Origin of the sequence: Paenibacillus sp. FSL H8-0034, from assembly GCF_038000305.1 — a bacterium.
Classification (GTDB): domain Bacteria; phylum Bacillota; class Bacilli; order Paenibacillales; family NBRC-103111; genus Paenibacillus_S.
The window spans coordinates 671,199-1,593,944 of record NZ_JBBOBS010000001.1; the positions used below are offsets into that span (position 1 = coordinate 671,199).

Below are 922,746 nucleotides of genomic sequence, written 5' to 3' on the forward strand. Positions count from 1 at the left end.
TACAACTACCAAACGTGTGAAGAATTCTGCGTCGTAATTCAACAGGTTAGGAGTATAATGCTATGAATTTAGTCTACGCCGACCTCGACGGGAACTTATTTGACCATCCCGATTATATTGCGCTTGGTCGCAATGGGGATATGGTCACTGATATTATGGAAGATGAGTTAATTCCATTGCCTGAAGGGGCAACCATGGTTAGCTTGCCTTTTACTAAGCCGATCGGGATTAATCTGAAATCCGGAGACATGCAAGTTGTTCCCGGTAACGTACAGGCGGTTGGGGCGCTGTTACCACAAGGTTTTACACGATTGCTAATCCCAAGCTATGTGAAGTCGGATGCCAGCAAGCTGCTTCCTTTATTCGGTTATACAGCGGTTGTTTGGAAAGATGGAGGGTTTTATGTAGCCGCGCATGCGACTGATGATCCCGAGCCATGGAATCCGCGTAACTGTGATCCGGCAGAGCTGGAAGTTCAGGTACAGCAATTTCTTCAGCAATACGGTGACAATCGGGTATTCCAGCATCTGTCCAAATGTGCGTTGGAATACGAATGCCTAACCGCATCGAATACATTTTTAAACCGTCTGGAAGGGTCGATACCGGTGTCCTTTTCCTGTAATGCCGGTTGCTTTGGCTGTATATCGGAGCAGCCTGATGATAGCGGCTTCCTTGCACCGCAGACGCGAATGAACTTCAAGCCGACTGTCGATGAAGTCGTACAGGTTATGCTCCAGCATCTAAAGACGCCGGATAACATCGTGAGCTTCGGCCAAGGCTGTGAGGGAGAACCATCTACCCAGGCGCCTACCATTATCGAGGCGATCAAGCGAGTTCGGCAGCAGACGGACGCCGGTTACATTAACATCAATACCAACGCTGGATTAACGGATCATATTCGGGGTATCGTGGATGCAGGCTTGAATCTGATGAGAGTCAGCACGATCAGTGCGCTGGATGATCACTACAATGCTTATTATAAGCCGCGCGGCTACACGCTCAAAAATGTGGAAAAGTCGCTGCGCTATGCTGCTGATAAGGGTGTAATCACTTCAATTAACTATTTGATTTTCCCGGGAGTTACGGATCGTGAGGAAGAAATTGAAGCGATGATCGAGTTTGTGCGTCGTACCGATTTAAAGCTGATCCAGCTGCGCAATTTAAATATTGACCCGGAAAGCTATTTACAGCTGATCCCCAAGGCACAGGGTGAGCTATTTGGTATGAAGCAAATGCTGGAGATTTTTGAACAAGAGCTTCCCGATGTTATTTTGGGCTCCTATACACATTTGCCTGAATCATTAAAACAAAGAAGACACTTGCAACAATCTCGGTAGTCATGCTATAATCTGCTCATGTGTTCAATTAGAACTCTGATTCACATGGTGTTTCAGGGCAAAAGAGGTGAAAGAAATGAAAGAAGCTATCCATCCGACTTACCACAACACAACAATTTCTTGTGCTTGCGGCAATGTTATCGAAACAGGTTCGGTTAAAGCTAATCTTCGTACTGAAATTTGCTCTTCCTGCCATCCTTTCTACACTGGTAAACAAAAGTTTATCGATGCTGGCGGACGTGTTGATAAATTTAAAAAGAAATACGGCGTATAATTCAGCCTATTTCCACTATTTTATTGCATAAACCCACCTTCTGTGGCAAACCTAAGAGCGAAAGCTTTTAGACCATGCTGCAGGAGGTGTTTTTATGTTCAAATCTTATTTATTCAAATGGGTGTTGACAGGTGCATTGCTCATGATGCCCGTCGCGCTTGCGTCTTGTCAGAAAGCAGGGCCCAAGGTGCAATCGTACGCTCAGGATGGATTGCTTGGGATCAGTGACGTAAATCCGAACATGCCGATGAGTCCAACTTACCATACGTATGGGGAAGACACGAATCTGATGCAGGCAACGATCGACCAGGTACCTCATGTAATTGATTCCAATATTCGAATTAATGGACCTGTTGCTACTGTTAATATTCATGTTCCAGCAGAACTGACTGCTGAGGAAACGGCTGCAGTGGCACGGGATGCGCAAGACAAATTGACCAAAGCGATGCCAAGATACACGATGAAGGTTACGGTTTCCCGAAAATAAGGACGGGTTGCTATTTCGTAATAAATCGACTATACTTATGTTTGCCGTGCTAGATGGGGAGGCAGCGGTGCCCTGTAACCCGCAATCCGCTACAGCGGGGTTGATCGCCTACATGCGGTATTGCGATGTGAGGTTTGGGTTTTAGAATCGGTGTTGAGAGCTGGGTCCTTCGCAATGGATGCCTGTGAATCCGGTCAGGTTCGGAAGGAAGCAGCCGTAAGTGGGATGTTTCATGTGCCGAAGGGTTGCCTGGCTTGAGTCGAGACTAAAAATTCCACTTGGATCGTAATATCAAAGTAGGTGCACGGTTATATTCAATTTATGTAACCAATAAGGTGTAACGAACATACGAGCATTATGAACAACCATTGTAATAGGTTGACTCATAGTGTTTTTTTGTGTTTTTAGAAGGAAAATGAAATATTTAGGAGAATTGTATACTAAAGTTAACTTGTTTTGGTAGTAAGGGGTGGAGCGATGCAGCATGAACTCAATTTATTACAGCAGTTTGCAGGCACTTTTTTAAAGGATATCAATATGGGGGTCTTTGTAATAAACACCGATTTTGAATTGGTGGATATTAGTGACATGGCATGCCGTGTATTAGGGTTGAAAAAAGAAGAGGTTATGAACCAATCGATGGATAGTATTTTTGTCGAGCTCCCTGCGGAGCACCGTTTAGTGCATCGGAATATATTAGAAGGTATGGTCGTACGTAATCATGCGCTGTCGTGGACTAACAATCAAGACCGATATGAGTTACTGCTTGATTCCAATGTGCTTCGTGATGAGCAGAACAAAATTGTCGGGGCTTATATCATTTTTAAAGATGTCACTAATCTGCGCTCATTGGAAGAGCAGGTACGTAGAAGTGACCGGTTGGCGATGATTGGGCAGATTGCAGCGGGCACGGCTCATGAGATTCGTAATCCATTAACGTCCATTAAGGGATTTCTTCAGATGCTGCGAAAAACGCTGCAAATTCACGGGATGGATCGTGAGAGCGGGTTTGCCGATATTATGCTCGGTGAAATCAATCGTATTAACGAATTGGTCAGTGAATTTCTGCTATTAAGCAAACCGAAGAACGTAACGTATCAGTCGCTTGATATTTCTCAGGTTATTAAAGAAATGCTGCCGATCATTAATAATGAAGCTGTACTACATAGGGTCATTGTCAGGTATGATGCTGCAGAAAAGCTGCCGCAGGTTATAGCGGATGGTGAGCTGTTAAAACAGGTTTTTTTGAACATATGCAAAAATGGCATCGAGGCTATGGTGGATGGCGGGCAGTTGGTGTTGACGGAAAGAGTGGATGTGGAGGAGCGAATTGTAAGCATCGATATCCATGATTCAGGGCCCGGCATTCCGATGTTTGTTATTGATAAAATTTTTGATCCCTTTTTTACAACCAAGGATGAAGGTACTGGCCTGGGGCTGTCTGTGTGTCAACGAATTATCCATGATGTAGGCGGGCATATCCGTGTTTCCTCCAAAGGCTTCGGTACTACGTTTACGGTAGGAATCCCGTACCCGTAAGTACTTCATTCGCGCGGGTAAGTGTAGTATACTATAGAGGATGAACCACTATTGGAGCTGACGCTATGGCACATATCGCTTTATACCGAACGTGGAGACCGCAGGCTTTCCGAGATATTGTAGGTCAGAAGCATATCGTACAAACACTTCAAAATTCGCTGCGTGAAGGGCGGGTTACACACGCTTATTTGTTTAATGGTCCACGCGGAACAGGGAAAACGAGTGCAGCCAAAATATTGGCCAAAGCCGTTAACTGCCTGAGTGGTCCTGCTGAAGAGCCCTGCAATCAATGTGCCAATTGTATCCGTATTACGGAAGGTGCCGTGATGGATGTAGTGGAAATCGATGCCGCCTCTAATCGGGGGGTAGAAGAGATCCGTGATATTCGTGACAAAGTGAAATATGCACCTACCGAAGTTCGCCAAAAGGTGTATATTATCGATGAAGTACACATGCTGACAACAGAGGCATTTAATGCGCTCCTCAAAACATTAGAAGAACCGCCTCCTCATGTGATGTTCATTCTTGCTACTACTGAGCCTCATAAGCTGCCAGCAACGATTATTTCCCGCTGCCAACGGTTTGACTTCCGGCGTGTTTCACTGGATGAACAGGTTGAACGTCTTCATCTGGTCTGTCAGGAAGAACAAATAGAGGCTGAGGAGAACGCACTCCGCTTCATTGCTCGTTTGTCCGATGGCGGGATGCGGGATGCACTAAGCTTGCTGGATCAAATTATGGCATTTTCGGGTAAACACGTTACGTATGATGATGTAGTATCGATTACCGGGGGAATGGCCTCAGATCAATTTCAAATATTGGTTGAGGCCATCAAGCGCCGAGATGTACCGGCCGTATTGCAATTAATCGAGTCATTTATGCAAGAGGGCAAAAGCGCAGATAAATGTATGGAAAATCTGCTCTACTACTTCCGTGATTTGCTGATGGTTAAGCTGGTGCCTGACTCCCAGGCTGTCACGGATCGTATTCATGATGTCAAAGCGTTTGTATCCGTGGCAGCGGCGTTTACGTCACAGGAGCTCATTTCGATGATCGACTCGCTTAATTATTATCAGACAGAGATGAAGTACTCCGTTCAGCCGCAGACACTGCTTGAGGTTGCCTTGATGAAGCTTTGCAGTGTATCAGCAGTGGATTCAGGTGTAGCTGCAGCTTTGGAGTCGACTGGTGCAGTGCAGGCGACTGGAGAGTCGGCACCCAGAGATCGTGCGTCCGATGGGCTGGTAACCCAGCTAACCAGTCGGATTCAACGCCTTGAAGAGCAGTTGGCCCAGCTGTTGAAGCAGGGGGTTGGAGCGTCCGCAGCCAGTTCGAACGGCGGCAGTAGCCCTTCGGGAACTGGCATGCGTACTTCCTCCAATCCCGCGGCCATGAAGAAAAGCGTTGAGAAGCTGGATGGCTACTTGCTTGGCAGGGAAGAACCCGAATGCAAGAACGTGCTTCAAAAGTGGGGTCAAGTATTGTCCCGCGTTAAAGAGCAAAAAATAACGATTCATGCCTGGCTCGTAGACGGAGAGCCGGTCTCGCTGCATAATGATAATGTACTGGTTGCTTTTAAAAGCGCCATGCATCGGGAGACGACCGAAAAGCCAGCTAATAAACCGATGATTGAACAGGTAATGGCTGAAGTAATGGGTAGACCGCTGAAGCTGGTTACCATTATGCTTAAGGATTGGAACGCTGCTTCAGATGAATCGAAGAATGTAGTCAGAAGTAAAGAAGAGCTCAAGCTTATTCCTGAAGGAGAGCCTGCTGCTCCTGTCAATGAACAATGGATCGACGAGGCCATCAAACTGTTTGGTGCCGATCTCGTAGAGATCAAGTCGGACTGATGAACAATTAATTAAGGTACTTCATTTGAGGTACACAATGACACTTACATGACCGAGGAGCTGAATCGAATGAATAATATGAATCAAATGATGAAGCAAGTAAAAAAAATGCAAGAGCAAATGCTGAAGACTCAAGAGGAGTTGGCTCTTAAATCAGTAGAAGGAACAGCAGGCGGTGGCGTTGTCACGGTTGTCGTGAACGGCCAAAAGAAAGTAACCTCCATCTTGATTAAACCCGAGGCTGTTGATCCAGATGATGTTGAAATGCTGCAGGATCTTGTGTTGACAGCCATTAACGATGCCATGACCAAAGCTGAAGAACTGGCTAACAAAGAAATGGGACGTTTAACCGGCGGCGTGAACATTCCAGGTCTGTTCTAGTCTTCGAGTCCAATCACACTATAAGAGCGCGATCTCACAGGCGTTTCTCCATGAAGCGTCCTGTTTTTATGATCAGGCTCTATAAGGAGCTATCCCTTTGTTTTATCCCGAACCGCTAGCGAAACTTATCGATGCCTTTTCCCGATTGCCGGGTATTGGACCCAAAACAGCGGCACGACATGCTTTTCATGTGCTGCGCATGAAGGAAGAGGATTGCATCGAATTTGCCAAAGCTTTAGTCAATGTCAAAAGAAACCTGCACTACTGCTCGGTATGCTGTAACATTACGGATATGGATCCTTGCCGCATTTGTCAGGACAAAGGCAGGGACCGATCTATCATTTGTGTCGTTCAGGAGCCTAAGGATTTGGTTGCTATGGAGAGGACGAGAGAGTTTAATGGTTATTACCACGTTCTTCATGGTGCTATTTCTCCAATGGAAGGTATCGGTCCGGATGAGCTCCGCATAGCTGATTTGTTGAAACGTTTGGGTGACGAACAGGTACAGGAGCTTATTCTTGCTACTAACCCCAATATTGAAGGAGAAGCAACCGCGATGTATTTGTCTAGATTGGTGCGTTCCTTTGGGCTCAAAGTTACCCGAATTGCTCACGGGCTTCCGGTAGGCGGAGATTTGGAATACGCAGATGAGGTAACGCTAACCAAATCGCTTGAAGGCCGTCGTGAAATATAAGCCCGCATTAGAATTGAGTATGAATACAAGATTCCACCAACAAAAGCCTTACAGGTCATTCCTGCAAGGCTTTTTTATGTTGTGACCATAGTTCTATTAATGCTATCGATTCCATACTTATAGAGTATAGGACAAACAGGTTCAGTAGCGGCTGAGGGGGCTATTGGACAGGTTCGTCGTCTTGTATGCTTAAGGAGGGAACGCATGGGGATGTGGGATCGTATTACGCGTGAACAACGGAAGGATATGCAGCTTCTTAACCGTGAAAAGATGCAATTGCTGCAGGAAATTGAGAGGGCGCGCTTGGATTGGGTTACGGCTCAACATCGTCTTGATATTGTCATAGAACATGATCAGATTGACTATGCGATCTATGCCCTGGAAGCTTCCCAGAAGCGCTTGGACATGCTGTTTAAACAAGCCAAGAGGATGCAGCTAACTGCGTGGGATGTCCGTAACAGTAAAAATGAGATTGTAACATTTAAATGAAGGCATCGTGTTTTGCTAATGATATAGCTTGCTAAGGCACCGTTAACATTTTATACAGTTAGCTGGCAGTGCAAAGCGTTGGGAGGGTGACATAAAGTACATGACGAAGCTATATTTACTGTGGGGGATACTTAGTATTTCGGTAATATTACTGATGATTATCTTGTTTCGCTATAGACAAGCTTTCCAATGGCTTGGATATCTTTGTTTCAATGTTGCATTAGCTGCTTTTTTATTGTATATTGTAAATCTGCTTGAAGGCTATACACAGTTGGAAATACCTATAAACCCAGTAACTGTGGGAACAATAAGTGTTTTGGGTATACCTGGACTTCTCATGCTGGTTGCTTTGAAGCTGTGGATTGTTTGAGACTGTGGTTGGAAATCGTAAGTATTTTTATTTTCAAAAAAAGACTTGCATTAATCTTTGGAGTTGTGTTATATTAAAGAAGTCGCCGCTAAAAGAAAAACGATTAAAGCGGTAACGTGCTAAAGTAATAAATGCAGGCAATAAATGAATGATTTTGCGGCAATTGTCCTTTGAAAACTGAATCAACGAGTGAGAAAATAGCAGTACAAGAGAATGCAAATTCTCGTCAGCAAGGAATGAGTACAAATCAAAGTTCTACCTTAATGGAGAGTTTGATCCTGGCTCAGGACGAACGCTGGCGGCGTGCCTAATACATGCAAGTCGAGCGGATTGTTCCTTCGGGAACAGTTAGCGGCGGACGGGTGAGTAACACGTAGGCAACCTGCCTACAGGATCGGGATAACTACCGGAAACGGTAGCTAAGACCGGATAGGTGATTGAGACGCATGTCTGAATCAAGAAACACGGAGCAATCTGTGACCTGTAGATGGGCCTGCGGCGCATTAGCTAGTTGGTGAGGTAACGGCTCACCAAGGCGACGATGCGTAGCCGACCTGAGAGGGTGAACGGCCACACTGGGACTGAGACACGGCCCAGACTCCTACGGGAGGCAGCAGTAGGGAATCTTCCGCAATGGACGCAAGTCTGACGGAGCAACGCCGCGTGAGTGATGAAGGTTTTCGGATCGTAAAGCTCTGTTGCCAGGGAAGAAAGGCCAGGAGAGTAACTGCTCCTGGATTGACGGTACCTGAGAAGAAAGCCCCGGCTAACTACGTGCCAGCAGCCGCGGTAATACGTAGGGGGCAAGCGTTGTCCGGAATTATTGGGCGTAAAGCGCGCGCAGGCGGTCATTTAAGTTTGGTGTTTAATTCCGGGGCTCAACCCCGGGTCGCATCGAAAACTGGGTGACTGGAGTGCGGGAGAGGAAAGTGGAATTCCACGTGTAGCGGTGAAATGCGTAGAGATGTGGAGGAACACCAGTGGCGAAGGCGACTTTCTGGACCGTAACTGACGCTGAGGCGCGAAAGCGTGGGGAGCAAACAGGATTAGATACCCTGGTAGTCCACGCCGTAAACGATGAGTGCTAGGTGTCGGGGGTTTCAATACCCGCGGTGCCGAAGTTAACACAGTAAGCACTCCGCCTGGGGAGTACGCTCGCAAGAGTGAAACTCAAAGGAATTGACGGGGACCCGCACAAGCAGTGGAGTATGTGGTTTAATTCGAAGCAACGCGAAGAACCTTACCAGGTCTTGACATCCCGATGTAACACCTAGAGATAGGTGCCCTCTTCGGAGCATTGGAGACAGGTGGTGCATGGTTGTCGTCAGCTCGTGTCGTGAGATGTTGGGTTAAGTCCCGCAACGAGCGCAACCCTTGGATTTAGTTGCCAGCATTGAGTTGGGCACTCTAGATCGACTGCCGGTGACAAACCGGAGGAAGGCGGGGATGACGTCAAATCATCATGCCCCTTATGACCTGGGCTACACACGTACTACAATGGCCGGTACAACGGGAAGCGAAACCGCGAGGTGGAGCGAATCTTTAGAAGCCGGTCTCAGTTCGGATTGCAGGCTGCAACTCGCCTGCATGAAGTCGGAATTGCTAGTAATCGCGGATCAGCATGCCGCGGTGAATACGTTCCCGGGTCTTGTACACACCGCCCGTCACACCACGAGAGTTTACAACACCCGAAGTCGGTGGGGTAACCCGCAAGGGAGCCAGCCGCCGAAGGTGGGGTAGATGATTGGGGTGAAGTCGTAACAAGGTAGCCGTATCGGAAGGTGCGGCTGGATCACCTCCTTTCTATGGAGATATTGCTTCTGCAAACGAAGCGTATCAGTAATACAAGTTGCCAATGGCAACAACAACGCTCACTCGTTGATCAGTTTTGAGAGGATAAACTTTCTCTCTGTAAAGCTTGTTCCTTGAAAACTAGATACCGAAACGAAACAAATGTTTAGAGCAGCGTTACTTAACTTCGGTTGAGTAACATCCAAATAGATCGATTCTTCGGAATCGAACTTATTAGCGGAATTGGTTAAGCTAATAAGAGCACACGGAGGATGCCTAGGCACTAGGAGCCGAAGAAGGACGTGGCGAACGACGAAATGCCTCGGGGAGCCGTAAGCAGGCTTTGATCCGGGGATGTCCGAATGGGGGAACCCGCATGAGGTAATGCTCATGTACCATGTAGTGAATACATAGCTACATAGGAGGCATACGAGGGGAACTGAAACATCTAAGTACCCTCAGGAGAAGAAAACAAAAGTGATTCCGTCAGTAGCGGCGAGCGAACGCGGAACAGCCCAAACCTAAGAGCTTGCTCTTAGGGGTTGTGGGACGTCAACATCGGGTTAGCAGAATAGGTGAAGCAGTCTGGAAAGGCTCATCACAGAGGGTAACAATCCCGTAACCGAAAATCTGCGACACCTGTAGACGGATCCCGAGTACCGCGAGACACGTGAAACCTCGTGGGAATCCGGCAGGACCATCTGCCAAGGCTAAATACTCCCTAGTGACCGATAGTGAAGCAGTACCGTGAGGGAAAGGTGAAAAGAACCGCGGGAGCGGAGTGAAATAGAACCTGAAACCGTGTGCTTACAAAAAGTCAGAGCCCGTTTATGGGTGATGGCGTGCCTTTTGTAGAATGAACCGGCGAGTTACGTTCCCGTGCAAGGTTAAGGTGAAGAGCCGGAGCCGCAGCGAAAGCGAGTCTGAATAGGGCGCTTGAGTACGTGGACGTAGACCCGAAACCGTGTGATCTACCCCTGCCCAGGGTGAAGGTGCGGTAACACGCACTGGAGGCCCGAACCCACGCATGTTGAAAAATGCGGGGATGAGGTGGGGGTAGCGGAGAAATTCCAATCGAACTCGGAGATAGCTGGTTCTCCCCGAAATAGCTTTAGGGCTAGCCTCGGAGTTGAGAGTCGTGGAGGTAGAGCACTGATTGGGTGCGGGGCCCGCCAAGGGTTACCAAGTCCAGTCAAACTCCGAATGCCACAGACTTTTATCCGGGAGTCAGACCGTGAGTGCTAAGATCCATGGTCAAGAGGGAAACAGCCCAGACCATCAGCTAAGGTCCCCAAGTGCAGGTTAAGTGGGAAAGGATGTGGAGTTGCCCAGACAACCAGGATGTTGGCTTAGAAGCAGCCACCATTGAAAGAGTGCGTAATAGCTCACTGGTCGAGTGACTCTGCGCCGAAAATGTAACGGGGCTAAACCTGCCACCGAAGCTATGGCTCGAACAAGTAATTGTTCTTGGGTAGGGGAGCGTTGTGTAGAGGTTGAAGGTGTACCGTAAGGAGCGCTGGACACTACACAAGTGAGAATGCCGGTATAAGTAACGAAAAGACAAGTGAGAATCTTGTCCGCCGAAAGCCTAAGGGTTCCTGAGGAAGGCTCGTCCTCTCAGGGTAAGTCGGGACCTAACGCGAGGCCGAAAGGCGTAGTGGATGGACAACTGGTTGAAATTCCAGTACCACCGTGAACCGTTATGAGCAATGGGGTGACGCAGAAGGATAGTGACGCGGACTGATGGATGTCCGTCCAAGCAGCGAGGCTGGTGTGTAGGCAAATCCGCACATCGATAAGGCTGAGCTGTGATGGGGAGCGAAAATTGCAGTAGCGAAGGTCATGAGTTCAAGCTGCCAAGAAAAGCCTCTAGCCAGGGAGAAGGTGCCCGTACCGCAAACCGACACAGGTGGGCGAGCAGAGTATGCTAAGGCGCGCGGAAGAACTCTCGTTAAGGAACTCGGCAAAATGACCCCGTAACTTCGGGAGAAGGGGTGCCTCGGTAGGGTGAATAGCCCGAGGGGGCCGCAGTGAAAAGGCCCAAGCGACTGTTTAGCAAAAACACAGGTCTGTGCGAAGCCGTAAGGCGAAGTATACGGGCTGACGCCTGCCCGGTGCTGGAAGGTTAAGGGGAGTGGTTAACCGCAAGGTGAAGCTATGAACCGAAGCCCCAGTAAACGGCGGCCGTAACTATAACGGTCCTAAGGTAGCGAAATTCCTTGTCAGGTAAATTCTGACCCGCACGAATGGCGTAACGACTTGGGCGCTGTCTCAACGAGAGATCCGGTGAAATTTTACTACCTGTGAAGATGCAGGTTACCCGCGACAAGACGGAAAGACCCCATGGAGCTTTACTGCAGCTTGATATTGAACTTGGGTACGATCTGTACAGGATAGGTGGGAGCCAAAGAAGCATGAGCGCCAGCTTGTGTGGAGGCGACGTTGGGATACCACCCTGATCGTATCCGAGTTCTAACCTCGCACCGTAATCCGGTGCAGGGACCGTGTCAGGTGGGCAGTTTGACTGGGGCGGTCGCCTCCTAAAATGTAACGGAGGCGCCCTAAGGTTCCCTCAGAATGGTTGGAAATCATTCGCAGAGTGTAAAGGCACAAGGGAGCTTGACTGCGAGACAAACAGGTCGAGCAGGGACGAAAGTCGGGCTTAGTGATCCGGTGGTACCGAATGGAAGGGCCATCGCTCAACGGATAAAAGCTACCCTGGGGATAACAGGCTTATCTCCCCCAAGAGTCCACATCGACGGGGAGGTTTGGCACCTCGATGTCGGCTCATCGCATCCTGGGGCTGAAGTAGGTCCCAAGGGTTGGGCTGTTCGCCCATTAAAGCGGTACGCGAGCTGGGTTCAGAACGTCGTGAGACAGTTCGGTCCCTATCTGTCGTGGGCGCAGGAAATTTGAGAGGAGCTGTCCTTAGTACGAGAGGACCGGGATGGACGTACCGCTGGTGTACCAGTTGTTCCGCCAGGAGCACGGCTGGATAGCTACGTACGGAAGGGATAAGCGCTGAAAGCATCTAAGCGCGAAGCCCCCCTCAAGATGAGATTTCCCAATTAGTAAGACCCCTTATAGACGATGAGGTAGATAGGTTCGGGGTGGAAGTGCCGCAAGGTATGGAGCTGACGAATACTAATCGGTCGAGGGCTTATCCAAGAAAGAGTCTTGCAAGCGAAAGCGAGTGAGACGCGCTGCTCAAGCGTAAAGTGTAAGTTTCGGATCTAGTTTTCAGGGAGCAAACTCTGAGCTGCCTGTCCTTTGTAAGGATGGATATTTTCTCGCAGTAATTTCGAAGAAGTAACGCTTCGAAAAATCCCGTTTGGTGATGATGGCGAAGGGGAACCACGCGTTCCCATCTCGAACACGACCGTTAAGCCCTTCAGCGCCAATGGTACTTGAACCGCAGGGTTCTGGGAGAGTAGGACGTTGCCAAGCACAGTAAAATAGCCTTTTTGGATACTTATCCGAAAAGGCTATTTTTTGTTTGGCATAAAGACCTTGCCGTCTGTATACATGCAGAGCAGTCCTTATATAGGGGCAAGGTCGTAAAGATATGTATGTAACGTTGTTTGATGAATCTAAACGTAACCTAAGTGCAAACCAATATTCAAATTGCAATTTTTTATTGCGAGTAACATGAAGTATCTTTGTCATTGAGTTTTATAAATCCTCTGGTGGAATGCTTTCTCAGACGAAACAATATGAACAATCGCGGCAAAAAAATCCATAGATGAACGAAAAACAGACTTATCATATCTAATGGTGCCCATGGATAAAAACATCCAATAATCATGATTGTAACCCAAAATACTTGCATTTGAAGTCCTCTGAATCTCTTTAAACCTATATGATTGGTTGGCGCTAAACCCAGCCACGGCAAACGAAATCGGAATTGCCAATGCGTAAGTGGTCGTTTTTCCTTTAAAGTGATATGCAAGTAGATGAGTAGGGCGTGGAGTAGTGGAAGGAATGCTATTCCCAATAACATTGCATAGGGACGCAGATGGATTAACTCCCAGGCGAGCATGCTTACAAGGATGCCCCAATAGATGAGATTGAGAATAGTGCTGTAATGAATTCTTTTGAGAAGTCGATAGTGGTATACGGTGGATTCTTTAGAAAGCTCTTGTTTATTCACGATAGCTTCACGCGTCCATTTCATAGAATTCGATTTCGTCTTTGAGTAGGGCATAGCTACAATAGTAGTGAAGATATGTATGGATATTGCATTTATATATATCGGCTGCAACGATTCAAATGTTAAGCTTTGGAACCTTGTATAAGCTATATTCATAATCATATAGTATCCCGAGTTTAAGTTAAGAGAATACGGACATACTGATAGAAAAGAAGAATAGAGGTGAGTCTAATGGGAAAGGTTATCAAGGAACTAGAGGAAGCCCAAGGCTGCATCATCTGTGGACAGACAAAGGAACACGGTATCATGATTATATCCGAATTTATTTGCGAAGATTGCGAACATGAGATGGTACAAACGGACGTCATGGATGCCAAATACCCTTTTTTTATCCGCCAAATGAAGCGAATTTTTTACAAAAAAAATGCATAAGCTCTTGTCCATGTATACAAAGCTCTCTTTCGACGTTAAAACGTTGGAGAGAGTCTTTTTGTTTGTTACAATAGAACTATACTTTCACATGCCGACTGGAGAAGCAACTTATGACAATAGATAAGCACAGAGCCCCGTTATTCGAAAAACTAACGGGTCATGCCGAACAATCCTATGTAAGCTTACACGTACCAGGGCATAAATCAGGGCAGGGCTTGGATCAGGCTGCGCGTCCTTACTATGAATCTATAATGCGTCTGGATTTAACGGAAATATCAGGTCTGGATGATTTGCATCATCCCGAGGAAGCAATTTTGGAAGCACAGCGATTGGCAGCAGATTGTTTTGATGCGGAGGAAAGCTTTTTCCTCGTAAACGGAAGTACAGTGGGCAATCTGGCTATGATATTAAGTGTATGTCGCAGGGGGGACCTGCTACTAATCCAAAGGGATGCCCATAAGTCGGTCATTCACGGCCTCATGCTCGCTGGTGCACGCGCAGTGTTTGTAAGCCCTGAAGTAGACCCGATTACAGGAATGACGCGTGGGCTGCGTCTGGAAGCGATACAGGAGGCTCTTGAGAAGTATCCTGAAGCAAAAGGACTGCTGGTGACACGTCCCAGCTATTACGGTATGGCGCTGCCGCTGCAAGCTATCGCTCAACTGCTTCATGAGCATGGAAGACTGCTGCTTGTCGATGAAGCACATGGGGCGCATTTCGGCTTTCATCCCGCTCTGCCTCCATCTGCACTCGCCTGCGGGGCTGACGCGGTAGTCCAGTCAACGCACAAGCTGTTAACAGCCATGACCATGGGCTCGATGCTTCATGTACAAGGCGAGCTCATAGATCGAAATGAATTAAAACGTTATTTGACTATGCTGCAAAGCTCCAGTCCGTCCTATCCGTTAATGGCTAGCCTGGACCTCAGCCGTCGACAGATGCATACTGAAGGCAGAGTATTGTTAGACAAAGCACTTACCGTTGTTGATAAATTTAACAAGGGTTTGGAATTACTTAGTGACTTTACGATACTTGAGCCTATTACGGATAATGAGATCATTTGCAAGGACCCCTTTAAGGTGACGATCAAAGATTCAAACCATCGGCTAAGCGGTTTTGATCTGAAGGATAAATTGGAGGCACAGGGCTGCTTTGTTGAACTGGCTGACCCACAAGCTGTACTACTCGTATTTAGTCTGGCATCGACAGAGCAGGATGTGCTCAAAGTGCTGAAGGCGCTGAAGGCGATAAGCCTGGCACATAACGAAAAAACAGTGGGAGACAACAGCATAGAAACATTACGCAGCTTTTCCTCTACCGTGATGCCTGGTTTATCCAAGCCTGTTTCTTTTGACGAATCCAATGTTCGCCAGAAAGGTGCGATTCAGGTGGCACTAGAGGATGTGGAAGGGATGCATTCAGCCGAAATGGTAGTCCCTTATCCTCCTGGTATCCCGGTACTATGCCCAGGAGAGCTGATTTCTGCTGAAGTATTGCGTTATTTAATGCAGCTGGTCGCTATGGGGGCAAGAATTCATGGGTTAATTGAGGGTGAGCAGCCCATGCTCTCGGTGTTAAGTAGTGCCAAATCTTAAGTGGAGCGATATTTTATTAAAATTGTGAGGTAATCATAAGGCAAACGATATATAATAGAAGAAACAGCTTTAATTGACTGTTCAGAAGTCGCTTTTCAGCACTGTGAAGTACAAGTTTTCGTAGAAAACTCGCTTCGGAGGTGGTGAAAAGGAGAATCGCAATAAGCTGTGATTACAAAGTATTGGAGTAAACACGATGTATAAAGGATTTTTCATTACAACGGAGGGTTGCGAGGGCGCAGGGAAAACTTCGATCATCCATTTGCTCACTAACCATCTATCTGCTTTAGGTTATGAAGTCATGACGTCTCGTGAGCCGGGAGGCATTCAAATTGCCGAACAAATCAGAGAGGTTCTTCTAGATACACAGAATACAAGGATGGACGGACGCACCGAGGCCTTATTATACGCGGCAGCCAGAAGGCAGCATTTGGTTGAAAAAATTGTACCGGCACTGCAGGCAGGTAAAGTTGTCATCTGTGATCGGTTTATTGACAGCAGCTTAGCTTATCAGGGTCATGCCAGAGGTTTGGGTATTGATGAGGTACTAGGTATTAATCGATTTGCGATTGATCAGATGCTTCCTGATCTCACGATTTATCTGGACGTATATCCAGAAGTTGGACTTAAGCGGATTCATGCCAATGAGGAAAGGGAAATCAACAGACTCGATTTGGAGGAGCTGGCTTTCCATCAAAAAGTGCGTGAGGGTTACTTGATCCTGACGGAACGTTTTCCTGAAAGAATCGTGACGATAGATGCTAATGTTGAGATCGAGGCTGTTTTTAAGCAAGTGAAAGCGGCAATTACCGATTTTCTCCAAAAATAGTTCGTTTATCGCTCGTTTTCGATCGTTTTTAGCGTACAGCAGCACTTGTCATTGCAGGAATTGTGCACATGGATGTCAAATTATTATAGAGTGGGAGAACATATTTCACGAGGAGGTTGATGCTAATGAAACTAGTTATTGCCGTTGTCCAGGATAAAGACAGCAATCGTCTTTCTAATGCGTTAATCAAGGAAGGGTTTCGTGCAACCAAATTGGCCAGTACGGGTGGATTTTTGCGCGCAGGGAATACAACCTTTATGATCGGTATTGAAGACGAGCGCATTAGCGATGTGATGCAGGTGATTAAAGCCAATTGCAAGGTTCGTGAGCAGATGGTTACTCCCGTGTCCCCTATGGGCGGAACGACCGATTCCTATATACCTTTCCCTGTAGAAGTACAGGTGGGTGGAGCTGCGGTGTTCGTGCTTCCGGTTGAACGATTCGAGCACTATTAAATGAAGGAAGAGTGGACGCGGAGTGAAAATTAATCCGGGCTGGCGACCTTTCGGTAAAGAAATTCAACGGATGGAAAATACAGCTTCCCAGCAGCTGCAGCAGAAGTCTTTCTCAGATATGATGCAGCAGCAAAATGAAGGAGCGAATCAGGAACAGCTTCAACGTATTTTGCAGGAAATACACATGCAGGGTGATCGTCTAAGCAAATCCATGACGGTACGTGAGCTGCGCCAGTATAAATTGCTCGTTATGAGGTTTTTGGAGGAAACGGTGCGTCGGGGTGTCCAACTGCGTGATACACGGGGTTGGGACCGACGGGGCCGCTCCAAACGCTATAAACTGCTGGAAGAGGTTGATCAAGAGCTGTTGACGCTTGCTGATGATATGCTGGAGAGCGAGCAGGGACGGATCGATATCTTACACAAAATTGGCGAGATCCGGGGGATGCTGATTAACCTTGTCTTCTAAATGACAAGAAATGGACCCACATTTAAATATTATAGAGTAGGAAAGGATTTTACAGACCGAGATGTCTATTGAGTCCATAGCTGGGCAGGAACGCGTCAAGCGCATATTGCAAAATAGTTTGCGGACGGATAAAGTGTCCCATGCCTATATTTTTACAGGTCAGCATGGAACAGGGCGGAGGCAGATGGCACTTGCTTTTGCTCAGGCCCTGTATTGCAAGGTACTTCCCGATGATGCCTGTGGAGAATGTCTGGACTGCCGCAAGGTGGAGCATGGTAATCATCCAGACCTCCATTGGGTCAAACCTGACGGAGCATCGATCAAGATCGAGCAGATTCGTGAGCTGCAAAAGCAGTTTGCGTATCGTGCAGGGGTTTCCGGCTTAAAGATGTATGTACTGGAGAATGCTGATACGATGACCGTGCAGGCGGCGAACAGCTTGCTGAAATTTTTGGAGGAACCGACGTCTCGGGTAGTCGCGATCTTGATTACGGATAACGGGCAAGCGTTGCTTCCTACCATTCGTTCAAGAGCGCAGTGGGTGCCGTTTGCTCCACTTAGCCGGGTGTTGATGATAGAAACGCTGCAAGCGGAGGGACATCCGTCCTTTTTGATTCAACCGGCCGTTCGTTTGGCGGCAGGCACTGAAGCGGCACGAGAGCTGATTCAAGGAAATGGGTTTGCAGAAATTAGAAACCTAGTGATACAATTAGCGAGGGAGAGCTTGACTCGACTACCGACATCGATGCTGACCGCACAACAGAAGCTGGCCAAATCGGAGTTAACCGATCAGCTTCCATTATTTATGGATATGCTCATTTTGTGGCTGAAGGATATGGTTCGATTAAGTCTGGGTGATCACAATGAGCTGGTTTTTACAGATCAAACCGAATGGATGGGCGGACAAGCCTTGAGTTACGATATGAAGCACTGGGTCCGCTGCATGGAGCAGGCGATCGAGCTGCAAAAAAGGCTTCGTTTCCATGCAAACCCGCAGCTGGTGCTTGAAAAAATGCTAATGCACTTGAAGGGGGTGTAACATGTACTCGGTTGTAGGTGTACGCTTTAAAAAAGCTGGGAAAATTTATTACTTTGATCCCATCGATCTTCCGGTCGATAAAGATAGTGCTGTGATTGTTGAAACGGCTCGTGGCATTGAATATGGAAAAGTCGTCATTGGTAAGCGCACGGTTAAAGAATCGGATGTGGTTTTACCGCTAAAAAAAGTCATACGGATAGCGGATTATACGGATGCGCAGCTGGTGGAAGATAATAAATCGGCAGCCAAAAATGCATTCGCGCTCTGTCAGGAAAAAATCAAGGATCATCAGTTGAAAATGAAACTGGTTGATGTTGAATATACATTTGATCGTAACAAGATCATCTTTTACTTTACAGCTGAAGGAAGAGTCGATTTCCGGGAGCTGGTAAAGGATTTGGCTGGTGTGTTCCGTACACGAATTGAACTCAGACAGATTGGTGTTCGTGATGAGGCCAAAATGCTGGGGGGAATTGGTCCATGCGGACGAATCCTATGCTGTTCTTCCTTTTTGGGTGATTTTGAGCCGGTCTCGATTAAAATGGCGAAAGATCAAAACTTATCATTGAATCCAACGAAAATATCCGGGCTTTGCGGCCGGTTAATGTGCTGCTTGAAATATGAGCACGATAATTATGAGAGTGCCAAGGAAGATGTGCCGCGTGTGGGTAGTAATGTGATTACATCATTGGGCAGTGGACGCGTAGTTTCGCTGAACATGAACGAACGTACGGCAAAAATTCAAGTTTATGATTTGGGAAAAGTAATGGAGCTTTCTTTTGACGATGCGGTTGAGCAGCATTAATGGTAGTTCAAGTTCAAGCTTCCTTGAGGTGAACGCGTGGATAAAAGAAACGTATTTGTGCAAATAGAGCAGATAGAAGAACAAATGGGAACGATATACGGCGAGCTTGGTCAGATGAAGCGGCAAATAGTCGAGCTTCTTGAAGAAAATAAACGTCTAAGTATAGAAAATCAGCAGCTGCGCAAGCTGATGAAGATGGACACCTTACCGTCTGAGGTCATTGTGCCACAAGCGCCTATTACACCGGCACAGGCCAAAGAGCTTACAGGGGAAGGCTATGACAACCTGTCTCGACTGTACCAAGAAGGATTCCATATATGTAATGTGTATTATGGGCATTTGCGGACAGAAGGAGATTGCTTGTTCTGCTTATCTTTTCTTAATAAATAATCAGCATCGAAACGCGCATGCGATGAAGTGATAAACTGCAAATAAAACCGCCGTAGGGGAGCAAGCTTCTCTACGGTTTTTTTAGAAAGAGGAACGATATGGGAAAAGTATCTTTGCATGCCAGTGAGCGGGTTGATGATCTGCTTACAAATGATTTGAAAATTATCCAGAGTGATGAGGTGTTCAGCTTTTCTCTGGATGCTGTATTACTGGGTCGCTTTTGCTATACGCCACCAAAGGGACGAATGATCGATTTATGTACAGGTAATGGTGTGATCCCCTTACTGCTAAGTACACGAACCAAAGCCTCGATCGTAGCCATCGAAATACAGGAAAGACTCGCAGATATGGCCAAGCGTAATGTGGAACTGAATGAACTGGAGCAGCAAATCCGTATTATTCATGGTGATTTGAAGGATGCCTGCTCGGAACTGGGCCATGGGGCATTTGATGTTGTTACCGTCAATCCGCCATACTTGCCGATTCAGGACGGAGAGCAAAACAGGAATGAGCATTTTGCTGCTGCCCGGCATGAGGTGTTGTGTACGTTGGAGGATGTTGTCAGGGTCAGCAGTAAATTAGTGCGTGCCGGAGGGCGGGTCGCGATGGTTCATCGGCCTAGCCGGCTGGTAGAGATTTTTGGTATGATGCGCGCCTATAAGCTGGAGCCAAAGCGAATTCGTTTCGTTCATCCACGTGCAGGAGAAGAAGCCAACATGGTGTTGATTGAAGCGCATAAGGACGGCAAACCGGAGCTAAGAACGCTGCCGCCGCTGCTGGTATATAAAAATAAGACGGAATACTGCGAAGAACTCATGGAGCTTTATTATGGCAAACGTGATGAACTAATCCAACAACCTGAGAACTGAAGAGGAAATCATAATGAATATTCAAAAAAGCTATGGACAAGAGAATGGATTAGGCAAGCTGTACCTGGTAGGGACCCCGATCGGTAATTTGGAGGATATGACCTTCCGAGCCATTCGTATATTGGGAGAGGTACAGTGGGTTGCTGCTGAGGATACACGACAAACGAGAAAGCTGATGACGCATTTCAACATCCCTACAAGGCTCGTCAGCTATCATGAGCATAATAAGCACGCCAGTGGGCCAGAATTGATTCGCTTGCTGGAAACGGGGGATTCTATCGCTCTGGTCAGTGATGCCGGATTGCCGGCGATCTGTGATCCAGGATCGGAATTGGTGAAGCAAGCGATTGAAGCGGGTATTGATGTAATTCCGATACCAGGTGCCAATGCGGCTTTATCGGCTTTGATTGTTTCTGGATTGTCGACAGAGCGATTCACGTTCCTGGGCTTCCTGCCCCGTGACAAAAAATCCTTGCTTCAAGAACTTGAGCTACTGCAGCCTAAAAAGGAAACCCTTATCTTGTATGAATCCCCGCACCGGATTGTTAAGACGCTTGAGGCTATGCTAACGGTCTGGAATCCTGAACGTCAGGTCTGCTTGATGCGTGAAGTGACCAAGAAGTATGAAGAGGCTGCAAGAGGGACGATACGTGAATGCTGCGATTGGCTGAACGCAAACGAGCCCAAAGGTGAGTATTGCATCATTGTTGAAGGCAGCACGGCCCCGGAGACGGCATTGACTGTCGAATGGTGGGAATCCTACACCATCAAGGCGCATGTAGAGCATTATGAGTCGCAAGGCTCGGACCGCAAGGAAGCGATGAAACGTGCTGCCTCCGACCGTCAGATGCCCAAGCGAGAATTGTATAACTTCCTACATAAAGAAGAATGAATCGAATGGCTTAAAACTACTCATAGTCGGCCTTCTACGGAATGGTCTTCTTTCACAAAAAAAATCCCTGAGTCATAGTTATCTATGATTCAGGGACAAGAGGAGATATGAAAAAGGTTAGAATTACCTAAGTAAGAATTGCTATCCTTATTATAAACTATTTTTCTTATTTTGTCACAGGTATTGGCATATCGGACAAACATTCGTGACAAATAATTTTACCTTTATAATAAGAAACATTTTCAGCGTTACCGCAAAAGATACAAGCAGGTTCATATTTTTTGAGCATGATGCGCTCGCCATCTACATAAATTTCCAAAGCGTCTTTTTCGCCGATACCCAAAGTTCTGCGAAGCTCGATAGGAATAACAACCCGACCCAATTCATCGACCTTTCTAACAATACCAGTTGATTTTAACATGTTATAAGTCCCCTCTCAGAAAAAAATAATCGTCATTATTCGACATAATTCTTATTTTCTATGATACCAACCATTCCCATAATAGTCAACCACAACTTGTCGTTTTTTGACAATCATGATGTCGAATTTGTTCAAATTTAATTAAAAATACATTCAAAATAGCTAAAATTTTCTTGAATTGATTTATTAAAGGCTTTATGAGGGGGATTTAGCTAGTTGAATGTATGATAAAATTGGAAATACGAATATGATATTATTCGACAAATATACAGGTTTTTGTTTGTTTATGTCGAAAAATCGAAGAAAGTGCAGGTGAAGGATCATGACTCGTTCTCTTCAAGAAGAAAAAGTTTTTAAGGACCCTGTTCACAAATATATTTATGTTCAGGATCAGACGATTTGGGATTTGATTAATACCAAGGAATTTCAAAGGCTGCGCCGGATCAGGCAGCTTGGCACCTGCTTTGTAACTTTTCATGGGGCAGAGCACAGCCGATTCTCACATTCGCTTGGCGTATATGAGGTGACTCGAAAAATCATCTCGCAATTTGAACGCAACCAGTATGAGGATTGGCCTCGGGAAGAAAGACTGCTCTCCTTATGCGCTGCTTTGCTTCACGATGTCGGGCATGGTCCCTTTTCCCATTCCATCGAAAAGACATTTGGCACCCACCATGAGGATTGGTCCTGCAGGATCGTGCTTGGCGATACCGAGATCAATCGTGTCCTTAAACAGGTGTCACCCACCTTTCCTGAGCAAGTTGCTGGTGTTATTTGCAAAACCTACCACAAGGAAATTGTCGTCAGCCTCGTTTCCAGCCAGCTCGATGCTGATCGTATGGATTATTTGCTTCGTGATGCTTATTTTACAGGGGTCAATTATGGCACCTTCGATCTGGAACGTATATTGAGAATTATTCGCCCCTTTCAAGGCCATATTGTTGTGAAGGAGAGCGGGATGCATGCCGTCGAAGATTATTTGATGTCGCGCTATCAAATGTATTGGCAGGTCTACTTTCACCCGGTTACGCGAAGTGCTGAAATTATTTTGCAAAAGGTGTTCGGACGCGCCAAGCATCTATATGAGGAAAATTATGAGTTCGCTTTTATGCTTCCGCCTCTATTAAGCTTATTCCGCAAAACGTTAACGGTGCAGGAATACCATATGCTGGATGAAGCGTTTATGCAGACCGTGCTGGCACAATGGTCAACCGAAAAGGATCCGATTTTGTCGGATTTATGCTCACGGTTTTTAAACCGCCGCCTGTTTAAGTATGTGAGGCTGGAGCAGCTGGATATTAAACAATTGGAAAAATTACGAGTTGTGATGCAGGACGCAGGCATAGATCCGACATTTTATATGGAAATTGATTTTCCCTCGGATCTTTCGTATGATGTGTACCGTCCGGGTGAGCACGATGAAAACTTGCCGATATTGCTGCTTGATCAGCATGATCAATTAACTGAAATTTCCCAGAAGTCAGAAATTATCCGTTCAATCAGCGGCATTCATAAAGGGCAATACCATTTATATTTCCCTGAGGAGCTGCTGCAGGTTGATCGCAGTACCATCCCGACCGAGCTCAGAAACCTGCTGGATGCGGAAGACTAACTATAGAAGGAGCCATAACCATTATGCTAACCGACACTCATGTACATTTAAATGCGCCCCAGTTCGATGAAGATCGACAAGAGGTCATACAGCGCGCGTTAGAGAACGGAATCAGTCGAATGATCAATGTCGGATTTAACAGAGAAACGATTCCAAGCTCGATCGCTTTGGCTGAGCAATATGATTGTATTTATTCGACTGTGGGCTGGCATCCGCAAGATGCCAAAGATATGACGCCTGAAGATCTGGAATGGATCGAGCAGCTGTGCAGCCATCCCAAGGTTGTCGCTATTGGAGAAATCGGACTCGACTATTATTGGGATACTTCTCCCAAAGATGTCCAGGACAAGGTGTTCCGTCAACAAATTCGGCTCGCCCGCAAGCTGGGTATGCCCATAGCCATTCATAACCGTGATGCTCACCATGATATTATTCAGGTACTGCGTGAGGAGAAGGCAGCCGAGGTCGGCGGCGTGATGCATTGCTTCTCTGGCAGCTGGGAAACGGCGAAGCAATGTCTGGATATGAATTTTTATATTTCCTTTGGAGGACCTGTGACCTTTAAGAATGCCAAGCAGCCAAAAGAAGTGCTGGACAAGGTACCTCTGGATCGATTGTTGATCGAAACGGATGCCCCTTATCTGACGCCTCACCCCTACCGCGGCAAGCGGAATGAGACTGCTTATGTGAAATTAGTCGCAGAAACTGCTGCTCAAATTAAAGGCCTTACACTTGAACAAATTGCTCAAATTACTACCCAAAATGCCATTACATTATTCGATCTAAAATGAATCATTTGTGGGTGGTGAGAAGCTTTGTTTTTATCGGTCTAGGGGATATCGCAAGTAAATATACACATGCATAATGAAAATGAGAGATAAATAGGGTTTTTATCGGTAAAAACCTGAATTATGGCCTAATTCAATTGAAATTCACCGTTTTTTGCCCTGTTTGTATACTTTACAAGTTCACACCGGAGAGCGTAAACTCAATATTAACTTAATACGATTACCAATTTTCCATTTTCGCTGAGTTTCCTAATGGGAAACGGGGGAACCAAAAAGTGATCTGCACATTGCATTCAATGGGGCAAAAGTCACGATTTCTGGGGTGAATCTTTCGGATAGAATCACGTGTTTACGCGTATGCGATTCAATCCAAAGTAGGGCGACTCTCAAGTCCGAATCCGTCAGCTAACCTCGTAAGCGTTAAGAGAGAGGTAACGATTGTCGTGTACTTTATTTCACCACGCCGGTGAAATAATATAAGAGTCACGGGAAGAGTCCTCTTCTCCGCTGACTTTTTTTGTGTTCTCCCGTCATTATAGCAGGGGTTCCGGAACAGGCCGACATCTTACACTGGGGAGGTGTTGAACGCACTCAGAAAGAACGATATGGAACGTAGATTGCAGCCCTTTAGTTTCTAGACAAATGCGCCTCGATTTTGAATGGAAAAGCCGAAGCCGTTTATCCTCGTTTAACGAAAGATTGCAAAACCTAAACCATAGTCGCGTCAGATGAATCATGTGATACACTCGACGGCGGGGCTTTAAGGAGGACCGAATAAGTGGGAGCTATTGAGTATGAGCAACCCCATGTAAGACGATCATCCAGCATGTCCTTCGCATTGCGATGGAAGCATGAAAACTTGCGTTTGATTTCGATCGTTTCACTGATTTCAATCGCTATCGCTTTCATGTTTTTAATGATGTTATACGGCACGGCTACCAAGCGGGTATCTGTGGTTGTCAATGGACAAGAATCAGTTGTGTATACGAAGCAATGGATTCTGCAACGTTTACTGGATGAACAGGGGATTTCTATTGGAGAGCATGATCGTCTCTCCGCATCGCTGGATGCAAAGGTAAATACGGGCGACCGCATTGCCATTGACCATGCGAAACCGTTACAGCTTACAGCTGACGGAGAAGTAAAAACCTTCTACACAGTGGCCAAAACTGTAGGAAGCGCTTTGCAGGAATTTCAAGTCTCGATCGGAGAGCTTGATAAGGTGAGTCCTGCGCTTGACACCGAATTATCTGAAACCGGTGTAGTTCAAATTGTTCGCGTTAAGAAAGAAAAAGAAGAGTTCTCGGAAAAGATAGCCTTTGATGTTGAGAAGCAAAGTGATGCGCAGCTCCCTAAGGGCAAGGAACAGATTGTACAAGAGGGTCAAGAGGGCGTAATTGTAAAAACAAAAGAGAAGTTGTTTGAGGATGGAAAGCTGGTATCAGAAGCAGTAGTGGATGAAAAGGTTCAATCCGAGCGTGTTAACAAAATTGTGGCAATAGGTACAAAAAATCCGGTTACGGTTTTATCTGCTTCTTCACCGAGCATTCAGGAATTATCCAAGAGTGGCTTGAAATTTAACGTAAAACAGGTTATAAATAATGTGACCCTGACTGCTTATTCAGCTGGTGTATCATCGACTGGCAAGAGCAGCGAGCACCCGCAATATGGGCTCACTGCGACAGGTACGAGAGTAATGGAAGGTCGAACGATTGCGGTGGATCCCACAGTGATTCCACTTGGCTGGTGGATATATATAGACGGGCTTGGATTCCGCAGAGCAGAGGATATTGGTAGTGCAGTCAAGGGGAACAAAATCGATGTTTATTTTGATAGCAACGATTATGCGAACCGTTTTGGCATGAAGCGAGGAAATACTATCTATGTAATCGGACCAAACAAGCCAACGTCAGACTAACAGTCGGCAATTGGGGCAGACTCATCATATATAGCATTACAGGAAGAGAAGAGGAATCCCTCTTCTTTTTTCTGCTTTGAAAGGTAAGGTGCAGGTGTGATTAAAGAAATGATTGTGGTAGAGGGGAAAGACGATACAACGGCAATCAAACGCGCTGTTGATGCCGAAACGATCGAGACCGGAGGTTCTGCGATTAACAAGGATATTATCCGGCGGATCAAGCTGGCGCAGCAGCGACGGGGAGTCATTGTGTTTACCGATCCTGACCACGCGGGGGAACGAATTCGCAAAATCATTACAGCCCAGGTTCCGGGATGCAAGCACGCCTTTATAACGCGAGAGGATGCGACCAGCAAAGGGGACATAGGAGTCGAGAATGCGTCGGTCGATACAATACGGAAAGCGCTAGAGAACGTGCGCACCGATTATGAAGCGGCGGAGTCGGATATTACACTGGAGGACCTGATAGCAGCGGGACTCATCGTTCATCCCCAAGCAGCGGCGAGACGCATGGAGATGGGCAAGCGGCTTGGCATAGGCTACTGCAATGGCAAACAGTTTTACAACCGCTGTCGAATGTTTCGAATCACACGTGAAGAATTTGCAGCTGCCTGGCAGCAACTTGAACAAGAAGAGGGCTGAAGGATGGATACGAACCAACGGACAGAGCAAATGGATATTGCCTCACCCAAAAGAACAAATGATTTGCTGAAAAAACATAGCCTTGTATTAAAAAAGAGCTTGGGCCAGAATTTTTTGGTGGACCCTAACATTCTACATAAGATCGTAAGCTCGGCAGATCTGGATGTAAACAAAGGCGTGCTGGAGATCGGTCCTGGTGTCGGAGCTTTGACTCAACAGCTTGCCAAAAAAGCGGGTAAGGTTGTCGCTATCGAGATTGATCAAAGGCTGCTTCCGTTGCTTACAGAAACCTTGGCGGGGTACGCTCATGCGAGCGTTATTCATGGCGATATATTGAAGGTCGATCTGCAGGCTTTATTTCAAGAACAGTTTAAGGATTTTGCTCAAGTAAGTGTTGTGGCCAATCTTCCTTATTACATCACAACGCCGATTATTATGAAGCTGCTGGAGGAGAAGCTGCCTCTCGAGTATATCGTTGTCATGATTCAAAAGGAGGTAGCCAGTCGGATGTCAGCCAAACCGGGTGGCAAGGAATATGGAAGCCTGAGTATAGCTGTTCAATACTACTGCGAGCCTGAGGTCGTCACGATTGTTCCCAAAACCGTGTTTATCCCCCAGCCGAACGTAGATTCAGCTGTTATCAGACTGAAAGTGCGTCAGCAGCCGGCTGTCGAGGTCGAGGATGAGGCTTTCTTTTTTGAGGTGGTCCAGGCCTCATTCGTTCAACGCAGGAAAACCATCTATAACAATCTGGCAGTCCGCTATTTCACCAAAGAAACCAAGGGGCAGCTGGAGGCTATTTTGTTGGAGGCTGGCATTGACCCTGTGAGACGCGGTGAAACGCTTTCTATGGAGGAGTATGCCCGTTTAAGCAGTTGTTTGTCCAAGGCACTGGGCAGAGCTTAAATCGCCTGTATGGTGACCCTGCTCGGTATTCACCAATGGCTGTGAAGCGCCATAAGATACACGAGGAGGCGATTGCCCATGAAACAGGGAGATCTGGTTACTCGTAGATCTTATGATAATGATATTGTGTTTAAAATTCAGGACGTTATACAGCGGCAGGCTCTCCTAAGAGGAGTGGATTATCGTTTGCTTGCTGATGCGCCTCTGAGTGACCTGCTAAGTGCCCCACAGCTGGATTCATATCCGCCCGCAAGCAGAGTGCATCCTCCTTGGATGGACATGATTCGCAGTAATGAGGTTCAGCAAATGTTATTGCCTTCGATGGATTCACATGGGGCGAAGGCAGCGCCTAACGAGAGCATAGCTATGAGATATTTTGAATTACCGGGCAAAGTGCTGCATTTGGACGGAGATCCCGCTTACTTACGAAAATGCATGAACCTGTATGGTGAGCTCAGGGTGCCAGCAGAAGGCTTTTACGTGTCTGAGGTCAAGATGGCTGAGGCCTTGTATCGCTTGCTGCCGCAAACGAAGCCGGATATTCTCGTCATTACAGGTCATGATGGCATTCTCAAAAATCGCAGAAGCGATATGAACCAGCTGGGCAGCTACAAAAACTCTTATCATTTTGTTCAGGCAGTCAAGGTGGCCAGACAATATGAGAAAAACAAGGATGAGTTGACCATTATTGCCGGAGCCTGTCAGTCCCACTTTGAGGCGCTGCTGCAGGCAGGTGCCAATTATGCCAGCTCACCGGCCCGTGTGCTCATTCATGCGCTAGATCCGCTCTGTGTCGCAGCTAAGGTAGCCTTTACTCCGATTCGTGATACCGTCAATGTGGCAGGTGTTATAGGCTTGACCCATAGCGGCTTTGAAGGAATGGGCGGTATTGAATCGCGCGGCAGCTTTCGCAGAGGAGTTCCTCAATTTCAATAGGACGGCTGACCAGAACGCCTTAGGGCGTTTTTTCTTTGGGCAATTATTTGGAGTGACGATACAGAATAAAGGTCTTCAACTGCAATTTTGACATTTCTGTGAACGTCATTAAACTTTTGCACACCTAAAATTGACTCAATTAAGCAAAAATGCCGTTGACAATAGCTTTGGACCACTGCTATAATATTTAACCTCATTTGACATAACCCCACTAATGCGGTATACTTTAGTAAGAAAGAGGTGGAGTGGTCAAATGGCTAAAAATGCGCTGTTGGATATCAAACGCAGTTTGGAACCTCATGTCGGACAAAAAATCATGTTAAGAGCAAATGGTGGTCGCCGTAAAACGATTGAACGTTCCGGTGTGTTAGAAGAAACCTACCCATCTGTTTTTATTGTGAAGCTTGATCAGGAACAAAATGCCTTTAAACGTGTTTCTTACAGTTATGCAGACATCCTCACTGAATCTGTTGAGGTTACGGTGTGTCAGGCTGATGGAGAACTACGGATTGCTATACATCAATAATTACATAAACAGCATACCCTTGGCGGGTGTGCTGTTTTTTGTTATAATATCAGAATTTATATGTTTTCAGCAGAGCTGAATATTCTGATATTGCAAGAAAAGCAACCTAGTGGACACGAATGTATCTTCACCGAATAGGCTTCGATCAGAAGCTTTTCTTACAGTGGATCGTATGAGAGCGGGGCAATGCGGGGATACTACAACCATCTTACCGAAAGGAAGGGTGGTTCGTATGTCACGCAGAGGCCGAAGCCGGGGAGTTATGTCTGAAGGGTTTAAGTACGAGCTTGCAAAGGACTTGGGTTTTTATGAAACCGTACAGCGAGAAGGCTGGGGCGGTATACGTACTAAGGACGCCGGAAATATGGTGAAAAGGGCGATTCAGATTGCCGAGCAGGCTTTAAAGCAGCAATCACAGCCTCCATTCAGGTGACCTCACAGCGATTCTATTCAGGCTGAAGCATGCATTAAGCGGCTTTAGCTTTTTTTTGTTCGTTTTTTGGTATAGTATAAACATATAGAAGCATAGAGCCGCAAAGAAGGTGTCGTAATGAAGGTTTTTGAGAAGGCTCCGGCCAAAATTAATTTATTACTGGATGTTTTGCGCAAGCGCGAGGATGGATATCATGAGGTTGAAATGATTATGACGATGGTCGATCTGTCCGACAGAATAGAGATGCAGGAATTGCCTCGTGACACGATTATCATTTCCAGTCAAGCCGGCTATATACCGCTGGACGAGAAGAATTTGGCGTTTCAAGCGGCTCGGTTGATTAAGGACCGTTATGATGTGAAGCAAGGTGTTTACATACATTTGGATAAAAAGATACCGGTAGCTGCGGGCTTGGCAGGCGGCAGCAGCGATGCCGCAGCCACTCTGCGTGGATTGAACAGATTATGGAAATTAAACATTCCTGCTGAGGAAATGCAGGTTCTGGGAGCTGAGCTGGGCTCGGATGTGCCCTTTTGTGTAACGGGAGGGACAGCGATCGCTCGCGGCCGTGGAGAGAAGCTGGAGCCTATTGAGGCGCCTCCGCAATGCTGGGTTGTGCTGGCCAAGCCTCCGATCAATGTATCGACCTCCGAGATCTACGGAAAGCTGCGTGCCAATCAGATTGTCAACCATCCTTCCGCGTCTGATGTTCTGGAGGCAATTCGACTGAAGCGGTTTGATTTATTATGTGAGCGGTTGGGCAACGTGCTGGAAGAGGTTACACTGGATCTTTATCCCGAGGTTAGGCAGTTGAAGGAGTGTATGGTTAGATTGGGTGCCGATGGCGTATTGATGTCAGGCAGCGGTCCGACCGTATTCGGACTGGTCTCTAGGGAAGCGAAGGTGGCAAGAATATACAATGGGCTGCGGGGTTTTTGCAAGGATGTATATGCGGTTCGTCTTTTGACCTGATTAGGGGGAGAGCTATCTGCAGAAATGATGAAATGTTAGTTCTATGTTAGAATAATTTTCATGGACATCTTGAATAAATACGTATAAAAATGGTATATTCTCATTATAATATTCGGATTTTAATGAATTTTACCATGAGGGGGTGCACTATGAAAAAAATGAAAAGAAGTGCAAGGTTGGTCGAAATGACGCAATACTTGCTTTTTCGCCCCCATACACTGATTCCTTTAACTACATTTGCCGATAGGTATAATTCAGCAAAGTCTTCAATCAGTGAGGATTTGGCGATCATTAAGGAAGTGTTTGAGGAGGAGCGACTTGGCGATCTGCAAACGCTGGCTGGAGCAGCCGGAGGAGTGAAATTTATTCCTAAGGTTTCGAAAGCGTACTCTTTGCAATTTATCCAAGGGATATGCCGACAATTGGAGCAGCCGGAACGGATCCTGCCTGGCGGGTATATGTATATGTCCGATATTATGGGGCAGCCGCTTATTTTGAATGAGGTTGGCAAAATGTTTGCGACAGCATTTGCTGCGAAAGATATCGATGTGGTGATGACCGTTGAGACCAAGGGAATACCGCTTGCTTATGCAACGGCGACATTTTTGAATTTACCTGTCGTTATCGTACGACGTGATAATAAGGTGACTGAAGGCTCGGCAGTGAGTATTAACTATGTTTCTGGCTCCAATAAACGGATTCAGACGATGTCCTTGTCGCGTCGGGCGATGAAGGAAGAGTCGCGCGTGTTGATTATAGATGATTTTATGCGTGTGGGCGGTACGGTTCATGGCATGATGGATTTATTGCAGGAGTTTAAAGCGACAGTTAAAGGCGTAGGGGTGTTCGTTGAATCCGGTGAGGTGGAAGAGCATCTGGTAGAGGACTATATTTCACTGGCCAAGCTGTCAGGTGTAGATCCGCGGACGAAGCATATAACGGTAGAACCCGGTAATTATTTTTCTGATGGAGAGTGACTTATGACGATAACTTTGAATACAATCGCAACCGACAAAGCGCCAGCGGCCATTGGGCCTTATTCACAAGCCGTTCAATTTGGCAATCTATTGTTTACATCCGGACAAATTCCGCTTGGACTTGATGGACAAGTGGTTGAGGGTGGAATCGAAGAGCAGACCCATCAAGTATTTCGCAATCTGGAGGCCGTATTGGCTGAAGGCGGAGCGAGTTTCGATACGGTGATCAAGGCAACCGTTTTCTTGAAGGATATGAATCAGTTTGCAAAGGTAAACGAAATCTACGCAACCTACTTTGGAGCACATAAGCCATCCCGCTCTACGGTGGAAGTAGCTCGTTTACCAAGGGATGTTTTTGTCGAAATAGAACTGATAGCGGCGAGAATTGTCGAATAATTTTTAATTAAATAAATATTAAAAAAAATAGTTAAAATGTTACAAAAAAAAGAAGGATTTAGCACCAAAATGTGGAATTTAAACACCAAGTCTTCTCAAGATGTGAAAAGGTGGTGAACACTAGTGCAAATTACAGACGTAAGACTCCGTCGGGTTAACTCCGAGGGAAGAATGAAAGCCATCGCTTCCATTACCATAGATAACGAATTTGTCGTTCATGACATACGAGTTATTGACGGGAATAACGGGATGTTCGTGGCGATGCCCAGCAAGCGAACACCGGATGGAGAGTTTAGAGATATCGCTCATCCGATTTCTTCAACTACACGCGAAAAAATCCAAGCTGCTGTTCTGGCAGAATACGATTTGGCCGCGTCTGAAACAGAAGAAGAAGCCGTTATCGTTGAAGGAGCATAATACGTATTCCGGGGAGCCTTTCGAGGCTCTCTTTTCTTTTGGTACATATTCATATAAAATTGAAGGCAAAACATGTTCAGGGGAAATGGAGTTGACGGATTTGAGTATTATGGGGATTGTACTTGCAGCTGGGCAAGGTAAGCGGATGAAATCTAAATTATATAAGGTACTTCACAAGGTATGCGGCAAGCCCATGGTGGGTCATGTGGTTAGTGCCCTGGAGCAGATAGATGCAAAACGGAAGGTCGTTGTAGTCGGACATGGAGCCGATTCTGTAAAATCATACTTGGGTGAACGTGTTGAGTATGCGATGCAGGAGCAGCAGTTGGGTACCGGGCACGCTGTTCTTCAGGCTAAGGCATTACTGGGTGAAGAAGACGGGCTCACCGTCGTTCTGTATGGAGATACGCCGCTAATTACGAATGCGTCCTTACTGGATATGATCAAGCTGCATCAGGAAACAGGTGCGGCGGCAACCGTAATGACCGCGATCATGGAAGACCCTACAGGTCTGGGAAGAATTATTCGCGATTCCAGCGGCAGACTCTCAAGCATTGTCGAGCAGAAGGACTGTAATGATCAGGAGCGGGCTATTAAAGAAATTAATTCAGGGATGTATTGCTTTACGAACCGCAAGCTTTTTGATGCGCTGAATAAAGTAACGAATCAAAACGCACAAGGGGAATATTATTTAACGGATGTTATTGGTATTTTGGTCGGCGATAATGAAATTGTTCAGGCTTACTGTACCCATGACGCTATGGAAACACTGGGTGTGAATGATAAGGTGCAGTTGTCGGAAGCCGAGCGCATCATGCGTGCGCGAATTAACAACAAACATATGCTGGCCGGAGTTACCTTGCTCGATCCGTTAACCACCTATATCGAGACAGATGTACAAATCGGTGCCGATACGATTGTGGCGCCTGGCAGCGTTATTCGAGGCAGTACGGTGATCGGAGAGGATTGCTACATTGGCCCACAGGCAGATATTACGGATAGTACGATAGCGGACAGTGTTCAGATCAAGTATGCAGTGCTGTCGGAGGCTGAGGTGGGGAATGCAACGGCAATTGGACCTTATGCCTATTTGCGTCCGGGTGCGAAGCTGGGATCGAATGTGAAGATCGGCGATTTTGTCGAGATCAAGAATGCAACCTTGGCTGACGACGTTAAGGTTTCCCATCTGAGCTATATTGGGGATGCCGTCGTGGGGAAAAATGTGAATTTTGGCTGCGGCGCGATCACGGTTAACTATGATGGATTCAATAAACAATTGACTGAGGTTGGCGAGGATGCCTTTATCGGCAGCAACGTGAACTTGATCGCCCCACTGAAGATCGGCAAGGGTGCCTATGTCGTAGCTGGCTCAACCATTACACACGACGTGGAGCCCAACGATGTTGCTATTGCGCGTGAACGTCAGGTCAACAAAGCAGGTTATGCAGCCAAGCTGAGGAGCAAATTCAGCGAGAAGAAGCAGCAGACCAAATCCTGAGTTAACGAGGATGCGGAATCGTTAGCATGTGTGTTGTTGGGATGGAATCGACAACGGGTGTTTGATTTTCTTTGATTTGGGGTAATGTAATAGCATATCCGCAAAATCATCGAAATTTGAAGGGGGCACAACCCGTGGTATTAGCATTGAAAGCAGAAGCACGGAGAGGTACAACCAAGTCTGAGCGCAAAGGATTGCGTTCAAATGGAAAAATTCCCGGTGTTATATACGGCTCTAACATTCCAAGTAAGCCTATAGCGATAGAAGAAAAGCAATTATTGGCGTTGCTTCGTACTCACCCTAATGCGATTGTTGAAATGGACGTGCCTGAATTAGGCAAGCAGTCTGTAATGATCAACGAAGTTCAACGCGATCCGATTTCTAGATTTGTGACTCATGTTGACTTTCATCAAATCAATATGAATGAGCCTGTTATGGCAACCGTTCGTCTGGATTTCCATGGCGACTCGATTGGTGTGAGAGAAGGCGGTATTCTGCAAATCCAGCATCATGAAATTACGATTCGTTGTTTACCCGATGACCTTCCGGAATCGATAGTAGTGGATATCAGTGAGTTGGAAGTGGGCAAAAACATTTTGGTTTCCGAGCTGAAGCTATCGAATAAGCTGGAGATCAAAACCGACGAACATGATGTGCTCGTATCGATTCTGGCTCCTCAGAAGGCAGAGGAAGAAGTGGAAGCAGACACCACTGAGGCGTCTGGCGCTGCTGCAGAGGCTGCGGATTCCAAAGCTGAGGATGATAAGTAATCGATTGTAACCATTGTTATATTCAAAGGCGTATCGATCGTTATTCGATGCGCTTTTTTTGCGCTCTTTTCCAGAAAGGTTAAGATGTTTTTATAAAAGGACAAGCTGGCACGCTGCAAAATGGTGTTCATTTTGTGGTATGATATATATAAGTTATTTGGAAAGCTTGGCAGTCTGGAAGGGGCGCATAACAAGAGTGAAGTGGATTGTAGGTTTGGGTAATCCGGGCACTCCCTATCAATCGACCCGTCATAATATAGGTTTTATGGCCGTGGATCGTTTTGCGGAAAAGCACGGAATCAAAGTAACACAAAGCAAATGCAAGGCACTGCTTGGTGAAGGCAATGTGAACGGTACAAAGGTATATTTGATCAAGCCGATGACGTATATGAATTTGTCTGGCGAATCGATACGAGCATTTATGGATTTTTTCAAAGCTCCGATTGAGGATTTTATCGTCATTTATGATGATTTGGATACTCCATTTGGGCAAATCAGGCTGCGTTATCAAGGAAGTGCCGGTGGGCACAACGGAATTAAATCGACGATTCAGCATTTGGGAACCCAATCCTTTAACCGGATTCGGATGGGAATTAATCGCCCTTTACCGGGCTATAATATTGCAGATTATGTACTGTCTTCTTTTTCCAAGGAGGAGGTCAAATCGATGCCTCAGCTGTTGGATACGACCTGTGAGGCTATGGAGTACGCTTTAGGAAACCCTTTTGAAAAAACGATGGCCAAGTTTAACGTATAGTCAGTGTGATGAAGGCTAGCATTTTCCTTTTTGGGTCATAATGAATGAAAAGGAGGTGTTCGCTTTGACCGTTACTTATATTTGCCGTCACTGCCAAACATTCATTGGTGAACTGCCCCAGCAGCAGGTGAATGAACAGTTGCTGGGTTTCCATTTCTTGACCCCTGAGGAGCGTCAGAGTATAATATCGTATAGCCCGAATGGAGATGTCAAGGTCAAAGTAATTTGTGATTATTGTAAAGAGGCTTTGGACAGCAATCCGGAGTTATCTTTGATAGTCAGTCCATTGCAGTAATTGACCTGGATTAAAGATCCACACGACAAACAAATGTAGTTGATACCGGCCTAGGCTTGAAAGTCTAGGCTTTTTTCAAATATCAAAACGATGTCTCGTGCCATGCTCAGGGCAATGATGAAGGAATTAAAGATTTCACATATGGCTTATCAAGGGGCCTCACCCGCAACTGGTGAAGCTCCTTATCCCCGTTTGCGGAGGATTTTGAAATAGGTATATGGGTTTAAATGGGTGAGAGGGGTGTACCGTTTTGCAGGCATTAATACAAGCATTCTCCGCGGATCCTGATTTACAAAGTATCGTTTCGGGCGTTCGCTCGGGGATGAAGGAGCAATTATTATCCGGCTTGTCCGGATCCTCACGGCAGGTTATGCTGGCAGCCGTGTACGAGGAGCTTCAGCGGCCCTTGTTTATTGTCACGCACAATATGTTTTCCGCGCAAAAAATATTTGAAGACTTGATAGAGTGCTTGCCCAGTGACAAGGTGCTGCTATTTCCAGCACAAGAGCTGTTGGCTGCTGAGACAGCCGTAGCGAGTCCAGAGATGCTTGCACAGCGGATTGATGCGTTGACGAGGCTTGCGGCAGATTTCCACGGCATCGTGGTTGTGCCTTATGCTGGGATGCGACGGGTGCTGCCATACAAGGAAGACGTTGCAGCAGCCCGGATCACGATTCGAGTCGGTCAGCAAATCCCCATGGACGAACTGATTGTCCGTATGATCGGTCTTGGCTATGAGCGTGTGGAAAGAGTTGAAGCCAAGGGAGAAATGAGTGTCCGCGGGGGCATTATTGATTTTTATCCGTTATCTTCGCCTCAGCCGTATCGTATTGAAATGTTTGATGTTGAAATTGATTCGATTCGCAGCTTTGATATAGCGGACCAACGTTCGATTGATAAATTGAATGAGCTGGTCATAACGCCATGCCGTGAGATTGTTGCCGATGGAAAACGTTTACAAGACTCAGCTCAGCATGCGTCAGACCTTTTGCAGGCACAGCTGGATAAAATGTCCGACCGCAATGCCAAGGATCGACTGCTCGAGGGCGTTGGTCATGAAATCGAAATGATGCGGGAAGGCAGCTTTTTCCCCGGCTTGTTCAAATATGTTTCTTTATTGTATCCAGAGCGCAAAACCTTATTGGATTACATGCCGCAAGATTCGATTCTGCTCATAGACGAGCCAGCTCGTTTACTGGAAACAGCCAAACAGCTTGAGCGCGATGAGGCGGAATGGATGACGATGTCACTGCAGGATGGAAAAAGCATCCCAGCCCTTATTATTTCCAAGCCGTATGAAACGTTACTGCAGCGCAAGCCGTATCCGACCTTATATATGTCCTTGTTCCTGCGTCAGGTGCCGCAAACACAGCCGCAAAATATCGTTAATTTCATGTGCAGGGTGATGCAAAATTTTCACGGCCAAATGAATGTGCTCAAAAACGAGATGGAGCGCTGGAAAAAGTCTAACGCCAAAGTGCTCATACTGGCCAATGGCGAGGAACGTGTAGAGCGGGTGCGTCGTGTATTGGCGGACTACCACATCGATGAGCCGATGATTCTTAATGGCAATCTACAGACCGGGTTCGAGCTGCCTAATATTCATTTGGTTGTCATTACCGAAGGTGAAATGTTCACCCAGAAGCAGCGCAAAGTACGTAAGGTTGATAAGAAGATCGAAAATGCCGAGCGAATTAAGAGCTACCAGGAGCTGAAGCTGGGAGATTACGTTGTCCATGTCAATCATGGCATCGGTAAATTTGTAGGTATCGGGACCCTGGAAGTTGGCGGTATTCACAAGGACTATCTGCATATTTTGTATGCGGGCGGCGACAAGCTGTCAGTGCCTATCGACCAAATTGATTTGATTCAGAAATACGTTGGCTCTGAGGAGAAGGAACCGAAGGTTTATAAACTGGGCGGTGCGGATTGGAATCGTGTGAAAAGCAAGGCACGTTCCTCTGTAGAGGATATCGCTGATGATCTGATCAAGCTGTATGCGGAGCGCCAGGCGACGACAGGCTACGGATTTAATCCCGACAGCACCTACCAACAGGAATTTGAGGGTATGTTTCCTTATGAAGAAACGTCCGACCAACTGCGGGCAATTAGCGAAATCAAGGAAGATATGGAGAAGCCGCGGCCTATGGATCGACTGCTTTGCGGCGATGTTGGGTACGGGAAGACGGAGGTCGCCATTCGAGCAGCCTTTAAATCAGCAATCGACGGCAAGCAAGTGGCCGTACTGGTACCCACAACTATTTTGGCACAGCAGCATTATGAGACCTTCCGTGAGCGTTTCTCGGGCTATCCCTTCAATATTCAGGTATTGAGCCGTTTCCGTTCCAAGAAGGATCAAGCGGAGACGATGAAGGGAGTTAAAGCTGGAACCGTTGATATTGTTATCGGAACGCACCGCTTGCTATCGGCTGACGTGAAGTTTAAGGACCTTGGGCTGCTGGTTGTCGATGAAGAACAGCGGTTTGGCGTTTCCCACAAGGAAAAGCTCAAGCGTCTAAAAACGAATGTGGATGTGCTGACATTAACAGCAACGCCGATTCCACGTACGCTGCACATGTCGATGTTGGGTGTCCGTGATTTATCCGTTATCGAGACCCCGCCAGAGAATAGGTTTCCTGTGCAGACCTATGTGGTAGAGCACAATACAGGACTTGTTCGTGAAGCAATTGAGCGAGAGCTTGCACGTGAAGGACAGGTATACTATTTGTTCAACCGTGTCCAGGGTATCAATCAAATGGCTGAGCAAATTTCGATGCTCGTTCCAGATGCACGAGTGACGGTAGCACATGGTCAAATGTCCGAGCATGAGCTGGAAAAAACAATCCTCGACTTTTTGGATGGAGAGTTCGATGTTCTGGTGTCTACCAGTATTATCGAAACGGGTGTGGACATCCCCAATGTCAATACCTTGATTGTACATGACGCAGACCGGATGGGCTTGTCTCAGCTGTATCAGCTTAGAGGACGCGTAGGACGCTCGAATCGAATTGCGTATGCTTACTTTACGTATCAACGGGACAAAGTATTAACAGAGATCGCTGAAAAGCGGCTGCAGGCCATAAAAGAGTTTACAGAACTTGGATCAGGGTTTAAAATTGCGATGAGGGATTTGTCCATCCGCGGCGCAGGTAATTTGCTCGGCTCGGAGCAGCATGGTTTTATTGCCTCGGTTGGTTTCGATTTGTATTCACAAATGCTGGGTGAGGAAATCGCCAAGCGTAAGCATGAAATTACTGGTGAAGCGCCTGTGGTCCAAAAGCCGTGGTCAACCGTATTGGATATACAATTAGATGCGTACATTCCTGGGGATTATATTTATGATAGTGTACAAAAAATTGAAATTTACAAAAAGGTAGCGGCTCTCAAAACGTTAGATGAAGTTGCCGAGCTGCACGACGAGCTTGTAGACCGTTTTGGCGACCTGCCGCAGGCGGTGCACCATCTGCTTGCTGTTGCCAGATTGAAGGTATATGGTGCCATGTATGCCATCGAAACGATTTCACAAAAGGCTGCCGATTATGAGATCAAGATTCATGCGGATCAAACCCCTAATCTGGATGGTCAGGCTTTAGCCGCATTGGCAAGCGAATTTGATCAACGATTCAAGCTGATAGCGGGTCCGCAAATTCATATCCAGCTTAAGGGTAAAGGTTTACAGCCAGAAGAATCCATCGATCTGCTCGAAAGGTTTCTGGTACAATATAAGCGAGCTTTGAAATCGAAGGGAGAATTACAGAATGTTATCAATTAAATGGAATCGTGCAAAAAAGGGTCTAATTACTTTAGCGACAGTCATGACAGTAGCGGCAGTAGTCGCAGGCTGTGGAGGGGATAAAGCAGGAACAGGAGCAGCGCCAGCTCCAACAGGAACACCAGCAACACCAGCAAAAGGTGATGCTAGTGAGGTGCTGGTTACTTATAAAGATGGTGGCAAGGTAACTCGTGGCGAGTTCGATACGTTTGTCAATATTAACACCTTTTTCTATAAGGAATATGCGCAATACAAAGAAGATCCGGCATTTCAGCAGGATATGATGAAGCAGCTGGTTACGTTCAGTGTATTGTCTGCGCGTGCCGATGATAAGGCCAAGGCTGAGGCGGATACAAAAACCAAGCAGCAGGTTGAGCAAATTAACACTTACCTCGGTATGCAAGAAGGTGGGATGGAGAAGCAACTGAAGGACGCTAATCTGAACGCCAAGGATATTGAACAGTTTATTGGACGCAGCATGCTCGCCATTTCGGCCCTTGAATCCAAGGTGTCCGAACAGCAGGTAAAAGACGCGTACGACAAAAAGCTGGCTGCCGACAAAAACATTTATGATATTGCTACAGTATCCCATATTTTGGTGGGAACTTCGGATGCGGCAACAGGCAAGGAGACCAGAACCAAGGAAGAGGCTATGAAGCGCGCAAAAGAAGTGCAGGACAAGCTGAAAGCTGGCGGTGATTTTGCTGCACTGGCATTGGAATATTCTGACGACCCGGGTTCAAAGGATAAAGGCGGTAAATACGAAAATGTCGAGCTTTCGATGTGGGTGCCTGAATTTAAGAAGGCTGCAGCCGAGCTGCCAATCAATCAAATCAGCGATCCCGTTGAAACGAGCTATGGCTATCATATTATGAAAGTTGAATCACGTAAGACCAAAACCTATGACGAAGTGAAAGAAAGTCTGCGTTCAGAAGCAGCAGAAACCCAAGTGTATGATTTTGTGGAAAAAGAATTGCCGACTTTAATTGAAACCAATACGCTGCCAACGCCTACACCACCACCTGCAGCAGCTCCTGCTCCTGCTGCACCAGCGGCTCCACCTGCTGAAGCACCAAAAACAGAGGCGCCAGCAGCAAAGTAATATATTACCAGGGTACCCCTAAGGGTACCCTGTTTTTATTTCACAATTATGGACATAATGTAAACAACGGCGCCCCAAAGTTACATAGCTGAAAAAAACGGTCGTCTGAATAATAGCCTCACATGCATAAACTGCTGGGAATGAATGAATACTATGGTTACTTAGTCGAATCCCCATTTGATGTTAGGTATAGAACAGATTCACATCCAGCAGTATTTAACTCCTCAAGGGAAGCGAGGCATCTAGAATCATGAAAGCAACTGGAATTGTTCGTCGTATTGACGATTTAGGCAGAGTGGTTATCCCCAAAGAAATTCGTCGCACGTTACGGATCCGTGAAGGGGACCCGCTGGAAATTTTCGTTGATCGTGATGGGGAAGTAATTTTGAAAAAGTATTCTCCTATCGGTGAATTGGGTGATTTTGCAAAGGAATATGCAGAATCCTTGTACGAGAGCACCAATCATACGACCATGATTACGGATCGGGATAACATCATAGCGGTTTCCGGCGGATCCAAAAAGGAATATTTGGAAAAGCAGGTCGGTCCTCTTGTGGAAGCGTGTATGGAAAATCGCAAGACCACTCTCGAAGGTGAAGCAGGACAATACGAACTGATCAAGGATCTCCATGAAGCCTACTCTTCATATGTAGTAGCGCCTATTATCGCAGGCGGCGATCCGATCGGTGCGGTCATCTTGCTGAATAAAGACGAACAGGTCAAAATGGGGCAAATGGAAACCAAGATGGCAGAAACGGCTGCTGGGTTTTTAGCTAAGCAAATGGAACAATAGGTTGTAATATAGCTTGGAATAACAGGTCCCCTTAATAACGTAGCTTGTCGAGACGTTGGCTAGGGGGCTATTTTTGATGAATATTAATGTGTTATCGATACAGGGGACTTCGGAAGTTTTGGACCAACGAACCGTTAAAGAGATGGACGGAGGCTTGTGCTATAATAAGGGGGATTGACGAGACGAAGGGGAAACGGAATGAACAGTAAGCAAAAGCTTCAAGGTACCGAAAAGCTGATGGGATCGATGCTTTTAAAGGGAGCGGTCGTTCTTGGGCTCGCTACAATCGTGTCGAAGCTGATTGGAACCATGCAAAAAATCCCGCTGCAGAACATGGCTGGTGATGCGGTATTCGGTATTTATAATGCGGTATACCCTCTATACATTTTGATATTGTTTTTGGCGACAGCCGGTTTTCCGCTTGTTGTGTCCAAGTTTGTATCAGAGCAGGTGGCGATGCAGCAATATGAAGAAGCGCGCCGCGTGCTGAGGGTAGCCTCTTACGTATTGATTGCTTCCGGTTTCGTCTGTTTCCTGCTGCTTTTCTTCGGTGCGGATTGGCTGGCGGAGCTGATGGATGCAAAGCAGACAAGTATGGCGATTCGCAGTGTATCATTTGCATTGCTGCTGGTGCCAGTCATGTCAGCGCTTCGTGGTTATTATCAAGGTTACCAGAATATGATTCCTACAGCAGTCTCTCAAGTTATCGAGCAAACGGTTCGGGTAGCAACCATGTTTGGTTTACTGCTATTATTTATGCATTGGGGCTACGGAGCTGATTGGATTGCTGCGGGTGCTACCTTCGGATCGGTTACAGGTGCTGCTGCTGGTCTTATTGTTATGCTGGTCTACCATCAAAAGGATAAGCGAAATCAGGGTCAGCAGGAAAAGGGCAATGCAGGACGCTCTATGACGCGTGAAGCAGAACTAACGCATCAATGGGACGAACCTCACAGATTGCAGAGGCGGCAAAGCAGGGAAAGCGATTGGGTTCTGGTTCGAAGGCTGCTGCTGTATGCACTGCCAATTTGTCTGGGAACGATTTCATTGCCTATTCTAACTTTGGTCGATTCCTTTACATTGCCGCGATTACTAAAGCTCTATGGGTTGGATGAGACAGGAGCCCTTTATCAATTTGGCTTGTACAATCATGGAATGCCGCTTGTACAATTGGTTGCCATGATAGCATCCTCGATGTCAGCAGCTCTTGTTCCCTCGATTGCGGCTGCAAAGCTTCTTTCTGACCCGGAGATTCTGAGAAACCGTACAAGCGTAGCGCTGCGGTTGACTTGGGTAATCGGACTGGCGGCTGCGGTAGGTTTATCGCTCTTGGCTGAGCCGCTGAATGTGATGTTTTACAAAAGCACGGATGGTTCTTTTGCGATGAGCTTGCTTAGCTTTACAGCACTGTTCAGCACGCTTAACATTATCGCAGGCAGTGTGCTGCAGGGCTTCGGCGCCGTCGTAGCTCCGGCGCTCTACCTGCTCGCGGCCGCGGCTGCCAAGATCGCGGCGAACGCCGCCCTCGTGCCCCATTGGGGCATCGATGGCGCCGCGCTCGCGGCTGTTGGCGCTTACGCGCTCGCAGGCTTGCTGGCGCTCGCGCACGCGCTGCGCGCGACCGGCGTCACGCCGGCGGTCGGCCGCGCCGTGATCAAGCCGCTGCTCTGCGTCGGCTTGATGGCGGCAAGCCTGCTCGCCGTGACGCACGGCTTGCCCGCGCTGCTGGGCGTGCTTCCTGTGGCTCTGCCCCCAAGGGGCTTAGCCACAACGGTCGCACTCGCAGGCGTAGCGGTTGGCGCGCTCGTATACATACTCGCGCTGGTTCGCCTCGGCGTTGTCAGCGCCGCCGAGCTGGAGCAAATTCCCAAGCTGCGAGGCAAGCCGCTCGCGCTTTTGCGCAAAGTCGGATTGCTGCGCTAAGCGATAAATCCGCTCCGGTTCATCCTGAATCCTAGATATTTTCATAATTTCAGTTAACGGCGACACCCCTTATTTATCCATTGGAGGCGAATAGTATCATGAAACCCCATATTATCATTATAGGTCTTGGGTCCGGCGATGAAGATCAGCTGACACTAGGAATATGGAAAAAAATTCAAGCTGCTGACAAGCTGTATCTGCGTACGGATCAGCATCCGATGGTCCAGATGCTGACACGCAACGGAATTACTTATGAATCCTTCGATGCGATTTACGAAAGCCATGACCAGTTCGAGCAGGTGTACGAAGCGATAACCGCTGAGCTGCTGGCTAAGGCCAAGGCAGCTGCTTCTGCCGATACCCCAGCAGGTGAAATTGTGTACGCTGTACCTGGACATCCGATGGTGGCTGAAAAAACCGTCCAGCTATTAAGGGAGCGATGTCCGGAAGCGGGCATTCAGCTGACATTGCTGGGTGGGGAGAGCTTTCTCGATCAAGCCTTCCTGCGGCTTGGCTTTGATCCAATAGAAGGCTTTCAGCTGCTGAATGGATCCGATCTGTCGTTGTACAGCCTGAATCCGCTGCTGCACACCGTCATTACGCAGGTATACGATACGCTCAGTGCCTCTGATGTCAAGCTATCGCTGATGGAATTGTACCCGGATGAGCATGAGATTGTTGTTGGACATGCTTTGGGTGTGGCGGGCGAGGAACGTATTCACCGCATCCCGCTGTATGAGCTGGACCATCTGCAGGATTTTGGCAACCTCTCCTTGGTGTGGGTTCCAAGAAGCGAACAGGAAAGGCTGCGCAACCGCACCTTTGCCCGCCTGCATGAAATTGTCGATATTTTGCGGAGTCCCGAGGGCTGCCCATGGGATCGGGAGCAGACGCATCAATCGCTGCGTAAAAACCTGATCGAGGAAGCCTACGAGGTGCTGGAAACCTTCGATGAAGAGGATACAGACCATATGGCCGAGGAGCTGGGCGATTTGCTGCTGCAGGTCATGCTGCATGCGCAAATCGAAGCCGAAGCGGGCAGCTTCAACGTTTGGGACGTTATCGCAGGTCTCAATGAAAAGCTGCTTCGCCGACATCCTCATGTATTTGGAGCTGCTCAGGCGGGTAATGCCGATGAGGCGCTTGTCAATTGGAACCAGATCAAACAGGAGGAAAAGCGCAAGAAGGGGATCGATCCCGATCAGCTTCCACTGCTTTCCGGAGTGCCTCGTGAGCTGCCTGGCCTGATGAGAGCCTACAAGCTGCAGAAGAAGGCAGCAGCTGTCGGGTTTGATTGGAGCCGGTTGGAGGAAGTTATCGAAGTCGTGGAGTCCGAGCTGCTGGAACTTAAGGAAGCGATTGCGTCTTTATCCAAAACCGAACAGCAGGAAGAGCTGGGCGATCTGCTGTTTTCTGTCGTCAATCTGGCCCGATTCCTGAAAATTGACCCTGAGGAAGCCATGAGTGAAGCCAATCGCAAATTTTTTAACCGTTTTGGTTATATTGAGCAGCAGGTACGATTAAAGGGTCGGAATTTGGAGCAAACTGGTTTACAAGAGATGGAAGCCTTATGGCAGGAAGCAAAAAAAATATAAAGATAACAGGCTTTTAGCAGGATTTTCCTGAGGCATCAAGAATACATACCAATAAGCTTTATTTTGAGGAGGAATATATAACGATGAATAAAACAGATTTGATTACGAATATTGCTGAAAAAAGCGGACTGAACAAAAAAGATGTGGAAACCGTCCTGAATAACTTTTTAGGTGAAGTTACGGATGCGCTTTCCACTGGCGACAAAGTCCAATTGATCGGATTTGGTACTTTTGAAACGCGTAAGCGTTCGGGACGTACTGGCCGCAACCCGCAAACGGGCAAAGAAATCTCAATCCCAGAATCGACTGTACCGGCTTTTAAAGCAGGTAACAAGCTTAAAGAAGCGGTAAAATAATGCGTCTTGATAAGTTCCTTAAGGTATCGCGGTTGATCAAACGACGGACAGTGGCCAAGGATGTATCCGACCAAGGACGTGTTTGGATCAATGACAGAGATGCCAAGCCGAGCAGTGCGGTGAAGGTCGGGGACGAGCTGAAAATCCAATTCGGACAGAAAAGTATCACGGTTCGCGTGGAACAGCTTTCCGAATCTACCCGCAAGGAAGATGCAGCCCACATGTATACACTGCTCAAAGAGGAAATGCACAAATCCGAATTATGGCAAGGCCAGAGAGACTGATCTTTCAGTCTCTTTTGTGTTCTAAATGTGGACATCCCCCCATATGTGTAGAGTATACAAGCTTTGCAGACAATCAAAGCTGATGGGAGGGATCGGTTCATGGCCATTGAGCAGGGAAAAGTGAAACGACAAGAAATCAAAATGCTCAACCGCAAGCTGCTTGAGGTGTCCGGTGTTTTAAACGTGGAAAGCTTCGATAGTGAGGAATTTATGCTGGAGACGGACTATGGCTTTCTTAGAATCAGGGGACAGAACCTGCATATCAAGAACCTCAGTCTGGAGCAGGGATTCGTCGTCATAGAGGGCTTGATTAATGAGCTGCTGTATGTGGATGCAAATGCACAGGGGAAGCCTAAGGGATTATGGGGCAAGATGTTTAAATGACGCTGGAGATGCAATTTGCCACGATGGGTACCATGCTGCTGGGAGGTCTGTCGCTCGGGGGATTGTTTGACTTGTATCGGGTGCTAGCCCATCATTTAAGGGCTCCTCGTTATGCCTACTATGTATTGGACCTCGTATTCTGGATTATCGGGACCTTGCTTATTTTTAAATTGCTGTATGACATCAACTGGGGTCAAGTTAGACTATTTATATTTATCGGTCTGCTGGTAGGGGTTATCGTCTATTTCTGGTTGTTCAGCGGAATACTCATTACATGTTTGCAATTTCTTATCCGTATGGTGAAAATTGTGATTCACTGGCTGGTACAATTGGTTAATATACTGTTGATAAGACCTGTTGTGCTGCTTTTTAGAGTGTTCATCATATTTTTTGGATTTTTATCGGCAATAGCTATTTTCCTGTATCAAGTTATGTTACAATTGCTATATACTGTGTGGAAAATAGTTAAATTTTTAACATTCCCACTAATCAGATATGTTCGTGCTCAAATAGGTAACAATACAACCGTTCAAACGATGGTAAAGTTCATTCGTCGGTTTTTTCATCGGACGTAGGAGGATTCTCAAACGATGCGAGCTGTCTCCATAACAAGCAACAATACGAAACCAAATAATAAAGGCTCTTTCCGCAGACGCCGCTTGGTCCTGATTGTTCTTGCTTGCTTTATGAGCTGGGCTGGCGTAACCTTGTGGAATCAAGTAAGTAAGCTTGGTGCCAAGGATGAGAGAATGAGCGCTTTGCAGCAGGAGCTGGATGAAAATCGGAAAATCAATGAAGCGACGAAGCGTGAAATTGTCCGATTGAATGATCCGGAATACGTTGAACAAAAAATTCGAAAAGAGCTGCATTATGTGAAGCAAGGGGAAACATTATTTTATGTGCCCAAAGAGCTAAAGAAATAGGTCTATGCAAGAAAGCTTTGGTTGACCGTATTGCAGCGTGTACGTTATAATCTCCATTGTTGAAGTCTTTTGTTAACTATTTAAGGGAGGAACATTTTACTTTATGGCAATTGAAGTGGGCAGCAAGCTGGAAGGCAAGGTAACAGGCATTACTCATTTTGGGGCGTTTGTTGAGCTCCCAGAGGGTGGTACAGGTCTGGTGCACATTTCGGAGATCGCAGACAACTATGTAAAAGACGTCAACGATCATTTGAAATTGAGCGATGTGGTAACGGTTAAAGTTATCAATGTCGACAAAGACGGCAAAATCGGTTTATCCATCAAGCAAGCAGTTGACAAACCCCCTGAAGCGCCAAGACCTCAACGCTACGAACGACCAGCTGGTAGTTCCAGTGGCGGCGGTATGGGTGGCAGCGGCGGAAGTGGTGGAGGCGATCGTGGCGGTCGCAGCAGCGGAGGCGGCGGTGGATTTGGAGGCCGTGGAGGCGATCGTGGAGGCCGTGGAGGTAAACCTCCAGTAGGCAAATTAACGTTCGAGGACAAGGTTTCGCGTTTTTTAAAGGATAGCGAGGAACGCATCTCTTCCCTGAAGAAGAACACGGAAGGGAAACGTGGAGGTCGCGGCGCTAGACGCGATTAAATATAGTAAGGTGATGAAGCTGTATGAGCGAATTGCTTATGCGGCTTTTTTGTTGCTTGCTGTCTGATGCACCTTGTTTACAGGGCTAAACCAAGCTTGACAATGAGGCCAAGCCTGTTATATAGTCATACATGTTGTGGCGGTGTAGCTCAGCTGGCTAGAGCGTACGGTTCATACCCGTGAGGTCGGGGGTTCGATTCCCTTCGCCGCTATTGCAAGAGAACAAAAGCATCTTGCCGAGACGTGCTGTCCGGTGAGGTGTTTTTTTGCTGTTAAAGGGAGGCTGTCATACAGATGGCTTCTTTTTTGTCGGAAAAAATTATTAGTCTACCAACTGATTGTGACAAACTTTACAATAGACTCTCGATATACTAGAAAACACTAATCAAATATGGGTGGTGTTGGCCAAGTATGTTGAAAAGTTTAGGATGGACTCAAACAGGAATGGAACGAAACCGCTGGTTTCAAAAGACAAAACACAATGTGGTCGGCAAGTTTGCGGATAATCGATGGGTGCAATCAATAGCAGCACGAAAAGGCTCAATCCTCATACTAGGTATGGCCTTCCTGTTGGGACGGGCAATGATTCTTGATCAGCTGGCTCCGTTTGCCGTTGCATTTTTTGCCGTGATCTATTTTTTGCGCAAGGAATTGTTAGTTGGAACCGGACTTTTCTTGATTGGAGGAAGCTTGTTTTCGCAGGCACCGGAGCATACCGGATATATGGTAGTAGCGATGCTGGTGGTACTGCTTATACAAAAAGGTATAGAGCGCTTTCAACGCTCTGACATTTCATATGCACCATTGATTGTTTTTGCAGCTACCTTTTTCGTTCAGCTTTTTGCCGTATTGGCTGCTGGCAGGCTTTCCTGGTACACCTTGACGATAACGGGTGTCGAATCGGTATTGAGCTTGATCTTGACGCATATCTTTTTGCAGGCAGTTCCCGTCTTTACGCTTACGCGCAAGCATTACAGCTTGAAGCATGAGGAAATTATATGTTTGATTATATTGCTTGCTTCCGTTATGACGGGTACAGTAGGCTGGTTGATCGGACCGGTTACCCTGGAGCATGTTCTGTCCCGTTATTTGATTCTACTGTTTGCATTGGTCGGAGGTGCGCCGCTGGGGGCTTCGGTCGGAGTTATTACAGGGCTGATTTTGAGCCTGGCGAATTCGTCGGCCATTTACCAGATGAGCCTGCTCGCTTTTGCAGGGATGCTGGCTGGACTGCTGAAGGAGGGACAGCGGATGGCGGTGTCTCTGGGCATGCTGCTCGGCTCTTCGATTCTATCCATCTATATCGGGAATCAGTCCGAAATACTGAATTCAACTTGGGAGTCGCTGGCTGCTGTGCTGCTGTTTCTGTTGACGCCTCGCGGGGTACTTCTGCTGCTTGCCAAATATGTGCCGGGAACGCAGGAAAATATGAAGTCACAACATGATTATGCCAAAAGAGTACGAGATATTACTGCTGACCGTGTGGAAAAATTCTCGGAGGTATTTCGTCAGCTGTCCCGGAGCTTTAGACAAATTACAGCGGAAACAGAACCTATGAAAAGGGAGGAAGAGATCGGTCATTTTATGAATTCCGTTGCAAACCGCAGCTGCGCCTCTTGCTGGAAGCGGGATCAGTGCTGGGACGAGAAGTTTTATCAGACCTATAAGTTTATGACGGAAATGATGACAGAGGTGGAGCTCGGTCATGGGCTCAAGCGCAAGGACATGCAGCCACAGTGGAAAAAGCTGTGTGTAAAGCCGGATCAGGTTGCGGAGGTCATGCAGCAGCAGTACAAGCTGTATCAGAACGATCAGCATTGGAAAAAGCAGATTGTGGACAGCCGGCATTTGGTAGCCGAGCAGCTATTTGGCGTCTCCCAGGTCATGGAGGACCTAGCCAATGAGATCAAGCGCGAGGGACAGGAGTTGTTTGTACAGGAGGAGCAGATTCGCAGTGCTTTGGAGGAGCTTGGACTCTCCATTCATAGTATCGATATTATTAGTCTGGATGAGGGCAATGTCGAAATCGAGATTATTCACCAATACACCAAAGGCTTTGATGAATGTCGAAAAATCATCGGCCCCTTGCTATCGGAAATATTGGAAGAACATATTACGGTTAAAAATGAGCAGATGCTGGAGCGTAAGGAGGGCTACAGCACGGTAGTCTTTGGATCGGCGAAGGAATATGAAATTGAAACGGGCGTCGCTGCCGCTGCCAAGGGCGGAGATGTATTGTCTGGCGACAGCTTTAGCACGATTGAGCTGGGTAATGGCAAATTCGCAGTCGCTTTAAGTGACGGAATGGGCAATGGGGAACGGGCAAGAGCCGAGAGCAGCACCGCACTTACGATTTTACAGCAGCTCCTACAGTCCGGTATGGATGAACGATTGGCTATTAAATCTGTTAATTCTGTCCTGATGCTTCGATCCTCGGACGAGATGTATGCAACCGTTGATGTGGCGTTGATTGATCTTTATGATGCCCATACGACCTTCCTGAAGATTGGATCCGTACCCAGCTTTGTCAAGCGAGGCAGCGAGGTCATACCGATCACGGCCAATAACTTGCCTGTAGGGATTGTACATGAGATCGATGTGGATCTGATCAGTCTGCCGTTATATCCAGGGGATATTCTTGTGATGATGACTGATGGGATCTACGACGCACCCGGACATGCAGTGAATAAAGAATTGTGGATGAAGCGAGTGCTGTCGGAAATTGATACCGAATCACCACAGGAATTTGCCGATATTTTACTGGAGCGGATTGTTCGTTATCACTACGGGGAGATTTACGATGATATGACGGTTGTAGTAGCTCGTGTGGAGAAGTACAAGCCGGAGTGGGCAACCTTTAGTTGGCCCGGGCTGCAGCGCATTGAGCGTCCAAAGGTGGTGAGCTAGGGCTATCGTTTCCCTCCATATTTGCATAATTGTTGACTCGAATAGGATTCCTTCCTTTAACTTTCATTATGAAATAAAGAATACAGCTGCGTAGAAGAGAATCGTAGGGTATATGCCGACGATTCTTTTTTTGTGAATGTGGGCGGGCCTATTTCAACATATTGTCGATGAGTTTAAGAAACTTGCAAACTGGAAAAACTAAACCTATTAATTGCAATAATAGGAGGTTAACCTGTGAAACAGATTCTTTTAATAACCGACGGCTGCTCGAATGTAGGTATTAGTCCTGTTATAGCGGCTGCGCAGGCCAAGGCTGAAGGTATAGTGGTAAATGTCATCGGATTGCTCAATGAACATGAGATTGATGAGATGGGGGCGGATGAAATTCAGGAGATCGCTCGGGCCGGAGGGGGGACCAGTCGAATTGTAACACCAGCCAAGCTGTCGCAAACGGTTCAAATGATGACCCGAAAAACGGTTGCACACACCATCCAGCAAATCGTAGGCAAGGAGCTGCAGCATATTTTGGGTGATGCCAAGCTGGAAAGCCTTCCTTTGGATCAACGCGCACAGGTTGTACAGGTAATGGATGATTTAGGCGAAACGGCATCTATAAAGGTTGCGTTGCTCATTGATACAAGTGCCAGCATGAAGCAGAAGCTGTCGGCGGTCAAAGAAGCTATTTACGATTTGCAGCTTAGCCTGCAAGCACGTACAGGCAGCAGCGAAACGGCTGTATTCCACTTTCCAGGGGCAGGTGCTCATCAGGAAGAGGCACAAATGGATCTGGATTGGACACGTAACCTTGCAAATTTAAACCGTTTGTTTTATAAATTAAACATGAGAGGTACGACTCCGACGGGTCCCGCTCTTTTGAAAGTTACCGAGTTTATCATAGGCACTCCTGCTGCCGATATATATGAAAATGGGAATTCTCGCCAGAAGGACACATTCGTGACTGGAAACGCGTCAATAGGCAAGGATGGGATATTGAGTGACTACATCGTTTGATCAAATTATACAATCCGATACCGTCCTGACGGGCAAATGGAATAAGGCCGTTTATCAGGTTGAACGTTTGCTGGGTGAGGGGGCCAATGGCAAGGTATATCTAGTTAAGCGCGGTAAGCGTCAATATGCACTCAAGCTAGGGTTGGATGCGGCAGATCTTCAATCCGAGGTGAACGCTTTGAAGGTGCTGTCGAAATCAAATACATCCTTTCAAAATTATTTGCTGGATGTTGATGATTTTCATCACCAGGGTGCAGACTATCCGTTCTATGTGATGCGTTATATCAAGGGACAAACGATTTCCGATTTTATTAGGCACAACGGTCGTGATTGGATGGGTCTGATTGGTTTGAATATATTGCGCAAGCTGGTCGAGCTGCATGAACGGGGTTATGTGTTCGGTGATATTAAAGTGCAAAACATGCTCGTATGCGGCTATGGAGATGTCGAATTAATTGATTTTGGCGGGGTCACGGCAAAAGGACGATCGGTGAAGCAATTTACCGAAGTGTACGACCGTGGCTATTGGGGGGCAGGAACAAGGTCCGCAGACGAAGGCTATGATATGTTCGCTTTTGCCGTTCTCCTCATAAGCAGCACGGAGACAGAGCAGAGAATGCATGGGATTGATAAGCTGCTGCCGCAAAACCGCAATGTCCAAATGCTGATTGATTTACTGAAGACCAATCCGATATTGGAGCCTTGTAGGCCTGTGCTGCAAAAAGCACTGCTAGGGCATTACACAAGTTCCAGCCAGGTATTGGCGGCATGGCGGCGGTTGAAATTTCATAAGCGCTTACCTGCTACCTCTGCTAATCGGGAGTCATGGCTGAAATTAGGATTTACGGTCTCCCTGGTGTTCTTCGGATTAGTCGTATACTTTTACTGGACATAGCTGGCAGCAAGCCGGAAGGAGGGGGATATGGATCTAGCAGTCGATTTAGCAGCAAGAGTGGAGTTTTTAATCAAGTCGGAGCGGTTATTGGTGGAAGGGGAATGCATAGTTGTAGCGGTATCGGGGGGACCGGATTCCGTAGCACTGCTGCATCTCCTTTTTACAATGTCGGAACGGTGGAATTGGCGGCTGGTCCTCGCGCACGTAAATCACGGGTTTCGCATTGAGGAGTCGGAGCAGGAGGCTCAGTATGTGGCAAGTCTGGCGGATAAGCTTGGGCTGCCTTGTGAAGTAGCGAACTTCGATCTCCCGCAATATATCCGGGAAACAGGGAAGAATCCACAGGTTGCGGCACGTGAGCTGCGCTATCGGTTTTTATTTGAAGTCGCACACCGTTATGATGCAGCGCGTATTGTACTTGGTCATCACGCAGACGATCAGGCGGAAACGATGCTGATGAGGATGCTGCGGGGAACAGGGCCGGCCGGACTTACAGGCATCCCAATTCGTCGCTTAGAAAAAGATGTGGAACTTGTACGCCCCTTGCTTCGTATATATAAATCAGAGCTATTGGACTATTGTCATCATAAGCAGCTTGCTTTCTATGTAGACAGTAGTAATATGGATACTAAATATTTCCGTAATGAAGTTCGCCTTGGCTTGCTTCCGCAGCTTCGTAATTACAACGATCAACTGCCGCAAGCATTGAACCGACTGTCTGTGATGATGACAGCTGAGCATGATTTCATGCATTTGCAGACCATGTCAGCTTTTGCGGAGGGGGTTAACCAGGAAAGTGATTTCTGTGAATGGTCAAGAAAATGGTTTGAAGGGCTTCATCTTGCTTTACAAAGACGTTTGATTAAACTAATATTAAATTGTCTTCTTGGTGACGCAGATTCCATAGATTTCCTAAAGCTTGAGCAAATGCGGGACGCTATTCTCGGGGACCTATCTAACCTGAGCCTACATATAGGAGGCAGCTTGGTTTTAACAAGGGAATACGATCGGATTTATGTGCATAATGATGGGGTACCACCTGCATCCTACAGCTATACGTGGGAGCGGGACATCGATAGCCTGACGATTGGAGAAACAGGAGTCAAGCTGGCATGCAGCTGGATGGAGCGTACTACGGTGGATGAGCATTGGGTTGTACCTGTTCATGATCGTAATACTGCCTGGTTTGATGCAGAGCAGCTGCAGTTTCCCTTGCAGGTTAGAAATCGCAAGGATGGAGACCGAATGAGTCTGCTTGGACTGAACGGGTCCAAAAAGGTAAAGGATATCTTCATCGATTCCAAACTGCCGCCCAGCTTAAGATTGCAGGTGCCGGTTGTCGTGGACGCTCAGGAGCGCATCGTGTGGCTTCCGGGGGTTCGTAGATCGTCGCATGCCTTGATTACAGGGCATACACGATTGATGATTTGTATAAGTGCGTGTTCAAAAAGTCTATAAGTGCTATCATTTAATTTTATTTCAGTAGGAGGTTCTCTGTTGCAAAACGACATTCTCGAAGTACTTTACAGCGAACAAGACATTCAAGAGAAAGTTAAGGAGATGGGGGAGCTATTAAGCCGTGATTTTGAAGGGCGCAATCCGCTGGTCATCTGTGTATTAAAGGGCGCGTTTATTTTCATGTCGGATTTGGTGAAGCGAATGACAGTTCCTTTGGAAATTGATTTTATGGCGGTGTCCAGCTATGGACAGTCAACGAAGTCGTCAGGGGTTGTCAAGATTGTTAAGGATTTGGATGTTCCCGTAGAGGGAAGGCATATCCTCATTGTGGAAGACATCATTGACAGTGGACTTACACTCAGCTATCTCATAGATGTTCTCGAACGTCGCAATGCGTTATCGATTACTGTCGCAGCCTTATTTGACAAACCAGCGCGTAGAACGACCGATTTGGAAGCAGACTATAAAGGATTCAGCATACCGGATGCATTCGTAGTCGGGTACGGATTGGACTATGCGGAAAAGTATCGCAATCTGCCGTATGTCGGGATTTTAAAGCCGGAAGTTTACTCACATTAGCATTTCTTGTTATGCCCAGACTTGCTGTGGTACAATAAACAAAGTTGCCGTTTGAGAGGAGGTAAGGGATGAACCGAATTATACGCAATACAGGGTTTTATTTGCTCATTTTTTTGGTCACCGTCGGTATCGTTCACTTTATTAGCACACAGAATGAACAGAAAGACGTAATTAGTTACGATAAGCTCCGACAGGCCTTAGTAGAGAAAAATGTGGATTCGGTCAATGTCAAATTTGACGGATATACATACTTGGTTCGTGGGAAATATAAAAATGCGCCCTTGCCGGATAAGAAGAATTTCGAGACTCGTGCGCCCTTTGACCAAGAAGTAATCCAGATGTTTGAAAAGGCTGAGGTTCCGAACATCACGATTGAGAAAATGGAAGGTGACAATGTTTGGATTAGCTTCCTTACCTCCATTATTCCGTTCGTCATTATTTTCATCCTGTTCTTCTTTTTACTGAATAACGCGCAGGGTGGCGGCGGCAAAGTCATGAATTTTGGAAAAAGCCGCGCCAGACTATATAACGAAGAGAAGAAGCGCGTTACCTTTGAGGATGTCGCGGGGGCAGATGAAGAGAAGCAAGAGCTGGTCGAGGTTGTTGAGTTTTTGAAGGATCCTCGTAAGTTCGCTGCTGTAGGTGCAAGAATTCCTAAGGGTGTATTGCTTAATGGACCTCCGGGAACAGGGAAAACCTTGCTTGCACGGGCTGTAGCTGGTGAAGCTGGCGTTCCGTTCTTCAGCATAAGCGGCTCGGATTTTGTTGAAATGTTCGTAGGTGTTGGGGCATCGCGTGTACGCGATTTGTTCGAGAATGCCAAGAAGAACGCACCATGTATTATTTTTATTGATGAGATTGATGCTGTAGGTCGTCAGCGTGGCGCAGGTTTAGGTGGCGGACATGACGAGCGTGAGCAGACATTGAACCAATTGCTTGTAGAAATGGATGGTTTCGGAGCTAACGAAGGCATAATTATTGTCGCCGCTACGAACAGACCTGATATTCTCGATCCGGCATTGCTGCGTCCAGGACGCTTTGACCGTCAAATTACGGTTGACCGTCCAGATGTCAAAGGCCGCGAAGAAGTACTAAAAGTTCATGCTCGCAATAAGCCATTAAATAAAGATGTTAAGCTGGAATCGATTGCGCGTTATACGACCGGATTTACAGGCGCTGATCTGGAGAACCTGTTGAATGAAGCTGCGTTAATCGCCGCCAGACGTAACCGTAAAGATATTTCCATGGGTGAGCTGGACGAAGCTTTTGATCGTGTGGTTGTAGGTACCCAGAAGAAGAATCGTGTTATTAGCGAACGCGAGAAACGTATGGTCGCTTTTCATGAAGCCGGACATACGATTGTCGGATATCATATTGAAAACGCCGATATGGTCCATAAGGTAACAATCATCCCAAGAGGTCGCGCAGGCGGCTATGTGATGATGCTTCCTAAAGAAGGCGAAGACAAGATGATGAATACCAAAACCGAGCTGCTTGACAAGGTAACGGGATTGTTGGCCGGTCGTGTGGCGGAAGAGTTATTCATCGGACAAATCGGTACCGGTGCCTACAGCGATTTCCAACGTGCGACTGGCATCGTTCGTAAGATGATTATGGAGTATGGCATGAGCGATAAGCTTGGACCGATGCAGTTTGGCAATGTGCAGGGGCAAGTATTCCTGGGTCGTGATTTTGGCCATGAGCAAAACTACAGTGATGCCATAGCTTATGAAATCGATCAGGAAATGCAAACCATTATCCGCAGCTGCTACGCGAAAGCGAAGGAAACATTGGAGAAATATGCAGATCAAGTACGACTCATTGCCGAGACATTATTGGTAAAAGAGATCCTGGAAAAGGATGAAATTATTCAACTCATCGATAACGGCAGTCTTGATGATGCTTCCGATGTGAGAATTAATATCCAAGGCCAGGAAACAACATCAGAAGCCAATAAGCTTGATTTTGACAAACATCCAATTGAAGAAGATCCGAATAAAGAATCTTAATTTACTGCGTTATACAAGCCGGCGGCATATTCATTGCTGTCGGCTTTGTTATAATATCAGAATTTATAAATTTTCAGCAGAGCTGAATATTCTGATATTGCAAGAAAAGCTACATATAAAACACGGATGTATCTTCCTCGAATAGGCTTCGATCAGAAGCTTTTCTTATTGCTAAGGAGTCAAAAAAACAAGAACTGGACTTAAGCTGAGGGTATACGGAACCTGCTGACGAATATGCGAATAATTAGTTCATTTTGCATCTATTTAAGCATTGACACAGCCTGTGATGTTGTGTAAATTAGGTGTAAATCTTTAAACTTTATGTGAACATTTTCACATACTAATATCGTTAAACCAACTGCAGCTCAAGAGAAAGGGAGGGTTTCTTATGGAAGCACTGGCATTGGAACGGAAAGAAGATCAAAAGCGCGAGTTAAAAGAACGAATCCTTCAGTTAAAGAAGGAACGTAACGCGATCATATTGGCTCATTATTATCAAAGAGATGAGATTCAGGAAGTTGCTGATTTTCGTGGTGATTCCTTCCTTTTGGCGCAGAAAGCAGCAACTACCGATGCTGACGTCATTGTATTTTGTGGTGTACATTTCATGGGGGAAAGTGCAAAGATACTGGCCCCAACCAAAACCGTGCTGATTCCTGATGAACGGGCTGGCTGTCCGATGGCAGACATGGTTAATGTAGACGGTCTCCGTGCACTTAAGAAACAGCATCCAAATGCGAAAGTTGTTGCTTATATCAATACCTCGGCTGATGTAAAATCAGAAACCGATATTTGCTGTACGTCGGCAAACGCTATTAAAGTGATCGAGTCGGTAGATTCCGATGAAATTATTTGGGTTCCAGACAAAAATCTGGGTGACTATGTTTCCAAATTTACGGACAAAAAAATGATTATTTGGGAAGGTTACTGCAACACCCATGACATGCTGACCGTCAAAGATGTAGAAGAGATGAGAGCGCAGTACCCCAATGCCAAATTTGTCGTTCATCCTGAATGTCGGCCTGAGGTAGTTAAGCTTGGGGATTTTGTGGGAAGTACTACAGCCATTATCAAATATTGTAAAGAATCAGAGCATCAAGAATTTATAGTAGGTACTGAGGATGGAACCGGGTTTCAATTGAGAGTGGACAGCCCAGACAAAAAGTTTCATTTTGCTACCAAATACCTGGTTTGCCCTAATATGAAAGTGAACAACTTGAAAAAAGTGGTACGCTGTCTGGAAACAATGCAGCCGCAAATTTATGTACCGCCGCATATTGCCGATCAAGCCAGAGCATCCTTGGAGCGCATGCTGCTAGTGAAGTAGCATGCGCTACTCTCTTTGTAGAAGAAAGTGAGCGTACTCATGATACCACGTTATTTAGTAGACTTTGATATCAGCAAGCTGCCTCAAGTTCATACCGATGTTATGGTGATCGGCGCTGGAATCGCCGGTCTTTTTACCGCTATCAAAGCAAGTGAAAAATATAGTGTGCTAATGGTAACGAAAAAATCGCTGCTCGATAGCAACACACGTTATGCTCAAGGTGGAATCGCCGCGGTTATAGCTGATGATGATTCGCCGGATTATCATTTACACGATACTCTGGTAGCTGGTGCAGGGCTGTGCTCCCATGAGGCAGTTGATGTATTGGTGCATGAAGGGCCGGCAGGCGTCAGGGATTTGATCAAGATGGGTACGCAGTTCGATCTGGAGGATGGAGCATTTGCACTGACCCGAGAAGGAGCTCATAGTCACCGCCGTATTTTACATGCTCACGGGGATGCAACAGGAGCTGAAATCGTAAGATCCTTATCAGAGAAAACGAAGCTGGATCCAAATATTGAGGTTTGGGATGATCATTTTGTTATAGATTTGATAACCGAAAACGGGGAATGTCTTGGTGCGTTGGTGCAAAAGCCGAGTGGTCAAAGGGTTTTTGTCAAAGCCAACGCTACGATTCTATGTACGGGCGGAGCGGGACAATTATTTCGGTACACTACCAATCCAGATATTGCTACAGGTGATGGGATTGCAATTGCTTACCGTGCAGGAGCACTTATTCAGGATGTTGAATTCATACAATTTCATCCGACAGCACTTTGTTATCCAGGAGCACCACGTTTTCTGATTTCCGAGGCTGTTCGTGGTGAAGGCGCTATCTTACGCAATATTACAGGTGAACGATTTATGGAGAAATACCATCCACAGCTGGAGCTGGCGCCGCGTGATGTCGTGGCAAGGGCTATCGTGAATGAGATGGAGCTGACGAAATCTACATTTGTTTATATCGATTTTACGCATGAATCCGAAGAAACGGTGAAGCATCGTTTCCCAACCATATATGAGTTTTGTCTGAACTATGGTTTGGATTTGTCTTCGGACTGGGTCCCTGTTGCACCTGCTGCGCATTATATGATGGGCGGTGTGAAAACCGATCTTTACGGTGAAACGAAGGTGGCCCGCTTGTTTGCTTGTGGTGAAGTGTCGTCAACCGGGGTTCACGGGGCTAATCGTTTAGCCAGTAATTCACTATCTGAGGCGATTGTGTTTGGTCGGAGAATTTTGGAGCGTATTGACCAATTGTCTCCTTTGACTGCGAATCCATCTGTTCAGCAAGTAACGTCTCGTAATGAACACGCCAAACAGCCAATAGTTGAAAAGAGGCTAAAGCTGCAAAAAATTATGCTGCGTTATGCCGGACTAAAGCGTGAAGCCAAAGGGCTGGAGAAAGGTTATGAAGAGCTGCGCCGCCAGCTATCCATCTTTGAATCTTGTTTGAACAAGCGCGAGGATTACGAGTTTGCCAATATGCTCACATGTGCGCTCTTAACAACTGAGGCTGCTTTGATTAGGAAAGAAAGCCGCGGGGGACACTACAGGGATGATTTTCCGGAGAAGGACGATCTGAACTGGAGGAAGCATACGATATTCAGTCGGGAAGACGGGATTACGGAGGAGAAGATTGATGATGTTTGAGCTGCAGATGGATATTGTAAAGAAAAACCTTCAGCTGTGGCTGGAGGAAGATATTGGCATGGGTGATGTCACGACCATGACAACCATTCCCAAGGATCATCAATCAAAAGCTATTATTCATGTCAAGGAGTCTGGAATTATCGCTGGATTGCCGATCGCAGCAGCTGTGTTTGCGCTTGTTGATCCCGAGCTTCGTTTTGTAGCGAAGGTTGAAGAAGGACAAGCTGTGGACAAGGGCTGTGTGTTGGCTGAGGTGACAGGCAATACCCGACATATTTTACTGGGTGAGAGGCTCGCTCTTAATCTGATGCAGCGTTTGTCAGGGATAGCTACCCGTACCAGGCAGTTTGTCGATGCTCTGCAAGGCTTGCCGGTCAGACTCGTGGATACACGTAAAACAACTCCAGGTCATCGGCTGTTAGAAAAATATGCAGTGCGGGTCGGAGGCGGACATAATCACCGTTTTGGTCTGTATGATGCGGTTATGATCAAGGATAACCACATTAAAGGATCAGGGGGCATAACAGAAGCAATCCGTGCTGCGCGTGCTCAGATTCCTCATACAATGAAAATCGAGGTAGAAGTTGAGAGCAAAGAGCAACTGGAAGAGGCATTACTGGCGCAGCCTGATATTATTATGCTGGACAATATGACAACAGATCAAATGCAAGAGGCTGTTACACGCATGAAATCAGCAGCACCGCATATTCTGATAGAAGCATCAGGATCCGTCAATTTGGATACAGTCGGTGCCATAGCACAAACTGGTGTGGATGTAATTTCGGTAGGTCGATTGACGTATTCGGTGCAGTCGCTCGATATCAGTCTGGATCTGAATGCACAAAAAGGGGTGCAAGCATGATTTTGGTGATTGACGTCGGTAATACGAATATCGTATTAGGTCTTTATGACGGAAAAAACTTGCTTCATGACTGGCGACTTAGTACCAATCGTGCTTCAACGGCTGATGAGTATGGAATGACGATGTATAATTTGTTCCAGCATGCCGGGATTAAGTTGGATCAGGTAGAGGGCGTCATTATTTCTTCGGTTGTACCGCCTTTAATGTTTGTATTGGAGCAATTGTGTTTAAAATATGTTAAGAAAGCACCTCTGATTGTGGGTCCTGGTGTAAAAACCGGCTTAAATATTCGTTACGAAAACCCTCGCGAGGTAGGTGCAGACCGGATTGTCAATGCTGTTGCGGCTATTGAGATGTATGGTTCTCCCGTTATTGTTGTTGATTTCGGAACAGCAACGACCTTTGACTACATAGATGAGGCTGGACAATATATTGGTGGAGCGGTTGCGCCGGGTATCGGGATCTCTACGGAAGCCTTATATCAGAGAGCAGCCAAGCTGCCGAGAATAGAGTTGGTTAAGCCCAAAAGCGTTGTGGGACGCAATACGGTAGCCTCCATGCAAGCAGGCATCATATTCGGTTTTGCCGGGCAGGTTGACGGAATCGTTGATCGAATTCGCGAGGAATTTGGGACGAACCCCAAAGTTGTTGCAACCGGCGGGTTGGCTGAATTGATTTCCAAGGAGTCGCGTACGATTGAAACGACCAACCAATTATTGACCCTGCAAGGATTGCGAATTATTTATGAACGCAACCAATAAGAAGATCGATTATATACAATTACGTCAACAAAGAAAGGGTAAGCGATGCAGGATCAATTGATTAGAGCTACAGCGATGGACGGAAAGGTCAGGGCGTTTGCTGTTCGTACCACTGGGATTGTGGATGAATTAGGCAAGCGGCATGGCATGTCGCCCACAGCCATGGCCGCTTTAGGACGGACGGTGTCAGCAGGCCTGATTATGGGAGCGATGCTTAAAGGTGATGAGCAGCTGACCATTATTGTGAAAGGCGGAGGGCCAATTGGTCAAGTTGTGGTAGATGCAAATGCCAATGGTGATGTTCGAGGTTATGTGGACAATCCTCAAGTGGATTTGCCGCTGAATCAGGTGGGCAAATTGGATGTTTCCGGTGCTGTCGGTACGGAAGGTTTTTTGAATATCATTAAGGATTTGGGACTGAAGGAGCCTTACCGGGGAAGTATTCCATTAATATCAGGAGAGTTGGCCGAAGATTTTACTTACTATTTTGCCAAATCTGAACAAACGCCATCCGCAGTAGCTCTTGGTGTGCTGGTAAATGTGGACTACTCGGTTATAGCTGCTGGTGGTTTTGTTATTCAACTGCTGCCAGGCTTAAGTGATGATGATATTTCCTTGATCGAGCTACAGCTTTCTCACATTGAACCCATCACAACCTTATTAAGCCAAGGAATGGATCTTGAGGATATTTTGCATCGAATTCTTCCAGAGGTGCAGGTGCTTGGAGTAATGGATGTCAGGTTCCGCTGCAAATGCTCCAGAGAGAGGGTCGAGCAGACCTTGATTTCATTGGGACGCGAAGAGCTTGAATTGATGCTTCAGGAGGATGGGCAAGCGGAAGTTTCATGTCATTATTGTAATGAAGCCTATCTGTTTAATCGGGAAAATCTTGAAGGTCTTATCCAGGAGCTATAACCAGAAGTTTGAGCAAACGTTAGTTATAGAGGTTGTTGTTCAAAAAGTCCTCTTTTGATCACGAAGCTGTACACGCTGCTTACTCGTGATCGAATCCTGCAACCTGGCTCGAAAACTTTTACTGCTCGGAGCAGAAAAGTCGACTTTTTGAACACGTACTTTATAGCAGAAATAGCTCAATCTACGGAGAGTGACCATACGAGGGGACTAGGAATGCGAAACATGAAGATATTGTGGGGAGTCAATGCACTGTTGCTGCTTGTCGTTGTCATCCTTTCCTCCGTAATATTTGCCGAATTGTTTAAGAAGCCTCCAACTACAATGAAGCCTGACCCGTCGGATTCCCGTGGGCGAGTGATCGCCAAATTGGGCGACAAAACGATTACAAGTGAGGATTTGAATCAGCAGTTATTGCAAAAACACGGCCGGGAATTGTTAGATCAAATGGTGGATCATGAAGTCGTTCGTATGGAAGGAAATGCGGAGGGCGTGACCGTCACCGAAGACGAGATAACAAAAGAATTAATACGTATGCAGCAAGGGTATGATAGTGAAACACAGTTTTATGAATCTATGCAAGAGCAGCTAGGTTTTACACCAGAATCACTAAGAACCGATTTGTTTAACAAATTGTTGCTGGAGAAGTTAGCGACCAAATCGATCACCATCACAGATGAGCAGGTTGATTCTTATATCCAGGCACACCCTGATGAATTTATTTCTCCCATTCAGCTAAGGCTTCAACAGATTGTTGTCGGCAGCAAGGAGCAAACGGATAAGGTAGCGGCAGATCTGAACAAAGGGATGGATTTTGCACAAGTGGCCAAGAACCGTTCGCTTGATGATTCAACACGCGACAAAGGTGGCGATCTGGGCTGGCTGGATGAGAACGATCCGTTTATGGCCCCATCCATTATGAGCGCTGCCAAGAAGCTTAAAGTAGGTGAAGTCAGCAAACCGGTTCTTTTCAACGATAACTTTTATATCATCAAGCTGAAGGAACGGAAGGAAGATTCCAAAGCCAAAAAGGATGAACTCAAAGAAATAGTAAGAAAAGAGATGGCACTACGAGAAGCACCACCTTTAAAAGATGTAATGCTCAAGCTTCGCGAGAGATGGAAGGTTAGCATTACATTTTAATCCAATTGGATATTGACAACCTCAGCACAGGTTGATAAGATAAGAACAGAATACCAACCAAAAAACTCGGATATTATTCATAACGATTCTAGGAGGAACTCGGCATGGCGAAATTAGTTCAAAGTATTACGGATTTAATTGGTGGCACCCCTTTGGTTAAATTAAATCGTGTTGTACCTGAAGGTAGTGCAGAGATCTATGTGAAGCTGGAATATCAAAATCCGGGAGCTAGTGTTAAGGACCGTATCGCGATCAGTATGATTGAGGTTGCTGAGAAAGAAGGCAAAATCAAACCGGGTGATACGATTATCGAGCCTACAAGCGGCAATACCGGAATTGGATTAGCTATGGTTGCTGCGGCAAAGGGATATAAGGCCATTCTCGTTATGCCAGAAACAATGAGCTTGGAGCGTCGCAATCTGCTTCGCGCTTATGGGGCACAGCTGGTGCTGACACCTGGGGCTGAGGGAATGAAGGGTGCAATTAAACGTGCGGAAGATCTTCAAGCCGAGAACCCGTCTTATTTTATTCCGCAACAATTTAATAATCCTGCCAATGTTAAGGTTCACACGGAAACAACAGGTCCTGAAATCGTTGAAGCTATTAATTCCCATGATGGCAAACTTGATGCTTTCATCTCAGGGATCGGTACAGGCGGAACAATTACGGGTGCAGGTGGCGTCTTAAAAGAAAACTTCCCTAATATCAAAATTTATGCGGTTGAGCCAAGTGCGTCTCCAATTTTGTCCGGAGGTAAACCGGGTCCACATAAAATTCAAGGAATCGGTGCCGGTTTTGTACCGCAAATTTTAAATACGAACATTTATGACGAAGTCATTCAGGTTGATAACGAGGAAGCTTTTGAAACCTCCCGTCGTGTTGCCAAAGAGGAAGGTATTCTTGGTGGTATTTCTTCCGGAGCAGCTATTTTTGCAGCATTGAAAGTTGCCAAAGAACTCGGTCCCGGTAAGCGCGTAGTTGCCATTCTTCCGAGTAACGGTGAGAGATACTTAAGCACACCTTTGTATCAGTTCGAAGAGTAGCAGCATCGATAGAGCCCTTCAGTTCCTTGAGGGGCTTTTTTTCGTTGGGAATATACAGTATACTAAATCCTAACTTATATGACTGTGTAGATAAAAGGGGGGAAGCAGGTGTTTGTAACAACCTATAAGCAATGGAACGAATGGGCTGGGCATTACACGATGCTTCCTTATGTACAATCGTTTCCTTTGGAGAATGACCGTATACTTTCATGGGAGTATGCTTGGAAGGAAGCAAATCCGGGTTCTTTTGTATTGGAGAGCGGAAAAGGCGGACGCTACACGTTTCTTGGTCTTCAGCCGATTTCGGAAATTCGGGGGAAACATGATCAAGCGATCATTAAAGATACAGATGGGTCTGCCGTTGAACTGCATGGGTCTCCACTGGAGCTGGTTCATCAATGGATGAAGCCATTCCACTCCCCTGTCGTCGACGCGGCACCGAAGTTTCTGGGAGGCTGCGTTGGTTTTTGGGGATATGATGTGGTCCGTTCACTTGAGAAGCTTCCTGAGACGTCTGTGGACGATTTGGACATTCCTGACTATGCTTTTGTCCGTTTTGATCAAGTATGGATCATCGACCACGAGAAGCGGGAGCTGTATTGCTCATCTTCTCATAAGTGGAACCCAACAGCGTACGGACTTGATGAGCTGGAACAGCTTTACAGCAAGGCGGCAGCAGATGTGTATCGGATGAAAGAAAGATGGGACCGGATAGCTGCAATTAATAAAGAGGACGATACACTGCGCAAAAGAGACATGATGCTGAAGCAAATGGACAACGATCAGCTTCGTATTGATGTCGAGTCTATTGAAGGCATTAAGGCAGATTTCCCACGGGAAGCTTATATCCATGCCGTCAATGCAATCAAGGATTACATCAGTGCTGGGGATGTGTTTCAAGTTAATTTGTCCGTCCGTCAACATAAGCAGCTCACTCAAAGTCCTGAGGAGATCTATGAATGGCTGCGTATTATCAATCCGTCACCTTATATGGCTATGATGCGATTTGACGATTTTCAGCTCGTGTCTGGCTCGCCGGAGCTTCTGGTGCAGTTGGATAGTGGTGTGGTCAGAGCACGTCCGATTGCAGGCACAAGACCGCGCGGCAAAAACGCCGAGGAGGATCGTAAGCTGGCAGACGAGCTGATTCATCATGAAAAAGAGCGGGCTGAGCATATTATGCTGGTTGATCTGGAACGCAATGATCTGGGTCGCATTTCAACCTATGGAACGGTGAAGGTCAAGGATTTTATGGTCATTGAATATTACTCTCATGTGATGCACATTGTATCTCAGGTTGAAGGGCAACTAGCGGAAGGCAATGGGGCCTATGAGGTTATTGCTGCCAAATTTCCCGGGGGAACGATTACGGGCGCTCCCAAAATTCGCACCATGCAAATTATTGAAGAATTGGAGCCTGTCCGCCGCGGACCTTACACGGGTTCGATCGGATGGATTGACTATAATGGAAATATGGAATTCAACATTGTGATCCGTACCCTGGTTGTTGTGGATGGTATAGGCTATGTGCAAGCTGGTGCAGGCATTGTCATTGATTCGATCCCAGAGAAAGAATATATGGAATCAATCAACAAAGCGAAGGCGTTGTGGAAAGCAATACAATACAGTGAAGTAAACGTTCAAAATCCGGTGTGAAGGTGAGGGATTACGATGATTCTAGTAATTGATAACTACGATTCGTTTACGTATAATTTGGTGCAATATTTGGGTGAGCTTGGCGAGCAGGTCGAGGTGCGCCGTAATGATGAGATTGATCTGGATGGTATCGAGGCATTGAAGCCGGATCATATTTTGATTTCTCCAGGCCCTTGTACGCCGAACGAAGCAGGTATTAGTCTGGCCTTAATTGAGCGTTTTAAAGGTAAAATTCCAATTTTGGGCGTGTGTCTGGGGCACCAGTCGATTGGACAAGTATTCGGAGGCGATGTTATTCGTGCTGAGCGGTTGATGCATGGCAAAACCTCTCCGATTATTCATGACGGTAAAACCTTGTTTAAAGGCCTGCCTTCGCCCTTTACGGCTACCCGTTACCATTCCCTGATCGTAAAAAGAGAAACGCTGCCGGATTGCCTGGAAATTAGTGCGGAAACAGCCGAAGGTGAAATTATGGGATTACGGCATAAGGAGTATCCAATCGAGGGTGTGCAGTTTCATCCTGAATCCATTATCACAGATCACGGATTGCAAATATTGAAAAACTTTTTGCAGGAAACAGGAGTTAAGCAAGCGTGAAGATCTATATCAACGGTCGTGTGACGAACGAACAAGAGGCCATGGTATCAGTCTACGACCATGGTTTTTTATACGGCATCGGATTGTTTGAAACATTCCGCACTTATGAGGGTCAGCCCTTTTTGCTGGAAAAGCATCGGACACGCCTGCAGGCTGGCTGTGAACAATTGGGGATTGCTTATCAAACCGAAGCAGGGCGATGGGAGCAAATTGTTCATAGTCTGCTGGAAGCTAATGGGTTGAAGGATGCTTATATAAGATTTACGGTAACAGCCGGACAGGAAGCATTGGGTTTACCCACGGGCTCTTACGCAGAGCCTTCTGTCATTGTGTACATCAAGCCGCTTCCTCCATATAATGAACAGCAGGACCATTACGGGAAATCACTGCAGCAGCTGCAGCTGCCCAGAAACACGCCGGAAGGTCCTGTACGCCTCAAGTCCTTGCATTATATGAACAACATCTTGGCCAAGCGTGAGCTTCAGCAGTATCCTTGGGCTGACGGATCTGAGGGTCTTCTTGCGGATGGACAAGGGCATATAGCGGAAGGGATAGTTAGCAACGTATTTTTCGTGAAGCACGAACGTTTGTACACGCCATCCTTGGCAACCGGCATATTACCGGGAATTACGCGTGCTTTTGTAATCAGTCTGGCTGAAGCGGCTGGGGTATCCGTTGAGGAAGGCTTGTATGATTGGAACACTATGCGTGAAGCGGATGAAGTATTCATTACGAATTCTATTCAGGAGATTGTACCGATTACAAAGCTGTTTGATCCTACAGGACAGCAAACAATGGTGAGTAACGGAAAGATTGGCGATATGACTGGGCGTCTGCTGCAGCTATATAGGCAGCGCACAATAGCGGTAATATAAAGGATGAATAAGATGGAACACTCACATAAACGAGATATTGAGGTCGATTGCCGCGGGATCATACTGGATTTGCGCAATCGAACGGCGATTATGGGGATTTTAAATGTAACCCCGGATTCGTTCAGCGATGGAGGCTTGTACGTTGGCGTGCAAGCAGCGGTAGATCAGGCAAAGCGGATGGTTGCTGCAGGTGCTGATATGATTGATATTGGTGGAGAATCAACCCGTCCGGGTTCAGCTATAGTACCCCTTGAGCAAGAGCTGCAGCGAGTTATCCCTGTTGTAGAGGCTCTGATAGAGGCTGGAATCACGGTTCCTTTATCCGTAGACACCTACAAAGCAGAGGTTGCTCGACAGGCCCTCGCAGCGGGTGCGCAGGTATTGAATGATATTTGGGGCTTGAAAAGAGAACCGGAAATGGCTCAATTAGCGGCACAATATGGATGCCCTATAGTTATTATGCATAATCGGAATGAAGCTCTGTATGATGATTACATTCCTGAGGTTATAGACGATTTGCTGCAAAGTATTCGCTTGGCGCATGCTGCGGGAATTCGGGACTCACAGATCATACTCGATCCGGGCATTGGCTTTGCCAAATCGTACGAGCAGAACTTACAGCTGATGAATGAACTGCATCGAATTGTCGCTATTGGTTATCCTGTTTTATTAGGGACTTCAAGAAAAAGCATGATTACGCGAACGCTGGGCCTTCCTGCCAATGAAGTACAAGAAGGAACCGCGGCCACAACCTGCATGGGGATTCAACAGGGCTGCTCGATCATTAGAGTCCATGATGTATTGGCAATGAAACGAGTCGCATTGATGATGGATACGATGCTAAATCATAAGGGAGGAACAAGCATTGGATAAAATCATCATGACGGGTTTGCAATTTTTTGGCTATCACGGTGTGTTTCCTGAAGAGAATAAGCTCGGTCAACGCTATCAGGTGGATGTCGAGCTGATGCTGCCGCTGGATAAGGCCGGTCGAAGTGACCGTGTTGAGGATACTGTGAATTACGCTGAAGCTTATGAGGTCATTCGCAATATCGTGGAAGGACAAGTATTTAAGCTCATTGAAGCGCTGGCAGAGGAAATTGCGGCTGTACTGCTGCAAACGTATGCGAGTATCTTTGAAGTGACTGTACGCGTACTGAAGCCGCATCCGCCAGTGAAAATGTTTTTTGATGGTGTCAAGGTTGAAATTCACAGAAAGCGGGTATAACTTTATGGGCTCTCAGCTGCCATGTTGTGCATACCTTGCACTTGGCTCTAATATGGGTGATCGGGAACGGTATCTGCAGGATGCCATTCAATGCCTCAATAATCACGAACATATTTACGTCTCCGGACGTTCACACATATATGAAACCGAGCCTGTTGGTTATGTGGATCAGGATGCTTTTTTGAATATGGTAATTGAGGTAGAAACTCGGCTATCGGCACAGGAGCTATTTGCTGTTATGCTAAGTATAGAAAATAAGCTTGGTCGTATAAGAGAGATTCGTTTCGGACCACGAACGATCGATTTGGATTTATTGCTGTATGAGGATCTTCGACAGGAAGATCCGCAGCTCATATTGCCGCACCCGAGAATGACAGAGCGGGCGTTTGTATTGGTACCCCTGGTCGAGGTTATGCAGCAGAGACACTCCAGGCTAGCTGGTGAGTGGGCTGGGCAGTTGGATCAGGTGGATGGGAAGGAGGGTGTCAGAGTATGGAAGCCTATGCCATAGCACAGCGCATTCGCGCGTTTCGTAAGCTGAAGGGCTTTACACAGACGGAACTGGCTGATCAATTGGATGTATCGATTGCTGTTCTGGGAGCTATTGAACGAGGAACACGAAGCCCAGACGCACAGATTATTAGTAAAATATCCGAAGTACTCGGGATTGACCCGGAAGAGCTTTTTCCAACTGCAAAATAATCAAGAATTGAAAGGAGGTACTCTAATGTTAAAAATAGGAAATGTCGTCGCACCCAACCAAGTCGTATTAGCACCGATGGCAGGGGTCTGCAATCCGGCTTTTCGGCTGATCGCCAAGGAATTCGGCTGCGGGTTGGTATGTGCCGAAATGGTAAGTGACAAAGCCATTATTCATGGTAATCATCGTACGATGGATATGCTGTTTGTAGATGATCGGGAAAAGCCGCTCAGTCTGCAAATTTTTGGTGGAGATACAGAAACGCTGGTGGAAGCGGCAAAGCACGTGGATCGTCATACGAATGCCGATATTATTGACATCAACATGGGCTGTCCCGTTCCCAAGATAACAAAATGTGAGGCTGGAGCCCGTTGGCTGCTTGATCCATCCCGAATTGAAGAGATGATCACAACCGTCGTGAAGGCCGTAAGCAAGCCGGTTACCGTGAAGATGCGGATCGGTTGGGATGATGAGCATATATATGCGGTGCAAAATGCTAAGGCTGTCGAAAATGGTGGTGGTTCTGCTGTATCTGTCCATGGCCGGACACGTGTACAAATGTATACGGGACACGCCAATTGGGATATCATTCGAGAAGTTAAGCAGTCCGTGTCGATTCCTGTCATTGGGAATGGCGATGTGACAACACCTGAGGATGCCAAGCGAATGCTGGATGAGACTGGTGTCGATGGTGTTATGATCGGGCGTGCTGCGCTCGGTAATCCGTGGATGCTATACCGGACCATTCAATACTTGACCAAGGGAGAGCTGCCTCCAGAGCCAACCGGTCAGGAAAAAATTCGCATTGCAATTTTGCATATGGATCGATTGGTAGCACTCAAAGGTGAGCATGTTGCCGTTAAGGAAATGCGTAAGCATCTGGCCTGGTATCTGAAAGGTTTACCGGGTGGAGCACGGGTGAAGGACATCGTTATGGAGACGACCAAGCGAGATATCATGGCTGGCGTGCTGGAGGAATTTGTTGCTTCATTGGACAATACCGATTCCCAGGATGGAATGCCGATTATGCGACAATTGGTCTAAAAGTTGTAGGTTTGGCTTAGATTGACATTTGTATAGGCTTGCAATATAATCAGTCAATAGTCATCCTCATGAGATATTAGTCATTAAGAATAAGATGGTCAACATATGATTAACAGTGAATTCATACTCCATGAATACGCTCATAATACGGGAATTTTTCACATGAAAGGGGATCGTTACCGTGGCCGAGAAAGAAGTCATCCTCACGCAGGAAGGTTTAAAAAAGCTAGAAGACGAACTGGAGCACTTGAAATCGGTCAAACGCCGTGAAGTGGCGGAACGGATCAAAGTGGCAATTGGATACGGTGATATCAGTGAGAACTCTGAGTATGAGGATGCCAAGAATGAACAGGCTTTTATTGAAGGCAGAGTCATTACTTTAGAAAAAATGCTGCGTAACGCACGTATTATTAATAATGCTGATGTGAACACAGATACGGTCAGTGTTGGAGCCATTGTAACACTGAAGGATTTGGAATTTGGCGAAACCGTTGAGTATAATATTGTGGGTACAGCAGAGGCTGATCCATTCAATAATAAAATTTCCAATGAAAGTCCTGTAGGTAAGGCTATTCTCGGCAAACCGAAAGGAACTAAAGTGGATATTAATGTTCCCGCAGGCACGATTCAGTACGAAATCATTGATATTAAGAAGTAAGATGTGGAAAGCAAGTTGAAATCGATACGGTTTTATACAAGTAAAAAGCTTCCTCTGGAAGCTTTTTTAATGTAAGAAGAATGATGGATAAGGGGCTGGGAGCACGATGTCAGAAGAACAAGAGTTTAATGAATTACTGCAAATACGGCGTAACAAGCTGGATGAACTGCGGGGCCTGGGCGTTGACCCATTTGGTCAAAAGTATGAGGTTACCCATCACGCAGGCGAATTACTGCAAGCTTATGATCAATTAACCCATGAAGAATTGGATGCACAATCCATAGAAGTTAGTCTAGCAGGACGTATTATGCAAAAACGCGGCATGGGTAAAGCAGGTTTTGCCCATATTCAGGATATTTCCGGTAAAATTCAATTGTATGTACGTCAGGATGCACTGGACGCTGTACAGTACCAGGCCTTTAATTTACTCGATATCGGAGATATCATCGGCGTTCAAGGGGCTGTATTTAAAACCAAAACAGGTGAGCTCTCCGTCAAAGTGAACAATGTCGTCGTGCTTTCCAAATCGTTATTGCCACTTCCGGACAAGTTCCATGGCTTAAAGGATGTGGAGCTTCGTTACCGTCAGCGTTATGTGGATTTGATTATGAATCAGGAAGTTCAGGCTACCTTTATTCAGCGTTCGAAAATAATTCAGTCCATGCGCAGATATTTGGATTCCCACGGATATTTGGAGGTGGAAACGCCGACCCTGCACTCGATAGCAGGTGGTGCGGCTGCGCGCCCTTTTAATACGCATCATAATGCGTTGGACATGCAGCTCCATTTGCGTATCGCTATCGAGCTTCATCTGAAGCGTTTGATTGTTGGCGGTATGGAAAAGGTGTACGAGATTGGACGTGTATACCGTAATGAAGGAACATCGACTCGCCATAATCCAGAGTTTACGATGATTGAGCTTTATGAAGCGTATGCGGATTATTTGGATATCATGAAGCTGACTGAGACTTTGATTGCACATATTGCTCAGGAAGTGCTGGGTTCAACCAAGATCCAGTATCAAGGACAGGAAATTGACCTGACTCCGGAATGGAGACGCGTTTCGATGGTTGATGCGATTAAAGAGGTTGTTGGCGTTGACTTTAGCAAGCATATGACCGATGAGGAAGCACACCAATTGGCTAAGGAACATAAGGTTCATGCTGAACCGACAATGACCTTTGGTCATATTGTGAATCAATTCTTTGAAGCATTTGTAGAAGAAACTTTGATTCAGCCTACTTTTGTGTATGGCCATCCTGTGGCGATTTCTCCTTTAGCCAAAAAGAATGCTCTGGACCCGCGGTTTACTGATCGTTTTGAGCTGTTTATTGTGGCCCGTGAGCATGCGAATGCATTCACTGAATTAAATGATCCTATAGATCAACGTGAGCGTTTTGAATCGCAATTGATTGAGCGTGAGCAAGGCAATGATGAGGCACATGAGATGGATGAGGACTTCCTACGTGCACTGGAGTATGGAATGCCACCTACAGGCGGACTCGGCATCGGAATTGATCGACTTGTTATGCTGCTCACAGATTCCCCATCGATTAGGGATGTCTTATTATTTCCTTCGATGCGCGAACGCCAAGGCGAATAAGTTCCTTTGATATAAAATGAGTAAGACGCATCTCCTTTTGGGAGGTGCGTTTTACATTTTTTTTGGTTAGTTGGGCATACTGAGATAGCTGAAAAACAAGCTGAAAAATAGTTGTTGCAATTTTCTTGTCGATTTGTTATATTACTTTTTGTCGCTTCGAGGGCAAGCTTTTCTGGTCATGGTGAGAAACATATAATGATAAAAAAAGTACTTGCAATGAAGCTGGCCAATGTGCTATATTAATCAGGTCGCTTTTGACGGAATGTCGAAAATGATCGAAAAGAATTGTCCTTTGAAAACTGAATCAACGAGTGAGTAAATAGCAGTATAAGAGAATGCAAATTCTCGTCAGCAGTGAATGAGTGCAAATCAAAGTTCTACCTTAATGGAGAGTTTGATCCTGGCTCAGGACGAACGCTGGCGGCGTGCCTAATACATGCAAGTCGAGCGGATTGTTCCTTCGGGAACAGTTAGCGGCGGACGGGTGAGTAACACGTAGGCAACCTGCCTACAGGATCGGGATAACTACCGGAAACGGTAGCTAAGACCGGATAGGTGATTGAGACGCATGTCTGAATCAAGAAACACGGAGCAATCTGTGACCTGTAGATGGGCCTGCGGCGCATTAGCTAGTTGGTGAGGTAACGGCTCACCAAGGCGACGATGCGTAGCCGACCTGAGAGGGTGAACGGCCACACTGGGACTGAGACACGGCCCAGACTCCTACGGGAGGCAGCAGTAGGGAATCTTCCGCAATGGACGCAAGTCTGACGGAGCAACGCCGCGTGAGTGATGAAGGTTTTCGGATCGTAAAGCTCTGTTGCCAGGGAAGAAAGGCTAGGAGAGTAACTGCTCCTGGATTGACGGTACCTGAGAAGAAAGCCCCGGCTAACTACGTGCCAGCAGCCGCGGTAATACGTAGGGGGCAAGCGTTGTCCGGAATTATTGGGCGTAAAGCGCGCGCAGGCGGTCATTTAAGTTTGGTGTTTAATTCCGGGGCTCAACCCCGGGTCGCATCGAAAACTGGGTGACTGGAGTGCGGGAGAGGAAAGTGGAATTCCACGTGTAGCGGTGAAATGCGTAGAGATGTGGAGGAACACCAGTGGCGAAGGCGACTTTCTGGACCGTAACTGACGCTGAGGCGCGAAAGCGTGGGGAGCAAACAGGATTAGATACCCTGGTAGTCCACGCCGTAAACGATGAGTGCTAGGTGTCGGGGGTTTCAATACCCGCGGTGCCGAAGTTAACACAGTAAGCACTCCGCCTGGGGAGTACGCTCGCAAGAGTGAAACTCAAAGGAATTGACGGGGACCCGCACAAGCAGTGGAGTATGTGGTTTAATTCGAAGCAACGCGAAGAACCTTACCAGGTCTTGACATCCCGATGTAACACCTAGAGATAGGTGCCCTCTTCGGAGCATTGGAGACAGGTGGTGCATGGTTGTCGTCAGCTCGTGTCGTGAGATGTTGGGTTAAGTCCCGCAACGAGCGCAACCCTTGGATTTAGTTGCCAGCATTGAGTTGGGCACTCTAGATCGACTGCCGGTGACAAACCGGAGGAAGGCGGGGATGACGTCAAATCATCATGCCCCTTATGACCTGGGCTACACACGTACTACAATGGCCGGTACAACGGGAAGCGAAACCGCGAGGTGGAGCGAATCTTTAGAAGCCGGTCTCAGTTCGGATTGCAGGCTGCAACTCGCCTGCATGAAGTCGGAATTGCTAGTAATCGCGGATCAGCATGCCGCGGTGAATACGTTCCCGGGTCTTGTACACACCGCCCGTCACACCACGAGAGTTTACAACACCCGAAGTCGGTGGGGTAACCCGCAAGGGAGCCAGCCGCCGAAGGTGGGGTAGATGATTGGGGTGAAGTCGTAACAAGGTAGCCGTATCGGAAGGTGCGGCTGGATCACCTCCTTTCTATGGAGATATTGCTTCTGCACAGAAGCGTATCAGCAGTATAAGTTGCCAATGGCAACAACAACGCTCACTCGTTGATCAGTTTTGAGAGGATAACTCTCAAGTCATACCGCAAGCTTCGTTTGGTGATGATGGCGAAGGGGAACCACGCGTTCCCATCTCGAACACGACCGTTAAGCCCTTCAGCGCCAATGGTACTTGAACCGCAGGGTTCTGGGAGAGTAGGACGTTGCCAAGCGAGCCTCTTTAGAGGTTATGAACACCTATATACGCAAGAAAAGAACGACTGAGGGCCCTTAGCTCAGCTGGTTAGAGCGCACCCCTGATAAGGGTGAGGTCGGTGGTTCGAGTCCACTAGGGCCCACCAAATGAATATTTTTGAATCCCTTATGGGGCCATAGCTCAGCTGGGAGAGCGCCTGCCTTGCAAGCAGGAGGTCAGCGGTTCGATCCCGCTTGGCTCCACCAATTTTATATTTACCGAATAGCTTGTTCCTTGAAAACTAGATACCGAAACGAAACAAATGTTTAGAGCAGCGTTACTTAACTTCGGTTGAGTAACATCCACATAGATCGATTCTTCGGAATCGAACTTATTAGCGGAATTGGTTAAGCTAATAAGAGCACACGGAGGATGCCTAGGCACTAGGAGCCGAAGAAGGACGTGGCGAACGACGAAATGCCTCGGGGAGCCGTAAGCAGGCTTTGATCCGGGGATGTCCGAATGGGGGAACCCGCATGAGGTAATGCTCATGTACCATGTAGTGAATACATAGCTACATAGGAGGCATACGAGGGGAACTGAAACATCTAAGTACCCTCAGGAGAAGAAAACAAAAGTGATTCCGTCAGTAGCGGCGAGCGAACGCGGAACAGCCCAAACCTAAGAGCTTGCTCTTAGGGGTTGTGGGACGTCAACATCGGGTTAGCAGAATAGGTGAAGCAGTCTGGAAAGGCTCATCACAGAGGGTAACAATCCCGTAACCGAAAATCTGCGACACCTGTAGACGGATCCCGAGTACCGCGAGACACGTGAAACCTCGTGGGAATCCGGCAGGACCATCTGCCAAGGCTAAATACTCCCTAGTGACCGATAGTGAAGCAGTACCGTGAGGGAAAGGTGAAAAGAACCGCGGGAGCGGAGTGAAATAGAACCTGAAACCGTGTGCTTACAAAAAGTCAGAGCCCGTTTATGGGTGATGGCGTGCCTTTTGTAGAATGAACCGGCGAGTTACGTTCCCGTGCAAGGTTAAGGTGAAGAGCCGGAGCCGCAGCGAAAGCGAGTCTGAATAGGGCGCATCGATATTTCCTTTGGAAAATCGTAGTACGTGGACGTAGACCCGAAACCGTGTGATCTACCCCTGCCCAGGGTGAAGGTGCGGTAACACGCACTGGAGGCCCGAACCCACGCATGTTGAAAAATGCGGGGATGAGGTGGGGGTAGCGGAGAAATTCCAATCGAACTCGGAGATAGCTGGTTCTCCCCGAAATAGCTTTAGGGCTAGCCTCGGAGTTGAGAGTCGTGGAGGTAGAGCACTGATTGGGTGCGGGGCCCGCCAAGGGTTACCAAGTCCAGTCAAACTCCGAATGCCACAGACTTCTATCCGGGAGTCAGACCGTGAGTGCTAAGATCCATGGTCAAGAGGGAAACAGCCCAGACCATCAGCTAAGGTCCCCAAGTGCAGGTTAAGTGGGAAAGGATGTGGAGTTGCCCAGACAACCAGGATGTTGGCTTAGAAGCAGCCACCATTGAAAGAGTGCGTAATAGCTCACTGGTCGAGTGACTCTGCGCCGAAAATGTAACGGGGCTAAACCTGCCACCGAAGCTATGGCTCGAACAAGTAATTGTTCTTGGGTAGGGGAGCGTTGTGTAGAGGTTGAAGGTGTACCGTAAGGAGCGCTGGACACTACACAAGTGAGAATGCCGGTATAAGTAACGAAAAGACAAGTGAGAATCTTGTCCGCCGAAAGCCTAAGGGTTCCTGAGGAAGGCTCGTCCTCTCAGGGTAAGTCGGGACCTAACGCGAGGCCGAAAGGCGTAGTGGATGGACAACTGGTTGAAATTCCAGTACCACCGTGAACCGTTATGAGCAATGGGGTGACGCAGAAGGATAGTGACGCGGACTGATGGATGTCCGTCCAAGCAGCGAGGCTGGTGTGTAGGCAAATCCGCACACTATTAAGGCTGAGCTGTGATGGGGAGCGAAAATTACAGTAGCGAAGGTCATGAGTTCAAGCTGCCAAGAAAAGCCTCTAGCCAGGGAGAAGGTGCCCGTACCGCAAACCGACACAGGTGGGCGAGCAGAGTATGCTAAGGCGCGCGGAAGAACTCTCGTTAAGGAACTCGGCAAAATGACCCCGTAACTTCGGGAGAAGGGGTGCCTCGGTAGGGTGAATAGCCCGAGGGGGCCGCAGTGAAAAGGCCCAAGCGACTGTTTAGCAAAAACACAGGTCTGTGCGAAGCCGTAAGGCGAAGTATACGGGCTGACGCCTGCCCGGTGCTGGAAGGTTAAGGGGAGTGGTTAACCGCAAGGTGAAGCTATGAACCGAAGCCCCAGTAAACGGCGGCCGTAACTATAACGGTCCTAAGGTAGCGAAATTCCTTGTCAGGTAAATTCTGACCCGCACGAATGGCGTAACGACTTGGGCGCTGTCTCAACGAGAGATCCGGTGAAATTTTACTACCTGTGAAGATGCAGGTTACCCGCGACAAGACGGAAAGACCCCATGGAGCTTTACTGCAGCTTGATATTGAACTTGGGTACGATCTGTACAGGATAGGTGGGAGCCACTGAAGCATGAGCGCCAGCTTGTGTGGAGGCGACGTTGGGATACCACCCTGATCGTATCCGAGTTCTAACCTCGCACCGTAATCCGGTGCAGGGACCGTGTCAGGTGGGCAGTTTGACTGGGGCGGTCGCCTCCTAAAATGTAACGGAGGCGCCCTAAGGTTCCCTCAGAATGGTTGGAAATCATTCGCAGAGTGTAAAGGCACAAGGGAGCTTGACTGCGAGACAAACAGGTCGAGCAGGGACGAAAGTCGGGCTTAGTGATCCGGTGGTACCGAATGGAAGGGCCATCGCTCAACGGATAAAAGCTACCCTGGGGATAACAGGCTTATCTCCCCCAAGAGTCCACATCGACGGGGAGGTTTGGCACCTCGATGTCGGCTCATCGCATCCTGGGGCTGAAGTAGGTCCCAAGGGTTGGGCTGTTCGCCCATTAAAGCGGTACGCGAGCTGGGTTCAGAACGTCGTGAGACAGTTCGGTCCCTATCTGTCGTGGGCGCAGGAAATTTGAGAGGAGCTGTCCTTAGTACGAGAGGACCGGGATGGACGTACCGCTGGTGTACCAGTTGTTCCGCCAGGAGCACGGCTGGATAGCTACGTACGGAAGGGATAAGCGCTGAAAGCATCTAAGCGCGAAGCCCCCCTCAAGATGAGATTTCCCAAATTAGTAAGACCCCTTATAGACGATGAGGTAGATAGGTTCGGGGTGGAAGTGCCGCAAGGTATGGAGCTGACGAATACTAATCGGTCGAGGGCTTATCCAAAGAAAGAGTCTTGCAAGCGAAAGCGAGTGAGGCGCGCTGCTCAAGCGTAATGTGAAGTTTCGGATCTAGTTTTCAGGGTGCAAACCTTGATGTAAAATCCCGTTTGGTGATGATGGCGAAGGGGAACCACGCGTTCCCATCTCGAACACGACCGTTAAGCCCTTCAGCGCCAATGGTACTTGAACCGCAGGGTTCTGGGAGAGTAGGACGTTGCCAAGCACAGTAAAATAGCCTTTTTGGATACTTATCCGAAAAGGCTATTTTTTGTTTTTGATTTAAAGAATTAAAACAGTCCGAAAAGCGGAAAATAAAATGATGCAGCTCCCAGTTGCAAATTATCAGAAAACTGCTATAATAAAGTTAAAGTCAAAGAAAGTCAAAGTCAATTTACTTCTCGTAAGGAGGTCGAATTGATGCGTAATGTCTCGGAAGTCATCGAGCAATACCTGAAAAGTATTTTGCAGCTAAGCGATGAAGGCGTAGTAGATATACAACGTAACGATTTGGCAGATCAATTTGAATGTGTTCCTTCTCAAATTAATTATGTCATCAGTACCCGGTTTACATTGGAAAAGGGTTATATTGTAGAGAGCAAACGCGGCGGCGGCGGCTATATCCGTATTCAAAAAATAGAGCTGAACGCTCACGGGTCTGTTCTCGATCTTATTTTCAAAACGATTTGCTCACAGATCGATCAAGGGACCTCTGAGGGCTTGCTGTATCAGTTGGAGGAGAGCGGATATATTACGACAAGAGAAGCAGCGATGATGAGAGCAGCGATCTCTAGAGACGTTCTCCAGTTGAAGCTGCCTCTCCGTGATGAGATCCGAGCCAAGATTCTAAAAGCCATGCTGATTTCCTTGTTGAGTAAATAAGGAGGGATTCCAATGATTTGTCAGGAGTGCGGCAAGAAACAGGCAACACTTCATTTTACCAAAATTCTTAATGGTGAGAAAACCGAATTTCACATTTGTGAATCATGCGCAAGAGACAAGGGAGAGTTAATCCCCGGTACACCGAATGGGTTCTCGATTCATAATTTACTCTCAGGGCTGCTGGATTTCGATCCTGCCAGTCAAGGGTTAACACCTAAAGCTCAGCCAAGCCGTTGTGAGAATTGCGGGTTAACCTACAGCCAGTTCAGCAAAGTAGGCAGATTTGGCTGCAGCTCTTGTTATAAATACTTCGATGAGAAGTTAGATCCTTTATTTAAACGAGTTCACGGCAGTACGGTTCATACCGGAAAGGTTCCTAAACGTTCAGGTGGGTTAATAAAGCATAAGCGGGAAATCGAATGCTTAAAGAAAGAGCTTTTGAATCGAATTGAAAATGAAGAGTTCGAACAAGCAGCTGAACTTCGGGATGAGATTCGCAATTTGGAGAAAAAAGTACTAGAAGGATAAGTTTAGTTCCTTTGAGCAGGCAGGAGGCAAGCTTATGGTAACAAATCGTTTTACGGAACAAGCCTTAAGCGATTGGATGAAGGGTGAAAGCCCTGACTCAGATATTGTAATCAGCAGCAGAGTACGTATTGCCAGAAACCTGCAGTCGCATCCATTTCCCATGCTTTCGACAAGTGATCAGTCCAAGGAAGTGCTGGATATGTTAACGGGCCTTCTGCAGAATGAGGAATTGCGAACCATTAGTGATTTCTCGATACTGAACTTGGACGAATTGGATGAGCTTGAGAAGCGAGTACTGGTTGAAAAACATTTGATCAGTCCCGCTTTAGCCAATGAATCGCGTAACGGGGCTGTTATTCTAAGTGACAACGAATCGATCAGCATCATGTTGAATGAGGAGGATCATTTACGAATACAATGCTTGTGTTCAGGATTCCAGATTCAGGAAGCATGGGATTTGGCAAATCAGCTGGATGATGTTTTTGAAGAACAGCTGAACTATGCTTTTGATGAAAAACGCGGTTATTTGACCAGTTGTCCGACAAACGTTGGTACTGGAATCAGGGCATCGGTAATGATTCATTTACCTGCTTTGGTGATCACCCAGCAAATTAACCGAATTTTGTCAGCCATTACACAGGTAGGTTTGGCTGTACGTGGTCTGTATGGTGAAGGCAGCGAGGCTTTGGGCAATCTGTTCCAGATTTCCAATCAGATTACTTTAGGTCAATCAGAGAAGGAAATTATCGATAATTTATGTGGGGTAGTCACCCAGCTTATCGAGCATGAACGTGGAGCCAGAGAGAAGCTTCAGCTCGAGATGAAGGCGAAGCTGGTGGACCGCGTAAGTCGATCCTTTGGCATTATGTCTTATGCCGCGATCATGGATTCCAAGGAAGCTGCTCAGCGACTTTCGGATGTTCGGCTTGGTATTGATTTGGGTATTATCAAAAATGTCCCCATGCAAGTCATGAACGAGCTTATGGTCATGACACAGCCAGGCTTTTTGCAGCAGCATGCAGGAGAAAAGTTAAGTTCTGAAGAAAGAGATATACGAAGGGCACAGCTCATTCGGGAAAGGCTCACACCCGAGTAGCGCAGCAATGGGGCGTTATGCTAAGGTGTAAGTAATTTCTTATTTTATAACAGAAAGGTGTGTTATATATGATGTTTGGAAGATTTACGGAACGTGCGCAGAAAGTACTGTCTTTAGCTCAAGAGGAAGCTGTTCGTTTGGGCCATAATAATATCGGTACGGAGCATATCTTGCTTGGACTCATCCGTGAAGGCGATGGCATAGCAGCCAAAGCACTGATAGCTTTGGGACTCGGCTTGGAGAAAATTCAAGACGAAGTGGAAGCTTTGATAGGCCGGGGTCAAGAGCAGCCGACCAACATTGCATACACACCGCGTGCCAAGAAAGTTATAGAGCTGTCCATGGACGAAGCACGCAAGCTTGGCCATACTTATGTTGGAACAGAGCATATCCTGCTTGGTCTTATTCGTGAAGGTGAAGGTGTAGCCGCGCGAGTATTGAATAATTTGGGTGTGAGCTTGAATAAAGCGCGTCAGCAAGTGCTGCAATTACTGGGCAGCAGTGAGACTGTAACAACAAGCCATGCTAATACAGTAAATGTAAATACGCCTACGTTGGATGGTTTGGCTCGCGATCTGACTGCTTATGCGAAAGAAGGCCATCTGGATCCGGTTATCGGAAGAAGCAAAGAAATCGAACGTGTTATTCAGGTGTTGAGTCGCAGAACCAAAAACAACCCTGTTCTTATAGGTGAGCCTGGAGTCGGGAAAACAGCGATTGCTGAAGGCTTGGCTCAAAAAATTATTAACAACGAAATTCCGGAAACTCTTCGTGATAAACGTGTTATGACACTCGATATGGGATCTGTAGTAGCAGGTACTAAATACCGTGGTGAATTTGAGGATCGCCTTAAAAAAATCATGGATGAAATTCGTCAAGCGGGCAATATCGTACTGTTCATTGATGAGCTTCATACCTTGATTGGAGCTGGTGGGGCTGAAGGTGCTATCGATGCATCCAACATTTTAAAACCGGCTCTGGCTCGTGGAGAGCTTCAATGCATCGGTGCAACAACGCTGGATGAGTACCGTAAGTACATTGAGAAAGATGCTGCTCTGGAAAGACGGTTCCAGCCGATCACGGTTGACCAGCCTTCACCAGAAGAAGCGATCCAAATTTTGTATGGCTTACGTGACCGCTACGAGGCTCATCACCGTGTGAAAATTACGGATGAAGCGATTGTGCAAGCTGTTCAATTATCGGATCGATACATTCCTGATCGTTTCCTGCCCGATAAAGCCATCGATTTGATGGATGAAGCAGGCTCGAGAGTGAGACTTCGCTCGTACACGGTACCACCAGATTTGAAAAAGCTGGAGAGCAAGCTTGAGGATGTGCGCAAAGAGAAAGATGCTGCCGTACAAAGCCAAGAGTTTGAAAAGGCCGCTTCCCTTCGTGATACTGAGCAAAAAATGCGTGAGGAACTGGATTCCACGAAGAACGAATGGAAAGAAAAGCAAGGAAGTACGGATTCCGAGGTCACTCCTGAGGACATCGCGCAGGTTGTAGCAAGCTGGACGGGGATTCCGGTCCTCAAGCTGGCTGAAGAAGAAACCGAACGACTGCTCAAAATGGAATCCATTTTACATGACCGTGTCATCGGTCAAGAAGAAGCTGTTAAAGCGGTCAGCCGCGCGATACGTCGTGCAAGAGCAGGTCTTAAGGATCCGAAACGTCCGATTGGATCATTCATCTTCCTGGGACCTACAGGTGTAGGTAAAACCGAGCTGGCACGTGCGTTAGCCGAATCGTTGTTTGGTGATGAGAATGCGGTCATTCGGATCGATATGTCCGAATATATGGAAAAGCATTCAACCTCACGTCTGGTAGGGGCACCTCCAGGATATGTAGGCTATGAAGAAGGCGGTCAGCTTACCGAGAAAGTACGCCGTAAGCCTTATTCCGTAGTACTGCTGGATGAGATTGAAAAAGCGCATCCTGAAGTATTCAACATTTTACTTCAAGTGCTGGAGGATGGACGTTTAACGGATTCCAAGGGCCGTACAGTCGACTTCCGTAACACGCTGATTATTATGACCTCAAACGTTGGGGCCGATGTAATCAAGAAAAATTCTTCACTTGGGTTCACCGCTAACCAGGATGCAGGTAAAGATTATAGCAACATGAAGGATAAGGTAATGGGTGAGTTGAAGAAGAGCTTCCGTCCTGAATTCCTGAACAGAATCGATGAAACCATCGTATTCCATTCGTTGGATGAGCAGCATATCGGTCAAATTGTCACATTGATGGCAGCTGACCTGAGCAAGCGTCTTAAGGAACAGGATGTTGATTTCATCCTCACTGACAAAGCCAAAGCTTTTCTGGCCAAAGAAGGCTACGATCCGACATATGGTGCAAGACCGCTTCGTAGAGCGATCCAAAAACATATTGAAGATCGTCTTTCTGAGGAGATACTCCGCGGCACGATAGTGAAGGGTAATTCGTTGGTTATCGACGAAAAAGATGGAGCGTTGACAGTAGCTCAGTCTTAATAAGACAGATACTTTTTGAACAATGAGTTTTTAAAAAAGCTAGAGCATCTTTCCTTCTATACACAGGGGGAAGGGTGCTTTTTTCTTTATCGGTGTAGGGTTTTCATTACTTGTGCAAAATGGTAAACTTTGATGGATACGATTATAATAAAGCTAACAATTGAAATCAGCAGGGAGATTACAGATGGCTAAGCAAAAAACAAAATTCTGCTGTCAGGAATGCGGATACGATTCGCCCAAATGGTTAGGAAAGTGTCCGGGTTGTCAAGCTTGGAATACGTTTGTAGAAGAAATAGAAACCATATCCAAAACACAGATGACACATTCTTCTTTACTCCATACGAAAGAAAAGGCAGTATCGATCATAAATATAAAAAGTGGAGAGGAACAGCGCATCCTAACGGGTAATAAAGAGTTGAACCGTGTACTGGGAGGAGGCTTGGTGCCCGGTTCCTTGCTTCTGGTTGGTGGCGACCCTGGTATTGGTAAATCAACGCTGCTGCTGCAAACCTCGCATGATCTGACGCAGGTGGGAAAAAAAGTTCTCTATGTTTCCGGAGAAGAATCGATACGCCAAACCAAGCTTCGGGCTGATCGGTTGAATGCGTCCTCGGAGATGCTGTATGTACTTTGTGAAACGAACCTGGAGCTGATAGAGGAGTCTATTGCAGAGGTTCAACCGGACTTTCTGGTGATCGATTCGATCCAAACGGTATACCATCCGGCTGTAACCTCGGCTCCTGGAAGTGTATCCCAAGTTAGAGAATGCACAGGCCATTTTATGCGAATTGCCAAAATCAAAGGTATTGCCACGGTGCTTGTGGGTCATGTTACTAAGGAAGGGGCAATTGCCGGCCCGCGGATGCTCGAACATATGGTCGATTGTGTTCTCTACTTTGAGGGAGAACGGCACCACTCCTATCGGCTTCTCCGTGCGGTGAAAAATCGGTTTGGATCAACGAACGAAATCGGTATTTTTGAGATGCGGGAAACCGGCTTGGTTGAGGTAAGCAATCCGTCGGAGTTATTTTTATCGGAAAGGCCGCTTGGGGTTGCCGGCTCTACGGTTGTCGCCAGCATGGAGGGAACGAGACCCGTTCTTGTAGAACTCCAGGCTCTCGTATCGTCAACAAATTTTCCTTCACCGCGGCGGATGGCTACAGGCATCGATCATAATCGTCTCGCTTTAATTATCGCAGTATTGGAAAAGCGGATGGGCATGTTTTTGCAAAATCAGGATGCCTATGTCAATGTTGCCGGTGGCATTAAGCTGGATGAACCTGCTGTTGATTTAGCCATAGCGGTTAGTATCGCCTCCAGTCTCAGAGACCAGCCAACTCAGCCTTTTGATGTCGTATTTGGCGAAGTCGGGTTAACGGGTGAGGTACGCGGAGTTTCCCGTGTCGATCAGCGAGTCAGGGAAGCTGAGAAACTTGGTTTTCGCAGAGTAATAGTCCCTGAGAAAAGCCTGAAGGGCTGGACACCGCCCACGGGTATAGAAATCATAGGCGTAAACACAGTATCAGAAGCATTAAAAGCAGCACTAGGATAGATGTAAAAACAGGGCCGGCAGGGAGGAACAACATGAGCAAGGAAGAAGTAAAGAGAGATGTAATGAACCAGCTATTGCAATTAGTTGCGCCAGGCACTGCTTTTAGAGCTGGGCTCGACAACGTGCTTAGTGCCAAGACCGGAGCCTTGATTGTTGTCGGCTACAGTCCGGAAGTGATGGAGCTGGTTGACGGCGGTTTTTCGATTAATTGTGATTTTTCTCCCAACTATTTATATGAACTGGCCAAGATGGACGGAGCGATTATTCTTAGTGAAGATGTGAAAATGATTTTGTATGCCAATACCCAGCTGATACCGGACTCCACCATTTCCTCCTCTGAGACGGGAATACGGCATCGTACGGCTGAACGTGTAGCGAAGCAAACCTCCAAGCTTGTGGTATCTATCTCACAGAGACGTAATGTTATCACCCTGTATCAAGGAAACCTGCGCTATTCGTTAAAAGACATAGGCGTTATTCTTACCAAAGCTAATCAAGCGATTCAGACGCTGGAAAAATATAAATCAGTGCTAGACCAGGCTCTGACCAACCTGGGCGCCTCTGAATTTGAAGAACTGGTTGCACTGCATGATGTGACCAATGTTATTCAACGGGTTGAGATGGTGCTGCGCATCAAGGCTGAAATCAAGCGATACATTGTGGAGCTTGGAACCGAAGGAAGACTCATCAGCATGCAGCTTGAAGAGCTGGTAGGTACAATAGAATACGATGCTTATTTGCTGCTCAAGGATTATGTGAAGGATTTGAATGAGGACAAAATCAAGGATTTGACCAACAGCCTCAAACGGTTGGCATCCGAAGAGATGCTTGACCATTATCATGTGGCTCGACTGCTCGGCTATCCAACTGCCAGCAACAGCGCTGAAGAAACCGTTTCCCCAAGGGGCTATCGTGTGCTGCACAAGATTCCACGGATGCCCTCTACGATCATTCAAAATGTTGTGGAACGGTTTGGACGCCTCCCTCATTTGATGATGGCTACGATCGGCGAATTAGACGAGGTGGAAGGAATTGGAGAGGTTCGGGCAAGGACAATCAAAGAAGGTTTGAAAAGAATCAAGGACCAAGTATTCATTGACAGACACATTTAGCTTGCAAACAATCAGTGGGTGCCTTAATATAGTAAGAAGTATTAGGGTAAAGTAAAACCAGAGGTGGACAAAACATGCTGACAAAATCTCTTCCCAATATTTTCACAATAGGAAATCTATTTTTGGGAATTATCGCGATCATTCTCGTTTTCAATAAGCAACCGGACTTAGCTGCTATTATGGTAATCATTGCCATGCTTCTGGATGGTTTGGATGGACGAGTTGCTCGAGCGTTGAACGTACAAAGTGAATTTGGTAAAGAATTGGATTCCTTATCCGATGTCATTTCGTTTGGTGTAGCACCGGCTTTTATTATGTATGTTGTGGCTTTTACAGAGTTAAATGCCGCGACAGCCTGGATTGCAACTGCAGCGTTTCCAATTTGTGGTGCACTTCGTCTGGCACGGTTTAACGTGATTGCGGGTACTCCGGGCTATTTTATCGGCTTGCCGATTCCGGCTGCTGGTGGTGTCCTGTGTACATTGGCGCTCTTTCACAATGAATTAAATACGTTTGTACTCGTTCTGAGTACATTGTTGTTATCTTATTTGATGGTAAGTACAGTCAAATACCCTAATTTCAAAAAAATGGGCATTCCCAAGAAAGCGATCTGGATTACACCGGTTGTTGTGATCATCGCCGTTGTTGTTGCCATTCAATTTCCAGGCACGTTATCTAAAATGATTTTTGTACCGCTGCTGCTGTATGCGCTGTACGGCTTAAAAAAAAACGCTGAACGACTGTTTACAAAGCGTAAAAGATCACGTAAATCCGGTGATGATGTGAAGCCGGAAACTCCATCTCTTTAAAATAAGTCGAAAATGAAAAGCATTTATTTTCCGTATTCGGAATTTAAATGCTTTTTTTGTTTTTTTTACATAACTGAGGATTAGGCAGCAAGCTTTTGGTTCATAATGTTAACGAACCTGAACGTATGAAAAGGAGCATGGAGGTGACCCTATTGATGAAAAAATGGTTTCAATGTGTTTTTGCCGTTATTGGAGGTCTATTGAGTTTTGAGTGGAGTGCTATCGTTGGTAAACCTCTTTTTGGTATGCTGGATACCGCTTTTGGTATCAAGGAAGTAGCAGGACAAGGCTATTGGATGATGGTTATTGGGGTTTTGATATTTTATGGGATAGGCGCTTGGGTAGCTGATTATGGATGGAAGCTTTTGCAGCGCGCAGAGAAGTGGATTGGACATATCCCTATTGCTGATTTGATATCGGGTATACTTGGGCTCGGAGTAGGTTTGCTGCTGACAGTCAACCTGCTGACACCTTTTGAGCAAGCTGGCTTATTATCTCCATTCTTGCATACGGTATTGACCGCGATGCTGGGTTTTGTAGGATTTCGTCTGGGTTACGCCAAACGTGAGGAATTCATCAGTTTGCTGACCAAAAGCCGTTCCTCCAGAGAACGTGCAGCAGCAGGCGAAGTGAAGGGCTTTGAGGAACATAAAATTTTGGATACCAGTGTCATTATCGACGGCCGCATTGCCGACATTTGCAAAACCGGATTTATTGAGGGGACGCTCGTTATTCCTGAGTTTGTGTTGGAGGAGCTGCAGCATATTGCGGATTCATCTGATTTGCTTAAAAGGAACCGTGGTCGCCGTGGGCTGGATATTTTGAACAAAATCCAAAAGGAACTAGATGTGAAGGTGCTGATCTATGAAGGAGATTTTGAAGAGATTTCCGAAGTGGACAGTAAACTGGTCAAGCTCGCCAAGGTACTGCAGGGCAAAGTAATCACCAATGATTTTAATTTGAATAAAGTGTGCGAGCTGCAAGGGGTATCGGTGCTCAATATCAATGATTTGGCAAATGCAGTTAAACCGGTCGTGCTTCCGGGAGAGGAAATTTTGGTCCAGGTCATTAAGGACGGCAAGGAGCACGGACAAGGTGTTGCTTACCTGGATGACGGTACGATGATTGTTGTGGAAGGTGGACGGGAGTTCATCGGGACGACGCTTGAAGTGATGGTAACCAGTGTGCTGCAGACCTCTGCCGGCCGAATGATTTTTGCCAAACCGAAATTATTGGAAAAAGCACTCTGAAACGTTTATGATAGAGGAGTGCAGTACCTTTGAAACCATGTTGGGAACAGAATGACACCAGCAGTGTAAGGGTGAGAAGGCGCTAGGATGCAGACGGCAGGTGAATAAAATAAATGAATCAACTGGCGGTTGTTGTGGTGGCTGCGGGCAAAGGATCGCGAATGCAAACCGTAGAAAGCAAACAGTTTCTGATTTTAGATGGAAAGCCGATTCTTGTACATACATTGAGTCTTTTTCAAAAGATGGAACAGGTTAACTCCATCGTACTCGTAACGGGTGCCGATGATGTAGAGCGCTGTAGGGGCTATATGAAGCAGTATGGGCTGTCCAAGGTGCAATCGGTTGTCGCAGGTGGCCAAGAACGGCAGGACTCCGTTTACAAAGGTTTACAGATGTTGGCAAAGGATACGGAATGGGTATTGGTGCATGATGGTGTCCGGCCTTTTACAGCCAAGGAGCATATTATCGCTTGCTGGCATAAAGCAATGGAAACGGGAGCGGCTGTTCTGGCAGTGCCCGTTAAGGATACGATTAAAGTAGTTGACACGACGGGAAAGATTCAATCCACACCTGATCGTCGAAGCTTGTGGGCTATTCAAACCCCACAGGCTTTTCGCTTTTCATTGCTGCTGGAAGCTTATGAGCAGGCAAAAAAGATAGGATTTATCGGTACGGATGATGCCATGCTTGTTGAACAATTGGGCATAAGCGTTCAAGTTGTAGAAGCGGACTATTACAATATTAAAATCACAACGCCGGAGGACCTGCCTTGGGCCAATTGGATTATCCATAATGTTAGGGGAGAGAAGCAATCATGATTCGAGTAGGACAGGGCTTTGACGTACACCAGCTGGTGGAAGGGCGTAAATGCATTATCGGTGGAATTGAAATTCCTTATGAAAAAGGACTGCTGGGTCACTCCGATGCGGATGTATTGCTGCATACGATCAGCGATGCGATACTTGGAGCACTTGGCATGGGAGATATCGGCAAGCATTTTCCGGATACGGATGAGGCATTCAAGGATGCCGATAGCTACCAGCTATTGGTGCAGGTATGGCAGTTGGCCAAAGAGGCGGGCTACAAGCTGGGAAATATCGATTCAACGATTATTGCCCAGAAGCCTAAGATGGCTCCCTATATTCCGGCAATGGTGGACCGTATTGCTCAAGCACTGGAAGCGGAGCCTTCACAGGTCAATGTCAAAGCGACCACTACCGAACAGTTGGGTTTTACAGGACGCGGTGAAGGAATTGCTTCACAATCGGTTGTTTGTCTAATAAGAAATGTGCTATCATAACAACTATTATTATTAGGTTAACGGTTTTTAATACAGGAGAGGAGCCATTATGATGTCAGATCATTTGCGTGTAAGATATGCGCCAAGCCCAACCGGTCAATTACATATAGGTGGAGCGCGAACAGCATTATTCAATTATTTGATGGCTCGTAAAGATGGCGGACAATTTATTATTCGCTTCGAGGATACCGATCAAAGCCGCCATATTGAGTCCGGAGTCAGCAATCAACTGGATGGATTAAAGTGGCTTGGTTTGGATTGGGATGAGAGTCTCGACATTGGTGGCGAGTACGGACCTTACCGTCAAATGGAGCGTCTGGATTTGTACAAGCCTTTCGTGGAGCAGCTTCTTGCAGGCGGACATGCCTATCCCTGTTATTGTTCCGAGGAGGAGCTGGAGCAGGAGCGTGCCGAGCAGGAAGCAAGAGGGGAAATGCCCCGTTATTCAGGAAAGGGCCGTTATTTAACTGCGGAACAAATTGCTGCTTATGAGGCTGAAGGACGTAAGCCGTCGATACGGTTCCGTGTGCCCGAGGGTCGTCTGATCGCTTTTAAGGATCGGATTCGTGAGCATGTGGAATTTGAATCCGATGGGATTGGCGACTTCATCATTGTACGCGCGGACGGAATCCCGACCTACAATTTTGCTGTTATTCTGGATGATCATTTGATGAAAATTAACCTTGTTATTCGCGGCGAGGAGCATTTGTCGAATACGCCAAGACAGATTCTGATGTATGAAGCACTGGGATTGCCGATACCGGAATTTGCTCATTTGTCGATCATATTAAATCCAGACCGCAAGAAAATGAGCAAGCGCGACGAGTCGATCGTCCAGTTTATTGGCCAATACCGCGATTTGGGTTATTTGCCTGAAGCGGTGCTGAACTTTATTACTTTACTCGGATGGTCTCCAGTAGGCGAAGAAGAGATTTTCACCAAAGAAGAAATTATTGCCCAATTCGATCTAAGCCGTGTGTCCAAAAGCCCTGCGGTATTTGATATGGACAAGCTGAACTGGATGAACAACCATTATATGAAAAAAACGGAGCTGTCTCGTGTTGTGGAGCTTTCGCTGCCGCATTTGCAAACTGCCGGACTGGTTCCGCAGATATTGAGCTCCGAGCAGGAAGATTGGATTAACAAGCTTGTAGGCTTGAATCAAGACCGGATGCAGTACGCTGGAGAGATTGTTCAGCTGAGCCAAATCTTTTTCCAGGAAGATGTATCCTATGAGGAAGAAGAAGCAAAGGCCATCTTGGCTGAAGAGTATGCGCCGATTGTCATTCGCGGGTTCCTGGACGAAGTGGAGCGTGCTGAAGTCTTTGAAGCAGAGCTTATTCCAGCTATGCTGAAAGCTGTCCAGAAGGCCACAGGCTATAAAGGCAAGCCGCTTTTTATGTCGATTCGTGTTGCCTTAACAGGTCAAACGCATGGTCCTGACCTCAATATGACCGTGTTTTTGCTGGGAAAAGAAAAGGTTGTTGCACGTTTGAACAAATTATTGTAAACCGAATGCTTTTTCGTTATACTAATCCTAATATAACAATCGTGGCGTAGATCAGGAGAGTACAATCGAGTTAGGGTTTTACAGAGAGGACAACCGCGGCCATACAGCCCGAGCTGAAAGCTGTCCATATCCTGTCGCTTGGAAATGCACCTGGGAGCCGTATTGACGAGCTGCTTCAGATGGCTGCCTATAACGGGCACAGCTGAAGTCAAGGTAGTCTTACCGTACCTGTTCACGTTACGAACAGTTGAGATGGATAGGATGTTGCTGTCCAAGCAGAGTGGAACCGCGACTTTTTCGCCTCTGCAGCCTTCATGGCTGTGGGGGCTTTTCTATGTGTACAGCTTGTTGGTCAGCCTACGACAAGAAGGAAAGCAGGTGGAGTGGCTTGTTAAAGTTCATGCAAGAAGATATCTCGACGATATTCGAAAATGACCCGGCGGCTCGCAGCTGGTTTGAAGTGGTCTTTACTTATTCAGGACTGCATGCGCTATGGGCGCATCGTGTGGCACACCACCTGTATAAAAACCATTGGTATACGATTGCCAGAGTGATATCTCAATGGAGCCGTTTCATGACCGGAATTGAGATTCATCCGGGAGCTGTTATTGGCCGTCGTTTTTTCATCGATCACGGTATGGGGGTAATTATCGGAGAGACATGCGAAATTGGCGATGATGTCGTGCTCTATCAAGGAGTAACCCTTGGAGGCACCGGTAAGGAAAAAGGAAAACGCCACCCGACGATCGGCAGCAACGTGGTGATTGCCTCTGGAGCCAAGGTGTTAGGCTCTTTTCTTGTAGGCGATAATTCACGCATAGGCTCCAATGCGGTTGTACTCAGTGAGGTGCCGCCCAATAGTACAGTTGTAGGTATACCTGGACGAATCGTGAAGCGGGATGGGGTTCGTGTGGGACGGTTGGATCATAATAATTTGCCCGATCCGGTTATCGATATGTTTCGACAGCTGCAGCAGCAGATTGATGATTTGAAATTGGAAGTAGAGACGATCAAACAGACAAGTGGAGGTAGCCAGGATCATGGTGCTTAAAATTTATAATACACTAACAAGAGCAAAGGATGAATTTCAGCCTCTCGAGTCTGGAAAAGTAAAAATGTACGTATGTGGTCCGACCGTATATGATTACATCCATATAGGGAATGCACGTCCGATGGTGTTCTTTGATGTCGTTCGGAGATATTTGGAATCCATCAACTATGAAGTCAATTATGTTGTCAATTTTACCGATGTGGACGATAAGCTGATTAAAAAAGCGGCGCAAATGGAATTATCCGTCCCTGAAGTGGCCGATATGTTTATTCAAAAGTTTTATGAGGATACGGAAGGCTTAGGCATCCGCAGAGCCACATTAAACCCACGTGTAACCGAGAATATTGACGAAATTATCGCATTCATTGAGGGTCTTTTTGAAAAAGACTTCGCTTATGAGCGCGGTGGTGATGTATATTTCCGTACAACGCAGTTCACAGAATACGGCAAGCTGTCGCATCAAAATCTGGATGAATTGCAATTCGGCATCCGTGTAGAGGTTGACGACCGCAAGGAAAATCCCCAGGATTTTGTACTTTGGAAGGCTGCCAAGCCAGACGAAATCTCATGGGACAGTCCATGGGGCCAGGGACGACCTGGCTGGCATATCGAATGCTCCGCGATGGTTCGCAAATATTTAGGTGATACGATCGACATCCACGGGGGAGGGCAGGATCTGCAGTTCCCTCATCATGAATGTGAAATTGCGCAATCTGAATGCTTGACCGGCCACCCTATGGCTAACTACTGGATGCATAATGGGTATATTAATATTGATAATGAAAAAATGTCGAAATCACTCGGAAATGGTGTCAATGTCCATCAGCTGTTACAAACGATCAGCCCGCAAACCTTGCGTTACTTCATGCTATCGGTGCATTATCGCAACCCGCTGAACTTCAGTGAAGAGACCATTGAGCAAGCCAACAATGGATTGGCGCGAATCGAGAATTGCCTGGCCAATATTAAGCATCGTCTGTCTACAGCTGGTGAAGGAGAGGTTGCCGAAGAAATCGCACACGCGGTAGCTGAAGTGCAGCGGCAATTTGAATTGAAAATGAATGATGACTTCAATACACCGGATGCGATTACGGCTGTATTTGAATTGGTTAGCGCAGCAAACCTGTATGTCCAGCAGGCAGAGGTGACACGCAGCTCGCTGCAGTTGTTACTGGAACGGTTTGAAACGATGGATAAGGTATTGGGGATATTAGCCCAACCAGCGGAGCAGCTGCTGGATCAGGAAATCGAACAATTGATTATTGATCGCACGGAAGCACGCAAGTCCAAGAACTGGGCGCGTGCGGATGAAATCCGTGATCTGTTAACGGAAAAGGGGATCACACTGGAGGATACGGCACAAGGTATTCGTTGGCGGAGGAAATAATGAGCCAAGAACCTTTTTTTATGGAGACCGATTTATTTTGCTTCCCTCCCGCCAAAGAACCAAAGCTGCTGGGTCCAATCGTACTCGCCTATATAGGGGATGCGATCTATGAGGTATTTATTCGACAATACGTCATTTCAATGGCCAATCAACGACCGAATCATTTGCATCGTTTGTCAACACAATATGTTTCGGCGAGGGCGCAGGCCAAAAATCTGCAGCGTCTCATGCCGTTACTAACCGAAGAGGAAGCGGATATCGTCAAGCGTGGACGTAATGCCAAGTCAGGGACATCAGCGAAAAATGCAGATATATTGGAATATCGCCACAGTACGGCATTCGAATGCTTGCTTGGCTACTTATATTACACGAAGCAGTTGGAAAGGCTTCAATACATCATGATGCAAACAATTGAACCTAATCAGCAGGACGCAAAATGACGATGGCAATTAGTTAAAGCCAGCTTTTGCATAAAGGAGAGCATGAACATGGAGGAAGAAGAATATATTGCCGGCAAGCATTCGGTGCTTGAGGCTTTGCGTTCAGGACGAACGATTAATAAAATATGGGTCGCTGAGGGCGCCCAAAAGCAATTGACTCAGCCGATCGTAACCGAGGCTAAACAAAAGGGGATCATTGTCCAATTTGTGGACAAGCGCAAGCTTGACCAGATGGTCGATGAGGTGCCGCATCAAGGTGTTGTCGCTCAGGTTGCCGCGTATGCTTATGTGGAAATTGAAGATATTCTGGAATATGCGAAAAGTCGCAATGAGGAGCCATTTATCCTTATTTTGGACGAGATTGAGGACCCGCATAATCTGGGTTCGATTCTTCGATCTGCTGACTGTACGGGGGTGCATGGGGTTATCATTCCCAAGCGCAGAGCGGTAGGTTTGACGGCTGCTGTATCCAAAACCTCGGCGGGAGCTGTGGAGTACGTTCGAGTGGCGCGGGTGACGAATTTGGCGCAAACGATCGAGCAATTAAAAGAACGTGGCGTATGGGTAGCGGGTACGGATGTTGCTGCCAATCAACCCATTTATCAGACCAATCTGACCATTCCGCTCGCTATCGTCATAGGGAATGAGAATAAAGGCGTAGGCAGATTAATCAAAGAAAAATGTGATTTCCTGCTCAAGCTTCCTATGTTCGGACACGTCAATTCGTTGAATGCCTCCGTAGCTGCATCCGTCTTTATGTACGAGGTAGTCCGTCAGCGGCTTGCTGTGAAATAGATGGTAGCTCCGGCATTCAAGGAGTTTCTCATTGTGGACGGATACAACATTATTGGAGATTGGCCCGAGCTGCAGAAGCTTAAGGATATTAGCCTGGAGGATGCGCGTGACCGATTAATCGAGCTGCTGGCTGAATATCAATCCTTTTCCGGTATCAAAGTACTGCTGGTGTTCGATGCCTACTATGTGCCCGGCCTGGGCGGCAAGTATGAACACAGCAAGCTGCGAATTTATTATACGAAGGAAAAGGAGACGGCGGATGAACTGATTGAACGCCTGGTTACCGAGCATGTGGGGCGGCGCAAGCAGATCTATGTGGCCACCTCCGATATGACCGAGCAGAATGTGATTTTTGGAAAAGGTGCATTTCGTATTCCGGCCAGTGAGCTTCTGGTGAAGGTCAAGCATGCCAAGCGGGAAATTGATAACAAAATCGAGCAGGACACGTCGCGAAGGCGTAATACATTTGACAGCAAGCTAAGCAGCGAGATGAAAGATCTCTTTGAAAAATGGCGCAGAGGCCGATGACGATAGAATGAATAAAGCCCATGCTATCGTGAATTCGGTTGACGATAATAGATTACATAATGTATACTTATCCTATCTTTTAGGATCAAGTAGATTATGAGTCTTGCCTAGGCCGGAGGGATTATTTTGAGTGTCGACCTCAAAGAATTGAGAATGTGCGAATACGACCTCAAGGCAGATGAAGACATTGTCGAAGCGGTCCGCGAAGGGGATAGCGACGCATTGGAGTACTTGATTAACAAGTATAAAAACTTCGTTCGCGCCAAAGCACGCTCCTATTTTCTAATAGGTGCTGACAGGGAAGATATCGTGCAAGAAGGTATGATAGGTTTATATAAATCGATACGTGACTTTCGTGGAGACAAGCTGGCCTCCTTCAAAGCCTTTGCTGAACTTTGCATCACCCGTCAAATCATTACGGCGATCAAAACCGCAACCCGCCAGAAGCATATTCCTCTCAACTCCTATGTTTCGCTCGATAAACCGATTTATGATGAAGACTCCGATCGAACCCTGCTTGATGTCATCTGCGGATCACGTGTGACCGATCCTGAGGAATTGATTATTAACCAAGAAGAATTCAGCGGGTTGGAAGATAAAATGGGTGAAATTTTAAGCGATCTGGAACGCAGAGTGCTGATGCTATATTTAGACGGCCGTTCCTATCAGGAAATTGCAGTAGATCTGGATCGTCATGTGAAGTCGATTGATAATGCTTTGCAGCGTGTCAAGCGAAAGCTGGAACGGTATTTGGAAGTTAGAGATGCAAGGTAAAGCGCCTGTTGATGATGCGGTGCTTTATTTTTTTTGCTAGTTTAGTTTCCCAATACTTCGTATATACTGGTAAATAGGTTTTCCTTGACATGAAAATAGCGCTATGCTAAAGTAATCAGGTAGCCTTAAAACTGGTAGGCTTTTTTTGCTCTTTTTAAGGATTCAAATATGAGGCTGGGACCGTAGGAGGTGTACATCATGCGGGTAATTATTACGTTAGCGTGCACGAACTGCAAGCAAAGGAACTATACGTCCAACAAAAATAAGCGCAACAACCCGGACCGCATGGAGTTGAAGAAGTTTTGTAAGTTTTGCAATGAACATACTGCTCATCGCGAAACTAGGTAGTTTCTTGGAGGTGTAGTTTTGTCATTTCTGGTTCGAATGAAGCGGAGCTTCGGTAACACATTTTCTTTTTTTGCGGACAGTTGGGCCGAATTAAAAAAAGTAAAATGGCCAAATCGTAAAGAGTTGATCAGCTATACGCTGGTTGTGCTGTTTACGGTTGCTTTTGTCACTGTTTATTTCTATGTGCTGGATTTGGGTATTTCTGAGCTGCTACGCCTTATTTTTAAATAAGCGGGAGTTATAGGTGGCGATTATGGAAATGGAAAAAAGATGGTACGTCGTACATACCTATTCCGGGTATGAAAACAAGGTCAAAGCAAACTTGGAAAAACGCGTTGAGTCTATGGATATGACTGACAAAATTTTTCGTGTTTTGGTTCCGATGGAAGAAGAAATTGTAAACAAGGACGGCAAGAAGAAAACGGTTATGCGTAAAGTATATCCGGGTTACGTGCTGGTTGAAATGGTTCAGACGGATGATTCGTGGTATGTCGTGCGTAATACGCCGGGTGTCACGGGCTTTGTCGGATCGACGGGATCAGGCTCGAAACCAACTGCTTTGCTTCCTGAAGAAGTGGAGGCCATTCTTAAGCATATGGGCATGGAAGAGCCTAAGCCTAAGATTGACTTCGAATTGAAGGAAACCGTACGTGTCAAAGAAGGTCCTTTTGCTAATTTTGTTGGATCCATTGAAGAAATTCTGGTCGACAAGAGCAAGCTGAAGGTACATGTCAACATGTTCGGAAGAGAAACGCCTTTGGAGCTTGACTACCATCAGGTAGAAAAGATCTAAAGGGTAATATCGTATACTAGCGCAAGGAGGTGTAACACAATGGCAAAAAAGGTTATTAAAATTGTTAAATTGCAAGTTAGTGCCGCTAAAGCGAATCCGGCTCCACCAATCGGTCCGGCTCTGGGTCAAGCAGGTGTTAACATCATGGCTTTTTGTAAGGAGTTTAACGCTCGTACTGCCGATCAAGCGGGTTTGATTATTCCTGTTGAAATCACAGTTTTCGAGGATCGTTCCTTTACATTCATCTGCAAAACGCCACCGGCTGCTGTATTGCTGCGCGTTGCTGCTGGAATTTCTAAAGGCTCCGGTGAACCGAACAAGAAGAAAGTTGCAACTGTAACAAGTGCGACAATCCGTGAAATCGCTGAACAAAAAATGCCTGACCTTAACGCTGCATCTGTTGAAGCTGCAATGCGTATGGTTGAAGGTACTGCACGCAGCATGGGCGTAGTTATCAAAGACTAGTTCCGTGCACAGTGGGAGGACATTCCGCTAATACCACTTAGGAGGATAACCAAATGGCTAAAGTAAGTAAAAAGTATGCAGAAGCAGTTAAACTGTTTGATGCAGAAGCTTTGTATGAAGCTAAAGAAGCAATTGAGCTTGTTAAAAAAGCGGCAACTGCTAAGTTTGATGAAACTGTTGAAGTAGCAGTTCGTCTGGGTGTAGACCCAAGAAAGCAAGACCAAGCTGTTCGTGGCGTTGTTGTATTGCCACACGGTACTGGTAAAACTAAACGTGTTCTTGTATTTGCCAAAGGTGATAAAGTAAGAGAAGCGGAAGCGGCTGGTGCTGATTTCGTAGGCGATCAAGACATGATTAACAAAATCCAACAAGGTTGGTTTGATTTTGATGTTTGCGTAGCAACTCCCGACATGATGAGTGAAGTGGGTAAGTTGGGTCGTATCTTGGGTGGTAAAGGTTTGATGCCTAACCCTAAAGCTGGTACCGTTACATTTGATGTAGCGAAAGCAGTTCAGGAGATCAAAGCAGGTAAAATCGAATACCGTTTGGATAAAGCCGGACAAATCCATGCTCCAATTGGCAAAGTTTCCTTTGATGACGAGAAGTTGGCTGAAAACTTCCGCGCATTGATCGATGCTTTGGTTAGAGCGAAGCCTGCTGCTGCTAAGGGTATCTACCTTAGAAACATCGCAGTTTCCTCAACAATGGGTCCTGCTGCTCGCGTTAACACACAAACATATAGATAAGTTGGATTGACTTTTTAGTAAGGTCATGATAACCTATTCTAGCTGATAATCGAATATGACTTACCGTAGACAGCAGGTGCTCATTTAGAGCTTAATGTCCTGCCGAGGTGTTATGATATAGAATCGGGTTTCTTTGTTCGACCAAAGATAACGTGAATCATCATGCCTTCGCAGCGTCTGCGGAGGCATCTTTACTTTTACGGATGCCTTCGTTTACGTGCTGAGTTCAGTTTTAAGATTATGCTTACGAAGATAACTTTCTTACGAAAGTTAAGATCATGCTTACGAAGAAAGCATCTTTACAGATGCTCTTAGGAGGTGCAAAAATGGCAAACACGAAAACAATTGAATTAAAAGCCGAGAAAGTGAATGTAGTAGCTGATAAATTAAAAGGCAGTTCTTGCACAATCGTAACGGATTACCGTGGATTGAACGTATCTCAAGTTACCGAACTTCGCAAACAATTGCGTGAGGCTGGTATTGAATTTCAAGTACTGAAAAACTCTTTGGCTAGACGCGCAACTGCAAGTGCTGACCTATCTGCACTGGATGAATTTTTGACCGGTCCTACGGCAATTGCATTCAGCAAAGATGACATCGTTTCTCCTGCCAAAATCTTAACGGATTTTGCTAAAAAGAACGACAAGCTTAGCGTTAAAGCAGGCGTTGTTGAAGGTAAAGTTGTTGGCTTTGATCAAATCAAAGCATTGGCGGATCTGCCTTCCAGAGAAGGTATGCTCTCCATGTTGCTTAGCGTTTTACAAGCTCCTGTTCGCAACTTCGCTCTTGCAGTTAAAGCTGTTGCAGAAAAGCAAGAAGCTTAATTTAAGAATAATAAATATTTCATAAAACAATTAACGGAGGTATACACAAATGAGTAAGGAAACAATCTTGGAAGAAATTAAAGCAATGACAATTTTGGAATTGAACGATCTTGTAAAAGCGATCGAGGAAGAATTCGGCGTTACTGCAGCAGCTCCAGTTGCTGTGGGCGGCGGCGCAGCAGTAGCTGAAGTTGCTGAGCAAACAGAATTTGACGTAATTTTGACAGGCGCTGGCGCTTCCAAAATCAACGTTATCAAAATCGTTCGTGAAATCACTGGTCTTGGCTTGAAAGAAGCTAAAGACGTGGTTGACGGCGCTCCAAAACCAATCAAAGAAAAAGTGGGCAAAGAAGAAGCAGAAGCTGTTAAAGCGAAACTTGAAGGCGCTGGCGCAACTGTAGAAGTTAAGTAATTTTTTGTCTTAAAACCCCTTGAAGTTTTTCTTCAAGGGGTTTTCCATTTCTATATAACTGATTTCGAAGAGGTGAAATTAGTGTCTGAGCATTACTATTCGCAAAAGCCGACAGCGGCACATGATCTCCACCAAATCCAGGAGACCTTACGCGGCCGTACCTATACATTTGTGACGGATGCAGGCGTTTTTTCCAAAAAAGGCGTGGATTATGGCTCTAAAGTACTGATCGAAAGTTTGCAAATTTCTGAAGGCAGCGAGATTCTTGATGTAGGCTGTGGTTATGGTCCGATGGGGATCGCGGCAGCAGGGCTGGCCATTCATGGAACAGTTACCATGGTTGATATTAATGAAAGAGCCGTGGAGCTTGCGCGAATGAATGCCGAACGCAACCGAGTGACGAATGTCGAAATTATGCAGAGTGATAAGCTGGATGCTGTCATGAATCGCACCTTTGATGTTGTCATTACGAATCCGCCTATTCGGGCAGGCAAGGAAACCGTCCATCAGATTTTTGAGCAAGCGCATCAAGTGCTGAGAGATGGAGGCAGTCTGTGGATTGTGATTCAAAAAAAGCAGGGGGCTCCATCTGCCTTTGCAAAGCTGGAAAGTTTATTTGCACACGTGCAGGAGATGGGCAAGGACAAAGGGTATCGAATCATCAAAGCGCAAAAGTAAATGCATATTTTTCACAAATATTATTGACTTGACATTTCCTTTATGTTATCATAATAAAATGTCAGCATTAAAGATGGGGTTTTTGTCTTTAGTTAGCTAAAATGTCAAGCGTTATTTTATCTTCGGTGAATAAAATTGACACTTTATACGTATAATGTGTAAATTTTAGGTGCACCATAGCAAAAGGTAAGGGAACTATCGGTTAAATGAATTTTATGCATGGAAAGCTTCTGTAAGAAGTGACACTTCGGGCAGTATTTACTCGAGAAGGCTTCAGGAGAGGCTTTTATTTTGTTCTATTGAGTAGACATGAGGGGTGAATCAAACTTGGCGGGTCATCTTATTCAATTAGGTCGACGTAAACGCAGGTCATACGCTCGGATTCATGAGGTTTTGGAGGTTCCTAACCTTATTGAGATCCAACAAAAATCGTACGATTGGTTTTTGGAAGAGGGATTGCGTGAAATGTTTCAGGATATTTCCCCAATTCAAGACTTTACGGGAAATTTGATACTGGAATTTATCGATTACAACTTAGGAGAGCCTAAGTATTCGGTCGATGAATCCAAGGAACGGGACGTCACTTACGCAGCTCCACTTCGTGTGAAGGTGCGCTTGATCAATAAAGAAACTGGAGAAGTTAAAGAGCAGGAAGTGTTTATGGGAGACTTCCCTCTGATGACGGAAACTGGAACCTTTATTATCAATGGCGCTGAAAGGGTTATCGTCAGTCAGCTAGTTCGTTCTCCGAGCGTCTACTTCAGTACGAAGATAGATAAGAACGGTAAAAAAACGTATACAGCAACTGTAATTCCTAACCGCGGTGCGTGGTTGGAGTTGGAAACTGACGCAAAAGATATCATTTATGTAAGAATCGATCGTACCCGTAAAATTCCAGTTACTGTATTACTGCGTGCATTGGGCTTTGGTACCGACGCGGAGATTCTGGAGCTGTTGGGCGACGATGAATATCTTCGTAACACGCTTGACAAGGATAATACGGATTCAACGGATAAAGCGCTAATAGAAATCTATGAACGCTTGCGTCCAGGTGAACCACCTACATTGGATAATGCAAGAAGCTTGCTGGTTGCTCGTTTCTTTGATCCAAAGCGCTATGATTTGGCGAATGTAGGACGTTATAAAATCAACAAAAAGCTGCATATCAAAAACCGTTTGTTTAATCAACGATTGGCAGAAACCTTGGTTGATCCGGAAACGGGTGAAATCATCGCAGAAGCAGGTCAACTGCTGGATCGCAGACTGCTGGATGAGGTTCTGCCTTTCTTGGAAAAAAGCGTAGGCTTCAAAGAATACACAGCCTCTAATGGTATTGCTGAAATGGAACGCATTCCACTTCAGTGTATTAATGTGTATTCACCGATTGAAGACGGCAAGATCGTTAAAGTGATTGCCAACGGTAAAATTGATAAATCAGTTAAAAATATTATGCCTGCAGATATCATTGCGTCGATTAATTATTTTATTGATCTTCTTCATGGTATTGGCAGTACGGATGATATCGATCACCTGGGTAATCGTAGATTGCGTTCGGTTGGCGAGCTGCTGCAAAACCAGTTCCGTATCGGTTTGTCCCGTATGGAGCGTGTTGTACGCGAGCGGATGTCCATTCAGGATGCCAATGTGATCACACCACAGGCGTTAATCAATATTCGTCCCGTTATCGCTTCAATTAAAGAGTTTTTTGGTAGCTCCCAGCTGTCGCAATTTATGGACCAAACGAATCCATTGGCTGAGCTGACTCACAAACGTCGTTTGTCTGCTTTGGGACCCGGCGGTTTGACTCGGGAACGCGCGGGCTTTGAAGTTCGTGACGTGCATCACTCTCACTATGGTCGTATGTGCCCGATTGAGACACCGGAAGGTCCGAATATCGGTTTGATCAACTCTTTGTCTTCTTTTGCGAGAATTAATGAGTATGGCTTTATCGAGGCTCCATACCGTTGGGTAGATCCGAAAACCGGCATCGTTACTGAGCAGATTGCTTACCTGACAGCTGATGAAGAAGATAACTACGTTGTTGCCCAAGCAAACTCGGAGCTGAGTGAAGAAGGTCATTTGAAGAGCGATATGGTTATCGTGCGTTACAAAGATGATAACTTGATTCTTCCCAAAGACCGTGTCGATTATATGGATGTATCCCCTAAACAGGTTGTATCCGTGGCTACGGCATTAATTCCGTTTTTGGAAAACGATGACTCCAACCGTGCATTAATGGGATCCAACATGCAACGTCAAGCTGTACCTTTGCTTATTCCGAAGTCACCGTTGGTGGGTACGGGTATGGAGCATAAGTCGGCTAAAGACTCCGGTGTATGTATTGTGTCCAAAATAGATGGTGTTGTTGAACGTGTGTCTGCTAACGAAATATGGGTGCGCCGCCAAGCTATGGTAGACGGCAAGCTGGTTAACGGTGACCTGGTAAAACATAAATTGCATAAATTTATGCGTTCCAACCAAGGAACTTGCATCAATCAACGTCCGATTTGCCATAAAGGCGAGCAAGTTCGGGTCGGAGATATTCTTGCAGATGGTCCTTCTACGGAAATGGGCGAGCTGGCGTTAGGTCGTAACGTGGTCGTTGCCTTTATGACTTGGGAAGGTTACAACTATGAGGATGCGATCCTGCTTAGCGAAAAGCTGGTAAAAGAGGATGTTTACACCTCTATCCATATCGAGGAATATGAATCAGAAGCCCGTGATACGAAGCTGGGACCTGAAGAAATTACTCGTGACATTCCTAACGTAGGTGAAGATGCTCTGAAGAACTTGGACGAGCGCGGAATTATTCGTGTCGGAGCCGAAATTGGTGCTGGTGATATTCTGGTAGGTAAAGTTACGCCGAAGGGTGTTACCGAGCTTACTGCTGAAGAACGCTTGCTGCACGCAATTTTTGGTGAGAAAGCACGTGAGGTTCGCGATACGTCGCTTCGAGTGCCGCATGGTACGGATGGTATTGTTGTTGACGTTAAAGTGTTTACCCGTGAAAACGGTGATGAGCTGCCTCCAGGCGTGAATCAACTGGTCCGTGTCTATATTGCGCAAAAACGGAAAATTTCCGAAGGCGATAAAATGGCTGGACGTCATGGTAACAAGGGTGTAATCGCACGTATTTTACCGGAAGAAGATATGCCGTTTATGCCGGATGGTACACCTGTGCAAGTTGTATTGAACCCTCTGGGTGTTCCTTCGCGGATGAATATCGGTCAGGTGCTGGAGGTCCATTTAGGAATGGCCGCCAAGTATCTCGGAATACACACAGCAACGCCGGTATTTGACGGTGCCCGTGAGTATGATGTGTTCGATACGATGGTTGAAGCAGGTATGCAGCGTAATGGTAAAACCATTCTATATGATGGCCGTACTGGTGACCCGTTTGAGCGAGAAGTTACGGTTGGCGTTATGTACATGATCAAGCTTGCGCACATGGTTGACGATAAAATCCATGCCCGTTCTACAGGTCCTTACTCACTCGTTACCCAACAACCACTGGGCGGTAAAGCTCAATTCGGTGGACAGCGTTTCGGTGAGATGGAAGTTTGGGCGTTGGAGGCCTATGGAGCGGCTTACACGTTGCAGGAAATTTTGACAGTTAAATCCGATGATGTAGTCGGACGTGTGAAAACGTACGAATCGATCGTTAAAGGCGAGAACGTTCCAGAGCCGGGCGTTCCTGAATCCTTCAAAGTATTGATTAAAGAGCTGCAGAGCTTGGGCATGGATGTTAAAATCTTGTCTGGCGATGAAAAAGAGATCGAAATGAGGGAAACAGACGATGATGATGAGGTTAGCAGCGATAAGCTGAATCTCAATCTGGAAGGTTCAGAACTGGGTGTAGAATAACCCAGTTCCATCGTATGTTCACAGGTCTATCTTGCACTTAAGGTTTCCCATAAAACATAAGGAGGGTGGCTCCTTGATGGATGTTAACAACTTCGAATTTATGAAAATTGGATTAGCTTCTCCAGAAAAGATCCGTTCGTGGTCCCGCGGAGAAGTGAAGAAGCCAGAAACAATCAATTACAGAACCTTGAAGCCTGAAAAGGAAGGTCTGTTTTGCGAGAAGATTTTTGGGCCTACTAAAGACTGGGAATGTCATTGCGGTAAGTACAAACGTGTACGCTATAAAGGTGTTGTTTGCGATCGCTGCGGAGTGGAAGTAACCCGTCAAAAGGTTCGCCGTGAGCGTATGGGTCACATTGAACTCGCAGCTCCGGTTTCACACATTTGGTATTTCAAAGGAATCCCAAGCCGTATGGGCTTGGCGCTTGATATGTCTCCTCGTTCACTCGAGGAAATTATCTACTTTGCATCCTATGTGGTTACAGATCCCGGAGATACACCGCTTGAGAAAAAGCAGCTCTTGTCCGAGAAGGAATACCGCAGCTACCGTGAAAAATACGGTTATGCATTTCAGGCAGGTATGGGAGCCGAAGCTGTAAAGAAATTGCTGCAGGACATTGAAATCGAACGTGAAGTGGAAATGCTGAAGGAAGAGCTGAAAACAGCTCAAGGTCAGCGCCGTAATCGTGCGATCAAACGTCTTGAGGTTATGGAAGCATTCCGTAATTCAAAAAACTTGCCAGGCTGGATGGTTCTTGATGTCCTCCCTGTTATACCACCAGAGCTTCGTCCTATGGTTCAATTGGATGGAGGAAGATTCGCCACCTCAGATTTGAACGATTTGTATCGCCGCGTTATTAACCGGAACAACCGCTTGAAAAGGCTGTTGGATCTGGGCGCACCGGATATTATCGTTCAAAATGAAAAACGGATGCTGCAGGAAGCCGTCGATGCACTAATCGATAATGGCCGCCGCGGCCGTCCAGTAACGGGTCCGGGCAACCGTCCGTTAAAATCCTTAAGTCATATGCTCAAAGGGAAACAAGGACGTTTTCGTCAAAATCTGCTCGGTAAACGTGTCGATTATTCCGGTCGTTCGGTTATCGTCGTAGGTCCAAGCTTGAAAATGTACCAGTGCGGACTTCCGAAGGAAATGGCACTTGAATTGTTTAAACCTTTTGTGATGAAGGAACTGGTCAATAAGGGGCTTGCTCACAATATCAAAAGTGCAAAACGTAAAGTCGAGCGCGTAAGTCCTGAAGTTTGGGACGTATTGGAAGAGGTCATTAAGGAGCATCCGGTTCTCTTGAACCGTGCACCTACGCTGCATAGATTAGGTATTCAAGCGTTTGAACCGATTCTGGTTGAAGGCCGTGCCATTAAGCTGCATCCATTGGTATGTACCGCTTATAATGCCGACTTTGACGGAGATCAAATGGCGGTTCACGTTCCATTGTCTGCAGAAGCACAAGCAGAAGCTCGCTTGTTGATGCTGGCAGCCGGTAATATCTTGAATCCAAAAGACGGTAAGCCGGTAGTTACGCCTTCACAGGATATGATCTTGGGAAGCTTCTATCTGACAACCGATAATAAGGAAGCACATGGCGCCTTAACCATTGTTCGTACTGTACATGAAGCTGTATCCTTATACCAACGTGGAGCAGCTGCACTGCATGCGCGTATCGCTATTCCAGCCAAAGCATTGAACAAAACAAGCTTTACACCGGAACAGCAAGAAGCGATGCTGATTACAACGATCGGTAAGGTAATCTTTAATGAAATTTATCCTCCAGATTTGCCTTATATCAATGAACCTACCAAATCGAATTTATTGAATGGTGCATCCGATCAATATTTCGTGTTTGAAAAGGGCGCTGACATACGTAAAATCATGCAGGAGCTTCCGGAGGGCAAAGCAGTAGGTAAAGAGTATCTGGGCTTGATTATTGCTGAGTGCTTCCGGAAATACCATACAACCAAAACTTCGGTTATATTGGACAAAATCAAGGAGCTTGGTTTTACTTATTCAACGAAATCCGGTATTACAATCGCAGTTGCGGATGTAACGGTACCGCTTGAAAAAGATGCCATCCTTAAAGAGTCCGATGATAAAGTCAATATGGTAACGAACCAATATCGTCGTGGTTTGATAACAGATGAAGAACGTTATGATCGTGTTATTACGATTTGGAGTAAAGCGAAGGATGAAATCACGGATATCCTGATGAAATCCCTAGACAAATACAACTCCATCAACATGATGGTGGAATCCAAGGCACGGGGTAACAAATCACAAATTACACAGCTGGGCGGTATGCGTGGTCTGATGGCCAACCCGTCTGGTAAAATCATTGAGTTACCAATTAAATCGAACTTCCGTGAAGGCTTAACGGTTTTGGAATACTTTATTTCAACGCATGGTGCGCGTAAAGGTTTGGCCGATACAGCACTTCGTACAGCTGACTCCGGGTACCTGACACGCCGTCTGGTAGACGTAGCACAGGATGTTATCGTTCGCGATGAGGATTGTGGTACGGATAAAGGCTTTACCGTTAACAAGATTCAGGATGGTAAAGAGGTCATCGAGGATCTGTATGACCGGATTGAAGGCCGCTATGCATTCGAAGTGATTCGTGATCCGCAAACCGGTGAAGTGATTGTTGGACGCAATGAATTGATAGAAGCGAACATCGCGGATACAATCATCGCAGCCGGCATTGAAAAACTGCAGATTCGATCCGTTCTGAGCTGCCGTTCCCATCATGGCGTTTGCAAAAAATGCTACGGTCGTAACCTGGCAACTGGACAATTTGTAGAGATTGGTGAAGCTGTAGGTATTATCGCTGCACAATCTATCGGCGAACCAGGAACGCAGTTGACCATGCGTACGTTCCATACCGGTGGTGTTGCTGGAGATGATATTACACAAGGTTTGCCGCGTATTCAGGAGTTGTTTGAAGCCAGAAATCCGAAAGGTCAAGCGATCATTTCGGAGATTGATGGGGTAGTTAAGGAGATTCGTGAAGCCAAGGATCGTCGTGAAATCGAAGTTCTCGGTGAAGCTGAATCCAAAACTTATGCAGTTCCTTATGGTTCACGTATTCGCGTATCGCTTAACCAACAGGTTGAGGCGGGCGATGAGTTGACGGAAGGATCGATCGATCCTAAGGAAATGCTCCGCATCAAGGGTATCCGTGGTGTACAAAACTACATTCTTCAAGAGGTTCAACGTGTTTATCGGAACCAGGGTGTAGAAATCAACGATAAGCATATCGAGGTTATGGTTCGCCAGATGCTTCGTAAAATACGTATCGTTGATTCTGGTGACACGACGCTGCTTCCAGGTTCCTTTGTGGATATCCATGAATACGAAGAAGCCAATAAGGTCGCTTTGTACTCCGGACAAGAGCCAGCGGTTGCCAAACCGGTTCTGCTCGGTATTACCAAAGCTTCGCTTGAGACGGATTCCTTCCTGTCCGCAGCTTCCTTCCAGGAAACTACACGTGTATTGACTGATGCTGCCATCAAGGGCAAGGTTGATAAACTGCTCGGATTGAAGGAAAATGTTATTATTGGTAAGCTGATTCCTGCGGGAACAGGTATGCATAGATACCGTGACATCCGGATCACGAATCCGAATGAAGTGGAAGCTGATAACAAATCTTTAGAATTAGAAGTCGTTTCGGCTGACTAATTGCTTATAGAAGGATGAGATACTTGCCCTTGCTGAGAGATTGTGTAAATTCTTTGTAAGGGCAGGTAATTGTCTTGACAACGGCACTTTCAAAGTGCTATTATATCGAAGTGTGCCATTTTGTGAAGTGTTTCCTGTCCTTTGGAGGATATTTTATATGTCTTATGAAAAAGTAAAACAGGCTGCTAACATTAGTATTGGCATGAAACAAACTGCAAGAGCAGTCGAGATGAACAAATCATCCGAAGTTTTTGTAGCCAAAGATGCAGATCCGCGAATAACGATAAAGATGGTAGCCCTTTGCAAGAAAGAGGGTATTCCAGTGACCTACGTTGATTCCATGAAGTTATTGGGTAAAGCGTGCGGTATTGATGTTGGAGCTGCTGTGGCAGCAATAGTGAATGAATAAAGCAAATCCGTTTTTGTTCAATAACAGAAATGTTGGCGGCAAAAGCTTTTCGTTTGTTCATTTATGATTCGCCTGGATCTGTGGGCTTGAAAGAGAACTAATAAGATTGGAAGGAGGTGGCGATATGCCAACAATTAACCAACTCGTTCGTAAAGGACGTAAAGCAAAAGTGGAGAAATCCAAATCACCAGCTCTTCAAAGAGGATTTAATGCCTTGAAAAGAGAAGCAACCGACATTAGCGCTCCTCAAAAGCGTGGTGTATGTACGCGTGTAGGTACAATGACGCCGAAGAAACCAAACTCTGCACTTCGTAAATACGCTCGTGTGCGTTTGACAAATCGTGTTGAAGTTACTGCCTATATTCCGGGTATTGGACACAACTTGCAAGAGCACAGCGTGGTATTGATTCGTGGAGGTAGAATTAAGGATCTTCCAGGGGTACGTTATCACATCGTTCGCGGCGCATTGGATACATCCGGTGTGAACAACCGTAAACAAGCTCGTTCCAAATATGGTACGAAGCGTCCTAAAGCAGCTAAGAAGTAAATAAAGCAAATAAAAACGGATGATTTTTTCAGAAAGGGGGATAACTATGCCTCGTAAAGGTCCAGTTACTCGCAGAGACGTATTACCAGATCCAATCTATAGCAGCAAACTTGTTACTCGTCTTATCAATCGCATTATGCTCGATGGCAAAAGAGGTGTTGCTCAAACCATCTTGTACAATGCATTCAAAATGATTCAAGATCGTACAGGTAAAGAGCCGATGGAAGTTTTCGAACAAGCCATCAAAAATATTATGCCTGTTCTTGAGGTTAAAGCTCGTCGTGTAGGCGGAGCAAACTATCAAGTGCCAATCGAAGTTAGACCTGATCGTCGTACGACTTTGGGACTTCGTTGGTTGGTGAATTATTCTCGCCTTCGTGGTGAGAAAACGATGGAAGAAAGATTGGCACAAGAAATTATTGATGCCAGCAACAACACAGGTTCTTCCGTTAAGAAACGCGAAGATACACACAAAATGGCTGAAGCTAACAAAGCTTTCGCTCATTATCGCTGGTAGAATCTAAATTCCTTATAATTTGAAAGGAGACATCCTGATGGCTAGAGAGTTCTCCTTGAAAGATACACGTAATATTGGGATTATGGCGCATATTGATGCAGGTAAAACGACCACGACCGAGCGTATCTTATTCTTTACAGGTCGTACTCACAAAATCGGAGAAGTGCATGATGGCGCTGCGACGATGGACTGGATGGAACAAGAGCAGGAGCGCGGAATTACAATTACTTCCGCTGCTACTACTGCTGCTTGGAAGGGTCACCGCATCAATATCATCGATACCCCGGGACACGTTGACTTCACTGTTGAAGTGGAACGCTCCCTGCGTGTATTGGACGGGGCAGTTGGAGTATTCAGCGCCAAAGAAGGCGTTGAGCCTCAGTCGGAGACGGTATGGCGTCAAGCTGACCGTTATAATGTTCCTCGGATTGCTTATGTTAACAAAATGGATATTATTGGTGCTGACTTCCTTGGTGCGATCCAGCAAATGCGTGAGAAATTGGGAGCTAATGCAGTTGCTATTCAATTGCCAATTGGTTCTGAAAGTGATTTTGACGGCATCATTGACTTGGTTGAACAAAAAGCACATATATTCAAAGATGACAAAGGTGAAAACATCGAGATAGTTGATATCCCAGATGAATTCAAAGAACAAGTTGAAGTATTAAGACTTGAACTGATTGAAAAAGTTGCAGAGCTAGACGAAGAGCTGACAATGAAATATCTCGAAGGTGAAGAGATCACTGTCGAGGAAATCAAAAAAGCACTTCGTATTGGTGTATGCCAAGTAAAAATCTTCCCTGTTATTTGTGGTTCTTCATATAGAAACAAAGGTGTTCAATTGATGTTGGATGCGGTAGTAGATTACCTTCCATCCCCTCTTGATGTACCTGATATTAAAGGTGTGCTTGATGACGGTACTGAAGTCATTCGTAAGTCTTCGGATGATCAGCCTTTCTCAGCACTTGCCTTTAAAATTATGACGGATCCTTATGTAGGAAAGCTTACTTTCTTCCGTGTATACTCTGGTGTGTTAAATTCAGGTTCTTATGTTCTTAACGCTACTAAAGGTAAACGCGAAAGAGTTGGACGGATTCTTCAGATGCATGCAAACACGCGTCAAGAGATCAGCATTGTATATGCAGGTGATATTGCGGCTGCTGTAGGCTTGAAGGATACTACAACGGGTGACACACTCTGTGAAGAGAAAAGCCCAGTAATCCTTGAAAAAATGAATTTCCCTGAACCGGTTATTCAACTCGCTGTTGAGCCGAAAACGAAGGCTGACCAAGACAGAATGGGTATTGCTTTATCCAAGCTGTCCGAAGAAGATCCGACTTTCCGTGCACACACAGATGAGGAAACTGGACAAACGATTATTGCAGGTATGGGTGAGCTTCACCTTGAAGTTCTAGTGGATCGTATGCTGCGTGAATTCAAGGTAGAAACAAACGTGGGTAAACCACAAGTTGCTTACCGTGAAACATTCCGTCAAGAAGCTAGAGTTGAAGGTAAGTTTGTTCGTCAGTCCGGTGGCCGCGGTCAATATGGACATTGTTGGGTTATCTTCACACCTCAAGAAGCTGGTGAAGGATTCTTGTTCGAAAGCAAGGTTGTGGGTGGTTCGATTCCAAGAGAATACATCGCTCCAATTCAAGCCGGTATCGAAGAATCAATGAAGAACGGTGTTATGGCAGGATTCCCGCTGGTTGATATTAAAGCAACTGTTGTTGACGGATCTTACCATGATGTTGACTCCAACGAAATGGCGTTCAAAATTGCAGGTTCAATGGCATTAAAGGCAGCGGCAGAAAAATGTCGTCCAGTTTTGCTTGAGCCAATCATGAAAGTTGAAGTTACCGTTCCAGAAGAATATATGGGCGATGTTATGGGTGATTTGAACTCCCGTCGTGGTCGTATCGAAGGTATGGATTCCCGCTTTGGTGCACAAATTATCCGTGCTAAGGTGCCTCTCTCCGAGATGTTCGGTTACTCCACAACTTTGCGTTCACGTACTCAAGGACGTGGCGTATATTCGATGGAATTGTCCCATTATGAAGAAGTGCCTAAGTCCATTGCAGAAGAAATTGTTGCTAAACATAAGGGCGCTTAATACAAATATAAGTTAATCGAGGAGGCAATCCAAGCCATGGCAAAAGCGAAATTCGAACGTAATAAACCGCATGTTAACATTGGAACTATCGGTCACGTTGACCACGGTAAAACAACTTTAACTGCAGCTATCACAACTGTATTGTCCAAAAGATACGGTGGCGCAGCAGTAGCGTTTGACCAAATTGACAAAGCTCCAGAAGAGCGCGAGCGCGGTATCACAATCTCCACAGCTCACGTTGAGTATGAAACACCTAACCGTCACTATGCACACGTTGACTGCCCAGGACATGCTGACTATGTTAAGAACATGATTACAGGCGCAGCACAAATGGATGGAGCTATTCTGGTTGTATCTGCAGCTGATGGCCCTATGCCACAAACTCGTGAGCACATTCTTTTGTCCCGCCAAGTAGGCGTACCTTACATCGTTGTTTTCTTGAACAAATGCGATATGGTAGAAGACGAAGAGTTGCTTGAACTGGTTGAAATGGAAGTTCGCGATTTGCTGAACGAATATGAGTTCCCAGGCGATGATACTCCAATCATCCGTGGTGCTGCTCGTGAAGCATTGCAAAACCCAGATGGTCCTTGGGCTGATAAAATTATCGAATTGTTTGAACAAGTTGATACTTATATCCCAACTCCTGAGCGTCAAACTGACAAGCCTTTCTTGATGCCTGTTGAGGATGTATTCTCAATCACAGGTCGTGGTACCGTTGCTACAGGTCGTGTAGAGCGCGGAACTATCAAAATTCAAGAAGAAGTTGAAATTCTTGGTCTTCAAGAAGAAACTCGCAAATGTATCGTTACAGGCGTTGAAATGTTCCGTAAATTGTTGGATTCCGCACAAGCGGGCGACAACATTGGCGCATTGCTTCGTGGTGTAGACCGTAAAGACATTGAGCGTGGTCAAGTTTTGGCGAAACCAGGTTCCGTTAAAGCACATACTGCATTTTCCGCTCAAATCTACGTTCTTACTAAAGAAGAAGGTGGCCGTCATAAGCCTTTCTTCACAGGCTACCGTCCACAGTTCTACTTCCGTACAACTGACGTAACTGGTATCATTACATTGCCAGAAGGTACTGAAATGGTAATGCCTGGTGATAACATCACCGTTACTGTTGAACTGATCGCTCCAATCGCTATTGAAGAAGGTACTCGCTTCGCGATTCGCGAAGGCGGCCGTACAGTAGGCGCTGGCGCAGTAGCAACAATCAGCAAATAAGATCATCACAGATCTGAGAGCCTTCCATCGCAATTACTGGATGGAGGGCTTTTATTTTTGTTAATTTTTCACTGTGAATAATGGATTTATAAATTTATAAAAAAAGAATGGAAATGTTCTTGCTTTTTGTTTTGATATTTTATATAATAGTGAACGTTGGTCTGAGACGTTGCGATGATGTGAGAGGTTGCTGACACACCCGGCCCCTTTGCCATGGGGAAGGCGTCAGGAGATTTTCACTGAGTATGTCCGATACTAAATTGGGCGATAGAAGGAGGGAATACTATGGCAAAGCAAAAAATTCGTATTCGTTTGAAGGCATATGATCACAGAATTCTGGATCAATCTGCTGAAAAAATTGTGGAAACGGCAAAGCGTTCAGGTGCAAGCGTATCTGGTCCGATCCCATTACCTACGGAGAAAACAATCATTACTGTTCTTCGTGCGGTACACAAATACAAAGACTCGCGTGAGCAATTTGAACAACGCACACATAAGCGTTTGATCGATATTGTTAATCCGACACCACAAACAGTAGATGCGTTAATGCGTTTGGATCTACCGTCCGGTGTGGATATCGAAATTAAATTGTAATCCACATGTGTATAAATAATTGAAAGCATAAGAAGAAAAGAGGTGTCAACGATGACTAAAGGTATCTTAGGAAAAAAGCTTGGAATGACCCAAGTGTTTACTCCTGAAGGCTTGGTAATTCCGGTAACGGTAATTCTTGCAGGTCCTTGTACGGTTTTGCAAAAAAAGGATGCTGAGAATGACGGATACGAAGCTATTCAAATCGGTTTTGATGACAAGAAAGAAAGTAGAGCTATCAAACCTGAGTTGGGCCATGCGAAAAAAGCTGGTGCAACACCTAAGCGCTACATTAAAGAAATTCGTGGTATTCAGATCTCTGAATACGAAGTTGGCCAAGAAATCAAAGCTGACTTGTTCACAGAAGGCGAATTCGTTGATGTAACCGGTACTTCTAAAGGTAAAGGTTTCCAAGGTTCTATCAAAAGACATAATCAATCTGTTGGTCCAATGGCTCACGGCTCGCGTTACCATCGTGGTCCAGGTTCCATGGGTTCCATCCAATCCAACCGTGTTCCAAAAGGCAAAAAGCTTCCAGGACATATGGGTGCGGAAACAGTTACGATTCAACGTCTTGAAGTTATCAAAGTCGATGCGGAACGTAATGTGATCCTAGTAAGAGGTTCCATTCCGGGTCCTAAAAATAGCTACGTGAGTGTTAAATCAACAGTTAAGTAAAGCAAGGAAGGAGGATTAACAGATGCCAAAAGTAGCATTGTATAATGTAAGTGGTGCACAAGTGGGTGAAGTGGAATTGTCTGATTCCGTGTTCGGTATTGAACCCCATTCCCACATTTTGAATGAAGCAGTATTAATGCAGCGTGCTTCGTTACGACAAGGTACACACAAAGTTAAGGGACGCTCCGAAGTTCGCGGTGGCGGTCGTAAACCTTGGAAACAAAAAGGTACAGGTCGTGCACGTCAAGGTAGTATTCGTTCCCCTCAATGGAAGGGCGGCGGTATCGTTTTTGGACCGACTCCACGCAGCTACGCGTACAAGCTTCCTAAGAAAGTTCGTCGTATTGCCATCAAGTCTGCATTGTCTTCCAAGGTACTTGGCAACGAAATTATCGTACTGGATCAATTGCTATTGAATCAGCCAAAAACCAAGGAATTTGCAGCGATTCTTAACAATTTGAAAGTGGATCGCAAAGCTTTAGTAGTAACAGCTGGTTATGAAGAAAACGTGGCATTATCCGCTCGTAATATCCCAGGCGTGAAATTTGTAGTTGCTGACGGAATTAGCGTGCTTGATGTTATGGTTTACGACAAGCTGATCATTACTAAGGATGCGGTACAGAAGGTAGAGGAGGTTTTTGCATAATGAAAGATCCTCGCGATATTATTAAACGCCCTGTAATCACTGAGCGTACAAGTGATATGATGGCTGAGAAGAAATATGTATTTGAAGTTGAGCTCCGTGCAAACAAAACGGAAATCAAATTGGCTATTGAGTCAATTTTCAAAGTAAAAGTAACGAAAGTTAACACTTTGAGAATGCCGGCTAAGCCAAAACGCTACGGTCGTCATGCCGGTTATACATCGGAATGGAAAAAAGCGATTGTTTCGTTAAGCGCTGATAGCAAAGAGCTTGAATTTTTTGAGAGTGTGTAATTAACCTTTTCAAGTAAGGAGGAATCCAAGTGCCAATTAAAAAATATAAACCAACGTCACCTGCCAGACGTCATATGTCGGTTTCTACATTTGAAGAAATCACAACGTCAACACCGGAGAAATCGTTATTGGCTCCGTTGTTCAAGCACGCGGGACGTAACAACCAAGGTAAAATTACGGTTCGTCACCAAGGTGGAGGACACAAACGTAAATACCGGATTATCGACTTCAAACGGAATAAAGATGGAATACCAGGTCGCGTTGCTACGATTGAATACGATCCGAACCGTTCCGCTAACATTGCTTTGATTCATTATGCTGATGGTGAAAAACGTTATATCATCGCTCCTAAGAACTTGAAAGTCGATGATAAAATCGAATCCGGACCTAAAGCGGATATCAAGATCGGTAATGCTTTGCCGCTTGAAAATATTCCTGTAGGTACAGTTATCCACAACATCGAGTTGAAACCTGGCAAAGGCGCTCAATTGGTTCGCGCTGCTGGTACTGAAGCTCAATTGCTAGGTAAAGAAGAAACTTATGTGACAATTCGTCTTACTTCCGGCGAAGTTAGAAAAGTTTTGAAAGTTTGCCGCGCAACTATCGGTTCTGTTGGTAATGAAGATTACGAATTGATCAAAGTAGGTAAAGCTGGACGCTCGCGTTGGTTGGGTCAAAGACCTGAAGTCCGCGGTGTTGTAATGAACCCTAACGATCACCCACACGGTGGTGGTGAAGGCCGTGCTCCTATCGGTCGTAAATCTCCAATGTCTCCTTGGGGCAAACCGACTCTTGGTTACAAAACTCGTAAAAAAGGCAAAGCATCTGATAAATATATTGTTCGTCGTCGCACTAAATAATCGGATTCTAGCAAGGGTTGAAGAAAGGAGGAACGAAATATGGGTCGCAGTTTGAAAAAAGGTCCTTTCGTTGACGGCTATCTTATGAAGAAAGTTGAAGCGCAAGGCGACACTCAGAAGAAACAAGTTATTAAAACTTGGTCGCGTCGTTCGACTATTTTCCCGCAATTCATCGGCTTTACTTTTGCGGTATACGATGGTAAAAAGCATGTGCCGGTTTACGTTACAGAGGATATGGTTGGTCACAAACTTGGTGAGTTTGCTCCAACTCGTACTTACAAAGGTCATGATGATGACAAGAAGACGAGCAAGCGCTAATTAGAGCTTTGCTTGAGTAATAAGCAGTAAATGAGAGGAGGTACAACACATGTCAGAAGCAAAAAGTATTGCAAGATTCGTTCGTATTGCTCCCCGTAAAGCGCAGCTGGTTGTTGATTTGATCCGCGGCAAGCAAGTAGGAGAAGCAATTGCGATTCTGCGTCATACACCAAGATCCGCTTCACCGATCGTTGAGAAGGTTTTGAACTCTGCCATTGCTAATGCTGAGCATAACTACTCCATGGATCCGAACAACTTGGTCGTATCACAAACATTTGTTAACCAAGGACCAACAATGAAACGGTTCCGTCCACGTGCAATGGGACGTGCTAGCCGCATTAATAAACGTACCAGCCACATTACAATAGTGGTATCCGAAAAATAAGGGAGGGATAACGTGTGGGTCAAAAAGTAAACCCAGTAGGACTTAGAGTTGGGATTATTCGCGATTGGGAATCCAAATGGTTCGCAGGTAAAGATTTCGGCGATCTTCTTATTGAAGATGTTAAAATCCGCGAATACTTAAAAACGAAGCTGAAAGATTCAGCTGTTTCACATATTGAAATCGAACGTGCTGCTAACCGTGTGAATGTTACCATTCAAACAGCTAAGCCTGGTATGGTTATCGGTAAAGGCGGAGCAGAAATCGAAGTTATTCGTAACTACATTGCTAATCTGTCGAACGGCAAAAAGATTCATATCAATATCTCTGAAATCAAAAATCCTGAATTGGATGCAATTTTGGTTGCTGAAAGCATTGCACAACAATTGGAACGTCGTGTTTCATTCCGTCGTGCTATGAAGCAATCGATCCAAAGATCGATGAGAGCCGGAGCAAAAGGAATCAAAACAGCAGTAAGTGGTCGTTTGGGCGGAGCAGAAATCGCTAGAAATGAAGGCTACAGTGAAGGTACAGTGCCTCTTCATACATTACGTGCGGATATTGACTATGGTACAGCGGAAGCTCATACTACTTATGGTCGTATCGGAGTAAAAGTATGGATCTATCGCGGCGAAGTTCTTCCACCGGCTAAGAAAAAGGCTGTTACGGAAGGAGGCAACTAAGAATGTTAGTTCCTAAACGTGTCAAACACCGTAAAGAATTTCGCGGTAAAATGCGTGGTCGTGCTAAAGGCGGAACAGAAGTAAGTTTCGGTGAATTCGGATTGCAAGCTTTGGAGCCTGCATGGGTTACCAACCGTCAAATCGAGGCTGCTCGTATTGCGATGACTCGTTACATCAAACGGGGCGGTAAAGTATGGATCAAAATTTTCCCTTCGAAGCCGGCAACACAAAAACCGCTTGAAGTACGGATGGGTAGCGGTAAAGGTAGCGTAGAGAAATGGGTTTGTGTTGTAAAACCAGGTAAGATTATGTTTGAACTTGCCGGTGTTAGTGAGGAAATTGCTCGTGAAGCATTACGTCTGGCTTCTCACAAGCTTCCGATCAAAACCAAGTTTGTTAAAAGAGAAGATGTAGGTGGTGAAGCAAATGAAGGCTAGTGAATTTCGCAACCTAACCACTGCTGAAATTGAACAAAAAATTGCCGGCTTTAAAGAAAGACTCTTTAGCCTCCGTTTTCAACTAGCTACCGGTCAACTGGAAAACCCAGTACAGATCCGGGAAGTCCGCAAAGAGATTGCTCGTGCAAAGACTGTTTTGCGTGAAAGAGAACTGGGGATCATTAGTTAATGAGTGAGAGAGGAGGATCTTCCATGAGTGAACGTAACGATCGTAAAACTCAAGTCGGTAAAGTCGTGAGTGACAAAATGGAAAAAACCATCGTTGTTGCGGTTGAAACATACAAAAAACACGATCTTTATCACAAAAGAATTAAATATACGAAGAAATTCAAAGCGCATGACGAGAACAATGAGGCCAAAATCGGTGATGTTGTGAAAATTTCCGAAACACGTCCTTTGTCCAAAGACAAGCGTTGGAGATTGGTTGAAATTGTAGAAAAAGCTGTTTTGGTATAAAAAGATACGTAGCATCAATTCCGGAAGGAGGGTTTAAACAATGATTCAACCTCTATCTCGTTTAAAAGTGGCTGACAACTCAGGAGCAAAGCAATTGATGTGCATTCGTGTTCTTGGTGGTACTGGACGTCGTGTAGGTCATATCGGTGATTTGATTATCTGCTCGGTCAAAGAAGCAACACCAGGTGGCGTTGTCAAAAAGGGTGATGTTGTCAAAGCGGTAATCGTTCGTACAAAGAGCGGTGCTCGCCGTAAAGATGGTTCTTACATTACTTTTGATGAAAATGCAGCTGTAATCGTTAAGGATGATAAGAGTCCTCGTGGAACTCGTATCTTTGGACCAGTTGCTCGTGAACTTCGTGATCGCGACTTCATGAAAATTGTTTCTCTTGCTCCAGAAGTTATCTAATTTAAATGCTGCTTAGCAGCTGCACGATAGAAGAAAAGATTTTTAATAAGATAGTTTTCTTACGAAAACGAAGAATATGCTTACGAAGTTAGCATTCTGCGAATGCTCTCAGGAGGTGGAAACTCAATGCCAAAGCAACCCAAGAAATTGGAGTCTCATAATAACAAACTTAATGTTAAAAAAGACGATAAAGTGTTCGTAATTACTGGCAAAGATAAAGGTAAAAAAGGCCGTGTAATTGCAGCATACCCTCGTGAAAATCGCGTGTTGGTTGAAGGTGTAAATATGATCAAGAAGCATAGCAAACCTTCGCAATCTAACCCACAGGGTGGTATTATCTCGCAAGAAGCACCTATTCACGTATCGAACGTGATGCTGATTGATCCGAAGAGCGGCCAGCCTACCCGTGTAGGTTACAAAGTTCTGGACAACGGTACAAAAGTACGTGTAGCTCGTAAATCCGGTGAAGTTATCGATTAATCGTAAAAGTTAGGAAAGGAGGTACATGAAAGATGGCAGCAAGGTTAAAAGATCGTTTTTTGAATGAAGTAACTCCTGCTTTGATGCAGAAATTCAGTTATACAACGGTTATGCAGGTGCCTAAGATTGAGAAAGTCGTCATTAACATGGGTGTGGGTGAAGCAGTTTCGAACTCCAAAGTGTTGGATGTAGCTGTTCAGGATCTTCAGTTAATCGCTGGTCAAAAGCCGGTTGTTACTAAAGCAAAGAAATCAATCGCAGGCTTCAAATTGCGTGAAAATATGCCGATCGGTGTAAAAGTAACGCTTCGCGGCGAGCGCATGTATCATTTCTTGGACAAATTGTTCAACGTTGCGCTTCCTCGTGTTCGTGACTTCCGCGGTGTTTCTTCTAAAGCATTTGATGGACGCGGTAACTATACATTGGGTTTGAAAGAACAATTAATTTTCCCTGAAATCGAATACGATAAAGTTGATAAAGTACGCGGTATGGATATCGTTATCGTAACTACAGCCCAATCGGACGAAGAGTCCCGTGAGTTATTAACCCAATTAGGAATGCCGTTTACCAAATAAGGTACGGTACAACCGGAGGTGTAAAAGTAAGTGGCAAAAACTTCAATGATCGTGAAGCAACAGCGCACTCCAAAATTCAAGGTGCAGGCTTATACACGCTGCGAACGCTGTGGCCGTCCGCATTCGGTTCTTCGGAAGTTTAAAATTTGCAGAATTTGTTTCCGCGAATTAGCACACGCAGGTCAAATCCCTGGCGTTAAAAAAGCAAGCTGGTAATTACCCAAGTTTCGGGAAGGAGGTTCACATAAATGGTGATGTCAGATCCAATTGCAGATATGCTTACACGTATTCGTAATGCAAACGTTGTGCGTCATGAAACGGTTGAAATCCCTGCTTCGACGGTCAAAAGAGAAATTGCTGAGATCCTCAAAAAAGAAGGTTTTATCCGCGACGCTGAATATATCGAAGATAACAAGCAAGGAATTATCCGCGTATTCTTGAAATACGGACCTAACAATGAACGTGTTATTTCTGGTCTTAAAAGAATCAGCAAACCCGGCTTGCGTGTTTACACAAAAAGTCAAGAGGTTCCTCGCGTACTAGGCGGTTTGGGAATTGCGATTATTTCCACTTCTCAAGGCGTTATGACCGATAAAGAAGCTCGTCAAACTAAAGCTGGCGGAGAAGTTATCTGCTACGTTTGGTAATAAAGAATTTAAATGAACGGAGGTGCATACCATGTCACGTATTGGTCGCAAGCCCATTACAATCCCGAGTGAAGTAAACATCACTCTTGATAACACTCTTATCACAGTAAAAGGCCCTAAGGGTACTTTGTCTCGTGAGTTACACAGAGATATGAAGCTGGTCGTTGCAGAAAATGAAATTTCTGTTGAGCGTCCTTCTGATAATAAATTACATCGTTCTCTTCACGGTACTACAAGAAGCGTTGTTGCTAACATGGTAAACGGCGTAACTACTGGTTTTGCAAAAAACCTTGAGCTGGTTGGAGTTGGATACCGCGCTAACAAAACAGGTGATAAGCTGGTTTTGAACGTTGGTTACTCGCATCCAGTTGAAATCGAACCGGAGAACGGTATTGAGTTTGATGTTCCATCAAACACGAAGATCACGGTTAAGGGCATTGACAAAGAATTGGTCGGCGCAGTTGCTGCAAAGATTCGTTCTGTTCGTGAGCCTGAGCCTTATAAAGGTAAAGGTATTAAGTACGAAGGCGAACGTATTCTTCGTAAAGAAGGTAAAGCTGGTAAGAAGAAATAAGCTTGCATAAATGCAGGATCATCCTTCATTTAAGTTGAAAGGAGTAAACCTCGAATGATTAACAAAAGCGACAAGAACAAAGCTCGTTTGAAAAGACATTTACGTGTCCGTAAGAAAATTCAAGGAACGACTGAACGTCCGCGCTTGAATATTTTCCGTTCATCCAAGCATATGTACGCACAATTGATCGATGATGTTAAAGGTGTAACTATTGCATCTGCTTCCACTCAAGATAAAGAGTTGAAAGAAAACATCGGCAATGGTGGTAATGCTGAAGCAGCTCGCAAGGTCGGAGCTTTAATTGCAGAGCGCGCTAAGCAAAACGGAGTAGAAAAAATCGTATTTGACCGCGGTGGATATTTGTACCACGGACGTGTGCAGGCATTAGCCGATGCAGCTCGTGAAGCAGGTCTTGAATTTTAATCGAACATATAAGGAGGTAAAATCACTTGCGTATTGATCCCAATACTTTAGAGTTAACAGAAAAAGTTGTTAACATTAATCGTGTATCTAAGGTAGTTAAAGGCGGACGTCGCTTCAGCTTTAGTGCATTAGTTGTTGTTGGCGACGGTAACGGATGGGTAGGCGCAGGAATCGGTAAAGCTGGCGAAGTACCAGATGCAATTCGCAAAGGTATTGAAGATGCTAAGAAAAACCTGATTCATGTACCTATCGTTGGAACCACTATCCCTCACTTGGTTATTGGTAAATTTGGAGCTGGTAATGTTCTTTTGAAACCTGCTTCCAAGGGTACTGGAGTGATCGCGGGCGGTCCAGTTCGTGCAGTGTTGGAACTTGCTGGTGTTGGCGACATCTTGACCAAATCTTTAGGATCTTCTAACTCAATCAACATGGTAAATGCTACTCTTGAAGGCTTACAGCGTCTGAAGCGTGCTGAAGAAGTTGCAAAGCTGCGTGGCAAAACTGTTGAAGAGATTTTAGGGTAGGAGGGATATCATGGCTAAACAATTGCAAATTACCCTCAAACGCAGCTTGATCGGCCGTCCAGAAACACAACGTCGTACTGTAGTTTCACTTGGACTGGGCAAACTGAATTCAACTGTTGTACAACAAGACAATGCAGCGATTCGCGGCATGGTTAATCAAGTAAGTCATTTAGTTGAAGTTACTGAACTGGAAGCATAAATTTGCTTTACAAAACGTATTAAGAGGAGGTGCAAACGATGAAATTGCATGAGCTTACTCCGGCTATCGGGGCACGTAAAGCCCGCAAGCGTGTGGGTCGTGGTATCGGTAGTGGTATGGGAAAAACGTCAACTCGTGGACATAAAGGACAAAATTCGCGCTCTGGCGGTGGTGTTCGTCCAGGTTTTGAAGGGGGACAAAATCCTCTATATCGTCGCTTGCCTAAACGTGGATTTACTAACAGATTCCGTAAGGAATTCGCTATTGTAAATCTGACTGAGCTTAACAAATTTGCTGCTGGTACTGAAGTGACTCCAGAAATTCTTCAAGAGTCCGGTATTATCAAAAATGCAAGAGATGGAATCAAAATCTTGGGCAATGGCGATCTTACTGTTCAGTTGAGTGTAAAAGCTAACAAGTTCTCTCAATCTGCGGTAGAGAAAATTCAGGCTGCCGGCGGTAAAACCGAGGTGATTTAATGTTACGTACCATATCCAATATTTTGAAAGTAGACGATCTGAGGAGAAGAATATTCTTCACCTTAATCGTTTTGATCGTCTACAGAATTGGTGCTTTTATTCCGGTACCTAACATCAACACAGATATTATCAAACTTCAGGATCAAGCCAACACAGGTGGTGTGTTCGGTTTGATGAATACTTTTTCCGGTGGCGCATTGTTCCAATTCTCGATCTTCGCGATGGGAATTATGCCTTATATTACAGCCTCGATCATTGTTCAGCTTTTATCGATGGATGTAATACCACGTTTTGCTCAATGGGCAAAAGAAGGGGAAGTGGGCAGAAAGAAGTTAGCGCAGATTACCCGTTACGGTACAATTGGATTAGGGATTATCCAGGCATTTGGTTTGGCTATCGGATTTAACCGAATCTACACAGGGTTAGTTGTGGATCCTACGTTCACAACGTATGCTTTGATCGCAATCGTTCTGACAGCGGGAACTGCATTTCTGATGTGGTTAGGGGAACAAATCACTGAAAATGGAATTGGAAATGGTATTTCCATTATCATCTTCGCGGGGATTGTAGCTGCAATTCCGACAGGAATTTCACAGATATACAAAACTCAATTAGCCGATGCTGGAGATGCACTGTTCTTGAATATTATCAAAGTCGTGCTCATCGTAGTTGTTATTATTGCGTTGATCGCTGGGGTTATCTTCATACAACAAGGCATTCGTAAAATTCCGGTGCAATACGCCAAACGGGTTGTAGGTCGCAAGACTTATGGTGGGCAATCGACACACATCCCATTAAAGGTAAATGCAGCGGGTGTAATTCCAGTCATCTTTGCTTTATCATTACTTGTTTTTCCTCCAACACTAGCTAATTTTTGGAGAGGTAATGTAGTGGCAGATTGGATCATTACGAATTTAAACTATACAGCACCACTCGGTATGGTTCTGTATGTACTTTTGATCATTGGGTTCACCTTCTTCTACACGTTTGTTCAGATTAATCCTGAACAGATGGCTGACCAAATGAAGAAAAACGGAGGTTACATACCAGGAATTCGTCCTGGGAAAACAACTTCTGTATACTTGACCAGAGTAATGACTCGCATTACTTTGTCTGGTGCTCTTTTCTTGGCTGCGATCTCCATTATTCCAATGGTACTGGGCCATCTTGCAGGCTTGCCGGAATCGGTTCGTATTGGAGGAACTTCCTTGCTAATTGTTATTGGTGTAGGCTTGGAAACGATGAAGCAGGTTGAAAGTCAACTGATCAAACGTCATTACAAAGGGTTTATCAATAAATAGTAAATAGGTTCTGATAGTGAACTTTCACTATCGGCACCTATTGTTCTGGTTGCATCATTTGCTGTGATAGGGAGGAATCATTATGAACGTAATATTTATGGGTCCTCCTGGTGCAGGCAAAGGTACACAGGCGGAATCAATCGTCAATGAGTTTCAAATCCCGCATATTTCAACCGGCGACGCTTTTCGTTTAGCCATGAAGCAAGGTACGGCCCTTGGGTTGGAAGCAAAAAAATATGTGGATCAGGGTTTGCTTGTATCGGATGAAATTACGATTGGTATCGTAAAAGAACGACTTCAGCTTCCTGATTGTAAGTCAGGGTTTTTGCTTGACGGATTTCCAAGAACGATCGAGCAAGCGGAAGCTCTCGATAAGATCATGGATTCTTTAGGTTCAAGCATTGATCATGTTATAAACCTTCATGTTGATCGCAGCCTGCTTTTGGCGAGATTAACAGGTCGCAGAATTTGTAGATCTTGTGGTGCTACGTATCATGTCTTGTTTAACCCTCCTCATACTGAGAATGTATGTGATAAATGCTCAGGCGAATTGTACCAAAGATCAGATGATACCGAAGAAAAAGTAGGAACTCGGCTTGACGAGTATCTGAATAAAACAGCACCGCTTTTATCGTATTATCGTAACAAAGGAAATTTGCGTGAGGTTAACGGTGAGCAAGAAATAGGTACGGTTGCTGCACAAATCAGCTTACTATTGCGAGGTCAAGCGAAATGATCATTTGTAAATCTCCAGCTGAGTTGGACTTAATGAGAGAAGCAGGTCGAATTGTAGCCGAAACGCATCGCTTATTACAAAAGGCCGTTCAGCCCGATATTACAACCAAGGAGCTCGATCAAATCGCAGAAGGATATATTCGCAGTCAAGGAGCAATCCCATCTTTTAAAGGATACAACGGTTTTCCTGGAAGTATCTGTGCTTCAGTCAATGATGAATTGGTACATGGTATACCCGGACCGCGTAAGTTGTTGAATGGCGACATCATCAGTATTGATATCGGAGCTCAGTATAAAGGATATCATGGTGACTCAGCTTGGACTTATGGTGTTGGAACCATATCGGATACAGCCAAGAAGCTTTTGGAGGTAACTGAGCAATGCTTATACAAAGGACTAGAGGAAGCTAAACCGGATGCTCGGTTGTATACAATTTCTCATGCTATTCAAAAGTACGTCGAGAACGAAGGTTTTTCAATTGTTCGAGAATATGTTGGGCATGGAATTGGCTCCAAATTACATGAAGAGCCGCAGATTCCAAATTACGGTTTACCAGAACGAGGACCTCGACTGAAGCCGGGAATGGTATTAGCAATCGAACCCATGGTCAATGTCGGTGAACGTTATGTTAAGACACTGAAAGACAATTGGACGGTTGTTACAGTGGATGGCACACTGTGCGCGCATTTTGAGCATACCATTGCAATTACGCCGGATGGTTACGAAATATTTACGAAAGCCTAAAGCGTAGGTGAGCCTTGTGAATTCGGTAAACAAACCACAGCTTGGACAATTAGTTAGGATTATTCGCGGCAACGATTCCGGGAAGTACGCTGTCATCATAAATGTCGAAGACCAACGATTCGTGTGGATTGTAGACGGCGACAAACGGAGATTCGACCAGCCTAAGAAGAAAAATATACTTCATCTCGAATTGTTACCAACGGTGAGCAGCGAAGTTGTGGAAAGCATGAGCGATAGCGGACGTGTAACCAATAGTAAATTGCGCTTTGTAATCAATAAGGTTGTGAACCAAATTCAATCAGAAGCACAAGAGAAAGGAGAATGACTGTGGCCAAAGAAGATGTTATTGAAGTTGAAGGTACAGTGATTGAACCTCTTCCGAATGCAATGTTTAAAGTGGAGCTGGAAAACGGTCATAAGATACTTGCTCACGTATCCGGTAAAATCAGAATGCACTTTATCCGGATCTTGCCTGGAGATAAAGTAACGGTGGAACTTTCACCTTATGATTTGACTAGAGGCCGTATAACCTATCGTTTTAAATAAATGTATGAACATATATACCTATGCCTACCAAGATAGCTCACTAAAGCTTTCTCGGCTCATGCTTACGAAGACAGTTTTCTCTTGAAAACTCAGCTTATGCTTACGAAGTCAGTTTGCTAAAGCAAACTCTTAGGAGGTAATAAAAATGAAAGTTAGACCGTCGGTTAAGCCGATTTGTGAGAAATGCAAAGTCATTCGTCGCAAAGGCAATGTAATGGTTATTTGCGAAAATCCGAAGCACAAACAAAAACAAGGTTAAGGAGGTGCTTGTATAAATGGCACGTATTGCTGGTGTAGACTTACCTCGTGAAAAGCGCGTGGAAATTGCCCTGACATACATTTTTGGTATCGGTAAAACAACATCCCAAAAGATTTTGGCCGAAACCGGTGTAAGTTCGGCAACTCGCGTTCGCGATTTGACCGAAGATGAAGTAAGCAAGCTTCGTGATGCTATTGACAAAACTGTCAAAGTAGAAGGCGACCTTCGTCGTGAAATTGCTCTGAACATTAAACGTCTAATCGAAATTGGTTGCTATCGTGGTGTTCGTCACCGTCGCGGCTTACCTGTTCGTGGTCAACGTACTAAAACAAATGCCCGTACGCGTAAAGGTCCTCGTCGTACTGTAGCTAATAAGAAAAAATAGTAAAGGGGGTTAACACTGAAAATGGCTAAACCTAAAAAAGTTGTTCGTACGAAACGTCGTGATCGGAAAAACATTGACACCGGAGTAGCACATATCCGTTCAACGTTTAACAATACCATCGTAACTATTACCGATCCTCACGGTAATGCAATCTCTTGGGCGAGTGCTGGTAACATGGGCTTCAAAGGCTCACGTAAAAGCACTCCGTTCGCAGCACAAATGGCTGCTGAAACAGCAGCTAAAGCGGCAATGGAGCATGGGATGAAAGTCGTTGAAGTTATGGTTAAAGGTCCAGGAGCTGGTCGTGAAGCAGCAATTCGTTCGCTTCAAGCAGCTGGTCTGGAAGTTAACCTGATTAAAGACGTAACTCCTGTACCTCACAACGGTTGCCGTCCTCCAAAACGTCGTCGTGTCTAATTGAGATTACGAAGAGTGGTATATTTATCCAAAAGTTGACAATACTATGTGGATAAGAATACTGCACGTTTTATGCGTCTTAAGTTATCCAGAGGGAAACGACGTTTTGAAGGAGGGTTATCATTGATCGAAATCGAAAAGCCGAAAATAGAAACCGTAGCATTAAGCGAAGAGGGCACTTACGGTAAGTTTGTTGTAGAGCCTTTGGAAAGAGGCTATGGAACAACTTTGGGAAACTCGCTGCGCAGAATTTTGCTGTCCTCCTTACCGGGGGCGGCGGTTACCTCGGTTCAAATCGACGGAGTGCTGCACGAGTTTTCAACCGTTCCTGGTGTTAAGGAAGATGTCACTGAGATTATCCTTAACTTAAAGGGACTTTCGCTTAAAATTCATTCCGACGAGGATAAAGTGTTGGAGATTGACGCTGAAGGCGAAGGAGCGGTCGTAGCTGGCGATATTCGTGGTGATAGCGATGTTGAAATCCTTAATCCGGATTTGCACATTGCTACACTTTCATCCGATTCCCGTCTTCATATGCGAATTCACGCAAATCGTGGACGTGGATATGTACAAGCGGATAAGAACAAAAAAGAAGAGCAGCTTATCGGTTTAGTACCGATTGATTCGATTTACACGCCAATCACTCGTGTCAATTACAACATCGAAAATACTCGCGTAGGCCAGGTTACCAATTATGATAAACTGACTCTTGAAGTGTGGACCGATGGAAGTATTCGACCTGAAGAAGCTGTAAGCTTGGGCGCCAAGATTTTGACTGAGCATTTGATGTTATTCGTCGGCTTGACTGATGAAGCTAAAGATGCTGAGATCATGGTTGAAAAAGAAGAGGACAAAAAAGAGAAAGTGCTTGAGATGACGATCGAAGAGCTTGATCTTTCAGTTCGTTCTTACAACTGTTTGAAGCGCGCGGGTATTAATACCGTACAAGAATTGATTACGAAAACCGAAGAAGATATGATGAAGGTTCGTAATCTTGGACGCAAGTCCCTTGAAGAAGTTCAAGAGAAGCTCGAAGAGCTGGGTCTTGGTCTTCGAATGGAAGACTAGACGTCAACGATTATTAAGCATAAGGAGGTTACACATACAATGGCACAACATCAAAAGTTAAGTCGTGATTCCAGTTCACGTAAAGCATTATTTCGTGACCTGGTAACGGATCTGTTCATTTATGAGCGTATTCAAACGACAGAAGCTAAAGCAAAAGAATTGCGTTCTATTGCAGAAAAATTAATCACTTTGGCAAAACGCGGAGATCTTCATGCACGTCGTCAGGTGGCTTCCTTTGTTCGCCGCGAAGCAGCGAATGAAAACCAGGACGCTATCCAAAAGCTGTTTGCTGATCTGGCTCCTCGCTACGCGGAACGTCAAGGCGGTTATACACGTATCTTAAAGCTTGGACCACGTCGCGGCGATGCTGCACCAATGGTTTACTTAGAGCTAGTAGATCGTGCATAAAGGGATTGGAAAGGGTGGACAGGATCTTATGATTCTGCTGAAGCCCTTTTTTTTGTAGCCTCAGCTTATGGATATGAGACGGAGGTTAGCCTTGAGAAATATATGCATGACCGTAAGCTATGACGGAACGGCTTATCACGGCTTTCAGACACAGCCAAGCAACAACACGATTCAGGACATTCTGGAGCGTGCGATACGTTCTCTGACGGGTGAGACGATCAAAATAACCTCTTCTGGACGTACCGATGCAGGTGTTCATGCCAGATGCCAGGTTATCAACTTTATCACCTCATCCCCGATTCCTCTCGTTCGTTGGTGCTTGGCTTTAAATACGCTTCTGCCTGCTGACATTATCGTTAGTAACGCAAGGCAGGTCGATGATAATTTCCATTCGAGACGCAGTGCAGACCGCAAAACCTACCGATATACCATCCGTTGCGGCAAACACCCTGATTTATTTCGTCGTAACCAGGAATACTTCCATCCTACACCATTGAATACAGAAGCCATGCAATCAAGTTTGCCCTGTTTGGTGGGAGAACATGATTTTACGTCTTTCTGCTCAATTCGTTCTACCAAGAAGTCCAATGTGCGGACGATCTATGCCGTCTCATTGGAATGTGAACCGATGGATCCCATTTTGCAATCATATGGTATTCATATTCATGTGACCGGAAATGGTTTTTTATACAATATGGTTCGAATTATTGTCGGTACGCTGATCCAGATCGGAGAAGGCAAACGATCAGCTGACGCAATGAGCGAGATTCTGGCTTTACGAGACCGTGCTTTGGCCGGACCAACCGCCATGCCTCATGGGCTGGTACTCTGGGAAGTTTTATACGGTAACGATGAGATTAGTTCTTGATTTAATCTTCCGTACGTAGTATAATACAAATTGGCGTTTCTTGATCGGCTAACCCACGGCCCCGGATCAAGCAGGAGCCGTATAAACCATATTAATTAAATGATACAGATAAATTGGATGATGAGATGACAGGTTGTCTCGGTATCAAAAGCGAAACTGTGTCATCAATCAATTACCGATATGCAAAATGTTTAGGAGGAACAACGAAATGCGCACGACATACATGGCTAAGCCTAATGAAGTAGAACGCAAATGGTTCATTGTTGACGCTACAGATAAAACTCTGGGTCGTCTTGCAAGCGAAGTAGCAGCATTAATTCGCGGCAAACACAAACCACAATTCACACCTCATGTGGATACAGGAGATTTTGTTATCGTCATCAATGCAGAAAAGATTCATTTAACAGGTAAGAAATTGCAAAACAAAATGTACTACCGTCACTCCATGTACACAGGCGGTTTGAAAGTAACATCCGCTCAAGACATGATTGCTAACAAACCAGAACGTGTCCTTGAATTGGCAATTTTCGGAATGCTTCCGAAAAACCGTTTAGGTGATGCAATGAAAACGAAACTTAAAGTATATGCAGGATCCGAACACCCGCACCAAGCACAACAACCAGAAGTCTGGGAACTTCGCGGTTAGTTAAAAGGAGGCTATCTTGTGGCACAGGTTCAATACTATGGAACAGGTCGTAGGAAGCATTCGGTAGCTCGCGTACGTCTAGTACCAGGCGAAGGCCGAATTGTGATCAACAAACGTGAATTGGATGAATATTTTGGTTTAGAAACTTTAAAGCTTATCGTTAAGCAACCATTGAATCTTACAGAGACTTTGGGTCAATACGATGTATTGGTTATTGCTAACGGTGGAGGTATCTCTGGACAAGCAGGAGCGATCCGTCATGGTATTTCTCGTGCATTGCTGAAGGTAGATCCTGAATTGCGCGGATCGTTGAAAAAAGCGGGTTTTCTGACTCGTGATCCACGTATGAAAGAGCGTAAAAAATATGGATTGAAAGCCGCTCGTCGTGCTCCTCAGTTCTCCAAGCGTTAAGATATATACAATTATCGAACAAAAAAGTCTTTCTGCCGTTTTGGTGGAAAGGCTTTTTTTGTTATGCATTTGCATATCGATATAGTAGTCGTTTTGCTCCTAATGGCAAAAGAAAAATTTAATTTGACAAAAAGTCTGGCGGCATTATAATGAAATTATACAAAGAAAGCATATTAATATACTCGGAATTAATTATTTAGGAGGAATTGTAATGAATTTATTTGAAAAAGAGCGGTGGATTCAGGAAGCAGCGGAGCATTATGAGAATCAGTCAGCAGAAACATTGATCGAACTGGCAGTAGAGAAATTTCCCAATATTACATTAGCCTGTAGTTTCGGCGCAGAGGATGTAGTATTAGTTGATATGCTGCAAAAGCTGAGTCCGAAAACAGATATATTTTATTTAGATACAAATGTTCATTTTCAGGAAACGTACGATACACGTGACAAATTGCAGCAGCACTACGGTTTGGAATTTGTCCAAGTACTTCCGAAGTTAACTTTAGACGAGCAAGCTGCACAATTTGGTGATGAGCTTTGGAAAAGCAGTCCGAATCAATGCTGCAATATAAGAAAAGTCGATCCATTAACCGATATTTTGAAAAATTATGATGCATGGATTACCGGTATTCGCCGGGATCAGGCACCAACACGTGCCAATTCCAAAAAAGTTGAATATGATACCAAGTTTGGTTTAGTAAAATTCAACCCATTGGCTAGCTGGACAAGTGAAGACGTATGGAATTATATCCGTAAAAACAATGTTTTGTATAATCCATTGCATGACAACAACTATCCAAGCATTGGCTGCACGCATTGCACACGTCAAGTTGCAGCTGGTGAAGATCCTCGGGCCGGGCGTTGGGCTGGCAATGAAAAAACGGAGTGCGGTCTTCACAAATAATTATAAAGGAGAATTGCAACCTATGACCGAAACGATTCAACCTCATGGAGGCACGTTGATCAACCGAATCGTGGAAGGTGCAGAGAGAGAGCACCTGCTGGAGCTTGCGAAAACTTTGTACACACTTAAAATAAGTGCATGGGCTATCTCAGATCTGGATTTGATTGGGGTAGGAGCATTTTCACCACTCACCGGCTTTTTAGGAGAAGAGGACTATCAATCTGTTGTTGAACGAATGCGTTTGGCTAATGGTACGGTATGGAGTATTCCAGTAACGCTTCCTGTTGAAGCTCATGTAGGGGAAGGCTTATCAATCGGACAGCAAATTGCACTTGTTGGTGAATTGGATGACGTCATATATGGCATTCTGGACGTTCAAAGTGTCTACAGTGCTAACCATAAGCATGAAGCCATAAAAGTGTTTAAAACCGACGATTCTGCCCATCCTGGCGCCCGAAAATTGTTTTCCCGCCCTGCTACCCATGTAGGTGGATCGGTGCAGGTATTAAACAGACCTAAAGCAGAGAAGTTTAAGGAATTTTATTTCGATCCCGCAGAAACCCGCCGCTTATTTGTTGAGAAGGGCTGGAAGACGGTTGTTGGTTTTCAAACCCGTAACCCTGTGCATCGAGCTCATGAATATATACAAAAAACAGCGATGGAAATCGTCGATGGTCTATTTCTGAATCCGTTGGTAGGCGAAACCAAGTCTGATGATATTTCGGCTGATGTTCGCATGAAAAGCTATCTGGTACTGCTGGAAAACTACTATCCGAAAGATCGCGTATCCTTAGGGGTGTTCCCAGCAGCCATGCGTTATGCTGGACCTCGGGAAGCGATTTTTCACGCAATGGTTCGCAAAAATTACGGCTGCACGCATTTCATCGTAGGTCGTGATCATGCAGGTGTGGGCGACTATTACGGCACGTATGAGGCTCAAGAAATATTCAGTAATTTCACCAAGGATGAGCTGGGCATTACACCGTTGTTTTTTGAGCATAGCTTCTTTTGCAAAAAATGCGGCAATATGGCTTCAAGCAAAACATGTCCTCATGACGCTTCAGAGCACTTGCATTTGTCTGGTACCAAGGTTCGCGCCCTACTGCGTGATGGACAATGTCCACCAGTTGAATTTACTCGACCAGAAGTAGCTCAAGTGCTGATTGAAGGCATGAAGGATCCTGACAACGAAGTATAAATTCATACGGATTTACGCTTACAGTCATAAGGTATATTTGTCCACCTCAACCCATATAGATGTACAGAATCTATAGGGACTTGAGGTGGATTTTTGATGTGGAAAAGAAGGAAGCGAATCGTCATATGGCTCACTCTGCAAAGCGGCTTAAAGATCGGGCTCTCAGCTCTGCTTGTTGCCCTCATGCTAATTATGTTTAGTTATGAATTGCCTGCAACCAAAACATGGACATACTGGACGATGCCTTTGTCTGGTAAGGTCATTGCGCTTGATCCAGGACATGGCGGCCCTGATGGGGGCGCGGAAAGCAAGGACGGAACTGTAGAAAAGGACATTAACCTGAATATTTCTTTGCACCTCCGAGATTATTTGCAGGAAGCAGGCGCACTTGTTGTCATGACCCGAGAGGACGATAAGGATTTGGCGGACTCCTCTACCAAGGGCTACAGTAAAAGAAAGACCGAAGACTTGATGAATCGTGCACAATTTATTAATCAGCAAAAATCGGACTTGTTCCTAAGTGTCCACGTAAACAGCATACCCTCCACAAAATGGTCAGGGGCACAGACGTTCTACTATCCCAATCATAAAGACAGCATTGTATTGGCCACTTTCATCCAGGAGGAACTGAAAACCAATCTGAATAATACAGAACGTATCGCAAAGCCAGTAGGTAATGTGTTCTTGTTAAAAACTTTGCAAATGCCCAGTGCCTTGATTGAGGTAGGTTTTTTATCAAATCCTCCGGAGGCTGACAAGCTGAAAAGTCGTAATTATCAAAAGAAACTCGCGGCTGCTATCTATCAAGGTGTACTCAGATATTACTCAGGTGAAAAAGTGGGTTTATAAACAAACTATGTTATAATAACACTCGAGTATGAATACAGATTGCTGGGGTGAATCTATGGTTACGAAGGAACAATTATTAGATGCAGTCCGCTCCATTCATGATCAGGAGTTTTTGCTGGATTTGGGAGAGCTGCATTTTATTCGGGATATGGTTATTAAAGAAGGGCGTGTCGCAGCAACGGTGCTGTTGTCCAACGAAAGTGAAGACTACCGAACAACTTTGGAAAATCAAATTACAGCCGCTTTTCAAAAAGTGGGTGCTCAGGAGGTGCACTTGCGCTTCCGAGGATTATCTGAATTTGATCGGAATGAAGCTTCGCGCAAAATCCAGGAGGCTGCTACGGCACAAAAGCAAGCAGATACACCGAAGGAACCTGCTGATCATCCAGTAAACGCACCTGCTCGTAATATATTAGATGCTGCAGAGGGTGTGCAATTCATTGCTATTGCAAGTGGCAAGGGAGGAGTAGGTAAATCCACCGTTACCGTTAACCTGGCAGTAGCGCTTGCAAGATTGGGCAAAAAAGTGGGCCTTATTGATGCCGATATTTATGGCTTCAGTGTTCCGGATATGATGGGGATCGACCATAAGCCTGAGCTTATTGACAATAAAATTGTACCGATTGAGCGATTTGGAGTTAAAGTAATCTCTATGGGCTTCTTCGTAGAGGATAATACACCAGTCATTTGGCGTGGTCCGATGCTTGGTAAAATGCTGCGCAACTTTTTTCAGGAAGTGACCTGGGGAGATGTGGAATATGTATTGTTGGATTTACCGCCCGGCACAGGTGATGTTGCCTTGGATGTACATCAGATGATCCCGCAAAGCAAAGAAATTATTGTCACAACCCCACATGCTACTGCAGCTTTTGTTGCTGCAAGGGCTGGTGCTATGGCTATACATACCGAGCATGAAATTATTGGAATCGTAGAAAATATGTCTTATTACAAGGATTCAAGTGGGGAGAAGGCTTATGTATTTGGTAGAGGGGGCGGCGGCAAGCTGGCAGAAGAACTGCATACAGAGCTGCTTGCTCAAATTCCTTTGGGTGCACCTGATAATCACCCTGCTGAGTCTGATTATTCGCCATCGGTTTACAAAGCTGAATCCGAAACGGGTAACCTGTATAAGGAACTTGCACAAAAAGTCATTAATAAATAATACAGAAATAAACAGACCGTCCGAGATCGAAATCGGGCGGTCATTTTTTTGTAAGTTGTTGTGGACACTACTTTCTTTGGCATTTTCGAATTATTTTTTCTGATTACCGCCGCCGCCGCTTTCCTGAGAGCCGCCGCTACTCTGGCTGCTTTCTCCTCCTGAATTTGACTGCTGCTTGGGTTGTGATTCTTCCTCAAGCACCTTTTTCATCACATTCATTAAATCAAGACGAAACAACGGACTTTGCATGGATTCTTGAATGACGGTTTTGGTCTGCTGTCTGTAAGGAGTACTTTTCAACGTATCCAGAAGCATTTTTTCAAAATCCGGATTTTTCATGGTGCTGACCAGTGCTTGCTGATATTCAGGGTCTTTCATCAAATCCTTTTGCAGCTGCTTCATTTCCTTTTGAATCGCCTTGGCAAATTCACCAGCAAATTTAGGATCAGTAATAACCGTTTGTAAAAATTTATTATTGCTCGTATCGGTAAGTACGTCCTTAACCGCAAGTTGAATGTGCTGGGCATCACCGGCTGACAATAACTTTAACTGACCTCCGTCTTGTGCAGCTGCCTTTTGCGATGCTGTGAGTATAGCCTTTTGTCCATCCTCGGTTTTTAATATGTCGAGCACCATCGTTTTGGTATCCTTGTAACCGCCGTTTTGCGATTGTGAAGAGCTGCTATCCGAGCCGCAAGAAGATAATACCATCCCAATAAGAATGAGAAGAACAACCTGACGCAACCATTGAGATTTCATGACTTCGTGGCTCCTTTCATGATTTGTTGTGTGTAGTATTCGCCAAAATGCCTTATTTGAAATCCCCTCCCCATTAGCTTTTTATTGAGAAGGTTGGTACAATTAGCATCAGAAAAGACGCATGTGCTGGGGGTAAAAGTTGTGACATTACGTAAATGGTTTTATTTATTCTGGACGACACTTGTGATTGGAGCTGTAGCAGCTTTAATTATCGGTTTTATTCTACAGTCCACCGATCAGAAGATAAGTGTGCTTAATGGTAACGAAATTGGTTTTAACATGGTGACGATGCTGCTTGGTGGTGCCATGATCAGCGTTCTCAGTCAAATGGGTTTTTTCTCTTACTTGATTGTTCGTTTTATAGTGATGGGCATGATAAGAGCTAAATGGATTACAGATACACTGCAGTTGATCTGTGTCCTTATTGCCTTGGTCGATTTGGTGTTTCTAAGACATGAAGATGCGCAAGAGAGCTGGCTTACCTACATGCTGCTGCCGCTTATTTTACTTGTTGTCGCGTTCTCCACGTCTTGGTGGAAGGTGAAGCTGACGAACAGGAATGGATTTATCCCTACGTTATTTTTTATGACAGCCGTTACGGCCATCGAAGCAGTACCAGCGCTCAGGCTTAATAGTGCAGCTTCAACTCTCTTTATGATGATCCCTTTGCTTGCTTGCAATGCATGGCAAATATTGATTTTATCGAAAGTGCTAAAAACAAACAAAGAGCCGCTGTGACGGCTCTTCTTAATTTCTATTAGTCGACCCTGAATTATTGCAGCTGTTTCATGGCTTGGTCTTCCACGGGTGGTTTGTTGCGAACTTCTGTTTGCTTCATCAGCTCACTGACCGTAACGAACTCATAGCCTTTGGCGCGAAGCTGATCGATAATGACGGGCAGCGCTTCGTGAGTTTGCTTGACAGAGTCGCTGGCATGCATAAGTACGATGTCTCCGGGGTGAGCCTTGGATACAACACGATTAATAATATTATCGACGCCTTTATTCATCCAATCCATAGAATCTGTATCCCATTGGATGACCGTGTAATTAAGCTCGTTAGCGATGCGCAGCACTCTTTTGTCAAAATCACCGTTAGGTAAGCGGATCAGATTCGGATTTTTACCCGTAACCTGGTTTAAGATTTGGTTGGCTGTTTGTATTTGTGTCCGAATCTCATCGTCGTTGAGGCTGCTGTAGTTGACATGCTTATGCCCGTGACTCCCAACCTCCCATCCACCTTTGACAATTCGCTGCACCATCTCCGGATGATCTTTACTCCAGGGTGAAGAGAGGAAAAAAGTAGCGTTCTTTACTCCTTTGTCCTCCAAAATTTTGAGGATTGGTTCGGTTCGTTTGTCCCCCCAGCTGATGTCAAACGTAAGTGCTATCCACTTTTTCTCGGTTTGTACACTGTAAATAGCTGCGGGTTCACTTTGCGAAAAGACTGTCACTTGATCTCGCTCTGAATAAATAATACCAATTGCAAAAATGATCGCTACAGCAATAATAAAAACTTGCTTAATTTTTTTCCCGTTCACCACATAAAAATAATTCATGAACCTAACCTCCCGGCAGCCCTGCTTACCAAGAAGGGCTTGTATATTTTGCATTTAATACAGTGTATGCTGGGACAAGGAAGATATGATAAGAGCTTGGCTACTACTTGTGAAACCATAGAACAATCGTAGGGAGATGAGAAAGCATGAATAATATAAGAATACAGCTTAAGCTAATGAAGCATTATTTTATCGCGGCGACGCTTGTCTTTGTTGTTGGGATGATACTTGGAGCGGGATTTTCGGAATCATTCCAGACTTTTATTGAATCACAGTTAAAAGCCTTGGAGCAGCTGACACAATCGATGGCTGACAAACCGAATCCGCAATGGTCAATGTTCTGGCTGATTTTTTGGAATAATGTATTGAAGACGATGCTTGTCATCGTATTAGGCGCTTTTTTTGGGATATTACCTTTGTTTTTTTTGCTAACGAACGGATTGCTGCTCGGTTATATCGGAGCTTTGTCTGCCCATAAGGAATCGCTGCTCTTTGTTTTAAAAGGAATCGTCCCTCACGGGATTCTTGAAATTCCGGCGATCATCATTGCAGCTGCGTTTGGTATGCGTTTGGGTGTTCTAATGATGAAGTCTTTAGCTGCCCTGATTAGCCCGAATAGACCGAATGCTTATAAGGAAGAGCTGCTCGGCTTTGCTAAGGCGATAGGCCCTGTCGTGCTCGTGCTTGTTGTTACATTGACTGTAGCTGCGCTGATCGAAAGTACATTTACCTACTGGCTTGTAAAAAGTTAACGCGTATACCGCATAAAAAAACTAAATATGTGCATAACAGTAAAGCAGACGAGCTGCTTAACTGGCTTAGGCATGCAGGTTTAAAGCGCGAAGTGAATTTGGATGGACCAGTGCTTTAACATTGCATGCTTTTTGGCGTCTTCAGATGGTCAGGATAACTTCAGATGAAAGGGGCATTAAGGCTAATGCTCGGTTTTTTGTTTAATGCAAGGGAATGCAGTGAGCTCGACTACGTGTTAAAAAAAGAATTGGATGAAATGCTGTTCGACTTAAATGATAAAAAATTGGATAATGAAATCAAGAAAGCGATTGAATCCCGTTACAAAGTAATTTTTCGAATGTATGCAAGACTGGCTTCGCCCAGAGAAATCTCCAAATATGCGAGGAATAAAATGCAACGTTAAAATAATTGAAATGAATTGCTTGACTTATACAGCAGGGGTATGATACATTACATCTCGCCGCTAAAAACGGTACAAGCATAAAACCAACAAGATCAAGCCTGTTATCGTTAATTTCAAAAAAAAGCTTGCATCGAAGTAGGTCAGTGTGGTATATTAAAAAAGTCGCCGCTAAAATTAAATGATTAATAACATTTAATGAAAATGTTGGTGCAAAATGAAGTTTTAACAGATTGTCCTTTGAAAACTGAATCAACGAGTGAGAAAATAGCAGTACAAGAGAATGCAAATTCTCGTCAGCAAGGAATGAGTACAAATCAAAGTTCTACCTTAATGGAGAGTTTGATCCTGGCTCAGGACGAACGCTGGCGGCGTGCCTAATACATGCAAGTCGAGCGGATTGTTCCTTCGGGAACAGTTAGCGGCGGACGGGTGAGTAACACGTAGGCAACCTGCCTACAGGATCGGGATAACTACCGGAAACGGTAGCTAAGACCGGATAGGTGATTGAGACGCATGTCTGAATCAAGAAACACGGAGCAATCTGTGACCTGTAGATGGGCCTGCGGCGCATTAGCTAGTTGGTGAGGTAACGGCTCACCAAGGCGACGATGCGTAGCCGACCTGAGAGGGTGAACGGCCACACTGGGACTGAGACACGGCCCAGACTCCTACGGGAGGCAGCAGTAGGGAATCTTCCGCAATGGACGCAAGTCTGACGGAGCAACGCCGCGTGAGTGATGAAGGTTTTCGGATCGTAAAGCTCTGTTGCCAGGGAAGAAAGGCCAGGAGAGTAACTGCTCCTGGATTGACGGTACCTGAGAAGAAAGCCCCGGCTAACTACGTGCCAGCAGCCGCGGTAATACGTAGGGGGCAAGCGTTGTCCGGAATTATTGGGCGTAAAGCGCGCGCAGGCGGTCATTTAAGTTTGGTGTTTAATTCCGGGGCTCAACCCCGGGTCGCATCGAAAACTGGGTGACTGGAGTGCGGGAGAGGAAAGTGGAATTCCACGTGTAGCGGTGAAATGCGTAGAGATGTGGAGGAACACCAGTGGCGAAGGCGACTTTCTGGACCGTAACTGACGCTGAGGCGCGAAAGCGTGGGGAGCAAACAGGATTAGATACCCTGGTAGTCCACGCCGTAAACGATGAGTGCTAGGTGTCGGGGGTTTCAATACCCGCGGTGCCGAAGTTAACACAGTAAGCACTCCGCCTGGGGAGTACGCTCGCAAGAGTGAAACTCAAAGGAATTGACGGGGACCCGCACAAGCAGTGGAGTATGTGGTTTAATTCGAAGCAACGCGAAGAACCTTACCAGGTCTTGACATCCCGATGTAACACCTAGAGATAGGTGCCCTCTTCGGAGCATTGGAGACAGGTGGTGCATGGTTGTCGTCAGCTCGTGTCGTGAGATGTTGGGTTAAGTCCCGCAACGAGCGCAACCCTTGGATTTAGTTGCCAGCATTGAGTTGGGCACTCTAGATCGACTGCCGGTGACAAACCGGAGGAAGGCGGGGATGACGTCAAATCATCATGCCCCTTATGACCTGGGCTACACACGTACTACAATGGCCGGTACAACGGGAAGCGAAACCGCGAGGTGGAGCGAATCTTTAGAAGCCGGTCTCAGTTCGGATTGCAGGCTGCAACTCGCCTGCATGAAGTCGGAATTGCTAGTAATCGCGGATCAGCATGCCGCGGTGAATACGTTCCCGGGTCTTGTACACACCGCCCGTCACACCACGAGAGTTTACAACACCCGAAGTCGGTGGGGTAACCCGCAAGGGAGCCAGCCGCCGAAGGTGGGGTAGATGATTGGGGTGAAGTCGTAACAAGGTAGCCGTATCGGAAGGTGCGGCTGGATCACCTCCTTTCTATGGAGATATTGCTTCTGCAAACGAAGCGTATCAGTAATACAAGTTGCCAATGGCAACAACAACGCTCACTCGTTGATCAGTTTTGAGAGGATAAACTTTCTCTCTGTAAAGCTTGTTCCTTGAAAACTAGATACCGAAACGAAACAAATGTTTAGAGCAGCGTTACTTAACTTCGGTTGAGTAACATCCAAATAGATCGATTCTTCGGAATCGAACTTATTAGCGGAATTGGTTAAGCTAATAAGAGCACACGGAGGATGCCTAGGCACTAGGAGCCGAAGAAGGACGTGGCGAACGACGAAATGCCTCGGGGAGCCGTAAGCAGGCTTTGATCCGGGGATGTCCGAATGGGGGAACCCGCATGAGGTAATGCTCATGTACCATGTAGTGAATACATAGCTACATAGGAGGCATACGAGGGGAACTGAAACATCTAAGTACCCTCAGGAGAAGAAAACAAAAGTGATTCCGTCAGTAGCGGCGAGCGAACGCGGAACAGCCCAAACCTAAGAGCTTGCTCTTAGGGGTTGTGGGACGTCAACATCGGGTTAGCAGAATAGGTGAAGCAGTCTGGAAAGGCTCATCACAGAGGGTAACAATCCCGTAACCGAAAATCTGCGACACCTGTAGACGGATCCCGAGTACCGCGAGACACGTGAAACCTCGTGGGAATCCGGCAGGACCATCTGCCAAGGCTAAATACTCCCTAGTGACCGATAGTGAAGCAGTACCGTGAGGGAAAGGTGAAAAGAACCGCGGGAGCGGAGTGAAATAGAACCTGAAACCGTGTGCTTACAAAAAGTCAGAGCCCGTTTATGGGTGATGGCGTGCCTTTTGTAGAATGAACCGGCGAGTTACGTTCCCGTGCAAGGTTAAGGTGAAGAGCCGGAGCCGCAGCGAAAGCGAGTCTGAATAGGGCGCTTGAGTACGTGGACGTAGACCCGAAACCGTGTGATCTACCCCTGCCCAGGGTGAAGGTGCGGTAACACGCACTGGAGGCCCGAACCCACGCATGTTGAAAAATGCGGGGATGAGGTGGGGGTAGCGGAGAAATTCCAATCGAACTCGGAGATAGCTGGTTCTCCCCGAAATAGCTTTAGGGCTAGCCTCGGAGTTGAGAGTCGTGGAGGTAGAGCACTGATTGGGTGCGGGGCCCGCCAAGGGTTACCAAGTCCAGTCAAACTCCGAATGCCACAGACTTTTATCCGGGAGTCAGACCGTGAGTGCTAAGATCCATGGTCAAGAGGGAAACAGCCCAGACCATCAGCTAAGGTCCCCAAGTGCAGGTTAAGTGGGAAAGGATGTGGAGTTGCCCAGACAACCAGGATGTTGGCTTAGAAGCAGCCACCATTGAAAGAGTGCGTAATAGCTCACTGGTCGAGTGACTCTGCGCCGAAAATGTAACGGGGCTAAACCTGCCACCGAAGCTATGGCTCGAACAAGTAATTGTTCTTGGGTAGGGGAGCGTTGTGTAGAGGTTGAAGGTGTACCGTAAGGAGCGCTGGACACTACACAAGTGAGAATGCCGGTATAAGTAACGAAAAGACAAGTGAGAATCTTGTCCGCCGAAAGCCTAAGGGTTCCTGAGGAAGGCTCGTCCTCTCAGGGTAAGTCGGGACCTAACGCGAGGCCGAAAGGCGTAGTGGATGGACAACTGGTTGAAATTCCAGTACCACCGTGAACCGTTATGAGCAATGGGGTGACGCAGAAGGATAGTGACGCGGACTGATGGATGTCCGTCCAAGCAGCGAGGCTGGTGTGTAGGCAAATCCGCACATCGATAAGGCTGAGCTGTGATGGGGAGCGAAAATTGCAGTAGCGAAGGTCATGAGTTCAAGCTGCCAAGAAAAGCCTCTAGCCAGGGAGAAGGTGCCCGTACCGCAAACCGACACAGGTGGGCGAGCAGAGTATGCTAAGGCGCGCGGAAGAACTCTCGTTAAGGAACTCGGCAAAATGACCCCGTAACTTCGGGAGAAGGGGTGCCTCGGTAGGGTGAATAGCCCGAGGGGGCCGCAGTGAAAAGGCCCAAGCGACTGTTTAGCAAAAACACAGGTCTGTGCGAAGCCGTAAGGCGAAGTATACGGGCTGACGCCTGCCCGGTGCTGGAAGGTTAAGGGGAGTGGTTAACCGCAAGGTGAAGCTATGAACCGAAGCCCCAGTAAACGGCGGCCGTAACTATAACGGTCCTAAGGTAGCGAAATTCCTTGTCAGGTAAATTCTGACCCGCACGAATGGCGTAACGACTTGGGCGCTGTCTCAACGAGAGATCCGGTGAAATTTTACTACCTGTGAAGATGCAGGTTACCCGCGACAAGACGGAAAGACCCCATGGAGCTTTACTGCAGCTTGATATTGAACTTGGGTACGATCTGTACAGGATAGGTGGGAGCCAAAGAAGCATGAGCGCCAGCTTGTGTGGAGGCGACGTTGGGATACCACCCTGATCGTATCCGAGTTCTAACCTCGCACCGTAATCCGGTGCAGGGACCGTGTCAGGTGGGCAGTTTGACTGGGGCGGTCGCCTCCTAAAATGTAACGGAGGCGCCCTAAGGTTCCCTCAGAATGGTTGGAAATCATTCGCAGAGTGTAAAGGCACAAGGGAGCTTGACTGCGAGACAAACAGGTCGAGCAGGGACGAAAGTCGGGCTTAGTGATCCGGTGGTACCGAATGGAAGGGCCATCGCTCAACGGATAAAAGCTACCCTGGGGATAACAGGCTTATCTCCCCCAAGAGTCCACATCGACGGGGAGGTTTGGCACCTCGATGTCGGCTCATCGCATCCTGGGGCTGAAGTAGGTCCCAAGGGTTGGGCTGTTCGCCCATTAAAGCGGTACGCGAGCTGGGTTCAGAACGTCGTGAGACAGTTCGGTCCCTATCTGTCGTGGGCGCAGGAAATTTGAGAGGAGCTGTCCTTAGTACGAGAGGACCGGGATGGACGTACCGCTGGTGTACCAGTTGTTCCGCCAGGAGCACGGCTGGATAGCTACGTACGGAAGGGATAAGCGCTGAAAGCATCTAAGCGCGAAGCCCCCCTCAAGATGAGATTTCCCAATTAGTAAGACCCCTTATAGACGATGAGGTAGATAGGTTCGGGGTGGAAGTGCCGCAAGGTATGGAGCTGACGAATACTAATCGGTCGAGGGCTTATCCAAATAAAGAGTCTTGCAAGCGAAAGCGAGTGAGACGCGCTGCTCAAGCGTAAAGTGTAAGTTTCGGATCTAGTTTTCAGGGTGCAAACCTTGAATAGTTTGGTGATGATGGCGGAGGGGAACCACGCGTTCCCATCTCGAACACGACCGTTAAGCCCTCCAGCGCCAATGGTACTTGAACCGCAGGGTTCTGGGAGAGTAGGACGTCGCCAAGCTTAATATTCCCTGATAGCTCAGTTGGTAGAGCACTCGACTGTTAATCGAGTTGTCACAGGTTCGAGTCCTGTTCGGGGAGCCACTTGCTTCCATAGCTCAGTCGGTAGAGTGCATCCATGGTAAGGATGAGGTCACCGGTTCGATTCCGGTTGGAAGCTCCAGTGTAAGGCCCGTTGGTCAAGTGGTTAAGACACCTCCCTTTCACGGAGGTAACAGGGGTTCGAGTCCCCTACGGGTCACCATATTTTAATTTCATAATATTGGACGCGTAATTCAGCCTTGAGGTTCGGTATTCTATCAGAGAGCCCATTGGTTCAATCACACGGTTCACTAAGCCGCTGTAGCTCAACTGGTAGAGCAACTGACTTGTAATCAGTAGGTTGGGGGTTCAAGTCCTCTCGGCGGCACCAGTTTTAACTTCGATTATTGGGGATTAGCCAAGCGGTAAGGCAACGGACTTTGACTCCGTCATCCCTAGGTTCGAATCCTAGATCCCCAGCCATAGTATGAGACATTAGCTCAGTTGGTAGAGCACCTGACTTTTAATCAGGGTGTCGTAGGTTCGAATCCTACATGTCTCACCATTAACACAATGCGCGCGTATGGCGGAATTGGCAGACGCACTAGACTTAGGATCTAGCGGGCGACCGTGGGGGTTCAAGTCCCTCTACGCGCAGTATTTTGCGGAAGTGGCTCAGCGGTAGAGCATCGCCTTGCCAAGGCGAGGGTCGCGGGTTCGATTCCCGTCTTCCGCTCCATTAATAACTTGATAGGCGCCCTTAGCTCAGCTGGATAGAGCGTTTGACTACGAATCAAAAGGCCGGGAGTTCGAATCTCTCAGGGCGCGCCATTTAGTTTATTAGCTCACAATTTGATATTCAAGCTTATGAAGTTAGCTGAGTTAAGCAGCCTCATATACCATCGGGACGTAGCTCAGCTTGGTAGAGCACCTGGTTTGGGACCAGGGGGTCGCATGTTCAAATCGTGTCGTCCCGACCATTATTTTTTAAATGCTTTTGAGATTTACGTAAGCGGGTGTAGTTCAATGGTAGAACTTCAGCCTTCCAAGCTGATAGCAGGGGTTCGATTCCCCTTACCCGCTCCATATTCAATCACAACAAGACCCAACGGGTCTTTTTTTATTTTCTCTATAAATAAACTATATATCAGCGTACTGTTGTGTTAAAATACTCATTATGGTCTAAGACATTACAAAGAAAATTGCTATGTGAAGCAAGCCTCAGGAGGGGAACCATGTCGGATTCAAACAGTTCGATCAACAAAAATACTGCGAATAACCTACTGCGTAGAGATGTTCGATTTCTCGGACATATTTTAGGTGAAGTGCTGGTTCATCAAGGCGGCAATGAGTTACTGGTCATTGTAGAGAATATTAGAGAAATGAGTAAAAATCTGCGTGCTCAATACTCCACGGAGATGTATGACGAATTTAAAGAAACGATCACGTCACTGGCACCGGAAAAGAGACATCAGGTGATCCGGGCTTTTGCGATTTATTTTCAACTGATTAATATTGCTGAGCAGAATCACCGTATTCGCAGAAAACGTGACTATGAACGTTCGGCTGGCGAAAATGTACAGCCTGGTTCTATTGAAGATGTAGTACGCGATCTCAAAAACCAACAGATTAACGCAGTCGAAGTACAGGAAATGCTGCAAGGTATTTCGTTGGAACTGGTTATGACGGCACATCCTACAGAAGCAACACGACGTGCCGTATTGGATATTCATCAACGCATCGCCAATCAAGTGATGGAATTGGACAACCCTAATTTGACCTTCCGGGAACGGGAGCAGCTTCGTGATAAGCTCATGGGTGAGGTTATTACTCTATGGCAGACGGACGAGCTGAGAGATCGTAAGCCAACGGTTATCGATGAGGTGCACAATGGATTGTACTACTTCGATGAAACGTTGTTTGACGTGCTTCCAGAGGTGTATCAGGAGCTGGAACGTTGTCTGCAAATTTATTACCCTGAACAATCCTGGCATGCGCCTATCTATATGAAATTCGGTTCATGGATTGGTGGAGATCGTGATGGCAATCCGTCGGTAACTTCCAAAGTTACATGGGAAACACTTACGCTTCACCGCAAGCTGGCCCTTCAAAAATACGATGAGCTGTTGAATGAATTCACCACGCATTTAAGCTTTAGCAAAAATATTGTAGAGGTTACTCAGGAATTGCTCGATTCGATTCAGGTGGATCGTGAGCATCTGGATCTGCGCAATCATGAAGTATGGCGCAATGAAAAAGAACCTTATCGCATCAAAATTGTCTACATGCTCCAAAAAATCCGTAATGCTGCCGATTCATCCATTAATAGTTTGCAAAAATACAATTCACCTGTTGAATTTCTTGCGGATTTAAAAATTATTGATCGCAGCTTGCGTAATCATTTTGCCGATTTCATTGCCGATGATTATGTCGTTAAATTGATTCGTCAGGTTGAATTGTTTGGCTTCCACTTGGCTTCATTGGATATTAGGCAGCACAGTAAAGAGCACGAAGCAGCTATGACAGAAATCTTAGCAAAAATGAGCATTTGTCCGGATTATTCGGCACTCGCTGAGGAAGATAAGATCAAGCTGCTGAGTGGTTTATTAACGGAACCAAGACCGATTACTACACCATACATGGACTATTCAGAATCAACTCAGGAATGTTTGAATGTATACCGCGTTGTGAAGCAAGCACAGCAGGAGTTTGGTTTGAACTGTGTGTCCAGCTATTTGATCAGTATGGCAGAGGCTGCCAGTGATTTGCTGGAGGTACTTGTGTTCGGTAAAGAAGCTGGCTTATACCGTCAGGAAGCCGATGGTTCTGTGACATGCACGCTGCAGTCCGTACCCCTGTTTGAAACGATTGATGATTTGCATGCTGCGCCTGATATTATGAGGACGTTGTACCAAATCCCGGCATATCGGAACAGCTTGGTTAGCACGAATCACTTGCAGGAAATCATGCTGGGCTATTCCGACAGCAATAAAGACGGCGGTGTGATTACAGCAAACTGGGAGCTGAGAGTGGCACTGCGCTCGATTACAGAGGCCGCGTCTGAAAATGGCGTGAAGCTGAAGTTTTTCCATGGCCGCGGCGGAGCGCTCGGACGTGGAGGAATGCCATTGAACCGCAGCATTTTGGCACAACCAGCCGATACGATTGGTGGAGGCATTAAGATAACGGAGCAAGGAGAGGTATTATCCTCCCGTTATTCGATGAAGGGCATAGCTTATCGCAGCTTGGAGCAAGCAACCTCAGCATTGCTCATAGCGGCGCTGAATGCTCGGAATCCACAGATTGAAGAGTCTGAGGAGCAGTGGGAAACGATTATGCGCGATATTTCGGAAAAGGCGCAAACGAAGTATCAGGACTTGATTTTCCGTGACCCGGATTTCCTGACCTTCTTTAAAGAGTCTACACCACTTCCGGAGCTTGGAGAGCTTAATATTGGCTCTCGTCCATCGAAGCGTAAAAATAGTGATCGATTCGAAGATCTTCGCGCCATTCCTTGGGTATTTGCCTGGACACAAAGCCGTTACCTGCTTCCAGCTTGGTATGCAGCCGGTACGGGTCTCTACAGCTTCTACCAAGGTAAAGAAGAAAACCTGACGATTATGAAAGATATGTACGAAAATTGGTCGTTCTTCCGTTCCTTGATTGATAATCTGCAAATGGCAATGGCCAAAGCAGATTTGTTGATCGCGAAGGAGTACGGCAGTATGATCAAGGATGCTGCTATCGCAGAGCGTATTTTTAATGAAATCAAGGAAGAATACGAAAAGACGTCTGATTTGATTTTGAAGATTAGCGGCCAGCAAGAAATTTTGGATAATGTGCCGGTCATTCAAGAATCAATCCGACTTCGTAACCCTTACGTAGATCCGTTAAGCTATTTACAGGTTCAGCTCGTAACAGAGCTAAGGGCGGAAAGAGAACGTGATGAGGATGATACGCTGCTCATACGCGAAGTATTGTTAACGATTAATGGTATCGCTGCAGGACTAAGGAATACTGGCTGATCAACGTTTAGTCGGGATAACGATAGGATAAGCAGCAGGCAAGACATAACAAACATCATTTATCGTCTGCTCATTGTAGAGTCAGGTAGCCTGAGATTGAGCTGCCTGGCTTTTTTTTAAGTCGTGTTGGATGCTTTTCAGGTAAACGTAAGGAGGATTGAGGCTTGAATTCAAGATGGTTTGCGATTGTGCTGGTCATCGTAGGAGCTTCAAGCTACGGACTTTTGTCTCCGCTAATTAAAATGGCATACCAAGACGGTTGGAACGAGTTTCAGATTACAGCGAGTCAAATGACGGCAGGTGCGGCTTTATTATGGCTGCTCGTGCTGCTTCAGCGACAAGCATGGGGAAATCCATTCAAGGGTCCATGGATCAAGCTGTCGTTAGTCGGTATGTTTGGTTTAACCGCTTCAACACTTCTCTATAACACAGCTCTGTCGGAAATGGATGCGACGGTTGCCATCGTCCTATTGTTTCAGTTTACCTGGATAACGATCGTGATGGATTCGATAGCCAATCGCAAATGGCCGGAACGTAATCAGTGGTTAGCCGTAATTATGATTATGTTAGGGACGTTATGTGCTGTGGAGGCTTTCGAGGCAGATTGGAGCCGATTCACTTATTTGGGCATTATTTGCGGGATTGGGGCCGCAATGACTTACGGCTTCTTTCTATTCATGGCTGGCAGGATGGAGACACATCTGCACCCTTTTATGAAATCGGCTGTTATGATTACCGGTTCACTACCTTTATTGTATCTGATTTATCCGCCGGTAGTTTTTTTTCAAGCTGGAGGAGGGGCACTGCTATTATGGGGAGTAGGACTCGGCGGATTGGGTCAAGCGCTGCCTACGATCGCATTTATGGTAGGAATACCACGGATCGGTAGTACCTTGGCAGCGATGCTTGGAGCTATGGAATTACCTGTCGGTATTGTGGCTTCATTGTTCTTTTTGAATGAAGCTGTACATGGTGTACAATGGTTTGGTATGCTCTTAATATTGACAGGAATTGTAGTAGCCGAGAAACGCAAAGTGTCCTGAAGATTCCGGAATCAAGCGCATGAACGATGTAGGTTGTGGATCGGAAGTTTGGAGGAATGTCGGTTGGAGCAGATGGATGTGAGGCTCGCCAAATTAGCTCGTAAGGGAGACAGAGCTGCTTTTGCCGAGCTGGTGGAGCTATATAAGGATAAAATTTTCCATCTTGCCTACAGAATGCTGCATAGCAGACATGAGGCAGAGGAAATTGTGCAGGAAACATTCCTTAGGGTGTTTACCAACCTCGACAGGTATGATGAGTTTCAGAAGTTTTCGACATGGATTTATAGGATCGGAACGAATCTTTGTATCGATCGTCTCCGCAAACGTAAAGCCACTTACTCCCTGGATGCGGAAATGAAGGATGGTGAAGGTACCGATTGGTATTCAACGCTGCCCAGTCTTGAGGATACACCTGATGAGCAGGTTGTCTTATCCGAAACGCAAACGGAAATTCGTAAATCAATAGATTCTTTGCCGGAGAAATACAAATCGGTTGTGATTTTGCGGTATTTGCAGGATTTGTCTCTTCAGGAGATCAGTGATGTATTGTCCATGCCAGTGACTACAATCAAAACACGTCTACACCGGGGGCGGGAATTTTTGAGGAAAAAGTTGGAGCGGGTTTTGTAAACTTATTTTTGAAACATCTTGCGCGCATTTACGTATGTATTACACAGTAACTATGTAAACGGAAAGGAGTGGCTCGCTATGGATTGCAAGGAAGCCCTCCCTTTGATACATGAATATATGGACGGCAGTCTTAAGGGTTCGGAAGCTTTACAGCTTAAGGAGCACCTGCTGACCTGTCCAACCTGTAAGATGCGGCTCCAGCAGTTGGAGCGAGTCGAGGCTCTTATTCAGTCTTGGCCCCGCGTAGAGGCCTCTGCCGGACTAACGGAAAGGATCATGGCGGCTTTACCTCCGATGAAGCAAAGAAGCGTCTGGAGGCAGTGGATACGGAATCATCCAGGTATCTCTGTGGCTGCTGTATTCGTACTTGTGATGACGGGCAGCTTCATGTCCATGTGGAATGAGAACTCGGAGCTTATCGTAAAAGGTACGGATCTTCAATCCGTCGTCATCCAGGGCAACACCGTATATGTACCTGTCGGGAAAAAGGTTGCAGGCAATATTATGGTCGAAAACGGCAAGCTGCAGGTAGATGGAGATATTGAAGGGGATATTGTTGTTGTTCAAGGATCAGTCATTCTCGCTTCAACGGCTCATATATCGGGTCAAATTACACAAATAGATGAAGCTTTTGGCTGGTTATGGTTTAAAATGAACGGTTTGGCATCCAAGATATCACAGGTCAAATAGGACATATGGATCATTTCAAAAATCCTTCCTTAAAGATATCTTGAAAGGGAGGATTTTTCCTCATATTATGGTATGATTTAAGGATCATCAAAAAACATTCAAGAAACAATCAAGCCGCGTGTCGTTTGGGGGCAGATACGATGGACTATATAACAGCCATCAACATAAAAGATATTATAGATATACTCATTGTAAGCTACGTCATATATAAGCTGATTTTACTTGTACGTGGAACAAGGGCGATTCAACTATTAAAAGGGATCTTCGTCGTTGTTGTGACTTGGGCACTAAGTACCTGGTTCAAGCTGAGCACGCTTCAATGGATGATGAATCAGATGTTTACCTTCGGGGTACTGGCGGTCATTATCATATTTCAGCCGGAGCTGCGTCGTGCATTGGAGCAGTTGGGTCGGGGTGCGCTGTTCAGTCGGACACCTACAGAGACAGACAACGAGCTGAATAAGCGGGTCGGTGAGGTCATCAAGGCTGTAGATTATTTGGCTCGCCGTAAAATCGGGGCTATTATCGTGTTTGAACGGGAAACCGGTTTGAATGACTATATTGAGTCTGGAATTGCTATAGAGTCACATATCAGCTCGGAGCTGCTAATTAATATTTTCATACCGAATACTCCTTTGCATGATGGGGCGGTGCTCGTGCGCAATAATCGTTTGATGGCTGCGGGATGTTACCTGCCGCTGTCGGAGAATCCGTTTATAAGCAAAGAGCTCGGTACCCGACATCGGGCGGCGATTGGGATGAGTGAGGTATCGGACGCTGTATGTGTGATTGTATCGGAGGAAACCGGTCAAATTTCGTTGGCGCTTAATGGTCATATTATTCGTGATATTAAGGAAGAAGCCTTGCTTTCCAAGCTTTTTGAAGAGCTGAAAAACAAGAACAAGACCAAGGAAAAAAACTCCATTTGGAAATGGAGGTTATGGTAATATGGATCGGTGGCTGCGTAATACAAATGTAGTTAAAATTTTGGCGCTTGTTATCGGCATTTTATTATGGGCTGTGGTACATATGGAAGATAACACCTTGCCAGGAACGAGTAATAATGGGGTAAGGGAAGAACAAATTTCCAATGTAACGGTAACGCCTAAATACGATAGTAATCAATTTTATGTGCAAACGATGGACCCTGCCGAAGTTATTGTGACATTAAGCGGCAAGGAAGCGGCTTTAAAAAAGGCAATGCTCAGCAAATATTCGGTAGAGGTCGATTTGACGAATTTGGGTAAGGGTGAGCGGATTGTTCCTTTGACCCCCGTTGGTTTTCCAAGCGGTGTTACGGTGAGAGTCAGCCCTCCTAACGCGAAAGTCGTCATCGATGAGAAGTCGAATAAGCAGATGCCAGTAACGATTAATGTAACAGGTATGCCTGCTGTGGGCTTAAAGGCGGGGCAGCCTATTGTTAAACCGAATAAAGTGACGGTAACGCTCCCCAGTGGAAGCATAGATGCTGTAGAATCGGTCAGAGCCGAGGTGAATGTGGAGAAAGCACAATCGGCTGTGTCGAATAAAGCCAAGTTGGTCGCTTACGACAAGACAGGCAAAACAATGGAGTTAGCTACCATCAATCCGGCTGTTGTCGAAGTGGAGGTTCCGATTACAAGTCCATTTACGACGGTGCCCTTACAGCTGAAGCTGTCGGGTGAACCTCCCAAGGGATTCAGTGTTGCTTCTCTGGTGCAAAACGTAGATAAAGTAACGGTATTCGGGACACAGGATGTATTGAACCGCTTGGAGTTTTATGAGGGTCCTAATATTAATCTCGCTGACTTAAAGGAAGAAAAGGAATACACGTTGAATCTGGATATTCCGCTGCGGAATAAGGCGACTCAGCTGGACCCTGCCAAGGTAGAGGTGAAAATCAATATCGTAGCCTCCGCTACAAAAAACCTTGAGCAGGTACCTCTGTCCATCGTCGGTCAAAATGATGGGTTCGATACGAAGGTCATGCTTCCCGAAACGGGGAAAATTAATTTTATTGCTGAAGGCGCACCGGCGATACTGGATAAGGTGAAGGTGCAGGATGTTCAGGCCATTCTGGATGTGAGCAATATGCCACCTGGCCGCTATGAAATCCCTGTAAGCTGGAATCTGCCTACGTTTATTAAAAAGAGTACGCCGCAGGATTTTAAAGCTACAGTCGAGATCAGTGCCAAAAAATAACGAATGTTACGAAACGATAATTGAAGGAGACAGCAAATAAATGGGGAAATATTTCGGAACCGATGGTGTACGGGGGATTGCAAATCAGGAATTAACGGCTGAACTAGCCTATAAAATAGGCCGCTGCGGGGGTTATGTGCTGGCAGGGCAGGTTGACAAGCCCACAGTTATTATCGGGCGTGATACACGTATATCCGGCTCGATGCTGGAGGCTGCGTTGGTAGCGGGACTATTATCGATCGGCGCTAATGTCATACGTATTGGCATTGTATCGACACCGGGAATTGCCTATTTGACACGTAAGCTAAAAGCGGATGCAGGTGTGATGATTTCGGCATCACACAATCCGGTTGAGGATAATGGCATCAAGTTTTTTGGTGGGGATGGCTTTAAGCTGTCCGATGAAACCGAGCTTGAAATCGAACGGTTAATGGATGCGGAACAAGATGAATTGCCGCGGCCAACGGGTGCTAATCTCGGCACGGCTGTGGACGACGAACAGGCTAAATATGCGTATCTGGATTATGTGCAGGCGAGTGTTAAGTCCTCTTTTCAAGGCTATAAAATCGTGCTGGATTGTGCGCATGGAGCTGCCTATGAGCTTGCACCCAAAGTATTCGAGGCTTTGGGCGCTGAGGTCATTACTGTAGGCGCTGAGCCGAACGGATGCAATATAAATGATCATTGTGGGTCTACCCATCCAGAAGCCTTGCAAAAAGCAGTGCTGGAGCATGGCGCATTCATTGGCTTTGCTTTTGACGGGGATGCAGACCGCTTAATCGCGATTGATGAAACCGGTGAGGAAGTGGATGGGGATTATATTCTCAGCATTTGCGGGCATGCCTTGAATCAATCCGGGCAATTACAGCAAAGTACGATTGTGACGACGGTGATGAGCAATATCGGATTTTTTAAAGGCATTGAAGCGGTAGGTATGAAGGCTGCCAAAACGGCGGTAGGTGACCGTTATGTGATGGAGGAAATGCGTAAGAATGGCTATAACCTGGGTGGCGAACAATCTGGGCATGTGATTTTCCTTGACTATAACACCACCGGCGATGGTATTTTGACCGCATTGCAGTTGATGGATACTTTGGTGTTGTCCGGCAAAAAGCTAACGGAAATGAAGCAAATTATGCGTAAATATCCCCAAAAGCTCGTTAATGTCAGAGTAAAGGATAAGAGTAAGTGGCAGGGGAACCCCGTTATTGAGCAGGCGATCCTGAAAGTCGAGCAAGAGCTTGGCGATAATGGTCGTGTACTGGTGAGACCTTCGGGAACGGAATCGCTGATTCGTGTAATGGCTGAAGGACCGGATAAGATTCAGGTTGAGGCTTATGTAGACGATTTGGCAGCGATTATTGAAAAAGAGCTTTCCTAAAGTTTACTTGATCCCACAAGGTTTATAGGCTTGTGGATAAATACTTATGGAGAATGGGGTCGAAAGCCCTCTAATGCTTGCCATTAGAGGGCTTTTGTCGCTGAGATTGTCGGAATTTAAAAGAAAAATAGTGTTGCACTCTACGCATAAAATGAATAAGATGTTAATAAGCTTTTTATTCAGGAAGGAACAGGAGGATCGGGGTTACGTATCAATAGCGCCAGAACTTGTGAGGGTGTCATGGGAAGATAGCCAGGCAAATCAAGCGTTAAGAGACAGTCTGTTCAAAGAACAGATGTCGGGCTTGGAATGGATGGTGTCCCGCAGGCAGCCGCTTGCAAGTTGACGAGGTGAAGGTGTTCGGAATATTCGGCGGGGACCTTCCGGTAGCGGCTCTACCGTTAAGTTGGAATGCAAAGCACATGGGTGACTGTGTGTACAAGACTCCAGCATGACCGATGAACGTCATAACATCTACGGAATAATCCGTTTTTTTAAATATGCAGGAGGTTCTATCCCTATGTGTGGTATTGTTGGATACGTTGGTAAACGTAATTCTCAAAATATATTGATTGAAGGCTTGAAGAAATTAGAATATCGCGGTTACGATTCCGCAGGTGTGGCCGTATATACGCAGGATGGATTGCAAATCACTAAATCCAAGGGCAGATTGGCCAATTTGGAAGCTGTGCTTGATGGGGCACCATTAACCGGTTCAATTGGGATCGGTCATACGCGATGGGCAACACACGGTAAACCTTCCGATGTGAACTCCCATCCGCATACCGACAATTCGCGCAAATTTTCTGTGGTCCACAATGGGATCATCGAAAATTATATGACTTTAAAAGAAGAATTAATGGCCCAAGGCCATGTGTTCGTGTCTGAGACTGACACGGAAGTGATCTCCCATCTTATATCCAGTCTTTATGAAGGTGATATCGTCAAGGCAGTGCAAAAGGCGATTACCCGGATGACCGGTGCTTTTGCATTAGGTGTGTTGACGGAGTATGAGCCTGAGAAGCTGGTTGCAGTCCGTTTCTTCAGTCCTTTAATTATTGGTGTTGGTGAAGGTGAGAATTTCATTGGATCCGATATTCCGGCAATTCTTGATCACACGCGCAACGTATATATTTTGAACGATGGTGAAATGGCAGTTTTGACCTCAGAGGGTGTCGAATTAATGACGCTTGAGGGGAATTTTATTTCCCGGGAATTATTTCATGTCGATTGGGATATTATTACAGCTGAAAAAGCCGGATTTGATCATTTTATGCTAAAAGAAATTTATGAGCAGCCGAAGGCTTATCGCGATACAATGGGCAGCCGAATCGACCCAACGGGCAAGAAGGTTGTCATGAACGAATTAAAGATGACTAACGAGTACATCAAGTCCATTCAACAGGTTCATATCGTTGCTTGCGGTACGGCGTATCACGCAGGGATGGTCGGTAAAAGCATTATTGAAAAGCTGGCTCGTATTCCAGTGGAAACCGATGTAGCCTCGGAATATCGTTACCGCTCGCCGATTATCACACCTAACACACTCGTAGTGGTCGTCAGCCAGTCTGGAGAGACAGCAGATACTTTGGCCGCATTACGTGAAGCCAAACGCTGCGGTGCGCGTGTAGTAGCCGTTACGAATGTTGTGGGCAGCTCCGTAGCACGCGAGGCGGATGATGTGATCGTAACGTGGGCAGGGCCGGAAATTGCGGTAGCCTCTACAAAAGCATATACCTCGCAGCTTATCGCTTTTTATTTGTTCGGATTGTACCTGGCGCAAACGCTCGGAACACAGGATGAAGCTTATATCGCTGATGTTGTTGCAGAGCTAAAGCAGCTTCCAGAAAAGGTTGAGCAGATTTTGGAGCATGCTGAAGTGATCAAGGAATGCGCAGAGCAAATAGCTACACACAATAACCTGTTCTTCATTGGCCGCGGCATCGATTATGCGGTTGTTTTGGAAGGTTCGCTTAAGCTGAAGGAAATTTCATATATTCATTCCGAAGCTTACCCATCAGGTGAATTGAAGCATGGTACACTGGCTCTGATCGAAGAGGGTATTCCTGTTATCGCCTTGGCGACACAGCCGGATCTATTTGAGAAAACAGTGAGCAACATCAAGGAAGTTAAAGCACGCGGAGCGTATGTGTTCGGTATTCATACCGCAGGTGAGACAGAGCTTGGTAAAGCTGTGGATCAAATGTTGGAGATCCCGCAGACGATCCCGCTGCTTAGCCCGGCATTGTCTGTCATTCCATTGCAGTTGTTGGCTTACTACGCTTCGCTTGCACGTGGTAATGACGTCGATAAGCCAAGGAATTTGGCGAAGAGCGTTACGGTTGAATAAAGGAGGGGGGAAACCCCTTCTTTTTTTGTTCTGTGAAAATAAAGTTGTAGACTGATAAATAAAGTATTAGACTCAAGTGGTGACGCTCAAATAAGATATCTATTAATGTTAATTATAATGAAAGGACGATTGCTGAACGATGAACCGTTACACCAAGGAGACCGCCGGACAGTTGTTAAAGCAATTGAATCTGCCCGATGCTGTCATGCAAATTTTTGATAAAGGAGGAGAAGGTGTTCACCCTTTATTAACTGATTATCGCGATCCTTATTATATTTTTAGTTCATGGGAAACCATTCCTTACCTGGATATCGTACCGATCTGGGAAAAAGGTATCGTTTTAACTGCTTACGATAGGATACGCGAGGGATTCGTCCGATTCAGTCTTGAGGCTCCTGAGGAAGAATGGTTCCTCTATTCCCATTTTAACGGAATCGCCGCGGAAACGCTGATCGATATGCTGGAAGACGAGGATATAACTGAAGAAAAGCTGGACGAAATCGCCAAGCTTTTTGCTTTTCCCTATATGTGTTCTTTGCAGGAATCCTACCATGCCTCGAATCATCAAACGTATCAGGAACACAAACGCTGGACCAAGGAATTCATACTGGCCATTGGGGCATTGACGGTTAGAGGTAGCTGAAATGATTTGCTTAGGTTGCAGGGCAAACTTAGATTAACTAATAAGTTTTAGACTGAAAAGATAAAATGCAATAGCGGCCTCCCAAGACGTGAACATATAGTCCTAGACTAGCCGCTGTTCCTCATTCGAGATAAACTGATGCCTGTTTCAATCCCAAGTACTGATCGTGAGCGGTTAACAAAAGCCAAGGGCTTTGTCGGCTTTGCGACAGACTTCGTCACTTACGAAAAACAGAACAACGATATCGTTTCGGTATTGATCGGAAATGTGATCATTATGGAATCGTTTCAAACTGCAAGGAAATTACCAGTTTCCATTCAACGAAAATATCGAATCGTTTCGATATTGGGAGAACAGATTCAATTGGGTTCAGTTTGGACCGTCGGCGAGAATGCGGACTCTAAGAAAGGCTCCATAGGCTGCTGGAAGAGACGACATGTGCTGCAGGAAACATTAGATACAATTGAACGATATAAAACCAATCTTCAAGACGTTCAAAACCGAATCAAAATTGAGCAAAATAATGAGAAGCTTTGATACCCAAAAAGAAGAAAGATTGTCCATGATTTGGCCACCTATATTTAAATGAGTGGCTTCCAGAATGTTCAATTACAGATAAACTGAAAAAATTAAGAAGTTACAATCTTTTACATTTAGACCACTATCCTAATAATTCACCTGATTCTATAGACCTACTTATCTGAAGATGGTAGAATTATGTAAAAATATACGGATGGTGAAATAATTTGAATTGTAATAAATGCGACAATGAAATACAGGAAGACAGTGTTTTTTGTAATAAATGTGGGGAGAAAGTTAATTCAACGTCTAACGATGAAGTAGCAGGTGCTAGTGAGATACAAAACATACCCCATATAGTTTCGAAATCCAAGTTTAAAACAAAATTAATTGTATCGATTAGTATAATATTGGTTATTGCTTTATCTGCTGGTGGATGGTTCTACTATGATTATTCCAAAAAACAGGAAGCAGCAATGAAAATTCAACGTGAAAAAGAATATGAACAAGATTTAAAGAAAGTTGTATCGGATATGCTCAATACTTCGACTTTAGCAGAAAATATGATTAACACATATTCTAAAATTTGGAGTGCATCTATAAAAATAACATTAGATGATAGCCGTATGGCAAGTGAATTAGGTATAAACATTAGTGATGTACGTAAATACTTTAAAAATGACGATGGTGGGTATATCGCTTTTCAAGGACATTTTGATACTGCATTAAAAAAGATGCATAACTATTATGAACAAATAGGGAAAAATGGGGAATTGGGTTCATCAAGGGAAGAAATTTCAAATTCTATAAGAAAATTAAACACTCCTCCTGAAAAATATAAAGATGCTTATAATATAGCTTTTGAATTATATAGTAAATATGAAAATTATATCTCATTTGCTCTTTCTCCTAGCGGTTCACTGACAACTTATAATCAGAAAGCAAATGAGTTATCGTCAAATGTTGTAACCAAAGTTAAAGAATTTGAAGTTAAATTACCATTGAAATAAATTGCATTTACTATCAGTTAGCACCCTAAATGAAAGCTCTGCAAAACAACGAATACAGATTCTGTAAAACAATCCAATGCCGTGAGGCATTGGATTTGTTGTATACTGGAAGAAAAGTAAAGAGAGTTGAACGGTTGTCCGTAAAGCTTATTATCAAGTTCAAGATCAGTTCTATTCATCCTACATTAATTGTAGGAAGACAAGAACATGATTCCATTAGCCGCCAGCGCAGACAGTAATAAAAAACCAGCTGAAGCTTTGCTTTTGCGCCTTCCTTCTGTATCGTTCCTCTATTTTCGAACTGTTCTCCTCCTTTTCCTTCCAGATTCCCCACCTCGTTTGAATCGTTCTCTTTAGCGCAGTCGGCTTCTCGTGCCACAATGAACACGAAAAAACATGCAGACAATCCACCGGATTGTCGCCAAAGGAGAGTGTTTTTGTTGTGAAGCCGATTGCCCGCTCAATGCACCAAACCATGCTGCTTTTGCTTGTGTTATGTCTTAGCGCACTGGGTCTGCCGCCTGTAATGGCGTTCGCGGATCCACCGATCGTCGCCGCGCCGACGAATGTGACGCTAGTCGCCAAATCGGATACGGCCGTCAGCTTGTCGTGGACAGCTTCGACGAGCAGCGACATTATGTCGTATGAAATTGTAAGCGGAACCACGGTCGTTGCTGCGGTGTACAGGCTCAGCGCAACCAGCTCGCTGCCAACCGTGTACGCGTTCTCCGGGCTGTCACCGGCGACGACGTATTCGTTCGCCGTCGCCGCCCGCAGCGCCGCGGGCAGCGCCTCCGCACCAAGCGCTGCGCTGACGGTAATGACGGAGAGCGGCGGCGCCTCCGTCAATATCGCGCTCGGCGGCGTCGCGACCGCCGACTATCAGGACTTCGACCGTCCGGCGTGGAAGGCGGTCGACGGAACGACTGCGGTCGTCAGCGGCGTCCGCAATTTGTGGCAATCGGCCAATGTGACCGGAGCGCATTGGCTGCAGGTCGATATCGGCAAGCCGCGGTACGCGAAGCGGTTTGTCGTACGGCACATGGGCGCGACAGGCGGTCCCGTCTCGGACAGTACGAGGGATTTTAAAATTCAGGGTAGCAATTCGACAATGGCTTGGGACGATTTGCTGACCGTCACCGGCAACACGTATAACGTTACCGATCATACGGTGACGCCGACGGCGGCTTATCGCTTTTACCGAATTTATATTACTAATCCGGGCAATACGGACGACCGTGCGCGCATATCGGAACTGGAGGTTTATTCCGATCCGTCGCTCGCCGATCCGCCGTATACGCCGATCGACGAGGTGAATTTGTCGCAGGATTTGGTTTCGTTGGGCATTTACAGCGCCAATATGACGCCGAATCAGCCGACCATAGACGCGAGGCCCTACATTGAAGCGGCGCTCCAATACGCCAAGGGCGTTGGGATTCATAAGCTGACGGTTGACCAGGGAGATTATTATTTTCTGTCCCAGGTGGCCTCCGACCGTCATTTGGAAATTGTCGGCGCGAAGGATTTGACGATCGATTTTGCCGATTCCAACCTGTATTTCGCGAACGGGCATTTGATCGCCATTTTACTGACGAACTGCGAACGGATGACACTTACGCGGCTTAAGGTGGATTACCTTCAGCTTCCGTCCACGCAGCTTGTCGTGAGCAGCGTGAACGCGTCCGCACGCACGATCCAGTACACGACGATGAGCGGCTTTCAGTCGCCTGTGGCGTTTAATGCGTCAAGCACACCGTATGGCGATCCTGGCGCGCTGCGCGTCTTCGTATTCCGCGGCGGCGAGCGCGTTCAGGAGGTTGGCCGGCTGCAGGCGTCCCGCAATGCGACGATCGACACGATAAACATTATCAACGACGACAAGCCGTGGACGCAGGAATCGAACCTGGCTGCGATCCAGCCGGGCGATACGCTCGTCTACACCGACCGCAGCGGCGGGCATACGATCAAGATGAATGGCGGACAGGGCAACACCATCAGCTATGCGGAGGTGTACGCCTCGCCGGTGTTCGCCTTCCTGTTCCACAAGCAGTTCAACACCACCGTCGATCACGTATCGGTGAAGCCGCGTCCCGGAAGCGGGCGGCTGATGAGCTCGAACGCGGATGGCATTCATTTTGGCAATGTCCGCCAAAACAACGTCGTCCAAAACAGCTTCGTGCAAGGCACCGGCGACGACGGCATCGCCTTCAACTCGACCTGGCTTGCGACGGTGACAGGCCAAACCGCGTCCCGGACGCTGACCGTGCAGCGCTTTATTAACGAAAAGTTCCCGGTCGGCACCGAGGTCGAGTTTATGGACGGAGCGACCGGCGAACTTAAAGGAACGGCCGTTGTGACGGAAATGTCTCCGCCGTACGGCAGCCAGACGTTTCTTGCGAACGAAAATGTCACCGTCACCTTCGACCGCGACATGCCGACGCTTTCGGCGGGCTCGGGTATGTATGTGACGAATCCGAACGAACGCGGCTATGGCTCAAGGGTGCTGAACAACCATATCGAGCAGACGAATTTGGCGCGCGGCATCCTGTTTGCGGGCATTATGAACGGCGAGATCCGCGGCAACACGATCAAGAAAACGAACATGTCGGGCATCAACGTAAACCAGGAATATTTGTTGTCCACATTCAAGGCCGCGCCGGCCAACGGCATCACGATTGAAGACAATACGATCGAGCAGGCGTTTCTGTGGGGCGCACCCGCCTCGGAAATCGTCAATTCGGGCGCTGCGCTGCTCGTCAACTCCTATACACCGTCCGGCTGGTCGCCGGGCATGCCGCACCAGAATATCGCGATTCGCGGCAATACGATCACCGATTCCGGCCGCTCCGGCATTCGCATGGAAAATACCGATGGCGGCGAAGTGTCGGGCAATACGGTGCTCCGGCATACTCTGCTGCCCGAGCAGGTGTACGGCGTGCGCGGCACGGCGGATGAGATCGCGACGCAGTGGGAGGAAATTCGCTCCGGCATCGTGATCAAGACGAGCGATGCCGAAGCGTTCGGCAACACCGTGACGCCCGCCTATCCGCTGACGACGCTGCTCGCCTCTCCAGCGGCGCCAGATGGCCCGGGCGGCTCGTACAAGTCGCCCGTGACGCTGCAGCTTACGCCCGGCAGCCAGCGACCGACGGTGACTTCCACCGTCTACAGTTTCGACGGTGGCACCAAGTGGTCCGCCTACAGCGGGCCGATCGTGCTAGCGTTGGACGGCGACTACAGCTTCAGCTACCGCTCGACAAATATCGCGGGCGTGACGGAAACGGCGCACACCACCGCGTTCCGTCTGGAGTTGGACCCGCCCGTGGGGCCGTAGCGTGTAACTCGCCCTGGCTTCGTGGCATTGCGTTCCGACCACAAATCCGATGATGCGGACGCATTCGTCTTACGGCGCAAATCGAGCCTACAGCCCATTCTGACTTTCCCCTTTTGTACGTGCAGGGCCGCACCGATAGAGACCGTCGGCGCGGCCCTGCCTCGTTTTTTTACAGACGCCGCGACCGGTTCTGGTATAATAGCGCTATATCCCGATTACCCGTAAAGGTGGACAACTATGCCGAAGCCCGTTGTTGGAAAGCTGCAAATGCGCATCGTTCTGCTCTTATGCTGCGCCGTGCTGCTGCCGATCTGCCTGCTCTCCGCCATCAACTACCGGATGACGCTGAGCGCCGCGCAAAACCAGACGGAAAAATATAGCCGTCAGCTGCTGGAGCAGGCAGTGCGTGAGCATTCGATCGTACATGAGCAGATGAAGAATGTCATGTACGACATTCTCGGTAGCATGGACAAATATTTTTCCGTGCTCGGGGACTATTACACAAATGCGCAAACGCTTTACTTTATAAAAGAAATGGAACAGCGCGTCGCGATTCACAGCAAATATATCGCCTCGATCGAGCTGCTCGACCTGGAGCGGCGAGTCGCCTATTCGACGACAGATAACCGGCTGATGCCCTTCGACCGGTTCGCCGATCAGGAGCTGCTGAGCGGCATCGCGCGCAAGGACGATTATACCGGCATCCGGTATTTGCCGCGTCCCGGGCTCATCACCTATTACATGTACGTCGGCGTGTCCGAGCCGCAATCGGGCGTGATCGCGATCAATGTGAAGGACGACGACATGCGGCAGTGGGCCTCGGTGCTGCTCGCGGAAACGGGCGGCTCCTTCTATGTCTCCGACACGAAGGGGCATCTGCTGCTGGGTGGCGGCGAGGAGGAGACGTCTGCCGCGCTGCGCGAACTGGCAGTGGGCAACACGGAGCCGCGCGAAGGAAACAGACGTTATCTGCTGCTGCGCGAGCAGGCGACCACAAGCAAATTCGAATACGCGCTCATCATTCCGTACGCCTCGTTCGCGCAGGCGGCTGAGCGTCAGAGCCTTGCGTTCGCGGTCATCGGTCTGGTAGCGGCGCTGCTGAGCCTCGCGATCGTCATCCTTGCCTCGCGGTATTTGTACCATCCGATCGTGCGCATCATGAGTGCCATTGGCAGCCGCGCGCCTGCGGCGTCGGAACCGAAGGCGGCGCTGCTCGACGAATCCGGCTACATTGTCGGCGCCTTCAGCCGCCTGACGGACGAAAGCGAGCGGCTGAGCGACGCGGTGCGGAATCACCGCGAGACGATACGGCACAACCTGCTGATGCGCCTGCTGCAAGGGCGGCCTCCGGAGCTTGCCGCCGCCTCTCCGCTGCTGGAGCTGCCATGGCCGCATCCGGTATTTACGGTCCTGTCCTTGCATGTGCATTGGGGCGAGCTACGCGAGGATTACAGCGAGCTGGACATGGAGCTGACTAATTATGCGATCCGCAACGTAGCCGCGGAGACGCTGCATCCGCTTGGCGTGGCGGAGACGCTGGCGCGGGACGCGGATACGATCGTCGTCATCTGCAACACGGCGCAGCAGGAGACGGCCGGGCGCTGGCTGGCCGCCGCCGCCGAGGTGCGCCACAACGTGAAGCGGTACATTCGGCTTTCCGTAGATATCGGCATAGGCAGCGCGGGCGAAGGGCTGGCGCACGCCGCCGTTTCGTACCAGGAAAGCCTGCAATGTCTGAGCTACAACCGGCTGTTCGATCCTACGAAGTTGACGCATTACAGCGAAATTGCGGAGACGACGGCGCGGCCGCGGAGCCGCTCGTTCGTCTGGTCCAATTATGAAGCGGATTATGTGAAGCATATCCGCCACAGCCGCGTGGACGGTGCGCGGGCGCTATGCGAGCGGCTGCGCGAGGACGCCAAGGACGCACAGGCGAGCGTGGCGGAGACGCAGATTATGACGCTTCAGTTGTCCGCCAGCCTCCTTCTTCTGTTGGAGGAATACGGCTTCGACAAGGAGGAGGGCGGGCTACGCGACGAGGTGACGGCGCTGCTAGCGACTAACCGCTTCGCCGAGACGACGGAGCTGCTAGCAAGCTTAAGCGAGCGGCTGATCGCCTCCGTGGAGCGGAAGCGGGCCGGCGTCAACCAGGAGATCATGGAGAAGGCGGCCGCCTGGATCGAGCAGGACATGACGCTGACCGCGGAGCGCATCGCCGCCCAATTGTCGCTTAGCCCGCCATCGCTGAACAAGCTGTTCCGCGAGCGAAAGGGCATCACCGCCGGAGAATATATTCTTCGCACCAAGGTAGAGCGGGCGAAGCGGCTGTTGCTCGAAACCGACGACAAAATCGAGGACATCGCGGCCAAGACCGGCTATGCCAGCACACGCGGGTTCTACAAGGTGTTTAAGGAACTAACCGGAACGACGCCGACGGAATTTCGGAAAATGCATGGGTAACGCGCGGCAGAAGGGACAGAAATCCCCGATGCAGCGCGTTTTTTTCATCATTTGCTTTGGCCTGGCGGCCGTGTTTCGGAAGGTGCTGCATTTTTCGGATCGTTCTGTTTACGCGCTTCTTTTCCCCGTGACATAATCGGAGCGAAGCCGGGGCTGCCGAGGGAAAGGAGGAGGACAACATCATTGCAACCGTAAACAAGCACAAGGCGCTGCTGCTTATGTTTTTGCCCGGCCTGCTTTATTTTATCTTATTCAAATATGTGCCGATGGCGGGGATCGTCGTCGCGTTCCAGGATTACAACTTTGTTCAGGGCATTCTGGGCAGCGACTGGGTCGGCTTCCGTCATTTCGAGCGGCTGCTGGCGGACCCGATGTTTGCCCGCGTGCTGCGCAATACGGTGCTGATCAGCATGTATCGGCTTGCGTTAGAATTCCCTGCGCCGATCGTGTTCGCGCTGCTGCTGAACGAGCTGCGGAAAAGTGTGTTCAAGCGCTGGGTGCAGACGATAAGCTATTTGCCTCATTTTATTTCGTGGGTTGTCATCGCCGGGCTGCTGAACGTCTTTTTTTCGCCGAGCTACGGTATCGTCAACTGGGTGCTGCAGCTTGCCGGAGTCAAGCCGATCTTTTTTATGGCATCGCAGGAATGGTTCGTGCCGATCCTGATCATGAGCAACATCTGGAAGGAGCTCGGCTGGGAGGCTGTCGTCTATTTGGCGGCGCTGTCTGGCATCGATGCGAGTCTGTACGAGGCGGCGGAGATGGACGGCGCAAGCAAATGGCGGCAGACGGTCGCGATTACGCTGCCGTCGATCGCGCCGGTGATCGCGGTCATGCTCATTTTGCGTGTCGGGCACATTTTGGATGCGGGCTTCGATCAGGTGTTCAACCTGTACAGTCCTACCGTATATGAGGTCGGCGACATTCTCGACACGTTCGTGTACCGGCTGACGATGGTCGATATGGACTACAGCTTCGGGGCCGCCGTAGGGCTGTTCAAGTCGGGCGTCGGCCTGCTCATGATCGTGATCGTCAACGGCGTGATACGCAGACTGACCCGGGGCGAACAGGGAGTCTGGTAGAAAGGAGGAGCCTCTAAATGATGCAAAATCGAACCTTCGGCGTGCGAATGTTTCAAGCGGTCAACGGACTGTTTCTGATCGCGCTCATGGCGCTGACTCTGTATCCATTCGTGCACCTACTGTCGGTGTCGCTGAGCGAAGGCGCGGAGGCGTCGCGCATCGGCCTGCACTTGTGGCCAAAATCACTCGACTGGGTGGCGTACCGCGAGGTATTGAACTCGGAGCTGACGTGGATCGGCTACCGCAATACGGTGCTACGAACCGTCATCGGCACGGCCCTGACGGCCGCGCTGACAGCGATGACCGCCTATCCGCTCGCTAAGGCGTATTTTCCGCTGCGCCGCACCTGGATCGTGTTGATCGTGTTTACGATGATTTTCAGCGGCGGGCTCGTGCCGAACTATTTGCTCATCAAGGAGCTGGGGCTGCTGAACTCGCTGTGGGCGCTTATTTTGCCAGGGCTTATCAGTCCATTCAGCCTGCTGATCGTGCGCAATTTTTTTCAGTCGATTCCCGTCAGTCTGGAGGAGTCGGCGCGCATCGACGGCGCTTCCGAGCTGACCGTGATGCGGCGGATTGTACTGCCGCTGTCGATGCCGGTCATGGCGACGATTGCACTATGGACGGCGGTGGGACACTGGAACGCTTTTTTCGATGCGATCTTGTACATGACGGACAAAAACAAGCTTGTGCTTCAGGTTATCCTGCGCAAAATCATCCTGGAGCACCAGATGATCGGGCAATACGACGGTGCAGGCCTGAACATACGGACAGCGCAGGAAGCCGTCGAGGCGGCGACAATCATCGTTTCGACGTTGCCGATATTGATCGTTTATCCATTTTTGCAAAAGCATTTTGTCAAGGGTGTGATGCTCGGCTCGATCAAGGGCTAACGCACGTCATTCCACGGATTGAAAACAATCGAAAAAGGGGTGTGTCACGATGAAAAGATACGGATACCGCATAGCATCGGCGTTACTGGTCTGCTCGCTTGCGGCAGGCTGCAGCGCCTCGGGCGGCACAGAGAAGGGAGATAGTGGCAAGGAAGGGGGCAAGGACGGCGCAGCGCCGATGACGATTTCCTGGCTCGGGCGCAATCAGCTCCCCGGCACGGTGATGGATAAGGATACGGAGGCGCAGAAGCTGCTGGAAAGCAAATTCGGGGTGAAGCTCGATCCGATCTTTATCGACCCAACGAGCTGGCAGCAGCAAATTACGGCCCGCTTCGCTTCGGGAGACATTCCCGACGTCATCTGGGTCAACAATGTTGCCGAGCTGGTCACCTATGCGAATCAGGGTGTGCTGGCCGAGGTGCCGCTTGACTTGCTTAAGCAATACGCGCCGAACTATTACAAGGATGCGCTGGACATCGATCAGCGTGTGCTGAACCTGTCCCAATACAAGGGCAAAAACTACGCAATGGTCAAAATCGACCCGATCGCCACCGTCAAACGTATGTCCGGCGTGCGCCAGAGCTGGTACGACAAGGTCGGCATCGCGAAGGAGCCGGAGACGATTCAGGAGTTCGAGGACATGTTCAAAAAATTCCGCGACAACGATCCCGACGGCAACGGCAAAAAGGATACGTACGCGTTCAGCATCGCCTGGAAGGACGGCAGCGGCAACTTCGGCGGCGCGGCCAACGATATCGTCAGCCAGTTTTTTTACACCTACGGCACGATGCCGAGTATGCGCTTCGTCAAGGACGGCAAAATCGTCGACGGCTCGGCGCAGCCGGAGCTGAAGGATGGGCTGAAGCTGCTACGGCGCTGGTACGACATGGGCATTGTCGATCCCGAGTTTGTCGTGGACGACAGCAAAATTTGGCATAACAAATTTATCGACGGCCGCGTCGGCTTCTACGGACGCACCGTCTGGTGGGTTAATCCGAACGGCCTAGCGACGAACGCGCTGCGCGAGAAAGCGCCAAACGACGGTATCAAGCTGCTGAAGCCGCCTGTCGGACCGAACGGCTCCAGGGGCATCGTGCAGGACAACCCGGCGGGCTCGGGTCTTGTCGCCTTCGGCAAGCAATTGGAGAAGGACCCGGACAAGCTGAAAAAAATCATTCAAATACTCGACAGCGCGGGCAGCGACGCGTCGCTAACCTACTCGATTGGCCGTGTCGGTGTCGAGAACAAGCACTGGAAATTCGACGATAAGGGTGCGCTTCAGCCGATTGCGCCGTACGACAAGGCGGAAAATCTCGCGAAGGAAGGTAAAACGGAGTTTTTTGCGCCGTGGCTGAACAAGGCATACCAGTTTGGCGTACTGCCCAAAGGGGTGGACGGCATGCTGAAGACGTATGGCATTGGGCCGTTCGATCCGATTTACAAATACCCGCTGCCGAGCGCCAAGCAGTACCAGAACAACGTCAACGCCGTCGTGGATGAATGGCTCGCCAACTTTATCGTCGGCAAGAAGGATATCGATAAGGACTGGGACGCTTACCTGGACGCGTGGAAGAAGGCTGGGGGCGACATGCTGGAGAAGGAAGCGAATGACATTTATCAATCGATGTTCAAAAAATAGGAGGGACATTCCATGTCTAACACCACTCAACAAATCTCGTCACGTTCACTTTACGTAGGCAGCGATCCGTATTATTTGGTCTGCGAGCCATTCCTGCGCAAAGCCCCGAACGGGGAGCTGTTTATCTTTTTCCAATCAGGTGGCCATACAGAGCCGGCCAACAACAATACGCTGTTCATCACCCATTCGCGGGACAAAGGTGAGACGTGGACCGAGCCGCGTGAAATTATCACGACTGAAGGCAAAGGCACCTGGAGCTCGGAGGTGTTCGTGGACGACGACAAAATCACCGCCTTCGTATACGAGGTGGAGCAGGACAACCATTTTGCCACGCTGCGGGCGTTCCGTTCGTACAGCTACGACAGTGGAGTCACCTGGACGCCGCGGGAGAAATTCGAGGGCTTCCATGAATGCCACAACATGCGTCAGCGCATCATTCGCTCCGACGGCGCTTGGGTCATCCCGTTCTGCTATACGGAGCCGGTCAACCTTCCTGAGGAGAAGCCGCAGCCGGCGTACGAATCGAGCATCGCGCCTTGGCGGGCGTTCTACCAGAATCATCTGTACCGCAGCGGCGTGCTGATCAGCACTGACGGCGGCCTGACGTTCTCGCGCCATGTCGCGCCGGGCCCGCGCAGCGAGCAATTTTTGTGGGAGCCGAACGTGATCGAGCTGTCGACCGGCGAGCTGGTCATGCTGATGCGCAACGAATACAATGGCTGGCTGTGGCGGTCCGTGTCGCGCGACGGCGGCGTCACGTGGAGCGAGGCCGAGCAGACCGATATTCCCGACGCGGCGGTGAAGATGCGGTTGCTGAAGCTGGCGGATGGCCGGATCGCGCTGTTCTGCCATCCGAACCCGAATATCGCAACCGATCCAGACTGGCTGAAGAACAGCTCTCGTACATATCGTTACCCGTTCGAGCTGTGGGTATCGTCCGACGATATGAACACCTGGTCGGTCAAAATCGACCTGCAGCACGTTCTGCCGCCGCGCCGCGAAATCGACCTGTACCACTATCCCGACGGCTACGTGGACGAGGAAGACCAGGCGATCTATATCGCCGTCGATTTGAACCGCAACGAGCTGATCGCGATTACGATTCCATTCGGGGCGTTGGAGAGGTGGGGTTAAGGCCGGCGCATTAGAGGAGCTTCCTGTAGGGAGGCGAATCAGAGACATTTGATCTTCCGATCTGTTAAAATCAGATTCCCTGATTTAAGAATTCCAAGGTTGGAGTCAAATTTTATACGAAGTCGCTTCCCTATTCAGCGTTACACAAAAAGCAACGATTTAAATCGTTGCTTTTTGTGTTGAAACAACTTATAGATTTTCGGGCCAATAATCTCATCATTATTATTTTGATGCAATTCACCTTTAAAATCCTCACAGGTAAACATGATTTGTACCATTAGAGACTTGGTCTCCATTCATAAAAACTTTCTCAATGTTTGAATAGACGCCAAACAATTCCCTACTCCCTAGTTGTAATCCTGTTTCCTCGAAAACTTCTCTACGTGCAGCATCTTCTATTTTCTCTCCTAATTTCATTGTCTATACGGCGATGTAACAGTAATTGATGTGTTTCATTGAAAACAAAAACACCTGCGACTACCATAATTACTTTCGTATTCCCAACCAAATTACGTAATTCTTTAATGTAATCTGCCAAATCCTGAACCCTTTCTTTACTTATTATTTGGTTTTTGAAATGCATTATATTGCTCTAATTCCTGCCATTCGCACTGCATATGAGAGTATCTCGACGGAATGGATGATTAAGGTAAGTATTGAAATTAAAACGATTCGTTCAATCAATTGAGTTAGCCCCCATCCTCTGCTTCACTTTTCTGCCGCTTAGCTTAATCCCGTAGGGAGTTTTCGTATACCTCCTTTTCACTTCAAGGGAGACTCGTCGGGAATGAGATAATGTTCTTGTCACCCGACATTCCTATAATATTTTTTATTGTTACTTTTAATGGTTCATTATTAATATGAGCATTTTGCATAATTCCGTTTTTGACTTTCAGACAGCAGGAACCAATAGGGATGAAGCATAATGGCGGCTCCGTTCTAAAAATGGGCAGACCTGCAGAGCCTTTGAGCCCATCCGTTAGTCTGACTCCAACGTCTAAGGGAAAGGAGATCCAAACGTTTTCAACTAAAACAGTGTATTTATTACAATTAATGGAGTGGATTAAACAGCACGAATGTACTCACGTTGCAATGGAAAGCACAGGGGTATTTTGGAAGCTTCTTCGTCATGGATACTCAAAGCCAGTTTCATTCCAAATCGAAATCAACGGGAACCTCGTGAACTTGTTCGGTACCGCCGCAGTATCATTGAAGAAAGAGCTCGACAACACAACCGAATTCAAAAAGTGTTAGAAGGAGCAAATATTAAACTCAGTTCTGTTGTCTCTGATATTATGGGCGTTTCCTCTCGTGATATGCTCAGTGCCATTGCTGATGGTGAAGACGATCCTCAGAAACTAGCGAGCTCACATAACAAAAGTACTGGAAAACGGAAGTCAGCCAAAGCCAAAAACGGTAACAAATATCTGAAATCTGCCTTAGTAGAAGCCGCCCATTCTGTTGCAGCGTCAAAAAACCACCTAGGTGCCATGTATAGATGTACAGCTGCACGAAAAGGCAAAAAACGAGCTGCGTCTTCTTTAGTGCTGCCTTTTTCCATACGATGGTGGGATTCCGAGACGGAGCTTATTAACCGTTATATGGGGGCTATTTTCAGTGGCAATCTTGAAAAATTACGGGAGATGAAGGCAAGTATATAATGTACAAAAGGAGTGTAAGTATATGGAAGTTAAAATTCTGGAGTTCAAGCTTCCCCATGTTGACTCAGGGCCATATGGAATCACGTTTGGGTCGGACGGGACATATTGGTTTACGGAGCAGAGAGGGAATCGAATTGGACGTATGACGGCCGACGGAAAACGCCTGTCCGGTTGGCTTGGCATGTGGTTCAGACGGGGCGATTTGGTTCGTCGAAATCCAAGGCAATAAAGTAGGAAGAATCACGACTGATGGTCACATAACAGAGTATGAGATTCCATCCAAAGAAGCCCGACCTCACGCGATCACCCCAGGAAAGAAAGGGGAATTGTGGTTCACTGAGTGGGGGACAAACCAAGTCGGCCACATTACAACGAACGGGATTATTACAGAGTACCCGATTCCAACTCCAAACGCGGAGCCTCACGGTATCGTGTGCGGTTTGGACGGCACAGTATGGTTTGCAGAAGAGTGCGACCAGATTGGGAGACTAATTCCCCCCAGTGTCTGACTCAACGACTATTCAATCGGGTACGGATAGCTGAATAAAGCAGCGGCGAGTCTAAGACTTTATTTTCAGGTCTTAGGTCGCCGCTTTATTCGATTATATCCGGTATCCAAGTGCCTTGGCGAGACGTGCCAATCCGCCAAGTAGTACTTTCTGAATGATAGGAGGAAGTCCTGTAGCATAACCATCGCCATATTTCCAAAGCATACCCAGCCACAAGAGGTTATGCGGAGTACCGCTTTTGCTCAGCTTTCCTTCGCACTCCAGCTTGTGGTGTAGTAAAAACATTTCCCAATGAAACCCTGGCGGACGAACTTCATGCACACCTATAAGCGGCTCCTCACCGACATTGTAAAACTGATGCACTTGTTTGGGGTAAATCGTCAGGCGCTGTCCAGGTCCTAATACCTTCTCGACTCCGTCCACAATGCCCTTAAGCGAACCTTGTTTTACCTCGAATGATTCTGTAAGCACCGGATGCCAATGGGGAGCATTCATCGCTCCTTGCCGAGGCACCATATGCTCCATTCGTAAAAACGGTCCCGATTCATCATATCCCTGCTCCAAAAAAGTGATTGTTTTTCCATCGAGGTACCGTAAGAAGTTTATGTCCTTCCTTTCAACGGCGCTTCTATTTGTTTTGTTATGACGATCATTCATTGTATCACCTTCCTTTAGCCCTTTTCGGAGATCCTTCATTTGAACGTGTCATAGCTTTTTCAACGATGTTAACCAGCACCACAACCACAAGGGTCGAAATGGTTGCAAAAACCAAATCCCAACCGGCGTGTACCCAAAGTACAGGAATCCAGGCAATAGACAAATAACGATGAATAAACTTCATCCGCTTATTTCTAACTTTCCTTATTAAATATCCGTATCCGGCTATGGTTAGTATGAATATAAAACTGGCAATACCAGAGTAGATATGCTGGTCTTGAATCTCTACGAACATAAAGTAAATACCATGCGCACAAACGAGGATTAAAGCTGTCCAGCCCGAATAGTTGTGAAGTGTAAGAAACAATTTTCCAATTCGGCGGACAATTTTGGAAGGAGACCTCAATTTTCGCTTTACCCATAACAAGGAAATACACACTGCTCCTAGATAAACCGCTACCGTACCCATGTCATTAAACAAGATACCTATTCTTACACGAAGATCGACTTCGCCTTTTGCTAGTTGCTCCGTTGCCAGCCGTTTTAGATCACTATCACCGTTCCCATACCAGGAAATGTAGTAACAAAAATATCCCAAGAACAGCACTGCGATCGCTACTGCAATAATGGATGGAATCCAAACTCGTAAACTCTTGCTCATTTTATTCCTCATTTCTTGATAAATATAGTTCGCTATTCAGAGGCAATAGGGCGGATTCCAGGAATCTGGGGGAGTTCACCATCACTTGTGTAATGGGACCAAATGAGTTGCAAGAAAATAGTTTGTTATACAAACAATATAGTTTGTGCCACGTACAATGTCAATAGCTAAACACCACCTTATAATCACAATATACCGGGCCACACTAAACTACCGTCCATCAAATGTTAAACAGTTATTAAACAGCATTTAAAATAAAAATCACGACTTCAAAAGAAGTCGTGACCTAAATTAATCCATTATTTTAGATTATGGCTTAAATCGGTATCCGGCCCCCCATACTGTTTCAATATGTTTGGGGTTGGCCGGGTCTTTTTCCACCTTGTCCCGAAGGCGATTAATGTGAACGGATACCGTTCGGCTATCTCCCGCAGCATCCAACCCCCATATACGAACGTATAAATCCTCCCGGCTGTAAACCCGTTCGGGATTGGACATCAGAAAATACAGCAGCTCATATTCTTTGTTTTTAAAATCAATCTCCTGTTTCCCCAAATACACACGATGGGACAAGGTATTCATGGTGATATCGCCAAATCTTATCTCTTGCACAACTTGGCCGCCTGCTTTTGCAGTACTGCGTTCATGCTGCGCAAGATTGGCTTTTACCCGCGCTACAAGTTCAGTCGGGGAAAACGGTTTTGTGATGTAATCATCCGCTCCCAAGCCAAGACCCATTATTTTATCGGCTTCTTCTATCTTTGCAGTCACCATTAAAATAGGAATATCAATTTTGTCACGGATTTGCTGGCACAGTTCCAAACCATCCATTCCCGGCAGCATCAGAAATGATCTGTAAGTATTCATCCTGCATCAGTGGTGTTGAAGCTACACCTTTTATAAGCCCCTCCGCATAGGCTTTAATTGAGGTAAGCGGAGTGCGTAAATCATGAGAGATCCCCGCAATCAATTCGCGCCGGTTTTCATCATCTTTACGTCTTGCTTCCATCAGCTTCTGAAGCTGTCGTGCCATCTCATTAAAGTCATCGCATATTCCAGCAAATTCGTCTTTTTGGTTATATTCAATCCGATAGTTAAGGTTACCGTCTCGTATCTCATGAACACCATCTACAAGGATGGTTAGCGGGCCAACTATGCTCTTAACAATACTCTTATTCAAGATGCGATTAGCGAGCAGTACAATCAGCGCGATGAGAATAACATCATAGGGAAAAGGATCATTTTCTCCCATCACGGTGTTTTCTTCCCCATATTCCTGGTTTGTGTTCATCAAATAGAGCCGATAATCGCCAATATCTACACTATAAAGTGCCGTACGTCCCATCGTATAATGATGTTCTTGCGGTTGTTTATTGGCGACCTCAAACAAAGCGTTTTCAGAAAAATTACCCCACGTATAGACTTGTTCTGTACCTTCATAGATTGCAATGGAGAGCGCGTTTCCTTTGTAGGATGCTGCCTTCATTTCTACATCACGTACCATTCTCTCCACAGTAGCATCTGCAATCCATGAAACTGAGGATTTTTGAATCCATGTAATTGTCTGATAAAACAGGTTTGCATCCTTTCGGGAAGGTTCGTATATGCCCCACCTGTCCATCAACATATTCGCCGAGATTGCTGCCAGCAATACAAACACCATAATAGCATTGGAAAGCAACAGACGGCGTTTTATTGTCAATCTTCACACCCCACATTTTCCAACTCATTTGGAATGATAGTATATCACAGGAATGATGTGTCACTAAACCATCCAGAAACCATAAGGTTACGGGGTGAAGTCTGTCATGCATGCAGCTACTTTCCAAAATTGCGGGATAGACTATCGCCTATGCCGCCCAACCCATCGGACAAGTTATCCCAAAAACGGTGCCAGTTGTCTGTCGCGCTGTCCCATGTGGAACCCTGAGCATGAGCCAATTAAATTACTTGTTCTGCCGTGGTCTCCCGGTTTACTGAGTGGAATATATCACGAAATACCAACAAAGGCCCTCAATCGCTCCTGCTGGAACGATCAAGGGCTTATTGAGCCTGACCTCACGTTATTTCGATTAAAGGAATCGTCGTATTCGGTTCGTATCTACTTAAATTGTTGTATTTTGAAATTAGAGATTGCGTGGCTTCTTCGAAAAAATCATTGAGATCCGCCGAGATGATGAGAAGGGTGACCATTGCTCAATTCGTTGGAACGAACACGATCCGATCGCCTAAGCTGGCAAGCGTATTCCACGTTTCCTCGACTTTGGTAAGTGGCACGGCGACTGCACTCAGCTTCAGTTTACCGGCTGACAAGGCTTCAATCAGCGACGGTAGCTCGGCGAGATAGCCAGCCGTCGAGACAGCACCTTGACCACTCCCGAGCAGATGGAAGTTAGCCGAGCGGAGCGCGGCGGACGGCACAGCGGCTGTCTGCCCCGCAACCGAGCCGATCTGGACCCAGGAAAGCTTGCGACTACGGTCCGATCTTTGCATCAATAATGGAACCATTGCATGCTCAGCGGGTTGTCCCCACAAATAGTCGATTACGATATCGACTTCAGAGGCCGCCTCGCCCAGTCTTTTCGCAACTTCCTTCGATTCGCCGACGAGAGATACGACTTCGTCGGCACCGAGCGCCAAAAGCGAATTGAGACGTTCCTGATCCCGACCGGCACCGATCACTTGACTCGCTCCAAACAGCTTGGCGATTTGGACGGCCATTTGTCCGGAATTTCCGGTCGCGCCAAGAACGAGAATTTTCTGCCCTGGTTGAAAATCGACTCTGCGGCGAAGCGCCACCCAGGATGACATTGCTGGATTCATTGCTGCAGCGATTTGAATCGCATCAGCACCTTCAGGTAGGGAAATACTACGGCGAAGATCGACAACTGCTTTTTCAGCGAAAGTCCCAAAAGAAGTGTCGGGAGCGACAAAATAGACCAACTGACCATCTTGTAGACGCCCAACGCCGTCGATACCTGGAATCAAGGGGAGTTCCCCATCACTTGTGTAATGAGAGCCATCCGCCTGTGACCGTACCCGAGGATGTAAACCTGCAGCAACAACGTCGAGAAGAACCTCAGTGTTTCCCGTAGGATGTGGTATTTCGAACATTTCATACTTAGGAGCGGAATCGAAAGAACGCACAACTGCTGCATACATGATAAAAACCTCCTTAAAAAATCAAAAATAGTACGTGATACAAACAATATAGTTTGTTACACGTACTATGTCAATGGTTTTTGTGGTAAAATCTAAATTGTAACGGTCAAAGGATTAGTCACATAATATCAGTTTGTCTGGAGTGGGAATGAGAATGGTGAGTGACAATAACTCTAATCATCAAGAGAAACTTTCATTTATGGATAGTTTGATACAGTTATCATTCCATGTTCATGGAATTCTTAACCGAGTGGGAGGCGATTATGATGTCTCCATCATACAGATTCGATTGTTCGGAATTTTACGGGATCGAGAACTAAGCATGTTACAACTGGCACAGTATCTCGACCTCGACAAATCCAGTATTACCGGTCTCATTGATCGAGCGGAGAGGCGGGGGCTAGTAGAGCGTATTAGCTCCATTGATGACCGGCGTGTAATTAATGTAAGAGTGACACCTGAAGGTCAAAAAATTATTCATTTGGTTAGTAGTGAGATCGAACGTCAAATCAAAACAATAACTGAAATTCTGGATGGGAACGAACGCTCACAGTTTACTGCTATTGCGTCTAAAATATTGATACCGTATGGCAAACAGTAGCTGGACACGGAATACAGATGCCAAGCGATAAAAGTGTATCTACCCAAAGTGATGAAATCCTGCGAATGAAGAAGTATTCGTTAGATAAGCGATACCAACGACTTCAAAACAATACTTTGTTGTAATAAATCATTTTTTTGTTCGGTGAAAATAAAGCCCACGTTAGCCGCTGTTTCATTTAGGGGGTTAGTCAACATAAAAAACCTTCCGAAAGGAAGGTTTTTTATGTTTCCAATATTTGTGATTAAACCTGCTTGTCCAACTTATTTTATCCTAATCTTCTTAGGAGGCTTCACTATATTTTTTGAAATTGTCCATAATTGCCTGAAAGCCTGCTTTTTGCATTTCGATGGAGTTGGTCGTTTCTGCTTCAAAAGTTTCAATTACCTTCGTGTCGTTGTCTTGGCTAATAAAAGTGATCGCAACTTTTCTTCCATCACCAATCGTGTAAGAAATAAACTCGTTTATTCTCACTTCATCATAAACACCACCGAAATCAAATCCAAAGCTACCGTCCTTAGCTTCCATTCTTGTAGAAAAATTCCCGCCAACCCTTAAATCATTTTCGGCATTTGGTGCATGCCAGTCATCAGAAGCAAAACACCATTTTGTTATATGCTGCGGCTCCGTCCAATGTTTCCACACTTGTCCAACCGGTTTATGAACTGTCGTTTCTACCGTTATTGTTGTATTACCTGTTTCCATTATAATTCCCGCCTCACTTTATTAATTTTAGATTCTTTGATTGATTATACCATTAAAATCTAAAGAGATTTCTTATGGATTGCTGGTTACAATTACCCCCTAATCATTTAATCCCTTTCCAAGCAGAATTTGCTGTATATATTTTTCAATCCTTGACTCTCGAGTTTGGGCTTGTTTGGGTTTAGAAAAATAAAGAAGGTATGCTCTTTGCCTTCCCGGTGTCAATGCATTAAAAGCAATTTTCAAGGCAGGGATTTCATCCCATTTATTTTGAAATTCTTCAGGAATTATGAATTCTGTATTCTTTTTAAAATTCACTTCCAAACCGGCTTTTTCAACTTCAATGGCTTCATAAATATAGGTTTTCAAGATGGTTTCCATTTCAGTTATTTCTTGAACATTGGTGAATCGAATCTGGCGGGCCGCCTGTACATTCTCTGTTTGTTGGATTAGGATGCCATGAGCATCTTTTAACAAGGCACCTTTGTGAAACAGAAGTGCACAGTATTCTTTAAATCCATGGATTAAAACTATGTTTTTATTCTGAAACGTGTAACAAGGATGCATCCACTTAAATTCTTCGGTCAGCTCACAGTCAAGAACGATATTTCTTAACTTCCCATATTCTTCCTTCCACTTTGTGGCCTTACTTAAATATGTATCAACCTTAGGATTCAAGCTAGTATTCATCATCAAGGAACACCCCTTTTCATCATTATAATATAGTATTTTCCAAATAGCTCTTTAATAACTGCACAACAAAGCCGTAGGAGATCAGCATGGAAAAGGCGGAGACGCTGGTGCCATGGATCATCGAGACCAAATAATTAGTCATCTAAACAAAGAAGGAAGCGGTCAGAGATTATCATGCTCTGATCGCTTCCTTGTAGTTTAAGGTTATGAGCTGGAGATCACCTCATTGAAGCTTCCCAACGCTTATTCAGTACTCCGATTAACCTTGATTTTGTTTCTGTGTGCTAGTGGCTGCCGTTTTATCGCCCACAGTTACGGCAACGTCCTTCTTGACGCCGTTGCTGATAACTGTGATCGTCGCTTGATCTCCGGCTTTTAGTGCCTGTATTTTTGTAGTTAATTCGGTGGGACTTGTAATTTTTGCGCCATTGACTGCGACGATGACATCATAAGGGCGAATGCCAGCTTCAAAAGCCGGGGATTTGCGCTGTACATCAGCTACCAAAGCACCGTCTGTAGTATCGACTTTGAGATCAGTCAACATATCCGATGTCAGCTCCTGAACGCTCACACCGATGAACGGAGCCGGTTCTTTGGGGATGGTGACATTATCCTTAAGCTGCTGTAAAACCGAGCTAATCGTACTGGACGGAATGGCAAATCCTATTCCTTGAGCTTGCGAATTCACTGCGGTATTGATACCAATGACTTCACCGTCCATGTTTAACAGGGGACCGCCGGAGTTGCCGGGATTAATAGCGGCGTCGGTTTGAAGCAAATGCTTGTAATCACGGGTACCGTTCGTATCCGGGATGCTGATCGGACGCTCTTTGGCACTTAACAATCCAGCTGTTACTGTATAGTCAAAATCGTACGGATTACCGATGGCTACAACCCAATCACCAACACGCGCATTGTCCGAATTACCAATCGGCAGCGTTGAGAAAGGAGTGCTTCCTTCAATTTTCAAAACCGCCAGATCAAGATCGTAGCTGTTGCCGAGAAGTTTGGCTTTGTATGGTTGATCTTGTCCTTCAATGGTTACATTAATTTCATCGGCACCATCAATGACATGTTCATTCGTTATAATGTAGCCGGACGATTCAAAGATAAAACCGGTGCCCAACCCCGAAGGTTGAAGCTGTCCGTTTGGATCTTGTTCCTGACTGCCGCCGTTGTCTCCAAAAAACTGACGGAAAAATGGATCGCTATAGAGCGGGTTATTTTGCTTATTGGAGCTTTGAGCTTTCGTTTTGGTTTCAATCTTAACAACAGCCGCGCTTGCCTGTTGCGCAATATCAGCAATATTGGTGGGTCTCACAATATCCAGTGAAGCTTTTTGTGCAGTACCGCTATTTATTGTAGTAGGTGCTGCTGCAGAAATGCTGGAAGCAGGGGTACCTCCAGTAAACATATTCATTCGGTCAGAGGCAAACATCATGCCGCCGACGACGATCACGCCAGCCATAAAGGCGGCAAAGACGCTTTTTCCACTACTGCGGGAATTCTTGCTTCCCTGCGAACCCGATTCAGGAGGACGCTTATCTTTGGGATGTGAATCACCGAATAATCGAGGCTGGGTGACCTTGAAATTACCGGAATCCTCTTGGTATAAAAATGAATTTTGTTCGTTGCGGTGTTCATGATCCTTGGACGGCTGTATGATAGTATCGGTATCTTTGTGGTTGTTTTCCATTGTTAAAACCTCCATTTTATAAAGTTGAAATATGGGATTGGATAATAGTGAGTAAGGCGTCCTTCTGTTATCTATATTGGACCTCAAGTATTAACGCCAACTTAAATTACTTATAAAATGACATTAGATTTAACTGGAAAAATCATCCTATTGGGCATCATACAGTTAAAAGCAATGCAAAAGAGCCTTCATCCCACTTATGGATGCAAGGCTCTTGAAGATATACAGATATGAGATGCTTTTTGGGATCTGTGGGTCAAGTAACCCCAGAATAAGCCTGCAATGAAAAAAGGGAGCAGCGTGAGATCAGCGATTATTAATCTCTTTGCACGCCTTCGGGACCTAATCCTGTAGGGACAAAACGATCTTTATAGCTGTACACCATATGCGCCTGCAGGGTGTTGCCTTGAAGCAAATGCTCACGTACCATCGCTCTGCCACTTTCCGGTGTCATGTCCTTGTACCATACGCCTTCAGGATATACGGTAACCACACAGGCATCCTGGCAGCGTCCATTACAGCGTGTTCGTGTGGTATGGATAAACCGATCAGCACCTTGTGCTGTTATTTCCGCACGGATGGCCAAGGTGACTTCTTCCCCCTGATGCTTCATACAGCTCCCGCCGTTGCAAATTAGCACATGATGCTGCGTTTCGGATAAATTCCAGGTTGCCATGCTTGCACCGCTTTCTAGTAAATTCTACTGATTAAATTGAGGAAAGGTAGGCGTATCGGCTAGCAGCTTGCGTGTATACGCATGCTTGGGTTCGTTAATTAATCGTATTGCCGTAGTATCCTCGACAATCGTGCCTTTCTCAATGACGAGTACACGTTCACATAGCTCGGATACGACGGCTATATCATGGGAAATAAATAAGTAGCTGACCTGCTGCGAAAGATGCAGCTGTTGGAGCAATACGAGCATTTGCGCTTGAATCGACACGTCCAAGGCCGATAATGGCTCATCCAATATAAGCAGCTTCGGCTTTAATGCTAGCGCACGGGCTATGCATACCCGCTGGCATTGTCCGGTGCTCAGCTCGTCTGGATAGCGGTTCAAATACCGTTCGTCTAAACCAACCTCCAGCAAAAGCTCCACAATGCGCGCCTCGACAGCAGAGCCATAATTTCGTAACGGCTCAGCGATGCTGCGTCTTACTGTCCAACGCGGGTTCAAGCTGGTTCGTGGATCTTGAAACACAATCTGAATGTCTTGTCTCCAAGAGCTTCGAGCGCTCCATGATAACAACGATTGATCATTCCATAGTATATCGCCACCACTTGGTTTATCAAGACCCATTATGCATTTGGCGATAGTGCTTTTCCCTGATCCGGACATGCCGATCAAACCGACGATCTCTCCCTGTGCTATCGCAAAATCAATAGCATGCAGCACCTGCTTGCCACGGTAGGCCTTTTGCAAATTTTTTACTTGGAGCATGAAGGATCTCCTTTCGCCATAACCGGGCTGTGCTGCGGGATAAACAGACGAGGAATAGAGGCCAGCAGCAGCTTGGTGTAGGTTTCTTGGGGCTGCGTAAAAATCGATTTCACATCATTCATTTCAATCAGTCGGCCTTGATGCATCACGCCAATACGATCTGCGACCTGGGCAACGAGCCTAAGATCATGAGATACAAAGATCATCGCAGCGCCACTGCTTTGCTGCAGTTTTTTGAGCAGTGCCATAATCTTGGCCTGTGTACTTACATCGAGCGCTGTTGTAGGTTCATCGGCAATGATGATTTGTGGATCGTTGATCATAGCCATGGCTATGACGACCCGCTGCCGCATACCCCCACTAAGCTGATGTGGATACATTGCATAAACCTCAGGCGCAAGCTCGGTTTTGGACAGCATATCGATAACTTTATTTTTCATCTCGACTCGTCCTAATGGAGGGTTGTGTTGATGATAAATCAGACATTCCAGCAGTTGGTCACCGATCGTCAATGTTGGATTGAGGGTATCCATCGGGTCTTGAGTAATATAGGTGAGCCGCTTGCCGCGGATCATCCGCCAATCGTCCCATTGCCAGTCAGATGTACTTTCGCCCAGAATGGCGAGGCTGCCGTCCGATTGTTGGAGTGGGTGTCTCAGAAGTCCCATGATGGTCAGCGCCAGTGTGCTTTTGCCAGAACCGCTTTCTCCGACCAAGCCTAAACATTCTCCTGGATATAGCTCCAGGCTGATCGACTGTAAAATCGGCTGCGACTTTTGACGTTTACGAGTGCTGAGCACTTCCACACTGATGTTGCTGACGATAAGCAGCGGTTCTTTACCCGCAGTTGCTTGCTGATATCCAATGGCTGCGGCTGCAGCCGTTTCCATGTTCGCTGCCCTTTGGCTGCTTGAGATTTCGGTGAGCTTCCTGCTCATTCGGCTTCTTTTCTTGAATAGCAGCGGAACATGAAGTGTTCTCGGCTCCAATGCATCCTTAACCGTGTCACCCAAATAATTAGTCGCCAGCACCATAACGAAAATCATCGTGCCAGGAGCTAGAAATAACCAAGGCGCTTCCTCCAGGTAAGCTCTGCCTTCATTTAACATAGCACCCCATTCCGGCTGTGGCGGACGAATCCCGAGGCCAAGAAATGATAAGGAAGCGATACTTAGAATGACATATCCTATATCCAGCGTTATGAGCACCAGAATTGGTCCGATAATGGCTCCCAGTATATGAGTGAGCATGATTTTCCAAGCCGGTGTCCCTGAACAGCGTGCCGCCTGAATATAACCATCCTGCTTCACCATCAGCACATAGCTGCGGAAAATCCGTGCATAAGAAGGCCAGGATACGGCGGCTACCGCGACCATCAAGCCCGTTAATCCCGGACCCATCAGCGCTGCAATAGCTATCGCCAGTACCAAGGTTGGAAACGAAAGCAGTACATCCATGAAGCGGGTCAGTATTTGATCAACCCAGCCCCCCAAATAGCCTGCTGTTACACCGATTACTAAACTAAGTGAGATGATCAGGCCTACAGCCATGAAGGAAGCCGTTAAGGAAGCGGAGCCTCCATAGATCAACCGTGTGAACACATCTCTGCCGAAATTATCGGTACCCAAAAGATGTTCACCGGAGGGCGGCATAAACACTTGTGCATAATCGACCTTGACCGGATCATGGCTTGTAAATAAGGGTGCGCCCAATGAGAGAATGATCACCATAACGATGAATAGCAGCAAAATCAAGGCAATCGGGTCCTTTACTATTGTTGACCGCAGCTGTCTGAGCATTCGCTTATCCATGGGTTCCCTCCTCTATCCGCACACGGGGATCGATCCAGCGGTATATGATATCTATCAGCACATTGATCATGACATAGGTTACAGCCATAAGTAAGGCGAATGCCTGAATAACGGGATAATCCCTTCCGTTGATGGCATCGACCACATAACGTCCGATACCTGGCCATGAAAAAACAGTTTCAATAATAACAGCTCCTCCGAGCAGACCACCGATGATCATGCCGAAAGACGTAATAACGGGAATCAGCGCATTGCGCAGGGCATGCTTGTATACGATGACAGATCGAGGCAGTCCTTTGGCCTCTGCCAGCACCATATAGCGTTTGGAAAACACCTCCAATAAAGAGGTGCGCAGCAATCGGGAGGTCGTTGCGGCCAGCCCTGTTCCGAGCGTTAAAGCAGGGAGGACCAAATGCTGCCAAGAGCCTCTTCCGAGTGTGGGAAACCAACCGAGCAGATAGGAAAGGCAATAAACCAATACCAATCCGAGAAAAAAATTCGGAACGGATACGCCCATTAACGCGATAAAACGGGTGATATGGTCGGTAGGACGCCGATGAAATACGGCACCGGCTATCCCAGAAGGTAAAGCTATGACGAGCATGACTACCAATGCTGCGCCTGCTAGCTCCAAGGTTGCCGGAATCCGTACCCAAAGCTCTTCTGTAATGGGTGTACGGCTGCGAAAGGAGGTTCCCAGATTACCGGAAACGACCTCCTTCAGCCATGTCAAATATTGAATCGCAAAAGGCTGATCAAGTCCCAACTGCTTGCGCAGGATAGCGGCATCGACATCCAGATCGGTCACGGTTGCCCCGGGATCAAACATCGTTAGCAAAATCATCTGCGCAGGGTCACCTGGAATAAAGCGTAATAACGAAAATATGAGCAGTGTGACACCGAGAAGTACAGGAATGGTGACTGCTATACGAATGAGCAGATATTTGAAGATACTCATTTGCTGATGTACATTTCCGGTACAATCTTCGTTCTCAGGTTCTCATCTATGCCTTTCACCTTGTTGTTGTAGGCCGAGCCCCAGCTTGCCGAGTTATACATATATACGATTGCCGTTTCATCCAGTACGATCTTCTGAACTTGCTTCGCCAGCTCATTTTGCTTGTTGGCATCAAATTCAGCTGACAGCTGATCAATCAGCTTGTCCACCTCAGGATTGCTGTATCCACCATAATTGCTAACGATGCCACTCCGGTAGTACGATTTCAATTGGCCTCCGATATCTCCGGTTACACTGCCGCAGGAGCAGTAGGTAGCCATCTCGAAATTGCCATCAAGCATTAACTGATTCGAAGCCGTAGTTTCAACAGGTGCAATTTCAATATTAACGCCGACAGCCTTTAACTGGCTTTGTAAAGCTACAGCAGTTGGCTGAAAGAACGAGTAAGTCAGCAGCTTGAACTGCAGCTTTTGACCATCCTTGGTACGAACGCCGTCTGCTCCGGCTTTCCAGCCTGCTTCTTCAAGCAGCTGCGCTGCCTTGGCACGGTCGGATTCCGGCCCTTTGTCCAGTGCATACGGAAGTCCCTTCGGGAAGTGGCCTGTCACGGGCTCGGCAAACCCACGGCTCACCCCGTCAATGAGCTCTTTGCGATCCAAGGCCAGGCTTATAGCCAAGCGAACCTTGGGGTCTTGAAAAGCAGGAACCTTTTTAATGTTCAGCCATAGATTGCGCGTTGAGCCCGGAGGGTACAGCACATTGAATTTTTTATCCTTTTCATAGGCAATGCGTTGTTCAACCTCCACATTCATATCCGCGTCAGTATCTCCGCTTTTCATAGCGAGCAGGCGACCTTGACCATCGGAACCCAGCCTTGCCTCTATACGCTGAAGCTTGGGTTTTGTGCCCCAATAGGTGGGAACGGCTTCGGCAATCAGCAACTCGCCCGGAATGAATTGCGTGGGCTTCATGAATCCGGTTAAATCGGCTTCTTTATTAAATTTATCGCCAAGGCGATCCGCTTCAGCCGCATTGTGAATTGCAAATCCGGTAAGCTTGAATATAAAAGCCGGGTCGGGCTTAGGTGTTTTGAACTGAATGTGCAGCGCATCCTTGACGATGAATTCCACGCCGCCGATCTGTGAGGAAGCCCGCTTGTTCAGCTTCTGATGGCGTTCAAGCGCTGCTTTGACTGCTGCCGCATCCATCACGGCTCCGCTCCAAAACTTCACATTAGGCTGCAGCTCCATTTCCCAAAGGGTAGGCTCTACGTTTTTCCATGACTTGGCCAGCCATGGACGTAAGGTTGCATCATCATTGAGCATGACCAATGGCTCGGCAATCCCGTCTGACGTAATTCGCTGTGCATCCACATTAGTTGGATCCAACGAGCGGGGCATATTCAAGGTAACATATTTCAGCACCTGTTGATCGGCCATCGCGGAGCTTGTACCTGCTGCGGCACTGTTTGCACCTGTACCTGAGCTCGCTGAGTTTGTAGCCGTACTGCAAGCGGATAATGCGATGAGTAAAGTCAAAATGAATGTGAGCCAACTACTTTTCTTTAAATAAACCAACATCTTGTTTGTCTCCTCCTGTGTTCCTTCTCATAATTGTATTTCCTGTGTCACCTTGTTAAAGCCGGAACATCGTATACAACGCAAAAAAGACATCGTTACCCTATAACAAGAAAAAGGTAAAGATGCCCATAGTTTTATTGTATGAAACTTTTGGCCGTCCTTAACACCTCCCTATCCTTCGTAGGTAAAAGCAGTGTTGTCAGAACTGGCAGGTCTCCTGGCTTCGGGATCATGATCATCAACGGCCTTCCCAATCTTAACATGGCTAAGATCAGTGGCATAATCGTTGAGGACTTCTCCGTTACAGTGGCGGGACCGCGTCGGCATTGCACCGAACTTCCCTTTTAAGCTTCAGCTTGCTGAAGCACCTGTTCCCACAAATATTCAATTATCAACCTTGATCATAAACAATATTAATATCTTATGCAATACCAATATAAAGTAAGTGAAATAAAAATTGCAGCTGTCATCGTCCAACGGTATGGGAATTATCAGTTTAATCCCAATCTTTCCTTTGACATGATTCATGTAAAAAATTACTATTTGATTATACTTAAACACTATCTGTATAGGGTTATCAATCGTGAATTGAAAAGAGGTGGTCATTTTGGCAGCATCTTGTATTGGTGAACTCCGTGAAATCCATCGATTTCCAGTAAAGTCATTCGCGGGTGAACGTTTAGAGAGTGGCATAATTGAGAGATACGGATTGTATGGCGACCGCTGTTATGCTTTTATAGATGAAACCAAGGAAGGATGGGATAGCTTTATTACCGCAAGAAGCATCCCTGAAATGCTCGGTTATAAAGCGGAGCTCATGGGTGAAGGATCGGAAAATGAGTTTCCTAATATTCATGTAACCTCGCCGTTTGGGCGGAATTTTACATGGAATGAAGCTTTGCTGGATGAAATACAAAGGTTTTCCAAGAAAAAGATAACGATGCAAAGCTATGATCCCCAGAAGTCCGACCTCTTGGCTGTTGATGCGAGCAGTATTCTGATTGTCACAACAACCTCATTACGTAAGCTTGAAGAGATCTGGGGCAAAAGATTGGATTTGCGTCGGTTTAGAGCAAACTTCATTGTGGCCTTAGATGACGAATCAATCGATGAAAGCGACTGGATTGGAAAGCGGTTAGTCGTGGGCGATACACATTTACAAGTAGATAAGTATTGTCGCCGTTGTTCCATGATTACGATTGATCCTGATACGCAGAAGCATGATACTTCTCTATTGAGGAAAGTAAATGAGGAGATGAATTTGAACTTTGGCGTGTATGCTTCTGTAGCACAGGTGGGCCAGATTCATGTAGGTGACAAGGTATATCTAGAGCATTGAAAATAGCAAGGAGTCACTCGTATGATAATAAGAAAGTTTCAAGATTCCGATATCAATCAGATCGTTTCATTATTTTACGAAACCGTACATACCATAAATGCACAGGATTATTCAGCAGATCAGCTGCAGGCTTGGGCACCAAAGGACGAAAAATTCGCTAAAATCTCGGCTTGGAAAGTTTCGTTGAGTCGTAACATTACATACATAGCGGAAATGAATGGTGAAATCGTCGGGTTTGCCGATATGACCTCAGAGGGTCACTTGGATAGATTTTATGTACATAAAGATTATCAGGGGCAGGGGATAGCCTTTGCCTTGGTGAATAGACTCGAAGCAGAAGCAAAAGAATTAGGGCTAGCTGAAATGGATACGGAGGCAAGTATCACGGCAAAACCCTTTTTTGAACGGCAAGGATATCAATCCATTCAATTGCAGGTTGTTGAACGCAAGGGTGTTAAGTTGGTTAATTTTAAAATGACTAAACAATTATCGAACTAAACGAATAAGTTGATTGCGTATCATTTAAGCATCTATAATGTAAGGATGATATACAGTCTTTCGTTAAGGGGAGATGGATACAATGAGTACAATTAGCTTTAATGTCAACATCGCACCATTGGCGGCTTTGAATTTAGTTAAAGACAACCAGAACGCTGATCTCGTACATGAAGAGTATCACAATGTGGGTCAGGATAAGCTTATCGGCACCCAGATTTATGAGAAATATTATTTTAGATCTAAAAATCGTGCGGCGCTTATTGTTATTATCGATAATTTAAAGGGTACTACCAACGTAAGGGCTATTGCTACAGGAAGCTCCGAAGGATTGATTTTCAATTTCGATTGGGGTGCTGCAGTCGATTTTGCTTCTTCAGTAGAAAATATTTTAGATCCTTATATTATCGAATAAGGCCAACTATGATTGCTCGATATCGTTTATTTTAAATACGGCTGCCGTTTATAAAGGAGTACATCAATGGAAATTCGCATGTTAGGTTCTAATGAATCACTGCCTATGGAGCTGCTCTTATTAGCAGACCCCTCCGAACAAATTGTTAGAGACTATCTGGAAAGAGGGCAATGTTACGTGGCAGAGCTGAGTGAAGCTGTTATCGCTGTTTATGTATTACTGCCAACAAGACCTAATACCGTTGAACTGGTGAATATAGCCGTCCATGAGGACCATCAAAGCAGAGGAATAGGCAAACAATTAGTTCACCACGCTATTCATAACGCTAAATTACAGGGATATAAAACAATCGAGGTAGGCACAGGCAACTCTGGGATCGGGCAGCTGGCACTTTACCAAAAATGTGGGTTTAGAATGATTGGCATAGATAGGGATTTTTTTGTCAGACACTATGCGGAAGAAATTGTTGAAAACGGTATCCGCTGTAGAGACATGGTGAGATTATCACAGGAATTATAAGAAAAAGCTGCCGCGAGGCAGCTTATTTATTTTAAGGGATCGAGAAAGTGATTAGTAACCGAATTGCGGCATCATCTGCTCCAATTCCAGCTGTAATTGATTAGAAATCGGCCCCATCGGTAAACGCAGGGTGTCAGATGAGATGACTCCTTGTCGGGTAAGTATCCACTTGATAGGTGAGGGATTCGATTCCTGAAAAAGACCTCGAATTAAGGGAACCAGCAGATCGAATGCCTGTTTGGCTTGAATAAAGTTACCGTTGCTAGCGAGTTCAAAGACATGGATTAAAGCTTCTGGAATAACATTTGCTGATGCCAGCATGCCACCACTCGCCCCCTGACTTAACATGGCGTGAAAATAATGGTCTTCCCCACAAAGAATTGGCTTCGTATCATAACGTGTCAGCTCCGAGATGAGCTCAATGCCGCCTGAGCTATCTTTTAAACCGATTACCTGGTCCAAATCCATTATTTTTCTTATCGTATCTGTGGTTAACCGAACTCCAGTACGGGAAGGAATCTCATAGGCTATAATCGGTACTCCAACCTGTGCGACCCTCCGGAAATGTTCAAGAATACCCTCTTGCGAAGGACGACTATAGTAGGGCGTCACAACGAGAACAGCATCTGCGCCTAATAATCCTGCCATTTCTGTTCGTTTCACTGTAGAAACGGTACTATTCGTTCCTGTACCGATGACAATGGGGATTCGTTTCTGCTGCATACATGCCTGTGTCGTCTGTACGAGCTCGCTCACCTCTTCCCACATAACCGTCGGTGCTTCGCCGGTGGTACCGTTAATAACCAACCCTTGAATATCGTGTGTCAGCAGCTTCCCGATGTAATTCTGATACGAATCCAGATCTAACTGTTCATTCCCAGTGAAGGGAGCTACAACGGGCACATAAATGCCTTTTACATCCGTTTCTTTCAACATAACGATTCCTCCCATTCTTCTTTCGTGATTTAACTTTACCATGGAATATTACATCATAGTTATCTATAATAAGTGATAGATAGTATCAATAATATTGATGTATGGGGGATATGATGGAGCTAATCTATTTGCAAACCTTTAGGGAAGTAGCGGTACGTCAAAGCTTTACCCGGGCAGCGGAAGAGCTTGGGTATGCACAATCCAGTGTGACCATGCAGATTCAGAGATTGGAAAAGGCTTATGAGGTCAAGCTATTTGAACGGTATGGCAGAGGGCTTCGTCTGACTTCGGCTGGAGAGGAGCTGCTGAAGGTCGCTATTCAAATGCTTGATCTATACCAAGAGTCTAAGGAAAAGCTGGCCAAGCAAGGAGGGGGGACTCTTTCGATCGGAACGATTGATTCATTGGCTTCATATTTTCTCCCACCTTGGATTCAGCACATTCGACAGCAATACCCTGATCTAGCCATCCGACTTCAGCCTGATCGTGAAGCACACATTGTTAGCAAAGTAAGAGAAGGTGAAATTGATATCGGGCTTATCCTGGAAAATAAACCGTCAGATCCAACGCTCGGGTGGACCAAGATTAAAGAAGAACCTCTGGTGCTGATCGCCAATCCGAATCATCCGCTAGCTGCACTTAGTAACATACAGTTGGAGCAGCTAAATGGTGTTGAGTGGATTATGGCAGAGGATAGCTGCAATTACCGGATTATGCTGGAAAAGGTACTGCGGACACATGGAATTTCGTATCGAATAGGATTGGAATTAGGCAACCCCGAAGCTATTAAAAGATGTGTTAGGGTCGGTTCAGGTATTTCCTTATTGCCGAGAATGGCAGCTGAAGAAGAAATACAGAGAGGGGAATTAGCAGTCCTTCCATTCGCACATCCCGACATACGATTGGACCTGCACATGGTTATTCACCCGAAAAAATGGATGTCACACGCACTGTCGGATTTTATCGAAATGCTCAAGTTGAGTTCATAAACGGGAAGATTGTAGTGTCTAACCATGAAAGAATCGGTCCATCCTTATTTAGTTTAGGGATGGATTATTATTTACTTGTGGTCAAATGTATAATACAATCTTTGCGGAGTATAAACGGATAGCATTTAACTATTTTCGATTGTGTTAGGAGTTGTTGACGATTAAGCATTTAGCTGGCCTTATTGTAGTAGTCATCATTTTAGTTGTGGCTTGGAATCATTTTTCTAAATCTGAAGTTCAAGAAGAGCCGATCAAGCCTGTGCAAGTCCAGAAAAAAACGCACACGAAGGAAGAAAAAAATGCAGCCATGCTAGCGATTATTAACGGGGAAACCGATAAAGTGCGAGCTGCACTGGAGGATGGGATGTCTCCTGACTCAATTGCACGTGTGCCTGGCGTTAAGATTGAACTGTCCTTTCTGGAGATCGCTGTCCGCAAAAACCGTCCGGATATTGTAAGGCTTTTGCTTGATAAAGGCGCTAGTGTTGACGTCCGGGTAAAAATTGACCCGAAGGATCCCGACAACACCTCGAACTTTCCTGTGATATATGAAGTTATTTACGGAGGAAACGTTGAAGTGGCCAGTATTATCCTTGAGCATCTAAGCCCATCGGATCAAAGCTATAAGGGTATCTTCGCTGGATTGTCCTGGGCGGTTGCCAAGAATGCAAACACGAAGCTGGTTCAATTGTTGATTGACAAAGGGGCCGATGTGAATTATTCATGGAACGCACAAACGCCTCTTATTCATGCGATAGATGAAAACAACATGGAAACCCTGCAGGTGCTTGTCAATGCCGGCGCGGATCTTGATAGGCTGGCCCCGTATGGGGATTATTGGGTTAATGAGAAAAAAAGATATATCCCCAAACAATTTACCGCCCTGGATGCGGCTAAGATCTGGGAGCGTCGTAATATGTACGACTATTTGAAAAGTGTGGGTGGAAAGGGTGTGCTGTATCCGTAAAACAAGGTGAGGTTGCCCTTGGCCAGATACACCCAACTAGAAATGTCACGTGGACCCGACAACCACAATGTGCGTCACAACATACGCTCAGTATCAACGGGCATTTCCTATCGTAACCATGTTCAAAACACAATGCGGCCGCGATTACTGCGGCTTTTTCCAGTTCATGAGCAGGCAAACCGGAAGTCGAGATTCAGAACAGTCACAACAAACAGCGACAAGGCAATTAATAGCTGGAGTCTGTATATAGGAGAGGAAACCATCATGATACTTGAAACGCCCAGACTATACTTAAGACATTATATAAATGAGGATATTCATGCGCTGTACCCCATGTTTTCAGACCCGGAAACAATGCGGTTTTATCCATCTCATTTTAGTTATCAGCAAACACAACAATGGATTCAAAGAAATATAGAGCGATACGATAGGGACGGATATGGACTTTGGGCCGTCTGTTTGAAGGATACCGACGAATGTATTGGTGATTGCGGTCTTATTAAACAGCATGTTAACGGCACAACAGAAGTTGAGGTTGGGTACCACATTAGTAAAGAGCATTGGTCAAAAGGTTATGCAACGGAAGCGGCATTAGCTTGCAAGGAGTATGGGTTGTATCAAGTCGGTTTGTTCAGGTTGATCAGTATTATAGACCCGGGCAATATCGCATCTATTCGTGTGGCAGAGAAGATCGGTTTCCATAAAGAAAAAGAGGCTGTTATATTCAATAAGAATCATTATATCTATGCATTCGTCCAAGCGACTGAAAGTATAACCCCAAACATTGAATGCAGCCCCATCTGATTTTTGAACATATAGAGCGGAATCGATTCTATTTATATACACAAATAATCATAATTGGATTAAAAATCCAATGTCTAAGTGAATTTGCGGTGTGCATCATAAGATAAGGCGGGTTAATTTATTGCTTCCTTTGAAGCCAAGTTATTACAGTTCTCAAGCGTGATGCTCGTAAAAGCGACCTCGCGGCCATTTACCAGCAGGGCAATCCGGTGCTCCCCCGGATAATGACGACGGGTTGTAAGGTCCGACCAACGGTGAGTTCGAGTGCCGTTCAGCGAGGTGCCGCCAGGCACTGTTTTATCGGACAGCAGGAACGATTTGCGTGAGCTGCGGCCACTAGCTTTTACAAAATCGATTCCGTATTCAATACGGACATGAGCGGGTTCGCCTTCCCGGATCCGCAGCTCATACCGCAGCTCGCAGGCTCCACCAATTGACAGCACAGACGGTTCTGCTGTGAATGCCTCGTGGCTTGTAAGTGCCTCGCACTCGGTTGCTTCCGCATATCCAAAAAGTGTCATCACCTCGGGATCTGCTTTACGAATCAAGGTTCTGCAGCCGTGTCGCACAATCCAGTCCGTATTCGGATCGACGCCCCTCCAGCGTCGGGCGGTATCGAGTACAACGGAGGGATGATCCTTGGCGATGTCGTTCAGGTTATTGGCAACGCTTTTGCGCACATAAAGCGAAGGGTCTGCCTTTAGCAGCTCCAACACCCGCAGCACGGGAGCCGGGTCGCGTTTGAATATCGGGAGTGCTTGTCCCCACGGCAGACGTGGCCGACAGCCTTCGCTAGCAAGCCGCCTTACATGCTCATTCGGAGACTCGGACCAGACCTCCATCTGGGCCATCATTTTCTGGGGCTCACGGAGCAGGAACGGTCTTACAGCAAACTCCGCTGATGATTTTGGTGTAAAGCGTTCCAGTGCTTTCATGGAAAGCGCCCAGTGCTCCTCCGCCTGACCATACACCTCCACGAAATCGGGAAAGAACAAATACGGAAAACCGACACAGGTCTCGTCGATTGCAAACAGAATCTCCAGCGCCTCTTCGTAACGTTCCGGCAGATATGCCCCAAGCGTCTGGGTAATCCGCCGCATACGGGCCTTCAACTCCAGCCCATCCCATCTATCGTCAATCGCCACACCAATGAAACCTTCTGTATGGAAGGCCTCGTATACGGCACGTATTTTCTCACCAAAGCTGCGCAAAAACTGTTCATTGTACATGGCTTTTAAAGGCTCTCCCATTATGTATCTCCTCCTTCTGTTAACCATTATAACGGATCGCTCCCGGCGTTTCACTGTGCTTCTGGTGAAATCATCATATCTCATTGCAAATGAGTGGAATGGATAACGTACGAAAAAAAACCTTTGGAGCAGTACCCCAAAGGTGGATAGAAATTGAAATGCTTCACGACTTTTAAACTTAAAGTCCCATAAAACTAAAATAAACGACGCACAATGGCCTCGTAGGTAAATTTTAACTAGAGTTGATTTTTTTCAAAGTTCAACTAGAAATAGAACTGTAATCGCTGTCTATAATATTAGAATAACACACGGAAAAGAAACAGTCTAGTCTTTTTTTCCATTTTACTTTATATTTTACATGTTGCTTCGATTAGATCGTAAGTTTGCAAGCAGATCTCAGAATGAAAAGAGCTGGAGGTGCTCATGTTTTCCTTAACGTTAGCCCGCAAAGGTTATCTGAATCAACTGCAGTACCGGAAAGCGCACTTGCTTCGCATGCTCGCCAGTGTCGCGATCGGATACGTATACATGTCGATCTGGGCTGGTATCAGTCATGACCAATCACTTGGCGAATACGGGCTGCAGGGTATGCTCAGCTATATTGCATTCAATCAAGCCTGTATCTGGATTTTATTCCCGACAGCAGGTTTGGGAATTGACGGTATGGTTCGAACGGGACAAATTGCTCACGAGCTGATGAAGCCAATGCCGTTCTTCTGGTATTTACTCAGCCGGGAGTGGGGACAGCTGATCTATCAGTTTCTCTACAGTACCGTCCCGATCTATCTCATCTATGTTGTTTTTCTGCAGATTCAAATTCCTCAGCATCCGCTAACCTGGCTGTGGACCCTCATAGCCCTCATGTTATCCGCTTATATCGCCCTATGTATTTCCTACTTGGTTGGAATCACAGCCTTATGGACCACCGAGTCACGTTGGCTATGGCATGTGCATCATGCACTGAATATGCTGCTCTCCGGTTTTTTCATTCCTGTAGCCTGGCTGCCCGGATGGCTTAAGGCCCTCAGCCTGCTCTCCCCTTACCCTTGTCTGCAATATTATCCGGCGCGAATTTATCTTGAATTGGATCCGGTTACGGTTCTCGGCAATTCCCTGATCTGGTGCTGCTTGCTAACAACTGCAGCGATACTTATGACTCGTATGATGCGTCGCAAGGTGGAGGTGCAGGGCGGATGAGCTGGATACAATTATATGCCCGGATGGCGGGAGCAAGCCTTCGCGGACAAATGCAGTATAAATTCAATTTTATTTTTTCCTCGATGATGGCGTTATTCATGTTCTCTCTGGAATTTCTTACTGTGGCCACCGTCATTTATCGGTTCAATGGTATTCAAGGCTGGGGCGTGTACGAGATTGGGTATCTGTTTACCATCATGATGTTCACCAGAGCCTTTTACCGGATATTGGCCTCGGAAGTTAACGGCTTTGAAAAATATCTGGTGCAGGGCCTGCTTGATGGACTATTGATTCGTCCGGCGCCCGTGCTGCTGGTGCTGATGACGCGGAATTTTCGCCCGATGCTCGGTGAGTTGATTCTTGGCACGATTCTGGTTAGTATTTGTCTCCATCATCTGATGGCGAGCGGTCAGGTGACCTGGTGGGCGATCCCGTTAACCGGCGTGGTTGTGGCGAGCGGGACGATGATTACGTTTTCGATCGGCTTGGCGACAGCGGCGGTAGGCTTCTGGACGCATCGGATCGATGATTTACAGCGGATCACAGACAATGCAGGCACGATTGCCGGGCAGTATCCCTTAACTATTTATCCGCAATGGATGCGCGTCGTTTTATTGACGATTGTACCGATGGGCTTTACTGCTTATGTACCATCGCTGTACGTAATTCGTGGCGAGCAGGGACCTTGGGTAGTGGTGGTTACCTTATTGGTAGCGATTGTGCTGCTGCTTGCGGCGCTGCGGTTGTGGCGGTACGGCATTTCACATTATCAAAGCACGGGTACCTGACAGACGGATTCAGCGGATTTTTAAAAAGGAGGAGACCTATGATTATTGCCAAAAGCTTGCACAAAACGTTCCGAATCCCTGTCGTCAAGCAAGGTCGGTTGCAGGGGCTAAGAACTTTACTTACGCGGGATTACCGCTTGGTTGAGGCGGTGAAGGATATCAGCTTCGAGATTCCCAAGGGCGAATTTGTCGGTTATATCGGGCCAAACGGGGCAGGGAAATCGACCACGATCAAAATGCTCTGTGGCATTCTGCATCCCACCTCAGGTGAAGTAACGATTAACGGATGCAGTCCGCAAAAGAACCGGATGGAGCTGGTCAGGCAGCTCGGGGTGGTGTTTGGTCAGCGTACTCAGCTGTGGTGGGATCTTCCGGTCAAGGATTCGTTCGAGATCCTCGCATCGCTGTATAAGATCGGTAAACCAGCGTACAAACGCCAGTTGGGTAAGCTGAGTGAGGTCTTGAATCTGCACGATTTTCTCGACACACCGGTACGGAAGCTGTCACTCGGCCAGCGAATGCGGGCTGATCTGGCGGCGTCTCTGCTCCACGACCCCGATTTATTGTTTTTGGATGAACCGACGATCGGATTGGATGTGCTCGCCAAAAAGCAAATTCGTGAGCACCTGCGGCTGTTAAATCGGGAATTGAACAAAACGATTTTGCTAACGACACACGATATGGACGATATTGAGCAGCTGTGCAGCCGAGTCATCGTTATTAATCATGGTCAGGCGATCTACGATGGAACGCTGGAGCAGCTGAGGGGTAGAATCGGGCTACCAACACGGATGAAAATAACGTTTCGTGAAGCGATTGAACAGCCATTAGCCCACACATCTTCTTTTGAGATTCAGAGGATTGATTCGCGTATGATGTCTGTTGCCTGCAATCGGCAGGAAACAACAGCGATGGAGGTGCTTCAGGCGATGAGTGCTTGGGGTGTTATCGAGGACGTGCATATGGAGGAGCCGGACTTTGAAAAGGTTATCCACCGTGTGTACGGATAGAAGAGACAATTAACGTGTCAAATAGTTAGTAACCTAAATCTAAACTGAAGAGGTGGAACTCAATATGTTTCCCGATATTACACAGCACCCCGAATGGCTGCGGGGACAGACACTAGCCTGGTGCAATCGACTTGCTGAGCAGACGGGTAAATACGAGTACCCGTGGACAACGATCATTGAAGGGGAGATTGCGGAGGATATATTCAGTGAGGAACTGGCGAAGCTGGTGCGCGGTAAGGTTCTCGAGGTAGGCTGCGGTCATGGAGCTTTTGCGAATCGATGGGCGAGTCAGGCTGATGAGATCGTTGGTTATGATATGACAGAGGGCTTTTTACGTACAGCAGAACAGAACCGTGAACCGAACGTCTCATTTGTTTTGGGGAATACTCATGATGGCTTGCCCTTCAAGGATAAGGAATTTGATCTTGCTTATACGAAGAAAGGTCCAACCAGCTGGTATCCCGTAGCAAATCGAATTCTCAAGCCGCGAGGTGATGTGCTGTCTTTGCATCCTGGCGATGGAAATGGTGAAGGTATCGAGCTGGCTAGCTATTTCCCTGGACTGTTTGCGCCACCGCAGCAAGGAACACCGATTCTGGATAAAATCAACCTCATGCTCTCACAAAGCAAGCTCGATGTGCTCTCCATTCGTAGATTACGCGATACGACGTACCTGCCAACAGTGGAGGATGTGCTCCAAATCATCGGATTCGGGCAAACCGAGGACTTCAATCAATTCGTGCGAGTAAACTGCCTGGAGGAAATTGGACGACAGTTTGATCTGAACAGAGGTCAACAAGGGTTGAAGACGATCAGCTTTTATTATCTGGTTCAGGCGAAGGGAACCAACTGATCTATAGGAATCTTACAGCGTGGATGAAGCCAGTTGACTACATTGAAGTGGTGCAGCGTGTCAGAGGGATGCGAAATATGGAGGAGGGCTCATATGTCAGATGAAAACGTTCTGCTGAAAGCAAGCCTATATGATGGTAATATCACCACTTTATTGATGGAAGCAGGTCAAATATGTAAAGTATTCAATCAGCAGGACTCGGGATGCATTTCCTATGGTATCGAGGCTATGGGTCAACGTTGGTTCGTCAAATACGCGAAACGAGCTGAAGCTATTGCTTTTATGCAAAATGCGGAACGGATTCATCGCGCTGTTGCGCATCCGCGGCTCCCCAAACTGCTCAACTCGATCCATACCTCTGAAGGTTTTGCTCTTGTGTATGAATGGGTAGACGGTGAGGTGCTCGGAACACCGGAATTCCCGGGCAAAGAGGGCAGAAGCTCGCCGCAATCGCCACACTACCGATTCAGGCAGCTGCCTGTGCACAAGATCATTGCTGCTTTATCGGCTGTATATGAAGTACACGCCTATCTGGAGAGTGAGGGTTTCGTTGCGGTGGATTTTTATGACGGCAGTATGATTTACGATTTCGATCGGGATGAGCTGCACTTGTGCGATTTGGATTGCTACACACAAGGTGCTTTTACACTGGAGATGGATCGTTTATATGGCTCAAGCCGGTTTATGGCACCGGAGGAATTCGTGAAAGGAAGCCGGATTGACCAGCTTACTAACGTGTTCACAATGGGAGCTGCCGCATTCGTCTTATTGGCTGACGAGGGCAGTCGGGACCCGAAGGATTGGCTGGCGTCTGAAACACTGTATCGGATTGCTTGCAAGGCTGCCTCTGCGGATCGAAAAGATCGGTACGATAGTGTGGCTGCTTTTTACCATGAATGGCTGGAGGCAGCTGCTAAGAACTAATAAGGTATTCATCCTACTCGAAGATGTAGTTCTTCTCCCTTGAAAGGTGTATGATGGGCTTGAAGCAAGTCCATTCTATACCTTAGAAGGAGATGATATGGGATGTTTGATCAATTTGTAAAAGAGCACAATTTGAGTGAGCTATTGGTATCAGCGCAGCAGTTCCACCCGTACCCAAAAGCTGCAGAGCGTGAGTTCTGGGAGAAGCTCCCGCAGGAGGCACGTGCGACCTGGATAGGCTGGGCGGAGGAGCGATTGGATTATACATGGCCGGCACTTCCAGCCGTTCGTTATATGGATTATGTGCGTAACGGCAACCGTACGTATTATGAAGAGGCTTATTTTGAAAGAAGAAGAGTATTAGGCGATCTGCTGTTTGGAGAATGTGTCGAGGGTCAGGGCCGATTCTTTGAGCAAATCATGAATGGATTGTGGTGCTTATGTGAGGAATCGTATTGGGTGATTCCCGCTCATATGACGCTGTCCTCCCAGAGTGATGGTTATTCGCTGCCTGATGTCACGGAGCAGGTGATCGATTTATTTGCCGCGGATACGGGTGGTTTGCTTGCTTGGGCGACATACTTGTTTAAAGACAAGCTGCAGGCGGAAAGCCCGATGATTCTCAAGCGTATTCGTTATGAGATGAACAGGCGTATTTTTGAGCCTTATTTGGAACGCGAGGATTTCTGGTGGATGGGCTATACGCCGAAACGCGTCAACAACTGGAATCCATGGATTCATTCCAATTGTTTGGCAGCTTTTCTGATATTGGAGGAGGATGTGTCAGTCAGGAGCCGTGCTGTAGCGAAAGGCATGCAAAGTCTCGATAGCTTTATGGGGATCTATCATCCTGACGGTGGCTGTGATGAAGGGCCGGGTTATTGGGGGCGGGCAGGCGCATCCTTGTTCGATTGTTTGGAGCTTCTATATGAAGGGTCAGCAGGACGCATCGATTTTTACAAGGAGCCGCTTGTGCAGGAAATGGGCAAATATATTTATCGGGTGCATATTGCTGGTAACGATTTTGTTAACTTTGCCGATGGCGATGCGCGTCTGAGCCTGTCTGCTGATGTGGTATATCGTTATGGAAAAAGAATGGATGATTCACAAATGAGTGCGCTGGGTGCGTATACGTTTCAGGCTAATGGCATTACGCGTGATCGAATTTTTTCATGTACGAGAATACTAGGGGAGTTCACGAACTATACCGAGCTTACAGGGCAGCGGGCAGTGGCACCCTTTGAACGGGATGTATGGCTGAAGGATACCCATATTTTTGTCGCAAGGGAGCACAAGGGGAGCTCGGCTGGGCTGTATCTCGCAGCCAAAGGTGGTCACAACGATGAGAACCATAACCATAATGATGTCGGACATTATATTGCCTACTTCAATGGACATCCATTTTTCATTGATGCAGGCACGGAAAGCTACACAGCGAAAACCTTCAGCGAGCGGAGATACGAGATCTGGACGATGCAATCAGGCTACCACAGCTTACCGACAGTAAATGGCGTGGAGCAGCAGGACGGTGAGGCCTACAGGGCGACCGACGTCGAATACATGAACACAGATTCAGCAGCCAGTTTATCCTTGAATCTTACATCTGCATATCCCGAGTCGGCGGGGATCGAATACTGGAAACGAAGCATCACTTTGCATCGGACACAAGGAGAGCAGGCTTATGCTGAGATCAAGGATAGTTTTGAATTAAAAGCGGCTTCGGCTGATTTGGTGTTTAACTGCTTGCTGCTTCCAATGCCACAGTTAGTAGAGGATGGATGCATTGAGCTAACGAATGAGCATGGCGAGCGGATTTGGATTCAATATGAAGCCAATCGGCTGCAAGCTGCGGTGGAGACGATCACGGTTAGTGATGCCAGAATGCAGTCGATATGGGGAGATACGTTATATCGGTTACAGCTTCGTTTATTGGAGCCTGTGCAGGCCGGTGAAGTTGTGATGACAATTTCCGAGGCAAACAAGGGTACAACGTCTGCTGTGTGAATAAGAAGAGCTTCCATGTTAGCCGGAGAACCCTTCGTTAACAATTTGTCTACTATGAATGGCAACTGCAGATGCGGCTGCGGGCGAGATTAAGTGCTGGATGGTTAGCATATACTGTGTAAGTTCTTCTAAGCTGTAGTGCGCGGATTTTCTTATTTCCAATCGCTTGATAGTGGAAGCTTTGTATAACCGGTTGTTTGGTTCCATTGCCTTGTCGTAATGATGCGTAAAGGAGAGATGCTGCATGGAGAGTACAGGTGTGACGGATCATGGTGCAAAACCTCATCAGGATGCATGGAAGCAAGCTTTGGAACGCTTATATGAGCAGTTTTGCGACTATGGCAGAAGGGCAAGCCGGGGCTTTGATAGTGAGGATATTCATCAAGCACGGGTCAACAGCCGGAAGCTGCTGACACTGCTGCGTATCCTTGACAAGCCTGATCATTCCGGACTGTATGCATTAATTAAGCAAGCGCAAAAACGCCTCGGTCAGGTGAGGGATGCAGATGTGCTGATCGAGTCTTTTCAAGCAAGACGGAAAAGTGCTAAGCGAAGCGGCAGACGCAAAGAGGCCGATTTGTTAAAGGCAGTCATCCAGATTCAGAGAAAACAGCGGAGACGCAGCCGAGCAAAGCTGGCCGATAAGCTGCCGGAACTGATTAATCCTGCGCTGGATGAGAAATGGAAAGCGTTTCTGAAGGATTTGAAGGAACTGCAATCGCAAAGTGATGATATCAACGTAAATCAGGTGATGCGTGAGCTTGAAGTTTCCTATGAACAGCATAAGCAAGCCTACCGTCAGCTTAGTAGGCACAACGGTGCTGAAACGAAGGAAGCGTTCGACGCTTTGCACGATTTGAGAATCGCAGCCAAGGAGCTGAGATATACGGCATCTGCTGCATCCTTTGCGTTGGATCAGAAGTTTCATTCGCATGAACAGCTATATAAAGATATTCAAGAACAGCTGGGTCAAATCAATGATCGGCGAATATGGCTGGAAACGGTCCAAGCGATCGGGCAAGACAAGATGGACGTTGGCAAGAAAACATGGAAGGCGTTCAAAGACGGCCTTATGAGAGAAATCCGCCAGGCGCTGCGTGCCAATCAGCTTGTAGGAAAGTAGGAGTAGGAGTAGGAAGGGACGAATCCAATCCGCTTTGACACCAGATAAAGGTGCAGGCAGCTGATTTTAACACGCACTTCTATGTACGGTCCTCCTTTTGGTTTATAATGGTTAGGACAAGCTGATGGTTATAAACAAAGGAGGATGACAGCAATCATGGGTAATAAGTTGGCATTACATAAACATGGCTTCCAGGCCAGTCGTCTCGTTATGGGCTGTATGGGTTTAGGTGGAGGATGGACGCGGGAAGCTATCACGGCTGATGATATGAAAAAGGCGCATACGGCTGTAGATGCAGCGCTTTCCGTGTCCATCAATATGTTCGACCATGCCAATATTTATGCCTACGGCAAGGCGGAGTCTGCATTCGGACAAGTACTGAAGGAGCGTCCGGAGCTGCGGGAGCAAATGATCATCCAATCCAAATGCGGCATTCGGATGGAGGAGGGTCGAGGGCTTCCAGCGAGGTATGATTTTTCCGAGGAGCATATTATCTCCAGTGTAGACGGCACTTTGGAACGGCTTGGTTTGGAGTCTATCGATATTTTATTGCTTCATCGGCCGGATCCGTTAATGGAGCCCGAAGAGGTAGCAAGCGCTTTTGACAAGATAAAGAGGCAAGGGAAGGTCAAAAGCTTTGGCGTTTCCAATATGAGTCCCACGCAAATTCGTTGGCTCCAATCTTGTTTGGACGAGCCATTGATCGTCAATCAGCTCGAATTGAATCTTGCCAAGCTGGATTGGATTGATGCAGGGATATCGGTCAATCAAAAAGCAGGAACACAGCTGTCATTCCCTGAAGGGCTGCTTGAATTTTGCCAGATGGAGCATATTCAGGTTCAATCGTGGGGGCCGCTGGCCAAAGGGCTGTTCAGTGGCAAGGATTTGACGGACAAACCAGAAACAGTACGCAAAACTGCTGAACTCGTTAGGCAATTAGCGGAGCAGAAGGGTACATCACTGGAAGCTATAGTACTTGCTTGGCTTATGCGCCATCCATCAGGGATTCAGCCTGTGTTAGGCACAACGAGCCCGGATCGGATACGCGCTTGCGCGGAAGCAACCGGAATCGTGATCTCGCGCGAAGAATGGTACGATCTGTACGTGACGTCCAGAGGTGTCAAAGTTCCATAAGTATTGCGTAACATCTTGAGTCGATCAAGATGTTTTTTTTATGGGGATTAGTAGATAATTAAGTCGAGGTAAGTGTTCTATAAATAAAGTAAGTGTGGTACTCTGTTATTAAAGCGCTCTCATTTATTGAGGGCTATCAGGATTTAAAATAAAATAATAAGAAGCTGGATGAACCCATGACCAACACTAACAAGCTGGCTTTATTTACGATAACATGGCCGTTATTTATTGAATCCTCTCTGCAAATGGCTATGCGGGCTGCAGACACCTTTATGGTAAGTAACGTATCGGATGGCGCGGTAGCTGCAGTAGGCGTGTCCAATCAACTCATTATTTTTACGTTTTTATTGCTGCAGGTGATCTCTGCGGGATCAGCTATCGTCATATCGCAATATTTGGGCGCCAACAAATTGGAAGCAGTCCGCAGATTTGCCGCCGGTGCAATTTTGCTGAATTTAATATCGGGTGTAGTCATTAGCATCGTGATGGTCATCTTCAGCAGGCCGCTGCTTGGACTGTTCGGGCTGCAGCAGGACTTGCTCGGAACAGCACAAACCTTTCTGTCTATTGTCGGAGGGGCTTTATTCATTCAGGCGCTCAATCTGACGATTTCGGCGATTGTTCAGGTCCATGGATTCACCCGATATACGATGATGGTCGCCATTGGCATGAATCTGATTAATTTAACCGGCAATTATTTGTTCATTTTTGGTCCGTGGGGATTTCCGAAGCTGGGTGTTCCGGGTGTGGCCATCTCGGCGGTCATCAGCCAATGCCTCGGGCTTGGCGTCTATATTCTGATATTACGTAAAGTTGTTAAGCTGGATCTGGGCTTGAAGGAGCTCGTGAGATGCAAGCTGGAGGATATGAAAAAGATTTTGTCGATTGGCATCCCCACGGCGGGCAATCAGCTGTCGTATGCAGCTAGTCAAATCGTCACTACGTATTTTATTACGTCGCTTGGTGCCGAAATGCTGTCGACTCGCATCTATACGCAAAATATTATGTATTTCATCATGGTGCTCTCCATTTCACTAGGCCGTGGCACGCAAATTATTATTGGCCGTCTCATCGGCGGCGGGGAAAAGGAAGAAGCCTATCGACAGCTATTCCGCAGCCTGGCCTTAAGTCTGATGCTGTCGATGGGGGCTGTCATTGTAATCGCCATATTTAGAAAGCCGCTGCTTGGCTTATTTACGAGCGATCCTCATATTATTACTTTGGGTGCCGCGCTGCTGCTATTGGGATTTGTGCTGGAGCCTGGTAGATGCTTGAATATTGTGATTGGCGAAGCGCTGCGCGCGTCGGGTGATGCGAGATTTTTGGTCATAACCGGTATTGCGGTTGTATGGGGAATGTGTATCCCTTTGACCTATCTTCTGGGTATTCATCTCGCTTATGGACTGATGGGAATTTGGATCGTGTTTATCCTTGACGAATGGGTGCGGGGAATTATTATTTTGCACCGCTGGCGCAGCCGGGCTTGGGAGAAAAAGGTGCTGGTTCAGGCGGACGCGAAGGAAGCTCAAGCTACTGTGTAATTTACATGATCGAACCCGTTCGTCGATGATACATCTGTGTCTGAGCGGCAGCACAAAAACCGGATTCACGCAGCTGAACCTCTGCTGGTGATCCGGTTTTTAAGTGTAATCCCTATCCCTAAATATATTCGGTCATTCCATTTTCCTTCAGCAGCTCGACGATTTCTTTGACAGACTGCGCTTTGTCCTTGGGACAGATTAATAGGGCATCACCGGTGTCAGCAATAATAAATCCATCTACGCCTATAGTCGCGATCAGTCTGCCGTTTCCATAGATGATCGAATTACGCGTATCAATGCCCAGGTGATTCGCTTTGATTATGTTGCCTGATTCATCGGGTGGAAAGATCGAACCCAGTGTATCCCAGCTGCCGATATCATTCCAGCCGAATTGACCTGACAGCACCACGACATCATCGGATCGCTCCAGAATGCCATAATCAATCGAAATATTTTGAAGTGTCGGATAAACCTGATTAATGATGTCTTCTTCCTGCTCCGTACCGAGAAATTCGCTGATTGGCAGCATCGTCTTATACAACCGAGGCAGGTAACGCTTGAAATTATCAATAATAACGGATGTTTTCCAAATGAATATACCGCTATTCCATAAATAATTACCCGAGGACAGATAGCCTTGGGCTTTCTGGAAATTCGGTTTTTCAACAAATTCGGCTACTTCATATACAGCTACAGGTTTGGAGGATATCGGATTCTTGTTAAAAGCGATATAACCATAGCCGGTAGAAGGAAATGTCGGTCTAATGCCGATAGTTACGATTTTGTCTGATTCCATCGCGACCGTGCAGGCTTCGTCGAGCGTAAGCCGGAATTGGTCCTCATCGGTTATATAATGATCGGATGGCAATACGACCATTAATGAATCGCCGTGATTTTTTTCAATGGATAACGCCGCAAACAAAATGCTGGCAGCTGTGTTTCGCGCCACGGGCTCAATCAAAATATTACTTTTAGACACGCTGCTATGCATGATGCTTTCCATCAATACAGCTTGGGAACGATTCGTCACGATGACTGTATTTTCCTGAGGGATAATCCCTTTGAATCGTTCGATGGTATCGTTTAACATAATATCGTTTCCGCTAATATTAAGCAGCTGCTTCGGAATCTCCTGCCTGGACAGCGGCCAAAACCGGGTTCCGCCACCACCTGCAAGGATAGTTGCAAATTTATTCATGATGCATCACCAAACGTGCAATGGAGAAGGAAATGATACTTTCGGAGCCTTGATTAAGATTCAACCCTGTTGAATGGATACCGTCGTAACAGGCACCGGTTTGGGGATCGATCAGAGACGTTTTAATTGAATTATGACCAACATACCATTCATAACATAAAGCTGCTTGCTTCAGATAAGCAGGGTCTTGCAGCACAACTGCAGCTTCCTTGCAAGCTAGCAGCATCTCACACGCTTCAATCGGCTGTTCGTCGTAGGGAGCGGCCTGTCCGTCGCGCAGCAGCCAGCCGTGACTGCCGATTGGCTTATAATAACCTTCTTTGGAGAAGGTTCTCGAAGCTAGAAAATCAAGGCTTTCCTTGGCTGTTTCCTTCAAACACACATTACCGGAAATACGGAATGCTCTTAAAAGTGCCCAGGGCAGCATCGAGTTTCCGTAGGTAAGACTGTCTTCAAACCAATTCCAACCGTCTCCCTTATTGCGCGTATATTGATTGTACAGCCTGACAGCCATATTTTCGATCAAATCAAGAATAAAGGCTTTAGGTAAAAATGCTTTATCTTCCGCGGTATTTGCCGTATGGAGATAGGGGAAGGAGTAGGTTAAAGCATCAGGGGTTTCGATCAAATAGCTGAGACCGATCATGGCATAGGCCCCGGCACGCGGTGAACCAAGTGCATGAATATGCGGTAATGCCTGATTGATTAAATAACGGCATGTGTTTAATAAATTATCGGGTAGGGAGGAAGAATGAGAAAGTGCAAATCCAAGTGCCCATAACGTACGTCCCTGACAATCCTCAGAGCCGCTATCCTCTATAAATGAACGATTATAATCCATAAAATTTCTAAAGTTTCCCTCTGCATTTTGTGCGTGATGAATGAAGGAAATATAAGTGTGGATGAGGTCCAGTGTGGCTGAATCTTTGCTGCTGCTGTAAGATAAAACGGCTGCGATTAATGCCCGTGCGTTATCATCGGTTGTATAGCCCTTCGCACGATCGGGGACTCCAAACTTCGTATGCTGAAAAATTCCCGTATCATCCGTGATCCTGCGCATGTAATCGATATTAAACTTTATGATCGTTTGTACCTCCATTAAATTACACTCCTGTTCGTTAACTGCGAAATCGTTATTTTTTCTTGAAAAAGCGCAGCGTAGGTTTTGGCGACTTCGCTCCACAGCATGGTTTTGCCTAGTTCAAGTGTGCGATCTTCCATTTCTTTTACTTCAGCAGGATTGTTCAGCAGCTGGAGGATACAAGCTTCCAGAGAGGCCGAATCACGGAAGTTTGCCAGTAAACCTCTGCCCTCTGCGAGCATTTCCTCAGCGTATCGGTAAGGTGTTGAAATAATCACTCTTCCATAGCCGACTCCGTATGCCAAAGTACCGCTAACGGCCTGATCCTTGCCCAAATAAGGGGTCATGTAAATATCGGATATCACAAGCGATTGTATAATTTCCTTCTGAGTCAATAGTTTGTCGATGAAGATAACATTATGATTTAAATCATATTCCTTCACAAGATCGAGCAGCTTATGTCTGTAAACCTCGCCGGTTTCTTGTTTGACAACCGGATGTGTTTTCCCGGAAACGATGTAGAGACATTCCGGATGCTGCTTAACGACACCGCGCATGGCCTCTATGCTATATTCAATTCCTTTGCCAGGGCTTAAAAAGCCAAAGGTGGACAAAATCTTGCGGTCTGCATAACCATATTGTTCTTTGAGCTCTGCTCTTGTATCTGTTGTGACATCAGGCACGCCATGATGAATGAAGGTGACCTTGGTGGCATCAATCCCATAAATAGAGATCAAATCCTTAACGGTAGATTGCGCCATTGTTACAACTTTAACGCTCAGCTTCCCAATACGATTCATAATGTGCCGCTGTTTGGAGGAAGGCTTCGTTAACACGGTATGAAAAATGACGATAAAAGGAATACTTAGTCTCTCGACAAATGGAATCAAATATTCCCCGCTTTCTCCGCCATAAATGCCAAATTCATGCTGAATAACGAGAAGATCCACGTCTGATGAGTTCAGAAAATCAGCCGTATCGATATATGCCGACAGGTTATGCTGGTCAATTTCCCTCATCACCTGTTCCTGATACGAGTAGGTTTCGTTGTTGTTGATGGCAATGATCCGAGGCTTATTGAAGCCTTGTATATGTTCAAATTGATCCAGTAAATCTTGTGTAAAGGTAGCAATGCCGCATTCTCTCGGCAGACTGGTACCAAGAAAAACGATATTCCGATTACTACTTGTGTTTCTCATATCAATAGCCTCCATATGCGTTCACGATTTTTGGGTAAAAAAAAAGAAAATAAAGAGATCTTTATTTCTAATTAGGGAAAGTGGTATTAAATTTTCTGAAAATTCCAAATTATTTCCTGTTTACCTACTATACCATGACCATTTTTTCTTGTCAATTTTATTGACTCTCCATCCTTCTCCATATATATTAATGTTGGAGGTGTAAGTATGTCAGTTATACGTAGTAATTTAAAAGCGGTCATGGAAAATCACGATCCCAAATTATCGATACGTAAGCTTGCCAAAGATATAGATTACCACTTTGATTCGGTACGTCGTATGTATAAGGATGAGATGGTTCAGTATCCGAGGGATTTGCTGCTCAAGCTTTGTTTGTATTTTAAAGTTCAGCCTGGGCAGCTCATAAGAATCGAAGAGAATGTGGAAAGCGATTGGCTGAAAGATGAATCGATAGAACATCAGGAGGACGGCAATGACAAGGAAACCTGCACAAGTGGAAACCTGTAAACAGCTTCTGGATACATTTTATGCGAATCCTCGCATAACGAAGGTAGAGAAGCTCACGTTCTCTGGGGTTGGAAACCGAGATGTATATAATATAACGGCTCCGTTTCAATATGACGGGGAGGAAGTACTCTTGGGAAGAGTTGAGGAACGGGACAGTGAGTTCTCTCAAGTCTTTTTTTTTACATGCGACAATCAGGTATGGAGTCCTCGCATGCATACACATACTTATAATTTGCAGGACCCCTGTACAACGATTATCAAGGGTGAATTGATTGTTGGCGGGGTTGAGGTCATCACTGCAGCAGATAATCCGGGTAAAATCGTGTCGTGGGTCACTCAATTTTATCGCGGCTTTCATATAGATTCGTTATGCCACTTTTCATCTGGCCCTGGTACGATGAAGGATATTCGTCTAATTGAGCTTATGGATGGCCGGATAGGCATATTCACAAGACCGCAAGGAGCGAAAGGCGGAAGAGGTCAAATCGGATTTACGATTATCGATTCGCTGGATGAGCTTGATGAACAAACGTTTACTGATGCAGAGATGCTGGGAAATCAATTTGTCCCCGAGGAATGGGGAGGGGCAAACGAAGCGCATTTATTGAGCAATGGGCATGTGGGCGTTCTGGGGCATATCGCCTGCTTTGATCTATCAGGCAACAAGCACTATTATTCTATGGTATTTTCGATAGACCCCGAAACTTGTGAGAAAACGCCTTTAAAAATTATTGCGGCAAGAAGTGATTTTCCAAGAGGTCCGGGCAAGCGGCCGGATCTGGAGGATGTTATTTTTAGCGGTGGACTTATACGGTCAGGCCATGGTCGGGCCGTGCTCTCCGTTGGTGTGAGTGATGCTGAAGCCTATCAGATTGAAATTCCCGATCCTTTTGTCGAATATGAATCTTAAAATCGATGAATTTGACTAGATTCTATGGTCATGTTATAATTGATTTGACAAGAATTTATGGTCAAAAGAGAGCGGGAACCAACAAATGAGTAAATTTATTCAATTAAACAAGCGCACTGGTGAAACAAAGTCCCACATTAATCAAGCAAGAAAACAGGGACGCATCCCCGCTGTGTTGTATGGGATTGGTAAAGATACTTTGTCATTAGAAGTAAATGAAAAAGAAATGCTGAACATTTTGAAAAAAAATCCGCGTGCTATTTTGCAGGGGAAAACCTCTGATGACAAAGTACTGCCGATCGTTGTTCAGAACATCCAAAGGGAAACCTTGTCAGGCAAGCTGCTGCACATTGATTTTCATCATGTGAACATGACGGAAAGCATGGATAGTAAAGTTACGATCCATTTTCTGGGTGAAGCAATCGGCTTGAAATCCGGTGGCGTCCTGCAGGTAGAAAAGTATGAAGTAGAAGTTCGCTGTATGCCTGGTGATTTGCCAACCTCCATGGAAGTGGATATTAGCGGCCTTGATGCTGGCGACCAGCTTCTCGTTTCCGACCTGATTTTCCAGGATGGAATTGAAGTGTTGACGGATCCGGGTACTGTCATGATTCAGATCAAAACGGTGCACGAGGAAGTTGAAGAAACCGCATAGTAGATCTGGGCCAAACATAAATAGTGAGTATAGGGTACATCCCCTTCTAACAGGAAGTGTGAAATTCATGATTTCATGAATATGGACACGGCTGTTTGGAAGGGGATTTTTGGTGTTGAATATACGCTGAAATCGTCTTTGCGAATAGGTTCATTATGGCTTATGATCGCGAGATCTCAGTAAGTTTGAGGTGTAAACCCGCATTTGCTCCATTAGCTTTCTCTGCTTCAGGGAGATGCCGGATTCTCTGCTTTGTATATTGGCTTTAGCTGTGTTGGGGACGATACGGTAAATGGGCCGCTTTCCCCGAAAATTACGATAAGTCCACGTAGATACCCAGTCCACCCCGCTGATAGTGGTACGTGATCCATCCTTGCGTACGGTCAATTGAAGTATCAAACCATTATTGGTATAAGGGTTATCGTTTAAGCGAATGGATACAAAATTACCAAGCGAGTATATGGCCAGTTGGTTGGAACTCGTCCTGAGGATCGGCTGCAGCACGTGAGGGTGAGAGCCAAGGATAACGTCTGCTCCATGCTGCAAAAGCTTGCGAACGAGCGCTCGCTGCTCCAAGGTCGGTGCTGCCTGGTACTCCTGTCCTACATGGAGACAAACAATATTCAAATCGGTTTTTGGCTTAATTTCGCGTAAATCCCTTATCATTTGAGCTTCGTTGATCAGATTGACTGACCCTCTCATGGCGGTAGGAAGGGGGATACGGTTGGTCGTTTTGGTATAGGCGAGAATCCCGACCTTGATTCCTTTAACGTCCATGATCAGTGGCTGCCGGGTCTGCTCGGGAGCGGCATAAGTACCGGTATGGGCTAGTTGATTGGCATCAAGCACCTGCAGGGTACGCCGCAGTCCTTCGATCCCATTATCCAGACAATGGTTGTTGGCCGTTACCAGCACATCAAAACCGTTTCGCTTTAACGCCGCGGCAAGTTGCTCGGGTCCATTGAACATGGGAAACCCTGTTCGCGGATTCTTTTTTTTAATAAAAGGCATATCCCCTTTTAAGGGAACCTCTAAATTGCCGATAGTCAGGTCAGCGTTCCGTAAAATAGGCGCAACACCTTCAAAAATGCAATCAAAATCATACCGGTTGGCATCACGCTGCTTGACTGACATCGAAATAGCCCCATTGATTAAAATATCACCAACTGCAGCGATCGTTATTTCTTGCATCGGATCACCTCTTGCTATCAGGATATTCGTAACCATACTAGAGAGTGCAGGCAAGTGTTCGAGAGGCTTCCGTTTATGTGTTGGAGGAAGTATAATGATAAGATGCAGAGATTTGGAAAGGATGATACCATGTTAACCATTACTGGTTATAGTGTGGAATTGATCAAGGACCCGTTCGGGATTTTGACGGGTAAGCGATATGAGTTGCTGCTGGATATTGAGGTGGCGGAGGATGACGAACTATTCTCGGAGAATGGATTGTATGTACGGGTCATCTATGTGGTGGAGGAAAGTCGCTCCGGCATGGTGAAATATGCCATTCATGAGAAAACCAATGATAATTACGTGGATTTTGAGCTTGAAGATGATGAACTGGCAGTCATTGAAGCTTTTTGTAAAGAGCATTTGATGGACGCTGAAGAGTAGTAGAGATATGGACTGCACATAACGAAAGTCATTAACGACATTAAACTTCCAGCAACGCCAGCATAATTACATCGAAAAATACTTTGGTCACATCGTGCATCAAATATTGCTTCAACAAACCTTCCTGTTTAAAGCCAAACTTCTCCAGGAGTTTTAATGAGTTTTTGTTTTGGGGGACAACCTCCGCTTGCATGCGATGAACGCCAATATGGTTAAAGCCATAATGGATCACGGCCCCCAAGGCCTCAGACATAAACCCTTTATGCCAATGGGCATCTGTGAGCTCGAAGCCTACGGAAACAGGAGATAGCGGATGATAATCGAACGTGCCGCGAACGGGCATGCACATAATGGTTCCGATTAATTTATCGTCCTTATGCTGGGTTATCCCCCAAGGCAGAAGCCTTCTTTCTTCAAACTGCTGATTCCAGGCGATGATCAGCTCACGGGCTTGCTCCATGGAGGAAGGTCCATGCCAATCGAGATACTTGATAATGGGGGAGCCTTCAGCATAGAAGCTATAAAGCTCATCGGCATCATCCTGCGTCATTTGTCTTAATAACAAACGCTCTGTGGACAAATTGGGAAAATCTGAATTATTATACATATATATGAATCCACACTTTCGTTAGAAGGTTAACATATACAAATTATAGCCTATCTTTATGAAATTAGTATGAAAACAATTTCAGGTGGAGGGTGACCCATAGTTGAAGGCTCTATTGGTTGATGACGAACGACTTGCGCTCATACAGCTGGAAAAAATGTTAAAAGAGCTCACCGACATCCAAATTGTTGGTACAAGTATGAATCCGCTGCAAGCTATAGAGATGGCTAGGAATTTAATGCCGGACGTTATTTTCATGGATATCCAGATGCCGGAATTATCAGGGCTGCAGGCAGCTGAGCTGCTGCAGGAGATTTGTCCATCAGCTGAGATCGTTTTTGTCACTGCATTCGATGAGTATGCGATCCAGGCGTTTGAGCTTCAAGCTCTTGATTATGTGCTCAAACCGCTGCAGCGAAAACGTTTAATCAAAACACTCCAGCGGTTAAAGCAACCGAATGTTAACCCTCCTAAAACCTCACTCCTTGAAGAGCCTGTATCGATTCGCTGCTTCCCATCGCTTCAAATCGAATATAAAGAAAATCAAGCTGAGGAACTCATCAAATGGAGAACCACTAAGGGTCAGGAGCTATTCGCCTACTTGCTTCATCATCGAGGACAATTAGTACGTAAGAGTGAGCTGCTTGATTTACTATGGCCAGACATTGATCCCAAAAAAGCAATCACCTTGCTATATACGACCATTTATCAAATTCGTCAGAACCTCAAGCGCAATGCGATTGATATCCCCATTCAAAGCTTGAGTGCGGAGGAAGGCTATATGCTGGATGCTGGACGGGTACGGGTGGAGTCCGATGAATGGGAGCACAACCTGCGTACACTGGAGCCTGTAACCGTGGATAATTTAGCCGCGCATCAACAGGTGCTGGACATGTACAGAGGTGAATATTTGGGCAAACATGATTATTTATGGGCAGAGGGAGATCGTCAGCGAATGGCAATGCGCTGGCTGCACCATGCCCAACAGGTCGCAGAGTGCTATTCGCAAAACGGAATGTGGAACGAGGCTGCGGGGGTGTATCATCGAATCCAACAGGAGCAGCCTTTGTCGGAGGATAGTTTCTTTGCATTAATGAAATTGTATGATCTTATGGGCCAGCGCGCGTCTGTAGAAGAGCAGTATCAGCTGCTGTTGAAGATGCTGGAACAGGAGCTGAACCTCGAGCCTAAGGGGGAAATTACCCATTGGTTTGAGTGCTGGAAGCAGCAGGTCAGTGACACGAGGACACATGCATCGATATTCAGCCAACGATAGTTAATGGATAGAACAGAGCAGACAGCCGGAAACATCCCGGCAGTCTGCTCTTTGCAATGGGTAATTCAACTTATTTGCTCTTCAATACTCAAAGACTCGATTGAGTAAACCCATGCAGGTATGCTACTATTTGATCATTCTTTTTATGTAACGGAAGGGAGCGGTATGAGTGGAGACTCATCTGGAAGCATTGCTTCGACAAGTTGACCAGCGTCAGGTGGAACTCATCGAATTGGTCGAGCGTTTGATCCGGTTTCAAACACCGGCACCACCAGCTCGCAATACAGAGGAAGCCCAGCAGTTTGTCGCTGCATTTTTGCAGGATAAGGGCTTTGTTATTGATAAATGGGACGTATACCCAGGAGATCCGAATGTCGTTGGTGTGTTAAAAGGCAGCGAATCGGATACGTACAAAAGCTTGATTATTAACGGTCATATGGATGTGGCTGAGGTGAGCCCGGACGAGGCGTGGGAAACGACACCCTTCACCCCGATTGTCAGGGACGGTGCGATCATTGGCCGAGGTGCCGCGGATATGAAGGCGGGGCTTGCCGGGGCGCTGTTTGCCACTCAGTTGCTGCATGAAGCTGGTATCCGGCTGCCCGGTGACCTTACATTCCAATCCGTGATTGGTGAGGAAGTGGGCGAAGCGGGAACGCTGGAATGCTGCAAACGTGGGTACAGCGCGGATTTTGCCATCGTTGTCGATACAAGTGATTTGCATATTCAAGGGCAGGGCGGCGTCATTACGGGCTGGATCACGGTGAAGAGCAAGCAAACCTTTCACGATGCGACGAGAAGGAGCATGATCCATGCCGGAGGCAAGCTGTTCGGCGCAAGCGCTATTGAGAAAATGGTGAAGTTGGTTCAAGGACTGCAGGATTTGGAGCGTCACTGGTCCGTAATCAAAAGCTATCCGGATTGTCCACCAGGAGCAAGTACGATCAATCCTGCCGTTATTGAGGGAGGTCGACACGCCGCGTTTATTGCCGATGAATGTCGATTATGGATCACCGTACATTTTTATCCGAATGAGACCCATGAGCAAGTAGCCCAAGAAATCGAGGAGCATATCAGACTGGTGGCCGCCGGAGATGTATGGCTTCGAGACAATCCCCCTGAGTTTACATGGGGCGGATCGTCGATGATTGAAGACCGCGGCGAAATCTTCCCTTCACTGGAGGTGGACCCGCAGCATGCCGCTGTTCGTGCGTTAATGGGGGCTCACGAGCGTATTTTGAACAGCCGGCCTGTTGTTGATGTATCACCGACTGTCACTGATGGGGGCTGGTTTGGGGATGCTGGCATTCCCGCAGCTATTTATGGACCAGGCGATTTGGGCAATGCCCATGCCGTCAACGAGCAGGTATCGATCCAGCAGGTAGTAGATTTCACCAAAGTGATGCTTCAATTTATATACGAATGGGGACATACAAAGAAATAACCCTTTAAAGAAAAGAGGAAGCTATCGATGACATTTTCAACCTACTTATATGAAAAGCTCCAGCATGTCTGGCGCCAAAATCATACTCATCCTTTTGTACAGGAGCTTGGGCGGGGAACGCTCCCCATCGAGAAGTTTCGCTTCTATATGGTTCAGGACTATTTGTATTTAATTGATTATGCGAAGCTGTTTGCTATGGGTGCTGTAAAAGCGAATGATATCGGGACGATGGGCAAGTTTGCTGCGCTGCTGAACTCCACGATGAATGAGGAGATGTCCTTGCATCGCGACTACGCGGCTCGTTTTGGGATTTCGCTAGACGAGCTGGAGCAGGCTGATCCCTCTCCTATCACGCTGGCTTACACACACTATATGCTGCACGCTGCGAACAATGGGTCCTTGGCTGATCTGGTTGCGGCGCTGCTTCCGTGTATGTGGAGCTATTGGGAGATCGGGGTGGAGCTGAATCAAATACCGGGAGCGTCCGAGCATGAATGGTATGGAGAGTGGGTGCGGATGTACAGCTCAGAGGAATTTGGCAATTTGGCTCGCTGGTGTCTGGATCTGTTCGATCAATTGACAGAGGGTAAGCCGCAGGCGGAGCTGGATCGGCTGGAAACGATTTTCTTGAATACGACCCGCTATGAAACGCTGTTCTGGGATATGGCTTATCATCAGGAAACATGGCCAATTCGTTAAAATGAAGTAATGGACTGCAATTTGCTGACTGCCATATACAAAAACAAGCCAGAAGAGGATGAACATACATGCTCTCTGGCTTGTTTGACGTTCTTATTTTACACGAGAAGATTTAATAAAGAGTGATACGACAAGACCCACGATGGCAAGAATGAGACCGAAAATGAAGGAATCTTGAACGCCTGCGGTTAATGCGGCGCTAATTGCTGCTGGGTCAGCTGGATTTGTCACATGTTTCATATAACTGCTTTGGGAAGCAGACATAATGGTAATGGCAACGGCCGTACCGATAGCGCCCGACACCTGCTGCAGTGTATTCATTGTAGCTGTCCCATCGGGATACAGCTCTTTAGGTAATTGATTCAGCCCATTGGTCTGAGCAGGCATCATCACCATGGACACACCGATAAAAAGAAAGGAATGCAGCAAGACCACCGTTAGTATAGAAGTTTCTGTGTTGACGGTTGAAAGTATCCATAACATGACAATCATGATAGCAAAACCAGGAACAACCAGTCCCCGAGGTCCATATTTGTCAAAAATACGACCTGTTAATGGCGACATCAAACCATTCAATACGCCTCCTGGCAACAGCACAAGCCCTGCTGAGAATGCCGCTAATGCCAGCCCCGTTTGCAAGTATAAGGGCAGCAAAATCATAGAAGATAAGATGATCATAAAAGTAATAAATACAGCTAATAAACCTAAAGTAAACATCGGATATTTAAAAACACGCAAATCTATCATCGGCTTGCTCATTTTAAGCTGTCTCAACGAAAACAGGAGTAGTGCGGTGAGACCTACAACGATAGTAGAAATCACGATACTACTGCCCCAGCCACTTTCACCTGCACTGCTAAAGCCGTACACAATACCGCCAAAACCTATGGTTGATAAAATAATCGAAAGAACATCGATTTTGGGCTTGGTGATGGTCGAGACATTTTGCATGTAGGTGATGCCAGATAATAACGCGATGACAAGAAACGGTAACGACACCCAGAAGATCCAATGCCAATTCAAATTCTCGATAATTAAACCGGACACCGATGGTCCAATAGCGGGTGCAAACATGATCACTAATCCCATCAGCCCCATGGTCGCTCCTCTTTTGTGAATCGGAAAAATCAATAAGATCGTATTGAACATCAGAGGTAACAATAAACCGGTGCCGATGGCTTGAATAACACGGGCTAGCATGAGCATGGCAAAGCCTGGTGCCACTGCCGCGACGAGCGTTCCGATAATGGAGAAGATTAGTGACGCTGTAAATAATTGACGAGTACTGAACCATTGAAGCAAGAGGCCAGAAACGGGAACCAGAATCCCCAAGGTTAGCAGATATCCTGTTGTCAGCCATTGTACCGTGGAAGAGCTAACCTGAAATACGTTGATTAAATCACCAAGTGCCATATTTAAAGCTGTCTCACTAAATAATCCAATGAACCCTGCAATTAAAAAGGAAATTAAAATAGGGGTTGTTCTAATGACTTGCTGCTGCTGTGATGCAAGTGTTGACATGCGATATTCCTCCAATAAAAGCTTTGATTGACCTGTGTTGATAGTATTTTCTGAAGCTGTATGCGGTATGAAATTATTTTATAGATAATAATAACGGGATCTGTTCAGCAATGGCCCGGAGCGGGGCACCGTTGGTGGCAGTTAATGAATAAACAATACCGCCTTCTATTAACGCGTTGATGACAATACTTAAATCCTTAGACTGCTTATCGCTGTAGCCTGCTCCTAATAACTTTTTAATGTACATAGATTGCCACTCCTCAAAAGCAGAATGACAGGCAATTCGTATAGGCTCACTTGTTGAATGCTTTTCACCTGCTATCGTTCCGATGGACAAACCGGGAAATGCATTTGTTTTATCAAAAATCCCCTCGGATAATTGGTAAATATGAGTCTGAATCGCTTGTACAGGATCTTCAATGCTTGTAAATACCTCTTGAATTTCGCCTAAAACGATCTCTTTTGTATAATGAATCGCCGCGATAGCTAATTCTTCTTTGCCTTTAGGAAAATAATGATACAGCGATCCCTTAGGGATACCACTTTCCTCAATAATGTCATTAAGCCCTACACCATAGTAGCCATGTATTCGAAAAAGCCGAGAAGCGACTTCAATCAGAATGTCTCTGGAATTTTTTTTGTCTGCCACAGCTGAATCACCTTCCTAAAATTATAACAACCGGTCTATTAGTAGAATAGTGGCATATCCCGAATTTGTCAATGATCCTTCATAAAACAAAGCGACCACTCCCGGTACAATACCGTAAAGTGGTCGCCGCTGAACATGCTTATCGTGCAGTCTAATTTGGAGGTCATTCCCTTTTCTTGCCTGAGGCGGTCAATACTCCTTCAAACATATCGATAATTTCCAAAAACCGCTCCGCTTCCCTGAAAACGTGATCCGCCAATAAGGGGTGGATAATACTTTTAATTTTACATGCATAGATTAGATCTCTCGCCGTTTGTTTAAAATCGCGTAATGATTTCACAGAGACTCGATTCTGATCCAAAAATTGGGTTAAAAGAGGCTGCGTTTGCGATTGTGGACGCATAGAGCTCAAATCCTGGGCCTGGAACAGCAATTGATCAAAATCCTGGCTGAACTCGCGGGCCTGATCTACCAGCTTACGTTCGGAAGGGTCAAGAAGGTGTCCTATGAATTTGGCGTGATCTGCCATGATTTTCAGAAAAAATACATTTTCGTCAAGAATCGCATCCTGCAGCGGCTCCAGCTTGCCTTGATTCAGTTCTTCCAGACGATTTCGAAAATAATTCGCTTCCCGACTAACATGATCGACCAATAGGGGGAAGTTGTTTTGCCCGGGAAGCTGACAGGTCAAGATCAGACCTAATATTTTTCTTTTGAACACCCATATATGCGAAACGGCTGTATGTACTTCCGTGTTGAATTGTCGTATAGAGGAAGGATCCGTATCCAGACCAAAAGAATGCGATTTGTGTTCAATGCCTTCAAACAATTTGTAAAAGTAATTCGCTTCATTAATGAGTTGAGTATCCTCGCAGCGAAAGCCCAGCCTCAAGAAAAATGAATGTTCTTTCATGATGCGGGACCAAAAGCGAATTTCATCAATAGAACGTACGACAAAAGCATCCGGCACACGAATAACCTCCCAAGGTATATTTGTAATACCTTATGCGAGGTGTTCATGATTATACATTATTTGGACGGTATGCAGTGTCGTATATAGGAATTAATCTTGCATCTGCCCTTTATTTGGGTATTTTAAAACTGACGGTAGTACCTTGATCAACTGCGCTTTGAATCTGAAGTCCTGCACCATAAAGCTGCTTCAAGCGCTGATCCGTGTTGAACAGACCAATACCGCTCTTTTTGTCGCGGCGGCCGTCAAGTAATCCCTGCAGCTTCTGCTCATCCATACCGACGCCATTATCTATGATCGATATTTCAATATGGTCTGCGGCAGGACGAATCCGAATTTGTACTGTTCCTCCACTAGCGCGTTGGAGAATGCCGTGATTTAACGCATTTTCTACTAACGTCTGGATGGATAACGGAGGCAGCTTGGCATGAAGGTGTGGTTGAATTTCCCAGACAACCTGCAGCCGCTCATCGAACCTTTCTTTTTCTATGTATAAATAGGAACGGACAAGTTCAATCTCGTTATCCAGAGTAACCTCCCGTTCCAGGTTTTGCAGGCTGAAGCTGGAACGCATGTAGGTCCCGAATACCTCTAGGAGAAGCCTCATTCTTTCCATGTCCAGATCACCAAGAGCAGAAATCGAATTTAGCGTGTTGAACAAAAAATGCGGTTTAATCTGGGCGTGCAGCCACGCTGCTTCCACCCGAAGCTGTTCACCAATCGATTTTTTTAAATCCGTCAGGGCACGCACACGGGATTTTAATTCCAGTGCATCCATCGGTTTGATTACATAATCATTGGCCCCTGCATGGAAACCGGTAAAAATATCCTCTGAACGGCTGCGTGCGGTCAATAGCAGAATCGGCAGCTCTGATAAGGAGAAGCGCTCACGAATGAGACGCGACAATTCATAGCCAGACATATGCGGCATCATAATGTCGGTGATGACCAGATCCCAATGCTCACTTACAACACGTGCTATCGCTTCCTTGCCGCTAGTCACCGTGACGATATCGTAATTTTCGATTTCCAGCATACTTTGAAGAATTTTGAGATTAAGTGGATCATCGTCCACAGCCAGGATGCGTTGCTTGCTGCCGCTGCTCACAGCTATTGGTTCAGAAAAATGCTCTGACACTTTGCTCGCTACAGCTGCAGCTGTTTCTGAAATAATTTCTGAAGCCTCATAGACGGAGGTGGAGGCAGGGTGCTCTCTTAGAATTGCTTCCTGATGTTCTACCGGGTCGAACAGCGGCAGGGTAAAGGTGAATATGGAGCCTCGAGATGATGTCGTGCTGACGTGGATATTACCACCGTGTAATTCTACCAGCTGCTTGCAAATATTGAGTCCAAGTCCGAGACCGCCGCCTACAGCTGTGATGCTGGAATCACCTTGCTCATATCGCTGAAAGATCCGCAGCCGTACCTCTTCCTCCATACCCGTTCCTGTATCGGCAATATGAATGCTGGCCCTTCCAGCCTCGACATGAGCGGTAATGGTGACATAGCCTTCGTTTGTATATTTGATAGCATTGTGAACCAGATTAAATAAAATTTGGATAAGCCGATTCTCGTCGGCATAGACACTCGGGAACGGTTCCGGGATATTCAGAATGAGCTGAATCGGCTTACCCTCGGTCATAAATTGCAGCATGTCGACAACACCCGACGCCACGGAATGCAGGTCAATACGGGTTCGCTGCAGATGAATCTTGTTCTCCTCAAGCCGATTCAAATCCAGCAGATCGTTCAGCAGGAAGGTCATACGACGACCTACATGGATCAGCAGCTCCATATTTCGCGTATTCGTGTCATTCATAGCTTTTCCATCGCTGTCCAGGACCGTTTGGGCGATATTAATGATGCCATGAAGCGGGTTGCGTAATTCATGAGACGTATTCGCCAGAAAATCATCCTTCAGCTTGTCGACTTTTTTGAGCTTGTCCGCAAGCTTCACAATTTCAATAGAATTCCGGAAAGACCGTTTGAACCAGTAAATCGCAAACCCGAGGAAGTTAAAAATCAGATCGAAGGGATAGTAGGTCATCTCGATCGAACCGGCATTTCGGGTAATTCCCCATACGATATTGGCAGTGATGCTTACGGCCCCCAGCAGTAAAAAGATGGCATCATTGTCCCCCTTGATTACTGCACGAAGCAGAATTCCTGGAACAATCAGATTAGAGAGTAATAAAATAACGGCGAGCAAAAACAACGTCTTAGTGATGGCTTCGGTATTAGCGCAAACAATAAATAAGCTGTAAAGACTGCAAAAATAGGGAAACCAGACAAAAACCTTCATTTTCGTATAATCAGGAAACAAATACTTTATAAATTGCACAAAAAATGCGGTAAGACCAATATAAGCTATAAAAAAAATTTTTAAAGACCAATCCTGTTGAATGGGCATCCAGATCAGCAGTAATCGGTCGTCATCGACAACAACACTAAGGATCGTAAACAGGTTTAATAGAGCAAAGTAGATCAATGCCTTTTGACGAGAGCCTATGAAATACAATAAGATGGCATATACCGCGTGCAGTAATAGAAAGACACACAGCAGAAGCTGCATGCTCATTGTAAATAGGGTTTCATGGTTGAGGGCAGGCTGGAATCCAAATCGAATAGGCTGAACGATGCCTCCGGGACCAAAGCGGCTGGCATTGGATACTTGAATAACAACCTCGATCTCAGGCGTATCCGGTGTGAAAAATACGGAGTAAGGGATGTCAACAGCCATATACGCATCAGGGTTTTCTGCAGGATGACCAGCGTTTCCGAGCAGTCGACCGTTCACGAACAGCTGAGAAGCTGTTTGGATTTTGGGGATTCGAATGCCATAGGATTGATCCCTTGTGGGATTAGTCAAAATTCGCAGCCGATAAGTCCCGTAGTTAAATACAGTATCCCGATCAAACTGAGGATTGTTATCCCAACTGGATGGCACTTGAATAAAGCCTCTTTCCTTAGAGGAAGGCTGCGCTTGAAATGAATTTGGATGTAAAAGCAGATTCGGGTAAAATTCCCACTGACCGTTTAATGAAATAGTGTGCTCGGATGGCAGGTCCCAATCCCGTAAGTCCAGCACCCCTGCTGTCACTTGAGGATGTTCGGGGGTCATATGGTAAACAAACCAAGTTAAGCGTAACCCGGTTAATACAATCAGGAAGATCCCTATAAGGATGAGGATTTTTGTTTTTGACATAGTAATAAATATTTCGACACAGATCTTATAAATCCCTTCTGGCCATGAGCCAACCGAAAGCCCCTGGTTTTCCGAATTTCTGCATTATTTGAGTTCGGGATGGATTATAATTGGAAGTGACACCGACTGTTTGTATGCTAATTGTACCCATTAGAAAAAATAGGTTGACTCACCGTAGGTTGAATGATAAGATTGTAAAAATTTATCTGAAAATATGTGATCAAAACTTTAAGAGGAGTGAGAAAAAGTGGCCAAGTACTACACGGAGCCTTCGCGTACGTTTACCGAGTATCTACTCATACCGAACTTGTCGACCAAGGATTGTACACCTGCAAATGTAAGCTTACAAACACCTCTCGTCAAATTCAAAAAGGGGGAGAAACCGGCAATCTCGCTGAATATCCCGTTTTCATCAGCAGTCATGCAGGCAGTATCGGATCATCATATGGCGGTTGCGTTGGCCCGGAGCGGCGGTATTTCGTTCATTTTTGGATCTCAGCCGATTGAAGAAGAAGCGGAAATGGTGCGTAAAGTCAAAGGCTATAAGGCTGGCTTTGTCGTCAGCCGTTCGAACCTGACTCCCGAGCATACACTTGCCGATGTGCTCGATTTAAAAGAAAAAACAGGCCACTCAACTCTGGCTGTAACCGACGACGGAACTGCGAAGGGCAAGCTCTTGGGTATTGTGAAGGGCAGCGACTACCGGATTAGCCGTGACTCTCTGGACAAGCCGATCAGCCAATTCATGACGCCGTATTCTTCATTAATTTATGGCAAGCTGGGTATTACACTGTCGGAAGCGAATGATCTGATCTGGGAGCATAAAATTAACTGTTTGCCGATTGTTGGCGATGACCAGCGTCTGGAATATTTGGTTTTCCGCAAAGACTATGAGGCGCATAAAGACCATCCGAATGAGCTTTTGGATGCCAATAAAAGCTATATTGTAGGTGCGGGCATTAACACTAGGGATTACAAGGAAAGAGTTCCGGCGCTTGTCGATGCTGGAGCTGACGTTTTGGTCATTGATTCCTCCGATGGATACAGTGAATGGCAGCGGGATACGATTCAATATGTGAAAGCCAACTTTGATGTGAAAATCGGAGCCGGCAATGTTGTCGATCGTGAAGGCTTTCTTTATCTGGTCGAGTCGGGCGCCGACTTCGTGAAGATCGGAATTGGTGGCGGATCGATTTGTATTACACGGGAACAAAAAGGAATCGGGCGCGGTCAGGCATCATCATTGATTGAGGTTACTGAAGCGCGGAACCAGTATTATGAAGAAACCGGTATTTATATCCCGATATGTTCTGATGGCGGAATTGTCCACGATTACCATATCACTTTGGCTTTGGCGATGGGCGCGGATTTTGTGATGATGGGCCGATATTTTGCGAGATTCGATGAAAGTCCAACCCGCAAGCTAAAAGTGAACAACAATTTCGTTAAGGAATTCTGGGGCGAAGGCTCCAATCGGGCACGCAACTGGGAACGTTATGATTCTGGCGGCAAGAGCGGCCTGATGTTTGAAGAAGGTGTAGATTCGTACGTACCGTATGCGGGCAGTCTACAGGAAAACCTGGAGAAAACAACCAGCAAAATCAAATCGACCATGTGTAATTGCGGCTCCAAGTCGATTGCCGAGCTGCAGCGGGAAGCCAGAATTACGGTTGTATCGGCGACCAGCCTTGTTGAGGGCGGAGCACATGATGTGATACTGAAGGAAAGCGGCTTATCCGGAGAATAAATAATTTCATACCAGGACGTGTCTTCTGCTTGTGCAGGGGAGCACGTCCTTTTATTTTATTAATATAGGTAAGAATAACAAACAATGCGTTATATGCCGCGTAAACGTGTTCCTTTGAATGCATAAAAAGCCGGGGATGGATAAATAGCATCAATGTGTAAAGCTGCAAATAATGCGGGCATGAGCTGTCTGGCTGTCTGGAGATCAACCCAACGTACCTCAGTGATGTCATCGTCTGGATCCTGAATAAGCATGTCCCCATCTGTACGAATTCAATTGATTTGATACATATATTACCACGAAAAATTAATAAATAGCAAACATATGTTCTTGTTTATGTACTGGTCTGTTTAATCTTCTTTGACAACCAGCCCCATCAGATTGGCAAATACGGCCGCTTGCTCACGGGAAATGATACAGCCTGGTAAATCCTCCAAGCCTACGCCTAATGAGCTGAACTGACAATTGCTAAGATCAATGCCGTCGAGCTTGGTGCCGGAATATTGTGCCAGATCGATAAGGCAACTTTGAAACATCGTCTTAAGTAAGGTGGAATTGTAAAAATCCGCACTGCGTAAGGAGCAGTCCTCGAACAGCACCTGCTTGAAATTGGCAAAACGAAACGTTGCATAATCACCGAGACATTGATGGAAGCGCACATTTCGAAGGGTAGCGCCAGTCAGATCCAAGCCGATGAGCTTACAGTTCCTAAACTCCGTTCTATGGATGGTCGCATCCTGGAAATTGACATTGGATAGATCGCAGCGTTCAAAAACAACATCAGTAAGCTCAAGTTCGGTCAGTGACGTCTCGGTGAAAGTGACGTTATTCAAAATCATTTTATCAAAGGACATTTTGCGTGCGCTGCAATTGTCGATAAAACTATCTTGAACCCTTCCCAGCTCGATATGATCATAGGATTGCATATTAACAAGCTCAAGCTCCGGCAGATGGGCCGGTAGCTTGGGTGCTTCGAGTGGTGCAGGTGGTTTTTTCTTGTTCACAGGTTTATTCATAGGATCTCCTTAGGTATCATATTATCGCAGCTCGGATTGTCTCTTTTTGCGGTAGTGGGATGGGGTATGACCGATATGCTGTTTAAAAACACGAACAAAATAACTGATATTGTCGAAGCCTGTATCGAGAGCGATAGCGGCTATTTGATGGTCGCTCTGTTCCAGCTGCACGGCTGCTTGCCGGGTTCGGAAACGATTGACGTAATCAATAGCGCTTGTACGCATCATTTCACGGAAAAATCGGCAGAAGTGTCCTTCACTCATATTGGCCAGAATAGCAAGCTCCTTAAGTCGGATCGGCTCTTGGTAATGCTCGTGAATGTAATGGAGACGGTTTTTAAGAGCTCTGTTTTCTCGCGGTTCGTATAGGTCCCTGTATCGGGTGAACGCTCGGCAGCATGGGAGAACAGCTCGGCAACAATAAGATACAGCCGCGCCTTGGTCGTCAGCTCGCGTAAAGGTTCGACCTCCACATTGGAACGGATCATGTCCTGCAGCAGAACCAACACGTGCTTTTCCCAATCCAGCTCGCCTTTTAACTGAATCGGTGGCGTATAAGGACGATTGAGCAGGGGAGCGATGAACTTCTCCTGAATGGAATCATAGGTGGAGCTGGCTACAAAATCGCTGTGGAACACAAAAGCGTCAAAGCTGCAAGGACTCCCATCAATCGGAAATCCGGCATGAATCTCGCCACTCGGAATGAACACAGCTTGCCCCGAGCTCACCTCCATCATCTCGGTCCCCACCTGAAAGAGCGCTCGGCCGGAGGTCACGATGAGAAACTCTAATTCCTCATGCCAATGGCAATCCAGAATCGGCTCTCCAGCCGCGTATTGCAGCTTATAGACACTGACGGGATATATGGGGTGTCCGTGAATACGATTTTCTTTCAACGTATCGCGGTTCATCTCGGCGACCTCCATTGAATATCAGGATACTGCTAGTATTCGTCATAATAGTAGAAGAATTCCTTCAATCATATCAATATTATAGAAGTATAGGAAGCTCGAAAAATTAGAATTCAATGTCTGGAGGGGACAATAATGAAATTCACGGATGGTTACTGGCAAATCAGAGAAGGTGTAGAAGCGCATTATGCGGTAGAGGTGCGCGATATCCGTACAGATGCAGATTCTATTACGGTATATGCGGCAGATAAAAAGGTTCAGCGCAAGGGGGACACCCTGAATAGTCCGTTATTAACGTTTCGTTACAGCTCACCTATTCCTGATGTCATTCGTGTACAGATTGTGCACCATAAAGGCAAGGTTGTGAAGGGGCCAGCGTTTGAGCTCAATACCGGGGAAACGCATGTTCAGCTTGTGAATAACGAGCAGGGAGCCAGTCTGACCAGCGGTAGGCTCAAGGTGGATATTTCCAGAACGGATACTTGGAAAATCGATTACCATTATGCCGGGAAACGCCTAACGGGAAATGGAAACCGCACTTCCGCTTATATGCGGACTCCGGGGAACCGCGCTTATGTGCGTGAGCAGCTTGATCTGGGTATCGGTGAATATATTTATGGCTTGGGCGAAAGGTTCACTCCATTTGTGAAAAATGGCCAGACGGTCGATATTTGGAACGAGGATGGCGGCACGAGCAGCGAGCAGGCTTATAAAAATATTCCTTTTTATTTGTCCAACCGCGGCTACGGCGTATTCGTCAACCATCCGGAAAAGGTATCGTTCGAGGTTGCATCGGAAAATGTATCGAAGGTGCAGTTCAGTGTGGAGGGTGAATCGCTTGACTATTTTATTATCGGTGGCGATACGCTCAAGGATGTGTTGAACAACTATACGACCTTGACGGGTAAACCTGCATTACCGCCAGCCTGGACGTTTGGGCTCTGGCTGACGACTTCTTTCACGACCAGCTATGACGAGGAGACGGTCAATCATTTTATCGACGGGATGATCGAGCGTGAGGTGCCCTTGCATGTGTTCCATTTTGACTGCTTCTGGATGAAGGAATACCAATGGTGCGATTTTGAGTGGGATAAGGACGTATTTCCTGATCCAGAGGGCATGCTGAAGCGGCTGAAGAGCAAGGATCTGAAAATCTGTGCATGGATTAATCCGTATATCGCGCAAAAATCGGCCCTGTTCGATGAAGGGATGGAGCAAGGCTATCTGGTGAAGAACAAGGAAGGCGATGTCTGGCAGTGGGATAAGTGGCAGGCGGGCATGGGGCTTGTCGACTTCACCAATCCGGCTGCGGTCAAATGGTATCAGGGTAAGCTGAAAAGGCTTGTTGATATGGGCGTGGACAGCTTCAAAACCGATTTCGGTGAGCGGATTCCGACGGGTGTCGTTTATTATGACGGCTCTGATCCAATGAAAATGCACAACTATTATACGCAGCTTTATAATAAAGCGACTTTCGAGCTGCTGGAGCAAACACTGGGTAAGCATGAAGCTGCGGTATTTGCCCGTTCGGCTACAGCTGGCGGTCAGCAGTTCCCGGTTCACTGGGGCGGCGATTGTTCTGCCAATTATGCTTCGATGGCGGAGACACTGCGCGGTGGACTGTCGCTTGGGCTGTGCGGTTTCGGTTTTTGGAGTCATGATATTAGCGGCTTTGAAAAAACGGCTCCACCTGATGTGTACAAACGCTGGGCCGCCTTTGGGCTGCTGTCTTCACACAGTCGTCTGCACGGTAATGAATCGTATCGGGTACCCTGGCTGTTCGGGGATGAAGCGGTGGATGTGCTGCGTCATTTTACCCAGCTCAAATGCAGCTTAATGCCGTATTTGTACAGTGTTTCAGTGGAAGCAATGGTTCGAGGCTTGCCCGTGATGCGTGCAATGGTGCTTGAATTTCCCGGGGACCGGGCAGCGCATCCGCTTGATCTGCAATATATGTTAGGTGAATCGTTGCTGGTCGCGCCGATCTTCAATGAAACGGGAGATGCTTCCTATTATATACCGCAAGGAATCTGGACGAATTATTGGACTGGAGAGAGAAAAGAGGGCGGCAGCTGGATAACCGAGCGTCATGATTATTTTAGCTTACCATTATGGGTCAGACCAAATAGTATGATTGCCGTCGGCAGTAATCATTTGCGTCCGGATTATGATTATGCTGATCATGTTGTTGTACATGCTTTCGAGCTGCAGGATCAGAGCGCGGCAGAAGCGGCCATCTACAGCACACAGGGTGAACTGGAGCTGACCGTTAAGGCTGAACGAACAGGATCAACGATTCATGTTCAGGCTATCGGTTTTCAGCATGCTTCCAAACCTTGGAGTCTCATGCTGAGAGGGATGACAGAGGTTGACAATGTGTTCGGTGCGGATTGGCAAGCAACGGAGCAAGGCATTCTTGTGACACCGGGAGCAGGTATCTCATCAGCAATTACCATAGAGCTATAGGCATAAACAAGCAGCTAGTCGAATAGGTATTGCGTATGGAAAGCAGCAGCGCCGTTAACCAGGAATAAATTCCTGACTAACGGCGCTGTTTGCTACGGTAATGCTTATGATATACGTTACGGTTTTGCTTATGTTTTAGGTTCGGTTCTTACCCATTGAACGCATAATCAAGCTAACGATAAACACGAGCACGATCGCACCGATAAGCGCGGGTAGTAGAGCAAAACCGCCCATTACAGGTCCCCAGCTTCCGAGCAGCAAACCACCCAGCCATGCACCAACAAAACCTGCAATAATATTTCCAATGATACCACCTGGAATATCTCTACCCATGATGAGACCCGCTAACCAACCGATAATACCACCAACAATTAATGACCATAAGAAACTCATTGTGTATTCCTCCTTTAATGTATGTTGCTTGACTTACTTGTTTACTTGCTTGCTTTTTATTAACCTTTCCAGATTGGTCTGAAACTATAAGTGGCAAGGCAAATTTTGTCGAGTAAAGCTCAAAATCGGTTTGATCTCAAGGAATTGTGGGTAGTTTACACGAAGATTTCAACAAATATGATATGATCATGAGTGTAGTTATTTGCCACTACAGTTGGTGAGGAAGGCAGATATATCAAACAAAGGGAGCGGAATGCGATGATATTGGAGGTTGCTATTTTACAAGTAAAACCAGGCTTAAGCAATGAATTTGAAAGCAGTTTTAGAAAAGCATCCCGGATCATCTCCCAGATGAACGGCTACATCAGCCATGAATTGCAAAAATGTGTAGAAGTGGACAATAAATATATTTTGCAGGTTAAATGGGAGCTGCTGAAGGATCATACGGTTGGTTTTCGAACCTCACCGGAGTACGAGGAATGGAAAGCTTTATTGCATCATTTTTACGATCCATTTCCAGTTGTTGAGCATTATATTCATATTCCGCTGGGTTTAAATGAAGAACCGAATTGACAATAGGGAACTGAGAAATACATGAATGGAATGGAGCGAAGCTGGTTGTCGAAGTATGATGAGCTGTTTATTGAACTGATATCGGATAATGCTGAAATGATGAACGATCTGTTGGTCGTCCGTTCCCTTGAGCTGCCTCATGGGTACATTGCTGCGGGATATGTCCGTAATTATGTTTGGGATTATTTGCATGGGTACCAGACGCGAACGCCATTGAATGACATCGATCTGATTTACTATAATAAAGACGAACTGGACGAAGAGGTTGAGAAAAAGCTGGAGCAGCAGCTAAGACAGGCAACCGGAAACCCGCTCTGGTCCGTCAAAAATCAGGCCCGCATGCACATTCAGAACGGCGATGCGCCCTATCTATCTATAGAGGATGCGATCAGCTATTGGCCTGAGACGGCAACGGCTGTTGCGATTACTTTGGAGACAGATAACCGAATAACCTATGTGTGTCCGCATGGTTTGGATGATATGTTTGAATGCAGGGTGAGGCAAAGCCCGTTGTTCAAGGATGAAGCCTATTATCAAAAGAGGGTGCGCGGCAAGCAGTGGGAAGCCATATGGCCGAAGCTTACGTTTATCGGACTATGACGGAGAATTACATAGAGGAGGGCACGATGATCGTACCGAATGACGTTTTTTTCCAATTAAATGAGCTGGTTGTTCGTGTCTCCGATGTGGATCACATCCGTCGATCCGAGCCATGGAGCCTGCAGTCTGAGATCCTTTCTTCTTATCAGGTTGTTTTTATACATAGAGGATCTGCAATTTTTGATATAGATGGAATTTCCACTCGTGTGGGACCGGGACATTTGTTGTTTTTGGCAAAAGGAAAAAAGGTTCAAGCCGCATCCGATTCCGCAGATCTATTGGTGATTTACAGGATCAGATTCAGTTATCAATCACCGATCCGTTCAACAGAAAAGGGGAATTTGTATCGGGAGGATGGTAAGGCGTTTCCCCTGGAAGGTGAATTTTATATACAGAGCCAACCACAGCTGCTCCTTCTGTGCGAGCAGCTTCACCATAGTATGAGCGAATTGGAGCATGGCCGCAGACACTATCGCCAAACTTGTCTCATACAGGAACTGCTGTACCTGGCAGCTTCAGAAATCGAAACAGGAGAGGAGCAGCAGCTGACGGCCATAGAGCGGACAGTGGAGTACCTGAATCACAATTACATGCTGCCCATTCAGCTCGATGCCTTATCGCGTCTTGCAGGCTTTAGCTCCAGCTACTACTCCCGCTTATTCAAGAAGCTCAAGGGAATCAGTCCAACCGCGTATATGACTATGCTGCGGATGAAGCGGGCGAAGGAACTGCTGATTGTTTCCCAAAGCTCCCTATCCGAAATTTCCAAGCATTTGGGATACAAGGATGAATCGTATTTTAGCCGTGTATTCAAGAAGGAAACCGGCTATTCACCTGCCTATTATATCAAGCTGCACAGCCAAAAAATTGTGGTCATGAAGTGTACCTTTAATGGTGATTTGGTCGCATTGGGTGTCACTCCATACGCATCGGTTCGGGTAGGCAGCAGTGGTGGAACTACTTTTGATGGGCTGCTGAATCATGTACCCCGAATATCTGCGGAAGGCAAGGCGTGCCAGAATGCTTTGATTCAGCTGCAGCCCGATATCATCGTATGTGACTCCCAGTGGGCCAAGTATAACAAAGATGCAATTCAGATTGCACCAACAGCGGTTATACCCTATTGGGATATTCCTTGGCGAGAGAGATTGAATCAAATTGCGGAGCTGGTAGGTAAGCGGAGGGAAGCGAAGGAATGGCTTCAGAATTACGACAGTCAGGCAGCACTGGCGAGTCGAAAGCTCAAAAGCGTCATAGGGGAATCGACGGTCATCATTCTCAGAATCGTCTGCGGCAAGCTGAGAATATATGGGGTTGAGCGAAATATTGGCAGTGTGCTGTATCAGGATCTGAAGTTAAATGCGCCTGCCGAGGTGAAGCAGATCAAATGGAGACGAACCATATCGTTAGAGCTGCTGAGTGAATTAAACGCTGACTATATACTGCTGATGGTATCCTCGCATAAAGCTGATCAGAAACTGCTGCGCAAGCTGCGTGCCAGTCAGGTGTGGAATAATTTGTCTGCTGTACGTCGGAAGCAATGCCTGGAGATAGATCTTTATCCATGGATCGATTACTCGGCGATGAGTCATAAGCTGATGATTGATGCCGCAATCGGTTTATTTGTGAAGCCGTGATGTCAGAATTGTCCAAGCTATTGAGCAAAAATGTTCATAGATTATTCGCAGCGCTCCAGATATAATTTTATAGCGAGCCCATGCACAGTCTCATTGATAATGATATTCATTATCTGCATGGAGCCTTGTTAATCATGATGATATCGATATGGGGGAATACTACATTGTTTACTTTAAGAAAGTCGATGCTGGTTGTGAGTATGGTTGGATTAGTGAGTGCATTCGTTCTGTCAGGTTGTGGATCCACTCCGGCTGCGGGTACAAATAAAGAGAAAACAGGTGCAGCGGCATCTGCAGGCAGTACAGCCAATACGAACACAGCACCAAGTCCGGCAGCGAGTCCGTCTGCAGCAGAAAAAACGATTAAGCATGTATGGGGAGAAACGAAATTCAAAGAGGTTCCTCAAAAAATAGTCGTTCTCGATTTCGCCTATGTGGATATGGTAACAGCGCTTGATGTGAAGCCTGTAGCTTCTGTCGGTATTGGCGATTCCGGTTTCCCTGAATATTTGAACGGCAAGTTCAGTCCGCAAAATGTGGCGAATGCCGGTCAGGCCAAGCAGCCTAATCTTGAAATCATTAAGTCCGTGAAGCCCGATCTTATTATTGCGAGCCCGAACCGTCATGAAATGATCAAAAAACAACTGGGCGAGATTGCTCCGACCGTCGCGTTGGATGATGGCAGCTATCAGGCGATTCTGGCCAACTTTACTTCACTGGCTGATGTACTCGGCAAGAAAGAGCAAGCGGACAAAGTTGTGAAAAGCATTGAAGGCAAGATCAAATCCGGTAAGGAAAAATTGACAAACAAGCCAAGTGTGCTCGTTGTTGGTGCCTTCGAGGATGACTCGACCGTATGGCTCAAAACCTCCTTCATTGGCTCATTGCTGAGTGAAGTAGGCACTAATTATTTGTTCGAAGGCAAAAAGGATTTGTCTGCTGCTGAAAGTAAAACAGACATTGCCAAAATCAATCTGGAGCGTTTGAACGAATACAATCCCGACTACCTGTTTCTATACGGAGAACCGAAAAAATGGGACAACAATCCACTCTATAAAAACTTAAAAGCGGTTAAAGAGAAAAAGGCACTTGAGGTTAGCCGTGATCTTTGGTCCAAAGGACGCGGGCCACTCGCTGCCGAGCTGATTCTGGATCAAGCTATACAAACCATGGCAGGCGGAAAATAAGATCAGGGGGTAGTTCACTGTGAATCGGCTGCAATCGAGCAGGAAGGGGCGGACTATGTCTGTCCCTTTTCTGTGTATCGGATTAATGACCCTGATGCTGGTTGTTGGTATTATTGCCCTCACATCAGGTGTCAAAGGATTGGGTTGGCATAATCTTTCGGAATTGATGAGTCTGGAGCCATCCAATCTGCTCGTGTATAAGGTCTGGTATGTAAGACTGCCACGTGCCGTGCTGGCTGTTATTGTGGGGGGCGGGCTGGCCGTAGCCGGATGCCTGCTGCAGGGGATCACACGGAATCCCTTGTCAGATCCTGAAATTATGGGGATTAATCAGGGGGCTGTGTTTTTTGTCGTGGCATCCCTGGCCTGGTTTGGATTGAAGGATGTAACGGCTACCATTCTGATAGCCGCCTTCCTAGGTGCGGCGGTTGGGGGCAGCATTGTCTATGGCTTGTCTCAGGTTTCCGGCTACACGGCCATAAGGCTGCTGCTGGCTGGGGTATCGGTTTCGCTATTCATGGGTGCGTTAACGACAGGACTTATTATTTTACACGATGACCGTTTGTCGGAAATTTTGTATTGGATGGCAGGCAAGCTGTCCGGAACGAACTGGACAGATGTACAGTTAAGCTTGATCAGCATCGTTCCAGCTATGCTTGCCAGTATGTTTCTGGCCAATCAATTCAACATATTCGTGCTTGGGGAGGATGCGGCGCGGGGGCTTGGACAGCACATTGTCTGGGTGCGCCGCGCAGCCTTTATTCTGGTTATTGTGCTTGTAGGGGGATCAGTTGCCTTGTGTGGGCCAATTGGATTCGTCGGATTGATGATCCCTCATATCGTTAGAGCGTGGATTGGAACGGATTATCGGATATTGATTCCGATCTCGGCGCTAACGGGTGCCTGCCTCCTGCTGGTGGCTGACACAGCCGGACAGTGGATTCTGTACCCTACTGATACACCTGTAGGTATTATAACGGCGCTGCTCGGAACCCCGTTTTTTCTGTATTTGATGCGCCGCAAAAGGGAGGAGGGTTAAATGCTGAAGCTGAATCCTCTACGTAGATTTCAAATTACCATGACCGCAGGCTGCGTGCTGCTGCTGGTCTTTGCCGTATTATCATTACGTCTTGGCGCCGTAGAAATTCCCTTCGAGCAGTTAATGGAGGAGCTGATCGCGCATTCCGGAGTAGTTTACGATTATCGGATGCCACGTTTGCTCATTGCGATGCTGATCGGCGTCAATATGTCATTATCCGGGTCGATCCTGCAAGGAGTGGCACGGAATCCGTTAGCCGCACCCGATTTGATGGGAATTACAGCAGGTGGAGGTCTCGTTACCGTGCTGATGATTCTGGCTGTGCCGAATTATTCGGCTGCTTCACTGCCACTGTTCGCTTTTATCGGGGCTGTGTGCGCCAGTATGCTGGTATACGGTTTGGCTTACAAAAATGGAATTAGGCCGGAACGTCTCATCCTCTGTGGGGTAGCGGTTAGCGGCGGTTTGCATGCATTGATTACACTGCTTGTTGTGAAATTTGCTCCGTCGGCGGCTCAGGCGCTGATTTGGCTAAAAGGAAGCCTGTATGCCCGCTCCTGGGAGCATGTCGATATGATATGGCCGTGGACAGTGATTGGCCTCCTGTTGGCATTGATGAGCAGCCGATATTTGAATACGTTGCTGTTAAGTGAAGAGACCGTTCGTGGACTGGGTATGCGTATCGAAACGGCACGGCTGTTCCTGATTGCCGTTGCTGTAGCCTTAGCGGCAAGTGTAGTTGCAGTCGCTGGTGCCATAGGTTTTATCGGGTTGATTATCCCGCATCTGGCCCGTCTGCTGGTCGGCTCGAATTTCCGATATGTCCTGCCGGTTTCCGCTTTGCTTGGTGCTGTATTGGTGAGCGCCGCCGATACGGTCGGGCGCATTATTATGCCTCCGGTAGAAATCCCAGTCGGGATTATGATATCTTTGATTGGAGCCCCGTATTTCCTTTATTTGCTGCTGCGCAGAAAGAAAAGGGTTTAGCGATAGGCGCTGCCTGCAGGGGCTACATTGACGGTCGGATGAGAGGAGCGAACCCATGACGCAACGAACATTGGTGATCAGCGATATTCATGGCTGCTACGAGCCATTTAACCAGCTTTTGGATCTGATGAGCTACGAGCCCAAGGTGGACCAATTAATATTGCTTGGGGATTATGTTGATCGAGGTCCGCACAGCAAAGAGGTTGTCGAGCAGATTAGGAAGATGGTTCAGGATGATGGCGTGATTGCGCTGCGTGGTAACCATGATCAGCGGTTCATCGATATCGTCCGGACTGAGGATCATCTGGTCAGCTCCAAATTTGTTGACCATGGCGGTAAACAAACGATGATGAGCTATCTGAATATCGATACAATCGATTATGCGATGATTCATGAAGAGCTGGAGACGTTCAAGCAGCTGGTTCGCACTGAGCATGCGGCACATGTGGCTTTTCTGGAGAGCTTGCCCTATTATTACGAGGCACCTGCTCATATTTTCGTTCATGCGGGACTGGACCCGAAATATGTGGATTGGCAGAATCAGCCGACCCGGGAATTTATGTATATCAAGGAACCTTTTTTCAAAAACAAAACGGTAGTCAATAAAGTTGTGGTATTCGGACATACGAAAACGAAAGATATTCAAGGAACGCCGGACATTTGGTTTGGTGGCGACAAGATTGGCGTAGACGGTGGCTGTGCGTTCGGCATGCAGCTGAATGGTCTGGAAATCACCGATACAGACACGTATCGTACATTCAAGGTTCAAGCATAGATGATTAGCGATGTTCTTGGCCTGGTTCTGTAGCTTGCATGAATTCGTTGTCTATGAGTCCCCTTGTTCCTTGCCGCGGTGTCGCCGGGAGGCAACGCCTTTGAACTTGAAGTCAGAAGGGGGGCGACCATACTGCTCCTTAAACTGTCGACTGAACAAATAAATATTACCGTAGCCAAGCGCCTCCGCAACCTGGGAAACATTCATAGAGGTCTCCTGCAAGAGATGGAGCGCCCGTTCCAGCCTTGCCTCAGTCATATAATGCTTCAAGGACATCCCCATATTTCGCTTGAACAGCTTGTTCAAATATTCAGGGGACATGCTGACTTGGTCAGCCAGCTCCTGATGACTGATCCGGTAACCCGGAACATCCTTGATAAGGGCAACAACACGCGAAAGCAGTTGTCCGTGCTTATCCTCCCTTAGTCGGGTTTCCGGAACATTCGCCTGGCTGCGGAGCAGTTGAAACCACAGCTGCTTCATAATCAGATCAAACTCCAATTCTTTCCACACGAATTTTCGTTCTTCCAGCTCCATAATCCGATTCAACATCGTTTCAAAAGCATACGTTTCCGTGATAACTGTATGCCGCTCAGGTATGTATGCACGGCTTGCCTCTTCTTCATGGGGAGGGGCATATTGAAAATGAATAAAAATGACCTGCAGCCGATCCTCGGACAGCTGTGTCGCCTGGGGAGTGTCACCAGGGCGAACGAGAAAGCAGCTGCCCTTACGGATCGGATAAGACTGTCCTTGAATACGCATTTCACCTCTGCCTGAAAGTGCATACCACAAATCATAGTCATGCAAAGGCGGCGGATTCCAGTTCCAGCCTTCCTCACAGCGTGCTTTTCCACTATTACCAGATAGGGTGAAAATAATTTGTTCTTGAAGCTTGTTGATATCCATGGAATCTCCGCCATCCCGTCCAAGATTCATTGTAGATCATTCACCAACTATTATAGCAAAATGTAAGGCGAAATGACTGTTTATGACGCTAAGCCTGCAAGTTATTGACGACATCAAGGCAGATGTATAACGCGAGCCCAGTGCTTCAGCATAAAGAAGCCTCCCAAACCACGTCTACCCGTGATTTAGGAGGCTTTGTGCTGTGCAGTTATATTCAACAAATCATGCATCGATATTTAAAGCATCAGACTCATACCAATGTACACTCAGCACTCGGCTTTGGTCATCTCATTTGTAAACCAGCGTTTGTATTCCTTCGGGGACATCTTGACAGCCGTTTCAGGTGCATAATGAAATTGCAGGGAGCGTCTGCGTTTCTCCGAGAAATTCGGTGGTGTACCATGAAGCGTCATCCCGTGGAAGATAAGAACACCGCCTGGTGCAAGCGGAACGATGACATCCTGCTCAACCCGTACACTGGTGTCGCACACCTGCCAATCGCGAACGGCATAATGGGGAACCGGACCCTCCATATGTGAGCGCGGGATCACGTGCATACAGCCGTTATCGGCTCCTGCAGGGTCAAGTGCAATCCATACGCCAATGACCGGTTTCTCATAAGTCAGATTGCCGTAAGCCATATCCTGATGCCAAGGCTTCTCGGCGCCGCCATGCGGAGGCTTCAATATTCCCTGCTGCTGCACAAGCTTGGGGGTGTCGGAGAACAGGCTGCTCAGCAATTGCATCATACCCTCATGGTAGGCAAGATGATGCAGACGCGGATCATGCTCGACAAAACGTTCGATTTTGCGAATCGCCAGCTCCTTCTCAAAGTCATTTTTCAGTTGATCGCGCGGCTTGACGAACTGCAGCTGGGGTCCCTTCACACGCTCCAGAATAATGTCCATAATCGCTTCGAGCGATGTGTTGACTTCTTCCTGATTGAAAACGTTATCAACAACCATATAACCCTGCTTCCAAAAATCGGCAATGTCAGCCTCGGTTACATTTGCCAACGAATCGATATGATTGGTTGCAGGATTGTCATAGCGATACATTGTGGCATTGATACGTTCAGCAAGTGCGACTTCTTCTTCTGTTCCATAATTATAAAGCGCTGGTACGGTTTCCATGTCGCTCACCTCTTATTTGTATTTGATAGTTGTATCTTAGCACCTGCGCATGTCCGCTTTGAATGCATTGAAACTGATAATCTTTATACTGAAACGGACAAATGAAATAAACTCAACAATTTGCAAGGTGATTTGTAGCGATTTGCAAGATTTTTTTAATGCATTCAAGAAACTGCGGGGCTATAGTAAGGTCTGGAACCGAGCACATCACAGGCCGATGGCTCCCCAAACGGCTGTTTCAATTTCATAAACGTAGGAGCGTGATACCCATTTCATCACCAATACACACGAGCGCTCAGCTGGGAGAGCGACCCCGACAGACATGGCTTAGCCTGCTCGGCCAGACACTAAGACGCGACTTATTTTTGTATCTGCTGATACTGCCAGGTATCCTCTACTTCCTGATTTTCAAGTACATTCCGATGTGGGGAGTATTGATTGCCTTTCAGGATTACTCGCCTTATCTCGGATTTCTGCATAGCGACTGGGTTGGGTTAGAGCATTTTGAGCGGCTGTTTGCTAATCAGGACTTTTACCGGATTTTCCGTAACACGATGGTCATTAGCCTCCTGAATCTGGTGTTTTTCTTTCCGCTGCCGATTGTACTGTCGCTGCTGATGAACGAAATACGCCGGGAATGGTTTAAGAAAACGATTCAATCCATCGTATATTTGCCGCATTTTCTATCTTGGGTCATCATTGTTGGAATCAGCTTTCTGATGCTGTCCAAGACGGAAGGGGTCATCAATCATCTGCTCGAATATATCGGTCTGAACCGGATTGATTTTTTGACAGAGCCGGACTACTTTTGGGCTTTGCTGACACTGCAATCGATCTGGAAGGAGGTTGGCTGGGGGACGGTTATATTTCTCGCGGCGATTGCCGGGGTAGATACGCAGCTGTATGAAGCCGCCCGGATGGATGGTGCAGGCCGGCTGCGCCAAATGTGGCATGTCACGCTGCCTGCGATTCGCAATGTGATCATTATTTTGCTTATACTGCGGATCGGCCATATTATGGATGTTGGTTTTGAGCAAATTTACCTGATGATGAATGGGGCTGTATCCGAGGTGGCCGAGGTGTTCGATACGTATGTGTATCGGGTGGGCGTGCTGCAGGGGGAATTCAGCTACAGCACCGCTGTCGGACTGTTTAAATCCATTATTGGACTTGTGCTGGTCATCGGTGCTAACAAATTAGCGAAAAAATTCGGAGAGGAGGGCGTCTATTGATAAACACTACGATAAAGCCAAGCTACGCTGAGCGCGCGTTTCAAACGGGGATTATCGTCGTGCTGTCCCTGGTCGGATTGATTTGTCTCTTTCCCTTCTACTACATTGTCGTTGTATCGTTTGCAACACCGGCGGAGTTCAGGCTGGGCGGGCTGCTGCTGTTTCCGAAGGCGTGGACGCTGATCTCGTATGAGTATATTTTATCGACCAAGGCTTTTGTCAAATCGGCAGGGATCAGCGGCTTTCTGGCGATTGTCGGTACGGTAGCGAGTCTGATTGCCACCTCCACACTATCTTACGGCTTGTCCCGTAGAAGGCTGAAGGTGCGCAAGCTGCTGATGTTGATGATATTGCTGACGACATTGTTCAATCCCGGCATCATTCCCGGCTATCTGGTGGTGAAGGAGTTGGGTATGATCAACAGCATCTCTTCACTAATTATTCCGGTGCTGACCAATGGCTGGTATGTGCTGTTGATGAAAGGATTTTTTGATTCGATTCCGCCAAGTCTGGACGAAGCGGCACGCATTGACGGCTGTAACGATATTAGCGTCTGGTTCCGAATTATTTTACCGCTGTCTCTACCTTCGCTGGCTGCCTTTGGACTGTTTTACGCAGTGGGCTATTGGAACACGTTTTTTACCGCTGTGCTGTACATCAACAACCACGAGCGGTGGCCGCTGCAAATTTTATTGCAAAATATGCTAATCGATTCCTCTACCGCCATGGGAGTGAATGCGCTCGTCGAGACGGGTATGCAGAATATTCCGTCGGAAACGAAAAAAATGGCGGCTGTCGTCATCTCCACGTTACCTATTCTTGTGGTGTACCCATTCCTGCAAAAGCATTTTGCCAAAGGAGCCATGGTCGGCTCTGTGAAGGAATGAAACATAAATGTATGTAAGGCTAATGAATTGCATGAAAAAAAGGGAGGCATTACCATGATCAACAAGCAAGCTGCTCGCTGGAAGAAAGGCACTCTCACTGCCTTCATGCTGAGCGCCGTCATGACCGTATCTGCGTGTGGAGGCAATGAAGCTGCGAAGGAAGCCCCTGGCGCATCGGGCTCAAGCGATAGCAAGCCGCTGGAAATCAGCATCCTATCCATTTTTTATCAAAAGGAACCACCAGCTGTCGACAATGCCATCTTAAAGGAGGCTGAGAAGCGGACGAATACCAAGCTGAATATTACCTGGGTTACTCCGAATAACTTTGGTGAAAAGGTCAATGTCACGCTGGCCTCTGGCGATCTGCCGGATTTGATGCTTGTGACTGATACGGGCAATGCCGCATTCCGGAGCATGGCCAAGCAGGGAGCCTTCTGGGATCTGACGACGATAATCAAGCAGTATCCGAACCTGTCGAGATTCCCGGATATTACTTACAAAAACCTGATGATTGAAGGGAAATTGTACGGTATTCCACGGGTACGTCCAACTGAAGGCAACGCACATCCATTGGTTCGCGCCGATTGGCTGAAAAAACTGAACCTGACGATGCCGCAAACGACAGATGAGCTGTACAGTGTGATGAAAGCTTTTAAAGAAAATGCGCCTGACGGTCAGAAGGATACGATCGGATTGTCCGGTTATGTAAACCAGAATGATATGGGTCAATTTGGTTTTATCGAGAGCGTGTTCACGGGCGCCAGCGGCAAATACAAGGTGAAGGGTGACAAACTTATCGATGTAACGCTTGAGCCGGAGATGCGCAAGTCATTGGAATGGTTCCAGAACGCCTTTAAAGACGGCCTGATTCCGCAGGATTTTGCTCTGCTCAAGCATAATCAGGCCAAGGATTTGGTGATTGCCGGCAAAGCGGGGATATTTCCGGATAAACCGAATCAGGAGCCGCTGTTCATTAAAGAGATCAGTACGATGAACCCGAACGCCAAGCCGGATATGGAATGGGCTCCATACATGACAGGTCCACAAGGGAAATATGCCTCTAAGGGTACTGGAGTTTTCGGGATGTTCGTCATTCCCAAAAAAGTGCCTGAGGCCAAGGTCAAGAAGCTGCTGGAATTCATGAACTATGGTACGTCAGACGAAGGTCATGAACTGGCCAGCTATGGATTGAAGGATATTAATTTCAAGCTCCAGGATGGGAATTATGTGGTGACGGAAGCGACCTTGAACGACCCGAGCTATCAATTCCTGCAAAATATTTTTATGAAATACGATAAATATGCGAGTGTTGCTACAGCCGGTCTGACCCCCGAGCAAATCACACGGGACAAGAAGCTAATAGATATCTCCGAGCCGGTGAGCATTCCGAGTCCGACCTCAAGTCTAATATCGGAAACGAATAACAAGCTGGGCAGTGATTTCAATAAGAAAATTCAGGATATGAAAACGAAGGTCATGATGAACAAAGCGACGCTTGACGACTGGGATGCTTTCGTAAATGAGCTGAAAGCTGACAAAAACTACATGAAAATATTGGATGAATATAATGAAGCATACCGTGCGAATAGCGGGGCCAAGTAATTCTGGTTCATTCGAATTTGATTGCAAGCGCGGATTGGAAGCCTAAGTGAAATTGAATTCTGTTGAGGTACCCTCCGCGGAAAGCTGCCATGGGGGTGCCTTTCTTTGTCGGGGAGATCCGAGTTACGCTATAATGTATGTACTTGAAGGGGGTGGCGGCTTGCAGCGGTGGTGGACTACAATTACAGGCTGGCGATGGAAGGAAGAAAAAGGCGATTATTTTCGCAAAAGCCTGATCCTTGTGCTGCTGATTACAAGCGTACCCTCCATATTTATAGCTATCTCCAATTACGTGATCGGAATTGGTCAAATAGAAAAGGAGCTGTTTCGCACCCATCAAATCAAATTTGAGCAGTTCTCGGATACGATGAACAAGCAGTTCGATCAAATTGCGCTCGTGATGAGCCGATGGTCAACGAATTCCTTGTATGGTGATCATTTGGATGATCTCGTGTTTATCGATAATATTGACCGGATGCAGGAGATCATGCAGTCACTGCTCGTGGTTGGCGGCTCAAACGTGCTGATTGATGAGGCTCAGTTGTTTTTGACACGTCAAAGGGCTGTGCTGGCATCAGATGGTATCCGCTATTTGAATACGGAGCAGTTGAAGCCTTATATGTCCGTATTGAACCATAGGGAAGGGCTGTTTTTCGCCTATGGGCTGCCGATAACTTCCGTGTCGCAAAAAGGAACCGCTCCTGTATCCGTCATTTTTAAGCTTCCATGGCACTCCGAGCTGCCGTTTGGCGCCTTTGTGTTGAATTTGAACAAAACGGAAATGGAGCAGATGATTCGCCATATTCATACGGATGAGAAGGGAACAGCGGCATTCCTGATGCGTAAAACCGGCGAATGGGTCGTTCCTCCGCGGCCAGAGGAGGCAGCGCTTTCCTTGCAGCTGAAAGAGGTTGTGCTGAACCGTCAAGGCAGCATGGAAGCTTTTCCGTATAAATGGAACGGGGAAAGCTACATGGTTTCGTATGGAGAAGTGACCAAGGCGGAATGGCTCTATGTGACGGCGACACCGATGGCGGAGCTGACCAAGCCTGTCTTTGACACCTCCAGGCTCATTCTGGCAAGCAGTGCTATTGGTGTTCTGGCAGCGCTAATCCTGGCATGGTTCGCTTCGAGGCGGCTCTACCGACCGATTGGAAGGCTCGTGCAATTGTTCCAAACCGACCGCTTGCTTCAGGAAGACAGCGTGAAGCATGAGATCGAGTTTATCGAGCAGCAGTGGAAATCCTTAACCCGGGAGAGCCAGACACTGCAGGAGCGGTTAAAGCTGTCGATTCCTTCCTTACGCGAAGGGTTTCTGCTGCAGCTGGTACAGGGACATCTATATGCACTTGATGAAGTCTCGCTAAGTGAGCGAATGAGCAAGCTTGGCTGGGAGGTCAAGGACAAGTTTTTTTCGATGCTTCTGATCCAGTTGTCCGGCTTAAATGAACAGCTCACACGCTTTAAGGAGGACGATCAGCAGCTGATCAGCTTCGCTGCGGCGAATATCGCCGAGGAGCAGGCTTCTGTACGAATTCCAGATGCACATGTCATTAATTTTCAGGATTTGTCCATTGGATTGTTATGTATGCTGCCTCAGGAGAGGAGCCGGGAGGAAAGTCGGCGCGAGCTGTATGGTCTTGCCCAAGAATTGATACCAACACTCGGCAAAATGCTGGGCTTGCAGGTAACGGTGATGATCTGCCGATTAACCGATCAGGCGGGAGATATTCCAGAGCTGCTGGAGCAAGCGAGACAGGCTGCCAGGTATCGCGATTTGCAGGTCAGCGAGCAAATTATCGACATGGAGGATTTTGCTCCCAGTCCGCAGCCGGTGGCTCATTATCCTTTTACGCAAGAGAAGGAGCTTATTCATGTGCTGCGGCTCGGTTTGGCTGAAGAAGCCTATACGAAATTCAACGAGTTTATGCGTGAGGTTCAACTGCATGCGGACAGGGAGATTATGGTTCAGCAGGCATTGTTTCAATTGGTCGGCAGTATGCGCCATATGCTGATTGAGTTAGGGTTTACCCGTCATGCGCTGTTTACCGAAGGTCATCTGGTTGAGGAGCTGATCGCGATCCATGAGCCTGCGGTGATGGAACGGTGGTTCAGGCAGCGTATGATGATGCCTTATCTGGATGAATATCGGCACACGCAAAATTTGCAGTCGCGGCATCTGATCGAACGTGCGATGGAGCTGCTGCAGGCTCACTATATGGAGGATCTGTCGTTGGAGGAATGCGCCGAGCGTTTGTCAACCAGCCCTTATACGTTAAGTCGTTCCTTCAAACAGGTTGCAGGTCTTAATTACGTCGATTATATAATGAACGTGCGGATTGACAAGGCCAAGGAGCTTTTAATGAGTACACAGTTAAAAATTAGCGAGATCGCCGAGCAGGTTGGTTATCAGCATTCATATTTTAATAAAATCTTCAAGGGAGCGGTCGGTTCGACGCCAACCCAGTATCGGGAGCAATTTCGCAATCGGAAGTAAGGAATACATTATTCCATAACAAGGGAGCTTGAATGATGATCCGTTTATTTGAAACGAATCAGCTTCGTCAATTGGAGGAGCTTGAAGGCATATGGGATTTTGCCGTTGTTGAAGAGGAGAGTCCAGACAGAAATGATGCTGCGGATAGCCCCAGTAATATGGTGGCAGGCAGGGATACCATCACAAAAACGGAGCTTGATTATTGTTATCGACTTCCGGTTCCAGGCTGCTGGGAGCAGCATCCCAAGCTGTTAACCTATCGCGGCAAAGGTATGTATCGAAGGAGAATCGTCATCGCCAAGGAAACCCCTGCATTGCGTTTTGTATTCAAGGGAATAAGCCATACCGCGCGTGTGTTTTTTGACGGCGAGCTGATTGCCGAGCATTATAACGCTTATACGGCGTTCTCTGCAGCAGTACGGCATGTAATGCCAGGTGAGCACACGCTAACGATAGAGGTGGACAACAGCTTTCATGAAGGCTCAGCGCTCCATATCCCCAATGACTATTACACATATGGCGGGCTGATTCGGCCTGTGGTGATGGAAACGATTAACGAGCTGTACATCGAACGGATCGGTTTTACTCCACAGCATCAGCATGGAGAGTGGAGCGCACGAATTGAGGTGGCCGTCCGCAACGTATCGGATGTGGAGCAAAGCTTCCAGCTTCGAGGCGAGCTGGCAGGGCAGCCATTGCAATGGAATACGGCGAGCATTCAGCCAGGAGCAGAGCTGGTTGTTGCGGAAAGCTTCCAGGTGCCGGATGCCAAAGCCTGGTCGGCTCGTCAACCGCAGCTGTATGCATTAAGCTGCCAGCTGTTCGTTGATAATGGGGAGTCGGATGGGAGCTTAACGGCTGTTGACGATCTGATAGAGCGAGTGGGCTTTCGAACGGTCACTACGCTTGAAGGACGTATTCAAGTCAATGGCGAGAATATTGTACTGAAAGGCTTCAATCGGCATGAAGATCATCCAATTGTCGGAGCGGCTTTTCCGTTGGCATTGATGGTGAAGGATCTGGACCTGATGGCGGATATGGGCGCGAATTGTGTTCGTACAAGTCATTATCCGAATGATGAGCGATTTTTGGATTTGTGTGACGAAAGGGGCTTCTATGTCTGGGAGGAAAATCATGCACGCGGCTTGAGCTTGGAGCGGATGCAAAATCCACATTTCATTGAGCAGTGTGCAAAGGTGAACAAGGAAATGGTCGAAGGGCACCAGAACCACCCTGCTATCATCATTTGGGCCATTTTGAATGAGTGCGCCAGCGATACGGAGGAGGGCAGAGCCCATTATAAGCGACAGCTGGAGCAGATTCGCAAGATGGATGGAAGCCGTCCGCTGACCTTTGCTTCGCACCATCGGGAGAAGGAGCTGTGCTTCGATCTGGCCGATATCGTTTCCTTTAATTTATATCCAGGCTGGTACGGAGCTGAAGATCCCGGTGAGCTGTGTGACAGAGCGAGAGGCTGGGCAGATGCAGCAGGAGGACTTGGCAAGCCGATGATTATGAGCGAGTTTGGTGGCGATGGCTTTTATGGTTATCGATCTCCTTCCCGTGTGAAGGGGACTGAGGAACGGCAAGCCGACATTATTGACAGCAATTTGCAGGCTTACGGCGCACGCGATTATATATCGGGTATGTTGATTTGGCAGTTCTGCGACTGCCGCGTGAGCGAAGAGGACTCATGGGCGATCTGGCGTGCACAGACGAAGAACAGCAAGGGCATTGTGGACGAATACCGCCGGCCGAAGCTGGCTTACGAAATTGTCCAGAAGCATTTTAAGAAGACGAGCACGACAAGAGATTAACGTTCCCAATCATTAACCATCTAAATTATAAACGTCCGACAACCTTTTGATCATTTCCTGAGAGGAATGCAAAAGGTTATTTGGTGTGAAAAGAGTGCAAAACGTACGGGAAATGTATATTTCCGAGCGGTTTGATTGATGCTAAGCACAGCCTATTGGCCCTATCGGAACCCTGAGATCACTCGAAAAGGCGGAATTTCACTTGAATCATACGAAGAAACTCGAACTCGCGGCTGTCGCATCGATTCCGATTATTATGACATTGGCCAATTCCATGCTGATCCCGTTGCTGCCGATCATGGAGAAAAAGCTGGGTATTTCCTCCGTTCAATCGAGTTTAATTATTACCGTTTATGCGGCAATTGCGATTATATGCATTCCGATAGCCGGTTATTTGTCTGATCGCTTCGGACGAAAAAAAATTATTATACCGAGTCTGATTCTCGCAGCGATTGGAGGGGGCATATCGGGATCGGGTGCCTGGTTAATGGATGGTATGGCTGCCTATTGGGTCATATTGGCGGGAAGATTTGTACAGGGGATTGGAGCCGCCGGGGCCTTTCCTATCGTGATACCGCTCGTCGGTGACATGTTCCAAAGCGAGGAGGAGGTAACTAGCGGATTGGGCATCGTAGAGACCTCAAATACATTCGGGAAGGTGCTCAGCCCTATTCTGGGTTCTGCTCTGGCGCTGCTTGTGTGGTTTTTGCCTTTTCTAATTATTCCCTTTTTCTGTCTGATCTCGATACTGGCCGTTGCTTTTTTGATCAAGGTACCTGGCAGTAAACAGGGGGAGAAGGTGACGTTAAAGGCCTTTATCTCTTCAATCAAACAAATTTTGCAGCAAAAGGGACGTTGGCTATATGCCATATTTGGCATTGGCGGTATCGGCATGTATATTTTGTTCGGATTTTTATTTTACCTGTCTACGATACTGGAAGAGCAATACCACATTGAAGGGATACGAAAGGGGCTGCTGCTGGCAGTTCCGTTGACAGCCGTCTGCCTATTTTCCTATGTGACGGGCAAGCTGGTAGGGGAGAACAAGCAGCGGATGAAATGGTTTACCTTCATAGGGCTCATTATTGTGACTGCAGCTATGCTGGTATGTGGATGGATTCCTACCAAGGGATTGCTGCTGCTGCTATCCCTGCTATTCGCCGCGGGGCTTGGTATTGGGGCGGCATTGCCTTGTCTGGATGCGTTGATTACGGAAGGCATCGATAAAAAGCAGCGCGGCACGATTACTTCACTTTACAGCAGTATGCGATTTATAGGTGTTGCGGCTGGCCCACCTGTCACTTCACTGCTTTTGGGTAAAGAGCCGTTGTTATTTTATACGTTCGCCGCTATCGCAGGGGTGGGCGGTTTATGTGCATTACTTGCGATCAAGCCCAAATCGTCATCGTCGTTAAAGAGTAACTGATGATAACTCAGTTACTCTTATTTTGGATTCCGGTTGATGTATCTGTGCTCATTTTGAGCAAAAATTGCTTTGGCGTACAGCCATTAAATCGCTTGAACATTTCATAGAAGTGAGCCATGTTCTCGATTCCGATGGATTCAGCAATTTCCGTAATCGTCATGGAGCTGGTGAGAAGCAGCTGTTCAGCACGGGAAATCCGCTTTCGGTTAATATATTCGGTAAATGTGAGACTCATTGTTTTTTTGAAAAACTTGGAAAAATAGGAGTAGCTCATATTCGCCAGCTTGCTCACTTCCTCCATATCGATCTTTTCGCATAAATGCTGGTCCACATGCTCAAGTATGGGTCGCAATAAGAGGGTGCCGTCCGCGATATTACCTTTCAGCAAATTTCTGTGGTCTCCCCGCAGCATTGTCAGCAAGATGTGGCGGATATAAATGCTGGTTGCAATCTCATAGCCTTTATCTCGTCCCATCATTTCTTCATGAATGCGGAGAATGTAGCCAGCTATTTCTTCTCTAAGATGCTGGTCTTCCCGAAACATGTCGTTTAGCGTTTCAAGAGGCTGGTGGACTTCAGAGAAATGCGGATAATACATCATCATCGTAGGATCAAAATAAGGCTGCAAATCCACATGAAGCACGATATATACGAGATCTTCATCACTGAGCTTGTTGCCCCAGTGCAGCTGGGAGGAGCCAATGACCATAAGATCGCCGGGATTCAGGATATATCGATTAGTAAGCGTATGCATACCATGAATACCTGAACGTACATAAATAAATTCGACTTCTGGATGATGGTGCCAGGTTAAGTTAATAGGAGGGCTTAAGGCAACGCTGCCGCTCGAAGTAAACTCCCAGACTTTGATATGTAGAAGAGGATTCTGGTAATGAATCGGTTCTTTATAAATGTTCATTGCTTCTCTCCTGTATGGCTACCAGCCGACAAATTAGGATAGTAATTCAGCAAAAGCGGTCATACAAGTCACCTTCATCTAGTTGTATCTTGAATGTAGAACTATTATACAACAATCAGAGAAGAGGGATACATATGAAAGTCGCTGTAGTTGGCTGTGGAGGCATGGGAAACATACATGCTGAATGCTATGCGAACATTTCCGGAGTCACGGTTACAGGTGTTTGCGACTTGTTGGAAGAACGAGCACAGCAATTGGCTGCCAAGGTGGGTGCCAAAGCTTATGTGTCACTTGCCGATATGTTGGCACACAGCGATTGTGAAATCGTGAGTATTACGCTTCCGAGCTATTTGCATAAATCGGCTGTCATTGAGGCGGCTAAAGCTGGTAAGCATGTGATTTGTGAAAAACCGATTGCGCTCCATCTGGAGGACGCTGCAGAAATGATTGAGGTCTGCAAACGTCATAACGTCAGGCTGTTCGTCGGACATGTTGTCCGCTTTTTTCCGGAGTATGTTCAGATGAAGCAGCAGATTGACGATGGCTCGATTGGTCGGCTTGGCGTTGCACATGCGAAGCGGATAGGCGTACATCCCGGTGACATTCGTCCTTGGTATCGGGAGGATGACAAAAGCGGTGGTGTGGTGTTGGATTTGATGGTGCACGATATTGATTACATGCGCTGGACTGTAGGTGAAGTCCGTTCGGTATTCGCGCAGCACAAGCATAATGATCAAGTGGACTATGCAACAGCAACGCTTGTATTCGAAAGCGAGGCTGTCGCTAATCTGGAAGCGTATTGGGGATATCCGGGAGCGTTTACGACAGCAGTGGAGTTTGCCGGAAGCGGCGGTGTTATCCGCAGTGACAGATCGTCCTCCAAATCGCTGCAAGTACGGAAACCGGCTGCTTCGTTAAGCAAGGGACCTTTTGTGGAGGTGCCGGAAAGCCCGGGATATGAAACTCCGTATGAGAAGGAGCTGCGTCATTTTATCGATTGTGTTCGCGACAACCGGGAGCCAGTTGTAACTCCAGAGGATGCCTATAAAGCGCTGGAAATCGCTCTTGCTGTCGTTCAGTCTGCTCATACCGGAAAGGTTGTCACAATAGGTCAAGACAAACGGGAGGTATCGCCGACATGAAACGTTTAAAAGTAGGTATGATCAGCTTTGCTCACGGACATGCCCATTCATATCTGAAATCTCTTCTGGAGCTTCCTGAGGTCGAGATCGTCGGCATTGCGGATGAAAATAGCAGCAGAGTGGAGTCTGTGGTAAGTAAGCATGGACTGCGATATTTTGCCGATTATCGGGAATTACTGAAGACGGATGCGGATGCCGTGGTCATCTGCTCGGAAAATGTGAACCACGCTGCGCAGGTTATCGCTGCCGCTGAAGCAGGCAAACACGTGTTGTGTGAAAAACCGCTTGGCTTATCCGTTGCGGAAATGGAGCGTATGATCGATGCTTGTGAAACGAACGGGGTTCAGCTGATGACGGCGTTCCCATGCCGCTATCTGGCAGCCGTAGCGAAGGCGAAGAGGGCGGTTGAGCAAGGTGACATCGGCGAGATCCTGGCGATTAAAGGGACGAACCGCGGAACCGCACCCGGGGGCTGGTTCACAGAGCCCGGTTTATCGGGCGGGGGTGCGCTGCTGGATCACACCGTCCACGTGATGGATCTTATGAACTGGTTCACCGGGTCCAAAGTGACAGAGGTTTACGCATATTGCAATACTCTGTTTCATGAAGGGCTGGAGGTTGACGATGTGGGGATGATTCATGTCAAGTTTGCGAATGGTACGATCGGTGTGCTGGACACAAGCTGGTCAAGACCTAAATCGTTTCCAACATGGGGTGATGTGACGATGGAAATCATCGGATCGAAAGGTCATCTATCTATCGATGCTTTTGCCCAGAGCAACATGCTCTACAGCGACTCCTTGGGGAAAGGCGTAAGTATGTTCTATGGTGATCCGATGGACTTTTACATGGTGAGAGCATTCGTTCATGCGCTGCTTGCTGGCGAGTCGGTACCGATTACGGGATTGGACGGCCTGCGTTCGACTGAAGTTGCCCTTGCGGGTTATCGATCTGTGAAGCAGGGAGAGTCCGTGGCGATATCATAGCAGCGGAAGCAGATCCGGCTTTTCTCGATCACCAAATCCACCCACAACGCAAAAAGCTTTGCCACTAAAGTACGATGGCGAAGCTTTTTTTGCACTTATCAAGGAAGGGTGGTTTGCCGCTTATTTGGAAGCCTTCTCGACAGTATGGCGTAAAAGAATTTCATTATCGAGAACAAGATTATTCGTCCAGACGAAGGAGCCTTTTTTGAATTCATTGCTGAAGTTTGTATATTCCCGCTTATTATCGACTCCTACCGTTGCAGCTGAATAGGTGACAGCCTGCGGCCATGAAGAGTCATTGAAATCGGCAGCATACCAATTGTCAGGAATAGCAAAGTGGGCAGCATAACAATTTGCCGCACATGATGGAGCTTTAGAAGCATTGGGAGTGGATCGGATGATCCTGCCATTCTTCTCCTCGATTACCAGATCCGTTTTGTTCATAAGTGGGGCGATATAGTAGCTTTGTGCCTTCCAGCGGTTATCGGTCACGGTACCATCGCTGAAGGTTGCAACAATACCGGCATCTCCGGGATGATATTTGTTGCCTTTGTTATCCTCGGTACCGAGGCCAAGATTTTCTTCCCAATCGACTACCTTAAACGCATAGGTCATCGGATATGCAGCTTTGAAACGGACGACATGAGAGTTGAATGGTGTGAAAGGAACAGCATCCTTGACCGCAGGCTTGCCATTGACATATAGCTCGAAATAGTTATCTGCAAAAATGTAGCCAGTGATGATTGTACCGTCTGGATCGATTTCAATGACAGGAACTTTGTTTAAGTCAACGGCTGCGAGATTTGGATGCAAAACATTTGTACATGGATTAAGCAAGTCAGAAGCATCAGGAAGCTTATTGTTCACAGTAGTGGGGACTGTCCAGATTTTGCCGTCCTCTGACTTGATCTCTCCAACGGCACTGACACGCCCTCCCTTGCAAGCAAGCAACCCGGGGTTAATGGTGGTGGCCGCACCCTTCGTGAAGCTTGCCTGCTCGGATGCAGTTGGCACTGATAGTGGCGGAGCCGTTGTCGTCGTTGTGGGCAATATCGTTCCGTTCGTGTTGGTGCAGGCACTGATGAGCAGCATGGCTGAAAGATAAAGTACATGAGCAAAATGCATAAGATCATCTCCACAGATTTAATTTATATTTAGTGTACGATGGCAGTGTGTCAGGAGCATGTCAAAATAGTTTGGATTTTATGAATCTACCTTAGCTCTTTTCCATTCTGGTTTAGGTCAGGTCAATCGTGGTAATCATGAACAAAGAGAACCTAAACCGCAGAACGAAGGAGTGAAGTGAAATGAATGCTGATCACCCGTCCGCCGGGGGCAAAATCCCGGAATCCCCACAATCGTATTGGACCCTATCCGCTCCTCCGAGCTCGTTCCCGCCGCTTAACGAGAATATCGATGTCGATTATGCAATTGTTGGCGCCGGGATCACGGGTATTACACTTGCCTATCTATTAGCCGAAAAAGGGCATCGGGTCGCTCTATTCGAAGCTAATCAGATTATCCACGGAACCACGGGCAATACTACAGCCAAAATAACTGTGCAGCATGACCTTATCTACGATGAATTAATTAAAAATTTTGGCGTGGAACAGGCGCTGCTTTATTATAAAGCTAACAACGAGGCGATGAAGTTTATTCAGCGTACGGCAGCCGATCTGCACATCGATTGTGAGTGGTCGGAGGAGGACGCTTATTTATATGCCCAGACCGCCGAATCAGCCGATAAACTGGAGTTGGAGTATAAAGCCTACGAGAAGCTGGGGATACCCGGGGAGTTGGTCCAAAATATTCCATTACCTATCGAGGTACGCGCGGCACTCAGGCTGTCTGGGCAGGCGCAATTTCATCCTGTGAAATTTATGAATGGATTGCTAGCCCGGTTTGTTAAAGCTGGGGGACGGGTATACGAGCATACAAGGATCGATGGAAAAGTGGAACAAGGAGATCGTCAGAAAATCTGGACGATGGATGGTAAGCAGATTACTTGCCGTCACGTGATTGCAAGCTCTCACTTTCCGTTCTATGACGGACTTGGTCTGTATTTTACCCGACTCCATGCGGAACGCTCCTACATTATTGCCGTGAAGCCGATCACAGCCTATCCAGGCGGGATGTATCTGAGTGTGGACGAGCCTAAGCGCTCGTTGAGATCAGTAAAGATTAATGGTGAGCAGATGGTACTGATCGGTGGGGAGACGCATAAAACGGGACAAGGGGAGCCGACTTATGAGTATTATCAGAATCTTGAACGGTTCGGGGAGCAAACCTTCGGTATTCAAGACATACCGTACCGCTGGTCTGCGCAGGATTTGCTGACGTTGGACAAGGTTCCTTATATTGGTCCCATAACGGCAAGTCATCCCAATGTTTGGGTGGCTACCGGATATAAAAAATGGGGCATGACCACAGGGATAGCAGCTGCGCTGCTGCTGAAAGATCAGCTCATGGGACAAGAGAATCCTTATGCTGAGCTGTTTACCCCTTCACGGTTTAAACCAGACCCTGGTATTAAAAATTTGATCGTGGAAAATTTTGATGTGGCCAAGCAACTGATCGGTGGCAAGCTGGAAGCTGTTTCGAGGAAGGCTGATTCGTTAGGCTTGGATGAAGGCTCGGTGATCCAAATAAACGGAAAACGTGCGGGGGCGTATCGAGATACGGAAGGGAAGCTGCATCTTATCGATACGACCTGTACCCATATGGGCTGCGAGGTCAAATGGAACAATGGGGAAAGGTCCTGGGATTGCCCATGTCACGGCTCACGCTTTAATTATAAGGGTGAGGTGCTTGAAGGCCCGGCCTTACAACCACTGCCGACAATCGATTATAATGGATAAGTAGTAAAAGGGAGAGCCCGCGCTGAGTAGGCTCTCCCTTTGATTTGTCATGATACTATATGGCTCTGATCCGATAGTTTCTGTAGATATATCATGGCTTCTTTGATTGTCTTATTTGCGTGACTGCACGGGAACGGCGTTGAAATATTCCTCTAACGTTAGGTTTTTTTGCGCCAGCTCCTTGGACAGCTGTGTCCCTACATAACGCAAATGCCAAGGTTCATATTGATAGCCCGTAATGGATTCCTTGCCATCAGGATAACGAATGATGAATCCATACTCAGTAGCATGACTGTCCAGCCATTTCGCTTCTTTGGTGACGGCAAAGCAATTTTGTGCGGCACATTTGCCGTTGCTGCCTGACACATCAATCGCAAGTCCGGTTTCATGCTCGCTGTGGCCAGGTAAGGCGCTGTAGGTTTTGGCTTTTTCTTCACCGTCTTGTTTTACATAGTTGTTATATAATGCTTTTTGTGTAGCGTAGGATCTGTAAGCAGAAACTCCGGCCAAGCTGATCCCGTCTTTTTTGGCGCCTGCAAACAAGGTTTCCAAAGCTGCAGCGGCTTCCTTGCGCATTTTGCGTTTATCGATTTTTTCAGTGAATGTAAAAGGAACATTCGGATAGACCAAATCCTTCGGCTCATAGCTTTCAGGAAGGGCCTGCTGTTTATTGACGAGCACTGTGATGCTTTCCGGGCTGGTTACGACCTGAATGGCGCCTGGGTTGGACGGGGTAGAGTCCGCAGCTTTTCCCACGCTGCCTGGGGCAGCACCTGAATTGCCGGATTGAGAACCGGTTTGGCTCACATTAGGAGCAGCGGTCTGATTGTTTGCTGGAGTGCCAGATTGCGTATTGGTTTGGTTGGCGTTACTAGCGGTGGCAGGTTTCTTATCGGTTGCAGCTGCTGATGTACCACTATTCGTTGATGAAGCAACAGGTGGGGATTGAACAGCCGGAGTTTTAGGTTCTCCGCCGCATCCGCTGAATACAGATAGAGCTATTGTCAGGCATGCAACAGTGAGCATCGGTTTGTTTGTCATGGTTATCTCCTTGCTGATTAAAATGAATAAGGATTTGTTCTTAATGATTTAAACTCCAAATCGACCGAAAAGGTTTCAATCTATTGTAGCTTAACTGATGGTAATAGTCTAAATATGTAACTAATCTGACACAGACAACAAATTTTACTGGAACAAAATGTAATCAGACTTCGTCTATAGGATATAAATATTAGCTTCTGCAGCAAAATTCGTGTTGAAATCCGAATAATGCTAACGAAGTCAGCTCTCTGCTAAAGCTCATAGGAGGAAAAGAAAAGTGAAAAGAGGACTTGTTGGTTTGTATACGCTTTTATTTGTGTTTGCGACGTTTATCGCGGTGCCACAGCCTTCTCAGGCGTGCTCCTGTGCCAAAAAGCCATCCGTTCAGGAGGAACTGCAGAGGAAGACGGCGATATTTTCTGGCAAGGTTGTGAAGCTCACTGAACCGCAAAAGGGTTTCTTTAGCTCCTCGGCTGATCCTGTGACCGTGACATTCGCGGTGTCTACCGTCTGGAAGGGAGAGGTGCAAGCCGAGTTGAACGTGAACACGCCCATAAGCGGTTCCAGCTGTGGCTACAGCTTTGAAATGAACCGGGAGTATCTGGTGTACGCCAGCAGCGATGGCAGTGGTAAACATACCACAATGCTGTGTGATGGCACGAAGCCGTTAAGCGGTTCTGCGGACGATCTGGCCGTGCTTGGTGCAGGAGACAAGCCGCCAGCACTGACGCATTCTATTGCACCTGTGGGTGGCATTCCGCTCTTTATCTATGTGTCTGTGGTAGTTTCTTTTGTCGTTGCCCTATTGCTTTGCTTTTGGGGAATTCAGATTGGATATGGGATATACCTCTCTAGAAAATATATGCATGAGCTGCCGGATATCGGTAAGTTGATGGGACAGAAGAAGGAACTGCCGTCTGAAGTGGAATTTGTGGTGAAGCGCAGCAGAGAGAAGATGGGAAAACGTATTGGGGTAGGCTTGATTAGTATCGCAGCAGCTGCCATAATTGCAGCAATTGTGTATGCACTGATGATGAGTATGTATACGAGTTGATGAGGTGCTATTACAAAAAGAACGGGATCGCTTTAGTGGTCTCGTTTTTTTGTATTTACCCATGGTCAGTGCAATCAAGCAAGACTATTATTTCAAGGGGATGAGCATTATCCGCATCATTCTCCGTCATTGGAATCAATTGTCTGCAACGCCATCATACGTTGGTCCTAATCCCTTCGTCCTGGCTGAAAGCTAAAAACGATATTTAGCTAAATTTGTATAAATTTTAATATTTTCAAGCAGGCTTCACGTCACAGGATGTCGAATAAATGTATGAAATGTAGAAATATAGGGATCAAGCACGATTAAGAAAGTTCAAATCATTTACAGCGGGGTGCTCATCGGGTATGGAAAAGGCAACAGTTATTGGATTAGTATTGGCGGTTATCGCCGTCGGTGTCGGCATGACGCTAAAGGGTGCAAGTGTCATGTCGTTATTGAATCCGGCAGCACTTCTTATTATTTTCGTAGGTACAGCGGCGACCTTGTTCGTTGGCTTTCAAATGAGTGAGCTTAAGAAGTTTCCCAAATTGATGAAAATTTTGTTCAAGCAGCAGCAATTAATCGAAAAAAAAGAATTGGTTCGCCGCTTTATGGATTGGGTTTCCATTACACGTCGTGAAGGTTTGCTTGCATTGGAAACTCAGGTAGATCAAATTGAAGATTCGTTTCTGCGCAATGGCATGCGGATGATTATTGATGGTAACGATAGTGAATTTGTCAGGGATGTTCTATTGGAGGAAATCTCATCAACAGAGGAACGTCACCGTAACGGTGCCCTGATCTTTACACAAGCAGGAACCTATGCGCCGACACTTGGGGTGCTTGGTGCGGTCGTTGGACTCATCGCAGCCTTGAGTAATCTGAACGATGTTGAGAACCTGGGTCACTTGATTTCCGCGGCTTTTGTCGCTACACTGCTTGGTATTTTTTCCGGTTACGTGCTCTATCACCCGATGGCCAACAAGCTGAAGCAAATTTCCAAGAAGGAAATCGAAATCAAGCTTATTATGGTAGAGGGTCTGCTGTCCATTCAATCCGGTATTTCCACGATAGCTATGAAGCAAAAGCTGTCCGTCTATATTCCGCCCAGTGAACGTCATTTACTTGATGAGGGAAGTGGCGCTGAATGAAAAAAAAGCGACATGAGCATCATGAGGAGCACATCGATGAAACCTGGCTTATCCCCTATGCCGATTTGCTGACTCTTTTGCTGGCTTTGTTTATCATATTGTTCGCTTCGAGTCAGATTGATTCCAAAAAGTTCGAGCAAATCATGAAGGGTCTCAATTCGGGCTTTAATGGCGGAACAGGTATGTTCGAGCAATCGAATATTGTACCTTTGACTGTTTCACCTAACATTGAGAAGAAAAAAGAAGATGAAAAGAAAAAAAATGAGCAGGAAAGTCAGCAAGAGCAGCAAATGAAAGCTCTGCATGATAAGGAAATGCAGGATCTTAAGGAGCTTCAACAGAAGCTGGACGGATATATCAAGGATAATGGTCTCCTTTCCCAGCTGGAAACCAAGCTAAATGAGGATATGTTAAAAATTACGATTCGCGACAATGCCTTATTTCAATCCGGCTCGGCGGAAATTAAGCAGGAATCGCAGGTACTGGCACAAAGCATTACGAGTATGCTGAGCGGCTATAATCAATATAATGTGGAAGTGGCGGGCTTCACGGATAACGTTCCGATCAATACGAGAGAGTTCCAGAGCAACTGGGATTTGAGCGCCAAGCGATCATTAAATTTTATGAAGCTGCTCATGCAAAATGGCAAAATTGATCCGGCCCATTACCGTTCTATCGGCTATGGTGAATATCAACCGATTGATACGAACGATACTGCCGAGGGGCGCGCGAAAAACCGCCGAGTAGAAGTGAACATTATTCGCCAGATTAATTCTGCTGGCGCCAAATCGTTTATACCCTAAGTTATTTTCAGGCTGATCAGTGTAACTGTAAACTGAAGTATAAGAACAACCTTATATGTCTAAAGCCCTCCGACTGGCCGGAGGGTTCTTTGTATACCACCCACATGTAGGGTGAGCTCACTTGGATATTATTGAATGTTGGCAGCATTTATGTGATACTATAGCTTCAATGTAAAGGGGCTATGGGTGTACTGAAATCAGTCCCGATGGAGGCATATGCAGTATGGATCTGTATCCGTTTCATTATGATCGCACCCAGCCCTTCGTGAAGCAGGCATGCGAATGGATTGTGGATGTGTTATACGATATATTACCGGAATCCGGCTTCGAGGTTCGTGATGAGCAGATTTTTATGGCGTTCCAGCTGGAACGGGCCTTTACCGGAAAAGAAACGATATTCGCGGAGGCCGGGGTCGGAACGGGCAAGACACTGGTGTACTTGCTGTATGCGATTTGTTACGCGCGGTATACCCGCAAGCCCGCCATCATCGCTTGTGCGGATGAATCCTTGATTGAGCAGTTGGTCAAGCCGGAGGGAGATATCGCCAAGCTCACCCGATACTTGAATCTTGCGATAGACGCCAGATTAGCCAAATCTCCTGATCAATATGTGTGCTTGACGAAGCTGGACGAAGCCAGATTAGGCCATGAGGATGCGGGGCTGTACAGGAACCTGTACGAGCATTTGCCGGAGTTCGTCCGTTATCGTGAAACGCTGCAGTCGTTTCATGCTTATGGAGACCGCAAGCATTATCCGGATATGAACGATGAACAATGGGAAAAAATCAGCTGGGATGCTTTTCAGGATTGTTTTGTCTGTGAGCAGCGGCATCGGTGTGGACAAACGCTTTCCCGCGATCACTTTCGGCGTTCTGCGGATCTGATCATTTGCTCGCACGATTATTATATGGAGCATGTATGGACCTATGAAGGGAGAAAGCGCGGAGGACAGCTGCCACTGCTGCCGGAACACTGCACCGTCGTATTCGACGAAGGCCACCTGTTGGAGTCCGCGGCGCAGAAAGCCTTGACCTACAAAATCAAGCATATTGTGTTTGAAGAATTAATTGTTCGGCTGCTGAAGGGCCAGATTCGCCATTCGCTGGCGGTATTGATCGACGAAGCGATCGACCGCAGTGAGGCGATGTTCGATCTGCTGGAGCGGCAGAACAGGGCGATACCGGGCTCGGATCGCAGACAGATTCTATTGAGTGAGCAGCTGCTGAACGAGATCAGCCTGTTCCGAGAGTCGCTTGCGATCATTGAAGAGGAGCTGGTGCTGGAGAGTGAGCTGTACTCATTGAATCCATACCATTCACGAATTGTCGAAGAGCATTTGGAAATGATGCAAAAGGCGCTAAGCCTGTTCCTGCAATCAGAAAGCTTTGTGTGCTGGGTAACGGAGAGTATCACGGGCTTGACCTTGGTCATCATGCCAAGGGCCGTAAAGGAAGTGCTGAAGAGACGGGTGTTCAGCGCCAATATGCCGATTGTATTTACTTCATCGACACTATCCGTTAACGGCTCCTTCGATTATGTGACGAAAAGTCTCGGAATTGAACATTACCTGTCGTTCAGTGTGGATTCTTCATTTGATTATGCACATCAGATGGAGGTTATCGCGCCGCGGTGGTCATACCGAGGCACCTTTTCTGAAAAAATGAAAACGGCGATCCGCCTATTGGTGCGAACCGAGGGTAGGGCTCTGATTTTGTTCCCGACTAAAGATACACTGCAGCGGTTCAAACGAGACATCGTCCATTATCCGGAAGTCGCGGGGATGCGGTTCCGTTTTGAAGGAGACCGTGAAATCAGCGATTTGATCGCGGCTTTTCAGCGTGAGGAGACAAGCATTCTAGGTGCGGTTACTTTATGGGAGGGACTCGATGTGCCCGGGCCATCTCTATCCAACGTCATCATTTGGGAGCTGCCTTTTCCACCGCAGGATCCGGTCTTTATGGCCAAACGCCAATCTGCGATTATGCCTTACGAGGAGGTTGACCTGCCTTACATGCTGCTGCGGCTTAAGCAGGGTATGGGGCGACTGATCCGTACTCGTGAGGATCATGGCCTTATAGCGATTCTCAGTGAGGAGCTGTATGGGGAGCCAGCCTTGAAAGCGCATGTTGAGGGGCTGCTGCCGTCAGGGGTTCATTTACGGGATTCGTTGTAAACAAGCGGAGGGTATTCTTAAGTTATAAAAATATAAAAAGCGGCTTATCGGATGAAACCGATAGGCCGCTTTTTTGGTCTTATTTTACTTTGAAGATATTAAGGAGTAGCCAAAAGAGTAATGTGTACGGTATCGCTTGTTGCTTTTCCAAGTGATGTAGCATTGAGAGATAGTTGATCTCCAGGTTTAAACGTATCTGTTGACCAATAAATCGTATAGTTACCATCCGCTGACGCAGTAGCAACAAAAGTGTGTGCTCTCGAATCGTTTGTCAGAGTAATAATGGCACCGGGTTCTGCACGTCCACTTAAAGGATTTGTATTTATTGCGCCATCAAGAATTGTGGGTACGGCTGTTTGGCCGACAGTTGCTTGTACAATGATTTTGACAGATGCGCTTTGCTTCTTGTCGTATGTTTGAGCCCTTAATAGCAGCAGTTCACCCTCTGTCAGCGTTACGTATGGGGTAAGCTGGCTTGATGAAAAAGAACCATCTGAATTTGTAGTAAAGGAGCCCACGTAATCGCCATTTTGTTTATTTAAGGTAATGTAGGTATATGTCGATCCAGAATCTGCTATTCCATTAAGCATGAATCCGTTTGTATACACAGTTCCTGCTAACGTGGGCATTTCGGTTGTCGGTGATGCTTGCACGATAGCAAGAACCGGATCACTGGTCGCTTTTCCAAGAGTAGTGGCCGTAATTGTCAGTTGATCTCCCCAATTTAATACACCTGTTTGTATCATACCTAAGCTGAAGGAGCCGTCATACATGGACGCTTTTGTAAAGGTGCTGTATCCATTCAAACCCATCTTTATGCTGATCATCGCTCCAGGCTCTGCCTGTCCACGTATAGCTGCTTCTGAAACAACTGTCAAGGTAGGTACTGTCGTTTGACCAGTAACCGCCTGTACGATGATTTTTACAGGATCACTTTCCTTCTTCCCGAAAGCTTGAGCTATCAATTGCAACTCTTCGCCGACTGCAAGCCTCGTAAACCATTGCTCATACAGCTGTGAGGTTGAAAAAGTTCCATCTTCATATACACCGAATGAGGTTACATAATTGCCGTTTGGTCTTACTAAGTTAAGTACCGTCAATTTTTGCGCTGATCCGGGCTCTGCTGTTCCCTTAATATCAAATGCATTGGGATACACAATTCCGATAACCGTTGGTGATGCGGTTTTTGGTGATGCACCTACTGTTACATAGATCGGATCACTTATAGTTTCTCCGATGTATGTTGCAGTTATTGTCAGTTGGTCACCTAAGAAAAATGTATTTCCTCCTGCCTCTGCACTAAAGAAGCCATCAGTAGGGGATGCATTAACTTTGCTGTAATGTCCGTTTACCTCATTTTTTATCGTAACCAGGGAGCCAAATTGTGCCCATCCACTGATAATGGTGTCGTTTACGATATCCGTCATAATGGGAGCCGTTTTGCCGATAGTATCATTTACGATAATAGTTACAGGATCACTCATTTTCTTACCAAAGGCTCGGGCTGTAAGTTGCAATTCCTCACCTACTGATAGTGCTGGATAATTATTATAAATATTTGATTTGATTGTGAATAGTCCATCGATCCCAGCCATGCTTTCAGTTATATAGGTACCGTCCTTTTTAGATAAAGTAACAATAGTCATGATATATTGCGATTCCGGTTCTGATCTGCCGCTGACTATGAATCCATTGGTATATACTTTGTTTACCGTCACTACAGGAGTTTCAGTTTGGGGTGCGGCTTGCACGGTTACATAGGTCGGATCACTTACCTTTTTACCTAGTACTTCAGCAGTTAGCATAAGTTGTTCCCCTATACTAAATCGCCCGGAGTATGAATTAAATCTAAAAGAGCCATTGTGTGCTTCAGCTCTTACGGTACTATCGTATCCATTGCTATCCTTTAAGGTGACGAAAGCCCCAAGCTCAGTAAACCCATTGATTTCATATGATAAATCATTAATTGTACCTGTGACCGTAGGTACAGTTGTTTGACCGATGAGACCCTTCACAACAATTGTGAGAGGATCACTCATCTTTTTCCCATTGGCTTTGGCTGTAAGGATTAATTCTTCACCCGCCGAAAGCGTAACTCGATTGTAACTATTTGATTGGAGAGTAAATGTGCCGTCTGACCATACATCGCTTTGGGTTATATAGGTGCCGTCTTTCTTAGACAAGGTAACGGAGGTCCTGTTACTCTCTCCTAGTTCTGCCTTTCCGCTGAGCATGTATCCGTTAGTATACACACTTCCAATTACCGTTGGATTCTCGGTTTTTGGGGCGTCCTGTACCGTAATGTAAATTGGATCACTTGTGGTTTTGCCCAACGTAATGGCGGTCAGTATCAGTTGATCTCCTACACTGTATTTCCAATAAGGATACAAGCTATATGATCCGTCATATGTATCAGTCGTGACGGTCGAACTGTATCCTTTTGAACTATCCTTTAAGGTGATGGTTGTCCCTTGCTCTGAAAATCCATTGATTACAGTTGTTAAATCATAGACAGTACCCGTAACTGAAGGCATTTTCGTCTGACCACTAAGTGCTTTTACAACGATTTTTAAAGGATCACTTATCTTCTTGCCATTGGCTTGTGCCGTCAGCGACAGTTCTTCACCAACCGAAAATATTTCATTATCGTAACTGCTCGACATGAAAGTGAAATTGCCATCCGATACATAATTTCCAGTTAAATATGAACCGTCTTGTCTAGTTAAAGTAATATAAGTTGAATTCGATTGCTCCATTTCTACTTTGCCGCTAAGTTTGAATCCATTCGTATAAGTATTTCCTGTTACCTTAGGCGTTGCAGTTTTCGGGGCTGCTATTACGGTAATATAGTTTGGATTACTTGTCTTATTGCCTACAGTTTCGGCGGTTAGTACGAGTTGATCTCCCAGATTTAATTTCGGATAAGGATAAAGACTGTAATAGCCATCAATTGACGAAGCAATTGCAGTTGAGATGTATCCATTAGTAATATTCTTAAAGGTAATGAACGCACCAGGGGCTGTATATCCATTGATTAAATTTGTTATATCGTAGACGATGCCCGTAACCGTAGGCATTGTTGTTTGGCCGCTGAGAGCATTTACAACAATTATAACAGGATCACTTACCATTTTCCCATTAGCTTGAGCCGTCAGCAGTAGTTCTTCACCTGTCGAAAACGTTAAACTTAAATCGTAATTGTTTGATATGAGAGTAAACGTTCCATTAACTTCCACAAAACTTCCAGATAAGTAGGTACCGTCGTGTCTTGACAACATAATATAAGTTCTTTGTAATGTTCCCAGCTCTGCTTTTCCACTGAGTTTGAATCCATTCGTATAAGCATTTCCAGTTACCGTAGGTGTCGCGGTTTTCTGCATGGAATCTGTTACTGCAGGGATTGCACTTACTTCGTTAGACGCGGTGATGACTCCATTCACTGTAGCTTTAACAATAAAATAGTACTTCGTTCCGTTATTCAATCGGTTTACTGTATACGTAGTACCCGTTACCGTTGTAGGCGCCTGGGTATATGATCCACTTGTCTTGGAGCTGTAAACCTGATAGGTTACGTTCGATCCTAGTGTGTTCCAAGACAACGACACCTGGGCATCACCTGCGATTGGCTTTAATCCGAAAGCATCTGTAGGTCCAGAAGGTACATCCACAATAACAGGCACTGTCACTGTTTTCCCACCGTAGCTAATCGTGATGTTGGCTGTCCCGTTAGCTATAGCAGTAACAATACCTTCCTTACTTACTGAGGCTACAGTCGGCGTGCTGCTAGTATAAGAAGCTTCTTTCGTTACTGGATGAATCGTGGCATCCGAGTATTTTGCAACGATGCTCAAAGGCTGGGTTGCACCCAAAGTCTTTAAAGACACATAGCTTGGTTCGACGGATAATGAGTCCAGAATGGGTACTGTAGGCTCAACTGGAACGGAAGTTCTTTGGGCTAATACTGTAATCGGATATTCAACATCCCGTACTTGACCATTTTTGGATATTAAAGCTGTTAAGATAACTTGTACATCTGCTTGTCCTAGTGCAGGGCGAGTCACCAGACCCGTGCTGCTTACAACCGATGGTTGGGAGGATTTCCAAGTTATGCTGACCCCTCGTAAAGCATCAACTGTCGAAAGCACGATATTTTGTGTAACAGCCTGGAGCGTATCAGTTCCTGCAAAACCGATTTTCAAATCCTGATAAGCCGCTTCCAAAGCGAATGTGGTCATCAAGCGTTTGTATTCAACCAGCTTTGTCGAATAATCGGTAATATCCGCTTCAGCTGCTCCAAGCAGGATCGCATTATTCGCAATCGTCTCTGCTGCAGTAATTGCGGCATCCACTTCCGCAGAATACGAATTAAATGATCCAATGGCCGCGATAGCAGCAATGGCTTTAGCCTTCAAAGTATTGATTAATGTTGGAGATGCCTCTACTTTAACTCCGGGGCTAACGGTAATGGGAATAGTCCCGATTACAGCGGCATCACCTTCTAATTTAATATTTGCATTTAATTGAAGCGCAGAAATTTTGGTGCTCGTACTTGAAAGGTTCAATGTTGTGCCTTGTGCTTCCTTAGACACGGTAACCGAGCGAAATTCACCTTCACCATTTAGAGTAACCGAAGTGTTCGGTGCCGTGATGCTCAAGCTTCCTAAGGAGGTACCTGTGGCTGCACTGATCGTTGCGTTAGTGCCTATGTTCAAGTTTGCGATGGAAGAAGTGCCTCCGTCTTTTGGGGCGGCAATCTTGATCTTCGCACCTTCACCCTGTACAGTTACATCACCTTTGATGGTGCCTCTTAATTCAATCTCTTGTCCTTGGGCACCTGATCCGATTGTGATCATTCCCAGGCTTCCAGCACTGGATTCCATGATTACCTTCGACTGGATATTAGTATTTGTTACTTCGGAACCGCTGAGGGACTCGATCCGAACAGGCTCTGATTGATTATTGGCAGCCACTCTTAACGTGGTAATGATCGTATTTTTCAATTTAATGGAGTTAGAGCTGCCTGAAGCCACTACAATATTAGCAGCCTCCACATTCTGCAGCAAAATCTCACCACCAGCACCAGGATTTAATGTCAGCGTACCTGTAACAATCGTTTTAGCCGCACCGTCAGCAGGACCAACTGTTCCAGAAGATGTAATAGAGAGAGAATCGTATGTACCGCCGCTATTTACTTTATCAAGATCGGATTTTGAAGGAGGAATTACAGGAGAGTTTTGTGCGCTTCTACCACCTCCACCACCACCGCCGCCAAAATCACCAGCAGCAAATCCTGTAAAGGTTAAGCCGGTATCTTTACCTCTATAGCTCAGCTTATATACCGTTCCAGTTGATTGCACGCTAGTTGTCAATACTACGACAGTTTTGCTGTCGGTTTTCAACGCTGCGTTCGTAATATTCAACCCATTATCAAAAGTAAAATCCGTCTCATTAACGGTAATAACGTCCTTGTGGAAGGTAACTTCGACGCTGCTGTTGTTCACAACCGACACCGAGCTAACATCAGACAAGCCCGTATTGGCAAAAGCTTTCCCTTTGCTTATGTATGCTGCTTTGTTCGTATTGAACTCATAAGCTAACCGAGCCAAAGCTTGTCTTTCTGCATGATCCTTAGGGCTAAATTTCAAAGTGCCATCGTGGCTCTCAATTCCATTGACGAAACCGATTTTGAAAGCTAATGATACATGTGACTGAGCCCAGCTTGAAACTTGTTTCAAGTCAGACAAATTAGCATCAACAGCTATCTTTCCGGCTGCTTCTTCAAGACCCATAGCGCGAATAAAAAATACAATGAGTTCTTCTCTTGTCACTTTTGCGTTGGGCGAGAATGTGGTTGCCGATGTTCCTTGCGTTATTCCGGATTCAACCAATGCACCTACAAAACCTTGGTACCAATCATTTTTACCGACGTCTGTAAAAGCAGATGCCCGATCCGTATTTTCTTTTAGACCGAGAGATAAGACGATGATTTTGGCCAATTCTGCACGACTCATCGCTTTAGCAGGTTGAAAGGACCCATCCTCATAGCCGCTGATCACACCGTTATCTACCAAATTCCGTATTTCTTTTTGTGCGTAAGAACCAGAAATATCCGTTAATTCTACTGGAGCGGCTGCGCCGAATGCCCAAGTGGGTACCAGCATGCCAAACAACAGCATAAAAACCAGGAATCCACTGATTTTACTGTAACGATTTCTTAAAAACACATTTGTTCCTCCTTATAATGACTGCTTAATAATTGTTACTTTGGACCTGTGTTCTACGAAATTTATAGGCTCACGAGACTATGAAGATGTAAAATGCAGGAAAGTGCTATGGGCATTATACCATCATATTTTGCGAAAATCTTACAAATTAATGAAAAATAATACGAAATTTATATGTATAGGTCTATAATCATGGAATATACAAAAATTAGTCATATTATGAATCCAATAACAGCTTCGCAAAAGGTGTGAGATCAACTGAGGTGTTACATAAATGAATACGTGATGGGTTGAAAACCAGAGACTCTCGTATTCGAGTTTAACCCCGGCAACCTAGGTTATAATTTGGTGTCCAGTGGGTAACTATATAAAAGAATGTGAGCATTTATAAGATAATGGAGGTATCAATAATGGCAAAGGACTTTTTGACAGCGGTTAGAGAACGACGCAGTATGTATGCAATTAGCAAAAAATCTCCAATTTCGGATGAGCGTATTTTGGAAATTGTCGAAGATGCGGTTAAGCACGTGCCTTCAGCTTTTAATTCGCAGAGTACAAGAGTCGTGGTGCTATTAGCAGCCCAGCATGATAAGCTGTGGGATATCACGACTGATATTTTGAAAGCAATCGTTCCGGCGGACCAGTTTGAATCGACCAAGCAGCGCATGGACGGATTTCGCAATGGATATGGGACCATCCTGTTCTTTGAAGATCAGCACGTGGTTACAGGCATGCAGGAGGCATTTGTGACTTATCAGGATCGTTTTCCTGTCTGGGCACAGCATACGAATGCGATGCATCAGTTTGTGATCTGGACAGCGCTTGAGAGTGAAGGGCTTGGTGCCAGTCTGCAGCATTACAATCCGCTGATTGATGAGAAGGTCAAGACGGAATGGAAATTGCCGGAGAACTGGCAGCTTGTAGCCCAAATGCCCTTCGGGACACCGACCGCACCTGCGGGAGATAAAGAATTCAAACCGCTCAAGGATCGATTGCACGTATTCAAATAAAGCAAAGCGTACCGGGCTGTTGGGGCCTGGTACGCTTTTTTTAAAAGGATGCTATAAAAGAAAAGGATGGCAAAATAGCAAAATTTACGGCGTATAAAAATTTTCAGTATAATATATGCTCATTTTCCCGCCAAATGCGACTCCTACACCAAGACGCTCAATATCGCTTAGCAGAGCCTTGCGATGGCCTTCCGAGTTCATCCAACCATGATGGGCGAATATGGCGCTCGTCTGACCTGCGGCTATATTTTCTGATGCAGCGCGTAATTTCAGACCATCATCTTTCATACGATCAAAGGGACTTTTACCTTCCGGGGTTTCATGTGCAAAATAATTTCTGGCGGCCATATCCATGCTGTGCTTGCGGGCTGTTCCGGCGATGGTATCGTTCCACACCAGTATAGGCTTTCCAAGCTTGGTGCGGTGTGCATTCGCCAGATCGAACGCTTCCCGTTCATAGGCTGTGATTAAAGCAGGGCTTTCTTTTGGATAAAACGATTCCAAAGCGAGCTCATTGGGCTTGGCCACTGCCTGCACTCCAGTTACGACATTATTCAGGAACAGGTCATAAAAGAAGGTAACGTAGACACCGTCAATCTCATAGGTGCCACTTTCGCCGTTCCCATAATTGAATATAAATCGGGTATTGCCTTTTCTTATCGACTCCAGGGGATTGCCGTATTGATTAATCACCTCGGATTTGGCTGACCCGTCCTGGATGCCCTTATTATTGGACCAGTTGGTGGACAGGGAATACAGGGCAACCACCTTATTATCACTGATCCCAATCTGCGCATAACTCGAGTAATCCTGATTGTACACATACCAGGTAAATCCATATTCACTGGCATCCTTACGGGCTGGTTGACCCAGCTTGCTAAGGGTTGCTTCCAATGTGTCCCCAATATGCACATCCTTCAAGGTAACGACTGCGGAAGCAGAGACTGAACTCGTGGGTGCGGTTGGGCTGACAGGTACATCCGGTGTTACTGGAGAAGGTACGGTTGGAGCAGAACCGGCAGCATCCTTACTTGCTGAAAGCTGGAACTGCATTTGCTTCAGATTACGTATGAACTGTACAGCCTCGGCACGAGAAAGCTTATCGGCAGCCCGGTAGCCTTCGATTGTCGCGGCTGTTTTGCCTTTGGACAAGCCTTGATTGAGTAAAAACGATATAGCATCGGTTAAGCTCACGGTACCTTTTTGTGTAGCGGCAATGATTAGGGCTACATGGCCCCGGTTAAATTGGTCACGATTGCTGGCAGACAGTACTGGCCACTTCTGAGCCGCTGCTATGTCGTAGTAAGGTGTATACCAAGGCAATCCAGCAGCGGTGTTCGGCAATTTGATCTCAGGATAAGCCCGAAGCAGCATTGCAAGAAATTCGGGTTCAGAGACCGGGTTATCCGGGTGAAAGGTACCATCGGCATAGCCATCCACAACTTTATTAAGCACAGCCCAGTCGATAGCATCTGCGCCCCAGTGTTGTGCGGTATCGCTGAAGGGAGCGGTATTGGCTGCATGAGTAATCGGGGTTGAGGCCAAGGGTACGAACAGCACGGTGACAAACATCATCAAGGGAAACCAACATCTTGCCCATTTTTTCAAGGTATGAACCCTCCTTAGAGTTTTACACAGCAAAACTGGCATCGAAAGCATAGGCTAGGTTTTGCGCAGCAAAACTGGCGTCGTATGGATCACGTGTTTTACACCTATATATTTTCGTGATGGTTTTACTATATATGTCCTGTAAGCGGATGTCCACGCAATCTATTCAGCATAAAGAGGAAGAGCAGCTTCAACATCAGGCAAGCATTTTTCGAATATGACATAGAGTGTTACTGTAAAATTTACATTATAAACGTGACGTAAATGCTGATACAATTTGCCTCACGATTGTAATCGAATTGAAACATACGCTTCATCTTCGTTTAATGTTCTTAGCCTATACTAATAGATGACCCCCTTTTAAAATATATAAACTTGAACCCCGGTTGCCGCGGTGGCAGCTGGGGTATTTTTTTGCGTAAAATTCGACGGTTGATGTTAGAAGCATTGAATGAATGATTCGATTCAAGCTCAATTGGCTAATAAAATAAGGTAATGACTAATTCCAGGAGGGACTACTATGCCATGGAAAAAGAATGATTACCCCGTTTCAATGAAAAATTTGGAGCCTCGCGTCCGCAATAAGGCAGTCGAAATCGCAAATGCTTTGTTGGAGGATGGGTACGAGGAAGGCAGAGCAATCGCTATTGCTACGGCCAAGGCGGAAGAGTGGGATGATAATCATCCCTTACACAGACAAAAACATGAGGAGAAGGAAGCATCCTCAACTCAAAGCAGCCGACAATCAGCTTCCCATAACGAGCACAACAGACACAATCTGCATGTGGTTCCCGACGGAGACGGATGGGCTGTTAAGGAAGAAGGCTTGCATGATGTACGCTTGAATGCCGAAACGAAGGCAGAAGCCGTCGAGAAAGCTAAGCAATGGGCATCAGATATGAACACCAGCGCAATTATTCACCGTAAGGACGGTACTGTTGAGACTTCACATAATTACACATAACCATAAAACATCAATAAGCCACATAAAAGCGTAGCCACATGTACAAGCTAGCTTACAGCAACACATGATTGGGACATTATCACTTTAATATGAAAAGGAGAGATACCCATGCCAACCAAATCACCCACACAAACGATGCCTCCACAGCATCAGAATCGCCAGCCCGGACTGGAGAGTGAGATGAATCCGAAGCCGAATTCCGTTGACCGCCAATACAAGGGCAGCGGTAAGCTGCTCGGCAAGGTAGCGATTATTACCGGAGGAGATAGCGGTATAGGTAAGGCAGCCGCAGTATGTTATGCAGCTGAAGGAGCGGACGTGGTGATCGTCTATCTGAATGAGCATGACGATGCCAAGGAAACGATGAGACTGATTGAAAAGGAAGGACGTCGCTGTTTGCTAATTGCCGGAGATGTTGGCGATGAGGCCTTTTGCCAGGAGGTTGTACGCAAAAGTATTGCTACTTTTGGCAAGCTTGATATTCTGGTTAACAATGCAGCTGAGCAGCATCCGCAGGAATCAATTGAAAATATAACCCAGGAACAGCTGGAAAAAACGTTCCGTACTAATATTTTCTCGTACTTTTATTTTACGAAGGCGGCTTTACCGCATTTGAAGTCAGGTGCGTCCATTATTAATACGGCTTCGATCACGGCTTATAAGGGTAATCCACAGCTGATAGACTACTCGTCCACAAAGGGAGCTATCGTCGCTTTCACTCGGTCGTTGTCGATGAGCTTGGCGGATAAGGGCATTCGGGTTAACGGTGTAGCACCGGGACCGATCTGGACACCACTGATTCCTTCAACCTTTGATGCCAAAAAAGTCAGTGAGTTTGGTGGAGATACGCCCATGAAAAGACCGGGTCAGCCAGAGGAGCTCGGCCCCTCTTACGTCTTTTTGGCATCGGATGATTCCTCTTACATGTCAGGACAATTTCTGCATATCAATGGTGGCGAAATTATTAATGGCTAACAGGATTAGCCTGATTAAATATTAGGTTATCTATCTAATACGCGTAGCTTTAGTTTCATGACACTTCATGACTGGATTCCACGATAAGGAATCCAGTTTTTGTACTTTTTTAAAAAGTCCGGTGAATAATGAGCGAAGCGGCCAAATAATCCTGTAGAAGCGTTAGCGTTCGCCTTTGTTTCCGTGTTTTTACCACTAAATATCTTATAAAATCAAAAAAATATGGAAACGACAGCGATCGAAAGGATATTTGGCCGCGCAGCGGGACTTATTCACCGGACTTCGTCAGACTTCACCAAACTCCCATTGGTCTTTTAAATAGAATCAAAGAAGCTTATACTGAAAAGGGCAGATTCTGCATAGCAGCTATCTGTACAAACAACAATACGTTGGGGAGGCATCATTCATGATTTTCAGTGATTTGGCAACTTGGGAACGTGAGAAGGCACTTTATCCGAAAGCGCTTAACCGTGGATTGGAGTACATCCGTTCCACCGATTTTAGCACGATGGCACCGGGCAAGCATGATATTGAAGGTGATTTGATGTTTGTGATGGTTCAGGAGCCGACAACTCAAAGCTGGGAGAAGCAGCGTCCGGAATCACACCAAACCTACATCGATATTCAATACCTGATCGAAGGCGAAGAGCTGATCAAGGTGGCGCGCCTAACATCGGATGCGGTCATTTCCGAAGAAGATTTTGCATCACGAGACATTGCATTTTATGAAACAACAAGTGTGGAAAGCTCGATCCTGCTGCTTCCGGGTAACTTTACCGTTTTTTATCCGAGCGATATTCATCGTCCAGTATGTAGTGTTAAAGAAGATCAGAAGATTAAAAAAGTTGTTATCAAGATACATAAATCGTTACTGGAGCTATAACCCGAAGTCTCCTGCTGAACGAAGCCTCATTGTGACCCAATGAGGCTTTTTGTCGTATGAAATAAGACGATTCGGGTATTCTAACAGAACAGAAAACATAGACAAAAGCACAGTAGGAAAGGATGGGCACCAGCATGCCATTTGTCGATGTGAATGGAACGACTCTCTATTATGAGAGCGTAGGTCAAGGAATACCGATTGTGTGCATACATCCGATTCTTTTAACCGGAGAAATCTTCAGCTATCAGCGTACTTCTCTATCCGACCGTTATCAAATAATTACCTTCGATATTCGTGGCCACGGTAAAAGCCGTTATTCGGAAGAGCCACTTACCTATACAATGATCGCTGAGGATATAAAGCAGCTTTTGGATTCCCTTGGAATTGGCCAAGCCTATTTGTGCGGGTACTCGGTAGGGGGGCAAATCGTTTTGCAAGCACTTCTGAGCGATCCGGACCGTTATCTGGGGGCAATCCTGATAGGCTCAACATCTGAATTAACGGACCCTATTCAGAGAGGCTTGGTATGGATTGCACACTTGTTATGCGGACTACATGGAAAACGTCTGCTATCCGCTCTCGATGCTGGAGGCAATGCGACTAATTTTCATATTTTTAAATCGATGTACGACAGCTGTAATTCAGGAAATGTAGTGAACATCGCCCAATATCATGAGCAGGTGCTGAGTTTCAATTGTACGGATCGGCTGCATGAGATTCAAGCACCAATCCTGCTGCTCTTTGGTCAGAGAGATACCCGGTTCCACCAGTATGCACGGGTAATGCAGACGAGGCTGCCGCACAGTACTCTGCATTTTATTCGCGGTGCTCCGCATCAAATCCCAACGAAGCATGCTGCTGATGTGGATGGACTTTTACGTCTGTGGATTGAAAATCAACAGAACCAGTTAGCGCGTGAGCGACATAAGCATAAGGATCAGGATCAGGAGCTTGAAGAGCAGCAGAGCTTGCAAGCGCAAAATACGCTTTTTGAACAGCAAGATCCTCTAGAACAGCCAGGTCAGCAGGAACATCAATAAAAATGAATCCCTTCGGATAAATAGTGCCATTAATGGTATGATGGATGCATACTTTACTCTCATTGAGGTTCATCCAATTATTATTTATCAGGAGGGATTATTTATCTATGCAAACAATTCGTTGGGGAATTATCGGCTGCGGAGACGTAACTGAAGTCAAAAGTGGTCCAGGCTTTCAAAAGGCGGCTCATTCCGAGCTGGTTGCTGTCATGAGAAGAGACGCCGCTTTAGCGGAGGATTATGCCCGCAGACACAACGTGCCGAAGTGGTACATTGATGCCGAGCAGCTCATCGAGGATCCGCAGGTTGATGCAGTCTATATCGCTACACCGCCAGCCTTTCATAAAGAATATGCGATCAAAGCTATGAAAGCGGGAAAGCCGGTTTATGTGGAAAAGCCGATGGCGATGAATGTAGCGGAATGCGAGGAAATGCTGGAGGCAAGCCGCCAAGCGGATGTGCCCTTATTTGTAGCCTATTACAGGAGACAATTACCGAGATTTCTGAAAGTGAAGGAGCTTCTTGAGAGCGGAATCATTGGTGAGGTTCGTTTGGTAACCACGATACATTTGGGGCAGTTTAAAAAAAGCTCCTGGAGAGTCCAGCCGGAAATATCCGGAGGTGGGCTGTTTGTGGATGTAGCCAGCCATACGCTCGATCTGCTTGATTATTTGTTAGGGCCTATTGCGAGTATACAAGGCTTCGCAGGCAATCAAGGCCATCATTACGAGGCAGAGGATATTGTAACGGGGGCGTATCAATTTGAGTCCGGCGTATATGGTACCGGAAATTGGTGTTTTACCTCTTATGAGGATATGGACAAGAACGAAATTGTGGGCACCAAAGGGAAAATTACATTTTCTACCTTTCAGAACAATCCGATCGTTGTAGCTACCTCAGAAGGTGAGGAGCCGTACATGATCGAGCATCCGCATCATATTCAGCAGCCCTTGATTCAAACGGTTGTCGATGCTTTACGGGGCCAAGGGGCTTGCTCGAGCACTGGCATTAGCGCGATTAGAACAAGTAAAGTTATGGAGGATATCCTTAAAGCTTACTATTTAAAGGACCATTAAAGATTCAGTAAATATGTGCTGCTGTGAAGCCAGGCTTTCTGTCGGAACTTGAGTATACATAGTGAAGATAAACAAAAGGGACTTCGGTATGTACCGAGGCCCCTTTTGTACGTGTATGGTGATTACTTCGATGCAAATTTTTTGAAAATATAAATTACTTTACAGTTTTATTGTAAGTACCGAGCTTACCGCTAATTTCCTTGGCCGCACCGTCAAGTGCCTCCTTTGGTTGTTTTTTGCCATTAAGAACCTCTTCAATCGCACCTTCTGTAAGCTGGCGAGCTTCCGGGAATACGCCCATGACAGCGCCTTGTGTTGCCGTGTTGGCTTTGGTAGCGTGAAGCTGGTCAACGGCTGTTTTCAGCTGTGGATATTTCACCAGATTGTCTTTTACGACTTGTTCATCATAAGCTTTTTTGGTAATAGGGAAGTAGCCAGTGTTCACGTGCCAGTAAGCTTGCTGCTTAGGCTCAGCCAGGAATTTGATAAACTGCCAAGCGCCGTTTTGCTCGGCTTCACTGCGATTGTTCAAAATATAGACGCTGGCGCCTCCGACAATCACGCCGCCTTCCTTGGCGTCGGATGGTTTGGGCAGATAACCTGTTCCCACTGCGAATTTGCCTTGTGCTCCGTCTACAATACCGCGCAGAGAGCCAGTGGAGTCCAGTGTCATTGCAACTTGTCCGGCAATAAAGGCTTTTTTGGTATCATCGGTTTTACGACCCAGGTTCAGGGACGATTTATCATCCACCATTTGCTTCCACCAGGCAAGTGTTTTCACGCCTGCGTCACTGTTCAACATCGATTCGGTTGCCAGACCTGTGCGGCCATTGCTGTTATTCAGAAACTCAGCACCTTGATTGGCAAAAAATTGCTCCATAAACCAACCATAGATAGCGAAGGAATTGCCGTATTTGCCGTCTTTGGTTAATGCTTTGGACGCTGCTGCTACTTCTTCGTACGTAGCTGGCGGTTTCTCGGGATCAAGACCTGCTGCTTTGAACATATCCTTGTTGTAGTAGAGGATCGGGTTGGATGTGTTAAAAGGCATGGAGTTTAGCTTGCCGTCAATCCGATAATAATTGAGAATGTTTTCTTCAAGCTGGGACAAGTCATATTTGTCGGCATCAATAAATTTTTGCATAGGGGTAATCGCCTTGGAATCAATCATAAAACGGCTGCCGATTTCGAATACCTGAATCAGAGCAGGACCGCTTTTGGAATCCATTGACGTTTTCATTTTGTTCAGACTTTCATCGTAAGTACCTTGGAATACCGCTTCTACGACAACATCTTTTTGCGATGCATTGAAGTCAGCAACAAGTTTATCTATCGCTTTGCCAAGCTCGCCGCTCATGGAATGCCACCATACGACCTTAACCGGTTCCTTGCTTGCAGCAGGCTTAGGGGCCATTTCTTTATTGTCTGTTCCCTTTGCTTCTGACGGTTGCGTTGGGGTACCGCCGCATGCTGCCATGAAGAGCATCACGATGGCCATACAAAGCGTCACTAAACCTTTTCTACTCCAGCTTATCATTGTCGTCTTCGCTCCCTTAAAAAATGTTTTATTTATATAGAGCGTCTTGGGGACGCGCTATTTCCACCAAACGCAAGGCTAACCCTTCACAGCCCCGGCTGTAATACCGCGAACCAGCTGCTTGATCCCGAGCACGAGCAGCAGCAGCGATGGCAGCATAACGAGCGTAACGCCAGCTAATACGAGATTCCACGAAGTCATTTCTTCGAACTGCAGCATACTGATTCCAATCTGAACGGTACGCATCTGCTCGCCGTTTGTGATCAGCAGCGGCCACAGGTACATGTTCCAATGTGTCAGGAACGAGTAAACACCAAGTGTCGCTAGTGCCGGACGAGCTAATGGCAGGACCATCTGGAAAAAGCTTCGTATATGACCGCAGCCATCGATCTTTGCTGCTTCGAACAGCTCGGCGGGAAGCTGCAAGAAAAATTGGCGCAGTAAAAACGTACCGAACGCCGTAGCCAGAAAAGGAACAATCAGCCCTTCGTAGCTGTCCAGCCAGCCCCAGCTTTTGACGGTCAAATAATTGGGAATCATCGTGACCTCCCATGGAATCATCATTGTGGAGAGGAACAGCGCGAACAGGATGCCTTTGCCTGTAAATCTTAAAAAAGAGAAGGCATAGGCGGCCATGCTGGCGGTCAGCAGCTGTCCGATCATAATGGCGGTGGAGATCAGCAGGCTGTTCATAATAAATTTGAAGATTGGCACCAGGTGCGTAACCGTAATGAAATTATCCCAATACAATCCACCAGGCAGCAGCTTGGGCGGGTAAGACGATGATTCGGCAGGAGTCATCAGAGCTGCCGAGAACGTAAACAGCAAAGGATACAGCACCAGTGCTGCAGCGATACCTAATAAGAGGTATACGATAGTATTCTGAAAGCGGCTGGTCATTGATAATGCACCTTCTTTTCAAAAAAGGTAAACTGCAGCACGGTCAAAATAAGAATGATGGCGAACAGAACCAGTGCCTGTGCACTGCCGATACCGAAGCGAAAATTAACAAACGCGTCCTGATAAATGTTATAAACGACGACATCGGTCGTGTACATCGGACCACCCTTGGTCAAAATATGCATTTGTCCAAACGATTGGAAGGCTCCAATTACCGATACGATAGCTACGAAAAATAGCGTTGGCGATACGAGCGGCAGCGTTAGCTGTATGAAGGTACGGATCGGTCCCGAGCCGTCGATTTTGGCGCTGTCATATATTTCCTCAGGCACACCCTGTAGTCCGCTCAGCAGTACGATGTAATTAAATCCAAGCGTCATCCAGATCGTCATCATCGAGACAGAGATCAGCGCCCATGCAGGATCGGTAAGCCAACCAACAGGTGAAATACCCGCAAGGCTCAAAAAATAATTAAGTGTACCGACGCTTGGATGGAACAGCATCATCCAAATCACAGAGCCGGTTCCGACAGAGATGGCGATAGGTAAAGAGAAAATGAACTGGAATACGCGCATACCGCGCAGTCTGGATTGTGTCAGTGCTGCCAGCAGCAGCGCCAACAGGATACAGGTAGGGACGGTCAGCAGGGTAAAGGACAACGTTACCTTCAAGCTTTGGTAAAAGCGCTCGGACAGGAACAGCTCCTGGAAGTTCTCCATGCCTACAAATGCGGCAATACGTCCGCGCGGATCGGTCAGATGCATGCTCAGATAGATGGATTGCAGCAGCGGATAAAATAGAAATACGCCAAACAGCAGCAGAGAGGGGGCCATAAATAAATAGGCAAGCAGATTTTCCAGCAGACGCTGCTTGTGAAGGCTTTGGGTACGGCCTACGGCAGCTGGCTTTGGTCTGTTAGTGGAAATGCTCCCGAGTTGTTTTTCCATAAGGCTCATGCTTCATTCACTCCTGACGGTAACGGCTGGGTTAAGCGGTTATCTTTTGATGTGGAAGCTGAGTTCTTCCTTGGCATCTTTGTCAGTATAAAGTTCATTTGTTAACCAGGGGTCAACTACATATAAAGGTTTTATGTAGATAAGGGTCAATCTCTACCAACAACCGATTCTGAATATTGCCAAAGGGTCTATAGTGGAAGCTGCAAGCTGCATATGTCGTTAAGCAGGATAAGGCGACATGTAATAATTACCATATAATGACGACCTCACGTCTCTAGCAAAAATGTGCGATAGCCAGTAGGTGCCACAAATAACGCAATACAAAAACCTCTTCTGCAGCAGCAGAAAAGGTCGTCTATCAACAATGTGGCTCCCAGTAAGGCAGATCATGAATTGGATACCACATCCACAACGATACTGTTAAGCAAGCGGTCGTTGACGTATGCCATAAGCCGCCACCGTCCAGGTTCAGGCAACGACATGGATGAAACCGCCGTACGATCAGCTCCATTCAGACCTCCGCCTGACTGACTGGTCGAGAACACTTGTATGAGTTCAGTTGAACCAATTTTTTTCGTGCTCGATGAAGTCGTGTTTTGACGGTCGCTTCCGGTATTTCAAGCAGTAAGGAAATTTCTTTGTTTGTTAGCTGATAATGAGCATTCAAAAGCAGTATTTCTCTGAATTTGCGGGAAATCCGCATAAGAGTAGCCCAAATATGACGGGTCTCCAAGCGATCAAACAGCTCTGCTTCTGCGGAACGTGAGGAGCCTTTTCGAATAACATAATCAACCAAAGTCACTTTACGAATGAACGCACTTTTCAAATAATTAAGTGACTTGTTGCGGGTAATCGTCAATAGCCAGCTTTTCACACTACATTCACCTCGAAAGCTGTATAGCTTGTCGTATACGGATAAAAACACATCCTGAGTGAGATCATCCGCTGCGTCAGCGTGACGGGTTAGAAAAAACGCGAAGTTCCAAACGTCGTTTCCATATTGGGTCATCAGGTCCCGAAGTATAACGTCTTTATCACTCCCGCCAGTCAGATGCTGTAAATAATGTGGTTCCACGAAATCACCTCTACTATTAGACAGACTGCTAAGCGAATAGTTCCCGAAATATAAAAAACGACCTCTTTTGATAAAAGAGACCGTTCATGGGTGCGTGTAATGGACTTACTTTACTGTCTATGGGATGAATGTCATTCACTTTCTTTTAGGAGGGACTTGGTAAAATACAAGTTTAAATCGTCATCCACACAAACTTCGGTACCGGGGGTGACTGGCTGCTGTCTGTACATCAAACCCCTGCCATCTGGCATATATCCTCTTCTAGCGTATAAGCGCTGTGCACTCCCATAGCTTTGATAAAGTCCAACACCAATGCCGACAATTCCGTATTTGTTCAAGGCTATGTTCTCGACGGCTTCGATGAGCGCATGACCGATTCCGAGCTTTCGCAATGGCGGGATTACATTAAAATCGTTGATTTCCGGTATGCCATTTTCTCTAAAATAAGGATATTTGGAGGCTGAGAGCAGATGCAGGCTTCCTGCAAACTGACCGTCGTAAGAGGCCAATAACGTTAACCGTTGATTGGTTACATTTTCTTCCCAGCACTTCTCGATGTAATCCAAAGGCTTGTTAATCTGGTGTTCAGTAAAAATGCGAAACACGGGTTCTATGTCTGCCTTCGTCATGGGTCCAACCTCAATCGAATTCGTCATCGTCACACCTCATTTCCCTTGATCGTCATTTTCTTCGATAGGACGTATATAATTGGAATGTTTTCCCAAATGGCTTGCCCGTTTCTCCTCATATATCGTCCGTGTATGACTCCAATAAAGGTGGAGCCCGATGGAAGGTAGCTTGTTCGAAGCCGTATGCAATTTTTATCAAAGTCGGTTCACTCCATGCTTTACCAGAGAAGACGACACCAAATGGTCCTTTTGTAGAGTCGCCATCGGCATCGATGCTGCCATTCACTGAATAGCCGGCCGGAACCGTAATTAAGGGGTAGCCCAAGCGTGCAGCAATATACATGCCGTCCACGTCCCCAGGCAGCAGAAGTGCATCCAAGGAATGCGTATCTATGGCATAATCAATGCCCTGCTGCAGCGGGAGCTCCGAGTAGGCTTGCTTCTTAATCAGATAGGTTTGCTCGGTGAGAGTGTTTTCTTCAGATCGGATCAACGTGTCCTGTCCAAATTGCAGAGCTATTTCGGCATGCTTTTCATTATAGGCAATCAATTCCTTCAAAGAGTGGATTGGCACGGAGTCTGCTAACTGGGATAAATAATCGTTCAAGCCCTTCTTGAATTCATACGTAATGACATCATTGTTCCAGTTGTTCTGTTCAACGTGAAGCGTAACCTTATCGACGATAGTGACGCCTTCGTGGATCAAAGTCGTAATGACCGCTTCCATAATAGCAAGTCTTTCCTCGTCCAAATGTCTGTAATAATATCGGGGTATTCCTATTCTTGCGCTACGCAAAAAGCTTGCATCCAAAAAGGGCGTATAGTCTGAAAAAGAACGGTTTTCACTGGGTAGAGTAGCCGAATCCTTCTCATCAATCCCTGTACATGCACCCAGTATCATCGCTGCATCCGTAACCGTTCTGGCTATAGGTCCAGGCGTGTCCTGACTGCTGGAAATCGGTATAATTCCGGCGCGGCTGATCAATCCGACAGTTGGCTTGATCCCCACCAGAGAGGTTTGGCATGCCGGTCCGACAATGGAGCCCGCCGTTTCCGTTCCGATCGCTGCTGCGCACAGATTTGCCGCTACAGCAGCCGCAGATCCTGAGCTGGAGCCGCTAATGAAGAGCTCGCCCGCACCATACGGATTTAGAACAAATCCGCCCCGTGAGCTGTATCCCGCCGGCATCCGGCTGGACATAAAGTTGGACCACTCCGTCATATTGGCTTTCCCGAGCAGAACGGCACCTGCCGAGCGGAGCTTGGAGGCTATACAGGCATCCGCCGCTGCGAATGATCCAGCTAACGCGACCGATCCGGCACTCGTATGCAGGTTATCCTGTGTATCGATATTATCCTTCAAAAGTATGGGAATGCCGTGCAGGCTTCCCCGACCTCCATTATCTCTGCGTTCCTGATCTAAAGAACGCGCGATCTGTAATGCATCCGGGTTGATCTCCAGGATCGAATTGATGCTGGGATCATACTTATGTATTCGGTCCAAATAGGCTTGAACAAGCTCCTCCGAGGTGATGGAGCCGGATTCCATAGCTGCTTGCAGCTGTGTTAGGTCTGCTTCTATGATCCATTCATGCAGATGTGTGCTCACTGGGACAGTCCTCCTGAACATGACGTAGTGGTGCATGATTTACATGGGAGTGAGTCTGGACAAATAATCTTCCTCCATACTTTGGGTATAGAGCTCGATGACATTATTTTCAGTGTCCTTAAAATAAACTCTTTTATGAATGCCTCTTGTGATGATCTTGTTGTCGATATGATGGCTCTCAAGCAAATGAATCGCGGCTTCAATTTGATCTATTCCTATATATAACGCCAGATGCACGTGAACACCGCCTTCATCAAATAACCCATTCCATAAAGAAACGGGGGAGGCCTTTTCCACAAGCTGCTGATTATTAAAATTGCGCGGCAGCCATAATCCTAATCTCGTCGGTCCGCCCACATACAGCCATGTAGCCCAAATTTCACTGGCTTCTTCTGTAAATTGATTGTCCTGATACCCCCATTGCTGCACAACAGGAAATCCTAACTGACCTGACCAAAAATCGACGGCACGTTTCATATCGCTAACTTCCAACACGACCTCTGACACGCCTTGGGCTTTAATTTTCATATTGGCCTCCTTGATATAAGGAATAGGTTTGAAACCACTATCATTAAGGATATCGTTCCGCTGTGGCACGATCAAGGTTATGAATGAATAAAACAAATATATCCGGTCAAATATCCACTCAAGGAAACACTATGTTTTGGTTCTTTCTGAGGCTGTGCTGATTTCGCTGGGGGATACGACCGTCCGTGTACATCTATATGACATGCTGCTAAAGCGGTTATCCGATAAAAAATAAATGTTGAGTTCGCACAAAAAATATGGAAGGCTTATAAAATGAGAAGCAAGCTGCCGCACGTAGGTAGCGCGACAGCTTGCTTTTTACTTCTATGCTCTTCGATCGATTAACCGACTAACCGGCAAAAAAGTGCGCTGGCATACCGGATACGCCAGGCCTCACGCGAAATATGCCGCCTGCATGCGGCTGCTTTGCCAAAGCTTCGTCCGATTGACGAACACGGGCAGTCGTGATGTATAACTCATCCAGATTCGGTCCGCCAAATGTGCAGGATGAAACCTGGGCTACGGGGATCGGGATGGCAATCAGCATTTCACCCGTATGCGGGTTCCAGCGTGACACCTGCCAACCATCCCACTGTGCGATCCACAGCATGCCTTCTACATCAATTGTCATGCCATCGGGGAATCCGCCGCCCTCAGGGATCGTGATAATGGTCCGCTGACCGCTTATAGCACCTGTATCGATATCATAATCGTAGGCTACCACTCGCTTTGTCGGCGAATCAATATAATACATCGTGCGCCCGTCGGGACTCCAGGCGAGTCCGTTGGAAACCGTCACCCCATCAACCATCTTGCGAACGGTATGATCGGCTTCAAGACAATATAACGAACCGACAGGCTTCTCTTCGAGATGACTTGTCGTACCCGCCCAGAACCGACCTGCCGGATCACATTTTCCATCGTTAAAACGATTATCCTGGAGCTGCTTCTCGGGGGCATTGACCAATGTCAGCTGCTCTGTTTCCAGGTCCAACAGGAAGAGCCCATGCTGCAAGGCCAGCACGACACCGCCAGACTGTCTCGGTACGACAGCACCTACCATTTGGTCCAGCTGAATAGTACGGTTTTCCAAGGTTTGCGGATTCAGAATATGTACCCTTTGTCCTTTAATGTCTACCCAGTAAAGGAGCCCGCTGCGGTGATCCCAGCAAGGGCCTTCTCCCAAAGTTGCCTGCGCATCAACAATCAATTCTACTTGTAACGGGTCCAAATTTCTTTCCTCCAGCCTGCAGGGCAGTTATTTTTGTGTTAATTGAGACGAGCTTATGGCCATGATGACTGGCTAAGAGCCGTAAGCAGCATCGAATTCAATAATATTGTGATCGGGATCCAAAATATAAATTTGCGAGAAGCCGGCGAGACTGTCAGGTCGGGCTTCATAAGGAATAGCTGCCGCTTCCAGTGATAGTATCGTATTCCGATAGCTTTTGACCCAAATGGCAAAATGGCCGTCAATCGAATTAATTTCACTCGTGCGCAGCGTTTCTCCATCGGGAAATTCCAGTAAGTGCAGCTGCTGGGAGTCGCCTATCGCATACCAGGCCCCCTCTGAATCGAATGGAGGTCTTACTAACTCCTGAAATCCAAGCGTACTGCCGTAAAATTGCTTGGCCTGCTTCAAATCCCTGACAGCAAGACTAATATGGTGCAGCCTTTCAAATTCAATCATCGTAGCTCCTCCGTGGTATCCATAGTAAATTCCAACTCGGTCAAGCAACCTATGTCATAGTGATTAAGCGACTTGGAGTTTTATTCTCAAGGAAATCAAGCGTCGGTGCTGCTTCTCATCCAACATTTCGATGCTTGTAGTCTATTATCCTCTATAACCGTTTGATTTATAAAGCTTATCATATCAACAAGGGCTGCCGCTCAATCGTTGGATTGAAGCGGTAGCCCTCGTGCTTTTTTACCAAGGATCAAGTCCCAGCAGCTTTCTTCCGAGCGGAGTGAGGCCCGGATCTTCAGGTGTTTGCGTAAGCTCCCAGCCGCGTGGGTCAACAGGCAGTGGATTGAATTTATTGGACTGCTGGTGCATCGAGGTTTTGTTCTTCAAGCTTTCGAGCGCCAGTCTGTGTCTTTCTTCAAATTGTGAAGGGTCGGCCGGATACATCGTAATATATTGCGCCAACCGTGGCCGGTCTGATAAATTCTCTCCATTACCATGGGCAACGAGAACATCCCACAGCAGCAAATCGCCAGCTTCGCCTGGAATGACCTCGACTTCATGTCCCGAATAATCTGGGTTGATCGGGTTGCGATCCTCCGGCTGCGTTTTCAACCATTGCTCAAAATCCTTATAAATACTCGGCACGCAGCGGAAGCCGCCTTGATGAATATTCGTATCCTCAAGGAACAGAACGCCTTGCAGCGGCCGCGGTTGGGGAAGAGGGAAGGTTAGGTTGGTCGTATCGGAATCCCAATGAATAAAGCTCGCGTTCAATTCCGGTTTATCGTCCCGCTTAGGCGGTTTCATGTTGACGCGGTCAACGGTTACCCACAGCTTTTCTTCACCCAGCAGCTCAGCGAACGCTTCATATAACCGCGGATATTGACGGTTGTCCCATAAGGCCTGATGCTGGAAAAGCGGAATCATGCCTCTTTGTTGATCATTCCACAGCTGATCCATCCCTTCGGGAGGCGTATACCATTCATCCTGATTATCCGGTGATTTACCCATGAATTCCCAGATCGTATCTACAGCCTTCTGGCAGTTTTCCTTGGGGACCGCATTTTTAATAACCACATACCCATTTTCTTGAAAAAACTTTTTCATTTCCGCTGTCATAACTGCCATTTCTCTCATCCTTCCAGTGTGTAGGGTGTACTAGCCTTTTACGGCACCGCTAGTAGTGCCTTGTGCAATATATTTCTGTACGAAAAATCCGACAATAATCATAGGAACCATCGTGACGGTGGCTGCAGCGCTGCTTTTGCCCCAATCCACGGAAATTGCGCCTACAAAGGTCGAGATGCCTACAGGTAAGGTGTAGGTGTCCATATCCGTCAGCTGCATGGAGAACAGCAGCTCGTTCCACGAATATTGCATGGCCAGAATAGAAGCTGCTGCAATGCCCGGCAGTATAATCGGGACGACAACCTTCCAAAAAACCTGCATTTTCGTACAGCCATCAATGGTTGCTGCGTCGTTGAGCTCCTTCGGTACATCCCGCATGAAGCCCATCAGCAGCCAGATAATAAAAGGTAAATTGAGTGCAGCATGGGCAACAATGGGACCGACCAGAGTGCCGAGGAAGCCGGTAAGCCTGATTAAAGTGAACAAGGGAAGCAGCATGGAGATCGCCGGAACCAGCTTGCCCAGCAGAAAGCCGTTGGCTATCGTGTTGGACCATTTTGAGCGAAAGCTGGTCAAGCCATAAGCGGCAAACGTGCCGAAGCCGACAGCGATGAGTGAAGAGATCACGGCGACATACGTACTGTTAATAAAGTATAAGGAGAAGTCCCCTTTTGAAAATGCGTTAAAATAGTTCGTTAAAGTTGGCGTAAACCACAAGGTAGGCGTGGTAGTGAAAATGTCCATTTCTTTTTTGAACGAATTGGTGACGACTAATGCAATGGGGACGATGGTCCACAGCGTGAAAAAGAGCAGTACAATGATTTTAAAACCCACACCTGTCCAGCGTGTTAGCATAGGGTCTCCTCCTAGGCGCGTTCCTTATGGAACGCTGACTTCGTAAGCATGAACTTGTTGTATGAAGCAGAAGTGGCTTGGCAGGCACGAGCCTTAATCTTCTTTTCCCGCAGCCGAGTTTTTCATTAAAGAGCCGAAGAGCAGGATAAGTCCAACCAAGGTTAAGACCGATACCGCCATCGCGTAGCCCATTTCATTATTTTCATACGCTTGTTTGAACGCGTAGATGCTGAGTGAGGAGGTGGAATTGGCAGGTCCACCGCCGGTCAGGGCGAAGATGATGTCGAATACCCGGAAGGCATCGGTACCGCGTATGAGCAGGACGACCACGATCACCTTGCTTAACAAGGGAAGCGTGATATTAACCATGGTCCGAAAAGGTCCTGCTCCGTCAATTTTGGCAGCCTCATACAAGTCATTGGGAATTGAGGTAAGCCCTGCGGATACGACCAGCATAATAAAAGGAGTCGCGTGCCAGGCATCGGCTATCACAATGCTGAATAATGCCCAGCCCGTCGTCTGCAAGCCGCCGAAATGCGAATCAAGTCCGAATAAGCCCAGCACGTAGTACACAATGCCATAGGTGGGATCATACATATAGCGCCATATCAAACCGACGATAACATGTGAGATCAATAGCGGCATGGTGAACAAGGCGCGGAAGAAATTCGCGATCTTCATAGGAAGGCCTAACAGGAAGATTGAAATGCCGATGCCCAGTGCCAGCTCAAGGGTAAGCGCCATGGCAGTAAATAGCAGTGTGTTCCATAAAGATTGTAGTGCGACTTCATCCTTGAAAAATCGAATATAATTATCTAGAAAAACGAAGGTTCCTGCTGCCTCTTGCCCCAGTTTATAATCATATAAGCTCATAACCAGCGCATAAAAGAGAGGAACAATCATTGCTATGAAAACCACGGCTGCTGCCGGAAGAATAAGAAATCCGGCAAGATAGCTGGCCTTCCCCGAACTAAGGCTGCTCCGGGAAAGCTTCTTCATATCAATAGCTCCGTTGTGGGATGTATTCATACTGGGCTCTCCCCCTTGTATAGTAAGTTATTCATGCTAGTTAGAAGGAAGCAGCTAAATCAGCTTGAATTTTTTCTAATATTTGCTTCGGATCTGCACCAGTAACAATAATGGACGACATTCCATTGCCAAGTGCCTCTATCAGCTTGGGTGCATTGGGCTGCAGCGGTGCAGTGACGCCATCCTTCAGTGCGGCACCGACTGCTGGAAGCCACGGCGCTTTGGAGACAAGCTCACTATCGTTAAATAACGATTGCCTCAGGCTAATATGGCTGCTGTTTTTCAAGCTTAATTTCTTCTCGGTCGTTTTACTGGTTAACCAGGCTGCCAGCTGAAAGGCTTCCTTCGGATGCTTGCTGTCCTTGGGCAGGCACCAGCTCCACACATTGATCAAACCGGCTTCATGCTTGTTATAAGGCAGAGGGGCATAGCCCAGCTTACCCGCGACCTTGGACTTTTCCTTGTCTTCAAGCTGCGAGAGCAGACCCGATTGCGTAATACCGATTGGGATTTGCCCGAACTGAAGCCCTTTGGTAACCTCATCCCACCACCATGTTGTGCTACCCTTGGCAGACGTTGCGGCAAGCTTTTTCCAGAATTCCATCGTTTCGATGTTTGCAGGTGTGGCCAGTGCCAGCTTGCCCGATTTGTCAAAATAATTGGAGTCGTTGGAATGATTCAGAATCGTATAGATGCTGACGCTTGCGCTGCCTTGCTTGCCCGGGATGCCAATTCCTGTGCCCTTGTCAAAGAAATGCTTCGAAACTTTTAGAATATCATCCCAGGTTTTGGGTGGTTGTAGCCCTTCAGCCTGCAGCATTTCCTTGTTATATACGAGTAAAGGCGTTTGTTCAAAGTTAGGCAGCCCATACAATTTGTTGTCGACTGTAAACGTCTTGATGACACTGGGATTATAATCCGCAAAGTCAAAATTACTGCCTGTTAGTGTCGTATCCTTAATCAAATCATCCAGTGGGGCCAAAAAGCCCGATTTCACGTAATCGCCCAACCAGGCTTCCTGTGCCCAGATCAGGTCGTATTGACCGGTTTGGCCGGACATATTCAAGGATTGCTTTTGTTTCAGCTGTCCAAAATCGATCGCGTCCATCTTGACTTTGATGCCCGTTTCCTTCTCAAATTCCTTTAGCAGCTCGGCTTGATCGTCGGCGTGTGGTCCTGCCCAGCGGGATATTGTCAATTGGACGTCACTTTTTGCAGCGGGCTTGGGAGCATCTTTTGAAGCGCCTTCATTTCCGGTAGTTTTGGCAGTCCCGGTCGTACCTGCAGCACCAGAGCAAGCAGAAAGCAATAGCGTGAACGATAAACCCATTAAGGAAAGCTTGATTCTTGACACAGAACATTCCTCCATCGTATATTTCAGGATTTTTGTAATCGATTACATAAATAATTGTTGGGTGGGTGTCCATGGACACGTTATCACCCGTGATTTTAACGTCTATTCAACAAGCTGTCTCTAATCTGTCTTTTGTAAACCTCGGGTGTAATGCCAGCGTGCAGCTTGAACAATCTGCTGAAATGGGCCAGGTGCTTGAAGCCGGTTTCCACGCAAATCTCGGTCACGCTTCGTCTCGGATTCGTCATAAACAAATTACGAGCCTGATTAATCCGTCGGCGGTATATATAATCAAAGATCGTAAAGCCTGTAATTTCCTTAAACAGCTTGGACAAATAGGACTTGCTGAAATGCAGGTGATCCTCCATTTGCTCCAAATGAATTTCGGCTGCGTAGTTATCTTCAATAAAGGAAATGATCTGCTGGACAATACGTTCCTTTTCCGAGGCGCTTTCCGTTTTATGCTGCAAAGGATTCAGACATTGCTCATAAATGATATAAAGCAAATCGACGAAAGCCAGCTGCATCCGATATACACCCGTTCGATTTTGTCGCAGCTGCTGTTCGTTCATATTGGCCAGCAGACGCTCCACTTCTTCCTTTACCTTCCCATTAAGGCTGATTCTCCGATTCCTGAGCTCCTGAAAGGGCTGAAGCAAATTAACGGCATAAGGCAGCTCCAGAAAAGGCCGCAGAAAGGTTGGGTCAAAATGCACGATAGTCCGAATATAAGGGACCGTAGGGTCGGCATTTGCGCCATGCAGCGTCATTCCGTACATGAGAATCAAATCGCCCGGAGAAAGCATGTAAATCTTGTCACCAATCAAATAATTGCAGCGTCCCTGATGAAAATAATACACTTCATAAAAAGAATGGGAGTGAAACATAGGAACAATCGGATTTTCAACCCAGTAGTCGAAATCGATCATTCCTTTTTGATCGAAAGCGATTGGAAGCATCCATTATTCCTCCTGAGCCCTTGTAAGATTAATAAATAGCTAGCAAATACCACACCTCTGTTTACTTGATTTTTAATCAAATAATTCGCATGTCCAAGCCCATGCTAGCAGGGTCAGCCTTTCCGGATGAAAGCCTTCCCATGAGGTGGAAGTGCCTTTCCCTCTTGGTATGTGGAAAGTAACTTCTTTGTTATTATAGCATTAGTCCAGAGGAATTGTTTCACTGTCGTTCGACAGATCGAACCGCTCATTTAACTGTGGTTCTTCTATCTCAGGGGGAGGCAGAATGTTTAAATCCTGCAATTTGAGGTTAATCAGATCATGTGAGCATGATTCAACCACACGGAGGCAGCTTAACCTATGGAGACAACCAAATCGGACTATATTCTCATCCTACATACAGGCAATGACATTCTAATAGAAGAAGATATTCATGAATCCTTTGATATCGACAGCTACATGCAGCAGAATCAGGTGAAATTTATGGACTACGAGTTTATTACCAAGCAGGAGTTCAATGATCGATTGGATCAAATGCTGGGCGAATACTAAATGATCAGATATGATGCATACAACCGCCAAACCCACGACGATTCATGTGGAGGTTTGGCGGTTTTTATGTCTAATGGATGATTCAGATTTCTTTGGCGATGTATGATATAAGACAGGGAAAACATGGGTAAAGTGAGAGGAGAAGACCATACTGCATATATTCAAGGCGCTGGCTTGGATTGATGTGGAATTGGACTGGAAAAGGAGCTGCTGACTATGAATCATATAGACCTTACCGCTAAACGGAAACAAAAAAAGCTGCTGTTCGGTGTTGGTCTTAGCTGGCTGTTCGATGCGATGGATGTAGGTATTATCTCGTTTATCGCCGCTGCACTGGCGGTAGAATGGAGCCTGGGTGCTGAACAGATCGGATTGTTGGCGGCGATCAATTCGATCGGGATGGCAGTGGGTGCAGCCGTCGCAGGATCGATGGCGGACAAGTACGGCCGCAGGTCGGTGCTGCTGTGGACGCTGCTTATCTTTTCCGTGTCCAGTGGGCTATCGGCGCTGGCAGCCGGCTTTGTGATGCTGTGCGTGCTTCGCTTCACGGCAGGCTTCGGACTGGGCGGCGAGCTGCCGGTTGCTTCGACGCTGGTGTCCGAGTCCGTGCCTCCGAAGGAAAGAGGGCGCGCAGTTGTCCTGCTGGAGAGCTTCTGGGCATGCGGCTGGATTATTGCGGCATTGATTGCCTACTTCATCATCCCCCACTATGGCTGGAGGATGGCATTTGCAATAGGGGCTGTACCGGCGCTGTATGCCTTATATTTGAGGCGGGCGATACAGGATCCGCCTCGCTTTACCGAACAGCGCAGCCTTAAGCTGTCGTTCCGCGAACGGGTGGCGGCGGCCTGGTCGCCAAAGTACCGCAGATCGACGATAACCTTGTGGATCTTATGGTTCACTGTCGTATTTTCTTACTACGGCATGTTCCTGTGGCTGCCCACGGTGGTCATGCTTAAAGGCTTTGGACTAGTGAAAAGCTTTCAGTACGTGCTGATTATGACGCTGGCCCAGCTGCCCGGTTATTTTACCGCCGCCTATTTGATTGAAAGATTCGGCCGTAAGTTTGTGTTGGTTACCTATCTGCTGTTGACGGCGGTGAGTGCGATATGTTTTGGAAATGCCGATACGGTCGGTGTGCTGATTGCATCTGGCATCTGCCTTTCTTTCTTTAATCTTGGTGCCTGGGGAGCGATGTATGCTTACACGCCAGAGCTGTACCCGACCGCGGTTCGTTCCACTGGAGTAGGTCTTGCCGCTTCCTTCGGGAGAATTGGCGGTGTCGTCGGGCCCTATCTTGTAGGTATGCTCGTTGCCCGGAAAATACCGATCACTTCGATCTTCACCGTGTTTTGTATAGCGATCGTGATTGGTGCGGCTGCTGTGCTGTTTTTGGGCAAGGAAACGAAAGGGACGGACCCGGATCGTGAGACCACGGATAATGAGATGAGTGTTCAATAAGAGATAGTGAGAAGCATACGAGAAGCCCATGATCCTATTTTCGGGAATCCTGGGTCTTTTTTTGCGTATAGCTTGTGGGAAAATAAGAAACCGTTAAGAAATTCCCATACAAATTGTTAAGATTTTACTGTTACTCTTATCTTATCTCCAATCTGAATAGAGTCGCACGGAAAGCATGCTTTCCCGTGACCGTAGGGAGTTGGTACCCATACCTATCATTATCAGAAAAGGAGGCTTCGTCTATGAGAAGCTTCATCATGAGTATGCTGCTCATCAGTTTATTTGGGCTAATAGGCTGCTCCGAGCAGCGGCAATTTAAAGGAGAAAGCAGCAACTGGTCCGTTGTCTGCTCGGTGACGGCCAAAGACAAATCGTATGAGATACGATATATCGGACAGGAAAGTCAACCTGATACTATCGTTCAGTATGTTTTTAAGGAAAGCCGTAATTTCCAAAATAGCGGTGAAAGCAAGGGCAGCTTCAAGAACAAGATCATTAGCGGTACATCTACGATGAATTCACCGTATTTTGACGAAGATCATTTTACGCTGCATGTCCAATGGAATGATAAAGAGGAAACGATTCGTGTCGTCAAGCAATAAGCTTGTACACGTTGCGGTTACTTGGTATTGAGCGACTGCCGAAAGCTATAACACAACCTGAGACATTGGAAAATGGCTCGGGTTGTTTAGGCATGAAGCTGCCATTACATTAATTATTTCTTTGACATGGAAGGAATAGAGGGCGGCTCCCGTGAAATATAATAGACCTGGCCAAACAGGCTTGAATGTGTTCCGATTAGGAAAAGGATTGGCCAATCGTAGAAAGGGTGGGTACAAAATGAAAACGATTGTATGTGAACAGCCGGACCAGTTCGTGCTTAAGGAAATGGAAGCGCCTACATCCAGACCCGGTCACGCATTGATCAAAATACGCAGGATCGGTATTTGCGGGACGGATCTACATGCTTACAAAGGCCGACAGCCGTTTTTTTCTTATCCCCGGGTACTCGGGCACGAGCTGTCTGGAGAGATCCTGGAGATTGGCAGCAATGAGGGAGGGCTGCAGGTCGGTGATCCCGTCGTCATCATACCGTACCAGCACTGTGGCTCCTGCATTGCCTGCCGCAGCGGCAAAACGAACTGCTGCACCAAGCTCGATCTGATCGGTGTGCACAGTGACGGCGGTATGTGCGAGGTGATCGCACACCCGACCTCACTGCTGATCAAGGCCGAGGGCATCAGCCTGGAGCAGGCGGCTATCGTGGAATGTCTCGCAATTGGCGCTCATGCCGTGCGAAGGTCCGAGCTCCAGCCTCAAGTAAACGTGCTGGTCATCGGCTCTGGGCCGATTGGTCTGGGTGTGATGAAGTTTGCCAAGCTCGCAGGTGCAAGGGTCATTGCGATGGACATTAACAATGAACGTCTGGCTTATTGCTCACGCTGGGCGCCGGTGGATGAAACGGTTAACGCGCTGAATAATCCTTTGGACCGGCTGCTGGAGCTGACGCAGGGAGAGCTGCCGACGGTTGTCTTTGATGCTACCGGCAATGCCAAATCCATGATGGATGCTTTTCAATATACTGCTCACGGCGGCAAGCTGGTGTTTGTGGGTCTGGTCAAGCAGGAGCTGACCTTCAATGATCCCGAATTTCATAAACGGGAGATGACCCTGCTTAGCAGCCGCAACGCAACGAGGGTCGATTTTGAAAAGGTGATGCAAGCGATGGCGGCTGGTCTTATCGATACGGATTCATATATTACACACCGCTGCCCGTTTGATGCGATGATCGGTGAGTTCGAATCGTGGCTGAAGCCGGAAACAGGTGTAATCAAGGCGATGGTGGAGCTGTAAAGGTGAGATTCAGCAGCTGCATGCAGTTCCGTTAACAGACTGCCGGGAATTCCGGCGGTTTTCTTGTGTTAGCTTACAGGGCGCAGGTACTGCTTGGCAGTGTGGGTTTCACAACGTTCGTTTTCCCAAACGGCCAGCCCTTATGGTATAATCAAAATCGCTTCAACACTGTGCTTTTCTCTGGTACCTCATCTCTAAAGGTACTGGATCGCAGGTGGGAAGCCGGATATTGTACAGATAACGGTATTGCCCGAAGGGAGAGCGGAAGTCATCATTCGTTATTGGTTGACAGGCCTGCTTATATGTGTGATAGGCCTTACGATAGTTCAGCAATTCGACAAGCGCAATGCGCATTATACCGATCAGGTTGCTGTCCTCATGTATCATCATCTTCATGAAGAGGATACGAGCTCAAGCACGATCAAGCCCGAGCTGTTCAGGCAGCAGCTTGCATATTTGCAGAGCAAGGGACATCACTTCATTACCTTGGATCAATTCAAAAAGTTTCTCGGCGGTGCGGAGGTTCCAGATAATGCGGTACTGGTAACTTTTGACGATGGCTATGAGAGCTTTTATACAATGGGTGTTCCCATATTGAAGGAGCTGCAGATTCCGGCAGTCAATTTTATTATTACCGAAACGCTGGATCACCCGCAGGAGGATACTCCGCCAAAAATGTCGCGGGAGCAGATCACCGCCATGACCATCGGCTCCGATTTGATTGATGCCGAGTGCCATACGCATGCTTTTCATGGTAAACGCGAGGATGGAAAAGCTTATTTGGTTCAAGAGGCCGGTGAAACGGATCAACAATACATAGATAGAATGTTGGCGGATACCCGAACCTGCAAAGCAAATGTGGAGCAGGCTGATCCCCATCAGGTGGATACGATGGCGTACCCTTTTGGCATTTCTGATAAAAATACAGCCATAGCTGTCCAAGCAGCCGGTATCCGCTATGGCTTTACGATCCAGCCCTTGATGGCGACCCGAGGCGTAGATCCGTACCGGATACCGCGCATTAATGCGGGTGCTCCGCAGGTGTCTCCAGAGGGACTGGAAGCGATAATTGCTCAAAAGATTGTTGCCGTGCGGAAAACGTCTCGTTGAGGATGGGCCAAATTATGATTAGGCTTCCAGGTGTGTGATATGCACTTGGGGGCCTTTTCGTTTTAAATGCTGCCAGACAGTAACCGTAGAGAAAATAGAAGTAAGATGTCAACCTTTGGCTTAGGTCTGTGAGTGTGCGTATGTATAAATTATGATGATTCCATAGGTACGGTTATAATAGAAATATAATTCTTTGATCCCGAGGGAGCTGATATTATTGTCCAATGTATATGTGATTTCTGATCATCATTTTGGTCATGCGAATATTATAGACTTTGAATCAAGACCTTTTCGTGACGCCGATGAAATGACCGAAACGATGATTGAGAAGTGGAATGCGGTCGTAACCAAGGACGACAAGGTGATCCATCTGGGCGACTTTTCATTTTTGAACAAGGACAAGACAGCAAGTATCGTGTCAAGGCTTAGCGGTTACAAAACCTTGATCCTCGGAAATCATGATCGTGGTCGATCGAGAAGCTGGTGGTTGGATGCCGGTTTTGATGAGGTAAGTGAAAACCCAATTGTATACAATGGATTTTACTTCCTGTCTCATGAGCCGATGTATATGAACAAGCATATGCCTTATGTGAACGTTCATGGCCACATTCATGGACAGAAATATGAAGGAAAGCAGTATATTAATGTTTCAGTCGAGCTGTGGGACTACACGCCAATTTCGTTCGAACAAATCAAGGCGATGGTTGTTCCCAGTGAGGAGCAGTGAAGAGAAAAAGATGTTCAGGTTACAACAGCTTGAATCTCTCCAGATGCTGCCACAATTGCTCTTGTTGTAATATTGCGATTTGCCTCGGACCGATCAGATCATAGTGGGGATAGGGCTGGCGATGATGTATATAGTCCGGGTTCAATCCATTAGCTGTACACCAAGCCGCCAGCTTGCCCAGATCGGAGCAGCCTACTTTGGTGACAGTGTTCACATTTGGAAAGCGCGGATCGAACCAATAATGGGTGAGAAAAGCGATATCACCTTTTGCGACCGTAGCTTTCCATTGCTGAAGCTCAGCTCGTTTGATACCGAATGCCATGATGTAGGCTCCTTTACCTGGGAGTTCGGATAACCTTGCTCAGCTTGTTAGTTATAGGGCTGTAGTTATGAAGGTTCAAGTAGATCCTTATTATTTATCATAGCAGATTTCAGGTAGTCCCCCAAATCATATCGCGCTTGGAGATCCATCCGCATTCATTTTTCTTTGCCCCGTTTTTAATTAATCATGCATAATTTACTCCACTATAAACCAGAATAATATGGGTGCTATACCAAACCTATCCATTCTGAGGAGGAGATTCACATCCATAACATCGTCCAGCAAGCACGTCAATGCCAGCAAATCATTCAACAGCTGATTCAGCAAACGCAGCATTCGAATCAGACCTATCAAATTATGCTTCAGCAGGAGCAGCAAAACGCTCAACAGCTGGAGCAAATCGCCCAGCGTGAGCGTCAAGCGGTGCAGGTTATCCAAAATGCGCTGCAAACTCATCAGGTTGCGCTTCAGCGTATGCAGGAATGCGCTCAATTGTGTTCGCAGCTGGAGATGGCCGTGCAGGAGGCCACGAATGTTGCCTTTCAATCGCAGACCGGCAACCATCTGCAATCCTTTAACCGCAGCTTATATCAATAACCTGCAGGCAGCGCTATAAATAGTTGCAGATGACCACCGCTCTGTGAGCAGGTTCCGTTCACTACTTCCAATACCTCACGAAAAAGACTATGAGCTCCTGAACAAGGAACTTATAGTCTTTTTCCGTTTCATAGACTTGTTGAGCAGGCCCAGACTTCATGTCCAATCCAAGCTTCTACTCCAGCTCCAAAATCATGCCGGTTCGGGCCATAGTCACACTCGCGGGAAGGCCATACTGCTCAAGAACGTCAACACCATGCGACATATGGGTAAATATCGTATGCTCAGGCTTCGTTTCTTGCAGCAGCTCAAGGGCTTCGGTCATATCGTAGACAGAGCGCGTCTCGATCGCAGATTCTTCCTTATAGAAATTAGTACCGATAATTAATAGCTGTAAGCCAAATAGGGGAGCTTTTTCCTCTTCATTCAGATTAATTGCATCTGAACAGTAGGCAAAGTGGTACGGCTGATCCGTGTGCTTGTCAAAGCGATAAGCATAAGAGAAGCCATTCTTGCCATGGCATACCTTCCAAGGACGAACAACCCACTCACCCCATACCAGGCTGCCGCTGCAATCGTGGTAGTCAAGCTGGTTTTCCAGCCAGGGAAACATCGTGCGAAGCTGGGCCAGCACATCGGCTGGCGCATACACATGACCCTTCATATGGCTGTAACGACAAGCATCCGCCCATTCGGGAAGTCCGGCTATATGGTCAAAATGCGCATGAGTAATGAGCACATGCTCAAGACTCCTGAGTCCGTAATGCTCCATTTGGGTGCGCCACTCGGGACCGCAATCAATCAATAGCGTGCCAACGGACGTATGCAGCAGAGCGGATGAACGGAATCGCCGATTAGCGCCGCTCGTTCTGGCCTCGGTGCATACCCCGCAGGAGCAATATACTCTGGGAACACCCATTGAATCGCCTGTCCCCCATAAGGTCAAGGTATCTTTCACTGTTTCCACATTCTTTCCAGCTGATGATTTAAGTAAAATAAATATAAACTACTTGGTGGGATTTGTACACTCGGAGAAACCGTTCGGGGAATGTAAAAAAACCGGCCGCAGGGACCGGTCATACGCATTTTTTATAACATAAGCGTACGATGTCAAATTAATATTTCAGACATTTGGGTAACTCAAACACACCTAACCACCATTCAGTCATAGGATCAAGTAAAAAGTCTTGCTTTATAAATATAGCCGCCTGTATAATCGTTCCAACAAACGTGGATTCATCATATTGATCCAAGGAGAACCGATATGAACTGGATAAAAAAAAGCTTGTTTGCGAAATTATTAACGGGAATGCTGGTTGCGTCAGTTATTCCCTTCTTTCTATCCAATGTGATCGCTTATCAGACGAATAGCAATTCCGTGAAACGGCAAATCATTGAGTTGAACAAGCACTCGATGAAGATCCGCATGGACGGGCTCAAAAGGTATTTTGTTGAACTATCAGATTTGGCCGTATCCTTTTATAAAGACGAGGATTTAATGAAATATTTGCAAAGCTCGGAAATCACACCGTACGAAGCCTTATATTTTTCGCAACAGATGCAAAAAATTTACGCAAGCCATCTTGAATTGAAGGCCGTTGATTTCATGAGCGCTTTATCCGGTCAGCGTTATATGATTAATAGTAACGGGCAAAGCATCCAATCCTCAGACCCCAAGCTGATCAAAGCACAGGCTAATGAATGGGACATTACCAAAGAATTTCAGGTTTCTCATATGGGTAAAGATCGAGTTTTGTCGATGAATAAGCTGCTAATCGATTATCCCGACTCAAGGGTATTAGGCTTGACTTCTCTCTATATTGGTCCCAAAGAAATCGCAGGAATCGTCAGCGGAATCTCCAATCCTGAAGAAGAGAGCTCGGAGTTTTTCCTCATTCATCAAAAGCCTCAATTGGCATTCACTTCCGATTCCGATCTGAATCAGGCTGGAGACGATAAAATTACCGCTATGGTGGCAAGCATTCGTGATCAGAATGGGTTCATCAGCGGAGAATGGAACGGAGCCCAAGGTGTTTTTATATATGCAACAGATCAATTCAGGAAATTACCCCTTACCATAGTAAGGTTTGTACCCGATTCAACCATTAATAAGGCAGCTAATCAGACGTTGAGCCAATCGTTGATCGTTCAATCCATTGGTATTGTATTTATCATTGTATTGGTGACATTGATGTCCTACTATATGATCCTGCGGATTAAGAGAATGATAAGAAACATGGCCAAGGTCCAGACCGGGAATTTCAAGGTGGATAAGAAGACGGGGGTAGCGGATGAGTTGGGAGTTTTGGAAGAGCGCTTTCAAAATATGGTTCGGCAGCTGGATATATTGATTAACGAAGAATACCGGAACCGATTGGAGCTATCAACTGCCCGGCTAAAAATGCTGCAGTCGCAAATTAATCCGCATTTTCTTTACAACACCCTCCAATCTATTGGAACCTTGGCACTCAGTCATGGCGTCAGGGAAATCCACGATAAAATTGCTGAGCTGGGAGATATTTTTCGTTACAGTATGGACCTTAAGACGGAGGTGGTAACTTTGCAGACCGAGCTTAGGCATATTGAAAATTATTTGTCGCTTCAAGGGGGGAGATTTGCGAGCAAGCTGTCCTATACAATTTCATGCCCGCCACAGCTGATGAACATTCAGGTACCGAAAATGATTCTTCAGCCATTGGTTGAGAACAGTATCGTGCACGGCATGGAAAAAGGTCGAGGAAACGGAACCGTGCACATTTGCATTGAGTCCGGTGCCGCTATTGAAATCCGAATCATAGATAACGGCAAAGGTCTTGAACCTAAGATGATCGAGCAGCTGGAGCAGAGCTATGCGGATTATCAGTTTAATTCCGATACAAGGATAGGGCTTCTTAACGTTTTGCATCGGCTGCAGCTTTATTACGGACCGGAATTTCATTGGAGGATTCGAAGTGTACCTTACGAAGCTACCGTCGTGTCCTTTACGATTCCTTATCAAACTGCAGAGGGGAGGACTGAATCATGAAAGTAGTGATAGCCGATGATGAAGAGCATGTCCGTAAAGGAATTGATCTTGCTGTGGATTGGGTACAATTCGGCATAACCGAACGATTCATGGCCGATAACGGTATTCAGGCGATGGAGCTGGTCAGGAAGCATCATCCTGTCATTTTATTTTGCGATATGAGTATGCCGCAGATGGATGGGATTCAATTACTGCAGTCGCTCCGGGATGAAGGGTGGGATACCCAGGTTATCGTCGTTAGCGGCTATGCCGACTATAGCTTTACAAGAGCAGCGCTGTTAGCAAACGGGGTCGATTATATCCTGAAGCCGTTCAAGACCAAGGATTTGGAAGAAGCTGTTTATCGCGCCGTAACGGCCAGTCAAGCCATCCATAACAAATCGATAGAGGAGCTTGAAAAGCGTCACCGCCTTCGCCTTGCCGATTCACTTCTCGATGAGCAGAAGTTGGTCGAATTTCTGAAAGGGAACGTTGTGCTGCAGGACGAAACCCTTCGTAATTTGTTTCATAAAATCGGGCTCCCCGCTCACAATCTGAGTATTTCTTTTATGCTGCCGCGAAATAAAACGAGGCTGATCGATGGAAGATTTGTAGGGGATATCGGATTATTTCAATTCGCTGTCAATAATATTGCGCAAGAAATTCTAAAATCTCATGTGGTGCATTACTTATGCAGGCTGGATGAATACCAATGGGTCCTGATCATGTCATCTACACATTCAGATAATATGAAGAGCGAATATAACTGGTATCTCAAGAATTTAGAGCAGGCATGGCGGGAGACGTTAGGCTTGGAAGTGCTGCAAGGAACCTTTATATCGGTAGCGGATCCTACACAGTTGCTTCCTGCAGTCGCCGAGGCACGAGCCTCCTTATTGAAAAGCGAGCTATTGAAGGGCTCGGCCAATCCTACCCACGAATTGCCCCGATGGGCGGATCGGGAAATCTTGCTGATGAACGCTATCCAGAGAGGTCATCATGCCGGTTTGACGGATATTATAGGAGCTTTTGTTCAAGCGCTGCATGCCTGTGGTTCCTTGCGTCTGGAACAACTTCAAGTGTACACGATGGAAGCCAACCTGCTGGTGAAACGTATCGCAGGCTCTAGTCAAACGAACAAAGATCGAATAGATGGTTTACTTTCTTTATGGATTAGTGACTTGGATGAATGGCAGGCTCAGCTTGAGCAGCGCTGCTGGGAAATCGCCGAGTATGGAAACGATCAATCGTTATCTTTTGGAATTGAAGGGGTTTATCAGTACATCCATAAGCATTATCAGGAGCAGATTTCGTTGTCTACGCTGGCAGAGGCCTTTCATTTCAGTCCACAGCATTTGACCAGAAAATTTAAAGAACAATACCATACCACCATCATGTCCTGCTTAACCAGCCTTCGTATGGAAAAGGCGATATCGCTGTTGATCCATTCAGATACTCCGATTGCGGAAGTAGCTAATTCACTCGGCTATGAGGATGAGAATTATTTCAGCAAAGTTTTTAAGAAACAGACCGGATTATCTCCAATCCAATTCCGTAAACACAATAGAGACAGGTAAACCTGAAAAAGTTCAAATATTCCTTTTTTACAAGCCGATCCTCCTTGTTGGGTACGGTCATTCTTATCTTATAATAGGACTGTAGCAGCGATAAAATAGGGGGTTAGGAAATGGGGAAAAAGTGGTCTTGCTCCATGCTGTCGGTCTTAATGGCCGTTACGGTAGCTCTGGTCGGTTGTGCTAATCAGGTACCGGGCAATGGGGGAACGAAGGAAAATTCGGCAGCAGGAGAATCAGGCAATAAAGCGAAGCCGACGAAAAATGTTACGCTGAAAGCAATCGGATTAACGCCGCAGCATGCCGAAAATGTTAAAGCGATCGTTAGTGATTATGAAGCTGAGCATCCGGGAGTGAAGGTGGATTTTCAAATTCCTCCGGATAAAGCAAGCACTTTGTTAAAGACGCGCTTTGCTGCTGGTGACGCGCCGGATATCTTTTACTTGGGCGCTTCCGAAATTCCCGCTTGGGCAGATAAACTCGCAGATTTGTCGAAAGAGCCGTGGATGGCGCACGCACTGAAGCCGAGCCTTGCCCCAATGACGATTAACGGTAAGCAATTGGGTTTTCCGATGCAGGTTGAAGGGCATGGCTTTGTATACAACAAGGATTTATTTGCAAAGGCGGGAATCACTAAAGTCCCGACAACCTTGACGGAGCTGAAGCAGACAGCTGATAAACTGAAAGCAGCCAACATTCAATCCTTCGGGGAAGCATGGAGCAACTGGGGTTTTCTCATGCACCTGCTCGGCATTCCCTTTGCTTACGAGAAAGATCAAGCCGGATTGATCGATCAGATCAACAAGGGCACGAAGCAAATCAAAAATGTGACGAATATCGATAATTTTTTTACGGTTTTGGATCTGACTGATGATTACGGCTTGGGTAAGCAATCGGTAGGCTATGACTTTAATCAGCAGCAAAAGGATTTCGCCGACGGGAAAATGGCTATGATCAAGCAGGGAACCTGGTACACGGGGCCTCTTCTGAAACTAAATCCGAAGCTGAACATGGGGATGTTCGCCGTACCGCTTAATGACAACGCTGAAGAAACCAAGATGCAAGTTGCCACAACGGCATATTTCGTTCTCCACAAAGACTCAGCGAATCTGGAAGAAAGCAAGGAGTTTCTGACCTGGCTTCATAAAAACGGACAAAAATATATTGTAGAAAAAATGAATTTGGCTCCTGTGTTTGATGATGTAAATGGAAAAAACTTAGGACCTTTACACGAAGACATGAACAGCTACGTGAAAGCGGGTAAAACCTATGATAATTATGGCACCGGACTGTGGCCAGCCGGCTTCAATACGGATATTGCCAAGCCTTTGCAAGCCTATATCGCAGGCGTAGCGAATAAGGAAGAGACTTTGAAGCAGCTGCAGGATCTCTGGATTCAGCATATGAAAAAATAGCTTTTCAAAGTGGGGCTTGGTACTTGTCATAACCAGGCCCTTCTCATTGGCACACGTCGCTATCATAAGGCTTGGAAGGAGTTCATCATGGGTAAGAATGTCATTCAGCGAAGGCTGGTATATGTCGCATTTGTCGGTCCGATGCTTGTGTTGTTTTTCATGTTTATCTTCATCCCGTTTATCCGCTCAATTCTGTACTCTTTTCAGGATTGGGATGGAATCAGGAGTGAAATCCATTGGGTAGGATGGAAAAACTATATAGGCTTGTTTAAAGACTCGAACTTTGCCAGAACCATCACCTTCACCTTGAAATATGTGGCTGCTACGGTTATTGCGTATAATGTACTCGGGTTATTGTTGGCAGTCGCCTTAAATACCGGATTGAAAATGAGAAATTTTCTGCGAACCGCATTCTTTTTACCGACGGTCATGGGGCTCGTTGTGGTGGGCTTCCTATGGAATTTTATTATTAAACATATGTTCCCGCAGCTGGGTCAATTCATGGGGATCGACTTACTGAAGGATAACTGGCTCTCCTTGCCGAGTCATTCTTTCTGGGCCATCATCATTGTTACGGTATGGCATGGTCTGGGCTATTATATGATTATTTATTTGGCAGGGCTTCAAGGTGTGTCCAGCGACCTGAAGGAAGCCGCGGAAATAGATGGAGCCGGCAAGCTTACGCTTTTTTGGAGCATCATTCTTCCATTGATCCGGCCCTCGATTACGATCTGTGTGTTTCTTTCTATTGTTCACGGATTCAAATCGTTCGATCTCAACTATTCACTTACGATGGGCGGACCTTACGGAACGACAGAGTCCATCTCCTATCAGATTTATCAAGATGCCTTTAGCAGCGATTTGTTCTCCTACGCTTCTGCTAAAGCGGTCATATTTTTTCTAATACTGGCTTTGTTCTCGGTTACCCAGGTAGCGCTCATGAAAAGAAAAGAGGTGGAGGCGTGAGGAAAACGCGATATGGAGTCGGGTTATTGATGCTTGAATTGCTGCTGATCCTGTCTGCGGTTCTCATGCTGTATCCTTTCTATTTAACATTTCTCAACAGTTTTAAAACGTATCTCGAAGTTTCGCAATCTTTAATTGCACTTCCCGGCTCGTGGACTCTGGACAACTTCTCCAAGGTATGGGTTTCGATGAACTATCCCCGTGCCTTGCTTAATTCCATCGTTGTCACCGTTTGTTCGGTAGGGGGCGTATTGCTGGTAAGCTCTGCCGCAGCTTATCGACTCGTCAGAAGCCCGGGCAAAGTCAGCCAGCTTATATTTTTCCTCGTATTATCCTCGATGGTCATTCCGTTTCAAATTGTTATGATACCCGCACTAAAGGTAGCCAAGGATTTATACTTAATCAATTCGGTTTATGGTCTGGTTATCATGTATTGGGGCTTTTTGGTTCCTATGGCTTTGTTCCTGTACCATGGTTTTGTCAAAACGATTCCCATTGAATTGGAGGAGGCCGCGTTTATAGATGGCTGTGGTCCATTTAAAATGTTCTATAAGGTCGTTATGCCTTTATTGATGCCTATTACGACAACAATCGCCATCATCAATGTACTTGGGGTGTTTAATGACTTCATGCTGCCCTTGGTCATGATCAGTTCCGATAAGTTCCGGACGCTTCCTTTAGCTGTCAGTATATTTTTCGGTGATTATGGCAACGAGTGGAATTCCATTATGGCTGCGCTCACCATTTCGATGTTTCCGATAATCGTATTTTTCTTGTTCATGCAGCGATTTATCATTCAAGGTTTGGTTGCCGGGGCAGTTAAAGGTTAGCCTTATGTGAGATATATATCAGCGTTGTGTGGTATGATAAAGCTATACTGATGATGCGGGTGACAACTTGACGATTTTACTTATGGTCCTCATGGTAGCGGCTATTGCGCTGTTCATAACCAAAGCTCGAAACCCTTCTGCATACTGGATGGGTTTTGTTCTGTTTGGGTGGTTCCTGAGTATAGCCGGTCTTATTTTGTTTATAGCCAAATACGGCGGCTTCTATTATAAGGTAAACATTGTCTTGTTTTTCAATGATGACATTCGCAATCTGCTGCTGAACTCGCCAATCAAAATTGAAGGCATCAGCCGCATGATTACGGTAGGAAGATCGATGTTTATTTTCAGTCTCATCGGGTTATCCCTGTCGCTGTTATCTTCTAGGACGATTTGGAAGCAGTGGCATATCTACGCGCTGAGCTTGCTTTTGGCGCTTGCCAACATTATTTTTTATGATCCGGTTATATACAAAGAGGCACTTACGGTCATGGAACGCCATTATACGTATATGGTTGGTTGGCTGACACGGGGTTGGATCGTCATCTCTGCTCTTATGGCGGTTTCCATCATGATCTGGAGCTACCGGAAAATAACAATACCCTGGGTGAAGCAGCAGAGCAGATTCATTATATTGGGCGTATGCTCGTTGGTTCTCTTTTATTTTTTCCTCGGTTTTATGGGACCTCTGCAAGTATTTGATGTACGGACGTTCTACGTCCTGTATTCGGATTTCTCGAATTTCAATCCACCGCTGACTCTCATCCAGTGGTACTTGAGCATCGTGTTTACGGGGGTGCTGTCACTCATTAGTATTGTGTCGATATGGAAATATGCGGAGATCGAAAACAAGATGGGTAAAAACGACCTGCACCTGCAAAGAAAGCTGAAAACGGCTAATATGGGTGCCCAGGTATTCACACATGCGATTAAAAATCAGCTGATTATGATACAATTGCTCATCACACAGGCAACAGATCAGCTCAACAAGCAAGAAACACCTGGCTCTGCCGAGGCGATGATCCCTTTGGAAAAAGCGGCACATATCGCTGATCACACGCTCGGACGGCTGGACCAGTTATATAAATCTTCGAAAAGCAATCATCTTCAATTAAAACCATATGCTGTCCACAAGCTTATCGATCACACGCTCGACCGCACGACGGTGCCGGAGTCTATCGCGATTGAGGTTGAAGTGCCAAGCGAAGAAACTTTTATATTAATCGATGTGTATCACATGTCCGAAGCGATCCACAATTTGCTGGTAAATGCCATCGAAGCGATTGGAGACGATCCTGAAGGTCGAATCCGTCTGATCAGCTATGTGGAGGAAAACTGGGTCATAATTAAAGTAACCGACAACGGCCCCGGCATTGCAAAAGAGCTGCAGGAAGGCGTGTTTGACCCCTTTTATACGAGCAAGAACACGACTAGAAACTGGGGGGTGGGGTTATCATATGTTAAACATGTCGTGCTGGGCCACTACGGCCATATTCATCTGGACAGCAAGGGAAATACCGGATGCACCTTCCAGGTCATCATTCCGCTATACTTATTAAAACCGTCAGCAAAGGAGGGATGAGGGCTCTATGACACTACCAATTCGTATTCTTGTAGCCGAGGACCTGGACGTATTGAGAGAACATTTTTGCTTACTGATCGAGCAGACAGAGGGTATGATCCTCGTTGGACAAGCTTCCAGTGGCAAAGAGGTGCTAAGTCTCGTTCCGGAGCTTAGACCGGATATTATTTTGATGGATATTGAGATGGATATGAAGCATGACGGTATTATTACCGCCCAAAAGGTACTCGCTCAATTTCCTGAGACGAAGATTATTTTCCTGACCGTCCATGAGGATGACGAAACCGTATTTAGCGCCTTTGAAACGGGGGCCGTTGATTATGTATTGAAAACAAGCTCGGTTGGCGAAATCATCAATAGCGTCCGAACGGCCTATCAGGGCAAGGTCCAAATCCGGCCTGAGGTCGCCTATAAGATCAAAAATGAATTTACCCGCATTCGGCGCAACGAAGAAACCTTTCGCAAGTCCATTCAGATTTTGTACCAATTAACTCCCTCCGAGCTAGCCATTCTTGATCTGCTGTTAAAGGATATGAAAATCACGGAGATTGCCAAGGAACGGCAGGTGGAGCTGTCTACCATCAAATCACAAATTAATCTCATTTTGAAAAAATTCAATAAAAAGCGAACAAAAGAAGTAACCGCCATGCTGCGTGATTCGGACATTATACCCTACATACATAAAATAAGAGAGGGGCTATAGAGCCCTTCTCTTATTTGTAATCATCACAATGTATAAGTTTCTGTAGAGCTAAGCGTGGTATCGCTTGAACCTGCTTACGGGTTAACCGCTTTGATAGCTGGATCCGTCGTCATGAATTTTTCCGATGGCACGATGCTGTCCATTTTGCCGTTAGCAACAAACAGCTTTTGCAAATTGTCGAACCATTGCTTGGCTGTGCCGTCCTTGAATACGGTCGCAAGCTTCTTGCTATCGATCCAATCAATACTTTCCAACTCTTGCTTTAGGCTATCCTCAGGCACCTGTGTATAGGCAGCTGTTAGTTTAACGGCTTCGTCACTATGGCTAATTTTGTACTCGGTTGTTTTCGCCATAGCTTTCATGAATTTGTCAACCAATTCCGGTTTTTCCTTTAAGAATTTCGGATTCACTACCCAACTGGACGGGAACGAGTATTCAGGGAAGAAGCTGCTGTTATCCCCGAGCTTAACCATGTTTTCTTTGCCAATTTGTTTCTCGATCTCTGATGTGTACGGGGACCAGATGGCGACTGCATCGACCTTGCCTGCAACGTAAGCGGTAACAGCACCGGCAACATCCATGTTGACGATATTCACATCGCTCAGCTTAAGCCCGGCTTTTTCTATGCCCAGATTCAATACCATTTCACCCGAGGTTCCTTTGGGTACCCCAACGGTTTTACCTTTTAAATCTTTAAATTCTTTAATACCGGATTTTTTCGTGGCGAACACCATATCACTCTTGCCGAGACTGACGATCCCTATAATGTTGCCTTGACCTTGAGCTGATAGGAAGGTCGCTCCAGGCCCAATATAAGCAATATCGATTTCACCCGCTGCCATGGCTTGAAATTCCGGAGGGCCGCTTAGGAACTTCACTGCGTTCATCTTAATGCCTGCTTCTTTGAAGAAGCCTTTTTCCTCGCCAATCGCAATCGGTGCTGCTCCGCCCATGTTAGGCATATAAGCGAAATTAATGGTTTGTACTTTTTCCTCGGTTTTGGCTGTGGGGGTTGGCGTTTGTGGTGCATTGGCATTCGTGGACCCGCTGCCTGAACCACAGGCACTGATAAGAAGTGTAAGACTAAGTGCAAGTGCTGCCAGTGGAAGCTTAATTACGGATTGTGATTTGTAAACCATGTTAAAAACCCTCCCTTTATTATGATTAGTATAACGGTAATATATACCGATTACTTCGACACCTCGAGATATTCACGGTACACTTTGGACCATATCTCATTTTTGATACTGATATATCGTTCATCCAGCTTGGTTGACTGATCTCGAGGGTAAGGGATGTCTACATCTATAATTTCTTTGATACGGCCGGGACGTGCACTCATAATAATGACACGCTGGGCCAGGATGACGGCTTCCTCAACATCATGAGTAATAAAGAAGCACGTTTTCTTTTGCTTTTGCCAGGTCTTGAGCAGCTCCTCCTGCAGCTGGGCTCGCGTCTGGGCGTCTAACGCTCCGAACGGTTCATCCATAAGAAGTACTTCCGGCTCCACCGCATACGCTCTTGCAATCGCGACCCGCTGCTTCATCCCGCCTGACAATTCCTTCGGATACGCATGGGCAAAGTCCTTGAGTCCCACCAGCTCCAAATAAGACTCGGCCTTTTCCTTGCGTTCCTTCTGGTTTAATCCGCGCAGCTTCAGTCCAAATTCAACATTTTTTAATACGGTTTTCCACGGGAATAAGGCGTACTGCTGAAACACAACACCGCGTTCCCTGCCGGGGCCGTTCACCTCCTTGCCATCGACTCGCACAGAACCTGAGGTTGCGGCTTCAAGTCCGCCAATAATATTGAGCAGGGTTGTTTTCCCACAGCCGCTTGGGCCGACTACACATACAAATTCATTATTTTTGATCGTTAAATCCGTGTTTTGCAGGGCAATGGTATCGCCGCCACGTCCCTTGTATATTTTCGAAAGGCCGCTGATCTCAATTTTGTTCGCTTCTGTCGCTTGATTATTGATGCTGTTCGCTTCTAGCTTTGACGAAGTTCCTGCCATCCTGTCAGCCTCCTCTCCAGAAACAATACGAATTTATCCATAGCCAAGCCTATAATCCCAATGACAATGATACCGAGTATGACGACATCCATGCGGAAGTATAAGCTTGCTTCCATGATCATGTTGCCAAGTCCTTTATTGGCGCCCGTTAGTTCAGCAGCAACAAGTGTTGTCCACGCAGCAGCCAGACCAAGTCGCACCCCTACCAGAATATAAGGGAAGGAGGCAGGTACAATGACCTCGAAGAAAATGTCCCGATCTCTGGCGCCAAGCACCCGGGCCGCACGGATTAAGGTTGGATCGACGTTGCGTATTCCTTGAAAGATCGTGATCACCATGACCAGAAAGGTAGCAACAAAAATAACGCTGATCTTCGCCGATTCGCCCACACCCTGTGAAACAATAACAAGAGGGATCAAAGCGATAGGAGGGATCGTCCGAAAAAATTGAATCCATGGGTCCACGATGGAACGGATCAGTGAGTACCATGCCATCAAAAAGGCAACAGGTATAGCTACGATCAGCCCGAGTGAGAAGCCGCCAAGTACCCGGAGCAGGCTCGCCCATACGTTGGTCCACATCCGGCCGCTCCCAATCTCCGTGGAGAACGATTTCAGCACCCTGATCGGACTCGCTATAATAGCTCCTATAGCCGGAATCGATGATAGCAGGTACCAGAGCAGTATACCTACGATCAAGGAGATGATCGTCAGCATCCAGTTGGGGATTTTTTTCATAGTTTTAACCTCTTTCGTAGGGCTCAATTTATTTAATGGGGGCGGCTGCAGGTAGGTCTACCCATCATAGGCAGGCTGCAGCGCCTCACTGGAGTAGATGCTTCGCAATTCCGATGCCGCTTCATTCCAGCCGCTCTTTTCTAATTTACGAACCCAATCCTCAACCTTCAAATATTTCCATGGTCCGGTTTCGATGACTTTTTGCATCGGGTCTACCTTATAGCCTGGCTTGCGTGCTTGCTCGTGCTGCCATTGGGACAAGCGATGGTCCATTTCTTTCACGATGTCCGGGAATTCCATTGCAACATTGCTGGTTTGATTAGGATCGTTAACCATATCGTACAAAGTCACATCGTCAAAATGCAGCATCAATCCCGGATGATACGTGCGGATGAAATACCATTTCTCGTCCCGCACAGCGCGTTGGCATACATACAAAGCATGATCCATCACCAGATAATCGCGTCCTTGCCAATGCTCGCTTGTTAGTGCTGGAAGAAAGGAGCGACCGTCCCACCCTGATGGCACTTCGAGTCCTACCAAATCTGTAAGGGTAGCGATTACATCGACGTTATAGACGAAGCCGTCAACGGCTTGCCCCGGCTGGGTTACACCCGGAATTGTAACAATCAGCGGAATATGATGGACAGCTTCCGTCGCACTTGCGTGCTCGATGTAAATGCCTTGCTCCCCAAGGGATTCGGCATGATCGGCACTAATAATGAAGCACACTTCATCTTCGATGCCAAGCTCGCGCAGCGTGTCCAACAGCTCACCTACATATTTATCCATGTAGCTGATACCGCCATCGTAGCCGTCAATGACATGCTTAAGATCGGCGCGATTGGCGATTTGTCCTGGCATCGTTGCCGGATACTTGTCACCCCAGTGAAGGAAAGGAGCGGAACGCGGAAAGCTGTCCTTTTGTTGGGAAGCAATGGTTGCTTCATCAGGGAAAGCCTTCAGAGGCGCGTCCTTCCACTGCTCCATATATTCGATGGGGTACGTGTAGAATGTATGTGGGTCCCAATATTGAATGTGTAAAAAGAAGTTATCTTCTTTACCATGCTGCTTCAGCCAAGGAATTACGGAAGCGTTTACTTCATCGGCATTTTCGTTGCCTTCTTTTAAAGAATGCGTATGAACTTCGTTCCAGCCGGCAAAATACCACCAAGCGTGATGGCGATCTCCGAAGGTAGAGAATGTAACCGTTTTATATCCAGCTTTGCGGATATGTCTCGTAAAGAAAGGAATGTCTTCACTGTGCCCGTCGCCTTCTGGGTAATGAAACTCTCCGCCCGGTCCCCAATGCGTCAGCGCTCCGTGGTGAATACCGAATCGGCCTGACATGAAGCTGGCTCTTGATGGTACACATGGAGAAGACGCGGTGTAGCAATTGTTGAATCTCATACCAGCTGCGGCAATTTTATCAATGTTGGGTGTGGTATTGCGGTTGTAGCCATAACAGCCCATATGATCGGGACGAAGAGAGTCGATGTCCAAATAAATAATTCTCATGTGTTGACCTCCTGTGCTAAGTGATATTTTTATTATATTTTTAATTTTCTGTAAACATAAGGTTGAACATTCTTCAACCCTTATTGGCCATATCCACGACGATATCCCCATAAAAAAAGCAAAAAAACTGCCATTGTGGGCAGCTCCTTTGCTTATCAATCAATGGAGATCATATGTGAAATTTGAGATATAGCGTTTCATTCATAGCATCCATGATTTATGATTCGTTCTGGATCGGATCGGAGACCAAGCCTTCTTCATTAAGCTCTGCCTCGGTTTTCATATTTTTCATATCCTTGCCCAGTCGCTTGATTTCTTCCATATTGGGAGCCATGGATCCGTTCATAACTTCACTGATCGGGGTATCGGACCCTTTTTGCTCATCGAACTCTTCGTGTGCCTTTACGCTCGTTTTCAAATCCTCGTTATTATAGGTATTGTTCGACATATCAGGTCGCCTCCAATGTTAGTATGCACTTGTGTACTATTATTAACCTGATCGTAATAAAACCAAACATAATTTACATTATATGGATAAAAAGTGAGGAAATTTACAAAAAGGCTATCCTGAGCCCAAATGCTGCTGCAGAATAACCCTTTTTATACCATTTAATTGTTAATCAGACCTGCTTTTTGAAGAAGTCTTCTCATCATGGCTGCTGTTTGTGCACGGGTCACATTATCCTGAGGCATTATTTTTTGCTGATCTCCCTGAATAATTCCGTTCGATACAACTGCAGCCATTGCCTGCTTGGCCCAATCCGCTATCATCTGATTATCATTGAAATTTTGTAGCAGTTTGGTCGTATCTCCTGATTGAAATGCATTTAATTTGGCGAGTTTAGAGGCCTGATTAAGGATCACAGCTGCTTCAGCTCGGGTTATGGTCTGATTAGGACGGAAGGAGCCATCCTCGTAACCACTTATTAACTGATAGGATAATGCTGTCGCAACCGTATCCGTATACCAATCATCCTTGCGGACGTCTGATGGCAGAGCCGCGACTAATCCATGTTTAATTCCAAGCGAACGAACCATAATTGTTATAAATTCCGCCCGTGTAATCGCTTCGTCAGGTGCAAATGAATCCTTGCTGACTCCCTGGATAATAAGCCGGGAAGCCATATCGTTGACGTCCTGTTTGCTCCAGTGTGTCGACACGTCAGAGAAAATTCTGGGACTCCATACGACCGTGTACGTACTATTGGTCAAACTGTTGATAATGGCATTGTCATGGTTGCCCTGCTTGATTACTTTTGTTGGCACGTGAGTGAACGAACCATCTGGATTTAATACGACACCTGTCGTAATTTGTGAAGCATCGACACCATCGGGCAGTGTAATCGTACGCTCCGCATAGCTGTTAAACCGTTCAACCTCAACTTTTTTATCTCCCAAGGTAGCTGTAACTTCAAAGGTGACTGGCGCGACCTCTAATTTCACACCTGTTTCGTTTGCTGCTTTTTGAAGCATATCCACTGTTTCCTTGGAGGGTGTCGAGATAATCACATTGATGATAATATCCTGCAGTTGTACGTTGCTTCCCAGCTTAGCGGAGATGTCATCAATCTTCATTTGCAGGGCCGGAAGTGTATAGGAGGCACGATCGGTTTTGATTTCCAGTACGGCCTCTTTCATTTCCATTAGCTTGACCAGTTGTCCGGTCAATTGGCCAACTACCACATCGCTGTTCCCACTAACAGGAATCGTAATGATTTTACTACTGTCATTCTCGAGCTTGGTGGTTACTTTATCCTGCTCCAAAATAATCTTTGTGGTCGTGATGTCGCCATTTTTTTCCGTTTGAGCTGTTGCCAGCTTGTCCTGTTTTACACCGTCTATAATTATCTCGACAACGCTGCTGCTGCTCGGTGCTTGTGTAGTTGTCGGTGCTGCAGTTGTGCCCGTTGATGAGCTTGTTGTTGATGTATTGGAGGCTGCGCGGCGTACATTCAACGTATACGTTTGGGTGTTAACTCCGTCCTGTGCTTTCACAGATATGCTGATCGTATTGGTTCCTATATTGAGCCTGATCGCATCAGACTCGGAGCCGCTATTAACCGACACTCCATTAACACTAAGTTGGGAGGATGCATCGTAAACGCTGGCAGTTACGGTCATCGTTTGAATGGCTGTACCCACAAACAGATCATAACTTGTCGTTGACGGTGAAAATTGTGGGTTAACAGCACCAATGCTTGTCGTGAGGCTGCTTAGCTGAGCATTAGTTGAAGGTGCGCGATTAATGATAAGTGTATAAAGGTTCGTATAGGAGCCGTCAGCTGCCTTCACCTCTATCGGAATCGTGTTATCCCCGGTAGCAAGCGTAATCGGGCTTGACGCTGTACCGCTTGCAGTCGTTATTCCGCGAATTGTCAGGGTGGCAGAAGAATCATAGACCACTGCGGTCACCGTGGTTTGCAGCGTGTCATTAGCTACATTCTGATGATAGGAACGAATACCGGTATTGAAAGCAGGCGTCAGATCACCAGTTGAGGTTGATAATGTTATAAGGTCTGCCAGGCCGGATTTCCCTATAGTTACAAGTACGGAAACGTTATGGCCCGAAGCATCAGTTGCATTAAGCTTTTCTGGGTCGGTCGTATCCACAGACAGCAGCTTGCTGCCCGATACGATATTACTCTTGATCATAAAGCGGACCGTGAACAATTCAGTGGTCGTAGTGACTGGATGGCTGCCACCCGACACATCAAACCAGGCCGCCCTTAACGAGCCGGACGCTGCGTGTATGAGAGATTGGAAACAGCCATTATTGTCATTCACACATTCGGTCTCGGATGGATTGCCGTATTTCGGTGTGATGCTGACAGCCTCCAATACATTTTTATCATAGTTTATCTGCAGGCCGTATGCTGCAACCTCGGAGCTCGGAGCTATCGATACAACAACATCTGCTTGTTGACCGACAACTCCTGTTACCGGTGAGATGAAGACTTGTGCGCCAGCCGGAGCTGCCGAAGCTTGAAAAGGATGGATGAGCATGATGGTTATTAAGAATAACAGTACGCCTAACCCTGTCCATGGTGTACTGGAACATTTATTTCGAACTGGCATGAGTTGACCTCTCTTTCCTTTCAAGGATGACTATTGTTTATGGAGTATGGCTACCAAGGTATTGATAAGTTCCTTTTGGATATCTGATCCAGTGATTAAGTGCGAAGCTGCTCATACCGCCTATAGTTCCCTGTTTGCGAACCAGCGTTCCTCCATCGGCTAGAATCGGTATTGCATCAGTAGCATCGGGAGTTCCAAGTACATCAATGATTTGACCATTCTTTTTAAGAATAAGCGCAGTCATTTCAAATTGAGTTGGATTGAACATGGGAAAATCATCATTAAAAGCATTGATAGGAGTATCATCCATAGCATTATAAAAGCTAGAAGCTAGGATGATATAGGGATCTGCTGGAACCACTGGAAAGATGGAACGAGTTGATTTCTGAATTGTGTTGGTTGCCTTCATATATTTCTGCACTTCAATTTCATAGCCTTCAGCTTTATGGCTGGGATTACCATCCCCCTTATAGTAAAGCTCAATAGCAATTTGACCGTCTCCACCGTCTACATATTCGGAAAAGAAAAGGTTCAACGTTGGTACTACCGTGTCTATAGTCATAACATTCGAAGTGACAGCTGCGCCTTGGGTCATCGCACTTGCCTTCGCTGTGATACTGAAATTTGTAATGCTTGGTGTGTAGCTGACCCAATCATGTTCCAGCAGTAGGTAAGCTTTTCCGTCGCTCACGAAGGCTAATGCAATACTTAATCCGGCTGGAGCATTGTTTAGAGTAAAGTCTGCAGCTTCGGCATCATCCTTGAAAGAGTCGCCTGTCACACTCAGCGTAATGAGTGCTGCATCCAAATTATCCTGATTTAGCGAAGCTGGGTCTGTCTCGGCTGTCATTGTGGCAGCAACCGTTGCCGATGTTGTAAATGTCCATCCGCTATTGCTCGTTATACCTGCATAAGGATTACTAGAAGCATCGAAAAACGCACCTGCATCGATTTTTACATAATAGCTTGTGCTGGCGAGCAAAGCTGGTGCTTTAATCGTCACTTGCTTGCCGCTGATCGTGACATTATTTAGATCATTAGCAAAATAGCTGGCAACCTCGTTATTATCCGAAGAGGTATAAATCCTAACTTTCTTGTCACTCACTGCAGTCACATTCTCACTGAAGGTCATACTGATGGAGCTCATTGACGAATTTATCCCCACAGCACCATTAGATGGAATCGAACTTATCAGTGTCGGCGGGTTGTCTACCGTTGTAAACTTCCACGTGCTGCTGCCGCTTATACCCGCAAACGAATTACCTGAAGCGTCCTTGAACGCACCTTCATCAATTTCAACGTAATAGGCAGTATTTTCCTCTAATCCGGTAATGGTTATATCCGCTTTGTTACCTGCAACAGCTACGCCTGTTTCATTTGCCTTGCGAGTAGTCACGACTGAATTGTCGGAAAACTTACGTATCGTGATATTTTTGTTCAATGCGAAGATATCTTTATTGAAAGTAATGCTGATCAAAGAGATTGTCGCATCAACGTTGGATAAGCCATTATCAGGCGTTAGACTCGCAAAAGTGGGAGCTGTTGTACCGGCAATCTTGGCACTTGCGGCGCTGATAACTTGTTTACCAACTATACCGCTCTCGACCGGGGTGACACCGAAGAACAGGTACTTGTCGACATCCTGCTGCTTGACTGTATAAGTGCTTGAATTTGCTCCTGAAATTTCTGATTTATCACTACCGTCAGCATTATCGCCACTGTACCATTGTAATAGACTTTGGGCCTCCGGTTTTTCCTCCACATCGAAGTATCTGTAGGCGCCTGTTACGACTTTGTCAATCTCTGCAAGACCAGTTATATTCACTCCAAGAGCCAGCGGCAGATCATTAATATCCTGGAATATAGCGGTATAGCTGGTGACTCCGGAGTTTGCATCCTTTCCTCCGACATAAGAGGTGGTAAGAGCGACAGCGTCGGCATTGGTTATCTTACCGTCCCCGTTAATATCCATCATCAGTTTTTCATCTTCACTTACAGTTTCCTTACCGGCAAGGTATCGAGAGATGAATAATGCATCTGCAGTCGTCACCAGTCCGTCACCTGTAAAGTCGCCCAGCTTGGTTATCTTCACACCAAAGGTATCCGTTATCATATTATTGTCGCCATCGGTTCCGCTCAGTGTAAATACGGGGGACCCGGGCTTGGATATTGTAATCGTCGCTATGTTTCCTGTGACTGAGCCTGAAGCCATGCTGCTATCACTGGAAACCAGCGTTAGGCCACTATAGTCTTTAAACCGTTTCGAAATATTAAAAGTAAACTGGGTATCAGTATCAGCCGAGATATTGCGTGTGGCCCAGCTCATGCTATCGGTCACAATAGCCTTGACTTTAACCGTCTCTGCGTGAACCGGATTTGGAATGGAAACGAATGGAAAAACCAAACTAATTGCACTCGCAAATACCCCTATTTTTGCAGTCAAAGACCATTTCTTGCTTGTCGGGTTAGACGGCATCTAGTAGCTCTCCTTGTTGTCTTATAGTAGACTTCAGAAAAAATTTAGTTGAAATTTGTTGAGAAATAGCATAAAGGACAATTTCGAAATTGGTGAAATTGATGGTCGACGAAAATTGAAATTCTGAAAGGTTGAGATTGATTAAGGATGTTCCTTTCCTGGATGTCATATGAGGCTGGTAGATGTGAGAAGAATGGAAATAACTGAGGTTTGGAAAAGTCGTATATTGTTGAAATATGTTGTAATTATATCAAAAAAATTATTTTTTGTGATCTAAATATATTTGAAATATATTTTATATTTATTTTATAAAGCACTCTATCTGTTCAATTTAAATGAATGGATTGATCTTCCCGCAGGGTAACAATATTGAGGTACCTAAATGCAGCTACAGTGGAACTAATAGTTGTCTCACCAGATTTTTGCAAGTTACGAAATCTGGCATGACATGCTCACTTCAGGTATGATAGAAAGACTAAATAGTCGACAAGTACACAAGATGAGGTGAAACGGATGCAATTTCCGGCAATGTGGCTGCAGGGGGCTTCCCTGGGTGAAAAAATTTCCAGTGAGCTTCGTTTGCGGATTATTAATGGAACGATGGCGCCTGATACGGTGATAACGGAAAATGTGCTGGCCGCGGAATTTGGAACCAGCCGTTCACCGATTCGCGATGCCCTCAAAATTTTATCCAATGAGGGCTTGATTCGGATGGAGCGCATGGGTGCCGTGGTCATTGGTCTTAAATCCAAGGATATGGAAGAATTGAATGATGTCCGTTTTCTGTTCGAGGGGTTCGCGGTTCAGAAGCTTTCCAGCGCTTATGATGAGCAGAAGATCAAGCAGCTGCAGCAGATTGTGGACAAAATGGAGCTGGCAGCAAGCCACGATGATCCTGTGCAATTTGCCTATTATGATTTGCTGTTTCACGAAACGATTATTTTAAGCGCTCATCACAGCCGGATTTTATATTTGTGGAATAACATTCGTTATGTCATCCTCACGGTTCTATTGGTGGCAACGGAGCGGCGATTCTCGAAGCATAAGGAGGAAATCCAGCCGCTGATTCACCGGCATAAGCTGATCGTGGAGGCGCTTGTTTCACGCGATGCTTCCAATATGAGCAAGATCATTCAGGAGCATTTTATGGATACGAAGAAATCAGTGGATGAGAGCTTATTTTAAGGCTTACGTTATGATAAATGGTATTTACAAGCCTTAAATAATTCTTTATACTTAAGTTGTCGACAAGTATACAAGATACATTGGAAGTCATTCAAAAGGAATGTGAAGTCAAGGTTTGGGAAGGCAGCAGCCCAATCCTCTGCTCGAAGAAAGCTTCCCAAATGAATATAGAGGAGTAGAGCCTAATGATGATGAAAGCAGGATTATATATTTCTGAAAAGAAGGTGCTGGCCGGTCAAATTGCAGTGCCCGATCTACAACCTGGAGAGGCGCTGATTAAGGTAGCCTTTGCAGGGATTTGCGGAACTGATATGATGATTTATGCGGGCAAGCATCCAAGAGCCAAAGCCCCGCTTGCGATGGGACATGAGTTTTCTGGAAGGATCGAAAGGCTGCAGGGTGAGTCTGATTGGGCTGTAGGGGATCGTGTGGTTATAGAGCCAACTCTAAGCTGCGGCAAGTGTGAGGCATGCCTCGCCGGTGCGTCTCATGTGTGTAAAACCTTGAAGCTGATCGGTATCGACAAGCACGGCGGCTTCGCGGAATATGTAGCGGTTCCGTTCGACAGGCTTCACCGGATTCCTGAAGGTTTATCGGATGCACATGCAGCGCTTGCAGAGCCTGTAGCTATAGCTGTCCATACGGTTCGCCGTTCCAATCTGAAGGTCGGGGATCATGTGGTGGTGTTGGGCGCGGGGCCTATCGGTTTGCTCACCGGCATGATCGCCAAACAGGCAGGAGCAGGCCAGGTGCTGATCTCCGATATCAGCTCGTATCGTCTGGCCAAGGCGGAGCAGCTTGGACTTACCGCCTTGAACGCTAAGGAAGTCAACGTGACTGAAGAGATATTGAAACGAACAGACGGGAATGGCGCCGAAGTCGTGTTTGAGGTAGCAGGTAACCAAATCACAGCCAAGCAAATGATTGAAACGGTCAAAACTCAAGGGCAAATTGTTGTGGTCAGTGTATTCAAGCAAGCGCCCACGATTGATTTGGCAGCGATGCATTATAGAGAAATCTCATTAACGACGACGCGCTGCTGCAGCAAGAGTGATTTTGCCAAGGCGATCAACCTGTTGCATAGTGGAGCCATTGATGTAGCCCCGCTCATTTCCCATGAGCTACCGCTTGAACAGATTGAAGAGGGTTTTCATTTGATGGAAAATCCTGATGTTTCGATTAAAGTGCTGTTCCATCCCTAGAGTGATAAGGAGAGAAGAAATGGGAACCCATTTATTTAGTTTGGAAGGCAAGGTAGCCGCGATAACGGGAGCAACGAGGGGAATCGGAAAGTCGATGGCTCTGGCCTTGGCAGAGGCGGGTGCAGATATTGCTTTGCTTCAGCGAAGCCCCGAGCAGACAGAGCTGCAGGAGCAGATCGTGAAGCTTGGCAGGAAGTGTCTGATTATACCCTGCGATTTGGACAAGCCACTTCAGGTAAAGTCCGCAGTGCCCGAGGCGGTATCGCAATTCGGTCAGCTGGATATTCTGGTCAACAACGCAGGTATTCAACGCCGTTCACCTGCCGTCGATTTCCTGGAATCGGATTGGGATGACGTGCTGCAAATTAATTTGAAGGTCGTGTGGACTCTATGCCAGGAAGCAGGTCGTCATATGGTGCCGCGGGGTAAAGGAAAGATTATTAATACCGCCTCCCTGCTGTCTTATCAGGGTGGAATTACAGTTCCGGCGTATGCGGCTGCCAAGGGCGGGGTAGCCCAGTTAACGAAAGCGCTGGCGAATGAGTGGGCCAAGCATCACGTAAATGTGAATGCCATTGTTCCCGGTTACATAGCAACAGATATGAATGAGGCATTGATCAACGATCCGGTCCGCAGTACACAAATCCTGAATCGGATTCCGGCAGAGCGGTGGGGCAATCCCGATGATTTTAAAGGGGCTGTTGTCTATCTGGCTTCAGAGGCATCCAATTACGTGCATGGTCACATGTTGGCTGTGGATGGAGGCTGGCTCGGTCGTTAAGCCTTCTTATCCATCTATAACAAATATTTCAAGGTCAACCAGACGGCTATGGTTGGCCTTTTTAACGTGAGCAATTACCAGGATAAAACTGGATATTAGTTAGAGGATTTCAAGCGGATTTGGAGCTGGATACGTCGTTAGTGCCGATTAATGAGTTTATCCTATTAATCACGGAGAAGACGATGATCAGCGACATTTCCATGTCATCATACAGCTGTATATGATCAAACCGATACGGAATAGACGGATATGTATGAACCACAAAAGGCTTCGCTACCCCAAATGGGACGGCGAAGCCTTTTGTGTAAGTATGCACACGTTTGAAGAACTGCTTTGCTCTCAATTAATCAATCAATTAGCTTAGCCTTCCTCAACATTCGCTGAACGATGGCAGCCGTTTCCGCTCTTGTAATATCACTCCCAGGCATCAATCCAGCATCGGTGCCGCCCACGATTCCATTCTTCACTGCCAAAGCAACAGCAGGTTTAGCCCATGCGCTTATAGCTTCGCTCCCCGAAAACATGGATAATGTCTCTGAGATATCTGTCGTGCTCATAGCTGTTTCCAGTCCCGTCAGCTTCATCGCCCGCATGACAAGGGTCATCGCTTCCTCGCGTGTGATGGTGTTCGCAGGACGGAACGTTCCATTCTCATATCCATTGATGATACTGTATTCCTGTGCCTTTGACACAGCCCCTGCATACCAGTCGCCGGATTGCACATCTGTAAATGCAGCAGTGCCTCCTGTGTCGGATAACCCCAATGCTCTCACAATAATCGCTGCGAACTCTGCTCGTGTCACTGCTTTATTCGGATCATATTGCGTTTCATTGGCCCCGTTCACGATGACCCGCGAAGCCAAATCATTCACCTCATTTTTTGACCAATACTTATCCACATCCGCAAACGTCTTTTGATTTTTAATAAGAGCGTAAACATTATTCGTTAAACTATGGATTATTGCGAAGTAACTCCCGTCTTTTGACCTCAAGTACGTAGGTACATGGTGTAACGTCCCATCCTCATTCATCGCAACAGCCGTTGTGACCTCATTCAGCTCTGTCCCGTCGGGCAGCGGGATTTCCTGTTTGATATACGAGAAGAACTTGCTTACTATCTCTGTATTTCCTTTATATGTGGCAGTTATTTGGAAATCAACCGGCTGCCCCACAAAGGTATACTGACGATTACCGGCTCCATTTGCATTCCATTTGTCCCAGTTGAACTGGTTCTTCCCGATACGTACCTGCACGATAATATCCTTCAATGCTGCTGTTCCAAACTGTGCAGCTAAACGGTCGATTCCTATTTCTGATGCAGGCAGACTGTAATTTCCATTAGGCGTGCGAACTTCCCATATGATATGCTTTCTTTCCATCGCTTTAACTATATCTCCGGGCAGAAGCACGGAAATGCTGTCCACCTTGGAGGGAATTAGCATACTGACAACCGATATAATTTCTGTTTTCTCTAGAAACTCCTGCATTTGGGCAGCATCTATCGTTATCGTCAAATTCTGCTCCCCAGTCATACTGGTACTCACGATCTGACTATAAGACTTGTCATCGATCATCAGCTGAATTTCGTTTTGCTCCTGTGGTTGCACTTGCACCAATTGCTCGTCTCCGATTTGATTTGACCCAGAGCTCGATGAACCTGACTTGGAAAATAGTCTATCCACCGTCACTACATAAGTGTTCGTCATGCCGTTCTGTGCTGTGACCACAATACTGATCGTGTTTCTGCCCATATTCAAGGTTACCTGGTCGTCCATAATCTCTATACCATTCACTGTGATTTTTGCTGTCGCGTTTTTCTCATATACGGCTGCCGTCACAGTTAATGCAGCCATGCTGCTCGGTACAATAGTGGTGTATGAAAAGACTCCTGGCTCAAACGTTGGGCTTAGTGTAGCGCCGATTAAGTTCAAGCCTTTCAAGCTCGTATCCCCACTAAGCGGCATGGCGATGACTTCATTGGAGTACAGACTGTTTCCTCCCGTGCTGTTTGCCATGACCGTGAAGTAATAGCTTGTACCATTTGTCAGACCTGATGCCACATAACTGTATGTTGCACCACTTACGGTTCCTATAGGAGATGTGCCGTAGGAGCGGGAAGTTGTTCCTCCGTACACATTATAGGAAACAGATCCCTGCACACTTTGCCAGTTTAACGTTGCCATTCCATCACTGGCCACCACTGCGAGTCCAACAGGAGCTTCCGGGGCTCTCATAATTGTGACGGAATAGGCTTTAGTCGTACCATCCTGTGCCGTCACATCCACAATGATCGTATTGTTTCCCTCGCTCAGATTAACTGCTTCAGTCGCTTGACCGCTTGTAACCGCCACGTTGTTCACTTTTATGACGGAATGGCTTTCGTACACCCATGCCGTCACGGTGACTGACCTGATGCCGTTAATAACATTCGCCGTATAGCTCGTTGTATTGGCTGCAAAGTTCGGATTTAGAAGCGTGTCTGAAACTATCAAGTTGCTCAAGTCTGCGCTACTACTTGTCGTCCATTTTGCATGAAGCGTCGTATTACCCGTGATTATTGATGCAAAAGTGAAAGGTTTCGTCAAACCTGCGTCCGTGTACCAGCCTTCAAAAGTATAGCCCGACTTCGTCGGATCAGCAGGTGCCGCGGCCATGCTATTGTAACTCACCGCCTGACCGCTAATGGCCGTGCCGCCGTTGCTGATGAACGTCACCGCGTAACTGTTCGTAGCCCACTTCGCATACAGCGTTGTATCCGCTGTGATCGCCGTGTTGAATAGGAAAGGCGTCGTCAGCTCTTCGTCCGCATACCAGCCTGCGAATGTGTAACCTGGTTTCGTCGGGTCTGCTGGGACTGTGGCCGTGCTGTTGTAGCTCACCGCCAGACTGCTCACCGCCGAACCTTCGTTGCTGTCGAACGTCACATCATAACTGTCCGTTGTCCACTTCGCATACAGCGCTGTATTCCCTGTAATCGCCGTCGTGAATGTGAAAGCTGTCGTCAAACCTACGTCGGTATACCAGCCTTCAAACGTGTAACCTATCCTCGTCGGATCAGCAGGTGCAGTAGTCGTGCTGTTGTAGCTCACTGCCAGACTGCCCACTGACGTACCGCCGTTGCTGATGAACGTTACTGCATAACTGTCTGTTGCCCATTTCGCATACAACGTTGTATTCTCTGTAATCACCGTGGTAAAAGTGAATACTGTTGTCAAGCTTGCGTCTGTATACCAACCTCCGAACGTGTAGCCTGACTTTTCTGGATCAGCAGGTGCCGTGACCGTACTGTTATAGCTAATCGCCAGACTGCTCACTGCCGTACCACCGTTGCTGTCGAATGACACCGCATAGCTATCCGTTGTCCACTTCGCATACAGCGTCGTGTCCTCAGTAATCACCGTGATGAATGAAAAAGGTGTCGTCAACCCTGCGTCCGTGTACCAGCCTTCAAACGTGTAACCTGTCATTATCGGGTCGGTAGGTGCTGTGGCTGTGCTGCTGTAGCTCACCGCCAAGCTACCCACGGACGAGCCGCCGTTGCTGTTGAACGTCACTGCGTAACTGTTCGTAGCCCACCCCGCATACAGCGTCTTATCCTCTGTGATAGCCGTGGTGAATACGAAAGGTGTCGTCAAGAGTTCGTCCGCATACCAGCCTCCGAATGTGTAACCTGTTTTCACGGGATCGGCAGGTGCCGTGACCGTGCCGTTGTAGTTTACCTCTAGACTATTCACTGTCGATCCTTCGTTGCTGTCGAACGTCATGGTGTAACTGTCCGTCGTCCAGTTCGCATACAGTGCCATATTCCCTGTAATCGCGGTCGTAAATGTGAAAACTGTCGTTAAGCCTGTGTCCGTATACCAGCCTTCAAAGGTATGGCCCGCCTTCGTCGGATTGGCAGGTACCGCGGCCGTGCTGTTATAGCTCACCGTCAGACTATCCACTGCACTACCGTCGTTGCTGTCGAACGTCACAGTGTAGCTATCCGTTGTCCAGTTCGCATACAGTATCATATCCTCTGTAATCTCCGTGGTGAATACGAAAGGTGTCGTCAAGCCTGCGTCCGTGTACCAGCCTTCAAAGGTATGGCCCGCCTTCGCCGGACTAGGAGGTGCAGTAGTCGTGGTGTTGTAACTCACCGCCTGGCTGCTCACGGATGTACCGCCGTTGCTGTCGAATGTCACGATGTAACTATCCATCGTCCATTTGGCATACAGCGTCATATCCCCTGTAATCGCCGTAGTGAATACGAAAGGTGTCGTTAACCCTGCGTCCACATACCAGCCTCCGAACGTGTAACCAGTCTGCGTCGGATCAGCAGGTGCCGTAGCCATGCTGTTATAGCTCACCGCCTGGCTGCTCAAGGTCGTACCGCCGTTGCTCTCGAACGTCACCGTGTAATTGTCCGTCGTCCAGTTCGCATACAGAGCCATATCCTCTGTAACCGCTGTGGTAAATGCGAAAGCTGTCGTCAACCCTACATCCGTGTACCAGCCTTCAAAGGTATGGCCCGCCTTTGTCGGATTGGCAGGTGCAGTAGCTATGCTGCCGTAGCTCACCGCCAGGCTGTTCACGGAAGTGCCGCCGTTACTGTTGAACGTCACTGCGTAGCTGTTCGTCGCCCACCCCGCATACAGCGTTGTATCCTCTGTGATAACCGTGGTGAATAGGAAGGGCGTAGTCAAGAGTTCGTCTGCATGCCAGCCCCCGAACGTGTAGCCTGTCTTCACTGGATCAGCAGGTGCCGTGGCCGTGCTATTGTAGCTCACCGGCAAATTGCTCACGGTCGTACCACCGTTGCTGTTAAACATTACCGTAATACTATTTGCTGTCCACTTGGCATATAGCGTCCTATTTCCAGTAATCGCCGTTGTGAATACGAAAGGCGTTGTCAAGCCTGCATCCGTGTACCAGCCTCCGAACGTATAGCCCGTTTTTGTTGGATTGGCAGGCGCTGTTGCTGTGCTGTTTTGATTTATGATCTGGCTGCTCACGGCCGTACCGCCATTGCTGCTGAACGTTACTGTGTAGTTCAATACCCATTTGGCGTACAACGTCGTATTTCCTGTGATCATCGTGGTGAATACGAAAGGCGTCGTCAACCCTGTGTCCGTGTACCAGCCTCCAAACGTATAGCCGGTTCTCGTCGGAGCCGTAGGCGTCGAGGCGGTGTTGTTGTAGCCTATCGTCTGGCTGCTCACGGCCGAACCGCCGTTGCTGCTGAACGTTACCGTGTAATTGTTCAACGTCCACTTGGCATACAGTGTCGTATTCCCTGTAATCGCTGTGGTGAATGCAAAGGCTGTCGTCAAGCCCGCATCCTTGTACCAGCCTCCGAACGTATAGCCCGTTTTTGTTGGAGCCGTAGGCGTCGAGGCGGTATTGTTGTAGCTTATCGTCTGGCTGCTCACGGTCGTACCGCCATTGCTGTTGAACGTTACCGTGTAATTATTCGGTGTCCACTTGGCATACAGCGTCGTATTCCCTGTAATCGCTGTGGTGAATGCAAAAGCTGTCGTCAACCCCGTATCCTTGTACCAGCCTCCAAACGAATAACCCGTCCTCGTCGGAGCCGTAGGCGTCGTGGCCATACTGTTGTAGCCCACCGTTTGGCTGCTCACGGCCGTACCGCTGTTGCTGTTGAACGTTACCGTGTAATTGGTTACCGTCCATTTCGCATACAGCGTCGTATTTCCCGTGATTGCCGTCGTGAATGTAAAGGCTGTCGTTAAGCCCGAGTCCTTGTACCACCCCCCGAACGTATAGCCTGTCCTCGTCGGAGGCGTAGGCGTTGCTGCCGTGTTGTTGTAGCCCACCGTCTGGCTGCTCACGGCCGTACCGCTGTTGCTGTTGAACGTTACCGTGTAATTGTTCAATGTCCACTTGGCATATAGCGTTATATTCCCAGTGATCGCTGTGGTGAATGAGTAGGCTGTCGTCAAGCCCGATTCCTTGTACCACCCCCCGAACGTATAACCCGTCTTCGTTGGAGCTGTAGGTGTTGCTGCCGTGTTGCTGTAGCCTACCGTCTGGCTGACCACCGCCGTACCGCCGTTGCTGTTGAACGTTACCGTGTAATTGTTCAACGTCCACTTGGCATACAGCGTCGTATTCCCTGTAATCGCTGTGGTGAATGCAAAGGCTGTCGTCAAGCCCGATTCCTTGTACCACCCCCCGAACGTATAGCCTGTCCTCGTCGGAGCCGTAGGCGTCGTGGCCTTGCTGTTGTAGCTCACCGTCTGGCTGACCACCGCCGAACCGCCATTGCTGCTGAACGTTACCGTGTAATTGTTCAACGTCCACTTGGCATACAGCGTCGTATTTCCTGTGATCGCCGTGTTGAATGCGTAGGCTGTCGTCAAGCCCGCATCCTTGTACCAGCCTCCGAATGTGTAGCCCGTCCTCGTAGGATCAGCAGGTTTATTCGGAATGCCGTCGGAGCCTACCGACTGGCTGCTCACGGCCGTACCGCCATTGCTGTTGAACGCTACCGTGTAATTTATGAGTGTCCACTTGGCATACAGCGTCGTATTCACAGTAATTGCTGTGCCAAATGAGAAGGCTTTCGTCAAGCCTTCGTCCGTGTACCAGCCTCCGAATGTATAGCCCGTCCTCGTCGGATTCACGGGTGCAGTTGCTTTCTCGTTAAAAACCACATTCTGGCTGCTAACCGCCGAACCGCCATTGCTGTTGAAGTCAACTGAGAATTTACCCTTTTGAACATTGGCAATACTGATATTGTCCAGCTTAAATCTGGATGGGTCCGAATTATCCGAAAATATCCATAATATTGTAATACGTCGCACATCATTTTTCTGAAAAGGTTTATTTGAATTGAATAACGAGGAAAGTTTAACTGTACTTGTCCCAATATTTGACCAGCTACCCCCAGAACCATAATTATTCATAAAGGTCATATTGCCCTTTGAATCGTAAAAAGTGATGTGAAATAAATTAAAACTGAGACCCTTGCTGACCGTAGTGCTAAAGCCTAAATCCTGAAATGTAAAGCTTCCAAGCGTGGAAGTCCCTTCAGCAGTGAGTTCCATATACCCGGGATTATTTCCATCCACTTGTGTTTGCGGCCATAGACTTGTTCCGCTTTTCACAAGATCTTTGCTCACAAGAAACTTGTCGCCTGTCTTCTTGTAGGTACCGTCATATGCCGCCAAGGTACCACCGAAATCATAAGTACCGTCTGTTACCCCCGTAGCTACCGCTTCCGCTGTGCCAGAAGCAACAGGAAAATACACCAAAACTGCCAATAGAAGCAGACAAATGAATCTCATCGTTGACCGTATTTTGAACTTCACAGAAGCGTTCCTTCTATCTCCCATTCTTCCCCACCCTCGATCCATTGTTGAATCTCTTCATTATGACAAAAGCTGCTTTTCCCATCCATGAGCTTATACAAAGAAGTGCCGTCAAACGAGTATAGCGATTTTTTTCATAGCGTTCTTTCCTCCCAAGCTGTTCGGTTTCGATGATAGACATTGTAACAGAACTCAATGAAAGGATTCTGAAAGAACAGTACCGGTGTCTCGCTAAGGAGTAGTCTATAACAAAGAAAAAAGCCCGATCCAACGTCCCGGTTAACAGGACGGATTTGGATCGGGCTTTTTTTGGAGATAAGACGTTCAGGAGCTTCTCTTACTTTACTCGTTTTATCGGATGAGGCAGGTCCATATGGCCCATTAGCGATTCAACCGGTTTGCCGTCCACTAAAATATCGATGGAATCGACTTCGGGGAATTGAAATAAGGTTTTTTGGATAGCCTGCAGCAGCATAGCCTCTCCCGGAGCACCGAGACGTCCTTCTCCGGATATCGTGATGTCCAGCGTCAGCTTTTTATCTTTTAATACGGCAGATTTAAAGCCAAGTGCATCAGCCAAAGGGACCAGCTTGCTGTCCGCAGGAGCTTTTTTCAACGTCCATAGCGCGGTTGTGTACTTTTCCTTGTCCTCCGGATAGTTGATGGTTACTTCTTTCTCCACCAGCTTGGTCGCCTGCTCATCACCATAATAGGCTTTGATCTGGGCTTGGATGGGCTTACTCTCGACCGGCGTAGGTGTAGGAGTAACCTCCGGCTTGGAAGTGGGAGGTACTACACTGCTGCTTACCGGATTCTGTCCGCTTGAGCCTTGAGAGGTCATCCCACTGCTCGCAGGCTTTTGTCCGCAGCCGGATAAGGCCATGGCAATTGCTCCTGTCAGAACGAATCCGATGATTGTATGTTTGTTCATCAAGACCACCACCTTTTTCTACACATGCGATTCTGACTTACTTGATGTTAAGCTGTTCCTTGATACCTGCAACAATCGACCCAGCAACCTTGTTCTGGAAATCCTCGTTAAACATCAATGCGGTATCCTTTGGATTGGACAAATAACCAACCTCCAGCAGTACAGCCGGCATATTAGTTACTTTAACCACACGGAAGGGCTCTTGACGCACACCGCGATCAGCAAGTCCCGTTGCCGCTGCTAAATGCTTGTGCATAATTTTGGCGAATTCGGTGCTATCCGATTTGTAATAATACGTTTCAGTTCCTGTAGATGTCGCCAAATAGCTATTCCCGTGAATGGAAACAAAAACATGGGCATTCAAGTCATTCGCAAACTTGGCACGATCATCCAATGGAATAAAGGTATCATCGTTACGCGTCATATAAGGTTGAATATTGGCTTCCTGCTGGAGCAGCTTGTACACCTTCAGCCCCATAGAAAGGTTAAAGGTTTTTTCGTTGCTGCCATTGGAGGCCTTCGCGCCGGGATCCTGATCTCCATGACCAGGGTCAATGACAACTCGATATTTGGCTGGTTTCTGGATGCTGCCGACTAAAGAGGCCGTACCCATTCCGGAAATCCAGTTCAAATCCATCGAGTCCTTCATATCCAATACGATCCGAACAGTGGAGGGACTGGTCGCATACAGGGAGTAGCGCACATTGCTCACATACACATTGGCGGACACAGTTGTACCGCTTTTGTTAGCCTCATCCTTATAGAGGGTCGGATCGAGTGTTGCATTAGGAATATCCAGAACAATCCGTTCAGGATTTTTCAAAGTAAACAGCGTGGGCTTTAATTCCCCCGTGTCCGCCTTGATTAGCAACTGGGAGGCCGTCATATCGATCTTCTTGATTGTAGACAAGGAAGAATTGCCATTGGCAACCGAAACGGGCTTATCCGTAGCAGTCTTGTCCGTTACATCAACAGGTTGGCCCGGTGTATCAGGCGTTGGCGTAGTCTGAGCGACTTTTTCATTCAGGTAGACAGCTCTCTTGACGTCGTTCCAGCTCACGTCGATGCCCATATTTTCGGCAATAAATCGAACGGGCAGCAGCGTGTTTCCCTCAATTAGCAAAGGGGCTGAATCCAGCTTGTATTTATCCCCGTTTACGGTAGCCGTGAGCTGATTGATGACCATTTCGATTTTTTGCGTATTTTTGGTTATCGTTACTTTCTGAGCTTCCTGATTCCAGGTTACCTTGGAGCCAAGCTCCTCAGCAATAATCCGGACAGGCACCATGGTGACATCTTTAATAATGCGGGGGGCCACCTCGGGCTTCAGTTCTTTTCCATTAAAAAATAAAGGGACGCCAGCGGCGGAATTTACAGGAGCAGCAGCAGATGCCATAGCAGGAAGCATAAATGCGATGAGCAGCAATAAAAGGGTATACATCCACTTCAATTTCATCATTCACCTCTAAAAAAACTTTCATAGTTGGTTGTGACGCTATACCATCATCAGATACGGACAATTCGACAGTTACGGGCATTTCCTTCATTAAGGGTTCAAGTGTGTGTTGAAACGTTGATTTGCCGGCATGACCTCCTATTCGACAGCAAGCGTTATATCATTAGACTCCATTTATCGAGAAACGTTGCATTTTTTTTGAAAGAAATTCCGATATGAAGTCGAAAAGAGAGGCTGTAAGGAGATAAAGCCGCTTGGCTGCGCCGATTTCAACGAATTGAATTTATAAAAATTTTGCTTGAAATTCAATGGAAGTCATGAAGCAATTCGTATCATTTTACTTGTGTTTCTTTTCGTTCTATACTAGCGATGTTGAGGATGGGAGTGTTTTGCCGTAATCAGTTTATGAGGAGGAAGCACATTGAGCATTCAACTGAAGACAGAGGTTTGTCAGTTGTTTAATATCCGTTACCCGATCTTTCTGGCAGGTATGGCAGGAGGTCCATCAACGGTTAAATTGGTGGCCGCCGTGTCAAACGCAGGTGGACTGGGGACGCTCGGAGCGGCTTACATGGAGCCGAAGGCGATTCGCGAAGCGATACGTGAAATTCGTCAGCTAACAGATGCACCTTTTGCCGTTAACCTGTTTGCGATACAAGTGCCGGATAACAATACCCGAATAGGGGAAGTGCAAGGTGAGCTCAACCGGCTGCGCAATGTGCTTGGAGTTACTCATGCAACACAAGAACCCGTAAGCACACCCGATCATTTTCAGGAGCAGCTTGCCGTTGTGTTGGAGGAAAAGGTTCCGGTCATCAGCACAGCGTTCGGTGTACTTTCAGAACCGTTCGTTCAGCAAGCGAAGTCTGCTGGTATACGAATTGTCACGATGGTCACGACAGTGCGTGAAGCTATACTGGCTGAGCAGGCTGGCTGTGATTGTATTGTCGCTCAAGGAAGCGAAGCAGGCGGACATCGGGGAACGTTCGATGTGAAGGAGCATCCCGTAGGTGCCAATATTGGTACGTTTTCTTTAATACCGCAAATAGTTGATCACGTTAAAATTCCGGTTATTGCTGCTGGAGGTATTATGGATGGACGGGGGCTTGTCGCCGCGCTTGCGCTTGGAGCCCAGGGTGTACAAATGGGCACGCGTTTTCTAACGGCTGTAGAATCCGGAGCGCATGATACCTATAAGCAAGCTCTATTGGCAAGCACGGAAGAAAGCACCGTGATCACCAAGGCCTTCTCCGGTCGTCCGGCAAGGGGAATCCGCAATTTGTTTATTAGACAATGGGATGCGAGCGGGATCGAGCCGCTTCCTTTTCCAACGCAAAATACGGTGACCCGGGATATCAGGAATGCCGCTGCCAAGCACAACAATGCTGACTATATGTCCTTGTGGGCAGGACAAGGGACAAGGCTGCTGACTTCCGGGCAACGGGCTGAGGACATTGTCGCCGAAACGGTCCAACAAGCCATGTCCATCCTGTCTTAAGTGTGGTTCTGTAATCAAAATGAAATCTAATTTTCATCTTGGATTAAGGATTCACACTTATACTACATGTATCCCCCCTTATTGATATATATAATGAAGACCCACATCCCGTTGATGTGGGTCTCTTTTTTGGGATGGTATCTCTTCTTTACTTTAAAGCTATACAGTGCTCCTCGATGATCCTGGCAATTTCTTTGAAGGAATGTCTATGGTTAACCATATCTATGGTAAAATCTTCGGCTGCTTTATGATCCATAGAAAAACGGAAGCCATTGTAATGCAGGAAAATAACAAAAGCCGTAAAGGCTGTCCTTTTGTGAGCGTTTTGGAATGGGTGATTGTGACCCAGAGACTCGAACAATGCTGCGGCTTTCTCATACAAAGTCTGATAAGCATCATCGCCAAAAGCTGATGATTGCGGTCTTAAAACGGCTGATTCCAGTAGACTGCTGTCTTTTACCCCAATATCCTCACCGATACTGTATTTTTGTATGACGGCAATATTAATAGCTATGGCTTCTGGAACGGAGAGATAACGGATTTCACTCATTATCTGTCTTTTAATCCTTTTAGCGTCTCGTCATACTTCTCCATGACGTGGGAGAGGGTATCCAGAAAGTCGGTACTGATTCCAGTCGGAAGATCGACTTTGTTAACTTTTTTGATGACGATTTCTCCATCACTTTGATGAACATCAATGCGTACTGTATCTCCTGCTTCAAGTCCGAGCTGTTTTAAAGCATCCGTCATGGTAATACCGAGGCTGTTACCGAACTTTGTAACCTTCCTCTCAATTTCATTCAGTTTACTCATGTATAATCACTCCTTGTTATACTATTTGACTGTTATAATGATTATATAATAAGGTGTTCTAATTGTGTATAGGTTAAACAGGTGCTCAACATCATTATGAATAAAGGCGGTGGATTGTTAATGGGACAATTCAGGGGAGTTATTCTGGAAGGATATTCCCATGCGGGGAAAACCTCCACATTAAAAGCGCTCAAGCTGCTTCAAGCACAGGAAGAACAGGCTGAACGGAGTGTGGTAATTCTCGGTGAGCATTATTCCCAGATATTAAACCGAGTCCATGGTGAACTGGTTGCTCTACATAGAGAAGAGCATTTGGAGCTTTTACATAAACGTGTTGCCATGCTTCAGGAATTGAATCAGTGGGCAGAAGCATTAGGGCAGGCATCACGGCAAAGCAGAGGTATCTTTTACGTGCTGGAGCGTTTCCATCTGAATCATCGAGCCGCTTTTGCTGACCAAGACTCAACTCAGGTGACAGAATTGGAGCGCACCTTGGTGGACTTAGGGGCGATAACGATTCTGCTAACCATATCGTCAGAAGCCGTAGAAGAGAGGATTCAAAGCCGAAGACCTGCCCAATGGCTGGGTAAGTCGAAGGCGTATATGGCAGCCCAGTGCGACGAGCTGCTTAAAGTTCAAGATAGGCTTCGAGAGCAATCCAAGAAGTCGTTGATTCCTACAATAGAAATAAATACGGATAGTAAAGACTGGTCGTTATTCGCCAAGCAAATATTGAAACATATCGATTGATGGGGTACGTCTGGATCCAATTTTAGAGATAAAAATGCAAACAAATAGACACTGGTCCTTTATGGATAGTGTCTATTCCGAAGTTGATGAAATGTTCATGGTTAGGTTATAGTGCAATCGAGGCATTTACCGTGCCAGGGTGGATTTATTTGTCATATACTTTAATAATTTGAAAAAAACCAAACAGGGAGGAGGATTATGATGGACGATCAGACAGGTCAACCGGGTCAAACGGGTCTGACTGGACAAACCGGTCAAACGGGTCAAACCGGCCAAACGGGTCAGACAGGTCTAACAGGCAAGACGGGCAAGAGAGGCAAGAGAGGTAAGACTGGTAAGACTGGTCCAAGGGGGGAGACAGGTGCGACTGGAGCAACGGGTCCAACTGGCCCTCTCCCGATCGTAACCATCATACCTGTTGCCAATCGTTATTATTATATAGTAACCGCAGATTTAGTACTTACGGACTCTGCAATGCTTCCAGCTAATTTGTTCACGGACGATGCAGGGAATTTAATCAACGCTTTTTCAGGCTTGGGTACCAATAGCTATAATAATCTTTTCATCAATGGGATGCTGCAAGAAGGCAATGCATACAGCGTAACTCCCCATACATTGACTCTATTGGCAGATGGCAGCACGATATACGAAGGGACACCGATTACACTGGAGACCCTGCAGTTTATTGCTCAGGTCTCGTAAGATAGGGTTAGCGATGAATGTAACAAAAGCAGCTCGTATTCCATTGAGGAACGGGCTGCTTTTATTTGTGTTCATTATGGATCCTTCATTCATCACCAGGATTCTAAATTTCGTTCGACTGCTCCCGTATCTCCTTACGATATTGCCCCGGAGGGACGCCGACGGTTTTCTTAAATGTACGCGAAAAATTTTGCGCATTGCTGTACTGCAGCCGCGAAGCCATCTCGTCCACGCTCATATCGCTGTGAAGCAGCCAATTCTGTGCTTTGACTATGCGACTGTGCAGCAGGTAATCCGAGAATGTTGTATCGTGAACCTCCTTCAACGCTTGCTTGCCGATTGAGGTGGGCACATTCAGTGCCTTGCAGCAGCCTTCCAGTCGCAGATCGGCTTCATTATGCTCGTGAATGTAGATGGAGAGCTGGCTCGCCACCTTATGCATATGCTCCATATGCTCCTGCTGCAGATCGGCGCAGAGCAGGTCGATCACGTTCGTCTTGAGCCAGCCGATCCATTCCTCAAGCGTAGAGAGCTGCATCAGCTCAGCCATTAACGGCTCGGCAGGGGGCTTGCGCAGTGAGCTGCCTATCGTTCTGTAAATGGAGAACACCATTTCTGTCAGCTGACTTTGCAGCCATTGGTAGTTAAGGGTTCGCAGGCCTTGGAGCGTACTCAACTGATCCGTATAACGATAAGCCAGCGTCGGATCGAGTGAACGAATGGCATAGATGACGTCATTTTCCAGCTCGCGGAAGGAGACAGGCAGTGCGGTGGTTTGACTCTCGTTATCCTTTTGTTGAAACTCATCAATGGGAATGACCTCGTTCGTGCCGGTTACAAGCTTATGCTTGAGCGCATCTTCTGCTTCCTGCGACGACAAGCTCAAATAAGCGTAATCCTTGCGCACCAGACTGATTCCGATAGAAACCGTGAACGGAAAGTATTGCTCGATAAAATCGCGGATCGTACTTGCGGCTTCCTGCATAGAAGCTTTCACCGTTCTCTGTCCGAGACCATCGTCAGGCAAGGAAATCAGAGCCAGAAATCTGCCCTCGCCACTGCTGCTGACGACCCCTTTGCCCTTCCCGTCAATAACTTCTTGGATCACCATGGACAACCCATAGCCAAAATAATACAGATCCACCTCTGAATAGAGGCCGGTCATACTTTTATACTGATCGATCTCAACGCACAAGCAGCCGTAGCCACCCGCCAGCAGTGGAATTTGATACCTTTCACATTTGTCCAGATCCTCTTGGGAACGAAGTCCTTTATGCAGCATGTTACGAACAAAGGCTTCACGAATTTCGGGTGTCAGCACCTTAACCTGTTCCTTGAGCTCATCCCGTGTCTCTTTAATATGCTGCATTTTATCGTAAATCGATCGGAATTCATCATCCCGAGGTGCACGCTTGCTTGCTCCTGCTTCTTTGTCCGATTGAACTGTGGCATCATCCAGCAAGGTCACAATATCACTCCAGCCCCGCCACAGCCGATTAGTGGAAAGAATCGTTACAAGGGCCGCCATGGCTAGTAAAATACCCGCCAAAATAAACACGACATTGCGAATCCGGTTGATCTTGGTGAACAGCTCATCATTGGGGATCGCAAAGCCAAAGACCCAACCTTTATAAGAGGGAGGCAGGTGAGCGACGAACAGCTCTCTGGAGCTGGCTTGCCCTTGTGTAATCTCCGGTACCACATTCAACATTAGACTTGTACTGTCAAGCGTACCGCGATTTTGCAGCATTTGCCCCGATTCATCGAGTATAAAATAATTGCCTTTCACTTCGTCCGTTGACCCCAATATGTGATCGAAAAACTGCTGATTCAGATGAAGGATCATATAAAGCGGCTTCGATGCTTGAAAAATCGGCAGCTTACGGATATAGACAGCAGTAGGTGCCTTCTTGACGATTGTATTGAAAAAGGCGGTGTCCTTGTTCATCGCTTCAAACTTGCCGATTACGGCTTCGTAATCATTTTGAAAGTCGCTGACCTGATGATTGGTGCTGTACAGCCGTTTGTTGCTGAGACGGTAAAGCGCAATATTATCGACGTCGTCAATCGACGTTTGGATGCGGAGCATCGTTTCGAGAAGGGTCAATATTTCAAGATTGTTTTCTTCCTTCCCAGGTGTGATGAGCGATTGAAGAGCAGGAAGCTTTTCAAATTGAAGGACGGATTGATCGATCTGTCGGAAATAGCTTTCGACCCGATCTTGTGTGCGCTGCAAAGATACGTGGTAGGCACTCTGCACCTCTTGTGTTAACGTGTTAGTGGCAACAACGTACACAGTGTAACCCATTGCCGTGATGCAGAGGGAGGCCAACAGCAGCATGATGATCAGCGTTTGTACCTTCTTGGAGCGTTGCAGCTGCATAGGGTTCTCCCCTTTCTATTAAAAATATAACCGTAAAATTATAGCATGGAAAGTGTCATTTCGCGTAAAAAGCGGATTTAGGCATAAAGATACCCGCCAACAATTGGCAAGAAAACACCGATATCAATAGCTTTTAATGGTCATTTGCTCAAATTCGATTGATTTGATCGTAATGATCATTGCTTGAGCAATACACACAGCTGTACATTGTTAACGAAGCAGCACCAGATCCACAGCCAATCGAATAGTTAACGAAAAGGGGAATAACAACGATGACTAAAGGGATTAACACGAATAATCGTTTTTTGAAACGTACGGTAAGCACCATGCTTGTGACTGCATTAGTAGGGGTAACGGCAGCCTGCGGCAGCAATCCACCCGTTCCAGCTGCTAATGGTAATACGTCGACACCGGCTAAAGCGCCAAGCGGTCCTGTGAAGCTGAAGCTTGCGTATGACGTCGGTAATGCAATTCCAAGCACTTCTGCCGACAGCAATGAAGCGATGAAGTATTTGCAGGACAAATTGGGCATCCAATTCGAATTTAATGTCAATGCTTACGAGATTTACAAGGAAAAAATCCGTGTACAAATCGCCTCCGGTGATATTCCCGATGCGTTCGCTTGGCGGACGATGGATGATTTTATTGTTGGTATGATCAAAGCCGGTGAAATCGTACCGCTAGATGATTACATTGATAAGTACCCGAACCTGAAAAAGCAAAAGGATCTGGATATCACAAGGTATCAAAATAAGATCTGGGCCGTGACCAACGTCCGCAACCCTGTAGCCTCAGGCGACGCGCCGTTGATTCGCCAGGACTGGCTCGATAATCTGGGCTTGCAGACTCCCAAAACTCTGGATGATCTCTACAATGTTGCTAAAGCCTTTACCTTAAATGACCCTGATAAAAATGGTAAAAAAGATACCTATGGCATACAGCTTGGCTATGCGAACAATGCTTTTGTCGGAATAGGCGGCTTGCAGAAGCCCTTTGGCATTCAGGATAAATGGGTAAAGCAGCCGGATGGTAAATACGTGCCGAACTTTGCGACACCGGCTTTTAAGGAGTATTTAACATGGATGAACAAAGCGTTCAAGGACGGTCTGATTGACCCCGACTTCGCGGTAACCGATGGCCGAACAGCTGAATCGAAGGTAGTCGGCAAAGGACAGGCGGGTATTTTCTTCCATTATATGTCCCGTGTTAATGATTTTGAGGATAATTTCAAAAAAGCGAACCCTACTGCAAAGCTGCTGCCGTTTGAACCTGTCAAAGGTACTACAGGTTTGCAAGGAGCTACAGGACGTGTAAATTATGGCGGTATGTTTGTATCCAAAAAGGCAGGTCAAGACCCGGCCAAAATGCAAAAGCTGATGGAATGGTTTGACTTTGGAGCCAGCCCTGAGGGACAGAACTTTAGTTTATATGGGGTGGAAGGCATCCACTCTGTGAAGAAAGACGGCAAAACTGAAGTGAAAAGCGACTTGATCTCCCGCGATATGCCGGGTACATTCATTGCTACGCTGCCGCTGCAGCCGACAGAGGAAGTATTCGTCAGCAAGAAAAACTCCGAGGAAGCACAAAAAATTGTCGCCGATGGCAATAAAATGCTGGAGAAATTTTTGAAAATTCCAAAACCGCTCGATTTTGCATTCTCACCAACAGGCGCGAAGTACAATGCGGAAGCAGAGGCTTTTATCAACACAAGCATTGTCAAAGTCATTATGGGCAACATCAACGTGTCGGAATGGGATGGTATCGTGAAGCAGTGGTATGACCGTTTCGAGGGTGCGAAGTGGATTGAGGAAATTGCTGCGACCGACGGAAAATAGCTCAGACCGTAGAATCTGGCTGCTGTAATCGTAATGTCACAGTCATAGTCACAGTAATAATAATGAGAAATGGAATGCATAGCAAGATGACAAGCGGGTACGTTCTGGATCATCGGGACGTACCCGAGCTTTCTACAGGGAGTGATTATGATGTCAATGAGAACGGAATCGGTTCCAACCAGCAGGCGACCCCAAGCAGCAGTCCGTTCCGGCAGCAAGCTAAAAAAGAAATTATGGTCGGATCGCTATATGTATTTGCTGGCACTGCCTGGTATGGCCTTTATTTTACTATTTGATTACGTCCCGATGTACGGGATTGTATTGGCTTTTCAGGACTACAACCCTTTCGGAGGTATCCTGCATAGTGATTGGGTAGGGTTTGCACATTTTGCGAGATTGTTTAAGCATCCGGATTTTTGGCTGGTGCTTCGCAATACACTCGTGATCAGCCTGCTCAATCTGGTGCTGTTTTTCCCTACGCCGATCGTGCTTGCTTTACTGCTGAATGAGGTGCGTTCCCATTGGTTTCAACGGACGGTGCAAACGATTGTGTATTTACCGCATTTTGTATCCTGGGTCGTAATTTGCTCGCTGACGATAACACTGATGAACTCGGAGGGACTCGTTACCCAACTGGTTCATTTCCTCGGATTTCCGAAGGTACAGCTGCTGCTGGACACCAAGCTGTTCTGGGGAATGATTACGCTGCAAAGCATCTGGAAGGAAGCGGGCTGGGGTACGATCATATTTCTCGCCGCACTGGCCGGAATTAATCCTGAGCTGTACGAAGCAGCGCGTGTAGATGGTGCAAACCGCTGGCAGCAGATGAGATCGATCACCATTCCGGCACTGATGAGTACGGTAGTTGTGCTGCTGCTGCTGCGGATTGGACATATTATGAGCCTGTCATTCGACCAGCTGTACATTATGGGTAACCCGATGGTCAACAGTGTGGCCGAAGTATTCGATACGTACGTGTTCAAGGCGGGTGTGCTTCAGGGTAACTTCAGCTTTGCTGCCGCTGTCGGACTGTTCAAATCGGTTGTGGGTCTGGTGCTCATACTCGGATCGAATTATTTGGCTAAAAAAACGAGCGACAATTATTTGTTTTAAGGAGATTGCACATGAAATCACAAACAAAAATAGGGTTTGAGCTAGTGAACTATGCGCTGCTCGGCTTGATGGCTCTGATGATGGTGTTTCCGTTCTGGAACGTGCTGGTAATGTCATTCTCCACACCGTATCTGGTTTACGAGGGACAGCTGTTATTTTGGCCCAAGCAGTGGACGACAGTAGCCTATAACGCCGTATTTCAAAATCGTCAATTCATTCAAACCTTTCAAAATACGGTCTTCATTACCATAGTCGGCACGGCAGTAAGCATGCTGCTCACCACGACGCTTGCGTATCCACTCTCCAAAAGAACGATCAAGGGTACGGGCGTCATGCTGTTTATTGCTTTTTTTACGATGCTGTTCAATGGGGGAATCATTCCGTCCTATTTGCTGGTCAAGGAGCTTGGGATGTTGAACTCCTTGTGGTCGTTGATCATTCCAAGTGCGCTGAGCGTGTTCAATTTGATGATTATGGTCAGCTTTTTCCGATCTTTGCCAACGGAGCTGGAGGAATCGGCCAAAATCGACGGTTGTAATGATATCGGCGTATTGCTGCGTATTGTCATTCCAATCTCGCTGCCAGTTATCGCTACGTTGACGCTGTTTTATGCGGTATCCAAGTGGAATATGTTTTTTCAAGCGGTTATGTACAACAGTGATATTAGCAAAATGACGATGCAGGTGTTGTTACGGCAAATATTGATGCAAATGACGAGCGATGCCGTTGATGCGGCAATGGCCGGGGAGGTTCCGAAAATCGGCGTTACCGTAAAAATGGCGATGATTATTATTGCAACGGTTCCGATTTTGCTGATTTACCCTTTCTTACAAAAATATTTTGCCAAAGGTGCGATGATCGGCTCGGTAAAGGGTTAATGGATGAACATTTGATGATGGACCGCGAATATAAGAGCTTGCCCTAAATGATGAGAGGAGAGGAAAACAAGGATGGATACCCAGAAGCTGTTGGACAAAGCGCAGCAGGTTTATGCGTACATGGTAACGGCCCCGGAGAACGATTGGCAGCGCAATATGGGCAATTGGGACTGGAAGCCAGGCGTCGGTCTCATTGCTGCCGTTGCCTACGGTGAAGCGACAGGCTCGGATGAGGTAGATGTTGGATGAGGGACAATCGACATAAGGCGGTACAACAGCGTGTTATTAATTCGACGGCACCGTTCGCAGCACTAACCGAGCTGCTGCGCAAGCAGCCGAAAGCGGCAGCAGAGTGGATGCCGCTCATACGTGAGCACGGCGAATGGCTGATGAACGAAGCGCCGCGCACCAAGGAAGGCGGCTTTGAGCACACGGTAACCGAGGGTGTCGATTTCCCGGAGCAGCTATGGGCGGATACGCTCGTTGTTGGCGCTTTATTTTTGGCGCGTCTGGCGTCGCTCACCGAAGATGAAGCGATGGCACGCGAAGCCGTCAAGCAGGTAGTCATTCATCTGCAGATGCTTCAGGACGAAGCGACAGGCGTATTGTTCCATGGCTTCGATGGCTATAATCGCAATCACATGTCAGCTGCAACGTGCTAATGCATGGGTGACGTTCGGTGTGCCGGAAATTGTCGCCGAGATCCAGCATCTGACCCCGATTCCGGTGGGAATCGGGGAACGCTACACCGCCTTGGTACAAGGTTTACTTAAGCTTCAGACCGCTAATGGCATGTGGCATACCGTCATGGATCGACCAGACTTTTATCTGGAAACCTCAGCCACAGCCGGCATCGCCTATGGCTTCGAGGTAGCCCTGCGTACAGGTCTCATCACCGATGATATCCTGCGTTCGCAGCTTCAAGAGTCGGTACGCAAAGCAGCCGAAGCTGTCATGATTCACGTAGACGTATACGGCGCCGTTCATGGTGTTTCCGGCGGTACCCCCGTTATGCCAACGATCGAGGCCTATAACGAGGTGAAAATAACCCCAACCCCATACGGCCAAGCTTTAGCGCTTCTACTCATCAGCGCTTTACTGAAGCGCAATAAGCTCTAGCTCATGATTATATGTTTATTCAAGTTTTATGTTTAAAGTTGTCCATACAACAAGGTAAAGTCATGATGTTCCGCAGGAACGAATCCAACGCACCCCATTCACTGTATACCAATCCCTGCCCCACCGTACAGCGCAGCACAATACCAAGCGTGTCCCGCAGGGACGACAAGCGTCCCGAGAACACTAAGACCCTGCCACCCACCATGCAGCACGAGACCAAGCGTGTCCCGTAGGGACGGAAAGCGCCCCGAGAACACAAAAAGCCTTGCACACGTGCCAAGGGAGTCCAGAGGGCAGCGCCCTTTGGGGCCCTCCCTATAGGGAGGGTTTGGGAGGGTCAAAAATATAGGAGGAAACCAAAACCAATGAAAACAAAAATTATGGCAACCGCGCTGGCCATGCTAGTGTCCGTATCCACTATGACAAGTCCAATAATGGCAGAATCATCAGCAATAACACCGGACGCAAATTTGTTTTTAGATCGAGTAGACCGGGTGTATCCCGACGTCGCCACCGCGGAAAAACAGCTGCAGTTTTTCAAAACGAATCTGTTAAACAACCAGCAGCCTGACGGCAGAATCGATAATTTTCCGCAAAAGGTGACAATCAGCGCCGGTAATCTGGTTACTGGCAACATAACAACCAATATGGGCTTTGAGCAGGGCACATCCAGTACGCCTGATGGTTGGAGCTATACAGGCACATCAAATTTAACCTGGATACATGATCTGGAAACTTCCTATGAAGGCACCCGTATGGTTAAATTGGAAGCGCTATCGGAAAGCAATGGTTCACTTAAACAGACGATCTCCAATCCGCTGGATGTGCTTGTGGATTATGTGACGCCTGCAGCCGCAGTCGTTAAGCAGGACAGTCTGCTGCTGCTGAGCACTTACGTCAAGACCGAGCAGTTAAGTGGTTCGGGTAAAGGCGTCTATGTAAAAGTATCCTTCAAGGATGCTGGCGGAGCCGATCTCGGTAATTCGACTATGGTTGCCGTAAATCAAGGAACGCAGGACTGGAAGGAGCTGCGCGGTCTTGTTACGGTTCCTTCGAATCAGCCTACCCAAATCGTGATTGAAGCCGGAATGGATGGGGCAATAGGTACCGCTTATTTGGACGGGATCCGTCTCATGCGGATCGACAGCTCGATTTCGACGGCTGCAGGGTCTGCAGGAGTGCAGGTTGGCAATAAAGGAGCGGCAGCGATTCCAAATGCGAATTTTGACGCGACACCTGCATGGACGGCAAACAAGCAATTGAATGCAAGTGAACCCGAAGCGGCGATCAATCAGACGTTAGCTAATGGCGTGTCTGGAAAAGGTGGACAGATTGTTTCCACCTCAGCAGATACGGTGGCTTCGCTCAGCATGAATGCAACGGCTTCCTCTAATGGTACACGGCAGTTTGGTGGCGATTACCGAATTTTTTCGGTCAAGTACAAGACATTGCCAGGCTTTACGGCAGCGGATGGCAAGGGAGTCGCTGCCAAAATCAGCTACAAGGATAAATCCGGCAAAGTCATCGGCAATCGAACTTTTTACGGTGGTTCTACTGACGGCAAATGGGGTGAAATCAGCGGTGTTTTTGATACGGAATACCCTGTATATACGATGAGCTTTGAGCTGCTGCTGGACCATGCGGTCGGTACGGTTATTTTTGATAATGCTTCGTTTATCGGGATCGATCAACAGAGCAGCAGCACGGAGGCTGGGTTTGGTGCGGCTGGACTGTTCGCCTACATATGGGAAATAACAGGGAAAACTGATGCTCTGCTGGCGAAGCAGGCGAGGAAAACGCTCGACTTTTATATGCATAACCGTGTGCAAACCATCGATAATCCTGCTAATGCCGACAAGCTGCTACCTGGTGCGGCGAACAGCGGTGCCGCTTATGTGCCTTACTATGTAAGCGGCAGCACAACGGGTGCGGATTACCCGACAACGGCGTTTGGTCTGCACAATCTGGCAAGCGCGCTGAAGTATGGACAGGAACTGTTCACATCAGCTCAGCTTGCAGAAGGAAAGACACAGGCTTACTCTATGTGGAAGTGGCTGACGAGGGTCGTCCAATTCAGTACGCAAAAATCTCAAAATCAGGCTTTGGTTGCTTTGCTGGGCGGAATTGAGGTTGCTGTGCTCTATGACGATGCCGCTTTAAAAGCTGAAATTTATGACTACTATACCAAAGGTATTCCCGGGACGAATCTGCCTGATAAGGCATTTCGCGATGAAGCCAGGGAGGTAGTGGATGGAAAATCTATTTTTTACGAGGTCAAAGGCTTCGACGTCAGCTACGCGGGGGTTTCTCTAAGTGATCTTGCCGAGATTATAGGGGAGCTGCCTGATCAGGATGCATCTTTTAAGGATCTGAAAGCGGTCATTCATGCCGATGGTATGGAGATGGCCGAATATTTTAACTCAAGGCTTGCGGCGGATGGCTGGATTTTTGCAGGCTCACGTCATAATGAAGGCGGCGGCTCCAGCTTTAATATGGGAAATTTTTCGGGCCTCTCTTATTGGGCACAAGCTTTGAATTCCGATTTGGGGCGATTTCTGATCAAAGGGCCAAGTGCGGTAACTCCTTCTTATGGGGAAACAGCAAATCTGGGGCATATTGCGGTTCACGGACCTGTAGCTCTGCATCGTACGATCCAGCAGTATCCGTGGGTGCCGAGCGAGCAGCAGAAGCTGGAGGACTACACCTTTCGTAAAGGAAAGGTTTCCGCATATTACAAAAATGAAAACAGGCAGCCACTTCATATTTCCGTATCCGGTACTGATTTTATCGAGAATTTGGTTGATTCCGGTACCACGACGTCTAAAGGTCCAAAGATTGATCGGATCATGGGCATGTATTTCAAGGATGGGAATGACAAGTGGCAATATGACGATGTCAAATCCACTACAGCGAACATGTCGACACCCGGTTACTTTGTACGCAAGGATACAGGGGTGACTACAGCCAAATCGAACGTCACCAAGCAGTACTATATTACGAATGGCAAATCACTTTACAATGTGCTGGCCGTTCAATTCAGCTCGGATCAGAGCTATAAATCATTGAATCAATTGATCGGTCTTCCCTATATGTCGGTGCCTGATTATCCGTATGTTCCAGCCAGTGTAGATCTGCGAATGGTACGGATCAATGGAATTTATGGCAGTGACGGTACACCTCTGCTCGATTTAACCAAGGATACCGGAGAAGCGACAGCTCCTGAGATGCGAATGGGTACGGCCAAAGTCAGCGGTTGGCCCGAACTTAAGGCGGTCAATGCGCCAGCGGGAGGTACGGCAAAACCAACATGGTTATCGACTGCCGACATCAATCAGTTGAACGCAGGCTTTACCACAACGAATGGCAAGGTTATGGATGATCTGTACACGAAGGCGTTATGGGACCCGACAAATGTCCGGGTATCCGACAATAATGGCGTTACTGTTCAGTTTGCCAATTCGGATAAGATCATGGTCAAGCTGACGGACTCGGCAGCGCCTGTTAACTATAAAGCAGGCGAGTGGGTTTATTTTGTGGCCAAATATGCGCCGGATAATGATACGGACAGCTTCACCGTGACACCAGTTCAGACATATTCAACGCGCAGCGATGTACTCCAGTCCATCACAATTGAGGACAGTGGTATGAAATTCGTACTTAACGGCAGCAGTGATTTGTTCGTCGATAAGCAGGCTGGAAGCGTAAGGTTGAATGGAGTAAAGGCGACTGCCTCCGATCTGGCAGCCTTATGGCAGGAGCGGGGACGGACGATTGCTGGAGACAAGGCGAGTTTTCCTTACCAGCATGATCTGGATGGCAACGGCATTATCGATCTTACGGATCTGTCCCTGCTGGGACTTTATATCAATAACTAGAAAGGAAAGGGAGGGGATTTTCTATGGGTAACAAAATAATAAATTGTTTCAGGGCAGCTGCTGCCATACTGGCAGTCGGACTACTGCTGCTTGGCGTGTCCGGGTTCGTCACAATTGTGGCAGCAGCGGCTTCTGTTACTGTCGATGAGAGCTTTGATAATTATCCGACGGGCGCTTTATCCGGCTCAAACTGGACCATTTCAGCGGCATCGGGCTCGATAATGGTCGTGGAAGACCCGAGTAATCCAAGCGACAAAAGCGTCAAAATAACGAAAACGAATACCTCCGGTACGGTAAATTCGGATCGTAAAAACCTTGCACAATCCGGTCAATTTGTTGTTGATTATCGGGTGAAAAGCGATGAGATCGCTGGAAGCAAGTCAGCTCCCTACGTGTTTGGCAGCACGAGCGGGACTAACCTGGTGAGTGTATTGTTCGATGCAGGTTTTATCAAGGCATATAATAGTACAACGAACACGAAGCTTCAATCGTTTACGCCTGGCACCTGGTACCGGATTCAACTTATTTTGGATACCAGCACCAACAAATACGATATGTATATTGATGGAAAATTGAAGGCAGACCAATTTGCTTTTCGTAATAATGCTGGAGAATCTACGCTCTTGCGGTTTGCTTTGGGCACCGACCAGACCGGAACGATATATTTTGATGATTTAAAAGTAGCGCAGCTGCCCGCTTCGATATCGATGGGCGATGATTACCAGCTGGCTATAGGGCACACCCATGCATCATCCGTCACGGCTATCTATCCCGATGCGACCAAAGGCAATGTGACGAAGGCTTCCTGGTATGACTCTTCCAATCCATCGGTGGCTCAAGTGGACGCGGCAGGAGTCGTTACGGCACGATCCATCGGTACAACCACCATTACTGCGCATTATGCAGGCAGGGCAACGGCTACAACCGTACAGGTTACCGACGGTATTGTTTTGAATAGCCTGCAATTGGATTCAACTGCTTATAGTCTAGCACAAGGCTCGGAGCATGCTACAGTGGTAACAGCTGTATATTCCAACGGTACCCGTAATGTAACTGTGAATACCGCTTATACATCCGGTAACCCGTCGATTGCTTCAGTTAGCCAGAGTGGACTGGTGACTGGAAAAAGTGCAGGATCAACAGTCATTTCGGCCACATATGGCGGGAAAATCGCTTCGGTAGCGGTCACTGTCACACCGATTCTTACTGAGCTTCAATTGGATTCAGCTGCTTACGATCTGCAGGCAGGATCGGTGCATCAGACCGTAGTAACAGCTGTATATTCGAATCAAACCACTGATGACGCTACGATGCTTGCCACCTATACGAGCTCGGATGCTTCCGTAGCCTCGGTCGATCGTATAGGCAATGTAGCAGGTATTCGTGCGGGACATACCGTTATTACCGCAACCTATGGCGGTCAAACTAAAGCAGCCCATGTATCGGTCAGCTCTATTAGACTGGATTCGGATGTTTATGAGCTGCAACCGGATGCAACACACTTGACGTCTGTACTGCAGTTATCGGCAGATGGAGTGGAGAGCCCGGTTACGAGTTTTTCCAGCTTTAGCTCATCCAATTCTGCTGTGGCCCAGGTAGATATCACTGGCCAAGTCACCGGAAGGTCTGAGGGCACTGCAGTTATTACCGCTGTGTACGGAGAGAGCCGGGTTATAGCTAACGTGACTGTGCGTTCAACCGGAGCCTCGTCGCAAATCACCGTACCAAGTGTTGGAAAGGACACGATTCAGGTTCATTTATGGGCACAAGGAATCGACAATGTGTATGCAGCACAATCGGAAATCGATTTTGACCCTGCTATACTGCAGCTGCAAAAAGCGGTATCGGGACTTTTCAGCGGTACACCTGAGATGCTGGACAGCCACAATACGATCTATTCGAACAACGGTATACTCACAGGGTTTCAAAGTTTGGCCTTACAAGGTGGACACCTCTCGTATGGTGCTACTCAAGCTGGAGCTGGCACTAGTGGTACCAAGCCCTATGTTACGCTGTTTTTTAAAGTATTGAACCCAATTCAAAACACCAGCTTACAGGTGAACAACACCAACGTGACTTCTGTGTCAGGGAATACAATTACAAAAGCTGTGTTGCCTGTTATAAGTGTTACATTTGATGAGGCTCCGATAGATCCGCCAGACACGTCGGCTCCTAGTGACCCGATTGTTAGCGTAACAGGGAGGACGCCGAGCAGTATAGCTTTGGGTTGGACAGCAGCGACGGATAACGTCGGCGTTACAGGATATGACGTTTACAATGGAAACGACAAGCTGGTTTCTCTGACAGCAAATGCTAATCTCGGCTACACTGTAACCGGGTTGCATCCGAATACAACGTATATCCTCGTCGTAAAAGCCAGAGATGCCGCTGGCAATATGTCGAACGGTGCCAGTATTTCGGCTAAAACAAGCGGTGGTAACCAGTCCGCGAGCAATAGTGGTGGTGGTGGTGGTGCCGCAGCCGGAGTCGATGCCGGTATGAACAAGGAGGCCGACAAGAGCGGTGACAAGCAAATTGTTCAGGCCAGTGATCTTGGGGCAATCAGGGACGGCAAGCTGACGATCCGCATGAACGGTGGCGCCAGCGAGCTGTTAATACCAGCTGATGCCTTGTCACTCGGCGGAAGCTGGCTGGAAATCCAAAAAGGAGCAGCGACTATCCGTTTTCCTTCAATTGTGATCCAGTCGCTAACCGGATTGCTCAGTAAGGAAACGTTACAGGGCGCACAGATTTCCTTCAAGCTGAGTGTGGCAGGAGAGAAAGACACGGAAGCCCTGCTTGCTCCAGCTCTGGGCAGTAAGGAAGCTGTCATTAAAGCAGCAGCACCAGTGCTCCAGCTCGATTTATCCATTATTGCCAAGGATGGAACGGTTAAGAAGTTAGCTTTGTTCGATAAGCCTGTCGAGGTTTCGTTACCCTATGATGGCGATTCTGATCTTAATGAACAGCTGCTCGGTGTGTACCATCTTAACGAACAAATGGAGCAATGGGAATATATAGGCGGACAAATCGATACTGCTGCCAAGCAGATCAAGGTACAGCTGGCTCATTTCAGCAAGTACACAGTTCTTGAATACAACAAGTCTTACTCTGATGTTCCGTCCAGCCATTGGGCAGCGAATGCCATACAGGTGCTTTCTGCCAAACATATCGTTAATGGCATTAATGATATAAACTTTGCGCCGCAAGCCTTCACAACCAGAGCTGAATTTACGACTCTGTTGGTTCGTACGCTTGGATTGAAGGCTTCAGGCTATGCGCCATTCCAGGATGTGTCTCCGGCAGATTGGTATGCGGAGGTAGTGACAGCAGCATACGAATCGAAGCTGATTGGAGGACGTACGGAGAAAAGCTTTGCACCTCTGGATCAGATCAGCCGGGAAGAAATGGCCGTAATGCTGGTAAGAGCTTACGAAGGCTCGGGTGCTGCAAGTCCATCGACAGTTGACGTTTCCTTATCGGATCTTAACAGCGTATCGGACTGGGCTCTTGGCTCCGTGCAGGCTGCGGCCTCCATCGGATTAATGAATGGAAGAGGAAATAACGAGTTCCAGCCCAATCAGCTGGCGAATCGCGCAGAAACCGCACAAGCTGTATATAACCTGCAGCATCTGCTATCACGTTAATAACCAACCACACAGAAGCTACGAAACATCCCTTGCCAGCCATGGTGAGGGATGTTTGCATTTACAGCGAATTAGGCACATCATAATACTCAATCGCCCTGTTTATATTGCGGTAATGAACCTGAAATCGTAGTATACTAATAAAAGGTTTAATAGCCGAAGTAAACGATGAATGGGATGAGCACAACGATTATGAGTGAACTAGCAATGGAAACCCGGGAACAATCGAGCAAACCGATAATGACAAAGGCACTTATTCTTTTAATGGCTGTGGCCTGCGGATTGTCTGTAGCGAATCTGTATTATAATCAACCGCTGCTTGCTGACATAGGCCGTACCTTTCATGCAACGGCGAGGGAAGTCGGAAGCGTTTCCATGTTAACGCAGATCGGTTACGCAGTGGGCATGTTTATATTCGTGCCGCTCGGAGATATGAAGGAGCGCCGCGGACTGATTGTGATGATCCTGCTCGCCGAGATGATTGCGCTTATCGGAGTGGCGACTTCTCAAACGATCCTCTGGATTAATATCGCCAGCCTGGCCGTCGGTTTCACAGCCGTCACTACACAAATTATCATTCCGCTTGCTGCACATTTGGCTCCTCCTGCAGAGCGTGGCAAGGTGATCGGTACGGTTATGAGTGGACTGTTGATCGGTATTTTATTGGCAAGAACGGTATCCGGTGTAATCGGCGGCTTTATGGGCTGGCGTTCCATGTACGGGATTGCCGCGGCTCTTATGTTAATTCTGGCGATTGTGCTATGGAAGGTGCTGCCCAAAGCCGAGCCGCAGGTTGCTATCACCTATAAGCAGCTAATGAAGTCGATTGCAGAGCTGATCCGGACACAGCCTGTCCTTCGTGAAGCCTCATTACTAGGGGCTTTATTGTTTGGCGGCTTTAGTGTGTTCTGGACGGCACTTGCTTTTTATGTAGAGGGGAGCCCTTATCATTACGGCAGTGAGATCGCGGGCCTGTTTGGCTTGGTGGGCGTATTGGGAGCTGCTGCTGCTCCAGCCGCAGGCCGTTTAACCGACCGGTTCAGTGCGACGGGGATGGTAGGTATCTTTATTGGTTTGGCCTTATTATCCTACCTTTCCTTCTGGACAGTGGGCTCTCATCTATGGGGTTTGATTGTGGGTGTGATTTTGCTCGATCTGGGTGTGCAAGGCTCTCAAATTTCCAATCAAGCGAGAATTTATGCTTTGGTTCCAGAGGCCAGAAGCCGGATTAATACAGTATTTATGGTTAGTACCTTTATTGGTGGGTCCATAGGCTCGGCGCTTGGCAGCTATGCCTGGAGTATCGGAGAATGGAATGGGGTTTGTACCGCAGGAGGCTGCATGGTTGGAGTCGGTGCTGTTGTATGGGCTGTTCAGCGTATGAAGAAAAATTCCGTTAGACCTGCTTGATCCCCCGAAAAATAAAAGCTATGATGAGCTGTATGTGTAAAATATGCACAAAATTTGGGAGGCCTAATCGATGAGAGAAGCTTTTATGTTTGACGCGGTGGACAAATACCGTAACCGCCTGCTGCAGCTGGTGGATAAATGTCCAGCAGAGCAGCGTAATGTGGTACCGACGGGATTTAACAATTCGATCTTATGGCAAATCGGTCATATTCTAACGATAACAGAAGGCCTTGTCTTTGGATTTTCCGGGGAAGCTGTCCAGATTCCTGCGGAGTACCGTACCTTCTTTGGCAGTGGCACGAAGCCTGCCGATTGGACGGAGGAGCCGCCGACATGGGAAGCGATCCTTGAGCAATTGAAGCAGCAGCCAGTTCGGATACGCGAAGTTTTTGCAGGAAAATTGCAAGCTTCGGTTAAAGAAAACTTTGCCAAGGCTGACCATGTGGAAGAGATTCTCCTGACCAATCTGCTTCATGAGAACAACCATGCGGGAATGATCCAAGCGATGCTCAAGGTGCTGGTGAAAGGGTAGGGGGACTACTAACATTCAAAATCGCGAATTTGGCCTTGTCTAATATATTTGACAAGGCTATTGATCTCCTGTCGAACCCGTTTGGTGCCCGTTTCATGCAGCCACCAATTGTCAGCCCGGGTCACTTTATCATCTACGCTGCATATGGTGTATTCGATCCAGTCCGGCATATAGGTTTGCAGTGTAAGCAGGCAGCGTCTCATATGATAATTGGTCGTGACGACAAGCAGTCTTTTGATCTTATGGAGTCCGATCGCCCGATCAAGCACGAATAATGCGGCCAGTACATTTTCCTTCGTATGCTTGGAGCGGGTTTCAATAATAATATCCTTTTCTAATACACCGGCCTGAATGGCGCTGCTTTTCATCGTCTTGGCCTCAGGGGTGTCGAATACACCACCTGTGAACAGGATTTTATTGGCGCGTCCCTGCTTGTACAGCTCGACGGCTTTGGGAACCCGGTAGGTGACGGCATTGCGGCTTCCGAATACAAAGATACAATCCCCCTGTTTCCCGTCATCGTCCATATTAGCGTAGAGCAGCTTATGTATGTGTTCCTTGGTCAGTTGATCCGTATGGATTTGCGAGACAAGCATGTCAGTCCCTCCTTTTATGAATATAATAAGCTTCTTTGATATGTCTGGGCTCCATTTTTTTATTACCCAGATTGCTTCTGTTTATCCACTCATCCGTATTTTTGTTGAAAAAAATGTAAAAACCGCTGGGACGTCACTGAATCATGTGTCGTAACAGCGGTTTTTGGAAGTTTGGTGAACCAAAAGCGGAAGAGACGAAATTGTGCTGAAGCACAGAGCCGAGCACACCGATTAACAGGGTTAATGATTAGCGTCGTACAGCACTTCGGTACATGAGTATCAGCAGATACGGAGTTCCCAAGAGTGCTACAATGATTCCAGAAGGAATTTCCTTGGGAGCCAAAACCAATTTGCCAATCATATCGGCTCCGACGAGCAATAAGGCGCCTATCATCGCGGACAGTATAACAGAGTGACGATGATGTTGACCTGTAAACAAACGTACGGCATGAGGGGCTAGCAATCCGATAAAGCCGACAGTTCCTACACTGGCTACTGCAGAAGCGGCAAGCGCCACACCGATGGCGGCTGTGATCAGTCGCGTACGCTGCAGCTTAAGGCCCAGACCCAACGATACCTGATCTCCAAATGCGAGTAGATCGACCCTGCGACCCAGCAGCCAGGCAAGCGGCAGCAGGATAACATTGGCAATTGTGAGGCCGATGAGGTCCTCCCAGCCTTTGGCATATGTGCTTCCTGCCAACCAGGCAATGGCTCCAGCGGCAGTAACCCCCGATTTAATGACAAGGAATTGAATAACGGCCGAGCCTATCGCGGAGATAGCGATACCGACAAGCACGACAACAACCGGATTCAATCCTTTTTTCCAGGCAAGCACATATACCGCTGCTGCTGCGACAAAAGCTCCCGCCAGCGCAGCGGCAGGCAGCCACGCTGCCGAAGCCTGCGGCCAGACGACCAGCAGCAGCAGAGCACCGCAGCCTGCACCGGCGGTAACGCCGACAATCGATGAATCGGCCAACGGATTGCGTAATGCGCCTTGCATCATCACGCCGGCGACAGCGAGCGCTGCTCCGGCCATGGCAGCAACAAGGATACGCGGCAGCCGCAGGTTAAAAACAATATTACGGGCAAGCTCCGTACCGCCGCCGCTCCAGATCGACCACACCTCCATGAATGACAGCCTCATCGAGCCGGCCATCACACTGACTGTGATCAGCAGCACGAGTGCCACACTGACGGTCAGGACAAGCACACTATACGGAATCTTTCTATTCAGATTGCCGACGCTCATGGACGAAGAGCCTTCTGCCGACCGCTGCTCGCGGATACCCCGAATGGCGAGCCAGATGAGCCATGGTCCGCCAATCATTGCGGTCACTGCACCTGCCGGAAGCTCACCGAGCGTGCTGTGGAACATACGGGCTACTGTGTCAGCGCCCACCAATATGACAGCACCCCATAGAGCGCTTGCAGGCAGCAGCATACGATGGCGGCGCAGCCCGATCAATCGTACAAGATGCGGGGCGATTAGTCCGATAAAGCCAATCGGTCCGACTACGCTGACCGTCACACCTGCCAGCAGAACAGCAAGACCTAATGCAGCAAACCGGGTAAAGGTGACGCTTTGACCGAGTGAAGCCGATGTTTCTTCATTCAGCTCCAGCAGGTCGAGTGGACGGGCAAACCATATAGCACCAACTATACCGAGTGTGACCCATGGCCAAGCATAACGGACACCGACCCAGTCATTCTGGACAAGTGAGCCGGACCCCCAGACGAACAGGCCGGAGGTTTGGTTCTCATAGATGAGCTGCAGCGCGCTGGTGAACGAGGACAGCACGAGGGAAACAATCAGCCCGGCGAGTGCCATCCGTACCGGTGTGCTTCTGCGGCCTCCACCCATCAGATACGCCATAGCAGCTGCACCGCAAGCGCCAATGAGCGCGAGCAGCAGCGGCATGCTGGCCTTTAAGCCCGGGAAATAAACGGCAGCCAACACGATAATGAAGTAGGCGCCTGCATTAAGTCCGAGTGTTGATGCCGAAGCGAGTGGATTGCGTGTTACAGTTTGCAGCAAAGCTCCCGCCACGGCAAGTGCGGCACCTGCAAGCATTCCGATACAGGCCCGGGGCATGCGAAGGCCGAGTACCAGGTGGTGGGAAGGGATATCCTGCGGATGCAGCAGCGCATCGATGACTGTTTGCATCGTGACGCTGGCTTCACCTTGGGTCAGACTGGCAAAGAGGAGAACGATCAGCGCAAGAAAGCCGCCTCCGAATACAAGGACCGGCTTCCAGCCTACCATGCTTGTCGATGTCAGAGGTGCGGCGATTTTACGGGTTGTCATTTCGCAATGGCCTTGGTCGCAAGCTGGACGAATACTTGAGCAGATAGCGGACCGCCAAATACCCACGTAGTTCCAGGCAGCATGTAAGAACGGTTTTCTTTTACAAAATTGAGTCCCTTCCACACGGCGTTGTCCTTCAGCTGCTTCTCGAATACATTATCATCCGGCTGAACAATGTATAAAAAGTTGGCGTTCTGTACAGAAGGCAGCAGTTCAACCGAGCCAGTTGTAAAACCGAAGCTTTCAAATTTACTTGATTTAAAAGCATTTTTCAAGCCGGCCCGCTGCAAAATTTGTACAGCCATCGAATTGTCAGTGAACAACCGCAGCTGTGCCGCATTTTGGTTGCTGTAGGCTTGGGTTAATACGAACTCGGCGCCTTCCTTATTCGCTGCTTTCAGCTTTTCTTTGGAGTCGGCATACGTTTTTTGCAAATCGCTTAATACTTTGTCAGCTTCACTTGTTTTACCGGTGAGGTCGGCGATTGTTTTGAAGGTCGTTTCCATCTCTGTATATTGATCACCTGCACCTTCAGCCGGATACGAGTCAAATACGATCGTGGGTGCGATTTTTTGCAGCTGCTCGTAATTTTGCTTGGCACGGTTGGCAGAGGTAATGATAAGGTCAGGCTTAAGACCGGCAATAGCCTCCAGATTCGATTCCTGTCGTGTTCCGACATCTACGGTTTCGGCAGCCAGCTGTGGCTGAATACTGAAATTCCTTTTATATCCGGCAATGTCGGCTACGCCTGTTGGCTGAACACCAAGTGCCAGCAGGTCCTCCGCATACACCCATTCCAGGGTTACGATACGCTTGGGTGTACCCTTAATTTCTGCGGTACCCATCGCATGCTTGATCGTCTTGGTGGCAGCTGAGGCGGCAGGGGGTTGAGCGGTTGGAGCGGAAGCAGGTTCTCCAGGGTTTGGGGTAGAACCGCATGCTGAGATCAGAAATAAGAGGGTTAAGCTTAATATCGCTGTAACAGACTTGAACATATTTTGCACAATGACAACTCCTTATAGAGATTTAGGGACGTTGTTCAACAACGATCCACCACTATCATGATAATGATTATCAAGATCATTTTCACGATAATGATTATCAAGCGAATTGTCAAGAAAAAAAGCTATTATTTTAACCTTTTTACTAGTGTAACTAACTTGGATGGCCTGGAGACCCTATCAGGTTATAGTTTCAGCAAAAACGTCTAGCCCCGAGTAATAAGAGGCTAGACGTTTTTAGGTTGTTCACATGCAGGAGTCAGTCATCCAAAGCATCACTACGCTGGAACAGCATCAGCGGCATTTTGAATACAAACGCGACGACGATGACAATTCCAATGATCATGCCAATAACGACAATCACACTGCTCAAGGATAAACCGCCGATTCCCGTAATGACGTTGGCAATATTGCAGCCAGGTGCGATCCGTGAGGAAATACCCATCAACAGACCGCCACCAATGGCAAAAGGAAGCCGTGACGCTCTCGGGATACGGAATTTGAAGCTGCCGCTTAGAAGAGATGCGACAAATGAGCCGATCACCAGAAAAATAATAAGTGTTTCTTCTGGACCGAGTCCAACCCGCGGAAAATCGGCAAACATCGCATTCAGGTACGTATTGTTAAATACAAAATCATTTCCCAACAGCTGCGCGAGGGCAACTGCTCCGATTCTCGTTTCAGGCCCGGTAATACTGACATTGGACATCAATGCGAACTGAATGGTAGCTACCGCTCCGATCAGGAAAGCGACCAACCGAATATCCCAATGGGACTGCTTCAGAGGGCTTCCTTCCCAATCCGTCAAGGACGACTTGATGCCGCCAACAAAACCTTTCAGCCCGAAGCGATAAATCGCTATAGCCAGCATAACCGCAACGATAACTACAGGAAGTAAATAATAAGGCAAAGGCCATGAGAACAGCGTATATCCGCCTTCCAGTACAGTAAGAGGTTTAAGCGCATCGCGCGCCCAAGGATCATAAATAAGTGCAAACAGCAGATTACCGGCAATGGCAAACAACAGCACGATCCAAAATTGGATATAGCCCATGCCGCAGCGGTAAAGCGTTCCGGAGCCGCAGCCGCCGGCAATCGTCATACCGATACCGAACAAAATGCCGCCGAGCAGGTTAGCGCCGCCAAGCGGTACCGTCCAGATATCGGACACGCTTTTGATATCCAGGGTCAGCACGAGTCCCCAGCCAAGTAAAGCAGTTGCCATCAGTACAAGCACACCATTCAGGATTCGGGTATCTTTGACGCTGATCCAGTCACGAATCGAGGCCACAAAGCAGAAGTCCGCCTTTTGCAGCAGAAACCCGTACAGAAATCCAAAGATAGCAGCCATTAAAAAGACATCCCAAGTATAAGCCATGATGTAAACCGTCCTAACCTTTAATAAATTAAGAAGCAAATCCGCATCAGGATTTGCTCATCGTGCAGCTTAAGCTTTTTTGATAAAAATGTGATAGTTTCCGCCTTTTTTGGCGACACCGAGGAATTCTCCGTATTTATTCATTTTCACCGCTGCTGGAATGGTTTTGGTTGCAATCGAATGATCGGTAATTTCAACGACAATTTCACCAGACTTGGCTTTTTTCAAGCCAGCCAGCGCCAGATTTAAGGTATGAGGGCATACTTCGCCGATAGCATCGACAATATGATCCGGTTTGATTTCAAGTAGTTGCTGTTCGTTCAAGCTCATTATCCACGCTTCCTTTCCAATTGCTCAGGTTTGAAGTTCTCGATGATGTCCTCGGCAGGTCCAAACGCAATATCGTGTCCCTGCTGCTGCCAATTCAGCATGCCGCCCAAGTGGTTATGCACGCGTTCAAAGCCGTTATTACCAAAAAACTTGGCGACCTCATAGCTGCGGCGGCCGCTCCGGCAGACGAAGATATACTCTTTGCTCGGGTCCAAACGATCCATCAGGTCGGCAATCTCACCCATCGGAATTAATGGAAGCCCCTCAATATGACCTGCTTCGTATTCCTCAGGCTCACGAACATCGATGATGATGACAGAGCTGTTTGTATCGGATACAATATCCTGCAGCTCCTGTGAGCTAATGTGGGATACACCTTCAATAATTTGTGCCATGGAGTTGACTCCTTTCTATTTTACAACAGTTGTATCAGCGGCATTGCCCCATTCTGCAAACGCACCTTCATAAGGACGAATATCCGTGTAACCCAGCAGACGAAGCGTAAAGTAAGTGTGTGCTCCACGGATATTGGTTTGGCAATAAGGAATAACGGTTTTGCTCTTATCCTTGTCGACACCGGTTTGCTCGAATGCTTTAGTCAAATCCAGATAGCTTTTAAACACAGGTACGCCGTCCTTGGCGTTAGCATCGATAGCATCGCTCCACTCCCGGTTGACAGCTTTATCGATGTGACCGCCTTTTTGGTTGCCGCGCAGGTCATCGCCGGAGAATTCCTTGGCAGAGCGTACATCAAGCAGCGTGCATTGTTGAATATCCAATGCTTTTAGTTGCTCCTTTGTAGTAATTAGCTTATCATTAGGTGCGGCTGCAAAATTACCCTTGGCAGGTGCAGCAGGGGTGTCGGTTGATACTTCCTTGGAGGCTGCAGCCCAAGCAGCATAACCACCATTTAGTATTTTAACATGATCCTTGTGTCCATAATACTCCAATGCGTAAAAAACACGAGCAGCATTCAAGGAATTGCCTTCATCATAGATAAGTACAGTGGTATCGCTGTTGACACCGAGATTTTGAAATAACTCAGTAAATTTATCTTTGGCTACAATGGTGTTGTTCGCGGCATCTTTCAATAGACCTGAATTCAGCGATAATGCACCGGGAATATGTCCTTGCTCATAGCCTTTGGCACGAGCATCTAGTATTTTTACTTTAGCATCCTTCAGATGCTCCTCAGTCCATTTCACATCAGCCAACAGCTGTGCGTTTGGATATGGGTCTGTTGCCTTGATGGAAGCTGAGGCTGCAGCAGCTTCAGGCTTCGCGGCCGCGGTAGTTGCTGGTGTGCTGGCTGCTGGTTTGGCGGCATCCTTACTTCCGCATGCTGCGGATACAATGGCTAAAGCTAATAATGTAATCATAACGACCGGTTTTTTCATTTTTAATTTCCCCCCATGATGAAATGAATTGTTGATTTTAAAGCTTTTCTTCCTGTATAATAGCACTAATTCCGATATAAATACAATGATTTATTTATGTATAAATTGTCCAAGTTGTGAGGAGAGCCTGCAATGATACACTCAAAAAAGATGATGATTATCGCTATTGCCATGTCGGTCTTATTAGGCGGCTGCGCGATGGAGACGAAGGAGGAGGCCGCACAGCGCCTGCAAACCAAACCCGGAGCTGGTGGTGAATCGGTAAATACCGAGCAATCCTCTGCCGGCAAATTAACGAGCGTCCAATTTTATGTGCCCAGTGAAAAAACGAACAGCCTATCGGTGATCGATGTCGTATCGAGTAAGGTGGTCGGCAAGATTCCTCTCTCTGAGGCTCCGTCTACCGTTATTTTTTCCTCGACCATGCGGGAAGCCTATGCCGCGAATATGAACAGCAGCATAGTTTCCTTCATTAATACACAAACACTGAAAGTGACCAAGGAAGTTCCGGTCGGACCGATGCCGCACGGCATGGTGCTGTCGCCTGACAATAAAATGCTGTACGTGGCAGCTGTTGCCGATCAATTTATTTATTTGGTCGATACGAAGGAAGGCAAGGAGGCCGGAACGATTGATTTGGGGGCAGGTGCCAAAACCAATTACCTCGTGCTCTTCGGTGACAAGCTGTATGTGAGCGATCATGAAAACCATAAAGTATATGTCGTCAATGTCAAAACCAAGCAGCTGCAGCAGACGATTCCTACCGGTAAAGTGCCACGTGCGATCAAGGTCAGCGATGACGGGAAAAAGCTGTACGTTCCGAGCGCGGGCGATAACACGTTGGAGATTTACGATACTGCTGACGGCAAGCAGTTGAGTAAAATTAGCTTGGCGCCGGGTGCGACAGATGTTGTTGTTACGGAAGATGGTTTAACCGCTGTTGTAACCAGTATGGAAGGCAATGCGGTCAGCTTTGTTGATTTGCCAAGCGGCAAGGTGATCAAATCGTTAACGGGCTTATCCGGTGCCAGACATATCTCCTTTAATCGTCAGCAAAGCAAAGCTTATGTGACGCTGAGCGGCTCCGATGAGGTTGTCGTGATCGATACCGTCAAGCAGGAGGTCGTGGAGCATATTAAAGTCGGGGCGCAGCCGCACGGTATTCAGCTCAAAGCGCTGCCGGGTATCGGGGGAAGCTGCTAGTTATGAAGCGTAACTGGATCATTATGGGTGTTATCCTGATTATGGCCGGATTTGCTGTGTTTCAGGCAGTTCAAACCCAGCAGAATAAGGCTGCTGTGCCGGAGGGAGTCGGTCCTCAGCCCGGGCTGGCTGCTCCAGCGCTGGAGCTTCCTGCTTTTGACGGACAGACCTATAAGGTGGGGGGCAAGCGGGATAAGCCCTTGCTGTTGAATTTCTGGGCCTCCTGGTGCACGCCCTGCCGTGATGAGGCTCCCGATTTAACACGCTTGTATAACGAATATAAGGATCGTTTTGATGTGTACGCGGTGAATGTCACCGTGCAGGATGAGATTGCCAATGCCCGGGATATGGTCAAGGAATTTGATTTTAAATTTCCGGTGCTGCTGGATTATCAGGGAAGAAGCATGGACGCCTACCAATATAAGGCGATTCCGACGAACTATCTGATTGACAAGGACGGAACCGTGTTGGAAGTGCTCCATGTTATTGAGCCGAAGTATTTGGAAAAAAGAATTATTGAGCTCAGTAAATAAATAATTGTAAAAGTACTCGCCCTGTAGTGCAGCTAACGATCCAGTTGGCTTGATTACGGGGCTTGCTGCATTAACGGCCACTGGGGACTGGATTCTAATCCATTCCCAAAAAAATAGCCCGGCATAAACTATGCTGGGTGGCTGCTGTCATCTCAAGGTCAAGGTTAAGAGGCAGCATTTTGTACCGGTGGTTAATTAATTTTGATAAGCTGGCTTTGAAGTACGGTATTTCCTTGCTGACTGGTATAAGGAGGAAGACTTCTTCCAAAACAGTTGGCAATAATTTTTTTGTGTTTGTGAGATATAATCCGGATTTCGTAGAGATCGACGGTTTCATCCAGATCAGCATACATCACAGCCAAATTATTGCCTGCCAGGCGGTAAGGAAATATTACTGGAACGTTATCGCCGATAAGCACTGGAAGTAGTACAGGATCGGAATAGGAGGACCAATCCAGTACTTGGACAGTAATACGGTGTGAATCGTCCTTGTCCACATTTGCAATATTGATGACGGCAGTAATAGTTCCAGGCTCTCTGGTCAGCACACCGGTTGATAGAGTCACTTTGTCAGACATATGAATGCACTCCTTTCATAAGTAGATTTAAGTGCACTATACTCTATGATTTAATTTGATAGATGGGTACTGACAGGTTTACTAACTTTCAATAAATGAGGCTGACATGAAGGAGGATACCGTTCAGGCGTCTACAGCTTTTTAATAGTTTTCTCCAGTGTCTGCTTGCTTTCTTCATCCCATACCGAATGGATTTCAAAGGTTCCCTCTTCGAAGAACAAAGGAAATCGCTCCTTGAACCACGGCTGCATGGGAAGATTCAAAGCCTCGCTGATCGGAACCCAGAGGAGCTCGCCTTCGGGCGGGTTGTGCAGCAGGGTACCCTCATAAGCCGTAGCCACATAGTTGAATACCATGTAACGGTAATTGGTTTTGGGCTCGACGTGCTCAGCCATTCCTTTATAGACCAGCTTCGTAACGGTTAACCCGGTTTCCTCAAGCACCTCGCGAATAGCTCCATCAGCAGGGCTTTCAGGAAAATCAATTTTGCCTCCAGGACCGATATAACCTGGAAATCCTTTTTCGCTTGGGCGATTTACCAGTAATACACGGTCTCCGTCCTGAACGAGGCACATCGTGTACATTCCATAAGTATAAGGCAGCGGTTCTATGTTGCTCATCAGATTGTTTCATCTCCATTGAATAGAAGCTCAAGGTGTAAGTAGCACCGGCCTCTCGATAATAAGTAATCTTGTTTCATTATTCAGTTGCTATCAGGCGAAAATCAAAAGGCGCATCCCGATCGCAAATCAGCCTGCCATCGTTAACCGTAAGCTTTGCGACCTGAATCGAGGTCCGGCGATCCTGATAGGTACGTTCAGGCTGACCGGGCTTGCGTTCGGGATGAGTAAAATAAAAGATAAAGGCATGCTCGCCCTGGACCACAACATCGGCATGAAGGCCAATTGCCTGATCATCCTCACGCTGTCCAGGCTGGTCAAGGATAAGCCCCTGGTTCACCCAGTCTATACCATTCTCTGATTGGTACACGCCTTGTCCGCGCCATTCATCGACTAGCAACCAATAGCTGCCGCCAAGGATAAATACGTTAGGTCCTTCATGACCGCGACCTGTAATCACGGGTCCGACTACCGTCCAATTGTACAAATCATCACTATCTGCAGCATAGGTGTGCGAATGATGGTCCTCATCCTTATACCACATCCGAAAGTTGCCGGCTGGAAGCTTGTGCACACAGGCATCGATCACACGCTCCGAGCTTAATTGTAAGCGGGATTGGTAAGTCCACTTCAGTAAATCAGGGCTTGTATAATGAATAATATGGCGCGAGTGGCCTGCCCATTGCTGCGGGATTCCTTGAATATAGCTCACATACATATGATATTGATCTTCATGCCAGATGATTTCCGGAGCCCAGAATGTATTACGACCCCATTCCAGCTCAAGTCCGGCAAGTGTACCCCGATACAGCCAGTTTTGTCCGCCATCGGCAGAGGAAGCCACCCCCAGATCGGTCCCATGCACCCACTGGACTCCAAGGCCACCAGCTGTAGCTCGGCGGTTCGTATAAATCATCCACCATTCGGCAGCTTGACGGTTCCAAATCACGACCGGATCAGCCGCGCCATCATAGATCGGATCTCTGAATAAAGGTGCCTTGGGAGCAAATTCATTTATTGTCATAGCCGATTTCGCCTCCGTTTTATGGAAATGCACTGTTCTTTCAGTTACTCTGATGTTCTTGCGATGAATCGTGGTATCTCTAGAAGCGGTTTATTCACGATTTCAAAGGCGAACGCTCACGCTTCTCCAGGATCATTTGGCCGCTGCGCTCGTTTATCACCGGACTTCTAGGAATATTTGATATACTAAACCTTTGATAGCATGAAAAGATAGTTACCTTATTACCAAGGTGGTATTTATATGCAGGATTGGAATCAGCTTCACCATTATATAGATGCAATCCAGCGGCTGCCTGCCGATAAGCCTTTAACGAAGCAGGATCTGCTTATTCCCGATTTTCTTCTTCACAGGGAAGGTGGGCTGGAGATGTATTATGCTCCTCATAACGAGTATATCAATCAAGCTGCGAAGCTGGTCATACTTGGCATTACTCCGGGCTGGACACAAATGGAGCTGGCATTCAGACAAGCCAAACAGGATGTGGATGCAGGGCTGTTGCTCGAACAAATCGCCTACAGGTCTAAACAAGCTGCGAGATTCGCCGGTACGATGAGGAAAAACCTGTGCAGCATGCTCGATCAGATTGAACTTAACACGGCTCTCGGGCTTTCATCCTGTACGCGATTATTTGAAGATCAGGATGAGTGGCTCCATACGTCGTCGGTTATTAAATATCCTGTTTTTTCACACGGACTTAATTATACAGGGCACAATCCGCAGCTGGTAAAATCACAATTCTTATCGGCATATGTATGCAGCACCTTGAACAATGAACTGAAACAGCTCGCAAATCCGCTCCTTATACCGTTGGGGAAAATGGTGGAGGATGCTTTGAATCTCCTCGTCTCACAAGGAGTCATCGAGCGTCAGAGCTGCTTGTCCGGATTTCCTCACCCATCTGGAGCAAACGGACACCGGCTTCAACAATTGAAGACAAACTTGCCTTTATTGAAAAAGCAGGTTATCCAGTTCTTTAATTAGCTGCATCTCGTAGTTTGAGAGTAATCAGCTCAATGGCTTTCTCAGTGGTGAGTACAAGCACTTCTTCCGCACCACGCTCCTTCCATTCGATCAAGCCTTCGCCCGCCTTTTTACCAACAACGATGCGTATGGGAATGCCGATCAGGTCGGCATCCTTGAGCTTGACGCCGGGTCTTTCCTCGCGGTCATCCAGCAGTACATCGGCACCTAGCTGGCCAAGCTGCGCATACAGGCTCTCGGCCACCTGCATCTGGGTCGTATCCTGCACCGAAACGGGCACGATATGGACATGAAAGGGAGCGATGGAGAACGGCCATACGATACCAAACGCATCATGAGACTGCTCCACCGCAGCTGACAGCAGCCGTGAGATACCGATTCCGTAGCAGCCCATCAGCATGGGCTGTTCCTTACCTTCAGCATCAACAAAGCTTGCTTTCAGCGGCTCGCTGTATTTGGTGCCGAGCTTAAAAATATGGCCAATCTCAATGCCGCGAGTCAGCTTTAAGGAGCTTTCGCAATGTATACAGAGGTCACCTTCCTCTACGTTGCGCAGATCCGCTGTATGCTCCAGAGAGAAATCCCGCCCTGGCCGTACATGACGCAGATGGAAGTCTGAGAGATTGGCTCCGGTAATCGCAGAGTTCATGCGGGCAGCTTCCTGGTCCACGTATAGGGCAATGGACAGCTGCATGGGTCCAATATATCCAGAGGGCGCCCCGGTGGCGCGGGCAATCGTATCGGCGTCAGCAAGCTCAAGGCTATCGGCATTCAGGTAGTTTTTGAGCTTCGTTTCATTAACCTCATGATCGCCGCGGACACACACGGCTACTGGTTGACCATCGGCTATATAAATCAAGGTTTTGATCAGTTGATCAGCCGACACGTTCAGAAAATGTACAAGCTGGTCAATTGTCTTCATATGGGGAGTTGCGATCTTTTCGATATCCAAACGATCCAAACGATTTAACGGATCTAAACCATTGAAGCCTTCAGCAGGCATTCGTGATACGGCTCGCTCCAGATTAGCGGCATACCCACAGCTCTCACAGGTTACGATCGTATCCTCGCCAATATCTGTTAATGCCATAAATTCGTGGGTGCCGCCCTCGCCGCCGATGGCTCCGGCATCCGCTTCAACTGCACGGAATTTCAGACCACACCGATCAAATATGCGGTGGTAGGCGCTGTACATAGCTTGATAAGCTTGATCGACACCTTCCCAGCTTGTATCAAACGAGTAGGCATCCTTCATCACAAATTCCCTTCCGCGCAGCAATCCGAACCGTGGACGCCGTTCATCCCGGAATTTACTCTGAATTTGATACACGATCACGGGAAGTTTACGATAGGAATTAATTTCATCACGAATCAGCGAGGTGACAACTTCCTCGTGAGTCGGACCCAGGGTGAACTCTCGTGAATTGCGGTCTTGAAAACGGATCAACTCGGGTCCATACACCGAGTGTCGTCCTGATTCGTGCCATAGCTCTGCAGGCTGCATAGCAGGCATTAAGATTTCCTGGGCTTGGGTATGATCCATTTCTTCCCTGACAATAGCTTCGAGCTTGCGCAGAACCCTTCGGCCTAAAGGCAGGTAGGTATAGATGCCGGCAGCCAGTTGGCGGATAAAGCCTGCCCGCAGCAGCAATTGGTGACTGGCGGCCTCTGCATCGGATGGGGTTTCCCGTAATGTAGGAATGAATGCGTGTCGTTGTCTCATGATCAAGCTCCTCCTCCAAATCAAATAACCGCATTCGTTAGGGACGAATGCGGTTTCGTGGTACCACCCTATAGTTAACCACCGTTTGACAACGGCAGTCCTTAAACGGAATAACGGGTTTCCCCGGCAACAGATTTCCCCATCGCGGCTGCAAGGTGGGAGGGTTGAACGATGATTGGGGCGCCTTGCAGCCGAGTGCACCCTCTCTGAGCAATCATACCGTTAACCGTATGTCCTTGGTTAAAGCCTGTAGCTTAATGAATATACTATCAATTTACCGTACACGAACGCATTTAGCAATAGTGGCTATGGATATATACAATGACTTCAACGCTCTGTGGAGTAGGTGGGGTCACTTCAGCAGCAGCTATCTACAACGATGGCAATCCAATCCATAAGATCAGCAAAAAAAGCTTCGACAGTAAAGACAATGTCATTATCTCGCACTCTGCATTGAAGGAAGGCTGGGATAATCCGAATGTATTCCAGATTTGTATACTGAAGCATAGCGACTCTACGTTGAAAAACGGCAGGAGGTTGGTCGCGGCCTAAGGTTATGTGTCAACTAGAATGGTGATCGAATTGACTCTAGCATCCCCGAAGTATAAATAAGCCAGCCGGTTTCAGGCTGGCTTTATTACATTATATGATCTTTCTAATACCTTCAGCTTTTGGTTCATCTACTTTGGATGTTTCAATACGAAGAAATTTCAATCGGGTGTCATACTCCATTCAAGTCTGTACATAGCTTTCTTCAGCATCGGTTCGTTCACTGTCAACGCCTCCCAATTGGTCTGCTCTACGCCTCTTAAAAACAAAAGCCAGTTTACCAAGCCACCGCCCATCGGAACCTCGTATTCCTCCAGCTTGGGCAATTCCATCACATGGACTTCAATATCATCAATTAATGGGATTAGTGTATGATCTTCACGCAGATGAAAAACATTAGGGTAGCGGTCATTTGGTAGGAACGAATAGTTCAGAATGGTGATTGTCACACATTTACCCAGTTCGCTATAATTGCCGCCTTCTTTAATTTGATGGAAGTACATCCCGCTCCAGTAAAAAAGCGTACGCTTCTCCACGTTGTATGGGTTGAACAACTGCATCTCAATATTGATCAGCTTGCCTTCGGCTGTCTTGGCTTTAATGTTGAGAATGGATTGCTTATCCTTTGGGTCGTTTTGTCGGTATAGGGATTCATCAACGTAATCTCCGTCAGCGGCGGCTCACCAGCCTCCATAAAGGTGCTGTTGAGAAACGCGAGCAACACATCCTTGTTGCTGTCGCTTCCAAATATTTTTTTGAAAATAAAATCGTTCCGTGCATCGAGTAACTCCAACTTCATCATCACTCCATTGTTGTATGTTATTATATCATACTGCTGTTGTAGGAGCATTACAGTGGTCACAATTTTGGCCACAGACTCTTGCCCTCAGGCGTGATGTCTGCCGCCCCGACAACATCAGACGAACTGAACTTCTTGATTTGAACGTCGGCAGGTGAGGGCTCGCCAAAAGCAGATGCGATGCTGCCAAACGATAGACAGTCCGCCAGCACAAGGTACATAGCTGATTTCGAGATTATTTTTTTGCAAAGTCTAAACATCATAATTCCTCTTCTTTTTCTATTATTGATATAAGTCGAACGGATTTAAATCCGATTCGCCACAGCAGGTGATATACAACATTTCTCGGCTGAAAAGACCGTTTACGTTCATTAGATCGATAATGCTGCAGAATGTGTACCGTTCCTTCAGTAATCTCCAACAATTGTTGTATAAAGTACAATGAATTTAAAAAATATTTGTCCAATACAAAATGTGGGTGAACTAAAAAATCCCCCTACCTGTGTAGGAGGATAGCAGTATGGATGGTATAAGGGAACTCTCTTGTCCCATCTGTTTTGGCGAATGCCGAGTGGCTGTACAATGAGTAGGAGGATAGCAGCAATCAATTGCAGAACGCAGTCTGATTTATAACTCCAGCAAGCTTTGAATAAGCAGAACGGGCAGGGCAGCAATGGCAATAAAGCTATAGAAAAAACCAATCAGAAAATGTTTAACGTGACTCATGGCGATCCCTCCATTTGTTGGTATGTGCTACATTATACGCCGCCTGCCGAAGAGAAAGCTTAAGCTAAGCTTAGAATCTTATTAAATTTTCAGAATATTTTGCTAATAGTCTGTCCGATTACAGTTCAGCGCAAAATTGATTCATCAATGGGTGACAATACTTGATGTTACAGTGTTTTTTGAAAGCCAGTTCAAGAACTGTCACTTACATGCAGTCGAAGATCACACTACAATTAAGCTGCAAACGACCCATATGAGCCGAATTGGCTTGGCAATCGGGATCGTCACGAAAAGATATTGAGCAGATATAGGGAGGTTTATGAACATGAAGGTTTTATCTCGTAAAGCAGTCAGCTCGTCCCTGCTAATGACACTTTCTTTAGGTGTGATCGCAGGGTGCGGCGGCGACAATCCACAGCCACAAGCAGCAGGAAGCACGCCCCAGGCTCCTACGGATCTTAAGGTTCAATTCATGGTTCCATCGTACGCCGATGTTCCGAACATGAATGATGAGTACTGGTCCAAATTTCAAAAGGAAAGCAAATCTCAGCTGGAGGTGGAATGGATTCCTTCCGGTGACTATGATACCAAGTTCGATCTGGTGCTTGCTTCCGGCAACATTCCGGAGGTTCTTGTAGCGGGTAACATTACACGTCCGACCTTGCAAAACGCAGTTAAGCAAGGTGCATTCTGGGATTTGGCACCATTTCTTGGGGACTTCAGCAAGTATCCAAATTTGAAGAATAACAGCTACAAGGAAGTATGGAACTATATGAAGTCCGAAGGCGGCATTTATGGTGTGCCGAGAAATCGCCCGCAAATCGATATCAGCTTAAAAATGCGGAAGGACTGGCTTGATAAATTCAAATTGCCAGTGCCAACTACGTTGGATGAGTACACAGCCGCATTAAAAACGATAGTCAACGGCGATCCTGACGGCAACGGGAAAAAGGACACAATTGGTCTCATCGGGCAAGGGTTTTTGCTTGCTGACGGTGATGGCAGCTTCCTGTCTGCCTTTGGCGGTCTGGACCCGGTGTACGACAAGGAAGGCGGTCTGATTAATAAAAATTTAACTTCAAATTATACGGATATGGTCGCCTACTTCCGTCAATTGTATACAGATGGCATTTTGGCTAAGGATTTCTCGGCTATCAAGCAAACGCAGGCAGAAGAAATGTACACGACCGGACGCGCGGCTTCATATGCCCGGAACGTTTGGCGGGACTTCACTTTTGAGCAGGGGATCAAGAAAGTACAGCCGGAAGGGGAAGTCATTTCATTGCCACCGATGAAAGGTCCTGGAGGGGTCAGTGTTCAGTTATCCGTACCTTTCTCGGGTGCCTTCTATATTTCCAAAAAAGTGCCTGAAGAAAAAGTGAAGCAAATTCTCGATTTCTTCGAGAGAACAACAACGATGGAGCAAACGGACTATAACTACTACGGTATTGAGGGCGTACATTATACGATGGTCGAGGGCCAGCAGCAGCTGACCGATCTTGGTAAGAAGCAGGTAACGGCTAACGGGACAGGCGCAATCTTCCCGCTTGCTTACAACAACAAGATGAAAGTTATTAATCCGGCGGCCCCGAAAGTGTACAACGACGCCAAATCGGCATCTGTAGAATCGTACAGCAAGGTCGGCAAAATTGATTTCTTCTCGATTATCAATTCCAATACGTGGATATCGATCTGGCCGAAATACAATAGCGAATGGCAATCGATGGTTGTGAAAGCTATCGTCGGACAAATTTCCATGGACGAGTACAAAGCCTATGTTGACAAGCTGAACAGCAGTGCGGAGTTCAAGAAGGCGTATCAGGAATTTGCCAAGGAATACAAGGAAAAGATCGGCAGCTAGAACAGCATCTATGGGAATCTTCTGCTGGCACTTGATGTATTGTGCTTCACTCCCTATCATTAAAGCCAGCACACAGCTCATACTTAAGATGTTGAGCTCTAGAAATGGGAGGACTTATGGCGAACTGGAGCAAGTTATTTTTGAAATACCTGGGAATCGAGCGACTGACTAACCCCAATAAATATTTATACAAGCTGATCTGGCTCGGCTGCATATCCGTATGTGTTCCGGTTATTTTGGCAAGCACGGTCTATTACCAGCTTTCGATGAATCGGATGGAGACCTTTATTCAGACCGAAAGTGATTCGTCCTTGACCATTCTGAAGGACCGTGCTGAAAGGGTGTTACAAGAAATCGAGCAGGATTCGCTCCAGCTAGCCAAGGATCCCATGTTACAGGAAGCCTACACAGGTTCATCTAGTGATAGTACCATCTGGAATATCGAAATCTTGAAAAAAATTGCGTTGGTTAAAAACTCGAACAGCTTTATTAATGAAATCTTTTTATATAACAGCCCGGGCAGCGTAATTCTATCTAACGAATATGGCCCCATTCCGAAGGAAGAGTATAAATATAAGGAAGATATCGACCGATTGCTGGCAAGCAAGTATTTGACTCAATGGTCCCCGCTCAGCAAAAGGGAAGGATACATTACCTTTGCCAGATTACTTCCATTAATTGGGAATGGCGGACCCGAGGGCTTACTCGGCTTTGAGATCGAGACGTCGGCGCTCAGCAAGTTTTTAGAGACCGATACGGTCATTGTGACCAGTGCCCAAGAGCTGATCATCGTCAAATTGCACGATCCCTTTGGCTTGGACAGGAAATCCGATGCTGAGCTGTTGCAGCAGACCGGCAGCTTAAAGGGTATACAAATGATTCAAGCCTCTGACAAAAACTCCGGTCGGTTTGTGGCCGAAGGTATTGACGGTAAGCCGGCGCAGTACAGTTATGTGAAAAACGTGTTTGCCAGAACCTATGTTTCCGTCATACCGGAGCAAGCGATTACGGATCAATTGGACTGGATTCGCAGGATTATGGTGCTCATTCTTGTGCTTTTTGTGGGCGTTGGGGTCCTGCTGACCTACTTCACCTCCAAACGGGCTTATAACCCTATAGAGCAATTGATTAATCAAAGTCGTTCGCTCCGTGTAGACGGAATTCAGGATAAGGAAAATGAGCTGGATATCATTAAGGAATCTCTGGATTATTTGAGCAAGGAAACGAAAAAGCTTGGTGCCTATATGGACAAAATGGAGCCTTCTTTACGGGAAAAGTTTCTTTTTCAACTATTGAGCGGCGATTATACGAGAAATGAAACGCTGATTCAGGATTGTGAAACGTATGGGATTGAAGTAACCTCGACGAATGTCGTGCTGATTGTTGAAGCCGAAAACATATACAAAGAGAAGCGGTTTTTACCTGAGGAAAAAGGGATCGTGGCCTTTTCGTTGGCGAATGTGATGCAGGAGATACTGCGCAGTCATACGCTGCAAGGCTATGTGATCCCTTATCAGGGGAGAGGGGCGGCGATTCTGCAATTCAAGCCCGATATGGTGCAGCAAGCGATGCTGGATCTCACAAGGGAATATGCCGCTGCCATCTCAGCAGCCTTCCACAACTATTTATCGTTTGAGGTGACCGTTGGTATTGGACGATTGTATGCGCATGTGGCTGACGTTCCGGTGTCCTACAAGGAAGCAGAAACCGCACTGCAATATCGGATATTCCGGGACTCGGAAACGATTTTATTTATTGAAGATGTGGAGCCTGTGAAGAAGCAGGCCTTGATCAAATACCCTCGTGAGCAGGAGGCAGCTGTTGTGGCTGCACTCGAACAGGAGGATATTCCATTCGCTACTCAAAATTTCAAACGATTTACGGAGATTCTGCAAAGCTCCCAATCCTATGTATTTATTTATCAGAGCTACCATGTACTGCTCTCTTCATTGATCGTCTCTTTGGAAAAGCAGGGAGCCAATGCCGTAGACGTCATGGAGCACAATTTGTTTGGACAGTTGGGCGACAAACAGACCTCACAGGAAATTTGTGAATGGTTTGAGGATACACTGTTCCCACTGTACCTTTGGTTGACGCGGAACGATCGGGAGTCAGCAGGTGAGTCGATCATTCAAACAATTTGCACCTATATCAGTGAAAATTGCGGAAATGATTTGTCACTGGTACAGTGTGCGGAAATTGTCGGTGTGAGTCCTTCCTACCTGAGTCGACTGTTCAAAAAAAGCATGGGCAAAAACTTTCTGGAATATGTCGTGGAAAGCAAAATCGATGAAGCCAAACGGCTTCTAAGGGATACGGATCAGGGACTCGGCGAGATTGCCACAGCGATTGGATATTCGGAACGAAACTTTATCCGGATTTTTCAGCGGCATGTGCAGATCACGCCAGGCGGCTACAGATCAAACCACCGTTAGATTCGAATCAAGATGGAGGCCAAGTGATGAAGATTAAAAGTATAGAAACCTTTACGACCCGAAATTTATCCTTTGTTCGTGTCACATCCGAGGACGGCTTGCAGGGATATGGACAAATTGCTCCTTACCATGCCAATATATCAGCGCTCGTGCTGCATCAGCAAATTGCCCCTCATGCGCTCGGAGCCGACTGTGATGCAATCGAGGTTTTGACTGCGACCTGCATCAGGGAAGAGCACAAATTTCCTGGCTCTTATATATGCAGGGCGGTCGGCGGGCTGGATACGGCATTATGGGATTTGAAGGGGAAACGATTAGGGAAAAGCGTATGTGAGCTGGTGGGCGGAAAACCGCGTCAGGTAGAGGTTTACGGTTCCAGCATGAAGCGCGACATTTCCCCGGAAGACGAGGCTGAGCGGATCAAGCGTCTTCAGGATACGTATGGGTACGGTGCTTTTAAAATCCGTATCGCCAGCAATTTCGGTAATGACGTGGATGTCTATCCGGGTCGTTCGGAGCAGGTGGTGAAGGCGGTCAGGAAAGCCATTGGCGATAACACGCCACTGTATGTTGATGCCAACAGCGGCTTAACGCCGCGCAAAGCGATTGAAACCGGACGTATGCTTGCGCAATATGGCGTCTGTCATTTTGAAGAGCCTTGTCCGTACACGGAGCTGGAATGGACCAAGCAGGTGGCAGACGCTCTCGATATCCCTGTCACTGGCGGTGAGCAGGATACCGATCTGGCGCAGTTCAGGCGCATGATCAACATGCGTGCGGTTGATATCGTCCAGCCGGATATATGCTATGTGGGCGGCTTCAGCCGTGCGCTGGAGGTAGCCAAAATGGCCGCGGCCGTGGGGATGACCTGCACACCACATGCTGCCAACCTGTCGATGCTTACGATATTTACCCTTCATATGGTCGCGGCTATTCCGAATGCGGGGACACACATGGAATATACGATCGAGCAGGACGTTTGGACGAACAACCTTTTTATGGAGCCCTTGGAAGTACGTGATGGCAAAGTGCAGGTTCCCGAAGGAGCAGGCTGGGGTGTGACGATTCGACCGGATTGGCTCGCTAGTGCGGACTATCAGATCAGTGAATAAGGCGATATGCGCATCATCTATAACACGAAAATATCTTCTTCAAAGGCATCATTCAGAGGCTTTTAAAATAATGAGGTGACTTTATGCAAACGGCTGTTATCAAGAAGCAAACCAAACAACAATCACGGCGTAGTTTGTGGTCAACAATGGTACAGCAAAAATGGATGTATGTACTGGCAATGCCGGGAATCCTGTACTTTATTTTGTTTAAATTCGCGCCCCTGTGGGGCTTGTTGATCGCCTTTAAGGAATACAACCCGTATAAGGGGCTATGGGGCAGCTCATGGATCGGCTTGACCAATTTTACAGAAATGTTTGCCAGTCAAACCTTTTATATCATGCTGCGAAATACGTTTGCGATTAATATTTTTGGCATTATATTTATGTTCCCCGTACCTATTTTGCTGGCATTGATGCTTAATGAGGTCCGACATGAGGTATTTAAGCGCATTAATCAATCGATCGTATATTTGCCGCATTTTCTGTCCTGGGTCGTTGTAGCGAGTATGACCTTTTTCATGCTCTCCACAGATGTAGGGATTGTCAACAAAATGATATCCGGTATGGGTTTTGAGACGGTATCCTTTTTATCGACCCCGAACTACTATTGGGGACTGATTACCCTGCAAAGCATGTGGAAGGAGGTCGGCTGGGGAACGATCATCTTCTTGGCTGCGATGGCTGGCGTTGATCCTCAGCAGTACGAGGCCGCAGTTATAGATGGGGCGTCACGCTTCAAGCAAATCTGGCATGTCACCCTGCCGGCGATTCGTCCGACCATTATTATTTTATTGATTTTGCGGCTCGGCCATATGGCGGATGTCGGTTTTGAACAGCTGCTGCTCATGAACAACCCGCTAGTTACTTCGGTTTCCCAGGTGTTTGATACGTATGCTTACACGATCGGAATTCTCGGAGGAAAAATCAGTGTAGGTGTGACCGTAGGCATGTTCAAGGGCGTTGTGGGCTTGGTTCTCGTTATGCTGTCCAACTATGTTGTCAAGAAAATGGGACAAGAGGGCATCTACTAGAGGTTGTTTAACACGCACAATAAAGGAGGTACACCCCGTGAGTTTCGTAGCGACTAAAAAATTGACGCTTTTTGACTATATAAATTACTCACTGCTGGGCGTGATTTCGTTGGCCTGCATCTTTCCGTTTATTTATGTGTTCAGCGTATCCTTCACAGACCCTGAGGTCTATGTGCCGCTGCAATTTTATTTATTACCGGAAAAGTGGTCATTGTCGGCGTACAAGTATATTTTGTCGACCAACAGCTTTATCAACGCTTTAAAAAGCACGGTATTCGTAACGGGCATCGGAACGGTGCTGAGTGTCATCATTTCGTTCACGTTTGCTTATGTGCTGACCAAGAAAGTTGTTCCTGGACGGCGGTTTATGCTCAGCGCGGTTATTTTTACACTGGTATTCAATGCCGGCATTTTGCCTAATTACCTGCTGATCAAGGAGCTTGGGCTGTTGAACTCCTATTGGTCGCTGATCCTGTCCGGTTTAACCAATGCATGGAGCCTGATCGTGATCAAAAGCTTCCTCGAATCGCTGCCTCCGGAGCTTGAGGATGCAGCCCATATTGACGGATGCTCCGATATCGGTGTGTTTTGGCGGATTGTGATTCCTTTGTCCATGCCGGCTATCGCGGCCTTTACGTTGTTTTTCGCGGTGTCGTACTGGAATACGTATTTTAATGCGTTGATCTATTTGACCGATGCCAAGAAATGGACACTTCAGGTGCTGGTCAAATCACTTGTTATCGATTCGGATTCGAATGGGGTAGGCGCAGCTGGCGGGGGTGGAGACGATCGTGTCATTCCTCAGGAGACGATACGAATGGCCTCCATTGTCCTCGCAATTGTGCCGATTCTCATCGTATATCCGTTTTTGCAGAAGCATTTTGCCAAGGGTGTCATGCTCGGATCGGTTAAAGGATAGCCAGGTAACACTTGACTTGTTCCACAAGGTTTAGCTATGATAAACATGGTTTACCTTGAGGACAGGAGAATGAACATATGGATCTTGGGAACAAAATTATGAAAATCCGAAAAGAGCAGAACCGCAATTTGACCGAGATTGCCAACATATGTGGCTTTTCCAAAAGTCTCTTGTCAAAGATTGAAAACGGGAAAACGGTTCCTCCTATTGCCACTTTAATCAAAATAGCCGATGCTTTGGGAACCAAGGTTTCTTTTTTACTTGATGATCAAGTGCAGTCCGGTACGATTTATACAACATTGGAAACGAGCGAATCGAAGCTTGTCAAGACAGAGAAGGGCTACTCCTTCTTTGCCTTTGCTGTTGAACGTGGTGAAAAGCTGATGCAGCCTTTTCTTTTTGTTTCACGTAAGGACGAGCACGACAGTAAAAATGTGTACAGCCATAATGGCGAGGAGTTTATTTTTATTCTGGAAGGCGAAATGCGCTACAAGGTTGGCAATGTCGAGTATACGTTAAAGCCTGGCGACAGTCTGTACTTCGATTCGGTTGAAAAGCATATGCTGTGCCCCATCACAGATGAAGTGAAGTATATAGGCGTATTCACACAGTCCAAAGCGAACAGTGGACTACCTGACGCTCCATCGTAGAGAAGCTTGTCCAACTTATTTAATCCAAAGCTTGAGGAACAGCCTCAGGCTTTTTTGTCATGCTATCGATGATTTCCATCTCAAGGATTATGGACAAGCTAACGGGTAATTAATTGTCAATTTTTTGAAAGAAAGCGATTGCATTATTCATAATGATGGTGTAAAATAAATCTTGTTCAACATAGTTGAATTAAATACAACTTTGTTGAAAATGAATTTGTCGTGCATCTCGTTGTCGAATCAGTGTGCTGGGTCAACCAATAATTTCAAGAGGTGGAGTGGGACGATGAAAAAGTACAGAGTAGGTATTGTGGGTGCTGGCGGCGTCACGGAATTGCATTTTGTAGGGTATAAGGAACATCCTGAGCGAATTGAGATCGTAGCCTTGTGCGATCCGAATCCCGAAGCCTTGCATGCCAAAGCGGATAAATATGGAGTGCCTCAACGTTTTACCGATCTGCACGATTTTATTCAAAATAGCGGTATCGATGTGGCAGTCGTGTGTACACCTACCTCCATCCGGAAGCAAATTGTACTGCCGTTGATTGAGGCTGGTCTTCCTGTATTTGTTGAAAAGCCGTTCTCCGATACGTTGGAGGAAGCGACCGAGATTACCGAGCAAGCGAGACAGAAGGGCGTACCGATATCGATCAACCAGAACTTCAGACGCCATTATCCATTTGAGCTCGTCAAGAACAAGGTGGCGGACGGTGTAATTGGCCAAATTACGTCGATTGTGTTCACGAATATTTTCTTTAGACAGGACGTAGGCTGGCGCCAGGAATGCGAACGCAACGCGATGTCTGTGATGGGGATTCATTGGTTTGACGGGTTTCGGCAAATATTGGGCTGCGATGCCGTATCAGTCGTTTGTCAGAATCGTTCCTCCTCCGCCATTCAATGTGCAGGTGAGACCGATGCAACCGTTCAGGTCGTTTTTGAGAACAATGTTGTGGCTACTTATGTACAAAGCTTCTCCTCCACCTTTAACAGAACTGAGATGATCGTAATTGGCGAGACGGGAACAATTGTAACCGGCTATAATCGTGCCGATCTTTACCGTAAAGGCGAGAAGACGCCTGCAGAGACCTGGGAAAATAATCTATCGAGAGAAATCGCTACATACGAAGGACTGAATCACCTGCTGACCTCACTGGAAACGGGCGTTGAAGCGCCTAACAGCTCGAAGGACAATCTCAAAACGATTTCTATTTTGGACGCAGCCTATGTATCGGCCGATGAGCAGCGCATCGTTCAATTAAAGCACGGGATTCTGGTGTAAGCGTGCAGCCTGTCCGATATTTTGACCATAATGATGGAAGTGGAAGGTAGTGAATATGGAAACACAATCATCTGCGATGCAATCGTCCATCACCAGAGAGAAGAAAAAAGTGCGGCGGCCACTTGTGTCCGATATCCGGCGTGATAAATATTTGTATATGTTGATTTTACCCGGCGTTATCTTTTTCATCATATTTAAGTACTTTCCGATGTGGGGAATCGTGATTGCCTTTCAGGAGTATTCCCCATACGCAGGCGTTTGGAATAGTGATTGGGTTGGGCTGGAGCACTTTATTCGTTTTTTTTCTAATCCCGATTTTATACTGCTGTTCCGTAATACGATGGTCATCAGTTTTTTAAACCTGGTGTTTTTCTTCCCACTGCCTATTGTCTTATCATTATTGCTGAACGAAGTAAATAACAAATTTTTCAAAAGCGTCATTCAGTCGATTGTTTACCTTCCACATTTTCTGTCATGGGTCATTATCGTCGGGATCTCGTTTTTACTTTTGTCCCAGTCCTCGGGTATTGTCAATATGATGATGAGCTCAATTGGACTGCCCAAGTATGATTTTTTGACGAATACCGATACCTTCTGGGGAATGCTCGTGCTGCAAAACATCTGGAAAGAAACCGGTTGGGGTACGATTATCATTTTGGCGGCGATTACAGCCGTTGACCCGCAATTATACGAAGCCGCCAAAATAGACGGGGCCAATCGATGGCTGCAGGCTTGGCATGTAACGCTGCCTGGAATCCGGAGTGTTGTTCTGGTCCTGCTCATATTGAGGCTCGGACATATTATGGATGTCGGGTTCGAGCAAGTATTTCTGATGAGTAATGGTGCTGTCGCCCAATATGCGGATGTTTTTGAAACGTATGTGTACCGGAATGGTATCCAAAGTGGACAATTCAGCTACAGTACAGCGGTAGGCTTGTTCAAATCCTTGGTAGGTCTTGTTCTCGTGATCGTGGCCAACAGGCTGGCCAAGAAAATTGGCGAGGATGGCGTCTATTAAGTACAAGCGACAAAGGTGGTCAGGACAATGAAGGGAAGCTTCGGAGGACGTATATTTAACATTGTGAATGCGGTAGCATTAGTCGTAATCGGAATCATTACGGTTTTCCCCTTATATTATGTGTTCATTATTTCCTTTACCGACCCTTATGAATATCTTCAGAAAAGCGGCTTCGTCTTGTTCCCGCAGAACTGGTCGCTCGGTTCTTACCGATATTTATTAGATACGGATACGTTTAAAAATGCCACGTTAGTCAGTACCTTCCTGGCCACGGTTGGCACCGGATTAAGTCTGATCTTCACCTCAGCCATGGCGTTTGGTATATCCCGCAAGCGGCTCAGAGGCAGACGCATCCTGATGCTGATGATATTACTCACGATCTTGTTCAATCCCGGTATTATTCCCAATTATATCGTCGTTCGTGACTTGGGGATGATCAACAGCGTATGGTCGCTTATTATTCCTGTGCTTATCAGCGGATGGAATGCCATTCTGATGAAAAGCTTTTTTGACAGCATCCCGGTTGAGCTTGAGGATGCGGCTATGATCGATGGCTGCAACGATATCGGCACGTTCTTTCGTATTGTGCTTCCGTTGTCGGCCCCGGCCCTGGCTGCCTTCGGCTTGTTCTATGCGGTCGGCTACTGGAACACCTTCTTTAACGCTATTCTGTTTATTAATGATTATACGAAGGTGCCCTTGCAGGTGGTGCTCAGAACGATGCTGATTGATTCGGAAACCTCTACAGGCGGGGCATCGGCAGCCGAGATGGTGTCAGAGAATCAGCTTCCGAAGCAAACGATCAAGATGGCGGCAGTTGTCATAGCGACAGTCCCAATTTTGGCTGTATATCCGTTTCTGCAAAAGCATTTTGCCAAAGGAGTTATGCTTGGTTCAGTTAAAGGTTGATCGCAGTTTCATTTTAATGGGGGGTTCGGCTATGAAAAAACGCTCAAGGAAACATGCATTGATCGCGATGTTGTCGGTTGTTGCCGTCTTAACTACAGCTTGCTCCGGCAGCAATCCAACAGCGACAGCACCAAAGGGAGAGGAAGGCAAGCAGGAAGCACCGGTCACTCTGAATATTTTCAGTAACTTTTCCATTGCCCAGCCGCCATCGCCGGATAATCCGGTCACCAAGGAATTTGAAAAAAGAACGAATACCAAGCTGAATATTACCTGGGTTTCGGATACGGTTTTTAATGATAAATTAAATGTACTTCTGGCCTCGGGCGACCTTCCGGATGCGATTAAACTGCCGGATACGACCGTTCCCCAGTTTCTAACGATGGTGAAGCAGGGCGCTTTCTGGGATCTTACCCCCTATTTAAAGGATTACAAAAACTTGATGGATTCACCCAAAAGCATGTGGGAAAATTCGAAGATTAACGGTAAAAACTACGTCGTTCCGATTGTTCGTCCCCTTGAAGGTGGAACTACCTTTTTTATTCGCAAGGATTGGCTCGATAAGCTGGGGTTGAAGATGCCAACAACGCTCGATGAATTGTATCAGGTCATGAAGGTTTTTAAGGAAAAGGAACCCGATGGGAAAAAAGGTACCTACGGTTATACGATGCGTACCAACGATCAAATCGAATTCATTTATACTGGCGCTGCAAGCAAATGGAAGGTTAAGGATGGCGGGCTTATCGATATTACGCTCGAACCTGCAATGCGTGAATCTTTGTTGTATAAGAAAAAGCTGTTCGATGAGCAGTTGATTCCACCGGATTATTCGGTGATGAAGAACGATGACTGGGTTGATATGGCGTCAAGCGGTAAAGTAGGAGTTACGACTGAAACCATTGAAGCGATGTGGCGCTGGACCTATGATCAGTGGAAGCGCGATCCTAAGGTAAATTGGGAGCCGATCGTGTCCTTATCGGGCCCAGGGACAGGACCGTTCCAGCAGCAAAACAGCGGATTTATTGGCGTCACAGCGATTCCGAAGAGCGTTCCGGAAGCGAAGATGCGTAAAATTCTGGCCCTGCTCGATTACGGCGCTTCGGAGGAAGGCAGCACCCTGTCGCAATATGGTATTGAAGGTGTCCATTACAAGAAAGAAGACGGTTTTTTTATAACCAACGAGCAAGCGGTTAAAGACAACCTGGGTACCGGGTCGTTTGGCAAGCTCTTTATGAAGCATGATCCGTATATGTATGCTTTTGCCCCGGGCATGCCGAAGGAAATTTTTGAAAAGAACAAAAAAATCATTGATGCCAAAGCCAAAATCAGCACACCTATACCTGTGATCGGGCTGGTATCCGAAACCAACAATAAATTAGGTGCCGATTACACCAAGAAAATCAACGATATGAAAACCCAGGTTACGATGGGCAAGGTCGGTATTGACGCATGGGATAAATTGGTTGCCGATCTGAAGGCAGATGCCAATTACCAAAAAATTATTCAGGAAATGAATACCGCATATAAAGAGCGATTAGCAGCTAAGTAAACATATAAAGGAGACTGAGAGTGTATGGCTACCATCACTGACTTGAAAAAGCAGGAAGCAGCACGTATTTTAAACGAAAACTGGGGCAAAATTCAATGGCTGTGCGGGCAGGATATTGATCCAGCCAGCGAAATGACATTCGGAATGGTCTATATTAACGCAGGCCAGGCAAATCCAAGGCATGTACACCCGAATTGCGAGGAAGTCATCTTTATTTTATCCGGTGAATGCGATCATACTTTAGGTGACGAATCCTACCATTTGGAGCCGGGTATGATGCTGCGGATTCCGCGCAATGTGCCGCATAATGCAACAACAACGAGCTGGGAGCCTTGCCGGATGATCATTGCTTACTCAGCCCCGGACCGTCAGACGATCGGCGAATAAAGGATAGGCAGCATAGCCTGGGGAATGAACGACTTCTCCCGGTTATATCTGCTTGGAGGGGTGTTCTCGACAGGATTAAATACGTTCACGAATATATAGTGACAAGGGAGCAATCGAGATGAGCAATAAGCTGGCTTTTTCAAGACTGACGGCAACCGTTGAGGAGCAGGAACAGCTTTTTCAACAATTTGGTGCTGTTGGCTATGATGGACTTCAACTAAAAGCAGTGCAATATTTGCCTTATCTGCATGAACCGAACCGATTTAAAGAAGCCTTCGGACATTTGCCGGGTATCGGCTCGGCTCTGATTGCAGGCGGTAATCTGGATGCGAGCAGTATCGAGAAGCTGCAAAGCACGATTCAATTTGCTTCAGCAATTGGCACGGAGCTGATTGTTTATTGTCATGGTATTCCAAGAGCTGATGTGACGGCTGCTGACATTCGCCAGTATGCAGACGTGTTATCGGATCTGGGACTAGAAGCGCAGCAGCAAGGGGTTAAGCTGTCGCTGCATCATCATCATAATAATCCGGTCATGTACCGCGATGATTTTGACATCTTCTTTAACCAAATCAAGGAAGGCTCGGTAGGGCTTACGATTGATACGGCCCATTTGGTTAAGTCCGGTATTGACGATGTGGCGGAGGTTATTCGCAGCTTTGGTCGCGTGATTGATAACTTCCATATGAAGGATTATGAGCAGGGTGAGTGGAGGGTGCTGGGTCAAGGGGCTATTGGTTTTGGCCCGATCTTTGCCAGTATTCGGGATATAGGTTATACCGGATGGATCTCGGCTGACGAGGAAAGCGGTGGTGATTTGCTTCAAGGCATGAAGGATTGTTATGCATATTTGCACAACGGATTGTTATAATCGCTCAATTTACTGGCAATACATGAAGCTTTCCTGCAGGTTATGAGCTAAAGGAGCGGATACATGCGATGAAAAAGGTGGTTGTGCTCGGGGCTTTGGATACGAAAGGTTTAGAGTTTCAGTTTGTCAGGGATCAGCTGAAGGCATGTGGTGCAGCAGCGTTTGTCATCGATACCGGTGTATTGGGAGATCCACTGTTCCCCCCGGATATAACGGCAGATGAAGTGGCAAGGGCAGGGGGCTCCAGCATCGAGCAATTAAGGCAGCTGAATGATCGGGGTACAGCCATTGCAGTGATGACCCGTGGTGCTGCCGAGATCATGATCGGATTGGAGAGGCAGGGGATGGTTGGCGGTGTGTTCGGCATGGGGGGCACAGCGGGTACGACAGTCGCCGCTTCTGCGCTGCAGGCACTGCCGATAGGTATTCCAAAGCTGCTCGTATCAACGGTAGCATCGGGAAATACACGACCATACGTTGGTGTTAAGGACATTACGATGATGTATTCGGTTGTCGATATTGCCGGTTTGAACCGTCTGTCCAGACGTATATTGAGTAATGCCGCCCATGCCTTGGCGGGTATGGTACTGAACATGGAGGAAGAAGTCGAGGATGATAAAGTAACATTGGGCATAACGATGTTCGGTGTCACGACGCCTTGCGCTACCCGTGTTCGTGAAATTCTGGAGGAGCAGGGTTACGATCTGCTTGTCTTTCATGCGACAGGTACAGGCGGCTTGGCTATGGAGGAATTAATCAAGGCAGGTTATATCAAGGGCGTTGCCGATATTACAACAACCGAGCTTGCTGATGAATTGGTAGGGGGCATATTCAGCGCCGGACCGAACCGTCTGGAGGCAGCGGGTGCGGCAGGCATTCCACAGGTAGTCTCGGTGGGAGCACTTGATATGGTTAACTTTGGTGCTCCGGATACGGTTCCGACACAGTTCAAAGAACGCACCTTTTATCAGCATAACCCGACAACCACGCTGATGCGTACAACGGTTGATGAGAATAGGGAATTAGGTCGCAGACTGGCTCTCAAGCTGAGTGCTGCCACTGGCCCGACTATTGTTGTGTTTCCGAAGAAGGGGGTTTCATTGCTTGATATGGATGACAAGCCTTTTGCAGGAACAGAAGAGCGTCAAGCCTTGTACGAGGGTATAAAGCAGCATTTGCGGTCGGATATTCGATTGATCGAATTGGAGACGCATATCAACGATACAGTGGTAGCGGAGTCGATCGCTGGCTATTTACTGGAGCTCCTAACACAGAAGAAGGAAGGGTAGAGCAGAGATGGCAATTTCCAGAGTAGACATATTAAGCCGACTGCGGGGGCAATTGGAGCAGGGGCATTTTATTGTAGGAGCAGGAGCGGGAACCGGGCTATCGGCGAAATGCGCTGAAGAGGGCGGCGTCGATATGATTATTATATACAATTCAGGTCGCTATCGGATGGCTGGGCGAGGCTCCCTTGCGGGCTTGATGCCTTATGGTGATGCGAATCAGATCGTTGTGGACATGGCGAGTGAGGTGCTTCCTATTGTTAAGGATACTCCGGTGCTGGCGGGTGTATGCGGTACCGATCCGTTTCGTTTGATGGACGTATATCTCCAACAGCTGAAGGATATGGGCTTCTCCGGCGTGCAGAATTTTCCAACAGTCGGCTTGATTGATGGCGTCTTTAGACAAAATCTCGAGGAAACCGGCATGGGCTATCATTTGGAAGTGGAGATGATCCGCAAAGCACATAAGCTCGACCTGTTTACGACTCCCTATGTGTTCAATGAAGAGGATGCCATTCAAATGGCTAAGGCTGGGGCGGATGTGCTTGTTGCTCACGTAGGCCTGACGACCAAAGGAAGTATCGGGGCCAAAACGGCTTTGACGTTAGATGAATCGGCTAACCTGGTGCAGCGTATTTATGATGCCGGGAAAAGTGTAAATCCCGATATTATCGTCATCTGCCACGGCGGACCGATTTCCGAGCCGGAGGATGTTGATTATGTGCTGGGTCATACCCAAGGGATTGCCGGCTTCTTCGGCGCTTCCAGTGTAGAACGGCTGCCTACGGAGATTGCGATTACCGAGCAGGTGAGGAATTTTAAAAGCCTCACGAATAAATGAACAGGCTTCTCGTCTTTCAATTGATGAGCAGTCAGCCTACCGTGGGTCCGAATGAGGCTGCGGTACAGGCTGGCTGTTCTTTTTTGGCATGCTAAGTGCCATTAGGTAAAACCTCAAATTGTTAACAAATTGTTATGGAATTTAACCCGCGTACAACAAGTGTCTAAAACTCCTCTAACTCCGATTTGCTATAGTAACATTATCAAGTAGGAACATATGGAGATGGGGCGTTACAGCATGGCAAGAGTAATGGTAGTAGACGATGCGGCTTTTATGAGAATGATGCTGAGAACAATGCTGGTTGAGGGTGGTCATGAAGTTGTGGGAGAAGCGGCCAATGGTCTGGAAGCCGTGCAAGCTTATATGAAAATAAAACCGGATATTATAACGATGGACATTACGATGCCCGAGATGGACGGGGTCGAGGCGGTGAGGGAAATACGCAAGCTTGATGCAGCAGCCAAAATCATTATGTGCTCCGCGATGGGACAAAAAGCTATGGTTGTAGAAGCGATTACCGCGGGCGCGAAGGATTTTGTCGTCAAGCCTTTCCAGAAGGATCGGGTCATCGAGTCGGTCAATAAAGTACTGGGTGGTCCTGTAAGCTGAGGATCGTTACGATTATCCACTGTTTGAAGAGCCGCCTCCTATTGTATTTAGACAATAGGAGGTTTTTCGTCGTTTCAACATAAACATTAAAAAAGCGTTTGGATTATTAATAAATAGAAGATCGTTTCCTGAAAGTTACCTAATAATTACCTGTTATACTAAGGATATAAATCAATAAGAAAAATTGGAGGCGTATAATGGCAAAGGTCATGGTCGTTGATGACGCTGCTTTTATGAGGATGATGCTAAAGATGCTGCTGGTTGAGGCTGGACATGAAGTAATTGCTGAAGCTACGAACGGTAGGGAAGCCGTTCATACATATATGAAATACAAGCCTGATCTGGTCACGATGGATGTGACGATGCCCGAATTGGATGGAATCGGGGCTGTACGACAAATTCGTAAGCTCGATCCATTAGCCAAAATTATTATGTGCTCCGCCATGGGGCAAAATGCCTTGATCGTGGACGCAATCAGTTCAGGGGCCAAGGATTATATCGTGAAGCCTTTTGAAAAGAAAGAAATTATTGATGCTGTTAATAAAGTTCTGGATGAATCATCGTTATCCTTTGAAGACCTTCGTCGCCGTTTCCGGTGATGGAGGTTTTTTAATGTTACGAACATTTATGAACAATTCTTATGAAAAAAAGTATATGTACGATGCGCAGGAAGTGTATGGTCCCGCTATACGGATCGGTGTACGCTGTTAATAATCCAAAGCTGACAGCCTGAAATGAGCCCTTGGAGGTTATAATTGACGAAGTGGGATAAATCTTTTACGATGCAGAGAGTGTAAGCGCTTAAAAAGGAGTGACTTCAGTTGTATACGATGATGATTGTAGAGGATGAAACGATTATTCGCGAAGGGCTGAAGAGTTGTCTGGATTGGCACTCGCTCGATATTGAAATTATCGGGGAAGCGGCTGATGGGGCGGCTGCTCTCCAGCTGGCTAAAGCGATGCTTCCGGATATTGTGTTAACCGATGTGGTAATGTACGGGATGGACGGTATTGAATTTGTAAGCAGACTACGCGAGGAACTTAGCGACAAGCAGGTGCAGGTGATTTTGATCAGCGGGCATGAAAATTGGTCCTATATCAAATCAGCACTGCAGCTGCAGGTGACGGACTACCTGTTAAAGCCATTTGATACGGCAGAGCTGGAGCAGGTGATTCATAAAGCAAGGAAGGCTTGCGATGCCGAACGGGAGCGCAGACTGTGGGAGCAGGGGCTTCCCCCTCACCTGCAGGCAGAACAGGACTATTTTCTGGAACGTAAGGCCGCATTGGAGACGGCGATCATCGTGGAGCTCGAGCAGAATGAGCGGATGAACCGGATCTATTCGGTCCGATTATACTTTGATTGGTTTCGTAAGTTCGAGCGGAATGCCGTACCTTATTTGCAGGCATTTTGCGGAATCCTGTTGATGCAGATCAAGCAGCGTTTCACAATATTGGCCGAGTCAGGCTCCACTGATTTTGTGGCTGAAGGGATAGAAGCGATGAAAGGCTGTATTACCGATGAAGAGCTGGAGGAATTTATGGTCAATTTACTTGACCATTTGGCTGAATTGATTCACAGCAAGCCGGACCAGCGTAGAACCATACGCAGTATTATGGAGCTGATTCAATCGTTTTATATGGAGGAGCTAACGATTTCGTATATTGCAGCCAAGGTTCACTTGTCCCCCAATTATTTGGCTACACTGTTCAAGAAGGAAGTGGGAACGACGCTCAATGATTATGTCACTGCCGTCCGTATTTCTCATGCCAAGCGTCTGCTCTCGGAGGGCAATCTGCTCATTCAGGAAATTGCCGAGAAGGTCGGCTATAAGGATGTCAAATATTTCACGAAGCTGTTCAAAAAAGAGGTCGGACACAGTCCGAGAGCGTACCGCGAGCAATGATCAGGCCTACACTTCTGCGCCGCTTGCTGCTGCTTGACGCCCGCATTAAACTAAGGCATAAGCTGTTGATCGCCTTCATTCTGATCGTGCTGATTCCAACGCTTAGCATTGGTTTTTTTTCGTACCAAAAATCATCCTCCATCATACAGGAGCAGACGAGCCATGCCTATCTGGAGGCGCTTCGCCAAACAACGATCAATATCTCATACCGGCTTAGGGAAGTCGAAAATATTTCAGAGCTTATTTATACAAATGAAAAGCTGCAAAAAATTGTCCGTAGGGCAGCTGCGCAGGAGCTATCGATTTCTGAAGTGTATGAGGATTATAAAAGCCTGACAGAAATCATAACGAATCTGGAAAAAAATCGCAATATATTTCGAATCCGCCTGTTCGTTCCAGGTAATCCCTTATATGCAACAGAAAATCGTAATATTTTTCCCATTAATGCTGTAGATGCAGAAAAGCTGAATAAGGAGCTGCTCAGCCAGCCAGGATTTATGAAATGGAGCTTTGTCGATCAACAGGCGTACTTATCGAACGGCATCAAATCAGTGCTGTCACTCAATCGGCTGATGAAGGATTTTGAACAGGTGAATAATGTTCTGGGTGCTGTTGCGATTGATGTTGACGAGAATACGTTGAACGAGGTGCTGCGCGATATGAGCTTGTCACTTCCTTACCAAGCGCTGCTGGTCAATAAAGATACGGTAATTACGACCTATACGAACAACAAGTCGGATCAGTTGTCGATCAGCTGGGACATATTGAGGAACAAGCTGCAGAGCCACCCGCTTCCATACAAGGGTTATGAGAAACTTGAAATCGATGGCAAATCGTATCTGTACCTGGTCCACCCTGTCGATCAGCTGGATTGGAGGCTGGTGGTCCTCATACCTACGATAAATATTACGGATCAAAGTACACTGCTCGGTTTTTTTATTTCGATTCTGACTTTAATTCTGGTAGTAGCTGCCATTTTATTATCGATCGTGCTGTCGGGCAGAATTACGCGTCCCATCCACATTTTGGCTGAGAAAATGAAGGGCATTGAGCAGGGGAACTTCGGGGAAATGGTGGAGGTCACCGGCCATGATGAAATATCGCTGCTGCAAAGGCGATTTAATCGGATGTCGACCGAAATTAACAGCCTTATTGAGGAGGTTTACAAAATCACGATCAGCAAGCAGCAGGAGGAAATGAAGGTGCTGGAAAGCCGCATTAACAGCCATTTTCTATACAATACCTTAGATACGGTCAAGTGGATGGCCTTTCGCAATAAGGAGCCGGATATCGTGCAGATCGTGACAAGCCTGTCCAAGTTTTTCCGAATCAGTCTGAATAAAGGGAATGATGTGCTGACAGTGGATAAGGAGCTGGAGCATGTGGCTGCCTACATGGATATCCAGAACGTACGGTTTAACGGCCAGTTGGGGTATCATCCTGTTATTGATGCCGAGATATTGGGCTTGGAAATCATCAAGCTGATTCTGCAGCCTATAGTTGAGAATGGCATCATACATGGTGTGAACAGAAAAGCCGACAAGAAGGGTAATATCGTCATTCGTGGAGTTATTGTCGGGGATTTCATCGAATTTATGGTGATTGACGATGGGGTAGGCATGGATGCGGCTGCAAAGGATCGTCTATTTACTTCCTCCACTACCGGATATGGTTTACGTAATGTCCATCAGCGATTGGTGCTTACCTATGGTCCGGATTGCGGGGTTAGGGTCTGGAGCAAACCCGGTATGGGCACGGCTGTCAAGCTGATTCTGCGCAAGGAAAGAAGGACACTTCCCTTGGAAAGAGCGTAAGATAAGACACCTATTCGTAGGTTTGCCCCGTTACGGGGGCTTTTCTTTTTGTGTATGATAATTGATGTAAGCGATACCAATGATTGTACAGCTACAAGATAGAGAGGAGGGTTACCGTATATGGAAGGTGTGAACGCCAACATGCAGCAGGAAGAGACACGGAAGGGAGCAGGGGTCCGACCCAGAACGTGGTGGAAGGATTTGCGGCAGGATTACGATCTGTATTTGCTGCTGCTGCCAGGCTTGATCGTATTGCTGCTTTTCAAATATACACCGATGTTCGGTGTTGTGATTGCGTTCAAGGATTACAATTTGTTCGATGGCATATGGGGCAGCCCCTGGGCGGGATTCACGTATTTTGAAGAGCTTTTTGCTAACCCCAAATTTTATACCGTGCTGGTCAATACGTTACTGATCAATCTATACAAGCTGGTGTTTCAGTTCCCGCTGCCGATCATCCTTGCGCTGATGATTAATGAAGTACGTCATTTGCCCTTCAAACGGGTTACCCAGACGATTACGTATTTACCGCATTTCTTGTCATGGGTTATTATCAGCGCGATATTCATCAACCTGCTTTCACCGGAGACCGGAATATTAAGAGAAATCTTCGCCTTGTTCGGCATGCAGCATGTATTAATTATCGCAGACGAGCGGTTTTTCCGCAGCTTGCTGGTGGTATCGGCAGCCTGGAAGGAGACGGGTTGGTCCTCGATCATTTATTTGTCAGCGATCGTATCGATAGACCCGCAGCAGTACGAAGCAGCCAAGATGGATGGGGCAGGCAAGCTGCGGCAAATCTGGCATGTAACCTTGCCTGGTATTCGTAGCGTTATCGTATTCATCATTATGCTGCGGATCGGCCACGCTTTATCGAATGATCTGGAGCAAGTGCTGATGTTCTACAGTCCGCTTGTCTACAATGTTGGTGATGTTATCGGAACCTTTGTGTACCGTGTCGGGCTTGGAGAGATGAAGTACAGCTTCACAACGGCCATTGGGTTGTTCCAGTCGTTGATCGCCATGATCCTCATTATAACCGCCAACGCAGTAAGCAAAAAATTTGGCGAGCGCAGCTTGTGGTAAGAAAAGGAGGCGGTTAACCGTGCGCTTGAAAACCAGAAACGAAGTCATGTTCGAACTGTTGAATTATATCCTGCTAACCTGCATCATCCTGACTTGCCTGATCCCGGTGCTGAATATTGTAGCCAAGTCGTTCAGTGGCGAAGCCCATGTACTTGCGGGAGACGTGTTTATTTGGCCGATTGAGTTCCAGCTTGATGCTTATCGTGTAGTACTCGGCAGCCAGAAATTTGTAAGCTCCTTTTCGAACTCGGTATTTATTACCGTGGCTGGCTCTTTGATTAATGTCACACTGACCGTGTTTACAGGCTACGCGTTGTCGCGCAGCAGGTTAAGAGGGCAGAAGGTGATCATGATGCTGTATGTGTTCACCATGCTGTTTGGAGCGGGACTCATTCCCACTTATTTGGTCATCAAAAGCCTGGGGCTGCTGGACACCTTATGGGCATTAATTATTCCGACCCTCGTAAGCCCATTTAATATGATTATCGTCCGTTTGTTCTTTTTCAATATACCTGACAGCCTGGAGGAATCGGGGAAAATGGATGGAGCGGGCAACCTGCGAATTTTGTTCTCCATTATGCTGCCGCTCGCAATGCCTGTGGTCGCAACGATAGGACTATTCTGCGCGGTAGAATATTGGAACAGCTATTTCGATGCTTTGATGTACATTAATAATAGTAAGCTGCTGCCGCTCCAGGTGTTTTTACGCGAGATGCTATTGAGCGCTTCGGATGCAAGCAACAATATCGATATGCTGTCACAGGTTCATGTATCCCAGGAATCGATTCGCGGAGCTACGGTGGTAACGGCAACACTGCCGATTGTGCTTGTTTATCCTTTTTTGCAAAGATATTTTGTTAAAGGCATCGCGCTTGGAGCCGTAAAAGGCTAATACAAGCAATCATAAAGCGACTTGAAAAATGAAATGGGGAGGCATAAACATGAAGATGATGAACCACAAGAGAGTTGGCGGTGTTGTATCCACCGTGATGCTCTGTACGGCCTTGGCGGCCTGCAGCGGAGGAAATACAGCACCGAGTGCAGGTGGGACAGCAGCAGCCGGTGGAGGCAAGGATAAGCCGGTAATCAAGGTGCTCGGTCCCAACAATATGGAGGAATTTCCGACGGGGAGCGATGTGAACAACAATGAGATGATCAGCGAGATCCGCGAAAAAACCGGTTTTAACGTTCAATGGGAGCTCCAGCCCAAGGATGCTGAGGCAGCCAAGCAGAAGCTTAACGTCATGATGGCTTCAGGAGACACCCCTGACATTATTATTCTTAACGATAAGGCGACATTCGGCAGCTTTTTGCAGCAGGGACTGTTAACACCGCTCGATCCACTGCTTGATGAAGTCGGTAAAGATGTCAAAGCTACATTGACACCCGATCAATGGAAATCAGCTTCCTACAAAGGCAAGATTTACGCGGTTCGTACTGTTAATTTCGGTGTGGGCACTAAAGGATTGCTTGCCCGGAAAGATTGGCTTGATACATTAGGCATCAAAGAACCGAAGACACTAGATGATTTCTACAACATGCTGAAGACAATTAAGGAGAAAAAGCCGGATGCAGTTCCTTATGCAGGTGCGTTGGCGCAGGGTGGAGGGGATTTGTCCAGTCTCGAGGTTATAGCTGGTGCTTTCGGTCAGGCTGTCGATTACACGGCGAAGGATGGCAAGGTCGTGTACAATTCGGTAGAGCCAGAAGCCAAGGAGTTTCTCGCTTACACTAACAAGCTGTACAACGAAGGATTGCTGGATAAAGAAGCATTGGTTAACAAAAATGATAATGTGAAGGAAAAGCTGGTCAGCGGCAAGGCGGCTATGTCAACCATTGGTTGGGCAGATGCCAAGGTTATTGGCGATGCGATCAAAACGAAGGACCCAAGCTCCAACTTAATGTATATCGATCCGCCTACGGGCAATAACGGAATGTCCGGTGTAGCCAAAGGCCAGACGACTGTCAAATATTTCATCATTCCTAAGTTCAGTAAAAATGCTAAAGCCGCTGTAGAATTCCTGAATAAAATGACCAACAAGGATCTGATTGATTATATTTCCTTCGGTGTGGAAGGCAAGCATTATACGAAAAAGGATGGCAAATTTATCGCCACACCAGAAGCTGAAAAAATTCGCTTTCGTGTCTATTACAATATGTTCGATACGATAGAGCTTGGCTTGCAGCGGATGGAGCAAAAAGGCTTTGCACCTTATTTTGAACCGGTTGTCAAATATTCAAAGCATGAAAATGTGATCGATCTGGTTCCACCAATTGAAATCGTCGACAAAAAATCGAAGGAGCTTGCCGATCTCAAAAAGGAGTATTTCCTGAAAATCATTTCGGGTGCACTGCCGCTTAGCGCTTATGACGAGTATGTGGCGAACTGGAAAAAAGCCGGTGGTGAAGAAGTGCTGAAGGCCTTGAGCGACGCCTACTTACAAAAATAACACAGGGCACGTGAATAATATAAAATCATGCATCAGCAAATAAGCTGAAACAGCGGAGGTAGAACCATGAAAAAGCGACTAAATTTTCTTTCCCATGAACAGTTGGAAAGCTATAATGCAGCAGGTTATCTCGTACTTAAACATGTATTTACCGAAAAAGAGGCACAAGTACTTCAAGCGGAATGCGATCATCTGCTTGAGTTAGAGCAGTATACCACGCACGGGAACATTCGTGTAGCACACCGTAATTACCCGGACGGCAAGGTCATGATAGAAAAGATGGACCCCGTGCACGATCTTTCACCTGTCTTTGCCTCCTTGGTAAGGGATGAGCGCATTCTGGACCCGATTCGTGATATTTATCTGGATGAGCCGCTGCTGTTCAAGGATAAATTGATTTTTAAACTACCCGGGGCAAATGGATATACGATGCATCAGGATGCTGCCTATTGGCAGGGCTTTCAACCCGATGGCTTGATTTCGGTTATGGTAGCGATCGACGGAGCGAGCACAATAAATGGAGGTTTGGAGCTTTTCCCTGGCTACCATGACCGATTTCGTTCAACACCGGGCGAGCTGCGGAATATGAATCAGGAGGAGATCGATGAGATTGATCCGTCGACCGGTCAGATTGTCGAAACCGAGCCTGGTGACATCATTATATTCCACTCCTATACCCCGCATCAGAGCGGCGCTAATAACTCTGAAATTAGCCGCAAGCAGCTTTACTTGACCTACTCACCGGCGAAGAATGGTCAGCTTTACAAGGCCCATTATCAGCACTATCAGCGCTATGTTTTAAAAGGTAAAGATCCAAGTGTGTATCACTTCTTATGATAACTTACTCGGCATCGAATCTTGCATTCAGGCTTGCAACCTTCTCGGTGCTGAAAAGCCGACTTTAACACGCACTATTAATAAAAAAAGCTTGGCCAAGTATGCCCCGTCGCATACAGCCAAGCTTTTTTTATATATAACGCCACATGTATATTCGAGCCTTCGGAACCTGATTCTCTACAAATTAAGCATTAACGTATTTGCTTTGAAATTCTTCTTCGGTTTTAGTCAGGTAAAGGATACCCTCGATCAAACCGATGATGCCTGGAATACCAGTCCAGCAGAACAAGAGGTAGACAACACCTAATCCGATTTTGCCTAAGTAAAATTTGTGGGCACCAAGGCTTCCCAACAGAATCGCGAGAATTCCAGCAGTTGATTTCGATTTCATGTTAATTTCGCTCCCTTATCATCGTTCATTTTCTTGCCCTTGCAAGTTATTTTCATCTTATCGTACTAGTTCTTAAAGCACATCTAACTAAAGTTATAGAAGCATAAATTTATCGGAAATAATCGAATATTTTTTGAAATCTGCTTATTTTTACACGGTATTAGTACTTTGGTTACATCCCTTTTGCATGTTTAGACATTATACTAGCCTTTGTGCAGCATATTGTGCGAATTAAGGCGTATTATACAAAAGGGGATGGATAGGATGCTGAAGAAATCATTATTACAATTCATGGTGCTTACTTTGTTAGTTGCTATGGCAACGGCTTGCGGAACGAATGTATCCAGCAACGATGTTAATGAATGTGTGAAAAGCGGTGTCTCCAAATCGGATTGCGAAAAAGCAATGAAAGAGATCCAGGACCTGCAAAAAGCAAAATAAATATTGGGACAGCAAAAAACCGTAGCTCTACTTAGGCAGAGAGCTACGGTTTTTTGCTGTCCCAATTGAATAATGCCATAAATTCCATGATAGAAACAATTACATTGACTATAACTTTAGTTACAGGGTACATCAAAAGGTGATAAAATAAAGGATAGACAAGTTGGAAATAAATTGGACTTGAAGAGAGTTCAAGTTATGTGAGGACTACAAGGGAGGCTCCATGACGAATATTAAGAACACGATATTGCGCAATAGGTTGGAAGGAATGGAATGGGATGTCCAGCCTTTTATATATACAGCTGTAGCTTTGATCGAGATGGTTGAGCCGATGCATAAAAAGGGATTGGTCATCCGCGATTTGAGTCCAGATGGAATCATGCTGCAAGATTCCAATAAGGCAGCACTTGTAGAAGAGCGCAAGTTGAAGTATGCGTACCTGTCACCTGAGCAAACCGGCAGGATGAATCGGACGCCAGATGCTCGCAGTGATTTGTACGCGCTGGGTGTTATTTATTATGAAATGCTTGCAGGCTGCCTACCTCTGCAAGCAGATCGAGCGGAGGATTGGCTGCATGCACATCTGGCGATGGTACCCAAGCCGCTTGGTGACTTGCGTCCAGACGTTAAGGGGCCGCTCGCAGACATCGTGATGAAGCTGCTGTCCAAAGCTCCGGATGAGCGATATCAGAGTGCATCGGGACTGCTGGCAGACTTGAAGAAATGTATTTCATTATTGGAAGAGACAGGAGGAATTCCTCCATTTAAAATCGGCTTAACGGATGATGCAGCCCGTTTTCAGCTGCCCAGGACCCTCTTCGGACGTGAGGCTGAGGAAGCGGAGCTATGGAATGCTTACGAGCAGACTCAAGGCGGCAGTCCGGCATTTGTCTGGGTTACGGGCCGCTCAGGCAGTGGCAAGACCACATTGATTCGACAATTGCAGCTTCCTGTTATGCGTTGGGGAGGGCGATTTGTTGAGGGCAAATGCGATTTAATGAATCGGGATATACCTTATGAGCCGATACTTCAGGCACTTCGAAGTCTGGTGCGGCAAATCTGGCAGGAATCTCCCGAACAAATTACTGCATGGAAAACCCGGCTGGCCACAGATCTGGGCTTGTCTGCCAGCATTATTGCCGAATTGATACCTGAGGCCACGCCTCTTCTGGGAGAGCTCTCTCCTGTAGAGACATTACAGCCCGCTGAAGCCGTTATCCGTTTCCGCTGGTTATTTTCTGCTTTCCTCCAAATATTCGCCGATACCGAACATCCTCTCGTGATGTTCCTTGATGATCTGCAGTGGGCCGATCCGGCTACACTGGACATACTGCGAGAGTGGATGCAGGATTCCACCCTTCAGGGCTTTATGCTCATTGGTACGCATCGGGTGGAATCCGATTCAATCGGTAATGAGGATGGAGAAGAACCTGCTGCTGTATGGCTGAAGCAGTTTTTGTTACCGTCTACGGAAGATACCAAACGGTTGAAGTTTATCACGATGGGGCCACTGCCCTTCACACAAGTCAATCTATGGGTAGCCTCTGTGCTGGGTGGTGAACTGGAACGTTCGCGTCGACTGGCTAAACTTTTGTATCAAAAAACAGGGGGAAACCCCTTATATCTGCATCGTCTGTTGGACAGCCTGTATCGTGAGAAAAAGCTGGTTTTTGATGCCGATCAGGCCTTCTGGACATGGAATGAGGAGGCCATTAAGGAACTGCCTGATGATCTGGATGTGCTTCAGCTTATTGGCGCTCGTATCCGTACCTTACCACCAGATACGATTGATTTGCTTGGCATAGCAGGGGCGATGGGACAGAGGTTTCGTTTATCATCAGCCGCTTTGGTTAGTGGCAAGACGCTTCAGGAGCTGCATCAGATTATACAGCCGTTATTGGATGAAGGCTTGTTGTTTATGGAATCGAACACGCTGCTGGATCAGGCTGAAGACCGATTGTACAGTTTCATGCACGACCGGATTCAACAAGCGGCATATGCCGTAGTTCCGGAAGAGGGCAGGGCTGGTCTGCATAGGAACATCGGCTATATGCTGCAGCTTCAGACTGAGCCTGGTTATGAGGAGCAAGCACTTTTTGATATTATTCATCACTTGAATTTAGGAATCAGTGAGGTTAAGGATCAGGCAGAACGAAGAAAGCTTGCTGAATATAATCTACAGGCAGGTTTGAAGTCAAAGGCGACGACGGCTTATGTGGTGGCACAGCATTTTTTGGAAACCGGTCTGATGCTGCTCGGTGAGGATGAATCAGGAACAGATCCATTGTTTTACAGGCTGTTGCTGGAGCTATCGGAATGCGAATACGTGGGTGGGCGTTCTGACCGTGCGGAGGAACTGCTCCAGCGTTTGATGAATCGTACCGTGGACCCGCTGCAGCGCTCCGGTATTTATTTGATCCGGGTGGCCATGTACGCCTATCTGAAAAAGGAAGATAAAGCTGTAGCCGTAGGACTGCAAGGATTGGAGGAGCTGGGCTGGAGCATATCCGCGAAGCCGTCCAAAGCCGTTATTGGACGGGAAATGATCAGAACGTTCTGGGCATTGAAGCGTAAAGGAACAGAACTGCTGGAGCTGCCTATCAATACCGATCCTATACATCGGGCTTTGTCTGATCTGGTCATGGCCATCGCGGCCTCCGCTTTTATTTCCAATCCTGAGGTTGCTGCTTTGTTGTATGCGAAATTCGTTCGATATGGGTTGCAGCATGGGAATAACGAAGCTTTTACGTTTATGCTCGTTGCTTTTGCAATGATCCAGGGCATAGCGCTTAATCGTTACAGCTTTGCTTATCAACTGTTGGATGTCGCTTTTCAGTTATCGGCTCAATTTGAGAACACGAGCTTTAAATGCCGACTGCATTTTGCAACAGGTCTCATTGAGCAATACCGCGACCCCATTAAAGCAGCAGAGCATTTTCAAAAATCAGCTCGTTATGGTCTGGAATCAGGGGACCTAACCTTTGCCGGATTTTCAGTATCTCTGCGTATTCTCAATCATACCGGGGACCTGCGCGATCTGTCAGCATGCGTTTCAGTCTACGAAGCAAGCTCTTGGCCGTTGCTGGATGAGGTCACACGGAACCTGCTGCGAATTACACGCAGTTATATAGATGAGATGGAAGGTAAGCCTGGTGTCCATATGGAGCTGGATGAGCTGATGAATGGAGATTTTACCAATGTGACACAGAAAAATCAGGCCTTTTATGCTTGTACCTCAAAAATCCAGATTGCCTATTTAAATGGAGCTTTTCGCGAAGCGCTGAGCTGGGTAGAGCTTACGAAATTCAACCCCCATCAACTAACTTTGTTTCAGGTTCGTAAGCAGTATTTTTACCAATTTCTATCGTTAGCTTCGCTATATGAAGAGGCGACAGTGGATGAGCAGCGCAGTATCCGTACGGAAATGGGCAAGCAGCTTCGCTCGATGAAAAAATGGACTAAGGGTGATATTCAGCACTCTGCAGCTTACCTGCTGATTCTGGCGGAAGCCTTTCGAATCAAGGGCAGCAATAGGCTGGCTGTGACGAGTGGCTACGAGCAAGCTCTGACAGCTGCGCGCGAGGAAAGAAACGTGATGGTAGAAGCCTTGGTTTGCGAACGGATGTCCAGTTGGTACCGGGTGTCCGGGATATTGACTGCTGCCGATGCCTTTCTTGTCGAGGCTTACTCTGCTTATGTACGTTGGGGTGCGACTGCCAAGGCTAAGCAGCTTCGTGAGCAATATTCAAGATTGTCTGCCTATGCCAATGTATCGGCGACTTTAGAGAAGCCTGGTTCTTCTGAGCTGCTGGGATCGTGGATCGCTCGTGGTGAATACATGTCGGATATACACACTGTCGACGATTTGGATGAGGATGAACGGGAATACTTACTGTTCAGAGACATCGACAATTCCGTGATGAAGCAGGCAGCTGGCTGGCCGGGTGGCATTGGAGAGGGCAGTCTTATGAAACGTTTTCTGGAGTCGGCGATCCGTTATGCAGGTGCGGGTAAAGGATATGTGCTGAGTATGAGCAGTGCGGAGGAGGCACTGTTTACCATAGAGGCAGCTGTGGGAAACCAACCAGTCGATGAATTCGAGCAGGCTGACTTTGCTGCTTCGATTGTCCGTTATGTAGTGCGTACGGCAGAGCGAGTCATACTGGCTAATGCTTCATTAAGTCCATACATGACAGATCCCTACATTCGTGGCAATCGGCCGCAATCCATACTGTGCATGACACTTCCGCATCCGGGAAAACGGCACCCTTACATCCTTTATCTGGAAAACAATCTGGTATCAGGTATATTCAGAGAGGATAGGTTGGATGTACTTGACATGCTGTTCTCACGAATGGTATATCTGGAATCGCTGGGTATGCCTCGCATGGAGGCAGCTGCCGTGGAGGATGTGGAGGATAACTATCATGAGACGAATCCTGCTGCCATGCAGCCCTTGGTCGATTCGTTGACAAACCGTGAAGCCGAGATTTTACGTGTATTGTCTTCCGGCTTATCGAACAAGGAAATTGCAGTTCATTTTGGCTTAACAGAAGGAACAGTTAAAAACCACGTGTTTAACATCTACAGCAAGCTGGGCATCAAACGAAGAGCTCAGGCGATCGCAAAGGCGAGAGAGCTGCGTATTCTGGACTAGATGGTGCAAGTAACAGCGGTTCTCGGTAAGTTAGGCGGAGTGGCCAAATGGATCAGCCTGTGCAGGTGCTAAATTGGCAAGCTTCTATAGGAATACAGTGTGAGCAGCGTAATCCGGAGCCTACAGGTATCCGGTTGTTTGCGTTGTCTGCTAAAAAGCTATGCCCCTCTGGCAATGCTGCTTGCACAGGAAGGGTTTCGGACATGGATAGTGAAAATCCCTCTGAATCTCGCTGTGCTTGGAGCGAATAAGGCGGACGGGATTATGGATGCGGCACCAGATCAAACCTTTGTCATAGGAGGCCATTCGCTTGGCGGTGTAATGGCAGATATGGATCACAGAAAATCGATGGGATTAATGGGATAAAGGTTTGTCGACAACGAATCCGCAAATGAATAAAAAAACGATTGCGCCGCTCTTGAATAGGAAGGGGCAATCGTTTTGACATTCAGGAAAGCTCTAATTTGTGCTTGAAGGCAGGCTCCGTATCTTCATCAGCTTGACGATGCGCTATCGGTTCACCGTTTTTATAATAAACATAGGGACTCAACAAAATAAAAAAGATATGAACCTGCTCATAGCCGGACTCCCGCAGGATCTGATTAAACTTGGCTGCTACGGCGTCATGTACCTCTTGCTTTCTGGGGAATAGCAGAATTTCCAGACTGAGCGGCACCTGCGAGATAGCTTCAGTTAGCAAGGTTTCGATCTTGACCATACTCTTGTCAATTTGAACAAGCTGGGCAAATTCCTCTATTAGACGAGGTGCGACGGAGTGTAAATATTCTTTGGAAAATCCTTTGAAGCGCAAATAAGGCATGCTGTCGGTCTCCCTTATTTTTACGAAAATGCAGGTAAGGTCTACCTGTGACTTTGATTAGTCCAAATCGTACTATGGTTTCAGTCGGTTGTCAATGTGGTCACTACTCATCTTGTGGAGGATTTATGAACATCAAGAGGCGAGGAATGTCTTGTACCTCTGGTAGCAATTTGTGCTATGATTATATGAACAAAAGGTTCTTAAGACCTAATTAATTTATGGAAAAAGTAATATTGGAGGGTGCGCATCTGTATGTTTACATTGAGGCCCAAAAAAATAGTTTGTTACGGAGAGTTATTGACGGGATATAGGCTGGAGGAACAGGAGCAATCAGATGGGGCGGCCTTCTGCAGCCAGACTGCAAGTGGAGGAACACCTGCTTATGTGGCGGCGGCAATAGCAAAGCTTGGCGGCGATTCCCGTTATATAGGAAAGATCGGGAGCGACGAGTCCGGTACGTATTTGCGCAGCGAGCTGGAGGCTGCCGGGGTTGAGGCTGCGCTCGTCGGTACAGATACGGCGAGTCTGGCATGGACGGAGTGGAGCGAGGACCCTGACGATAATAAGTCTGGAACCAAGCTCGATGCTGACGGAGAGACAAGGGTGAACGGTAACAAACTGAAGAGGGCGGAGTTCGATGAGACCTGGCTGGATGACGTTGCCGTGTATCATTATGGTTCTGCGCCTCTGAGTGAAGGGCGCTCACAGACCTCAGCCTTGGCAGCAGCACGTCGAATCAAGGCGGCAGGCGGTCTGACCTGCTGCTGTCCCAATTCGAGTGCTATTTTATGGCCGGATGAAGAAACGATGCGGCAGGACCTGCGGAACCATATCGGGACGGCCGATATCGTGAAGATCAATGAGAAGGACGCAGCCGCCCTTACGGGTCTGGAACCTGCGGAAGCCGTCCAGCAGCTGCTGGATATGGGGGCAAAGGTAATTGTCGTGACGCTTGGCGAATACGGCTGCTGTGTGGTTACACGCCAGGCCATGACTTCGGTTCCCGGTATTCGTGTCAAATCGGTAGATCCCTCAGGCGCTGGTGACAGCTTTGTCGGTGCGATGCTGCTCAAGCTTGCGGAGTGTGGAGCGACTGCAGAGCAAATCGAAACCATATTTAATGACGAGGAGCAGGTACGCTCTATTTTTTCTTTTGCCAATAAAGCAGGTGCTATGACAACTACGCGTCGTGGTGTGTTTGCTGCTCTGCCAACGATGGCGGAGCTTGAAGGTATGGAGGATTCGTGAACAATTCCACTAATGGTTTCCAGGGATTCGACAGGAGCTCTTAGGAACTTCCATTTTATCGCATGAAATCGACAAAAAAATCCCGATATAAGTAGAAATCAATTGTAAAAGTGATGTAAGAATGTTACTATTTAGTCATATAATTATCGATTTCATGGTACTTACGAATTAGTCTTGGCCATTTGTTACAGGCATTTAGTTCTAATGGAATAAATCTATATTTTTACATTTTTTGCAATAATCACTCACATACGATAAAGGCAAACTTGCTGAAAGGCAAGGACGCAAAGCAATGGACCTAAAGATATTTCTATGGTCGCCATGCCACCGAAAATGGGAGAATACGGATGAGCTTAGTGAGATGAGACATCTTTCCCGTTACTTGGGGAAGGTGTCTTTTTTTGTGAATCCGGATAATGGAAAGGAAGACGAGAATGACGATTCCTATCAAAGAAACTGAGATCATGAAACTGTCCCAACCGTCGTCAGCGATTCCCAAAGTGGATACATCCTCCTCCAAGCCGATAAGGGCTTCTGAAGGCGGTAATGATGAGCATAATTGGATTTGGGTCCACAACGATCACATTCATGTTCAAGTGGATACGGCGAAGGGTGCACTTCCTGTTATCGAAGCCAGCTATCCGATAAGCCTGATCATTGACGGTGAGTTGGTAGAAGGTCCTTATGCCGTTAAGGGCAAAGAACGAATGGAATGGAAGGCTGAACATGAACCCTTGTTCCAGATTCTTGTATCCGAGGATCAGATGAAAGTATTCCTGATTGTACGCCATACACAGCTTGTTCAACCCAGATTGAAAAACACAGAGCCGGCCACTAAAGTGACGCTTGAGCTGGATCGGGAAGCAGGAAAGCTGATCCGCAAATTGGAGCTGGCTGAGGTGACTCAGGAGCTTTCCCAGTTATCGATTTCATACAATCTGGATATCGGGAGTATATATCAGGAGCTGCAGGAGCCGACCTTTAAGCCTGTTCTCGTTGCACAAGGCAGCTATCCCGTTCCGGGTGAGGATGCGCGTATGGAGCTGTTTTTCACTGAAGCGGTAGAAAGGGGCTTCATGGAGGTCGGCGGTGGAATGGATTATCGGAACTCGCTGAAGATTCCTTCAGTTCGCAAAGGTCAGGTTATTGCCAAAAAAATCAAGGCTGTCGAAGGTATTACAGGCTACAATGTGCACCGTCAATTGGTGATTCCCCCCAAGCCGCAGGATGTAAACGTTATAGCCAGGGAACATGTGGAACAACAAGGTGATACTTTTATCGCGATGAGGGAGGGTAGGCCGCGGGTAACGGGTACCCATACCTTGTACTTGGATATTTCAACCGCTTACATTGTTTCGGGTGACGTGAACCTAAGCACGGGGAATATTGTTTTCTCAGGTGACGTAATGGTGTATGGCGATGTTACGGAAAATATGACGATTGAAGCGCTCGGTACAATTTATGTGGTTGGCTGTGTGTACGGAGCCGTATTGACCGCTACGGGAAGTATTATTGTAAAAGGCAATGTTGTGAAAAGCAAGCTGTGTGCAGGCTACTGCGGTGAAAAGGTCGTTCGTATTCAGGAGGACTCGCAGGCATTGTCTGTGCAGCTGGTGCAGCTGATGGAAGCCGCCAAGCTGCTAACCGATCAGGTCAGGCAGAAAGGTCAAAATGCTGCTTTTGGACAAGTTGTCAAATTGCTGGTAGATAATAAATTCAAGGAAATTCCGAAGCTGATCCATAAGCTGCTTGTCCTTGTCCATAGCGTACCGGCGCAGGATCATGAAGCCTGGCAGTATTTGATGGATAAGCTGGAAATGTTCAGCGATGTATCCAAGGTGTATTCGCAGGGGTCCGAAGCGTTATGGCTGAGTCTGCTCAATGATCTGAAGCAAACCGTCGAAAAAATCGACAACATGAAGGAAACCAACATAAAAATTGATATCGGTCAATGTCATCTTTCTACACTGCTGTCGCAAGGAGATATTATGATCCGCAAGGAGGGTGTGCTGCAAAGCGATCTCCGATCAACAGACAACATTATTTTTTATCACAATGATGCGGTGTGCAGGGGATCCCGACTGGAGGCGAACGGCATGATATCGGCTTCTATTATTGGGGGTGTCACGGGCTCCTTGTCGCAATTGAAAGCGAAAGACAAGATCATGCTTCGCAAAATGTATTCGGGGCGCGTATGTGTCGATAGCTTCTGTGTGGATGTAGTGGATGTGATCGAGAATCAGACCATAGACAAGGTCTGGATCATGCGGCAGCTTCGAACTTCTTAACTGTAAGAAAATCAGTGAATGCTGTGCGAAAGTTAATCTGACCCATGACGGTTAAAGAGGGGGAAAAGTCATATCTAAGAAGAAATTGAATGCTTTCGATGTGTTTAAGGGTCGGCGAATTAACAAAAATATTTATACATCCCAAAGCGCCCTGCTGCTTCCCGCATCGACACTGCTGAATGAGAAGTCAAGCCGCTTGCTGTCGCAACACTGTATTCACCTCAGTCCGGAGGATCTGGAACCGGCATTCGACGAGATGGAGCAGATTATGGATCAATCGGTCATGGAAGTCAAACAGATTTTCTCGGAAATTGAGCACAGTGGGAACATTCCATTCGAGAAAATCAAGCAAACCATACTGCCTACGCTTTGTGACCTGTCCAAGGATTTTGGAATTATCGGATTTATGCTCACGATACAGCGGGTAGATGATTATACGTACCGACATAGTGCGGGCGTCGCAATGATGGCTGCGATGATTGGACGCTGGATGAAGCTGCCCGAGGATGAAATCCCGCGCCTGGCAATGGCTGGGATGCTGCATGATGTGGGCAAGCTGTTTATTTCACCGGCAATTTTGCAGAAGCCCGGTCGCTTGCTCAGTGAGGAATATGAACAAATGAAGCTTCATCCGGAGCTTGGCTACGCGTGCTTGATGCGTCAGCCGGAAGTGGATGAACGAGCTGCTCTCGTCGCTTTGCAGCACCATGAACGGGAAGATGGCAGTGGCTATCCGCTCGGAATCAAGGGCTCAGAGATGGATCCGTGGAGCAAAATTGTAGCTGTTGCAGATGTCTTCCATGCGATGACCTCGAAAAGGGCCTACAGGGAAGAGCTGCCTTTGTATGAGGTATTAAGAAACATGTGGGTACATGCCTATGGGGCCATGGATCCCCTTGTCGTGCACAGCTTTATGGAAAAGCTGATGATTTATTTAATAGGCTGTGAGGTTGTACTATCGGATGGACAGCTCGGTAAAATCGTGATGTTAAATGATAAAAATCCAGTGAATCCGTTAGTTGAAGTTGAGGGAGGTTTTATTGATCTCAGCCAGGAGCCATCCTTATATATTGAGAAGCTGTTTAAGGTGGAAACAGAGAGTGAGGTGTAAGAGAAAGGATACGGTCAGGAACCCATACTAATGGTTGCTGATCTATGCATTGAAGAAAAGGCTGTCCCCCGGCATGATTTGCAGGGAGGACAGCCATTTGTGTGTATGGGCCTACTTGATGACTAAGCTGCTATCTGAACCCTCCACATCAGTGGTTACGATTCGCTGATTAAGCTACCGCAACGACTCTGTGATTACCCGTAGACGCGTATTTCAATTACTTCTGCGTGGAGGCTCCCGTTCGTTGCTTCGATGACCAGGCGCAGCTGATCGGTATGGACTGCTGTAGGGAGCCGATGGATTTGCTTGCGCTTGTGATTGGCAGTTTCCTCATGGACCTTGACCCATTGCCCATCCACATAGGCTTCCAGATGGTAGTCCCGAACCAGCTCAGGTATAACCGGAAACGGGGTATAGTGATGATGAAGATTGATCAGATCCTCATTCACATCGTCATTGAAGGTGAGATGAATTTCACTAATTTGCACAATCTCCTGCCACTGCAGCTCAAGGGAAGCGGGCTCAGATACAGCCGGGTCGCGAGCCTCCGACAGCCACATGTGCGGCTCACCATAGGTTCGGACAAAGCCATCCGTGACATGCTCGACCTCAAAGGCGGTCGTTTCCGGGTACATGCGGAAGCAGAAGGGCTTGCGCACCAGCTTCTTCATGCTCCACAATACGACCGGTTGTTCCGGATCCTGATTGCTAAAATCAGCAGATACGGCCGTAGACGTGTTTTTAACGAATGAGAGCACACCGGTTTGCGGCTGATGGGATACATACAGCGTTACATGCTCATTGGCTTTGACAATAATAAAGCCATGCTGTGCCGTCGACGGCTTCCATGCTAGCGGAATGCTGACCCATTGGCGTTCGCCGGGTGCGAGGGCAGCCAGGTCGCTTACTTCCAGTCGATGCGGGATATAATTTTCCGCGCGTCCGGTGCTCCATACCTCCACCTCAAGCGTAGTTGCCGCCGCGGCGTCGAGCAGCAGCTCAATCCGCTGCAGCTCTGGCACCACCGGCACCAGCAGGGCGACGTCCCCGCCCTGCAGAGCCATCGGCTCCGCGGCGTCTTCGACCGCCAGCCGTCGCAGTGTGCTCGACGCCGTGAGCTTCGCACGCCGTGCGAGATCCTCGTCATCGCTGCTGCGCAGGCCGATGACCGAGGCATCCTGACGCAGCAGCGTTTGCTGCAGCTGCGTCAGGTGCTGCTCGTACACGGCGCGTGGCGTCACGCCGTGCTGCACAGCCAGGGCCGCGCCGGTACCCGCGGCCTCGCCAATGACCGCGCATGTCGCCATCACGCGCGTCGTGCCAAAAGCAACGTGCGAGGCGCTGATATTGCGCCCGGCGAACATCAGGTTCGATACATTAACCGAGTATAACGAGCGGAAAGGGATGTGATAGATGCCGTCAGGATGCAGGTGCTTCGAGCCGCTCTCCGTCGCGTACATGCCACCGGGAGGATGCAAATCAATGGACCATCCGCCGAAGGCGACTCGGTCCTCGAACTCCCGCTGCGCGAGAATATCGTTCTGGTTCAGCACGTAATCGCCGATAAAACGGCGGTATTCACGTTTGCCGGGAATCGAGCCGACCCATTCCAGTGTCATCGTCTCGGCCTCGAATTTACCGGAGTTTTTGATATAATCCCAAATACCGTATACGACCGACCACAGCTCATCGCGAATACGCTCGTTCTCATGCACCGTATCCAGCTCGCCACCCCATTCGATCCACCAATAGCTGCAGCCGTTGTCACCGCTGCGGATTACCCTTTTAAGCGGAATCGTTGTGGCCGCAATATCCTTGGCAAAGCTGGGCGGTACATATCGAACCGGATGTCCGACATCCTTGGTATAAAATAATAGCGTGCTGCCCAGCGTGATGTTGTCAGCGACCTCGGGCGCCCAATCCTCATTGTATTCATCCTTGGCTTCACGACCGATCCGGTGCTGTGCTCCGGCAAGGAACCCTACCAGCCCATCGCCAGTGCAGTCCAAAAACAGCTCGCTTTCAAAACGAATCCGCCGCTCGGAGCCCATCATCCAGCCTGTGACTGAAGCGATCCGTCGATCGTCCTCATCTCCATACGCCTCGACCTCATGCACATCCGTATTCAAAAACAACTGGATATTAGGCTCGGCCAGCACGGATTCCAGCACAACCATATCCCATAAATACGGATTGCCGTCGGGATTGCGGTATTGGTTCTCAACGAACATTTCACCCATAATGCCCGTCTCGCGCGCATAGCGGTTAACGCCATGCGAGGTGGCTCCACATACCCAGACACGGACCTCGCTGCTGGAATTACCGCCAAGCATAGGGCGGTTCTGGATCAGAGCTACCTTTTGCCCCAAGCGGGCTGCCGCGATCGCCGCATTCACACCGGACAGGCCGCCGCCAACGACGGTAATATCGGTTTGCACAGTTTCATTTTTCATTAGGATCACCTCAGTAGTATAATGGTTAATATCTGTAATTTCATTATAAAATCGGCTGGTTGTGATGAACATGCACGGATGATACATCAGGCATATCCTTTATTTCATGATTCGGGAATCAAGCCGCTGCTGCCTGGCCGGACGGGAACAAGTGATTCCAGAGGAGGAACCGTATGCACGCACCGCTATGGGAATGGAAGCCTTATTTTATTAGCTATGCCTATTGGCACAAGAAGGACAAATTCCAGTTCATGCAGGACAGCTATGCGGAATGGGTGATGTTTGCTGTCGAGAATGGCTCCTTTCGCTACCGAATCGGAGAGGCGGCTGGAACTGCGATATTTGGCGATGCTATCCTGTGCCCGCCAGGTGTTGTGTTTGAGCGTGAGGTGCTGGAGCCGGTTTCGTTCCATTTTATTAGGCTTGGCTGGCCGACGGATGTCTTGCCATCGATGCTGCCCAATGCAGCACCCTTTAGGAGTGAGGGGACATCGGACTTCACCCCGCCCGTTCAGCTTATCTATATGGACCATAATCGGCTGTCTTCCACTTATTACTACATCCACCAATTGACACGTTTGCCGGATGAGCAGCGGCTGCTGCTGTGGGACCATTATTTGAACGATCTGTGGCAGCAGCATGTAGTCGAGAGCGGTTTTTTCCAACAGACGAGCAAGCAGCAGGACAAGGACCCCAAAATCGTGGAAGCAACCCGATGGCTGCAGCAGCATGCTTTTGAGCCGGTCAGTCTGAAAGAGCTGAGTGCCAGTCAGGAGTTAAGCCCTGTGCAATTTACGAGGAAGTTTCACGCGGCTCATGGGACAACACCAATCGATTATTTGACGACCCTCCGCATGCAGAAAGCACAGACGCTGCTGCTTGAAACCGAAATGACTCTGGAGCAGATCGCCGAACGCTGCGGGTATGAGAGCGGTTTTTATTTAAGCCGCGTGTTTACGAGGAGGATGAAGGCAAGTCCCTCCCAATATCGTAAAATGCATCGGGTGTAGTCGTAATGTTGAAGCGGTATGTCACCTTTTCGCAGTAGGAAGCCTACCCGGAACATGATAGAATTTGGCTAATCATACAAGCTTGGTTACAAGTAACAAGTACAGGAGGCGACAAGGGTGGCACAGACAATAAAGATTGGTATTATCGGCAGTGGCAACATTGCAGGCGCGCATTTGAAGGCTTATCGGCTTATGGATGATGTGGAAATTGTCGGGGTAGCCGATATTATTCCAGGCAAAGCGGATGAGTTTATCGCGAGGCACGAGCTTGAAGGTGTAAAGGCGTTTGACGACCATAACAAGCTGCTGGAACTGGAGCTGGATGGAGTCAGTATTTGTACGCCCAACGTCTCACACCACTCGATCAGTGTGGACTCTTTGCGTGCAGGTAAGCACGTCCTTGTGGAAAAACCGATGGCGGTCACGATGGAGCAGGCCGTAGAAATGGTGCAAACGTCCAAACAGACCGATAAAATGTTATCCATCGCCTTCCAGCCCCGCTACGATCCGAACATGCAGATGATCCGTGATATCGTCCGGTCCGGACAGCTTGGCAACGTATATTATGTACAGACAGGCGGCGGACGGCGCAGAGGCATGCCGAAGGGCACCTTTATTTCCAAGCAGCTGGCTGGCGCCGGGGCACTGGCCGACATTGGCTGTTATTCGCTCGATATGGTGCTTAATGCTCTTGGGTATCCGAAGCCGCTGACCGTTTCAGCGATGACGAGCAATCATTTTGGCACGAATCCTCACTATCATCCGCAGGCCAGCGCGTTTGAGGTCGAAGACTTCGGGATGGCGATGATCCGCTTTGAAGGAGACCTTGTCGTTAATTTCAAAATCGGCTGGGCTATGCATATGGATACGCTTGGACCTACTCTGTTTCTTGGCACTGACGCTGGCTTGAAGGTCACACCTTCCGGTAACGGGGCCTGGGATGGCGGCATTACTTCGGTATCGCTGTTTCATGATATTTTGGGTCACAACACGGAGAGCGCTTTTCCTGTCAAGCAGCATCAGATCAACATTTTTTATGAGAAAATCCGCGATTTTGTCACTGCGATCCAGGAGGGGCGACCTGCTCCTATTCCTGGTTCAGAAATTATTCGTAATCAGGCAATTATTGACGGTATATTGCGCTCAAGCGAGTTGAAGCGGGAAGTCGATATTTTTATTCCTGAACTGTAAACTGCTTATTAAATGGGTTAGGTTATACTCAATGGGCCTTTCGCGTTATGCGAAAGGTTTTTTGCTGCTGCTGCTTGATGAAATATTGTATAATAAACATACAATTCTGCGGGCGCATGACCCGCATCGTGGAAAGCGAAGTGAGTAATATGAACAGGAACACACCTGATGATCAGGCCGTTCAACAGCCTCAGGAAGGATCTGTGACCGCTGGGATTGGTGTGAGTGATACAGAAGCAGCTGGCTGTACAATCCATGGAGCACGTCAAAGCCACCATTCTGATCAGGTCAAGAGCAGCCTGACAACGAGGCTGAACCGGATTGAGGGCCAGATTCGTGGTGTTAAGGGAATGATTGAGCGGGACACTTATTGTGATGATGTGCTCAACCAGATCGCAGCGATTCAATCAGCACTTAATGGCGTCGGCAAAATTTTGCTGGAGGGCCATATGAAAAGCTGTCTGGTCGAGCGGCTGGAGCAGGGAGATACAGATGTCATTGATGAGCTGCTGAAAACTATGGGCAAACTGATGAAATAAGTAAAATACGTGACAAAGCTGAATAGACAGCTTCATAATAAAAGCAGTCCAAGTGACTTGCTTTGTATTGTGGGGCTGTTGTTTTTTTGTTAAGATTTGAGAAGTATAAATTAAAGGAGAGATAATGACATGCAGGCAGCGGTATTGCAAGGCAAGCATCATATTGAAGTAGTGGCATGGGAGCCAGCCGAGCTTATGCCCGGAGAGGTCAGAATTCGTGTTCAGGGCTGTGGAATTTGCGGCACGGACCAGCATATTTATCATGGAAATCCGGGTTCAGCAGCCGTGACACCTCCTATCGTGCTGGGACATGAGCTTGCTGGTGAAGTCACGGAATGCGGAGAAGATGTCACCCAGCTTAAAGTAGGGGATCGGGTATCGGTTGACCCAAATATTTACTGTGGCAGCTGCCGATATTGCCGCAATGGTCAGCTGAACCTATGTGATCGCCTTCAGGCTGTCGGTGTTACGCGAGACGGTGGGATGGGTGAATATTGTGTAGCGCCTGCAGCCAATTGTTACCTGCTTCCTGATTCAATGAGCTTTGTGGAAGGAGCTATGGTTGAGCCGCTCGGTTGTGTGCTTCACGGCTTTAAGAAGCTCGACATTCGTCCGATTCATACTGTGCTTTTGATCGGTGGCGGATTTATCGGCCAATTGTTCCTGCAGCTGGTCAAGAAGCAGGGAGCAGCCCGAATTATCGTCAGTGACCCTGCAGCCGAGAAGCATGCGGCACTGCTCGCATTAGGAGCGGACGAGGTCGTAAGCCCGACTGCGGACGTTGTGGAGCAGTTGAAGAGCCAGGCCGATGTCGTTATTGAATGCGTAGGGCGTCCGGAATCGATGGAGCTGGCTTTTGAAGCTGCGGGAAAAGGCGGTCAGGTGCTGCTGTTTGGCGTTGCCTCACCAGCTACGCAAATCAAGGTGTCGCCATTTGCGATTTTTGCCAAGGAGCTTCGTGTATTAGGTTCATTTATTAATCCGCACACACACGAGGAAGCCATTGCCCTGATTCAACAGGGAATCGTGAGCATAGAGCCGTTAATCAGCCACAAATTCAAGCTTGCAGATATTCCACAGGTGATGGGCGATTATCCTAAAATGAATGTGAACAAAGGCGTTATTGTATATTAAGAATCAATTCAATTGCTATTGATGAAGGAGACCTACGATTATGATTTTGGGAGCAATAGAAGCAGGAGGCACTAAATTTGTTTGCGGGATTGGCAACGAGCATGGTGAAATCATGGATCGGATCAGCTTTCCGACAACCACACCGGAAGAGACCTTGGGTCAAGTGATTCGTTATTATGCAGACAAGCAGGTTGAAGCGATAGGAATCGGTTCGTTTGGTCCGATTGATCTGAATAAAGAGAGTGCTACCTATGGAAGCGTTACAACCACGCCCAAGCCATATTGGAGTCAGTACCCGATCCTGGACGAGCTTCGCAAGCATATTCATGTGCCGATAGGATTTGACACTGATGTGAATGCCGCAGCTCTTGGGGAAGCGGAGTGGGGAGCAGCCAAAGGATTGGACAGCTGCGTATATGTGACCATTGGTACAGGAGTCGGCGCGGGAGCCGTGGTTGAAGGCAAGCTGCTGCACGGCCTGCTTCATCCGGAGATGGGGCACATTCTGGTAAAACGTCATCCTGAGGATACGTTTGCCGGATCTTGTCCCTACCATAGTGATTGTCTGGAGGGTATGGCTGCAGGACCTGCCATCGAGAAACGTTGGGGCCGCAAAGGGATTGATCTGGTGGAAAACCAGCAAGTATGGGAATTCGAAGCTTATTATTTAGCGCAGGCTGTGACGAACTTCATCTATATTCTTTCTCCCAAGAAAATCATCCTTGGCGGGGGTGTCATGAAGCAAAAGCAATTATTTCCGTTAATCCACCGTCATGTTATTAGCATATTGAACGGCTATGTCCAGAAGGAAGAGCTGACACCTGAGAAAATCGGCCAATATATTGTACCACCCGCCTTGGGGGACAATGCCGGTTTGAGTGGTTCCTTAGTGCTGGCAAGGCAGGAACTGGAGCGGAGCCGAGTCACAGTCTAGTATTGTGGCTTTCATTCAGCTGTTGCTAAGCCGCTGCAGCGTTTGCTCGACCTTGCGCAGATGGGAGGCCATACGTTTTTTGGCGAGTGTGGCAGAGCCCTGTTCTATCGCTTCTACCAGTTGAAAATGCTCGTCTGACAGTCTGGACGCTTCACTCTGCTCGGCGAACAGCCAGAGACGGCGGCTTTCACGCATGATGGGTCCCATGGAAGAAAACAATGATTCCAGCGTTCCCGCAAGCAGCGGATTTCCTGAGGCTTGGGCAATCGCAACGTGGAAGCGGATGTCAGCCTGATCAAGCTGGCTTTCCTCCTGGAGCGTCATCATCTCCTGGATGATTTGTTTGAGCAAGGTGAGCTGCTCAGCCGAGCGGCGCCCGGCTGCCAGGCTTGCGCTTTCCGTTTCAAGTATATAACGCAGCTCAAGCCAGGCTTTGAGCTGTTTGATATCCTGAATTTCAGGAGCCTGCCAAATTCCCATGGCAGGCTCTTTATCTTTGAGCACGAAGGTACCTCCACCGTGGCGTACGTCCACCCAGCCTTGGGCTTTCAGCGAAGCCAATGCCTCGCGGATTGTGGAGCGCCCGACCTGAAAGAGCTCTGCCAGCTTTTCAACGGAAGGAAGCCGGGAGCCTACGAGCCATTCCCCCTTCATAATTTGTTCGCGTAGAGCTTCTGAGACTACGGCAGAAGCTTTTGGAATCAACATAATATCGATCCTTTCATTAATAGGCTAATTCGATATTGACATAGGCAAAAGCAACCTCTTATAATTAAAGTCATCAGATGACCTGAGGAATTATTATTTGCTATTTATGATTGTAAATCAGAACGATTCAATATGCAACGGGGAGGCTTTATATCGATGATATCACCATCCGTACATGAAGAACTGAAGGCTGCTGTAGGCCCAGGCTGGTACAAATATGATAATGAAACGCTCGTTTCCTACAGCTACGATGCAACTCCGCTTTACCAGGCAATGCCTGATGGGGTCGTATTTCCGGCTTCGACCGCAGAGGTGTCGGCTGTGATGAAGATATGCGCCGCTAATCGGATTCCTGTGATTGGACGCGGTGCAGGCAGCAATCTGTGTGCAGGCACTGTTCCGATGCAGGGTGGCCTCGTAATGGTAATGACACGGATGAACAAGCTGATCGAGATCGATCAGAACAATTTGACCGCTACCTTTCAAACCGGCTTGAATACGAAAAAATTCCATTTGGCGGTTGAAGAAACGGGCTTATTTTATCCTCCAGACCCGAGCAGCATGATTATTTGTACAATGGGCGGCAATATTGCACTGGGAGCAGGGGGCTTGCGCGGACTGAAATATGGAACGACCAAGGATTATGTAATCGGTCTGGAGGCTGTGCTGGCCAATGGCGAGATTTTACGTACAGGTGGTAAGCTGGTCAAGGATGTGGCGGGTTACGACCTGACGAGGCTGCTTGTTGGCTCTGGTGGTACGCTGGCCATCTTGACCGAGGCTACCGTGAAGCTTGTTCCGCGGCCGGACTTCCGACGCTCCATGATTGCGATCTTCAGTGATCTTCAATCGGCAGCCCGAACCGTATCACAAATTGTAGCCAGCCGAATTACGCCCTGTACGCTGGAATTTATGGATAAAGCGACAATTCGCGTCGTTGAGGACTTTTCCAAAATCGGCTTGCCGGTGGATGCAGAAGCGATTCTGGCCATTGAGCAGGATGGGGACGAAGCCATGGTCGAGCGCGATTTGTTGAAAATCGCCGACATTTGCAAGCAGCAGGGAGCGATCCAGGTTAAGGTTGCAGCAACTCCTGAGGAGGGTGCCAAGGTTATGGAGGCCCGCAGGACGGCGCTTGCCGCTTTGTCGCGCTTGCGTCCGACGACGATTCTCGAGGATGCCACCGTACCTCGTTCAAGGCTTGCCGATATGGTGCTGGAAATACAGCGCATTGCCAGCAAGCATGATGTACAAATTTGTACCTTTGGGCACGCAGGCGATGGCAATTTGCATCCGACGGCGATGACGGACGCGCGAGACGAGGAGGAGCTTCACAGGGTCGAGCTGGCCTTTGAGGAAATCTTTGAAGCGGCTATTGGCATGGGTGGGACGATTACCGGCGAGCATGGTGTTGGTATGGTCAAGGCACCCTTTTTGGAATGGAAGGTAGGTGCTTCCGGTGTTGATATCATGAAGCGTCTGAAGGCGGCATTTGATCCGGACAACATTCTCAATCCCGGCAAGCTATTCGCCGAAACGCGCAAGCGGATTGTATATAAGAACGAAGCAGACGATACAACGCCACATGAGCCCGACGCAGCGGCCAAGCAGACTGTCGATCCAATCCATAACGAGCATAATGGTCAAACGAACCATGGGGAGGGGTAAAAGGTGGAAACTACACAACAAGCGCTCAAAGATAAATTGATTGCCACCTTGGATTATGATCAGCTGACGAATTGTATGCGCTGCGGCTTCTGTCAGACTGCCTGTCCGACCTTTAATGAAACCGGACTTGAAGCGGCCTCGCCAAGGGGAAGAATCGCATTGATGAAGGCGGTCGCCGATGGGTTCATGGAGCCTGGTCAGCAGTTCAAGGAGCAGATGGATCTATGTCTTGGCTGTCGTGCTTGTGAGCCGGCCTGTCCATCCGATGTGAAATATGGTCAATTGATCGAGCAGGCCAGAGAATCGATAGCTACGGAAACCGAGTTTCCTTGGCATGTCAAGACGGTTCGCACCTTATTCATGGAACGATTGTTTCCGAATCATGGCCGCATGCGGATGGTGGGCGGATTGCTTAAGCTGTACCAGCGTTCCGGCATGCAGACCCTAACGCAAAAAAGCGGCGTGATGAAGCTGTTCCCCCGGCATATGCGGGAGATGGAGCAGATCCTGCCGCCGGCTTCCTCCGATGGCGTTATTGCAGCGTGGGAGAAGCTGGGACTTCCGGCAGCCTGGGAAACTGCAGCCAATGGACAGCGGATTCTGGTCATTCCGCAGGTTGGTGACAAGCGAGCTCGCGTAGGCATGTTCCGCGGGTGTATCATGGACGTATTGTTTACTTCTACGAATATTAACACCGTCAAGCTGCTTTGCGAAGCAGGCTTTGAGGTTGCGATTCCTGAGGCCCAAACCTGCTGCGGTGCTTTGCACGCCCATGCCGGAGAAGCGGAGAGCGCCCGTCGTTTGGCCCGCACCAATATTGATGTATTTGCTCATGCCCAGGTAGATTATATCGCGAGCAATGCGGGTGGCTGTGGCGCCAGCTTGAAGGAGTATGATCATCTGCTGCATGCGGAGGCGTCACTTGTTCCCGCAGCCAAAAATTTTGTTGACCGATTGAAGGATGTGTCAGAGCTGTTGATCGATTATGGCCGACCACTGGTATTGAAGCCGACTACACCTGATGCTCCCGTGAAGCTGGTTACGTATCAGGATTCCTGCCACCTGCGAAATGTGATGCGGGTCAATCGGCAGCCGCGTGATTTGTTGAAGTCGATTCCCGGTGTACAGCTTAACGAGCTTCAGGGTGCGGATACGTGCTGTGGCTCAGCGGGCATTTACAATCTCACACAGCCGCAAATGTCGACACAGGTACTTGATCATAAGATGGAGCTGGTCGATCAGACTCAGGCTCAAACGATTGTTACCGCCAATCCGGGCTGCTTACTGCAAATGCAGTGGGGAATTTTGCGTTCCGAACAAGGCCAGCATAGAAAAGCCGTGCATGTGATCGACTTTTTGGCTGAATCTGTCGATTATGAGGCAAATAAAAGCAATATTTAACCATTTATTTCATTTCTACCCCTATAAAATCAGCTTGATCACCGAAAGGGTCTATTATAAGTTCATGTTCAATAAGACTTCTACAGTTTTTTGTTTCTTATGTCGAATAGAAGGGTAATGATTAATGATTATTCGATAATAAGCAAGCTGTTTAGGGTTGATTAAGCTGACATAGGATGTGAGATGTGATGATTCTATCCAACTGCAGCAGCTGCGGGAAGCTGCAGCTCCAACAAGCAGAAGCGTTATGTCTGGATTGCTTCAAGCAATTTATCGAGGATACCCATACGGTAAAAAACTTTCTGAATCAAAATCCCTATGCCAATATGATGGACGTGGTTCATCAAACTGGTCTTTCCTTAAAAAAGGTCAAGGAACTGGTCAACAGGTAAGCTCTGCTCATGCAGGCGCCTGTAGACCGGTTTTTTTGTACAAAAAAGAGGACCAGGCAGGTCGAAAGCTCCGACTGCCTCATCCCCTTGTGTGGACATCCCTGCTACAGCTTATGAGCCGCCTTACGTTTTGATGCATAGCATTTGCGGCACACAGGCAAGTAGCTTTCATTACCGCCAATTTGAATCTGTTCTCCTTCGAATAGGGCAACCCCATCCTTGCAGCGCATATTCATAATCGCTTTTTTATCGCAAAACCAGCAGACGGTTTTGATTTCCTCAATTTTATCTGCCATGGCCAGCAGATGATAACTGCCTTCGAACAACACGCCCATAAAGTCGGCACGCAGGCCGTAGGCAATAACAGGGATGTCCAGCGTATCCACAATATCTGCCAATTGCTGAACCTGAGCCTTTGTTAAAAACTGTGCCTCATCCAATAAAATACAGTTTGGCTTTTCTGTGGAGGCAAGCTCCACCATATCGATGCGATCATCAATGATAATCGCCTTTTTTTGCATCCCGATTCTTGACGTTACCGTACCGATCCCGTGTCGATCATCGACGGATGGAGTGAACAGCAGCACCTTTTTGCCCTGCTCTTCATAGTTATGGACGGTTCTTAATACTTCTATAGATTTGCCGCTGTTCATGGTGCCGTATCGAAAATAAAGTTTGGCCACTGAGATAGACAGTCCTCTCCGCTGAAATATGTCCATAATCATAGCACAGGATGCCCTATAAATGTATAGGTCCATGCCTTCATGGAAGCTTTCGTTAATCATTTGGAATTTAATAGGCATTTGTAGAAGGTAAAAAGAAGTGATTGCATGCACAATTTATGTATCAGGATTTATTGCTCGCTTGATCACGATTTTAAGCATTTTAGCCTGCTTTTAGGGGGTCTCATGTTAGCTTTTTGCGGTTTAAGCGCAGTAAAAACCGAATATTAAGTGAAATCGTTGCGAAAAAAGATAGCTTTTTATCGAAAAAATGATATTTTTTAAATTGATATGTTAGGTCTCAGGTGTTAATATAAAACATATTATCATTTATAACGTTCGTAGAATCGGCATGATTTTGCAAGCATGGAAGTTAATCTTACAGGAAGAAAGGTTGTACAACATGAGCAGAAAAGGATTACCAGTCAAACAAGGTCTTTATGACCCACAGTTTGAGCATGATGCGTGCGGCATCGGTTTTGTAGCTAATATTAAAGGGAAGCCATCCCACGAAATTGTGGGTCAGGCGTTGAATGTACTTTGCAATCTGGATCACCGCGGTGGCCAAGGCAGTGAAAGCAATACGGGGGATGGAGCCGGTATTTTACTGCAAATTCCACATAGCTTTTTTAAAGCGGAGCTTGCCCTTGAACATATTGAATTACCGGAGCCGGGCCAATATGGTGTCGGTATGGTCTTTCTACCACAGGATGCAGCTCAGCGTGCAGCCTGTGAGCAGGTGCTTGAGGCGCAAATCAAGGAAACCGGCCAGCGTCTGATCGGTTGGAGAACAGTTCCTACGGACAACTCGTCACTGGGTGCTTCCGCCGTATCGGCAGAGCCGTTCGTTCGTCAGGTTTTTATTGGATCGACAGTTGAGGCATCGCAGGAACTGGCATTTGAGCGTAAGCTTTTTGTCATTCGCAAGCTGACTGAAAATGCGGTTCGTGCGCTTGATCAGGAGCAGGCCTTTTATTTTGCCAGCTTGTCCAACCGTACCATTGTATACAAAGGTATGCTTACACCTGAACAAGTGGACAATTATTACCTTGAGTTGAAAAATCCGAAGTTTGAGACGGCGCTTGCGCTTGTCCATTCCCGGTTCAGTACGAACACCTTCCCGAGTTGGGAACGCGCCCATCCTTACCGCTATGTGATCCACAACGGCGAAATCAATACACTTCGCGGTAACGTGAACTGGATGCATGCGCGTCAGGCGATGTGCGATACCGATCTGTTCGGTGATGATTTCAAAAAAATTCTGCCGATTATCGATGCAGATGGCTCCGACTCGCAAATGTTTGATAACACGTTGGAGTTTTTGATGCTCTCCGGGCGTTCCTTGCCACATGCAGCGATGATGATGATCCCTGAGCCATGGTCCAAGCATGCGACGATGAGCGACGAGAAGAAAGCTTTTTACGAATACCATAGCTGCCTTATGGAGCCATGGGATGGGCCTGCAGCGATTTCCTTTACGGATGGCCGGATGATCGGTGCTGTTCTGGACCGTAACGGATTGCGTCCAGGCCGCTATTATATAACCAAAGACGATTTGATCGTACTTGCTTCCGAGGTAGGGGTACTGAACATTGCTCCCGAACGGATTGCCAGCAAAGAACGTCTGCAGCCGGGCAAGATGCTGTTGATCGATACAGTCGCCGGACGCATTATACCGGATGAAGAGGTTAAAGCCGGGATTGTTGCGGAGCAGCCTTACCGTGCTTGGCTGGATGAGCACCTCATTTCACTGGAGGAGCTGCCACAAGCCGAAGTTGTTCCTCAGACAGACCACGCTACCGTGCTGCAGCGTCAGCAGGCGTTTGGTTATACCTTTGAGAACATTCGTAAAGTGATTGAGCCTATGGCCAAGACAGGCGTTGATCCACTTGGATCGATGGGCTATGATGCGCCGCTTGCCGTTCTTTCCGACAGACCGCAGCTGCTGTACAGCTACTTCAAACAGCTGTTCGCCCAGGTAACCAACCCGCCGATCGATTCCAACTTTGAGGAGATCATTACGGCGCAAGGTACAACGGTAGGTCCAGAACGCAATCTGATTCAGCCGGAACCGGAAAGCTGTCGTCAAATCCGTTTGGCTACACCGATTTTGACCAATGCGGAGCTTGCCCAATTGCGTGAGATCAAGCGTGATGGTTTTAAAACCGTAACGCTGCCTATTTTATTCAATCCAGCTTCAGGAACACAAGCGCTTGAAGAAGCAATGGAGGCTTTGTATACAGCTGCCGACGAGGCTATTGCTGATGGAGCTAACCTGATCATTTTATCCGACCGTGGAGTCGATGCGAATAACGCTGCCATTCCTGCTTTGCTGGCTGTATCGGGTCTGCATCATCACCTGATCCGCGTAGGCACGCGTACCAAAGTGGGCTTGCTGCTGGAATCCGGCGAACCGCGTGAAGTGCATCATTTTGCTCTGCTGCTTGGCTACGGTGTGAGCGCAATTAATCCTTATCTGGCGCTGGAAACTCTGATTGATTTGTCCAGCCAGAACAAATTGAAAGATCTCACTATCGAAAAAGCACTGTACAACTACGTGAAGGCTTCAACAAAGGGTGTCGTTAAGGTATTAGCCAAAATGGGGATTTCCACCATTCAAAGCTACCGCGGGGCGCAAATTTTTGAAGCTGTCGGCTTGGATCAATCCGTAGTTGATAAATATTTTACATGGACGTATACACCAGTAAGCGGTATTCAGATTGATACGATTGCCCAGGAAGCGATTTTACGCCATGAACGGGCTTACTCCGAGCAGGAGGGTCGTGACCGTGGACTGGATACAGGCGGAGAGCTGCAATGGCGTAAAAATGCCGAGGAGCATCTGTACAATCCGGAAACGATTCATGCGCTGCAAGCGGCGGTAAGAACGAACAATTATGAGATGTACAAAAAATTCGCAGGCTTGGTACAAGGTCAAGATGAGAAGTTTATGTCGCTTCGTGCTTTGTTCTCGTTCAAATCGCAGCGTGAACCGATTTCTATTGATGAAGTTGAATCGGTAGAATCACTGTTCAAACGTTTTAAAACCGGTGCGATGTCCTATGGCTCGATTTCCAAAGAGACACATGAGGATATGGCGATTGCGATGAACCGCATCGGCGGCAGATCGAACACGGGTGAAGGCGGAGAGCATTATGATCGCTTCACACCGGACGAGAATGGCGATTCACGCCGCAGTTCGATCAAGCAGGTTGCATCGGGCCGTTTTGGCGTAACGAGCAACTACCTGGTGAATGCGGATGAAATTCAGATCAAAATGGCGCAGGGCGCCAAGCCGGGTGAAGGCGGCCAGCTACCGGGTACGAAGGTTTATCCATGGGTAGCCGAGGTTCGTGGTGTTACACCAGGCGTAGGACTGATCTCGCCGCCACCGCATCATGATATTTATTCGATCGAGGATTTGGCCGAGCTTATTCATGACTTGAAAAATGCCAATCCACGTGCAAGAATCAGCGTCAAGCTCGTATCCGAGGTAGGTGTCGGCACGATTGCTGCCGGTGTGGCCAAAGGTAAAGCAGATGTTGTATTGATCAGTGGTTATGACGGAGGAACGGGTGCTTCACCGCAAACAAGTATTCGTCACGCAGGACTTCCATGGGAGCTGGGTCTGGCCGAAACGCATCAAACGTTAATGCTGAACAATCTGAGAAGTCGGATTGTGGTTGAGACTGACGGTAAGCTGATGACAGGCCGTGATGTTGTGGTTGCTGCTCTACTCGGTGCCGAAGAGTTTGGATTTGCAACGACACCTTTGATTGCACTTGGCTGTATCATGATGAGAGTGTGCCATCTGGATACGTGTCCGGTCGGTGTCGCAACCCAGAACCCGCGGCTTCGTGCCAAATACACGGGGGACCCTGAGCATGTGGTGAATTTCATGAACTTTGTTGCCCAGGATGCTCGTGAGCTGATGGCTGAGCTTGGATTCCGTACCATTGAAGAAATGGTGGGTCACACGGAATTTCTGGAAACGAAGCAAGCCATCGACCATTGGAAAGCCAAGGGCGTTGACTTGACACCACTGCTGCACAAGCCAGAGGTTGGCGAAGATGTGGGCAGCTTCTGCTCCATGGCTCAGGATCATGGACTTGAGAATTCTTTGGATATGAAAGAGCTGTTAAGCATTTGTGAGCCTGCTCTGGAAGAGAAAAAGAACGTGCATGCGATCCTTCCGATTCATAACGTAAACCGCGTTGTTGGTACCATTTTGGGTAGTGAGGTTACACGTCGTTATGGACGTGAGGGATTGCCGAACGATACGATCCGCATTCATTTTAATGGCTCTGCTGGTCAAAGCTTTGGTGCTTTTGTACCAAAGGGCATTACGCTCTCGCTGGAAGGCGATGCTAACGACTACGTCGGCAAAGGCTTATCCGGTGGTAAAGTTATCGTATTCCCATCCGAGCAATCGAGCTTTGCAGCGGAAGAGAACATTATTATCGGGAATGTTGCTTTCTACGGAGCAACCGATGGTGATGCTTATATTCGCGGTATGGCAGGGGAGCGCTTCTGCGTACGGAACTCCGGCGTTCGTGCAGTCGTTGAAGGTGTAGGAGACCATGGCTGCGAATACATGACGGGTGGACGTGTAGTCGTATTGGGTCCAACCGGACGTAACTTCGCAGCGGGAATGTCGGGTGGTACTGCTTATGTACTTGATGAGCAGGGCACCTTCAAGGACCAATGTAACCAGGAGATGGTTTACCTGGAGCAGGTTGAAGAGACCTTCGAGGCCGAAGAGCTGCGCAACATGATTCAGCGTCATGCTACCTTTACTGGAAGCTCGGTGGCAGAACGTGTCTTGAAAAACTGGGAAGAGTACGTATGGAAATTCGTCAAGGTCATTCCGAAGGACTACAAACGGATGTTTGAAGCGATTGAACGCGTAAAACGGTCCGGCTTAAGTCAACAGGAAGCGATGCTAGTGGCGTTTGAAGAAAATATGAAGGACGTATCCCGTGTCGGCGGTAACTAATCCTTAACATCAGTAGGTTTGATAGGGTTCATGTCGTAATTTGCTAGGTTTGCTCGGAGTCGGCTCCATCATCTGTACCTTTACCGCACCTGTGCGGATAAGGAGACAGATGGTGGACAGCTCTTGGCCTCTCTATTGAAATGACATGAACCTTTAATCATATTAATATTTAAAGCGCTTTCACAATCCAATATGGAGGTATGGGAATGGGTAAACCAACCGGATTTATTGAATATGAGCGCCAAACACCAAGCGAGATTTCACCATTGCTGCGCATTAGTCATTGGAACGAATTTAGCGTTCCGTTGTCAGAAGACAAGCTGCAACAACAAGGTGCACGCTGTATGGACTGCGGAATCCCATTTTGTCACACAGGCACCTTGATTAGTGGTATGGCAGCAGGCTGCCCGGTCAACAACCTGATTCCCGAATGGAATGATCTCGTCTATCAAGGTGAATGGCGTGGAGCGTTGGAGCGTTTGCATAAAACGAACAATTTCCCCGAATTTACCGGTCGTGTTTGCCCGGCTCCCTGTGAAGGCTCCTGTACCGTGGGCTTGAGCGGATCACCCGTCACCATCAAGAACATTGAAAAGTCGATTATCGATAAAGGTTATGCAGAGGGCTGGGTTGTTCCCGAGCCTCCGACTATTCGAACAGGCAAGAAGGTGGCAGTAATAGGCTCAGGTCCTTCCGGACTGGCATGTGCAGCACAACTTAATAAAGCTGGTCATACCGTAACCGTCTACGAAAGAGCGGATCGGGTCGGTGGTCTGCTGATGTACGGCATTCCGAATATGAAGCTGGACAAAAAGTATGTGCAGCGCAGGGCTGACCTGCTTCAGGCAGAAGGTGTTACCTTTATAACCAACACCGAGATTGGCAAGGATATTCCGGCAGCGCAGCTCAAGGAAGAGTTTGATGCAATAGTATTGTGCGGCGGTGCGACCAAAGGCCGTGATCTGAACATTGAAGGCCGTGATCTGAAGGGTGTTCATCTTGCAATGGAATTTCTATCCAAGAATACGAAAAGCCTGCTCGACTCCAGGCATCACGATGGACAATTTATTTCTGCAGAAGGCAAGGATGTTATTGTGATCGGGGGTGGCGATACAGGTACAGATTGTGTGGGCACCTCAATCCGCCATAAATGCCGCAGCGTTACCCAATTCGAGATCATGCCACGATCACCGGAAAAGCGTCCGGCTAACAATCCTTGGCCAGAATGGCCGAAGGTGCTAAAAGTCGATTATGGTCAGGAAGAAGCTGCACAGCTTCAGGGACAGGACCCGCGTCAATATTTAATCAATACGAAGAAATTTGTTGGTGATGAGAACGGCCATGTGAAGGAGCTGCATACCGTGCTGATCGAATGGCAGCTGGATACGCAGGGTCGGTTTGTACCGGTAGAAGTGCCAGGCAGTGAAAAGGTATATCCGGCGCAACTGGTTATGCTTGCGATGGGCTTTATGGGTCCAGAGTCCACAGTGCTTGATCAACTGGGAGTTGAGAAAGACGCACGCTCCAATGCCAAGGCCGATTACGGCAAGTACGCCACCAATGTAGAAGGTGTATTTGCGGCTGGAGATATGCGGCGCGGCCAAAGTCTGGTCGTATGGGCGATTAATGAAGGACGCGAGGCTGCCCGCGAATGCGACCGGTTCCTGATGGGATCATCGAATTTGCCGTAATGACCATATTTGATCGAACAGGAACGTTTATCGGTAACGATGAACGTTCTTTTTTTGAAGAGATAAGCGTATAAGTTTTCAGCAGAGCTGAATGATTCTTATCTCGCAAGAAAAGCTACCGCTTAGACACGAATTTATCTTCGTCGAATAGGCTTCGATCAGAAGCTTTTCTTATGTCAGCGTAATAGACTAGTTAAGGACCTGGGTGGGTTTAGTTCCAAGGTCACTAGTCCGGAATTAAATAAATGTGCTAAGGTGTATCCAATAAAACACGCAGGAGGTAGATTTATGTTAACGGAAGATGAGAAAACAATCGCGTTGCTATCACACGTGTTGTGTCTGGCTGGAGGTTTTCTTGCCCCACTGATCATTTGGCTGCTTAAAAAGGATCAATCAGCCTACATAGCCGAGCATGCGCAGGAATCACTTAATTTTCAAATATCGGTCTTGATTTATTCTACTGTAGCCGGATTCTTGTGCATTATTTTTATCGGCTTTGTGCTGCTGCCTTTGATCGGTATTGCCGCTCTGGTTCTTATCATTGTGGCCACGATGAAAGCCTATAAAGGGGAAATGTACCGTTACCCTTTTACGATTCGTCTGATTAAGTAATACAGGCGAGCTGATTATTATCCATTCGAGGAAATGGTCAATAAGACACAACCTTAGAGCGTCTATGGTTCGTGTCTTATTTGATTTGTATTTTTGCCAAGCACCGCTTATTGTCCATCCCGCTGTGGCTTGAACCAAATATTCTTGAACTGCACCCAATCGAGGGAGTCGAGCGTGATCCCTTTTACAGAAGAATGAAAGGCTGTTTTAAGTCTTTTAAAATATAGCAGCTGCAGCACATGCTCATCATGCAGGCGCCGCTCGATGCTGTGCAGTAAGCCTGCCCGTCCGTCACGCTGCGGCTCGCGTAGCGTGGCTTGTATGAATTGCTCGACGGCAGCCTTGCAGCCCGGCTCCAAATGATGCTGCATGCTCTTGTACAAGTCGATCAGACGCAGCTCGGCATCATTGTCGAGCATAAGGGAGAACAGTAATAGATCAGCCTGCAGGCGCCGTTCTCCCTTGAACTCCTCAACAGGAAGCAGTACGACTTCAATGTTCAAGCCTGCCTCACGCAGCAGGATTTGCACAAGCAAGGCATCCCGCTCGTAATGAGGGATTGTGCACAATACAATACGTTCCCCAACATATCCCGACATTTTGATTTTCCCCCGTACCTGCTCAAGCTCCGTCTCGGCAAGGTCTACAGGTGTATGGCGGATGAAACTGTCAGCCGCATAGATCGCATCGCCGTCAATCAGCTTCAGCAGCTTGGCTTGATCGAAGGCCTCGTACACCGCCTCCCGAATCGCGGGGTCCTTCAGAGGGCCCTGCTTCAATAAATTGAAGGTAACGAATTTTGCGGTTGTACCCTGCTGCTGTACCTGCATATAATCGCTTTCCTTCGTATCCGGCATCTGATAATTATGAATAATTTGAAAGCTCTCCAATGTGCGGAGCTGATCCTTCTGCTGCTCCTGCATATCCGGCACATGCCACAGCTCAACCCGATCCAAATGCGCTCTACCCTGAAAATAATCGGGGAAGGCATCGAGAATCGACATCGAAGCATCATGAAAGGTGAGCTTAAATGGTCCTGTACCAATCGGAGCAAGCGCAAATGCAGATTCTCCTTCCCGATAGGCATCGGATGGAATAATGGCAGCCCGGTTCGTACTCATAAACTGTGGAAACAGCTCGTTAGGCTCAGTTAAATGAATCGTTATCGTCAAGGGATCTATAATCTCGATCCGTTCCATTTGTTGAAATACCCAGCGGTATAACGAACGTGCGGAAGAATGCTTTAACCGCTCCAGCGTGAATTGAATATCCTCGGCAGCCAGCTCCTTGCCGTGATGAAAACGAACACCTTTGCGCACATAAAAAGTCCATGCCGTCCTTGCTTTGTTGGCTTCCCAGGCATGAGCCAAATGCGGCTCCACCGTTTGCGTCAGTCGATTGTAGCTTACCAGGCTGTCGAACAGCTGGTTGACCAAATGGGACTCAGCGGAAAAGTTCGTAAAAGCAGGGTCCAGCGTCTGGATCGGTTGAGTCAACGGAAACCGCAGCGTATCAAATCTTTTGCTGTCTCGCAGCTCACTGCTGTAACCGAAGTAGCCGTTTAGCCAGCTATGAAAGTTCGCCTTTAGCGAATCGGGTATCGAGGAAATGTTCATTTGCTCCAAAGCGCCACGAAGATCCTTGCGCTCGACCAGCTCTTTGGCCAAGAGCAGCACGACCTCCTCCACAGGCGTCAGAAACTGCAACAAGGAGCGGTTGCCCCGGCCTTTTCTTGGCGTCCATTGCAGCCAGCCCTGCTTGTCCATCTTTTGCATAATCATCGTTACATTCCGATGCGTACAATCCAGGATGGCGGCTATTTCATCTAACATGATCTCCTGCTCCTGATGCTCTTGCGCATAGGGCAGCTTTTCCCGCAAACGTACGTAATGGCTGGCCAGCTTCATGCTATCACCTCAATCTGTGAATACGGAGTGTTATCCGCCTTATAAGGGCAATTCTGGGTAGGACTTAAGCATAACCGAACCTGAGCTGGAAAAACAGGAAATTTACATTTGGAAAGTTGCCCTTTTTATTCCTGTTTTTATGTCTACAATAGAATTAGGCTCACGGACTGGGCTATTAATGGAGGGATAACAATGATAAAAAGCATGCGAACCACAGAAGGCTTTACTTTGCACATGCAGTGGATTGAGCAATTTGTGAAGGAGGCGGAGCAAGCTTTGGAATTGGAAAATGTGAGGACGACCGCGCAGACTGTACTATTTTATGCAGGCATGCACGTACAAATAGAAAAACAACAAGCCGCCGCTTCACAAGTTCACCAGCAGAACGGTAGTCATCAAGCGGGATCACCACAGACGGAAACGGCCAACGATTGGCTGCTCGCTCCAGAGGAAGAGGTTGTGAGGGCAGCTCTTGAGATTACTGCGGAGGCATTTCATCCACTGCTCAAGCTGTCTCTTCAAACAGTACTTGAGGATGAAGAGAGTCTGCTCACCATTGAAGAACGCACCTATATCCATTCCTATGCAAGTAGGTATATTAGTCAAATTAAAGAGAAGGTTAGCCAGTTCGGAACCTATTGGCTGCATTAAAATAGATAGTCGGAGGTATAAAATTCATGCAGTTACTCGACGAACAACAAAACAAGCAGCAAACGATGCTGCTCATAGGTGCTCTGATATGTGGTTGTATTCATCATCTCTTGTTCTATGATCAAGCATGGGGTGTTTCCTATCCATTATTTATCGCCGTTTTTTATATGTATTTCTATTGGGCGTTGAAAGAGAGGATTGCGCTGCGTCTGGATGCTTCCTTTATGCTGCTCATCCCGATAGCCTTACTATCCTTAACGTACGCGGTTTTTTCAAATACACTGTTCATGGTGCTCAATGCATTTGCGATTCCTTGCCTGATCTTTGTGCATACCGTATGGACGCTGCGGCGGCCTGCAATTCGCTGGTACGAAGCAAGTATGGTGCTTGCTGTTCTGGAGCAGCTGTTCGGACATACGATGCGCTATGTTCCGCAGCCTGCTCTCATAGTGATCAAAAGCATCAAGGAAAAAATTCAAACGGGTCGTTCTCAGCGCATGTGGAAAATACTGATCGGGATTGTCATTTCACTGCCAATTGTGCTGCTTGTCGGATCGCTGCTTGCTTCCGCGGACACGATGTTCGATCGTCTGCTTTCTCAGCTTCCGGAGCTTGTGGGAAAGATGCAACCAGGTGAAACCATATTCAGGTTGATCTGGATCGCTTTCGTAACTAGTGGATTATTCGCTTATGTGTGGGGTATGCTGTACCCATTGAAGAGGAGGCATAGACCGGAGGACGTACCTGCTGTTCCCATGAAAAAGGTCAGTATGGACGCTACGGTGACGATAACGATCCTGCTGATTTTGAACACGATGTACGTGTTGTTTGCTGTTGTGCAGTTTTCTTATTTTTTTGGAGGGGGCATGACGGCACTTCCAGCAGAAATGACTTATGCTGACTATGCCCACCGCGGCTTTGCTGAGCTGATTGTAGTCACGGTTATTAATTTTACACTGCTGATGATCACGCTGCACGGAACTGACCGTTCTGTACGTTCGATGGATTTGTTCCTTCGATTGCTTTTGGCTGTATTGATAGGCTGCACGGGCGTTATGCTATGTTCGGCGTTTTTGCGGATGTTGATGTATGAGGAAGCGTATGGTTTTTCGGAGACGCGTTTGTTGGTCGATGTATTTATCATCTTCCTGTCAGTATTGTTCACGATTGCTTTGGTGAAGCTGTGGAAGGATCGCCTCCAGCTGATGAAGCCCTATGTGAGTCTGGCGTTGGCTGCGTATTTGATCGTTAACTATATGCAGGTGGATGCGATTGTAGCTTCCAACAATATCAAACGCTTTGAAGCCGTCGGCAGTATCGATACGGAATATCTGGGTTCTCTAAGCTTTGAGGCCGTGCCTTATCTCATAGATTTAAGACAGCAGCACCCAGAGCTGGATGGTACGGATAAAGCGATCCAGATCATGAAAAGACGCCTTCCGCTTCCTGGGGAGACGTCATGGGTATCATTCAATTTATCGATGTGGAAGGCTGGCAAAGCGCTGCAGGCCATCCCATTGGAACCGTTGGAATCACCAAAGCTCTATTCGAGATAGTCCACTTAAGCTTACATACCGGATGAAGTCGAAGATATATAGCTGCGGATCGCTTCCGGAATTTCATATAGTGAGGCTAATGTTAAGAAAGCCCCCTGCGGCTCCGTGTCAATATCGACATGATTATAGATCCATTCCTGTAGAGCAGGCATAAATATCGTGTTTAGGCCTGCTTTCAGAGCGGGGGTAACATCGGTGCGAAGCGAGTTGCCAATCATCCAGGTCGATTTACGGTCAAACTGCTGCTCAGTAATCAGCTGCTCCAGATATTCGTCAGTTTTGTGGCGGGTGACATGAATATTGCTGCCAAAAAAACGCTCCAAATCGGCTTCCGTTACTTTGCGCATCTGAATCATTCTGTCTCCGCCTGTATAGAGATGAAGCTCGTGTCCTTCAGTTTCCAGTTGGGTTAACGTCTCTTTCATCCCTGGATAAGGCTCAATACTATGTCCGTATACGGTTCTTCCAATTTCCGTCAATCGGGCAATTTCATCGGAATTTTTCGGTCGACCGGTTAAGTCAGAGAAATAGTCATAGGTTTCAACGAATGACTCGGGAAAATGGTTAGGATCAAAGCCAAGCCGCATCACACGATCCAGATCAGCCTCAGCCTGCTTTTTTTTGATTTCCTCGACAGGGACATGGTAGGTATGAAAAAACATCTCCATTAAATCCGCGAATTGCTCAACCACCAGATCAAAATATTTGTTGCAGTGAATTAATGTATCGTCCAGATCAAATAAAATCGTTTGCTTTATCATAGGTTGTCTCCGTCATTTTTTAAGCAGATTATATCATGGCATCAGGGAAAATCCTATCCTCAGTATGCCCTCCATGGAGTGTGTATCGCCCTAGATCATGCTTATTTCTGAGATCTCTGGAGGCCTTGTCATCTTTTGCTGAGCGAATGAATCTCCATGTAAGAGGTGTAGATGAGCAGGATGGAGCAAAGCCCATACATACTTCCACAGATAAAGCCGACACTTGACCAGCTGTTGCTTTTCCAAAGGCCGATTATTAATGCACCCAGGCTGATGGCCAGCAAAATATAGGTCCATCGTTCCCAGCCTTGCTGGGGTGATCGCTGCAGCGGAGAAGCAGGTTTGGGAGGTGCAGCAGGCTTTTGTGTACCATTATCCTTCGTGGTGTCGTTCTGATCGTTTTTTTGATCCTGATGAATCGGATGGCGCAGGGACAGCAGCCCCAGCAATATAAATAGAAGAGGCTGGTAGCTGAGCGTAATGACGGACGAGCTGTAATTAACAAAACTGAATACCTCAGTGGTGCTTTTAAATGCAAGCACGGTCGTCAGCAGGAGAAGCAGGGCGACAGGTGTATTCAATTTGCTGTAATCTCGCTGATTCACCAGGCTCGCCATTCCTATTTGAAAGGCCAGGTAGACGAGGAGCACACCACAAGCGGTAACCGGAAAACAGATAACCAGAACAAGCAAGTCCAGCCGGTCCAGAAAGTCAGTAATATGAATCTGCTGGATCAAGGAATAGTTGGGGTAGACCATATTTGCTGGAATTGTCGGACCCAGTACCAGCACCTCGAGCACGATGAAATTGAAGAGCATGCAGGCTGCCATCAGAACGCCGTGTCGTATGGCAGAGCCAACCTGACGTGCCCCCCATAACGTATGTAAGAAGGCACCCATGACAAAAATATCGCCGAACCAGCCCAGACTAAGTACATTGATTGAGAAGATGGAGCTCCATGGTCTGGTCAGTACGGGCTGCATTAACCGGATGTCCATTTCGTTGGACAAGGCAAGCGGTGTCAGCAGGATAATCAATATAAATGCAGGAAATAACAGGTCATTGACTCGTGCCAATACCTCCACACTCGTTTTGCCATATACGATAAGCAGCACGACCAAGAGCAGGAGGATCATTTCCCCAGGGGTATTGGGCAGCAATGTAATCCCGATAAATTTACCGAATGTCGATAAATCGCGTGTGAGAATCAGCCATAGATGAAACAGAAGTATCAGATTCACGATAGTTCCGATCACAGAGCCGAAGACGATTTTATTAATTTCAAAAAGATGCTTATTGGGAAAACGTTTCACCAGCACAGTGAACAGGGCTGCAACTCCGATCACATACAGCACGGGAAGCATATAAGCCGACCACGCATCCGAGTAGCCAATGCGAAATAATACCTGTTGGATACTGATGAGACCACCGCCAGAAAGTAGAGCGGCGGTCAGCCAGGCGAATTGTCGGTAATTAATTATTTGTTTAGAGTCCATCTGCTCATCTGCCTTTGCAAGGTTCTATTTAAGTGCACTATTCAAAGATTGAAGGAGAGAGAACACCCAAGGTGAGACATGGTTGACAAAAAAACGGGTAGGCATCGGGATGCTAATATGAAACACGATGCACAAAAACAAGCTGAACGAGCATGCATATACGATCCGGCAAAGCCACCTGAGCGGCAATGGCTGCTTGCGCATTTTCTTCAGGTTCAACAGTAGATTCAACACAAGAACGAAAAAAATGATAGTCAGGAAAATGAGATTCATTGGCTGATCCGCTCCCTCGTAACATTATCAAAGATGAGCCCCGTATCTGTCAGCTGGCTTTGTACCTGTATATTAAATTTGGCGTCCTTCAAACTCTCTGGCCAGTTTTTCTCAAACTGAGATTTCCATTCGCCAGGATATGCTCTCCATAGAAAGTTTCCAAACTCACAGGAGTCGACATTATTTTTAAGAGATTGATTAATGACTTCCTGAATGGCACTCTTTACCTTTTTGGATATACTATCCTCGACCAATAAGATGTTTTTAGTTTGACTCAAATCGTAGTGGGACGTGTCCTCCATTAACGTAGCTTTTATATTCAATGCTATATCATATTCCAGCTTTTGATTTACCAGCTTGGTGTTAATATTTGTTAGTGCTTCGTAGATCCGTGCAGCCATAATTTGACCGTCTCCCATTTGAAGCGTGATGGAGTGGCTGATCATTTTTTGCCCATTGATGATACTGAGACCCATTGCTGCATCATTCTCCAACGTACCCACCATCTTATCGTGGCGAAATTGTGCATAGCCTTTAAGTTCCACTTCCTTGGAGGATTCAACCCCCTGTTCTGAATCCTTCACGGCCATATACACGGCAACCGGATCAGCACCAGGTAAGCTAAGTGAAATCCCAAAATCCTTGAAGTTGATGTCCATAACTGATTTGGACTTGATTAATTCACGTATGGCTTCAGATGGAAAGTGCTCGAATTTGGGCGTGGAATTCATCATGTCGTAAGCTTTTCCCTTGGTGACCACGAGAAAGGTGGTCATCCGGCTTTCAGGGCTGCGCGGTACGGTGTCGAAAAGCTCACGAATCCCTTGTCGTGCCAGATCCTCTCCGACCAGAATGGTTCTGCGATGAGCCAAAAACATACGTCTCGACATTCGTTTTTGCAGCTTCATATGGCATTCACGGTACGTTGCTCCGACTTCGGAATCTATATAGTAGCTCTTACCGCTACTTGAACCCCCGCCGCCACCCCCGCCAGTGGCCCCACCCATTTGTCCTGGCAGCGGCAGCATAACCGTATAACGAATTTTTCCATCCTTCTCCAAATCGATAGCGGAGGTCAGAATAAAGGCCATATCATTAACTTCTGTACGGTCCCAGCAGCCCGATAGCAGCGTTGAAGCCAGCAGTAGCAGGAGTAAGCTGATGCTGCGTGCGTTCATAGGGTGTCATCCTCCTTCTCATGGTGGATCGTTTCCCCCTTCTGCCCGCCCTGCTCTTTGATTTCAGCTGGCAGCTCGTCTCCCAAGCGGATTGAATCCTGAACGGGCATAAAGTAGGACCGATGCTTGTTGAGCCACAGAGGAGGGCGCACCGCGGTATCCATCAAATCGCCGACGGATAGAGGACCCAGTGGAGACAAATAGGGAATACCAAATGAACGCAAATTAGCCATATGTCCGATAATGATTAATACCGTAATCAGGATGCCATACATGCCAAAGATCGAAGCGGCGATGATGATTGGAAAGCGCAGCATCCGAATTGCGATCGCTCCATTGAAGCGGGGAATTGTGAAAGAAGCGATTCCCGTTAGCGATACAACAATGACCATCGGTGCCGAAACAATCCCCGCCTGCACAGCCGCTTGCCCCACGACCAACGCTCCCAGAATACTGACGGCAGAGCCGATCGTTTTGGGAAGTCGGATACCTGCTTCCCGCAGACCTTCGAACGTGATCTCCATAATTAATGCTTCTACAACAGCAGGAAAAGGAATCGCTTCTCGGGCTGCAGCTATGGATAACAGCAAGGAAGTGGGAATCAAATCCTGGTGAAAAGTTGTGATGGCTACATACAACCCTGGCGTCAACAAAGAAAGGACCATGAACATGTAACGTAATATTCGGATCAAGGACGAGATCTGAAAACGTTCGTAATAATCTTCATTGGATTGCAGGATGTCGGTAAAGACGAACGGTACTATCAATACAAAAGGAGTTCCATCGACGATGATTCCAACCTTACCTTGTAATAAAGCCGCAGCGACCGTATCAGGGCGCTCCGTATATTGAAGCTGTGGAAAAGGCGAATAAGCTGAATCCTGAATAAATTCTTCGATATAGCCGGATTCTAGCACTGCATCAATATCAATCTTCTCCAGCCTGCGCAGCACTTCTTTCACAATCTCCGGATCGGCAATATCGTCCATATAAGTGATAACAATACTGGTGTTGCTTTCTCGCCCGATTGTCATCGGCTTCATTTTCAAATGCGGAGTTTTCAGCTTGCGGCGAATCATCGACGTGTTGGTACGAATATTTTCCACAAAGCCTTCACGGGGACCGCGAATGACGGATTCCGTTTCCGGTTCATTAATAGAGCGCTTCTCCATACCTCGAATGCCCATGAGCAGTGCCTGATTGTTACCCTCAACAATCAGTCCTGCATCACCGCTAAGTATAGAGATGAGCATATCTGAATAATTGTCTGTTTTCTGCGTTTGACTAATGGGCAGTGTTGCTTCGACAATGGCATCGATCAGCTGTTCATGTCCCTCAAGGATCATGAGCGATTTCATCGCCTCGTTGGCGAATTGGGTATTGACCATGCCGTCCACGAACACAATGATCGCTGAGATGCCGCCTTCAATGGTGAACTCACGGATGACAAAATCCGAGCAGTCCGCAAATAAATGCTTTAAATAGTCTTTATTTTCCTCCAGCGTTACGAAGATCGGTACCGATTTTAATTCGTCAATAAATTGATAATCAAAATGGTGCAACGTATCTGTCTGTTGTTTGCCGGATTTGTTTTCTTTTCGTTTACGAAGCATGTTGACGACCTCCTTGAGTTTCCTGTGCTGCCAGCGAGTGGCGGAGCGTCTCACGTGTAGGTTGCCTTAAATTGAAAATTTTATGACTGTATCACAGAAACTCCGAACAATTTCTCGGCAGCGCTTTGTCTCTTGTATAGCTCCTACGCGATAGGTCAAAGCTAGAGGACGAATGACAAAGGGTTGATTACATGTGAGAAAGGGGTTGCGTTTCATTGTTATGGCTGGTTATTGTGCTGCTGATATTTATTTTTCAAATACTGACCATATTGCTGATTGATTACCGCAAACCCGCCAAGACCCTCGCATGGCTATTTATTTTATTTGTTTTTCCCATTATTGGATTTGTTATGTATTATTATCTGGCTACGGAATATTCACGCAGGCAAAAGGTGCGACGGCATGAATTTAACTATGAATCCTTGCAGCAGCCTGCAGGTTACAAACATACTTCTGCTGTATTGCCGTTAAATAGTAAGGATCACGAGTATCTTCCAGATTCGAATCGAGATGTGCTGTCTACGAAAACTCGTTTGGATGAGCTCATAGACCAAATATCAGCTGGGCCGCGTTCTTCCAATAATGAAATCAGGGTACTGACTGACGCGGACGAAGCGTACCCAGCCATGCTGGAGGCAATGGAGGCTGCGAAACATCACATCCATTTTGAAATCTACACCTTTCGGGGCGACGCTATAGGTTTGACTTTTCTGGAGATGCTGATTCGAAAAGCGAAGCAAGGTGTTCAGGTGCGCTGCATATTCGATGGAGTGGGCAGCTATCAGCTGGAACAGCGCTTTCTTGATCAACTCCGGCAGAGCGGGGTGGAGGTTTATTTGTTTTTGCGGCCCCTCATTGCTTTCTTCGATAAAAGGATGAACTATCGTAATCATCGCAGAATACTGGTTATTGATGGATATAAGGGTTATGTGGGAGGACTCAACATCGGAGCAGAATATATGGGTGGTGACCCGAAGCTTGGTTTTTGGAGAGATACGCATTTGGAGCTTGTTGGCACCGTTGTACATACACTGCAATCTATTTTTTTGAAGGAATGGATGTTTGTTAGCGGTAAGCATGTGACCGGTGGTGGTTTATATCCGGATCTCCGGACTTACGGAAACAAGTCTGCCCAGATTATTAGCAGCGGCCCGGATACGAAGCAGCATAAGATTTTACAGCTGTATTTTGGAGCCATTACTAATGCGAAGCAGAAGATTATTCTGATTACTCCATATTTTATACCGGACCCGAGTCTACGTATGGCTTTGAAAACAGCCGCTATCAGCGGTTTGGATGTAAAGGTTGTATATCCGCTTAAATCGGATTCCCCTGCTGTTAATTATGCTTCAAGCTCCTACTTTGAGGAGTTGATGGAGGCCGGAGTCCACATTTATGAATATCAAAAAGGATTTATGCATGCCAAAATTTTGATCATTGACGATAATTTCGCTACGGTTGGCAGCGCCAATGTAGATCTTCGCAGCTTGTACAGCAATTTTGAATTAAATGCCGTGTTGTTTGATAAAAAAACGATCAAGCGACTTGAAGCCGATTGCGCCATAGACCTACGAAACAGTACGGAGTTAAAGCTGGAGGTATTTCGATCTCGTTCCCGCTGGCATCGCACCAAAGAAATTGCAGCCCGCCTACTCTCACCGCTTTTTTAAAAAACGTATGCCAGCTATCCGCGGCGATATGAATGATAGCTGGAGTGGATTGGACATGCTAAAAGAGCGTGTCCAACAGTACTATTAAACTCCAGGGAGGTAATCCAATGAGCAAGTCCAACACCAATACGAACGAATCGGCAGAAAAGGAACCGATCAATGAAATTACAAAGGCACGAACTGGGGAAGACGCAGCAGCAATGAGCTCAGCCTCACCAGGTACAGGTGTGGATGTTCAAGGCCGTGAGGATTATTTCATGGACATCGACCGAATGGTCAATGAGGGCTTAGGCGGCGGCAATGTCACAATGAGTAACGGTCACATCGGAGAATCGACAACCGATACGATGACGTATCCAGAATCTGTCCTTAATCATAAAGAAGAGAAAAGTTAAAAAACCTCATCAGATAATCGGGCGCATCCGCGCCAGCGCCCGTCCCGTCCGGGACGAAATCGTACAGAGCTGATTACAGTCTGTCTCATTCCAGCATTCAAGTAACCCTGTTCAACGTATTTCTTATTCACTCCAAAAGGGTCCAGATGGTTTAGCTCTCCGTGTCCCTCCCTTTTTAGGGAGAGGACTACCTCTTTGTTGCCACCTTTGATGGAGAGGGATATAATAGGGGGAAACCAATTCGGAGGCGGCTAAACGTTGAGTTCTTTGGACGAATTTGCACTTATACGGCGTTTGACAGAAGGAAAACAGTCAGCTGCTTTTCAGCAGGCTAGCGGGGTCGACATAGGAATCGGAGATGACGCTGCAGTTGCGTATTTGGCACCTGGATGCCAGCTTGTGATGACCTGTGATACGATGACGGAATCGGTCCATTTTCAACCGCATACGATGCGTGACAGCGATGTGGGCTATAAAGCGATGGCTGCCGCGATCAGTGATATAGCCGCAATGGGGGCGATACCGCGTTATGCGCTGATTGCGCTCAGCATTCCACAGGAAACGCCACAGCATAAACTGGAAGCCGTTTATCAAGGGCTGTATGAATGCGCCAATCGCTGGAGTGTTGTCATCGTTGGTGGAGACACAACCTCCTGTATCGGTGGTCTGACTGTGACCGTTACCGTGATTGGTGAAATTCCCGATGGTCAGGCACTGCTGCGTTCAACAGCCAAAACAGGTGATGTTGTATTCGCCACGGGCGAGCTTGGCTGCTCTGCTGCGGGTCTGGAATATTTGCTGCAGCAAGCACTTCCAAGTGAGCAGTGGCCTCAAGTTGGCAAGGATTCGGCAGAAGCCCGATTAATAGCGGCCCATTGCCGTCCTGAGCCACAGATTGAAATGGGGCAGCTTTTGCAGCAATCCAAGGTTTGCGGGGCTTTGAACGATGTAAGCGATGGACTTGCCAGTGAGGCTTGGGAAATTGCCCAGGCATCCGGTGTGGGGATCGACTTGATCGAGGATCGCATTCCAATTGCCGATGAACTTATGGCGTATGCCGAGAAAGCCGAAAAAGATCCGCTCCATTATATTCTCTACGGCGGTGAAGACTACAAGCTTATCGGTACAATGCAGGCTGAGCATGCGATTGAAATGCAAATCAAATTCAGGGAAGCCGGGCATACGCTATACATTATCGGTTATGTGAATGCGGAAGATAGCGGTGTGCGTCTTGTTCAAAGCAGCGGATATGTCGTTCCGATTGATAAAAAAGGCTACAATCATTTTCGAAAGGATTGAGCTTGTATGCCGACAAAACACACTTATTCATACCAGGCAACCGATCTCGAGCATACAGCGAGTCTGGCATCCGCTCTTGCATCCTGCTTTCAACCCGGCACCGTAGTTACACTTGACGGTGATCTGGGTGCGGGTAAAACCGCATTCGCTCAAGCGGTCGCCAAAGCTCTCGGCGTGCGTGGTATTGTGAACAGTCCTACCTTTACTATTATTAAAGAATATGAAGGGGAGAAGCTCCCTTTTTATCATATGGATGTATACCGTCTTTCTTTGGAGGAGGCGGATGAGCTCGGATTGGACGATTATTTGTATGGGTCAGGTGTTACTTTAATAGAATGGTCTTCTTTAATAGAAGAGCTGTTGCCTGCAGATCGTTTGTCCGTTACCATCGAGAATTGTGGTGAACAGACCCGCTTATTCAGGCTGAACCCGCACGGGGATTCCTATGAACAATGGTGTGAACAGCTTAAGGAGAACGGAGTTTTAATATGAATAACGATCAAACAGTCTTACAGGGCACGCTGCTGGCCATAGATACTTCCACGAGCTCCATGTCAGTTGCATTAACGCGCGGCGGTGAGCTGCTGGGTGAGTTGAATTCTAATGCAGAACGCAATCATTCGATACATTTACTTCCACATATTCAGCAGGTGCTTGCATCTGCTGGGCTTCATTCACGGGATGTGGATGCATTCGCAGTCGGTGTCGGTCCCGGTTCTTACACGGGTGTACGTATAGGCGTCACCGTCGCCAAAACGTTGGCTTGGACGCATCAGAAGGTATTGCTTGCCGTATCAAGTTTGGAAGCTCTTGCTTTAGGCGGCGTCCATACGATGCTGGAGTCCCCATCCCATACAGCTAAGGGTCGTACCTTGGGAGCGTCGGTATTTTCCCATATAGAAGAACTTCAGGAAAAAGTCTGGGTGGTTCCGATGTTCGAGGCTCGGAGAGGTCAGGCTTTTACTGCTCTTTATCAAGCAGCGAACCAGCAATGGAGCTGTTTGGCGACCGATGGCATTCGTCTCATGTCCAGTTGGTCGGAAGAGCTACTCGAACGTGCCATGGATAAGAGTACGGTGGCTGAGCGGCCGGATCGTATTATTTTTACAGGTGAGACCGGACTGCATGAAGCGACAATTGAGCAATTTTGTAAAAGCTGGACAGGCACAGCAGAAATCGTACATCATGAAATGAGAGCCCGTTATACGGCTGATTTGGCGCTTGAACAATGGAAACATGGAAATACTCGGGAGCCGCATGGCTTAATTCCCAATTATACGCAGCTGACAGAGGCAGAGGTCAAATGGAAAGCTCAAGCAGAGGAGGCGAAATGACTAGTGAATCATAACGAACCCATGGATGCCCCTCGAGCCTTGGAATTTCGCGCTATGTGTCTTGAGGATATTCCGACCATTTGTGAGATTGAGCAGGAAGCATTCACGACACCATGGACCTCGGCAGCCTTTTATAATGAATTAACAAACAATCAATTTGCCCGTTATATGGTCATGGATTCGGAAGAAGGCGTGCTTGGCTACGGCGGAATGTGGATCATCGTCGACGAAGCGCACATTACCAACATTGCCGTCGGCAAGAAGCATAGAGGGAAAAAGCTTGGTGAAAGACTGCTGAGAGAGATGCAAAAAACAGCTGTTTTTCTTGGGGCTGCGCGAATGACACTTGAAGTAAGGCCCTCTAACCGCATAGCCCAGGCATTGTATGAAAAGCTCGGATTTTATGGGGTTGGTGTACGACGAGGGTACTATACAGACAATCAGGAAGATGCAATCATCATGTGGGCGGATTTGCCTGACTCCAAGCGCACGCTAAATAACTTACAGGGGAATTAAAATGAATAGCAACGATATGCAAGTAAATCAGTCAGCATCCGATCTCAATAAGCCCTTATATATTTTGGCCATAGAAACGAGCTGCGATGAAACCTCGGTAGCCATTGTCGAGAACGGTACGATTATTAAGGCTAATATCGTTTCCAGTCAAATTGAAACCCATGAACGCTTTGGTGGAGTCGTGCCTGAGCTGGCTTCACGCAAGCATGTGGAAAGCATCACCTGGATCATTGAAGAAGCTTTGGAAAAGTCGGGTGTTGCACCAAGCGAGCTTTCTGCCATCGCTGTTACACAAGGACCCGGGCTTATTGGAGCTTTACTGGTTGGCGTCGTGGCTGCCAAAGCATTGGCGTACGCCTTAGAGCTGCCTTTGATTGCCGTTCATCATATTGCAGGTCATATATATGCCAATCAGCTTGTGCATGAGCTGCAGTATCCATTGGTGTCGCTCGTTGTATCGGGTGGGCATACGGAGCTGGTTTATATTGAATCTGAGGGTAACTTCAAAATTATTGGTCAAACCCGGGATGATGCTGCAGGTGAAGCCTATGATAAAGTGGCGCGTGCTTTAAAGCTTCCATACCCTGGAGGTCCATATATAGACCGTCTGGCTCAGGAAGCGGGCGAGGCATTGCCTCTTCCTCGTGCGTGGCTGGAGTCGGATTCTTATGATTTTAGTTTCAGCGGACTCAAATCTGCTGTTTTATCTGCATTGAATCAGGCCAATATGAAGGGGCAGCCGCTTGATCCCGGATCTGTAGCCAAAGGCTTTCAAGCATCTGTTGTTGAGGTTCTGGTAGAAAAAGCACTGCGAGCCGTTAAGGCTTACGGAGCGAAGCAGCTGCTGCTGGCCGGAGGAGTAGCTGCGAATCAAGGGCTGCGACAGCAATTGGCTGTACGTTGTGCGGAAGCAAATGTGCCGTTGCTTACACCGCCCCTTGGATTATGCACAGATAATGCTGCGATGATCGGCGCGGCTGCCTATTTGAAGTTTCAGCGGGGACAGTTTACATCTTTGGATTTTAAGGCTGAGCCTCTTTTGAGTTTGGAAGAGTGGTCCGTATAATCCGCTTTCTGGAGCCGTTCTGCAAATGTGCAGGGCGGCTTTTTAATAGGATAAACCGTGCCTTCTAATTTCTTTATTAATAAATTGAAAATAGTACTTGCATTCTGTATCTGGATTTGTTATATTACTTCTTGTCGCTTCTGAGGCAGTCGAGTTTGAAGGCATTGAAGAAGACAAAAATATTCATAAAATTACAAAGTGTTTAAAAATAATGCTTGCAATTGAATGGATGAATGTGCTATATTAATCAGGTCGCTTTTGACGGAATGTCGAAAATGATCGAAAAGAATTGTCCTTTGAAAACTGAATCAACGAGTGAGAAAATAGCAGTACAAGAGAATGCAAATTCTCGTCAGCAAGGAATGAGTACAAATCAAAGTTCTACCTTAATGGAGAGTTTGATCCTGGCTCAGGACGAACGCTGGCGGCGTGCCTAATACATGCAAGTCGAGCGGATTGTTCCTTCGGGAACAGTTAGCGGCGGACGGGTGAGTAACACGTAGGCAACCTGCCTACAGGATCGGGATAACTACCGGAAACGGTAGCTAAGACCGGATAGGTGATTGAGACGCATGTCTGAATCAAGAAACACGGAGCAATCTGTGACCTGTAGATGGGCCTGCGGCGCATTAGCTAGTTGGTGAGGTAACGGCTCACCAAGGCGACGATGCGTAGCCGACCTGAGAGGGTGAACGGCCACACTGGGACTGAGACACGGCCCAGACTCCTACGGGAGGCAGCAGTAGGGAATCTTCCGCAATGGACGCAAGTCTGACGGAGCAACGCCGCGTGAGTGATGAAGGTTTTCGGATCGTAAAGCTCTGTTGCCAGGGAAGAAAGGCCAGGAGAGTAACTGCTCCTGGATTGACGGTACCTGAGAAGAAAGCCCCGGCTAACTACGTGCCAGCAGCCGCGGTAATACGTAGGGGGCAAGCGTTGTCCGGAATTATTGGGCGTAAAGCGCGCGCAGGCGGTCATTTAAGTTTGGTGTTTAATTCCGGGGCTCAACCCCGGGTCGCATCGAAAACTGGGTGACTGGAGTGCGGGAGAGGAAAGTGGAATTCCACGTGTAGCGGTGAAATGCGTAGAGATGTGGAGGAACACCAGTGGCGAAGGCGACTTTCTGGACCGTAACTGACGCTGAGGCGCGAAAGCGTGGGGAGCAAACAGGATTAGATACCCTGGTAGTCCACGCCGTAAACGATGAGTGCTAGGTGTCGGGGGTTTCAATACCCGCGGTGCCGAAGTTAACACAGTAAGCACTCCGCCTGGGGAGTACGCTCGCAAGAGTGAAACTCAAAGGAATTGACGGGGACCCGCACAAGCAGTGGAGTATGTGGTTTAATTCGAAGCAACGCGAAGAACCTTACCAGGTCTTGACATCCCGATGTAACACCTAGAGATAGGTGCCCTCTTCGGAGCATTGGAGACAGGTGGTGCATGGTTGTCGTCAGCTCGTGTCGTGAGATGTTGGGTTAAGTCCCGCAACGAGCGCAACCCTTGGATTTAGTTGCCAGCATTGAGTTGGGCACTCTAGATCGACTGCCGGTGACAAACCGGAGGAAGGCGGGGATGACGTCAAATCATCATGCCCCTTATGACCTGGGCTACACACGTACTACAATGGCCGGTACAACGGGAAGCGAAACCGCGAGGTGGAGCGAATCTTTAGAAGCCGGTCTCAGTTCGGATTGCAGGCTGCAACTCGCCTGCATGAAGTCGGAATTGCTAGTAATCGCGGATCAGCATGCCGCGGTGAATACGTTCCCGGGTCTTGTACACACCGCCCGTCACACCACGAGAGTTTACAACACCCGAAGTCGGTGGGGTAACCCGCAAGGGAGCCAGCCGCCGAAGGTGGGGTAGATGATTGGGGTGAAGTCGTAACAAGGTAGCCGTATCGGAAGGTGCGGCTGGATCACCTCCTTTCTATGGAGATATTGCTTCTGCAAACGAAGCGTATCAGTAATACAAGTTGCCAATGGCAACAACAACGCTCACTCGTTGATCAGTTTTGAGAGGATAAACTTTCTCTCTGTAAAGCTTGTTCCTTGAAAACTAGATACCGAAACGAAACAAATGTTTAGAGCAGCGTTACTTAACTTCGGTTGAGTAACATCCAAATAGATCGATTCTTCGGAATCGAACTTATTAGCGGAATTGGTTAAGCTAATAAGAGCACACGGAGGATGCCTAGGCACTAGGAGCCGAAGAAGGACGTGGCGAACGACGAAATGCCTCGGGGAGCCGTAAGCAGGCTTTGATCCGGGGATGTCCGAATGGGGGAACCCGCATGAGGTAATGCTCATGTACCATGTAGTGAATACATAGCTACATAGGAGGCATACGAGGGGAACTGAAACATCTAAGTACCCTCAGGAGAAGAAAACAAAAGTGATTCCGTCAGTAGCGGCGAGCGAACGCGGAACAGCCCAAACCTAAGAGCTTGCTCTTAGGGGTTGTGGGACGTCAACATCGGGTTAGCAGAATAGGTGAAGCAGTCTGGAAAGGCTCATCACAGAGGGTAACAATCCCGTAACCGAAAATCTGCGACACCTGTAGACGGATCCCGAGTACCGCGAGACACGTGAAACCTCGTGGGAATCCGGCAGGACCATCTGCCAAGGCTAAATACTCCCTAGTGACCGATAGTGAAGCAGTACCGTGAGGGAAAGGTGAAAAGAACCGCGGGAGCGGAGTGAAATAGAACCTGAAACCGTGTGCTTACAAAAAGTCAGAGCCCGTTTATGGGTGATGGCGTGCCTTTTGTAGAATGAACCGGCGAGTTACGTTCCCGTGCAAGGTTAAGGTGAAGAGCCGGAGCCGCAGCGAAAGCGAGTCTGAATAGGGCGCTTGAGTACGTGGACGTAGACCCGAAACCGTGTGATCTACCCCTGCCCAGGGTGAAGGTGCGGTAACACGCACTGGAGGCCCGAACCCACGCATGTTGAAAAATGCGGGGATGAGGTGGGGGTAGCGGAGAAATTCCAATCGAACTCGGAGATAGCTGGTTCTCCCCGAAATAGCTTTAGGGCTAGCCTCGGAGTTGAGAGTCGTGGAGGTAGAGCACTGATTGGGTGCGGGGCCCGCCAAGGGTTACCAAGTCCAGTCAAACTCCGAATGCCACAGACTTTTATCCGGGAGTCAGACCGTGAGTGCTAAGATCCATGGTCAAGAGGGAAACAGCCCAGACCATCAGCTAAGGTCCCCAAGTGCAGGTTAAGTGGGAAAGGATGTGGAGTTGCCCAGACAACCAGGATGTTGGCTTAGAAGCAGCCACCATTGAAAGAGTGCGTAATAGCTCACTGGTCGAGTGACTCTGCGCCGAAAATGTAACGGGGCTAAACCTGCCACCGAAGCTATGGCTCGAACAAGTAATTGTTCTTGGGTAGGGGAGCGTTGTGTAGAGGTTGAAGGTGTACCGTAAGGAGCGCTGGACACTACACAAGTGAGAATGCCGGTATAAGTAACGAAAAGACAAGTGAGAATCTTGTCCGCCGAAAGCCTAAGGGTTCCTGAGGAAGGCTCGTCCTCTCAGGGTAAGTCGGGACCTAACGCGAGGCCGAAAGGCGTAGTGGATGGACAACTGGTTGAAATTCCAGTACCACCGTGAACCGTTATGAGCAATGGGGTGACGCAGAAGGATAGTGACGCGGACTGATGGATGTCCGTCCAAGCAGCGAGGCTGGTGTGTAGGCAAATCCGCACATCGATAAGGCTGAGCTGTGATGGGGAGCGAAAATTGCAGTAGCGAAGGTCATGAGTTCAAGCTGCCAAGAAAAGCCTCTAGCCAGGGAGAAGGTGCCCGTACCGCAAACCGACACAGGTGGGCGAGCAGAGTATGCTAAGGCGCGCGGAAGAACTCTCGTTAAGGAACTCGGCAAAATGACCCCGTAACTTCGGGAGAAGGGGTGCCTCGGTAGGGTGAATAGCCCGAGGGGGCCGCAGTGAAAAGGCCCAAGCGACTGTTTAGCAAAAACACAGGTCTGTGCGAAGCCGTAAGGCGAAGTATACGGGCTGACGCCTGCCCGGTGCTGGAAGGTTAAGGGGAGTGGTTAACCGCAAGGTGAAGCTATGAACCGAAGCCCCAGTAAACGGCGGCCGTAACTATAACGGTCCTAAGGTAGCGAAATTCCTTGTCAGGTAAATTCTGACCCGCACGAATGGCGTAACGACTTGGGCGCTGTCTCAACGAGAGATCCGGTGAAATTTTACTACCTGTGAAGATGCAGGTTACCCGCGACAAGACGGAAAGACCCCATGGAGCTTTACTGCAGCTTGATATTGAACTTGGGTACGATCTGTACAGGATAGGTGGGAGCCAAAGAAGCATGAGCGCCAGCTTGTGTGGAGGCGACGTTGGGATACCACCCTGATCGTATCCGAGTTCTAACCTCGCACCGTAATCCGGTGCAGGGACCGTGTCAGGTGGGCAGTTTGACTGGGGCGGTCGCCTCCTAAAATGTAACGGAGGCGCCCTAAGGTTCCCTCAGAATGGTTGGAAATCATTCGCAGAGTGTAAAGGCACAAGGGAGCTTGACTGCGAGACAAACAGGTCGAGCAGGGACGAAAGTCGGGCTTAGTGATCCGGTGGTACCGAATGGAAGGGCCATCGCTCAACGGATAAAAGCTACCCTGGGGATAACAGGCTTATCTCCCCCAAGAGTCCACATCGACGGGGAGGTTTGGCACCTCGATGTCGGCTCATCGCATCCTGGGGCTGAAGTAGGTCCCAAGGGTTGGGCTGTTCGCCCATTAAAGCGGTACGCGAGCTGGGTTCAGAACGTCGTGAGACAGTTCGGTCCCTATCTGTCGTGGGCGCAGGAAATTTGAGAGGAGCTGTCCTTAGTACGAGAGGACCGGGATGGACGTACCGCTGGTGTACCAGTTGTTCCGCCAGGAGCACGGCTGGATAGCTACGTACGGAAGGGATAAGCGCTGAAAGCATCTAAGCGCGAAGCCCCCCTCAAGATGAGATTTCCCAATTTAGTAAGACCCCTTATAGACGATGAGGTAGATAGGTTCGGGGTGGAAGTGCCGCAAGGTATGGAGCTGACGAATACTAATCGGTCGAGGGCTTATCCAAATAAAGAGTCTTATAAGCGAAAGCGAGTAAGACGTGCTGCTCAAGCGTAAAGTGAAGTTTCGGATCTAGTTTTCAGGGTGCAAACTCTGAGCTGCCTGTCCTTTGTAAGGATGGATATTTTCTCGCAGCGATTTCGAAGGCGTAAATCTTCGAAAAAAGCTTAGGCTTACGAAGTCAGCTTTCTAACGAAAGCTCTTAGTTTGGTGATGATGGCGAAGGGGAACCACGCGTTCCCATCTCGAACACGACCGTTAAGCCCTTCAGCGCCAATGGTACTTGAACCGCAGGGTTCTGGGAGAGTAGGACGTTGCCAAGCACGATGAAGCAGTTGATCTCAGTGATCAGCTGTTTTTTTGTATTTGGGTTCGTATTTGCATCGATTTATGATAGAGCACAGCAAAATAGTCTCGGTCCGTTATTACCACGGATCGAGACTATTTTGTGTATAGTATTTTCAGTTTTACTGAATGGAACGTCCACCGATCCAGACCCGTTCTAACTCAAGCTCTGAATTAACGAGCAGCACATCAGCCTGCAAGCCAGGCTGTAAGCTGCCGGTAGTCTGATCTATGCCAAGTTGTCTAGCCTGATTACCGCTGGCCATAAGACTCGCATGCTCGATGCTGACACCAACCTGTTGAACAACAAAACGGAATGCATCGATCATCGTTAAGGTACTGCCAGCGAGGCTGTTGCCTTCTTTCAATCGAGCCACACCGTCACGAACAATAACAGCAAGTCCACCGAGTTCATATTCTCCGTTGCCCAGACCGGCGGCTGACATCGCATCAGTGATTAATAGTACGCCCTCTGGTCCTTTGGCTTGCACAAGTAAACGAATAGCTGTCGGATGGACATGATGTCCATCTGCAATGATTTCCCCCAAAATAGCCGGATTCGACATAATAGCGCCAACAGCGCCCGGTTCCCGATGGTGCAGCCCACGCATAGCGTTGTAGGTATGGACGGCTTGACTTAATCCGTGCTCAATAGCCGTGTTGACTTGCTCATAGTTAGCATCGGTATGACCGAGTGCAGCGATAATGCCGTGCTTAACCAACGCTTCAATATAGTCAAGAGCACCTGCTGCTTCAGGAGCTAAAGTCTGCATACGGATGAGCCCAGGAAAACGCTGAGTCCAATCCGAGAGCCAGTCCGGTTGGGGAGGAACGATAAAGGCAGGATTTTGTGCTCCACACCAGTTGGCATTAATAAAGGGACCTTCCAAGTGAACGCCAAGCAGTTGAGCATAAGGCATAGCCTGATTACGGTATGAACCTATCCGCTGCAATACATGGTCAAGCTCCTCTTTGGCAGCAGTCACAGTCGTAGCCAGCATGGTTGTGGTACCATTCATGCCGTGGAAGTGTGTAATCGCATCGAGGCCTTCAGCATCGGCATCCATGAAGTCATGGCCATAGCCGCCGTGCACATGCATATCTATGAAGCCGGGCAGCACCCAGCTCCCTTTGGCATCTATTTTTTCTGTATCTGCTCCAAGCTTACTTGAGTAGATATCATATTCCTGTTCAGTTCCGATTGCATGAATAAGGCCGTTAACGAGATGAATCCAACCTTTTTGCAAAGTGATTTGAGGAGTTAGGATCGCAGCATTATAAATAAAAACATCGGGTTGGGGTTGGGTCATTACAATAACCTCCCTGCTTCGGAATCCAGAAGTACGACGAGATGTGGATGTGTTTGCAGCAGGGATGCCGGACAATCGGTAGTGATGGGACCTTTCAGAGCGCGTTGAACGATCTCGGCTTTGTCGCCGCCTTTGACGATGAGCAGGATCATTTTGGCTTTCAAAATCGTACCTACGCCCATAGTTAATGCATGTGTCGGTACCTCGTCGATGGAATCAAAATAACGGGCATTCGCCTTGCGCGTTTCCTCGCGAAGCTCCACAATATGTGTGCCCCCGGTCAAGGCATGGTCAGGCTCATTGAAGCCGATATGTCCATTGTGTCCCAGACCCAGCAGCTGCAGATCAATTTGGCCCGATTGCTCAAGCAGTTGATCATAGCTTTGGCATTCTGCTGCAAGATCGGCTGCATTGCCGTCAGGAATGTGGGTTTGGCTGCGCTGCAGCTGAATCAAATCGAACAAATGAGTATTCATATAGTTGTGGTAGCTCTCCTGGTGATTCTCAGGAAGCCCGACATATTCATCGAGATTAAAGGTTGTCGTATCCTTAAAACTGACTATTCCTTGTTGATAGCTTTTAACGATTTCCTGATAAATGCCTATTGGCGTACCACCGGTAGCAAGCCCCAATACTGCTCGGGGATTAGTTTGTACCATGCCGATGATAATGCCTGCACCGGATTCATGCAGTTTTTGATGAGAATCGAAGGTTAATATATGCATAGTAGTGGTGCTCCTTTGTTAACGGTATTTGCGGACCATTTGGTATGAAGTTTCAAGCCGTGGGACAAGCTGGTCAAATTGTTGACTCAACAAGCCTACAAATATAATATCAATGACGTGCAGTTGGGCAATTCGGGACGCCATATCACCTCGGCGCATACCTTCCTCAAGTGTGGAAGTGAACAGGCAAATATCTGCAAGTGAGGTAAGCGTATGGGTGCCGAATTTGGTAAGTGAAATCGTGGTAGCTCCGTGCTCGGAGGCGCATTTTAACGCGGCGATAGTTTCTGTGGTTTCCCCGGAATAGGAGATGCCAATGGCGACATCACCTTTGGTCAGGTTGGATGCAGATGTCACCTGCATATGTGGATCGGAGAAGGCGACACTGCGTTTGCCAATCCGTATCAGCTTTTGGTAAAAATCTTGTGCTACCAGCCCTGATGTAGCTACACCATAGAGATCAATTTGCCTGGCAGCGGCAATTGCATCGATCGCTCTCTGAAGCTGCTTCATATCAAGCAGGCGAGTTGTATCCGTGATGGACCGCACATGATTTGCCTCCATCGCGGCGACGATATTGCTGAGCGAGTTGTCGGCGATGATGTCCTGATACGATTGGGCTGCTGGTGGTTGGGCGAGCTCGGCAGCCAGCTTGATTTTAAATTCGGTGAAACCGGCAAAGTGAAAAATCTTGCAAAAACGCGATATAGTTGCTGTGCTGCTGCCCGATTCCTGGGCCAACTGCGTAATGCCGATTTGAGTCATACTGGCTGAATGGTCAATAATATATGCGGCGAGTTCTTTTTCTTTGCGGCTCATGGAGCCCATTTGTTCTTGAATAGCGCTTAAAATTCCCGGCATAGTGACCCTTTCTTTTTGAAAATAATTTACTTAATATTTATATATTAAAGAAAATAATTTACATATTTACTATACCGAATTAAAAACATATTTTCAAGTGAAAGTTGACAGGGACGCTGTCTGACTAGGTATCGTATGCATATTGATGGTATGCTATATTAGTGTTCTCAGTTCCATAGAAAATCGTGCATAACGAGCTTATTATAGCAGGGAATCAAGTGTTAGAAAGGAGTGAATGTTCGTGGCCACCATTTTGATCGTCGATGATGATATTCATATTCGTCAGTTAATTAAGGTATATTTACGGCAGGAAGGCTTTGATGTTGTAGAGGCAGGTCATGGCAAGGAAGCTTTGCAGGAAATGGAGAAGACCCGAATTGATCTTGTTATTCTGGATATTATGATGCCGGAGATGGATGGATGGGATCTGTGTGTCGAGCTGCGTGCAGCCTATCCGAATCTGCCGCTGCTTATGATAACGGCCAAGGGCGAGACTGGTCACAAGGTAAAAGGGTTTCAGCTTGGTACCGACGATTATTTGGTAAAACCGTTCGACCCGGAGGAACTGGTAGTACGAGTTAAGTCCTTGATGAAAAGGTACCGGATCGTAGCTTCACAAAAGGTGCAGTTCGGAGATATCGAATTAAATCGGCAAAGCTATGAAATCATTATTAATGGGGTAAGAACCACACTGCCGCTAAAGGAATTCGAGCTGCTGTTCAAGCTGTTTAGTCATCCTAATCAAATTTTTACGCGTAATCAGCTCATCGAACAAATCTGGGGGATGGATTACGAAGGGGATGACCGGACTGTCGATGTCCACATCAAGCGAATCAGGGAGCGTTTTCCAGAGGCTGTTGACAATTTCAGTATCGTGACGATTCGCGGGCTGGGCTACAAGCTTGAGGTAAGATCATGATCAAAACGTTGTATGTTCGTGTGGTGCTTACTTTTTTGGCGGCGGTTCTGTTTGGGTTGGTATCGGCGTTTTTTTTGTCATCTTTAATTTATACGAACCTGGTTAGGGAAGAGATCCAGGATACGATGATGAGAAATGGCAAGGACGTAGTACATACGTTAACCTTGCTGCAAAAAGATAAAACCGATGAATATTTGACTAGTGTCAGTCGAATAATTGATTTTTATATTACTTTATATGACGATGACAAACATAAAAGCGTGTATGGGGAAACCGAGCCCAAAGAAAAGGTGGATATTGCTGAGCAGGTGGTCGATCTGGTACGAGGCGGAGAGATGTACCGAAGCGAGACCGGTTTTCCCGATCAGATCTTAGTGGGCATTCCATTCCAGATGGATTCGATGCGTTATGCGATATTTTTTCAATATTCAAGGCACAACAAGGAAGGTGCGCTGCAGAAGGTAGTTGGTACGTCGTTACTCATTACGCTGATGATGGGAAGCTTGTTCATTTTCGTGGCTGCACGTTATGTGGTTAAACCGTTGAGGGTGATGACTGAGGCGACCAAACGGATATCCAAGGGTGATTTTAATATGGATTGGAAGCTGAGAAAGCGTAAGGATGAGCTGGGGATGCTTGCACAAAGCTTTAGTGAAATGGCTCTGGAGCTCAAACAGCTGGAACAGATGCGGCAGGATTTTGTATCCAATGTGTCGCACGAGATTCAGACGCCGTTAACGTCGATTTCCGGATTTTCAAAGGCACTTCGCAGCAATAAAATGTCGGAAGAGGAGCGGCTGTACTATCTGGAGATCATTCAATCGGAGAGTGAGCGCTTGTCGCGTATGAGTGAAAACTTGTTAAAGCTGGCTTCGTTGGAATCCATGCATCATCCTTATCAGCCGCATACCTACGACTTGGATGAACAGATCCGTCATGTGATTGTTGCCTGCGAGCCACAATGGTCTGCGAAAGGGATCGAATTTGAGTTGAATATGCCCAGTATCAAAATATGTGCCGATGAGGATTTACTCAATCAGGTGTGGACGAATTTAATTACGAATAGCATTAAATTTTCGCATCAAGGCGGATCGATCCATATCCAGGTAAAGCAAACCACGAATGAGATCACAGTCAATATTTCTGATCAAGGGATCGGGGTTTCCGAGGAAGATCAGGTGCGGATTTTTCAACGCTTCTACAAAGCCGACAAGTCGCGGACAGGCGAGCATAGCGGCAGTGGTCTCGGCTTAGCTATTGTCAATAAAATTGTGCTGCTGCATGGAGGGAAAATCAGCATCCAGAGTGCGCCAGGTAAGGGCTCATCATTTTCAGTTACTTTGCCAAGTATGCCAGTAGCAAGCATTGGGCACTGAATATAGAAGTAAATGTAATTAATTAAAATATTTAGGATATGAATCCTTCGCAATATCAAAGATTAATGCCATGGAGCCGACTCTCCATGGTTTTTTTGTTGTTGGTTCATAAAGAAAGCGCTACCGTTCATATTGAGTTCATATTGGTTATGTATGCTTGGCTGCAGATAACAACGAAATTAGTCGTTTTGCTAGTTAGCCAAAGCTGATGCTAATTGATGTCAGTCATACATTTTGTTAAGAAAAAACACTGTTAATGCGAATGAAATCAGTTTAATTACAGAAAAAGCTCAGCTTACATTCATGCTGATGCAAGACTCACAGGAGGGAAACCCATGAACAAGCTTACAAGCTTCTCTATGAAAAATGTGGCGGCAATTTTAATTATAGTCGCTATTCTGTTAGGTGGAGGGCTGTATTCGGCTTATACGATTAAGGTAGAAAATATGCCGAACATTTCTTTTCCGGTAGTGTTGGTTTCTACGACCTATCCAGCATCCCCGACAGACGTGATGAAGGAAGTCACGAAGCCGATTGAGGATAAGATTTCCAATGTTGAAGGCTTGGACACATTAACATCCACCTCCAGCGATAATATTTCAACGGTTATCGTTCAATTCGAGCAAGGTGTAGATATTGATAAGAAAAAGCAGGAGATTGAGAGTCTTGTTCAGGAAGTGAGGCTGCCTGCAACGGCAGAAAGACCAAAGGCTTCCACCTTCGGCTTTGCTTCCATTCCGGCCTACTACCTGGCCATATATGCGGATAACGGGATGAGCCAGACCGAGCTGGATAAAGTTTATGAGGATCAAATCAAGCCGGGCTTGGAGTCCATACCGGGCATGGATCATATCGATTCGATTGGTGCCCGAGAAACGTCACTTGATATTGAGCTGGACGCCGATGCGCTTACCAGCTTCGGATTGACCCCCGTTCAGGTGAGCACGACTCTGAAAAACACATTGGCTAATGGCGCCATCGGAACCGTGGATTTTAACGGTAATACGAAGGTAGCTCGTGTAACAGGTAACATTGACAGTCTGTATAACCTGGAAAATATGGAGATCGCCGCAGGCAATGGCAGTACATTGATGCTGAAGCAGGTGGCAAAGGTTCAGGCTGTGACCGATTCGGAATTTATTGCACGCTTGGATAATAAGCCTGCACTTGGGATTCATTTATTTAAAACAAGCAATGCGAACGCAGTTGATTTTTCGGATGCGACCGACCTGTTGATCAAAAAATGGGAAACGACCATTCCTGATATTACTTTTAAACCCGTATATAACAGTGCCGATCAAGTTAAGGAATCGATTAGCGGCATGTTAAAGGAAGGTATAACAGGAGCTTTGTTAGCCTCCTTGATGATTTTGATCTTTTTGCGAAATGTAAGAATGACATTAATTGTTCTCGTATCGATTCCTTTATCGATTATGATTACACTGCTCGTTATTTCGCAATTCGGGATCACCTTGAACACGATGACGCTCGGGGGCATATTTATTGCGGTGGGCCGGGTCGTCGATGATAGCATTGTCGTTATCGAGAATATATATGCATCACTGCAGAAGGCGCAGGAACGTAACGAATCGGTCATCAAGCTCGCAACGAAGCAGGTAGCGATGGCGATTACTTCATCAACGCTTGCCACAGTTGGCGTGTTTGCTCCGATCGGGATGGTAAGTGGTATCGTGGGTGAGCTATTCCGCCCTTTTGCCATCACAGTTGCAACTGCAATGCTGGCTTCTTTGCTGGTAGCCTTGACGGTAATCCCAATGATGGCCAAACTGCTCGTACTTAATAGTGATAAGATTGTCCATCACGACGAAAACAAAAAAGGCAGATTCATGTTACTGTATGAAAAGATTTTGAAAGCATGCTTGTCCCATCGCTTTAAAACATTAATTATTTCAGGATTGTTGTTTGTCGTATCGATAGCTGCGATTGTTCCCAATTTGGCTGTCAGCTTCATACCAAGCAGCGGTTCCGAACGCCAGATGTATTTTCAGGTCAAGCTGCCTAATGAAACCTCTATCGATGGAACCGATCAAATTTCCAAAGAATTGGAAGGGATGATGCAGGATGCCAAGGATAGCAAGGGTCAACCGCTGTTTACCTTTGTTGAAGCACTTGTGGGCTACGGCGGCGGTAAGGATCAGGTAGCCAATATGGCGGAGATCTATACCGAGGTTAATGCTCAGGCCGATCCTGATGAAGTGAAAAAGGAATTCAAGGAACGTATTCTGTATGAGCTGCCAAAAGGATCAGAAGTAACACCCAAGTCATTGGCTGGTGGTGGCGGCGGTGTCTCATCAACTGACTTCTCGTACTCATTAAAAGGTGACAATCAACTTTTATTACAGGAAGCAGCCGTCACAATCAAGCAAAAACTGGAAGAGTACCCGGAGCTGAGCGAGGTTGAAGATTCACTTAGTGATTCCAAAACCCAGGTGCAAATTACAGTAGACCAAAGTAAAGCAAGAACCTTTGGACTCAGCACCTCACAGGTTCGTGATACCGCAAGAAGCTGGATTATGAAGGACCAGCTCGGAGATATTCAGTTCGACAATGTAACTTATACCACAACCGTACAGCTATCCAAAGCGGATAAAAATTCAATCGAGAAGCTGGGAAAAATCCCGCTCAAAACAGCGCAAAACTCGACGATTTATTTGAATGAGGTTGCGAAGCTGACGGAGGTTGAAGCTCCGTTGTCCCTGCAAAGAGAAAGTAAGGAACAGGTACTGAAGATTACAGCCAAGATCGATTCGGTCAATAAATCGGCGGTCAGTACGAAGATATCTAGTGAGCTTGGCAAAGTGGCGCTGCCGGATGGCATATCTCGTGAAGTTAAGGGAGTAAGCGCCGATATCAATAAAAGCTTCTCACAATTGTTTGTGGCTATGGCAGTGGCTATCGCTGTCGTATATCTCGTAATGGTATTAGCCTTTGGCAATGCGGGCGCTCCATTCGCGATTCTGTTTTCCCTACCGCTGGCAGCAATTGGCGGATTGCTGGGATTGTTAATTACCCGGCAGTCGCTCGATGTAACCTCAATGATCGGTTTTATGATGTTGATCGGTATTGTCGTTACCAATGCCATTGTGCTTATCGACCGCGCCCAGCAGCTGCGTGAGGAGGGATACACGGTACGCCATGCGCTTGTAGAGGCAGGGATGGTTCGTTTCAGACCAATTATTATGACAGCAGGAGCTACGATTATGGCGATGATGCCTTTGGCGCTTGGCTTGACAAAAGGCACATTGATTTCAAAAGGCTTGGCCGTTGTTGTAATTGGGGGTCTGACGACATCCACAATCCTAACACTTGTCGTGGTGCCAGTCGTTTATGAGCTAATTGAATCGAGCAAAAAGCGTATGGGTCAATGGAGACATCGCAAGCCTAAGTCAAAAGCAAATACAACTATCGAGATGTAAGGGAGAGAAGGGATATGAATAATCAGATGTCAAAGAAAAGCTTCGGCAGCGGCTCAAGGACCGTCGGTATTCTTCTAGTAGTCACTGCATTGGCGGCGGGGTGCTCAAGCCCTGCACAGCCGCAGGCAGCCGCAGCCGTTCAGTCGCAGAACAGGCCAGTCAAGGTAGCTGCCATTGTCAAGCAAAGTATGGGTGATCCCAAGGAGCAAATTGCGGATGTTAGCGCCGCAGTGCAAATTGATGTGATACCCAAAGCGGACGGACAGGTTCTGGAGGTATTGAAGAAGAAGGGTGAGCTTGTCAATCAGGGTGACGTTATAGTCCGGTTGGATGCTAGAGATGCCCGACTGCAAATGCAAAAGGGTGAGCAATCGCTGAAAGGCGCGGAGGAATCACTTCGCAAATCGATTGAAGACCAGAACAACAGCCGGGTTGATCTGCAAAGCTCGCTGGTCAAGGCTAATGAGCAATTAAGTAATGTGGAAAAGGACTATAACAAAGCGCGCAATGACTTTGAGGCCGGTACGGTGACCAAACGTCAGGTAGATCAGGCGGAAACGCTCGTGACTAACGCGCGGTTGGATGTGCAATCTGTTCAGAACAAGCTGGATGCTCTGGATAAAACCAACCCGATTGCTTCTCAGGAATCACAGGTAGCGACAGCGCGGCTAAGTGTAGAGGACGCGGCCAATGCTGTCGGCAATTATGAGATCAAGGCGCCAATTACGGGTGTTTTAACTGATCTGACTGCTGAGGTGGGCATGAATATGTCCCGCACGGCCAAGATTGGTCAGGTACAACAGCTTGATCCACTCAAAATTAAAGCCGATTTGACAGAGTCAGCCGCCAAGCTGGTTAATAACAAGCAGGAGCTCACCTTCTATAGTGCGGATAATCCCGCCGACAAAAAAACAGCCAAGGTGACGTTTCTTGCCAATCAAATGAACAGTACGACAAAAGCTTTTCCGATTGAACTGGATTTGGCAAATCCGGATGGTTCGATCAAGCCTGGCAGCCGTGTTCAGCTGCAATTGACCAGTCCTGAGGAGGAGCAGGGGCTTGCGGTTCCAAGCTTGAGCATCGTCAGAGAGGGCAATGCGGCCTTTGTTTTCATATTGAATGGTGATCAGGTAGAGAAACGCGCGGTCAAGCTCGGACGCGTCAAGGATGCATTTCAGGAGGTGTTGGAAGGTGTGAAAGCAGGAGAATCTGTAGTCGTTTCCGGTCAGCATCAATTGAAAAATGGGCAAAAGGTTGAAGTTGCCAAGTAACCAAACCGTTTGTAGTTCGCAAAAGCAATTATAGAATAATTAGAAAAGATAGAGATAGATAAATAAATATACAGATAAATATACAGAGGAAGATATGAAAAGGTAGAAAAACGGAATACGGATTAGCCAGCCCATATTCATACAGAAGCCCATATGTCGGCACACAGATTTAATCAGATTGAACAGAGCAGTAAGGATAGAAGTCAGCAGTGTCGATTTCTGTCCTTGAACTTAAGAGGAGGCTATACGAACATGAGAAAGAACTTAACTGCAGCACCGAAATGGAAAACTACGCTCGGCAGCACTTTGCTGTCCATGTCTTTAGTTATATCAGCTGTTCCTTCAATGGCACTGGCAGACGCTGTACCTGTACAGGAGGCAGGAGCACCGGTCCAGACACAAGTACTTACGCCAACTGCAGTCTCGTATCCGTTAACGGAATCGATTCAAGCGAGCATTAAAAGCTTATCCATCAGCAAGTCAACTGAGGGTACACGCATTGGTGCGGTGGTCCGCCTGCATAATAATACGACCCAGATGAAGCGGGTTCCCGATTATGAAATCCGTGTCCAAGCTTCGGATGGCAGTGAATATAAGGTTACACCAAGCGCATCCAACCCGAAGTCGATGCTGGCGATGGAAAATGTAGAGCTGACCGGTATGGTCACGGTAGACCGTCAGGATGATATTACGATAACAGGGATGTCTTTTGTAGAAGTCGATGAATATGTGTATCCCAAACAGGAAACGGTTCGCTTGAGCTTGCCCATAACATCCGTGTGGAATGCCACCAAGCCTGATATTACTGATCCTGCTTTTATTAAAGCGTGGGGAGATACGTTTATGGTTCCTGAATCTCCATCTCCAATTAAATTCACAACGACCAGTTTAACCGAGCAGACAGATGAAAAGGGTGTGCATACTCAGGTCGTAACCCTACTGGCTGAAAATCCGGGTACAGCTAGTGAAACGGTGCCTGGCTTCCGTTTGGATGGCAAAGCCGGAGATCAAATTTATGCCGGTACACGAGCCGATGCAAATCCAATTGTACTGGCCGCAGGTGACCGCAAATATATTCAATATTTGATCCCGACAGATAAAGGCATCAAGCTGCAAAGCTTGCTGCTGATGACAACAGAAACTTTTGCTGCTTCCGCCGGAACTGCCGGAGCAGGAGCAGCAGGGGGTTCAGCGGGTACCGCTGCGGCAACACCGTCCAGCACGCCTGGGTTTGATGTCGGACGCTTGAAAATCGAAGTGGCGGCAGATGCTGTTGCTTTACCTAACACGCTGCCTGCATACGCAATAGGCACTCCGATTGCCTTCGATCCATTGAACCGTTTATTGGATTCCAGCACGCAGGTCTCTTTAATGGAGCTGCATATGCATGAGAATACAGGGTCAGGCTTTAAAAGCGTAGTCGCCAAATTCAGATTGCAAAATAAAAGCGACCAAACCGTTACACTTCCCGCTTTTCAAACAGAGCTGGTAGGAAGCGACGGCTCCAGCTATGCAGGTTCTCGCCAAACGGCAACAGCAGCTAATTTGATGCCGAACCTGAGCTATGTAGTCAGCTACTCGTTTATGGTTCCAGCCTCGGAGAAGGGTGAACAGCTTGGTCTCAAGCTGCTGGACAATCTGACTTCTGCGCCTTACAGTACGACGATTGCCGGATTCCAAACTGCTGTACAGATCGATGATGTGGATAGCTCAGTAATGGCGTTCTATCCGTTTAATGTCACACTAAACGATTGGACAATGTCTGCATATACCAATGCCGGATTACCTGTAACCTATTCCTATAAGATGAAGATGAATTTAACTGTGGACCGAGTTGAGGATGTCGTCGTTGATGACAACTTCCCGAAATTCACGATTGAGCTTGTTGATGGGTTGGGTCGGACACTCGGTTCGCAATCGGTACCGTTCACAGGAACCGACATGCTGATCAGCGGTGAACAGACGGTTCAGATCAATAACATCAAGACAGAGCAGCAGGAATATCCGCTGACTATTAAATTATATGAAACTATTGAGACGCCTAATGGTGTGGCCAAACGGCTTGTGAAGACATTACAGCAGTAAGGTACAGTACCCAGATAAATGGAATTATATGTAAAATTAGCGCATCCCTCCTTGCATACCGCGAAGAGGGATGTATTTGTGTATATTCAGGAGTATACAAGCCAAATTCACATAGGAAATGTATGAAATTTAACAATGGAAATAAAGATTTCTTTCTAAAAATAAGATAAACTAGATAGTAGATATCATTAACAATAATTATCATTAATAGTTTATATAGAAAGAAGGAATGACAGGGTTATGCGTACATACTTGGGGTTCAAATTCAAACGGAGGCTAGCGGAAACATTGATTTTGAAGGAAGTAATGGCCATTATTGGCTGTCTGGTTGTTGTACTGGCAGGGGTGATGCTGTTACATGTGGACAAGGTACAGGCTGTGGCAGGCACTTCTGTCAGTTCGCCTACGGTTTCTACCTATCCGGAAACGAGACTTGCCGGAAATCATAATGAATGGAATTTTCAATTTACTGCTACAAGCTCATTGAAAAACGGTGACAAGATAACGATTGATTATCCCTCTGATTTTAATATTAACAGCGACGAGAGTTTTGATTATGTCAATAACCAGTATATCCTTTATTATGGTTATAGTGTTCCTATCGTTAAAGTTAATACGTTGGCAGCAAGTTCTATAATTGTTACCGGACAACAGTTGCAAATCCAGATTGTAAATTCTGTACCTGCCGGATCCATGGTAGACGTGAACGTTATTCAAGAGATAGTCTCGAATCCGAGGACTGGGGGTACAAAAAGTATTCTTGTACGGACTTCGACGGACATAGATCCGGTAAATATCCCCGTGACAATAGAAAGCAGTACATTGATGGTCGAACTGAGCAACAAGAACGAAGGCGCACAGAAGGTAAACTATAAGCTTACCTTCAAAACTCGAGAAACGATAGATTACGAACGTCCTCTTTATCCGGTTCTTCCTTACGATTTGGTTGAAAATATATACGCAATGGACCCATCCAAGGTATATCTGAACGGTGCCATGGTTGATAGTATTATTAATAGTGAAGTTTTTAGTGTTAACCCTAGTTTCGGTACCAATATTTCACCAGGCGAGACAGTAACACTGGAATTTACTGCAGAAGCAGGTCTGAGCAATCCGGTATTTGAAGAAGGGGATATCCCTACGAAACAAATAGGAATTCGCTTCGGCAATCTGACTGAATGGGCAGAAGTAACTTATACGAAGGATTACATACCTCCAACAGGGACTGTTACTGTTGAGGGTATACCAGCATCGAATACAATATTCAGCCGCTCTATCTTGCTAAATTTGAATGCTACTGATGAGGGATCTGGTGTCATTGCCGGATATGAAGTATCGGATACGGATTATTTTTATGGCTTCGACGATAGACTGGAATACAAACCCCAGCTATCTTACCTTCTTCCACCTGGTGCAGGCCCCAAAACGATTTATGTTAGGTTCTATGATGCTGCCAAAAATCCAAGCGTGACCTATCAAATCACGGTTATTTATGATGATAAGCTTAATCTGGGCAGCTTGACGGTTAAAGATGAGAATATTGCCAATGTGGCTTTAAGTCCCTCTTTTTCGGATGCACTTGATGTGTATGATGCAGTGGTAGGTTCTTCAGTAAATAGGGTAAAAATCAATTTATCCAAATCAGCAGCTGCGAATATAATATTGGATGATTCTAGGGCAGTCTACACAGCGGTGAACTCTACCAATGGAGAAATCACTTTTTCAAATTTGGGATTCGGCAGCAACGATTTAAAAATTCGAGTTTCAGCGGCTGAAGGCAATAAAGATTATCATCTTATTATTTTCAAGGAAGGACCTGAGCTACAACATTCCAAAAATACGACGGTAATAAATAATGGCAGCATCGTAGTATTTGGTGGGAAGCAATGGGTGCTAACGGATAAAACTAAACGGCAGTTAACACTTCTGCAGCCTTATACGGAGTGTGCTTGGTATGATTCCAGTAACTGTAATTGGGACGGTTATGGTAATAGTTGGGATACGGAAGGTTGGTATGATGGATATACATTCGATCCTATGGCTGAAGATAGTGTTGCTTATTATTTAAATAATGAATTTTTAAATACTCTGGGTCAGGAAAATATTGGCAAAATATCCATGTATCCTTTCGATAACACGATCTATTCAAAAGGGACAGTGCCAACAAGGTGGAGTGAGGAATACAGGGTCAAGGCATTGGTTGGGCTACTATCGATTCCGCAATATCAATCATTGGTTGGTACTGGCGTATTGAATCGCTTTCTGGGTTCGGAATGGTTTTTGATGAATCCTGCTCATGCAGGTAGTGATTATTATATATTTAGCGTTGACTCTGAAGGCAGCTTGGTTGCTAACTGGAACAGTAAAGAAGTTCATCCAGTCGTATACTTAAAGCCAGGTATGGTCATTAGTGGCGGTAGCGGTAATGAGGTTAGTCCTTATACATTGACTAGTTTTTCAAACAATGCAGCTTTAAGCTCGTTGAGTATTCAAGTAACAAATGATGTAACTACACACATTCCAGATACGTACAAAAATGTTTCAATGAGTGTAGCGAATGCAGTGTATTCGATTACGGTAACGGGTGCGGTTTATGAATCAGGAGCTAAGTTATCGATCAAAACGAGTACTGGCAGCGATGTCTATATAGGCCAGCCGATCAATTTGAACGAAGGAGCCAATGTGTTTACGATTGTTGTTACCGCACCTGATGGAGCAACTACCCTTACATACATGTTAACTATCACAAGGTCCTCTAGTGGGACTGGGGGACAACAGGAAGCATCTGTTAACAACGAACACCCAATAGTCACGCTGACAGGCGGCACTACAATTGATTTTACAGGATCGACTTTTGGTCCTAATGCCAAAGTGTCGGTAACGGAGGTAACCCCGATGAATACAGGCGGTACCGGCTTAGTATCCGCTGGAAAGACTTTGGAGTTTACGCTGACAGGGATTACAATTGATCCTTTAAAGCCTGTGAAGGTATCGATTCCCACGAATGCCAATGCGAATCGCAGTAAAGTAGGCGTCTTTTACTATAATCCATCGACTCTAAGTTGGGAGTATCAAAAAACAGAGATCGATAACACGGGAGTTGCGTCTGCAAAGGTAACACATTTTTCAACTTACGGTGTGTTTGAAGCGAATAAAGTAGCGACCCCTACACTGGACTCTTTGTACACGAATGACACAACGAAGCAGGTTACTTTGTCCACATCTACGGAGGGAGCAGCAATCTACTTTACACTGGATGGCTCGGAACCGACTACAGCAAGCAGCTTGTATAATTCAAATAACAAGCCTAAATTGCTATCGACCCAGACTCTGAAAACCATAGCTGTCAAAAACGGAATGGTTACAAGTGATACGGTCAGCTTTGTGGGGAAAGCACGCAAAACGATTACCAACATACTAACCAGCATTTTAAATAAAGCTGATCAGAACGGTGATAGCCAATTTGATCACTCAGATGTAAGAGCCCTGCTTAATCAGGTAGAAGCAGTTCGCGGTCACTAAAAAATTCATGGAACCATAGCTTGGGAATAATCCTGGGCTATGGTTTTTTTGTGCCATCATGACTTTTTTCAATCGTCACCTCAATAAGGTACAATGAACTTATACGAATCAAATTCATAACTGGGAGGGACCGCATTGTACCAACGGGATTATTTGATGCGAATGATCGAACAATTTTCGATGACACTGGGTCAGGTGCTGTTCAAGCGGCGAAACCAGCAATTTGCGGAAGCGATGGAGCTGTTGACACAGGCAATGAAGCAACTGCTGGGGCTGAATTCCAAGCTAGTGCTTGCTTTATCCGTGAAGGACCTGATGGCTTTGCTAACGACTCAGGGTCAATTCGATGCCGGTAAAGGTCTGCTGCTCAGTGATATGTTAAAGGCAGAGGGTGATTTACTGGTTGATGCCGCGGAAGAAGACGAAGGCATAGCATGTTATATGAAGTCTGTGGAGCTGCTGCTGGAAATGAGATGGATGCAAGAAGCTACCGAATTAGAGCAGGAGATGGAGGAGCGAATCCAAGACCTGCTTACTATCATCAAGCCTGGATTAATGCCGCTGCGGGTCCTTAAGCCATTGGTCCATTATTATGACAGTGCAGGGCGGCTGGCCAAGGCGGAGGACACGTTATTTTTCATACTGGATGCAGATGTGGACCAGACGCATTGGATCGATTCAGGCCTATACATGGTGGAGCGTTGGCAAAAAATGTCGACGGATGAGCTTGCACAAGGCGAGTTGAACGCAGAGGAAGTCCAAGAGACCTATACCCAACTAGTTAAAATGAAGCAAAAAGCGAGCAAGATCGAGAGAATGTAGCAAACTGCTTTGGAAATGCGAACTTTTCATATGATTAATTCGTATAATGTTCGTCTTCTCAGGTTGACAGCCGCTCTCTATCCCTGTAAACTAAACACGTAAAAGCTTTCTTTTTTTGATCTAAACTTGTCGAAATAACGAAAATGAAAGGTCGGCGCTTCGGTGTTAGGCCTTAGCTTGCGCTTGGGATTATTTTACCGTCCTGTGGGTCAATGATAGTGATCTTGGTCTGCCGGACTTTTCATATTATACACATTCAAGCTTGCACGTATTTCAAAAGTAACCATTTATGGAGGTCGAAATGTCTGTTCTTGTTGGAGTCATTATGGGAAGTCAGTCGGATTGGGAAACCATGAAGCACGCCTGTGACATGCTGGAGGAGCTGGGAGTTTCTTATGAGAAAAAGGTTGTTTCCGCCCATCGTACGCCAGATTTAATGTTTGACTATGCAGCATCTGCAGTAGAGCGAGGTTTGAAGGTCATTATAGCAGGAGCGGGAGGCGCCGCTCATTTACCCGGTATGGTTGCCGCAAAGACGGAGCTGCCGGTTATTGGTGTTCCCGTTAAAACGTCTACGCTGAATGGGTTGGACTCCCTGCTGTCTATTGTTCAGATGCCAGGTGGTGTTCCTGTAGCCACCGTAGCGATTGGTCATGCGGGAGCCACGAATGCGGGCTTGCTGGCTGCGCAAATATTGGGTGCGTTTGATCCTGAGCTGCAGCAAAAGGTACGTGAGCGTCGTGAACGCACTCGTGAGAAGATCACAGAAAGCAGCGTGCTGGAATGAGTGAATATGATCGAAGAGACACCAAAAAGATAATACGTCCTGGCAGCACCATTGGTGTGTTAGGCGGCGGACAGCTTGGGCGCATGATGGCATTGGCTGGACGCGCCATGGGCTATCGGTTTATTACACTGGACCCGACAGTAGACTCTCCTTGCGGTCAGGTGGCTGACAGACAGATTGTGGCCGCTTACCATGATATTGAGGCAGCAAGGATGTTATCCGAGCAGTCGGATGTGATCACCTATGAATTCGAAAATGTCGATGCCGAGGTGACTGAGCTTCTTATGGAGGAATCCTACGTGCCTCAGGGCAGCAGACTTCTCTATATTACGCAGCACCGCTTGCGTGAAAAGCAGGCGATTGAAGCAGCTGGCGTCAAGGTAGCGCCTTATGCGCAAATTGCGAGCAGCGCACAGCTTCGTGAGGAGCTGCAGCGGTTGGGCACCCCTTGTGTGCTGAAGACAGCGACAGGCGGCTATGATGGCAAAGGACAGTGGGTAATACGTTCGATAGATGAAGCTGATGAAGCTTATGAAGAAATCAGTCGGGCTGGAACTGAACTGGTTCTCGAACAATTTATCGACTTTGACAAAGAAATATCCGTGATTGCGGCGCGAAGCCCAAGAGGAGAAGTTAAGGCATTTCCCGCAGCGGAAAATATACATGTGAACAATATTTTGCATCTGTCGATCGTACCGGCCCGTGTAGATGAGGCTGTGCAGCAGGAAGCCGAGCAGTTAGCGATTCAAATTGCGGAATCGTTAAATGTGGTTGGACTGATTGCAGTCGAAATGTTTGTCACACACGAAGGCGAGCTTTATGTGAATGAATTAGCGCCGCGGCCTCATAATTCCGGTCATTATACAATGGAAGCTTGCAAAACCTCGCAGTTCGAACAGCACATGAGAGCGATCTGCAATCTGCCGTTGGGCTCAACGGAGCTGCTTACACCGGTTGTCATGGGTAACATTCTGGGTCAGCATGTCGAGTCCGCGATGGACTGGATCATGCAGCCTGAATCGGAGCAGGTTGGCAGTGGTATTACAGCAAAGCTACATATGTATGGCAAACAGGAGGCCAAGGACAATCGGAAGATGGGTCATTTGAACGTGCTTGCACCTTCAGTTGATGAAGCCTTGCAATGGATTGAAGCCTCAGGCATATGGAATACGAAAGAATAGCTAGCACGAAGAACGGGGGATTAATCAATGATTGAACGTTACAGCAGGCCGGAAATGGCACGGATTTGGACAGAGGAAAATAAATTTAATGCTTGGCTGGAGGTCGAGCTGCTATCTTGCGAGGCCTGGGCTGAGCTTGGGGTCATCCCGAAGGAAGATGTAGTGGAGCTGCGCAAAAATGCTGCTTTTGACATCGACCGTATTTATGAGATTGAGCTGGAAACACGCCATGATGTGATCGCCTTCACGCGCGCGGTATCCGAAAAGGTAGGCCCTGAGCGCAAATGGGTACACTATGGCTTGACCTCGACAGATGTTGTGGACACGGCACTCGGTTACTTGCTGAGACAGGCTAATGAGATTTTGGAAAAAGACTTGCTTAATTTTATTGAAATATTGCGGAATAAAGCCATTCAATATAAAGATACACCGATGATGGGACGGACACATGGCGTACATGCCGAGCCGACAACCTTCGGTTTGAAAATGGCCCTGTGGCTGGAAGAAATGAAGCGGAATCTGGAGCGTTTTCGCTTGGCGGCGGACGGTGTACAGTACGGTAAAATTTCCGGCGCAGTAGGTACGTATGCGAATATCGATCCTTTTGTTGAAACCTTTGTATGTGAGAAGCTGGGTACAAAAGCGGCTCCAATCTCGACGCAAACCTTGCAGCGTGACCGTCATGCTGAATATATGGCGACACTGGCGCTGATTGCAACGTCCATGGATAAATTCGCGACTGAAATTCGTGCATTGCAGAAGAGTGAGGTTCGCGAGGTTGAGGAAGCTTTTGCCAAAGGTCAAAAGGGTTCATCCGCTATGCCGCATAAGCGTAATCCAATCGGCTGTGAAAGCATTTCGGGCTTATCCCGTGTCATTCGTGGTCATATGATCTCAGCTTATGAGAATGTAACCTTATGGCATGAACGCGATATCTCGCATTCGTCTGTAGAACGGATTATTTTGCCGGATGCAACGATTTTGCTGAACTATATGCTGAACCGTTTTGGAACGATTGTAAAGAACCTGACTGTGTTCCCGGAAAATATGAAGCGCAATATGCAAAGCACTTACGGCGTACCGTTCTCCGGTCGTGTTATGACCAAGCTGATCGACAAAGGCTACAGCCGTGAGCAGGCTTATGATACCGTGCAACCGCGTGCCATGCAGGCGTGGGAAGAGCAGCGATCGTTCCGCGATATTATTGAGAACGAGCCTGTAATCCGTGAGCAGCTGAGTGCGGAAGAAATTGATGATTGCTTTAACCCAACCTGGCATTTGAAGCATGTTGATACGATTTTCAAACGTTTGGGCTTAACCGAATAATAAATTAGGGGAGGACCACAGACGATGGTCTCAACAAAGGCGATTTCGAGCGCCGAATCTTATCTGAGCGCACCGCTGATCTACAAAGGTAAGGTTCGTGAGCTGTATGATTTAGGGGAGCATTATTTGATCGCGGTAACGGACCGGATCTCGGCATTCGATTGGGTGCTGTCACCTGCAGTGCCTGACAAAGGTAATGTGCTCAACTCTTTAAGCAAATTCTGGTTTGAGCAAACCGCAGATATTCAACCGAATCATGTCGTACATGGCGATGTTGATCAATTGGGCGATATTGTCAAAGACCGTGAGATCATGAAGGATCGCTTCATGGTCACCAAAAAAGCGGAACGTATTGATATCGAATGTGTCGTCCGTGGTTATATTACGGGCGGAGGCTGGCGTCAGTATGTACAAACAGGCGAGATCAATGGGCAAAAGCTGCCAAGTGGCCTGCGTAAAAATGAACGCTTCGAGAAGCCGATCTTCACGCCTGCAGCCAAAAACGATGTGGGTCATGACGAAGATATTTCGATCGAACGGATGAAAGAACTGGTCGGAGCCGAATTGACCGAGCAGCTGCAAGCCAAGAGCATTATGCTGTATGAATTTGCTCATCGCTATTGTGAAGAGCGTGGCATCATATTAGCCGATACCAAGTTCGAGTTTGGACTCATTGATGGAGAAATCATCCTGATCGATGAAATCTTCACACCGGATTCCTCACGTTTCTGGGCCAAAGAAAAGTACGCCTTCGATATCGAAATCGATGGAATGGACAAAGAACCGGTTCGTACGTATCTGTCCAGCACGAATTGGGATAAAAACAGCGAGCCCGACCCGCTGCCCGCCGATGTCGTCGAGGAAACCTCCCGCCGCTATAGAAGCATCTATGAGCTGCTAGTTAAGTGAAAAATTTAAAAGCTTGGTGAATAAGTTCCGCTGCGCGGCCAAATATCCTTCCGATCGCTGTTGTTTCCGTACTTTTTGATCTAATAAGACATTTATCGGTAAAATTACGGAAACAAAGGCGAACGCTAACGCTTCTGCAGGATCATTTGGCCGCTCCGCTCATGATTCACCGAACTTTTAAACCAAGCTCAAGCCTCTAATATTAAGTGCCATAATTATATAGAACATTCTCAAGCAGGCGCTTGCGAAGCGAGTGCTCTGCGCAACATAGTAGATGCTTACAAAGTAAGTTTTCTGCGAAAACTCTAAGGAGGATTCATCCCCATGTTAAAAGCAACCGTGTACGTCACGATCAAACAAAGCGTTCTCGACCCTCAGGGAGTAGCCGTACAAGGCGCTCTTCACTCCATGGGCTTCGGTGAAGTGGATAAAGTACGTGTAGGCAAATATTTAGAATTTGAACTAGGCACAGCTGATCGTGCAGAAGCTGAGCAGCGTGTTAAATCGATGTGTGAAAAGCTTCTAGCGAACACAGTCATCGAAGACTACCGCTACGAATTGGTTTAATCTCTTCAACCTCAGCCGCCAGGCCAACCATCAGCGAGCGAAGCTATGCTGATCTGTTTACAGCAGTTGATGTTAAAGAGTTAACACTCGGCACCAAAAGTTCAGCGTGTCCCGTTAGGGACGAAAGCGCTCATCATAAGCACAGTATGCGTACGAAACGTATCACCCAAGCCAAGCGTGTCCCGATAGGGACGATAAGCGCCCCGAGAACACAAAAGCCTTGCACACGTGCCAAGGGAGTCCAGAGGGCAACGCCCTTTGGGGCCCTCCCTATAGGGAGGGTTTGGGAGGGTGAAAATAAGGAGGAGTAAAGTATCATGAATTTCGCTGTATTGGTGTTTCCAGGCTCCAACTGTGATATCGATTGCTACAAAGCGGTTGAAGAAACCATCGGGCAGCCAGTTGAATATGTATGGCATACCGAAACCGATTTGTCCAAGTATGACTGTATTATTGTGCCAGGTGGCTTTTCATACGGAGATTATTTGCGCACAGGCGCGATAGCTCGTTTTGCTCCTGTTATGACAGCACTTGTGCAAGCGGCCGAGAAGGGTACCTACATTATCGGGATCTGCAATGGTTTTCAAATCTTGCTGGAATCGGGCTTGCTGCCTGGCGCCATGCTTCGTAACAATTCGCTTAAATTCCGCTGTCATGCGGCTATGCTGCAGGTGGACAATAACGAAAACCCGTTTACAAAAGAGTATAGCAAGGGTGAGTTGGTTAACATTCCAATCGCTCATGGCGAAGGCAACTACTATTGTGACGATGCTACTCTTGCAGACCTGCAGGCGAACAATCAAATCGTTTTTCGTTATGAAGCAGGCAATAACCCGAATGGTTCTGTGGATGATATCGCAGGCATTTGCAACAAAGCGGGCAACGTACTTGGTATGATGCCGCATCCGGAACGCGCAGTAAAAGAATTGTTGGGTTCGGCGGACGGCAAGCGGATGTTTACATCGATCTTGAGCACTTGGAGGGAACAACATGGCGCAGCAGTTAACAGCTAAGGAACCAAACGCGGAGCAAATCGCGGAACAGAAGCTTTATAAGCAGATGGGTGTCACAGACGCGGAATATGATCAAGTATGCGGATTCCTCGGACGTAAACCGAATTATGTGGAAATTGGCGTATTTAGCGTTATGTGGTCCGAGCATTGCTCCTACAAAAATTCGAAGCCAGTTCTTCGTAAGTTTCCTATAACAGGACCTCGGGTTCTAATGGGTCCAGGTGAGGGCGCGGGGATCGTCGATATCGGCGATAATCAAGCGGTTGTTTTCAAGATTGAAAGTCATAATCACCCTTCTGCTATCGAGCCGTTTCAAGGCGCGGCCACAGGCGTGGGCGGAATTATTCGTGATATTTTCTCCATGGGCGCACGTCCAATTGCTGTTCTGAACAGTTTGCGTTTTGGTAATCTCAAGAATGACCGTGTTAAATATTTGTTCGAGCATGTCGTGTCGGGGATTGCCGGTTATGGTAACTGTATCGGGATTCCAACGGTCGGCGGCGAGGTTATGTTTGATGAAAGTTATGAGGGCAACCCGCTCGTTAATGCGATGTGTGTAGGGTTGATCGATCACGATAAGATTCAAAAGGGTGTTGCCAAAGGCGTCGGCAATCCGGTGTTTTATGTCGGACCGGCTACCGGTCGCGATGGTATTCATGGTGCGACTTTTGCATCGGAGGAACTGACTGCGGAGTCCGAAGCGAAGCGTCCTGCAGTACAGGTAGGCGATCCGTTCATGGAGAAGCTGGTATTGGAAGCTTGTCTCGATTTGATTAACTCAGGTATCGTGTTGGGCATTCAGGATATGGGTGCAGCCGGACTTACTTGTTCGAGTGCCGAGATGGCGAGCAAAGCAGGTAACGGTATGGAGCTGTATCTGGATGAGGTGCCGCAGCGTGAGGAAGGCATGACGCCTTACGAAATGATGCTGTCCGAATCACAGGAGCGGATGCTGTTCGTTGTTGAGCCTAAGGATGAGGCCCAGGCTAAAGCGATTTTTGAACGTTGGGGCTTGCATTGTGCAAAGGTTGGTAAAGTAACCAATGATGGAGCACTTAAGCTGTTCCATAAGGGTGAGATGGTTGCGGACATGCCGGTTACGGCATTGGTTGATGAAGTTCCTGTATATAATAAGCCTTCTCAAGTACCTGCGTACTATCTGGCTAACGCTGAGGTGGATACGAATCGGTATGCAGAAGTAACAGATCTGAATGATGCTTTGAAAAAGGTGTTGGCTTCCCCGACTGTAGCCAGCAAAGAGTGGGTTTATAATCAATACGATTACATGGTGCGTACAAGCACTGCAGTTCGTCCGGGTTCGGACGCAGCGGTCGTAACGATTCAAGACTCGCGCAAGGCGCTTTCCATGTCGACCGATTGCAATGGACGTTTTGTTTATCTGGACCCTGAAGTGGGTGGCAAGATTGCGGTTGCGGAAGCAGCTCGTAACAATGTATGCTCCGGCGGCGAGCCGCTGGCGATTACAGATAACCTGAACTTCGGAAGCCCGGAAAAACCGGACATTTTTTGGCAGCTGGAGAAAGCCGCAGACGGAATTTCAGAAGCGTGCCGCAAGTTGGATACACCGGTAATCGGCGGAAATGTCAGCTTGTACAATGAAAATTCCAAAGGTGCTATTTACCCAACACCGGTTATCGGAATGGTAGGCTTGGTTCATGATACTGACCATATTACGACACAAGCCTTCAAAAAAGAAGGCGATGTGATTATCCTGCTCGGCGACACTAAAGCAGAATTAGGCGGCAGTGAGTTCCAATATGTACTCCATGGAGTTACAGAAGGACGTCCACCTCAAATCGATCTGGATGTTGAGAAAAAGCTGTTAAGCACCGTGCTTGGCGGTATTCAAAAAGGTCTTGTTGCTTCGGCGCATGACTTATCCGATGGTGGCTTGGCTGCAGCTCTTGCCGAGAGCTGCATCAGTGGTAGCCTGGGTGCTCAAGTCGATTTCTCAACGGAGCTGCGCAATGATATTGCACTGTTCAGCGAAAGCCAATCCCGTATTTTGCTCAGCGCTTCGCCTGAAAAAGCGGAAGCTTTGAAGCAATGGATTTCCGAACAAGGCGTGCCATATCAGCAATTAGGTCAAGTTCAAGGAACAGAGTTGCATATCCACATTAACGCTAAACCCGTCATCCAGTCACCGGTTGAACAACTACAAAAGGTTTGGAAGGATGCGATTCCATGTCTGATGAAATAAAGACATTGCAGGAGCAGCAGCTATGGACAGGCAATTATTATAATGAAGATATGGGCAGCCGTGACGGGCTGCTCGATAAGCTAGGGGAGGAATGCGGCGTATTCGGAGTGTATGGTCACTCCGAAGCCGCTTCGCTCTCCTATTATGGTCTGCATGCGCTGCAGCACCGTGGCCAGGAAAGTGCAGGGATTTGTGTAGCAGATGGTGAGGGCTTCAAATACCATCGCGGCATGGGACTTGTAAAGGAAGTTTTTAATAATGATAATTTAACCACTTTATCTGGAGCCAACTCGATCTCACACGTTCGTTATTCGACAGCAGGTGAGAGCAAGCTGGCTAACGCTCAGCCTCTAGTGTTCAAATACCGCGGCGGCGATTTGGCGATTGCCACCAACGGTAATTTGACTAACGCGGCCGAGGTGAAAAGAAAGCTTGAGGACATGGGTTCGATCTTTCAGACAACTAGCGATACCGAAGTTGTTGCTCACTTGATTGCACGCTCCAAGCATACGGAAATTGAACTGGCTGTTAAAGAAGCGTTGCTGCAGGTGGAAGGCGCGTACGCGTTTTTGTTTCTGACCAAGGATAAGCTGGTTGCAGCTTTAGATCCACATGGCTTACGTCCTTTTGTTATGGGCCGACTGGGCAATGCTTACTTGTTCGCTTCGGAAACCTGTGCGTTTGACGCGGTGGGGGGAACCTACTATCGTGATGTGATCCCGGGTGAATTGCTTGTCCTTGATGCGAAAAATGGTTTGATTGAGGATCGGTTCTCACCGATCAAGCAGCGTGCTATTTGTTCGATGGAGTATATTTATTTTGCTCGGCCTGACAGCGATATGGATTCGATTAATATTCACTCTGCACGCAAACGGATGGGTAAGCAGCTGGCACAGGAAGCGTTCGTTGACGCTGATGTGGTCACTGGCGTGCCGGATTCCAGTATTTCAGCGGCTATCGGCTTTGCTGAGCAAACCGGTATTCCTTACGAGCTGGGCTTGATCAAAAACCGCTACAGTGGTCGGACCTTTATCCAGCCGAGCCAGGAGCTGCGCGAACAGGGTGTAAAAATGAAGCTGAGTGCTGTGCGCAGTATCGTTGCCGGCAAGCGGGTTGTGATGATCGACGATTCCATCGTTCGTGGCACGACCTCACTGCGGATCGTCAACATGCTTCGTGAAGCAGGTGCAACCGAAGTTCACGTAAGAATCAGCTCACCACCTTTTATGAATCCTTGTTACTATGGAATCGACACACCGGACCGTAAAGAATTAATCGCGGCTCAAAAGTCCATCGAAGAAATTCGGGTTGCGATCAATGCCGATTCACTTTATTTCCTTAGTAAGGAAGGCTTGTTAAACTCAATCGGCCGTCCTAAGGGCGATGTGAATCAAGGAAATTGTACAGCCTGTTTTGACAATATGTACCCTACACGAATTACGGAAGAGTCGGAAGTCGGATGTGGGTGCGACTAAGGGTCTGAGTGAGAAAAGTGCAGCGCAGTGATTGAAAACCAGTGAATTTGGATTCATACGGACGGTTATTCCAGAAAAGGGATGCCATTACACCGCTGTTGAAAGAAAGCCACCAGAAATAATTCCTTATAGGAAGCAGCTTTCTTTCAAAGGCGGCCGTTACACTTTCCATGGCAATCCCTTTTCCTCCATACACCTGGATGAATCCAAATTCACATGCACTTCCCTCTCAAAGATCCTTGTCTGTGAGTAGAAAGAGAGGCGGAGGCATTTGGCTGCTCCGCCAGGCTGGCAAACTAGCTGGCGTGAGTCACACCGCCTCATAAAGTGACAACTAAATGGCCAATATGTCCAGGCACATTAGTAATAGCTAGAGTGGGCCGTGAGCACGGCCTACCGCGCAACAACTTAACGCGGCCGTAGTCCGGCTCGTCGACTGAACAACTAGCGGGGCTAGAGCTGCCGCGCAACCATTAATAAAACGCAGGTTGTGTAGACTGCGTTGAGCCTTTCGCACTTGTGGCTTGTAAGATGTGTGCCTGATCGCCTTGTAGGCAGAGGGCTGTGTGCTTGCCGGAGAGTATACGGGACGCCTTTGAAAATGGGTTATCACCACCAAGTCTAATCACAATAATCCATTTTCAACAGCGGCCGCAGGCAAGCAGCACAGCCCGGAGCCGACCTTAGGCGATCAAGCATGCCCTTAATCTTACTCCATAACTGCGAACAGCCCAACCCTCCCACCAACCAAGTTAAAGGAGTGTAACAAGTGTCGGATGCATATAAAAAGGCCGGAGTCGATATCGCGGCTGGAAATGAAGCAGTAGAACGGATGAAAAAACACGTAAAAACCACATTTCGTCCCGAGGTTCTAACGGAGTTGGGTGGATTTGGTGGGCTTTTTGGATTGAATAAGGATAAGTACGATGAGCCGGTACTGGTGTCAGGTACGGATGGCGTAGGAACGAAGCTCAAGATTGCTTTTGCTATGGACAAGCATGATACGATTGGTATTGATGCTGTAGCCATGTGCGTTAACGATATTATTGTTCAGGGCGCAGAGCCTTTATTTTTCCTTGATTATTTGGCTTGTGACAAAGTCATCCCAGAAAAAATCGAATCGATTATTAAAGGCATCAGCGATGGCTGCGTTCAGGCAGGCTGCGCACTAATCGGCGGCGAAACAGCTGAAATGCCGGGTATGTATGCGGAAGGCGAATATGATATTGCCGGATTCACGGTTGGTATCGTTGATAAAAAGAAAGTCATCGACGGCTCCACAATCCGTCCGGGTGATGTCGTACTGGGCCTTGCTTCAAGCGGCGTGCACAGCAATGGCTTTTCGCTAGTTCGCAAGCTGTTGTTAGAGGAAAAAGGCTACAGCCTGCATGACACCATTGACGCATTGGGCGGCAAGCTGGGTGATGTGGTGCTGGAACCAACCAAGATTTATGTCAAATCCGTACTTGCTGCATTGCAAAAGGTTGAGCTTAAAGGCTTGGCGCATATTACGGGTGGCGGTTTTATCGAAAACATTCCGCGGATGCTGCCTGCTGATGTCAATGTTGAAATCAATTATGGCTCTTGGCCGATTTTGCCGATTTTCCAGCTGCTGCAGGAAACAGGCGCAATCAGCAATAACGATATGTTCCGTACCTTCAATATGGGTATTGGCATGGTAATCATCGTGCCAGAGCAGCAGGCTGCTGAAGCCGCAGCTATTTTTGCTGAGCAGGGTGAGCAAGTGTATACGCTGGGTCATGTAACCTCGGGAGATCGGGTGGTTACGTTTAGCGGAGCCGTTGTATGAGTAAGTCCTTTCGCATTGCCGTGTTCGCTTCCGGGAGCGGGTCCAATTTCCAGGCTATTGCGGATGCGGTGAATGCTGGCAGGCTCGATGTTCACATCGGGCTTCTTGTCTGTGACCGCCCCAAGGCACAGGTAGTGGAGCGGGCGAATAAGCTCGGGATACCTACATTTGTATTCCGGGCAAAGGATTATGCAAGCAGAGAGCAGTATGAACGGGAAATTGTACAGCGGCTAGAGGAAGAGCAGATCGATCTGGTTGTAATGGCAGGCTATATGAGATTGATTACATCTGTGCTTGTCGAGCCTTGGTATGGGAGGCTGATTAATGTTCACCCTTCCTTGCTTCCTGCATTTCCAGGTCTGAATGCTATCAAGCAGGCGTTGAATTACGGGGTAAAAGTAACCGGAGTCACTGTACATTATGTAGATGGCGGCATGGATACAGGACCGATCATTGCGCAGCAAAGCCTGGACATTACCCCGGAGGATACAGAAGAAAGCTTGGCTGCGCGTATACACCCAATCGAGCATGTGCTGCTGCCGCAGGTCATTGCACAGATTGCAGCCGGACAAATAAAGCTGAATCCATAACAATAGCTCCCACCATGAGAGACACAATGGAAGCTCTATGAAGTTAAAATCGTTTAAACCAGTAAACACGTACACGTCTCATCCCGTGCTTGAGATCTGCAAGCGGTACAGAAGGTTCTGATGCAGTATTCATCAATAAGCTATTGAGTTCAAATGTTCCATCTATATAAAACCAGATAAAGACCAGTTCCACCAATACAGCTGCATAGGAAAGGAATTTAACGATGAGTAACCCTAACGAAATCCATTTGCGCTACGGTATGAATCCACACCAAAAAGAAGCCAAGATCTACAGCGAGAACGGCAACCTGCCGCTGCGTGTTGTCAACGGTGACCCAGGCTTCATTAATCTGCTGGATGCTTTGAACAGCTATCAATTGGCTCGTGAGCTGCGCTTGGCTACAGGTCTTCCAGCGGCTGCTTCCTTCAAGCATGTAAGTCCTACCGGAGCGGCTGTATATGCCCCTCTTAGCCCTGAGCTGGCGAAGGCGTACTTTGTAGAAGGCTTGGAGCTGTCTCCCCTGGCAACTGCTTATGCAAGAGCGAGAGGCGCTGACCGGATGTCTTCCTTCGGAGATTGCGCGGCGCTAAGCGATATCGTCGATGCATCCACGGCACGTTTGCTGAAACGCGAGGTTTCCGATCTCGTTGTAGCTCCAGGCTACACGGAAGAGGCTTTGGAGATTCTGCGTTCGAAGAAAAAAGGCGGGTTTTTGGTGCTTGAGATCGATCCGGAATATGCAGCTGCACCTATCGAGAAGCGTAATCTGTTCGGCATGACTCTCGAGCAGCAGCGCAATAATGCCGTGATTGACAGCTCAGTGCTGACTCACATTGTAACGAACAACAAAGAGCTTCCAGAAGAAGCAAAACGCGATATGCTGATTGCCCTGATCACTTTGAAATATACGCAATCCAACTCGATTTGTTATACTTTGGACGGACAAACCATTGGTATTGGTGCGGGTCAGCAGTCCAGAATTCATTGTACCCGTCTTGCTGGTGATAAAACCGACCGTTGGTTCCTGCGTCAGCATCCGGCAGCACTTGCCATGAAATTCCGTGCTGGTATTACCCGTCCTGAACAAAACAATGCGATTGATCTGTGGCTGGAGGAGGAAGTAACCTCTTTTGAAAACGCCAGCTGGGAGCAATATTTTGAGGAAGTACCTGTTCGTTTGACTCGTGAAGAAAAGCGCGAATGGTTGAATAAGCTGCAAGGTGTTACCTTTGGTTCGGATGCCTTCCTGCCGTTCCGTGACAATTTGGACCGTGCAAGCCGCAGCGGTGTGAAATACGTCGTTCAAGCAGGCAGCTCGATGCGTGACGAGGAAGTCGTCCAAGCTGCTAATGATTACAACATGGTTATGACCTATTCCGGCGTTCGTTTATTCCATCACTAAAAGTTACAGCCCGTAAATATTCATACAGCACATATCGATTTAATTATAAGGGGGATTTATCTACGTGACTGCAAATGAAAAGCTTACAGCTGAGCACAACCTGGAGGGCTTGCAACATAATCCGTATCCGGGCCGGGGAATTGTAATTGGTCTGACACCAGATGGGACCAAACTTGTCCAGGTATACTGGATTATGGGGCGTAGCGTGAACAGCCGCAATCGGATTTTTGTCCAAGAGGAGAATGGTTTTCTGCGTACCGAAGCCAAGGATCCTGCGCTATTGACCGATCCTTCACTTATTATTTATTATCCACTCAAGCACACCGATGGCTCGCACATTGTAACCAATGGTGATCAAACCGATACGATCTATGATGCTTTGCTTGCGGGAGGTACTTTTGAGCAGGCATTAACGACAAGAACCTTTGAACCGGACGCGCCTAACTACACACCGCGTATTTCCGGACTCATCGAACTGAACAATCCACATTGTCAGTACAAGCTGTCCATCTTGAAATCCAATGCAGGCAATCCTGAGCAAACGTTCCGTCAATTTTTCCATTACGAGCAGGCAATTGCAGGCTACGGACACTGCATCCACACGTATTCCGAAGACGGCGATCCATTGCCATCGTTCCAGGGTGAGCCGAAGCTGGTTCCTGTATACGATAATATCGACCAGACGCTGCATGCTTACTGGGATCGGTTGAATGAAGATAACAAAATTTCACTGCTGGTCAAAACCATTCAGCTCGATAATGGCCAAACGGAATTAAAAGTCATTAATAAGCAGTAATCTTGAGCATAGTGATTAGGAGGGATGTAAAGTGCGGATTTTAGTTGTAGGCGGTGGTGGCAGGGAGCATGCGATCTGCTGGGCGCTGAAAAAAAGCCCCAAGGTGCGTGAGCTTTACTGTGCGCCAGGTAACGGAGGCATCGCCGGAGTAGCGGAATGCGTACCGATCCAGGTGAATCAATTCGCGGAAATCGCTGAATTTGCAGTGGATCATGCGATTGATCTCGTCGTTATCGGCCCTGATGACCCTTTATCTGAGGGAATCGTCGATTTCCTTGAAGCAAAACAGTTAACTGTGTTCGGCCCGCGTCAAAATGCAGCGATTATTGAGTCGAGTAAAGTATTTTCCAAGGAATTATTTAAAAAATATCACATTCCAACAGCAGCCTACGAGTCGTTTGATAATTACGAAGCAGCGCTGGCCTACCTGCACAGTCAGCAAATTCCGATTGTTATTAAAGCAGATGGTTTGGCTGCAGGCAAAGGTGTCATTATTCCTCACTCGATGGAGGAAGCAGAGAAGGCACTTCATGATATTATGGTTGCCAAAATCTTTGGCGATTCCGGTAATCAGGTTGTGATTGAGGAATTTATGACCGGTCAGGAAATGTCGATTTTATCGTTCGTTGATGGCAATGTAGTACGTCCGATGGTCGCTGCACAGGATCATAAAACCGTGTTTGACAATGATAAAGGTCCAAATACAGGGGGCATGGGTACATATTCACCGCTGCCGCATATTGATCCGTCTGTGATCGAAGAAGCGATTGAGAAGATCATTAAGCCGACAGCGGCGGCAATGGTCAGTGAAGGCCGTCCGTTCCGCGGCATCCTGTTCGCTGGACTGATGCTCACTCCGCAAGGACCGAGGACGATTGAGTTCAATGCACGGTTTGGCGATCCAGAGGCGCAGGTCGTGCTGCCGCGGCTCAAAACCGATTTGCTGGACATTTTTCTGGCAGCGATTAATGGTCATTTGGGACAAATGGATATTCAGTGGAGTGACGAAGCCGCAGTATGTGTGGTTATCGCGTCTGAAGGGTATCCGGGACCTTATCCTAAGGGTCTGCCGATTGAAGGGCTGGACGATGTTCAGGATGCACTTGTATTCCATGCGGGTACAGCACTGAAGGATAACCAGATTGTTACTAATGGAGGCCGTGTGCTCGGTGTTACGGCACTGGGAAGCGATATTGCGGATGCTCGTGCAAAGGCTTATGCAGCCGTCGAGCGCATCACGTTCCCCGGCAAGCACAGCCGTACCGATATTGCGAAGAAAGCACTGGTCGTACAACCATAATAAAAGCAAGAAGGCGGGAGCAATTCCGTCTTCTTTTTCTTTTGATGCCCAGTTGTGACAAGCATGGTGAAGGTATAACGATTTGGTGTATGATGATACAAATGGGTGATTTCAATTGAAAGCGCTAGCCTGTACATAGTGAGGTACAATATGGAAAAAAGAATAAGCCGAAAAAATTTTCGGGTGCGATTGGATGAGATGGTTGCGACCCTGCGCCAGGAAATCATATCAGGCCAAACCGCTATCGGCGAGTATTTGCCATCCGAAAGTGATCTGGAAAAGCGATTCAGCCTCAGCAACGCATCGGTGCGCAATGGGCTGAAGGTATTGGTGCAAGAGGGTTTAATAGAGAAAATACCACGGGTGGGCAATCTTGTTAAACCTCCTTCTCCAGACCAGACGAGAACTATCAAATTTGGATATGTACACTCGATTGCTGCCCTTGTTGAGATGTCGGAGCTGTTGGCCGGTTTCAGTGAACAGTACCCGCACATCCATGTAAAGCCTGTAGAGCTGCCCTCTGGGAGTTATGCCAAAGTGCTTAAGGAATACATGGAATCGGGAATCCTGGATGTGGTCCTTATTAATAATAACAATTTTCAGGATTTTCTGGAGAACGACTGCACGGACTTGCTGGAGCCTTTAAAGCCGATACAGCACTGCTACCCGTTGTTGCTGGAGCCCTTTCGACAGGGTGAGCACACGCTGGTTCAGCCCTTTATATATTCGCCGGTCGTGCTGTGCTACAATAAACAGCATTTTGAGCAGTCGCAGGTTCCATTCCCGGACAGCAGCTGGACCTGGCACGATCTTTTCGAATATGGTCACCAGCTGGCTGTGAACGAGGATCGATTCGGTTTTTATTTTTATTTGCCTTCTCTTAATCGGTGGCCGATCTTTATTCTTCAGAGCGGTCAAGTATTTGAAGCGGATGAGAATGGGAGGTATAGCTTGTCTGATAACAAGCTGCTGGACGGCTTGGACATCTGCCGCGAGCTGCTGGCTATGTCCGATGTGTTTCCAAGAATTCTCTCCGAAAGCAACGCCGATGCGGAAGCCTTGTTTTTGGAAGGAAAAGTATCGGTTATTATGACGACCTACTACTTTTTGAATCAGCTCCGACAATCATCGATTCCCTTTGATATTTCGCCTTTACCGGGGCTGCAGGATACGAGCACGCTGCTGATCATTAATGGCTTGGCTGTAAACAGCAGATCTCGGGATAAAGAAGCAGCCGGATTGCTGGTTGATTATCTCGGTTCCTACGAAACACAGCTCATCGTTCGCCGCAAGACACTGAATATCTCGGCACATCGCCACGCCATGGAATGGGAAGGAGAAGAATCGGTATACCGGCCTTCGCGATTTTACATGTATCGAGAGATTTTTCCGACCTTGCGGCTCATTACCGAGCTGGGGCTGGAGAATGCCCAGTTCAGGGCGATTCAGCGGGAAGTCATGATGTTTCTGTCAGGGTTGCAGGATCGTCAAACGATGAGTGAACGTCTGGAAGGGATACTTGCTGAAGCGAAAAAGAGGCCTAAGTTAAATGCAAACCACACGCTGGTGTCCGATGATCGGCCCAAGGTGTGAAGTGCCTGAAGCTGCTGATAAGGCAGCATATAGAGAGACCGTCCGAGGCACTTCGGACGGTCTTTGTTAGTTCGCGGCTGAACGGGTGCAAAGGGCTTCACGGCTATGAATAACGGGTCGAAAATAAGATCAACAAGCATATTTGACTCATAAAATCACAAGTCGACCTAAAAATAACCAATTGACTGCATTTTTAAATGTGAAATACTATATATATGAGTTAGATGTAAGTCAATAAATAAAATTGTTGGAGTGGTCATGAATATGCTGCATCAAAACATCTATTTTCATAATGTTACGGAGCTGGAAATATCGCCACAAACACCTGGCTGGAAATTACAGCGGTTCCCGAAGGAGGTTCGATATTCATTAGAGGAGAAAGGCAGGACGAAGGCTGTACAATCCAATGGCTGTGAGCTGCGATTTGTGACTGATGCCAAGCATGTACGCGTTATGGTGTCTTCGCAGGAAGCGGACGGTCAAGTGCTGGTGTTCAAAGGGGACTTCCTTCATTCCTCCCATCAGCTGAAAGCGGGGGTGATTCATACACTTCAATTGGAAGCTCCGGAAAGGTTCCCCGACGTGCATCCAGAAGTGCTGAATAATTCCGCATTTTCATCGAGGGTATGGCGTGTTTTTTTTGAAAGAATTAATGGTGTATTCCATGGGATTGAGGCGTTCGGATTCGACGTACGTCCACCGTTGCCACACGAAATCCCCGGTTTGACGATGTTCGCGTACGGTTCTTCGATCACGCAGGGTGCCGGTGCGTTAAGCAATTACAACTGCTACGTCCAGCAGACGGGAAGGCGTCTGGGGATCGACGTTCTGAATCTCGGTCTGAGTGGTTCCTGCTATTGCGAGGAAGGGCTGGCAGATCATATTGCGGAGCGAGATGACTGGGATATCGGTTTTCTTGAAATCGGTGTCAATATGCGCGGCGTATACACAGTCGAGGAATTCCAACAAAGGGCTGTTTATTTGTTGGACCGGATCATTGAACGGCATCCGGAAAAGCCGTTGTTTGTGACCACGATGTATCCGAATCGGGCCACGTACAGCCAGGAGGGAAGTGCGATATTTGCCTACAGGGACAGTGAGCAGCAATTTAATGACGTGTTGATACGGTATGCCGCCGATAAAAAACATGCAAACCTGCAGCTGCTGCAAGGGGAGCAGATCATGAGCGATTTCACATCCCTTACGAGTGACTTGATTCATCCGTCGGATTATGGCCATATACGGATGGCGGAAGCACTCTCCGGTATGATTCAACCTGTAATAGACAGGCTTCGTGCCGAGCAGATCCAATTAACTATGAATACAACCTATAGAGGAGGCTCCATATGAAAAAGCTTTTAACAATTGTAAGCGTTCTCTCGATTGCGTCAACAACTATAGGCTGCTCACAAGCAGGCAACAAGGCAGCCGAAGGTTCTGCGGGACCACAAGGAAAGGCCGCTTTCTCAATATCTTTCAGATCGGGCAATATCTCTTATGCGGAGCAGCATCCCAACATTAACGAAGAAAAGTGGGTTAAGCGGCTGGAGGCGTTAACGAATACGGATCTGGATATACGGCTCATGCCGCATAAGGAATTTGATCAGAAAATGATTCAGATGTTCGCCATTAACGATATTCCCGATGTCGTGCAGGCAAGCTCCGGCTTGAACAATCCGCAGCTTGCCGGTGCTGTGAAGGCCGGAGTATTCATGCCGCTGAACGATTTGCTGGCCAAGCATGGGCAGAATCTGTTGAAGAAAATACCGAAGGACGCCTGGGATACAGAAACGGATGCCAAAGGCAATATTTACGGGATTCCCGAATGGCTGTCTAATCCCGCTCGCAGAGCAACATGGATTCGGTCTGATTTACTGGAGAAGACCGGGCTGCCGGAACCGAAGACGGTTGAGGATTATTTGAATGTCATGAGAGCGTTCAAGAAGCTGGGAGTGGAAAATCCTTTTATGGGCCGGGAGGATTTTGTGTATTCCGATGCTTTTTATGGTGCGTATGATGTATTTGGCAACTTTTTTATGAAGCAGGGCGACCAGGTCGTTCCAAAGTTTTTTAATGTGGACGGTATGCAGAAGGCAATTCAAACGTATAAAACGATGCTTGATGAGGGCCTGATCAATAAGGAATTTGCTACGATCAACCCGACTCGCTTCAAAAATGACATCATCGCAGGAAAAGCCGGAATCTGGAACATGAACGTCAATCTGCTAATTCAATGGGATTCACAGCTTAAGGAAAGTAATCCGGCGGCCCAAATGAAATTAATTGCATCTCCAACCGGACCCGACGGCAAGGGAGGACTCAGGCTTGTCGGCAAAGTGACTAGAGCCTATCTGATCAATAAAAATGCAAAGGACCCGGCGGGCATCATTAAATTTTTTGATTGGATGGTCAGTGATGAGGCGGAGAAATTTTTTACCTTTGGTGTCAAGGGAGAAAATTATACCGAAGAAAACGGCAAAATCAATTACAAAACCCCGGCAACAGCTGCAGAGGTTGATGAGGAAACATATCGACAAACGCTGCTGTGGCTCGTTCAGGATACAACGTACAACAAAGGATCATTAAGTCTGACCCCGGAAGGCCAGAATCTGATGAAGCTGTATGATACGGTTCTTGCTAAGGAAGGCCGTGATGGTATTCAATTCGATCCTCAGCTGCAGGCGTATGCCAAAAATCCGGACATCGCTCCTACAGGAGACAAATTGCCACCTGTTATCCTGACCCATGTTCTCAAAATGGTATATGGCAAAGAGCCGATCTCGGATTACCCGAAGGTGTTGGAGGAGTGGAAGCAAAAGGGCGGCAATAGCGTGATCCAGGAAGCTACGGAAAGAGTGAAGAATAATGAAGGCGTCATTCAGTCGAAACGATAAGAACAAATAGTATCATCGAGAATGGCTATCAGCTGTAAAAGGGCAGGTACCTGTAGAGGAGGTTTGTGTATGAAGCTATGGATTCGTGATGGTATTTTCAAAGCTTATTTATCCGTACTATTGGTTATTACGTTAATTTTTCCACAGATGGATCTGAAAGCGGTTTCGGCAGAAGCTGTTGACAAGCAGCTGTTTTATGATGGATTCGAATATGGGGATAATGTGACAGTGCCGACGGATACCACGCTATGGACTCAGGATGGAGGAACCAGTGTCGTCAAGACTACGGCAAGCGGCAAACGGACGGGCAGCTATGGTGCCAAAATAGATTCCAAGGACTCGCTAACGCTGCATTTGAGCACTGTAGGCTATAAGGATATTTACGTAAGCTATTGGTATAAAGCCAGTAGTGTAACGGCTGGGGGCATCAAGGCGGAATATTCGGTGGATGGCGGCACGAACTGGTTATTGCTGCAATCGATTACGGCCAACCAGAGTACATTTGTGCAGAAATCCTATACGCTCAGCGCACCGGCGTATACATCGGCCGACAATCTTGCAGACGTCAGGGTGCGTTTTCGTGTAGACCCAAGCATCACCCTTGCGGGAAATATTTATTTGGACGATGTCGAGGTCAGGGGAACGTCTATGACGGAGGCACCTCCATTGCCAGACCCGGAAGGACCGGAGCTTGAGATTTATACAGAAAATTTTGATGATCCCGACAATTTCGGTTCAAGCGGAGGTGTTGTGATTCCAGCGCCATGGGTGCAGGAGGGTGCCAATGGGAGCGCAGCCAAGACATCTTCATCATCAAGTGCTCCTTCTTTACCGAATATGGTCAAAATGGATAGCAGCGATGCATTGGCACTACCGCTCGATTTAACTGGATATGGCAACATCAAGCTGAGTTATTACACAAGAGCATCCTCCTATACGGCCGGAAGCATCATTACCGAATGGTCTGCTAATGGAGGCGTGACCTGGACAACACTAGAAGAGTATAAGCTGCCAGCAGGAACGACCAGCGAGCCCAATACCCAAAAGCTCTGGACACTCGGAAAAGGAGCCAACAGCAATACGAGCGTCAAAATTCGGTTTCGGGTTGGAGATGTTGTAAACGCCAATATGTATATCGACAGCGTGTCGATATCAGGTCAGGCCATTCCCGGTATTCCACCGGCAGCATCGCCGGTTCCTGTCACGCCGCCACCTACCGATCCGACTCCCTATATCCCTCCGGCAGGTGTGAAAATGTATGAGGATGTGCAGATTGGCACGGCAGGGACCCGGCCCCTCTATGCATCGATTGCAGTTCCTGAAACAGCTCCGGCTGCGGCAATGCCCGTTATGGTATATATCCATGGAGGAGGCTGGAATCACGGAGACCGGAAGCAGGCGCTCAGCAATATTAGCAGCTATGTCGCCAAGCGTGGGTATATCGGTGTCTCACTTGATTACAGGCTCACGCCTGAAGCGCCCTACCCGGCGCAAATTCAGGATGTAAAGCTTGCTATTCGATACTTAAGGGCGAATGCGGCGTTGTACCATCTTGATCCTTCTCGGATCGGAGTTTGGGGCTCATCCGCGGGAGGGCACCTGGCAGCTCTGTTGGGAACGACGGGAGATTTGATGACCACCGACCAAGTTCTTTTGGACAACGGGCATACGGTTCCTGTACCTGATCTTGAAGGCTCAGGCGGATGGCCGGAATACTCGGACAAAGTGCAGGCCGTAGCGGATTGGTTTGGACCTGCGGATTTTACGACGGAATTTGCCAACAGCTACAGCTCGGTCACGGCGCTTTTGGGTGGACGTAAGGCCTTTACTGTACCGGATGAGGCAAGGACAGCGATGCCCGGTACGTATGCTACCCCTGACGATCCACCGTTCTGGATTCGCCACGGTGATGCCGATGCAACCATTCCCTATACGGATAGTGTGAAGTTTGCTAGTCAACTGAGAGCGGCTGGAGTCAATGTTGTCGATTTCAGTCTTGTGCCGGGTCAAGGCCACGGTTTTACCGGCGACGCATCGGATCAAGCTAACGCTGAAGCTTGGATTTTTATGGATAAATATGTAAAAAATAAAATAGTTACCGAGCCTATTCTATATAAAACGGGAAATCCGCCTTCTGGAAACCCTTCGATCACTTTGAATAAGACATCACTCACACTGGCACCGAATGAATCAAGCGAGCTTACCGCAATCATAACACCTGCTGACCCATCAGGCTCAGCATTCATCTGGACGTCTTCAGACAGCCATGTGGCAGCGGTAGCATCTAGCGGGCCTGCAGCTGCCACTGTAACCGCGTTAAGTCCTGGCAAGGCGATAATAAGAGCAGCATCAACGGTCTCGCAGCAGGTATACGCGGAGAGTGAGATTACGGTTACCGAGCCACCTGTCGATCCAGGCAATATCGTTTACCTGGATAAAGGGAGCCTGACGCCGACGGATGACGCAGTCATTGACAGCAGCAAGGCCACTACCAATTATGATTCCGCAACCGGCAGCAGTGCCGGACTATTCAGTGTTTCCTCTGGAGGCACGAACAAGAAGTACGTTTACTTCAAGTACGATGTTTCTGGATACAGCAGCCCGGATTACAAGTATACGTTTAACGTCGCTGCCAAAAAAGGTTCATCCAACACGGACGTGGCCTTATCCCTCTATGGCATCGAGGATACAGGGTGGACCGAGTCGACACTGACCTGGAGTAATGCGCCCTTAACGAATTTGGCTTCCGCGTCCTACATTGACAAATTTACGGTTACAGCCGATAACACGGGCAGTCCGCAATTATATAGTGTGGATGTATCGGCCTATGTGAGGAGCAAGTTGTCCAGAGGCGGCAAGGTAGCTTTTGTACTTGCAGATGCTTCGAACACAGGGATTTCATTAAACATTTACTCCAAGGAAGCGAATGGCACGAGCAATCCGCGGCCGAAGCTTGTTGTACAGGAGCCTGTCGATCTTTCAAGCGATAAGGAGCCGCCATCATGGCCGAACAGCAGCAGCTTGTCCGCAGCTAATTTGGGAACGGACTTCATTCATTTGTCATGGCCTGCAGCTACCGATAACAAAGCGGTAACGCAGTACCGGATCTACAAAAATGATGTATTGCTGACTACTGTTAGCGGAACAGCCTACCATGTCACGGGACTAATCCCTGGGACGGCCTATACCTTCAAGGTAGAAGCCGGAGATCTCTCGAATAACTTTACTCCGTCACCGCTAACCTTAAGCAGGACGACACTATCAGCGCCCATTACGCCGATTCCAGTCGAGGGTGTAGTGGCAGGAGGCAGTGATGGCAATATAGAGATCAATACGATCGATAACAATTTGTTCACCCGCTGGTCAGCTTCTGGAGACGGACAATGGATACTATATGATTTGGGTGAAAGCAAGCGAATTGGTTATGTGGGCATTGCATTTTATAAGGGCGACCAACGTGCAACAAATCTAGCCATTGAAACGTCTGACGATGGGAAGGTATGGTCAGAACGATTTGCGGGTTCGAGCAGTGGCAAAACGACCGACATGCAGGCGTTTGATATACAGGATCAGGATGCGAGATATGTGCGGATTGTCGGTCGCGGCAATTCGGATGGGAGTGCATTTACAAGCATAACCGAAGTGCATATTTACGCACCGTTTGCTAACGGAGATACACCGGTTGCGAGCATTCCTTATTTTATCCCGGGTCCTCCCCCGGGTGCTGTGCCCTTTACAGTACCAGGAATGAAAAATGCAGATGGCACGGAGCATCCCATTCATACGGCTCATGCAGTAACGGGGCGGACACTCAATGTGCTTGATTATGGCGCGAATCCTGCCGACAATGCAGCTGATGATCGCCAAGCTATTCAGGCAGCGATTAATGCAGCTGTAGCAGGCGATGAGGTGCTGCTGCCGAACGGAACCTACAATTTGAATTCGTCCCCCGATGGATTGATTAACTTGACGTTGAAGACGGGTGTTAATCTGCGTGGGGAGAGCCAGTCCGGAACGATTTTAAAAACAGCGTTGAACAAAATCAAAAATAGTGCCATGCTCAAAGTGTCCGGACAGCATGATCTGATGATTTCCAATCTGACCTTAACGTCCACCTGGGACGGAGCGTATTCTACGGATCATAAAGTCAATAACCCGGCCTCGGGCGGACCTGACAGCATGCTGGTCATTGCCAACTATGGAGATACACCTTCCTATCATGTAACGATGGATCATCTGATCGTGGAAAAGTTCACACGGATGGGCATACGGATTGATAACAGCCACGACGCGGTTGTCCGAAACAGTATCTTCCGTAATGCCACTGATGTCGGCCCTGGTGGTTCAGGCTACGGTGTTGCCATTCAAGGTACTGCCAAGGTCGATCGATTGGGCTTCGATAACGATACCCGGTGGAATCTTGTGGAGAATTCATCCTTTGAAGGTCCTTACCTGCGGCATGGAGCGCTTATTCAATTTGTCGCACATAACAATTTAATCAGAAACAATCTTTTTAGTAGAACCAAGCTGGATGCCATCGATCTTCATGGCGAGCTTGAATATTTAAATGAAATTACCGGAAATACCGTTACCGATATTCTTACCGGTGGGGCAGTAGGTCTCGGCAACACAGGGGGGACTGCGCCAAGCAATCATAGCAAATCGGGCCCCAAAAACTTTATTCACGATAATACAATCCGTAACACGCGGGAAGGTATTGTCGTGACGATGGGTACGCCGGATACGATCATCCACAACAATTTGATTGAGCTTACAACCAACATCGATGGGGCGGCCGGAATTCGGATATTAAACGGACCCGGCACTGTCATTACTAACAATCTTATTCGCGGCAACACAGCCAATGGCTATTGGGGCATCCTGCTGGAGCACGATAACGGAGATCAAAATGCCGGTTATATCGGAGCGGGCGATCCAAGTCATGTACAGATCATCGGCAATACATTAACTGGGAATTCCAACGGTATTCAAATTAAAGCGGGCACAGGCATCGAAGTACGCAGCAATACGGTGAACAGTCTCAATGTCAACTATGTGAAAAGCGAAAGCGCACAGGTTGTCGAAGAGTGGCCGTCTGGGAACACGGATACAACACCACCATCCTGGCCAAATGGCCTGACGTTAAGTGCAGCGAATATTACACAGACGGGGGCGGTGCTAAGCTGGCCAGCGGCAGCGAATAATATCGGCGTGAGCGGATACAAGGTTTATAAGGACAGCGTGCTGTTGGCTACGGTCACAGGCACCACCTACAGCTACACGGTTAGCGGATTGAGCCCGGGCATGACATACAGTTTCAGTATTAAAGCAACTGATGCCGCTGGCCTTGATAGCCTGCCGCTCAACGTGAACGTGACGACAGAGCAAGGCACGCCACCGATTGTGCCGCCAGCTGAGGGGGATTCGACACCACCATCCTGGCCAAATGGCCTGACGTTAAGTGCCGCGAATATCACGCAGACGGGGGCGGTGCTAAGCTGGCCAGCGGCAGCGGATAATATCGGCGTGAGCGGATACAAGGTTTATAAGGACAGCGTGCTGTTGGCTACGGTCACAGGCACCACCTACAGCTACACGGTCAGCGGATTGAGCGCGGGTATGACGTACAGTTTCGATGTTAGAGCGACTGATGCCGCTGGCATTGATAGCCAGCCGCTCAACATGAGCGTGACAACGCAGCAAGGGACAACGCTTCCTCCGGTTGTACCGTCGGACACAACACCACCGTTCTGGCCGAGCGGAGCGCTGCTAAGCTTATCGAATGTTTCGCAGCGAAGCCTGACCTTAAGCTGGCCGGCAGCAGCTGATAATATAGGGGTTACAGCATATAGAATTATCCAGGATGGTGTATCAATAGAGACCATCAAAGAAACGAGTTATAACGTGACAGGATTAATCCCAAGCAAAACCTATGACTACAGTATTGTCCCACTGGACGGAGCGGGAAATGCAGGCGGTGCGTTAACAGTTTCTGCAAGAATGATTCAGAATCGTTCGAATACTTCAACCTCCTCAGGCTCTGCCTCAGCTGGATCTGGTTCGGCTGTAGGCGGAGATAATACCAGCACCAGTGCACAAGTCGATGGCACTCCGGGACCTAAGGGTGCAGAAGTAGAAGGTTCAGCAATTACGCTCATCCCAGAAAAATCCGCGGAGGGAGCAACGACAGACCATTTTATAGTGAACACAGCAGGCCTATCAAAAGCTTTGGAGAGCATTAAAGACAAAGATGCCTCCGAACAGATCATTTCAATACAAGTAAAAGGTACAGGAACAGCAGCCACCGTAGAGCTGCCGTCCGCAGCTATTCATGAAGCCATGCAGCATGTACCCAATGCCATGATCTCCATTCAATCCGGCGCAGTTACCTATAATCTGCCCATTAAGGTGATTGATATTGCAGCGGCAGCTAAGGCTCTGGGAAGCGATACAAAAGATGTGCAAATCCATCTAACAATTGAAAAAGTAGCGGGTCCGATGGCTGATGAAGTACAACGAGGAGCGCTCCATGCAGGACTCACTCTAGCTGGCGGCGACAAGCCTAAGATCATCCGGTTTGACTTAACTGCTTCAGCATGCGGCAAAACCATAACGATTCATAGCTTTGGTACCACATATGTCACAAGATCCATAATATTGGATCACAGCATTGATTCGAGCAAAGCGACGGCGGTGCTGTATGACCCAGTGAATCAAGAGATGACCTTTGTTCCGGCTGTTTTCAGCAGTGATAACGGAAGTGGAGGCACACAAATCATAATCAAAAATCGTTCTAACAGCATCTATACCATTGTGGAGTCCAATAAAACCTTTATCGATGTAAGCAACCATTGGGCCAAGGCAGATATTGAGCTTCTTGCCGCCAAGCTTCTGGTTAGGGGGGAGACAGACACTACATTTGGTCCAGACCATACGATCACCCGAGCACAATTTGCGGCATTGTTGGTTGGGGCGCTTGGCCTTGGTAATGAGACTCGAACCGTTTTTATTGATATGAATGGGAGTGAGTGGTTTGCAGGTGCAGTGGGTGCCGCAGCACAAGCTGGTCTTGTCACAGGCTTTGAGGACAGAACCTTTAAACCGGATACAGGAATAACCCGTGAACAAATGGCATTGATGTTAGTGCGTGCCATGTCTATGGCTGGTACAACATATAATGAACAAGGAGATCGAACCGAATTATTATCGAAGTTTGACGACAAGGATGAGATCAGCAGTTGGGCGCAATTGGCTGTTGCTCAAGCAGTCGGAGCGAGTATACTTAATGGACAGAGTGACAATAAGTTTGGTTCGTTCGCGAATGCGACCCGGGCAGAGGCAGTCGTGATGTTAAAACGCTTTTTACAATTTGAAGGATTCATTAATTGAATATCCAGTGCAACCCTCGCTTCCTAGTGAAGCGGGGTGACTTTTGCAAAGGCAGTTTATCCTCTTGACAGAATCAACTGTAATCGATATAATAACAGTATAAGGTGAAGGCAGCAAGTAGTATCGTCAGGAGGATATCTAATGAATAGCGAATTTACAATAGCGGTTCATAGTCTGACGCTTCTTGCTTACAAGCCTGAGCATATGGCAACCAGCGATATGATAGCACACAATGTTTGTACCCATCCGGCAAGAGTGCGCAAAGTCATGGCGCTGCTTCGCAAGCAAGGTTATGTTGGAGCCAAGGAAGGTATCGGCGGCGGATTTATACTAAAATGCGAGCCTGATCAAGTCACATTGGGTGAGATTTATCAGCTAACTTCACTCGGCTCTGTGAAACCGGGTTGGTGTTCAGGTGATATCGAGCAGGAATGTATGGTTGCATGTAATATGGCTTCAGTTATGGAGGGTATTTTTATGAACGCAGAGCGTCAGATGATTGAGTACTTCAATCAGTGGACCATACTTGATGTATTGATCCAGGTCCGTAAGGAACAGCAGAGTAAGGCTTAGCGTAGAATATTGCCTGTATAGTATAGGCAAAACCGATGCTATTCTATACTTAAACTGTAACTAATATCATTATAGTTATTGGCATCATATGCCTTCATGAAAATATTTACAATTTAACACTTTCTATTGATTAAACATAGGTTATAAATGGGTAATCTTGTAACAGAAAGATTTCGGAGGGGAGAGTGGCAAGCATGGAATGGGCAAAACAAACAATGATCGGCGTTGGGGACTGGGTTGGAGGGACCTCAATCGAGGATGAAAAAATTATCGGCTACGTAGATTCAATGGATGCGTATGGAACTGTGAAAGTGATGGTCACGCAATCGGATCGTCAGGAAGCTGTCGGGCACATCGTTAACAGCAAGAGGTTCAAGCTGGAAAAGCTTGATGAATACACACCTACCCATGAGTCTGATGTACTCAGTTTGATGGATTTGGCATTGATGACGAGGGACCAATTGTGGTTTGATGAGCTGGGCTCCACTCTCCGCAGCATTCAGTCCAAGAGACAGAATGATTCTTCCAAAGAAACGACAGGTTTTAAGCATGCTTCAAGAAGAATAAAAATCGATTAATAATGAATCATATAAATAAGGAGTGATAGTTATGGCAATCGTAAAAGTAGCAGATGATAATTTTAAAGAAACCATTGGTCAGGATGGATTGGTACTCGTAGATTTCTGGGCACCGTGGTGCGGTCCCTGCAAAATGATTGCACCCGTACTGGAGGAAATGAATGGGAAATTGGGAGACCAATTGACCATTGCCAAAATGAATGTTGACGATAACCCGGAAACTCCAGGAGCTTATGGTATCATGAGTATTCCGACTCTCAAATTGTTCAAGAATGGTGTAGAGGTTTCCAGTGTTGTCGGCTTCAAACCGCTTCAGGATATGCTGGCTTGGGTTGAACCACATTTGGCATAAATTTGTTACTATACTCACGGATTAATCATACAGCAAATCGCTATAATAGAAGTTGCCGGAGCCATCCAGCTGCCCTTACAGAAGCAGCGGACACGGGTCCGGCTTTTGCCGTTTATTTCTGAATTCATAGCTTCAAACTTGGACCAGAGCTGCGAAAATGGTGTTCAAGTTTACTGAATATTCCGATTGTTCACGTTAACATAGATTAATTGGTTGCACTTTGCTATACTTTTAATCGTAGGAGAAGTCCATAATAAGGCTAGGAGGGTTCGCCATGAAATTGTCCGTTTTCACCGTAGTAACGCCTGATTTGACACCGGAAGAGCTGGCAGCAGCCGCTAAGGAAGCAGGAATCGAAGGTATTGAGTGGCGTTTTAAAGAAGTTCCACAGGATGCGAAGGATGAGTCGCCCTCTTTTTGGCGCAACAATCTGTGTTCCATAGATCCATCAGCAACCGATGCTGAACTGGATCGGTTTGCCAGTGCTGCACGAAATAACGGCTTGCAAACCGTCAGTGTCACTCCATACTTACAAGCTGGTGATCTAAAAAGCACGGAGCGTGTGCTGCAGGTAGCCCAAAAACTGGGTGCAAGTACGATTCGTGTTGGTGTTCCGAGCTACGATGGCACAAAGCATTATAACGAACTGTTCCAATTGGCTAGTGAGTATATCAAAGGTGTAGAGCCGTTGGCCAAGCAGTATGGCGTAAAATGCCTGGTTGAAACCCATCACAACACGATTACGGCAAGTGCTTCCGCGGCCTATCGGCTAGTTAGCAACTCCGATCCTGCTCATATTGGCGTCTTGTTTGATCCAGGCAACATGGTCCACGAGGGTTATGAGAATTTCCGCATGGGTATGGAGCTGCTGGGACCTTATCTGGCACATGTGCATATTAAAAATACAGGCTGGAAAAAGGCCGACGTACGTGAAGACGGATCGCAAGCATGGACTTCTTACTGGGAGCCCAATCTGCAAGGTATCGTGAACTGGCGTCAAGTATTAACAGATTTGAAGGCAGTTGGTTACGATGGATATCTTGGTGTTGAGGATTTCAGCGGATTGTACGGTTCGAAGGAATTATTAAAGAAATATGGCGAGCAAACGCGTGAAATATTGGCCAGCATTTAATTAATTAAGCAAAATGTATACCCACTGAGTACAAAATAACCTTCCAAAATCACGGTTAATGTGAAATTGGAGGGTTATTTGTTTTGAACTGCATTCCTGTTGTTGTTCTGGCTGGTGGAATTGGAGATAATAGAATTGGCTGAACAATTGCCTTCAGCTTTTCTTAGCCGCAACCGCAGTCCTTCGTTCTTATTTGGGTAATAAAGAGTACAATTTATTGATTACATCTGTACTTTGGAAGGAGGTATTGGAGTGTGGTTCAAAAAGTTGCTGTATCTCTGATCGTCTGCGGCGTATTAGCGATGGCTACAGCTTCATGCGGTATAAATAAGGATAATCCTGCCGCTGTGGTTGTAGTACCTGCCCCTGATGAGACCGTCACGCATGAGTTTCAACCGCCTGTTATAAACAAACCTCAACTTCCGGAATATGTATGGCCACTCACGGGCACAGAAGCGCCAAGTGCAACCACAAATCGGCCTTTTATGGTCATGGTTAATAATGCACCGCAAGCGAGACCCCAGTCCGGGCTCAGCTATGCAGACGTATTGTTTGAAGTACTGGCAGAGGGGGAAATCACTCGCTTGGTAGCCGTTTACCAAAGTAAACATTGGGATGGGCCGATTGGCCCAGTTCGAAGCATCCGTCCTTATTACATAAATTTGGGGAAAATGATGGACGCGGTACCTGTTCATGCAGGAGGAAGCCCAGATGCGTATACGGAATTATCAGCACAAAAACTCGAACATATGGACGAAATTACGAATGCGGGACCTTTTTTTTGGCGGGACGCTGCCCGTAAGGCGCCACATAATTTATATACCAGTCTGGACAATCTCGAAGCCGGAGTTAGGAAAATGGGCATTCGAGAGCTCAGTCAGAATCTGCAGGCACAGGCTACATTCATGGCAGAAACTACTGCGGAAGCACATGAAAACCGTCTTACCCGAATTAACGTTACCTTTTTGCTAAATAACTATGTGGTTTCTTATCAATATGACCCAGAGAGCCGACTATATAAGCGATTTATCAACGATTCACCGCATTTGGATATATCTAACCTTGTGCAGCTAACCGCAGCCAACGTGGTTGTCATTGAAGCTGAGCATACTATTTTGGACGATGAGGGTCGTCGTGATGTTGGACTTGTTGGCAGCGGCAAGGGGTATCTGTTTCAGAGAGACAAAGTGCAATCCGTGAGATGGGAAAGATCAGTAGAGCAGGATCATTTCCATTTATTTCAAGAAAATCAGGAGCTTGGCTTATATCCAGGCACGACTCATGTATTAGTTGTACCGAATAAACCGACTTTCGAAGGACATATTCAGATTATTGGGCATGAAAAAAATTAAATGTCGCACAATAACTGTTGTGCGACATTTATATGCAGATTAATGCAGATTAATGTACATTTTTGTCAAAATATTACTCAATAAAGTATAGTTCAAATGCCCTATCAAATCAACACTTTTGTTAATTTTTTGATATCTTGGATACGATCCTCTAAAAAGAATTTTATAAATATTCATTCAAACTCTCATGTACAAAATCGGGTGCTGCCTTTTTCAACTGCTCAACCGTATGTAAATAACGCTGTGTTGTATTGATATGAGAATGTCCCAAATTTTCCTGAACCTGTTGCAGGGAAGCGCCGTATAGTAGTGCTAATGTAGCATTCGTATGCCGAAGCCAATGGGGTGTGAAGCTCTTACCCAAGTCGCATTGTCTGCTTGCTTGTTGGATAATACGCTCGATTTGCCTTCCCGATAATGGGAAAAGCCTTTGTTCATTTTTGTTATCTGGCTTATCGGATTTGAGATGCTGGAGTAACAGTTCCCAGAGAGGCTGCGGAACTTTGATTGTTCGCTGTTTGCCACCCTTTCCATCCATCACAGTTAACCACATGGAGGCCTCCATAGCATCTTTACTAAAATGGTTCCATTCGATGGAACTAAGCTCGGACAAGCGCAATCCTGTTAAAATAAAGGTTAATCCGATCAAATAATCCCGATCACTTTGCTTTTTTAACTGATTGAGCAGACTGCCTACTTCCTGCTTGGTCAGATAATGATTCTTGCTGTTAACCTGAATCGTGGGCATGCGTACACATGATGTGGGATTCATTTTGAACAAAGCAATATTGGGATCACTTCCCCATTTATAAAGAGAACGAAGTGGTGCAATAAAGCTCGCAACCGTGGCTGAAGCCAACGGTTTTTTGTTTTGGCTATAATAGCCTCTCATCAGGCCGATTTTGTAAACTTCGATTTCTTGCCAGGTTACTTCCGATAAGGATTTGCGGGAAATGAACTGACGGAATCGCTCTATAGCCTGCTTATAATTGCGAATCGTATATTTGGAACGACTGCAAGTTGCTAAGAACATATCGATAATCTGATCGTCTGTGTAGGGTTCCTGTTGCTGTTCATATTGGGATACCGGAGTAAATGCGGATACTTGATTAATCAATGGTTCTCCTCCTTTTTGTCGCACAACAGTTATTGTACGACATGACTGGAGGGAGCGTAATCCCCCACCAGTAGGATATATGTAAATGTGTGTCGTATTTTGTTGGAGGGTGGTGCAAAATGTCAAATGCAATACACGTTGATGATTGATGAAATGAATCAACTGATGGACAAGGACAGCCTAACATACGACCACAGTGTCAGAGTCTCCTCATTGGCCAAAGTGATGGCCCGCGGTTTAAATCTGAATGAACGACAAACCAATCATTTGGTAACTGGCTGTTTTTTGCATGATATCGGCAAGCTGCGTATTCCTGTAGAGATATTGAACAAAACATCTGCATTGGCGCCGCATGAGTGGGATTTGATGAAGTTTCATCCGAGCATAGGAGCCAAGCTATTGCAAGAGTATAGACATCTGGATAAAGAGATCATAGAAATTGTCCAATTTCATCATGAGCGTTGGAATGGCGAAGGTTACCCCACTGGTATAAGCGGACACAATATTCCGGATTTTGCTCGAATTTGTGCGATTATTGACGCGTTTGATTGTATGGTTTCGAATCGTCCGTATCGGCAAGGAATGTCAGTCGGAGAAGCAACCAATCAGCTGTTATTGCATGCCGGCCAGCAATTTGATGAACATTATGTGCGTATTTTTATCCAACTGTTTCATCTGGAGCCTTTGGGTTCCCGCAATGATCCTAAATAATTCTTCCGGAGATGACAAGATGAGCATTCTTTTACAAGAGCAATATATTGAAATCGTGCTGGGTAAGGCTTATTATGCACTAGCCACTCAAGAGGTGGATAAGATTATCAAAATGCAGACCATTTTCGATACTCCTGAAGACAATTCCTATTTACGAGGATTTATATATTTACGTGAAAAAGCCATACCCGTTATTAGTTTGCGTACACTCTTTGGTATGACAGAAGAGGTTTTTACCCCAGCCACGCGTATTATTATTCACAAACATCATCGTGAATCCATAGGCTTTATCGTCGATCAGGTAAACAAAGTGTCGGTCTATGAGAACATACAGCCTGTGCGGGATAAATTAGGCTCTGTAAAAGGTACTTATTTTAAAGGAACTACGAATCGTGATGGTGTGCCGGTGGGCGTTTTGAACATGAATGAGATTGTTGCGCATGCGTAAATCACAAGCAGTACAGGCATTTGCACTGTCAACCCCCTGAAGATTAAAATTTTCTTATCTGATTCTAATAGAGTGATTGAAAGCCAGAAGCAGCAAGGGATCGTTAAGCCCTTGGTAGATGCTGGCTTTTTTTTGCGTGTTATACTCGTTGCATGACAGGGTACAGCCCACTAGGAATTCAATTTTTTGTTAAAACAGGAGGGAATATAAATGAAATTTTTGAACAAGCAGCACATCGGTAAAACATTGATCGCCACTACAGTCAGCTTATCCATGTTATTCTCGGTTTCTGCCATGATTCCGTCGAATACAGCATACGCATACAGCGCATCCAAAGCTAATTCGGTTATTGCTACGGGTAAAAAATATATAGGTGTACCTTACAAATTTGGTGCGACATCGGGACAGAGCCGTAACTTCGATTGTTCAACGTTCACGCAATTTGTATTTGCCAAGTATGGAATTCATCTTCCGCGTACCAGCCAGCAGCAATCGAAAGTAGGTACCTATGTGCCTAAGAGTCAATTGAAGCCGGGTGATTTGGTATTCTTCTATTCCCCAATCCATCATGTTGGGATCTATATCGGTAACGGCAAAGTGCTGCATACGTATGGGAAGCCGGGTGTTACGATATCGAATATGAACAACGCCTTCTGGAAATCTAAATATAAGACGGCACGCAGAGTACTTTAAGCTGGACAAGCTGTTAGTTGTAGGCTGATTAAGCAGCTTCAAAATGAATACTTTTGCCGCCATTCAACTCTCCGTCTCTTGCGACGGAGAGTTTTCGACGTGAGATTCTGGCGTGTCTGATACCTGCGTATCGTATCGGAGTGGCAGCTTCACGGTCACCTGAGTTCCTGCACCGACTGAGCTTGTAATGGTGACGGTTCCTTTATGGAGCCGGACGATATTGCGGGCAATAGCAAGCCCCAAGCCGCTGCCGCCAGTTTCACGGCTTCTGTCTTGATCGACGCGATAGAAGCGATCAAAGAGTCGCGGGATCTCCGTGATTTCTACACCGATCCCTTGATCAATGACCTGCAGCACAATGATGTGCTCATCCCGCTGATCCTTGATCAGCTTGATACGGACCGGCTTTTGGCTGTATTTAATCGCATTATCAAGCAGAATGATAAGCAATTGTTTGATTTGTCCGGGATCTCCGTATAGAGGAATATTTGGCTGCTCGCTTTCTACTAGAATGGATCGATGAAACGCCTGCTGAAGTGCTGCTGCTGTTGTGCGCACAAGCTCGAACAAATCGAAGGTTTGCCATAGCTTTTGGCCTTCCGCTTCTGTATTGGCAAGTGTTAACAGGGACTGGGTCAGGTTGCGCAGTCGGGCTGCTTCGGATTGAATCGCTTCGATAGCTTCTTCCCGGAGCGCGGTATCGTTACCACCCCATCGTTTCAAGAGATCGGCATAGCTTTCAATAATGGTCAGAGGTGTTTTCAGCTCATGGGATGCATCGGCCAAAAACTGCTTTTGCCGATTGAAGTTGTGCTCAAGCTTGCCGATCATCGTATTGAAAGTGTGGACCAATTGTCCAAGCTCATCCTGCTGTCCATTAGGAGGAACTGCCATCTGCATGAACACACCGTTCTGCTGGTTGACCTCCATAATGAACGCGAGGCGATGTATCGGTCGTAAAATGACCCTTGTGTAATACATCCCGCTCATTAAGGAAAAGAAAGCCGCCCCAAGTGTTGTAAACATGAGTACAGTAATAAGTACACGCAAATATTCATCCAGTGTATCCAATTCACGCCCCATCTGGAGTGCTCCCAGGGTTATGTTATTTTCATCGATGATGGGAGTTTGAATGTAAACGATCAGGGTATTGGCTGTTTTGATTGTTTTGGCAAACCCACGGGAGCTGAAGGTGGCCGGTATTTGGGTCAGCTGATCCTCAGAATGCAGATCAGCCTGTACTAGTGAGTTCGTATCGATAATCCGGATCATGGACTGTGGCGTAAGAAAAGGCCGAAGCCAGCCAATACGATTCCAACGTTCAGGGTTGTATAACCCAGGCTGCGACATGATGGGCTGAGCAGCTTCCCATAGAAGGCGGATTTCATTTTGGGTTGTCATGTTGACGACCGTGATGTAGGTAATCACATTGAAGAGCAGCAAAACCAGCAGCAAGGAAAAAGCGATCAACAGTGTTATTTTTGTGCGCAGCTTCACTAGGGTGTCTCACCATCTTTGACCAGATAGCCGACACCACGAAGCGTATGGATCAGCTTGTTGGGAAAGCCCTGGTCGATCTTCTGTCTTAAGTACCGGATGTACACATCCACTACATTTGTATCCCCGATAAATTCATATCCCCATACCTGTGACAAAATTTGTTCACGCGACATCACTTCCCCAGGTCGGCTTGCCAAGTAATAGAGCAAATCAAATTCTTTGGTTGTAAGCTCAATGGCTTGTGATTCCCGTTTCACCTGCCGGGTACGTATATTCATGCTTAAGCCATCTATATGAATTTCATCTCCGTGAGCACCCTCACTACCCGTAGGCTGCGTTTGAAGGCTTATTGCGGACATACGCAGCAGATTGCGAACACGTGCCAGCAGCTCCTCGATGGCAAATGGCTTCGTCATATAGTCATTGGCTCCCTGATCCAGACCACTGACGCGGTCGGGAACCGTATCCCGTGCTGTCAGCAGGATAATCGGGATTTGAATGCCTTGTTGTCGAATACGCCGGAGCACTTCAAGTCCATTCAGCTTTGGAAGCATGATATCTAGTAAAATGAGATCCCAATTTTGTTCCAGCGCAGCATCCAGTCCATCTCTGCCATTTTTGGCGCAATGCACCGAGTAGCCTTCATGCTCCAGTTCGAGCTGCAGGACCCGTGCAATTTTAATCTCGTCTTCAATGACCAAAATGCTGTGCTTCAAGCTGTTCACCCGCCCATGCTTGGTATGTATTGTACTTGTAGTATGCGGCTTGGGAGCAAAAAATATGAAGGACAGCAATGGAATGAAGTTAGTGTTCGGTTCGTCACGAAGTCAGGTGGAAATCTGCATATCGAAGGGCTGGGAGCCAAGGCAAAAAAAAGCTTGAAACATCATATGAATTGTAATATATTAATAACACATCATATGAATTTACGAAAAAATGAAGTGCAGGTGAGATGGTGAACAAAAAGTTAACGTATGAAACCGTCTACGATGAGATCAAACGGAATATCAAGGAAGGACATTGGAAGCAGGGTGAGCAGCTGCCGCCGCTAGAGCAGCTTTCGGCTGAGCTGGGTGTAGGCATTTCATCGGTTCGTGAAGCGGTCCGTATACTCGGAAAGCAAAAGATTTTACGAATTGAGCAGGGCCGCGGCACCTATGTGGAAAGTGAGCTGACAGAAACACCGGAACATCGATTGGACTTCCTGGAGCGGGCGACCATGCTGCAGCTAACGGAAGCGCGATTGATCATAGAGCCGGAGCTTGCCGCGATGGCTGCCGACAAAGCGACCCAGGAGGAAGCCGAAGCTATTATGGTGACGGCTGAGACGATGAAGCGCAAGGTGGAAAAAAAACGTGATTTTCTAAAGGAAGATATGGAGTTTCACGATCAAATCGCCAAAGCCTCGCACAACGAGATTATGTCCCATATGCTGGATCGGATGAGTGACTTGTTAGTGGACAGCCGACGTAAATCGATGAAATGGCAGGGGATGAATGAGAAAGCGTCTTCATTTCATTATTTGATCGCGCAGGCGATTATACAACGCAACCCGACACAGGCTCGAGCTTTGATGAAATGCCATTTGGAAGATATGCTAACTGAATTTCATAAGGGAGAGATTAAAAATGAAAATTAAATCGATGGAACTATTTAAAGTACCACCGCGTTGGCTGTTTTTGAAAATTACGACTGATGACGGAATTGTCGGCTGGGGTGAACCGGTCGTTGAGGGTAAGGCTGATACCGTACGGACGGCCGTAGAGGAAATGAGTGAATATTTGATTGGCAAGGACCCGGGCAATATTGAGGATTTGTGGCAGGTGCTGTACCGCGGCGGCTTTTATAGAGGCGGTCCGATCCTGAGCAGTGCCATTTCGGGGATCGAGCAGGCTTTGTGGGATATCAAAGGGAAAAAGCTGGGTGTGCCTGTCTATGATTTACTTGGCGGTCCTGTTCGCGACAAGATGCGTGTGTATGCATGGATCGGCGGCGACAAGCCATCTGACGTAGCGGAAGCTGCGAAGGAAAAGATTGCTCAGGGCTATACAGCTATTAAAATGAATGGTACCTCCGAGATGGAGTGGATTGATTCTCCTGCCAAAATTGAGGAAGCGGTGGAGCGTCTGGCTGCTGTTCGCTCAGCTATTGGCAATAGTAACGGAATCGGTGTCGACTTGCACGGACGCGTACATAAGACGATGGCCAAAGTGCTGATCAAGGAGATGGAACCGTTCAAACCGATGTTCATCGAAGAACCGGTATTAGCTGAAAATTATGAGGTCATTCATGAAATTACAAAAGGCTCCAGCGTACCGATTGCCACGGGCGAACGGATGTATACACGCTGGGACTTCAAACGACTACTGACACACGGCGGTGTCGATATTATCCAGCCTGACTTGAGCCATGCAGGCGGCATTTGGGAGGTTCGCAAAATCGCAGCGATGGCAGAGGCTTTTGACGTGGCAGTTGCCCCGCATTGTCCACTTGGACCAATTGCATTGGCGTCCTCGCTGCAGTTGGATTTCTGCACCCCGAATGCTTTTATTCAGGAACAAAGTCTGGGCATCCATTACAATCAGGGGTCTGATCTGTTGGACTATTTAGTCGATCCGGGAGTATTCGATTACGAGGGTGGTTTTGTAAAGCGGCTGACCAAACCAGGGTTGGGCATTGAAATTGATGAGGCAAAGGTACGTGAAATGGCTGCTATTGGTCATCAATGGCGCAATCCGGTATGGCGTAATGAGGATGGCGTTGTTACGGAGTGGTAGGAAGCTCATGAATTGAATCCTGAAGAGCTGTGTTTGCGCACAGCTCTTTTTGGGTTTTAACAGCGATTCGACTGAACATAAAGAGAATCATGCTTTTGTAGCAAAAGCCAGACACTTAACCATCGTACCTATCCCTTGTTCAATCGCAGAATCCTTCACATTGGAAACATTCAGCTTCAGAATCGGCGCCTTGGGGAAGTGTGGTAAAAAATGCTTATCAATCGCTTCGATGATAATGGAATGTGGCTTTAGCTGAGCCACGAGCCTGGAAATGGAAATCGTAGGGTTCAGCATGATATGGGTATGAATGCAAGGCTGCTTGGCTTGGGTAAAAGTGAACAAACCGGGATACAGATCACATAATCGCTGAAGCGTATCCGCCAGCAGTTGGGCCCGCTGTCCATAAGAGGAGCTGATGTGCTGCTTGTGCCGTTCGAACATCCCGCTTTTGAGATAAATTTCAAGCGCACCCTGTGATAGCATGGAGCTGTCGATATCGAGCAGACGCTTATAACGATTGAATAGATCCGCCAATACTTCGGGAATGACGGCGATACCAATACGTAAGCCAGGGAAAATAATTTTGGAATAGCTTTTCAAATAAATCACATGTTCCGTGGTATCATATGCATATAAAGGATCAGCCTTGCTGTCCTGCTCCAAATCAGCTAAATAATCATCCTCTACTATGTACACATCATATTTGCGGGCCAGCTCGACTATAGCGATTTTGTCCTCTTTGCTGTAGGAGCTGCCAAGTGGGTTCTGAAATCGGGGCATTGTATAAAAGAATTTGATATCCGCAGTGCGGAACAGCGTCTCCAGCTCCTGCAAATCAATGCCTTGAGCAGTTCTTGTGATGCCGATAACCGGAATTTGATGCGTTGTCAGATGCTCAATAAACAAATGATAGCTGGGCTGTTCGATCAAAATCGTCTGTTTTCGATTTGGAAAAGGCAGCGAGGTCAATATCGATAAAGCCTGCTGGATGCCAGAAACAATGAAAAGTCGGTTTTGACTTGTAAATACCTGATAATTCGCCAGCTGTTTATGAACAACCTGGATGAGAGAGGGCAGACCCTTGGAAGTGCCGTATACAAACAGATCGTTTTTGTACGTATCGATAGCTTTATTGATGCAATGCTGGAAATCCAGATAGGGGAAAATTTCGGAATCCGGAGCGGCCCCGGCAAAATCGATCCGAATCGGTTCCTCCTGTTCCACATTTACCGTACGCTTTACTACATAGTAACCGCTCTTCGGTATCGAATAAATTCGGTGCCGCTTCTCAAGCTCATCCATCGCCTTGATGACGGTGCTTTTGCTATAGCCATATTGCTCCGACAGCGTGCGAATGGATGGAAGCTTGTCCCCTTCTTTATATGGATGGCTTTTGATCAATGCCTCCAATTCATTCAACAGCAGCCCGTACTTCAGCATTTTTTCACTCCTCCGTGATAATCTGTATCGGTACAGATCGTTGTTTTGATCATTGTAGCACAGCTGATTTCCGGTTACTATGAAGCCATAACGGCCGATAAATCCAATGTACTGCATGCGTACAGAGAGAAGAATGGGAAAATGAACAACAAACCGAATCAAATCGTTTATGCAGCCGCGGCTCTTTACGCCTGCATCATAGGCTGCTCGTATTTATTTGTCAAATTGGCACTGGAATCTGCACATCCTGTGGACCTGCTGGCACATCGCTTTACAATATCGTTTGCGGCAGCTTCGATTCTGGTGCTGCTCGGCTGGTTTCGCTTAAACCTCAAGCTTAAGGAAGTTATGGCCATTGTGCCCTTGGTAGCGATCTATCCGGTACTGTTCTTTACGTTTCAAACTTATGGAATGGTTCATACATCATCATCCGAGGCGGGAATTATTCAGGCGACCGTCCCTATTTTTACACTGTTAATGGCGATGTATTGGCTAAAGGAAAGTCCAGGTATGCGTCAAAAACTATCAACCCTGTTATCCGTTGCAGGTGTCGCTTATTTGTTTGTGTCCAAGGGGATTCATTGGCAATCCGGTGGGTTTCAGGGGAACATGCTGATACTGGCCTCCGCGATTTCTTTAGCTGGCTATGGGGTACTTGCCAGAAAACTGCTGCGAAATATTAGTGCGACGAGCATCACCTTTACGATGACAGCTATCGGTTTTGTATTCTTTAATGGTATGAATATTGTACGTCATGTAGAAAACGGGACATTGGGGCAATATTTCGAGCCTTTTACGAACATGTGGTTCGTGGGTTCTATTCTTTATCTCGGTGTGATGGCTTCCTTGGGCTCTTCGTTTCTCTCCAATTATGCATTGTCAAAGATGGAGGCTTCCAAGATGAGTGTATTTAACAATGTATCGACGCTGGTTACCGTGACGAGCGGGATTATTTTTTTGCAGGAGCAGCTGACGTTGGATACGATGATCGGGGGCGCAGCCATCATTGCCGGAGTTATCGGTACTAATTGGAGACGGGCTGCGAAGCCAGCTGCTGCTAACAAGGTTTCTATATAGCCTTTTAGTGGTAATAGGAAAGTAGTGGCAATAAATAGGAAATACTAGATTCAGAATCGAAAAGGGGCGGCAAGTATGCGAGAGCCAAATCATCTAAAATCTGCTAACCGTCTGTTAAAAATGGAACGCTTACCCATGAATAATAGCTGGAGGGGCGTTATCGGCTTGCTGCTGTTAGCGGTTGTGCTCTTACTTATATTTTTGGCGTTCAAAATACCGAACAGAGTCCAGGCGGTCGGAATCGGAACGAAGCTTCCTGAGCATCTTAATCTGACCTGGCAGCATGATCCCAAAACTACCCAAAGCTTTACGTGGCGTACAGCACAGGGACGGTTGGGAACAGTTGTCGAATATATGCAAACCTCCGATTATGGCGGCTTTCCTTCCAATAGCGCTCAACACATTACAGGTACGGAGGTGCCGTTTCTCTCTGACGTGGGTGAGATGCTGATGCATGAGGCTGAGGCTGTTGATTTGCAGCCGGGTGTATCCTATACATATCGTGTGGGAAGTGGTAAGGATGGGGAATGGAGCGGTCCCTTTCAATTTGTAACGGCGCCTGAGGAGCAGCAGCCCTTTACTTTTTTATTTGTGTCTGATACACAAGCTGCGGCCGATCCAACGAGCGTTAGCGGGTATGGCGTTTGGGGCGAAATGCTGAATAAGGCGCTCGATCAACAGCCAGATGCACGTTTCCTGCTGCTTTCCGGTGATATTGTCGATGTTGGTTACTCGCAGGCACATTGGGAACGCTGGTTTGAAGCGGCCAAAGATAAGCTGCCTGGGCTCAATATGGTGCCAACGCTTGGCAATCATGATGTGTTGAAAACCGGAACGAAAAATTTTCGTGCCCAGTTCCAGCTGCCGCAAAACGGGCCTATAGGAGAGAAGGAGCTGGCATATTCTTTGGATTACGGTTCTGTGCATTTGGCCGTGCTCAATAGCGAGGGCAATTTATCGGCGCAGGCTGCCTGGCTTCGCGAGGATATGTTGGCTAGTGAACTGCCTTGGAAAATCGTTGCGTTCCATCGTTCGCCTTACCAGAGCCATGCCGCACGCGCGAGTCTTGATGTGAGAGATGCGTGGACACCGATCTTTGACGAAGCAGGGGTTGATCTCGTGCTGACAGGTCATGACCATGCCTATATGCGCAGCTGGCCATTATATAAAGGCCAAAATGTAGCAGAGGGAGAAGGCACTACCTATGTGATTGGAGGTACAGCAGGACCCAAGTTTTATGATATGGGTGACTACCCATGGATGAAGGTTAAATTTGATGATAATACGCAAATTTTTTCGGCAGTCACGGTGGCCAAAGAAGATTTAACGTTCAAAGTGACAGCTCGCGATGGCAGCAGCGTAGACTCGTTCACGATCCATAAGCCTGTTCCGGGACAGCGCTACGCGGATGTGACACCGTCTCACTGGGCCTACACTACGATTGACAACTTAAGTCGTGAGGGCATTGTGAATGGCGTGGAGCCGCTGCGCTTTCGGCCAAGCCAGGAAACGACTCGGGCGGAGTTTACCTCTATGCTAGCAAGGGCACTTCATTTGCCGGCTTCTCCTGCAGCTGCGCCCTTCAGCGATGTGTTGGAGAGCGATTGGTTTCAAGCTGTTGTGGCCTCAGCTGTGAAGGCCGGTCTGATACAGGGCAGCGATTCGAATCACTTTGCACCCAATGAACGGTTAACCCGTCAGGAGCTTGCGGTGCTGCTTGTACGCGCATATGATTCACAGGCACAGTCAGCAGTCCGTAACCGTTCTGGTACAGCTACTCAGCTATTATCATTTGCCGATCAGACCCAAGCGGCGGGCTGGGCTGCATCTTCGATTGAAGCGGCACTTGAGCTTAAGCTTCTGTCAGGGCGTACGGAAAGTCTTTTTGCGCCTGCGGCATTTGCCACTCGTGCCGAAACCGCCCGTGCTTTGGAGAATTTGTTAAGTTTACTCCATCAAGGCAAATAATCTTTAATGCCGCTGCATATCAAAAGCCATTCCTTATCATTACACATAGGGAATGGCTTTTTATTCAACTACCAGATTCCTCGTGTTCTCGTACGCTCTGTTGTGTAGATCCGCGTACGTTCTGCCACAGCAGTATCCTCTCGCCGCAGGCTTGTCCAATCCGTTTCCAGCCCATCCAGGTCAGCGTCATCATTCCATGCCATCACCATAATTTTACCTTTGTCCAGCTCTTGCTCATATCGATCCGCCTCTTCCTTGGATAGTCCTAAGGAGTGCATCTTGACACGCAGCTGGTCACCACGAGAACGAAATAAATTGGTGAACGTATTTGCAAGTCCTTGCTCATGCATACCCACTTTATTGGTTGACATTAATTTACTAAGACCTTCTGTAGTTCCATCATCATGGGCGATTACATAAATTTCCTCCAGTGTGTAACCTTCCCGTTGAAAAGCGCGTATCTCCATAATCGCCTGTTCCTCATGCGTCACCAATTTCACCTTGTTATTCATCATATCGCTCCTTTCTTTTTTACAAAAGAAAACGGTTTCATGAAGTCTTTCATCCATTAATTTTTCCAGCGCTTGGATAAAATATAAGGTTCATTAACCTTATAAATGGTAATTGAAACAAGTAACGTGATTCAATGCACCGACACAAGGTTACATACATAGTAGAACTAAGTTATACTTAACAGAGAATTAATTACGTAACTCAACTAATAAGGGGACCCACTATGAGCATCGCAATTGTAGACGATAACCCGGTTAACCTAATGGTAATCGAGAAAATATTAAAGAGTGCGGGATACGAGCATTTCATTAAGATGGAGTCGGCAATAGAACTGCTGGCGTTATTGAATGCGGAATCAGATGGCCAGCCCAAGGTTTCTATTGATTTGATATTACTGGATATGATGATGCCCGAAATGGATGGACTTGAGGCCTGTCGGCGCATACAGAAGCAGGAAAGCTTACGGGATATACCGATCATCATTGTTACGGCAGTTGGTGATTCGAACCTGCTTGCTGATGTTCTGGAAGCCGGAGCGATCGATTACATTATGAAGCCTATCAACAAGGTGGAGCTGATTGCACGAATTCGGGTCGCCCTGCGCCTGAAGTTTGAAAAGGACTGGCACAAAGAAAATGAGGCGCGTATACGCAGTGAGCTGGATTTGGCCAAGCAGGTTCAGAGCAGCGTTCTGAGTCAGCCGATTCATCGAGATGAGCTAAGCATATCCGCATCGTATCATCCTTCATTCGAGCTGGCTGGAGATCTGTATTCCTGGTATCGTCTGGATGATCATCGTTATGGCATCATATTGCTGGATATGATGGGCCACGGAATTTCCTCTTCACTCGTATGCATGTTTATTTCCTCGGTTATGCAGGACACAATTACCCGTTTTGTAGCTCCTGAGATGGTTATTGCCGAATTAAACCGGTATATGAGTCAGCTGAATAAGAAAAATTCGTCGGTCAGCTATTACTTTACCGCGATTTATTTGGTGATCGATACCCATAACAAAACCATTGAGTATGTGAATGCTGGACACCCCCCTGCCTTGCTGTTTGAACGGGACAAACCTCCTGTTCAGCTCAATAAGGGCAGCTTTGCGGTCGGATTTTTTGAGCAAATGGACATTCAAAAGGGTGTGCTCTCCTACGATAATGAAATCGAACTGTTTCTGTTTACGGACGGGCTGCTGGAGGCGCTGGAAGAAGACGGACTTGATGAAATTGAGAAGCTGACGGATGGATTGAAGGCCTGCTCAGGTCAAGATTTGGCTTATATCGTAGACAAGCTGCTGCCGCTGGAAATTCGTGATCAGCAGGAGGATGATATTTGTATGGTAATGGTCCGCGCGAGATAGCCGGTGTGTCGATCAGGTTTGCAGGAAGAAAGGTGAAATACATGATGAAAATAAAAACAAAGCTGTTTCTGGGCTTTGGCATATTGATGCTCCTGATGTTTGCTTTGGCGGGAATCGGGATTAACCGGTTAACTACGCTGGATAAGAGCATGAATGAAATATTCAGTAACCGTTATGCGAAGGTACAAATCGCTTCCACGCTGCGTAATGATACGGCTGAGCTTGCTAAGTATGTGGCCAATTTGCTTTTGAATGAGGATCCGGGCTCCAACGCCAAAATACTTGAAGCGATTCGTACCTCTACGCAGAAGGTGAACACTTCGATGGAGCAGATCCAGAATTTGTTTAAAGGTCCGAACGAACAGCAGCTGGCAGTAGATATGATGAAGAAAGGCAAGCAGTTCCTGGATTACAAAAATGATATCGTCAATTTAACCCGGGCCAATAAAAAAGATCAAGCCAATAGCTTGCGATCTGAAGATGGTCTGACCTATCAGCAGGAGTTTCTGGATAGTATCGCGGCAGCGAGTCTGTATCAGAATGATGCCTTGATTCAAGCTATGGAAAGCGCCCAGGAGGAAAGTCGTAGAACCTACATGTACACAGGAATGCTAACCATAGTTAGTTTGCTGTTAAGTGTCGCTATTATGTTCTGGATCGTTCTGGGGATAACCCGTGGTCTTGGCATGCTGTCAGGTATTATTTCTAACTTTGGCAATGGGGGAGGCAGCTCAGGCTCGTATCGGGTAGCGGTAAAAACTACGGACGAATTCGGAGAAATTGCTCATATTTTCAATACTATCACGGATGATCTGGAAGGCACGACCCACAATGAGCGTAAATTGAACAAGCTTAACGCGGACCGCGCATGGCTTCAAACCAATATTGCTGAGGTGTCTACGCAATTGCAGGATACACAACGGCTGGAGGAAGCATCGGAGAAGTTCATCGATGCTTTATGTCGTATTGTGGGAGCTCAGAGCGGGGCGATGTACATTGTGGAGCAGGAGGGTAGTGAGCGCAATATTGTTTTGAAAGGTACGTATGCCATGCCTGAGCACCCTACTGTAGAGCACGTACAACCTGGACAAGGCTTGATTGGACAAGCGGTTAAGAACGGTCAACCGATAACAATGAGCGATGTGCCCCCTGATTATATTAAAATTTCGTCTGCCTTTGGTACCATTCCTACCGTTTCACTGGCCGTTCGGCCGGTTACTCATACCGATCAGGTGATTGCCGTCTATGAGATTGCTGCTGTCAAACCATGGAGTGAGCTTGAATTGCAGCTATTGGACCATCTGAACGAGGTTGCAGCGATAACGATTCATCGGATTAAAGGACAGCTTCGTGTGGAGGAGCTTTTGCGTATTTCACAAATGCTGACCGACGAGCTGCAAAATCAATCGATGGAGCTGCTTACTCAGCAGGAGGAGCTGCAAGCTTCCAACTGTAAGCTGGAGCAGCAGACGGAAGCGCTGCAGATGTCCGAAAAGCAGCTGCAGAAGCAGCAGAGAGATCTGGAGCACAGCAACGATGAGCTGCGGAAGAAAACGGGACTGTTGGAGGAGCAAATACAGGAAACTGAGGAAATCAACCGCCAGATTGAACATGCCCGAGATACGTTGGAAAAGCAGGCCCGAGAACTGGCATTTGCCTCCAAGTATAAGTCGGAATTTATGGCTAATATGTCACACGAGCTCCGTACGCCGCTGAATAGCTTGCTTATTTTATCTCAGCTGCTTAAAGAGAATAAGGAAGGCAATTTGAGCGACAGGCAGGTCGAGTATGCCGAAACGATTCTTTCTTCTGGAACAGACTTGCTCAGGTTGATTGATGATGTACTGGATTTAGCCAAGGTAGAATCAGGACGAATGGATATTCAGTACGATAATATACTCGTATGTGATGTGAAGGAATCATTAATGAAAGCCTTCATGCCCATATCGAGAAAGAAAAATGTGAAATTTCAATTTGAAGTGGATAAGCTCACACCCAAGCATATGTTTACGGACAGTATGCGATTGCTGCAAATTTTGAAAAATCTGCTGTCCAACGCGTTTAAATTTACGAATGAGGGCAGCGTTTCTGTTCATATAGCACCTGTAGAGAAGGATCCTTCGATATTAGCCTTTTCGGTAACCGATACGGGGATTGGCATCCCTTCAGAGAAAAGCCGCATGATCTTTGAAGCCTTTCAGCAGGCGGATGGCACCACAAGTCGGAAGTATGGCGGTACCGGATTGGGCCTCTCGATCAGTAAGCAGCTGGCCAATCTGCTTGGCGGGACTATCGAATTGGATAGTACGGAAGGGCAAGGCAGCGTGTTCACCTTGTACGTGCCTCATCATGCGATACCAAGCGACGAAAGCGGAAATCGGGAAATAGCTGCTGCTGCCGAATTGGAAGCATTTTTTACTGAACCGCGGCAAGCGGCTTCTCCTGATCCCGTTATTGCTTTATCCTTGCCTCTGCCTGCTCAAGAGCAGCCGACATCACATAAGGAATTGCAGGCTCAGACAAACGACCTGCTGTTGCTGGATGACCGGGACTCCATTGGAGGAGAAGACCGTGTATTGCTGCTCGTGGAGGATGACATCCATTTTGTCAGTATACTTGCCGATATGGCTCGTGAACGCAGCTTCAAAGTATTGATAGCTCTGGATGGGGAATCTGGTCTTCGCTTGGCCAAGCAGTACAAGCCTGATGCGATTCTGCTCGATATCCAGCTGCCTATCATAGATGGCTGGTCGATTCTCGTACAGCTAAAGAACGATACGGAAATGCGTCATATTCCGGTTCATGTGATTTCAGTCGTCGATGAGGTTCAGCAGGGGCTTGCTATGGGGGCGATTGCCTATTTGCAGAAGCCTTCCGGCAAGGATCGTCTGGAGGAAGCTTTTGCCCAGATTGAAGCTTTTCTGGAGAAAGGGCCGCGCAAGCTGCTCATTGTCAGCAAGGATTCCGTTCAACGACATAATATGATGGAGCTTATCGGTCACGATGACGTACATATTGTGGCAGCAGACGGGGGGCAGGAAGCTTGGCAATGTCTGCAGCGGGAGTCTTTTGATTGCATGGTCATTGATATGGGTCCTGACGATTTAAAAGAATTTGAGCTGCTCGATCAAATCAAATCGGCCGCTGAGCTGCGTGGACTACCTATTGTGATTTATACGCACCAGGTATGGGAGCAAAAGGAGAAGCTAAGGTTGAAAAAATACGCGGAATCGATCATCATAAAAGATGTCAGGTCGCCTGAACGATTATTGGATGAAACCTCGCTTTTCTTACATCGGGTTGAGGATAATCTTCCTGAGGAGAAAAGGCAGATTCTGCGCAAGCTGCACAGCAAGGAAGAGATGTTTACAGGCAAAAAAGTACTGCTGGTTGATGATGATATCCGCAATGTGTTTGCACTCTCCAATTTGCTGGAGGGCTTTGACATGATCGTTAATTTTGCGGAAACCGGTAAGCAAGCTCTGGATCGGCTGCGTACAGATTCGGATTATGACATCGTGCTGATGGATATTATGATGCCGGAAATGGACGGTTATGAGGCGATGCGCCAAATTCGTAAACAGCCGGGCTTTGAACAGCTGCCAATCATTGCTTTGACCGCAAAGGCGATGAAGGATGATCGGGAGAAATGTATTCAGGCCGGTGCCTCCGATTATATTACGAAACCGATTCATACGGATCAGCTGCTCTCGTTAATTCGTGTTTGGTTATGCCAATAAGATTAATCAGCAGTTCACCATAGAAGAACGTACAGAGGGAAGGGGACAATGCCATTGGACAAACCAAAACAGCCATCTGGAGTACTGGAGCAGCTGCGTGGGTTTTCGGATGAGGAACGGGAGAAAGTAGAAATACAGCTGCTGCTCGAGGGCATGTTTCGATTATACGGCTACGATTTTCGCAATTACTCTTATCCTTCGCTTCGACGCCGAATATGGAACCGGGTCTATGCGGAACGTCTGCAGTCGGTATCCGAGCTTCAAGCTAAGGTACTCCATGATCATGATAGTATGAAAAGATTAGTATCGGAGCTAGTCATCCATGTAACGGAAATGTTTCGCGATCCGCGTATGTTTGCTTATTTTCGAAAGCATATCGTTCCGATTCTGCGCAATCTGCCATCAATACGCATCTGGCACGCCGGTTGTTCTTCGGGAGAAGAGGTGTATTCCATGGCGATCCTCTTACATGAAGAAGGGTTGTACGATCGTACGACCCTGTATGCAACCGATATGAGCGAGGATGTATTGGAATATGCACAAGCGGGGACGTACCCCCTCAATAAAATGAGGGAGTATACGAAGAACTATATTATAGCTGGTGGCAAAAATGAGTTTTCCAAATATTACTCAACCAGCGACAATGCTGCGACCTTTCATTCCGTACTCAGCAATAATATCGTATTTGCCCAGCATAATCTCGTAACTGACCGTTCATTTAATGAATTCCACGTCATTCTTTGCCGTAACGTCATGATCTATTTTAATGCTGACCTGCAGACAAGGGTTCATGAGCTTATTTACGAAAGCCTGTGCAAGTCGGGATTTCTTGTGTTGGGTGACAAAGAGACGATTACCTTTACCAAATATTCAGATTGTTATGAGCTGGTGAACCCGCAGGAAAAGCTGTATTGCAAACGGAAATGAACGGACAGCAGACTCAAAAGAATGGAGCAGCGACTATGATAGAGCCGATTCGTATTTTGCTGGTAGACGACCAGACAGAAAATTTACTGGCTTTGGAAGCGGTGCTGGGAGACCAGCAATATCTTTTGGTCAAAGCGAACTCGGGGGAGGCGGCGCTTCGTTGTCTGCTTTCCGATGACTTTGCTGTCATCGTTCTGGATGTGCAAATGCCGGGAATGGACGGGTTTGAAACCGCGCAATGGATTAAATCCCGCGAAAGGACCAAGGATATTCCGATTATCTTTGTAACAGCCGCTTACGGAGAGCGTGACCAGTCCTTCACCGCCTATTCGGTGGGAGCGATTGACTACATGGTAAAGCCCGTGATTCCTCACGTGCTGCGTTCTAAAATTGCCGGCTTCGTCCATATTTATTTGACCCAGCTGAAGCTGCAGCAGCAGACAGCACTCTTAAATGAACGCAATGAGGAGCTGGAGCTTGCCAAAGAAGCCGCGGAGCAGGCCGTACGGGCTAAATCTGAATTCCTGGCTGTGATGAGCCATGAAATTCGCACTCCCTTGAATGGTGTTTTGGCGATGGCCGATCTGTTAATGGATACAGAGCTAAGTGCAGAGCAGCTGGAGCTTGCCGAGACGATCCGCAAGAGTGGCGCCTCCTTGCTGGCGATTCTCAATGATATATTGGATCTCTCGAAGATCGAATCCGGCAAGATGGAAAAAAGCGAGGAGCTGTTCCATCTGCGTTCGAGCTTACAGGAAGTGTTTGATTTATTTCAGCTGGATGGACGTAAAAAGTCTTTTGACATGGCTTTTGAAGTGGATCCTCAGCTGCCGGAGTATCTCGTTGGTGACGAAGCCAGATTAAAGCAAATCGTAATGAACTTAATTGGAAATGCTGTAAAGTTTACCAAAGAGGGTGGCGTATATCTGAGTGTGGCCATGCTCAAAACTTACGATGAGGAAATCGAGCTGGAATTTTGCGTAAGGGATACAGGTGTTGGCATACCGGAAGGAAAAAGAAACGAGCTGTTTCGTCCGTTCTCACAGCTCGACTCTTCGACGACGAGAAAGTATGGAGGAACCGGGCTTGGATTAGCTATTTGCAAAAACCTGGCCGAATTGCTGGGTGGAACGATTCGCCTTGATCCCGACTACACCAATGGCGCGTTATTCATATTTACGATACGTGCCAAGGTAGGCGGAGTGGACAATTTAACTGGATAAGCAAAATAAGGAAGCAGCAGCTTGGCCATTATGGCAGGGCTGCTTTTTTTTGCTTCTGAACCCAATGTTTCAATGATTTCCTCATCGTTTAATAGAGATTAGGAGATCATAAAGGGAAAGATGAAACTAATGAAGGGTCTGGTGATAAGGAATGGGCAAGAGGGAATGTGTGGCAATGTTACTTTCCGGAGGGGAGGGACGCAGACTCGGTGTCTTGACACATCACAAAGCGAAACCTGCTGTTCATTTTGGCGGGGCTGCGCGAATGATCGATTATGCATTAAGCAATTGCCGAAATTCGGGCATCCAGCACATCGGTGTTGTGACTCAATACCGGCCTGAGGCCTTGCACCAGCACATTGGTGCAGGATCACCATGGCTTCAAGACAGCGAGCAGGGAGAAGTGGCTATTCTATGCTCAACTCAGGAGCATGTAGGTAAGGATGGATTTACAGGAACTGCCGATGCCGTTTACCAAAATTGGCACTTTATCGAACGCCATCAGCCTGAATACGTGATTGTATTGTCTGGAGATCATATATATCAAATGGATTATAGTAAGCTCATCAAGCAGCATCGGGACACGAAAGCTATGGCCACGATTGCCGTAACAGCTGTTCCTTGGGCTGAAGCCAGCCGCTTCGGAATTATGAACACGGATGAGTATGGACGCATTACCGAATTCTCGGAAAAGCCGGACAAGCCTGTAAGTAATCTGGCTTCCATGGGTATTTATGTGTTCGATACAGCTTTCTTGCAGCAATACTTGAAGCAGGATGCAAGGATCAGCCTATCCAGTCATGACTTTGGCAAGGATGTTATACCCGCTATGCTGAAGAGTGGAGCCAGGATGAATGCTTTTGCCTATGACGGGTATTGGAAGGATGTAGGGACCTTGGACAGTCTGTGGGAAGCGCATATGGATTTGTTGGGGGATAACCCTAAGTTTGCTATCCATTCGCAAGCTTGGCCTTTGCATACAGTTGTACGTGGAGAACCTCGACTTTTTAAGGAAACCACAGGTATGATTCGCCACTCGTTGGTGTATGATAGTTGCAGTATCCAAGGAATGGTTGAGCGCTCCGTAGTATCGGCAGGAGCCAAGATTGGTCAAGGCAGCCGGATTTATGACAGTGTGATTATGCCGGGTGCTGTGATCGGTCAAGGCGTAACGCTGCACAAAGCAATTATTGGTGAAAATGCAATTATTCATGATGGCGTCAGCCTCGGAATTCCTAATAGCAATGGTGTTTCTGTCATAGGTGACAAGGAAATTATTTATGCTAAAGGTGAAAAACTGCCTAAAGTATATATTCCAGCCAATAAACTGCTTGTAGAAATGATTGGCTAAGCTTCTCTCATGCACGAATCGGGTAACAGCTGCGTAAACCATATAGATGAGCAAAATCCGGCTGAAGCTGTTAAACCTTAACATGCTATAGTTGACTAGCTTTGCAAAACCCAGAAGATAATTTGAAGCCAGCAATACTCAAGCGAGGATGGCTCATGAAGGAGTTTCAACAAAAGTTGCTTACGAAGCCGGTGTTGCTTGGCAAAAACTCTTAGGAGGAGAAGCTCATGAATAAGCTGCTTGGAGTGGGTTTACCATTAGCCATGCTGGTAACGGGTGGTTTATGGACGCAATATCAGGAATACGAACATCCTGTGCTAACCACAAGTGTGTCTGCATTAGCCGAGAATATCGCGGCCACAGACATCACCACAGCCACTTATACGACTCCTGAGGTTACGGCTGCTGTAACTTCGGCTTCCGAAACACCTTCATCTCTTCTGCGGTTTGGCTCAGTCAACGGGATTGCTTTATCTGATGATTTAAAAACGATTGTTGAGCTTAAAGGAGAACCTCTAAGCATGATCCAGGATGAATTCATAAAATCTTCGCGTACTTACCTTTTCAAGGACTGTGAAATCAATGTCGTGGACGGCGCAGTTCAAAGCATTATCGTCGGTGCAGCAGTTGGAAAAGTTGAGATCGATGGGATCAGCTTTCCTTTTGATAAGCTTAAGGACAGACTAGGGATGCCTTACTTCATTAGTGAGGATGGGATTGTTTATAAAAAAGGCAATATGGCCTTCAAAATTTTCATGGATCCTCATGATAATCACATCAAATCCGTTAGCTATTTTCATGCAGGCAATCAGTAGGAGTATTTAATGCATGATGATTGGCTTCATTAAAAAGACGTTAGCAGATGGGGATTATGGTAATTAATCCCCATCTGCTAACGTCTTTTATTTTACATAGCTCTGCGATGGATGCTTGCTGCCGTCACTTAATGAAAAGCCGGGAATACGTACTTGACGATAAAGTATAGAAAGCCGAAGAAAATAATGATGTAAGCCGCATACTTGATAAAGGTAGAAGCGACCTGTCCTTTGTCCAGACGTGTTTCCGATGTATTGACCTTCTCGGTTTTGAACTCATCCATAGTAGATCTCTCCTTTTAGTTTAGGTTGTTGGTGATACCTGCTTATGACTTCCATTACCCTTGTAAAATACGGTTGAATCAATGGTTCAAATAACGGCCTTAGGGGTAATGAGTAACATAACTGAAGCAGGTAAACTCAGGGGTACATATGGAGGAGGATATCGTATGAATAGTATGATTATTGAAATTAGTGTTGCAGCGGTAGCTTTGGCTTTTGTAGTGTTGGTTGTGTTTTTGATCACAACTTTAAGGTCGATGTCAGCTCTATTGGTCCAAACCAATACAACGATCCACGATCTGCAGAATCATGTTGTGGGTGTTACTAAAGAAGCATCGGATGTGCTTCGTCATACCAATGCTGTCACAGTGGATGTGCTGAATAAACTGCATAGCTTGGAGCCTACTTTTCATTCAGTGAAGCAGGTCGGTGAAGCGGTGGATGAAATTACAAAATCGGTGAAAAATGCATCGGTATCTGTTGCGAGGACCATTAAGGAGAAGGTGGCTAGTGAAGCATATTCCCCGACTACCAGTAAGATTGCGAAAGCAATCAACACAATTCCACTTGTGCTTGATATCTGGCACCAGATCAAACATAGAAGGCAAGAAGCAGCGGTAGCAAAATAATTCGTAATTGCTGTTTCGAAGTCTTTGGGTTAGGGTAAAGATAAGATATATTGTACACCCTTATAAGGTGATTTGAAGGAGGAACTACTTGAATGAATCGTCAACATGTATTTGAGATAGAGAAAGAGGCTACAGCGGACAGCTGGCTGCTGCATTTAAAGGGAGAATTGGATTTGTCCAAGGCTGCTGAGCTGCGGGCTGCCGCTGACCCTTATGTAGCAGATACAGGACGCAAGCTTATCCTTAATCTAAAGGACCTTCAGTATATCGACAGTACGGGAATTGGTGTGATTTTATCCTTGTTAAAAGCCAGACACGTGTTGAAAGCACCTATTGAAGTGGTGGAGATTCCGCTTAAGGTTCAGCGTTTATTCGATATGACCGGCTTGACATCTTTTATCCAACAATCCTCGAATAATACGAATTAGAAAGGAAAGAAGCGACGATATGAATGGGAACAATCGAATGGTCTGTATGACTCTGCCTGCGGATGCGGAATTTATTGATGTGGTAAGGTTGACGTTGTATGGTCTATGCAGCAAGGTTGGTTTTTCTTATGAGGAAATTGAAGACATGAAGGTTGCAGTTGCCGAAGCATGCAACAATGCAGTCGTACATGCTTATGAGCCTGGGCGATCGGGAACCATGGATGTGAAATTTGAACTGCTCGAAACCGGTATCCGGATCTCCGTTAAGGACGAGGGAGCCAGCTTTAATTATGCAGAAAAGGTTCAGCAAGCGCAGTCCTTGCATGAGCAAACGTTGGATGAAGCCAATATCGGTGGTTTGGGTATTTATCTCATGCAGGCTTTGATGGATGAAGTCGAAGTGAAAAGCAACGGAGGCACAGAGGTCATTTTGACAAAATGGCTGAGTAAAAGTGAGGAACTTGTATGAAATTAAATTCTGAGAGACCGGCATTCAATACCCATGAGCTGATCACACAGTATCAGGAAACGGGAAGTAATGAAGTCGCAACAACGCTACTGCTAAAGTATGAATCCCTTGTAAAAATGGCAGCAGGTAAAATGTCGCGCAATCGTCCGGACCTCTTCGAAGATTTATATCAAGTGGGACAAATGTCGATGCTTCGACTTTTTAAGCAATTCGATGTTGCGCAAGGCGTGCAGTTTGAGCCTTATATGATGAAAAGTGTCATTGGGCATATGAAAAATTACTTGCGGGATAAATCCTGGTATGTTCAGGTGCCGAGGCGGGTAAAGGAAAAGGGCGGTCGGATTCAAGAAGCGATAGATCGCCTGACAGTGATCCTGGAGCGTTCACCGAATGTAGAGGAGATCGCTGCTGACGTGGAATTAACCGTTGAGGAAACGATCGAAATTTTGGCAGGAAGAGAGTATTACCACTATGTCTCGCTGGATACACCTCTTTCCACGGAAGAAAACGGGGCTACCATCGGTGATCTGTTGGGTACTGACAAAGACGATTTTCAGCAGCTGGAGAGGCGGCTTGATATCGAGGAAGCTATGCGTCAATTGAAGCCTGAGGAGCAGCAGGTGCTTCATCTTGCTTATGTGGAGGGCCAGTCGCAAAGAATGATCGCTCAAGAGCTGGAGGTTTCACAGATGAGCGTTTCACGAATCCAGAAACGAGCCTTGGATAAGCTGAAAACATTTTTTGCAGAATCCAGAGGTAGCCATGATGTATAGAACTCATAGATTATTTCTGTAGAACGCGTCCTCTGGAGAGGGCGCGTTTTACAATTGATTCAGGGCTGCGCCCAGCGGGTAATAAGTAGTAAGAACTCCAGTAGTACAACTCGAAAAGGCGGTGGATGTTATGACGATAAAACACAGTATTACCTGTGAGGGTAGCGATGTATTGGTGCATGAGACAGATTCAAACTCCTATCAGGTAAGTATTCAATCCAAATCAAATCCGTTAGGAAAAGGCAATGTGTTGGAAACGTTCACTCGGTTGGAGGAAGCTATCGTTGCGGCGGAACACTTTTGCAAGCTGCACGCTACCGCTAAAGAGAAGGGCTACTATCTGGAAAATGGGCATTTTGTTAAACCAGACCGACCCAAGCTCCATGTAGGCCAGCTGCTTAATGAAAGAAAAGAGCCGGAGCAATTTTTGCAGCTATTGGAAAAGTAAGCACCCGACAAGGGTGGTTAAGCGAATATAAGAGATGGCAGCAGGGAGTATCCTGCTACCATCTCTTTTGTATATATGGAAGGGAAAAGTTGCGTATTGCTCTCACTTGTTCTCAAGAGGGGTATGAGGGAACATCATAGTAGGAGTACCTGCCATCAACTAAGTATCGGGTACGATGTAAAGCATCATAACACAAGCATCTTTCATGAAATGAAGAGCTAATGCGATGAAAAACATCGTTAAAATTTAAAAAATGAGCATTTTGATGAAAACAGCAGCTCTTACGATGGTTTACATCATTAAAAGTGCCTGGATCAGTCTGAAATTCGCCAATCCGATGTTTATCATCGTTATAAGTACTCTATCCATATTTGATTACTCGTATTAATTCATAGCCTATTGCAGGAGAAGTTGTAGTATAACTTGCAGTAAATATTGCAGTAAATATTGCAGTAGAAGGCGGCCACGGTTGTATGGGTGCAGGGTAAGATGATGGTAAAGCGGTATAGCCGTTGCAGTTTTAACACGATCCCATGTATGGCCAGCTGGAGGGTGCGCCAGAGTCCCTATATAGGAAGAAGTAACCCATGTACCTGAATACTATAAAGAAGGCAACAGGGCTCATTTATCTGCTTCCAGATCGGCTCTGCAAGAAGAAGGCAACCCCAAGCTCAGAGTAGAACAAGTAAGGGAATGGGTATGGGGTGGAGGAGCGCTAGCGTCCGCCTTTGAAGCTCCAACCGCTGCAAGCTTTCCATTCAGGGAACACGAGCTTCAACAGCGGCCAGAGTCTCATACCCGTTCCCTCCGCACACTCGAATGATGGGTTTAGACTGACTAGGTTTTGAAGCTTGAAGTTTGTTATATGCACAGCAAAAGAACGATTCCCTATCATGCGGGGAACCGTTCTAATGTTTGCTATGATGCCGATACGGTGTACGTATCAGCATTCAATTAGTTTTTGCTGCCAACAGCATCTAATTTTTTGGTTTCATGTAAGGCCTGATTGGTAGCATTAGCTGCCGTATCTGTTGCCCTATGTGTGGAATCAGCAGCCTGATCCGTCACGCGATGAATCGTATTCGCGGCTTGATCCGTCGTTGTATGAACGGCCTGAGCAATGGATTCAGTAGCATTGCGAGCAGATTGAGCTGCGCTATCGGCAGCGCTCTTGGCTTTGTCCAACAGCTCTGAGCCATGCTCCGAAACTAGCTGAATCGCGTCTGCTGTAGTGGTTTTGGCTTGTTCCACCCATTCCGAGCTTTTGGATTGCAGAGTTTGAACTGTTTCTTTAATATCTTCTCTAAGCTCACGACCTGATTTCGGTGCCAATAATAAAGCGACTAGTGCACCTACGGCACCACCAATAATTGTTGCTGTGATTACGTTGCTGCGATTTGATACTGTACTCATGATTATCCACTCCCATTTGTTTTTTTTGTGTAATTAATAGGATCTGCTGTTCATCGTTCTTGACAATAAAGTCAACAGGAATACGAACAATGCAGCCCCAATAATTGCAGGTACTACGGCAAAGCCTCCGATAACAGGACCCCATGCTCCCAGCAGCCAGCTACCAAGCCATGCTCCTACGAATCCGGCAATCATTGAGCCGAAGATGCCACCTGGCATTCCGCCCGGTGCTATCGCGGAACCAATAGCTCCAATAACGATTGCCATGATAATAGTAATAACTATTCCAATCATGTCATCAAGCTCCTTTCGGATAAGGTTTCCTTCCATGTTGTCTATTACCCTGCTGCTTGATAGCCGAAACAGGGCAAAAAGAGACCCGCTAGCAACGGGCCGCGGGTCTTAAGAAAACCTGTATTTTAAAAGGGGGTTATGGAATACTGCAACCGTTCTACATAAAGAGAACCTGAAGGTCTCAACCGTTCACGTCCAGCGCCTCAAACCCGTGACTATCATAAAACATAGGGCCTCTCGACCAGGTGCAAGCCAAATGCATCAGCAGCTCTCCGGTCATTTGTTCCCGACGTCTTGCATGAGTTTTATCGGTATACAGATTGGTCCACTCATTAGGGTCTTCAGCAAGATGGTAAAGCTCACCTTGAAATTGGTCTACTCTGCCTACGGCATCATTCAGAGTACCTTTCATGTAAAGGATAAGCTTCCAGTCCTTCTTGCGCCACATCAAGCCTGGAGTGGAATGGCGTGCGGATGCTGTTTTGCCATGCAGCTCGCAAAAGGTTCCTTTACGCTGCAAGCTGCCGAATAAATCCAGACCCGGCAGAAGTGGATTGCGTGGCAATCCCGCTACTTCGCTTAAGGTCGGCACCAGATCAATCAGTTCAGCCGGACGTTCATCTACCGTTCCCTGTCGGGCTTCAGGTACATATGTACCTGACAGGATCATGGGCACACGAACGCTGCTGTCATAGAGGCAGTATTTGCTGAACCGGTAACGGCGCTCTCCCAGCATCTCCCCATGATCCGAGACGAATACGATGAGCGCGTTGTCCAGAATGCCTTGCTGCTCCAGACCATCAAGCACACGTCCAAAATAATGGTCAAGCCAGGAGCAGTTTGCCCAATAGCGCAGGGTCGTACGCTTGCGCTCTTCTGCCGTGAGCCTCTCCCAGACGGCTCTGCGCCTGGAGTAATTGCTCTCGGAGCTGGCTTCATCTTCGGAAGCAAGATGGGTGTCGGTTTCATACATCCATGGCGGCTGGGCGATATCGGGAATGTCGTGCAGCTGGTACAGGTCCTCGAACTCTTTGGGGACGTTAAACCCCGCATGAGGCTTCAGAAAGGACAAGTACAAGAACAAAGGCTTGGTCTGATCAATCCCATTCTCAATGTAGCGCAGGCATTGCTCGGCAACCCAGCCGTCCCGATGATGCTCCATCGGTATTTGGCTTGTAGCTCCAATGTAGCCCAATGCATTCTCCTCGCCGCTGCCGTAATGTTTCGTTTCTTCGTGATAGGCCTGTAATCCATCAGGCTCCAGATCACCCATCATGGCTGCGTCCTGTTCATAATGTCCGCTGTTCCTTGCAAGGCCCACAGCCCGTACATCAAACCCGCGGGTTGGCGGAAGCGGGTTATGCAGTCCATGATTCCAGTGTGTTTTTCCAAAACCGGCTGTATGGTAGCCTGCACGACGCATCAGCTCAGGCAAAGGTTCGGAGGGCAGCTTCTGCTCCTCGTATAAGCCGCCATGGTTCGTACGTACGCCGAGCTGCGATGGGTAGAAGCCGAACATCATCGAGCTTCGGCTCGGTACGCACATGGGAGCCTGGCAAACGGCCTGATTGTAGGTGATTCCACGCTCTGCCAATTTGTCCAGATTGGGTGTTTGAATATGCTCGTTAAATTGTCCCAGACAGTCCCATCGCTGCTGGTCTGTCATCAGAAATATAATATTGGGTTTGGTTGGTACCATGACCGTAGACCTCCGATACATTGAATTGTTATCCTTTTACTGAGCCTACCATAGCTCCTTTGGCAAAATGCTTTTGCAAAAATGGATACACGATCAGAATGGGTACTGTTGCAATAATAACAGCAGCCATTTTGAGCATTTCCGATGGAGGAGCCTGCTGGGTAACATCGTAGGCTTCCAGATCCGTGTTGGATGCACTCAGCAGCATATTTTGCAGCAGAACCTGAATGGGCCATTTGGCAGAATCGTTGATATACAGCAGCGCCTGAAAAAACTGGTTCCAATACCCAACCGCGTAAAATAAGCCGAAGGCGGCCATCGCAGGCAGCGATAAGGGAAGAATGATCCGAACCCATGTCTGGATATCGTTGCTTCCGTCAATCGACGCGGATTCATCCAGCTCGGCAGGGATGCTTTCAAAAAAGCCTTTCATCAAAAGAACATTCCACCCGCTGGCTAGTGCCGGAATAATGAGAGACCAGAGGCTGCCGATCAATCCGATCTGTCTGACCAGCATGTAATGGGGAATGATACCCGGACTGAACAGGATCGTAAGCAGCACCATCATCAGCACCATACGCCGCCCGCTCATCCTGCGGCGGGATAAGGCATAGGCGAGAGAAGAGGTTACCGACAAGCTGCAGGCGGTTCCTACGGTTGCCAGAAAGGTGCTGTTGCCAATTGAACGAAGGAACGCTTTTGTGGAGAGCAGATACTCATATGAAGCAAGGCTCCAATGGTTTGGGAATAACGTCCACTTATCGAGCATGTACTCCGTAGGGTCCGTTAGCGATACAATCAGCACGTAATAGAACGGGAAGACAGTGACCAGCCCCAGCAGCCCGAGTAAGGATATATTAAACGTTTGGAAGATCAGACTGCCAGCATTGTGGGGTTTCATTTGCATTTCCTCCTTATACTATCAATATACGCCCTCTTCGCCGAGCTTGCGGGCCAGACGGTTGGACAAGATGACCAGGATCAGTCCGATAACCGATTTGAACAAGCCAACAGCTGTGCTGTAGCTGAACTGACCCCGTTGAATGCCTGTCCGGTATACGTAGGTATCAAAAACTTCGGCCACCTGAGAGACGGCTCCGTTGTACATCAGGAAGATATGCTCAAAGCCCACATCCATGATATCGCCCAGCCGCAAGATCAGCAGTATGACAATGACGCTGCGGATCGATGGCAATGTGACATGCCATATCTGGCGCAATCGTCCCGCCCCGTCAATACGCGCTGCCTCGTAAATCTGCGGATCGATCCCGGAGATCGCCGCAAGGAATACGATGGTTCCCCACCCGGCTTCCTTCCACATGGACTGCAGCGTAACCATGATCCAGAACAGATCGGGGTTGGTCAGAACGTCAATCCGCGACCAGCCGCCCGCCTCCAGCACATGATTGACCAAACCTTCGCCTCTGGCAAACAGCATAAACGTCAAGCTGGCGATAATGACCCAGGATAAAAAGTGTGGCATATAAATGACGGATTGTATGATCCTTTTGTAGATGACACCCCGAAGCTCGTTAAGCATCAGGGACACTACAATCGGCAGCGGAAAAAAGAACAGCAGACTCAGCGTATTGATAGCCAGCGTATTGCGGAACAGCAGCCAGAAATCGGAGGTGGCAAAAAAACGTTCAAAATGCTCCAGGCCGATCCAAGGGCTGTGCAGAATACCGCTGAGCGGAGAATAGTTTTGAAAGGCGATCATGACGCCCCACATCGGCACATATTTAAAAACAATGAAATACAGGATACCTGGCAATGCCAGCAGGTACAAATAAAGGTTTCTTCGCAGATCACGCGTCAGATTATTCACCTTATTTACCGACTCGTGTAAGATAAGCCTGCGTCATTTCTTCGGACATCTTGATCACGTTCGGATCGGATTTTGTCTTGGCGACAAAATCGTCCCAGGCTGTGATGGGCTCGCGTCCATAAATAATTTTGGCTTTCAGATCCTGAATTTTCTTTTCCAGATCGGGAAGCACCTTTTGCGCTGTTGGCGAATTCAGTCCGGTGCTGATATCTCCTATGCTCACTTTGGAACGCTCCTGCTTTACTTTATCAAATAGCTCTTGGGAAGCTTTTTCCTCTGGCGTGGTAGGTATGGGATCAAGACTCGGATCAATCGGATTCACAATTTGATTGAAATCGGAAGCATTGTCGGCGTTTAATTTGTCTGCAAGTTGCACCTTTACCCCATTGACGACTTGGTGATGGACACCTTCAAAGCCAAACCGTTGGATGGCTGACACATCGGTATTCATCCAGTCATTGATCAGCTTCAAAATCCGTTTCATTTTGGCTTCCGGTACGGACTTGGGAATCGCCAGAATCCCGTTGAATCCGGCGCTTTTCGGAGTGTAGCCATTGATGGAGGTCAGCGGATAAAACTCCGTATCCTTAAAGTCGGGGACCACCTTTTTTAAATCTGTTGTGTAGACTCGGCTCGCGGTTCCGGATTTATCGACAATGATTCCGGCTTTATTTGTTTTGAACAGGTCACGAACCTGTGTGATTTTTAAGGAAAGCAGGTCCTCTGGCATCAACTTCTCCTGGAACGCCTTGGCGTTGTATTCCAATGACTTTCGCACCTCAGGCAGCAGGGCCGTATAAACGAGCTTATTATCGACCAGCTTCCAGCTTCCGGTCACGCCGGTAAAGGAGCTTTCAATCATCCCCAGCACGGGACCGATTCCCCCTCCAGTGGTCGTATCGTCGGACGGAATGTAGGCGGCTAATGCTGTTGTATCGTTTTTGCCGTTCTTATCGGGATCTTTTTCTTTAAAAGCCTTCATGACCTCATATAATTCATCTGTTGTCGTAGGTGGCTTAAGGCCGACATTATCGAGCCAGTCCTTGCGGATGATAAAAAAGCTTTCATCGTTCTCGTCGCGTCCACGAGGAATCCCGTAGTTTTTACCGTCGGCCATTTTGGTAGATTCCCATGCTATGGGGGAGACACCTTTTTGGAAATTGGGATAGTCCTTAATATATGGTGTGATATCCCAGAATGCGCCTTGTGCGGCCATGGTGCGGAAATTGCTGGTGAAAGGATTATTGATCATAGTCAGATCAGCGATATCTCCGGAAGCCAATGAAATATTCAGTTTGTCCGAGTAGACATTATTGGAGGTCCAGCGTATCGTCATTTTGGAATTGGTCGCTTTTTCGATGGCTCTTTTGATCACATTGTCGTCGCTTGCTGTAGGTGTACTCGGCGTTATGGTCATGATGCTTACCTCTAAAGGAGCCTCTGTCTGACCTTTCACGGAGTTGTCTGCAGCAGGAGCCGGGTTGTTGGCCGGAGTCGGGCTTGCGCCGCAGGCGGATAACGCCAAAGGCAGCATGAGCAATAAAATGCTGGTGCCTGCGAGCAGTGACTGCTGCCTTGGAAACCTCTTCTTGTCTGGTGTTGTGTTCAGTATGTTCTCTCTCTGTGTACGCATATCCGGTCTTCCTCTCTATATGTGATGGATTATTTATGAAATACGTCGGTTCTTGGCCTGCTTGCGAAAACCGCTCGGTGTGTCTCCAACAATTCGTGCAAACAAGCGGGTAAAAAAAGAAGTATCACCGAAGCCGACAGCCAGCGAAATCGATTCAATGCTACGCTCGGTTTCATGAAGCATATGCTTGGCGCGCTCCATCCGGATATTTTGCAGCTTGGAAGTGATGCTCGTTCCTGTTTCCTGCCTGAATACCCTGTTCAGATGCCGTTGGCTAATATTGAAATGCTGGGCTAACAGGATGCCTGTAATTTTGTGCTGATAATTGCTTTCGAGAAACGCGCAAACCTTACGGATCAGAATCTCGTGTCCGCTCGACAGCGGCTTGGAGCCAGTTTCCTCAAGCTCGCGCTGTGAGTGATAGCGGGAAAGCAGAATGAGCAGATCTATCAATTTATGACTGAGGATGGTTTCAAATGCAGTATCACGCAGCTTGATTTCCTGAATCATGCTCGCAAGCAATCCCAATACAATCGAGGATTGCCGGGAGGTTAACCTCGATCTTTTGGGCAGATGCTCGAGAATGTCATAAAAGGGTGCCAAATAGGCGAGACTATGCAGCTGGGTCGGTTCAAGCGGCAGCCCGTCCCGAACCGTTTCTGGGAGGAACAGGCAGTTGATGATCTCAAGCCCGCTGTCCTCTACATCGAGATAAGAATGGCTTTCGCCGGGAAGAATCGTGTACACGTCACCCGCCCGAATTTCGTAATATTCTTCATTAATCTTGTGCATGCCGCCACCGTGAACGACATAGACCGTTTCAATAAAATCATGACCGTGTTCTTCAATCAAATTGTGCTGCCCGTGGGAGGAACGTTGAATCCAGAGTGGATAGCCTTCTTTTTGGTAGCCCTCAAATGTTTTGATTAGCAATGGTACCAGCTCCTGTTTTGTCTAAATAAATCACTCCTACCTTAATAGAGGTAGTTCAAAAAGTCCCCTTTGATCACGAAGTTTCACTGGAAGCCTACTCGGCGTCGAATCTTGCATTCAGGCTCGAAGTGCGGTGCTCCTACACGGTTTTGCCTAAACTCTGCTCCTCCTTCTCTACCTTCTTGCAACATAATCGGTGCTGAAAGGCGACTTTTTGAACACGCACTAATACCAAGTATAACACTGGTTTTTATTTGTTTTGTTTATTTATCATAAACGATTTTTGCCTGGCACGTTATGTTCGATTAGGCCAAATACATGTCTAATTGCGACATAAGCTATCCAAAAACGGACAATCGGGCCATTTAGAGAATACTGGCAGCTTATTGGAGGGGGTCTTCGAGTGAGAATAAGGGTGGTGGATAATGCCCGTTGGTGAGCATAAAGACAAAAAGAGACCCGCTAGCAACGGGCCGCGGGTCTTAAGTCAAACTATATTTTAAAAAGGGGGTCATGGATTAGTATAGCCTAACTATATGAAGGAATGATGTATTCTTCATTTCAGTTGTATGACAAAATGTTAAAGTTTTGATACATACAAGCATGCAAATGGATAGTTCTTATATCAGATGGGATTTATGGTAAAATAGGAATAACGATCTCAGAGTGCTGCATATGTGCAAGTCTATAAACCAATTCCAATAACATGTAAAGGAGCCCAAACCATGACAGCTGTTCAAGTTCAACAAGCGGTACCGGATTTTACTTTACCAGCGGCGAATGGAGCCGAAATTTCTCTCAGTGATTTTCGTGGCAAAAAGGTACTGATCTACTTTTATCCGAAAGATATGACACCTGGCTGCACCAAGGAATCGTGCGAATTCAGAGATTTTAACGGTCAATTTGGCCAATTAAATACCGAGGTGATCGGAATTAGTCCGGATGATCTGGCCTCCCATAATCAATTTATCAACGAATACCAGCTGCCCTTCTTGCTGCTCAGTGATGTTGATCATCAGGTATGCGAGCAGTTCGGTGTGTGGAAGCTGCGCGAACGAGACGGAAAGCAGTTTTATGGCGTGGAGCGTTCTACATTTTTGATCGATGAGCAGGGTGTTCTGATCAAAGAATGGCGTGTGGTTCAGGTCGACGGGCACGTGGCCGAAGTATTGGAAGCTATCAAGTCGTTATAAAATCAGATGGAGCTGAACGATGGTTTCTGTTCTGGTTGTTAAAATGTCAAAAAACCGCTCATATGCCCACAGGGGGATAAAGCGGTTTTTTCGCTGTGAGGAGCTCTAGACTCTGTCCATCAGCTGCTCACGGTTCGGTCCGTTGGATACCCAACGAATGGGCGTCTGGATCAGCTTTTCCAGTAAGGTGACATAAGCTTGTGCCTGCTCGGGTAAATCCTCAAAGCGGCGAATATGGGAAATATCGCATTTCCAGCCAGGTACCGTTTCGATCACCGGACTGGCATAACGAAGCTGCTCCGACACCGGAAAAGTAATTGTTGTCTTTCCATGAAGCTCATACGCTGTACAGATCGGAATCTCATCCAGATAACCGAGTACATCCAGGTTCGTTAAAGCCACCTCTGTGGCTCCCTGTACCTCACAGCCATAACGGGTTGCCACAGCATCGAACCAGCCGACCCGTCTTGGGCGTCCAGTTTTGGAGCCGTATTCTCCTGCATCCCCACCGCGTTTGCGCAGCTCTTCAGCAGCATCTCCCTCAAGCTCCATCACAAAAGGTCCAGCCCCGACACAGCTTGAGTATGCCTTCACTACGGCAAGAACACGTTGGATCGAATGGGGAGGAATCCCGGCTCCTACCGCGGCAAAGCCAGCCAGCGTAGAGGAAGAGGTCGTAAATGGATAAATGCCATGATCAGGATCACGCAGGGAGCCGAGTTGACCTTCAACGAGGATGTGCTTACCTTCCGCCAGTGCCTGATTCAGCATCGTTGTTGTATCCGTAACAAAAGGCTTCAGCCATGCAGCCAGCTTCATTAATTCCGGTATCAGCTCATCTACCTGAACAGGCGGTTGCCCGTATAGATGCTGCAGCAGTACGTTTTTGGCAGCTAGCGAGGCCTCCAGTCGGGTCCGTAAATGCTCTGGATTATAGAGCTCGGAGACCTGAATGCCCAGCTTCGCATATTTATCGGCATAAAACGGCGAAATTCCCATCTTGGTCGACCCAAAGCTGTTCGCACCGAGGCGGGCTTCTTCCAGCTCGTCAAAGAGGACATGGTAAGGCATCAGCACCTGGGCACGCTCCGATACGACCAGCTGGGGTGCCGGAATCCCACGTGCCTGCAGATTGTTCCATTCCTTCATCAGATCAGATATGTTAAGTGCAACTCCGGGTCCGATTACATTGATCACATGAGGATCAAATACACCTGAAGGCAGCAAGTTGAGCACGAATTTGCCGTAGTCATTAATAATCGTATGGCCTGCATTGCTTCCTCCCTGATAACGCACTACATAATCCGATTGGGATGCCCATGCATCCGTCATTTTACCTTTTCCTTCATCTCCCCAATTAGCTCCTACTACAGCCGTAACCGGCATATTCATCGCCTCTTTCCATCAGATTGCTTGCTCCTACAGGTTTCAGTATAATCTGTATTAATATATAAGTTAAATTGATATTATTGATATAGGATATAAAGGGAGTTGATATTGGTGCTGGAAAATTTGGAATGGTATCGGGTTTTCTACAAAATCGCTATGACTGGAAGCTTCTCCAAAGCAGCGGATGAGCTGTATATTACCCAACCGGCGGTGAGCTATGCCGTTAAGCAGCTGGAGAATAGACTGGGCAGCAAGCTGTTTTTTCGAACCTATAAAGGGGTCAAGCTGACGCACGAGGGAGAGGTGCTGTTTCGATATATCGAGAAAGCGTACCACTTCATTGAAGCTGGAGAAAAAGAAATCGCTTCGATACATGAGCTGCACAGCGGGGAAATTACTATTGGCGCAAGCGATACGCTGTGCAAGCATTTTTTGCTGCCACATGTGGAGCGGTTTCACCACGATTATCCGTTCGTTAAGCTGCGAGTGACGAACCGGACGACACAGGAAACGATTGATTTGCTGAAGCAGGGGAGGGTTGACTTTGGTATTGTCAATTTGCCAATCGAGGATAAACAGCTGCAGGTACAGGAAGCATTGGAATTACAGGACACGTTTGTAGCAGGAAAGGATTATTTGGCGCTGGCGCAAGCTCCGATTACGATGGAACGGTTGATTACCTATCCACTGCTGCTGTTAGAGAAGGGCAGCAGTATTCGCCGTTATGCTGACAGCCTTGCGGAAGCTAGAGGGGTGAAGCTTCAGCCGGAAATTGAGCTGGGCAGCATCGATCTGCTGGTTGATTTTGCGCGGATTGGACTTGGTATTGCTTATGTGATCCGTAATTTCGTATCGCCTGAGCTCGCATCGGGCGTACTGGTTGAAATTAAGCTGAAGGAGCCCATACCGTCACGGCAGGCTGGGATTGTTACACTCAAGGGCGTTCCCGTATCTGCGGCGGCCAACCGGTTTATTAATATGCTGCTGCCAGAGAAGCACAGTATTACGTAAAACCATCGGCATACGGATATATGTTTGATACGCTTTTCCAACGCACGCAGCTCCAGAGTGTGCGTTCTTGTTGTTATATCGTAGTTGTCGAACCCCACGTGGCGTAGTTCAGCGTACAGCAGCCTGCTGAATTCAATTAAATTAATCCCCTAAATGTTAAGTTAATGCTATAGCTAAAAATGCTGGACACAATAAAATAAAGGTTAGAAGTCCGGTGAAGAACGAGCGCAGTGGCCAAATGATCCTGGAGAAGCGTAAGCGTTCGCCTTTGAAATCGTGAATAAACCGCTTAATTTCATCCAACTTCACGATTTCAACAGCTGAGAGTTTGCTTAAGCAAACTGGCTTCGTAAGCACCATCCCGGAAGGATATTTGGCCGCGCAGCGAGACTTATTCACCGGACTTTTAGAGATGACATCATGAGGAAATGGGGGAAGGTTACGGGTATGAAATTAAGAATGAACACCTTCGGCAAAGTAATTGCTCTTGTTTTTTTTCTGCTGATTCCGATCATTTTATTATACGGGTACTCCTATCAGGTAAGCGTCAATGTGGTGAGAGAGACCGTGGAGGACACGAATCGCAACAGGCTGTCTTTTTTTATGAGTCAGATGGAAATGATGATTGATCAATTGACGAAGTTTCCGGTTACGGTCAGCCGGGACTACAATATCAAACAATATTTTAACAGTCGAAATTCGGATGAGTCCCGTACATTATTGCAAAAACAGCTGCAGATTGCAGATACCCTTAATATTCAAACAGCAACGAGTGGTTGGAATAATCAGCTCATTTTATACTTGCTCGATTCCAAAGAAATCTTGTCTCCCGATTATTCTGTGCGTTATGAGGAGAACTATCTGCTTAATCCGGGTTCGAGAAAATGGCTGCACCGCAGTTCATTAGTATACGGAATGTATCAAAGCTATTTTGCCAAAGTGCATGAAACCGACCTGACCAACCTGCTAGTTGAGGTGAGATTCACGGATGACAATATCAAAAACATGCTGAGCACGCTGAAGCAAGGGGGTCAAAGGGAGCCTTTTTTATACCGGACAGGTATGGAGCCTATCGTTAATTACTCTGCTAATCGCATACTGATAAACCGGATTATTGAACAGCTGGACCAGTCGCAGCTTGCCTATAACGGAAGTTTGAACATCTCATTGGATAAGCAAAAGTATATCGTGAATTACATTCATTCCGAGAGTCTGGACTGGTATCTGATCGATATTGTGCCGCTGGAGAGCATTTTCTTCCCAATTACAACGAGCCGGAATTTATTTTACACCTCTGTCGGATTGTTAATGGTGTTAAGTATTTTGGCGACGCTTTTGTTATACCGCAATGTTCAAAAGCCGATTCAATTGCTGCTGCGAGGCGTGCAAAGAATTAAACAGGGGCAGTATTCCTCGCGACTAAGGAAGCAGCCTAATAATGAATTTGATTTTCTGTTCGTCAGCTTTAACGAAATGGCTGAGCAAATTCAAGAGCTGATCGAAAAGGTGTATAAGGAAACGTTACAGTCACGCGAGGCCACCTTAAAGCATTTGCAGTCACAAATTAACCCGCATTTCTTATATAATTGTTTATTTTATATTAAAAGCATGGCCAAATTAGGCGATCAGGAGGCCGTGGTGGCGATGGCTTTAAATTTGGGCGAATATTACCGTTACACCACGCGGCTGGAGAAAACGATGACAACGGTGAGTGAAGAGCTGAAGCTGATTGAAAACTATTTGAAAATCCAGATGCTGCGTATTCAAAGGTTTCATTATGAAATTGAGATTCCTGAGGCGATGATGGGCATGGAGATCCCAAGGCTCATTATTCAGCCGCTTGTTGAGAATGCGGTTATTCATGGGATGGAAAATAGTCTGGAGTACGGCATGCTGCGGATTCACGGGGAGTCTAAGAACGGTGTCCATACCATAATTGTGGATGATACGGGCCCAGGGCTTTCCCCTGAAAACTTGAAGGAGCTGCAAAGGCGAATCACAATTCCGTTGAGTGAAGAAATGGGCTGTGGGTTGTGGAACATTCACCAAAGACTGCTCCATATGTACGGTGGCACATCAGGCTTGTCCTTTTCCCAGTCTCCGTTAACCGGTTTTCGTGTCGAGTTGAGATGGGAAGATATGAAATCATCCACCGAAGGGGGAGCTTGAGTTGTTTAAATTACTGATTGTAGATGATGAGGCCTTCGTCGTCGATAGTCTTGGCGATACGCTGCTATGGGAGCAAATAGGCGTCACAGCCGTATTTAAAGCTTATTCGGGCTTCGAGGCGCTTGATATATTGAAGACGAATTCGATCGATATTATGATCACGGATATTCGAATGCCCGGAATGAATGGCTTGGAGCTTCTGGAGCAGGTGCGGCGCAGCTGGAAAAGAATCAAGTGTATCCTGTTGTCCGGACATGCGGAATTTACGTATGCCCAGCAAGCGATCCAGCATAACACGTATGAATATTTGCTGAAGCCGATAAGTGATGAAGATGTCATGAGCAAGGTGAAGGAAGCTGTAGATTTGCTGCACAAGGAGCAGGAAGAGAATCAGTCCTATCAGCAAGTAGTAAGGGCCTTTGAGGAAAATCTTCCCAAGCTAAGAGGAGAATTGTTAAATGAAATGCTCCAAGGAAGGAAGTATGCCTCCCAGCGTTTGATGGAGAAGCTTGACTCTCTAAAAATGTCCATTAAGACGGATGAGCAGTTTGCCTTTATGCTCGTTCGACTGGAAGGTCCGATGCTCGATTTTGACTTCTATAGCTTATCTTTAATGGAATACGCGGTTGTTAACATGGCCGAAGAATTATCCGGCGAATACTTTCAGCTGTGGTCAAGTAAAGATGTCCATGGATATTTGGTATTTCTGGCTACGGTTTCTCCAGATAAGCAGGCAGAGCTTACCGGAACTCCGGATAAGGGGATCGCAATTCTTGAAGAACAGCTTGACCATATGGGCTCCCAGCTGCAGCTGAACGTGAATCGTTATTTGAAAGGGACCGTTTCCGTTCTGCTTAACAAATGGGGGAGCTTCCCTGGCGATGTGCAGAAGCTGTACCAGGATAGCTTACTTTCACTTCGCAGACGTATCGGAAATCAAAGTGAGCTGTTAGTTTATGTAGCTGATGAAATCGAGCAGCTTGGCGTTCAATCCCTGCAAAAGCTGTACGAGCCGCCGCATATCATTCATTTACTGGAATCCGGGAATTGGGAAGTGACTCACGAGAAGCTGGTCAGCATTCTAAATGAATTGAGCATGAAATGGGCCGATTCCCAGGAGCATCTTATTGAGGTGTTTTTCTCGGTCTATGCGTCCTTCAGCTCGTTTGCACATAAGAATGGACGTGAGCTTGCGGATATGATTGGTCCGGGCTTGTCCGAGGTCTCGGGCTTGCCTGCTTGCCGTTCGATAGCCACCTTGGAGCAGTGGATCTTTCATTCGTTCCGGCAGCTGCAGCAAGGGATGGAGAATGAGACGAGGAATGATCGTGAAGGTGCAGTCCGCAAAATACAGCATTTTGTCCAGAAGCATCTGGTCGAAGATGTTTCCCTGCAGGCGATTGCCGACCATATGTATATGCATCCTGTGCATGTGTCCAGAGTGTACAAGCTGGAGACGGGCGAGAATTTAAGCGATTATGTGCTGCGTCTGAAAATGGAGCTGGCGGCTTCTCTGCTTGCCAACGGCGCGCTGAAAAACTATGAAATCGGATTAAAGCTGGGTTATCAGAATCCAAATTATTTTATTAAGGTGTTCAAAAAATACTATTTTGTAACCCCCCAGGAATTTCGTTTGAGACTCGAAGAGGGAGAATAGAGTCTGCTAATTTAGTGCTATCGATGTTAAATTGTTAGCATTTTAACGTTATCTTAGATGCAATACAATACATACAGAGGCAAGGATGCTGTGAGCAGGGGATGCTCAGTACTTCTTGCTATCCAAGAAAACATGCACAGATTTTACGACTATGGGAGGTCTATTCACATGAAACAATGGGTGTCCAAAACTGTGGCTGTCGCTTTAATCGCGTCTGTTGCCGCGGGCTGCAGTACAGAGAAGCCGACAGGTGAAGCTGCCACAAATACAAGCTCCAAACCGTCGCAAACCTTAACCTTCTGGATGAAAAAGCAGCTGTTCGATGACCAGAACAAAATGATTCAGGAGCGGGCCAAGCAATTCGGTGTTGAAAATAATGTGAATGTCAACGTCGAGATTATTGCCTATGAAGATTTTTATCCCAAATGGTCGGCAGCTATCGAAACCTCAACCGTACCCGATGTATCGTTCTTCGGTTATCAGGAGGTTGGCCAGTTTTACGGTAAAAACGTTCTTGAGGATATAACGGATGTAGTCAAAAAAATAGAAGGCACCAACGGTGAAATTCAGGAAAGCCTGAAAAAGGCAATCAGCTTTCAAGGAAAGCAGTATGCCGTACCGTATTGGACCGAATCACAAGTACTGTACTATCGTAAGGACCTGTTGAAAAAGGCAGGATTCGACGGACCTCCGAAAACATGGGACGAATTTAGAAAAATGGCTAAGGCGCTCACCGATCCAAGCAAAGGGTTATACGGCGCAGGGATCGGCTATGGAAAAGGAAATTCGGATGCAGAGTTTTTGACGCGCGGGATCATTTGGTCATACGGCGGCTCCGTCGACACGAAGGATGGCAAAACCGTGATTGTGAATTCACCGGAAACGGTTGAAGCGACCAAATACATCCGGGATATTTTCCTGACTGACAAGAGCACGCCGCCGAGTGCAATCGGCTGGGATGACAGCGGCAACAACAAAGCCTACTTGAGCGGACAGGCTGCGATGATTTTCAACACAGGAAGTGTGCTCAGCACGTTGAAAAAAGACAATCCGGAGATGTACGAAAACACCGGGATTGCTCCTTATCCTGCAGGACCTAAAGGGGTCTTTATTCCCGGAATCAGCAACAACCTCGGAATTTTTAAGGATTCCAAGAATAAAGAATTGGCCAAACAATTTATGGAGTACATGCTGGCCAACGACTGGTACAAAACTTGGATAGAAAAAGGAGCACCTTTATCGGGTCCGGTTTATACGAAGCTGATGAACGAGCCTATATGGCAGGATGAGAAAAATAAAGCTTTCGTTGAATCGGTCAAAGGCTTTAATTTCCTTGGATATCCAGGTGAATACAATCCGAAGGCGGGAGAAATTTTCAACCTGAGACTTGTTAACGATGCGTTCCAGCGTCTGCTGCTGGAAGCAAGCTACACTCCTGAAACCGCGGTCAAGGATTTGCATACGAAGATTGAGGAAGTTTATAACAAAAAATAATTACCAAGCTTGGCAGCGGAGTGACGAAAAGCCGTCATTCCGCAGGTCTGGCGGGTTAGGCGGGATGAAGCATGAAAACAAACGAAGATAGCAAGCTTGCATACGTACTGTTGAGTCCTGTGCTCCTTTATTTGCTCGCCGTTATGGTGCTGCCGTTCGGCTGGGCTGTCTATTTAAGCTTTACCAATAAAGCAGTGGGTACTCCTGCCACCTTTATCGGGCTGAAAAACTATATCGATCTCATGAAAGATTCGCTGTTCTGGAAGGTAGCCTGGAACACAGTTCTGTTTACTATAGTGGCAGTAATTGGAAAAACTGTATTCGGCATGATCATGGCCTTAGTTTTGAACGAAAAAATTGTTTGCCGTAATCTATTCAGGGTGCTGCTGTTTCTTCCGTGGACAATTCCAACCATCGTTTCCGTGTTTACATGGCAGTGGATTTATTCAGATGTTGGAGGCGTGTTGAATTATATATTGACGAAAACTGGGATCCTCGACCATCAGGTAGGCTGGCTGGCGACTCCAAGCTTGGCAATGTTTTCGGTCATCCTGGTTAACGTATGGAGAGGTATTCCATTCATGGGTATTGCCATTCTTGCCGGTTTGCAGACGATATCCAGGGAGATGTACGAAGCGGCTATGCTGGACGGTGCGGGCGCAATTAAACGATTTGTATATATGACATTGCCTTCTGTTAAAGAAGTCACGATATTGGCGGCTGTGATGACAACGATATGGACGCTGAACGATTTTGAAATTATTTGGCTGTTAACCCGTGGTGGACCATCCAACGGCACTCAAGTTTTATCCACACTTAGCTATACGACCGGATTTTTGAATTTGAGCCTTGGTAAAGCGATTGCTATTGCAATTATTACGATGCCGCCGTTAATCCTGCTGATTAACTATGTGACAAAGCGTTCGCTTTCATCAAATGAGTAGGTGATGCTGCTATGGAAAAAAATAATGTAAGTAAACAAATTTTAGTATACGTGACGTTGGCCATTTTATTAATCTTTGCCTTGTTTCCGCTTTACTGGATGTTGAATACTTCTTTTAAATCGCAGGGTGAGATTTATAATATGGTTCCATCATTTTGGCCCAAGCATTTCGAGTGGTCCGCTTATGTGAAGCTCATTACCGAGAAGCATTTCCTGATCAACATTAAAAATAGCCTTGTAGTGTCGCTGATTGTTTCCTTAGTCTCTATTATGATTAGTGTGCTGGCAGCTTATGCAATATCCAAGCTTCGTTTCCCAGGTAGAGGCATCATTTCCAAAGGGATTTTGTACGCATATTTAATGCCGAGAGCTGTATTGTTCATCCCTTTGTATATGCTGGTGTCTGCCATCGGTCTAAACGATTCTATATTTGGCCTGATGGTCATATATCCAACCATTACGATTCCTTATGCAACATGGATGCTTATCTCTTATTTCAAGTCCATACCGGTGGAGATCGAAGAGGCGGCTATGATTGACGGCTGCACAAGGCTGCGTACGATGATGAGTATTATATTTCCGTTATCGGCACCGGGCATTGCGGCCACCTTTATTTTTGCCTTCACGTTGTGCTGGAGCGAGTATTTGTATGCATTAGTGGTGGTAACCAAGGGTGCGGACAAAACGATTACGTTAGGTTTGGCTGATATGATTGTTGGTGACGTATTTGCTTGGGGTCCTCTCATGGGAGGTTCTATCATCGCTTCTATTCCTGTCATCATTATGTATTTGTTTACTTCAAAATATATGGTCAGCGGAATGACTGTCGGAGGAGTTAAATAATGACAAAAGTGAATAAAATATTAGTAACGGCGACCAACTATTCCAAGCTGTGTGCAGAAGCCAAACAATTATTGGAGGATAACGGCTGTGAAATTATAGAAAATAGATTGGGCCGCCCCTTCACGTATGAGGAATTAAAGGATATCGTGCATGATATCGATGGTGTTGTCGCTGGTGTCGATACATGGGATGAGGCTGTGTTCCAGCTCGCTCCCAAGCTGAAGGTTATCGCAAGATTTGGCGTCGGCGTAGATAATATCGATCTGGAGAAGGCCAAGCAATACGGCATCAAGGTTACGAATGTACCAGGTGGAAATGCGAACGCGGTAGCAGAGCTAGCCATTGGACTTATCCTTGGCGCCGTGCGAAATATTCCGGCATTGCAGCAGTCAGCAAGAAATGGAGTGTGGGACCGGTTTGTCGGAGCGGAGCTTAAAGGCAGAAAAATTGGTTTGCTTGGATTTGGAAACATTGCCCAGATGGTTGCCAAGAAGCTGCAAGGCTTCGAAGTTGAGCTGTCAGCTTACGATAAATACCCGAATGCCGACAAAGCCCAAGAGCTTAACGTTACATTGACTTCTTATGAGCAGATTTTGCGTGAGTCCGATGTAGTGAGCATGCACTTGCCGAGTCTGCAGGAAACGCATCATTTCATGAACAATGAAACTTTCGGGATGATGAAGGATGGTTCCTACTTCGTTAATACGGCAAGAGGTGCTGTTGTTAGCGAGAAAGCACTTTATGAGGCATTAAAATCAGGAAAGCTTGCCGGAGCCGCTATTGATGTGTATGAGCAGGAGCCTGTTTCCGCAGACAATCCATTATTTCAAATCAGCAATATCGTCACCACACCGCATACGGCTGCCGAAACCTATGAAACGTACCATTTGGTTAGCTTGACGACGGCTCAAGCGATTCTCGATGTTTTCCATGACAAGCAGCCGGCCAACCTGCTCACGTAGCTTGCAGCAGTACACTTTATTACGAGATCGAGGCGGGTGCAGATATGATGGACACAATTCTTCCCCGAATGATTCCGGTTGAACAGCATTTTGCACGTAAAAGGGTTGGGCATATACCGGAAGCTATACAGCAGCAATTTGCTTTAGAGGATATTCATCGTAAAATTGGCAGCGGCATGAAGGTCGCAGTGGCAGTTGGCAGTCGGGGCATTGCTGATTTGCAGCAGGTTGTAGCTGCTGTTATCGCGATGATTAAGCATTATGGAGGGGAGCCGTTTATCGTTCCCGCTATGGGCAGCCACGGTGGAGCCTCTGCCGAAGGCCAAATCGAGATATTGGCGGAATACGGAATTACGGAAGCTGAGGTTGGAGCGCCTGTTGTCAGCTCGATGGATACGGTTGAGGTAGGGATGACGAACGGTGGTATCCCGTTGTACTTTGATCGGAATGCCTTTGAAGCGGATGCAGTTGTCATGGTGGGACGAATTAAAGCCCATACCGATTTTAAGGGCGCTGTGGAAAGCGGGCTGCTCAAAATGGCAGCGATTGGCTTAGGCAAGCATAAAGGAGCAGCAGCTCTGCACAGCCAGGGCTTCGACTCGTTTGCAGCGTTGATTCCGGAAGCAGGCGCTATTTTGTTGGCGAAGACACCCATTGTGTTAGGGGTTGCCATCCTTGAGAATGCGTATGACGAAATAGCGGACATCCAAATCCTTACCTCCGAAGAAATAGCTGCCAAGGAGCCCGAGCTGCTGGCTATAGCTAAAACCTATATGCCACGAATTCATCTGGATCAGATAGATGTGCTGATCATCGATGAGATAGGCAAGAACATCAGCGGAGCCGGAATGGACCCCAACATTACGGGCCGATTTGGCGGACCGATTCATCATCCTGTTGAAGCTCCGTCTATTCAAAAAGTGTTTGTCCGCGATTTAACCTATCCATCTCATGGAAATGCTACAGGGATTGGGTTGGCGGATATTACGACAAGACGGCTGGTGGATAAGATTGATTTTAACAAAACCTATACGAATTGTATCACTTCAACCGTTCTGACAGGTGCCAAAATACCGGTTACGATGCCTTCGGACCGTGATGCCTTGAATATCGCCATTCAAACGTGCAACAAAATTGTTCCGGAAAATGTTAAAATCGTTTGGATTAAAAATACATTATTTTTGCAGCATATTTACGTATCGGATACGTACGCTGAGGCTTTGAGTGGCTGTTCCACGCTGTCTGTTATGGGAGATACTATACCTTTTAAATTTGATGAATTGGGCAATTTGGCAGTACCGCCGTTGTTTGTTGGGCACTCTTGATCAACATAGCGCTAGTAATGATAAAGATCATCTGATCATTAAGGAGATAGGACAAATGAAACATTTATATGGTGTAACGACAGCTATGGTGACTCCGTTCGATGAGCAAGGCCATGTTCAGATCGATAAAGTGGAGGAGCTGACGGAATTTTTAATTTCCAAGGGCGTTCATTGCTTGTACCCGCTCGGTACAACAGGGGAGATGCTGAGACTTTCGGTAGAGGAACGGAAAAAAGTTGCCCAGGCCGTTGTCCAAAAGGCAAATCAACGTGTAACTGTCTATATTCATGTCGGTGCAATGAACGAAGAAGAGACCATTGCTCTGGCTAAGCATGCTTATGAGATTGGCGCGGACGGGATCGGCGTCGTTACACCTGTGTTTTTTGGAGCAAACGATAAAGAGCTGGAAACGTATTTCATCAATGTTGCTTCCAGCGTACCGGATCATTTTCCTGTATATTTGTACAGCATTCCGCAATGTGCGGCGAATGATATCAAACCGGATGTGGCTCAGCGTGTGGCTGACCAATGTAAGAATGTGATAGGCATCAAATACAGCTATCCCGACTTTTTAAGAGTGAACGAGTATCTTACCGTTAATCAAGGTGATTTCTCGGTAGTGCCGGGTGCTGACCGCCTGTTTTTGCCTGCATTGGCTATGGGCTGTGAGGGTGTTGTATCAGGTGTATCCTGCGTATACCCTGAACCATTCGTAGCCGTCTACAACGCCTATAAAGACAATGATTTGGATAAAGCAAGAAAGATGCAAAGGCTGGCTACCCAGTTTTGCGAAGCATTGAAGAGTGGAAGCAACATGTCCTACTTTAAAGAAGCTCTCAAGCTCAGAGGTGTTGATGCCGGTTTGATGAAAGCACCTCAATTAAATATGACTTCGGCTGAGATTACTGAGCTGGAAGCAGTCTTAAAGAAACTTGAACAACAGGCAGCCGTGTTATTGGGATAATTGGGTGAAAAGAAGCAGAGCAAGGAGCACCCAGAGAGGTGCTCCTTGCAGGATGAGGTCAACCGGAAGCTCCGGTTGGCCTTTTTGGTGTACCGTGTTCTAGGGGACGCATCCTCTGGCATATTGTTTGCAAATACATCATCAGCATCTATGCACCTGCAGCCCAAGCAACTCCATATCCTCGAAAAAGCGCGGATACGTCTTGGATACACAGCCGGGGTCCAGTAGACGGATACCACCGATGCGAGAGCCGATCAGGGTAAGCGACATCGCCATACGATGATCATCATAGGTTGGCAGTACAGCAGGCTGCGGGGTGCCGGGATAGATTGTCATTCCGTCAGGGTGCTCATCGACCTGAATCCCGAGACGGCCAAGCGATTCGCACATGGCCTGTATGCGGTCGCATTCATGTGCTCGAATATGGCCGACCTCCGTAATTGTAATCGGCGCATCGGCAAAGATAGCCATGGCTGCCAAAGTCATCGTCTGATCCGACATTTCCTTCATACTGATCGTAAAACCACCCTTTAATTGCTGTGCTCCCCATAGCTCAATACCGGCGGCACTCTTCTGAATACGGCAGCCCATTTGTTCAAAAACCTCCAGCATACCGAGATCCGGTTGGTTCGTTTGGTCTGGAAGATTGGTTATCCTCACATGACCACCGGTTAGTGCAGCGTAGGCCAGCGCGTAGCAGCTGGTTGATGCATCGGCTTCGAGTATCAGCGTCTGGGCTGCGTACACCTGCGGCAAAATTTCGTATTCATTCAATTGTTCATGGTGCGTTACGGTAACACCAAATTGCTTCATCAGGCTTATCGTTAAACTTACATATGCGTGCTGGACGATGGTGTCTGTGATTCTGATTCGTGTGGCTTGCCTCGCATATGGACTAGCAAGCAGCAGCCCGCTTATGAATTGACTGGAGACAGAACCGGATACATGTACATTGCCCCCACGAAGCCCATGTGCCTGAATTTCTATAGGCAGCTGCCCATCAAGAGCCTTATATTCGATGCTTGCACCCAACTGCTGAAGGGCTTCAATCAATGGCCGAATCGGACGCTCGCTTAGACGTTGGCTGCCTTCGATCAACCAATTCCCTTCAGCACTTGCCGCCAAAGCTCCTGGCAGGAAACGGGCTGCTGTGCCAGCCGCACCCAAATACAGCCTTCCGCTCTGATTTGGCCATTGGCCTCCAGTTCCTTCAATGGTTACCGTGCAGCCATCAACCTCAAGCTTCACACCCAGTCTTTGCAAAGCATCCAGACACCAGTAAGAATCATCACTGCGAAGAATATGTCCGATTGTGGATGTGCCTTCTGCCAATGCAGCTATATGGAGCGCACGATTCGTACAGCTTTTGCTGCCGGGAATGGCGATGGCATCATCCGGTACACGAAGGGGAGGATAAATCTCGACTTCCTTCTTATCTGACAGAGCGGCCCAAGGGGAGCGGGCTTGAAGATCGGGGGTGAAACTGTGTTTAGAATCGTTCTTTCCATTATTTGGTGACTGGTTAGCAGACATCAGCGTGTCACTCCTTGTTTACGAATTTGGATGTTTTCTCTATTATAAGGAATAGATAGACATTCAAAAAATTGTTATCTTCTATACTTCACATAGAGAGGTGCTATGTCATGAGCTCGATGGACTACTATAAGGTGTTCTACCACACTGTGAAGGAAGGCAGTATAACCGGAGCTGCGCAGAAGCTTTATATTACGCAGCCGAGTGCCAGCTACGCCATCAAACAGCTGGAGGAGCAGTTGGGCGTACGTCTGCTGCTGCGCAAGGCCAAAGGAATTGAAATGACGGAAGAGGGCAGGGTACTGTTTCAATTCGTGGAGCAGGCTTACGGGCTGCTGGTTGCCGGAGAGCGGAAAATCAGCGAGATGAAAACCTATATAGCGGGGACGATTCGTCTCGGTGCCAGCGACTCGCTCTGCAAATATTTCCTCTTTCCTTTTCTCGATAAATTTCATAAGGCGCATCCAAGCATACGCATCTGCTTATCTCACGGAAAAACGGAGTCCATCCTGCAGCGTCTGCGGGATGGTGAGATCGATTGCGGAATTGCCCATCTACCGGTGGATGACCGGCTTCTTGTGCAAACGACGAAGCCAATCCAGGACTGCTTCATAGCGGGGCCTGAATATGCAGCTCTTGCCCAAGCACCGATTACGCTTCAGGAGCTGAGCAAGCAGCCTTTTGTTATGCTGTCGGCACACAGTCGGACGCGTACATTTTTTCATGCGCTGCTGCAAACCTATGGGTTGGATGTCGTACCGGATATTGAGCTCGGGAGCGTGGATTTGCTGATCGATTTTGTCCGTAAGGGGATGGGCATTTCTTTTATAACCAAGGAGTTTGTAGGCGATGATTTGGCGGCAGGTACGCTGGTCGAGCTCAAGCTTGTGGAGCCGATCCCTTCCCGCTCGATCGGGGTCGTTACGATACCGGATGGTGCTTTGTCGCAAGCTGCGGCTTTTTTTGTAAAAGAGCTTGTCGCTCATATGGAGCAGAATGAAATGGAAGCGCATCCGATAGATCATATGGTATGATAAACAGGAAGCTGTGCGGATCGGATTTTCGTTAGGCTGTACGTTTCGTATCTGATTGTAGACCGGGGAATGATAGTTATGGGTAATCCTATGATGTTCAAAGACAGGGGCAGGCTTCTTGCCGGAGTGGGTTTACTGTCGATCTTTACTTCGTCTTTTGTATACATGCTGGGCGTCCACATGCTGCGGCCGATCATGGCGCTATATTTTGATAGTGTGGGATATGCTGCGGTGATGATTGGTTTGTTTGCTTCGCTGAATGCATTTATTCCGATTATGTTCGGGATGCCCATTGGCAGCTGGATCGATCGTATGGGCACCCGGCGAGCTGTCGTCATAGGCTGTTTGCTCGGTTTGCTGAGCGGAGTCACTTTTATGGTCGGGAGCTCACAGGGGATGATCCTGCTCGTACTGCTCGGACAAGTCATTAACGGGGTCAGTGGGATGTTTGCCTGGGGAGCGCTGCAGGTAGCCGCTTCGCTTGCAGCCAATCAACAGCACAATCCCAATAAAAGTAATCATGTGATTTCCAACTTTTCTTTCGTTAACTCGATGGGACAGCTGGCGGGTCCGGCGGTCGGCGGGGTGGTATCGGATTGGGGGAGCTTCCAGCTCGTATTTTACCTATTTGTCGGATTGAATCTGCTGGGACTGGTTTTGTCGATGGCTTTGCCTGCAGGCTCATACGCGAGTCGTATGGACAAGCTGCTCGCTCAAGAGCCTGTGCAGGGGGAAGCAGCTTTAGAGTCCAAGCAGAAATCGAAACCAAGCTCCGAATCCGGACAAGTCAAAAAAGAACCGCTCTGGAAGAGCTATGGAACAGGATATGCGATGATGCGCACCAATAAGCCGTTTGCTGTCGCTATTTTGTTAAATGGCATACTGTTTATGCTTATCGATGTGCGGACTACATTTTTCCCATTATTTCTGGTCAATAAAGGACTGACACATACTGAAATCGGCAGCATGCTGTCCGTGGCTGCCTTGGCTGCGCTGATCGTTCGGCCATTGGCCGGGTATTTGATGAATCGACTTGGCTATCATAAAATTATGATGATCAGTATTTTTAGCGGAGCTGGCTGCTTACTGGCACTACTGCTGAATACCGGGTATGGGCTGCTTGCTGCCAATGTATTTATTTGGGGAGTTTGTACGAGCGTCAATCAACCCGTTGCACTCATGATGGTGTCACAAACCGTGAAGCCAAGCGAACGGGGCTTGGGGATGAGTATCCGCACCATGTCCAACCGGATCGTGCAATTAACGAATCCGCTGCTGTTTGGTATGATGACGACAGTTATTGGTCTTACTGGCGGCTTCGGTGTCATGGGAGTCCTGCTGCTGGGCTTCGGCGTGCTGTATCATCGGCAGAGCAAGGCAAAGTCTTAGACAGGGTACCGGATTAGGTATAACCTCCGGATAAATAAATCGCATTTCAACAGGTGGAGTCCCGGTATTGCCTTGGGGTGACACCTGTTTTGCTTTTAAACAAACGATTAAAAAACTTTATATCCTGATATCCGGCACGAGAAGCGATATCACTTACCTTAAAGGTGGTTTCCCTGAGAAGAAAACAAGCCTCGCGAATACGCAGATGCTGGAGCAGACCAACAAAGGTCATTCCTGTTCGGGCTTTGATCAGTCGTGACAAGTGGCGTTCACTGACCTTAATCGCTGAAGCAACCATGGAGGCCGTCAAAGGATGAGCAAAATCACGTTCCATCATGGCCAAAGCTTGAGCGAAGGGTTCATTACTGGCACTCAGGGTCGGTAAACTTGCGGGATTGGACATCGGTCGTGCTGTATGGAACAGTAAACCGTTCAGCTGGAGCATCCCTCCATAGACAAGGAGCTGCCAGCCGGGCTTTTTGGCGGAGAAAGCTTGATGGAGAAAGCTGAAAATCCGCTCGAATTCATCGCTTTCCTCACGATGCCGCAGCCAGCTGTCTCCGTTCATGCTGTCCAGCGGCACACTTCCCGGTTCCCATGGCAGGATGCTTTGCATATGACTTACGGCTTCCTGGGAAAATAGGCAGTTATAGACGATCAGCTTGGTTTTGGCGGTCGGTGATTCGGGACGGAATACATGAGAAACCCCAATTGGAATAAAGGTCACATCCCCTTTACGTACCGGAAAGCACTGCCCTCCTATAAAATGAAAGCCCGATCCTTCCCCGACGTAACAAATTTCATAGAAATCATGCGAATGCATCCCAAGATGGAACGATTCCGCAACCCGATTCACATAGATAGGAAAGCTTTTGTCAAAAAATTGCTCACCTCGGGTGACAAAAACGGCTTGCTGAACCATACTCCATCATCTCCTTTGAAGAATACCCCTATTAAATGTCCGTATAGACCCTAATATTCCATTGCGATCATATTAAAATAAGATTAGACAGTAGTCAAGCATCCACTTACGAAGTAAGTGTTTCTAAGAACGTTTTATATATTTAAAGGAAATCTAAGGAGGGCAATACATGGAAACTGGAACGGTTCACGATTTACCGTTTGTGCCAGAGGCGCGCTGGATTTGGGGAGAAGGGGAAGAAAGTCCGAGAAACGAATGGAGGTGCTTCAGGACTTCGTTCATCCCTGTAGTCGACCCCATGGGAAAAGCCGAGCTGCTGCTATCCGCAGATACCCGCTATGTGTTGTATGTGAATGGGGTGTTGGTTGGACGTGGTCCTGTACGATCGTATCATCACCAGTATGCTTATGATGTTTACGAGATCTCTCATTTGCTGCAATCGGGAGCTCCAAACAGTATCGCTGTATTGGTGCTGCATTTTGGGGTGGCGACCTTTTACAGCTTGCGGGGACGCGGCGGATTGCTGGCACAACTGACCTTGTCAGGTACAAGCAGCATCGTACCTGCCAATAGGAGTGAAGCTTCTGGAGCCGGGGCAAAACGGAGTTCGGAACCAAGGAAATCCATTGTGACGGACTCCAGCTGGAAAACGGCGCTGCACGCAGGTCACGATCCTCATCAGGCGCGGATGTCCGTACAGCATGCTTTTGCCGAGAGTACGGATGGCAGGCTGTGGGATGACAGCTGGACGGAGGCCAAATTCGATGATAGTGGGTGGCAGGCTGCACATACCATTGGTCCGGTAGGTACGGCACCGTGGACGGGTATGATGGAGAGAGACATTCCGATGCTTACTGAGGAAGTGGTGTACCCTGCACGGGTGGAATCGTTGAACCAAACGAGACCTCCGGCATGGTCGATTGCTATCGATGTCAAATACCAGTGGGAGGACTATGGCGCTGATCACGCCAATCACTACCAGGTTGCCGGGATGGTGGCGGCGCTAATACGTCTGTCCGAGCCGGGACTGGTGACTTTATGTATGGTGGGAACCTCATTTCTCGCTTGTGCGATTAATGGACAGCTGTATCAGAAATCGGATTTTGACGGGGAAGATCCGAAGCTGGAGCTTGGTGTGGAGCTGACTGCAGGAGACCACCTGCTGCTCCTTGACGTATCCGGCAAAGACCATGGCAAAGCCTTCCGGATTGCGTTGGATGCTAACGTTCCATTTGAGGTTGTATCACCTTTGGAGTCGTCATCATTAAGCAATGAAACGCAGCCATCGCCAGTCGTCACGGTAGGACCTTATAAGCATATGGTTATCAAGGATACCGATGTCGTGGATGCCAAGGAGACGGAGGCTTATGTTGAAGCCTTGTCCAAGGTTACCGAAACGATTAACCAGATTAAGTCGATAGAAGATTTACTTGGTGGGGCCTACCCGGTGAAAGCCATTTCTCCAAGTCTGGTTCGAATGGCGGATACGTTTGCGATGTCGATTTGGAAACAGGATTCCGTGAGTCATGCCGTTCCCGCATCCTTACAGCTTCTGGCAGCGGCCAATGGGGTACCTGTGGAGGCTCCATTATTTGAGGGAAGCGATACGGAATTTGTATTGGATTTTGGCAAGCAGTGGTCAGGCTTTCTGGAATTTGAGCTGAATGCTCCAGAGGGAACGGTAATCGACATGTATGGCTATGAGTTCCAGCAGGATGGCTGGCGCCAGGAAACCTACGGTCTGGATAATACGCTGCGATATACATGCCGTGAAGGCAGGCAAAGCTATGTATCGCCCGTTCGCCGAGGATTCCGTTATCTCATGGTCACCGTACGCGGCGCCGTGCGTCCGACTCTGTGGTATAAGGTAGCAGTCCGCCAAAGCAACTTCCCGGTTGCACAAATCGGCGAATTTCAGTGCTCTGACCCCTTATTAAATGATATATGGGAAATCAGTCGCCATACGACCCGTTTATGCATGGAGGATACATTCGTGGATTGTCCAGCTTATGAGCAGACCTTCTGGGTGGGTGATAGCCGTAATGAAGCCTTAGTTAATTATTATGTATTCGGGGCGACCGATATCGTAGAGCGATGCATGCGGTTGGTGCCGGGGTCGGCTGGACAGACTCCTTATTATGGGGATCAGGTGCCAAGCGGCTGGGTAAGCGTCATACCGAACTGGACCTTCTTCTGGGTCATTGCCTGCAAGGAATATGTCGACTACACAGGCAAAATCCAGTTTGCAGAGGACATTTGGCCGCATGTGAACTACACGCTTGATCATTACCTTCAGCACATTGGCGAGGATGGCTTGTTCAGCTTTAGAGGCTGGAACCTGTTGGATTGGGCACCCATCGACCAGCCGCGGGATGGTGTCGTTACTCACCAAACGATGTTTTTGGTGAAGACGCTGTACGCAGCTGCGGAATTGGCCGAAACAGCAAATGACAGGGTACAGGCCGTGCTGTATCGGGAGCGTGCCGCGCAGCTGGCTGCGGCGATCAACCTTCATCTGTGGTCAGAGGAGCAGCAGGCTTACGTGGATTGTATCCATGTAGATGGAAGGGTTTCGTCTATATTCAGTATGCAAACGCAGGTTGTGGCACTGATTTGTCATATTGCCAGCGGGGAGCGCGAGTTGATTTTACGCGAGTATTTGCTTGCACCTCCGGAGCATTTTGTGAAAATCGGGAGTCCGTTTATGTCTTTCTTTTACTACGAGGCGCTTGCCAAATACGGTGAAACGGGCCGTGTGCTGGAAGATATTCGTCAACATTTTGGCGAAATGATCGAGAATGATGCGACGACCTGCTGGGAGATGTATCCAGGCTTTAAGGAAAATCGGGCGAATCCGCGCATGCTGACACGCAGTCACTGCCATGCCTGGTCTGCGGCTCCGGGATATTTCCTGGGAGATCAGCTGCTCGGTGTCAAACCGTTAACTCCAGGCTGGACTCAGGTCAAGGTAGCGCCGTCTCCAGGAGATTTGCGTTATGCCAAGGGACGAATCCCACTGCCCGTTCAAGGCTGCATCGAGGTATCCTGGAAGCTGGATGCACAGCAGCGTCTGTTCCAGATTCGGGTAAGTGTCCCGAAAGAGATCCAGCTGGAGGTCGAATGTCCGACCGGCTACACGCCTGATATCACGATCGTTCGAATCTAGTCAACGAGCGAACACGGAAAACTTACCTCTTACGAAATATTTTGAATAGGTGTAATCAAAAAAGACGACTCAAATTCATTTACTGAATTTTAGAGTCGTTTTTTTATATTATTTGGAAATCGAAACTATGAATTCATTTATGGATTTATTGAATTAGTATTTTTGGATGTTTTAATACAATCCAAAGTACTTTAAGCTAAGATTGCTCGATCAACACACATGAGTAAAAAGCAGAAAGTGGGGAGAAGATGGGACATTTTGTCGAAGAAAATCTCGAAACCGTGCGTCACTACATGAAATGGGCTAGCCAAGCTTCAGAATGCGAGAAAGAAGCTGTGAAATTATTACCGGAACGAAAAAGCGCGCTGGCGATTAGGAAAGAGGTAGGAGAGTGCATATGAACACAACATCATCTTCGTTACGCGCCCGAGATTTGATATCGCCTACCTTAGCTGCTTTAATTTCTGTCATTGTCAACTATGGGGGCACATTTATTCTCGTGTTCCAGGCAGCAAAAGTTGCGGGTCTGAGTCCCGAAATGACTGCTTCATGGATATGGTCGATTTCCATTGGTGTGGGTGTAACCGGAATATGGCTAAGCTACCGATATCGTGAACCCATTATTACGGCTTGGTCAACACCAGGAGTGGCTTTTCTTGTTTCGGCGCTAGCCGTAACCCCATATGCGGAGGCTATTGGCGCTTATATGATATCTGCATTAGGATTTATTATTTTGGGGCTATCTGGTATGTTTGAACGTTTAGTCGGTCTTATACCACCAGGCATTGCCTCCGGGTTACTGGCAGGTATTTTATTGCAATTTGGAATTTCAGCATTCGGAGGAGCGAAAGTTGATCCCTTGCTTGTCGTTGTCCTGTTTGTAGCTTATGTGGTGTTGAAGCGATATACATCTCGATACGCAGTCGTTGGCATTTTGGTGCTCGGTCTTATTTTTTTGATTAGTACTGGGAAAGCAGATTTCAGTAATATCAAACTGGCTATAGCATCACCGGTATTTGTCGTTCCGGAGTTTTCGATTCATGCTTTATTGGGAGTTGCATTGCCACTGTTTGTTATTACCTTGACGGGACAATATATGCCCGGAATGCTTGTGTTGCGAAATGATGGATTTAAGACGAGTGCGAATCCGATTTTAACGGTTACTGGTTTGGGCTCGCTCCTTACAGCTCCATTCGGCTCACATGCCTTTAATGCAGCGGCGATTACTGCGGCGATTTGTACAGGGAAAGACGCACACGAGAATTCAACAAAGCGTTATATTGCAGGTATTGCATGTGGCGTTTTTTATATTTTTGTTGGAATTTTTGGTGTGACGCTGGCTGCTTTGTTTCTGACTCTTCCTGCTACCTTTATCGCGACATTAGCGGGATTGGCATTGCTGGGGACAATTGGTGGCAGCCTCACCAATGCTTTAGCGAATCCCAAGGGACGTGAGACAGCGTTAATTACTTTTCTGGCGACTGCTGCGAACGTTACATTGCTTGGAGTTGGTGGTGCATTCTGGGGGCTTATTGCTGGTTTGGCGGCACATATGGTGATTCATGGACAATTTCGCAGAAAGCAAAGCAGTACGAGTGGATTACAACAAGCTGAACAGAAATAGAAGGAGGCATTAAAAATGAATACTGGGAAAATAGCCATAGCTACGGAGGACGATAGCGGTGATGACACTAGTACGTGTTCATTCATTCAGATAAAGATAAGACTTATGCGGGGATGCTTATATTATGAAAGCATCTCCGCAAGACGATAAATTCCCCGTTCAATTGCAGCCTCGTCTACTTTTGCGAAGCCCAGCACCCATCCTTTTCGATCGCTTTCCAAACAATAAGTACTGAGCGGATAGACACCTATCCCTATTTCGAGCGCTTGGTAAGTAACGGTTTCCTCATCAAATGAATCCTCACCTTCTAGAAGCATGTGCAATCCCGTTTCTACGCCACTTAGTTTAAAGCGTTCGCCTAGACCGCTCGCGACTATGGCCTTCGTCATGGCTTCGTGTCTCCTCCGATATACGTTTCTAACTCTTCTCATATGGCGCATGAAATGCCCGTGTTCGATAAAGTGAGCAAGCGTTAATTGCTCCATAATTGGAAGATGGCGATAGGTCAACTCATGGACTCGAGCAAGTTGGTCTATAGCCTCCTTTGAACCAACGATTGCTGATATTCGGATACCAGGAGCAACCATTTTGGAAAAACTCATCATATATAATGTGTTTTGAGGCTGTTGGCTGAACAAAGTCGGAAGAGGATCACCACGATATCGAAATTCACTGTCATAATCATCTTCGACAATCCAAAATCGATTTTGAACGGCCATGTGCAGTAATTGTTGCCTGCGAGGTTCCGACATAATGACTCCAATCGCGCACTGATGCGAAGGGGTAACAAAGGCTAGCTTGGATTGTGGATGAATATGGTCTACTTGTATTCCGTATTCGTCGACAGGAACAGGAGCAACATTCATTCGCCGATATTTCATTGCCATCCAGGCAGCAGGGAAGCCGGGATCTTCAACAGAAACCGTGTCTCCTTCATTTAAAAGTGCTTGGGCGATCAAATCTATACTATGCTGGGCACCTGAAGTTAATAAAATCTGATCGATATGCACGTGGATGCCACGTTCTAATGATAAGTAGCGTTGAATCTGTTCGCGTAGCGGAACGAAACCGTGGGCATTGCCGTAAGTCCAACTGGTCAGGTCAGTTTCGTTTGAGGCTTGTAAAAATGATTGTCTCCAATTTTTTTGAAATTGTTCGTCCAAATACGGTTCATGGGGACTGAAATCGATCTCCACTTCCCGATGCTCTTTGCCTCTGAACCAATTGTGCAAATGGTTAACTGCAGCGTTTAATGAAGGCAATTCGGGCGGGACAGGTCCTTGAGAGGTAACGTCCTCTGAAGAACAGGTCATATAGCTCCACTCACTTACCCTTGTTCCGCCGCGCCGAGAGGTTAATGTGTAACCGCGACTGAACAATTCCTCATAAACGATCTGTATCGTTGAGCGAGAGACACCTACCAATAGGGCTAGTTCACGAGATGGAAGCAGCAATTCGCCTGGTGGCCATTTTCCAGTTGTGATATTATGGATAGCTTGGTCAAGCAGTTGCAGCCACAAGGGACGATCGTCGTTTCGGTTGACTTTTAGCATTCGATTCACCTCCAGGTGTAGTTACAAGTAAATAGGAATATGGATTGTTCGAATCTCTGATTCATGGAATTTTAATACAATCTATTAATTGATACACTATCATGACGACACATGCTATGCAATAAAATGGATTCAGACAAAAATCATTTATTAAATAACTTGAAATACATAGTTGTCAGAAAATTAAAAATAATCAGAATTATTTCTTGACATGGAAATGCTTACAAAATTATGCTTTATTTATTCCAAAAATACCATTTGCAGGGGAGCGGATAGCTGATGAGAATTTCCGAGGGAAATCATGAGTCGATTGTGGATGCTTCAAACCGTTGCTATACGGAGTATCAGTATTTTACAGGACTGTCTCTCTTCGAGCTTAATCGCCTACAAGGTAACTATTACTCGGAATTACATACGCTTCAGGAAGAATTTAATCACCTGATGAATGAACTGCGCGAAGAGCTGCAGCACAAACAAGGTCAGCTATCACAAACTGCGTAGCCAGTCTCACACACACCCTCAGACATAACTTCTACCTGCGCTGTGTGCAGTATCAGCATACAATGTATAACATAACAAGACCTTGCTTGCCCGGATCCGGGCAAGCAAGGTCTTGTCACGTTCTATATACAGACAGCATCAAGGTCTTTTCACTGCATTGCCAGCTCCGGCAGCAACAGCAGGCGCGCTGAGACCACCGATATATTGATCGTAGGCTTGATACATCTTGGCAGCGATAGGTGCAGCCCCGTACTTTCCGAACCGACCCTCGGGCACGACTACGGCTATCGCCAGGACAGGATCATTTATAGGGGCAAAAGAGATAAATACCGCGTTATCTACACGTCCGCCCGGAACGTCCTGTGTGGAGGTACCGGTTTTGCGGGCTACAGGAAAGGGCAGCTCTTCAATGCCTTCCGCTCCGCTTCGCATTCCATTAATGACCGTATCCCAATAGTTCTTAGGATAATTAACCTCGTTAAGGACTACAGGCTCATAACCACGAACAAGCTCACCGTTCGATTGAGTCACTTTTTCCACAAATTGCGGCATCATGCGTTTACCTCGGCTGGCCAGTGTTGCGGCAAACTGTGTAAGCTGCAGTGTCGTGTACTTTTCGTTTTGTCCCCAGGAGGCATAGACCATAGCGGATTGATAGCTGCTGGACTTGGCATTTTTATAAAACTCATTGGAGCCCTCGTACTCGTTGGGCAGCTTGCTGCCTGTTTTGACACCTAACCCAAATTCGGCAAAATACTTAGCCCATACGTCGAGTACCTCTGATTTCTCGCCACCGTATTTGTTATACAGCGGCATCCCGATCATCGCGGACATGAACGTATTGGACGATACTTGAATGGCCGTTGTTGGATTTAGCAATCCGTAGGCGTGTCCGTCCGAGTTGCTGATGGTTCGTTTATCCTTACCGAACGTAAATGAGCCGCCATCACTGTAAGTCGAAGAAGGTGTGATTACATTTTCCATCAAGCCGATCAGTACCGACAACGGTTTAACTGTAGAGCCCATGTAGACCAGGGAAGATGGGTGCTTGCTGCGCTCCTTTTCCGGATAATCGGGGTAAGAGGTTGTGATCGTACCGTTATTGATAAAAGGCATAATCTGGTTGTATTCTTCCGTACTCATGCCGCCTGTCCACGTATTTGTATCATAGTCGGGCATGCTGGCCATCGCTACGATCTTACCGGTTTTGACCTCCATAGCTACCGCATAGCCTGAGCGGGCATTGGGTGCGTAGGCGATATCGCCTGCCAAACGGCGGTTGCGAAGGAAATTCAGATGATCCGTAATCGCTTGCTGAGCGACCAGCTGTACATTTTTATCGATGGTCAGATGCAGGTTGTGGCCTTTTTCCGGAGGTGTGAGTGTGGCAGGGCCAATAATTTTTTGGAGAGCATTGACCGGATACGACTTGATACCCTTTTGCCCGCGAAGCTCATCCTGATACATCAGCTCCAGCCCATCGAAACCGACATCCTCCACCTCCAAATATTCGTCTCCCTTGTTTTTGTAGAAATCAAGCCCTGATACAGGGTTTCTTGCGGCATTATATCTTTTCATATAACCGACGAGCTGGGCCGATATGCTTTGCTTGTCGTACACGCGGATACTATCCTCAAACACTTCAATGCCCCGAAGCTGGTCGCGATGCTCCAATAAATAGGCAATTTCTGTATTGGTCAGGTCGGTTTTGATTCTTCGGGGAACGGAATAATAGCTGGGTTCCTTCGCCTTGTTCTTATCCATGTCGAATCCGACATCCATCAGCTTGAGAATATCACCGGCGCTGAGACGTTTTTGCTCCGGTTTACCGAAGCGGGCAAATATATCTTCAAGCTCCTTGGCAAGGCGGATAATGTCATCCTTATCGGTTGCCCGCCCTTCTACGCGGTAATATACGGATTGCATTGACCGCGATTGTGCGATTGGATAACCTGTGCGGTCATAGATGGTACCTCGGATGGGGGCGATGGGGCTATTGCTTTTGGTAATTTCGGATGTTGCTTCCTTCAGATATTTGCTCTCGACAAACTGTAAAATAGCCAAGCGCACAATCAGTACAGTGAAAATCAAAAAGGTAGCAAAAAAGAATATGTTCAGCCGTATCGAAAAATGTTTTTGTATTCTTCCCTTTTTCTGGTCCGGCGGTTCCTCCGTATATCTCGAAAATTGGTTTGCCATCCGTTCACTCTCCAAGCCCTGTATTCAGTTCATTACATTCGTATTCGTTGGTAAGGCAGCCCACAGCACAATCACCCAGAGAAGAATGCCACTTAGCAGTCCCAGCATGAGATAAACGATAGCCTTGCGCCATTGATTGCCCTTGTGCTGATGGCTTTCTGTGTTTCGCATCCATGACTCTCCTTTTACCTTTATTTTACCACGGGAATGATCAATAAGGCGAAAGATTAATTATAAAAAAACAGTTATTTTTCCAGGCCTGAATACTCATATGAAACTAATTCATGTACCTCAGCGTCTAACTGATTGGAAAATAATTATAAATTCAGGAGGAAACCGCGATGTGGAGATTTTTATTTATAGCAGTGCTATTCATCGTGCTGCTTGGACAGCTGCCGCAGCAGCTTCAGGCACAGTCTGGGCAAGTGCAAGTTACAATCCCTGAGTTTCCCATTACGTTGGATGGGGTGCAGATCGATCAGGAGCATAGCGCCTACCCGCTGATTACCTATAAGGACATTACTTATTTTCCGCTTACCTGGAATGCTGCGCGCGCATTAGGGCTTGCTTTCACTTGGAATCAGCAAAGCGGACTTACGATCGTTCCTGGCTACGAGCAGGGGCTGCCGGGCAAAGACAAATGGAGTCAGGATGATTCCGTCACGAATCGTCTGGGTGCCAGCTACAATGCAACGGTCGCATCCTTTAACGTTATGGTATATGAACAGCCGGTTGATCAAGCATCAGAGGCCTATCCACTGCTGCAATTCCGCGATATTACGTATTTTCCGATGAGTTGGCGTTACGCTCATGATCTATTTCATATGAATCTGCAGTGGGAGCGCATAGCTGGACTGACGATCACAACAGATCAGACCCGCCTGTTAGACCGTATCGAATATGATGATGAAAATTATGTGTACATCCGAAATCATATGTACAAAAACAACGAATATGGCTATATAAAAATTGCAAAATCTCTACAGGAGCCACCGCAGTGGATCAGAGGAACAACGGCAGGGGAGCTGTTTGAACATGTATCGCAATGGATGTGGACCTATAAGGATGAGGTGGCCTTGGAACGCAAGCAGGATGAGCTCTACTACAATAACCTGCAGCTGACCTCATTGACGAAGTATTTGAGTGAAAGCCAGACGCTCTTCGCGCTGTATCCTGACGCTGTGAATAACGGGGTGACCTACCGTGCTTTGACACATCGCTTGAGCGAGAAGCAAACGCTGCTGACGCTTTCTATTAACGTCGATGTACCGGTGAAAGGCCGCTTTCAAGGACCGAAAGAATACCAGCTCAGTTATCTGATTCGGGGAGGAGTCGTTACCGGGCTGCCTTTTTCAATAATCCGTGGGTCCTGGAATAACGCGGATGGAAGTCACTGGGTGGTGGGCGATAACTGGAAGCTGCTGCTTGTTAGTTCCCAAGGTGAGATTTCAACCGTGAACGATCTGTTTCAGGGAGCGGAGGTAGAGATTCCGCACTTTGGTTATCCGAGAACAAGTGAAGGAACATTGATTATTAAAACCCATTCGCCTTCATACAGCACGTATGCTCTGGATACAAAGCTGAACGTCAAAAAGCTTTATGGCGACTATGGAGCAGATCTTCCCTACGGTGCGTATGTAGAGGGCTATCATTATGATCTATTCAAAGTGGATGGAAATACGATCACGAATACAACGCGCAACGAGAGTCGTACCTTCTGGGACTATGAACTTTTTGGCGCCTCGGAGGTTACGGGTTCAAATCAAACTAAATAATGAACGTTTTCTTGATCGCCGTACTGACGCTGCTCTTCTCGCGTTGGCACGGCGTTATTTTTTTGACCATAAAATTGGAAAAGGGAACCTTTTATCCGATGCTTCGTCCAATTGTGTGAGAGGTGAGCAAGGGTGGCATTTGAATATTTGAAATCGCTCTCCAGCGGTATGGACAAAAATGTCATCTTAGAGGATTTGATGGTGGCATATGGAGAGGATGTATGGAATTATGCATTTTTTCTGACACGGCAATCCGAGCTGTCGGACGATATTACGCAGGATGTGTTCGTGCGGGTATATGAACGCTTGTTTTCTTATAGGGGAGAGGCTTCCGTGAAAACCTGGCTGCTTACGATTACACGAAATTTGGTCAGGGACCATTGGCGCTCGGCCTGGTTTCGCAAGGTTATGCCATTTGGAACACCACTGGCCAAAGGGGAGAGTGCCCCCTCAGCGGAAACAGAGGCACTGAACCGACTCGTCAGCGAGGAAGTGTGGCTGGTTGTGCTATCTCTCCCGATCAAGCTGCGTGAGGTACTGCTGCTGCATGCCCATCATCAATTGACGCATACCGAGATAGCCCGACTGTTGTCGATTTCCGAGGGTACGGTCAAGTCCAGATTGTATCGGGCGCGGGTGAAGGTCGGCAAGCTCATGGAGCCTACATGGAAACAACAGTGATCGCAGAGATATTTGGCCGTGCAGCGGGACTTATTCACCGCACTTCTAAGGGGGAGACAATATGAAGCACAACGAACCGGAATATTGGGAGAAACAGCTGGCAAATTCACCAATCCCCAAAGGTGAAGCAGGCTTTTCCAAGGATTTAATGCAAAAAGTTAAGGAGCGTGTTGAGATGCAGGAACGTCCGACAAACAGGCGGTGGCTGAAGCTGGCTCCGCTGCTGGCTATAACTGCGATGCTTGTGATCGGCTTTTTTCAATGGGAACGATTGGAAAGTATAGTCGGTCCCATGTCCAAGCCTGTTGTTCCGATGGCCTTGGAGCCTATCGATGCAGAAAAGGAATTCACCTTAAAGGTCGCCTATTTCCATGAGGACACCTTTATGATGCACTATGGCAAAGCCTACACCATTCGTTATCCCAATATTGAGGTCAAGGTCATTACGATGGGGGATAACGGGTGGAATAGCTATGACGATAAGGACAAAATCCTTGAGCTGCTGGATAAGGAAAAACCAGACGTCGTTTACCTGTCCCCGAATATGTACGGTGAGCTGGCCAAGGAAGGCCGTCTGTATCCGCTTGATCCTGTAATGAAGCAGGACAGCTACGATCTGAACAACATGTACAGCGGCGTTACGGAAACACTGCGCACAGCAGCAGAAGGCAAGCTGTATGGTCTGGCGCCCGATTACGAGATGAACGCGCTTTACTATAATAAGGATTTATTCGACAAATATGGTGTACCGTATCCGAAAAGCGGGATGAGCTGGGAAGAGACGATGCAGCTGGCGGCTCGTTTTCCGACAAATGGTCAAGGCGGCGATCGAGTGTATGGCCTATTGCCGACCTATTACAGTGAAGCCTCACAATTGGCCGGGCAAATTGCCAAAACGATGGGCTTGAGCATGACGAATGCGGATGGGAATCAAGTAACGCTGCGAACAGACGGATGGAAAAAGGCATGGAGTCTCGCTGCTGACGGGTATAGCCAAGGTTATGTATATCAGCCTGAGCCAAGGGCGAATCCGCAGGGCAATATCTTAATGGAGGATATGTACAAAAGGAATCCTTTTATTACTGGCAAGGCAGCAATGGCGTATTCCGGCTATTCACTCAGCAGGGATTTGGAGATGGCCAAATCACAGTATAAAATGAATTCATTTAATTGGGATATGGTCAGCGAGCCTGTTGATCTATCAAGACCGAATGAATCGGCGTCGTTCACGCTGGGTCCTGTATATGCAGTGAATGCACAATCCGAACATCAGCGTGCGGCCTGGGAAATGATCAAGCTTATCAATAGCACAGAAATTATTAAGAAGCTGAACCGTTCTGCAGGGGGAGGCAGCTTGTCAGTGAGGCTGCAATCCTTAAAGCCTGAGGATGGCCGCAACTATGCGCCGTTCTATAGCATGAAGCCAAGCACGGTGGGAGCCGAATCGGGACTTCATCCTCGTGTGCTGCGCAAGTTCATGGAGGCGTACAGCCCATTGGCAGTCAAACAGATGAAAGCGGTAGTGGAAAGGCGCTTGAAGCTGGACGACGCTTTGAAGCAGCTGCAGGAGGATTCGCAAAATGCGCTGTTCTCGGCGCTGCTTGATAGCCGAAACTAATTCATGGAGCTGTATGGTACCAGATAAAGGAGCGATTGAGCATGAAAGTAGCTTTCAGTAGGAAAAGCAAATCAGCACGGACTCCGGGATGGCACTGGCTTGCTATGTCCATCGTAGGCTTTGCGCTTGTATTAAGTGGCTGTGACAAGCCTGAGGAAGCGGCCGCCGCTTCCAAGGGGGTGCTTCGTATTGCCATAGGCAACGAGACTACCTTTGAATATATGTATGCCGATTATTTTGCTGCCAAGTTCCCTGAATTGGAGGTCCAGATTATACCGACGGAGGGGATTTATGGTCCCGGCAAAAAACCGCTGCAGGAGCTGACCAAGCTGATTGATCAGGAGAAGCCTGACCTGCTGTTCACGAGCTCTTTTGATTATGAGAAGCTGGCTTCGCAGGGAAAGCTGTACGACCTGTCCGCACTCATTGAAAAGGACCGATTTGATCTGGACAATTTACTGCCGGCGGCGGTCGATTATTTACGAATCAAAGGGCAGGGGAGTATATACGGATTAGCTCCTAAGTTCTCAAGCTCTGTACTGTTTTATAATAAAGAGCTGTTTGATCGTTATCACATCCCTTATCCGACAGACCAAATGACCTGGGCGGATATGTTCCGCTTGGCTCAGCGGTTCCCGGCAGAGGGTGGCAAAGGAGAGCGGGTGTACGGCTTTCATATGGGCTATATGAGCTCTCCACAGGATCTGGCTGATTATATAGGACAAGCTCAGGGACTTGGAATGATAGATGCTGAAGGAAAAAAACTGCTGATGCAGACGGATTCCTGGAAGCGAATCTATCAGCTGGTTATGGATGGCTATCGAAGCGGTGTGCTGCAATGGAATTATATCCCCGGCAAAACCCGATATGAAAAAGAGGATGTCGAGGCAGAGGATTTATTCAGTATCGGCCGCACAGCGATGACGATTTCCAATGAAGGACAGCTCAATGCTCTAAGGCAGCGGGGAGCCGCTTTCGAGTGGGGGATGGTGGGCACACCATCGGCAGATCAGGGGCATATGCGTAATCCCAATTTTTATTTATCTCCCATCTACAGCATTAACGCTCAGGCTGAGCATGTAAAGAGTGCATGGGAGGTCATTAAATATTTCAATGGTGCGGAGGCTGCAAAGATTGAAGCGAAGACTTCCAACGATTTGCCGGTTCGCAAGGCGTTCGCCCATGAGATGGATGGGCACAGTCTGGAGCCTTTTTATCAGGTGAAATATGAGGAAACGGTGCAGGGCGGATATAATGAAAACGTACCGGGTACATTTATTGAAAAGTATCGTTCCATTGCCAAACAGCAGGTTGACGCCATGCTAACAGGAGAAGTTACCGTCGAGCAGGGCTTGCAGCGCATTCAGGAGCAGGGTCAGCAGGCATTGGATGAAGCCTATGCGGCTGAGGTCAAGTAGGAAAACGGATGAAATTAATAAGAATGGTTTCCCTCAGCAGAGCTGGGGGTCTTTTTGATTCCATGCGAATTGTATTTACATAAACCGAATAATCGATTATTATTTTATTGTAGTAGAGTGGTAAAGTGATAAAGCACGATAGATGGATAAGGAACCAAGCTTTAATTGGATTTTTTATGGTACGATAGAGCATATGGCATCGCAACTAAGCAAAGCAAGCATAGGAATGGGGGCTTTTTCATGATTAAAGCAGTCGTATTTGATTTTGATGGATTGATTATAGATACGGAAACCGTATGGTATGAAGCTTTTAAGGAAGTATTGCAAGCTTACAATGTTCAATATCCTTTAGAGGAGTTTGTGAAGGTTATTGGCACTCATGATGCGCTGCTGAATCAATTTCTTGAGGCTAGGGTGGGTCTTGCCGAAACTGCAGTCGTTCGAAAGCTGGCCAAAGAAAGTTATTTGGTGAAAATACAAGCGTCAGAAATCCGCGATGGGGTTAAGGACTATCTGGAGACTGCACAGGAGCTTGGTTTGAAAATTGGACTGGCCTCCAGCTCTAATCGGACATGGGTGGAGGGGTATTTGAAGCAGCTTGGGATTTTTGACTATTTCGAAGTGATAAAAACAGGCGATCAGGTCGAAAAGGTAAAGCCAGATCCTGCTTTATACATAAAAGCGATAGAGGAGCTTGGGGTAGCTGCGGATGAGGCGATCGCTTTTGAGGACTCCTCCAATGGTGCAAGGGCAGCCAAAGCGGCAGGCTTACATTGTGTCATTGTACCTAATGAGGTTACAAAATCGATTATTTTTGACCAATATGATTTAAGGATTCATTCCATGAGCGAAATGAGCTTGCAGGAAGTCATCGAGTATTTAGAGAAAATTTGTGATTAAGGGGCAGTCTGCTGCAATTGGACTTGTTTTTACATACTAAAATGTCCTAAAATAAATTTATATGCTTAAAGTGAGATTAGTTTAACCAAATCCATATAAAGAAAGGCCAACATAATGAATGAGACGAACGCTTTATACCAAGAGGCGATGGATGTATTGGCTGAAACCAGTCGAACCTTTTTTATACCGATCAGCCGTCTTGTGCCCGGCTTGCAGGAGGCTGTAGCTTCTGCTTATCTGTGCATGCGAGCCATCGATGAGATCGAGGATGACCCCTCTCTGGCGGTCGAAATTAAGGTTAAGCTGTTGAATGAGATCAGTGATATTCTCCATCAGCCAGTCTATGAGGAAGCCTTGGCAGCGCTGCTAACCCCGTATAAATCGGTGCTGCCGGAGGTCACATTACGGCTGGCGGATTGGGTCCGGTTCTGCCCGTTGTCGGCGAGTGACGTTGTACGGGAATCAACCTCAACCATGGCCCGAGATATGGCTGGCTGGGTTGAAAGGGATTGGCAGGTTCATACGAAAGAGGATTTGGACAGCTATACTTATTGTGTGGCAGGTGCGGTGGGCGTGCTGCTGTCGGAGCTATGGTTATGGCATGACGGTACTGAATCCGATTATACGGAGGCTGTAGCTTTTGGCCGCGGCTTACAGACGGTTAATATTCTTCGTAATCGTAAGGAGGATATGGAACGGGGAGTCGACTATTTTCCCGATCAGTGGGGAACGGAAGAAATGTTCGCCTACACTCGCGGCAATCTGGCGTTAGCTGACCGTTATGTCGCTAATTTGAAGCCCGGCCCAGTGTTTGATTTCTGCAAGCTGCCGTTAGCATTGGCTCATGGCACACTCTCGGCTCTGGAGGCTGGGGAAGAAAAGCTGAATCGCGCTGCCGTTATCGAGATTGTGAAGCAGGCATCCGCAGAATGAGAGTATTTCCATCGCAATAATGAAGAGGCTGTCCCGAAGTCAATCGACTTGTGGGACAGCCTCTACGTGTTGGACACATAATGCTGGGAAGCTTTACTTATAAGCCCATCCGGGTGAGCGCACCCTCAAATGAGGTGTCGACCTTATCATCACCGCATAAGAAACGCCAGAACTTGGCGGTTTGGATCTGATTGACACGCGCTTCGTCGCCGCACCAAGGATGGTAGGCCTTCTTGAACACCTCACGAACTTCCTCGCTATTGTAACCATCGGTATTGAACAGATTGCGCTGCTCTTGACCGGGGCGCAGCCGCAGCTTGAACACATAACGGGTTTCATCCGTATGGTTGGGCTGGGCGCAGTGCCATATGCCGTGATGGAGAAAACCGATTGTACCGGCTTTGGCTACCATTCGTTTTTGTCCTACGATATTTTTGTATCGGCTGATGCTGCCATTGCTGACCTTGCGCAAATGCGAACCAGGGAGCACCAGAGTAGGCCCCATTTCATCCGGCGCGTCGTGAGAGAAATAGAACGCTTGAATATCATAGCCAAACGGGCGAGTATCGATGACGGAATCGGCATGATAGCCTTGACCCTTAAGGTGTTTGGCGCGAACAATATGCATAAATGAATGGTCATAGATAGGATATTGACCGACAAAGCTTTGAAGTGCTCCCTTTACCTGGGGCAGATTAAAGATATCCTGAATCACCTTCGATTCGTTCCAGTAGGTGGAACCGTTGCCCTGGAATTCCCGCTGCTCCTTATAAGCAGCTTCATTCAGTTCTTGCGGGACGACTTCGTCCAGTCGGAGAAAGCCATTCACGGCAAATTCGGCCATTTGCTTGGCGGTCAGGAGATGCTGCTTTTCTATGCTACTCATCGATCGTCACCTTCTTTTCCAATACGGTTTCATAAGGCAGATGTCCTTGGTCATGTTCAAAGCCTGTGCGGAAGATCGGCATCGTTGGCAGTTGGATGACGTTCCAGCCGTCGCGCATAGCGTCAAGCACGGAACCGTAGATCGGCTCGTTGGAATCGCCTGTGTTCATCTGCAGCTGCCCCTTGGGAATTGTGCTGTCGTAGAGCGCCCAGGCTACGGTGCGGCTCTCAAGATCGGGATCACTGGAATGGAGTATCAATATCTTTTGTCTGGTCAAGCTCATGAATAGTCCTCCTTAGAGTTTGCGAAGCAAACTTGCTTCGAAAGCATTTACTTAGAGTTTGCGAAGCAAACTAGCTTCGAAAGCATTTACTTAGAGTTTGCGAAGCAAACTAGCTTCGAAAGCGGTTAGAAGTCCGGTGAATAAGTCCCGCTGCGCGGCCAAATATCCTTCCGATCACTGTTGAAATCGTGAAATGGGATGAGATTTAGTGGTTTATTCACGATTTCAAAGGCGAACGCTGACGCTTCTCCAGGACCATTTGGCCGCTGCGCTCATTATTCACCGGACTTCTTGAGTTTGCGAAGCAGCTTTAACAAAAATTGAATCCATAAACGTTCCTGGTTGTTACTCAAGTGGTGTTGAAATTAGCTTTAGCACATTCACCTCGTAAGCGGTATCAGGCTTGTGTGTGAGCAGCTGATATATGTATTGTAGTATGCAAAAGGCGATCTGAGGATGTATGATAGTAGCATAAGTTTACACAATACTAAGGAGTTATCAGTCTAATGGAGGGCTCATATGGATCAGGACAAGCTGCAGCTGCAATTGATACGCAGTTATTTGGAAAATGCTCAAATCATGATGCAGATGGCTCATTATACGAAGGTTGGGCCGAGCTGGCGGGATTCATACCGGATGACCGACGTGAATCGGCTCTATTATATACGTGAGGGCAGCGGGTGGATTCACATTCGCGGCAAGGATTATTATCCGAAAGCAGGTCAGCTGTATCTGCTTCCAGCCGGGATGAAATTGGCTTATGCACGGGATGATGCCGACCCGCTGGGCAAATACTGGTGCCATTTCTCGGCTACGGTGGGAGATGTGAATCTGTTTCAAATGCTGGAGCAGCCGCACTGGATACAGGTTCAGGATGAGGCGCGGCTGGAGCAGCAATTTCAGCAATTGGTCGAGCTGCATCGCAGCAATACGTTGACCGCACCTCTGAGGATCAAATCGATCCTGCTTGAGATTATTTCCGAATATATTGAGCAGTCCACCGAGCAGCCGCATCTGACAGCAACTACGAGCACATCAAAGATTCATAGTGTGCTGTCCTACATCGAAAGCCATTTGTCCGAGCAGATGTCGGTAGATGAGCTGGCCAAGCTGGTGCACTTTCACCCGAATTATTTTATGCATTATTTCAAAACCATGATGGGTCTTTCACCGATCGTCTATATTAACAAAAAAAGATTGGACAAGGCACGCAGACTGCTCACAACAACTGAGCAAACGATCTCTGCGATAGCCGATGAAATCGGAATGGAGCTGTATTATTTTTCGCGTATTTTCAAAAAACAGACAGGCATGTCACCGTCTGAGTACCGCAAAGCCTCCGGGAAAGCGCATATTTCCGAGGAGGAGATCGAGCAGGAGCCGAACGGGATTTTCCCTCATTAACAAGAGGCTAGGGAAGGTCAGTTATTCAGTGCACCTGAAGGAAAGTTTGGCTATTAATGGAATTGGGGATTTAATAATTATTCAAAATTGATTATGATGGGGATAGAGAACAAATACATTCGGGTACAGAGAAAGGAAAGTGATTGGGATGCTTCGCCGTTTTTTTTCCTATTACCGGCCTTATAAAGGGCTTTTTATTCTCGATTTTGCTTGCGCGGTGTTTGCGGCTTTACTGGAGCTCGGATTTCCGTTAGCCGTCAATCAGGTGGTGGACAAACTGCTGCCCAGCAAAAACTGGACCTTGATTTTATGGGCGTGCGTAGGGCTGCTGGTGATTTATGTATTTAATATGTGCATGCAATTCGTGATCAACTACTGGGGCCACAAGCTCGGCATCAATATTGAAACCGACATGCGGCGCAAGCTGTTTGAGCATGTACAGAAGCTGTCGTTCCGTTTCTTTGACAACAATAAAACAGGCCATCTCGTCTCTCGGATGACCAACGATCTGATGGAAATTGGCGAGGTTGCGCATCATGGGCCTGAGGATTTATTCATTGCTGTGATGACGCTGCTTGGAGCATTTGCCATCATGCTGTCCATCAACGTGAAGCTGGCTATTCTTACTTTTGCGATGGTGCCTTTCCTGATCTTCTTTTCCATCTATTTCAACAAAAAAATGACGGCTGCGTTCCGGCGCATGTTTGCCGATATTGCCGACTTTAATGCCCGTGTGGAGGACAATGTAGGCGGTATTCGCGTCGTACAGGCTTTTTCGAATGAAGAGTTTGAAAAGTCGCTGTTCGCTGTAAACAATGGTCGTTACCGGCTCACCAAGCTGCTTGCTTACAAGATTATGGCCTGGAATTCATCGATCAGCTACCTGCTGATGCGCTCGGTTTCGCTTATCGTGCTCATGAGCGGAACGTGGTTTGTGCTGAACGAGTCGATGAGCTATGGTTCGTTTATCGGATTCGTACTGCTGACTAATGTCTTTTTGCAGCCTATTCAAAAGATTAATACGGTTATTGAGAGCTATCCGAAGGGGATTGCCGGCTTCAAAAGATACACGGAGCTGCTGGAGACAGCCCCGGATATTGACGATGTTCCGGATGCGGTGGAAGTCAACTCGCTGCGCGGTGATATTCGTTATCGTGGTGTTTCGTTCGGCTATGAGGAGCAGGCCCATGTGCTGCACAACATCGATCTGACGATTCATCAAGGGGAAACGATCGCTTTTGTAGGTCCGTCAGGTGCCGGTAAATCGACGATTTGCAGCCTGTTGCCCAGGTTCTATGAGGTTCAGGAGGGTAGCATCAAGATTGACGGCATCGACATTCGCCAAATGAAGCTGTCCTCGCTGCGCAAGCAGATCGGGATTGTCCAGCAGGACGTATTTTTGTTCACAGGGACCTTACGGGAAAATATCGCCTACGGCAAGCTGAATGCAAGCGAAGAGGAGGTATGGGAAGCGGCCAGACGTGCGCGTCTGGAGGAGTTTATTCGTTCGCAGGAGCTTGGCATGGACACGATTATCGGCGAACGGGGTGTGAAGCTGTCGGGTGGACAAAAGCAGCGGCTTGCGATTGCCAGAATGTTTTTGAAAAACCCGCCGATCCTGATTCTCGACGAAGCGACCTCGGCGCTGGATACCGAAACCGAAGCTGCCATTCAGCAGTCGCTAACCGAGCTGTCCAAGGGACGTACGACGCTGATTATTGCCCACCGATTGGCTACGATCAAGAATGCGGACCGGATCATTGTGGTTACCGAGGATGGCATATCTGAGCAAGGCCGACACGGCGAGCTGATCGCTGCGGGTGGTGTTTACAGTCGTCTGCATCAGGCGCAATTTGGTTCGTAAAATTAATTGAACCCTTATCAAAGATCGTACGATTCAGTCCTTATGGACCGGATTGTGCGATCTTTTTTTGGATTTTCTGTGTTTTTCCGACAGATCAATTTTTGTCTTACCTGTGTAAAAGAGCGGTCTGACGGCGATTATTGGTCTCTCTTTTATGGATACATGTAAGTCTAAAGCAGCACTACGGCTGTAATTGGATAACAGACAATGTCTTACCTTCAACAGTACAAAAAGTGTCTGTTCAGCGCCGTGCTGATCCATGGTAACATGGGGCCAGTCTTCAAAAAGTGTTGAACACGCAAGGCTAAGTGAACGAGAATAGGGTTGAGGGAGGACAAGTCCGTGAAGCTGATTTACAATCATCGTGATCCTGTAATTGAATTTGGTGTGGAGCAGTTGAAAAAAGCTCTTGAGCTTAAAGGTATTTATTATATCGAGCAGTTTGAGGGACATGGAACGGTTGTGCTGCCTGATCAAGGAATCGTTATTAGAAACATACCAACAGCACGAAATCAGGCTCCGTTGTATGCGAATGAAGCCTTTCGTATTTATAAAAGTGGAAACCGGGTGCACATTGAGGGCTCGGATTCCCGAGGTGTCCTGTATGGGTGTCTGGAGTGGGCTGAACGCATTGGGCGTGGAGCGGATTTGAAGGCGAACGAGGAGATCAGCCGTGAGCCTGCGCTTGGTGTTCGGGGTATCAAGTACAATCTTCCTTATGTTCCATTTGATGATGGAGATCCTTTTGTGCTGAATGCGGCCACATGTATGGATATCGAGTTCTGGCGTGCGTATATCGATATGCTGGCGCTGAATCGTTACAATTGCCTCAGTCTGTGGTCGGAGCACCCTTACCATCTGATGGTCGTATCGTCCAAGTACAGGGAAACCAATCCTTACAGCGATGTACAGATCGACCGCAATATTCGTTTTTTCCGAGAGCTGTTTCGTCATGCAGCCCATCGTGGTATTGATATTTATTTGTTTACATGGAATATCAGGCTGACGCCGGAGGTAGCGCGCGGATTGGGGCTTCCGGAAAATGTTGGGGATTACGGCGATATGTACGATGAGCTAATTCATCGAGTTGGGCTGCCGCTTAATCGCTTTCGCGGCCAATCCGAGGTAATCCGCGATTATATTCGTGAGATGGTGCTGCAGGTGCTGTTAACCTATCCTGAGCTTAAGGGTTTGGGGACATCGGCAAGCGAATGGATGGATGGCAGCGGGCATGAACGGGAGCAATGGATCGTCGAAACGTATGTGGAAGCCATCAAGCAGTCGGGGCGGACCATCCCGTTCATTCATCGAACCAATATGCAGAGTGCCGGCAAGGAAATCAAGGAGCTGGTACAGCCGTTATTCGATCCGAAGCAGTTTTATATTAGCTGGAAATATTCGAATGCCCATGCTTACTCCCATCCAGAGCCGCAGTTCGAGAAGCTGTGGGACGCTTGGGACGGGATTGATCTGTCATCGACCCAAATTTTATATACGGTACGTAATGATGATGTGTTCACCCACCGCTGGGGCGATCCCGATTATGTGAGAGCCTATGTAAAAGGAATGATCAAGCCCTACATTAAAGGATTTTATTGGGGCTCGGATGGTTATGTGTGGGGACGCGACTTTCAGCATATCGATCATGGACATAAAACGTGGAAGTATGATTTTGAGCGGCACCTGCTGCAGTTCCAGCTATGGGGAAGACTTGCCTATGATCCGGAAACCGATGATTCGACGTGGACGTATTTATTGCAAAAGCAGTATGGACCGCAGCATGCTCCCGACTTTTTACAAGGCCTGCGAGTGGCCTCGCGAATTATACCTGCTGTAAATCGCTTGTTCTGGATCGACTACGATTTCCAATGGCATGCAGAGAGCTGCTTGTCCCAGGTGAGCGGCTTCAAAACGATTCTCGATTTTGTCGGCGGTGTTCCGATGCCTGGAGTAGGCGTAATGGGTATTGCTGAGTATGCTCAGGCTGAGCAAGAGGGTCGGTTGGAGGCCTTACAGGCACATTACGGGGAAACACCTGCCGATATTATACGCATTCTTGATGAATCAGCCAAAGCTACGGAGCTTGCGGCAGCCCATCTGGAGACAATTCTTGGCGAATACCGGGGCAGTCATGCGGAATGCACACTGCTGGATTTACAAGCCTACGCGGCGATGGGACACTATTACCGCTGCAAGTTTGCTGCAGCATTGGAGCTGAATCGGTACAGGCTCAACGGGAAATCATCGCATCAAGAGCAGGCTGTTGTCCTACTGGAGGAAGCCTGCGGTCATTGGGAGCGTCTTGGATTTTTCTGGAGCCAGCATAACAAGCCTTATTTTATGGCCCGGGTGAAGCGAACCTTCGGTTACCCATATTATGCTGAGGATGTAAGAAGCGATGTGGAGCTGGCGCGGCGGTTTGAGCCGTAATAAGTAATGATACAAGGAGGCCATACCGTGAAACGGTGTGGTCTCAGCTCGTTGTATGCTTGGCAGGCCCATCAATCAAATGGGCTTTTATTCGTGTTATAATGGAGAAAAACAAGCATAGGAAACAGCGGCTGGTATCGTTATCCAACTGGTTTTGTAACACTTATAACTCAATGTTGATGGAGGGTTAGCTGTGGAATGGAATTATTATAATACGTTTATTACGGTTTCGCCGGACTGTCCCGCAGTGATGGGTATGGTGCCGCCAGATAAGAAATCTGGAAAGACGAAGCCCGGAATTGAATTTGAGTTAGTGTCGCAGGCTCCTTATGTATATACGCAAGAGGAGTTATTGTACGAAGTACACATTCGGCACAAGGAAATTCCGCAAGAGGTATTATTGGATCATGGAACTCAATACAGAGATGAGTTTTTTCAAAAACCGACGGCCTGTCTAAGGGCATCCATGCTGCCCAAGAAATACGGATGGGGCATTCATTTTAATTCGGAAGGGAAAATGGCTCTCGTCCCTATGGAATCTGCTGAATATCAGCATTTTATCGATGGCGATCATGCCGAGATCAAGCTGGTCGCCGCTATGCGCAATAGCAAGGGAAAGTAGAATATCCTCTGTCGAGGTTATCCCTCCAAAACATCAAAGCTAATAGCTAAGACCAGACAGTGTATTTACTGTTTGGCCTTAGCATTTTTTATTTGAAGTCCTACATTATCTCTTAAGCCTATTAGGTGACAAAAGGTAAAATAGGGTTGCGTTCCCAATGATGATGACTGTAATTATGTAGCAGGCAATTGCTTGTCAAAGAAGGAGCGCCAGTTTCTGTGCAGCAAGCCTTCCACAAAATCATTCGAATAGTGGTTGGCAAGAAGCTCTGCGAGCGCGTTGTATCTACCCATATGCTCAAGTCCGTTTGTAAACTGGACTGTGCCATCAAAATCGGAGCCGAAGCCGATATGCTTACTGCCTCCCAGCGAGGCTATATAATCAATATGCCGCAGCAGGTCGGTCATAACAGCTGGCTTCTCCGAATTGACCAAGGGGGGAATAAAGGTGAGGCCAATGCGCCCGTCTTTTTGCAGGATCGCCTGAATTTGATCCTTGGTCAAATTGCGTTCGTTCGGAGAGATGACGCAAGCGTTGGAATGGGAGGCGATAAATGGCCGCTCGGACAGTTCTGTGAGCTCCCAGAACCCCTTCTCCGTCAGGTGGGACACATCCAGAATGATGCCGAGTTCATCGCATTGCTTCACGAATTGCTTGCCTTTTAACGTAAAGCCTCCTTGTCGCGGTTCCTTCACCCCATCGGCTGCCCAATTCGCATAGTTCCATGTGATTCCGATAGAGCGGACGCCCAAATGAAAGAGCGTCCTCAGATAAAGCTCTCGTCCCATTAACGGTTCAACGCCTTCAAGTGTCAGCATGGCTCCGATTCGACCCTCCGTCTCAGCCTGCCGTAAATCGGCTGCGGATCGAATCTGCATCATCTTCGGGTGAGATACAATTTTGGAAGCAAACAGATCAATAGCTTTCAGGATGTGATCGAATTGCGGATTGATGATCTGCACGGACATATAGACGGCAAACAGCTGCAAGACAGAGCCCGCTTCAATCAAACGCTCAAGCGTAACATTCAAGCGATCCGCATCATGAAAGTCGATCTCCGGGTGAAGCATCATCTTATTCAGCACATCGCAGTGCGCATCGATAACTTTCATTATCCTCGTCCCCATTCTGATAAAATGTCAACACTGTCATCATGCTGCTATATTATTAAGACTCACGTGAGAATTGATTGTTCGGACGAGACAGCCCGAGATGATCACGAAGCATGGTCCCTTCATATTCCGTCCTGAACAGTCCACGTCTTTGCAATTCCGGAACGACGAGATCAACAAACTCATCCAGACCATCCGGCAAGTACGGAGACATAATATTAAAGCCGTCCGCGCCTTGCTTAACGAACCATTCCTCCAGATGATCGGCGACCTGTGCAGGAGTTCCGACGACTGTATGATGACCACGTGATCCGGCTACCCTCATGTACAGCTCACGAATGGTCAGCCCTTCCTTGTGGGCGATATCGATGAGCAAATGATTCCGGCTTTTGTCTCCATTGCTTTCAGGCAGATCCGGTAACGGTTCGTCCAGAGGATATCCGGAAATATCATGTCCGAGCTTACGTGAGAGAACATCAATTCCGACTGCGGGGTGTATCAGCTCTTGCAGCTGTTCCAGCTTGTCCTTGGCTTCCTGCTCGGTGGCTCCAATCACAGGGAACACCCCTGGCATAATGAGCAGCTCGTTCGTTGATCGTCCGAATGCGGCGACCTTCGCTTTAAGCCCGGCGTAAAAAGCTTGTGCTCTTTCAAGTGTAGGCTGTGCGGTGAAAACGAGTTCGGCCGTTTGAGCTGCCAGATTCTGGCCTTCTTCCGATGAGCCGGCTTGAATAATGACCGGGTAGCCCTGTGGGGAGCGCGAGATGTTTAGGGGGCCGCGCACATTGAAGTGCTCCCCGCGGTGATGGAGGACATGCATTTTGCTGCTGTCCGCGAAATGTCCTGACTCCTTATCAAACAAGAAAGCATCGTCTTCCCAGGAGTCCCATAATCCGGTCACGACCTTCAAAAATTCCTTGGCGCGTTCATAACGGAGGGAATGCTCCAAATGGTATTCTTTACTGAAATTCAACGCTTCGTCTGCTAGTGCCGAGGTCACCACGTTCCAGCCCGTGCGTCCTCCGCTAATGTGGTCTAGTGACGAGAACATGCGAGCGATATGGAAAGGCTCGTTATAGGTGGTTGTGGCTGTGGCTGCCAGGCCGATGTGGCTCGTAACCGCTGCCAGGGAAGCAAGCAAAGTAAGCGGCTCCAGACGAATGGTCACATTGTGATCGAAAAAGGAGTTATAGTTAGGAACGCCAAGCGTATCGGCAAAAAAAACGAGGTCCAGCTTGCCCCGTTCCGCTGTGCGAGCCATTTCCTGATAGTACTTAACGTCTACAACCCTGCTGGCCCCGGCATTGGGGTGTCTCCAGGCCGCGACATGATGTCCGGTTTCCATTAATATTGCGCCAAGCTTCATTTGTTTATTTTGATTGCTCATAGTTGATTTCCCCTTTCTATAGGACCCTGAATTTAATCTTCGAATGATTTGTTGACTTGCTTGCGATACGTATGCGGAGTCATCCCCATTTTGCTTTTGAACGATTTGACAAAATAAGCACTGCTGTTGAAGCCGGTCTGTTGTCCAACCTGGGCGATCGTCAAATCGGTGGTAGAGAGGAGCAGACGGGACTCGCGCAAGCGGTGGGCCAGTACGTATTGGCTCAACGTACAGCCGGTTTCCTTACTAAACAAATGGGATGCATAGTAGGGGGATAAGTGCAGGCTTTCCGCCAAACGATCCAGCGAAAACTCCTCTTGAAAATGCTCCTCGATCCATGCCATCATCTGCTCGACATGCCGGCTGTTGGTTCGGAGCGAACCGTCTGATGCATGCTTCTGTCCGGCTTCGGCGAGCTTGCGGAGTTCACGCAGCAGGGTGAAGAGAAATAGCACGACCTCTTCGGTTTGCTGCAAGCTCGGACAGGAATTAAGACTTGTATGGAAATCCTGAAGCAGCTGACTGAGCAGCATTTGATCCTCGGGATTAAGCTGAAAAACCTGCTGATCCAGTCTTGCCTTCCAAATTTTATGGAAAAAAGCGTGCAGAGCGGGAAAAGCTGCCGCATAGCGCTCAAACAAAAAAGGATCAAACACCAATACGGACCGAATATAAGGCGATTCCTGGGAAATATTCATTTTGAACTTGTGCAGTTGGTAAGGCTGGCACATCAGTAATGTACCGGCCGATACCGAATGCAGCTTTTGATCAAAGATAAGGTGACCATTGCCTTCATGTACATATAGGAATTCGATGCCTTGGTGGGAATGAATCTGCTCCCAATCTCCTTCTTGGGTGATCCGACGATAATGGAATATATAGTTGCTTTCCTGAAATTTCGGCTTAGGTTCCACCATTTGACTCATGTATCCACCTCTTTCCTTCCACAAGGCTGGTAGTCAGCTTCCATCAGACTAGCCCTTGATAGCACCGATCAAAGCGCCTTTGATGAAATACTTTTGCAGAAATGGGTAAATTAACAGGATCGGTAAGGTTGCGACCATGATGGAAGCGTATTTGATCGTTTCTCCGATCTGTAATAATTCGTTAACAGCGCCGCTGGATATCGTATCTGTCGAATCGGCAATCAACAGCTCACGCAGCACAAGCTGGAGAGGATACAGCCCGCGATCCTTCAAAAAAATCGAAGCATAAAACCATGCATTCCAGCGGTCTACCCCAGAGTATAAAGTAACTACGGCAATGACAGGCATGGAGAGAGGAATAATGATTCGCAGCAGAATCGTCAAGTGGTGAGCACCGTCGATTTTGGCGGATTCCTCCAACGTTTCGGGCAGAGCTTGAAAGGCTGTTCGCATAATGATCAAATGAAAGGTGTTCATGGCAAAAGGCAGGACCACAGCCCACAACGAATTGATGAGACCGGTTTGCTTCACGATCAGGTAGAGCGGAATCAAGCCGCCGTTAAAGAACATGGTGAAGATAATAAAAAATATAAAAAACTTGTTCCACAGCACGTTTCTTCTCGACATCACAAATGCTGCTGAGGTTGTCAGTGCCACATTCAATACAACCCCGGCGCCGACGACAAACAACGTGTTGATGTAGCCTTTAAACAAGGCTTGATTGGCAAGAACCTTCTCATAGCCGCCGAGGTTAAAGCCAAGAGGCTTCCAGAGCAGGCCCTGATGAGCAATTAACTGGCTTCCGTCACTTACGGATGCGAAAGCGACATACAGCAGGGGATACAAAGTCAGAACTGCCAGAATAGAAAGCAATATTGTAACGATGCAGCTAAAGAATTTATCTGAGAGACGCGAAGTGTTCATAGGTACCACCTTTACCATAAGCTGTTCTTGCTCCATTTGCGGCTGAGATAATTCGCGCCCACCAGAAGAAGCAGATTGAACGCCGAATTGAATAGTCCCACCGCGGAGCTGAATCCCCAGTTCGCTTCAAGCAGTCCTTTGCGGTATACCGAGGTCGATATCACATCGGCTGTTTCGTAGATCACAGGATTATATAACAAAATAATTTTTTCATAACCAACATTCAGCATATTGCCGATACGAAGAATCAGCATAATCATAATCGTGGGCATCAGCCCGGGAAGCGTAATATGCCACATTTGTCTGAGCCGGCTTGCACCGTCGATTCTGGCTGCCTCGTACTGCTCCTGATCGATCCCGGTTAAAGCGGCCATGTAAATAATCGATTCCCAGCCGATCTTCTGCCAAATTTCCGATAATACGTAGATTGACCGAAATAACTCCGGCTTTTGCAGCAACGCTTGTCCATCCGTACCTGTGACAAAGGTGTAGGCGAGATTGACGAGACCTCCGCTGCCGGTAAAATCCTTAACGATCCCGCAAATGACAACAAGCGAGATGAAATAAGGCATGTAAGCAATCGTCTGCACCATATTTTTAAAGCGACGGTTCCGCACCTCGTTAAGCAGCAAGGCGAGCAGAATTGGAGCCGGAAATTCGAACAGCAGTGTATTCAAGCTGAGGAGCAGCGTGTTGGTAAGCAGCCTCCAGAAATAATAGCTGGAAAAGAACGCTTGAAAATGCTCCATGCCCGCCCATTCGCTTCCCCAGATGCCCTTCACCGGAGAAAAGTTTTTGAAGGCAATGATCGCACCGTACATGGGCATGTAATGAAAGACAACGTAATATGCGATGATAGGGAGCATGAGCAGGTACAAATATTTATTGTGTAAGAAGTCCTTGGCATACTTCGAAGCGCCAGGTTTTCGTTTGTGTTGAGTCGACATGGCTTGGGGGGCGGCGTTCCGGCGCATAGGTACACCCTTTCTCATATAAAAAATGATAGACGGGGCTCATAAATCGGTCGCCCCGTCACTGGTATTACTTATCTTTTGTTGTATTGGTCATAAGCTTTTTGCGTGATTTGAATCGCTTTGTCCAAATTCACAGATTTCAGCTTGGCCAGATGGCTGTCAAAGGAATCAACAGGTAACGTGCCAAGAATGATTTTGAGCGAGGTCTCATCCACCAGCGTATTCACATCCGACATGATTTTGGAATACTCACCGGAATCAGCAAGCGAGATCGTCACCGGAGGCAGTGCATACTTATCGTTGTCACTCTTCCATACCGTCAAGGCATCCTTCTGCTGAGGCATAGCGTAGAACTGCTCGATAAACCGTTTATCCTGAATGAAAGGTCCGGTACCCGCAGCGCGGATGTATAAGCCCATAGCTTGGGATGGTGCAAGCTTATCCGGATTTTTCAACAATAGATCGGTGTATTTAGGATAGCCGTTCTCCAGATTGTAGCTTAAGCCCGCAGTTCCGAAGTTAAAGAAGTTGTACCCTTCCTCACTGTAGGCATAGTCAAGAAATTTGACGGCAAGCTCCGGATTTTTGGCTTTGGCTGAAATGGCAGCCGATGAAGCACCCGAGTAAGAAAATTCTTTTTGTCCGAACTTCGGTGTGTCGCCTTTTTTCAGCACTGGATATGGAGCGGGTACCAGATTAGCATTCGGTTCCTTGGCAGTCAATATCGGTCCCCATTTGCCGATCCCGCCGCCTGCTCCACCGATAGTAGCGCCCGTGGCTCCAGAGGTAACAGCCGCGTCCAGCGATTTGGTATCGGCTGTCGTAAAGTTCTTGTCGAGCAGCCCTTCCTCGTACCATTGATGCATCGTGGTCAGAAATTCCTTATATCCTGGCTCCGCCGGTCCATATTTGACCTGACCGTTATCGACATAGAAGTTTTTCACAACCCCATATGCTCCTACAAAAGAGCCGTTAATCAGACTTTCAAGCGCTCTAGGCTTTCCTTTGATAGAAAGAGGAGCTGCAACGCCTTTCTTTTCCTTGAACGCCTTCAGCACATCATGCCATTCATCGATAGTCGTTGGAGTCTGCAGTCCCAGCTCATCGAGCCAATCCTTACGAATAACGGGTCCTTCCGTTGTTTTGACCAAATCGTCCTTGCGAATAAAAGGGAACACATAATAGCTGCCGCTGTCCGTTTTGACCATCTTGTCGACATCCGGGTTATCTTTGAGGTACTTTTTCAAATTCGGAGCATGCTTATCGATCAAGTCATTCAGCTTTAATATATATCCATCATTAATCATCTTCTCCGGACCGCCAGGTGCGCCCGTCAGCCAGTTGTACTCAACCACATCGGGAAGATCGCCTGAGGCCAGCATCAAATTAAAGGCTTCCTTGGACTGTCCATTAGGGATTTCTGTAATATTCAACGTCACCCCGGTATTTTTCTGCCAATCCTGAAAGAAAGGAACATCCTTTAAGGTTGATTTAAGCCCCAAAAACGATGCGTTCATTTCGATCCAATAGCTTAGCGTTTCTTTCGTCTGGATCGGGTACTTAGTCGGTTCGGCATTGGTCTGAGCGGCTTGACCAGCAGGCTGTGCTGGCGACTGTGCGCATGCGGACAACAGTCCGAGAATAAGGGTACCGGCTAAGGGGGCTTTTAATAATTGCAATTGTTTGTTCATTTCAGGTCTTGGCTCCTCTTTAATAGTTGGAATTTTTTATATGTTGTTAAAAATTGATATAACTATTTTTAGATTTTGTTGCCTCGTCAACGGATGATGTGATGAGAATAGGGTAGATCATAACCTACCAAAGAAGAAACTTCTTCTTCGTATTTAGCTAAAAAAAGGAAATTATGGTTAGGAAATGAGACCTATTTTTCAAAATTCGTCATTTTTCCTTATAATATTATATCAAATCCGAGTTGTAAAGTCGGAAAAGATGGTAGCGCAATATTATTATACTATATAGCAATATTGTTATGTCTTTGATTGATATAATACAAGAAACAGGTTACAGTCCAGCTGTACGGAGTCTATGGACATGATGAACATGAATATTACGAACACTAAAAGTCTGGTGAATAATGAGCGGAGCGGCCAAATGGTCCTGTAGAAGCGTTAGCGCTCGCCTTTGTTTACGTACTTTTACCGCTAAATCTCTTATAAAATTAAAAAATACGGAAACAACAGCGATCGGAAGGATATTTGGCCGCGCAGTGGGACTTATTCACAGGACTTTTAATAAAAGGAGGAACACCCTTTGAAATATGCATTTAACTCAGCTTCTTGTCCCAACCTGACATTGGACGAGATGATGGCGGCAGCACAGGCTTATGGGTATCAGGGATTAGAGCTGCGCAGCGGAACAGGGCATCGGCATGGGGCAGAGCTGAGTGCAAGTCAATCAGTAAGAAATGAGCTCAGGAAGCACGCGGCGGATTCGGAAATAGAGCTTTGCTGCCTCGGCATTTCCAATATCTATTCACAACCGGAGAACGTTGAGGCCCAGATCGATGAAACGAAAAGCTATATCAAGCTGGCCCATGATTTGGGGATTCCTTATGTCAGAGTATTCTGCGGAAGAATTCCGCCTGAAGGTACACGGGAGGTGTCCCGGCACAGCATTATCGAAGCATTCCGCACTCTTGGACCATATGCCCGGACTCATGGGGTAACGATTGTTGCTGAAACTCATGACCACTGGTCGGACCCACGTGTGATGGCGGATATTATGCGTGAAGTGAACGATTTGAATGTGGCGGCAGCTTGGGACGTTATTCATACGGAGCGTGAGGGATTGACTGGACCGGATTCTGTTATCGACAGCTTGGGGCCATGGATACGGCATGTGCATTTTCATGACGGGTTGAAACGACTGGACCGTTTGCATTACGCACCGCTCGGAACGGGTGAATTTGATCAGCTGCGAATTGCAAAAGCTTTATTGAAATTAGGTTATGAAGGCTATGTGAGCGGGGAATGGTACAATTGGGAGCCTTATGATATTCATCTCCCCCGCGAGCTTGCAGCCTGGAAACGATATGTAGCCTTAGCGATGAAAGGTGGAGACGAGGATGGCTTTTAAAATAGTAACGATAGGCTGCGGCAGCATTGCACTGCGAGGCCATGGACCCGCCTACCGGAAATACGCCGAATCGAATCCCGATGTGGAGCTGGCGGCTTGCGTAGATATAGATGGAGATAAAGCGGAGGCATTCCGCGATCAATTCGGCTTTCAAAGAGCTTATACGGATATGGATACAGCGCTGGAAAAGGAGAAGCCCGATGCGGTCTGCCTTGTCGTCCCTTATCAGCTGACTGCTCAGCTGGCTGTAGCCATACTGGAGAAAGGCTATCCGCTGCTGATGGAGAAGCCGCCAGGAATGACCAGACAGGAGACCTTACGGATGATCCAGGCGGCTGAGCTTAGCGGAGCGCCTCATCAGGTGGCCTGGAACCGCAGATACATGCCCGTCGTGGCCTATGCGAAGCAGTGGTTATCCCGCGAGCTGTCGCCGGGCAGTCTCCATAATATACGGTACGATCTCAATCGTGTTAACCGTATTGGCTCTAATGCTTCCATGACGATGGTACACGGCATTGATATGGTCAAATATTTGGCTGACTCCGACTATAAGCAAGTGCGTATTCGTTATCAGCCGTTCAGTCATCAAGGTGCCACCGAATCTAATATTCATTTGGATTGCGAATTTGAATCGGGCGTATGGGCACAAATTCAATATCGCCCTTTATCCGGCAGTGTGCTTGAGCGTGTCGTCATTGATGCCGTGAACCATACGATGCACCTTCATCTTCCTTTTTGGTCTTCGCCCGATGCTCCCGGCAAGCTGATTCATATGGTCAACAACGAAATCAAAGCCGAGCTCGGCAATGTGGAGCTCGGCAGAAGCGAAGAAATGTTCATTGTAAACGGCTTTTATTCAGAGAATGCGTTGTTCTTTAATGATATTCGTGCAGGGCGCAAGCCTGGTGATACTTTGAAATCAGCCATACAAGCCGTTGAAATCTCCGAGGCGATCCGAATGGGGCGGGAGCTGTATGTTTACGGCGAAGCCTAAAAGTGCGGTGTACAAGTTCCGCTGCGCGGGAACACCTCTCTATTCATAGCTGAAGATGCCAGATCCCTGCGCATTCAGGCAGATGGGTTAGCTTGTGCTCGATCACCTGTTCAGCCAAGGCATCACCAAAGAAAAATCGCGTTAGCCGTTCTGCCTGCTGCCAATGATCAAATGTATAATCGGTTCTCATCCATTGGTGAGCAAACCCGTAATCCTTTTCCAGCATGGCATAATAAGGCTGCAGGAAATCAGGGGCGGTTGGCGTCTCTGAGCCTGTGCCTAAGGTTTCGATAATAACGGCGGTTCCATCAGGTCGGAGAACACGTCGTATTTCGCTCATCACCTGATGAATATTTTGCTGCCAGTTGGCATCGTTCGTGCTTCCCAAGTAACAAATACTCCAGCCGGATACGATCAAATCGGCACTTTGATCAGCCAGTGGAAGTCTGCGATGGTCAGCAGCTTGTGTGCGCCAGTTGGTTAATCCGGCTTGCTCCAGTCTGTCCGCGGCAATGCGCAGCATAGCTTCCGAGGCGTCAAGAGCAATGATCGATTTGGCTTTCGCTGCTAGCTCTACCGTTAACCGTCCTGTTCCAGCACCAAGGTCTACGATATCGAGACCGCAGCAGGGGCGCAGCTCTTCAATCCTTCCCATTAAATCTGCTTGCTTTGAGATGAGCTCGTGGTAGATGTCGGCTTCCTGTTGATAAATAGTTGTGTGATCAGGCATTGCTGTATCCTCCTTGTATCGATCCAATGAATGTGAACAACTCAATCGTACAAGTTAACGTAACGTCAAGGTCAACACCTTTCCATATATTTGTCCAATGTCAGTCAAGAGCCCGCAGAACGTTTGAACCGATAGGGGCTTATGCCCACGTGTTTTTTAAACAGCTGACAAAAATAAGGGAAATTTCCGAGGCCAATCATCTGTCCGATAACCTGTACACTCAAGTCGCTTGTTTGCAGCAGCCAGCAGGCTTGACGAATCCGGCGTGCGGTTAAATATTCGGTGATGGTTGTGCCGATCGTCTGTCTGAATACGGCAGATGCGTGATTAGGCGATAAGTGAACTGCTTTGGCTAATACCTTTAGTTGAAATTCCTCCATATAATGCTCCTCAACCCATTCCATAATCTGCTCGGATGCCGTTGACTTAGGTCTGGCTGCAGGCTCGGTATGCCGATCAGTCACTGCCTGCCCCTTCAAATAATGCAGCAGGGCCACCAAAAAAAACATTTGTTCCTCCAACCGCAGCTCACCTTGTACAGTATGTGCAATACGATCTCGATACTGATTCAACAGCGGCACAATCGTTTGCTGCGGAAGCCCGCTAAAAATTTGCGGCTCCAGCGGGTCTTTCCATAAACGTTGAAAATATAATTGAAGACTCGCAAACGGGCTTAAGTAGGAATCCAGTACAGAGGGCTCGAATACAAATAGTGAGCGTATATAAGGCGCTTCCGGTTGAATATCCATTTGGATACGATGCAGCTGAAAAGGTCTGAAGCACATCAGACTGCCCGGAGCCAGCTCAATAATTTGTTGATTGACAATGACGCGCCCGTGTCCCTCGTGAACATACAAAAGCTCCATGCCCTGATGGGCGTGATAAATATCTACAAATTCGTAAGTTCGGTCTTTGGCAAAAGATAACTGGACCGGATACTGGTTCAGATTCATATAGTTCATTATTTTCAAGGGGCAGCCTCCTGCAAGCTTTCTAGAAGAAGCGTTCTTCAACGGACTTTGGTTGCTATTTAATCGTAATATAACAACATTTTATCATAAGGATGCCAAACATTCCGGTGCTATTTTTTGTTAAGGTTATTAAGTAGAAGCAGAACGTGCCTGAGCATAAATAAACAACTGGGAGTGAATGGCTTGATTAAGCATCGATTGATCGACAATTGGCAGCATCACCGTGGAAGTCTGGGTGGTCCCTGGGAAGTATGGAGACAGGACAAGCTGCAAAATCACTATAACGTGCCCTGGCATGAAGTTGAGCTGCCGCATACCTATAACGGTTTGGACGTATTGGATCCAGACGGTAAATACTATCAGGGACAAGGCTGGTACAGGACACTTCTGAAGCTAAACAATCCCTATCCGCAGGGACGGACGCTGCTGCATTTTGAAGGAGCAGGCCAGCGCTCTGATGTGTATGTCTATACGAAAAAGGTTGGCTCTCATCTGGGTGGCTATGATGAATTTACAATTGACATTACAGAGGCTGCCGAGGAAGCACTTAAGCTGGAGCGTTATCATGGGGTTACGCCGATAGCAATTGCTTGTGATAACAGCCGCGACCTGGAAACGATACCATCAGATGCGAGCGATTTTAATCTGTATGGGGGTATTTACCGCTATCTGAATGTAGTCTATGTTCCGGCGATTTCCTTGGAGCGACTGCATATCGAGACATCGCTGTCAGCAGATTTGGAAAGCTGTCAAATTGCTGTTCGTGCTTCCTTATATAACCCGCTTCAACGGAATGAAGAACTGGAGCTGGTCATTCGTTTGCATGGACCCGATGGGCGGGAAATGGATGAGTTTACGGTTCAAACCCAGACATGGCAGGGAATGAAGCAGCTTGCTTCGTATGAGATTGCCGCGCCTTCTCTCTGGACGCCTGCCGAGCCTCACTTGTACAGCTGTACCGTTGAGCTAAAAAATGGACAGATCCAACAGATGAATACAAGCAGTCAAACCAGCATTACAGAACGCTTTGGCGTTCGCAGCTTCGAATTTGTCAAGCAAGGCCCGTTCAAGCTGAATGGTGAGCGGTTACTGCTGCGCGGTACACATCGTCACGAGGACCATGCAGGGATTGGACCTGCCATGACAGAGGTCATGATCCGTACGGAAATGCAGCTGATCAAGGATATGGGAGCTAACTTTATCCGGCTTGGGCATTACCAGCAATCCCGTATTGTGCTCGATTTATGTGATGAGCTGGGGATTCTGGTATGGGAGGAAATTCCTTGGTGCCGGGGTGGTCTGGGTGGTGAGCAATACCGTCAACAGTGCAGGGACATGCTGAGCGCCATGATTGAGCAGCATTACAATCATCCTTCCGTTATTTTATGGGGGCTTGGCAATGAGAACGACTGGGAGTGCGATTTTGATTATTTTGATCAGGAAGAAATTCGCGGGTTTATGCAAGAGCTCCACGACCTGTCGCATAAGCTTGATCCAAGCCGCCTGACAGCAATTCGCCGTTGTGAATTTTGCAAAGACATTATTGATGTGTATTCCCCTTCAATCTGGGCCGGATGGTACCGTGGCATTTATACAGATTATGAAGAAAGCAGCAGACAAGCCTTTGAAAATGTCGATGCGTTTTTCCATATGGAATGGGGCGCGGACAATCTGGCGACACGCCACGTGGAGAAAACCTTCACAGGCTTTGAGTTTATCGGGCAGGGTGGCGGCAATACCGATGAGCGCGACGGTGACTATTTGCTGACAGGTGGAGAGCCCCGTGTATCGCGTGACGGTGATTGGTCGGAAACCTATTTCTGCGAGATGATCGATTGGTATTTAAAATCGCAGGAGCATATGGACTGGCTGACAGGTACTGCACAGTGGTCCTTCAAGGATTTTGCGACTCCGGTACGTCCGGATTCACCGATTCCGTATTTGAATATGAAGGGTATCGTCGAACGGGATTTCACAAAAAAAGACGCCTACTACGTCTACCAATCGTATTGGACGGATCAGCCGATGGTGCGGATCGAAGGTCATACAATGCCGGTTCGCTGGGGCAGTCAGGATGAAATCAAGCGAATCAAGGTGTACTCCAACTGCTCGGAAGCCGAGCTGTTCCTGAACGGAATCAGCCTTGGAGTTAAACAGCGCGATTCACGTAATTTTCCTGCTGCCGGACTTCGCTGGGATACGGTGCTGCAGCCGGGGATCAACCAGGTGAAGGTGGTAGGGACGAAGAACGACGTGACCGTGACGGATGAGCTGTCATTCGAATACCAGACGCAGAGCTGGGGAGCTCCGGCTGAACTGAAATTAAGCGCACAGGTTCAAAAGGATGGACTCGTGCTTGCCGAGGTACTGGCGTATGATGCTCAAGGCGTTTTATGTTTGGATGCGACCAACTTTATCCGCTTCGGGCTGACCGGTGATGGCAAGCTGATCGACCATCAGGGCACGGTTCGAGGCTCCAGCCTGATCCAGCTTGCCAACGGTCGCGCCCGGATCTTGATCGATCCGGTTGGCGGGGCTGCTGCTAATGTGCAAATTAGCGGCTTCGTATCGGCAAGCGGTCCTGCATCCGGGGGAGCCGGAACAGCAGCGCCTGTGACAGCGGGTCTGACTACTGGCGGAGTCAACGATGGTATCATCGATGATAGTCAGGCGCCAATAACGGGTGCTTCGGTTCGCAGGTCTGCATCCGTCGTGAGTGTGGCAAGTGAAGGACTATCTACCGTATTTATCACTATTTAATAAATCTGCCGTGCCTTAACGGCTGCTTCATAGCACGGACAATTCCATTCCAATTTCAGGAGGATGAACAGGATGAATTCACCGGAATCAACAACTTTTTTGCAAGCTGATACTTTGCAGGAAGCCTTGCCGCAATTATGGGAAGCACTACAGCTTAAGGTAGACCGTATGATTGAACAAATTGGCAGCAAGTCGCCGCATGTGGCGACCCGGGATTCAGGTATTTATGACGATATGCGTCACGATTGGTGGACTTCCGGCTTCTGGCCGGGAATTCTGTGGATTATGTATGAAATGACAGGCAAAGAGCATTACAAGCAAGCGGCTTGGGGCTGGGATGAGAAGTTTGAGCAGAAGTCGATTCAGGTGAGTAACTTTCATCATGATGTGGGCTTTCAATATTTGCCGACTGCCGTTATCAAGTACAAGCTGACCGGAGATGAAGAGGGTAAACGCAGGGGATTGGCGGCTGCGAATTTCCTGGCAGGCCGTTTTAATATGGCAGGCAATTTCCTGCGGGCATGGAATCAGGATAAAACCGGCTGGTCGATTGTCGACTCCTCGATGAATCTGTCGATTTTGTTCTGGGCAGCCGAAGAGATTGCCGACCCGCGGTTTACGCATATTGCCAAGGCTCATGCTGACACCGTCGCGAATCATTTCATTCGTCCCGACGGTTCAGTGAACCACATTGTCAGCTTCGATCCGCTGACAGGGGAAGTCATCGAGTCGCTTGGCGGCCAAGGCGCCGGTCCCGACTCGGCCTGGAGCCGTGGCGCCGCATGGGCGCTGCACGGCATGGCGAACACGTATCGCTATACGGGCGATACGAAGTATTTGCACGCGGCACAGCGCGTCGCGCATTACTTCCTTTCCATGCTGCCGGACGACCACGTCGCGCATTGGGACTTCCGCGCGGCAGAGTCGCTTGACGCTGAGCCGCGTGACACCTCGGCGGCCTCCTGCGCCGCCTCGGGCCTGCTTGAGCTGGCCGCTGCGCTGCCTCCGGTACAGGGGAATCCGTACCGCAAGGCCGCTGAGCGCATCCTGCTCTCGCTGACGCAAAACTACGCCACGTGGGATCGTCCCGAGCACGAGGCGATTCTGCTGGCCGGCACCGGCCACAAGCCGGCCAACTCCAACGTCGACGTCTCCCTCATCTATGGAGACTACTATTACGTCGAAGCGTTGGCCAAGCTGCTTGGCTGGAAAACGCGGATTTTCTAAAAGCATAGGCACTTTCCAAGTCAAGTCCTGTTACGATGCAAAACATCGTTACAAACCGAAGAACAGCCAAATAGGCTTGCAGTACGATGAAAAACATCGTAACAGGACGATATGGAGCCTCAAATGTGCGGAAAGCTCGCTGTAACGATGAAAAACATCGTTAGAAGCATCCGAACGGGGTTGTATTCCTTGTAGCGATGTTTTTCATCGTTATGAACCCCGTCTGTGGTAGAAAGGGAGGTGGAGCATGCAAATTGTGCTAAAGAGAACTGAGAAGCTGAAAATCAGCACCAGTGTGTTGCTTTTTGCACATGCAGCCTCACTATCCGAAAAGCTGTCGAGCATTGATTATATGGAAGCTCCGATAAAGTAGAATAAAATAAACTCCGGCTGACCGATTGGGTTCACCCCGCTCCTTCCATCAAGGAAGAAGCGGGGTTTTCGTGTGACCTGCTTTTCGTCCGCAAAGTATAAGCTAATGATTCCCAGCGGCTTGTAACCTGCAAGGAAAATCGTTAAACTAGGAAATGATTATCATTATCATCATTAAGCTTCAAGTGCAGGTATAAGGGTTCCATAATCATACAAGTTTCTTTCTCGTATTTGCTCCTTAATCGCGATTTTTTAATATAGTATCCAAACCTGCTTGGTCAACAATCACAAAGTTGTCATTGTCCAAGCATAGCTTGTCTACACTCACGATTCCGTTTTTTTAACTTAGCTCATTTTTCGCTCTATCCCATCACATGATCTGGTCAGTGTAAAAAAGGAGATGTCTACTACTATGCGACAGCCTGATCTGAACGGTCCTATGAACCTAACCTATAGAAGCACTGAAGAACTCAAAATCGTTAAAGGCCAGCCGCTTCACATACACACAGCCACTGAGTATGCTTTTGCTTTTGTGATGCAGCACAAAGTGAAGGTGACGCTGAGAACCTCCCGTAAGCCCATGATCGGTAATGCGCTCAGTGGAGAAATTTTTCTGATTCCTGCCCATTGCCAGTGCAAGCTGGAACAGACCGCGAGTCAGATGGTGACGATCATCGTCATCCGGTTTAGCCAAGATACACCTCAGCAGCAAGCCAAGGGAAAAGCGGATTATCAGACCATGGACGCGCTGCTCTCCGATGACTTCCATCCATTCCGCACACCGCAGGTCCGCAGCTGGATTCATGATTTTATGAGTGAAAATGAGTACGTGGAAACCGCGTTGTATTACCAGCTCCAATCCCATTTATACGCGATAGCTGCCTGTTATCTGGAATCGGTGCAAAAGCCGAAGGAAACGCAAACCGACCTGATCATTTTTGTCGAACAGGCACGTCAACTCATGCTGGAACAATACAATCATCCGTTGGACATTGAAGAGCTTGCCAAATCCTCGGGTTCGAGTCCCAGTCGGTTCTATATGGCTTTCAAAGAGCAGACTGGGCTCAGTCCGCACAAATATATGACCAAAATCCGTATGGACGCTTCGCTTCACCTGCTGGCAGGAGGGACAACATCCATTGTAGAGGCCGCCCACGCTGTCGGTTATCTCGATGAGTACTATTTTAGCCGCTTGTTTAAGAAGCACATGGGGATGACGCCAACCGAATATACCGCGCGTGCGAAGAAAAAAGTTGCTAATCTCAACGGTGTTTTTGCCGGTGATCTTGCTGTTCTAGGTATGACCTCGTATATATCGTTCGAGCGGACTTGGCGGGAAAATAATCCGGAGCTTGTCCTGGAGCAGCTTGCCATTGCCCAGCCGGAATTGATTATAAGCGGGCCGACCACGAACGAGTATTATGAGAAGCTTTCAGAGATTGCCCCGGTTGTTGTGCTTCATTGGAAGGAATATTCATGGAAAGAGCGGCTGCTGGACATTAGTGAGCTGTTAGGACTGGCATCAATCGCAGAATGGTGGCTATCCTATTACGATATGAAGGTGGAAAATGCCCGCCGTCATGTGAAAAATGTGCTTGGTAATGAACCGTTTCTTGTTGTCCATGCGGTGGAGGGCGGATTTTATTTGTTTGGAATGAAATCTAGAAAGCTGAGAGAAATTTTTTATGAGGATCTACAGGTCACCCCGCCGTCTCCAGCCAAGCAGATCAGCCTGATGAAGGTCGATAAGCTTGAAGAAATTGCTGAGCTCGATTGCGAAAATGTATTGTTCCTGATGCATTCTTCGACAACAGAAGCTTTTTGCGTGGAGCTTGAAAATCAGTGGTGCGTCTTGAAGCCGAGTCGCCTCAAAAAACGATGCCTGTTTCTTCGTGAATATGATTCACCGCTCTACAATCCGATAGTCAATGAGAGTCTGGTGGAGCAAATGGTAAAACAATTGCTTGTCAGAATGGACTAAAACCAGCATAAATGGCGATGTCTGCCTGTGTACAAATAGGAATATCCAAGCCCCCTGCAGAAAAGTCCATTCTCAGCAGAGGGTGGCTGTTTTATGATATCGAAGTGAGAATGATTATTACTATCACGTTTTCACCTTATTAGCAGTTCAAACTGATCTTGACCACATTCTGGGGGAAGAAATATGAACTTAGCAGAGCTTTTAAAAGAAAGACGGTCCGTCCATCGGTTTCAAAACCGTGAGGTTCCCGTTGAGCTTGTAACCGAACTGCTTGATACCGCAGTATGGGTGCCAAATCACAAGATGACACAGCCTTGGCGGTTTGTGATTGTCCGTGGAGAAGGGCGCAAGCGGATCGCGGAAATCAGTCGCAACAACGTGGGAAAGAGAGAGAGAGACCCTGAGAAAGCCAAGGAGCTCGGACAAAAATTTTACGATAAATTTATGGCGGTACCCACGTTCGTTGTCGTTGTGATGAAAGAAAATCCGTCTATTAGCGTTCGTGAGGAGGATTATGCCTCTACAAGCTGCCTCATTCACAACTTTAGCCTGTTAGCTTGGGAGCAGGGCATTGGCTTGGTATGGGAGAGCTATCCGCTGCTGTCTGACCCTGGATTCCGTGAAGCCTTGGGCATCGAGCCGGGTGAAAGAGCAATAGGCAGTTTACATGTAGGTTATCCGGAGCAAATTCCGAACGCACAACCGAGAATTCCCGCTGCTGAACGCATTACGGTCATCGATCAAGCCTTATGAAACAGAGATATTTGATCATAGCGATTGTGATTTTATCATTTTGTTCGGTGTTCATAGGTGTGAAGGACATCAGTCCCTTGCATCTGCTGAGTCTGACGGAGGAGCAGTGGGAAATTCTGCTGATCAGCCGTTTTCCGCGTTTGATCAGTCTCATTATTGCTGGCGTCAGCATGAGTGTGATTGGTCTCATTATGCAGCAGCTGACCCGTAATAAATTCGTCTCGCCAACAACGGCAGGGACTGAGGATTCGGCGCGCTTTGGGATTTTGGTTTCCTTAATGATGTTTACAACTGCCAGTCCAATGCAAAAAATGCTCGTTTCCTTTGCCTTTGCCCTGCTCGGTACATTCATTTTTATGAAAATTCTCGACAAGGTCAAGTACAAGGACGTTATTTTCATCCCTCTGGTGGGGCTGATGTTCGGGCAGATCGTTGGTTCGACGACTACGTTTTTTGCTTACAAGCATGATCTTATTCAAAGCATCTCGGCTTGGCTGCACGGAGATTTCTCAATGATCATGAAAGGCCGTTACGAAATGCTGTATATCAGTATTCCGGTCGTGATCATTGCTTATTTGTATGCCAACAAGTTTACCGTAGCGGGTATGGGTGAGGAATTCTCGATTAATCTCGGACTCAACTACAAGCAGGTCGTCAACATTGGGCTGGTTATCGTGGCGTTGGTTACCTCAGTCGTGATTCTGACCGTCGGTATGATTCCGTTTCTTGGGCTGATCATTCCCAATATCGTCACGCTGTATCAAGGCGATCATCTCAAAAAAAGCTTGAGCCATACCGCCTTATTGGGCGCTGCCTTCGTGTTGTTTTGTGACATTCTCGGTCGGGTCATTATTTATCCGTATGAGATCTCGATAGGCCTTACAGTCGGTGTCATAGGGAGCGGGATTTTTCTGTACCTGCTGTTGAGGAGAAAGGCTTATGCATAATAAAGTCAAAATTACGATTTTGGCCGCAGTCGCACTGTCACTTATCATTACGTTTATATTTATTCAATCCGGCACCAACTGGGGTTACGTGCTGCCCAGAAGAGGAATCAAAATTCTTGCCATCGTACTGACGGCTGCTGCTATCGCATTTTCTACCATGGTATTCCAGACGATTACGAATAACCGGATTTTGACGCCAAGTATACTCGGACTCGATTCGCTATATATGCTTTTCCAAACGTTTATCGTTTATTTCTTTGGTTCTGCGGCATTGTCGTTGATGAGCAAGCATATGCATTTTGCAGCTTCTGTGGGCTTGATGGTTGTGTTCTCAGGGGTGCTGTACAAGATCATTTTCAAGCGAGAGGGGCAAAACATCTATTTCCTGCTGCTGATCGGCATTATAATGGGTACTTTGTTCCAAAGCTTCTCGTCCTTTATGCAGGTGATGATTGATCCGAATGAATTTTTGCATGTGCAGGACAAAATGTTTGCCAGCTTTAACAGGATCGGCTCCGATCTGCTTACGGTTTCCTTTATTGTTGTGCTTGGAGTAGCGGTGTATTTCTGGAAATTTGCCAAATACCTGGATGTGCTCTCACTGGGAAAGGAGCATGCGATTAATCTCGGCATCAATTACGATCATGTGGTCAAAAGATTGCTGATTCTCGTCGCTATTCTCATTTCCATATCGACTGCCCTCGTCGGCCCGATCACCTTCCTTGGATTGCTTGTGGCGAATGTGGCCCATCAGATGTTCAGGACGTACCGGCACAGCATATTAATTCCCGGGTCGATTCTGATCAGTATTGTGGCTCTGGTTGGCGGGCAGTTAATCGTCGAGCGGGTATTTACGTTCACAACGACCGTCAGCGTAGTGATTAATCTGATCGGCGGTATTTACTTTATTTATTTGCTGTTAAAGGAGAATAAATCGTGGTAGAAGTAAGGCGGGTATCCAAACGATACGGTAACAAAAATGTCGTCGATGATGTATCAGTTAGAATCGCCAAAGGTAAAATCACCTCATTCATCGGTCCGAACGGAGCAGGCAAAAGCACACTTCTATCCATCGTAAGCCGACTGATCACGAAGGATAGCGGCGAGGTGCTCATCGAGGATACCGAGATTGGCAAGTGGAAGAGCAATGATTTGGCCCGCAAAATATCGATTCTCAAGCAATCCAACCATATCAATATTCGTCTGACCATCAAGGAATTGGTAAGCTTTGGACGCTTTCCCTACTCTCAAGGCAGACTAAGTCCCGAGGATTGGAAGTACGTGGATGAAGCGATTGTCTATATGGATCTGGTGGATATCCAGGACAAATATTTGGATCAATTAAGCGGCGGCCAGCGGCAAAGGGCTTACATTGCTATGGTAGTCGCGCAGAATACGGAATACATATTGCTCGATGAACCGCTGAACAACCTGGATATGAAGCATTCCGTGCAAATTATGAAGGTGCTGCAAAGGATGGTCAGTGAGCTGGGCAAAACGATTGTGCTGGTGCTCCATGACATCAATTTTGCTTCCTGTTATTCCGACTATATCGTAGCACTCAAGGATGGAAGGGTCGTCAGAGAGGGCACGACTGACGAGATCATCGACTCCGAGGTATTAAAGGAAGTTTACGATATGGACATTCAGATTGAAACGATTAACGGCAATAAAATATGTGTTTATTTCTCATAAACAAGCGTTGGCTCCATGAACCAACGTCTGTACATGAGTACAAATAAAAAAACTTATAGAGGTGAACAGAGTGAAAAGAAAATTATCCATGTTTGTTTGTATGTTAATAATTGCCCTTGTTGCTGCTGCGTGCGGTTCGACCGCTTCCAATGAAACTGCCAAAGCTCCGGCTGCAACAACGCCAGCACCTGCTGCGTCCACACCGGCTCCAGCAGCTGAACCTGCCGCTCCGACTGAACTTACGATCAAGCACCAATTGGGTGAAGCCAAGGTCAAAACAAACCCGAAAAAAGTTGTCGTGTTTGACTACGGAATGCTCGATACTTTGGATAAATTAGGCATTGAAGTTACAGGGGTGCCACAATCGAATCTTCCTCCATATCTGGCTAAATACAAAGATGCCAAATATAAAAATGTCGGAACGCTGCAAGAGCCTGATTTTGAAAAAATCAATGCGCTGAGTCCTGACCTGATCCTGATTTCAGGTAGACAGAATGCTTCTTATGCAGAACTTAACAAAATTGCACCGACTGTATTCGTAGGCGTGGATGCGAAGCGTTATATGGATTCATTCACCGAAAACTCCAAAATCATCGGTAAGCTGTTTGGTAAAGAAGCAGCGGTTGATGCAGAATTAGCCAAAATCAATGAATCCATCAAAAAAGTCAATGCCAAAGCCGCAGGCGACAACAAAAAAGCTCTGATCACATTAGTTAGCGGAGGCAAAGTAACCGCATATGGACCGGGCTCACGCTTTGGTATTATCCATGATGTACTGAATGTGGTACCTGTCGAGAAAAACATTGAAGTATCGACACATGGTCAATCCATCTCTTTTGAATACATTGTTGAGAAAAACCCTGACTACCTGTTCGTTGTTGACCGCGAAACCGCTGTAGGTGAAAGCAAAACAACAGCGAAACAAGTGATCGAAAATGAATTGGTTAAGAAAACAAATGCTTTCAAAAACGGTAACATTGTTTATCTGGATCCAAACTACTGGTACTTATCCGGTGGTGGCCTGATCTCCACTGCTGCAATGATCGATGAAGTTGATAAAGGGTTGAAATAGTAAGCAGGCATAACAATAAACAGGAGCAAGCAGCGAGCAGCTGCTTGCTCCTGTTTATTTGTATATACGCTTCACTTATTACTTGGTAGTTTTCTTGGATTCGGTCGTATTTTTGCTGCTCTTGACGATAGGAGTTTGATCCTTATCTTTAGTATCTTTAGCTTTATTCTTGTCATTGGAATCCTTGGACGCCGCCACAGTCTTCTGATCCTTAGCGGGAACCGCTTTATCGTTCTTGGTATTATCCTTATTATCCGAATCCTTCTTGGTACTTGCTGTTGTTGGAGTCTTATTCTTGTCAGCATTGGAGGGGGCGACTGTCGGCTTGCCGTTGTTATCCTTTTTCGTGTCCGCGGGTTTGTCTTTGCTGGACGGTGACTTCACGGCGAGCGCAGCCGCTTTGTCAGCCTCGGCTTTGGCGATTAGGGCTTGCTTCAGGGCCTGTTCCTTATCACGGGCTGCTTTCTCGGCTGCAGCAGCGGCAAGCAGGATGACCTCCTGTTCGCCATTAATTCTTTTGCTGCCTCCACGCACGTAGGCATAACTCTCGGGTTCTTCGAAGTCGGATACGGGAGCATCCTGCAGCGCACGGCTGACGACTTCTTTAAATAAAGCGGCAGGGTACCGACCACCTGTTGTTGATAAATAATGATCTTTGTTCGTTTTTTCATATCCCAGCCATACGGCAGCAACTAGCTCAGGGGTATACCCGACAAACCAGGCATCCTTGGAGCCGTCGATTTGATTGCCGTTTTCATCCTTGAATTCCGGAATGTCGGGAAGCTGAGTCGTACCGGTTTTGCCAGCTACGGGTCGATCCATCTGAGCACTTTGCCCGGTACCGTCATTAACGACCTCTTCAAGCATCCTGGTCATCGTGAAGGCTGTACTGGGGTCCAGCAGCGGCTCCAATACCGGAACCGTCTCGGAGCCGACCAGCTGCCCCTTGCGATCAACGATCTTCGTAATGGCATAAGCCTTGGCCATATTTCCTTGATTGGCGAACATCGTATAGGCTTGTGCCATTGCAAGCGGAGAGGTACCCCTGCTCATGCCGCCCAAGGCTATCCCTAAGGTTCGATCCTCAGGCTGTAGGGTCAGTCCGGCTTTGCTGGCGAAAGCCAAGCCATTATCGATACCGATTTCCTTCAGCAGGGCTACAGCCGGAATATTGTAGGATTGAATCAGGGCATCCTCCAGCGTGACCCAGCCATGAAGCTGACGCATGTAATTCATCGGTGTATAGGAGCCGCCAAAATCGGTTTCCGCGTCAAAGATCTTATCCTTCGGACCGTAGCCCTCGCTTAGTGCAGGCGCATATACTAGAATCGGCTTGATGGCTGACCCCGGCTGCCGTTCATTTTGTGTGGCATAATTGAATTCACGGAACTCCTGCTTCGGATTGCGGGAGCCTACAATGCCAAGTACAGCACCGGTTTGCGGCTGCATCAGTACGATTCCACTCTGCAACCCACCAGCATCCTCGGGGAACAAGGAGGCATCTTTGTATACCTCTTCCGCCGCATTCTGAACTGTGGGAGCCATGGTCGTGTAAATATGGTAGCCGGACGATAAAATCTGCTGTTCCGTTAAGCCGTACTTATCGATGGCTTCGTTAATCACATGATCCACAAAGGATGGATGCTTGGCAACCTTAGGCTCCGTCCGAATGGCAAGCTTGATTTCTTCATTACGGGCGTTATCCCGTTCAGCCTCTGTAATACGGCCCTGCTCTGCCATCAAACTTAATACAAGATTCCTTCGTTCCTTGGCCTGCTCAGGCTTTTTCACAGGTGAATAGTTGGTGGGCGATTTTGGAATGGCAGCAAGCAAGGCACTCTCCGATAAAGTTAATTCCATAGCTTGTTTACCAAAATACGATTCTGCAGCCCGCTGTAACCCCCAAGAACCTTCACCAAAATAAATATAATTCAAATACAGCTCCAGTATTTGATCTTTGGAATACTCTTTTTCGATTTTGATGGAGGCGACAGCTTCATTGATTTTACGGGAATACGTTTGCTCGGGCGAGAATAGCAAAGTCTTGGCAAGCTGTTGAGTAATGGTACTGCCACCTTGAACCGTCTCCCCGGACTTCCAGTTATGATATAAGGCTCGTGCGATTCCATTAAAATCGATGCCTTGATGCTCGCGGAATCGGGCATCCTCCACGGCAATAACTGCTTCCTGCACCGTCTTGGGAAATTGGTCGAGAGGCATATATTCCATCCGCGAATTCGTTAGTTCGGTGATAACGCCCCCGTTGCCGTCATAAAAAACCGTAGAACGCGGAGGCTCCTTACTGAGGGCTGAAATATCGATAGCTCGATATATATTCATATAGGAATTCCAGCACCAAGCGACAGTAGCCGTTCCGAGCCCGGTGAACACGATGAGAAACAGAAGGGACAGCGCTGCGATTTTTAGTTTGATTTGAATAGTCATCTGTTGTTCCCCCATATTAAGTTGTACTAGGGTTCTTACCACTAGAGGGGGTGGGCCAAACATGAAAGCTGATTTAAAGATGATTTGTAGTCATGAAAGGCTACGCACATTGTTCCTCATATTGTATACTGTTCGAAAAATGATGTCTCTTTAGAGGTGTAGTTGGGTACATATCGATGAAATTCAGGATTCGAGTTTCATACGCAGCTTAAATTCCTTCGGGGAGCAATGATTATGTCGTTTAAACAGCTTGTAAAATTGCGCCATATTCGGAATCCCGACAGCCTCGCCTACTTCTACTATACTGACATCCTGGGTGAGCAGCAGACGCTCGGCTTTTTTGATGCGCTTGAAGTTCACATAATCGACGAAGGACAACCCCATTACCTTTTTAAAATATTTAATAAAATAATGGTAGCTCAGGTTGAGTACTGCGCATGCCTGCTCGATCGAGATTTTCTCAGCCATATGCTGCTCCACATAATCCAGTGCTGGCTGCAGGCGTGTCAGCTCATCCCGTTCCGAGCCATGCAGTACACCACGTGTATCATTTCGCAGAAGAAGCAGGAGCAAGCGCCGAATGGAAGCCGTAATGGCAAGCTCACAGCCTTTTTGTTTGGTTTGTGATTCTGTAAAAATGTCCATAATAATATCATGTGCCTGTTTTTGTATATTAGCATGCTCACAGAACATATAGTTAAGAAGCCCAAGCGGGCGGCGGATTTCGCTGAAATAATGCAAATATGGCATTATACTTTCGTCAAAATGCTGAGCCAGATCAAACTGGCATACCAAATAATTAAACGGCTCCACACCTTCCTTCTTGGTGCGATGAAGCTGCGAGCTGCCCAGCACATGGACATCCCCACTCTGCAGCACACGAATATCATGCTTCGTCTGCACGCTGAGCGAGCCTTCAATGATGGCGAGGAATTCAACTTCCTTATGATAATGCCAACGACGTTTCGATGGGGGAACGATTGCGGGGGATTTGCTCGTATCTTCATTTTTCATGACCGTATCGTCATCTGTAATTCGCCATACTTTCAAACGAAGTAACGGATTTTGATAATCGACCAGCTCATTGTGAACTTCTGTTTCTTGCTCCGGAGCCATGAACATATGGATGCTACCTCCAAAATTTAACCGATCAACGATACCAGTATTGGATAATCGATTTGTTTGTATGTATAGATTAGTATAGCATGATTTGATGGGGCGAAGGCGTTTTTGAATAAAGAACACACAGTTTTGAGCATATCATTTTATGGGTATATTCCTATATAATACAGGTTATATTACAAACCAATCGATATGGAGGCTACAATCCCAATGAGTCAAAAGCTGCGTGTTACCGTATGGAATGAATTTCGTCATGAACAGGAAAATGAAGCAATACGTGCTGTCTACCCGAATGGCATACATCAAGTAATCGGTGAGGGCTTGGGAACGGAGCTGGATGTGTCCTATGCGACACTCGATGAGCCTGAGCATGGCTTGACCGAGGAGCGTTTGAACAATACGGATGTGCTGATCTGGTGGGGGCACAAGGCGCATGGCGATGTACAGGATGAGATTGTACAGCGTGTACATAATCGCGTGCTGCATGGAATGGGTCTGATCGTGCTGCATTCAGGTCACTTCTCCAAAATTTTCAAAAAATTGATGGGCACTTCCTGCGATCTGAAATGGAGAGAAGCCGGCGAGAAGGAACGTCTATGGGTCGTATCCCCGGGTCATCCGATCGTCGAAGGCATCGGCTCCTACATTGAATTGGAATCCGAAGAAATGTACGGCGAGCACTTTGATATTCCAGCTCCGGACGAGCTGATCCTGGTCAGTTGGTTTGAGGGTGGAGAAGTGTTCCGCAGCGGCTGCACCTTCCACCGTGGACAAGGGAAGATTTTCTACTTCCGTCCAGGCCATGAATCTTACCCTACCTACTATAATGAGCAGGTGCGCCGTGTTATCCGTAACAGTGTCTATTGGGCTGCTCCGACTACTCGTGAGTATCCGAAGTATGGCAACAGTCAGCCTTTGGAGCCGATCAAGGCGAAAGAGTAAGGGTTAGTTTTATATTACGAGGCTCTAGTGGCTCCACAACAAATCAGCTGCACCCGGTTATCTGGGCGCAGCTGATTTTGCGTCATGCAGCTTTACGGATGTTCCTTCAGCAGAGAGGGTGGAGATAACGATGGTATGAAAGTGCGGCCTTGGTTAGCGTGCTTTCCGGCGTTTGCCGCGGTTTTTACTCGTGCTCTTGCCGCTGGTGCGTTTACGACGTCGGCGGCGAAGCGGGGCATCGCTATCGCCATCCTTTTTCTTTTTACCGAAGGAGCCCATCAGTACCTTAACGAGCGGTGCCATCTGCTGTACGCTCTGGACCATCTTTTGCACCTTGCCCATGGTGTCCATAATGCCATCGATTCCACCAAGACGATCAAATACTTGCTTCATTTGAGCAATATTGATTGCGCTGCTGGCCCCTGTAGCTGCTCCTGAACCGGCTGCACCGCCTCCGCCGAAGAAAGAAGTCAGCTTACTAAGTGCTCCACCCCCACCGCTGGCTGGCGGAGTTGGTGGTGCTGCTTGCAATACCTGTGGCGTATACTGGGGCTGTGGTGTGTAGGAGTTGGTGCCGATCCCCGGATACGGATTGGGAAGCTGTGTCCCCAAAGAATAGGATGGAGGTTCTTGTGTGAAGCTGCGGGTATTCACGCCTCGATTTCCTATAGGTGGTCTTTGTATGCTCACCGGATTCACATTCCTTTTTTGGTTTGGTTATAGACGATTGCCCTTATGTAGTTTATGTGGTAGGCGAATGGATGGATTGGACTCCTGTCACGGTTTTTTGGTTTTTTTCCTGATTTTAGCCCATTAACGCATAAAAAGAGTAACGTATTGCTAACCTAAAGGAAGGAATTTTACAGTGCATGTCGAATACATCCATTATAGGATTTTAGAAGACCATCAAGGGGTTGAATGAACATGCAATTGAAAAAGCTAAACGACAAAGCGATCGATCAACTGTTTGAATCGATTTTGACATTAAAAGATGTGGAAGAGTGTTACGTTTTTTTTGATGACTTGTGTACGGTTAATGAAATTCAATCCTTGTCCCAGCGGCTTGAGGTCGCCAGAATGCTGCGCAAGGGCAACACATATAACCAGATCGAAGCCGAGACGGGTGCCAGTACGGCGACAATTTCCCGGGTTAAGCGTTGCCTGAATTATGGCAATGACGGTTATAAGCTCGCTTTGGAGCGCATAGGACGCTGAATCAGACAGATTGCTTGCTCACTTGGCTGCAAGACAGGTTTGGGATTCGAAACGATCACTAGTGGAAGGCTTAGTTACTTGATCGTATTTCAAGAAACGGATGAAGCGGATGCTAAAGACTGGTAAGGTCGCTTTGCCACAGGTTAGGGGGCTGCTGAGGCAGACTCCTTTTTTGTTTTTGACCATGAATGACTTTGGAGCAGGCTTTACAGATACGGTGCCCTCCATAGGATATAGCAACTTACCACCAGATGCGACTATTGGCATGTTTACCTATTTGGGATGGGTAGATTTGTGCTATAATGGAAGAAACAGCGGCAAAATTAACGGAGGGGCACCGAAGCGCTTCTTTTTTGTTACGAGAGAGGGGTAGGTCTTTGGTCACATATGGTGTATTGGTTATTAGCCATGGCTCGCGCAGTGAGCATTGGGTTCGACTGGTTGACGAAGCCGTCAATGCGGTGCAGGTACCGACGGGGATACCGGTGTTTTCCAGCTTTCTAGAAATTGTCGAGGGTAGGCTCATTCAGGATGGAATTACGCATCTGGAGTCATTGGGTGTAACAGATATTATCGTGGTGCCGTTATTTATTTCCTCAGGGAGCACACATATCGACGAAATCAGCTATGCGCTTGGCGTTAAGCCTGAACCGATTCTTCCGACGGATATGACACCCTTTGCTATTCGGGCCGTCATTCATTTTACAGCACCGATTGATGATGATCCTGTTATTGCTCAAATATTGTATGAAAAAATGAAGCCGCTGTCAGCAGCTCCTTCCCAGGAGCTTGTGCTGTTGGTCGGTCATGGCAGTATAGAACGAAATTTTCATCTTCTGTGGCGCAGAGGGTTAGAGAAATTAGCTTCAAGGTTAAAAGAATGTGGAGGCTTTGATGAGGTGGATGTAGCGATGCTGCTGCCCAACCAGATTCCAGCCAAAATGGATCGTTGGCGCAAGCTGAAACCAGACCATACGGTGCTGGTGGTACCGCTTTTTCTCAGTGAGGGATATTTTACAAACGAGGTCATTCCTGAGCGGCTGCAAGGATATACTTATCAATATAATGGGAGGTCGTTGCTTCCTCATCCGCTGTTGTCAAGGTGGATTGAGCAGCAAACGGCTCCTTTTTGGAAACGTTAGGATTGCAATATATGTGAACGGGTGATTAAGGAATGGCCAAACGTGCAAGATTAATATATAATCCAACCTCTGGCAGAGAGGAAATGAGAAAACGTCTGCCGGAAATTTTGCAGCAGCTCGAACGCGGCGGGATTGAAACCTCCACTCATGCGACGATCGGCGAGGGCGACGCTACACTGGCTGCAGCTGATGCAGTCGAACGCGGCTTCGATATTATTATCGCGGCGGGTGGGGATGGTACCCTGTACGAGGTTATCAACGGCGTAGCCGAGAAGGCATACCGGCCTCCCATCGGAATTCTTCCACTCGGAACGACCAATGATTTCGCTAGGGCGCTCAACATTCCACGCAGCTGGGAAGGCGCGGTTGACGTGATCCTGCAGCAGCATGCGCAATACATTGATGTCGGCAAAATGGATCAACGGTATTTTATTAACATCGCGGGTGGCGGCTCCCTGACAGAGCTGACCTATGAAGTGCCCAGCAAGCTGAAAACGATGATCGGCCAAATGGCTTACTATATGAAGGGGCTGGAAAAGCTGCCTCGCTTAAGCCCGATTGAGCTCTACATCCGTACAGATGATAATGATTTTCATGAAGAGGTCATGCTGTTCCTTATCTCCAACAGCAACTCTGTCGGTGGCTTCGAGCGACTGGCGCCGGACGCTTCCCTGAACGACGGCTTGTTCGATGTGCTGATTCTCAAAAAGTGCAATCTCGCCGAATTTATCCGCGTCGTGTCGTTAGCGCTGCGTGGTGAGCATCTGGGAGATCCTAATATTATTTACCTGCAAACACGCTCGATCCAGGTCAGCTCACCGGATTACGTACAAATTAATTTGGATGGTGAATTCGGCGGAACGCTGCCATGCACGTTTACAAACCTGCCCTCCCATGTGCAAATTTTTGTGGATGAGAGTGGATTATCGGTATACAAGTAATTCCAGTGGTAATTACTCATATAGGCAAATATAATCGTGGTAATCAATGACCAGTTTTATGACAAGTTCGGCTGTTAATAACGAATTTATGTCGCACAGGAGTCTGTTCAATGGATGAGTAAGGGTGAGCGTGCTTCACCGGTTTACTTTCAATGGACAGGCTCTTGCCGTGCAGATCAGGAAATACAAATATGGAGTGAACGGATATGAATAGAAAGAATGGCAAGAGTGGCTATAAAAAAGATCGGTCCGGCAAGGATGCGAATAAAGTGGGCAGCTCAGGCACTCTACTGAATTCGAATCGGGGATTGAGAAGCAGGACTGCGCCAAGTGTAGATACAACGGATTTGCCGGTTGCCAGGAACGAGGAGTATGAGGCCGAGATCGTCGGCATCGGACATGAAGGTGAAGGGGTAGGCCGCGTGAATGGCTTCACCCTTTTTATTAAAGGTGCGCTTCCGGGCGAGCGAGCGCTTGTTAAGGTGATGAAGCTGAAAAAGCAGTACGGTTATGCGAAGCTGCTGCGAATTGTGAAGTCCAGCCCAGACCGCATCAAGGCTCCCTGTCCCATCTATGTGCAGTGCGGCGGATGTCAGCTACAGCACTTAAGCTACGAGGCGCAGCTGGGCTTCAAGCGTCAGCTTGTCGTCGACAATCTGGAGCGAATCGGGAAGCTGAAGGTGGCTGAGAATGGAGCGGAAAAAGCTGACGCTGACGGAGGTATCATCGTTCATGCAGCGATGGGTATGAACGATCCGTGGAGGTATCGCAATAAAGCACAGGTGCCTATCGGACAAGCTGGCGCTCAGCCCGCTTTGGACTTGAGCGGCAGTGGCGAAGCCGTGCCTGCGGTTATGGAAGGCGGCTTAGTTGGCGGCTTTTATGCACAAGGTACTCATCGTATTATCGATATGGAGGCTTGCCTGATCCAACAGGAGAATAACGACCGCGTCGTGTCCGAGGTTAAGCGGATCGTCCGCGAGCTGGGTATCCGTCCGTATAACGAAGAAACCCATAAAGGCCTGCTGCGTCATGTCGTAGCCCGCTATGGTTTTAATACCGGAGATATTATGGTCGTCCTGATTACCAATGGTCATGACATCCCGCACAAGGATGAACTCGTGGGCCTGCTTCGTGCGGCGATTCCCGGCATCAAGAGTATTTGCCAGAACGTGAACAGAGAACAAACGAACGTTATCTTCGGTGAGCAGACAAAAGTACTATGGGGCGACGATGTAATCTACGATACAATCGGAGATATCCGATTCGCGATATCCGCGCGATCGTTTTTTCAAGTGAATCCTGTACAGACGGAGGTTCTGTACGGCAAGGCACTTGAATTCGCCGGCTTGAGCGGCGAAGAGACGGTGATCGATGCCTACTGCGGCATCGGCACGATCTCGCTCTTCCTGGCGCAGCGTGCGCGCCAGGTGTACGGCGTCGAAATCGTCGAGGAAGCTATCGACGATGCGCGGCGCAATGCGCTGCTGAACGGCATTAGCAACGTTCAGTTCGAAGCCGGCCCAGCCGAGGTCGTCATTCCCAAATGGCGTCGTCAGGGCATCAGCCCCGACGTCATCGTGGTCGACCCGCCGCGCAAGGGCTGCGATGCGGCTCTGCTATCGACGATTCTGGAGATGCAGCCGAAGCGCGTGGTGTACGTATCCTGTAATCCATCGACGCTGGCGAGGGATCTAAGGGTGCTGGAGGATGGTGGGTATCGGACGGTGGAGGTGCAGCCGGTGGATATGTTCCCGCATACGGTGCATGTGGAGTCGGTCATATTGATGGTTCGAAAATGAGATGTGGCAGATTCGCTCAAATGTAATGTTGATGAAGGTTTAGTAGACTTACCTCAGCTGAGAGAGCGCTTCGCTGGCAGCGATGAGGTCAGGGGTTCGATCCCCCTAGGCTCCATACCGAAAAAAGCCGCTAAACACAAGGGTTTCCAAGCGTTTGGCGGTTTTTTCTATGCCTGAAAAGGCGGCGATTTGAGGCTGTGGTCACACGTTTGGTCACACTAAGAGATATTTGGGTGATATTTCGGCTTTTTCGGGGGCTGATGGGATTCGATCAGAACATTACTTTTTCGCAAAGAGAAGCAATCGCCCTGTCCTCTGATGAAGGCAGGGCAATTCATTTTGTACCGCTCTGAAAGCTCTGTTGAGAGGCGGTCAGTAGCTTGAGGGCTAATTATTGAATCGTCATAGACGATTCAGAACCGGGATCGAATAAGCTACTCGGTGGAATGGAGGAGAAAGCTTCTTTTTCCTTTTTCTCATGCTTTGTTCCAAACAGCATGTTACCGTACTGAATTGAAATTTCCTTGTGAACGGATGGTAATACATGAGAATAGGTGTCGAGGGTCACTCTAATATCGGAATGCCCAAGAATTTCCTTCACAATTTTCGGATTAATATTACTGCTAAGCATTAATGTGGCAACCGTATGCCTTAAATCGTGGAAGCGGATTTTAGGGACGTCGGCCTTCTTCATCAGGTCATAAAACGTGCGGAGGAGATTGCGAGGATTGACAGGGGTTCCAATCTTGGTGCATATGACTAAATCATTGTCTTGGAAGAACGCTCCGGCAGAGCTCCGTTTCTTTTCGTATTTCTTTTTCTGCTCTTTCAAATCTCCAAGAGTTCGATCAATCAGTGTAATATTTCGCATACTTGATTTCGTTTTGGTATCCTGATATATCTGCTTTCCATCATGGCTGAGAGTTTGACGAACATAAAGCACGCCTTGTTCAAGATCTACGTCTTTCCATCTCAGCGCTAATATTTCAGATTGCCGCATTCCGGTGGTCAGCGCTAGCAGAAATGCAAGATGCAATTCATATGTCTCACAAAGTTTGAGGAATCGCACAGACTCGTCCAGATTCCATACGCTCATTTCCTTTCTCGGGACTTTAGGTGCTTCTGCCTCTGCTGCCGGGCTGTAGGAAAGATGTTTACGTTTTACAGCCGTTTGGAACGAGCTTTTTACAATTTTATGAATGTCCTGAATCGTCCGCTCCGACAACCCTTTGGTTTGGAACAAGTGTGCATAAAATTTCTCGATCATTTGCGTGGTGATTTTGCTCATCTCTTGATTTTGAAAATAAGGCTTGATGTGATTCAGAATGTTCTGCTTGTATGTTCCTAATGTAACGGGTCGCAGCTTTAGAGCTTTACTGTCCAACCATTCGCCTTCGAGAAATTCATGATACTTGATCTTGGCATTCTTGATATACGTTTTGTCATCGACTTGCTGCAAAAGCTTCCGCATTTCTCTCGCTGCTTCCTTCTCCGTTCGAAAGCCACGGCGTTTAATTTGCATTCGTTTGCCGTTCTCATCCTTTCCGGCGCTTACTACGAACCAATAGGTTCCGTTCGTTTCATCTTTGTTAATTTTTGTCTGCATATTTAATACCTCCAATATTTTTGATTACAATTGTGTTAGAGGACAAATTATTTTGAATTGGAAACCGAGCGAACGGAGGATTCAATTAATGCATCTCTTTCATAGCGTAGCCGCTGTATTTCGACTTTAATTGCAACTCTTCGTGTGGAATGGGTTGTTCCTTCTCCAAACTCCAAAACCAGCTTTACGTGCCTTCTGGCGAGACTGGCTAGGCGGGAATGAAGATGAACATCCTCAAGAGCGGCCCATAGCTGTTTGTTCATTGCGGACACCTCTTTCGCAAATATCAGGGAAACAAAAATATCCCGCAGCGATTGCTGCGGGATACTGCTCCTTTTTTTAAGTTTGGTTTTATTTCGTTGCTGCCTCGCGTGGTTACCGAAAACTGTTTAGAACATACTCCTGAACGCTTTGCTTAGGGATTCTGTAAGTACGTCCTATTTTAACCGATTTAATCTGATTGCTCTTCAGCAGATAATAAGCTGAATTTCTGCCTATACAGAGCATCTCCATTAGTGTTTCAACAGTAACGATATCATCGTAATCGTAAAACAATAGTCATTCCTCCTTCTCCAAGGTATAATATAGAAACGAAAATCAGGGGAACACGAAATGAGATTGGCAAAGTTTATGTGGTCCCCTGTTTCATTTGTTTGTCCCTTATTTGATTGTTACTGATTTCTTATCACTACCTTGCTGCAAGCGGCTTTGAGCAGAATTCAAGATTAAGTCTAAAAATATAACTTCCCAACTTTCCCATTATTCCCGGCTTCCCCAAATCCCCCGAAATTAAATGGAAGATTCATTGGAGTGCTTGTACTGGCTTTGGGGACTATGAGTGTTTGGGAAATGCTTAATTAAAACGATGTACGTCTAAAAATTATTTCTTATGAAACAGAAAGCAGGTGATTAGGTGATAAAGGATTTAGCCGCTCATTTCTCCTCAAAGGCAGTCCGGTACGTAAGACGTACAGAAAACCCTGAGGAATTTGCAGAAATTGAGAAGGCGAAGGAAGAGATTAATGCGATCTTCTCGGAAGTGGGAGAGGATTTTTTAATTGAAGAAAATAAGCTGTTGAAAGTATCAAGAAAAAGAATTATGCAAATTCAAGAGGATGAAGATGAGGATGATGAGTCAAAGAAAGATGGGAAACCGATCTGTAATTTCTTTATCATTCCCAAATATCGACTTCGGGTATTTGATGATGAGCAACAGCGATTTAAGGAGGCGGGCCTGAGCATCGGAGCTTATGTCCGAATCAATTGGCATACATACAAGTACATAGAATTGGATTTGCTTAATGAAACGCTCGCAGGGAGCAAATGGATTAATCCTAACTACCTGGATTACGATTATTACCTGTACCGGGACAGTCTATATCCGTATTTATTGCGCTCAATATGGCTTTCAACGAGATATTTAGACGACGACGAGAGAGTGCTTTTTGACGATAGTATCGGATGGGTGGATGAATTTTTTGGGCGAAGGGAGTCTGGGTATTTCCATTACAGGAAAGATGGTCAATTTGCAATGTGGAAAAGTGCAGAAGACCCAAAGATAACAATGGATCAGATGACATATCGATCAATTGTGTTTTTAAAAAGCATTAAAGGCTTAATCGATAAATCAAAATTGTTACCGATGAACGACTCTTCCAGATTGCAAGAAGGCATGATTGGTTGGGAAGATGACTCCAAGTGGGGCATTAAATTTGACATAGTAAAATCGCACACAACGGAAGAGATTAAACGTTCGGGCAAGAATTTCAAAGTAGACAGTCAATTATATGCTCATCTTCATAAAATGGGGATATTAGAAGTTGAAGGAGATGAATTGAAGTTTCGGCCTGATAAGAAACTGAGTAATGGAAAGCGAGCCTTTGTGCTTGATAAAGCGCGTTTGGAGGAGTTTTTGTCCGAAAACGAAATTTATCTATAGTCACATATACGTATATATTTATTTTGAAAGTGTAGTGATTCATTCTTATAGTCAGTTCACCTGTTTATCGAAATATAATGGCCTTATATTAAAAAACAAAAATGCGCGTAACAAAAACCTAAATCAAATATGATTGGAGGTTTTTTGTTATGTTGCATACGGTTCATATGTTTTACAAGTTAAATTACCACTTTTATTCAGGAGTGTTTGATGTACTCCAACAACTCTCAAATCATCAGCACACGAGTTTCTACAAGGAAAAGGATGAAACCTATCACTGTCATTTGCTGTTAAAGCAGGGTTTGAGACTAATTCTTAGGTATGTAGAAATCGGGGAAGGCATAAGCTACTCCGCTTTAGAAATTATAATGAATCCGATAAGGTTGCTGGACGGCAACGATTATTATCAACTTGCAGATGAAAGGTATGAAGCGGCAATAATCAAAGCGTTTAAAAAAGCATTCGATCCGATCAGGAAGGCCTTTGTCAGCAAGAAAGGAAACAAGTATCTCAAACCATTCATGCTTGATTTGCTAAATGCATACAGCGTGAAAAGAGTAGACTACGCCGTTAATTTATACACTCAGCACAGCAAGCTATACATGGAATTAATCCGCCGCGCCAATATTCCTGACGGCTTTCAGCAATATGTTATCTTTAACCGGACAAGCAAGCGTTATGAACCACCCGAGAATAGCTTTTATATTTTTAGAAAGAGTCAGTCCAAATCGAAAAACAGCCATGTGACACTTACCGTCAATTGTTATGATAAGGGTATACAAATGCAAGAAAACGAATTGCCTTGTAACGATAACAGAGCCTCTAAAACGATTCGTTTTGAGGTTCAATGTCATTATAATAAAGTGTACCAAACCATTCGCGCCAATGGACTTAATAGGGTAGGTTTTACCCAATTTCTTAATCAAGATATTGCTTGTTCTATTCTCCGCTCTTTTTTCAAAAAAACGATTGGGATCGGTGACTACTATACACTACCGAGGGCAAGGCAAATCATTCAAAATAAGAAGATCGGGGCAGATAAGAAGGCCGCTCTACTGAGAATGTTGGAGATGGTCAATGCCAAAAGAGGAATTTGGAAGACGAAGGATGCTGTTATGGATAAGGGTGAGTTTGCGAAGTGTGTGAAGCAATTGCATGAATTAGGCATAAATCCTGTCACTATTCCGATCAAGTGGGGCATAGATTATTTGCCCTGCCTATTCGAATTGTAAAAAATATAAGGCGCTCTGGGCTGAGCGCCTTATACAGTGAAGCAGTTGTGGACTTTTATTTGTCTGCAGTAATACTTGCAGCATCAATCCAGCTTTTGGATTTGTACTTTATGCCTGCTAGTGCCGCCATAAAATCAGCATCTTCATCCTTCAGCCAGAGATTATTCTTGCTATCCCATGAAACCAGCACTCTGCCCCGATCAATCTTCTCAACTTTTCCATAGAAGAAGCTGTAAGTTACCCTGTCTCCAACAGCGATTAGTACTCCATTTTTATCAATGGGTTTATCGCTTGTAACGGTATCGGTGCTTTCCTTTGTATCGCTCCCTTCATTTCCGTTGTTTGGAGTGTTGGACTCATACTTAAAATACTCCCCATAGCTTGTAGGCACATTCGTGTAGTCACCATTGTAAAGAGCGATAATTTGGTTGTCTCCATCCCAGACTAATTTTATCTTTAAATTGTCGCTTACAAATCTCAAAGGAACCATTGTCCGATTATTGATAATAGTTGGCGAGACATCGAGTGTCTTCTCCGTTTGGTTAACAACGGCTTTCTTACTGTCAATCCACAAATTTATACTGTTGCCGTTTAAGACTATGGAGACTTTTTTGTCTGATGAATCCCATTTGACTGTTCCACCAAATTCATTGACAATGTTAGCAATGGGGAGTAACGTTCTGTCATTGCGAATGACTGGGGTTGCACCTTCTTCAGAATCAAGCATTTTAATATCTTGGTCAGTGCCGCTGTTGACATACATCCACGGGTCGTTTACCTTCAGTATAATACTTTTGTTGTTGCTGTCATTTGATGCATGAACGTAGGCTGCTGGAGCCGTAACAGTGAACAAAGTAAAGACGGCAGTCAAGCCGATGGTCATTTTCTTGAATGAAATCATAGACAGTTATCTCCTTTTGTTAGCATCTGCACCATGTAACAAAGTGCTCGCAATTGTTAAAAATTAAATTATATTCTGACTCTCCTAATCTACTGTAGGCTTTATTTATAGCTTCATCACGACTTCGTTTCAAAGAAGAATGACGTTTCTCTATTGTTTTACCATTCTTGAATGTTACTAAAGAATCCATTTGAATTATTCCCTTACCGTTAGATTTGCTATAATGTATGACCATTCCGTTACCAATGTAGAGGCCATGATGCGTATACCCGCAATATACACTGATATGGTCACCATTCTCCAAATGAGGGTCAGTTCCGAAATATGCCTTAGCAGCTTTTATAGGAGCAGCGCGACTACTTTCAAAGGCATTAACAGCTGTTTTAGTCGCTTTTTTGATCACTTCACCTAAACCTGATAGCGGATGGTTCATTGAAATTTACCTCCTGTGATATTTTATTTTTCCTCTAAGCTCTCAAAATTCTTTGGAGGACTACTCACATATAGTGAAAAGCGACAATATAAGAGGCGGGGTTACTCAAAACTTCATTAATATTTGTTTTTTCGTTTGTTCAAACTCCTTTTCAGTTATAACTCCTTCATCCCGTAATTGTTTTAGAGCTTTCAATTTTTCGGTTAAGCTATTTTCCGCTTGCTTCTTATCATCTTGATGCTCACCTCCTATTTCGATTTCCTTAATTAAGCTTTCATGTGAGGAAAGTCCTAAACCGCGTGCTATTTTGTCGAGCAATTGAATTGTCGGATTTGTTTTCTCGAATCGTTCTATTTGTCCGAGATAGCTGGTATTTATACGAGCTAGCAGAGCCAGTCGTTCTTGGCTTAATCCTTTCCGCTGCCGCAACGTTCGAATATTTTCACTAATAATCCTCATTCTATCCACGTTTCTCACCTCTATATTAAAGAATAGATCATAAAGCTTTGCGCTAGCGACAGGACATATCAGAGTAAGAAGCGTATATAAGCGGGACTTGACCATCAAATTTTTAATAAAATCGTTATGTGCAAGATAGTCCTCATAATACAATTCAGTTACTTGTCAGAGAAAAAGAGTATAATTATTGAGAAACGATATGGGAAAGATGGATCTAATATCAATTTTTACTTAGAACATTGGTTTTCTGCCTTTGAAGTACGAACTAAATGCAATAAAAAAATCGCCCACTTCACGGAACGGCAAGAAAAATCCTCTACGGAACATACAGCGTCCCATTCAGGAATTTCCAAGCTATCCTTTTGAAGTAAACGATTATTATTTAATATCAATATTCTTGATTTGAAAAATAAAGTCTATATTAGAATAGACGACTTTTCTGTACTGTGCAACTGGAAATTTCAATTTACATCAGCCCCTGTTCCTTTAGAGAAACAAAGTTACCTGCTCCGATTATTAAGTGGTCCAGTACATCTATGCCAATGATTTCGCCAACACTCACAAGCCTCTTGGTTAATGCGATATCTTCTGGAGACGGAGTAGAGTCCCCGCTGGGATGGTTATGTGCGCATATGAGAGAAGCGCTACACCTCTTGATCGCGGCGCGAAATACTTCTCTTGGATGAACGATAGCAGCATTTAAAGATCCTATAGATATTACCTCCTTTGATAGTAAATGGCTCTTGGTGTTTAAGAATAGGCATACGAAATGCTCTTTGGTTAGATGACTAAGTTCAGATGAGAGTAAGGTGTGTGCATCATTTGGGCTTCGGATTATGTATTGTTCGTGATTAGGTACTGTGAGAGCTTTTGCCAGCTTAAGCATTGCAGTGACTTGACGCGCTTTACTCATACCAATACCTTTAATCTCAGTCAGTTGCTGTTCAGTGGCATCTAATAGTTCTAAGGTCGTAGGAAACTGTTCAAATAGCAGTTGAATGGTATAGCTGTCCTGCCGTTCTCTTAGAGATTGGGACAGAAGCGACTTCAAGTTTTCATTTTGTTGTGTGTTCATTTTTAACTCCTCCTGATAAGTGAAATTGGATAACGAAAGAGCCGAACACATTTAATTGTGTCCGGCTTCTGCATGATTAGTCTCTTGCGAGGACTACCTATCATACATAGGTATCAGGGAAATAATATATAAATATAAATATGGGAATTACGCATAACGCATCAATAAATTAGAAGGGAAATATCGGAAAAGGTCGAATAATAGTACTTGAGACACTTCTCGAACGATCCTTTTATTGGAGGGGGAGGTATTTGTGCAAAATATACTAAATTTACAATTGAGAGAAAAAGCAGGATCGGATTCGTATAATCGATTTGAATATCAGGCACACTGGATTCTATATCATATGTTAGATAACATTCAAAATAAAAAAACTTTTTTAGTATTTTGTGAATTTCATGATGATATGGCAGAAAGTGAATATGGCCCTTCAGCAACTGGCATGAACTTTTATCAAGTGAAAACAACAGATACTAAAGAGCGTTGGACGCTAAGCTCTCTTTTTCAAAAATCAAAAAGAAAAGATGGTAGTTATAAAAACTCTTTCCTCGGATTTATTTTTTATAACTTTGATAAATTCTCTAAAGAGTGTAGCAGTTGTCATTTTATTTCTAATGCGGACTTTGATGATGAAGTCTTACAATGGCAATCAGTAGTAAAGGATCAGAAAGAATTGAAACAAGAGGATCTAACATTGTATATGAAAATTAAAGATTACATTAGATTAGAGTACCCAATGATGCCTCAATCTGAATTTGATGTTGTATTTGATAGATTCGTTCAGAATTCATTTTTCAACAAAAGCCCTTTATCTTTGGAAGGTCATGTGGAGCAAGTTAAGGGTGTCTTTTTTGAAGTGGCTAGTAGATACAATCTAGATTTAAAAAGTGGATATCTATTGCTTACAAACATCATTGACTCCGTTAGGAAAAAAACGAGAACCATTATAAAGACCCCTATCAGTTATGAAGAACTTAAGAAGAAAAAGGGTATTTCTTCAGATATTTTTGATGATCTGGAGAAAAGCTTTAGATCAATTCCAAAACATGAAGAATTGTATACTTTAATTGAAAATCATTTGATGGAAAATGGCTTATCCAATTTACAAAGTAATGCAATTCTAAGAGCTTTAAAGAAGCACCATAAAAAAATATTGGATATTTCTGATACGTTATACCAAGATGTTATTCGGTTCTTCATTAAAGAGGTAGATGACTTCATTGATAATAACTTTGAAGTTTTGAATGACTCCGTAGTAACAAAAGAACTGTCAGAAAATTTGATCGAAGCTTTTCTAAAACGATACACTCATCAAGATATAAATTCTATTGTGTTGAGAGGCGTGTTCTATGAAACGATCCTATCAGACTAAAGTGATGATATATAAAAGGCTAATTCGGAACTTAAGGCTTAAGTCTCAAAAAGAAGGTGAATCTAATGGAAAACGATCTGACGATAAGAAAGATAATAATTATAAGTAAGGTAGAAGAGTCTTCTATTGAGGTGCCCCTTACAAAAGGCTTAAATATAATAATTGGTAAAAATAAAACGGGGAAATCATCTATTATTAAAACTATTTTTCACTCACTAGGGTGTGAAATAAAATTTGATGAAGATTGGGGAAAGTTAAATAAACGATCAATTGTTAGTTTTAGTATAGGTAGTTCATTTTTCTTAGTTGAGCGTACTGGAAATATCTACACGCTCTTTGCAAGTTCTGATGATTTGACGTTAGTATCTTATATTGGAACATATACATACTCTGAATTCTCTACTAAATTTTTAGAGTTATTTGATATACATGTTACTTGGATTACGAAAAATGGGGATGACAAGCCTGTTGCACCGCCATATATTTTTGCATTTCAATATATTGACCAAGATAAAGGATGGCATTCAATTGCTAAGAGTTTTGAAAAACTATCATATGTTCCAAATTGGGAAAGGCAAATAATTAAATACATAGTTGGCTATCAAAATGAGGAATATTTTAGACTAAGAAAAGAGTTAGAAAAGTATAGGATATTAATCAAAGAGATTGAGTCTAAAATAAATACCTTAGAAGAGTTTGTATTAAATATTTTGGAAAGAGAAAGACAGAATACCTCTCTTTCACCCGGTACAGATGCATTAGATGATGATTTTGAAAAAAGTAAACTTATTTTAGAACAGCTAACTATTCTTGAAAAAGAACGAATAGCTACGAGCAATCAAATAAGTCAACTTCAGAATGAAGAATATGAAAAAAAACTAGTTGTAGAGGCTTTGAATAAATATTCTGAGGAGCTTGTTGAAGATCATATTTATGCTTCTAGCTTAGATGAGCTTATTACTTGTCCTTTTTGTGGGGTTGTTCATCTCAACGAACTTACTGAAAAGTCAGAATTGATTAAAGATGTCCAAACCGCAAGTAATATTCTCACAAGTACAGCAACGGATTTAAAAGAATTACAGAGGGAGTTAACTTTATATCAAAAAAGATTTGTTGAGATTGAATCCAGTTATAAAAAAATGAAAAGGGAATTGAGATTGCTTGAAGAGAATACTAGTGTAATTAAAGCGTTAAAAAATGAAGGTAAAAATGATTTAATTAATACGAGTCACTTGGAGATTGAAGGAATTAAGGAAATGAGAAACAAATATTTTGGAACTAGGGAAGAAACTCAAGCAAGCCTTAAAAAAAATGAATCGGCAATCAGGCGAAACAAAATATCTAAAGAAATTAAAGTCCTCATGGGTATTTTGTTAGAAAGATTAGAATTGTCTGGAGCCAATGTGAAGCTAAGCAATTTCTTGCCAGTACTCAAGCATACAGGAAGTGAATTGCCCCGAGTTATTTATGCATATTATATATCACTCTATTTATATAATTTAAACCGAATTGATAATCCCTTTAAGTGGCTTGTTATTGATACTCCTAATCAGCAAGGTCAAGATGATGAGAATTTAAGAAATATTAATAAAGCTTTGGAACTACTCATGGATGTTAAAGGTCAAGTAGTAGTAGGAACCGAAAGACTAACAGGAGTAGAAGATACAGCAGCAAATGTATTTCGGTTAAAAGAGTATAAAAAATGCTTGACTAAAGATAAGTATTCTTCGCACGTTCTTCTACTAAGAAAACTTGATCAATTAAAAGAAGAAAGCGCGCTGTTACAAGTAATAACGGACGAATCAAAGAAGTTAGATCATTGATTTTTAATTAATTTAAAATGGTTCGTAGCTATACGTGATGGGTGAACTAATTTTTCATAGAGTGACTTTACATGGAGTGGCGGGCATTATGGGCTGAGCCGCCATGGCGAGACCCTTGTGGTGTCACCCTTCGCAAGTAATCATGCCCGCAGAGGCTTCATGTCAAGTCGTCAATCTATCAATCTCGACTATAGTAACTTAATCCACGAAGTATAGTGAGTAGCCTTAAAATTAATTACTTTTCTACCTGACTTTCTACAAGAAAAGGGAGTAGATTAATGGATAAAAAATTCAAATGGAATATGTTCATAACATCATTTATACCATTATGGTTATCAATCTTAGTATTTAATGTTTGGGGAATAGTTTCAAATATATATGAAAATATGTGTAAGAATTCTGGGTTTGTAGAAATTCTTGATTTCATTTTCAAAACGAATACCTTAGAAGTAATTTCAATAATAATAATTTTAATTATTAATTGCGTAAGTATAGTAAGTATTAATATTTTTCTTAAAGATAAAAACTCATTAGAAATTAAACCGAGTGGAAAAATAATAGAAGTAAAACGTTCAAATAAACTATCTTCAGAATTCTTGCTTGCTTATATATTACCAATGATTGCATTTGATTTTTCTGATCTCCGAAAAATCATTCTTTTTATAATCTACTTTTTAGTCTTAGCTATATTGTGTGTTCGAAACAACAACGTATACACAAACATACTGCTTGAATTCAAAGGATATAAAATGTACGAGTGTGACATTGAATGTTCAGTACTTAATGGTAAGTATATCTATAAAAACAGCTTGATCATAAGTAAAAATGATCTAATGACGGAAAAAGACAACGAAATTTTATACTGGGATTTTGATAATTATATTTATATTTGTTTGGGTAAAAAGGAGGCATAATTAATAGTGAGCAAACAATACTTAGAATCTATGTTTGAATCTTTGCAAAATGGCCCATATTCATGGTCACTATATTTTTATACTAGAGACCGCCGAAAGAATAATCCTTATACTGTTTCAAAGATGAGGTTTAAAAATGCAAAGTATTTAAGTGAATATGGTAAAGATTTAATCAGTTGCACAAGAGAGTTTCAATTAAAAAAAATAGAGTCAGTCCAAACATACGATGGAAATAATAGTAAGATATCATGCGACAAAATTGAATTGAAAAATGAAATAATCAATGAACAATGGACTAATTTTATCCAAAGAGTGGCCACAGCTTCGGATACTGAAATTAAAGGGAAGTATCATGGCTATATAATTGTCGCTCAACCAAGTGATGAAGCTTTGTCATCAGTTACTTTCGTCAAGACGAGCAACCCAATTATACAACTTGAAAATAAAAGATCAATTGTTTATAAAAGGACTTCTAAAGAAAATAATGAATTAGATCAGCTTAGTGATGATATTTGCCGTCTGTATTTAACAACTGATTTTGTTATATTCGGTGAAAATTTATATGCATTCACGCATACATTTGAGGACTTATTTTATCTTGAAAAAACCTTGCAAAAAATAAAGCATAAAGGAATAGAAAAGATTGCATTAACAGAGTCAATTTCTGACATTGATTTATTTAAATCATTGGCTTCAAGGTATAAGAGTCCAAGAACGTTTATAACATTAAAAGCTGAACGAATAGAACGAATAGCTGATAAACAAAATAGAGAGACTATTTCTAAAATGCTCAATATAAAACTGGATAAAAGTTCTCAATTTATTATCAATTCAGATGAAGAAGCAGCAAAGTTAATTAAATACTTGTGTTATAAGATTTTTCAAGATTATGAAACCCAAGATGTTTTAGAGGCTTCAACAGTATCAAAAGTGAACTGAGGAGATTGGTCACATTTTTGGTCACAGTTTTTCATTTCCGAGAGCCGCGGCGCATTCGAACGTAGAAACAAAAAACTCAAAAAAGCCTTGTCCTACAAGGCTTTCCCCCGCTATTCCCTTAACGTACAAAGCCCCATCTCTCCACTGGCAGCGATGAGGTCAGGGGTTCGATCCCTCTAAGGTCCACCATACACGATAAACGTACGCAGTCCGTCGGGGCTGCGTTTTTCAAAATTGGGGCGTCCCGTGCGTAGGGAGTGCTGAGAAACTTCAACGAATTGTCATCAACGGACGAAATATCTGGATTGTCAACATAATAAGGAACTCAGGAGTGTATCAACACTGCTAGGCCCAGAATAAAGGAATACAGTTGATTAGCAAACACTTAAAGTGTTTGTTAGAATTTAATTATAGTGTTAGTCAAAGGTGAGGTTTATGTTATGCCAAAAAATGATAATATGCTAACCATTCTATGGATGTTGAATTCGGGAGAGAAATGGACTGCGAAGCAAATATCGGAAAAGTTAGAGATAAATATAAGAACAGTTTATCGGTATATGGATGCCTTATGTGCCAGTGGCGTCCCTATCATATCCGACACCGGGCACAATGGCGGGTATAGCTTGCTGCACAATTTTATCAAATCTCCTCTGTTATTTAGTATGGATGAAAAAAAGACACTGCTTCATGCTGCCCTATTTGCAAAAGAAGCCGGGTATCCTTTGAGTGAGGCATTAGAGAATGCAACATCCAAGTTGAAAATGTATTCGACTCAGGAGCAGGAAAGGTTACTAAGCCGTCATTTAGCCGGATTTGAAGTAATAAACCGCAGGGGATACCCCGCTGTACAGCCGGTATTGCAGGAAATGGAGCACGCTGTAACAAATGAATGGTCTGTAGAAATTTCTTATCGTAACAGTCATGAAGAGCAGTCCCTCAATAGGGTAATAGACCCCTATGGCGTGGTTAATTGGAACAATAAGTGGTACACCATTGCATTCTGCCACCTGCGGAATGAGATCCGCAGCTTTCGGGTAGAACGAATTCTGAGTATCACACGCACGCCATTCTCATTTACGCGTCCCAATGAATTTTCAGCGCGTACTTTTTTTATGAATAATCTGTTACCAGATGTAGCAGGTAAATCCGGATACATTTCTTTAATTATTAGCGGCAAGGCAGAGGCGTTGGATGATCTATGCATACATTGGTTTTTGGAGCATCATTTGCAGGAGCGGACATCGACGCAAGCCATTTTTTTACTTGAGAAAGAAGCACTGTATACACATGTTCCGTTAATCATTCTTCCTTATGGGAAATCCATTCGTGTTATAGAGCCGCAGAATCTAAAGAATAAACTTGTGGCGGTTGCTTCAGAGTTAATGGAATATTATCAAGTTTAACAGCTTCACTGACAGCAGTTGTCAGTGAGGTTGTTTTATTATAAGGATAACCACTCATTACAGATGAATGGTTGCTGTTACCTAATAAACCTGATGAGGAGCACTTAGAAATGAATAATACCGTATATCTTTATGTATTTGATACCATGTCCGATTGGGAAATAGGTTATTTAGCCGCCGAACTGAACTCTGGAAGATACTTCAGACAGGGGCTGGCTCCTGCCAAAATAGTCACCGTTGGGATGGAAAAGACTCCAGTAACTACAATGGGCGGATTGAAAATAATGCCTGACATCAAAGTGGATGAGTGCAGCATTAAAAGCGTAGATGCACTGATTTTACCTGGTGGAAATACATGGACAGAAGCTGTTCACGTACCCATATTAAAAATGGCCGAGATGTGTTTAAAGGAAGGGATAGTCGTTGGAGCAATTTGCGGCGCTACCTTAGGACTTGCTCAAGCAGGATTGTTGGATTCACATTGGCACACAAGCAATGACTTGTCCTACCTTAAAATGGTTTGCCCTTCTTACGCGGGAGAAGAATATTACAATACGGAACCGGTTGTCACCGATGAGGGATTGATCACTGCATCCGGAGTAGCTCCATTAGAATTTTCTGCTCATGTTTTAAAAGCGTTAGATGTGTTTTCTCCCAAAACATTAGACGCTTGGTATCGTCTTAACAAAACTCATGAACCTAAATACTTCTACGAGCTAATGAGCTCAATCCAATGACATTTTAGGAATACAAGGCATGTGGAATCGGTTATATTGATGATTCGAAAATGAGGTGTGGCAGGTCGCTAATAGATTGTAAAAAGAAGGACAGGTGGGCATGTAGTCTTCTGTTGTTGAAAAATAGTGATCTAAAGGTGCTTTGGTTTTCTTTTTTCTGTAGACCAAATCATTCATTCAAAGTAGAGATTTACGACTACCATATAATGATTTTTGTGATAAAATAGATTTATATATTAGGAAAATTCAACCAGTATGGAGGGTCGGACATGCACGATATTTTTCTTAAGGCTATTCACGAAAGAAGGAAAATACTCATAACTTTTTTTTCCAATGAAGATGGGCATACGTTAAAACGTATATGTGCCCCTTTTGATTACGGACCAAGTAACAGATACAAAGACAAGTCTCCCCGGTACCATATGTATGATTACACAAGTGACTCGGGAAGTCATGTCTTAAGTATATTACCAAGCCAACTAAAAGAGGTTATTTTAACCGAAGAATATTTTAATCCTTTAGACTTAGTATCTTGGACTCCTAAGTGGCACGTTCAAAGAGATTGGGGCATTGTTTCATAGTCAGGAGTTTTCACATATGTTTATACATTAAAATTTGAAAATAAATAGCGTCCTTGAATACAGTTTCTGTTAAAAAACTCAGGCTAATAAATTTGCTTGAGTTTTTGTTTTTGAAAGGAAATACTCCCTCAAACTTAATACACTATAGTAACTAATAGATATTTATTACGTCATACATAAAGGTAATTGATAGGGGGGGGTTATTTCTTGGAGAAGTTATTTTTTGGATTTGGTTTTCTTATTGCATCATGTATCGCTCTCTATGGGAATGTACCCTTAAGTTCAATACAGGTTTTTGGGTTATCGATAAGTGCTTTTCTCATGAGTCTTTCGGGAGTCTTTGATTCCCCATTGATGACAAAAAAAAGATTTCTTTAACAAAAGTATTTAAAGTACTCAGTTATGGAATTGCTCTGATTGTAATTGTTATTCTTCCTACATTGGAAAGCAATAAATTTATACTATCATTTAAGGAGAAAATCCCGGACAGCGTATTTTTATTATCTGCACTAGGCTTTTCATTCATTACTATGTATCTTGGAGACATTTATAAAGAAAAATTTAGATTATTATTGAAGCAGGCAAAATTAGAAGGTAAGCAAGACTTGTTGGCTCAAATAAAAAATGTCTTAGAGAATAAAAAAAATAAGGGGTAATTTAAAATGATATTTAAGGAAAATGAAAATAAAACTTTTGACATACCTTTTTAGCCCCCTAGAAGACTCGGACAGCACACCCCTTAATCCAATACAATATTAAGTAGACGGAGGGGAACGTTATGAAACGTGTGCAATATGATCTTAATTTCAAGATGGAAATCATTCGAAAAGGGAAAGAGATAGGGAATTTTACGGCCGTAGCTCGGCAGCATGAACTGGATCCCAAGATGGTCTTGCGATGGGCCAAAGAATTGAACCGTAAAGATGTGGACCAGTTGGACGGAGCCAGCAAGAGGCAAACTGCTTTTATCCCTACTGCTGAAGATTTCAAGCAACTTGAGCATGAGAATGAAAAACTGAAGAAGCTATTAGCGGAACAAGCCTTGGAAAGGGAAATTCTCAAAGACCTGCTAAAAAAAACGAACCCCAGCTTGCGGATCAAATAGAGATTGTCCAGAAGTACATCGGCCAAGGATACGGTATTGCCTTCGTGCTCCGTGTGTTGGAAGTCGAACGATCAACTTATTACACACATGTGAATAAAACCGAAAAGAAACCGATCCACAGGGGCGGCCGACCTGCACCTGGTTACTCTTATCGATGCGATGGCAAGCCCGTTAGCGATGAACAAATCGGTGAATGGCTGATGGAGTTTCTGGCTGGTGAAGGGGCTAATTATGGCTACCGTAAGCTCACAGTGCTGTTAAAAAGACGCCACCAGCTTGTGATTAACAAGAAGAAAGTGTACAGGCTGTGCAAGCGTTTGGAGGTTCTGAGGCCACAGCGCAAGCTGAAAATGAAGCACCCAAGAAGGCTGGCGAACAACCGAGTCCTTACAGGTTCTAATCAGCTGCGGGAAACGGATATTAAGTATGGCTGGATTGCTGGCGAGCGTCGATTCTTCTTCATTATGTGCATCCTAGACGTGTTTGACCGTGCGGTGATTACGTACCACCTAGGATTAACCTGTGAGGCGAAGCACCTGGTACAGATCACCCAGGAAGCTCTGATGAAGCGCCAACTCTTTGATAAACCCAAGGAAGAGAAGCCCTTCATACGCTCGGATAACGGTCCACAGTTCATTAGCCACCTGTTTGAACAGGCCTGCGAAACGTTCGGAGTTATCCATGAACGGATCTCACCCAGGACGCCAAACAAAAATGCACATATTGAATCTTTCCATTCGATATTAGAGGCAGAATGCTATGGGCGTCATGAATTTGAGACCTATCTACAGACTTACGAGATCGTCACGCAATTCATTCAAGACTACAACCAGCAACGGATCCATGGGAGTATTTACGACCTATCGCCCTATGAATACCTTGATGCCTTGAAGAAAAATCTTGTAAAACCTAAGCCTGTTAAGGTATAAACCAAGAGAAATGAAGCTAATGGAAATAATTTTAAGGAATTCGATGTAATCGGCTGGTTAAGAGGTGTAGTGTCCAGCATAAGGGTGTTTATCCGGTAGAAGTAAGAATATTTGGTTCAGAAGAGGAGTGTTCGGTTTGGAAAAGAACAAATTTCAGTTAAAAAGGGAAGCTACCTATCAGCAGATGCTAAATGCGGCCTTGTTGTGTTTCTCCGAAAAAGGGTACACATCAACGACATTAGGAGATATCGTTGCGCGCACAGGGCATACTAAAGGAGCCTTCTACGGTCATTTTAAGAGTAAGGAAGAGCTGTTTTTCCACGTGCTGGATTACCAGAATGAACAGACGCATGGGTGGACAGACGTACCTAAAAGCTACAGCCCGGCGGATACGACATTGGAAGAGGTCATCAGGCTCACCGTGGTGAATCTTGCAGAGAAGCTGCAAGGGATCGATAACTGGATCGTCGTATTGATCGACTTCTATTTGCAGACGAAGCATCATCCCGAGCATCATGAGAGACTGAAGGCGAAATACGGATTATGGATATCCGAGATTTCTACTCTAGTGAGGGTGTTGCAAGAGCGAGGCTGGGTCTCTCAAGACAAAGATGTCCAACTGACCGCGATGCAAGTGATTGCGTTAAATGAAGGGTATACGATCTTTTCCGCGCTGTTCGGAGGCGTGAACGATCGAGCTTTGATCCAGGGGTTGGTCCGATTGCTGTCATAGTTCAATGTCTTTATTGACCGTGGCAGTAATCCGTTTTAATATATACCTTACGTTTAGTATTTAAAGGAATACGTCACTCGACGAGTCTGCCGCATCCAAGGAGCTGGCTAGGGCGCGTCAATTGGCGATTTCTCTGAATCTATTAAGAATTCTTTAAGGGTTTTAAGCTATTGCTGCAAAGTATAATTTCTTTGATAGGGAAGAGGGTGGGTGGTTGATGCAAGATTTGGTCGCGGATAAAGCAGTCTGATAAGTATTAAATATAGCGAAATCTATGTTTGGAGGAATACATATGAATCATTACAAACGAATTCGGCGGTATTTGGCGGTGCTTTTGTCCGTTGTTATAGCGATGGGATTGATGCCGATCATGGAAAAGGCAAGCGCGTCAACGACAACGGTCAAAGTAACTCAGATTGCCGCGGCTATGGATAATTCCATCGCCCTGAAATCGGACGGCACCGTTATCGTATGGGGGGAGAATGTCACCACCTGGGCCAAGCCTCCCGAGGGGCTGAAGGATGTAGTCGAAATATACGCCAAAGACCAGATCTTTCTGGCTCGCAAATCGAACGGCACGGTTGTTGCATGGGGAGCTAACTACGTTGGAGAGAGGGATATTCCAAACGGTTTGAGCAATGTAATCTCCATGGCAAGCGCTGGTATGCACACCTTGATGTTAGTTGAAACGTCCACTATCCAAGGAACAGGTACGGTGATCGCATGGGGGAATAATTATGAGGGACAATCGATTCCACCGGAGGCTGCGAAAAGCGGGGTTGTTAAGGTAGCGGCAGGAAACTATTATTCGATGGCATTAAAATTTAATGGCACGGTCGTCGAGTGGGGCTCGAACGGACCTGGTGCGACTAGCATGCCTGCGGGTTTAAGCAATGTTATGGCGATTGATGCCGGGTATTTATTCGCATTGGCTTTAAAGAATGACGGCACAGTAGTGGCCTGGGGGCAGGAAGATAGAGGGAACGGGATCCTGGGCGTGCCGAGCGAGCTGCAAGGGGAAACTATTGCTATATCGGCACAGAACAACCACGCGTTGGCGTTGAAGCGTGACGGCACGGTTGTTGGCTGGGGGACTGATACCAGAGGGAAAGCGACGCCTCCTGCAGGACTTAAGGACGTTGTTGCGATAGCTGCGGGTATATCTCATTCACTGGCCTTGAAGCGTGACGGTACCGTTGTCAGCTGGGGAGAGCAAACATCAGTGCCGGGCGACAATGAGTTGAGCGGCCTGACGCTTGCGGAGGGCGAACCGACCACTGCGTTCTCGCCATCCGTTACCTCGTATCACTATGACATTGCACCAGGGGCAACAAGTGTCCAAATTAACGCAGTTTTGAAAGACACTGATTATTCCGCGCTGTATATCAATGATCAGCTGCAACCAAGCGGCCAGACGGTCGCGGTTCCGGTTCCAACGACCGGAGCCGTAATTAAGGTTCGAGTGGAACCGTATATGAAGGCGCCCAAAACGTATACCTTAACGGTATCACGCGATCGCGTTAAGCCTGATATTGCAATTTCCCCTAATGGCAGCACCGCGCCATTAAGATTGATTAACGCTGGTGCTACGGTTACGGATGCAACGAGCGGCGTGGTCGCTTCTACGCTTGAATATGCCTGGACACAAACCGCTTCTTCTCCTGTCGTCGGATGGACTCGGTTCTCGTTCATTCCCTATACATCATTTGCTCAATTTGTGCAAGCCGGTGCAGATGGGAAATGGTATTTGCATATCCGGGCCAAGGATAATGCAGGGAACTCGGCAGAGGTGACTTCAGCGCCATTTTTGATAGATAACACGCCGCCAGTGCTTAGCTTGACGGCGAAGGAAGCGGACGGTAACGACTATGCGAATAATACCTGGACAAACAAAGAGATAAAAGTCACTGCCGCAGCGACAGATGCGCAAACCGGAATAACACTAATTAGGTATTCTCTTGATGGCGGCAAGGTATGGACGACCTATTCGGATGAGCCTATTACCCTAAACACATCCGGAGTGCATACAATTACCTTCCAGGCGTTCGACACGATAGGCAATGTGACGACCGCCAGTCGCATTGTCAAAATCAGCACGGGTGACTTAAAGCTGACGCCAACGATGACGAGGACGAACGATGGCGGCGTTTATACGAGCGGGGAATGGACGAACAACAATGTTCTGGTTAGCGCTACGGTAGAAACGGGAGAACACGCTATCACCTCCTTTACTTCGTCGCTGAACGGAGAAGCAGCAGCTGCTTATACTGGTGGGAGTACGATTGCATTCTTTCAAGAAGGTATGAACTCGATCGTATTCAAGGTGACTGATGCACTCGATAATAGCTTGAGTGCTCCACTTGCAATCAATATTGATAAGACTAAGCCAACGGTCATCTTTAGTCCGAATGGCAACGGATCATCGGCGCGGAAGGCTTCGGTGACGGCAACAGTTGCTGACAGTGGCGGCAGCGGTCTGGTAGAATCAACACTGGAATATGTATGGACACAAAGTGATACTTCAAAACCAACTGAGGGCTGGCAACAGTTGAATAATGGGAGTGCGTTGACGAAAGAAGGCGTGGATGGGGATTGGTACTTGCACCTTCAAGGCAAGGATACGGCAGGCAATGAGGTACACGCTGTATCGGGCCGCTTTGTACTGGATAATTCACCTCTGGACAGTTCGATCAGTCCGAATACAGGCAGCTTCGATAAGAAGTTGTCTGCGCAAGCGGTTGTAGAAACGACGCTGTCGCTAAACGGCAACGAATTGGACAGCATCAACGACGGAACAAGGAAACTTGTATCTGGAACGGATTACGCGATTGCGGGCAACACGGTGATCATCCAGAAGAGTTATCTGGTTACGCAACCGGTGGGCACGACGAGCCTAAGGTTCACATTCAACGGTGGAGCGGATCAGACGCTGACCATTGCGGTCAGCGACACGACACCATTGAATAGTACGATCAGTCCTGACATAGGCAGCTATGATAAGAAGACTTCTGCACAAGCGGATATAGAAACGACGCTGACGCTTAACGGCAACACACTGGTTGATATCAGCAACGGAGGCATTGCGCTTGAATACGGCACCGACTATACAGTGTCGGGCGATACGGTGACGATTCTGAAGAGTTACCTGGCTACGCAGCCGCTAGGAATAACAAGCTTGACATTCAAGTTCAGCGCAGGAGAGAAACAGACGTTGATCCTTTCTGTCACGGACACAACCGTGACACACAGTATGATCAGCCCGAACACAGGCAGCTTCGATAAGAAGACTTCTGCACAAGCGGATATAGAAACGACGCTGACGCAGAACGGCAACACGTTGACTGGCATTAGCAACGGAGCATCGGTGCTCGTGTCCGGTACCGATTATACGGTGATGGGCAATACGGTGACGATCCTGAAGAGTTACCTGGCTGCTCAGCCGGTCGGTACCACGAGCCTGACATTCACGTTCAGTGGTGGAGCGGATCAGACGCTGACCATCACGGTCAGCGATACAACAGTGCCGAACAGCACGATCAGCCCGAATACCGGCAGCTTCGCTAAGAAGGATTTCGAACAGGCGGATGTTGTAACGACGCTGAGACTGAACGGCAATACGTTGGCAGGGATCAGCAACGGAGCGGCGGCGCTTGTGTCTGGCACCGACTATACGGTGATGGGCAATACGGTGACGATCCTGAAGAGTTACCTGGCTGCTCAGCTGGTCGGTACCACGAGCCTGACATTCACGTTCAGTGGTGGAGCGGATCAGACGCTGACCATCACGGTCAGCGATACAACAGTGCCGGACAGCACACTAGATAAATACACAGTGACATATAACGGCAACGGCACTACGTCTGGAAGTACGCCAACGGATAGCGGCTCTTATGCGCAAGGAGTTACGGTGTCGGTGTACGGCAATACGGGAAATCTGAGCAAGAGGGGTTACACGTTTGCAGGCTGGAACACACAAACAGATGGAGACGGAATGAGCTACGCGGCGGGGGCGACCTTCACAATGGGAACCTCCAACGTTACGTTGTATGCGAAGTGGAAAAGCAGCAACGCGGATTTAAGCGATTTGACGTTGTCGGGCAGTACACTGAACTCGACATTTGCGGCAACCACGACAAGCTATACGGCGAACGTGACGAACAGCATGAGTCGCATCACGATAACGGCGACGTTGCATGATGCTGTCTATGCCACGGTAACAGCTACTGTGTACAACAATGCGGGGACGATAACAAGCGGTCCAATCACATTGACAAACGGTGATGTGTCCTCATCGTTTCCACTGAACGTGGGCAGAAATTTCATTAACCTGGTCGTGACAGCACAGGACGGCACAACGAAGACATATGTAGTTACTGTGAACCGCGCATCAAGTGGTGGCAATGGGGGTAGCAGTGGCAGTTCAACCCCACCATCAACAATTCCAAGTGATGACCAGGTGCCAGATGTACCGACAAAGGAGCCTTCTACAGATACGAACCCGGCAATTACATTTAGTGATATTGCCGGACATTGGGCTGAGGCACACATTAAGCAAGCTGTCAGAGACGGAATCGTCACTGGCTATCCGGATGGTACATTTAAGCCGAATCATACCGTGACTCGCGCTGAATTTACTGTGATGCTGATGAATATGCTGAAGCTGCCAGGAGAAGGAACGGCACTAACGTTCACCGATACAGCGAAGATCGGCTCATGGGCGCAGAAAGCGGTCGCGCAGGCTGTACAAACAGGAATTATAAGTGGCTATGAGGATGGCAGTTTCCGCCCGGATGTAGAAATAGCGCGTGTCGAGATGGCCGTGATGCTTGCAAATGCATCACGTTTGTCTGTCGAAGCGAACGCCGCAACCGGCTTTGCGGACGACAGGAATATTCCGACGTGGGCGAAAGGCGCAGTTTCGGTTATTAAGAAACTTGGCATTATACAAGGTAAAGATTCAAATGAATTCGACCCTAATGCCAGCACAACAAGGGCCGAGGCAGTTACCGTACTGATGAGGATGTTGGCGCCAAGAGTTAGCTTTCCCGACGGGTATGGAAATATAAATACGGAAGTGTTGACCAGTCATGAAGATTCGGTGTGGCTCCATACGGTAGAAGTTTAGCTCGCCATCTCCTGGGTTTGATCAGAGAGCGGCAACAAAAAAGGGTAAACGGCTGATCCATGAGATCGGCCGCATATTTTTACCCTACGATGCTCTCAACAAGGCAGCTTGATCCGAAACACTGTCTCCACATTCGGCGTACTGCTCAGCTCTACATTGCCCTGGTGGGCAAGGGAGATATCCTTGACAATAGCCAGACCAATCCCCAATCCTTCTCCCGATCTTCCGCTGTCCACCCGGTAAAAGCGTTCAAAAATATGCGCCTGATGTTCTGGGGGAATCCCTTTTCCTTTATCCTTCACAATTACACTTACGGATTGCCCGTCTGCTGTCAACCGGATGCCGAGATATCGTCCGTCCTTCCCATAACGGATCGCATTATCCAGCAGATTTCGCAATGCTCTTTCGATCAGCGGAGCATCCATATAGAGATGAATATCCTCATCCGGGGTATCGACATCGAGCACGACTTGGCCGCCGTCGAGGATCATGAAATATTCAACCGCGATTTTGCGAACGATCTCGGATAAATTATGATGCGCCAAACGAAGGGTCAGATCGTCCGCATCTAGACGGGAGATGTCCAGCATCTGATCCAGCAACTTGTCCATATACCTGCAACGTTGAAGAATAATTTTGGCTCTGCTTTGGAGTTCATGCTGATCCTTATAGTTTCCGGTGCGAATCATTTCCGCGCAGCCGAGCATCGTCGTCAGTGGTGTGCGCAGATCATGCGACAGGTTGGAAAGCAGGAGTTTGCGTTTGCTCTCGAATTGCTGAATTTCCGTGAATTGAGATCGAATTCGCAGCGCCATTTCATTATAATGCCGCGAAATCTGGCCCAGTTCGTCCTTGGATGCATCTATGAGTGTTACTGTCGGAGAGTCATGCTGGATATTCAGTTGATTCAGGGCGCGATTGAGCTTGCGAATTCTTCGATTAATGGAAGAGAACAACCATATGGCGAGCAGAAAAGGCAAAGAAAACGCCAGGATAAGCGGAATGGTCAGCGTGAGCAACGACGAAATTTTCCGGATAAGAAAATAGACCTCGCCTTGCTTCATCGCGGAGGCCGGAAGGCTGAGCAGCAAGAAATACGACTTTCCGTCTTTATCTGTCTGCGTAAGTACATGAACATCAGCATCCGTCAAGTAGCTCTTGGGCAGTTGCTGCATAAGCATGGCCAAATCTTTGAAAGAATAGACGGGATTGAGTCCAGCCGTATCATAGATAGATCGGCCCTGATCGTCCAGCCACATCCAGCGAATAGCGGGATGCTCCGCATGCGCCTGATCAAGGATTGGTTTTACCGTATCCGGCCCGAATACAGGCTGCTGCTCGACCAAGTCCACGACCGATTGAGCAAGCGGATTAAGCTGGAATAACGCATATCCTTTATTCGCTACTTTGCCGATCCAGACGGAACTAAAGCCAAACAAAATCATACTCGCCGCGGTACTCACGACAAGCAACAGCCACAGCTTGGTGCGTAATTTCATATGCCAGCCCCCGTCAACCGATAACCGACGCCGCGCACGGTTTGAATTTCCCAAGATGACTGAGCCCGCTCCAGTTGTTTGCGCAGTCGGCTCATATAGACACTTAAGTTGTTGTCGTCATACCGTTCATGCTGCCAAACCTGTTGATAGATTTCGAGCTTCGTCATGACGCGGTCGGGATTTTGCATCAGGAGCTGCATCAAATCGCACTCTACCATCGTTAAGGAAATCTTCTCGTTGTAGATCAGCAGGGTATAGTTATCGATATCCAGAACCATATTGCTCAGACGGATGACGATCGAGGAGTGGCTGGATTTCGGATGACGTCTGCGAAGGACCGCTTGGATGCGGGCCATCAACTCCATCGGGCTAAAGGGCTTCGTCATATAATCGTCTGCCCCGAGTCCGAGCGTGGCGATCTTGTCATGTTCCTCTCTCCTAGCGCTAACCACGATGGTCAGTACATCAAACCTGCGATTGTTCAAATAATGCAGCACTTCGAATCCATCGCGATCGTCCATCATGAGATCCAAAATGAGGACATCCACCTGCTCGGTTTCCAGCCTATCTATTGCATGTTGACCGGATTCGGCTTCGACCGGGTGCATGCCTGCCTGTTCGATATGGGCGCAGATCACTTCGCGAATTTGGGGATCATCATCCACCACAAGTACATGTTCCATTTTATTTGATATCACCTCATATAGAATTTAGTTTAGACCGATCATATCACAATTGATCTGATATTTGTCTCTTCCGAATGCTGAAGGCAAATCCTTTAAGATTTCATTAAGAGTTTCGAGAAACGGCTATTGATATAATTTACGCATCGGCGGGCTGGGATCAAAGAACAGAAGTATTCGTTGGATGAGAACACATGGTTGGACTATACAGATGGTGAGTCGATCCCGTTCAATCAGGATGGCATGCATAAGATATGGTTTAAGATCACGGACAACGCTGATCAAAGCTTGGTCGCACCTCTGACAGTAAACATCGACCGGACGAAACCTGCTGTAAGCTTCGGCACGAATGGCAACGACGCACCGGCGCAATCGGCATCGACAACCTAGCCGAGGATCGCGCCAAGCAGTGTGAGACTGGACGGCTACAAGGATATCGGAAGCGTGAACGCGTCCTATCTGGAGAGTGTTCGTATGATGACGCAGATTAAGATTATGACAGGCAGAAGCGAGGATAATTCAGTCCGAAGGGCGAGACGACACGCGCACAAGCGGCGACCGTATTCATTCGTACGCAGCGCCAGCTTGGCATGATCGAATAGCCGTACATGATTATCGTAAGGGATTTGCCCGGAAGCCGCGAACGACTGGCTTCCGGGCAAATCCCTTTCTGCTTGTCCTACTCACTCAGCAGCCTCTCTCAACCTCTGCCAGCTGAGTGTCAGACTGCCCAATCCTTTAAGATTCCATTAAGATAACTTCGTTAGGAATGCTAGTATAATTTTCTAATTGAGGAGAGAATTCGTGGTAGAAGCTCCCCGATTAATGGAACGGGGAACAGCGCAAGCAAGTGTCGAATCATCGGGAGGCTGCTTTGACTGGCGGTCGATGAGCGCACATGCGGCGGTTTGATCATTTGTATGCTGCGCCCGATGCGATGCTCGACGGAATCAATCGTCATCCCAAATTACAATCATAAAGCGAGGCGAACAACAATTATGTCCGTATCCGTGAGGAAGATGTTAGCAACACTATTGGCCATGCTCTTTGTACTCTCGTATCTATTACCCGCTGTCGGCATCCAGGAAGGGAGGGCAGCGGCCGCAGGCACAGTCGCGGAAGGCGACTATATCACATTCGGCTCCTATAACGGGAATCCCTTGAAATGGCAAGTCATCAAGATCGATGGGAATGGATACATGCTTTTTGCGGCCAATTCGATTGGTTTAAAGGCGTTTGACGCAAAAGGGGACGGAACGGATGGCCGCACCGATGCGAATCGGGAGGCCTACGGAAGCAACTTCTGGAAGAAATCCAATCTACGAGAATGGCTGAATTCAAGCGATACCACGGTTGCTTACAGCCATCAGAAGCCTGATAGCGGTCATGTTAATAATTACGCTTACGCTTACGATCAAGAGCCTGGCTTTTTGTCAAACGGTAATTTTACCGCTCAAGAGCGGGCGTTGATTCAACCGATTACCCATAAGACGCTGCTCGCTTCGATCGATGGAGCGGTAAAGGATGGGGGCACGGCAGTGCACACCTACTCGACGTCATCTATACGTGATGCTGAACAGAACTATAACACGGCGTATTACATGAACGTTACGGATACGGTCTTTTTGCTATCCGTCCAGGAATTAATCGAACTATACAATCGAGACCCGTTAACTGACGGTGAAAACTTCCCTTCTGTGAGTGGCACTAGTTATTGGTTAAGAGATCCGAACGCCAATTTCTCCTATTCGCAAAGAGTAGTGAATACGATTGGTTTCAATATTAATACGAGTAGCACGTACAATTTCGCAGGAGTGCGGCCAGCACTTTATTTGAAGGCGGGCATCGTCCTCTCGGGGACGGGGACGTCCGCGAGCCCGTATACGGTAGATGCAGGGGGGGCGGCACAATCGTCGTTTACAGCTACCGCAACGTCGTTGCTGGCCAACGGGACGATGTTTCCGATATTGAAGGTAACTCGGCTCGATGCCTTCGGTCATCCGCTTGCGGGGCATCAGATCACGATTGAGCAGGGCCCGGGCAACTCTATTATAGCGCCATTGATTCCGTTTCCGTCGTCGGCTACAACCAATGGGAATGGAGAAGCCTACTTCTCTGTGGGAAGCACGAAGTCGGAGGTCGTTACCTATTCCGCGTACGATAGTACGGATGCTGTGACGTTGGATCAAAAGGTGCAAGTGACTTATATGCCGGGAGCGCCCAGCATATCCTCGCCGATTGATGCGAGCCCGAGCCAGGTAGAAGCAAACGGTTCGGCGACAGCCACGATTACGGTGACATTGACGGACGCCCTCCATAATCCGATCGCCGGTCATACGGTAAGTTTGTCGCAGGGGGCGGGCAGCTCGACGATTACCCCGGTGTCCGCAGTGACGAGCGCAAGCGGACAAGCCAGCTTCTCGGTGACGAATACGAAGTCGGAGTCCGTGGCCTATAGGGCCAAGGATGAAACGGGAAATGTGACGATGGCGACGACGGCGCAAGTCGACTTTACGGTGGGAGGAGTCGTGGAGCAGTTTGGCCTAGCGACCGGCGCGACCTATTATTTCGACCTGTCCGGCGAAGCGGATCATATCGGTACCATCTATTCCGCAGTGCCCGATACGACCTTGCACTATGTGCCGTTTACTTATGCGGGAACCGTCAACGCGTATAGCCTTGATAGTTCAAGTAGCGGCTATTCCAACGCATCTTTGACGGCAACTGTCAATAATAGAAGCCTATTCGTGGCTGATTATGCCTTGAGTCATTCCGTATCGTGGAATACGCTGAATGGGAATGGCCTTATTTTCGGCAAAACCTATCATACGAACTATAATTTGCGATCACTGAGTGTCGGTAATACCGCGGGCACCAGTTCGCCAACTACCAATGAATGGGATCGAATCTTGGACAAAAATAGTTTACTGATCAAAAACGGGTCCATGCGCTCCATTGGACAGGACACGAGTACAGTGAACTGGTCGATTCGTATTGCGAGAGGAGGTGTGGCTATACGCAATGAACTAGGCATCTTGGCGAACGATAGCAGCCTTTTGGCATACGGTTATCGTCCCGCCCTTGAAGTGCTGAATGTCGGCGCGCTGGGCTACGCCGGATTAAAGGACGTCCGTCTTGAACTTGGCGACGGAAGTCTGCAGGGAGCGACGAGCATTCATATCGTGAGCGTTGGTGGAAGCTTTACTGCTCCGGGCAGCGAGGGGCTAACGCAGCCGGGCAATCGGGTATTCGATAAGTGGAACACAGCAGCGGATGGCAGTGGAACCAACTATGTGGCGGGGGCGAGCGTGCCTGATACGGTAACGGTGTTGTACGCTCAATGGGAACCGACGCCTGGTAGCACCTATTATTTTGACCTGTCTGGCGAAATTGACCATATTGGCACCATGAATACGGCTGTGCCCGATACGAGTTTGCACTATGTACCATTCACCTACACGGGCACGATTCAAGCGTACAGTCTTGACAGTTCGAGCAACAATGACACAGAAGCTTCTTCGCATGCCCCTATAAGCAGACGCAAGCTCTTCGTGGCGGATTACGCCGTGAGCCATACGGTGTCGTGGGATACGTTGAATATGAACGGCCTCATTTTCGGAAAGGCCTTCGATACGAAGTATACGCTGCGCTCGCTAAGCGGTGGAAGCGGGCCCGGTGTTAATGTCGGCACGCCAACTACCAATGAATGGGATCAGATACTCAATGGCAATGCGTCATGGATTCAGAATTGGTCCATTTTATCGTGGGTGCAGGATACCGCTGTGGTAAACGCGGATGCTCGTGCTACACGGGGCGGGGCCGTAGTGAACCAATGGGTTGGCGCTGCTCATGATGATGCCAGGAGCAATAGGGGCTTTCGGCCCGTGATTGAAGTGCGGAATGGCGGCACGCTGGGGGCTGACGGGATAAAGGATGTCAGTCTGGTTCTCGGCAGCGGTAACGTGAATGGAGCCAATCTGGTTCACATCATTAGCCCTGGCGAGCAGTTCGCCGCGCCGAGCGGCACGGGGTTGACTCCGCCTGCTAATATGGTATTTGCGAGGTGGCAGAAGACAGGCGATCCAAGCACCACCTTTGCCGCCGGGCAGAGCGTCGCCTATTCGAGCGGGTTGGGACTGACTGCTGTATGGGAAAGCATTGTGACGCCGGAAGCGACACCTGCGATTGTAATCGACTATGGGGCAGAGCAGTTGACCGGGTTCGTGGGTGGCGGTAGCTACACGATCAACGGCACGCCGATCAACCCGGTTGGCGGCAAGTTGGATGTAGTCAGCTACATCGGAGCGACGATCTCTATCGTGAAGAAAGGTAACGGAACGACGACGACAGACAGCGCGCAACAGAACTTGACGATTCCTGCACGACCGGCTGCCCCGACGGCAGCAGGCGTTGATCCGACGACCATCGGGGGCACGGGTAGCATTACCGGCGTTACCACCGGGATGGAGTACCAATTGTCGGCAGGTGCGTGGAACGATGTAACGGGAATGGAGCTGACCGGTCTCGCACCAGGTACCTACCATATCCGTGTCAAATCAACAGCAAGTGGCTTCAAAAGCACCGAGCAGACCGTGACGATCGCGGCACTGACGCCGGGAGCGGAAGCGACACCTGCGATTGTAATCGACTATGGGGCAGAGCAGTTGACCGGGTTCGTGGGTGGCGGTAGCTACACGATCGACGGCACGCCGATCACCCCGGTTGGCGGCAAGCTGGATGTAGCCAGCTACATCGGAGCGACGATCTCTATCGTGAAGAAAGGCAACGGAACGACGACGACGGACAGCGCGCAACAGAACGTGACGATTCCTGCACGACCGGCTACCCCCACGGCAGCAGGCGTTGATCCGACGACCATCGGGGGCACGGGTAGCATTACCGGCGTTACCGCCGGGATGGAGTACCAATTGTCGGCAGGTGCGTGGAACGATGTAACGGAAATGGAGCTGACCGGTCTCGCACCGGGTACCTACCATATCCGTGTCAAATCAACAGCAAGTGGCTTCAAAAGCACCGAGCAGACCGTGACGATCACGGCTCCGAGTGCGTACTCCGTTACGATTGGAAATGGCGGCACTGGTTCAAGTGGCAGCGGTAATTATGCGAGTGGTGTGACTGTTACCGTCTATGCCGGAAGTCGAAGTGGATACACCTTCACCGGCTGGACTTCGACAGATGGTGTGACCTTTGCCAATGCAGGCAGCGCAACAACCAGTTTTGTCATGCCCGCCCAAAATGTGGCCGTTACAGCGATTTTCGAGCCGATCCCCGCAGCCAGCTACAATGTGACGGTAAACGGCAGTTACGCAGGAATCACAGGGGCGGGCAGCTATCCGGCAGGTGTAACTGTCGTCGTCTATGCCGGAAGCCGAAGTGGATACACCTTCACCGGCTGGACTTCGACAGATGGTGTGACCTTTGCCAATAGAGGTAGCGCAACAACCAGTTTTGTCATGCCCGCCCAAAATGTGGCCGTTACAGCGATTTTCGAGCCGATCCCCGCAGCCAGCTACAATGTGTCGGTAAACGGCAGTTACGCAGGAATCACAGGGGCGGGCAGCTATCCGGCAGGTGTAACTGTCGTCGTCTATGCCGGAAACCGAAGTGGATACACCTTCACCGGCTGGACTTCGACAGATGGTGTAAACTTTGCCAATACAGGTAGCGCAACAACAAGCTTTATCATGCCCACCCAAAATGTGGCCGTTACAGCCAACTGGAGCTATAACGGCGGATCGCCTTCTAGTGGAGGTTCGTCCGAAATCATGCCAAGCATCACCATCGACAAAAAGCCCGGTAAGCCCACTGTAGCATCCATGAATCTGACTGCGGCGGTGGATCAGAATCGTGTCGCTTCTGTTACGATTACGGAGCCTCAGGTAAAGAGACTGATCGACGCCGCGAAAAAGGATGCTCAGAACAAAGGAAATACGGCTGACGGCATAGGTGTCGCCTTCTCTATTTCGTTCGGTGCAGACGTGACGGGCTTCATGATTAAGCTGGAGGAAGGAGCACTTGCCCTTCTGGAAAAGGAAGGTGTGTTACGCTTCGGTGTGAACACCGAGCTCGTTAGCTTTTCCTTTGAACAAGCAGCCATTCAGAAAATGAAACCTCAGACGGTGGGAGACGTCACGATCAGAGCGATTCCTGTCACCAAGCTGTCTGATGCGGCCAATATACTGATCGGTAGCGGTCCGGCGTACGATCTCACCATCAGCTATCAGAGAAACGGCAAGACCGAGTATGTGACCAATTTCGGCAAGGGCGTGATTACCTTGGGCATCTCCTACAAGGTGGCTCCCGGTGAGAAGGTTGGTGACCTCTATGCTGTGTATGTAAACAAAAGTGGTAAACCACAGCTTCTGATCCGTTCTAACTATCATAATGGAAAGTTGATTTTTAACAGAAATAGCCTGTCCATATACGCTGTGGCCGTTCCGGCACCGGCACCGACGTTTCACGATACAGCGAAGCATTGGGCAAAAGATGATATTGCGTATGTTGTCAGCCGAAGGTTGATCTCCGGCATTGAAGAGACATCCTTCTTGCCAGATACGGCAATTACCCGTGCGGACTTCCTGATGGCGTTAGGTGTACTCTCCGGTGTGGATATGAGTGAATACAAGCAAAGCAGCTTCACGGATGTTTCAAGCACATCCGCTGCCATGCCCTACATCGAATGGGCGGTGCAGAACAAGATCGTGCAAGGCGTTGGTAATAACCAGTTCGATCCGAATAGTCCGATTACCCGTGAACAGATGGCAGTCATGATGGCGGGTTACGCCCAAATCACGGGTTACACGTTGCCAGTCAATAGGCTGGGTGTCACCTTTGCAGATGACGCGATCATCAGTTCATGGGCGAAGGAAGCGGTAAAAGCGATTCAGCAGGTCGGCATTGTTAATGGTAAAAATAACAACCTGTATGATCCGGTCGGAAAGGCAACTCGTGCAGAGGCTTCAACGATTCTGCACCGGTTCGTGGAGTTTGTCATTGACGAGGGAACGACGCAGCTGGAGTGAAAATGAAAATGATATCGGGAGGATATTACGAAGCTCAGTTAGATCAATAAATACAGGCGTTGGAAGGATATGTACATCCACCAACGCTTTTTGTATGTAAACTTATGTTTCCTGACATTCCACACCTCTTGTTTATGGTATTTATATGAAAATATCTGAAGTATCCTTTCGCAATTTGGATAGACATTTCATTGTAAGAGGAAGTATGGAGTAGAGTGGGGAGTTATAATCCTGGCAGTCAAAAGATTGTTTGCAAACTTTTAAACACGCCATATCAAAGTTTTACTTTACAAGAAAGTGATTGCATTGAAATAACTCTTACCAAGTTAGATGATCAGATCGTGTTTTTTGGCAAGAGTTTTTCACCCTGATTCATTACCATGAACAATCTCGCGAAGCGGTGCAGGTGAACGAACATGTGCTTCCGTCCGCTGTGCTGCTGTCTTTCATAAACGCCAACATAAAGAACCTTCCCTTGTGCAGAAAATATCAGCCAGTTATTTCAATTCATGATACAATATTTGCATGAACATGCGCTGAAGCCAAGCTTCGGTTCAACTTTCTGTAATCGGTTTCAATCCTCCCTACTCGGTGGTCAGTAAGCTCTCCAAAGATCTGTGCGGATACCCGATTTATATTTAATTCAAGTGAAATCTTAAATAAGGAGTTAGAAATCTATGAACGCATCTTATCACTTTGACGAAGTCGGTAGACTTCCCTTACCCGGAGATAATGTCGCTATTGCCATTCGCCAACTGGAGGCTGGCACTACCATTGACTATCAAGGCCAAACCCTGACCTTGAATCACACGGTCATGGAGGGCCATCGCTTTGCGGTGAAGGAGATTGCTTCTGGTGAGACCTTGCTTTCCTGGGAATTACCCTTTGGTGTGGCTCTGCAACTGATTCAGCCCGGCAATTACGTGATCAACAGTGCCGTGCTGGAAGCGCTTAGTGTCCGTTCGCTGGGATTTGCACTGCCGACGGCGCCCAATTTTGCCGATCAGGTTCATCCTTATGTGCTTGACGAGGTGAATTTCCAACCGGCTCCTGCATTGCCCGCTTACCCGGATACGCGCTCTTTTCAGGGCTATCGGCGCAGCCAGGCCCGCGGCGTCGGTACTCGCAACATGATTGTCCTGTTGGGCACGACCTCACGCACGGGGAGCTATGTCAAGCAGCTTGCAACCCGTTTGCAGGGCGATCTGAAGAACTACCCTCAAGTGGATGGAATTGTCCCCGTGGCGCATACGGAGGGGGGTATTGATCAACCGAATAATCTGGCGCTATTGCTGCGCACGTTGGCCGGATTTATCGTTAATCCCAACGTGGGTGCAGTCTTGATAGTAGATTATGGCGTTGAATCTGTGACCAATCAGATGGTGGAAGCGTACTTACGCGAACACAATTATCCACTAGATGAAGTGATGCATCGGTTCCTGTCACTAAAAGGCGGCTTTCAAGATAATTTAAACGCTGGGGAAGATATTGTGCGTGAATGGTTGCCAACTGTCAGTGCCATGGAACGTACAGCTGAATCCATTAGCCATCTAAAGATTGGACTGCAATGTGGTGGCTCCGACGCCTTTTCCGGCATTTCCGCAAATCCGCTGCTGGGCTGGATTGCACAGGAATTGGTGCGCTACGGCGGCGCTGCTAGCTTAGCTGAAACCGATGAATTAATTGGCGCCGAGCCTTATGTCCTGCAGAAGGTGCGCGATGTGGAAACCGCCCGCAAATTTTTAAAGCTTGTAGAACAATTCAGGGAGCGTACTTCTTGGCATGGCGCTAACGCTGAAGGAAATCCGTCAGGCGGCAATAAATATCGTGGCCTTTATAACATTTACCTCAAGTCCATTGGCGCTGCCCGCAAGAAAGACCCGGACACCCGCCTGGATTATGCTATTGAGTACGGCGAGATCATGAGTGAACCCGGCTTTTACTTTATGGATAGCCCCGGAAACGACCTCGAAAGTATTGCCGGACAGGTGGCTTCAGGCTGTAATCTGATTTACTTTACGACAGGCAACGGTTCGGTTACTAACTTTCCATTCGTACCGACAGTCAAGGTGGTGACAACGACGCCGCGCTTCCAACTGCTGTCCAATGATATGGATATCAACGCCGGTGTATACTTGGAAGGCGTATCCATGGATGAGCTGGGCAAGCAAGCCTTCGAGCTTTCGATACAAGTGGCCTCCGGTCAGCGCAGTGCGGGTGAAAAAGCGGGCCATTCGCAGGTGCAAATCTGGAGAAATTGGCGGCAAACCGATACAAGCCAACTGAATACATTGCTGAATGCGCCTCTGCCGACAGGGAAGCCTATTGCGGTTCGAACGGACGCAGCCGCGGCTGCCAACCCTGTCAGCTTTACGTTTACTCGTCACGGAGACCATCGGGCCAGTGACAGAATCGGCTTAATCCTGCCCACCAGTCTATGTGCTGGTCAGGTGGCAAATATGATTGCATTGCGGCTGAATAACCAGAGATTAGGTCAACCCGGACATCTCTCGCGTTTTGTAGCCTTGGCTCACACGGAAGGATGCGGGAATTCGGGTGGTCAACCCGAGCAGTTGTACGCCCGAACAATGATTGGTTATGTTACCCATCCGCTAGTCAAGCATTGTCTGCTGCTGGAACATGGCTGTGAGAAAACCCACAATGACTTTATGCGTCACGAGATGGAGGAGATGGGGGTTGATCCGGGTCGTCTTGGTTTTGCTAGTATTCAACTTGACGGCGGGATTAATAAGGTAACTCAAAAGGTGGAGGCGTGGTTTGCTGATCAATTGTCTGCAACTGGGTCAATTACGAAAGAGACTGTCGGTCTAGAAGCATTGCGTGTTGGGATTCTAAGTGATGGTTCCGTTACTGACGCTGCTAGTGAGCAACTGGCGATGTTGACAAAAATGATTGTCGGTGCAGGTGGTATGGTGATTGTTCCCGAGAACAGCGGGTTGCTTTCCACGCCTGCTTACAGTGAGGATGTATTGACTACATCCAATGTCAAACCTTCATTGGCCTATGGGGAACAAGCCCGCCACACCGGCTTCCACATCATGGAAACACCTACCGAGCATTGGGTAGAGACGGTCACAGGCTTAGCAGCCACGGGAGTAGAGTTGATTATAGCGCTGGTCCATCGTCGCCCTATGCAGACGCATCCGTTCGTGCCAATGCTGCAAATGGCATCGGACCCGTCTATGCAGCAAACCTATGCTAATGACTTGGATCTGTTACTCACCGGAAATCCCGCTGCTTGGACCGATCAGATTCTAGAGAGTTGTAAGCAAGTCATTGAGCATAGCTATACTCCACGGCTCTATCAACAAGGTAACGTTGATTTTCAATTAACACGCGGATTTCTAGGCGTTTCGTTGTGATCGGGAGTAAGCTGAGGATCACTCTGGTTTCAGATGAAAGTCAGCTTTGCTGAAGTCCTCATTGTAGGATGCAAGAGTAAAATACTCCATATGTCAATCGAAATAAACTGTAAAGGGGCCTCAAAGTAGATAATCTCGATTGAGAGGCAGCTCGGTACTGAGTTTTTGATTTCAATAGGAAAAGGAGTGAGCAGGAGGGATTATTTCTGCTCGCTCCTTATTTATGTTTAGATTGACTGTAGCAAGCCATGATGCAGAAAACGAAATCCACGGTTGTTTTTTCGTCCCTGTATCAATCATTCGGAAGCTATTAATTATATACAAGATATAGTGAACCTAAATATTAAATCTACATAATATGTCATTAAATCAACTTGCCTATTGGTACTTTATTGCTCGAATTTTCCTATATACCCAATTTTATTGGTGCAAAAAAACAGGGTAAGTGCATGTGTGAATTACAAGTCTATTATTCTACCATTTAAAAAGCGGGTGAGGTGGGGAGTTGAGAACTTATTTGCATTGGGACAGGGGGACAAATTCAATAAATCTTCTAAAGTAATCAAGCCTTCTTGGTGTGCCCTATACACAGGGGGTCCAACCTTCTCTCAAGTGTGTGGTAGCGGTGCTAAACACTTCGGGATTGGGGAGGTACTCCTTTTTTCTTGTCTGAATGATTTAAGCCCAGCAAGGGTTTGGAATTATGAAATTGATTCAAATATAAATAATTTTACTTTTTTCCACTTTGCATAAAAGCTAGAATCTGATAGAATATAAAGAAATACGATAGATTTAGTGCGAATTAAAAGGAGGCACCTTTCCATGCAAAAACTGATGCTTGATTCCATACACGAAATGACGCATCTGGATCAACTCGAGGCTGAAGCGATTTATATTATACGAGAAGTAGCGGCGGAGTGTGAAAATCCCGTGATGCTGTATTCGATCGGGAAGGATAGTTCCGTGATGCTTCATTTGGCTCTGAAAGCCTTTTATCCCGAGAAGCCGCCATTTTCTTTCATGCATATTGATACGACGTGGAAGTTTAAAGAAATGATTGAATTCCGCGACCGCAAAGCGAAAGAATTCGGAATCAACATGATTGTTCACTCGAATGAAGAAGGTATTAAACAAGGGATCAACCCGATGGATCATGGTTCCGCGTATACCGATATTATGAAAACCCAAGCATTAAAAGAGGGATTGGACAAATACGGATTTACGGCTGCATTCGGCGGTGGAAGACGTGACGAGGAAAAGTCGCGTGCGAAAGAGCGGATTTTTTCATTCCGGAATAAGAATCATGCGTGGGATCCGAAAAACCAACGGCCGGAAATGTGGAAGCTTTTCAACACAAGAATTAATAAAGGCGAAAGCATTCGCGTCTTCCCAATATCCAATTGGACAGAAAAAGACATCTGGCAATACATTCGAAGAGAAAATATTGATATTGTGCCTCTTTATTTTGCAAAAGAAAGACCCGTCGTCAATCGCGATGGACATATGGTCATGGTGGATGATGATCGGTTGAAGCTCGAGCCTAATGAGAAGGTTGAAATGAAGAAGATGCGGTTCCGCACACTAGGCTGCTATCCGCTTACTGGCGGTGCCGAGTCGGAGGCGGATACGCTAGATGCCATTATCGAAGAAACGCTTGGTGCGGTTTCATCCGAACGGACAACTCGGGTTATTGACCAAGAGGCGGCTGGAAGCATGGAAAGACGTAAACGGGAGGGCTATTTTTAATATGAAAAGTTTGCTTAAATTTATTACATGCGGAAGTGTAGACGACGGAAAATCTACCCTGATTGGACATATGCTTTATGAGGCAAAGCTTTTGTTCGCCGACCAAGAAAAAGCATTAGAGCTGGATAGCAGACTCGGCAGTCGCGGTGGAAAAATTGACTATTCCTTGCTTCTTGATGGATTGATGGCCGAGCGTGAACAAGGGATCACGATTGATGTGGCTTATCGGTATTTTACGACGGATCACCGTTCATTCATTGTAGCGGACACACCAGGACATGAAGAATATACACGTAACATGGCAGTAGGCGCATCCTTTGCGGAATTGGCCATCATTCTTGTGGACGCAACCAAAGGGGTCATTACTCAAACCAAACGCCATACCCGGATTTGCGCACTCATGGGGATTAAACATCTTGTATTAGCTGTAAACAAAATGGATTTAGTTCATTTTGATCAAAAGATATTTGATGCTATCCAAGAAGATTTCTCCCGAACGGCCGCTGAATTTCATTTTCAAAGCATACAGGTTATCCCTGTTTCTGCCACAGAAGGGGATAACATTACCAAACAGTCACAACATACGCCTTGGTATGCGGGTCTTCCTTTGTTGTCCTATTTAGAAAATGTGGATGTTCTTGATGCCAGCAATACGAAGCATTTTATGATGCCCATTCAGCGTGTATGTCGACCGGACCATACGTTTCGCGGTTTCCAAGGCCAGATTGAGGCTGGGAGCATCGCAGTTGGCGATGAGTTGACGACTCTACCTAGTCGTGAGAAAGCGAAAGTCAAACGTATTTTAGTGACAGATCAAGATAGGGACTTAGCCTATGCGGGACAACCCGTAACCATTCAATTGGACCGTGAAGTCGACGTTTCGCGGGGCTGTGTATTTACGAAAGACAATCAAATCCAAGAGGCTGATAGCTTCGCCGCCACGATTCTTTGGATGGATGATTCTGTGCTGACTCCCGGTAAAAACTATTTGGTCAAAGTAGGAACGAAAGTCCTGCCCGGTACCGTGACGGCAATTAAGCATAAAATCGATATTAATACTGGAAATACGGTTCCAACCGATCATATTGTCAAAAATGAAGTGGCACGATGTGAATTTGCTTTATCGGACAACATCGTTTTTGATTCCTTTGAACAAAATAAAAGCATTGGCGGATTTATTCTTATCGATCGTGTAACCAATATGACATCCGCTTGCGGAGTCATTGACGAAGCCCTTCAAGGATCCGACAGTTTGGTAGGGCTAGACACGGAAATCACTAGAGATGTTCGTGCTCAGCAAAAAGGTCAAAATCCATTAACCCTCTGGTTCACCGGTGCGGTTCCGGATAACTCAACCCTTGCGAAGGAAGTCGAAAAACGTTTGGTATCGACAGGCCACCATACCATGTTACTGGGGAATGGCCAGGGAGAATCGTTGCAGCGATTAGCAGAAGTTGCAAAATTGATGAACGATGCGGGACTTATTGCATTGGTATCGAATGATTCCCCGACCGAGAACGACCGAGAAACCGCGCGAGACATCATTGGCAAAGAATATATTGAAGTTTATGTAAATGGACCGCTTGCAGGCAGTTCGAGTACGAATGATACACCTGGGAACCCGGAAATCGAAATCGATACAAGCAAGCTTTCAATCGAAGAAGCTACAAATCATGTTGTGAAACGGATTATCAGATATTTAATCAATGAGAGTAGTCGTGGGCAATTCCTTAATTTCTAATGCGAACATAACCCGTGTTTGGTAGCTCAATCGAGCAAGAAGTGAAAGTCTCCCATACACATGCTTAGAAAAATCGATTCAACGGAATAGTCTTTGAAACATAATATCCCTACATCATCGTGAATAGTGATGTAGGGATATTAATTGTGTCCGCGGCAATCCTTAGAGCGTACGGAACGGAATAACCGGATTTCTTCATTTTAAAAAAAGAAGAGATCGCAGTTCTAGTCAGTACGCTGATTCTAACGTCATATCATTTATACCAAGGTGCAATAGCTGTGATATTAAATTAGTTTATTTTTTTGTTTCTTTATTTATTTTAAACATTAATCTTATCCAAAAATTTTAAATAAAGGAATGTGCAGGAGACTAGATCAAAGCCTATATGATCAAAAAAATATCGATCTCCACAGAAATTACAATTTTTTCTTCATTTGTATATCATATTGTCGAAGCAAGTGAAGGCTTCCCTTTAAATATACAACTTCTTCCTCAGTAAGCTCTTCCTTCGACCCATCCAAATATGTAATATTTGCAGACTCATTAGTAGCTTTAGTGGCGCTCCATTCTCTTCCAAGAAGGTTGTCCAAACTCACCTCGAAAAAATCTGCCAATGCAATCAGCGTATTAAAATCTGGTTCTCGGGTGCCTTGTTCGTAGTTAGCGATCTGCCCTCGGGATAGTTTCATCCGTGCTGCAAGCTCATATTGGCTAATCCCTAATTTGTTTCTCAGTTCTGCTAATTGTTTACCGAACAATGATAATCACCTCTCATCCATTATAAGGAACAGGAATCTGTTGGTACTATATTGGACACGATAAGTTTCCTTTATGCTTGACTTATGGAGGATTAGGAGATGTATTAGAAAATAAGGGCACAATTTGTTTCTGATATCAGGAAGACACATTAATGGTGAAGATGTAAGCGAATTTTGGCGATGCCTTTGGAGAGGTGCTTTCTATCAGGGTCGATCCTTAAACCAGATGTGGTTTTATATCAGGAAAGCTTGGACATGAATCGGCTAGAAGAGCCAGCGGCAGGATTAATTCGGTAACGACCTGATGTTGGTATCAATCGAATGCAAAGATCCATTTTTCATGGTAAGCTGAAGTACCAAGATCCTAAACTGCCAGAGTGGGTCTTGCCAATTCGAAGCCAATTAGATTTGCCATGAATCGAGTCATCCTACACTAAAGTAGTACGTTTCGGGTTATTTCTTTAAGCTAAAACCCCTCATTCCTTTTGCCGAATAGAGGGGCTGTCTTACATGCTTGGAAAATGAATGTATTAAGATTTTTGTGCGAAAAACCAAACGCCGAGCTTGACTGAAGTTTTTAGGGAGTATTTGATCCCGTTCTTATTGACGGAGGAGTCCAAATCAGATACATTCTCACCTTTGAGACCTAGATCTGTGATAATAGCCGAAATTTCTGATACCTCTAATTCGGGATTTGTGGCTGCAATCAGGGAAACAATCGATAATATGATATCATTTCCAGATGCATCCGTTTTTCCATCCCCTACCCCGGCTATGAAAACTTCGCGCACACTCCCATCTTTTTGATTGATAGCTCCGTTTAATATCAGATTATTAGTAAATTTCACTTGAAAATTATCCGGAGCATGAACCCCGAGATCAATCTTGTTAATTTGGTGTGAAAACCCAATTTCTTTTGCGAATGCATTAAACGCTTGTTTGAAATGTTCGATGCTGGGACTAACAGAACTAATTTTCTCCTCTTGTGCGAGCATTTTGGTCACTGCTTCATAATCTTTGAAATTTTTATCAGCTTTAGCTTTAGCTGCCTGTGGTGATCCGCCTTCAAATTGGAATAAAATTTCATTTATATCTTTTGCACCGGATAAAGCTACCCCTCTTTGAGTGAGTGGAAATCTGACTGCTCCCAGGAATTGTCCGGAAGTAGAAGAGGCATTTGTATTTGTGTCATGAAAGTATAGCCAGACGAATTCGAAACCTTTCGAATCCTTTCTTATATTTTCATAAATTTGATAGAATTCAGCTTCGGTAGCGGCATCAGTCATAACTCTGACACCTCTGCCGGGTCCCATCTTACTTTTATTATCTTCAAAAATTGTATAGGGCACTGCTTTTGGAGCTTCTTTAACGGGGGGATGATTGGATGCGGCAGTTTCAACATTCATCCCATTTGGGATAGCTGGAGCTTCAGGTGAAGCAGGCGCTGCAATGATAGCCACTATAAAAAATACAAATAACGCTCCTGATATTATAAAGTATTTAGTGTGTAACCCTTTCTTTTGAAAAAGTGCTATTATCGCCCCAAGTAAACAAGCGAGTGATCCCAGGAAACACATGACACTAATAAATACCCACATGTTAACAACTCCATATACTCTCTCCATCGGTTGAAGAATTTGCTCGAAATCTGTCAAATCCAAATATACCAAATATAGGAACAAAGTGCTATGCACAATTGTGAGAAGTTTTCATTATTAATCTTTCATCCAACGCAAAATTCCTCCAGCAATGGTGGGATTTTTTGCGTTGAATTGTATAAAAAACCGGAAAAATAGCCTTTTGCAGTGTTTACAAAAGATTGTTCTTTCACCTTACTCAGCCGTTATCCTTGCTATGCTCAGAATTGGTTCAGAATAGACATGTTAAACTAACTATACAAAAGAATAATACAAAATTAGACAAGGGAGAGGACGGAATATGTCAAACTATGTCGGATTTTTGCCTGCTTGAATACAGTAGGTAAGATGATAGATTTGTGTCTAATAACATTTCTAACAAGCCTAATACAAGTGAATGTGAAGGGGATTATTTGGGTGAGAAAACGTTGGAATTCCGGATTGGCCAAAATATTAATTGCTGCTCTGTTGGTTCAGTGTATGCCTCTCTTGCATGGGGGGGTTAGTGCGGTTCAAGCAGATGGAACGGTAACGGGACAAACTTACGGGAGTGGAACCAATACCGTGCAGTCGAATACTTACACCGTAGTTACGCCGACGCTGCAGCTGACTACGCTCACAACGACCAGTTCAATAAATGACTATAAATGGGAGAGAGTCACGTCTAATTTATCTCTCGCTCCCAGACAAGCTGCGGCTATGGCTCACGACGAGAATGCAGGCAATGTGGTCATGTTCGGTGGTCAGGGCAATAGCGGACTGTTTGATGAGACCTTGATTTGGGATGGTAGACAGAAAACCTGGCAAGAATTGATTCTTTCTTCCAAGCCTCCCAAACGTCAAGGAGCAGTCATGGCCTATGACGCCGTCAGCAAAAAGGTGCTTATGTTTGGCGGCGAAGGTCAGTCAGGCGTGCTTAACGATACATGGCTGTGGGACGGTATTGATGCCAAATGGGAGCAAGTAAGCGGGACAGCTCCTTCAGCCCGTGGAGGAGCTCAGCTCGCCTATGATGGTGAGCAGCTAGTCTTGTTCGGCGGTTATACAGGCAGTGGAAATTCAAAGACACCGCTTGGCGATACATGGCTGTGGAATGGTACGACATGGACACAGGCGCAGCCAGCTCAGTCACCTCCTGCTGCATATAGCGGTCAAATGGCTTATGATGGCAATACGGCGGTGTTGTACGGCGGTCGCATTGGGTCTATCTCCGCAACCTATGACGATAGCTCTCCGCTTTTGTGGAAGTGGGACCGGGCTGCACAGTCATGGAGTTCGGTGAATGGTCCACATGTTGATTACGGTCGTTGGGGCCATGTTATGGCTTATGACGGGCGCCGCGTTGTGCTCTTTAGCGGGGAACGGGACTATGTCCATACGTCCAGTGCCGAGTTGGTGAAAGGCTTGAAATTGCCTACGACCAGGTATCCCCCTGCGTTCGACAGCATGGCGTACGGTTGGAGTAGCGACGAGTGGGAAGGCAGTGCGCGGCCGAAGTTCAGCATGGAAGGAATCTTTGAGAACAAAACGAATCCCACTAACGCAGTCTCCTATGATGTTCAGCTAGTTTCCAATCAGCAGATTCCCTTCCCGCTCAGCTATGCCAGCATGGCATTTGACGGTAAAAATTTTGTTGTATTCGGCGGAAGCCGTAGTGAAATTGGTGTTGTAAACTTCCCGAGTAGCGGCAATGCTCAAGTCGGGACGTGGCCTGCAGCTATTATGAACGAAACCTGGGTGTTCGGTTATTCGCCGCCGACAGCGCCAGGCATCAAGTTTGATGTGGATCCGGTTATCAACTTTGACTCTCAGCATATCAATGATACCGTCAATGTCGTAACGAATGTTTATGACGATGGTACCAGAAAGATCTCCTCACAAGGGGTGGAGTACCGTAAGAAGGGAGATAGCGCATGGACGCGGGTGCCTAGTACAGATACGATCCCCGAAGACCCAAGTCCCTTTACGATTACACTCACCGGTCTGACTTGGCAGCAGGATTACGAAATCCGCGGCTATGCAGTCAATGAGATTGGCACTAGCTACACAGAAATCAAGGATTTTGCGATGAAGGACGATCCGAACATGCTGCCGCCAGATGTCCATTTCGACCGGGTTGGCGCATCGTTCCTGCATGTTAATGACAAGAAGCGGCTGGTCGCTGTCGGTACGGGTGTTACCAATTTACTGCGCAAGCCTTTGGATGGCATTCATTATTATTTGAAGGCTCAAGACGGTACACAATATCCGTTGACTTATAATATTTTAAATGATCGCCAGCTTGAACTGACATTGAAGGTGACTGACCCTAAAATGAAGGATGAATTACCGCCAGGTAAATATGATGTACACCTGGAGCATGATTTTTACAACAATACCAACCCACCTGTCAACCCACCTGTATTCACGGAAGGGCTGACAGTGACGGCACTAGACTTCTACAAGCCGCGTAACTTTGCCCGAGTAGAAGTTCCAAGCACATCCGCAAGCAATGAAGTGAATAGCCTGGTGCTGCAAGGTCCATTTACGGAGGACCCCAATACGGCGAATACGTATACGCTTAATGACACATCAGAAACCGTGACGATCAATGAATCCGTCATGTTTAAAGGCAGCCGTCTTGCGGTGACCAAGGAGCCATCGACCGGCAAGGCCACGATTAGTGGAGAGGGTCGCTTATTCGTCAATGGCGGTGGAGCCTTGGGAGCGAATTTGTCCTACACGATTCAGGACGGAGCGTTCACGATTTCGTCGGACAACTTTTCCGTTGCTCTGAACAGTAGTCAGGCAACAGATTATTTGAATATCGATATGCCTGTCAAAGCGAGCAGACTTATTTTTGCAAAGGATGGCTTGCGTTTGACTGGCGATTTGGAAATAGGCTTGCAGGTAGGGAGTCAGAAGGTTACAGGTTCCGTACCGATTGAAGAATTGAAATTCCGCAATAACCGGTTTGATCTATCCGGTACGTATACGATGAACAACAGCTTTAAGGTTGGACCGTTTAACGCAAACGACACCAAATTTGTAGTGGACAGTCGCATTCCTTATGTTGGCGTTCGGGGTACGGGCAGCCTGCCTGATACCGATCTTAGCTTTGATTTGAACATGAAGACCAAGCAGGGGCGTCTAGATGGTGTAAACTTTGGCATGTATCACAAGACGAAGCTGGCTTCGACAGGCCTTCAGGTTAATTATTTGTTCGGCAATGTAGACAAGCTGGCGGAAAAAACGCAAATTCCCCAGAAGTTTAACGTTACCGGCTCAGTGATGGATCTAATTGTACCCGAGTTGAAGCACCCACAGGTTAATTACAAATTCAACCTGATCGGAACCGATTCGGTGAATATGGATGTATCCTCCTATGGCTTTAACGCCAGTGGAATCGAGTATTATTATTGGCTGCCTGTGAATAACATGAGCATGCAGACTGTGGTTAATCCGGCGACAGCTGGAATAAAAGGCTTTTCCTCCCCGGGCTTTGCTTCGAAGGGTGATATTAACTTATTTGAAGTGGTTAAGGGAGCGATGACCAACTATTCCTTCAATAAAAAAGGCTTTAACGGGGCCATAAAGGGAACCGTATATGTTCCCAAAGGTATCCCGCGTATCGGCGGGGCGACGGTGAACAACGTAGCACTCAGTGTTAATGAAACTGGGATATATGGTACGTTCAAGCATAACGGGATTGGAGCTAATGTAAAGTATACCTTTAACAACAACACGATTCTGTTTGAGGTGGAAGCTGAGCCTCCGAAGAAGTCGTGGTGGGACAAGGTTGGGGATTTCGTGAACAATGTCACCGACTTTATGGATGCAGCCGATCCGTGGCTGGATATCGCGGAAGAATTGTTCCTGATGAAGCCAGATTCGAATAAGCAGGTAACTATTGCAGCGGCCGGCGCGTTAAAGAGGGTATTTGATTGGACACCGGTGAGCCTGTCCTTCCAACCTGAGGATACGGTGCGCACAAACGTTAAGGCACGTCTAGTCGATGGACAGCTTACTACACTGGATCAGACACCGCTGATGACATCGGAGGTGAACGCTTCGAGTGGACAGGTGACCAACGGTTTTGCAGTGGATCGCACTTATAATGCGTTCATCACTATGAAGGGTGATCAGCGATCAGCTGTTCTGAACGCTCCTGCAGTAACGGACCCAGCGTCCGAGCCATTCGTACAGCCGAAAGTATTTTATCATGCAGCTAGCGATACATCCTTTATGCGCGTGTCGTTATATGCAGGAAATTGGAAGCTGGTGACGAACAGCAACAGCCGTATTGGTATAAATGAACTGCTGTTTGCGAACGAAACACTGACGCTTGATGCATTGGCGAATTTATGGGCGCAAACGCCTGAGCGGTCAGTTACATCACTTACGATGAAGGAACGCGGAGCCTACGCACTGAAGGTTGGCGCAGCGCAGGGCGAGGTTATCATTTATAAGCCTGATGGACGACCTTATGGCCTGCAAGCCGTGCAGAATCAGCCAGATTGGAATGCCTACCGTGATGCAAATGGCAATTTGTATGCGCTGCTCGATGCGGTGGAGGCTGGAACCTGGATCATCAGCGCCGGCACTAGTCCGACAGCAGCTTTGAACATCGTGCCGTCGCAGGCCAAAATCGGCGATGTAGCACAATGGGTACAAGCCCAAGATTATCCTACGGCATTTCAAATGAGTTCAACGAACAATGGCCAGGCGATTGTCGAGATTTATGGGGCCAATGCGCAGACGAAGCTGTATACGCCAAAAGGCGAGCTTTATACATTGCAGCTTGACCCGAACCAAGCGGGTATGAACGCCATTTATGATGAATCACAGCAAAAGCTGACCATTTTGCTTAACGGGGCTGATTTGAGTGGAAAGTGGACAGCAACAAGCAGCAGCTTTACGAGTGTTGTTGCCTACACATCCACAAGGAAGTTCAAATCGATCAAGCCACTGCTGGCGGAAGGCCGCTTTTCCAAAAACTTTGAATTGGCCGAGGCTGGAGATTATATGCTGACGATCAGCGGTGGAACTGCTGACACGGTAATCACGGCTCCGGACGGAACGCCGTATACTTTGAACTTTGAAACTCCAAACGGCAATGCTTACCTGCAGCCTGCTGCAGACCGGGTATTAAGTGCAAACACGGGCGTAGATCCGCTTAAGCAGACACAGATAGATACACCAAACCCTGTTCAGGATGGACGGGATACGCTATATGTTTCGCTGCTGGGCGCGCCTGTAGGCCAATGGATGGTCCAAAATGCGAAAAGGGTTAATCTGCAGATCCAGAAGCTAATACCAACGCCTGTAATTAAGGCGTCGGTATCACCTGTTTCCGGTGCAGAAAACCGTATTCGAGTAACGTGGTCGATGGAAAATGCAGCGTCTGATGCGGAAGTGACGGTTATGCTCACCGACAGCGCCGATCAATCTATCGGGGAAGTAATCGCAGATGGCTTATCTGCTTCCGGCAGCACAACCATCGATATACCGGCCTCAACGATGCCTGGGACTTATTATGTGTCCATAGCAGGTGTGAGTGCTGGAAAAGCGCCTGTGTACGCAACTGCGGTAGGAACGGTTGAGGTAACTGCTCCTTATACGCTTAATGCGCCAGCACAGCCTGAGGTGATTTCTACAGGCAACGGAGAAGTATCGCTGCGCTTTACTTCCATAGCGGGAGATGTGAAGGCTTATCGAATTTGGGTCAGCGGAGGCACAAACGGCCAGACGGCTGTTCCGATTATGGACTTTAATCCGCAGACGGGAGATTGGCAGTATGCGATTGTTTCCGGTTTGACTGCCGGAGCTTCTTATACCTTTGCGGTATCGGCTATCGGGCAAGAGCAAGGAAGATTTGTATTGAGTCCTCTTTCTTCGAGCGTGACATCGGAGCTTCCTGTTCCTCAACCGGCCACTTTGGCGGTTTCGCTGGATGCAGCTTCACATGCGGTTGAGCGCGCCTATACAGCGTTTGACGGAAATGAGGAAAAGCTGCTTCTTACAGCGGCTGAGCAAGCTACCTTGCAGGTGACGGCGAATCAAAACACGTCGCTTACACTGACGGTCAATGGACAGCAGTTGGGCAGTGGGCAAGTAGCTGCAGATGGCACTTATGGGTTTGCTCTGCATTCTCTGCTTAATGTAAGTGTGCTGAAAGAACGGGAATACAATTTGCTGATCGAAGCGGTTAATGAGCGCGGCGACCGCAGCGTGGCGTACCGCAAGCTGTTTGTCGATCGTACTGGTCCGCTGCTTATTGCGTCCGGAGGTGATGATGCACAAGGCAAGCCGATTTCGTTGAACGGTACTGTAACCAATGACAGCAAGGTTTATATTACCGGTCAAACGGATGCCGGAGCGAAGCTTGTCATTAATGGAATTAGTGTTCCTCTTAATGACGAAGGTCGCTTCGTATATTACGCGCCGCTCGATTGGGTGACGCAGGCAGATCGGAACCAGATCAAGATCACGGCATCCGATGATATCGGGAATAAGACGGAATATGGCCTTGAGGTACTGCGTGATTTGGTAGGAACGATCCCAACTTACCCTGGTGATCTTGCTGCTCTGACAACAGGAAGTGCTAAGATGAGCACACCTTATAAATTTGGTACAAACTCGTATCAAGCATTAGCTTACGCGGATAAGGTTCGTGTCTACGCGGTTCCGATGGTTGTATCCTCCGTGGTGAAAGTAGACGGACAAACACTTTCGGAAAACGGCTATGTAGATGTAGATGTGCCTGCTGCTGGACGTACCGTGCAAATACTGGTTCATCCTGATAATGCGGCAGACAAGCAATACACGCTGCAAATTAACGGAACAGGCTCCAGCGTAGCGGTATTACGTACGTTGAAGCTGAATAACGCCACGGCTTCGCAAACGGGTGATGAGCTCGCTGCACAGCCTTTTACAGGAGCTGAAGAAAGCTATGCCGTTTATGTGAACAATACGGTGGACCAGGTTACCTTGACACCTGACGCCCTGAAGGCGGGATCAGACATTAAGGTTAAGGGACAAGCGGTGCCAAGCGGGCAAGCTTCCCAAACGATTCAGCTGCAAGTAGGAGAAAATCAAATTCCTGTGGCTGTTACTTCACCGGATAAGTCGGAAACACGCAGCTATATGGTTGCCGTATGGCGGGAGCCAAGCAGTAACGCACAGCTGAAGCAGCTGGGGCTGGCTACGGACGGAGCCAAGCTGGTGTCTGAATTCCATCCGGCTACCTTGAATTATCAGGTGCTTGTACCTAATGCGACAGGTGCGATTACGCTTCTGCCTGCTGCGGAACAGTCTGATGCAACCATTCGCATCGAGGGAGAAGCCGTAACGAATGGAACAGCCCTGTCGATTCCGGTTACCCAGGATGCTCAAACATTGGCGATCGAGGTAAGTGCACAGGACGGAACCAAGCTCACGTATAATGTTTCCGTTCTGCGTGAGAAGACGCTGCCTGTACAGCCGCCTTTGCTGTCGAGCTTGCAGGTGAATACAACCTTGGATAGTGCCTTCAACCCTTACAAGCTTAACTACGGTAGTAGTTTTACGACCACTAGTGGTAAAGCCAACATAACGGCAATTGCCAATGATCCGCAGGCAGCGGTGACGGTAAAAGGTGCGTCACTGAAGGGTGGGGGCATCTTCACTCCTGATCTCAGCATTGGGGATAATACCATCATTGTAAGTGTCGAGTCGGCTGATCGAACCGTGTCGCAGACTTACTCCATTGATATGAAGCGTGTACGTAATTCTTCTAAGCCGGACCAGAACGAGCGTCAAACGACGATTTCAGGTGGCTCCGGAGGCTGGACGTACCAAACACCAATCGTTCGAACCACAGAAGGAGGAAAAAAGGTCGATTCGGTGAAGTTAGATGCGCAAGCAGCACGCTCCATATTGGAAAAGGCTGTTCTGAATAAGGACAGCGTTGCTCGCATCTATGTGACTGATGTACCTGATGCACCTGCGGATGAGCGGTTTGTAAGCTTGAGTGCCGATTTTGTGAGCTTGCTGGCAGATGGCAGCATGTCGTTACAAATCGTATTGCCGGATGTGCAGTTCACTTTAGCTGCAGCCTCGCTGCAGCAAATGGGTAAAGACGGTAAGGATGCTTATTTCAGAGTTGTTCCAATTCGCGCCGATGTCGAGCGCAGTGAGGTGACATCGCGCGTTCAGGCAGCCGAGCTGGTACAAAACGCGGCAGGAGGTCAACCGGTCATCGTGATCGGTCAACCGATCAAAATTGAAACTAATTTCTCTGGGTACACGACAGAGCTCTTGTTCCCACTTAATAACTTGACGCTGCCTGAAAATGAGGCTGCCGCCAAGCAAATTTTATCGGAGCTGGCTGTTTATATTGAGCACAGCGATGGCGACAAGGCGCTTTCGCAAGGAGAAATCCGTTATGATGCCGAAGGCAAGCTGGCTGGTATTGCTATTGAAATCAATAAGTTCAGCACATTCACAACCATTCAAAAGAATGGAACAGATGCGCTGAAGGTGCTGCAACCTTATTTGTCCGGCTACCCGGACGGCACCTTCCGTCCATCGCAAGCGATCACGCGTGCAGAATTGGCAACGATTTTGCAGCGTATCGGGGCCCGCAGCACTACAAGCACAACGGCATCGGCACCAGCGGCTGGCTATCCTGATGTAGCTGAAGGACATTGGGCTGCTAAAGCAATTGCCGACATGCAGAGCGCGGGACTAATGCTTGGCGATAACAACGGGTTGTTCCGCCCTGACGACGCCATTACCCGCGGAGAGGTGGCCAGCATCGCTGCCAGATTGCTTCCGGCAACTGCGACTGGCAATGCACCGACTGTCGACTACAGCGATACCCGCAATCACTGGGCTTCCGAAGTGATCAAGCAGGCATCACAGGCAGGTATTTTGCAGGGTTATCCGGATGGCACCTTCCAGCCGGATAACAAGCTGAATCGTGCAGAAGCGGTCAAGGTATTGAACAGATTGTTTGAACGGCCGTTGGCGAACGTGAAATCTTCAAGTTGGCCAGACGTACCGCAGGACCATTGGGCAATACAGGAAATTGAGTCGGCTTCTGGCACGGTGAAGCTGTTGTCAGATGGTAGTGTGTATGTGGCACCAAATCATTAATAAGCCAAATAAGCGTTAAAACGTTAAAGCCCATGATGCCTATTTAGGCGCTCATGGGCTTTCGTTGTGATTACTCTATCTGCTTGGTTAAGGGGATCGACCTGCACTTTTATATCATAATCAACATAGACTCGACTTAAATATGGTATGATTTTACTAATCAAATAATGGCTAATGAAGCCATGTTCATCTGGTTAGAGAGACTAATAGATTATTAACGGTACAAGTATCTATAAGTGTCTATGAAAGGAGAAATTATGGAAGGAAACCATAAAACTTCGGATCCAATTGATGCATACATATCCAAATTCCCTTCTGAGGTTCAGGAAATTCTTAATACGTTAAGAAAGGTTATACAAGAGTCGGCGCCAGAAGCTACGGAAAAGATAAGTTATCAAATGCCTACATTTGATCTGCATGGAAATTTGGTGCATTTTGCTGCTTACAACAATCATATAGGCTTTTATCCAGCTCCAAGTGGGGTCGATGCGTTCAAGCATGAATTATCACCATACAAATGGGCAAAAGGGTCTATACAATTTCCTTTAGACAAGCCGCTGCCTTACGAATTAGTAAGTCGGATAGTTAAATTCAGAGCTGACGAAAATATCAAACAAGTAAAAAACAGCAGTACCCGTACCAGAGGAAAGAGGTCTTAGGCATGAACTTTAATGAAATAAAGAACATCGTGGGTGAGAGCGGCAGCATTGTTTTTTTCGGAGGTGCGGGTACTTCAACCGAGAGTGGAATTCCTGATTTCCGTTCTGCTGATGGCTTATATAATGAAGGAACGGACAAGAGGTATACGCCGGAAGAAATGTTAAGTCGTGATTTTTTCTTGGAGCGGACGGAGATGTTTTATCATTTTTATAAATCCAAAATGCTTTATCCAGATGCAAGGCCTAATCCGGCTCATGAAGCATTGGTGAAGCTTGAGCAGAGAGGGCAGCTGAAGGCTATCATTACACAGAATATCGATGGTCTCCATCAGCTTGCTGGAAGTATGAATGTGCTTGAGCTGCATGGATCTGTTCACAGGAATCGCTGCATGGGTTGCCATGCGGTATATCCTTTGTCGTCGATCGTTGGATCACGTGGACCTGTGCCTTTATGTGAGCGGTGTGGTGAGCTGATTAAACCGGATGTCGTTTTATATCAGGAAAGCTTGGACATGAGCCTGCTGGAACGCGCGGCCACATATATACAACAAGCAGATGTATTGATCGTCGCAGGTACTTCTCTTACGGTTCAGCCAGCAGCGGGATTAATTCGGTTATATGAAGGAAACCAATTCCTGCTAATTAATAAGAGTGCCACGCCTATGGACGGATTAGCCAACTATATCATCTCGGAGAGCATTGCCAAGGTGCTGAGTGCGCTGACAGCCGATATGATATGAAATTAAATTACACATTAATAATTAGTCACATAGTTGATGAGAGTGGAACCTACTACTACGGGAAAATATCGGAAAGAACTATTATATAAATTAGTAAACGAACTGATGGAATCGACATATACCATAATAATTAAGGTTATCTCTTCAAACGATAAATGGTTTGAAGGATAACCTTTTTCAGCATGTTGTTTATAAGCTATTGTACTAAACCTGAAAAGCCTCCATCTGCCTGCTCCACTCGAAATAAATATCCGTCAATCGATCCTCCAGCAGGTCCTTATCCGCATCTACGGTGCTAGCTTCGCTCTCATACCAGTCGAGCATCATGCGAAGACCTTCGTTTAACGATATAGTAGCTTCGAAGCCGGGAATATCTGATTTAATAAGAGAATTGTCGAACAGCCCGGAATAGCTTTTCTCGAATACTAGATGGGCAAACAAACCAGGGTTCGCTTTTGCCAAAAGCTCTGAGGGGATATGGACGATCCGCGGCTCGATCCCGATAATGCTGCCGAACTCCACATACAAATCGTTCCAGATATGTACATCCTCATGGGTGGCATGATAAGCCTTGTTGTAGGTCCGTGTATTTCCAACAGCGCCAACAAAGGCTTTGGCCAAATCAGGGGCAAAGGTAAAAGCCCACGGCGTTGTTCCATCCCCGAACATCACAAGCGGTTTGCCAGCGCGAATTCGCTGAACAATGTTGTAATTTTGTCTCAGCACACCCAGATTACTGCCCCCGATTCCGTAGGTTAACGATGGCCGGATAATCGTGATCGGAAGCTGAGTCTCTCCGGTAATACGCTGCAAATACCGTTCCATTTCGGCCTTTTCGTAAGCATAGGCAAATTCCGGGTTATCGAAAAGCTCCGCGGCATCCTCTTTAATCGGATTGGTCTTGTACGGCCGTTTGTACGCAGCTATGCTGGAGCATAGGATAAGCTGTCCGGCACGATGGTTAAAGGTGTTAACCGTTGAACGGGCGTCAGCTTCATTAAAGCTGATCATATCGATCACGACATCGAACGTACGCTTGCTCATGGATGCTTCAAAGTGTTGTGCATCTGATTTATCACCGGTTATCCATTCCACGTCTCCGGCAAATGGCAGCTTTCGGGAGCCCCGATTAAATATAACGACTTCATGACCAGCGAGCAGCAGCTGCGATACAATTTGTCTGCTAATCACACCGGTTCCACCTAATAGTAGAACGTTCAAGACTATCACCTTCTCGTTATGATTATGTTCTCATTCCTATTCTTAGTATATCGAAGATCAACGTAATATTTAAGAGCTATCTTCATATTCAGTAAGTTACATGGAAGTGATCTATGGGTTTACAGAGTCATGATAGATACCTCTATAATAAGAAATATTGACTCGTTACAAAATGTATCGTAATATTTTTATATGCCTGATATTTTTGCGCTATATTTGAGATGAGTAGTCCATTTTAGGTGAATTCGCAGGGGGAAGAAAAAATATTAGGGGAAATCATGTATTTTATGATACGAAATGTATCAAAAACGTGTTCATCCTAAATGCTTATTTCTTCTTTTTCAGCGTTTTTTCAAAATTCCGCTTCAAAGAAAGGAGGTTTTCTCTTGAATCCCATCAAGGGCCGTTTTAAAAATCATTTGGATGAGGAGATGGTGCATCTTCATAAAAATCTGTATCTCAACCGCAGTGACCCGATGTATTATGAAAAGGTTATTCGTTATTTGGACCCCCGTTCACCTGAAGCACATTATAAGCTAGGCCAAAAATTTGAAGCAAAAGGCATCGTGGATAAGGCGATTTTTCATTATAAGGAATGCAGGAAAACCTATCCGTCAGAGTTTTACTTTGCTTCGGCCAGCGCCATACGAGGTTTGGAAGGTAACGGAAAGGGGATTGAATCGCTTCCGGTTTCTGATCTTCCTATCGTCTACAAGAGCAGCTCTACATCTCCACGTTTGTGGAAAATCATTCTGTTCATGATGTTGCTGCTGAGTATGTTTCTATGGGGTCTCCTATGGGGAAAAGACTCGATAACCAGAACCGTATCCGCTTTTCAGCTGTGGGGTGTAGGGAAAGAGATTACTTATGAGGTCGTGGACATGCCTTATATTATTTATTTAACAAAGAACAAGCCCCACAAAGAAATCGAGAACGAGCTGTACAACAAAGCTCTGGACCTGGCCAAAACCAATCCTGGCCAAAATATTTGGCTGTACGGAATCGCGAGCAATGGCCAAAACCCCGATAAGAAGCTAGTTCCTTTAACGGATGAGACCCAAAAAGGGAAGGCATTCGTGGTGGCGCAATACAATTCATCTGAGGATCCAACCGTGAAAATTCGTTTTCTAAATGCGGATTATGGCAAGCTGCTGAGTTTGACGGAAGCGGGGGCGAATCTTGTGCGTACTGCATTGGAGGCATATATTTCCGATAACGGCACCCCACCAGACAAGCTGGACAAGCTGGTAGCCGATTACCCGCAAAACTATTTAAGCTTCATCCCTCAGGAAATACAGTCGGGCTCAAATCAAATTGTGGGGAAGTACGACGGTGACGGCGGATGGGTGTTTGATCCGTTGGCTAAGCAGTATAGCGATATGTTTTATGCTAATACGATGGAGAACCCGAATTCGCATCGGGCAAATTTTGAACGTTTCCAGGTAGTAGTGGGGAAAAGCGACCATTCTCTGCAATTGTTAGCTGGCTCAACGCTGCTGATGGAGAAGAAGGTAGGACTGGGGGCAGATGATGCGACACCGGTAGGTAGTTTTTCTGTATTGGACAGGGTGAAGGAGCCACAAGGCAAGCATCCCAACGTGTACGGCAGCTCAGCACTTGGAATGGGCGCGATCGCCTTGCATGGCACGAACGATCCTGCTTCCATCGGAAGCAATCTGTCATTGGGCTGCATCCGTATGACGAATGCCGATATTGAGGAGCTATATCCGTTTATTCCCAAGGGTACAGTTATATTCATCCGTGATAACAACCCTACAGGGCTGACAGCCGCTACCGCCGCTCAGTGGAATCCGCAAGCTCTTGTTCCCTTGGGCACCAAACTTCCGAATGAATCTGCAAAAAACAAGGTATTCCATTGGTTAGGCTAAAAGAAATACGAGTAAAACCGCCCGATTCTGCCGCTAGTTGGTAGTGTCGGGTTATTTGGTTTGAAAATCTCGCTTCTTTTGTGCGTATATTTGTGTTATCCTTACGTGTTATGACATAAAGGGACGGTTTGTGGAGACAGTACTAGATATGTTAAAGATACGTGAATACAAATATACATGGTATACAATTAAGGAGACAACATGACATTTAATGACTTGAATATTACACCCACGATTTTAAAAGCTTTAGCCAAGGAGAACTATACAAAGCCTACACCGATACAGGAGCAGGCGATCCCGGCTGTATTGGCTGGCAGAGATTTGCTGGGCTGCGCTCAAACCGGAACCGGGAAGACGGCTGCGTTTGCGGTACCGATTATCCAGCTGTTAAGTGAGCAGCAGGGCAGACCCCATACACAGCGTCGAGTGCGCTCCCTGATTTTGACACCAACAAGAGAGCTCGCTTTACAGATTTCAGATAACATTGTGGCCTACAGCCAATACACCCAGCTGCGCTGCACGGCTATCGTAGGTGGTGTTTCACAAAAAACGCAGGAGCGAGCACTGCATTTGGGAGCGGATATCGTGATCGCCACTCCGGGCAGACTCCTCGATCTCATCAATCAAAAGCATATCGATTTGCAGCATGTCCAAATCTTGGTATTAGATGAAGCCGACCGCATGCTGGATATGGGTTTTATTCATGATGTGAAGAAAATCATCTCCAAAATGCCAGCCAAAAGACAAACGCTTTTCTTCTCGGCCACGATGCCTCCGGAAATATCCAAAATGGTCAAAGACCTGCTGAAGGATCCAGTGAAAGTCGAAATTACGCCGGTCTCTTCTACGGCAGACCGCATCCAGCAATCCGTATACGGGGTAGATAAGGAAAACAAACAGTCACTGCTGAGCTACCTTTTGCAGGATAAATCGATTGCTTCAGCGCTCGTATTTACCCGGACCAAGCATGGTGCAGATCGGGTTGTGAAAGCACTGACCAAGGTGCATATTACCGCTCAGGCCATTCACGGGGACAAGTCTCAAAATGCCCGTCAAAATGCACTCAGTAATTTCAAAAGTGGCGTCACGCGAGTGCTGGTAGCGACAGATATTGCAGCAAGGGGCATAGATATCGATGAGCTTTCGCATGTAATTAATTTCAACCTGCCTAATATTCCGGAAACCTACGTTCATCGAATTGGCCGTACCGGTAGAGCAGGACTGAGCGGGATCGCCATCTCTTTTTGCGAGCATGAAGAAATTCCGTATCTCAAGGATATCGAGAAATTGATCGGCAAGACCATTCCTGAAGTGAAGGACCATCCGTATCCGATGCTGAATACAGCCCCTCCTTCCAAGGCGGCACAGCCATCGAAACCGGCAGTCTCCAAACCGGCTAAGCCCAAGACTAGCCCTAAGGCCAATCCGAAGCTCAAGCCCAGATCCGAGTGGTTCAAAAAAGGTAGTAAACCGAATAGATAAATAAACCCATACCTCCAGCAAATCGTGAGTTACAGCGATGCAGGGGGTATTTTTTTGTTATCAATGTACACTCCATGATGAATTCGCAAGATAGTATTTGTTGTGTAACAAGATAGTATTTGTTGTCCATGACGATATCGCATATAATCACAATAATTGTTGTATTGACGTGTTTTTTTTCAAATAATCCAGCTTGCCTAAGGTGATGTCACATGCTAAATACTAAAATGCAATTGAATGACAATCAGCGGTTTCTTATACGAAGTGTCTCTATTATTGTGCTGGGTCTTTTTATTAATCAACTGCTGCAGACCGTGGGGAGCATCGTGGTAGCACGTGTATTGAATGATCCCGGCAAATTCGGTGAAGTGAACTTATTGCTGCAGGTTTTCGGAATGGTGAACCTTTTTCTCAATGTGGGATTTAATTCTTCATTGGTGTATACGTTTTCAACGAACCCGAAGGACGCGATCGAAAATAAGTTTCGGTTGGCCATGCTGGGCAGTGTGTTTTTTGGAGTGGTCGTCTGCATTCTGCTTGCAGTCTTGTCGCCGCTACTCGCTCATACGTATGCATTGCCCTCCTTACAAGGTGCTCTCCTCATAAGCTCGATCATGCTGGTGTTCAATTCGATCATTAATATGGGGGTATCCGCCTTCTCCGGTAATCGCAATTTTGGTACGCAGGCGTTATTTATGGTGATCACAACGACGCTTTCCACAGCAGGTACGGTATTAGGCGTATTATGGCCTATAGGTGAGGATGGCTTCCTATGGGGAGTGTCCATTGGGATGGGTATCGGATCGGTACTGGCTGCGCTGTTCATTTGTTGGAAGGTAGAAAAGGTGCATCATCCGAAATGGTTAGGCCGTGTGTCTATTCCTGAAATCTGGAAGATGATGCAATATGGCGTTCCGCTGTGGGCTGGCAATATCGCGAAGGCGTTTCAACAGCCTTTTGTGACGATGATTATTGGTTCCAGCTCGGTCATTGCCGTTGGACATATTAGCAACGCTTTTCGCATAACGGGATTTATCGGAATTGTGACTTGGGCGTTCATGATTGTGACCTTTCCGTTTGTCGCGGCGAGCTATCAGGACCCTCTGGAAAGCAAAAGGAGGGGTACCTTGTGTATCCGATATAACAACCTGATCTTGTACCCTCTAACGGTTGTGATTTGTTTGTATCCAGATCAGATTAATGGATATTTGTTCGGGGAGGGCTATACGAGCGAAGACTCGGCGGCATATATCCGGCTGCTGGCGCTCGGAGTGTTCTTCTCGTCCGTTGGCCGATTAGGCGGCAATATCTTAGCGGGGATTGGCAAAACCAAAGCGAATTTCTGGGTGATGATCGTGGCCGGTATTTTTGTGATCACGTTGGTTCCCACTATTGCCGCGAGCCATCCTGTCTTGGCGGTATGGATCTATACGGGCGGCTGGGCTATCTCTGCCATCTGTATGATCTGGTTCTTTTATTTGGAAAATTTCACGCTCAATTGGTGGAAGGCTTACGGGGAGCCTTTGATTCCGAGCCTGTTTATGGGCCTGTTTATGGAGGTGGGTCGGTTTACAGGAGGATGGATGACGAGCTTCGTTGTTGTAGGGATTCTTTGTTTGATTGTGCTGACTATGTATGTAGAGCTGAGGGCGGGGAAAGGATTGGGAGCGACGAGGAATGAGGTTATGTGATGGGGGAGCGACTATAATTCCTCAAATTGCAATAATTCACCTATATCAGAAATTCCCAATGCGTCGGCAATACGTTCCATTTGTTCAAGATTGATTTCTTGCCTCTCATTTCTACAGAGCTCCGATATAGCGGCTTGTCTAACATTAGCTTTTTTAGATAGCTCTAGCTGTGTCATATTCCGTTGTTTCAAAGCGTCCTTTAATTTTACCGATAATTTCATCATCAAGAAGGTCCTCCAAGCAGTTTTGCTATTTTAATGGAAATAATTTACATATTACGCCCGAGTATATATTGTCAAATTACGCATAAACGTATAATTTTATACTTTATAAAATGAATTAGTGGCTGGGAGGGGAAATATGGATAGTGATTTAACAGCCCCATATGAACTATTAATAACTGAAGAACAGGTGTTAATGGAAAAAATTAAAACTTGTGAAGCATGTGTTTTTGCAGTTCTTGATGCTGTTGTTCAGAACGGCAATAGTTTTCATGCTATTACAACCGAAGAAATCCTTACTGTGATACACAATATGGGCAATGATTTTCAGACAGAGTTACTGCATTTAAGATTAGAAAAAAGCATCTTAGCTTCAAGTGCTAGCCACATAGATACTAGATGCATATAGCTAATGGTTGGTACGATTAACAAAATGATGATGCGCCTGATAACATTACTGTTGTTGGGCATCTTTACTATACATTATATCGTATCTGATGGTGTTGGTAATGTGAAGTCAACTTGATCAAATCTGTATATACAAACGTGCCGTTACCCATTGTTATCTAGGTGGTGTCATATAGTTGCCACCACCCAGAATGGAGCGCCAGTGCGGCAGATTGAACTGTCTACTCCTGACGGGTTAACGACCTTACGACCTCTTCTAGACGATCAAGGTTTTCTTCATTCGCCGGAACAACAAGTTTTTTTAGCTTGTTCAGTTCCGCCGCCGTCTCGAACCTTTGACAAAACGTTACTTTGGTTTTGCCCTGGATATCCTCAAAATCAGCAATTATCTGAAATTCATGTACAGGGGAAAGATGGCGTATAACCATTCGTTCAGGGCTGCTGATTTCAACAAACATGCATTGATTCGGATAATCCACACCGTTTGGACCATGCATGATGAAAGTCCAAAGCCCGCCTGGCCTGGCATCAAATTGTTGAAACGTATTCGTGAAGCCTTTGGGCCCCCACCACTTAGCAAGCAGCTCTGGAGTCGTCCAAGCATTAAAAACAATTTCGCGTGGTGCATCTATGAGACGGGTGTGTACCGTTTCATTGCTGCCTTCATCATTCGTTGTGCTGGAGCTGTCATCATTATTTAACATTGGGAATTCCTCCGATTCATAGGGTAGTTTCTTTGTGAACTTCTTATTTATTTCCGAACACCTCCTTTGTTGACGCTGATCATTTACCGGTATCTTTACTATAAAACATTACGTAACGTCAGGTGCAAGTATAATTTGTAATTTGAATTATATTCATGTGAGTGGACCATGATGGTTAAGTGATCACCAAGAAATTAATGAAATCACTCATTATTTTGAACGATTGGGTATATGATAAGGATGCGAAAATATCAGGAGTTTTGCTGCTAGAAGCGGATAAATCCGATCCGTCCAAATACGTACAAAACTCCGTAAGTCAAAGGCTGAAGGATGTCAGCAAAGCTAATCCTGCTTGGGTACGACAGATTTGCGGCGGTCGCAATCCATATTTTTTAAAATCCTGCTTCGTCTTTTGCATGCATTTGTGTTATCCTTATGTATTGCGATGTGAAAAAACGATTCCGGTATCAGCAAGATAGCTGGATCGATAAAACTGATTTAGGGGTGGTATTCTGAGAAAGCAAAAGCCAATGTCATTTGAGGATCTGCTGAAGGATTTACAAGGCCAAAAAACGATTCAGGAAGACCCGAACCATGTTTCATTAGACAAATTGTTTAATGAATCGTTCATGAGCAAGCATTCCAGCTTCAAGAGCTTTGACGAGTTTTTAGAGAAAGGCAACTTTCAAGTAAAGACACAAGAAGATATTAATAACATTCATGACGAGCTTTTTGATCGGCATGTTGTAAGGGAAACGGATTTTGCTAGTTGGAAATCGATGCTGGACACGGCGAATGTCGAATATTCCAGTGAATCCTGAGCAGTGAGGTACAGAGCAGATAGGGAGTAAGTAACCACCTTTTATCTGCATGGACACGTTGAAAAGTCAAGCTGAAGCTATGCTTGGCTTTTTTGTGTTTTCATGTGGTTTCCCTGCATACGCGGAAGCACGTTGAATGGTCCTCACGTATATTGATTAAAAGGATCAATGAGAGGATGGAAGGTTGCATGAATTTAAAACTGTTGGAGTATGGTTACAGATTTCTGCAGGAGAATAAAGGTATGCAAAAAATGTTCAAGGATATGGAAAAATTGAACAAGGAAATGGATATAATAAAAAAGCATGCCAAAAAAATCAATGAAACGAAAGGTAAGAAATGAATTACGAGACGAACCTGCATAAGTCACCCCGTATGATCTTGTCCTAAATCAATTTCCTCCGCATAAATATGTAGTAAAGAGGAGCGTGAATACAATGGACAAGAAAATAAAGCAATATTACCAACTGAAGCAAAAGCATAAAGAGATAGAGCAAGAGCTGACAGAGCTGCGCAGCGATATTTTGAATCATTGCACAGAGCTTGGCGTATCCAGGCTGGAGGTTGGAAGTTACTTGGTGAAGGTTGTGCTTCAGGAGCGTAAGGAATACGATGATAGCAAGCTGTACGAAGCGCTGCCTGATCCGGAGGTATGGCGTTTGCTCTCCAAGGCGGATTCCTCCAAGATCGCCAGTCTGCTCAAATTGAACGTCATTACAGAAGATAAGATTAAGGATACCTTTTCGATTAAGAATATCTCGCTGCTTCAAGTGGATAAAAAGTAGGACGCGTGTAAGTGCTATTTCAACAACACACGACTTCAACAGCGGCTGCAACCCCATAACCGTGTCCTCCATAACGCATATAAAAGGCCGTTCCGATGATCAGTCACGGACGGTTTTTTGCTGTATGTTCAAATGCAGCAACCAATGAGATTTAGAATAAAAACGCATTCATCTGTCGTTTGCCGGGAAGGAATGTGTTATGCTCGGGGAAGAACCTATATTGAACCAACAGGTGATCATATTGATAGGATGGATATCCCGATTTCACGATTTAAAGCTGCGCACGAAGTTTTTGCTTTCTTTTATTGCTGTTATACTGGTCACTGTGCTGCTCGTTGTCGCTGTCATTTACCAGGTCTCGATCAAGACGATCAAAAGCAATACCTCCGTCTACTCGCATTTTCTTAGCCAGCAAATGGGCATTAATCTGGATAAGCGGACACGCGATTTTGAGACGTTTGTGTTTCAGCAGTTCAAAGTGTCCCGCTTAAATCTCCCTGGTGAGGTGGGCAGCCAGGAGTATGAGGTTGAAGCGTTGTTCCGTGGACGTAACACGAATGATTTCATAGCTGGCTTGATGCTGTCGCAAAATTATTATCAATCCGTCCTGTTTTATGATGAGCAGGATCGGCTGTATGTTGCGGAACGCTCCGCCGGGCTGAACACACTCAGCAAGCTGCCAAAGGGCTTAAATGTAAACGCTATCAAGGAGAGGCGAGGCCGAGCCTCATGGCTTCCCGGCGGATCGAATCTTGTTTTTATGGCCAAGTCGCTGTACAGCGGAGAAAGCAGCGCTTACGCCGGAACGGTTATAGTCGGCATCGACAGTGAGCAAATCCGCAGTATCTATACGACGGTGGACGAGCTTACGCAGGGCAGCGTGCTCGTCCTTAACGAGGACAATGAACGATTGGTCCAGGATGAGCCGATGGAATCCACGATCCGTTACTTTATCCAGCAGCGGTTGTTTGAGCAGACTGCGGATAAACAGCCAACCTTTGAATTGAACGGCCGGGATTATATATATACGATTCTGGAGATGCCTTATGAGAAATGGAAAATTATTCAGATTATTTCCGTGGATGAGCTGACCCGTGGTACGGTAGTGATCCGTTTTTGGACATTTACCGTTCTGATTGTGGCGCTGCTGCTAGCATTTGTGATGGCGGCCTTCCTCTCCAGACGCATCACCGAGAACGTAGGTTTGCTGCTGCAGAGCATGAGCCAGCTGTCCGTCGATTTCACACCCAGATGGATCGTACCCAAAAGCCGGGATGAATTCGGTCTGCTGGCTGACAGGTTCAACTTGATGACGACCCGCATCAATGAGCTAATTAATACGGTATATAAAGAGCAAATGATGAAACAGCAGGCCGAGTACCGCACCCTGCAATCGGAATACAGGACACTTCAGGCACAGTTCAATCCGCATTTTCTGTACAATACATTGGAAACGATTCACGGTCTTGCCAAGCTGAAGGGCGACGAGCAGATCGGGGAAATGGTATACCTGCTCGGTTCGCTGCTGCGGGAGAGCATCAGCAGGAAGGGCGATGTGATAGGGCTCAAGGACGAGGTTGCCTTTGTAGCGAAGTATTTGGAGATACATCGGATTATGTACGAAGATAAAATCGAGGTCGGCTACGAAATGGCTCCGGATGTGATGGACTGCTGGGTACCCAAATTTATTTTGCAGCCGCTTGTGGAGAATTCGATTGTGCACGGTATCGAAATGAAACCGGGACGAGGCTTTGTTGGCATTATGGCCTATAAGGATAGAGATTCGCTGTTTCTGGAGGTGGCGGACAACGGAATAGGTATGGATGCAGCGACTGTCGAGGTGTTGCTGGAGGAGGATGCAGGCGGGGCAGCGGCCAAACCTAACCATACGCGGGTCGGACTGCTCAGTGTGCATAAGCGGATCCGGATGTTATATGGAGAGCAGTTCGGGCTTGAAATCAGCAGCCGGATTGGCGAAGGAACCAAGGTGCGGATTCGGCTGCCTGTACTGGAGGATAAGGAGGTAGAGACAATTGAAGAAAACGGTTGTGGTGATCGACGATAAGCCGATTATTCGCAGAGCTATTGTGCAGACGATCAAATGGGAGGAGCTCGACTGTGAGGTTGTAGGTCAGGCGGAGGACGGTATTGAGGGCCTGGCTCTGCTGGAAGAGAAACGGCCGGACATCGTCATCACCGACATCAAGATGCCGGGTCATACGGGATTGGAGCTGGCGCAATGGATGCGCGAGCATGTACCGCATGCCAAGACGATCCTGATCACAGGCTACCAGGAGTTTGAATACGCCAAGCAGGCGATTAAGCTCGGGGCGTTCGATTTCATCGTCAAGCCGATCCATAATCAGGAGCTGTCAAGAATAGTGCGAGCGGCAGCGGATAAAGTCGAGGAGGAACAATCGGTTCTCCGGCAATCGGCGCTGCTGAACGACGAGGTATCCAGACTGGTGAAGCGGCATTCACATTCGCTTCCCGCCCTGCGGGGACAATGGCTGGAGAGGCGAATTAACGGGACGGAGGAGGCTCTGGAGGCTCGTGATGCGCAGCAGGCGATGAATGAGCTTGGTATTGAATACAGCCGCTTTGTCCTGCTGGCTTTCAGGCCTCTGGCTGGTAACGGACCACGCTTTGAAAAGCCAGCCAACCGGGAGGCATTGGCCGAGCTTGCCGCCGAATGCTGCCGCAAAGAGGGCATGGGCACGATCACGCTGTACCAAGGTGGCGATCTGATTGTGATGTGCCAGTTCGACCGTGTTCCGATTGCCCGTGAGGTCAGAAGGAAATTGAATACTGCTGCGGTCGAATGGCTGTCTATGGCGAAGAAAACGGCAGGAGCCGAATTTCGTGCATCCTTTGGCTCCGTGTACCGGCTGTCCCAGGAGCTGGAGCAGGCATACAGAGAGGTTAGCGCGCTGCTTGACTCGGGTTTCTTCCGCAGCGAGGAAATGATTTTGTCAGCGGAGAGCGAGCAGGCCGCCAGAACCCAGGTCAAATTTTCCGTGATGCAGGATATTGAACGCTTCGAGAAGTCGATCGAGCAAATCCCGATGGAACAGCTGGTTGAGGAAACGAAGCGGATCGTTGGGCAAATCGGCATATATGCCGAAGGCAATATTACGGTAGCCAGAGGGCTGCTGGCGGAGATTTGTTTATCTGCAGCCCGTTATTATTTTCATGCGACAGGTGACGAGCTTGGTCTGGGCAAGAGCATCGACCAACTGCTGGAGGAGGTATACCGACTGGACAGCCTGAAGGAGGCGTCGGATTATATGACGGAGCTGGTAACCCGGATCCGTGTCAAGCTCGAAGGTGGAGAGAAGGAGTATAGTCTGATTGTCAAAAGCATTATGGAGCATATTCATGAACATTTTGCCGAGGCCGTTACGCTGACTTCGGTCAGCACTCATTTTGGCATCAGCTCGGGTTACCTCAGCCGTTTGCTGAGAACGGAGACCGGCGAAAATTTCGTCGATATTTTATCCAGGGCGAGAATCAAAGCGGCCAAGCGGCTGCTCAAGGACCCCAAATATAAAGTCAACGAGGTCGGGGAAATGGTTGGCTACAAGGAGTACGCGTATTTTTATCAGGTATTCAAGCGGATCGAGGGAAGCTCACCCAAGGAGTTCAAAAATAAAAAGTAAAGAAAACTAATAAAACCTTTAAATATTGATATGGTAAAGGTCGACACCCCGATTTACAGTAGGAACAAGAGATGAAGGAGTGGAACAGGATATGAGCGGGAGATCGGATCAAGAGGAAATTTGCACACATTTGGGTGACGATTACGATCGTTATCTCGGCGCCATTGTGCCGCCGATATTTCAGAATACGCTGTTCACGCGCAAGACCATGGATCACGGCTACACGTATACGCGTGTGGCGAATCCAACCACGGAAATCGCCGAGCAGAAGATCGCCGCATTGGAATCGGGCGAAGCGGGACTGTGCTTTTCTTCGGGCATGGGAGCGATCAGCGCTGTGCTGATCAGCCTGCTCGAGCACGGCAGCCATGTAATTTATCCGTTAAACGTGTACGGGCCAACGCGTACGTTCATCGCGGGTTATATGTCCCGCTTCGGCATCGAGGCTACAGCCGTGAAGGGCTCCGATCTGCAGGAAATTGAACAGGCGATTCGTCCGAACACGCGGGTGATATATTTGGAAAGTCCCTTGTCCAATACGTTCGAGCTGCAGGACCTGCGTGCTGTTGCGGAGCTGGCGCGGGCCCGTGGCATCACGACCGTTATCGACAATACGTGGGCGACTCCGCTGCTCCAGAATCCGCTGCTGCTGGGAGTGGATATTGTGGTTCATTCCGCGTCCAAATATTTGGGCGGTCACAGCGATATCCTTGGCGGTGTGGTTGTCGGTGGCCGAGAGCGGCTTGCCCGCATCAGCCGTGAGGAGCGCGGCTTGTTCGGAGCGGTGATGGACCCGCATCAGGCATGGCTGCTGATCCGCGGGCTGCGGACGCTGCCTGTGCGCATGCGGCAGCACGAGGAAAGCGCGCTGCGGATAGCGGCCTTTCTGGAGGCGCACCCGTGCGTCGAGCGCGTGCTGTATCCCGGCCTGCGCAGTGATCCGCAGTACGAGCTCGGTCAATCCCAGATGTCCGGGTACTCGGGACTGATGAGCTTTGTACCCAGGTGCGATACCGACCAGGTGCTTGGGCTGGTCAAGGGGCTGCGCCTGTTCGAGGAAGGACCGAGCTGGGGCGGTTTTGAGAGCTTGATCAACTCGCCCGGTCTTTGGCTGGATGAGGAAACGTCCGTGCGCCACGGTATTCCCCGGGGGCTGCTGCGAATTTCGATTGGCTTGGAGAATGCCGATTCGCTGATGGAGGATCTGGATCAGGCGCTGCGATCAGTGTGAGCAGATGAGCAACGGATAGAGACGTCCTACGGGACGTTTTTTTATGTGAAACGGGCTTCAGCAACTTATCGAGGAAGTTGAAAAAACTAATAAAAAGTAAAGATTGCCGCATTTAAACCGCTTACAAATTATTTTATACTTCAATTACTAATAACGAAGCGAATCAACCCCCACTGAAAGCGTTACCAGGAAGTGGTAACTCATATCGACAGAATAAGGTGTCAAAGCTGGGGTTGTGCAGAAAGGAGAGACGATATGGAGATTCACACTGCGGCTATCCGTGAAAGGGAGGTCGGCAAAAAATCGAGTCCTCGTATTCGGGAGTGGAAGAAAAACTATGATTTGTATTTGCTTCTTCTGCCGGCTGTAGCTTTTTTTATCATTTTTGCCTACATTCCGATGGTAGGGCTGATTATTGCTTTTAAAGATTACAATATTTTTCAAGGCGTGTTTGGCAGTGAATGGTCCGGCTTGGAAAATTTCAGGGAAATGTTCTCGATTCCCGAGTTCTGGCAAATGATCCGTAACACCCTGCTGCTTAACGTGCTCGGTCTGGTGGTCGGATTTCCGGCTCCTATCCTGCTCGCGTTGATGCTGAATGAAATCCGCTCCAAATATTTCAAAAATATTTCCCAGGCGCTGCTCTATCTGCCGCACTTTATGTCATGGATCGTACTGGGAGGGATCATCTACGCTGTACTCTCTCCGAAATATGGAATCGTCAATGCGATTATCCGCTGGCTCGGCTTCGGAGAGATTTATTTTATGGCCGATAAAGCATGGTGGGTCGTGGTATATACCCTGGCTGCCGTCTGGCAGAGCGCCGGATGGGGCACGATCATTTACCTGGCGGCGATGACCGCCATTGATCCTTCGCTTTATGAGGCCGCTTCTATCGACGGGGCGGGACGTCTGCGCAAGATCGTCAGCGTCACCATTCCGAGCATTATGCCGACGATTATTATTTTGTTCATCCTGGCGATCGGACATATGGTAAGCATCGGTATCGAGCAGCCGCTTGCACTGGGCAACCCGGTAGTCAATGAAATATCCGAGGTGATCAGTACGTATGTGTTTGCCGTAGGGATCAAGCAGGGTGAATTCGGTCTGACGACAGCCGTCGGTCTGGTACAGTCGGTCATCAACCTGACACTGATTCTTACAGCCAATTACTGGGCTAGAAGAGCGGGAGGCGAAGGCTTGTGGTAAATGGCAGACAAGAAAGGAGGAAACTGCATGGCTGACACTCAAAGCACAGCGGCCGGACAAAGGTCCAGAAAGCGTCTTTATCCAATCGGTGATATTTGCTTTAACGTGATCCTTTACGGTGCGCTTACTTTTTTCACTTTCCTTTGTCTCTTTCCGTTTTTGAATACGCTGGCTAACGCCTTCAGCAGCAATCAGGCGATTCAGACGGGTCAGGTGGTGCTGTGGCCAATTGGCTGGCAGCTGGATGCGATGAAATCGATTATGACGGACGTTACAATTATCCGCTCGCTGTTTATTACGATTTATATTACCGTACTGGGCACGGCGCTGAATTTATTGTTTACGGTCGTTACCGCTTACCCGCTGTCACGGCGTGATTTGAAGGGGCGGGCGGTGTTCATGAATTTTATGATCATCACGATGCTGTTCAGCGGGGGAATGATTCCAACCTTCCTGCTTGTGAAAAACATGGGCATGCTCAATACGTTGTGGGCGCTGATGATACCCGGACTGATTAGTGCATTTAATGTCATTATAATGAAGAGTTTTTTTCAAAGCTTGCCCGACGAGCTGAGAGAAGCCGCCATTATGGACGGCTGTGGCAATATCCGATACCTGATCCGGATTGTGCTTCCCTTGTCTGGCGCTTCACTTGCGACCATCGGATTATTTTATGCGGTAGGCAACTGGAATGCATATTTCAACGCTGTTCTGTACATCGATAATCCCGATCTTCATACGCTTCAGGTTAAGCTGCGCAATATTTTGCTGCTATCGCAGATGGACACGTCGCTGGAAACGATGCAGCTGCAGCAGAGCAAGCTGAGCATCATTCAGGAGTCGCTGAAGGCATCGGTCATTATTTTCGCTACGGTTCCGATTCTGATTGTGTACCCGTTCCTGCAAAAGTATTTTGTTAAAGGCTCATTATTAGGATCCGTAAAAGGCTAGAGTTGTATACGATGCGGTAGGCTGCCTGCAGCGCCTGTCTTCATATAAATCTGTGACAGACAACAAGGAGGAAACGACTTTGAAAGCAACATTGAACAGGGGACTTAAGCTTTCTATGGCAGCTATGCTGATTCCAAGCCTACTGATTGGCTGTACGGGAGGTACCACTCCAAGCGGCTCCACGGCGGCTACTGGCGATGCCAATAAAGCTGCCGATCCGGTTAAATTAGAGAAAGTCCGGGTATCGCTCTGGGATCGTTCCAACTCGCCAAGCGGCGAAAAGCTGACCGATTCATTGCTGGTCAAATGGATCAAGGAGAATGCCAAAAAGGAAGGTCTGGACGTTGAGTATGTCACACTGCCAAGGTCTCAGGAAAGTGAGAAGAACAGCACCTGGATGGCTTCCGGTGAATCGCCGGATATATTGATCACGTACGACTTGAACGCGATGTTCAAATGGGCCGAGCAGGGTGGCTTATGGGAATTGGACACCCTGCTCGATAAATACGGACCCGATATCAAGAAGCTGATCAAGCCTGCACTGGATTCCGCGGGTACGTATAAAGGCAAGCGTTACGCCATACCGGCTATGCGGATGAGCACGGCGGTCGGTCCCTCCATGAAAATCCGTCAGGACTGGCTTGACAAGCTGAATATGAAAGCGCCTACGACGCTCGATGAGCTGTATACGGTATTGAAAGCGTTTAAGGAAAAAGATCCTGGCGGTGTAGGAAAAGACAACGTGGTGCCTTGGGCGATCCCGGCGATTAATCAAGGGATGAAAGCTTTCTTCTACGGTCCGATGTGGGGCGCGGGCGTTGCGATGGACGGTCCGAAGACCGAGGTGTATATGCCGACAGGCAACTATACCGATGGTGTGTTCCATTCCGCGGTTGATCTTCCCGAGGGCAAAGCGTTCTTCGCCTTTATGAATAAGCTGTACCGGGAGGGCCTGTTGTCCAAGGAGTTCGTAACCGATGTCAACTCCCAGCAGTATCAACAGCATTATACGTCAGGCACAGCGGGCTTTATTGATTCCAATAATACGGTCTGGGAAATGAATGTTGAGACGAGAAAGACGGTACCAACTGCTACCTGGGTAACGGTGGAGCCGTTCAAGAGACCGAATGGTACCCAGCTTACCTCGCTTGAGTCGCAGTTCGGGCTGCTTAATCTAATTCCAAAGTCAACGAAAAATCCGGAAGCGGCCGTCAAGTTCCTGAACTTCCTCGCCAAAAACGTCGCGGTCGTGCAGAGTGGCCTGGAAGGCACGCACTATAAAGTCGATAATGGCGTGCGTACCGTGATCGATCCGGCCAAAAACGTCAAGGAGATCGATTGGTATTTCAATGACCTGAATCTGCTGACTCAAGGTTATATGGGACCTCCTACGAAGGAGCAGATTTTGCAAATCAATGCGGCTGATCCGAAGAAGGAAGAGATCGCCAAACTGATGGACCCTTACTATCGCATGTTCGAAAAATATGGAAAAAGCTATCCGGTTTTCGATACGCAGCGTAAGGTAGCCGAGAAAAACGGTGTGAACATCACTAAATATTTGTACGAGAAATTGTCCAAGGTGATTATCGTTCCGAACTTTGACCAGGAGTGGGATGCTCTCGTAGCCGGCTGGGAGAAAAATGGCGGGCGTGAGTATGACAAGGAAGTTACCGAAAACCTGAAGAGCATCAACTGGAAAACGACCAATAAATAGGTAAAGACAGCAGGAAACAGGCATACGACAAGAAGTGAGAAGAGATCTGCCAAGTAGTGCAGAGGAGGAGGAAGAAGGAGCTTGTTCTCCTTTCCTCCTCTGTCTATTTATAGGAACTACAGGCTGTGCGATAACAAGATGAAGGAGCGAATAGGAATGAACGGTATCCCGTATAACAGTGCTGCCGAGATCAGGGAATTGATTGATCTGCAGGATCATAGATTGGATGAGGAATTGGCCAGATTTCACGATGAACAGGTGCATGGGAGGAAGCTCAGCTCCCAGGGGCTTGAGCTGGGCAGACTGGCGCTGATGCTTCCGCTGTACTGCCAGCCGGATTCGCGGTATTACCACAACAGCGAGCTGCTTGCGATACTTCATGAGCTGGCTGCGGCATTTCTTGCGATCCAGCTGCCAAGTGGATCGGTGTCGTTGTACAACTGCAATATTGATTCACCGCCGGATACCGCGTTTACTTCCCATCTGGTTGCTTTGCTGGTAGAGCTCGGAAGACGCTTCGGCGGTGAGGAGACGGCGGCAATCACGGAGACGCTTGAGTTGTTTATGGAAAGGGCGCAGGACAGCATGCTGTACGGAGGCATCCACACGCCGAACCATCGCTGGGTGCATGCCTCTGCGCTTGCCAAAATGCATGAGCTGTTCGGCGGAACCGCATTCCGGGACCGTGCATTTCAGTTTTTGAATGAAGGTCTCGATATTACTGAATATGGAGAATGGACGGAACGCAGCAATGCGATATACAACGCCATCTGCGCTTATTATTTGCATACAGTCGGACGAACGTTCGACTATGAGCCTGCCTTTGAAGCCGCTCAAAGTACTTTGGTCATGATGAGCTATCTGCTTCATCCGGGCGACACGATTGCGACCGAATATTCGGGGCGCCAGGATCTTGGTCAGGTGGCGAAGCTGGATGACCGTTTTTATGCAGCCTGCCATTTGATGGCAGCACGCAGCAAGGACCCGATACTGGCAGCGTTGGCCCGCACTGCCGACCGGACGTCGTCGAAGGGCTCGCTCGGTTTAATCCACTGGATGCTGGAGCCGGAGCTGATGGAGCTGCCGGGTGACGAAACGCCTTTGTCCGACAGCTACACGGTATTGTTCGGGGAAAACAATGTGGTACGGGTACCGGACCGTGTGCCCTATCTTGGTCCCGTTGTGAAACATCCGCATGGAGCATCAGTACTGCGACACCGCAGGGGCAAGCTGAGCGTAACCGTGATGGCAGGCCAACAGGAAATGATGTATATCCAATACGGCCAAGCTAGAATGCCGGCATTGAAATTGGGTGTCGGCTGGTTCGGTATCGGAGCGGCTGCGTTCCCCGGTATCCGCAAGCTTGCGGAGGATACGTACAGAATGGACGTTGAGCTGGAGGGTTGTTATTTCCAGCCGCTTGCTGAAGAGCATACGAGAAATGCCAAAGGGATGTATGTCAATATGCCGAATCATCTGCGTGAACGTACCGATATTCTTCATTTGCGCATCGGGGTTGAGGTCAAGCTGCTTGACGATGGCGTTGATGTGCGCATCGTCTCGGAGGAGAGAGCCGGCATCTACCTGCAGGCCATCTGCATGTTTGATGCTCATGGACAGCTGCAAGGTGATGGCCTTGAGCATACAGCGCCTTCCATACAGCGTTTGACTGAGGGTGCTGCCATCTACAGCTGCGGTGAAGACCACATTCGCATTGAAGAGGGTGCTTTGGAGCACTTTGAAGTTTTCATGCGCAATGATGTTATCAATAAGGAAGCACTTAATTTGACTATGAACTGGGTCACGCCAGCGGATCGCATACTCCGATTCCGATTTTTTTCGGAGCCTGAACTGCACTGAACCATAGTGAACCAATAAGAATGCTCTCCATGATTCATTCCGGACGTTTAGTCTCTGAGGAACGAATTTTTGGCAACACGTATAAAATTGTTGGCGGTAGTCGAGAGACTCCGTCCTTTTTTATGTGCTACCACATAGCTGCGAGTCGTATTTTCAGCCAAGATACGGCAATATGTGGGTTGCTCATCAACAGTCAATGATCCAATCAAAATTTCCGGGACGAAGCCTACCCCCATTCCAGTGGCCACCAAGGAATTGATCGTATCCCAGTTCATCGTTTCAAAAACGATATGTGGCGTGAAGCCAGCCTCATTACAGAGGCGATGTCCCATCGGTGTGAACTTTTGCTCCGTTTTAAGAAAAATAAACGGCTGATGCTTGGCCAACCGCAAATCTATAAAAGGCAAACCAACGGACATGGCAGGTGTCAAATAAGCGTTAAGCTCATTGTTCTTCGGAATGGCAAATAAAATTTGCTCCTGATAAATATGTTGATACTCGATCTCTTTATAGGAAAAAGGAAGAGGGATCATGCAAAAATCAACCTCATCATTAATGATCAGCTGCTCCAGTGTAGCGGAATGCTTCTCCATAATGTCTAATTTGACTGAAGGGTACTGTTTGCTAAAGGCGGGTATGATCCTCGGGAGGTAATGGTAGCTGTAGAATGGAGAAATGCCAATGCGTAGGTTTTCCTCTCGCGTGTTGGCTATTGCTGAGATCTCCTGGGTTAATCGCTCGCTTTTGTTCATAATTTCGCTTCCCTCTTTAATAAACACCTCTCCGGCTTTTGTCAGCTTGACCGTATTGTTTTCCCGAAAAAATAGAGGGGTTCCCAGCTCCTGCTCCAGCTTTTTGATACATTGGCTCAAGGCTGGTTGGCTGATCGAAAGTTGTTGAGCAGCTTTGGAGAAGCTCAGCTCTTTGGCTACAGTGAGTGCATACTGAATGTCACGTAATTGCAAAAAGGCTCACCATCCTTATAATATTTAATTATAGGTTTATTATATAAAATTATTTAATAGAGATCAAGAATCGATATTTACATCATTTTTCAAGTAAATATATGGTAATATTTGCTCTTAATATCATATATAGTATTATTATAGATCAAAAAAGACTGAATTTCTGTTTTACAAAACGTTAACTTGATCTGTATTCATTATCACTTATAATAAAAATATATAAGGAAGTCATTAAATCGATGTGAGGTGATGCTATGACAGTCAGGAAGCGAAGCGAGAATACGGCGGGATATGTACTGTTACTTCCTTCCCTGCTCATTTTGTTAGTTTTTGTAATCATTCCCATTTTTTATAGTGCAGGCTTAAGCTTACTTTCGTGGGACATGATGAGGCCGATGCCCGAGTTTATAGGATTAAATAATTATGTGAGCTTATTTCAAAACAAAAGCTTCTACAACTCGTTATTTCGAACGCTGCTTTACACGATCATGACAGTTCCAATTTCCATGATCCTTTCGCTTGGATTCGCATTATTGCTCGACAAGGGACTTCGTTTGGCACTATCGCTATACCGGTCGTTGTTCTTTGCCCCTATAGTCACGTCTACAGTAGCGATTTCTGTTGTATGGATGTTTATTTATCACCCTGACTACGGCATGGCCAATGCGGCTATGAAATGGCTGGGACTGGAGCCACTGCGCTGGTTGAACGACACCAAGACGGCGTTAATTTCTTTGGCCATAATGGCAATCTGGAAGCACATCGGGTTTTGTGTCGTTATTTACTTGGCTGGCCTACAAGGGATTCCAACAGATGTGGAGGAAGCGGCCAAAATGGACGGTGCAGGTCCACTGCGAATCATGCTAAGCATTAAGCTTCCATTACTGACGCCAACAATCTTTTTCCTACTTATTTATTTGACGATTGAGCAGCTGCAGACCTTCACGCAAATCGACGTTATGACCAAGGGAGGTCCAGCCGGAAGCACAGAGCTTGTGGTCATGCACCTGTGGAATTATGCGTTTGAGCGCTTCCAGATGGGGTATGCCTCAGCCATTGCCATGGTATTACTAGGCATTATTCTCTTGCTGACTTGGGTGCAAATGAGATTAGTTGGCCGCAAAGTGCATTATCAATAAATGACGGAGGCGTAAACAATTGGATCATTCAACCAAGCTAGTAAGCCGTGTCTCTCCTCAAGGTCATCGAATTAAAAGTCTGCAAAATTCATCAACGATGATTAAACAAGCCGCATCCATTCTGAAGCATCTATTGCTGATCAGTGCGTCACTTGTGATGGCATTTCCATTCATCTGGATGGTGATCAGCTCGCTGAAGATGCCGGATGAAATATTTGGCGGAGGGCTGTTAAGCATGCCGGGCTCCTTACGCTGGAGTAATTATTTGCAAGCTTGGCAAAGTGCGCCTTTCGATCGCTTTTTTATGAATAGCGTGTTGGTATCCGTCTGTACGGTTGCGGGTCAGGTAATTACGTGCAGCATGGCCGCCTATGCATTCGCATGTGTTGATTTCAAAGGTAAGCAAGGCTGGTTTCTCCTATTCATTGCTACAACGATGATTCCCTTCGAATCGACAATGATCCCATCCTATTTGGTGGTCAAGTCTTTGGGGCTTATCAATACGCACCTGGCGCTTATTATACCGAGCTTGACGAGTGTGTTTGGCATCTTTTTGCTAAGGCAATTTTTCCTTACAATTCCTAAAGATCTGCTTGATGCGGCCAAAATCGATGGATGCTCTCATTTCACAACTTTATTCCGGATTGTGCTGCCCTTATCGCAAACCATTTTAGCTACCGTCAGTCTGTTTGCTTTTATTAATTCGTGGAACAGCTATTTGTGGCCACTGCTCGTGACGAATACGACGCAGATGCGTACGGTGCAAATTGGTCTTAGATATATGATCGATAAGGAGCTCGGAACGCAATGGCCGCAACTGCTCGCTGCCTCTACTTTTGTCATCCTGCCGATTCTGGTGTTGTTCTTGTTCCTGCAAAAATATTTTGTTCGTGGTATCGTCACTAGCGGATTGAAGTAACCCATCAGGTGGCTTGTCGTTTCTATTGAATCCTAATTGAAGCTAATTTAATCATACAATAAATGAGGAGATGAACAAGATGAAGAAGAAAGTATTAGTGACGATGACAGCTTTATTAGCTATTCTATCTGGTTGTGGAGAGCAGCAGGGGAGCACCAGCACCTATGAGACTCCAAAAGGGGCAGCTGCAAGCGGACCGATCACGTTGAAGCTGTGGTCTACGGAAAAAGATTTACTAAAAGGCTACATGGATGCGTTCCAAACGGCTAACCCCAATATTAAGATCGAAGTTGAATTCATGGGTGATTATGATGAAATGGCCAAAAAGGTTCAGGCAGGTATCGTATCCAACAGTCTGCCTAATGTCGTTCAACTGGGTCAAAGACATGCGATTCCGCAAATCGCGGACAGCGGGAAGCTGTTGCCGATCGAAAGCTTTATGTCCAAGGAAGAGATCGCACAAATTTTACCCGGATTTTGGCAGCGGTACACGTATAAGGACAAGAAATGGGTGATTCCGTTCCAGAGCAGCACTCCGGTCATGTATTACAACAAAACAATGTTGGAGAAACAGGGCTTAAAGGTGCCCGATACGTGGGATGAACTGATCGAAGCGGGGAAAAAGGTGAGCGGCAATGGCGAATGGGGGCTGAACTTAAACAGCGATAGCCCGTGGTATTTCCAACCAATGGTATGGAATCGTGGAGGGCAATTGATCAAAGCGGACGGTACGCCTAATGTAAACAGCAAAGAGGTTGTAGAAACGCTAAAATCGATACAAGATGCTGTACATACGTCCAAAATCATGCCGCAAAATCAAATTAAAACCTCAGGTGAGGATTTTGCAGCGGGTAAGCTGGCTATGTTATTCCGCTCAGGCGCATCGCTTGCTGCTTTGAAAAAGCAGATTGGCAATAAGTTTGAAATCGGAGTAGCGTATTTGCCAAAGGTCAATCAACGTTGGGTACCGATCGGAGGCAACGGACTGGGTATTTTCAAATCGGATAAGACTCATGAGGAAGCGTCATGGAAATTAGTGTCCTTTTTGACGAGTCCGGAGATTACAGCTCAAAACTCAATGAGCACCGGATATATTCCTGTCAGTAAAGCAGCTTACGAATTGCCTGATTTCAAGCAGCACTTGACGAAAGATCCGAACTTTAAAGTGACCATTGATCAAACCCAATTTTTACGCGCAGAAGGCATTCATCCTGCTGACGCACTCATTTGGTCCGGTATTGTCAATGCGATTGAGACTGTACACAACGATGCCAAGGCTGATCCGCAAAAGGTCATGGACGCTCTGCAATCCGAAGTTATCAATTATATGAAATCATATAAATAAAAGTCAAAGGTGTGAATAAATCAATGATTATGAATATTGCTCACAGGGGAGCGTCACATAACGCGCCGGAAAACACATTGGCAGCCTTTTACAAAGGATTGGAAATGGGAGCCAATGGCTTGGAAACCGATCTTAGAATGTCCAAAGACGGTGTTATTGTTTTGCATCACGATGAATTGCTGAATCGCACGACCAACGGCACGGGGCGTCTTTCCGATTATACATGGACAGAACTGCAGCAGTTGGATGCAGGTTCCTGGTTTTCTGATCAGTATGTGGGGGAACGATTAGTGAGTATGGATGCATTTCTTTATGCTTTTGGTAATAAGCCCATCCATCTGGCGTTGGAGCTGAAAGAATCCGGGCTTGAGGAAGAGCTTATCTATGGATTAAAAAGACATGATCTCATTGAAAAGGTAACCATTACCTCTTTTGACTTTGAGAATTTGCAAGCTGTTCGGCAAGCGCATGGCTCCATTCGGTTAGGCCATCTGGTTCGTCAATGGGATAAGAATCATTTGGAGTTGTTGAAGGAGTATGGAGTTATCCAACTGTGTCCCCAGGCAGATACCGTGAATCTGGAAGGAGTCCGCTTGTTGAAGCAGCACGGTTTTGAGGTTCGGGCCTGGAAAGTAGCCGATGATGCATTAATGAAGCATTGTCTCGAATGTGGCGTGGATGGCATGACGGTTAATTTTCCTAATCAATTAAACGAAGCTCTTCAATCCAATGTGTACTCTTCATGATTGCTTGCTGTAACGAAGAGGGTTCACGGTAGTTGAGATGTGCCACGTTGTAAGCAATTATTCAATTCATAGTTCAATATCCAAGGACTGCCATGTGGTAGTCCTTTTTCTCTGCTAATAAAGGTACTGTGGACCATCTTAACTTATCCGTCGGGTGTAACCATATAAAAGATCACTTGCCAGCCCCCAAGGATGACGGAATGTCTTTAATCCTCGGACACCGACTTTCTCGATTTCCGCAAGCCGTAAGAAACGTTCGCGCGCATGGCGTGATAGGATTCAGGTGAAGAACGGCCTTGGCCAGAGCCGACCAACCGGCAAGAACTGCTCGAAGCGTTGGAATGGAGCATGCCTCTCGCCGAGAGCAAGCTTCGGGAATGGGGAGAAGACGGGCTAAGGGATATCTGGAAGCTCGTCAGCAAGGGGGAGACCGTCTTGGAAGCGCCCCGGATCGACAGGGTGCGCACGCTGATGTTCAATCACGTTTATCATCATCGGGGTCAGTTGACGGTCTATCTCCGACTGCTCGGAATACCGGTTCCAGGGATGTACGGCCCCAGCGCGGACGAACAATAACGGTGATTCAGTGAATGACTCTAAATTAAATCTGGGTTCTACGAATAAGAAAGCAACATTACAAAATTTACCTTGTGTTATAACTATCGTGTACGTATTAGACACAAGAGGAGATTAAAATTATGACTAGATTGAAGGGTAAAGTTGCTTTGGTTACGGGTGCAAGCCGCGGGATTGGACGTGCCATTGCGACACGTTTAGCGCAAGAAGGTGCATTAGTAGCTGTTCATTATGGCACGAACCGTGAAGCTGCAGAAGAAGTAGTACATGATATCGAGCAGAATGGAGGGACTGCATTCACGATTGGTACGAAACTTGGTTCTTCAGAAAGCATACAGACACTTTATAAGACATTGGATGAATTGTTGAAAGAAAGTACAGGTGACATTCACTTCGATATACTAGTGAACAACGCAGGGATCGCCCTAGTAGCCCCAATTGAGGATACTACAGAAGACGCATTCGATAAAATCATGGAAATCAATGTAAAGATGCCATTTTTCCTGACTCAACAAGCTTTGCCACGTTTACGAGACGAAGGTCGAATTATTAATTTGTCATCCTCTATAACAAGGATTTCCCTGCCTGCCATTCCCGTATACAGTATGACCAAGGGGGCAATCAACACACTCACGCTCGCTTTATCGAACCAACTCGGCCCACGTGGAATTACGATCAATGCCATCCAACCTGGATTCGTTGCCACGGATATGAATGCTGCAATGCTGCAAGATCCTGCCTCACAAAAATTTGGTGCTGATTTTTCTATCTTTGGAAGATGGGGCCAACCAGAAGATGTCGCGGATATAGCTGCTTTTCTAGCTTCTCCCGACAGTCGCTGGGTAACCGGGCAATTGATCGATGCCAGTGGGGGCTCTCATTTGTAAAGTCATCAGGAAATAGGATGGATCTTTTTGAAGTTCAAAGTGTTATCTGGCCTCTTCTTGGTATAGGATTTTTAATGTTGAATGGGAAGGTAAGTACGTGGGGCAGACCGCCGATGCGGTCTGTTTTTTCATTGAACTATCTGGACACGCTAACACAACGGAATTTCATTTGTTACTTCTCAGCAGCCGCTAAAAAATCGGCAACCTCATCAAACGAAAAGGCAGGTTAATGCCGTATGGAAAGATGATGAATATTTGAGCTGAAAACGTTACTCTATAAGGTTCACCAAGGTCTAGTTCCTGTTGCATATGCTACAGGTTTTTTTATGATTTGACATGCAACTAAAAAGTTGCATATAATGGAGATATGGACAAACTCTTTAAAGCACTTGCCGATGGAACACGTAGAGAATTACTCGACCTCTTGTTCGTCAATAACGGGCAATCCTTGGGCGAACTCTGTAAACAAATGACAATGAGTCGTCAAGCTGTTACTAAGCACCTTCTGCTGCTGGAAGAGGCAAATCTAGTTACTGTCGTTTGGCAAGGCCGCGAAAAGCTTCATTATCTTAACCCGGTACCTATCGGGGAAATTTATCAACGTTGGATCGGTAAGTTTGAGCGTCACCGGATTGAGGCATTGAACACACTAAAGCAAGCCTTAGAGGAGGATTCTAATCATGAATAAAGCTTCATTCGTTTATGCGACTTACATCGCAACCACACCCGAGAAGCTATGGGCAGCCCTAACTAACAGTGAATTTACCAAGCAGTATTTTTTCGGTCGTGAAATCGTTTCGGATTGGCAAGTTGGTTCCAGCTTTAAATTGATGAATAAAGATAAGGTTGAACATTATGGTGAAGTTCTTGTATGTGAGCCGTATCGATTACTCACTGTTACCTGGAGTGTCAAAGACGTTGAAGGAGAGCGAATTTCTAAGGTTACATATGAATTAACACCCATGACCTCTACGATAAAACTGACGCTTCGACACGAGGATTTATTAGAAAAGGATATTCGCAAAGATGAAGGTAAAATGGAAGGGTTTAACAACGGATGGCCTGCCATCCTCAGTAATTTAAAAAGCCTCCTCGAAACAGGAAAAACCCTTCAAGTTTTTTAGTTTCACTTTGGTTTAGGCTAACCTCTGGAAGTTCCCGGCTACGAAGGACAGTTATCATTCGGCAATGTGAGGTATGCGAATTTAATACGGAGCGGACCTTAGAAGCGATTCTATAGGTTCGTTTTTTTTCTGCTATTTTATTTTTTTTGAAAATTGGACTTTTCAGTGGCCTCCGAAGTTTGAGCTTGGTTTTTTTTGGAATCCCACGCCATTCATGTCACAAAATATATCCGCTAATTGTCTGAGATGACTAACAAAAAAAGAAGCTGCTCATTATTAATGCACATCCCAAAGTGGACTCTGATTCGTCCGTAAGCCTACAAGTACTTAGGCATTTTCTGGAGACTTATAAAAACTTAATCTGGAAGGGCCCATTGAACAAATCGATTTATATCGGAAACTGAGTTCACTTCATAAAGGAATTACAACACTTCTTGCCTATTCTGATGAAAAAGCTGATTACGTGTACAGCTTGCTGGAGCGAGCAAGGCAAAGTATACAACTTGATTAATCAGGGGCAGTTTATTGAAGTAACGGGCAGATTTCTTCAGTAATGAATTTGCGAATGGATGGAAAATAGATAATTAAAGGGAATAATTAAAATGATTAGCTTGAACCTCAGGGCAATACCAATAGAATTCCGAGTACGATGATAATAATAAATAAGTAACGTTCGAATTTTCCAGCAGGAATTCGATTATTCAAAAAAACACCGAGTGCGGTAGCTATAAGAATAGCCGGTAAAGAATAAGCATAATAAATTAATGCGTCAAACGTCCATAACCCGCCGAGTGCATGTCCTGTAACAACAAGAACGCCAGATATAAGAAAATGAGCTTGCAATGTTCCTCGAAAACGATCCGGATTCCATCGTCGTAATGTACCGTAGACAACGACCGGCACACCATTAAAATTATAAGCACTGCCAAGAACTCCTGAGGCAAATCCGAACGGTAATACCCATCCGCGATCATTAAGTAATGGACGTTCGATTGCCCGAGAGAGAATCTTCTTAGTTAAAGAGTAACATCCAAAAGCAATCAGAAAAATTCCAAGTCCAAACGTAATCACGATTGCAGGAGTAAGATGAAGTAAAACAAGGCCGAAGGGGATTCCGATTACGGTAGAAACTGCTAGTCGGATCAGGACAGGGCGCTCAACATGACGCCATCCGCTGAAAACGGTTAGTAAAGCAACGGTTAGCCCCGCTAACCCGATTAGAGAAACCGAAGTTTGCAGAGTGATCGGAAGTAGTGCAAGCAAAGGCATGCTTACTATTGCTTCTCCGAAGCCAAACATAGATTTCATCAAGGCACCAACAAAAACCGCAACGACAACCAGCACAATAAGGGTAGTTGTCATTGTACAATATCCTCAAAGAAACTAAATTTTATATTTGGCAGTTTTAAAATCCTTGTATTGAAGTCAAAAATTCGCACAATAACACCCTCTTCGTTTATTTTACATTATATTAACATGAGTGAAATGCAATTAAAATACAGATTTTAACGCATGTAATAAGCTCTGTAATCGTTTGAAATCAATCAGACAAGGTTCCTATACATAATTGATGAAAAAACGTATTAAAATTAAAATTTGGGGGTGTGAGACGGATCTGATTCAGAGTGCTTTTGCAGGTATAAGCCTTGATTATTAAAGGGCAGGAATGTTTAATAAATCCTCTCCCTTGCAGCTAGGAACAGTCGTTCATTATTATTGACATAATCGAACTTAGGACTGGAGTGAGAATTATGAACGTGCAATACACAATTTCGAATATTGTTGACAGCTTAAAACAAGTCAGAGGAATAAGTGCTCTGGTTCTCGGCGGTTCAAGAGCTAGGGGGACTGGAAGCCCTAACTCTGATATTGATATTGGTATTTACTACGATTCCGAAAAAGCGCTGGACATTACCGAGCTTCGTCGGGCTGCTGCTGAATTGGATGACGATCATAGAGAAAACCTAGTGACAGAAATAGGCGGCTGGGGACCATGGATTAATGGTGGTGGCTGGTTGAAAGTTAATCAAATTCCAGTTGATTTTTTATTTCGTGATCAAAATAAAGTGTCACATGTTATTGAAGAATGTGTCATGGGAAATATCACAATAGATTATCAACCGGGACATCCCCACGGATTTGCCAACTCGATTTATTTGGCTGAGATCGCGTTATGTAAAGTATTATGGGACCCCTCAGATCTTATAGGGAAACTGAAGAGTAGAACAAGCCCGTTCTCACCCGTTTTTCAAGAGGCAACCATCCAAAAATTTTTATGGGAGGCAGCCTTTGCTCTCGATAATGGATACAAAGGCATCTACAAAAAGGATTTATCTTATATCGCTGGATGTTGTTTCAGGTCGGTATCCTGCTTGAATCAGGTTTTGTTTGCAATTAATGAAACCTACTTGATGAATGAAAAGGGGGCTGCTGCCATTGCCGATTCATTTAGTACAGTGCCAAGCAAATACGCCCAGAGAATAAATGAGGTTTTCACATTAATCACGGAAGATCAAGAGTGTTTAAAGAAGGCTATCAACATGATTCGTGAGCTTATTCAGGAAACAGAAAATCTAATGAAAACCAAATCGTGATTGAATTAACGAGAAACGAGAGTGCAGGAGTTGCTTGTAGTGGCTCCTTTTTTTATTTCCGTTGAAGTAAGAACTGTTTTGTCGAATAAGTTGTAAATTTAATATTGTAAAGTAAGAGCATTTCTTTGTAATGAGAAATGCTTTTTATTTTATGAAAAACGATATTAATTTATTGTTAAACGATAAATAATGTGGTAAATTAAAAACTGACATTAAATAAGTGAGGTGCACTTTATGAAACGAGGAACAACACTCTTTTTGAAACTGGCTGTTATTCTTATTGGAATCTCAATTCTTGCTTTTTGTATATTTTTAGTGCCCAAGATTGGGAGTTTTGCTGGAGAATTGTATCCAGAAATGGCTTATATGAAATCTCTCGTCTTAATCGATATGTACGCAGCAGCGATTCCTTTTTACTTTGCTCTGTATCAAGCTTTTAAACTTATAAGCTATATTGATGTGAACCAAGCGTTTTCGGAATTATCGGTAAAAGCTTTAAAGAATATAAAATACTGTGCCATCACAATCAGTTCCTTGTACCTTTTGGGTATGCCACTCTACTATCTCATGGGGAAGAGAGTTGATCCTCCGAGTTTCATACCAATGGGATTGACCATTATTTTCGCCTCTATGGTGATCGCCGTTTTTGCTGCTGTTCTCCAAAGACTTTTACAAGAAGCTATTCATATAAAATCAGAAAATGATTTAACGGTTTGAGGTGGAGCATATGGCAATTATTATTAATATTGATGTGATGTTAGCAAAACGAAAAATGAGCGTAACGGAGCTTTCGGAGAGGGTTGGCATTACAATGGCCAATCTTTCCATTCTGAAAAATGGGAAAGCAAAAGCGGTTCGTTTTTCAACATTAGAAGCGATATGCAAGACTTTGGATTGTCAGCCAGGTGATATTTTGGAGTACAAAAGTGACGAAGACACTCAATAAAAACAGAGAACAAATTTATTTAACTGACGGGTCTCGACAGCTGAATAAAGGGCATTTGAAAAAACGGCTTTTGAGTGCAAGTCCATAAACAATACCTCTACAGCATCGTAAGAAATGCTCTACAAGTCATTTTCTTTTTATTGGCCGAAGGTATAATCTTCGCATGAAAGGGGAAAGTGGTAAAATAGGGCATTTCTGTTTGTTTGATGCGTTATCGCGTTTTTTGTAGACACCACGGGGTAACATATAACAGCTGCCTCACTCACTTCAATTGTCCATCAACGCCTACCGCTGAACCGTTTGATCGCTTCCTCGGTCACCGGCGCGAAGAGGTTAATCAGGTTGCCGTCGGGGTCGCGAAACAGCACAGCACGGTTTCCCCACGGCATCGTGGTTGGTTCCTTAACCCACTCGTCGACAAATGGCTTCAAGCGCTCGTATTCGGCATCGACATCGTGGACGCGGAACTCGATGATGACAGTGTGATTGTCGGCCGCCACTGCGGAACCAGCGCCGAACAGTTGCACCGTCTGGGAGTGGCCGATCGCCAGGGTGCACGATGGCACAACAAGTTCGGCAAAGACAGGCGCGGGGCGTTCCGCAGAAACACCCATGACTTTCTCATAAAACTCGACGAGACGATCTACGTCGTCGGTTATAATGCGTACAGAAGCAAAATTCACGAGATACCATCCTTCCTATAATAAATGACACAATACCGCATCCAATCATTTTGGGCCAAAATACTTCGCATTTATCTCCCACTCCTTTGTGTTTACTTACTCCGATTATAAAAAGACGCTACTGACAACTGTATGTCAGTAGAATTTTAACATTTTTCGAGCTTACTCCCGAATTCGCTTTTGGAATGCGTCCGTACACGATATGGAAATTGCCGCGTTCCCCGATCTCAATCTTGGTATAGTTGTTCAGCAAGTCCATTTCGGTCGAATAGCCTTACGGTTTTGAAAGCTGCCTTGGTTACATGATCACAAAATAAGTGATTTTATACAGATTTCCTACCCCTTTATCCAAAATATGGTACTATTTAGGGTAGGAGGGAAAACAAACATGTCATTATATGTAATCGGGCAAATTGTAAATTTCATATTTTTCTTATCTCCGTGGGCAGCAATATATCTGCTCTATCGCTTTTTAAAAACGTACGAGTCGAGAAAAAGAACAGACGAGGAACTACATCGTAAGCTCGACGAAATACACAAACAAGTTGCTGAAATAAAGGAACATATGAACTATAAGTTGTAAGGGTAGGACACCTGATCAAAACACCTACTTTGAAAATCAAGGTTATGATTGAAAGGATAGAGTAGGTAAAAAGAGTACAGAAAGCTGAACAAAAATAGATGAATTTAGGAGGATTGAATATTGAACAAATGGATTGGATCAGCAGGCTTACGTGTGAATTCTGAAAGACAAATACATACTGTTTTACAAGGTAAGCCAGAAGAGGAAAAACGATGGTCGGTGCCTTCTGGAGGTAAAGAAAACGAGGAAACTTTAGAGAAGTGTTGTATTAGGGGAGTCTTTGAAGAGACTGGTTACCAAAGCAAAATCATTCATAAAATCAAAGAAAAGCAAGGGTCACATGGTCCCGTGGAGTACGAAATGACGTATTTTGAGGTGGAGATTATTAATGGACAGCCGACTATCCACGATCCTGATGGACTCATACATGAAATTGCTTGGAAAACAGTGGAGCAAGTAAAAGAACTTCAGCTATCCTTTCCTGAGGATAAAGAATTTTTATTGAACTATATCGAGCAAAAAGATTGAACTGACGAGGAACAATAGTTGAATAAACATCAGATTCGCGGCTATCTTAATAATTCGGCAGCCGCTTTACGCAAACTGGTAGTTTAATGCAATCATATGGAAATAGTAACCCTATTTTATTATATAATGGATGTCGATAATGATCCTATCCAGGAAGAGGCAGTCAGATTGCAAATGCTTTAAGACCGACCAAGGAGTAGTGGGCGGCCATGGGAATGGAAGCTCGGGAAATTTAAAAACGCGATAAGCGCACCCTCTTTATGAACTTTGTAGAGTGCGCGCTTTTTGTGCTGATTTGAAAATAAATCATGGAGTATTATTCCCTGTCGAATGGGCTATGGTCTGTATTCTGGGTGGAACCGCTTATTTCAAACCAAAGGCAATCATCCCGACTTTATTGCCCGGCTGATTCTCGCCGGCTCCCTTGGCATCGGTAGAATTAATGGAGTAGACGAGCCTTCACTGCAAGCCGCGAGTGGCGAACATGCCGTTGCAATAACCCGGTCTTGCACCGATTTTCCCCCAGAAGGTGACACTTTTGATCGTGGTTCTTATCATGCCCATACTTAATGTAGCCCGACCGACATCTTTGCCGTCTTTGTTCCAAGTAGGGACTTCGGGGACGGTAAACATGTTCTCGAGTACATCAGAGGGCAGCAGCTTACCACCGAACAGAGCGGTCATAAAGGTGTTCAGATCTGAGGTGGTTGATATGATTTGGCTTGCGGCCCAAGTGAAAGACTGGTTGCCTTCCGTCACATCTACAAACACGGTCTTTCCTTCATGATCGACTGCCTTGTATCGAAGAGCATTCGTGCCTACAATTCTAGTATCGCTCCCGGGTAGGATCTAGTAAGCTTAATGATTGCACAAGGCGAGATTGAATTTCTACCTCGTATGGATTGCCAGTCAGTTTCTCGATCAGCAGGCCGGCAAGGAAGTAATTGATGTTCACGTAGTGTTGTTGGATGCCAAACTCGAATTCCACGGGTTGATGGATGGTTAATTCGACATATTGCTCCGGCGTCCAGTTCAGGAACTACATATCCGCATCCGTCACACCCTCAGACAGGACGGGGCTTGGAAGTCCACTGGTGTGATTAAGCAATTGGCCTACGGTAATCAATGGAATGATTGAAATCTTATTTTCATATTGTATTAATCATTCGAGAATATAATAAGAGTCGACTCCCTTTAAATATAAACTTAGACCCACAGCCCGTTGCTGTGGGTCTCCTTTTTTTTATTAAACTATAGGGTAGTAGTTTAACGCAATACAGGAGACTATTGTAACTTAACAGCCGTTTTGTAAGGGTAGCTGAAACGGAGGTCAGACAGATGTGATAATATATAGAAAAGAGGGAAACAAAGTTACCCAAAACAAAGGAGGCAGGAGAACATGTCGAACATGGACAAGGAGAAACAGGCTCTAGATAAAGCGAAAACGGTGTATGAAACAAGCGAGATCATAACGACGAAAGTGTACAAGGTCAGCCCGGAGCAGAAAAAGGAACTCGATCGTCTTTCAAATGAGAGGCTCGAAAAGTTACGCGAGGAAGCAATACCGAAGATCCGCGAGCGGTACGAGCAGCTGGTCAAGCTCCGGCAGCAACAGACGAAGGCCGACGACAGTGGCAAGCCTACTGGGGATTTCGCTAACAAATACTCTAGTTGAGGGGTTTGCTTCGCGGCAGCTCTTCTTTTGTTTATTAAAGTAACGAGCAGTCTAATGTAAAAATATGTTATTAATGGATATATATATCTACGTTTAGAAGAGCTGAGGATATGGGTGAAGTAATTATACAAGAGATTAATGATGTAACTGCACTTCAAATTGCTGAAATGGATTGCTCAATACTACCTAAGGAAAGAAATTCAATCTATCTCAATTTTTAATGTCTTTTTCGTGATACATGTTTGTTCGCTGTAAATGATGGTGAAGTCGTAGGTTTCGCATTAGTGATAATCGACCAGACTTCTACATCACATGCCTACCTTAACTATTTATTTGGCAAAGAAGACTACAGGAAAACAGGAATAAGCAAAAGATTATTGGAACAATTTGAGATAGCCACTTCAAAAAAAGTTTGTAAGTTTGTAACTTTATTAACAGGTAAGAACGAGAATATTGATTACTACCAAAGGCAAGGTTACGAAAAGATATTTTCTGCGGGAGCAGTCCGTTTACTAGAGGTAACAAGCCTTCAAAATAGCTGTTGACATTTTCCGTCGCTCTGTATATTCTTAAAGCTATAAATGAATGAATTGTTCATTCATTATAAAAGGAGTGTAAAAAAACAATGGAAGCAAAAAAGGGAACTTGGTCGATAAAAGGCAAATACGTCATCATTACCGGCGCAACTAGCGGAATCGGTTTGGCTGCGGCCAAGGAGCTTTTGAAACGAGGCGCAATTTTGGGGATTGTCGCCCGCAACCGAGCGAAGGCGGAAGCGACAGTGGTGACATTGAAGGCGGCGGCAGGGAATGATGCTAAGGTGGATATTTTTCTGGCCGACATGGCCTCGCAGCAGTCGATTCGCGATGCGGCGAAGGACATTCAGAACAGATGGGCGAGGCTGGATGTTCTGATCAATAATGCGGGCGCGATGTTCGTTAAGCATCTTACTACCGAAGACGGTATCGAGATGACGTGGGCGGTTAACCATATGGCTCCGTTCCTACTGACAAAGCTGCTCCTTAACAAGTTGAAGGGAAGCGGACATGGACGTATCATCACGACCGCCTCCCATGGGCATAAGATGGCCCGGAACGGTATCGGATTCGATGACCTGAGCGGCCGGAAATACTATCGTTTCCCGCATCTTCTGATTGGCGGCCCCAATTTCCGCTATGGCGAAACGAAGCTTGCCAATATCATGTTCACGGCTGAGCTGGAAAGGCGTCTGGAGGGATTCGGCGTTTCGGCAGCCTGCTTCGATCCCGGGCTCGTGGCGACGAATTTTAATCAGGACAACGGTCTGTTGGCCCGCATGACGATGGCGGTCATGAAGCAGTTTTCGCGCACACAGGAGAAAGGGGCCGAGACACTGGTTTGGCTCGCGGATTCCGATGAAATGTCCTTATCGAGTGGGCACTATTACAAGGATATGCAGCGCATCATTCCTTCCGGTCAGGCACAGGATCCGGCTGCAGCGAAACGGTTATGGGAAATGAGCGAGAATCAGCTATAATAGCGGAATAGAGGAATTCACAAACGGGGATAAGCGGGAAGGAAGAAATGAAGATGAAGCAAGTACAAGATCAGAAGCCAGAAGCTTTAGCCGACGACCGAAGGGAACGAATTAAGAAAGCTGCTTTGAAAGTATTCGCCAAGCGGGGGCTGCAGGCGGCGAAGATGAGCATGATCGCGGAAGAAGCCGGCGTCAGCCAAGGATTGTCTTACCGATATTTCAGCTCCAAAGAAGAGCTCTTCACGATCCTCGTGCAAGAAGCACTCGATGAAGCGGAGACGTCCTTGGCAGACGTCTCGCAGCTGTCCGGCTCGCCAAAGGAACGTTTAAGAGCGTTCACGTTGACTATGCTGGACGAAAGCCACAAGAGTTACTTCATGCTTCTGCGGTACGCACAAATTGAGGAAGGGGTGCCGGAGCAGACAAAGCAAATCTTGGAGAGCTATTCGCCCGACCGGATGATCGGGCAACTGGTTCCGTTAATTCATCAAGGGCAGCAGGCTGGCGAGTTCAGCGAAGATGAGCCGCATAAGCTGCTGTTCTTCTACTTCTCGGTCATTACCGGTCTGATGTTACAGGATGTCCCCGGCATCTATGGCGATTGGCAGAGCGAAGTCGATCGGTTAATGAAGTTGATTCTGAAATGAAATCGCCGCGACCCGAGCAAGGCGTGTCTTGCTCGGTCGCGACGATATTTTCTTTAAGCGCGCATCATGCGGGTTAGTTGTTATTAATCGTTAAAAAAAACACGGTATAAGGATCTATGGCACCGACTTAACGTTCAATTACGATTTAGAAATTGCTTCTCTGCTCGAATATGTAATTAGTAACCTAAATAGCTATTGGGTTAATTGGATAAATAGATTAGAGAAAAAATTGTCGTTTGCTAATTTATCGGAACAGGACATCAATGTTGAGCAGCTTGATAAAGCAGTTGAGTGGTGTACTCTCGGAATGTTGCGACAGTTGTATACGTTAAAAGAACATGATATAACAAGCAAAATTGGATCTGGTAACTATGGCATTAATGAATTGCCAGAAAAGTGGCACGGACTTATTCATGAAGCAATAGCTATAAAGCGAATTCAACCCAATCGTTACTATAAATCACAAATCCCAAGATTGACCGACCTGTTAGCATTGCTTAGATTTATTCATTTGGAAGCTAATCATGTATATAAGTTGAACAATATCTCCAATGCTGCCCCGAATCGGTACGCTTGGCAGCGTATCGACTAAAATATATTTTTTGTTCTGGACTTATCGGTTCGGAATGGTGTATATTATTTTTAAGGAGGTGAGATACGAATGGTTCGTCCACGCAACTTTGATGAAATAGATGTATTAAGGAAAGCGATGACTTTATTCTGGACAAAAGGTTATGAAGCGGCATCCCTAAATGATTTGCTACATGTTACTGGACTTAGTAAAAGTAGTTTATATGAGACTTTTGGTAACAAACATGATTTATTTGTGAGAGCATTTGATTTATATCGCGAGGAGCGTCTATCGGTATTAAATAATTATTTGAGTAACGAGGATGTATACCAGGGTATCGAATTATTTTTTATGGCCCTCCTTAATGTCGTTAGCAAGGGTTGCATGACGTCAAATGAAGCTATCGAATTGGCGCCTCATGATAAAGAATTTCAAAAAATGATTGAAAAGGATTTCGAAGATGTTGAACATGCATTTTTAAATGCAATTGAGATTGGTAAAATCAATGGTTCTATTCAGTCTAAAATCGATTCACTAAAGCTTGCTCGATTTTTAACGGTCTCCTTACAAGGTATAAATGTGATGGTGCGAGCTCAAACAAATCAAGACAGAATTGTAGATTTCGTTTCTGTAATTTTAAGCAATTTGAGATAGATAAAAGTGTACTTTTATTTTTTGATAGTTTTGGACCGATAGGTCCTTAATATAAAATAATTTAAAGAAAAGAGGAGCAAACATGAACAACAATTACAAATCTATTTTCGAACCATTCGAGTTTCCATCTGGAGTGCAGTTGAAAAACAGGGTGATGATGGCGCCTATGACCCTTGGAGCATCAAAGTCTGACGGAGCCGTTACTGATGAAGAATTGGCTTATTATATTGAACGGGCTCAGGGTGTAGGCGCCGTGATTACCAGCAGTGCCCTTGTTTCGCAAAATGGAAAAATGCTCGAAACGGGCTTCGGCGTTGACGATGACGCTCTGCTCCCAGGCCTGAAAACATTGGCAAACACTATTCATGAACAAGGTTCCAAAGCTTTTGTCCAAATTTATCATGCGGGCCATAGAAGTAATCCGGCTTTGCTGTCTGGAGCACAACCGTTAAGTGCAAGCGCAGTTGCAGCAGAGCGTGAAGGATCTGTTACCGCAAAGGCAATGACAGAAGAGGAAATTGAGAATGTTATTGATGATTTTGCGAATGCAACCCGAAGGCTGATTGAAGCCGGATTTGACGGAGTTGAGATTCATGGCGCCAATGGCTTCTTGATTCAGCAATTTTCCTCTCCACATTCCAACAGAAGAGAAGACCAATGGGGCGGGACATTAGAAAAGAGAATGAGATTCCCTCTTGAAATCATCAAACGCGTACAAGAAATGGTTACAAAACATGCAAAATCACCGTTTGTGGTTGGATACAGAATTTCTCCGGAGGAAAGAGAAGATCCCGGCATCACAATGGAAGATACGCTTCAATTCGTGGATGTTCTGGCCGTACAGAACCTAGACTACATCCATCTTTCCGTGGATCATTTCTGGGGTGAACCGAGGAGGGAAGGATCAAGCAGTACGAAGTCACGTACAGTAATGGTTCAGGAGCGTGTAGGTAATCGTGTGCCTGTAATCGGTGTTGGCGGACTTTCCACACCGGATGATGTCGTTAAAGCACTGGAGACTGGAATCCCACTAGTAACAATGGGTCATGCCTTGATCATGGAGCCCAAATGGGTTGAGAAGGTACAAAGCGGACAGGAAAAGAAAATTAGAACGACACTTCCCCGAACAGCTCAAAAAGAACTGGTAGTTCCCGATATTTTGTGGGGAATGATAACCAGCATACCCGGATGGTTCCCTGTCGTGGATTAAGGAGTGCCAAGATTCAGAATATGACATGCCAGGCCGCCAAGGAGGACCCGTGCAACTTGCCGTTACAGGCAACGCGATGAACCATATCGCACATACTGGTACAGAGGAAAATAGAGTTGCCAATAGGAGCAGCAATGCTAAAAGTGACAGTAGGTATGCAGGTTACAGCACTCGGATTATGTGGAGTGTTACTCACTGTTGGTCAGGAAAGACTAATAGTTGAGATATATTGGCGGAAATAGTAAAGAGGGGGGGCGAATCCCTCTTTTTTGTTGGGTTTGTTATCGTACTATGTTGTTTCTTTCTTGCACAAAATGTGACTACCATTAAGGTATAGGCGGTCACGTGATTATTTCACTAACGTTCCCTGCTAGTTTTAATGATATTAATTAGAGCTGCTGAAAAGGATACTTCCTCTTGTCATTCATCTACTCGACTATGTTCTTGTACTCCGACAACTTTCGTTATTATGGGTGGAGAAAAGATTAGCCGTTCAACTGCTTAAACATTGCGTCACGTTCTTCTCGTGACGCTTGCGCGGTTAACTGAGACCAGCCGTAAGTTACTTCTTGTTTTCCATCTGTCAGGCCTTTCATTACTGCGTCCGCAAACTCTTCAATTGGTATGCCAGCTGTGTTTGCCCCCGGCGCTCCAAGATCCGTATTTGTATGCGGCGGACTTATCTCGATTACTTCAATGCTGTGCTTTTCCAATTGTTTTCTTAGAGACAATGTGAACGAATGTAGACCTGCTTTAGTCGCGTTATATACGGGAGTTACTGCAAGCGGTACGTGGGAAAGACCCGAAGTCACATTCATAATAGCTGCATACTCTTTCCCAATAAAATGCTGTGTGAAGAGCATTGCCAAATGAATCGGCGCATCCAAATTCGTTGCAATTTCGGATTCGGTATTCTTCCAAGGCTCCTTTTCATCCAACTGTAGATAGCGCTGCATACCTGCATTATTGAGCAGTACGTTTACGTCAGGATGGTCACGCGTCACTTGCTCGTATAACGCGATTCGATCTTCTTCCTTGGAGACGTCAAACTTGTAGGTATGAATCTCAGGGATTTTTGCTTTTGCTTCTGCCAACTTGTCCTCGCGTCTTCCGCAGATAATTACCTTGTTTCCTGATTTTACAAATCTTTCAACTAACGCCAGTCCAATCCCTGCTGCGCCCCCGGTAATGAGAATCGTGTTCGAATTCAATTTTTTCATATGAATACTCCTCTTTGTAATGTTATTAGTTATCCTTGCTTAGTAAATCACGTTGATATGTGGCTATTTTCTCTTGAATCTTAATTAAATTCGCTTCTATTTCGTGGATTTGTTGAAGAACCTTTACTTCTTGTTGTTTCATCATTTCCAATCGCTGTGGGATTGTATCCTCTCCACTCATAGACCAACTAATGAAATTTTTAATTTCTTTAATTGGCATTCCCGTATCCTTTAGACATAGAATCATATCCAAATACTTAAGCGCTTCGTCATTGAAAATCCGATCGCTATTCTCTTTTCGTTCGATAAAGGGAAGAAGTCCTTGTCTGTCGTAATAATGCAATTGAGAAATGGTCAGATGCTTCATTTTCGCGACTTGTCCGATCGTATATTTCATACTGGCTATACCTCGTTTAATACCAAGGGATAATTCCTTTTTCATTCAGAATTTTTCCGTTGTAATTTTCATTACTCAGTGCAAAGTTTGTGACGATTTGTGAACCATCAACTGCTGTATGACTACCTGGTTTATTTCCGTTGAGATCAGTTGTGGTAAAATCAGCTGTCATGCCTAGAATCTCAGGGCCGTTTGTAGCAAATTCTTTTCCTAAGGCTAATATCATTGAGTTGACGGCGGTTTTTGATGAGTTATCATTAGGGAAACCTAAGGATTCAACAGCTTCTATTCCTAATTTCTCATTGTGAGCCTCCCAAAATACATGATAATTTTTATTAGCTGGCTCGCGAACAATTTCATATCCAATACCTTTGTTAGAACCAGTTACAAAAGAAAATTATGACAATTTAAATCACCTCCATGGGTTTATAAATATTTGGATACAAGAAAAGAATAATACCTAAACCTTAGTTTAGGTCAAGCGATATTATTTTACTCTGTTATTGCTCTTTTACAAGGGTTAGCTTAATGTACATTGTTTAGGAATGCTACATACAGGGTATATTCTTAAAAAATTTTATACGGAGCGAATGTCCCATACGGGGCTGAGTATGACCGGTAAGACAACTATCGTCACAGGTTGTTACTCTGCTCTGGCCTCGGTTTGGAGACAGCCCGCGTACTGGCGGCTGCAGGGGCGACGCTTATCGTCCCAGCGCGAACACGGGATAAGGCTGCCGCAGCAGTCGCTGGTATTAAAGGTATTGAACTTTAAACGACTCTGCAACCATCGATGCCTTTGCGGAACGTTTCCTTGCTTCAGGTCGGCTACTGCACATTCTTGTGAACAGCACAGGCATTATGGTCCCACCACTGGCGAGAGACGCTTGCGGTTATGAATCGCAATTCGCCACTAACCATCTCGGTCATTTTCAATTAACTGCTCGACTGCGGCCTGCCCTTCAACTTGGAGGTAAAGCACGCGTCGTATCCGTCTCTCCGGTGCGCATAGGTTCGGCAGTGCTGACCTGGAAGATCTGAATTACGAGCACAGAGCGTCCAGTGGCAAGCGTACGGCCAGATATACATGTATATGATCTCGGCCGTCTTGTATTTCCTGACGCATTACCCGATCTGGTCATTTTTGATAATCTTATTCTTAAGCTTTGCCATGGGTATCCTCTTAACGATATGGCGTAACCACTACAAATGGTTTTTTATCTTGCCAACTGTGGGTTTTCTGGCAGCAATTTTCAATATCTTTATCACACATTATGTAAATTCATTATTTCTTAACGCAGTTGGAACGGAGGGTACTGCAATCATTGTTTATGCAGAGGAAACAAATTCCTTGTACAATGATCAATATGTTTGGGAGTACGAAGTAGTCCTTAAAACCTCCGATGGGCAAGATGTGGCGACGAATTTCACTACCATGTCCGCCAGTATCTATCCGCTGCGCAATGCCATTCTTATTCCGCCCAAGGGTGAAGCTTTCGTGGCCAAATATGTAACAGGTTTCGAACGTAATATTCTCATCATGAGCGATAAATCAGAGTATGGTAAAAAATGGGTAATTAATGAAAATCTAAAACCGGTTATAAAAGCCGAAGGCCAACTTGCAACAAGCCCCACCAATCCGAAATTCATTTCGGAATACCGCCTGGCACTTCAGGCATTCCTCGAAAAGCACCACGATGAGCCCGATTCAGCTCTAATGCGTCAGTATGAGCAAAAACTCAAAGCTCTAGAAGCGACGGAACGGAAGCTGCAGCCTTAGCAGTAGGATTCTAACCCTTTTCATAATCTGTGCTGTACAGACGGCAAACGGAGAACCATAGTGGAGGAGCTAGTCGCGAGATAGCTTCTCTTTTTTGATAGTCGTCATACTTGTGCCATGTTCGCTTAGCCTATTTTCAGCGATAATAGAAACAGAAGCGACACAACGTGCAGGATGAAGGAGGCAGTGCCAGATGACCGATTATCAGCGACTTATTAAGGAAGAGTTGCAACAAATTGAGCGGGATGAACAGGTTCGGATTTTGTATGCATGTGAATCGGGTAGTCGTGCGTGGGGATTTCCTTCACAGGACAGCGATTACGACGTCAGATTTATATATATCCGACCGGTAGAGTGGTATTTGTCCATTGTCGATAAACGGGATGTAATTGAGCGTCCGGTCAACAATATGCTGGATATTAACGGCTGGGATTTGAAGAAAGCCTTGAAGCTGTTTCGCAAATCCAATCCGCCGCTGCTGGAATGGCTGCAGTCGCCGATGGTATATATGGACAACTATTCGGTTGCTGAACAAATCCGCGGCATTTCTCCAACAACCTTCTCACCGCATTCGTGCATGCATCATTATCTGCATATGGCGAAGGGGAATTACCGGGAGTATTTGCAGGGAGATCAAGTGAAGATTAAAAAATATTTTTATGTACTGCGTCCGATCCTGGCGTGTGAGTGGATTGAGAAGTACAATACCATGCCGCCTATCGAGTTTGATTTATTGGTAGAAGGCCTGGTACCAGAGGGCAGCGAGCTAAAGGGCATTATTCAAGAGCTGCTGGTTCGGAAAATCGCTGGGGATGAGATGGATTACGAAGCAAGAATCAACCCGATCAATGAGTTCCTGGAAGATAGAATCAATTACTACGACAGAACGGTATCCAATATGCCTTCTGCTGAGGGTGGTCTGACTAATCGGCTTGACGAGTTGTTCCGTTCGGCACTCGAGGAAGTTTGGTCCCTTGCATAGAAACTTACCCAATAGTAGAAATTACCTGTATGGCAGAAGCTGAGTTGCCTATTTAGTTGAAAAAAGGAGATGCCGATATGGGGATTCTGAAGGGTAAAGTAGCTATTGTGACGGGTGCTGGAAGCGGGATGGGACGCGAGGAAGCGATTCTGCTTGCTGGGGAAGGAGCCCAAATCGTAGCCACCGATATTAATGCTGCTGCCGTACAAGCTGTTGTGAAGGAGATTGAAGCAATCGGCGGACAAGCGGTTGCTTATGCGCATAATGTTGCAATGGAGGACGAGTGGATCAAGGTCGTGGCCGGAACTATGGAGACATACGGCAGACTGGATGTGCTGGTTAATAATGCGGGGATTTCATTGGCTACTGGGTTGTTGGAGACGACGATTGAACAATGGGACAAGGTCATGAACATCAATTTGAAGAGCACCTTCCTTGGGATGAAACACGCTATTCCACATATGCAGGCCAACAAGGGGGGATCCATTATTAATATTTCTTCCATTGCTGGTCTTACAGGGAGCAGCGGCGCAGGTGCATACACAGCTTCCAAAGGCGGTGTTCGCATGCTGTCCAAAGCCGCTGCCGTTGATTATGGCAAGGATAACATTCGGGTCAACTCGGTTCACCCCGGCTTTATTGAGACGCCGATGAGCTCAGATTTTGTACATAACGAGCAGATGCTGAAGTGGTTCTTGTCCCAGACAGCCCTCCCAAGGGTAGGACAAGCTTCTGAAGTGGCGGCAGCGGTGTTATTCCTGGCTTCGGATGCGTCTTCCTATATTACAGGTATTGAATTACCTGTAGATGGAGGCGTTACGGCAAAGTAATCTGCATAGTATCCATCTTATAGAACAAGCCTGAGCTGAGATCTTCACGATCTCGTTCAGGCTTGTTTGGCTGTCAGGCTGAAAAGACCATACTGCATCTCGCACATCGGGATGATGAGAATAACCCTTCCCAATCCATTAAGGATACACTATATTTAGTAATACATGGAATTAATAGGAGGCTGCTATGTGCGCAAATGGCTCGGTTTCTTTCTAAGCATCACTTGTATCGCCACTACGTTAGTGTTTACGATGTATTATACCTACCAGTTTTATATGGCCAACCAAACCGACGAGTTCCAAAACACAGCTGCTCCTGATACCAAATACAGGTTAATGTTTATCGCTACCGAGCAGAATGCGCCCTCCAGGGGACGCGTTCAGGAAAGAGCCTTGGAAGAAGCGCAGAAGCAGGGAGCTTCGATCCAATTTCGCAACGCGGTACGGCCGAACGAGGATGAAATTATGAAGCAAATGGAGGTCGGGATAGCCGCCAGGGTCGATGTCATGATTGTTCAGGGGATGGACAGCCCGAGGTTTGTTCAAGTCGTGAATAAGGCATCCGCTCAGGGGATTGCAGTCATTACCGTATTTACTGACTCACCGGACAGCCTGAGAAAAGTGTATGTTGGCGCAGACCATTTCATTGAAGGCAATCAGATGGCTGATAAGGTCGCGAAGGCTGTTCATTATGAGGGAGCCGTTGGTATTCTGTATGACAGTAAGGATCACAGCTATCAAAATGAACGGTTGAAGGGAATTGTACAAGCGCTAACCAAGTACCCGGCGATCCGCGTCGTTCAGGCGCAGTTTGAAGGAGACTCCCGTGATGGGGCCTATCGACGCACAAACGATTTATTAAATGATGGCGAGCATCTGCGTGCAGTAGTCGGATTAAGCTCGGAGTCCGTGGTCGGCTCTGTGCAAGCGCTTACTAGCCGTGATCGGATTCAGGATTATTTTGTTGCTGCCTTTGATGATTCACCGGAAATTATGCATTTGATATCTTCGAACAAGATTGATGGGGTCATGCTGCATGATGACGGCGATGTCGGACAAACCAGCGTTTCATTAGCGTTGGAATGGCTGCGAGGCAAGAATCTGCCGCTGGAGCCTTACCATTATGTGACGAATCGGCTGTATACGAGTGAGGAGTTCATGCATGAAAACATTGCAAAGTAAAATGATCATGCTGACGGTCATTATTTTGGTATTTATGGCAGGTCTATGGCTGTTTCTTAACAATCAGCACCAACTGACGATTGAAAAATACAATTCGATTCTGCAGCGCTATATGGCAATGAACGAGCTGACGAATCTGAGTACGGAAGCGGTCAAGCAGCTTAACGGGTATACCAATAACCCCAGTAAGGAAACAGAAGCCCGATTTAGCTACGCGGTCGAGAAACTCGAAAGAAATTATGTCGAGCTGCCCGCGCTTATCAATTCGGGTAACATGACGACCTTGCTTAATTTCAAAAATATGATTGCGAGCCTGGTCGAGACGATGAAGCTCTCAGCCAAGGATACCGAGCGACAGGAGAAAAACTCGGCACTGACAAGGCTGGAGGAAGCGATCCAAGTCAACAAATTCGTTCATGAGGAAATGCTTTCTTTGCTTAACCAGGAGTTGAATACATATAACGATTTTTATGTGCGTATGATTCGGCAGAGTGCAGATTTGCGCAAGCTTGGATTTTGGAGCTTAGGTCTGGCCTCGGCGCTGCTATTTTTGTTCTCGTATCAATTTGTCGGCAGCATTACCCGTCCGGTTCGAACGTTAGCGGCTGCAGCCCGGGAAATATCTGCGGGTAATTTTGATAAGCCTATAGAAATCAAAGGCAGGGATGAGTTGTCCTTGCTCACCTTGACAATGAATCGGATGAGAATCAGTATCAAAAATTTGATTGAGGAAATGAGTATCAAAGCGCAGCTGGAAAAAGATTTACGGGATCATAAATTATTGTTGAAGGAAAGCGAGCTGCGCAGCTTGCAAAATCAAATCAATCCTCACTTTTTATTCAATACACTGAACATGCTGGCCAAAAAAGCTTATTTGGAAGGTGCCGAGGAAACCAGCGAGCTGATTGCGAGTGTGTCCGGTCTTCTGCGCTACAATCTGCGAAGCTTGAAAGGGATGGTGACGCTCAGGGAGGAGCTGCATGTCATTCAAGAATATTTGATCATACAGAAAGCCCGATTCGGCTCCAGAGTAGGGTATGAGCTGAAGCTGGATGAGTCGTGTTTTACCGTACCTATTCCTTGTATGACGCTGCAGCCCTTTGTTGAAAATGCGATCATCCATGCCATTGAACCGCTTGAGCAGGGGGGGACGATCCGTATCGAGGTAATTAGACAGAATGAACAAGTGATCATCGAAATTGCCGACGATGGCAGCGGCATGAAGGAGGAGCAGATTGCTGCTTTTTTCCATTTACGGGATCATGATCCGGAGGAATCTACCCCAGTTGGTACAACTACCGGTATAGGTATTCCCAATGTGATTCGGCGTCTCCAGTTGTATTGTGGGGCGGACGACGTCGTTCAAATTAGTAGTGATAAGGACAAAGGAACCGTCATTCGGTTGACTTTGCCGCAACAAGGAGGAATTAAGGGATGACTACATTTAAAATATTGATCGCTGACGATGAGGAGCTCGAACGTGAAGCGCTGAGCCGTATTTTAACGAAAGGCCTGAATGACATCGAAATCGTCGGGCTGGCGCACAACGGGAGAATGGCGGTGGAGCTGGCGGAGCAGCATCGACCTGATGTGATTTTATTGGATATCAAGATGCCGGGAGTGGACGGACTGCAAGCGGCCCAGATTATCCGCAGCACGGATCGTGATGTCAAGATCATTATGGTCACGGCGTTTGATTCCTTCGATTATGCCCAACAAGCGCTCCGCCTGCAGGTGAGCGATTATATGCTGAAGCCAAGCAAGTCGTCGGTGATTTTGGAGACGGTGGGCCAGGTGCTGAAGGAGCTGGAGGGGGAGCGGGAGAATCGTCAGCGGCAGCTTCGTGTAGTGGAAAGGCTGGATAAGCTGCTGCCTGTATTGGAGGCGGATTATGTGACACAGTTATTATATGACAGCGTTCACGAGTCGCATCTGCAGGAAATGATGTCATTGCTGGAATGGAAGGAGCAGGGGCCTGCCTTTGTCATGGTATGTACGATTCAGACGGAAGGCGATGACGCAAGCTTGCCCGCCGTCTATAAATCGCTGACCGAATATTTCCGAACCACTTCAGATGGATGGGTTGGGAAGCTCAGCTTTAACCAGCTGCCGATTATTGTTCTGGCTGATGTGCAGCAATCGTACCGTGCGCAAAGCACCTCGCTCATACGCAAATTACTTAATTACGTTAGCTGCTTTCGTGGTGTACGCGTATTTATAGGTATAGGAAGCTGCTCGGAGTCTACTCACGATATCCGGCAATCGTATCATGAGGCACTGTTAGCTTCCACTGATTTGTCGATTCCGACCCATTGTCGGCATTATTCCGATCTGCTGCAAGAGGATAATCGGTCAGCTCTGCGTTCTTCGGAAACGGAAAAGGAGGTGCTGGAGCAAGCTCGCCGAGGCCAATGGCATGAGGTGAACAGGCTTCTGCAGCAATGGATCAATGGCTTTGAAGCTGAGAGCTGTCGACTGGTTGAAGCACAGCAGCGGGTTCAAGACCTGCTATTGATCTTGTCCCGATTTACCCTGGAACTGGGTGCCAAGACAGAAAAGCCTTATTATGCCTTTCAAATGGTGAGCTATGCCCAGCTTCGGTCGGAGCTGCTTCGTATTGTTGATGGAATCGTACGTTCCGTCAAGGAGATGCAATCGCAGGTAGAGCCCGACTTGATGCTCAAGGTCAAAGCCTATATTATCCAGCATGCACAGCGGGAAATATCGCTTGATTTGATCGCTGAGCATGTCCAGGTCAGCCCATTTTATATAAGCCGGCTGTTTAAGGAAACCTTCGGGACGAACTATGTGGATTTTTTGACGGAGCGCCGGATCGATAAGGCGAAGGGACTTATGTCTGATGAAGGCAAGAGCTTGAAGGAGATTGCCTATGAGGTAGGCTACCATGATCCGAATTACTTCAGCCGTGTGTTTAAAAGAACCGTAGGCCAATCACCGACTGATTATCGAAAAGATTTGCTGACGCGGCATCGTCCGCTATCCACTAACCATGAAAGCGTTTAAAAAAGTGAAGAAGATAACAAGATAGTGCAGATAATGGTTCAACTGAAAGCGCTCTCCCCATGATAAATTCAAGTTGTAAGCAAGTTTAACAAACAAATAACTTTACAATTAGAGGGAGAGGTTCGAATTGATGAACAAATGGTTGAACAAGAGCGGCATGTTGGGCTTGGCATTGACTTTTACCGTAGCTCTAACGGGCTGCACGACTGGAGAAACCAAGCCAGCGGCAGCAGGTGGCGATTCGAAGCCAGCCGCTACAGCTCCAGCCGCGGATAAGAAAGACAAGAAGATTGTTATCGGGATGTCGCTGGACACCTTGCAGGAAGAACGTTGGCAGCGTGACCGCGACATGTTCGTAGCCAAAGCCAAGGAGCTTGGAGCGGAAGTTAACGTGCAGGCAGCGAACAGCGATGACGCTAAGCAAATCGCACAGGCGGAGAACTTGATCAGCCAAGGTGTAGACATACTTGTGGTCGTTCCTCATAACGCTGAGGCGACAGCAGCCATTGTTCAAAAAGCACATGCGGCCAACATCAAGGTCATCTCTTATGACCGATTGATCAAAAACTCGGACGTGGACCTTTACATTTCCTTTGATAATGAGCGCGTTGGTGAGATGCAGGCGAAAGCGATTGTTGAAAAAGCGCCAAAAGGCAAATATGTGCTGATCGAGGGCTCAGAAACAGACAATAATGCACATTTATTCAAAAAAGGGCAGATGAACATTTTAAAGCCGCTGGTGGATAAAGGCGATATCAAGATTGTATACGAGCAATGGACCAAGGATTGGGGTCCGGCCAACGCACTGGCTAATATGGAAAATGCGCTGACAACGAACAAGAATGAGGTTGATGCAGTTGTTGCTGCCAACGACGGTACAGCAGGCGGAGTTATTCAAGCACTGACGGCGCAGAAGCTGGCTGGTAAAATTCCGGTTTCCGGCCAAGATGCGGAGCTGGCTGCGATGCAGCGTATTGTTGAAGGTACGCAGTTAATGACCGTGTATAAGCCGCTGAAGAAGCTGGCGGATGAAGCTGCTACTGTTGCTGTGAAGATGGCTAAGGGCGAAAAGGTAGACGCTCCGAAAAAAGTGAATAATGCCAAAATCGATGTACCTTCCATTCTGCTCGATCCTGTAGCGGTGAACAAAGATAATGTGGATTCAACCGTCATTGCGGACGGCTTTCATAAGAAAGAAGATGTATACAAGAACGTTAAGAAATAAGCAGCGAGCCGAGAGGGCGGGGAATCCCGCCCTTTTTCTGAGAGGGAAACCGAGAAGGGGGAATAATTACATGGAAACCATGGCCCTTGAGATGAAAACGATTACGAAGGAATTTCCGGGGGTTAAGGCACTGAATCAGGTCACATTTAAGGTGAAAAAGGGTGAGGTGCACGCTTTGTGCGGGGAGAACGGAGCGGGCAAATCGACTTTAATGAAAGTGCTAAGTGGGCTGTATCCGGCGGGAACCTACGAAGGTGAAATTCTGGTCGACGGTGTCGTACAGCGGTTCGGACATATTAAAGATGCGGAGAAGGCAGGCATTGCTATCATCTATCAGGAGCTTGCATTGGTGAAGAATCTGACCGTTGGCGAAAATCTGTTTCTAGGAAACGAGCCTTCCCGCTTCGGTATTATGGATTGGGATTATGTTTATCTCGAGACGGAAAGCTGGCTGCGTCAGGTGGGTTTAAGCGGCATCAAGCCGGATCGGATTACGGGTACGCTTGGCATTGGGCAGCAGCAATTGATTGAAATAGCAAAAGCCTTATCCAAGAAGGCAAAAATCCTCATCCTCGATGAGCCGACAGCGGCACTGACCGAAAAGGAAGTTGCTATTTTGCTTGCCATTTTGAAAGAGTTCAAAAATCTGGGCGTTACCTGCATTTATATCTCACATAAATTAAATGAAGTATTCGAGATCGCGGATACGATTACCATACTGCGTGATGGACTGACGATTGCTTCGCAGCCGACATCGGAATTGACCGAGGATAAAGTGATTTCACTTATGGTGGGACGGGAATTAAAAGAACGATTTCCACGTGTGGAGGCACAACCGGGTACAACGATGTTGGCAGTAAAGGATTACACGGTATGGGACCCGAGCCAGCCGGGACGTAAAGTGATTGACAACCTATCTTTTGAATTAAAGCAGGGAGAAATTCTCGGCATCTCGGGTTTGGTCGGAGCCGGTCGCAGTGAATTGGTGCTGAGTTTGTTTGGAGCTTATGAGGGAGCAAAGCAAGGCAGCGTTGCCATTGACGGCAAACCTGCAAATATTAGAAGTACACAACAGGCCATAGAGCACGGAATGGCACTAGTATCCGAGGATCGAAAAAAATATGGGCTGGTGCTGGATATGGATATTAAAAACAATATCAGCTTGTCCAGTTTACATAGCATTTCCGTCCGCGGGGTCATTCAGGAAAATCAGGAAATAGCCGTCGGTCAGGATTACATTCAACAGCTGAAAATAAAAGCGAATTCGGTAGAAACCGTTGTAGGTACATTAAGCGGCGGCAACCAGCAGAAGGTGGTTATTGGGAAATGGTTAATGACCAAGCCCAAAATTCTCATATTGGATGAGCCGACGCGTGGGATCGATGTAGGCGCTAAGTTCGAAATTTATAACATCATGAATCAATTATTATCGCAGGGGGTGGCCATTATTATGATCTCATCCGAACTGCCTGAAGTTCTAGGGGTCAGTCACCGGATTATGGTGATTTCGGAGGGCAAGATGGCCGGTATATTCAACTATCAATCAGCAACTCAGGAGGTTATCATGGCGGCAGCAACAGGGGGAATCAAACATGGCTAATTTTGGCGGCATACACGTACCGGTAGACAGGGGCAAAAATCAGAGAAAAATTCAGCTGTGGATGAAAATGGACATTAGGGCCTACGCGATGATCGGCGCTTTGGTGGCGATATGGCTGTTGTTCTCCTTGCTTAACGACACCTTCCTGACACCGAGAAATCTATCCAACTTATTTTTGCAAATGTCGGTCACCTCGGTATTGGCGATTGGCATGGTACTTGTCATAGTTGCCGGACAGATCGATTTGTCTATTGGCTCGATTGTTGGCTTGACCGGCGGGGTGGCCGCCATTCTCAATGTTTGGTATGACTGGAGTACGGTCCCCGTCATTATAGCTACCATATTGCTGGGCGCAGTGATCGGATTCATTCAGGGCTGGTGGGTCGCTTATCGGGCTGTTCCCGCATTTATCGTGACGTTGGGCGGCATGATGGTATTTCGGGGGCTTTGGCTGGGCATTTCCGGCAGTAAAACGATTGCTCCGCTATCCCCGGGATTCAAGTATATAGGCCAATCGTATTTAATTGGACCCATCGGTCTCATTTTGGCAGTAATTGCAATCGTATTTCTGGTGATTGGACTGCTCCGCAAGCGAAATTCACGCAAAAAATACGGCTTTGAGCTGGAGCCTATGACGTTCACAATGGCCAAGGCTGTCATCTATGCCGCACTCATTCTTGGCTTCGTGCTTCTCATGAATCAATATCAAGGTATACCCGTACCCTTTCTGATCGTCATCGTCTTGGCAGTGATCTTCACTTTCATGGCCAAAAACACTGTGTTTGGACGCCAAACGTATGCGGTAGGAGGCAATGCCGAGGCGTCCCGCTTATCCGGGATCAATACGAAACGAAGATTGCTTGTTGTCTTTGTGCTGTGCAACACACTGGCAGCGGTAGCCGGATTGATTCTGACCGCAAGGCTGAATGCGGCTACGTCTAATGCCGGTAATATGTATGAGCTGGACGCGATTGCAGCCTGCGTTATCGGCGGAACGAGCTTGCTTGGCGGTGCTGGAACGATTATCGGCGCTATTATCGGGGCATTGGTAATGGCCAGTCTCGATAATGGAATGAGCATCATGAACGTGGACTCGTATTGGCAGCTGATTGCCAAAGGCAGCATCCTGGTCGTTGCCGTATGGTTCGATATTTACAGCCGTCAAAAAAAGAAAAAGGCGTAAGCCATGCGAATTCCGAAGCTTATGGATTGAACAGCAGCTGGGTCCGTACCTGCTGCGAGGTTGTATGAGCGAACAACTCATGCAGCCTTTTTTATACAATGAAGTATTTCCCATTCCCGTAGACAAATACGTATAGATTAATTACAATACAATTAAGCCATACAAACCGACCCTTATGATTGGCGGGGTGGGTTTATTTTGCATGTGCAAGTAGGAGAGCAAATAAGTTCGATAGATGATAAAGCAATAATTACATGCTGGAGGTGACAATTAATGAAGGAACAGAGTACCAACAGCTTATCCAATTCCCCAACCTATCCTTCTGAGGACAGCCTGTTATTGGAGAATGACGAAAGACTTCGAGGTGCTTTGAAGGAACTGTCAGATATTAGACATGCATTGGACCAGTCATCCATTGTGGCCATCACCGACCCGCGTGGAACCATTCTCTACGTCAATGATCAGTTTTGTAAAATTTCTCAATATGAGCGGAATGAATTACTGGGACAAGATCACCGGATATTAAATTCAAACTATCACGCCCGCGATTATTTCAAGGACATGTGGGCCACAATTGGGTCTGGACGTATTTGGCGAGGAGAAATCAGGAATCAAGCCAAGGATGGCACATTCTACTGGGTAGATACGACGATCGTTCCATTTTTAAATGAACAGGGAAGACCTTACCATTATGTTTCGATTCGAAATGATATTACCCGTCGCAAGCAAATGGAGGAAGAGATAAGAAAAAGCGAGGAAAAATACCGTTTAATTACCGAAAATTCGTCGGATCTGATTTCAATCATCGATACAGCAGGGAACTTTGTGTATGCATCCCCATCGCACATGATTTTGTTAGGACACGACCTGACTAGCTTTGAATCCAGTCATTTGCATCAATGGGTACATGAAGAGGATCGTGAGATTGTATCTACTAGTATTCAGCAAATCATACATACGAGAAAATCGTCGACTCAACTGGAGTTTCGAGTTCGAACGCGCAGTGATAGGTACTTATATGTGGAAACGACGCTTAATCCGATTCTCCAAGCAAACGGGGAGGTTACAAGCCTCGTTCTCGTCATGCGTGATATTACCGAACGGAAAAAATCGGAGCAAACGATTTATCATTTAGCTTACCACGATACCTTAACGGATTTACCGAATCGACGATTATTTATGGATCGGTTGCGCAAGGAGGTTCAGCTAGCGAAGCGTCAACATACTCAATTAGCGATTATGTTTCTGGATTTAGATCGATTTAAAGACATCAATGATTCGCTTGGACATGAAGCCGGCGATCTTATTCTTATAGAATCAGCTAAAAGAATCAGCCATTGCGTCGGTCCCAACGGTTTGGTCGCTCGTCTGGGGGGCGATGAATTTGTTGTGCTATTAAAGAGCCTGTCGAGCCTGACGGAAGTGGAATCGGTGTCAATCACCATTCAAACCAGTCTTCAAGAACCGATCGAGCTTGCCGGGCAGCTTTATAGTATGTCCTGCAGTATGGGAGTCTCCTTTTTCCCTTCCAATGGGAGGGACCCGGATGAGCTGTTAAAACGCGCAGATATGGCCTTATATGCTGCTAAGAATATGGGAAGGAATGGGGTTTCATTCTTTCATTCGGATATGGAGGAGCGTTCTTTGGCACGTATCCTGTTAGAAAACGAGCTGAAAAAGGCGATTGAGCTTGAGCAATTTCATATTGATTATCAGCCTAAGCTTGATCTATCAACGGGACAGTTAGTCGGTATGGAAGCACTTGTGAGATGGAATCATCCCGAATTAGGGAGAATACCTCCTGATAAATTCATTCCTGTAGCAGAAGATACGGGACTGATTATCCCTCTGGGAGAATGGGTTCTGCGGCATAGCTGCGCGCAAAATAAAAAATGGCAGACTCAAGGATACCCTCATGTACAACTATCTGTGAATTTGTCGGCCAGACAATTTTATCAGCCTGATCTGCTGGACAAGGTCAAAGAGGTACTAACGATGACCGAACTGGATCCGCAATGGTTGGAGCTGGAAGTTACCGAAAGTGTTTTTGCTGATATTGATCATGCTGTGACCATTCTGGAAGCAATTAAGGTATTAGGAGTCCATACCTCCATAGATGATTTTGGAACCGGCTACAGTTCATTCAGTTATATTAAGCATCTTCCCGTTAATACCTTGAAAATTGATGCCTCGTTTATTCGGGATATTCATCATAATAAAGAGAGTCAGGCCATTGTCAAAGCCATATTGACCATAGCTCAAACGTTGGATATCAATGTGATTGCCGAAGGTGTTGAAAGTCAAGAGCAGTTAGCCATTCTGCAAGAGGACGGCTGCAATCAAGGACAAGGCTTTTTATTCAGCAAACCTTTATCCGATCAGGATTTTGGAGCGTATCTGCAAGGTATGCCAATAACTCACAGCTACTGAGATTGTAAAGGTTCGCCAGCCAGCCAGAGCAGCACAAAAGGCATACTGACGTGTCAGCATGCTTTTTGTGCAGCATGAACGCTTTATCGCGGATAAATCGAGTAGAGCCATTGCTTTGCGGTATCCAGTTAATCCTGAAGCCTTGTGTTCAACGGATGGGTATGCATTTTCCCGTATCTTTAAATCCGTCCCCTCCAGCATATGCTTCGCTCTGCGAATTCGAACACCATTCAGGTATTCGATGAACACTATTACAATGGGCAGGCCGATGGTATTATAGGTGACCAAGTGAAGTACGTCTATGTTTGACAGATGGCATGCAGCTATTGTACAGTAAATAAAGTTAAGTGCTTAACTATTTATTGGCGGTGGTTGGATGAAGAAGGATCTGCAGGAATACGTACTGGATTTACCTTTGCATACAGTTGCTTTTTTTTCTCTGGTTGAAGCAACGGCTAAATTAGTCGATGTGTCGGAACGATATTGGCAGTCCAAAGGTCTGAATGGTGCCAGAATTCGAATATTGGTTGAAATCATGAAGGAGGGGGGCACGATACTCCCTTCCATGCTGGCCCGCAAAATAGGCGTTACCAAATCGAATATTAGTCTCTTGCTGATCCCCTTGGAACATGAAGGCTTGATTATTCGGGCAAGCCATCCGCAGGATGGTAGAAAAACGGTGATTTCAATAACAAGTGAAGGCCAGAGCATCCTATTGAAGCACTTACCCGAAAACCGTCAACAGATTGCCGAGAAAATGAACGTCCTGAATGAGCAAGAACTGCAGCAATTGCTGGTCTTATTAAATAAACTAACAAGAATGTAAAATTTCTTGTTGTCCATTTAGTTAAGTGCTTAACTAAAATACTGCCACAGGAAGGATGTTATCCGATGTCGATTGTCATTACAGGGGCCAATGGTCAATTAGGAAGTTTAATTATGGAGCAGCTTCTCCAAAAAGTATCGGCAGATCAAATCGTTGCGTGTGTTCGTCACCCTGAAAAAGCTATTGCGTATCAGAAGCAAGGAATTGAAGTGCGTTATTGCGACTACGATCAACCGGAATCACTGGAACAAGCTTTCACCGGAGTTTCCAAGCTATTACTCATATCAAGCTCCAATCCAGACGATACGATTCGGTTGCGACAGCATGCCCATGTTATAGAGGCGGCGAAGCAATCCAAAGTCGAACATCTTCTATATACGAGCTTTGCTTTTCTTGGAGTCGGCTCGATTGCACCGTCTCATTTGCATTTGGCCACAGAGCATGCGATTCTGACAACCGGAATTCCCCACACTTTTTTGCGGAATGCGTTGTATACGGATTTTGTTGGAGTACTTGGTCTGGATACCGCCCTAACTTCTGGGGAGCTGAGCGTTTACCCTGGAGATTGGCAATTTAATACGGTAACACGAAGTGATCTGGCGAAAGGAACAGCAGCCGTTCTTACTGAATCGGGTCATGAGCATCAAAGCTATGAGCTGACTGCGCCGCGTCCATGGACCTTTCATGATCTGGTGATTGTGCTGTCTGAGCTTGCGGGTAAGCCGGTTTCACTTCGTCAGGAACCTCAAATCCACAACTGGATATACGGTTACTTGCGCAGGATCGATACGTCCTCAACCTCAGCCGATTTGGAGAAATTAATAGGTGGTCCCGTCACTTCACTAAAAGAAAGCATCCAGCCTTTTATCACTGCTCAATATCAATGATGTCTATGAATTATTTTACGAAAAACCCAGGTTTCCAATAGGCTTGGGCTTTTTTCTGTACATATCGGTTTCGATACTGTATATTTCAACATACTAGGTATAATAATTAAGTATACAATTGATAGCGGAGTGATTATTTGAGTAAAGCTAAGGGCAAGGGTGGAACAGGTAGAGGAACAGACAGTAAAGGCTGGAATCGATGGCAAGCTAGCGCCAATAGAGCCAAGAACTCTCCCAAACCGTATACGAGCAAAGCAGATAAAGCAGGCGGGACCAAGAACGCTGGCAGTAATAAAGGTGACAAATCGGACAAGTAGACAAAGGAGATCGATGGTTTGAATAACATAGCAGCACAAAGTGAATTACCCCCCAATTATGAGGGATTAATCAAGTCAGCCAATCGTACAGCGAATTGGAAAGAACGGTTGGATGCGGTTGAAGAGCTGGGACAGTGGAATATCCCACAAGTTATCGCTGTGCTTACACGGATCATGAACAACGATACGGTATTTCAGGTTCAAGAGGCTGCGTTCCATAAGCTGAAGGCTTTCGGTGAAGAGGTCCAACTGCCCTCCAAGAAAAAAGGCGAACTGATTAAAGGGACTGCCAAAATATTTACAAGAATTAAAAAGAGCTTTCCTGAAGGCCATACGTATGAGGAATTCAAAGAAAAACTGAAAAAGATGAGAACTGATGTGTATGATACTTACGAAGGCGAAAAGGGCGCGGATTTTGATGCGTGGCTTGAGCAAACGTGGGCGTCATTAACGAAAAAATAGACAAGTTTCATAAAAGACCCAACACCAATAGCTCTTTACGGTGTTGGGTTTCTTTGTATGATGTAGCGTCCATATGCATTATTTAGCCAGATCAAACGCTTTGCTTTGATTGATTGTAATCAGCTCCGACAGCTTGGTTTCAGAACCCACTCTTCGATATACCCATCCTTTGGCAAGCAGCGAGGCTTGTCCATTGTTAACTTCAATTTTTCCGGAATAAATCCGTTCGTCGCATTTTTTATGGTTACCATAATTCATATGATACAGCTCCGTAGCGTTTCCTTGCAAGTTAAAGGGTTTGCCGGGGGTGATCGTAGATTCCAGACCTGCGGAGGTAATCCCTGTATCAGGAAGCACGGTTCCATCCTTCTGGTATAAGTATAAGGTTATATTCGCGGTTGTACTGCTTGCATTTGACAATTGAAAGCCAAAATCAAACGGGTTATCCGAACTGCAATAATCGTGCATCGGAACTTGAAAGGATATGGATTGGGGAGAAGCTGGAGCAGCTAAAGCTTGAATATTTTCAGTAATCGTGCTCGATGGTTCAACAGCTGTGGCAGGTATGACGAACATAAGGCTTAAGGCGATGGCTGGCAGCAAAGCTTTTTTCAGGGTGTTTTTCATAGATAACGCTCCTCTTCTGGTCCTAGGACAGGGTGTTGATAAATGTGGGGGCTGCTTATTTGTGAGTTCATAGAATTTGCTGGAATACTATAATTATAATGGAAAACGATGACGGTGCAAAGGATTCAATACGACATACTACCCCCAGAGAAGATATGCTTGACGCGAACAGTATGAAAAATAACACAATAAATATCACACACTGCTGCTTTACGGCCTAGTCTATTGGCACAGCGAGAGGGAGCGTGTCTATGTTTAAAAGGTTTGAACAACTGTTCGGCGTTGATCTGGGTACTTGCAATACATTAATTTATCAACAAGGCGTTGGTATTGTTTTGAGGGAGCCTTCTGTGGTGGCCATTCATAAGGATACAGGGCAGATCGAAGCCTTTGGTGAACAAGCCTATGCCATGATCGGGAGAACCCCTGCCAATTTGGAGGTTATTTACCCATTAAAGGATGGAGTCATTGCCAACTTTGACATGACCTCAGTGATGCTAAAACATTTTATAAGTAAAATACAAGGTAAATATAATTGGTTTCGTGGTTCTCAAGTATATATATCTGTGCGGTGCGGGATTACCGAGGTGCAGAAACGGGCAGTGGAAGAGATGATCGTACATAAAGGTGGAAGAAAATCGGTAACGATCGAGGAGCCGTTGGCTGCGGCTATTGGTGCGGGACTGCCCGTTGCAGACCCTATCGGGAACATGGTCGTTGATATTGGTGGCGGTACAAGTCAAGTGGCTCTGATCTCGCTGGGTGGGATAGTCGTCAGCCAATATGTGCGGATTGGAGGCATGTCGCTTGATCAGGACATGATCGAATACGTCAAAAGAAAGTACAATTTGGTTATTGGCGAGCGAACTGCAGAGGAGATCAAGAAAAATTTGGCTTCAGCTGTCATGCCGGAAGGCGATGTGCGGATGGATATTAGAGGCAATGATATGATGGAGGGCTTGCCCAAAACGATTTCTATCACTTCCAAAGAGATTTACGAGATTGTGGATCAATTCTCCATGTCGATTGTCGAAACGATCCGCCAGACGATGGAGCAATGTCCACCTGAACTGGCAGGCGATTTGATGGAGCGGGGTATCCTGTTGTGCGGAGGGGGAGCGTTACTGCATGGACTGGATCGAAGGCTGCAGCAAGAAACAGGAATTCCGGTTTATTTGGCTGAGAAGCCGATGGAATGTATCGCTCATGGAGCCGGAGAGATGCTGAGCTATAAGCTTCTGGCATCAGGTCATCACGGTGCTGGAGGCTCCAAGCCGTCAAATAATACTGAAGCAGATGCGGTATAGTAAATAATCGGAAGTCCCAATACATGATTACACGTTGTTAAAAGGCCGTTCTTTGTGAGCGGTCTTTTTCTCATAAGCCAACTGGCATCATTTCATGCCTAAATGGTTACAGTAATAAGGGATACCCCTAAAGGTTAAGTACATTAATAAACAGAGGAGCAAGCTGATCATGACCAAGTCAAAAAGCAGAGATAAAAATTTGCAAAATGTAAATAAGGATTTACGTAAGTCTCCTGTGAACAGCCACCAGGCTCAGCAATTGCAGCAGGATACGAATGATCGCAGACATCAAGATGCCTTAAACCATGAAGACTAAATGGTGATCGATTAGTCATTAAAATTCAAAACATCCTTGGCTAGTTGGATGGATTTAAAAGATCGCTTTCGTATAAGTTAACCTCAAATTACGCATATTACCGAAGTTATCACAATCCCAATATCAAAGGAGACTTCGAGATGCAGCAGCAAACAAGTTCCAGCAGCAATACCCAAGGCTCTCAGCAAATGAATCATGGGGGTCATGAGCTTTTTGATATGCACGAAGTGTTAGGATGTACCATCAATGTGTTGGATCAATTTATGATGTTCAGACAATTCGTTCAGGACCCGGAGCTTCTGGACATTCTGGATCGTCAATATAATTTTACACTTTCCCAATACAACCTGACGGCTGAGTGCTTCACAACAGGACAAAAGCCAAGCCAGGAAACATCCACCTATATGATTAAAAATGTAACGCAGCCGATCTATGGGCTTACACCATCCCAGCCAAAGAAACCAAATCAATCATTGGCTGATGTTAAGGATGCAGGCATTAGCGGGCACATGCTTGGTCTGATCAAAAGCCATGCTTCGACCTTGACGATGTGTGCCGCTGAGGTGACGAATCCGGTCGTACGGCGGGTATTGGCTTCGCAAGTGGAAAATTATATTGAAATGGGCTACGAAATTTTTATGTATCAAAATAAAAATGCCTACTACCAGGTACCGCAATTGGCAGCAGCTGATACCCAGCAAATGCTCAATTCGTTTGTACCGGCAACCGGAAAACCACAAATGCCGTCTAATGCAGTCACTACCATTCACTAGTCATGACAATAATCCGGTAGAGGTCAAGATAACCTGTGCCGGATTTTCTTTGTCTTGGCTGGCCCTGAGATTAAGGATGTGGAGGGATTCTTTATGCAGACATCTCAGGGGAAGCTGCCCTGGTGGCAGCTAACTCTATTTGGCGTTGGATGCACCATTGGGACGGGGTTTTTTCTTGGTTCCAGCATCGCCATACATAAAAGCGGTTTTTGGATTTTGTTTATTTTTATCCTTGCTGCCTTAGCGACTCTGTTTGTTTATGAGGCCTTGGCTCATATGACCGTTCAGCACCCGCATAAAGGCTCTTTTCGAACCTATGCACAACAAGCCTATGGCCGCTCGGCAGGCTGTAGTGTGGGTTGGATGTACTGGAGCTCAGAGATGCTGATTATGGGAAGCACGTTGACGGCACTCGGAATTTTTACGCAATTCTGGCTTCCGGCTATTCCTCTTTGGCTGCTCGCAGCCGGTTACACGGTGCTTGCCCTTTTTGTCGTGATATGGGGCTCTAATGGGATTAATAAGGTAGAGAACCTGCTGGCTATCGTCAAAATTGGCGCAGTATTGATGTTCATTCTGGTGGCGGGATTTGCTTTTATAAAAGGAACAGGTGGCGTCAGGCCCGTTCATCAGAGCGCGGCGAAGTGGTTTGATACAGGCTGGCTGGGAGCATGGAAAGGGCTGCTTTATGCGTTTTATGCCTTTGGCGGTATTGAGGTGATGGGATTTATGGCCGTGGATTTGCGTGACCCCAAGCAAGCCCCGAAGGCTGGGAGACTTATGCTGCTTGCCGTTACAGTGCTGTATGTATTTTCAATCGGCTTGGCCTTGCTTTTTGTGACCCAAGAGGGTGTATCCGCTGATAAAAGCATGCTTATCGCAGCACTCGAAGTTATGGGTTTGCCTTATCTGGTGGTTGTGTTGAACGGTGTGCTTATTATTGCAGGCTTCTCCATTCTCGTGGCTTCCTTGTATGCCATTTCTACGATGCTGCTTGCATTAGCTGAGGATGGTGATGCTCCTGCATGGATAGCCGTTACGTCAGGAACACGCAAGCTGCCGCTATATGCGCTTGGATTTAATACAGTCGGTCTTGGTGTCTCTATTCTGCTTGCACTGCTTATGCCTAAACAAATTTTTGAGCATATCACGACAGCGGCGGGCTTGGTGATTTTATATACGTGGTTGTTTATTCTTGCCTCCTATCTGAAGCTGATCAAGCCTGGAGCTGGCGGCTGGGTGAAATCATGCGCAGCCATTCTTCTCATTACAGCAGCTGCTGCGGGGCCGCTTTTGGAGGAAACCGGTCGGCCTGGTTTTTGGTCAAGCCTGCTTATTGTGTTGGTCATCGGACTGATTACAGGATGGAGGTGGTATAAAGCAAATAAAGGAACCAAAGAGCTAGCCTAATCGTAGTTTGCTATTTATGAAAACGTACGCCCATAGCTTTGAATTTGTTTTTCATATAAGTAAAGGGACACTTGGACGGCACGGTTTCATCATCACGTAAATAATACTGCTTCCATTCCTGATTATTTTCCTGTCCATACCATTTCAGTGAGGGGTGTGCGCGTACGCCGTCGTAGTCGGCTAATTTTTGACGAATCAGCTTTTTCACGTTGCGACCAAAAGGTGTTGAATCGTTGATTTCATCAAATACCCACCGGGGCTGAAATGCAATAAGAAAATAAGGGGTTGTTCGGCTTTTACGAATCTGATGGGCAGGCGTACTGCAAAAAGCGAAATAAGGATAGCCGTCATAGCAGAATTCCCAGGAAGGATGGGAAGGATCTGTCGAAATGTGATCTGGCCAAGGGGAAGGGTCTTTGGCGTTAACCCGATTCAGAACGGACCAAAAAAGCTGCTCGAAGTCTTCTACTGAGGACTTATTCACAAGCTCTCTTGGTGTATTGAAAAATATAACGAGCGAAGCGTATTTGCCGGTTTCACGCGAACAGCCGCCATATTGCTTCAAGAGCTGCATAACATCGACAATAGCCTGCTCGGATCTTGGATCTGCTGCGAAACCGAAACGCAGGTTGTTGGTAAGAAAACCTTGTCGTCCCGGAATACACGGGTACTTCTGTTCGGGATCGGCAATCATATTTCCGAATTGACAAAAGGCATCCCGCTGCCATTCCGCGAGGTCTGACAGGTGAGCATCGAGCCAGACCTTGGTAGTTAAGCCAACCATGTTGAAAACCTCCTTCACGAGTACGGTGCATACTATGCGATGGAGGTTATATGGGTGAATGCCCTAATTTTTCACTAGTAATTAACGAGTAAGCTGTACAAAAGCCTGATAACCGAAATACATGCCAAAGCCAATGAGGGAGAGGCCGGCCAGTGCAGAAATAGTTTGCAGTAGGGTGCGATTGCCGAATTTGTGAAAGGAGCTGGCCAGCGCAGCCATAACCACATCCCACAACAGGATGCCTGCAAATATGCCCAAGCTGTTCCACAGTACTTGCGAGATACCGTGTTGGTGCATGCTCTCCGCCAGAATGGAACCGTAAATACCGAGCCAAAATAAAATATTAAGCGGATTCAGAAGTGCCATGACAAATCCGGAGCGGAAAGAGCTGATAGTCGATTGTTCATCCCTTGTCCTGGGCGCGGGCATTTTTTTTATATTTTGTAACGTCTCTATCCCTATGTACATCAATACAAAGCAGCCGAACAGCCACAAAAAGGTTTTCATAAAAGGTGTGCTTAAAAAATGGGCCAGACCAAAATAAATCAGCAGCATATATACCAAATCGGCACACATCGCACCCAACCCGATCAACCACGCATGGGTAAAGCCGTATCGGGCTCCCCTGTCGAGTTGAGCTGCATTAATGGGACCAATAGGTGCCGATAACGATATTCCAAGAATCATATAGGTGAAAAACGCATTCATGCACATTCCTCCCTTGGATGCCAAGACTTGTACATGTCATTGTATTCAAGGGTGCACTCCATTAGAAGAAGCTACAGGATTTCCACATCAATTGGCGTACATTTGTATCCATTACATTCGCTTTCTGAACACGGACAAGCCGAGATCGCGATGATCAGATCCATCTCCGCGCGAAGCTCGATATAGTCTCCGGCCTTCGATAACGGTTTTTCCACACGAATTTGTCCGGACGGATGAATCACCGTGTTCATGAACAAGTTGAATGGATAATGTTGATCAGGCGGGGATATGCCAAAAGGCGCAAGCGCTTTGTTCAGGTTATCATAACAGCTCGCATGGTTCTGTTTATTGTACAGCAGCTCATACATTTCAGCGCGGCAGGCGGAATTAATAAAATCGTGCTGACCTACGGTATCCGATAATACGGTGAGCAGCGGTCTGTATTTATTGGAGTAAATGATGTCGCCAGGCTTTACTTTCATTGTATGCAAAGCGTCCATAGTAACGCTCGGATCCAGACGCTCACTCGTATCGAGGGCTACATAGGCTACCAGATCAGCGACCTGCGCTCCCTCCACATCGGTTACTCGGACGACCTGCCCTTTTACAAGCTGAAAACCAAGCTCTTGTGTAGCGGGAATGAACCATTTTTGTTTAATCATTGCTGCCTCCTGCAGTGTTAGATGGGTTACTTTCACAGTATGGCTGCGGGGAGGGGTTGTCATGCAAGTAAAAAAGAGGCTTTTCAGCCTCCCTCATTCACGCATATGCAATTTCTTTAAGCTGGGGTTTAATTGAAGTTAAATGAATTAATTCAGGTGTTTTGAAAAACTCGGCCAATCTCCGAAGCCGCATGTATATCGTGCGCAGTACTACGGAATCCATCTCGGTTATCATACTTTGGTTGGCTATGAAATCTTGTAAGCTTACCTTAATGAGATATTCGCTGTCACGCAAATTTATAGAAAGCTGTCTGCTTGGACTGTATCCATTATTCACAACATATTTAGTTTGATTGACTGCACTTTGGTACAGATCGAGGCACCGCTTCGTTACGGTAACCTGTCTCTTGATGCCATGGCAATCTTTTAAAGTAAGCATCTGGCTTTCCACGTCTAAGGAATCTTTCTTTAAGTATACTAATTCGTGGATACCGAACCCTTCCATAAGTAGGCGAATAATAATGGCGTCTTGGGGGTTAATGCACTGGGACTCAATGAAACGGATTTTATCAAGTGTTATAATAGTCGATCATCCCTTCGTAATTCTGTATATGGGTTTACTGGAATATTTTACATTATATTAAAAGTTTTTTATACGATGTAAAAGAGGAGGTTTTGTCAGTTCATGACTGAAGGCGATTATACTTTATGACAAAAGTTTATGTTTTCTTTCATTCCTGGCGTGACTTTGCTCCGAACAATCATCTATGATTTAATGGCAGGTTGGGCTTGAAAAAGGGATGCTATAATAGAAGCTATAGCTTTTGGCCACTCGACGAAGAGGGGGGTGGAATCAGATTTTTGAAAAAACACTTGCCATGGAGGTAATAAACATGATAGATTAGTCTTCTTGCTGTTGCGAAGGCATTAAGCAGGAGGCAGATAGATGGACGATTTAATCATGCATTTAACTTGCAGGTAACGAGAAAATAACACTTGCAATTGAAGATTAAACGTGATAAATTAACATTCTTGCTGTTGAGAAGCTGAATTACTAATAGCAAGAACATGGATGATCTGATCATCAAAAAGAAATTAAAAAAAGTACTTGCAATTGAATGGGTGAATGTGATATATTAATCAGGTCGCTTTTGACGGAATGTCGAAAATGATCGAAAAGAATTGTCCTTTGAAAACTGAATCAACGAGTGAGTAAATAGCAGTACAAGAGAATGTAAATTCTCGTCAGCAAGGAATGAGTACAAATCAAAGTTCTACCTTAATGGAGAGTTTGATCCTGGCTCAGGACGAACGCTGGCGGCGTGCCTAATACATGCAAGTCGAGCGGATTGTTCCTTCGGGAACAGTTAGCGGCGGACGGGTGAGTAACACGTAGGCAACCTGCCTACAGGATCGGGATAACTACCGGAAACGGTAGCTAAGACCGGATAGGTGATTGAGACGCATGTCTGAATCAAGAAACACGGAGCAATCTGTGACCTGTAGATGGGCCTGCGGCGCATTAGCTAGTTGGTGAGGTAACGGCTCACCAAGGCGACGATGCGTAGCCGACCTGAGAGGGTGAACGGCCACACTGGGACTGAGACACGGCCCAGACTCCTACGGGAGGCAGCAGTAGGGAATCTTCCGCAATGGACGCAAGTCTGACGGAGCAACGCCGCGTGAGTGATGAAGGTTTTCGGATCGTAAAGCTCTGTTGCCAGGGAAGAAAGGCCAGGAGAGTAACTGCTCCTGGATTGACGGTACCTGAGAAGAAAGCCCCGGCTAACTACGTGCCAGCAGCCGCGGTAATACGTAGGGGGCAAGCGTTGTCCGGAATTATTGGGCGTAAAGCGCGCGCAGGCGGTCATTTAAGTTTGGTGTTTAATTCCGGGGCTCAACCCCGGGTCGCATCGAAAACTGGGTGACTGGAGTGCGGGAGAGGAAAGTGGAATTCCACGTGTAGCGGTGAAATGCGTAGAGATGTGGAGGAACACCAGTGGCGAAGGCGACTTTCTGGACCGTAACTGACGCTGAGGCGCGAAAGCGTGGGGAGCAAACAGGATTAGATACCCTGGTAGTCCACGCCGTAAACGATGAGTGCTAGGTGTCGGGGGTTTCAATACCCGCGGTGCCGAAGTTAACACAGTAAGCACTCCGCCTGGGGAGTACGCTCGCAAGAGTGAAACTCAAAGGAATTGACGGGGACCCGCACAAGCAGTGGAGTATGTGGTTTAATTCGAAGCAACGCGAAGAACCTTACCAGGTCTTGACATCCCGATGAAAAATGCAGAGATGTGTTCCCTCTTCGGAGCATTGGAGACAGGTGGTGCATGGTTGTCGTCAGCTCGTGTCGTGAGATGTTGGGTTAAGTCCCGCAACGAGCGCAACCCTTGGATTTAGTTGCCAGCATTGAGTTGGGCACTCTAGATCGACTGCCGGTGACAAACCGGAGGAAGGCGGGGATGACGTCAAATCATCATGCCCCTTATGACCTGGGCTACACACGTACTACAATGGCCGGTACAACGGGAAGCGAAACCGCGAGGTGGAGCGAATCTTTAGAAGCCGGTCTCAGTTCGGATTGCAGGCTGCAACTCGCCTGCATGAAGTCGGAATTGCTAGTAATCGCGGATCAGCATGCCGCGGTGAATACGTTCCCGGGTCTTGTACACACCGCCCGTCACACCACGAGAGTTTACAACACCCGAAGTCGGTGGGGTAACCCGCAAGGGAGCCAGCCGCCGAAGGTGGGGTAGATGATTGGGGTGAAGTCGTAACAAGGTAGCCGTATCGGAAGGTGCGGCTGGATCACCTCCTTTCTATGGAGATACCGTTTCTGCACAGAAGCGTATCAGCAGTATAAGTTGCCAATGGCAACAACAACGCTCACTCGTTGATCAGTTTTGAGAGGATAAACTTTCTCTCTGTTAAGCTTGTTCCTTGAAAACTAGATACCGAAACAAAACAAATGTTTAGAGCAGCGTTACTTAACTTCGGTTGAGTAACATCCAAATAGATCGATTCTTCGGAATCGAACTTATTAGCGGAATTGGTTAAGCTAATAAGAGCACACGGAGGATGCCTAGGCACTAGGAGCCGAAGAAGGACGTGGCGAACGACGAAATGCCTCGGGGAGCCGTAAGCAGGCTTTGATCCGGGGATGTCCGAATGGGGGAACCCGCATGAGGTAATGCTCATGTACCATGTAGTGAATACATAGCTACATAGGAGGCATACGAGGGGAACTGAAACATCTAAGTACCCTCAGGAGAAGAAAACAAAAGTGATTCCGTCAGTAGCGGCGAGCGAACGCGGAACAGCCCAAACCTAAGAGCTTGCTCTTAGGGGTTGTGGGACGTCAACATCGGGTTAGCAGAATAGGTGAAGCAGTCTGGAAAGGCTCATCACAGAGGGTAACAATCCCGTAACCGAAAATCTGCGACACCTGTAGACGGATCCCGAGTACCGCGAGACACGTGAAACCTCGTGGGAATCCGGCAGGACCATCTGCCAAGGCTAAATACTCCCTAGTGACCGATAGTGAAGCAGTACCGTGAGGGAAAGGTGAAAAGAACCGCGGGAGCGGAGTGAAATAGAACCTGAAACCGTGTGCTTACAAAAAGTCAGAGCCCGTTTATGGGTGATGGCGTGCCTTTTGTAGAATGAACCGGCGAGTTACGTTCCCGTGCAAGGTTAAGGTGAAGAGCCGGAGCCGCAGCGAAAGCGAGTCTGAATAGGGCGCATCGATATTTCCTTTGGAAAATCGTAGTACGTGGACGTAGACCCGAAACCGTGTGATCTACCCCTGCCCAGGGTGAAGGTGCGGTAACACGCACTGGAGGCCCGAACCCACGCATGTTGAAAAATGCGGGGATGAGGTGGGGGTAGCGGAGAAATTCCAATCGAACTCGGAGATAGCTGGTTCTCCCCGAAATAGCTTTAGGGCTAGCCTCGGAGTTGAGAGTCGTGGAGGTAGAGCACTGATTGGGTGCGGGGCCCGCCAAGGGTTACCAAGTCCAGTCAAACTCCGAATGCCACAGACTTTTATCCGGGAGTCAGACCGTGAGTGCTAAGATCCATGGTCAAGAGGGAAACAGCCCAGACCATCAGCTAAGGTCCCCAAGTGCAGGTTAAGTGGGAAAGGATGTGGAGTTGCCCAGACAACCAGGATGTTGGCTTAGAAGAAGCAGCCACCATTGAAAGAGTGCGTAATAGCTCACTGGTCGAGTGACTCTGCGCCGAAAATGTAACGGGGCTAAACCTGCCACCGAAGCTATGGCTCGAACAAGTAATTGTTCTTGGGTAGGGGAGCGTTGTGTAGAGGTTGAAGGTGTACCGTAAGGAGCGCTGGACACTACACAAGTGAGAATGCCGGTATAAGTAACGAAAAGACAAGTGAGAATCTTGTCCGCCGAAAGCCTAAGGGTTCCTGAGGAAGGCTCGTCCTCTCAGGGTAAGTCGGGACCTAACGCGAGGCCGAAAGGCGTAGTGGATGGACAACTGGTTGAAATTCCAGTACCACCGTGAACCGTTATGAGCAATGGGGTGACGCAGAAGGATAGTGACGCGGACTGATGGATGTCCGTCCAAGCAGCGAGGCTGGTGTGTAGGCAAATCCGCACATCGTAAGGCTGAGCTGTGATGGGGAGCGAAAATTGCAGTAGCGAAGGTCATGAGTTCAAGCTGCCAAGAAAAGCCTCTAGCCAGGGAGAAGGTGCCCGTACCGCAAACCGACACAGGTGGGCGAGCAGAGTATGCTAAGGCGCGCGGAAGAACTCTCGTTAAGGAACTCGGCAAAATGACCCCGTAACTTCGGGAGAAGGGGTGCCTCGGTAGGGTGAATAGCCCGAGGGGGCCGCAGTGAAAAGGCCCAAGCGACTGTTTAGCAAAAACACAGGTCTGTGCGAAGCCGTAAGGCGAAGTATACGGGCTGACGCCTGCCCGGTGCTGGAAGGTTAAGGGGAGTGGTTAACCGCAAGGTGAAGCTATGAACCGAAGCCCCAGTAAACGGCGGCCGTAACTATAACGGTCCTAAGGTAGCGAAATTCCTTGTCAGGTAAATTCTGACCCGCACGAATGGCGTAACGACTTGGGCGCTGTCTCAACGAGAGATCCGGTGAAATTTTACTACCTGTGAAGATGCAGGTTACCCGCGACAAGACGGAAAGACCCCATGGAGCTTTACTGCAGCTTGATATTGAACTTGGGTACGATCTGTACAGGATAGGTGGGAGCCAAAGAAGCATGAGCGCCAGCTTGTGTGGAGGCGACGTTGGGATACCACCCTGATCGTATCCGAGTTCTAACCTCGCACCGTGATCCGGTGCAGGGACCGTGTCAGGTGGGCAGTTTGACTGGGGCGGTCGCCTCCTAAAATGTAACGGAGGCGCCCTAAGGTTCCCTCAGAATGGTTGGAAATCATTCGCAGAGTGTAAAGGCACAAGGGAGCTTGACTGCGAGACAAACAGGTCGAGCAGGGACGAAAGTCGGGCTTAGTGATCCGGTGGTACCGAATGGAAGGGCCATCGCTCAACGGATAAAAGCTACCCTGGGGATAACAGGCTTATCTCCCCCAAGAGTCCACATCGACGGGGAGGTTTGGCACCTCGATGTCGGCTCATCGCATCCTGGGGCTGAAGTAGGTCCCAAGGGTTGGGCTGTTCGCCCATTAAAGCGGTACGCGAGCTGGGTTCAGAACGTCGTGAGACAGTTCGGTCCCTATCTGTCGTGGGCGCAGGAAATTTGAGAGGAGCTGTCCTTAGTACGAGAGGACCGGGATGGACGTACCGCTGGTGTACCAGTTGTTCCGCCAGGAGCACGGCTGGATAGCTACGTACGGAAGGGATAAGCGCTGAAAGCATCTAAGCGCGAAGCCCCCTCAAGATGAGATTTCCCAATTAGTAAGACCCCTTATAGACGATGAGGTAGATAGGTTCGGGGTGGAAGTGCCGCAAGGTATGGAGCTGACGAATACTAATCGGTCGAGGGCTTATCCAAGAAAGAGTCTTGCAAGCGAAAGCGAGTGAGACGCGCTGCTCAAGCGTAAAGTGTAAGTTTCGGATCTAGTTTTCAGGGTGCAAACTCTGAGCTGCCTGTCCTTTGTAAGGATGGATATTTTCTCGCAGCGATTTCGAAGGCGTAACGCTTCGAAAAAAGCTTAGGCTTACGAAGTCAGCTTTCTAACGAAAGCTCTTAGTTTGGTGATGATGGCGAAGGGGAACCACGCGTTCCCATCTCGAACACGACCGTTAAGCCCTTCAGCGCCAATGGTACTTGAACCGCAGGGTTCTGGGAGAGTAGGACGTTGCCAAGCAGCCCCCACGAATGTGGGTTTTTTTTTACCATGAATATTCCCTGATAGCTCAGTTGGTAGAGCACTCGACTGTTAATCGAGTTGTCACAGGTTCGAGTCCTGTTCGGGGAGCCATATGGAGAGGTGTCCGAGTTTGGTCGAAGGAGCACGATTGGAAATCGTGTAGGCGCCACAAGCGTCTCAAGGGTTCGAATCCCTTTCTCTCCGTAGTCATTATTGAATAAGGCCCGTTGGTCAAGTGGTTAAGACACCTCCCTTTCACGGAGGTAACAGGGGTTCGAGTCCCCTACGGGTCACCAAAGCAAGGGCGCTTAGCTCAGCTGGGAGAGCATCTGCCTTACAAGCAGAGGGTCGGCGGTTCGATCCCGTCAGCGCCCACCATATATGTATTGATTGACGCGGGGTGGAGCAGCCCGGTAGCTCGTCGGGCTCATAACCCGAAGGCCGCAGGTTCAAATCCTGCCCCCGCAACTTAATGATTTCGAGGGTAAATGTGCTTCGAAAACACTGTGGAGCCGTGGTGTAGTGGCCCAACATGCCTGCCTGTCACGCAGGAGATCGCGGGTTCGAATCCCGTCGGCTCCGCCATTTTATTGAAAATACATAAGGCTCGGTAGCTCAGTCGGTAGAGCAGAGGACTGAAAATCCTCGTGTCGGCGGTTCGATTCCGTCCCGAGCCACCATGTACTTCCTAATTGTATACATTGTCGGGACGTAGCTCAGCTTGGTAGAGCACCTGGTTTGGGACCAGGGGGTCGCATGTTCAAATCGTGTCGTCCCGACCATTTTAAATTTAATGCTAATTACATATAGTGATAACCGATAAACCTTGTCTATCAAGGTTTTTTTGCTATTTCGGAAAAGCTTTTAATAAGTATCCATTTAAATAGTAGAAACACGGATAGGAATTCTTAATTACATACAAAAAATCCATATTCAAATAGCCTTCCATTATGGATAATAATAGGAAGAAATAGCGGATAGCGAGGAGTTATGAACATGATATTAGAAAAAGTGGCTTATGGACAAAAATCGGTTCTGAGACAGCTAATGGAGCTGTATAAATATGATTTTAGCGAGTATGAGCTTGATGATGTTAACGAGCAGGGATACTACGATTATCCATATTTGGATCATTACTGGACTGAGGACGGCAGGTATGCTTTTTTTATACGAGTTGATGGGAAGCTGGCTGGCTTCGCTTTGATGAGAGCGCTTGGAGTGGATACAGAAGGGGATGCGATCTATTCGATGGCAGAGTTTTTTGTGATGAAGAGATTTAGAAGAATGGGAATAGGAAGCAAGGTAGCGATCAGCTTGTTTGACATGTTTCCAGGGAAATGGAAGGTGGGGCAAATAAAAAATAATACTTCATCGCAGCTGTTTTGGCGAAAGGTTATTTCCGACTATACAGATCATAACTACGAAGAAGGCAGGCGTGATGATGGTGAAGGTCCATTGCAAACCTTTAAATCAAATAGGTCGAACGAAGTTTGAGACTGCTTAAGGAAGAGGTATAAATACGGCTATGAAGGATGGAGGTTTCTATGTCCAATATGAATCAATTGAACAATTCACTTGATAAAATAGCTGTCATTACAGGAGCGACACGTTTGCAAGGAATTGGTGCTGCAATATGCAACGCACTGGCGCAGGCGGGAATAGATATCTTTTTTACAACGTGGCCAAGCTATGATCGTACTATGCCTTGGGGAGTCCATGATAATGAAGCATTTCAAATCCAGCAGCAAGTAGAGAGCTATGGAGTTCGCTGCAAATTTATAGAAATTGATCTATCTGAAGCAGACTCGTTCAGCCAAGTTCTGAATACGGTGGAGCAGGAGCTTGGAGCACCATCGATTCTTGTTAATAACGCAGCCTATTCGACTCGAGATGGCTACGAACAGCTGACTTCCTCGATACTGGATGCGCACTATTTTGTGAATATGCGAACAGCCTCCTTATTAAGTGTGGAGTTCGCACGCAGATTTGACAAAGGTACGGGCGGGAGAATCATAAATCTGACCTCAGGACAATCTCTTGGAGCTATGGAACAGGAGCTAGCCTACGCGATGACAAAAGGTGCAATAGAGGTGTTAACCAAGACGTTAGCCGCTGAAGTAGCGGATAAAGGAATCACGTTAATTCGGTCAACCCTGGGCCAACCGATACCGGCTGGATGACAGACTCTATTAAAGCTGAACTGCTGACTCGATTCCCGAGAGGACGAATAGGAACACCGGTGGATGTGGCACGGCTTATCGCCTTCTTGGCAAGTGATGAAGCAGAATGGATTACAGGGCAGGTTATGCACTCCGAGGGTGGATACAAGCGTGGGGGCTGATTGGAAGCACTGAGAGATTTTAATTCCAAATTTATGAATAATATCCTATAATCGTATTAAGGGTGTATGGGAATGCTGCTTGATGAGACGCATTCCTTTTTGAGCTATAAACAATCTGAAGCGAAGGGAGATATGTGCATGCAGCTAGTTACCGAGCGATTGATAATAAGAGAATTTAGACAAGCAGATTGGGAAGCCGTGCATTTGTACGCCTCAAGTCCTCTGGTTGCCACACATATGATCTGGGGGCCCAATACAGAAGAGGATACCAAGGATTTTGTGAGCAGAGTCATCGAGCAGCAGCAGGTGCAGTCGAGAAAAGATTATGAAATGGCTGTCGTCCTGAAGGCAACGAATCAGATTATTGGCGGATGCGGTATTCACCTATCTGAACCGAAGCAGGGCGAGATTGGTTATTGCTTCAATCCGGAATTTTGGCGACAAGGCTACGCAGCTGAAGCTGCTAAGGCTATGCTTGGCTTTGGATTTCAAGCTCATGGACTACATCGCATCTACGCCACTTGTCGTCCCGACAACATCGGTTCAGCCAAGGTCATGCAGAAAATCGGAATGACTTATGAAGGGCGTTTGCGAGAACATATGCACCATAAAGGCAAATGGCACGATTCCTTACTTCACTCCATATTGAAGCAAGAATTTAATCGTGAAGATAGTTCGCCGGAATAGGATCATCCCGATCTGTTTGAAAAACGATTGCAGCTGTAAGTGAACTTATATAGACGGAGTGATCAGTCATGAACATTGAGGTAAAAGAAGCAGGTATCGATCAAGCTGATCTGATCCTGTACACGATGCAGCAAGCTTTTCAGGAGTACACAGGTAAGTTGAATCCGCCCTCAGGGGCACTTTCCGAAACAACGGACGATATTATTAAAATCATGCAGCAGGGCGGCGGAGCGGTGATAGCCTGGGCGGATCAGACCGCTGTGGGATCGGCCCGTTATAAATTTAAGGATTCACACATGTACATCGGAAGAGTGTCAGTCTCACCTGCCTACAGAGGGAATGGGATTTGTAAAAAGCTGCTGAGCTTTATTGAGGGACAAGCTAGAGTCAAAGGAATATTGGAAACCAGGGTGGAAGTACGCTTATCGATACCAGGAAATGTTGAATTGTATCAGAAGCAGAAATATGAAATAATCGATCACATTTACTATCCAGATCGAGTAGATAGCTGGTATGTGATGAGTAAAAAGGAGTAATGAAGTTCGTTTTCTGTGAGCTGTAGAATGGAGACAATGCATGATTTTTTGTAAAAAAAATAAAATTTTAATATTTTGCTTGCATTCGTATTTTATTCGTGATATTATACTTCTTGCGCACATGAAGCAGCGCAAAAATAACTGCTGGAATGCAGAATATAATTATATACCGCGCGCCCTTAGCTCAGCTGGATAGAGCGTTTGACTACGAATCAAAAGGCCGGGAGTTCGAATCTCTCAGGGCGCGCCATACACTTGCCGGTGTGGCGGAATGGCAGACGCGACGGACTCAAAATCCGTTTCTTGAGAGGGAGTGGGGGTTCGAGTCCCTTCACCGGCATCATGGAAATACAAAAAGATGAGGATCAATTGATCCTCATCTTTTTTTGTTCATTGAGTGTTCACTTTGATTAGAACCTAGTGAACCAAGACCGTACGTATAAATGGCTTGGTCCACTAAATTCGCTTGCGTAACCTTGAAGCTATAAATTGCTGAGAATGGAGCTGATCTGCACCTTTTCCCCACGCTTCGCGCTTTCGATCGCACCGAACACCATTGCCATGCTGTTCAGGTTATCCGAGCAATCGGTCTCTGCCTTGCGACCTTCGATGAGCGAGGTGAACATCTCCTCAAAGCAGCCATCGTGCCCCTCACGGCCTTCCCAGACTGCGGATGGGTGAACATGCATATGTTCGTTCATAAAGGCTCCTTGAGCCGGTTCTACGGGTACAACTTCAGCGTAGGGCCTGTTCGTGCCATCCCATATCAAGGTTCCTTTGGAGCCGACAATTCGCCACGCACTTTCCCAGGAGGTTGGAGCGCCTTCAGCACTCCATGAGCCATTATAGGAAAACACGGTGCCGTCCGACATTTCAAATATGCAGACTGCCGAAGCATTGCCTTTGTACCAGGAATAAGGCGGATTAAATTCATGGCAGTACACGGATACCGGGTTGGCACCGAGCAGAAAGCGAGCCTGGTCAAAGGTATGGATGGCCATATCGAGAATGAGCGGGTTGTCCATCGCTTCGCGAAAGCCGCCAAAGTGCGGTCCAAGGAAAAAGTCGGCTTTCATAAAGCCAGGCTGTCCGATGACATCCTGCTCGATCATTCCTCTTGCCTCACGGATTTGTTTATTGTACCTGCGGTTCTGCATAACAATGTAGCTTTTATTATGTTGATTCACGAAGTTCTTCATCTCAACTGCATCCTGCATGGAGGCGGCCATCGGCTTCTCTCCGATCACATTGCAGCCGAGCGCTGTTGCTGTCATCACGACGCTTTTGTGAACCTCGGGTATCGTAACGTCCATCACCAGATTGGCTCCGGTAGCGCGTATGGCTTCCTCAAGGCTGGTATATCTTCCGCAGGTAAGACCGAGCTCATTCGCCATCGCTTCCGCGGCAGCTGGATAAATATCGACCAAAGCGACAATTTCAACGTCTTCTCTCGAAAGCGCGTATTTGACCCAACGCTTGCCCATGTTGCCACAGCCGACCTGGACGGCCCTGAAGGGCTTATTTGCTTGAACAGCTTCCGACATATTACTTACCTCCTTGGATCGTCTCCAGCGGCTTGCTGTTGCCATAGACAGGCACTGGACGAGTGGATGGCGCTGCCCACGATACAGCGTTGCGGATAACGCGGCGGATCTGTTCATTATAATAAGTAGGATAAGTTTCGTGACCGGGACGGAAATAAAAGATTTTGCCTTGTCCACGATGGAACGTGCAGCCGCGCGGAATACTTCCCCGCCCTCGAACCAGCTTGTAAAAATCAATTCGTCCGGCTGCGGAATGTCAAAGTGCTCGCCGTACATTTCCTCCCGCTCAAGCTCGATGTATTCACCAATGCCTTCAACAATTGGGTGTCCGGGGGATACGACCCACAGCCGTTCCTTCTCGTCAGCCTCACGCCACTTCAAATTGCAGGAGGTACCCATCAGCTTCATGAAAATTTTGGAGAAATGTCCGGAGTGCAGCACGATTAAGCCCATACCCTCACGTACACGTTTATGAACGCGGTCGACGATGACGTCAGCCACCTCACGGTGCGCTTTATGCCCCCACCAGATTAGAACGTCTGTACCGTTCAGCTTCTCTTCGGTTAATCCATGCTCTTCTTCATCCAGGGTAGCATAGCTGATCTCAAAAGCATCGCCGAGGCCTTCACCGATAGCGTGATGGATGCCTTGGGGATAGACGGCCCGCACCTTTTCGTTATTTTGTTCATGACGGAATTCATTCCAGACGGTAACGCGCAGCTTTGCACTCATATTGAATACCTCCATTATATGTTTGGATATGTGCTTTCTTCTCAGATTATAGGCAACCGCTTACACAAAAGATAGACTGAAAACTGCCCGTTCCTTCTCCAAAAATGACCTTTTTGATTTTATCGAAAGATCCTGTGCTATACTCGACATATATAGATCTCAATCTATAAGAGGAAACAATCTTCTTAAGTGAAACCGATGAGGTGCATTCGTTTATGACTATCACAATGGATACGCGGCATGATCCCGTCAGGGAGGAACTCGTTATATATCAGAATCCATCCCTTTTTTTGAAGGTATGGGAGGTACAGTCCGACAAACAGACAGTAGGAATTCCCGAGGTATGGCCATGGCATTATCACAAAGAGGTTGAATTTCTAGCCATAACTGAAGGCCGTGCAGGCATACAAACGAAGGATGATTATCGTATTCAGGACTATGGAGATATGATGCTGTTCGGCTCATCACAGCTGCATCGAATTCATAAAGCACTGCCAACCCCGCTAAGGTTCATTGTGCTTCAGGTCGACTTGCTGCAGCATTTTGACCAGAGCTCGCTGCCTTATTTGCACTGCTTTTCCGAGCTGACCCAGCCACTGAGCACATTAAATTATATATTCAGGGAGCATCCTGAGGCTTGTGAAGAGGCTTTCTCACTTGTGAACGAGATCTATAGGGAGTCCCAGTCGCAGCAGCGCGGCTACGAGCTGGCAATCGGTGCTGCGATCAAAAAGCTGCTGCTGCTTTTGCTGCGCTATGACTCCCGGATGCTGCTGCAGGGTGATACGGAGCTGGAGGTGGTTCGTCTGCGGCCCGCACTTGATTATGTGGAGCGGAATTTGGGTGAGAAAATTACAGTCGAAGAGGTTTGCAGTCTGCTTAATTTGAGCTACGCCTATTTTATCCGCTATTTTCGCACAACGATGGGACTTTCTTTTATCGAATTCGTTAACTACAAGCGCGTCAAAAAAGCTGAACGGCTGCTGGCGACCCGTGATCTGAGCATTACGGAAATTGCCTGTGAGGTAGGGATCCCGAGCACTGCGCAATTTTATAAACTATTTAAACGGCACAATCATTGCTCGCCTGGCGAATTCAAGGCACGAATGAGTGGTAAAACAGTCGGTAGCTAGTGCCTAATTTTGCTTAAGAACAGTGTTGAAGTGGATGGAACTTACCGGACTTTTCTTTCGTTAGCGGCCACGATCCCCGCTTTTCCTTATTAAGTACGGCGGTAGAGCAGGACATTTCTTTTTGAGCAGCGATGTAAAAGTATTGTCCGTATTCTGCCTTTCCGATGCCGTATATAATTCGACTTGTGCACTCCGGTAGCATGTAGGAGCTGCGCATCGATAATCACAATGGGGAGGATTTTAACGGATGAAGCACAAGAATAAAAGGATGTATATGACGTTGACACTGATGTTAGCGCTTGCGACAGCTGCGGGTTGTTCGGGTCAGACGGAGACGAATAAGGTAGCCGGGACGGACAAAGGTTCAGCGCCATCAGGACAAAGCAAGGATGCGGATAAACCGTTATCGATCAAAATGTTCGCTGGATTGTATAACGAAGTACCGAATATGAATGATGATTATTGGTCGGAATGGCAAAAAAAGACCAACTCCAAGCTCAACGTGGAATGGGTACCCTCTGGTGATTTGAACACAAAGCTCGATTTGCTGCTCGCTTCCGGTGATCTGCCCGAGGTCGTTGCTGTTCCCGATTTTAAGAAGGCCACCCTGCTCAGTGCGATTAAAAATGGCGCGTTTTGGGACCTCACCCCGTTTCTCGGTGATTTGAGCAAATACCCGAATATGAAAAACAATCTGGTTAAGGATGCTTTTAAATACAGAACAATAGATGGAAAAATTTACTCGCTGCCGGGATCACGTTCAAGAGTAGACCCAGGCATCAAAATCCGTAAGGACTGGCTCGATCAGTTGAAAATTCCGGTACCTACGACACTGGATGAATATGCGGACGCTTTGAAAAAAATCATCGATGCCGACATTGACGGCAACGGCAAGAAGGATACGCTTGGCCTGATCGGCCATGGAGTGATCGTGAGTGATGGGGATGCTTCCTTTGCCGCTGGATTTGGCGCCTCACAGCCTACCTACGATGCTGCTGGAGGCTTGATCTATACCAGCTTGAATCCGCAGTACACGGAGATGATCGCCTGGTTTCAGAAGCTCTACAAGGAGGGCATATTGTCCAAGGAATTTGCCGTCATGAAAACGACCCAAGCCGAGGAATTATTCCAGACGGGCCGCGCCGCTTCCTATCCAAGAAGTATTTGGTGGGATAAGCAGTGGGAAACCGCGATGGAAAAAGCCGGGCAAAAAAATCCGCAGATTCTGAATTTGGCGCTTAAAGGTCCTAAAGGCATGGCGGTTGATCTATCTATAGGCGGCGGTGGAGGCTTCTTGATATCCAAGCAGGTACCGGAAGCCAAGGTATGGCAGCTTCTTGATTATTTTGAGAAAACGGCATCGGAAAGCATCACCGATTTTGCCTATTACGGTACAGAGGGTGTACATTATACGGTAGTCGATGGACAAAAGGTATTGAACGAGAAGGGGATTAAGGAAGTCAATACAACAAGTAAAGGGGTCGGAGTACTTACCTATCAAAAATGGGGTAAAGTCATCAGCGCATCGGGAAGCAAAGCCTACAATGACGCCAAAATCAAGGAAGTAGCCAACTTCGATGAAATTGGTCAGGTGGACCCGTTCCGCTTCCTGGTGTCCGATTCCTGGATCAATGTGTGGTCCAAATATGAGAGCGAATGGAAATCGATGGTGACCAAGGTGATTGTCGGCCAGATTAGCATGGATGAATACAAGCAATATGTTGATAAAATTAATAATCTTCCAGAAACGAAGCAAGCGTATCAGGAATTCGCCAAAAATTATAAAAGCTATTTAGGCAAGTAACAACCTCTGTTTGCCGGGGAGGCGTCTATGAAATACTGGATACAAAGGGGGCTTGCGCTGCTTGGCACCATGCTCCCCGGAACAAACTATTTAAGTCGTCTGGTCTGGTTGGGATGTATTTCGGTTTCGCTGCCCATTTTTCTGCTGGGCAGCGCTTATTTGCACGTGTCCGAGAACAAGCTGACCCAGCAGTTTCAGGAGGACAGCTACGCCTCGCTATTGCAGCTGAAGGAACGTATGGAAAATGTATTAACGCAAATCGAATATCAATCGCTGCAGCTATCGATTCAGCCCTCGATTAAAGCTGTTCTCGGTCAGCCCGACTTTGCCGAACATTATGTAGAGCAGTCCGAGATCCTGGAAACACTGCTGGTGCAAAAGAATTCCGGCAGCTTGATTCATGAGGTTGTTTTCTATCAAAGCGCGAGCGATATTGCCATATCCAGCGGGTACGGAGCAGCGACTTTGGAGAACTCCCCGCAGCGTGACAATATCTTAAAGGTTCTGTCTATGGAAAATAAATCGGAATGGGTATATCTGCCTTCTTCCGTTCAGGATGGCTGTATTTCTTACGTACGTCGGCTTCCGGTAACGAATTACGGCAAACCGCAGGGTATTATGATTTTCCAGGTCAGAGAGGCGGAAATACGCAAGCTGCTGTTTAATTCCGGCTCCAGCCTGCGTACCCAGGATCTATTAGTTATGGATGGCAAAAATCATATTATGCTGCACTCATCCAATCATTTCTTGCTGGGCAAGCCTGCAAATACACAGCCGCTGCTAAACCGGGTCCTATCGGATGATAGCGATACCGACCGTTTTATTCAAACCGATGATCAAGGTGAGCGTCTGCTGACCGTATTTTATCGAACGGCTCTCGGAAGAACTTATGTTTCACTGATGCCGGAGCGCGAAATGACAAGCCAACTGACATGGCTTCGTTTGTTTATCGCCCTATCCGTGTTGATTTTTTTGCTTCTTGGTGTAGTATTGACGATTGTATTCTCTAAGATGGCATATAGCCCCATCGACAAGCTCCTTAAATATGGCGAACAGCTGCGAAATGTAGGTACAACGAGGACTCCCGGCATCAAAGGCAATGAAATCGAGTTTATCCGCTCCTGCTTGACTTATTTGAGAGATCAGGCGGAATCCTTGGACAGCTACGTGAAAAAGATTCAGCCGGATTTACGCGACCAATTTCTATTAAATGTGTTAGGCAATACATTGGCAATCCGCAAAGATGCTTTAGATTCATCCTGTCGTACGTACGGGATTCCACAGGAAGGCATCTATGTGGTACTGGTTGTGATGGCGGAAAATTTGTTCAAGGAAAAAAGGTTTTTGCCTAATGAAGGTGCGATCATTGTGTTTGCTATCAAAAATGTGATGCTCGAATTGCTGGAGCACTGCGCCCCGGCACAAGGATTTGTAGTAGAGAAGGATGAGAAGGAAGCTGTCGGCATTGTGCATTTTAACAGCAGTACTGACAAGGACGTAATTACACAAACGATTCAAGGGTATGCGGATCAAATCTGCGAGGCTTTGCAGACGTACTTGTCATTCAAGGTTTCGATTGGGGTTGGAGGGCAGCGTGAGAGCGTCGCTCTGCTGTCAGAATCCTATAATGAAGCTAAGCTTGCTCTGCAATACCGGTTGATTAGCGAAAGTCAGCATGTGCTTTATTACAACCGCTTAGCCGTTCCTAACGATAAGCTGAAAATTTTTAATTATCCGAAAAGCTTCGAGCTGGATATGGTTGAATTCTTGCTTCAGGGCGAACTGTCGTCAGCCGAACAGACCTTGGTGCAATTCTCACAGCGGGTGAGGGCTTCAGATTCATATAACACAGCGATGCAATGCTACCTGGTTTTGTTATCTTCAATCATTCAGTCACTGGAGGAAATGGGCTATGGTGTATTGGATAGTCTCGGTGACAACTTATTCGAGCAGCTCAAAGCCAGACAAACGTACCAAGAGGTTCATGAATGGTTTGTGGAGATCTTGTTTCCGATGCACCGACAAATTACGGAAGAAATCAGGAATAATACGACAAAGCTTGCCGTACAAAGGGTATGCGCACATATTGAGGCTAACGAGGGCTTGCCTTCGTTGATTGAGTGCGCGGAACTGGTCAATATGAGTCCGTCTTATTTGAGCCGTCTGTTCAAGCAGGAAGCAGGCATCTCCTTTATTGAATATCTGATGAAATACAAGGTGGAAAAGGCACGGAAACTATTAGAGGTAACGGACCATAGTATAACGGAAATTGCCTCAATGGTCGGTTATTCCGAAAGAAACCTGAACAGGGCATTTCAGAGGCATGTGGCGATGTCTCCCAAGCAGTATCGATTGTCAACACGATGAGGTATCGTGGAGACAGTTTATCGGAATATATGCAAGAAAAGGAAAACCCGTGAGAGACAGCCGATTTCTTGAGCTGTCCCTTACGGGTTTGTTGATGTTGCTTAGGATATTTTCACGTACTATGGCAGCTTTTTAATGTGCAACCGCATTATACGTCATAATCCATATCGAGCCGGATACAATCGTCACCAGAATAACCAGACCGAGTATCAAAGCCATCAAGTTGTAGCGCGGTTTCTGCTCTTCCTTGATGTGCATGAAGAAGATCATCTGTATCGCGAACTGCAGAACAGCGATTAAAAGAATAATGACAAGCGTTGCGGTAGTGTTAAGCATATGGTTCATAACAAGCACGAGCGGAATGATGGTCAGCACAATGGATAAAATAAACCCGATTGTATAGGATTTTAATGATCCGCCATGTGCTTGATGCGGCTCAGCATTGTGATTATCCATTTACATCACCCCCATTAAATAGACGACTGTGAACACGAAGATCCACACAATATCAAGGAAATGCCAATACAAGCTGATGATCGTAACCTTGCGCTTTGTCACATCGGTGATACCGCGGCGGCTGAGCTGGATCATGATGCCTATCATCCATACGAGTCCAAGCGATACGTGAAGGCCATGCGTACCGACGAGCGTGAAGAAGGCAGACAGGAATGCGCTGGTGGAGATCGTCGCACCTTCGTGCACCATAGTAATAAACTCGGATACTTCGAGCGTAATAAAGGATGCACCAAGCAGTACAGTGACAGCCAGCCAACCGATCAAAGCCTTTTTATTGCCCTGATTCATGGCGAGAACGGCCAAGCCGCTGGTAAAGCTGCTCGTTAGCAGGATGAAGGTCTCAGCGATGACACCAGGCATTTCGAATAGCTCATGAGCTGTGGGACCACCGTTCGTATTCAATCTTAACACCACATAGGTGGCAAATAAGGTACCAAATAAAATACAATCCGTTATCAGAAACAGCCAGAAGCCGAAGGTCTTCATGGATTCTTGATCGACATGGCCATCGTGATGATGGTCATGCTCGTGAGCGTGCCCATGTCCGCCGCTGTGTGCGGAGGACTTGTTGGTAATTGTCTGTGCCATTAATGGGACCCCCTTAATGCAGCTTCTGTACGTTTAACCTCATCGACTGGAATATAGTAGTCGGTGTTGTAAGTGAAGGAGCGAACCAGCAAGCAGACAACGACGCCGATAAGTCCAGGAATAGCCATCCACATCCAGCTCCAGACAAACCCGAAGCCTGCAACGAACCAGCAGACTGACATGATGAATGGGATTGCAGAGTTTCTTGGCATATGAATCGGCTCGATCTCCGGTGCCGGAGTGGCAATACCGGCTGCACGTTTATTTTTCTCTTCCAGCCATGGATCCAGCGTATCTGCCCGTGGAATGGTTGCAAAGTTATATAGCGGTGCCGGTGATGGAATGGACCATTCGAGCGTACGTCCGCCCCATGGATCGCCTGTTGTATCCTTTTGCATAAACTTGATACTGTGGGCAATTTGCCATACCTGGAAAATGAACGCAATCCCCATCAAGAAGCCGCCGACGGTGGAAATGACATTAAGCGGCTGCCAGCCCATATCAAAGTCATAGGCATTAAAACGGCGCGTCATGCCCATCAAACCAAGTGCATATTGCGGCATAAAGCAGACGTAGAAGCCGATATTCCAGAACCAGAAGGCCCATTTACCGAGACCCTCATGCAGCTTGAAGCCGAACATCTTCGGCCACCAGTAGTATAACCCGGCAAAATATCCGAATACGACACCACCGATCAGCACCTGGTGGAAATGCGCAATCAGGAAGTAGCTGTTATGAAATTGAAAGTCAGCTGGTGCAACAGAGAGCAGCACGCCTGTCATCCCACCTACAATGAAGCAGGGGATGAAAGCCGCGGTCCACATCATCGGCGTGGAAAATGTGATTTTCCCTCGGAACAGCGTGAACAGCCAATTGAACACCTTGACACCGGTTGGTATGGCTATAATCATGGTCGTTATGGCAAAGAATATATTCACATTGGCACCGGAGCCCATCGTGAAGAAGTGATGTGCCCAGGTAAAGAAGGACATAATACTGATGGAAAACATCGCGAATACCATTGATTTATAGCCAAACAGCTTTTTCTTGGCAAACGTCGAAACAATTTCTGAAAATATACCGAATGCGGGCAAAATAACAATGTAAACCTCAGGGTGACCCCACATCCAGATTAAGTTGATATACATCATCGGATTACCGCCGCCATCCAGCGTAAAGAAGTGAGCGCCGAGGAAGCGGTCCAGGAACAGCAGGGCAAGCGTAACGGTCAAGATCGGAAAGGCAAAAATGATAATGATGCAGGTTGTAAATACAGACCATGTGTACATGGGCATTTTCATTAACGTCATGCCGGGAGCACGCATTCTCAGGATCGTTACAATAAAGTTAATGCCTGTCGCCAAGCTCCCGATCCCAGAGATTTGTATGCCCCATATATAAAAGTCTTGGCCTACACTCGGACTACCGGATAGCTCCGAGAGCGGCGGATATGCCAGCCAGCCTGCATCGGGTGAACCCCCAATGATGAAGGACAGGTTGAACAGCATCGCGCCAAAAAAGAACAGCCAAAAGCTAAGCGAGTTCAGGAACGGAAAAGCGACATCGCGAGCGCCGATTTGCAGCGGTATCGCAATATTGAATAGACCGAACATGAGCGGCATTGCCATGAATAAAATCATAATGACGCCGTGCGTTGTGAAAATCTGGTTATAATGCTCAGCCTGCAGAAATTCAAGCTGCGGGAGTGCAAGCTGGGTACGCATGAGCAGTGCGTCAACACCGCCGCGGAACAGCATCAGCAGGGAAGCGATGATATACATAATCCCTACTTTTTTATGGTCAACTGTAGTTAGCCATTCGGTCCAAAGCCACTTCCATTTTTTGAAAATCGTCAAGGCCAATACGATAGCCAGCATTGAAATGGCGATGGAGACTTGAGCTCCAAGAATTAGCGGATCGCCCGTGACGAAAAATGTGGATGAAAATTGTTTGATTGAATCCAGCATGGTAGGTCTCCTTTCGTTTCGTCGTTAATGACCCGAATGTCCATTAGGGGTAGTTGCAGCTGCAGGAGCTGTCTTGCCTTGCGTAGTGCTGGTATCAATAGCCTTTGGCTGTTGTGAGCCGCCATGATGGTGGGCACTTCCGCCAACCGCATATTGCGTTACAATCCGCTCAAACAAGCCGGCAGGGAAGGAAGAGAAATATTGCACGTTAGCAGGTCCCGGTTCAGCAAGCTTGGTATAGCCGTCCATCGTAAGGGCAGGGGAAGCATTTTTCGTTTTTTTCACCCATGCGTCAAAAGCATCCTGGGAGGTAGCATCAACCTTGAACGTCATTTGGGCAAAATCACGACCGTTGAAGTTAGCTCCGCTGCCAAAATATTGACCAGGCTCGTCTGCTTGCAGGAACAGTGTCATGGCCATGCCGGACATTGTGTAGATTTGGCCGCCAAGCTGAGGAATCCAGAATGAATTCATCGCCGTTGCCGAGGTCAATTCAAACTTGACCGGGACGCCTTGCGGTATTTGCAAATAATTCACAGTTGCTATGCCTTGCTCCGGATATTGAAACAGCCACTTCCAGTCCATTGAGGTAACCTGTACCGTGATCGGCTTTTTATCGGATACGAGCGGTTTGGAGGGTTCAAGGGCATACGTGTATTTAGCGGTTACCAAACCCAAAATAATGATAATAATAATCGGTATACCCCACCAAATGATCTCCAGTTTGGTACTGTGCGCCCAGTCGGGTGCGTAGGCTGCTTTACTGCCCGCCCTTTCCCGGTATCGCCATAAAATAAATCCGCTCAACAGCAATACGGGAACGATAACGACAGAGCACAGCAGAGTTGAAATCCAGATCAAATCCTTTTGTGCCGCGCCGACAGGGCCTTTAGGATCGAGCACAATAAATTGTTCGCTGCATCCCGTGAGCAGGACGATCGACAATAAAAATAACAGTGGCATTAGAATGCGTAGGTTCGGCCTCAAGCTTTTCATCTCCTTTTTCAACTCTGAATCTCAATTCATTAAATCACTATCTATAACTTAGCAGAAATGAAAGCAGATAACTGCAGACTTAACAATACCGTCAATAATTTGTCTTTTCTTCGTAATACAAATGTCACCTGTTCGACATGTGTGGTGACTTGTCCATCATTATGCACCAAAATAGTGAGCTAAACAGAAAATAAGTACAAAAAAACCGCCTCGTTATCACGATGTGATTTCGAAGCGGTCGCTACAGCTTATGTGTACCCAAAAACGCAACCTACGCAATCAATCCAGAAAACGAAGTTCGTTACCTTAGAATGGCTGCTTATTATTATCGAGATGACGCTTGTGAACAAGTCCCATCGCAGTTCCGATAACGTAAATATGCACACTGCCTACAATAAAGCCAAGTCCGACCATAAGCCCGGTATTACGGTCATTGAATTGGTTCAAATTCATGAGACAAAGAAGGACGCCGACGCCTAGTGCAACCCAAGCGATCCAGGTCATTAAGGTGACCAGACGAGGGATTTCGTTATTCGAATGGTTCTTACTAAGATCTGCATGATGTACTGAAGCTGTTTTGGTTGTCATAATAAACACCCCTAATCGTGTAAGTGCTTTCCTATATACAGTATACTACACTTTTTGGCAGTTGTTCAAACATTATTCGCAATTCGATCAATAATTGGACATAAGTTGGGGTGCGTTTCAATAAAGTTGACTTGACATCGTTAATAATGAATGAAATAAATAGTAAACCTAATTAAGACGAAATCTGACATATATGCTTTGTTATACTGATTGAGAAGTCTGGAAAGTAATGATGACGAATTCAATAGGAGGCTGTGTTTACAATGAAGGCTTTAAAGGGAAAAGTAGCTGTAGTGGCAGGTGGTACACGAGGCGCAGGCCGCGGGATTGCTGAGATGCTGGGGGAAGCAGGCGCTACTGTTTATGTGACAGGACGCAGTACAAGAGGGAATCTATCCGACATGGGAAGGCAGGAGACCATCGAGGAAACGGCAGAATTAGTTACGGCACATGGTGGTGTCGGAATAGCAGTAAGGGTAGACCACACGGTTGAGGCCGACGTAAAGTCACTTTTTGAGCAGGTGCTTTCGGAGCAGAAAGGAGTACTCGATATCCTTGTTAATGATATATGGGGCGGCGAGCAGCTGACGGAATGGGGGAAGCCATTCTGGGAACATTCATTAAATAAGGGACTGCAAATGCAAATCCCTGCGGTACATGCTCATATGGTCACAAGCTATTATGCTGCTCCCTTAATGATTGCCAGGAACAAAGGATTGATCATTGAAATTACCGATGGCTTCGATTATAGATATCGTGGAAATTTGTATTACAGTCTGGCGAAGATATCGGCGATCCATCTCGCCCAGTCCATGGCCGCGGAGCTTCGTGAGCACCGTGTAGCTGCAGTTTCATTAACACCCGGTTTTTTGCGTTCGGAGGCGATGCTGGATCATTTTGGCGTGACGGAAGCGAATTGGCGTGATGCGGCGAAGGCAGATCCACATTTTCTGATATCGGAAACACCCTATTATGTAGGAAGGGCAGTTGCAGCATTGGCAGCAGATTCGAATGTGCTTGAAAAGTCAGGACAGATTCTGACCTCCTGGGACCTTTCAGATATGTATGGCTTTACGGATAGGGATGGATCACGTCCTCATTGGGGACGATATGCCGAGGAGCAGGGCTTTTATAAATGACTTTAATCATGAATAACCCGAGCCGCGGCTTCGGGTTATTTGAATTGTATAAACCGACACCATTCGGCATAAGTTGTTATTGCAAGGGCGAAATGTATTATAATAGAAGAAGATTTTTACATTAGCTCATTGAATGGGAGGAATATATAAGCTATGAAGTACGAAATTCTATATCAGGGTGCGTTTCCGTTGGTGAAAATTGAATTGGAGAAAGGGGAAAATGTAAAGGCGGAATCGGGAGCTATGGTGTCCATGACACCTGATATTGAACTTAAAGGTACGGTGGATGGCGGGTTGATGCGCGGACTTGGCAGAATGCTGAGCGGTGAAAAATTCTTTTTCCAGGAATTATCAGCTACACAGGGCAGAGGTGAGGTGCTTTTGGCGCCCGCGGCGATTGGTGATGTACAAGCTATTGAGCTGGATGGCTCCTATAAGCTGTACGTGCAGAAGGATGGCTTTCTTGCCGGGACCAATGGCATTCAGGTTAACACGAAGATGCAGAATCTGATGAAGGGATTTTTATCCGGGGAAGGCTTTTTCATTGTTGAGATTAGCGGCAGCGGCACCGTATTCTTATCGTCCTACGGCGCTATCCATGCGGTTAATCTTGGGCCTGGGGAAGAAAGGATTATCGATAACGGGCATTTGGTGGCTTGGCCTGATTATATGAATTATACGATTGAAAAGGCATCCAAGGGCTGGATATCCAGTATAACGAGCGGTGAGGCTGCAGTGTGCCGCTTTCGGGGTGAAGGTGTAGTGCTGATTCAGACCCGGAATCCGGCAGGCTTTGCTTCATGGATCAAGACCTTTCTACCTAAATAATGATGACATAGAAAAAGCAGTACCCCTGAGACCAAGCTTTCAGAGGTACTGTTTTTCTTATTTTATCCTGCCCGTTGGGCAAGTCGCACCAGCATATGAGCCAGCTTATGCTGCTCTTCTGGAGTTCCGACTTTCCATAGTTCATTCAGCAGTTTTTCCTCACTGTTTCGTGGCTCCTCATTAGCAGCTAAATAATTCGCTATTTTTTCAGCTGTAACCGCAATCTGCTCTTCACTCAAGCCCAGCCTTTCGGCTAATTCAATACGCTTTCCCAAGTAGCTCTTGAAGGAATCGAAGCTTTGCAGAATCTGTTCTTTTTTAGCGGGATTGATTCGGTCCAGTGCGCTATCTACCTTGTTTACGGCTAAGTGATCTTCTTTATCTACCACATGATTGTACTCGGACATAAGGTACGTCTCCTTAATGGGATATAATGCTTCGGCACCTTTTATTACACAAGCCAAGCATCCCTTGAATCAGAGACAGCTAGTTCCAGGCCTCGCCAATCATGCGAATAGCAACAACAAAAAAAGTGATACGCAGCACCCACATCAGCTTCTTGCTGCTCAACGCGCTGGCGATTTTGGCTCCGAGCCATCCACCAACCAGTGCACTCGGCGCAAGTCCCAGAACCATCCAGCCGTCGACTTCTCCCAAGCTTAGATGGGTGACGGTACCCATAATGGACGACAAAAAGATGACAAACATCGAGGTAGCCGTTGCCACATGCGGCGGATAACGAAATAAAATCATCATCGCCGGTACGAACAAGGAACCACCGCCAATGCCGAACAAGCCGGAAATGATGCCAACAAGCAGTCCGATCGAAAGTGCGGGCATCACTCCGTATCCATACGAGTGCACGAGTCCTTGTGCATCTGTGTACGTTCTTTGGATGGGCCATTTCAGACTTAGCGGCTTCAAACGGTCTTTAATGATCAGCAGGATCGCCATCACCAGCATGAAAATACCAAAGGCAAGCTGAAATGACTTGGCATCGACAAATTGAGTCATATAAGAGCCCAGCATCGCGCCGGGTCCGCACGTCAAGAAATAGAGCCAACCACTGCGAAAGTCCACTTTACGCTGCTTATGGAAAGCCCACGTAGAGGAAAATGCCGTAAAAATCAGCACAGCCAAGGACGTCCCGACTGCTGTTGATACTGAAATTTCCTGTCCAACAAAATAAGGACCGAGATAGATGAGAGCGGGAACAATGACGATACCGCCCCCCAGACCGACGAGACTGCCAAGTGTTGCAGCTAGCAGCCCCACAACCGTATAAAATAAAAAGCTCATGCTTGTACCTTCCTTTATAAATCAGCCATGTATGATTGGTATTTATCATAGTATCATACCTGTAAGGAAGGTCAATGCATCAGCTCAGCCATTATTTCAAATAAAGTCCACCGATTAGCGGTTTATTGGGCAAATAATGTACAGTACGGATAAAACGGACAGTTTTCGTTTTGGCTCTCATGACGATCGAGTGTGTCTCTGCGCGTTGATTGCCCATATACTGCACACCGCCAAGGAATTCTCCGGGAGTGATCCCGGTGGCCGCAAAAAATACATCCTCGCTTCCAACCATATCGTCCATGCTCAGCAGCTTGAAGGGATCGCCAATTCCCATACGTCGGCAGCGTTCCAGCTCCTCATCATTGGCTGGCATCAAACGTCCCTGGAGCTCACCGTCAAGGCAGCGTAGCGCGGCGGCAGCTAATACACCCTCGGGTGCACCACCGGAACCGACATATAAATCGATACCGGATTCATTTAAGCAAGGAGCCATTGCGCCCGCCACATCTCCATCGCTTAACAATTTAATGCGCACACCGACGCGGCGGAGCGTTTGGATTTTGTCTTGATGGCGTTCGCGATCCAAAATCATTACCGTCAGATTACTGAGCGGCTTATCCAGGTATTGAGCAGCTTTCAACAAAGTGGTTTCCAACGGATCATCCAGATGCAGCTTGCCCGCCAATAATGGGCCTACAGCCAGCTTATCCATATACATATCAGGAGCGTGCAGAAGGCAGCCTTTATTGGCCATTGCAATAACGGACAGCGCATTATTCAAGCCCTTGGCCACGGATTCAGTTCCTTCCAAGGGATCCACGGCGATATCGACCTCGGGACCTTGTCCGTTTCCTACCTTCTCGCCAATGTAGAGCATAGGAGCCTCATCCATTTCACCTTCACCAATAACGACGGTACCTTGTACAGAAACAGAGTCGAACATCGCCCTCATAGCCGTAGTTGCAGCCCCGTCAGCTTCATTTTTGTTGCCGCGTCCCATCCATTGTGCGGCTGATAATGCGGCCAATTCGGTAACCCTTACTATTTCCATCGCTAGCTCTCGTTCCATCCCTATTCCCCCAAACTCATATTTTAATAAATAAGTTGCAATATATCGTGATTTCAGATTAATTATTACACACTATATATACATAATGTAACTGATAAATGTGAAAAAAACCATTTTTTTCGATAAAATCTTTATTATTGGCAGATAAATATTGTTTATAGGACGTATTTGTGTAAATCATTTCTGATTTTTGGTATACTTTATAACATATAGAAGGTTCCAGAAGTATAAAGTTCCGGGACAGGGAGGTCACGATTATCGAATTGTCAGCCCGTCAATTACATATTGTTGAACTGGTCAAGCAGCATTCGCCTATTACTGGAGAGCAGATTGCAGAGATGCTCGGGTTAAGCCGTCCGACGCTTCGTTCAGATTTGGCCCTGCTGGTGATGCTTGGATTGGTCGATGCCAAGCCGAAGGTTGGCTATACGCCGGGTTCATCCATTTCTGCTGAGAATCAAGTGTCTCGAAGATTGCAATCCTTGAAAATAAAAGATATACAGGCCGTACCTGTCGTAGTCCGAGAGTCGGCATTGATTCATGATGCGGTTGTTGCGCTTTTCATGGAAAATGTCGGCAGTCTGATTGTAGTTGATGAAGAAAGCTGTTTATCTGGTATTATTTCACGTAAGGACTTGTTGAAATTCACACTTGGCAATCCTTCGGCTTCCACGATGCCTGTCAGTATGGTTATGACCAGGGAGCCCAATGTGATTCATGTACAGCCTGAAGACAATGTACTTGAAGCGGCGCGTAGGATGATCCATCATCAGGTGGACGGCTTGCCGGTGGTTGTACCCATCAAGCAGGACAACGCTCAGGGTCGTAATCGCTGGGAGGTCGTTGGCCGCATTACCAATACGATGATGACACAGCTGCTGGTAGAGCTTGCCTCGGAGTCTTGATAGTTCGGGAACTCACCGAATATCTAGAAATAGCCGATACAGTATGATGTGAGCAAAGGAGAACAGTGGATGACGGACGATCGGCATTATGAGATAACCATTTGCTCGGATTCGGTAGGTGAAACGGCCGAGGCGGTTGTAAAAGCGACCATGCGCCAATTCGATGCCCATCAGGTCACAACAAAACGGATTGGACATATCAAGCATGAGGATGAAATACGTGTAATCATGGAGGCTGCCGCCAAACGGGGAGGCTTTGTAGCTTATACGCTTGTGCAGCCGGAGCTGCGGGAAATGATGAAGGAAGAAGCCATCCGTCTGGGAGTCAGAGCCATAGATATTATGGGACCGATGATGGAGGCGTTCATCGACACATTCAATGATTCGCCGAAGCGCAAGCCTGGGCTGCAGCATGAGATGGATGATGATTACTTTCGCCGTGTCGAGGCTATAGAATTTACTGTTAAATGCGATGATGGACGTGATACGAGCTCATTGCTAAAGGCAGATATTATATTGATTGGCGTATCACGAACCTCCAAGACACCACTCAGTATTTTTTTGGCACATAAGGGCCATAAGGTGACCAATTTACCGCTGGTTCCTGAGGTCAAGCCGCCGAAGGAGCTGTTCATGCTGCACGGCAGGCGAATTATCGGATTAATCATGGATCCGGATAAGCTGCTCAAGATTCGTACCGAGCGATTAAAGGCTGTAGGGCTGCCCGATGGCGCCAAATATGCTGCGCTCGATCGGATTGTTGAGGAACTGGAGTATGCCCAAGTCATCATGAAGCAGCTGGGCTGTCCGGTCATTAATGTAACCGATAAGGCGATTGAGGAAACGGCAGGCATTATTCTGGGGTATATGTCTTAGGGCTGCAATAAATATCAAATAACCAGTTTGGAGAGGAATGATACTTGTATGTTCAAAAAAATTGCTGCTGATGCGTTAGGGTTAAGCGATATTGGAAGCGTAATTAAACCAGCGGATTACGATAAGGTAGATGCTGACGATTACGTTATGAATGAGGACAACGAAAAAATTTATTTTCTGATCAAATCCAAGGCGGATGAGTACTGCTTTACCAATTTGGGGCTTATCCATCTGGATGGTACGAGTGCACTAAGCAAAAAACGGACGCTTCGCCGCTTTAATTACAGCCATCATCCCATTTCGAACGTAGCTCTTGAAACAGCGGGAACTGTTGATCTCGATGTGGAAATTAAATTCACGATTGGCGCAGCGGTTTATTCCATTGATGTTCACAAGAAGCATATTGCCGAAGTCAAGGATTTGTATAAATCACTGCTCAAAATTGCAGAAATTTCCTATGATAACGAAACGACACTGCAATATGCAAAAGAAAGCGTTCATCTTGCATCAGCAACATTAAATCGTTCGGTCAAAGAGGGCGGTAATATCGTCGAGCAATTTAAGGAAATTACGGAGTCAGCTTTCTTCTGGATGGTGGAAACCCATAAGCAGTACAAGGTCAAAGATTATGGTCATATTTTCGAGCGTTATATTAATCAGTAATTTAACCTCTGCACTCATATACGTTTTTATTTTAGATAACATGAATAAAAGCCTTGTCGAGCACAAAATCGGCGGGGCTTTTGTTGTTCTTACAGGTTATAAAAGAAATGAGAGCTGATCAGGAGTTTGTTAAGGAATACGTAATATTTGCAGGTGAAGGTTATGTTAAAATACTGACATAGTATGTTTTGTTGAAGCTGGAGTTGACCTGAATCTCACTGCTGATCCCAAAAAGGAGGGCGTACGAGTCTATGGTGAAAATATTGGTCGCCGATGATGAGGAAAATATAACCGATGTGTGCGCCCGATACCTGCAGCGTGAAGGGTTTGAGGTCGTATGTGCCAAGGATGGCGATGAAGCGCTTCATATATGGGAAAGCGAGTCACCGGATTTTATCGTGCTGGACGTGATGATGCCGAAAAAAACGGGCTGGCAAGTGTGCGAGGAGATTCGCAGCAGCAGCGATGTGCCGATTATGATGCTAACAGCCAGAGGAGAAGAGCTGGACCGGCTCATGGGACTTACGATGGGCGCGGATGATTATATGACGAAGCCGTTCAGCCCCCGGGAGCTGGTGCTGCGTGTGAAAGCGATTCTAAGACGTCTGAGGCCGATAGAATCAGCCAACGCCACAGGAGTCTCGTCTCCGGCTGGCAAGTCGAGCTCGATCATTCATCGAATGGGTCTGGAAATCGATAGTCTGCGAAGGACAGTCAGGGTAGGCGGTAAGGAAGCGGAGCTTACGGTGAAGGAATTCGAGCTGCTCTGGTTGTTTGCCAACCATCCCGATCAGGTGTTTTCCCGCAATCAATTATTGAATACGATTTGGGATATTGATTATTTTGGAGATACGACAACGGTGACAGTTCATATCCGAAGGCTGCGGGAGAAGATTGAACAGAACCCTTCTACCCCTAAATACATCAAAACCGTTTGGGGTATCGGTTACAAGTTTGACGGAAAAGGGGGCGAGCCGGGATGAACCGGTTTATGGGCTCGGTGGGCCTGCGCACCTATTTGCTGTTAACGAGTTTGGTTAGTATTGCTGCCATCTTGATCAGCTTGCTTGTCAGCTACAGGAAGATGTTTTTGACGCTGGATGAATTGATATGGCTTACTCTTGTAACTGTTGGCGCAGGAATCCTTTCCTTGATTGTACATCTGATCATGACGCGACCAATTGAGCGGGCCATTGATATGATCAGTAGGGAATCTCAGCAGATTGCGCAGGGAGATTTTCGTGGGGAGCTGCCGCTGATCGGACCTGTGGAGTTTCAGGCGATGGCTGTTCATTTTAATGAAATGAGCCGTCAATTGAATGAAAGCTTCCAGCAGCTGCGATCCTCGGAGGCTTCGCGGCGTGAGCTTGTGGCCAACGTGTCGCATGATTTGCGTACGCCGTTGGCTTCGATTCAATCGTTTGTTGAGGCTCTGCAGGATGATTTAATCGAGGACCCGGATACGTACCAGCGTTACCTGAGTACGATTCGTCTGGAAACCCAGCGTTTGAGTGGTCTGATCAATGATTTATTCGACCTGTCACGCAGGGAGGCAGGTGCGGAAAGCTTTGAGCCTGAGGCGTATCATCTGGATAATCTGATTGTCGAAACCTTGCAAAGCCATCTGCTGCAAATTGAGGATAAAGGAATCGAAGTGGAAGGACATATTCCTGAGGGGCTGCCACCCGTCTCGATTATGCCTAATGAAATTAAACGGGTCGTTTCCAATTTGCTCCATAATGCGCTGCGTCATTCTCCTGATGGAGGTAAGATTCGAATTTACGCGCAAATGCCGAAGGACGGGTTCGTATTGGTTACTGTGGAGGATCAAGGTGAGGGCATTGCTGAAGAGGAGCAGATTCGGCTGTTTGAGCGCTTTTACCGGACGGATCATTCACGCAGCAGGGCGAGCGGCGGCTCCGGGCTTGGTCTGGCGATAACCAAATCGATCGTGGAAATTCACGGAGGCCAGGTGGGAGTAAGCAGTCAGCTTGGAAAAGGAAGTCAGTTCTGGTTTACGGTACCTGTGGTTCAGCGGTGAGGAAGATTGGTGTAGAGGGCTGCAGCACCATCAAGGAATTGATGTAAACAGGAAAGGCGGTGCGGAAATGGATAGATGGAGAGATTGGTTAAAGGAATCTTACGGCAAAAAATTATCAAGGCTGCACGCATGGAACGCTTGGGTTATACTTTTGCTGGCTATTACGGGTGTTGTGCTCTATGTCCCAACGATTCGTGGTGATTTGGGCGCACTTCGTGTAGTTCTGAAGCAGGCTCATATTGTGCTCGGTATCGCGTCCGTTGTTCTCATTGCCTTGTACCTGCCGTTGATTCCGAAGCATTGGAAGCAGCTCAAAACGAGATTAAAGCAGCGGTGGAATTTAGCGGTTGTGCTGTTTTTACTCATAGGCTGGGGGATTACAGGACTTATTCTGTGGCAGTTCCACAACCTGCCTCCGGTGTGGAGTAACGTTTCACTGGTGCTGCATGACTTGTTCACTTGGGTCGGAATCCCGTACGCCTTGTATCATTCGATTTCACGAAGCCGTTGGCTCAAAACGATGCGATCTGAGGAACAGAAAGCAGCGAGACAGCTGCTGAAGGATAAAAGGGAAACGGCGGGTGTGGCAGGAGCAGAAACGGGATCTGGTTCAGGAGAGATAGTGGCAGCAAGTGCTATGAGTCCACAAAAATTTGTGGAATTTTTGAAAAATGCACCGATCTCGCGGGCGACTTTTTTGCGTACCGTTATTGGGCTTCTGCTGGTATTCGGTGTAGGTCCTTATTTTTACCGTTGGATGAAAAGTATTTCGGACACCGGGGGCGCTGAGCTGGACCAGATTTATGCGTCCGATGCCAATCAAATGCAGCCAAAGCCTGTTGCACTTGCCGAATCGAGTCCTCCTGTCGGAGGAGGTCTGAAAGGCGAGTTCCGTATATATACAGTTACGGACATCCCGGCCTTTTCGAGCGACAGCTGGCAGTTTTCGATATCGGGTTTGGTGGATAAACCAATAACCTGGAACTGGGAACAGTTTATGCAGCTCAAACGTAAGGTACAGGTGAGTGATTTTCATTGTGTGACCGGCTGGTCGGTGTATAAGGTAACCTGGGAAGGGATTCCGCTGTCGGAGCTGCTTCAAATGGCTGGAGTGAAGGGCGCAGCACGTTATGCCAAAATGTATTCGGGCGACAAGGTGTATACGGACTGTTTGTCACTGGAGCAGGTTAAAATGGAAGATGTGATGGTTGCGGTGTTAATGGACGGTAAACCGATTCCAAATCAATTGGGAGGGCCTGTCCGGCTGATCGTCCCGAAAATGTATGCTTACAAATCAGTCAAATGGCTGCAGGCGGTCGAATTGATTGATGAAGAGCATATCGGTTATTGGGAGGTTCGCGGCTACGATAATGATGCTTGGGTACCGGGGAGCAAGCTGTCTTAGACAGTTCGGCTCCTTTTGCCGTATGAGCTGCGATGTTGCAGAGATGATGTATCTGACCGTTTTAGCAATTTCGTATAGCCTCCACTGACTTTTTATTTTATAGTAGAAGGAAAAGAGCTCGCGCAGGACAGTTGACAGGCGAGCGGGAGGCTTATGGACATGAAGCTGGTTTCATTAAATATCAGTATGCCGGTTACGGTCGATTATCAGGGAAAACCTGTACAAACCGGAATTTTCAAAAATCCCGTAGATCAGGAGCTGCTGCTCTCCACGACCCAGTTGGAGGGAGATGGGCAGGCAGACTTGGTGAATCACGGTGGAGCTGACAAAGCAGTTTGCGTCTATTGCGCCGAGCATTATACCTATTGGCAGGAAAAGCTGCAGAGGCAGCTTCCATATGGAGCGTTTGGAGAAAACTTCACAATCGAGGGATCACTCGAATCTGATATTCATATCGGGGATACGTATGAAATTGGTACAGCTGTCGTCCAGCTTAGCCAGCCCCGGCAGCCGTGTTTTAAGCTTGCAGTTAAGCATGGAATCAAGGATCTCCCTGTACAGGTGCAGGAAACAGGCTATACCGGTTATTACTTTCGCGTCCTGCAAGAGGGACGTGTCTCAGCAGGGCAAACATTCCGTCTGGTCGAGAGACAGCCGCTTGCTATTACAGTTACTACGGCCAACCGTCTCAAATATGTCGATAAATCCGATACCACCGCTATTCGCCAATTACTGTCTGTCGGTGCCCTGTCCGACAGCTGGCGAGCTTCTTTCGAAAAACGCTTAGAGACCCCTGAATAGGGTTGCTTGATTAATTGTTTTAATAATCGAAACTAAGCGTGTCCCGTGGGGACGAAAAGCGCCCCGAATACACACAGTCAATCATCTAACATACAATTAAAGTAAGCGTGTCCCGTGGGGACGAAAAGCGTGTATAACACACTAAAGCGTGCATACGATACAGGGAGTCCAGAGGGCAGCGCCCTTTGGGTCCCTCCCTTCCAGGGAGGGCTGGGGAGGGTACTGCACTTGGGGAGGGTGATTGTACTTGATCTCTGGAGTCATTTTAGCCGGTGGCAGCAACCGTCGGATGGGCGGCAGCATGAAGGCGCTCCTGCAGCTGGATGGCAAGCGATTCATCGAGCGGCAGCTGGAAGAGCTGAGCAAGCTGTGTGGTGAGATTATCATTGTAGCCAATCAACCCGAACTATTCGAGCTGTTTTTGTCCAATCAGCAAGTGAATGTACGGATCATAAGGGATCTGAATCCGGGAAAAGGTCCGCTTGCGGGTATGCAGGCTGCAATGGCTGAGGCAAGGTACGAGGAGCTATGGGTCGTTGCTTGTGATATGCCCTTTGCTTCGGCAGCGGCTGCTCAACTGCTGCTGGAACTGAGGCGCAGCAAGGGCGAGGCGTACAAGATTGCGCTGCCGCAGATTGCGGGCAGACTGCAGCCGCTGCACGCGATCTATCATCGGTCCTGTAAGACGATAATCGATCAGCTGCTGGATGAGGAGTGCTACCGGATGATGGCATTAATTGAGCTTGCGAGCAGTGCAGTCGGTGAAGAGTCTTTGTTCGTGCAGCAAGAGATCACGTTGAATTTTGTTGTCAATGTCAATGAACCCGCTGATTTGGAAAAACTGCATAGGCCAGTGAAATAGACTGTGAAACTTATGCATGATTTACTTTTTGATTGTTCTACAATCTAAGGAAACGGGGTGAATGCATATGGCGGATATACTCCAGGATCGTTTTGGTCGTGTTCATGATTATTTGCGCATTTCCGTTACGGACCGCTGTAATCTGCGCTGCGTCTATTGTATGCCTGAGGAGGGTATGGAATTTGAGCCTGAGGACAAAATGCTCAGCTTTGATGAGATTTATGAGGTTGTGCGGGTTCTCGCTGGTCTCGGTGTGCGCAAGCTGAGGATTACAGGTGGAGAACCGATGGTCCGAAAAAATCTGGAGCAGCTAATCGCTCGCCTATCCGCGATTCCCGGCATTGAAGATATTGCTTTGACCACGAATGGCATATATTTTGCACAAAGAGCGGATAAATTGCGTGCAGCAGGATTAACGCGTATTAATATTAGTTTGGATTCACTGCGTGCTGATCGATTCTCATTCATTACAAGAGGCGGCGATATTCACCGCGTATTGGCTAGTATTGAAGCCGCTTATCGTGTAGGTCTGTATCCGATCAAGCTGAATGTAGTCCTGATGAAGGGCTTGAATGATGATGAAATTGATGATTTTCTGATGATGACTATGACCCGCGATGTACAGGTGCGGTTTATTGAATATATGCCAATCGGCCATGATGATTCGAATTGGAAAAGCAAATATGTCCCTTTAACGACTGTGATGGATAGATGTGTGGAAAGAGGATGGACGGCGTTACCCTCTGGTGAAGTGTATGGCAACGGGCCTTCGCAAAATTATCGAATCGAAGGTGCGCTTGGATCGTTTGGTTTAATACATCCGATTAGTGACCACTTTTGCGAAACGTGCAACCGACTGCGGTTAACGGCGGATGGTAACATTAAGCCTTGTCTCTACTGGTCTGATGAGTTTAATGTGCGTTCTCGTATCGGCGATGATCTGGCATTGGCAGAGCTGTTTCTGAAGGCACTTGATGTGAAGCCGGAGAGTCACGAAATGGCAAAAGCGCTGTTAAGTGAACAGCAAAGTCATAGTCCCACTTTACGCAGAATGTCGCAGATCGGAGGGTAATGGACACGGTGACAGAATATCGATTTCAGCGAAAGCTGATCCAGGTGGAGGATGCGCAGCAAGCAGTCCTCCATTACGTGCGTCTGCAGGAGACAGAGGAAGTAGGGCTTGTTGACAGTTTTGGACGGCGATTAGCCGTTATGGTGACGGCCGACCATCCGGTTCCGCATTTTCGCCGCTCCGGTGTAGATGGCTATGCGCTGCGCGCGGCAGATAGTATAGGATCGGCACCGGATCGGCCCGTTAAATTAGCTGTTACCGAAATGATCCCTTGCGGAACGATGCCGTCTCTTCCCGTAGGGCAAGGACAAGCTGCACGAATCATGACAGGCGCGGTTGTTCCAGAAGGTGCGGATGCGGTCATAATGATGGAAATGACGAACACTCTTGCTGATCAAGAGGTATGTATTCACAAGCAAATGGCCGAAGGTGACAATATAACTCCGATTGGACAAGAAGTAGTGTCAGGTGAGGTACTGCTGCGGCCGGGCAGAATCATTCGTTCTGGTGAGGCGGCAGTGCTGGCTACTTTTGGATTTGATCGGGTACGTGTATTTCGTAAGCCGCGTGTGGCAATATTTTCTACAGGCTCGGAGCTGCTGGAGGTGGGAAAGCAGCTGGAGCCAGGGAAAATTCGCAACAGCAACAGCTATATGCTGGCTGCCCAAGTGACCGAGGCGGGCGGAGAGCCCGTCATAATGACCATTTTACCAGATGAGCCGGCAGAGGTGGAAAGATCACTGCTGGAGGCATTGGAGGATATGGATCTGATCATCACGACAGGTGGCGTATCCGTAGGAGATAAGGATGTCCTGGTAGATGTATTCGAGCGCTGGGATGGTCAGCTGCTATTTAACAAAATCGCTATGCGACCGGGAAGCCCGACCTCAGTCGGATTCTGGAGAGGGAAGCTGCTGTTCGCTTTATCGGGTAATCCCGGTGCCAGCTTTGTAGGCTTTGAGTTGTTTGTCCGTCCTTATTTAAAAGGAATTCTTGGGTGCGAAGAACGGAAGCATGCAGAAATAAAAGGATATTTGCAAGCCGACAATACCAAAGGCTCCGCCTATCCACGATATGTACGAGGTACGATGAAGCTGCAGGAAGGTCGGGTATATGTCGAGCCTGCCGGCAAGGATAAATCGAGTATTATGATATCAATCAAGGACACCGACTGTCTGATTCATATACCTGCGGGTGGGCGTGGCGCCGAACGGGAAGAGCTGGTTAGAGTGCTTTTGCTTTAACAAAACCCATATATAAGTAAGCGTTTGTTGAAATATAATGTAAATGTATTCCAATTGAAATCAATTGTGTTATTGAATATAGAACCCCCATGCAGAGCGAACCGGCTGTGCATGGAGGGTTTGGTGTTGTTTTATTCGTATTCTACTAATGGAAACAACTATTTGAGTGCAATATGAGTGCAATATTATCGGACAACTAAATCGGTTGTCCGTTACTACGGCTTACAAAAAAGTACGGGAAATAATTACAAGAAGGATAAATAATACAAGAATCACACCTGTACTGGTGTGTAATCCGCCAATAGCGCTCATTCGAAATCCCTCTTTCAGCAGGCACACTCCATCATATGCCAGAGGGATGTGAACTGATTGGACAGGGGCCGCAAGGGTGGATGTAGAACTGTCATTGAATCGCGGGAGTTTGGCTCATGGGCTTGCTGGTTTCTGCTCTTCAAAATCTTCCTCCGTTGTCTGCTTGGTCAAAAAAGCACCGCCAATTAGAAAAGCACCGCTGACGTAAAAGACGGAAACGACACCTGCCCATGTACCCAGCAGCCCGAACATCATAGGTGCCACCAGCTGCGACAGGCGGTTAATGGCAAGCCGTAGACCAAGCACCTCTCCGGTTCGGTCCTTTGGCGAAGCATTATAGGTAGTCGTCATGGATAGAGGCTGCCCACAACCGAGCCCAGCCCCCATAAACGCGCTGAGCACCCCAAACAAGATTGCATTACTGGACAAGGGTACTAACAGGAAGGACAATCCAGCGACCAATATAGAGCCGAGCAGCACACGACCTCGCCCGAACTTGCCGCTCAATCGGGTTAACGAAAAACGGACGATCACCATGGTTAATCCTTGTATCGTAATAATCCAGCCGATATCTGTGGCTGACAAGCCCATTTGACTGGCGAACAGTGGAAAGTAGGCGACAAATATATCTCTTGAATACAGAACGAGAGCACTGGAAGCGAGCGCCTTGCGCAGCAGGGGGATTTTGAGCAATTGGAGCGAGGAGCCTGTTTTCTCTGTATCGGCTTTTTTCTTGCGTTCTACATGTGGAATCAGGAAAGATAAGCAAATAGGTAAGACCCCGATGCAGGCCGCAACGAAGTAAGCGAAAGGATAGGATATCAGCTCGGCCAAATATCCCCCTAGAACAGGACCGATCAAGCCACCTGAGGCAATAGCCGTGCTGTATAGGCCGAATTGATGATCGCGGTTTTCTTTGGTGGATATGTTTCCAATTACATTTTGCAGAGAAATGACGCCAAAAATTTGAGATACTCCGATAATCGCCTGAGAAACATAAAGCGACCATAGGTGAGGAAACAGGAAAGGTAAAGCGACACCGACGGTCAGGCCGATCATGCCAAATATGACGGGCAGACGGTCTCCGATGAAGTCCGTTATTTTTCCGATATGAACGGCCAATACGAATGGAAAAAAAGCGAATGCTGCTGTCAGCATGCCGATCTCCCAGGTGCTGGCTCCCAACTGCAAGGCGTACAGGGACATGATAGGCCGGGTACTGAACAGCATGATTTGAAAGCTGAGTGCGATAAGGATGACGATCCGAAGGGACATGATTAAATACCTGCCTTCATTTGGATTAATAAGGGATGCGGTGAACGATAGAAACGTTAGTGATTATAAGCGGCGCTTAAGGTGCAGTCAAGCTGCAATTTGAATTAGGGTGATCCCGTGCTTACTTTTATCATGTAAGAGTGGCGACTTAATCTGGATTAGATCGTTCCAGAGCTGATAAGAAGTACACAATATAGGCTTCGCAATCCCAAGGGGACGGCGAAGCCTTTTTGTCATGCCTGGGATAGAAATGGCCTTCCAAGCTCATCATTACATAGATTCAGTTGTAGACATGTAGACAGAAACGGCAAACAGCCTCCTATATTGATTTTGGAGGCTGTAAATGTTAGAATAAGAAATAGTCTGAAAACAACGTAATCCGAACGTGAATATCTTTATCTAAGTATAACATTAATACTAATGCATTGTCAATGATATTCCTGAATAACCTTACCTAACTCACTATTTTTGAAAGAGGGCGGCTTGAATGAGCATGACAGAACAGCAATGGAATGAGGAGCAGCAGCGTGTTAATAACGTTGTTGGCTTGATGGAACAGCAAATCAAGCAGCTGGAAGGAGAGGTCGGTGAGGTTAGGGGCGAGGTTGTAGATATCCGTGCTCATTTCTGGGATGATGTCACGGTCAATATGGGTACGGCTGAGGATGCAGCCGAAACCTTATCCAACCTTAAGCAGCAGGTGGAGATGCTGTCCGAACGGGAACGTACCCACCGTCTGGCTTATTCTGCGCTGAAGAAGCTGAATCGTATGGTCAAGTCGCCGTACTTTGGCCGAATTGATTTTAAGGAAACGGGCACGCAACAAACAGAGATGATTTATCTCGGTATTGCGTCCTTTATGGACGAGAAGGATGATACCTTTCTTGTCTATGATTGGCGTGCGCCCGTGTCCAGCCTTTATTACGATTACCCGCCGGGCCCATCCGCCTATGAAACTCCCGGAGGCTCCATTGAAGGAGAGATGCTGCTCAAAAGGCAGTATGTCATACGTGAAGGCGATATTCGGCTGATGTTCGATACCGGTGTTACAATCGGTGATGAGCTGCTTCAGCAGGTGCTGAGCCGCAGCTCGGATGCGCAAATGAAGAGTATTGTCGCCACGATCCAAAAGGAGCAGAATCAGATCATCCGTAATGACCGCAGCCGTATGCTGATTGTTCAGGGGGCCGCAGGCAGCGGCAAAACGTCATCGGCGCTTCAGCGGGTGGCTTACCTGTTATACAAAAATCGCGAAACGCTGCAGGCTGACCAGATGCTGCTGTTCTCACCGAACCCGATGTTCAACAGCTACGTATCGACCGTGCTGCCTGAGCTTGGCGAGGAAAATATGCTGCAAACGACATTCCAGCAATATTTGGAAAGCCGAATCGGCCGTGACTTTCAGCTCGAGGATCCTTTTATCCAGATCGAATACGTCTTAAGCACACCAGAGGATATCGAGTATGCAGCCAGAAACAGCGGTATCCGCTACAAGTCGTCCGTGGACTATTTGATGGTTATGGATGCGTATAAAACCTGGCTGGAGCAGCAGGGGATGAAGTTTATTTCCATTCGCTTTAAAGGTCGTGAGGTTGTGTCCTCGAACCGAATCAAGGAACGATTTTACAGCTTTGATTCCTCCATTCGTCTGGCTAACCGGGTAGTGCTGCTGCGTGATTGGCTGCTGAAGGAAATCAGTGCTTTTGAAAAGCTGGAGCGGAGTATGCCTTGGGTGGAAGAAGAGATTGAACTGCTCGATGTCGATGATTACCGGCGCGCCTATAAAGAGCAGCAGCGCATTCAAAAGGACAAAGGCACGACGTTCGATGACTTTGATGTGGAAAAAAGCTATCTGGCCCGCATGGTTGTCCACGATCGCTTAAAGCCGCTGCGGCGACGTGTTAAGCAGCTGCGCTTTATTAATGTACGAGCGCTGTATCGGCAGTTATTTGATAAGGAAGGACTGCTGGCGAGCTTGTCGGGAGAAGCCGGTATACCAGAGTATTGGCCTGAAATCAGTCGTCAGACGATTCAGCGGCTGGAGCAGTCAGAGCTTGCTTATGAGGATGTAACCCCCTACCTGTATTTGCTGGAGCAGGTTCAGGGCTTTCAGACGAATACGAGCATCCGCCATGTCATTATCGATGAGGCTCAGGACTATTCGCCGTTCCAGCTTCATTTTCTCAAACGATTGTTCCCTCGCTGCCGTATGACCGCTTTAGGCGATGTGAATCAGGGGATTTATGCCCATGCTTCCTCCTTGGGTGAGCATGACCCGATTGCCAAGCTTTATGGTGCCGAACAAACCGAATTGATTCGGTTAATGCGCAGCTACCGTTCCACGCGAGAGATTGTTGAGTTCACAAGAGGGATGGTACCCGGCGGTGAACATATCGTGCCGTTTAATCGTAGCGGAGAGAAACCGAAGGTTATTGTGGCTTCGGAGCTGGAATTGCTGCACAATCGTATGAAAGCTGATTTGCAGACGCTTATTGCTGACCAATATGAATCGATAGCCGTGATTTGCAAAACAGCGAACGAGAGTGCAGAAGTATATGAAGCGCTGCGTGAACAGCTCCCGCTGCGTCTGATCACGAAGCAAACGCCGTCTTTTGAAAAAGGTGTGCTCATTATCCCTTCCTATCTAGCCAAGGGTGTGGAGTTTGATGCGGTCATTATTTATAATGGGTCCCGTGAGCGGTATAGTCGTGAGAATGAGCGCAAGCTGTTCTATACGGCATGTACCCGTGCGATGCATCTGCTGTATATATACTCCTTGGGTCAGCCGAGCCCGTTTATTACTTCACAGGCAGACGATACTTATCTGATCATGAACGGTTAGGTGCTATTTCATAGTCTTATGATCGGTGTTGTCTTTGCTGTTTACGATGGTTTCGAACAGAATGCTAACAATGCTTCAGGGTGTCTTCCAAATCAATGGAAAGCACCCTTTTGGCGTTTGATTATTTCGGTTACCCATAAAGTATTGCGTAGTGCAATGGATGCGAAATGTTCGTTATGATAGCTGACATATCATGGAATTCATCCTTGAACTGGGTTACAATGGCACGAGAGAGAACATCGTCGATTTTTCCTTATACCTGTTGCATACCTGCTAAGGCTCATGGGGATTTCTTCTGCGTGCAGAATTTGGTCTTGTGAATCCAGAGAGAGTTTATTTGCGAATAGAAGTATAAGAGGGAGAGTCGCCTGAAAGGAGATCCTTCATGAACGGTTTAATGCCCGACCAAGAGCTGATGAAGCGAATTTCAGCTAAAGATGAAGAGGCTTTAAAGCAGCTGTATGATCATTATGAAAAACCAATCTATTCATTCGCCTATCGTATGGTAAGAGATACGATGATGTCCGAGGAAATTGTACAGGAGCTGTTTTTGCGGATCTGGCAAACAGCCGAGCGCTTTGATGGCGCACAAGGCAAGCTGACGAGCTGGATGTTCACGTTGACACGCAATATTACGATTGATCTATTAAGAAAAAAAAGAAGCCGTACACCGCAATCTATGGCTGAGCCTGATCAGCTGCAATTTGTTGCGGATGAACGGATGAATACAGAACTGAACGTGGAAAAGAAGTGGGTCGGTGAGCAGGTAAAGGCCGCTTTGGATGATTTGAACGAGGATCAGAAAAAAGTCGTCGAATGGATCTACTATCAGGGATATACGCATCAGGAGGTATCGGACAAGTACGCCATCCCTTTGGGGACCGTTAAAAGTCGTGTTCGGTTAGCCATGAAGCAGCTTCAGCGGCGTCTATCCGATGGGGGAAGGAGGGAGTTCAGCAATGAGTAACCAACGAACAGATCTGATGTGTGAGCTGGTAGAGCTGTATGCTTTGGATGGCTTAACGAAAGAGGAAGCAGCCCAGTTCAAGAAGCATCTGAAAACTTGTGCCGTATGTCGTAATCAATTAATTGAGCTGCAGCTAGTTGTTGATTTACTGCCAGCTGCCTCCGAACCGATAGAAGTGCCGCAAGGGATGCGAGAACGAGTTCTGGATCATGTATTGAATAGTACGGCAGCTAGCCATCCGGTACAGGATGTGGTGATTCGGTCTGTCTCGGAGCTCGATGCGATGGCTGGTTCGGGAACCGCTTTGAAAACCATACGGGCAAGCCGTTCAACTCAGGCTGCTGAAGAACAGCAAGCGATGGACGATTCGTCCAAGGTTACGGAGCTCAGCCGCATATCCAGTCAAGGCAAAGCAGATCAAAAGCTTCGTTACTGGAGGCTCGCAAGTCTTGGACTCTCAGCCGCTGTAATCGGACTCGGGCTGTATGCCTATTCGCTTAAAGGCAGCCTGGGTGGGCTGCAGGCGGATTTGGTTGCCATACAAGAGACGGTCAACGGGCTGCAAACCGAGCTGGTTGGACTGAACAGCAAGCTGGCTGTTGCGAGTAAGCCTGCAGCGGGCATGCAGGTTAATAAAATCGTCACGTTGAATCCGGCGGCGGAAAATATTGTATCCAAAGGTCTGGCTTCCATTGTCATCGATAGTAAAGGCACGCACTTGATCGTACAAGCTGATGATCTACCTCAAGTGAATCAGCAGGAGGTCTTTCAGGTCTGGCTCATCAAAGATAATCAACCCGTGAGCGCAGGAACGCTCTCCCCTCAAGATGGCAAAGGCGTCGTATATTTTACATTTGAACCGAAGGATTACGACACTGTTGCGATTACGCTTGAACCGGATGCCGACAGTGAAACGCCAAGAGGATCCATCGTGCTTGCAGGTGGTTTAAAAAGCTAGCCTTCACTAGTATAATAAATGTAAGGTTATGGAATGGGAGGAAATAGGGATGAGTACATTGGACATTCGTCAAATTCATAAGGAGCATGCCGCGGATAGTATCGCTTTATCCGAATTCGCTTTTCAGATGGAGCTGACTCCGCAGCAGCGGGAGGAACGATTTGCTTTTTTCAATGAACAGGAATCATGGGGCGCTTATGTGGATGGCAAGCTGGCAGCCCGACTGTCGATTCTTGATCTGCATACGTGGCTTCATGGCAAGCGCTTTGAAATGGGGGGAATTGCTGGAGTAGCAACATGGCCTGAATATCGCCGCGGCGGCCTGGTTACAGGGCTGCTCCATAACGCATTGCGTGTCATGAAGGAACAAGGCCAAACTTTATCGTTCCTGCATCCGTTCCAATTCGCCTTTTATCGTAAATTTGGTTGGGAAACCTACACGGATTATATGAAATATGAGATTCCAACAGCTATGCTGCCCAAGCTTCCATTGCAGACGGGGAGCATTGTGCGTGTGGATGATCAGATTCCCTTGTTAAATGGGATTTATCGCAGCTATGCAGTTCGTTACAACGGCACGCTGGATCGGGATGAGCAGTGGTGGAAGCGGCGCATTTTTGCATCCAAAAAAGGAACAGCTGCCGTGTATCGTGACGAAGCGGGGGTACCGGGCGGGTATGTATTTTATGATGTTAAGAATAGCATTTGCAAAATTCATGAGATGATTGCTTTGAATTATGAAGCAGAGCAGGCATTATGGAAGTTCATAGCAGATCATGATTCGATGATTGAAAAGGTTACGCTGCAAGCACCTGCCGATAATCGTCTATCGTTTTTATTGGACAATCCGCGGATCAAGCAGGAGCTGGTGCCTTATTTTATGGCGCGAATTGTTGACGTCGTTAGCTTTCTGGAGCAGTTTCCGTTTGCAGTGGCGGATGATCTGTTGGGAACAGGAATGAGAGAAACTGAACTGACCCTGCACATCCGGGATCGCCATGCCGAATGGAATGATGGCAGCTTTACAATTAAGATAGATGCCTTTGGCACCGCCAAGGTGGAAAAGCTTCAAGCAGGGCAAACCGACTTGAACGAGCTGGCTGTGGAATGTGATATTTCGACGCTTGCTGCGATGTTCATGGGCTATCAGCGTCCCGAGTTTCTGCATAGCATTAACCGGCTGCAGGGCTCTGAGGAGTCGATAAGGAGACTCGAAGCCTTGATACCGCGTCGTCAGACTTATTTGCCTGATTTCTTTTAAACTGGAGCTGGTTACGAAGCGGAGTGATTTCTATGGCACAACCCTTTGAAGGAACGACAACCTCATATCATTCGGCAATCTGGCCTGAGCTTTCCATTCAATTAAAACAACAACATATCGTGGTTCATACGCAATCGGGATTTATCACGCTGGGTAGTGCCTTATGGGGTGGTGGTTTGGGAAACTCATCTCATTTTGTTAATTTACACGTCTCCAAAGATTTTGATTGCAGTATGCCCGAAAAAACTTTGGAAAGTCTCATCCTTGAATTTGGTTATCCATTAAATAAAACAGTAGGACTGATGACGGCGGCTCATTTACACCGCACATCTGTTCAAGAGGAGATCGGTGACCAGTACGGTCTCGTTGTGTGTACAACCAGCGGTGTGGGGAACGCAGCAAGGGCGGGCGTGCAACGGACGGTTTATTCATCTTATCGACCGGGAACGATCAACATCTTGATGTTTATCCAAGGCTCAATGACTGCTTCGGCTATGATTGAGGGCATTATGGCGGCTACGGAAGCCAAAGCGGCAGCACTTCAAGATATGTCGATCATGGACCCGGAGACAGAGCTGATCGCTACGGGAACGACCTCTGATGCTATAGTGATTGCCTGTGATTCTCATTACTTTCAAGGTGGCGTTCACCAGCATGCCGGGACAGCAACAGATATCGGCAATGCAATTGGCCGTTTGGTGTACCGTTCGGTGGTGGAGTCGGTGTCATCCTAATGATTTAGGTACGGGTCTGAAATAAGGAAGCAACAGAAGAAGCGCAAGCTGCCGGGAATGGCGGATTGCGCTTTTTCTGTTGATGCTTTAAGCGTAAATCCATAGTTGTCGCCTGAGGTCGCATAGGTGCCCCGACTTTGGTCCAGTATGAAATACCGCCGCAGGTCCGTTTTGAAAAAGGGTTGTGTGGTCTAGAATAAAGACATGAGCAAGGGACATCACAACGAAAGGCGGTGAATACATAAATGAGGTTGAATCGAAACAGCGGTTTGGCGTTAGCGCTTATAGCATTTGGTGTCATGATTCTGCTTAGCAAAATGGGATTGCACATGGGGCACATCATGAGTTACTTATTCCCGGTTGCGTTGATTGGACTTGGTTATCTGGGACTTCGGAATGATCGTACGATTATCGGTCTGATCCTGATTGCCATCGGTTCGCTGGTGCTGATCGTGAAGTTGTCCGGTGTGATTGCCATTATAGTTGCCATAGGGTTAATCGTATATGGAATATCTAGCTTGAAAAGAAAATCACGCGCTTATTAAGACTTATAGTCAGATTCCAAGATGAAGGTGGTTAAGAGTATGGGTTTAGGCAAACGATTCAGAGATATTACGGTTGCTACGTTCAATGAAATGCTTGAAAATTCAGAAGATCCGGTTCGACTGATTGATAAATATTTGAACTCACAGGCCGAGCAAATTCGAGACTCGGAGCGCCTCCTGCAGCAGTGCTTGTCACACGCCTCCGGGCTGAGACAGCAGTATATGACGGCTGCGCAATTAATGGAGCGCCGCGAGCAGCAAGCGCTGATGGCATTGAAGGCTGGTGAGGATGAAGTAGCCCGCATAGCTCTTCAGGAAAAGCTGCAGCAGGAGGAACGCAGTGTGCAGTACAAGGCACTGTATGATCAAAGCAAGCTTGGCATTGTCGAGCTGGAAAGCCAGCTTCAGCAGTTCAAAGCAGATTACGAGGAGATTGCTTCCAAACGCAGCTATTACATTGCACGATTGGAGAGCCTGCGCCTGCAGCAGCGGATGAACGAACGGCTGCGCGGTATGGGTGGCGGAATTGGCGCTGAGCAGCCGCGGATGTTCGATCGGTTAGAGGAGCGGGTCTCCGATATGGAATCGGCAGCGCGTGCATTGCGTGAAGTGAGAAGCCATGGACGTGAGGTGCTGCAAGCCGTAGGAACGGCAGCCTCGCAAGCGCTGGATCAGGAGATGGCTAAACTCAAGGTTAAATTGCAGGAGGAGGGCTGGATGCGATCATGAGTAGATTATTTCGTTCACGTTCGGACCGATATGTAACCGGTCTGTCCGGTGGCTTGGCAGAAACTTTAGGAATCGATTCAACCTGGATTCGTTTGATTCTGGTGTTCACCACATTCTTTTCCGGTGGAGTCGTAATTGTCTTGTATTTCCTTGCTGCACTGGTTATTCCGAAGGAGCCGCGTGATCATGGACCGTTTGGTCCGGGTTACGGATTCGAAGGTGCCGGGGCACCGAATTGGAATGGGCAAGCTGGACCTGGATGGGGACAACAGCCATGGGGACAGGAATGGAATGGAAAAAAACATGGCTGTGGCTATCGCAAGCATAAACGCAATGAATATCGTCAGTACAACAACCCATTCGGAGCAAATGGAGCTGGCTTTCAAGGCTCCCAAGCGAACGGACAAGGTCAAGCAGGCGACAATCTGGATGACTTGATGAAGGATATTGAGAAGAAAGCAATGTGGAAAGAAATCGAAGAGCTTCGTGCCAAAGTAGCGCAATACGAAAAAAACCAACAAACTAAAGGGGACGTGTAAACCATGGGAGTATTTTCAAGAATTAAGGACATGACGAAGGCATCGCTGCATGAAATTTTGGATAAAGTTGAAGATCCGATTATTATGTTGAACCAGTATTTGCGTGATATGGAGGAAGAAATTGCTCAAGCGGAAGTAACGGTAGCCCGCCAGATTGCCAACGAGCGTAAGCTGAAGGAACGTTATGAAGAAGCGATTCGTTTAACTGATCAACGTGAAGAGCAAGCTAAGGAAGCCTTGAAGAATGGTCAGGAATTGGCTGCTCGTCAGGCTCTGGAACAAAAGCTGTATTACGAAGGCAAAATTACCGAGTATGCCGACTCTCATGAGCAGGCCAAGGTGCAGGCTGCCGAGCTCGTTCAACAGCTTCATGAGATGAAGGATGCGTTCTATCAAATGCGCAACAAGCGCAGTGAGCTGGTATCTCGTGCTCAACTGGCGAGAGCACAGCGTCAGATGGCACAAGTCAGTGCACACAATGTCATCGAAGGCGGTCAAGCAGCAAAAGGCTTTAGACGTATGGAAGACAAGATTGTAACCCTTGAAGTGGAAGCTGAAATTGCTCGCAAACCATACGTGGGCAGCAGTGCATACTCGGGTGGAGTTGGCTACACACCTGCGAGCAGCGTAGACGCGGCTAAGCAAAAGAAAGTCGATGATCAGCTGCAGCTGTTAAAAGAGAAGCTGGGTACAGAAAAGTCACAGTAATTTGTTCGCATTATCCTCTTTGAGTGGATACCGAATTGTGATATGCTTGGTAAGGCAAAAAGCCATAGGGCCATTTCAAAGCCGCTATGGCTTTTCCGCCTATATAAGGATTAGAGTCAATGCATATGCATAGGTGTCATATACTATCACCCAGAATCAGCATAGGAAAGGAGGCAGCATAGGATGAAGAAATTTGACCGTAAATGGAAGGGAAGCGACCGCGGAGACGGCACCAGTCATGACCGGAAGGGCAACCGCAACGACCGCAATGTAGCGCTGGTATTGATCGGCGTCGGCATATTTTTGCTTTCCAATAATCATTGGGGCTTTTTCACCGTGCTTGCCATTGTGCTGATCTTTGTCGGTATTCATAGGGTGAGAAAGTCCTCTCCCCGCAAGGGCTACATTTTGATGGGCATCGGGCTCGTTATTTTATTAGGCGGTAATTTCTCGTTGCTGCTTGCCGTTATATTAATATCCTTGGGATTTTTCTATATTCGTTCGAGGCAGCTGCACCGAGCTGAAAGCTATGTGAAGAAGAGCTTGATTGAGAGCGTGCGTTGGGGAAAAGAGCCATGGGTATTGCGCAATAGCTCCATTTGGCATGTCATTGGCGAAGCGAAGATTGATTTGACCTATGCGATCCCTGAACAAAAAGAAGTCACGCTTGTTCTGCAGGGCGTCATTGCAGATCTGGATATTATCGTACCGGAGGATATGGGGCTGTCAGTCACCTCGTCCGTTATTTTCGGGGAAGCAGTGATTGGACCTAATAAAGAATCAGGCATTTTAAATAAAACCGTGTGGCAAACAGCCAACTATGAAACGGCGGATACGCAGGTGAAGCTGATGATTTCCTATATTATCGCTGATATCGATATCAAGATTGTATAGAGGAATTATCCGAATGCTGGGAGGACATGCTTAATGGAAAGGCACAATAAACGGCTGACCAATATGATGTGGCGAAGCATGGGTGAGTCGATTGGGCTCAGCCTTGTTTTGTTTGGCGTTATTGTGTATTTCCTGATTCATTATGGATATCTCAAAGAGTTTACATCTTGGAGTGAAGGGATTCAGATGAGCCTGACCCTGATTCTCATCGTTGTTATCATCGGCGGCGTATATGGCATCTGGTACAGTGGCAAGATGAAATCCCGACTGGAGCAGCTTGGCGAGGTCATGCTCGCACTGGAAAAGGGCAATTTGACACGCACCGTTCCCCCGCTTGGTGAGGATGAAATCGGACGGCTCGGAGAGCAGCTTAACGAGATTACGAAAAAATGGGAAGAGCAGGTCAGCTCGCTGCAGCGGCTTTCCAATAACAATGCGCAGCTTGCGCAAAAGGCCAAATATTCGGCAATTGTTGAAGAACGGCAGCGGTTGGCGAGAGAGCTGCATGATGCGGTCAGTCAACAGCTGTTCGCAATCTCGATGACGGCAACGGCCGTTGGACGTACACTGGATAAGGATTTTGACAAGGCTCAGCGACAAATATATTTGATTGAGGAAATGGCATCCGTCGCACAATCGGAAATGCGTGCGCTGCTGCTGCATTTGCGGCCCGTTCATTTGGAAGGCAAACGGCTGGCAGAAGGCTTGGTCGAGCTGCTGGATGAGCTAGCGGCCAAGGTGCCTATGGAAATCGTGGGAGAGCTGACGGACGATATTCATCTGCCTAAGGGTATAGAGGATCACCTGTTCCGTATTGTTCAGGAAGCGATGTCGAATGCACTGCGGCATTCCAAGGCGACACGTCTGGAGGTAAGGCTCACGCAGTCATCGGCAGAAAGCATTCGTTTGCTAATCCGTGATAACGGAATCGGCTTTGATCTGGATGTAAAGAAGCATGCTTCTTATGGCATTATGACCATGAAAGAGCGTGTGAACGAAATCGGCGGTTCCTTGAATCTGATTACGGCGCCGGGTAAGGGCACGCGGATTGATATTCGGGTTCCAATTATAGCGGAAGGAGTGGAAGAGCTTGGAGAATGAGGAACAGGCAATAAAAGTATTGCTGGTGGACGATCATGAGATGGTACGGATCGGTCTTGCTGCCGTGTTAAGCACGGAGGACGACATTGAGGTAGTTGGTGAAGCCAGCAATGGTGCGGAAGGAATTCGTCTGGCACAAGAATATAAGCCGGATGTGGTTCTGATGGATCTTGTCATGGAAGGTATGGATGGTATTGAAACCACGAAGCAGCTGCTCAAGCTGTATCCCGATTGTAAGGTCGTTGTGCTGACAAGCTTTCTGGATGATGAGAAAATGTATCCTGTTATTGAAGCGGGCGCTTTCAGCTATTTATTGAAAACATCACGCGCGGCAGAGGTGGCACAGGCGATACGTGCTGCGGTCAAGGGACAATCTATTCTTGAATCTCAGGTTGCTTCAAAAATTATGAACCGCTTCCGGCAGCCGAAGCCTGTCGCCCCAGCCCACGATGAACTGACGGAACGCGAGATGGAGGTACTGCGGCTTATTGCATCCGGACGGTCGAATCAGGACGTTGCAGACGAGCTATTTATCGGGATCAAAACGGTTAAATTTCATGTGACAAACATATTGGCCAAGCTCGGTGTCGAGGATCGTACACAAGCAGCCATCTACGCGTTCAAGAACGGATTGGCTGAATAAGCATTGTCTCAAATCCTCGAAAATATAGAACAGCATCTGTTCCCATACATATAGGCTCCAATAAACCATTAATTGAAAGATAGATAGTTTTTCCTGTATTTAAAGCTGTGAATAAACTCATTGTCGCAGGATTACAGCCATTGACAATCAGTTCATCATGCACCAATTCGGCTAGATGCCCATATGCTATAGGCGACTAACCATATGAGGTGCTGAGATGATGATGAATGAAACACAGACGAATCAGTTGATCCGGGCGTATGCCGCCCAAGCTGCGCAATCGCTGACTGTAGACCCGAACTCTCCTCGTCCCGTATCTATTGCGGTCGATCTGGATGGGGATGGGATCCCCGAAATAGCCTACGCTTACAAGATGAACGGTGAGAATGAAGTAACGATATTCAAGCAGCTGGTGAATGAATGGAGACCCATTGCTTATTTAAAAGGCCCAGGCTATGCGGTGAGCCTGCTTACTGCTGCACCAGTGACCAGCCGTGACCGCAGCAATTTGATTGTCGGCTGGCAGATTGGCTCGATTTGGTCAAAGCTGTCTGTTTATGAATGGACGGCACAAGGCTTCAAAGATGTAGCCCCAACTGATATGAACTACAGTTATGTGGAAATCGAGGATATGCCTGGACGGTATGGCCGGGATGGATTGAGTGAAATTGCGCTGTGGCTCCACGATACGGGTGAAGCATACAAGGTTGAGGTGCTTAGATGGCACGATGGCCAGTTTACGACTGCATGGGATGTGTATCCTTATTATTTTCAAAGGGTAGTCCGCTACTATGAGGCATTAACAAACAAGCATCCCGATTATGCGTTCTATTGGTACTATTTGGCGGATGCGCAGTATAAAGCCGATATGCCTGAAGCCGCGGCTGTATCGCTTGACAAAGCAATCAGCATGAAGCCTACTTACCCTACTCCAGACATGCTGCAGGATTTGCAGAAGTTGATTCAGCTGGAGCAGGCTCAGCTGGAGGCTGATACGCGTGCGACCTCGCTGTTTCCCGCTTCATTGTTAACGATTCATGGAACGAAGTGGGGGTATATCAACGATAGGGGCGAATGGGTTATCAAGCCCCAGTATGATTATGCAGCACAATTTCAGAGCAATGGCTATGCGGTTGTGCAGGTTAAAGACCATAGCGGTATGATCGATCTTACGGGCAGGCAGGTTGTGCCGCCTGTATGGGATTCCATCAGTTCTTATTCCGAAGGACGCGCTATTGTAATCGACAGTCAGGGTTTTAAGGTAATGGATGAGAATGGTCAGGTTGTCACCGACAAAGCCTACAGCTATATTGCTCCTTACAGTAATGAACGAGCGGTGTTTGCCAATTTAAGCTCAAACAACCCCGAAAGCCAACGCTATGGTTATCTGGATTTGCAGGGTCATGAGGTCATAGCTCCGCAATATGAGGATGCAGGAGACTTTCAAGCCGGCAAGGCCGTTGTTAAGCTAAAGAAGAAGTTATATAGCTTGATTGACAGGGATGGAGCACAACTCTCATCGTATCCTTATGCGTATGTGGGTGCATTGGGAGATGGACTGCTGCCTTTTCAGAAGGAATCCTCAGGCAAATTCGGATACATCAATGAACGCGGCAAAATCATTATTTCACCACAGTATAGAACTGCCTTGCCTTTTGAGGACAACAGGGCAGTCGTGGATATTTCCGAGGACTACACTGCACAATACGGCTTAATTGATCGTGACGCCAACTTTGAAATTAAGCCTGAATATAACACGATTCGTACGCTGGGGGAACAAAGGGTTGCAATCGGGCAAGCCATTGATCCCAAACGGCCATATATCGGCTCCAAATATGCCATTGCCGATCTGTTTGGCAAGCGGCTCACGGAGTTTGTGTATACGGATATATCCGAGTTCAAGGACGGACTTGCTTCTGTCACGGATGGTGAGCATACTTATTTTATCGATCCAAGCGGCAAACCCGCAGAGGGCTTTCCACGTTTGGAGGGAAGTGGCACTTTGGTGTGGATGAAGCCGCTCATTCAAGTGAATATCGATCAAAGGTTGTCGTACGTGGACCGCAGGGGGCATGTCGTATGGCAGCCCAATACGGTGATCCCGCTACGTTCCCCGTATCGTGTCAGGGAGCTTAAGTATAAACCGAATAAAGACTATCTGGTGTACTACCCACAGATAGAAGGAATGAGTTCGCAGATCGCACAAACACAAGTGAATGAGAAGCTGAAGCAGCTGTCACAAGTGAAGCCAGTACCTGCTGATACTCAGCTTGATTACAGTTATAGTGGTGATTTTAACGTCTCATTTTTTAAGAAAAATTTGCTGCAGCTTCAGCTGAATGGTTACAATTTTCCGTTCGGTGCGGCGCATGGGATGCCTACAAAGTTGTATACACCTATTAACTTGATGAATGGACGGATCTATGAGCTGAAGGATTTGTTTAAGCCAGACAGTGATTACGTCTCGGTGCTAAGTGACATTGTAGGACAGCAAATCAAGCAGGACCCGCAATATTCGTATGTATTCCCGGATACTTACAAGGGGATCAAGGCGGATCAGCCGTTCTATGTATCTGAGCATGCACTGCATCTGTATTTTTATCCCTACGATATTGCGCCCTATGTGGCGGGTTTTCCGACATTCAAAATTCCTTTTTCCAGCATCATGAATCTGATTGCAGTCAACGGCGAGTTTTGGCGGGCTTTTCACTAAACATAAAGGATAAGGAAAGGGATATGGACGCAGCTCCTTGCCTAATGGCAGGTGGGCTGTATTTTTTTTGTGAAAAATGAAAGGAATTACGCCTGAGCTGCGTCTATATAGTGTAGAGAATGTTGTGGAGGTCGATTATGGATGATCAGTTGAACGACGAAGCGCTGATCAAAGAAGTGCTTCAAGGTGGAAAGGAAGCTTTCGCTTTCCTTGTAAACCGGTATAAAGACCGAGTCTATGGGCTGCTTAGAGGTATGGGTGCGCAGCAGCAGGATGCCCAGGATTTAACTCAGGAGGCATTCATCAAAGCGTATCGCAGCTTATCCTCCCACCACATTGAACGCAGCTTTGCTTCATGGTTGTATACGATCGCTGCCAATTTACTGAGAGATTCATGGAGGCGCAGACAGGCTGATATTGCCTACGGACACAACCTGAATGCGCATGAATATATGGAGTGCCCTGAGGCTATGTATTTGCAAATGGAAAAAAGATTGGAAATTCATGATATGCTGCTGGGTTTATCCCCACAACACCGAATGGTGCTGCTGCTTAGATACACAAATGATCTGAGCTACGAGGAAATTGGGGTCATTCTGGACATACCCGTCAGTAAGGTGCAGAACGATCTGCATCGTGCCAAGAAAAAAATGAAGCAGTTGCTGAAGGACAAGGAGGTGAACGTTCATGAGATGCTGGAGCGCTGAGGAAGCAGATTTATTTCTGGCCAGCTGGAATGTACATAAAAGCACGGATAAAGCTTGTTTACAAGGCAGTGGCTTCAAGGGTGCACCCGTGTTCTTTGAAGAAATTCAGCAGCATCTAAGCAGCTGCGCGACCTGCCGAATGCGGTTGGAGGAATGTCGGATGGAGCAGTCGCAATGGGCAGACCAGCTGTTTCCCCAAGAGGATGCGCTGCCAGGTTCATTTACAGCAGATCTGATGGCCAAATTAGATGATGTGGCACTGACGACGGTATACTCAGAGAGTGGGCCGCGAACCGCTTTTGTCCGCACGGAAGCTGAATCAGCAACACATCCGGAATTGCTGCTGGATGATCAGGAGTCACATTCCAATCAGCCATCGATATCTGTACGGAACAGTCAGGACTCGGAGATCAGTCAAGCGCGTCTTCCACGGTGGAGCCGTTGGCTTACTGTTCGCAATCAGAAATGGGCATTCACGACGGCTGCATTGATCCTTCTCATATCCAGTACTCTGGCAGTCATGGCGTCTCCGTCCTTAGCGGAATATGTCCGTTCCTTATTTGCGCCTGATGTTGTCGATTACGGGCTTTTAAAGTCTCAGGAGCTTGGTTTGGTCAACAATCCCAATATCAAGGTCAAGGATCAAGGGTACACGATGGAGATCAACGAGGTGGTAGCGGATTCGACAAGAGTTGTTATGGCGTTAAAGCTGACAGGACCCGATGGTATGCCCAATCATAATATGCTGGAGCTAAGCGGCCCCAACGAGATACAGATAACGGACCGTAATGGGAATAAGCTTGGAGAGCTGTATGATATCGGCATGACCTCACAAATGTATGTACTTGTAGCCCATTTTCCGCAGGAAATACAGGCTGATGAATTGATGATCCAGGCGACCATTTCCAGGTTGGGTAGTGACATACAACGAATCCCTTATATTCAGGGAAAATGGAGCTTTGCGTTTAATGTGAACCTGAAGCAGGCTAAGGCTTTGACAACGGTGCAGCCTTTGAACCAATCGTATACAACGGAGAACGGTATGACTATCCGTATGAAACGGCTGGTACGGACTCCAAGCGGGGTCAGGCTTGATCTGGATACCGAGCTATCGGCCGCTGCCGCAGAACGTTCACCAGCAAGACTGAGGGAAAGGGAGCAGCTGATGTTCCATTTTGAAGACGAGAGCGGGGAAGAGATTCACAGTGTGATGAGCACGAAATTTCCGCATCAGGACAGTTTATTGACCGCATCCAAAATAAAGGATCCCGCAGCGCATATCATGCATTGGTCTTACTCGTTCAAATATTTACCCGCAGAAAGCTATGTACGGTTCGTATGGGACGGTTACATACTCCCGGAAATAACGGAGGCAGGACTAACCTTTATTCCTGATGATTTGTCTGCACAGCCTGCAATTTTCCATCATGAGGGGGACGAGCTGCGCTTGACAGGTTTTGAAATGGATGATGCACCTGATCCAAGGGAGAACAGAAAAGAAGCGGTATTACGGGTTCAAGGCATATTCAAAAACAATTTTACTGGCGATGAGTGGGTGGTTAAGGACGCAGACGGTATCGAATATCCGGTTCATTACCGCGGAGGCTCGTCAGCTTTTGACGGCGTTGTGACATTAGGGAATGAGTTTCCTGGTAAGGACTATGCGTTTCGTATGCCTACACTTCAGCAGATTCCGGAGAAGCTGACCTTAATCCGCAAGGTGATAGACAGAACGTACCCAGAACCACCCGTATCAGGTTGGTCTTTTACCATAAATGAAGGAGGCAGAGCCAATGGCCGCTAGTTCCAGACCTTCTATACTTGAGACGGTAATTCCGTTGACAGCTCATGAAAAGGTAACAATACTGCGTGCCTATGAGTGCAGCTGCTATCAAATTACATGGTTTATGCTGCGGGATGAGAAGCAGGCTGTCCATGCCGCCAAGCATATTTTATTGAAATTATATACACATGATGAATGGTTTTATATGGAGGATGCCGCCCGACTGGCTGAGGTCAGACATGCGGCGTTGAGCTATTCGTTGGAATGCCGGAAAAAAGTGATAGGTAACGTCCTTCCCAAGACGTAATTGAAATCTGATAGGGTTTAGCGTGTGCGGAAAACCATAAAAAAGGCTAGACACCACATACATCGTCGTGTCTAGCCTTCTTTGTCTGCATCCAGAATGCAGATATATGAAGACTAAATATAATCATTCATTAAGATACCGGACAGGGGTAATGGCAGATAAGTATTAACAGGAGTCCCATCCCGTTGATTCAACTGATAATTATTGAAGGATTGAAATAAGGCCTGCCCTTGATCCAGCAATTCAAACGAAGGCGGGTCGAGTAATGTCTTGGCAGCCACATTCAGTGCTGCAGCAAGCCCACCGAAGCCTCGTAAACTGAATTCCAGCAGATCAAATTTGGATATAGCCTGCTGCTCCAATACGGACAAGTCCACTTTCAGTGAACCATCTGCGTTCAGCTGGATTCCGATCATCTCAAGTGGCAGCGATGTCAGCTTGCCCATTACCGATTCGGAAGCTTCACTTGTGAGCAATCCACCTGATTGGGTAAGCAATAAATGAAGAGAATTATATCGGTCAACGAGAGCTTGAACCTGTCGTTTAATTCCTATCAAATCCGGATATATGTTGATTTGTACAGATTCTTCCGACGCAGCCAATAACGTAATGGAGACATTGCCCTGATCCCATACAATCTGATTGGAGGGTGACACTACGGGAGTATCGCTGTTAATGTGGTAGACAGCATCTTCCGCCTGCTGCGTTACATTAGCAATCCCGCTGATCGCCGATGCATTCCCATATATATCCATAATCGAAAAAGCATGTGCTGCTCCTGTGTGAAGGCTGTTAATTTTTAATTGCACGGTATCATTAAGATCGTCCCAGGCAATGGAAGCTTGAAGATCTGATTTGGTGCTGTTGATAGCGCTGCGAATTTTTTGGAGCGCTTGCTGATTCGTATCTGTCGATATAATGTATATGGAGAAAGAAGCCGTTTGATTTTCAGTGACAAGCTTCATCTGATTAGAGCCCGCTGTCATGAGCGTCGGTGAATTACGCAGTAGAACGATTCCATCATTTTGCTGTGCTTTCGCAATTTGATCGGATTGAATGAGGTACGAGCCGATTTGGGCACCCTTTTGAACTACGGCGGTTAAAACAGAGGGATGACTAACCTCAACCGTTCGATGATCCAAGGACGAATCTGAACCCAGCATGGCTTCTCCTGCTTGCTTCAACTGCTCTGCTGAGGTCAATAAGCCGGCTACCGCCATTGCGGTTGCACGAGCATGCTGTCCAAAGGCATACCGTTGAAACACAACCTCCGCACTGGCTTTCGATGAGACCAAGGGACGATACTGCCAGCCGCCCTCCTGCCACGCATGATCTTCCTCACGCCATATGTCATTTGTTCGATATATACGATTGACTTCGGAAATTTTGGAAATCATAGCTCATACACCTCACGATCATGGATGTTATATGTATAATTATACTAGTTTGTCGAGTTTTCGCAAATTATTATTGACAGCTGGATGAAAGATCAATTATGATATAAAATTAACTTCAAGAGCAATCTAATTTAACTTATTATCAATTAATAAACTCCAGATACAGCATTTGAAACAGGATATTCTAAATTTAATTAAGGGGTACAAGCTATGGACTGGATTCAGATCGCCGTCATTATCATTGTAGTTGTTATTAGCGTATTGTTTTTGGGCTTTGTCGGCAAAAAGTACTTGAAATAATAGCAGACGATCCGTGCACTTCATAAGATAAAGTACAATTATCTATGGAGGCGATGGTTATTGATCTGCAAACATCTACCCCTGCATGACAAAGCGATCCTGGGGCTGGTTAAGAGCTTGCTGCTGCCGTATGCCAGAATAACCCAACCGGATGTAAAATTGGACCTAAAGGCGCTTCGGAAGCGATTACGCGGCTGTGCAACCTATGTTTATATCCGTGGGGCACGTAAGGTGTGCGGATTTATTGCTATCAGACAGGACAAGAATGTGATGTATGTCGATATGCTGGCTGTCGATAGAACGATCCAGGGACTCGGGATTGGGTCGGCCTTGCTCCAACATGCAGAACGATATGGGCAGCAGAAGGGGCAGCAGGAAATTTACCTATGGGTGGATGATACGAACACACAGGCGCAGCGCTTTTATACAGCCAAAGGCTACGAGTCGATTCATTATGATGCAAGTATCCGCTGTTATATGCTCAGAAAATGGTTACATGCACCTCAAGCCCAGGGGAGACAAGGGTCCATGGGGTACTAATAGCAGGAAAGTTTTCGACAAAATAACGAATGAAAATGACCGTTGGACAACAAAATAAATCATGTGCACATTCCATTTACAAGCCGTTCCAAGGCTTCGCATCACGTGGCGGGGTCTTTTTGGCGAGTTATAATGTCCCTTTACATATTTTATGTAGAAGCTTATAAAAATTTGTTATAGCTGGGATGTTGAATCCTGCGTTATATTTGGTTATGCTTAGTAAGCTGAGATGAAATGATATGAAATAATAGCAACGAAAAATACATAAGAGAGAATGATGATAAAATGACCGATACGGTAATTTTGCTTTTTGGAGCAACTGGAGATTTGGCACGCCGCAAGCTATATCCTGCGATATACAGCCTTTACCGTGAACGTAAGCTTGGCGACCGCTTTGCTGTAATCGGTTTGGCACGCAGGCCGCGGACGAATGAGCAATTCCGTGAAGATGTACATGAATCGATCAAGGAATTTGCACGCTATAATGTGACGAAGGACGAACAGTGGGAATCCTTTGCCGAGCATTTTGAGTATATGTCGCTGGATACGAATAATGTCGAGGCTTTTAAAGAGCTGAACGTTATGACTAACCGACTGGATGCCAAGTTTGACATAGGTGGCAACAGGCTCTTCTTCCTGGCGCTTTCCCCTGAATTGTTCGGCAACGTATCGTACAATTTGAAGGAAGGCGGATTACTGGAAACATCCGGTTGGGCACGTCTTGTTATCGAGAAGCCATTCGGCTATGACCTGCCATCTGCTGAAAAGCTGAATGGCCAGATCCGTGAAGTGTTTGAAGAGAAGGATGTCTATCGGATCGATCATTACCTCGGCAAGGAAATGGTGCAAAACATTAATGTGGTACGGTTTGCCAACGCATTCTTCGAGCCGCTATGGAACAATAAATATATTGCCAACATTCAAATTACGCTAAGTGAGACGGTTGGTGTTGAAAGCCGCGGCGGTTATTATGATCACTCCGGTGCACTGCGTGACATGGGGCAGAATCATATGCTGCAGACGCTGGCCATGATAGCGATGGAACCGCCAAGCCGGCTGTCTCCGGAAGATATCCGTGACGAGAAGGTAAAGGTATTCCGCTCGCTCCGCGGCTTCCAGACCGCTTCTGAGGTGCGCTCCAATACAGTCCGTGGTCAATATTCAGCAGGTACCATGAAGGGCTCTCAAGTATCCGGCTACCGTCAGGAGGATTCGGTAAATCCTGAATCGACGACGGAAACCTTCTTCGCGGCGAGAGTATTTGTTGATAACTTCCGTTGGGCAGGCGTACCGTTCTATATTCGTACAGGCAAAAGACTGCCAGTGAAAACGACTGAGGTTGTTGTTGAATTTAAAAATGTTCCGAATAATGTGTATTTGTCCAAGAAACATAAGCTTGAACCTAACCTGCTCGTGTTCCGCGTTAATCCGATGGAAGGCATCTATTTCAAAATGAATGCCAAACAACCGGGCTCGGAAGGCTCGATTCTGCCGATATCGATGGATTTTTGCCAAAGCTGCCAGGTAGGCTTGAATACGCCGGAAGCTTACGAGCGTCTGCTGTACGATGCTGCACGCGGCGATTCCACTTATTTCACCCGTTGGGACGAGGTAGCATTGGCCTGGAAATATGTCGATAAAATTGCTTCTGCATGGGCGGAGCGTACCGACAATTTGATGCTGTATCCAGCTGGAACATGGGGCCCGGATCAAGCTCAGCAGCTGCTCTCGGAAGACGGCTTCAAATGGTGGCCAGTAAATGGACAAGATGAAGGCGAAGTGGCTTGGGAAACAGCTTTAAGAAAATAAGCTCAGCACAGGCTGAATCATTCGCTTCTGCAGAAGGGTCCGTACTTTATCGGGTACGGGCCTTTTTTTGCTTACATATCGTCAAAAAGTGTACAGATACCTGTCTAACAAGATATAATAGTAAGACATCATTTTGGAGACCATCAGGAGGTTAATAAATATGTCGCGTCGGGCTTTTATACGTTGGATGCTCGGGCTTTTTGTGATGATTGGTGCGGCCACAACCGGCCTTATTTATTTGCTACAGCGCTCCGTTAATTCACAGAGCGTCGTTAAGCATGCTGCTGAGCAGCCCCAGGCTGCACCGAAGCCCGAGACACCAGAGCCGAAGCCAGCGCCGATTAATGATAAAGAACCGCTGTTGTCGTTCATGATATTAAGCGATCTTCATGTATCTGTCTACGATCCGGATACGATCAAGCATTTGAAGGAAGCGTTTGATGATATCAAGCAGTTCGAGTCACCAGTGGAGACCGTGCTGCTGACGGGAGATTTGACGGATTTTGGCGATCCGGACGGCTATAGGGAGCTGCAAAAGGTAATATCGGCCTACAAGCTGCCTCCGCTTCACGCCAATATGGGGAATCACGATTACTACGATATTTGGATTGACAAAAAGGGTGCTTTCAATAAAGATACGGTGCCCAATGGCAAAACAGATTGGCAGTCACGCGAGCGGTTTCAGAAATTTTTTGGCTTGCAGAAGCCTTACCATGCCGCCCAGATCAACGGTTTATCGATCCTGATGCTATCACAGGAAGCTTATGTTCAAGAGAAGCCTGAAGTAGGTGAGGGTGCCTGGTATTCCGATGAGCAGCTGGACTGGTTGAAGACGGAGCTAGCCAAGCACAAGGATGGCAAGCCGGTATTTGTCATGGTCCATCAGCCGTTGCCACCCATCGGCTCTGATGGTGGCAGCCATACGTTGATCCGAGCCAAGCTGTTTCGAGAAATTTTAAAGCCATATCCCAATGTGTTTGTGTTTTGCGGCCATCGTCATCAGGATTTTCAGAACGGCACCGAGCATTATGTGAAGGAGACTTTCCACTTTTTTCACAATTCCTCAGTGGGCCGTGTCTTAAACCGCAATTTTCAGAATGAAGGTAAGAATAAATCCCAAGGGCTTTATGTGCAGGTATATAACGATCATGTGACGGTTCGAGGACGTGAGTTCAGTAATCGTACCTGGCTCAAGGAAGCGGATTGGAATTTAAAGCTGACTAAGTAAACAAATATTTAGTGATATGAAGGAAGGAACAACACAACCCATGAGTATGAACATGCCACAGAAGATGCAAGAAGAAGTTGAGAAACGCCGCACCTTTGCGATTATTTCTCACCCGGATGCGGGTAAAACGACATTAACGGAGAAGCTGCTGCTGTTTGGAGGCGCGATTCGCTTGGCCGGTACGGTCAAAGGCCGCAAGGCAAGCAAGCACGCCACCTCGGACTGGATGGAAATTGAGAAGCAAAGAGGGATTTCTGTTACATCAAGCGTGATGCAGTTCGATTATGATGGCCATCGCGTCAATATTCTGGATACACCGGGTCACCAGGATTTCTCCGAAGATACGTACCGGACGTTAACCGCGGCAGACAGTGCCGTGATGCTGATCGATTCTGCCAAAGGGGTCGAGCTGCAAACGAAAAAGCTGTTTCAAGTGTGTCGCAAACGGGGAATCCCGATCTTTACCTTCATCAATAAGATGGACCGCGAGGGACAAAACCCTTTTGAGCTGCTGGAGGAACTGGAGCAGGTGCTTGGGATCAGATCTTACCCGATGAACTGGCCTATAGGCTCGGGCAAGCAGTTCCGTGGTGTCTATGACCGCCAGCAGACGCAGGTCGAGCTGTTTCAGGGCGACGATCATAAAATGATTGAAGTGCGCAAAGTAAGCGGCTATGAGGACCCACTGGTCAAAGAAATTGCAGGCGAGTTTTTCTACGATCAGCTGATTCAGGATCTGGAGCTGCTGGATGTAGCAGGCGATCCGTTCGACTACGAAAAAGTGCAAAGTGGCGAATTGACTCCAGTGTTCTTCGGCAGCGCGATCAATAATTTCGGCGTGCAGACCTTTCTGGAAAATTTCCTGGAGCTGGCGCCTATTCCAACACCACGTAGAAGTACTCAAGGGGATATTGATCCGCTTAGCGAGCAATTTTCCGGGTATGTATTTAAAATTCAGGCGAATATGAACCCTGCGCATCGGGACCGGATTGCTTTTCTACGTATTTGCTCCGGTAAATTTGAGCGTGGGATGTCCGTGAAACACGTTCGTCCAGGCAAGGACATCAAGCTGGCTCAACCGCAGCAGTTTCTGGCACAGGACCGCGATATTGTTGAGGAAGCGTATCCTGGTGATATTATCGGGCTGTTTGACCCGGGTATTTTTCGAATTGGCGATACGTTGTGTCAAGGCGGCAACTACGAATTTGATGAGCTGCCTACCTTCTCCCCAGAGCTATTTTCCAAGGTGACTGTCAAAAATGCACTTAAGCATAAGCAGTTTCAAAAGGGTATTGATCAGTTGACAGAGGAAGGCACCATTCAAGTGTTCCGTACGATCGGCTTTGACGATATGATTCTCGGTGTAGTCGGCCAGCTGCAGTTTGAGGTATTGGAGTACCGGATGAAGGCAGAGTATGGTGTTGAGGTACAGCTGCAGCGGATGAACTTCCAGTTCGCACGTTGGATTGTAGATAAGGATGTCGATCCTGCCAAGTTCCGGATTAATTCACAGCTTGTGAAGGATAAGAAAAATAATTTCGTCGTGCTGTTTGAGAGTGAATACGCGATGCGCTCGGCAATGGACAAAAATCCGACTGCGCAATTTTTGGAGAATGCTCCTTGATCTCAATGTGCTAAGGATTCGATATCTACCCTATACAATGGTTAGGAGGAATGATCCACATGGAGCATTTGGGGCCTACATTGCTTATTATGGCATTGATTGCCTTTGGGATTTACCGTAGGGTGAAACGGACGATCGGTTTTCAGAAGCTGAACCGGAAACGGCTTATATTTCGTACGACGATTTTTGGTGTGTTAGGCTGCGTGTTTCTGTATGCAGGTCTGCTGCATCCAATTCATTTTATTGCCGATGCGATAGGCTTGGCTGTCGGGCTGATCCTTAGTTACTACGCTATCAAGCATATTCAGTTTGAAAAAAGAGAAGATGCTTGGTACTATCGCACCCATCTGTGGGTTGAAGTAACTTTAATTGTGCTGCTGCTGGGGCGGATTGTGTATCGACTGCTGGCTATGTATTACATGCAGAGCGACTCGGGAATGACCGGGGCAGCTGCAGCGCCGACACTGGAAAGCTATACGAAGGATCCGCTGACTGTAGGCATATTCTTTGTATTGATTTCGTTCTATATCCGCTATTTTACTTACCTGCTGCGTAAGCAGAGGGAGCTGGATGGGCCTGAAGCGCATTTGACTTCATAACGTCGGTTCAGCTAGCAGGGCAGCTCCATAGGAATTTAAATAGCACAAATAAGCAGTCCCACAGGGGCTGCTTATTTGTGCTGCAGTGGCTTGCGGAAAGGATCAGAGAAATTTGAAGCGCCCTTTCAAGTAGCGCCGCATGTGCATACAATAGGTTGAAAGTGGGAGATATTCACACTCATGTTTGTTACTGCTCAAGGAAGCTTGAAGAAAGGTGGAGCCGAATGCGCAAAGTAAATTATAGTAGGCATATTGTAAGTAAATGGAGAAAAACAAGCGTGATGCTGCGTAATGCCAAGCTGCGTACTTATGTGCCCGAGACGAGAAAAATGACGCGTACCTCTCTGCACGACCTGCTAAATCAATATGGGATGGTCTATATCAAACCGGATAGCGGCACTTACGGCAACGGTGTTATGCGTGTGGAAAAGAGCTCTGTCACGGATGGGAAGCGTTACAAGTATCAGAATGGAGTGGTGAAAAAATCATTTTCCGACTTTGATGATCTTTACAATTCGATCCGAAAACGCACAAGAAAACGACTATATCTCGTACAGAAGGGCATCCATTTAACCAAATACAAGAATCGGCGTTTCGATATTCGAGTTATGGTTCAACAAACGCCGAACAAAAATTGGGAATCGACGGGTGTCATAGGTCGTGTTGCGCATCCCAAAAAAATCGTTACGAATGTCCATAACGGAGGTACGCTTAAACCGATAGGGACGCTGCTTTCCGCGTATGTATCCGGCTCCGCGAAGAAAAAATATATTCATCGCTTGCGAAAGCTTGGACTATCTACAGCGCGTCAGCTTCACACGACCTATCGCGGACTGAAGGAAATCGGCCTGGACGTGGCATTGGATGATAAGCTGCACCCGTGGGTGCTTGAGGTGAATACTTCTCCCGATCCTTATATATTCAGACGTCTGAAGGATAAGTCCATCTTCGGGAAAATTCGCAGATATGCAAAAGCGTATGGGAAACGGCTATAGCTTCAATACAAGTCTGAGCTGGACCGTCACATTGTTTTGGGCCTCTAATAAAACCGTATGCGGGTTTTTCATACCATAATCGGCGAAGGTTACGACTGTACTGCCCTCCACATTCAAGGCACCTTGACTGTATAACGCTTCACTGGTAAAGGTTACGTCCTTCGCGATGTCTTTGATTGTGAGGGTTCCGGTCATGGTGAATGAGACCTTGCTGCCTTCCTTCCACTCCTTAGGGAAGTTATCAAAGGATTTCACGGTGAACTTGGCTTCCGGAAATGTAGCTGTGTTTAAGCTATCATTTCCTTTGACATGGTTGTCTCTTTGCGGATTACCTGATTGCAGCACGGTCGTATCGACGATGCCTTCTGCTTTCATGAGGTTCGGCTCAGCAGTATTGATGACCCATGATCCCTTGACAGAGGCGCCTTCAATATTCACGGTTTCCTTGGAGGTCGTTACGGAGAGATACACTTTAGAAGCCGGCTGGATGGTCCATAATCCGTCCAGCTTGGCTGGTACAGCAGCTGTCATGCTGTTGGTGGGAACAGAAGTAGTTGTGGTCGCAGCTGTTGGAATAACCTGTTGAATGGTAATGTGATTCCCGGCATAGTAGTCATAAGCTGCATAACCGCCACCTATTAGTACAGCCGCTGCGCCTAACGCAAGTATAGTTTTTCTAATATTCATGGAAAAGCCTCCTTTTACATATGAGCCGGTAGCCTGAAGTGGCATGACGGACATCATTGTACTATAACACTACGATAAGTAGTGTTGTTGCTTAAAAAAATAACAGCACTGCAACACGGCAGAGTGTCAAGGGTCAAGCCTGTGGTGGAGTTCAACTGCTTTTCAGTAGTATACGATTACAAACTGAATGCTCGCTGAATGGAAACTGAGCATGAGCTTAAAGAGCCTGTACTGAGCACAAGAGCCATGTAGTCTGCTGACCACATGGCTCTTGTGAATACAATTGGGTCTAGATTACTTGGCGAACTTCTTCTCGGCATCATCAAGTGCCATTTTGGTACCAAGCGCGGAGTAATCCAACCACGGTTGATCAGGAATCAGATAGACGTGTTGGGATTTTACAGCCTTGAGACCTTGCCAGATCGGATTGCTTTCAATTTGTTTAAATAATTTCTCGGCTCCATCTTCTCTGTTCACGATAACGAAGATTGCATCCGCATCGTAGTCCGGCAATACCTCTTGAGAGATCACGTCAAACGCTTTGTCCTTGCTTACTTTCTCGACGCCTTTGGCCGGCTTAAGGCCAAGGTCTTCATACAAGAGAGGACCCATGGGGCGTCTCGTTCCGAATACGCGCAGCTCCTTGGCAGTTACACGAACGGCCATTACGGTAGCGTCCTTGCCAAGCTTCGTATTGATCAGTCCTTTTACACGTTCCTTCTGGGCTTCATAGTCTTTAATGAACGTCTCGGCTTCCTTGTCGCGATCGACTAGCTTACCGATTTTTTTCAGGTGATCCCGCCATGTGCCTTCATCAAGATCGAATACTACGCTCGGAGCGATTTTTTCGTATTTGGAAATATCTTTGCCGGCATACTGCTTATCCAGATAAATAACATCAGGCTTCAATGACAAAATGGCCTCCATATCCGGTTCGGTAACGACACCGAGAGGCTTGGTGTCTTTCAAACGATCGGCTACGTGAGGCAGGAACGCTTTTAAATCGCCACCGATTACAGATCCGACCGGAGTAATACCAAGCGCCAGCAAATCATTCGTTAAGTGAATGGAAACCGAAGCGATTCTTGGTGCTTTGGCTGCCGGTTTGTCGTTTGCTGCTGCTGCGGGAGCAGCTGCGGGTGCTGGCTGTGGTGCCGCTGTCTGAGGGGTTGGTTGAGCGCATGCGGAAACAGTAATCATCGATACGGCGCTTAACAGGATCATGAGTGTCTTTTTCATAAGGTCTCCTTAAGATTGAGTTTTATTTGGATCTGGTAAGTAAATATAAGAAATACGGAGCACCGATGGCGGCGACTACAACTCCTGCAGGAATCGCGTTCGGCTGAAATAAGGAGCGTCCTATCGTATCTGCAACGACCAAAATGACGAGCCCTATAAGACCTGCTATCGGTAAAAAGTGTTGGTGCATCGGTCCGACCAAACGACGTGCAAGATGAGGAGCAACCAAGCCGATAAACCCGATTCCTCCGGCCATCGCTACACTGGCGCTGGATAAAGCGACGGCAGTTGCCAATAGTAGTAATCGCTGCTTACGTACGGCCGTTCCAATACCAGTCGCTACTTCATCTCCAAGCGAAAACGCATTTAGTGCTTGGGTCTGGAGGAAGCTGTAAGGAACAAATATGAGAATCCATGGAAGCAGGGCATAGACGTGAATCCAATCCCGTCCCCAGACATTGCCAACCAGCCACCTTGCAGTGAATGCATAGGTCGTTTCGTCCAGTCGAAGCGATAAAAACAAAGTGATCGCACTGAAGCCCGCAGCTACTGCAATTCCTATTAATATGAGGCGAATAGGCAGCAGGCCTCTTTGGCGGTCATAAGCGAGCAGAACAATCAGAAAGGCTGACAAAACACCACCTGTTAAAGTGAATAAGGGAATCAGCAGAGCAGAGGCGTCCTTCATTGAATGAAAAAAACTGACGAAGGCAATCAGTCCAAAAGCAGCTCCAGCATGAAGCCCGAGAATACCGGGATCAGCCAGTGGATTGCGGGACAATCCTTGTAAAATAGCACCGGAAACACCTAATCCGATACCAGCCAGCATCGTGATCAAAATCCGCGGCAGGCGATACTCGAACAAAACCAGCTTGTCATCGGGACTGCCATGGCCCAGAAAGGTTTGAATGACCTGAAGGGGAGCGAGCCGGATCGTTCCAGTGTTCAAGCTGATCAGGATGACGCACAAGCCGATAATGAGCAGGATGATCCCGACCTGGATCGTTTTTTTGCTCCTGTTTGATACTTGCTGCTGCATCTATAAACTCCTCCTTTCTTTACGAGCCAGATAAAGAAAGAAAGGAACGCCGACCAAAGCGACCATGATGCCAAGCGCAAGCTCTCGGGGTGGGTTAACCATTCTGGCGCCCATGTCGGCGACAACCAGCAGTACGGCACCCAACAAAGCAGAGAGGGGGATAATGAATCGATAATCGACACCGACCAGCTTGCGTGCGATGTGTGGGATAACCAACCCGACAAATCCAATCGCACCCACAGCAGAAACCGATACCCCGGCAAGAATCACAGATGCGGTCATGCCCAGCAGTCGAATCCGCTTCGTGTTTACCCCAAGATTAATGGCTACGTCATCACCCAACGATACCAGAGAGACCGAACGCCCCATCATGAAGGCCCATACGATAGTAATCAGAATAACTGGAACTAACAGCTGCAATTGTACCCATTTGACCCCGGCAACACCTCCGGCGTACCAAAATGCTAAATCCTGAGCCAAATTGTAATAAATCGCAATCCCTGAGCTTAATGAATGCAGCAGAGCGGCTACCACTGCTCCCGCGAGGGTGAGTCTTAATGGGGTTAGGCCGCCTGGAGCTGATCTGCCCAGCATAAAGATAAATAGCGTACTGAGCACAGCCCCGGTAAAAGAGATCGCAATTAAAGCCGAATAAGGCAAATTAGGGAAAAATGCAAAGCTAAGGGCCACGGCAAAGGTTGCACCCGAGTTGATTCCGAGTATCCCCGCATCCGCCAGCGGATTACGTGTCACACCCTGCATTAAAGCTCCAGCGACAGCGAACGCCGCGCCCATAACCGCTGCTCCTATTACCCGAGGGAGCCGCAGCTCATGAATGATCTGGTGTGCGGTCAGCTTGGGATTATAATCGATGACGGCTGTCCATACGGTGCCAAGTGTCATCTCTTTGGCTCCGTAGGAGATAGCCAGAAACATCGCCGCTACTAAAACGAACAACGAAATGATAAAAATAAGGCTAAAGGAAAAGAGCTTCATACTCGAAGTAGCTTGTAATTTTCTCATAGGATTGCTGTGTTGCTTTCGACACCTCCAGCGTACGGATCCTCTTATGTATGAGCAAAAATACGATAATGATAATTATTATCAGTCGAAATTATACGTTCTTTTCTATAGAATAGCAAGAGAGAATTTAGGATTTCACCTTGGGAAGCGTAATCATAAAGCTAGAACCGATCCCTGGTGTACTGCTCGCTTCAATCGTGCCTCCATGAGCTTCCACGAGCTGCTTGACAATGGACAGACCGAGTCCGGTTTCACTGCTGCTCTTGGCGCGGGATGGGTCAGCCTTATAGAAGCGTTCCCAAATAAGAGCAAGCTCCGCGCTAGTCATCCCCCGTCCGGTATCGGTAATATCAATCAGGGTGGAGGCTTCGGTTTCTGTCGCTGTGAGCCGGATCGTACCGTATTCGGTAAATTGAATACTGTTTTTGATCAAATTGATCAGAATTTGGGTGAGCCGATCGTAATCGCAATAGACGACCAGGTCAGAGTCGCATTCAATGACAATTTGCAGCTTTTTGGCTTCGATCAGCACTTCCAAGGTTTCCACAACCGTCTCGATAATTTCACGCAGCGGACTATTATTCTTAACCAGCGTGATCAAGCCATTTTCGATCTTTTCCATATCCAGCAGCTCATTGATCAGACGAATAAGACGAAAGGTTTCTTTTTCGATAATGGCGTAGTATTTGTGCTTATCCTCAGGTTCTGTGACGAGATTGTTTTTCAAACCTTCAATAATACCCCGTATGGAGGTGAGTGGTGTACGCAGTTCGTGGGATACATTGGTCATAAAGGAGTGGCGGCGTAATTCGTATTGCTCGAGTTTTTGAGAGGATAGCTCCAGCTGTACTGCCATCGCGTTGAAGTCGAGCGCCAAATCACCCAGCTCATCGGAGCGAATGATCGGCATACGGGCAGCATAATTCCCGGCGGCGATCCTGCGTGTGGCATGGCGCAGTGGTTGAAGGCTTTGACTCATCCTGCGGGATATATACATGCTTATAAGGGCTGCTATCACAAAAATAAATGCTGCTGCATATCCAACATTTCGATCCAAGGTCAATAAGGTTTCCTTGAAACCAGCTGCAGGGGAAAAAATGAACAGGTACATATCGTTCGTTTTGCTTTTCGGATGAATGGGTTTGGTTAAGACGACAAGCGGCTGCTCGGGGCTGCGGTCAACGATGAAGCTTTGATTGTCTTTGATGGACATGATACGGGCACGAAGGCCATCCAAAAATGCTTTATTGCGCAGAGCGGCCGACATTTTGGAATCGCGGTACACAATCTCTCCGGTTTTATCTAAAATAATAAAAGATATTTTACGCTCGGATAGCAAACCTCGATAAGCCAGGAGCGGTGCTGTCGGTTCTTCCTCTTCACGGGTTAGCAATCGGACAATAACTTTGCCTGCGCTGCTCAGCTCCTCCGTTACATGTACATATGATTGCTGTTTCAAATAATAAACAAAGCCTGCACCTGTCAGAGCAAGAATCAGAATGGATACGAGCATATGACTTATAAATTGGCGTTGAAAAAAAGTGAAGCGATAATGCAAACGTTTCTTCCCCATTGTCATTCCTCCAGCTTGTAGCCTATGCCCCATACGGTGACCACGAGTGGGTTCTCAGGTGTTGATATTTTGTTGCGCAGCCTTTTGATATGGACGTCTACGGTTCGTTCCTCACCTATGTAGTCGTAGCCCCAGATGCTCTCGATAAGCATATCGCGGGTAAATACCTTTTTCGGGTGGCTAACAAACAGGCACAGCAGCTCAAATTCCTTGGGAGTCAAATTTGTCAGCGCAGCTCCACGTATAATAACGGTCCGGGTATCCAATTCGATCCGAATGTTCTTGTGCTTCAAGATGTTCAAAGAATCGTGTAGATGATGCGTAGGCTCTGATTGTAAATTGGATGAGGCCGTACCAATATGATAACGACGATGGACCGCTTTGATTCTGGCAATCAGCTCCATCGGGCTGAAGGGCTTGACGACATAATCATCTGCGCCGCTTTCCAATCCGAGAATCCGATCCTGCTCCTGTTCCCGCGCGGTAAGTAATATAATCGGTGTTTGCGTTAGGGTGCGAAGCTGTTTGCAGAGGCTGATTCCATCTTTGCCAGGAAGCATCCAGTCCAGAATGACGAAATCCCAGCTTTCCTCAAGCAGACGCTGCTCGGCATCCCATCCATCATGGACGAAGGTGGTATCATAATGTTCTTTTTGAAAAAAAAGCTGCAGCATTTCGCATACGGATGTATCGTCCTCAGCTACGAGCAGTTTCATAGAAAATCCCCTCCGGGCTTGGCAATTCGTTATTTCAAGCATAGTCGCTCGATCCCTCAATAGCAATATCTTGATGGCTCGGAAGATTGCTGAATAGGTATTGCTGTGCAATGAGAAATAGGGGAAGCTAAGTTATCTAGATTATGTATTGACATGGGAAGCGTCCCGTGAGAAAATGTACGCGTGTACATTGTGTGAAATAAAGCTATAAAAAGATGCTTTCGAATTACTTTTTATCAAGTTCGTGAGAAGCTTGTAAGCAGAAGGTTAATGAAGCTAGTGGGTTTGTCAGTTAATATGCTATTTAAATTAGTTAGTTAGTTTGTTTGTTGTACAAACTCAAAGAGTTTGGTGAATATATGAGCGGAGCGACCGTGGTGTTCTGGAGATAGCGGAGCGGTGCCTTTGTTTCCTGAATTTTACCGCTATATGTTATAAAATAATTCCGGAAACAACAGCAATCGGAGGAATACTTCGGTCGCGCAGCGGATCTTTATTCACCGTACTTCTCACGAAGTCATTTTGCTTCATAAACCTGAAGGAGGGATCGTCCTATTGTAACCAGGAAGGAAGTTGCTGAGCTGGCAGGTGTATCCGAGGCTACAGTTTCCCGTGTTTTTAATGGTGTAGGACCCATGAAAGCACAGACGAAGCTGCGGGTTCAGGAGGCTGCCAAAACACTTAACTATCACCCCAACGCGATAGCTCAGAGCTTTGCCCGCCGCAAAAGCGGAAATTTGGGCGTTGTACTTCCCTATTTGCCGAAGGTTCATTTGTTCTCAACGTATTATTTTTCCGAAGTGTTAAGCGGTATTGGCGCCAAGGTGAAAGATAAGGGTTATGATCTGCTGCTTACCTTTCGTTCGTTGGACGAAGAGAGCGATTACATTGAACGATTCCGTTCGCAAAAGGTGGATGCCTGCATTATTCTGGGGGCCAGTGATACTCCGCAAGAAAGGGAACAGCTAAAGACGCTGGAGTCCGAGGGGCACCACTTCTGTCTGGTCAATCAGCATTTTGCCGGTGAAAGCTTTAATGAAGTAGATGCGGATCACATCGGCGGCAGCTATCGTGCAGTGAAGCATTTGATGGAAAAGGGCCATAAGCAAATCGCCTTTTTGAATGGCTCCTCGCAATTTTCCAATAGTGCGGATCGATATGAAGGCTACAGGAAGGCAATGGGCGAAGCAGGTAAGGATGCCGAGGCACTTCGTAATTTGTATTATGAAGGCAATTACAGCCGTACCAGTGGATACAGGATGGCTGCAGCATTATATGAACGCAGGCACGAGATCGATGCGATATTTGCGGCGAACGACCGCATGGCGATAGGTCTTATGCAGGGCTTGCGTGAGCTTGGCTGGGAAGCCGGCAGGGATGTCGCGATTGTCGGTTACGATGATTCGGATGCGGCCCGAGTGACGGACCCGCCGCTCACAAGCGTGGCCGTTCCCTTTTATGATATGGGCAGTCTGGCAGCCGAGCGTCTGCTGGCACAGGTGAACGGTGAGCAAGGCAGCTTTCAGGTCAAGCTGGATACCGAGCTTGTCGTTAGACAATCATGCAGCAGAAATTTTAGTTAAGCTGCATGTTATTCAGATAGTTGATACGCAGAGCAGCGAATGTTGTACACCACATTGCAGATGAAAATCCAATGTAAAACTTTGAAGGAGGCGGATTCTAGTATGAAGCAAATTAATATCGGGATGGTCGGTTATAAATTTATGGGCAAGGCACACAGCCATGCTTATCGTGATTTACATATGTTTTTTCCGAAGGTTGCCAAGCCGGTTATGAAGCTGATCTGTGGTCGTGATGAAGAGGGTGTCGCTCAGGCAGCTGAACAATTCGGCTGGGACGGTTATGTGACGGATTGGCGGGATTTGTTGAATAACAAAGATATTGATGTGATCGATATTAATGCCCCAAGTAATGCGCATATGGAAATTGCTTTGGCAGCGGCAAAGGCTGGCAAGCATTTGTTCTGCGAGAAGCCGCTGGCGCTGACACTGCCGGATTCCAGGGAAATGCTCAAAGCAGCAGAGGATGCAGGCGTGAAGCATATGGTGGGCTTCAATTATCGTTTTGCACCTGCTGTGATGCTGGCCAAAAAGCTGATTGATGAAGGCCGTTTGGGTGAGATTTATCACTTCCGTGCCTGGTTCCTGCAGGATTGGATTGTTGACCCGGATTTCCCGCTGGTGTGGAGACTGCAAAAGGAAATTGCCGGATCCGGCTCTCATGGAGATTTGGGCGCACATCTGATTGATTTGGCGCATTATTTGATTGGTGGCATGACCGAGGTGATCGGGATGAGTGAAACATTCATTAAAGAACGTCCTGAGCCTACATCGATGACAGGCTTGAGTGCGAAGGGAAGTAAGGATGCGCCCAAGGGCCCAGTTACGGTCGATGATGCGACATTGTTTATGAGCCGTTTTGCCAATGGCGCGCTCGGCAGCTTCGAAGCAACCCGTTTTGCACCCGGACATCGCTGCACGAATTCTTTCGAGATTAACGGCAGCAAGGGCAGCGTGAAATTCGATTTTGAGCGAATGAATGAGCTGCAGGTTTATTTTACAGACGATGCTGAGGATGTTCAGGGCTTCCGCCGCGTGTTGGCAACCGATCCTTCTCATGCCTATATGGACGCTTGGTGGCCAGCCGGTCATACCATTGGATACGAGCATACCTTCATTCATGAGGTTGTCGAGCTGATGCAGGCCTTGGAGGAAGATCGTCAGCCTGTGCCTAATTTTGTTGATGGCGTGAAGTGTCAAGAGGTACTGGAAGCGGTAGACCGTTCCATTGCGGAGCGCCGTTGGGTTCGAATTGACGAAGTTTAGAAGTCAGCTTACAATCATCCAATCTTACTAATTAAAGGGAGCGTGCAGAATGAAAAAAGCATTGATCGTTCAAGGCGGCTGGCAAGGTCATCAGCCTAAGGAAGTATCAGAAATTTTTCGTGTTGTTTTGGAGGAAGAAGGCTTTGAGGTTGAGGTGTCCGATACACTGGAAGCTTTTGCAGATGCCGAAAAGCTGTTAGGACTCGATCTAATTGTGCCTGTATGGACGATGGGCGAGATTGATAAGCAGTACGCCAAAAATGTCTCGGAAGCCGTACAAAGCGGAGTTGGACTAGCAGGCTGCCATGGCGGTATGTGCGATTCGTTCCGTAATAATGTGGATTGGCAGTTCATGACGGGCGGCAACTGGGTAGCTCATCCGGGCAATGATGGAGTGGAATACGTAGTTAACATTAAAGGCAGCACAAGTCCGCTCGTAGAGGGCATTGAAGATTTTACCGTTTCCAGCGAGCAATATTACCTTCATGTGGATCCGGCTGTTGAAGTATTGGCAACTACAAGATTTCCTGTGGTCGAAGGCCCTCATTCCTTGAATAAGGCAGTTGATATGCCTGTGGTCTGGACCAAACGTTGGGGAGTCGGACGCGTGTACTACAACTCGCTCGGACATCAAGCCAACATCATTGACATCCCGCAGGTTAAACTGCTCATGCGTCGTGGCTTCCTATGGGCGGCAGAGGGCAAAACTCAAGCAAGCAACAAGGCATCTACCACTGCTGCGTACTCGGGTATGGGTGATAGTCAGGTTTAAATCGGCATTCATATGTATTAGAGTTTGTTCACAAAGCCATCTTTTGATCACGAAGTTATACACGTTGCTGACGCGGCATCGAATCTTGCATTCAGGCTCGAAGTGTGGTGCTCATTTAGGTATAGCCTAAACTCCGCTCCTCCTTCATTACAGCTTACGAAGCGAGTTTTCAGAGAAAACTTTAACTTCTTGGTGCTGAAAAGCCGACTTTTTGAACACGTGCTATTTAGTAAAAGGGATACTTAATAAAATTGGCAAGCAGAGAGGAAGCATTGAAAATGGAAAAGGTACGTGTAGGTATAATCGGCTGCGGTAAAATCAGTGCTATTTATTTTAAGAATTGCCAAACATTTTCGGCTTTAGAGGTTACAGCGTGCGCTGATTTGAATGTAGCGAGAGCAGAAGCGAGTGCAGAGGAGTTCGGTATTGCCAAGGCTTGCTCCGTTGCCGATCTATTGGCGGATCCAGACATTGATCTGGTCATTAATTTAACGATTCCGGCAGCTCATGCTGACGTATGTATACAGGCGCTCGAAGCAGGTAAACACGTATATGTGGAAAAACCGTTAGCGGTAACCCGCGAAGAGGGTCAACGGATTTTGGCTGCTGCGAAGAAGAACGATCGATTGGTGGGCAGCGCACCGGATACTTTCCTGGGTGGCGGTATCCAAACTTGCATCAAGCTGATTAACGATGGTTGGATCGGAACTCCGATTGCTGCCAGCGCATTTATGATCGGTCGCGGTCATGAGCATTGGCATCCGGACCCAGAGTTCTATTATGCGCCAGGTGGCGGTCCTATGTTCGATATGGGTCCTTATTATTTGACTGCTCTCATTGCTTTGCTGGGTCCTATTCAACGGGTGACGGGCTCCGCCAAAATCTCCTACCCAGAGCGGACGATTACAAGCGTTCCGAAATTTGGGCAAAAAATCAAAGTGGAAACACCTACGCATGTTGCAGGCGTGCTCGATTTTCACAGCGGCGCTATTGGAACGATTATTACAAGCTTCGATTCCTTTGGCGGTTCGCAAGTACCGCGCATTGAAATTTACGGAAGTGAAGGCACGCTAAGCGTACCAGATCCGAACACATTCGGTGGGCCAGTATGGGTACGTCGTCACGATGCGAAGGAATTTAGTGAAGTGCCACTAATTCACGGCTATGCAGATAACAGCCGTGGTCTAGGCGTGTTGGATATGGCTTTTGCCATTCGCAACGGTAGATTGAACCGCGCTAACGGGGAGCTTGCGTATCACGTTCTTGAAGCGATGCATGGCTTCCATGATGCATCCGAGCAAGGTAAGCATTATGTGATGCAAAGCACTTGCGACAAACCTTTGCCGTTGCCAAGCGGATTGGTTAGAGGCATATTGGATTAAGCTTACCAAGATTTGTTAAAGTAAAAAGCCACTGTGGACCGAGCTGCTTGTAATCGCAGCATTCGGATCCAGACAGTGGCTTTTTACTATTTGCTTATGCAATCCGTGGTATAAAGCACTGAGCATCCTACACAGGACCCAATCATTCCACGAATGTTAAGCCAAATGCTCCTTCAAAGCCGTGACCATTTGCGATTGAGCACTTTTTTCGCTGTGCTGCCAAATGATTTCGAACAATACACCCAAACCGGGCAGCACCTGCTCAGCCCCACCGACAGAGTCCTCGATAATACCCGTCAGCTCGTCATCATTTTTATCCGTCACGCGTTGAATAATGGCTTCTCTAAGGGTAATGTTCATAGTAGTTTCCTCACTTTGCTCACTGAATTTACTTGATTTAATATGTGCCAAATTGCTGTGGTTCATGCTTGGTTATGGAGAAATCATTTTATGGTATAATAAAGCACAATGGAAATACGTTCAGCTGAAAAGTCAAACCGCGATTGGATAGAAGGGTGGTAGTTGTCCGTGAAAAAGCAATTTGCCGTTATTGGCTTGGGTCGTTTCGGTACCAGCGTTGCCAAAACCTTGTCAGGATTGGACTTTGAAGTATTAGCTATTGATAGCGATGAACATCGGATCCAGGAAATATCTTCGGTAGTTACCCATGTAGTACAGGCGGATTCGACAGATGAAGAAGCACTCCGAGCATTGGGGCTGCGTAATTTTGACGTTGTGGTTGTCGCTATCGGTGACGATATTCAAGCAAGCATTCTCACGACCATTATCGTAAAAGAAATCGGAGTACCCAAGGTTATTGTCAAGGCTCAGAATGAGCTTCATGGCAAGGTGCTGAAAAAAGTTGGTGCTGATAAAGTTATTTATCCAGAACGGGACATGGGCCAACGGGTAGCGCATCATTTGATTTCCAAGAACATTATTGAATATATCGAGCTGTCCGAGGACCATAGTATTGTTGAAATCAGAGCTTCTCGGAATATGGTTGGCAAAAACCTGCGGCAGCTGGATATCCGGGCCAAATATGGCTGCAACGTCATTGGAATCAAGACAGGTGTCAAGATGAATATCGCTCCTAACGCAGAAGAACTGATCAATTCTGAGGATATATTAATTGTTGTTGGGAATAATGAAGATTTACAAAATTTCGAAAAAACGTTCGCGGAATAGCAGGATGAAGAGGAGTAGTGAAGCATTGATTACATCTGTACACAATCCGCGTGTCAAAGCGTGGGCACAGCTGCTGGACAAAAAAGGGCGGGAACAGCAGCAGCAATATATGATCGAAGGCGTGCATCTCGTGCAGGAAGCATTGGCTTCCGGTGTCAAGATCGAGGTGCTCGTCTACGCAGAGGAGCGGCAGCAGTCTCTGCCTCCGGGAATGCTTCAGTTGGCAGAAAGTGCCAAAGTTGAATGTATCGCCGTTAGTGATGCGGTATTAAATAAATGTACGGATGCTTTAACGCCGCAGGCGGTATTTGCCGTGCTGCCCAAGCTGAGCTGGGAGCCGCAGGATTTGCTTCAGCCCTATGAGATTGATAGAGAACGTTCATCCTCTAGTAAAGAAACCTCCGCGGCTTCAGCTCCCAGCCTTGTCGTCGTCATCGATGGCGTGCAGGACCCTGGTAATCTCGGCACGATTATTCGCAGCGCGGACGCTGTAGGTGCTACCGGTATTTTACTGGGCAAGGGCACTGTAGATTTGTACAATCCAAAAACCGTTCGTTCCACAATGGGATCAATGTTCCATCTACCGATTGCCTCGGGAGATTTGGTAGAATGGCTGCCTTCAGCCGCTTCGCAAGGCATTGCTATTGTGACTACCAGTCTTCAAGCTACCGCAAGCTGTTATGAGTTCGACTTCCGCCGTCCGGTCTGGTTCATCATTGGCAATGAGGGACAAGGGGTATCGCCCGAGGTATCCCGTCTTGCAACACAGCATATACGGATACCGATGCAAGGCAAAGCAGAGTCGCTGAATGCGGCGATGGCAGCTACGGTTGTGCTTTTTGAGGCTATGAGGCAGAGGGGTTAGGGTTATCCACCGCAAATAAACTCATAACTGTGAGCAACAGTTATAGATGAGACCGATTTGGTTAATAGATGTGACAAATTATGGTTTATGTTTGAGACTATGAATTGCAGCCCAGTTAGATCAATCCCTTGATTTAACTGGGCTTTTCTTTTGTAAATATGAAAGGAGAGAATTTAGCTAGAATGGTTATTAAAGAATTGGGATAAAGAAGATAAAAAGTGTGGCTATAAAAGGAAAATTAAGGATTATTTGTAATTTCTAATGATTATTTGGGACTTACGACTAAACATGAAGTCGAGCTGCTTAACCCCGGATCAACGTGACCTTAAACACACTTCCTAATTCGGAACTCGTCTCCAGTTCAACGGTCCCCTGGAAAAATGCAAGCAAATGGCGGACAATGGACAGACCAAGACCAGCCCCGCCATTCCTACGTGCCCGTGATGAGTCGATTCGATAAAACCGCTCAAAAACCAGCTCCCTGGATGAAGGGGATATTCCCTTACCCGTGTCCGAAACCCGAACCACAACCCGTCCATCTTCATGTAAAACCTGCAGCGTAACATTCCCATTTGGCCGATTATACCGGATGGCGTTGTCCAGCAGGTTTCGAAAGACCATGAATAAGAAGCTTTCTTCCCCCTTAACCAAAGCTGTGCAGGGCTCCAGCAGATGAAGCGTCACCCCATATTTGACTGCCACCGGTTCCATAAATGAAGTTGCGTCTGCGAGAATGTTGGCAAGCTCTACAACATTGTGCTCACTCTGCATCCGATCGTACGTCCCGTCAGCTAGCAGCAGCAAATCCTCCGTTAATGACTCTAGTCGCGAAAGCGTCCGCTCCGTTGTCGCCCTGTAATCTCTCCATTCGCTTGGATCAATACCATAGCTGTCTCCGAGCACTTCAAGATTCGTGCGCAGGATGGAAAGCGGTGTTCTTAATTCATGCGCGGCCGCGGAAACAAAACGTGCCTGCTGTTGAAAAGAGTGTTCCAGCCCATCCAGCATCGTATTGAATACGATCCCGAGCTTTTTCAATTCATCATGAAGTTGGTCAATCTCTAGTCGTTTGTGCAGGGTGGTTGCCGTTATTCCAGCAGCTGTTTCACTCATCCGTTTCACAGGCTTCAGGATAATCACTGCGAGCCATTGCGCGCTGAGGACCATGCCTGCTAAAGCTACAAGCAAGCTTATGATTCTACCCTGTAGCTCTGACACAATTTTGTAAGCTGAGAAAAAAGACTCTATAGTCGCATAAAGAATAATCATTAGCGCCAGATGAAGGATAGCATACAGCGTCAATCTTGATCGCAGTGAAAGACGATTCCATGGTCTCATGTCGTTTCCTCTTTCTTTCCAGCGGTGCGCAGAGTCCATTTATATCCATAACCTTGAACGGTCTGAATATACCTTTCTCCTGCCTCTGGCTCATGGTGCGAGAGCTTTTTGCGCAAGGAATTGATGTGAACCCGGACCGTTGTGGTAAGAGGATCCGCATGGATATCCCAGACGTGCTCAAGAAGCCTTTCAGACGAAATGACCTCGCCGGGATGAAGCATCAGATATTCGAGCAAACCGAATTCTTTTCTCGTCAATGAAATAAGTACATTCTCTAACCAGACTTCCTTCGTTTTCGAATCAAGGGTAATCGGGTCGAACTGCAGGACGGGGCTTTTCACTGACGAACTCCGGCGAAGGAGCGCCCGGATGCGGGCAAGCAATTCATTGAACACAAAGGGTTTACGGAGGTAGTCATCTGCACCTGAATCGAGCCCTTCTTCCACCTCATCCGAATGGCTGCGAGCTGTCAACATGAGGATAAAAACATCGTTATGGTGTGATGACTGGCGAATTCGCTGACAAAGTGAAATGCCATCCAGCTCCGGAAGATTGATGTCGAGAAGAATCACATCATAATCATTGGTATCCGCCAACTCCCACCCGGCTAGCCCGTCATCAGCGATGTCCACTGCATAACCTTCCCGCTTGAGACCCTTGGCTAATGCACGTGAAAGGTCCTCTTCATCTTCAACAATGAGGATACGCATATCACCACTCCTTCCTTCCATGACAATAGCATATCACACGCATTTCCACGATACGAGGAAAATAATGCAGTCTTTCGGGCGTCACTTAACAAGGATTTAACAGTCCAACCTTTATAATCAAAGTAATCTTACTTTTGATTGGAGGATATTTAACAGAATATGAAAAGAAGGAGGAGTTCTTTTGTTAATTGAGGTTGTAACAGCTGGACCGGGGTGTTCAATTTGCCAAAAAGCGCTAAAGTTAGTTAAGCAAGTAGCGGTGGAATTTCCGCAAATCGAGACTCAGGAGTTAAGTGTGGTTGATCAGTTTGAACGTCTCCAGGAACTGAACATTTTCAGCGCCGGAGCGATTCTTATCAATGGGCAAGCAGAATTTGGCTCCTTACCCTCACTACTTAAGCTTCGTAAACGTGTGTATGAATTGCTCAATAATGAAGATAATCACTAAAAAAAAGGAGAAACTAATGCAAGATTTATATCATTTCACAATCACAGGCGGAATTTCCGCCTCTACCTACATCCTTGTGTTCATCGGCGGAATCGTGAGCGCGGTATTGGCATGCTATTTGCCTGTGCTTGCTATGTTTGCGAGTTATGTCCAGAGAGGAGCAGCTGGCGATAAAAGAAAAGCCATTCTGATATCTATCAACTTTATCTTGGGTATGCTTGTCACTTCACTGTTGATTGGTTTGATATTCGCGCTGCTCGGCCATCAGTTCCTGCCCTTTGTTGAGAAATATCGTTTACAAAACTGGATTCCGCCTTTCTTTGACATATTGGCTGGGCTGCAGCTGCTTGGTGTCATTTCAATCGCAATGCCTACTTTCCAAAAGTCGTTTAGCCGGCCAGAAATCCCAGAAAGCACCGTAGCCGCCTTCAAATTAGGAATTCCTTATGGACTTGTCATATCGCCCTGTGCAATCCCAATCTTTTTTGCGCTGATTAGCTATATTGCACTTCAAGGAAGTCTGATTCACGGAGCGTTGCTCATGATTACCTATTCGTTAGGGAAAGGTGTGGTACTCGCAGCTGTTGCAGTCTTTTCCATTTCCATTCTACGCAAATTGGCAAAATGGGGCGGTCCTGTAAAAAAAATTGCCGGCTACTTCTCACTCGTGATTGGTATCGTATTTTTGATCATTGCGTTTATGAAATATTAGCTTAGTTGAAAAAAGTGCCTTCGAGCCCAACACTGCGCCAGCGTTTGGATCGAATATGCCGGTCTCCGTGAATTTTGCAGAAAAAGCATTCGATCGTAAGCTCCGGCAAGTGTTTCACGTGATCACACGTACGATGGATCGGGATGGGATGGTCAGTTGCTGCTGCTTCCGGAAATCGAAGTAAATGTATTTTAGCGGTTCAATTATAAAGGAGGAACAAAACATGTCATTAACGCAAGTTTTAGCGGAAGCCAAACAGAAATTTATCGCGCATACCCCTATTCAGATTCAAACGGAGATGTTCCGTCAGATCCGGGAACAGCAGGAATCCGGTATTGCTTACGGCCGGCATGAGGGGCAGAAGGCCAAGGATTTTACACTCAAGAATGCTTTGGGAGAATCGCTTAATCTTTATGATGAACTGTCCAAAGGGCCAGTTGTTCTGACTTTTTACCGGGGCGGATGGTGCCCGTTCTGCAACAGTCAGCTTAAGGCCTATCAGAAGCTCCTGCCGGACATTGAAGCCCTTGGGGGCCAGTTGATCGCGGTCAGCCCGCAAAGCCCGGACAACACGCTTTCCCAGCAGGAGAAAGAAGAGCTGACCTTCCAAGTGCTTAGCGACACAAACGGTCTCGTGGCCGCTCTCTATAACATCCTCTACGACGTTCCGGATTACATCCAGGACATGATGAATCAAATTGGCATGGACCTGGCGGAATACAACGCGACGAACCGCTGGATCCTGCCGATTCCATCCACCTTTATGATCGACGAATCCGGCATTATCCGTTCCGCCTACGTGAATCCGGACTTTATGCAGCGGTTGGATCCGGAGAATATCCTGCGTGAATTGAGAAAGCTTTAATTATTGATTGTCCTGACTGATGGAGCAGCCGTATGTACTGCTGTAATCGCTGCCTGCTGGACTAACAGAATTACCTTAACAATAAAATGCGCAAAGGGCCCCAGAAAAGAGAGCCCTGTAAAAGCCAACCTTTTGTAATAGCTATTACTTCGAACTGAAAATTCGGGTACCATGGAACGAAAAAGCAGTCGATCCTCATCCGAGGGCGGGCTGCTTTCGTTCTATTAGCTTCACCATTCGTTTTGCATTTACAACGAATGCCTTCTATCCATATGGAAGAACAGATTAAAGATAGAGGACAAGATCTGGATAAACTGATTTTGCCAATGAACATGGATCGATACGATGATGAGTGGAAACAAATCTTCTAAATGGTGGGAGGAAATAGAAATGTTCAGTAAGGTATTCATCTGATAAAAATTGTTTTAATTTGCATTATAAAAAACGGTTGGCTGTCAACTTTTGGATCATATCCTGTAATTCGGTTACTAGCAAATAATTGATATTGCTTTCTGGTCTGGTCATGATTTGCCCGTATTAAATAGTCTCATAGAATGCACCTCAATTACGAGGATAGCATAATGCTCAGCAGGCAAGCAGGACTTATTAGCGTTTGAAATCCAACCCTTGTGCTGGATTCGAACAGGCATTGCAGGGCATGGTGAGAAAGGTTGAATTTTAGTAATTGACATTGAGAGATCACAGGAGTAACATTTTATATATATTCAAATAATCAAATATATGAAAAATAAGGCAAGACTGATGAAATGGGAGGTATTCCCACTGCCTGCCAATCATTGTAAACGGTCTTTGCTGGTTTGTGAATGGAGGTTGCGATTGAAATCCAATGGAATTGGGCTTTGGATGATCATTTTCGTTTACGTTGGTTTAATCATCTGTTCTTTCGTTATCTTGAAGACAAATAGAACTTATTCAAAAAAACGAAAAGAAGATGAACGCTCAGATAAATAAAGATCGCTTTTCATCGTATATAACAAAATCCAAAACGGTTCTTCAAACTGGAGAGACTTATTACACATTAAAGCTTTCATAAGGAAAAGAGCAATCTACAATATAAACTTGTAGGTTGCTCTTTTCTATTACGAGAGTCGGCCGAAGGTTACGAATTGTGATCCCTTAAGCCTTCAAATAAGTACGGAAAAGAAAAAGGATTTCCAAGAATATAAAATTATTACAAAAATAATTTGTAAAATTACATTTTAATTAAAATTCATGAAAGTATAATTCTTTACATGAGATCTATACAGCAAAATGATTACACCGGAGCAGTTCGTCAGCAGTGGCGGACACAGCCTATAGGAGGTGGTCAATATGTAAATGGCAATCAATTTTGAGAGCGTTTCCACGCAAACTGGGATTAGAACAAATCTGTGGGACTACACTGGAGCCGACAATCTGCTGGTAAGATTTGTTCCACAGGGGGGATGGAAGCTTTAAGTTTATTTTTAAGCATTCTGGCCAGGCAGGGGAGTTAAAGTGTTCAACAAGGAACGTAAATTGTTAGTCAAAAAGGAGGTTGTCTCATGGGAAAAATCAAAAAATCTAATTTGGTATTGTTTTGCGTTTCAATTGCAATTTGCTTGTTTGCATCTTTACCGGGACTTGCTTATGCTGCTCCGATTCACTCTGGTCCACAATTTGTGGATGGCTATTATGCAGACCCTGATGTACAGATTTATAATGGGACATATTGGGTGTATCCGACTCGTTCGACTCAAGTTGGCGAGTCTGGCACTGGCGCAAAATCTTTAGACATATTTTCTTCAACAGATATGGTCAACTGGACAAAATACTCAAATGTAATAAGTTCTGCCAATATATCATGGTTACAACATTCATTGTGGGCACCAAACGGGACTTATCGCGATGGAAAATACTACATTTATTTTGCTGCAAACGCAATCAATGGCGATGGACAATTAGGTGGAATAGGCGTTGCAGTGGCTGATAATCCACAAGGTCCTTATACCGATGCGATTGGCGCACCACTTATAAATGTTGTAAGAAATGGCGCAGGTCCAATGGATCAAGATGTATTTATTGATGATGACGGTCAGGCTTATATGTATTATGGCAGCTGGGGAGAGTGTAATGTTGTAAAGCTTAACGCTGACATGAAGTCTCTGGGAACATGGCCTGATGGAACCGTCTATAAGAAAGTTACTCCCACTAAAAATGGCAATAATGATTATTTTGAAGCGCCTAAAGTGTTCAAGAGGAACGGGATATACTATTTGACCTATGCTGCCGGTGTATGGGCAGATTCATCTTATAAGGTCATGTATGCAACTTCGAGCTCTATAACAGGGCCATTTGTACCAAAAGGTATTATGCTGCATACGGATACTACAACAGCAGATGGACCTGGTCATAATGGTATTGTTCAATCACCTACAACAAATGATTGGTATATTTTTTACCATAAGCGTTATCTGAATAGTTCACAACGTGTACTGGCGTTTGATAAATTTGGGTTTAATGCAGATAATACTATTATACCAGTCGAAATGGCAGTAGAAGATAACTTTGATGATGGTAATGATACAGGATGGACAAAATATGGCGGTACATGGACAGTATCAGGCGGTCAGTATAATGTAGCATCCAATCCGGGTGCCAAGGCTCTTCTGGACACCAATTTCACAGATTTGATTTATGAAGCTGATGTGACACCAGGTTCAACCGGCAATGCGGGTCTGGTATTTAGGGTATCAAATCCTGGAACTGGTACTGATGCTTACCAAGGCTACTATGCTGGACTCGATGTTCCTAATCAGAAGGTTCTGATTGGGAAGGCAAACAACAACTGGACATCGCTTGCCACTGCTTCCATGAGCTTAACGGCTAATACAAAGTATCATGTTAAAATTTTTGCACAAGGTGATTCCATTAAGGTTTATGTTGGTGATATGGCTACACCTAAGATTAGTGTGACGGATTCAGCGTATACGAGGGGTAGTATAGGAGTTAGGACATTTGATTCAGCTGCAAAATTTGATAATATTTCAGTTCAAAGCAGTCGATATGAAACAGAAAATTTAAGTGTAAGCGCAACCTCGGGCGTCAAACATTCCATGTTCGGAAATGGATCGGGTACGGACCTCAATCTGAGCGGTGGATATGGAACTACGCTGGAAGCGAGTGGAGTCAATGACTATGTGACATACACCGTGAATGTGCCTGAGGCACGCAGCTATAGTGTAAGGGTTGGTGTGAAAAAGGGACCCAACAGGGGGCAGTTCCAGTTGTCGGTAAACGATGTAAATCATGGTTCGGTTCAGGATTTATATTCAACTGCTTTAAACTATGTGGAACTAAATGTGGCAAATATAACCTTCAGCTCGGCAGGCAATAAATCCTTCAAGTTTAATGTTACAGGTAAAAATGGTTCAAGCTCAGCACACCATTTGTTACTTGATTATATTAAACTAGTACCAAACTGATGCAAGTATGTAAAGAGGACAGCCTGACTTCTATACCTGCCTGCAGTTAAGCTTTACACCTAGGCCCTGGCCTAGGTTTTTTGGCTATCACAGATCAATTTTCATTACGGAGACAAGTTTTAATGGCAGCGAAAAGGAGAGAGTTTCTTGGCTGGAGGATGTTATTCGGTGGATTGACCCTACCGGACGCCAGCATGCCTCGGTAAATAAAATTATTAAAATATTACCAAATTAATTTTAGAAAATTACATTTTATTAATAATTGTTGAGAGTATAATTTTTTACATGAAGATATCTTTATAAGATTTGTAGCGCAAATTATTGAACAGGAGGAAGTTTGGTTAAAACTTATTGGAAGAGGGATGATGTAATTGAAAGCGGTTGTAGGCAGCTCTAGAGACAGTATCAAAATAAACAGGAAAAACAGTATCGTACATAGTTTTAAAAAAGATTCTCTACTTTATTTTCTCTTACTGTTGCCAATAGCTTATATCATAATATTTAAATATGCTCCCATATATGGTGTATTGATGGCTTTCCAGGACTATAACATTTTTGAGGGAATTAGCGGGAGCGAGTGGGTTGGGCTGGACGTTTTCAAATTCATATTTGAACAAAATAGTTTTTACCGCGCTCTTAAAAACACACTCGTTTTAAACTTTCTGGATTTGATAGTCGGTTTCCCAGCACCAATAATACTGGCAGTTTTGTTGAATGAACTCCGACATGTAAGATTTAAAAAAGCGACCCAAACTATTTTATATTTACCGCATTTCTTGTCCTGGATCATTATTGGAGGTATGGCATACCTGATATTTTCTTCGGGAGGCATGGCGAACAGCTTCCTATCTAGCCTTGGTTTCGCTAATATTGAGTTTCTTTCCCAAAAAACGAACTGGCTGATCATGTATCTGGCTATTGGGATATGGCAAAGTGCAGGGTGGGGTACAATCTTATATTTAGCGGCAATAACTGGAATAAACAAGGAGTTATATGAGGCTGCAGATATGGATGGGTGCAACAGGCTTCGTAAAATATGGCATATTACTTTGCCTGGAATTAAGCCTACAATTATTATTTTGCTTATTTTACAAATTGGAAGAATGCTCTCGATAGGGTTTGACCGGCCATTTGTTTTGGGAAATTCACTGGTAAGTGAATACTCCGATGTAATCAGCACATTTGTTTATAGGATCGGAATTGGATCTGGCGATTTTTCACAGGCAACAGCAGTTGGACTATTTCAATCTGTTGTCGGGTTGGTATTTTTAGTGACAGCGAATTTTATTGCTAAAAAAATTGGGGAACAGGGAATTTGGTGAGGAGATGGGCTTGTTGAGTAGAAAGCAAAGAACTAATTTAGTTGATCTATGTATTATATTATTCCTTACTGGAGTAGCCATTACTTGTCTGGTTCCATTTCTGTATATGATTGCTCTTTCACTAAGCTCGAATAATGCAATTATTTCCCAGAAGGTTGCTCTTTGGCCGGTAGAATTCACAATTGAAACCTATAAAACAATCTTAAACGATATAGAGATGATTTATACACTAGGGTATACGATTGTTCTTACTATTATATATACAATAATTTGTATGTTTTTAACCATATGCGCAGCGTATCCGCTTACAAAGAAAAGATTAAAGGGAAGAAGCTTCTTTTTAACATTCCTGGTGTTTACGATGTATTTTAGTGGAGGTTTGATACCGAGCTATATTCTGGTAAAAAACCTGCTAATGATCAATACGATATGGAGCTTGGTTTTGCCTGGTGCTATGAGTGTTTTCAATTTGATCATACTCAAGACCTTCTTCTCATCACTTCCGGAAAGCCTGGAAGAATCGGCATCTATAGATGGTTGTAATGAATTTGGGATACTTGTACGGATAGTGCTTCCACTATCTTTGCCTGCTATAGCAACCTTAAGCCTCTTTTATGCGGTTGACAGATGGAATGGTTTTCAAGATGCACTTTTTTATATAACAGATAAGAACTTATATCCGATGCAATTAAAGCTGTATCAAATTATAACTGCAAATCAACAGTTAGATGCCCAGCAAGGTGAGGGTAGTATGGGTGCCTATATTGTCCCTGAGTCCTTGAAGGCGGCAAGTGTAATGTTTGCGACAGTTCCTATATTAATTGTTTACCCTAAACTTCAAAAGTATTTTGTTGATGGTGTCATGACGGGGGCAATTAAGGGCTGATCCTGAATTTGGAATAGAAAGGAGGTGGTTACTTGCCGATCAGCCAGGATTGGTGAGGCACTCATACAAATGGCTGCTATACAGTTATCGAAATGACTACCAATAAAGGAGAGGTCGAAAATGAAAAATAAAAAATTGTTGGCTGTATTACCGGTTATGACGTTATTACTAAGTACCGTGGCAGGATGTGAAAGCGGGAGTAAAAAGGAAGGCCAGCCAACGTCAACGGCAGCTGCAACGCCTTCAGGTTCGCCCGTTACACTAACGGTTGAAGTATTTGACAGAGGAGTACAGGGACAGCCGGACTTGAACAATAATACCTGGACACGGTACATTAATGAAAATTTCGGAAAACCGAATAATGCGGTTGTGAAGTTCGTTCCGGTACCCAGGTCACAGGAAATTGATAAGCTCAATGTATTGATGGCTGCAGGTGAGGCGCCTGATATATCATTTACTTATGACAGCGCAACCGTATCACGATACGCTAAGGTTAATGGCATTATTCAATTGGATGATTTATTAGCTAAACATGGTAAGGAATTAACGAATTATCTCGGTAAGACCGTTCTTTCTTACGGACTTTTTGGTGGGAAGCAGATGGCGATCCCTGCAAAAAGAACTTCGCTGGCATGGAATGGTATGTTTATTAGAAAGGATTGGCTGGATAAAGTGGGGATGCCCGTTCCTACCACCCGAGATGAATTATATAATACTTTAATTGCGTTCAGAGATAAAAATCCTGGAGGCGTAGATCGGGTTATTCCTTGGGGATTGGCAGCAACCGGTATGAACTATAACTATGGAAATTTAGGCGAATCTTTCTGGGGGAAGCAGTCGGAGGAAGAATTCGTTACAACTCCGAGTTGGCTAAGACCCGGAAATAAGGATGCGCTCAAGTTTCTTAACAAGCTCTACAATGAAAAATTAATCAGCCCTGATTTTGCTCTAGACAAAACGGCTAAGCAGGCGGATGCTGACGTTACAAATGGTAAAGTTGGATTCTTGATTGCTAACTGGGATTATCCGTTAAGGCAAAATATCAGTGAGCCCTTAAAAGCAAATGTACCTAACGCAAGCTTTGTTCCTATTGATACTTTTAAGAATGCTGAAGGGAAATACAAGAAAATCGCGTACAATGAAAATGGAGTGAATATCTTTATCCCTAAGAGCAGTAAAAATGCAGAGCTGGCAATTAAATACTTAAACTGGATGTCCGACCCCAAAGTATTATTCTTCCTGCAATACGGACAGGAAGGCGTTAATCACAAGATGGTTAATGGGATTCCGCAGGTTATCAATCAAACAGGGGACAACATGCAAACCAGTAATCTAAATCTTGATCTTACATTGGTTGTAAATGGTGTGGAGCTGGGTGATCCTCAGAAGAATATTAAGGCTTTAGCTGCATCGGCTCCAGGTCTCGAAGATGCTGCAGAAAAATCATACAAAATCAATACTACGGATACTTACACAAGTTTCTTCTATGATACGCCAAGTGAGTCTAATATTAAGTTTGGCAAAACACTTGGGGATATGGACAAACAAATGACGGATAAACTTATTGTTTGCAAGCCTGCAGAATTCGACAGCTTGTACGATAAGCTGGTTGCAGAGTATATGGCAGCAGGCGGGCAGACTGTAATGGATGAAAATGTGAAAATCTACAAGGCCATGCAGTCCAATAAGAAATAAGAAGTAATCCAAAAGTTCATACAGGCCGTTGACCTATCAGCGGATAAGTTAAAAGCCTATGGACATAACGGCGTTATATCCATAGGTTTTTATCATCGAACGTGTGGCTGTCTTGTTATTTTGCTGGTAAAGGGTTAAAATTTTAGCAGATTATAGGACGGCAGGCGGACAGGCTGTTAGGAATAGGTATATCAGCTATCAAGGGGGTACTTATGTATAGTGTGATTATTATAGATGATGAACCATGGGCGATAAAAGGAATACGGAATGCATTTAACTGGAATAAATACGGGTTTGAAATCACAGGCCAATTTACAAGCGTCCATAAGGCAATTGATTTTATAAACGAAGAGCGTCCTGATCTCGTTTTTACAGATATCAGAATGCCTGAAATTTCCGGCCTTGACCTTATTAGAATGACCAAAAAAAAGGAATTGGATGTTGAGTTCGTTATTGTAAGCGGTTTCGCTGAATTTGCATACGCGCAGGAGGCCTTAAGGTATGGTGCGCTGGATTATTTCCTAAAGCCCATAGATATTGAGATGGCAGATCCGTTAATTGAAAAGCTGGCCTTGCATTTTTCTAAAAAGAAAAGTATGAGAAATAACCTTATGTTAGAGGCTCTAATCTCAACGGATAAAAGAGAATTACAACATTTAACTCCATTTTTTGATCATACATCGGACTATTACTATCGTGTACTTATCATGTATTCAAATAGTGAAAAAAAGGATTATAATGACAGACCGTTTTTTGATAGTAAACATACATTGGAAGTTGAATTTGGATCAAGAAAGACACTATATATTCTCAAAAGTGAAAAAAGAACTGATTTGGATAAATTTGATTCTGCAGTTTTCAATGGTTCCGATATAAAAGCGATAGGAATCAGCAGCATTTCTAATAATTATGAAAATATTGCAAAGCTTATAAAGGAATCAGATATCGCAGCGTCAAACATATTTTTAAATGAAGAACAAGGTATATTTGAATACGAGCCAAAGCTTAATTTGGTTAAGCCGTTTATAGATGGAATTTCTTCTATTATTCAAGAGAATCAATTTGAAGAAATGGATGTCATCATGAAAAGACTCATGTATGCTTTCAAACAAAATAATTTAGGTATGGGAGAGGTGGTTTATTTATGGAATCAAGTGGTCAGTGTGTTGGTTGGCACATATTACGAAGAGCTGAGATATATGGAGCTTGATTTCCTGAATTACTCTGAACTGAAAGAGCGCTTTAAAAACTTTGAGTCCTTATGCAGTTTTTTGTATGACATTTTTATATACATCAAGCAGCTGAACAGCGAGTCTGTAAATGAAGGGGATATCAACTCTTATTTTATTCAGATGGTTAAATATATCGACAATAATTTTCAGCACAAGCTATATCTTAAAGATCTATCCGTAAAATTTTTTGTAAACCAAGTATATTGCTGCCAGCTTTTTAAAAAAGTGTTGGGCAAAACCTTTTCGGAATATGTAACTGAATTGAGGATAAAAAAAGCTTGTGAGCTATTGAAACATACAGAATTATCAATTGAAGAAATTACAACAAAAGTAGGATTTTCTGATTACTATTACTTCAATAAAGTATTTAAAAAGCAATGTGGGATAACGCCTACGAAGTTCAGAAAAAGCTGAATTATATAACCTTGTTGCAGGATCGGAGTGGGGGAATTTGAAGATTAGTAGACTGAAGCTCAAACATCAGATATTACTCATATTTTTGTTCGCGATTATAATATTTACAGCAATGGAGTTCTACTTCTATTATAGCTTTTATAATTTGACTCAGAATAGAGCTACCAATTATGGTAATAAAATTATCGAACAAACACGCCAAAAGATAGATTCAGTTTTTAATGATATAAAGGTCAGTACAAACATAGCTGTTAATAATAAAAAGATACAAGAATTCACCATTGCAGAGGATGATTATACGAGGGATTTCGATATAGGCACTTATGTACTGGATCTAATGGAGTATATGAGGTCCTTTAATTCTTATGTGAATGGTATTGTTATTAATGACAATCAGGGAAGACGAGTGTACAGCTTAGCTTCCACAAATGGTGATATTTTTTTTTTGAAACAATATGATGAATTTATCAATGAATATAAAAATGATAGTGAGTCTGGTAAAAAGGGAAGATTTACGAACATATTAAAAAACGAAAAAACAGGAAACGAATATTTCTTTTATATAGCACCTATTATCGAAGCTATTGGCGGGGTTCATTTTTCTCAAAAAACGGGCTATTGTTCAGTTATGGTTAATACGGACAAAATGCAAGAACTCGTTGAAAATACGGAATTGACGCCTAACTCTACTTTGTATATACTCAACAGCCGAAATGAGGTCATTGCATCCAATAATGCAAATTTACGTGGCGTTTTATTCAAGGATCTACTTTCAGTAGATAGGCATAGTTTAACCAATGGAGTAAAAACAACAATAAATGGGGAAGACGTAATCGTTCAGGAAAAAGGCCTGGAGCAGGCGGATGGCTGGAGTATAGTAAGTATTATTCCGGTGCATGAATTGACAACGGACATGAATGCTATTAAAAATATTAGTATTATAGCAGGAATTGGTATAAGTCTAAGTATGATTATTCTCGGGTATTTTTTCTTGAATAATCTAACACGACCTGTTATGGGGCTTGTAGCAGATATGAGAAAAATTGGTGAAAGAGATATGGGCTTCAGGATAAAGGTGCGCTCAACCAATGAAGTCGGGGTGTTGGCCTATGATATCAATAGCATGATTGACAAAATGGAAGAGATGACAAGAAATATATTTAATACACAGGGAAGATTATATGAGTCAGAACTCAGCAAAAAGCAGGCTGAATTTTCTGCCTTACAAAGTCAAATAAACCCGCACTTTCTGTATAATACATTAAATTGCATAAGCAGTATCGGACTTGAATACGGCAGCAAGGAAATAGCGCAGATCACTTCAAGCATGTCCAAGATATTTCGATATAGTATTAAACAAGACGAACTTGTTAGAATAAGTGAAGAAATTCAATGTATTAAGGCATATTTGAATATTATCTCAATTAGATATGAAAACAAGTTTTCTATGGAAGTAAATGTTGATGAAAAGCTGTTGGAAATGAAAACACCTAAAATGATCTTGCAGCCCATTGTCGAAAATTCAGTATATCATGGACTTGAAAGTATGGATGCAGGAGGACATCTTAGCGTGAGCGGTCATCTAGATGCTAATGGAGATGTATGTTTTCAAGTATCGGATTCTGGAAAAGGAATAGGTAAAGATGAGCTGGAAAGCATTAAAGTGAAGCTGAATATGGAAGATTCGGAGCGAGTGAAAAACAGTTTTGAAGGGAAAAGTATCGGTCTTTCCAATATAAATAACAGGATAAAGCTGCTGTTTGGAGAAGGTTATGGGGTAGGGATAGAAAGCCAGGTAGGTTATGGAACGACAGTGATAGTTAAGATCCCCTATATTTGAAGTAGGCTATGCAACTATTATATATGCGAAGAACGCATCTATCTCAGGGACAGATGCGTTGTTTGTTATGACAAAAACCTATAAACAACTAGGCATCGACAGCTTGAATCCTTATGGCTGCCTGCGGCAGGCAGTCGGTGATAACTAGATCCAATCCGCCGCACGGGTTCATTGTCCAATTTACAACACAACCTGTGCTGCTGGCTTCATACTGGTATCCGCTCGCCATATTGACAATCAAGCTGAAAGGTTGATCGGTAGCCCCTTCATAGCAGAATTCGGCGTTGTATGCAGTGAGCGTCTCGTTAAAGGACTGTTCCAGCATCCATACATTGAACCCGACAGAAACCTTGCCCCGTTCATAGTAAGCGGCGAACCAGTTCAAGACGGGGGCCGACAGCCCGCCAAAATGATGCCATCCTGCTCCGCGACCGGTATGCACGATAAAATGCTCGTAACAGTTATAAGTCGTTTCGGTTTCTCGTTTCCATACCATAAGCGCTGTATCGGCAATTCGGAAAGCCAACTCGGGATGACCCAAGTCCAGCATCGTTTTCCAAAAAAACCACTGGTGAGGCATCCAGACTGCACCGTTCCAGTACCCGTCTGCTTGATAGTAGGAGGCGCTTTGGTCAACTGTCGATATTCCGATTGGCGTCCAGAGTCGGGTTTCATCAAATAACGCGGAGATCAGCCGTTCGGCCCGCTCTTTGGTGCAAATTCCGGCAACTAAAGGATACAGGCCATCCATGCCCCTGTTATAATTGGCGCCTGAAGCATGCCGAAGGATGCCTTCGGGTTGGCCATCTTCGCCATGAACAACATAGCTGTAATATCCGGCTTCTTCATCCCAAGCATACGCTTCAAGCGCTTCACTCCATAAGCGGATATCTGCCTCGTACTCCGGAATATCCTTCAGCCATGCATCCGACATGCGGGCAGCCATTTTAAGTATTTTAGCAACACGAATGGCTTGACTTGTAGTAATAACAGGTGCAACTGTACGCTCCAATGATTGTGCATGTACATATTTCTGAGGCGGATAGTCGTCCCAACCCCCGGAATTGTAGAAGTAATCCCATGTTTTTAATAATCCTGAATGGCTTGTATCTGTTGTGGAGCCGCCGATTTTGCCAGCTAGAAACAAGTAATATTGCCTTAATTGCGGATATAAAGCATGCACGTAGGCTTGAGCTTGGCCGCGGTTCCACAATTCCAGGAACAAATAATGTTGGACAGGCACCGGACTGCCATGATGGATGAAGGCGGCCTGGGAATCTCCCGGCTCGGTCAAATAGGCATTCAAGCAGTCCAACGCACGCTGGGTATCCAGCTCCGTGAGACCGAGTCCGATAAATCCAGAATCCCACGTATAAAGTGAATCCCACCAACGGCCGGGTGTATTGTGACGGATATAGCTGCGCTTCGTATAGACAGGAAATACCGTATTCGTGAGCAGCGTAGCTCTCATTAATTGCTGGCTGAACAGGTAGGTATCGCCTGTCGGATAGAAGGAAGGGCGATTCAGCTCTGCCCTTGCTGCTTGATAAACAATCTCGCACTGCTCATCCTTCAAGGTAAACTGCTGAAGGGCGCTTTGCACCTCCTCGTATGAGCCAGAGCAAACCATGCCGTGCAGGGTAATGGATGAATTCGGCTTCAAGTGAATCGGCCGCATGAAAATATTCGTAAAGTGGCCTTTCTCATTTCCGAGAAGGACCTCATCGACATGATTGTGAACCGTATGACGCGCATAACGATCCAACTCATCGTTCTTATATTGCCGAACCTCGACATCGGGATAATTCCACATAAGCCCGTAATGATAAGGGCAGTTGTCATACCGGAGAATCAGGCTGCCTGTGACAGGACCCTCCAGCAGCTCAGGCTCCGTTTGCCAGGGTAAGTCAGGGAAAGAAACAGCTTCGATATCAGCTTGTTCGACTAGTGTAAATCCATCTATTATGATGGCTCCTGTGCCTGTCCCACATAGTTCAACGCTGAACGAGCCTGCAGGGATTTCGCCTACGTGTATAGTTGAAGTGCGAAGCTCTTCTGATTTATGCACATTCAAGCGATAGGACTGTTGGCCGATTCGAATATCGAGATCACCGTTTTGAGATGCTTGATATCGGAGAAGAAATGTGCCTTCCCGCAAGGAGGTGTTCAGTTGTACTTCATAGAGCAGCAGATCGCCTTTATCCGTACCGAAGCCTTGTCCGATGGCAGAGCCTCCGGTATAATGCTGACCGCGAGTTTCTCCACGCAAGTAGCCGTCATACACTAAACCGTCTGATGGGCGAGGGTGCGCAAAGGTCAATTCCTTGTAATCAAGCGAATCTACCCATTGGGCTCCTTGGGGCAGCCGAGCCTCAGCGCATACATGAATTTCCCTATGTCCCGACAGCCGGGGCGGTTGAAGGGAAGCCATCCAATGCAGCACCAGGTTTTGAGCATGGTTGGTCTGGTTGACGAATCCCGCACGCACCAGACGAGAGTTATCGTCCAATCGGCTAAATGAGATATCCGTGTATACATCATCCTTCCATTCCAGCTCATGGCGGTGAGAGAAAAAGCTGTAATCTGCGGTAGCTTCCCACGGATGATAGCCGGATTCCCATAACACGGAGGGGATGTCAATCTTTCTTCTATAAAATCCCGGCATTAAGCTGAGGTCAAAGCGTAATCCTCGCGCTTGATCACTGATATGGGAGATGCCCATATATTGCTTCGTATAAGGGCCCCAAGCCGGCAGCCTCAGGTCATGGCCAGCAGGTAAACTTTTCATGCCAGGTACACTCCTTCCATAGTGGCTTTCCTTCTCTTTATTTTAGATAATTATGTAGAAGAAAGCCTCTTGAAATCAGCTAAATATGTCTTGAAATCGGACATTATGGTAAAATAAGGACAAGTCAAGTTGAAGTCGGAGGAACTGCTGTGCCCGTTAATCTCGAAGCGTACGACAAAGAACAGGTGGACTATTCGGACCCTTATTTCAGACTGAAGATATGGACCATTCGTCATGCCAATGAGGCATCGGAGCAGTATGGCGTTTGGCACTACCATCAAGAAATGGAGTGGATAGCTGTTGTAGAGGGAGTGCTGCGGATGGAAACATCCACTTGCAGCTATGAGCTGCAAGCCGGCGATGTGGTGATGCTCGGCTCCAATGAACTGCATCGCTCTTATAAATATCGGCAGCAAGCGTTGACGTATATCGTTTGTCATGCAGACATAGCATCGTTTATGGACCCGTCCTTGCTGCCCTATTATGCTGCATTCACGGGTCGGTCTACCAGCTTGATCCCATTAAACGAGCAGCTAATCAAGTACCCGGCATGCAAGCTAGAAGCATTTCGGATTCTCCAACTAATGCTATTGGATATGTCGGATAAGCAGCGCGGCTATGAGCTGTCTGTAAATGCAAGCTTGAAAGCTCTCCTGCACGTGCTCATTAAAATTGACGAAGATCGGCTGATCGTACCTATGGATCCGCATCTTGCCGAAAAGCTGCGCCCAGCTCTCGCTTTTATCGAAGAAGGTCTCGAAGGTCCTTGCCACCTTACGGCAGTCAGCGGCAAATTGAACTACAATGGCAGTTATTTTGCCAAGCTGTTCAAAAAGGGAATGGGGATGACCTTTACGTCTTATGTCCAAATGCGCCGGATGAAGCGGGCGGAGCAGCTCTTGCTGACGGAGGCCTGGTCGGTAACAGAAATTAGCGGAAAGGTTGGCTTTACGAGTCCTGCCCAGTTTTATCAATTGTTTAAAAGATATCAGGGGTGTTCACCAAGACAATATATGGATAGGCGTATGCACCAAGAAAGACGGCATTAGCTCTTGCACTCCATAAAGCGGGTGAGTATATTTTTATGATTAAGCAGTAGTGCTTGATTGCTAACCCACGCAAAAAGCCGCGGCCGTCTACCAAGTATGAAAAGGAATCACACGCTTCAATCCTGATTTCAGATCGAAATTAGAATGGAAAGAAAAAAGAGGCATTCAGGTTAACTGATGCCTCTTGATGCAGGTTGACGGAAAAACAATTTTAGCGCGGAATTGTAGCTTGTATTGAGCGCATTCAACCCGTTGCCGTTGCATTCCAAGTTCACCAATCGTGTGTTGCGGCGAATATCCAGCTCAGTCAACTTATTGTGTGCGCAATTCAGGACATCCAGCGAAGTAAAATGTTCCAGTCCGTTCAAGCTTGTGATATCTTTGTGCGAGATTTGCAGCTCGCGAATCCCTTCCACATCACTTGTTTGAATCGAATCCCGGCCGCCGCAATATGTTTCCAATAGGAATGTCCGGAACTGTTCATCAATAAAATCGGGGGTAATATTCATCTGTCCTACTCCTTCCAGCAATCGGTCCAAGCTACTCTATCATTTTATACCGACAGAAGGCATATGCACCACCGCCAAAATTCCCATATGTTTTGCTTAGACAAATTTTAGAGTGATCCCTTAAGCATTCAAATAAGTACAGAACGGTATAACTAGAGATAACAATAAGTAGCCGCCGCTAATGGAGAAAAATACCACTTTATCAAATACCATCGATAATTCCGGCTTTTCTTGTCTTCTATATAAGTTATAGGACAAAATGGATGCTACCACTATTAAAAAGACCGAAATCAATGACGATAACGTAAGGATATCCAAAAGTCCAAAGGTGCCTCCATTAGCTGGAACGAGGGAATTCACAACATAGGCATTGGCAACTACGCCGAAGAATGAAGCGCCACCTAAACCGGTTCGTGCGTCGATAAGATCGGGTTTTGTCCACAATACGATTAAACCCAGTGCAACTGACAATAAGTACGGAAAAAATATTTTGAAATAGAAGCTCCAGTCGGTTCTATTCATTGAAATAGCTATTGCATACTGAGAGAATACCCGGTTTAAGCCGTTTGCATTGGGCGAGCTAAAGGTGGATTTATATTCATGTGGTTTAACTACATTCTGAAAATTAGTGACACGATAACCGGGAATTTTCACTCTGGAGCTGATGGCTGAGTTGTCATCCACAACATAGTTCAAGGCTCCTCCATCATTTTTTTTATCTTCGATATAGATATTAAGCATGTGATCCTCAAGTGAAAAACGCGTAGTATCGAAAACCTTATCTATAGTAACGGTAACCTTATAACGTTGGTAATTATTACCATCTTCAAGGTAATGTTCACTTGAAAGTTCCTTTGAATCCATTTTTCCACCTATAACCTGAAAGGTTTCACCCGGATTCAGATCTTTATTGCCCAGCCATGAGAACCATAGGTAGAGATCGGCGGAAAATGTCGAATCTGCAATAGAAACATTATGTATGTTTTCCAGGTAAGAACCAATCTTCACCTCAGTGAAGGCAGATTTTTGCGGAGGATATTTAACCTCTACCTTAGTAACATCCATACGATTTTTGTGATCTGAAAAGGATTGCTCTCTGGCATTTGACATAAATAAACCGAAATAAATAGTAAAAGCTACGTATATGGCCAGAATAACAATAGCACATAGGATCAATCCTGTTTTTTGTTTTTTTGTGATTTTCATTAACTTTTCTTGCACAGTACCCACAACCTTCTCCGTATTAATTAACTGTTTTATATTTTCGTTCATTCCGCTCATTGCGTTCTTCCAATAACAAATATTTCAACTCTCGAACCTCGTCCCGCAGCTGTTGAATTTCCGATGTATCTTCTTTTATGTCGTGCACGTTCTTTTCGATATCAGCTATGTCCTCCTCAACCTCAGATGGAATATTGGCTGCATTATTAACAATCTCACCGACTACCAGATTCAACATCACGAAGACAGCAATAAAGATAAACGTAACAAAATAAACGAGGGAAAGTGGACTGTTCTCCGCAATAGGCCGATAAATGTTAGCCCAGTCATCAAAAGTAGCGATTTGGAACAGGGTAATCAGCGACGCAGACAGATCCCCAAAATAAACCGGTGATAGTTCCGCGAAGAAAGTGGAGCCGACAACTCCATAAATATAAAAGACGATAATCATTAATAAGGAAATGCTTCCAATAGTAGGAACTGCCATAAACAAGGATGTGATGATTCGACGCAGGGAGTGGATGGAGGAGATCGTCTTCAGAATCCGTAGCACCCTGAGTATTCGCAATACACTGACAAATTGAGATTGCATGAAGGCGATACTGGCCGCGACAACTATAAAATCAAACAGGTTCCATCCATCTTTGAAATATTTACTTTGGTGCGCAATCACTTTTAATATAACTTCCAAAGTGAATATGCCTAAAAATATTAAATCAAATTTTTCAAAAAGAGATTCATATGCACTATTAATCGAGGGATAGGTCTGCAATCCGATCACAATGGCGTTTAAGAAAACACAGAACAAAATAAAATTGGTGAACCACTTGCTTTGAACGAACATTTTGAGACCTGATGATTGCTGTTGTGAAACCATGTTATTTACGGATCCTCTTTTCTATAGGTGTAGTGAGCTTTGAATATATAAAGTAATATTTTTTCATTACTATACTAGTCAGGCTAGTGAAAACGCATGTAACTAAAGTTATAAGAAATGTTAATTAATTGTAAAGGAGGGTAAATAGGTCCGAATTCCTATTTCAGTCATCTATTTTGCTGTGTTAATCCTTTGTGGACGGTTATGAAGGAAGGCGGGCCCTTCCATGCCAAGGGCTACTTGAAGGACTACGCACTTAGGCTGGAAGCACAGCACAAAGAAGGTCACGACATTTTGTGTGACCTTCTTTGTGCTGCTTATGCTCCTGCAATCTACTCCAGGCGTTTCGTGAGCCTACCTGGACTTCTTCTGCTTATGCCTGATCTTCTTTGAGCTTCTCCTTACTAAACTTGCCTTCACCCAGCAGTTTTGCCGATATCACACCTACCAGCAAAGACCATACCGGAGCGGAAATACCAAGAAAGGAGAGATTCGAAATGGCGATTACAAAAACAAACAAGATGGATAATTGATAGGAAGGCTCAGAAAAGGAGGATCGCAAGCTGTTTAACAAAACTCCCAAAAGAGCAAAACCAGAAAGCAGCGTAATAAATGAAGAAGGGAGCAGCTCAATAATTACGATCATTTTCCACGCAAACAGTCCGAACAATGCGACTAATCCACCGGAAACTATCGCTGCTACCAGCCGTTTCTCTTTCGGGCCCGCTTCATCGCTACTGCAAAGCGCAGTCATCATCCCGCCTATATTTACTGCATGTCCCCCAAATAAGCCAACAATTAACGTGCCCAATCCCGAAAAAACAAGTGTTTTATTGACAGGTGGATGATATCCATTTTTTTTCAGGGCGGCTAAAGCGACAGCAATATCATTACTTAAAATTAATACAGCTAAGGGAATCGCAATCGTAATAAAGCTATTCAATGTAAAGGTCGGCACAACAAGCTGCGGTAAACTAAATTCAGTTGTTTGAACAATTGGAAAATCGTAACCTATGAAAAGTCCCAAGACACCAAAAATAAGTACACCTAATAATGGAGAGATCCATTTAGATATTCTAGGCCCGATGAAAAAGCCGAGAATAGCCAGCCCACCTACAAGTGGAGACTCTTTAAATGCAGGAACGATATGAACAACATAATTCAGAATAAGACCCGCGAGCATGGCATCAATCATCGGTTTGGGTATGAACGTCAATACTTTATTAAATAATCCCGAAAATCCGAATATAAGGACAAGTCCACCGGTCATCATGAAGCTGCCAGACAATTCATTGACTGAAAAATTAGCTGCCACTGTACTTAAAAAAGCGACGGCTGTTATGGAGTGTGCTCCGCCAAAAGGGATCTTGTACTTGAGAGACAAGGCGATGTTGAAAACACCACCGATAAAGTAAACAACGAATATCCATGAAATCAGCTCTGATCGGTTTAATCCAATCATTTCTGCACATTTAATGACCAGAATCGCGCCACCTGTGCAGGCCATTAAAGCGGACAGGATACCAGCCAAAACGTTTTGCATGTTCAAAATGGAAGCTGCTCCTTCTCTTAACCTGTTGTATAGGAATGTGCTATATAAGTGATTATGATTCCTTAACTATATTAACTTAAAAAAGATCATCAGTAACCATCCAATATATGAATTTTCGAAGTGGTATAAATTTTTCGGATTTGGTCATGTTCCTTGCTTATCAGTCAGAAGTCTAACATTTATAATTGAACAATGACTATCAATATAATGAAGGTAGGGGAAATATAATGAAATCCTTTCCATACGGATCCGTGCTCAAGGTACAACGGGAATTTACAATTGAAACGATCAAAAAGAAATTGGATGATATGAATCAATGTGGAATGAACTTTGTCGTCATTTGGCCTGCTGTTTTTTGGTGGGAAAATAAAGCTAACGCAAATTACCCTTTTCAGACGGGGATCGAGATTCTTAAGCATGCGGAGCAAATCGGGATGAAGGTTATTATGGAGCTGGCCGGGCAAATTACCGCGCTGGAATATGCGCCTGATTTTCTGATGAGGGAAGAATATTATGCTACCAAAGCGAATGGAACCGTGGATAATGATAAAATTATTTTCGATTATTTAAACTACAACCATCCTGAAGTGAAGCAGCTGGTTAAGAAAAATTACACCGATGTGGCCAATGCTTATAAAGGATATGCAGCTTTGTACGGCTATGATATTCTGAATGAGACGATGTTTACCTCTTATGATCGTTATACGCTGCAGCTGTTCCGCGGCTGGCTGGAGGAGAAATACGGTACGATTGACCGGTTAAATGAAGTGTGGGACCGCTCGTATTATGATTGGCAGCAAATTGAATTTACCTATTGGCTATGGGCCAGCGTAATGCCGTTTGTCGATTGGGAGCAATTCCGTAAGGCTAACGTCGGCATGATTTTGAATGAGTGGAAAGGTTATGTGAAATCCGTTGACCCGGATCGTCCGACGATTGCCGATAATATCAATTCGATGATTGCTACGGATAATTTCTATACGAGACCGCATGATGACTGGAACGTTGCGGACAATGTGGACGAGTACGGGATCTCGTTTTATCCAAAGGAAAATTTGGTGGGTCAGCCGCATTATAAGCGTTGGGAAACGTTTGTTGGTGTTCATTCTGCCACAAAAACAGGCCGTTTCTGGATTTCGGAGCTGCAAAGCCATCATCGCAACATGTTCAATCCGAATAGTATCGTATATCCTTACGAGCTCAAATGGTGGAATTGGGAAGCTATTTCTCACGGGGCCAAAGGCATGATATATTGGAAATGGGATCCATTCATCAAAGGCATTCAAACAGCGGGTCGGGGATTGGTGGATACGCAGGGCGGCTTCACGCCAAGAGCGCATGCAGCGGCTGAAATTGCCGATATTCTCGAAGCACATGCCCATGAATTTACCACATATGAGCCTGAGCAGCCGCGTGCAGCTATTCTCTACGATAAGCTGACCCATGACTTTACCAAAGCCTTCACGCTTACGGTGCCTAAAGAAACGAATATTTATATCAATTCCATTGCCGGCTTGTATGAAAGCTTGTGGGAGCTGAATATTCCGGTTAAATTTATTACGCCTGAAGATGTGAAGAGTGGAAAAGTGAACGAGTTCCAAACTTTGTTCCTGACCAATCAACTAGCGATTGGGCCTGAGCTTGCAGCTGCAATCAAGGATTTTGCAGAGCAGGGCGGCACGGTTATCGCGGATGGTAAATTTGGCGAAATTCGTGAAGACAGCGTCCTGAATGAGGAATTGCCGGGCGGAGCGCTGAATTCAGAGCTTGGCTACCGTTTCGTCGATATTGATCCACTGAACCTGCAAATCTCACTTGAAGCAGATGGAGAAAAGGCAATAACGGGGATACCTGGATATTTTGAACGGAAAATCCTGAGTATCGATAATTCGAAGGCAGAAGTATGGGGCAGCTATTCAGATCATCATCCTGGAGTGCTGTGCTCGCCGATTGGCAAAGGCCGAATCATTTATATTTCCACAATGCTTTGGTATGGTTATCATATGGAACCTAATCCCGATGTATTGAAATGGGTTCAGCAGTTGGATGCCAAGTATTCGCTTTCCCTGCATGCCGCCGCTGATTCCCGATTGAAAATATGTACATTGCGAGGGGAAGACGGGCTCTTGTTGTTCGTATTCAACTACACAGACGAGGCCGTGGAATCGGAAGTGGTATTGAACGGAATCAGCTCGAAGCTTGAATCTGCTTCCAACATCACTAGCGGCAGCGCCGTGGATGCACGTCAGCAGCAGGACCAAGTCGTATTACCTGTAGCTTTACAGAGCAAAGATGTAGCAATTTACAAGCTTTCATGGAGGGGATAACGATGTCCGAAACAAATTTCGATAAACTGGCTTCGCAGCCCATTTTGCTGCAAGCCAATCGGGTATGGCGCACGTATTCAGGCGGCAAGCTCATTGATCAATGGCAGGGCAATGATCATCCTGAAGACAGCAGCTTTCCGGAAGAGTGGGTTGCTTCCGTAGTGAAAGCTACGAATGTCGGACGCGAGCATATCCAGGATGAGGGATTAAGCACAATCAAGCTCACAGATGGAACAGAAGTTACCTTGCAGGAAGTCATCGATTCCAATCCGGAAGCGTATCTGGGCAAGACTCATGTGGAAAAACACGGGTCCCGGACAGCAGTACTGGTCAAATTGCTCGATTCCAGCGAGCGGCTGACGATTCAGGTACACCCGGATCGCGAGTTCGCGCAAACGATGTTCAATTCCCAATTCGGCAAAACGGAAGCCTGGTATGTGATTGGTGGCAGACAAATCGATGGGGAAGAGCCCTATGTTTTGTTTGGCTTCAAGCCTGGGATGACAGCAGAGAAATGGAAAGAGCTGTTCGAGAAGCAGGATATTCCCGGTATGATCGACGCCTTGCACCGGATTCCGGTGCGCGAGGGTGAGGTTTATCTGGTCGAGGGTGGCGTACCTCATGCTATTGGCATTGGCTGCTTCCTTATTGAAATTCAGGAGCCTACGGATTACACACTGCGTACGGAGAAAGTGACTCCAAGAGGAAATATTGTCCCGGATCAAGCGTGCCATCAGGGGCTTGGTTTTGAAAATATGCTTAATTGCTTTCATTATGATGCTTATTCCCTGGAGCAAATTAAAGACAAATGGTTCATTGCTCCAACCGAGCTTCAGGAAACAGCCGGAGGCAGCTTAACCGCACTCATTAAGGAAACCGATACGGACCGCTTCACCATGAACCGTCTGACCGTCGTGTCCGAGTATGCTTACGAGAATGACGGGACGTTTGCGATTGCCATTGTTGTACAAGGAAAAGGCAAGCTGCTATGGGGATCAGAAGAAATCAGCATTAAACAGGGGAATACTTTTTTCCTGCCTGCCTCCTTATCTTCAGTGAAATGGATCAGCACAGATGAATCACCGTTGGAGGTCATTCTTTGCTACCCTCCGAAGCCATGATTCATTGAATCACAGCTCACGGCTCTAATAGTTTTAAGCTCTCCTGGACGTTCAGGAGGGCTTTTTAATTATGGCCCCCATACCCATGTCCTCGCCAACGCACTCAAGTATGGGTTTATGTAGACCTACCCCAAACAAGTATAAATTTTTTCAAACCGGTCACTTTCAACGCTTATGGACAATCCTCGTGTTCCGTATACTAAAGTCAACGAACATCAATTAAGAAAGGAAAGGCTGAAGTCCATGAAAAAAAACAATGTCTCCGAAACCATAACGGGTTATATATTTATCGGCCCACTAGCGATAGGCCTGCTTGTACTGACACTAATTCCCATTATTATCTCCATCGTGTTGAGTTTTACAAGCTGGAGTTTGGTTCAAGGGCTGCATGGGATTCAATTTGTCGGATTGAAAAATTTTGTCCAATTGTTCCAAGACCCTGTATTTCTTAAATCGCTCAGCAATAATTTCATCTTTATTCTTGTCGTACCGGTGACGATGATTAGCGCCCTTCTCCTTGCTGTTACTATTAACAAGAATGTATATTGGAAAGACTTGTTCAAGGTCGTTTATTTCATGCCTTATATCTCAAGCATTGTAGCGGTAGCGATTGTATGTCAGGTGCTCTTTCATCCAGAGTACGGGCCGATTAATGAGACGCTAAAAGCTATCGGAATAGCCAATCCGCCTAAATGGCTTGCCGATCCTCAATTTTCACTGCTTACGATTATGGGGATCACGGTATGGACCGGGGTTGGGTATAATCTGATTATTTATTTGGCAGGTTTGCAAAGCATTCCGAAGGATTTGTATGAAGCGGCCGATATCGACGGGGCCAACTCGATCGTCAAATTTTTCAAAATCACGCTGCCGTTGTTATCGCCAACGACCTTCTTCCTGTTGGTCACGGGCATTATTGGCTCTTTTAAAGTGTTTGATATTATCGTTGTTTTGACCGGCGGAGGGCCTTCCGATTCCTCTTCCATGATGGTGTTTTACTTGTATCAGCAAGCTTTTATTAATTTGAAGACAGGTTATGCGTCCGCAGTATCGGTTGTTCTTCTCGTCTGTGTATTGATCATCACCTTGATTCAATTTTTCGCCCAGAAAAAATGGGTCAATTACTAGGAGGGTCGCTGCATGAATCTTAGCTTACGCAAATCCAGCATCACCTTACTGATGTTGATTATAGGTATCCTGTTTTTGTTTCCATTTTTTTGGATGATTTCCGCTTCATTCAAGCAGGAAACGGAAGTGTTCAACTTCCCGATCGAATGGATTCCGACGCATTGGAACGCGGTGCAGAATTACACGCAGGTATGGTTAAAAACCCCGTTTGCTCAATACTACGGGAACTCTATCCTCGTGTCCGTGTCAACGACAGCTTTATCCGTTTTTATTTCATGTATGGCGGCCTATGGATTTACTAAAGTCCATTTCAAAGGAAGAGAAGTCATTTTCCTTATTTTGTTAGTCGTTTATATGATCCCGCATCAAGCCATACTGGTACCACAATTTATTATTTTTCGTTGGTTAGGCTTGTACGATACACACATAGGGCTCATATTTTTGAATTGCTTCAGCGTATTGGGCACTTTTTTACTCCGTCAAGCCTTTTTAAGTATTAATGATGAATTTATAGAATCCGCCAGAATGGACGGTGCAGGTCACTTTCGGATCTTTACCTCGGTCATTGTGCCTTTGGTGAAGCCGGTCGTTGCGACTTATGCGATCCTAAGATTCATCTGGACCTGGAACGATTATCAGAACCCGTTAATCTTTTTGAATTCCAAGCATTTGTTTACCCTGCAGTTGGGCATTCAATCGTTCGGTAATGAGAACGGTCAATTTTATTCGTTGGTGATGGCTGGAGCCGTATCGGCTATTTTACCGCTGCTGATTGTGTTTATCATTGGTCAAAAGCATGTCATTGAAGGTATTTCTGCAGGTGGTGTGAAGGGTTAAAAAGTATTGTTTAAGTAAAAATATTTACCAATAGGATAAAATTGTTGCTTATGTAGATATTTTCCGATCGCTATAATGAAGTTGCTGCTGGATCTTACAAAATTGAATTCAAATAAAGGGGATACATTCAAATGAAAAAGACAAGTGCTTTGCTGCTTACCGGTGCAATGATGGCTTCGTTGTTAGCAGGCTGTGGAGAAAAGCCTAAGGAAGAACAGGCTGCTGCAGGCGCTGGCAATGCGAAACAGGTTAATCTTAAGGTTTACACCTGGTTGTCTGAAGAAACGGCTCATTGGAGCAAGATCATGCCCGAATTTAATAAAGACTATCCGAACATCAAGGTTGATGTAAATATTTTATCCTCCAAGGATGATGCTCATGAAGCAATGAAAAAGCTGGACTTGGCGGCGGCTTCGGGTCAACAAATGGACGTTATCATGCTGAATGACTCAACTGGATATACGCAGCGTGTGAATGCAGGAATGCTGGCTCCGTTGGACGATTTTTTGAAAACAGACGGGATCGACTATGATAGCGAATACAAGGCTACAACTCAAATCAACGGTAAATATTACGCGCTTCCAGGCAGATTGCTTACCTGGTTTGTAATGTTAAACAAACAAAAGCTTGATGAAGCAGGCCTTGCGGTTCCCAAGGAATGGACCTGGGATGAGTTCATGGATTATTCCAAGAAGCTAACCAAAGGCGAAGGCCCATCCAAACAGTACGGAACGTATTTCCACAACTGGATGCAGTACATTACTTTAGCTATGGTAAACAATCCGGAAAATAACCGTATTGTAACCGCGGATGGCAAGGTTGAAATTAATAATGACCGTATCCGTAAATCGTTGCAAATTGCCAATCAAGTACAGAACGTGGATAAAACGGCTCATTCGTATGCAGATGTCATTTCGCAAAAATTAACATACCGCAATGAATACTTTGGTGGTAAAGCGGCTATCATCCCGACAGGAAATTGGATGATTACGGAAGCAGCAGGCAGTGAAACGATTCCGGCCAAATTTGTATCCGTGTTTGCTCCATACCCGAAATTTTCCAAAGACGATCCAAACGGCCAGACATTGGCGACGATTGATTATATTGGTGTAGCTGCAAGCTCGAAGAATCCGAAGGAAGCTTACGAGTTTACCCGTTGGTTTACGACCAAAGGTATCCTGGCTTCGGAGGCTATGATCTCATCATGGACGAAAGCAGATTTAAACAAAATGATCGACGGCTTGATTAAGACAGGTAAAAATCCGGAAATGGTCGATAAAGCATCATTGGAATATGTAATGAACAGTGCGAAACCGGTTAAAATTGTTGCTCCTCCAGCTTATATCAGCGACGCGGAGAAACGCTATACCTCGGAAGTAGAAAAGTTCTTGTTGGACAAGGTAGATCTGGAAACGACGATTAAAAATGCAGAAAAAGCTGTAACTGATGTGGTTAATACCAATAAATAATTAGGTGCAGGGTATGATACAATAGATCTATCAGAAAAATACAAGCCGTGGAGAGTGATTTACTCTTCACGGTTATCCTGTTTTACGCAAAGTAGGGATGGAATTGAACTCATTATTTAAAAAGCTGTTCAAATTGTCTCTGAGACAAAAAATTATGTACTCCATTATCGCTTGTCTGATCGCTCCTCCCATTATCGCCATTCAGGTATCCGATTATTTTACAAGAGATGTACTGCGTGAGCAGGCTGCCACGAATGCTCAGGAATCATTGGATGTTGCGAATTTATATGTGACGGACCTGTTGAATTCCATGATTTATATGACCAATAACATTCAATTTGACAATGAAACTGCAACCGTCATGAGAAAGCTGGGTCAAGAGCCGTTTGATCCCTCGTTAATCGTGATGGAAGGTAAATATATAACGAACAAACTGGAGACGCTTGTGTTCTCCAAGGATCATATGTATATCTCGGTCCTGCTGCCCAATGGGGCTTATTTTACGAATTATTCGGGCTCTGAATTCAATCCGCTGCAGTTTCGTTCCGAGCCCTGGTTTGCAAAGCTGGATTCCATGACCGAGTATGATATTCACTGGGTGGGAACACACCCGAACTATATTGGCTCAAGAACGAAAGCAAGCCCTAATCTGGTAACGATGGCAAGGGTGCTCAAGTCAAGCAGATCCAAGCCCTATGCTTATATTGTTTTAAGTGCGGAGGAGCAGATGATCAGTGATTTTTTCAACAAGTATGCTCCAACGCAAAAAATGATGTTAACGGATTCAGCAGGCACCATTCTTTCAAGTACGGATAACCAGCAAATAGGAACGGTCTTTTCACAGATGGAAGCTGCCGATCAATCGAAAACAAAATTTTTAATGGTGGACAACCAGGAATATATATTATTAAATGAACCGCTTTCGATTTCGGGATGGCATCTGATCAGCTTGGTGTCTTATCAAACGGCGATTGAAAAGATTCAAAATATTCGCAAAAACGATTATTGGGCTCAATTTGTTTTTTTGCTTATTTTTATTGTGTTCCTGTTCTTGATTATTAACCGAATTACGAAACCACTCGTTGTATTGGCGAGGGTAGCTTCCAGTGTTAAATTAGGAACATTGAATGTCAGAGCGGATATTCGAGGCACGGATGAAATAGGCCGGCTTGGACAGGTGTTTAATCAGATGCTGGAACGCATTGAATTGATGATAGAGCAGATCACGGAGGAGCAGACGCGTAAACGGATGCTGGAGCTGGAGCTGCTGCAGGCGCAAATCAATCCGCATTTTTTATTTAACCTGTTAAATTCGATCCGGATGAAGATCCGAATGAGGGGGGACCGGGAAAGCGCCGATCTGATTACATCACTTTCCAAGCTGCTTCGTATGACGATCAACCGCAACAACGAGTTTTTGCCGGTGGATGTGGAGGTGGATACGGTTCGCCATTACGTGAAGCTGATGAATGTTAGACATAATCAAAAAATCCAGTTTGAGGAGTCCATCGTACCGAATGTGCTGATGGAGGATATCCCCCGATTTACGATTCAGCCTTTTATTGAGAATGCTTTTATACATGGGTTAAATCAGAAATACGGTCATATCATCCTGTCTATATGGAAAGATCAAACTTATTTAATCATATCCGTGTGGGATGACGGTGTGGGCATCGATGAAGAGAAAATGGATGAACTGAAAAAATCATTTAATCGCGAAGCGAATGACTCCAAGAGCCGAATTAATGGGATCGGATTGAAAAATGTCCATGACCGTTTGGCCTTGATTTATGGTCCTTCCTTTCAAATGGATATTCAAAGCGATGCCAAGAGCGGCACGGAGATTACCATCAAGCTTCCGCTTCGGGCAAAAGGGGAGGATTAACTTGTACAAAGTACTGTTGGCAGACGACGACTATCCGGTAATCGAGTTTTTGAGACAAGAAATCCCTTGGGTTGAACTGAATCTGCAATGCATCGGATATGCAGAGGATGGTTTATCGGCACTGGCCAAAGCACAGGAGGAGATGCCCGATATTTTGATTACCGATATCGGCATGCCCGGAATGAATGGCATCGAGCTGATCCAACACTTGAAGCAGCTCAATCCCAAGATGCGTACAGTCATTTTGTCCTGCCATGATGAATTTCAGTATACCCGCCAAGCGGTTAAGCTGCATGTACAAGATTATGTGCTCAAGGAATCGATGGAAATTGAAGAGCTGGTCGATATTTTGAAAAAGCTGCTGGTTCAAATGGATGAGGAACAAAATGAAACCCGGAGAAACCAAGGGATGCTGCTATCGTTCAAGCAAAATCAGGATACGCTGAAGGAGAAGCTGATCAGCAAGCTATTGCATGCTCCGATCTTTGATGAAGCCGAATGGCATCGGGAGTTTGACAAATTCGGTATCGACTTTTCAACTAAAAAATACTTCCCCGTCATTTGCTACATCAATCAGTATGACAAGCAGCTGAAACGGTTCCAGTCCGAGGAAGTGCTTGTATATGCGATAAGCAATATCATCGATGAAATTTTGCATAATAATCAGGATGCGGTCTGTTTCCGTTTAGGCTCCAAGGAACTATTGTTTCTATTTGCCGGGTCGAGAATGAACGGTAATCAGGTAACGGATTTCGATAAGAAGCCTTTACAGGATATTCAGTCAGCCATTCATAAATATATAAAAATTGATGTTTCCTTTATTATGGGAGAGCATTACAGCAGCAATATTAAAGTGCTTAAAAGGGAGATCAATGTCTTAATGGAGTTGTCCCTTCAACGGTTTTATTTGCCTGATAGGGTGGTCATCCGCATGGAGCAGCTAACCGTTCCGTTTGCCCGTGAGGATATTTTCCAGTATTATTCGGAAGTCTCAGACGCCCTCGGGAAGCTGTTGCTTGATGAAGCTGTGACTCTGATTGATGAAACGATTTCGCAATGGTTCCGCTTCTTCATTGAACAACGGTTTCATCCTGAAGAGCTGAAGAGCTTCATTCTCAGACTGGTGATGGACCAATATGTGAAAGTTAGATCCTCAGCACAATATTTTGATTTTGAAATATCTAAGGAGCTGCTGCATCAGGCTGTTTTATCTGTCGAATCGGTCTGCGAATTGGAAGTGTGGCTGAATTTATTTTGGAAATCACTGCTCGAATCTATTTCAACGATGTCGAAACGTTCCAGACGTATGGAAATCATTAAGGCACAAAAATATGTATTGACCCATCTTGACCAGAAAATTACTTTGGAGGAAGTTTCGGAATTGCTGCATTTGAATCCGGCCTATTTCAGCCGTTTGTATAAAAAAGAGACCCAGGAAAGCTTTATCGGCTATGTCACCCGTATGAAGATGGAGAAGGCGAAGGAATGGCTCGAAACGACAAACAAAACGGTGGAGGAAATATCGGTTCAGCTTGGCTATGAGAATAAAAGCTACTTTAACAAATGCTTTAAATCGATTTACAAAATGCCACCTTCCCTGTTGCAGCAAAATCTCGGCTTGAAGTAAGGGTGGATTACATGCTCGTAGCGCAGCGCGGCGGCCTGTCTGGGTGGATGGGTGGCCGCACTAATTGATGTGAATCATAAGTAACATGTTGGAATGGAGATGAAAATTTGAGCAATCCTAATGCTATCCTGCATTATATGAACGCGTATATGAAGCGTTTTCCGTTTTCAGGGGTTATCCATGTGTTTAATGCCACTGGGGATGCTCGATACGACGCTTGAGGATGGAATGGAAATCCTGCCAGGCAAAGCCTTTGGATATGGCATGAACCATGAAAGTATAGTAAGGGGAGAATATCATAATCCGGCTTATAGTATCGGTGCTGGAGGTATGGTTTCTAACTGTTCAGACTTATATAAATGGTATCTTTGTCTCAAGGATCGTAAATTGCTGGGCAGCAGCACGTATTCTCGCTTTTTTCAGGAAAATGTAAACGGTTACTGCTATGGTTTATTCAAGGATTATATGTACGGAAAACCAAGATTTTATCATGACGGTGCATATCTTGGAATTGGTGCGTATATGCAAAGTTTTTTCGAAGATGATATTTGTATTATGGTGCTATGCAACTATGACTTTGTTAATTATTTTCGGGTAGGAAACGCGATCAGTGAGTTGATCTTTACGGGAAAAGCAGAGGTTCCACAGAAGCTGGTGGAAATCGTTCTTGATGAAGAGTTAGCTGAAAAGTATGAAGGCGTCTACGTAAAAAATCGTGCAGAATTGAGAAGAGTTCATCATCGTTGGGAATTTGTACATTTGGGCCGCTTTCATAAACCTCTCTATCCTATTGGGAACCATCAATTTCAGAGCACATGGTTGGATAAATCCTATATTCTAAAAGGATGTGAGGATGGTGAGTTTGAGTTTATAGGATTAAGGAAGCAGATTGACTCCTGAAAGAGCTGCTTGAAATAGTGCGATAAGGAACACCGCCAAAAGATTCAGAAGTATGTAACTGACCCCAATAAAGGTGCATTTATTATTGAAAATTCAGTTTTGTCCATGCCCATCGGTATGATCATGTATTCCATATCCAATAGGGATGATGTGTATCCCTGGAAAACGATATATAATGAATTAGATCGTACCTTGTTTCAAAGTGACGGTCGATTCTCGAAATTTTTCAATTATGGGTGCATCCAAATTACCGCAGAGCAGGCTTGGCAACACAACTTAAAAACAAGCTGGAAGAAGCGGCTCAATATCACAATGTCAATTTAATATATACCCATACCGAAGCGGTAAATGATCACGTCATTGAGCTTAATAAAAAAATAGGTTATCAAGAGGTTCGACGTGTCCTATTTGGGATGATATCATTCGTGTTAGCCTTATCAAACAGGTGAAAGTATCCAATTAAGAGTATAAGCATTGGAGTTGAACACCATGTACTTACGCAGCCTGGAAATACTCAGAAATAAAGATCAAAACCCAAAAGCGTATCCCTTTACGATACCCGCGATCAAGGAATTGGACTCCATTTCGTTCGAAACGAATGTTACCTTTTTTGTGGGGGAGAATGGCTCGGGGAAATCTACACTGCTGGAGGCGATCGCCTATCAGTGCGGATTTAATACGGCTGGAGGAGGGAGAAACAACGCCTATGAGGTCGATGCTTCCGCGTCCATACTGGGGGATCATATCCGACTTTCGTGGATGCCCAAAATTACGAATGGATTTTTTCTGCGAGCAGAAACCTTTTATCACTTTGCGTCCCATATGGACACGCTGCCCGAGGGCTTGCAATATTATGGAGGTCGTTCCTTACACGAGCAATCGCATGGGGAGGCGTTTCTTTCACTTTTCACACATCGCTTTGGAAAAAGGGCGATTTACCTGCTGGATGAACCGGAAGCGGCTCTATCGCCTGCGCGGCAGCTGGCACTGCTGCGCATTATTAAAGATCTGGAGCACGATGCTCAGTTCATCATCGCTACACATTCACCAATTCTGCTCGGATATCCAAATGCGCAAATACTGAACTTTGACGTACAGCCTGTAGCGGAGATTCGATATGAGGATACGCTGCATTATATGATTACAAGACGTTTTCTGGAAAACAGGAAGGCCGTCCTTAAGGAATTGTTTGAAGATTAACAGATGATACGAGAACAACAGGATTTACCAACTTTTTGTTGAATACATGAAAGATATGTACGACGCCATGTCGTGTGTAATTCATTTTGAACTGGTATATAGTATTATCAAAGCGACTTACAAGGAGGAAGAAGATTGAGCAAGCCCAAAGCGCAAAGTTATGATAATCACAAGAAATTTGTACCACTATTCCATTTTGTCCTGGCACCTATCGCGCTGATCCTATTTATTGCGTCGATTATTCACGTGTTCAAAGAGCAATTTAGCTATGCCTCCCTTTTTGATTTTGGTATTATCTTATGCGTATTCATATTGGCGGCGCTTATTCGACAATTTGCAACCCAATTGCAGGACCGTACCATTTTACAGGAAGAGAGATTTCGGCATGTTCAGCTTACAGGCAAACCTTTGGATGCAAGACTCAGTTTAAAGCAGATCATCGCACTTCGTTTTGCCTCAGACGAATCATTTCCTCAATTATGTGTGAAGGCCGCCGAAACGGGGATGGAGCCAGATAAGATCAAGAAATCCATAACTGAGTGGAGAGCGGATCACCACCGAGTGTAACGTGATCATCTTTGCGGATTGTGTATGGCATTACATATCAATAAGATGCACTTTAAGTAGGAAGGGCGTGTCGCGGTCAGCGATACGCTCAGGTTCGCTAAAGCTCATGATCATCATTAGTTGTTCTCATTTAAAAATGTGTTTGTTTTCAAGCCCGTATACCTCATTTTAACATCTACAGTTACATCTATATCTGCTTTCGCGAACTCGCTATTCCACTTTTCTTTGACCCTTTTAAAATTATGATAATCCTGCCTATTCATGACTTCTCCGAAGCCGAATATATCCGAGCTGTATTTCTTTTGGGCCTTCTCAATGATTCCTTTAATTCCAGCTTTCACCCGCTCTTCAATCAGGCTTTGATAATGGTTAAACGTTTCTAATTTCCTCATGTCATCTCTACATTGCGTACCATCCATTTTCGCTTCCAAGGTCACCGAGATTTGTATAAAAGGTTTATCGTCTTTGTAGTAAGATTTAACTTTGGAGTGAGAATTAAATATATGAACAGTGATGAGCTTGTTCTCTCCACATGGAGCGGTGATAGAGGTGGATTTGATTTTATTTTGGGTCCACAAATAATATCGGGTATCATCTACGTCAAGATAGCCCTGCAGCCGCTCGCCCTTGAAAATGGCTGTACCGCTCAGTAACACCATAGCATCGGGTTCAATTGTCTCCATATTACTTTTTCTTTTCCCTTTTTCAGCATCACCTCGGATGGTAACAGCCGTTAGCACAGGTTCTCTTCCTTTTGAAATTAAAGAGGAAACAAAATTCTTGATGGTACTTTGAGGATCACCACCATAATCCTTGAACATGGTTTCGAGCTGTGCTTTTAGTTTAAATGAAGAAGATTTTTGCAGTGGATAAGAAACCTTTAATACATCAGACGCTGGAACTCCTTTTGCAATAATCAGATTATATTCATTCCGTATTTCTCGATTTCTGTCCAGAAAGTCAATAAATTCAAGTAAACCTTCCTTAGCCACCTTCTCGCTAATGACTATAACTTGTACATGAGAGTAAGTTGAGCTTCTCGTGAAGCCAATGTTCAACCTATTCACAAGTTCTGCAATCATATCGCCTTCCAGACTAAAAATGATGGAAGGGGTAGCCTTCCCGCCTGTCTTTGGATTTATTTCTGTTTCAATAATCGATTCAGTGGTCAATTTATATTTTTTGAGCTCCCCTTTGTCTATGGCTATCCCTGTAATAAGGGATGTTGCATTCAGCTCTTTCCGGTCCCAACAACCACTTACAACAACGACGATAATAAGCAAAGGTACACACAAACCGATTATTCTTGTCATCATCTGGAACCTTTCTCCATCGGAGGGGTAGGGGGTTCAACGTTGGGCTGCATAAGTGGTTTTTTCGTTTTGAGGTAGCTGGGTCTGTTTTTTAATGAAAAAATAGGAAATCGAAATACAACATCTTTGTGGTCCTCAATAATAAAGGGTGCAAACGGAGCCATGTAGGGAATTCCGAAAGAACGAAGACTGCACAAATGTCCGATCAAAATGAGCAAACCTAATGCGACTCCATAAAGACCGAATACAGATGCAAAAAGAATCAGAATAAATCTCAACAAACGAGTCGATACAGCAAAGCTGTAAATAGGGGAAACAAAGCTGGAAATTGTCGATAATGCAATAATAATAACCGTAGAAGACGAAACAATTCCCGCTTCTATTACGGCTTGACCAATAACCAAACCTCCAACAATTGACACGGTAGGGCCTACAGCTTTAGGCATTCGAGCACCTGCCTCCCGTAAAATTTCAAATGTGATTTCCATAATAAAAACTTCGAATAAAGCTGGAAAAGGAATATTTTCTCTTTGAGACGTAAGGCTTACCAATAAGGTTGTCGGAATAATTTCAATATGATAGGTGATAACTGATAAATATAAAGAAGGAAACAGGAGAGAGATCATAAAAGATAGATATCGAATCACTCGAGCAAACGAGCTCATCAGGAAAGGATGATAATAATCTTCCGATACTTGAAAAAAGTCATTGAAAACCGTAGGAAGCAGGAGCACGAATGGGCTCCCGTCCACGATAATTGCAATTTTTCCCTCCACTAAATTAGCTGAGATCGTATCGGGTCTTTCCGAATTGTAAATAAGCGGGAATAAGGTGGTGGTTTTATCCGAAATCAATTCTTCTAGCGTCCCCGAATCAAATAAGGAAGTGGTTTTAATGTTATTGATTCTATTGTTGATTTCCTTTAAAACTCCATCATTCACTATGCCATCTATGTAGCATACGTAAACAGTCGTAGCGGTATCTGAACCAAGCGTATGTTTTTTGAAGCGAAGTGAAGGATTTTTGATCCTGCGTCGAATCAGACTTAAATTCGTATCGCTTGATTCGGTAAATCCATCCTTAGGACCACGAATAATACCTTGCGTGCTGGGTTCTTCTATAGAACGTGAAGAAATGGAATTCATACGTATAGAAATTGTTTTAGTAAAGTCTTTAATAAAGAGAATAACATGCCCGGTAAGGATACTGTCGATGACTTGAGTTTCATACTCTAACAGCTGAAGCTGGGTTCCTGCCAATTTCTCCTTACAAAACTGTTCAAGCTCACTTTCATTTTCTATACATAACGGATTAACGGAAGCGACAGAAAGAGAGAGCACAATTTTTTCATTAATTGCTTGTTCATCGGTCATGGTCGTGAGGTAGCACATCAATGCCTCTCGTTGTCCTATATATAACGACTCTATGTAAAAATCGGAGGTCTGTCCGAAAATTTCTTGAAAACGATTTTGGTTAGCAATTAAATCTTTTCCGATGGGTACATTCCGACTTTCTTGTGGAGGGGTCCAGGGATCAATATTCCTTTTTTTGGATTTAAACAATTTTTTAAACAACATCTTTGGCAGCGCCTCCTTTTTTTATATTTGTACAAATGATAAACAAAAATATAATGAATGGAATTATATATTGAATAGGTAAGTGTATATACAGGGGCACAAGCTCAAAACCTTCCTGGAAATGTTCAGTAGTATTTTCTGCAATTAAAATGGCAAACAAGGCTATTTGCATTGCGACTGGAATAACAAACGGACGATAATGCAATTTGGAGACGTATCCTATACCTCTCAACGCGCAATAGAAAAAGATACTCACCTTCACATATATTCCCATCATCATTACAAAAACGACTATTGCGTCCAATCGCTCAATAAAATTAGCAACCGATATTTCTCTTGCTGCATTGAGTAGAGGGAAGGTGGAACGTTCATTAATTTCAAACCCCAAAACACTAATTTTAATCATTGTAAAACAAGTGAGTAGTAACCCTGCTAGAGTGACAGAAATGATACTGATCTTTTTTATATGCTTGCATTGATTCACAGAGGCGCCAATAATCATAAGTACGATTAATTCTCCGTTGGGAAAAGTTAGAAGAACCGGAAAAATAGCCTTTAAAATCGGTTTAAATCCTTCAGCAAGAATGGGCTGTAAATTTTCCAGGTGAATGTTGCCGCCAATAAAAAGTAAGCACATAATTAATATTAAAAAAAATATCGTGTATGGAAAAAATATTTCCATACTCCTCCCCAAAACCTCAATTCCCATGTAGAGAATATAAGCAATGACCAGCATGAAGGTTAAAGAGATGAATTCCATAGGTGTATTTGGGAAAATAACGATTTTAATCAACTCGCAAAAATCACGTAAATTTCTGGACGCCGTATAAATAAAGTATTCTATGTAACCTATTGATACGAAAACAGCCATTTTTCTTCCAAAACATACCTCTAGAATTTCAAATATGTTTTTATTGGGCATTTTCAATAAGATAAAGCTATAAAATTGTACTAAACCGATCCCTATGAAAGAAGCAAGCAAAATAGCGATCCATGCGTCCTGTTTCGCCTGATTGGCGACACTAACTACAATAGCAGTACCTAAATGGAAACTGAATATAAGAACGAATAGCTGGGACAGCGATATTTTTTCCACTAGTCTCACATTCAGTCAGCTCCTTATTTAATCTGGATGATGGCTGTAAGGGTTTTTATTTTCCCTTTAATCGATAATCGACAATAATGGCATAAATAAAGCTGAGTCCAAGTGTTACAAATACAATTTGCCTCCCTGTGTGCATGTTAATTTCTGTGATGTTCATGAACGCTTTTAGGAAAGTAGTGCCATAAACAATCGAGTCTATACAAGTAATGATGACAATTCCGATAAGTAAAATGACAAAAGAAAAAAATGTAACCAAACCTGTATTCCCTCTTTTCCTTAAGGATTATTATTTTAAAGTACCCTAACATGAGAGATATATGCAGAAGATAGATATTATGGAATAATCAGTTGTTGAGGGGGGAAGTCTTTCAACGAAAAATGTTAATTTTGTGGTATTCTAATATGGTGCAAATAGAAATTTTGGAGGAATTCTTATGAAAATCGCCTTTAACCAAGCCACCACAATGAAAAATTCAACGCTTAAAATCGATCTTGAATTTTGTGAGAAGCACGGGTACGATCTGATTGAAATCCGCTTGGATAAACTAAAGGAATACTTAGAGGAATTTACGGTAGCTGATTTGAAGAGCTTTTTCGATACGAGTAAGATGAAACCGTTTGCTTTCAATGCGCTTGAATTCATCAGCTTTCGAGATGAAACCGGTTACAACAAAATAGTGGAAGACCTGCAATTTCTTTGTGAGGTTGGCTCCGTTATTGACTGTAAAAAAATTATTGTTGTTCCTACCTTCGACATCGGCGATTATACCCGTCAACAAATTCAGGAGGAAACCGTCAGGGTGCTGCATGATTTGGCAGACCGTGCGCAAGCTTACGGGGTAAGCCTGGCCTTCGAATTCGTGGGTTATCCGAACTGCTCGGTCAATACGTTCGGACAAGCCTATCAAATTGTTCAAGCGGCTAACCGCGACAATGTTGGAATCGTGCTGGATTGCTTCCATTTTCATGCTATGAACTCCAGGCTTGAGGATTTACAGCAGGCAGATCCCGCTAAAATTTTCGTGTTCCATATTGACGATTGCGAAGATTTGCCTGTTGGTGCTTTGAGGGACCAACACCGGGTATGGCCAGGGCATGGCTGTGTGGACTTAGATGCGATCCTAAGAACGCTGAGTGAAATTGGATACAGTGAAATGGTATCTGTGGAATTGTTCAGGCCGGAATATTGGGATTGGGAGATTGAACGAACGATTCAAACCGGCAAAGAAACGACGGAACAGGCGATCCGTACATATTTTGCTTAGCCAAAAGCTGCCAAGGGCAGCTGCCTTATGCTCCAAAGCTCGTCCAATGTGTTGGGCGAATGAGCGAAGAGGGCAGCTTGGTATCGGCATCGCCCTTCGCCGCGTTAAGCTGGGCTTGGGTGAGAAAGATACTGTCGGTAAGGTCGGCGCCGCTGATATCAGCGTCTCGGAAATCTGCCCCGATGAGGTCAGCCACTCGCAAGTCGGCACCTTTGAGGTCAGCGGCAATAAGGTACGCCCCTCGCAAGTTGGCGCCTTTGAGATCTGCTCCTCCAAGCTTAGCCCCGATAAGGTCAGCCCCTCGGCCGTAGTTCTTCTTACGCCGTGGGGAAACCGGCTGCTGATCACGAGCTTCGGCTCGTACAAGTTCGCTTGTCCTCAGGAGCAGAGAATTGACATAGGCCCGATGTTCGGCCACGGCAAGCTCCATGAGAGAGTCGGGACTGAGGTAAGTTAAGCGTTCTGTTTCTTCGAGTGCGAGGCTGAGCTCACCGTGGATTGACTGGGCCTGCTGCAGCGTCAACGCTTCTGTCAAATACCAGAGCAGCTCATGAAGCTGCCGCATGATCGGAAATACCTCGAACATTGGCTTCGCCATATCCGGGGCTTGCCGCCAGTCTTGTCCACCGAAGGTGACTTGGGAAACATGCTGCCCTGCACCAAAGCAGTCATAAACCGTGCAGCCTCGAAAACCGAGTTCTCTGAGGCTTGTGTGAACACCGCAGCGAAAATCCGACTGCAGGTTGGGACAGGGCTGACCGGCATTTTTGTCGATTGCAAAATCAGAAGAAGCTGCAAAGGGCAGCGCGGCACAGCACAAGCCGAAGCAATTCTCGCAGTCAGCTTGCAGATGGATACGATTCCTGTCAGGGAAAGACCCTGAATTATCGAGATTCTTGGACATGTGAGGCCTCCTTACGCTGCCAGCTTATAGCAGCTAATTGACTCAAAATTAGGTTGCAATATTAACGTAATACCTTTAATGCACCGCTCCAGACAATGACTTGATCGAACAAACGATTTGATTGCCTCCGACCAAGCGATCGTATGCGGTTTCGTATATCGAGCCATTACAGGTGTATCATATCAGATGGATTCCTTACAGTTCAAAAGAAACAACCGTTATAACTAATGTTTCCGTTTGACAAAGTATACAAAATGGTCGTAAAATAGAATGAACATTCGATCTATGTTTGTTAAGCTGATTCACGGAGGGATGCCATGTTTGATAAATACAATAAAGTACAGCAGGCTGTTTTGGAGACGACCCTTCGCATCATTATTCAAAGGGAGCTGCAAGCTACATCGATGGCGTTGATCGCTAAGGAATCCGGCGTATCGACAGGTAATATTTATCACTATTTTCAGAGCAAGGAGGATATCGTCAACGAGCTGTATAAGGGGATTGTAACCTTTAACGGTGAATATGTAATCCAGGGCTTGAATCAAAAGGGAACTATTCGGGAACGCTTTAACTGGGGCTGGGAGAAGGTCATTGAGCTGAGCAAAAAGTACCCTGAAGGCTTTTTGTTTATTGAGCAGTATTCGTTTTCACCCTATATTTATGAAGAGGTCAAAAAAGAGGCATACTCGGGCGGTTGGTGCGGCCCAATGAACAAGCTTTATGCCGAGGCGATTGATCAACAGCTCATTATCGACATGCAGCCGGAATTAATGGTTCAAATGCATTACGGATCTATCGTATATATGGTCAAAGGACATATTCATGGGAACATTGAATTCACTGAAGAAATTGCTCGCGACGCGATACAGGCTTGCTGGAACGGAGTCAGCCGAGAGACCCCAATAGCCAATTAAACAGGTCTTGGTTTAACCAAGGCCGATTTTTTAAAAGTCATTAGAATGAACATTCGATCTATACACGCTTGAGATTAAGAATGCTCCATATCAAACAAATCAGAAAGAGGAGATCAACCCATGAACAAAACGATTTTTATTACAGGAGCCAGCTCTGGGCTGGGCAAATTAACGGCAATTCATTTTGCCAAGATGGGCTGGAACGTAGCCGCTACGATGCGCACGCCTGACAAGGAAACGGAGCTTACCAAGTACAGCAATATTAAAATTTTCAAGCTGGATGTTACAGATGTGCAGCAAGTACGAACAGCCGTAGAGCAGGCGATTGCTGCATTCAGTCGAATTGATGTGGTTGTGAATAACGCGGGGATGGGTACCTACGGTGCCTTGGAGCTGGCCGATGAGGAAGATATAGATTGGCAGTTTGCTGTTAACGTTCGCGGTCCCATTAATGTAATTCGTGCGTTTTTGCCGCACTATCGTGCCAATGGGGGCGGCATGTTCATCAACATCAGCTCCATGATGGGAGTTACGACTGCTGTACCGACCGGATCGTTGTATAACATGTCCAAATTCGCATTGGAAGGACTGATCGAAGGTCTTTATTACGAGCTGAAGCCGCTGAATATCGAATTAAGATTGGTGGAGCAGGACGGTTCCAGTGGTAATAATTTTGTGAATAACGTCATTTGGAACACGAACGAAGATATTAAGGACTATGATGCCATAACCGCAAAAGTGAAGCGCATGTTCGAAAATATTGACAGCAGCCGTTTGGAGGACCCACAAAATATCGTCGATGAGATTGAGGCTTTGGCAACCGGGGCCAGCCAGCAATTCCGTACACTGGTAGGTCAATCCAGCAAGAACCTGGTCGCACTCAGAAATTCTGTGCCGATTGAGGAATATTTGGAAAAGGTCATGGCAAACTTTAAATAAGTGGTGGTTACTTTCGGAAGAGGATATAGAAGGTATAACTCATAAGCAAAGGCAGGGTAGCTGTTTAATAAGCTTCTCTGCCTTTGCTTGTGTTCTACGATTTGCGCAGTGCTTGGTCCACGCCGGTTGGCGCACCCGACCATATTTGCTTGGCTGTCCAATCGGCTGAGCCCTGCCAGAAGCTGGAATGGGCCGGCAGTCCCAAAGTAATAAATCCGGTCGAGCATAAATACAAGCTGCCCGTTGAAATATAATACTCACCGATTCCCGGCTGCGCACCAGACAGGCCAATTTGCAGCCAGCCATTGGCATCGTAGGTACCAGGAGCGTCAAGTGTGCGGCGGATTACGGCGGTCAGCGCACAGCGGACTTGAGCCGGCGCGATATCGCCCGGCAGCTCCTCGCGCAGCGCGACTTGTGCAAGCAGCTGAAAGGCGCCGGTCCGGTAAGCCAGTGACCGACCGATCGGAGGGAAGGTGCCCTCCGGTGAAATTAGCCGTTCCTGCACAGCTGCATATCGCTGCGCCCGCAGAAGGATCGGCGCACGCATTTGCTGCCATTCCGGGTAACAGTCCCCGACGGTTTCAACAATGTCGATGAGCATGGGCTGAATCACATAGCTGTTGTAATAGTCCCAGTGAAATTCAGGGCCATCACCATAGGCTCCATCGCCTTTATACCACTGCTCATGCTGCCTGAGGGCGTAATCAACACGCATGGAATCCCATGCGGCTCCCATCTTGAATAACGCGGCTTCGACAATAGCAGAGAACAGCAGCCAATTGTTGAAGCCGGGTTTGCAGTACCGCGTGGCCGTTAATTCGGCAATGAGGTTGTGCCTCACGGAGTCGTCGAGCTTGTCAAAAAGCTCAGTCGGTGCACGCAATATCGCATGCGCGACAAAGGCTGCATCAACGACAGGCTGAAAGCCTTGACGGAAATTAAGATAATCGGCTGAAGCAGGGTCAACCGCAGAACGAATCGCTTCGCGGGCCAGCACAGCGATATGCCTGCGCAATTCACCTTCATGACCGGAATCGGAACCTGACTCCAGCCAAGGAGCAAGCCCGGTCAGCGTTCGTCCGAATGCCTCGAGATGCGTGAATTGGGCACGGTCCCCCGTGTTGTTCTCAATCGGCATCGTTTGTTTGAGCTGGCCAGCGGCCAGTGCTTCCAGAACGGGGGTCACAACCCGGCATAAGGTGTGGACCCAGTAGCTCCTGTCGTTCGTGGTTTCGGCTGGATGATTCACGAATGTACCTCCTTACGGTGTTTAGATAACCTATTACGAAATGACACAGCCGTATCCCTTCCAGTGGTCGTGGTGTCCGTATTTGTATGCGTTGTATCGTTCAGTATACAGGATTTTAACGCTCACCAATGTAACTCCATTGTGGTAAAATGTTGTTGGATTGATATTTTTGGGAGGGAACACCTTCGTGAACAAAATGGAGTATATTGCACTCGGTCCGGATCACTGTACATTTACTTTTAAAAAGCAAACAGTCGGCGAATTCCCCGGATACTATCATTACCATCGGGGGCTTGAGTTGTATTATGTGCACCAGGGTAAAGGCCATGTTGTGCTGAATCAGCGCATCTATGAGCTGCAGCCGGGTAAACTGTTCATTTATCGTCCTTATCAGCTTCATAAGCTGCACGTAGATACCGATGAAGCTGAGCCCTACACACGCAGTATCATCTTGTTTGAGCCGGCTGTGTTTGAGTTATATGTCAAACCATATCCCAAGCTTCACCAATTATTTATGAGTTTGTGGAAGGAGGAGCAGGAGCTGCAGGTGTATGAACTGAACCCTTTTCACGACATGCTGATCCCGGTTATGGACCATTACGCGCAGCGGCTGCGGGATACGAAGGATGGCGAGAAGGCACCTGTATTTGCACTGCTCCTGCTGCAATTGCTGGAGACCATTCATCCTTTGTGGAAGCAGGGCACGACGCTTGGCAAGCTGAGACCGAGAACGCTTAAGCATTCGGAAACGATCATGGAATGGGTGGAGGAACGGTATGCAGAGGAGATTGGACTGGAGTGGATTGCAAGCAAGCTTCACCTGTCCAAGCATCATGTATCCCGATTATTCCGCAAGGAAACAGGAAGCAGCATTACCGAATATATGGCTAACCGACGAATTCGACAGGCTTGTTCACTGCTGGGCAGCACTTCTTTATCGATACAAACGATCGGACAGCGGGTTGGGCTTCACAACACCTCGTACTTTTGCCAGCTATTTCGAAGCATGACGGGAGTTTCCCCGCAGCGCTTTCGTAAAGAGATCGATCCGTGGCATGATTTGGGAAGCAAGGGATAGAGCTTATTTGGGGGAGAAGGTGGTTGGAGCATGAAAGAAGCGGGTGAGATTATGAAAGAAGGCTGGGAAAGAGCGGTGTCGCCCCTTTCTCTTGACCTGAGGCAAATGAATGAAATCGTCAGACCTGCCTTTGGGGGCAAACGGGTCACCTCCGCTGAACGCATAGGAGTCGGCTGCAGCAATTTCAACTACAAAATCCAGCTGGAGGATAGCGTCGATTCGTACCTGGTTCGTATATTCAGCAGGGGAAAAGAGGTTGCAGATAAAGAGCTGGCCATTGCACAACTTGTACGGCAAACCTTACCTGTTGCTGACTTCCTCTATGCGGATACAAGCTGCAGTGCGTTCGATAAACCTTGGGCTGTCCAGGAGTGGAAGGAGGGATTTTTGTTAAGCGATGTGTTTAAAAACGGAACCCTCGAGGAACTCACATCGGCCGCAGCCTCAGTCGGCACCACGCTTGCCAGCATCCACAGCTTTACGTTTCCTGAATCGGGCTTTTTTGACAAGGACCTGAAGGTAACTCAGCCATTCAGCATGAACGGCGAGCGGTTTCTCTCATTCATCGAACAGTGCCTCTTTCATGAACCATGCGGCCAATGGCTGGGCAATGAGCTTAGAGAAGCGGTATGGTCCTACTGCCAAACCTATGGTCCTTTATTGACGGAGAGCCAAGAAAGGCCTGTCCTTGTTCATTCGGATTTCAATGGCTTGAATATATTGATGCAGCATGGGCCAACAGGATGCTCGGTGTCAGCCGTTCTTGATTGGGAGTTCGCCTTTGCCTGGAGTCGGTACGTGGATATTGCCAACATGCTAAGGTATGAACAGGAGGGCTCAGTCTTTGAACAGCATTTTATTCGAGCCTATCAGGAGCAAGGCGTGGTTCTGGAGCCTAATTGGCGGCTGCTTGCGAGGCTTGAGGACCTCGTTGCCTTGTGCGATATGATGAACACTTCCACCCTGGATACCCCTAACCGGATGCGGGATCTGCGGAGCTTGATCGTTGGAACCGTCTCTTCCTAAAATGAATTTGTCGGTATCCTGTCTTACTGTGCGACAAGCTTACGGCTGGGCGGACGCAGTGCCCACGACGCAATGACCAGTGCCAGGAAGACGAGCGGTTGGGCGGTAAGAGCAAGGCCGTCACCCGACAATGCATGGGATGCAGCCGCGCCGCTGAGCTCGAAGACAAAACCTGCATAAGCCCATTCCTTCAAACGCGGAAAGCGCGGGATCACAATAGCAATAACACCCAGCAGCTTCCAGACTCCCAGAATGGTAGCTACATAGACGGGATAACCAAGCTGATTCAATACGGCCACCTGCTGCTCGCCGTGGGTGACGAACAGGAAGCCGCCGATGACGAAGCTTGCTGGACCGAATATCGTGGTTACCCAATAAAGAATCGTTTTCATTTTTCCATTTTTCATTGTGAAAGCTCCTTCTCTTACCTGATTAATTGTAATCCATCCTATAGCTAGAGTTTATCATAAAACATAGATTTGGGTTTCTTGTGGATTGCTAACAAAAAGGATGCAGCGCTGAGTAAGCGGCACCCTTTTGTGTCTGATCAGGCATCTTTATGTTTGATGGGAATGTAGATGTCCATCTGTGCATCTGGCTTGTCGGGATGACAGCGTTCATCGTAAAGCTCGAACTCCGGTGTCCCGGCGTGCTCGTAGCCGGAATGTGGAAACCATTCCGCGAAAATCGATTTCCATGTGCTTTGAATGGAGGGGGAGAACTGATCATGCGGAACTTTCGGTGTTGTAAACACGGCATATTCGGCGGACATGAACTCACGGCATACCAGGCCTTCGGGCACCCCTTCGAAATGTTCAGCCTCCATGCCGATCAAATACGTGAAGATTCCCGAATCCATATCGAAGCTGTGGCAAATCCCAAGCTCGACAGGGCTATCTGAATGGATGCGGTTTGGAATGGATTTGGACCAGCCGTTCTTGAGATATTGCTGCCAAAAAGCCGGGATTTGCTGCAGGTTCTCCCCATTATTGGTTGAAGTACGAATCTCATAACCTACAACTTTAAAAGCAGGTTTGGTGATGATGCGGTATTCCATACGAATGCCTCCTAAATAAGGATTGTACTTACGTTGAAGCACGTTCAGCTTTGAATACTTCGGCGGTTGAATCCCTTTTTTGCGGTAATCGGTCGGCGTCATTTCGAACATGCGCTTGAAGGCACGGGTAAACGTCTCATGATTGTGGAATCCGTTCTCCAGCGCAATGTCCAGCATCCGTGCATCTGTGTGGGCTACCTGATAAGCAGAGAGCGCCAATCGTCGTGTGCGCACGTATTCCATCACCGTAACCTCCGCCATGGATAGGAAGACGCGATGAAAATGATAATCGGAGAGCCTCGCAACCTGCGCCAGTCGCTCCAGTGACAGCTCCTCGGCTATATGTGTCTCTACATAATCGATGGTCGCTTGAATCTGTTTCAGATAGTCTTCCTTCATGCGATCGGGTGGCCTCCCTTTGTCTCCATTCTAGACGGTATTCGCGTTTACTTCTTGATAATTCTTGCTATATTTGAGTTGAAGGACAAGATAAGGCAGCAGCTGTTATAATAGGGTTAGTCCTGATCGAGGAGGGATGCATATGAAGCTCGGAATGCCTACATTGGTACAATACACTTCCGTTGCTGAAAATGTCCAGTTGTGCAAAAAACTGGGTTTGGATTTTATCGAATTAAATATGAACCTGCCCATCTGTTTACCCGAAAATTTAAGCTGTTCAGAAATAAGAACCTATCAAGAGCAATACGGCGTGGAGTTTACGATACATCTTCCCGAAGAATTGGATGTAGCCTCCTATCACCCTTCAATAAGGAAGGGGCACTTGGAACGCTGCAGACAAGCGATGGAATGGGCTCATTTATCAGGCATCCAAACCTTGAACATGCATATGAATAATGGGATTTATTTTACCCTGCCGCAGACAAAAGTCTGGATCAATGAGCAGTACGAATCGAATTTTAGAGAATTGCTTCAGGATTCGTATGCAGAGCTTTATCAAATAGCTGCAATCTATGATGTAGCCTTATGTATTGAGAATACAGGCAATTTTCAACTTCCTTTTATTCGAAAAGCTCTTGATCAGTTAAGTGCTTTCGATAACTTTTATTTGACCTGGGATGTTGGTCATGATGCCAAAGCAGGCTTTGCAGAGGAATCGTTTTTCGCTCATTACAATAATCGCATTCAACATATGCACCTGCATGATTATAATGGCAAGTCAGATCATCAAGCTTTATATACGGGCATTGTACCTATAAATGACAGATTGGAATTTGCACGGAAGCATGATTGTTCGGTCGTTATTGAAGTGAAAACGAGTGATTCCTTGGCACAATCCGTAGCTAGCCTAAGGGAAAATGGATTTCTATAATAAAGGAGACTACGAAGATGGGTTGGGGTGAAATGCAGCTAATACCGAATGAATATAATGATCAATTTAGATCCATTGACGAAACCATCCTGAGACTTCTGAATGAACGCAAGCTGCTTGCTAACGGCAAACGGTACTTTCCGACAAAAGAAATTATGGAGGAATGGGTGACAAGCTATGAGCTGGACATTCCCACAATCAGTTGGCTGATGCACAGTCTTAATGAGAGAAGCCAGCCCAAGATGCCGAATGAACCAGGCGAACTACTGAATGTATTGCCCATTATGAAAAAGACGGTTGTCGATGGCTTTGAATATTCTTTGACGCATGCCATGCAGCATAAGAACGCAAGTATTGTCTTTCTGGAAATTGAGCAAGTCCAAGGTGAAGAAAGGAAAGGTCATGTTCGCCCGCAATTGCTGCTGGAAGTAAAAGGGGATCAGGAATACTATGTGCGTAGAAACGGCTCCCACGGCGGCGGGGGACAAGCTCAGGTACGCTTTATGGTCATACCTCCGCTACCTAATAATATCAATGAATGCAGCTTAGGCTTGATTCCATATGCAGCTCCCATGGAGTATCCAGCTAAGGAGATTATTTTGGATCAAGAGGTTGTTTTTGAATAAGCTTCATTTACCTTTATCATTTCGATTCAGGATAATGCTATAATCAGGCATATAAGAAAATGCATAATGACCACTGAAAATATAAGGGATGTACATGTTCAGCAAGGGGTCTTTTGAAAGGGAATATCACGATCATGATGAAACAGGAAGATTTTTTTGTCCGCAAGCATAAGGAAATTGGTGTGTCTCTCAGTGAAATTCAGAAGCAGGCTGTCCGTCAGACGGAGGGTGCCCTGCTTCTTTTGGCGTCGCCGGGATCGGGAAAGACGACTACGATTATTATGAGAATCGGCTATTTGATAGAGGAAAAGCGTGTGCATCCGTCACGGATCAAGGCCGTTACCTTCAGTCGGGCCTCAGCGGCGGATATGAAAGAACGGTTCAAACGATTTTTCCCTGAGCTCCCGCCTGTTGATTTCTCTACCATTCATAGTTTGGCCTTTGAGGTCGTTCGTGAGCATTTTCGCAAAACGAGAATAACCTATCATTTGATTGAAGGAAATATGGAGCATGAGGAGCAGGGGAAAACGAGGATGGATGGGCTGCCGCTGCACAAAAAGCTGATCCTGCGGGACCTGTATACCAGACTCCATAACGAACCGATTACCGAGGATCAAATGGAGGAGCTGACCACCTACATAAGCTACATCAAAAATAAAATGGTTCCTGAAGAATCGTGGCCGCTGGTCAAATGCGAGGTGTCTAAAGCGGATCGGATCCTGTGGGAATACGAGCGGTTTAAACGAACAGGCACCGACAAGCTGCTGGTCGATTATGATGATATGCTGACACTATGCAATGAGATTATGGAGAGAGATCGTGAGCTGCTGAAAAAATATCAGCACAGGTATGACCATGTATTGACCGATGAAAGTCAGGATACCTCGATGGTGCAGCATGCTATTATCGAAAAGCTGGTGCGTGAGCATGGCAATCTGTGTGTAGTCGCGGATGATGATCAATCGATATACAGCTGGCGTGGTGCGGAGCCGTCATATTTGCTTAACTTTAAAGAAGCTTACCCGAAGGCTGTAACGCTGTTCATGGAGCAGAATTACAGATCGTCTCAAGATATAGTCAGTGTGACCAATCAATTCATTAAGCGAAATCAGAATCGGTACGACAAAAATATGTTTACAAGCAACCCTTCACACAAACCGATTCTGATCAGGAGCTTTGCCGATTATCAATATCAGGTGAAGTACCTGATTGAACAGGTTCAAGAGGTCGACAATCTGCGGGATGTGGCCATTTTGTACCGCAACAACGCTTCATCGGTCATATTGATTAATGAATTTGAGCGGGCGGGCATTCCTTTTTATATGAAGGATCACGATCTGCGTTTCTTCTCCCATTGGGTTGTGAAGGATATTTTGAATTTCATGCGGATGACCTTTACGGACAAGCGTGCCGATATTATGGAAGCTATTCATACCAAAATCAGCGGGTACATTACCAAGCAGCAAATGTCCGTACTGAAGGAGATCAATAATAACGAATCCGTCTTTGATAATTTGCTGAATCACGTGGAGCTGCAGGATTATCAGCGAAAAATATTGCTGGAGTGCAAGGAAACCTTGGCTCAGATGAAGGATATGCCGCCGCTGAATGCGATCCAGGTAATACGCACCAGACTGGGCTATGAGAAAGCGATTGAGAAGCTGAGTGAGCGGCTCGGATTCCGCAAGGATACGGTGATCGGGATTCTGAACACGCTGGAGGGGATCGCCACCACCTTGGACACGATGACCGATTTTGCCCAGCGTCTGAAGCATCTGGAATCCGTCATGAAGCAGTCCAAGTTCCAAAGGGAGCACAATGTCGTCACGTTCTCGACCTTGCACAGCTCCAAGGGCTTGGAGTTTGAACGGGTATATATGATCGACCTGATTGATGGAATTCTGCCCTCCTCTGAAGATATCGAGAAGCAGGCGAAGGGGGATTTGGCGCTTATGGAGGAGGCAGTCCGCTTATTTTATGTAGGCATGACACGAACCAAATCGCAGCTGGAGCTGATTACCTACAAAGAGCGTGATGGAGAGAAGGTTAGCGGGTCTCAATTTGTGACGGCCGTTCAGCATATCCTGAGTCCTCCCAAGCCGATCTCTCCCCAAGATAAATCTGTGAAACAGGTCAAGCGCAAATCCGATATTCCCGACAATCCCAACGCGATCAAACGTAAGGCGGACCTGGGCGTAGGGCAATTTGTAAAGCATCGGGTTATCGGTCATGGGGAAATTACGAGCATCGAGGAGGATCGGGTACACATTCGTTTTAAATCGGGAATTAAAGCTTTATCGATCACCATGTGTATGGAGCTTGGCGTGTTGGAGCCGGCGGATGGAACTCCTCAGTCTGAGTAGATTCTTTCCGGAGTCTGATGAATTTTAACACTTAACACCAGGCCCATCGAGATCATATTTGTTAAAAGCGAGCTGCCCCCATAGCTGATAAACGGCAGCGCAATGCCTGTTAAGGGCATTAACCCGATATGCATGGCAATATTTTCAAAAATTTGCAGCGTAAACATCGATATAACACCTATGACGACGTAGGTACCTTCTAATTCTGAGCGATTGATCGCGATTCGGATCATCCTATAAATTAGGATAAAATAGAGCAGCAGCAGCGCAGAGGCACCCAGAAAGCCAAATTCCTCACCGATAACAACAAAGATCGAGTCCGCGTAATCATAAGGGATATATCCTCTGTGCACCAACGTCCCCTTTTGATAACCATCTCCTGTCAGCTGTCCGGCAGAGATAGCCTTGATGGAGTTTACGACGTGCCAGCTGTTGTCAGGATCGTTTTTGGGATCAAGGAACGTCTGAATCCGCTGCATTTGATGCGGCTTCACTATTTTGGAAAACAGCGGAGATTCGGACAAGTAGAGCGTTGTGACTCCTGCGACAAGAACACATATGGCAACAAGGCCAATAATGACGTGAGTCAGACGAATATTGCCGATCCAGATCATGCCTACAAATATAGCGACAAATACAATCGAGGTGCCAAGGTCGGGCTGTTCAAGCACAATGAAAAAAGGAACAAATACGATAGCCGCCATCGGAAGGAGATCCTTGAAAAAATGCAGGGAATGCCCATCTCTTTTTTTCATCCACTTGGCGAGCAAGACAATAACGCAAATCTTCATGATTTCCGAAGGCTGAAAGGCCATAAAACCGATGTTCAACCAACGTTTGGACCCATTGATATCCATCCCTTTAGCCATAACTAACAAGAGCAGGATAATGCCAATGACATAGATAATGATTGAAAGATGATTGACAATGATTCTGTAGTCAACCAGAGCCACACCGATCATCACAATAAAAAGCACACCGAAGGTAACGGCATTGTTAATATGCAATCCACTGTAGCTGGTTCCCATGGTGGCGCTCAATATGACAGCCGTGCTTATGATGAGGAAGCTGAATAAGACCCATAAGATGGGCTGATCCAGCTTTTTTAATTTTTCTTTCATTTGATCACTCCGTCAAACATGATGTTGTCGTGCATGTTCCTGCAAGCTCCCGAGCCTTGCCCAATAAAGGCATGGCTATTTCCTTATGCTGCTGACAAGCCAATTTATGGGCGCATTGATCCCAAGTAATCACAATTTGGGCTGGGCGGCATAAGGTAGGAGATGGTATTCAATATGGATGAAATGGGGGCATCAACATGCACTGGATTTCTATTATCTTCATTGCTTTAGCTTCCAACTTGGATAATCTTGGCATAGGCATCTCATTCGGCATTCGTTCGACGAGGATACCGGCATTATCCAATGGGATTATAGCGGTTATTACGATGCTGGGTACCTATGTATCTGTAACCCTGGGAGAATATGTGACAGCCTACATGTCCGGGTTTGCAGCTAACCTCCTGGGTGCACTCATGATCTTGTTTATCGGGGTTTGGGGTATAGTAAGCAGCCGTCGGCGTGCGCCAGTTCCCCAACCGTCTGCTGCTGGCAGCCATAGTCTGATAGATGTTATCCATCATCCTGCAACGGCTGACGTTGATCTGAATAAAGTCATTTCGTGGAAGGAAGCATTAACCTTGGGCTTGGCTCTGGCCTTGAATAATATGGCGACCGGATTTGGAGCTGGAGCGACGGGTGTCTCCCCTCTATGGACGACAGTGGCTGCTGGAGTATTTTCAATTGTGTTTATTAGCTGTGGCACACGGATCGGCTTGATGGCTTCCAAAACCTGGGTGAGCCAATATGCTGATCTGATCGGTGGCGTCCTCTTAATTCTTATAGGTATTTACGAAATGATAGCGTAAGACCATACACAGACGGGTAAGGGCCCCACTGTATGGTTGTTGGGGGCATACCTTTCAGTATACCGCCGCCGATGGGGGATGTACAGTACTTAACGGATTTCAACCAGGCAAGGATAGGAGAGCTGCTGTGCTTCAGCGGCGATATGGGATTTTGTTGAAATTGTACAATTATCGATGCATCGTTGAGAGGGGACAATCATGCTGAACGGCCGCCACGATATGACGGCCGATCGGACAGAGGGATTGTTCGGAGTCGTGCTTAACCTGCTGTATGCAGCCGATGCAGCTGCTCTTGAGTCAGCCGGATGTTGAGGGAATCGAGATTCTCCTGAAGCTGCTCCGGCTTACTGGCTGCGATGATAGATAGGGTAGTTGGGGTACTCTGGAGGAGCCAAGCCAGGACGATTTGATTTAAGGTGCCACCGGTTTCCTGAGCTACTTCTGTCAGGACGCGGAGTCTTGCTTGAGTATCCTCACTCTCATATTGCTTTGGAAGCGGCGTATCGCTGCGGGTGTAGGAACCATTCAGTAAAGGCGAATAGGCTAGAAGAGAGAAATCATCATGGGTTGACAATAGTTCAATAGCTCATCATTTGCACTGATTTGGACACCAAAATCCGCACCAGGCTTTGGCCGAAGATACGTATATCTTTGCTGTATGCAGCTGTACGGTGTCCAATGATGGGATTTGCTCATATTCCGTGCCTTCTCTACTCGCCACGTATGGTGGTTGCTGCAGCCTAAGGCTCTTACCTTTCCCGCACGGACAAGCCTATCGAATGCCTCCATCGTCTCCTCCAGCGGCGTATTGACATCATCGATGTGAGCGTAATAGAGATCCACATAATCGGTCCCGAGCCGTCTCAGGCTTGCGTCAATCGCTTGTTCAATGGCCTTGCGAGACAAGCCTTCCATACTTTCAAAGCCGCCCCCTGGAATCGTCGGTTGGGCGCCTACCTTGGTTGCGAGAACGATGTGCTGCCGATTTCCCCGATCCTTCAACCATTGACCCAACAGCAGCTCGCTTTCCCCGCCCGAGCAGCCTTCATTCCAAAATGCATAATTATTGGACGTGTCCAGAAAGCTGCCGCCAGCATCTACATATTGATCAAGCAGTCGATAAGACGTTTCTTTATCTCTACGAGATCCGAAATTCAAACATCCCAAGCCGAGAGCGCTCACTTGTATCCCTGTATTTCCTAATAACAGCTGCTGCATCCAAAAGTCTCCTTTGTAACAATGAGTGGTTGAGGTCAGCCCGTTATCGGTTTCTTTTCATGCTGCGACATTTCCCATGAACGGTAATATCCGATTTTATCACTTGGGGTAATACCAGCCGTAGGTGTCACAGACCGCAAACATGGACATCTGCAAATGTAAAGGATCCTTATCAAAAAAAAGATTTATCGTAACATATTCTAATCAGAATCCGTCAAAGGTAATGATTGGATGTAAAACACTGTTAATATAGCTTTATACTTCGTTTTCCAAAGCGCCAGAGTAAGTTTGTTCTATGCACGACGATCCAAAACATAATGTTTGGCTTTAACAATAAAAGGAGGCAAAATGATATGAAAAAAGTGGTGGGTATTTTGTTGATTGTATTAGTGGTTTTAGGTTGTTGGTCTACTTATGAATATAATAAGCCAATTCTTACAAATGAACAGGCAATTTCTTCAGCAAAAAGATATCTTAATACAGTAAATGAAAAAAAGAAAATTAATATCAAGACGGAAAGTCCAGTCGAGCTTATATACTTAAATAAAAATAGTTTTTGGGATAAAGCCACTGGTAACAGGACCTGGGAAATTGTCATTGATGGTGTTGCTGTTTACTTAGAAGCAGATACAGGTCAGTTTATCCAATTGATATTTCCACTGGATGGTATCATAATGAAGGCGGATTATCCTGATTGGTTTAAATAAAGGTTCAACCCACAAAGTAATAACTGCGCGGATTTACAAATGATTTATGGATTAAAATGGTTCTAAATCACCATATATATCATGTTAATAAATGGTAATTTAGTAAACATAAGAACATAAAGAGCTATAGTACAACATGGATAAATATGTAATAATATGAAAGTTAATACTATTAAAGAAGGTAGGTGTAGTTATTAGTGCTTAGAAAAAAGTTCCCCATTATCTTGTCGCTCGCATGTTTATCAATTTTTTTGCTTAGTAGTTATGTAGCATTTGCACAGGTTTTTCCTCAACGATGGGTTTCTTATAAGATCTCATCTGGAAAACTCGATCTTGCGTATAATTACGATTATGTAAACTCAGGTGCATACTCCAGTGCAGAGGTTGTAGCAGGTGCAAACAAGTGGTTAAATATTGGAGCCAACGTATTGTTAACACCAGCAAGTTATTGGAGCTCAGATGTTATTCTACGAGAGGTAGACTATTCAACATGGCTTAATAATGGATGGTCGCAAACAACATTAGCTTGGACACTGCAGATTGCTGGTAGTAAGCCGTGTTCAAATGATGCTTCGACTAACGTTTGTACTGCAAGCGACACGATTACAGCAGCAGCTATTTATATAAATACTGCTCAAGCACCTGGGCTCTTTAGCGGTGATAAACGTCAGGCATTAGTTGCACATGAACTTGGTCACGCTTTTTCAATTGCTCATAATTCAGTGATTGGTCAGGATTCATTAATGAAGAATGGCGCATGGAATGATAGCAGATTTTCCTATACTCCAACAAACCCTGATATTGCTGACGTGAATAGCATGTATCATCCTTAATACAAAGGAGAAAACCTATGAAGAATATAAAAAAAATCCTAATATCTCTTGTAGCAGTATCGTTGAGTATAGTATTGGGTGCAGGAACAGGTCAATTAATTCAAGGACATGCTTTGGATAGAGACTCTAGTCGAGAAATAGGAGGGGGGGTTCGTTCACTTGAAGAAGAGTTGAGCTTTTCAAAAATAATAGTAAGAGGCACTGTTGTTGAAGAGTTACCCACTTATATTCAAGATGCAGGCCTTGATCCTCGGACAAATTTTAAATTCTCAGTAACACCTTCAAAAGTGAAGGTTAGTAAAGTGATTGCTGGAGATATCAAAGTTAACGATACCATCGTTTTTTTACAGCATGGGGATCGTTCAACTGATAAAGAAAACTTTGTTAAATCTAACGAAGATGTTATCTTAATTTTAAATAAAACATCAGATGGTAGATACTGGTCTTATAGCTATGAAGATGGTTTGTGGAAGATCAGTAATGATAAAGTATCTTCAAAGAGTAGGAATGATAACCTCCAAAAAATGAAAAATTTAGATACAAGCTCATTTGAAAATTTATTATCAAATGGTTTTAAAAATAGAGTAAAGCCAGAACGTTGATATATGGCTACTCTCGTCAAATAGCCCCCACCTTGAGAAGGGGTTATTGACAAATGGGTTTTGGGGTGGTGTCAGCTACGCTGGTACTACCCCATCCGCCCAATTAAGTAAAGACGGGAAAGAGATAAAGAAGATCCAAAATTTTATTGATACGCAATATAACAAAAGATACACAAAGCCTACAGATACGATACACCAATGTCTGCGTAAAAAAAGTGACTCTCAGTATTGAGGGTCACTTTTTTTACATTTATACCCATACGTTTGCGAGTAGTGTCAGCTACGCTTTTACTACCCCCACTTAGCAGAGCAAGGGTGGTTTGCAGCTCCTGGTACTGCTCAAGCAGTTTACGCTCATGAGCTACCAATAATACGCACCGATCTGCAATGGTGGAGTCCCCTTGACGGACTATGCTGGCAAATTGCTGCATCTCGGTAGAATGCAAGTGAATTAACAAAACAATCCACTCGATATCATTCTCCCACTAAAAAGTAATGTTTTCGCCTGTTTTCTCACTCATTCTTAGATTTACAACTTCGACACCTTGGAGATGATGGAGGAATATTGTCGCAGAACCATATTTTTCTACAAGGGCCGGTGGCGGAGTGGAGTGATATTTAATAGTATGGTAGGTTTTTTAATAAAATTTATGTCGTACAGATTACCATAGTGTATAAAATTAATTAGTAATCTGTGACCTTACCTCATAGTCAGTACTGGACAGTCCTACAAATATATTTCAGTCAATATTTGATTCGATTCAGCCTGTTTTAAACGTGATCATTGGGTCTACATGAAAGCCCTGAATTAATCAAGCAATGATTTTGGTGTTGAGTCCTAGTTTCATTACTCTATCTTCTTTTCTATCATTAAATAATGAAGAGGAAATTTTTAATTATATACATAGTTTACATTATTATACATATATAGTATTATTTTATATGAGACTTAATATTTACAAATTTATACAAATAACTTAATTTGAGGAGATGAAATTTTTGAAAAAGTTTACTATATAAGTTGAACTAAAGGAATTCATTTCCACATCGTCGAATAAAGAACTACAACCTAAAAGTGACGGTGAAATGATGGAAACGAGACCAACGTATATTGAGATTGAATCCTTGATGAAAAAAGAAAAAGATCGGCGCATGTTCGAGCGGTACCAAACCATTTATTTGCATTTGAAAGGTAAAAATACGCTAGAGATTTCAGAGATTATCGGCAGAACGGAACGAACGGTCTATAAATATTTGCGTGCCTATCGCGAGGCTGGTGTAGTTGGACTGCAAATGAACTATTCAACAGGAGCTCCTGAGCGACTGACGAAGGAACAGCAAGAACAACTGAAGCAGACCATCGTATCTTCCGTTCCCCATGAAGTCGGTTTTCTTAGCAAATATAGTTGGACCCTCTATCTCATTGGCGAATATATCCAGCGGGAATTCGGTCCTACCTACTCACTGCGTGGCATTTCAAAAATGGTGCACCGACTTGGGCTCAGCTACACCAAACCCACCTATACGCTAGCTGCGGCGGATGAAGTCAAGCAACAAGCCTTCACAGAAGTAACTTTTCCTACTTTGAAAAAAGGTTAATGGACGAGGAAATCGCTCACTTGCTCTTCGAAGATGAGTCGATGATCCGCGATTACCAAGCGCTTCAGCATACGTGGTTTCTCAAAGGCAAGCAACGTGTCATCCAAACAACAGGCAAACATCGTGGTGTTAAGCTATTAGCGGTTCTGAACTATGCTACAGGCCACATTCTTTGGAAAGAAGATGAACAGTATGATGCCGTGACGTTCCTATCCTTCCTTCAAAGTGTAATTGAAGCGTATCCGCAAGGAAGGATGGTTATGGTACTGGATAATGCCCGGATTCATCATGCCAAGTTGCTTCAACCTTTTTTGGAGAAACATAAAGAGCGTCTTGAATTGGTTTTCTTACCGCCATATAGCCCGAAGTTGAACCTGGTCGAAGGACTTTGGAAATGGCTGAAGGCAGATGTCATTAACAATGTGTTTTTTCATTCTGTTACCGAGATCTGTAAGAAAGTTACCGCATTTATGAAGAACATCGCTCTCGATGCCCAGACGATTATTGATCGTCTATGTCTTCGCTTGGAAACCAACCAACTTCCTGAACAATTTTAGTTCAACTTATATAGATACTTATTAATTGCAACAATGACTCTTTCATTAGCAGTACCATCATTTGCTATTGCCGCAACAAATGATCCATCACAAACATCAACCGATGGGAGTTTAGATCGAATAAAAGCTTTCAGGGAAGAATTAGGTTTATCAACTGATACTTCCTATATTACAAACCTAGAAAGTAACAACGCGTTAAAAAGTAGTACAAAAAAGCAAGATTGGGGAATTACTCTTTCTGATGATGAAAATGAAGATATTACCCAACGACAAGATTTGATTAATCAGGGCTCACTTCTTATGAAAGACTACTTAGAAAAATATAAGGGTACACTAGGTGGCATTTACTTCGATCATCACAAAGAAGGTGGGGTTTTAAATATTGGCGTAGTTAATTCCACTAAAAGGGAAAGATTTATTGAAGACGTCAAAATAAAGTTAAATAACAACAAGAGAATTAGGTTTTTTAGTGTTAAAAACAGCTATGATCAACTTGTAACAAAGCAAAATGAAATAACGGATTATATAGACAAAAACAAGAACCTTTCAGGTTTATCTACTGAGTTATCAATACAAGAAAATAAAATAATTATAGGTTTGCCTGATAAAGATCCTAAAATTGAAGAATATCTAAATACATTATTTGGTTCGGAATATATTTCTTTTAAATTGGAAAAGAGAGTTAGTAAAAACTTTGATAGAGTCTTCCCTGGTACCCGGCCACTAGTTGGTGGACTAGCAATTGATCAGGGAATATGTTCTGCAGCATTCAGTGCAAAAGATTTTAGTGGGAATTATTTTTATATTACTGCAGGTCATTGTGCACAACAAAATGCTTCTCCTGTTACCGTTAAACAGGGAGCTGACAGTATTGGTACACTTTATTCCTCTGGGGCATATAATGGGTACTGGAACGACTCGGGGGCCGATGTAGCTGCAATTGCTATTTCATCTAGTAATAAATCATACAAGGACTATGATGGCAATATCATAGATGACGAAGAATTATTCCCAGTCTATGGACAGATTGTGTGCCTTTCTGGAAGAACATCTGGAACAATATGTGGTACAGTAAGTAATATTGGCGGCACATATACTGATGATAATAATATACATTTGAAAGATCAGGTATTTTATACTGTAACGGGAGCTATGGGTGATAGCGGGGGACTCGTTTTTGTGAAAACTTCACAACCAGGCCATATTAAAGCACTTGGAGTTTTACACGGGGCCTTAGGTGATTATGGAACTGCTACAAAGATCATTGCTGTTACAAATTATTTGCATAATCGAATCGTCACAGCACTGAATCCATAGTCTATAAAAATATTAATCCAAGAGGCATGGCCAAGGGCTATTCCTTTTGGATTATTTATGTATAAAATGCTTTTTTATAAACTATACATTCTTTAGTTCAAAAATGTATACTTAGTTATGTTCCCTAAAAAATCGCTTTAGGAGGTACACATGAAAAAGTTTGTTCTCGGCTTGACCTTAGGACTGATTTTATCAGTTTGTACTGTATCTTATGCTTCAAATGAAATTAAAGCAATATTATTTCCGGTAACGTATTTATTTAATGGTACTGAGAAAATACTGCCTTCTGATTATATGACACTTAATATGGATGGACATACCTATGTACCAACACGTTTTATTGCAGAACAGACAGGTTCATATATTTCTTTTAATGATGCAAATAAAACAATTGAAATTCAATATCCTACTCAACGAATCATTAAATCAGAAATCAATTCGAGTACGGAAGATGATAGTTTCAATCTTTCTCTTCACTCAGAAAAGGAATTCTACAGTAATAATCAGTTTTTAAATATTTGGGCAGAACTCCGATATAAAGGAGATACCACTCAAATTTTTGAACACAGAGAAAATATACTAGCTTTTTACATTGAAGATAATAACGGTAAGCGTTTTGAGCTAGGACGTAATTTAATTTCTAAGACTTCTGAACTCAAAAAAGGTGATGAATTTAAAGGGAATATGACAGTATCCTTAGTACAACAATATTATAGTGCTGTTATTTATAATAATACAAACGTAAACCCAGAATTTATTAAAGGCAATTTGCCTCCTGGCATTTATACTGTTGGTGTTTCTGCTTATTATTCTAATGGTTCATATATTGATGAAAAATCATTAAAAACAAAACTACAGATAACAATTAAAAATTGATTTTTCCCATATTTCGTCTAACTTGTATCTATTTGGTTTTATATTTAAAAGTATGTAAATATGGACCAGCTCAGTGTGAGTCTGGAGCTCTCGGTATATCTGAGATTGAGCAATGTTAAAACCCTTGCCACAAGACTTTACACCGTAGTTTTCCTTTAAGCTTAACCTAAAAAAACACCAAGATCCCCGAACCCATGCCCCGTTGGCTGGGTTCTCTTTTTTTACAAATAACCCTTAACAGCACCATTCACACAACCCTCACTCCTTCACAGCTCGCCACCTCGTCAACAACTGCTCACGACGCTGAGCGGCAACATCAAACCGATACGTAACCAACAAATTCTCCAGCTTCACATGAGAGAGCAGAGGATGAACTGGAATGTCGGGAAGTACAGGGAGAGAGAAGGCTGCATTCATGTAATCGGTTTGTGCTTCCTTGGACAGGACGAAATCGACGAGCTTTTTGGCTGCTGTGGTGTTGTTCCCGCTTTTCAGGATGGACACAGCTCCGATCTCCCAACCGGCCTGGGGCGGAATAAAGGAGTGGATGTCATAGCCTGAGTTCGTAAAGCGAAGCTGATCGCCCAGGAAGCATACGACTGCGGCGACATCGCCTACGGCAAGCCGTTGGGCGGAAGTAATTCCGGCGAATGTGGTCGATGAGCTTTGCTTCTTCAAAGCTTGCATCAATTGAATGGCCGCATCTTCTCCACGCTCCTGTGCCAGAGAGGCCAACAGCGTATAGCCGGTGCCTGAGGTTTCAGGGTCTGGAATTTCGATTTTGCCCTTTAACTCAGGCAGGAGTAAATCCTCATAGCGCTGCGGCAGCGGTAAGGAGGCCAGCTTCGGATCGCGCTGCCATATTTGTTGATTCACACCGATCGCAAGCGCTCCCATATACATGCCCGTCCAATAGCCCTCTTTATTTTTATACTGCAGCGGGATGTTATCGCTTTTCGGGGAGAAGTAGCTTACGGATTTGCCGCTGTTTCTTAATTGCTCGTGGAGATCGGCAGGTCCGCCCAGCACGACATCAATTCCGCTTTTGTTCATGGTCAACAGATGATAGCTGGCTTCCCCGCTGGACATGCGGATGATTTCGTACGCTTGCTCGGTCTGCTTTTTGAACTTTTCCAACAGGATCCGGCCTTCATCCTCCTGAAAAATAACATAAACCTTGAGCGGCTGGTTATTGGGGCTGCCCGAGTACAACGTATAGATCATGATCACGCTTGCCAGCAGCAGCAAGAACACAATGCCTTTTTTCCACATCCCAACCGCCTCCTCCACATACATAGGCAAAAAAGGAAAACGGTTGTTTTCCTTTCTTAGCTCTTATTTCACTTATTTTAATCTATTTCAATTGCTGATTTTAATCAAATGAATTTTATTGGCTGTGGCATGTATTTTTACGATTCCCTGATAAGAGGTCTGACCGATGTCATACACATCGACAATCCATTCTTTACCTTCATCGCCAGCCAGGAAATACCGTTCCTTTTCACCGAGAAACATGGAATAGGTGACGACGACTCCATCCATAATAAATTCCCCTGCATCGGGTCCGTTGATACGCATCGACTCCGGTCGGACACTTAATAGCACATTCTCTCCAACCGCAAGCTGCTCATTGGTTTGAACGGTAACGATATCATTTTTTTTGCCGTATTTGACAGTCGCCTGATCACCTTCGAGTTGTAGAACGACCGCATCGACAAAGTTAGTCGTTCCAATAAAATCGGCTACATATTGGGTGCGAGGCTTGTAATAGATTTCATGAGGGGTGCCGTACTGATCGATGGCCCCTTTATTAAAGACAACGATATGGTCCGACATCGATAAGGCTTCTACCTGATCATGGGTCACATAGATGACCGTTAAGCCTAGATCAAGCTGAATATTTCTCAATTCGACCCGTACCTCTTCACGCAGCTTGGCGTCCAAATTACTGAGCGGCTCATCCAGCAAAATAATCGGAGAGTCCATGACAAGTGCGCGGGCCATAGCAACACGCTGCTGCTGTCCACCGGACATTTGATGCGGGTAGCGTTCCTCCAGTCCGGTCAGCTTCACTTTGGCTAATGCGGATTTTACCCGATCCTGGATTTCACCCTCAGGGCGCTTTTGAACATCCAAGCCGTAAGCTACATTATCAAACACGGTCATATGAGGGAATAGCGCGTATTCCTGGAATACCATGGGAGTTCCACGTTTATAAGGAGGCAAATCGTTCATCAGCTTCCCATCGATCCAGATTTCTCCTTCATCGACCGTATAGAAGCCAGCAATCGAACGCAGCAGGGTTGTTTTTCCGCAGCCGCTCGGACCCAGGAAGGTAATGAATTTGCCTCGTTCAATCTGCAAGTTAATATTTTTCAAAACGTGATTGACGCCGAACACTTTATTCACGTTTTTGAGATCAAGTAATATTTCTGTACCCATTATTCCCACTCCCAGCCTCTAGAAATCAAATATCTTCACTTTAGAACGGAAAATCAATTTAATGATACCAAGCGTACCCAATGTTGCGCCCATCAGTCCCACAGCAACTGCAGCAGCCCAATAATAGGTGCCTGTCTCTGCATAGTTGAAAATGGATACGGCTGCTACGACCCATTGAGGTGTAATTAAAAAGACAATGGTACTTAAGGTGTTCATGTTTTTCATAAACGCATAAACGAAATTCGCGACGATTGTTTTTTGCAGCATCGGAAAGACGATTGTTGTTAGTGTTTTGCGGCTGTCAGCGCCAAGATTCATCGAGGCTTCTTCAATGGATTTATCCACCTGCTTGAAGGAAGCACTGAGACCACGATAACCAACAGGCATCTGCTTGAGCAGCATCGCTACGATAATTAAGACAGCAGAGCCTTGCAAAATAATCGGTCCGGAGCTGAAGGCTACGATCAATGCGAGTCCTACGAAGGTACCTGGTAAAGCGATAGGCAGCACAGCCGTGAAATCCAGCAATTTTTTGCCTGGGAAAGGCTTGCGTACTACGACATAAGCTAATACGAGCCCAAACGCTACAGCAAGCAGGGAGCTGATTAAGGAGAGCACCAAGCTGTTAAGCACCGCAGGACTGGAAGTACTGAATACAACCTTCATCATATGATCGAGCGTGAACGTATTGTCTCGGCCAAAGTTTTTCGTGAAAGCGAACAGAATCGTAATGGCGAACATCGCAATAATGAAAATGGACATCAACGTATTAAATGAAAAGAGCATGATATCGGTTTTTTTGGAGGTGGTCACCCGATTCAGGCCGGAAACAGGTTTGCCTGTAATGGTCGAATAGGAGCCTTTGGACAACAGTTTGTTTTGAATAACGAAAACAAGCAGGGCAGGAATGACCAGGATGATCCCCATAACCGAAGCGAGTCCAGGTTGGTTATTAATGATTTCACCATAAATTTCAACAGCCAGCAGGGTATAGTTGCCCCCAATCAGCTTCGGATTACCAAAATCGGCAAAACAGTTAATGGCTACAAGCAAGAAGGCGTTGATAACACCCGGAAGCGCAAGCTTAAAGGTAATCGAGCGGAACAGCTTAAAGCCTCGTGCGCCCAGGTTTTGTGCAGCAACCTCCAGGTTCGGTGAAATCGAACGCAGGACGCCGGTTATTGTCATGTACGCAAGCGGGAAATAGGAGATGGTTTGAACAATCCATAGTCCAGGTAACCCGTATAAGTCCAGCTCAACATTAAACCATAATTTCAAATATTGGGACACCATGCCGCCTCTGCCGAACAACAGCAGAAAAGCGAGACCGCTCATGACCGAAGGAGCCAGCAGTGGTAAGAAGGCAATAAAACGGAAAAACTTTTTACCTTTGATGTTGCTGTAGTTGATCGCATAAGCATAAATGAAACCGAATATGGTTGCCGTAATTGCGGATAGCGAGGAGCTAACCACCGTATTCATCAGTGCTGTGCCGTAACGGCCTTTGCTAAAAAAAGTGATCCAGTCTTCGCCACTCGGAATAAAAACGACAAACACGAGTGGATAGACAACAAATAAAAGTAGAATGATAAAGCTGATCAATACAAGCATGAGTGAAGAGGGATCCCTGACGAGCCGGCCGATCGACTCCCCGATGCCTTTTTTTTCTTTCATCATAGGGGGAGAGCTACCACCTTTCTGAATCTTCCAATGGAGACATAGCAAGACATTGACTGTCCTGCTATGCCGCAATGGTTCAACTTATTTCAAATCCTTTAATGCATCCTGCAATACTTTTCTTTGCTCGGCTGCCGTCCATAGGCTGTACGATTTATTGTATTTGGTCGTTTTGATATCGACGCCGCCTGGTGGAACGGGAACGCCCGGCTTCACGGAGACGGAATAGGCAGATTCTGTGTAAATTTTGCCTGGTTCAGCAGTTAACATATAATCCATCAGCTTTTTGGCTGCTGCCGTGTTAGGGCCATTTTTGACAATAGCTAATCCGCCTACTTCATAACCAGCTGCTTCCGGCACGATGCTAATGATCGGATTGCCTTGATTTTTCACTTTGATTTGGTCGCCCAGGAACGTAATACCGATGGTATATTCGCCTTTACCGGCCTTTTGAATCGGTTCGATACCGGATTTAGGTCTTTCCTTCAGGTTGGGCAGCAATTGAGTCATGTATTTCAGCATTTCATCCTTGCCCCATACTTGAGCGAGTGAAGCAACAGCTGTGTAGGAAGTACCGGAGGTAGCCGGATCGGACATCCCGATTTCGCCTTTAAATTTAGGATCTAACAGTTCTTTAAAGGTTTCCGGATAAGCGGCTGTTCCGTATTTATCTTTCCAACGCTGGGTATTAATGCCGATTGCAATTGGATTTAAATAAAATCCAGTCCATGCGCCTTCTTTATCCTTCATGTTATCTGGAATATCCGAAGCATTCGGAGAGATGTAGTTTTCCAATGCGCCAGCTTTTTTCAATACCTCATGGGAATCTGCGGGACCACCCATCAGGAAGTCAGCTTGCGGCTTACCCATTTCATTTTGTACTCTTGAAACCGCTTCACCACTTGGGAGACGTAAAATATCATAGTCGATTCCAGTATCCGCTTTAAACTTATCCATGATTTTACGTGCTTCTTCCTCTTGGAAAATCGAATATACGGTTACTTTGCCTTGGGCCTTGCCGCCAAACACGCCGGATTTGTACATAAAGAACCCCGCTATAAGCACAATTACAATTACTGATAAAACTATGACAGGTGTATTATTTTTCTTTCTAGCCATGCCATCCATCATCCCTTCAAATTGTTATGAGGCGTCGTTCAATTTGAAATAGGCTCTTTGGTTGGTCTCATCCAACAGATCGAATACGACAATGTAAGCGTTATTGTAACGGTCCAGATGTAGCCAATGCTGCTTGGACTTGGAGTCATCTGTGAGTCGTACAACAAAGTGGGCGTCAGGCCGCTCTGCCAGGTAATCAAAATGGCTGAAATCGATGACGCGGATAGCCGATCGCATTTTGGCAGTGAGCGCTCCCCGCTCCGCACTTGTTAGCAGGGTAAGCTCACCTTGCTGCAAAGAGAACACATCGTTACGGGCATCGTCCATAGCGGCTCCAATAGTATCTGAAGTCAGCGTTTTATCGATGAGCGTACTTTGCAGCTTGCGAATTTCGGCACTCACATTGAGTGAATTGACTGATTCATCACCGAAACGAAAGGCATTGGTCTCGACTTGAAAAGGAATGTCCTCCTGATCCAGATAGGCCATTGAGCCTGTAAGCAGCAGCCGTGGAGATTTAGCTGGATTTTGCTGCTTGCCTGTGGTCAATAGTCCTGAGAAGGTATTGGATAATTTCAGAAGCTCCTTCGGGTCATCAATCGAGATAGTGCCAAGGCCTGGGTAGGTGATATTGACGCGCATGGGAACTCCGGCTACCTTGTCGCGGTCATCCTGCTGTGGCGGAACGATGCGAACTTCATCCACAGGGATGCGAAAGCTATAGGCACACACGGCTATCAATATGCAGCCAACAACAACCTGTAGTAAGATGAGGCGAAACCATGAAAGCCCTTTCTTTTCCTCTGGCATTTACTTTACGCTCCTTTTATCTCAAAAAAATTGTAGGTTTGTATCAATTTTGTAACAACCTTTCACCAGAAAAGTCCCTTATTAAATTGCAGCTGTACTTCAGTCCCGACACCTGTCCGGCTGTTTATCACGATATTGCCGCCCTGCAGCTCCATTAATTGTTTGCATAACGGCAAGCCGAGTCCATGAGATTGAGCTGATATAATCCGGTCCTGCTTATGCTCGGACGGCACAAATAAGGTAAGCCTGTCCTGCTCGGAAATTCCTTTGCCATTATCAACAATGCGAACACAGCCTTGTCCCTCATTATCCTCCAGCAAAATATCCAGATGTGTGCATTCGCTATGCTTAATCGCATTGTCAATCACATTAAACAGCACTTGCTGGGTGCGTTCCGGGTCCAGATACACATCGCATGGCGATATATGCAGGGTTGTCGTAATGGATGACTTGTGCAGAGTTGGCTCCAGAATTCGCAGACTGTCGGTGATTACGGAAGCCAGATCCATGAACTGCAGCTTCACACGCCATGCCTCTTCCCCTTTGAGTGAGGTTTGCAGCAGCTCCTCGACCATGTTCAGCAGACGGCCGCTTTCCTTGCGGATGTATACATTGCAATTGCGGATATCGTCCTTCTGATCCATGTGTGCGATCAAATCGGAGAAGCCGATGATGGAGGTGAGTGGTGTTTTCAATTCGTGGGTCATATTGTCGTAAAATGTTTTCTGCTTACTTTGCTCGTAATGCAGCATTTCGATATGGTGCTGTAAGGAATCGGACATGTGGTTAAAGTCTTTAGCCAGCTCCCTGACTTCATCCTGACTGTTCACGACAATTTTTTTGCTGAAATCACCGACAGATACAAGCTTGAGCGCTTGCTTCAAATCATGCAGCGGCTTCATGAGGATAGAAAAGAAGGAGTAGCTTGCCAGTAATGATAAGAGCAGGCATCCCAAGGCTACACCAATAAACCAATATCTCATTTCATCAAGCGTTTGGACATGCTGATTCAGATCAAGCAAGTACCGAAATCCGCCGACTATTTTTCCCTCATACATAAACGGGGCCGAATAAATTAAATACTGCGTATCCTCGGATTCCGTAATCACGGTAGCCTTTTGCCCTGTCAAAGCGGTCTCAATATCATCACGTTTAAGCAAATTTTCCTTGTCGCCGCTATTGCCGACGATCGTCTCGTCCAAAGCAAACAGCTGAACCTGAAAGTTGCTGTTGGCAGCCAGATGTGAAGCAATAAGCGGCGCATAGGTTCCGGAGAACAGCTGCTCGATGCTGATTCTTTTATCATTGACAATTTTTAACGCTTCGATGCGGTGCAGGGTGTTGTATTGGCTCAAGGTGCGGATATCGCGTTCAATCATGCTTTTGCTAATTGTATAATTTACGATAAAATACATGGCGGTAAGCAGCATAATGATGGTCACGGTATGTTGGAGAAACAGCTTATTTCGCAGTCCCATGGCCTATACCTCCAGCTTGTAGCCGGTACCGTGTACAGTTGCGACTAAATGGTCATAGGGCTTCATCTTTTCCCGCAGCCGATTCACCATCATATCGACGGAGCGTGTCTGTCCATAAAATTCAAAGCCCCATACCTGATCAAGAATTTGCTCACGCGTAAATACGGCTTTGGGATGGCTGCATAACAGCCACATAAAATCAAACTCCTTGCTGGTCGTTTTGATGAGGGTGCCGCCGACCTTTAAAGAACGCTCCCGCTTGTCGATCTCGATCTTGTCTACCTGGATAGTATCAGGTGTTGAGCTCGTGGTGTTCATTCGCCGGATAACCGCCCGGATGCGTACAATCAGCTCCCTCGTTTCAAAGGGCTTTGTTAAATAGTCGTCCGCTCCCAGCTGAAAGCCGAGTATTTTATCGTTCATCTCATTTTTGGCACTGAGTACAATAACGGGAATCGTTTTGTAGTGCTGCTGGAGCGTTTGGAGGAGTTCAAAGCCGGAGCGATCCGGCAGCATCAGATCGAGCAGGATCAGATCCGTGTGTTGAGCCGCCAATGTGTCCATGCCAGCTGCCGCCGATCCGGCCACCGACGTTTGAAAGCCTTCAACCTCAAGACTGAGCTTGAGCAGCATTTGAATACTGGGATCGTCCTCGATAATTAATATATTCATAGTTAAACACCTTCCAAACCTCTTAGTATGAAAATACAGCAAGCGTCGATTCCAAGCATAGGGTAAGGTCGATTATCTAGTATGCACGACCCGGATTATATTATAATATCAGAATTTAAAAATTTTCAGCAGAGCTGAACATTCTGATATTGCAAGAAAAGCTACATTTAAAACACGGATGTATCTTCCTCGAATAGGCTTCGATCAGAAGTTTTTCTTATAACTTAACGCTACCTTGCCAAAAAGTAAATGGAGCGTTTCAAGGGGTTGCAATATACAGCCGAACTGTATATAGTATAGCTATACATTTGAACTATACAGTCGCGTTGAGTAAAAGGAGGGGAACCATGAGTAGAGACAAACATTTACCGCTGACGGAAACCGTTTATTATATTCTTCTGTCCTTGATCGAACCGGCTCATGGATATTTGATTTTGCAAAAGGTGGAGGAGCTCAGCGGCGGACAGGTAAGAATGGCGGCGGGGACGCTTTACGGAGCTATTGAGAACTTGTTGAAGCTGAAATTTATACAGCCCGTTACCAGTGAGGACAGCCGGCGCAAGGTTTATGCGATCACAGAGCTGGGACAGGAAATACTGCGTCTCGACTTTAAAAGAATGAACCACATGATTGAGGTTACGAAACATACCTTGAGATGAGAAATGAGGGAAATCGTGATGAGAAAATTCAAGTTTTTTATTAATTTTGATAAGGAAGAAGAGTGGCTGAATGAGATGGCAAGGCAAGGCTATCTATTCACAGGGAAATCATTCGGATATAAGTTTCAACCAGCCAAGCCCGAGCATGCAGCGATAAAAATGGATTACCGTACCTTTAAGAAGACAGCGGATTTTGAAGATTACCGTGCGTTATTTGAAGACAGCGGCTGGAAGCATATCGCCGGAACGAAAAGCTCCGGTGCTCAATATTTTAAAAATTCAGGCGCTCACGGAAGCGAGGATATTTTCTCGGATACTGATTCCAAAGCAGCAAGATATAAAAGAATTTCAGAAATATGGGTCTCAACGGCTACTGCCTTAATCCCTCTGTTCGTTGTACTGACGACTACAGACTCGATTGATGTGAATGCTTTTTTGAACCCCAAATTATTGTATTATACACCAGGGCTATGGGAGAAAAGCGGAGCGGTTTTTTGGCAGGCCTTTCTTTTTGAAACACCGTTTGCTTTATTCAGAGGGTTTTTCTGGATGCTGATTCCGATTATGATCGTTGTATGTTTTCTCCTGGCCCATAAAGCGAATAAGCTGTACAAGGAATCACATCACGCATAGAATCAACCCTTTCCAAACTATTTTCCTTATTGTACCATAGGGAAATTACCATTCCAGCCCTTCCTGATTTATAATCAAAGTGATCGATCATGCAAATAGCAGGGAGTGATAGCTATGAATCCAAAAGAAATTGCCGCTCAGCAGGCTGTCCAATTCATTGAAGAGGGAATGATTGTAGGACTCGGAACCGGATCTACTGCCTATTGGGCGATTCAACAGATAGGGCAGCGAGTACAAGATGGACTGCAAATCCGTGCGGTGGCAAGCTCACAAAGCTCAGAGGATCTGGCCAGACAAGCAGGGATTCCGATGGTCGAATTTTCCGAAATCACAAGTATTGATCTGACCATAGACGGGGCCGATGAGGTTGACGATCAGCTGAATTTGATCAAGGGTGGTGGAGGTGCGCTGCTGCGGGAAAAAATCATCGCTTTTCATAGCAAAAGGTTTATTGTCATCGTGGACGAATCGAAGCGGGTGGAGCATCTGGGGCGGTTTTCGCTGCCTGTCGAGATCGTGCCATTTGCCTCCAATCTGACGATCAACCGTCTCCAGGAATTGAACTGCAAGCCGCAGCTGCGTCTGGATAACGGCAAGAAATTTGTAACCGATAATGGCAACTGGATTGTGGACTGCAAATTTGAGAAAATCCTGCTGCCGCAAGAGCTGGGAGCCCAAATTCATTCGATACCGGGCGTTGTGGAGCATGGACTATTTGTCCAAATGGCAAGCTCGGTTGTTGTTGGCTATAAGGACGGCTCAACGAAGATATTGTCCAATTGATGGGGCTTGTAGGACAGTCTGGCGAAGTGAAGGTTCTTCGCCAAGATTTGTCCTCAAAAGCGCAAGTATATGATACAATGAGAACCATTATACATGCAGTATGGAGGAAGCAGTATGCCCTCGCGTTATTCTTTTTTTATCAAGCTTATGACATTTACTACCTTGATCAGCACCATTCCGCTCCTATTTCTCGGTATCTATTCATTCTTCCAATCGACTTCCACGGTTCAAACTAAAGTTAACGAAGCCAACGTGTTCATCCTGCAGCAGTCGCAAAGCCGCGTCGAGCAAATCCTCAAAGTTATTGAGCAAGTATCAGGCCGTTTCGCTGAATCGCCTTTGGTTGTCAATTCCGTATCGAGGCATATGGAGATTGAGGACTTTCAGGATGTCGATTTGCTCGTGAAAGGGCTTCTTAGTGTTCAAACCTATGAGCTTGGTGTTAAAGACATTGAACTGCATAGTCTTCAGAACGGCTGGTACATCAAGGATAGCGGCTTTTACTTTGGAACGGATACAGCGAGGATACCTGTTTCTTTGAATGCTGCCAATAATTCCCGTTGGATGCCGGAGCAGAGTCCAGCCTTTGCCGGCTTGAAGCTGGTAAAGGCTATTCCTGCCACGGCTGCGGAGCCAAAGGGTTATTTGTCCGTCCGCGTATCCAATACGGAGCTTGCCAAGCTGCTCACGCAGGGCTTTTCAACTCGGGAAACGATGATTCTGGACGATAAAATGAATATTATAATTCACAGCAATGTGCAGAGGATCGGCCAAAGCGTTGCATCCGAGCCTTGGCTGCAGGAGCTCAAAAACACGGATCAGACACATGGCTATATTAACAGCACCTCGCAGGGAGCTTCGTACAGTGTTATTTATAACCAGTCTCGCTATAATAACTGGACGTATGTGTCGATCATTCCTTTGGAGGAGGCGAAGAAGGAGTCCGCTTCGATCGGTTGGGCAACGTTGACAGCTGTTGTGCTACTGCTGCTTTTTACAGGACTGCTGTCTTATTGGGGCTCCAGACGCATGTATTTTCCAGTGCGCAGTCTGATGGAATTTACGATGCGTCACAGCAAGCCTACGAGTGGAGGCGCTGCGGTTAAGGATGAATTGCAATGGATTGGTACGCAGTTTGCATCCTTGCATCAGTCTAATGAACAGCTGGAAGGGCAAATGAAGATCCAATCCGCACAGCTGATCGATTACTTTATGCTGAAAATGTTTCAGGGCGAGCTGTATCGCAGCGAGCTGGAGGATAAAGCAGCCGAGTTTCAATTCCCGGTCTGGCGCCGTTATGCGGTGCTGGTTCTGCAGATCGATACACTTGCGCAAACCCGCTATAATGCGAATGAACAGGATTTGCTCCTGTTTGCCATTAATAATATGGCGTCCGAGCTGATTCCGCCGCCGCAGCGAATTCATGCGATGCCGATTGGCAATTATCAGGTGACACTTGTTGGTAGTGATGCCGACAATCAGAGCGAGCTGTTAAGTGAGCTGGGCAGTCTGGCCGAGTCGGTTCAACGGGCGGCTGCTGAATATTTGGAGCTGAAGGTCAGTATCGGGATCAGCAGGCCGTATGAGTTGCTCTACACAACATCGCAAGCGTTTCTGGAAGCGAAGGAAGCTCTTCAATACCGGATTCGTCTTGGAGAAAAGGCGATTTTGTATCTGGATGATCTGAAGCCGCAGCAGGAGTCACGTCACTATTATCCGCATCATTTGGTATCCGAGCTTACGCAAGCGATCTCCTTTCTCGATAAGGACAAGGCCGGAGAGCTTCTCCAGCAGTTCATACAGGATGTGCTTCGGGTCGAAACCGATCCTCACTTGTACCGGATGTCGTTCGCGATGCTGCTGACTGATCTTGCCCGAATGCTCTACGATATGGGGGATACCGGAGAGCTGTTCTCTCAGGATCACCGCAATGAGTACGAGCAGCTGTTCAGTCTGAGGACACCGCAGGAAATAGAAGACTGGTTCAAGACCCAGATTATTTATCCTATGATGGAGCTGACCCGCAAGCGGCATGAATCATCAGGCAAAAGCATTTCCCGCTCGGTAATGGATCTGGTACAGGAGCATTATGACAGCGATCTGACGCTGGAGCAGTGTGCGCTGCGTCTGAATTACAGCACCCACTACATTCGCCGGATGTTCCGTAAGGAAACCGGAATGAATTACAGCGACTATTTGGCTGGGTATCGGCATGATATGGCCAAGAGCTGGCTGAGTGGAACCGATATGAAAATTACGGAAGTCGCTGAGCGGCTGCAATATACGAATGCACAAAACTTCATCCGGCAGTTCCGTAAGCTGGAAGGAATGACGCCGGGACAATATCGGGAACAGAAAATGAGTGAGCTGTAAAGGCATCGTAGAGGAGCCAGGTTATGTATACCCGGAGCTCCTTTATGCTGCGTTTAAATCCATTAAGCAAAGCAGGTTATCCAGTATGAACCATAACGAACCGTCTACATATCGTTTCAGTGAAGCACCTATTTGGGAGCTGCAGCGAGCTTATTATGAGGAACAAGGAATTCGTGCCTGGCAGAGTGAAGAAGTTCCGCAGTACATTACGAGTAATCCGATGATTGCAACTGCGTATGCGGAAATCATCTTCGGGTTTCTTCAGGATAGAGCCAGATTAGGTCTTACATCCGCACCCGTTACGATTGTGGAGCTTGGAGCAGGCTCGGGCCGATTAGCCTGTCAGGTTCTTAAGGAGTTATGCGAGCTTAAGGATTATGCGGGCCTCCCGCTGCCTCCTTTTCGCTATGTGATGACGGACTTAGCTATTCGCAATATTTCGTATTGGCAGCAGCACGAGAGCTTGCTTCCTTATGTCGAGCAAGGGATTTTGGATTTTGCACAATTTGATGCGGTGTCGGGCACAGAGCTGCATTTGACGCAATCGGGCGAGCGTATTGGACCTGCTGAATTGGAGCAGCCGCTGCTGATTATCGCGAATTATTTTTTTGACAGTATCCCGCAGGAACTGCTGTATGTGGATGAGGGCCGCATATTTGAATGCGACGTTTCGCTGCATGTCCCGGATGAAGCCACCAAGCAGACTCCGTCGGATGTGCTGGAGACCATCATCCCTGAATACCATTATCGCAGAGCGGCTGAATATGAACAGGAATCGTACCCTTACCTCAGCCTTATCGAGCTGTACACGGACAAGCTGGAGGATTCGCACGTTCTGCTTCCGGTAGTGGGACTGACCTGTTTGGAACGTCTTGGGCGATTGTCACAAGCAGGTTTTTGTCTGCTCACCGCGGATAAGGGAGATCATCGATTGGAAAGCTGGGAATTTGCTGAAGCTCCCAAGCTGATTCATCATGGGAGCTTCTCTTTGGAGGCCAACTACCATGCTATTCAATATGTTTGTGAGCACAAGGGTGCATTGACCTTATTCACGACGCATCAATATAACAATTTAAATGTGGGCTGCATCCTTATGCTTCAGGAACCGATCCATTATGCCCATACCCGTCTCGCTTATCGGCGGTTTGTAGATCGCTTTGGCCCGGATGATTTTTTTAGTCTCAAAGCCTGGTTTGAGGAGCAAACGTCTGTCATGGAGCAGCCGCAGCTGCATGCCTTCTGGAGATTAAGTGGCTACGATGCTCAGTTGTTCCTTCATAGCGCTGAGCGCATCGCGGAGCTGCTGCCCACATGCAGCGAGCAAGCAATGAAAGATATTTGTCATGGACTGCATACGATGTGGAAGAGCTACTACCCTATGGAAGAGAAACCGGATTTAGCTTTAGCTTGCGGGCGGCTGCTGGTTCACATGGATTTGTTCGAGGATGCGCTGGTCTTCTTTGAACGGTCATGTTATGTAGAGGATGCAGATTCTCATATCCTATATACGATGGCGCTTTGCTATTATGAGGTCGGCAAAGAAGCTGCTGCAAGAAACTATGCCTATAGAGCTACAGCCTTGGACCCTGATCATGAAGAAGCTTTGGCGCTTCTGGATCTATTGTAGGTCGGCGCTAGTCTCCAAGGACCGATTATCAGATGCGGCAGGATGATCTCTGGTTCCATTAAATCCAGAGTGGTCCGCCTGCCGCACAACTGTTACTTTCTCCGTTGGATTCATTTCTTTTTCATAATCGGTATCCATATTTCACTTTTAAAAGTGGGTGAGGTTACATCCTTGTCTGCATTCCACAGCATTTCCGGACCTTCTATTTGTTCATAGCTGGAGGATGGGAACCATTCGGAATAAATACGTCCCCACACATTCTGCAGCGTATCAGGAAAGGGCCCGATGGCTTCAAATACAGCCCATGCTGAGGCAGGGACCTCGAGCTGTGTGAGATTATCCGGACACGCCTTGGTTGTTGCTGCACCAATATAATGATCAAGCTCCCCTTTTTCCTCCATCCTGCCTTCTGAAAAGTTTGTTGATGCACTAAGCAGTCCAATAGGCTCGACATTGGAAAGGCCTTTAAGGTTCTGGATCGTTTCAGCATCTAAGCTTTTCCACATAGAGGCAATCTCCGGATTAACCCCGTTGAAAATGATAGGAACTCTTTTCTTAATACCAACAATGCGAAATGCTTCTTTATCCTCAATTCGATAATTCATTTCAATTCCCCCTTTAATGGTTAGCTGGAAGGTCATTGGCGGGTAGGCTTTCAGAGAATGGCCATTATTTCTGGCTTCCGACGGTGTAACACCATGCATATGGTGAAAAGCTCTTGCAAACGAATCGGGAGAGCCGTAACCGTATTTGATCGCGATGTCAATGACCTTTATACTGCTGTCCTTCAACTCAAATGCTGCCAGAGTAAGGCGTCTGCGTCGGATGTATTCCGATAACGTGATGCCTGATAGAAACGAAAACATCCTTTTAAAATGGTATTCGGAGCAGTAAGCCCGTCTTGCTGCTTCTTTAAAATCAATCTCACTCGTAAGATTTTCCTCCATGTACGTTATCGCTTTATTCATGTTCTTAAGCAAATCCATGTAGTTGACCTCCTTGATTTATACAATAACAGGAATTGAAAACCTTCATCCGACATTTCGTGCACGATGATGTTGGGTCTGCGCGCCTGCTTTCAATGATTACGGATAAGGGACGCAAGTGATTATTATCCATGTTAAATCACGGCTAAACCCTTGATATTACTGAGAAAAAGCAATTGGAGCGCTGTTGATTATTGAGCGCAATTCGGAGTCCTTGGTATGCTGACGCTATCAACAGGAATGAAGGAGGACGATGATTGGTGGAACTAACTTCTGTGCCGGCACAAACGGCCAACCGGAGCAAAGCCCGCCGAAGATTACAACGTCTGATGAAAAACAGGTGGCTGTATCTGATGGCACTCCCGGGTATGCTCTTCTTTATTATTTTTCGCTATTTTCCGATGTGGGGGTTGCTCATTGCCTTTCAGGACTATCAGCCGGCTCTTGGCATGATGAATAGCAATTGGGTCGGACTCAAGCATTTTGAACGTTTTTTCTTTGATGCTTCCTTCGGTATGCTGTTCCAGAACACGCTGATCTTGGCAATTTACAATTTGGTGTTCTTTTTTCCACTGCCGATTGTACTGGCATTATTATTGAATGAAATTCGCATGGAAGCGTTCAAGCGTACGATTCAAACCATTGTGTACATTCCGCATTTTGTATCGTGGGTCGTGGTTGTCGGGATCTCTTATATCTTCTTCACAACCGAGGGCGGAATTGTCAATGACATGCTGGCAGCTCTAGGATTTCCCAAAATCGATTTTCTAATTTCCAGTGATTGGTTCCGAACGATGATCGTATCTCAGGTTGTGTGGAAGGAAACCGGCTGGGGAACGATTATTTTCCTGGCAGCATTGGCAGGGGTTGATCCTCAGCTGTATGAGGCGGCAACGATTGATGGGGCCGGACGGTTCAGACGGCTGTGGCATATTACACTTCCAGCGATCCGCGGCGTTATTGTTATTCTGTTCATTCTGCGACTCGGATCTTTCCTGGATACCGGATTTGAACAAATCTTCCTGATGCTCAATTCGATGAACCGCGAGGTTGGCGAAGTATTCGATACGTATGTCTATAATGTCGGGATTCAGCAGGGACAATTCAGCTACAGCACAACAGTCGGTTTGTTCAAATCGCTGATCGGGCTGGTGCTTGTAGTGGGCGCAAATCGAATGGCCAAAAAATTCGGTGAAAGCGGCCTGTATTAAGAAAGGGACGGTGCAGGATGGTTAATAAAGGCTTGGGCAGCCGTATATTTGACGGCTTTAATTATACTTTTTTATTCGTATTCGCTTTAATCACGATAATCCCGTTTATTTACATTGTGTCGGTTTCCTTTGCAGAGCCGGAAGAGGTGCTTCGTCGTGGCTTTATCCTCTTTCCGACGACCTTTTCGCTGGAGGGATACCGTTACATTTTCTCGACGGATACGATTGTTCGCAGTCTGTTCGTGACCATAGGCATTACCGTAGCGGGTACACTGATCAATCTGATCTTCACCTCGCTGCTGGCTTATCCGTTATCCAGACAGGATTTTGACGGGAGAAAGCTGTTCATGATGCTGATTGTGTTCACCATGCTGTTTAATGGCGGTATTTTACCTACCTTTATCGTAGTGAAAGCGATGGGATTATTGAATAGCTATTGGGCTTTGCTGATTCCGAATGCGATCAGTGCCTTCAATCTAATCGTGATCGTCAGTTTTTTTCGGCAGCTGCCGGACGGTCTGGAGGAGGCGGCGAAGATTGACGGCTGCAGCGATCCGGGTATATTGGTGCGTATTGTGCTTCCGTTGTCAGCGCCGGTGCTGGCGACATTTGCCTTATTTTATGCGGTAGGCCATTGGAATACCTTTTTTAGTGCGATTCTGTACATTAACGATTCGAAAATGTGGCCTATTCAGGTATGGCTGCGGCAAATTGTGATCTTGTCCCAGGGCGGGATTGGCGACTCGACCCAGTTTGACCAGAACTTTGTGGCGCTGCCGCCGCAAATTATCAAGATGGCCGTTATTGTCATCTCAACCGTACCGATTTTGCTCGTGTATCCTTTTTTACAGAAGCATTTTGCCAAAGGGGTACTGCTTGGTTCCGTAAAAGGTTGAAACGGGTTCGGACGATTGCTGTTCGGGATACGTTCACATACAATTAGATTAGGGGAGGCACATTCACAATGAAAAGACGTAACGGTATAAACAAAGCAGGCATCGCCACAATGGGTATTATGGTAGGAACTGCGGCCATGCTTGCAGGCTGCGGCAGTGACAGCGGCAAGGCTCCTGCGGCCAGTCCCGCCAGCAATAATGCGGCCGTAGAAAACAAAGGACCGCTGAAGCTCAGCGTCATGACGCTCATGTATTCCGAGCCGCCCAAAGCCGACAGCGAGGCGCAAAAGAAAATCGAGGAATATACCAACACCAAGCTGGATATTTCCTGGGTGCCGAATTCCTCTTATAAAGAAAAGGTTAATGTCACGATTGCTTCCGGTGAGCTGCCCAAGGCACTGCTCGTTCAAAATAATAAGGATTCCAACATCCTGGCTGCCGTCCGTTCGGGCGTCTTCTGGGAGGTAGGGCCGTACCTGAAGGATTACCCAAACTTATCCAAAATGAATAAGTCTGTGTTCGATAACATCAGTGTGGACGGCAAGGTTTACGGCGTATTCAGGGCTCGTGACCTGGCGCCAAACGGGGTTATTTTCCGCAGTGACTGGTTGAAAAACGTCGGATTGAGCGAGCCCAAAACGATTGACGAATTATACAATGTGCTGAAAGCCTTTACACTTAACGATCCTGACAAAAATGGGAAAGCAGATACTGTAGGGCTGACCGATGAGAAAACGATGGATGGCTTCGGGGTAGTCGCCTCATATATGGGCGCACCCAACGGATGGGAAGCCAAGGACGGCAAGCTGAGCCCGGATTTCATGTCGCCTGCTTATTTTGAAGCGATGAAATTTTACAAAAAGCTATATGACGAGAAGCTGATCAAGCAGGATTTCCCTGTACTGAACAATCAGCAGAAGAAGGATGATATCAATCAGGGCAAGGCAGGGGCGGTCATCTCCAGCATGCTGGATGCGCCGAACTATCAAGCATCCCTGACCAAGTCGTTCCCTGGGGCCGATGTGGATGTGGTCAGCCGGATTAAAGGGCCACTGGGTGAAAGAACACCAGCCGGACAAGGCTACAACAGCGTATTTATGTTCCCTAAATCCAGCGTAAAAACAGAAGCCGAGCTGAAGCAGATTTTGGGATTCTTCGATAAGCTGTCTGATCAGAAAATGCTGGATTTACTCGGATGGGGTATCGAGGGAAGACACTATAAAATGGAGGACAATAAGCCAACCTTCACGGATCAGAAGCTGTTTGACACAGAGATCGGCTCCAGCTTGCTTCAATTGCAGGTAGCCAAATATTCGGCGAAAACAACGGGTAAAGAAACACCCCTCATGGAGAAATATGGTAAAATGATTACAGACAACGAGGCTATCGCAATTAACAATCCGACCAATCCGCTTGTATCGGATACACAAACGACCAAGGGCAATGAATTGAAGCCGATCATCGATGATGCCCGTACCAAGTTTGTATTGGGCAAGCTGGATGAAGCTGGCTGGAAGCAAGCGATTGAGCAATGGAAAAAAGCAGGTGGTGACAAGGTCATCGAGGAGTACAGCGCACAATACGCAAAAATCAGCAAATAATCGGATCGAAACAGAGAGGGGCAGCGATGCCCCTCTGTATGCTGCAATCAGTTCGATCATATCTGGGTGTGAGGAGAGAGAACAATGACAAGTAAACACATTAACGTACTGCTGATTTCCGGAAATGACCAGCACAAATGGCATAATTGGGAGGAAACAACGCCACTCATCAAGGAAGCGCTGGAGGAAAAGGGAACGATTAACGTAACGGTTTCTTATGATATCGAAAGTTTGGCCGAGGAAAGCTTGCTTGCTTTTGATGTGATTGCTTTCAATTACTGCAATTGGCAAGACCCGACCGAGCTGAGCGAGCAGGCCAAGGCTAATGTCATTGAATTTGGCGAACGAGGCGGCGGGATTATCATTCTGCATTTTGCCAACGGCGCATTTCATTTTTCCCTGCCGGAGGCGGGTCCGTCGGATTGGCCGGAATATCATCGCATCGTGCCCCGGGCATGGAACCATCATGGCAAGAGCAGGCATGACAAATATGGCGAGTTTGAAGTGTTTATAACGGACAATACCCATCCGATTACAGAGGGGATTGCGTCTTTTACCATTACGGATGAATTATATTTTGATCAAGAGGGTGACGTGGATATCCATCCGTTGTATGCTGCACATTCGAAGATTACGGGTCAGGAAGAACCGCTTGCCTGGGTAAGCGAATATCGCAATTCAAAAGTATATCAAACGTTGCTGGGACATGATCGGAACGCTTATCTTGTGCCTGAGGTAAGGGAAATGCTGAGGCGGTCCGTTGTCTGGGTAACCGAAAAGGAGCAGCAATCATGACGAGCACCAAGACGGTTTGCATATCGGGTACCGATAGAGGGATTGGACTGGCATTAACCCATCAATTGCTGATCGCCGGCTATACAGTATTCGCTGGAGGCATCGTACCTGACAATGAATGGTTGAAGCAGCTTCAGGTACAGTTTCCAGAGCAGCTGCACATCATTACGTTGGATGTGGGCAGTGACCAGAGCGTAAGGGAAGCCGCTGCATTCATTGAGAGTAAGACCGACAAGCTCGATCTGCTGATCAATAATGCGGCGATACTCGGTGATACGCAGGCTACGGTGGAGGACACTATTGACTTCGATGAAGTCCAGCGTGTGTACAATATTACGGCAGTTGGCGCCATTCGCTTGTCGAACGCTTTAATCGGACCGATCATGAAGGGCGGCAAGCTGATCGTCAATATTTCCTCGGAGGCAGGCAGCATCGGGAACAATCAACGCGAAGCCTGGTTTGGCTACTGCATGGCCAAGACGGCATTGAATATGGGCTCATCCCTAATTCATAACACCATTCGCAAGCAAGGCGGGCGTGTTCTGTTGCTGCATCCAGGCTGGGTGAAAACCTTCATGCATGGTGCCTGGAGCGACAAAGGGAGACATACGCCGGAGGAAGCAGCCGTACATATCTGGAACCGGATTGAAGCGCTAAAGGATATCCAGCGTGAGCAGCCGATTTATGTAGAAGCGGATACCGGTAAAGAATTACCGTGGTAAGCATGTAGGCAGCATCCCGCCAATGTCAATATCCTGATGGGTCAGGTTCTTTTGTGGATATGCAGCCTGTATTGGTGCGGCGTGCTGCCCATCGTATGGTGAAATACACGGCAAAAGTAAGAAGGATTGGGTATTCCGACTCGGACCCCGATCTCTGGAATGGTTAAAGACGTTGTAATCAGATACACGCAGGCGTGCCGGATTCTTGTTGCCTGCGTGTAAGCGACAATGGTTGTTCCTGTGGCCTGCTTGAATAAGTGGGCGATATGGTAATGGGAGAGATGCAGCTCCTCAGCCAACTGCTCCAACCGAAAAGGCTCATGATAGTGCTCCTCGATCCACTGCATAACCTCTTCAGCCCGATGATGATGCCTTCTCGCAGGTAAGGAGGAATTGTCCTCGGGCTTGTACCCTAATGTCTTTAATTGACGAAGAAAGCCAAGCAGGAAAAAATGGAATTCCTCCTTGATTTCATGGGCGTTCATTTTCGATCGTGCCTCGTTAAATGTCCCCAAATGAGTAATAATCGGCTCAGATTCCCGAATGCTGTGCACCGGTTTACCATTAGCTTGCTGCTGCAAATCAAGGAAAAACCGTTCAATGACAGGAAAGCTGGCCCAATAGGGCTTCAGCAGAGCAGGGTCGAACTGGATGACGGTTCTGATGAAGGGTGAATCGGAAGTGACCTGTATTTGCACGCGATGCAGCTGAAAGGGCTGGAAAACCATTAAGGTGTTGGGCTCGATGGAATAGGTTCTGCCCTCAATAATTAAATTACCTCTTCCTGTATGCACATAGGTGAACTCCATCTCGGGGTGGGCATGGAAGACTTCTTTAAAATTTAGCGTTGACGTTCGCCGATAGTCAAATTGGAACGGATCGGAGACGATGCTCATCCTTTGGGTTCACCACGCTTCGTTTAATAATAGCAAGATATGAACATTTTATCACAACATCGCTGCATAAAATAAGCCCGGATTCGATTATGATGAAGATATGAAAAAGCATGAAGTATCTTAATCTGGAGGGATTCAGCGATGTTGAAGGTAGCGATTATCGGAGCGGGAGCGATAAGCCCGTCTCATATCCAAGCTTATTTGAAATTTTCGGAGCGCTGTGAAATTGTGGCGATTTGCGATATTTATGTGGACAAGGCGCAGTCGCGTATCGATCAATTCCAATTGACCGCGGCCAAGGCCGTTTCCGACTATAAAGAGCTGCTGGGGCTGGACATTGATCTCATATCCGTGTGTACACCTCCCTACACGCATGCGCCGATTACGGTGGATTTTTTGCAGGCTGGCAAGCATGTATTGGTTGAAAAGCCGATGGCATCCTCGCTGCAGGAATGTGATGAAATGAATGAAGCCGCCCGCAAGAGCGGCAAGATCCTGTCGGTCGTCGCTCAAAACCGTTTTAAAACACCAATGATGAAGCTGAAATCGGTTCTGGAGAGCGGACTGATGGGCCCGATAGTCCATGCTCAGGTCGATTCCTTCTGGTGGCGCGGACATTGCTATTATGATTTGTGGTGGCGTGGTACCTGGGAGAAGGAAGGCGGGGGATGCACGCTTAATCATGCCGTGCATCATATCGATGCGTTCCTGTGGATGATGGGACGTCCGAGCGAGCTTCAGGCATTCATGAGCAATACGTCGCATGACAATGCTGAGGTTGAGGATCTGTCGATCGCGATGTTGCGTTTACCGTCCGGTGCCTTGGCGCAAATTACAAGCTCCGTCGTCCACCACGGCGAGGAGCAGCAGCTTATTTTCCAAGGCAAGCAGGCGCGCGTCTCGGCGCCATGGAAGCTGAAGGCGTCGAGCTCGAAGGCCAATGGGTTTCCTGAACCGAATATTGAATTGGAGCAGGAAATCGTCAAGCTGTATGAGGAGCTGCCAGAGGTAGCGTATGAAGGCCATCAGGGTCAAATTGATAATGTGCTGCAAGCCATCGAAACCGGTGCTCCCTTGCTTATCGATGGGATTAGCGGCCGCAGCACGCTGGAGCTGATTCTGGGCATTTACAAATCTTCAAGCACAGGTGAAAAGGTAACCTTCCCAATTGGCGCGGACGATCCTTTCTATACCCGTGAAGGGATTCAGGCGAATGCCACTCACTTTTATGAGAAGAAGGCATCGGTTGAGAATTTTCAGGATCAGGCGATTACAACAGGCAGCAGCTTGAAGACAGGCAGCTGATTCGGTTAAGGATTGAGCATACAAAAGCAGCAGGTCTCAGGATTTTCCTGGACCTGCTGCTTTTATATGTCCGGTAAGGACAGAATATCTTTTATTCCGCCATAAAATTGACGGAATCCTGAGGAGAAAATACGGATATATGGTCCACTTTTCCGGTTGATTTAGGGATGATGAATTTGAGCTGAAATTGATCATTTGCTTTGAAGATGTAGATCGTATCGTCACCGTTCAACTTGATGTCGGCGGGTTTGCCCAATGCTTGCTCAATCTGTTGAAGCGTAAGCTTGTGCAGAGAAGGATCATTGGAACGAACATCGAATATAAGCATGCCTTTGTTAAAGCCGAGCACGGCATTCTTTTTACTATAGGTAGCGTACACAAAGCCTTTGCCCGCTGAATCCTGTTTATCGGCTTTACCCCAATCCTTTTCTACCTCATCTATCAATGCGGTATGTGCAGCATATTTAATACCAGGAATCTTGCCTTGCTTGGCTTGCTCAAGCAGCTCTTTAAGCTGCTTACTGGTGTCTTCAGATCCTGCCGCCGCTGTCGGTGCCGAAGAGGGTGCAGGTGCAGTTGTTGGGGAGGCTGCTGTCGGTGCAGGGCTTGGAGTCGTGTTATTCGTCGGTGCAGCAGGTGTAGGACCCGGAGCTGTGTTATTCGTTGGCGCAGCAGGTGCAGCAGCTGCAGGATCAGGCGCAGCAGGTGCCGCGGTTTTGCTATCTGAATTACAGGCTGCGAGTGTGAGTACACCTGCGAGCATCATGGAGTAAGCCAAAGCTTTAATCTGTGGTTTCATGGTGTTATCTCCTTCATGGATCTCATTCTGTTCATTGCTGCCGCTGTTTAGGCTGCTTTCAAATTAGACGGACGATATCCACTGAAGGTTGCATCTATCTGTTTACTGCAAACGGTAATCGTCGGTTTTTTCCCCGTCCTCCCAAATTTCCACGAAAAGCGCATCGCAGTCTTCGAAGTCCTCTGGCTTGAAAGCTAGCGCTTTTTCCTCGTCTGTACCTACATACACATTGTCCATAGACTCTCCATTAAAGGAGAGAATCACATATATTTTCATGCTATGAATCCTCCAAAGTTTGATATTCGACATTATAACACAAAACCTTACCAACACCGATGCTTTATAAATTTTAAATAGAATTGAATATAAATGCAATAAAATGTATAATTATTAATATCAATCTGCGAAATTGAGGTGTTCAGATATGGACAATACCGTGTTTGTCGATGGTCAAGAGGGAACGACGGGTATAAAAATATTCGAGTATTTATCCAAAATAACAGGAATCCAGTTGTTAGCCATTGACCCTCTGAAACGAAAAGATCCGCAAGCTCGCAGTGAGCTGCTGAATGCTGCTGATATTGTTTTTCTATGCCTTCCTGACGCTGCAGCCAAGGAGTCGGTTTCACTTATTACCAACAGCAAGACCAAGATCATCAATGCGAGCACTACCTTCAGGACTGACCCCGATTGGGTATATGGTTTACCTGAATTAACAAGCAGCCAAAGAGAAGCGATTTGCAGCGCAATGCGAGTGTCAGTGCCCGGATGCCATGCTACAGGTTTTATCCTTAGTCTGAGGCCGCTTATTGACGCTGGTGTCGTGCCCAGAGATTACCCCATTAGCTGCTATTCGGTAACAGGCTACAGCGGCGGAGGGAAAAGTGTGATCGAGATGTACGAGAATGCCTCCATCGTGAATGAGAGGAAGCTGAGCGTACCCAGACATTATGCTCTGCAGCAAACACATAAGCATATCCCGGAGATGCAAAAGTACACCAGCCTCCAGTACGAGCCGCTTTTTACACCTATTATTGCCAATTTCTATCAAGGGCTGGCCATGTCTGTTCCCTTAATCAAACGTAATCTGACTAAACCAATGTCCGCTAGGAACGTTCATGAGCTGTTGTCAGCCTATTATGAATCCGAACCGTTTGTGCGTGTGATGCCTTATGAATCCGATGCTTATCTGGATGAGGGTTACTTTAAGCTGGCGGAGTGCAGCAATACGAATAGGATTGAAATCTTTGTATTTGGTGAAGGGGATCACATCCATCTGTTATCGAGATATGACAATTTAGGCAAAGGGGCGTCAGGAGCAGCTATTCAAAATATGAACCTGATGCTGGGTTATGACGAAAGGTATTGTCTAATCTAATAGCTGCTTGATTATTTTCCATAAATATTCAATAGTATAAGTAGGCTAGCAGAACAGTAGGATGAGGAGCGTACATATGAATATTTGGGAAAAGTTTGCGATGAAGGATTATTGTTCAATCGTTACAGGAGGGGCTACAGGACTTGGAAAAGCGATGGCCGAGGCACTTGCAGATATGGGATCACATATCGTCTTGGCTGATTTGGATCAGCAGCGGGCCGAGCAAACGGCTGAGGCACTGCGCACGGAAAAAGGGGTCCGGGTACTGGCGATCCAGGCGGATGTTACCAAGAGTGAGGATGTTGAGCGTATTGTTGAAGAGACGCTCGCTTCCTTCGGTAAAATTGATGTGCTGGTGAATAATGCGGGTATCGTGCGTAACGCCAAGGCGGAGGAAATGTCCTTTAAGGATTGGTCCGATGTGATTAATGTGAATCTTCATGGTGTTTTTCTGATGGCACAAGCGGTAGGGAACGTAATGATTCAGCAGCGCAAAGGTTCCATCGTGAACATTTCATCGATGTCCGGAATTATCGTAAATACGCCTCAATGCCAAAGCTCTTATAATGCCTCCAAGGCCGCTGTCATTTCATTAACGAAAAGCTTGGCTGCCGAGTGGGCAGTCCATTCCGTCCGGGTGAACACGATTGCTCCCGGGTATATGAAAACAGAGCTGACACAGCCTTTCTTTGATAACGGCGGGGATATGACGAAGCTGTGGATGGAACGGACTCCGCTTGGCAGACCGGGAATTCCAGAGGATTTGGGTGGAATTGTCGTATATCTGGCTTCCGAGGCTTCCGCTTATGCAACCGGTGGGGTATTCGTGGTGGACGGCGGGTATACGGTACTGTAGTTGGAATAGGAAAGCTAGCTGGGTTTAGAGGATGTTTTGAGATTACAAAAGAAACGGCGCCGCGACTTACAGGTGACCGTTTTTTGTTGTTTGTCGTTATAAGTATATAATAATGGTAACGATGATTAGAAATGGTAATGATGATTTGAGACGCTTGATACAATTAATCCGATCCATATAAGGAGGATTCTATATAGATGGGAACAGATCCTTATTTGCAGCGGGTACATCCAGTTCTGGCTGCCTGGTTCAAGGAAAGCTTCAATGAGCCTACGGATGTGCAGATGCAGGCATGGGCATCGATTGAAGCCAATCGCCATACGCTGATTGCTGCTCCGACGGGTTCAGGTAAAACATTAGCCGCCATGCTGCCGGGATTAAACCGGATTATTCAGTCCAAGCTGAATCCAGAAGGCGATCAGCGGCCTGGGGTCAAGCTGCTCTATATTACACCACTCAAAGCACTGAATAATGATATTCACCATCACGTGGTTTCTTTTGCCACGGAATTGGATAAGCTTGCCGAACAGACAGAGCTTAGCTGGCTTGGACTTAAAGCTGCCGTTCGTACAGGAGATACACCGCAAAAGGTACGTGCCTCCATACTGCGGAAGCCTCCGGATATACTTGTGACAACACCGGAAACTTTGTATTTGATGCTGACCTCGCTCAAGGCCCGGGAAATTCTGCGCTCGGTAGAGCACGTTATTGTTGATGAAATTCATTACATCGCAGGGGATAAACGAGGGGCTCACCTATCGCTTTCGCTGGAACGGCTGGAGGCGCTGTGCGGGAAGTCGTTTCTTCGTATTGGTGTGTCCGCTACGCAAAAGCCGTTGGAACGGGTGGCTGCTTTTCTTGGCGGTTGGGCAGAGGATTCGACCCGACCTGTGAACATTGTAGAAAGCAGCATCGATAAAAAATTTGAGCTTCGTGTGGCGGTACTCGATCATGACTCAGCTCAAAATAAAGAGATAGTCTGGTTTGCGATTATGGACCGCATCCTTAAGGAGATGGAAGGCTGCCGCTCAACGTTGATCTTTGTCAACAACCGTAGGCTGTGTGAGCGGCTGGCCCAGCAATTGAACGATTATTGCGGCGGCGATTTCGCCAGCTCGCACCATGGAAGCATCTCGCGTGAGCAGAGGCTGGAGGTCGAACGACGCCTGAAAGCGGGCGAGCTTAAATGCTTGATCGCCACCTCTTCGCTGGAGCTTGGAATCGACGTGGGTCAGATCGATGTGGTCATTCAGATCGACTCTCCGCTTGCAGCCGCGACGGGTATACAGCGAATCGGTCGTGCTGGACATGGTGTTGGAGAGGTTAGCCGCGGTGTCATTATCGTCCGTCAGCGCAGCACGCTTCCCGAGGTGGCTGTGCTCAGCAGGATGATTCGGGAAAGGGAAATAGAGCCCATCGTCATTCGGCGCAACCGAATCGATGTTCTGAATCAGCAGATTGTTGCGATGATTGCCGCGGATGAATGGACAGTCGATCAACTGTTCCAGCTCGTGCGCGGCAGTGATTGCTATCACACGCTGACACGCGACAGACTGGTAGCGCTGCTGCGTGTGCTATCCGGTTATTATCCCTTTGTTCGCCCTCTGATCGATTGGGATTTGGACACGGACAGGCTGAGCAGCAGAAGCAGCAGCCGGATGGCAGCCATTATGGGAACCGGCACGATACCGGGGAGCGCCAATTATCCGGTTTACCATATGGAGAGCCAGATCCAGCTGGGTGAGCTGGATGAGGAATATGTGCATGAGAGCAAGGTTGGCGAGCTGTTCCAGCTGGGAGCGCAGTCGTGGACGATCCGGGAAATCCGCAATGATCGTATATTGGTCAGTGAAACAGCTAACCGGATTAGCGAAATCCCTTTTTGGCGCAGCGAGGGGCTCGGTAGATCGTTTGGGCTCGGAGAGCGGGTAGGTGTTTTTTTGGCTGAAATTTGTGCACGATTGGAAGATCGTCATGCGGATGTGGAAACTGTCGATTGGCTGGAGCAGATGTATGGCTTTGATGCGCTTGCGTCGGATAGTCTGATTCAGCTGATCAGAAAGCAGCAGGCGGCAAGCGCAGTTCCGACGCACCGCTCTATTGTGATCGAGCATTATCAGGATGCCATGAACCAAACCCATGTCATTCTCCATAATGTGTGGGGACGCAGGCTGAACCGGACGTGGCAGATCGTACTGGAGCATGAGATTGAGCGTAAGCTGCAGCAATCCCCTTATATGGGGGCTAAGGATAATGGGATCGAGATGATTTTCAAGGAATGGGACCCGGATTGGCTGTCATCGATTTGGCGGGCTGCGGTGTCAGCGGTCGATCCGATTCTGATGGAGGCAATGGGGCGTTCACCGATGTTCGCAATTACCTTTCGCCGGATGGCTGAAGTGGGCCTGCTGCTGTCACGGCAATTTACGCGGACACCGATGTGGCAAAAGCGCCTGCGCAGCGAGGAGCTGCTTAAGGAAGTGCTGCCCTATGCCGAACAGTTTCCCTTCTTCGAGGCGGCTATCACGGAATGCTTCGAGGAGCATCTGGATGCAGACGGTCTCAAATATGTACTGGGTGGCCTGAAGTCAGGAGCGATAGAGGTCAAGATCACGGAAAGTCGTTTCCCCTCGCCTTGGGCTAATCAATTTATGTGGGACTATGTGAACACTCAAATTTATGAGTCGGATGCGCTCAGCAGCGAGCTGCAAATGCAGGTCATGAACATTAACCGTGAGATGGCAGGCGCGGTATTCGGAACGGCTGCGGTAGGCGTTGTTTATGAGCCGGAGGTAGTGGCTGCGGAACGGCAGCGTCTGCTGGGTGAGCCGCAAAGTCCTGATGAATTGGCTGCACTGCTGAAAAGGCGAGGCGATTTAAGTAATGCCGAGCTGGAGGAAGCTTACGGAGAGCAAGTCGAAACGTGGACCCGACAGTTGGAGACGCAGGGTGTCGTTATCCGCTTGCAGGTAGGCGGTGAGCCACGATGGATCTGCCGTGATGAAAAGGACACCTACGAGCTGTTTCCACATGATCCAGCTTCGGTTACATTCGTGCTGGGTCGCTATATCGATGGTCGTCTGTCGTTCTCGGAAGCAGAGCTGGGACGCAGATATTTGCTGAGCGCTGTGCAAACTGAGCAGCTCATGAGGAAATGGGAGCAGGAGCGGCGTATCGAGCGTACTCCTTTTAGCAAAGCTGATCTGGCTTACGAAGCTGATGAAATCCAGTGGTCGGGCAGCAAGGTTTGCGACCGTATCACACGTTTGTCCTTACAGCACTTCCGTAATGCGGGTGAGCCTGTGGCACCAGCTCGACTTGGACTTATGCTGCTGCAGCGGCATCACCTGCTGCCGGGACAGCAAATGAAAGGTGTCGATAGCTTGCGTCATGCGGTGACCTTGCTGCAAGGGATTTTTCTGCCTTATTCCCAATGGGAGCAGCTGATATTCCCGTCCAGGGTAGCCGGGTACCAGAAGGCGGATCTGGATCTGTTGTGTGCTTCAGGTGAGGTGATATGGATGGGCCGTAAGGAGGCTAACGAAAAGGAAGGCAAGATCGCCTTTTTTCTCGCAGATTCGGCTTCACTCTATAGTCCGTTTGTGCCAACTACAACGGAAACAGCACATCCCGAGCTGCTGGCCCTGCTTCGTACCCGAGGAGCAAGCTTCTTAACCCGACTCTCCACCGAAACAGGGCTGGTTCCTTCCGTGCTTCTAGCCCAGCTGTTTGATCTTGTCTGGGAAGGTCATATCTCAAACGATCAATGGTCTCCACTGCGTAATTATAGCGCGGCCAAAGGCAAGCTGAATCCCAAGATGGGCTCGGGTCTTGGACGCTGGTATCCCGTTGAATCGCTGGCGAGTGCTGCTATACCTCTTGAGGAATCCGCGTTAGCCTGGGTTCGGCACCTGCTGCAGAATCACGGGATCATCACCAAGGAGGTCGTCTCCCAGTATGCACCCTTTTTATGGGACAACATGCTAAAGGTGCTCAAGCGCCTGGAGGAGCTTGGGACGCTTACGCGCGGGCTGTTCGTTCAGGGCGTGCAGTCGATGCAATTTATGGAGCGTGATGTCATTGGCATGCTCCGCCAGCAAGACGAGGCCCAGTCCACAATGGAGGATACGGATCGTGCTGTAGCGATCCATGCGGCAGACCCTGCCGATGTGTTCGGAACCGTTGTACCTTGGCCAGAGGTAGGTGGGATTCATTTTACTCGCAAGCAAGGTAATTTCCTTGTGTATCACCGGGGCATGTGGGTGTGCTGGCTGGAAAATTACGGACGCAAGATCGTATTTCTGAGGGACGATTACAATCAAAATCCGGAGCTGCTGCTGCCGATATTTCGCCAGATGCTGGATTATGGCAAATCCCGCAAAATCGTCATCGATTCGTGGAACGGACAACAGGCGGTCGATTCACCCGAAGGTCAATTATTGCTGAAACGAGGAGCGGAGCGGGATCGAAATTCGATTGTATTTTGGCCGAGCACCTTGGGTTAAGCACAGTGCTGATACCATCTGATTAGCACACGCCCGAGATGGGTAATATACTATATCAAAGCTACAGGTGAGGCGGGCTGAATATGGATGAAATTATGAAACAAACCAGGATTAACTGGCATCATTTCATGTCCAACTTTTACTTGATCCTTCATGAACATAGTATGGACAGGGAACTAAAAGCGACGTTGATGAAAAAAGCTTATACCCATACGCTCAAAACAAGAGACTTGTAAAGGTAAGCGCATAGACATATACGCTTGGATATACGTAATAAATAAAGCTTAACAGGATTGCGTTTAGTCGCTTTCGTTAAGCTTTTTTTGCGTTCTTATTGCTTGGTTTGCTGGTCTACGGATTGTACGATCGTTCCCATACGTCTCAGTATGGTATCAACCTGCACATGGAACTCCAATTGCTTGAATTCTTCATTCCAGTCTTTGTATTGAGACCAGATTTTTGGGTTTTTTTGGTGAATAAGCTCTCCAAAACCAAAAATATCGGTTCCATATTGCTTTTGTACCTTGTGAATGGCGTTGGTAATCAATTTTTTTAATTTTTGATCGCCTTCCTCCTTCAATTTGTCGAGCACAGGCTTTTGGGTGATGTCGACATCACATTCGATGTCTGATATATTTTGCTCTATGCGGACATGGATATCAACAATCGGTTTTCCATTTTTGACCCGGGTATCCATGTGAGATCTTACATTGACAGCATCTACGGATACCCTACCACTTTCGCCTGGGCAGGAAAGATAACCAACGGTTTGATTGACTGTATTTTGCACATAGTTCAACGCTTTCGTCTCGTCCTCGTCAATCCAGCCTACCATACGATCTACCTTGAAAATAGCCATGCCTGAATACCTTAATAATGCCGGTGGCGCAATCTTTTCGACATTCAGGGTACTCTCACCAATAACCTTACTCCCGATAATTTCAACTCCGGTCATTGCAGGACTTTTACCAGGCTTGCTGAGATCCTGAATCAGCTTATCAAGCGTAATTTTACCGGTTGCGGCCCACAGCTTATCTGAGGCTTCCAGTGTTGTATATAAATTATTTGCCGGAATCGGATCCATACGGCTGAAAACCTTTAGTACCTCGGAGGCATCGGAATTTTTGGCAATAATCAGAAAAAAATCGGTCCGCATTTGCGGGTTTCTGGATATGAAATCAAGCGGTTTGCTAATTCCCGATTTTGCAAGCTCTTCCCCAAGTACAATCATACGCAAATGCGCAAAATACAGCTTGCGCGGTACCTGAACCTCCATACGTCGCAGTGCTTCAGGGAGTGTTTTACCTGATTCCTCAAAAGTGACGACTGGACTGGCATTGCTGCTAACTCCAGCTTTGGGGGCGACACGGGACGGATTCACGAGTTGAACGCTTACTTTATACTTATCGTCCACTTTATCGAGGCCAAGCCCAACAACGAGACTGATTTCATTCAATTCATTACGGTCCCAGCAGCCAGCCAGCAGGGGAATCAGCATGCCTATGATCAAACACAACGCGAGTCGTCTCATCTTTATTCCTCCTGCTGGGTAGAGCTCCTTTTTTGTCTAATCAGATTACGGGGCTTCAGGCTTTTGGGCCGGGTAATCATGCTCATCAACGGAAATCTGACGAGTGTATCCTTTTGATCCGACATGTGGAAGGGAGCAAAGGGTGACATGTAGGGGACGCCCAGTGAGGACAAGCCGCACATATGGATGACGAGCAGAATAATCCCCATAAATATGCCAAACAGACCGAATGTCCCCCCAACGAGCATCAAACAGAAGCGTATAATACGTGCTGCAATTCCCATATTGAACGCAGGAATAACAAAATTGGCTATGGCGGTTATGGAGACAACAATAACCATACCGGCAGTGACCAAACCGGCTTCAACTGCTGCCTGTCCGACGACCAATGTACCTACAATTGAGATGGCTTGTCCAATCGTCTTGGGCATACGAACGCTCGCTTCGCGGAGGATTTCGAAGGTGATCTCCATAATCAAGGCTTCGATCAGAGCAGGGAAAGGCACCCCTTCGCGTTGGCCCGACAGGTTGTAGAGCAAGGTTGTGGGGATCATTTCCTGATGGAACGTTGACAAGGCAATGTATAGTGAAGGCGTTAATGTTGCGATAACGAGACACACAAAGCGCAGTAAACGAATCAGGGTAGCAAAATCACTTCGTTGGTAGTAATCCTCGCTGGATTGAAAAAATTGTGTGAATAGTGCTGGAGCCAACAGTGTGAACGGGGTGCCGTCTACCATTACTCCTATTCTTGCCTCCATTAATCCGGCTGCGACAACATCCGGCCGTTCTGTATTGTAAATGGTCGGAAATGGGGTGTAACGCTGGTCCTGAAGAAACTCTTCGAGATAGTTGCTTTCCAGCACAGCATCAATATCGATTTGGTTGATACGGCTGCGGACTTCGTTAACCAGATCATCAGAAACCAGATTTTTTAAATAGACGAGGGCTACCTCGGTTTGGGTGACGGTGCCGATCTTGAAAAATTCGATCCATAGATGACGGCTGTTAATTTTACGACGCAGCATCGCCGTATTCCAGGAGAGTACCTCCGTGAAGCCTTCGCGGGGGCCGCGTACGACGGATTGCACATTTGGTTCTTCAACGGTACGGGCTTTTACTTGCTTGGTTCCAACTGACAGGCCGTAGGCACACCCTTCAATAAGCAGGATACTGCTGCCAGAAAGCAGTCCATCGAATAATTCCTCAAAGTGAGTGACCTCTCTCACATCACCCTCAGAAATCACGCTGACCTTGTAGTGGTAGAGAAGACTCTCAGGATCGGACAAATCCTGCGGTTCATAGGCATCAGCAAGCAAAGACTGCAGCATGATCTGTGAATTGGAGTAGCCCTCTACATATATGATAGAAGCCTTCAGAAATGTATTCCCGATCCCGTCTATTTGGAAATCCCTGAATCTGATATCGCCACTGTTGCCCAGGGTTTGCTTGATATGCTTAAGGTTGGGCTCAAGCTGATCGCTGATTGGATCGGTTATATCGTCAGATTTGCGCATAGCTTGGGAAGTCACCCCATTTCACGATCAAATTAGTTGCTGCTGTTGGCATTCTGGCGGCGAATGAGCGATACGCCGAATACAAGCAGCGGAAGTATCAGCATGAACAGAAGAGAGAAGGCCGCCCAGCTGTGGGTAAGCAGCTTGATGACAAACATCGTGCTGGGATAGCACATCGACGATAGGACAATCATTCCGATGGCAAATGGCCAGACGAACGGCTTTTCATCCTTGAAATTGAAAATCTGCGCCATACCGAGGACAGAGGCATGGAACGTTAGTGTAATCTTCATGAATATGGATAAAATCCAGAGAAACATCATCACCGATTCGATGCGTTCCAAAAACTCGCCAATGTTAATGTGCTTTGCAACCGCATAGGCAGGAAATAATTGATTGGCTGTAAGTGCAGGCCCAAGAACAAGAATACTGGAGAGAGTCATAATAATGAGGAGGCTGCCACCTATCGACATGCCTATAATAAATCTGCTTCTGCGATCCTTGGCACCAGCCGATACGTATGGATAAAACATTAGCAGCACAACCATCTCCTGCAGAGCGAGAAAATTGTAGGCACCCTTAAATACAGGCTTGATACCAAACTCCAGCAGCGGATAGAGATTGTCAAAGTGAAACTTGGGTGCGGAAGTAAGGATGAGCAGGATAAACAGCCCAAACATCCATATAATAAAGATTTCCGCCGCATGGGTATATACTTTGAGTCCTGCTCGAATAGCCATAACGATAACGAAGGTGAAAATAATTTTTAATATTTCCATCGGTGTGTCCGGCATAATTTGCGATGTCAGAAAAATCCCCATATCGCCAAGCATCAGGGAGGCAAGTATATAGAAAAAGGCTATAAACAGCAGAGCCACGAATTTTCCGATCCAGGGTCCGAGCGAGATGATGCAGTATTCGACAAATGTCTTATTCGGATATCGATTGCCAAGCGTGGCATACAGCAGCACCAGCAGGATATTGATAAAAACACCTAAGATACTTGCCATCCAGGCATCCTGCTTCGCATCGATGGCCAAACCGCCGGGCGTAATCAGAATGGAGGTGCCCACCGCGAACATAATAACGAGAATCATAAAAGAACGCGCCTTTATGGTTTCCTTTGAATCCATTATCCACACGTCCTCTTCATTCAAATACGGAATAGATCGCCTGATTTAACGGTTCAAATGTCGAATTGATCCATTCGAGTGGATTGGGTAGCGGAAATTGGAGAGCTTCCAATACACTCAGCACACCAGCACCGCACATCAGCGACAGGAATAAAGTAAGCTCTTTAAACTTGCTCGCTTTCCACAAAGCAGGGGCCTCCAATGAAGCAATGAGCATGATAACCACAACAACACCTGTTACAATCCATGCCATAGTTTCCTATCCTTTCTTGCAGATTATTGTTAATATTGTCCGAAACCAGTTTTTTTAACCAAATTGTAGCTGCTCGTTATGACAATATAAAAGCGCTAGCTGTGTTGTCTCTGCAAGAAGACAACACAGCTAGCGCGATACATCCATACTGCAGAACGAAGTCCAGGCTTATATGCTTCCTCTTGTGTTCATTAGTAGCTAAGCGTAAACCCTCTCATAATGGTGTTCCAAGCCTGATCGGAGCCTTTCCAATCACGACCGCTTGGTACATTAACCGAGCTCACTCCATCGATACCCCAATCCTCGTGCATCACCGTGTGTAAGCCGCTGGCATGATTATTAACAATAAGTAATCGGAATTTACCGTACATCAGCGTGTTCAAGGCCGCCTTGAGTTGGATCGCTTCTCTCTTGGACGTTTGTGTTCTAATAAGTACAACCGGACTGCTGTACCTTGCTGTTCTCAAAAAACGCTGAACTCGCCGATCGATCTTTCCTTTGAAAGGAGGATAAGCATCCCAAATTCGCTCGGTCGTAAGGTACCGGGGGAAATCGTGAAAGGAGACAACCTCATAAGCATTATCTCTGACAACGAAATGATCATAGGTTCTGTCAATGAGCTGGAGATGATCGAACTCCATAAAACCATAAAATCGTTTGCGAATCAGTTGGACCAGATCAGGTACGGAATCAGAAATAAACCAATCCAAGGGACCGGCAAATTGACGCAATCCCAGTCTTTGTAGTTGATGGGCCGTTTGACAGGTCGTACCTAAGCTAAGATAGGCTTTATAACTGCCCGTACAGTCATTCCATTTCATAGCGCTCACTCCTGGCCAAATAAATAAAAACGGATTTTTTGGGAAAACAGGCATACACACAAGATTTAAACCTTAAACTAGTATATAAAGGCCCAGCGGCATGTGTAACGGCTAATGACATATGACTAACAGATTTGGAAGCGTTAACAGGAGAGGTAAAGAGGAGTGAGTCTGCTTGGAGATCAACGGCTATTGTGGAGGAGCTTGGAAAAAATATATTTGGCATTTATCTTGTTCTAATCAAACCTTAATGTTGCATTGCTAATCTTGAATCTAAAGGAGTGATGAATATGACATCTTCTTATTTCAACGAATGGCTGGATGAGTATAATGATTACTTGAGACTGTATGAAATTTTTGGGGACAAGGAATATTTGGAGGAAGCGAGGGAAGTACTCGTTAGTTTGAAAGCGATGGTCATTCGCGCTGAATACCATCAAAGGTTCCTACACCAAATCATGAACGGAAGCGTCAACGCTTCCTGAAATATGGTAATAAATGTTTATCCTGGGCATATCATACCGGCATATTCCAATTATTCTAACCTGAACACGGAGAAGCAGCTCCGGGTTCTTTTTTTTTACAGTGGAATAACCAACATACTATGCTTGTTTTCAAGGTTTTGGAGGTCTGCTAGGGGATCTTTTCTAAGTCTTTTCCGCAGTAAACTTTCGTTCAGTCTACTATTCCAGCGTTCTTTTTGTTGTTTGTAATTTTCATAAGAAACAAGACTTAACCTGTTCGTCAAGTCTTCCTGTTGTAATGCATCATCAACAAGTACTACGTACTCTCCATTGCGAAGTATGTATTCATTCCAGCTCCGACGGCCTGTCATTCGTCGATGATGGGTCTTCGTCTGCCTGAAAAACCGTTCGTGATCATTGTTCGTTCGAGGTAAGTGGCCAAAATCGTAGAACGCCCAGGATTGTTTTAAGAAGGGCCACTTCTGGGATTACGGTGGCGTTTCCTCGTCAAATACCCGAGTTGCTCTTGGAATGCAAGCAGCAAGCCTACCATACTTTGCAAAGTTACCGTTTGCGCCTGGCTTCGACCCTTGCTTGAAGAAAGGCTCTGAAGTCGTGCCAGCTTTTCACGTATCCAGCTTTGACCGTGTAACCTCTGTACGGTTTCCAGAATGGTTTCCTCTGTGATCACCCTGCCGCTTAAATATTGATGCAAAACACGCAGCGCTGTTTGGGAATACAGATCATAAAACACACCTTCATACGCAGGAAACACTTGGTCAAGCAACGCCCGCATATTCAGCTTGGCTTGCACGTACATCGCTGTTATGAACATATGCTGTCACGTGAGATGCTGGAGCTCTAGAAGTTGCCCTTCACCTTTACGATGAGGCTTAACAACGCCATGGTAATACATTTCTGCTAAGTGCCATGCATCTGCGGTATCTGTTTTTACTTTTCGTAGTTGAGAACCTTTTGCTCGTTTGGATCGCAGTGGATTAATGACCATGTGGCAGAACCCACTTCGTTCCATGTAGCCACTAGCCCCCGATGATAATGCCTGTTGCTTCTAAAACGACTACTGATTCTTTACCCGTTTTCTGACGCAGTTCTCCAAGCCATTCTCCAAACTTCTCAAATCCTTCTTCCGTATGAACAATGCATCTCGATTTTCCATTCTCTACATTACGCGCGGTGAATGCTTGCGCCATGGTCTCAACCAGCTCAAACATGGTTATTGTGTGGCAGTGGGAGAACAGTTTTTTGTCCGGGGTTTTCCCCCTAAAAGCCCCCCGTTCTCCCGACTACCGCCATCTTATACCGAATCTAAAAAAAGGCCAACCAGATTTTTCCGGCTAACCTAATAATACGAAAAAGCCCTTAACAGAGGCTTTTCATCATTTTAATTAGTCATCGTATCGGTAGTTGTAAGAAAAAGACTTCGTTCTATGACGTTAAAATCAACTACCACTTCAATTCTCTGCTTATGATATGGCTCATCGGCGAAATAATCAGGGCCCCCTTTCAAGGATGCTCTGATTCTATAGACGTATGAATAGATTCGGGCGATTTTGCCTTGGCCTGATTGGCAATAGCGCGAATGTCTTTAAGCGGCGGTAGGCCGAAGAACCGTTTGTATTCTCGGTTAAACTGCGTCAGACTTTCGTATCCGACCTCGAGCGCAGTTGATGTGACATCAATATCGTCGGCAAGCAAAATTCTGCGCGCTTCCTGCAGTCGCAGCTGTTTCTGATACTGGATTGGGCTCAGCGTAGTGACAGCTTTGAATTTGTGATGCAGGGTAGAAGGGCTCATACAACCTACTTGAGCAATTTCCTCAATGGTAAGGGGACGTGTATAGTTTGCTTTGACATAATGAATAGCCCTGCTGATGCCCGCCGCTTCATGATGCAATAGCATGTTGTTGTAGAAGCGCGCGCCGCCCTCATCGGTTAGCAGGCGATAAATCAGTTCACGCTTAACGCCAGGTGCGAGAAAGGCCGCCGCTTTATTGTCAGTAGCCAACTTAAGCATCCGCTCAAGCACATGAAGGACTTCAACTCCAGTCTTATCAATATACACCCCTTCAGCCAGTCGGCTCTCTCCCAGAGCGTTAAGCTGGGCATCCAGAACAACGGATGCAACCTCGTCAGTGGTAAAATCGATTCGGAGCGCCAGGTATGGCGCCTCTTGCGTGGCTTGGGCCACTTGGCCTTTGACCGGCATATCGATGTTGGATGCAATATAATCTCCGGCTCCATAGTTGTAGGTGTGATTGCGGGCTATCAATGTTTTGCTGCCTTGAAGGATGACACATATCCCGGGCTGGAAAAAACCGTATTGAATGGTGGTCGGCTGGTCGGCTTTCAGCAGCGAAATGAACGAAATACCAGTCTCGCAAATATCGCGGTCAAAGGAATAAGCGTTGCAGATGCGTAGCATCCGCTGCAATACCACTGATCGCTCATCAGTATGATGGGACATAAGCATCTTCCTCCTCATGATTTGCCGGCGGAACGCAATCATTTTCCGGCTATTAGTTTCCGTATCCAACCCCTCGGAGTTTTAGGCAAAAATTAGACACAATCCTACTATCTCCTCAATTATAATCACCCTACAATAAGAGACACAAGGCCGTCTAGGTAAAGGCCTTTCTACTAAGTACAAGTTTAAAATAGGGAGAGGATTTCATGTCAAAGGTGTGGTTAATTACGGGAAGCGGTAACGGCCTGGGCCGACATATTACCGAGGTTATTCTTGCCAAGGGTGAACATGTAGTCGCAACAGCTCGCAATATTGAACAGCTAGATGATCTGGTTAAGCAATATGGTAGTCAGATCAGTGTCGCTAAGCTGGATGTTACCGATGAAGAATCGGCACATAGAGCGGTTCAACTCGTACTTGAAAACTTTGGACGGCTTGATGTCCTGGTCAACAATGCAGGCTACGGCGATACCCAGCCTTTCGAGCAGGTGCCGTCCGAGGATTTCCGCCGGCTTGTCGATACATGCCTCTTTGGGGTCGTGAATCTCACCCGTGCGGCGATCCCGATCATGCGCCAGCAACGAAGCGGCCATATCCTCCATATTTCCTCGGCCGGCGGTCGTTTCGCTACCGCAGGCAATGCAGCTTATCATGCATCCAAATGGGCCGTGGGTGGCTTTACCGAGGCGGTCGCAGCAGAGATCGCCCCGTTCGGGGTCAAAATGACTGCCCTCGAACCCGGCGGCATGCGCACCAATTGGGGCAAACGCGCCTTCGATAATCGGACCTTCATGCTGCCCGAATATCAAGCGTCAGTTGGCAAAGTGATAGAACAACTTGAATCCTATTGGGGTAATGAGCCAGGCGATCCCAAAAAAGTCGCCGAGGTCGTTTTCAAAGTTGCCTATGTCGAGAATTTACCCGCTCACATTCTGCTCGGTGGCGGTTCCGCCAAAACGATCCACCAAATCGAAGAAGCAAGAATGGCCGATGCCGAACGTTGGTCGGTAATCAGCGACTGGATCGATTTTTCTGAAGAAGGGCCAATGCCGGAATTGCCGACAACCTGACCACCTTCACACCCTCAAAGTTGCCATGGAATGAAACACTCGATAAAAGGATAGCAAAAACAGCACTGAGCCATGAGTCCAAGTGCTGTTTTTTTACAATATTCCTGCTTTTATTTAATATAGTTAGCTATCTCATCACCTATACTCAATGATATAGGGATTCATACCTATTCTACTGATCCTAAAGACCAATACGAGTGATATGGACAAGGAGGCCTATGTGTATGGTAAACGAAGCAGCTGTAATCTCGAAGGAAGAAGCGGTGGAGGTACTTACTCATTACATGGTACGTGTAGGGGAATTAAAACAGTCGTTAGAGGTGGTAGAGAGGGATGGAGATGGCAGCGCTCAGGCATGGATCGACCTTACAGAGAAATATGCTTTGATCGAAAATGATATTAGAAAACACTATGCATACATAAGCTCAGGGGGAACCTTTGGCATGAAAGCCGCTTTTTTTGAAGCTGCGATTAAGGATATGTATGTAAGCCTGACCCATTTGAACATGGATATGAATGCCAAGGATGCTGCTCCTCAGTTGGGTCGTGTACTGGTCGAAATCGACGGTTATTCGAGGTTTTGGATGTCGTACTCCAATAGAATCTAGCTTAAGGTGGGGAATCGGGTGATTAAGCAGAGAGTGTTGATGCAATTTACAAGGATTCAAACCAAATTCCTGGTATTTATGCTTCCCATCCTTATATGTTTGACCTTATCTTTGTCGTGGATCAGCTATACATTCTCGCAAAATATGATCACCCATGAGATCGAAGGCAAGATGAACAATCAATTGCAGCAAACCATTCACGATATTCAAAACAAGCTCTCATCGCACACCCGAATCCCGCAAACTGTGGCCAGATTGGTAGAAGCACGGGGAATGGCGTGGAATCCACAGGATTATAAGGCCATGCTGTTGAATATTCCCTCCTTAAATCCCGATACGCTGGGTGTTGGCGTCTGGTTTGAGCCCAATCGGTACAAGCCGGGACAGCCATACTTTGGACCCTATGTGTACAAGGATGGGGATGAGGTGACCTATACCGATCAATATATGACCGCGGAGTACGATTATCCCAGGACAGAGTGGTACCGCAATGGTATAAATTCCAAAGAAGGCGCGATTTTTACAGATCCGTATTATGACGAGACGATCAAGACAACGATGATTACGGCAACCGTCCCTTTTTATGATGAGCGCAAGCAGTTTCTCGGCGTGACCACTGGTGATATCAGCTTGAACAGCATGCAGCAAATGATTAAGGAAATTAAGGTCGGTGAAACCGGCTGGGCTTTCCTGATGGATAAAACGGGCAAGCTCATCGCCGAGCGGGATGCGCAGAAGGTGATGAAGGACGAGTTGTACAAGGATGCCAATCCTTCTTTGGCTGCTCTGGGCAAGAAGATTATGGAGGACGTGAAGCTCGGCGGCTCCAGCGGATTTCAAGGAGGCTTTGAGCAGTCCGGCAAGCAGGTTCGGGTGTTCTATTCGATCATTCCCGAGACTGGCTGGAGCTTAGCACTCGCGATACCGGAGCAGGAGCTGTATGCTCCATTGAATAGCCTGCTGCAGCGGATGCTGCTTGTGATTGTTATTGCGGTATTGGTCATGATCGGAGCGATTATTGCCTTCAGTCGTTATATTACGACCAACATTCACAAGGTGAATGTGTTATCGACCTCGCTTGCCGAAGGGGATTTCAATACTAGGCTTGAGATTCGTACGAAGGATGAATTTGAACAGATGGGACATAACTTTAATCGTACGATCGGAGTTCTGAAAGGGATGATGGTTCAGATTTCGGTCTGCTCGCAAGAAGTCGCTACCCAGGCCGAGCAGCTGAAGCAGGGAGCGATGGAGACGAATAAGGCGACGGAGGAGATTGCTACCTCGATTCAAGGTGTTGCCGAAGGTACGGAGAAGGAAGTCCATATTATCGGCAATTTGAAGCAAATGTCTACCGAGGTTTCCCTGGGTATGGAGCAAATTGCCGGTAGTGTTGAGCTGGTCAGTGAATCGACTTCAACCGCGATGGCAGCTGCGACAGCAGGCAATGAATCGTTATATGAGTTGATTCGTCAGATGAACACGATACACGGCACGGTTCATGAATCATTTCATAGTGTTAAGCAGCTGCAGGATAAGTCACAGCAAATCGATGATATTGTGAGCATGATCACGACAATTTCCAGGCAAACGAGCATGCTTTCGCTGAACGCTGCCATAGAAGCGGCCCGTGCAGGTGAGGCGGGAAAAGGCTTTGCTGTAGTAGCGGGAGAGGTGCGCAAGCTGGCTGACCAGGCTGCACAGGCAGCGAATCAAATCAGAGACGTGATTACGGAAATTCAGGGAACGATTCAGCAAACGGCACAGAGCATGGAATCGGGCAGGCTGGCAGTCGCCGCTGGCATGGAGAAGGCCGGACATGCCGGTAATTCGTTCGGGGATATTGTGGACGCGGTGAATAAAGTATCACAACAAACTGAGGAGGTGTCGGCTGCTGTCGAGGAAATTTTCTCAAGTACTGAGAATATGGTCCATGAGATGGATGGAATTGTTCATTTGGCTCGTGAAACTGCAGATAATTCGGGATATGTAGCCGCAGCCGCCCAACAGCAGACTGCTACGATCGAGCAGGTTGCTTCGTCAGCAGGTACTATTTCCAGGCTCGCTTATGAGCTTAAAGCCTTGATGCTGCATTTTCGCTACGAATAGTATTTCCAGCCAGAGTAGAGGGAGCAAGCGATTCCTGATGGTTATTACCTAACTTGGGATCGATTTGCTCCCTGTATTCGCTTGGTGTGATATCGGTCCATCTTTTAAATTGGCGGCTAAAATGGGGGCTTGTTCGATACCCGAGCATCATTGCAATATGATCCACGGACAGATCGGTTTGTTGCAGCAGACGTTTGGCCTCGTTCAACAAAATTTCAGACAAATATTTACGTGGAGCTTTGCCATACACCTGATGAAAAATACGATTGACCTGGGAGGTGCTCATATTAACCGATTTGGCGATATCCTGCACCCAGGTCCGTCCATTTTCGTGAATTTGCCCATGCAGCAGCAGGGTTTGTACGGAGTCCTCAATCTGCTCGGCAATTTGACTGGCCATGACTTCTTTTTTGGTCAGCATGACATTATCGGATTGCGATAGCTGGTCAATCAGGCTTCCAAGCAGATCAAATACAGCGGAATGAACCTTCATGCTTTTCGAGGTGGACAAAATCGAGCTTTTGATCTCGATCGACAGGTCATAAAGGGTAGATAATGCAGGCTGAATGCCGATCGCCAGCGGTGATGCAGCCGGATAATAGGTCGTTTGGTGATGCTCCAGCTCCTTGGAGAAAATACGGTCAATGACACTGAAGTGCACGCAGAAGTAAGTGAAGCCCTGCGGTCCGGACGATTTGCAGGAATGGGTAACCCCTGGCCGAATAAACAGAATGTCCCCTTCGGTTTGTCGATAAATGTGCCCATCTACGACCATCTCCATCTCCCCGTCAATGACCCAATGAATTTCGTACATTGGATGCTCATGAGAAGGGTAGCTCCAGTGCGAATCGACCTTCCGTCCATGCAGACCCATGAGTTGAACGGTAATTCGCAGATCAGGAAGCCGTCCCAGCTCAAATTCATCAGAATAGCTTTTCATCCTTACGCCCCCCCGTTAATTCCGTTATTTTCAGTTTTATGCAACAGGTTATACTAGTATATCACCGAATTTGATCAGAGGAAAATGCGCGAAAAGGGTAAATTGCAGCCACGATTAGTGTATCGTCATTCATTAAGGTTAGTGGTATGTTAGTATTACTACTAAACAAGGGAGGGTATGACAGCGGTCCGGAGCATTAAGAATGCACATAATGAAAACGATTTCAAGCTAGCTGTTACTTTATTATCACAAATGGAGGTCAGCCATGAAAGCACTGAATACTAAAAAAAGAAGTGTAGTTGCCATTACTTCAATCCTGACAATGTCGTTGTTAGTCGGCTGTTCGAGCAATACCAATAATGCCGCTCCCCCAAGTAATTCAGCACAAGGTCCAGAACCGCTGCCCATCAAAATATCGTTGAATTTTGACGGAAAGGATATCCCGCAGCCTGGGAATGAAGCACAGAAGGCGATAGAGAAATATACGAATTCGAAGCTTTCGATTAACCTGATTTCGAGCAACGATTTCTGCAGCAAGCTTCCCGTTATGATCGCCTCGGGTGACTTGCCGCAAATTCTCGCCAGCTGTGGAGCGCCTAATCAATCGTACCTGATCAGTGCAGCGCAGAATGGCGCTTTCTGGGATATCGGTCCTTATATTAAGGATTACAAGAATCTGTCATTAATGCCGCCGGCTGTGTATGACAATGTGAAGATTGACGGCAAGCTGTATGGGGTTCCGCGGTATCGCCCGTTCGCCAGATACGCCTATACGTACCGGAAAGACTGGTTGACGAATGTAGGTCTACAGCAGCCCAAAACCGTCGATGATTTATACAACATGTTTAAAGCGTTTACAAACAATGATCCCGACAAAAATGGGGTTAACGATACCTACGGTTTGACGATGATGATTAAGAATGATTCCTTGAGACCTGATTTCGGTGTAACGTTCGGCGCGCCCAATGCGTGGGGGCTGAAGGACGGTAAATTTACCAAATCCGAGGAAACCCCGGAGTATTTCGAAGCCATCAAATTTACAAAAAAATTGTATGACGAGAAATTGATCAATCAGGACTTTGCTTCGATCGATGTGCCTAAATTTGAAGCCAACCTGGAAAACGCCAAAAGCGGTGTCATTAATGAGGCCACCAACAAAATACTGACTTTTGAAACTCGTGTTAAAAGCCATAATCCGAATGCCGTTATGGATGCTTTCAGTATTGTGGAAGGCCCTAAAGGCAAGTTGATTAACGGCGAACGCGGCTCCAACGGTATCCTGATGTTCCCCAAATCAAGTGTCAAAACAGAAGCCGATTTAAAGCAATTGCTTGGTTTTATCGACAAGCTGTCCGATAAACCGATGGCTGATTTACTGGAATGGGGCATTGAAGGCAAGCACTATGATCTGAAGGATGGAAAAGCGGTCAGAACGAATCAGGATGCCTTCGACAACGAAGTAGGTTTCCCGTATAAATTCCCTTTTGAAACGATTCCTGTTACCAAAATCAGAACTGAGGGCGTACTGGACCCGATGACCAAGCTGCAGATCCAGCTCGAGGAAGATAACGATAAATATGCGGTGCTGGATCCAACGATTGTGCTGATCTCGCCGACGTGGGCCACCAAAGGCCAGGAGCTGCAGCAAATTTTGCTGGATGCCAAGGTGAAATACATCATGGGCAAGATTGATGAAAATGGCTGGAAGGCCGCAATAGATAAATTCAAAGGCGCAGGCGGAGATCAAACAGCCAAGGAATACGCAGAAGCTTACGCTAAGACACAAAAGTAATAATAAAGCGCTGCCATTAAGGCAGAAACAGAAAAACTTCCACAACAGGAGGTTTTTCTGTTTCAACCATCATCCCGCGATTTGTTAAAAAGGAATACGCTTGTATTTTAACTTGGGAGGACATCATGACGGATCGAATATTTTTTAACGCACATCATTCACCTATCGGTGCATTTGCCAGCTTTACACTGGGATTCCGCGGCGCTAAGGGTGGCTTGGGACTTGAGCTCGGCAAACCAGCCGATCAAAATGTATTCATTGGATTGCAATCCGATGACGGCAGCTTGTATGAGGCTCTGCCCTTCTTTACGGAGGCCGTGGAGGCTGTGGATGAAAGTGCAAGATACGATGTGGAAAAAGCGGAAGAGACCGTCCCTGCGAACAAGCAGCGTCTCGTTACTTTCCCTGCTCAAAGCATCGTTCGCGATTATAAGCTAGGTACGGATACATGGAAAGCGGGAGAGCTTACGTTTCGAATTTATTCACCGGTACGCAGCGTTCCTGATCCAGAGACTGCAGAGGCTGATCTACTGAAGGAAGCAATCGTTCCGGCTGTTTTTGCCGAGCTGACTATAGATAATACGAAAGGCACCCGCACAAGGCGGGCTTTCTTCGGCTATCAGGGCAATGATCCTTATAGTGCGATGAGAAGGCTGGACGATACGAGCGAAGGTCGATTTAAAGGTGTCGGGCAGGGGCTTAACACAGCTATTGTATCCCTGGACCCGGATACTTCTTCTGCTCAGGGCTTTACGATGGAGAAAATTTTGAGCAATTCCCTGAATGAAAACCGTGCGTTCGGCCTTGGCGGATGCGGCGCCCTGATTACCGACGTTGCGGCGGGTGAGAAGAAAACCGTGCGGTATGCGATCTGCTTTTATCGCGGGGGCATTGTTACGGCCGGGATGGATACGTCTTACCTGTACACACGCTTTTTCAAAAATATCGAAGCGGTTTCAGCCTACGCACTTGAGCATTATGACGCACTGGTCGCTTCATGCGAGCAATCGAACGAAATGGTCGATACAGCCCATTTATCCGATGACCAAAAGTTTATGCTTGCTCATGCCATCCGCAGCTATTACGGCAACACACAGCTGCTGGACTATGAAGGGGAGCCCTTCTGGGTCGTCAACGAAGGCGAGTATCGGATGATGAACACCTTTGATTTGACAGCAGACCAACTGTTCTATGAGCTGAAAATGAACCCTTGGACCGTCCGTAACGAGCTGGATATGTTTGTGCGGAGGTACAGCTATGAAGATCAAGTAAGCTTTCCCGATGATGCTGTCGAATACCCCGGAGGTATCAGCTTTACCCATGATATGGGTGTAGCCAATGTGTTCTCCCGTCCACAGTATTCATCCTACGAAATATCCGGTATTAAAGATTGCTTCTCCTACATGACGCATGAGCAGCTGGTCAACTGGATTTGCTGTACCGTCGTCTATATGGAGCAGACGGGGGACAGCGATTTTCTGAACCGCCATTTGGCCACACTTAAGCTATGCTTCAATAGCATGCTGAACCGGGATCATCCGATTCCCGAGCAGCGCAATGGGATTATGGGACTCGACAGCAGCCGAACGATGGGTGGAGCGGAAATATCGACCTATGACAGCCTGGACATTTCTCTGGGTCAAGCGCGCAACAACATTTATATGGCAGGCAAATGCTGGGCTGCTTATGTTGCGCTCGAGAAGCTATTCCGCAGCACAGGCGAGGAACAGCTAGCCATCGAAGCGGGCAAACAAGCGGAGCGATGCGCAGCAACACTTGCCTCCAAGATGACGGATCAAGGATATATTCCCGCAGTTATTAATGAGCATAATGATTCGAAAATTATTCCAGCGATAGAGGGATTGATTTTTCCTTATTTTGCAGGCTGCGAGGAAGCTTTGGATGCGAAGGGCAGGTTCGGTCCTTACATTCAGGCTTTGAAGCAGCACTTGGCTGCCGTTCTGGTCCCTGACATTTGCCTGTTTCCCGATGGAGGCTGGAAGCTGTCCTCAACCAGCAGCAATTCATGGCTGAGTAAAATCTATTTATGCCAGTTTATTGCCCGTAAGCTGCTGGGCTTCCCGCAGGATGAGAAGGCCGATGCGGCTCACGTTGACTGGCTGAAGCATCCGGAGCATTCGTATTGGAGCTGGAGCGATCAAATTCTTGCCGGGGTTATTATCGGCAGCAAATATTATCCGCGAGGCGTAACCGCCATATTGTGGCTGCTGGAGGAGCGTAATGAGCGGAGGCACTCCCTTTCTCAGTAGTAGCGGCGCATCTTTTTGAATAGTGTTCTAATGAGGATGTTCAGTTAAAAACAGGAGGTTATATTCATGATTAGAGTCGCGATAGTAGGTACAGGCGGTATTTCGGCAGCTCATTTGGCAGCCTACATTTCTTTTCCGGAGCGGTGCCAAATCGTCGCTTTATGCGATATTTACCCGGAAAAAGCAGCAATACTTAAGGAACAGCACAAACTGAATTGTGACATCGTCAGTGATTCCGCCGACCTTGCTTCACGGGATGATATTGATCTCGTTTCCATTTGCACGCCGCCTTATACACATGCCGATTTATCCATTCAATTCTTGAATGCCGGCAAGCATGTGCTGGTGGAGAAGCCGATGTCCTCCTCGTTGGCTGAATGTGACCGGATGATTGCAGCGGCAGAGAAAGCGAAGAAGATTCTGTCCGTAGTCGGTCAAAACCGCTTCCGCGATCCGATCATGAAATTAAAGCAGGTGCTGGATTCAGGAAAAATGGGCAAGGTGGTACATGCTCAGGTGGAATCGTACTGGTGGCGTGGACATGTTTATTACGATCTCTGGTGGAGAGGCACGTGGGAGAAGGAAGGCGGAGGCTGCACGCTCAATCATGCGGTGCATCACATTGACATGCTTCAATGGATGATGGGGATGCCGACCAAGGTGCAGGCGATCATGAGCAATACCTCACATGACAATGCGGAAGTGGAGGATTTGTCGATCGCCGTCCTATCTTATCCGAGCGGTGCGCTGGCGCAAATCACAAGCTCGGTTGTTCATCATGGTGAAGAGCAGCAGCTCATTTTTCAAGGGGAAAAAGCAAGAATCTCGGCTCCATGGAAAGTGTACGCTTCCGTTCCCAAAGAGAATGGATTCCCCATTAAAAATGTCGAATTGGAAAATGAAATTGAACAGCTGTACAACGAGCTCCCTCCGGTACCTTACAGTGGACATCAAGGACAAATTGATAATGTGCTGTCAGCTATAGAAAACGATACGTTGACCGTATTGGTCGATGGTTATGAAGGAAAGAAAACGCTGGAGCTGATTACCGCGATTTATATGGCAGCCAGCACAGGGCAGCAGGTCGAATTGCCTTTACAGCCGGATAGCCTGTTTTATACAAGAGAAGGCATTATGGCCAACGCTACCCATTTCTACGAAAAAACAAATTCGGTAACCGGATTTGCCAAAAACGATATTACGTTAGGCGGGAAATATGAATAAAGGAGCCATTCCTGTAATGAAGTAATTTGAGCTTTGAATGAAAAAAGCGCCTCTAGTATACTGGGAACGTTCCGGGAAGAACAAAACCCACATACGAAAAGAGGCACTCACTATGAAGAATAAGCTAAAACAGAAACAGAATCAACGGATTACCCGAATTACCGAAAAAACACTGGTCGTTGGAGCAGATATCGCCAAAAAGGTTCATGTGGCTCGAGCGGTGGATTTCCGAGGCATTGAGCTAGGAAAAGACTGCGTGTTCCATAACGACCATACAGGGCTAACGAAACTGGCCATGTGGATGAAGGAACTCGGTCAAACACACAGCAAAACAGACATCGTGTTTGGCATCGAACCTACCGGACACTACTGGTTTCCGTTAGCGGCTTTCTTGCAAGATCAAGGCATCCAAGTCGTCGTTGTGAATCCGCATCATGTGAATAAGACGAAAGAACTGGAGGACAACTCTCAGACCAAGAGCGACTACAAGGACGCCAAAGTCATTGCCGATCTCATCCGAAACGGGAAGTACTCGGAGCCAAAGCTACCGACGAAGGAATATGCAGAATTACGAATTCTCATGAACCTTCGGGAGAAGGTGTCGGCTAGCTTGACTCAGGTCAAAGGTCGCATTGGTAACTGGCTTGATCGGTTCTTTCCCGAGTACACCACGGTATTCAAGGCCTGGGAAGGTAAGGCATCGCTCATGACGTTGCGATCATTTGCGCTGCCAGCGGATATTGTCCTGAAAGGGGCAAGAAGTGTTCTGTCTCACTGGAAAACGGAGGTCAAACGTGGCGTAGGTATCAAACGTGCAGAGGCACTCTACACGGCTGCTTCTGAATCGATCGGACTTACAGAGGGTGCAAGAGCTGCTCGGATTGAGTTGGACACGCTACTGGGGCAGTACGACCTGTTTTGTGAACAACTCGAACAGATCATCAATCAGGTTATGCACATACTCAGCGAGATCCCAGGGGCTGAACAGATGCTGAGCGTGCCAGGAATCGGAGCGATAACAGTAGCCGGTTTTCTAGCGGAGGTAGGCGATCTGAACAACTACGATCACGGACAACAAATCATACGGCTCGCTGGACTGAACTTGAGAGAGAACAGTTCGGGCAAGCGCAAGGGCAGGACAGGGATTAGTAAGCGAGGGCGATCACGTCTGCGTGCGCTACTGTTCCGCGCCGTGATGCCAATGGCTGCTAAAAACGAAGCGTTTAAGGCTCTTCATAAGCAATACACGACCCGTAGCCAGAATCCGCTCAAGAAGAAACAGTCCCTCATTGCCTTATGTGGAAAGCTGATTCGAGTCCTGCATACCTTGGGGACAAAGCAAAGAGAGTACAACGCGAAAGATGTACTCGGTCCTGTTCGACAGTTTCATATGCAGCTAGAGGCAGCTTAAAAACAAAGCAAATCATCTGTAACTCGAGTTAATTCACATGTGTTAGGCAATGACAACAGAAGCATCGGAGAAGCCGACGAACAACATTCCATAAGGGCAACGACCCCGTAAAGGAGCAAGAATCGGCATCCACCCCTTGAGAGGTAGAACGAAGGAATGTGAGGGCATAGACCCAGTGTGACATAGGAGGGTAAACCCCAAGGGTGAATGTGGAGATCCAACTGTGCGATCATATCCAATTATCCACAGTTTTGGAATCCAAACGATCCTAAGCTCTGTTCCTGCCTACGTCCTTACAGAAAATCAGGTGTAGGCTACATTCTGCACAACTACCACTCAAGGTGTCAATGTTGAAATACTGAGGATAAGCGAGAAAACAGGAGAAAATATTACTTTATAGTAGGAGGTTTACCTGCCGTGCAGACGATTATGAATCCGATTCTGACCGGATTTAACCCGGATCCATCAATTCTTCGGGTTGGAGAAGATTATTATATTGCAACATCGACATTTGAATGGTTTCCCGGTGTTCAGATTCATCATTCCAAGGATTTGGTGCATTGGCGCCTCTTAACCCGGCCCTTGAATCGCATTTCGCAGCTGAACATGGAGGGTGAACTGAACTCAGGAGGCGTATGGGCTCCCTGCTTAACCTATGATGACGGTTTATTTTATTTGATATATACCGATGTGAAGAGCCGAAAAGGGGCATTTAAGGATACTCATAATTATATGGTTACGGCCCCTGATATGATGGGTCCCTGGTCGGAGCCTATTTTTCTGAACAGCAGTGGATTCGACCCTTCGCTGTTTCACGATGATGATGGGCGGAAGTGGCTGGTCAATATGCTGTGGGACCATCGCAAAGGAAATAATAAATTCGCGGGCACAGCGCTGCAGGAATATTCGGTGAAGGAACGCAGGCTGATCGGTCCGGTCATTAATATTTTTAAAGGGACGGAGCTAAAGCTCACCGAAGGGCCGCATTTGTACAAAAGAAACGGGTTTTATTATTTAATGACCGCTGAAGGCGGTACGCAATATAACCATGCGGTGACGATGGCGAGAGCCAAGTCCATTGAAGGCCCTTACGAGGTGGACCCTACCAATCCCATCCTCACATCTGCCGGTAAACCCGAGCTGGCGCTGCAAAAAGCGGGGCATGGCTCATTGGTGGAAACACATACCGGAGAATGGTATTTAGCCCATCTATGTGCCAGACCCGTTAAGGACAAATACTGCAATTTGGGTAGAGAGACGGCTTTACAGCGCTGCTATTGGACCGAGGATCACTGGCTTAGGGTTGAAGAGGGCAATGGGCCCAAATCGAGTGTTAAGGCGCCGAGGATCGATCCGTTTGTTTTTGAATCGGAACCGGCAGTGGATCACTTTGATGATGCGAGTCTCGGGGTCGTATGGAATACGCTGCGGATTTCGCCGGGGCCGGATTGGCTTTCTTTGACAGAACGACCTGGGTTTCTGCGTCTGAAGGGTATGGAATCGATGAGCTCGCTTCACAGGCAAAGTCTTGTAGCCCGCAGGCAGCAGGCGTTTCATTGCGAAGCTGAAACCGTTGTGGAATTTGAGCCTGACAACTTTCAGCAGCTGGCGGGGTTGATTGTTTACTACGATACGGAGGATTACATGTATTTGCGTATCACTCACCATGAGGTGCATGGCAAATGCATCGGGATTATTCAATCGGTGGGTGGCGTGTATGATGAGCTGTTGGATACGGACATCCCACTGCAGGACATCACCCGCTGTAAGCTAAAAGCCATTATCGACCGTGAAGTGCTGCAATTTTATTACGCAGCTGACGGTGGCGAATGGGCGGCCATCGGTCCGGCTGTCGATATTTGTCATTTATCAGATGATTATCCTGATTATATTCGTTTTACAGGCACCTTTATCGGAATGTGTGCTCAGGATTTAAGCGGCACCCGAAAGCACGCTGACTTCGATTCATTTTCTTATATAGAAAAGGCGGTGGAATAGATGGCAAAACCAGCAACATTCAGCATCATCGGCGGCAGTGGGTTTCGCGCACAATATTTTCTGAGAATAGCGCAAGCACTGCCGGAGCAGTTTCGCATCAGTGGCATGGTGGTCCGTGACGAATCCAAGGGTCGGGCCATGGAGGACCAATGGCATGTAGCGACCTATCGGAGTCTGGAGCAGCTGTTGGCGAATGAACAGCCAGATTTTGTCGTATTATCCGTTAGCTCGTCGGCTGCTTTTGATTATATGGTGCAGCTGGCCGAACGGGGAATTCCTGTTCTTGCGGAAACGCCTCCAGCTCCGAATCTCGAAGGTTTATTACAGGTGTATGACAAGCTTGTCCGCCAAGGAGCGCGGATTCAAGTAGCCGAGCAGTATCAGTTTCACCCTGTACAAGAAGCGCGGTCAGCTATTATCCAGTCAGGACAATTAGGCAGCGTGAATCAGGTGACCGTATCGATTTCTCAATTTTATCATGCTGTCAGCTTAATTCGAAAAATGCTTGGGGTCCAGTATGAGCAAGTCAAAATTAAGGCCATGCGATTCGAATCGAATTGGGTTGCCGGGCCTAATCGCAGCGGTCCTCCGACAGAAGATAAGCTAGTCAAGTCGGAGAGGGATTTGGCTTGGCTCGATTTTGGCGGCAAGCTCGGTATTTATGACTTCACCAAGGATCAGCATCGTTCCTGGACACGCTCCAATCATATGAGTATAAGGGGAGAGCGCGGGGAAATATTCGATAACCGGATCAGCATACAGGACCCATCCTGCACACAGATTCAGTCGGAATTAAAGCGCGTCAACAAAGGCGAATATGAGAACGCGGAGGGCTACTTTCTGAAAGGAATTATGGCAGGTGAACGTTGGGTATACGAAAATCCTTTTATGCCGGCAAGGCTGTATGACGATGAGATTGCCATTGCTGCCTGCCTGAACAAAATGGCTGCTTACGCCGCAGGCGGCCCCGGATTCTATGGTTTGCCGGAGGCATCCCAGGACCACTATATCGGGATGCTGATTGAGCAGGCGATTGTGACCGGTGAAACCGTAGTATCAGTTCGTCAACCATGGGCTGAAGAGTAACTAAAGGACAGCTGCAGAATTCAAACAGGATGAGGTGAAGAACACAATGCAGGTACAACTGGCCATGAGAGAAATGTGGAAATACCGCTGGTTATATTTGTTTATGGTTCCGGGCATTATTTATTTCTTTTTATTTAAATATGTCCCTTTGTGGGGCGTGATCATGGCATTCAAGAATTACCAGCCTTTCGCCGGATTGATGCAAAGCGAATGGGTCGGGTTGGCGCATTTCAGACGATTTTTCGGGATGCCGGAATTTTGGATGCTTTTCCGAAACACCATCGTTATCGGGCTGTACAGCCTATTGATCTTTTTCCCGATAACGATTGTCCTGGCTTTGCTGCTGAACGAGGTTCGCAGAGAGATGTTCAAGCGATTCGTGCAAACCCTTGTTTACATTCCACATTTTCTGTCGTGGGTCGTTATTGCCGGTATCTCTTACGTGCTTCTGACTACAGAGGGCGGTATCATCAACCAAATATTAATAGCGCTTGGGTACAAGCCTGCTGAATTTTTAACCAGCGAATATTGGTTCCGGCCTTTGATTGTGATGCAGATGATTTGGAAAGACGCAGGCTGGGGCACCATCATATTCCTGGCAGCTCTGGCGGGAGTGAACCTGCAATTGTATGAGGCGGCCCGTATGGATGGCGCTAATCGGTTTCAGCAGCTTTGGCATGTGACGCTGCCTGCGATTCGGAGCGTTATTGTGATTCTCTTCATCCTGAGACTCGGAAGCTTTCTTGATCTGGGATTTGAGCAGATCTTCCTGATGGTCAATTCCGTTAACCGTGATGTCGGCGAAGTGTTTGATACTTATGTGTACCGCGTCGGTTTACAGCAAGGCCAATTTAGTTATAGCGCGGCGGTCGGGCTGTTCAAGTCGGTGGTGGGACTCGTCCTGGTGCTCATGGCAAACAAGATTGCCAAATGGTTTGGCGAAGAGGGAATATATTAAGCAAAGGTGGAGAGCACCATGCATCACAATCAGACTTTTGGTGAAAAAATATTCGAAATGTGCAACTACGTCCTGCTTGGTTTGATCGGATTGCTTACTTTTTTACCATTCGTATACGTCATTATCACTTCTTTCTCTGCAGATACCTCAGGCTGGCCGAGTGATTATAATCTGGACGCGTACCGCTACATTTTCTCAACGAAAACGTTTGTCAGAAGCTTGGGTGTTTCGATCTACATTACTTTGCTGGGAACGGCTCTGAGCTTGCTTACGACCGCATTGATGGCTTATTCCTTATCTTATAAGCAGCTTCCCGGCCGAAGCAAAATCATGCTGCTCGTGTTATTCACGATGCTCTTTCAAGGCGGGCTTATCCCTACTTATTTCGTGGTCAAGGAGCTGAACATGATTGATTCGCTGTGGGCGCTTATGATTCCCGGCTTGGTCAGTGCTTTTTATCTGATTATTTTGCGCGACTTCTTTTCCAGCGTGCCGACCGAGCTGATCGAATCCGCCAAGATGGACGGGGCCCATGAGATTGTCGTGTTAATAAGAATTGTTTTACCGCTTTCGCTCCCGTCGCTCGCTGCTTTTGGTTTATTTTATGCGGTTGGCATATGGAATCAATATTTCAACGCGATCATGTTCATCAACACTCCGGATAAATGGCCGGTTCAGGTACTGCTCAGACAGATCGTCGTGCTGGCGTCCGGCGGCTTGGGTGATGGCGGCGAATCGGTGGCCTTCTATGGCGAATCCGTCAAAATGGCGGTTATCGTCGTATCCACGATTCCTATTATGATTGTATATCCATTCCTGCAGAAGCATTTTGCCAAAGGAGCCTTAATGGGCTCAGTCAAAGGTTAAACAAAAACGACAACTCGGAGGACACTGACAATTTTTCTATGTCGCTGGCAGGTCTTCGTATATAATAGTGATAAATAGTGAGTAGAAAACCGCAATGTGTGCAGTATCCGTCAGATGCGTTTTTGTCCTCGTATATCATACAGCATGAGCTCGAATGAGCCTGGGAGGTTTTTTAATGTCTACGCAACTAACAACTTTAAAAGATAAAAAGGGACTCATTCGGGATCATGTATACGAAAACCTGAAAAAAAATATTATGGAATTAAAGCTGGAGCCCGGACGTTTAATCTCGGAAAAAGAGCTGGTGGAAATGCTTCAGGTCAGCAGGACACCGATTCGCGAGGCGCTTGTTAAATTGTCACAGGATGAGCTGATTGAAACCACTCCGCAAAAAGGATCCGTGATTTCGCTGATCGATATGCAGCATGCTGAGGAAGCCCGATTCCTAAGAGAAACAATGGAGTCCGCGATTGTGCGTGAGGCGTGCGTAAAGCTGAGCAGCGAGCAGGTGCTGCACCTTCAGAACCTGATTGCGCTGCAGGAGCTGTGCGAATCCGAAGAGAATTATGAACGATTGTTCGAGCTGGACGAGGAGTTCCATCGGTCCATTATTGTAGGCTGCGGGCGTACGCGCACCTGGGGTCTTATTCAGCAGGTGACGACACATTATAACCGAATCCGTTTTTTGCGATTGGCTACGAATCATGACTGGAAAATCATTCTTTCCCAGCATCGTGGCATTGTTCAAGCGATCAAGGACAAAAATCCTGATGCAGCCGAACAGGTGTTACGGGATCATCTGGAGCGGGTCGTTATTGAAAAAGAGGAATTAAAACACAAGTATCCCGGATATTTTAAATAGTCTCACGCGGGCTATTTATTTTTTGAGAAAACGTATTCAAACATATAAACAATCTAGTATACTAGTCATATCAGTATAATTAGTTGTTGTTGGAGGAATCAGGATGAGAATGGTATTTAGATGGTATGGAGAAGGCAACGATACCGTAACCCTGCCGCAAATCAAACAAATTCCAGGAGTTGAGGGCATTGTCTGGGCGCTTCATCATCTGCCCGCAGGCGAAGAATGGCCCATGGAGGACATCCTAGCTTACAAAAAACTGGCTGATTCTTACGGCTTCCATCTGGAGGTCGTTGAAAGCGTCAATGTCCATGAGGATATCAAGCTGGGTCTGCCGACGCGCGATCGCTACATCGAAAATTACAAACGGACGATTGAGAAGCTGGCCAAGGTAGGCGCGAAGGTGATCTGTTATAATTTCATGCCTGTGTTTGACTGGATTCGCACCGATTTGTTTAAGGAGCTGGAGGATGGCTCAACCGCGCTATTTTACGAAAAAGCGAAGGTTGACGCGATGGACCCGATGGAGCTTGTGTTGAAAATCAACGAAAATCCCGACTTTACGATGCCAGGCTGGGAGCCTGCCAGATTGCTTCACTTATCCTCGGTATTCGAGTCGTACAAGAACGTCACCGAAGATGACCTATGGAATCATCTTCAATATTTTCTGGAGCAGATTATTCCGGTTGCGGAGGCCAACGATATCAAGATGGCGATTCACCCGGATGATCCGCCTTGGTCGATTTTCGGCTTGCCGAGAATTATGACCGGTCCCGACAGCATCCGTAAGCTGCTGAAGCTGGTCGATAATCCGTATAACGGCGTGACGCTGTGCAGCGGTTCACTCGGTGTGAATCCGAACCATAATGTAGCCGAGATGGTCAGGGAGTTCGCGGACCGGATTCCTTTTGCCCATATTCGCAATGTGCGGCTTTACGAAAATGGGGATTTCATCGAAACCTCGCATAGAGCCTCCGACGGAAGTGTAGATATTTGCGATATTGTAAAGGCGTACCATGAGAAAGGCTTCACAGGCTACGCACGACCGGATCACGGCCGTCATATTTGGGATGAGAAATGCCGGGCGGGGTACGGCTTATATGACCGTGCGCTTGGCATTATGTATCTATGGGGGATATGGGATTCATTGGAGAGAACGAAACGGGGGACGAGGGTATGATCAGCATTAATGAGAATTTACAAGGAAAAGTAGCGGTTATTACTGGAGGCAGCGGCGTGCTGTGCTCGGCAATGGCCAGAGAGCTTGGACGTCAAGGCGTCAAGGTGGCTATCCTCAATCGGACAGCGGAGAAAGGCGAGCTCGTCGCGGCTACGATTCGTGAGGCTGGTGGCGTTGCGATTGCAGTGGCTTGTAATGTGGTCGATATCGAAAGCGTACAGGCTGCAGAGAAGCAGGTCACCGAACAGCTCGGCATTTGCGATATTCTGATTAATGGCGCAGGAGGCAATCATCCGAAGGGCATCACAACGAATGAAACACTGAAGCTTGAGGATTTGGATAACAAAGAGCTGAAGACGTTTTTTGACTTAAGCCAGGAGGGAATTGAATATGTATTCAATCTGAACTTTCTGGGAACGATCCTGCCAACACAAGTATTTTCCAAGGGGATGATCAATCGTCCGGGCGCGGTTGTGATCAACATGTCCTCAATGAGCGCACCGAGTCCGATGACCAAGGTTCCGGTCTACAGCGCGGCGAAGGCTGCTATCGAAAACTTTACCCAATGGCTTGCTGTGCACATGGCGGATTCCGGTATTCGGGTAAATGCAATTGCACCGGGCTTTTTCCTGACGGAGCAAAATAAGAAGCTGCTGACGAACGAAGACGGCTCGTTAACCGAAAGATCGCACAAAATCATCACGCATACGCCAATGAGAAGATTCGGTACTCCCGACGATCTGCTGGGAACGCTGCTGTGGCTGGCCGATTCGAATCTATCCGGCTTTGTGACCGGTATTACGGTGCCGGTGGATGGCGGATTTATGGCTTATTCAGGTGTGTAGCAAAGGGTTTAGAGAAGAGCAATGTGGATATGTATAGAGTATAGAAAGGGCCATCCGATTGATTCGGATGGTTTTTTTGTATTTGGCAAGATCGTTACGGGAGGGAGGGGAAAACTTGGCATACCGTTGATGAAAACACTTACATCCTTTACAATGATCTAACAAAGGGGCTGAGATGAATGGTATTTGAACACTGGAGAAAATTGAAAGTATTTAAATCTCTGCAAAATCAAATCTTATTCGTCTTCTTAATTCTCATTCTTCCTTCAAGTATCATGTTAATTTACTATAACTTTTATGCGATTGAGGTCATACGGAATCAAGTCGCCCATTCCAACGAAAATCTGTTAAACCTGTACATGGGGACGATAGATAAAGAACTGGAGGATGTCGACAAGTATTTAAATAACTTAATTGCTCAAGAGCCTGATTTGTTAGCCTTGGATTTACCGGAACAAAGTAACTCAGATGTATACAATTTGGCGCGTATCCGGTTGTATAATAGGTTATCGAATGACATTGTTTACTATGACAAAATAGATATGTTCTTTATCTTCTCTAATACGAATGGTGATTTAGTGTCTGCCCCAACCCAACAGATGGCGTATTTGGAGCGAATACGGTTAAAAAGCGAAATCCAAAGCTTATTTGATCAACAACAAAATCCAACTCATCCACAATGGTTTCTTTACCAAGAGAAAGCGACGCCATCCCTCTACAGATTGATTCGATACGGAAATGTTTATATTGGGGCGATGATTAATATCAACCAGCTTATGCTTCCTTTCGAGTCCACGGACCTGGGACAAGAAGGGGCGGTTCTAATGGTGAATGAGCAATATCAACCTGTTATTTTCGATCCCACTATCAATAAGGAAGGCATTGAATTTCTTCCCACTTTAAATGGATATAGCAGGGTGGGCAGCCATAATCAGTATATGACCGTTAGCAAGAAGTCAAGAAAAGGGAATTTTACTGTTTTTGCGATGATCCACGAAAGGCAAATCATGGAGAACATTCCGTATTTACGTCGAATTGTAGCGATGATCGTTGTAGCAACGATTATTGTACTGCCGGTCGTTTATTTATTTTTGAGGTTAGTCGTACTGGTTCCCATGCAACGGGTCGTTTCTGCGATGAGAAAAATCAAGTCCGGCAATTGGGAGGCTCGAATCGAACCGAAGGATTCCTCCACTGAGTTTTCCATCATCAACGAGACATTTAATACTATGGTGACACAAATCAAGGAATTAAAAATTAACATTTACGAAGAACAGTTAAATAACCAAAAGACAGAGCTGAAGCATTTGCAGCTGCAGATCAATCCTCATTTTTTCTTAAATGCACTTAACATTATTTATCATTTGGCTCAAATCAAAAATTACGTTCTCATTCAAGAAATGTCACTGAGTCTGGTCCGATACTTCCGTTTTATGTTCCAAAGCAACTTGTCATTTGTTCCGGTCAGAGATGAGATTGAGCATACACGTAATTATTTGAAAATCCAGCAATTGCGGTTTCCAGAGACGTTGACCGTTACGATCATGGCGGAGGATCAATTGATGGACAGCCTGGTGCCACCGCTTGTATGTCAAACTTTTGTAGAGAACACGATCAAGCATGCCGTATCGATGGATTCATTGATGCATATAACGGTCAAGGTATACGTCGACGAGGGAGATCCTCATTATATGTGGATCGATATTCGCGATACCGGAAAAGGCTTCCATCCGGAAATCCTGGAGAAATTGCTGGACGGGATTGATATCGGGGGGGATGAAGGAAACCATATCGGGATTTGGAATATAAGACGTAGATTACGGTTGTTGTACCCCAAAGGAGGAACATGGATTCATTTTGCTAACGATATCAATAAAGGGGCTGTCGTACGAATCCATGTACCGATCATTAACCAGGAAACTAGGGAGGTTGAACGTGATGCACCAAGTGCTTCTCGTAGATGATGAATATTATGCTTTACAGGGACTACAATCTGGGGTGAATTGGGAGAGATTTGATATCGATACGATACACCTCGCCAATAACATACGTCAGGCCAAGGAAGTCATCGATAAACATCCTATTGATTTTCTGATATGCGATATCGAAATGCCGGAAGGAAGCGGAATTGAACTGTTAACGTGGGTAAGAGAGCATTATCCTTCGATAGAATGGGTGTTTCTTACCTGCCACATCAATTTCGGGTTTGCGCAGCAGGCCATCCAATTAGGCAGTCTTGATTATTTGTTGAAGCCGGTTTGCTTTGAAGAATTGGAGAGCGTTATTCAAAAAGCGATGGATAAAGTGGAGAAGAGACAGCAGGAGGATGAATTCAAAAAAAACTACGATCATTACTATACCCTATGGAAGAAACAGCAGCCGCTCATTATTGAACGTTTTTGGCTTGATTTATTGAATCGGACCCTGTCTTCTAACCCGCTAGATATCGGGAATACTTTGTTGCTGCGGAATATTCCACTTACGGAGCATATGCGATTTAAACCTATACTGATCAATGTGCAGCGCTGGCGTCGGGAGTTATCACCAAGGGATACCAAGATCATGGAATATGCAATGAGAAACGCTGCCGCCTATAGTCTGATCCCTGATCATGATATGGGGCAGGTGATACTATTGAATGGTGGAATATTGTTGGCTATTTTGCCTCATAAGGAATCTGGGCTTGACGAGAAGTCTGTGTTGAGAGAAAAGTGCCGATCTTACATTCAATTTTGTAATCAATATATTTGCTGCGACCTGTCATGCTATATTGGCCAACCCGTTCATTTGCACGAAATGATAGATATGATAGAGAAGCTAAGTATCTTTCGCAAAAATAATGTGATTAACGTAAATTGTGAGTTTTTCATCGAAGATTACCCGGTTCCGGATGAAGTGGCCCGAGGTCCGAGAATGATTGAAATACCGTTAATGAACGATTGGACAGAGTTGTTGAAGCAAGGCGAATGGAGCCGTTTGTTGCTCGAAGTCAAAACGTTTTTGGAAAGGATCAAATCGGACGAAAAGGCGAATGCACGTATGCTTCAGCTTTTTTATCAGGATTTTATACAAATGGTATACTATGTGCTTCACTTAAAGGGTGTGATGGCTCACCAGATATTTTCAGATCATTTATCGCCCGAGCAAGCTATTTCTGTAACCAGCTCTGTTGTGGAGCTCAATGAATGGGTGGAGCACATCATCGAGATTGTAGCGGCGAATCTAGACGAGCAGGAAGAAACTCAAACTATCGTTGAGAAAGTAAAGCGTTTTATCGCCGAGAACATCGATCAGCCTTTAATGCGCAAGGATATTGCCAATCATGTTTATTTGAATCCGGACTATCTTGCCAAATTGTTCAGGAAAAAGAATGGTTTAGCACTCTCCGATTACATCGTCAACGAACGGATGAAATTGGCCAAATCGATGCTTGAACATACCGGAGCATCGATCGGACACGTAGCTTCCTCCGTAGGATACTCAAGCTTCTCCCATTTTTCAAAAACGTTTAAGGGGAAGTTCGGGATGACTCCGCAAGATTTTCGTACAGAACTTCAGAATGGATAGGGTGAATGACCTCGCCTACGATGAATACGTGGTCTTTTCCTATTGGCAAACAGTTTATCAGGTATAAAATCTGAATTATTATAATGACAGGTCTGTTTTACGTTAGATGAGAGCCCAAGGATCATTGTACAATAATGACAGTCCATATGATAACAGCCTTCGCATAGAATGAAAAGAATCAACGCATGACTTAAATGAGTCAGAAACTGACGACAACATCTTAATAGTGGGGGGATTTACATGCATAAACATCAAGACGATGTGTTGATTCGCTACGTGAACAACTCTGGGGGCCCAACTCTGGGTTATTCCGAATCATCCGGAGTTCGCATCCTGTATCAGGATGGTTTTGCCTTCAAAGATCTTAATAAAGATGGCTTATTAGATAAATACGAGGATTGGCGATTGTCTCCCGAAGAACGGGCGAAGGATCTTGCATCGAAAATGACCATTGAACAAATTGCCGGGCTGATGCTGTACAGCAGCCATCAAGCTATTCCGGGGAACCTCGGTTGGAATTCGGCGACCTACAGCGGTAAATCGTTTGAAGAGAGCGGGGCATTGCCTTACGATCTTTCGGATCAGCAGCGTGTGTTCCTGTCTGATGATCATATTCGACATGTACTAATCACGAAGGTGGGAAGCCCGGAGATCGCAGCAAGGTGGAATAATCTCTTACAGTCGTTTATTGAGAGTCAGGCTCTTGGAATACCAGCTAACAACAGCTCGGATCCGCGTCATGGGATGGACGCTTCCACTGAATTCAAGGTAGGAGGCGGGGGCCACATCTCTGTATGGCCGGAATCTATGGGTCTCGCAGCGACGTTTGATCCGGAAATCGCGCGAAAATTCGGTGAGGTGGCGTCCCAAGAGTATCGTGCACTCGGCTTGACTACAGCCTTGTCTCCTCAGGTCGATATCGCAACCGATCCACGCTGGTTTCGCTTCGGCATGACCTTCGGCGAAGACCCGCAGCTGGCGGCCGATATGGCCCGTGCTTATATCGACGGGTTCCAGACGTCTGAGGGAGAAGCGGAGATTGCAGATGGATGGGGCTACGATAGTGTCAACGCGATGGTGAAGCATTGGCCAGGCGGGGGCTCTGGGGAGGCAGGGCGGGATGCGCACTTCGGCTATGGTAAATATGCTGTTTATCCCGGGAACAACTTTGATCAGCATCTCATTCCTTTTACAGAAGGGGCGTTTCGGTTGTCCGGAAAGACGGGGCAGGTATCCGCAGTCATGCCGTACTATACCATATCCTATGATCAGGATAAGAAAAATGGAGAAAACGTTGGAAATTCATACAGCTCCTACATAATCAACGATTTGCTTCGTGATAAGGCCGGTTATGACGGCGTAGTCTGCACGGATTGGGGAATTACGAGCGATGAGTCACAGGATATAACCAAATTATTCCCAGGAGGTCGCTGCTGGGGAGTGGAGGAAGGCTACACGGTGGCGCAGCGCCACTACAAGCTGCTGATGGCAGGCGTTGACCAATTCGGAGGCAACGATCAAGCCGGACCGATCATTGAAGCGTACGACATCGGGGTCAAGGAACATGGTGAAGCCTTCTTGCGCAAACGGTTCGAGCAATCCGCTGTGCGGCTGCTGAAAAATATATTCCGCTTAGGTCTGTTCGAGAACCCTTATCTTCAGATAGACAAATCCGTTGCAAAGGTAGGCAGTGACGAATTTGTGAGCGCAGGTTATGAGGCACAGTTGAAATCGTTCGTATTGTTGAAGAATGACAATCAAGTACTGCCTCTGCAGAGGCAGAAGACGGTTTTCATTCCAAAGCGGCGTCTTCCTGCTGGTACGGATTGGATCGGTATGCCGACACCTGCAATAGACGATTATCCTGTCAATTTGGACACTGTCAAACAATATTTTCAAGTGACGGATCAGCCGGATGAAGCGGATTATGCTCTGGTATTTATCGAGAGTCCCCGTTCTACGATGGGCTACAGCAAGGCTGATGCTGAAGCGGGAGGAAACGGATACGTTCCGATTAGTCTACAGTACGCTCCATACACTGCGGAGTATGCCAGGGAAACGAGTATGGCCGGCGATGCTCGGGATATATTGAATCGTTCTTATCGAGGCAAGACGGTAACGGTTTCGAATGCGGGTGACCTCGATATGGTTATCCAAACGAAGCAGTTGATGAAAGGGAAGCCGGTCATCGTTTCCCTCTTGTTGTCTAATCCAGCCGTTGTGGGAGAATTTGAAGGAAATGCCGATGCGATCCTGGCGAACTTTGGGGCGCAGGAACAAGCTATCATGGATATATTAACCGGAGCAGCCGAGCCTGGCGGGTTGTTGCCCTTCCAAATGCCGGCCCATATGAAAACTGTGGAGGAACAATTGGAGGATGTTCCACATGATATGGAGGTTTATATCGATTCAGCGGGGCATGCCTATGATTTCGCCTATGGGCTTGATTGGAGCGGGGTCATTCGAGATGCTCGAACCGCCAAATATGGCAAAAAGATGGCATAGATCAAAACAAACCATTCTGAGGAGGAACATGCAATGAGCTTACAATTAGGACTTCAACTTTATTCCGTCAGAGACGAACTGAAAAAAGACTATTGGGGAACTCTGGAAAAGCTAGCTTCTATCGGATACAAGAACCTTGAAATTGCCATCCATAATGCTGACCAGGGCTTGGAGCCTGGTGCCACTGAATTGAGAAAACGATTGGATGCGCTTGGCTTGAAGGTGGTTTCCAGCCATATCCATCCGCTGGACCGTTATGAGGAAATTATCGCTTATAACAAGGAGATTGGGAGTACCGCTGTTGTTATGGGAATCGCTTTCTTTAAGAACAAACAGGAATTGCTGGAAGGTTGTCAAATCATGAACCGACATGGTGAAGCCTATAAAAAAGGCGGCTTGGACTTTTACTATCACAATCACTTTCATGAGTTTCAGAAGTTAGATGGCCAATATGTCCTGGATATCATTCTTGAAAACACGGACAAGGACCTAGTCAAATTTGAATTCGATACGTATTGGGCCGTAAGAGGTGGAGTCGATCCGATTTCCTATTTGCATAAGCTTGGAGACCGCTGTGATTTAGTTCATCAAAAGGATCTGCCGGCAATCGCCAAGCCTGTTAATCTGTTTGAAGTCGTTAAGGAAGACGAGAATATTACGCTTGAGCGATTTGTCGATCTGTTGGATGCCGATCATTTTGCTGAAGTCGGTGAAGGAACGCTGGATATCGGGGGCATTATTAGCGTAGCAAGGCAAATTGGTGCGGCGAATTACATTTTCGTCGAGCAGGATTTGACATCCCGAAACCAACTGGAGAGCGTCGAACTCAGTTACCGGAATATCTCCAAGTTTTTCGAAGAATAGTCTGGGGGAACGAAAGTGAGAAAAGTAAAAGTAGGTATTATTGGTTGTGGCGTCATCAGCCCGATCTATTTTGAAGCGGGGCGGAAATTCGAGATCCTTGATATCGTAGCCTGCGCCGATTTGGATCTGGATAGAGCAAAAGCAAGGGCAGCTGAATACGAGATTCCCAAAGCATGCGGCGTGGAAGAGTTGCTGGCCGACCCGGAGATCGAAATCGTCATTAATTTGACGATTCCGAGCGCACATGCAGAACTCCATCTTCGGGCGCTGGAAGCAGGAAAACATACATACGGCGAAAAACCGCTTGCTATCCGGTTAGAAGACGGACAAAAAATATTGGCCATGGCCAAGGAGAAAAACTTGCTTGTCGGTTCGGCGCCGGACACATTCCTCGGCGGAGGCATTCAAACATGCCGTAAATTGATCGATGAAGGTTGGATCGGCAAGCCGATTGCAGCCACGGCATTTATGATGGGATCGGGGCCGGAAAGCTGGCACTCGAATCCAGGATTTTTTTATCAAGCCGGGGCTGGACCGATGTTTGACATGGGACCTTACTACTTGACCGCGCTCGTTAATCTGATTGGCCCAGTTAAACGTGTTTCCGGTTCGGTTCAGACGACTTATTCAGAACGGACCATTACGAACAACATGGATTACGGCAAGAAAATTCCAGTTGAGGTTCCGACCCATATTGCCGGAACACTCGAATTCCTGAGCGGCGGGATAGGCACGATCATTACAAGCTTTGACGTGCAGGGCTCCAGGCTTCCGCGTATGGAGATTTATGGATCGACCGGTACCTTGATTGTTCCAGACCCGAATACGTTCGGTGGCCCTGTATATATCAAAGGGTACAACCACACTGACTTTGTGGAGATTCCGCTAACGCATGGATTTGCGGATAATAGTCGTGGGCTGGGTGTCGTGGATATGGCTTACGCGATTATTAATAAGAGAGAGCACCGTGCAAACGGTGAAATGGCCTGTCACGTTCTTGAACTGATGCACGGCTTCCATTGGTCTTCTGATCGCGGCAGTCATTACAATGTGATAAGCGACTGCAAACGGCCGGCCGCGCTTCCTAATAACCTTCCGTATAATGCTTTGAACGGTTAATGGATGAGACCACGCTCAATGGCAGAACGCCTTCAACATAAAGACAGGGGATATGTACGTTGTTCAAACATTTTCGGGAACTATCCATAAAGAACAGACAGTATCTCTTTTTTACCGTTTTCTTTTGCATGCCCTTGTTCATTTTAGGTTTGATTTGGTATGCCGCATCGACAAAAGAGATAGAAAATAACGTTATTTACTATAACGAGAAACTGATCTCACAGCTGAACAATCAGTTGGATCAATACTTTGCCGAGATTAAAGCCGATACACAAATCATCCCGGGAAATCCGCTCGTTCAGGAATTTGTCAAGCTGGAACCGGGAAACGATTATGAGATGTTTCAGTTTAAAGAGCGGATTCACAAGGAATTGTATCTCAATATTATGTACAGGCGTAAAGATTTTGTCGGGTTTGGCTTATACTCACACAAAGATAATACATTTGGTAACTTGTTTATAGGTGACATACGCCCGGGTTTTCGTGACTTGCAAGGGATAGAGAGTAATTATCACATTGTGGGCATTCGGCAATCGAATGCTTACAATGTCATTCTGATTTATCGAAACATCATCGACAATGTGACCTATCGTTCGGTGGGGGGGCTTTTGATAGCATTTTCCCTGGATACCTTAGTGAAGATGACGGATAATATTGCGTTTGGCAAAGAGGGTTACATAGCCATTGTGGATTCTAGCAATCGGTTTATTTATCATCGGGACCCGAGCAAATGGGGTGCGCAGGTTCCCATGTCATTGGTGCATGAAATGAGCCCCGGGAGCGGACAATTTGTTATTCAAGCTGAGACTGGAAAGCGAATCGTGATGTATAAGACTTCACAATCGACTGGATTAACGATTGTTTCCGAGGTTCCGATAAAAGAGGTCATTGGCAACTTGTCCCACCTGCATGTCATTACTTTAATTATCGGCGGGATGATTCTTATATTCGCTTTTATTTTCTTCAACAAAATGCTTGCGGATATTAAACGTTTAATAGGGATCATTCACTTGTCCCGTATGAAAGAAAAAGAAATGGAACTGAAACATAAGGAGTCCACCCTCCAGGCTCTTCAATCGCAAATTAACCCTCATTTCCTTTATAATAGTTTAGAAATTATTAATTCATATGCTATACTTGCCAAGATCAAGCCAATAAGTCAAATGACATTAAGTTTAGCAAGCATTTTTCGGTATAGTGTAAGTAATCCACGCCAGCTTGTGCTGCTCGAAGATGAAATTAATCATATAACGAATTACTTGAATATTCAGCAGGAACGCTATGCAAAGATGAGAGTAACTATTGATCTAGAAAAAAGGCACCTAAGTCTGGTTTGTTTGTTTCGTTTAATTGTTCAGCCTATTGTTGAGAATGCGATTATTCATGGTTATGAAAGGCATGGTCTCCATCCCGCGGACATTGTAATATCCGGGTGCATGCGCGAGGAATATTATTCCCTAAGGGTTACGGATAGGGGTAAAGGAATGGATGCGGGGGTCGTGGCGCGATATAATGCCGCTTTTAATTCAGCGAAAATTAACACAACAGATGTATCCCTTCATTCCTCGCAAAAAATTGGTTTGTGGAATGTGCACAATCGGCTGCGTTTGGCTTTCGGGGCTCCTTATGGACTCTATATTGTGCGTTCCGACGAGACGGGAACAGAAATGGAAATCAAAATTCCTTATACGACTTCGGATTGCATATTATTTTATAAAAGGGGGAGGAGTCTTGATTAAAGTCTTAATTGTCGATGACGAGCGGATGATCAAAATGAGTATGAGGAGCGTCATCGAAACGGAAGCGGAAGGATTTGTCGTGGTAGCGGAAGCAGACGATGGGCGGCAGGCGATCGATTTGGCGGAATATCACCAACCGGACATTATTATTACCGATATTCGCATGTCTATGATGGATGGACTTGCCTTGATTCATGAATTGCGCGAGCGGGATAGTCAAGCGGAGTTCATCATTGTTTCCGGATACGCAGATTTCGAATATGCAAGGACGGCTTTGCGTTACCATGTAACCGATTATTTGCTTAAACCGATCAATTATGAGCAGCTTCTGTCAGTATTGAATACAATTAAACTTCGTCTTTCGCAAGGAGACTCGAACAACACTAGCTGGGACAAATGGGTATTGGATAGTAAAATTTACGCAGAACAAGCTGCCAAGGCGATATGGAATATCCGGGAAGGGGAGCTTTGTGCGGAATTAGAACGAATTAAGGCAGATATTCAAGCGGAAGAAAGCGGGGATGTAAGTTATGTAGTGAAGAAATATCTTTGTTACTTTTCGTCTTTTTGCGAGCAAATGGAGTTGGTTAGCCAAAATTCCATAGTGCTTTCGTCTGATGTCGATTGGGACCCTATGAGCGATTCGCTGGCGATTTACGAGCATATTCGCGCCTTTATGAGCGATTTGGCGGAATCCGTTCGGGCAACCCGAATGGCTTTGAGTCAACGTTACATGATGAGAGATGTTCTGGCATATATCGAGCAGCACCTCAGTGATCCGAACTTGTCTCTTAAAGATGCGGCGGATTATTGCGGATTGTCTGCTAACTATTTTGGAAGTTTATTTAAAAAGGCGACCGGGGATTCATTTCTCCAATACTTAACGGAAATAAGAATCAATCGCGCGAAGTCGCTGCTGCAACAGCCATTCGCCAAAGTATACGAAATCGGCTTGATCGTCGGTTTTGAGGACTACTCCCATTTTTCGAAAATATTTAAAAAACAAACAGGTTTTTCGCCAACTGCCTACCGCAAAAGTGCGGATTTTTTGGCGTGCATTTATGATGGGAAATGACATAATTTCGTTAGTATATGCATGTGAATCCGCATCTTGCTCCGTTATAATAAGGATGAGCAGAGGGCCCTGTTCATTTCTAGTTAAGTTGGGGGAGGTATTCACAAGTAAATGAAAAAACGAATCGTCGCAACTTTGGTATTAATTCCAGCTTTGTTTTTGACGGCTTGCAGTAATTCAGCAGAGAAGCCAGCGGGGGACGCTAAAAATACTGAAATGAAAAAGAAAGATATCACCGTCCTGCTTACCCATGTCGATGGAGTGTTCGCCACACAAAGACCGGCGAGCGATCATAAAATTTATTTTGACGAGCTTAATCGCTTGTCTGGCCGCAACATTAAATACGACTTTCTTTCATGGGGCGGCGGAAACGACTATAAACAACAATTGGCGCTCCGCTTCGCTTCCGGAGATTTGGCTGACCTGGTCCGCACGGATAGTATTGATTCGTCTGTCCATCGGGGAGCTGTAGATCAAGGCGCATTTCTGCAATTGGACGAGCTGATCGATAAGTATGGACCTCATCTCAAAACCAAAATTCCGAAGGTTTCCTGGGATAGTCCCAGGGTGAAAAAGGATGGTAAAACGTACGGTATTCCGGTCACATCTGGATGGCCTGCAACCCGCGTGATGTTTTATCGTCAAGATTGGCTGGATGAATTGGGTATGGAGCCTCCAAAGACGTTGGATGAATTTCTGAAATATGCGGAAGGCATCAAGCAGAAGGACATGAATAAGGATGGCGACCCGAACAATGAGTATGCATTGCCTTTGAACGATAATCTTGAATATAGCGATATATTAAGCGGAGCGTTCGGGGTAAGACCTGGTGCCTGGCAAATGCGTAACGGTCGTATGGAGCCGGATGTCATTCAACCACAGATGAAGGAAGCGGTAGCCTTTTATAAAAAGCTTTATGATAGCGGTTACATTCAAAAAGATTTTGCTACGAAAAAGCAATCGGAGCGCACGGCTGAAATTTATAAGGGGCAATATGGAGCGTTCACGGCCCTTGTGGATCATTATGTGAGATTTGACGGCGCATCCAAATATTTGAATCAGCCGAATGCGAAAATAACGATGGCCGCACCGCCAAAAGGCGCGAAAGGCGAGTCTTACGCTGATCTTGAAAATGAGCAAATCGACTTTGTTTGGGTCATTCCGGCTAACACGAAAAATCCGGAAGAGGTGATTCAATTTTTGGATTGGGCGTGGAGCAGCCCAGAAGCGGATCAGTTTTTCGCTTTCGGCGTGAAGGGCCATAACTATACCGAAGAAAATGGGCAAGTGAAGTACGATCCAAGTGCTCCTGCCAACAGTCAAAACAATGCCTACGAGTTTTTTCAAAAGCATATGAACTTTAGGGAGGTTGGTGTAACGAACCCGAAAGTAGTCAGTATGCTTCCCGACAGCAAAAAAATATTAAAGGCGTACGCCGATGCGGAATCTGCGATATATAAGCATGCTTCCTTAGGAATGCCGATTCTGAAGGCGCTGGACGGGCATCCTGAGCTGACCCCGAATTTAACGGGCGGAAGCTTGTTCAGTGATGGCTTCGTGCGCTGGGTCGTCGGCAGAGAAGATCTGAACACCGGGTTCGAGAAATTCGTGAACGATTGGAAGCAGCGCGGAGGTGAACAGGCTATCAAGGAAGCTACAGAGTGGTATCAAAAGAAGAAATAGCTGCGACAGGCGCGAGGGCGCTCCCTGTTCCCGGGATTTCTGGGCGGGAGTTCCCTTTTTATTTAGGAACAGTTAAAGGAAAGGGGCATTGTCATTGCTGCAAAAGGTCAAATTCACAGATTCTCTTGTTTTGCTGCTTATCGCGCTGCCAGGAGTGCTCCATTTTATTATATTTAAGTACATTCCCATCGCCGGAAACATCATTGCTTTTCAAAACTTTACTTTGTTTACCGGTTTTTTCAACAGCAAGTGGGTCGGCCTGGATCATTTTATCTACATGTTTCAGTATCCGGAGTTTTTAATCATCCTGCGAAATTCATTGAAATTCGGGTTGTATTCGATCGTATTCGGATTTCCAGCCCCCCTGATCCTTGCTTTGTTTTTAAATGAAATTAGACTGACTGCATTCAAACGCTGGGTGCAAACGCTGCTTTACTTACCGCATTTTTTATCCTGGATTATCGTGGGCGGTATTTTTCTTGAAATTTTATCCTTGGACGGCGTATTTAATACCATATTAAAAGGCATGGGGATCGGTCCCATATCGTTTTTAACGGAACCCCGGTATTTTTTCGGCGTTGTCATCACCGGCGGTATCTGGAAGGAAGTGGGCTGGTCGATGATTATTTATTTGGCAGCGATGACAGGGATCAATCCCAGCTTGTATGAAGCGGCCAATATAGATGGGGCAGGGCGTTGGAGGAAAATGTTCAGCATTACGATTCCTTGCCTAATGCCCGCGATCGTCGTGCTGCTTTTGCTGCGTATCGGTCATCTGCTTGATGCGAATGTAGAGCAAGTGTTGTTTTTCGTTAACCCGCTGAATAAAGAGGTCGGTGAAGTTTTCGATACCTACATTTACCGGGCCGGTTTATTGAGCGGACTGTATAGCTATACGACAGCCATCGGCATATTTAAGGCGGCGATCAGTGTGGTTATGGTCGTTTCGCTAAATCAACTCAGTAAAAAAACAAGTGGAGAGAGCATCTACTAAACGGGAGGAGGATGGGGAGTATGATCAGGGAACGCTCAGATACGATATTTCAATGGATAAATGGAATCATCATGGTCATCGTTAGTTTAACCATGATAGCACCGATGATCCATCTGCTCGCGATTTCATTGAGCAGTTCGGTTCATGCGGAGGCAAGAGTCGTTTATTTATGGCCCAAAGGATTTAATGTGGATGTATATAAGTCCTTATTCGCAATGGGAGACATGTGGCGGGCGATGGGAGTCAGCGTCTGGATCACCGTTGCCGGGACACTGCTTTGCCTGGCGCTGACCTCATCGGTATCCTTCTGTCTGGCCAGACCGCAAATGCCGGGTCGCACGCTGCTGACACGACTCATTTTATTTTCTTTCATTTTCCCTGCACCGCTGATTCCGACCTTTCTGGTCGTCAAAAACTTGGGATTGATCAACACACTGTGGGCGCTGATCATTCCAAGCGCTTTGGGAGCTTATTACGTTTTTATTATGCGAACCTTTTTCCGCAGTATCTCTAACGAGCTGATTGAGGCATCGAAAATCGATGGATGCGGAGAGCTTGGTGTTTTTATACGTATGGTTCTGCCTATGTCGAAACCGGTGCTGGCCACGATTGCTTTGTTTCATGCGGTAAGCCAGTGGAACTCTTATTTCGGCGCGCTGATTTATATCCGTTCGCGTCATTTGCATCCGCTGCAGCTGAAATTAAGAAGTTTAATTGTAGAAGGGGATGTCAATTCGGGAATGGACGCCAGCAATTTTGATGTAGGCTCTCTGCAAGCGCCGGAAGTGATCAAGGCTGCCGCCATTTTGTTTTCGACCTTGCCGATCCTGATTGTGTATCCAATGTTGCAAAAGTATTTCGTAAAGGGTGCCATGCTGGGTTCCCTGAAGGAGTAACCATTCTATTATGAGGAATACCATAATGTTAGGAGATACGCACATGAGATTTGACTTTCATACTCACCATGAACGATGCGGACACGCGTCCGATTCCATTCGCGACTATGTGGAGTCGGCGATTGAGCGGGGGCTCGATTTGATCGGAATTTCAGACCACTCGCCTTTTTTTGCCAGTGAAGTGGATCAGCTAATGCCTGGTATTGCAATGGCTAAAAGCGAATTTGAGTATTATGTGGCCGAGGTCCTGAGGCTGAAAGAAGAATACCGCAACAAGATCGAGGTGCTGCTTGGCGTGGAATCGGACTTCTTTCCGGAGCATGCCGATGTTTATCGGCGCATGTACGAGCAGTATCCATTCGATTACATCATAGGGTCTGTGCATTGGTGCGAAGGAACGAACATTTTTGACAAAAAGAGGTGGATCGGCGCGGATGAGACTGCACGGATCCGGTCCAAAGAAAGCTATTATGAGTTAATCCGGCAATCCGCCCGCAGCGGGATGTTCCAAATCCTCGGCCACATCGATGCCATGAGGGCCTATTGTCCGGAATTTTCGGGAATTTCAACGCCTGCTGTTGACGAGACCCTCAAGGTCATAGGTGAATGCGATGCTGTGATCGAAGTCAACACCTCCGCCAAGTTGAAAGACTGCGGCAATTGGTACCCGACTGACGAGCTTTTGGAACGGGCGCTTTATTATGGAGTTTCCTTGACGCTTGGCTCAGATGCTCATGTGCCGGATCGAGCTGGCGACGACTTCGATGAGGTGCGGCAGCGGATAAAGGATATTGGCTTTAAAGAATGGGCCATATTTCGCCAAAAACAGCGGTTCATGGTGCCTCTCTAATCAATGGGGCACGATTTCAACAGCGACTAAAACCCCATACCCGATGCTCACCCCATGCACGAACGTATGGGTTTGCATACCCAAGGACCGTCCGGTGATTTTTCCGGACGGTTTTTCCTTAACAATCGAATAAATTGTCGAATAGGATATCTGAATTTTTATAACAACAAGTCTGTTTTACGCTAGATGAGCGCAACTTAATAATTGTAGAATACTAGTAACCCCAAATTGAAGAGAGGAGATGGCAAGGTGAATACTGAGGAATCATTGCAATGGCAAGGGACCAAAGATAGTGTAGTCAGAAAGGGTAATGTAGCAAAAAAGAAAGCTTCATCGTTCAAAAGCTACTCAAAGTATAGCGTGCTATATGTAATGATGGTGCCGGGTATCTTATATTTCCTGATTAACAACTATTTACCGATGTTTGGTATTATTATCGCGTTTAAGGACATTAATTTTGCCAAAGGGATACTTGCAGGCGAGTGGGTTGGGTTGAAAAATTTTGAATATTTGTTCAAAACGAAAGACGCCTGGGTCATTACAAGAAACACAATTTTATATAACGGTTCGTTTATCATCTTGAATCTGGCAGCGGCCTTGTTCGCAGCTATTATTCTGAATGAAGTGAGGAACCGGGTTTTAAAACGTTTCTATCAAAGTTTTATCCTGCTGCCCCATTTGATTTCATCTGTTATTATCGGGTACCTCGTATATGGTTTACTGAGTATGGAGACAGGATTCATTAATAAAACGGTGCTGCCTATGCTGGGCATAGCGGAAATATCTTGGTATAGTGAACCCGAATATTGGCCTTTTATTTTGCCAATAGTGAATATATGGAAGCAAGCCGGTTATTTGTGTATCATTTATCTTGCCGCAATTGTAGGGATCGATAAGGAATACTATGAGGCTTCCACCATTGATGGAGCATCGAAATGGCAGCAAATTCGCAGTATTACCGTCCCTCTGATCATGCCCGTTATTATGATTATGACATTATTGCAGATAGGCCGGATCTTTTATTCCGACTTTGGTCTATTCTATCAGGTTCCGCTTAATTCAGGGCCACTGCTGGATACGACAAACGTTATCGACACGTACGTATTTCGCGCATTAATCAGTCTGGGGGATGTATCCATGGCCTCTGCAGCCGGGGTATACCAGTCAGTGGTAGGATTCGTGCTTGTTATCACGGCAAATTTTATAACAAGAAAAATCAACAAGGACAATGCGTTGTTCTAATGTGAAGAGCGAGGAGGAATTGGTTTGGAATCCAAAGAAAGAATGTATCAGTTACTGGCTAACTTGATTATGGCTATAACTGCCTGTGTATGCGTCCTGCCCTTTATCTTGCTTTTTTCATCATCCATCACATCGCAGGCATCCATTATTAAACACGGATTTAATTTTATTCCAACGGATATTAGCTTTGAGGCCTATGGTTATTTGTGGAATGACGCTGCCAAAATAATAAGGGCTTACGGGGTTACCATTGTAGTCACGCTCATCGGAACAACCGTCAGCCTGATTATTACTACCATGCTGGCTTATCCGTTATCGAGGAAAGATTTGCCGCTTCGTAATTTCTTAGCTTTTTTCATCTTTTTCACTCTCCTATTCAATGGTGGATTGGTTCCTCTGTATCTCATTTATACAAAATTGTTTGATTTCAAAAATACGATCTGGTCACTTATTATTCCGATAGGATTGACGAATGCCTTTTTCGTCATGATCACGAGAACGTTCTTTCAAACTACGATTCCGTACGAAGTCATTGAGTCGGGGAAAATGGATGGGGCGGGTGAATTTAAAATCTTTTATAGGATCGTTCTTCCCCTGTCATTGCCGATCTTGGCAACTGTCGGTTTGTTTCAAACCATTCACTATTGGAACGATTGGTTTAACGGTTTGATCTTTTTGACAGATAGCAAGCTGTTTAGTATCCAGAACCTGTTGAACCGTATATTATTGGACGCGCAGTTCCTATCCAGTATGGACTTTGGAACGGCTCAGGGCGATTTGATGGCCGCCGTGCCTACGCAAACGATCAGACTGGCCATTGCCGTTATTGGAGTGATTCCGATCTTGATCATCTATCCTTTTTTTCAAGGATTCTTTGTCAAAGGGCTTACAGTTGGAGCTGTTAAAGGATAAGGCTTAATCCGATTTCTATCGGTCAAGTATAGATATGATGAATCCAAGGAGGGTTTTAAGTGAAAAAAGTATCACTGCTGCTCATACTCATGCTGGTTTTTTCAATTATCGCGTTTGGTTGTTCCAATGGTGGCCAAAATTCCGGGGCGACTGGACCGTCTGCGACCGGAGACAAAGGAGTACCGCCTTACGAAGTTACCATGGTGTACATGGGCAACGAATCCCCCGACATGAAACGCGTAGCGGAGGCAATGAGCAAGATTACGAAAGAAAAAATCAATGCTACTGTTAAGCTGCAGCCGATTAGTGCTGGTGCTTGGGCACAGCAGGTCAATTTGGCGCTAACGAGTCAGGAGAAAATTGACGTCATCATGGCTTCTTCCATTTACGGCTTTACTTCACAAGTGTCTGCCGGCCACTTTCTTCCTCTTGATGATCTGCTGGCGAAGCACGGACAGGACATTACCAAGCTTGTGGATCAGGCCTACTTAAATGCGGGAAAGATCAATGGGAAGCAATACACGATTCCTACGAACAGAGATATGGCCCAACAAGGCGGCATCATTATGCGTAAGGATTTGGTAGAAAAGCACAAGATCGACCTGTCGAAAATAAAAACAATCAACGATCTGGATGCAGTTTTTGCGACCATCAAAAAAAATGAGCCCAATATGCTTCCGATTACAACAACGACAGCAACAACACCTGTAGACGGATTGCCATTCTATGATTCGCTGGTAGACAGGATTGGAGTGCTGCCCCAATACGATAACGGATTAAAGGTGGAAAACCTGTACGAACGTCCCGAATATGCGGAGATGTTAAAAACGATGAGAAAGTGGTATGAAGCAGGCTATCTTTCGCGTGATGCCGCGACTTCTACGGAACCGCCAGCCGATGTAGTGAAGGCGAACAAGGCATTTGCGTTCTTTAATCCGATGAAGGTAGGTTCGGCAGAGTCGCAGAGCCTGCGTACCGGGATAGAGATGGTAGCCGTTCCTTTGACAGAAGCGATATCCACCTCCGCAAATATTACGAATTTCATGCACGCCATTCCAAGGGGCTCGCAAAATCCGGAAAAGGCTATGATGTTTATAAATTTGCTTTACACGGACAAAGAGCTGGTTAATTTGTTGAACTGGGGGATTGAGGGAGTGCACTATGTTAAGACATCGGGTGATATCATTAATTATCCTAAAGGCATTGATGTGAAAACTGTCGGTTACAACACGGGTAACATCAGTTATATGTTTGGAAATCAATTCCTTAACTATGTGTGGCCAAATCAATTGCCGGACATATGGAAACAAACGGATGAATATAACAAAAAAGCCAAAAAATCAGTAGCACTAGGCTTTACATTCGATTCAACACCGGTGAAAACAGAAGTCGGAGCCGTCAA

At 46.6% G+C, this 922,746-nt stretch carries 800 protein-coding genes, 24 tRNA genes, 16 rRNA genes, 1 other RNA gene, 8 pseudogenes, 3 riboswitches and 1 other annotated feature (1 of these 853 cut by a window edge); of the genes and pseudogenes, 633 read left to right on the forward strand and 216 right to left on the reverse strand.

Annotated elements, in window-relative coordinates; all coding sequences use genetic code 11:
* The first annotated feature begins 62 nt into the window (after window positions 1-62).
* The 23 genes from NST47_RS03010 (at window position 63) to rsmI (ending at window position 21,140) form a co-directional block, all read left to right on the forward strand.
* The gene (locus NST47_RS03010; RefSeq protein WP_341153888.1) at window positions 63-1,337 is read left to right on the forward strand and encodes a radical SAM protein; all 1,275 of its coding nucleotides are present in this window, start codon (window positions 63-65) and stop codon (window positions 1,335-1,337) included.
* 76 nt (window positions 1,338-1,413) lie between these two features.
* On the forward strand, window positions 1,414-1,611 hold the full coding sequence (gene rpmE, locus NST47_RS03015; RefSeq protein ID WP_076237230.1) for a 50S ribosomal protein L31: 198 nt from the start codon (window positions 1,414-1,416) through the stop codon (window positions 1,609-1,611).
* Between the two features lie 94 nt (window positions 1,612-1,705).
* Window positions 1,706-2,098 carry a hypothetical protein gene (locus tag NST47_RS03020; RefSeq protein WP_341153889.1) on the forward strand — a complete coding sequence of 131 codons (393 nt, stop codon included), beginning with the start codon at window positions 1,706-1,708 and terminating at the stop codon, window positions 2,096-2,098.
* Between the two features lie 44 nt (window positions 2,099-2,142).
* Window positions 2,143-2,406: signal recognition particle sRNA large type (gene ffs / locus NST47_RS03025), an RNA gene on the forward strand.
* Window positions 2,407-2,575: 169 nt separating this feature from the next.
* On the forward strand, window positions 2,576-3,637 hold the full coding sequence (locus tag NST47_RS03030; protein WP_076237234.1) for an ATP-binding protein: 1,062 nt from the start codon (window positions 2,576-2,578) through the stop codon (window positions 3,635-3,637).
* A gap of 65 nt (window positions 3,638-3,702) precedes the next feature.
* A complete protein-coding gene (gene dnaX / locus NST47_RS03035; RefSeq protein ID WP_341153890.1) occupies window positions 3,703-5,490 on the forward strand; it encodes a DNA polymerase III subunit gamma/tau in 1,788 nt (595 codons plus the stop codon).
* A gap of 69 nt (window positions 5,491-5,559) precedes the next feature.
* Window positions 5,560-5,871 carry a YbaB/EbfC family nucleoid-associated protein gene (locus NST47_RS03040; protein WP_076237237.1) on the forward strand — a complete coding sequence of 104 codons (312 nt, stop codon included), beginning with the start codon at window positions 5,560-5,562 and terminating at the stop codon, window positions 5,869-5,871.
* Window positions 5,872-5,968: 97 nt separating this feature from the next.
* Entirely contained in the window at window positions 5,969-6,565 is a 597-nt protein-coding gene (gene recR, locus NST47_RS03045; RefSeq protein ID WP_076237239.1) for a recombination mediator RecR, read from the forward strand.
* A gap of 204 nt (window positions 6,566-6,769) precedes the next feature.
* Entirely contained in the window at window positions 6,770-7,054 is a 285-nt protein-coding gene (locus tag NST47_RS03050) for a DUF2508 family protein (protein WP_341153891.1), read from the forward strand.
* 100 nt (window positions 7,055-7,154) lie between these two features.
* A complete protein-coding gene (locus NST47_RS03055) occupies window positions 7,155-7,424 on the forward strand; it encodes a pro-sigmaK processing inhibitor BofA family protein (RefSeq protein ID WP_341153892.1) in 270 nt (89 codons plus the stop codon).
* A 260-nt stretch (window positions 7,425-7,684) separates the two neighbouring features.
* Window positions 7,685-9,227: ribosomal RNA gene (locus NST47_RS03060) — 16S ribosomal RNA — on the forward strand.
* A gap of 233 nt (window positions 9,228-9,460) precedes the next feature.
* A 23S ribosomal RNA gene (locus NST47_RS03065) occupies window positions 9,461-12,383 on the forward strand.
* A 162-nt stretch (window positions 12,384-12,545) separates the two neighbouring features.
* Window positions 12,546-12,662: ribosomal RNA gene (gene rrf, locus NST47_RS03070) — 5S ribosomal RNA — on the forward strand.
* Together the 16S, 23S and 5S rRNA genes form the textbook arrangement of a ribosomal RNA operon.
* A gap of 934 nt (window positions 12,663-13,596) precedes the next feature.
* The gene (locus NST47_RS03075; protein WP_076237253.1) at window positions 13,597-13,797 is read left to right on the forward strand and encodes a sigma factor G inhibitor Gin; all 201 of its coding nucleotides are present in this window, start codon (window positions 13,597-13,599) and stop codon (window positions 13,795-13,797) included.
* Between the two features lie 110 nt (window positions 13,798-13,907).
* On the forward strand, window positions 13,908-15,392 hold the full coding sequence (locus NST47_RS03080) for an aminotransferase class I/II-fold pyridoxal phosphate-dependent enzyme (RefSeq protein ID WP_341153893.1): 1,485 nt from the start codon (window positions 13,908-13,910) through the stop codon (window positions 15,390-15,392).
* Window positions 15,393-15,588: 196 nt separating this feature from the next.
* The gene (tmk, locus tag NST47_RS03085) at window positions 15,589-16,221 is read left to right on the forward strand and encodes a dTMP kinase (protein WP_341153894.1); all 633 of its coding nucleotides are present in this window, start codon (window positions 15,589-15,591) and stop codon (window positions 16,219-16,221) included.
* Between the two features lie 125 nt (window positions 16,222-16,346).
* On the forward strand, window positions 16,347-16,676 hold the full coding sequence (locus NST47_RS03090) for a cyclic-di-AMP receptor (RefSeq protein WP_341153895.1): 330 nt from the start codon (window positions 16,347-16,349) through the stop codon (window positions 16,674-16,676).
* A 22-nt stretch (window positions 16,677-16,698) separates the two neighbouring features.
* Window positions 16,699-17,145: a YaaR family protein gene (locus NST47_RS03095; RefSeq protein ID WP_076237261.1), complete on the forward strand. Its 447-nt coding sequence runs from the start codon at window positions 16,699-16,701 to the stop codon at window positions 17,143-17,145.
* 61 nt (window positions 17,146-17,206) lie between these two features.
* Window positions 17,207-18,184, forward strand: coding sequence for a DNA polymerase III subunit delta' (gene holB, locus NST47_RS03100; RefSeq protein ID WP_076237263.1), 978 nt, complete (start codon window positions 17,207-17,209; stop codon window positions 18,182-18,184).
* Window position 18,185: 1 nt separating this feature from the next.
* A complete protein-coding gene (locus NST47_RS03105; RefSeq protein WP_076237265.1) occupies window positions 18,186-18,989 on the forward strand; it encodes a PSP1 domain-containing protein in 804 nt (267 codons plus the stop codon).
* A gap of 36 nt (window positions 18,990-19,025) precedes the next feature.
* Entirely contained in the window at window positions 19,026-19,379 is a 354-nt protein-coding gene (gene yabA, locus NST47_RS03110) for a DNA replication initiation control protein YabA (protein WP_076237267.1), read from the forward strand.
* A 98-nt stretch (window positions 19,380-19,477) separates the two neighbouring features.
* The gene (locus tag NST47_RS03115) at window positions 19,478-20,248 is read left to right on the forward strand and encodes a tRNA1(Val) (adenine(37)-N6)-methyltransferase (protein ID WP_341153896.1); all 771 of its coding nucleotides are present in this window, start codon (window positions 19,478-19,480) and stop codon (window positions 20,246-20,248) included.
* A gap of 13 nt (window positions 20,249-20,261) precedes the next feature.
* Window positions 20,262-21,140 carry a 16S rRNA (cytidine(1402)-2'-O)-methyltransferase gene (gene rsmI, locus NST47_RS03120; RefSeq protein WP_341153897.1) on the forward strand — a complete coding sequence of 293 codons (879 nt, stop codon included), beginning with the start codon at window positions 20,262-20,264 and terminating at the stop codon, window positions 21,138-21,140.
* A 166-nt stretch (window positions 21,141-21,306) separates the two neighbouring features.
* On the opposite strand, the gene NST47_RS03125 is transcribed toward rsmI, so the two are convergent.
* Complete coding sequence (locus NST47_RS03125; protein WP_076237273.1) at window positions 21,307-21,561, reverse strand: AbrB/MazE/SpoVT family DNA-binding domain-containing protein; 255 nt, start codon at window positions 21,559-21,561, stop codon at window positions 21,307-21,309.
* A 322-nt stretch (window positions 21,562-21,883) separates the two neighbouring features.
* Between NST47_RS03125 and NST47_RS03130 the strand changes: the two genes are divergently transcribed.
* The 127 genes from NST47_RS03130 to NST47_RS03760 all read left to right on the forward strand — a co-directional run bounded on the left by NST47_RS03130 (window position 21,884) and on the right by NST47_RS03760 (window position 133,283).
* Window positions 21,884-23,173 (forward strand): HD domain-containing protein, encoded by a 1,290-nt coding sequence (locus NST47_RS03130; RefSeq protein ID WP_341153898.1) that lies wholly within the window; start codon window positions 21,884-21,886, stop codon window positions 23,171-23,173.
* Between the two features lie 23 nt (window positions 23,174-23,196).
* The gene (locus NST47_RS03135) at window positions 23,197-23,964 is read left to right on the forward strand and encodes a TatD family hydrolase (protein WP_341153899.1); all 768 of its coding nucleotides are present in this window, start codon (window positions 23,197-23,199) and stop codon (window positions 23,962-23,964) included.
* Window positions 23,965-24,189: 225 nt separating this feature from the next.
* Window positions 24,190-24,397, forward strand: a riboswitch (cyclic di-AMP (ydaO/yuaA leader).
* Window positions 24,398-24,739: 342 nt separating this feature from the next.
* Complete coding sequence (locus NST47_RS03140) at window positions 24,740-25,879, forward strand: 3D domain-containing protein (RefSeq protein ID WP_076237279.1); 1,140 nt, start codon at window positions 24,740-24,742, stop codon at window positions 25,877-25,879.
* Window positions 25,880-25,975: 96 nt separating this feature from the next.
* Entirely contained in the window at window positions 25,976-26,521 is a 546-nt protein-coding gene (gene rnmV, locus NST47_RS03145) for a ribonuclease M5 (protein WP_341153900.1), read from the forward strand.
* 3 nt (window positions 26,522-26,524) lie between these two features.
* Window positions 26,525-27,427, forward strand: coding sequence for a 16S rRNA (adenine(1518)-N(6)/adenine(1519)-N(6))-dimethyltransferase RsmA (rsmA, locus tag NST47_RS03150; protein WP_341153901.1), 903 nt, complete (start codon window positions 26,525-26,527; stop codon window positions 27,425-27,427).
* A gap of 78 nt (window positions 27,428-27,505) precedes the next feature.
* A complete protein-coding gene (yabG, locus tag NST47_RS03155; protein ID WP_341153902.1) occupies window positions 27,506-28,363 on the forward strand; it encodes a sporulation peptidase YabG in 858 nt (285 codons plus the stop codon).
* Window positions 28,364-28,616: 253 nt separating this feature from the next.
* Complete coding sequence (gene veg, locus NST47_RS03160; protein WP_076237287.1) at window positions 28,617-28,889, forward strand: biofilm formation stimulator Veg; 273 nt, start codon at window positions 28,617-28,619, stop codon at window positions 28,887-28,889.
* A gap of 232 nt (window positions 28,890-29,121) precedes the next feature.
* Complete coding sequence (locus NST47_RS03165; protein ID WP_076237376.1) at window positions 29,122-29,322, forward strand: small, acid-soluble spore protein, alpha/beta type; 201 nt, start codon at window positions 29,122-29,124, stop codon at window positions 29,320-29,322.
* A 117-nt stretch (window positions 29,323-29,439) separates the two neighbouring features.
* Entirely contained in the window at window positions 29,440-30,294 is an 855-nt protein-coding gene (gene ispE, locus NST47_RS03170) for a 4-(cytidine 5'-diphospho)-2-C-methyl-D-erythritol kinase (RefSeq protein ID WP_341153903.1), read from the forward strand.
* 149 nt (window positions 30,295-30,443) lie between these two features.
* Window positions 30,444-31,271: a pur operon repressor gene (gene purR / locus NST47_RS03175; protein WP_076237291.1), complete on the forward strand. Its 828-nt coding sequence runs from the start codon at window positions 30,444-30,446 to the stop codon at window positions 31,269-31,271.
* A gap of 3 nt (window positions 31,272-31,274) precedes the next feature.
* On the forward strand, window positions 31,275-31,667 hold the full coding sequence (locus NST47_RS03180) for a RidA family protein (protein ID WP_341153904.1): 393 nt from the start codon (window positions 31,275-31,277) through the stop codon (window positions 31,665-31,667).
* 123 nt (window positions 31,668-31,790) lie between these two features.
* Window positions 31,791-32,084, forward strand: a complete 294-nt coding sequence (gene spoVG / locus NST47_RS03185; RefSeq protein WP_076237295.1) for a septation regulator SpoVG — start codon at window positions 31,791-31,793, stop codon at window positions 32,082-32,084.
* 100 nt (window positions 32,085-32,184) lie between these two features.
* Window positions 32,185-33,582 carry a bifunctional UDP-N-acetylglucosamine diphosphorylase/glucosamine-1-phosphate N-acetyltransferase GlmU gene (gene glmU / locus NST47_RS03190; RefSeq protein ID WP_341159594.1) on the forward strand — a complete coding sequence of 466 codons (1,398 nt, stop codon included), beginning with the start codon at window positions 32,185-32,187 and terminating at the stop codon, window positions 33,580-33,582.
* A gap of 134 nt (window positions 33,583-33,716) precedes the next feature.
* Window positions 33,717-34,352: a 50S ribosomal protein L25 gene (locus tag NST47_RS03195; RefSeq protein WP_341153905.1), complete on the forward strand. Its 636-nt coding sequence runs from the start codon at window positions 33,717-33,719 to the stop codon at window positions 34,350-34,352.
* Between the two features lie 196 nt (window positions 34,353-34,548).
* Window positions 34,549-35,109 carry an aminoacyl-tRNA hydrolase gene (gene pth / locus NST47_RS03200; protein ID WP_262685974.1) on the forward strand — a complete coding sequence of 187 codons (561 nt, stop codon included), beginning with the start codon at window positions 34,549-34,551 and terminating at the stop codon, window positions 35,107-35,109.
* Between the two features lie 64 nt (window positions 35,110-35,173).
* The gene (locus tag NST47_RS03205) at window positions 35,174-35,404 is read left to right on the forward strand and encodes an anti-sigma-F factor Fin family protein (protein WP_341159595.1); all 231 of its coding nucleotides are present in this window, start codon (window positions 35,174-35,176) and stop codon (window positions 35,402-35,404) included.
* Window positions 35,405-35,654: 250 nt separating this feature from the next.
* Window positions 35,655-39,176, forward strand: a complete 3,522-nt coding sequence (mfd, locus tag NST47_RS03210; protein WP_341153906.1) for a transcription-repair coupling factor — start codon at window positions 35,655-35,657, stop codon at window positions 39,174-39,176.
* The gene (locus NST47_RS03215; protein ID WP_341153907.1) at window positions 39,163-40,278 is read left to right on the forward strand and encodes a peptidylprolyl isomerase; all 1,116 of its coding nucleotides are present in this window, start codon (window positions 39,163-39,165) and stop codon (window positions 40,276-40,278) included. The genes mfd and NST47_RS03215 overlap by 14 nt, the downstream gene beginning before the upstream one ends.
* Window positions 40,279-40,528: 250 nt before the next feature.
* The gene (gene spoVT, locus NST47_RS03220) at window positions 40,529-41,071 is read left to right on the forward strand and encodes a stage V sporulation protein T (protein WP_076237306.1); all 543 of its coding nucleotides are present in this window, start codon (window positions 40,529-40,531) and stop codon (window positions 41,069-41,071) included.
* Between the two features lie 198 nt (window positions 41,072-41,269).
* On the forward strand, window positions 41,270-42,994 hold the full coding sequence (locus NST47_RS03225; RefSeq protein ID WP_341153908.1) for a putative polysaccharide biosynthesis protein: 1,725 nt from the start codon (window positions 41,270-41,272) through the stop codon (window positions 42,992-42,994).
* 98 nt (window positions 42,995-43,092) lie between these two features.
* The gene (mazG, locus tag NST47_RS03230; protein ID WP_341153909.1) at window positions 43,093-44,589 is read left to right on the forward strand and encodes a nucleoside triphosphate pyrophosphohydrolase; all 1,497 of its coding nucleotides are present in this window, start codon (window positions 43,093-43,095) and stop codon (window positions 44,587-44,589) included.
* Window positions 44,590-44,672: 83 nt separating this feature from the next.
* Window positions 44,673-44,945 carry an HU family DNA-binding protein gene (locus tag NST47_RS03235; protein ID WP_076237312.1) on the forward strand — a complete coding sequence of 91 codons (273 nt, stop codon included), beginning with the start codon at window positions 44,673-44,675 and terminating at the stop codon, window positions 44,943-44,945.
* Window positions 44,945-45,229, forward strand: a complete 285-nt coding sequence (locus NST47_RS03240) for an RNA-binding S4 domain-containing protein (RefSeq protein ID WP_341153910.1) — start codon at window positions 44,945-44,947, stop codon at window positions 45,227-45,229. The genes NST47_RS03235 and NST47_RS03240 overlap by 1 nt, the downstream gene beginning before the upstream one ends.
* Window positions 45,230-45,328: 99 nt before the next feature.
* A complete protein-coding gene (gene yabP / locus NST47_RS03245; protein WP_076237316.1) occupies window positions 45,329-45,613 on the forward strand; it encodes a sporulation protein YabP in 285 nt (94 codons plus the stop codon).
* The gene (gene yabQ / locus NST47_RS03250; protein WP_341153911.1) at window positions 45,610-46,188 is read left to right on the forward strand and encodes a spore cortex biosynthesis protein YabQ; all 579 of its coding nucleotides are present in this window, start codon (window positions 45,610-45,612) and stop codon (window positions 46,186-46,188) included. Before yabP ends, yabQ begins: the two co-directional genes overlap by 4 nt.
* Window positions 46,189-46,203: 15 nt before the next feature.
* Window positions 46,204-46,536 carry an FtsB family cell division protein gene (locus NST47_RS03255; RefSeq protein ID WP_341153912.1) on the forward strand — a complete coding sequence of 111 codons (333 nt, stop codon included), beginning with the start codon at window positions 46,204-46,206 and terminating at the stop codon, window positions 46,534-46,536.
* A 103-nt stretch (window positions 46,537-46,639) separates the two neighbouring features.
* The gene (locus NST47_RS03260; RefSeq protein ID WP_076237322.1) at window positions 46,640-47,176 is read left to right on the forward strand and encodes a S1 domain-containing RNA-binding protein; all 537 of its coding nucleotides are present in this window, start codon (window positions 46,640-46,642) and stop codon (window positions 47,174-47,176) included.
* A 138-nt stretch (window positions 47,177-47,314) separates the two neighbouring features.
* Window positions 47,315-47,388, forward strand: a tRNA-Met gene (locus NST47_RS03265).
* Between the two features lie 232 nt (window positions 47,389-47,620).
* Window positions 47,621-50,083 (forward strand): stage II sporulation protein E, encoded by a 2,463-nt coding sequence (gene spoIIE, locus NST47_RS03270; protein ID WP_341159596.1) that lies wholly within the window; start codon window positions 47,621-47,623, stop codon window positions 50,081-50,083.
* Between the two features lie 234 nt (window positions 50,084-50,317).
* Window positions 50,318-51,094 carry a VWA domain-containing protein gene (locus NST47_RS03275; protein WP_341153913.1) on the forward strand — a complete coding sequence of 259 codons (777 nt, stop codon included), beginning with the start codon at window positions 50,318-50,320 and terminating at the stop codon, window positions 51,092-51,094.
* Window positions 51,078-51,989: a protein kinase domain-containing protein gene (locus tag NST47_RS03280; RefSeq protein ID WP_341153914.1), complete on the forward strand. Its 912-nt coding sequence runs from the start codon at window positions 51,078-51,080 to the stop codon at window positions 51,987-51,989. Before NST47_RS03275 ends, NST47_RS03280 begins: the two co-directional genes overlap by 17 nt.
* 27 nt (window positions 51,990-52,016) lie before the next feature.
* The gene (tilS, locus tag NST47_RS03285) at window positions 52,017-53,447 is read left to right on the forward strand and encodes a tRNA lysidine(34) synthetase TilS (protein ID WP_341153915.1); all 1,431 of its coding nucleotides are present in this window, start codon (window positions 52,017-52,019) and stop codon (window positions 53,445-53,447) included.
* A gap of 39 nt (window positions 53,448-53,486) precedes the next feature.
* Complete coding sequence (gene hpt, locus NST47_RS03290) at window positions 53,487-54,026, forward strand: hypoxanthine phosphoribosyltransferase (RefSeq protein ID WP_076237333.1); 540 nt, start codon at window positions 53,487-53,489, stop codon at window positions 54,024-54,026.
* Between the two features lie 68 nt (window positions 54,027-54,094).
* On the forward strand, window positions 54,095-56,035 hold the full coding sequence (ftsH, locus tag NST47_RS03295) for an ATP-dependent zinc metalloprotease FtsH (RefSeq protein ID WP_076237335.1): 1,941 nt from the start codon (window positions 54,095-54,097) through the stop codon (window positions 56,033-56,035).
* A 388-nt stretch (window positions 56,036-56,423) separates the two neighbouring features.
* Window positions 56,424-57,362 (forward strand): quinolinate synthase NadA, encoded by a 939-nt coding sequence (gene nadA / locus NST47_RS03300; protein WP_076237336.1) that lies wholly within the window; start codon window positions 56,424-56,426, stop codon window positions 57,360-57,362.
* A 39-nt stretch (window positions 57,363-57,401) separates the two neighbouring features.
* Complete coding sequence (gene nadB / locus NST47_RS03305; protein WP_341153916.1) at window positions 57,402-59,015, forward strand: L-aspartate oxidase; 1,614 nt, start codon at window positions 57,402-57,404, stop codon at window positions 59,013-59,015.
* Complete coding sequence (nadC, locus tag NST47_RS03310; RefSeq protein WP_445667346.1) at window positions 59,005-59,877, forward strand: carboxylating nicotinate-nucleotide diphosphorylase; 873 nt, start codon at window positions 59,005-59,007, stop codon at window positions 59,875-59,877. Before nadB ends, nadC begins: the two co-directional genes overlap by 11 nt.
* Window positions 59,874-60,638 (forward strand): type III pantothenate kinase, encoded by a 765-nt coding sequence (locus tag NST47_RS03315; protein WP_341153917.1) that lies wholly within the window; start codon window positions 59,874-59,876, stop codon window positions 60,636-60,638. Before nadC ends, NST47_RS03315 begins: the two co-directional genes overlap by 4 nt.
* Window positions 60,639-60,683: 45 nt before the next feature.
* Window positions 60,684-61,553, forward strand: a complete 870-nt coding sequence (gene hslO, locus NST47_RS03320; RefSeq protein WP_341153918.1) for an Hsp33 family molecular chaperone HslO — start codon at window positions 60,684-60,686, stop codon at window positions 61,551-61,553.
* A gap of 222 nt (window positions 61,554-61,775) precedes the next feature.
* Window positions 61,776-62,693: a peptidyl-prolyl cis-trans isomerase gene (locus tag NST47_RS03325; RefSeq protein WP_341153919.1), complete on the forward strand. Its 918-nt coding sequence runs from the start codon at window positions 61,776-61,778 to the stop codon at window positions 62,691-62,693.
* Between the two features lie 104 nt (window positions 62,694-62,797).
* On the forward strand, window positions 62,798-63,736 hold the full coding sequence (gene cysK, locus NST47_RS03330) for a cysteine synthase A (protein WP_076237346.1): 939 nt from the start codon (window positions 62,798-62,800) through the stop codon (window positions 63,734-63,736).
* A gap of 108 nt (window positions 63,737-63,844) precedes the next feature.
* A complete protein-coding gene (locus NST47_RS03335) occupies window positions 63,845-65,392 on the forward strand; it encodes an anthranilate synthase component I family protein (protein ID WP_341153920.1) in 1,548 nt (515 codons plus the stop codon).
* 15 nt (window positions 65,393-65,407) lie between these two features.
* A complete protein-coding gene (pabA, locus tag NST47_RS03340; protein WP_341153921.1) occupies window positions 65,408-65,989 on the forward strand; it encodes an aminodeoxychorismate/anthranilate synthase component II in 582 nt (193 codons plus the stop codon).
* Window positions 65,986-66,864: an aminodeoxychorismate lyase gene (gene pabC, locus NST47_RS03345; protein WP_341153922.1), complete on the forward strand. Its 879-nt coding sequence runs from the start codon at window positions 65,986-65,988 to the stop codon at window positions 66,862-66,864. The genes pabA and pabC overlap by 4 nt, the downstream gene beginning before the upstream one ends.
* Window positions 66,865-66,876: 12 nt before the next feature.
* Window positions 66,877-67,737, forward strand: coding sequence for a dihydropteroate synthase (gene folP / locus NST47_RS03350; protein ID WP_341153923.1), 861 nt, complete (start codon window positions 66,877-66,879; stop codon window positions 67,735-67,737).
* The gene (folB, locus tag NST47_RS03355; RefSeq protein WP_341153924.1) at window positions 67,730-68,092 is read left to right on the forward strand and encodes a dihydroneopterin aldolase; all 363 of its coding nucleotides are present in this window, start codon (window positions 67,730-67,732) and stop codon (window positions 68,090-68,092) included. The genes folP and folB overlap by 8 nt, the downstream gene beginning before the upstream one ends.
* 4 nt (window positions 68,093-68,096) lie before the next feature.
* Window positions 68,097-68,603: a 2-amino-4-hydroxy-6-hydroxymethyldihydropteridine diphosphokinase gene (gene folK / locus NST47_RS03360; protein ID WP_445667440.1), complete on the forward strand. Its 507-nt coding sequence runs from the start codon at window positions 68,097-68,099 to the stop codon at window positions 68,601-68,603.
* Window positions 68,585-68,794, forward strand: coding sequence for a helix-turn-helix domain-containing protein (locus NST47_RS03365; RefSeq protein WP_341153925.1), 210 nt, complete (start codon window positions 68,585-68,587; stop codon window positions 68,792-68,794). The genes folK and NST47_RS03365 overlap by 19 nt, the downstream gene beginning before the upstream one ends.
* A 25-nt stretch (window positions 68,795-68,819) precedes the next feature.
* The gene (dusB, locus tag NST47_RS03370) at window positions 68,820-69,836 is read left to right on the forward strand and encodes a tRNA dihydrouridine synthase DusB (RefSeq protein WP_341153926.1); all 1,017 of its coding nucleotides are present in this window, start codon (window positions 68,820-68,822) and stop codon (window positions 69,834-69,836) included.
* 181 nt (window positions 69,837-70,017) lie between these two features.
* On the forward strand, window positions 70,018-70,494 hold the full coding sequence (greA, locus tag NST47_RS03375) for a transcription elongation factor GreA (RefSeq protein WP_076237372.1): 477 nt from the start codon (window positions 70,018-70,020) through the stop codon (window positions 70,492-70,494).
* 106 nt (window positions 70,495-70,600) lie between these two features.
* A complete protein-coding gene (gene lysS, locus NST47_RS03380) occupies window positions 70,601-72,097 on the forward strand; it encodes a lysine--tRNA ligase (RefSeq protein WP_341153927.1) in 1,497 nt (498 codons plus the stop codon).
* Between the two features lie 382 nt (window positions 72,098-72,479).
* Window positions 72,480-74,022, forward strand: a 16S ribosomal RNA gene (locus NST47_RS03385).
* A 121-nt stretch (window positions 74,023-74,143) separates the two neighbouring features.
* Window positions 74,144-74,260: ribosomal RNA gene (rrf, locus tag NST47_RS03390) — 5S ribosomal RNA — on the forward strand.
* 52 nt (window positions 74,261-74,312) lie between these two features.
* A tRNA-Ile gene (locus NST47_RS03395) sits at window positions 74,313-74,389 on the forward strand.
* Window positions 74,390-74,413: 24 nt separating this feature from the next.
* A tRNA-Ala gene (locus NST47_RS03400) sits at window positions 74,414-74,489 on the forward strand.
* A 139-nt stretch (window positions 74,490-74,628) separates the two neighbouring features.
* A 23S ribosomal RNA gene (locus tag NST47_RS03405) occupies window positions 74,629-77,574 on the forward strand.
* A 102-nt stretch (window positions 77,575-77,676) separates the two neighbouring features.
* Window positions 77,677-77,793: ribosomal RNA gene (rrf, locus tag NST47_RS03410) — 5S ribosomal RNA — on the forward strand.
* Between the two features lie 194 nt (window positions 77,794-77,987).
* Entirely contained in the window at window positions 77,988-78,449 is a 462-nt protein-coding gene (locus tag NST47_RS03415; protein WP_076237546.1) for a CtsR family transcriptional regulator, read from the forward strand.
* A gap of 12 nt (window positions 78,450-78,461) precedes the next feature.
* Window positions 78,462-78,977: a UvrB/UvrC motif-containing protein gene (locus NST47_RS03420; protein ID WP_341153928.1), complete on the forward strand. Its 516-nt coding sequence runs from the start codon at window positions 78,462-78,464 to the stop codon at window positions 78,975-78,977.
* 34 nt (window positions 78,978-79,011) lie between these two features.
* Window positions 79,012-80,073 carry a protein arginine kinase gene (locus tag NST47_RS03425; RefSeq protein WP_341153929.1) on the forward strand — a complete coding sequence of 354 codons (1,062 nt, stop codon included), beginning with the start codon at window positions 79,012-79,014 and terminating at the stop codon, window positions 80,071-80,073.
* A 68-nt stretch (window positions 80,074-80,141) separates the two neighbouring features.
* Window positions 80,142-82,565 carry an ATP-dependent protease ATP-binding subunit ClpC gene (clpC, locus tag NST47_RS03430; protein ID WP_341153930.1) on the forward strand — a complete coding sequence of 808 codons (2,424 nt, stop codon included), beginning with the start codon at window positions 80,142-80,144 and terminating at the stop codon, window positions 82,563-82,565.
* 184 nt (window positions 82,566-82,749) lie between these two features.
* On the forward strand, window positions 82,750-84,117 hold the full coding sequence (radA, locus tag NST47_RS03435) for a DNA repair protein RadA (RefSeq protein WP_076237542.1): 1,368 nt from the start codon (window positions 82,750-82,752) through the stop codon (window positions 84,115-84,117).
* A gap of 32 nt (window positions 84,118-84,149) precedes the next feature.
* On the forward strand, window positions 84,150-85,229 hold the full coding sequence (disA, locus tag NST47_RS03440; protein ID WP_076237541.1) for a DNA integrity scanning diadenylate cyclase DisA: 1,080 nt from the start codon (window positions 84,150-84,152) through the stop codon (window positions 85,227-85,229).
* A 74-nt stretch (window positions 85,230-85,303) separates the two neighbouring features.
* Entirely contained in the window at window positions 85,304-86,038 is a 735-nt protein-coding gene (gene pssA, locus NST47_RS03445; protein ID WP_076237540.1) for a CDP-diacylglycerol--serine O-phosphatidyltransferase, read from the forward strand.
* 152 nt (window positions 86,039-86,190) lie between these two features.
* Window positions 86,191-87,288, forward strand: coding sequence for a PIN/TRAM domain-containing protein (locus NST47_RS03450; RefSeq protein ID WP_341153931.1), 1,098 nt, complete (start codon window positions 86,191-86,193; stop codon window positions 87,286-87,288).
* Window positions 87,289-87,401: 113 nt separating this feature from the next.
* The gene (gene ispD, locus NST47_RS03455) at window positions 87,402-88,106 is read left to right on the forward strand and encodes a 2-C-methyl-D-erythritol 4-phosphate cytidylyltransferase (protein WP_341153932.1); all 705 of its coding nucleotides are present in this window, start codon (window positions 87,402-87,404) and stop codon (window positions 88,104-88,106) included.
* Entirely contained in the window at window positions 88,103-88,588 is a 486-nt protein-coding gene (gene ispF, locus NST47_RS03460) for a 2-C-methyl-D-erythritol 2,4-cyclodiphosphate synthase (RefSeq protein WP_341153933.1), read from the forward strand. Before ispD ends, ispF begins: the two co-directional genes overlap by 4 nt.
* A gap of 52 nt (window positions 88,589-88,640) precedes the next feature.
* Window positions 88,641-90,098 (forward strand): glutamate--tRNA ligase, encoded by a 1,458-nt coding sequence (gltX, locus tag NST47_RS03465; RefSeq protein WP_341153934.1) that lies wholly within the window; start codon window positions 88,641-88,643, stop codon window positions 90,096-90,098.
* 400 nt (window positions 90,099-90,498) lie between these two features.
* A complete protein-coding gene (gene cysE / locus NST47_RS03470) occupies window positions 90,499-91,149 on the forward strand; it encodes a serine O-acetyltransferase (RefSeq protein ID WP_083689852.1) in 651 nt (216 codons plus the stop codon).
* Entirely contained in the window at window positions 91,139-92,536 is a 1,398-nt protein-coding gene (gene cysS, locus NST47_RS03475) for a cysteine--tRNA ligase (RefSeq protein ID WP_341153935.1), read from the forward strand. Before cysE ends, cysS begins: the two co-directional genes overlap by 11 nt.
* Window positions 92,536-92,976 (forward strand): Mini-ribonuclease 3, encoded by a 441-nt coding sequence (locus tag NST47_RS03480; RefSeq protein WP_341153936.1) that lies wholly within the window; start codon window positions 92,536-92,538, stop codon window positions 92,974-92,976. Before cysS ends, NST47_RS03480 begins: the two co-directional genes overlap by 1 nt.
* 48 nt (window positions 92,977-93,024) lie before the next feature.
* On the forward strand, window positions 93,025-93,771 hold the full coding sequence (gene rlmB / locus NST47_RS03485; RefSeq protein ID WP_445667347.1) for a 23S rRNA (guanosine(2251)-2'-O)-methyltransferase RlmB: 747 nt from the start codon (window positions 93,025-93,027) through the stop codon (window positions 93,769-93,771).
* Window positions 93,772-94,299, forward strand: coding sequence for an NYN domain-containing protein (locus tag NST47_RS03490; RefSeq protein WP_076237527.1), 528 nt, complete (start codon window positions 93,772-93,774; stop codon window positions 94,297-94,299). It begins immediately after the preceding gene.
* A gap of 126 nt (window positions 94,300-94,425) precedes the next feature.
* Window positions 94,426-95,073, forward strand: a complete 648-nt coding sequence (gene sigH / locus NST47_RS03495) for an RNA polymerase sporulation sigma factor SigH (RefSeq protein WP_076237524.1) — start codon at window positions 94,426-94,428, stop codon at window positions 95,071-95,073.
* A 198-nt stretch (window positions 95,074-95,271) separates the two neighbouring features.
* Window positions 95,272-95,421: a 50S ribosomal protein L33 gene (gene rpmG, locus NST47_RS03500; protein WP_028552031.1), complete on the forward strand. Its 150-nt coding sequence runs from the start codon at window positions 95,272-95,274 to the stop codon at window positions 95,419-95,421.
* 18 nt (window positions 95,422-95,439) lie between these two features.
* A complete protein-coding gene (gene secE, locus NST47_RS03505; RefSeq protein ID WP_076237522.1) occupies window positions 95,440-95,652 on the forward strand; it encodes a preprotein translocase subunit SecE in 213 nt (70 codons plus the stop codon).
* Between the two features lie 28 nt (window positions 95,653-95,680).
* Window positions 95,681-96,214, forward strand: a complete 534-nt coding sequence (nusG, locus tag NST47_RS03510) for a transcription termination/antitermination protein NusG (RefSeq protein ID WP_076237548.1) — start codon at window positions 95,681-95,683, stop codon at window positions 96,212-96,214.
* 39 nt (window positions 96,215-96,253) lie between these two features.
* A complete protein-coding gene (gene rplK / locus NST47_RS03515) occupies window positions 96,254-96,679 on the forward strand; it encodes a 50S ribosomal protein L11 (protein WP_341153938.1) in 426 nt (141 codons plus the stop codon).
* A gap of 53 nt (window positions 96,680-96,732) precedes the next feature.
* Window positions 96,733-97,425, forward strand: coding sequence for a 50S ribosomal protein L1 (rplA, locus tag NST47_RS03520; protein WP_076237517.1), 693 nt, complete (start codon window positions 96,733-96,735; stop codon window positions 97,423-97,425).
* A gap of 45 nt (window positions 97,426-97,470) precedes the next feature.
* Window positions 97,471-97,628: a sequence feature (ribosomal protein L10 leader region), on the forward strand.
* A gap of 123 nt (window positions 97,629-97,751) precedes the next feature.
* On the forward strand, window positions 97,752-98,249 hold the full coding sequence (gene rplJ, locus NST47_RS03525) for a 50S ribosomal protein L10 (RefSeq protein WP_240421582.1): 498 nt from the start codon (window positions 97,752-97,754) through the stop codon (window positions 98,247-98,249).
* A 49-nt stretch (window positions 98,250-98,298) separates the two neighbouring features.
* Window positions 98,299-98,661 (forward strand): 50S ribosomal protein L7/L12, encoded by a 363-nt coding sequence (rplL, locus tag NST47_RS03530; protein WP_076237511.1) that lies wholly within the window; start codon window positions 98,299-98,301, stop codon window positions 98,659-98,661.
* Between the two features lie 81 nt (window positions 98,662-98,742).
* The gene (locus NST47_RS03535; RefSeq protein ID WP_341159599.1) at window positions 98,743-99,339 is read left to right on the forward strand and encodes a class I SAM-dependent methyltransferase; all 597 of its coding nucleotides are present in this window, start codon (window positions 98,743-98,745) and stop codon (window positions 99,337-99,339) included.
* A 327-nt stretch (window positions 99,340-99,666) separates the two neighbouring features.
* Window positions 99,667-103,203: a DNA-directed RNA polymerase subunit beta gene (rpoB, locus tag NST47_RS03540; protein ID WP_076237505.1), complete on the forward strand. Its 3,537-nt coding sequence runs from the start codon at window positions 99,667-99,669 to the stop codon at window positions 103,201-103,203.
* A gap of 73 nt (window positions 103,204-103,276) precedes the next feature.
* A complete protein-coding gene (gene rpoC, locus NST47_RS03545; protein WP_076237502.1) occupies window positions 103,277-106,897 on the forward strand; it encodes a DNA-directed RNA polymerase subunit beta' in 3,621 nt (1,206 codons plus the stop codon).
* A 157-nt stretch (window positions 106,898-107,054) separates the two neighbouring features.
* Window positions 107,055-107,306, forward strand: a complete 252-nt coding sequence (locus NST47_RS03550; RefSeq protein ID WP_076237499.1) for a 50S ribosomal protein L7ae-like protein — start codon at window positions 107,055-107,057, stop codon at window positions 107,304-107,306.
* A 124-nt stretch (window positions 107,307-107,430) separates the two neighbouring features.
* Entirely contained in the window at window positions 107,431-107,853 is a 423-nt protein-coding gene (rpsL, locus tag NST47_RS03555; protein ID WP_091176426.1) for a 30S ribosomal protein S12, read from the forward strand.
* 46 nt (window positions 107,854-107,899) lie between these two features.
* Window positions 107,900-108,370 carry a 30S ribosomal protein S7 gene (gene rpsG, locus NST47_RS03560; protein WP_076237493.1) on the forward strand — a complete coding sequence of 157 codons (471 nt, stop codon included), beginning with the start codon at window positions 107,900-107,902 and terminating at the stop codon, window positions 108,368-108,370.
* A 37-nt stretch (window positions 108,371-108,407) separates the two neighbouring features.
* Window positions 108,408-110,483 (forward strand): elongation factor G, encoded by a 2,076-nt coding sequence (fusA, locus tag NST47_RS03565; RefSeq protein WP_076237490.1) that lies wholly within the window; start codon window positions 108,408-108,410, stop codon window positions 110,481-110,483.
* Window positions 110,484-110,519: 36 nt separating this feature from the next.
* A complete protein-coding gene (gene tuf, locus NST47_RS03570; RefSeq protein ID WP_341153939.1) occupies window positions 110,520-111,710 on the forward strand; it encodes an elongation factor Tu in 1,191 nt (396 codons plus the stop codon).
* 285 nt (window positions 111,711-111,995) lie between these two features.
* Window positions 111,996-112,304: a 30S ribosomal protein S10 gene (gene rpsJ, locus NST47_RS03575; protein WP_076237484.1), complete on the forward strand. Its 309-nt coding sequence runs from the start codon at window positions 111,996-111,998 to the stop codon at window positions 112,302-112,304.
* Window positions 112,305-112,355: 51 nt separating this feature from the next.
* The gene (gene rplC / locus NST47_RS03580; protein WP_076237482.1) at window positions 112,356-112,979 is read left to right on the forward strand and encodes a 50S ribosomal protein L3; all 624 of its coding nucleotides are present in this window, start codon (window positions 112,356-112,358) and stop codon (window positions 112,977-112,979) included.
* A 22-nt stretch (window positions 112,980-113,001) separates the two neighbouring features.
* Window positions 113,002-113,625 (forward strand): 50S ribosomal protein L4, encoded by a 624-nt coding sequence (gene rplD / locus NST47_RS03585; RefSeq protein ID WP_076237479.1) that lies wholly within the window; start codon window positions 113,002-113,004, stop codon window positions 113,623-113,625.
* Window positions 113,625-113,915 (forward strand): 50S ribosomal protein L23, encoded by a 291-nt coding sequence (gene rplW, locus NST47_RS03590; protein WP_076237476.1) that lies wholly within the window; start codon window positions 113,625-113,627, stop codon window positions 113,913-113,915. The genes rplD and rplW overlap by 1 nt, the downstream gene beginning before the upstream one ends.
* A 29-nt stretch (window positions 113,916-113,944) precedes the next feature.
* Window positions 113,945-114,775, forward strand: a complete 831-nt coding sequence (rplB, locus tag NST47_RS03595; RefSeq protein WP_076237473.1) for a 50S ribosomal protein L2 — start codon at window positions 113,945-113,947, stop codon at window positions 114,773-114,775.
* A gap of 39 nt (window positions 114,776-114,814) precedes the next feature.
* The gene (gene rpsS / locus NST47_RS03600) at window positions 114,815-115,093 is read left to right on the forward strand and encodes a 30S ribosomal protein S19 (protein WP_076237471.1); all 279 of its coding nucleotides are present in this window, start codon (window positions 114,815-114,817) and stop codon (window positions 115,091-115,093) included.
* A gap of 49 nt (window positions 115,094-115,142) precedes the next feature.
* Window positions 115,143-115,478: a 50S ribosomal protein L22 gene (rplV, locus tag NST47_RS03605; RefSeq protein WP_076237468.1), complete on the forward strand. Its 336-nt coding sequence runs from the start codon at window positions 115,143-115,145 to the stop codon at window positions 115,476-115,478.
* 14 nt (window positions 115,479-115,492) lie between these two features.
* The gene (gene rpsC, locus NST47_RS03610; RefSeq protein WP_076237465.1) at window positions 115,493-116,158 is read left to right on the forward strand and encodes a 30S ribosomal protein S3; all 666 of its coding nucleotides are present in this window, start codon (window positions 115,493-115,495) and stop codon (window positions 116,156-116,158) included.
* Window positions 116,159-116,160: 2 nt separating this feature from the next.
* Window positions 116,161-116,595 carry a 50S ribosomal protein L16 gene (gene rplP / locus NST47_RS03615; RefSeq protein ID WP_076237462.1) on the forward strand — a complete coding sequence of 145 codons (435 nt, stop codon included), beginning with the start codon at window positions 116,161-116,163 and terminating at the stop codon, window positions 116,593-116,595.
* Complete coding sequence (gene rpmC / locus NST47_RS03620; RefSeq protein WP_076237459.1) at window positions 116,585-116,785, forward strand: 50S ribosomal protein L29; 201 nt, start codon at window positions 116,585-116,587, stop codon at window positions 116,783-116,785. Before rplP ends, rpmC begins: the two co-directional genes overlap by 11 nt.
* A gap of 23 nt (window positions 116,786-116,808) precedes the next feature.
* Window positions 116,809-117,072, forward strand: a complete 264-nt coding sequence (gene rpsQ / locus NST47_RS03625) for a 30S ribosomal protein S17 (protein WP_076237456.1) — start codon at window positions 116,809-116,811, stop codon at window positions 117,070-117,072.
* A gap of 40 nt (window positions 117,073-117,112) precedes the next feature.
* A complete protein-coding gene (gene rplN / locus NST47_RS03630; protein WP_076237453.1) occupies window positions 117,113-117,481 on the forward strand; it encodes a 50S ribosomal protein L14 in 369 nt (122 codons plus the stop codon).
* A 126-nt stretch (window positions 117,482-117,607) separates the two neighbouring features.
* Complete coding sequence (gene rplX, locus NST47_RS03635; protein ID WP_076237451.1) at window positions 117,608-117,961, forward strand: 50S ribosomal protein L24; 354 nt, start codon at window positions 117,608-117,610, stop codon at window positions 117,959-117,961.
* 32 nt (window positions 117,962-117,993) lie between these two features.
* Entirely contained in the window at window positions 117,994-118,536 is a 543-nt protein-coding gene (gene rplE / locus NST47_RS03640; protein ID WP_076237448.1) for a 50S ribosomal protein L5, read from the forward strand.
* Window positions 118,537-118,566: 30 nt separating this feature from the next.
* A complete protein-coding gene (locus NST47_RS03645; protein WP_076237445.1) occupies window positions 118,567-118,752 on the forward strand; it encodes a type Z 30S ribosomal protein S14 in 186 nt (61 codons plus the stop codon).
* A gap of 32 nt (window positions 118,753-118,784) precedes the next feature.
* Complete coding sequence (rpsH, locus tag NST47_RS03650) at window positions 118,785-119,183, forward strand: 30S ribosomal protein S8 (protein ID WP_076237442.1); 399 nt, start codon at window positions 118,785-118,787, stop codon at window positions 119,181-119,183.
* Between the two features lie 31 nt (window positions 119,184-119,214).
* Window positions 119,215-119,757: a 50S ribosomal protein L6 gene (rplF, locus tag NST47_RS03655; RefSeq protein ID WP_076237440.1), complete on the forward strand. Its 543-nt coding sequence runs from the start codon at window positions 119,215-119,217 to the stop codon at window positions 119,755-119,757.
* A 54-nt stretch (window positions 119,758-119,811) separates the two neighbouring features.
* Entirely contained in the window at window positions 119,812-120,180 is a 369-nt protein-coding gene (rplR, locus tag NST47_RS03660) for a 50S ribosomal protein L18 (RefSeq protein WP_076237438.1), read from the forward strand.
* Between the two features lie 26 nt (window positions 120,181-120,206).
* On the forward strand, window positions 120,207-120,704 hold the full coding sequence (gene rpsE / locus NST47_RS03665) for a 30S ribosomal protein S5 (RefSeq protein ID WP_076237436.1): 498 nt from the start codon (window positions 120,207-120,209) through the stop codon (window positions 120,702-120,704).
* Between the two features lie 10 nt (window positions 120,705-120,714).
* Entirely contained in the window at window positions 120,715-120,903 is a 189-nt protein-coding gene (gene rpmD, locus NST47_RS03670) for a 50S ribosomal protein L30 (protein WP_076237434.1), read from the forward strand.
* 38 nt (window positions 120,904-120,941) lie between these two features.
* On the forward strand, window positions 120,942-121,382 hold the full coding sequence (gene rplO, locus NST47_RS03675) for a 50S ribosomal protein L15 (protein ID WP_076237431.1): 441 nt from the start codon (window positions 120,942-120,944) through the stop codon (window positions 121,380-121,382).
* Window positions 121,382-122,683 (forward strand): preprotein translocase subunit SecY, encoded by a 1,302-nt coding sequence (gene secY, locus NST47_RS03680; RefSeq protein WP_076237429.1) that lies wholly within the window; start codon window positions 121,382-121,384, stop codon window positions 122,681-122,683. Before rplO ends, secY begins: the two co-directional genes overlap by 1 nt.
* A gap of 82 nt (window positions 122,684-122,765) precedes the next feature.
* Complete coding sequence (locus NST47_RS03685; protein ID WP_076237426.1) at window positions 122,766-123,419, forward strand: adenylate kinase; 654 nt, start codon at window positions 122,766-122,768, stop codon at window positions 123,417-123,419.
* A complete protein-coding gene (gene map / locus NST47_RS03690; protein WP_076237423.1) occupies window positions 123,416-124,162 on the forward strand; it encodes a type I methionyl aminopeptidase in 747 nt (248 codons plus the stop codon). The genes NST47_RS03685 and map overlap by 4 nt, the downstream gene beginning before the upstream one ends.
* A gap of 16 nt (window positions 124,163-124,178) precedes the next feature.
* On the forward strand, window positions 124,179-124,487 hold the full coding sequence (locus tag NST47_RS03695) for a KOW domain-containing RNA-binding protein (RefSeq protein WP_076237420.1): 309 nt from the start codon (window positions 124,179-124,181) through the stop codon (window positions 124,485-124,487).
* A gap of 2 nt (window positions 124,488-124,489) precedes the next feature.
* Window positions 124,490-124,708 carry a translation initiation factor IF-1 gene (gene infA, locus NST47_RS03700; protein ID WP_009676800.1) on the forward strand — a complete coding sequence of 73 codons (219 nt, stop codon included), beginning with the start codon at window positions 124,490-124,492 and terminating at the stop codon, window positions 124,706-124,708.
* A gap of 145 nt (window positions 124,709-124,853) precedes the next feature.
* Entirely contained in the window at window positions 124,854-124,967 is a 114-nt protein-coding gene (gene rpmJ / locus NST47_RS03705; RefSeq protein WP_003333770.1) for a 50S ribosomal protein L36, read from the forward strand.
* Between the two features lie 16 nt (window positions 124,968-124,983).
* Window positions 124,984-125,352 carry a 30S ribosomal protein S13 gene (gene rpsM / locus NST47_RS03710; RefSeq protein WP_076237417.1) on the forward strand — a complete coding sequence of 123 codons (369 nt, stop codon included), beginning with the start codon at window positions 124,984-124,986 and terminating at the stop codon, window positions 125,350-125,352.
* Between the two features lie 21 nt (window positions 125,353-125,373).
* The gene (gene rpsK / locus NST47_RS03715; RefSeq protein ID WP_076237415.1) at window positions 125,374-125,769 is read left to right on the forward strand and encodes a 30S ribosomal protein S11; all 396 of its coding nucleotides are present in this window, start codon (window positions 125,374-125,376) and stop codon (window positions 125,767-125,769) included.
* Window positions 125,770-125,892: 123 nt separating this feature from the next.
* Complete coding sequence (locus tag NST47_RS03720; protein WP_076237413.1) at window positions 125,893-126,837, forward strand: DNA-directed RNA polymerase subunit alpha; 945 nt, start codon at window positions 125,893-125,895, stop codon at window positions 126,835-126,837.
* A gap of 39 nt (window positions 126,838-126,876) precedes the next feature.
* On the forward strand, window positions 126,877-127,245 hold the full coding sequence (gene rplQ, locus NST47_RS03725; protein WP_076237411.1) for a 50S ribosomal protein L17: 369 nt from the start codon (window positions 126,877-126,879) through the stop codon (window positions 127,243-127,245).
* Window positions 127,246-127,336: 91 nt separating this feature from the next.
* Window positions 127,337-128,113, forward strand: a complete 777-nt coding sequence (gene truA / locus NST47_RS03730; RefSeq protein ID WP_341153940.1) for a tRNA pseudouridine(38-40) synthase TruA — start codon at window positions 127,337-127,339, stop codon at window positions 128,111-128,113.
* A 208-nt stretch (window positions 128,114-128,321) separates the two neighbouring features.
* Window positions 128,322-128,759, forward strand: a complete 438-nt coding sequence (gene rplM / locus NST47_RS03735; RefSeq protein ID WP_076237407.1) for a 50S ribosomal protein L13 — start codon at window positions 128,322-128,324, stop codon at window positions 128,757-128,759.
* Window positions 128,760-128,777: 18 nt separating this feature from the next.
* Window positions 128,778-129,170: a 30S ribosomal protein S9 gene (gene rpsI / locus NST47_RS03740; RefSeq protein ID WP_076237405.1), complete on the forward strand. Its 393-nt coding sequence runs from the start codon at window positions 128,778-128,780 to the stop codon at window positions 129,168-129,170.
* A 211-nt stretch (window positions 129,171-129,381) separates the two neighbouring features.
* Window positions 129,382-130,074, forward strand: coding sequence for a phosphoadenylyl-sulfate reductase (locus tag NST47_RS03745; RefSeq protein ID WP_341153941.1), 693 nt, complete (start codon window positions 129,382-129,384; stop codon window positions 130,072-130,074).
* Window positions 130,075-130,096: 22 nt separating this feature from the next.
* Window positions 130,097-131,272 carry a sulfate adenylyltransferase gene (gene sat, locus NST47_RS03750; protein ID WP_341153942.1) on the forward strand — a complete coding sequence of 392 codons (1,176 nt, stop codon included), beginning with the start codon at window positions 130,097-130,099 and terminating at the stop codon, window positions 131,270-131,272.
* 96 nt (window positions 131,273-131,368) lie between these two features.
* Window positions 131,369-132,121, forward strand: a complete 753-nt coding sequence (cwlD, locus tag NST47_RS03755) for an N-acetylmuramoyl-L-alanine amidase CwlD (protein ID WP_341153943.1) — start codon at window positions 131,369-131,371, stop codon at window positions 132,119-132,121.
* 55 nt (window positions 132,122-132,176) lie between these two features.
* Window positions 132,177-133,283: an Mrp/NBP35 family ATP-binding protein gene (locus NST47_RS03760; RefSeq protein WP_341153944.1), complete on the forward strand. Its 1,107-nt coding sequence runs from the start codon at window positions 132,177-132,179 to the stop codon at window positions 133,281-133,283.
* Window positions 133,284-133,373: 90 nt separating this feature from the next.
* On the opposite strand, the gene gerD is transcribed toward NST47_RS03760, so the two are convergent.
* Window positions 133,374-134,042: a spore germination lipoprotein GerD gene (gerD, locus tag NST47_RS03765; protein WP_341153945.1), complete on the reverse strand. Its 669-nt coding sequence runs from the start codon at window positions 134,040-134,042 to the stop codon at window positions 133,374-133,376.
* A gap of 141 nt (window positions 134,043-134,183) precedes the next feature.
* On the opposite strand from gerD, the gene NST47_RS03770 reads away from it, so the two are divergent.
* A complete protein-coding gene (locus NST47_RS03770; RefSeq protein WP_240421560.1) occupies window positions 134,184-134,780 on the forward strand; it encodes a KinB-signaling pathway activation protein in 597 nt (198 codons plus the stop codon).
* Window positions 134,781-134,814: 34 nt separating this feature from the next.
* Here the strand turns inward: NST47_RS03770 and pdaB are convergent, their stop codons facing one another.
* Window positions 134,815-135,600 carry a polysaccharide deacetylase family sporulation protein PdaB gene (gene pdaB / locus NST47_RS03775; protein ID WP_341153946.1) on the reverse strand — a complete coding sequence of 262 codons (786 nt, stop codon included), beginning with the start codon at window positions 135,598-135,600 and terminating at the stop codon, window positions 134,815-134,817.
* A 146-nt stretch (window positions 135,601-135,746) separates the two neighbouring features.
* Here pdaB and NST47_RS03780 point away from each other — a divergent pair, with 146 nt between their 5' ends.
* The 28 genes from NST47_RS03780 (at window position 135,747) to NST47_RS03915 (ending at window position 156,486) form a co-directional block, all read left to right on the forward strand.
* Window positions 135,747-136,352, forward strand: coding sequence for a stage II sporulation protein M (locus tag NST47_RS03780; protein ID WP_341153947.1), 606 nt, complete (start codon window positions 135,747-135,749; stop codon window positions 136,350-136,352).
* Window positions 136,353-136,537: 185 nt separating this feature from the next.
* On the forward strand, window positions 136,538-136,756 hold the full coding sequence (locus NST47_RS03785) for a hypothetical protein (RefSeq protein ID WP_091176471.1): 219 nt from the start codon (window positions 136,538-136,540) through the stop codon (window positions 136,754-136,756).
* Window positions 136,757-137,083: 327 nt separating this feature from the next.
* Window positions 137,084-138,626, forward strand: a 16S ribosomal RNA gene (locus NST47_RS03790).
* Window positions 138,627-138,859: 233 nt separating this feature from the next.
* Window positions 138,860-141,782 (forward strand): 23S ribosomal RNA (locus NST47_RS03795).
* Between the two features lie 95 nt (window positions 141,783-141,877).
* Window positions 141,878-141,994: ribosomal RNA gene (gene rrf, locus NST47_RS03800) — 5S ribosomal RNA — on the forward strand.
* A 7-nt stretch (window positions 141,995-142,001) separates the two neighbouring features.
* A tRNA-Asn gene (locus NST47_RS03805) sits at window positions 142,002-142,077 on the forward strand.
* 3 nt (window positions 142,078-142,080) lie between these two features.
* Window positions 142,081-142,156: transfer RNA gene (locus tag NST47_RS03810), tRNA-Thr, on the forward strand.
* Window positions 142,157-142,162: 6 nt separating this feature from the next.
* Window positions 142,163-142,237 (forward strand) — tRNA-Glu (locus NST47_RS03815).
* A gap of 92 nt (window positions 142,238-142,329) precedes the next feature.
* Window positions 142,330-142,405: transfer RNA gene (locus NST47_RS03820), tRNA-Thr, on the forward strand.
* Between the two features lie 17 nt (window positions 142,406-142,422).
* A tRNA-Gln gene (locus tag NST47_RS03825) sits at window positions 142,423-142,497 on the forward strand.
* 6 nt (window positions 142,498-142,503) lie between these two features.
* Window positions 142,504-142,579: transfer RNA gene (locus NST47_RS03830), tRNA-Lys, on the forward strand.
* 12 nt (window positions 142,580-142,591) lie between these two features.
* A tRNA-Leu gene (locus NST47_RS03835) sits at window positions 142,592-142,671 on the forward strand.
* Window positions 142,672-142,678: 7 nt separating this feature from the next.
* Window positions 142,679-142,753, forward strand: a tRNA-Gly gene (locus NST47_RS03840).
* A 15-nt stretch (window positions 142,754-142,768) separates the two neighbouring features.
* Window positions 142,769-142,845, forward strand: a tRNA-Arg gene (locus NST47_RS03845).
* A gap of 72 nt (window positions 142,846-142,917) precedes the next feature.
* A tRNA-Pro gene (locus tag NST47_RS03850) sits at window positions 142,918-142,994 on the forward strand.
* Between the two features lie 32 nt (window positions 142,995-143,026).
* Window positions 143,027-143,100 (forward strand) — tRNA-Gly (locus tag NST47_RS03855).
* A gap of 149 nt (window positions 143,101-143,249) precedes the next feature.
* On the forward strand, window positions 143,250-146,039 hold the full coding sequence (gene ppc / locus NST47_RS03860) for a phosphoenolpyruvate carboxylase (RefSeq protein WP_341153948.1): 2,790 nt from the start codon (window positions 143,250-143,252) through the stop codon (window positions 146,037-146,039).
* Between the two features lie 164 nt (window positions 146,040-146,203).
* Entirely contained in the window at window positions 146,204-147,082 is an 879-nt protein-coding gene (locus NST47_RS03865; RefSeq protein WP_341153949.1) for a DMT family transporter, read from the forward strand.
* Between the two features lie 63 nt (window positions 147,083-147,145).
* On the forward strand, window positions 147,146-147,712 hold the full coding sequence (gene sigW, locus NST47_RS03870; RefSeq protein ID WP_076238085.1) for an RNA polymerase sigma factor SigW: 567 nt from the start codon (window positions 147,146-147,148) through the stop codon (window positions 147,710-147,712).
* 78 nt (window positions 147,713-147,790) lie between these two features.
* Window positions 147,791-148,402 carry a zf-HC2 domain-containing protein gene (locus NST47_RS03875; RefSeq protein ID WP_341153950.1) on the forward strand — a complete coding sequence of 204 codons (612 nt, stop codon included), beginning with the start codon at window positions 147,791-147,793 and terminating at the stop codon, window positions 148,400-148,402.
* Between the two features lie 140 nt (window positions 148,403-148,542).
* Window positions 148,543-149,349, forward strand: coding sequence for a diadenylate cyclase CdaA (gene cdaA / locus NST47_RS03880; RefSeq protein WP_076238083.1), 807 nt, complete (start codon window positions 148,543-148,545; stop codon window positions 149,347-149,349).
* A 1-nt stretch (window position 149,350) separates the two neighbouring features.
* Entirely contained in the window at window positions 149,351-150,583 is a 1,233-nt protein-coding gene (locus tag NST47_RS03885; RefSeq protein ID WP_341153951.1) for a CdaR family protein, read from the forward strand.
* Window positions 150,584-150,623: 40 nt separating this feature from the next.
* Window positions 150,624-151,964: a phosphoglucosamine mutase gene (glmM, locus tag NST47_RS03890; RefSeq protein ID WP_341153952.1), complete on the forward strand. Its 1,341-nt coding sequence runs from the start codon at window positions 150,624-150,626 to the stop codon at window positions 151,962-151,964.
* A gap of 151 nt (window positions 151,965-152,115) precedes the next feature.
* Window positions 152,116-152,310 carry a hypothetical protein gene (locus NST47_RS03895; protein ID WP_341153953.1) on the forward strand — a complete coding sequence of 65 codons (195 nt, stop codon included), beginning with the start codon at window positions 152,116-152,118 and terminating at the stop codon, window positions 152,308-152,310.
* Between the two features lie 174 nt (window positions 152,311-152,484).
* Window positions 152,485-154,314, forward strand: a complete 1,830-nt coding sequence (glmS, locus tag NST47_RS03900) for a glutamine--fructose-6-phosphate transaminase (isomerizing) (RefSeq protein WP_341153954.1) — start codon at window positions 152,485-152,487, stop codon at window positions 154,312-154,314.
* Window positions 154,315-154,453: 139 nt separating this feature from the next.
* Entirely contained in the window at window positions 154,454-154,957 is a 504-nt protein-coding gene (locus NST47_RS03905; RefSeq protein ID WP_341153955.1) for a hypothetical protein, read from the forward strand.
* A gap of 138 nt (window positions 154,958-155,095) precedes the next feature.
* Window positions 155,096-155,494: a hypothetical protein gene (locus NST47_RS03910; RefSeq protein ID WP_341153956.1), complete on the forward strand. Its 399-nt coding sequence runs from the start codon at window positions 155,096-155,098 to the stop codon at window positions 155,492-155,494.
* Between the two features lie 209 nt (window positions 155,495-155,703).
* Window positions 155,704-156,486 carry a zinc ribbon domain-containing protein gene (locus NST47_RS03915; protein ID WP_341153957.1) on the forward strand — a complete coding sequence of 261 codons (783 nt, stop codon included), beginning with the start codon at window positions 155,704-155,706 and terminating at the stop codon, window positions 156,484-156,486.
* A gap of 216 nt (window positions 156,487-156,702) precedes the next feature.
* Here NST47_RS03915 and NST47_RS03920 read toward each other — a convergent pair whose 3' ends face one another.
* Window positions 156,703-157,122 carry a hypothetical protein gene (locus NST47_RS03920; protein ID WP_341159829.1) on the reverse strand — a complete coding sequence of 140 codons (420 nt, stop codon included), beginning with the start codon at window positions 157,120-157,122 and terminating at the stop codon, window positions 156,703-156,705.
* Here NST47_RS03920 and NST47_RS03925 point away from each other — a divergent pair.
* The 6 genes from NST47_RS03925 to NST47_RS03950 all read left to right on the forward strand — a co-directional run bounded on the left by NST47_RS03925 (window position 157,013) and on the right by NST47_RS03950 (window position 167,028).
* Window positions 157,013-159,820, forward strand: coding sequence for a fibronectin type III domain-containing protein (locus NST47_RS03925; protein ID WP_341159600.1), 2,808 nt, complete (start codon window positions 157,013-157,015; stop codon window positions 159,818-159,820). The two genes, NST47_RS03920 and NST47_RS03925, sit on opposite strands and share 110 nt — an antisense overlap.
* Window positions 159,821-160,057: 237 nt before the next feature.
* Complete coding sequence (locus NST47_RS03930; protein WP_341153958.1) at window positions 160,058-162,280, forward strand: helix-turn-helix domain-containing protein; 2,223 nt, start codon at window positions 160,058-160,060, stop codon at window positions 162,278-162,280.
* Window positions 162,281-162,498: 218 nt separating this feature from the next.
* Window positions 162,499-163,362, forward strand: coding sequence for an ABC transporter permease (locus NST47_RS03935; protein ID WP_341153959.1), 864 nt, complete (start codon window positions 162,499-162,501; stop codon window positions 163,360-163,362).
* Window positions 163,363-163,379: 17 nt separating this feature from the next.
* Window positions 163,380-164,255, forward strand: coding sequence for a carbohydrate ABC transporter permease (locus NST47_RS03940; protein WP_341153960.1), 876 nt, complete (start codon window positions 163,380-163,382; stop codon window positions 164,253-164,255).
* Window positions 164,256-164,304: 49 nt separating this feature from the next.
* Complete coding sequence (locus tag NST47_RS03945; RefSeq protein WP_341153961.1) at window positions 164,305-165,894, forward strand: hypothetical protein; 1,590 nt, start codon at window positions 164,305-164,307, stop codon at window positions 165,892-165,894.
* Between the two features lie 12 nt (window positions 165,895-165,906).
* Window positions 165,907-167,028, forward strand: a complete 1,122-nt coding sequence (locus tag NST47_RS03950) for a sialidase family protein (RefSeq protein ID WP_341153962.1) — start codon at window positions 165,907-165,909, stop codon at window positions 167,026-167,028.
* A 252-nt stretch (window positions 167,029-167,280) separates the two neighbouring features.
* Here NST47_RS03950 and NST47_RS03955 read toward each other — a convergent pair whose 3' ends face one another.
* A complete protein-coding gene (locus NST47_RS03955; protein ID WP_341153963.1) occupies window positions 167,281-167,445 on the reverse strand; it encodes an NUDIX domain-containing protein in 165 nt (54 codons plus the stop codon).
* Between the two features lie 528 nt (window positions 167,446-167,973).
* On the opposite strand from NST47_RS03955, the pseudogene NST47_RS03960 reads away from it, so the two are divergent.
* Window positions 167,974-168,563, forward strand: a pseudogene (locus NST47_RS03960) (hypothetical protein); the annotation flags it as partial.
* Window positions 168,564-168,723: 160 nt separating this feature from the next.
* Window positions 168,724-169,198 (forward strand): annotated as a pseudogene (locus NST47_RS03965) (Vgb family protein); the annotation flags it as partial.
* Window positions 169,199-169,291: 93 nt separating this feature from the next.
* On the opposite strand, the gene NST47_RS03970 reads toward NST47_RS03965, so the two are convergent.
* The 5 genes from NST47_RS03970 to NST47_RS03990 all read right to left on the reverse strand — a co-directional run bounded on the left by NST47_RS03970 (window position 169,292) and on the right by NST47_RS03990 (window position 173,678).
* A complete protein-coding gene (locus NST47_RS03970) occupies window positions 169,292-169,855 on the reverse strand; it encodes a cupin domain-containing protein (RefSeq protein ID WP_341153964.1) in 564 nt (187 codons plus the stop codon).
* Window positions 169,856-169,859: 4 nt separating this feature from the next.
* The gene (locus tag NST47_RS03975) at window positions 169,860-170,516 is read right to left on the reverse strand and encodes a hypothetical protein (protein WP_341153965.1); all 657 of its coding nucleotides are present in this window, start codon (window positions 170,514-170,516) and stop codon (window positions 169,860-169,862) included.
* Between the two features lie 309 nt (window positions 170,517-170,825).
* Window positions 170,826-171,383, reverse strand: a complete 558-nt coding sequence (locus NST47_RS03980) for a response regulator transcription factor (protein WP_341153966.1) — start codon at window positions 171,381-171,383, stop codon at window positions 170,826-170,828.
* On the reverse strand, window positions 171,313-172,218 hold the full coding sequence (locus NST47_RS03985) for a histidine kinase dimerization/phospho-acceptor domain-containing protein (RefSeq protein WP_341153967.1): 906 nt from the start codon (window positions 172,216-172,218) through the stop codon (window positions 171,313-171,315). Before NST47_RS03985 ends, NST47_RS03980 begins: the two co-directional genes overlap by 71 nt.
* 494 nt (window positions 172,219-172,712) lie before the next feature.
* On the reverse strand, window positions 172,713-173,678 hold the full coding sequence (locus NST47_RS03990; protein WP_341153968.1) for a quinone oxidoreductase family protein: 966 nt from the start codon (window positions 173,676-173,678) through the stop codon (window positions 172,713-172,715).
* A gap of 199 nt (window positions 173,679-173,877) precedes the next feature.
* On the opposite strand from NST47_RS03990, the gene NST47_RS03995 reads away from it, so the two are divergent.
* Complete coding sequence (locus NST47_RS03995; RefSeq protein ID WP_341153969.1) at window positions 173,878-174,279, forward strand: MarR family winged helix-turn-helix transcriptional regulator; 402 nt, start codon at window positions 173,878-173,880, stop codon at window positions 174,277-174,279.
* Between the two features lie 282 nt (window positions 174,280-174,561).
* Here NST47_RS03995 and NST47_RS04000 read toward each other — a convergent pair whose 3' ends face one another.
* The 8 genes from NST47_RS04000 to NST47_RS04035 all read right to left on the reverse strand — a co-directional run bounded on the left by NST47_RS04000 (window position 174,562) and on the right by NST47_RS04035 (window position 183,163).
* Window positions 174,562-174,984 (reverse strand): SRPBCC family protein, encoded by a 423-nt coding sequence (locus tag NST47_RS04000; protein WP_341153970.1) that lies wholly within the window; start codon window positions 174,982-174,984, stop codon window positions 174,562-174,564.
* A 99-nt stretch (window positions 174,985-175,083) separates the two neighbouring features.
* Window positions 175,084-175,677, reverse strand: coding sequence for a YdeI/OmpD-associated family protein (locus NST47_RS04005; RefSeq protein ID WP_341153971.1), 594 nt, complete (start codon window positions 175,675-175,677; stop codon window positions 175,084-175,086).
* A 259-nt stretch (window positions 175,678-175,936) separates the two neighbouring features.
* Window positions 175,937-177,373, reverse strand: a complete 1,437-nt coding sequence (locus NST47_RS04010; protein ID WP_341153972.1) for a S1C family serine protease — start codon at window positions 177,371-177,373, stop codon at window positions 175,937-175,939.
* A 316-nt stretch (window positions 177,374-177,689) separates the two neighbouring features.
* Entirely contained in the window at window positions 177,690-178,049 is a 360-nt protein-coding gene (locus tag NST47_RS04015) for a (2Fe-2S) ferredoxin domain-containing protein (RefSeq protein ID WP_341153973.1), read from the reverse strand.
* A 24-nt stretch (window positions 178,050-178,073) separates the two neighbouring features.
* A complete protein-coding gene (locus tag NST47_RS04020; protein ID WP_341153974.1) occupies window positions 178,074-178,814 on the reverse strand; it encodes an ABC transporter ATP-binding protein in 741 nt (246 codons plus the stop codon).
* Complete coding sequence (gene nikC, locus NST47_RS04025; protein ID WP_341153975.1) at window positions 178,802-180,625, reverse strand: nickel transporter permease; 1,824 nt, start codon at window positions 180,623-180,625, stop codon at window positions 178,802-178,804. The genes NST47_RS04020 and nikC overlap by 13 nt, the downstream gene beginning before the upstream one ends.
* Complete coding sequence (nikB, locus tag NST47_RS04030; protein WP_083689284.1) at window positions 180,618-181,583, reverse strand: nickel ABC transporter permease; 966 nt, start codon at window positions 181,581-181,583, stop codon at window positions 180,618-180,620. The genes nikC and nikB overlap by 8 nt, the downstream gene beginning before the upstream one ends.
* Complete coding sequence (locus NST47_RS04035; protein ID WP_341153976.1) at window positions 181,580-183,163, reverse strand: ABC transporter substrate-binding protein; 1,584 nt, start codon at window positions 183,161-183,163, stop codon at window positions 181,580-181,582. Before NST47_RS04035 ends, nikB begins: the two co-directional genes overlap by 4 nt.
* Window positions 183,164-183,353: 190 nt before the next feature.
* Window positions 183,354-183,550: riboswitch (cobalamin riboswitch) on the reverse strand.
* A gap of 220 nt (window positions 183,551-183,770) precedes the next feature.
* Here NST47_RS04035 and NST47_RS04040 point away from each other — a divergent pair.
* From NST47_RS04040 to NST47_RS04055, 4 genes are all read left to right on the forward strand, one after another.
* Window positions 183,771-184,502, forward strand: coding sequence for an MOSC domain-containing protein (locus NST47_RS04040; RefSeq protein ID WP_341153977.1), 732 nt, complete (start codon window positions 183,771-183,773; stop codon window positions 184,500-184,502).
* Window positions 184,503-184,523: 21 nt separating this feature from the next.
* Complete coding sequence (locus tag NST47_RS04045; RefSeq protein ID WP_341153978.1) at window positions 184,524-185,000, forward strand: GNAT family N-acetyltransferase; 477 nt, start codon at window positions 184,524-184,526, stop codon at window positions 184,998-185,000.
* 82 nt (window positions 185,001-185,082) lie between these two features.
* Window positions 185,083-185,412 (forward strand): DUF6054 family protein, encoded by a 330-nt coding sequence (locus NST47_RS04050; RefSeq protein WP_341153979.1) that lies wholly within the window; start codon window positions 185,083-185,085, stop codon window positions 185,410-185,412.
* Between the two features lie 66 nt (window positions 185,413-185,478).
* Entirely contained in the window at window positions 185,479-185,931 is a 453-nt protein-coding gene (locus NST47_RS04055) for a GNAT family N-acetyltransferase (protein WP_341153980.1), read from the forward strand.
* Window positions 185,932-185,982: 51 nt separating this feature from the next.
* On the opposite strand, the gene dapA is transcribed toward NST47_RS04055, so the two are convergent.
* A complete protein-coding gene (dapA, locus tag NST47_RS04060; protein WP_341153981.1) occupies window positions 185,983-186,867 on the reverse strand; it encodes a 4-hydroxy-tetrahydrodipicolinate synthase in 885 nt (294 codons plus the stop codon).
* Between the two features lie 113 nt (window positions 186,868-186,980).
* On the opposite strand from dapA, the gene NST47_RS04065 reads away from it, so the two are divergent.
* From NST47_RS04065 to NST47_RS04075, 3 genes are all read left to right on the forward strand, one after another.
* Entirely contained in the window at window positions 186,981-187,856 is an 876-nt protein-coding gene (locus NST47_RS04065; protein WP_341153982.1) for a LysR family transcriptional regulator, read from the forward strand.
* Between the two features lie 151 nt (window positions 187,857-188,007).
* Entirely contained in the window at window positions 188,008-188,823 is an 816-nt protein-coding gene (locus NST47_RS04070; protein ID WP_341153983.1) for an ankyrin repeat domain-containing protein, read from the forward strand.
* Between the two features lie 261 nt (window positions 188,824-189,084).
* On the forward strand, window positions 189,085-189,627 hold the full coding sequence (locus NST47_RS04075) for a GNAT family N-acetyltransferase (RefSeq protein ID WP_341159601.1): 543 nt from the start codon (window positions 189,085-189,087) through the stop codon (window positions 189,625-189,627).
* 113 nt (window positions 189,628-189,740) lie between these two features.
* On the opposite strand, the gene NST47_RS04080 is transcribed toward NST47_RS04075, so the two are convergent.
* Window positions 189,741-190,877 (reverse strand): DNA alkylation repair protein, encoded by a 1,137-nt coding sequence (locus tag NST47_RS04080; RefSeq protein WP_341153984.1) that lies wholly within the window; start codon window positions 190,875-190,877, stop codon window positions 189,741-189,743.
* A 423-nt stretch (window positions 190,878-191,300) separates the two neighbouring features.
* On the opposite strand from NST47_RS04080, the gene NST47_RS04085 reads away from it, so the two are divergent.
* The 9 genes from NST47_RS04085 (at window position 191,301) to NST47_RS04125 (ending at window position 201,451) form a co-directional block, all read left to right on the forward strand.
* Complete coding sequence (locus NST47_RS04085; RefSeq protein WP_341153985.1) at window positions 191,301-192,074, forward strand: ABC transporter permease; 774 nt, start codon at window positions 191,301-191,303, stop codon at window positions 192,072-192,074.
* A complete protein-coding gene (locus NST47_RS04090) occupies window positions 192,071-192,862 on the forward strand; it encodes an ABC transporter permease (RefSeq protein WP_341153986.1) in 792 nt (263 codons plus the stop codon). The genes NST47_RS04085 and NST47_RS04090 overlap by 4 nt, the downstream gene beginning before the upstream one ends.
* A 38-nt stretch (window positions 192,863-192,900) precedes the next feature.
* Complete coding sequence (locus NST47_RS04095; protein WP_341153987.1) at window positions 192,901-193,872, forward strand: ABC transporter ATP-binding protein; 972 nt, start codon at window positions 192,901-192,903, stop codon at window positions 193,870-193,872.
* A gap of 64 nt (window positions 193,873-193,936) precedes the next feature.
* Complete coding sequence (locus NST47_RS04100; protein WP_341153988.1) at window positions 193,937-194,725, forward strand: class I SAM-dependent methyltransferase; 789 nt, start codon at window positions 193,937-193,939, stop codon at window positions 194,723-194,725.
* 93 nt (window positions 194,726-194,818) lie between these two features.
* A complete protein-coding gene (locus NST47_RS04105; RefSeq protein ID WP_341153989.1) occupies window positions 194,819-195,649 on the forward strand; it encodes a serine/threonine protein kinase in 831 nt (276 codons plus the stop codon).
* Between the two features lie 102 nt (window positions 195,650-195,751).
* Window positions 195,752-197,653: a heparinase II/III domain-containing protein gene (locus tag NST47_RS04110; RefSeq protein WP_341153990.1), complete on the forward strand. Its 1,902-nt coding sequence runs from the start codon at window positions 195,752-195,754 to the stop codon at window positions 197,651-197,653.
* Window positions 197,654-197,897: 244 nt separating this feature from the next.
* Entirely contained in the window at window positions 197,898-198,776 is an 879-nt protein-coding gene (locus tag NST47_RS04115) for a CHAD domain-containing protein (RefSeq protein WP_341153991.1), read from the forward strand.
* 156 nt (window positions 198,777-198,932) lie between these two features.
* Window positions 198,933-199,910, forward strand: coding sequence for an aldo/keto reductase (locus NST47_RS04120; protein WP_341153992.1), 978 nt, complete (start codon window positions 198,933-198,935; stop codon window positions 199,908-199,910).
* A 176-nt stretch (window positions 199,911-200,086) separates the two neighbouring features.
* Window positions 200,087-201,451 (forward strand): MATE family efflux transporter, encoded by a 1,365-nt coding sequence (locus NST47_RS04125; RefSeq protein ID WP_341153993.1) that lies wholly within the window; start codon window positions 200,087-200,089, stop codon window positions 201,449-201,451.
* A 118-nt stretch (window positions 201,452-201,569) separates the two neighbouring features.
* Here the strand turns inward: NST47_RS04125 and NST47_RS04130 are convergent, their stop codons facing one another.
* Genes NST47_RS04130 through NST47_RS04140 form a run of 3 tightly spaced genes read right to left on the reverse strand, consistent with a single transcriptional unit; the run spans window position 201,570 to window position 204,929 of the window.
* Window positions 201,570-202,649, reverse strand: a complete 1,080-nt coding sequence (locus NST47_RS04130) for a mannose-1-phosphate guanylyltransferase (protein ID WP_341153994.1) — start codon at window positions 202,647-202,649, stop codon at window positions 201,570-201,572.
* The gene (locus tag NST47_RS04135; protein ID WP_341153995.1) at window positions 202,642-203,748 is read right to left on the reverse strand and encodes a glycosyltransferase; all 1,107 of its coding nucleotides are present in this window, start codon (window positions 203,746-203,748) and stop codon (window positions 202,642-202,644) included. The genes NST47_RS04130 and NST47_RS04135 overlap by 8 nt, the downstream gene beginning before the upstream one ends.
* Window positions 203,748-204,929, reverse strand: coding sequence for a glycosyltransferase family 4 protein (locus NST47_RS04140; protein ID WP_341153996.1), 1,182 nt, complete (start codon window positions 204,927-204,929; stop codon window positions 203,748-203,750). The genes NST47_RS04135 and NST47_RS04140 overlap by 1 nt, the downstream gene beginning before the upstream one ends.
* 207 nt (window positions 204,930-205,136) lie before the next feature.
* On the opposite strand from NST47_RS04140, the gene NST47_RS04145 reads away from it, so the two are divergent.
* From NST47_RS04145 to NST47_RS04155, 3 genes are all read left to right on the forward strand, one after another.
* Window positions 205,137-205,436, forward strand: coding sequence for a helix-turn-helix domain-containing protein (locus tag NST47_RS04145; RefSeq protein WP_341153997.1), 300 nt, complete (start codon window positions 205,137-205,139; stop codon window positions 205,434-205,436).
* A complete protein-coding gene (locus NST47_RS04150) occupies window positions 205,402-206,346 on the forward strand; it encodes a DUF1861 family protein (RefSeq protein ID WP_341153998.1) in 945 nt (314 codons plus the stop codon). Before NST47_RS04145 ends, NST47_RS04150 begins: the two co-directional genes overlap by 35 nt.
* A gap of 85 nt (window positions 206,347-206,431) precedes the next feature.
* Window positions 206,432-207,001, forward strand: coding sequence for a 50S ribosomal protein L25 (locus NST47_RS04155; protein ID WP_341153999.1), 570 nt, complete (start codon window positions 206,432-206,434; stop codon window positions 206,999-207,001).
* Between the two features lie 153 nt (window positions 207,002-207,154).
* On the opposite strand, the gene NST47_RS04160 is transcribed toward NST47_RS04155, so the two are convergent.
* Window positions 207,155-208,192, reverse strand: coding sequence for a CapA family protein (locus NST47_RS04160; RefSeq protein ID WP_341154000.1), 1,038 nt, complete (start codon window positions 208,190-208,192; stop codon window positions 207,155-207,157).
* 129 nt (window positions 208,193-208,321) lie between these two features.
* On the opposite strand from NST47_RS04160, the gene NST47_RS04165 reads away from it, so the two are divergent.
* On the forward strand, window positions 208,322-208,618 hold the full coding sequence (locus tag NST47_RS04165) for a DUF6509 family protein (protein WP_341154001.1): 297 nt from the start codon (window positions 208,322-208,324) through the stop codon (window positions 208,616-208,618).
* 40 nt (window positions 208,619-208,658) lie between these two features.
* Here the strand turns inward: NST47_RS04165 and NST47_RS04170 are convergent, their stop codons facing one another.
* Window positions 208,659-209,225, reverse strand: a complete 567-nt coding sequence (locus NST47_RS04170; RefSeq protein ID WP_341154002.1) for a GNAT family N-acetyltransferase — start codon at window positions 209,223-209,225, stop codon at window positions 208,659-208,661.
* A 103-nt stretch (window positions 209,226-209,328) separates the two neighbouring features.
* Between NST47_RS04170 and NST47_RS04175 the strand changes: the two genes are divergently transcribed.
* The 3 genes from NST47_RS04175 (at window position 209,329) to tenA (ending at window position 212,644) form a co-directional block, all read left to right on the forward strand.
* Window positions 209,329-210,501, forward strand: coding sequence for a response regulator (locus tag NST47_RS04175; RefSeq protein ID WP_341154003.1), 1,173 nt, complete (start codon window positions 209,329-209,331; stop codon window positions 210,499-210,501).
* Between the two features lie 169 nt (window positions 210,502-210,670).
* The gene (locus NST47_RS04180) at window positions 210,671-211,945 is read left to right on the forward strand and encodes an acetylornithine deacetylase (RefSeq protein ID WP_341154004.1); all 1,275 of its coding nucleotides are present in this window, start codon (window positions 210,671-210,673) and stop codon (window positions 211,943-211,945) included.
* A 27-nt stretch (window positions 211,946-211,972) separates the two neighbouring features.
* Entirely contained in the window at window positions 211,973-212,644 is a 672-nt protein-coding gene (tenA, locus tag NST47_RS04185) for a thiaminase II (protein WP_341154005.1), read from the forward strand.
* Window positions 212,645-212,737: 93 nt separating this feature from the next.
* Here tenA and NST47_RS04190 read toward each other — a convergent pair whose 3' ends face one another.
* The 4 genes from NST47_RS04190 to NST47_RS04205 form a co-directional block, all read right to left on the reverse strand.
* The gene (locus NST47_RS04190; RefSeq protein WP_341154006.1) at window positions 212,738-214,165 is read right to left on the reverse strand and encodes a DHA2 family efflux MFS transporter permease subunit; all 1,428 of its coding nucleotides are present in this window, start codon (window positions 214,163-214,165) and stop codon (window positions 212,738-212,740) included.
* A gap of 73 nt (window positions 214,166-214,238) precedes the next feature.
* A complete protein-coding gene (locus tag NST47_RS04195; RefSeq protein ID WP_341154007.1) occupies window positions 214,239-214,814 on the reverse strand; it encodes a TetR/AcrR family transcriptional regulator in 576 nt (191 codons plus the stop codon).
* Window positions 214,815-214,977: 163 nt separating this feature from the next.
* Window positions 214,978-215,784, reverse strand: coding sequence for a DUF2935 domain-containing protein (locus NST47_RS04200; RefSeq protein WP_341154008.1), 807 nt, complete (start codon window positions 215,782-215,784; stop codon window positions 214,978-214,980).
* 112 nt (window positions 215,785-215,896) lie between these two features.
* Complete coding sequence (locus tag NST47_RS04205) at window positions 215,897-218,992, reverse strand: hybrid sensor histidine kinase/response regulator (protein WP_341154009.1); 3,096 nt, start codon at window positions 218,990-218,992, stop codon at window positions 215,897-215,899.
* Between the two features lie 247 nt (window positions 218,993-219,239).
* Here NST47_RS04205 and NST47_RS04210 point away from each other — a divergent pair, with 247 nt between their 5' ends.
* Window positions 219,240-220,739 (forward strand): IMP dehydrogenase, encoded by a 1,500-nt coding sequence (locus NST47_RS04210; RefSeq protein WP_341154010.1) that lies wholly within the window; start codon window positions 219,240-219,242, stop codon window positions 220,737-220,739.
* An 89-nt stretch (window positions 220,740-220,828) separates the two neighbouring features.
* On the opposite strand, the gene NST47_RS04215 is transcribed toward NST47_RS04210, so the two are convergent.
* The 4 genes from NST47_RS04215 to NST47_RS04230 form a co-directional block, all read right to left on the reverse strand.
* On the reverse strand, window positions 220,829-220,993 hold the full coding sequence (locus NST47_RS04215; RefSeq protein WP_341154011.1) for a hypothetical protein: 165 nt from the start codon (window positions 220,991-220,993) through the stop codon (window positions 220,829-220,831).
* Between the two features lie 96 nt (window positions 220,994-221,089).
* Window positions 221,090-221,755 carry a pentapeptide repeat-containing protein gene (locus NST47_RS04220; RefSeq protein WP_341154012.1) on the reverse strand — a complete coding sequence of 222 codons (666 nt, stop codon included), beginning with the start codon at window positions 221,753-221,755 and terminating at the stop codon, window positions 221,090-221,092.
* Window positions 221,756-221,776: 21 nt separating this feature from the next.
* Window positions 221,777-222,019, reverse strand: a complete 243-nt coding sequence (locus tag NST47_RS04225; protein WP_341154013.1) for a helix-turn-helix transcriptional regulator — start codon at window positions 222,017-222,019, stop codon at window positions 221,777-221,779.
* The gene (locus tag NST47_RS04230) at window positions 222,016-222,666 is read right to left on the reverse strand and encodes a cupin domain-containing protein (RefSeq protein ID WP_341154014.1); all 651 of its coding nucleotides are present in this window, start codon (window positions 222,664-222,666) and stop codon (window positions 222,016-222,018) included. Before NST47_RS04230 ends, NST47_RS04225 begins: the two co-directional genes overlap by 4 nt.
* A gap of 135 nt (window positions 222,667-222,801) precedes the next feature.
* On the opposite strand from NST47_RS04230, the gene yicI reads away from it, so the two are divergent.
* Window positions 222,802-225,132 carry an alpha-xylosidase gene (gene yicI, locus NST47_RS04235; RefSeq protein WP_341154015.1) on the forward strand — a complete coding sequence of 777 codons (2,331 nt, stop codon included), beginning with the start codon at window positions 222,802-222,804 and terminating at the stop codon, window positions 225,130-225,132.
* Window positions 225,133-225,267: 135 nt separating this feature from the next.
* On the opposite strand, the gene NST47_RS04240 is transcribed toward yicI, so the two are convergent.
* Window positions 225,268-225,525, reverse strand: coding sequence for a GlsB/YeaQ/YmgE family stress response membrane protein (locus NST47_RS04240; RefSeq protein ID WP_076230926.1), 258 nt, complete (start codon window positions 225,523-225,525; stop codon window positions 225,268-225,270).
* A 258-nt stretch (window positions 225,526-225,783) separates the two neighbouring features.
* Between NST47_RS04240 and NST47_RS04245 the strand changes: the two genes are divergently transcribed.
* From NST47_RS04245 to NST47_RS04275, 7 genes are all read left to right on the forward strand, one after another.
* A complete protein-coding gene (locus NST47_RS04245; protein ID WP_341154016.1) occupies window positions 225,784-226,098 on the forward strand; it encodes an antibiotic biosynthesis monooxygenase family protein in 315 nt (104 codons plus the stop codon).
* Window positions 226,099-226,194: 96 nt separating this feature from the next.
* Window positions 226,195-226,698 carry a nucleotidyltransferase family protein gene (locus tag NST47_RS04250; protein ID WP_341159602.1) on the forward strand — a complete coding sequence of 168 codons (504 nt, stop codon included), beginning with the start codon at window positions 226,195-226,197 and terminating at the stop codon, window positions 226,696-226,698.
* Window positions 226,699-226,724: 26 nt separating this feature from the next.
* Window positions 226,725-228,335: an AraC family transcriptional regulator gene (locus NST47_RS04255; RefSeq protein ID WP_341154017.1), complete on the forward strand. Its 1,611-nt coding sequence runs from the start codon at window positions 226,725-226,727 to the stop codon at window positions 228,333-228,335.
* Window positions 228,336-228,469: 134 nt separating this feature from the next.
* Window positions 228,470-229,522, forward strand: coding sequence for an ABC transporter substrate-binding protein (locus tag NST47_RS04260; protein WP_341154018.1), 1,053 nt, complete (start codon window positions 228,470-228,472; stop codon window positions 229,520-229,522).
* Window positions 229,523-229,577: 55 nt separating this feature from the next.
* On the forward strand, window positions 229,578-230,561 hold the full coding sequence (locus NST47_RS04265) for a FecCD family ABC transporter permease (RefSeq protein ID WP_341154019.1): 984 nt from the start codon (window positions 229,578-229,580) through the stop codon (window positions 230,559-230,561).
* On the forward strand, window positions 230,562-231,548 hold the full coding sequence (locus NST47_RS04270; protein WP_341154020.1) for a FecCD family ABC transporter permease: 987 nt from the start codon (window positions 230,562-230,564) through the stop codon (window positions 231,546-231,548). It begins immediately after the preceding gene.
* 55 nt (window positions 231,549-231,603) lie between these two features.
* A complete protein-coding gene (locus NST47_RS04275; RefSeq protein WP_341154021.1) occupies window positions 231,604-232,323 on the forward strand; it encodes a metallophosphoesterase family protein in 720 nt (239 codons plus the stop codon).
* A gap of 51 nt (window positions 232,324-232,374) precedes the next feature.
* On the opposite strand, the gene NST47_RS04280 is transcribed toward NST47_RS04275, so the two are convergent.
* Window positions 232,375-233,262: a helix-turn-helix domain-containing protein gene (locus NST47_RS04280; protein WP_341154022.1), complete on the reverse strand. Its 888-nt coding sequence runs from the start codon at window positions 233,260-233,262 to the stop codon at window positions 232,375-232,377.
* Window positions 233,263-233,498: 236 nt separating this feature from the next.
* Window positions 233,499-234,365, reverse strand: a complete 867-nt coding sequence (locus NST47_RS04285) for a phytanoyl-CoA dioxygenase family protein (RefSeq protein ID WP_341154023.1) — start codon at window positions 234,363-234,365, stop codon at window positions 233,499-233,501.
* A 299-nt stretch (window positions 234,366-234,664) separates the two neighbouring features.
* Between NST47_RS04285 and NST47_RS04290 the strand changes: the two genes are divergently transcribed.
* From NST47_RS04290 to NST47_RS04315, 6 genes are all read left to right on the forward strand, one after another.
* Entirely contained in the window at window positions 234,665-235,597 is a 933-nt protein-coding gene (locus tag NST47_RS04290; protein ID WP_341159603.1) for an ABC transporter permease, read from the forward strand.
* Window positions 235,594-236,484, forward strand: a complete 891-nt coding sequence (locus NST47_RS04295) for a carbohydrate ABC transporter permease (RefSeq protein ID WP_445667348.1) — start codon at window positions 235,594-235,596, stop codon at window positions 236,482-236,484. Before NST47_RS04290 ends, NST47_RS04295 begins: the two co-directional genes overlap by 4 nt.
* Window positions 236,485-236,538: 54 nt before the next feature.
* Complete coding sequence (locus NST47_RS04300) at window positions 236,539-238,086, forward strand: extracellular solute-binding protein (protein WP_341154024.1); 1,548 nt, start codon at window positions 236,539-236,541, stop codon at window positions 238,084-238,086.
* Window positions 238,087-238,246: 160 nt separating this feature from the next.
* Window positions 238,247-240,583, forward strand: a complete 2,337-nt coding sequence (locus NST47_RS04305) for a helix-turn-helix domain-containing protein (protein WP_341154025.1) — start codon at window positions 238,247-238,249, stop codon at window positions 240,581-240,583.
* A 35-nt stretch (window positions 240,584-240,618) separates the two neighbouring features.
* The gene (locus NST47_RS04310) at window positions 240,619-242,400 is read left to right on the forward strand and encodes a glycoside hydrolase family 2 protein (RefSeq protein WP_341154026.1); all 1,782 of its coding nucleotides are present in this window, start codon (window positions 240,619-240,621) and stop codon (window positions 242,398-242,400) included.
* 202 nt (window positions 242,401-242,602) lie between these two features.
* Complete coding sequence (locus NST47_RS04315) at window positions 242,603-243,826, forward strand: MFS transporter (protein ID WP_341154027.1); 1,224 nt, start codon at window positions 242,603-242,605, stop codon at window positions 243,824-243,826.
* Between the two features lie 7 nt (window positions 243,827-243,833).
* On the opposite strand, the gene NST47_RS04320 is transcribed toward NST47_RS04315, so the two are convergent.
* A complete protein-coding gene (locus NST47_RS04320) occupies window positions 243,834-244,745 on the reverse strand; it encodes a helix-turn-helix domain-containing protein (protein WP_341154028.1) in 912 nt (303 codons plus the stop codon).
* Between the two features lie 134 nt (window positions 244,746-244,879).
* On the opposite strand from NST47_RS04320, the gene NST47_RS04325 reads away from it, so the two are divergent.
* On the forward strand, window positions 244,880-245,887 hold the full coding sequence (locus tag NST47_RS04325; RefSeq protein ID WP_341154029.1) for a Gfo/Idh/MocA family protein: 1,008 nt from the start codon (window positions 244,880-244,882) through the stop codon (window positions 245,885-245,887).
* A complete protein-coding gene (locus tag NST47_RS04330) occupies window positions 245,884-246,873 on the forward strand; it encodes a Gfo/Idh/MocA family protein (protein ID WP_341154030.1) in 990 nt (329 codons plus the stop codon). The genes NST47_RS04325 and NST47_RS04330 overlap by 4 nt, the downstream gene beginning before the upstream one ends.
* Before the next feature lie 120 nt (window positions 246,874-246,993).
* Here the strand turns inward: NST47_RS04330 and NST47_RS04335 are convergent, their stop codons facing one another.
* Entirely contained in the window at window positions 246,994-247,998 is a 1,005-nt protein-coding gene (locus tag NST47_RS04335) for a hypothetical protein (protein ID WP_341154031.1), read from the reverse strand.
* A 182-nt stretch (window positions 247,999-248,180) separates the two neighbouring features.
* On the opposite strand from NST47_RS04335, the gene NST47_RS04340 reads away from it, so the two are divergent.
* Window positions 248,181-249,731 (forward strand): FAD-dependent oxidoreductase, encoded by a 1,551-nt coding sequence (locus tag NST47_RS04340; RefSeq protein ID WP_341154032.1) that lies wholly within the window; start codon window positions 248,181-248,183, stop codon window positions 249,729-249,731.
* A gap of 111 nt (window positions 249,732-249,842) precedes the next feature.
* Here NST47_RS04340 and NST47_RS04345 read toward each other — a convergent pair whose 3' ends face one another.
* Window positions 249,843-250,772 carry a M15 family metallopeptidase gene (locus NST47_RS04345; protein ID WP_341154033.1) on the reverse strand — a complete coding sequence of 310 codons (930 nt, stop codon included), beginning with the start codon at window positions 250,770-250,772 and terminating at the stop codon, window positions 249,843-249,845.
* 277 nt (window positions 250,773-251,049) lie between these two features.
* On the opposite strand from NST47_RS04345, the gene NST47_RS04350 reads away from it, so the two are divergent.
* The 5 genes from NST47_RS04350 to NST47_RS04370 all read left to right on the forward strand — a co-directional run bounded on the left by NST47_RS04350 (window position 251,050) and on the right by NST47_RS04370 (window position 255,935).
* Window positions 251,050-251,826, forward strand: a complete 777-nt coding sequence (locus tag NST47_RS04350) for a hypothetical protein (protein ID WP_341154034.1) — start codon at window positions 251,050-251,052, stop codon at window positions 251,824-251,826.
* A gap of 4 nt (window positions 251,827-251,830) precedes the next feature.
* Window positions 251,831-252,022 (forward strand): hypothetical protein, encoded by a 192-nt coding sequence (locus NST47_RS04355; protein WP_341154035.1) that lies wholly within the window; start codon window positions 251,831-251,833, stop codon window positions 252,020-252,022.
* A gap of 151 nt (window positions 252,023-252,173) precedes the next feature.
* Complete coding sequence (gene motA, locus NST47_RS04360) at window positions 252,174-252,959, forward strand: flagellar motor stator protein MotA (protein WP_341154036.1); 786 nt, start codon at window positions 252,174-252,176, stop codon at window positions 252,957-252,959.
* Entirely contained in the window at window positions 252,956-253,762 is an 807-nt protein-coding gene (motB, locus tag NST47_RS04365; RefSeq protein ID WP_076230966.1) for a flagellar motor protein MotB, read from the forward strand. The genes motA and motB overlap by 4 nt, the downstream gene beginning before the upstream one ends.
* A 223-nt stretch (window positions 253,763-253,985) precedes the next feature.
* On the forward strand, window positions 253,986-255,935 hold the full coding sequence (locus NST47_RS04370; RefSeq protein ID WP_341154037.1) for an ATP-dependent DNA helicase: 1,950 nt from the start codon (window positions 253,986-253,988) through the stop codon (window positions 255,933-255,935).
* A gap of 98 nt (window positions 255,936-256,033) precedes the next feature.
* On the opposite strand, the gene NST47_RS04375 is transcribed toward NST47_RS04370, so the two are convergent.
* Window positions 256,034-262,159 (reverse strand): S-layer homology domain-containing protein, encoded by a 6,126-nt coding sequence (locus tag NST47_RS04375; RefSeq protein WP_341154038.1) that lies wholly within the window; start codon window positions 262,157-262,159, stop codon window positions 256,034-256,036.
* A gap of 395 nt (window positions 262,160-262,554) precedes the next feature.
* Here NST47_RS04375 and NST47_RS04380 point away from each other — a divergent pair, with 395 nt between their 5' ends.
* A complete protein-coding gene (locus tag NST47_RS04380) occupies window positions 262,555-263,169 on the forward strand; it encodes a nitroreductase family protein (RefSeq protein WP_341154039.1) in 615 nt (204 codons plus the stop codon).
* An 84-nt stretch (window positions 263,170-263,253) separates the two neighbouring features.
* Here NST47_RS04380 and NST47_RS04385 read toward each other — a convergent pair whose 3' ends face one another.
* Window positions 263,254-264,777 (reverse strand): CAP-associated domain-containing protein, encoded by a 1,524-nt coding sequence (locus NST47_RS04385; RefSeq protein ID WP_341154040.1) that lies wholly within the window; start codon window positions 264,775-264,777, stop codon window positions 263,254-263,256.
* A 520-nt stretch (window positions 264,778-265,297) separates the two neighbouring features.
* Here NST47_RS04385 and NST47_RS04390 point away from each other — a divergent pair.
* From NST47_RS04390 to NST47_RS04410, 5 genes are all read left to right on the forward strand, one after another.
* Window positions 265,298-265,741 (forward strand): DUF2188 domain-containing protein, encoded by a 444-nt coding sequence (locus NST47_RS04390; protein ID WP_341154041.1) that lies wholly within the window; start codon window positions 265,298-265,300, stop codon window positions 265,739-265,741.
* Window positions 265,742-265,849: 108 nt separating this feature from the next.
* Entirely contained in the window at window positions 265,850-266,716 is an 867-nt protein-coding gene (locus NST47_RS04395) for an SDR family oxidoreductase (protein ID WP_341154042.1), read from the forward strand.
* A gap of 406 nt (window positions 266,717-267,122) precedes the next feature.
* Window positions 267,123-267,599 carry a YhcH/YjgK/YiaL family protein gene (locus tag NST47_RS04400; protein WP_341154043.1) on the forward strand — a complete coding sequence of 159 codons (477 nt, stop codon included), beginning with the start codon at window positions 267,123-267,125 and terminating at the stop codon, window positions 267,597-267,599.
* A gap of 134 nt (window positions 267,600-267,733) precedes the next feature.
* Complete coding sequence (locus NST47_RS04405) at window positions 267,734-268,639, forward strand: alpha/beta fold hydrolase (protein WP_341154044.1); 906 nt, start codon at window positions 267,734-267,736, stop codon at window positions 268,637-268,639.
* Between the two features lie 107 nt (window positions 268,640-268,746).
* The gene (locus NST47_RS04410; RefSeq protein ID WP_341154045.1) at window positions 268,747-269,715 is read left to right on the forward strand and encodes a Gfo/Idh/MocA family protein; all 969 of its coding nucleotides are present in this window, start codon (window positions 268,747-268,749) and stop codon (window positions 269,713-269,715) included.
* Window positions 269,716-269,869: 154 nt separating this feature from the next.
* On the opposite strand, the gene NST47_RS04415 is transcribed toward NST47_RS04410, so the two are convergent.
* The 14 genes from NST47_RS04415 to NST47_RS04480 all read right to left on the reverse strand — a co-directional run bounded on the left by NST47_RS04415 (window position 269,870) and on the right by NST47_RS04480 (window position 283,961).
* Entirely contained in the window at window positions 269,870-271,252 is a 1,383-nt protein-coding gene (locus NST47_RS04415; RefSeq protein ID WP_341154046.1) for an ABC transporter substrate-binding protein, read from the reverse strand.
* Window positions 271,253-271,330: 78 nt separating this feature from the next.
* Window positions 271,331-272,152, reverse strand: a complete 822-nt coding sequence (locus NST47_RS04420; protein ID WP_341154047.1) for a carbohydrate ABC transporter permease — start codon at window positions 272,150-272,152, stop codon at window positions 271,331-271,333.
* Window positions 272,149-273,108: a carbohydrate ABC transporter permease gene (locus NST47_RS04425; RefSeq protein ID WP_445667349.1), complete on the reverse strand. Its 960-nt coding sequence runs from the start codon at window positions 273,106-273,108 to the stop codon at window positions 272,149-272,151. The genes NST47_RS04420 and NST47_RS04425 overlap by 4 nt, the downstream gene beginning before the upstream one ends.
* Before the next feature lie 511 nt (window positions 273,109-273,619).
* On the reverse strand, window positions 273,620-274,183 hold the full coding sequence (locus tag NST47_RS04430) for an RNA polymerase sigma factor (RefSeq protein ID WP_341154048.1): 564 nt from the start codon (window positions 274,181-274,183) through the stop codon (window positions 273,620-273,622).
* A 131-nt stretch (window positions 274,184-274,314) separates the two neighbouring features.
* Window positions 274,315-274,839 carry a GNAT family N-acetyltransferase gene (locus tag NST47_RS04435; RefSeq protein ID WP_341154049.1) on the reverse strand — a complete coding sequence of 175 codons (525 nt, stop codon included), beginning with the start codon at window positions 274,837-274,839 and terminating at the stop codon, window positions 274,315-274,317.
* Window positions 274,840-274,927: 88 nt separating this feature from the next.
* Window positions 274,928-276,421: an amidase family protein gene (locus NST47_RS04440; RefSeq protein WP_341154050.1), complete on the reverse strand. Its 1,494-nt coding sequence runs from the start codon at window positions 276,419-276,421 to the stop codon at window positions 274,928-274,930.
* A gap of 39 nt (window positions 276,422-276,460) precedes the next feature.
* Window positions 276,461-276,949 (reverse strand): VOC family protein, encoded by a 489-nt coding sequence (locus tag NST47_RS04445; protein ID WP_341154051.1) that lies wholly within the window; start codon window positions 276,947-276,949, stop codon window positions 276,461-276,463.
* Between the two features lie 349 nt (window positions 276,950-277,298).
* Window positions 277,299-278,180 (reverse strand): SMP-30/gluconolactonase/LRE family protein, encoded by an 882-nt coding sequence (locus NST47_RS04450; protein WP_341154052.1) that lies wholly within the window; start codon window positions 278,178-278,180, stop codon window positions 277,299-277,301.
* A 72-nt stretch (window positions 278,181-278,252) separates the two neighbouring features.
* On the reverse strand, window positions 278,253-278,639 hold the full coding sequence (locus tag NST47_RS04455) for a VOC family protein (RefSeq protein ID WP_341154053.1): 387 nt from the start codon (window positions 278,637-278,639) through the stop codon (window positions 278,253-278,255).
* Between the two features lie 237 nt (window positions 278,640-278,876).
* Window positions 278,877-279,764: a phytanoyl-CoA dioxygenase family protein gene (locus NST47_RS04460; RefSeq protein ID WP_341154054.1), complete on the reverse strand. Its 888-nt coding sequence runs from the start codon at window positions 279,762-279,764 to the stop codon at window positions 278,877-278,879.
* A gap of 30 nt (window positions 279,765-279,794) precedes the next feature.
* On the reverse strand, window positions 279,795-280,619 hold the full coding sequence (locus NST47_RS04465) for a carbohydrate ABC transporter permease (RefSeq protein ID WP_341154055.1): 825 nt from the start codon (window positions 280,617-280,619) through the stop codon (window positions 279,795-279,797).
* 93 nt (window positions 280,620-280,712) lie between these two features.
* Window positions 280,713-281,648 (reverse strand): carbohydrate ABC transporter permease, encoded by a 936-nt coding sequence (locus NST47_RS04470; RefSeq protein ID WP_341154056.1) that lies wholly within the window; start codon window positions 281,646-281,648, stop codon window positions 280,713-280,715.
* A gap of 40 nt (window positions 281,649-281,688) precedes the next feature.
* Complete coding sequence (locus NST47_RS04475) at window positions 281,689-283,002, reverse strand: ABC transporter substrate-binding protein (protein WP_341154057.1); 1,314 nt, start codon at window positions 283,000-283,002, stop codon at window positions 281,689-281,691.
* Between the two features lie 95 nt (window positions 283,003-283,097).
* A complete protein-coding gene (locus NST47_RS04480) occupies window positions 283,098-283,961 on the reverse strand; it encodes an AraC family transcriptional regulator (protein ID WP_341154058.1) in 864 nt (287 codons plus the stop codon).
* Between the two features lie 360 nt (window positions 283,962-284,321).
* Between NST47_RS04480 and NST47_RS04485 the strand changes: the two genes are divergently transcribed.
* From NST47_RS04485 to NST47_RS04510, 6 genes are all read left to right on the forward strand, one after another.
* Window positions 284,322-284,513, forward strand: a complete 192-nt coding sequence (locus NST47_RS04485; protein ID WP_341154059.1) for a hypothetical protein — start codon at window positions 284,322-284,324, stop codon at window positions 284,511-284,513.
* 216 nt (window positions 284,514-284,729) lie between these two features.
* Window positions 284,730-285,974 carry an MFS transporter gene (locus tag NST47_RS04490; protein WP_341154060.1) on the forward strand — a complete coding sequence of 415 codons (1,245 nt, stop codon included), beginning with the start codon at window positions 284,730-284,732 and terminating at the stop codon, window positions 285,972-285,974.
* 242 nt (window positions 285,975-286,216) lie between these two features.
* On the forward strand, window positions 286,217-286,576 hold the full coding sequence (locus NST47_RS04495; protein WP_341154061.1) for a hypothetical protein: 360 nt from the start codon (window positions 286,217-286,219) through the stop codon (window positions 286,574-286,576).
* A 238-nt stretch (window positions 286,577-286,814) separates the two neighbouring features.
* Entirely contained in the window at window positions 286,815-287,828 is a 1,014-nt protein-coding gene (locus tag NST47_RS04500) for a zinc-binding alcohol dehydrogenase family protein (RefSeq protein ID WP_341159606.1), read from the forward strand.
* A gap of 246 nt (window positions 287,829-288,074) precedes the next feature.
* Entirely contained in the window at window positions 288,075-288,938 is an 864-nt protein-coding gene (locus tag NST47_RS04505; RefSeq protein ID WP_341154062.1) for a polysaccharide deacetylase family protein, read from the forward strand.
* A 217-nt stretch (window positions 288,939-289,155) separates the two neighbouring features.
* A complete protein-coding gene (locus NST47_RS04510; protein ID WP_341154063.1) occupies window positions 289,156-289,665 on the forward strand; it encodes a phosphoesterase in 510 nt (169 codons plus the stop codon).
* Between the two features lie 19 nt (window positions 289,666-289,684).
* On the opposite strand, the gene NST47_RS04515 is transcribed toward NST47_RS04510, so the two are convergent.
* Window positions 289,685-289,987, reverse strand: a complete 303-nt coding sequence (locus NST47_RS04515; protein WP_341154064.1) for a hypothetical protein — start codon at window positions 289,985-289,987, stop codon at window positions 289,685-289,687.
* Window positions 289,988-290,344: 357 nt separating this feature from the next.
* Here NST47_RS04515 and NST47_RS04520 point away from each other — a divergent pair, with 357 nt between their 5' ends.
* Window positions 290,345-290,584 (forward strand): hypothetical protein, encoded by a 240-nt coding sequence (locus NST47_RS04520; RefSeq protein WP_338044673.1) that lies wholly within the window; start codon window positions 290,345-290,347, stop codon window positions 290,582-290,584.
* 175 nt (window positions 290,585-290,759) lie between these two features.
* Here the strand turns inward: NST47_RS04520 and NST47_RS04525 are convergent, their stop codons facing one another.
* Entirely contained in the window at window positions 290,760-291,551 is a 792-nt protein-coding gene (locus NST47_RS04525) for an MBL fold metallo-hydrolase (protein WP_341154065.1), read from the reverse strand.
* Window positions 291,552-291,848: 297 nt separating this feature from the next.
* Between NST47_RS04525 and NST47_RS04530 the strand changes: the two genes are divergently transcribed.
* From NST47_RS04530 to NST47_RS04560, 7 genes are all read left to right on the forward strand, one after another.
* Window positions 291,849-293,609, forward strand: coding sequence for a sensor histidine kinase (locus tag NST47_RS04530; RefSeq protein WP_341154066.1), 1,761 nt, complete (start codon window positions 291,849-291,851; stop codon window positions 293,607-293,609).
* On the forward strand, window positions 293,606-295,165 hold the full coding sequence (locus NST47_RS04535) for a response regulator transcription factor (RefSeq protein WP_341154067.1): 1,560 nt from the start codon (window positions 293,606-293,608) through the stop codon (window positions 295,163-295,165). The genes NST47_RS04530 and NST47_RS04535 overlap by 4 nt, the downstream gene beginning before the upstream one ends.
* 110 nt (window positions 295,166-295,275) lie before the next feature.
* Complete coding sequence (locus tag NST47_RS04540; RefSeq protein WP_341154068.1) at window positions 295,276-296,577, forward strand: ABC transporter substrate-binding protein; 1,302 nt, start codon at window positions 295,276-295,278, stop codon at window positions 296,575-296,577.
* A gap of 87 nt (window positions 296,578-296,664) precedes the next feature.
* Window positions 296,665-297,543, forward strand: a complete 879-nt coding sequence (locus NST47_RS04545; RefSeq protein WP_341154069.1) for a carbohydrate ABC transporter permease — start codon at window positions 296,665-296,667, stop codon at window positions 297,541-297,543.
* Window positions 297,540-298,373, forward strand: coding sequence for a carbohydrate ABC transporter permease (locus tag NST47_RS04550; protein ID WP_341154070.1), 834 nt, complete (start codon window positions 297,540-297,542; stop codon window positions 298,371-298,373). The genes NST47_RS04545 and NST47_RS04550 overlap by 4 nt, the downstream gene beginning before the upstream one ends.
* 91 nt (window positions 298,374-298,464) lie before the next feature.
* Window positions 298,465-299,952 carry a HAMP domain-containing sensor histidine kinase gene (locus tag NST47_RS04555; protein WP_341154071.1) on the forward strand — a complete coding sequence of 496 codons (1,488 nt, stop codon included), beginning with the start codon at window positions 298,465-298,467 and terminating at the stop codon, window positions 299,950-299,952.
* A 7-nt stretch (window positions 299,953-299,959) separates the two neighbouring features.
* A complete protein-coding gene (locus NST47_RS04560; RefSeq protein WP_076231050.1) occupies window positions 299,960-300,655 on the forward strand; it encodes a response regulator transcription factor in 696 nt (231 codons plus the stop codon).
* Between the two features lie 74 nt (window positions 300,656-300,729).
* Here the strand turns inward: NST47_RS04560 and NST47_RS04565 are convergent, their stop codons facing one another.
* The 7 genes from NST47_RS04565 to NST47_RS04595 all read right to left on the reverse strand — a co-directional run bounded on the left by NST47_RS04565 (window position 300,730) and on the right by NST47_RS04595 (window position 310,481).
* Complete coding sequence (locus tag NST47_RS04565) at window positions 300,730-301,794, reverse strand: ABC transporter substrate-binding protein (protein ID WP_076231054.1); 1,065 nt, start codon at window positions 301,792-301,794, stop codon at window positions 300,730-300,732.
* Between the two features lie 50 nt (window positions 301,795-301,844).
* On the reverse strand, window positions 301,845-302,675 hold the full coding sequence (locus NST47_RS04570) for an ABC transporter ATP-binding protein (RefSeq protein WP_341154072.1): 831 nt from the start codon (window positions 302,673-302,675) through the stop codon (window positions 301,845-301,847).
* Window positions 302,651-303,412 (reverse strand): ABC transporter permease, encoded by a 762-nt coding sequence (locus NST47_RS04575; protein ID WP_341154073.1) that lies wholly within the window; start codon window positions 303,410-303,412, stop codon window positions 302,651-302,653. Before NST47_RS04575 ends, NST47_RS04570 begins: the two co-directional genes overlap by 25 nt.
* A 57-nt stretch (window positions 303,413-303,469) precedes the next feature.
* The gene (locus NST47_RS04580) at window positions 303,470-304,930 is read right to left on the reverse strand and encodes a sulfatase family protein (protein ID WP_341154074.1); all 1,461 of its coding nucleotides are present in this window, start codon (window positions 304,928-304,930) and stop codon (window positions 303,470-303,472) included.
* 217 nt (window positions 304,931-305,147) lie between these two features.
* Window positions 305,148-305,378 carry a hypothetical protein gene (locus NST47_RS04585; RefSeq protein WP_341154075.1) on the reverse strand — a complete coding sequence of 77 codons (231 nt, stop codon included), beginning with the start codon at window positions 305,376-305,378 and terminating at the stop codon, window positions 305,148-305,150.
* Between the two features lie 161 nt (window positions 305,379-305,539).
* The gene (locus NST47_RS04590; RefSeq protein WP_341154076.1) at window positions 305,540-308,005 is read right to left on the reverse strand and encodes an S-layer homology domain-containing protein; all 2,466 of its coding nucleotides are present in this window, start codon (window positions 308,003-308,005) and stop codon (window positions 305,540-305,542) included.
* Between the two features lie 37 nt (window positions 308,006-308,042).
* Entirely contained in the window at window positions 308,043-310,481 is a 2,439-nt protein-coding gene (locus NST47_RS04595; protein WP_341154077.1) for an Ig-like domain-containing protein, read from the reverse strand.
* A 513-nt stretch (window positions 310,482-310,994) separates the two neighbouring features.
* Here NST47_RS04595 and NST47_RS04600 point away from each other — a divergent pair.
* From NST47_RS04600 to NST47_RS04610, 3 genes are all read left to right on the forward strand, one after another.
* Window positions 310,995-311,666 carry a GntR family transcriptional regulator gene (locus NST47_RS04600; protein ID WP_341154078.1) on the forward strand — a complete coding sequence of 224 codons (672 nt, stop codon included), beginning with the start codon at window positions 310,995-310,997 and terminating at the stop codon, window positions 311,664-311,666.
* A gap of 185 nt (window positions 311,667-311,851) precedes the next feature.
* Window positions 311,852-312,868 (forward strand): zinc-dependent alcohol dehydrogenase, encoded by a 1,017-nt coding sequence (locus NST47_RS04605; protein WP_341154079.1) that lies wholly within the window; start codon window positions 311,852-311,854, stop codon window positions 312,866-312,868.
* 19 nt (window positions 312,869-312,887) lie between these two features.
* Window positions 312,888-313,649, forward strand: coding sequence for a glucose 1-dehydrogenase (locus NST47_RS04610; protein WP_341154080.1), 762 nt, complete (start codon window positions 312,888-312,890; stop codon window positions 313,647-313,649).
* Window positions 313,650-313,996: 347 nt separating this feature from the next.
* On the opposite strand, the gene NST47_RS04615 is transcribed toward NST47_RS04610, so the two are convergent.
* From NST47_RS04615 to NST47_RS04625, 3 genes are all read right to left on the reverse strand, one after another.
* Window positions 313,997-320,938 (reverse strand): InlB B-repeat-containing protein, encoded by a 6,942-nt coding sequence (locus tag NST47_RS04615; protein ID WP_341154081.1) that lies wholly within the window; start codon window positions 320,936-320,938, stop codon window positions 313,997-313,999.
* A 361-nt stretch (window positions 320,939-321,299) separates the two neighbouring features.
* A complete protein-coding gene (locus tag NST47_RS04620) occupies window positions 321,300-321,893 on the reverse strand; it encodes a GerMN domain-containing protein (protein WP_341154082.1) in 594 nt (197 codons plus the stop codon).
* Window positions 321,894-321,930: 37 nt separating this feature from the next.
* On the reverse strand, window positions 321,931-323,349 hold the full coding sequence (locus NST47_RS04625) for an N-acetylmuramoyl-L-alanine amidase family protein (RefSeq protein WP_341154083.1): 1,419 nt from the start codon (window positions 323,347-323,349) through the stop codon (window positions 321,931-321,933).
* A gap of 421 nt (window positions 323,350-323,770) precedes the next feature.
* Between NST47_RS04625 and NST47_RS04630 the strand changes: the two genes are divergently transcribed.
* Window positions 323,771-324,847, forward strand: coding sequence for an NAD(P)H-dependent flavin oxidoreductase (locus NST47_RS04630; RefSeq protein WP_341154084.1), 1,077 nt, complete (start codon window positions 323,771-323,773; stop codon window positions 324,845-324,847).
* Between the two features lie 148 nt (window positions 324,848-324,995).
* On the opposite strand, the gene NST47_RS04635 is transcribed toward NST47_RS04630, so the two are convergent.
* Entirely contained in the window at window positions 324,996-325,397 is a 402-nt protein-coding gene (locus NST47_RS04635; protein ID WP_341154085.1) for a type II toxin-antitoxin system death-on-curing family toxin, read from the reverse strand.
* Window positions 325,397-325,660 carry an AbrB/MazE/SpoVT family DNA-binding domain-containing protein gene (locus tag NST47_RS04640; protein ID WP_341154086.1) on the reverse strand — a complete coding sequence of 88 codons (264 nt, stop codon included), beginning with the start codon at window positions 325,658-325,660 and terminating at the stop codon, window positions 325,397-325,399. Before NST47_RS04640 ends, NST47_RS04635 begins: the two co-directional genes overlap by 1 nt.
* A gap of 120 nt (window positions 325,661-325,780) precedes the next feature.
* Between NST47_RS04640 and NST47_RS04645 the strand changes: the two genes are divergently transcribed.
* Window positions 325,781-326,410 (forward strand): hypothetical protein, encoded by a 630-nt coding sequence (locus NST47_RS04645; protein ID WP_341154087.1) that lies wholly within the window; start codon window positions 325,781-325,783, stop codon window positions 326,408-326,410.
* Window positions 326,411-326,611: 201 nt separating this feature from the next.
* Window positions 326,612-327,112, forward strand: a complete 501-nt coding sequence (locus NST47_RS04650; protein ID WP_341154088.1) for a DUF4183 domain-containing protein — start codon at window positions 326,612-326,614, stop codon at window positions 327,110-327,112.
* A gap of 103 nt (window positions 327,113-327,215) precedes the next feature.
* On the opposite strand, the gene NST47_RS04655 is transcribed toward NST47_RS04650, so the two are convergent.
* Complete coding sequence (locus NST47_RS04655) at window positions 327,216-329,495, reverse strand: helix-turn-helix domain-containing protein (protein WP_341154089.1); 2,280 nt, start codon at window positions 329,493-329,495, stop codon at window positions 327,216-327,218.
* A 272-nt stretch (window positions 329,496-329,767) separates the two neighbouring features.
* Here NST47_RS04655 and NST47_RS04660 point away from each other — a divergent pair, with 272 nt between their 5' ends.
* The 11 genes from NST47_RS04660 (at window position 329,768) to NST47_RS04710 (ending at window position 343,904) form a co-directional block, all read left to right on the forward strand.
* Window positions 329,768-331,330 (forward strand): extracellular solute-binding protein, encoded by a 1,563-nt coding sequence (locus NST47_RS04660; protein ID WP_341154090.1) that lies wholly within the window; start codon window positions 329,768-329,770, stop codon window positions 331,328-331,330.
* A gap of 86 nt (window positions 331,331-331,416) precedes the next feature.
* On the forward strand, window positions 331,417-331,626 hold the full coding sequence (locus NST47_RS04665) for a hypothetical protein (protein WP_341154091.1): 210 nt from the start codon (window positions 331,417-331,419) through the stop codon (window positions 331,624-331,626).
* On the forward strand, window positions 331,580-332,443 hold the full coding sequence (locus NST47_RS04670; RefSeq protein WP_341154092.1) for an ABC transporter permease: 864 nt from the start codon (window positions 331,580-331,582) through the stop codon (window positions 332,441-332,443). Before NST47_RS04665 ends, NST47_RS04670 begins: the two co-directional genes overlap by 47 nt.
* A gap of 11 nt (window positions 332,444-332,454) precedes the next feature.
* Window positions 332,455-333,321, forward strand: coding sequence for a carbohydrate ABC transporter permease (locus NST47_RS04675; protein WP_341154093.1), 867 nt, complete (start codon window positions 332,455-332,457; stop codon window positions 333,319-333,321).
* A gap of 72 nt (window positions 333,322-333,393) precedes the next feature.
* Window positions 333,394-333,570, forward strand: a complete 177-nt coding sequence (locus NST47_RS04680; protein ID WP_341154094.1) for a hypothetical protein — start codon at window positions 333,394-333,396, stop codon at window positions 333,568-333,570.
* On the forward strand, window positions 333,567-333,983 hold the full coding sequence (locus NST47_RS04685; protein ID WP_341154095.1) for a glycoside hydrolase family 88 protein: 417 nt from the start codon (window positions 333,567-333,569) through the stop codon (window positions 333,981-333,983). The genes NST47_RS04680 and NST47_RS04685 overlap by 4 nt, the downstream gene beginning before the upstream one ends.
* Entirely contained in the window at window positions 333,943-334,440 is a 498-nt protein-coding gene (locus NST47_RS04690) for a glycoside hydrolase family 88 protein (RefSeq protein WP_341154096.1), read from the forward strand. Before NST47_RS04685 ends, NST47_RS04690 begins: the two co-directional genes overlap by 41 nt.
* A 365-nt stretch (window positions 334,441-334,805) precedes the next feature.
* A complete protein-coding gene (locus NST47_RS04695) occupies window positions 334,806-338,315 on the forward strand; it encodes a hypothetical protein (RefSeq protein WP_341154097.1) in 3,510 nt (1,169 codons plus the stop codon).
* 23 nt (window positions 338,316-338,338) lie between these two features.
* Complete coding sequence (locus NST47_RS04700; RefSeq protein WP_341154098.1) at window positions 338,339-341,962, forward strand: S-layer homology domain-containing protein; 3,624 nt, start codon at window positions 338,339-338,341, stop codon at window positions 341,960-341,962.
* Window positions 341,963-342,154: 192 nt separating this feature from the next.
* Window positions 342,155-343,372, forward strand: a complete 1,218-nt coding sequence (locus NST47_RS04705) for an MFS transporter (RefSeq protein ID WP_341154099.1) — start codon at window positions 342,155-342,157, stop codon at window positions 343,370-343,372.
* Window positions 343,373-343,442: 70 nt separating this feature from the next.
* Entirely contained in the window at window positions 343,443-343,904 is a 462-nt protein-coding gene (locus NST47_RS04710) for a DinB family protein (protein ID WP_341154100.1), read from the forward strand.
* An 8-nt stretch (window positions 343,905-343,912) separates the two neighbouring features.
* On the opposite strand, the gene NST47_RS04715 is transcribed toward NST47_RS04710, so the two are convergent.
* The 7 genes from NST47_RS04715 to NST47_RS04745 form a co-directional block, all read right to left on the reverse strand.
* The gene (locus NST47_RS04715) at window positions 343,913-344,500 is read right to left on the reverse strand and encodes a YdcF family protein (RefSeq protein ID WP_240418529.1); all 588 of its coding nucleotides are present in this window, start codon (window positions 344,498-344,500) and stop codon (window positions 343,913-343,915) included.
* A 247-nt stretch (window positions 344,501-344,747) separates the two neighbouring features.
* Window positions 344,748-346,811, reverse strand: coding sequence for an iron ABC transporter permease (locus tag NST47_RS04720; RefSeq protein ID WP_341154101.1), 2,064 nt, complete (start codon window positions 346,809-346,811; stop codon window positions 344,748-344,750).
* Complete coding sequence (locus NST47_RS04725; protein ID WP_341154102.1) at window positions 346,808-347,806, reverse strand: ABC transporter substrate-binding protein; 999 nt, start codon at window positions 347,804-347,806, stop codon at window positions 346,808-346,810. The genes NST47_RS04720 and NST47_RS04725 overlap by 4 nt, the downstream gene beginning before the upstream one ends.
* Before the next feature lie 265 nt (window positions 347,807-348,071).
* Entirely contained in the window at window positions 348,072-349,190 is a 1,119-nt protein-coding gene (locus NST47_RS04730) for a YeeE/YedE family protein (protein WP_341154103.1), read from the reverse strand.
* A 69-nt stretch (window positions 349,191-349,259) separates the two neighbouring features.
* Window positions 349,260-349,520, reverse strand: a complete 261-nt coding sequence (locus NST47_RS04735) for a sulfurtransferase TusA family protein (protein ID WP_076231163.1) — start codon at window positions 349,518-349,520, stop codon at window positions 349,260-349,262.
* Window positions 349,520-349,915: a rhodanese-like domain-containing protein gene (locus NST47_RS04740; protein WP_076231166.1), complete on the reverse strand. Its 396-nt coding sequence runs from the start codon at window positions 349,913-349,915 to the stop codon at window positions 349,520-349,522. The genes NST47_RS04735 and NST47_RS04740 overlap by 1 nt, the downstream gene beginning before the upstream one ends.
* A gap of 15 nt (window positions 349,916-349,930) precedes the next feature.
* Window positions 349,931-350,917 carry a sulfurtransferase gene (locus tag NST47_RS04745; RefSeq protein ID WP_341154104.1) on the reverse strand — a complete coding sequence of 329 codons (987 nt, stop codon included), beginning with the start codon at window positions 350,915-350,917 and terminating at the stop codon, window positions 349,931-349,933.
* A 132-nt stretch (window positions 350,918-351,049) separates the two neighbouring features.
* On the opposite strand from NST47_RS04745, the gene NST47_RS04750 reads away from it, so the two are divergent.
* A complete protein-coding gene (locus NST47_RS04750) occupies window positions 351,050-352,120 on the forward strand; it encodes a YVTN family beta-propeller repeat protein (RefSeq protein WP_341154105.1) in 1,071 nt (356 codons plus the stop codon).
* A 2-nt stretch (window positions 352,121-352,122) separates the two neighbouring features.
* Entirely contained in the window at window positions 352,123-352,653 is a 531-nt protein-coding gene (locus NST47_RS04755; RefSeq protein WP_341154106.1) for a TlpA family protein disulfide reductase, read from the forward strand.
* Window positions 352,654-352,844: 191 nt separating this feature from the next.
* Here NST47_RS04755 and NST47_RS04760 read toward each other — a convergent pair whose 3' ends face one another.
* The 3 genes from NST47_RS04760 to NST47_RS04770 all read right to left on the reverse strand — a co-directional run bounded on the left by NST47_RS04760 (window position 352,845) and on the right by NST47_RS04770 (window position 354,875).
* Window positions 352,845-353,231 carry a hypothetical protein gene (locus NST47_RS04760; protein WP_341154107.1) on the reverse strand — a complete coding sequence of 129 codons (387 nt, stop codon included), beginning with the start codon at window positions 353,229-353,231 and terminating at the stop codon, window positions 352,845-352,847.
* Between the two features lie 131 nt (window positions 353,232-353,362).
* A complete protein-coding gene (locus NST47_RS04765; RefSeq protein ID WP_341154108.1) occupies window positions 353,363-353,851 on the reverse strand; it encodes an 8-oxo-dGTP diphosphatase in 489 nt (162 codons plus the stop codon).
* 79 nt (window positions 353,852-353,930) lie between these two features.
* A complete protein-coding gene (locus NST47_RS04770) occupies window positions 353,931-354,875 on the reverse strand; it encodes a glycosyl hydrolase (RefSeq protein WP_341154109.1) in 945 nt (314 codons plus the stop codon).
* 240 nt (window positions 354,876-355,115) lie between these two features.
* Between NST47_RS04770 and NST47_RS04775 the strand changes: the two genes are divergently transcribed.
* Window positions 355,116-355,856: a hypothetical protein gene (locus tag NST47_RS04775; protein ID WP_341154110.1), complete on the forward strand. Its 741-nt coding sequence runs from the start codon at window positions 355,116-355,118 to the stop codon at window positions 355,854-355,856.
* Here the strand turns inward: NST47_RS04775 and NST47_RS04780 are convergent.
* Window positions 355,849-357,579: a proline--tRNA ligase gene (locus NST47_RS04780; protein WP_341154111.1), complete on the reverse strand. Its 1,731-nt coding sequence runs from the start codon at window positions 357,577-357,579 to the stop codon at window positions 355,849-355,851. The genes NST47_RS04775 and NST47_RS04780 overlap by 8 nt on opposite strands.
* A 321-nt stretch (window positions 357,580-357,900) precedes the next feature.
* Between NST47_RS04780 and NST47_RS04785 the strand changes: the two genes are divergently transcribed.
* Window positions 357,901-358,131 carry a hypothetical protein gene (locus NST47_RS04785; RefSeq protein WP_341154112.1) on the forward strand — a complete coding sequence of 77 codons (231 nt, stop codon included), beginning with the start codon at window positions 357,901-357,903 and terminating at the stop codon, window positions 358,129-358,131.
* A gap of 105 nt (window positions 358,132-358,236) precedes the next feature.
* Here NST47_RS04785 and NST47_RS04790 read toward each other — a convergent pair.
* Together NST47_RS04790 and NST47_RS04795 are read right to left on the reverse strand one after the other, a co-directional pair.
* A pseudogene (locus tag NST47_RS04790) lies at window positions 358,237-358,927 on the reverse strand (Rpn family recombination-promoting nuclease/putative transposase); the annotation flags it as partial.
* A gap of 59 nt (window positions 358,928-358,986) precedes the next feature.
* The gene (locus NST47_RS04795; protein WP_341154113.1) at window positions 358,987-359,187 is read right to left on the reverse strand and encodes a hypothetical protein; all 201 of its coding nucleotides are present in this window, start codon (window positions 359,185-359,187) and stop codon (window positions 358,987-358,989) included.
* 791 nt (window positions 359,188-359,978) lie between these two features.
* Between NST47_RS04795 and NST47_RS04800 the strand changes: the two genes are divergently transcribed.
* The 22 genes from NST47_RS04800 to NST47_RS04905 all read left to right on the forward strand — a co-directional run bounded on the left by NST47_RS04800 (window position 359,979) and on the right by NST47_RS04905 (window position 384,504).
* On the forward strand, window positions 359,979-361,514 hold the full coding sequence (locus tag NST47_RS04800; RefSeq protein ID WP_341154114.1) for an extracellular solute-binding protein: 1,536 nt from the start codon (window positions 359,979-359,981) through the stop codon (window positions 361,512-361,514).
* A gap of 116 nt (window positions 361,515-361,630) precedes the next feature.
* Window positions 361,631-363,949 carry a helix-turn-helix domain-containing protein gene (locus NST47_RS04805; RefSeq protein ID WP_341154115.1) on the forward strand — a complete coding sequence of 773 codons (2,319 nt, stop codon included), beginning with the start codon at window positions 361,631-361,633 and terminating at the stop codon, window positions 363,947-363,949.
* Window positions 363,950-363,975: 26 nt separating this feature from the next.
* Entirely contained in the window at window positions 363,976-365,061 is a 1,086-nt protein-coding gene (locus NST47_RS04810) for a mandelate racemase/muconate lactonizing enzyme family protein (protein WP_341154116.1), read from the forward strand.
* A 146-nt stretch (window positions 365,062-365,207) separates the two neighbouring features.
* Complete coding sequence (locus tag NST47_RS04815; protein WP_420832546.1) at window positions 365,208-366,092, forward strand: ABC transporter permease; 885 nt, start codon at window positions 365,208-365,210, stop codon at window positions 366,090-366,092.
* Between the two features lie 37 nt (window positions 366,093-366,129).
* Entirely contained in the window at window positions 366,130-367,011 is an 882-nt protein-coding gene (locus NST47_RS04820) for a carbohydrate ABC transporter permease (protein ID WP_076231194.1), read from the forward strand.
* A 77-nt stretch (window positions 367,012-367,088) separates the two neighbouring features.
* A complete protein-coding gene (locus tag NST47_RS04825; RefSeq protein ID WP_262688129.1) occupies window positions 367,089-367,661 on the forward strand; it encodes a helix-turn-helix domain-containing protein in 573 nt (190 codons plus the stop codon).
* Window positions 367,662-367,947: 286 nt separating this feature from the next.
* Window positions 367,948-368,943, forward strand: coding sequence for a Gfo/Idh/MocA family protein (locus NST47_RS04830; RefSeq protein WP_341154117.1), 996 nt, complete (start codon window positions 367,948-367,950; stop codon window positions 368,941-368,943).
* A gap of 55 nt (window positions 368,944-368,998) precedes the next feature.
* Complete coding sequence (locus NST47_RS04835; RefSeq protein ID WP_076231201.1) at window positions 368,999-369,961, forward strand: ABC transporter permease; 963 nt, start codon at window positions 368,999-369,001, stop codon at window positions 369,959-369,961.
* 27 nt (window positions 369,962-369,988) lie between these two features.
* Window positions 369,989-370,870 carry a carbohydrate ABC transporter permease gene (locus NST47_RS04840; RefSeq protein ID WP_341154118.1) on the forward strand — a complete coding sequence of 294 codons (882 nt, stop codon included), beginning with the start codon at window positions 369,989-369,991 and terminating at the stop codon, window positions 370,868-370,870.
* A gap of 31 nt (window positions 370,871-370,901) precedes the next feature.
* Window positions 370,902-372,416 carry an extracellular solute-binding protein gene (locus NST47_RS04845; protein ID WP_341154119.1) on the forward strand — a complete coding sequence of 505 codons (1,515 nt, stop codon included), beginning with the start codon at window positions 370,902-370,904 and terminating at the stop codon, window positions 372,414-372,416.
* A 24-nt stretch (window positions 372,417-372,440) separates the two neighbouring features.
* Window positions 372,441-372,803 carry a cupin domain-containing protein gene (locus NST47_RS04850; protein ID WP_341154120.1) on the forward strand — a complete coding sequence of 121 codons (363 nt, stop codon included), beginning with the start codon at window positions 372,441-372,443 and terminating at the stop codon, window positions 372,801-372,803.
* A 118-nt stretch (window positions 372,804-372,921) separates the two neighbouring features.
* Window positions 372,922-373,674, forward strand: a complete 753-nt coding sequence (locus NST47_RS04855) for a sugar phosphate isomerase/epimerase family protein (protein WP_341154121.1) — start codon at window positions 372,922-372,924, stop codon at window positions 373,672-373,674.
* Between the two features lie 68 nt (window positions 373,675-373,742).
* Window positions 373,743-374,963: a Tm-1-like ATP-binding domain-containing protein gene (locus NST47_RS04860; RefSeq protein ID WP_341154122.1), complete on the forward strand. Its 1,221-nt coding sequence runs from the start codon at window positions 373,743-373,745 to the stop codon at window positions 374,961-374,963.
* Window positions 374,964-374,970: 7 nt separating this feature from the next.
* On the forward strand, window positions 374,971-375,801 hold the full coding sequence (locus tag NST47_RS04865; protein ID WP_341154123.1) for a phosphoenolpyruvate hydrolase family protein: 831 nt from the start codon (window positions 374,971-374,973) through the stop codon (window positions 375,799-375,801).
* Window positions 375,802-376,038: 237 nt separating this feature from the next.
* Complete coding sequence (locus tag NST47_RS04870; RefSeq protein WP_341154124.1) at window positions 376,039-376,410, forward strand: response regulator; 372 nt, start codon at window positions 376,039-376,041, stop codon at window positions 376,408-376,410.
* Between the two features lie 197 nt (window positions 376,411-376,607).
* Window positions 376,608-377,009, forward strand: a complete 402-nt coding sequence (locus NST47_RS04875) for a response regulator (RefSeq protein ID WP_341154125.1) — start codon at window positions 376,608-376,610, stop codon at window positions 377,007-377,009.
* 231 nt (window positions 377,010-377,240) lie between these two features.
* Window positions 377,241-378,317, forward strand: coding sequence for a response regulator transcription factor (locus tag NST47_RS04880; RefSeq protein ID WP_341159607.1), 1,077 nt, complete (start codon window positions 377,241-377,243; stop codon window positions 378,315-378,317).
* The gene (locus tag NST47_RS04885) at window positions 378,314-380,131 is read left to right on the forward strand and encodes a cache domain-containing sensor histidine kinase (RefSeq protein WP_341154126.1); all 1,818 of its coding nucleotides are present in this window, start codon (window positions 378,314-378,316) and stop codon (window positions 380,129-380,131) included. Before NST47_RS04880 ends, NST47_RS04885 begins: the two co-directional genes overlap by 4 nt.
* A gap of 120 nt (window positions 380,132-380,251) precedes the next feature.
* A complete protein-coding gene (locus tag NST47_RS04890) occupies window positions 380,252-381,217 on the forward strand; it encodes an ABC transporter permease (protein WP_341154127.1) in 966 nt (321 codons plus the stop codon).
* A 19-nt stretch (window positions 381,218-381,236) separates the two neighbouring features.
* Window positions 381,237-382,109 carry a carbohydrate ABC transporter permease gene (locus NST47_RS04895; RefSeq protein WP_341154128.1) on the forward strand — a complete coding sequence of 291 codons (873 nt, stop codon included), beginning with the start codon at window positions 381,237-381,239 and terminating at the stop codon, window positions 382,107-382,109.
* A 49-nt stretch (window positions 382,110-382,158) separates the two neighbouring features.
* Window positions 382,159-383,667: an extracellular solute-binding protein gene (locus tag NST47_RS04900; RefSeq protein ID WP_341154129.1), complete on the forward strand. Its 1,509-nt coding sequence runs from the start codon at window positions 382,159-382,161 to the stop codon at window positions 383,665-383,667.
* A 66-nt stretch (window positions 383,668-383,733) separates the two neighbouring features.
* Entirely contained in the window at window positions 383,734-384,504 is a 771-nt protein-coding gene (locus tag NST47_RS04905; protein ID WP_341154130.1) for a phytanoyl-CoA dioxygenase family protein, read from the forward strand.
* A gap of 184 nt (window positions 384,505-384,688) precedes the next feature.
* Here the strand turns inward: NST47_RS04905 and NST47_RS04910 are convergent, their stop codons facing one another.
* On the reverse strand, window positions 384,689-384,895 hold the full coding sequence (locus NST47_RS04910; RefSeq protein WP_341154131.1) for a TM2 domain-containing protein: 207 nt from the start codon (window positions 384,893-384,895) through the stop codon (window positions 384,689-384,691).
* Window positions 384,896-385,159: 264 nt separating this feature from the next.
* Between NST47_RS04910 and NST47_RS04915 the strand changes: the two genes are divergently transcribed.
* The 3 genes and pseudogenes from NST47_RS04915 to NST47_RS04925 all read left to right on the forward strand — a co-directional run.
* On the forward strand, window positions 385,160-385,336 hold the full coding sequence (locus NST47_RS04915) for a hypothetical protein (protein WP_341154132.1): 177 nt from the start codon (window positions 385,160-385,162) through the stop codon (window positions 385,334-385,336).
* A gap of 223 nt (window positions 385,337-385,559) precedes the next feature.
* Window positions 385,560-389,993 carry an AAA family ATPase gene (locus NST47_RS04920; RefSeq protein ID WP_341154133.1) on the forward strand — a complete coding sequence of 1,478 codons (4,434 nt, stop codon included), beginning with the start codon at window positions 385,560-385,562 and terminating at the stop codon, window positions 389,991-389,993.
* 156 nt (window positions 389,994-390,149) lie between these two features.
* A pseudogene (locus NST47_RS04925) lies at window positions 390,150-390,320 on the forward strand (alpha/beta hydrolase); the annotation flags it as partial.
* Between the two features lie 121 nt (window positions 390,321-390,441).
* Here NST47_RS04925 and NST47_RS04930 read toward each other — a convergent pair.
* On the reverse strand, window positions 390,442-390,813 hold the full coding sequence (locus NST47_RS04930; protein WP_341154134.1) for a DUF1904 family protein: 372 nt from the start codon (window positions 390,811-390,813) through the stop codon (window positions 390,442-390,444).
* Window positions 390,814-391,065: 252 nt separating this feature from the next.
* Between NST47_RS04930 and NST47_RS04935 the strand changes: the two genes are divergently transcribed.
* The 3 genes from NST47_RS04935 to NST47_RS04945 all read left to right on the forward strand — a co-directional run bounded on the left by NST47_RS04935 (window position 391,066) and on the right by NST47_RS04945 (window position 395,460).
* A complete protein-coding gene (locus NST47_RS04935) occupies window positions 391,066-392,061 on the forward strand; it encodes a PfkB family carbohydrate kinase (RefSeq protein ID WP_341154135.1) in 996 nt (331 codons plus the stop codon).
* 249 nt (window positions 392,062-392,310) lie between these two features.
* Window positions 392,311-392,393, forward strand: a riboswitch (cyclic di-GMP riboswitch).
* Window positions 392,394-392,495: 102 nt separating this feature from the next.
* Window positions 392,496-394,349, forward strand: a complete 1,854-nt coding sequence (locus NST47_RS04940) for a FapA family protein (RefSeq protein ID WP_341154136.1) — start codon at window positions 392,496-392,498, stop codon at window positions 394,347-394,349.
* A gap of 85 nt (window positions 394,350-394,434) precedes the next feature.
* Entirely contained in the window at window positions 394,435-395,460 is a 1,026-nt protein-coding gene (locus NST47_RS04945; RefSeq protein WP_341154137.1) for an HD-GYP domain-containing protein, read from the forward strand.
* A 194-nt stretch (window positions 395,461-395,654) separates the two neighbouring features.
* Here the strand turns inward: NST47_RS04945 and NST47_RS04950 are convergent, their stop codons facing one another.
* Complete coding sequence (locus NST47_RS04950) at window positions 395,655-397,913, reverse strand: FAD-dependent oxidoreductase (RefSeq protein WP_341154138.1); 2,259 nt, start codon at window positions 397,911-397,913, stop codon at window positions 395,655-395,657.
* A gap of 173 nt (window positions 397,914-398,086) precedes the next feature.
* Here NST47_RS04950 and NST47_RS04955 point away from each other — a divergent pair, with 173 nt between their 5' ends.
* The 5 genes from NST47_RS04955 (at window position 398,087) to NST47_RS04975 (ending at window position 402,721) form a co-directional block, all read left to right on the forward strand.
* Window positions 398,087-398,923 (forward strand): AraC family transcriptional regulator, encoded by an 837-nt coding sequence (locus NST47_RS04955; RefSeq protein WP_341154139.1) that lies wholly within the window; start codon window positions 398,087-398,089, stop codon window positions 398,921-398,923.
* Window positions 398,924-399,040: 117 nt separating this feature from the next.
* Window positions 399,041-400,114, forward strand: a complete 1,074-nt coding sequence (locus tag NST47_RS04960; protein ID WP_341154140.1) for a Gfo/Idh/MocA family protein — start codon at window positions 399,041-399,043, stop codon at window positions 400,112-400,114.
* A 149-nt stretch (window positions 400,115-400,263) separates the two neighbouring features.
* Window positions 400,264-400,653, forward strand: a complete 390-nt coding sequence (locus NST47_RS04965) for a metal-sensitive transcriptional regulator (protein ID WP_341154141.1) — start codon at window positions 400,264-400,266, stop codon at window positions 400,651-400,653.
* Between the two features lie 129 nt (window positions 400,654-400,782).
* Complete coding sequence (locus tag NST47_RS04970; protein WP_341154142.1) at window positions 400,783-401,787, forward strand: zinc-dependent alcohol dehydrogenase family protein; 1,005 nt, start codon at window positions 400,783-400,785, stop codon at window positions 401,785-401,787.
* A gap of 40 nt (window positions 401,788-401,827) precedes the next feature.
* Window positions 401,828-402,721 carry an ROK family protein gene (locus tag NST47_RS04975; RefSeq protein WP_341154143.1) on the forward strand — a complete coding sequence of 298 codons (894 nt, stop codon included), beginning with the start codon at window positions 401,828-401,830 and terminating at the stop codon, window positions 402,719-402,721.
* A 15-nt stretch (window positions 402,722-402,736) separates the two neighbouring features.
* Here NST47_RS04975 and NST47_RS04980 read toward each other — a convergent pair whose 3' ends face one another.
* On the reverse strand, window positions 402,737-403,429 hold the full coding sequence (locus NST47_RS04980; RefSeq protein ID WP_341154144.1) for a FadR/GntR family transcriptional regulator: 693 nt from the start codon (window positions 403,427-403,429) through the stop codon (window positions 402,737-402,739).
* A 156-nt stretch (window positions 403,430-403,585) separates the two neighbouring features.
* Between NST47_RS04980 and NST47_RS04985 the strand changes: the two genes are divergently transcribed.
* The 3 genes from NST47_RS04985 (at window position 403,586) to NST47_RS04995 (ending at window position 406,890) form a co-directional block, all read left to right on the forward strand.
* Complete coding sequence (locus NST47_RS04985; RefSeq protein ID WP_341154145.1) at window positions 403,586-405,097, forward strand: FAD-binding oxidoreductase; 1,512 nt, start codon at window positions 403,586-403,588, stop codon at window positions 405,095-405,097.
* A gap of 3 nt (window positions 405,098-405,100) precedes the next feature.
* On the forward strand, window positions 405,101-406,498 hold the full coding sequence (locus NST47_RS04990; protein ID WP_341154146.1) for a (Fe-S)-binding protein: 1,398 nt from the start codon (window positions 405,101-405,103) through the stop codon (window positions 406,496-406,498).
* 188 nt (window positions 406,499-406,686) lie between these two features.
* Window positions 406,687-406,890 (forward strand): hypothetical protein, encoded by a 204-nt coding sequence (locus tag NST47_RS04995; RefSeq protein ID WP_076231268.1) that lies wholly within the window; start codon window positions 406,687-406,689, stop codon window positions 406,888-406,890.
* 104 nt (window positions 406,891-406,994) lie between these two features.
* On the opposite strand, the gene NST47_RS05000 is transcribed toward NST47_RS04995, so the two are convergent.
* Entirely contained in the window at window positions 406,995-407,573 is a 579-nt protein-coding gene (locus NST47_RS05000; protein WP_262688157.1) for a thymidine kinase, read from the reverse strand.
* Window positions 407,574-408,015: 442 nt separating this feature from the next.
* On the opposite strand from NST47_RS05000, the gene gltB reads away from it, so the two are divergent.
* From gltB to NST47_RS05015, 3 genes are all read left to right on the forward strand, one after another.
* Window positions 408,016-412,608: a glutamate synthase large subunit gene (gene gltB / locus NST47_RS05005; RefSeq protein ID WP_341154147.1), complete on the forward strand. Its 4,593-nt coding sequence runs from the start codon at window positions 408,016-408,018 to the stop codon at window positions 412,606-412,608.
* A 206-nt stretch (window positions 412,609-412,814) separates the two neighbouring features.
* Window positions 412,815-414,299 carry a glutamate synthase subunit beta gene (locus NST47_RS05010; protein ID WP_341154148.1) on the forward strand — a complete coding sequence of 495 codons (1,485 nt, stop codon included), beginning with the start codon at window positions 412,815-412,817 and terminating at the stop codon, window positions 414,297-414,299.
* Window positions 414,300-414,587: 288 nt separating this feature from the next.
* Complete coding sequence (locus NST47_RS05015) at window positions 414,588-414,911, forward strand: DUF4870 domain-containing protein (protein WP_341154149.1); 324 nt, start codon at window positions 414,588-414,590, stop codon at window positions 414,909-414,911.
* A 107-nt stretch (window positions 414,912-415,018) separates the two neighbouring features.
* Here NST47_RS05015 and NST47_RS05020 read toward each other — a convergent pair whose 3' ends face one another.
* Complete coding sequence (locus NST47_RS05020) at window positions 415,019-416,818, reverse strand: ABC transporter substrate-binding protein (protein ID WP_341154150.1); 1,800 nt, start codon at window positions 416,816-416,818, stop codon at window positions 415,019-415,021.
* A gap of 192 nt (window positions 416,819-417,010) precedes the next feature.
* Here NST47_RS05020 and NST47_RS05025 point away from each other — a divergent pair, with 192 nt between their 5' ends.
* Window positions 417,011-417,469 (forward strand): hypothetical protein, encoded by a 459-nt coding sequence (locus tag NST47_RS05025; protein WP_341154151.1) that lies wholly within the window; start codon window positions 417,011-417,013, stop codon window positions 417,467-417,469.
* Window positions 417,470-417,495: 26 nt separating this feature from the next.
* Window positions 417,496-419,025, forward strand: coding sequence for a DUF4153 domain-containing protein (locus NST47_RS05030; RefSeq protein WP_341154152.1), 1,530 nt, complete (start codon window positions 417,496-417,498; stop codon window positions 419,023-419,025).
* An 11-nt stretch (window positions 419,026-419,036) separates the two neighbouring features.
* On the opposite strand, the gene NST47_RS05035 is transcribed toward NST47_RS05030, so the two are convergent.
* Together NST47_RS05035 and NST47_RS05040 are read right to left on the reverse strand one after the other, a co-directional pair.
* Complete coding sequence (locus NST47_RS05035) at window positions 419,037-419,786, reverse strand: HAD family hydrolase (protein WP_341154153.1); 750 nt, start codon at window positions 419,784-419,786, stop codon at window positions 419,037-419,039.
* A 128-nt stretch (window positions 419,787-419,914) separates the two neighbouring features.
* Window positions 419,915-421,282: a GerAB/ArcD/ProY family transporter gene (locus NST47_RS05040; protein ID WP_341154154.1), complete on the reverse strand. Its 1,368-nt coding sequence runs from the start codon at window positions 421,280-421,282 to the stop codon at window positions 419,915-419,917.
* 78 nt (window positions 421,283-421,360) lie between these two features.
* On the opposite strand from NST47_RS05040, the gene NST47_RS05045 reads away from it, so the two are divergent.
* The gene (locus NST47_RS05045) at window positions 421,361-421,507 is read left to right on the forward strand and encodes a hypothetical protein (protein WP_341154155.1); all 147 of its coding nucleotides are present in this window, start codon (window positions 421,361-421,363) and stop codon (window positions 421,505-421,507) included.
* Between the two features lie 44 nt (window positions 421,508-421,551).
* Here the strand turns inward: NST47_RS05045 and NST47_RS05050 are convergent, their stop codons facing one another.
* Window positions 421,552-422,733, reverse strand: a complete 1,182-nt coding sequence (locus NST47_RS05050) for a Ger(x)C family spore germination protein (protein WP_341154156.1) — start codon at window positions 422,731-422,733, stop codon at window positions 421,552-421,554.
* The gene (locus NST47_RS05055) at window positions 422,730-424,346 is read right to left on the reverse strand and encodes a spore germination protein (protein ID WP_341154157.1); all 1,617 of its coding nucleotides are present in this window, start codon (window positions 424,344-424,346) and stop codon (window positions 422,730-422,732) included. Before NST47_RS05055 ends, NST47_RS05050 begins: the two co-directional genes overlap by 4 nt.
* 215 nt (window positions 424,347-424,561) lie before the next feature.
* On the opposite strand from NST47_RS05055, the gene cls reads away from it, so the two are divergent.
* The 10 genes from cls to rrf (NST47_RS05105) all read left to right on the forward strand — a co-directional run bounded on the left by cls (window position 424,562) and on the right by rrf (NST47_RS05105) (window position 436,028).
* Window positions 424,562-426,016 carry a cardiolipin synthase gene (cls, locus tag NST47_RS05060; protein ID WP_341154158.1) on the forward strand — a complete coding sequence of 485 codons (1,455 nt, stop codon included), beginning with the start codon at window positions 424,562-424,564 and terminating at the stop codon, window positions 426,014-426,016.
* Window positions 426,017-426,123: 107 nt separating this feature from the next.
* Window positions 426,124-426,411, forward strand: a complete 288-nt coding sequence (locus tag NST47_RS05065) for a hypothetical protein (protein ID WP_341154159.1) — start codon at window positions 426,124-426,126, stop codon at window positions 426,409-426,411.
* Window positions 426,412-426,669: 258 nt separating this feature from the next.
* Window positions 426,670-427,710, forward strand: coding sequence for a thiamine-phosphate kinase (gene thiL, locus NST47_RS05070; RefSeq protein WP_341154160.1), 1,041 nt, complete (start codon window positions 426,670-426,672; stop codon window positions 427,708-427,710).
* A gap of 6 nt (window positions 427,711-427,716) precedes the next feature.
* Complete coding sequence (gene tsaE / locus NST47_RS05075; RefSeq protein ID WP_341154161.1) at window positions 427,717-428,202, forward strand: tRNA (adenosine(37)-N6)-threonylcarbamoyltransferase complex ATPase subunit type 1 TsaE; 486 nt, start codon at window positions 427,717-427,719, stop codon at window positions 428,200-428,202.
* The gene (gene tsaB / locus NST47_RS05080; protein ID WP_341154162.1) at window positions 428,199-429,044 is read left to right on the forward strand and encodes a tRNA (adenosine(37)-N6)-threonylcarbamoyltransferase complex dimerization subunit type 1 TsaB; all 846 of its coding nucleotides are present in this window, start codon (window positions 428,199-428,201) and stop codon (window positions 429,042-429,044) included. Before tsaE ends, tsaB begins: the two co-directional genes overlap by 4 nt.
* A 21-nt stretch (window positions 429,045-429,065) precedes the next feature.
* Window positions 429,066-429,560: a ribosomal protein S18-alanine N-acetyltransferase gene (gene rimI, locus NST47_RS05085; protein ID WP_341159608.1), complete on the forward strand. Its 495-nt coding sequence runs from the start codon at window positions 429,066-429,068 to the stop codon at window positions 429,558-429,560.
* Window position 429,561: 1 nt separating this feature from the next.
* Window positions 429,562-430,626, forward strand: coding sequence for a tRNA (adenosine(37)-N6)-threonylcarbamoyltransferase complex transferase subunit TsaD (gene tsaD, locus NST47_RS05090; RefSeq protein ID WP_341154163.1), 1,065 nt, complete (start codon window positions 429,562-429,564; stop codon window positions 430,624-430,626).
* Between the two features lie 386 nt (window positions 430,627-431,012).
* Window positions 431,013-432,555 (forward strand): 16S ribosomal RNA (locus NST47_RS05095).
* Window positions 432,556-432,788: 233 nt separating this feature from the next.
* Window positions 432,789-435,712, forward strand: a 23S ribosomal RNA gene (locus tag NST47_RS05100).
* A gap of 199 nt (window positions 435,713-435,911) precedes the next feature.
* Window positions 435,912-436,028: ribosomal RNA gene (rrf, locus tag NST47_RS05105) — 5S ribosomal RNA — on the forward strand.
* Window positions 436,029-436,172: 144 nt separating this feature from the next.
* Here rrf (NST47_RS05105) and nagA read toward each other — a convergent pair.
* Genes nagA through NST47_RS05120 form a run of 3 tightly spaced genes read right to left on the reverse strand, consistent with a single transcriptional unit; the run spans window position 436,173 to window position 438,946 of the window.
* On the reverse strand, window positions 436,173-437,360 hold the full coding sequence (gene nagA / locus NST47_RS05110; protein ID WP_341154164.1) for an N-acetylglucosamine-6-phosphate deacetylase: 1,188 nt from the start codon (window positions 437,358-437,360) through the stop codon (window positions 436,173-436,175).
* Window positions 437,360-438,085 carry a glucosamine-6-phosphate deaminase gene (gene nagB / locus NST47_RS05115; RefSeq protein ID WP_341154165.1) on the reverse strand — a complete coding sequence of 242 codons (726 nt, stop codon included), beginning with the start codon at window positions 438,083-438,085 and terminating at the stop codon, window positions 437,360-437,362. The genes nagA and nagB overlap by 1 nt, the downstream gene beginning before the upstream one ends.
* Window positions 438,086-438,103: 18 nt before the next feature.
* Complete coding sequence (locus tag NST47_RS05120; protein ID WP_341154166.1) at window positions 438,104-438,946, reverse strand: MurR/RpiR family transcriptional regulator; 843 nt, start codon at window positions 438,944-438,946, stop codon at window positions 438,104-438,106.
* Between the two features lie 241 nt (window positions 438,947-439,187).
* On the opposite strand from NST47_RS05120, the gene NST47_RS05125 reads away from it, so the two are divergent.
* The 29 genes from NST47_RS05125 (at window position 439,188) to NST47_RS05265 (ending at window position 483,619) form a co-directional block, all read left to right on the forward strand.
* Entirely contained in the window at window positions 439,188-439,865 is a 678-nt protein-coding gene (locus NST47_RS05125; protein WP_341154167.1) for a response regulator transcription factor, read from the forward strand.
* A complete protein-coding gene (locus NST47_RS05130) occupies window positions 439,862-441,241 on the forward strand; it encodes a HAMP domain-containing sensor histidine kinase (RefSeq protein ID WP_341154168.1) in 1,380 nt (459 codons plus the stop codon). The genes NST47_RS05125 and NST47_RS05130 overlap by 4 nt, the downstream gene beginning before the upstream one ends.
* A 335-nt stretch (window positions 441,242-441,576) precedes the next feature.
* Window positions 441,577-444,678 carry an efflux RND transporter permease subunit gene (locus NST47_RS05135; protein WP_341154169.1) on the forward strand — a complete coding sequence of 1,034 codons (3,102 nt, stop codon included), beginning with the start codon at window positions 441,577-441,579 and terminating at the stop codon, window positions 444,676-444,678.
* A 14-nt stretch (window positions 444,679-444,692) separates the two neighbouring features.
* Window positions 444,693-445,949, forward strand: a complete 1,257-nt coding sequence (locus tag NST47_RS05140; protein ID WP_341154170.1) for an efflux RND transporter periplasmic adaptor subunit — start codon at window positions 444,693-444,695, stop codon at window positions 445,947-445,949.
* A 252-nt stretch (window positions 445,950-446,201) separates the two neighbouring features.
* On the forward strand, window positions 446,202-448,034 hold the full coding sequence (locus NST47_RS05145) for a hypothetical protein (RefSeq protein WP_341154171.1): 1,833 nt from the start codon (window positions 446,202-446,204) through the stop codon (window positions 448,032-448,034).
* A 240-nt stretch (window positions 448,035-448,274) separates the two neighbouring features.
* Complete coding sequence (locus NST47_RS05150) at window positions 448,275-451,556, forward strand: cadherin-like beta sandwich domain-containing protein (RefSeq protein WP_341154172.1); 3,282 nt, start codon at window positions 448,275-448,277, stop codon at window positions 451,554-451,556.
* A gap of 135 nt (window positions 451,557-451,691) precedes the next feature.
* Entirely contained in the window at window positions 451,692-452,378 is a 687-nt protein-coding gene (locus tag NST47_RS05155; protein ID WP_341154173.1) for a DUF6483 family protein, read from the forward strand.
* A gap of 301 nt (window positions 452,379-452,679) precedes the next feature.
* Window positions 452,680-453,165 (forward strand): 5-(carboxyamino)imidazole ribonucleotide mutase, encoded by a 486-nt coding sequence (gene purE / locus NST47_RS05160; RefSeq protein ID WP_076237756.1) that lies wholly within the window; start codon window positions 452,680-452,682, stop codon window positions 453,163-453,165.
* Window positions 453,162-454,346, forward strand: a complete 1,185-nt coding sequence (gene purK / locus NST47_RS05165; protein ID WP_341154174.1) for a 5-(carboxyamino)imidazole ribonucleotide synthase — start codon at window positions 453,162-453,164, stop codon at window positions 454,344-454,346. The genes purE and purK overlap by 4 nt, the downstream gene beginning before the upstream one ends.
* A 27-nt stretch (window positions 454,347-454,373) precedes the next feature.
* Window positions 454,374-455,672 (forward strand): adenylosuccinate lyase, encoded by a 1,299-nt coding sequence (gene purB, locus NST47_RS05170; RefSeq protein ID WP_341154175.1) that lies wholly within the window; start codon window positions 454,374-454,376, stop codon window positions 455,670-455,672.
* Between the two features lie 24 nt (window positions 455,673-455,696).
* On the forward strand, window positions 455,697-456,581 hold the full coding sequence (locus tag NST47_RS05175; RefSeq protein WP_341154176.1) for a phosphoribosylaminoimidazolesuccinocarboxamide synthase: 885 nt from the start codon (window positions 455,697-455,699) through the stop codon (window positions 456,579-456,581).
* Window positions 456,582-456,905: 324 nt separating this feature from the next.
* A complete protein-coding gene (gene purS, locus NST47_RS05180; protein ID WP_076237752.1) occupies window positions 456,906-457,148 on the forward strand; it encodes a phosphoribosylformylglycinamidine synthase subunit PurS in 243 nt (80 codons plus the stop codon).
* A gap of 317 nt (window positions 457,149-457,465) precedes the next feature.
* Entirely contained in the window at window positions 457,466-458,161 is a 696-nt protein-coding gene (gene purQ, locus NST47_RS05185) for a phosphoribosylformylglycinamidine synthase subunit PurQ (protein ID WP_240421700.1), read from the forward strand.
* A complete protein-coding gene (purL, locus tag NST47_RS05190) occupies window positions 458,139-460,382 on the forward strand; it encodes a phosphoribosylformylglycinamidine synthase subunit PurL (protein ID WP_341154177.1) in 2,244 nt (747 codons plus the stop codon). The genes purQ and purL overlap by 23 nt, the downstream gene beginning before the upstream one ends.
* Complete coding sequence (gene purF / locus NST47_RS05195; RefSeq protein WP_341154178.1) at window positions 460,367-461,857, forward strand: amidophosphoribosyltransferase; 1,491 nt, start codon at window positions 460,367-460,369, stop codon at window positions 461,855-461,857. Before purL ends, purF begins: the two co-directional genes overlap by 16 nt.
* A gap of 769 nt (window positions 461,858-462,626) precedes the next feature.
* Window positions 462,627-463,667: a phosphoribosylformylglycinamidine cyclo-ligase gene (purM, locus tag NST47_RS05200; RefSeq protein WP_341154179.1), complete on the forward strand. Its 1,041-nt coding sequence runs from the start codon at window positions 462,627-462,629 to the stop codon at window positions 463,665-463,667.
* A complete protein-coding gene (gene purN, locus NST47_RS05205) occupies window positions 463,664-464,257 on the forward strand; it encodes a phosphoribosylglycinamide formyltransferase (protein ID WP_341154180.1) in 594 nt (197 codons plus the stop codon). Before purM ends, purN begins: the two co-directional genes overlap by 4 nt.
* Before the next feature lie 224 nt (window positions 464,258-464,481).
* On the forward strand, window positions 464,482-465,660 hold the full coding sequence (locus NST47_RS05210) for a phosphoribosylaminoimidazolecarboxamide formyltransferase (protein WP_341154181.1): 1,179 nt from the start codon (window positions 464,482-464,484) through the stop codon (window positions 465,658-465,660).
* 64 nt (window positions 465,661-465,724) lie between these two features.
* Window positions 465,725-466,456 carry an IMP cyclohydrolase gene (locus NST47_RS05215; protein WP_341154182.1) on the forward strand — a complete coding sequence of 244 codons (732 nt, stop codon included), beginning with the start codon at window positions 465,725-465,727 and terminating at the stop codon, window positions 466,454-466,456.
* Between the two features lie 31 nt (window positions 466,457-466,487).
* Window positions 466,488-467,756: a phosphoribosylamine--glycine ligase gene (purD, locus tag NST47_RS05220; protein ID WP_341154183.1), complete on the forward strand. Its 1,269-nt coding sequence runs from the start codon at window positions 466,488-466,490 to the stop codon at window positions 467,754-467,756.
* Window positions 467,757-467,906: 150 nt separating this feature from the next.
* Entirely contained in the window at window positions 467,907-469,349 is a 1,443-nt protein-coding gene (locus tag NST47_RS05225; protein ID WP_341154184.1) for an extracellular solute-binding protein, read from the forward strand.
* Between the two features lie 264 nt (window positions 469,350-469,613).
* Entirely contained in the window at window positions 469,614-470,699 is a 1,086-nt protein-coding gene (locus NST47_RS05230; protein ID WP_341154185.1) for an SGNH/GDSL hydrolase family protein, read from the forward strand.
* Complete coding sequence (locus NST47_RS05235; protein WP_341154186.1) at window positions 470,696-472,243, forward strand: extracellular solute-binding protein; 1,548 nt, start codon at window positions 470,696-470,698, stop codon at window positions 472,241-472,243. The genes NST47_RS05230 and NST47_RS05235 overlap by 4 nt, the downstream gene beginning before the upstream one ends.
* Window positions 472,244-472,312: 69 nt before the next feature.
* Window positions 472,313-479,632, forward strand: a complete 7,320-nt coding sequence (locus NST47_RS05240) for a fibronectin type III domain-containing protein (RefSeq protein ID WP_341154187.1) — start codon at window positions 472,313-472,315, stop codon at window positions 479,630-479,632.
* A gap of 141 nt (window positions 479,633-479,773) precedes the next feature.
* Window positions 479,774-480,205 (forward strand): RrF2 family transcriptional regulator, encoded by a 432-nt coding sequence (locus NST47_RS05245; protein ID WP_341154188.1) that lies wholly within the window; start codon window positions 479,774-479,776, stop codon window positions 480,203-480,205.
* Window positions 480,206-480,399: 194 nt separating this feature from the next.
* The gene (locus NST47_RS05250; protein ID WP_341154189.1) at window positions 480,400-480,783 is read left to right on the forward strand and encodes a group-specific protein; all 384 of its coding nucleotides are present in this window, start codon (window positions 480,400-480,402) and stop codon (window positions 480,781-480,783) included.
* Between the two features lie 31 nt (window positions 480,784-480,814).
* Window positions 480,815-481,135, forward strand: a complete 321-nt coding sequence (gene trxA / locus NST47_RS05255) for a thioredoxin (RefSeq protein WP_076237737.1) — start codon at window positions 480,815-480,817, stop codon at window positions 481,133-481,135.
* Between the two features lie 274 nt (window positions 481,136-481,409).
* Complete coding sequence (locus tag NST47_RS05260; RefSeq protein ID WP_341154190.1) at window positions 481,410-482,267, forward strand: sugar phosphate isomerase/epimerase family protein; 858 nt, start codon at window positions 481,410-481,412, stop codon at window positions 482,265-482,267.
* 254 nt (window positions 482,268-482,521) lie between these two features.
* Window positions 482,522-483,619 (forward strand): DUF3048 domain-containing protein, encoded by a 1,098-nt coding sequence (locus NST47_RS05265; RefSeq protein ID WP_341154191.1) that lies wholly within the window; start codon window positions 482,522-482,524, stop codon window positions 483,617-483,619.
* Between the two features lie 163 nt (window positions 483,620-483,782).
* Here NST47_RS05265 and NST47_RS05270 read toward each other — a convergent pair whose 3' ends face one another.
* A complete protein-coding gene (locus tag NST47_RS05270; protein WP_341154192.1) occupies window positions 483,783-484,736 on the reverse strand; it encodes a tyrosine-type recombinase/integrase in 954 nt (317 codons plus the stop codon).
* A 126-nt stretch (window positions 484,737-484,862) separates the two neighbouring features.
* On the opposite strand from NST47_RS05270, the gene NST47_RS05275 reads away from it, so the two are divergent.
* The 3 genes from NST47_RS05275 to NST47_RS05285 all read left to right on the forward strand — a co-directional run bounded on the left by NST47_RS05275 (window position 484,863) and on the right by NST47_RS05285 (window position 486,588).
* Window positions 484,863-485,447, forward strand: a complete 585-nt coding sequence (locus tag NST47_RS05275) for an HD-GYP domain-containing protein (protein ID WP_341154193.1) — start codon at window positions 484,863-484,865, stop codon at window positions 485,445-485,447.
* A gap of 19 nt (window positions 485,448-485,466) precedes the next feature.
* Complete coding sequence (locus NST47_RS05280) at window positions 485,467-485,895, forward strand: chemotaxis protein CheW (protein ID WP_262687766.1); 429 nt, start codon at window positions 485,467-485,469, stop codon at window positions 485,893-485,895.
* 210 nt (window positions 485,896-486,105) lie between these two features.
* The gene (locus tag NST47_RS05285) at window positions 486,106-486,588 is read left to right on the forward strand and encodes a C40 family peptidase (RefSeq protein WP_341154194.1); all 483 of its coding nucleotides are present in this window, start codon (window positions 486,106-486,108) and stop codon (window positions 486,586-486,588) included.
* A gap of 63 nt (window positions 486,589-486,651) precedes the next feature.
* On the opposite strand, the gene NST47_RS05290 is transcribed toward NST47_RS05285, so the two are convergent.
* Together NST47_RS05290 and NST47_RS05295 are read right to left on the reverse strand one after the other, a co-directional pair.
* The gene (locus tag NST47_RS05290; RefSeq protein WP_341154195.1) at window positions 486,652-488,085 is read right to left on the reverse strand and encodes a sensor histidine kinase; all 1,434 of its coding nucleotides are present in this window, start codon (window positions 488,083-488,085) and stop codon (window positions 486,652-486,654) included.
* The gene (locus NST47_RS05295; RefSeq protein WP_341154196.1) at window positions 488,085-488,804 is read right to left on the reverse strand and encodes a response regulator transcription factor; all 720 of its coding nucleotides are present in this window, start codon (window positions 488,802-488,804) and stop codon (window positions 488,085-488,087) included. The genes NST47_RS05290 and NST47_RS05295 overlap by 1 nt, the downstream gene beginning before the upstream one ends.
* Window positions 488,805-489,040: 236 nt before the next feature.
* Between NST47_RS05295 and NST47_RS05300 the strand changes: the two genes are divergently transcribed.
* Window positions 489,041-489,727: a FadR/GntR family transcriptional regulator gene (locus NST47_RS05300; RefSeq protein WP_341154197.1), complete on the forward strand. Its 687-nt coding sequence runs from the start codon at window positions 489,041-489,043 to the stop codon at window positions 489,725-489,727.
* A complete protein-coding gene (dgoD, locus tag NST47_RS05305; protein WP_076235701.1) occupies window positions 489,717-490,865 on the forward strand; it encodes a galactonate dehydratase in 1,149 nt (382 codons plus the stop codon). The genes NST47_RS05300 and dgoD overlap by 11 nt, the downstream gene beginning before the upstream one ends.
* Window positions 490,866-490,952: 87 nt before the next feature.
* Here the strand turns inward: dgoD and NST47_RS05310 are convergent, their stop codons facing one another.
* The gene (locus NST47_RS05310; RefSeq protein ID WP_341154198.1) at window positions 490,953-492,305 is read right to left on the reverse strand and encodes an aminotransferase-like domain-containing protein; all 1,353 of its coding nucleotides are present in this window, start codon (window positions 492,303-492,305) and stop codon (window positions 490,953-490,955) included.
* A gap of 45 nt (window positions 492,306-492,350) precedes the next feature.
* Between NST47_RS05310 and NST47_RS05315 the strand changes: the two genes are divergently transcribed.
* Together NST47_RS05315 and NST47_RS05320 are read left to right on the forward strand one after the other, a co-directional pair.
* Window positions 492,351-493,382 carry a DMT family transporter gene (locus tag NST47_RS05315; protein WP_341154199.1) on the forward strand — a complete coding sequence of 344 codons (1,032 nt, stop codon included), beginning with the start codon at window positions 492,351-492,353 and terminating at the stop codon, window positions 493,380-493,382.
* Between the two features lie 135 nt (window positions 493,383-493,517).
* Complete coding sequence (locus tag NST47_RS05320; RefSeq protein WP_341154200.1) at window positions 493,518-495,350, forward strand: S-layer homology domain-containing protein; 1,833 nt, start codon at window positions 493,518-493,520, stop codon at window positions 495,348-495,350.
* A 68-nt stretch (window positions 495,351-495,418) separates the two neighbouring features.
* Here the strand turns inward: NST47_RS05320 and NST47_RS05325 are convergent, their stop codons facing one another.
* The gene (locus NST47_RS05325) at window positions 495,419-495,862 is read right to left on the reverse strand and encodes a general stress protein (protein ID WP_341154201.1); all 444 of its coding nucleotides are present in this window, start codon (window positions 495,860-495,862) and stop codon (window positions 495,419-495,421) included.
* A gap of 224 nt (window positions 495,863-496,086) precedes the next feature.
* Between NST47_RS05325 and NST47_RS05330 the strand changes: the two genes are divergently transcribed.
* The 6 genes from NST47_RS05330 to NST47_RS05355 all read left to right on the forward strand — a co-directional run bounded on the left by NST47_RS05330 (window position 496,087) and on the right by NST47_RS05355 (window position 505,282).
* A complete protein-coding gene (locus tag NST47_RS05330; RefSeq protein WP_341154202.1) occupies window positions 496,087-497,226 on the forward strand; it encodes a PP2C family protein-serine/threonine phosphatase in 1,140 nt (379 codons plus the stop codon).
* A complete protein-coding gene (locus NST47_RS05335; RefSeq protein WP_341154203.1) occupies window positions 497,199-500,966 on the forward strand; it encodes a response regulator in 3,768 nt (1,255 codons plus the stop codon). The genes NST47_RS05330 and NST47_RS05335 overlap by 28 nt, the downstream gene beginning before the upstream one ends.
* 48 nt (window positions 500,967-501,014) lie before the next feature.
* A complete protein-coding gene (locus NST47_RS05340; RefSeq protein ID WP_445667350.1) occupies window positions 501,015-501,893 on the forward strand; it encodes a CheR family methyltransferase in 879 nt (292 codons plus the stop codon).
* A complete protein-coding gene (locus NST47_RS05345) occupies window positions 501,890-503,116 on the forward strand; it encodes an ATP-binding protein (RefSeq protein WP_341154205.1) in 1,227 nt (408 codons plus the stop codon). Before NST47_RS05340 ends, NST47_RS05345 begins: the two co-directional genes overlap by 4 nt.
* 169 nt (window positions 503,117-503,285) lie before the next feature.
* Window positions 503,286-504,467 (forward strand): glucose-1-phosphate adenylyltransferase, encoded by a 1,182-nt coding sequence (locus NST47_RS05350; protein WP_341154206.1) that lies wholly within the window; start codon window positions 503,286-503,288, stop codon window positions 504,465-504,467.
* Between the two features lie 227 nt (window positions 504,468-504,694).
* Complete coding sequence (locus NST47_RS05355; RefSeq protein WP_341154207.1) at window positions 504,695-505,282, forward strand: hypothetical protein; 588 nt, start codon at window positions 504,695-504,697, stop codon at window positions 505,280-505,282.
* A gap of 128 nt (window positions 505,283-505,410) precedes the next feature.
* Here the strand turns inward: NST47_RS05355 and NST47_RS05360 are convergent, their stop codons facing one another.
* Window positions 505,411-505,566 (reverse strand): hypothetical protein, encoded by a 156-nt coding sequence (locus NST47_RS05360; RefSeq protein ID WP_179097650.1) that lies wholly within the window; start codon window positions 505,564-505,566, stop codon window positions 505,411-505,413.
* 165 nt (window positions 505,567-505,731) lie between these two features.
* Between NST47_RS05360 and NST47_RS05365 the strand changes: the two genes are divergently transcribed.
* The 6 genes from NST47_RS05365 to NST47_RS05390 all read left to right on the forward strand — a co-directional run bounded on the left by NST47_RS05365 (window position 505,732) and on the right by NST47_RS05390 (window position 508,699).
* A complete protein-coding gene (locus NST47_RS05365; protein ID WP_341154208.1) occupies window positions 505,732-506,193 on the forward strand; it encodes a DUF948 domain-containing protein in 462 nt (153 codons plus the stop codon).
* Between the two features lie 92 nt (window positions 506,194-506,285).
* Window positions 506,286-506,621: an STAS domain-containing protein gene (locus NST47_RS05370; RefSeq protein WP_341154209.1), complete on the forward strand. Its 336-nt coding sequence runs from the start codon at window positions 506,286-506,288 to the stop codon at window positions 506,619-506,621.
* 19 nt (window positions 506,622-506,640) lie between these two features.
* Entirely contained in the window at window positions 506,641-507,090 is a 450-nt protein-coding gene (rsbW, locus tag NST47_RS05375) for an anti-sigma B factor RsbW (RefSeq protein WP_341154210.1), read from the forward strand.
* Window positions 507,087-507,863 (forward strand): sigma-70 family RNA polymerase sigma factor, encoded by a 777-nt coding sequence (locus NST47_RS05380; protein ID WP_076235711.1) that lies wholly within the window; start codon window positions 507,087-507,089, stop codon window positions 507,861-507,863. The genes rsbW and NST47_RS05380 overlap by 4 nt, the downstream gene beginning before the upstream one ends.
* Window positions 507,864-507,993: 130 nt before the next feature.
* The gene (locus NST47_RS05385; RefSeq protein ID WP_341154211.1) at window positions 507,994-508,311 is read left to right on the forward strand and encodes a hypothetical protein; all 318 of its coding nucleotides are present in this window, start codon (window positions 507,994-507,996) and stop codon (window positions 508,309-508,311) included.
* 253 nt (window positions 508,312-508,564) lie between these two features.
* Window positions 508,565-508,699 carry a hypothetical protein gene (locus NST47_RS05390; protein ID WP_341154212.1) on the forward strand — a complete coding sequence of 45 codons (135 nt, stop codon included), beginning with the start codon at window positions 508,565-508,567 and terminating at the stop codon, window positions 508,697-508,699.
* Between the two features lie 566 nt (window positions 508,700-509,265).
* Here NST47_RS05390 and NST47_RS05395 read toward each other — a convergent pair.
* From NST47_RS05395 to NST47_RS05425, 7 genes are all read right to left on the reverse strand, one after another.
* On the reverse strand, window positions 509,266-509,724 hold the full coding sequence (locus tag NST47_RS05395; RefSeq protein ID WP_341154213.1) for a YtxH domain-containing protein: 459 nt from the start codon (window positions 509,722-509,724) through the stop codon (window positions 509,266-509,268).
* Between the two features lie 33 nt (window positions 509,725-509,757).
* Window positions 509,758-510,018, reverse strand: a complete 261-nt coding sequence (locus NST47_RS05400) for a GlsB/YeaQ/YmgE family stress response membrane protein (RefSeq protein WP_240421889.1) — start codon at window positions 510,016-510,018, stop codon at window positions 509,758-509,760.
* 181 nt (window positions 510,019-510,199) lie between these two features.
* Window positions 510,200-511,717, reverse strand: coding sequence for a sulfatase family protein (locus NST47_RS05405; protein WP_341154214.1), 1,518 nt, complete (start codon window positions 511,715-511,717; stop codon window positions 510,200-510,202).
* Between the two features lie 28 nt (window positions 511,718-511,745).
* Complete coding sequence (locus NST47_RS05410) at window positions 511,746-512,618, reverse strand: carbohydrate ABC transporter permease (RefSeq protein ID WP_445667351.1); 873 nt, start codon at window positions 512,616-512,618, stop codon at window positions 511,746-511,748.
* Window positions 512,619-512,639: 21 nt separating this feature from the next.
* The gene (locus tag NST47_RS05415; RefSeq protein ID WP_445667352.1) at window positions 512,640-513,545 is read right to left on the reverse strand and encodes an ABC transporter permease; all 906 of its coding nucleotides are present in this window, start codon (window positions 513,543-513,545) and stop codon (window positions 512,640-512,642) included.
* A gap of 1 nt (window position 513,546) precedes the next feature.
* A complete protein-coding gene (locus NST47_RS05420) occupies window positions 513,547-515,178 on the reverse strand; it encodes an ABC transporter substrate-binding protein (protein WP_341154216.1) in 1,632 nt (543 codons plus the stop codon).
* Between the two features lie 33 nt (window positions 515,179-515,211).
* Window positions 515,212-516,111, reverse strand: coding sequence for a helix-turn-helix domain-containing protein (locus NST47_RS05425; protein WP_341154217.1), 900 nt, complete (start codon window positions 516,109-516,111; stop codon window positions 515,212-515,214).
* A gap of 725 nt (window positions 516,112-516,836) precedes the next feature.
* On the opposite strand from NST47_RS05425, the gene bcp reads away from it, so the two are divergent.
* Window positions 516,837-517,304 carry a thioredoxin-dependent thiol peroxidase gene (bcp, locus tag NST47_RS05430; protein WP_341154218.1) on the forward strand — a complete coding sequence of 156 codons (468 nt, stop codon included), beginning with the start codon at window positions 516,837-516,839 and terminating at the stop codon, window positions 517,302-517,304.
* A gap of 105 nt (window positions 517,305-517,409) precedes the next feature.
* On the opposite strand, the gene NST47_RS05435 is transcribed toward bcp, so the two are convergent.
* Complete coding sequence (locus tag NST47_RS05435) at window positions 517,410-518,690, reverse strand: adenylosuccinate synthase (RefSeq protein ID WP_341154219.1); 1,281 nt, start codon at window positions 518,688-518,690, stop codon at window positions 517,410-517,412.
* 114 nt (window positions 518,691-518,804) lie between these two features.
* Here NST47_RS05435 and NST47_RS05440 point away from each other — a divergent pair, with 114 nt between their 5' ends.
* The 9 genes from NST47_RS05440 to NST47_RS05480 all read left to right on the forward strand — a co-directional run bounded on the left by NST47_RS05440 (window position 518,805) and on the right by NST47_RS05480 (window position 530,061).
* On the forward strand, window positions 518,805-519,704 hold the full coding sequence (locus NST47_RS05440) for a LysR family transcriptional regulator (RefSeq protein ID WP_341154220.1): 900 nt from the start codon (window positions 518,805-518,807) through the stop codon (window positions 519,702-519,704).
* 447 nt (window positions 519,705-520,151) lie between these two features.
* The gene (locus NST47_RS05445) at window positions 520,152-521,873 is read left to right on the forward strand and encodes a sensor histidine kinase (protein ID WP_341154221.1); all 1,722 of its coding nucleotides are present in this window, start codon (window positions 520,152-520,154) and stop codon (window positions 521,871-521,873) included.
* Window position 521,874: 1 nt separating this feature from the next.
* Window positions 521,875-523,530, forward strand: a complete 1,656-nt coding sequence (locus NST47_RS05450) for a response regulator (protein ID WP_341154222.1) — start codon at window positions 521,875-521,877, stop codon at window positions 523,528-523,530.
* A gap of 168 nt (window positions 523,531-523,698) precedes the next feature.
* The gene (locus NST47_RS05455; protein WP_341154223.1) at window positions 523,699-525,024 is read left to right on the forward strand and encodes an ABC transporter substrate-binding protein; all 1,326 of its coding nucleotides are present in this window, start codon (window positions 523,699-523,701) and stop codon (window positions 525,022-525,024) included.
* A 71-nt stretch (window positions 525,025-525,095) separates the two neighbouring features.
* Entirely contained in the window at window positions 525,096-525,968 is an 873-nt protein-coding gene (locus NST47_RS05460; protein WP_341154224.1) for a carbohydrate ABC transporter permease, read from the forward strand.
* Window positions 525,969-525,979: 11 nt separating this feature from the next.
* Window positions 525,980-526,810: a carbohydrate ABC transporter permease gene (locus NST47_RS05465; RefSeq protein ID WP_341154225.1), complete on the forward strand. Its 831-nt coding sequence runs from the start codon at window positions 525,980-525,982 to the stop codon at window positions 526,808-526,810.
* Window positions 526,810-527,772, forward strand: a complete 963-nt coding sequence (locus NST47_RS05470; RefSeq protein WP_341154226.1) for a phosphoglycerate dehydrogenase — start codon at window positions 526,810-526,812, stop codon at window positions 527,770-527,772. Before NST47_RS05465 ends, NST47_RS05470 begins: the two co-directional genes overlap by 1 nt.
* Window positions 527,773-527,816: 44 nt before the next feature.
* Window positions 527,817-529,097: a lactate racemase domain-containing protein gene (locus NST47_RS05475; RefSeq protein WP_341154227.1), complete on the forward strand. Its 1,281-nt coding sequence runs from the start codon at window positions 527,817-527,819 to the stop codon at window positions 529,095-529,097.
* Window positions 529,098-529,152: 55 nt separating this feature from the next.
* On the forward strand, window positions 529,153-530,061 hold the full coding sequence (locus NST47_RS05480) for a dihydrodipicolinate synthase family protein (RefSeq protein ID WP_341154228.1): 909 nt from the start codon (window positions 529,153-529,155) through the stop codon (window positions 530,059-530,061).
* 141 nt (window positions 530,062-530,202) lie between these two features.
* Here the strand turns inward: NST47_RS05480 and aroA are convergent, their stop codons facing one another.
* On the reverse strand, window positions 530,203-531,594 hold the full coding sequence (aroA, locus tag NST47_RS05485; protein WP_341154229.1) for a 3-phosphoshikimate 1-carboxyvinyltransferase: 1,392 nt from the start codon (window positions 531,592-531,594) through the stop codon (window positions 530,203-530,205).
* 110 nt (window positions 531,595-531,704) lie between these two features.
* Here aroA and NST47_RS05490 point away from each other — a divergent pair, with 110 nt between their 5' ends.
* Both NST47_RS05490 and NST47_RS05495 read left to right on the forward strand, forming a co-directional pair.
* Window positions 531,705-532,628 (forward strand): LysR family transcriptional regulator, encoded by a 924-nt coding sequence (locus NST47_RS05490; RefSeq protein WP_341154230.1) that lies wholly within the window; start codon window positions 531,705-531,707, stop codon window positions 532,626-532,628.
* A 90-nt stretch (window positions 532,629-532,718) separates the two neighbouring features.
* On the forward strand, window positions 532,719-534,017 hold the full coding sequence (locus NST47_RS05495; protein ID WP_341154231.1) for an MFS transporter: 1,299 nt from the start codon (window positions 532,719-532,721) through the stop codon (window positions 534,015-534,017).
* A gap of 46 nt (window positions 534,018-534,063) precedes the next feature.
* On the opposite strand, the gene NST47_RS05500 is transcribed toward NST47_RS05495, so the two are convergent.
* The gene (locus tag NST47_RS05500; RefSeq protein WP_341154232.1) at window positions 534,064-534,939 is read right to left on the reverse strand and encodes an AraC family transcriptional regulator; all 876 of its coding nucleotides are present in this window, start codon (window positions 534,937-534,939) and stop codon (window positions 534,064-534,066) included.
* Window positions 534,940-535,108: 169 nt separating this feature from the next.
* Between NST47_RS05500 and NST47_RS05505 the strand changes: the two genes are divergently transcribed.
* Complete coding sequence (locus NST47_RS05505; RefSeq protein ID WP_341154233.1) at window positions 535,109-538,105, forward strand: family 78 glycoside hydrolase catalytic domain; 2,997 nt, start codon at window positions 535,109-535,111, stop codon at window positions 538,103-538,105.
* 397 nt (window positions 538,106-538,502) lie between these two features.
* A complete protein-coding gene (locus NST47_RS05510) occupies window positions 538,503-539,729 on the forward strand; it encodes a benzoate/H(+) symporter BenE family transporter (protein ID WP_341154234.1) in 1,227 nt (408 codons plus the stop codon).
* 122 nt (window positions 539,730-539,851) lie between these two features.
* Here the strand turns inward: NST47_RS05510 and pdxR are convergent, their stop codons facing one another.
* Window positions 539,852-541,282 (reverse strand): MocR-like pyridoxine biosynthesis transcription factor PdxR, encoded by a 1,431-nt coding sequence (gene pdxR, locus NST47_RS05515; protein ID WP_341154235.1) that lies wholly within the window; start codon window positions 541,280-541,282, stop codon window positions 539,852-539,854.
* A gap of 279 nt (window positions 541,283-541,561) precedes the next feature.
* On the opposite strand from pdxR, the gene NST47_RS05520 reads away from it, so the two are divergent.
* Window positions 541,562-541,783: a hypothetical protein gene (locus NST47_RS05520; RefSeq protein ID WP_341154236.1), complete on the forward strand. Its 222-nt coding sequence runs from the start codon at window positions 541,562-541,564 to the stop codon at window positions 541,781-541,783.
* 138 nt (window positions 541,784-541,921) lie between these two features.
* On the opposite strand, the gene NST47_RS05525 is transcribed toward NST47_RS05520, so the two are convergent.
* Together NST47_RS05525 and NST47_RS05530 are read right to left on the reverse strand one after the other, a co-directional pair.
* The gene (locus NST47_RS05525; protein ID WP_341154237.1) at window positions 541,922-543,982 is read right to left on the reverse strand and encodes a peptidoglycan D,D-transpeptidase FtsI family protein; all 2,061 of its coding nucleotides are present in this window, start codon (window positions 543,980-543,982) and stop codon (window positions 541,922-541,924) included.
* A 24-nt stretch (window positions 543,983-544,006) separates the two neighbouring features.
* Window positions 544,007-544,153 (reverse strand): hypothetical protein, encoded by a 147-nt coding sequence (locus tag NST47_RS05530; RefSeq protein WP_179097652.1) that lies wholly within the window; start codon window positions 544,151-544,153, stop codon window positions 544,007-544,009.
* A 170-nt stretch (window positions 544,154-544,323) separates the two neighbouring features.
* Between NST47_RS05530 and NST47_RS05535 the strand changes: the two genes are divergently transcribed.
* From NST47_RS05535 to NST47_RS05560, 6 genes are all read left to right on the forward strand, one after another.
* Complete coding sequence (locus NST47_RS05535) at window positions 544,324-545,757, forward strand: hypothetical protein (protein ID WP_341154238.1); 1,434 nt, start codon at window positions 544,324-544,326, stop codon at window positions 545,755-545,757.
* Between the two features lie 132 nt (window positions 545,758-545,889).
* Window positions 545,890-546,438: an RNA polymerase sigma factor gene (locus tag NST47_RS05540; protein ID WP_341154239.1), complete on the forward strand. Its 549-nt coding sequence runs from the start codon at window positions 545,890-545,892 to the stop codon at window positions 546,436-546,438.
* 61 nt (window positions 546,439-546,499) lie between these two features.
* Window positions 546,500-548,056, forward strand: coding sequence for an ABC transporter substrate-binding protein (locus NST47_RS05545; RefSeq protein ID WP_341154240.1), 1,557 nt, complete (start codon window positions 546,500-546,502; stop codon window positions 548,054-548,056).
* Window positions 548,057-548,097: 41 nt separating this feature from the next.
* Complete coding sequence (locus NST47_RS05550) at window positions 548,098-549,474, forward strand: ABC transporter substrate-binding protein (protein ID WP_341154241.1); 1,377 nt, start codon at window positions 548,098-548,100, stop codon at window positions 549,472-549,474.
* 240 nt (window positions 549,475-549,714) lie between these two features.
* Complete coding sequence (locus NST47_RS05555; RefSeq protein ID WP_341154242.1) at window positions 549,715-550,374, forward strand: HAD family hydrolase; 660 nt, start codon at window positions 549,715-549,717, stop codon at window positions 550,372-550,374.
* 114 nt (window positions 550,375-550,488) lie between these two features.
* A complete protein-coding gene (locus NST47_RS05560; RefSeq protein WP_341154243.1) occupies window positions 550,489-551,307 on the forward strand; it encodes a phytoene/squalene synthase family protein in 819 nt (272 codons plus the stop codon).
* 97 nt (window positions 551,308-551,404) lie between these two features.
* On the opposite strand, the gene NST47_RS05565 is transcribed toward NST47_RS05560, so the two are convergent.
* Complete coding sequence (locus NST47_RS05565; protein ID WP_341154244.1) at window positions 551,405-552,193, reverse strand: phytanoyl-CoA dioxygenase family protein; 789 nt, start codon at window positions 552,191-552,193, stop codon at window positions 551,405-551,407.
* Window positions 552,186-552,476: a hypothetical protein gene (locus tag NST47_RS05570; protein WP_076235740.1), complete on the reverse strand. Its 291-nt coding sequence runs from the start codon at window positions 552,474-552,476 to the stop codon at window positions 552,186-552,188. The genes NST47_RS05565 and NST47_RS05570 overlap by 8 nt, the downstream gene beginning before the upstream one ends.
* Before the next feature lie 519 nt (window positions 552,477-552,995).
* Between NST47_RS05570 and NST47_RS05575 the strand changes: the two genes are divergently transcribed.
* The 4 genes from NST47_RS05575 (at window position 552,996) to NST47_RS05590 (ending at window position 558,796) form a co-directional block, all read left to right on the forward strand.
* On the forward strand, window positions 552,996-553,880 hold the full coding sequence (locus NST47_RS05575) for an AraC family transcriptional regulator (protein ID WP_341154245.1): 885 nt from the start codon (window positions 552,996-552,998) through the stop codon (window positions 553,878-553,880).
* A gap of 148 nt (window positions 553,881-554,028) precedes the next feature.
* Complete coding sequence (locus NST47_RS05580; RefSeq protein WP_341154246.1) at window positions 554,029-555,744, forward strand: ABC transporter ATP-binding protein; 1,716 nt, start codon at window positions 554,029-554,031, stop codon at window positions 555,742-555,744.
* 342 nt (window positions 555,745-556,086) lie between these two features.
* Window positions 556,087-558,174: a hypothetical protein gene (locus NST47_RS05585; protein WP_341154247.1), complete on the forward strand. Its 2,088-nt coding sequence runs from the start codon at window positions 556,087-556,089 to the stop codon at window positions 558,172-558,174.
* Window positions 558,175-558,367: 193 nt separating this feature from the next.
* On the forward strand, window positions 558,368-558,796 hold the full coding sequence (locus tag NST47_RS05590; protein WP_076235748.1) for a DUF6157 family protein: 429 nt from the start codon (window positions 558,368-558,370) through the stop codon (window positions 558,794-558,796).
* A gap of 173 nt (window positions 558,797-558,969) precedes the next feature.
* On the opposite strand, the gene NST47_RS05595 is transcribed toward NST47_RS05590, so the two are convergent.
* The 6 genes from NST47_RS05595 to NST47_RS05620 all read right to left on the reverse strand — a co-directional run bounded on the left by NST47_RS05595 (window position 558,970) and on the right by NST47_RS05620 (window position 565,810).
* Window positions 558,970-559,908 carry a dipeptidase gene (locus NST47_RS05595; protein ID WP_341154248.1) on the reverse strand — a complete coding sequence of 313 codons (939 nt, stop codon included), beginning with the start codon at window positions 559,906-559,908 and terminating at the stop codon, window positions 558,970-558,972.
* Window positions 559,909-559,963: 55 nt separating this feature from the next.
* Window positions 559,964-561,295 (reverse strand): LLM class flavin-dependent oxidoreductase, encoded by a 1,332-nt coding sequence (locus NST47_RS05600; protein WP_341154249.1) that lies wholly within the window; start codon window positions 561,293-561,295, stop codon window positions 559,964-559,966.
* A 32-nt stretch (window positions 561,296-561,327) separates the two neighbouring features.
* Complete coding sequence (locus NST47_RS05605) at window positions 561,328-562,221, reverse strand: AraC family transcriptional regulator (protein ID WP_341154250.1); 894 nt, start codon at window positions 562,219-562,221, stop codon at window positions 561,328-561,330.
* Window positions 562,222-562,269: 48 nt separating this feature from the next.
* Window positions 562,270-563,145 carry a carbohydrate ABC transporter permease gene (locus tag NST47_RS05610; RefSeq protein WP_341154251.1) on the reverse strand — a complete coding sequence of 292 codons (876 nt, stop codon included), beginning with the start codon at window positions 563,143-563,145 and terminating at the stop codon, window positions 562,270-562,272.
* An 11-nt stretch (window positions 563,146-563,156) separates the two neighbouring features.
* Entirely contained in the window at window positions 563,157-564,092 is a 936-nt protein-coding gene (locus NST47_RS05615; protein ID WP_341159610.1) for an ABC transporter permease, read from the reverse strand.
* Window positions 564,093-564,190: 98 nt separating this feature from the next.
* Complete coding sequence (locus NST47_RS05620; RefSeq protein ID WP_341154252.1) at window positions 564,191-565,810, reverse strand: extracellular solute-binding protein; 1,620 nt, start codon at window positions 565,808-565,810, stop codon at window positions 564,191-564,193.
* Between the two features lie 580 nt (window positions 565,811-566,390).
* Between NST47_RS05620 and NST47_RS05625 the strand changes: the two genes are divergently transcribed.
* Both NST47_RS05625 and NST47_RS05630 read left to right on the forward strand, forming a co-directional pair.
* Entirely contained in the window at window positions 566,391-567,215 is an 825-nt protein-coding gene (locus NST47_RS05625) for a sugar phosphate isomerase/epimerase family protein (RefSeq protein ID WP_341154253.1), read from the forward strand.
* A complete protein-coding gene (locus NST47_RS05630) occupies window positions 567,205-568,209 on the forward strand; it encodes a Gfo/Idh/MocA family protein (protein WP_341154254.1) in 1,005 nt (334 codons plus the stop codon). The genes NST47_RS05625 and NST47_RS05630 overlap by 11 nt, the downstream gene beginning before the upstream one ends.
* Window positions 568,210-568,252: 43 nt before the next feature.
* Here NST47_RS05630 and NST47_RS05635 read toward each other — a convergent pair whose 3' ends face one another.
* A complete protein-coding gene (locus NST47_RS05635) occupies window positions 568,253-568,939 on the reverse strand; it encodes a class I SAM-dependent methyltransferase (protein WP_341154255.1) in 687 nt (228 codons plus the stop codon).
* A gap of 104 nt (window positions 568,940-569,043) precedes the next feature.
* Window positions 569,044-569,901, reverse strand: coding sequence for an AraC family transcriptional regulator (locus tag NST47_RS05640; protein WP_341159611.1), 858 nt, complete (start codon window positions 569,899-569,901; stop codon window positions 569,044-569,046).
* 192 nt (window positions 569,902-570,093) lie between these two features.
* Between NST47_RS05640 and NST47_RS05645 the strand changes: the two genes are divergently transcribed.
* The 9 genes from NST47_RS05645 to NST47_RS05685 all read left to right on the forward strand — a co-directional run bounded on the left by NST47_RS05645 (window position 570,094) and on the right by NST47_RS05685 (window position 580,717).
* On the forward strand, window positions 570,094-572,670 hold the full coding sequence (locus NST47_RS05645; RefSeq protein ID WP_445667353.1) for a glycoside hydrolase family 2 TIM barrel-domain containing protein: 2,577 nt from the start codon (window positions 570,094-570,096) through the stop codon (window positions 572,668-572,670).
* Between the two features lie 72 nt (window positions 572,671-572,742).
* Window positions 572,743-573,897 (forward strand): glycoside hydrolase family 88 protein, encoded by a 1,155-nt coding sequence (locus NST47_RS05650; RefSeq protein WP_341154257.1) that lies wholly within the window; start codon window positions 572,743-572,745, stop codon window positions 573,895-573,897.
* A 247-nt stretch (window positions 573,898-574,144) separates the two neighbouring features.
* The gene (locus NST47_RS05655; RefSeq protein WP_341154258.1) at window positions 574,145-574,270 is read left to right on the forward strand and encodes a hypothetical protein; all 126 of its coding nucleotides are present in this window, start codon (window positions 574,145-574,147) and stop codon (window positions 574,268-574,270) included.
* A 411-nt stretch (window positions 574,271-574,681) separates the two neighbouring features.
* Window positions 574,682-576,250 carry an AraC family transcriptional regulator gene (locus NST47_RS05660; RefSeq protein WP_341154259.1) on the forward strand — a complete coding sequence of 523 codons (1,569 nt, stop codon included), beginning with the start codon at window positions 574,682-574,684 and terminating at the stop codon, window positions 576,248-576,250.
* Window positions 576,251-576,433: 183 nt separating this feature from the next.
* Window positions 576,434-577,003, forward strand: a complete 570-nt coding sequence (locus NST47_RS05665) for a nitroreductase family protein (protein ID WP_341154260.1) — start codon at window positions 576,434-576,436, stop codon at window positions 577,001-577,003.
* Window positions 577,000-577,950, forward strand: a complete 951-nt coding sequence (locus NST47_RS05670) for an ABC transporter permease (RefSeq protein WP_341154261.1) — start codon at window positions 577,000-577,002, stop codon at window positions 577,948-577,950. The genes NST47_RS05665 and NST47_RS05670 overlap by 4 nt, the downstream gene beginning before the upstream one ends.
* Window positions 577,943-578,893, forward strand: coding sequence for an iron chelate uptake ABC transporter family permease subunit (locus NST47_RS05675; RefSeq protein WP_341154262.1), 951 nt, complete (start codon window positions 577,943-577,945; stop codon window positions 578,891-578,893). Before NST47_RS05670 ends, NST47_RS05675 begins: the two co-directional genes overlap by 8 nt.
* Complete coding sequence (locus NST47_RS05680; protein ID WP_341154263.1) at window positions 578,887-579,645, forward strand: iron ABC transporter ATP-binding protein; 759 nt, start codon at window positions 578,887-578,889, stop codon at window positions 579,643-579,645. Before NST47_RS05675 ends, NST47_RS05680 begins: the two co-directional genes overlap by 7 nt.
* A 100-nt stretch (window positions 579,646-579,745) precedes the next feature.
* Window positions 579,746-580,717, forward strand: coding sequence for a siderophore ABC transporter substrate-binding protein (locus tag NST47_RS05685; RefSeq protein WP_341154264.1), 972 nt, complete (start codon window positions 579,746-579,748; stop codon window positions 580,715-580,717).
* Window positions 580,718-580,795: 78 nt separating this feature from the next.
* On the opposite strand, the gene NST47_RS05690 is transcribed toward NST47_RS05685, so the two are convergent.
* Both NST47_RS05690 and NST47_RS05695 read right to left on the reverse strand, forming a co-directional pair.
* Entirely contained in the window at window positions 580,796-583,162 is a 2,367-nt protein-coding gene (locus tag NST47_RS05690) for a PBP1A family penicillin-binding protein (RefSeq protein ID WP_341154265.1), read from the reverse strand.
* Window positions 583,163-583,345: 183 nt separating this feature from the next.
* Complete coding sequence (locus tag NST47_RS05695) at window positions 583,346-584,284, reverse strand: helix-turn-helix domain-containing protein (protein WP_341154266.1); 939 nt, start codon at window positions 584,282-584,284, stop codon at window positions 583,346-583,348.
* Window positions 584,285-584,494: 210 nt separating this feature from the next.
* Between NST47_RS05695 and NST47_RS05700 the strand changes: the two genes are divergently transcribed.
* Window positions 584,495-585,226 (forward strand): ThuA domain-containing protein, encoded by a 732-nt coding sequence (locus tag NST47_RS05700; RefSeq protein ID WP_240420447.1) that lies wholly within the window; start codon window positions 584,495-584,497, stop codon window positions 585,224-585,226.
* A 153-nt stretch (window positions 585,227-585,379) separates the two neighbouring features.
* Here NST47_RS05700 and NST47_RS05705 read toward each other — a convergent pair whose 3' ends face one another.
* Window positions 585,380-585,880 (reverse strand): hypothetical protein, encoded by a 501-nt coding sequence (locus NST47_RS05705; protein WP_341154267.1) that lies wholly within the window; start codon window positions 585,878-585,880, stop codon window positions 585,380-585,382.
* A 270-nt stretch (window positions 585,881-586,150) separates the two neighbouring features.
* On the opposite strand from NST47_RS05705, the gene NST47_RS05710 reads away from it, so the two are divergent.
* The 5 genes from NST47_RS05710 (at window position 586,151) to rlmD (ending at window position 590,326) form a co-directional block, all read left to right on the forward strand.
* Window positions 586,151-586,441 carry a YerC/YecD family TrpR-related protein gene (locus NST47_RS05710; RefSeq protein WP_076235767.1) on the forward strand — a complete coding sequence of 97 codons (291 nt, stop codon included), beginning with the start codon at window positions 586,151-586,153 and terminating at the stop codon, window positions 586,439-586,441.
* A 109-nt stretch (window positions 586,442-586,550) separates the two neighbouring features.
* Entirely contained in the window at window positions 586,551-586,814 is a 264-nt protein-coding gene (locus NST47_RS05715; RefSeq protein ID WP_341154268.1) for a hypothetical protein, read from the forward strand.
* Between the two features lie 4 nt (window positions 586,815-586,818).
* On the forward strand, window positions 586,819-587,583 hold the full coding sequence (locus NST47_RS05720; RefSeq protein WP_341154269.1) for a sirohydrochlorin chelatase: 765 nt from the start codon (window positions 586,819-586,821) through the stop codon (window positions 587,581-587,583).
* Window positions 587,584-587,615: 32 nt separating this feature from the next.
* Window positions 587,616-588,524: a diacylglycerol kinase gene (locus NST47_RS05725; protein WP_341154270.1), complete on the forward strand. Its 909-nt coding sequence runs from the start codon at window positions 587,616-587,618 to the stop codon at window positions 588,522-588,524.
* Window positions 588,525-588,730: 206 nt separating this feature from the next.
* Complete coding sequence (gene rlmD, locus NST47_RS05730) at window positions 588,731-590,326, forward strand: 23S rRNA (uracil(1939)-C(5))-methyltransferase RlmD (RefSeq protein ID WP_341154271.1); 1,596 nt, start codon at window positions 588,731-588,733, stop codon at window positions 590,324-590,326.
* Window positions 590,327-590,717: 391 nt separating this feature from the next.
* Here the strand turns inward: rlmD and NST47_RS05735 are convergent, their stop codons facing one another.
* The 3 genes from NST47_RS05735 to NST47_RS05745 all read right to left on the reverse strand — a co-directional run bounded on the left by NST47_RS05735 (window position 590,718) and on the right by NST47_RS05745 (window position 592,487).
* Entirely contained in the window at window positions 590,718-591,932 is a 1,215-nt protein-coding gene (locus NST47_RS05735; protein WP_341154272.1) for a site-specific integrase, read from the reverse strand.
* A gap of 47 nt (window positions 591,933-591,979) precedes the next feature.
* Window positions 591,980-592,195 (reverse strand): hypothetical protein, encoded by a 216-nt coding sequence (locus NST47_RS05740; protein ID WP_341154273.1) that lies wholly within the window; start codon window positions 592,193-592,195, stop codon window positions 591,980-591,982.
* 112 nt (window positions 592,196-592,307) lie between these two features.
* Complete coding sequence (locus NST47_RS05745) at window positions 592,308-592,487, reverse strand: helix-turn-helix domain-containing protein (protein WP_341154274.1); 180 nt, start codon at window positions 592,485-592,487, stop codon at window positions 592,308-592,310.
* Between the two features lie 358 nt (window positions 592,488-592,845).
* Between NST47_RS05745 and NST47_RS05750 the strand changes: the two genes are divergently transcribed.
* Window positions 592,846-593,871: a hypothetical protein gene (locus NST47_RS05750; protein WP_341154275.1), complete on the forward strand. Its 1,026-nt coding sequence runs from the start codon at window positions 592,846-592,848 to the stop codon at window positions 593,869-593,871.
* 203 nt (window positions 593,872-594,074) lie between these two features.
* Complete coding sequence (locus tag NST47_RS05755) at window positions 594,075-595,103, forward strand: hypothetical protein (RefSeq protein ID WP_341154276.1); 1,029 nt, start codon at window positions 594,075-594,077, stop codon at window positions 595,101-595,103.
* A 55-nt stretch (window positions 595,104-595,158) separates the two neighbouring features.
* On the opposite strand, the gene NST47_RS05760 is transcribed toward NST47_RS05755, so the two are convergent.
* The 4 genes from NST47_RS05760 to radC all read right to left on the reverse strand — a co-directional run bounded on the left by NST47_RS05760 (window position 595,159) and on the right by radC (window position 597,971).
* Window positions 595,159-596,004, reverse strand: coding sequence for a stalk domain-containing protein (locus NST47_RS05760; RefSeq protein WP_341154277.1), 846 nt, complete (start codon window positions 596,002-596,004; stop codon window positions 595,159-595,161).
* 19 nt (window positions 596,005-596,023) lie between these two features.
* Entirely contained in the window at window positions 596,024-596,437 is a 414-nt protein-coding gene (locus NST47_RS05765) for a lecithin retinol acyltransferase family protein (RefSeq protein WP_341154278.1), read from the reverse strand.
* Between the two features lie 105 nt (window positions 596,438-596,542).
* Entirely contained in the window at window positions 596,543-596,896 is a 354-nt protein-coding gene (locus NST47_RS05770) for a helix-turn-helix domain-containing protein (protein ID WP_341159612.1), read from the reverse strand.
* 466 nt (window positions 596,897-597,362) lie between these two features.
* Window positions 597,363-597,971 (reverse strand): RadC family protein, encoded by a 609-nt coding sequence (gene radC, locus NST47_RS05775; protein WP_341154279.1) that lies wholly within the window; start codon window positions 597,969-597,971, stop codon window positions 597,363-597,365.
* Window positions 597,972-598,248: 277 nt separating this feature from the next.
* Here radC and NST47_RS05780 point away from each other — a divergent pair, with 277 nt between their 5' ends.
* The 11 genes from NST47_RS05780 to NST47_RS05830 all read left to right on the forward strand — a co-directional run bounded on the left by NST47_RS05780 (window position 598,249) and on the right by NST47_RS05830 (window position 613,632).
* A complete protein-coding gene (locus NST47_RS05780; protein WP_341154280.1) occupies window positions 598,249-599,343 on the forward strand; it encodes a dsDNA nuclease domain-containing protein in 1,095 nt (364 codons plus the stop codon).
* 65 nt (window positions 599,344-599,408) lie between these two features.
* A complete protein-coding gene (locus tag NST47_RS05785; protein WP_341154281.1) occupies window positions 599,409-601,166 on the forward strand; it encodes a hypothetical protein in 1,758 nt (585 codons plus the stop codon).
* A 278-nt stretch (window positions 601,167-601,444) separates the two neighbouring features.
* Complete coding sequence (locus NST47_RS05790) at window positions 601,445-602,080, forward strand: hypothetical protein (protein WP_341154282.1); 636 nt, start codon at window positions 601,445-601,447, stop codon at window positions 602,078-602,080.
* A 6-nt stretch (window positions 602,081-602,086) separates the two neighbouring features.
* Entirely contained in the window at window positions 602,087-603,019 is a 933-nt protein-coding gene (locus NST47_RS05795; protein ID WP_341154283.1) for a hypothetical protein, read from the forward strand.
* A gap of 440 nt (window positions 603,020-603,459) precedes the next feature.
* Entirely contained in the window at window positions 603,460-604,422 is a 963-nt protein-coding gene (locus NST47_RS05800) for a helix-turn-helix transcriptional regulator (RefSeq protein WP_341154284.1), read from the forward strand.
* Window positions 604,423-604,532: 110 nt separating this feature from the next.
* Complete coding sequence (locus NST47_RS05805; protein ID WP_341154285.1) at window positions 604,533-605,159, forward strand: type 1 glutamine amidotransferase family protein; 627 nt, start codon at window positions 604,533-604,535, stop codon at window positions 605,157-605,159.
* A 1,021-nt stretch (window positions 605,160-606,180) separates the two neighbouring features.
* The gene (locus tag NST47_RS05810; protein ID WP_341154286.1) at window positions 606,181-606,396 is read left to right on the forward strand and encodes a hypothetical protein; all 216 of its coding nucleotides are present in this window, start codon (window positions 606,181-606,183) and stop codon (window positions 606,394-606,396) included.
* 122 nt (window positions 606,397-606,518) lie between these two features.
* Window positions 606,519-606,845: a transposase gene (locus NST47_RS05815; RefSeq protein WP_341154287.1), complete on the forward strand. Its 327-nt coding sequence runs from the start codon at window positions 606,519-606,521 to the stop codon at window positions 606,843-606,845.
* 53 nt (window positions 606,846-606,898) lie between these two features.
* The gene (locus NST47_RS05820; protein WP_341154288.1) at window positions 606,899-607,774 is read left to right on the forward strand and encodes an IS3 family transposase; all 876 of its coding nucleotides are present in this window, start codon (window positions 606,899-606,901) and stop codon (window positions 607,772-607,774) included.
* Between the two features lie 136 nt (window positions 607,775-607,910).
* Window positions 607,911-608,507: a TetR/AcrR family transcriptional regulator gene (locus NST47_RS05825; RefSeq protein WP_341154289.1), complete on the forward strand. Its 597-nt coding sequence runs from the start codon at window positions 607,911-607,913 to the stop codon at window positions 608,505-608,507.
* Window positions 608,508-608,799: 292 nt separating this feature from the next.
* Window positions 608,800-613,632 (forward strand): X2-like carbohydrate binding domain-containing protein, encoded by a 4,833-nt coding sequence (locus tag NST47_RS05830; protein WP_341154290.1) that lies wholly within the window; start codon window positions 608,800-608,802, stop codon window positions 613,630-613,632.
* 95 nt (window positions 613,633-613,727) lie between these two features.
* Here NST47_RS05830 and NST47_RS05835 read toward each other — a convergent pair whose 3' ends face one another.
* Together NST47_RS05835 and NST47_RS05840 are read right to left on the reverse strand one after the other, a co-directional pair.
* Window positions 613,728-615,131, reverse strand: a complete 1,404-nt coding sequence (locus NST47_RS05835; protein WP_341154291.1) for a sensor histidine kinase — start codon at window positions 615,129-615,131, stop codon at window positions 613,728-613,730.
* Complete coding sequence (locus tag NST47_RS05840) at window positions 615,128-615,829, reverse strand: response regulator transcription factor (protein ID WP_341154292.1); 702 nt, start codon at window positions 615,827-615,829, stop codon at window positions 615,128-615,130. Before NST47_RS05840 ends, NST47_RS05835 begins: the two co-directional genes overlap by 4 nt.
* Window positions 615,830-615,994: 165 nt before the next feature.
* Between NST47_RS05840 and NST47_RS05845 the strand changes: the two genes are divergently transcribed.
* Window positions 615,995-616,204 (forward strand): hypothetical protein, encoded by a 210-nt coding sequence (locus NST47_RS05845; RefSeq protein ID WP_341154293.1) that lies wholly within the window; start codon window positions 615,995-615,997, stop codon window positions 616,202-616,204.
* A gap of 65 nt (window positions 616,205-616,269) precedes the next feature.
* On the opposite strand, the gene NST47_RS05850 is transcribed toward NST47_RS05845, so the two are convergent.
* On the reverse strand, window positions 616,270-616,476 hold the full coding sequence (locus NST47_RS05850) for a hypothetical protein (RefSeq protein WP_341154294.1): 207 nt from the start codon (window positions 616,474-616,476) through the stop codon (window positions 616,270-616,272).
* A 378-nt stretch (window positions 616,477-616,854) separates the two neighbouring features.
* Between NST47_RS05850 and NST47_RS05855 the strand changes: the two genes are divergently transcribed.
* The 4 genes from NST47_RS05855 to NST47_RS05870 all read left to right on the forward strand — a co-directional run bounded on the left by NST47_RS05855 (window position 616,855) and on the right by NST47_RS05870 (window position 629,727).
* Complete coding sequence (locus NST47_RS05855; protein WP_341154295.1) at window positions 616,855-622,857, forward strand: InlB B-repeat-containing protein; 6,003 nt, start codon at window positions 616,855-616,857, stop codon at window positions 622,855-622,857.
* An 890-nt stretch (window positions 622,858-623,747) separates the two neighbouring features.
* Window positions 623,748-626,240, forward strand: a complete 2,493-nt coding sequence (locus NST47_RS05860) for a UxaA family hydrolase (protein ID WP_341154296.1) — start codon at window positions 623,748-623,750, stop codon at window positions 626,238-626,240.
* A gap of 822 nt (window positions 626,241-627,062) precedes the next feature.
* Window positions 627,063-627,986 carry a sulfate adenylyltransferase subunit CysD gene (gene cysD, locus NST47_RS05865; protein ID WP_341154297.1) on the forward strand — a complete coding sequence of 308 codons (924 nt, stop codon included), beginning with the start codon at window positions 627,063-627,065 and terminating at the stop codon, window positions 627,984-627,986.
* Between the two features lies 1 nt (window position 627,987).
* Window positions 627,988-629,727 (forward strand): GTP-binding protein, encoded by a 1,740-nt coding sequence (locus NST47_RS05870; protein ID WP_341154298.1) that lies wholly within the window; start codon window positions 627,988-627,990, stop codon window positions 629,725-629,727.
* A gap of 416 nt (window positions 629,728-630,143) precedes the next feature.
* Here NST47_RS05870 and NST47_RS37110 read toward each other — a convergent pair whose 3' ends face one another.
* Window positions 630,144-630,485, reverse strand: coding sequence for a helix-turn-helix domain-containing protein (locus NST47_RS37110; protein WP_445667354.1), 342 nt, complete (start codon window positions 630,483-630,485; stop codon window positions 630,144-630,146).
* Window positions 630,486-631,015: 530 nt separating this feature from the next.
* Entirely contained in the window at window positions 631,016-632,083 is a 1,068-nt protein-coding gene (locus NST47_RS05880; protein WP_341154299.1) for a hypothetical protein, read from the reverse strand.
* A 456-nt stretch (window positions 632,084-632,539) separates the two neighbouring features.
* Here NST47_RS05880 and NST47_RS05885 point away from each other — a divergent pair, with 456 nt between their 5' ends.
* The 3 genes from NST47_RS05885 (at window position 632,540) to NST47_RS05895 (ending at window position 642,638) form a co-directional block, all read left to right on the forward strand.
* Complete coding sequence (locus NST47_RS05885; RefSeq protein WP_341154300.1) at window positions 632,540-641,239, forward strand: cadherin-like beta sandwich domain-containing protein; 8,700 nt, start codon at window positions 632,540-632,542, stop codon at window positions 641,237-641,239.
* Window positions 641,240-641,496: 257 nt separating this feature from the next.
* Entirely contained in the window at window positions 641,497-641,898 is a 402-nt protein-coding gene (locus NST47_RS05890) for an iron chaperone (protein ID WP_445667441.1), read from the forward strand.
* A 2-nt stretch (window positions 641,899-641,900) separates the two neighbouring features.
* Window positions 641,901-642,638: an NAD-dependent protein deacylase gene (locus NST47_RS05895; RefSeq protein ID WP_341154301.1), complete on the forward strand. Its 738-nt coding sequence runs from the start codon at window positions 641,901-641,903 to the stop codon at window positions 642,636-642,638.
* A 204-nt stretch (window positions 642,639-642,842) separates the two neighbouring features.
* Here NST47_RS05895 and NST47_RS05900 read toward each other — a convergent pair whose 3' ends face one another.
* Window positions 642,843-643,868, reverse strand: coding sequence for an NAD-dependent epimerase/dehydratase family protein (locus NST47_RS05900; RefSeq protein ID WP_341154302.1), 1,026 nt, complete (start codon window positions 643,866-643,868; stop codon window positions 642,843-642,845).
* 377 nt (window positions 643,869-644,245) lie between these two features.
* Between NST47_RS05900 and NST47_RS05905 the strand changes: the two genes are divergently transcribed.
* The 3 genes from NST47_RS05905 to NST47_RS05915 all read left to right on the forward strand — a co-directional run bounded on the left by NST47_RS05905 (window position 644,246) and on the right by NST47_RS05915 (window position 648,921).
* Complete coding sequence (locus tag NST47_RS05905) at window positions 644,246-645,748, forward strand: L,D-transpeptidase (protein ID WP_341154303.1); 1,503 nt, start codon at window positions 644,246-644,248, stop codon at window positions 645,746-645,748.
* A 201-nt stretch (window positions 645,749-645,949) separates the two neighbouring features.
* Window positions 645,950-647,230 (forward strand): DEAD/DEAH box helicase, encoded by a 1,281-nt coding sequence (locus NST47_RS05910; RefSeq protein ID WP_341154304.1) that lies wholly within the window; start codon window positions 645,950-645,952, stop codon window positions 647,228-647,230.
* A gap of 212 nt (window positions 647,231-647,442) precedes the next feature.
* The gene (locus NST47_RS05915) at window positions 647,443-648,921 is read left to right on the forward strand and encodes an oligosaccharide flippase family protein (protein WP_341154305.1); all 1,479 of its coding nucleotides are present in this window, start codon (window positions 647,443-647,445) and stop codon (window positions 648,919-648,921) included.
* Window positions 648,922-648,932: 11 nt separating this feature from the next.
* On the opposite strand, the gene NST47_RS05920 is transcribed toward NST47_RS05915, so the two are convergent.
* Window positions 648,933-649,145: a helix-turn-helix domain-containing protein gene (locus tag NST47_RS05920; protein ID WP_341154306.1), complete on the reverse strand. Its 213-nt coding sequence runs from the start codon at window positions 649,143-649,145 to the stop codon at window positions 648,933-648,935.
* Between the two features lie 136 nt (window positions 649,146-649,281).
* Here NST47_RS05920 and NST47_RS05925 point away from each other — a divergent pair, with 136 nt between their 5' ends.
* Window positions 649,282-649,551 (forward strand): hypothetical protein, encoded by a 270-nt coding sequence (locus NST47_RS05925; RefSeq protein WP_341154307.1) that lies wholly within the window; start codon window positions 649,282-649,284, stop codon window positions 649,549-649,551.
* A gap of 220 nt (window positions 649,552-649,771) precedes the next feature.
* On the opposite strand, the gene NST47_RS05930 is transcribed toward NST47_RS05925, so the two are convergent.
* Window positions 649,772-650,254 carry an SRPBCC family protein gene (locus NST47_RS05930; RefSeq protein WP_341154308.1) on the reverse strand — a complete coding sequence of 161 codons (483 nt, stop codon included), beginning with the start codon at window positions 650,252-650,254 and terminating at the stop codon, window positions 649,772-649,774.
* A gap of 197 nt (window positions 650,255-650,451) precedes the next feature.
* Here NST47_RS05930 and NST47_RS05935 point away from each other — a divergent pair, with 197 nt between their 5' ends.
* The 11 genes from NST47_RS05935 to NST47_RS05985 all read left to right on the forward strand — a co-directional run bounded on the left by NST47_RS05935 (window position 650,452) and on the right by NST47_RS05985 (window position 662,482).
* Complete coding sequence (locus tag NST47_RS05935; RefSeq protein WP_341154309.1) at window positions 650,452-650,733, forward strand: hypothetical protein; 282 nt, start codon at window positions 650,452-650,454, stop codon at window positions 650,731-650,733.
* A gap of 51 nt (window positions 650,734-650,784) precedes the next feature.
* Window positions 650,785-651,075 carry a hypothetical protein gene (locus NST47_RS05940; RefSeq protein WP_076235675.1) on the forward strand — a complete coding sequence of 97 codons (291 nt, stop codon included), beginning with the start codon at window positions 650,785-650,787 and terminating at the stop codon, window positions 651,073-651,075.
* Window positions 651,076-651,263: 188 nt separating this feature from the next.
* Window positions 651,264-651,416: a hypothetical protein gene (locus NST47_RS05945; RefSeq protein WP_341154310.1), complete on the forward strand. Its 153-nt coding sequence runs from the start codon at window positions 651,264-651,266 to the stop codon at window positions 651,414-651,416.
* A gap of 94 nt (window positions 651,417-651,510) precedes the next feature.
* The gene (locus tag NST47_RS05950) at window positions 651,511-651,858 is read left to right on the forward strand and encodes a hypothetical protein (RefSeq protein ID WP_341154311.1); all 348 of its coding nucleotides are present in this window, start codon (window positions 651,511-651,513) and stop codon (window positions 651,856-651,858) included.
* A gap of 220 nt (window positions 651,859-652,078) precedes the next feature.
* On the forward strand, window positions 652,079-653,923 hold the full coding sequence (locus tag NST47_RS05955) for a sensor histidine kinase (RefSeq protein WP_341154312.1): 1,845 nt from the start codon (window positions 652,079-652,081) through the stop codon (window positions 653,921-653,923).
* A complete protein-coding gene (locus NST47_RS05960; RefSeq protein ID WP_341154313.1) occupies window positions 653,892-655,517 on the forward strand; it encodes a response regulator transcription factor in 1,626 nt (541 codons plus the stop codon). The genes NST47_RS05955 and NST47_RS05960 overlap by 32 nt, the downstream gene beginning before the upstream one ends.
* A gap of 91 nt (window positions 655,518-655,608) precedes the next feature.
* Window positions 655,609-656,748, forward strand: coding sequence for a trans-sulfuration enzyme family protein (locus NST47_RS05965; protein ID WP_341154314.1), 1,140 nt, complete (start codon window positions 655,609-655,611; stop codon window positions 656,746-656,748).
* Between the two features lie 255 nt (window positions 656,749-657,003).
* A complete protein-coding gene (locus NST47_RS05970; RefSeq protein WP_341154315.1) occupies window positions 657,004-657,957 on the forward strand; it encodes an ABC transporter permease in 954 nt (317 codons plus the stop codon).
* Window positions 657,958-657,984: 27 nt separating this feature from the next.
* Complete coding sequence (locus tag NST47_RS05975) at window positions 657,985-658,908, forward strand: carbohydrate ABC transporter permease (RefSeq protein ID WP_341154316.1); 924 nt, start codon at window positions 657,985-657,987, stop codon at window positions 658,906-658,908.
* Between the two features lie 79 nt (window positions 658,909-658,987).
* Window positions 658,988-660,622 (forward strand): extracellular solute-binding protein, encoded by a 1,635-nt coding sequence (locus NST47_RS05980; protein WP_341154317.1) that lies wholly within the window; start codon window positions 658,988-658,990, stop codon window positions 660,620-660,622.
* A 156-nt stretch (window positions 660,623-660,778) separates the two neighbouring features.
* A complete protein-coding gene (locus NST47_RS05985; protein ID WP_341154318.1) occupies window positions 660,779-662,482 on the forward strand; it encodes a hypothetical protein in 1,704 nt (567 codons plus the stop codon).
* Between the two features lie 47 nt (window positions 662,483-662,529).
* Here the strand turns inward: NST47_RS05985 and NST47_RS05990 are convergent, their stop codons facing one another.
* Window positions 662,530-663,447: a LysR family transcriptional regulator gene (locus tag NST47_RS05990; protein WP_341154319.1), complete on the reverse strand. Its 918-nt coding sequence runs from the start codon at window positions 663,445-663,447 to the stop codon at window positions 662,530-662,532.
* Between the two features lie 425 nt (window positions 663,448-663,872).
* Here NST47_RS05990 and NST47_RS05995 point away from each other — a divergent pair, with 425 nt between their 5' ends.
* The 9 genes and pseudogenes from NST47_RS05995 to NST47_RS06035 form a co-directional block, all read left to right on the forward strand.
* Window positions 663,873-664,586 carry a carbohydrate ABC transporter permease gene (locus NST47_RS05995; protein WP_341154320.1) on the forward strand — a complete coding sequence of 238 codons (714 nt, stop codon included), beginning with the start codon at window positions 663,873-663,875 and terminating at the stop codon, window positions 664,584-664,586.
* 19 nt (window positions 664,587-664,605) lie between these two features.
* Entirely contained in the window at window positions 664,606-665,505 is a 900-nt protein-coding gene (locus tag NST47_RS06000; RefSeq protein WP_341154321.1) for a carbohydrate ABC transporter permease, read from the forward strand.
* A 79-nt stretch (window positions 665,506-665,584) separates the two neighbouring features.
* Entirely contained in the window at window positions 665,585-666,850 is a 1,266-nt protein-coding gene (locus tag NST47_RS06005; protein ID WP_341154322.1) for an ABC transporter substrate-binding protein, read from the forward strand.
* Window positions 666,851-666,873: 23 nt separating this feature from the next.
* Complete coding sequence (locus NST47_RS06010) at window positions 666,874-667,596, forward strand: glycerophosphodiester phosphodiesterase (protein WP_341154323.1); 723 nt, start codon at window positions 666,874-666,876, stop codon at window positions 667,594-667,596.
* 294 nt (window positions 667,597-667,890) lie between these two features.
* Window positions 667,891-668,172: pseudogene (locus tag NST47_RS37115) on the forward strand (DinB family protein); the annotation flags it as partial.
* A 122-nt stretch (window positions 668,173-668,294) separates the two neighbouring features.
* Window positions 668,295-669,059, forward strand: coding sequence for an SDR family oxidoreductase (locus NST47_RS06020; RefSeq protein ID WP_341154324.1), 765 nt, complete (start codon window positions 668,295-668,297; stop codon window positions 669,057-669,059).
* A 367-nt stretch (window positions 669,060-669,426) separates the two neighbouring features.
* Window positions 669,427-669,747: an ArsR/SmtB family transcription factor gene (locus NST47_RS06025; RefSeq protein ID WP_076235689.1), complete on the forward strand. Its 321-nt coding sequence runs from the start codon at window positions 669,427-669,429 to the stop codon at window positions 669,745-669,747.
* Window positions 669,740-670,183: an SRPBCC family protein gene (locus NST47_RS06030; RefSeq protein ID WP_341154325.1), complete on the forward strand. Its 444-nt coding sequence runs from the start codon at window positions 669,740-669,742 to the stop codon at window positions 670,181-670,183. Before NST47_RS06025 ends, NST47_RS06030 begins: the two co-directional genes overlap by 8 nt.
* 266 nt (window positions 670,184-670,449) lie before the next feature.
* Window positions 670,450-670,572: pseudogene (locus NST47_RS06035) on the forward strand (FMN-dependent NADH-azoreductase); the annotation flags it as partial.
* A gap of 229 nt (window positions 670,573-670,801) precedes the next feature.
* Here NST47_RS06035 and NST47_RS06040 read toward each other — a convergent pair.
* Window positions 670,802-671,545 carry a sulfite exporter TauE/SafE family protein gene (locus NST47_RS06040; RefSeq protein WP_341154326.1) on the reverse strand — a complete coding sequence of 248 codons (744 nt, stop codon included), beginning with the start codon at window positions 671,543-671,545 and terminating at the stop codon, window positions 670,802-670,804.
* Window positions 671,546-671,934: 389 nt separating this feature from the next.
* On the opposite strand from NST47_RS06040, the gene NST47_RS06045 reads away from it, so the two are divergent.
* The 3 genes from NST47_RS06045 (at window position 671,935) to NST47_RS06055 (ending at window position 673,723) form a co-directional block, all read left to right on the forward strand.
* Window positions 671,935-672,777, forward strand: a complete 843-nt coding sequence (locus tag NST47_RS06045; RefSeq protein ID WP_341154327.1) for a nucleotidyltransferase domain-containing protein — start codon at window positions 671,935-671,937, stop codon at window positions 672,775-672,777.
* 234 nt (window positions 672,778-673,011) lie between these two features.
* Window positions 673,012-673,494 carry a DUF2975 domain-containing protein gene (locus NST47_RS06050; RefSeq protein ID WP_341154328.1) on the forward strand — a complete coding sequence of 161 codons (483 nt, stop codon included), beginning with the start codon at window positions 673,012-673,014 and terminating at the stop codon, window positions 673,492-673,494.
* Window positions 673,495-673,504: 10 nt separating this feature from the next.
* A complete protein-coding gene (locus NST47_RS06055; RefSeq protein WP_004434885.1) occupies window positions 673,505-673,723 on the forward strand; it encodes a helix-turn-helix domain-containing protein in 219 nt (72 codons plus the stop codon).
* A 278-nt stretch (window positions 673,724-674,001) separates the two neighbouring features.
* On the opposite strand, the gene NST47_RS06060 is transcribed toward NST47_RS06055, so the two are convergent.
* A complete protein-coding gene (locus NST47_RS06060; RefSeq protein WP_341154329.1) occupies window positions 674,002-674,406 on the reverse strand; it encodes a VOC family protein in 405 nt (134 codons plus the stop codon).
* Between the two features lie 703 nt (window positions 674,407-675,109).
* On the opposite strand from NST47_RS06060, the gene NST47_RS06065 reads away from it, so the two are divergent.
* Window positions 675,110-675,517: an NUDIX hydrolase gene (locus tag NST47_RS06065; RefSeq protein ID WP_341154330.1), complete on the forward strand. Its 408-nt coding sequence runs from the start codon at window positions 675,110-675,112 to the stop codon at window positions 675,515-675,517.
* Window positions 675,518-675,976: 459 nt separating this feature from the next.
* Here the strand turns inward: NST47_RS06065 and NST47_RS06070 are convergent, their stop codons facing one another.
* Both NST47_RS06070 and NST47_RS06075 read right to left on the reverse strand, forming a co-directional pair.
* The gene (locus tag NST47_RS06070) at window positions 675,977-676,288 is read right to left on the reverse strand and encodes a hypothetical protein (protein WP_341154331.1); all 312 of its coding nucleotides are present in this window, start codon (window positions 676,286-676,288) and stop codon (window positions 675,977-675,979) included.
* 55 nt (window positions 676,289-676,343) lie between these two features.
* The gene (locus NST47_RS06075; protein WP_341154332.1) at window positions 676,344-676,505 is read right to left on the reverse strand and encodes a hypothetical protein; all 162 of its coding nucleotides are present in this window, start codon (window positions 676,503-676,505) and stop codon (window positions 676,344-676,346) included.
* Between the two features lie 411 nt (window positions 676,506-676,916).
* Between NST47_RS06075 and NST47_RS06080 the strand changes: the two genes are divergently transcribed.
* The 7 genes from NST47_RS06080 (at window position 676,917) to NST47_RS06105 (ending at window position 681,790) form a co-directional block, all read left to right on the forward strand.
* Window positions 676,917-677,192, forward strand: coding sequence for a hypothetical protein (locus NST47_RS06080; protein ID WP_341154333.1), 276 nt, complete (start codon window positions 676,917-676,919; stop codon window positions 677,190-677,192).
* Between the two features lie 242 nt (window positions 677,193-677,434).
* On the forward strand, window positions 677,435-677,737 hold the full coding sequence (locus NST47_RS37120) for a GNAT family N-acetyltransferase (protein ID WP_445667355.1): 303 nt from the start codon (window positions 677,435-677,437) through the stop codon (window positions 677,735-677,737).
* 80 nt (window positions 677,738-677,817) lie between these two features.
* A complete protein-coding gene (locus NST47_RS06085) occupies window positions 677,818-678,708 on the forward strand; it encodes an SDR family NAD(P)-dependent oxidoreductase (protein WP_341154334.1) in 891 nt (296 codons plus the stop codon).
* Window positions 678,709-678,761: 53 nt separating this feature from the next.
* Entirely contained in the window at window positions 678,762-679,355 is a 594-nt protein-coding gene (locus NST47_RS06090; protein WP_341154335.1) for a TetR/AcrR family transcriptional regulator, read from the forward strand.
* Window positions 679,356-679,584: 229 nt separating this feature from the next.
* Window positions 679,585-679,947 (forward strand): aminoglycoside adenylyltransferase domain-containing protein, encoded by a 363-nt coding sequence (locus tag NST47_RS06095; protein WP_341154336.1) that lies wholly within the window; start codon window positions 679,585-679,587, stop codon window positions 679,945-679,947.
* Between the two features lie 69 nt (window positions 679,948-680,016).
* Entirely contained in the window at window positions 680,017-680,580 is a 564-nt protein-coding gene (locus NST47_RS06100; RefSeq protein ID WP_341154337.1) for a TetR/AcrR family transcriptional regulator, read from the forward strand.
* Between the two features lie 82 nt (window positions 680,581-680,662).
* Window positions 680,663-681,790 (forward strand): NADH-dependent flavin oxidoreductase, encoded by a 1,128-nt coding sequence (locus NST47_RS06105; protein ID WP_341154338.1) that lies wholly within the window; start codon window positions 680,663-680,665, stop codon window positions 681,788-681,790.
* 485 nt (window positions 681,791-682,275) lie between these two features.
* On the opposite strand, the gene NST47_RS06110 is transcribed toward NST47_RS06105, so the two are convergent.
* Genes NST47_RS06110 through NST47_RS06120 form a run of 3 tightly spaced genes read right to left on the reverse strand, consistent with a single transcriptional unit; the run spans window position 682,276 to window position 683,774 of the window.
* Complete coding sequence (locus NST47_RS06110) at window positions 682,276-683,010, reverse strand: SDR family oxidoreductase (protein WP_341154339.1); 735 nt, start codon at window positions 683,008-683,010, stop codon at window positions 682,276-682,278.
* Window positions 683,011-683,035: 25 nt separating this feature from the next.
* Window positions 683,036-683,407, reverse strand: coding sequence for a MerR family transcriptional regulator (locus tag NST47_RS06115; protein ID WP_341159614.1), 372 nt, complete (start codon window positions 683,405-683,407; stop codon window positions 683,036-683,038).
* 16 nt (window positions 683,408-683,423) lie between these two features.
* Window positions 683,424-683,774, reverse strand: a complete 351-nt coding sequence (locus NST47_RS06120) for a hypothetical protein (protein ID WP_341159615.1) — start codon at window positions 683,772-683,774, stop codon at window positions 683,424-683,426.
* Between the two features lie 494 nt (window positions 683,775-684,268).
* Between NST47_RS06120 and NST47_RS06125 the strand changes: the two genes are divergently transcribed.
* The 15 genes from NST47_RS06125 (at window position 684,269) to NST47_RS06195 (ending at window position 700,135) form a co-directional block, all read left to right on the forward strand.
* Window positions 684,269-684,448, forward strand: coding sequence for a hypothetical protein (locus tag NST47_RS06125; protein ID WP_341154340.1), 180 nt, complete (start codon window positions 684,269-684,271; stop codon window positions 684,446-684,448).
* A 46-nt stretch (window positions 684,449-684,494) separates the two neighbouring features.
* Entirely contained in the window at window positions 684,495-685,187 is a 693-nt protein-coding gene (locus tag NST47_RS06130; protein ID WP_341154341.1) for a hypothetical protein, read from the forward strand.
* A gap of 193 nt (window positions 685,188-685,380) precedes the next feature.
* Window positions 685,381-686,169: a nucleotidyltransferase domain-containing protein gene (locus NST47_RS06135; protein WP_341154342.1), complete on the forward strand. Its 789-nt coding sequence runs from the start codon at window positions 685,381-685,383 to the stop codon at window positions 686,167-686,169.
* 77 nt (window positions 686,170-686,246) lie between these two features.
* Window positions 686,247-686,999, forward strand: a complete 753-nt coding sequence (locus tag NST47_RS06140; protein WP_341154343.1) for an SDR family NAD(P)-dependent oxidoreductase — start codon at window positions 686,247-686,249, stop codon at window positions 686,997-686,999.
* A 189-nt stretch (window positions 687,000-687,188) separates the two neighbouring features.
* Window positions 687,189-688,181, forward strand: coding sequence for a sugar ABC transporter substrate-binding protein (locus NST47_RS06145; RefSeq protein ID WP_341154344.1), 993 nt, complete (start codon window positions 687,189-687,191; stop codon window positions 688,179-688,181).
* Complete coding sequence (locus NST47_RS06150) at window positions 688,162-689,619, forward strand: sensor histidine kinase (RefSeq protein WP_341154345.1); 1,458 nt, start codon at window positions 688,162-688,164, stop codon at window positions 689,617-689,619. Before NST47_RS06145 ends, NST47_RS06150 begins: the two co-directional genes overlap by 20 nt.
* Window positions 689,616-691,205, forward strand: a complete 1,590-nt coding sequence (locus tag NST47_RS06155) for a response regulator (RefSeq protein ID WP_341154346.1) — start codon at window positions 689,616-689,618, stop codon at window positions 691,203-691,205. The genes NST47_RS06150 and NST47_RS06155 overlap by 4 nt, the downstream gene beginning before the upstream one ends.
* Window positions 691,206-691,335: 130 nt before the next feature.
* Window positions 691,336-692,430 (forward strand): D-xylose ABC transporter substrate-binding protein, encoded by a 1,095-nt coding sequence (xylF, locus tag NST47_RS06160; protein WP_341154347.1) that lies wholly within the window; start codon window positions 691,336-691,338, stop codon window positions 692,428-692,430.
* Between the two features lie 70 nt (window positions 692,431-692,500).
* On the forward strand, window positions 692,501-694,030 hold the full coding sequence (locus tag NST47_RS06165; protein ID WP_341154348.1) for a xylose ABC transporter ATP-binding protein: 1,530 nt from the start codon (window positions 692,501-692,503) through the stop codon (window positions 694,028-694,030).
* Window positions 694,023-695,213: a sugar ABC transporter permease gene (locus tag NST47_RS06170; RefSeq protein WP_445667356.1), complete on the forward strand. Its 1,191-nt coding sequence runs from the start codon at window positions 694,023-694,025 to the stop codon at window positions 695,211-695,213. The genes NST47_RS06165 and NST47_RS06170 overlap by 8 nt, the downstream gene beginning before the upstream one ends.
* A gap of 273 nt (window positions 695,214-695,486) precedes the next feature.
* Window positions 695,487-697,643, forward strand: a complete 2,157-nt coding sequence (locus NST47_RS06175) for an EAL domain-containing protein (protein WP_341154349.1) — start codon at window positions 695,487-695,489, stop codon at window positions 697,641-697,643.
* 376 nt (window positions 697,644-698,019) lie between these two features.
* Window positions 698,020-698,469, forward strand: a complete 450-nt coding sequence (locus NST47_RS06180; protein ID WP_341154350.1) for a MarR family winged helix-turn-helix transcriptional regulator — start codon at window positions 698,020-698,022, stop codon at window positions 698,467-698,469.
* 65 nt (window positions 698,470-698,534) lie between these two features.
* Window positions 698,535-699,356 (forward strand): SDR family oxidoreductase, encoded by an 822-nt coding sequence (locus NST47_RS06185; RefSeq protein ID WP_341154351.1) that lies wholly within the window; start codon window positions 698,535-698,537, stop codon window positions 699,354-699,356.
* Window positions 699,357-699,493: 137 nt separating this feature from the next.
* Window positions 699,494-699,673, forward strand: a complete 180-nt coding sequence (locus tag NST47_RS06190) for a DUF3934 family protein (protein WP_076237791.1) — start codon at window positions 699,494-699,496, stop codon at window positions 699,671-699,673.
* A gap of 18 nt (window positions 699,674-699,691) precedes the next feature.
* A complete protein-coding gene (locus tag NST47_RS06195; RefSeq protein WP_341154352.1) occupies window positions 699,692-700,135 on the forward strand; it encodes a HEAT repeat domain-containing protein in 444 nt (147 codons plus the stop codon).
* A 78-nt stretch (window positions 700,136-700,213) separates the two neighbouring features.
* Here the strand turns inward: NST47_RS06195 and NST47_RS06200 are convergent, their stop codons facing one another.
* Window positions 700,214-700,762 (reverse strand): hypothetical protein, encoded by a 549-nt coding sequence (locus NST47_RS06200; RefSeq protein ID WP_341154353.1) that lies wholly within the window; start codon window positions 700,760-700,762, stop codon window positions 700,214-700,216.
* A 251-nt stretch (window positions 700,763-701,013) separates the two neighbouring features.
* On the opposite strand from NST47_RS06200, the gene NST47_RS06205 reads away from it, so the two are divergent.
* The 4 genes from NST47_RS06205 (at window position 701,014) to NST47_RS06220 (ending at window position 704,568) form a co-directional block, all read left to right on the forward strand.
* The gene (locus tag NST47_RS06205; protein ID WP_341154354.1) at window positions 701,014-702,069 is read left to right on the forward strand and encodes a rod shape-determining protein; all 1,056 of its coding nucleotides are present in this window, start codon (window positions 701,014-701,016) and stop codon (window positions 702,067-702,069) included.
* 169 nt (window positions 702,070-702,238) lie between these two features.
* Complete coding sequence (locus NST47_RS06210) at window positions 702,239-702,385, forward strand: hypothetical protein (RefSeq protein WP_179097742.1); 147 nt, start codon at window positions 702,239-702,241, stop codon at window positions 702,383-702,385.
* 140 nt (window positions 702,386-702,525) lie between these two features.
* Window positions 702,526-703,158, forward strand: coding sequence for a spore coat protein (locus NST47_RS06215; protein ID WP_341154355.1), 633 nt, complete (start codon window positions 702,526-702,528; stop codon window positions 703,156-703,158).
* A 93-nt stretch (window positions 703,159-703,251) separates the two neighbouring features.
* Complete coding sequence (locus tag NST47_RS06220) at window positions 703,252-704,568, forward strand: amino acid permease (protein WP_341154356.1); 1,317 nt, start codon at window positions 703,252-703,254, stop codon at window positions 704,566-704,568.
* 10 nt (window positions 704,569-704,578) lie between these two features.
* Here NST47_RS06220 and NST47_RS06225 read toward each other — a convergent pair whose 3' ends face one another.
* From NST47_RS06225 to NST47_RS06240, 4 genes are all read right to left on the reverse strand, one after another.
* Complete coding sequence (locus NST47_RS06225) at window positions 704,579-705,352, reverse strand: YqcI/YcgG family protein (protein ID WP_341154357.1); 774 nt, start codon at window positions 705,350-705,352, stop codon at window positions 704,579-704,581.
* An 81-nt stretch (window positions 705,353-705,433) separates the two neighbouring features.
* The gene (locus NST47_RS06230; protein WP_341154358.1) at window positions 705,434-706,060 is read right to left on the reverse strand and encodes a LysE family translocator; all 627 of its coding nucleotides are present in this window, start codon (window positions 706,058-706,060) and stop codon (window positions 705,434-705,436) included.
* 71 nt (window positions 706,061-706,131) lie between these two features.
* Complete coding sequence (locus NST47_RS06235; RefSeq protein WP_341159616.1) at window positions 706,132-706,719, reverse strand: urea carboxylase-associated family protein; 588 nt, start codon at window positions 706,717-706,719, stop codon at window positions 706,132-706,134.
* A gap of 100 nt (window positions 706,720-706,819) precedes the next feature.
* Window positions 706,820-707,305: a phage lytic cycle repressor MrpR family protein gene (locus tag NST47_RS06240; RefSeq protein WP_445667442.1), complete on the reverse strand. Its 486-nt coding sequence runs from the start codon at window positions 707,303-707,305 to the stop codon at window positions 706,820-706,822.
* Between the two features lie 696 nt (window positions 707,306-708,001).
* Between NST47_RS06240 and NST47_RS06245 the strand changes: the two genes are divergently transcribed.
* From NST47_RS06245 to NST47_RS06325, 17 genes and pseudogenes are all read left to right on the forward strand, one after another.
* A 16S ribosomal RNA gene (locus tag NST47_RS06245) occupies window positions 708,002-709,544 on the forward strand.
* Window positions 709,545-709,776: 232 nt separating this feature from the next.
* Window positions 709,777-712,722 (forward strand): 23S ribosomal RNA (locus tag NST47_RS06250).
* A 199-nt stretch (window positions 712,723-712,921) separates the two neighbouring features.
* Window positions 712,922-713,038 (forward strand): 5S ribosomal RNA (gene rrf, locus NST47_RS06255).
* 38 nt (window positions 713,039-713,076) lie between these two features.
* Window positions 713,077-713,152: transfer RNA gene (locus NST47_RS06260), tRNA-Asn, on the forward strand.
* A gap of 3 nt (window positions 713,153-713,155) precedes the next feature.
* Window positions 713,156-713,245 (forward strand) — tRNA-Ser (locus tag NST47_RS06265).
* A gap of 17 nt (window positions 713,246-713,262) precedes the next feature.
* Window positions 713,263-713,337 (forward strand) — tRNA-Glu (locus NST47_RS06270).
* Between the two features lie 6 nt (window positions 713,338-713,343).
* A tRNA-Val gene (locus NST47_RS06275) sits at window positions 713,344-713,419 on the forward strand.
* A 16-nt stretch (window positions 713,420-713,435) separates the two neighbouring features.
* Window positions 713,436-713,509: transfer RNA gene (locus NST47_RS06280), tRNA-Met, on the forward strand.
* A gap of 40 nt (window positions 713,510-713,549) precedes the next feature.
* Window positions 713,550-713,626 (forward strand) — tRNA-Asp (locus tag NST47_RS06285).
* Window positions 713,627-713,645: 19 nt separating this feature from the next.
* Window positions 713,646-713,721, forward strand: a tRNA-Phe gene (locus tag NST47_RS06290).
* Between the two features lie 25 nt (window positions 713,722-713,746).
* Window positions 713,747-713,823, forward strand: a tRNA-Pro gene (locus NST47_RS06295).
* A gap of 214 nt (window positions 713,824-714,037) precedes the next feature.
* The gene (locus tag NST47_RS06300; protein ID WP_341154359.1) at window positions 714,038-714,535 is read left to right on the forward strand and encodes a GNAT family N-acetyltransferase; all 498 of its coding nucleotides are present in this window, start codon (window positions 714,038-714,040) and stop codon (window positions 714,533-714,535) included.
* A gap of 59 nt (window positions 714,536-714,594) precedes the next feature.
* A pseudogene (locus NST47_RS06305) lies at window positions 714,595-715,382 on the forward strand (SDR family oxidoreductase).
* Window positions 715,383-715,520: 138 nt separating this feature from the next.
* On the forward strand, window positions 715,521-716,069 hold the full coding sequence (locus NST47_RS06310) for a GNAT family N-acetyltransferase (protein WP_341154360.1): 549 nt from the start codon (window positions 715,521-715,523) through the stop codon (window positions 716,067-716,069).
* Window positions 716,070-716,137: 68 nt separating this feature from the next.
* Window positions 716,138-716,605: a GNAT family N-acetyltransferase gene (locus tag NST47_RS06315; RefSeq protein ID WP_341154361.1), complete on the forward strand. Its 468-nt coding sequence runs from the start codon at window positions 716,138-716,140 to the stop codon at window positions 716,603-716,605.
* 173 nt (window positions 716,606-716,778) lie between these two features.
* Window positions 716,779-716,855 (forward strand) — tRNA-Arg (locus tag NST47_RS06320).
* Window positions 716,856-716,862: 7 nt separating this feature from the next.
* Window positions 716,863-716,945, forward strand: a tRNA-Leu gene (locus NST47_RS06325).
* 142 nt (window positions 716,946-717,087) lie between these two features.
* Here the strand turns inward: NST47_RS06325 and NST47_RS06330 are convergent.
* Entirely contained in the window at window positions 717,088-718,266 is a 1,179-nt protein-coding gene (locus tag NST47_RS06330) for a Gfo/Idh/MocA family protein (protein ID WP_341154362.1), read from the reverse strand.
* Window positions 718,151-718,881 (reverse strand): annotated as a pseudogene (locus tag NST47_RS06335) (ThuA domain-containing protein). Before NST47_RS06335 ends, NST47_RS06330 begins: the two are co-directional and overlap by 116 nt.
* 215 nt (window positions 718,882-719,096) lie before the next feature.
* Between NST47_RS06335 and NST47_RS06340 the strand changes: the two are divergent.
* The 3 genes from NST47_RS06340 to NST47_RS06350 all read left to right on the forward strand — a co-directional run bounded on the left by NST47_RS06340 (window position 719,097) and on the right by NST47_RS06350 (window position 724,185).
* Window positions 719,097-720,014 carry an AraC family transcriptional regulator gene (locus NST47_RS06340; RefSeq protein WP_341154363.1) on the forward strand — a complete coding sequence of 306 codons (918 nt, stop codon included), beginning with the start codon at window positions 719,097-719,099 and terminating at the stop codon, window positions 720,012-720,014.
* A gap of 247 nt (window positions 720,015-720,261) precedes the next feature.
* Window positions 720,262-721,818, forward strand: coding sequence for an extracellular solute-binding protein (locus NST47_RS06345; protein ID WP_341154364.1), 1,557 nt, complete (start codon window positions 720,262-720,264; stop codon window positions 721,816-721,818).
* A gap of 27 nt (window positions 721,819-721,845) precedes the next feature.
* Window positions 721,846-724,185 carry a helix-turn-helix domain-containing protein gene (locus NST47_RS06350; RefSeq protein ID WP_341154365.1) on the forward strand — a complete coding sequence of 780 codons (2,340 nt, stop codon included), beginning with the start codon at window positions 721,846-721,848 and terminating at the stop codon, window positions 724,183-724,185.
* 132 nt (window positions 724,186-724,317) lie between these two features.
* Here the strand turns inward: NST47_RS06350 and cyoD are convergent, their stop codons facing one another.
* From cyoD to NST47_RS06375, 5 genes are all read right to left on the reverse strand, one after another.
* Entirely contained in the window at window positions 724,318-724,641 is a 324-nt protein-coding gene (gene cyoD, locus NST47_RS06355) for a cytochrome o ubiquinol oxidase subunit IV (RefSeq protein WP_083689773.1), read from the reverse strand.
* A complete protein-coding gene (gene cyoC / locus NST47_RS06360; protein WP_341154366.1) occupies window positions 724,642-725,289 on the reverse strand; it encodes a cytochrome o ubiquinol oxidase subunit III in 648 nt (215 codons plus the stop codon).
* Window positions 725,289-727,256 carry a cbb3-type cytochrome c oxidase subunit I gene (locus tag NST47_RS06365; RefSeq protein ID WP_341154367.1) on the reverse strand — a complete coding sequence of 656 codons (1,968 nt, stop codon included), beginning with the start codon at window positions 727,254-727,256 and terminating at the stop codon, window positions 725,289-725,291. Before NST47_RS06365 ends, cyoC begins: the two co-directional genes overlap by 1 nt.
* 24 nt (window positions 727,257-727,280) lie before the next feature.
* Complete coding sequence (gene cyoA, locus NST47_RS06370; RefSeq protein WP_445667357.1) at window positions 727,281-728,219, reverse strand: ubiquinol oxidase subunit II; 939 nt, start codon at window positions 728,217-728,219, stop codon at window positions 727,281-727,283.
* 339 nt (window positions 728,220-728,558) lie between these two features.
* The gene (locus NST47_RS06375) at window positions 728,559-728,840 is read right to left on the reverse strand and encodes a hypothetical protein (RefSeq protein ID WP_341154369.1); all 282 of its coding nucleotides are present in this window, start codon (window positions 728,838-728,840) and stop codon (window positions 728,559-728,561) included.
* Between the two features lie 263 nt (window positions 728,841-729,103).
* On the opposite strand from NST47_RS06375, the gene NST47_RS06380 reads away from it, so the two are divergent.
* Window positions 729,104-729,979, forward strand: a complete 876-nt coding sequence (locus tag NST47_RS06380) for an SDR family oxidoreductase (RefSeq protein WP_341154370.1) — start codon at window positions 729,104-729,106, stop codon at window positions 729,977-729,979.
* A 153-nt stretch (window positions 729,980-730,132) separates the two neighbouring features.
* A complete protein-coding gene (locus tag NST47_RS06385; protein WP_341154371.1) occupies window positions 730,133-730,807 on the forward strand; it encodes a TIGR00266 family protein in 675 nt (224 codons plus the stop codon).
* 62 nt (window positions 730,808-730,869) lie between these two features.
* On the opposite strand, the gene NST47_RS06390 is transcribed toward NST47_RS06385, so the two are convergent.
* The 3 genes from NST47_RS06390 to glpX form a co-directional block, all read right to left on the reverse strand.
* Window positions 730,870-731,214 (reverse strand): DUF3243 domain-containing protein, encoded by a 345-nt coding sequence (locus NST47_RS06390; RefSeq protein ID WP_341154372.1) that lies wholly within the window; start codon window positions 731,212-731,214, stop codon window positions 730,870-730,872.
* A gap of 79 nt (window positions 731,215-731,293) precedes the next feature.
* Complete coding sequence (locus tag NST47_RS06395; RefSeq protein WP_341154373.1) at window positions 731,294-732,106, reverse strand: sulfite exporter TauE/SafE family protein; 813 nt, start codon at window positions 732,104-732,106, stop codon at window positions 731,294-731,296.
* Window positions 732,107-732,197: 91 nt separating this feature from the next.
* Window positions 732,198-733,175 (reverse strand): class II fructose-bisphosphatase, encoded by a 978-nt coding sequence (glpX, locus tag NST47_RS06400; protein ID WP_341154374.1) that lies wholly within the window; start codon window positions 733,173-733,175, stop codon window positions 732,198-732,200.
* Window positions 733,176-733,429: 254 nt separating this feature from the next.
* Here glpX and NST47_RS06405 point away from each other — a divergent pair, with 254 nt between their 5' ends.
* From NST47_RS06405 to NST47_RS06450, 10 genes are all read left to right on the forward strand, one after another.
* Window positions 733,430-734,080, forward strand: coding sequence for a helix-turn-helix transcriptional regulator (locus NST47_RS06405; RefSeq protein ID WP_083689775.1), 651 nt, complete (start codon window positions 733,430-733,432; stop codon window positions 734,078-734,080).
* A 69-nt stretch (window positions 734,081-734,149) separates the two neighbouring features.
* Window positions 734,150-734,956 (forward strand): pyruvate, water dikinase regulatory protein, encoded by an 807-nt coding sequence (locus NST47_RS06410; RefSeq protein WP_076236260.1) that lies wholly within the window; start codon window positions 734,150-734,152, stop codon window positions 734,954-734,956.
* A gap of 48 nt (window positions 734,957-735,004) precedes the next feature.
* Complete coding sequence (locus NST47_RS06415) at window positions 735,005-735,619, forward strand: PH domain-containing protein (protein WP_341154375.1); 615 nt, start codon at window positions 735,005-735,007, stop codon at window positions 735,617-735,619.
* Between the two features lie 251 nt (window positions 735,620-735,870).
* Entirely contained in the window at window positions 735,871-736,602 is a 732-nt protein-coding gene (locus tag NST47_RS06420) for a response regulator transcription factor (RefSeq protein ID WP_341154376.1), read from the forward strand.
* Window positions 736,599-737,660 (forward strand): sensor histidine kinase, encoded by a 1,062-nt coding sequence (locus tag NST47_RS06425; RefSeq protein ID WP_341154377.1) that lies wholly within the window; start codon window positions 736,599-736,601, stop codon window positions 737,658-737,660. Before NST47_RS06420 ends, NST47_RS06425 begins: the two co-directional genes overlap by 4 nt.
* A gap of 67 nt (window positions 737,661-737,727) precedes the next feature.
* The gene (locus NST47_RS06430; RefSeq protein ID WP_341154378.1) at window positions 737,728-739,065 is read left to right on the forward strand and encodes a molybdopterin-dependent oxidoreductase; all 1,338 of its coding nucleotides are present in this window, start codon (window positions 737,728-737,730) and stop codon (window positions 739,063-739,065) included.
* A 159-nt stretch (window positions 739,066-739,224) separates the two neighbouring features.
* Window positions 739,225-739,866: an MOSC domain-containing protein gene (locus tag NST47_RS06435; RefSeq protein ID WP_341154379.1), complete on the forward strand. Its 642-nt coding sequence runs from the start codon at window positions 739,225-739,227 to the stop codon at window positions 739,864-739,866.
* Between the two features lie 247 nt (window positions 739,867-740,113).
* The gene (gene mobA, locus NST47_RS06440) at window positions 740,114-740,728 is read left to right on the forward strand and encodes a molybdenum cofactor guanylyltransferase (RefSeq protein WP_341154380.1); all 615 of its coding nucleotides are present in this window, start codon (window positions 740,114-740,116) and stop codon (window positions 740,726-740,728) included.
* A gap of 67 nt (window positions 740,729-740,795) precedes the next feature.
* Window positions 740,796-741,800 (forward strand): GTP 3',8-cyclase MoaA, encoded by a 1,005-nt coding sequence (gene moaA, locus NST47_RS06445; RefSeq protein ID WP_341154381.1) that lies wholly within the window; start codon window positions 740,796-740,798, stop codon window positions 741,798-741,800.
* On the forward strand, window positions 741,800-743,044 hold the full coding sequence (locus tag NST47_RS06450) for a molybdopterin molybdotransferase MoeA (protein WP_445667358.1): 1,245 nt from the start codon (window positions 741,800-741,802) through the stop codon (window positions 743,042-743,044). The genes moaA and NST47_RS06450 overlap by 1 nt, the downstream gene beginning before the upstream one ends.
* 222 nt (window positions 743,045-743,266) lie before the next feature.
* Here NST47_RS06450 and NST47_RS06455 read toward each other — a convergent pair whose 3' ends face one another.
* Together NST47_RS06455 and NST47_RS06460 are read right to left on the reverse strand one after the other, a co-directional pair.
* A complete protein-coding gene (locus NST47_RS06455; protein ID WP_083689776.1) occupies window positions 743,267-743,356 on the reverse strand; it encodes a sporulation protein YjcZ in 90 nt (29 codons plus the stop codon).
* 114 nt (window positions 743,357-743,470) lie between these two features.
* Window positions 743,471-744,631: an MFS transporter gene (locus NST47_RS06460; RefSeq protein WP_341154383.1), complete on the reverse strand. Its 1,161-nt coding sequence runs from the start codon at window positions 744,629-744,631 to the stop codon at window positions 743,471-743,473.
* Window positions 744,632-745,118: 487 nt separating this feature from the next.
* Here NST47_RS06460 and helD point away from each other — a divergent pair, with 487 nt between their 5' ends.
* From helD to NST47_RS06540, 16 genes are all read left to right on the forward strand, one after another.
* Window positions 745,119-747,473, forward strand: coding sequence for an RNA polymerase recycling motor HelD (helD, locus tag NST47_RS06465; RefSeq protein WP_341154384.1), 2,355 nt, complete (start codon window positions 745,119-745,121; stop codon window positions 747,471-747,473).
* 385 nt (window positions 747,474-747,858) lie between these two features.
* Window positions 747,859-748,440: an RNA polymerase sigma factor gene (locus NST47_RS06470; RefSeq protein WP_341154385.1), complete on the forward strand. Its 582-nt coding sequence runs from the start codon at window positions 747,859-747,861 to the stop codon at window positions 748,438-748,440.
* The gene (locus tag NST47_RS06475) at window positions 748,433-749,398 is read left to right on the forward strand and encodes an anti-sigma factor (RefSeq protein WP_341154386.1); all 966 of its coding nucleotides are present in this window, start codon (window positions 748,433-748,435) and stop codon (window positions 749,396-749,398) included. The genes NST47_RS06470 and NST47_RS06475 overlap by 8 nt, the downstream gene beginning before the upstream one ends.
* Before the next feature lie 49 nt (window positions 749,399-749,447).
* The gene (locus NST47_RS06480) at window positions 749,448-750,659 is read left to right on the forward strand and encodes a GNAT family N-acetyltransferase (protein WP_341154387.1); all 1,212 of its coding nucleotides are present in this window, start codon (window positions 749,448-749,450) and stop codon (window positions 750,657-750,659) included.
* A gap of 32 nt (window positions 750,660-750,691) precedes the next feature.
* Entirely contained in the window at window positions 750,692-751,393 is a 702-nt protein-coding gene (locus NST47_RS06485) for an adenosylcobinamide amidohydrolase (RefSeq protein ID WP_341154388.1), read from the forward strand.
* 245 nt (window positions 751,394-751,638) lie between these two features.
* Complete coding sequence (locus NST47_RS06490) at window positions 751,639-751,938, forward strand: LiaF transmembrane domain-containing protein (protein WP_076236273.1); 300 nt, start codon at window positions 751,639-751,641, stop codon at window positions 751,936-751,938.
* Window positions 751,939-751,977: 39 nt separating this feature from the next.
* Complete coding sequence (locus NST47_RS06495; protein ID WP_091175436.1) at window positions 751,978-752,667, forward strand: PspA/IM30 family protein; 690 nt, start codon at window positions 751,978-751,980, stop codon at window positions 752,665-752,667.
* A complete protein-coding gene (locus NST47_RS06500) occupies window positions 752,664-753,206 on the forward strand; it encodes a PspC domain-containing protein (RefSeq protein ID WP_341154389.1) in 543 nt (180 codons plus the stop codon). The genes NST47_RS06495 and NST47_RS06500 overlap by 4 nt, the downstream gene beginning before the upstream one ends.
* Window positions 753,207-753,209: 3 nt before the next feature.
* On the forward strand, window positions 753,210-753,914 hold the full coding sequence (locus NST47_RS06505; RefSeq protein WP_341154390.1) for a PspA/IM30 family protein: 705 nt from the start codon (window positions 753,210-753,212) through the stop codon (window positions 753,912-753,914).
* 183 nt (window positions 753,915-754,097) lie between these two features.
* Window positions 754,098-754,808 (forward strand): cell wall-active antibiotics response protein LiaF, encoded by a 711-nt coding sequence (gene liaF / locus NST47_RS06510; protein WP_341154391.1) that lies wholly within the window; start codon window positions 754,098-754,100, stop codon window positions 754,806-754,808.
* A gap of 33 nt (window positions 754,809-754,841) precedes the next feature.
* The gene (locus NST47_RS06515) at window positions 754,842-755,909 is read left to right on the forward strand and encodes a sensor histidine kinase (RefSeq protein WP_341154392.1); all 1,068 of its coding nucleotides are present in this window, start codon (window positions 754,842-754,844) and stop codon (window positions 755,907-755,909) included.
* Window positions 755,899-756,552, forward strand: a complete 654-nt coding sequence (locus NST47_RS06520; RefSeq protein ID WP_262682204.1) for a response regulator transcription factor — start codon at window positions 755,899-755,901, stop codon at window positions 756,550-756,552. Before NST47_RS06515 ends, NST47_RS06520 begins: the two co-directional genes overlap by 11 nt.
* Before the next feature lie 220 nt (window positions 756,553-756,772).
* The gene (locus NST47_RS06525) at window positions 756,773-759,265 is read left to right on the forward strand and encodes a WG repeat-containing protein (RefSeq protein ID WP_341154393.1); all 2,493 of its coding nucleotides are present in this window, start codon (window positions 756,773-756,775) and stop codon (window positions 759,263-759,265) included.
* Window positions 759,266-759,402: 137 nt separating this feature from the next.
* Window positions 759,403-759,972, forward strand: coding sequence for an RNA polymerase sigma factor (locus NST47_RS06530; RefSeq protein ID WP_341154394.1), 570 nt, complete (start codon window positions 759,403-759,405; stop codon window positions 759,970-759,972).
* On the forward strand, window positions 759,953-761,776 hold the full coding sequence (locus NST47_RS06535; RefSeq protein WP_341154395.1) for a DUF4179 domain-containing protein: 1,824 nt from the start codon (window positions 759,953-759,955) through the stop codon (window positions 761,774-761,776). The genes NST47_RS06530 and NST47_RS06535 overlap by 20 nt, the downstream gene beginning before the upstream one ends.
* Window positions 761,766-762,062 carry a hypothetical protein gene (locus NST47_RS06540; RefSeq protein ID WP_341154396.1) on the forward strand — a complete coding sequence of 99 codons (297 nt, stop codon included), beginning with the start codon at window positions 761,766-761,768 and terminating at the stop codon, window positions 762,060-762,062. Before NST47_RS06535 ends, NST47_RS06540 begins: the two co-directional genes overlap by 11 nt.
* Before the next feature lie 113 nt (window positions 762,063-762,175).
* Here NST47_RS06540 and fliD read toward each other — a convergent pair whose 3' ends face one another.
* Window positions 762,176-763,459, reverse strand: coding sequence for a flagellar filament capping protein FliD (gene fliD / locus NST47_RS06545; protein ID WP_341154397.1), 1,284 nt, complete (start codon window positions 763,457-763,459; stop codon window positions 762,176-762,178).
* A 360-nt stretch (window positions 763,460-763,819) separates the two neighbouring features.
* Between fliD and NST47_RS06550 the strand changes: the two genes are divergently transcribed.
* The 6 genes from NST47_RS06550 (at window position 763,820) to NST47_RS06575 (ending at window position 770,554) form a co-directional block, all read left to right on the forward strand.
* Window positions 763,820-764,299: a GNAT family N-acetyltransferase gene (locus NST47_RS06550; protein WP_341154398.1), complete on the forward strand. Its 480-nt coding sequence runs from the start codon at window positions 763,820-763,822 to the stop codon at window positions 764,297-764,299.
* Window positions 764,300-764,584: 285 nt separating this feature from the next.
* Window positions 764,585-766,108: a glucose-6-phosphate dehydrogenase gene (gene zwf / locus NST47_RS06555; RefSeq protein WP_076236285.1), complete on the forward strand. Its 1,524-nt coding sequence runs from the start codon at window positions 764,585-764,587 to the stop codon at window positions 766,106-766,108.
* 160 nt (window positions 766,109-766,268) lie between these two features.
* On the forward strand, window positions 766,269-767,336 hold the full coding sequence (locus NST47_RS06560) for a metallophosphoesterase family protein (protein WP_341154399.1): 1,068 nt from the start codon (window positions 766,269-766,271) through the stop codon (window positions 767,334-767,336).
* 46 nt (window positions 767,337-767,382) lie between these two features.
* The gene (locus NST47_RS06565) at window positions 767,383-768,960 is read left to right on the forward strand and encodes a peptide chain release factor 3 (protein ID WP_408638395.1); all 1,578 of its coding nucleotides are present in this window, start codon (window positions 767,383-767,385) and stop codon (window positions 768,958-768,960) included.
* A gap of 59 nt (window positions 768,961-769,019) precedes the next feature.
* Entirely contained in the window at window positions 769,020-769,559 is a 540-nt protein-coding gene (locus NST47_RS06570) for a CcdC protein domain-containing protein (protein WP_341154400.1), read from the forward strand.
* A 224-nt stretch (window positions 769,560-769,783) separates the two neighbouring features.
* On the forward strand, window positions 769,784-770,554 hold the full coding sequence (locus NST47_RS06575) for a YheC/YheD family protein (RefSeq protein WP_341154401.1): 771 nt from the start codon (window positions 769,784-769,786) through the stop codon (window positions 770,552-770,554).
* Here the strand turns inward: NST47_RS06575 and NST47_RS06580 are convergent.
* From NST47_RS06580 to NST47_RS06605, 6 genes are all read right to left on the reverse strand, one after another.
* Entirely contained in the window at window positions 770,549-771,241 is a 693-nt protein-coding gene (locus tag NST47_RS06580; RefSeq protein WP_341154402.1) for a YceI family protein, read from the reverse strand. The genes NST47_RS06575 and NST47_RS06580 overlap by 6 nt on opposite strands.
* A gap of 294 nt (window positions 771,242-771,535) precedes the next feature.
* On the reverse strand, window positions 771,536-772,480 hold the full coding sequence (locus NST47_RS06585; protein ID WP_341154403.1) for an iron-hydroxamate ABC transporter substrate-binding protein: 945 nt from the start codon (window positions 772,478-772,480) through the stop codon (window positions 771,536-771,538).
* A 22-nt stretch (window positions 772,481-772,502) separates the two neighbouring features.
* The gene (locus NST47_RS06590; protein ID WP_341154404.1) at window positions 772,503-773,519 is read right to left on the reverse strand and encodes a FecCD family ABC transporter permease; all 1,017 of its coding nucleotides are present in this window, start codon (window positions 773,517-773,519) and stop codon (window positions 772,503-772,505) included.
* The gene (locus tag NST47_RS06595; RefSeq protein ID WP_445667443.1) at window positions 773,520-774,515 is read right to left on the reverse strand and encodes a FecCD family ABC transporter permease; all 996 of its coding nucleotides are present in this window, start codon (window positions 774,513-774,515) and stop codon (window positions 773,520-773,522) included. It abuts the gene before it with no gap.
* A 154-nt stretch (window positions 774,516-774,669) separates the two neighbouring features.
* Window positions 774,670-776,115, reverse strand: coding sequence for a HAMP domain-containing sensor histidine kinase (locus tag NST47_RS06600; RefSeq protein WP_341154406.1), 1,446 nt, complete (start codon window positions 776,113-776,115; stop codon window positions 774,670-774,672).
* 2 nt (window positions 776,116-776,117) lie between these two features.
* Window positions 776,118-776,831: a response regulator transcription factor gene (locus NST47_RS06605; RefSeq protein WP_341154407.1), complete on the reverse strand. Its 714-nt coding sequence runs from the start codon at window positions 776,829-776,831 to the stop codon at window positions 776,118-776,120.
* 554 nt (window positions 776,832-777,385) lie between these two features.
* Between NST47_RS06605 and NST47_RS06610 the strand changes: the two genes are divergently transcribed.
* From NST47_RS06610 to NST47_RS06625, 4 genes are all read left to right on the forward strand, one after another.
* The gene (locus tag NST47_RS06610) at window positions 777,386-778,414 is read left to right on the forward strand and encodes a LacI family DNA-binding transcriptional regulator (protein WP_341159617.1); all 1,029 of its coding nucleotides are present in this window, start codon (window positions 777,386-777,388) and stop codon (window positions 778,412-778,414) included.
* Between the two features lie 102 nt (window positions 778,415-778,516).
* Window positions 778,517-779,677 carry a Gfo/Idh/MocA family protein gene (locus NST47_RS06615; protein ID WP_341154408.1) on the forward strand — a complete coding sequence of 387 codons (1,161 nt, stop codon included), beginning with the start codon at window positions 778,517-778,519 and terminating at the stop codon, window positions 779,675-779,677.
* Window positions 779,678-779,726: 49 nt separating this feature from the next.
* Window positions 779,727-780,449: a ThuA domain-containing protein gene (locus NST47_RS06620; RefSeq protein WP_341154409.1), complete on the forward strand. Its 723-nt coding sequence runs from the start codon at window positions 779,727-779,729 to the stop codon at window positions 780,447-780,449.
* 278 nt (window positions 780,450-780,727) lie between these two features.
* A complete protein-coding gene (locus NST47_RS06625) occupies window positions 780,728-781,831 on the forward strand; it encodes a Gfo/Idh/MocA family protein (RefSeq protein WP_341154410.1) in 1,104 nt (367 codons plus the stop codon).
* 156 nt (window positions 781,832-781,987) lie between these two features.
* On the opposite strand, the gene sspI is transcribed toward NST47_RS06625, so the two are convergent.
* Complete coding sequence (sspI, locus tag NST47_RS06630; RefSeq protein WP_341154411.1) at window positions 781,988-782,257, reverse strand: small acid-soluble spore protein SspI; 270 nt, start codon at window positions 782,255-782,257, stop codon at window positions 781,988-781,990.
* 102 nt (window positions 782,258-782,359) lie between these two features.
* On the opposite strand from sspI, the gene NST47_RS06635 reads away from it, so the two are divergent.
* Window positions 782,360-783,019, forward strand: a complete 660-nt coding sequence (locus NST47_RS06635; RefSeq protein ID WP_341154412.1) for a potassium channel family protein — start codon at window positions 782,360-782,362, stop codon at window positions 783,017-783,019.
* Between the two features lie 4 nt (window positions 783,020-783,023).
* On the forward strand, window positions 783,024-783,884 hold the full coding sequence (locus tag NST47_RS06640; RefSeq protein ID WP_341154413.1) for a TrmH family RNA methyltransferase: 861 nt from the start codon (window positions 783,024-783,026) through the stop codon (window positions 783,882-783,884).
* A 303-nt stretch (window positions 783,885-784,187) separates the two neighbouring features.
* Here the strand turns inward: NST47_RS06640 and NST47_RS06645 are convergent, their stop codons facing one another.
* Together NST47_RS06645 and NST47_RS06650 are read right to left on the reverse strand one after the other, a co-directional pair.
* Entirely contained in the window at window positions 784,188-785,222 is a 1,035-nt protein-coding gene (locus NST47_RS06645; RefSeq protein ID WP_341154414.1) for a sensor histidine kinase, read from the reverse strand.
* Window positions 785,219-785,932 (reverse strand): response regulator transcription factor, encoded by a 714-nt coding sequence (locus NST47_RS06650; RefSeq protein ID WP_341154415.1) that lies wholly within the window; start codon window positions 785,930-785,932, stop codon window positions 785,219-785,221. Before NST47_RS06650 ends, NST47_RS06645 begins: the two co-directional genes overlap by 4 nt.
* Window positions 785,933-786,113: 181 nt before the next feature.
* Here NST47_RS06650 and NST47_RS06655 point away from each other — a divergent pair, with 181 nt between their 5' ends.
* From NST47_RS06655 to NST47_RS06695, 9 genes are all read left to right on the forward strand, one after another.
* Window positions 786,114-786,380, forward strand: coding sequence for a thioredoxin family protein (locus NST47_RS06655; protein WP_341154416.1), 267 nt, complete (start codon window positions 786,114-786,116; stop codon window positions 786,378-786,380).
* 16 nt (window positions 786,381-786,396) lie between these two features.
* Window positions 786,397-787,092, forward strand: a complete 696-nt coding sequence (locus NST47_RS06660) for a cytochrome c biogenesis CcdA family protein (protein WP_341154417.1) — start codon at window positions 786,397-786,399, stop codon at window positions 787,090-787,092.
* A 223-nt stretch (window positions 787,093-787,315) separates the two neighbouring features.
* Complete coding sequence (locus NST47_RS06665) at window positions 787,316-787,957, forward strand: peroxiredoxin-like family protein (RefSeq protein ID WP_341154418.1); 642 nt, start codon at window positions 787,316-787,318, stop codon at window positions 787,955-787,957.
* A 1,544-nt stretch (window positions 787,958-789,501) separates the two neighbouring features.
* Entirely contained in the window at window positions 789,502-791,421 is a 1,920-nt protein-coding gene (locus NST47_RS06670) for a family 43 glycosylhydrolase (RefSeq protein ID WP_341154419.1), read from the forward strand.
* 371 nt (window positions 791,422-791,792) lie between these two features.
* Complete coding sequence (locus NST47_RS06675) at window positions 791,793-792,743, forward strand: ABC transporter permease (RefSeq protein WP_341154420.1); 951 nt, start codon at window positions 791,793-791,795, stop codon at window positions 792,741-792,743.
* Window positions 792,744-792,747: 4 nt separating this feature from the next.
* Window positions 792,748-793,629 carry a carbohydrate ABC transporter permease gene (locus NST47_RS06680; protein ID WP_341159618.1) on the forward strand — a complete coding sequence of 294 codons (882 nt, stop codon included), beginning with the start codon at window positions 792,748-792,750 and terminating at the stop codon, window positions 793,627-793,629.
* A gap of 120 nt (window positions 793,630-793,749) precedes the next feature.
* Complete coding sequence (locus NST47_RS06685) at window positions 793,750-795,324, forward strand: extracellular solute-binding protein (RefSeq protein ID WP_341154421.1); 1,575 nt, start codon at window positions 793,750-793,752, stop codon at window positions 795,322-795,324.
* Window positions 795,325-795,536: 212 nt separating this feature from the next.
* Window positions 795,537-796,970, forward strand: a complete 1,434-nt coding sequence (locus NST47_RS06690; RefSeq protein WP_341154422.1) for a response regulator transcription factor — start codon at window positions 795,537-795,539, stop codon at window positions 796,968-796,970.
* Window positions 796,971-797,115: 145 nt separating this feature from the next.
* The gene (locus NST47_RS06695) at window positions 797,116-798,810 is read left to right on the forward strand and encodes a sensor histidine kinase (protein ID WP_341154423.1); all 1,695 of its coding nucleotides are present in this window, start codon (window positions 797,116-797,118) and stop codon (window positions 798,808-798,810) included.
* Between the two features lie 88 nt (window positions 798,811-798,898).
* Here the strand turns inward: NST47_RS06695 and NST47_RS06700 are convergent, their stop codons facing one another.
* Window positions 798,899-801,598 carry an MGH1-like glycoside hydrolase domain-containing protein gene (locus tag NST47_RS06700; RefSeq protein WP_341154424.1) on the reverse strand — a complete coding sequence of 900 codons (2,700 nt, stop codon included), beginning with the start codon at window positions 801,596-801,598 and terminating at the stop codon, window positions 798,899-798,901.
* A gap of 149 nt (window positions 801,599-801,747) precedes the next feature.
* Between NST47_RS06700 and NST47_RS06705 the strand changes: the two genes are divergently transcribed.
* A complete protein-coding gene (locus NST47_RS06705; protein WP_341154425.1) occupies window positions 801,748-802,647 on the forward strand; it encodes an AraC family transcriptional regulator in 900 nt (299 codons plus the stop codon).
* Window positions 802,648-802,817: 170 nt separating this feature from the next.
* Here NST47_RS06705 and NST47_RS06710 read toward each other — a convergent pair whose 3' ends face one another.
* The 4 genes from NST47_RS06710 to NST47_RS06725 form a co-directional block, all read right to left on the reverse strand.
* Window positions 802,818-803,156 carry a hypothetical protein gene (locus NST47_RS06710; RefSeq protein WP_341154426.1) on the reverse strand — a complete coding sequence of 113 codons (339 nt, stop codon included), beginning with the start codon at window positions 803,154-803,156 and terminating at the stop codon, window positions 802,818-802,820.
* Between the two features lie 120 nt (window positions 803,157-803,276).
* The gene (locus NST47_RS06715; protein WP_341154427.1) at window positions 803,277-804,437 is read right to left on the reverse strand and encodes a hypothetical protein; all 1,161 of its coding nucleotides are present in this window, start codon (window positions 804,435-804,437) and stop codon (window positions 803,277-803,279) included.
* The gene (locus tag NST47_RS06720) at window positions 804,400-805,254 is read right to left on the reverse strand and encodes an ion transporter (RefSeq protein WP_341154428.1); all 855 of its coding nucleotides are present in this window, start codon (window positions 805,252-805,254) and stop codon (window positions 804,400-804,402) included. Before NST47_RS06720 ends, NST47_RS06715 begins: the two co-directional genes overlap by 38 nt.
* Window positions 805,255-805,627: 373 nt before the next feature.
* Window positions 805,628-806,797 carry a benzoate/H(+) symporter BenE family transporter gene (locus NST47_RS06725; protein ID WP_341154429.1) on the reverse strand — a complete coding sequence of 390 codons (1,170 nt, stop codon included), beginning with the start codon at window positions 806,795-806,797 and terminating at the stop codon, window positions 805,628-805,630.
* Window positions 806,798-807,033: 236 nt separating this feature from the next.
* On the opposite strand from NST47_RS06725, the gene NST47_RS06730 reads away from it, so the two are divergent.
* The 11 genes from NST47_RS06730 (at window position 807,034) to NST47_RS06775 (ending at window position 819,867) form a co-directional block, all read left to right on the forward strand.
* Window positions 807,034-809,133 carry a beta-galactosidase gene (locus NST47_RS06730; protein WP_341154430.1) on the forward strand — a complete coding sequence of 700 codons (2,100 nt, stop codon included), beginning with the start codon at window positions 807,034-807,036 and terminating at the stop codon, window positions 809,131-809,133.
* 2 nt (window positions 809,134-809,135) lie between these two features.
* On the forward strand, window positions 809,136-810,254 hold the full coding sequence (locus NST47_RS06735; RefSeq protein WP_341154431.1) for a type I phosphomannose isomerase catalytic subunit: 1,119 nt from the start codon (window positions 809,136-809,138) through the stop codon (window positions 810,252-810,254).
* Between the two features lie 243 nt (window positions 810,255-810,497).
* Window positions 810,498-811,382, forward strand: a complete 885-nt coding sequence (locus NST47_RS06740) for a carbohydrate ABC transporter permease (protein WP_341154432.1) — start codon at window positions 810,498-810,500, stop codon at window positions 811,380-811,382.
* Window positions 811,383-811,394: 12 nt separating this feature from the next.
* Window positions 811,395-812,219, forward strand: a complete 825-nt coding sequence (locus NST47_RS06745) for a carbohydrate ABC transporter permease (RefSeq protein WP_076236427.1) — start codon at window positions 811,395-811,397, stop codon at window positions 812,217-812,219.
* 131 nt (window positions 812,220-812,350) lie between these two features.
* Window positions 812,351-813,688: an ABC transporter substrate-binding protein gene (locus NST47_RS06750; RefSeq protein WP_341154433.1), complete on the forward strand. Its 1,338-nt coding sequence runs from the start codon at window positions 812,351-812,353 to the stop codon at window positions 813,686-813,688.
* A 133-nt stretch (window positions 813,689-813,821) separates the two neighbouring features.
* Window positions 813,822-815,573 (forward strand): cache domain-containing sensor histidine kinase, encoded by a 1,752-nt coding sequence (locus NST47_RS06755; RefSeq protein WP_341154434.1) that lies wholly within the window; start codon window positions 813,822-813,824, stop codon window positions 815,571-815,573.
* A 1-nt stretch (window position 815,574) separates the two neighbouring features.
* Window positions 815,575-817,200, forward strand: a complete 1,626-nt coding sequence (locus NST47_RS06760) for a response regulator (protein ID WP_341154435.1) — start codon at window positions 815,575-815,577, stop codon at window positions 817,198-817,200.
* A gap of 189 nt (window positions 817,201-817,389) precedes the next feature.
* Window positions 817,390-818,100, forward strand: coding sequence for a serine hydrolase domain-containing protein (locus NST47_RS06765; protein ID WP_341154436.1), 711 nt, complete (start codon window positions 817,390-817,392; stop codon window positions 818,098-818,100).
* Window positions 818,101-818,321: 221 nt separating this feature from the next.
* Window positions 818,322-818,549, forward strand: a complete 228-nt coding sequence (locus NST47_RS37125) for a GNAT family N-acetyltransferase (protein ID WP_445667444.1) — start codon at window positions 818,322-818,324, stop codon at window positions 818,547-818,549.
* A 40-nt stretch (window positions 818,550-818,589) separates the two neighbouring features.
* The gene (locus NST47_RS06770; protein WP_341154437.1) at window positions 818,590-819,300 is read left to right on the forward strand and encodes an AAA family ATPase; all 711 of its coding nucleotides are present in this window, start codon (window positions 818,590-818,592) and stop codon (window positions 819,298-819,300) included.
* A gap of 135 nt (window positions 819,301-819,435) precedes the next feature.
* The gene (locus tag NST47_RS06775; RefSeq protein ID WP_341154438.1) at window positions 819,436-819,867 is read left to right on the forward strand and encodes a DUF6526 family protein; all 432 of its coding nucleotides are present in this window, start codon (window positions 819,436-819,438) and stop codon (window positions 819,865-819,867) included.
* Between the two features lie 116 nt (window positions 819,868-819,983).
* Here the strand turns inward: NST47_RS06775 and NST47_RS06780 are convergent, their stop codons facing one another.
* The 4 genes from NST47_RS06780 to NST47_RS06795 are packed head-to-tail and all read right to left on the reverse strand — an operon-like array spanning window position 819,984 to window position 824,118.
* The gene (locus NST47_RS06780) at window positions 819,984-821,183 is read right to left on the reverse strand and encodes a Ger(x)C family spore germination protein (protein WP_341154439.1); all 1,200 of its coding nucleotides are present in this window, start codon (window positions 821,181-821,183) and stop codon (window positions 819,984-819,986) included.
* Window positions 821,180-822,757 (reverse strand): spore germination protein, encoded by a 1,578-nt coding sequence (locus NST47_RS06785; protein WP_445667359.1) that lies wholly within the window; start codon window positions 822,755-822,757, stop codon window positions 821,180-821,182. Before NST47_RS06785 ends, NST47_RS06780 begins: the two co-directional genes overlap by 4 nt.
* The gene (locus NST47_RS06790; RefSeq protein WP_341154441.1) at window positions 822,747-823,862 is read right to left on the reverse strand and encodes a GerAB/ArcD/ProY family transporter; all 1,116 of its coding nucleotides are present in this window, start codon (window positions 823,860-823,862) and stop codon (window positions 822,747-822,749) included. The genes NST47_RS06785 and NST47_RS06790 overlap by 11 nt, the downstream gene beginning before the upstream one ends.
* Before the next feature lie 46 nt (window positions 823,863-823,908).
* The gene (locus NST47_RS06795; protein WP_341154442.1) at window positions 823,909-824,118 is read right to left on the reverse strand and encodes a hypothetical protein; all 210 of its coding nucleotides are present in this window, start codon (window positions 824,116-824,118) and stop codon (window positions 823,909-823,911) included.
* 178 nt (window positions 824,119-824,296) lie between these two features.
* Here NST47_RS06795 and NST47_RS06800 point away from each other — a divergent pair, with 178 nt between their 5' ends.
* Window positions 824,297-825,127, forward strand: coding sequence for a sugar phosphate isomerase/epimerase family protein (locus NST47_RS06800; protein ID WP_341154443.1), 831 nt, complete (start codon window positions 824,297-824,299; stop codon window positions 825,125-825,127).
* A 25-nt stretch (window positions 825,128-825,152) separates the two neighbouring features.
* Here NST47_RS06800 and NST47_RS06805 read toward each other — a convergent pair whose 3' ends face one another.
* On the reverse strand, window positions 825,153-826,031 hold the full coding sequence (locus tag NST47_RS06805; RefSeq protein WP_341154444.1) for a pentapeptide repeat-containing protein: 879 nt from the start codon (window positions 826,029-826,031) through the stop codon (window positions 825,153-825,155).
* A gap of 317 nt (window positions 826,032-826,348) precedes the next feature.
* On the opposite strand from NST47_RS06805, the gene NST47_RS06810 reads away from it, so the two are divergent.
* Window positions 826,349-826,945: a TetR/AcrR family transcriptional regulator gene (locus NST47_RS06810; RefSeq protein ID WP_341154445.1), complete on the forward strand. Its 597-nt coding sequence runs from the start codon at window positions 826,349-826,351 to the stop codon at window positions 826,943-826,945.
* A 120-nt stretch (window positions 826,946-827,065) separates the two neighbouring features.
* A complete protein-coding gene (locus tag NST47_RS06815; RefSeq protein WP_341154446.1) occupies window positions 827,066-827,884 on the forward strand; it encodes an SDR family oxidoreductase in 819 nt (272 codons plus the stop codon).
* Between the two features lie 94 nt (window positions 827,885-827,978).
* Here the strand turns inward: NST47_RS06815 and NST47_RS06820 are convergent, their stop codons facing one another.
* Window positions 827,979-829,136: a DUF2264 domain-containing protein gene (locus NST47_RS06820; RefSeq protein WP_341154447.1), complete on the reverse strand. Its 1,158-nt coding sequence runs from the start codon at window positions 829,134-829,136 to the stop codon at window positions 827,979-827,981.
* Between the two features lie 196 nt (window positions 829,137-829,332).
* On the opposite strand from NST47_RS06820, the gene NST47_RS06825 reads away from it, so the two are divergent.
* Window positions 829,333-830,214, forward strand: coding sequence for an AraC family transcriptional regulator (locus tag NST47_RS06825; protein ID WP_341159619.1), 882 nt, complete (start codon window positions 829,333-829,335; stop codon window positions 830,212-830,214).
* A 30-nt stretch (window positions 830,215-830,244) separates the two neighbouring features.
* Complete coding sequence (locus NST47_RS06830; protein ID WP_341154448.1) at window positions 830,245-831,240, forward strand: phosphotransferase family protein; 996 nt, start codon at window positions 830,245-830,247, stop codon at window positions 831,238-831,240.
* Between the two features lie 23 nt (window positions 831,241-831,263).
* Here the strand turns inward: NST47_RS06830 and NST47_RS06835 are convergent, their stop codons facing one another.
* Entirely contained in the window at window positions 831,264-831,647 is a 384-nt protein-coding gene (locus tag NST47_RS06835; RefSeq protein WP_341154449.1) for a DoxX family protein, read from the reverse strand.
* A 140-nt stretch (window positions 831,648-831,787) separates the two neighbouring features.
* Window positions 831,788-832,696, reverse strand: coding sequence for an AraC family transcriptional regulator (locus tag NST47_RS06840; RefSeq protein ID WP_341154450.1), 909 nt, complete (start codon window positions 832,694-832,696; stop codon window positions 831,788-831,790).
* A gap of 142 nt (window positions 832,697-832,838) precedes the next feature.
* Between NST47_RS06840 and NST47_RS06845 the strand changes: the two genes are divergently transcribed.
* From NST47_RS06845 to NST47_RS06855, 3 genes are all read left to right on the forward strand, one after another.
* Complete coding sequence (locus NST47_RS06845; RefSeq protein WP_341154451.1) at window positions 832,839-833,627, forward strand: sugar phosphate isomerase/epimerase family protein; 789 nt, start codon at window positions 832,839-832,841, stop codon at window positions 833,625-833,627.
* 17 nt (window positions 833,628-833,644) lie between these two features.
* Window positions 833,645-834,253, forward strand: coding sequence for a hypothetical protein (locus tag NST47_RS06850; RefSeq protein WP_341154452.1), 609 nt, complete (start codon window positions 833,645-833,647; stop codon window positions 834,251-834,253).
* Window positions 834,254-834,387: 134 nt separating this feature from the next.
* On the forward strand, window positions 834,388-836,616 hold the full coding sequence (locus NST47_RS06855) for an ATP-dependent helicase (RefSeq protein WP_341154453.1): 2,229 nt from the start codon (window positions 834,388-834,390) through the stop codon (window positions 836,614-836,616).
* On the opposite strand, the gene NST47_RS06860 is transcribed toward NST47_RS06855, so the two are convergent.
* Window positions 836,604-837,737 (reverse strand): FtsW/RodA/SpoVE family cell cycle protein, encoded by a 1,134-nt coding sequence (locus tag NST47_RS06860; protein ID WP_341154454.1) that lies wholly within the window; start codon window positions 837,735-837,737, stop codon window positions 836,604-836,606. The genes NST47_RS06855 and NST47_RS06860 overlap by 13 nt on opposite strands.
* Before the next feature lie 197 nt (window positions 837,738-837,934).
* Between NST47_RS06860 and ytaF the strand changes: the two genes are divergently transcribed.
* Window positions 837,935-838,543, forward strand: coding sequence for a sporulation membrane protein YtaF (gene ytaF / locus NST47_RS06865; protein ID WP_341154455.1), 609 nt, complete (start codon window positions 837,935-837,937; stop codon window positions 838,541-838,543).
* 259 nt (window positions 838,544-838,802) lie between these two features.
* Here the strand turns inward: ytaF and NST47_RS06870 are convergent, their stop codons facing one another.
* Together NST47_RS06870 and NST47_RS06875 are read right to left on the reverse strand one after the other, a co-directional pair.
* The gene (locus NST47_RS06870; RefSeq protein ID WP_341154456.1) at window positions 838,803-839,117 is read right to left on the reverse strand and encodes an aldo/keto reductase; all 315 of its coding nucleotides are present in this window, start codon (window positions 839,115-839,117) and stop codon (window positions 838,803-838,805) included.
* A complete protein-coding gene (locus NST47_RS06875) occupies window positions 839,087-839,761 on the reverse strand; it encodes an aldo/keto reductase (protein WP_341154457.1) in 675 nt (224 codons plus the stop codon). The genes NST47_RS06870 and NST47_RS06875 overlap by 31 nt, the downstream gene beginning before the upstream one ends.
* A gap of 353 nt (window positions 839,762-840,114) precedes the next feature.
* On the opposite strand from NST47_RS06875, the gene NST47_RS06880 reads away from it, so the two are divergent.
* From NST47_RS06880 to NST47_RS37130, 4 genes are all read left to right on the forward strand, one after another.
* Entirely contained in the window at window positions 840,115-840,468 is a 354-nt protein-coding gene (locus NST47_RS06880; RefSeq protein WP_341154458.1) for a hypothetical protein, read from the forward strand.
* Window positions 840,469-840,665: 197 nt separating this feature from the next.
* The gene (locus NST47_RS06885; RefSeq protein ID WP_341154459.1) at window positions 840,666-841,301 is read left to right on the forward strand and encodes a hypothetical protein; all 636 of its coding nucleotides are present in this window, start codon (window positions 840,666-840,668) and stop codon (window positions 841,299-841,301) included.
* A gap of 17 nt (window positions 841,302-841,318) precedes the next feature.
* Window positions 841,319-841,903, forward strand: coding sequence for a hypothetical protein (locus NST47_RS06890; protein ID WP_341154460.1), 585 nt, complete (start codon window positions 841,319-841,321; stop codon window positions 841,901-841,903).
* A gap of 46 nt (window positions 841,904-841,949) precedes the next feature.
* Window positions 841,950-842,135 carry a PCYCGC motif-containing (lipo)protein gene (locus NST47_RS37130; RefSeq protein ID WP_445667360.1) on the forward strand — a complete coding sequence of 62 codons (186 nt, stop codon included), beginning with the start codon at window positions 841,950-841,952 and terminating at the stop codon, window positions 842,133-842,135.
* Here the strand turns inward: NST47_RS37130 and NST47_RS06895 are convergent.
* A complete protein-coding gene (locus NST47_RS06895) occupies window positions 842,083-842,334 on the reverse strand; it encodes a hypothetical protein (protein WP_341154461.1) in 252 nt (83 codons plus the stop codon). The two genes, NST47_RS37130 and NST47_RS06895, sit on opposite strands and share 53 nt — an antisense overlap.
* A gap of 658 nt (window positions 842,335-842,992) precedes the next feature.
* Between NST47_RS06895 and NST47_RS06900 the strand changes: the two genes are divergently transcribed.
* The 3 genes from NST47_RS06900 to NST47_RS06910 all read left to right on the forward strand — a co-directional run bounded on the left by NST47_RS06900 (window position 842,993) and on the right by NST47_RS06910 (window position 846,252).
* Window positions 842,993-844,059 (forward strand): IS630 family transposase gene (locus tag NST47_RS06900; RefSeq protein ID WP_445667361.1). Its coding sequence is split into 2 segments (ribosomal slippage): window positions 842,993-843,496 and window positions 843,499-844,059, totalling 1,065 coding nucleotides; the frame shifts between segments, so codons are not numbered across the junction.
* A 33-nt stretch (window positions 844,060-844,092) separates the two neighbouring features.
* On the forward strand, window positions 844,093-845,376 hold the full coding sequence (locus NST47_RS06905) for a S1 family peptidase (RefSeq protein WP_341154463.1): 1,284 nt from the start codon (window positions 844,093-844,095) through the stop codon (window positions 845,374-845,376).
* 150 nt (window positions 845,377-845,526) lie between these two features.
* Complete coding sequence (locus NST47_RS06910) at window positions 845,527-846,252, forward strand: stalk domain-containing protein (protein ID WP_341154464.1); 726 nt, start codon at window positions 845,527-845,529, stop codon at window positions 846,250-846,252.
* A 258-nt stretch (window positions 846,253-846,510) separates the two neighbouring features.
* On the opposite strand, the gene NST47_RS06915 is transcribed toward NST47_RS06910, so the two are convergent.
* The 7 genes from NST47_RS06915 to NST47_RS06945 all read right to left on the reverse strand — a co-directional run bounded on the left by NST47_RS06915 (window position 846,511) and on the right by NST47_RS06945 (window position 854,450).
* Window positions 846,511-847,524, reverse strand: a complete 1,014-nt coding sequence (locus NST47_RS06915) for an extracellular solute-binding protein (protein ID WP_341154465.1) — start codon at window positions 847,522-847,524, stop codon at window positions 846,511-846,513.
* A gap of 87 nt (window positions 847,525-847,611) precedes the next feature.
* Entirely contained in the window at window positions 847,612-848,694 is a 1,083-nt protein-coding gene (locus NST47_RS06920) for an ABC transporter ATP-binding protein (RefSeq protein WP_341154466.1), read from the reverse strand.
* Between the two features lie 18 nt (window positions 848,695-848,712).
* The gene (locus tag NST47_RS06925; RefSeq protein ID WP_341154467.1) at window positions 848,713-850,368 is read right to left on the reverse strand and encodes an ABC transporter permease; all 1,656 of its coding nucleotides are present in this window, start codon (window positions 850,366-850,368) and stop codon (window positions 848,713-848,715) included.
* Window positions 850,369-850,455: 87 nt separating this feature from the next.
* Complete coding sequence (locus NST47_RS06930) at window positions 850,456-851,490, reverse strand: ABC transporter substrate-binding protein (RefSeq protein ID WP_341154468.1); 1,035 nt, start codon at window positions 851,488-851,490, stop codon at window positions 850,456-850,458.
* Between the two features lie 24 nt (window positions 851,491-851,514).
* The gene (locus NST47_RS06935; RefSeq protein ID WP_341154469.1) at window positions 851,515-852,300 is read right to left on the reverse strand and encodes a DUF3919 family protein; all 786 of its coding nucleotides are present in this window, start codon (window positions 852,298-852,300) and stop codon (window positions 851,515-851,517) included.
* Window positions 852,301-852,362: 62 nt separating this feature from the next.
* On the reverse strand, window positions 852,363-853,778 hold the full coding sequence (locus tag NST47_RS06940) for a HAMP domain-containing sensor histidine kinase (RefSeq protein ID WP_341154470.1): 1,416 nt from the start codon (window positions 853,776-853,778) through the stop codon (window positions 852,363-852,365).
* Between the two features lie 3 nt (window positions 853,779-853,781).
* The gene (locus NST47_RS06945; protein WP_341154471.1) at window positions 853,782-854,450 is read right to left on the reverse strand and encodes a response regulator transcription factor; all 669 of its coding nucleotides are present in this window, start codon (window positions 854,448-854,450) and stop codon (window positions 853,782-853,784) included.
* A 347-nt stretch (window positions 854,451-854,797) separates the two neighbouring features.
* On the opposite strand from NST47_RS06945, the gene NST47_RS06950 reads away from it, so the two are divergent.
* From NST47_RS06950 to NST47_RS06970, 5 genes are all read left to right on the forward strand, one after another.
* Entirely contained in the window at window positions 854,798-855,109 is a 312-nt protein-coding gene (locus NST47_RS06950; protein ID WP_341154472.1) for a PadR family transcriptional regulator, read from the forward strand.
* An 18-nt stretch (window positions 855,110-855,127) separates the two neighbouring features.
* Window positions 855,128-855,742: a DUF2812 domain-containing protein gene (locus NST47_RS06955; RefSeq protein WP_341154473.1), complete on the forward strand. Its 615-nt coding sequence runs from the start codon at window positions 855,128-855,130 to the stop codon at window positions 855,740-855,742.
* Window positions 855,743-855,856: 114 nt separating this feature from the next.
* Window positions 855,857-856,525: a ribose-5-phosphate isomerase RpiA gene (gene rpiA / locus NST47_RS06960; protein WP_341154474.1), complete on the forward strand. Its 669-nt coding sequence runs from the start codon at window positions 855,857-855,859 to the stop codon at window positions 856,523-856,525.
* Between the two features lie 114 nt (window positions 856,526-856,639).
* The gene (locus NST47_RS06965) at window positions 856,640-858,898 is read left to right on the forward strand and encodes a helix-turn-helix domain-containing protein (RefSeq protein WP_341154475.1); all 2,259 of its coding nucleotides are present in this window, start codon (window positions 856,640-856,642) and stop codon (window positions 858,896-858,898) included.
* An 85-nt stretch (window positions 858,899-858,983) separates the two neighbouring features.
* Window positions 858,984-860,525, forward strand: coding sequence for a tetratricopeptide repeat protein (locus NST47_RS06970; RefSeq protein WP_341154476.1), 1,542 nt, complete (start codon window positions 858,984-858,986; stop codon window positions 860,523-860,525).
* 110 nt (window positions 860,526-860,635) lie between these two features.
* On the opposite strand, the gene NST47_RS06975 is transcribed toward NST47_RS06970, so the two are convergent.
* Entirely contained in the window at window positions 860,636-861,511 is an 876-nt protein-coding gene (locus NST47_RS06975; protein ID WP_341154477.1) for an AraC family transcriptional regulator, read from the reverse strand.
* Window positions 861,512-861,840: 329 nt separating this feature from the next.
* Between NST47_RS06975 and NST47_RS06980 the strand changes: the two genes are divergently transcribed.
* The 5 genes from NST47_RS06980 to NST47_RS07000 all read left to right on the forward strand — a co-directional run bounded on the left by NST47_RS06980 (window position 861,841) and on the right by NST47_RS07000 (window position 866,736).
* A complete protein-coding gene (locus NST47_RS06980; protein WP_445667445.1) occupies window positions 861,841-862,722 on the forward strand; it encodes an ABC transporter permease in 882 nt (293 codons plus the stop codon).
* Between the two features lie 17 nt (window positions 862,723-862,739).
* On the forward strand, window positions 862,740-863,618 hold the full coding sequence (locus NST47_RS06985; protein WP_341154478.1) for a carbohydrate ABC transporter permease: 879 nt from the start codon (window positions 862,740-862,742) through the stop codon (window positions 863,616-863,618).
* 68 nt (window positions 863,619-863,686) lie between these two features.
* Window positions 863,687-865,219 (forward strand): extracellular solute-binding protein, encoded by a 1,533-nt coding sequence (locus NST47_RS06990; RefSeq protein WP_341154479.1) that lies wholly within the window; start codon window positions 863,687-863,689, stop codon window positions 865,217-865,219.
* 84 nt (window positions 865,220-865,303) lie between these two features.
* Window positions 865,304-866,014, forward strand: coding sequence for a ThuA domain-containing protein (locus tag NST47_RS06995; protein ID WP_341154480.1), 711 nt, complete (start codon window positions 865,304-865,306; stop codon window positions 866,012-866,014).
* Window positions 866,011-866,736 (forward strand): SDR family NAD(P)-dependent oxidoreductase, encoded by a 726-nt coding sequence (locus NST47_RS07000; protein WP_341154481.1) that lies wholly within the window; start codon window positions 866,011-866,013, stop codon window positions 866,734-866,736. Before NST47_RS06995 ends, NST47_RS07000 begins: the two co-directional genes overlap by 4 nt.
* Before the next feature lie 41 nt (window positions 866,737-866,777).
* Here the strand turns inward: NST47_RS07000 and NST47_RS07005 are convergent, their stop codons facing one another.
* Complete coding sequence (locus NST47_RS07005; RefSeq protein ID WP_341154482.1) at window positions 866,778-867,632, reverse strand: AraC family transcriptional regulator; 855 nt, start codon at window positions 867,630-867,632, stop codon at window positions 866,778-866,780.
* A 141-nt stretch (window positions 867,633-867,773) separates the two neighbouring features.
* Here NST47_RS07005 and NST47_RS07010 point away from each other — a divergent pair, with 141 nt between their 5' ends.
* The gene (locus NST47_RS07010) at window positions 867,774-868,937 is read left to right on the forward strand and encodes a Gfo/Idh/MocA family protein (protein ID WP_341154483.1); all 1,164 of its coding nucleotides are present in this window, start codon (window positions 867,774-867,776) and stop codon (window positions 868,935-868,937) included.
* A gap of 91 nt (window positions 868,938-869,028) precedes the next feature.
* Here NST47_RS07010 and NST47_RS07015 read toward each other — a convergent pair whose 3' ends face one another.
* Both NST47_RS07015 and NST47_RS07020 read right to left on the reverse strand, forming a co-directional pair.
* Window positions 869,029-869,736, reverse strand: coding sequence for a YjgB family protein (locus NST47_RS07015; protein WP_341154484.1), 708 nt, complete (start codon window positions 869,734-869,736; stop codon window positions 869,029-869,031).
* A 102-nt stretch (window positions 869,737-869,838) separates the two neighbouring features.
* A complete protein-coding gene (locus NST47_RS07020) occupies window positions 869,839-870,012 on the reverse strand; it encodes a hypothetical protein (protein ID WP_179097622.1) in 174 nt (57 codons plus the stop codon).
* 148 nt (window positions 870,013-870,160) lie between these two features.
* On the opposite strand from NST47_RS07020, the gene argC reads away from it, so the two are divergent.
* From argC to NST47_RS07040, 4 genes are all read left to right on the forward strand, one after another.
* Complete coding sequence (gene argC / locus NST47_RS07025) at window positions 870,161-871,114, forward strand: N-acetyl-gamma-glutamyl-phosphate reductase (protein WP_341154485.1); 954 nt, start codon at window positions 870,161-870,163, stop codon at window positions 871,112-871,114.
* 76 nt (window positions 871,115-871,190) lie between these two features.
* Window positions 871,191-871,970 carry an SDR family NAD(P)-dependent oxidoreductase gene (locus NST47_RS07030; RefSeq protein ID WP_341154486.1) on the forward strand — a complete coding sequence of 260 codons (780 nt, stop codon included), beginning with the start codon at window positions 871,191-871,193 and terminating at the stop codon, window positions 871,968-871,970.
* 197 nt (window positions 871,971-872,167) lie between these two features.
* Window positions 872,168-876,475, forward strand: a complete 4,308-nt coding sequence (locus tag NST47_RS07035) for a DEAD/DEAH box helicase (protein ID WP_341154487.1) — start codon at window positions 872,168-872,170, stop codon at window positions 876,473-876,475.
* An 83-nt stretch (window positions 876,476-876,558) separates the two neighbouring features.
* A complete protein-coding gene (locus NST47_RS07040; RefSeq protein WP_341154488.1) occupies window positions 876,559-876,711 on the forward strand; it encodes a hypothetical protein in 153 nt (50 codons plus the stop codon).
* A 95-nt stretch (window positions 876,712-876,806) separates the two neighbouring features.
* Here the strand turns inward: NST47_RS07040 and NST47_RS07045 are convergent, their stop codons facing one another.
* The 5 genes from NST47_RS07045 to NST47_RS07065 form a co-directional block, all read right to left on the reverse strand.
* Window positions 876,807-878,006: a Ger(x)C family spore germination protein gene (locus tag NST47_RS07045; protein WP_341154489.1), complete on the reverse strand. Its 1,200-nt coding sequence runs from the start codon at window positions 878,004-878,006 to the stop codon at window positions 876,807-876,809.
* A 2-nt stretch (window positions 878,007-878,008) separates the two neighbouring features.
* Window positions 878,009-879,523, reverse strand: coding sequence for a spore germination protein (locus NST47_RS07050; protein WP_341154490.1), 1,515 nt, complete (start codon window positions 879,521-879,523; stop codon window positions 878,009-878,011).
* Window positions 879,524-879,555: 32 nt separating this feature from the next.
* The gene (locus NST47_RS07055) at window positions 879,556-880,656 is read right to left on the reverse strand and encodes a GerAB/ArcD/ProY family transporter (protein ID WP_341154491.1); all 1,101 of its coding nucleotides are present in this window, start codon (window positions 880,654-880,656) and stop codon (window positions 879,556-879,558) included.
* Between the two features lie 16 nt (window positions 880,657-880,672).
* A complete protein-coding gene (locus NST47_RS07060) occupies window positions 880,673-880,909 on the reverse strand; it encodes a hypothetical protein (protein WP_341154492.1) in 237 nt (78 codons plus the stop codon).
* A 191-nt stretch (window positions 880,910-881,100) separates the two neighbouring features.
* Window positions 881,101-881,730 carry a DUF1796 family putative cysteine peptidase gene (locus tag NST47_RS07065; RefSeq protein ID WP_341154493.1) on the reverse strand — a complete coding sequence of 210 codons (630 nt, stop codon included), beginning with the start codon at window positions 881,728-881,730 and terminating at the stop codon, window positions 881,101-881,103.
* Window positions 881,731-882,020: 290 nt separating this feature from the next.
* Between NST47_RS07065 and NST47_RS07070 the strand changes: the two genes are divergently transcribed.
* On the forward strand, window positions 882,021-882,215 hold the full coding sequence (locus NST47_RS07070; RefSeq protein WP_341154494.1) for a hypothetical protein: 195 nt from the start codon (window positions 882,021-882,023) through the stop codon (window positions 882,213-882,215).
* A 445-nt stretch (window positions 882,216-882,660) separates the two neighbouring features.
* Here the strand turns inward: NST47_RS07070 and NST47_RS07075 are convergent, their stop codons facing one another.
* The 4 genes from NST47_RS07075 to NST47_RS07085 all read right to left on the reverse strand — a co-directional run bounded on the left by NST47_RS07075 (window position 882,661) and on the right by NST47_RS07085 (window position 884,678).
* A complete protein-coding gene (locus NST47_RS07075; RefSeq protein ID WP_341154495.1) occupies window positions 882,661-883,029 on the reverse strand; it encodes a hypothetical protein in 369 nt (122 codons plus the stop codon).
* A 6-nt stretch (window positions 883,030-883,035) separates the two neighbouring features.
* Complete coding sequence (locus tag NST47_RS37135; RefSeq protein ID WP_445667362.1) at window positions 883,036-883,227, reverse strand: IS110 family transposase; 192 nt, start codon at window positions 883,225-883,227, stop codon at window positions 883,036-883,038.
* Window positions 883,228-883,234: 7 nt separating this feature from the next.
* Entirely contained in the window at window positions 883,235-883,426 is a 192-nt protein-coding gene (locus NST47_RS07080) for a hypothetical protein (RefSeq protein WP_341154496.1), read from the reverse strand.
* Between the two features lie 292 nt (window positions 883,427-883,718).
* Complete coding sequence (locus NST47_RS07085) at window positions 883,719-884,678, reverse strand: AraC family transcriptional regulator (protein ID WP_341154497.1); 960 nt, start codon at window positions 884,676-884,678, stop codon at window positions 883,719-883,721.
* A 206-nt stretch (window positions 884,679-884,884) separates the two neighbouring features.
* Between NST47_RS07085 and NST47_RS07090 the strand changes: the two genes are divergently transcribed.
* From NST47_RS07090 to NST47_RS07100, 3 genes are all read left to right on the forward strand, one after another.
* Window positions 884,885-885,748, forward strand: a complete 864-nt coding sequence (locus tag NST47_RS07090; protein WP_341154498.1) for an SDR family NAD(P)-dependent oxidoreductase — start codon at window positions 884,885-884,887, stop codon at window positions 885,746-885,748.
* A 224-nt stretch (window positions 885,749-885,972) separates the two neighbouring features.
* The gene (locus NST47_RS07095; RefSeq protein ID WP_341154499.1) at window positions 885,973-886,356 is read left to right on the forward strand and encodes a hypothetical protein; all 384 of its coding nucleotides are present in this window, start codon (window positions 885,973-885,975) and stop codon (window positions 886,354-886,356) included.
* A gap of 39 nt (window positions 886,357-886,395) precedes the next feature.
* Complete coding sequence (locus tag NST47_RS07100) at window positions 886,396-888,465, forward strand: methyl-accepting chemotaxis protein (protein WP_341154500.1); 2,070 nt, start codon at window positions 886,396-886,398, stop codon at window positions 888,463-888,465.
* Here NST47_RS07100 and NST47_RS07105 read toward each other — a convergent pair.
* On the reverse strand, window positions 888,431-889,405 hold the full coding sequence (locus NST47_RS07105) for a helix-turn-helix domain-containing protein (RefSeq protein ID WP_341154501.1): 975 nt from the start codon (window positions 889,403-889,405) through the stop codon (window positions 888,431-888,433). The two genes, NST47_RS07100 and NST47_RS07105, sit on opposite strands and share 35 nt — an antisense overlap.
* A 265-nt stretch (window positions 889,406-889,670) precedes the next feature.
* Between NST47_RS07105 and NST47_RS07110 the strand changes: the two genes are divergently transcribed.
* The 25 genes from NST47_RS07110 to NST47_RS07230 form a co-directional block, all read left to right on the forward strand.
* Window positions 889,671-891,197, forward strand: a complete 1,527-nt coding sequence (locus NST47_RS07110) for an ABC transporter substrate-binding protein (protein ID WP_341154502.1) — start codon at window positions 889,671-889,673, stop codon at window positions 891,195-891,197.
* 125 nt (window positions 891,198-891,322) lie between these two features.
* Window positions 891,323-893,467 (forward strand): glycoside hydrolase family 52 protein, encoded by a 2,145-nt coding sequence (locus NST47_RS07115; RefSeq protein WP_341154503.1) that lies wholly within the window; start codon window positions 891,323-891,325, stop codon window positions 893,465-893,467.
* 66 nt (window positions 893,468-893,533) lie between these two features.
* The gene (locus NST47_RS07120; protein ID WP_341154504.1) at window positions 893,534-894,691 is read left to right on the forward strand and encodes a Gfo/Idh/MocA family protein; all 1,158 of its coding nucleotides are present in this window, start codon (window positions 893,534-893,536) and stop codon (window positions 894,689-894,691) included.
* A gap of 112 nt (window positions 894,692-894,803) precedes the next feature.
* Window positions 894,804-896,102, forward strand: coding sequence for an IS110 family transposase (locus tag NST47_RS07125; protein ID WP_341154505.1), 1,299 nt, complete (start codon window positions 894,804-894,806; stop codon window positions 896,100-896,102).
* A gap of 429 nt (window positions 896,103-896,531) precedes the next feature.
* On the forward strand, window positions 896,532-898,100 hold the full coding sequence (locus NST47_RS07130) for a glycoside hydrolase family 43 protein (RefSeq protein ID WP_445667446.1): 1,569 nt from the start codon (window positions 896,532-896,534) through the stop codon (window positions 898,098-898,100).
* On the forward strand, window positions 898,101-899,186 hold the full coding sequence (locus NST47_RS07135) for a Gfo/Idh/MocA family protein (RefSeq protein ID WP_341154507.1): 1,086 nt from the start codon (window positions 898,101-898,103) through the stop codon (window positions 899,184-899,186).
* A gap of 46 nt (window positions 899,187-899,232) precedes the next feature.
* Window positions 899,233-900,144 (forward strand): ABC transporter permease, encoded by a 912-nt coding sequence (locus tag NST47_RS07140; protein WP_076235046.1) that lies wholly within the window; start codon window positions 899,233-899,235, stop codon window positions 900,142-900,144.
* Window positions 900,145-900,162: 18 nt separating this feature from the next.
* Window positions 900,163-901,011, forward strand: coding sequence for a carbohydrate ABC transporter permease (locus tag NST47_RS07145; protein ID WP_076235048.1), 849 nt, complete (start codon window positions 900,163-900,165; stop codon window positions 901,009-901,011).
* Between the two features lie 175 nt (window positions 901,012-901,186).
* Window positions 901,187-901,873, forward strand: coding sequence for a GntR family transcriptional regulator (locus NST47_RS07150; RefSeq protein ID WP_341154508.1), 687 nt, complete (start codon window positions 901,187-901,189; stop codon window positions 901,871-901,873).
* Between the two features lie 103 nt (window positions 901,874-901,976).
* Window positions 901,977-903,053, forward strand: a complete 1,077-nt coding sequence (gene uxuA / locus NST47_RS07155; RefSeq protein ID WP_341154509.1) for a mannonate dehydratase — start codon at window positions 901,977-901,979, stop codon at window positions 903,051-903,053.
* Window positions 903,050-903,898 carry an SDR family oxidoreductase gene (locus NST47_RS07160; RefSeq protein ID WP_341154510.1) on the forward strand — a complete coding sequence of 283 codons (849 nt, stop codon included), beginning with the start codon at window positions 903,050-903,052 and terminating at the stop codon, window positions 903,896-903,898. Before uxuA ends, NST47_RS07160 begins: the two co-directional genes overlap by 4 nt.
* 203 nt (window positions 903,899-904,101) lie before the next feature.
* Entirely contained in the window at window positions 904,102-905,862 is a 1,761-nt protein-coding gene (locus tag NST47_RS07165) for a sensor histidine kinase (RefSeq protein WP_341154511.1), read from the forward strand.
* Window positions 905,837-907,465, forward strand: coding sequence for a response regulator (locus NST47_RS07170; RefSeq protein WP_341154512.1), 1,629 nt, complete (start codon window positions 905,837-905,839; stop codon window positions 907,463-907,465). Before NST47_RS07165 ends, NST47_RS07170 begins: the two co-directional genes overlap by 26 nt.
* 240 nt (window positions 907,466-907,705) lie before the next feature.
* Window positions 907,706-909,970: a glycoside hydrolase family 3 protein gene (locus tag NST47_RS07175; protein WP_341154513.1), complete on the forward strand. Its 2,265-nt coding sequence runs from the start codon at window positions 907,706-907,708 to the stop codon at window positions 909,968-909,970.
* 33 nt (window positions 909,971-910,003) lie between these two features.
* On the forward strand, window positions 910,004-910,834 hold the full coding sequence (locus tag NST47_RS07180) for a sugar phosphate isomerase/epimerase family protein (protein WP_341154514.1): 831 nt from the start codon (window positions 910,004-910,006) through the stop codon (window positions 910,832-910,834).
* A 15-nt stretch (window positions 910,835-910,849) separates the two neighbouring features.
* Window positions 910,850-911,953 carry a Gfo/Idh/MocA family protein gene (locus NST47_RS07185; protein ID WP_341154515.1) on the forward strand — a complete coding sequence of 368 codons (1,104 nt, stop codon included), beginning with the start codon at window positions 910,850-910,852 and terminating at the stop codon, window positions 911,951-911,953.
* Window positions 911,954-912,012: 59 nt separating this feature from the next.
* A complete protein-coding gene (locus tag NST47_RS07190) occupies window positions 912,013-913,692 on the forward strand; it encodes a sensor histidine kinase (protein WP_341154516.1) in 1,680 nt (559 codons plus the stop codon).
* Window positions 913,685-914,767 carry a response regulator transcription factor gene (locus NST47_RS07195; RefSeq protein ID WP_341154517.1) on the forward strand — a complete coding sequence of 361 codons (1,083 nt, stop codon included), beginning with the start codon at window positions 913,685-913,687 and terminating at the stop codon, window positions 914,765-914,767. Before NST47_RS07190 ends, NST47_RS07195 begins: the two co-directional genes overlap by 8 nt.
* Window positions 914,768-914,878: 111 nt before the next feature.
* Window positions 914,879-916,450 carry an extracellular solute-binding protein gene (locus NST47_RS07200; RefSeq protein WP_341154518.1) on the forward strand — a complete coding sequence of 524 codons (1,572 nt, stop codon included), beginning with the start codon at window positions 914,879-914,881 and terminating at the stop codon, window positions 916,448-916,450.
* A 94-nt stretch (window positions 916,451-916,544) separates the two neighbouring features.
* A complete protein-coding gene (locus tag NST47_RS07205) occupies window positions 916,545-917,444 on the forward strand; it encodes an ABC transporter permease (RefSeq protein WP_341154519.1) in 900 nt (299 codons plus the stop codon).
* 20 nt (window positions 917,445-917,464) lie between these two features.
* Complete coding sequence (locus NST47_RS07210; RefSeq protein ID WP_341154520.1) at window positions 917,465-918,340, forward strand: carbohydrate ABC transporter permease; 876 nt, start codon at window positions 917,465-917,467, stop codon at window positions 918,338-918,340.
* Window positions 918,341-918,383: 43 nt separating this feature from the next.
* The gene (locus tag NST47_RS07215; RefSeq protein WP_341154521.1) at window positions 918,384-919,190 is read left to right on the forward strand and encodes a histidinol-phosphatase; all 807 of its coding nucleotides are present in this window, start codon (window positions 918,384-918,386) and stop codon (window positions 919,188-919,190) included.
* 372 nt (window positions 919,191-919,562) lie between these two features.
* A complete protein-coding gene (locus NST47_RS07220; protein ID WP_341159621.1) occupies window positions 919,563-920,432 on the forward strand; it encodes an ABC transporter permease in 870 nt (289 codons plus the stop codon).
* Between the two features lie 24 nt (window positions 920,433-920,456).
* Window positions 920,457-921,344 carry a carbohydrate ABC transporter permease gene (locus tag NST47_RS07225; protein WP_341154522.1) on the forward strand — a complete coding sequence of 296 codons (888 nt, stop codon included), beginning with the start codon at window positions 920,457-920,459 and terminating at the stop codon, window positions 921,342-921,344.
* Window positions 921,345-921,403: 59 nt separating this feature from the next.
* A protein-coding gene (locus NST47_RS07230) for an ABC transporter substrate-binding protein (protein WP_341154523.1) crosses the window boundary here: on the forward strand, window positions 921,404-922,746 show its 5' portion. The gene runs 160 nt beyond the window's last position; only the first 1,343 of its 1,503 coding nucleotides appear in the window; the start codon lies at window positions 921,404-921,406; its stop codon lies off the right edge, out of view.

Bases quoted from the DNA above. Each gene is read 5' to 3' on its own strand.
- NST47_RS03010 (WP_341153888.1), top strand. From the start codon at position 63: ATGAATTTAGTCTACGCCGACCTCGACGGGAACTTATTTGACCATCCC.
- rpmE (WP_076237230.1), top strand. From the start codon at position 1,414: ATGAAAGAAGCTATCCATCCGACTTACCACAACACAACAATTTCTTGT.
- NST47_RS03020 (WP_341153889.1), top strand. From the start codon at position 1,706: ATGTTCAAATCTTATTTATTCAAATGGGTGTTGACAGGTGCATTGCTC.
- NST47_RS03030 (WP_076237234.1), top strand. From the start codon at position 2,576: ATGCAGCATGAACTCAATTTATTACAGCAGTTTGCAGGCACTTTTTTA.
- dnaX (WP_341153890.1), top strand. From the start codon at position 3,703: ATGGCACATATCGCTTTATACCGAACGTGGAGACCGCAGGCTTTCCGA.
- NST47_RS03040 (WP_076237237.1), top strand. From the start codon at position 5,560: ATGAATAATATGAATCAAATGATGAAGCAAGTAAAAAAAATGCAAGAG.
- NST47_RS03050 (WP_341153891.1), top strand. From the start codon at position 6,770: ATGGGGATGTGGGATCGTATTACGCGTGAACAACGGAAGGATATGCAG.
- NST47_RS03055 (WP_341153892.1), top strand. From the start codon at position 7,155: ATGACGAAGCTATATTTACTGTGGGGGATACTTAGTATTTCGGTAATA.
- NST47_RS03075 (WP_076237253.1), top strand. From the start codon at position 13,597: ATGGGAAAGGTTATCAAGGAACTAGAGGAAGCCCAAGGCTGCATCATC.
- NST47_RS03080 (WP_341153893.1), top strand. From the start codon at position 13,908: ATGACAATAGATAAGCACAGAGCCCCGTTATTCGAAAAACTAACGGGT.
- tmk (WP_341153894.1), top strand. From the start codon at position 15,589: ATGTATAAAGGATTTTTCATTACAACGGAGGGTTGCGAGGGCGCAGGG.
- NST47_RS03090 (WP_341153895.1), top strand. From the start codon at position 16,347: ATGAAACTAGTTATTGCCGTTGTCCAGGATAAAGACAGCAATCGTCTT.
- holB (WP_076237263.1), top strand. From the start codon at position 17,207: ATGTCTATTGAGTCCATAGCTGGGCAGGAACGCGTCAAGCGCATATTG.
- NST47_RS03105 (WP_076237265.1), top strand. From the start codon at position 18,186: ATGTACTCGGTTGTAGGTGTACGCTTTAAAAAAGCTGGGAAAATTTAT.
- NST47_RS03115 (WP_341153896.1), top strand. From the start codon at position 19,478: ATGGGAAAAGTATCTTTGCATGCCAGTGAGCGGGTTGATGATCTGCTT.
- rsmI (WP_341153897.1), top strand. From the start codon at position 20,262: ATGAATATTCAAAAAAGCTATGGACAAGAGAATGGATTAGGCAAGCTG.
- NST47_RS03125 (WP_076237273.1), bottom strand. From the start codon at position 21,561: ATGTTAAAATCAACTGGTATTGTTAGAAAGGTCGATGAATTGGGTCGG.
- NST47_RS03130 (WP_341153898.1), top strand. From the start codon at position 21,884: ATGACTCGTTCTCTTCAAGAAGAAAAAGTTTTTAAGGACCCTGTTCAC.
- NST47_RS03135 (WP_341153899.1), top strand. From the start codon at position 23,197: ATGCTAACCGACACTCATGTACATTTAAATGCGCCCCAGTTCGATGAA.
- rsmA (WP_341153901.1), top strand. From the start codon at position 26,525: ATGGATACGAACCAACGGACAGAGCAAATGGATATTGCCTCACCCAAA.
- yabG (WP_341153902.1), top strand. From the start codon at position 27,506: ATGAAACAGGGAGATCTGGTTACTCGTAGATCTTATGATAATGATATT.
- veg (WP_076237287.1), top strand. From the start codon at position 28,617: ATGGCTAAAAATGCGCTGTTGGATATCAAACGCAGTTTGGAACCTCAT.
- NST47_RS03165 (WP_076237376.1), top strand. From the start codon at position 29,122: ATGTCACGCAGAGGCCGAAGCCGGGGAGTTATGTCTGAAGGGTTTAAG.
- ispE (WP_341153903.1), top strand. From the start codon at position 29,440: ATGAAGGTTTTTGAGAAGGCTCCGGCCAAAATTAATTTATTACTGGAT.
- purR (WP_076237291.1), top strand. From the start codon at position 30,444: ATGAAAAAAATGAAAAGAAGTGCAAGGTTGGTCGAAATGACGCAATAC.
- NST47_RS03180 (WP_341153904.1), top strand. From the start codon at position 31,275: ATGACGATAACTTTGAATACAATCGCAACCGACAAAGCGCCAGCGGCC.
- NST47_RS03215 (WP_341153907.1), top strand. From the start codon at position 39,163: ATGTTATCAATTAAATGGAATCGTGCAAAAAAGGGTCTAATTACTTTA.
- spoVT (WP_076237306.1), top strand. From the start codon at position 40,529: ATGAAAGCAACTGGAATTGTTCGTCGTATTGACGATTTAGGCAGAGTG.
- NST47_RS03225 (WP_341153908.1), top strand. From the start codon at position 41,270: ATGAACAGTAAGCAAAAGCTTCAAGGTACCGAAAAGCTGATGGGATCG.
- mazG (WP_341153909.1), top strand. From the start codon at position 43,093: ATGAAACCCCATATTATCATTATAGGTCTTGGGTCCGGCGATGAAGAT.
- NST47_RS03235 (WP_076237312.1), top strand. From the start codon at position 44,673: ATGAATAAAACAGATTTGATTACGAATATTGCTGAAAAAAGCGGACTG.
- NST47_RS03240 (WP_341153910.1), top strand. From the start codon at position 44,945: ATGCGTCTTGATAAGTTCCTTAAGGTATCGCGGTTGATCAAACGACGG.
- yabP (WP_076237316.1), top strand. From the start codon at position 45,329: ATGGCCATTGAGCAGGGAAAAGTGAAACGACAAGAAATCAAAATGCTC.
- yabQ (WP_341153911.1), top strand. From the start codon at position 45,610: ATGACGCTGGAGATGCAATTTGCCACGATGGGTACCATGCTGCTGGGA.
- NST47_RS03255 (WP_341153912.1), top strand. From the start codon at position 46,204: ATGCGAGCTGTCTCCATAACAAGCAACAATACGAAACCAAATAATAAA.
- NST47_RS03260 (WP_076237322.1), top strand. From the start codon at position 46,640: ATGGCAATTGAAGTGGGCAGCAAGCTGGAAGGCAAGGTAACAGGCATT.
- spoIIE (WP_341159596.1), top strand. From the start codon at position 47,621: ATGGAACGAAACCGCTGGTTTCAAAAGACAAAACACAATGTGGTCGGC.
- tilS (WP_341153915.1), top strand. From the start codon at position 52,017: ATGGATCTAGCAGTCGATTTAGCAGCAAGAGTGGAGTTTTTAATCAAG.
- ftsH (WP_076237335.1), top strand. From the start codon at position 54,095: ATGAACCGAATTATACGCAATACAGGGTTTTATTTGCTCATTTTTTTG.
- nadA (WP_076237336.1), top strand. From the start codon at position 56,424: ATGGAAGCACTGGCATTGGAACGGAAAGAAGATCAAAAGCGCGAGTTA.
- nadB (WP_341153916.1), top strand. From the start codon at position 57,402: ATGATACCACGTTATTTAGTAGACTTTGATATCAGCAAGCTGCCTCAA.
- nadC (WP_445667346.1), top strand. From the start codon at position 59,005: ATGATGTTTGAGCTGCAGATGGATATTGTAAAGAAAAACCTTCAGCTG.
- NST47_RS03315 (WP_341153917.1), top strand. From the start codon at position 59,874: ATGATTTTGGTGATTGACGTCGGTAATACGAATATCGTATTAGGTCTT.
- hslO (WP_341153918.1), top strand. From the start codon at position 60,684: ATGCAGGATCAATTGATTAGAGCTACAGCGATGGACGGAAAGGTCAGG.
- NST47_RS03325 (WP_341153919.1), top strand. From the start codon at position 61,776: ATGAAGATATTGTGGGGAGTCAATGCACTGTTGCTGCTTGTCGTTGTC.
- cysK (WP_076237346.1), top strand. From the start codon at position 62,798: ATGGCGAAATTAGTTCAAAGTATTACGGATTTAATTGGTGGCACCCCT.
- pabA (WP_341153921.1), top strand. From the start codon at position 65,408: ATGATTCTAGTAATTGATAACTACGATTCGTTTACGTATAATTTGGTG.
- folP (WP_341153923.1), top strand. From the start codon at position 66,877: ATGGAACACTCACATAAACGAGATATTGAGGTCGATTGCCGCGGGATC.
- folK (WP_445667440.1), top strand. From the start codon at position 68,097: ATGGGCTCTCAGCTGCCATGTTGTGCATACCTTGCACTTGGCTCTAAT.
- NST47_RS03365 (WP_341153925.1), top strand. From the start codon at position 68,585: ATGGAAGCCTATGCCATAGCACAGCGCATTCGCGCGTTTCGTAAGCTG.
- dusB (WP_341153926.1), top strand. From the start codon at position 68,820: ATGTTAAAAATAGGAAATGTCGTCGCACCCAACCAAGTCGTATTAGCA.
- lysS (WP_341153927.1), top strand. From the start codon at position 70,601: ATGTCAGAAGAACAAGAGTTTAATGAATTACTGCAAATACGGCGTAAC.
- NST47_RS03415 (WP_076237546.1), top strand. From the start codon at position 77,988: ATGCGTAATGTCTCGGAAGTCATCGAGCAATACCTGAAAAGTATTTTG.
- NST47_RS03420 (WP_341153928.1), top strand. From the start codon at position 78,462: ATGATTTGTCAGGAGTGCGGCAAGAAACAGGCAACACTTCATTTTACC.
- NST47_RS03425 (WP_341153929.1), top strand. From the start codon at position 79,012: ATGGTAACAAATCGTTTTACGGAACAAGCCTTAAGCGATTGGATGAAG.
- clpC (WP_341153930.1), top strand. From the start codon at position 80,142: ATGATGTTTGGAAGATTTACGGAACGTGCGCAGAAAGTACTGTCTTTA.
- radA (WP_076237542.1), top strand. From the start codon at position 82,750: ATGGCTAAGCAAAAAACAAAATTCTGCTGTCAGGAATGCGGATACGAT.
- disA (WP_076237541.1), top strand. From the start codon at position 84,150: ATGAGCAAGGAAGAAGTAAAGAGAGATGTAATGAACCAGCTATTGCAA.
- pssA (WP_076237540.1), top strand. From the start codon at position 85,304: ATGCTGACAAAATCTCTTCCCAATATTTTCACAATAGGAAATCTATTT.
- ispD (WP_341153932.1), top strand. From the start codon at position 87,402: ATGAATCAACTGGCGGTTGTTGTGGTGGCTGCGGGCAAAGGATCGCGA.
- ispF (WP_341153933.1), top strand. From the start codon at position 88,103: ATGATTCGAGTAGGACAGGGCTTTGACGTACACCAGCTGGTGGAAGGG.
- gltX (WP_341153934.1), top strand. From the start codon at position 88,641: ATGTCAGATCATTTGCGTGTAAGATATGCGCCAAGCCCAACCGGTCAA.
- cysE (WP_083689852.1), top strand. From the start codon at position 90,499: ATGCAAGAAGATATCTCGACGATATTCGAAAATGACCCGGCGGCTCGC.
- cysS (WP_341153935.1), top strand. From the start codon at position 91,139: ATGGTGCTTAAAATTTATAATACACTAACAAGAGCAAAGGATGAATTT.
- NST47_RS03480 (WP_341153936.1), top strand. From the start codon at position 92,536: ATGAGCCAAGAACCTTTTTTTATGGAGACCGATTTATTTTGCTTCCCT.
- rlmB (WP_445667347.1), top strand. From the start codon at position 93,025: ATGGAGGAAGAAGAATATATTGCCGGCAAGCATTCGGTGCTTGAGGCT.
- NST47_RS03490 (WP_076237527.1), top strand. From the start codon at position 93,772: ATGGTAGCTCCGGCATTCAAGGAGTTTCTCATTGTGGACGGATACAAC.
- rpmG (WP_028552031.1), top strand. From the start codon at position 95,272: ATGCGGGTAATTATTACGTTAGCGTGCACGAACTGCAAGCAAAGGAAC.
- nusG (WP_076237548.1), top strand. From the start codon at position 95,681: ATGGAAAAAAGATGGTACGTCGTACATACCTATTCCGGGTATGAAAAC.
- rplK (WP_341153938.1), top strand. From the start codon at position 96,254: ATGGCAAAAAAGGTTATTAAAATTGTTAAATTGCAAGTTAGTGCCGCT.
- rplA (WP_076237517.1), top strand. From the start codon at position 96,733: ATGGCTAAAGTAAGTAAAAAGTATGCAGAAGCAGTTAAACTGTTTGAT.
- rplJ (WP_240421582.1), top strand. From the start codon at position 97,752: ATGGCAAACACGAAAACAATTGAATTAAAAGCCGAGAAAGTGAATGTA.
- rplL (WP_076237511.1), top strand. From the start codon at position 98,299: ATGAGTAAGGAAACAATCTTGGAAGAAATTAAAGCAATGACAATTTTG.
- NST47_RS03550 (WP_076237499.1), top strand. From the start codon at position 107,055: ATGTCTTATGAAAAAGTAAAACAGGCTGCTAACATTAGTATTGGCATG.
- rpsL (WP_091176426.1), top strand. From the start codon at position 107,431: ATGCCAACAATTAACCAACTCGTTCGTAAAGGACGTAAAGCAAAAGTG.
- rpsG (WP_076237493.1), top strand. From the start codon at position 107,900: ATGCCTCGTAAAGGTCCAGTTACTCGCAGAGACGTATTACCAGATCCA.
- fusA (WP_076237490.1), top strand. From the start codon at position 108,408: ATGGCTAGAGAGTTCTCCTTGAAAGATACACGTAATATTGGGATTATG.
- tuf (WP_341153939.1), top strand. From the start codon at position 110,520: ATGGCAAAAGCGAAATTCGAACGTAATAAACCGCATGTTAACATTGGA.
- rpsJ (WP_076237484.1), top strand. From the start codon at position 111,996: ATGGCAAAGCAAAAAATTCGTATTCGTTTGAAGGCATATGATCACAGA.
- rplC (WP_076237482.1), top strand. From the start codon at position 112,356: ATGACTAAAGGTATCTTAGGAAAAAAGCTTGGAATGACCCAAGTGTTT.
- rplD (WP_076237479.1), top strand. From the start codon at position 113,002: ATGCCAAAAGTAGCATTGTATAATGTAAGTGGTGCACAAGTGGGTGAA.
- rplW (WP_076237476.1), top strand. From the start codon at position 113,625: ATGAAAGATCCTCGCGATATTATTAAACGCCCTGTAATCACTGAGCGT.
- rpsS (WP_076237471.1), top strand. From the start codon at position 114,815: ATGGGTCGCAGTTTGAAAAAAGGTCCTTTCGTTGACGGCTATCTTATG.
- rplV (WP_076237468.1), top strand. From the start codon at position 115,143: ATGTCAGAAGCAAAAAGTATTGCAAGATTCGTTCGTATTGCTCCCCGT.
- rplP (WP_076237462.1), top strand. From the start codon at position 116,161: ATGTTAGTTCCTAAACGTGTCAAACACCGTAAAGAATTTCGCGGTAAA.
- rpmC (WP_076237459.1), top strand. From the start codon at position 116,585: ATGAAGGCTAGTGAATTTCGCAACCTAACCACTGCTGAAATTGAACAA.
- rpsQ (WP_076237456.1), top strand. From the start codon at position 116,809: ATGAGTGAACGTAACGATCGTAAAACTCAAGTCGGTAAAGTCGTGAGT.
- rplN (WP_076237453.1), top strand. From the start codon at position 117,113: ATGATTCAACCTCTATCTCGTTTAAAAGTGGCTGACAACTCAGGAGCA.
- rplX (WP_076237451.1), top strand. From the start codon at position 117,608: ATGCCAAAGCAACCCAAGAAATTGGAGTCTCATAATAACAAACTTAAT.
- rplE (WP_076237448.1), top strand. From the start codon at position 117,994: ATGGCAGCAAGGTTAAAAGATCGTTTTTTGAATGAAGTAACTCCTGCT.
- rpsH (WP_076237442.1), top strand. From the start codon at position 118,785: ATGGTGATGTCAGATCCAATTGCAGATATGCTTACACGTATTCGTAAT.
- rplF (WP_076237440.1), top strand. From the start codon at position 119,215: ATGTCACGTATTGGTCGCAAGCCCATTACAATCCCGAGTGAAGTAAAC.
- rplR (WP_076237438.1), top strand. From the start codon at position 119,812: ATGATTAACAAAAGCGACAAGAACAAAGCTCGTTTGAAAAGACATTTA.
- rpmD (WP_076237434.1), top strand. From the start codon at position 120,715: ATGGCTAAACAATTGCAAATTACCCTCAAACGCAGCTTGATCGGCCGT.
- rplO (WP_076237431.1), top strand. From the start codon at position 120,942: ATGAAATTGCATGAGCTTACTCCGGCTATCGGGGCACGTAAAGCCCGC.
- secY (WP_076237429.1), top strand. From the start codon at position 121,382: ATGTTACGTACCATATCCAATATTTTGAAAGTAGACGATCTGAGGAGA.
- NST47_RS03685 (WP_076237426.1), top strand. From the start codon at position 122,766: ATGAACGTAATATTTATGGGTCCTCCTGGTGCAGGCAAAGGTACACAG.
- map (WP_076237423.1), top strand. From the start codon at position 123,416: ATGATCATTTGTAAATCTCCAGCTGAGTTGGACTTAATGAGAGAAGCA.
- rpmJ (WP_003333770.1), top strand. From the start codon at position 124,854: ATGAAAGTTAGACCGTCGGTTAAGCCGATTTGTGAGAAATGCAAAGTC.
- rpsM (WP_076237417.1), top strand. From the start codon at position 124,984: ATGGCACGTATTGCTGGTGTAGACTTACCTCGTGAAAAGCGCGTGGAA.
- rpsK (WP_076237415.1), top strand. From the start codon at position 125,374: ATGGCTAAACCTAAAAAAGTTGTTCGTACGAAACGTCGTGATCGGAAA.
- rplQ (WP_076237411.1), top strand. From the start codon at position 126,877: ATGGCACAACATCAAAAGTTAAGTCGTGATTCCAGTTCACGTAAAGCA.
- rplM (WP_076237407.1), top strand. From the start codon at position 128,322: ATGCGCACGACATACATGGCTAAGCCTAATGAAGTAGAACGCAAATGG.
- NST47_RS03745 (WP_341153941.1), top strand. From the start codon at position 129,382: ATGAATTTATTTGAAAAAGAGCGGTGGATTCAGGAAGCAGCGGAGCAT.
- sat (WP_341153942.1), top strand. From the start codon at position 130,097: ATGACCGAAACGATTCAACCTCATGGAGGCACGTTGATCAACCGAATC.
- cwlD (WP_341153943.1), top strand. From the start codon at position 131,369: ATGTGGAAAAGAAGGAAGCGAATCGTCATATGGCTCACTCTGCAAAGC.
- NST47_RS03760 (WP_341153944.1), top strand. From the start codon at position 132,177: ATGGTTACGAAGGAACAATTATTAGATGCAGTCCGCTCCATTCATGAT.
- gerD (WP_341153945.1), bottom strand. From the start codon at position 134,042: ATGAAATCTCAATGGTTGCGTCAGGTTGTTCTTCTCATTCTTATTGGG.
- pdaB (WP_341153946.1), bottom strand. From the start codon at position 135,600: ATGAATTATTTTTATGTGGTGAACGGGAAAAAAATTAAGCAAGTTTTT.
- NST47_RS03780 (WP_341153947.1), top strand. From the start codon at position 135,747: ATGAATAATATAAGAATACAGCTTAAGCTAATGAAGCATTATTTTATC.
- NST47_RS03785 (WP_091176471.1), top strand. From the start codon at position 136,538: ATGCTCGGTTTTTTGTTTAATGCAAGGGAATGCAGTGAGCTCGACTAC.
- ppc (WP_341153948.1), top strand. From the start codon at position 143,250: ATGTCGGATTCAAACAGTTCGATCAACAAAAATACTGCGAATAACCTA.
- NST47_RS03875 (WP_341153950.1), top strand. From the start codon at position 147,791: ATGGATTGCAAGGAAGCCCTCCCTTTGATACATGAATATATGGACGGC.
- cdaA (WP_076238083.1), top strand. From the start codon at position 148,543: ATGGACTATATAACAGCCATCAACATAAAAGATATTATAGATATACTC.
- NST47_RS03885 (WP_341153951.1), top strand. From the start codon at position 149,351: ATGGATCGGTGGCTGCGTAATACAAATGTAGTTAAAATTTTGGCGCTT.
- glmM (WP_341153952.1), top strand. From the start codon at position 150,624: ATGGGGAAATATTTCGGAACCGATGGTGTACGGGGGATTGCAAATCAG.
- NST47_RS03895 (WP_341153953.1), top strand. From the start codon at position 152,116: ATGAATAAGATGTTAATAAGCTTTTTATTCAGGAAGGAACAGGAGGAT.
- glmS (WP_341153954.1), top strand. From the start codon at position 152,485: ATGTGTGGTATTGTTGGATACGTTGGTAAACGTAATTCTCAAAATATA.
- NST47_RS03905 (WP_341153955.1), top strand. From the start codon at position 154,454: ATGAACCGTTACACCAAGGAGACCGCCGGACAGTTGTTAAAGCAATTG.
- NST47_RS03910 (WP_341153956.1), top strand. From the start codon at position 155,096: ATGCCTGTTTCAATCCCAAGTACTGATCGTGAGCGGTTAACAAAAGCC.
- NST47_RS03925 (WP_341159600.1), top strand. From the start codon at position 157,013: ATGGCGTTCGCGGATCCACCGATCGTCGCCGCGCCGACGAATGTGACG.
- NST47_RS03920 (WP_341159829.1), bottom strand. From the start codon at position 157,122: ATGTCGCTGCTCGTCGAAGCTGTCCACGACAAGCTGACGGCCGTATCC.
- NST47_RS03930 (WP_341153958.1), top strand. From the start codon at position 160,058: ATGCCGAAGCCCGTTGTTGGAAAGCTGCAAATGCGCATCGTTCTGCTC.
- NST47_RS03935 (WP_341153959.1), top strand. From the start codon at position 162,499: ATGTTTTTGCCCGGCCTGCTTTATTTTATCTTATTCAAATATGTGCCG.
- NST47_RS03940 (WP_341153960.1), top strand. From the start codon at position 163,380: ATGATGCAAAATCGAACCTTCGGCGTGCGAATGTTTCAAGCGGTCAAC.
- NST47_RS03945 (WP_341153961.1), top strand. From the start codon at position 164,305: ATGAAAAGATACGGATACCGCATAGCATCGGCGTTACTGGTCTGCTCG.
- NST47_RS03950 (WP_341153962.1), top strand. From the start codon at position 165,907: ATGTCTAACACCACTCAACAAATCTCGTCACGTTCACTTTACGTAGGC.
- NST47_RS03955 (WP_341153963.1), bottom strand. From the start codon at position 167,445: ATGAAATTAGGAGAGAAAATAGAAGATGCTGCACGTAGAGAAGTTTTC.
- NST47_RS03970 (WP_341153964.1), bottom strand. From the start codon at position 169,855: ATGAATGATCGTCATAACAAAACAAATAGAAGCGCCGTTGAAAGGAAG.
- NST47_RS03975 (WP_341153965.1), bottom strand. From the start codon at position 170,516: ATGAGCAAGAGTTTACGAGTTTGGATTCCATCCATTATTGCAGTAGCG.
- NST47_RS03980 (WP_341153966.1), bottom strand. From the start codon at position 171,383: ATGAATACTTACAGATCATTTCTGATGCTGCCGGGAATGGATGGTTTG.
- NST47_RS03990 (WP_341153968.1), bottom strand. From the start codon at position 173,678: ATGTATGCAGCAGTTGTGCGTTCTTTCGATTCCGCTCCTAAGTATGAA.
- NST47_RS03995 (WP_341153969.1), top strand. From the start codon at position 173,878: ATGGATAGTTTGATACAGTTATCATTCCATGTTCATGGAATTCTTAAC.
- NST47_RS04000 (WP_341153970.1), bottom strand. From the start codon at position 174,984: ATGGAAACAGGTAATACAACAATAACGGTAGAAACGACAGTTCATAAA.
- NST47_RS04005 (WP_341153971.1), bottom strand. From the start codon at position 175,677: ATGATGAATACTAGCTTGAATCCTAAGGTTGATACATATTTAAGTAAG.
- NST47_RS04010 (WP_341153972.1), bottom strand. From the start codon at position 177,373: ATGGAAAACAACCACAAAGATACCGATACTATCATACAGCCGTCCAAG.
- NST47_RS04015 (WP_341153973.1), bottom strand. From the start codon at position 178,049: ATGGCAACCTGGAATTTATCCGAAACGCAGCATCATGTGCTAATTTGC.
- NST47_RS04020 (WP_341153974.1), bottom strand. From the start codon at position 178,814: ATGCTCCAAGTAAAAAATTTGCAAAAGGCCTACCGTGGCAAGCAGGTG.
- nikC (WP_341153975.1), bottom strand. From the start codon at position 180,625: ATGGATAAGCGAATGCTCAGACAGCTGCGGTCAACAATAGTAAAGGAC.
- nikB (WP_083689284.1), bottom strand. From the start codon at position 181,583: ATGAGTATCTTCAAATATCTGCTCATTCGTATAGCAGTCACCATTCCT.
- NST47_RS04035 (WP_341153976.1), bottom strand. From the start codon at position 183,163: ATGTTGGTTTATTTAAAGAAAAGTAGTTGGCTCACATTCATTTTGACT.
- NST47_RS04045 (WP_341153978.1), top strand. From the start codon at position 184,524: ATGATAATAAGAAAGTTTCAAGATTCCGATATCAATCAGATCGTTTCA.
- NST47_RS04050 (WP_341153979.1), top strand. From the start codon at position 185,083: ATGAGTACAATTAGCTTTAATGTCAACATCGCACCATTGGCGGCTTTG.
- NST47_RS04055 (WP_341153980.1), top strand. From the start codon at position 185,479: ATGGAAATTCGCATGTTAGGTTCTAATGAATCACTGCCTATGGAGCTG.
- dapA (WP_341153981.1), bottom strand. From the start codon at position 186,867: ATGTTGAAAGAAACGGATGTAAAAGGCATTTATGTGCCCGTTGTAGCT.
- NST47_RS04065 (WP_341153982.1), top strand. From the start codon at position 186,981: ATGGAGCTAATCTATTTGCAAACCTTTAGGGAAGTAGCGGTACGTCAA.
- NST47_RS04080 (WP_341153984.1), bottom strand. From the start codon at position 190,877: ATGGGAGAGCCTTTAAAAGCCATGTACAATGAACAGTTTTTGCGCAGC.
- NST47_RS04085 (WP_341153985.1), top strand. From the start codon at position 191,301: ATGTTTTCCTTAACGTTAGCCCGCAAAGGTTATCTGAATCAACTGCAG.
- NST47_RS04090 (WP_341153986.1), top strand. From the start codon at position 192,071: ATGAGCTGGATACAATTATATGCCCGGATGGCGGGAGCAAGCCTTCGC.
- NST47_RS04095 (WP_341153987.1), top strand. From the start codon at position 192,901: ATGATTATTGCCAAAAGCTTGCACAAAACGTTCCGAATCCCTGTCGTC.
- NST47_RS04100 (WP_341153988.1), top strand. From the start codon at position 193,937: ATGTTTCCCGATATTACACAGCACCCCGAATGGCTGCGGGGACAGACA.
- NST47_RS04105 (WP_341153989.1), top strand. From the start codon at position 194,819: ATGTCAGATGAAAACGTTCTGCTGAAAGCAAGCCTATATGATGGTAAT.
- NST47_RS04110 (WP_341153990.1), top strand. From the start codon at position 195,752: ATGTTTGATCAATTTGTAAAAGAGCACAATTTGAGTGAGCTATTGGTA.
- NST47_RS04115 (WP_341153991.1), top strand. From the start codon at position 197,898: ATGGAGAGTACAGGTGTGACGGATCATGGTGCAAAACCTCATCAGGAT.
- NST47_RS04120 (WP_341153992.1), top strand. From the start codon at position 198,933: ATGGGTAATAAGTTGGCATTACATAAACATGGCTTCCAGGCCAGTCGT.
- NST47_RS04125 (WP_341153993.1), top strand. From the start codon at position 200,087: ATGACCAACACTAACAAGCTGGCTTTATTTACGATAACATGGCCGTTA.
- NST47_RS04130 (WP_341153994.1), bottom strand. From the start codon at position 202,649: ATGAATAAATTTGCAACTATCCTTGCAGGTGGTGGCGGAACCCGGTTT.
- NST47_RS04135 (WP_341153995.1), bottom strand. From the start codon at position 203,748: ATGGAGGTACAAACGATCATAAAGTTTAATATCGATTACATGCGCAGG.
- NST47_RS04140 (WP_341153996.1), bottom strand. From the start codon at position 204,929: ATGAGAAACACAAGTAGTAATCGGAATATCGTTTTTCTTGGTACCAGT.
- NST47_RS04145 (WP_341153997.1), top strand. From the start codon at position 205,137: ATGTCAGTTATACGTAGTAATTTAAAAGCGGTCATGGAAAATCACGAT.
- NST47_RS04150 (WP_341153998.1), top strand. From the start codon at position 205,402: ATGACAAGGAAACCTGCACAAGTGGAAACCTGTAAACAGCTTCTGGAT.
- NST47_RS04155 (WP_341153999.1), top strand. From the start codon at position 206,432: ATGAGTAAATTTATTCAATTAAACAAGCGCACTGGTGAAACAAAGTCC.
- NST47_RS04160 (WP_341154000.1), bottom strand. From the start codon at position 208,192: ATGCAAGAAATAACGATCGCTGCAGTTGGTGATATTTTAATCAATGGG.
- NST47_RS04165 (WP_341154001.1), top strand. From the start codon at position 208,322: ATGTTAACCATTACTGGTTATAGTGTGGAATTGATCAAGGACCCGTTC.
- NST47_RS04170 (WP_341154002.1), bottom strand. From the start codon at position 209,225: ATGTATAATAATTCAGATTTTCCCAATTTGTCCACAGAGCGTTTGTTA.
- tenA (WP_341154005.1), top strand. From the start codon at position 211,973: ATGACATTTTCAACCTACTTATATGAAAAGCTCCAGCATGTCTGGCGC.
- NST47_RS04190 (WP_341154006.1), bottom strand. From the start codon at position 214,165: ATGTCAACACTTGCATCACAGCAGCAGCAAGTCATTAGAACAACCCCT.
- NST47_RS04205 (WP_341154009.1), bottom strand. From the start codon at position 218,992: ATGTCAAAAACAAAAATCCTCATCCTTATAGGGATCTTCCTGATTGTA.
- NST47_RS04215 (WP_341154011.1), bottom strand. From the start codon at position 220,993: ATGCTTATTCAGGATCCAGACGATGACATCACTGAGGTACGTTGGGTT.
- NST47_RS04220 (WP_341154012.1), bottom strand. From the start codon at position 221,755: ATGAATAAACCTGTGAACAAGAAAAAACCACCTGCACCACTCGAAGCA.
- NST47_RS04225 (WP_341154013.1), bottom strand. From the start codon at position 222,019: ATGAGTGAAGGACACTTCTGCCGATTTTTCCGTGAAATGATGCGTACA.
- NST47_RS04230 (WP_341154014.1), bottom strand. From the start codon at position 222,666: ATGAACCGCGATACGTTGAAAGAAAATCGTATTCACGGACACCCCATA.
- yicI (WP_341154015.1), top strand. From the start codon at position 222,802: ATGAAATTCACGGATGGTTACTGGCAAATCAGAGAAGGTGTAGAAGCG.
- NST47_RS04240 (WP_076230926.1), bottom strand. From the start codon at position 225,525: ATGAGTTTCTTATGGTCATTAATTGTTGGTGGTATTATCGGTTGGTTA.
- NST47_RS04245 (WP_341154016.1), top strand. From the start codon at position 225,784: ATGATATTGGAGGTTGCTATTTTACAAGTAAAACCAGGCTTAAGCAAT.
- NST47_RS04250 (WP_341159602.1), top strand. From the start codon at position 226,195: ATGATGAACGATCTGTTGGTCGTCCGTTCCCTTGAGCTGCCTCATGGG.
- NST47_RS04255 (WP_341154017.1), top strand. From the start codon at position 226,725: ATGATCGTACCGAATGACGTTTTTTTCCAATTAAATGAGCTGGTTGTT.
- NST47_RS04260 (WP_341154018.1), top strand. From the start codon at position 228,470: ATGATGATATCGATATGGGGGAATACTACATTGTTTACTTTAAGAAAG.
- NST47_RS04265 (WP_341154019.1), top strand. From the start codon at position 229,578: ATGTCTGTCCCTTTTCTGTGTATCGGATTAATGACCCTGATGCTGGTT.
- NST47_RS04270 (WP_341154020.1), top strand. From the start codon at position 230,562: ATGCTGAAGCTGAATCCTCTACGTAGATTTCAAATTACCATGACCGCA.
- NST47_RS04275 (WP_341154021.1), top strand. From the start codon at position 231,604: ATGACGCAACGAACATTGGTGATCAGCGATATTCATGGCTGCTACGAG.
- NST47_RS04280 (WP_341154022.1), bottom strand. From the start codon at position 233,262: ATGAATCTTGGACGGGATGGCGGAGATTCCATGGATATCAACAAGCTT.
- NST47_RS04285 (WP_341154023.1), bottom strand. From the start codon at position 234,365: ATGGAAACCGTACCAGCGCTTTATAATTATGGAACAGAAGAAGAAGTC.
- NST47_RS04300 (WP_341154024.1), top strand. From the start codon at position 236,539: ATGATCAACAAGCAAGCTGCTCGCTGGAAGAAAGGCACTCTCACTGCC.
- NST47_RS04310 (WP_341154026.1), top strand. From the start codon at position 240,619: ATGATCCGTTTATTTGAAACGAATCAGCTTCGTCAATTGGAGGAGCTT.
- NST47_RS04320 (WP_341154028.1), bottom strand. From the start codon at position 244,745: ATGAACATTTATAAAGAACCGATTCATTACCAGAATCCTCTTCTACAT.
- NST47_RS04325 (WP_341154029.1), top strand. From the start codon at position 244,880: ATGAAAGTCGCTGTAGTTGGCTGTGGAGGCATGGGAAACATACATGCT.
- NST47_RS04330 (WP_341154030.1), top strand. From the start codon at position 245,884: ATGAAACGTTTAAAAGTAGGTATGATCAGCTTTGCTCACGGACATGCC.
- NST47_RS04335 (WP_341154031.1), bottom strand. From the start codon at position 247,998: ATGCATTTTGCTCATGTACTTTATCTTTCAGCCATGCTGCTCATCAGT.
- NST47_RS04340 (WP_341154032.1), top strand. From the start codon at position 248,181: ATGAATGCTGATCACCCGTCCGCCGGGGGCAAAATCCCGGAATCCCCA.
- NST47_RS04345 (WP_341154033.1), bottom strand. From the start codon at position 250,772: ATGACAAACAAACCGATGCTCACTGTTGCATGCCTGACAATAGCTCTA.
- motA (WP_341154036.1), top strand. From the start codon at position 252,174: ATGGAAAAGGCAACAGTTATTGGATTAGTATTGGCGGTTATCGCCGTC.
- motB (WP_076230966.1), top strand. From the start codon at position 252,956: ATGAAAAAAAAGCGACATGAGCATCATGAGGAGCACATCGATGAAACC.
- NST47_RS04370 (WP_341154037.1), top strand. From the start codon at position 253,986: ATGGATCTGTATCCGTTTCATTATGATCGCACCCAGCCCTTCGTGAAG.
- NST47_RS04380 (WP_341154039.1), top strand. From the start codon at position 262,555: ATGGAGGTATCAATAATGGCAAAGGACTTTTTGACAGCGGTTAGAGAA.
- NST47_RS04390 (WP_341154041.1), top strand. From the start codon at position 265,298: ATGCCATGGAAAAAGAATGATTACCCCGTTTCAATGAAAAATTTGGAG.
- NST47_RS04395 (WP_341154042.1), top strand. From the start codon at position 265,850: ATGCCAACCAAATCACCCACACAAACGATGCCTCCACAGCATCAGAAT.
- NST47_RS04400 (WP_341154043.1), top strand. From the start codon at position 267,123: ATGATTTTCAGTGATTTGGCAACTTGGGAACGTGAGAAGGCACTTTAT.
- NST47_RS04405 (WP_341154044.1), top strand. From the start codon at position 267,734: ATGCCATTTGTCGATGTGAATGGAACGACTCTCTATTATGAGAGCGTA.
- NST47_RS04410 (WP_341154045.1), top strand. From the start codon at position 268,747: ATGCAAACAATTCGTTGGGGAATTATCGGCTGCGGAGACGTAACTGAA.
- NST47_RS04415 (WP_341154046.1), bottom strand. From the start codon at position 271,252: ATGATAAGCTGGAGTAGAAAAGGTTTAGTGACGCTTTGTATGGCCATC.
- NST47_RS04420 (WP_341154047.1), bottom strand. From the start codon at position 272,152: ATGACCAGCCGCTTTCAGAATACTATCGTATACCTCTTATTAGGTATC.
- NST47_RS04425 (WP_445667349.1), bottom strand. From the start codon at position 273,108: ATGAGCCTTATGGAAAAACAACTCGGGAGCATTTCCACTAACAGACCA.
- NST47_RS04435 (WP_341154049.1), bottom strand. From the start codon at position 274,839: ATGACGAATTCGATTGAGGTTGGACCCATGACGAAGGCAGACATAGAA.
- NST47_RS04445 (WP_341154051.1), bottom strand. From the start codon at position 276,949: ATGAAAATTAAAGCCCAAGGCGTGTCAGAGGTCGTGTTGGAAGTTAGC.
- NST47_RS04455 (WP_341154053.1), bottom strand. From the start codon at position 278,639: ATGATTGAATTTGAAAGGCTGCACCATATTAGTCTTGCTGTCAGGGAT.
- NST47_RS04460 (WP_341154054.1), bottom strand. From the start codon at position 279,764: ATGGCAGTTATGACAGCGGAAATGAAAAAGTTTTTTCAAGAAAATGGG.
- NST47_RS04465 (WP_341154055.1), bottom strand. From the start codon at position 280,619: ATGCTAACACGCTGGACAGGTGTGGGTTTTAAAATCATTGTACTGCTC.
- NST47_RS04470 (WP_341154056.1), bottom strand. From the start codon at position 281,648: ATGAATACATCCCACAACGGAGCTATTGATATGAAGAAGCTTTCCCGG.
- NST47_RS04480 (WP_341154058.1), bottom strand. From the start codon at position 283,961: ATGCTTCCAATCGCTTTCGATCAAAAAGGAATGATCGATTTCGACTAC.
- NST47_RS04485 (WP_341154059.1), top strand. From the start codon at position 284,322: ATGGAGACAACCAAATCGGACTATATTCTCATCCTACATACAGGCAAT.
- NST47_RS04490 (WP_341154060.1), top strand. From the start codon at position 284,730: ATGAATCATATAGACCTTACCGCTAAACGGAAACAAAAAAAGCTGCTG.
- NST47_RS04495 (WP_341154061.1), top strand. From the start codon at position 286,217: ATGAGAAGCTTCATCATGAGTATGCTGCTCATCAGTTTATTTGGGCTA.
- NST47_RS04500 (WP_341159606.1), top strand. From the start codon at position 286,815: ATGAAAACGATTGTATGTGAACAGCCGGACCAGTTCGTGCTTAAGGAA.
- NST47_RS04515 (WP_341154064.1), bottom strand. From the start codon at position 289,987: ATGGCATTCGGTATCAAACGAGCTGAGCTTCAGCAATGGAAAGCTACG.
- NST47_RS04520 (WP_338044673.1), top strand. From the start codon at position 290,345: ATGCTTCAGCAGGAGCAGCAAAACGCTCAACAGCTGGAGCAAATCGCC.
- NST47_RS04530 (WP_341154066.1), top strand. From the start codon at position 291,849: ATGAACTGGATAAAAAAAAGCTTGTTTGCGAAATTATTAACGGGAATG.
- NST47_RS04535 (WP_341154067.1), top strand. From the start codon at position 293,606: ATGAAAGTAGTGATAGCCGATGATGAAGAGCATGTCCGTAAAGGAATT.
- NST47_RS04540 (WP_341154068.1), top strand. From the start codon at position 295,276: ATGGGGAAAAAGTGGTCTTGCTCCATGCTGTCGGTCTTAATGGCCGTT.
- NST47_RS04545 (WP_341154069.1), top strand. From the start codon at position 296,665: ATGGGTAAGAATGTCATTCAGCGAAGGCTGGTATATGTCGCATTTGTC.
- NST47_RS04555 (WP_341154071.1), top strand. From the start codon at position 298,465: ATGGTAGCGGCTATTGCGCTGTTCATAACCAAAGCTCGAAACCCTTCT.
- NST47_RS04560 (WP_076231050.1), top strand. From the start codon at position 299,960: ATGACACTACCAATTCGTATTCTTGTAGCCGAGGACCTGGACGTATTG.
- NST47_RS04565 (WP_076231054.1), bottom strand. From the start codon at position 301,794: ATGGTTTACAAATCACAATCCGTAATTAAGCTTCCACTGGCAGCACTT.
- NST47_RS04570 (WP_341154072.1), bottom strand. From the start codon at position 302,675: ATGGCAGGAACTTCGTCAAAGCTAGAAGCGAACAGCATCAATAATCAA.
- NST47_RS04575 (WP_341154073.1), bottom strand. From the start codon at position 303,412: ATGAAAAAAATCCCCAACTGGATGCTGACGATCATCTCCTTGATCGTA.
- NST47_RS04580 (WP_341154074.1), bottom strand. From the start codon at position 304,930: ATGAGAATTATTTATTTGGACATCGACTCTCTTCGTCCCGATCATATG.
- NST47_RS04585 (WP_341154075.1), bottom strand. From the start codon at position 305,378: ATGTCGAACAATACCTATAATAACGAGGATTTGAAAACGAGCGTAAAG.
- NST47_RS04590 (WP_341154076.1), bottom strand. From the start codon at position 308,005: ATGCCAGTTCGAAATAAATGTTCCAGTACACCATGGACAGGGTTAGGC.
- NST47_RS04595 (WP_341154077.1), bottom strand. From the start codon at position 310,481: ATGCCGTCTAACCCGACAAGCAAGAAATGGTCTTTGACTGCAAAAATA.
- NST47_RS04600 (WP_341154078.1), top strand. From the start codon at position 310,995: ATGCAATTTCCGGCAATGTGGCTGCAGGGGGCTTCCCTGGGTGAAAAA.
- NST47_RS04605 (WP_341154079.1), top strand. From the start codon at position 311,852: ATGATGATGAAAGCAGGATTATATATTTCTGAAAAGAAGGTGCTGGCC.
- NST47_RS04610 (WP_341154080.1), top strand. From the start codon at position 312,888: ATGGGAACCCATTTATTTAGTTTGGAAGGCAAGGTAGCCGCGATAACG.
- NST47_RS04615 (WP_341154081.1), bottom strand. From the start codon at position 320,938: ATGAGATTCATTTGTCTGCTTCTATTGGCAGTTTTGGTGTATTTTCCT.
- NST47_RS04620 (WP_341154082.1), bottom strand. From the start codon at position 321,893: ATGAACAAACATACAATCATCGGATTCGTTCTGACAGGAGCAATTGCC.
- NST47_RS04625 (WP_341154083.1), bottom strand. From the start codon at position 323,349: ATGAAATTGAAGTGGATGTATACCCTTTTATTGCTGCTCATCGCATTT.
- NST47_RS04635 (WP_341154085.1), bottom strand. From the start codon at position 325,397: ATGAGTGAAATCCGTTATCTCTCCGTTCCAGAAGCCATAGCTATTAAT.
- NST47_RS04640 (WP_341154086.1), bottom strand. From the start codon at position 325,660: ATGAGTAAACTGAATGAAATTGAGAGGAAGGTTACAAAGTTCGGTAAC.
- NST47_RS04645 (WP_341154087.1), top strand. From the start codon at position 325,781: ATGGGACAATTCAGGGGAGTTATTCTGGAAGGATATTCCCATGCGGGG.
- NST47_RS04650 (WP_341154088.1), top strand. From the start codon at position 326,612: ATGGACGATCAGACAGGTCAACCGGGTCAAACGGGTCTGACTGGACAA.
- NST47_RS04655 (WP_341154089.1), bottom strand. From the start codon at position 329,495: ATGCAGCTGCAACGCTCCAAGAAGGTACAAACGCTGATCATCATGCTG.
- NST47_RS04660 (WP_341154090.1), top strand. From the start codon at position 329,768: ATGACTAAAGGGATTAACACGAATAATCGTTTTTTGAAACGTACGGTA.
- NST47_RS04665 (WP_341154091.1), top strand. From the start codon at position 331,417: ATGACAAGCGGGTACGTTCTGGATCATCGGGACGTACCCGAGCTTTCT.
- NST47_RS04670 (WP_341154092.1), top strand. From the start codon at position 331,580: ATGTATTTGCTGGCACTGCCTGGTATGGCCTTTATTTTACTATTTGAT.
- NST47_RS04675 (WP_341154093.1), top strand. From the start codon at position 332,455: ATGAAATCACAAACAAAAATAGGGTTTGAGCTAGTGAACTATGCGCTG.
- NST47_RS04680 (WP_341154094.1), top strand. From the start codon at position 333,394: ATGGATACCCAGAAGCTGTTGGACAAAGCGCAGCAGGTTTATGCGTAC.
- NST47_RS04685 (WP_341154095.1), top strand. From the start codon at position 333,567: ATGAGGGACAATCGACATAAGGCGGTACAACAGCGTGTTATTAATTCG.
- NST47_RS04690 (WP_341154096.1), top strand. From the start codon at position 333,943: ATGGCTATAATCGCAATCACATGTCAGCTGCAACGTGCTAATGCATGG.
- NST47_RS04695 (WP_341154097.1), top strand. From the start codon at position 334,806: ATGAAAACAAAAATTATGGCAACCGCGCTGGCCATGCTAGTGTCCGTA.
- NST47_RS04700 (WP_341154098.1), top strand. From the start codon at position 338,339: ATGGGTAACAAAATAATAAATTGTTTCAGGGCAGCTGCTGCCATACTG.
- NST47_RS04705 (WP_341154099.1), top strand. From the start codon at position 342,155: ATGAGTGAACTAGCAATGGAAACCCGGGAACAATCGAGCAAACCGATA.
- NST47_RS04710 (WP_341154100.1), top strand. From the start codon at position 343,443: ATGAGAGAAGCTTTTATGTTTGACGCGGTGGACAAATACCGTAACCGC.
- NST47_RS04715 (WP_240418529.1), bottom strand. From the start codon at position 344,500: ATGCTTGTCTCGCAAATCCATACGGATCAACTGACCAAGGAACACATA.
- NST47_RS04720 (WP_341154101.1), bottom strand. From the start codon at position 346,811: ATGACAACCCGTAAAATCGCCGCACCTCTGACATCGACAAGCATGGTA.
- NST47_RS04725 (WP_341154102.1), bottom strand. From the start codon at position 347,806: ATGTTCAAGTCTGTTACAGCGATATTAAGCTTAACCCTCTTATTTCTG.
- NST47_RS04730 (WP_341154103.1), bottom strand. From the start codon at position 349,190: ATGGCTTATACTTGGGATGTCTTTTTAATGGCTGCTATCTTTGGATTT.
- NST47_RS04735 (WP_076231163.1), bottom strand. From the start codon at position 349,520: ATGAGCTTGAACGAACAGCAACTACTTGAAATCAAACCGGATCATATT.
- NST47_RS04740 (WP_076231166.1), bottom strand. From the start codon at position 349,915: ATGGCACAAATTATTGAAGGTGTATCCCACATTAGCTCACAGGAGCTG.
- NST47_RS04745 (WP_341154104.1), bottom strand. From the start codon at position 350,917: ATGAAAAAACCGGTCGTTATGATTACATTATTAGCTTTAGCCATTGTA.
- NST47_RS04750 (WP_341154105.1), top strand. From the start codon at position 351,050: ATGATACACTCAAAAAAGATGATGATTATCGCTATTGCCATGTCGGTC.
- NST47_RS04755 (WP_341154106.1), top strand. From the start codon at position 352,123: ATGAAGCGTAACTGGATCATTATGGGTGTTATCCTGATTATGGCCGGA.
- NST47_RS04760 (WP_341154107.1), bottom strand. From the start codon at position 353,231: ATGTCTGACAAAGTGACTCTATCAACCGGTGTGCTGACCAGAGAGCCT.
- NST47_RS04765 (WP_341154108.1), bottom strand. From the start codon at position 353,851: ATGAGCAACATAGAACCGCTGCCTTATACTTATGGAATGTACACGATG.
- NST47_RS04770 (WP_341154109.1), bottom strand. From the start codon at position 354,875: ATGACAATAAATGAATTTGCTCCCAAGGCACCTTTATTCAGAGATCCG.
- NST47_RS04775 (WP_341154110.1), top strand. From the start codon at position 355,116: ATGCAGGATTGGAATCAGCTTCACCATTATATAGATGCAATCCAGCGG.
- NST47_RS04780 (WP_341154111.1), bottom strand. From the start codon at position 357,579: ATGAGACAACGACACGCATTCATTCCTACATTACGGGAAACCCCATCC.
- NST47_RS04785 (WP_341154112.1), top strand. From the start codon at position 357,901: ATGACTTCAACGCTCTGTGGAGTAGGTGGGGTCACTTCAGCAGCAGCT.
- NST47_RS04795 (WP_341154113.1), bottom strand. From the start codon at position 359,187: ATGTTTAGACTTTGCAAAAAAATAATCTCGAAATCAGCTATGTACCTT.
- NST47_RS04800 (WP_341154114.1), top strand. From the start codon at position 359,979: ATGAAGGTTTTATCTCGTAAAGCAGTCAGCTCGTCCCTGCTAATGACA.
- NST47_RS04805 (WP_341154115.1), top strand. From the start codon at position 361,631: ATGGCGAACTGGAGCAAGTTATTTTTGAAATACCTGGGAATCGAGCGA.
- NST47_RS04810 (WP_341154116.1), top strand. From the start codon at position 363,976: ATGAAGATTAAAAGTATAGAAACCTTTACGACCCGAAATTTATCCTTT.
- NST47_RS04815 (WP_420832546.1), top strand. From the start codon at position 365,208: ATGGTACAGCAAAAATGGATGTATGTACTGGCAATGCCGGGAATCCTG.
- NST47_RS04825 (WP_262688129.1), top strand. From the start codon at position 367,089: ATGGATCTTGGGAACAAAATTATGAAAATCCGAAAAGAGCAGAACCGC.
- NST47_RS04830 (WP_341154117.1), top strand. From the start codon at position 367,948: ATGAAAAAGTACAGAGTAGGTATTGTGGGTGCTGGCGGCGTCACGGAA.
- NST47_RS04835 (WP_076231201.1), top strand. From the start codon at position 368,999: ATGGAAACACAATCATCTGCGATGCAATCGTCCATCACCAGAGAGAAG.
- NST47_RS04840 (WP_341154118.1), top strand. From the start codon at position 369,989: ATGAAGGGAAGCTTCGGAGGACGTATATTTAACATTGTGAATGCGGTA.
- NST47_RS04845 (WP_341154119.1), top strand. From the start codon at position 370,902: ATGAAAAAACGCTCAAGGAAACATGCATTGATCGCGATGTTGTCGGTT.
- NST47_RS04850 (WP_341154120.1), top strand. From the start codon at position 372,441: ATGGCTACCATCACTGACTTGAAAAAGCAGGAAGCAGCACGTATTTTA.
- NST47_RS04855 (WP_341154121.1), top strand. From the start codon at position 372,922: ATGAGCAATAAGCTGGCTTTTTCAAGACTGACGGCAACCGTTGAGGAG.
- NST47_RS04860 (WP_341154122.1), top strand. From the start codon at position 373,743: ATGAAAAAGGTGGTTGTGCTCGGGGCTTTGGATACGAAAGGTTTAGAG.
- NST47_RS04865 (WP_341154123.1), top strand. From the start codon at position 374,971: ATGGCAATTTCCAGAGTAGACATATTAAGCCGACTGCGGGGGCAATTG.
- NST47_RS04870 (WP_341154124.1), top strand. From the start codon at position 376,039: ATGGCAAGAGTAATGGTAGTAGACGATGCGGCTTTTATGAGAATGATG.
- NST47_RS04875 (WP_341154125.1), top strand. From the start codon at position 376,608: ATGGCAAAGGTCATGGTCGTTGATGACGCTGCTTTTATGAGGATGATG.
- NST47_RS04880 (WP_341159607.1), top strand. From the start codon at position 377,241: ATGATGATTGTAGAGGATGAAACGATTATTCGCGAAGGGCTGAAGAGT.
- NST47_RS04885 (WP_341154126.1), top strand. From the start codon at position 378,314: ATGATCAGGCCTACACTTCTGCGCCGCTTGCTGCTGCTTGACGCCCGC.
- NST47_RS04890 (WP_341154127.1), top strand. From the start codon at position 380,252: ATGGAAGGTGTGAACGCCAACATGCAGCAGGAAGAGACACGGAAGGGA.
- NST47_RS04900 (WP_341154129.1), top strand. From the start codon at position 382,159: ATGAAGATGATGAACCACAAGAGAGTTGGCGGTGTTGTATCCACCGTG.
- NST47_RS04905 (WP_341154130.1), top strand. From the start codon at position 383,734: ATGAAAAAGCGACTAAATTTTCTTTCCCATGAACAGTTGGAAAGCTAT.
- NST47_RS04910 (WP_341154131.1), bottom strand. From the start codon at position 384,895: ATGAAATCGAAATCAACTGCTGGAATTCTCGCGATTCTGTTGGGAAGC.
- NST47_RS04915 (WP_341154132.1), top strand. From the start codon at position 385,160: ATGCTGAAGAAATCATTATTACAATTCATGGTGCTTACTTTGTTAGTT.
- NST47_RS04920 (WP_341154133.1), top strand. From the start codon at position 385,560: ATGACGAATATTAAGAACACGATATTGCGCAATAGGTTGGAAGGAATG.
- NST47_RS04930 (WP_341154134.1), bottom strand. From the start codon at position 390,813: ATGCCTTATTTGCGCTTCAAAGGATTTTCCAAAGAATATTTACACTCC.
- NST47_RS04935 (WP_341154135.1), top strand. From the start codon at position 391,066: ATGTTTACATTGAGGCCCAAAAAAATAGTTTGTTACGGAGAGTTATTG.
- NST47_RS04940 (WP_341154136.1), top strand. From the start codon at position 392,496: ATGACGATTCCTATCAAAGAAACTGAGATCATGAAACTGTCCCAACCG.
- NST47_RS04950 (WP_341154138.1), bottom strand. From the start codon at position 397,913: ATGAAAAATGAAACTGTGCAAACCGATATTACCGTCGTTGGCGGCGGC.
- NST47_RS04955 (WP_341154139.1), top strand. From the start codon at position 398,087: ATGCACGCACCGCTATGGGAATGGAAGCCTTATTTTATTAGCTATGCC.
- NST47_RS04965 (WP_341154141.1), top strand. From the start codon at position 400,264: ATGAACAGGAACACACCTGATGATCAGGCCGTTCAACAGCCTCAGGAA.
- NST47_RS04970 (WP_341154142.1), top strand. From the start codon at position 400,783: ATGCAGGCAGCGGTATTGCAAGGCAAGCATCATATTGAAGTAGTGGCA.
- NST47_RS04975 (WP_341154143.1), top strand. From the start codon at position 401,828: ATGATTTTGGGAGCAATAGAAGCAGGAGGCACTAAATTTGTTTGCGGG.
- NST47_RS04980 (WP_341154144.1), bottom strand. From the start codon at position 403,429: ATGTTGATTCCAAAAGCTTCTGCCGTAGTCTCAGAAGCTCTACGCGAA.
- NST47_RS04985 (WP_341154145.1), top strand. From the start codon at position 403,586: ATGATATCACCATCCGTACATGAAGAACTGAAGGCTGCTGTAGGCCCA.
- NST47_RS04995 (WP_076231268.1), top strand. From the start codon at position 406,687: ATGATTCTATCCAACTGCAGCAGCTGCGGGAAGCTGCAGCTCCAACAA.
- gltB (WP_341154147.1), top strand. From the start codon at position 408,016: ATGAGCAGAAAAGGATTACCAGTCAAACAAGGTCTTTATGACCCACAG.
- NST47_RS05010 (WP_341154148.1), top strand. From the start codon at position 412,815: ATGGGTAAACCAACCGGATTTATTGAATATGAGCGCCAAACACCAAGC.
- NST47_RS05015 (WP_341154149.1), top strand. From the start codon at position 414,588: ATGTTAACGGAAGATGAGAAAACAATCGCGTTGCTATCACACGTGTTG.
- NST47_RS05020 (WP_341154150.1), bottom strand. From the start codon at position 416,818: ATGAAGCTGGCCAGCCATTACGTACGTTTGCGGGAAAAGCTGCCCTAT.
- NST47_RS05025 (WP_341154151.1), top strand. From the start codon at position 417,011: ATGATAAAAAGCATGCGAACCACAGAAGGCTTTACTTTGCACATGCAG.
- NST47_RS05030 (WP_341154152.1), top strand. From the start codon at position 417,496: ATGCAGTTACTCGACGAACAACAAAACAAGCAGCAAACGATGCTGCTC.
- NST47_RS05035 (WP_341154153.1), bottom strand. From the start codon at position 419,786: ATGATAAAGCAAACGATTTTATTTGATCTGGACGATACATTAATTCAC.
- NST47_RS05040 (WP_341154154.1), bottom strand. From the start codon at position 421,282: ATGGACTCTAAACAAATAATTAATTACCGACAATTCGCCTGGCTGACC.
- NST47_RS05045 (WP_341154155.1), top strand. From the start codon at position 421,361: ATGGTTGACAAAAAAACGGGTAGGCATCGGGATGCTAATATGAAACAC.
- NST47_RS05050 (WP_341154156.1), bottom strand. From the start codon at position 422,733: ATGAACGCACGCAGCATCAGCTTACTCCTGCTACTGCTGGCTTCAACG.
- NST47_RS05055 (WP_341154157.1), bottom strand. From the start codon at position 424,346: ATGCTTCGTAAACGAAAAGAAAACAAATCCGGCAAACAACAGACAGAT.
- NST47_RS05065 (WP_341154159.1), top strand. From the start codon at position 426,124: ATGAGCAAGTCCAACACCAATACGAACGAATCGGCAGAAAAGGAACCG.
- tsaE (WP_341154161.1), top strand. From the start codon at position 427,717: ATGCCGACAAAACACACTTATTCATACCAGGCAACCGATCTCGAGCAT.
- tsaB (WP_341154162.1), top strand. From the start codon at position 428,199: ATGAATAACGATCAAACAGTCTTACAGGGCACGCTGCTGGCCATAGAT.
- rimI (WP_341159608.1), top strand. From the start codon at position 429,066: ATGGATGCCCCTCGAGCCTTGGAATTTCGCGCTATGTGTCTTGAGGAT.
- tsaD (WP_341154163.1), top strand. From the start codon at position 429,562: ATGAATAGCAACGATATGCAAGTAAATCAGTCAGCATCCGATCTCAAT.
- nagA (WP_341154164.1), bottom strand. From the start codon at position 437,360: ATGACCCAACCCCAACCCGATGTTTTTATTTATAATGCTGCGATCCTA.
- nagB (WP_341154165.1), bottom strand. From the start codon at position 438,085: ATGCATATATTAACCTTCGATTCTCATCAAAAACTGCATGAATCCGGT.
- NST47_RS05120 (WP_341154166.1), bottom strand. From the start codon at position 438,946: ATGCCGGGAATTTTAAGCGCTATTCAAGAACAAATGGGCTCCATGAGC.
- NST47_RS05130 (WP_341154168.1), top strand. From the start codon at position 439,862: ATGATCAAAACGTTGTATGTTCGTGTGGTGCTTACTTTTTTGGCGGCG.
- NST47_RS05135 (WP_341154169.1), top strand. From the start codon at position 441,577: ATGAACAAGCTTACAAGCTTCTCTATGAAAAATGTGGCGGCAATTTTA.
- NST47_RS05140 (WP_341154170.1), top strand. From the start codon at position 444,693: ATGAATAATCAGATGTCAAAGAAAAGCTTCGGCAGCGGCTCAAGGACC.
- NST47_RS05145 (WP_341154171.1), top strand. From the start codon at position 446,202: ATGAGAAAGAACTTAACTGCAGCACCGAAATGGAAAACTACGCTCGGC.
- NST47_RS05150 (WP_341154172.1), top strand. From the start codon at position 448,275: ATGCGTACATACTTGGGGTTCAAATTCAAACGGAGGCTAGCGGAAACA.
- purE (WP_076237756.1), top strand. From the start codon at position 452,680: ATGTCTGTTCTTGTTGGAGTCATTATGGGAAGTCAGTCGGATTGGGAA.
- purK (WP_341154174.1), top strand. From the start codon at position 453,162: ATGAGTGAATATGATCGAAGAGACACCAAAAAGATAATACGTCCTGGC.
- purB (WP_341154175.1), top strand. From the start codon at position 454,374: ATGATTGAACGTTACAGCAGGCCGGAAATGGCACGGATTTGGACAGAG.
- NST47_RS05175 (WP_341154176.1), top strand. From the start codon at position 455,697: ATGGTCTCAACAAAGGCGATTTCGAGCGCCGAATCTTATCTGAGCGCA.
- purS (WP_076237752.1), top strand. From the start codon at position 456,906: ATGTTAAAAGCAACCGTGTACGTCACGATCAAACAAAGCGTTCTCGAC.
- purQ (WP_240421700.1), top strand. From the start codon at position 457,466: ATGAATTTCGCTGTATTGGTGTTTCCAGGCTCCAACTGTGATATCGAT.
- purL (WP_341154177.1), top strand. From the start codon at position 458,139: ATGGCGCAGCAGTTAACAGCTAAGGAACCAAACGCGGAGCAAATCGCG.
- purF (WP_341154178.1), top strand. From the start codon at position 460,367: ATGTCTGATGAAATAAAGACATTGCAGGAGCAGCAGCTATGGACAGGC.
- purN (WP_341154180.1), top strand. From the start codon at position 463,664: ATGAGTAAGTCCTTTCGCATTGCCGTGTTCGCTTCCGGGAGCGGGTCC.
- NST47_RS05210 (WP_341154181.1), top strand. From the start codon at position 464,482: ATGAGTAACCCTAACGAAATCCATTTGCGCTACGGTATGAATCCACAC.
- NST47_RS05225 (WP_341154184.1), top strand. From the start codon at position 467,907: ATGGAAAAAAGAATAAGCCGAAAAAATTTTCGGGTGCGATTGGATGAG.
- NST47_RS05230 (WP_341154185.1), top strand. From the start codon at position 469,614: ATGCTGCATCAAAACATCTATTTTCATAATGTTACGGAGCTGGAAATA.
- NST47_RS05235 (WP_341154186.1), top strand. From the start codon at position 470,696: ATGAAAAAGCTTTTAACAATTGTAAGCGTTCTCTCGATTGCGTCAACA.
- NST47_RS05240 (WP_341154187.1), top strand. From the start codon at position 472,313: ATGAAGCTATGGATTCGTGATGGTATTTTCAAAGCTTATTTATCCGTA.
- NST47_RS05245 (WP_341154188.1), top strand. From the start codon at position 479,774: ATGAATAGCGAATTTACAATAGCGGTTCATAGTCTGACGCTTCTTGCT.
- NST47_RS05250 (WP_341154189.1), top strand. From the start codon at position 480,400: ATGGAATGGGCAAAACAAACAATGATCGGCGTTGGGGACTGGGTTGGA.
- trxA (WP_076237737.1), top strand. From the start codon at position 480,815: ATGGCAATCGTAAAAGTAGCAGATGATAATTTTAAAGAAACCATTGGT.
- NST47_RS05260 (WP_341154190.1), top strand. From the start codon at position 481,410: ATGAAATTGTCCGTTTTCACCGTAGTAACGCCTGATTTGACACCGGAA.
- NST47_RS05275 (WP_341154193.1), top strand. From the start codon at position 484,863: ATGCAATACACGTTGATGATTGATGAAATGAATCAACTGATGGACAAG.
- NST47_RS05280 (WP_262687766.1), top strand. From the start codon at position 485,467: ATGAGCATTCTTTTACAAGAGCAATATATTGAAATCGTGCTGGGTAAG.
- NST47_RS05285 (WP_341154194.1), top strand. From the start codon at position 486,106: ATGAAATTTTTGAACAAGCAGCACATCGGTAAAACATTGATCGCCACT.
- NST47_RS05300 (WP_341154197.1), top strand. From the start codon at position 489,041: ATGGTGAACAAAAAGTTAACGTATGAAACCGTCTACGATGAGATCAAA.
- dgoD (WP_076235701.1), top strand. From the start codon at position 489,717: ATGAAAATTAAATCGATGGAACTATTTAAAGTACCACCGCGTTGGCTG.
- NST47_RS05310 (WP_341154198.1), bottom strand. From the start codon at position 492,305: ATGCTGAAGTACGGGCTGCTGTTGAATGAATTGGAGGCATTGATCAAA.
- NST47_RS05320 (WP_341154200.1), top strand. From the start codon at position 493,518: ATGAATAATAGCTGGAGGGGCGTTATCGGCTTGCTGCTGTTAGCGGTT.
- NST47_RS05325 (WP_341154201.1), bottom strand. From the start codon at position 495,862: ATGAATAACAAGGTGAAATTGGTGACGCATGAGGAACAGGCGATTATG.
- NST47_RS05330 (WP_341154202.1), top strand. From the start codon at position 496,087: ATGAGCATCGCAATTGTAGACGATAACCCGGTTAACCTAATGGTAATC.
- NST47_RS05340 (WP_445667350.1), top strand. From the start codon at position 501,015: ATGCCATTGGACAAACCAAAACAGCCATCTGGAGTACTGGAGCAGCTG.
- NST47_RS05345 (WP_341154205.1), top strand. From the start codon at position 501,890: ATGAACGGACAGCAGACTCAAAAGAATGGAGCAGCGACTATGATAGAG.
- NST47_RS05355 (WP_341154207.1), top strand. From the start codon at position 504,695: ATGAATAAGCTGCTTGGAGTGGGTTTACCATTAGCCATGCTGGTAACG.
- NST47_RS05360 (WP_179097650.1), bottom strand. From the start codon at position 505,566: ATGGATGAGTTCAAAACCGAGAAGGTCAATACATCGGAAACACGTCTG.
- NST47_RS05365 (WP_341154208.1), top strand. From the start codon at position 505,732: ATGAATAGTATGATTATTGAAATTAGTGTTGCAGCGGTAGCTTTGGCT.
- NST47_RS05370 (WP_341154209.1), top strand. From the start codon at position 506,286: ATGAATCGTCAACATGTATTTGAGATAGAGAAAGAGGCTACAGCGGAC.
- rsbW (WP_341154210.1), top strand. From the start codon at position 506,641: ATGAATGGGAACAATCGAATGGTCTGTATGACTCTGCCTGCGGATGCG.
- NST47_RS05380 (WP_076235711.1), top strand. From the start codon at position 507,087: ATGAAATTAAATTCTGAGAGACCGGCATTCAATACCCATGAGCTGATC.
- NST47_RS05385 (WP_341154211.1), top strand. From the start codon at position 507,994: ATGACGATAAAACACAGTATTACCTGTGAGGGTAGCGATGTATTGGTG.
- NST47_RS05390 (WP_341154212.1), top strand. From the start codon at position 508,565: ATGAGCATTTTGATGAAAACAGCAGCTCTTACGATGGTTTACATCATT.
- NST47_RS05395 (WP_341154213.1), bottom strand. From the start codon at position 509,724: ATGAGTACAGTATCAAATCGCAGCAACGTAATCACAGCAACAATTATT.
- NST47_RS05400 (WP_240421889.1), bottom strand. From the start codon at position 510,018: ATGATTGGAATAGTTATTACTATTATCATGGCAATCGTTATTGGAGCT.
- NST47_RS05405 (WP_341154214.1), bottom strand. From the start codon at position 511,717: ATGGTACCAACCAAACCCAATATTATATTTCTGATGACAGACCAGCAG.
- NST47_RS05410 (WP_445667351.1), bottom strand. From the start codon at position 512,618: ATGAAACCCCACAATGCTGGCAGTCTGATCTTCCAAACGTTTAATATA.
- NST47_RS05420 (WP_341154216.1), bottom strand. From the start codon at position 515,178: ATGCGTACACAGAGAGAGAACATACTGAACACAACACCAGACAAGAAG.
- bcp (WP_341154218.1), top strand. From the start codon at position 516,837: ATGACAGCTGTTCAAGTTCAACAAGCGGTACCGGATTTTACTTTACCA.
- NST47_RS05435 (WP_341154219.1), bottom strand. From the start codon at position 518,690: ATGCCGGTTACGGCTGTAGTAGGAGCTAATTGGGGAGATGAAGGAAAA.
- NST47_RS05445 (WP_341154221.1), top strand. From the start codon at position 520,152: ATGAAATTAAGAATGAACACCTTCGGCAAAGTAATTGCTCTTGTTTTT.
- NST47_RS05455 (WP_341154223.1), top strand. From the start codon at position 523,699: ATGAAACAATGGGTGTCCAAAACTGTGGCTGTCGCTTTAATCGCGTCT.
- NST47_RS05460 (WP_341154224.1), top strand. From the start codon at position 525,096: ATGAAAACAAACGAAGATAGCAAGCTTGCATACGTACTGTTGAGTCCT.
- NST47_RS05465 (WP_341154225.1), top strand. From the start codon at position 525,980: ATGGAAAAAAATAATGTAAGTAAACAAATTTTAGTATACGTGACGTTG.
- NST47_RS05470 (WP_341154226.1), top strand. From the start codon at position 526,810: ATGACAAAAGTGAATAAAATATTAGTAACGGCGACCAACTATTCCAAG.
- NST47_RS05475 (WP_341154227.1), top strand. From the start codon at position 527,817: ATGATGGACACAATTCTTCCCCGAATGATTCCGGTTGAACAGCATTTT.
- NST47_RS05480 (WP_341154228.1), top strand. From the start codon at position 529,153: ATGAAACATTTATATGGTGTAACGACAGCTATGGTGACTCCGTTCGAT.
- aroA (WP_341154229.1), bottom strand. From the start codon at position 531,594: ATGTCTGCTAACCAGTCACCAAATAATGGAAAGAACGATTCTAAACAC.
- NST47_RS05490 (WP_341154230.1), top strand. From the start codon at position 531,705: ATGAGCTCGATGGACTACTATAAGGTGTTCTACCACACTGTGAAGGAA.
- NST47_RS05495 (WP_341154231.1), top strand. From the start codon at position 532,719: ATGATGTTCAAAGACAGGGGCAGGCTTCTTGCCGGAGTGGGTTTACTG.
- NST47_RS05500 (WP_341154232.1), bottom strand. From the start codon at position 534,939: ATGGTTCAGCAAGCCGTTTTTGTCACCCGAGGTGAGCAATTTTTTGAC.
- NST47_RS05505 (WP_341154233.1), top strand. From the start codon at position 535,109: ATGGAAACTGGAACGGTTCACGATTTACCGTTTGTGCCAGAGGCGCGC.
- NST47_RS05510 (WP_341154234.1), top strand. From the start codon at position 538,503: ATGAACACAACATCATCTTCGTTACGCGCCCGAGATTTGATATCGCCT.
- pdxR (WP_341154235.1), bottom strand. From the start codon at position 541,282: ATGCTAAAAGTCAACCGAAACGACGATCGTCCCTTGTGGCTGCAACTG.
- NST47_RS05520 (WP_341154236.1), top strand. From the start codon at position 541,562: ATGAGAATTTCCGAGGGAAATCATGAGTCGATTGTGGATGCTTCAAAC.
- NST47_RS05525 (WP_341154237.1), bottom strand. From the start codon at position 543,982: ATGGCAAACCAATTTTCGAGATATACGGAGGAACCGCCGGACCAGAAA.
- NST47_RS05530 (WP_179097652.1), bottom strand. From the start codon at position 544,153: ATGCGAAACACAGAAAGCCATCAGCACAAGGGCAATCAATGGCGCAAG.
- NST47_RS05535 (WP_341154238.1), top strand. From the start codon at position 544,324: ATGTGGAGATTTTTATTTATAGCAGTGCTATTCATCGTGCTGCTTGGA.
- NST47_RS05545 (WP_341154240.1), top strand. From the start codon at position 546,500: ATGAAGCACAACGAACCGGAATATTGGGAGAAACAGCTGGCAAATTCA.
- NST47_RS05550 (WP_341154241.1), top strand. From the start codon at position 548,098: ATGAAAGTAGCTTTCAGTAGGAAAAGCAAATCAGCACGGACTCCGGGA.
- NST47_RS05555 (WP_341154242.1), top strand. From the start codon at position 549,715: ATGATTAAAGCAGTCGTATTTGATTTTGATGGATTGATTATAGATACG.
- NST47_RS05560 (WP_341154243.1), top strand. From the start codon at position 550,489: ATGAATGAGACGAACGCTTTATACCAAGAGGCGATGGATGTATTGGCT.
- NST47_RS05565 (WP_341154244.1), bottom strand. From the start codon at position 552,193: ATGAGTAGCATAGAAAAGCAGCATCTCCTGACCGCCAAGCAAATGGCC.
- NST47_RS05570 (WP_076235740.1), bottom strand. From the start codon at position 552,476: ATGAGCTTGACCAGACAAAAGATATTGATACTCCATTCCAGTGATCCC.
- NST47_RS05575 (WP_341154245.1), top strand. From the start codon at position 552,996: ATGGATCAGGACAAGCTGCAGCTGCAATTGATACGCAGTTATTTGGAA.
- NST47_RS05580 (WP_341154246.1), top strand. From the start codon at position 554,029: ATGCTTCGCCGTTTTTTTTCCTATTACCGGCCTTATAAAGGGCTTTTT.
- NST47_RS05595 (WP_341154248.1), bottom strand. From the start codon at position 559,908: ATGAAAGTTATCGATGCGCACTGCGATGTGCTGAATAAGATGATGCTT.
- NST47_RS05600 (WP_341154249.1), bottom strand. From the start codon at position 561,295: ATGAGCAATCAAAATAAACAAATGAAGCTTGGCGCAATATTAATGGAA.
- NST47_RS05605 (WP_341154250.1), bottom strand. From the start codon at position 562,221: ATGAGTCAAATGGTGGAACCTAAGCCGAAATTTCAGGAAAGCAACTAT.
- NST47_RS05610 (WP_341154251.1), bottom strand. From the start codon at position 563,145: ATGAACACTTCGCGTCTCTCAGATAAATTCTTTAGCTGCATCGTTACA.
- NST47_RS05615 (WP_341159610.1), bottom strand. From the start codon at position 564,092: ATGTCGACTCAACACAAACGAAAACCTGGCGCTTCGAAGTATGCCAAG.
- NST47_RS05620 (WP_341154252.1), bottom strand. From the start codon at position 565,810: ATGAACAAACAATTGCAATTATTAAAAGCCCCCTTAGCCGGTACCCTT.
- NST47_RS05630 (WP_341154254.1), top strand. From the start codon at position 567,205: ATGGCTTTTAAAATAGTAACGATAGGCTGCGGCAGCATTGCACTGCGA.
- NST47_RS05635 (WP_341154255.1), bottom strand. From the start codon at position 568,939: ATGCCTGATCACACAACTATTTATCAACAGGAAGCCGACATCTACCAC.
- NST47_RS05640 (WP_341159611.1), bottom strand. From the start codon at position 569,901: ATGAACTATATGAATCTGAACCAGTATCCGGTCCAGTTATCTTTTGCC.
- NST47_RS05650 (WP_341154257.1), top strand. From the start codon at position 572,743: ATGAATTCACCGGAATCAACAACTTTTTTGCAAGCTGATACTTTGCAG.
- NST47_RS05655 (WP_341154258.1), top strand. From the start codon at position 574,145: ATGCAAATTGTGCTAAAGAGAACTGAGAAGCTGAAAATCAGCACCAGT.
- NST47_RS05660 (WP_341154259.1), top strand. From the start codon at position 574,682: ATGCGACAGCCTGATCTGAACGGTCCTATGAACCTAACCTATAGAAGC.
- NST47_RS05665 (WP_341154260.1), top strand. From the start codon at position 576,434: ATGAACTTAGCAGAGCTTTTAAAAGAAAGACGGTCCGTCCATCGGTTT.
- NST47_RS05670 (WP_341154261.1), top strand. From the start codon at position 577,000: ATGAAACAGAGATATTTGATCATAGCGATTGTGATTTTATCATTTTGT.
- NST47_RS05675 (WP_341154262.1), top strand. From the start codon at position 577,943: ATGCATAATAAAGTCAAAATTACGATTTTGGCCGCAGTCGCACTGTCA.
- NST47_RS05685 (WP_341154264.1), top strand. From the start codon at position 579,746: ATGTTAATAATTGCCCTTGTTGCTGCTGCGTGCGGTTCGACCGCTTCC.
- NST47_RS05690 (WP_341154265.1), bottom strand. From the start codon at position 583,162: ATGACTATTCAAATCAAACTAAAAATCGCAGCGCTGTCCCTTCTGTTT.
- NST47_RS05695 (WP_341154266.1), bottom strand. From the start codon at position 584,284: ATGTTCATGGCTCCGGAGCAAGAAACAGAAGTTCACAATGAGCTGGTC.
- NST47_RS05700 (WP_240420447.1), top strand. From the start codon at position 584,495: ATGAGTCAAAAGCTGCGTGTTACCGTATGGAATGAATTTCGTCATGAA.
- NST47_RS05710 (WP_076235767.1), top strand. From the start codon at position 586,151: ATGCAATTGAAAAAGCTAAACGACAAAGCGATCGATCAACTGTTTGAA.
- NST47_RS05715 (WP_341154268.1), top strand. From the start codon at position 586,551: ATGCTAAAGACTGGTAAGGTCGCTTTGCCACAGGTTAGGGGGCTGCTG.
- NST47_RS05725 (WP_341154270.1), top strand. From the start codon at position 587,616: ATGGCCAAACGTGCAAGATTAATATATAATCCAACCTCTGGCAGAGAG.
- rlmD (WP_341154271.1), top strand. From the start codon at position 588,731: ATGAATAGAAAGAATGGCAAGAGTGGCTATAAAAAAGATCGGTCCGGC.
- NST47_RS05735 (WP_341154272.1), bottom strand. From the start codon at position 591,932: ATGCAGACAAAAATTAACAAAGATGAAACGAACGGAACCTATTGGTTC.
- NST47_RS05740 (WP_341154273.1), bottom strand. From the start codon at position 592,195: ATGAACAAACAGCTATGGGCCGCTCTTGAGGATGTTCATCTTCATTCC.
- NST47_RS05760 (WP_341154277.1), bottom strand. From the start codon at position 596,004: ATGATTTCATTCAAGAAAATGACCATCGGCTTGACTGCCGTCTTTACT.
- NST47_RS05765 (WP_341154278.1), bottom strand. From the start codon at position 596,437: ATGAACCATCCGCTATCAGGTTTAGGTGAAGTGATCAAAAAAGCGACT.
- NST47_RS05770 (WP_341159612.1), bottom strand. From the start codon at position 596,896: ATGAGGATTATTAGTGAAAATATTCGAACGTTGCGGCAGCGGAAAGGA.
- radC (WP_341154279.1), bottom strand. From the start codon at position 597,971: ATGAACACACAACAAAATGAAAACTTGAAGTCGCTTCTGTCCCAATCT.
- NST47_RS05785 (WP_341154281.1), top strand. From the start codon at position 599,409: ATGGAAAACGATCTGACGATAAGAAAGATAATAATTATAAGTAAGGTA.
- NST47_RS05790 (WP_341154282.1), top strand. From the start codon at position 601,445: ATGGATAAAAAATTCAAATGGAATATGTTCATAACATCATTTATACCA.
- NST47_RS05800 (WP_341154284.1), top strand. From the start codon at position 603,460: ATGCCAAAAAATGATAATATGCTAACCATTCTATGGATGTTGAATTCG.
- NST47_RS05805 (WP_341154285.1), top strand. From the start codon at position 604,533: ATGAATAATACCGTATATCTTTATGTATTTGATACCATGTCCGATTGG.
- NST47_RS05815 (WP_341154287.1), top strand. From the start codon at position 606,519: ATGAAACGTGTGCAATATGATCTTAATTTCAAGATGGAAATCATTCGA.
- NST47_RS05830 (WP_341154290.1), top strand. From the start codon at position 608,800: ATGAATCATTACAAACGAATTCGGCGGTATTTGGCGGTGCTTTTGTCC.
- NST47_RS05835 (WP_341154291.1), bottom strand. From the start codon at position 615,131: ATGAAATTACGCACCAAGCTGTGGCTGTTGCTTGTCGTGAGTACCGCG.
- NST47_RS05855 (WP_341154295.1), top strand. From the start codon at position 616,855: ATGCTCTTTGTACTCTCGTATCTATTACCCGCTGTCGGCATCCAGGAA.
- cysD (WP_341154297.1), top strand. From the start codon at position 627,063: ATGCAAAAACTGATGCTTGATTCCATACACGAAATGACGCATCTGGAT.
- NST47_RS05870 (WP_341154298.1), top strand. From the start codon at position 627,988: ATGAAAAGTTTGCTTAAATTTATTACATGCGGAAGTGTAGACGACGGA.
- NST47_RS05880 (WP_341154299.1), bottom strand. From the start codon at position 632,083: ATGTGGGTATTTATTAGTGTCATGTGTTTCCTGGGATCACTCGCTTGT.
- NST47_RS05890 (WP_445667441.1), top strand. From the start codon at position 641,497: ATGGAAGGAAACCATAAAACTTCGGATCCAATTGATGCATACATATCC.
- NST47_RS05895 (WP_341154301.1), top strand. From the start codon at position 641,901: ATGAACTTTAATGAAATAAAGAACATCGTGGGTGAGAGCGGCAGCATT.
- NST47_RS05910 (WP_341154304.1), top strand. From the start codon at position 645,950: ATGACATTTAATGACTTGAATATTACACCCACGATTTTAAAAGCTTTA.
- NST47_RS05915 (WP_341154305.1), top strand. From the start codon at position 647,443: ATGCTAAATACTAAAATGCAATTGAATGACAATCAGCGGTTTCTTATA.
- NST47_RS05920 (WP_341154306.1), bottom strand. From the start codon at position 649,145: ATGATGAAATTATCGGTAAAATTAAAGGACGCTTTGAAACAACGGAAT.
- NST47_RS05925 (WP_341154307.1), top strand. From the start codon at position 649,282: ATGGATAGTGATTTAACAGCCCCATATGAACTATTAATAACTGAAGAA.
- NST47_RS05930 (WP_341154308.1), bottom strand. From the start codon at position 650,254: ATGTTAAATAATGATGACAGCTCCAGCACAACGAATGATGAAGGCAGC.
- NST47_RS05935 (WP_341154309.1), top strand. From the start codon at position 650,452: ATGAAATCACTCATTATTTTGAACGATTGGGTATATGATAAGGATGCG.
- NST47_RS05940 (WP_076235675.1), top strand. From the start codon at position 650,785: ATGTCATTTGAGGATCTGCTGAAGGATTTACAAGGCCAAAAAACGATT.
- NST47_RS05945 (WP_341154310.1), top strand. From the start codon at position 651,264: ATGAATTTAAAACTGTTGGAGTATGGTTACAGATTTCTGCAGGAGAAT.
- NST47_RS05950 (WP_341154311.1), top strand. From the start codon at position 651,511: ATGGACAAGAAAATAAAGCAATATTACCAACTGAAGCAAAAGCATAAA.
- NST47_RS05965 (WP_341154314.1), top strand. From the start codon at position 655,609: ATGAGCGGGAGATCGGATCAAGAGGAAATTTGCACACATTTGGGTGAC.
- NST47_RS05970 (WP_341154315.1), top strand. From the start codon at position 657,004: ATGGAGATTCACACTGCGGCTATCCGTGAAAGGGAGGTCGGCAAAAAA.
- NST47_RS05975 (WP_341154316.1), top strand. From the start codon at position 657,985: ATGGCTGACACTCAAAGCACAGCGGCCGGACAAAGGTCCAGAAAGCGT.
- NST47_RS05985 (WP_341154318.1), top strand. From the start codon at position 660,779: ATGAACGGTATCCCGTATAACAGTGCTGCCGAGATCAGGGAATTGATT.
- NST47_RS06005 (WP_341154322.1), top strand. From the start codon at position 665,585: ATGAAGAAGAAAGTATTAGTGACGATGACAGCTTTATTAGCTATTCTA.
- NST47_RS06010 (WP_341154323.1), top strand. From the start codon at position 666,874: ATGATTATGAATATTGCTCACAGGGGAGCGTCACATAACGCGCCGGAA.
- NST47_RS06020 (WP_341154324.1), top strand. From the start codon at position 668,295: ATGACTAGATTGAAGGGTAAAGTTGCTTTGGTTACGGGTGCAAGCCGC.
- NST47_RS06025 (WP_076235689.1), top strand. From the start codon at position 669,427: ATGGACAAACTCTTTAAAGCACTTGCCGATGGAACACGTAGAGAATTA.
- NST47_RS06030 (WP_341154325.1), top strand. From the start codon at position 669,740: ATGAATAAAGCTTCATTCGTTTATGCGACTTACATCGCAACCACACCC.
- NST47_RS06040 (WP_341154326.1), bottom strand. From the start codon at position 671,545: ATGACAACTACCCTTATTGTGCTGGTTGTCGTTGCGGTTTTTGTTGGT.
- NST47_RS06045 (WP_341154327.1), top strand. From the start codon at position 671,935: ATGAACGTGCAATACACAATTTCGAATATTGTTGACAGCTTAAAACAA.
- NST47_RS06050 (WP_341154328.1), top strand. From the start codon at position 673,012: ATGAAACGAGGAACAACACTCTTTTTGAAACTGGCTGTTATTCTTATT.
- NST47_RS06055 (WP_004434885.1), top strand. From the start codon at position 673,505: ATGGCAATTATTATTAATATTGATGTGATGTTAGCAAAACGAAAAATG.
- NST47_RS06080 (WP_341154333.1), top strand. From the start codon at position 676,917: ATGTCGAACATGGACAAGGAGAAACAGGCTCTAGATAAAGCGAAAACG.
- NST47_RS06085 (WP_341154334.1), top strand. From the start codon at position 677,818: ATGGAAGCAAAAAAGGGAACTTGGTCGATAAAAGGCAAATACGTCATC.
- NST47_RS06090 (WP_341154335.1), top strand. From the start codon at position 678,762: ATGAAGCAAGTACAAGATCAGAAGCCAGAAGCTTTAGCCGACGACCGA.
- NST47_RS06100 (WP_341154337.1), top strand. From the start codon at position 680,017: ATGGTTCGTCCACGCAACTTTGATGAAATAGATGTATTAAGGAAAGCG.
- NST47_RS06105 (WP_341154338.1), top strand. From the start codon at position 680,663: ATGAACAACAATTACAAATCTATTTTCGAACCATTCGAGTTTCCATCT.
- NST47_RS06110 (WP_341154339.1), bottom strand. From the start codon at position 683,010: ATGAAAAAATTGAATTCGAACACGATTCTCATTACCGGGGGCGCAGCA.
- NST47_RS06115 (WP_341159614.1), bottom strand. From the start codon at position 683,407: ATGAAATATACGATCGGACAAGTCGCGAAAATGAAGCATCTGACCATT.
- NST47_RS06125 (WP_341154340.1), top strand. From the start codon at position 684,269: ATGGTCCCACCACTGGCGAGAGACGCTTGCGGTTATGAATCGCAATTC.
- NST47_RS06130 (WP_341154341.1), top strand. From the start codon at position 684,495: ATGTATATGATCTCGGCCGTCTTGTATTTCCTGACGCATTACCCGATC.
- NST47_RS06135 (WP_341154342.1), top strand. From the start codon at position 685,381: ATGACCGATTATCAGCGACTTATTAAGGAAGAGTTGCAACAAATTGAG.
- NST47_RS06140 (WP_341154343.1), top strand. From the start codon at position 686,247: ATGGGGATTCTGAAGGGTAAAGTAGCTATTGTGACGGGTGCTGGAAGC.
- NST47_RS06150 (WP_341154345.1), top strand. From the start codon at position 688,162: ATGAAAACATTGCAAAGTAAAATGATCATGCTGACGGTCATTATTTTG.
- NST47_RS06155 (WP_341154346.1), top strand. From the start codon at position 689,616: ATGACTACATTTAAAATATTGATCGCTGACGATGAGGAGCTCGAACGT.
- xylF (WP_341154347.1), top strand. From the start codon at position 691,336: ATGAACAAATGGTTGAACAAGAGCGGCATGTTGGGCTTGGCATTGACT.
- NST47_RS06165 (WP_341154348.1), top strand. From the start codon at position 692,501: ATGGAAACCATGGCCCTTGAGATGAAAACGATTACGAAGGAATTTCCG.
- NST47_RS06170 (WP_445667356.1), top strand. From the start codon at position 694,023: ATGGCTAATTTTGGCGGCATACACGTACCGGTAGACAGGGGCAAAAAT.
- NST47_RS06175 (WP_341154349.1), top strand. From the start codon at position 695,487: ATGAAGGAACAGAGTACCAACAGCTTATCCAATTCCCCAACCTATCCT.
- NST47_RS06180 (WP_341154350.1), top strand. From the start codon at position 698,020: ATGAAGAAGGATCTGCAGGAATACGTACTGGATTTACCTTTGCATACA.
- NST47_RS06185 (WP_341154351.1), top strand. From the start codon at position 698,535: ATGTCGATTGTCATTACAGGGGCCAATGGTCAATTAGGAAGTTTAATT.
- NST47_RS06200 (WP_341154353.1), bottom strand. From the start codon at position 700,762: ATGAAAAACACCCTGAAAAAAGCTTTGCTGCCAGCCATCGCCTTAAGC.
- NST47_RS06205 (WP_341154354.1), top strand. From the start codon at position 701,014: ATGTTTAAAAGGTTTGAACAACTGTTCGGCGTTGATCTGGGTACTTGC.
- NST47_RS06210 (WP_179097742.1), top strand. From the start codon at position 702,239: ATGACCAAGTCAAAAAGCAGAGATAAAAATTTGCAAAATGTAAATAAG.
- NST47_RS06215 (WP_341154355.1), top strand. From the start codon at position 702,526: ATGCAGCAGCAAACAAGTTCCAGCAGCAATACCCAAGGCTCTCAGCAA.
- NST47_RS06220 (WP_341154356.1), top strand. From the start codon at position 703,252: ATGCAGACATCTCAGGGGAAGCTGCCCTGGTGGCAGCTAACTCTATTT.
- NST47_RS06225 (WP_341154357.1), bottom strand. From the start codon at position 705,352: ATGGTTGGCTTAACTACCAAGGTCTGGCTCGATGCTCACCTGTCAGAC.
- NST47_RS06230 (WP_341154358.1), bottom strand. From the start codon at position 706,060: ATGAATGCGTTTTTCACCTATATGATTCTTGGAATATCGTTATCGGCA.
- NST47_RS06300 (WP_341154359.1), top strand. From the start codon at position 714,038: ATGATATTAGAAAAAGTGGCTTATGGACAAAAATCGGTTCTGAGACAG.
- NST47_RS06310 (WP_341154360.1), top strand. From the start codon at position 715,521: ATGCAGCTAGTTACCGAGCGATTGATAATAAGAGAATTTAGACAAGCA.
- NST47_RS06315 (WP_341154361.1), top strand. From the start codon at position 716,138: ATGAACATTGAGGTAAAAGAAGCAGGTATCGATCAAGCTGATCTGATC.
- NST47_RS06330 (WP_341154362.1), bottom strand. From the start codon at position 718,266: ATGAACAGATCCGCCGCGTTATCCGCAACGCTGTATCGTGGGCAGCGC.
- NST47_RS06340 (WP_341154363.1), top strand. From the start codon at position 719,097: ATGACTATCACAATGGATACGCGGCATGATCCCGTCAGGGAGGAACTC.
- NST47_RS06345 (WP_341154364.1), top strand. From the start codon at position 720,262: ATGAAGCACAAGAATAAAAGGATGTATATGACGTTGACACTGATGTTA.
- NST47_RS06350 (WP_341154365.1), top strand. From the start codon at position 721,846: ATGAAATACTGGATACAAAGGGGGCTTGCGCTGCTTGGCACCATGCTC.
- cyoD (WP_083689773.1), bottom strand. From the start codon at position 724,641: ATGGATAATCACAATGCTGAGCCGCATCAAGCACATGGCGGATCATTA.
- cyoC (WP_341154366.1), bottom strand. From the start codon at position 725,289: ATGGCACAGACAATTACCAACAAGTCCTCCGCACACAGCGGCGGACAT.
- NST47_RS06365 (WP_341154367.1), bottom strand. From the start codon at position 727,256: ATGCTGGATTCAATCAAACAATTTTCATCCACATTTTTCGTCACGGGC.
- cyoA (WP_445667357.1), bottom strand. From the start codon at position 728,219: ATGCCACTGTTATTTTTATTGTCGATCGTCCTGCTCACGGGATGCAGC.
- NST47_RS06375 (WP_341154369.1), bottom strand. From the start codon at position 728,840: ATGACAACCAAAACAGCTTCAGTACATCATGCAGATCTTAGTAAGAAC.
- NST47_RS06380 (WP_341154370.1), top strand. From the start codon at position 729,104: ATGAAGGCTTTAAAGGGAAAAGTAGCTGTAGTGGCAGGTGGTACACGA.
- NST47_RS06385 (WP_341154371.1), top strand. From the start codon at position 730,133: ATGAAGTACGAAATTCTATATCAGGGTGCGTTTCCGTTGGTGAAAATT.
- NST47_RS06390 (WP_341154372.1), bottom strand. From the start codon at position 731,214: ATGTCCGAGTACAATCATGTGGTAGATAAAGAAGATCACTTAGCCGTA.
- NST47_RS06395 (WP_341154373.1), bottom strand. From the start codon at position 732,106: ATGAGCTTTTTATTTTATACGGTTGTGGGGCTGCTAGCTGCAACACTT.
- glpX (WP_341154374.1), bottom strand. From the start codon at position 733,175: ATGGAACGAGAGCTAGCGATGGAAATAGTAAGGGTTACCGAATTGGCC.
- NST47_RS06410 (WP_076236260.1), top strand. From the start codon at position 734,150: ATGACGGACGATCGGCATTATGAGATAACCATTTGCTCGGATTCGGTA.
- NST47_RS06415 (WP_341154375.1), top strand. From the start codon at position 735,005: ATGTTCAAAAAAATTGCTGCTGATGCGTTAGGGTTAAGCGATATTGGA.
- NST47_RS06420 (WP_341154376.1), top strand. From the start codon at position 735,871: ATGGTGAAAATATTGGTCGCCGATGATGAGGAAAATATAACCGATGTG.
- NST47_RS06425 (WP_341154377.1), top strand. From the start codon at position 736,599: ATGAACCGGTTTATGGGCTCGGTGGGCCTGCGCACCTATTTGCTGTTA.
- NST47_RS06430 (WP_341154378.1), top strand. From the start codon at position 737,728: ATGGATAGATGGAGAGATTGGTTAAAGGAATCTTACGGCAAAAAATTA.
- NST47_RS06435 (WP_341154379.1), top strand. From the start codon at position 739,225: ATGAAGCTGGTTTCATTAAATATCAGTATGCCGGTTACGGTCGATTAT.
- moaA (WP_341154381.1), top strand. From the start codon at position 740,796: ATGGCGGATATACTCCAGGATCGTTTTGGTCGTGTTCATGATTATTTG.
- NST47_RS06450 (WP_445667358.1), top strand. From the start codon at position 741,800: ATGGACACGGTGACAGAATATCGATTTCAGCGAAAGCTGATCCAGGTG.
- NST47_RS06455 (WP_083689776.1), bottom strand. From the start codon at position 743,356: ATGAGCGCTATTGGCGGATTACACACCAGTACAGGTGTGATTCTTGTA.
- NST47_RS06460 (WP_341154383.1), bottom strand. From the start codon at position 744,631: ATGTCCCTTCGGATCGTCATCCTTATCGCACTCAGCTTTCAAATCATG.
- helD (WP_341154384.1), top strand. From the start codon at position 745,119: ATGAGCATGACAGAACAGCAATGGAATGAGGAGCAGCAGCGTGTTAAT.
- NST47_RS06470 (WP_341154385.1), top strand. From the start codon at position 747,859: ATGAACGGTTTAATGCCCGACCAAGAGCTGATGAAGCGAATTTCAGCT.
- NST47_RS06475 (WP_341154386.1), top strand. From the start codon at position 748,433: ATGAGTAACCAACGAACAGATCTGATGTGTGAGCTGGTAGAGCTGTAT.
- NST47_RS06480 (WP_341154387.1), top strand. From the start codon at position 749,448: ATGAGTACATTGGACATTCGTCAAATTCATAAGGAGCATGCCGCGGAT.
- NST47_RS06485 (WP_341154388.1), top strand. From the start codon at position 750,692: ATGGCACAACCCTTTGAAGGAACGACAACCTCATATCATTCGGCAATC.
- NST47_RS06490 (WP_076236273.1), top strand. From the start codon at position 751,639: ATGAGGTTGAATCGAAACAGCGGTTTGGCGTTAGCGCTTATAGCATTT.
- NST47_RS06495 (WP_091175436.1), top strand. From the start codon at position 751,978: ATGGGTTTAGGCAAACGATTCAGAGATATTACGGTTGCTACGTTCAAT.
- NST47_RS06500 (WP_341154389.1), top strand. From the start codon at position 752,664: ATGAGTAGATTATTTCGTTCACGTTCGGACCGATATGTAACCGGTCTG.
- NST47_RS06505 (WP_341154390.1), top strand. From the start codon at position 753,210: ATGGGAGTATTTTCAAGAATTAAGGACATGACGAAGGCATCGCTGCAT.
- liaF (WP_341154391.1), top strand. From the start codon at position 754,098: ATGAAGAAATTTGACCGTAAATGGAAGGGAAGCGACCGCGGAGACGGC.
- NST47_RS06515 (WP_341154392.1), top strand. From the start codon at position 754,842: ATGGAAAGGCACAATAAACGGCTGACCAATATGATGTGGCGAAGCATG.
- NST47_RS06525 (WP_341154393.1), top strand. From the start codon at position 756,773: ATGATGAATGAAACACAGACGAATCAGTTGATCCGGGCGTATGCCGCC.
- NST47_RS06530 (WP_341154394.1), top strand. From the start codon at position 759,403: ATGGATGATCAGTTGAACGACGAAGCGCTGATCAAAGAAGTGCTTCAA.
- NST47_RS06535 (WP_341154395.1), top strand. From the start codon at position 759,953: ATGAGATGCTGGAGCGCTGAGGAAGCAGATTTATTTCTGGCCAGCTGG.
- NST47_RS06540 (WP_341154396.1), top strand. From the start codon at position 761,766: ATGGCCGCTAGTTCCAGACCTTCTATACTTGAGACGGTAATTCCGTTG.
- fliD (WP_341154397.1), bottom strand. From the start codon at position 763,459: ATGATTTCCAAAATTTCCGAAGTCAATCGTATATATCGAACAAATGAC.
- zwf (WP_076236285.1), top strand. From the start codon at position 764,585: ATGACCGATACGGTAATTTTGCTTTTTGGAGCAACTGGAGATTTGGCA.
- NST47_RS06560 (WP_341154399.1), top strand. From the start codon at position 766,269: ATGTCGCGTCGGGCTTTTATACGTTGGATGCTCGGGCTTTTTGTGATG.
- NST47_RS06565 (WP_408638395.1), top strand. From the start codon at position 767,383: ATGAACATGCCACAGAAGATGCAAGAAGAAGTTGAGAAACGCCGCACC.
- NST47_RS06570 (WP_341154400.1), top strand. From the start codon at position 769,020: ATGGAGCATTTGGGGCCTACATTGCTTATTATGGCATTGATTGCCTTT.
- NST47_RS06575 (WP_341154401.1), top strand. From the start codon at position 769,784: ATGCGCAAAGTAAATTATAGTAGGCATATTGTAAGTAAATGGAGAAAA.
- NST47_RS06580 (WP_341154402.1), bottom strand. From the start codon at position 771,241: ATGAATATTAGAAAAACTATACTTGCGTTAGGCGCAGCGGCTGTACTA.
- NST47_RS06585 (WP_341154403.1), bottom strand. From the start codon at position 772,480: ATGAAAAAGACACTCATGATCCTGTTAAGCGCCGTATCGATGATTACT.
- NST47_RS06590 (WP_341154404.1), bottom strand. From the start codon at position 773,519: ATGCAGCAGCAAGTATCAAACAGGAGCAAAAAAACGATCCAGGTCGGG.
- NST47_RS06595 (WP_445667443.1), bottom strand. From the start codon at position 774,515: ATGAAGCTCTTTTCCTTTAGCCTTATTTTTATCATTTCGTTGTTCGTT.
- NST47_RS06600 (WP_341154406.1), bottom strand. From the start codon at position 776,115: ATGGGGAAGAAACGTTTGCATTATCGCTTCACTTTTTTTCAACGCCAA.
- NST47_RS06605 (WP_341154407.1), bottom strand. From the start codon at position 776,831: ATGAAACTGCTCGTAGCTGAGGACGATACATCCGTATGCGAAATGCTG.
- NST47_RS06615 (WP_341154408.1), top strand. From the start codon at position 778,517: ATGAAGCAAATTAATATCGGGATGGTCGGTTATAAATTTATGGGCAAG.
- NST47_RS06620 (WP_341154409.1), top strand. From the start codon at position 779,727: ATGAAAAAAGCATTGATCGTTCAAGGCGGCTGGCAAGGTCATCAGCCT.
- NST47_RS06625 (WP_341154410.1), top strand. From the start codon at position 780,728: ATGGAAAAGGTACGTGTAGGTATAATCGGCTGCGGTAAAATCAGTGCT.
- sspI (WP_341154411.1), bottom strand. From the start codon at position 782,257: ATGAACCACAGCAATTTGGCACATATTAAATCAAGTAAATTCAGTGAG.
- NST47_RS06640 (WP_341154413.1), top strand. From the start codon at position 783,024: ATGAAGAGGAGTAGTGAAGCATTGATTACATCTGTACACAATCCGCGT.
- NST47_RS06645 (WP_341154414.1), bottom strand. From the start codon at position 785,222: ATGAGACCATGGAATCGTCTTTCACTGCGATCAAGATTGACGCTGTAT.
- NST47_RS06650 (WP_341154415.1), bottom strand. From the start codon at position 785,932: ATGCGTATCCTCATTGTTGAAGATGAAGAGGACCTTTCACGTGCATTA.
- NST47_RS06660 (WP_341154417.1), top strand. From the start codon at position 786,397: ATGCAAGATTTATATCATTTCACAATCACAGGCGGAATTTCCGCCTCT.
- NST47_RS06665 (WP_341154418.1), top strand. From the start codon at position 787,316: ATGTCATTAACGCAAGTTTTAGCGGAAGCCAAACAGAAATTTATCGCG.
- NST47_RS06670 (WP_341154419.1), top strand. From the start codon at position 789,502: ATGGGAAAAATCAAAAAATCTAATTTGGTATTGTTTTGCGTTTCAATT.
- NST47_RS06680 (WP_341159618.1), top strand. From the start codon at position 792,748: ATGGGCTTGTTGAGTAGAAAGCAAAGAACTAATTTAGTTGATCTATGT.
- NST47_RS06685 (WP_341154421.1), top strand. From the start codon at position 793,750: ATGAAAAATAAAAAATTGTTGGCTGTATTACCGGTTATGACGTTATTA.
- NST47_RS06690 (WP_341154422.1), top strand. From the start codon at position 795,537: ATGTATAGTGTGATTATTATAGATGATGAACCATGGGCGATAAAAGGA.
- NST47_RS06700 (WP_341154424.1), bottom strand. From the start codon at position 801,598: ATGAAAAGTTTACCTGCTGGCCATGACCTGAGGCTGCCGGCTTGGGGC.
- NST47_RS06710 (WP_341154426.1), bottom strand. From the start codon at position 803,156: ATGAATATTACCCCCGATTTTATTGATGAACAGTTCCGGACATTCCTA.
- NST47_RS06715 (WP_341154427.1), bottom strand. From the start codon at position 804,437: ATGAGCGGAATGAACGAAAATATAAAACAGTTAATTAATACGGAGAAG.
- NST47_RS06720 (WP_341154428.1), bottom strand. From the start codon at position 805,254: ATGGTTTCACAACAGCAATCATCAGGTCTCAAAATGTTCGTTCAAAGC.
- NST47_RS06725 (WP_341154429.1), bottom strand. From the start codon at position 806,797: ATGCAAAACGTTTTGGCTGGTATCCTGTCCGCTTTAATGGCCTGCACA.
- NST47_RS06730 (WP_341154430.1), top strand. From the start codon at position 807,034: ATGAAATCCTTTCCATACGGATCCGTGCTCAAGGTACAACGGGAATTT.
- NST47_RS06735 (WP_341154431.1), top strand. From the start codon at position 809,136: ATGTCCGAAACAAATTTCGATAAACTGGCTTCGCAGCCCATTTTGCTG.
- NST47_RS06740 (WP_341154432.1), top strand. From the start codon at position 810,498: ATGAAAAAAAACAATGTCTCCGAAACCATAACGGGTTATATATTTATC.
- NST47_RS06745 (WP_076236427.1), top strand. From the start codon at position 811,395: ATGAATCTTAGCTTACGCAAATCCAGCATCACCTTACTGATGTTGATT.
- NST47_RS06750 (WP_341154433.1), top strand. From the start codon at position 812,351: ATGAAAAAGACAAGTGCTTTGCTGCTTACCGGTGCAATGATGGCTTCG.
- NST47_RS06765 (WP_341154436.1), top strand. From the start codon at position 817,390: ATGCCACTGGGGATGCTCGATACGACGCTTGAGGATGGAATGGAAATC.
- NST47_RS06770 (WP_341154437.1), top strand. From the start codon at position 818,590: ATGTACTTACGCAGCCTGGAAATACTCAGAAATAAAGATCAAAACCCA.
- NST47_RS06780 (WP_341154439.1), bottom strand. From the start codon at position 821,183: ATGATGACAAGAATAATCGGTTTGTGTGTACCTTTGCTTATTATCGTC.
- NST47_RS06785 (WP_445667359.1), bottom strand. From the start codon at position 822,757: ATGTTGTTTAAAAAATTGTTTAAATCCAAAAAAAGGAATATTGATCCC.
- NST47_RS06800 (WP_341154443.1), top strand. From the start codon at position 824,297: ATGAAAATCGCCTTTAACCAAGCCACCACAATGAAAAATTCAACGCTT.
- NST47_RS06805 (WP_341154444.1), bottom strand. From the start codon at position 826,031: ATGTCCAAGAATCTCGATAATTCAGGGTCTTTCCCTGACAGGAATCGT.
- NST47_RS06810 (WP_341154445.1), top strand. From the start codon at position 826,349: ATGTTTGATAAATACAATAAAGTACAGCAGGCTGTTTTGGAGACGACC.
- NST47_RS06815 (WP_341154446.1), top strand. From the start codon at position 827,066: ATGAACAAAACGATTTTTATTACAGGAGCCAGCTCTGGGCTGGGCAAA.
- NST47_RS06825 (WP_341159619.1), top strand. From the start codon at position 829,333: ATGGAGTATATTGCACTCGGTCCGGATCACTGTACATTTACTTTTAAA.
- NST47_RS06830 (WP_341154448.1), top strand. From the start codon at position 830,245: ATGAAAGAAGCGGGTGAGATTATGAAAGAAGGCTGGGAAAGAGCGGTG.
- NST47_RS06835 (WP_341154449.1), bottom strand. From the start codon at position 831,647: ATGAAAAATGGAAAAATGAAAACGATTCTTTATTGGGTAACCACGATA.
- NST47_RS06840 (WP_341154450.1), bottom strand. From the start codon at position 832,696: ATGAAGGAAGACTATCTGAAACAGATTCAAGCGACCATCGATTATGTA.
- NST47_RS06845 (WP_341154451.1), top strand. From the start codon at position 832,839: ATGAAGCTCGGAATGCCTACATTGGTACAATACACTTCCGTTGCTGAA.
- NST47_RS06850 (WP_341154452.1), top strand. From the start codon at position 833,645: ATGGGTTGGGGTGAAATGCAGCTAATACCGAATGAATATAATGATCAA.
- NST47_RS06855 (WP_341154453.1), top strand. From the start codon at position 834,388: ATGATGAAACAGGAAGATTTTTTTGTCCGCAAGCATAAGGAAATTGGT.
- NST47_RS06860 (WP_341154454.1), bottom strand. From the start codon at position 837,737: ATGAAAGAAAAATTAAAAAAGCTGGATCAGCCCATCTTATGGGTCTTA.
- ytaF (WP_341154455.1), top strand. From the start codon at position 837,935: ATGCACTGGATTTCTATTATCTTCATTGCTTTAGCTTCCAACTTGGAT.
- NST47_RS06875 (WP_341154457.1), bottom strand. From the start codon at position 839,761: ATGCAGCAGCTGTTATTAGGAAATACAGGGATACAAGTGAGCGCTCTC.
- NST47_RS06880 (WP_341154458.1), top strand. From the start codon at position 840,115: ATGAAAAAAGTGGTGGGTATTTTGTTGATTGTATTAGTGGTTTTAGGT.
- NST47_RS06890 (WP_341154460.1), top strand. From the start codon at position 841,319: ATGAAGAATATAAAAAAAATCCTAATATCTCTTGTAGCAGTATCGTTG.
- NST47_RS06895 (WP_341154461.1), bottom strand. From the start codon at position 842,334: ATGCAGCAATTTGCCAGCATAGTCCGTCAAGGGGACTCCACCATTGCA.
- NST47_RS06905 (WP_341154463.1), top strand. From the start codon at position 844,093: ATGACTCTTTCATTAGCAGTACCATCATTTGCTATTGCCGCAACAAAT.
- NST47_RS06910 (WP_341154464.1), top strand. From the start codon at position 845,527: ATGAAAAAGTTTGTTCTCGGCTTGACCTTAGGACTGATTTTATCAGTT.
- NST47_RS06915 (WP_341154465.1), bottom strand. From the start codon at position 847,524: ATGTGGAAAAAAGGCATTGTGTTCTTGCTGCTGCTGGCAAGCGTGATC.
- NST47_RS06920 (WP_341154466.1), bottom strand. From the start codon at position 848,694: ATGGGTACAGAAATATTACTTGATCTCAAAAACGTGAATAAAGTGTTC.
- NST47_RS06925 (WP_341154467.1), bottom strand. From the start codon at position 850,368: ATGAAAGAAAAAAAAGGCATCGGGGAGTCGATCGGCCGGCTCGTCAGG.
- NST47_RS06930 (WP_341154468.1), bottom strand. From the start codon at position 851,490: ATGGCTAGAAAGAAAAATAATACACCTGTCATAGTTTTATCAGTAATT.
- NST47_RS06935 (WP_341154469.1), bottom strand. From the start codon at position 852,300: ATGCCAGAGGAAAAGAAAGGGCTTTCATGGTTTCGCCTCATCTTACTA.
- NST47_RS06940 (WP_341154470.1), bottom strand. From the start codon at position 853,778: ATGGGACTGCGAAATAAGCTGTTTCTCCAACATACCGTGACCATCATT.
- NST47_RS06945 (WP_341154471.1), bottom strand. From the start codon at position 854,450: ATGAATATATTAATTATCGAGGACGATCCCAGTATTCAAATGCTGCTC.
- NST47_RS06950 (WP_341154472.1), top strand. From the start codon at position 854,798: ATGAGTAGAGACAAACATTTACCGCTGACGGAAACCGTTTATTATATT.
- NST47_RS06955 (WP_341154473.1), top strand. From the start codon at position 855,128: ATGAGAAAATTCAAGTTTTTTATTAATTTTGATAAGGAAGAAGAGTGG.
- rpiA (WP_341154474.1), top strand. From the start codon at position 855,857: ATGAATCCAAAAGAAATTGCCGCTCAGCAGGCTGTCCAATTCATTGAA.
- NST47_RS06965 (WP_341154475.1), top strand. From the start codon at position 856,640: ATGCCCTCGCGTTATTCTTTTTTTATCAAGCTTATGACATTTACTACC.
- NST47_RS06970 (WP_341154476.1), top strand. From the start codon at position 858,984: ATGAACCATAACGAACCGTCTACATATCGTTTCAGTGAAGCACCTATT.
- NST47_RS06975 (WP_341154477.1), bottom strand. From the start codon at position 861,511: ATGGATTTGCTTAAGAACATGAATAAAGCGATAACGTACATGGAGGAA.
- NST47_RS06980 (WP_445667445.1), top strand. From the start codon at position 861,841: ATGAAAAACAGGTGGCTGTATCTGATGGCACTCCCGGGTATGCTCTTC.
- NST47_RS06985 (WP_341154478.1), top strand. From the start codon at position 862,740: ATGGTTAATAAAGGCTTGGGCAGCCGTATATTTGACGGCTTTAATTAT.
- NST47_RS06990 (WP_341154479.1), top strand. From the start codon at position 863,687: ATGAAAAGACGTAACGGTATAAACAAAGCAGGCATCGCCACAATGGGT.
- NST47_RS06995 (WP_341154480.1), top strand. From the start codon at position 865,304: ATGACAAGTAAACACATTAACGTACTGCTGATTTCCGGAAATGACCAG.
- NST47_RS07000 (WP_341154481.1), top strand. From the start codon at position 866,011: ATGACGAGCACCAAGACGGTTTGCATATCGGGTACCGATAGAGGGATT.
- NST47_RS07005 (WP_341154482.1), bottom strand. From the start codon at position 867,632: ATGAGCATCGTCTCCGATCCGTTCCAATTTGACTATCGGCGAACGTCA.
- NST47_RS07010 (WP_341154483.1), top strand. From the start codon at position 867,774: ATGTTGAAGGTAGCGATTATCGGAGCGGGAGCGATAAGCCCGTCTCAT.
- NST47_RS07015 (WP_341154484.1), bottom strand. From the start codon at position 869,736: ATGAAACCACAGATTAAAGCTTTGGCTTACTCCATGATGCTCGCAGGT.
- NST47_RS07020 (WP_179097622.1), bottom strand. From the start codon at position 870,012: ATGAAAATATATGTGATTCTCTCCTTTAATGGAGAGTCTATGGACAAT.
- argC (WP_341154485.1), top strand. From the start codon at position 870,161: ATGGACAATACCGTGTTTGTCGATGGTCAAGAGGGAACGACGGGTATA.
- NST47_RS07030 (WP_341154486.1), top strand. From the start codon at position 871,191: ATGAATATTTGGGAAAAGTTTGCGATGAAGGATTATTGTTCAATCGTT.
- NST47_RS07035 (WP_341154487.1), top strand. From the start codon at position 872,168: ATGGGAACAGATCCTTATTTGCAGCGGGTACATCCAGTTCTGGCTGCC.
- NST47_RS07040 (WP_341154488.1), top strand. From the start codon at position 876,559: ATGGATGAAATTATGAAACAAACCAGGATTAACTGGCATCATTTCATG.
- NST47_RS07045 (WP_341154489.1), bottom strand. From the start codon at position 878,006: ATGAGACGACTCGCGTTGTGTTTGATCATAGGCATGCTGATTCCCCTG.
- NST47_RS07050 (WP_341154490.1), bottom strand. From the start codon at position 879,523: ATGCGCAAATCTGACGATATAACCGATCCAATCAGCGATCAGCTTGAG.
- NST47_RS07055 (WP_341154491.1), bottom strand. From the start codon at position 880,656: ATGGATTCAAAGGAAACCATAAAGGCGCGTTCTTTTATGATTCTCGTT.
- NST47_RS07060 (WP_341154492.1), bottom strand. From the start codon at position 880,909: ATGGCATGGATTGTAACAGGTGTTGTTGTGGTTATCATGCTCATTGCT.
- NST47_RS07065 (WP_341154493.1), bottom strand. From the start codon at position 881,730: ATGAAATGGAATGACTGTACGGGCAGTTATAAAGCCTATCTTAGCTTA.
- NST47_RS07070 (WP_341154494.1), top strand. From the start codon at position 882,021: ATGACATCTTCTTATTTCAACGAATGGCTGGATGAGTATAATGATTAC.
- NST47_RS07075 (WP_341154495.1), bottom strand. From the start codon at position 883,029: ATGTTCATAACAGCGATGTACGTGCAAGCCAAGCTGAATATGCGGGCG.
- NST47_RS37135 (WP_445667362.1), bottom strand. From the start codon at position 883,227: ATGGAACGAAGTGGGTTCTGCCACATGGTCATTAATCCACTGCGATCC.
- NST47_RS07080 (WP_341154496.1), bottom strand. From the start codon at position 883,426: ATGTTTGAGCTGGTTGAGACCATGGCGCAAGCATTCACCGCGCGTAAT.
- NST47_RS07085 (WP_341154497.1), bottom strand. From the start codon at position 884,678: ATGTCCCATCATACTGATGAGCGATCAGTGGTATTGCAGCGGATGCTA.
- NST47_RS07090 (WP_341154498.1), top strand. From the start codon at position 884,885: ATGTCAAAGGTGTGGTTAATTACGGGAAGCGGTAACGGCCTGGGCCGA.
- NST47_RS07095 (WP_341154499.1), top strand. From the start codon at position 885,973: ATGGTAAACGAAGCAGCTGTAATCTCGAAGGAAGAAGCGGTGGAGGTA.
- NST47_RS07100 (WP_341154500.1), top strand. From the start codon at position 886,396: ATGCAATTTACAAGGATTCAAACCAAATTCCTGGTATTTATGCTTCCC.
- NST47_RS07105 (WP_341154501.1), bottom strand. From the start codon at position 889,405: ATGAAAAGCTATTCTGATGAATTTGAGCTGGGACGGCTTCCTGATCTG.
- NST47_RS07110 (WP_341154502.1), top strand. From the start codon at position 889,671: ATGAAAGCACTGAATACTAAAAAAAGAAGTGTAGTTGCCATTACTTCA.
- NST47_RS07115 (WP_341154503.1), top strand. From the start codon at position 891,323: ATGACGGATCGAATATTTTTTAACGCACATCATTCACCTATCGGTGCA.
- NST47_RS07120 (WP_341154504.1), top strand. From the start codon at position 893,534: ATGATTAGAGTCGCGATAGTAGGTACAGGCGGTATTTCGGCAGCTCAT.
- NST47_RS07125 (WP_341154505.1), top strand. From the start codon at position 894,804: ATGAAGAATAAGCTAAAACAGAAACAGAATCAACGGATTACCCGAATT.
- NST47_RS07130 (WP_445667446.1), top strand. From the start codon at position 896,532: ATGAATCCGATTCTGACCGGATTTAACCCGGATCCATCAATTCTTCGG.
- NST47_RS07135 (WP_341154507.1), top strand. From the start codon at position 898,101: ATGGCAAAACCAGCAACATTCAGCATCATCGGCGGCAGTGGGTTTCGC.
- NST47_RS07140 (WP_076235046.1), top strand. From the start codon at position 899,233: ATGCAGGTACAACTGGCCATGAGAGAAATGTGGAAATACCGCTGGTTA.
- NST47_RS07145 (WP_076235048.1), top strand. From the start codon at position 900,163: ATGCATCACAATCAGACTTTTGGTGAAAAAATATTCGAAATGTGCAAC.
- NST47_RS07150 (WP_341154508.1), top strand. From the start codon at position 901,187: ATGTCTACGCAACTAACAACTTTAAAAGATAAAAAGGGACTCATTCGG.
- uxuA (WP_341154509.1), top strand. From the start codon at position 901,977: ATGAGAATGGTATTTAGATGGTATGGAGAAGGCAACGATACCGTAACC.
- NST47_RS07160 (WP_341154510.1), top strand. From the start codon at position 903,050: ATGATCAGCATTAATGAGAATTTACAAGGAAAAGTAGCGGTTATTACT.
- NST47_RS07170 (WP_341154512.1), top strand. From the start codon at position 905,837: ATGCACCAAGTGCTTCTCGTAGATGATGAATATTATGCTTTACAGGGA.
- NST47_RS07175 (WP_341154513.1), top strand. From the start codon at position 907,706: ATGCATAAACATCAAGACGATGTGTTGATTCGCTACGTGAACAACTCT.
- NST47_RS07180 (WP_341154514.1), top strand. From the start codon at position 910,004: ATGAGCTTACAATTAGGACTTCAACTTTATTCCGTCAGAGACGAACTG.
- NST47_RS07200 (WP_341154518.1), top strand. From the start codon at position 914,879: ATGAAAAAACGAATCGTCGCAACTTTGGTATTAATTCCAGCTTTGTTT.
- NST47_RS07210 (WP_341154520.1), top strand. From the start codon at position 917,465: ATGATCAGGGAACGCTCAGATACGATATTTCAATGGATAAATGGAATC.
- NST47_RS07215 (WP_341154521.1), top strand. From the start codon at position 918,384: ATGAGATTTGACTTTCATACTCACCATGAACGATGCGGACACGCGTCC.
- NST47_RS07220 (WP_341159621.1), top strand. From the start codon at position 919,563: ATGATGGTGCCGGGTATCTTATATTTCCTGATTAACAACTATTTACCG.